A 760,617-nucleotide genomic window follows, 5' to 3' on the forward strand; every position below is an offset into this window, starting at 1 on the left:
CCCATTTACGAGCAACAGTAATATGTGGATGATAAGGACGTGTCTCTAGAGAAAAACCATTTTCTTCACAAATTGTATGCACTTGTTTTTGCAACTGAACCAAATCATTATTCTCACTTACCTTGGCCCAAAAAATACGCGGCTCTTCTTCTAGGCCAAACGTTGAAAATTCTTGTAACGTGAACGATAGTTCTTTTGTTTCTGTAAGTATTTGCAATCCATTCTTTATTCCTTCTAATTGTTCCTCTGTCGCACTTCCTAAAAATGAAAGTGTAATATGATAGTCTTCTTCATGTACCCACGAGCGAAATGGTAATTCATCCTTCATTTCCTCTTTATAATTAGAGAGCACTTCTTTTATATGACGTGGTAAAGTTACTGCGACAAAATAATGCGGCACCATCTACATCGTCTCCTTTATGTTATTGTTGCTTTTCTTGCTTATCTCATTCAGCTAAAAAGAATCCGCCCTCTAAAGTAGAGAGCGGTCATTATTTACATATCTTTTATTTCGCTAATTCATGAATTGCTTGCGCATAAATCGCTGTTGCTTTTAATAAATCTTCAATTTCAATGTACTCGTCTTTTTGATGCGCAAGTTCTTCTTTTCCTGGGAATAACGGGCCAAATGCAACGCCAGCTTTCAATGAACGAGCATAAGTACCACCGCCAATTGCTAACAATTCAGCTTTTTCACCAGTTTGTTCTTCATATACGCGTTGCAAAGTACGAATTAACGTATGATCTTTGTCAACGTGATGCGGGCGAGAGTTAGAATAATCCGCTACTTCAAATCCATGAGTACCAACATATTTTTTTAACTTTGCAATCGTTTCTTCAAAGTTAGTCGTAACTGGATAGCGTACATTTAATCCTAAATTACCACCGCTTTCTTGCGAGTAAGACAGGCGACCAACATTCACTGTTAACGGGCCGCTAATATCGTCTTTATAAGAAATACCTGCTTTTTCTCCAATAATATCACCTGTAAATGTTTCTGTTACAAACGATGCAAAGGAAGCCCCTTTTCCATCAAGAGAAACTTTCGTTAAGCAGTTTGCCAATAATAAACCTGCATTTTCTCCCTTTTCTGGAGTAGATCCGTGAGCTGAAATCCCTTTGATTTGCAACGTCACCGTATTTCCTTCTACAATTGCTTTACCTATTTTTTTAGCAGTTTGTAAATACTCTTCATATGCTACTGTAAGTGCATTTACATCTTCTCCTGTAATAACTGCTTCTGCAAAATCTGGAACCATATTTAAACGACGACCTGACTCAAATGAAATAAGCTTAAATGTGCCTTCTTTCTCTTCGCTACCATTTTGCACAACTTGTATGTCAGAAATTCCTTTTTCCGCATTAATAATTGGAAAATCTGCATCCGGCGCAAAACCGATTGTTGGCATTTCTTCATTTTTAAAATAATGATCTACACACTTCCAATTGCTTTCCTCATCTGTTCCTAAAATCATACGAACACGTTTTGAAAGAGGTAAGCCTAATTCTTTAACGATTTTCATCGCATAATAAGCTGCCATCGTCGGCCCTTTATCATCAATTGCACCGCGTGCAAAAATCTTCCCGTCGCGAATATCCGCACTATACGCAGGAGTTGTCCAGCCATCTCCTTCTGGTACAACATCAACGTGACAAAGAATACCTACTAATTCTTCTCCTTGTCCCATTTCAAGATGACCTGCATATCCTTCTAAATTTTTAGAAGCGAAACCTTCTGCTTCTCCTTTATGTAACATGAAAGATAAAGCTTTTTCTACACCTTCACCAAATGGTGCGCCCTCTTTCGCAGATTCTTCTTCCCATACACTTTTAATTTGTAAAAATTGTTGTGTATCACGAATTAAATCATCTTTTCGTTTTGTAACTTCTTCTGTCCAATTAATCGTTGACATCACGCATCCATCCTTCACTATATTGTCTCTTTCATCATAGCAAACGAAAATCTCTTATGCCATACATGAAAACCTAATAACGAACAATTGTAATATTTCAGATATTTCCCATTAGTTTTTCTTTTATTTTTTCAAAAAATTTTGCAGGAATTTGGCGTTTTACGTAGAAATTTATGAGTTAGTTGACTGACCAAATATACAATGTCAACTACCAATATTTTTCTATATGAATCTTTGTTAAACTTTTGTAAAATTTAAGTAGATTAAAGCATGAATTTTATCATGTAGAGTACAATGGTAGTAACGACCTTCTTTCCTGAATGGGGTCAAAAAAACTGGTAGAGGAGTGGTTTTCTCTTGAAACCTACAACTACTCGTATGCTAACACGCATTAAATCAATTTATATGTACATCAATGAAAACGGTACGGTAACAACGAAAGACCTTGTAGATGAGTTCGGGATCACACCGCGAACGATACAACGTGATCTAAATGTGTTGCAGTTTAATGAACTCGTGTATAGCCCTTGCCGCGGCAAGTGGACAACGACAGGAAAGAAAGTGAGAATGACCTCATAACAAAAAATAATTGTATGTAAATAAATACATACCCCTTTCTAACTCATTAGAAAGGGGTCTTTTCTATGCTCTGAAATTGGCGTTACTTTTCGTTATCTACTTGATACGTCTTTAATATTTCTACTTCTTCATCTGTTAATTCACGATATTGCCCAAGTTCTAACTCTTCATCTAACACTAAAGGTCCCATCTCTGTTCTCTTTAAATACACTACTTTTTTCCCTACCGCTTCAAACATACGCTTCACTTGATGGAATTTTCCTTCTGTAATAACAAGCTCAATTTCGGAAATATCATCACTTTTTAAAATTGTAAGTTCGCCTGGCTTCGTTTCATAGCCATCTTCTAAAATAACACCTTTAGCGAATTCTATTACATCCTCTTCCGTTACAACGCCTGAAATGTGTGCATAATATTTTTTCGGCACATGCTTTTTCGGAGATAATAGTTGATGCGTTAACTTCCCATCATTTGTGATTAATAAGAAACCTTCTGTATCAATATCGAGCCTTCCAACAGGGAATGGATCGAAAATCGCATCTTCTAATTCTAATAAATCTATTACTGTTTCGTGGTTATCATCTTCTGTCGCTGAAATAACACCTTGTGGTTTATGCATCATTAAATAAACAAACTCTTTATATTCCACAACTTCACCGTGAATCATAACCTCTTGCTCTTCTATATTCACATGAAACTTCGCATCTTTCACTGGCGTTCCATCAATTTTCACAACGCCGTCTTTCAGTAATTTCTTTACTTCTTTTCTACTTCCGTGTCCCATATTCGCTAATAATTTATCTAATCTCATGTTCTTCACCTTCTTTATTTATCATAGAAAAGGGGACGTATTTACGCCCCTTTTGATTTCAACTTTATTTTGAATCTACTACCAAGTTTACGCTGGATTTTCTCTAAAGCTTCTCCGCCAAATACTCTTTCTAGTACTCCTGTGCGAATCGCTAACAATCCGTAAACAAGACCACCAATACCTGCACAAATCGCAACTGTAATAAGAGCACCAATACGGCCATCAGGCGAAATCATGAAGGATAGAAGCCATTGTGATAGTTTTACAGCAATAACCATTACAAGTGTTAATACTGCAATTTGGAATGTTCTCTTATATACAACACCAAATGAATAGTGTGCGTGTTTTTTGATTTGTCTATTCGTATACCATACGGAAGCTAAGAAACCGACTGCAGTAGCTAAAATCGCCCCAACTGTACCGAAATAACGAATAAAGATTACGTTACATACAAATTTCAAAATAACACCCATCACAAGCGCAATAACCGCATGTTTCTGCTTGTTAATCCCTTGCAAGATAGCTGCTGTTACTGTGAATAAAGCGAATAACAATGCAACTGGTGCATACCACATTAATACTTGTCCACCTAGTGGATCTGAATCGTAGAAAGCAGTGTAAATTGGATATGCAAGTGTAGAAATACCGATAACTGCTGGCAATGTTAAAAACATATTCGCCTGGAATGTTTGTGTAATTTGTAATTTTAAATAACGGTATTGCTTTTCAGTAAACGATTTTGTAATCGCTGGTACGAGCGTTAAACTAAACGCTGTTGCAAGTGATACCGGAATCATAATTAATTTATGCGTCCACATCGTGAAAATACCAAGTGCTCGCTCTGCGATATCCCCTTGACCAATCGCCTGCATAATAGAGTTAAATGTCAATGTATCAATTTGTTGATATAAAGGAATTGTTAACCCAATTACGACGTAAGGAATTGCATATGCAAACAACTCTTTAAACAATTGAGCGGTACTCACCGTTGATTCTGGTACAGTTTGCTCAATTAAATATTGATCCAAATATTTTTTACGTTTTAACCAGTACCAAATTAATACGCCAAGTGCTCCAACTGCTGAAACGAACGCAGCGAATGTCGCAACCCCAACTGCCGTTGCTACTGTACCGCCAAGTACTTTAATAACGATGAAACTACCCGCTAATAAAAAGACGATACGAATAATTTGCTCAATAATTTGTGAAACCGTAGTCGGTCCCATCGATTGGTGGCCTTGGAAATAACCACGAATCAAACTTGCTGCCGGCACAACAATAAGCGCAAAACTTACGAGGCGAATAATCGTCGTAACTTCTTCTATCTTATTTTGTAAACTTTGTTTACCAAGCATTGCTTCTGCAAATAATGGTGCGGTCATGTACAGTACTAAGAAGGAAAGAACTCCTGTTACTATCATCATAACCATTCCCGAGCGGAACATTCTCCGGCTCGTTTTATAATCTCCGAGTGCATTATATTTGGAAACAAACTTCGAAACAGCAAGCGGCACCCCTGCCGTTGCGATACTTAAAAATATCGTATATGGAATGTATCCATATGTATAGAGCGTTCCGCCTTCTGTGCCTACTAATGCATGAAACGGAAAGACGTAAATCATGCCTAAGAACTTTACTAAAAATGTCCCTAACGTCACAATAAGCGTTCCGCGCAGAAATTTTGAATCGGACATACAAAAATCCTCCTACATCTACATAAAGTGAAACTATAATCAGTGGGAGACTCTCCTCCTACTAACCATTCGAGCATTTACAGGCCGCTTTAACTCCCCTTTACTTCTCTTAAATCTTAAGGTAGTAGTCTTATTGCCCATAAATAGCAGGATAATGCTGAACTCTAACTTTTGTATTGTACCACAATTCTCCTCTTAAGCAGTAGTTCACTCTATTTTTCTTTTAAGGGAAAACATGCTATTCTTTTAGGCAGGAAATGTAGAAAATGAGGTCGATATATTATGCATTATGATGTTATTGTCATCGGCGGCGGTCCTTCAGGGCTAATGGCTGCAATCGGTGCTGCTGAAGAAGGCGCAAGCGTCTTACTTCTTGATAAAGGAAATAAACTAGGACGTAAACTTGCGATTTCTGGTGGTGGTCGTTGTAACGTAACGAACCGTCTACCACTTGATGAAATCGTTAAACATATACCTGGAAATGGTCGCTTCTTATACAGTGCTTTTTCTATTTTCAGTAATGAAGATATTATTACATTCTTCGAAAATCTCGGTGTAAAACTGAAAGAAGAGGATCATGGCCGCATGTTCCCAGTATCAAATAAAGCGCAATCTGTTGTAGATGCACTGTTAACACGATTAAAAGACTTAGGTGTGAAAATACGTACGAATACGCCTGTTGAAACGATTGAATATGAAAACGGTCAAACGAAGGCTGTTATTCTGCAAACAGGTGAAGTGTTAGAAACGAATCACGTCGTTATCGCTGTTGGGGGAAAATCTGTTCCTCAAACTGGTTCTACTGGAGACGGATACGCTTGGGCTGAAAAAGCTGGGCATACAATTACAGAACTTTTCCCAACAGAAGTACCAATTCTTTCAAACGAACCGTTTATTCGTGACCGCACATTACAAGGTCTTGCTTTACGAGATGTAAACTTAAGTGTATTAAACCCGAAAGGAAAAGTTATCATTTCTCATAAAATGGACATGCTCTTCACTCACTTCGGCCTATCTGGTCCTGCTGCTCTTCGCTGTAGCCAATTCGTTGTGAAAGCGATGAAAAAGTTTAAAACGAACACAGTGCACATGAGTATCGATGCATTGCCAGAAGAAAATAGTGAGCAACTGTTCCAGCGCATGCTGAAACAAATGAAAGAAGATCCGAAAAAAGGAATTAAAAACGTTTTAAAAGGCTATGTTCCTGAACGTTACTTCCTATTCTTATTAGAAAAAAATGAAATTGACGGTAGCGAACAAGCTGGACAAGTTTCTCATGAGAAGATTCGCGCACTTGTGAAAGACTTTAAAGAATTTACCGTCCATGTAAATGGTACGCAGTCAATTGAAAAAGCATTCGTTACTGGCGGAGGGGTATCCGTTAAAGAAATTAACCCGAAAGAAATGGCTTCGAAATTCACGAATGGTTTATACTTCTGCGGAGAAGTTCTTGATATTCACGGTTATACTGGCGGCTATAACATTACATCTGCCCTTGTTACTGGTCGAATTGCCGGAACAACAGCAGGACAAAATGCGAAAATGCAATACTAAAAAAAGAAACAGGGACTCCTGTTTCTTTTTTTATAGGCGCATGAAATTATATCGGCGATACTTTAAATATATCGACCGTTTCTTCAAAAATATCCCTTCCTCCTAACTTCCCATTGCTTTTTTGTTGCTTTATATACCTTAGTACCTTTATATTTTATATTGTTGAATATTCGAAAAAGGGTAAGGGGAAAACAAATGAGAAAAAAAGTCATGATGTCTTTAATGCTAATGACGTTTCTTTCTGCGGTAGAAGGAACGATTGTTAGTACAGCGATCCCTCGTATAACGAGTGATTTGTCAGGTGTCGAACTTGTTAGTTGGGTATATGCAATCTATATGCTTGCAACAGCTGTTTCGACTCCAATATACGGAAAGCTAGCTGATTTATTCGGCCGTAAAAAAGTTCTGCTCATCGGAGCAACAATCTTCTTAATCGGTTCTGCACTTTGCGGAGTCGTTACATCAATGGAACAATTAATCTTCTTCCGTGCTCTTCAAGGTATAGGGGCTGGTGCTGTTATGCCGATCACAATGACGATTATTGGAGACCTATATAGCGAAGCTAAAGACCGCGCGAAAGCACAAGGCTGGATGAGTGCCGTTTGGGGTGTATCTGGTGTTATTGGGCCGTTAGTAGGTGGATTTTTAGTTGATTCTCTTTCTTGGCGCTATATTTTCTTCTTAAACGTTCCTTTTGGAATTATCGCTTGCTTAATGTTTGCCACTTCTTATAAGGAATCTGTTAAGTCCGCCGCTAAGCAACATATCGACTATCTTGGTGCGACAGTTTTCTCATTAAGTACAATCGCTCTGCTATACGCATTATTAACAGGTAGCAGTAAGCAAAACTGGGGAGACATTTCAATTATCGGCCTATTAATCTTTGCCGCTGTTTCATTCATTATTTTCTTATACATCGAGAAAAAATCTCCGGAACCATTAATTCCGCTAGCACTTTTCTCTAACCGTACATTATCTACAATAAACATACTAACACTTATTGCTGGCGCAATGATTATTAGTATTACAGTGTACCTTCCAATTTGGAGCCAAGGTGTTTTAGGAAAAAATGCGACAGAGGCTGGACTCATTTTAATGCCGATTCCTGTTATGTGGACATTCGGTGCGATGTTCTCCGGTAACTTAGTTGGCAAGTTACAAACGAAACAAATTATTTTACTTGGAGCTAGCATTTTATCCGTTGCTACTTTCTTATTATTTACATTATCAACAGATTCACCATCATTCCTTATTTATGTTGCAGTCGGATTATTCGGCTTAGGAATGGGGCTTGTTACACCAATTTACATGGTAACAATTCAAGCAGCTGTACCGGCTCATACGCGCGGAACGGCAGTTGGTTTAAACACATTTATTAATACATTTAGTCAAACACTAGGAGCTGCAATCTTCGGAACGATCTTCAATACGATGATTCATGCACGTGGCATTAAAAACCTTGATCTTGTTTCTTCTGGCGGACATGGAGGAGCTACAGCAAACGTAGCAACCGAGTCTCAAGAAGCATTAGCATCAAGTGTACACGTCATTTATATGAGCACTTTCGTATTAGCGGTATTCACATTAATTATCGCTTGGATCCTATTAAAGCCAGCTAAACAAACAAGTGAACAATAAAAAGAGGATGACCATTTTGGTCATCCTCTTTGCATAAAATCTACTCTTCATTCTCCACAATATGTTGCAGCATGGACAATTTATTATCCCAAAAACGTTCATAATACGAGAGCCACTGTTGTAATTCCTCTAATGGTTCTGGATGCAAACGGTATATCTTTTCTCTCCCGCTCTTTCTCCCACTCACTAAATTCGCTTCTGAAAGAATATGAAGATGCTTTACAACTGCAGTACGGCTCATCGGAAAATGATCCGTTATTTTTGAAATTGGTAACTCTTTATCACTTAATAACCGCAACACTTCTCGGCGGGTTGGATCAGCAATTGCTTGAAATACGTCATATTTCGCTGCTGACGAGGCCATTTAACCTTCGACAACCTTTTTCAGTTTTTCATTTACAATCGCTACCCAGCCACCATTCATTCTATCGCGAATAATAGAGCTCTTCGCATTTGCTTTCGGAAGAATTTCATCAGGATGTTTCCAGCCGCCGTGAATTAACGTGAATTCTGTTTTATCTCCTAAGTCTTTCAAAATGAATGAAACAATCCAACCATCTGTATCCCATGAGAAAGATAAATGATTTGGTTCATCAATCTCTAACACCTTACATGGTGATGGTCCAAAAGGTGATTGCACATGAAACTCATGTCCTACCTCTAATTCGAAATCATTTGGCATAAACCATGACGCAATTCCTTCTGCAGTTGATACTACATTCCATACTTTTTGAATAGGCGCGTCAAAAACGATTGTTTGTTTAATATCATTTAATGTATTTTGTTGTTCCATTTTATATCTCCTTTATTCGGCATCAAAATATAACACCTTTTGGTTTCACATTAACAATATAACACCTTTTGGTTTTATGTCAAGAAAGGCTCTTTTTCACTGTTGAGAAATTCTCAACATTTTTTCAACAGGACAAACACCCTCTCAGCATTCCTTCATAATATACTCACAAAGGCAATGAAAAATAGAAAATCCCCTCAATATGAAACTCTATCACTCCTATTGAGAGAAGCGCCTAACTTATCTCATCTGTACTTCGTCTCTCCTCCTTCCCTCGGGGACAATACGCGAGATATGTAAAGATCAGAAGGAGTATGCCCGCCATTTGGGTAGGTAGTTATTTCTCTTCTCCTCAACATTTCCTTAGGAGCGAAATGACTACCGACCCACTTTTTTTAACAAAAATAAAAAGGAGATGAAAGCTATGTTCTATTGCATTAACTGTTCTGAAATTCACCATGAAAAACATCCAAATGATAAAGTATTCAAAAATGGTTTTTATATTGATCCATTTTTAGGTGATCGTTATCACCTCGGTATGTGCACTGATGCTCAGGAGCATGAAACAGGAGAAGTTTTTTTAACGAAAAAGAAAATCGGCGCAACACAATCTATTATGAATATTTTACCGACACATGTTGTCCCAACATAAAGCATAAAAAAGAGCTGGCTCCCCAGCTCTTTTTTATGCTTTATAAACAATCATCGCTGAAAAACAATAAATTTGATTTTCATCATCGTTAATTGAAACACCAACTTGATACTTTATATCTACAAAATTTCCATCATCAATTTTTTTCAAAAATACATTTACAGATTCTTCTAAGTCTTTTTCATGACTTTCATCAAACACTTTCACACGAATCATGTTAACACCATCCTAGATCGCAGCCCTCCGCCGCTTGTTTATTGCCACGGTGCGTATCTATGATGCGATAAAACTTTCCATCTTCATATATATATCCGTCTTCTAACACATATTGTTTATCTTCAGTATAGACATAAAACTTACCTATCATAAACTTACTCGTATATAATTCCAAATAATCTTGCCTAAATTTAGCTACAACTTTATTTGTAATATCAATTCTAATTGTGCGCCCCACCTTCTCTCCCTCCCTTGCAAAGAACGGATTTAGGTATATTGTATTAGCGATTTTATATTTTATGCTTAAAAATAAGTGGATATGCCTTCTTTCTGCGCCTGTACTATTTTTCTAAAAAAATCCCCCCTATTTATTCAACGTTATAAGAGCAAAAAAACAAATAAAAAAACGACTTTTATATATTGACTACAGCATATCAGATGTGATATTATATAAAATTTGACATTTTTATCCTAGTATGTTATCATTAAAAGTGGTTACCACATATGGAGGTGGATGATTTGTTTCAAATTGGTGATAAAATCGTTTATCCAATGCACGGTGCAGGAATCATCGAAGCAATTGAAGAGAAAGAAATATTAGGCACTACGCGTCAATATTGTGTTATACGCATCATTAGTAAAGATATGCAAGTAATGCTTCCGATGAATCAACTACAAAAATCAGGTATACGTTATATCGTCGATAAAGGTACGTTAGATGGTATACTTCTTGAATTTCATCATGGGGAATCAGACCCATCACTCTCTTGGAAACAAAGATATACAATGAATATGGAAAAAATGAAGAACGGCAATCTTCAAGATAGTGCAGAAGTTGTTCGTGATTTACTTCGTCGCAATAAAGAAAGAGCATTAAATGCGAGCGAAAAACAAATGCTAGATAATGCGCGTAAAATGGTTATTAGTGAAGTTGCGCTCGTACAGAATGTTTCAGAACATCAAGCAACAGAATTTCTTCAAGATACAATCAATCATTAATTTTAAAAATAGCCAACCGCTATTTTTTTTGCGTAACAAAGACCAAAGAGATAAATCTCTTTGGCCTTTTTTCTATTGAAAAACTAGACAGTTTCTTTAATAGATACTTATAGTTGAATCTCTCTTCCGATTTCTCACGGCTATGCCCTATCAATATATTTTCACATTATCCACATCCATCGTTCATTCTCTCTACTAAAAATCATACAAATTCCTTTTTTAAGGCGCTACTCTAAATCATTTAAATGAGCTTTCATTTTCTCTTTCGCTCGTGCGCAAACCTTTTCTGCAGTCGCACCAGAAACATTTTTTTCTCGCTCTACTTTTTTTATTTTTATTTGATCCAAATAATCTTCTAAAGTGAGTGTAATACGATCGTTCGGCGGATTATGTGCCCCTTGAAATGTAAGAAATTGTATCGTAACTGCAAATTTAGGAATAAACTCATCTTTCTTCCCTATGCGCTTTATGTTTGTAACGGATTCACATTCATGTTGATCTTCTGTCACTTGCCTTATAACCGAGTAATATCGATTCAGTAACGCACTTTCTAAAAGCTGTTCCGTCGATTCTTTTGCCAAAGAATTGCTTGGAGAAAAGAAAAAAACAGAACATATCATTGAAATCATTACACATATCTTTTTCATAACTTCCTCCTTTTCCTATAAGATAGTGTTCTCCAAAATTCCATAAAAAAACGACTTTCCCTATTTAGGAAAGTCGTTTTTTATAGCGCAAATCCAATATTAACCACCACTCACTGGTGGTATTAGTGCAACTACATCACCAGATTGTATCGTATCATCTTCATTTGCATACTCTTCATTAATCGCAACCATAATTGGCGCTGACACTGCTACATTATATTCTTTCGCAACAATATCTTTTAACTCTGCAACCGTAATATTTTCTTTCTCTATTTGTAATTCACTCGTTCCTGCTTCTTCTTGCAAGTTCGCAAATAACAATACTCGAATCATATTTATAACTCCTTCCCAGGCTCTCCTGCTGGATATGGTGTTTTTTCTAATTGATCACCAATCCATGAGTCACCATCTTCCCAAAACTCCTTTTTCCAAATCGGAACAATTTGCTTAATACGCTCCATAATATATTCATTCGCTTCATAAGCCTCTTTGCGATGAGGCGTTGATACAGCAACAACAACCGCTATATCAGAAATTTGCAGCGTGCCGATGCGATGCGTAATCGCAACATGTGTACCGGGCCACTTCTCCTTCACTTCTAACCCAATTTTCTGTAGCATCTTTTCTGCCATCGTCTTATAAGCTACATACTCTAAGTATAGTGTACGACGCCCTTTCGTAAACTCCCTAACTGTTCCGATAAATGTTGTGACAGCACCACATTCACGGCGAACTACTTTCTTTGCCACCTCTTCAATCGAGATTTCTGTATCAATTACTTCATAATACGTATTTATCATTTTGCACCCCTAACCGTTTGTAAGAACCAGTCTATATACAATTTTTCTTCTGTTATATGAAATACTTTATATTCTTCTCGTACATTTGATGGAGCATCATACCACGTAATAACCGCCGCTATATTTTCTACTTTATGTAAAAGTTCAGCGTCTTCCGCAGAACGAAGTAACGCTACTTTCGGATAGTTCTCTTTTTTATAGCCTTCTATTAAAATCGTATCCACTTCAAAAAATTCGTACAAGCGGATAATTTCTTGCAAGGACCATTCATCTCGCAAAGAGGACAGAGATAGTAATCCAGCGCCTTCTACACTACTTACTACAGCACCAGCTTTTCGGTGTCTTTCACTATCTTTTTGTGCTACTTCAGGAAAGCCCCCGTGACCATGATGTTTAATTGTAGCAACCTTCATTTCTCTTTCAGCTAATGCATGTATCATTTTCTCTACAAGTGTTGTTTTCCCGCTATTTTGATACCCTACTATTTGTAAGATTGAAGAGGCTTTGCCCACGGCCAATCACTTCCCTCAGAGCATTCTAACAATAATACAGATACTTTCATTCCTGCTTCAAACCCTCTCGTCCCTCCAGGCAGCACAATAAAAGCATTTGCATCCGCAAGTGAAGAGACCGCACTCGATTTATCTAAACCAACTGGCGCCGCTTGTAGTGCCCCATTAACAATGCTCGCTTTCGCTCTTACAAAACGAGTAAACGGATTTGGTTTCGGAAAATCTTTTTGCAAAATAGCATCAGCTCTATATGCGTGAGGATCCTTCGCATGCAAATACGTTTTTATAATTGGATGCACTAATAATTCGAAACCTACATAACAAGCTGACGGATTACCTGATAAACCGAAGAGTAGCTTTCCATCAACTTCAGCTACTGTCGTTACACTCCCCGGCCTCATCGCTATTTTATTAAAGAGTACATTCGCCTGTAACCTTTCATAAATAGCTGGTAAATAGTCGTAATCCCCTACTGAAACACCGCCCGTTGTAATTAAAATATCAACCTCATCCATCGCTGATTTAACGGCTGTAAAACATGTGTCTAACTCATCGGCAAGTTGTCCATAGTAACGAACTTTTCCGCCAGCTTTCATAATTTGAGCGGCAATCATATAAGAGTTACTATTTCTAATTTTCCCTGGCTCTAACGCCTCATGCACTTCTAATAATTCGCTGCCTGTCGTTACAATACCGACAACCGGCTGTTTTACAACTTTCACAGTGCTATATCCAAACGTCGCTAATAATGCGGCAACACCCGGATTAATTACAACACCTTTCTTAACAAGGACTTGATTTTGTTTTATATCTTCTCCTTTAAATGACACATTGTCACCGTTTTGGAAAGGACGTTTTAACTTCATATATGTACTTTCGTTCCTCTCGAATCCTTCCGTCAGTTCTAGCATTACGACTGCATTGCAATCTTCTGGAATAGCTGCTCCTGTCATAATACGAACCGCCTGAAAAGCCCCTACTTCTTCTGTAAAAACAGATCCTGCTCCGATTTCTCCTATTACTTCAAATTCAACCGGCTGCTCTTGACTCGCTTCCTTCGTATCTTCTGCTCGAATTGCGAAACCATCGTAAGGAGAACGATCAAAGTGAGGAACGTCGTGATCTGAGACAACATCCTCTCCAAGAATCCTCCCGTAACTTTCTGTAATAGAAACTTCTTCTACTTCACCATGCTTAGCGTATTTCATAACCCGCTCTACTGCCTCAGCAACTTGAATCGGGATTCGTTTTTCTACCATTGTTTCTCACCTCATATTTGCAAAATATCTAATCTCGATTACACTTTATATATTAAATCGCAATTACTTCAAGGAGGAATTCCATGTCTTCATTCACACATTTCAACGACCAAGGACGCGCTAAAATGGTTGATATAAGTGATAAAAAAATAACCGTTCGAACAGCAATAGCATGCTCTAGCATTCTCGTTACGAAAGAGATTTTTGATAAAATCTCTCACAATGAAATTGGTAAAGGTGACGTATTAGCCGTCGCACAAATCGCAGGTATTATGGCTGCAAAACGTACTTCTGATATTATCCCAATGTGCCATCCTTTATTATTAAAAGGTGTTGACGTCTCTTTCGATTGGAAACAGTCAGAAGAACAATATCGACTACTTATTGAAGTAAAAGTTAAAACAGAAGGTAGTACCGGCGTTGAGATGGAAGCTTTAACAGCCGCTTCCGCTACCGCTCTTACTGTATATGACATGTGTAAAGCCGTTGATAAGGGTATGATTATTGGCGAAACGTACTTACTTGAAAAAACGGGCGGAAAAAATGGAGATTATATTAGAAATTCTTAATCCTACCTTTTCCATTTGAACCTAAAGGATCTCCCTTTAGGTTCAACCTATATATCTTGTATATAGTCGTTTCGCAACATTCATATCATTCGTACCATGAATAAACGCCCTGCCATCTGTAAATAAAACAAAACGATATTCTTCCACTGGAAATGATAATAAATATGGCGTTGCTTTTACATCCACACTTTTTTGTAAGCGCTTTTTAATTTCTTCTAAATTAAAACCCTGACGCACACCTGGACGGATTTGAACTGTATTTCGCCCACATAATACTTCTGTTTTCGTTTGTGCTTCAAATGTTAAACTCGGATATGTACGTAGCTTTCCACAAGATAAACATGTATCCTTTTTCTGCCTATTCACTTTAAATGCCATCTGTTGATTATTCCAAAGATCAAATGATAGCATCGTTTCACGAAGTGCCTCAAAATCTTCTACTAATATTTTCAAGGCTTCCGTTATTTGATGTGCAACTACTAATTGCACTGCTGGCTGTATAATACCGGCCGTATCACATGTCGCTCCGCTCGCTGGATGTTCCATTAAACATCGAAAACACGGCGTTTTTCCTGGCAAGATGGTATAAGTTACTCCGTAACTTCCAACACATCCTCCGTATATCCACGGAACGTTATACATCTGAGATATATCATTAATAAGCAGGCGCGTTTCAAAATTATCTGTCGCATCTAATATTAAATCTACCCCTTTAATTAACTCTTCCATTTCTTGCACCGTTACATCAGTCACAACCGGTACAATTTCTACTTCGGAATTAATAGCTTTTAAATGTTCTGCTGCCGCTATCGCTTTCGGCTTATAATGCTTTGCATCTTCTTCTGTATATAATTGTTGCCTTTGTAAATTACTCCATTCTACATAATCACGATCAGCAATTGTTATTTTTCCAACACCTGCTCTAACAATTGCTTCTGCATTCGCTGCTCCAAGCGCACCAGCACCGATGACGAGCACATGCTTCCTTCTTATTTTCCGTTGTCCTTTTTCCCCAACACCTGAAAATAACATTTGTCTTGAATATCGCTCTTGCATACGACATCCCCCTTTCTTATCCTCCTATATAAGACATTTCAATTTTCGGACGATTTTTCGCACTTTCTTCTGTCCGTTCATCTGAATATCGATCTTTTCTATTCTCCCATACATATTGTATAGCTTTTAATAACTCATTATCTGAAAGGTTTTCCCTCAGAAGTTTCCTTAAATCCATTCCTTCTGTCGCAAACAAGCAAGTATAAAATTTTCCATCTGCTGAAATTCTTGCTCTCGTACAAGAAGAACAAAATGACTCAGAAACAGAGGTAATAAAACCAACCTCTACATTCGTTCCAACGTATCGATACCGCTTCGCAACCTCCCCAAAATAATGATCTTCAGCTGGCTCAATTGGATACACCCCATGAATCATATCAATTAATTCTCGTTTCGTAATAACTTGATCAAAATTCCATCCATTCGTACTACCAACATCCATAAACTCAATAAATCTAAGTGAAATTCCTTGTTCTTTAAAATACGCAGCAACCGGAAGTACTTGATGATCGTTCATTCCTTTTTTCACGACCATATTTACTTTCACTTCAAGGCCTGCTTCTTTCGCTGCCATAATTCCTTTTAACACTGGCTTCGTATTCATATTCCGGCCATTAATTGCGCGGAACACATTATCATCTATCGCATCCAAACTAACATTTACTCGGTGTAACCCAGCTTCTTTTAACGCCTTCGCTTGCTTCGTTAAATGAATCGCATTTGTCGTTAATCCTAGATCTACTAAACCGTCAATTTTCACGAGACGTTCGATAAGTTTTGTTAAGTCCTTACGGAGCAATGGCTCACCGCCAGTAAGTCTAATTTTCCGTACACCGATGCTAACAAATACTTTTGCTAATCGCTCGATTTCATCAAATGTCAGTAAAAACTCATCTTTCAAAAAAGCATAATCAGGACCAAACACTTCCGCTGGCATACAATACGTACACCGTAAATTACAACGATCAATGACAGAGATGCGCAAATCTTGAAGTGGGCGTTCGAAAAAATCTTTAACCTTCTCCTGCATCGCCACTCTCCCTTTCTGCCAAATTTATCCCTCTCTTCATTCTATTATAATATATTTTTGAAACGTGATGTTTTTGCTCAAACAAATAAAAAACCTTGAAACGTAAAAGTTCCAAGGTTTTTCGCTGATTAACTTAATCTAATAATAGTCAGAGTAGCCCCTGGCGTTGTCGTAGATAATGTAACCCCAAGCAATCCAGATAAGTGCAAGCTAACAGCGGCTCCAGCAGGCAAGTTAGTAATAATTGTCGCATTTAATGAACTCACGCCAACTAAAGGAGCATTTATCATTCCAGCGAGCGGGTTTCCATTTATAGTGTTTCCAATACTTCTTTTAAATAAAAACTCCCCTAATTTCTTAGGGGAGTCCAGCTGTTGAATCCATATTATCTGTATTAGGGACACTTTGTACTATATTTGATACATTTGCACCTTGCCCCGTATTTGCTCCTGTTAGATTACTAGCAGGAGTACCTCGTGTATAGGTTGTCGTCACCGAATCTCCCGGTTGTAAACAAAGCTTCGTCTCCGTCCCTATTACTGTAACAACATCAATCCAAGTGCAACCCGTTGAACCACTATACGATTTCGATGCAGTAAACGATGTATCACTCAAATTATCACCGGTAAATATATTCCCAGTATTATTAACAATAATAAACTCTTTAATACGTGCAGGCATACTTACACTCTACCTTTCCTTTATGCACCTAATGTACGTGTACTCGTCGCTAATGGCGGAAGAAACACTGATGTTCTAATCACAGCTTCTGGCTGTCGTTTCCCATTTAAAAAAACAGCCGCACTCGATCCTCCAGCACCAGCATATATTTTTGCCACAGCTAAAGGTGAGATATCATAACAGTCACCGACATTAACAGCTCCTGTATTATTTATAATTTTTACTTTACGCATGTTAATCCCCATTTACCTACCCCCCTTTTATACACTGTATGCAAAAGAAAAAAACTTGAAACAGACTCGTTTCAAGTTTTTAACAATTAACTATTTCGTTTCACCTTCATATTGAAGCATACCGCCAACCATATTCACTGTTTTAAATCCTTGCTCATTTAAATAATGGCATACATTTTCACTACGCATTCCTGAACGGCAAATAAAGATATATTCATTCTCTTTCTCAAAGAAATCTACTTTATTTGGAATATCGCCCATTTTAATATGTACAGCTTCCGGAATTTTCCCTGCCGCTACTTCTTCATCTTCCCTTACATCTACTAAAAATAATGTTTCTCCATTTTCTAAACGCTCTTGCACTTCTTCTGTAGTAATTGTTTTTACTTCTGTCATATGTAGTTCCTCCTTATATACAATAAAACCTTCAGTTTCTTCTTTAAACAATCATTTCTCATCAATTTTAGCACGCGAAGGAAGGAACGCAAAGAATGGAACATGTATTTCTCAATTTTCCCGCAAAACTTATTCTTTACAAACATAACTAGCGCATTGTATCCTCAATATACTTGTTTGATGAAAGGAGCCAGTTAAAATGACACTTTTTCTTTTCATTATGGGCATCATTTTTTTAATTGTTGCAGTTATTGCTCTTAGTATGAAAAATAATAAAAAGATAAAATCCCCTCAAGAAATGTCATTCTTATTTCTATTACTTAGTATAGCTTTCTTCGGTTTATCAATCGCTTCATATATTTTCCGTCTGCAAATCATGTAAAAAAAGGTGCCTACTATAAATCATGCACCTTTCCACATTAATTATTTCCTACACAAAACTAGATACTTTCCGGTTTAAAAACTCATAAACTTTCTTTTCAAATAAATGAACATCTAACGCTCCTGCCATATGCCCATTTATACTTTCTATCTCATATACTTCTGCATACTTCCCTTGCTTTTGCAAAATGTCTACCATTTTATAATTGTAACGAGGCGGCTGAAGTAAATCTTGTTTGCATGGAATCATGAGTACATTCGCTTCAATCTTAGAAAGAGCCTCTTCTAAGGAAGAAAATCCATGTGCAATATCATGTAATAAGACCGCTTTTGTAGTGTACATCCATGAATTTGCATCTACTAAATCTATACTTTTACATGTCACTTTATTTATTTCTTTCTCAAATGATGTTAATGCAGAAAATTGCTGATAAGGTGCCATTTCTATACTGTTCCGCGGGAATGCCGTTTCATAAAAATGTTCATCAAATGCGTTCATAAACATCATTTTATTCGCCAAATGAAGCCCCTTCGTTGGTTGTTCCTCTCCGTACTTTCCACCTTTCCAATTTGGATCAAGCTGAATTGCTTCGATCGCATTTTGCGCTACATTTCCCGACGTTATAATTGGGTTTTGCGGATTCGTAATAACTCCAATCATTCGTTCTACCATATGAGGATAGTGGACAGCCCATTGCTGCGCAATCATCCCACCTGCCGACGGTCCCATTACAGCATGCAATCTAGCAATCCCCATATCTTTTATTAACTCATATTGCATACGTGCTACATCTAAAAATGTGAAAACTGGAAAATCCATCGCATACTCAAAACCAGTCATCGGATTTATCGATTTTGGTCCCGTTGTAATCACGTAGGGGTTCTTCACCTGTACATTACAAAGGTTATCAGTACATATAACGAAATATTTATTTGTATCAATTGCTTTCCCAGGTCCAATTAATCCATCCCACCAACCAGCTTCCTCATCATGCTCTGTATACTTTCCTGCCGCATGACTTGTTGCACTAAAATAGTGACAAACCAAAATCGCATTTGATTTTTCTCTATTTAAAGCACCATACGTCTCATACCCCATTTGAACAGGAATCTCCCTACCATTTTCAAACACAAACTCTTTTAAAACAAACTTCTCCTTTTTTACAATTTGCACAGACTCGCCTTCTTCCCGTCATATTATGAACTGCTTACTAAAGGATTTTTTCTATGCAAACCAATCTCCTCCTTCTTTTCATAAATAAATGAATAATATACAAAATTAGCCACAAAATAGCACTATATTACACAATCAAAGAGGGCATACATATGATTTGGAATTGGTTACGTAAGAAAAAAAACTCAAATACAGCAGAAGCAAAAGAGACAAACGACTCGGAACAACAGTATAACGATCAAGAGAACAATAACAAAAAGAAAACTAGAAGCATGAAACATAACCAAGATAAGAATAGCCAGCAAAAAAATGGAGAACAAACTGAGGATTCTTCACAAGACAAACAGCAGCAATCTACACAAGAGGATTCTTCTCAAAGCAAACAACAACAGTCTACACAAGAAGATTCTTCTCAAAACAAACAGCAACAGTCTACACAAGAGGATTCTTCTCAAAACAAGCAGCAACAGGCTTCACAAGAGGATTCTTCTCAAAACAAGCAGCAACAGGCTTCACAAGAGGATTCTTCTCAAAACAAGCAGCAACAGGCTTCACAAGAGGATTCTTCTCAAGACAAACAGCAGCAATCTACACAAGAAGATTCTTCTCAAAACAAACAGCAACCGGCTGCACAAAAGAATCCTTCTCAAGACAAACAGCAACCGACTGCACAAAAGAATCCTTCTCAAGACAAACAGCAACCAGCTGCACAAAAGAATCCTTCTCAAGACAAACAGCAACCGGCTGCACAAAAGAATCCTTCTCAAAGCGCTGGAAGTAACAGCATTTATGACTTTAGCAAACCAGAAAAGGACCATATTCATTCTCTACAAGACTTAATAGCAAAACTAAAAATGTCTAGTGACTTTGTTAATTATCATACATCTGATGATGAAACGATGCCTTATTGGATTTCTTACTACCGTCCTTCACTTGATGGAGAAAAGCTTCAAAAGTATTTAATGCCTACACTTTTAGAACGCTCTTGTTCTTCTCTTGAGGAGCTAAAAGAACATATGCCAATGAGCGGTATTACAATTACGAACGACTTACAAAAAATTGAGGACATGGTTTTAAAAGGACATGCAATTATTCAATTGAACCAGCAAGATCAAAAGTGTATGCTTGCAAACATTGCAATTGATACTTACCGGGCACCAAGCCCTCCATTAAATGAATCAACAGTTATCGGTCCACAAGAAGGTTTTGTAGAAGCTATTGATACAAATATTAATTTAGTCCGTAAACGCCTTCCAGTATTAGAACTGCAAACAAAAGAAATGATAATTGGCTCCTTTTCGAAAACAAAGGTTGTAATAATGTATTTAGACAACCTTGCAGAAAAGGATAATGTGGATTTTCTCGAAGAATCATTGCGAGCTCTTGAATACGATCAAATTAATGATAGTGCTTATCTTCAAGAGTTAATGGGCGAAAAATCAATTTTTCCATTATATATCAATACAGAACGAACTGATAGAGTGACAAAGGCACTTATTGATGGCAAAATTGCAATTTTTGTTGACGGTTCACCAAACGTTCTACTAACTCCTGTATCATATTTCGATTTCTTTATTTCACCAGAAGACTATAACGTCTCTTGGCTGTACGCTACATTTTCAAGGATTTTACGACTTATCGCGGTTCTTTTCTCAATTTGTGCAGCCCCATTATATGTTGCCGTTTTAAGTTATCATTACGAACTCATTCCAAGCGATTTGCTTGAAACATTGATTTTATCAAGAGCACAAGTACCATTCCCACCTTTAATCGAAGCACTCTTTTTGGAATTAGTTATTGATTTATTAAGAGAAGCTGGGGCTAGGTTACCGATGAAAGTAGGACAAACACTCGGTATTGTAGGTGGTATCGTAATTGGACAAGCATCTGTTCAAGCTGGGTTAACGAGTAACATTTTATTAATTATCGTTGCCTTATCAGCGTTAGCTTCCTTTATTACACCCATTTATAAAATGGGTAACGCCGTTCGTTTACTACGTTTCCCATTTCTCGCATTTGCAGAAATAGGTGGTCTATTTGGTATTTCTCTTGGATTTATCTTTTTATTTACCCATCTTTTTAGACTAACTTCTTTACGTAAGCCGTACGCACTGTTTTATCCAACACGCCAACAATCAGCAAAGGACTCTTGGATTCGTTTTCCATTAACGATGATTGATACGAGGGATGTACAAGCTAGACCACAGCATGTTAAGAAATCAGCAAACGGAATTTCAACAAAACATACATCTGATTTTGATGATTAAGAAATGAGGTGCATCGATGAGTAAAATTAAAGCAGAACACCAAATATCACCTATCTTCGTCTTCTTCTTAATTCACGGTGCACAATTTGGTGCTGGTGTTCTCGGATTTGCCCGCATTATTGCGAAAGCAGCTGGATACGATGGCTGGATAGGTGTCCTTCTCACAGGAATCATCATTCATATTCTCCTATGGATGATGTATTCCTCACTAAAAGGTATAGATGGCAATTTAATTGATTTGCATAAACAAACATTCGGAAAGTGGCTTGGGAATGGGATTAACATTATCTTTATGGTGTATTTTTTAATGGTCAGTATTTCTGTCGTTCGAACATATGTAGAAATTATTCAAGTATGGATGTTTCCTTCTGCTTCGATTTGGATGCTAACAACTTTTCTATGCTTAGTCGGTTATTATATTATCTCATCTGGTTTTCGTGTTATTACTGGTATCTGTGTCATTTCTATCGGCGGGACACTCGGATATCTTTTCATTAGCCTTTTTATCTTAAAATACACTCACTGGTCTAATTTACTCCCTGTATTTTCACATTCATTTTCAGACATTTTAAAAGCATCTCAATTATCAATCTATACTATGAGCGGATTTGAAATTTTTCTTATGATTTATCCATTTGTAAAAGAGTCTAAGAAATCTCATAAATTTGCACAATACGGTGCGCTATTCTCTAATCTTTTATATTTATTTAGCACCCTCTTAGCTTTTACATTCTTTAGCGAAAAACAATTATCCAAAACAATTTGGGCCCAGCTCTCTATGACTCAGGTTATCCAACTTCCTTTCATAGAAAGGCTAGAGTACATTGCAATCTCAGCTTATGCTCTCGTTATTGTTACGAGCTTCATTCTTCCTTTATGGGCAGCGACAAGAGGAACACACGAAATATTTCGTGTAAAACAAAGAGGTGTTTTAATTACTTTTTTGCTCATTACCCTCATTGTTTCACAACTTTTAACAAACAGACATGATATTAATGACTTTATTAGCAATGCGTCAAGAATTAGTTTTTGGCTTATTTACATATACATCCCAATTCTATTTATTATTGTGTGGGTGAAAAGAAAATGGAAAAAATCAAAAGAAAATTAATGCTTCTTTCTTGTATCAGCATCCTTAGTCTAACTGGTTGCTTACAAAAAAATATTATCGATGATGTCAATCTCATTCAAGGGGCTGTTTTTGATACAGCAAAAGATAATAAAGTAAAAGTCACATTCGTTTGTCCTATACAGAAAAAAGGTAATAAAGTTCAAGTCTTTGAAGGAGTAGGAAACGCAGTAAAACAAGTAAAAGCGGATATATCTTTAGAATCCTCTCAGCCGTTTGCAAGTGGACAAATGCGTTTTGCTTTATTTACTACAAAAATCGCCAAAAAAGGGTTGTCAACTTCCTTTGACACGTTAATTCGTGATGTGAATATCGGGAACTCTATTTATGTCGGTTTATTAGAGGGAACAGGACTAGACTTACTAAAAGGTAAATATACAACATCATCTAACGTTGCAATTTATATAAAGAAAATGTTAGACCATAATATGAAAACGGGTCCTTTACCTACTGACAATCTACATTTAGGAGCCTATCGATATTATCGTGAAGGTCAAGATTCTTATTTACCAATACTCAAAAAAGATAAAGATAAAATAAGAATTACTGGTATCGGACTTTTAAAAAGAGATAAATATGTTGGGAAAATTAACTATCACGATATGTTCGCCTTTAAAGGTTTATTGGAAAAACATCGCTTAGATTCACATGAATTTAAAGCAAACTCAGGATACACAATCATTAATAATATTCGATCCGTCCCAACTTACCAAGTAAGTATTAAAGATGGTAAACCATCATTTTTCATACACGTTAAACTAGAAGCACGCATTCAAGAACTATCTAAACAGTTCAACTTAGAAAATAAAAAGAACACAAAAAAAATAGAAAAGTCAGTTGAAAAACAATTAGATGCAACAGCTAACAAATTAATTAAACAGTTTAAATCTTTAAATGTGGATCCACTCGGTCTCGGCGCAAGGTATAAAGAACATTACCGTCCATTCAAATTAGAAGAGTGGCGAAGAATGTATAAAGATGTTCCTATTAAGGTGAAATACACTGTCAATATTACAAATTCTGGCGTAATTGAATAAGTTAATGATTGAACTCCCCTCTCTGGCATGGTACAACGGAGAGGGGAGTTTTTATTTTTAAATAGAGAAAAGGGATATTTACGGGGGAGCTTATGTCTAAAAAATTAGTAAAACCTATTTTAAATGGTATTTTATTTCTTGGCGTCTTTTTATTTGCTCATACATATTTAAAAAATGTTTCTTTTACTCGTTATTTACTTGTCGTTATACCAATGCTACTCATCGGAATGTTTGGCATTGATCTCATTTTATCCATTTTATTAAAGAAAGAAGAATAGCGAGCGAGGCCGTCCCCAAAAGGTATTTGGGACGGTTTTTCTTATTAATAAGCAGGTTATTATTGTCGTATTTTGTAGTTAATTCGATATTCCTTGTCGAATCGCTGATAAAATTCAAATTGTGGTCGATATATTCGAAAAATCGCCGATAAAATTTTATTTACCATTATGAGACATGAAAAAAGAGCTACTCTCATCAATTTTGGGACAAGCCTTTTTCATTTAATAATCACCTTATGTTACAATAAACTTCGGCACAAAGTGAGAAAGGATGAAACAACATGACAAACGAAAAAGGTTTAGATAAAGGGTACGAACTTGTTGCAAAAATGCATGAAGTATTCGGACATCCTGTGACAAATACCCCAACAAAATTAACAGAAGAGCGCGCAAAAATTCGTGCTAGCTTTATGCAAGAAGAGCTAGAAGAATTTCTAGCAGCAACAACTGTTGAAGATCAATACGATGCACTTATTGATCTTATTTACTTTGCATTCGGAACGTTTGCAGAAATGGGCGTACGTCCAGATAAAGGATTTGAAATTGTAAACAACGCTAACATGGCAAAACTATTCCCTGATGGGAAACCTCGCTTCCGTGAAGGCGACGGCAAAATTTTAAAACCTGAAGGCTGGCAAGCACCAGAACCACAACTTCGTGCTGAAATCGAACGCCAACGTCAAGAGATATTGGCAAACGCAGGTAAATAATGTAAGAGAAACTGCTAGGAATATTCTTAGCAGTTTTTTTGTACTATCATTCACAAATCATGAACTTCGTATTTTACTACTCAATACCACATTTCGAAATGCAAATATATTCTTCTTCAAAATAAAAAATCCCCTTGCGCACAAGAGAATTTTTTATGTAATTCATTAGTGTCCCACGTGTCCAGCATGCCCCGCTGCAGTTCCAGCTCCTCCACCGTACCAAATTTGTTGTTGCCCTTGTTGATGTTGCTGTACTTGATGATGTTGCTGCCCTTGGTGGTGATGTTGGCCTTGTTGATGTTGCTGCCCTTGGTGATGGTGTTGACCTTGATGATGGTGTTGACCTTGATGATGGTGTTGGCCTTGATGATGGTGTTGGCCTTGGTGGTGATGTTGGCCTTGGTGGTGATGTTGGCCTTGATGATGGTGTTGGCCTTGGTGTGTTTGAAAAAGAACAGCCTGCGGATGAATTTGGTGATGACCGTGGTGATGTACTTGTTGTTGATGGTGGCCGTGGTGCTGATGATGTACTTGTTGTTGATGGTGACCATGGTGCTGATGATGACCATGGTGCTGATGATGACCGTGCTGATGATGACCGTGGTGCTCATGGTGCACATGATGACCGTGAACACCTTGTGGGAAACCACCGATTCCACCAGCTACAACACCAACGCCAGGTACAGGAAATCCTGTTTGTACGCCTCCCACAAAGGATGGAAACGTAGTTGGCATACCTACAGGCACTCCCCCTTGTGCTCCTCCTACGAAAGATGGAGATGTAGTTGGCATACCTACAGGTACTCCTCCTTGTGCTCCTCCTACGAAAGATGGAAATGTAGTTGGCATACCTACAGGCACTCCTCCTTGTGCTCCTCCTACTAATGTCGGAATTCCTGTTTGTGCTCCAGCTACTGATGTTGGAAATCCTCCTTGTGTTCCCCCCATCCAACTTGGGATTCCACCATACCCGTGTTGGCCATCTCCTCCCATGAACATCATTTGTCCATAACTATCCGATCCACCTCCGAAAAAGCCATGCGGTGCATTATTGTCCATTCCTTTCATTCCTTTCACCTCTTCTGCTCAATTTAGCCTACCTTTTTTATCATATTTCTTATAGAAGAATAGGTGTTTGTCTATATGGGAATTCCGCGCCTTTTTCTTCGTTCTTCATTGATGAAGGTGATCCAGAGATTATTTTTTACATAAAAAAGCTCAGAGCATAAACGCTCTGAGCTTTTATTTAGCATTAATTAGTTTGCAACAACGTTAACAAGTTTTCCAGGAACGACAATTACTTTACGAACTGCTTTTCCTTCGATTTGTTCTTTAATTGCTTCAAGTGCAAGTTGTTCCATTTCTTCTTTTGATGCGTCTTTACTCATTGTTAATTTTGCGCGAACTTTGCCCATAATTTGAACAACGATTTCAACTTCATCTTCTACAAGTTTAGACTCATCAAATGTTGGCCAGCTTGCATATGTGATTGTTTCATTGTATCCAAGCTTGCTCCAAAGTTCTTCCCCGATATGAGGTGCAACTGGTGCAATCATTTTTACGAAACCTTCTACATATTCTTTCGGAAGTGTTTCAGCTTTGTATGCATCGTTGATGAATACCATCATTTGAGAAATCGCTGTGTTGAAGCGAAGCTCTGCATAGTCTTCTGTTACTTTCTTCACTGTTTGGTGGTAAGCTTTTTCAAGCTCTTTGTTTGGTGCATCAGTAATTTTCTCACTTAATTCACCGTTATCTTGAATGAATAGGCGCCATACGCGGTCTAGGAAACGACGAGCTCCGTCAAGACCATTTTCAGACCAAGCGATTGAAGCATCTAATGGTCCCATGAACATTTCGTATAGACGAAGTGTATCTGCACCGTGGCTTGCTACGATATCATCCGGGTTTACAACGTTACCTTTTGATTTACTCATTTTCTCGTTGTTTTCACCTAAGATCATACCTTGGTTGAATAATTGTTGGAACGGTTCTTTCGTTGGAACTACACCGATATCATATAATACTTTATGCCAGAAACGAGCATATAGTAAGTGAAGTACAGCGTGCTCTGCTCCGCCGATATAAATATCAACCGGAAGCCATTGTTTTACTTTTTCAGGATCTACAAGTGCTTCGCTGTTGTTTGGATCGATGTAGCGTAGGTAGTACCAGCAGCTACCAGCCCATTGTGGCATTGTATTTGTTTCACGACGACCTTTTTTACCAGTTTCAGAATCAACAACATTTACCCACTCTTCAATATTTGCAAGTGGTGACTCACCTGTACCTGAAGGACGGATGTTCTCTGTTTTCGGAAGAACTAATGGTAATTCCTCTTCTTTCACAGCTGTCATTGTACCATCTTCCCAATGGATTACCGGAATTGGCTCACCCCAGTAACGTTGACGGCTAAATAACCAGTCACGTAGACGGTACGTTACTTTTTGATTTCCTGCGCTTGTTACTTCAAGCCACTCAATCATTTTTACGATTGCTTCTTCTTTATTTAAACCATCAAGGAATGCTGAGTTTATGTGCGCACCATCGCCTGTATATGCTTCTTTCGAAATGTCTCCGCCTTTTACAACTTCCTTCATTGGAAGATTGAACGTTGATGCGAATTCATAATCACGCTCATCGTGAGCTGGAACTGCCATTACAGCACCTGTTCCGTAAGTTGCAAGAACATAGTCAGCGATCCAGATTGGTAATTTCTCACCATTTACTGGGTTGACTGCGTAAGCACCAGTGAATACACCAGTTTTCTCTTTCGCAAGTTCTGTACGTTCTAGGTCGCTCTTCATTTTTACAGAATTAATGTAAGCTTCTACAGCTTCTTTTTGCTCTGCTGTTGTAATGTCAGCAACAAGTGCATGCTCTGGAGCAAGTACACAGTAGCTTGCACCAAATAGTGTATCAGGACGCGTTGTGAAAACTGTAAATTTCTCATCTGTACCATCGATGTTGAAGTGTACTTCTGCACCTTCAGAACGACCGATCCAGTTACGCTGCATATCTTTTAAGCTTTCTGGCCAGTCAAGCTCATCTAGATCTTCTAATAGACGATCTCCGTAAGCTGTAATTTTTAACATCCACTGTCTCATCGGACGACGCTCAACTGGATGTCCACCACGCTCACTCTTACCGTCAATTATTTCTTCATTCGCAAGTACTGTACCAAGTGCTGGGCACCAGTTTACAGGTACTTCATCAACGTAAGCTAAACCTTTTTCAAATAGTTTTAGGAAGATCCATTGTGTCCACTTGTAGTAGGTTGGATCTGTTGTATTTACTTCACGATCCCAATCGTAAGAGAAACCTAATGCTTTAATTTGATTACGGAACGTATTAATATTAAGCTCTGTAAATTCTGCTGGGCTGTTTCCAGTATCAAGTGCATATTGCTCTGCTGGAAGACCGAATGCATCCCATCCCATTGGATGAAGAACGTTATACCCTTGCATACGCTTCATACGAGATAAAATATCTGTCGCTGTATATCCTTCTGGATGCCCTACGTGTAAGCCTGCACCTGATGGATATGGGAACATATCTAGTGCATAAAATTTTGGTTTTTCTGTCTCATCTGGCGTACGGAATGTTTTATTCTCTTCCCAATGACCTTGCCACTTCTTCTCAATTTTTTGATGATTAAAGCTCATGAGATATCCTCCTTGAAATTCGATTTATTTTCACCGCCCAAAATACAAAAAACCTCTCATCCCTAGAAAGGGACGAGAGGTTATAGATTCCCGCGGTACCACCCTAAATTAATGTAATAAATACATTCGCTTAGATCCGTAACGTGGATTAACGGCAATTGCTACTAATGATTTCACAACTGCAACTCAAAGGCGAGTTCATAACGAAACGTGGATTGACTTGCACCGACCGTCAACTCTCTAAACCAGCTTCTATTACTACTACTCCTTCTCACTGTTATTACAAATATGAGTTAATTAAATATATTCTAAAACATGTTGCATGTTCCGTCAAACTAAACTGCAATTTTTTCTTCAACTGTTTCTTCTACTTTTACTCGTCTATCATAAATACTCGTTGCTATAAGCGCTACTACAAGCATTACCATGATCGCAATAAACAATACTTCCATATTGTATAAGTCAACAATCGCTCCGCCAACGACCGGTCCGAACATTTTCCCTACAGTCGCTGCGCTATTTACAACACCTTGATAAAATCCTAGCTTATCTTTCGGCGCAAGTATATTTGCAATGGTTGGAATTGCCGGCCATACGAATAATTCACCAATTGTCAATGTCACCATCGCAACGAGGAACATCGTAAATTGCTGCGCTTGACTTAAAACAATAAACGACGCCGCAAAAATGATAATTCCAATCATAATTTGCTGTTTTAAAGAACGCTTCATCCAGCGAATCAGCATACTAACGAGCGGCTGCGCACAAACAATCATCGCCCCGTTTATCGTCCATAATAAACTGTAGTGACGAAGGCTAATATTTAACTCTTGCATATACGTCGCAATTGCCCCTTGCCACTGTACGTATGTAACCCAGCATAAAGCATATGCTACACATACGATTAGAAGCGCTTTGAAGCCAGGTGTAAGTGACCAACCTTTTTTCGTTTCGGCTTCTTTTTGTACCTCTTGCTCTTTTTTTGCTTCCATACCACGAAATCCAATAAACGCAATTAAGAAGAAAATAAAGTATAAAATAAAGTTCGCTAAGAAAATATAATCAAAACGATAAGACGCAACTAATCCACCGCACGCTGTTCCAATAGCAATACCAACATTTTGTCCAACATACATTGCATTGAACGCTCGTCTCCCGCCTTCTGGCCAAACCGTACCAACCATCGCATACATCGATGGAAACACCATTCCAGAACCGAATCCGATTAATGCTAGCCACACAACATATAACGGCCAACCATGGAAAAATACAAGACCTAAAATCGATACAAGTGTAATGACAATCCCTACTAAAATTGATTTATAACCGCCCCATTTATCAAATAAAACACCGCCGAGCAAGTTTCCGATTACACCAGTAAGCGAGTTGATCATTAATACCATTCCGGCTACTGATAAAGATTTCCCTAAACTATCATGTAAGTAAATTGTATTAAAAGGCCATAAAAAAGAAGCACCCGTGACATTAATAATCATCCCAGCTACTAATAGCCATACTTTCCTTGGCATAGTCTCCCCTCCTATTCTCTTTTTTTCGTTCATATATATAACAGTAAAATTGTAGTCGTTTTTAAATAGGAAGGCAACTGATTAATAGTTGATGAAATTCAGATAATAGCACAAAGACGATTAGAATGTATTCTAATCGTCTTTGTAAAATATTAATCTATAAACAATGGAATCGTTCCCTCGCGAAAGGTTATCCAACTTCCTTTTTACGTTTTGCACTTTCTTTAGCACTCCATTTAAATATTTTGTCTAGTAGAGAGTATATTCTCCCAGACTCCTTCGTTAATAATGGCCCTAACGACGCCAATATTAAAACATATAAGGCTGAGAATGGTTTAATCGTTGCCATTAAGCCACCCGCTATCCCGAGATTCGCGACAATAATGGAGAATTCCCCGCGTGATATAAGTGTTAAACCGATATTCGTAGAAGCCTTATGCGATAACCCGGCTTTACGCCCTGCAATCATTCCAGCTGTAAAATTACCGATAAGAGTAATGAAAACTGCTCCTAATGCCAACCATACTGCTCCTCCAAGCGAAAACGGATCTATACTTAAACCGAAGCTGAAGAAAAATATAGCTCCAAAGAAATCACGAAACGGGACGACGAGATGCTCGATTCGATCACTATGCTCTGTTTCTGAAAAGACGAGTCCTAATAATAATGCTCCAATCGCCTCAGCAACATGAATCGTTTCCGAGAATCCTGCTACAAAGAATAAAATAGCGAATATTACGATAATAAAAATTTCGTTTGACGAAATATCTAATACTTTATTTAGGAACGACGTAGCTTTTCTAGCGACCACAAAGAATAGTAACATATATCCTACTGCTATTAAAACAGATGTAAGGGCACCTACAAATGACGTTGCACCGCCGAGTACTAAACCTGAAACGACTGATAAATATACAGCTAAAAAGATGTCATCAAACATAATGATTCCTAAAATTAGCTCTGTCTCTTTATTACCAGATCTTCTTAAATCAACGATTACTTTCGCTACAATTGCACTCGATGAAATTGTAATGATTCCAGCAATAATTAATGTTTCTAGTAAGGGGAAGCCCATTATATATCCATAAAGTAAACCTAATATAAAATTAAGTGATATATGAACAGTTCCCCCAAGGGCAATCGACTTTCCTGATTTAATTAATTTTTTTATTGAGAATTCTAAGCCTAAGTAGAATAGGAGGAATATGACGCCAACACGGCCGAGGAAGGAAATAACTTCTCCGCTTTCAATAAACCTTAAATCGATAAGTCCTAAATCTGGGGCATGAGGCCCCACTAGCATACCGAGTATAATGAGAAACGGAATAATCGAGAACTTTAACTTTGCAGCGAGGATAGCTGCAAAAGCTACTAATACTAACGCAGTTCCAACTTCAAAAATTAAAGTATCCATCGATTACGAATCACCTCCTGCTGAAAGCAACTCATTAATAATTCTTTTCACTTCATGTCTTTCGCCCGATAATACGAGCATATCGCCAGCTTCAATGATAGAATTTGGGCCTGGATTAAAAAACTTCTTCATATTCTTTTTCAAAATAGCAATGATTGTTACGTTATATGTTTTTCTAACGTGTAAGCTACCAATTGTTTTTTGTACCACTGGTGCGTTATTTTCTACTTTAAACCATTCAATTGATAATCCTTCAAAAGCCATCTCAATCGTGTCTAAAGCTTGTGGTCTATATACCATCCCGCCTAATATAGCCGCAATTTGTCTTGCTTCAGAATCGTGAAGAGAAATGCTTGAAATACTCTCATCATGATCCGCATCAAAATGATACATTTCCCTTCTTCCATCATCATGAATAACAATAACCATTTTTTCATTACCCTTTGTTATCACTTCAAATTTACATCCAATGCCCGGTAGTTCACTCTCTCTAATATTCATATTCCCGCCTCCTAAAATTTTTTAGTTACGGCTCTTCCCTTTTACAAATCTACATCAATCTCTGTTTTAAACTTTTCATCTTTTGATATCCCTAAATACTTTAACGTTTCTGACGGAGTCGCGTGATGAAAATGTTTTTGCAACAGTGCGATTGCTATTCCTCTTTTATATGCATGAAATCCAAATGTTTTTCTCATTGAGTTCGTTCCAATCTTACCAAGTATTCCGACCGATTCAGCTGCGCTATGGATAACACGATACGCTTGTTGGCGTGAGATTGAATTTGTTGTTTTGTTAGATTGAAATACGTAGTTTTCTCTTTGAATATCAAAAGATTGTACGTACGCTAAAAGCGCATCTTTTACTTTTGTATTTAAATAAATATCTTGTTTAAATTTTTCATCTTTCACAGGAAGAGAATAAAATTCTTTAACAGTTCCATCTTCATTTAATACATCTTCAAATTTAATACTCAGTAGTTCTGTAATTTTTAATCCAGTGTTAATCCCAATAACAAATAAAAGATAATCTCGCTGCGAGTGTTCTTTTAAATATTCTTTCATAGCCTGAATGTGCTCTATATTCTTTAATGCCTCTACAACTTCCATACATGTATTCTCCTCATCTTATGAACGGTAATTTTCTCATTATGTTGTCCATTTTACCTTATCATGCTATGAGATTTCCATGTATTATCCATTACCTTTTAATTTTTTTTACACTATACAATTGGAGCGATATACTTTAATACACCTAAAAATTCTGGATATTTATGATTTGGAAACTTACTATTGTAAAAATACGTTGCGGTTAGAAAAATAACGAGGGATAAAGATGAAAATAGTAAAACTTCTTTTGACCTTAGCGCTATGCCTATAACTTCAAATAAAGACCCATCTTCTTTCTGCAAGTTGGATTCCTCCTTTCTTTTCCCCTACTTTATACATTTAGTTTATGTTACTTAATTATATTGTATACTACAATTAAGTAACGTATCAATGATTTTGTTATTTTTTCTGAAAATAACAAAAAAAAAAAAAAAAAAAAAAAAAAAAAAAAAAAAAAAAAAAAAAAAAAAAAAATAAAAAAAAATACCGAGCACCCTCTGCTCGGTATTTTTTTTTATTAATCTTCTTTCGGAAGAACAATTCCTTTATACAATTGAACTGTAATGAAGTAGTAAATCGCATAAATGACTACGAAAATTACAATTGGTATCCAAATACGGAAGTACGGATCGACTAAAATAAATCCGAAAATATTCATACCAACTAATACGTGGGCGATACCCACAATTGCCGGGAATAAGAATACTAAGAATAACTCTTTATAAATTGATTTTGTTAATAATTCACGGCGCACACCGATTTTACGAAGCATTTGATAGCGTGTAATATCTTTTGATGCACCAGAAAGAATTTTAAACATTAAGCAACTTGCCATCATCGCCAAGAAAGCAATTCCAAGGAAGAAGCCCATAAATACTGTTCCACTCGCAACACCATAGAACATATCGTAAGATTGATATTTGCTGTTCATTCTTTCAGCTGTTACATTTTTATATTTATCTAGCTGCAACTCGTCAAGTTTTTTCCATTCTTTTGTATATGTTAAAAAGTCATCTGTTTTTCCGATAAATGCTATACCTTCTTTACCATTTATCCCATCGTACGTTTTTTGATCTACAATCTTAATTGCATGATCTTCGTATATATAATATGGATGGATTGTACTAAAAGCATCTACCCATTCTTCTGAAAGTTCTTTAGCGTTCGCATCTTTTTCATTCATTTCTCTAGAAACTGCACCTACTGGTAGTTCCTCTGAAACTTTTTTCGTATTTACTAAATCCTTCATCGACTCCATATTTGCCATATCTCTTACTAAAGGACGATTTTTCTCTAAATCTTCTTTTACATAATAAACGTATTTATCATCCAATTTGTAACGATATTCACTTTTCTCTTTAAATGTAATACCGTCCAAAATTTTCTTTTCTTCAGCTGTTGGGTTATGAACTACTGAATCATATATTACTAAACCATCTACCATTTTTATAACGTTATTTTTAAACGCCATACCACCTGAAATTGCACCAGCTCCAAGAGCAACTAACATCGCTACCGTAGCAAGCACCTTTGTTAAACTATTAATACGGAAATTTAATTGTGCAAAAGTAAAAGCGTTAAGCCCTTTTTCACTACGTTTTTTATTACTCTTTAACTTTTTAATAATGACCGGGAGAAGTGATCCAAATAGCATGTAAGTACCGGCTGTTGTTGTAATTAATGCAATTATAATTCCCATTTCTTTCAGTTTATCCATATAAATCATAGATGCATAGCCAATTCCTAATAAAATAACGGCAAAGAATGCAACTACACCTGTCATTTTTCCTTTTACTGCCACACGCTCTGTTTGTGCATCTGCATGTACAAGCTGCAGTACAGAAATACGTGATAACTTAATACTGTTCATAATTGCCGATAATACAAATAGTGCGAAGAAGAAAATACATGTAATAGTCATTGAGGGGATATAAAATGCTTTATAGCCATCACCAGCAAATTCAAGCTGCTTCATTAATAATTGCCCAATACCCCCGGCAAGTCCTACACCAACTGCAATTCCAATCACAAGAGACGCAGCACCTAATACGATTGTTTCAATGAACATAAGTAATGTAACTTTATGCTTTTTCGCACCTAACATCATGTACATGCCAAACTCTTTTTGGCGAAGAGATAGTAAGAAAGAGTTTGCATATAAAATGTAGAAGAACGTTATAATTGCTAATAGAAATGAACCTGCTTGGAATACGAAGCCAATAGACTTAATGACAGAATTGGATTCAATAAACGCTTTATTCAGCGCTAACGTTTGAAACATATAAAAAATTGAAATAGACATAACAAGACCGACAAGTAAGACGATATAATCCTTTAGCTTACTTTTCAGCCCTGACATGGAAAGTTTAAATAACATGCCTGAGAACCTCCTTTCTTACGCTTTTTGCGTACCTAAATCTGCAAGCACATCTAAAATTTCTTTATAAAACTCTTCACGCGTACCACCGCGGTGAATTTCTTTATATAGCTCACCATCTTGAATGAATAAAATACGCTGACAGTAACTTGCACTGTACGGATCATGCGTAACCATCATAATCGATACACCTTGTTCTTCATTTAAGTTTGTCATCGCATCAAGTAAACTTGCTGCATTTTTAGAATCAAGAGCTCCTGTTGGCTCGTCCCCTAAAATAATTGCTGGCTCATGTACTAACGCACGTGCTGCTGCTGAACGCTGTTTTTGTCCACCAGATACTTCAGTTGGATACTTTTGAAGGATTGCTGAAATCCCTAACATATCTGCTACTTTTTCTACTTTCGGCCCAATATTACGTGATGAAACACCTTGAAGTGAAAGTGGAAGTGCAATGTTTTCATAAATAGATAAGTTCTCTAATAAGTTAAAATCTTGGAAGATGAACCCTAATTTTTGTGAACGGAAATCAGAAAGCTCACCTTGCTTCATTTTCGTAATGTCCGTACCCGCAATTTCAACAACGCCGCCTGTTGCTTTATCTAACGTTGAAATTACATTTAATAATGTCGTTTTACCAGAACCAGATGGTCCCATAATCCCGACAAACTCACCCTCTTGAATTGAGAATGATACACCTTTTAACGCGTGTGATTGGTTCTCACCTTTTTTACCGTACACTTTTTGAACGTTTTTCACGTCTACAACTGGTTTCGTCATATATATCCTCCTACGTTTGTTTTTCCATTACCTATTTTGCTCCTTTCTGGGATTAACTGCTATTTATTAACATTACATTTACCTTACACTTTTGTAATGAAAAAAAACCAGGTCATAATACGACCTGGTTTACTCTGATTGCTTCGATTTTTGAGGTTGTCCTTTTTTACTGTTACGCTGTTTCACTTGAACCACTGGATCAAGTTCATTTGAAAATTCAGCGTTATGTCCATTTTGTGTTTTTTGCTCTGGATTATTTTGATCTGAACGTTTCGCCATTACATTCACTCCTTATTAGTGCGGTGTAATAATCATTTGATGTTGCAATTGGCGAATTGCCATACGTGCTCTATTTAACTGCTCACGCTGCTCATCATTCGCATGTTGCTGCATCGTTTGTAAGTCATTATATGCTTGTTCTAATTGCAACTGCGCATCTGAATACTCCATCGTATTGTAATGCTCTTGTCTCATGCCTTGGTCTAATTGTTCTTTCGCATATTCCACCGCTTCTTCCGCTTGTGTAATATACGATTCAAGTGATTGACGCTCTGCCATACTTGTCCCTCCTTGCTTCAATTCTCCTTTAGTGTGTCCCTTCCATATGAACCTTATGAGTATGTTATAATGGATTTTGTTTCATTTTGACTCGTCTTAGGAGGGAAAATAATGAAGGTTCAAAACCCTTTTCCATATACAAATGACAATAAACGTTATCATACATGGAATTACCACTTACGAAATGAATTTGGTGAAAAAATCTTTAAAGTTTCATTAGACGCCGGCTTTGATTGCCCAAACCGTGACGGCACAGTCGCTTACGGAGGCTGCACATTTTGTAGTGCCGCTGGATCTGGTGACTTTGCAGGTGATCGCCGCGATGATGTAATAACGCAATATCATGAAATGAAAGAAAAAATGCACGCAAAGTGGAAAGACGGAAAATGTATCGCTTATTTCCAGGCCTATACAAATACACATGCTCCACTTGAAGTGTTAAAAGAAAAATTCGAACCGCTTCTAGCAGAAAAAGACGTTGTCGGTCTTTCTATTGCGACTCGTCCAGATTGCTTACCTGACGATGTTGTTGAATATTTAGCGGATTTAAATAAACGCACTTACCTTTGGGTTGAACTCGGATTGCAAACTGTTCATGAGCGCACCGCAAACCTTATTAATCGCGCTCACGATTATCCATCTTATGTGGAAGGCGTAAATAAATTACGCAAGCACGGCATTAGAGTTTGCTCGCATATTATTAACGGTCTTCCCCTTGAAGATTACGACATGATGATGGAAACAACTCGTGAAGTTGCAAAGCTTGACATACAAGGAATTAAAATTCATTTACTTCATTTGTTAAAAGGAACGCCAATGGTGAAGCAATATGAAAAAGGACAACTAGAATTCTTATCTCTTGAAGATTACGTAAGTCTCGTTGTCGACCAACTTGAAATTATTCCAGAAGACGTAATTGTGCACCGCATCACAGGCGACGGTCCGCCTGATTTAATGATTGGCCCAATGTGGAGCTTAAATAAATGGGAAGTATTAAATTCCATCGATGCAGAATTTGTACGCCGCGGAAGCTGGCAAGGAAAATATGCAAATGAGGAGAAACAAAAATGAAATTAGAACGTGTATTACCGTTTGCTCGCATGCTACTGCAAACAGCAGTAAAAGAAGGTGATTACGCTGTAGATGCAACACTTGGCAATGGACATGACACTTGCTTCCTAGCTGAAATCGTTGGAGATAACGGAAAAGTATTTGGATTTGATATTCAAAAAGAAGCAATCGAAAGTTCGACTATCCGCCTGAAAGAAAAAGAACTTTTCGAACGTACTGTTTTGGTTCATGATAGTCACGATACACTTCTATCCATATTACCGGACGACGCAAAGGAAAAAGTAACAGGGGCAATATTCAACTTAGGTTACCTTCCTGGTGGAGACAAACATATCATCACAAAACCGAACTCAACACTCTCGGCGATTGAACAGTTACTAGAAGTAATGGCACCTGAAGGTATCATCGTCCTTGTTATTTATCACGGACATCCAGAAGGACAAGTAGAACGTGACGCTGTACTTAAATTCGCAGAAGAACTAGATCAAAAACAAGCTCACGTTTTGCGATACGGCTTCATTAACCAGCAAAATAACCCGCCATTTATTGTGGCGATTGAGAAGCGATAATTATATCAACGATTTTTCAATTATATCTATCATAACTCCGGATATATCAACGGTTTTTTCAATATATCTATCGTAACTTCAAATATATCAACGATTTTATCGATATATCGATTCTTCGACAAAACATAACAAAAAAAGACGTGCACTCATTGCACGTCTTTTTCTTATTCTCCTATATAATGGATATATACAATACATAGGAGAAAGAAGGATAGAACTTTGCTAGTAGAACTAAGTGGAATACAAAAGAAGTACAGCAAATCACTCATACTAGACAACATCGATTTATCCATTCCAGAAGGAGAAGCACTCGCTATTATTGGCGGGAACGGGACTGGAAAAAGTACTCTACTCAAAATAATTGCAGGATTTATTTCACCTACGGCAGGGACACTTCAAAGAAAAGAACATATACAAATCGGATATGTACCTGAACATTTTCCAGAAGAAATTCGTTTTACATTAGAGGATTATTTATATCATCTCGGCCACATTCACGGTTTATCAACAAAATATTTAAGAAATAAAATTCCGATCCTCCTTGAATCTTTTCATTTACATCATGCAAAGCATTCCGTTGTACGTAACTTTTCAAAAGGTATGAAACAAAAAACAGGCATTATGCAAGCGTTACTTACAGACGTCCATTTATTAATTTTAGACGAACCTCTTTCTGGTCTCGATCCTAACTCTCAGCAAGAACTAGAGCATATTTTACTTTCATTAAAACAACAAGGTATATCTGTACTCTTCACATGTCACGAAAAACAACTACTAGAAAACTTCGCCGATAGAATTGTGACATTAGCTAATCATACAATCGCGGAAGATACCTCTTTGCAAAAATCAATAGAGCAAGTCTATATTGAGGCGATTGTTCACGAAACATTTTCAGCGATAGAACTACGAAAACAATCAGGATTTATACACGTTACACACAATTCAAATCAAAATCTCATTCAATTACAAATCGAAAAAGAGTACACAAACGAAATACTCCAGTTTTTATTACATAAAAAAGCATCCATCACACTGCTACAACCTAATTTTTAAATCGAAAGAAGGTTTATTATGTTTGCACTTATTCGTTACCATTTTCTCGACTACACGAAATCATATAAGTACGTCCCTCCTATTGCAATGTACTTTGTGAGCTTACTTTTTGTATATACATATAAACCGACTCCTATTGTACCAACATATTTAGAAACAGCACTCGCACTTTATTTATTATCTGCCTGGATTACGGTCACGATTTTTCATACAGAAGACCCTGTGCAAGAGCAAATCACTATTTCACATACAAATAATATTTCCGCATTATACGTTGGTAAATATATTACGGCTCTTCTTATTTGTACTGTTTTATCTTTTATATCCGTAATCTATCCAATTATTTTGCAAATGTTCAATGAAAAAATGACAGCCTCTTTATTTCTAGTCGGATTTTTCGCTCATATGTCTTTATCTATACTAGGGATTTCAATCGCAACATTATTTACAAGAAATATTATTCAAAAAGCAAGCACCGCTTGGCTTAGTCTTACATTTATATTACTTATGACGATTGCTTCAATCCGTTTTAAAACAGAGCTACTATGGTTTTTACCACCTGTCGAAAGCTTTTTAATGCTTGGGCAATACAAATATAATATACTTACTCACACTCTATGGCTCACAGCTTGGGCTATCGTATATTCATTTTTATTACTTACTTTATTTCTTTTCCTCGTTCGCAGAAAACGTTTTTGATTACATATTAAGGGGGACAAAATAATGATTGGAATACTAGCAGGAATGGGACCAAAATCAACTGGGCCATTCGTCGATACCGTTGTAGCACAATGCCAAACAATATACGGAGCAAAGCATGATATGGACTTTCCTCATATGATGATTTATTCTTGTCCAACACCATTTTACATAGATCGGCCTATTGATCATATAGCGATGAAAAAGGCGATTATTGAAGGTGCACAAAAACTTGAAAGTACTGGTGTAGATTTCATCGCAATGCCATGTAATACGGCGCATCTTTATTTCGAGGAATTAAAGCGTTCTATTACCATTCCTATTTTGAATATAGTCGATGAGACGTTAAAAGCAATTCCTGAAAATACAAAAAGAGTCGCTCTTCTCGCAACAGAAGCGACTGTTCAAGCAGGTATTTACCAAGACGGGATTATAAAACGTAATATAGAGTACATTCATAATGAACAATGGCAAGAAATGATTAATCAAATTATTACTTGTATTAAAGGCGGAGAAATTGAGGAAGCTCGCAAATTATGGAGTGTGCTCGTTTTACAGTTAAAAGACGAAGTAGATACCGCTATTATCGCATGTACCGATTTGAATGTGGTGGTGAGTGAGGACTTTGTTGATTCCGCTCAATGTCTTGCGAAAGCAGTTGTTAGGATGTATGCATCAAATATAAAAAGGTCTTCATAAACATAGAACACATCCCTTTTGAAATGTGTTTTGTGTTTGATAAAAATCCCCAAAACTTTTAACATTTTTCACAATTCTTTCAAAATATCCACACTTAATCTCGCTATATTAAATAAGTAGTTTATTCATATAGGGAAGGTTAGGGGAACTGCAGTATGAAACAAAATCGTTCACTTCATTACATTTTTTGGCGTTGGCATTTTTATGCTGGACTTTTTATTACGCCGCTTCTTATTACTTTGTCACTGAGCGGAATTGGGTATTTATTTCGGGAAGAAGTTGAAGATTTCATCTATAAAGATTTATATTTTGGGAAGAGCGCCCAAACAGAATCTATTTCGATGTCTGATTCTATTTCATTAACAGAGAAAAAATATCCACATTATAGTGTGGCGAAAATTAGTGAGTTTAATGGGGATTATAATACGAGACTTACAATCGCAAATGAATATACAGGAACGCAAAAATACGTTTATTTAGATAGCAATAATCAAATTGTCGGAGATCAAAACGCAAGTGAAACGTTTGCCAATATAATGCGGGAACTACATAGTTCTCTTTTAGTTGGTGGCACTGTCGTCAATTATATTGTAGAACTTGCGGCGTGCTGGACAATCTTTTTGATTATAACTGGGTTGTATATGAGTATACGCCAATTCAAAAACACACCATCATCCAATAAGCGAGAAAAAGCAAAACGATGTCATTCTATTATCGGTATTATATTTACAATTCCTCTCGTTCTGTTAATCGCAACTGGATTGCCGTGGTCTGGATTTATGGGTAACCAAATTTATAAAATTGCATCGTCGAATGAAGCGCTCGGATATCCAAAATTGTATATGGCACCTCCTGAATCAAAGGTAAAAGAGTTGCCATGGGCAACAAGAAAAGAAGCTCCTCCGGAATCTAACTCAAGTGAGCCAAAAATAATTTCAATTGATGAGTTACAACAAGGGATTGAAATAAAGAAGCCATATGTTATCTCACTACCGACTGATCCGAAAGGTGTATTCACTGTTTCGAAATCAAGTGGTTCTGGTATTACGGGCATGCACGTGGCACCAAATGAAGAGATAACAGCTTACTTTGATCAATATAGCGGAAAACTTATTTCAAAAACGGACTATCGTGATTATGGATTATTTGCACGATGGTTCACTTACGGTATCCCGCTTCACGAAGGACATTTATTCGGATGGCCAAATAAAATATTATGCTTACTAACGACATTATCTTTATTACTTCTCATTTATTACGGAATAAAAATGTGGTTAGCAAGAAAACCGAAAGGCAAATTAGCAGCACCACCAAAACAAAAAGATAAGAAAAGCATATTCGTTTTCTTTATCATGATGGTTATACTAGGCACTGTAATGCCTTTATTCGGACTATCTGTTTTAGCTATCTTCACAATCGAACTTCTCATATACGTAATTTCAAAAATACGATCATAATAAAGTGAAACTTTAATCAGTGGGGGTTTTGTCCACCCCCCACTGATTATTAGTTGAACCAATCGGGCTTTTACGGGCAGTTGATCTCCCACCTAACTCCTTCGCATTCGCCGAATTTTGAGGTGGGAGTCTTACTGCCCGTTAATGCGGGATAAAAAGAAAACCACTCAACATGAGTGGTTTTCTTCGTCACTGCGCCATTTTCTTTCGGTACATCTTCCCGTTCCAGTAGAAGAATCGTGAAGTGAGCCCTCCGTATTTTACAATGCGCCGTGCCATTTTGTGCATATTCTTTTGTGCTGATACTTTTTGGTCTGATAAATAAATACCAAGTAACCCTCGGCTTATGAGACGGTGAAACTTCGCATGAGGCAGATCACCAATACTCTTCTCTGCTTCTTCTACAAAATGTTTCATACGATCTAATATAGCTTGCTCGTTTTCATAATAACTACAGAAATTCAAATCCCCGCCCATACGGTCTTCTTCTTGATCGATGAAATAATCAAGTAAAATGTGAAGTCCTTGTACGTAAGGAAAATATCCTTGTCTAATTTTCGCAATATCTTCATCATGTAATTCATCATGAAACGCATATGCTACAAGACAGAAAATCCCAAGCGTAGAACCTGCACACGCTGAAAACTCAAACCAACTCATCTGCGGTAAATTTTCTTTATGTGCTTCAAACCATGTTTTTAAGCGTGGTTCTCTTTCTTCTAACTTCACATGTTTATGAATTTGCAAATCACAATAATAACAAGCAAGCTCATGAAGAATTGGAGCAATTTTATCATAATGCTTCGTTTTCTTTAAAACATCCTGACACGTTTCAACGAGCTCATCTAAATAACCACCATCATCTTGATCATCACGATAACGATAATAATTACCGCCTCCTTCAACTTCAGGACTTAATGCCATTACCATCGACTCATGAAGAGCCGCAAAGTCTTTCGGATCAAGTGATGTACTACGGTCACATAAATTATCCAAATAGTCGCTAATCGTTTGATATGCTACGATAAAACGAATACATTCCTCTCGATGTTCATTTGCTAGCAGCGCTAAAATGCCACCGCCCTCGCAATGAAACGTTTTATTCTCAATACTTGCGATTGCCTGACTATGAAGCTCGTCATTCGGAATATGGTAGGCACGCTCTTTCCACATCGCTAGCTCATGGTGTACAACCGGAAACACATCACGGTATACTTTCGCCATGAGCGTTATGGGATTACTCGGTACGTTCACTTCTTCCTTCATCTCCTCTGTTAAATGTACAAATAATGATTTATTTGTTTGTTTTTACTATATTATTGATATGAATTTCAGTAAATGACTGAATATAATTCAAAATTTCATCACGCTCATACTCATTTAATAACTCATGATAACAATTAGGCCATTCTTTATATGCCTTATCACTAATTTTAACATTATCAAACCACATGCGGACACGTGTTTTATCTACAAGTTTATCCTCACACGCCTGCATTAGCAAGAGTGGAACATCTGGAAAATCATCTATTTTCTCATGAGCAATCTCGATAGACTTAATCAATTCACTATACCAACGTACTGATACTTTGCGCAAGAACAATGAATCATTCTCCATCGCATCCCTCACTTCATGGTTACGAGTTGACATTTCTACAGTGAGATTTGTTGTAAATTGCAATTTTGGAGCAACGACATTTAATATTTTTGAAGCAGCACGAAGCGGAGCAGAAGGTGCAGCCAATACTCCTAAACAAGGCGAGCTTAATACAATCCCATCTATGTCCTCTCTTTTCGTTTCTTGCATCATACGAATAACGACAAGTCCTCCCATACTATGACCAAATAAAAAAATAGGCAATCTATATTTTCTTGCTTCTTTCACCCATAACTTTATTTCCTCTATGTATTCATCAAATGAATCGATATGTCCTCTATTTCTTGAAGTTGTTCCGTGTGCTGGAAGATCCCCCATAACGACGTGATAACCGCTATGATTCCACATTTCTGCAACTGCTTCATAACGCCCATGATATTCCATAGCACCATGCACGATAATAATGACGGCTTTCGCTTCTTCCGCTTCATAGTTCCACATACGAAACTCCTCCATTTCACTCTTTTTCATAATTTGATACACTAAAACTAGTCTCTAGGAAAGGAAGGCTTTACATGATATATCCTTACAAAGAAAAAAATCCGAAAATTGCGAGTAGTGCTTTTATCGCTGACTATGTTACCATTACAGGCGATGTGACAATTGGCGAAGAATCTAGCATTTGGTTTAATACAGTCATCCGCGGTGATGTATCACCAACGATAATTGGAAATAGAGTAAATGTACAAGATCAATGTACACTTCACCAAAGCCCCCAGTATCCTCTTATTTTAGAAGATGACGTTACCGTTGGGCATCAAGTTATTTTACATAGCTGCAAAATTGAAAAAGATGCTTTAATTGGAATGGGATCTATCATATTAGATGGCGCTGAAATTGGTGAAGGAGCTTTCATCGGTGCTGGTAGTCTCGTTTCACAAGGAAAGAAAATCCCTCCTAATACGTTAGCTTTCGGTCGTCCTGCGAAGGTCATTCGCGAATTAACAGAAGAAGACCGTAAAGATATGGAACGTATCCGCACACAATACGTTGAAAAAGGACAATATTATAAATCGTTACAAAAATGATTTTATCGCTGCCATAAGACTGGCAGCTTTTTTTATGAAAAAATCTAACTTTTTCTTTACAAAACATTATTATTCCCTCAATAAAATCTTATTAAAATAGAAGTTAATAACTCCATATATATGTAAATGAGGGAGGAAAAATCTCATGAAGGTCAGTGGACTATATAAAATAGAATGTTACATTTTCAAAGGAATTAATCGCTACTTTGATCAAAAAACATTAAACATCTTTTTCAGCAATATTACCCATATTGGTGGTGCAAGTTTTTCCATTGCACTTACCCTATTCTTTTTAATTTTCGCAACAGGGAATTTGCATCAAGCTGCAATTGCAACTGCTATTTCTTTAACAATTAGCCATATTCCTGTGCAAATATTAAAAAGATGGTATCCACGAAAACGCCCTTATTTAACAATTCAAGATGCGAAATATCCAGTACAGCCTTTAAAAGATCATTCTTTTCCATCCGGACATACAACGGCTGTTTTCTCTGTCCTCATTCCATTTATTTGCTATAATCCAAACTTGCTTGCTTTTCTATTACCGTTAGCGCTATGCGTCGGTATTTCCCGTATTTATTTAGGGCTTCATTATCCGTCAGATGTATTTGTAGGCATGTGCCTTGGCACTTGCTCTGGCATCATCTCTTTTTATCAATTCATTCCACTCATGTAAAGGAGCGATATGATGAGAGTCGCCATATTTACCGATACATTTACACCACAAGTCAACGGTGTGGCGAAAACTTTGGAACGTTTAACTAAATATTTTCAAAAAGAAAATATCGCCTATTCTGTTTTCGCCCCTCAGCATACGGCAGAAGATAATTTCGTTACGAATGTGAATAAAATGAGAAGCATCCCGTTAACAATATTATATCCAGAATGTCGCTTTGCCTTTCCTACTCCGCGCATTAAACGGGAACTTCTTGCCTTTAAACCTGATATCATTCACATTGCTACGCCTTTCAATATGGGACTTTGTGGATTATATTATGCCAAAAAGTTAAATATCCCGGTCGTCGGTTCTTATCATACTGATTTTGACGCCTATTTACGCTATTACAAAATCGAATTTCTCTCCAATATGCTATGGAACTATTTAAAGTGGTTTCATAGTCATATGCAAAAAAACTTTGTTCCTTCTCCTGAAACATTACATCAATTAAAGAAGAAAGGATTTCAACAGCTCTATATTTGGGGACGTGGTGTAGATTGTACTCTCTTTCATCCAACTTACAATAAAGACCTATTCCGAAAAAAATATAATATTACAGCGGAATATATTCTTTCTTACGTCGGACGTCTTGCTCCGGAAAAAGATATCGACACTCTTCAAACACTTATTCAAATGACAAACAAAAAACGTGACGATATTCATTGGCTCATCGCTGGAGATGGTCCTCTCGCGAAGGGCCTGCATGAAAATGTTCAAAAAACAAATGTAACCTTTACTGGATATTTACAAGGCGTGGATTTAGCTGAAGCCTACGCTTCCTCTGATCTAATGGTATTTCCATCTACTACTGAAACATTTGGGAACGTTGTACTTGAATCACTTGCATGTGGTACACCTGTCATTGGTGCGAATAGTGGCGGGGTTAAAAATATTATTACAGATGGAAAAACGGGAGTTCTATGCGAACCCAAAAATGAAGACTCATTTTTATCATCTATTTATGAATTGTTAAATAATGAAGAAATGCGTAAACAAATAAGCCTAGATGCTCGATCCTATGCTGCTACACAAAGTTGGGATGAAATTTCTAATAATTTACTCATGCATTATGATGATGTGATTCAAAGTCGAAAAGCGGAAATGCTAGCTTAAACGCAGCTTATGTATCATCAATTTGCAAGATAAAAAGAGATCACACTTCGAAGTGTGACCTCTTTTTATCTTGCGCTTTTATTTAGCGGTTCAGTTGGTACATAGATATAATGAATAAAATTCGAACTTATTTTTCTTCCCCTTTTGTCTGAGCCGCATCGAAAGTCCAGTTCAATTTCAATGTATCTCCTTGGAATACGTTTTGATCTTCTCCATTATCTTCAAATATGAATTTCACATAGAAAGTGTCATCCGTGCCTGGAGCAAGTCCGTTTCCTTCCCAGTTTACGACACCTTTTTCTACAAGATCAGGCAAGTTGCCATCAGCAGTAGCTTGTTTCAATTCAGACAAAGTAGTTTCCCATACAGGAACTGTGTTTTTGTCTATGTTCCATAAAAACTCCACTTTGACATGATCACCGAAATCAGCATTTCCATTATCACCTTTTGCATCTGTTACAGTGTAATCAGTAAGAAGATGAACGTCCTTAATTTTCAAAGTACCGCTGTTGATTAAGTGGAAATCGCGTTCTATTTGATCACCTGGTTTGATTTTGTCCACATCGATGATAACTTGTGGATCAATGCTCAAATCTAACGTACCAGCCGCAAACGTGTTTTCTGATACTTCTTTATCACTGAAGTACGCAAACGTTCCGCCTCCGATTAAAGATAAACCAAGAACTGCAGATGCAACACCCATACCAACCTTTTTCTTAAGACTCACTTTAACAATCCCCCTATTTTTATAATATCTAAACTATTAAACAGCTGATAAGTCCTTATGAAGTAAAAACGAATTGTTTCCTTATCTGATGTCTTTTAGATTTACCTCTAAGATAGTCACTAAATTCTTAATAAAGAACTTCTCGTTTTATTTAAGAGCGACTATCGATATTTACAGAAGATGATATTTCTCCCTCTTTTATCAGCAGCCGCTCTTAAGACACCTTCTTTTTATCCCGCTATTTGTGGGCAGTAAAACTCCCACCTCAAAATTCGGCTGGAGCAAAGAAGTTAGGTGGAAGCCCTGCTGCCCGTAAACGCCCGATTGGTGAAGGCTAATAATCAGTGGGGGATGAACAAAACCCCCACTGATTATAGTTTCACTTTATTTCTTCGGTTCTAGACCGATCTGACGTAGGAAATCTGCCAGTCCTTTTTTACCAATTGTTTCTTTTGGCTTAACTACTTCTGGAACACCGACTTCTTTTTGCAAGAAGTTTTTCTCAATGAAGCGGACATCTGTCTCGTCCACGACACCATCTTGATTAATATCTTCCGGCACGATGGATGCATCTTTCTTACCGTATACATTAACTACACTTTGCATATCGCGAATATCAATCAATCTATCACCATTCACGTCCCCTGCAAGACTTTTAGCACCTAATCTAACATGTTGCCCGCGCATCTCACCGTTTACAGAATATCCAGGAATGAATTTCTGCATCGATTTGAGATGTCCCGGAATATCGAAAACAACTGTGTATGCTTCAGTAGAAGCTGGGATACCATGAATGGTGTAGAATCCTGTCTTATCAATTGTTCCCTGATATTTTTTACCTTTTGGGGACATCGCATATACTTGGGCACCGATTTTTGTATAATCCGCTTTTCTCAAATACTGAGAGCCCTCAGGCCCAATCAAAAATGCTTCCGGTTTGATGGAACCCTGCACTCTCGAATGCGTTGGAATAAGGTTAAAATTTTGCGTGTTGTAAAACGGAATGGCAGTAGCTGCTATTTGTCCCGCTTTCATATAAGACGCCTGTTTTACATTAAATCCGGTAACATTATCGAAATATGCATCACTTACTACTTTGAACGTGACATCAAGGAAAGGCATATCTCCGTTCATACCGCTGAATGAATTCCCTTTCATAGATGCGCCGCCCTTCACTGTATTAGTGTAAGTTCCTTCTGTCACCACAGGTTCTTGCAGCGATACCTCCAAGCCATTTTCCTTTGCATACTGATTTACCGCATTGTTCAGCTTCACATTCTCAAACTTAAACAAATCTTTCATGAATTCGACCTGGAATTCCCCAGATACAAGCTGCTTTACATTATTAAGGCTAAGTGTCATCGTAACGTTATCGCCGACTTTCACATCTGTCTTATCATAACTAGAAGTCGTATATTCCGTACCTTCTTTTACAAAGACATAGTTTTGTTTACCCATTGCCGTTGCAAGATCAAACGTAGTCAAAGTCAAACGTAAAGGTTTTGTTGCAATATCACTTTCCTCAATTCCGAATTTTACGTCTCCGTTTGCTTGGATTGGGAACGTCCCATCTATGAATCCAGAGTTTGCAGAGTAACCCATTGTGTTGGACGATTGATCATAGTTTAAGCCTTTCGATTTTAATACATCTACCGTCGAATCTTTAGCTGTTCCATGCAACCATACCGCTTTTTGCCCATCCTCTTCCGTAAACATAGAGTCATTGATCTCTATTACACCCGGTTTTTTATCCATATTTACTTCCGGTGCTGTATTATCCACGATAAGTGGATTGTCTACAACATACGATTTCCCTTCTTCATCGTGCGCAATCATTTCTAGTGTATAATCGCCTGCCGGAAGCTTCACAGGAAGATCGCCAATCGGCTTGGAAGGATCATTTGTAAATGGATAGACAGTACCGCTGAATACTCCTATAAGAAAAGTTTCTACGTCTGTCAGTAATTTACTAGTGTTCGCTGTTCCTACAAAACCTACAGCTTTCCCTGTTTTACTGTCCTTAACAAGCACGTCGATTGTTTTCATTGGGCTATTCAACTTCATTACTCCGTGAACCATAGGCTCTAAATATTGCCAGAAAGGTGTCGTATTTGTTACGGATGGTTTAGTCGTTTTTATATATTCAAATCCTTTTTCCGTCACCATGACAGCGAATGGAATTTGATACGTTTCGGCCGGATTGTTCGCATTAGTCACATGGATATACCCTTCGTACCTGCCTGTCTTAGCGCTAGCAGGAATCGTGATTTTCGGCTCCAGCTCCTGTGATTGTCCGCTTGCTACTGTAATGGATGCCGGTACCTCAACTTGTACACCATTCTTCACTGCATCTTGAATACCTGTACGTTCATCGTGATACTCCACTTCTACTTTAAAGGATTTTTCTTCTTTGCCATTGTTTTGGACCGTCACTTTTTTACTCGCTTCAATTGGTTTATCACCTTGCTTAAAATGTCTGCCGAACATAATAGATCCTGTTTGCTCATCAATTTCAACAATATTTCCATTCTCAATATTTTTTGTTTTGTCCAATACTTTGATAGATGTGTCCGTATGAACAGCTTGATACGCGTCGATACGCCCCGCACCCACTTCGTATACAGAATTCTTGCCATTCAAATCATCGGATGTATTCATAAGAGCCGCTTTTACATCGAAAGGAGTATATTCTGGATGCTCCTGCAGGATCAATGCAGCTGTACCCGCTACGTGAGGAGACGCCATAGAAGTACCAGACAAGCGTACATATGCATTGCCGTAATTTATACCGTCCTGCGGATCATTGATGTATTCCGGTGCAGTAGAGAAAACCGACACACCAGGAGCGACTACATCTGGCTTAATGTCATAATTCCCATTTACCGGCCCACGGGAGCTGAAATCAGCTAAGTGATCCCCTTCCGTTTTTGTATTGCTCAGCGTCTCGAATTTGAAAGATACTTCACCTAGCGCCTTTAACCGTTCGCCATCTGCTTTTGACAGACGGAAAGATGGAATAAGGCCTACCCCCTCACCTAAGTAGGCAGATATTTGTCCGTCAGCATTGTTATATACGATAACCGCTTTTGCTCCAGCACTTTTTGCATTTTTAATTTTTTCATCAAACGTAATTTCTCCACGCTGAATTAACGCAATTTTTCCGTTAAGATCTTTCCCCGTAAAATCAGCTGGTTTACCAAGTCCCGCAAATACAATTGGTAACGATTGTCCCCCAAAATCTTCTAACTTATCAGGAAAATCTTTACCTAATAGCTGCATATTTTCAAATTTTTCGTTAGATACACTTGCGCTGAATGTAGGAATAGACATGGCAGCATCACTTGCCCCTACTGAAATACCAAGAGCTGCCGTTCCCGGGGAACCAAGCGTTTTTTCGTTTGGTCCGGCGTTACCTGCGGCAACAACTGTTACCACACCTGAAAGCATAGCGTTATTTGTCGCGACAGAAGTAGCATATAACGGATCGTTAGTCTGCGCACCAAGTGACATATTGATAACGTCCATACCATCTGCAATCGCTTTATCTATTCCAGCAAGAATTCCTGCTGTATTACCTCCGCCCCAAGGACCTAATACTCTATAAGCATATAAATCTACATCAGGTGCTACACCTTTCACAGCATAATCCGCATTGTTTTTCTTTTGAGCTGCAATCGTTCCTGCTACATGTGTACCATGGTTTGTATAATACACATAGCCAGGAGATGTTGGCTTACCAGCTTTTATCCAGTCCTCGTATGTCGTTTCCATCGGATCTGCATCGTTATCTACAAAATCATATCCGCCTTTATAGGCACCTTTTAAGTCAGGATGATTATAGTCAACACCTGTATCAAGAACGCCGACTTTAATCTCTTTACCTGTAATGTTTTCTGCATGAAGCTTGTCCACGCCAATTTGCGGAATACTGTCCGCCATTTTTGGCTGAATTGTTTCTTTTGTTTCCTTTGTTTCTACCGGAGGTTCCACTTTTACTTCGTAATCTTTAAAAATACGTTTTACGACTCCGGATTGGATCAACTCCTGCACTGCAACACCAGGTAAAGTCATAGCTACACCGTTGATCGCATTCTTATATTCGCGTGTAACCTTCACTTTTTTCGTATCGTAAGTGCCGGCATCCTTCTTCGATTTTAAGGATTCGACATGTTGTTTGAACACTTTATGCTCTTCATCCACTTTTGCTTGCGCAGTAGTAGTAGTTATTTTCTTCCCTTTCGCCGCTTGTTTCATCACTTCAATTTTTGCTGGAGCTTGATTGAATTCCACGATAACGTTAACTAATTCAGGACTATTAGAATCAATATCAGGTGAAATCGTAAAATTAGGACTTACATCTAGCTGTTCCAACGCTTTTCTTTGTTCTGGAGACAGATTCATTAGTACCTGTTCCGCATTATCAACTGGCTTCAATTCAACCGCACTTTCTGCCAATACGTTATACGGAATACCTTGTGACAATAGCATACCAGTAACTAAAGTTCCTGTAAGAACCCTCCCAAATTTCCCTCTCTTCATACAAGTTCCCCCATCTAAATTTATTTGTATTTGTAGTCATTGCATAACATAAATTTCCGAAGCTTTTAGACTACGACTCTACTTTCTTATCTTATTAAATTTAAACTTTTCTGAAAATTATCAAAAAGTAATATTTTTTTAGTTATTAGTTCTATACCGTATAGTACAAAAGAACTACCCTGTGTTTTATTATTTTGAGTAAAATAATAAAACACAGGGTAGTTCTTTTAAATGATTTTCATTTAAGAAAATGGAACAAGCTGATTTCGCACGGCATATATGACTGCTTGTGAACGGCTTTTCACATTTAGTTTTCTGAAAATCTTATTTATATGGATTTTAACTGTCTTGTCACTGATATATAGAGCTTCAGCAATTTCCTTATTGCTAAAACCTTTGACCAATTCAAACAGTATTTCTTTTTCGCGCTCTGTTAGTTCATTTTCATTTGATTCTGATTTCGTTTGCTGATGATATGTAATCAACTTTTTAGTCATACGCGGATGAATCACAGAATCTCCTTGTAATACCATTCGGATTGCCGCCACTACCTGCTCGGATGATGAATCCTTCAGTAAATAACCGTCTGCACCTGCCCGAAGAGCAGCCATCAAGTATTCATCATGTTCATACATAGTCAATACGAGAACACGGCAGTTCGGATACTGATCTTTCACGAGTGATGTAGCCTCAATACCATTTTTCCCCGGCAAATTAATATCCATTAAAATACAATCAGGCCTACAATCTTCCACTTTCTTTACTACCTCATCCCCGGAAACAGCTTCTCCAACTACTCGCATATCAGATTCGAGTTCCAATATACTTCGAATTCCATCACGCAAAACAGTATGATCATCCACTACTAATATTCGAATCATGATACCCCTCCCCCATTTCTGAATCTGGAATTAACAATGTGATTTCTGTACCTTTTCCTACTGAACTATCAATCTGAAGGGTAGCCCCTAGCTGTTCAGCCTGTTCATTCATATGTAATATACCATAATGCGGCTCATGCTTTGCTTTAATCATAGATTCAAAAAGAGAAAAGCCAATTCCGTTATCCTTTACCTTTAAAAGTACATGTTCCCGTTGATAGCTTAGTAAAATGTCAACTTTATCTGCCTTTGCATGCTTTATAATGTTCTGCAAGCTCTCCTGTAAAGTATCGAAGATGACTCGTTCTTTCGTAAAACTAAGTTTTCGAGAACGGCCTCTTTCATGATATAGAATGGCTAGACCATATTCTTGTTTTAAGGATTGAACTTTATTTATAATTGCTTGTTTTAGTCCTAATCTTTGTGTTGGATATGGCTTTAAAGCATAAATAGAATAACGAACTTCACTTAAACTCTTCCGTAATTTTTTTATGCTTGTATCTACCACTTGCTGCATGTCCTTTGGTCGATCTGCATATTTTTTCTGAGCTGACTCCATCTGAAATATCACTCCAGCCAATGCTTGTGCGATTCCATCGTGGATTTCACGAGCAATTCGATTTCTTTCTTCTAAAATCGTTCTTTTTTCCTGTTCAGAGACGAGTGTCCGTGTTTTAAGCAAGCTACCTAATTGATTGGCAAACGTAGCTAAAGTCTGTACATCTTCAGTAATAAAACTCGCACTCCTGCTTTTCCCTGCCACAAACATTCCAACTAATTCATGATTTACCTTAAGAGGTAAATATACAAGCGAGCGCATAGTATTTTCAAACACTTCATCTCCCGGAGCCATACCTGTTTTCCAATCAGTAACAACAACAGTTTCTGATATCTCTTCAAACTTCTTATGCAGGTCAGAATAATTAGAAATATCACGACGTACTTTTCCATCCTTTAATAAAAGTGTCCAGTTCTCTTCATCTTTTGCCCATAAAACATATGCCTGTATTCCTAAGAATCCTTTCAGTGATTGTTTCATCTGCTGTAAGTTTCCGGCAGATAATCCATGACTTAATTCCGTCGTAATGGAAAAAAGCTTATATAATCGTTCTTTTTCCACCCGTATTTGTCTAACGAAAGAGCTAATGATACAAATTGCCACAAGCGGGAAAAAGAAGAATAGAACCATGATTTCATCCATCACTCCGCGATATCGGTAATCTAAAATATGTATAAGTGAAGAATAAAATAAACAAAAACTCAAACTCAAGAGTACTAATATATTCTTTTTACGCCACTCTTCTAGCGGATAGGGCTGAGGAAGAAGTATGATTAAAAGATCGTAAAATAAACTGTTAAAAAGGCAAAGAAATGCGCTGAATAAAAACAAGCTTATAAATTTTTCATATAAAACTGAAAGATTCATTCCAGAAATAAAAAAAGAGAAACATCCACTGGAAAACCATTCTGCTAATACGATACTAAGAGCAAGTTGCGCACAATTGAATACCGTCCTTTGCATAGGTAATCGGCGAAGCAATTGGATACTTAACATCACACCCACACACGAAACAACAGTTATATGCATTCCAAACTGCCAATTCATTGTATAAATAAGTGTAAGGCTGAGTGTGATCCCCCCTCTCCAAATGCGGATAGGAAAATACTCAGTAATTCCCATAAACATAATTAACAACAAAAGCAGTATAAGATGGGAAGGCATTTCACTTAAAAATAAGGAAATAATAACAGCAGTTAAACCAAGAAAAGAGATAGAATAAATATAAAAACTAGCTACTTGCTCTCTCATAGAAGTAAAATCTATCTTTTTCAAAACGATCCCTCCCTCAAAAAAATTTATCCCGCTATTTGCGGGCAGTAAGACTCCCACCTCAAAAGTCAGGTGGGAGCCCTGCTGCCCGTAAACGCCCGATTGGTGAAGGCTAATAATTAGTAGGGGATGAACAAAACCCCCACTGATTATAGTTTCACTTTATTATCATCATTATCTACTAAAAAACCGGCACTGGCAAAATGAGAAGGTTCTCATTAGCCAATCACCGGCTGTGCGCTGTCCCTTAGAAGGGATGACACAATATTAGTATAAAACAGGCCTCTTCATTCCGCCACCCATCAAATGTTATAATTGTAAATATATTCTATGTCTATCATATAGAACTAAAGATGTATATGAATCAATTTCATAATTGGTTTTTACCGGTAGAAGAGATCCATTTTATTCACATAATCCCTACTGCTGAAAATAATTTGGGCTATGAACAAGCTTCATATCACTTTCTCTTCTGTAATTGGCTATATTCTTCTTTTGTATTTACATTCAGAAATAACTCTTTGGGCAGTTGCGATTCTTCCACTGTTACATACCGAACGTGACACTGTGATAATAACTGCTGCACACTTCGTTTCTCCTCTTGCAACAGATATTCTATTTTCTCTTTTACATCGCGATGATAGAGTGCTAAAAGCGGTTGTTTTCGTCCGTCGATAACCGGAACAATCACTTCGATATCTTCATTTATATATGAAACCATTTTTCGTGCCCACTGCTTCGATATATTTGGCGTATCACAAGGTGCAACAATGTACCAATCCGCATGTAAGTGGTTCATTCCTGTTAATAAACCAGCAAGCGGACCGTTTCCTTTATACATCGCGATATCTTCTACAACTGGTACATGCAATATATGCAAGAGATCATTAGTAATCGCTGGGTTGCTAATTACAACAACGTCTGTAACAACCTCTTTCAATGCCTCTATACTATACTCAATAAATGTTTTCCCGCGCCAAGTTGCCAATGCTTTCGGCTCTCCAAAACGACTAGACTGTCCGCCGGCTAATACAATTCCTGCAATTTTCATTGGCGATGCAGCTCAAATGTAATATGACCTAATTCCGGTAAAATTAACTTATTCATCGCAAGACGAACCGCTCCGCTAGACCCTGGCATTGAAAAGACAACTTTACGTCCGATTGTACCGCCGATTGCTCTACTTAACATCGCACTACTTCCGATATCTTCTAAGTAACTTATCATACGGAACAACTCACCAAATCCAACAATTTCTTTATCTAATAACACTGACACTGCCTCAATCGTTACATCACGTTTCGTAATACCAGTTCCGCCATTCGTTAACACAACATCAACATCTTCCCTATGATAACCAGCTAACACAGCCTGCTGAATACTTTCTTTATCATCTTTCACAATTTCATAAGAGTTCACTTTATGTCCTGCTTCTATTAATAATGCATGTAACAATTGACCACTCTTATCCGTCTCTTCCGTACGTGTATCGGAAATCGTTACAATCTTACAACGCACTTCTTTTGGCGCTTGTTTTTTATGTTCAGTTACACTCATTTTTCATCTTCCCCTTCTTAAAAGCTTTTCTTCATTTTATCATACATATCTTTACACAATTCTGTATGAAGCCACCGATACGTCATGATACAATATAAGTATTAAAACCCACAAAAAGGAATTTAAATAGGTATACTATTTCCATTTCTTATACTCCTAGCTTTCACATCATTAGCTACTATTTATCTCTTCTTATGTTTTCTACATAATAGGTTTAGTTTTTAAATTTACAATACAAAATAATTCGGAGGTTCACATACTATGGAACTTTATAAAAAATTAACAACGACATTCATCCTCTTATTTGTCGCTTCCATCACTGTCGGCTTTTCTTTAAAAGGCGCAATTCCATACGCTACATTAGTGAGTATTATATTTGCAACGCTATTTTTACTGAGCAGTGCTTTTTGCGCAGGAAAAGCGCGTCAACTGAAAGGTTGATTGTCTATGTTCCGTAAGAAACCAATCCTTTGTAAATTATGTGAAAAGGAAATACAAACGTATGAAAAAACATGGATTCACATGCCATTTCCGGCAAGTGGTATGACAAATATGAAGAAGTATATTGAGCTAGACGGGGAAGTTTATTGTAGTTCTTGCATTCAAGTAGTAAATAAAGTGAAACTTTAATCAGTGGGGGTTTTGTTCTTCCCCACTGATTATTAGTTGAACCAATCGGGCTTTTACGGGCAGTAAGCCTCCCACCTAACTTTTTTGCTTTACAGCCGAATTTTGAGGTGGGAGGCTTACTGCCCGTTAATGCGGGATAAAACCAAATAAAAAAAGCTTTGCGACACGCGCAAAGCTTCTTTTTCATATATTATAGACCAGCTTGCTCTTTTAAAGTAGCTGCTTTGTCTGTACGTTCCCATGTAAGATCTACATCAGTACGTCCGAAGTGGCCGTAAGCTGCTGTTTGTTTGTAAATTGGGCGACGTAAGTCTAGCATTTTAATAATACCAGCTGGGCGAAGATCGAAGTTGTTACGAACTAGTTCCACTAGTACGTCTTCAGATACTTTACCAGTGCCAAATGTATCAACTGAAATTGATACTGGTTGCGCTACGCCGATTGCGTATGCAAGTTGTACTTCTGCTTTGTCAGCAAGACCAGCTGCTACGATGTTTTTCGCAACATAACGAGCTGCATATGCTGCTGAACGGTCAACTTTCGTTGCATCTTTACCAGAGAATGCACCGCCACCGTGGCGAGCGTATCCACCGTAAGTATCAACGATGATTTTACGTCCTGTTAAACCAGCATCACCTTGTGGTCCACCAATTACGAAGCGGCCAGTTGGGTTAATGAAGAATTTCGTTTCTCCATCCATTAATTCTGCTGGAACTACAGCTTTAATTACATGTTCTTTTAAATCGCGATCGATTTCTTCCCATGTAACATCTGGATGATGCTGTGTAGAAATTACAATTGTATCCACACGTACAGGTTTACCATTTTCATCATACTCAACTGTAACTTGCGTTTTTCCATCCGGACGTAAGTATGATAATGTGTCATCTTTACGTACTTCAGTTAAACGACGAGCTAATTTGTGAGCAAGCGAGATTGGAAGTGGCATTAATTCTTGTGTTTCATTACATGCGAAGCCAAACATTAAACCTTGGTCTCCTGCACCAATTGCCTCAATCTCAGCGTCAGTCATTAGACCTTCGCGTGCTTCTAGCGCTTGGTCAACACCCATAGCGATGTCAGCAGATTGCTCATCGATAGATGTTAAAACTGCACAAGTTTCTGCATCGAATCCATATTTTGCGCGTGTGTAACCAATGCCTTGAATTGTTTCACGAACGATTTTTGGAATATCTACGTAAGTAGAAGTCGTAATTTCCCCCGCTACCAATACTAAACCAGTTGTTACAGTTGTTTCACAAGCTACACGTGCATTTGCGTCCTTTGCTAAGATCGCATCTAAAATTGAATCAGAAATTTGGTCACAAATTTTATCTGGATGTCCTTCAGTTACAGACTCAGATGTGAACAGATGACGTTTTTTTGTCATGTGGTAAACCTCCCTACAGTAATTGTATATATTGTACGGAACTCATCCTTAATTTGCCACAAACTGCGACATACATTTATTCTCCCACACAAGCATACAGAAAAACCTTTCCTACTTAACATAGAGGAAAGGTTTAATTTGCTACTTGCATACTGCTTTTTGCCCTTTGCTCTTATCGTTCGAGACCGTTAGCCTCGCACAGGTTTTAGCACCTATTCACCTGTATTTACCACTACAAGTGAGGTTGCTGGGCTTCATCGGGCCTGTCCCTCCGCCAGCTCGGGATAAGAGAGTATCCGTCCCAACCTATACTAAAGAAATGATATTCATTTGTCAATTAATATTCACATTTTCCTGAAAGTTTTTCTCAATGCGCATAGAATGAAATATTAATAAGGAAATGATACATTCACACAAACAAAAATAAATAAATAGTATACATTATTTATATAATTGTGTTATACTCTTGATGGGGATTACGAGAAATATTTCATTAAATGAAAAGGATGGTATATAAATATGAGTACTGTGAATGTCCAAATTGGTTTACATGAATTATTGAACGGAAGCAATGCACAGATTCAATTAAGTGTTCCGCAATTAGTGGAAAAAGTATTAATGCGAAACGAAGGGAAATTAACTTCTACTGGTGCCGTTTCTGCTTCAACAGGAAAATACACAGGACGTTCTCCTAAAGATAAATTTATTGTGAAGGAAGCATCGGTTGCTGACAAAATTGCTTGGGGAGCCGTGAACCAACCGATCTCTGAAGAACATTTTAATAAATTATATATAAAAGTTTTAGAATACTTAAAAGAAAAAGAAGAGTTATTCATCTTCAAAGGATTTGCTGGCGCTGATCGCAACTATCGCCTACCAATTCAAGTTGTTAACGAATATGCATGGCATAATTTGTTCGTACATCAATTATTTATTCGTCCAAATGAAGAAGAATTAGCAACTCACGAATCAGAGTTCACAATTGTTTCTGCACCAAACTTCAAAGCAGATCCAGCAATTGACGGTACAAATTCTGAAGCATTCATTATGGTTTCATTCGAAAAACGTATCGTACTAATCGGTGGTACAGAATACGCTGGAGAAATGAAAAAATCAATCTTCTCTATTATGAACTTCTTACTACCTGAACAAGACATTCTTTCTATGCACTGCTCTTCAAACGTAGGCGAAGAAGGCGACGTAGCACTATTCTTCGGTTTATCTGGAACAGGCAAAACAACATTATCTGCTGATCCAAACCGTAAATTAATCGGTGACGATGAGCACGGTTGGTCTGATAACGGTGTATTCAATATTGAAGGCGGTTGCTATGCAAAATGTGTAAACCTTTCTCATGAGAAAGAGCCACAAATCTTCGATGCAATCAAATTTGGTTCCGTTTTAGAAAACGTTGTCATTGACGGTCAAACACGCATCGCCGACTATAACGATACTACTTTAACAGAAAATACACGTGCTGCATACCCTATGCATGCGATTGACAATATCGTACTGCCAAGTGTTGCAGGACATCCAAATACAATTATTTTCTTAACTGCTGATGCATCTGGCGTATTGCCTCCAATCAGTAAGTTATCAAAAGAGCAAGCTATGTACCACTTCTTAAGCGGTTACACTAGTAAGCTAGCAGGAACAGAGCGCGGTGTTACATCTCCACAAGCTACATTCTCTACTTGCTTCGGTTCACCATTCTTACCGCTTGATGCATCTCGTTATGCTGAAATGCTTGGTGAAAAAATCGAGAAACATAATGCAAAAGTATTCTTAGTAAACACTGGCTGGACTGGTGGCGAATACGGTGTTGGTAAACGTATGAACTTAGGTTACACTCGTGCAATGATTCAAGCAGCACTAAGCGGTGAACTTGCTAAAGCTGAAACTGCAAAACACGACATCTTTGGCCTTGAAGTACCTTGTCACGTTCCAGGTGTACCTGACGAAGTATTAATGCCTGAACAAACTTGGGCTGATAAAGATGCTTACAAAGCGAAAGCAATTGAGCTTGCAAACGAATTTAAAGAAAACTTCAAAAAATTCGATAGCGTTTCTGAAGATATTATTAACTTAGGCGGTCCAATCGCTTAATATATAAAGTGAAACTTTAATCAGTGGGGGTTTTGTTCATCCCCCACTGATTATTAGTTGAACCAATCGGGCATTTACGGGCAGTTGATCTCCCACCTAACTTCTTTGCTCCACCTGAATTTTGAGGTGGGAGTTTTACTGCCCGTTAATGCGGGATAAACTTTCTGTTGCAATAACCCTTTACTCATATGAATAAGTATCGTGTAGCCAAAAGTTTCGCGTACTCACCGACAAAACCCAATGCGGCTTAACGGTTACACATACTTACATAAAAAAGAAGCTTACGTTTTTCGCGTAAGCTTCTTTCTATATATTCTTTAATTTACACACATACAAACCACGGCTTCGAAAATATAAATAGGTTTTACGCTCACTTGCTCCTTCTGGCTTCACACCGCATGGGGCTAAAAAAGGATCTAACCGCTTCTATCCGTCGCCAGACCCTCTGTTCCAACTTAAAACTTTCCAACCACAATTTTCAATTTATATACTTAGATTTTCACACATATAAATCACGACTTCGAACACACAAACTATTTCCCTACTCACTACATCCTTCTGGCTTCACACCGCATGGGGCTAAAAAAGGATCTAACCGCTTCTATTCATCGCCGGATCCTCTATTCCAACTTAAAAGAAGCTTTTTATCTTTTTTAGCTCTTTGTTAGTTCCTTTTCATCTTTCATGCTATAGTAGCCTAAATTAACAACGATTAAGAAATAACCACCCATAATCCCAACTGCAAATGCCCACATAACCATATGGTGCTCAATTTCGTACATAATAATTGCACCAAGGATCGCCGCTGCGTAGCGATTAAACATACCAAGCGTCGGCGCTTTCGTCTTCTTTACGATACTATCCCCAAGTTTTTCGATACGCCTTCCTAAAATCCAAACACAATACATGCTTACAATAAGTCCAATTCCTGCACCTAGAAAATGTGCTGAAAAGGGTGTTAACATCCAGCCTAATAACAGAATACCTAGTAGATAATACGATTGAATTTTAAACGACCTTAATGACATACTAATCATGTTGTACTCCCCTTCAATAGTTTTTATCTATCCAACAAAAGTTATATAACTCATTTCTTTCGAGTCCATGCTACTTAAAATCTATTTCATTCAAATTAAAAACAACATAAACTGTATGTTTATGTTGTTAAAATGCTTTTAGAAAATAATATTATACAAGATTTCTAATATAGAATCCCTCATAAATGTGACATTTTTCAAAACATTTTCGTCCAATTATGAAAAAAGTGATATCAATCTATGAACATACGGATATGATGTAATAAGCACATAAATAAAGGGGGCGTCTAATGGTTTATTTTTTAATGGCTCTCATTCACCTCATTGTCCCTGCACTTATTGGACTTTCCTTGTATTGGTACACGAAAAGACATAGTATTTTCTATGCTGTCCTCGGTGTTCTTCTTCCAGGTATTATTCTTATTACACTCTTCCGTATTCCATTTTTAAATTTAATTCCACTTATTACCGCTATCTTGTTTCTCATCTTCTTACCAAAAATAAAAAAATAGGAAAGCAGATCATAGGTAATCTGTTTTCCTATTTTGATATAAATTCTTGTACGGTAGAATGCGCTTCTATTTTCTCTGATTTCACAAACCATAGACCGAAGAAAATGATTATTCCACCGATTATTTGTTGTAACGATACATATTCATTTGCCCATATAGCTGCAAATAAAACCGCTACAAGCGGTGTAATATACATATATACCATCGTATGTGATGCTCCGATTTTTTGGACACCAACATACCACATCACTAAACCAAATACTGTTACAAATAAAATAGAATATAGTAAAGCAAACAATGTCATTCCATGTGTAATATGAAATGGCATGACAAATACATGTGGACCACTTAACAATAAGAGCGGAATCGCTCCAACTAATGCCGACCATGCAGTAACACGTAGTGCTGAGTATTTTTTTATTAGTGGTCCCGCTAAAACAGGATAAAGCCCCCAGCATATCGATGTAATTAGTCCAATCCCATTTCCGTAGAAAGAACTAGCGAGTGAATGCCCCGCTACTAAAACTAATGTAGCACCAACAAAGGCAATCATGGAACCAACTAACTTTCGAGAAGAAAATTTTTCTTGTTTCAAGAAAATCGCAAATACAGTTGTAAAAATAGGTGAAATAGAAATGAGTAAAGAGGCATTTGTAGCGGATGTATATTGTACCGTTTCCATGAATAGCGTTTGATACAGTACAATACCTACCGTGCTCACGATGATTAATCTTGGTATATCTTTTCGCTCCATATAAAGTGACTTTTCGATAAAGAACGTAAGTAATAACAGTAGTGGTGCTGCTGCCATCATTCGAACTGCAGTAAACTCAATCGCCGTAAATTCTAAAAGTCCATATTTCGCAATCGTATAGTTAATCCCCCAAATAATAACGACACTTAAAATTAATAACTCAATTCCCCATTTTCTCATACGCAATCCCCTCCGCAAATAAAATTATACAGAAAATTCAATAATGTGTACATTTCATTATGTGAAAAAATCTTTTTATTGTATGAAGAACCTTGTCTTGATAAATGAAATTTTATAGGCGATTTTCAAAATATATCAGCGATTCGAAAAAGAATATCGACTTATCAATAAGAAACGACAATAGTATCACCCTATACTATAAAGAAAAGGCAGCTCCAAAATTTTTTTGGGCCGCCTTTTCTTTACTATACTCGAACATGTAACTTCATATTCGGATTATAAAACTGGCTTGGGCTCTTCAGCTGAAAAGTCCCTCCAACTTCATGCCAATCAACTGTTAACTTATCATCCATAAATACAAGCTTTGTTCGATCTGCAATAAAGTTTAGTACACTTGATTCAATATCTACATCGCGTTCATCTTTCTCTGAAACGGCTACTAAATCAATAATCCCGCTCATAACACAACCGCAACCTTCATTATCGTAAAATAACTTTATATATTTCGCTTCACTTGGAATCGTATCCATAATCTTTTTATATGCTGCTTCTGTTACAGTAACGTACATGCGTGAATCTACATCCTCTCTTCTCGTATCATTCTTATATTGTACCATTCTTTTTCTTAATTCCACCCGTTTGTTGTATACAGAAAATTAAGACTAATATACAATATATGTGATAAAGGAGGTTGTATCATCGATGTTCAAATTACGGCGATACCCCATTTTCTTAGGTCTATTAGGTAGTTTTTTTATTTCTAGCGGAATGATATTACAACATATACTTCCCTATTCTCCTTCTATTGGCTGGATTCTAGGTTTTATTTGTTTTACATCCGCTTCTTATTTTGCTATGAAAAATAAAAACAACTAACAAAGTAAGAATTATCTTAAGGAGGATTTTGATGTAGACGTTACTTTGATTCCACAGGAGACATGGTGGTTATCAAACTAATAACAGCTCCCCTATTTTTGAAATCTATATACACAATACGATCGACCACACAAAAATATAGAATCTACAATATATATATAGTAGTTCTACTTTTAAAACTAGATTTTCAAAAATATAGAAAGGAGACAATATATGTACCAACGCAATTGCTTTAGTTGTGACGGTAGACGCAACAGTGGTTCTATCGGAAGTACTGGACCTACTGGTGCTACAGGTCCTACTGGTGCTACAGGTTACTGGCAATGCCGGACCTACCGGGGCCGGTTTACAAAGTACTACCGCTTTTAGTCTAGCAGCCGCTCCTAACTATAAAACGGGACAAGTTGTGACTTACACAAGTAGCGGCTATGTTGTAAAAAAAGATGCACCTCAAGGGTTTCCGAATGTGTCCCCAGATTATATCGTATTAGTAGAAGGTGGACCTACTGGCATCACTGGTTCTATCGGCATCACTGGACCTACTGGCATCACTGGTTCTACCGGCATCACTGGACCTACTGGCATCACTGGTTCTACCGGCATCACTGGACCTACTGGCAACACTGGTTCTACCGGCATCACTGGACCTGCAGGTAGTTCATCAGCGAAAAGTATTGTTTTTCAAGGGACGAATGCTGGGTTTCAACGTATAGCAGGTTCTCCAGGAATTGATTCTAACGTTATTCCGTATGTAACTGCTGGAGCTGGGAATATAGTTGGTTTTGCTGCATCTATAAATATTAATAACTTACCCGCTGCTGTTTATACGATTGATATTTGCAAGGATGTCCCAACAAACCTCTCTGCCCCTACCTCTAGTTACATCCTATCTACTATCACTTTAACTACTACAGATAAAATTACGGGGACTATGACATTTTCAATTAAACCTACGGATATTGGCTCTAGACAACCTCAAGTGTATAACCCTACTCCAGTACCTGGACCTGCCACTGTAACTTGGACTAGTATTACAACTGGAAACCTGGTTTCGAGGGGGGATGCGATATCTCTTTATATTACCCCCGGGATTACGGCAAGTGCTGTATATTCTGTTTTTCTAATCACTGATATATAGCCCACACTTACAAATCGTTCATTTTACAAAAAACTTCGCTACCGAGGCCAACAAAATTACAAATAAATTAAAACAAATAACAGACAAATTCATTATATACCTCACCTTGGATATATCCATATTTTGATTTTTCAAATTGGTACACTATGTCAATATTGTAAACATCCCCTTTATTGGATTCCGTACTTCCATCCAAAATGAAAAGGGAAATCACTCTAAAGAAAGTGATTTCCCCTTTTTAAAATACCCACCGTTAAATCGGCAACATAATCTCAACAGTCGTTCCAACTCCAACTTCACTTTCAAAGTTCAATTTACCGTGGTGATCTTTAATAATTTTTTCCGTAACTACTAATCCTAAGCCTGTTCCAGTTTCTTTCGTTGTGTAAAAAGCTTCATTTAGCTTAGGAATTTTATCTTTCGGAATGCCGTATCCCTCATCTATAATTTGAACAATGATCACATCTTCCACTATAACTTTTACAGTAATAGTTCCGCCAACTGACATTGCTTCAATCGCATTTTTAATTAAATTAAAAAATACTTGTTTCAATCGTTTCTCATCACATGTAATTGAAGGTATGTCTTTACTATAAATAGCATGCATTTTTATCCCTTGTTCTAAAGCTGGCTTTTCCATAACCCTGATAACATAAGAGATGATTTCTTTAATATTATGAGTTTCGGATTCTACCGATTTAGATTTCTCAAACTCATTTAGTTCTGTAGCAATTGTATAAATTCGCTCTACTTCCTGTCTCATAATTTCACTATAAATCTTATCTTCTGGATATTTTTTCGCTTGCTTATTCACAAGTTTTTTCAATTTTTCTAACGGTCTTCTAATCTTATCGCCAATTACTGTTGCCATTTTTCCAACCATCGCTAATTTTTCTACATTTTGTATTTCTCTGTCCATCATTTCAAGTGTACGAACGTAAGATTGGAATCTTAAAAATATAATCCAACATATAATAACAAACACGCTATATAATGCTATTGGGATAAGAACGATAAAGGATTGAACAACGAATCCCATAAGTGCATATTTTCCAACAATAGTTCCGGCAACTAACCAAAAGTACCTCTTATTCACAAATATCGGTGCAAATAAAATAAAGAATCCTTCTACTATATTCCCGCCATCAAATTCCGCATCACTTCCGTAATAAATAATGAAGTTATTAATAAAATCCAATATATTATAGCCAATTAAAATAATATACTTCACAATATACGGCTTTTTCCATTTCATAAAATAAAGTCCTATAAAGAATAATCCAACCATCAAACTATATAGCCATAAACCTAATCCTTCTCCAAAAGCATCTGCTAGTTTTTGATTTTTATCTGATAAAAGGACAATAGCCTTTTCAGCAAAATCATACGCAAAAAATATAACGAAGAATAAGCTTAAAAATATTTTTAATGCCTTTATCTCTTCTTTTTCAAATGTATTGCCTTTTTCCATATGATAACTCCTTTAACAACACCTCTTAATCTTGTGTCACATTGCGCTCACATTTTTTCGGGAGCAGTATTTCTACTCTCGTTCCTTTCTTTACTTCACTAGAAATGTGTAATTCTCCAAGATGCTCTGTCATAATTCGCTCTGCTACCGTAAGACCTAATCCAATTCTATCTTGCTTCGTTGTATAAAAAGCATCCTTAACTCGTCCTAAATTATCCTTTTTTATCCCAAAACCACTATCTACTATACTTACTATTACGTAATCTCTTTTTTTATTTTCAACTTGTATTTTTAATGTTCCGCCATGCTCCATTGCCTCTAAAGCATTTTTAATAACATACAAAAATACTCCTTTTAATTTGCGTTTATCACATTCAATTTCACTTCTATTTTGCTCTTCATTAAAGGTGCAATTTATATTTAACTCGTTCATTTTTTCGCGCATGTTTTCTACCGCTTGTACTAAAACATCACTTACAATGTGTTTTTCATAAACAGAAGGTTTACATGTAGCAACCTCCATTAATTCACTAATCATATTATTCATATTTTCTATTTCGAGAATCATTTGTTCATATGTTGCATCTTTTTCGTGTTTCTCTTTTTGTAATTGCGTAAACCCTTTTAATGAAGCAAGTGGGTTTTTAATTTCATGTCCGACTGTCGCTGCCATTTTTCCGATAACCGCCAATTTTTGTGACTGACTTGCCTCTGCAATACGTCCCTTTACTGCTGAAAGATATTGTAAAAATCGATTTAAAATAATAAATGACACGAAAAGTAACACCATATTTATAACAAGCGACATAAACAAGTTAAGTTCTCCAAATACAAATAGGTATATCATATATTTTCCTATAAGAAATGGCGCTAAAACAAATAAATATCTTTTACTCAAAAATATCGGTACGAAGAAAATGAAAATATATTCAATTACATTCCCTTCATCAAATGCTATTGTATTATGAAAAGCATACCATCCAATATTAAAAGTCTCTGCGATCATGTATGCAAATAAATATGTATATTTAACTAAATATGCTTTTCCTCTCTCAAATAAGTAAACACTAATACCTAATATAGCCATAATATATGCAAGCTTCCATATCACTTTATGCCAATTTCCTAAAGGCATTGTATCTTCTAATATAATCGCGTATGCAACCTCGTATACAATTAAAATAACATGTATTACCCATAAGAAAATCTTAGCGTTTTTCTTTTCTTCTTTAGCTGATAGAAAACTCTCTCCCACTTCAACACCCCTTCAAAAGAATACCATTTATTATAATAAATGATTTTCATAGACAAACAAAGATAAATTGAACAAATGAGGAAAATCAATCTATAGATAATATACTTCTTCAGACCATATGTAAGCATAAAAATCATGAACAATAATACGTATAATATGGGAGGTGCTTTATATGGACGGTCGTGAAAATAAGAAGATAGAACAGTTACAATCCTTTACGAAAAACAATGAAGGAAAAGAGATGACAACGAATACGGGTGTCAAAATTTCAAATGATGAAAACTCTTTAACCGCCGGCGATCGTGGCCCTACACTTTTAGAAGATTTCCTGATGCGAGAAAAACTCGCTCATTTTGACCGTGAACGAATTCCTGAAAGAGTCGTTCATGCTCGCGGTTACGGAGCACATGGTGTTTTTGAGCTATATGATTCTTTAGAAGATTTAACAATGGCTCATTTTTTACAAGACCCATCTAAAAAGACACCTATTTTTATTCGTTTTTCTGAAGTTGCAGGATCAAAAGGTGCAAATGAAACGAACCGAGATGTACGAGGATTCGCTGTTAAGTTTTATACAGAGGAAGGAAATTTCGATTTAGTGGGTAATAACATCCCGATTTTCTTCATTCAAGATGGTATTAAATTTCCGGATCTTATTCATGCTCTTAAACCAGAGCCACATAATGAGATTCCTCAAGGACAAACAGCACATGATACTTTTTGGGACTTTATCGCCAATAATCAAGAATCAGCTGCGATGATGATGTGGATTATGTCTGACCGTACAATTCCGAGAAGTTTTCGAATGATGCAAGGGTTCGGCGTTCATACATTCCGCTTAGTTAATAAACACGGAAAGTCACGATTCGTAAAATTCCACTGGAAGCCTAAGCTTGGTGTTCACTCGTTAATTTGGGATGAAGCTCAAAAACTAGGCGGTGCTGATCCGGATTACCATCGCCGTGATTTATGGGAAAATATTAATGCTGGAAACTACCCTGAGTACGAACTTGGCGTTCAAATTTTAGAAGAAGAGGACGAATTTAAATACGATTTTGATATATTAGATGCAACAAAAATTTGGCCGGAAGAAGACTTCCCTGTTAAAATCATCGGAAAAATGACGTTAAATCGGAACGTTGATAACGTATTTGCGGAAACAGAACAAGTCGCACTGCACCCTGGAAGCATCGTCCGCGGTATCGATTTTACAAATGATCCTCTCTTACAAGGTAGACTCTTTTCTTATACAGATACGCAATTAGCCCGCGTCGGTACAAACTATCAAGAGTTACCGATTAACCGCCCTGTATGTCCTTTTCATAACAATCAAAGAGATGGTGCGTCTAAATATATAATTGATAAAGGAAAAGTCGCTTACCATAATAACTCTTTAGCTAATAACTCTCCCTTTACTGTACCTGGTACGAAAGGCGGTTTCGTTACATATCCTTCTACTGTTTCCGGACATAAAACAAGAGAAACAGCCGCTAGTTTTAAAGACCATTTCTCACAAGCCCGTTTATTTTGGAATAGTATGAGCCACGTCGAAAAAATCCATATTATGCAGGCCTTCTCCTTTGAATTAGGAAAAGTAAAAAGTAAATCAGTTCGCCAACAAGTCGTAGATATGATTGGTCATATAAGTACAGAATTAGCTACTTTAGTAGCTGAAGCAGTCGGGGCAACAGTGCCAAATGTTCAAGAATCAAATGTTACAAAATCCTCACCAGCACTAAGTATGGAACATACAACATTCAGCCCAAATACATTACGAGTAGGCCTCATTGTCGCAAACGGATATGACGGTCAAAACGCACAATATATTATAAATCAATTCAAACAAGCCGGTCTTCAGCCCGTTATTATTTCCGAACGATTAGGTTTTGTGCAAGGCTCTCAAAATGTAAAGTGGGAAGTGAATGATACTTTCTTAACAGGATCACCGCTTCTTTACGATGGGCTACTTCTTATTGGCGGAAATATTGATGATCATTTTCTTAACAAAGCAAGTTCATTTGTCGTAGAATCATATAATCACTTTAAGCCAATTGGCGCTTTCCAAAACGGAACTACTATTATTCAATCTTTAAACATCGAAGGAAAACCTGGCGTTATAACAGAACAAAACCCTACCTTACTTGCGAATGAATTTATTCAGGCAATGACAAAACAGCGATTTTGGGAAAGAGCCTATTAAAATGCATGAGGAGGATACGTCATGTTCGTTACAGTGGAAAAAGATGTACACATTTTTGTGCAAGATATGAACCCAGGTCCTGACAGTAAAACTGTTTTCTTTGTACACGGCTGGCCTTTAAATCACCAAATGTTTCAATATCAATTCAATGTTTTACCACAGCACGGGTTTCGCTGCGTCGCAATGGACATTCGCGGAAACGGGCAATCTGATAAACCATGGACTGGTTACACATATGACCGTTTAGCTGACGATATCGCAATTGTATTAGAAGCACTTCAAATAGAAAGTGCTTCGTTAGTTGGTTTCTCAGTCGGCGGTGCTCTTTCTATTCGATACATGTCACGATATAACGGTCGCCGTATTTCTAAACTTGCATTAATTGATGCCGTCTCCCCCTCTTTCGTAAAAAACCAACAATCCCCTTACGGCGTACCGAAAGAGCAAGCAAATGCTCTGATTGCTCAAATGTATGCAAATTTGCCTAAATTTCTTAATGATGTATCTTTATCATTTTTTAATAGAAACTTAGGAGCTGCCACGTTAGACTGGTTTTCTTATCTCGGTATGCAGTCCGCTTCTTATGCTCTCATCAAAATTTTGCAAGCAGCCGCGAACGAAGATGTAACAAAAGACTTAAGTAAAATTGACGTTCCAACAAAAATATTCCATGGCGTTCACGACCAACTTATCCCTTACAAAAGTGCTGAACTTACACAACAACGGATTAGAAATTCTCAGTTACATGCTCTTACAAATAGTGGTCACGGCTCGCCAATCGATCAAGCTGATGAATTGAATAAAGAACTTATTAAATTTATAAACTCATAACAAATTAACAATGCCTCCTCAACAAAAAAGAATTTGCCAAAATGGCAAATTCTTTTTTTAAAATTACCACACAACTTTATTGCAATTGATTTTTCTGAAATTTCAATATATATCTAGATAAAAAAACTCTTAGAAACCTTAAAGAGTTTTTTTACGCATTAAACAAATTATCCAATTATATACTAAATGAAAAATTCACACACTTCTCACAAATCAATTATTAAACCGATTCTATTTTAATTTATACTAAATGTACAAGTAATACTCCCTAAACCTAGCTTGTCTGGTTATCCCGTTAAATACTATGAAAAAAGAACTTGTATCGTATACAAGTTCTTTTTTTCGCTTATTTAAATAATATATCCTTACTATATTGCTTTCCGACGAGTAAGTCATATTGAATAAGCTCATATTGCTTTAGCATTTCTTTTTGTTTTTCTGTTAAACTTTTTATTGCTTTTCCATCTTTTCCTATCCTCAATTCGTCACGAAGTACAGGAATTTCTTCATATAACTTCGATAAAAATTGATAGAACGGTACCTTAGTTAATCCAGCATAATCAAAGACAAGATTTGAAAAATAAATTGGACTTACTAAACCTAAATTGTCATTTGGTATATCAAAATTTGCATACATTAATAACGGCGTTTGCGCCATCGCTAATCGTTCACTTGGCGTTTTTTCATTCGTTATATACCCATTCTCTTTATAAAGAGATTTATTTGTTCCTAGCGACGGAAGATGGTCCCCAAAGAATACTAATAATGTAGGTCTATCTAAATTATCTAACTCCTCTATTAAATATTGAAGAGCTTCATCTGAACGTCTTAAACCTTCTGTATAAGTCTCTAATTCAGCCTTCGATTCTTCATTTTCTAAACCACTAATTTCTATTTGATTTTCGCCAAATCTTCCTTCTGTAAATGGAAAATGATTTTGCATCGTAACCGCATGAATAAAAGTAGGTTGTTTTTGCTTCTCTAATTCAGCTATTATCTCTTTACTCATAGATAAATCGCTAATATAATCTCCATCAACTTCTACATTCTCCATCGTATCTTGCGCATTAAACTTGTCAAAGCCTAACACTCTATATACATCATCCCGTTTAAAGAATGAGCGACCAAATGAATGAATTGCACTTGTGTAATACCCTTCTTTTTTTAACTCTCGAGTAATAGATGGAATTTCTTTCTTATTTGTAACAACTTGCTGATACGGTATAGAGCCTGGTTTTAACAAACTCATTGAATAACTCGTTAATACCTCAAATTCAACGTTCGCAGTATTTCCTCCAAATGTAGGAGAAATAGTTTGTCCACCAGGAAAATTTTCTATATAATGATGCAAATTCGGTAAAGGATCTTCACTAAAGGAAAGATTCGTTAATTTCGTTGGATCCCAAAACGACTCGCTCATTACAAAAATAATATTTGGTTTCTCTTTTTGCTTCTGCGCCCCTATATTGCTGCTATATTGTTTTTTTATATCGTTTGCTATTTGAATCATATTTTCTTTTGAATAATCTTTCGGCTTTTCAATGACTGTCGTATCTAAATTACTTATAAAGCCTAGCACAAAACCATTCGAAGCATAATTTTCATTTTGATTCCACAAAACGAACTCTATGCCCGACTTTTGAAACCATTTATTCATAAACGTATTCGTAAAATTACCATACGCATATAAAACAAAAACGGATCCTATTATAAATAGAACTCGTACGCCTACATGAACTTTTACATTTTGAATATATTTCCTTATATACATACCCGCTAAAATACAGGCAACAACACTTACAATAACGAGAAGAATATAACCCCAACTAAAATAATCCATCACCATTGGTATAACAGATTGCATATGTCCAATCTGTGTAAAATCAGAAGGATATAGTGGGTCTCCCCTAAAAACAATTTTAAAGTGATTTACAATAGCCAAAATGATTAGCAAAATGCTTGGCAAGATAGTACTCAAAAAAACTTTCCCAAGCACGTTATACACAAAAACATATATCGCATAAATTACAATTAAACTAAATATAAACTGTGCGTTATAATTGTAAATCCAATTCAGTGTATTTACGAAATCCATATTATTTTGCGTAAAAATAAAAAGCAAAGTAACCGCATGGGCTACTAAAAACATTCTAATATAAATCCTAATAATCGGTTTAAATTTATTAACTATATCTTTATTCAAATACGCAACATACAATAGTACAATCCACATCAAAATTGTCATTATACTTAAAACAATTTTTTGATTTAACATATCTTTCATCGTATCTAAACTAAAATATTTTAAAATCAAGAAAATTGTGGGTACTACATATAGGGTTACTAGACCACTTAACATCGCCGAAATTAATATACTTCTTCTTGGCTGATGAAATGAAAAATTACCCCTCAATTCATTCCCTCTTTTCTGTTTATTAATTTCACCCCGCACCGTAATAAAATATTACTTATATAAACATAACATATTATGTACACAACGTCTTCTCATGTACACCCTCCGTATAATGTCATCTGTTACCTCTTGTACATACCGAATGAAAAAAAGAGATTTCCTAAGAAAGGAAATCTCTTTTTCATTACCCAACACTTTGCACACGGCCAATTTGTCCATCTTGTAATCGAACTTTAATTCCGTACGTGTGTGTTTCTGTATTTGTTAAAATATCTTTCACAACACCACTCACTGTTTTACTATAATCTTTATCTAATTGAATAACTACATGTGAACCCACCGAAATTTGTGATCTTGTCGGCTTCCCACCTGTTGCTTGTGTTGTTTTTTCTTGTTTCTGTGTTCTCTCTTGTTGTGCAGACTGCTGTTGCTGAATCTTCTGCTGTTCTTGCTTACGTTTTTCTTCCTCTACTCTTTGCTGCTCTTCTTGCTTACGCTTTTCTTCTTCTACTCTTTGCTGCTCTTCTTGCTTACGCTTTTCTTCTTCTACTCTTTGCTGCTCTTCTTGCTTACGCTTTTCTTCTTCTACTCTTTGTTGTTCTTCTTGCTTACGCTTTTCTTCTTCTACTTTTTGCTGCTCTTCTTGCTTACGTTTTTCTTCTTCTACTCTTTGTTGTTCTTCTTGCTTACGCTTTTCTTCAGCCTTCTTATCTTCTTCAATTTTCTTCTCATCTATTTTCTGTTCTTCCGCTGCCTTCAGCTTGTCCTCTTCATCTTTACAAGCTGTTAAAGCAACTACACATAAGCCTGTAAGTAAAAATAATACTAATTTTTTTAACATTAAAAAATCCCCCTATATATACATTACAAATAATGACCTTTAATAGAATAACAAATATGTATGAACCCCCTTGTCGTAATTTGTCGTATATATTGAATTTCCCATATAACAAAAGAACCTGTCATGTGACAGGTTCTTTTCGTTATTTATTATGAACGGGAAAAAATGATGAAATGATTAACATGTTTACTATACAATAGGAAGCATCCATAGTTTCCATATGATACACACGATTACTATAAAAATAAAATCAAACAAATCTAATCTCGGACCCTTTTTCATAGTCATATCTAACCACATATGAACCAATTTCAATCTTTTGTATTTATGAATATTTTTCTTTGCAAATCGGTAAGTAAGCACTTGCATGATGTAAATTCCAGTTACGCAAATAAACAATAAGGTGAGAAATTCAACCACGAAATTCCTCCCTATTTTTGAAGTGTTCTTTCTACTATATGGTTCTTCAAGACCCATTCCTCAAACTGAGCACTTCCAAATTCCCAGCTCAAATCACGAGCATGTACAGAAAAAACGTAATAACCGGCATATTCGTCCATAAACATTCCTGCCCCTACATCATCTTTTTGAATACCGTATACTCCAAAATTAAAATACACATCCCACACGTCTTCATGCTTCCTCTTATAAGCAATCGATTCCATATCACATTCAGTTCCGAAATAATCAAGATGTAAATGTACGCTATCATCGTATTCGTAATCCATTTTATCACCCCTTATATTTGTACTTCTTTACTACCCAAAAAATTCCTGCTATATATACTCACATATGGGCACTTACCTACATATTATGCTTGTAGATTGACTTCTAGGAGGTGTCATATAGTGAAAAAATTAATAACCGTTTTTTGCATCATGTTACTAGCTGTTTTCACATTCGCTGCTTGTAGTAGTACAAAGGAAAGTACGAAAGAACAAGCGCAAAAAATTCGCGTTGGCGAAGTTACCCACTCTCTTTTCTACGCACCATTATATGTTGGAATTGAAAAAGGATTTTTTAAAGATGAAGGTTTAAATATTGACTTACAAACAACAGCTGGCGGAGATAAAACGATGACCGCCCTTTTATCTGGCGGAATTGATATTGCGCTCGTTGGTTCAGAAACGTCGATTTATGTTCATCAACAAGGAGCAAAAGATCCTGTCATTAATTTTGCGCAGCTTACACAAACAGATGGCACATTTTTAGTTTCACGTAAAAAAGTAAATTCTTTTAATTGGAACGACGTAAAAGGCGTTACGTTTTTAGGACAGCGTAAAGGCGGCATGCCGCAAATGGTTGGGGAATATGTTTTAAAGAAAAATGGCATTGACCCTCACAAAGATACGAACTTAATTCAAAATATCGAGTTTGCTAATATTGCAAATGCCTTTGCATCTGGTACAGGAGAATTTGTACAGCTCTTTGAACCGACTGCAAGCATACTTGAAAAAGAAGGAAAAGGTTATATCGTCGCGTCTTTCGGAGCTGAATCTGGTACTGTTCCTTATACAACGTTTATGGCAAAAGAAAGTTTCTTAAAGAAAGATAAAGCTGCTGCAGAAAAATTCACGCGTGCACTATATAAAGCGCAGCAATGGGTTGATACACATAGTTCAGAAGAGATTGCCGATGCCGTTTCACCACTATTTAAAGACACTTCAAAAGACATTTCAGTAAAAGTAATTGAGCGCTACAAAAAACAACATTCTTATGCGACAAATCCATTATTAGATGATGCAGAGTGGAAACAACTCCAAACGATTATGAAAGAATCTGGTGAATTACAAAAAGAAGTTCCACATGAAGCGCTCGTCAATACAAAAATTGCCGAAAGCGTTATTAAGAAATAGAGGCGAAGTGTATGAGCTTTTTACAAATACGTAACGTTTCTCACTGCTTTTTTGCAAAAGAAAATGCGAAACTTATTCTTGAAGATATGAGTTTGCACGTAGAAGAAGGGGAATTCATTTCAATCCTTGGTCCGAGTGGTTGCGGAAAAACAACGCTCCTCTCCATCATCGCGGGACTACTTGATCCAATTGAAGGTATCGTATTTTTAGATGGTGAACCGATTACAACTAAGACCCCCTCTATGGGCTATATGCTCCAGCAAGATTACTTGTTTCCATGGAAAACAATTGAAGAAAATATTATGCTCGGACTTCATATTCGAAAGATTTATGATGAAAATACGAAAGAACATACATTAAAGCTTTTAAAACAAGTCGGCCTATATGATATAGAACAGCAATACCCACGTGAACTATCCGGTGGTATGCGCCAACGTGCTGCCCTCGTTCGAACATTAGCGACCGATCCAAAGATTTTATTGCTAGATGAACCATTTTCCGCTCTTGATTATCAAACAAAATTAAAACTAGAAGATCTCGTCTTTACATTACTACGTAACTATAAGAAAACATCCCTACTTGTGACACATGATATTGAAGAAGCAATTGCGATGAGTGATCGTATTTATTTGCTGCAGGCGAACCCTGGAAAAATTGCAAAAACGTTCATCGTCCCAGAAAGTATCCGTTCCTTATCGCCATTAGAAGCACGCCACCACCATGACTTCCCATCCCTCTTCCAAGAAATATGGAAGGAGCTGGAACGACTTGGATAATATAAAACAACTACATGAGCAGTTTCGAAAAAAAGAAAGACAACATGCATGGTTAGCTCGCTCTTTACAACTTGTACTTCTTGTTCTTTTCTTTGCACTATGGGAAATAGCTAGTAAAAAAGAATGGATTGACCCTTTACTCTTTAGCTCTCCTTCAAGTATTTGGGATCTCTTTTTAACGAAATGGATTGACGGTTCAATTTGGATTCACATATGGACGACATTACTTGAAACAGGAGTAGGCTTCATTCTCGGAACTGTACTCGGAGCTATTATTGCTACTTTCCTTTGGTGGATGCCACTTTTGGCCCGCGTACTTGATCCTTATCTCGTCGTCCTAAATGCAATGCCAAAAGTTGCACTCGGTCCAATCATCATTGTTATTTTCGGTCCAAACATTTCATCCTCTATCGCAATGGGCGTAATCATCTCCATCATCATTACTATTCTCGTTATTTACAGCGCATTTCAAGAAGTCGATTCCAACTATATTAAGGTCATGGACACATTTGGCGCAAATAAATGGCAATGCTATAAACACGTTATTCTCCCTTCATCTTTCCCTGCAATTATTTCAACGTTAAAAGTGAATGTTGGCTTATCATGGGTCGGTGTTATTTTCGGGGAACTCCTCGTTTCTAAACAAGGACTTGGCTATTTAATTAGCTACGGATTCCAAGTCTTTAACTTCACACTCGTCTTACTCAGTGTATTGCTCACTTGCGTCCTCGCAACTCTTATGTATGTATTTGTCGAGGCATTTGAAAAACTCCTTATTGGAAAACGAAAAAAAAGCTGACTTAGAGCGATACGCTAGAGTCAGCTTCTTTCTGTTACCTTTTATCACACATTTTCGAATCGTCTGTAACATTCCCATTAGCAACCGTAACTGTATGGAAACAATCTTTCACACGCACCGTAACGACATTATCTTTTCGATCAATAATATGATAATCATTAAACTCTTTATTTAATGCACTACGAATTTGCTCCCCTTCAAAAATCGGAAAACCGTGAGACATTACCCAAATGAGACCAGCAACAGCAAGAATCGTTTTCATACGTTTCATTACCTCCTCGAGAGTAAACTTATAGCCCCTATACTATGCGCATTATAATTGTGTCTAATTTGTGACGTTTTTATACTAATTCTCTTTTAATGATTCAGTTCCTTCTTCTTTTTTGAAAAAAGACAGAATTTTCAATTTTATCAACATGAAGAAACGCAAAGAACAGAACGTCTTCGCGTTTTCATTTGATCGACCAAAAATATATCGAACATAAATCCAATTTTATTGACTTACCAACAAATAATTACCACTAAACTATGACTGCTCTATATCCCTTGAAATATCATATAATCCAGCTAACACTTCCGCTCTCATTTTTACAAGCTCGGGGAATTGATAGAAGAAGGCAATTTTTTTATATTTTAATTCTGTTCCTTCTTTCACCTTTTTTGAATCTTGTAATATAAACGCTGTAAATGTATCTGCGATATCTTCCGCTACATTTGTCGTTCCATACAGTGAAACAAACTCACCATGCTTTTCCTTAAAAAATTCAATTTGAGCTTCTTCGCTTTCTTCCACTTTCTTTTCTGTCCACTCCTGGTCAATTGGTTTCCAGAACAAATTATAAAATTGATTTATATAAGAGCTCTCCTTCGCACATCCTTCTTGTAAGAAAAGAGATTTACATTTATTTTGGTATGATGAAATATCTTTATCTTCTTCAAAAGCCTTTAAGTACTTTTCATTTACTGGTATTTGTTTATGTCCCAGCGTCAATACGTGAGCCGTCTCATGTATTAATGTTTTCATCACTTGATCGATATTTACTGCAGAATCAAGCGTATCTAAACTAATAGTCCACTCTTTCGGATACTCCATACCTGGCATAACATGAGCCACAATTCCTTCGTATCCATCTGTTACCATATCAAACTCTTTTATGTCAGTGCGATACTTAGCTGGAATAAGAGTACTATACATATCCCATAACGATTCATGATAACCTCTATCTTGACGTTGCTTTAATACTTCTTCTTTCGCGTCCTTATCCTCCGCAAAAACCTTATTCAATCGTTTGCGATCTAGTTTATCGAAATAAGGATCTACAATTTCATCACCATCAATATAATAAGAAGCTAAAAAGAAATAATTTTCATCATCCTCTTTTTTCATTTCCGCTTCTTTCATATCGTTACTTGAATGTCCTTCTAAATCATAATCCTCTAGTACTTCAAGTTCTGAAAGTCCATCTATTTTTTTATATACTTTTTGAAGCGTTTTATCACCTATTTGTGTGCATTCTTCTGTCGTTTCGCACACATCTTTTTTCTCTCTTTGCGAAGTTTTTTCCGCCATATCACATCCAGCTACTAAGCCCGTTGAAATCATAAAACACACTAATTTCCCATACAGTTTCTTCATACGCCCCTCCATTATTCCATTCTACAAAAATATCATAATCATTTTTTAACGAATATGCGATAATTAATTATAAAAACTGTATGGAGGTTTCCCATGATTCGAGCAGTCTTATTTGACTTAGATGGAACACTATTAGATCGTCGCCAATCTCTAGAGCAATTTATTCGTGATCAATATAATCGCTTCGCCTTTCATTTGATAAACATAGAAAAATTCGAGTATTGCTCTCGTTTTCTCGAACTCGACAATAATGGTTACACGTGGAAAGATAAGGTATATTCCACTCTCCTTTGCGAATACAACATTACCACTTTAACGCAAGAGCAACTGCTGCACGACTACATTACAAACTTCCAACATCATTGTATTCCTTTCCCAAACATGCATGAATTACTTCAACAATTAAAACAGCGAAACATTAAAATTGGTATTATTACAAACGGCTTTACTGAATTTCAGATGAGCAACCTTCGAGCATTAAACGTACATACGTATACAAATACAATTCTCGTTTCAGAAGCAGAAAGAATCAAAAAACCTCATCCTGAAATTTTCGAACGTGCTTTACAAAAGCTGAATGTAAAAGCCGAAGAATGTCTTTACGTTGGAGATCATCCAGAAAACGATGTGCTCGGTTCTGAACAAGTAGGAATTCTTGGCGTTTGGAAGAGAGATTTATTTTGGGGTGACTTTGAACATTCACGTGTAGTAGATGATTTATTAGAGGTTCTTTCGTTTTTAGAGCTGAAGGTAAAAACAATACAATAGTAAATAAATTATATTAGCGATTTTTCGAATATATCGACCGCAACTTCAAATATATCAGCGATTTTTGAAACATATCGATTTACCGACAAAAAGTGACAATAGTAAGTGGATACTTTCATTCCCAAATGCCTCCCTAAAAGTAAAGATATATTCACACCTTTTTTGGGTATTTAATCAAAAAAAGAAACCGGCCATTTTACTTCGTAAAACAGCCGATTTCTTCTATATGTTTCATCGTACGCGCTAATACATCATCGCGCATAATAAAGCTAAATTTTCTATCAGTTTTAATATTATCAGGAATGTCTTTTAATAAAACAGACCCTTTCGTTTCTTCGTAATGCGTATGCTGCTCTACCGCACTAATTGTTGCAAAATAAATGTTTTTAATGATTATTTTGTCTTTTCCGGATACTTTGTATTGCCCTAAGTAAGTTAAATCAGAAACTATGCCGCCGGTTTCCTCATGAACTTCTCGAACTGCCGCTTCTTCCGGTGTTTCCCCGAGTTCTACTTTACCACCTGGAAATTCAAGACCACGGCGTAAATGATGCGTTAATAACCATTGATCCCCGTACCGGCATACAACCCAAACATGCTTTGGCTCAGGAGAAAATGGGTAACGTTCAAACGATAATTGTACAGTGTTGTGGTAATAATCTTTAAATTTGTACATGCCATTACTCCCCTATTGATGATTACAAGTTTTTCCTACCACAAATTGTAGCATATTCTCGCTTTTCTGCATAATATTATCCAATTACAATCCATTGATTATTCCCATTTGTGCGACTAATTCTTTCGTTTCATGATTCCCTAAATCATAAATCATTTTATATGCTTTTTGTAGCTGTTCATCATATCGATCATTATTCGAATCGTGATGATACTCAACGAATGGAACGTGGGAGCGTACATACGAACCTAAGTCCTCTTCATACGCTTGATCAAAATACTCTCTTAACTCCGTAATCTCTTCGTCATTTGCGTAAATTTCAAAATTATACGTATCCGCCGTCTTCACTTGTGAAATTTGACCATTTCCAACTGATATATAATATGTTTTTTTATGCTCCATGTAACACCCTTCTTTCATCCTTTTAATTTCTATTGTTTTCATCAATTACAAAATTATGTAAAATAAAGAAAAGGAGGGATTTCATGCTCAAAATATTAATTATCGGCATTATAATCGTACTGATCGTATTAGTACTCTCCGTCATGACGATCAATAAAGGTTACGCATATAAACATTCCGTTGATAAACCAGAAGATAATCCTTACTCGAAAGATAATAAGGAGAACTCATAGTATACTTCGTATCGTAATCGCACTCACGGTGATAATTATGTCGGCAATTGGGCTCTATACAGATCAAAATAACTTTCTACCACTTTCACAATTTCTATTAGGGGTTTTAATGTTTCTCATCGCAATTGAGCAAATAAAAAAGAAGGAGGATCCTTTATGTTAAAAGGATTTCGAATTACTTTTTCACTTATCGCTTTATCTATAGCAATCTATAGTTTTATCAGCGGCAACAGAGACATTATGCCTTACATGTTTATTCCCTTAGGATTGATGGCTTTCACTATAGGTCTAGAAGAAATAAAAAAACATAGACAATCTAGTGGCACACTTGCTTTCATAGCTGGCGCTGCTGCTTTATTACTTGGCTTCTCAGAAATATTCCGGTAAATAGTCTATTTAAAGGAGGTATACAATGTTAACTGGATTACGGATTTTTTTAGCGCTTTTCACGCTTCTCACACTCTCTCTTTGCACTTATTCTCTTATTACCGATAATTTCACACTTCTCCCATACATACAATTTACTCTCAGTTGTTCCTTTATTCTTCTAGGAATTAATGAACTGAAATCCGGAAGAAAATCAATGAGTATTCCGTTTTTTTTCGTTTCTAGTCTTATGCTCTTCATTATAATATCGAACTACTTTCGCTACTTGTAGAATGAAACTTTAAGTACCCACTGGCTATTACTTTTTACGAACTGTTAATAAATTGGAGGATAATTTTTTAAAAAAGGTGGAGAATAGTATGCTAAAAACATTTCGCATTATATCCGCTCTTATCGTCATCGCTCTCGCCCTATCCGGAATGTTTAGAAACCCACTTGTTACGATGCCCTATATGCTTATTGCCTTATCTATTATGACTTTCATCATGAGTGCAGAAGAAAAACAGAAACAAAAGAAAGTAAATAGTGCACTCTCCTTCTTTTCTGGCGTATTCACTTTAATCGTTGCTATTATAATTATTTTCTCTCAGTAACTAACTCTTTCTACTAAGGAGGGCTAAAATGCACATAAGACACTTACAACTAATCATCGTTTTTATTACTTTAATCTTATGTTTGTACAGCACTTTTACAATGAATTTCCAAATCTTTTCACCTATCATTTTATTGCTCTTTAGCTTATATGGCATTTTAGTAGGAATTGAGACCATTCAAAAACAGCAAAAGCAAATTGGAGCTATTAGTATCGGTTTAAGCATGTTTACAATTATTTTTGTTATTCCATTTATACTGTTCTTTTAAAGGAGGATTCCATGTTAAAAAACATTCGAATTATACTAGCAACGATTGCCCTCATTCTCGCTCTACTTAACCTCTTTGCAAACTTCTCTATGCTTTTACCATTCGTATTTATCCTTTTAAGTATTATGTTTATCCTTTTTGGAATTGATGAAATAAAACAACAGCAAAAAGCAAAAGCATTTGTTTATTTTCTCGGTTCTGCCTTTATTTTATATGTTGGGGTGTCTAGTATACTTTCATAAAAAGAAGAGCAAGTTTTCTCTTAACAAAATAAAAAAACTGCCCTTTAACAGGCAGTTTTCCTTTTTATCCAAACACTTTCTCAAGTTCATCTTTATCTTGGCTTAGCCAGAAGTTCATTAAGCGTTGTGCTCCTTCTAAGTCATGAAGCTTCGCTTGGCCACACTGCGTTTCATTTGCAGCTGGAATTTCTGTAATTTGAACCGCATCTTTTAATGTTAGTTCTAATAAATCAATGATTTCTCGAACCGTCGGTGTTCCGCTTACAACAAGGTAATACCCTGTTTGGCAGCCCATTGGTGAAATATCGATAATATCAAAATGCGGATAACGATCAATATATTTACGTAAATTAAATGCTAATAAATGTTCTAACGTATGAATAACATCTGGTTTCATTGCTTGTTTATTCGGTTGGCAGAAACGAATATCAAATTTATTTACAATACCGTCACTACCTACATTGTGGACTCCGCAATGTCTTACATAAGGCGCCTTTACAATCGTATGGTCTAATTCAAAGCTTTCTACTGATGGCATACAACATCTCTCCCGCTTTTAATTTAATTCCGTTATATCCAATATGATATAACGGAAATCGACATTAGTAAAGAATTATGTACGGTCGTGCTATAATACTTTAAGACTATGCTGAAAAGGAGACCATTATGAAACAGATTTTTATCGGTATTATACGCTTTTATCAAAAGTTCATTTCTCCGATGACACCGCCAACGTGCCGCTTTCATCCGACTTGCTCTCATTATGGATTAGAAGCGTTTCAAAAACACGGTGCCTTCAAAGGATTTTGGCTTACATGTAAGCGTATATTAAAATGTCACCCTTTCCATCCAGGAGGATTTGATCCTGTCCCAGATAAAAAGGATGACAAAGTAAATTCTTAATTGTCGTAGCCATTCACAACTACATCTAATTTTCCTGTGTCAGGGTGAATAACAAGACCGTGAACAGGCACTTCTTCAGGAAGTAACGGATGGTTGCGAAGTACTGATACACTATGTTCTACACTTTCTTCTACACTAGAGAACCCTCGTAAGAATTGTTCTAAATCAATTCCAGAATAACGAAGTGTATCTAATTTTTCTTCTGTTACACCGCGCTCTTTCATTTTTTCGATCGTACTGCTTGCTTGAATTTTTGCCATACCACAATCGTGGTGACCAACAACACATACTTCTTCAGCACCAAGTTCATATACAGCAACTAAAATACTACGCATAATACTTCCAAATGGATGCGAAATAACCGCGCCTGCTACTTTAATAATTTTCACATCACCGTTACGCATATTCATTGCTTTCGGTAATAATTCAACAAGACGTGTATCCATACAAGAGATAATTACCATTTTTTTATTTGGAAATTTCCCAGCTACAAACTCTTCATATTTCTTCTCTTCAACGAATTTTTCATTGTACTGCAAAATCTCGTCTAATGACTTCATAGTAAAAACCCTCTTTTCTCTCATTTACACTACATAGCTAGTGTACCAAAATATGAAAAACTCAAAAAGGATATTGCTTTATAGTAAAAAACGAATACTTTCAGATAATCGACATAATTCTTTCAAAATATACACACAGCTTTGTAACAACTCTCACATACCTTACTCCTATTTTCACTATAAACTGATTGTAGATAATGTAAAAAAGGAGTGAATATTTATTATGTCCGACGTTCTGTTACTGAGTCGTTTTCAATTTGCAATTACTATTTTTTATCACTTTTTATTTGTACCTTTGACAATCGGACTTGTTATTTTAGTAGCATGTATGGAAACTCAATACGCCCGCACATTGAATCCAACATACCGCAAAATGGCAAATTTCTGGGGTAAATTATTTACAATTAACTTCGTAATGGGGATTATAACCGGGATTACGATGGAGTTCCAATTTGGAACAAACTGGTCTGAGTACTCCAAATATATGGGAGATATTTTCGGATCACCTCTTGCAATCGAAGCACTTGTTGCCTTCTTCTTAGAATCTACTTTCATGGGAATATGGTTATTCGGTAAAGATAAAATCTCACCAAAATTCCGTGCTTTCTGTATGTGGATGGTTGCACTTGGAACAAATATTTCTGCCCTTTGGATTATTACAGCAAACGGCTTTATGCAAAATCCTGTTGGCTATGTAATACGTAATGGCCGCGCTGAATTAAATGACTTCTGGGCTCTTGTTACAAATCCATATGCATGGAATATGTTCTTCCATACTGTAATTGGTTGTTATATTGTCGGTGCTTTCTTCGTTATGGCAATTAGTGCATATCACTTACTACGTAAAAATGAAGTGGAATTCTTCAAAAAATCATTTAAGTTTGGTTTAATGTTAGGGTTATTCGCAGCAACTATTACACCTTTTATGGGACATCAATCCGGTGTATCAGCAGCTAAGTATCAACCAGCAAAAGGAGCTGCAATGGAAGCTGTTTGGGAAACTGGAAAAGGACAAAGCTTCTCAATCATTCAAATTCCTGATGTGAAAAATGAAAAGAACTTTGAATTCCTTACTATTCCAAAGCTAGGAAGTTTCTTCTATACAAACTCATTTGATGGAGAAATTGTTGGTTTAAAAGATATTCCGAAAGAAGATCGTCCAAATGTTAACCTCGTGTACTATAGCTTCCGCTTAATGGTTGCACTTGGCATGTTCTTTATGGCATTAACTTGGTTCGGTTTCTATTTAAACCGAAAAGGGAAACTAGAAAACTCAAAACGCTATTTAAAAATTACAATGTGGTCTGTCTTACTTCCGTATATTGCAATTAATGCTGGTTGGATTGTTGCTGAAGTAGGTCGTCAACCATGGACAGTTTATAAACTAATGCGTACAGCAGAATCTGTGTCACCTATATCAGTTCCACAAATTTGGTTTTCATTAATTAGTTTAATATTGTTCTACACTCTACTCTTAATTGCAGATGTCTACTTAATGCTAAAGTTCGCGAAAAAAGGACCAGCTGCATTAGAAGAACATGATACTGAAGGAGGTACAGCTCATGTCTCATGATATGCTTGCAGTCATCTGGTTCGGTTTATGGGGCGTAATTTGGACAGTTTACTTCATTCTTGATGGCTACGCACTCGGTAACGGGATGATTTTCCCATTCGTTGCGAAAGACCGACAAGAACGAAATCAATTACAAGAAGCTATTGGTCCGTTCTGGGGTGGTAATGAAGTATGGTTAATTACAGCTGGTGGCGCAACATTTGCTGCCTTCCCAATCACATATGCAAATATGTTTAGTTACCTGTATACGCCACTATTTTTAGTATTATTTGCCCTATTCGCTCGTGCCGCTGGACTTGAATTTATGCATAAAGACGATTCACCAATTTGGCAAAAAACTTGTAAATGGGCATTTACAATTGGTAGTTTCCTAATCGCCTTCTTATTCGGTGTTACATTCGCTAACCTGTATTACGGGCTGCAAATCGGAAAAGATGGTTATGAAGGAACTTTACTTAGCTTACTAAACCATTATGGTATTTTAGGTGGTCTTTTCTTCACTGCTATATTCGTCGTATCTGGTGCCCTTTGGATTATGATTAAAACGACTGGCGAAGTATCTGATCGTGCTTATAAAATCGCAAGACCATTTTCAATGGCAGCTGCTATCATTTTAGCTATCTTCTATGTCGCAACTGCAAATCGTACAAATTTATTCCAAAACTTCACGGAATATCCTGTACTATTCATTCTTCCAGTACTTGCAATGTTAATGAGTGTACTCGCACTTATTATGGTGTACAAACATAAAATCGGTCTTGCATTCACATTCGTTTGCTTAACAATCGCAATGTTTATGACAACTGGTTTTGCAGGTATGTTCCCAAGAATGTTACCATCACGTATTAACGACGCATACAGTACAACGTTATATAACGCAGCCGGTAGTGAATTAAACTTAAAAATTATGTTCTTCGTTGCAATCGTCATGGTACCAATCGTTATTGGATATCAGCTTTGGAGCTACAGCATATTTAAAAATAAAATTCATAAAGACTCTGCTAAAGGGTATCACTAAAATGAAAAAGACACTTCGAGCGAAGTGTCTTTTTTCTTATACGTATGATTTCCGATGCGATGTTACATTTCTAATCTAACAACTATGATAAAGAAGTATCACTAACAGCTCACAGCTAAATTGTATCACAGGGCAAACACATCACTTTATGCAATTTTACATATAAAAATTATAACGTAGATTGAATTACTTGGTCATACACATCGTTATCCGTTACATCTGCCGTACTAATACCACTGAATGTCCTCACATTTAATCCGGTATTTGAAGATCCCGATCCATTATAAGCTTTCGTTTTTTCAATTGGATGCACGTTATATTTATCACCTAAGTTAATTGTTCCGTTACAGTTTTCAATAATAACACCTTCAACAATAGCTGGCATTTTGTCACCTACTTTCATTTCGTTACTTTCAGTGTATGAAAAATGCCTATAAAAATAGCTTATTTATATGAGAAAAAGCACTCAGAAGAGTGCTTTTTCTCATATAAATAAGCTATTTTGGAGACAGTTGACTTCTTCAAAATTTTATTAGGGGTAATATTTTGAAAAAGAAAGCCTTTCATATGTAGCTTAACACCGCTGGAATATATAGTAAATTGATAATCTTTATACGGAAGATTGCTAATGTTTAGTATAGATATTTCCCACTATATCAACAGTGATAACTATCTACACTAAACAACAAAAAGGCGCCTTTTAAAAAGACGCCCTTTCCCCTGTTTATATACAGCCCATCCCACTTTTCGTAAACACACACTAGAAAACAGAATCATTAATCGTTACAAGATTGTTAGATACAAAAAGAGTAGAGGCTAATGTTTGTATACAATTCTGCTTTATAGCATGTATCCACAATTTATATTTTAATCCTCTTTCATTAAAAAGGAACAAAATATGCAAAATTACATATTTCAAAGAAAAAGGCACTCTACAGAGTGCCCTCTAAACCATTTTACTTTTAATATATCGCTTTGAATACATTTTATCATATTTATCTATATCGTTTATTGAGAAAATTCTAAATCGTTATTTTAATTATTAATAACTTCAAAATCATGTAGTATTAGGGGTGCAATAAAAACATCATAAAAATTGAGGTGTACTATATTTATGTATTTTGGAATTATTCCTCTTATATTGTTTATTATTTTTCTTATCTCTTACTTAAAAGATCCGCGAAAAATAATAAATGGCTTTTTATTTAATGCCTTTTTCTGTTCTTTTCTATTATTTTGTGCAGTCGTCTCGTTTGCATCTGGTAATAACGCTTTACATTTTATCGTTATTATTCCCATGATAGCGCTAATTGTAATGATACCTTTTGCTATAGTCGCTTTAATGTTTGGGCTATTTCTTAATGCGAGAATCTTGATGAAGCGTGAAGGAAGACGCTTTACAAACTCTTTAACTTTAATTGCAGCTTTAGGGATTTTATTCTTTATGCTACTCCCTATCATAAATCCAGCAAGTTTAGTCTCAACACACTTTCAATTTATTTTTGCTGGTATTTCTCTTATAACTATGTATTTCTTTATACATTTATCTAACTTCTTAAGCGCTTATTTTCTATACCAATTCAATAGACCGAGACGTAATCAAGATTTCATCATCGTTCTTGGTAGCGGCTTAATTAATGACAAAGTGCCACCTTTACTTGCAAGTCGTATTAATAAAGCTATCGACTTCTATTGGAAACAAGCAGCTGTGAATACACCACCAACAATTATTTTCTCTGGTGGACAAGGTCCAGATGAAGGGCTTCCTGAAGCAGAAGCGATGCAAAATTATGCGGTTGAAAAAGGAATTCCTCTTGAACATACAGTGCAAGAAAATCGCTCTGTAAACACATATCAAAATATGTCGTTCTCTAAAGAAATTATGGATTCATTAAAACCTGAAGGTAAGTATAAAAGTATCTTTACAACGAATAATTTCCATCTTTTCCGCGCCGGTATATATGCAAAACAAGCCAGTCTGAATAGCCAAGGAATCGGATCAAAAACAGCATTTTATTACTGGCCTAACGCAATGATTCGCGAATATGTTGCAATCGTCGTTATGGGACGTAAACGACATATGAAAGTGTGCGGAACTATTTTAGGATTCTCTTTATTCCTAACAGTAGTTAGTTTTATATTTTCTTAACAACCTCCCATCCTTTGAACGGATGGGATTTTTTATACGAATTCCAAAAATATTTTAATGGTAATATGGTGATAATATTCCCTGCATACATCCATTAAAGGAGAATTTTTTCAAATAAAATGTTAGAATGAACTTTAGATGTGAATTATGTAACAAATACGAAACTAGTTTGAAACGAGGAAATTATATGGAGAGAATTATGAAAAACAAACCCAATAAGCTAAAAATCGCTTTTAAAGCTTTGATGATTATTATTGGGGCATTTATCACAGCGTACGGATTAGAAGCTGTATTAATTCCAAATAACGTATCCGACGGTGGTGTAACTGGTTTAAGTATCGTTAGTTCAAGATTATTCGGATTACCATTAGGTCTTCTAATCGCAGTCGTTAACATCCCTTTCGTTTGGTTAGGATATAAACAAATCGGTAAAAGCTTTGCACTTTATTCTATTATCGGGATTGCTTCACTAGCAGTAGGTACCGTTCTCATGCACGGAGTACCAACAATTATTGAGGGCGATACACTTTTAATTACTGTTGTTGGTGGTATTATTATCGGTTTTGGTATGGGACTAGCATTACGTAATGGCGGGGCATTAGATGGAATCGATATGCTAGCCGTATTACTTTCTAGAAAGTTACCATTTGGAACAAGTGATCTTATCTTATTCTTAAATATGTTTGTCTTTATTTTTGTCTCAACAGTATTTGGTCTTCAAGGAGCTATCCTTTCGGCGATTGCTTACTTTATCGCTTCTAAAGTAATTCATATTGTTGAAGTTGGTTTAAGTGGTTCTAAAACGTTTAAAATCATTACAAAAGAACCTGAATTAATAGTAGAAACAATTCGTGATCGTTTAGGTCGAAGTGCAACATACAATGAAGTTTATGGTGGGTATTCAAGAGAGAAATTTAAAGAAATCTCTTGTGTAATTAACCGTTTAGAAGAAAGTAAAATGAAAGAACTTATTCATGAAATTGATCCAAATGCCTTTATTACAGTGTATGACGTAGCAGAAGTAAAAGGCGGTAATTTCAAGAAGCATGATATTCATTAATCGTTATGAAAAACGAGGCTGTGCCAACATTTGGGCACAGCCTCTTCTTATTATTAAGTTGCTACCGTTGTCAGTTTTTGTCGGTAAATCGATATATTTCAAAAATCGCTGATATAATTTTACTCCCCCCATCTTCCTCCGCTTTTAATCCATGCTACGTATTTTTGAAAGGCAGTCACTTCATCTTGAAAGCGCAGCGGAATATATAGAAATAGAGTACATGTACATAGTATCCATAGAATACCTACTACAAAGTGAAATTTCATCGTTGTACTAATAAACAAACCGAGGAATAATACGAGGAACATAATCAAACTAAATCTTTTATACATAGTCATACTATCCCCTCCTTATTCCTTAATTGTACCAGATAAAAGGAATTAATTTCCATAACAAAAAAAGACCGAAAAGCAAATTCCACTTTTCGGTCTCTATACTATCTTCTCTTCGTAATTTTCCCTGAACCGCCAACCCTTGTTTTCGGGGGAGACGTATTCTTTGGTGGCGTTTTAATAGATGATTTCGGCTTCACATCAGATCCGCTCGAGCCACCTGGATTTTTCGTAATTTTCCCTTTGCTTCCGGTAGAAGGCGGAGGCGTCGTTTTACTTCCTTTTTCCGTAATACTTCCTTTATCACCTACAGATGATTTCGGATCTACATTATCGCCTCGCTTAATAATAGATCCTTTCCCTTCCTTCGTAATTGGAGGCGGGGTTTTCTTTTCTTCTTTCGTAGGTGGTCTTTCCGGGGTAACCGGCTTATGATTTTGTCTGTCATTATATCCGCGATAATCACCGTATGATGATTTTCTCGAACCGAATATATCGTTTAATATACTCCCCGTAATATATCCTTGTAAGAAGGATGGCTGGTAATTTTGACGGACAAATTCTTCATTACTTATTTCAATTAACGTATCAGATGGTTTCTCTTTATCCTTTTGCAAATTATACATTTTATCAGAATAAACGAGGAACATTTGATTTTCGTCTTCTTTAGATGCTTGCTTCGGTTTCCTTTCGGCTATAAGTTCCTTTGCGACTTCAGGAACTGACCGATTGGCAGCCCTATACACGTAAGATTCTTGTTTACCATCCTTTGCGACAGACTCTAGCGGATAACGGTCTTGAATTGACTTCGCCTGACCACTTTGACAGCCCGATAAAGCATAGCCGGCAATAACAAGTAATGTAACGATAGCAAGTATAGGGATCACGAACGATTTAATCATGGTAAACAATCGGTTTGACATGATTACGCCCCCCTTATGTTGCTCTTATGATTTGTACATCAGCAGGAATAATTGCTTCTCCCTCATACATCATTGTGCGACCATTTTGCCATTCAACACGTAATAATTTGCGGTTGTCCGACTGGAATTCCCATACGTACTGTTCTTCTGAAGCAGCGAATGGCGTTTTCCCCATAACAACAACACGTCCATTATATTGTTCTTCCATATGATACTCTATATCATCCATTTCAATCGTCGTCGGAATTTCATCAATTGAATCTAAACGACCATCAATCGGTGTATACAATTTGTAATACGTATTTTCACGGTCTTCAATTTTTAAATAACGAATATCTTTCCCGTCCTGTAAAGTTAAAACAATTTCCTTGCGAGAATGCATGCTCGTTTTCCCAGTTAATTCGTACATGACTAACGACACTTCAATCATATCTCCAGGAGCTAACGTTAACAGACTCTTTTCTGGTTTCGGCGGCTCTGGGCTCTTCATTATATTTTTAATACGTTTAAATAAGCTCACAATCTACCCCTCCTTTTCTCTTTATAAACAAGCACCTAAAATAAGTGCACCAACGATATGTAATGAACCAGCTAACATCGCATGTGCTACGCTGCCTTCTTTCGTTCCTTCTTCCAAATCTAAACCTGACATCTTCTTTAACACAAACTCAATGAACATTTCTACAACTAATAAGATAACGAAAGAAACTGCTGAGGCAAGAAGCGCTTGCCATAAATCATTCGCTTTCATAATCGATTGTGACAAAATGTATCCTTGAGCGAATAATTTCATAACGAAACGTGTTGTCACTGCTGTGTTTCCATTTTTTATTTCTTTTAAATCATTGTATTTTGTAAAAATCGAATCAACCCACATAATTGCAAATAAAAGTACCGCACTCGCTCCAGTCCATACAAGCATAGCTAAAACATTCATCCACGTCATTACAAAACCTCCTCTAAAATAGTAATAGAAAACCGACATGAATCCTCTTCAGACATGTCGGTTTCTTTGTCTATTCTATATTATTTCTCGTACTGCTTCATAATACGAGCTAATTCATCGTCAACAACAGAATTTTTGTTTAAGCTTGCAAATTCATCATCTAACGACTTTTCTTTCTTGTAAATTTCACCGCTTGCTTCTGCTTCAGCCTCTAATTGAAGTGCTTTCTCTTCCATACGGCTTAAACCAGCTTTTGCTGAATTTGAATCGAATCCAGACATCGCCTGATTAATATTCTTTTGTGCTTTCGCTGCATTTACACGCGCTACAAGTGTTTCACGCTTATTTTTCAGCTCTGTTAATTGTTTACGCATTTCTTCTAGCTTAAGGCGAAGGTTATCCGCAGCAGCTTTGTTTTGCTCATAGCTTGCTTTATACTCATTCATCTTTTGCTCTGCATTTTGTTTTTCTTCTAGAGCACGGCGCGCAAGATCTAAGTTGCTAGCTTGAACAGCCATATGTGCTTGCTCTTCACGTTTTTTCACAAGTGCTTCTTGCTCTTCAAATAATATTTTGAATTTCTTCTCAAGTGCGATTTGAGCTGCTACACTTTTCTCAGCTTCTTGTACATCCGCTTGCATATCGCGTAAATATTGATCCGTCATCTTAACTGGATCTTCAGCTTTTTCAATTAATGAATACACATTCGACATTGTTAAATCTCTTAATCGTTTAAATACAGACATCCAAATTCCTCCTATGATATACCTTATATTTCAAATTCACTACTTGGAAAATTAAAAATCTCCCTTTTCAGTAAGAATATTCATTTTTACAACCTATGTGTTTATTATAACAAAACTAAGATGTCCTTACATGTTATTTCCAAAATACAGCCAATATAATATGACATTCCAGATATAATATTGTATTCCTACTATATCCTTATTATTTCTGTCTCCAAAATCAACTTATTTTTGCGCGATTTCACTAAATTACATAATTGTAATGTTACTGTAAGCTAACTCGATAGTTACGTTTCAACATTTCTTATACACTAATACCAGAAGCAACGGAATAACAAAAAAGCTTCTCATAATGTAAGGACTAATACAGAAACTGTATTTACTATAAAACATATAAAAAGGAGAAATCATCATAAAAAAATTAGTAGGAATCGGATTAGCAGCAGCAATTTCATTCGGAGCATTATCAGGTTGTTCTTTATTAGGAGAAAAAGCGAACGGCTTTGTATTATATGGAACAGAAGAGCAAGTAGCGCAAATTGCAGATAAAAACAAAAAAGAAGTAAAAGAAAAAGATATGTATAAAATGAAACTTACAACACTTGAAGATAAAAAAGTTCTTGTAATGGATAAGAAAACTGGTGAAGAACTCGTAAAGAAAGAATTGCTTAAAAAAGTTGAAAAAGTTGGAAAAGATGAAAATACAAAACCACTTGATAAATTACCAGCTGTAACAGCAGACCAAGGTGTATTATTTGCAAAAGATAAAGTAGAAAATGCTACAATTGATGGCGCAAAATTAAACTATGAAGGTAATACAATTATCGGAAGTGGCCGCGCATATGCAGACATGTTCGCAATTGTTGACGATGCAACTTACGGAAATGTAAAAGGTGAAGAAAAATCTGTAGGTGTACTAAAATTCGATAAGGACCCTAGTAAAGAATTCCCTGGAAAGAACGGTGTAGAAGCAGCTCAGCTTGTTACAATTAAAAAGTAAGTAAAAAAGCTTTGCGAAATTCGCAAAGCTTTTTTCTATTTATCCCGCATTAACGGGCAGTAAGACTCCCACCTCAAAATCCGGCGAATGCGAGGAAGTTAGGTGGGAGATCAACTGCCCGTAGACGCCCGATTGGTGAAGGCTAATAATCAGTGGGGGATGAACAAAACCCCCACTGATTAAAGTTTCACTTTATGAGCAATTTGCTCCATATCTGGACTACAAGTTTGCGACTGACATGACTTACTTAAAGAGCATGCTGCGCATTTTCCTTTTTTACTTCTCTTTACAAAATTAACTAACGTATATGCTGCATAACCAAAAATGATAGCTCCAATTATAATATTGACCATCATTGCAATACATCTCCTTCTAGAATCCGAGTAAGGACCCAACTTGGTATATAATGAGCGTTAATACATAAGCAACAACGAGCGGATAAACGACAGAGAAAACTGTCCATTTCATCGATCCTGTTTCACGTTTAATGACAGCTACTGTCGCTAAGCACGGAACATATAATAAAATAAAGAACATAAATGCATAGGCTGATAGCGCAGTATAATGTGCTCCCATTACATTTCCTAGCACATCTTCTTTAACCGCATAAATAATTGCCATTGTAGAAACGACAACTTCTTTCGCTAAAAATCCTGTTAAAAGGGATGCTGCAGCTTGCCACGTTCCAAAACCGAGCGGTGCAAATAGTGGTGCGATAAATCCACCAATCATTGCTAAGTAACTGTCTCCCATATCAACACCAAATCCTGATGGACCTGCATAGTTTAATAACCAAATGACAACAGAACCACCGAAGATGAATGTACCTGCTTTACGAACAAATCCTTTACCTTTCTCCCACGTGCTCAGCCATAACGTTTTCGCTTGCGGCACACGGTAAGGTGGTAGTTCAATGACAAAAATAGATTTTTCCGCTTTTAAAATAGTAAGAGACATAATTTTTGTAACAAGTAACGCAAGAACAATACCTGCAATGTATAAAGAGAACACAACAGTTGCCTGACTATTAGGGAAGAACACTCCCGCAAATAATGCATATACAGGTAAACGTGCTGAACAAGACATAAATGGTGTTACAAGAACTGTAAGTAAACGTTCTTTCTCTTGTTCAATCGTTCTCGCTGCCATAATACCTGGAACGTTACATCCAAAGCCGATAATCATCGGAATGAACGCCTTTCCGTTTAAACCGAAAAACTCCATAATTCTATCCATAACAACTGCAATTCGTGCCATATATCCTGAGTCTTCTAATAATGAAATGAAGAAGAATAGTGCAAAGATTTGTGGAACGAATACTAATACCGCACCAACGCCAGCAATAATACCTTCTGTAACGAGTGCTTGAATAAAATCAGAAGCGCCAACACTTGTGAGCCCAGCTGTAACCCAATCAGTAAGTTGTCCTCCAAAAAATCCATCAAGCATATCCGATAAAGGTGTACCAATCCACGTAAACGTAACCTGAAAAATAAAAAACATAACTGCTAAAAAGATTGGAAGTCCTAAAATTTTATGTGTAATTAACCTATCGATTTTTTCCGAAAAAGGAATTTTTCCTTCTTTCTCATGCTGCATAACATTTGTTTTTAACTTTTCAATATACGCTTCACGAGTCTTGTAAATGTGCTCCTCCAACGTACAATCAAGTTTTCCATCTAAACGAGATCGAATGGCTATAAGTTCCTTATAAATTGGTAATGCTTTCATTTCTTTTTCTACTACTTCGTTATTGCTTAAAAATTGAAGGGTTAACCACCTCGGATGCTCATAATTCGCTGTCTCTAAAAGAGCAATTATCTCTCCAATCCCTTCATCCATTTGTACACCATATGAAATAACAAATGGCTTTTTCTCTTTTTGTTTCTCTTCATGAAGAGTAGTAAGTAATTCTTCACAGCCTTTTCCGGTTCTTGCGATGACAGGAACGACTGTTACACCTAATATTTCTGATAACCGTTTTACATTAATCACAATTCCTCTTTGCTTTGCCACATCAACCATATTTAAACCAATTGAAACGGGCTTACCAAATTCAAGTAATTGCAATGTTAAATGCATATTTCGCTCAAATTGCGAGGAATCCACTATATTTAACATATGATGAAATTCGTCTGTTAGTAGAAAATTCGTAACGACACCTTCATCACGTGAAACTGGATTCAAATCATAGACGCCTGGTAAATCAATTAATGTTCCTTGCTTATCTTTTAATTTACCAACCTTCTTTTCTACTGTTACACCGCTCCAGTTTCCTACATACTCATAAGAACCAGTCAGTGCATTAAATAATGATGTTTTCCCTGTATTCGGATTCCCTAGCAAAGCTACCTTATTCACGCTAATTCCACCTTTATCATTTTCGCGTCACAATGACGAATACTAATTAACTGTCCACGACACTCCAATGTACAAGGACCTTTAAACATCGCTTTCTGTTTTATGCGAAGTTCGCTTCCTTCCGCAAGACCAAAAGCAGCTAGTCTACGCTTTAATAACTGATCTAACGACTGAATACTTTTTACTAACACTTTCTCACCAATTTTAATATCTACTAAGCTCATAACCTTCCCCCTCAGAAGAGAATGATAATTATTTTCAAAAAAATTATATCATAATCTATTTCACTTGGACTATATCTTTTTGCTTCATATTTATTAACATTTCGATACAATTATATTTCAATAATTGTCATACACGGTACATTTGCCATTCTCATCCATTTCAATTACAATAAACAATAACAAATAAAGAATCTCGTTATCGCAGGGGGAGCCTTACCGCTGAGAGGGAACATTTCGTTCCGACCCTTTGAACCTGTTAGTTAATGCTAACGCAGGGATTGTGCAAACGTCCGAAATACATACCTCTTTTTTATTTACGTATTTCGTATCCTCCTATGATAATGTTCTTTTTTGTGCAACTTGGATTTAGGGGGAAACAACATGCGTAACACCAATTTACAAGCGATGATCGAATCTGCTATTCTTGCAGCCTTCGCCTTGATCATCGACATTTTACCATTATCAATTAAACTTCCAACAGGCGGTTCCATCTCATTTGCTATGATTCCTATTTTTATTATTGCATACCGCTGGGGCTTCAAAATGGCTTTCTTAGGAGGCTTAATTTGGGGACTTTTACAAATTGTTGTTGGAGATGCAATTATCGTCACACCGACTCAAACAATAATTGAATATTTCGTTGCCTTTGCATTCATTGGATTTGCTGGACTATTTTATAAGCCCATTCAGCAAACATTAATGAATAATCAAAGAAAGAAAACCATTGCTTATATTATCTTTGCTACATTTATTGGCAGCCTTGCACGTTATTTCTGGCACTTTATTGCAGGTATTATCTTTTGGGGCCAATATGCACCAAAAGGGCAATCAGCCGTCTTATATTCATTAATTGTAAACGGCAGTACAATGCTCGCTTCTTTCACATTATGTACTGTATTACTAATTCTTTTATTTACAACTTCACCACGCTTATTCAAAAGCATTGGTGCTTATCAAATGAATTCACAAAAAAAAGGCGCTTAATTAGCGCTCTTTTTTTTATCAAAGCTCTCAATGAGTAATATCAATAATAAATACAATAAATGCACAAAAGAAAATAAATACCATCACACCTAGTAAATCGCTATTCACGGCTAATCTACTCCTTACATAATCTCTTTTTCTAACCAGATTATATCGCTTAAAAATAAAGATTAAGTAAAGATAATATGAAATTAAATTAAAAAAGCGTAGATTGTATTATCTACGCTTTTTTCGGTAAATAGAAGTAAAATAACACACCATCTTCGGTATTCTTTACCCCATATTCAGCATTGTGCAGTTCTAAAATATTCTTTGAAATTGCAAGGCCAAGCCCTGTTCCACCTTGTGAACGTTTCCGCGCCGCATCCACACGATAAAAACGATCCCAAATTTTATCTAATTGTTCTTCTTCAATGTGAGAACCTTTATTTTCAATACACACTTCTATACGATTCTTCTCATCTATTACGGAAATAATAATATCTTCTTTTTCTGGTGTATAACGTATTGCATTCGTAATGAAGTTCACTATTACTTGTTCAATTCTATTTTGATTCCCAACCACTTCAGCTGGACATATATGCTTGTGCACACTCAGTTCTTTTTTCTCTATCTCCGATGAAAGCTGTTCGCATATTTCTTCAATCACTCCATCGATATAGAAAGAATCCATCTTCATGTTGTATGTGCCAGACTCAAATTTAGCTAATTCAAGCATATCCAAAATTAGTATATCCATCTTGTCTACTTCTTTTTCCATCGCCTGAAAATAGTAGTCTTTCTTATGTTCAGCTACCCCATCTTTTAAAATAGAAATACAGCTTTTCATAATACTCAGCGGTGTTTTTAATTCATGTGAAACACCTGAAATAAATTCTTTTCTCGTATTTTCTAATTTTCTTTCCTTCTCAATATCTTGTTCAAGCTGCCCAATATGTGAATGTAGTTTATTAGATAGTGTATTAATATTTTGCGATAAATCACCGATTTCATCTTTTGAAGTAATCGGGATTTTTTCTGTAAAGTCTAAATGTGCTATTTTCTTCGTTGTATCATTTATTTTTAATAACGGTTTTGCAATTTGTTTTGAATAATAGAAAGAAGCTAGAAAAATAAGAATGACTACAAACGCAATAATGTAAATGTAATAATCTTGTACCATTTGTACAGCCTCATCTACAGGTTGTAAAGAAGCCATCGCATATATGTATGTCACCGATCCATCTTTTTCTTTTATTGGTTTGATTAATAATTTATATTTTATATCATTCTTTTCATAGTCCATTGTTTGTGTTGCATATTGTATTTGATTGCTTTCTTTTAGTAATAAATCAGCTTGAAATTCTTTTATATTATCCAAAAATAAATTGTTTTTATAAATTGGGTTTACAGGTCCTTTTACATTAGGGAACTGTACCTTCGTAATTTTCCCTGATATATTAAAATCTGAATTTTGAGCCGCCCTCTTCTTTTCCTCATCACTCATAATTCCAGCAAATTTTTTTCTTTCCACAGTGATAGAATCTTGAGCAACCTTTGGTTTTTCCTCGCTCATCTTAGGTTCTTTTTCAGCTAACTTCTTACCTAATGGTTTATGAAACCAACTCAAATTCACCTCATCTATCTTTAAATAAGATGTGATGAAACTATCGTCTCTTTTTAGTCCATCGAAATAAACTGGTCGTCCTTCCAAATCAGGTAGTGTTCCACCTTCAATCTCATCTATATTCATGAGATAGTACAAAGGAATGATAATTGTTTTTTGTCCCACTCGCTTCTCTTCTCGTCGATCTAAAGTAATTTCAAAATAAAAATCATCTGCGTGCTTTAAATTCCCATTATGATCTAACGTCGTAATCCAAGTATTATTTTCTCTTAAAAAATCTTGCTCCAGTTTCTGAACTTCCTCCGAACTCCCCGCATAATTTAAGTAACTCTTTTCAAAGGAATCTAAATTCACTTTAATATCTTCCACTTTTCGATTCGCATAATATTGCTTGAAAAATATCGTTTGTCCAATAAATATCGTCGCTAAAATCAACATGCATAAGGCTGTTGTAAGGGTAAATAATTTAAGTACAATCCCTTTTCTCATACATTCCCCTCAAATTTATAACCAGTTCGCACTACAGTTGTAATGTACTTTGCTTTCTCTCCTAATTTATTTCGCAAATTACGAATATGGCTATTAACAGTGCGATCATCTCCAGCAAATTCATATCCCCAAATTCTTGAAATTAATTGCTCTCGTGTTAGAACAATTCCTTGGTTTTTCATAAAATACACTAATATTTCAAACTCTGTATGTGTTAAAGCAATACTTTCTCCATCAACAGTAACAGTACGAGATGGGAAGTGAACATAAATTCCATGAATACATAGTGTGTCATCTTCACTATTTGGAGACTCTTTCAAAGCTTTTCTACTTTCCAATAATCGTTTCGCTCTCGCTAATAAAATTGGCGGGCTATACGGCTTCGTCACATAATCATCTGCTCCAAGTTCAAACCCAAGTAACGTATCATCTTCATCTACGCGTGCTGTCAGCATAATAATTGGTACTTGGGACGTTTTACGAATCCTTCGGCAAACAGACCATCCATCTAGTTCCGGCAACATAATATCGAGTATAACTAAATCAACCTCTTCTTCCTTAAACAAAGCTAAAGCTTCTTTCCCGTCTCTCGCTTCAAGCACTTTATATTGTTCACTCAAAAAATAATCCTTTAATATTTCACGTAAAATATCTTCATCTTCAACAATTAAAATGTTTTTTGACATAACTTATGTATCCCCCTCCCACTTTCAGAAACTACAATTTTATCCCGCTATTTGCGGGCGGTAAGACTCCCACCTCAAAATTCGGCACATGCGAGGAACTTAAGCGGGAGATTAACTTCCCGTAAAAGCCCGATTGGTGAGGGCTAATAATCAGAGGGAGGATGGACAAGCCCCCCTCTGATTAAAGTTTCACTTTATTTTGAATAACTACCAGTTAACTTGGCCTCGATAATATATCTATCTGGTGCATCTCCTATATAATCAAACGGATAGCAAGTCGTCAGTGTTAATATTGGTTCTTCTTTTTTTATAATAACAGTACGATCATCCGCATGGGTAATCCATGTCTTTTGAATTTCATATGTGTAAGTTTTATTATCATACTCTAACATAAGAGTATCCTTTTCTTTTAACTCTCCTAAATCTGTAAATACAGTATCTCGATGCCCACTCAGTACAGTATGTCCTCCTCCAGATGGCGTTGTCGTTAAATCGCTAACAAACATACCAACTCCTTTTTTCAAAGTTGCATCATTCGCTCCCCAATATATAGAAAACTTCTTCTTTATTTTCGGTATATTTAACATCGCTACCTTTTCTCCTTCTTTATGTTGTGTTTGAGAAGAAGGTACTTGGGACGTTACTGGTGTTTCATATGAAAGTTGATTATCTTGTATATTTTTAAGGCTCTTTATTTCTTCTTTCGTTAATTCTTGAGCAGAGCTTTTTCCTTTATACCATTCCACAGCGTAATACGATCCCATGAATAGCCCTATGGCCATCAATATGATACCGATATAATTGAGTAACTTCACGTTCCATCCCTCCATGCAAAAAATGGTAGGAATAACCTACCATTTTTAATATATGAAATTATCCCGTTCTTTATAGGAAAATATTTTATTTATGCCTTAACTTTATTACGACGATTCAAACCAAATAATGTCCCTATCCCTACAAGACATGCGCTTAGCGCCATCATTGCTACATTATTTGATGCTGTGTTTGGTAATTTTTCACCTTGTACAGCTTGCTTCGCTACTTCTTTTTTAGCCACATCACTTTTTTCTTGTACTTGTGCTGCTCCCTTTTTCTCTACTTCGTTCTTTTGTTGCGCTTTTATTGCTTCTTCTTTTTTAGCCACATCACCTTTTTCTTGTACTTGTGCTGCTCCCTTTTTCTCTACTTCGTTCTTTTGTTGCGCTTTTATTGCTTCTTCTTTTTTAGCCATATCACTTTTTTCTTGTACTTGTGCTGCTTGCTTTTTCTCTACATCATTTTTTTGCTGTTCCTGAATTGCTGCTTCCTTTTTAGCTACATCTGACTGTACTTGCGCTGCTTCTTCCTTTGTCAGTGTTCCAGTTGAAGCACTCGCTACCGAAGAATAACCTACTGTTAAAAGTGCCATTGCACAAATTGGTAATAGTTTCTTTTTCATTTTCATTCTCTCCTCTTATACGTTTTACATCACGTCGCATCGGATGTATCACTAGAATAAACAACAGATATAAATATAAGATGCAGATGAAGTATATTTCATTTAAAGATTTCATTGTAGAAAAATAAAAAAACATCGCAATATATACGATGTTTTTTCGGGTGTGTGTCTCGATATTTATTTGTTACTTTCGCGTGATTGAGAAGTAGAAAGGGCCGGAGTGATAACTAATTGTCTCGGCTCAGTTTTCTTGAAGTGATTTTTGACGTTACACTTACGACATTGAACGACCCATGCTTTAATAGGATTTGTTAAAATAATTTTTTGCCTGTCGTTAGGGGCCTCTTCTTCCAATTTACAACTATCGCTCCACTTACTCCATTTCATTGTAAATTTAGAAGAAGAATGATCGTCTTCTCGATCAAACATCTGCAAAAAATCCATTTCTCCAGCTAGCATTACGGTGTTACTAGTTGCTAAAAAAGAAAAGGTCGTCCAATGTTTCTCCATGCCCTCCTACTCCTTTTTCACATATAGAGTGCCTAAAACTTAATTTACCTAAAATATGCTTGCCTTTTACCTTACACTTATAGTTTATCCAAAACACTACTATGCAACTATCGATTTGTCTTACAAATCACCTTACATTTTTGTAAGAAACGAAAAAACCTTCACTCTATATACGTGAAGGTTTCTCATTTCTTATCTATAGAATCTTTCATATCATCAAGTCCAGCCTCTTGCAGCTGCGACATCATACCGCGGGATATTGCGCCTAATACTAAAGTCATTCCAATTAGTGAAATGCGAACTGCAGGTACATCAATTATGTAAGCCAACATACCAAGAACAATTGTTAAAAGCAATGCTTTTATAAATGTTACACTTGTATACTGTTTCTTTTTCATCATAATCACCCTTTATGGAAGCGTTCTCTTAATGTAATCAGTATATCATATCATCTGATTATTTTGTGGGGGTTTCTGTAACAACCTTATATCTTCTTTGACTTTTTTCTTTCTATCCTTTACAGTCGAAATGTTCACAAGTTTTACACTGTAGGAGGATTCAAATGAAAATTGAAATAAAAGACACTTTAATTTCTGAAGAACAATTACAAGAAAAAGTAAAAGAACTAGCTCTTCAAATCGAACGTGATTTTGAAGGAGAAGAAATCGTAGTAATCGCTGTATTAAAAGGATCTTTCGTATTCGCTGCTGATTTAATTCGTCATATTAAAAACGAAGTAACAATCGACTTTATCTCTGCATCTAGCTACGGAAATCAAACAGAAACAACTGGAAAAGTAAAACTATTAAAAGATATCGATGTAAACATTACTGGAAAAAACGTAATTGTCGTAGAAGACATTATCGATTCTGGTTTAACACTTCACTTCTTAAAAGATCACTTCTTTATGCATAAACCAAAAGCATTGAAATTCTGTACGTTACTTGATAAACCTGAACGCCGTAAAGTGGACTTAAAAGCTGAATATGTTGGCTTCCAAATTCCAGACGAATTTATCGTTGGCTACGGTATTGACTGTGCAGAAAAATATCGTAACTTACCATTTATCGCTTCAGTTGTAACGGAATAATATAAAAAAATAAAGTGAAACTTTAATCAGTGGGGGTTTTGTCTATCCCCCACTGATTATTAGTTGAACCAATCGGGCTTTTACGGGCAGTAAGACTCCCACCTAACTTCCTCGTATTCGTCGAAATTTGAGGTGGGAGTCTTACTGCCCGTTAATGCGGGGTAAACTTCCATCAATTATTGATGGAAGTTTATTTTCTATCACGATTCGTAAAAGACAAAGGGAGAGAATAAAAATGACAAAGACAAAATTTGAAAAAGTACTCCTCATCGTAAATCCGAAAGCAGGACAAGGTGATTTACATGCAAACTTAACGAAAATCGTACCACCACTTGCCGCAGCTTTTCCTGACTTACATATCCTTCATACGAAGCAACAAGGTGATGCAACAAAATATTGTCAGGAGTTTGCTAGTAAAGTAGATTTAATTATCGTCTTTGGTGGTGACGGAACTGTATTTGAATGCACAAATGGCTTAGCCCCTCTTGAAATTAGACCTACACTTGCAATCATTCCAGGCGGAACTTGCAACGACTTCTCTCGCACACTTGGTGTTCCGCAAAATATTGCAGAAGCAGCAAAACTCATTACAAAAGGACATGTAAAACCAATTGATGTCGCAAAAGCAAATGGACAACACTTCTTAAACTTCTGGGGTATTGGACTCGTCTCTGAAGTATCAAACAATATTGATGCAGAAGAAAAAGCAAAGCTTGGTAAAATTGGTTACTATTTAAGCACCATTCGAACTGTAAAAAACGCTGAAACATTCCCAGTAAAAATCACTTACGACGGACAAGTATATGAAGACGAAGCTGTACTTGTTATGGTTGGAAACGGCGAATATCTTGGCGGTATCCCGTCCTTTATCCCAAACGTAAAATGTGACGACGGAACACTTGATATTTTCGTCGTAAAATCAACAGGCACTCAGGCTTTTAAAGATTATATCGGAAAGAAATTATTTGAAGACTCAAATGAAAATGACATCTTCCACGTAAAAGCGAAATCCATTCATATTGAAACAGAAGAAGAAAAAGAAGTAGATACAGATGGAGAAAGTTCGCTTCATACACCATGCCATATTGAATTGTTACAAGGGCACTTTACGATGATTTATAATCCTGCGTTTGTATAATCATTATTTCACTATAACTTTAATAATTACTAAACTTCGCATTTTTCAAAAAAATATAGTATGATGAATAAATAAAAGGTTGTTAACAAAAACGTTAACAACCTTTTTTGTTTTTTCTAAAAAACTTTTCAATTTAAAGGAGCGATCACATGTATTGGAGAAAAAATGATAAACCTGTAGAAGAACCAGAAGCAATTGCTGTGTGGGAATGCGAAGCAGACGACTGCCTTGGATGGATGCGTAAAAACTTTTCTTTAGAAGATAAGCCACAATGTCCGTTGTGTAAAGGCGACATGAAAAGCAGCGAACGATTACTACAGAAGTTATAATACCTTTCCCTCTTTATCTTTTATATACTGAAAAGATAGAGGATTTTATTTCTCCTTATCTACAGTACAAGTTGCTTCCTAATTATAAATAATGAAAGAAGCAGCTATTACGTAGAATAGCTGCTTCTTTCAATCTATAACTTCTTCATCGCTATAAATTCCATATAATATTCCCCTAAATTTATCTCTATTCATCATCCCCCTTACTCACTACATACTACACTTCTTTCGGAAGAACAATTTTTTTATACAATTGAACTGTAATGAAATAATAAAACACATAAATGACTAAGAAAATAATAATCGGCAGCCAAATCCGGAAATATGGATTATCTATTAAGAACGAGAACATGTTCATTCCGACTAATACGTGCATTATACCTACGATCGCTGGGAACAAGAAAACTAAAAGTAACTCTTTATAAATTGATTTCGTTAATAGCTCATAACGCACACCAATTTTACGAAGCATTTGATAGCGAATAATATCTTTTGAAGCACCAGAAAGAATTTTAAACATTAAACAGCTTGCCAGCATCGCTAAGAAAGCTATGCCTAAGAAAAATCCCATAAATACTGTTCCACTGTAAGTACTGTAATATCCTTCATACAGCATATATTTACTCAAAAGATGTACGTCTTTCATATCTTTATATCTAGCTAACTCTAATTCATCGATTTTTTTCCATTCTTCTTTATACGTTATAAAATTGTCCGTTTTCCCCAGTATTATAATTTCTTCTTTACCTTGTATCCCGTCATACATCTTTTGATCTACAATTTGTATCTTTTGACTAGGATTCATATATGTCTTTTGAAGAGACCTTAAAACATTTCCCCACTCTTCTGGAATTACATTGGTATTATCCTCATTTTTTTCTTGCCTATGGCTTAAAACGGCTCCGACAATTAGCTCCCTCGAAACAGGAACGAATCGGCTACTATTCTCGTCTTTTCCAGTAGGTGTTAGCGGACGGTTTCTTTCTAAATCTTCTTTCAATTGATAAATAAACTGCTCATCTACTTTGTATCGATATTCATTCTTTTCTTTAAATGTAATACTATCTAATATTTTCTTTTCTTCTGCTGTGGGATTTTTAATTTCGACATCATAGTATTCTGCACTCTCCACCATATTTGTGACATTATTTTTTAACGCCATACCACTGGAGATTGCACCCGCACCGAGAGCCACTAACATAGCAACTGTCGCTAATACTTTCGTTAAACTATTAATAGAAAAACTTAACTGTGCAAACGTAAACGCATTGATTCCTTTTTCACTACGATTTTTATTCGCTTTTAGTTTGTTAATAATAATGGGAAGGAATGATGCAAATAGCATATAAGTTCCTAGTGTTACTGTAATTGTAGCAATGATAAATCCTGATTCCTTTAACTCTTTCATATAAATCATCGAAGCATAACCAACTGCTAATAAAATAATTGATAAAAGTGCTACTATATTCGTTAGTTTTCCTTTAATAGGCGTACGCTCTGTATGACTATTGGAGTGAACAAGTTGTAATAGCGAATTACGCACTAGTTTCATACTATTCATAATTGCGGACAACATAAATAATGCAATGAAAAAGATGAAAGTAACAATAATTGATGGTACATAAAATGCATGATAACCACCGCCAGTAAATTCTAGTTCCTTCATCAGTAAATGTCCAACGCCTTGCGCCAAGATTATACCGACTATCACACCTACTATAAGAGATACTATTCCTAATACAATTGTTTCAATAAACATGAGCAATGTAATTTTATGCTTTTTTGCCCCTAATACCATATACATACCAAATTCTTTTTGCCGAAGTGATAATAAAAATGAATTGGCGTATAAAATATAAAATAATGTAATGAAACCTAATAAAAATGATCCTGTTTGGAAGACTGAAAAAATTCCATCCATGGAATTCCCTTCGATAAACGTTTTATTTAACGCTAACGTTTGAAACATATAAAAAATTGAAATAGACATAATAAGCCCAACTAATAAGACCATATAGTCTTTTCGTTTACTTTTTAGTCCCGACATGGAAAGTTTGAATAACATGTTGAACCTTCTTTCTTATGCTTTTTGTGTGCCTAAATCTGCAAGCACATCTAAAATTTCTTTATAAAACTCTTCACGAGTACCTCTGCGATGAATTTCTTTATACAATTCTCCATCTTGGATGAATAAAATACGTCGGCAATAACTTGCGCTTAATGGATCGTGTGTAACCATCATAATTGAAACATCCTGTTCTTCATTTAAGTTGGTCATCGCCTCTAATAAACTTTTCGCATTTTTAGAATCAAGCGCTCCTGTTGGCTCATCTCCTAAAATTATTGCTGGCTCATGTACAAGTGCACGAGCCGCCGCCGAACGTTGTTTTTGTCCACCAGATACTTCGGACGGATATTTTTGAAGAATCTCTGAAATTCCTAACATCTCTGCTACCTTTTTCACATTTAATCCAATTCTTTTCGAATGAACACCTTGCAGAGAAAGCGGTAATGCAATGTTTTCATAGATTGATAAATTTTCAAGTAAGTTAAAATCTTGAAAGATAAACCCTAGTTTCTCTGAGCGAAAATCAGATAATTCCCCTTGCTTCATTTTCGTAATATCTGTTCCAGCAATTTCAACAATTCCACCTGTCGCTTTATCTAATGTAGAAATTACATTCAATAATGTTGTTTTCCCTGAGCCAGATGGTCCCATAATTCCAACGAATTCACCCTCTTGAATCGAGAACGATACATTCTTTAGTGCATGTGATTGACTCTCATCTTTTCTACCGTATACCTTTTGTACATTCTTTACCTCTACAACTGATGCTGTCATTTATATCCTCCTACACTTCTTTTCCAATTTTTGTTTTCCTTACATATTTTCCGAGCATTTCTTAACCCATTTCTAAGTATAGATAGCATTTCTTAATAAATAGCAGCGGATATTCTTAACATTTCTTTAAGAATATGAAAAAGCCCCAAAGCTAGTAGCTTGGGACTTTTGGTTTCTATATTCTATTTTTGAATAAGAAATAAAGACTTTATTTCTCCTCTTTAATCTTAATTTTTGCTTGTTTCTGAAGAGCTGCATCTTCCATTTTATCTATAGATTTATGAACTGATTTTACTTCTTCTCGTGCTTTTCCAAAAGCTTCTTTTTCTTTGTTCCATACTTTTTCTTATTCCTCTTAATCTTACTCTACCTAAAAAAAATGATATTCATCTCTTCTTCACTTTTAATAGACACTATTCTTTGCTACCCTTTAGGTTCTACTAAAATGACATCTTCTAAATCATATAAATTCGCCTTGGGTTTTGCATAAATAATATGTGCAAGACCATATTTATCGGGCTCTTGATCTATTACCTCTGCTACTTCAAGACCAGGTGGTATTTTCTGGCTCAATTCAGAGGTAATAATGCTATCACCTATTTTTATTTCTTTCGCTTTATCTGATGGAATATTATTAATTCGAAGAGCTTGTTTTTCCTTATCATACCCTGTGACAAATCCTAAAATGGATGAGTTATTTTGGAAGGTGATTGCTAAACGATTTGTTCGTTCATCTTTCGTAATTAATTTCACAATAGATGTAAATTGATCTACACTCTCTACCTTTCCAATAAGACCACTCACCGTCATAACAGCCATATCAACCTTTACACCATGTTGTACCCCTCTATCAAGAGCGATTTTTCCATACCAATCTTCTGCTACACGCCTTACTACTGTAGCTTGAATTAAATTATATTTTCCTTGTTCCTTTAATTCTCTCGTCTTGTTGATAAGCTTAGTAAGGTTTTCTTTCTCCTCACTTAACATTTGCACTTCACTCTTTAACGATTCTTGGTTCTCGATTTTTTCTTTCAATAATTGATTCTCTTTATATACTTTATAAATGTCTTCTATATTGTGAATAATATTTTGTACATGCCTATTATTCGTACATACATACATACATACATACATACATCATCAATAAAACAACAAGAATACTTGAAAGAAATAATAATATTTTCCTCTTAGAAACCTGCATAATCATCCTGTTACTCCTTACCATTTTTTATCTACACAATATAGAATACTAGTAGTTGTATACAGAAGAAATGCAGTTTAGATAAAGTTCAGATAATCTTTATCTTCTTTATAAAAAATTTAGAAATTATCATATACTGCCATTACATTTGAAGCTTGATCGTTACTTTATCTATTTAATACAACTTATCATTTCTATAACTAGACATGCTTTATTGTTACTTTTTCTTTTGCTTTAGCGGGCATTTCGTCACCTTGTATTTCTTCCCATTTCATACCATAAGTCCCTTTAGACTTAATCTTTACATATGCTCCTATTCGTAAATGTTTTGAAGAAGTCATCATAATTTTTTGTTCTTTACCAGATTCATCATATCCTTTAAATTTATAGTTCCATCTACCAAAACCATTACTTTTGGCTTCATATTCCCCATCACTGTCGACAACAGCATAATAAATATCTTCTTTAATAAATGGATTCATTTGATCTACAATTGGTCCACCTTTCACTACAAGTAATATAATTCCAACTATAATCAATATCATAAACGCACTTAATTTTTTCATATAACTTTCGATTCTCCACTTCTCTGTTTTATTAATCAACGTCCACCTGAATGATGGAATAAGACTCTCTCTAAATCGATAGCAACACTATCGCTCGTTCTTCCCTAATTAGAAGGTAACCGATATTTCTAATGCCCTTCTAATTAAATTGGCAATAAGATAATAAATTGAATAACCCCATTTTCATATTCCGCTCGAATTTCTCCTTTATGCAATTCAACAATGCTTTTTGCAATTGCAAGCCCCAAGCCTGAACCTTCTACAGCTCTACTTCTAGATTGATCTTTTTTATAAAAACGCTCAAACAAGTTCTCTAACTCTTTTTTTGTAAATTCTTCACTATGATTCGCTATAGAAATTTTGATATGCTGTTCTTCTCTTTGAAGTGAAACTTGAATTTCTGCTTTATCTATACTGTATTTAATTGCATTTATTAAGAGGTTTTCAAACACACGCACCATTTTTTCCGAGTCCACAACGGCATATATACGATCTTCCTGAAATTTTTTCACGAATGAAAGATTATGTTCCTCCGCTTGTGGTACTAGCTCTTCTATTAACTGATCAAGTAGTTCATTCATACACACTTCTTGTGAATCTAACACCATATTTTCATCTGTTAGTTTTGTATACTCAAACAAATCCTCTATTAACATCTTCAACTGCTCTGATTTTGAAAAAGCAATTTTTATATACTCATCATGCTGTTCTTTATTTTCATATTTCGCATCACCTAGTAAGCGTAAATACCCCATAATAGAAGTAAGTGGTGTTCTTAAATCATGTGATACATTTGTAATCAATTCACTTTTTTGTTTCTCTATTTGTTTTTCTTTTTCTATATTAGCCAAAAGCTTTTCTGCCATTTGATTAATATTTGAAGTTAATACACCTATTTCATCTTGACCTGCCTGTTTGATTTTGTATTGTAAGTTCCCTTTCGAAAACTCTCTTACTCCTTCTGCCATTGCTTCAATCTGATTCATCTTCCTTTTCGTTATATAAAAGAAAGAAAGTAGAAAAGTAATAAAACCTAGTAAAGATGGGAATGGACTACTACCGTTCACTACATACTTTACATTTCCTTGTGGTATACCACTTGCAATGATATACATATTTTTCGTATTAACAGTAACTGGATAAAAGGTTGTAAACTCCTTACGCTTTTGTTCAGCTCTATCTTGAATTAAATTCTGTGCCTCTACATATCGTACTTGATCCATTTTAAAATCCATTACATTACGCATCGTCTCATGAAGATTAATCTGTTCTTCCGGTGCTCCCTTTGTTTTATAAACCACTTTCCCATTCTCATCTATTATTAAAACCTTCAATTGATTTTGATGATTCAATTGATCAAGCAGTTCTTGTATATTAATTTCCTTACCCTCTTCTGTCATACTTTCAACAAGCCTTTGTGTCTGTCCATCAATGGCTTCCATACCTGATGCATAATCAATGATAGAAATTTTATTCGCATCCTCGAAAAAGGAAGATGAAGACCACCCTACTAATACACCAAGTAATGTACAGAAAGTAAATGTAGTAATTAGCTGTACACGTATACTCTTTTGCAAATAACTAACTGTTTTACCTATCATTTTTTTTAAAACTTGATTCATCCATATTATCGGTTCAAATATCTTTCTCAATCTTGTAGCCAACTCCCCATATTGTTTTAATGTAACGAGGCTTCCTTGGAATTGCCTCTATCTTTTCACGTATTTTCCGAATATGTACCATCACAGTATTATCGGATTGGAAAGCTTGCTCTTTCCATACTCTTTCATAAATTTGCTCTGCATTTAATACCATTCCTTGATTTCGTGCAAGCAATTCTAATACCTCAAACTCTCTCGGTGTCAATTTCACCTCTTCATTTGCAATAATGACCTGCCGCGTTGCTATATTTATCTTTATATCTCCAACTTCAAATACATTTTCATCTTTTACACTTGCCCCGCTCATTTTCATATATCTCCGAAGTTGTGATTTAATACGAGCAATGAGTTCAAGTGGATTAAATGGTTTTGCTACGTAATCGTCTGCTCCAGTTGTTAACCCTAAAATCTTGTCCATATCTTGCGTTTTTGCCGACAGCATAATAATGGGCATTTCCGCTATTTCTCTCACTTTCATACACATATGAATACCATCTATTTTCGGCATCATAATATCAAGTACAATTAGATGCACGTCTCTTTTCCTTACTATTTCTAACCCCTCTTCACCATCTCCAGCTTGTAATACTTCGTAACCTTCATTCTTCAAATAGATGGCGATAAGTTTTCTAATTTCCTTCTCATCGTCCACGATAAGTATCGTTCCTTTACTCACAAAATCTCCTCCAGCATCATTTACCAAACTATGAATGTTGCTTTATTTCACTCACTACTGCATTCTTCTTATGCATATACACATAAGAAATACTAGAAACTATGATAACGATGCCACCCAAATATATACCATACTCGGTCACAAGGGGTACTATCATTTCTATATGCTTTCCAAATATAGAGCCTAGTACAAAGTAAACTAACGTCCAAACAAATCCTGTTACATATGAATAAATCGCATACGTTTTAAATGACATGTTATTCATTCCTACTAAATACGGTACGATATGTCTCACAACGGGGATAAAATAACTTATTACTAATGCATAATGACCATATTTCCCTACTATCTCTTGTGATTTTAAAAGGTACTTCGCCTTCTTCTTTTTCATCAATTTTTCAAGCACTCTTATGCCAAATATTTTCCCTAGTATGTAACCTAAAGAAAGCCCAGATACAACGCCTAAATATGTTAATAAAAACGCAGGAATGACACTTAATACGCCTAATGAAGATACAAATCCACCACTCATTACAATCATTTCATCTGGAATCGGCATACCGATAATACCAAGCCATAAACAAAAAAATAGTGCCCAATAACCATACTGCTCAATGTATGATATTAATTCATGTAGCTCCATTATGCATATGCTCCCCTTAGCTCTTTTTTACAGCTAAAGACGTAGGCTGGCGGGAAATTAAACCAAACTTTTTCTAGTGTAATTTCAGGGAAGAAATGCTGTATAAATCCTTTTTTTACAAGTGAATATTGAAATGTAATGAATTCACCACTCTCATGTATCGCTTCCATTGCGTTGTTTAAAATGCGTTTTGAAACCTCTTCTGGTAAAGATGTGAAAGGCAATCCTGATAAGACGTAATCAATGCATTCTATATTGAGCTCTTCCATATACGTCTTTATATTTTCAGCTGAACCATGTACAACAATGACATTCTGCTCATCTTTAAATTTTCTCTTTAGCTCTTTGAAAAACACTTCATTAATTTCGATAAGAAGAAATATTGTCTCCTTCTTCTTTCGCTTCATAATTTCTTTCGTAAAGACTCCTGTACCAGGACCTAATTCCACAATACACTTCGCTCTATTAAAATCAATTACATCTACCATTTTCTTTGCTAATATTTTTGAACTTGGCGCAATCGCACCAGTATGTTTCGGGTGTTTAATAAATTCATGTAAGAATGTTATGAGTTGCATGTAAATCTCTCCCCATTCGTTCAATAGTTTTTAACTTGTGTTTAAGTATAACTATCGTTTCTTAATAAAAATTGAGGAGATTTCTTAAGATTTTATGAAGAAATCAAAAAACAGCTACCGCTTATAGCGATAGCTGCCCCTTTATTACTTCGCGCTCACAATCTTATAATAAGAACGAACTGTTAAGAAGTAATATCCGATATAAATAACACCGTATACTCCGATACTAATTAGGAGCGGAATCATAATTTCAAATGGTAGTATGTTCCCTAAACCTTTTAATGCAAACAAACTGTGTAGAATTCCGATTACTAACGGAATCGCAAAGATAAAGCTTACTTGTTTTGCGATAGCTTTTTTCATTTCTTGTTTCGTTACCCCGACTTTACGAAGTACAACATAACGCTCACGATCAGCATTTGCTTCTGTTAATTGTTTAAAGTAAATAATAGAACCTGTTGCTAGTAAGAATACAAGTCCTAAGAACATTCCGATGAACATCATTAGTCCAGTTCCTTCAAGCCCCATTTGGAAACCAGTGTAGAAATCTCTAAATGATGGTACCATTTCTGATTCACCAGCTGGCATCACTTTTGTTAGTTTTTCTGTTAATACTTTACTGTTTCTTTCATCTTTTACATCAATATTTTTTACAACACGTGTTCCAAATGCTTGCTTCGCTTGTTCATATGTTTCATCTGAAACGACAACAACTAGTTCACCTAAGTTCGTAATTGCATTATCATTTGCGCCTTGAATCGCTAATTTCTTCGTTTCATTTCCAATTTGGAATACCGCTTTATTTCCTTTATATTGAGGGCTAAACTCATGCCCTTCAATATAAGAACTATCATATATAAATGCTTCACCAGCAGCTACATTCACTGTTTCTGCATCGATTTTTTTAGCAAGTTTATTAAATTCAGATTGAGACATAAATTGATATTTCTCTGAGATACTGTAGTTCATATTAAGGATGAAATCAACTTTATCTCCTTCAAACTTTCCTTTTACAGGAACCATCTCAACTTCAAATTGATCTTTTACAGGATGATCCTCTTTCTCTTCAGCAAAAATCGCATTTACTTTCTTATCTAGTTCTGCATCTTTTTTCTCATAAGAATAGCTGTATGGCGCGAATGCTTTTGATTGTGTAAATGTGTTGTAATACATCGTAACTGATGTACCAACTGCTGTTAATGTTACCGCACTTAAAATAGAAATTGTTGCAAGTGACTTTGCATTCCCTTTAATACGATATAGTAGCTGTGATGTCGTTACCATATTCATACCGTTATAAAACGATGATTTATTATTTCTTGCACGTTTTAATACGAATACTGTAAAGAACATAAATAGTAAGTACGTACCTAATACTGTCGCAAGTAAAATATAAAGTGCAACTGCCATAAAGTCTGCATACTTAACTGCCTTCATGAACATTAATGCTAAGAAATAACCTGAACCGATTAAGAAAATTGAAATTAACGCCATAATTACAGATCCTTTTGGCATTGCTTCTCCTTCGCGTTCTGCGCGGAAAAGTTCAATTAGCTTGAATCGATAAATTAAACGATATCCTTGAAGTGATGTATACAATATAATCACAAAGAAAATAATTGCTGTATCAACAATTGCAGCCATCGGTACTTCAAAATGAACATTTAAATTTAACCCCATCATACTTACTAGTAGTTCAAGGAATAGTTTTGAAAGGACGCTACCAATCGCAATCCCAATAATTAAAGACATTAATCCCATTAACATATTTTCATAAAAGAGCATTTTACCGATCTGTCTTTTTCGAATACCTAGTAACGAATATAGCCCAACTTCTTTTTTACGCTTCCGTGTAAAGAAACCGTTCGAATATATAATGAACACCGCTACGAAGATGATTAGCATGACACTTGAAACTTGAAACGCACCGCTAATTTTTTTAGAACCTTCCGCAGCTTTTTCCATTTGCGAATTATATTGTAGTGCTTTAAATGTAAAGTAAATTACAATACTAAAAATCATAGATGCAAAATATACAAAGTAGTCTTTAAAGTTCCGCTGTATGTTGCGGAGGGCAATGCTAGATAAGGTCATCAGCCATACCTCCAGAAATGGAAGACATTACGTCAACGACTTTTTGGAAGAACTGTTTACGTGTTGATTCACCGCGGTGCAATTCTTTATATAACTCACCATCTTTAATGAAAATAACTCGTTTACAATAACTCGCCGCAAATGCATCATGCGTTACCATTAAAATTGTAGAGTTATCATATTCATTTAACGACTTCATACTTTCTAATAAATCTGTCGCTGATTTAGAATCAAGTGCTCCAGTCGGCTCGTCCCCAAATATCATACTAGGACTTGTAACGATCGCACGCGATGCTGCGCAGCGCTGCTTCTGCCCACCAGATACTTGATATGGGAACTGACTTAAAATATGATCAATACCGAATTTCTTTGAGATTTCAAGAACGCGGCGATCAATCTCATTCGCTTTCACCTTCGATAACGCAAGAGGTAACGCAATGTTTTCTTTTACCGTTAACGTATCTAATAAGTTATAATCTTGGAAGATGAAACCTAAATGATCACGGCGGAACAACGCCAGCTTATCATCATTCATCTTCACGATATCTTTTCCATCAATTAAAATCTCACCGTCCGTCGCATTATCAATTGTAGAAAGGACATTTAAAAGAGTCGTCTTACCAGAACCAGAAGGTCCCATAATTCCAACGAACTCACCTTCTTTTACTTGTAAGTTAATGCCTTTTAAAGCTGCAAATTTATTCCCACCTGTGTCATATACTTTTTCAATATTTTTTGCTTCTAACACTGTTTTCATCTCGACATCCCTCATTTCTTCTATTCTCTATTTTCAACTATATACACTCTCTACTCTTGCCACTATCGATGTTTCTTACACAAACATGACAGTTATGTAAGGCACATAAGCGGAGAAATCAAAATTTAACCTAATGAGCTAAAGTACTTTGTTACTATAACATTGGGATATCATGCCATCCATTCATTCTCCTTACAGGAACATTACAATTTTGTAAGGTTAAAAATGCACCCTACAAAGCTGTGCACGAAATGTCGGATGGAGCTATTTTGTTCCTGATATTCTATTTATAGAGGAGGTCATATAATGGATTCACTTAAAAATATGAATGCGGCAATGCAGTATATTGAAGACAACCTTACACACGAAATTGATTTTAAAGAAGTCGCAAAAATAGCTTTCTGCTCCGAATATCATTTCAAAAGAATGTTTTCTTTTTTAGCTGGCATATCACTATCAGAATATATTCGCTGTAGACGTCTTACGCTTGCTGCCTTTGAACTAAAAGATAGCAATGCAAAAGTCATTGATGTCGCTATAAAATATGGCTACAACTCACCAGATTCTTTTACACGTGCATTTCAAAACTTGCACGGAATAACACCTTCAGAAGCTCGAAGTACAATTCGTTCTTTGAAAGCTTATTCACCAATGACCTTCCAACTATCCATTCAAGGAGGAAATGAAATGAACTATCGAATTGAAGAAAAAGAGCCATTTCAAATCATTGGTATACAAAAACGAGTACCGATTGTTTTTAACGGTGTAAACGAAGAAATTGCTTCTATGTGGAAAAGTTTAGACAGCCAATCAATCGAAACATTAAAGTCCCTTTCAAATATTGAACCTACAGGAATTATTAGTGCTTCTACGAATTTTTCTGAAGGAAGAATGGAGGAAAAAGGAGAACTCGATCACTATATTGGAGTAACTACGACAAAAGATTGTCCAAAGCAATTCAAACAACTTGAAGTCGCTGCTTCAACATGGGCTATATTTGAAGCTGTCGGTCCATTTCCTGATGCATTGCAAAATGTATGGGGGCGTATTTATTCTGAATGGTTCCCTTCTTCAAACTATGAATTAGCAGAAGGACCGGAAATACTGTGGAATGAAAGTAAAGACGTATCCTCGCCGAATTTCAGAAGCGAGATATGGGTACCTGTTTTTAAAAAATAATATAAAGGCCTAAACTTTTTCAAAACAAAAGCTGCTCTTCCTCTTTAAAGGAAAAGCAGCTTTTTATTTTATACTTCTTCTCGATTCGTTCTTATACAAGAAAATAGTAATAATCGCAAGCACTATAATAACTACAAAAGTAAATACTCTGTAGTTCGAGATCGTAGCAGTACCGATTAAAAAGGCAGGTATAACAGCCGTAATTAAACCACCAAACATACCAACAAACGATCCTACACTTTGTTTTACTATTTGAGTTTCTGATACCCAATCATAATAACCAAATCGATTATTAATAAAAATTCCCCATACTGCCGAAAAGAATGAATATGTTATCGGTGTTATGACGATTAGAAGAGAACTCCAAACATCTAGTTTTAACCCTATTATCAGTAATACGGCACTGATAAGTGATGCAGGTATACTTAATGAAAGATTCATAAGAATTTTACTGTCATAAATTATCTTTGGCGCTATAGGCAATGACTTAATAATCCATACATTTTTTCCTTCTAAAGACAATGACACACATGTTGTACACGTCATCGAAATCGCTGCTGCAATAGCAAATGGAGCAATCTTTTGCAACAGGGGCTCAATTCCTGGATACGCTATTAATTGACTTGGTCCTACTACAACTATAGCTAGCGCGAAAGCTAGCGCCATCATAACTCCCATTCCACTGTTTATCACATACACTGTAGAAGAAAAGAAACGCTTTAGTTCTTTTTTATACAACGCGACCAATACACTTTCTTTTCTCATGCTATGAATCTCATAATTTGAAAGCATATGATAAGTGGTAATCCCTGTGTTTATTTGCTTATATTTTAGCGAAAGTATTTTTACAAAAAGATAATACCAAATAACCGATATCCCAACGAATAGGATGAAAGCTACAAGATCAGCATGAACAATTGCTTTTTGAAACATGTTAGCTAATGGATACACTTTAGTTAGTTGCTCTGAAACAATTGCCCCAATCCCATTCATATCATTAAGGCTATATTGAGCATTTCCGCTTTTTAGCATAAAGAAACCGAATGTAATAATTACTATAAAACTTAAAATCGTAGTTATTTTATTCGTATTTTTAAATTTAGAAGCGATTGCCGTAATCGCAGCTCCAAAGATCGCTGCTATTGTTGTTGGAATTAAAGATGCTATAAACATACTGATAAACCACATAAAGTAAAAAGAAACTGATGGCCTCTCATGTATGCCATAAACAACTCCCATTGGTAGCATGATTATGATTGAAAAGAGTGTATTCAGCAAATATAAATACAAAAACCTACTTGTAATAACAGTACTTACACGAATCGGTAATGACATTAAAAGATCGTAGTCCTTAAAAGCAAAAATCTCTCCATTTGCCTTAAATATAGTGAAAAACAACGTCAATACACTGCTAATAACTAGTGCATAAACTGGGATAATTTCACTTATTCCTAGTTTCACCAACCCATATGCTGAGGCTCCGCAATATAGCATTAACATGACACCAACTAAGGCAATAGATGCTGACAGTAAAATCTTATTCTGCTTCTTTTTCTTATCTTTTTCGTATTTAAAAGTATTTAAACCGAGCTGCGTTATCAACCGGATTTTCAAAAGACCTAGACTATTAGTATTCATTAGCAAGCTCCTTCATAAAGAGCTCTTCCAATGATCCTTCCTTTATTAAAGAATTCACTTCCCCTGAAAGTGCTAATTTCCCTCTATTAATCATCGCTATTTTATTACATAACTTCTCCGCCACATCTAAAACATGTGTAGAAAAGAAAATCGCACTTCCCTTTTCACAAAGCTCCTTCATAATACCTTTCAATACTACGGCTGCCTTTGGATCAAGACCAACGAAAGGTTCATCTAAAACTAATAATTTCGGTTTATGCAAAACCGCTGATATAATCGCCACTTTTTGTTTCATACCATGTGAATAAGAAGATATTAAGTCTCCCAAGTAAGGTGTAATCTCAAAAGCATCCCCATACTTCTGTATCTCCTTTTCCCGATCTTTTGCAGACACCTTAAAAACATCCGCAACAAAGTTCAAATATTGAATTCCTGTTAATTGCTCATATAAATCTGGATTATCAGGAATGTACGCCATTACTTTCTTACATGCAATCGGATCCTTTTTTACTGAATGGCCATCAACAAAAATTTCACCCTCTTCAAAATCTATAACTCCTACTAACGACTTAATCGTTGTACTCTTCCCCGCACCGTTATGCCCAATAAATCCAAAGATATCTCCTGCTTGAACAGTAATATTTAACTGATCTACTGCTTTCTTGCCACCTTTGTATGTCTTGCTAAAATTTATAATTTCTAACATGTGATTTCCCCCAAACTATCCCTTGGATTAAAAACGAAATATTCAGACTGAAAAGCCTTTAATTTTACTCAGTAAGTTTTTTATCCTCACTGAGTATTAGAACCTGTTAACACATAAAAACTATAAATATTAAATTTGATTAGTGTAGTTCAATCGCTTATTGCTCACAATTGCATTTCTTTTTTATAAATAACATATGACTTTATCGTTGATATGAAGATGCATACTAATATTATTCCAATTGCCATAAAAATATTGAATGGATCTGGAAGTAACGCACCAGCATATATACAGAGTGCCCCTATTACAAATACCTTCGAAGCAAATCGATGTGTTTTTCTCCAAACCACAGGATTTTCTAATGTCCAGTCCATTCGAATGCCTACTAAACCGTTCGGCTTCGTTTGTTGCATGTAATTACCGAGTACAAGAAACAGTGTTCCAAGTCCGAAATTAAATGCAATTGAAGCTGAAGCAATATAATTAGACGCTGCTAATAACGCAAATATGTTACAGCCGAATCCTATAAAAAGAATGGCATAGTTAATTGCAGTGAGGACTTTAGCTTGCTGTTTATACTTGCCTTTCGTTATATCAACATACCCAATAACTAGCCACATCATATAAAGAACCAACATACTACCTATCGAAAAAGAACTTGCCTCCACTTTAGAAAAATATCCATCTACTATTCCTGCAGCATTATAATGACGTGGAATTTGTTCCGGTAAATATGGCCATACAATATACCATCCAATTGCAATTGCAATAATTAAACTCCATGGTAATACGTGTCTTTTCATCCTCTCTCCCCCATAATTTTTTTATTAAGCCCCTATCTCTTTCTTATAAACAACATAGGAATAAACCATTGTACCAACAACCAATACAACAACAACACTTAACAAGCAAATCATTTTCCACATTCCTGGAAGGAACGAGGAAAATATAATTACAATACCGCCAATCATCATAATCTTTGACCCCAGCCTATGCGTTTTTCTCCACACTTCTTCACTACTTAGCGTCCACGGTGTTTTAATACCTATGAAGAAATTTGGTTTACATTGCTGCATATAATTGCCGAGTACTACAAAAAGGATACCGACCATTATGTTCACAACGATTCCAATTGGAACGTTATATCCTAAACCATTTGCTAGTGTCATCATATTAATAGTAAATAAGAAAAATAAAATTGCTCCATTTATCCTTCCAAGTGCTTTAGGAAATTTTTTATAGTTATCGTACTTCGGATCGATCTTAGGTAATACAGTCACTAATGCATATATAAAAACCATAATTGCTACATCAAAAATCAGCATTCCCATTTTTGACATATGTCCATCTACCTCACCATTAATATTCCAATGACTTGGAACTTCTCCCGGTAAATAAGGCCACGCGATGCACCATGCAATAATCGTTAAAGCAATTAATAATAATGGAAATAGATGCTTCCTCATTTCCCCTCTTCCCCCTTATTCGTAAACGTAAACACCCAAGTCAATAAATCCTGAAATACAGTTGTGTTCAAAGAATACATAACGAATTGCCCTCTTTTTTCATCTTGGATAAGTTCAGCATTTTTAAGCGCATTTAGGTGATGAGAAATACTTGGCTTTGTCATATTGAACTGTTCAGCAATTTCGCCAGCAGTTAAATCGCCTTCTTTTAATAAATCTAAAATTTTTCGCCTTGTTGGGTCTGCTAATGCTTTGAATGCTTGATTCAATGTCTTTCTTCCCTTCACTAATTAGACATTTAGATATTTATCTAAATATTAAATTAAAAACCAGTAATTGTCAATTGTATCCATAGCCTTTTTACTTTTTCCACTTTTGACCTATAAATACGCCACAGCTATGCTATATATAACAAACAGGAAACCCTATTCATTTGATTTCTTTGTTTTTACTTCGTACGGGGCAAAAAAGGCTCTGACCGCTTCTATGCATGGCTGGATCCTCTCTCTCTCCTAAAAAGATAGGTTTTATGTTATTTTTAAAATCTTTATATTTATATAGCTCTCATTTCAACATAATGAAAAGACGAGAAACACATGGTACACTATAGCTACAATTGTTTTTTTTAGGAGGAATATACATATGTATAAAATTTTAATCGTTGAAGACGATCCAAATATTTCATCATTACTACAATCTCACATTCAAAAATATGGCTATGATGCTGTTGTTGCAGAGAACTTCGATGATATTATGGAATCGTTTAACGCCGTGAAACCACATCTTGTTTTACTTGATGTAAACTTACCGAAATTCGATGGTTTCTACTGGTGCCGTCAAATCCGTCATGAATCTACTTGTCCAATTATTTTCATTTCAGCTCGTGCTGGTGAAATGGAACAAATTATGGCGATTGAAAGTGGCGCGGATGATTACATTACGAAACCGTTCCACTATGACGTTGTAATGGCAAAAATTAAAGGTCAATTACGCCGTATTTATGGTGATTATGCACCAAATATTTCTGAACGTATCGTTGAAGTAGAAGGTTTAAAACTATTCCCTGAACGTCCAGAAATTCATTTCGGATCTGAGCAAGTTCTTTTAACAAAGAAAGAAGCTATTTTAGCAGAAATGCTATTATCTAAATTCCCTCGTACAGCAAGCCGTGAAGATTTATTAGCTGCCCTTTGGGATGATGAGAGCTTCGTTGAAGAAAATACATTAAACGTAAACATTACGCGTCTTCGTAAAAAGTTTAATGAGCTTGGCATTGAGAACTCTATTGAAACAGTACGTGGACTTGGATATCGTTTTAACACAACTTGGAGTGAATAAGCATGAAGCTATTTTTACGTGATCATTTTGCATTTTTTCTACTATATGTATTAAACTTCGGAATCATTTTCGTTCTCTATGATGCAGTAGATGGATTTCAAAATAATAAGTTTTACTTCATCGTTTTAAGCTTATATTTATTCATCTGTTTCCTCGCTTATCGTTACGTTCGTAATCGTAGAATGTACCACAGATTAAGTGAACCACCAGAGAAAATGGAAGATGCGTTTATTGAAAGAGCGACTGCTCCTATGCCCCACGGTGTAAACGAGCTCGTTCGTACGCAATATCGTCTATTCCAAAAAGACCTACAAACATTTGAAGTAAAACAGCAAGAACACCAATTATTTATTAACCACTGGGTACATCAAATGAAAACGCCCGTTTCTGTTATGCAACTTATGGTGCTTGAAATGGAAGATGAACATTTAATCCCGCAATTTAAAAAAGAATTAGAGCGACTAAATCAAGGACTCGATATGGCTTTATACATGGCAAGGTTAAACAACTTCCATGAAGACTTCCATGTTGAGACCGTTTCATTAAAAGATGCTGTAACAAAAAATATTAACGGATTAAAAGAACTATTCATTCGAAACGGGGTCTTCCCTGTTTTAGAAGTTCATTCAGATTTAAAAGTTGCTTCTGATGCGAAATGGCTAAAGTTCATCATTTATCAGTTAATGACAAATGCTGTTCGTTATTCTGGTGAACGCGGAAAGAAAGTTTTCTTATCAGCTTATCGAAATGGAAAAGATATCATTTTGGAAGTTCGTGATGAGGGCGTTGGTATTCCGCAAGAAGATGTTCGAAGAGTATTTGAACCATTTTACACTGGGAAAAATGGTCGTACATTCGGAGAATCTACTGGTATGGGACTTTATATCGTAAGTAAAATTTGTGATTATTTAGGTCATTCTGTAAAACTAGACTCTGAAGTTGGTAAAGGAACGACGATTAAAATCATCTTCCACAACGCTGCAAACAATCAAGCAGAAAATACGGAGAAGGTGACCAAAGCATGATTGGAACATATGCTAGCAAAATGTATGAGAATATACTCTCATACATTTTTTGCAATAAAACTGCATATTGGCCTTCTAACGGGAGGTACATATTATGACATTTTGGCAATTTGCATTTAAAAATGTAACGCGCAACTCAAGAGCTTATTTTGCCTATTTTTTAAGCAGTTCCTTTTCCATTGCTGTTTTCTTTTCGTTTGCTGTTTATTTATTTCATCCGAAATTACAAAATTTCAGTATGATCTCTGAAATTTCAGGATTAATGATTTTTTCAGAAGTTGTCATTGTACTGTTCTCTTTCTTCTTTTTACTATATTCAATCGGATCGTTTTTAAAAGTTCGTAAAAAACAATTTGGTATTTTAAGCGTTTTAGGTATATCGAAAAAGCAATTACATCGTCTCGTTTTTACGGAAAATATGTTAATTGGTATTTTATCTATCTTTTTTGGTATGCAGTTTGGGTTTGTCTTTTCGCAATTTTTCTTATTAGTGACGGCGAAAATTACGCACGTCCCAGGGATATATTTATATATACCTACGAATGCTTTCATTTTAACAACGATTGTGTTTCTTGGTCTCTTTATCGCTGTATCTGCATTCACACCAATGCTTATTCGAACAAAAAAAGCATTGCACCTTTTAAAAACAAACAATGTAAAACAAAAAGAAAGAAAACCATCCATATTAATTTCTCTATTTGGTGCTATCTGTTTATTAGGTGGTTATATTTTAGCTGTAAATCCTAAATATTTCTTCTCAGTAAACCCGCAAGTAGGCGTTATATATATGGTTTCAAGTATTTTTGTGATTCCAGCACTTGTTACAATTGGGACATATTTTTTCTTTTCTCAAATTAGTTTCTTACTTATTTATATTTTAAAGAAAAGAAGAAGTTTTTATATGAAACGGATTAATATGCTTTGGATTTCTGATTTAGCAAGTCGTATTCGAACAAATATTAATATGCTTTTTATTGTAGCGATGCTATCTACAGTAGCCTTCACAATGATTACATTTCTATATGGCTTTGGAAAGTTTACAAAGCTAGATGTTACGAGAAGTTCACCTTTTCCATTTTCTTATTTTTCATATGACGCAAATCCTTTTGCTAACAAGCATTTAACTTGGCTTGAACAGCAGTTACAAAAAGAAAATTTCTCTTATAAAAAGATAGAAGCTGATTTATATGAAACACCACTGAAAGAAGATGCAGGTATAACGACTTACAATGACGTCTATGCAATGAAACAAAGTGACTATAATAAACTTGCAGCTTCCCTGCGAATGAAACAACTATTCATGAGCGATAACGAAGCATATGTCTTAAGCGGCAGCGCTTATTTCACCTTATTCAGCCAATTTGATCCAAGCTTCAATAGAAAATCCATTACACTTTCTAGCACAAATACGATATTACAAGTAAAGGGCTATGAACAAGCAGGGGCCATTCCATCTAACTTTTCATATCAAACTTTAATTTTACCTGATGTTGTTGTAAACAACTTACCAAGTACAACAAAGCATGTATCAGCGTACAATTATAACGTACAAAACTGGGAAAAGACGTATGAAATTGCTAATGATTTTATGAAAAAAATACAAAAAGATCGACAGGAATTCCAATACGAAGGCCCCCTTATACGCTCCTATGAATCAGCAGACTCATTATATAGAATCACATCAGGAAGTGCTGCATACTTCCTAATCGGGACATTCTTAGGTGTCATTTTCTTTATTGGAGCAGGCAGCGTTCTTTACTTCAGAATGTATACAGATTTAACAAACGAACAAGAAAAATATGTAGCAATTTCAAAAATTGGTGTAACAAATGCAGAGATGAAACGATCTGCAACCATTCAACTTAGCATTTTATTTTTCGTTCCATATGTTATGGCATCCATTCATACAATGTTCGCAACAAAAATGCTTCAAGATGTAATTGATTTATCACTATTCAAAGAAATTTCAGCCGTTCTTATTATTTTTGGCATAGTTGAAATCGTCTTTTTCTTATTCATTCGTTCCTTTTACATGCAAAAGTTATCAGAGTATACGAATGGTTAAGTTTTATGAATATATTAGTACAGGAAAAGGGTATCTCTTATATCCTTTTCCTCTTCACTCTATTAGGAGGTTCAGGTGAATGACATTTTGGCAGTTTGCCTTTAAAAACGTAACACGGAACGCCAGAGCTTATTTCGCCTATTTTGTAAGCAGTGCGTTTTCCATTGCTATTTTTTTCTCATTTGCAGTTTATTTATTTCATCCTAAATTGCATATGACAGACGTGAATTATGCTCTGAACATATTAATGACAATTTCAGAAGTTATTATTGTATTCTTTTCATTTTTCTTCTTACTATATTCGATCGGTACGTTTTTGAAAGTACGAAAAAAGCAATTTGGAATTTTAACAGTACTTGGCATATCTCAAAAGCAGTTAAAACGGCTCATATTTCTAGAAAATATGTTAATTGGTGTCCTATCCATATTTTTCGGCATTCAATTTGGCCTTGTCTTTTCACAGTTCTTTCTACTAGTTACTGCCAAAATTACACATGTACCTGGTCTATATTTATATTGGCCGACAAGTGCTATTATTTTAACAATAATAATCTTTTTCGGACTCTTTATTCTCGTATCTTCCTTTACACCGATGCTGATTCGTACGAGAAAAGCTGTACGACTTTTGCAAGAAGGTGAAAAACAAAAAGAAAGAAAAGCATCTGTACTCATTTCTCTCTTTGGCGCGACATGTTTACTATCTGGATATGTATTAGCAGCAAACCCGCTATATTTTATGTCACTAGGAGATATTGCTGGAGTTTTGTACGCCGCCACCAGTATATTTGTCATTCCATCACTTGCTGCAGCTGGGACATATTTTTTCTTTTCACAAATTAGCTTCTTACTCATTCGTATATTAAAAGCGAGAAGAAAGTTTTATATGAAACGTATTAATATGCTTTGGATTTCTGATTTAGCAACCCGTATCCGGACGAATATTAACATGCTCTTTATTGTGACGATGTTATCAACGCTCGCTTTCACAATGATTACATTCTTATATGGGTTTGGGAAATTCACAAAGTTTGATGAAATAAGGCAAAACCCTTTCCCTTTTACTTATTTATCACATACCGAAAATACGTTAGCTGATGAACATTTAAATTGGTTAGAACAAAAATTTAACGAAGAGCAGTTTACTTATAAGAAATTTAAAACAGATATATATGAAGTATCTTCGGCGGAAGAAAGCCCGCAGCTCTATTATGCAATTAAACAAAGTGACTACAACATACTGGCTAATGCATTAAGCTGGGAACATCTCAACGTAAAAAATAATGAATCTTATATCCTTATTAAAGATTTAGACAGTCAAGTTATTGGAACCATTCATGATCAAAAAGCAAAAAATACTCTTACTCTGAACCAAAATTCTTTACAGTTACAAATAAAAGAATATAAAAGTTATAACCCGTTCCCAAATAGCTTAATATCACAGTTACTCGTATTATCTGATGAAAATGTAGAAGCATTATCAAACGTTTCAAAACAGATGAGTGTATATAGTTTCAAAGTGAACGATTGGGAAAAAGCACATGACATTGGTTCAGCATTTACAACAAAAATTAATAAAGATGATGAAGCTATCCAAGCAGAACACCCACCGTTCCATGCAAGTGAAGCGAGCGATTCTCTATACAAAACAAAACTAAATGTCGCTTCGTTCTTCTTAATCGGTACTTTCCTAGGTGTCATTTTCTTTATCGGTGCTGGCAGTGTTCTTTACTTCCGAATGTATACAGATTTAACAACTGAGCAAGAAAAGTATATAACGATTACGAAAATCGGCTTAACAGAAGCCGAGATGAAGCGTTCAGCGACAATTCAACTTGCTATCTTATTCTTTGTTCCATACATTATGGCATCGATCCATACGATGTTTGCGACAAAGATGTTGCAAGAAATATTAAATCTCTCATTATTCGCTGAGATTACAGTTGTACTTGTAATCTTTGGAACGGTTGAAATTCTCTTTTTCCTTTTAATTCGTTCCTTTTATATGCAAAAATTATCACAACATATTAAGTTTTAAAAATAGAAAGGTGATTATTATGGAAGAAGTATTACACATAAAAAACGTCTCAAAAGTGTATGAAGGAAAAGTCCCTCATACTGCTTTAAAAAATATAAATTTACACGTAGATAAAGGTGAATTCGTTGCAATTATGGGGCCGTCTGGAAGCGGAAAATCTACATTTTTAAACGTTATCTCTACAATTGATTCACCTACTTCTGGTGAAGTCATTATTAATGGAAAACAACCGCACACGTTCCGCAGAGAGAAGCTTGCTATTTTCCGTCGCCAAGAGTTAGGATTTGTTTTCCAAAACTTTAACCTATTAGATACACTAACAATCGGTGAAAATATCGTGCTGCCTTTAACGTTAGATAATGTCCCTTTGAAAGAAATGGACGAGAAGCTCGATAACATTTCAACAAAACTTGGAATTGATCATATTTTGGACAAGCGTATTTTTGAAGTTTCTGGAGGACAAGCACAACGTACCGCAGTAGCACGTGCTGTTATTCATCACCCATCACTTCTACTTGCGGATGAACCGACAGGAAACTTAGATTCGAAAGCGGCAATTGATGTAATGGAATTATTTACGAAATTAAATAAAGAAGAAGATGCAACAATTTTAATGGTTACTCACGATCCGTTTGCAGCAAGTTATTGTAACCGAGTTATTTTCATTAAAGATGGTGGGCTTTACAACGAATTACACCGCGGATTATATCGCGAGAAGTTTTATCAAGAAATATTAGATGTTTTAGCATTATTAGGAGGAAGACGTGGATGACATTTTGGCAATTCGCATTTAAAAATGTCTCTCGTAATTCTAAAGCATATTTCGCTTACTTTGTAAGTAGTGCATTTTCTATCATGGTTTTCTTTTCCTTTACTGTATACGCGTATCATCCGCGGTTACAAATTATAAATAAATTGCATGAACAAGATCCGCTCATGAACTTAGCTGGCATGGCACAGTTTATTATCGTTTTGTTCTCGTTCTTCTTTCTCTTATATTCTATCGGGACGTTTTTAAATGTACGAAAACAACAATTTGGTGTTTTAACTGTTCTCGGTATATCTCAAAAACAGTTAAAACGTCTTTTGTTTACTGAAAATATGATAATTGGAATGCTCGCTATCTTTGCAGGTATTCAAGGCGGCCTTGTGTTTTCTAACTTTTTCTTACTCGTTACCTCTAAATTAACAAGTGCAAAAGGCCTCTATTTATATTGGCCAACACAAGCAATTATCGTTACAACAGTAACTTTTATTATTTTATTTTTCATCGTTTCTACATTTACACCGATGTTCATTCGTACTCGTAAAACAACTCGATTAATTAAAAATAATAAAAATGAAAAAAACGAAAAAAGACCGTCTATACTCATTTCATTATTTGCCTTAATGTGTTTAGGGCTATGCTATTGTATTGCCGGTTACCCGCAAAGCTATATAACAGAAAAAAATTTACAAAACGGCTCTGTATACCTTATTATTTTATCTATTTTACCGCTCGTAGTAGTCGGAACATATTTATTCTTTTCACAAACATTTCTCCTCTTTATCTTTATCTTAAAAAAGCGGAGAAAGTTTTATATGAAACAAATAAACATGTTATGGATTTCAGATTTAGCTAGTCGTACTCGTAGTAATATTAATGTGCTCTTTATCGTTTCTATGTTATCAGCACTTGCATTTACAATTATTATTGGATTATTTGCCGCTAATAATAATACGAAAGCATCGATATTAGAACGATATCCTTTCCCCTTCACATATATGTCCAAAGATGGAAATTCATTTGAACAAAAACACATTGCTACAATTGAAACGGAGCTTACAAATGCAAATTTTCAATATAACAAATATAAGTTTACAGTATTAAAAGATACAGCTTTAAAAGAAGACATTGCTCTTATGAAAATGAGTGACTATAACACACTTGCAAAACAATTAAAAAGACCGGAAATAACTCTTGATTCTACACAAGTTTATATTATTTCTCGGTACTCGCCAGAGCTCTTAAATCTTGTATCAAATCCATTTGCAAAACAAAATACAATTACAATTGGATCTAATAAAAAGGAATTTCATATTAAAGGATTTATTAATAAAGGGATCGAACCAGCCTTTCTTTTCCCACATATAATTGTTGTACAAGATTATGTATTTGATAATATGATTCCTCATATTGAAACGACCATAGTTTATAACTACTTCGTTGAGAACTGGGAAGATTCAATTGTTCCGACGAAAAATATGTTAAAACATATTAGGAATGATACGGATAGCTTCTATGAGGCATATAAAGATACAGAATTGGCTCCTAACACCCCATTTGATATTTATACAGCTGCTGATGATCTAAACTACAGTAAAGGAAATTCAATTGCTACTTTCTTTATTTGGACATTTCTCGGCTTTATTTTCTTTATCGGGGCAGCCAGTGTTTTATACTTCCGTATGTATAACGACTTAACGACTGAAAAACAAAAGTACATTACGATTACAAAACTCGGCTTAACAGAATCAGAAATGTTTCGTTCTGCAACAATTCAATTAGGAATTTTATTTTTCATTCCTTATATAGTTGCTGGTATTCATACAATATTTGCGATTAAGTTTTTACAAAGCATGTTTTCTTTCTCTTTATTAAAAGAATTAATCATTATACTTACGTTATTCGGGATTATCGAGATTATTTTCTTCTTCTTAATCCGCTCCCTGTACATTAATAAATTATCACAGCATATAAAAATATGAATAAAATAGCCTTGTGCAATATGCACAAGGCTATTTTCAATAGTTTTTAATAATTAGCAGTATCCACCATAGCCGCCGCCATAGCCACCATAACCGCCGTAACCACAACCACCGCCGCCTCCGCCGAAGCAGCTAGCACCGATAATGATTAATAAAATAAACAATACGATTAGAAGCGCAAAACCGCCGCCGCAGCCACGTCTACGGTCGCAATCATCATGTCTGCGGTTACAATCATCATGTCTGTGTTCACACTTTTCGCTCATTACTCTATTCCTCCTTTAGTATCATTCATAACAAGTTCAACTTGCTCTAAATGAGGGGATTCCATTTATATTATGTTTTCAGGGCAAATAGGAAGCTTGGCCTACCTAAAAACGGGCTTGTTTCATGAAAAGAGCCCCAACACAAAAAGAGGATACCTTTAAATAGGCACCCCCTTCTTTTAAACAAACATATTAAGTAAAAGCGCAAAGCCGAATGCAATAAATGATAACAATGTCTCCAACACCGTCCACGTTTTAAACGTTTCTTTTACTGTCAAACCTAAATACTCTTTTACAAGCCAGAACCCTGCATCATTTACGTGAGAAAACATTAATGAACCTGCACCCGTTGCAATAACCAGCAACTCTAAATTCACACCAGACATGTGCTGAATAACCGGTGAAACAATTCCAGCTGCTGTCGTTAATGCTACAGTAGCTGAACCTGTTGCAATTCGGATTAATCCCGCTACCATGAACGCTAAGACGATTGGTGATAATGAAATATGTTCTGCCATTTGAGCGATGGCTGTTCCAACACCGCTTTCAATTAATATTTGTTTAAATCCACCACCTGCACCGATTATTAAAATAATAGATCCGACAGGTAGTAAACTTTCATCTGTTAATTTTTTAATCATCTTTTTATTAATTCCTTGTTTTATGCCAAGTAAATAAAACGCTGCGAAACATGAAATAAGTAAAGCGATTACCGGACTTCCTACAAATACTAAAAATTCAGTTATTTTATCCGGTAATGAAATATATGGTGCGACTACTGATAAAATCATTAAAACTACTGGCAGTAAAATAATAAAAAATGAAACTTTACGACTCGGTAAATCAGTTGATACTGTCGTAACTCGAACAAGCTCCGGTTCATTTTCAGGTATAACCCTCTTATGTACCCACTTTGCAAATATCGGTCCTGCGATAATGGCTGTTGGTAACGCGATAATTAATGAATACAATAATACCTTCCCTAAATTCGCATTATAAATACCAATTGCTGTCATCGCACCTGGATGCGGCGGCACTAGCCCATGTACTATGGATAATCCCGCAATAACAGGCAAAGCAATTAATAATATATTTTGCTTCGTTGTTTTTCGAATAGAAATAACGAGTGGTAATAAGATGACGATCCCTACTTCAAAAAACACTGGAATCCCGATTACAAATCCAGCAAATAACATTGCCCAAGGTAATTTTTTCACCCCGAAGAATCGAATAAAGAAATCTGCAACTTGCATGCCTGCCCCTGAATCGGACATCATTTTCCCTAAAATGGTTCCGAGAGCTAAAATACCAACTAAATGCCCTAGTACACTACCAACACCAGTTTCATAGGCAGTCACTATTTTCGTTAAGTTCAGTCCAGACATAATAGCTAAAAACAAACTAGCAACTGTTAAACTAATAAATGCATGCCACTTCCACCACGATACTCCTAAAATAACAATTGCGATTGCAATTAACGTGACGATTAATAAGTATATATCCATATCCCATTCCCCTTCGATATGAAAAATTTTTACAAAAAAAGAGGGAATTAGTCCCTCTTCACTTTTTACACATCATAATTTACAACGTAATGCTGCATTTCCGTATTGTAGTAGCCTTCACTATATTCAATTACTTCGCCAACTTCATCGTAAGAATAGCGCATACGTTTTAATAATGCTGTCCCCTCTTTTTCACCTAAATATTCCGCAACGAAACTAGGTGCAAATCCAACAGCGAATTCATCTCTGAAGTTTTCTAAATGTATACCTCGGTCCTCAACTAAATCATAAAGCGATTGTAAATCAAAGTCCGATAAGTCTGTACTTGCCATTCGCGCTGAAAAATAGTGCGTATAATGAATGTACGGGGCATCATTTAAAGCGTATAGACGCTCAATTCGAAAACTCTCTTTACCGAATAATCGAAACGGCACTGTTCCCTCTTCATTATGAACTACTTCTGCCTTTAACAATTTCTTTTGTACTTTATATCCTTCTTCCACTAACACTTCAGTAAATTTTTTACCCTTCGAAAGCTTTGTCGCAGAAGTATTACGGATGACCTTCGTTCCTTTACCGCTTTTCTTTTCTAAATATCCTTCTTGAGCGAGTTCTTTAATCGCATTTCGAACTGTAATTTTGCTCACTTTGAACTCTTCTTCTAATTGTGGTTCAGAAGGAATATTTGTATGAATCGCATAAACGCCATGTAATATTCGATCACGAATAATATTTTTAATTTGTAAATATAATGGTCCTTTTTTCCTCGTTACGTTCACCGTTACACCCACTACCTTTCTACATCACCTACTGATGCCGTCATTGCCCGAAGTATATCTTTCTCTGATGACATTGGCGTATCACCGACGATTGTATGTGCAAGCATTCCAGCTGCTGACGCAAATGAAACAGCTTTCTCTGGTGCAAACTCTTCTATCTCGCCATGAATAATTCCGCTCGTATAAGCATCTCCAGCACCTATTCTATCATATACAGAAAACGTAAGTGTTTTTGCAAAAGTGAACGTTCCATCTTTACATATGAATCCGCGAAGTGAGTGTGTATTATCACCATTAATAGATCGATGAGTACCAGCAATTGTAGCGATATGATATATTTCAGCCACTTTTGGAATAAGGTCAACAAGTTGTGCTTCTCGATCAGTCTCTTCTGTTTTCATTCCGAGAACAAACATCGCATCTTTTTCATTCATCATTACAATATCGGCAAGGCCTAGCATTTCTTCATAATGAGGTTTCGCCTGTTCATACCCATCTTCTCCCCAAAGCGATGGACGATAGTTGCAATCAAAAACAACAGTACCTCCGTTTGCCTTAACTGCTTTCGCTAAAGATTTCATATGATGACGCACAGTATCATTCATCGCAAGTGTAATTCCGCAAAAATGAACGATATCAATCTCCTTGGCGATTTCTTCAAATTGGTACATCTCTTCAGATGCTGTGTTGAAACTACTTTCTAAACGATTGGAATACGTAACGCGGCTTGCACGTGCACCAAATCCATTTTCTAAAAAGTACATGCCAACATATTTACCGCCTCTTGAAATAAACGGTGCCTGAATACCTAATTTTTGAATGTGCGATACCGCAGCATCTCCAACCGAGTTTTCCGGTAAAGTTGAAACAAGAAACCCTTCATGCCCTAGATGAGAAAGGGCCGCTGCAACGTTCACGCCTGTACCTGAAAAAGAATAATTTAGCGTATTAGCTTGCGACAACAATTCATATCCTGGTACTTGCAGGCGCATCATTACTTCGCCGAACGCTGCAATTTTCTTACGCATATTGATTAACTAACTTCTTCACTACTGCTAATAGTTCGCGTACATCTTCTACTTTCGTATTGCCATTTTCTTTATCAATAATAGAAGAGTACACATGCGGGATAACTTGCTCTACGTTTGCTTCAAGCGCAATACGTACAATTGTTTCAAAGTTTTCTTTATCAATTCCGCCTGTTGGCTCTAATGCGAATCCTTCTTCCGCACAAGCTTTCGCAACTGCGCGATATTCTTCTTCGTGAGCCAAACCTTTCATCGGGAAGTATTTCAATGAATTTCCGCCCATATCACGTACAAGTGCGATCGCTGTTTTAATTGGAACGATTGCCTTTTCTTCTCCAGCTGCACTTATTGGACCAGTAGAAATATTTACGTAACCTACTTTTCCTGTTGGTGATACTAAACTATTAATCCAGCTATCTTTCCCGCCAAGATTTGCGCGCGTTGCCCCAACTGAAGGGAACACTTGGTTAATATGACTACCAGGATAATGCTTCGCAATTTCAGCTACAACCGCCGCTTGACGATTATCTCCAGCACCTAGGCCGATTGATACCGCGTCATCAATTTCTTTTCCGTATGCTTTCATCGCTGTAACTGCTTCTTCTACTGTCGGATAATCTTTTGATAACACGCCGACTACTACATAACCTTCTGCTGCTTCAAAAATGTTTTTCGCATTCTCGATATTGTTCGCTAATACATTTAATGCTACGCGGCCTTTATAAAAACGTTTTTGAATGTTTGTCATTTTAGTTTCCCCCTACAATTTCTCTCATTTTTTCTTCAATCACATGTATATCATCACCTTGAAGTGGACGTGGATCGATATCAAAGAACCCTTGTCTTACTCCGTAATCACGTGTGTAAATTGCGATTTCCCCTTCGCGTAACGCGGTCACAACATCTTTTGCAGTTTTATTTAATTCGTTCTCGTTAATATGAATACGCGCTCTAAAGATCGATCTTCCAGCTTCATCTTGAACGATTGTTACATTTACACCGTTTAACTCTTTCAGCGGCATAAGTACTTGCAACAATTCTTTTTCTTGTTCACTCTTATCTTCTTTCACTCCGTATTCATCCAGTGCTTGAAGTAAACCGAAAGTCGTCTCTTTCCCAACTTTCATACTTCTTCCGATGCAATGTAATTGCACCTTTAGCCATTCAATATATTTTCGTTTACCGCCAACAATACCAGAAGTAGGTCCTTCAATCGCCTTTGAACCGCTATAAATTGCTAGATCTGAATACTTCACATATTTTTGAATGTCTTCTTCAGCTGCCGCATCAACGATAAGTGGTACATTATTTCGCTGTGCAACTTCCCATGCTTCTTCAACAGAAATCATATTTTTTTGTACTGCATGATGGGATTTTACATACAGAATAGCTGCTGTATTTTCACCAATCGCATCTTCAATATGCTCTGCTTTCCCTTCATTTGCGTAACCTACTTCAACGAGCTTACCGCCGCCTAAATAAATCATCGTTTCAACAGGAGCACCGTATTGAACGTTATGACCTTTCAGCATGATCACTTCATTTTTCGCAATAACCTCTTGATGAAGCCGTTCACTTTTACGACGATTTCCTCCCGTCACAATACCAGCGATAGAAAGCGCAATTCCGCTCGATGCTGAGTTCACAACAACTGCTGCCTCTGAATCTAGAATGCTAGCAATATGGTCTCCTGCTTTATCTACTAAATCTGCAATCTCTACATAATTTTGTCCACCATGTTTCATCGCATCCATGACTGTATTTGTCGGAGCGGATACACCTAAAATACTCATTCTGCCGCTCGCATTAATTACACGTTTTAATCCATACTTAGCATTCAATGAATGACCCATTAATTACAACCCCTTTCGTATCAATTCTTCTTTCAGCAATGCGCTGATCCCCTTCTGAATCAATTAACGTAATCGGTTCATCTTTAACCGTAAACAAAGTTAAGTTCGCAATATCCCCTTCTTGAATGCGGCCAAGCTCTGGTTTTTTCAGCCACTCTGCCGCATTTTTCGTAACCGCATCAATCACTTCTTCGAGCGTGTAACCTAAGTAAAGGAATTTCGAAAGAACGTTAGCCATACTATAAACTGGACCGTGTATACGATTCTTCCGGTAAATATCTGTACTAATTGTATTAAGAGCAATGCCGTGACGCTTCGCTGCTTCTGCTACTTTAAAAGAAAAGCTAGCATTGCCATGCCCAACATCTAAGTGAACACCGCGATTCACTGCATCGATTAACACAGGTAGCGGTTTGCCTTCTTCATCAAATAAATTATTTTCTTTCCCGTTTAAGTAATGTGTAATGACATCATCTTTTTCTAAAAGAGGTACAACTTCCTCTATACGTGGAGGCGCTGAACCGATATGTACCATAATCGGTAATGATGTTTCACGAGATAAAGAGCGCGCTACGTGCAGCGGTTCAATTCCGCTATCACAAACGACACTTTTACTCATTCTCGCTTTTAACCCAACGATTACATCTTTATACTTTTCTACTGCATCTATTACTTTCTCTTTATCTATCCATTCCATATTGGATAATTCATCAATTCGTTTCAAACCGATGCGAGAAATATTTAAAAAGGCAAATAAATTCGTTTTTGCCTGCTCTCTACTTAACACTAAATCCGCAATGCGATCAGCTCCGCAGCTTCCCGCATCAACAATTGTCGTCACCCCTTGCTTAACGCCAATTTCATCCACCTCATCGCCATATGGATCAAACTCTGGAAAAGCGTGAACGTGTAAATCAATCCAACCACTCGATACGTAAGTACCTGAGTAATCAAGAACCTCTACACCTTCGCCAGCACCAGCACCAGCTTTTGTCACCTCAGCGATTTTATTATTTTCAACTACAATGTCAATCTCTTCCCCGTTCACACGTTTCACATTACGTAGTACGAATCGTTCTGTCATTGTATTTCCACCCTTTTCTATAAGAAGCCATAAGAATACGCTTACATTAAAGTTTCATTTTTCATATCTCTTTCACACGTTTAGCGTAACATAAAAAAAGGAAGAAGTAAATATAACGTTATAATGTTTAAAAGCGATTAAAAAGCTATCTATTTCAGATAGCTTTCTTCTCTATTCCTGAACCGTCACAATAACCCCGTCCATATTGTTCCCCGAAATTTCATACTGCTTATTCACCGGAACATTCACGTTCATACGATCTGAAACTTTATAATAAGAAACCGTATATTTCTTACCTTCCACATCCGTTGAGATCTCTTTTTTCTCTTTTAGAAAGTCCAAGTATTCCTCTAATGTAATTTTCTCTTTTTGCATAATCGCACTATGAGGTAAGCCTACATAGCGTATATGCCATGGCTCATATTGAATACCCGTAATATTACTTTTATTTTTCGGATAACGTAAAACAAATCCATATTTCCAGACGTTCTCTTCAATCCATTTTCCTTCAGGAGCCTTCTCCATTTTCTTCTGAGTAGACCCTACATCGAGTGATAACCCTAAATTATGTTCACTGTATCCTGCTGGAAGTGCATAATCGGATCCCATTTCTTTATATAATTTACTTTGTTCTTTAAAATCTCGATACCCGCTACTCATTAAGAAATGCTGTACTCCATCTTTGCCAGCTGCATCGACAACGTTTAAAAACTTTTTTACAATATCCTTTGATAAACGAAGATTTCTATCAAATACCACATAACCTCTTACTAATTCACTATTGTGATTTACATTTATAATGTCGGACCTAATGCTATCTTTTTTAACTGGGTAATCTTTATTAACTAATAATAGATTTCCCTTATAAATCTCTTCTTTTGTAACCTCTACCTTTTCAATATTCGCCGATTTTACCTTATTATCTTTTTCTGCAATTTTAACATCGATATCCTTTTGAAATAATGGTGATATATAAAAGCCTACACAGACTGTACATAATATAAAAAGAGAAATAAATACCCACTTTTTCATTTCTAGTTCCTCCTTAACGTAACTTACGTATAGAATAGAAAAAACTATTAAAATAAAAAGTGGGGTAAAGTTTAAATTTTTATTAAATCGCCTGATTCTCTTCTTTTGGTAATCTCACTTCAAATATCGTTCTAATTACATTACTTTCAGCAGAAATGGTACCGTTATGCTGCTCGACAATATTTTTCGCAATAAATAACCCAAGGCCTGTACTACCTTGCTGCTCTGATCTTGCCTTATCACCTGTATAAAACATATCAAATAAATATGGTAAATCCTCTTCTGGAATGCTATCTCCGTAATTAATAATTTGTACAACTACCTCTTCATGATCAATATATCCGTTCATATCAACAAAATTTCCATCATATCCGTAACGAATCGCATTCGTTAAAAGATTTTCAAAGACTCGAGCTAATAATTTCCCATCACCATTAATATGTAAGTGGGGCGCAATATTCAATCTCGCTTCTAAATCCTTTTTTTCTAATGACGGATACAATTCTTCCTCTAACTGTATAAGTAGTTCACTTATATCAATTGGTCTTTTTTCCAACTGCAACATGCCATAATTCATTCTCGTTATTTCAAATAATTCATCAATTAAGCTTTCAAGCCTTTCCGATTTCGTAAAAGCAATTGTGGAAAAATGTTTAATTTGTTCCTTCGTCAAATTCTCATCTTTAAGAATTAAATCTAAATAACCTAAAACAGAAGTTAATGGTGTTCTTAAATCATGAGCTAAGTTAACAATGAGCTGGTCCTTACTACTTTCCGCAAAGTCTCCTCGTTCAACTGCTTCTTTTAATTTCTCACTCGCTACATTTATTTCACGAGCAATATATCCAAACTCGTCATTTGATGAAACGCGAACTTGATTTGTAAAATCACCGTTCGCCAAATGATGAATCCCGTTCGAAATCTCATCAAAATATTTTAAGTATGGTCTAGTAAGGAAGAAGAAAAACATAATGGATAGAGGGATGAAGATAATTAAAAAGAAATTAATATCCCCAATTTGTCTTACCATTGAACGAAATTGGGCTAAAGGATCCTCATAACGAACTACTAGCTTATAATAAATCCGTAATCCTTCATAAAGTAAATACGTTATGCCCGCAGCAAATATCATACTTAACGCAAATAGCATAACCATCTTCGATCGAAAGCTTCTCATCTTTTTAGCCATTGAAAGTATACCCTACTCCCCACACTGTTTTTATTAACTTATTCTTTCTTTTATCTTCTCCAAGTTTTTTCCGCAAAGTACGGATATGTACCATAACTGTATTTCCACTTTCGTAATACCCTTCAGCCCATACTTGCTGAAAAATATTTTCCACACTGTACACTTTCTTCGGGTGACTTGCTAATACATATAAAATATCAAATTCTTTTGGTGTTAATTCAATTGGCTCTCCGTACACATTTACTGTTCTTCGCTCAGGATCAATAGCGACTCCGCCAATTTCTAAAGCAGATTTATTCTCCGCTACTTTCGGTTGATTTAACGTAAGAAATCGGCGTAATTGTGCATTTACACGTGCGACTAATTCAATCGGTGTGAAAGGCTTCGTCATATAATCATCTGCGCCTAGCACAAGACCTGTCACCTTATCAAAATCAGATGTTTTCGCACTTAAGAAAATGATTGGCATGTGGTGCTTGCCGCGAATCTGCCTCGTCACTTCATATCCATCCATTTTCGGCATCATAATATCTAAAACCACTAAGTCGATTGGTTGAGTTTGAATAATATGCATGGCTTCTTCTCCATCAGCTGCTTTAACGACGTGGTAACCCTCTTTTTCTAAATGTATCTCAATTAAATCAGCAATTTCCGCTTCATCATCAGCTATTAAAATTGAAATGCGCTTCATTTTAGTCCCCCTACTCCATTCTGTTTTCATACGCTCGATTGTAAACTAGTCTATCCAATTTGTACAATACGAAAAGGCTACCCGTAAGAGTAACCTTTTCGTATTTTTTTATAAAATAGTGCATCGCGTATTGGTGAATGAAATTATATCGGCGATTTTCCAAATATATCGACCACAACTTGAATTATATCGGCGATTTTTCAATTATATCGACCGTAACTCGAATTATATCAGCGATTATTGAATTATATCGACTTACCGACAATTAACGACAAAATCCTCCCGCTATTTGTGGGCATCCTGATTAAAGATTAAATTTACCTCTCCAAAATAATCCGCTGCTTCGTGATTTCCGCCAATCTTCCGCGGTCTACTTCATACTCAGCATCAACGCTTTGCGGTACCACTACTTTTCCGCCCTCAAGCATCACTTCCGGTGAAATAATATCTTTCTCCCAATGTCTGCTAGAAGCAGATATATCTCCAGGAATCGTAAAGTTCGGCAATGAAGCAAGCGCAACGTTTTGCGCTCGTGAAATCCCCATTTCCACCATACCGCCGCACCAAACCGGGATATTATGCTCCATACAATAATTATGGATTTGAATGGATTCTGTTAATCCACCCACTCGCCCCGGTTTAATATTAACGATTTGGCAACTACCCAGCGTAATCGCAACACGTGCGTCTTCTAAACTATGGATGCTTTCATCTAGACAAATCGGTGTTTCAATTTTCTTTTGCAGTTGTGCATGATCAAGAAAATCATAATCCGCTAACGGTTGTTCAATCATCATCAATTGAAATTCATCTAGTCGTTTCAACTTCTCCGTATCCGCTAATGTATAAGCTGAATTTGCATCAGCCATTAACGGGATGTTCGGAAACTCTTTGCGAATTTCTTTCAGTAATTCGTAATCATGTTCTGGCTTTATTTTCACTTTAAAGCGCTCGTATCCTTCTTGCGCGTACTTCTCGAGTTGTTTTAACATAACCGGAATCGTATTGATCCCAATCACAACGCCGACTTCAATTTCAGTCCTAGTTCCACCAAGTAATGTCGCTAATGACTGCTTTTGACGCTTCGCATATAAATCCCAAACAGCACCTTCAATTCCGGCCTTTGCCATTCGGTTTCTCTTTATATGTTGGAACAAAGACGGTACTTCATTCGGATGAGGGATTTCAGCTTTCAATAAATCTGGTAATAAAAAATCCTGAAGTACATGTAGCGCTGTCTTCACCGTTTCTTCCGTATACCAAGGCTCTGAGAATGCAACGACTTCCCCAAAACCAACATATCCATCCGTATCTTCTAATTCAATGACGATACTCTCACGCTTTTCATAAGTTCCGTAGCTTGCGGCAAACGGAATGACAAGCGGCATTTCCGTTATATAAAGTGTTGCCTTTTTTATTTCCACCTACATCTCCTCCACTAATTGTCTTAACTCTCGTCTTAACAATTTCTTCGAAGCATTTCGTGGTAATTCCTCTAAGAAACATGCTTTCTTCGGCACTTTATATTTCGCTAATTTCTCTTCGCAAAAACGAAGAATTTCTTCTTCTGTTACCTCTCCACTTTTTACAACAAAAGCAGCTGGTACTTGGCCCCAACTTTCGTCCTTCATACCGACAACACCCGCTTCCACTACCGCTGGATGAGAGAGCAATACTTCTTCAATTTGAGCTGGATATATATTTTCCCCACCAGAAATAATTAAATCACTGCGGCGATCTAATACGTATAAAAATCCTTCCTCATCTAAATAACCGAGGTCACCAGTATGAAGCCAGCCATTTCTGATCGCCTCACGCGTCGCATCTTCACGGTTAAAGTAGCCACCTGTTACGTTCGGTCCTTTTACAACAATCTCACCTTCAGCACGGGGCGGCACTACTACGCCGTCTTTTTCAATACGAAGTTGGCATTGAAATAGAGGTTTTCCAGCTGATCCTACTTTCGTTAACATATAATCTGCTGATAACGTACAAATTTGCGACGACGTTTCTGTCATACCGTACGTTTGATACACAGGAATTCCTTTTTCCACACACGTTTCTAATAACGGCTTCGGCGCTGGTCCTCCGCCAAGTAACATGCATCGTAAAGAAGATGGATATGTCTCTTCTCCAAGTCTCTCTAATAAATCAGTTAACATTTTAGAAACGACAGAAATAATCGTAACACCTCTCGTTTGAAGTGCTTTATGAATAAAATTAGCATCATATTTTGGAACGATTAAAATGCGCATACCGTACATAATATTTTTCATTAAAAGAGATAACCCGCCAACGTGGAACATTGGCATACAAGCTAACCAACAATCATCATCGCGAAGCCCTAAATTAAGCGCGGAACCGACTGCGCTTGCCCAGTGATTACCGTACGTTAAAATAACGCCCTTCGGTTTCCCTGTCGTCCCTGACGTATAAATAATTGTCATCGCTTCTTCTAAAGAGAATTCTTCTTGTATAGATGCTTCCGCCTTCGGTCCTTGCATCACTTCAGCAAATGAATATACCGGAACATTTTCCGTCTCAAACTTTTGATCCGTCACTAAACAAACAACTTCAGCATCATCCATTTGCCAAAGTAGCTCTTCTCTTGAAAGACGCGTATTTAAAAGCACAGCTACTGCACCTACGTAAGATAAGGCGTGAATAACTGTAATCATCTCCATACCATTTTTCATCAGAACAGCCACCTTTTGCGCCCGCTTCACTCCTACATGTGAAAGTTGTTCACAAACAGATACTACTTTTTCATGCAGCTGCATAAAAGTAACCTTTTCATCCTCTATTTCAATTGCAGTGCGATCTGGTGTTAAAAATGCACGTTGCATTAACCAATTCGGCATCGTCTCCATTATTCATTCTCCTTTCATGAAAGAAAGAGACTTGATATAAAATCAAGTCTCTTAGTTGTTTTGTTTCCGGTTTTGATCTTCGGGCTGCGTCTCACATTGTGTGCGGGGCTAAACAGTCGGCTCCGCTTTTAAGACATCCAGCTACAGCGGCTAGAACAGTCGGTCGTTTCACGCCTTCCTACGAGGCAAAAAGCGCCTCTTTGTCAGGAGTTCCAACGCCCTCTTGTTCTGAACGAGCCGCTTCCGCTTTTGATCACGGGAAACGAGGGAATTGACCGAAGTCCGGGCTGCGTTTTTCTTTGAACGCGTCGCGGCCTTCTTTTGCTTCGTCAGTTGTGTAGTACAATAACGTTGCGTCTCCAGCTAGTTGTTGTATACCAGCTAAACCGTCTGTGTCTGCGTTGAATGCAGCTTTTAGGAAACGAAGTGCCATTGGGCTGTTTGCTAAAATTTCTTGTGACCATTGTACTGTTTCTGCTTCAAGTTGCTCTAATGGTACAACTGTGTTTACTAAGCCCATATCAAGCGCTTCTTGTGCACTATATTGACGGCATAGGTACCAAATTTCACGAGCTTTTTTATGGCCTACCATACGAGCTAAATAACCAGCTCCGTATCCACCGTCAAAGCTTCCTACTTTAGGACCTGTTTGTCCGAATACAGCGTTGTCTGCAGCGATTGTTAAGTCACATACGATATGAAGTACGTGTCCACCACCGATTGCATAACCTGCTACCATTGCGATAACTGGTTTAGGGATTGCGCGAATTAGACGTTGTAAGTCCAATACGTTTAAACGTGGGATTTGGTCGTCACCTACATATCCACCATGACCGCGAACTTTTTGGTCGCCGCCAGAACAGAATGCACGTCCACCTTCACCTGTTAAAATGATAACGCCAACATTTGCATCATCACGAGCGTGCGCAAAAGCATTGATTAACTCCATTACCGTTTTAGGACGGAATGCATTATGTACTTCAGGGCGGTTAATCGAAATCTTTGCGATGCCATTGTATGTTGAATAAATAATATCTTCGTAATTGCCTTCTTTTACCCATTCAATAGTCATTACTATTACCTCCTTTTATATTTCTGATCTCCTCTATAAGTGCAACTTCCTTCTTGCTGAAAAAAGCATCACTGCATAGTTTTTAGAAATCCCTTTACTATTGTATCAAACTTTTCCGGTTGTTCCACATGAATTGCATGGCCAGCACCATCAATTTTGACAAATTTCGCGCGAGGGATGCATTTTTCTATGTTTTTTAATAGGCGAAAGAACTTTTCATCGCTTTCTCCATTCAGTAAAAGGACAGGCATTTTTAAGTTTTGCAATTCGTTCCACCATGAAGGCTGAGCCCCTGTTCCCATGCCACGAAGGCTATTTGCAAGTCCTTTTGCATTATTAGCAAGTCGTTCTTTTCGCACCGCTTCTTTTACGTTTTGCGCTAAACGTTGTTGCGTTTCAAATAGCGGAATATTTTCCCACATCGATACAAAAATTCGGATACCTTCTTGCTCAATTTTATCGGCAAGTCGTTCATCTTTTTCCCTGCGTTCTTTTCGCTCTTCCTCACTCTCAAGTCCAGCTGTACAGTTTTCTAAAAGAAGCGAACGCACATATTGTGGATATAAGCATGCCATCGTAATCGCAAGTCTCCCGCCCATTGAATAGCCAAGTACATATGCATTTTCAATATGAAGATGATCCAGTAGTTCTTTCATTTGCAGCGCCACATTTTGAATATCATAATGCGTCACATCTTCAGGACTTTCCGTTTTCCCGTGTCCAACAAGATCTACTAAAATGACTTGAAACTGCTCGCTCCAAGAAGGAATAAAGGAACGCCACGTTTCCATGCTTCCCGTAAAACCATGAAGAAGTATAAGTGGTTCCCCGCTTCCGACTACTTCATATTCATACGATACACCTTGCAATGTTACTTTCATTTTGATTCACCTTGCAAAGATGTAGTAATAACGTCCATTGTTTTTGCCCATAATTCACGATGTAATTTCAAGTTTTCTTCGCGATTCGTACAAATTTCCACAACGTGTAATCCTTTCGCTGTCGTTCCAGTTTGTACTTCTTCTCGGAAGTTTTCCCATCCATCCACACGGCTAAATGAGCCACCATACATTTTGACAACATGCTCGTAATCAAGCCCAATTGGTGTTCCAAATAATGATTCGAAATGTTCCTTTTTCTCGTATTGTGGTAAGAATGAGAAAATACCTCCACCATCATTATTTACAACAACAATCGTTATATTTAATTCATGTAATTTTGCGGCTAATAATCCGTTTAAATCGTGATAAAATGATAAATCACCGATTACTAATACGAGCGGATCACAAATAATACTCGCTCCTAAAGCTGTTGAAATAATTCCATCAATACCATTTACACCGCGGTTCGCCATTACTTGAATGTTTTTATCCGATGTGAAGAAAAATGAATCTGTATCGCGAATTGGCATACTATTACTCGCAAATAACGTTGCCCCTTCTGGTAATACACGTACAATATCCGTAATTACTTTTCCTTCAAATGCCGTTTCATATGTTTCCATCTCACGAAGTGTTTCTCTCGTTTTCTCGTTTATATGTTTCCACATTCCGAACCAATCATTCTTTTTCATAACTGGCATTTTCTCTAGTAATGCTCTGCAAAATTCAATATCACTAGCTTGTACAACTTCTGTCGCAACTAGAGCTGGATCTCTCCACTGCCCTGATTCATCTACAACGATATGAACTGCCTTCGTTTGCTTCTTTATGAACTGCGTTAATGCTTTAGAAACAGGCATTCCGCCGAAACGAATTACAACATCTGGCTTCCACGTTTCTTTTAACAATTCATTTCGTAAAAATGTATCATAACAATCTATAATCATCGTTTTATCATGATTACCACTACGGAGGTTAGAAAGTGGATCTGCTAAAATTGGATACCCTGTTTTCTCAGCTACTTTCATAACAACTTCTGTGATTTCTGGATGACTGCCGTCTCCACAAATAATAAGCCCCTTTTCCATATTTGAAAGGTGCCCTACAAGAGAATTTACATATTCACTCGGCATCGTCACATTTCCTTGCTGAACTACTCCTGTATATTCACCACGCCCTTTATCCCATAAGCTTTCTAATGAAAAATCTGGGATTAACGGCTCGCGAAGCGGAAAATTGAGATGGATAGGTCCTTGCGGTGCTAGAAGTGCGCTTGCTATCGCACGCTGTGTCGTCATACGAGCGTAATGATACATCGTTTCGCTCGCCTCCGGAAGTGCCATCTCCATAAATTGCTTCACAAAAGTACCGTATAAATTAAATTGATTCATCGCCTGTGGTGCACCCACATCTCGTAATTCATGCGGTCTATCCGCCGTTAATACGATAAGCGGCACTCGTGAATGAAACGCTTCACATACAGCTGGATAATAGTTCGCAGCTGCCGTCCCTGACGTACATAATAGTGCAACAGGACGTTTTTTTGCTTTCGCAATACCAAGCGCAAAGAATCCTGCTGATCTTTCGTCTACATGTAAATATGTTTTTATTCCTTCATGTTGTTCCATTAGTAAGGCAATCGGCGTTGACCGTGAGCCTGGACTAATAACAACATCACATACATTTAGACGCGTCAGTTCGTCCACGAACGCGCCTAAATAATATGATAATGCTTCTATATGATTGTTCATTTCATTAATTCCTCCAAAGCACCAAGCATCGGTCTAAACTTCAAACTTGTTTCTTCATATTCAAGCTGCGCTACTGAATCAATTACGATACCACAGCCGGCAAATAAGGATGCTTTCTCGCCGTTTAATAATCCGCAGCGAAGTGCAACCGCAAATTCACCATTTCCTTCATCATCTATAAAGCCAATTGGGGCACCATATAATCCTCTATCTAAAAGCTCTACATCACGGATTAATTTCAACGCCTCATGACGAGGTGTACCACCAAGAGCTGGCGTTGGATGTAATTCTTCTACCATCGCTAAAAGACTTGCATCGCCTTTTGCTTCTACTGGCGTATATAAATGGATTAAATTTTTCGTCGTTAATAAGCCCGGGCTCTCCGGAATATTAACAGATTCGCAATGCTCACTTAGCACACCTCGAATCATGTTAACTACATAACCGTGTTCAGCCAAATTCTTTTCATCATGAAGAAGCGTCTCACCATTTTGTTTACTTTCTTCTATAGAATTGCCATGACCAATTGAACCAGCAAGGCACATCGATGTAAACTTCTCGCCTTCTTTTCGAATCAATCGCTCAGGTGTCGCCCCTAAGAAGCATGCTCCTTTATAATCAAAAGAAAATACGTAACAATCCGGTTGCCCAATGCGAAGCGCTTCTAAAACAAGAACGGAATCAATATGCTGATCCATCGTTAATTTTAGCTCCCTTGCTAATACAACCTTCTGCACGTTCCCTTGCTTCATTTCATCCTGAACTTTTCCAATCGCATTCATCCAGCCCTTCGGATCAACTTCTACTTTAGAAGTAACTGTTAATTTTGATCCTTCTAGTGCACATTTACTCTCTTGTAAAATTCTCTCTTCTACAGAAATAATTTCGTTATAAAGAGTTTCTGCACAATCTTCAGCTGAAACGAACTGATTAATGGTTAACCACGCTTTTTCATTTTTTACAGTTAATAAAAATGCTGGTAGTGAAAATGTGGTATCATCAAATTCTTTCCAAAGATTCGTTTTTTCTTTTTCTTGGTCAAATGAAAATCCACCAAATAAAAGAGGACCTGTTCCAAATTCATATCCTTCTCTTTGTACAAATGCTTTCTCTTTCACTTTATCCCACTCGTCACGAGCAGTTTGAAAGCGTTTGTGAGAAGAATTTGCTATAGTGAAAACAGAGCCAATTCCAGCAAATATTACATGCTGAGCTGGGTCTGCAAAATAACATCTATTTTCGAATGAGACCCTTTTTCCTGCTGCATAAAACAGAAGTGGATCCACCCAATCTATTTGTTTTACAAAACTAACTAATGTTTTTTCATCAGTCGCACGCTTAATAGCTGTAACAAGAACTTCTTGTAAGCCTTTTTGTTTCGTTTGAATCACAATTGTCTCCCCCCTATGGGCGAAAAATAGTCATAATTACGCTTGATTTTAAGATACACCTCAAAGGAAAGGCCTGTCAACGTTTAGCATTTCTGAGAAATTCACCTTCTCTTCCTAGAAAATAAACGTTGACACTAAATGATGCTTTTTCTACACTTAATTGTGTACAATATGTGACCAAGGAGGGTTCAACATGGAAATGAACGTCGAAACGAATTCCTCTCCTACAGCGCAAAAGCCAAGTAAACAAACCGGCTGGCGCATTTGGTGGAGTTTATTACGTCCCCATACATTAACAGCAGCTTTCGTTCCTGTTTTCATCGGAACAGCTTATGCAATGCAGGTCGGAGGTATAAATCAAATACATCTTCCTCTTTTCTTTATGATGCTTCTTGCTTGCCTTCTCATTCAAGCAGCAACGAACATGTTTAATGAATACTTTGATTATAAAAGAGGACTCGATCATGAAGGTTCAGTTGGAATCGGCGGTGCTATCGTCCGCGATGGCATTAAACCAAAAACCGTGCTTAACTTAGCATTCGGATTTTTAGGCATCGCAACGCTATTAGGTGTTTATATTTGTATGAACTCTAGCTGGTGGCTTGCCGCGATCGGTCTTGTTTGTATGGCCGTTGCTTACCTTTACACTGGCGGCCCCATTCCAATTGCATATACACCATTTGGAGAGCTAACAGCAGGATTATTTATGGGTGTCATTATTATTGGTATTTCATTCTTTATCCAAACAGGGGCAGTAACATCAGAAGTGATTTTATTATCTATTCCAAGCTCCATTTTAATTGGTGCAATTTTACTATCTAACAATATTCGTGATTTAGATGGTGATAAAGAAAATGGTCGTAAAACGTTAGCAATTCTCGTTGGACGCGAAAGAGCAGTTGGTGTACTTGCTTCTATGTTCATCGTTTCCTACATTTGGACAATCGCTTTAATCATCGTTAACATCGTATCACCATGGATGCTTATCGTATTCTTAAGTGCACCGAAAGCATTTAAAGCGACGAAAGGCTTTATCGGCAAAAGCATTCCAATGGAAATGGTACCTGCGATGATTTCAACAGCAAAAACAAATACAATTTTCGGTCTCCTAATGGGAATCGGATTATTGCTTGGATACTTCCTATAGAAAGGAGCTGCTTACGCAGCTCCTTTTTTCATATACCAACTTCCCAGCTGAAATTCATCTCATAATTCCTACTCCGAACGCTCATACTATGTAAAGAAACCGAATTGTAGGAAGGTGGACGACTATGTTAACTCCACAACAAATAAATCAATTTAAATCTATTTTAGAAAAACAACAGCAAGAAGTTGAACAAACGATACAAACTCATGAAAATGAAAACCGTGCATCTGAACGTGATTCAGTAGGAGAATTGTCTAGCTATGACAACCATCCAGGTGATATGGCTACAGAATTGTACGAACGTGAGAAAGATTTCGGACTCATCGAATTTTGGCATAAACAGTTAGAAGATACGAAACATGCTCTGCAAAAAATTGAAGCTGGTACGTACGGAATTTGCGAAGTGTCTGGTGAGGAAATTCCATTTGAAAGATTAGAAGCAATGCCAACTGCTACAACGTGTATTCAGCACACTACAAATAAATTAGATATGAACACGCGCCCAGTTGAAGAAGAGGTGCTAGCTCCTTCGTTTCACAAGCACGACGAAGATCATTCTGTTGAATACGATGCTGAAGACGCTTGGCAAGACGTCGCAAATTACGGAACATCAGAAACACCCTCCGATTTAGAAAGACAGGATTCAAAAAACTATAACGGTATGTATGTAAATAGTGAAGAAAATGTTGGTTATGTAGAGGATTTCGAAAACTTTATCGGAACAGATATGTATGGAAAAAACCCACAAGTTTTCGCTACAGAGGAACATGAAGAATATGAACAATTGCTTGATGATTTTGAAGAACGTACCTTTAAAGGTGAATTATCTTCAGATGAGTCTAGTTCTAAAGCATAAAAAAAGCATTCCGAAGTTCGGAATGCTTTTTTTCGCTAGCTAATTAGTTTTTTGTAACGTTAGCTGCTTGTGGTCCGCGGTTTCCATCAACGATTTCGAAAGAAACTTCTTGACCTTCTTCTAAAGTTTTGAAGCCGTCGCCTTGAATAGCTGAGAAATGTACGAATACGTCTTCTCCGCCTTCAACTTCGATGAAGCCAAAACCTTTTTCGCCGTTAAACCATTTAACTTTACCTGTTTGCATGTCATGTACCTCCTAAATAAAAATGAAACTATGAATCCACATGAAAAGGTGGATATAAAGGACATGAATGTATAACAAGCTTACAGCCTTTAATACAACGTGCTTTATTTCCGTACCACATTATGTAGCTCAATAGTGTTTTCACTATATCACGCTGAATCCAAAACGTCAAATGAGAATACTTTCATCCTATCATTTTTTATAATCCTAGTATAATCTTAAATTTCCATTCTATTTTTATTCAAAAATTAACAAAACTACAGTATTTTAATTCCGTTGATTTCTGTACAATATAATTACTACATATGATGAGGTGAAAAAATGCAAGCACATGAAATCGAGTATAAATTATATGGCGATGATATGCAGTTTGTTGAAATTGAATTAGATCCAGAAGAAAGCGTTATCGCTGAGGCTGGCGCAATGATGATGATGGAAGATCATATCGAAATGGAAACGATTTTCGGTGATGGTTCTGGACCATCTAGTGGTCTATTCGGTAAATTAATGGGCGCAGGTAAACGTCTCGTTACAGGTGAAAGTATGTTTATGACTGTATTTACAAATACAGGTCATGGCAAACGACACGTATCATTCGCCGCTCCTTATCCTGGAAAAATTATTCCTGTTGATTTAACAGAATATCAAGGAAAAGTAGTCTGCCAAAAAGATGCATTTCTTTGTGCCGCAAAAGGTGTTTCTATCGGAATTGAGTTTACTAAAAAAATAGGAACTGGTTTCTTCGGCGGTGAAGGTTTCATCATGCAGAAACTTGAAGGTGATGGTCTAGCTTTCATGCATGCAGGCGGAACTGTATATAAGCGTGAATTGAAACCTGGCGAGAAACTTCGCATTGATACAGGTTGTCTCGTTGCAATGACAAAAGATGTTAACTACGATGTTCAATTCGTTGGAAAAGTAAAAACAGCTCTATTTGGCGGCGAAGGTTTATTCTTCGCTACGCTAGAAGGTCCTGGAACGGTTTGGATTCAGTCCTTAACACTTAGCCGCTTAGCAGCACGCCTTACAAGCCCAGCAGCTCAAAATAGCGGTGAAGGCAGCGTTTTAGGCGGACTTGGTCGCCTTTTAGATGGGAAAGAATAAAACACTAGAAAAAGATAGTCCCCTCCTTCATAGGGAACTATCTTTTTCTTTTGGACTGTATAAACCATTTTGAATCATATAGTATTCCATCGCTTTATTAAGCCATGTCTCTTCTTCCTATAATAAGATAATAAAATTGTTTAAAAAACAAATAAAAGTGTTATAAAGTATAGAAATAGTACTTGATGGATTTGTATTATATACTTATATAAATAAGAAATACATTTAAATGTGGGGCTGATTAAGTGTTTAAATATAACGTATGTTTCTTAAAAAGTAAGGATAAAGTCTTGATGTTGAATCGTGAAAAGGCACCGATTATGGGCGTGTGGAACGGTGTTGGTGGCAAAAATGAAATAGGTGAAACTGCTGATGAGGGTGCAATTCGTGAAGTGTTTGAGGAAACAGGATTCAATGTAAATCAGTACTATTCAAAGGGGATCATTACATGGAATACTAGTGATCATAAAAAAGATGGATTATATGTGTATTTATTTGAAGTAGATACAATATTAGAGAGTGAATCTATAAAAAAAACTAGAGAAGGTATTCTCGATTGGAAGCAAATCGATTGGATACTGAATCCCTCTAATTTAGGGATTGCTGAAATGGTAAAAGAATATTTACCTGTTCTATTAGAAAAAGCGGGCGATTATTCATTTGAATATAAAAATGATATATTAATACTTGTAAAATAAAAGTTTTTACATACAGATTTCATAATTAAACACCTTTATTATCTATTTTTAATGAGGAATTTAATAAAGAAACTTAAAGAGTCTTGCTACATGTGAATTGTAATAAGGCTCTTATTTTGCTATTTAAAATTAAACACTTATATTCTCTCTATACACTTCCTCATTACAAGTATATCTCACCATCTTATTATACTGTTTTCATAAAGTTCTTCTACATCCTCTACTTTTTCACTTAAAGAATACACCGCCTCTTCTCCGCGACATACTTAAGAGTTACCTTCATATGCTGACCGACAAAGTTTTGAACTTCTGGATCATCAACTGGTTTTCCAAATAGCCTTTTTTCAAAAAGAATGAATCAAGTCCCTCACTGCATATATTGAACTATACCTTTTCTTAAGGAGGGCTTTCTTGATGCGTACTCCTTTATCCTTCGATAAAGATACTGCCATACTGTTAGCATCTTGCTGCGATCTAACGTATGAACAATATAAACAAAATGGGATTTTTGAAATACCTGATGGATTCCAATATGTACAAGGCTTTCAAGGAAAAGCGATTCAAACGATGGAATGGTTTGGGTTCATATTAGAATCTGAGGATACGATCATTGTAGCTTTTAGGGGCACACAAACAGATACAGATTGGATTATCGATTCACTCGTCAACCAAAGGCCATACCCATACGCTTTAAATAGCGGAAATGTCCATAACGGCTTTCTTTCAATTTATGAATCTTGCCGGGATCCTATTATGGATATGCTCGTGTCATTACCAGCCCATAAGAAACTTCTTGCAACAGGCCATAGCTTAGGAGGTGCACTCGCTACACTACACATACTAGATGCACGTATAAATACTGCCTTCGCACAGTACGGTCTTTATACATTTGCCTCTCCAAAAGTTGGAGATATCGCCTTTCGAAATTATTATAAACTGCAAGTAGCTAGTAGCTTTCGTTTCGTCAACTTATTCGATGTCGTTCCACTTCTCCCTCCCCGAAACATAAATTTTAATGATCGTGATTGGGAATATGCACACGTTCATCACAACATGACATTTACGAAAAATACAAAATCCATTACGAATAATCATTCCATTACAACATACAAAACATGTCTGACCTCTCATTTTTAACCAGTAAACAATTGGAAATTCAATATTTGTATACTATAATAATCTATGAAATTACTTTCGGATGAGGGGACCTTACATGCTAAAATTTATCTTTGCACTTTTTCTTATAATAATTTTTTCGTTTACAGGTTTCTTTACATTTTCATACTTTGCGACAGGGGAATATGGCGGAACAGGTATAATATATACGTTCATGCCTTACCTTTCTTAAGCAAAATAAGTAAAACGAGCTTAATCTCATTAAGCTCGTTTTATTTTTCTAAGCAAGCGTATCCCTGTTTTAAAAGTGAATAAATAAAAGCCCCTTCAAAAGGGGCTTTCATCTAAAAAAGTTTAACAGTATTACCAATACCCCAAATTTCATTACTGTACTGCAAAATTGTTCGATCACTCGCAAAATGCCCCGATTGTGCAATGTTCAAAATCGACATTTCCATCCATTTCTGCCTATTTTCGTATGCCCTTCCGACAGCTTCTTGTCTTTCAGCATATGGGCTAAAATCTCGAAGAACGAAGTATTCATCATTTTGAATAACGAGAGAATCATAAATCGCTTCAAATTCAGCTCCCGACTGTGCAAAGAAACCATTCGTTAACTGATCTACTACTTTTTTAATATGCATATTGTGGTGATAATAGTCACTTGCACGATATCCACCATTTTGGTAGTAATGAAGAACCTCATCCGCTGTTAAGCCGAAAATGAAGCAGGCATCATCACCGACTCGGTCTTTTATTTCAATATTAGCTCCATCTAACGTTCCGAGTGTAATTGCACCATTCATCATGAATTTCATGTTACCTGTTCCCGATGCTTCTTTACTCGCAGTTGAAATTTGTTCACTTACATCTGCCGCCGGGAATATATCTTCCGCTAAAGAAACTCGGTAGTTTTCTAGAAAGATAACTTTCATAAACTGACTTACGTACGGATCGGTATTTACTTTTCTTGCAAGCTCATTTATTAATTTAATAATTTTCTTCGCATAATAATAGCCAGGTGATGCTTTCGCTCCAAAAATAAAAGTACGCGGGTAAAATGAAAAACTAGTATCCTCTTTTAAACGATTATACAAGTACAAAATATGAAGAACATTTAATAACTGTCGTTTATAGGCATGTAGCCTTTTCACTTGCACATCAAAAATAGAATTTGGATCAATAGTGATCCCCATTTTATTATGAATGCGCTCAGCTAAAATAATCTTACGCTCTTGTTTTACCCCTGCAAGCTTTTCTTGAAAACTAGTATCATGTATGAAGTTTTGCAGTGCTTGCAGCTTAATTGGCTCTTTCTTCCACTCTTCACCAATCGCTTCCGAAATAAGATTCGTCAGCTGCGGATTCGCCTTCATTAGCCAGCGCCTATGAGCAATTCCATTCGTTTTATTATTAAACTTATCTGGATAAAATTCATAGAACAATCGCATTTCACGCTGCTTTAAAATTTCTGTATGAATTTTCGCCACACCGTTAACGCTATGGCTACCAACAATCGCTAAATGAGCCATTTTCACAAGGTCATGCGCAATGATGGCCATGTCCTCAATACGCTTCCAATCGTACGAATAACGGTCCCAAAGCTCATGACAGAAACGTTCATTAATTTCTTCAATAATCATATAAATTCTCGGTAATAACGGTTTAAAAATGCGAATTGGCCATTTCTCAAGCGCTTCTGATAACGTCGTATGATTCGTATAGGAAATCGTCTGCGTTGTTATATGCCAAGCTTCTTCCCATGTCAATTTTTCTTCGTCTAATAAAATACGCATAAGTTCTGGAATTGCTAGAACCGGATGTGTATCGTTTATATGAATCGCAATTTTTTCATGTAACTGACGAAGACTACCGTGCCTCTCCCTATGCATACGAACGATGTTTTGCAAACTTGCTGATACGAGGAAATACTGTTGTTTTAAACGAAGTATTTTCCCCTCATCATGCGTATCATCTGGATATAAAAATTCCGATACGGCCTCTGTTTCACGCTTATATTTCAAAATATCTTTGCAGTTTTGCGGGAAAGGAACTGGCTCCGCATTCCAAAGCCGAAGCGTATTTACAGTACTTGTTTCATATCCTACAACTGGAACGTCATATGGTACTGCCATAATAACTTCTGCATTTGTATGCCTGAACTCTAAACGTCCATCAATTTCTAGTGGTTCAACGTTTCCAAAATAACTTACTTCTACGGCTTGGTCATACCTTCTTACTTCCCAAACGTTTTCATGAAGAAGCCACTGTTCTGGAAATTCTACTTGATAGCCGTCAACAATTTTTTGATCAAACAGGCCATGCTTATAACGAATACCACAGCCATGTCCTGGTAAGTTTAAAGAAGCGAGTGAATCGAGGAAACAGGCTGCTAAACGTCCAAGTCCACCATTACCAAGGCCAGCATCTGCTTCAATCTCTTCTAACTCTTGCAAAGAAATTCCAAGTTCAGAAAGCCCCTTTTCACATACATCTCGAATGCCTAAATTTAATATGTTACTGCCTAGCAAACGCCCAAGTAAAAACTCAATGGATAAATAATACATTTGCTTTTGATCTCCAGAACGATAACTTTCATTCGTTGCAATCCATTGACTATTCATATACTCACGTACCATATGACCAAGCGTATTATACTGATCACGAGTTGTAGAATCTTTGAAACTTTTCCCATACATCATTTCTAATTTTTCTAGAAAAGCGGATTTAAAGCTTTCAACATGAGTAAACATTTTTTCACCACCTCAATGTTATTCCATGAGACTTTTATACAATTTCTTGTATGCAAGAGCAGATTTCCCCCAGCTATAATCTTCAGTCATCGCTTGCTTTACAAGCTTATCCCATACCGGTTTATCTTGATAAAACTCAATTGCACGAAGAATTGTATGTAACATGTCATGCGCATTAAAATTCGTAAAGCTAAAGCCATTCCCAATTCCAGTTTCCTCATCGTAAGAATGTACAGTATCATTTAATCCGCCTGTTTCTCTTACAATTGGAATCGTGCCATATGCTAGCGCAATAAGTTGTCCAAGTCCACACGGTTCAAACAGCGATGGCATTAAAAACAAATCGCTTCCCGCGTACACTTGGTGCGCTAACGCTTCATTAAATCCAATATATACTTTTACCTTTTCTGGATATTCGTATGCCATCCATTCAAAGAACTGCTCGTATTCAGAATCGCCTGATCCCAAAATAATACATTGTACATCTTCTTCCATTATTTCACGGAATACAGTACGTACTAGATCAAGCCCCTTTTGCTTCGTCAATCGTGTTACCATCGAAATAACTGGTGTATCTTCTTTTTCTGGTAAACCAAAATAACGCTGCAATGCGCGTTTATTTTCACTCTTTTCCTCTAATGACTCTGCACTATACTGAGCCGTAATATATGGATCTGTTTCTGGATTATATACACTCGTATCAATTCCATTTACAATGCCACTAAGCTTATCGTTATGCTTTCGTAGCAATCCATCTAACTTCTCACCGAAAAACTCATATTGAATCTCTTCTTTATATGTCGGGCTAACCGCTGTAATTTGGTCAGATGCGATAATACCGCCTTTCATAAAGTTCACGTTTCCATTAAACTCAAGCTGTTCACTATGAAAATATTCATGACCAAGCTCCAGTAAGTCGTACATCACTTCAGGAGGAAATACACCTTGGAACTGCAAGTTATGAATCGTATATACCGTTTTAATATGCTCATATAACGGGTTATCTTGATACTTTTCACGAAGTAAGAAATTAACCATAGCTGTATGCCAATCATGGCTATGAAGAACATCTACTTCGAAATCAAGATGCGGAATACACTCTAAAACTGCTTTTGAAAAATAAGAAAAACGCTCCCCATCATCATAATGGCCATAGAGAGAATCTCTCTTAAAATAATATTCATTATCTATTAAGTAATACGTAATCCCATCCTGCTCACCTTTTAAAATCCCGCAGTATTGGTTTCTCCATCCAAGAGGAACGTTAATTACTTTATGAAGCGTACATCCTTCTCTTAACTCTTTCGGGATAAGACTGTAGTTTGGAAGTATAATGCGAACATTCACTCCTAATTTTTTTAATTCTTTTGGAAGCGCTCCTGCTACATCAGCTAGACCTCCGGATTTAATAAACGGTACACATTCTGATACTGCAAATAAAATATTCACCTGTTGTTCCACTGCACGAAAAGCGTATACATCATAAATCGCTCTTCTTACAGCTTCCTCCCTTCAAGTTTTCATATAGAGTAAAACCTTAATTAGTGGGGGTTTTCTAAATCCCCCACTAATTATGCACCTGCTATTTACGAATAACTGTTGATTGTACTATTTTGTACACTACCTTTTTCTACAACATATGGCTCATCAGCACTTCCTTTTAACACTACGCCGTCGCCAAGTTTCACATCTTTATCAATAATAACACCGTCTATTATGCAATTATCTCCAATTTTGCTCTTTTGCATAATAATACTATTACGAACAATTGAACCTTTTCCAATTTTAACAGAACGGGAGATAACACTATTTTCCACTTCACCTTCAATAATACTACCGTTTGCAATCATCGTATTTTTCACTACTGCACCCTTCATATAACGAGTTGGCGGCTCATCTTTTACTTTCGTAAAGATTGGTGCTTCTTTCTTAAATAATTGCTTCCAAATAGTAGGCTGCAAAATTTCTAGACTATGCTTATAGTAACTTTCAATCGAATCAATGATAGCTACATATCCTGTATGCTCATACGTAGCAATATGCAGTGATTTCCCGCTCTTTTCTCTCACTACATCAAATAAACTGTATTGCTCCACATCTTTATATGTCTCAAATAAGTCTAGCAATAATTGTTTCTTTAACACATATGTTTGAAGCGAAACCCCTTCATGACAAACTTCAGTAATATCTGCAGACGTATGTATATGTCGCTCTAACACCGCTTGAAAGTTTAACGCTGTTACAAGATGGCTATTCGTAATAACAACATATTCTTCTCTGCTTCTTAGAAAATAATCAATATGTCTTCTAAAATGTGCAAAAGATCCAAATTCGTCATGATCACATTGGCAGTTCGGTGGGAATAAAAACAGTCCATCACGCTTTCTATCTAAATCCCACTGTTTTCCTGAACCGACATGATCCATTAAAGAACGATTTTTATGACTTGTAAAAACCGCCACGCTATGAATATTAGAATTCACCATATTTGAAAGCATGAAATCAATGAGGCGGTAACGGCCTCCAAACGGTAATGCCGCTAATGAACGATGCCCTGTTACTTTCTTTAAGGAAGGAAAACTTCCCGTTGCATTAATAATTCCTAACATTTTTTCTCCCATTCATTTCATCCCCCTTTTCTATTTTCCTTCAGCAATTAGTACTACATCATCAACATTTTTTTCTGGACGAATTATTGTCCCATCTTCAATAACCATTTCCGATCCAACGATCGCTCTTTCAATCACAACGTTTTTACCAATCTTTGCCCCCGGCATAACGACAGAATCGATTACCATACTACCTTCTTCCACCGTCACTCCTTGGAATAAAACAGAATGCTTCACGTCCCCTTCAATGACGCACCCTTCATTAATAAGTGACTCTTCTACTTTTGCCTGTTCTGCAATATATTGAGGTGGCTCGTTTGGATTTACAGAATAAATGCGCCAATTACGATCGTTTAAATTCAACGATGTTTCATCGCGAAGTAAATCCATATTCGCTTCCCATAAGCTTTTCACCGTTCCAACATCTTTCCAATATCCTTCAAACGGATACGCCATCAACTTCTTCCCTTCATCTAATAAAAGCGGAAGTACGTCTTTTCCGAAGTCATTACTAGATTCAGGATTTCTTGCATCCATCTCTAAATATTCTTTTAAAATAGACCAGTTAAAAATATAAATTCCCATTGATGCAAGATTACTTCTTGGAAATTGCGGTTTCTCCTCAAATTCAACAACTTCCATCTCTTCATTCGTATTCATGATGCCAAAGCGACTTGCTTCATCCCACGGCACTTCAATAACAGAAATTGAAACATCTGCTTCTTTCTCAATATGGTAATCTAGCATTTTACTGTAATCCATTTTATAAATATGATCGCCTGATAAAATAAGGACATATTCTGGTTCGTACTGACTTAAATAGTTTAGGTTTTGATAAATAGCACTTGCCGTACCTGTATACCACTTCACACCTGAAGACTCCGCATAAGGAGGTAACACAGTGACTCCACCATTTACACGATCAAGATCCCAAGCGTTTCCGATTCCAATATAATTATGAAGTTCTAACGGTTGATATTGTGTTAAAATCCCCACCGTTTCAATACCGGAGTTTGCACAGTTACTTAACGTAAAATCAATAATGCGATATTTACCACCAAATGGAACAGCTGGCTTGGCTAAATTTTTTGTTAATGCACTTAAACGACTACCTTTTCCCCCTGCTAGTAACATTGCTACGCACTTTTGTTTTTGAGCCATCTTGTTTTTTGCTCCCCTTTCTCGTCTTTACTGGTCGTAATATGGATACGCCAAATGGTGGAATTGTAATTTCTACATGTGCCGCTTGATTATGATATGGCTCTAGAATCGTCTTGAGACGTTTCTTATTAACTTGCCCCGACCCGCCATATTGCACCGCGTCACTGTTTAAAATTTCGTTATAATACTCGAAATCTGGTACACCTACTTTATAGTTTTCATATGTAGCTTTCGTAAAATTACATACGACAACTAACGCATCTTCCTGATTATCCCCTTGGCGGATAAACGAGAAAATACTTTGCTCATTATTATTAGCATCAATCCACTGAAATCCTTCAGACGAGTGATCTAACTGCCAAAGTGGTTTTGAGCGCTTATACAATGCTATGAGCTCTTTAAAGTAATCATGCATGTAACGATGCATTTCAAAATCATGTAAATTCCAATCTAAATCTTCAAGATCTTTCCACTCATCAAATTGCCCGAATTCTCCACCCATAAAGAGTAATTTCTTACCTGGATGAGTAAAGAAATATCCATATAATAAACGAAGTTGGGCGAACTTATCCCAGTAATCTCCCGGCATTTTATTTAATAACGATTTTTTCCCATGAACGACCTCATCATGAGAAAGCGGCAATATAAAGTTTTCAGAGTGAGCATATAGTAAAGAGAATGTCATTTTCTCATGAATGTATTTCCGGTACTCTGGCGCACATTCCATATATTTCAGCACGTCATTCATCCAACCCATATTCCATTTATAATTGAATCCAAGTCCACCCTCGTATGTTGGAGCTGTTACAAGTGGCCAAGCTGTTGAATCTTCCGCTGTCATAAGAAACTCTTTATCTTCTGCAAACACAGCTTCATTTAACTCTCGTAAGAAAGAAACAGCGTGTTCATTGCTTTGCTCTTTTCCTTCTTTATTCCAGTACAGCATATTCGCAACTGCATCTACTCTGAAACCATCAATATGGAAATATCTCATCCAAAATAACGCATTTGAAATTAAGAAATTACGTACTTCTCTCTTCCCTAAATCAAAATTAACAGTTCCCCATACCAGGTTTTCTTGTACATCTATATCTTTATATTCATAAGTCGGTGCCCCATCAAACAAATATAAACCGTGAGCATCTTTACAAAAATGCCCCGGCACCCAATCTAAAATGACACCGATTCCATATTTATGACATTCATCGACAAAATACATCAAATCATGTGGCGTGCCGAATCTACTTGTCGCTGCATAATATCCCGTTCCTTGATATCCCCAAGAACGATCATATGGATGCTCAACAAGCGGCATAATTTCAATATGTGTAAATTGATGTTCCACCACATACGGAATGAGCGCCTCAGCCATTTCTCTGTAAGAATACAGAGCACCATCTTCTTTCTTTTTCCAAGAACCGAAATGTAATTCATAAACTGTCATCGCTTCTTTATAAATCGATTTTTTCTTTCTCTTACGAATCCAGTTTTTATCATTCCATTCATATCCCTCTATATCAAAAACTACAGATGCCGTATTTGGTCTTACTTCTGCATATACTGCGTAAGGATCTGCTTTTAAAATAACGTTACCATCCATCGTTTCAATCGCATACTTATATATCTCATTCTCTTCAATATGCGGTGCAAACAAGGACCAAATCCCCTCTTCTGTCACTTGTAGCATCTTATGTTGCTTATAATCCCATTCATTAAAATCCCCAACAACACTCATTGCTTTCGCATGAGGAGCCCATACTGTGAATCGTACACCTCGCATCCCATCTTCCGTCACAATATGTGCCCCAAAGATGTTATAACTGTCATAGTACTTTTCTGTATGAAACTCATCTCGTTTCACTTCTTCACAATTTATTACATCCAATATGTTCACCTCACTAAGATGACAGAAATTTTTTACTCTTTATCATTTCTGCAAAAAACTGAAATATCCTTGTTGTTTTTTAAAAAATATTCGTTTTTTTCTTAAATTTCACTTAAAATGTTTACATTTATCGTGTAAAATATCGAATTTTGACGAATATTCATTGCAAACGCTTCATTTCACCTTACTATTTTCACCTTTCATTGTTGCTCAATATTACTTTATTGATTTCTCTCCATTTTTCACGCTATTTCTCACGTAAAATACAAGCGAAATAATCTATTGTTTAAAAATGTTTCTCAACATTTTTTGTCACAAAATTTATCATTTCCCGACGGAAAACTCCCACCTCAAGGAATAGGTAGGACATGGTCTAATGAGTATGCGGGAGATGAATGGCGTTTAGGAAAAATTGCCACAAGGTTAACTCCTAAAGAATAAAGTGAAATTCTGCTCGCAAATAGTGGGATAACGCACAAAAGCACTCTATTCAAAAATAGAGTGCTTTTTCTATAAACGACCCTTATCCAGCAAAAGGGGTATATTGGGGATATACAAGGGAAACCGGAAAAGGAATTTATATTAATTTATATTAATTCAGAGGTAGGAAGCAGTTTCCCGCCTCTGAATTATTTAGCAATTATTATAGTACTGGTGCCATTGTTTCTTTTAATACTTTTACAGAATGAGCGAATTTCGCTTTTTCTTCTTCGTTTAATTCAAGTTCTACGATTTCACGTACACCTTCGCGGTTAATAACAGCTGGAACACCTACGTAAGCATCTTTCTCACCATATTGACCTTCAAGGTATGCAGATACAGTTAATACACTGTTCTCGTTGCTTAAGATCGCTTTAGTTACACGAAGTAGTGACATACCGATTCCGTAGTAAGTTGCGCCTTTACGCTCGATAATGTGGTAAGCTGCATCGCGTACATTTTCAAAGATTTTATCTAAATCTTCTTGGTTATACTGTTCGTTGTTCGCTAAGATTGTTTCTAGTTTTTGTACACCTACAGTAGCATGGCTCCATACCGGAAGTTCAGTGTCACCGTGCTCACCAACGATGTAAGCATGAACGTTACGTGGATCTACATCTAAGTAGTCGCCTAACATGTAACGGAAACGAGCAGAGTCTAAAGTTGTACCAGAACCAATTACGCGCTCTTTTGGAAGACCAGATTCTTTCCAAGTTACGTAAGTTAAAATATCAACTGGGTTTGTTGCGATTAAGAAGATTCCATCGAATCCGCTATCCATAATACCGCGAACGATTTGTTTAAAGATCTTTGTATTTTTCTCAACTAAGTCTAAACGAGTTTCGCCTGGCTTTTGTGGTAATCCAGCAGTGATAACAACTAGATCTGCATCTTTACAATCTGCATAGCTACCGCTCCAAACTTTTGTTGGTGCTGGAGAGAATGGTACCGCATGGCTTAAGTCCATTGCTTCCCCTTCTGCTTTTGCTTCATTAACATCTACTAGTACGAATTCTTCAGCTACACCTTGGTTAATCATTGAGTAAGCATAACTACAACCTACAGCTCCTGTTCCTACTAATACTACGCGATTGATACCTTTTTTCATGTTAATTTCCCCTTTCAATTGTTTACATCTATTTTTTATTATTGTTTAAGTAAGTAATTAAAATACTAATTTAATGTTGTTTAACTTCTTTACATACATATTGTAGCACGGTTTATTGTGAATTACTTCACAAATTATGACCTATTTGTGAACTTTTTCACATAGAGTGTAAAGTTATCGTAGCAAGTGTGGAATCAATACCAATTTGTGCGTTTTAGTTAGATTGTGAAAGGGGTGGACTTTGGTTTTTATCGGTAAGTGAAATTATATCGGCGATTTTCTGAATATATCGACCATAACTCCAAATATATCAGCGATTTTTTAAATATATCGACCGTAACTCAAATTATATCAGCGATTTTTGCAATATATCGACCGTAACTCAAATTATATCAGCGATTTTTGCAATATATCGACTTACCGACAAAACCCGACAAGGATAGCACCATAAAGAAGCTCTCTCTTTTCTATTAATTAGACGATTCAAATAGAAGAAAGTATACAACATTTTTTAATCAGTGGGGCGGTTGTTCCCCCCCACTGATTATTAGCCCACACCAATCGGGCTTTTACGAGCAGTTGATCTCCCACCTAACTTCTTTGCTCATGCCAAAATTTGAGGTGAGGGTCTTTTACTGCCCACAAATAGCGGGATAAAAAAAGCAGACTACTAATAGTCCGCTTTAAATAAAATATACACAACAAAAAAGAGATAGCAGATTATGCTATCTCTTTTAGTATGACCCGTACGGGATTCGAACCCGTGTTACCGCCGTGAAAGGGCGGTGTCTTAACCACTTGACCAACGGGCCAAAATATGGCAGAGAAGAAGGGATTCGAACCCTCGCACCGCGTTCGCGATCTACTCCCTTAGCAGGGGAGCCCCTTGAGCCACTTGGGTACTTCTCTATAGTATGGCTCCGCAGGTAGGACTCGAACCTACGACCGATCGGTTAACAGCCGATAGCTCTACCACTGAGCTACTGCGGAATAATTATGGTGGGCCTAAATGGACTCGAACCATCGACCTCACGCTTATCAGGCGTGCGCTCTAACCAGCTGAGCTATAGGCCCATAAAAAGCGGGTGAAGAGAATCGAACTCTCGACCAGAGCTTGGAAGGCTCTTGTTTTACCACTAAACTACACCCGCATTAAATTAAAAATGGTGAGCCATGAAGGATTCGAACCTTCGACCCTCTGATTAAAAGTCAGATGCTCTACCAACTGAGCTAATGGCTCATTTTGAAAGTGGTGCCGGCTAGAGGACTTGAACCCCCAACCTACTGATTACAAGTCAGTTGCTCTACCAATTGAGCTAAGCCGGCTTGCGATTTCAAAATGGTGGCTCGGGACGGAATCGAACCGCCGACACGAGGATTTTCAGTCCTCTGCTCTACCGACTGAGCTACCGAGCCTTTATGTAAAAAAATGGCGGTCCCGACCGGGGTCGAACCGGCGATCTCCTGCGTGACAGGCAGGCATGTTAACCACTACACCACGGGACCATTTGGTTGCGGGGACAGGATTTGAACCTGCGACCTTCGGGTTATGAGCCCGACGAGCTACCGTACTGCTCCACCCCGCGATGATATAATATTTAATTTAGAAAAAATGGAGGAGGTAGAGGGATTCGAACCCCCGCGCGACTCTCGCCGCCTGTCGGTTTTCAAGACCGATCCCTTCAGCCGAACTTGGGTATACCTCCGAGATATGAACTTTGAGTGGTGGACCTTGTAGGACTCGAACCTACGACCGGACGGTTATGAGCCGTCTGCTCTAACCAGCTGAGCTAAAGGTCCTTATGGTAGCGGCGGAGGGGATCGAACCCCCGACCTCACGGGTATGAACCGTACGCTCTAGCCAGCTGAGCTACACCGCCATAAGTGATATTCAAATAAGTGGAGCCTAGCGGGATCGAACCGCTGACCTCCTGCGTGCAAGGCAGGCGCTCTCCCAGCTGAGCTAAGGCCCCATGTTTTGAAAAATCGGGAAGACAGGATTTGAACCTGCGACCCCCTGGTCCCAAACCAGGTGCTCTACCAAGCTGAGCCACTTCCCGTTAATAAAAAAACGCGCCCGAGAGGAGTCGAACCCCTAACCTCTTGATCCGTAGTCAAACGCTCTATCCAATTGAGCTACGGGCGCATATGGTGCCGAGGGCGGGGGTCGAACCCGCACGGTGGTCACCCACCGCAGGATTTTAAGTCCTGTGCGTCTGCCTGTTCCGCCACCCCGGCATGTCATACTGAAAATTGGAGCGGAAGACGGGATTCGAACCCGCGACCCCAACCTTGGCAAGGTTGTATTCTACCACTGAACTACTTCCGCAAGACATGTTTGAGTTATTTTATTAAAAGTGCGGGTGAAGGGAGTCGAACCCCCACGCCAAAGGCGCTAGATCCTAAGTCTAGTGCGTCTGCCAATTCCGCCACACCCGCATATTATAATTTTAAAAGAAAAAATGGGGCGACTGATGGGAATTGAACCCACGAGTGCCGGAGCCACAATCCGGTGCGTTAACCACTTCGCCACAACCGCCATGATTTTCTGGTGCCGACTAGAGGACTTGAACCCCCAACCTACTGATTACAAGTCAGTTGCTCTACCAATTGAGCTAAGTCGGCTAGAATGGTGGAGGATGACGGGATCGAACCGCCGACCCCCTGCTTGTAAGGCAGGTGCTCTCCCAGCTGAGCTAATCCTCCGAATTGCCTGGCAACGTCCTACTCTCACAGGGACAAGGTCCCAACTACCATCGGCGCTAGAGAGCTTAACTTCCGTGTTCGGTATGGGAACGGGTGTGACCTCTCTGCCATCATTACCAGACTGTATTCATTTAAGACAAGAATCATCATAACTCATTCGACATTTAAAGTCAACAAGTTTTTTATATTCTTTCAAAACTAGATAACATTAGCTTCATATTATATGGTTAAGTCCTCGATCTATTAGTATTCGTCAGCTCCACATGTCACCATGCTTCCACCTCGAACCTATCAACCTGATCATCTTTCAGGGATCTTACTAGCTTACGCTATGGGAAATCTCATCTTGAGGGGGGCTTCATGCTTAGATGCTTTCAGCACTTATCCCTTCCGCACATAGCTACCCAGCTATGCCCTTGGCAGAACAACTGGTACACCAGCGGTGCGTCCATCCCGGTCCTCTCGTACTAAGGACAGCTCCTCTCAAATTTCCTGCGCCCACGACGGATAGGGACCGAACTGTCTCACGACGTTCTGAACCCAGCTCGCGTACCGCTTTAATGGGCGAACAGCCCAACCCTTGGGACCGACTACAGCCCCAGGATGCGATGAGCCGACATCGAGGTGCCAAACCTCCCCGTCGATGTGGACTCTTGGGGGAGATAAGCCTGTTATCCCCGGGGTAGCTTTTATCCGTTGAGCGATGGCCCTTCCATGCGGAACCACCGGATCACTAAGCCCGACTTTCGTCCCTGCTCGACTTGTAGGTCTCGCAGTCAAGCTCCCTTATGCCTTTGCACTCTACGAATGATTTCCAACCATTCTGAGGGAACCTTTGGGCGCCTCCGTTACACTTTAGGAGGCGACCGCCCCAGTCAAACTGCCCACCTGACACTGTCTCCCGGGTCGATAAGACCCGTAGGTTAGAATTTCAATACAGTCAGGGCGGTATCCCACCAGCGCCTCCACCGAAGCTAGCGCTCCGGTTTCAATGGCTCCCGCCTATCCTGTACAAACTGTACCAAAATTCAATATCAGGCTACAGTAAAGCTCCACGGGGTCTTTCCGTCCTGTCGCGGGTAACCTGCATCTTCACAGGTACTATAATTTCACCGAGTCTCTGGTTGAGACAGTGCCCAAATCGTTACACCTTTCGTGCGGGTCGGAACTTACCCGACAAGGAATTTCGCTACCTTAGGACCGTTATAGTTACGGCCGCCGTTTACTGGGGCTTCAGTTCAGAGCTTCGCTTACGCTAACCCCTCTCCTTAACCTTCCAGCACCGGGCAGGTGTCAGCCCCTATACTTCGCCTTACGGCTTCGCAGAGACCTGTGTTTTTGCTAAACAGTCGCTTGGGCCTATTCACTGCGGCTTTCCGTTAAGAAAGCACCCCTTCTCCCGAAGTTACGGGGTCATTTTGCCGAGTTCCTTAACCAGAGTTCTCTCGCACACCTTAGGATTCTCTCCTCGCCTACCTGTGTCGGTTTGCGGTACAGGCACCTTTTATCTCGCTAGAAGCTTTTCTTGGCAGCGGGGAATCAAAGACTTCGCTCCATAAGGAGCTTCCCCATCACAGCTCAGCCTTCACGATAAGCGGATTTGCCTACTTATCAGCCTAACTGCTTGGACGTGCACAACCAATCGCACGCTTCTTCTATCCTTCTGCGTCCCTCCATTGCTCAAACGATAAAGAGGTGGTACAGGAATATCAACCTGTTGTCCATCGCCTACGCCTGTCGGCCTCGGCTTAGGTCCTGACTAACCCTGAGCGGACGAGCCTTCCTCAGGAAACCTTAGGCATTCGGTGGACGGGATTCTCACCCGTCTTTCGCTACTCATACCGGCATTCTCACTTCTAAGCGCTCCACCAGTCCTTCCGGTCTGACTTCACTGCACTTAGAACGCTCCCCTACCACTGATACCATTGGTATCAATTCGCAGCTTCGGTGGTGTATTTAGCCCCGGTACATTTTCGGCGCAGAGTCACTCGACTAGTGAGCTATTACGCACTCTTTAAATGGTGGCTGCTTCTGAGCCAACATCCTAGTTGTCTAAGCAACTCCACATCCTTTTCCACTTAATACACACTTTGGGACCTTAGCTGGCGATCTGGGCTGTTTCCCTCTTGACTACGGATCTTATCACTCGCAGTCTGACTCCTAAGGATAAGTCATTGGCATTCGGAGTTTGACTGAATTCGGTAATCCGATGAGGACCCCTAGTTCAATCAGTGCTCTACCTCCAAGACTCTTACACTTAAGGCTAGCCCTAAAGCTATTTCGGGGAGAACCAGCTATCTCCAGGTTCGATTGGAATTTCTCCGCTACCCACACCTCATCCCCGCACTTTTCAACGTGCGTGGGTTCGGGCCTCCATTCAGTGTTACCTGAACTTCACCCTGGACATGGGTAGATCACCTGGTTTCGGGTCTACGACCACGTACTAAACGCCCTATTCAGACTCGCTTTCGCTGCGGCTCCGCCTCTTCAGCTTAACCTTGCACGGGATCGTAACTCGCCGGTTCATTCTACAAAAGGCACGCCATCACCCATTAACGGGCTCTGACTATTTGTAGGCACACGGTTTCAGGATCTCTTTCACTCCCCTTCCGGGGTGCTTTTCACCTTTCCCTCACGGTACTGGTTCACTATCGATCACTAGGGAGTATTTAGCCTTGGGAGATGGTCCTCCCAGATTCCGACGGAATTTCACGTGTTCCGCCGTACTCAGGATACATTCAAGAGAGAACGAAGTTTCGACTACGGGGTTGTTACCCTCTGTGACGGACCTTTCCAGGTCGCTTCGTCTACCTCGTTCCTTTGTAACTCCGTATAGAATGTCCTACAACCCCAAGAGGCAAGCCTCTTGGTTTGGGCTAGATTCCGTTTCGCTCGCCGCTACTCAGGAAATCGCATTTGCTTTCTCTTCCTCCAGGTACTTAGATGTTTCAGTTCCCTGGGTCTGTCTTCCATACCCTATGTATTCAGGTAAGGATACCATACCATTACGTATAGTGGGTTTCCCCATTCGGAAATCTTCGGATCAAAGCTTACTTACAGCTCCCCGAAGCATATCGGCGTTAGTCCCGTCCTTCATCGACTCCTAGTGTCAAGGCATCCACCGTGCGCCCTTTCTAACTTAACCAAACTAAAATTAAAAAAATATGAGCTACACTGTTATCTAGTTTTCAAAGAACATACATTTAAACTTGAGAGATAGTTCTCTCAAAACTGAACGAAACAAAACAAGTCAACGTTTATTGATGAACTGCGTTCATCAATTCTCCATAGAAAGGAGGTGATCCAGCCGCACCTTCCGATACGGCTACCTTGTTACGACTTCACCCCAATCATCTGTCCCACCTTAGGCGGCTGGCTCCATAAAGGTTACCCCACCGACTTCGGGTGTTACAAACTCTCGTGGTGTGACGGGCGGTGTGTACAAGGCCCGGGAACGTATTCACCGCGGCATGCTGATCCGCGATTACTAGCGATTCCAGCTTCATGTAGGCGAGTTGCAGCCTACAATCCGAACTGAGAACGGTTTTATGAGATTAGCTCCACCTCGCGGTCTTGCAGCTCTTTGTACCGTCCATTGTAGCACGTGTGTAGCCCAGGTCATAAGGGGCATGATGATTTGACGTCATCCCCACCTTCCTCCGGTTTGTCACCGGCAGTCACCTTAGAGTGCCCAACTTAATGATGGCAACTAAGATCAAGGGTTGCGCTCGTTGCGGGACTTAACCCAACATCTCACGACACGAGCTGACGACAACCATGCACCACCTGTCACTCTGCTCCCGAAGGAGAAGCTCTATCTCTAGAGTTTTCAGAGGATGTCAAGACCTGGTAAGGTTCTTCGCGTTGCTTCGAATTAAACCACATGCTCCACCGCTTGTGCGGGCCCCCGTCAATTCCTTTGAGTTTCAGCCTTGCGGCCGTACTCCCCAGGCGGAGTGCTTAATGCGTTAACTTCAGCACTAAAGGGCGGAAACCCTCTAACACTTAGCACTCATCGTTTACGGCGTGGACTACCAGGGTATCTAATCCTGTTTGCTCCCCACGCTTTCGCGCCTCAGTGTCAGTTACAGACCAGAAAGTCGCCTTCGCCACTGGTGTTCCTCCATATCTCTACGCATTTCACCGCTACACATGGAATTCCACTTTCCTCTTCTGCACTCAAGTCTCCCAGTTTCCAATGACCCTCCACGGTTGAGCCGTGGGCTTTCACATCAGACTTAAGAAACCACCTGCGCGCGCTTTACGCCCAATAATTCCGGATAACGCTTGCCACCTACGTATTACCGCGGCTGCTGGCACGTAGTTAGCCGTGGCTTTCTGGTTAGGTACCGTCAAGGTGCCAGCTTATTCAACTAGCACTTGTTCTTCCCTAACAACAGAGTTTTACGACCCGAAAGCCTTCATCACTCACGCGGCGTTGCTCCGTCAGACTTTCGTCCATTGCGGAAGATTCCCTACTGCTGCCTCCCGTAGGAGTCTGGGCCGTGTCTCAGTCCCAGTGTGGCCGATCACCCTCTCAGGTCGGCTACGCATCGTTGCCTTGGTGAGCCGTTACCTCACCAACTAGCTAATGCGACGCGGGTCCATCCATAAGTGACAGCCGAAGCCGCCTTTCAATTTCGAACTATGCAGTTCAAAATATTATCCGGTATTAGCCCCGGTTTCCCGGAGTTATCCCAGTCTTATGGGTAGGTTACCCACGTGTTACTCACCCGTCCGCCGCTAACTTCATAAGAGCAAGCTCTTAATCCATTCGCTCGACTTGCATGTATTAGGCACGCCGCCAGCGTTCATCCTGAGCCAGGATCAAACTCTCCAATAAAGTTAGTTTGTCTAGCATCTAAAAATAAAAATTGACGTTCACGTTGTTTGTTTCGTTCAGTTTTCAAAGAACTACTTAGTCGCTCATTTGCGACTTCCTTATGTTAACATCTTCGTTTTTCGATGTCAACTAAGTTTTTCAATTTCTTTTTTGTCGTTTTCTGCGTTTCCGCATCAGCGACGGTTATTAATATATCATGTGAAAAAATGAAATGCAACACCTTTTGAAAACTTTTTTCAAACCAACTACATTTCTTTTTTAATATCATATACTTAAACGAAATATCTCTTTCATTTCTAAGTAATTCCTACATATATTCTATATAAAGTCACTCTGCCAAAAAGCGTTTCTTTCTATATAAACGTTTTATTCATATACCATATCATACAAGGAGGAATATACATGGACTACACCGACTTATTAATAAAACTAGGTCTCTCGGCTATTTTAGGATTCGCCATCGGTTTAGAGCGCGAATTAAAACGTAAACCACTCGGTTTAAAAACGTGTTTAGTTATTTCTATAATTAGTTGCCTCCTGACGATTGTTTCTATTAAAGCTGCTTACAACTTACCACATACCGATCATATGAATATGGATCCACTTCGACTTGCCGCTCAAATTGTATCAGGAATCGGTTTTTTAGGTGCCGGTGTAATTTTACGCAGAGGAAACGATAGTATTGCGGGATTAACGACCGCCGCTATGATTTGGGGTGCTTCTGGTATTGGCATTGCCGTTGGAGCTGGTTTCTATATCGAGGCTACTTTCGGAATGTGTTTCCTTATGATTAGTGTAGAACTTATACCCTTAACGATGAAATTCGTCGGTCCTAGATCATTTCGTCAACGTGATATCGCAGTGAAACTTGTTGTACGAAATATGGACAATATCCCCATTGTAATTGAAGAAATAAAAGAAATGGATATAAAGGTTAAAAATATGAAGCTTAAAACATTAGAAAGCGGCGCTCACTACTTACATCTTAAATTGTCTATCGATCAAAAAAGACATACTGCCGATGTTTACTATGCTCTCCAACATCTTGAAAGTGTTCAACAAACTGAAGTTGAAAGTATGTATTAATTATGAAACGAACTCTCTTTTTAATTAGAGAGTTTTTCTTTTTTCTATAATGGTAACAATGAATGTAGTCCTGAAACGTAAGGAGGAATAGAAACTTGAAATCCCGCCCGAATTTAGTAGATACATTTCGTGATTCCATTATTTTTCGTTTAATTTGTTTTATTATTGTACTTACTGCTTTTTCTGGCTTTCTTATACATACACTCGAGCCAGATCACTTCACCACATGGTTCGACGGGATTTGGTGGTCAATCGTTACCATTTTCACCGTTGGATACGGCGATTTCGCCCCCCATACAACGATAGGAAAAATTATCGGGATAGGCATCATTTTATTAGGAACGGGATTTTGTTCTTATTATATGGTTCTATTCGCTACCGATATGATTAATAAACAATATATGAAAATTAAAGGAGAAGAAGCTGCTACCTCTAATGGTCATATGATTATCGTTGGCTGGAATGAACGTGCAAAACATGTTGTAAAACAAATGCACATATTACAACCGAACCTTGATATCGTTTTAATTGATGAGACACTTTCTTTACTTCCAAAGCCATTTCATCATTTAGAATTTATAAAAGGTTGTCCGCATCACGATCAAACTTTATTAAAAGCTAACATTACAACAGCTCACACTATATTAATAACATCAGATAAAGAGAAGAACGAAAGCTTAGCAGATACACAGTCCATTTTAAATATTTTAACTGCAAAGGGACTTAATCCAAACATTCACTGCATCGCTGAACTTCTTACTTCTGAACAAATCCAAAATGCAATGAGAGCTGGCGTATCAGAAATTATAGAAGGAAATAAATTAACGAGCTATGTATTTACTGCTTCTCTTTTATTCCCTTCCATTTCAGGCGTACTATTCTCCCTTTACGATGAAATCTCTGATAACAAATTACAACTGATGGAGATTTCCCCGTCCTGCACCGGACAATCCTTTGCGAATTGTAACTATACTCTTTTAAAACAAAATATTCTCTTACTAGGTGTAAAGCGCGACGAACAATATATGATCAATCCAGTTCATTCTTTCATTCTCATCGAAAGCGACATACTCATCGTTATTCACCATTAAAAAAATGACTTTCTAGTTCTTGTACTAGTACTTTACCAATATTGATATATTTTCTTTTCACGTCTCCATCGGGATCTTTCGGCTCAGCAAATTGATCAACTCCACTCGTTCCAGCTGTTAAAGAATTAACATTATCATCTAGTTCGTCTTGATATACGTGCGAAAGAATATACGGCGTTTCAAGACGGACTATTACCTGAGGCACATCTAGTTCTCCATTCACCGCTGTAAATGGTACTCGTAAAAATTGATAACCATCTTCTTCGTCGATTTTATAATCAAAACATCCTTTATCATAATCCCAATTACCACCAATACTATATCCAAGTGGTTTCATAACCTCTTCTAACTTATATAACGCATAGGTACGTCCTTCTAAATTTGATTGAATCGGAATCAATCCCATCCCTCCTAGACTTTTCCTTTAGCATACCCATTCTAGTTTGAATATACCGGTGTACTTTTCAGTAAAATAATAAAAAGCGATCGGAGACCCGATCGCTTTTTATTATTTTAAACGCTCTTCTAATTCTGCTTTTAACTCTTCAAATCCTGGTTTTCCAAGTAGAGCAAACATATTTTTCTTGTACGCTTCTACTCCTGGTTGGTCAAATGGATTTACGCCTAATAGGTAGCCGCTCATCGCACATGCTTTTTCGAAGAAGTATACAAGGTAACCGAATGTGTACTCGTTTAGTTCTGGAATGTTTACGATTAAGTTCGGTACTCCGCCATCGCTATGTGCAAGTAATGTACCTTCGTATGCTTTTGTGTTTACGAAGTCTATCGTTTCACCAGCAAGGTAGTTTAATCCATCTAAATCGTTGTCGTCTAATTCGATTTTTAGTTCGTGTGTAGATGTACCTACTTTAAGAACTGTTTCGAATAGGTCACGACGACCTTCTTGAATGTATTGACCTAATGAGTGTAAGTCAGTTGAGAAGTTTGCTGAAGATGGGAAAATACCTTTTTGATCTTTTCCTTCACTTTCACCAAATAACTGTTTCCACCACTCAGAGAAGTAGTGAAGTGCTGGCTCATAGTTAACAAGCATTTCAATTGTTTTCCCTTTATTGTATAGGGCATTACGAACTACTGCGTATTGGTAAGCTGGGTTTTCTTCAAGTTCTGATTTCGCGAAGTCATTATGACCAGCAGCTGCACCGTTCATCATCTCTTCAATGTTTAGGCCACTTACTGCGATTGGCAATAAACCTACTGGTGTTAATACAGAGAAACGACCGCCAACATCATCTGGAATTACAAATGTTTCGTAACCTTCATTGTCAGCTAATGTTTTTAATGCACCACGCGCTTTATCTGTAGTTGCATAAATACGTTTGCGAGCTTCTTCTTTTCCATACTTTTCTTCTAATAATTTACGGAAAATACGGAATGCGATTGCAGGCTCTGTTGTTGTACCTGATTTGGAAATAACGTTAATAGAAAAGTCTTTACCTTCTAGTACGTCCATTAAATCTTTCATGTAAGTGGAGCTAATGTTTTGTCCAACAAATAGCACTTGTGGAGTTTTACGTTGTTCTTTAGAAAGCGTGTTATAGAAAGAATGGTTTAACATTTCGATTGCTGCGCGTGCTCCTAGGTAAGAACCACCAATACCTACAACAAGTAAAATGTCAGAGTCATTTTTAATTTTTTCTGCGCATTTTTGAATGCGAGCAAATTCTTCTTTATCATATTGAAGCGGAAGCTCTACCCACCCAAGGAAATCGTTCCCAGCTCCAGTTTTTTCGTGGATTGCATGATGTGTTACTTTTACTGCATCACGTAAATAAGTTAGTTCATTTTCACCGATGAAGGATAACGCTTTAGAATAGTCGAACGTTACATGTGTACTCATCTTTTTCCCTCCAATTATGTATATGTATTTCTGTATTCACTTTAGCGAAACTAAAGTTGTAAATCAAGCGATTCAACAATTGTAAACGTAACCATTATTTATTTTTTAGAAAAAGTTCATTTTTTGCATAAAAATTCGCATTTTTCGGTATAGATGTATATACGTCCTTTTTTCGTACATTTTTCATGTATAAAAACAACAAAACTATACCATTCTATAAAGGAGTTAAATTTTCTTATTAACTCCTTGCTTGCTCACGCTTCACATTAAGGAGGGACTTTTCATGAGTACCTTGCAACGTATCGCATTAGTCTTCACTGTAATCGGCGCTGTTAACTGGGGACTGATCGGGTTCTTCCAGTTTGACTTAGTAGCAGCCATTTTCGGTGGACAAAACTCAGCTCTTGCACGTATTATTTACGGCATCGTTGGTATTTCTGGGCTTATCAACCTCGGCTTACTATTTAAACCATCCGAGAATCTTGGTACTCACCCAGAAACACATGAAATTCAATAGTCAGTATGTCTTTTTCGCCTCCGACATACGAATATGATTGCATGCAATCATATTTGCAAATATATATATCATAAGTCACAGTAAAAGAGGAACGCTCATATGCGTTCCTCTTTTACTTTATTACCTCCGACTCTTCAATCCATTCTGCTAGCTTTTCTCGCAGTGTATTAAATCCGTTCTCAGATGGATTCGGTATAAGAATTCGTCCTTGCTTTCTTTTCGCCGCTTTTAACGATAAACTCATTTTTCTGTGTTCTTCATCAATTGAAAGTACTTTTACTTCTACTGTATCTCCGACCTTTAAAAAGTCATGAATGTCTTTTACATACCCATTTGTGATTTCAGATATATGCACAAGTCCTTGTGTTTCTGCATCCAAAGCTACAAATGCACCGTAATCTTGAATTCCAGTTACTTTCCCTGTTACAACCACTCCCGTTGTATATTGTTCTGACATGTGAAACACTCCCATACGTTTACCATTTTCTCTACAATTGTAAATAGCAAAGCAGATGTATTTATTGTTAAATATCCGATTAGTGAGTAAGTATCCTAAGTAAAACACCGAGGATACTCCCACCTTATATTAGTAAATTATACCACTTTGATAGAACTCATTCAAAATTCACGAAAAAATTTCCTATAATACGTATAATTCTCCAATATTAGGATAGAATACTAACACATGGCTTTCTAGTATTCCCCCCCTTTTTATGGACAAAACGTATTGTGTTTTGTCCTTTTTTTATTCTCTATGAACCGTTCCATTCTCTTCATTGCTTCCATAAGTTGCTCCAGCGATGTTGCATATGAACAACGAATAAATCCTTCACCACTCCCGCCAAACACATTTCCAGGAACAACAGCCACTTTTTCTTCTAATAATAATTGTTCTGCAAATTCTGCTGAAGATAGTCCGGTTGAAGCTATAGAAGGGAAGACATAAAATGCCCCGCCTGGCACATGACATGTTAAGCCCATTTCATTGAAAGATGTCGTCATAAAGTTACGACGTTTTTTATAGCTATCTCTCATTCGAATTACTTCATCATTTCCCCCGCGTAATGCTTCAAGTGCTGCAAATTGAGACATCGTCGGTGCACACATCATTGAATACTGGTGGATTTTGAGCATTAATTCTGAAAATTGCACAGGGGCTGCAATCATCCCAAGACGCCATCCCGTCATCGCAAATCCTTTTGAAAACCCTGAAATTAAAATTGTATGGTCACGCATATTTTTAATACTCGCGAAACTCGTATATGCTTCGTCGTATACGAGCTCTGCATAAATTTCATCAGATAGCACGATTAAATTATACTTCTCAACAATAACTGCTAGCTTTTCTAATTCGGATTTATTTAACATTGCGCCTGTTGGGTTATTGGGAGAACAAAGTAATATTGCCTTTGTTTTCGTTGTAATAGCTGCTTCAATTTGATCTGGCTGTACTTTAAATTCATCTTCTAATGAAGTCGCTACTGGAACTGGGACCCCGCCCGCTAACGTAACAAGTGGTGCATACGAAACGAAACTTGGTTCAATAATAAGTATTTCATCATCAGGGTTTACAATAGCACGCATCGCTACATCTAGCGCTTGACTCGCTCCAACTGTAACAATGATTTCATCATTCGGATCATAAGATACTGCAAATTGTTTTTTTAGATACTTTGCTATTTCTTGACGGAGCTCCAATAATCCTGCATTTGCTGTATATGACGTATATCCTTGTTCTAAAGAACGAATACATGCTTGCCTTACATTCCAAGGTGTAACAAAGTCCGGCTCCCCCACTCCAAGTGAAATAACACCTTTCATACTTGCCGCTAAATCAAAAAACTTTCGTATACCAGACGGTTGTAAAGATTCTGCTACTCTAGATAGGTCAAATTGCTTCACGGTGTCACCACAATTCTCTTATCATCATCTGTCTTTTCATAAATAATCCCCTCATGTTTATACTTCTTCAAAATAAAATGAGTTGTCGTTGAAACGACAGATTCAATTGTTGCTAATTTCTCAGAAACAAACATTGCTACTTCTCCCATTGTCTTCCCTTCTAATGTAATAGAAAGGTCATATGTCCCAGACATTAAATAAACGGATTTCACTTCTGAATAGCGATAAATTTGTTCAGCTACTGCATCAAAACCGACACCACGCTTCGGTGTAACTTTCACATCAATCATCGCCGTTAAACCAGTATGTTCTTTCACTTTTGTCCAATCGATATGTGTTACATAGTCCACGATAATCTTTTCACTTTCTAATTTCGTAACCATTTTTTTCGCTTCTTCTACTTCTATATTTAACAACTTCGCTAATGTATCTACAGATAAACGACTATTCTTTTCAAGACAAGCTAATAATTCCAATTCTTTCTCTGTCACCATATAAATCATCCTTCCTTTTAGTTTGTGTCTAAATTATACAAATACTCTTTCCAGTTTGAAAAGAAGATTTTTTTTGAGAATTATGTCAAAATAAAGTGAAACTTTAATCAGCGGAATGCTTTATCCCGCTGATTATTAGCACACACCAATCCGGGTAAAGAGGAAAGGGGATGGAACCGTGAAACCAAAAGTATATATTGCCGAACCAGTTCCAACATTTGTAGAAAACTATTTATCAGAACACTGTGATTTTGAAAAATGGGATCAAAACGAGAAAGTACCTCGTGATGTTCTATTGGAAAAAATAAAAGATAAAGATGGGTTATTAAATTTCGGATCTGCTATAAATGAAGAATTATTGCAGGCTGCTCCTAATTTAAAAGTAGTAAGTAACATTTCTGTTGGCCATGATAACTTTGATTTAAAAGCGATGAAAAAACAAAATGTTATCGGAACGAATACTCCATATGTGTTAGATGATACAGTAGCCGATCTCGTTTTCGCTCTTATGTTATCTGCTGGTCGCCGTGTTTGCGAACTCAATTCCTATGTAAAAAATGGTGAATGGAACGCTGAAATCGGAAAAGAACACTTCGGACTAGATGTACATCATAGTACGATCGGTATTATCGGAATGGGACGAATTGGAGAAGCTGTCGCAAAACGAGCGAAATTCGGATTTGATATGAATGTCCTTTACTATAACCGTCGCCGTAAAGAAGAAGCTGAGCAAAAATTTGATGCTACATATTGTGATTTACAAACTCTAATCAAGCAATCTGATTTTATTATTCTTCTTACTCCATTAACAGATGAAACGTATCATCTTATCGGTGAAAAGGAATTTTCACTAATGAAAGAAACAGCAATTTTCATTAATGCTTCTCGCGGGAAAACAGTAGATGAAACTGCATTAATTCATGCGTTAACAGAAAAGAAAATATTTGCAGCCGGCATCGACACATTTACACAAGAGCCGATTCAAAAAGAGAATCCGCTCTTATCATTACAAAACGTTGTAACTTTACCGCACATTGGATCTGCAACATTAAAAACTCGGCAGCAAATGGCTATGACAGCTGCTGAAAATTTAGTGGCAGGATTACAAGGAAAAACACCACCTAATATTGTGCGTGGGTAATTATAAAGTGAAACTTTAATCAGTGGGGGTTTTGTCCATCCCCCACTGATTATTAGCCTTCACCAATCGGGCTTTTACGGGCTGTTATCTCCCACCTAACTTTCTCGCATTCGCCGAATTTTGAGGTAGGAGTCTACTGCCCGCAAATAGCGGGATAAATACGCAAAAGGCAAGATGACGATGTCATCTTGCCTTTTTTTGTTAACATATTTTGTTTCTTGTCTGGAGATGATATGAACAAAAATCAATGGAGTGACAAAAAATGAACCATGAATGCAAATGCCCTTACTTCACTTTTTCCACTCGCGGGACTACTATTCATTACGAATTGTATGAACATAATACTAAAAAAGAACGACCTACTTTCGTACTCGTTCACGGCTTCCTCTCTTCCTCATTTAGCTATCGACGACTCATTCCTTTACTAACAAAGGAAGGTACAGTAATCGCCCTTGATTTACCACCATTTGGAAAAAGTGATAAATCTCATCTCTTTAAATATTCTTATCACAATTTAGCAGCTATTATTATCGATTTAATCGAACATTTATCTCTCTCAAATATTGTATTAGTTGGTCATTCTATGGGCGGACAAATTTCACTCTTTGTAAACCGACTACGCCCTGAATTAATTTCAAAGACGATTTTACTATGTAGCTCTAGTTATTTAGCACGCGCAAACTTCCCTTTACTGTACTCCTCTTATTTACCGTTCTTCCACTTATACGTGAAGAACTGGATTATTCGAAGGGGCATCGTTCATAATTTAATGAATGTCGTTCATGACCATTCATTAATTGACAATGAAATGATGGAAGGCTATGCTGCTCCTTTTTATGATGATCGTATATTCCCTGCTTTAACTCGAATGATAAGAGACCGTGAAGGTGACTTATCTTCAACTGAATTACAAAAAATCGAAACCCCAGTATTACTCATTTGGGGTGAAAAAGATCGCGTCGTCCCTGTACATGTAGGACACCGTCTCCATAAAGACCTACCTAATTCCACTTTCATTTCTTATGAAAATACAGGACACTTACTACCTGAAGAAAAGCCCGATCATGTTTATGAAGAAATTATTGCGTTTGCGGCGCAATAAAGTGAAGCTTTAATCCGTGGGAGGTTCTATCCCCACGGATTATTAGCCTTCACCAATCGGGTTTTTACGGGCAGTTTGATTTCTCACCTAACCTCTTTGCTTCAACCGAGTTTTGAGGCGGGAGTCTTACTGCCCGTTAAAACGGGATAAAGTGAAGCTTTAATCAAACCGCACAAATGAAAATAAACAAAAAGGCTGTCGTAAATTCCGACAGCCTATAATGAACAACTTCCGCCTTCTTTTAGTACGAGTAACTCTACTGCTAATTTTTCGCATTTTTCAAGTGCAGGTACTTCTTCAAAAGACATAAAGTATATATGTTGAATCTTCTTTGCGATGTATTTCGGATCATCAAACACACTTACGACGTTTACGACATCGCTCGCTTCTGTTTCATAAAACTCCGGTCCCATTTGAAACGGATCCCAATTTTTCACAACCTCAATCATTTTGTCATATGCACCCATCTATTTCCCGCCTTTTCACTTTTTAATGCTTTTCTTTATCGTATCACATCAGCTATTCTATAAGAAGAGTGAGAATTTTCATAACTTAACAGTTTGACAGAAGAAAGGAGCAAACATATGCAACTATTTCATAAAACGGTAAATCGTCGCGGAACACATAGTACAAAATGGGATACATATAAAAATGAAGAGCTCATCCACGCTTGGATTGCAGATATGGATTTTGAAGTACCAAAACCAATTCAAACTGCATTACAAAAACGCACAGAACATCCTATTTTCGGCTATACACTTCCTCCTGAAAATATTGGGGATATCATTTGTAATTGGACGAAAAGCCAATACAATTGGGAAATACAAAAAGAATGGATTGTATTTAGCGCAGGTATCGTTCCAGCTCTTAGTACGAGCATACAAGCTATAACGAAAGAAGGAGAAGCCGTACTCGTACAACCTCCTATTTATCCACCATTTTTTGAAATGGTCAAAACAAATAATAGACAATTATGTGAGAGTCCCTTATTTAAACAAAATGGCATATATAAGATAGACTTCGAGCATCTAGAAACTCAATTTAAACAAGGTGTAAAACTAATGCTTCTTTGCAGCCCTCACAATCCTATCGGACGCATTTGGACGAAAGAGGAGCTAATAAAACTCGGTACGTTATGTACGCAATATAATGTAACCGTTGTCGCGGATGAAATTCACGCCGATATTATTTATAAAGGCCATACTCATACACCGTTTGCTTCTTTATCTGAAGAATTAGCAGCACGCACTATTACTTGTATGGCTCCGAGCAAAACATTTAATATCGCTGGATTACAAGCATCGATCATTATTATTCCGAATGAAAATCTCCGTAATGCCTTTATGTCTATCCAATATAGACAAGGATTCCACGGATTAAATACATTTGCTTATACAGCAATGCAAAGTGCCTATACAGAATGTAATGATTGGCTAAATGAAATTCGATTGTACGTTGAAGATAACGCTCAATTTGCTTGTGAGTATATTCAAAATCACATACCAGCTCTTTCTGTAATTAAACCAGAAGGTAGTTTTTTACTGTGGATTGATTGTTCCCACTTGGACCTTTCTCAAGATGAACGAACAGCATTGCTTGAAGAGAAAGGTAAAATCATTATTGAGCCTGGTGAGAAATATGGAACAGGTGGAGAAGCCCATATCCGAATTAACATTGGCTGTCCTAGATCTGTTTTAGAAGAAATTTTAAACAGACTACACCATACATTCTCATAACAAAAAAGGAGGCTATCCCAAAATGATTTTGGGACAACCTCCTTTTTTCGGTAAATCGATATAATTCCACTTACCATCATGTGGTTTTAGAACAAAATCTACCATTCACGGTAGATTCTATTTTTTCTTCATATCCGACGCTTTTTTAACAATAACACCGCAAGCAATTCGGCCACCAGATTTACCCGTTGGTTGTGTCATACCATCATCAGCGTTTTCTGTAATAATAATAGACGCTCCATCTTTTCTATGAATCGTCGTTTTTCCTTCTTCAAGCGTTATATGCGGAGCATCGATTTCTGCTTTAATCTTTCCCGAACCGTCTGCAACTACGTTCGGTAAATCACCATTTTCCGCACCTTTCGGATTCAAGAGCCCATGTTCTTTATTATCCGGATTAAAATGATTCCCAGATGATTCGAAACGTGGCGCTTTACATTCTCCGATTTCATGTACATGTATCCCGTGTGATCCTGGTGTAAAGCCTTCCGCTTTAATCGTAATTTTCACTCCACTTGTTTGCTGAGTTACTTTTGCAGTCCCAACTTCATCACCTGAAGCATTATGTAATTTCACATCAATTTCTTTCGGCTTCCCTTGGTCACAACCCGCCATTAGAAATAATAAACAACAACTGAAAAAAAGCCGTCTTTTCATTCAATTCCCTCCAAAATACTTTCTGCCCTTAGATTGTCCGAGCATAGAGGGAAACATGCAAAAATGAATTACTGTTTCTTTTCAGCTAAAAGCTTTTCTTCTACTTTCTGTAATCGCTCTGCTTCTCGTTTTGATACACGAATAAACATACGCCACGTAGCAACCGCACCGATGATAAATAGAACGCAAACAATACCTGGAATAATATACTCCGTTTTATCTTCAGGAAAATATAAAGGCATCATATAGAACACTCCTTATCAGGGAATTTATGAAAATAATTAACATCAGAATTTTCTGTTATATCATTTTAAATTATAGTTGAAGCCTGTCATATTCTCAAGGACATTCAAAAATCAACTGATTTCTTTGACTACTTCTTATACTTTCCTTACTATAAACTTGAGGTGAAAAATATGAGAGAAACATTTGAAATTGGTGAAATCGTTACTGGTATTTATAAAACTGGAAAATACATTGGCGAAATTACAAATAGCCGTCCTGGCAGTTACGTCGTAAAAGTATTAGCTGTTTTAAAACATCCAGTGCAAGGGGATTTACATAATGTAAAACAAGCTGAAGTACCATTCTTCCACGAAAGACGTGCTTTAGCTTTTCGTGAACAGACGAACATTCCAGAGCAAATGGTGAAGAAATATGAAGGAGAAATTCCGGATTATACAGAGTCACTAAAATTAGCATTAGAAACTCAAATGAATTCATTTTCTGAAGATGATTCACCTTTTGCGGGGCGTAGTCTAGAAACACTTCAGCAATTGAAGCAAGATTACAAACTTTAAAAAACAAAACGACCAAATTACATGTTTTGCAATTTGGTCGTTACTGTGTACTTACTTTCTTTAACACTTTCGAAAAATCAACAAGTTCCCCTAATGTTGGAGGTGCTGGTTTGACTAAATACTCTTTATCTTTTTCTACTAACTTAAAAATATTATATGTCGTCATCGCATCATCAAGCGCACAATGATGCTTTCCTGTTCCTGCTTTTCCATACGCCTCAATTGCTTTCCACAGCCCTGTTTGATTTCTCTCTCCAAAAAACTTCTTATACTCAAGCGATAAATCACGACACTGTCCAAAGAATGGAAATTCTACTCCCGCCATTTCGCAATTATGCTTTAAGACTTTCATATCCATATTTCCCCACGTTACAATTGTCGGTTTACAACTCTTTTCATATTCTGCAAGTTTCTCAACAAGTTCATGAAAAGAAATTCCTTTGTCCACTACTTCCTGTTTAATTCCTAAAAATTTTTTACATCGATCCGTTAAAGACGGAAATGTTTTCGGTCTAATATGCGATGAATACGTATCTTCCACCTTACAACCAACAACAGAAACGAGTCCGACCTCAATAATTTCTGGGAAAAAACCTTTTGGCTTTTTTCTATGCTGGGGCATCGTAAACTCAAAGTCTAAAAACAAAAATCGTTGTTCATCCATACGATCCCTTCCTTATCATCTTTGTCATTCCTTTCTATTTGACACTCCTACACGAACAAGCTCGAATGCTGATTCAATTTTAAATATTCAGATTGGATGTATCTTATATATATGTCAAATGCCCACAAATATTTTTAAAAATAAGAAAAAATGACCTATGCAGAAAATATGACAAAATAAACCCTTTCATTTACATCCGCCATTTTTCTACTTTATAATGACGTTATGTGTGTTTCATCTAGTTAATTTTTTGACACACTAAGAAAAGTGAATGAAAGGAGATGAGAGTTTTGCACGAAACAACGCAAGAACTCGCAAACTGGCAGTATTATTTCGCTATCGCAGTCTTTTTAATTACATATGCCATTATTATTTCTGAAAAAATTAACCGCGCTGTCATCGCACTTCTTGGTGCAGCATTCATGGTAATTGCCGGGGTCGTTGACTTACACAATGCCTTTACGAAACATATTGAATGGGGAACAATTACATTACTCATCGGTATGATGATACTGGTAAACATTACAAGTAAGTCAGGTGTCTTCCAATACGTTGCCATTAAAGCCGCAAAAGGAGCACAAGGAAATCCAATTAAAATTTTAATTTCACTTTCCTTACTTACCGCGCTTGGCTCCGCATTTTTAGATAACGTTACAACCGTACTTCTTGTTGTTCCAGTTACTTTATCTATTACGCGCATCTTGCAAGTAAATCCTGTTCCATATTTACTTTCTGAAATTATTTTTTCAAACATCGGAGGAACAGCAACATTAATTGGTGATCCGCCAAATATTATGATTGGTTCTGCTAATAAACATTTAGACTTCAATGCTTTCTTATTCAACTTAGCACCTATCGTAATCATCATTATTGCTGTTACAGCAACAATGCTTTACTTCATGTACCGTAAGCAATTAATTGCTGATCCTGTACAAATTAAAAAGCTAATGAGCTTAGATGAAAAACAATACATTAAAGATCCAGTATTAATGAAAAAATCTTTAACAGTACTTGGACTTACTATTTTAGGTTTCATGACTCATTCCATCTTCCATATTGATGCAGCTATCATCGCCTTAACTGGTGCTACTGTCCTTATGTTAATCGGTGTGAAAGAACATGAAATTGAAGAGGTATTCGCAAGTGTAGAATGGGTAACAATCTTCTTCTTCGCGGGACTATTCGTACTCGTTGGAGGACTTATCGATATCGGTCTTATCAAAACGTTAGCTCAAAAAGTAATTGGAATAACAGGCGGAGATATTTCTCAAGCATCTATCCTTATTCTATGGGTATCTGGTATCGCCTCTGCAACAATCGATAACATTCCATTCGTTGCAACAATGATTCCGCTTATTAACGATATGGCAGTTGGGCTAGGTTTATCACCTTCTGACGCACAAGTCGATGTACTATGGTGGGCATTAGCATTAGGTGCTTGCCTAGGTGGAAACGGAACATTAATCGGGGCTTCTGCTAACGTAATCGTAGCCGGAATCGCAAGTCGTGAAGGACATAAATTCAGCTACATGGAATTCCTTAAAGTCGGCTTCCCAATTATGATCGTTTCATTAATCATTTCTCACATTTACATTTACTTACGCTATCTTATGTAGTAGAAAAAAGCGCCCCGCTTAGCAGGGCGCTTTCGTTCTTTTTTCAGCATATCCGAATTATTATAGAACCAAATATATCGACCGCTCGACAACTTTGATACGCCTACTCTTTATACCTTACCGGCTCATTCCGAATAATGAACAAATGAATCGGTAAGAAAACCGAAAACGTGATTGTATGAATGATCGTAAATAGTATGGAATTCGTTCCGTATCTATCCAAAATAGCGTAGATGAGATAAATAGACAGCACAATCGATACGGCTGTTGCTAGCAAACTTATAATTGGTACGAAATTAAAAATGAAACATCCGACATATATGCCAAATACTTTCCACCCTGCCTCTTCTTTCAAGAAATCTGGTAATTTATCTTTCGCTAAATCGCCCCATGTCTTACTATTTATAAACGGAATAAAAGCAAGAACACCATCAGTTGCACCATCATTTTTCGCCATCGTATAAAGTGCAAAAGCCGTTAACAAATACGAAATAATTGCCCAAATTATTATAACAAGAATAAACGCAAAACTAAGAGCAAAGAAACCTGCTAGTACGCTTTGATCTTCCATCTTATCCTCTCCTCTCTCTTCTCAACATATTTCATTACATTGCAAGTTATGTTTTAAAATTCACCCAAACTCTTTGTATAATAATATGAGAAAGATAATAAGAGAGGAGCACATACCTATGCATCCATTTGTAAAGGCATTACAAGAGCATTTTACAGCTCATCAAAATCCCGGAAAAGCAGAACCGATGGCACGTTATATGAAAAATCACTTCCCGTTTCTCGGTATTCAAACTCCCGAGAGAAGACAATTATTGAAAGACGTCATTCAAATACATACGCTCCCAGATAAAAAGGACTTCCAAATTATCATACGTGAGCTTTGGGACTTACCAGAACGTGAATTTCAAGCTGCCGCACTCGATATCATGCAAAAATATAAAAAGCACATAAACGAAACTCATATCCCATTTCTAGAAGAACTTATTGTCACAAAATCTTGGTGGGACTCTGTTGATAGCATCGTCCCTACATTTTTAGGTGCCATCTTTTTAAAACATCCAGAATTAATTTCTGCATATATTCCAAAATGGATTGCATCAGAAAACATATGGTTACAGCGTGCCGCTATTTTATTCCAGCTGAAATATAAACAAAAAATGGATGAAGAACTCCTTTTCTGGATTATCGGACAACTACATTCTTCAAAAGAATTTTTCATTCAAAAAGCAATCGGCTGGGTCCTTCGCGAATATGCAAAAACAAAGCCAGATGTAGTTTGGGAATACGTTCAAACTAACGAGCTCGCTCCACTAAGCAGACGCGAAGCAATTAAGCATATTAAGCAAAATTACGGAATAAATAACGAAAAAATAGGCGAGACTCTATCCTAGATAGGCACGTTCCTCTATTGAGATTTAAAAAAGAACGTGTTAGAATATGTTCATTATTATTAATATAAGTAGCGATGACGGACTTATAAGTACTTGCATAAAAAGCGATTCAGGGATAGTGAAAGCCTGAAGCTGCGAGGAAACGGCAGTCTCGAGCAATACGTGATAAAGTGGATGCACATTTTGTGTATCAACTAGGGTGGAACCGCGGGCAAACGCTCGTCCCTAGGCGATTAAGCCTTGGGATGAGCGTTTTTTTATGTTTTTTAAAGCATATATTGCTCGTTTCCAAAGTACCCATCACGTCATCGCAAATACGTTAACTTTCAAAAGGAGGATTTTATTATGTATTCAATGGAACAAGTTGTAAACTTAGCAAAACATCGCGGTTTCGTTTTCCCTGGTTCTGAAATTTACGGTGGTCTTGCAAACACATGGGATTACGGTCCACTTGGAATCGAATTAAAAAATAACGTTAAAAAAGCTTGGTGGAAAAAGTTCATTCAAGAATCTCCACACAACGTTGGTTTAGATGCTGCTATTTTAATGAACCCAAAAACTTGGATCGCTTCTGGTCACGTTGGTAACTTTAATGATCCAATGATCGACTGTAAAAAATGTAAAGCTCGTCACCGTGCTGACAAATTAATTGAAGATGCATTAGACGCAAAAGGCATCGAAATGGTCGTTGACGGTCTTACTTTCGACCAAATGGCTGACTTAATGAAAGAACATGAAGTAAAATGCCCAGATTGCGGTAGCCAAGAATTCACGGAAATCCGTCAGTTCAACTTAATGTTCAAAACATTCCAAGGTGTTACAGAGTCTAGCACAAACGAAATCTTCCTTCGTCCTGAAACAGCACAAGGTATTTTCGTAAACTTTAAAAACGTACAACGCTCTATGCGTAAGAAACTTCCATTTGGTATCGGCCAAATCGGTAAAAGTTTCCGTAACGAAATCACACCTGGTAACTTCACATTCCGTACACGTGAATTCGAACAAATGGAACTTGAATTCTTCTGTAAGCCTGGTGAAGATTTAGAGTGGTTCGCATTCTGGCGTGAAACTTGTAAAAACTGGTTACTTTCACTTGGTATGACTGAAGAAAGCATGCGTCTTCGTGACCACGGTGAAGACGAATTATCTCACTACAGTAACGCAACAACTGATATTGAATTCAGATTCCCATTCGGTTGGGGCGAACTATGGGGCGTTGCATCTCGTACAGACTTCGATTTAAAACGTCATATGGAACACTCTAACGAAGACTTTAACTATATCGATCCACAAACGAATGAGCGTTACGTGCCATACTGCATCGAGCCATCTCTAGGTGCAGACCGTGTAACATTAGCATTCTTATGTGATGCATATGAAGAAGAGCAATTAGAAAACGATTCTCGTACAGTTCTTCGTTTCCACCCTGCTTTAGCACCATATAAAGCAGCTATCTTACCATTATCTAAAAAGCTATCTGAAGGTGCTACTGAAGTATTCGCAGAACTAGCTAAAGACTTCGTGGTAGACTTTGATGAAACTGGTTCTATCGGTAAACGTTACCGTCGTCAAGACGAAATCGGTACACCATTCTGTATCACATACGACTTCGACTCTGTTGAAGACAAAGCTGTTACAGTACGTGACCGTGACACTATGGAACAAATTCGTATGCCAATTAGCGAACTAAAAGGTTTCTTAGAGAAAAAAATCCAGTTCTAATTATAAAAAAGAGGCAGCTCATAAGAGCCGCCTCTTTTCTATTTTTCACGTTTTTCTTTAATTGCTACTGTACATCTTGATATGCATAGTAAATCATCATTTTCATCAATGATGCGAATATCCCAAACCATTGTCGATTGTCCTCTATGTATCGGTGTTCCGATTGCTGTTACAATTCCATCTTGCTTTGAGCGAATATGATTTGCATTAATTTCTAATCCAAAACAAATACATTTCTCTTGATCAATTAAATTGTATGAACCAACGCTTGCCACAGTTTCTGCTAATGCAACAGATGCACCGCCATGTAAAAATCCAAACGGCTGATGCGTACGTTCATCAACAGGCATCGTAGCAACTACTTTATCCTCTGTCATTTCTAACAACTCAATTCCAAGCGAATCCATTAAAGTTTTTGACATATCGTTTTCAACCTCTCTCACTTTAAATCAAATGTATAATTTTACCTGTTTAATTTCAAACTACCTATAACACTTATATAAGGAGGTTTCACCTAAATGAAACAGAAATTTTGTATACTATTGCTTATGTTCTCCTTCCTGACTATTGTACCAAATTGTGCAATAGCAGCCAAAGCATCCAACCTGACAATCAATGTTAAGACTGTAACACAAAAAGGTAAGAAACCTTATATAGAATATCAAATTAATAGGCCTTCCTTTCACAACTTTTCTGATTCGAAATTTCAAAATAAGCTAAATTCCTATTACAAAAACTCTACTGCTACATTTAAAAGTAAATTAGAAAAAGAAGCGAAGAAATATTATAAAGAAACAGAAGGATCTAGCACACCTTTTCATCCATACGTTGCAAATGTTGACTATAAAGTAGCTTTAAACAAACCACCTTTCCTAAGTCTATATGTGAATTACTATCAATATACAGGCGGAGCGCACGGACTTTATACGTGGAAGGCAAATACATTTGATTTAAACGAAAAAAAATTATTACACTTAGACGATTTATTTCAACAAGAGGATAAATATAACGAAATAATTCGCACAGAGATTGTAAGACAAATTAAACAAAATGAAAGCATTTATTTCCCTGACGCAGCCGAAAAGGTAACGAGCACTAAAAAGTTTCACTACTTTTTAGAACCGGATAATCTTGTGATTTATTTCCCTTTATATGAAATTGCTCCTTATTCAAGCGGAATCCCGCAATTTCGTATTCCATACACATTGCTTAGAGACTATTTAAAGCCTTCTTATCAAAATATTTTGATTGACAACAAGTAAATATTTTCGCTACGATAATGTTAACCTAAACACAACTGGAGGTTAACATTATGAAGAAGCTTCATGTTTTAGATTTAGCATTAGCTGCGATGTTCGTTGCTCTTATGGCTATTGGTGCAAATATTGTATCGTGGGCACCATTCCTACAAATAGCGGGCGTCCCGTTATCTATGCAACCATTTTTCGCAATTTTAGCAGGTCTTCTTCTTGGGAGTAGACTTGGGGCATTATCAATGACTGTTTACATGCTTGTTGGAGTAGCGGGTGCGCCAATCTTCGCTAACTTCAAAGCTGGATTCGGGGCACTTTTAGATCCTACTGGTGGTTTTATTATCGCATTTATTATCGTTGCTTACGTATCAGGAAAACTAGTAGAACAAAAAGAACGACCAACATTCAGCACCTTTGCAATTGCTTCTTTCGTCGGAATCATTTTAACTTATATTATCGGTACTACTTATATGTACGGGGCAGTCAATATTTTCATGGGTGGTAATATGAGTTATAAAGCTGCCTGGATGATTATGATGTGGTTTGCAGTAAAAGATATTGCGTTTACAATTATCGGCGCTATTATCGCACCTCGCATATACTATGCTGTACGTCGTTCGGCTTATCAGCATTCTCATTCGACGATTTCATAATAAACAAGGAGCTGTTCCTATAGGAACAGCTCCTTGTTTATTATATTAAGACTCTTGCTTCATTTGTTCTTCTAAAATTTTCTTCATCATTACTAGCATATCCTCACGTAATTCTGGGTGTTGCAATGCCATTTCAATTGTTGTTTGAACAAATCCTAATTTTTCACCAACGTCATAACGCTTTCCTTCGAAATCATATGCAAATACACGTTGAATTTCATTTAAACTTTGAATTGCATCCGTTAACTGAATTTCGCCGCCCGCTCCAGCTTGTTGCTGTTCCAAGAACATAAAGATTTCAGGAGTTAAAATGTAACGTCCCATAATCGCTAAGTTTGAAGGCGCAGTACCTTTCGTTGGTTTTTCAACGAATTGACGAACTTGATAACGACGTCCCTCTTGCTCTAACGGATCAATAATTCCGTAGCGATGTGTTTCTGCTTCAGGAACAGTTTGTACACCAATAACAGAAGAAAGTGTTTTGTCATACTCGTCCATTAATTGACGTAAACATGGTTTTTCAGCTTGAACGATATCATCGCCTAATAATACTGCAAACGGCTCATCACCAATGAATTTACGTGCGCACCAAACAGCATGTCCTAATCCTTTTGGTTCTTTTTGACGAATGTAATGGATATCTACCATTTTAGAAGAAGCTTGTACTTTTTCAAGTAACTCATACTTTTTCTTCTCTAATAAGTTTTGCTCTAATTCAAATGCGTTATCAAAATGATCTTCGATAGAGCGCTTTCCTTTACCAGTAACGATAATAATATCTTCGATGCCTGATTTTACTGCTTCTTCTACGATGTATTGAATTGTTGGTTTATCTACAATTGGAAGCATTTCTTTTGGCATTGCTTTCGTTGCTGGTAAAAAGCGTGTTCCTAATCCCGCTGCCGGAATAATTGCTTTTCTCACTTTTTTCATGACAAATACCCTCGCTTTTCATTCTAATTCTCTTAGTAAAGTGCAAATTTATAACACTCGCTCGTAATAATCCTCTACATCAAACAAAACTACAAGAAAAGAGGAGGCCGTTCTCCGTTCTCCCCTTTTCCTATCAGTAGCACTCTATTCTATTATAAACGATTCATAATATCTTCTTTAATAGTAAGTAACTTTTGTTCACTATTTTGTAAGGAATCATCTTGTACACCAAAGTAGAATTTAATTTTCGGCTCTGTTCCAGATGGACGTAAGCAGAACCAAGAACCATCTTCTAATTGATATTTTAACACATTTGATCTCGGTAAGTGAATCTCTTCCTTATTTCCATCTTGTAACGTTGTAATGATGCTTTCCTTATAATCCTCAACTGCAACGACTGTTAAACCAGCTACTTCTTTCGGAGGATTCCCGCGGAATGTTGCCATCATCTTTTGAATCTGTTCGGCACCATCTTTTCCTTTTAACGTTAACGATACAAGGTCCTCACGGAAGAACCCATACTTCTTAAATACTTCTAACAGACCATCATATAACGTTTTACCTTGTGATTTGTAGTACGCAGCTACTTCACATGCAAATAGGACAGATTGAACCGCATCTTTATCACGGCAGAATGGACGGATTAAATAACCATAGCTTTCCTCATAACCGAATTGGAATTCATATTGTCCACTTTCTTCATACTGTCTAATTTTTTCACCGATAAATTTAAATCCAGTTAACGTATCAACTGTATCTAAACCGTATGCTTTTGCGATTGTACGGCCAATTTCAGACGTTACGATTGTTTTTAAAACAACACCGTTTTCTGGAAGCGTTCCGTTTTCCTTCTTTTGTGATAATAAGTAATCAAGCATTAACGCACCTGTTTGGTTACCAGTTAACACTTGGAACTCACCATCGTGATTGCGAACTGCTACACCTAGACGGTCTGCATCAGGATCTGTTGCGATTAACACATCAGCGCCTACTTTTTCACCGTCGCGAATTGCATACTCAAACGCTGCATGCTCTTCTGGATTTGGTGATTTTACTGTAGAGAAGTTTGGATCTGGTAACTCTTGCTCTTTTACAACTGTTACATCTGCAAATCCAACTTCTTCTAAACCACGGCGTACCGAAATATTTGATGTTCCATGTAATGGTGTAAAGACGATTTTTAAATCTTTTCCTACTTCTTTCACCATCTCTTTATTAATAATGACATTGTTCAATTCTGCCGCATATGCATCATCTACTTCTTGTCCAATTATATGTAATAAACCGTCAGCTTTTAATTGCTCAACATCAGCAACTTCAACTGTTAATTCATTTTCTACTGCATTTACGTAGCTAATTAACTCATCAGCTTCTTTTGGAGGCAACTGCCCACCATCTTCACCATATACTTTATAACCGTTATATTCGGGCGGATTATGGCTTGCCGTAAGAACGATTCCACTTACTGTATGTAAATGACGAACTGCGAAAGAAAGCACTGGCGTTGGACGTAAGCTTTCAAATACGTATGTTGTAATACCCTGTGCACCAAGAGTAGCAGCTACTTCCATTGCGAATTCAGGTGATTTATGACGAGAATCATACGCGACAACAACACCTCGTTTTTTCGCTTCTTCACCTAATTTTTCAATAAACCTAGCTAATCCTTTTGTTGCTTTACGAACTGTATATACATTTAAACGGTTCGTACCAGCACCAAGTTCACCACGCATACCACCTGTGCCGAACTCTAGATTTTTATAAAAGCTATCCTCGATTTTCTTCTCATCTTGCTTCATGTTTTCTAGCTGTTCTTTTAATTCTGCGTCTAATTCTGCATATGAAAGCCAGCGACTAAATTCTTGTTTCCAATTCATACTTCCATCTCCTCTCACCTGTCGTACCTTCATTATATGAAAAAAACAACCTGCATCTCAATATTTTTTAAAATCTAACAGGATTTTACTATAAATATTTGTATACACTATGGTTAAATACTCCACCAAAGGGAATGAGGATTATGCAAGAATGGGGCTTGTCAGAAGAGCTCAAAATAAAAACAAAGCAGATGATTGAAATTGCTGAAAAAGAATTATCAAACATGAAGCATGCAATCGATAAAGAAGATGAATGTATTTTATGTAAAATGGAAGATATTCATCATATGTTAACAAATGTACAGACGTTAGCAGCTACATATTATATTCAAGCATATTTATCACCTTATACGGAAAGTTCACATTTCATCACTACAGCTGTCCAACATTTAAGCGCTCGAAAACACGGTGCTCTTATTATCGTGGAACGAAGTGACGCTCTTGATTCTTTCATTCAAACTGGAACAACATTAAACGCACACTTAACCGCTCCACTACTTGAATCAATTTTTTATCCAGGGAACCCTCTTCATGACGGAGCCGTTCTCATTAAAAATAATCATATTGTCTCAGCAGCTAATATTCTTCCATTAACAAAAAGTACAGAAATCAATCCTGAGCTAGGAACACGTCACAGGGCTGCGATTGGCTTATCAGAGAAAAACGATTCACTTATATTAGTTGTCTCTGAGGAAACAGGGCGTACTTCATTCGCTTTAAATGGGACGTTATATACGATTTCTTTATAGAATACCTATAAAATAAAAAAAGCTGTTCCGGAAAGGTTCAGTATGTAATGACCTTTCCAGACAGTTTTTTTTCATTCTTTATTCTTCTCCGAAACGCTCAACAAGTGTTGCAAGTGTACGCACCATTGCACCTGTTGCTCCAGATGGTCCTAAATCATGTGCACCTGTTGTTTCAGATGTTCCAGCGATGTCTAAGTGTACCCATGGTGTTTCTTCTGCAAATTCACCAAGGAATGTCCCAGCCATAACCGCATGTCCTTCACGGCCTGGTGAGTTATTTAAATCAGCAAATTTACTGTTTTTGACACGTTCTTTATCACGTTCAAAAATCGGCAATTGCCAAATTGGCTCATCCGTTTCCATCGAAGCCTCTAACACTTGTTCAAATAATTCTTCATTATTTGTCATTGCGCCTGTTGTATGATTTCCAAGTGCAACAATTACACCGCCTGTTAATGTTGCAACATCAACTAAGTAATTTGCACCAAGTTTCTTCGCATACGTAATACCGTCAGCTAACGCTAGGCGACCTTCTGCATCTGTATTTAATACTTCAATTGTTTTTCCGCCCATAGATGTAATAACATCATCTGGCTTAAATGCTGTACCACTTACAACGTTGTCAGTTGATGGAATAACAGCAATTACATTTTGCTCTGGGCGAAGTTCACCGATGATCTCCATCGCGCCAAGAACAGCTGCAGCGCCGCCCATATCACCTTTCATACCAACCATGCCTTCACGTGGTTTTAAAGAATAGCCGCCAGTATCATATGTAATCCCTTTTCCAACAAATCCAATTACATCTTTCCACTCTTCTTTTCCTTTATAAATAAGAGCGATCATTTTTGGCGGTTCAGTAGATCCTTGGTTTACTGCAAGTAATGCACCCATACCAAGCTCTTCCATCTCTTCTTTCTCAAGAACCTTATAATCCATATCGTATTTTTCCGCTAATTCAACTGCATACTCAGCAAGCTTTGTCGCTGTTAATACGTTTGGCGGCATATTTACAAGCGTACGAGCTGAATTCGTTGCACGTCCATGTACGTATCCTACCGTTAATGCTGCTTCAATTTCTTGTGCATCTTCTGCTGTAATAGCAATCAGTTTTTCTAACTCTACTCTTTCTTTTTCATCCGTTTTATATGTTTGTAATCCGTATGTACCAAGGCAATATACTTCCGTTGCAATATGAGCTACATCAATCGCATCTAATTTCTCTGTTACGAAAGAATCAAGTAAGATTGCTGCGTCTTTTACTTTTGCTGATTGTAACGATTTAAAAGCTTTACTAAGAGCTGCACGTAACGTTTCTGTTGTATATGACTCTTTCTTACCTAAACCAACAAAATAATAACGTTTAACACTTGTTTTTCCTAAGCTATGTACTTTTGAAATGGCCTTCTTCTTAGTTGAAAGTTCTTTTTCTTCTAATAAAACTTGTAATTGTCCTTCAAACGCTTTATCCAGTTCTTGTACAAAGCTACTCGTTTTATCTTCTTCAAATAAGGAAACAATTACCGCTTCATGACTTGCTAATTCTTTTTGTACTTGAAACATGTTCAGACCCCCTAAATTTCTCTACGTCCATTATAACTTTATTTTCGATAAAATGCGACAATTCTAAATTCTGTCATTTCATATAAAGTGAAACTTTAATCAGTGGGGGTTTTGTTCATCCCCCACTGATTATTAGCCTTCACCAATCTGGCGTTTACGGGGAGCCCGACTCCCACCTAACTTCTTTGCTCCAGCTGAATTTTGAGGGGGGAGTTTTACTGCCCGGCAAATAGCGGGATAAAGATGCTATCTCCTATGGTGAAATAAGACAAGAAAAAAGTCTAGCGTTATTACCACTAGACTATCTTTGTTTTAAATATTGTCCACGAAACACTTGCATCGTTTCGTCTTGATTTAACATCGTTAACTCTTCTTCCGAAAACTTACCATTTCCTATTTTCACTATATACACATTTATTTTTTTCTTACCCCATTGGCTATAAACATCTTTCACCGTATCATAATATAAATCGAGACGATTTCCTTTTATAGCACCGCCCTTATCAGCTACAACACCATATCCGTAACCTGGCACGAATAGAATTGTCCCAAGCGGGAATACGCGCAAGTCAGCAGCGATTGTGGAATATAAATCCCTTTTTGCTTTAACACCTGAATATGTAATGCCATACTCTGGATGCCCCGGCCTCTTTCCAGTTGACTCTATACCTGATGTATAACCAGTTGCAGTCATTTCTATAACACGATATTTAGACCAGTCATTTGCCTGTTCTAAAGCATTTATCACTTCTTTACTCGGAGCAACTTTTTTCTCAATTTCTGCTGCATGTACTTCTTTTACACTTGTTCCTTCATATGATTTTATAATCTCTAATAAAGAAACTCCTGTGAAAGCCTGCCATGTTACGCATAATGCGAATGCAAGTAAACAAGTCATCATAATGCGAATACAATATCGTTTTAACATTTTTATATTCCACACTCCTTCATCGTTAATCATTCCCTATACGATGAAGGAATATGCAAAAAAATAATCTCCAAATTGATTGGAGATTAAAACATTTGATATCCACTTTTCCGAAGTTTCTTAATTATGATTCCTGCTAAAGCAGCACCTACTAATCCAGTAGATAGAATAAACACATCTGCGTGTCCTAAATGCGATACACTCGTCCCAAATGAAGAAAATGTTTCTTTTGGCTTTGAAAAATAGTCCCATACACTCGCTTTATTAATAATAAGCATACAAATAATCGGATACACAATAACCATTACCCACGTAGCTCGCAAAATCATGTTGAGTAAAAATCCAATTCCAAAAAATAAAATAAAGAACAACATCATTGAAATAAGTAGTACCGGTATACTCACTTCTTCTCCCTCTCCTTCGCATACGCCGTAAACACATGATAAGCCGTATAACCAAATTGCTCTCCTGGATTTAATGTTTTGTCCATTTCAAAATGCGACTCTGCTCTTCCTTCTAATAAATATTTGATGAGTACAGAAGTATTTTGATCATCTGCAATATTTTCTGGATGTAAAAAAGCTACTTCCGACAATTCTTTCTCCTGTACGATAATGTCTTCTCCCTCTGGCTCTAGAAGAAAAATAATCATATTATCACTAATTTCATTATGAATAACACCTGAGCGAATACCAATAATCCCCTTTACATGAGCAACAATGCCTGTCTCTTCCAAAATTTCACGTTTCACAGCTTCATCAACAGTCTCGCCTTCATTAACAAAACCAGCTGGTAAAGACCATTGCCCTTTCAATCCACCGTATTTTTTCTTAACGAATAGCCATCTCCCATCTTCTGTAGCTACTAAGCCACTGACAGCTAACCACACTTTCCCTCGCTTCCCCATGATATAACCTCCTCCATCGAACGGACAGAATATTCTTTCTTTTTTATATATTATACTATATTTTCAATACGAAAAAAGCAGAAACAGCTCATAGCCGTTTCTGCTTTTTCTACTATATATTAAAAGAACTTCAATTTACCTTTTTTTAGAACTAATAAAGGTCCGCCTAGTAAGAATAAGTAACGGTTGTCGATTACTTTCTTCATGAATGAAGCTTTCCAACCTGTTAACTTTTTACCCATAACAACGCCCATTGCATCGTCATGACCTAATGAACATACAGATCCTTTATTATCAAATGCGAACTTTTTCATTTCGCCTTTGCCGCGAACTAACACAGTTAAATTGTGTGCAATGTTATAACCTTCTTGAATTGCAATCTGTGCTGTTGGTGGGTATGGACGGTTAATCTCCTCATTGATGATTAATGCTGCGTCACCAACCATGAATACATCTTCATGACCCGGAGCGTGCATGTACTCATCCACTTTAATACGTCCGCGCATTGCTTCAAATCCAGACTCTTCCACAATACCGTTACCACGAACACCTGCAGCCCAAACTACAGTTTCAGATTTAAGAAGTTCAGCATCATCACCGTTTGCAACGATAATACCTTCCTCAGTTGCTTCCTTAATTGCTGTACCGATGCGGAATTCTACACCTTTTTTCTCAAGTTGTTTTACAGCGTACTCTACTAATGCTGGATCGAAACCAGGAAGTGCTGTTGGAGCAGCTTCTACACAGATGATACGTGCTTTTTCACGTGGAACATCGTACTCTTTGCAAAGTTCAGGAATACGGTTTGCAAGCTCACCTACGTACTCGATACCAGTAAATCCAGCACCACCAACAACGATTGTTACTAACTCATCACGTTTTTCAGTCGCATATTGAGCAAACTTTTCTTCCATATGCTCACGAATTTGACGAGTTGCATTAATGTTAGTGATTGAGAATGCATGCTCTTTTAATCCTTTAATTCCGAACGTTTCTGATTCGAAACCAAGACCAATTACTAAGTAATCATACTCTAATTCACCATTTTTTAAGATAATACGTTTTTCAGCAGCTTTAATCTCTACTACTGTATCTTGTACAAAGTTCACTTTATTTGTATCGATAACGTCTTGAATATCTAGACAGATTTTATCATCTTGTAATGTACCAGCTGCACTCTCATGTAACCAAGTTGCTTGGTAGTGATAGCTATTGTTGTTTACTAACGTAATTTCAGCTTCACTTACAGATAATGTTTTTTGCAGACGAACAGTCGTAATCATCCCGCCATAACCTGCACCTAAAACTACGATTTTTGGAGTCTTCACTAAATCACAACCCTTTTCTTTATATAATAGTAATAAAAAATAATACCAAGTACTAAAAACTCTATTTGTCAAGAATGTGGAATTTATCACATTCTATATCATAACAAAACGCAGTCAAAAAATCGTACGAAATTTGTCATAGAAATTTAACATAATACTTCCCTATATTAGTCGGTTTCATTCCATAATTCAAGCACCTAGAGAATTATCAATATTTTAAAATAACATAGCGTTTTCAAGGGTTTTTCAGCCTTTTTTTCATGTATTTTCCTTTCGCTATATTTTATACGATTCTAAAACATCTATGCGCACACTTACTTATTATTCAGTCGTTTTCAGAAGTATTATTAACTGAAATATGCTATCATTTATTTGAAAGTGTCATCATTTGCAGGATTTTCATGTACATATGAACAATATATGAAATCAATATTAAAATTCCATCATCTATAGGGGGAATGAAAATGACAGAAAATCAAAAGGTTTACGACATAACAATTATTGGTGGTGGCCCAACAGGACTATTCACTGCATTTTATGGCGGAATGAGACAAGCAAGTGTAAAAATTATTGAAAGCTTACCTCAACTTGGCGGGCAATTATCCGCACTATATCCCGAAAAGTATATTTATGATGTAGCTGGATTCCCAAAAGTGCGCGCACAAGAGTTAGTTGATAACTTAAAAGAACAAATGAAAAAGTTCGATCCAACTGTTTGCCTAGAAGAAGCTGTTGATACGCTTGAAAAACAAGCTGACGGTATATTTAAACTTGTTACAAATAAACAAACTCACTACTCTAAATCTGTCATTATTACTGCTGGCAATGGTGCTTTCCAACCACGCCGCTTAGAATTAGAAGGCACAGCAAAATACGAGAAGAAAAACTTACATTATTTCATTGATGATATGAATAAATTTGCTGGAAAACGCGTCGTTGTATTCGGCGGCGGTGACTCAGCAGTAGACTGGACAATGATGTTAGAACCGATTGCAGATAAAGTTACAATTGTTCATCGCCGTGATAAATTCCGTGCACATGAACATAGCGTAGAAAGCTTAATGAATTCCCGTGCAGAAGTAAGCACACCGTATGTTCCAGTTGAACTCATCGGTGATGACACGATTGAACAAGTTGTTCTTCAGCACGTAAAAACAGAAGAAAAAGTTATCCTTGATGTTGATGACGTAATCGTAAACTACGGCTTCGTGTCTTCGCTTGGTCCAATTAAAAACTGGGGCTTAGATATTCAAAAGAACAGCATCCTCGTGAATTCAAAAATGGAAACAAATATTCCTGGCATTTACGCTGCTGGTGACATTTGTACATATGAAGGAAAAGTAAAACTCATTGCTTGTGGCTTTGGTGAAGCACCGACAGCAGTAAACAATGCAAAAGCTTACTTCGATCCAAACGCAAAACTTCAACCAATGCATAGCTCAAGTATGTTTTAATATAGAAATGAAAAGAACTCCTTTTAGATGAGAGGAGTTCTTTTCATACCCTCTTCTTTTCCTAACTAAAATACATTCCAATTTGATAAAAAACACTACTTACTTCCAAAATATGTTACAATAAAAACAGAACGTACGTTTCATTTAATAAAGGGAGGTTTTATTAATGAAAGAACCTATTATCGTAAAAAAAGGAGCTTTCCAAGCAATCGGTGTTTCTATTACAACTACAAACGAAAAAGAAGCATCGACTGAAGGAAGGATTCCAATGCTTTGGAATCGCTACTTCCAAGAACAAATTATGCACCAAATTCCAAATCAACAAACAAAAGAAACATTCGCCTTCTATTCAAACTACGAATCAGATGAAACTGGTACGTATCAATTTACGATTGGTATGCCCGTTTCTTCATTAGAAGACGTTCCTGAAAATATGACAACTTTAACAATCCCTGCTACTACGTATGCGGTATTTACAACGAGAAAAGGTCCTGTTTCTGAAGTCATTTGTGAAACTTGGGAATATATTTGGCAATGGTCGAAAGAAAACAAACGTGCCTTTACAACAGATTTCGAACTGTATGATGAAAAAGCAACAGATCCAAATAACGTACAAGTGAATATTTATATTGCATTAGCCTAAAACATTAAAAAGAAGATGCCCTTGGTATCTTCTTTTTTGTCGTGAAATAGCCACTGTGCAAATTCATTATTATTGTCTACAATGAGAAAGTGCAGTATAGAACTATTAGAAACTGTATAAAGTGAAACTATACTCAGTGGGGGGGGGTGTTCATCCACCACTGAGTATTAGCCCTCACCAATCGGGCGTTTACGGCAGTTGGTCTCCCACCTAACTTCTTTGCTCGAGCCAAATTTTGAGGTGGGAGTTTTACTGCCCGTTAACGTGGGGTAAAACGATTATTAATAGGTTTTTCAGTCTAAAATCGGTACATAGAAAGGAAGCACTATGGAGGAACTACAACAAAATAAATCTGCTTTAGAAGGAAGCGGAAAACCGTTATTAAAAAATACGAACTTCCTTTTTCTTTGGGCAGCTACTCTCTTTTCAAGTTTTGCTTTAGCCTTTTTTACTTTTTCACAAACATGGTACATAGCAAAAACATTAAACCTTGAGGCTTCACTCGGTATTGTTTTCGTGGCTCTTAGTGTTCCAAGGCTCATCTTTATGATTATCGGCGGAGCATTAGCTGATAAATTCCCGAAAAAAAATATTATGTTTTACTCTAATATTATTCGCGCTATTCTTGTCGCAACCATTCTCACCTGGTTCATCGTCGGTGATGTAACACTATATACATTTGCTTTGTTCGCTTTGTTCTTCGGACTTGCTGACGCTTTCTTCTGGTCAGCAGATGGATCTATTCTGCCTGAACTTGTAGAAAAAAGCCGTTTAACACAAGCAAATTCACTGACTCAAATGACAAACCAAGCATCTGTCATTTTAGGACCTGTACTTGGCGGTATTCTCATTAAATTTACGAACTATGAAACAATTTTTTCAATTACAATCCTGCTACTCATTATCGCTGCGATACTCGTTCAAAAAATACAATTTACAGTACCCGAAAAAAATGAAACAGATAAAGGCATGTTTACTTCTATTAAAGAGGGAATTTCATATGTAAAAGAATCACCATTTCTTTCAACTTTCCTCATATGTAGCGCCTTTTTAAACTTATTTTTAATCGGCCCAATGCAAGTAGGCTTCCCGCTCTTCGTCAAAAACGTTCTGCACGGTGATTCACTTCAGTTTAGTTACTTAGAAGCGTCTGTTGGCGGCGGGATGGCGATAGGAGCTGTCATTGTCGGATTAAAAAACATTAACCGCAGACGTGGTCTATTTTGTATTATCATGATGCTACTGTCTGGTATATTCTTCCTAGCCATTAACTTTAGCACCGTACTTTGGCAAGCGTTATTAGCCGGAATGTTTTACGGTATTACAATTGCGATGGCTATCGTTCCACTTATGGCAATGATTCAATCAACAGTAAAAGAAGAGATGATGGGACGCGTTATGAGTTTACTCATGCTTTCATCGATGGGATTCATTCCGCTCTCTTACGCATTTACATCGCTTGCACTTGGGATCGGCATTCCAATTGTAACGGTTATGAAAAGCGGTGCAATCGCTGTTATCGTCTTTGTACTATTTGTAGCAATTCGTGTTCCAGTTGTAAGAAAGTTCGATTAGCTACTTAGAGTCATGTATTATACGCATGACTCTTTTTTAAATGGATCGAATAACGGTATTCCCTTACTTCTCCTTAATGCCGCTCCCCACTCTAATCCAATTTCTAAAAATAAATCTCGCATCGTACTATACAACAGTGCTCCAACATCTTTACGAATTTCTCCGTACTTATACGCTCTCACAACACTTTTCACCCTCCAAATTAAATTTCTACGCACTTCTTCATCAGCTAATATTCCCTCTAATACAGCACCTTGTTCTAGTAATCCGCTCTTTTTATAAGCAAGTTCCACCTTACTCCAAAATATATTAATCTTCTTCGGATTACTCGTCATCGGTATGAGCGCGTATATAAAAGGCTTCGGTATATCGTGACGACAATACGTTTCATCAAGCTCGTACGTTACTTTTCTTTTCTCTTTTATTTGTGGAATGTTTTTAGAAAGAATTGTTTCCCCCTCATTTTTTTGCTCATTTCCACTACAGCCATCTGCACGATCATCACTTTCACATGCGGACATCTTCATACGGTCATCCATGCGGTCAATCGCAGATTTAAGAAATACATATAAGTTTGCACTATATCCGCCGCGCTTATATCTTTCTTTTGTCGCAACACGCTTTATAATTCCAAGCTCCTCTAACTTCGCAATCGAGCGGCGTACCGTACGAATACTCTTTCCAACATTTGTAGCAATTGTCTCCATTAACGGACAAGCAACCCCCACTGTTTTTTGTTTCTCATTCACCGCATACTTTCCTAAAAAATGAATAATGATAGAATCCGTTTTATTCAATTGAAATCGATAGCACTTCAAAACTTGTTTTTGATATACATTAAACTCTTCTTTACTTCGAAATTCACTATATGGTTTCATTAAATTATATAAGCTTCCCATTTTTATCACCTCATTTATAGGTAAGAGTCAGGAAGAGCAATTGGCGTGATATTTAATATTTTTTATTGGAGATGAAAATATGATTGTAATTAGCGCTTGTTTAGGTGGCATTGCTTGTCGTTATGACGGCAACGATAATCTCGTTTCAAAAATAGAAGAGTTATTACAAAGGGAAGACACCACCCTCGTTTGCCCCGAAGTATTGGGCGGTTTACCTACACCTCGTCCTTCGGCTGAAATTATTGGTGGTAATGGTGATGACGTTTTAGACGGGACAGCAAAAGTGATAACGAAAGAAGGCCAAGATGTCACGGAGGCTTTCGTGCTTGGTGCTTATAAAGCATTAGAACAAATAAAAGGTTTAAACCCAGAATATATTATTTTAAAAGAACGCAGTCCATCTTGTGGTAGTTCTACTATTTACACAGGAGAATTTAATGGCAATAAACAAATCGGTTATGGGGTCACAACGGCTTTATTTAAAAGACATGGATTTAAAGTCATTTCAGAAGAGGATTTTGAGAACGAAAAAAGGAATTGACCCTGTTCGTCAATTCCTTTTCTATCTTTCTTATTTCACACCTAATTTTTCTTTCACTTTCGTAGGAAGCTCGTCCTTTTTCACTTCTTCCCAAGCAGTTACACCTTTTTTATCTGAGTGGAATACACGCAAGAATGCTTCTTTACGAAGGTTTTTCACAGCTGTAAATTCTAATTCTTTCTCTTTACCTTCTTTATCAAATCCAGTTAACTTATACTCGAATGATTTGTGCGGCTGACCATTATCAGCTTTTTCATTCTTTTCGATTCCATCAGTAGTAATTTGAACGTAGTACTCATCTTTACCCATACGGTTTAAATCACAGCCAACTAATAGACTTGCAAATACAACTAAAATACTAAAAAGTGCAATATACCTTTTCATTTCCTTCACCTCATGTGTTTTTCTTATATTGTTATCTTAAAGCCTAAGCTTTAAAGAAGAAATTCAAAAACATGACATGAACATTACACTTTTGTAAGATAGTAAAAATCCGTATGTACAACCGTTTAAATATAATTATTTCTTCACTCTAGAAATTGGCCTTCCCCTTCATGTATCCTCTTTAGCCTTCTTCTTGCATATATTCACTATCTTTGTCCTGCTCTTTTTCTTTTTAACGGCAAAAGAAAAGACCTTCCTAACGATTTGATTTCATCGCTAAGAAGGTCTTTATATGCAACCTACCCATTCAATTTCCATTTAGCATAACGGAATAAAAAAACTTAGCACTCTTCCGGCTTACCAGCATTCGACGATGTACGGAAAGATGATCCGCATCCACATGATGCAATTGCGTTTGGATTATCAATTGTGAATCCGCCGCCAAGCATAGATTGCTTATAGTCAACTTTCACTCCTTTAACAATCGGAGCACTTTCTTTATCGATAACAAATTCAACACCGAAAAACTCAAGAACTGTGTCGTCTTCCTTTGGTTCTACTTCAAATCCTAAGCCGTAAGAAAGACCACTACATCCGCCGCCATGTACAGCAAGGCGCACGTACTTCTCTCCATCTTCAGCATCTTTTAACATATCTTTAATTTGAAAAGCTGCTTGTTCTGTTACTTCAATCATGAAATACACCATCCTTTCTGTTCTCATTCTATTATACATCTTTACGCTTCTATCTTGTACTCATACACTCCGCGGCAAATTATTTCCGCAGGTCCTTTCATTAATACATTTCCTTCTTTTGTCCATGCGATCATTAAATCGCCGCCTGCTAAGTGAACTGTAATTTCTTTATCGTGTTCCATTTTTCCATTTAAAATTGCCGCAACGACAGCTGCGCATGCTCCTGTCCCGCAAGCTTGTGTTACACCAGATCCACGTTCCCAAACGCGGAAATTCATCTCTTCATCATTCAAAATCTCGATAAATTCAACATTCACTCGCTCTGGGAACATTTCATGCGTCTCAAGAACCGGTCCTAACGTTGTAAGAGGCGCTTTTTCTACATCATCAACAAAAATAACCGCGTGCGGATTCCCCATTGAAACAGCTGTAAATGCATAACGGTGATTATTGTATAAGAAGTTTTCACGAATAAATGGTGTTTCTCCTTCACCAAGCATCGGTATCTCTTCACGTGTTAAACGAGGTGCCCCCATGTCGATTTTCGCTAATGTAACTTTGTCATCTTCTACCGTTACTTCTGCCGTAACAATACCAGCTAACGTTTCAATTGTGAAAACTTTACCTTCTACTAGTTTATGCTCATACGCATATTTCGCTACGCAGCGTAAACCATTTCCACAGCTCTTTCCTTCTGAACCATCGTTATTAAACATGCGCATTTTTACCGGTGCCATGTCAGAAGGACAAATTAAAATCATTCCATCTGCACCAATACCAGTATTAATATTTGAAACCTTCTCCGCTACAAGTGCTAAATCTTCTTCTCTAATTTGTTCCTCAAACATATTTACATATATATAACTATTTCCAAGACCATGCATTTTTGTAAAAGAAAATTGGCTCATTTTTATTCACTCCAAAAATAATTTATTATTTCAAGTATAAAATGCATGCTTTTAGAACACAATACGAATGTCCCCCCTTTCTCATATTTGACAGTATTTTGGCAATAAGCCGTTCTTACACAAATCGCGTAAGAAAAAAGCCCTTCTAAAAGGGCCTTTTTTTTCGAAATAAACACTCCTAATAAATGAAAAAAGAAAAACGTTGCCTGTTTGCAACGCTTTAAAACATTGGATTTTCATCCATATAATCATATACATTATTTACAAGTTCTTCTACTGTTGCACCTTGTACAACTTCACCATTTACAAGTGCAAATGGACCTTCAAAACAAATGCCACAATACCCTAAACACCCATATTCCATGACATCTAAATTAGGATCTTTTTCTAATTTTTCTAAAGCCGCTTGCGAACCGCTTGCAAGGTTACCTACACAAAATTCGATTAATGGTTTAATCAAAACTCTCCCCCCTGTATCTCTAAACAAATTACCATTTACTTTAGCAGGCATGAAGTGCATACCTAATTTGCGAAACGGATAAGTAACCCTTTGTTACCATTCCACTTTATTTATAAGAAGAAAACTAAGCTGTTTCTTGTTGTTTTCGTTATATATTCTAAACTATTTAGTTACTTCACTATTTCACTTCACAATAGATAGTCTTCCTTATATAACATACTACTCATAATGAAATAGTAAATAGTAACTAGAAAATGAAAACAGTTTACTTTACTTTTCTTCTTATTGTACAACAGAGTATTCATTCATGCATTGTTATTTGTTCACAAATTCGATATAATTTGATTGTGTAAAGTCAAAATATTTTATTAATATAAAATTGTATGATTAGGGGATATTTCAACAGAAAAGGGGTAATCCATCATGAAACACCTCGTAATACTGGGTGGGGGCTACGGTGGAATGAGAATTCTGCAGCGGCTACTTCCAAGCAATCAACTTCCAAATGATGTACAAGTGACATTAATCGACAAAGTACCATATCATTGCTTCAAAACTGAATATTATGCGTTAGTTGCGGGTACAATTTCAGAAACGCATATTCGTATACCGTTTCCTGAACACCCACGCCTCAATATTCAATACGGCACAATAACAAATATTGATCTCGAAGAAAAGGCTGTTCATCTCGATGGCGGCGAAGCAATCCCATATGATGATTTAATTATCGGACTTGGGTGCGAAGATAAATATCACAACGTTCCTGGGGCGAAGGAATATACACATAGCCTACAATCAATTGAACAAACACGTAAGACATATGAACAATTAAATAGCTTAGAACCAAATGCAACAGTAGCTGTCGTTGGGGCTGGTTTAAGCGGCGTTGAAGTGGCAAGTGAACTTCGTGAGAGCCGTTCAGATTTAAAAATCTATTTATTTGATCGAAAAGATAGAATTTTATTCCCGTATCCAGAGAAATTAAGTAGATACGTAGAAGAATGGTTTGTAAAACATAAAGTTACCATTATACGAAACTCTAACATTACAAAAGTGGAACCAAACATTGTATACAACCATGATGAACCACTTGAATGTGATGCAATCGTATGGACAGCTGGTATTCAAGCAAATGAAGTTGTTCGAAACCTTCCAGTTGAACAAGATGGTAGCGGACGGGTTGTTTTAACTAAATATCACAATATTCCAAATAACGAGCACGTTTATGTTGTAGGAGATTGTGCAGCACTTCCACACGCACCATCTGCTCAACTTGCTGAAGGTCAAGGAGAACAAATTGTCCAAATATTATTAAAACGTTGGAATAACGAACCACTTCCTGATGAACTTCCTGTTATTAAATTAAAAGGTGTCCTCGGTTCTCTCGGTAAAAAACACGGATTTGGTTTACTAGCAAACCAACCATTAATGGGGCGTGTACCGAGATTATTAAAATCCGGTCTTCTTTGGATGTACAAATATCATAAGGGTTAATACTTTAAGGGCTGTCTACTATGTAGTCAGCCTTTTCACGTCTATTTAGAAAGGAGCAATTTATGTTTATATTAAAAGACATCAAATATAAAGATATTCTACACATTCCTTACTTACAAATTCAACAAGAAAAAATAACTTGTATTATCGGTGAAAGTGGTAGCGGAAAAAGCACATTACTTCGTATGTTAAACGATTTACAATCGCCAACATCTGGCACAATTGAATATAACGGAAAATCTATTTTAGATTATCCTCCCATTCAATTACGCCGTGAAGTTGTCATGCTCGGACAAACTCCGCCTATTTTTGATGGAACAATTAAAGATAATTTATTAATGGGACTTCGATTTTCTGAAAAGCCATTTCCAAATGACGATGCCCTGCGGGACGCATTAACGACTGTTAGTCTAGATAAAAAATTAGAAGATAACGCCTCTTCTTTATCAGGTGGCGAAAAACAAAGACTTGCTTTCGCTCGCATTATACTAATGGATCCGCCCGTCTATTTATTAGATGAACCAACTTCGGCACTAGATGGTGATACAGAACGCCGCGTTATGAAACAATTCACTCTACTAGCAAGAGAAAAGAAAAAAACAGTTATCTTCATTACACACTCACAGCAACTTCCGGAAGAAATTGCAGACGATATTATTGAAATTAGTAAAACAAACGGTGCAACTAGAAAGGAAGTGCTATCAATTGAAGGGCGTTATTGAATTACAAATTTGGCAACTTGCAGCTGCATATATTTTCATCCTTATTTTAATTGGGCTTGTGAAATTAAAAGGAATACCACGTGAGAAACAAATTACAATTGCTACATTACGTATGACGATTCAACTTGTACTAGTCGCCTATGTTCTTACATACATATTTGAAAATAGTAATCCGTTTTATACAATAGCTCTCATTACTTCTATTACTACATTTGCAATTTTTAATATTTATAAACGAATTAATATTCCAATGTCAAAAGAATTAAAACGAGTAGCCGCCCTCTCCATGATTGCTGGATCAATTGGCCCTCTTCTACTATTTATCTTTGTCATTATCGGGCACGATCCTTGGTATGCTCCGCAGTATATCGTTCCTATTGCCGGCATGCTAATCGGTAACGCTATGACAGGTATTTGCCTCGGGGCAAATACCTTTTTAAGCAGTATGAAATCACAAAGAGATCATATCGAAGGTGCACTTATGCTCGGCGCAACACCGAAAGAAGCAGCTGCTCCGCTCATTCGGGATGCTTTCGATTCTGCTATTTTACCAACAATTAATTCTATGGTCGGAATGGGAATTATAAGTCTTCCCGGCATGATGACAGGACAAATTTTATCCGGTGTATCACCATTTACAGCTATTCAATATCAAATTGCGATTATACTTGGCATTTCTGGAAGTACAGCTTTCTCTGTTATTATCTTCTTACAGCTCGGGTATAAAACGTTCTTTAATAAGCGGTGTCAGTTGAAAGAAGTTGAAGTACAATCATAAACTAAGTGTTGCGCGCCGAGGTAAATGAAATTATATCAACGATTCTATTAGAAATATCGATTTACCGACAAAAACTGACAATAAAAAAAGAGGAGGCTACTCGCCTCCTCTTTTTATTTACTTACGCCTTCTTAACGAACTGTGATTTTAACTTCATAGCTCCGAAACCGTCGATTTTGCAATCAATATCGTGATCTCCCTCAACTAGACGGATACTCTTTACTTTCGTACCAATCTTCACAACTGAAGAAGTTCCTTTTACTTTTAAATCTTTAATTACAGTAACAGCATCGCCATCTTGAAGAACGTTTCCGTTCGCATCTTTTACAACTTTTGCACCATCATTATTTTCAGCTTCCGCTTCTTGGCCCCACTCATGGGCACATTCTGGACATACGAAAAGAGCGCCATCCTCATACGTATATTCTGAATTACATTTTGGACAATTTGGTAAAGTAGCCATAAATCTATTTCCTCCGTTCATTATTTATACGTAAAAATCAAATCGGATTTTTACATGTCGATAAATAAAATTTGTATAGCATTTCTTTATACTGCCATAGTCTCACGTTATTGACAAGCCTACCTCAAATTCTCATTTTTTATTGTATTTTACAAAATTTCAATTAGTATGGCGTTTTGTATTCACATTTTTCGTTAATTAACTTATTCGACATGTACTTCTTCCATCCAACTACTTGTCTTAGATTTCACTACTATTAAGTGCTCATTTTCCCATTTTAGTTTGCCTAAAAATCTGGAGTAGACTACTTCATTCCCTACTTCTTCTACGAGTAATTTATTTACCACTCTTAGCCCTTTATCGTTATACACTTCACACATTAGCTGAAATCCTTCCGAACGATGAATTCCTTTTAATATGGCCGTTTTCTTTCGGCTTGGGCTCTTCTTCGGTGTTTTATCCACTAAAAATACAATCTCGTAATTCTCTTTCTCTATTTCCTGAAGCGCTTCATTCACATACTTTTTAATCAATTCTAATGATATTTTTGAATATTTTTCAATAGCTGGTACAACATAGAGGTGAACCAACTCACAAAAATGCTTATATTTCTCCTCAACTGATTCCAGATTTAAAAATTGCATATAATCATAAGGAACGAATATACAAATCTCCCACAAATCTTCACATAATTCATAAGAAATATCTTTATTAGGATTGGCTAGACAGTATATATCAATATTTTCTACAGTTTCTAATCCAAGATCCAATCTACTTAATTCCTTTGAGAAAATCAATTCAAAAATTCTCATTTCATTTAATCGATTATAATGTTTTTTAGGACGTTTCTTAGCCCAATCATAAAAATGGACATCTATCATATTACCTTTTCCTCCTAACATATAAAAAGAAGAACCTTCACAAGATTCTTCCTTTCCAAATAAACGAGTTTCTCTCTAGAAAAACCACATATTTTCTTCAACGTAAATTTGATACTCTTCTGCTTCTTCTTCACTTAACTTTTTATTATTTAAATAAATTTCTTGCCATTCAAAGTAATCATCATTTAAATATACAGCGAATTTAATTTTCACATTTTTCTTTTCTTCATAATCATAACCAGTAAATTCTACTACGTCATAATCTTTTTCTTTTTTAACGTACTTCCAATTTGGTTTGTCTGTGATAGACTCTAAAGCCTCTCCTTCAAGACTTAAGCGAACAACGTTTTTAATATTAGATTCAGTCGGTAAATGTGCTAAACCGAAACTTATCACGCCAAATACCGCAATTACTATTGCTTGTAAACCAATCATAAGCCCGATATGAGCGCCGCCTTTTGATTGTAAATAATACTCTTTCTTATAATCAGGCACATCTTCTGCCTTATGTAAAATACGGATAACATGCTTATAATACAATCGATTCCCTTGCCATCCAGTAAACAGCATCGTCCCCACATATATTATAAAATCTATCCACATTGGTATATCAATAAAAGTAGCTGTAATTAAAGTAGGTACCGCTAATAACGTAAGTATAATAAATAACTGATACATTTTACGATAAGCTAACCAAAAGTGCGGGAAGATAAATGCTACCCAATTCCACGTATTTTCTTTCTCGGGATTGTTCACTTGTCCCCACTTAAAATCGTAATATGCTGTATTCTTTTGAACACCTTTATGTAGTTCTTGCTGGGAGATGGTTTCTTGTAAAACAGTTTCCTTCACGTACATCATCCTTCTCTTATTTCGATATAATTTTATTGTATATGCACAAATCGAAGGAATCTAACAAAAAGTACATATATTTCACAAAAATGAACGGAAATCGAAAATATTCCGACAATTATCGGTTTCATATTTCATTTTACTTTTAAATATATTAAAATACTTATGAATGATGCATTTAATACACTAAGTTAAACATTTTACATATTTTATAATAAAAAATGTTTCACATGAAACTTCCCATATTTCGTATTATTTTTCTATCATTTTCGATTAGGTTCAAATGTGGGCTTCATATGAAAAAACTAGTAGAAAACACAATTTGTTTTCTACTAGTTTTTTATCACAGTTCTACATATTTAGTCCCCTTTTATATCCTCCCTACAACTCCCAAGTAATATTCATTTCTTCAAACGACTCTTTACTCTCTTCCAACCCTTCGCTATCATTTGTTCCAATCATCGCTACCTCCTCTTTAGACAACGTAATTTCCTCGGTTGGATTTTGAATTTTTCTCTCATACACTAATTGTAAAAGATCGATTTGTTCCTCTGTCAGTTCATACTCTTCTTCCAACCTTTCAATTGCTGATTTCGTATCAAGCATTGGGATTTCTAATAAGAATCCACCGTTCTCTTCCATCTCTTCAAATGAATCGATTGAATATGCACCGTTATCATCAATCCAAAATGCTGTCGTAATGAAAAGCACTGTTTCCCCCTCTACCTCTTCTAGTAAGTATTGGAGTGCTTCCTCTTTAGCAATGTCTACTACTTCCGAAGGCGCCCCTTCAAAATAATTTGCCGCATCAATCCACTCGTCAATTCGCTCACTATTCACATCTTGAAGACATACGATTGTGTACTTCGGATGAAAGGTAATTGTACCTCTTCCGCCTTGACTATCTTGCACACTATAGTTAAAATCATCCCACGAACTTTCATGTGAGAAATCAGGAGCATGTGCTACAAAAATTGCATCTGCAATCGATCTTAAAATACATCCTTTCCATAGTTGTTCTTTACTTATATGAAAGTTATATTTACTCATTCTCTTCCCCCGTATATATATGTTTTTTAATATTGTCTTTCGACTTCTCATTTCTTGTAAAGTACTTTTTCATTATATAAAAATAGTAAAAGCACCCTTCATACAAAGGATGCTTTTACTATTCACCTACCACTTCTTCCTGCACTCTTCAATCACACACAGCAAATACCTCTTCGTCATATCAGCCCGCCTCCAAATAGAGAGCTTGCGCTTTCCCTTTGGATTATTTCGCATTCGCTCTACCTCTTTTAATAAAGGCTCCCATTCTTTCGCTGAACGTTCTAATAAGTATTGTAATCCTCTATCTTTTGAAACGATTGTTTTATGATCTAACGTATATAAAATACGTCCCATCGTAACGACAGCTGATTCTACCCATTCTTCTATGAAAAATAAATAAGGACGCTTCGCTTTTTCAAGCCAGTAATGTTCTACGTTATATTTCATTGTATTTACTACATCGTCCCATTTTATTTGAAAGGGAAGGTCTTCTGCTTCTTTCCCGATAACTGTAATGCCTTGGTTTTTCAATGTCCACCATGTTACCGCGTTAATATCCCAATGACCAATATCAGCCTTACCATCTGCACAATACACGTACTCATTGATTTCATGATTGTATTTCCCTAAGTCATCAAGCGGAATATACATACCGTCCATTCTTTTACCTAACGTACTTTTCCTAATTTTTTTATGCAGTTCTATAATTTGCTGTTTTTCAGCTTCATTCACGGAATCACTTATTACCGTAACAAAATCAACATCGCTCGTTTCTATATGAAATGCTCCTAGCGCGATGGATCCGTAAATATATACCCCCACTATTTTTTCATCTAAAAAAATTTCTTTTAATTCTACTATGTACTGCTCCATTAATTGCTTTACTTCTTCTGGTAAAGCATGTTTTATTCCATTCTCCACATCTATCCCTCCATTAAAAAAAGCCTTCGCAAATTCGCAAAGGCTTCCTGTTTTATAAATATTTCTCGATTTCTTCGTAAACATCCTTCAAACGAGGATTTCCTTCTCCAACAATTTCTCCATTCACAAGAACGACTGGATAAAATAAATCTTCCTCCACTACTCGCTCTGCGAATGCTTTTTTATCCTCATCTTCTTGTTCTTCTTGAAAATCAATATAATCAAACTGAAATTTATTTTCTTGTCCTTCATATTTACGACCAATCGCCGCTTGTAACCACTCAAACGTTTCTGTTGAAGATGGCATTCCAACGCAACTCGCACAAATCACTTTCGTCCCATACACTTGCACATTAACCATTTCTTCTCCCCCACTTCTTGCTCTAACAGTATATTCAGATACCTTAGTACATAAGCACATCATTTTACAAACTTATTCCATACCCCTATACTGAAAAAACACGTTGTACACATGATAAAATATTTCGACAATAAAACAAGAACAGAAAAAATAGATTTTCCCCTCTATCTTGATTATAATAAAACTGATGAAAGGAGTCGATAAAAATGGAAAACCCACATATGCAAGAACAAGTACTAGAAGTATTAGATAAATTACGTCCATTCTTACTTCGCGATGGCGGAGACGTTGAATTAGTAGACATTGAAGAAGGTATCGTAAAATTACGCCTTATGGGTGCATGCGGAAGCTGCCCAAGTTCTACAATCACACTAAAAGCTGGTATCGAACGCGCACTACTTGAAGAAGTACCAGGCGTTATTGAAGTAGAACAAGTATTTTAATCTAAAAGCGGAAGCGGCTCGTTCAAAGCTACTTCTAAGAAAAGAGACCATATTTGGTCTCTTTTTTTGTACACAAACAAAACATACTCCCCTACACTATTAACATCATAAAACAAAATTGGAAATCCTTCTCAAAAAATGCGATAATTAATATATAGTGAATCGTTCACACATATAAAGCGAAAAACATAGGGGGACGACGTATGCCAAAAATAGGGAGTACTTTTGTAACAATTCAAGAATTAGAACAGAAAAAAGAATATTTATTAAGTCTTTCACCCGCTATACCGACATGGAATACGAGCTATCAATTTTTATTTAAAGAAATACAACAAGAATTATTAAAAAAGGTAAATGAAAAAATTGAAAGACACCACATTATTTTAACTATATGTACAGATCAAAAAGTAGGAGCATAGCTTCTTATTATATAAAGATGGACACGGGTATCTGTTGTGGTATAAAAAAGAGACCTCAATTGGCCTCTTTTTTATACTTTTAAGATAGCCAATCTAGTTTCCTAATGCCTAACTTATCAACAGGTAAACGAAATGACTCGTAAAAATGATTCATAAATTGCTCAGTGCGCTTCACATCATGTAAAATGATTTCTAAACGGGCTCTATATATGCCTTTTTGTTCTTCGTTTCCTGTTTGATAATATCGTTCAACCGTTTCAAAGTAGTGAAGCGGGAACAGAAGCCTTGCGAATAATAAGCGCCAACCAAATGAAGAGAGCGAATAATTACGTTCATAATCTGTAATGAATTGAACTACCGTTTGCTCCCAATCTTTCTTTTTCTCTATCATCATATAGCGAATACATTCTGCTATATCCCTACTTGGGTGATCATATACCCAATCAAAAGGAAGTTTTAAGCGCTTCGTTTGATGCCATAATAGAGGTGTAAATCGTTCTTGGCAAATTGTTGCTGCGTCAGTTATTTGTGGTGTATCGTCCATTTCTGTATCGACAACATATTGAATTGCATTTTCTGCAACTCCTAAGTAATACGGGAAGGATTCAATAAACAATTGATCGAATACGTCTGAAGGATGGTTCATCACTTGTGATTGCCAAAATTTCTCTAATTGATCGAGCCTTTTTTCCCATAATGCTTTCCATTCACCAATGCGGCTTAATTGCTCAACTTCTTCTGGAAAGAATGCACCACGTTTATGGAAGATAGAAAGCTCGCTTCCTAATGATGTAGCATGTCGCTCTAACATACGCATACCTTTTAATAAGCAGTAATTTTTTTCTTCTATCTCACTTACATGGTAGCCGTGTATAGTCGGAACGAAAGTCGCAACAGTTATATCCCCTTGCTGGTTCATATAATCACTGAGCTTTTTCATCTCTACAAGTACTTCTTCCTCCATTTCTCCAATTGGAACAAGTACATAAATTTTGTTGCGAATCCAAAAGCTTTTATAGGGGCCAAGGGGGATTAATTCTTTAACATGCATGTGATAATGCTCATAAATATGCTGAATCATCGCAGTCGCCACCTATGGTTTTTCTTTATATATATGAGCTTGTGCTCGCCTTTCATTCCTATGCACATGATAAAGCAACGAAACGTATACAAATACTAAAAAGAAAAAAAGGTGATAAACATGAAAGACTCAAATCAACTACAAGAAAGAGCATTACAACTATTACAAGAACGCGGTGTAACAATTGACGATATTGCTGATCTTGTTCATTTTCTTCAAAAGAAATACCATGCAAATTTAGAGATGTCAGAATGTCGCTATAACGTTGAGCGTGTACTATCAAAACGAGAAGTACAAAACGCACTTATTACAGGCATTGAACTTGATGTCCTTGCTGAAAAAGGACTATTAAGTCAACCGTTACAAGATATCGTAAAACGCGATGAAGGACTATATGGAATCGATGAAGTCATCGCACTTTCAATCGTTAACGTATATGGGTCAATTGGCTTCACGAACTTTGGATATATCGATAAATTAAAACCAGGTATTTTAGAATACTTAAATGATAAATCAACTGGAAAGGTGCACACATTCCTTGATGATATCGTTGGTGGAATCGCTGCCGCTGCTTCAAGCCGTTTAGCGCACCGTGCTGAGCATTCAGAGTAACGTGTCTAGGCCGTCAGTTTCATACTGACGGCCTTTCATATTCCATCAGCATAAACTCTCTTCCACGGATCCAAAAAACAGGTCCTACTTGAAATCCAATGTTTTTATATAGCCTAATCGCTCTCTTATTGAATGTCGCTACACTCAGTCGAAACATTTTCGAATTCAATTCCTCAGTAGCAAATGCTATTCCCGCTTGAAAAAATATTTCCCCCATCCCTTTCCCTGTCAAATCCGGCTTCATTCCAAGTCCGATATCTACAACATCTTCTCCCGCATATAAATTGGCATCTCTTCCGCCTGGAACTTGTGCATTTTCTCCAAAACAAAAATAGCCGATAAATTCTCCCTTCTCATCACAACAACCGTAATACGTCCCATCTAGCAACTCTTCTATTACTTCAGCATCTCCTGAAAAGCTATATAAATTGTACGGTTCCTCATACGTCCACATATTTATCTCATTCGCTTCTTCCTCTGTTAATTTATGTATTTCCATTCCTCTCGCTCCTCATCAAATATTCTATATATATTTACTCATTCATTTTTCACATTCACTTTCCCTCTAATTACAATATGCATAATTGCATGCGCACACCCATTTAAAAAATGCTAAAATTTATTTGAATCGCTGTTGTTACACTTCTTGATTAAGAAAGACCGTTAACCGGAAAATTAACGTCTTATCAAATTCAAGCAATTGGCACATGTTGTCATCATGAAAGATACTCGAAAGAGTGTCTTTTTTTCTATACCTGAGAAGGACCTGCTCATTTACAAAATAAATGCATAAATTAATATAACTCTTAAACACATTATTCCCTTTCTATACGTGCGGTGTTCGTTGCGACAGATTCGGATAGTAAAAAGCACTCCAGCCAGAGTGCTTTTTACTTTCAAACAAGGAGGTTACATATATGGATAGTACTCTTGTATTTAACTTTGGAATTGGTATTGTCATCATTTTATTCGTCTTCTTTGTACTTTGTATGAGCGGAGTATAGTAATCTTTTATGCTGATAACTCCTTTAAAGTGTCACTCAATTTAAACTTTCTTAATTGTAATGAAGCAATCATTGCTGCTCCTGCTCCGAGTATAATGCTAGCTAGTGCCAATATTAAAACTTGATTATACGGAATGATAATAACCGTTAACTCTAAGCTTGATAACACAATATAACTAAATACAATTCCACCTAAAACCCCAATACAACCAGCTATCGCTCCAAGTAAAGTGCCCTCTAATAAAACAATCCGTCTCATTTGCTTCGGAATAGCTCCTACCGCACGAATCATACTAATTTCAGCACGTCTTTCATGTAAACTTGCAACAATTGCATTCATTAGTCCTATACCTGAAATAATAAAAACGATTACAACTAATAAGCGAATTAACATCATCATTTGCGATAATAACTGCTCCTGCTCTTTCAATAAATCATAGCTGTTAATAACCTCTACGTTATCTTTATTATTTGTAATTTGTTTTACTTGTTTCTTAATCTCTTCAAATGATTGATTAGAATTTGTCATAATTTGAATCGCTTCATATCCTTGTACATGAAACTTATCTCGGGCCCATTGTTCATTCACAAAAATATCTGATCCTCTTAGCCTTAATCCTTGCTCAATAATCGAAACGACTTTAATCGTTTGTTTTTCTTTCCCTTTCCCTTGTACTTCAATCGTATCATGTAACTGAATCCCTAAATTTTTAGCCGTTTCTTTCGTAACGACTCCTTCACCATCTTGTAATGGCTTATTTAAATTTTCCCCTGAAATCACTTTTGCCTTCGTTACTTTCTGATACGCTACAATATCATTACCTATAACTTCCATTGAGTCATAGTTAAGATTATTTTTTTTCACATGTTCATACCATTCTTGATTAGCTTTTTTAAAGTCATAATTTATAAGTTTTGCTGTGAAATCAGTAGCATTCCCTACACTTGCTTCTACACCGTCAACTTTTTTAATCTTCTCCATCCAACTAAACGGTAGAACCTCAATTCCTTGCGACTCCATCGGTACACGTACTACTAAATCCGCTGGTAAATGCTTTTGTAATCCTTTCTTCGTACCTTCATACATAGAGTTTACATACATTGTTCCAACAAGTGCTAACATAAAACCAAATGCTAATATAGCAACTGAAACAGCAGCCTTATTACGATAACGAATTACATTTCGACTACTAATCGTCGTTTCAATTCGAAATATCATTTGCAAAGGTTTCGCAATAACTGGCGCTATTATACGAATAAATAGCGGAATCGCAAATAACAAACCAACTGCAAATAAAAGTGCTCCAATCGCACTTGGATTAAAACCGACATACTGTTCTAATACGTTACCCGCTAGTCCAATGACAGTACCAATGATTAAAATGCTACAACTAAAAACACTCCATCTTTTTTCTTTTTTCTCATTACTAGGAAGACCTGGCCTGAGTGCTTGAACTGGAGGAATCTTTCTGACCATAAAAGCTGGTATAATCGCTCCTATGACAGACATAATAATACCTAATAAAAACGTAATGAGTAAAATCTCACCTGAAATGGAGAATGACTCTTGCCCTGTGCTCTCGACATTCACCCACTTATTAATGAAAGATGCCGCAATTGTGTGCGTACTCGCTCCAAGAATAATACCTGCCAGGGATCCAATTGCTCCAATGCATAAAGCCTCTAATAAAACGACCAATATGATTTGATTTGGATTACTACCAAGCGCACGCAGTAACGCCCATTGCTTAAATCGACTTCTAACAGATAAGAAAAAGCTTCCCATTATTAAAAGTGCTACAACAAATAAGGCAATACCACCTAAACTAAAAATCAATGGCTTCATCACATTTAGTCGTTCAAACGCCTTATCTACATATGTACGTTGATCTACCTTTATATTTTCAAGCTTCTTATTTACATCAAGAGCAATTGCCCTTTTCACATTTACATCCTGTGCTTTCACTTGAACGAGATTGAATTGATTTTGTAGATTCAGTTCTTTTTGAAGCCAACTAATTGGAAAATAAGAACCATGCCCCATTGCCGCCATTAAAGGTGGATTCAAAATCCCGACAACTTTAACAGTCTTTTCTCCATGCGGCGGAAACGGCAGTTTGATCATATCTCCTACACGTATATTTTCACGGTCTGTATACCCTTTTGTCAGCGCTACTTCAGCACCTTCTTTCGGATATCGTCCTTCTGCAACTTTATAAGAACGCATTTCTGGAGAATCTTGCTCAACCCCCCAATAAGATGGCTTTCCTGATAGCTCTTTATAATTTGGTAAAGGATACGGTATAAGTACTTTTGATATTTTTTCAGCGTTTTCTAAGCCATCTATCCCTTTTAAACTTTCATTATTTAAATACATATCATTTTTTATATATCCAAATTGCAAATTATAATCTCCATAACGACTTACTACTTGTTCCTTCACACTTTGCTCGACTGATTGATTACCTAGTAATAACATAGTCGCTAACATAACACCTAACGCTGCTCCAAGGGCAATCAACATATTTCCTAACCAATTTTGTTTCATTGATTTCACCGCATACTTAATTACCCAGCGCATCACCTTTACCTCCTACTTTAAAGTGATGATTCATAATTTCTTGAATGTGAGTAACTTGCTGCTGAATATTACGGAATTTCCATCCTTTACTCTCTGCATGTTCGTGAATCACTTCACCATCTAGTAAGAAAACAACTTTATCTGCATGGGCTGCTACGAATGGATCGTGCGTTACAATGACAGCTGTTTGTCCTAATTCATCACATGCATTACGAAGGGCCGCGATTATATTTTTGCTATTTTCTGAATCTAATGCCCCTGTTGGTTCATCCGCTAATATAATGGCTGGCTCATTTGCAAAAGCTCTTGCTATCGCAACCCTTTGCTGTTGCCCACCTGATAACTGTGCTGGTAAATGCTTTTCTTTTCCTTTCAATCCAACGAGCTCTAATAAACGATTTGCTGTCACCGTTGCCTTCTTTTGCGAAACATTATCTAATAGTAAAGGCAGACCTACATTTTCCTCCGCATTAAACACTGGAATTAAATTAAACTGTTGAAAAATAAAACCGATTTTATGCCTTCTAAATAAAGCGAGCTCTTTTTCTTTTAATGTTGAAATCTCCGTACCATCAACTCGAATACTACCTACTGATGGAATATCTAATCCACCTAACAACTGAAGTAAGGTCGTTTTACCCGATCCACTTGCCCCCATAATACAAACAAAATCTCCTTTTTGAATTTGAAGATTAATATCTTTTAAGATTTTTACTTTACTATCCCCAATATCAAACGATTTTTCTAACCTTTCAATTTCAATAATATTCATCCCTATATCCCCTTCTCTTTCTATTTACCAATCTATATATTCTATTCGAAATGAAAATTTCCTACTATTTTGTATTTTTTTGTCATATACTAACATTTATATTAACCGGCAGTAAGTGCCCGATTAGTGTGAGCAAATAATCAGTGCGGGATGGACACCCCCCACCGATTAAAATTTCACTTTATTTCTCACGTCAGAAAAATTGACTCTCGTAAAAAAAGTAACCATAATAGTTACACGAATATATAAAAACTATTCACATATCCACAATTAGGAGGAAGAACAATGAAACATGTAATCGTTTATACACACCCGAATACAGAAAGCTTCAATCATGCAATTTTAGAAACTGTAAAAAGTGAATTAGAAGGAAAAGGTCATGAAGTACGCGTTCGTGATTTATACGAATTAAACTTCAATCCAGTATTAGGTGCTTCCGATTTCATCTCATTTTCTCAAGGAAATACACCAGAAGATATTAAAGAAGAACAAGAGCATATCTCTTGGGCTGATAGTATTACATTCATTTACCCAGTTTGGTGGGCTGGTCTTCCTGCTATTTTAAAAGGATACGTTGACCGTGTATTTAGCCACGGCTTCGCTTATGCTTACAGTGAGAATGGTATTGAAAAGTTATTAAGCGGAAAAAAGGGATTGTTATTATCTACGATGGGAAATTCGAAAGAAGTATACACAGCAGGCGGTATGTTTGATGCAATGAAAAAAACAACTGATGCTGGTATTTTTGAATTTACGGGCATTGAAACAATTGAGCATACATTCTATACAAGTGTTCCTTCTGTAGATGACAGTGTACGTAAACAATATCTTGAAGAAGTTAAAGACGTAGTGAATCGTGCGTTTTAATAAAAAAACTCCGGTTATAATGAACTGTACCCTATAAAATGGACAGTTTAATAAAAAAGCCCTGAAAAATCAAGCACTTAAAAGGTGATTCCGATATTCGATCGGAGCCATCTTTTTTAATGTCCACTGATAACGATTATAATTATACTCCTCCATATAATCCTTTATGTTGAGCTCAAGGGATTCAAAGGTTTGACAATCTTTATAATCTAATTCATCTTTCATATGACCAAAAAAGGATTCCATTGGTGCATTGTCTAAACAATTGCCCCTACGGGACATAGATTGTCTGATCCCCATTTCTCTTACACGTTTCTGAAATTCAGGGTGTGTATAATGAATACCTTGGTCTGAATGTAGAAGCGCTTCAGGATGAATGACTTCTCCTAATCTCTCTTTCAAGTTATCTAATGTTTGATAGACGATATCCATTCGTAAAGAGGAAGAGACATGATAGGCTAAAATCTCTCGTGTTGCGCTGTCTTTTACACATGATAAATAAGCCTTCTTTCCTTTTCCATAAAATAAATAGGTAATATCCGTTAACATACTTTTTTCAGGCTCTTCTTGATTGAATTGGCGTTTTAAAAGGTTCGGACATGTTTTATGTTCTTGTGTCGCTTTTGCGATGTGTTTATAAGGATTCGCTCGGCGAATCTTTGTCACAAGGTTATATTTACGCATAATACGGTAAATACGCTTGAGATTCATACAAATTCCTTTTGTCTTTTCCAACACCATTTTGATAGAACGACCACCACATGTTTTCCCTTTTCGATTAAAAATTTCTTGGATCCATTCATAATCTGTTTCATCATTGCGTTCTTTTTCCAGCTGTTTATCTGTCTGATGAAGCCACGCATAGTATCCACTCCGACTTACCCCAGTCAGTGTGCAAAGGTAACGCACCATACGTGGGAATTGGAATCGACGTATGGTTTGTTCAATCAGTGTGTATGTTTCTCGTGGTGTTAACGCTTCTTCTGTAACGCCTGCCTTTCGAGTTCGTCTAACTTTTTTAGGAATGTCAATTCCGCTTCTAAAAACGCAATACGTGCTTCCGCTTTCTTTAATTTTTCATCAGAAGAGAGGGGTTTTTCCGAAGGGCGTCCCGTGCTTCCTTTCCCACGGCGTTCTGTATAAAAGCCTTCCTCACCAAATTGTTCAAAGGTTCTTCGCCAACGTTTCAAGCATTGTTTTGGCTTCTTCTCACCAATCACAGCTAAGTCAAACCCATTCTCTAAAAAGATTTGGCTAGGACCTTTTCCTTGTTGATTTTCTTTTACCGCTCTTACTTTGAAATCTGAACAATAGCTAATCGAACGGTCCGACGCTTTTAATACATTTTTATTTTTTTCTAGCTGTTTCATTTGAATTTCGTTAAAAATAATTTTACTCATTCTCCGTACCTCATTTCTATCGTTGGTTCCATTATAACGAGGTTTTTTGATAAAAATACACAAAAACCCCGAATCATGGGGCTTTTTTTAAGTGTCCATGATTCGGGGTACAGTTCATAACAACCGGAGTTTTTATTTCATTATCAATTTCGGGATATATCTTTGAAGAATGCTTTCTAATTCATTCATATCTTCCTGTCTAATAAGTAAATTTACATTGTCATTCATTTTTTCTCGCCCGCGATATAAAAATATATTTTCTTTTGGATTTTCCCATGTTGATGTTTTATAGCCTTTTAATTCTTCGTATGAATAAAAGTTCAATCCGTCTATTACACCTTTTTCATATATTTGTATACTTTTAATAAGATGGATAGCTATTAAAGTCATAAAACAACTTGCTACAGCATGAATACCTAACTGAACGAGAAACTGTTCAACTGTACCAATATCACCACTTATGTACTGAGCATATATATATATACATTGCCCGATGAAGTACGCTGGTCCAAGTAATGCAATCCAACGTCGCTTCACCCGAGGATATGTTGCAATAAGTTTTCCAGCACTTTTTTTCATATCATTTATTTTATATATCTTCCATAGAACAAAGAACAAAACACATAATGTAAAAATAAACATAATACATGACATCCAGTACACTCTTATTCCCTCCCTTTCATATCATTACATGTAAATTTTACATTTTATATCCCTATAGTACATATGCAATTGTGCATAAAAAAACAGGCAACCGCTCCGGTTACCTGCCTTTCATTACATCTTCTCAATCCACTCCGTCAAGTTATGCACAACTTGCGTCGGTTGTACTTCATATTCTGTTAACTTCTCCACAGTTGTTACTCCAGTGTGGACAATAAGGGTATGCATACCAGCATTTATCCCCGCTAAAATATCTGTATCGTAGTTATCCCCAACCATTAATGCTTCTTCTTTTTCTATGCCAAGCACTTTTAACGCTTGTTCCATAATGATTGATTCTGGTTTTCCAATAAAGATTGGATCCACACCTGTTGATACTGCTACAACTGATGTTAATGAACCGTTACCCGGTAATAATCCGCGCTCGGTCGGAATTGCGATATCCCCATTTGTTGAAATAAACGTTGCACCGTTACGCACAGCAAGACATGCTTTTGCTAACTTTTCATATGTGATATCGCGATCTAAACCAACAACGACGAAATCAGGATTTTCATCCACAATTTCAAATCCTTTTTCCACAAGAGCAGCATGTAAGCCCTCTTCACCAATCATATATACAGTTGCATCTTGTTTACGCTCATAAATAAAGTTCGCTGTAGCCATGCTCGTTGTGAATACTTGCTCCGCTTTCGCTGGAATATCGAAACGAACAAGTTTTTCTGCAACTTGTTCTGGTTTACGAGTTGAGTTATTTGTAACGAATAAATATGGAATACCACGTTCTCCTAATGCTTTTACGAAGTCGCTTGCTTCTTCAATTTGTTCTTCTCCGCGATACATCGTACCGTCTAAGTCAATTAAATAACCTTTATACATCTATTTGTCTCTCCTTCTATGCTAACGTTCTCACCTATCATACCACTCTTATATTAACCCCTTTTTCAAAAGAAAAAAACGCTTTACCCTAAAGCGTCCCATAACGTTCATTTTTTCTCTTTTATTTGATACGAACAATTACAATCGCCCACGCACATGTTCGTTAACGTTTTCACATTTGCACCTGTAAATAACCGCTTGTACATATCTTTTTCATCTTCACACACTTGCGGGAATTTCTCCGCTATTTCCTTTAACGGACAGTTTTGCTTTTCAAGTATGAAAGAGCGCTCCCCATCTCTCTTTATTTGAACCATATAACCATTTTTCTCTTGCATAGCAGCTATTTCCTGTACTTTATACGCTAAATTACTTTGATTACTTATCTTCTTTTGCAACTGCTCTTCCATTCGTTTCGTTCTCGCTTGTAAAACGTAACGAAGCATTTTTTCATCGCCCATTCGAGCTAAATCATCTAGTATTTCAATAGCAAACTGCTTATATTCTTTCGGGAATGTATCTTCTCCCTTTTGACTTAATCCATACAAATATGTTGGTCGTCCAACATGCTGCCTTACCATCTTTGAATAAATTAGCTCATCTTTCTCAAGATTACTTAAATGCCTTCGAATTGCCATTTCCGTAATTTCTAAAGCTTCGGCTAATTCTGCTACAGTATGCTCGCCCTTTACCTTCAACAATTGTACAATCTCTTCTTTCGTCGTACGTGCTTGCCCCATAACTCGCCCTTCTCCCTTTTCTCATATACAATATAAGATCCCCAAAGGAATCCCCGGGGATCTTATAAGCACAATTATTCTGGTACAAATGCAGATACAGGCCCTAATTCCTTTTCTAAATAACTGTGAATATTCGCTGGGTATTTCTCTACCACGGCGATATGTTTTTGAATCGTCTTATATAATTCATCATGATTCATTTGAATATAATCTTGCGTAAGCATTTTTCGAAGAAGAATAATTTCTTTAATATGCGCTCCCTCTTCTCCACTTATAACTCTCTCGTCCATTAAAATATCAATAATATCTTCGTAACTTCCTGGATCGCGCATAATAAATCCATCAATCATCGCATTCCCTACATCTAATATACAATCGATAATAAGATGCGCCATGCGCTCTAATGCGTAAAATTCAAACTCGGTTTCATATGTCTTTTTCTCTTGAAATGTATTTGTTGCTCGTTCTAAACATACTAGCATTTGTTCTATTTTCTTTCTGTCTACGAAGTACATGAATGTCACCTACCTGGAAATTAAAGCATTTACATTTTAATTGTAACGCTTTCTTCTGAAAAAATCGACAATTTTTCGAATTCACCTTTTCCTCGTTATTTGTTATAGTTATATTTGTATGATTTTTGAAATTGGAGGAATGCAACCTTGGAACGTGAACTCGCACTAGAAATTGTCCGTGTAACAGAAGCAGCAGCCTTAGCATCCGCACAGTGGATGGGCCGCGGAAAGAAAAACGAAGCAGATGATGCAGCAACTACAGCTATGCGTGATATGTTCGATTCAGTAAACATGGCAGGTACAGTTGTAATCGGTGAAGGAGAACTTGATGAAGCACCGATGTTGTATATTGGTGAAGAACTAGGAACAGGTAACGGTCCAGAAGTAGATATCGCCGTTGACCCGTTAGAAGGTACAAACATCGTTGCGAAAGGCCTTGCAAATGCAATGGCAGTTATCGCAATCGCAGATAAAGGAAACCTTCTTCATGCTCCGGATATGTACATGGAAAAAATCGCGGTTGGTCCAAAAGCAGCTGGTAAAATTAGCTTAGATGATCCAATTGAAAAAACAATTGATATTGTAGCAGAAGCAAACAATAAAAAAATTCGTGACCTAACGGTTATCATCCAAGAACGTGAACGTCATCAAGATATTATTGACCGTGTTCGTGCAAAAGGTGCACGCGTAAAATTATTTGGTGATGGAGATGTTGGTGCATCAATCGCTACAGCTTTACCTGGAACAGGTATCGACTTATTCGTAGGTGTAGGCGGAGCTCCAGAAGGCGTTATTTCTGCAGCAGCATTAAAATGCCTTGAAGGTGAAATGCAAGCTCGCTTAGTTCCAATGAACGAAGAAGAAGAAGCTCGTTGTCGTGAAATGGGATTAGAAGATCCTCGTCAACTTCTTATGTTAGATGACTTAGTATCTGGTGATGACGCAATCTTCTCAGCAACAGGTGTATCTGCTGGTGAGTTATTAGACGGCGTGAAATTCCTAGGTGGCGATTTAGCTGAAACATATTCTATCGTTATGCGTTACAAAACAAGAACGGTACGATTTATTAAAACACACCACCATTTAGACCATAAACCACACTTAAACTTAGATATTTAATAAAGGAGCCATGTGTATGGAAGAACGTTTCTTTCTGTACGACGATACTGTCGCTACAAAAACTCGTTTCGTTAGCTTTCTGGGGGAAAATGAGCGTCATGATTTAGCGCTTCTATACTCCGATCGTCATTACGGTAAAACGATAGTCCTTGATATGCAGAGCAACAAATTTGCTATCATCGGTCCTGACGATTTAAACGAACCAGGCTACTTAGAGCATGCATTTTCGATGTCTGAAGAAAATGCAGAAGAATTACGCTCATTTTTATTTGAACTTATATAATTTATCTTATACACCAGCTATTTTAGCTGGTGTTTTTTTACAGATTGAATTTTGAATTTTCAATCTTATGTGTTATACTTATGAACAAATCTATTTGGATAGAAAGGACGTTATCTACGTATGCCAACATTTACTTTGTAGTGGATCAGCAATTGGATAGCATTACTCTCAAAAAAGCACCGTGCTTTTTCAAGGGAGTAGTCTGACCATTCCCATTACAAAGGAACGTAACGCATCTGTAGTATGATGTTTACGGAGGTTCCTCTTGGGGGAATCTCCTTTTATTTTTGTCTACTTCTCATGTCTTCATACTACAAGACATCCAAATAGCTGTATTACGTTCCTTTGCCACTAATATAAGAGGTGAAGGAAAATGCAGAAAGTACAACTTTCTTGGAGTTTATATGAAAACGAGTTATCCACAATCGAAAAATATTGTAAGAATTGCAGACGTACTACCCTTTTTACTGATACGAACATTCGCAGGCATAACGCAAATGGAAAAAACATATACCGATTTGCAATTTATAAATGTCCGAAAGATCATACGTGGAACCAAAAGCTTCACATTTATAAATCATTTACTGATCACGTCGAAACTGTCGATATGGCTCAGCAAGAACAAACTGAAACAAGTACTACCATTTCCATTACACAATACAAAGAAAGTGGTATAGCCGAAATAACAATCGTATTAGACATAGTTTTTGGTTCCCACCGAATTGATAAAGTGTTATCCACATATATTTCAGATTGGAGCCGTACCATCATTGTGGATAAAATTAAAAATGGAGCTATCCAACTAAATGGACAACAAATGAAACCAAACAAAACGCTTTCTGAAGGTGATTACATTTCAATTTGTTTGTAAGGAGGACTCCCATGTTAAAGGTGAGAAAAGGTACGATTGATTTATTGAATGACTTAGATGTAATGTATACAGCATGCAAAGAAGCACTCTTACAGAACCAAATTTATCAATGGGATGATTCTTATCCGACGCGAGAACACATTTCCTATCATTTAGAACAAGACGAATTATATTGTCTATTCCAAGACCAAGTACTTGTCGGCGCTGTTGTCTTAAACGAAGCACAGTCTCCAGAATACAAATTGATTGATTGGTCAGAAACAGACGGACGCTTTCTCATCGTCCACTCTTTTGTCGTCCACCCGCTCGCGCAAGGCAAAGGATATAGTAAAGTACTATTATCCTTTTGGGAAAACGAAGCAACACAAAACACCTACACTGGAATACGCCTAGATTGCTTTACAGGTAATCCTGTTTCATTAGGCCTATATGAAAAAAACAATTATATTTGCCGAGGTGCTGTTTATTTCAAAAGTAAACATCCTCCTCATAATTGGTACAACTGCTATGAAAAAATCCTCTTACAATCGTAAGAGGATTTTTTTATTTCTTCACTTTTCGTAATACAAAGTGTGCACAACCGAAGTTACAGTACTCGTATAAATACTCCGATAAAGTACTAATTTTCGTATCATATGTCGAACGTTGATTACTATCATCAAAGAATCCACGCAATCTAAGTTGCTCATAACCCCAGTCTCCAACGATATAATCATATTTATTTAAAATTTCTGCATAGCGCTCTTTAAATGCTTCTTCACTAAAACCGTCACGAAAGTTTTTAATTACTTCGTACTGAACATTATTAACGCTCACCGTAGTATGAATCTCTTGCTTTTGCTCCATTATGAACTTCCTCTCTAAGCATTCTTCTTTTTATCGTATCACAAAGCATAACAACCAACAATTTCAAATACAAAAAATTGAAAATTAGTGCATGCTATGGAGAAGGAGGTGATACATCGTGAAAAAGCAAATTATCCTCTCTCTTCTCACTCTTTCCTTATTTGCAGGCTGCCAATCAACTAATAAAGCCGAAATGGAGCGTGAAGAAGGAAGTCGTGTTCTTGTTTCCAACAAAAACGACATGTATCATACGGAAAACACCAATACAAGACTCACGAGAGTCGGTTATTCTTCTAAACAGAAGCATGAAGTATCTAACAAACAAGTAGGCGCTATTAACCGTGAGAAAGTCGCCGAAATGATTACAAGCATGACAGTCAAACTTCCTGACGTCACCAATGCCGCTACACTCGTTACCGACGACGAAGTGTTCGTTGTATACCGTGCAAACACAACGGATCCGAAACTCGTAACAGATCAAGTATATAAAACAGCTTTGTCCATCGTCCCTCGCTATTATAAAGCATATGTATCAACAAACCAAAAGTTGATTTCTCAAATTCAAGGTCTCCAATCTGGTAGCTTAAACGATAAAGAATATGAACAAAGTCTTGATATGTTAAAACGTGAAATGAGCAAAAATCCTCATTTGAATAATACGGGGGATCAAACTTTAAATAATATGATAAAAAAATAAAAAGGTGGAGAAAACATCCACCTTTTTACTATTTCTTACGATCCGCATAAACCTCCATCGCATCACACATAAACTGCGCTAAACCTTCACCAAACTTATCAATATTTTTCGTAAAGCGCTCATCAGCAACATACATTTGACCGAGTCCCTTAAAGGCCTCTAATGAATATTCACCGAAGTTTTGCAAGTAATCGTACCATACCCCGATTGCTTCTTGCGCCTCTTTAGAATCCGGTGCTCCATTTCGAAGTGTTGCTAGCTTTCTGTAAATATTATTAAACTCCTCCTGTTTCTCTGTAGACATCCCCTTCGCTGTTTTATTCGCTTTATCTACAGCCTCATCTCCCCATCGTTCACGTGCTTCTTCTTCATACGGATTATGACTAAAATCAAATCCTTCAAATTTCTCTTTATTCGTCATCTCAATCTCTCCTTTTGTATGCTGAATTGTTTTATTAATCGTCGCTATCACTTTATCCAATCTAGCCCGCTTTTCAAGAAGCATTTTCTTATGAAGCTGTAATGCCTCTTCACGGTCGAATGAAGGACTCATGATAATCTCCTTAATCTTCTTTAAAGGGAAGCCAAGCTCTTTAAAAAATAAAATTTGCTGCAACGTTTCTAAATTTTCATTGGAATACAGACGATATCCAGACTCTGTCGTCTCGTCTGGGGTTAGCAACCCAATTTCATCGTAATGATGCAGTGTGCGCACACTAATTCCAACTAAATTAGCTACTTCTTTTACCCTCATTGTCATGCATATCTCCCCCTTAATACATACGATAAAGTATGACGCAACGTTAGAGTCAATAAGTAAATTCATTTTATTGCTAAAAGTTTCATCTCGCCTATATTTCATGCATAATAGATATGTACATATATTAGAAAGCGGTGAAAGTATGGTTTCAAATACTGTAATTGCCAGCATCACAATTCAGCTCATTCTCTCGATTTTGATTCCAATTATTGTACTCGTTTATTTCCGCAAGAAATATCATATTAATTGGAAAATAGTTGGGGTTGGTGTCCTTATCTTTATCGGGTTTACCCAAATTCTCGAAACACCATTCCAATTATTCATGCGCGGAAATCCAACAATAGGCCCAATTTTAGAAAACCCATTTATTTTCGCAATATATGGTGGGTTGACTGCTGGTATTTTTGAAGAACTAGGTCGTTTCGTTGCCTTTTACTACTTACTGAAAAAATATCGAGATTATAAGGACGGTCTTGCGTACGGAATTGGACACGGCGGTATTGAATCGATTTTAGTCGGCGGATTCGCTGGGCTTCAAACTCTTACCTTTGCAACATCTATTAACAATGGTAGCTTCGCTCAAATGGTTGAACAATACCCACAACTGAGCCATATCAAGGACTTGTTAATAGAGCAACCTGCCTATTTATACTTACTTGGTAGCCTAGAAAGAATTATGGCATTAGTACTGCAAATTGCCTTCACAATGCTTGTCGTATACGCGGTAAAACAAAAGAAATACATTTTCCTCGCATACGCTATACTATTCCACGCACTTGTAGACTTTTTCGCAGCACTTTACCAAACAAAAATGATTAACATCTTTGTCGCAGAAGGAATTACTCTTCTCTTCGCGATTGGTGGTTTCATTCTTATTCGTAAAATGAAAGAGAAATTAGTGAGTGCTTCAGAGTAAAAATAAACCACCAATTTTGGTGGTTTATTTTTTATGTGGATTTTCGTAACAGTGATAACTTCGGCCACCTCGAAGTTCCTTCTTTGTTTCTGCATCTATAACGATATATTTATGCAACTCATCTACTTCATCTTGAGAAAAGGATCCAAAAAAATAAACTTGGCGATCTGGATGAACAAACGAATCTTGAATCACCACTCTACTTCGACAGCCGACAGCTGTTTTTTGTCGGAAGGTAAATTCTGCATCTTGTACTTCTTTCCATAAAATTTTCTTTCGAACACTATACGCCGCATTTTTGTATTCCTTATAGACCTTCTTATCTAACTGTTCATAAAACACATCCCCACTAACGAATGATTTATTTTGATTGCTCGGATATTCTAATTCTTGATTGGATTGTGCATATGCTGTGGACAATTGTATGAGAAAACAAACACTGAATACAATACATATCATTTTTTTCATAATTGCACCTCAAATTTTGATTTATCCACATTACTTTTCCACAGACTTAGATCACTATGCCCTTTCCAATAAAAAGGAATTTTTTCCACATTTGTCGAAGTATATATCGTCAACTTGAAAGATGGGGATGAAATATGAAGAAAATTATTGTAATCAGGCATTGTTCAGCAACTGGACAAGAGCGCAATGCCGAATTAACAAACATAGGAAGAGACCAATCAAACACCGTTGCTACATTCCTCATAGCCAATCATCTACAAATAGATCATATTATTTCAAGCCCATTTGTCCGAGCTATCGATTCTATTCGGCCATATGCCCTCCAAGCTAATTTATCTATTCAAGAAGATGAACGGTTAGCAGAACGTATATTAAGTACTGTTTCAATGGATGATTGGCTTCAAAAACTAGAATACACTTTTACCAATATAGATATTGCCTTTTCGGGCGGAGAGTCAACAAAACAAGCGATGGATCGCGCCACCTCACTTATTCAGGAAGTTTTAACACTAGAGCATGAAACAACATTACTCGTTACACACGGCAACTTACTCACATTAATTTTAAAGCACTTTGATCATACTATTGGCTTTGACGAATGGAAAAGTTTAACGAATCCTGATATTTATGAAATTACACTTGATGAACAATCTATCATAAAACGATTATGGGAAGCGCCATCCAAGTAATATCCCTTTCCAATACATTCAGTTGACACTGCGAGAAGATATGCTAGGGCTGCAGTAAAACATAGAGAGGGGTATCATTCAATATGTACGAAGACGTACTTTCTTTACTACATAAAACAAATGCTTCTTATGAAAAATTTGAACACGAACCAGTACTTGACTATGAGACTGATCGCATCGTTCGTGAAAGGCTCGGCTTACAAGGTACGCCAAGTAAAAGCCTATTTTTAAAATCAAAAGCCGGGGCGTATTACGTATTCTTTACGTTAGAGGGAACTCGCCTCAACCGAGGAGAGATGAAAGAAATAACAGGAGAGAGCTTATCTCTCTGTTCTCCTGATGAGCTAAGAGAAGAGACTGGTTGCATACCAGGATGTGTAGCTCCTTTCGGTTATTCACAAGATGTAACGATTATTGTGGACAGTTCGATTTATACTTACAAGAAAGTTTTAATCACACCTGGTGTACCTGAATTTACAATTGAATTATCCACAGAAGAATTAAAAAGAATTTTATCAACGTGTCAAAATACTGTTTTAGAGTATAAGAAAAAGGAGAGCTAATATTAGCTCTCCTTTTTCATTATTTCGCTTCTGCTACTTTTTCTTTCGCAGAACGTACTTGCTCGTCCGCATGATAAGAAGAACGTACAAGTGGGCCAGCTTCACAGTGGCTAAATCCTTTGCTAAGTGCAATTTCTTTAAGCTCTGCAAATTCTGCTGGTGGGTAATATTTAAGAACTGGTAAATGCTTCTTAGATGGTTGTAGGTATTGTCCAAGAGTTAAAATATCCACATTGTTTGCACGTAAGTCATCCATTGCTTCAATTAAATCTTCTCTTGTTTCACCTAAGCCCACCATAATGCTCGATTTAGTTGGAATATCAGGCTGCATTTCTTTTGCTCGACGTAAAAACTCTAATGAACGGTCATACTTTGCTCTAGCGCGAACTCGGTTAGATAATCGACGTACTGTTTCAATGTTATGGTTCAAAATATCTGGTTTTGCATCCATTAACATTTTTAAGTTTTCTTCTACCCCAGCCATATCAGATGGTAATACTTCGATAGATGTGAATGGGTTTTTACGACGTACAGCACGTACTGTTTCAGCAAAAACAGCTGCTCCGCCGTCCTTTAAATCATCACGTGCAACCGCTGTTATAACAACGTGCTTTAAGCCCATTTGTACTACAGAATCCGCTACGCGTTCTGGCTCTTGTAAATCAAGCTCAGTTGGCAAGCCTGTTTTAACCGCACAAAAACGACAAGCACGTGTACAAACCGCACCTAAGATCATAAATGTTGCTGTTTTCCTTACAGCCCAGCATTCATGAATATTCGGACATTTCGCCTCTTCACAAACTGTATGAAGATTTTTAGAACGCATCATTTTCTTTAAGCCTGTATAGTTTTCATTCGTGTTTAACTTAATTTTCAACCATTCGGGCTTGCGCTTATACTCTGTTTGTTTTGTCATGGTTATCAACTCCGCACAATATGAAATAGTTTACCGTGTTCGCTTCTTTCAATGTAACATATCTATTCTAACGTATGAAAGCGATTTGCTCAAATGAAGATTCTAAGATTTTTTCCAATCGTTCCCTATAATGAAATACTCCGTATATCCCACACTAAAAAGAGTGATGTTGTGAAAGGAGTCTATTTCATGCTTCGAAAAATTTCTCTTTTGCTTTCGATTTGCTTTCTTCTCCACCAAAACATCGCTTACGGTGAAGATAATCAGCAAAGCATATATGAAAAGCGCATGGCACTATATAAAGAAACTGAGCAATCTTCAAGTATTCCGTGGTATTACTTAGCTGCAATGGATCAATACGAAAGAAACATACGGAGCGTAAGAAAGGATATTCCGAAAAAACCAGATGCCATCATTTCCCTTTATTTCAAACCTGAAATATGGGCTGGACCTGCTAATAGTAATGATACTCTCCCCCATACGATTTCTCTATTTGGCGGAATGGGTTTAGATGGTGACAAAGATGGATTTGCAAATGCAAATAACGATCGTGATCTTCTGTATACAGCAGCAACTATTTTAAAGAAACAAGGAACGTCAGAAGAACGTATTAACATTATGCTTTGGGAATATTATAGACGTGCAAAAACAGTTGAATTAATTACAGAATACGCCCGAATTTATAAACATTATGGACGCATTAATTTAGAAGGAAATGCTTTCCCTCTCCCGATTCGCAGTGACCATAGCTATCGTAGTACTTTTGGTGCTGGTAGAAGTTTTGGCGGCAGGAGGATTCATGAAGGAACCGATATTTTTGCTGGATATGGCGTACCAGTACGATCAACTTGCTATGGCGTTATTGAAACAAAAGGATGGAATCGTCTTGGTGGATGGCGCATTGGTATTCGTGACCTTCATAATAATTACCACTATTACGCTCATTTAGGCGGGTTCTCTAAAGAAATACAGCTCGGACAAATTGTCGAACCAGGAAAAGTAATCGGATTTGTCGGTAGTACTGGTTATGGTCCTCCTGGTACAGCTGGAAAGTTCCCGCCTCACTTACATTTCGGCATGTATAAAGACAATGGCTATACCGAATGGGCTTTCGATCCATACATGCATTTAAGCCTTTGGGAACGAAAAGAACGAGCAAATACAAAACGATAACCGTAGCGAATTGCTACGGTTATTTTTTATCTGGTACAACAACTCCGCCACTTCCGTAATAAGTAGGCACTTCACCTTGAACGATGCGCGTCGCAATCGGAATGTTTTGCTTCACTTTAATTTCTTTCGTGCGTAACGGAATCATAACTTGTAACGTCACTTCCACTTCCATAATAATTTTGATCGCCGTATTATTAATTCCTTGCGGCTCAACTAGCTGTTTAATATCTGTATTCACATGACCAATTGGCGTAAAATTAATCGGAATATCTGGTCCTATATTACCAAGAAGCGCATTATCAGTTATGCGCCCAAAAGGAACTGACATAGATACCCCATTCTCTTCAAAAATACCAAGTGCTTTCGTATCCCCTTTTTCTACTTGTTGTAAATATTTCTCTATGTATGCAGTAGTCGATGTTAATATTTCATTTACTTGTTTCGTATTTAAATCAATTGTAGATACTTTCCCGTTCTTATCCGTTTGTACTTTCATTAATGAATCTACATCAAACCCTTCATTAATTCGGTCTTTTACCGCTTTCGTCATAACTGCTGTTGCCATTTTATGCGTCTCTGTTTCCCCATACTTAATTAACGTTGGCTGAATACTTTTATTCACAATCCATAAACCTTGAACTACCATTACGATAAAAATAATAAACGAAATAAGCAGTATATACCGAAAGGAAATCGGTCCCCTTCGAAACCGCGAATTTTTCGAACGAAATATGCTCATAAGAAAACCCTCCTTCTTATATTATTTCTATGCAAGAAGGAGGGACGATATATGCTTATCTCATTTTTAATAGTGCATCTTTTCCGATTGTGCCTACCGGAATGCCTAAAGCCTCGGCTTCAATCGTTACTGATTCCAGCGGTGCTTCAAGAAGTTGTTCAATCGTTCTTACACCAACCGCACGGCCAGCAATAATTCCTCGATCGCCTAACTTCTCATTTAAAAGACCTACATCTAGAGCACCGCACATAATATATCCTTTATCGCTCATTACAGCTAGCAAATTTGTCTTCGGAAGTTTTACGCTAACAGCAATGAACGTATAGTTATCAATTATAATTGGCTCTACACTAACCATAGTTCACACTCCTCTCTTTCTTATCTTTATGACAAGAGAAAAATGAGTGTTACAAGTTAACTAGCCTATAGTTTGACTGAAGATGTATAAGTTATCAACATGTCTGTTAGTACATCTCTAAGTAATTCTGGCATATAATATTGTTTGTCAGAAAGTGTGGATAGCTCTGGGTATAAGTATCCGAATGTAAACATATCAATCGTTCCTACCGTATATATACGGTCTAATTCCAGCGATTCGCCGTTAATCAATACATCTTCTAGTAAAATTTTATTCCCTGGAATCGTATCTGGAATCACTTCCAACCCATCGTAAATCATTTTCCCCATTACTTTTCCGCGAAATCCGAATCCTTTCACCTCAAGATTCTCCATATTCGGGCGGCGCGCTTTCAAAATAACTTCTCTTAACGTTTTCCCTGGTACTTTTAACAGACATGGATTAATTGGATGTGGACAAATTCGATGAATATCTCCGCGCGTCACAACACCTTCATTTAATCCATCAAGAAGTACACCAGCATTCACCATCCCAACATCCGCATTACACCACTCTTTAAGCGCACTTGCCAACATATGAGAAAACGTCGTCTCCTTAAACCAATCAACCGGCAATGACTCTTTTAAATGAACGACAGGCTCAGCCATTATCTGTTTACTTTCTTCCTTTAGCATTTCAATTGTGGATAACGGCTCGCTATAAGCACCTAACCGTTCTGTCTTAATCGCTCTACCGTCTTTTTTCACCAGTCTCTTCGTCTCTTTATCCACAGTAAGCTGAACATGTCCAACGTAATGTCCCCACTTTTCACAACAGCAAAGCAAAGTATTATCCACAAGAACGCCACGCTCAAATAAATGATGCGTATGTGCCCCTAAAATAACATCTATATCATAATGCTCAGCCATATACTCGTCCATACTTTTTCCAAGATGAGAAAGTACAACCGTAATATGAGCTGTATCCTTAACTTCTTCTAAAATAGATTCTAAATGGATGATTGGATCTTCGATATGCCAATCGAGCATTTCATAAAACTCTGGATAAGCTACCGTTAATCCAATAAAAGCAATCGTAATCCCATCTGTCGTTGTATGTAATTTATAAGGCCGCGCCCACGCCGGACGTACACCTTCTTTTTCAAATAAATTCGCTACGAGCACCTCAAACCCAGCATCATCATATAGACGATTCAAATGCTCTTTCGCCAATGTAATTCCTTCATTATTTCCGATCGTTACATAATCATATAACGCCTCATTTAAAAGCTTCGTATTCCCAAGTCCATTTGTCGCTTCCGAAATACTATGAAAACGATCCACATGATCGCCAATATCCACAGTTAAAACAGTCTCTCCCGCTTCCTGTCTTCTCTTTTTCTCCCCTAGTACAAACCGAGAAATTTGCGGCCAATTTTCAAAATGACTATGTATATCGTTTGTATGATAAAGGTGGATGATCGTTTCTTTATTTATATTCAGAGAAAAAACCTCCTCTCAGTTCCTTACTGCCATTTACGCTACACGTACGCAATAATCCTGTAAATACTTTTCGTCTTTTCTTGCTATTCTACATTGTACTCGCATTATAAGAAAAAGCAAAAGATTGTCCTTTTATTATGGAAAACTTTATTTTACTTTTTCTAGTTTGTGGATTCTTTGCTGGGTTTGTCAGTATCTTAGCCTCACTTACTTCTAATCGGTCGCTTTATGTATAGATGCGGGGTATACAGCCCTCTCTGCTATGTCGTAATTTGTTGATAAGTCGATATTCCTTGTCGAAACGTCGATATATTGGAATAATCGCTGATATATTCCAAGTTGTGGTCGATATATTTGAAAAATCGCTGATATATTTTACCGAACACCCACCTGGGTATCCCTTCCCAACCAGACCAGCTTACCCAACACAAAAAAGCGCCCTGCATGCAGGGCGCTTCCTTCATTCTACATATTAACCAATAGAACCTTCCATCTCAAACTTGATTAGGCGGTTCATTTCAACTGCGTATTCCATTGGAAGTTCGCGAGTGAATGGCTCGATGAAGCCCATTACGATCATTTCTGTAGCTTCTTGCTCAGAAATACCGCGGCTCATTAGGTAGAATAATTGTTCTTCTGATACTTTAGATACTTTCGCTTCGTGCTCAAGTGAAACGTAATCGTTTTTGATTTCGTTATAAGGAATTGTATCAGATGTAGATTGGTTATCCATGATTAACGTGTCACACTCGATGTTAGAACGAGAGTTTTTCGCTTTTGGTCCGAATTGTACGATACCACGGTAAGTTACTTTACCACCATGCTTCGCAATCGATTTAGAAACGATTGTTGAAGATGTGTTTGGTGCTAGGTGAATCATTTTCGCACCAGCATCTTGGTGTTGGCCTTTACCAGCAATCGCGATAGATAATGTTAAACCACGAGCGCCTTCGCCTTTTAAGATAACTGCTGGGTATTTCATCGTTAATTTAGATCCGATGTTACCGTCAATCCATTCCATCGTTGCGTTTTCTTCACAAACCGCACGTTTTGTAACTAGGTTGTATACGTTGTTCGCCCAGTTTTGGATTGTTGTATAACGGCAATATGCATCTTTCTTAATGATGATTTCTACTACCGCACTATGAAGTGAGTTAGTCGTGTAAACAGGTGCTGTACAACCTTCTACGTAGTGTACGTGTGCGCCTTCGTCTACGATGATAAGCGTACGCTCGAATTGTCCCATATTTTCAGAGTTAATACGGAAATACGCTTGAAGTGGTGTATCAACTTTAATACCTTTTGGAACGTAGATGAATGATCCACCAGACCAAACTGCAGAGTTTAATGCAGAGAATTTGTTGTCTGTTGGTGGGATTACTTTTCCGAAATGCTCACGGAAAATATCTTCGTTCTCTTTTAATGCGCTATCTGTATCTTTGAAGACGACTCCTAGATCTTCTAGGTCTTCTTTCATGTTGTGGTATACAACTTCAGATTCGTACTGTGCAGATACACCAGCTAAATATTTTTGCTCAGCTTCAGGAATACCTAATTTATCAAATGTCGCTTTAATTTCCTCAGGTACTTCATCCCAAGACTTCTCAGATTTCTCAGATGGTTTTACGTAGTACGTAATTTCATCGAAATCTAAGTCGTTTAAGTCGCCGCCCCATTGTGGCATTGGCATTTCATAGAACTTATCCAGTGATTTTAAACGGAAGTCTAACATCCACTGTGGTTCTTCTTTCATACGTGAAATCTCTTCAACGATCTCTTTTGTTAAACCGCGTCCAGCACGGAAAATCGAAACGTCTTTATCCTTGAAACCATATTTATAATCGCCGATATCTGGCAGTTGCTTCGCCATGTTGGTGTGTCCCTCCTTATATAACCTCGTTTTTAGGAACCTTTAACATTACTTATCTTCGTTTAAGCCCTTTTCTAACGCTTTCCACGCTAATGTTGCACATTTAATACGTGCCGGGAACTTGCATACGCCTTGTAATGCTTCAATATCTCCTAAATCAATGCTGTCATCATACTCTTTTCCTAGCATCATGTCAGAGAAAATTTTAGAAAGCTTAAGAGCCTCTTCAATTTTCTTTCCTTTTACTGCTTGTGTCATCATTGAAGCTGAAGACATTGAAATTGAACATCCTTCGCCTTCAAACTTCGCTTCTTGTACAATACCCTCTTCTACTTTCATCGTAAGTTGAATACGATCGCCGCAAGTTGGATTGTTCAAGTTAACGGTAACACTATCTTCTAACACGCCATGGTTACGAGGATTTTTGTAATGATCCATAATAACTTGACGATATAACGTATCTAAATTATTAAATGACATTTGTGAAATACTCCTTTGTCTTGATTAGCGATTCAACAAATGTATCAATTTCTTCTTTTGTATTATATAAATAGAAGCTCGCACGTGCTGTAGAAGAAGCTTTCAGCCACTTCATAAGTGGTTGTGCACAGTGATGTCCTGCGCGAACCGCAATGCCTTCTACATCTAATACAGTTGCTACATCGTGAGGATGTACGTCATCAATATTAAATGTAACTAGACCAGCGCGATGCTTTGGACCATAAATTGTAACGCCATCTACTTCTGATAGTCTCTCTAAAGCATATTGCGCTAATTCATGTTCATGCTTTTCAATATTATGAAGACCGATTTCTTCTAGGAAATCAATTGCCGCACCAAGTCCGATTGCATTACCAATAATCGGTGTACCTGCTTCGAACTTCCACGGAAGCTCTTTCCAAGTAGACTCTTGTAAGTCTACGAAATCAATCATTTCACCACCAAATTCAATTGGTTCCATATTGTTTAGCAATTCTTTCTTACCATATAATACGCCGACACCTGTTGGTCCGCACATCTTATGAGCAGATAATGCGTAGAAATCACAGTTTAAATCTTGTACATCCACTTTCATATGAGGTGCACTTTGTGCTCCATCAACGATCATGATTGCACCGTTTTCGTGTGCGATTGCTCCGATTTCTTTTACAGGGTTAATCGTTCCAAGTACGTTTGACACGTGCATAATAGAAACAATTTTTGTATTCGGTGTAACTGTTTGACGAACATCTTCTAAAGAAATTGTACCGTCTAGTTGAAGTGGAAGGTATTTTAAAGTTGCACCAGTTTTCTTCGCAACTTGTTGCCACGGAATGATGTTACTATGGTGCTCCATGTAAGAGATGACGATTTCATCGCCTTCTTTTACATTATCAAGACCATAGCTAGCTGCTACTGTATTTAATGCAGTTGTCGTTCCGCGCGTGAAAATAATCTCTTCCATTGATTTCGCATTAATAAACTTGCGAACTTTCTCACGTGCACCTTCATACGCGTCGGTAGCTTTCGTACCGAGCGTATGAACACCGCGATGCACGTTAGAATTATATTCTTTATAATAACGTTCTAACGTTTCAATGACTTGAATTGGTTTTTGAGAAGTTGCTGCACTATCGAAATAAACAAGTTGTTTGCCGTTCACTTTTTGATCAAGAATTGGAAACTGTTTGCGTATTTCATGAATATTCATTAGCGAACTTTCCTTTCAATTACCTCAACAAGCTGTGCTTTTACTCCTTCAATTGGAAGCTCATTTACTACAGGTGCTAAGAATCCATGGATGACTAAACGTTCTGCTTCGCGTTTTGGAATCCCACGGCTCATCAAGTAGTATAATTGGTATGGATCTACGCGGCCTACTGAAGCTGCGTGACCTGCCATTACATCATCTTCATCGATTAAAAGAATTGGGTTTGCATCACCGCGAGCTTTCTCATCTAACATAAGAACGCGAGAAGATTGTTGTGCATTTGATTTAGATGCACCGTGTTCAATCTTACCAATTCCATTAAAGATAGATGTTGCACTATCTTTTTGTACTCCGTGTTTTAAAATCCAACCTTCAGAGTGTTTACCAAAGTGAACAACTTTAGTTGTAAAGTTTTGTGTTTGGTTACCACGGCCAATTGTTACTGTTTTTGTATCAGCAAATGATCCGTCGCCCATTAAGTTCGTAACGTTCTCTGAGATTGTATTTCCGTCATTCATAAGGCCTAGAGCCCAATCAATACGAGCGTCGCGTCCAACAATGCCGCGGCGGTTAACGTAAGTTGTTACGTCTTTTGCTAATAGATCAACCGCACCGAATTTCACTTGTGCGCCTTGTTCCACGATTACTTCTGCTACGATATTTGCAATACCTTTAGCATTTTCATTTGCAACGTAGTTTTCTACATATGTTGCAGTACTGTTCGCATCAGCTACGAATAATACGTGGTTATATACGTTAGCTTCTTCGCCGTCTACTAAGAATACAGCTTGAAGTGGAGTTTCAAGAACAACGTTTTTCGGAACATATACGAATGCACCGCCGTTGATTAATGCAGCATGAAGTGCAGTTAGACGATGCTCGTCTACTTTCACGCCGTCTTTCATTAAGTACTTTTGTACTAGTTCAGCATGCTCTGTTGCAGCTGTTACGATGTCTGTAAAAATAACACCTTTTTCTTTCGCTTCGTCTGCTAAAGAAACGAACGCAGTTGTACCAGCACGTTGTACTAATACGCTGTTATTTTCATCGATTAAGTTTTTCACTGCTTCTGGAAGCTCTGTTAAAGAACTTACAGGCTCTTGCTTAGCAGCGTCGCCTTTTCCGATAAAGTCCCATTTTTCAATTTTCGTTTTATCAGGCGTTGGCATTGGAAGTTCAATTGCTTGTGCAAGAGCTTGTAAGCGGAACTCAGTCAACCAAGCAGCTTCGTTTACTTCGCTTGCGCGCTGACGGATTGTTTCTTGATCGAAAGGTAATGTACCGATTGTCATGTTTATGCTCCTCTCTTACGCTTCTTGCTCTGCTGTTTCGTCTTCAATACCTAATTCTTTTTTAATCCAGTCATAACCTTCAGCTTCTAGACGTTGTGCAAGCTCAGGGCCACCAGATTTAACGATACGACCGTTCATCATAACGTGAACGAAGTCTGGAGTGATGTAGTTTAATAAACGTTGGTAATGCGTAATCATTAGGCAACCGAAATCTTCGCCGCGCATTTGGTTAATACCTTTAGATACAACTTTTAATGCATCGATATCAAGACCTGAGTCGATTTCATCTAAGATTGCAATTTTTGGCTCGATCATCATTAATTGAAGAATCTCGTTACGTTTTTTCTCACCGCCAGAGAAACCTTCGTTTAAGTAACGTTGTGCCATTTCTGGATCCATTTCTAGGAATTCCATGTTTTTATCTAATGTACGGATAAATTTCATAAGAGAAATTTCTTCGCCTTCTTCACGACGTGCATTAATTGCAGAACGTAAGAAGTCAGCGTTTGTTACTCCGCTAATTTCACTTGGATATTGCATTGCTAAGAATAGACCTGCTTGTGCGCGCTCGTCTACTTCCATTTCTAATACATCTTCACCGTCGATGATGATGCTACCTTCTGTTACTTCATACTTTGGGTGACCCATAATCGCAGAAGATAAAGTTGATTTACCTGTTCCGTTAGGTCCCATAATTGCGTGGATTTCTCCACCTTTTACTTCAAGGTTTACACCTTTTAAAATTTCTTTACCGTCGATTGATACGTGTAAGTCTTTAACCGTTAATGTAGAACCAGCCATCTCAATACCTCCATTAATCCTCTATATACATTTTAAAAATTACTAAAACGTTCATATTCTCATTTTATTCTCATTCTAATCTTATAGCAAATAAAATGATATCGCAAACACTAAGAAAATGTAACAATTTTTTCACAAATGTATATAAGTATTTCCTTTACATCCTCTTATGATACACCTTTCTTCTTATATATATAAAGAAAAAAGGACTGGGTTATTCCCAGCCCTTTCCAGCACCTATTCGTTCACAGGAAGTACAGCACCTTTATATTCTTTGTTAATAAAATCTTGAATTTCTTTTGAATGTAGCACTTCTACTAGCTCTTTAATTTCTTTTTTCTTCTCGTCACCTTTACGAACTGCGATAATATTTGCGTAAGGAGAGTCTGATCCTTCAATTGCGATTGCATCCTTTGTTGGATTTAATTTTGCATCAATTGCGTAGTTTGAATTAATAAATAAAGCATCACCTTCATTGTTTTCGTACAGCTTCGGTGAAAGTCCAGGTTCTACATCTGTTTTAAACTTTAAATTTTCCGGGTTTTCTACAACATCTTTTACTGTCGCTTTAACAACATCTACACCGTCTTTTAATTTAATAACGCCGCCTTTTTGCAACAACGCTAACATACGGCCACGCTCAGCTACGTTATTACTCATAATAACCGTTCCTCCATCTGGAAGATCTTTTAAGCTTTTATATTTCTTAGAATAAATGCCCATTGGCTCTAAATGAATTTTTCCTGCGTTTACAATTTTATATCCTTTTTCTTGAATTTCTTTATCTAAATACGGAATGTGTTGGAAGTAGTTCGCATCAATTTCTTTATCCGCTAACGCTTTATTCGGTAACACATAATCCTGGAATTTTTTAATCTCTAATTTAATACCCTTTTTCTCTAATATCGGCTGTGCCTTCTCTAAAATAACAGCGTGCGGCACGTTAGAAGCTCCGACAACAAGCTTATTTTCCTCTTTCCCCCCGCAAGCAGCTAATGTAAATACAGACAGCGCTGTAACAACTGACAGTATAATCTTTTTCATATGATGTCCCCTTCTCCCCTATAGTTATGTAGTTAGAAAAAAGAGCCGGCATACACCAGCCCTTCTTCAAACGATTATTCTTTTACAGGAACAACTGCCCCTTTATATTCTTTATTAATAAAATCTTCAATTTCTTTAGAATGCAGCACTTCTATAAGAGCTTTAATCTCTTTTTTATCTTTATCACCTTTACGAACAGCTACTACGTTTGCGTATGGAGAATCATTTCCTTCAATTGCAATCGCGTCTTTTTCTGGGTTTAATTTCGCATCAATTGCATAGTTAGAATTAATTAGAACCGCATCGCCTTCTTTATTGTTATACACCTGTGGTAATAAACCAGGCTCGATATCCGTTTTGAACTTTAAGTTTTTCGGATTATCTGCAATATCTTTCGGAGTCGCTTTAACTGGATCTACTCCGTCTTTAATTTTTAAAACTCCTTCTTTTTGTAAAATTGCTAAACCACGTCCATGATCAGCAACAGAATTACTCATAAGAATTGTCGCCCCGTCTGGAAGTTCTTTTAAGCTTTTATATTTTTGAGAGTACACGCCAATTGGTTCTAAATGAATTTTCCCCGCTATTTCAAAATCATATTTTTTATCTTTAATTTCTTTTTCTAAATACGGAATGTGCTGGAAGTAGTTTGCATCTAATTCTTTATCCGCTAACGCTTTATTCGGTAACACGTAGTCCTGGAATTTTTTAATTTCTAACTCAATTCCTTTTTTCTCAAGTAATGGCTTTGCCTTTTCTAAAATAACCGCATGAGGTACGTTAGAAGCACCAACAACTAGTTTCTTTTCATCTTTATCTTTCCCACCACAAGCAGCTAGACCAAAAATTGAAGTTGTAATAAGTGCTGTAAGTAATAATTTTTTCATTTGAAATACCCTCCCGTTTTTCATTATCTTTTATCTATTCGAGTCGTTAAACTATCACCAATCCACTGAATGAAAAATACAACTAGTAATACACAAATTGTCGCAACGATTGTTACATCGTTATTTCCTCGCTGGAACCCTTCTAAATAAGCAAGTGTTCCAAGGCCACCAGCACCAACAACACCTGCCATTGCCGTATAGCCTACTAAAGCAATTGTCGTTACCGTAATACCCGATACTAACGCTGGTAACGATTCTGGAATTAATACTTTCAAAATGATTGTGCTTGTTTTTGCTCCCATTGCTTTTGAAGCCTCAATTACACCTTTATCAATTTCACGAAGTGCGATTTCAACCATTCTCGCGTAAAATGGTGCCGCTCCAATAATTAAAGCTGGCAGCGCTGCACTCGCTCCGAGAATTGTTCCAAGAAGAATCTTTGTGAATGGGATTAATAAAATAATTAAAATGATGAACGGTATAGAACGGAAAATGTTTACGAACGCTCCAATCACCGTATTAATCGCTTTATTTTCCCATAAATTATCTTTCGCTGTCATAAAGAGTAATAGTCCTAAAATAAGTCCTAAAACAAATGTGGCAAGCGCTGCGATTGCCGTCATATATAACGTTTCACCAGTTGCTTCTAACATTTGATTCCAATCAACATTTGCAATTAACTTATCCATGTGCAATCACCTCCAGCTCTACTTGATCTTGATGAATCCCTTCTATTGCTTGCTGGATCGCTGTTTCTTCACCATTTAAATGAACGACTAAACTTCCGTAAGAGCCGTTATTCGTTTGTGCGATATTTCCTTGCAAAATGCTAACTTCTATATCACCGCGCTGCATTAACCTTTGAAGTACCGGTCTTTCTACTGCTTCACCGACAAACTGCAAACGAATTACTTTTCCATCTGGATATTTTTCAATTAAGCTTTCAATCGTTTCATTTGTATCTTCAGAATCAGTTAACTGCTGTACAAATCGTTTCGTAATATCTTGCTGTGGATTACGGAATACGTCAAGTACTGGACCCGTTTCTACGATTTTCCCTTTCTCCATTACAGCAACTCGATTACAAATTTTGCGAATAACGTGCATCTCATGCGTAATCAATACAATTGTTAAGCCGAGACGCTTATTAATATCTAACAATAAATCTAAAATTTGATCCGTCGTTTCCGGATCAAGAGCTGACGTTGCTTCATCACATAAAAGTACTTGTGGATTATTTGCTAACGCTCTTGCAATCCCGACGCGCTGCTTTTGTCCACCACTTAGCTGAGATGGGTACGCGTCTCCTCTTCCCTCTAATCCAACAAGATGAATTAACTCATCGACACGTTTTCTTCTCTCTGCCTTATCGACACCTGCAATTTCAAGTGGGAATGCGATATTTTCACGCACAGTTCGTGACCAAAGTAAGTTGAAATGCTGAAAAATCATTCCGATTTCTTGTCTTGCCTTACGAAGTTCATTTCCAGTAATCGCTGAAATCACACGATTCGCAATTGTAATTTGGCCAGAAGTTGGTTTCTCTAACTGATTAAATAATCTGATTAACGAACTTTTCCCAGCACCACTATATCCGATAACACCAAATATTTCGCCTTTCTCTATTTGTAAGTTGGCGTTATCTACAGCAGTGACATCACCGCTTTTTGCCTTATATATTTTCTTTACATTTTCTAATAAGATCATGATGCTCACCCCTCTTTTGTTTGGACAGACTCCGCATTTTTTTATTTTTGATACGTGTAGTCCATCGTTATAGCTCCTCTTATTATTTGAATATCCTCCGCATTCAAACAACAAAAAACCTTTCCGCTTCTAGAGAAGCAGAAAGGTTTATATGCGTATATAACAACATTATCCCTCTCTCTCATCTCTCAAAGCATTTGCTTTGCAGGAATTGGCACCATTTCAACATAAGTTGACGGTTGCCGGGCTTCACAGGGCACAGTCCCTCCACCTCTCTTAATAAGAGAAATCAGATTAAATTTTCGTCTGATTTAAAATTTATGAAATTGTCTATATTTTATGAATTGAATTGTATCAATATCCACACGCCGTGTCAACAGAAATTTTCGCGAAAAAAGAAACTTCAGAATTTTAAGCCCCGACTGACATCGGTTTACATATATGAAACATCGATTCAACTAATAACATCGTTCGATACGTTCCAGAATATTGTACCCGTCCATCACTCATTAACGTTTGCAACCTCATATTTCCAGTCACTAATTTTTGTACATCCTCTTCCTCTAAACAAACGATTTGTTCCGTTCCTCTCGCCTCTTTCAAAAGTTCTATATAATCTCTTGAAATTTGTAACGAACAGCATTCATCTCCAAAACGAAAATTAACAGTTCTTTCTCCTTGCCTTAAAAGCGGTTCTAAATGATATTGACCATTAGCGTAATTTACAAATGATTGAAGCAAAGAATATAATTTCATCCTAAACCACATCCCTCATATCACTTTCTATTACATACCATTCCCTCTTATTAAAGAGCAATCCTGTTACTTTCGCTCGACAAATACTGTATCTATCACGCATGTCGACATATTTCCCAAGAAATATGTCGAGGCGGCAAAAACTTTGCCGCCTACTTTAATTCCGTATATAAATATTCAACCGAATGAAATGCATATATTTTCTTCATCAGTGTCCCATTTTCAAAAACAAGTAAACACGGTACACTTTCTATCCCATACTCTTTCGCTAAATGCGGAGCATAATTTAAATCTAACATCCCAATTTTCAAATCTTCAATCGTCATCTCGACGACCGTTAACATCTTCTTTGCTAACTGGCATGTTCCACACATTGGTGTATACACATATAACACTGTTTTTTCTTCATTTCCTATTAGGTCTGTAGCTTCGGCACCTGTCCAATCAATCACTTCTATCATTCCTTACCGTAAATATTCTGTATAAACGTCAATGTCAGCTCCCCATAATACATTTGCTAAATGTGAAGAAGGTGCAGTCGCCACCTCGCGATACGAGCGATCAATATAAATATGCTCTGCTTGCGGAAATTCTTTTCGGAATTGTTTCCTTAACTTTTCTCCTGCATCATCAGCATCCACTAGCACATATACGTCTTTATCAAAAAGTTGATCAATGAGCTCATCCATTTTCGACAAACCAATTGTACCATTTGTACAAACAATTTCCACTGGTTCACGAATAATAGATTCAATCTTTCTTCTATCCGATTTACCTTCTACAATAATGACTTTTTCCACATAAATCATATGTCATCACCCGATCACCATATACTATACAACCTTTAACTTAGTATATAGTATATTCGTTATTTTCATGTTGTTTCCTGTTTATTTTTGCAAAAGAAAAGCGCAAGCGGCTCGCTCAGAACAGGAGGGCATTGGAACTCCTGAACTAGAGGCGCCTTTTGCCTCAAGTTAAGGAGTGAAATGATCGACTGTTCTAGCCGCTAGAGCTGGACAATGAAAAAAGTTTTTTCAAAAACGTTCTCCTATATAATAATTAATATATATGTTTTTAAATTCATTATGTACACAACATAAAAAAGGACAGCACAAAGGCTGTCCTTTTTCTTCGACTATAATTAGTCTTGGTTTGTCATTTCTGCATATTTTTCTGCAGTTAATAACTTCTCAACTTGGCTTGCATCAGAAAGTTCAACTTTAACCATCCATGCACCCTCGTATGGAGATTCGTTAACTAGTTCTGGTTGGTCACTTAATTCTTCGTTTACTGCTACAACTTTACCACTTACAGGTGCGTATAATTCAGAAACTGTTTTAACAGATTCTACGCTTCCGAATGGCTCGTCAGCTTGGATTGTTGCACCTACTTCAGGAAGTTCAACGAATACGATATCGCCTAACTCACCTTGTGCAAAATGAGTAATACCGATAACAACCGCATTACCTTCTGTTTTTACCCATTCGTGTTCTTCAGAGTAACGTAAATTATTTGGAATGCTCATGACTGTACCTCCAGTGAATGTATTAATTATGTAAAAATACCTTATTGGTATTTTTTCCACGCACTTTCAAACTGCTCTTCGTTAAAACCAAGTGTTACACTCGTTCCATCTGTTACAATTGGACGTTTAATTAACATGCCATCAGATGCTAAAAGCTCGTACATTTCGTCTTCGCTTGCATCCTTTAACTTATCTTTTAAACCAAGTTCGCGGTAACGCATTCCACTTGTATTAAAGAATTTTTTTAATGGTAATTCACTTTTCTCATGTAAATTACGTAAATCTTCTTTTGACGGTGGATTTTCAACAATATGAATCATCTCATATGCTACATCGTTTGCCTCAAACCATTTCTTTGCTTTTTGACATGTGCCACACTTTGGATATGAATAAAATGTTACTGTCATAAATTCACCTACTTTTTTACTAACCTTTACCTTTATCATATAGAAAACATTTTATTATTTCAAACGATTATTCGCTAAACTTTTACTTATTTCGTGATAATTTTTAATAATCCTGCTAATTTTTCTTATTTTTCCGCCATTTATTAAGAAAAAATAAATATATAATTTTTTTAAAACTTTTTTCTCATTCCATGCCGAACATATATCTTAAACAAACGTTTGATTAATTTCATATTTTTCTACCTCAGCCTTTGGAATACGTAGATTCTTTCATACCGAACATATACCTTAAACAAACGTTTGATTAATTTCATATTTTTCTACATCCACCGTTGAAAAATATGACTTTTCCCATACCGAACATACCTCTTAAACAAACGTTTGATTAATCTCATGTTTTTCTATATCACCGTTGGAAAACATGATTTTCTATACCGAACATATATCTTAAACAAACGTTTATTTAAAAAAATAAGAAGCCCTTTTACAGGCTCCTTCATCATCGACTTAAATAGTCCGAAATGGTTTGAAATACTACTATATACATATTATGAATATTTTGATTGGAAACCGTATCATTATATAACCCTATACCCCAATATTGTCCTTCGGGTCTTCCCATATTCACAAAACCTTGCGTATACATCATTGCCCTATCCCTTGGAGCATTGTCAAAATCTAAATCTTTTTCAGTAAAAATCAAATACGGTCTATCTTGTAAACCAATAAAAAACACCGGCTTCTTTAACGATAAAAATAAGTCTGTATACTGTTCCTTTGATGCTTCTTGAAAATATTCTTTCATGACGAGAAAACCATCAACTTTTTCGGATTTCTCCTGCATCTCTTCTAACTTCACGTTTTCAAACTTTATATTTCTAAATGTATCTTTCGGCTTTTCACCAACAACTCCAATGACGAGCGCTCTCCCGTTATATTCTAATGTATCTCCTTCATTATCCTTGGCACATCCAGTACCCAATAGGCATAACAATATAAAAAATAAGAAATAAAGTGAACGCTTCATATAGCACCCTCCCCCTCTTTTAAGTCAAGTGACAAAAATGTAAGGTGAATTCAAGAAAATGTAAGTGAAATCGATAGCCCAATTGGATTTTCTATATTATAATCAATTGAATTTATTTACATTACTAAAACATAGGAGATTATCATGAAGAAATTTAAACTTTCATCTCTTCTTCCGTTAAGTTATATACTTCTACTCGTACTCGTAAGTCCCCTTTACGATGTATTAAATAAATCTACTGTTCACGCAGTAGATGTCACAACTGTAGTAGATGATTGGATTCCATTTGTGAAAGCATTTATTATTCCTTACTTACTTTGGTTTCCATACTTATACGGTGCACTTATTTATTACTGTTTTGCTGATCGAAAGCAATATTATGTCACTTTAAGTAGTGTAATTCTTGGAAAACTTGCTTGTTTTTCGATTTACTTTTTTTGGCAGACAACTGTGCCACGCCCAACCGTCGTTGGAACAGATGTATTTTCCGAACTAGTCCGCTATATTTATAGTATTGATCAACCAGTAAACTGTTTCCCAAGCATTCATGTCCTTACGACATTTGTAATTATGTTAGCTGCCTTTAAGCGTAGAGAACAGCATGCTTTGGAATATTACATCCTTACTTTCTTCGGTACGCTTATTATTTTATCAACGCTATTTACGAAGCAGCATGCCTTTGTAGACGCCATTTCTGGAATGACGCTCGCAAGCATACTATACTTCGGTGTTCAACTATTATTAGCAAAAGAAACAGTACGCGTTCCAGTAAAACGAAATCATAAAATGTAAAAAAGCAGACTGTGGCTTCAGTCTGCTTTTCCCTATATTAAGGAGATTTTCAAATTAAGATTGCGGTACAGTCATATCACCAGAATGAATACGACCTGCTTTTTTAAGAGCAATGTAAAGTATATAAGAAACCGCTACTGGGATGATGATATAAGTGATTATCATCGCTGGGACAACCTCCCACCCTTGGCTGGAAATTAAATTAATTGGTGCGATAAGAGAGCTTAATCCAAGACCTGCAATTTCTTTTCCTGCTTCCAGTTGGAAAATCAGTGCTGATACTGGGCCCACTATAGCACTGGCGACAACAGTTGGGACGAGAATCATTGGATTTTTAGTAATGTTCGGCAACTGTACTTTTGGAGTACAAAGTGCCTGAGCTAATATGCCACCTAAATTATTCTCTTTCGCTGAAATAACAGAGAATCCGATAAACTGAGCAACACATCCTGCAAGTGCTGCACCTCCCGCAACACCATCTAAGCTAAGTGCTATCGCTAAAGCAGCTGATGAAGCTGGAGAGATAAGTAATAGTCCCCAAACTACAGCAATCACGACAGAAGCGATAAATGGGCTACCAGCTGAACTATCTTTAATGAATGCTCCAACTGTATTTAAAACTGGGCTAATATTTTGAGCTAACCAAATACCGACTAAACCAGAACCTAATATTGCTGCAAATGGAACGAGCATCATATCTAAAGCAGTTTTTCCACTTAATCGTTTACCAATATAAACTGCTAAAGTCGCTGTCAATAATGCACCGATCGGTTCACCTGTTTTAATGATGAGACCAGCTTCAGTAATTGAAATTGAACCAGCTCCAATTGCTCCGGCTACCATCGCCGAGAAAATTACGAGCCCGTTTGCACCGAGCATAAAAGCAATCCCGGCTCCAATTGCTGGTGCCATAAGTGATTTTGCAACAACTCCGATTGTAATAAGTAATGGAATATCAACAATTCTTCCTATATTTTCGATCAGTAAACCAATTCCAAGGGATACGAAAATACCCTGTGCGATTCCGGCAGAAGCTTTAAACACACGAGACATTATATATTCTTTCATTTGTTTCACCTTCTCCTATAATTTAGTAACCAATTGTTTTCATATAATCGCGTAAAACATCGTTTGATTTTGCAAAGCGGCTTTCTTCATCTTCTAATAAGTTCAGTTCTACCACTTCTCTTATACCGTCTCTAGTAATAATTGCTGGTACTCCTGTACAAATATCGTATTCGCCATATTCACCATCTAAAATAGCTGAAACAGCGATAACACGGTGATCATCATTGAAAATTGAGCGCGCAATATAAGCTAAAGAATTTCCAATTCCGTAATAAGTAGTTCCTTTGCGCTTATAAATTTCCCATCCAGCTTTTGCAGTCTTCTCAACAATTTCATCTAAATCTATTTCACCTAAGCGTTCTTTTTGTTCCTCTAAAATTTGCAGAATTGATTTTCCACCAACAGTTACATGAGACCAAGCAACCATTTGAGAATCACCATGTTCTCCTAATGAATACCCATGAATACTACGAGGGTCTACATGTAACATTTCAGATAAAATTGTTCTTAAGCGAGAAGAATCTAGTGATGTACCTGTACCAATCACACGATTTCTAGGTAATCCGGATAGCTTCCACACTTGATATGTAATAATGTCAACTGGGTTCGATGCGAGTAAGAAAATGCCATCAAATCCACTTTCCATTACGCCGCCAACAATGCTTTCCATAATCTTAGCGCTTGCTCCTAAAGTGTCTAAACGACTTTGTCCAGGCTTCGGCGCTGGTCCTGCTGTAATAATGACAATGTCCATATCTTTGCAGTCTTCATAACTTCCTGCATATACTTTTGTTCTTGTATTTGTAAAGTTAATGCAATGTGATAAGTCCATCGCTTCTCCAACTGCACGTTCATGATTTATATCAATTAACAATAGCTCTTCGCAAATCCCTTGGTTTACAATGGAATACGCACAGCTTGATCCAACTAATCCAGTACCGATAATTGCAATTTTTCTTGTATTTCTATTCATAGCAATCTCTCCTAATCGATCATGTAGTCTATTTCTTTCGTTCTTTACACTCCTAATTATAGAGGTTCCCACGATAGAAACCATGGATACTTTGTGAATTATTGAACAAACTTTTGTCCTTTTTGTGAATTGTCATATTCAATTTTCGTCATATTTGTTACAACTGGAAAAATATTTATTATGTATTTATTGACATATACCAAACAAAAAAAACGAGCGAATCCATTCGCTCGTTTCATTCATCGCGCTATTCCGCACTTAATTGACTTTTTAATTGCTGTACAATCATTGGATTAGCAGGCGCTGCCGGCTTATAATAACTTTTTTGCTTTGCATATTCATACATATTACGTTGCCGAGCCTCATCTTGATTACGAATTTGAATTAATGTTTGATGTAACTGTTCATTATCAGACTGAGAAATATAATTTGCATAACTTGTTAAACTTGAATTTAACCCTGCTAAATAATCATTTACCATATCTTTTTCATTCATTTCTCTCTTCCTCCTATCCTAAAAAAGTCATTAACTGCTGTTTCGTATTTCGTGCATCTTGCGCATCCTTTTGTAGCATTTGTTTCAACTCTGGATCTGTACAAGCCTGTGCATACTGGTCCAATTTGTTAATAATCGTCGCATGACCACCAATTAAATGACGTAAATTTTCTACTTCAAGCTCTGTTAAATTTTGCATAGAACATACCCGCCTTTCTTTTTTCATTCGTCATTAGTATTTGGTTTTTTTTGGATTGTATGCATAAAAAAAGTCGCAGTATACAAAGCCTAATTTTCATTTTTTTACACGCGTGTTCAAATATGCAAAATTACATATTTTTAACTTTTATTTTCACATTAAAATATAGGCATATACTATAAAATAATTAACATGAAAATCCCTTTAAAATACTTCTCATTCTTTGCAATTCCACCATTTTTCTTATTCATCATCTCTCGTCTTCTTTTACACCAAATAATAAATTATTAATGAAAGGAGAAATAAACATGAAAAAACATGACTTCCTTACAGAAATCCAGAAAGGCTCTGAACCTAATCCATATCAAGATCCTATCGTATTTATTTTCCTTTGTTTTTCCTTAGCCATATACACATTTTTAAAACCATCAAAATAATATTATCTAGCAAAAAAGAGCCTCTAAATTATTTGAGGCTCTTCCCTGTTAAATTCCGCTTTGCTTCTTCAATCGCCCGTTGCATTTGCCATAATGGATTTTCAATCATCTTCCCGTGACCTGTCGCCAATATAGACGGCTTATACTCCAGCAATTTCTGAGCACTCGTTAATGAAACTTCTGCATCCCACGTACCAAACATAGGAAATGGAAAAAGCCAATTTAATTGCCCTGCTACCGCTATCCCACCTCTCGTTTGAAATGCATCTCCAACAATGAGTGCATCATTTCTCGTGTCTAAAAACGCCATTGATCCCGGTGTATGACCTGGAGCTGCAATCGCTACAAGGGAACCTATTTGATCTCCCTCTTGAAGAAGAATATCTGGAATCGTCTTTATCCTTTTTGACACACTTACTTTTACCTGCGTGTCTGGTTCCCCTATTTGCAGTGACAAATCCCCTTCAAGTAAACTTGCATCTCTTTTAGAAATATAGACCGGAACATTCGGCAATTCTTGTTTTATAGCATCGAGCGCCCCTATATGGTCATCATGCGCATGTGTAATAACGATATTCGTAATCGGTTTTCCTATTTTTCGAGCCGCTTCTAAAATCTTCTTTGCACAAAATGGTAAAGCAGCATCAATTAGAGTTAATCCTGTTTCTTCTTCAACAAAGTAACAGTTAATCGGAAATAGACGCGGTAAAAATGCGATTTGGTGAACTGTTCCTACTCTTATTAACTTCATCTCCTTTACCTCCATTAAAAAAAGCCGTTTACAAATACATATGTAAAACAGCCCTTTTTCATTTAATATTTTCTTTTCAAAACTACGATAGTTAAAGCATAAGAACAAAGTACCCCTGCTAATAAAAATGAATTCGCTAATTTATATTGTTCGCCTGTCAATGAATATAGATTCCCAATTAAAAAGATAACTAAATATAGAAATAAAAATACAAATAACGAAATTTTAGCTGCATTCCCCGTAATATGCTCGCCCCTTTCGTCTTCCCCCTCATTCTTCTGAAAACGTGTTGAATATAAAACACCTATTAGTCCTGCTACTGAGATTATTATCCCTACTACAATACTCATTCCGTTTCCCCCTCTATCTTATATTGAAAAACTTCATGAAACTCCTTACCTAAAATACGTGCAATTTCAAAAGCTAAAATTAAAGATGGATTGTAACGATTCGCTTCAATTGAAGCGATCGTTTGTCTACTTACCCCAGCTTGGTTCGCTAAATCCGTTTGTGACCAGCGTTTTTCTGCTCGGAGTACAACGAGATTATTTTGTAACGTTCCACTCTGTTTCATAACCTCTCCTTATTTTACATTATTTTCTATATTTTAATTGTAATTTATTTTCAACATTATGTAAACTATTTTTAACATCAATAAAAATAAAAAACCAGCAGCCAACAGGCCACTGGTTCCCCATCATCTATTAAACTGTGTAACGCTCATCTTCTAAAATTTTCGCAGCAATTTCACGTTTCTTCGGAATTACGTTAAGTGGTGTGTGGCGAGTTAATTTGCGTAATGATGATAACATCATGCGCAGCATGTCGCCATTTTCAACTGCGATAAGTGTTTCTTTCGCATCTGCTTCGATTTCGTTGAATGCTTCTTGGCAGAATACTTCAGTGTATAATACTTTTTGTTTATTCTTTTCAAGACCAGTTGTTTTAATTGCTTTTTCTGTACGAAGAAGAGCTGATTCCATTGCGTAAAGGTTACTTACGATGTCAGCGATATTCACAAGAATTTCTTGCTCTTTATCTAATGCTTTACCATATTTTTGAGCAGCTAATCCAGCTACCATTAAACCGATTTTCTTCGCGTTCTTTACTAAATGTTTTTGAAGTGCTAATGGCTCATCGCCTACTTCTTCTGGCATCATCATCATTAACTCTTCTTGTAATTTTTGTGCTTTTTGTAGTAATGGTAATTCACCTTTCATCGCTTTACGTAAGAACGTACCTGGTACGATTAGGCGGTTGATTTCGTTCGTTCCTTCGAAAATACGGTTAATACGAGAATCGCGGTACATTCTTTCAATCTCGTACTCTGCCATAAATCCATAACCACCGTGAATTTGAACACCTTCATCTACTGTATAATCTAACACTTCAGAACCGAATACTTTATTTAAAGAGCACTCGATTGCATATTCAGCGATAGAAGCTGCTACTGCTTTACCGTCTTTTACTTCTTCTTCAGATAACGTGCTCATGCGGCTTTCGAATAAACCTACTGTACGATATACAGAGCTTTCAGCTGCATATGTTTTTGCTGCCATATTCGCAAGTTTCTCTTGAATTAATGGGAAACGAGCGATTGGTTGTTTGAATTGTTGACGTTGGTTTGCATATTGTGCTGAAATTTCTACTGCACGTTTCGCAGATCCAACTGTACCAACTCCTAATTTATAACGGCCGATATTTAAAATGTTGAACGCGATAATATGACCTTTACCGATTTCACCAAGTAAGTTTTCTTTCGGTACTAACGCATCTTCTAAAATTAACGTACGAGTTGATGAACATTTAATACCCATTTTCTTCTCTTCAGGGCTTGTAGATACACCAGCGTATTCTTTCTCTACGATAAATGCTGAGAAGTGCTCGCCGTCTATTTTTGCGTATACGATAAATACGTCAGCGAATGCAGAGTTTGTAATCCATTGTTTTTCACCATTTAATACGTAATGTGTACCTTCTGCATTTAAACGTGCAGTTGTTTTCGCACCTAATGCATCAGATCCAGAACCTGGCTCAGTTAATGCATATGCAGCTAATTTTTCACCAGTTGCAAGTAGTGGTAAATATTTTTTCTTTTGCTCTTCGTTACCGAATAATACGATTGGTAAAGATCCGATACCAACGTGAGCACCGTGAGTGATTGCAAAACCACCAGCGCGCGAGAATTTCTCTGCGATTAACGCTGAGCTTACTTTATCAAGACCAATTCCGCCGTACTCTTCTGGTACGTCAGCGCCTAATAAACCAAGTTCACCAGCTTCTTTTAAAAGACGCACAGAACGATCAAACTCGTGTTGCTCTAAATATTCAAGCTCTGGAAGAACTTCATTTACGATAAAGTCCTCTGTCGTTTTTGCAATCATTTTATGCTCAGATGAAAAATCTTCTGGCGTAAACACTTGATCAATCGTAATCTCATCAACTAAAAAGCTACCGCCTTTAACCGCACTTCCTACTGTTTTTTCCATGAAAATTTCCTCCTTCATATTTTCATGAGCCGCTTCTCTCTTTTGAAAGAAGCTAGCTCTCCCATTTATTTTTTATAAACCTTTGTTGCTTCCATTCTTTGCTTAAGCGTCCTCTTGTTTTGAGCGAGCCACCTGCACTTTTTTTCAATCTAGTTCCGGTGGCTAAAACAGTCGGCCGTTTCACCCCTTCCTGTGAGGCAAAAAGCGCCTCTTCGTCAGGGCTTCCAACGCCCTCCTGTTCTGAGCGAGCCACCTGCACTTTTTTTTAATCTAGTTCCAGCGGCTAGAATGTTCGGTGGCTTCACTTCTTCCTGCGAGGCAAAAAGCGCCTCTACATCTGAAGCTCCATCCCCCTCACATTCTGAGCGAGCCGCTTACACTTTTTTTATAATAATTCAAATACTCCCGCTGCTCCCATTCCCCCGCCGATACACATTGTTACGATACCGAATTGTTGGTTGCGGCGTTTCATTTCGTGAATAAGGGATAGTGTTAGTTTTGCTCCTGTACAGCCAAGTGGATGTCCAAGTGCGATTGCACCGCCGTTTACGTTCACTTTTTCTTCATCTAAACCAAGTTCACGAATAACTTGGATAGATTGAGAAGCGAATGCTTCATTTAGTTCGAATAGACCGATATCAGATAGCTCTAAACCAGCTAATTTTAACGCTTTCGGAATTGCAGCAATTGGACCGATACCCATTATTTCTGGTGGTACACCAGCTACTGCAAATGAACGGAATTTCGCAAGTGGCTTCATGCCATCGCTCACTGCTTTTTCACGATCCATTAATAGTACAGATGCTGCTCCATCACTCATTTGTGAAGAGTTACCAGCCGTTACAGAACCACGAACGTTAAATGCTGGACGTAATTTACCTAAAATGTCTAGCGTCGTCTCCGCTCTTACACCCTCGTCTTGTGCGAAAATACGTGTTTCTTCTTGCAGTTTGTTGTTTGCTCCAACAGTGCGTAACATTACATCTACAGCTACTGTTTCATCCGCAAAGTTCCCTTCAGCTAACGCTTTTGCTGCGCGCTGGTGACTTCTTACCGCAAAAGCATCTTGCTCTTCACGAGAAATTCCATATTTCACAGCAACTTGCTCTGCTGTATGTCCCATACCCATATAATATTCTGGAGCAGCTTCTACAAGACGACTATTTGGACGAACAACGTGCCCCATCATTGGAACTAAACTCATTGATTCCGCTCCGCCTGATAATACAGCTTCAGAGTGCCCAAGCATAATGCGCTCTGCTCCGTAAGCGATACTTTGTAAACCTGAAGAACAGTAACGGTTAATTGTAATAGCTGGAACATCGTAAGAAAGTCCTGCTAGCCCGCCGATATTACGAGCCATATTTAAACCTTGTTCTGCTTCTGGCATCGCACAACCGAAAATTAAATCGTCGATTGGCCCTTCATAATTCGCACGCTTTAACGTTTCCTTTACTACTAACGCCCCTAGATCGTCAGGACGAACTGTTTTTAATGAACCCCTCTTTGCTTTTCCAATTGGTGTTCTTGCTCCCGCAACAATGACAGCTTCTCTCATGAACGATATCTCCCCTCGTTATTAGTTACGTAATGGCTTTCCTTTTACAAGCATGTGCTGCATTCTTGCTTGTGATTTCATCTCACTTACTAAGCTAATAAATGCTTCACGTTCTACATCTAATAAATACTGCTCATCAACTTCTGTTCCGTACGGCACTTTTCCGCCCGCAATGACATATGCAAGTTTCTTCGCAATGTGAAGATCATGTTCAGAAATGTAACCTGATAAATGCATTGCTTCTGCACCAAGTACAAGCGTTGCATAGCCTGTTTCACCAACAACTGGTATCTTTTTACGAATCGGCGCTTTATAACCCGTTTCATATAAAGAAAGTGCCTTTTGTTTCGCATCATATAGTAAGTGATCACCATTCACACTAATACCGTCTTTATCGCCTAAGAAATTGTTAGAGACAGCTTCTTGCGCTGATGTAGAAACTTTCGCCATCGCTACGGATTCGAATACTTTATTCGCAACTTTTTGTAAGTCGAATTCTACACCGTTTGCCATTTTGTTTAAGTGTTTAATGTATAGCTCTTTGTTACCGCCTCCGCCAGGGATTAAGCCAACACCTACTTCTACTAAGCCCATATATGTTTCGCTAGAAGCTTGAATGCTCGCTGCTGGTAAGCAAACTTCTGTACCGCCGCCAAGCGTCATACCATATGGAGCTGCTACAACTGGTTTAGAAGAGTACTTAATTTTCGTCATTGCGTCTTGGAAGTTTTTCACAACCCACTCAATTTCAAAGTAGTTATCGTCTTGTGCTTCCATTAAGATCATTGCAAGGTTCGCACCAACGCAGAAGTTCTTCGATTGGTTTCCGATAACAAGACCTTTATAATTTTTCTCTACTTCATCAACAGCGTAGTTAATCATTTGTGTAATATCCATACCGATTGCATTGCTCTTCGAATGGAATTCTAAGCAAAGGATACCATCGCCTAAATCAATTAAGCTCGCTCCGCTGTTTTTCTTTAACACACCGTTTTTCGCTTTTAATTGCTTAAGCGAAATTGCTTTTTTGTTACGTTCGATTAGCTTATATTCACCATTATCGTAATAGTAGCTATCGCCATTATCATGTTTATAGAAAGTAGCAAAACCTTTCTCTACCATTTCTTTCACCCAAGTAGGAACAACTGCGCCGTTTTCTTCCATCTTTTGAACGGACTTTTCAACGCCAATTGCATCCCAAATTTCAAATGGACCTTGCTCCCAGCCGAAGCCCCATTTCATCGCTTGGTCAATTGCAACGATATCGTCAGCAATTTCTTTATGAAGTTTTGCAGAGTATAAAAGAGTTGGTGTGATAATGTTCCATAACAACTCTCCTGCGCGGTCTTTCGCGTATACAAGCGCTTTCAATTTATTCGCTAATCCTTTTTCTTGCTTACTTAACTCTACGGATGCAGCTTTTAATTTTTTGCGCGCTTCGTATTCCATCGTTTCTGGATTTAATTCTAAAATTTCTTTTCCTTGTTTTAAGAAGAAGCCTTGACCCGTTTTACTTCCAAGCCATTTTTTATCAAGCATGTCATGCATGAAGGCTGGTACTTTAAATACATCACGCTCTTCTTCTTGTACATTTTCATATACGTTATTTGCAACGTGTACAAATGTATCTAGACCAACAACATCTAATGTACGGAACGTTGCACTCTTCGGACGACCAATTAATGGACCTGTTACAGAGTCAACTTCTCCAATGCTATAGCCACGCTTAATCATTTCTTGAAGCGTTACAAGCAAGCCATACGTACCGATGCGGTTTCCAATAAAGTTTGGTGTATCTTTTGCGATAACAACGCCTTTTCCAAGAACGTCTTCGCCAAATAGTTTCATGAAGCTTAATACTTGTGGATCAGTTTCTTTCGTCGGTATTACCTCTAGAAGTTTTAAATATCGTGGTGGGTTAAAAAAGTGTGTTCCTAAGAAGTGTTTCTGGAAGTCGTCTGAACGACCTTCTGCCATTTTTTCGACGGAAATGCCTGATGTATTTGAGCTCACAATTGAGCCTGATTTACGAACAGCATCTACTTTTTCAAATAGTTTCTTCTTTATATCTAAGTTTTCAACTACTACTTCAATAATCCAATCTACATCAGCAAGACGCTCAAGATCATCTTCAAAGTTACCTGCTTCAATCAGTGCTAGATTACCTTTCACTGTCAGAGGAGCTGGTTTTTGCTTTACTAATTTTTGCAAAGCCGTGTTACTAAAACGATTTCTCACACTTTTATGTTCTAATGTAAGTCCCTTCGCTTCTTCTTCCTTCGTAAGCGCCGGTGGTACAATATCAAGCAATAATGTCGGAATACCAATATTAGCTAAGTGTGCCGCAATCCCTGAACCCATTACGCCTGAACCTAGAACAGCAGCCTTTTTAATTTGGAACATCCATTTCTCCCCCTATTCTTGAATGAATGCTCATTCAATTTTTCGACATAAGTCGCAATCAATGAGTGAGCCTCTACTAATAAATATATGATACAGTTTGAATTTTCGCAATATATTTATTGATAAAATTTTCTGAAATAAATATATTTCTTTCATTTGGCTATGCTATACATGTGTATTTTCTTTATTAAAATGCACTTTTCCTTTTTTATAATCTGACGAAACTGGAGGAATATATATGGCAAAACTTAAGAAGAACCCTTCAAAAGCTGGAATTAGCGCAGCAAGTGTAACTGGAAATGCAGGTCCGCATAATCACGGTGTTGAAAAAGGGCGTCAAGGTAATAACCAACAATATAAGAAGCATAATATGGGCGAAAAATAACGCTATATTTTTGGGCAGAGAACGTGGCATAATGATTAATGGCTGCTTTTTCTGCCCAATTTATTTGTACATATGGAAAACAAAAGAGGGAACGACGATGAAACGAACAATAATTATGATTGTAATGATTGCCACACTATTTACAGGGATGATTTTCTTCTCTTATGCGCATAGGCAACAAGTTGTAAGAGCAGATCAACCTAACATTACTGGGCAATACGGGATTACAATCGATGCAGACACAGGTGAAACTTTGTATGGAAAACGGGAAGATGAACGCTCTTATCCGGCTAGTATAGCCAAGATGATGACAACTCTTCTCTTACTAGAGAATGTAAAAGAAGATGAAGAAATTACGGTTACAGAGAATGCGATTAAAACAGAAAGTCAAAGTGCAAAGATTAAGCTTCGCGCGGGTGAAAAGTTAAAACGTGATGAGGCATTAAAACTTATGCTTATTATTAGTGCAGACCCAATCGCTGAGTCAATCGCTGAACATATTGCGGGATCAAAAGAAAAGTTTGTGAAAATGATGAATGCTAGAGCGAAGGAACTTGGTACAAAGCATGCGACTTTCAAAAACGCAAGTGGTGCTGATGCACTTGGAAATAAAGTATCACCTTATGACATTGCTATTATTACGAAAGAAGCATTAAAGTATCCAATTGTTTTAGATTATATGAATTCAACACGTACTACTCTACATACTTCAGAGCGCTCTCCAAAAATCGCAAACTATGGACGAGAAGAACTATATGACGATCCATATGCGATTGGAAGTAAAAGCGGTTTATCAGCACTCGGAAAATACACAGTCGTAACAGTTGATGAAAAAGACGGTAAACGCGTCATTAACGTCGTGTTATCTTCTACTCGTACGCAGCTATATTCTGATACGAAGAAAATGGCGAACTACGCATTTCAGCAATTAAAATAACCAAGGAGTATTTTCTCCTTGGTTATTTTTTAATCATACCTTTTAATACGAACGCAACGTTTGCTGGACGTTCTGCTAGACGACGCATGAAATAGCCATACCAGTCGTTTCCATAAGGCACGTAAACACGCATTTTATATCCTTCTTTTACTAGCTCAAGTTGACGCTCTGTACGAATACCAAATAACATTTGGAATTCAAATTGATCCCTTGGAATGTTATGTTCTTCGGCAAGTTTTTTTGTATATTCAATAATCGCTTCGTCATGTGAAGCAATTGCAGTGTAATTTCCATTTAATAAGTGCATTTTAATAATCTTTTTATAATTGTCATCTACATCTTTCTTTTCCGGGAACGCTACTTCTTCAGGTTCTTTATAGGCCCCTTTTACAAGACGTAAATTAGGATTATAAGCGTTTAAATCTTCCATATCCTTTTCTGTACGATATAAGTAAGCTTGAATAACAGTACCAATATTATCGTATTCAGATTTTAATTGTTTAAAGATATCAATTGTTTTCCCGCAGCGCGTATAGTCTTCCATATCAATTGTAATAAACACACCATTTTCTTTTCCAGCTTCTAAAATACGGCGCATATTGTTCATTACGATTTCGTCAGAGATATCTAATCCCATAGAAGTCATCTTTAAAGAAAGCTGCGAATTAAGACCTTCTCTTCCAATTGCACGAATCGCTTCAATCGATTCGCTAGCCATTTCATTTGCTTCCGCTTCGTTATCAACGAATTCACCTAAATAATCGATTGTTACACAAAGACCTTGCTTATTTAATGCTTTAATTGCAGCTGTCGCTAATTCAATCGTTTCCCCTGCGACGAAGCGACCTGCACCAAAGCGTAAACCGTACTTTTTAGCCAGTTTTGTTAGCGCTTTATTTTTAGATAAGAAAAGAAACGAATTTCGCATTAATTGTTCCATGTAATTCACCCCTACGACTATGATTTATCTGTTTTTTACCCCTCTTCGAAATTATATCACTGTTTAAAATTATTTGATACAAATAATTATTTAGATAATTTATAAAATACTATCAAAACATTTAAAACCCTATATTCTCGTTTGTAAATATGAAGAAAATATTTTTCGACATTCAGAAAAAACGGGTTTACTAGGGAAAAAATGAGCATGCCGAAAATATTCGACATGCTCACAAAACCATTTATATTTCATGTAAATTATATGAGGATATTAATAGCAAAAACTTGAGGTAACATTATCTCAAGCCTTCTTACTTCTCATTTCGCTTCTCATCATTCAGCTTTTTAATATTCGTAATTAACTGTACCATCTCTTCTTTTGCATCTGGATACGTCTCATTCCAATGTTTCACTAAAGCTGGCATCGTCTTAGCCATATAAGAATAAAGTGCCCATTTCTGTACCTGCTCTTTACGCTCTTCGTTGCTCTCTCCAAGTAATAGTTCCGTGTATTTCTCTAGCAAGCCATCAAACTGCTCATTAAACTTTTCACTCATCTTATTTTCCTCCTATATGAAAAAAGCAGCGAAAATCGCTGCTTCTTCTTATAATTTTGATCGAACAGAGTTTAATTTCTTCTCCATCGTGCTTACTTTATCACGACGATCATCGATACGAATTGTTGTCGCAACGCGCTGTGCACCTTTCGTATATGGAACTTCATGCATTTGTTGAATGACTTCTAAAATGACAGGAAGATCTCCTTCAATTACTGTATTCATCGGTGTTAATTGATACTTCACGCGATCAGCATTTTTCTCTAGCACCTTTTGTACTTCTGCTACATATTCACTAACACTTGGATTACCTGTTCCTACTGGAATAATCGATACATCAACAATTGCCATAATAATCTTCCTCCTATAACTGCTTCTTATATATCCATTATCTATTTTACCGAAATCCTCATCATTTTACTAATACGTTACTCTTCTACTCTAAACTGCTCAACCACTCTCTCTAAGTCCTGCATATTCTCTGTCAAACTTTCCATCGTATGAGCTACTTTTTCTAAATGATTCACTTGTGACTCAGTTGCTGCATTTACCTCTTCAGAAACAGCCGCGCTCTCTTGACTTGTGCTAGCAATTGTTTGCATAACTTCTGTAATGTCTTCTTGCTCGTGACCTATGTTATTTACCTCTTCTACAATTTTTCCAACTGATGTACTAATTGTGCTTACAACTGACATAATTGTGCGGAATTCAGCCTCTGCCTCTGTCGTAACTTTTTTTTGTACATCCGCAATGTCTTTCAATTTACTTACAACTTCTACAACTCGTTTTACTTCTAACTGCACATCGCTAATCATTATTGCAATCTCACTCGTTGCCTCTTTTGATTGTTCAGCTAATTTTCGAACCTCTTCCGCAACAACAGCAAAGCCCTTACCTTGCTCACCTGCACGTGCTGCTTCAATTGAAGCGTTTAAAGCCAGTAAATTCGTTTGATCCGAAAGACCTTTTATAAGTTCCACCACATTTTGAATCGATCCAACCCTTTGCTCTAACTTACCTGATGCTTCTTCCGTATGAACAACGATAGAAGATGATTGTTCTCTTGTACGAACTAAATTCCGCATCGTATTGAGTCCCTGCTTAGATGCTTCTTCCGCCTTGCCAGTCACTCCCTTTATTTCACCAACGGAACTATTCATTTCTTCCATCGACTGCGCCATATTTTCAAGTTGCGCTGAAACCTCCTCTACACTATTAGCAAGAGTAGACGCGCCTCCGCTCACATCATCCATTGCACCTGAAACTTCTCTACTAGCTGCTACAGTTTCATTCGTTAAATAATGCAGATTGTGAGTCGATTGCTGTACTGTCGATACACTATTTTTAATTTTACTTACCATTTCATTCATTTGCTCAACCATATCATTAAAGTGAGTCGTAAGCGTACCAACCTCATCTTTACTTGTCACCTTCATTTGTAGTGTTAAATCACCTTCCGCTACTTTTTGAACGTGATTTGTTAATAGTTGTAATGGTCTTGCTAATCTTCTTGAGAATATATATGATGCAACTATTCCAATTAATAAACTTATACACGCCGTTAAAATAACCGTATTTCTTGTTTCTATTAGTAAGTTATCAATGGACTCTTTCGGATATACAATCCCGATTTTCCATTTCATCTTATCAAACAATTGACTATAAGCTACTACATCTTTTCCGCCTAATGTCGCCGCCGCAAATTTCGTTTCATCTTTATTTAAGCTTTTAACAAGTGGTTCTTTCGAAACATCTTTTCCTACTTTCTCCGGGTACACAATGGCAATATTTTTATCATTTACAATAAACATTTCTCCGCCATTATTATATTGAATATTATGGAGCAACTTCTGAATCGTTCCTAGCGATACATCCATTGCAACAACCCCTAACACAGAACCATCTTGCCCGACAATGGCTTTTGAAACTTCAATACTTAACTTACCTGTCGCGATTTCATATTGTGGTTGTCCCCAAATAATCGATTTTGTATCTGCTTCGGATGTTTTATACCACGGACGACTTGTTGGATCATATCCTTCAGGTACTTTTCCCCCATCAGCAAGATTTGCACTCAACGTTTTTTTATCTTTCGTCCCTATGTAGACATCTAAAATATCAGGATGATTCTTTTTAAACCTTGAAAATTCCTTTAAAATAAAACTCTCCTCTTCTGGGGTAACCCCATCTTGTAGCATGTTTTGAATATCATCATGACTTCCATAATGACCCATATCTTCTTCAATTCGCTGCATAAATGCAGTTAACTGCTCTGTCACAAGATCCATCGTATTTTCAGAATACTGGTCTAAGGAGTGCGTTTCTTTCTCTTTTTGCAATTGATACACAGCTGTACCTAATATTACAAACATCATAGAAATAAGCACCGAAAATACTACCGCAATTTTTAAACGTAAACTTCTCAACATCTTCCCTCAAGCATCCCCTTCTCGATGAATTTAATTGTATTAATCACTATATTAAGTATAATAGATAAATCAGAAAGCTCAATCCATATAGTTTAAAAAATTGAAATTTATTCTCATTTCAATCAGCTTAGTTATTATCTCGACACTTGTGTAAAAACAAATAGTTCATTATCCTTAACATATAATCTCATTCGTTCGGAGGGAACTATGCTACAAAAATTCGGTTTCTCACAATATGAAAGCCAAGCTTATGAAGTTGTCGTATCAAGCAATGACCCATTAGATGCAACAACTATCGTTAAACATTCAGGTGTTCCAAAAGCAAAAATATACGAAGTGTTAGCACGACTCATTGATAAAGGGATGGTGATGGATTCTGTTTCTGAAAAGAAAAAATTGTATACAGCATTACCACTCAAGCTAGCAATTGAAAAGTTAACGACAGAATTCCAATCTAATATTAAAGAACTTGAAAATAATATTTCTAAAAAGTCATTTACAGATGACCGCGTTTGGAGTTTAAAAATGCAGTCTTCTATTAAAGTACAAAGTAGGCAACTTGTAGAAGATGCGAAAGAATCCATACGCATCTCCGCATGGAATGATACCCTTTTAGAATATCTTCCTTTACTAGAACAAAAAGCAAAACAAGGCGTCCAAGTCGAGTCCCTCATAGTTGGAAAAGTGGAAACAGACTTAGAAAACATGCATTTTTTAATCCCAGCTCAAGAACCTAACGCATTAGAGCGTTACTTACTACTCATCGTTGACGATCGTGAAATTTTATTTGCTGGTGTAGAGCAAGAATCATGGCAAGCGATGAAAACAATGTCACAACCTTTCGTGAAGTTCTTTACGGAGTTCTTCTATCATGACGTTGCACTTGCGAAGATTACAGAGAAGCACCATGATCTCTTTATGGAAGATGAGGAAATTAAGAGTTTGTTGATGAAATTGAGGTATTAATACATTCCTATAGTAATTTCTCACATAAAAAAATCTGTACCAAAAGGAGTTTTACATACTCTTTTGGTACAGGTCTTTTTTATGCTTTCGCTAATTCAATTTTATGTAGTTGGTTTTTCGGATGGTTTTGATTTGTAAATACAGAACGGTCATTTCACGATTTTTTTTGCTCCTTTATCTGCATCAAAAGCTCAATGATTTTCTCATTTTGCTCTACTTGTTTCTCAGAATTTTGATAGATAAAATGAATCCATCTAAATACAAAAATGATAAGAAAGAATGGAAGTACTGTGAATATAAAACCAATAATTGAATAATCCATATGCTATCACCTCGCTATATACTCCCTTCTCCATTTCTCTACTAACCCCTGCAATTTTTTACGCAAAAAAAGAACCTATCAAACGATAGATTCTTCTTTCGTAAGCTGATTCGAGCGTCCTCTCGTAATAGAGAAAATCGCACAAAGCAGCGCCAATATAATAAAAACGCCGCCTACCCAAGCGTTATATATAACAGATGATCTTTCAATAACAACTCCGCCCACTGTTGAACCGAGTGCAATTCCTAAATGAAGTGCAGAGTTATTTAAACCTTGCTGAATACCAGCTGATTCTGGTGCAATTTCAATTAAATAGTTTTGCTGAGCTGGTGAAATCGCCCAGCTCAGCATACTCCAAAGCCCCATCATAATGATGAAGAGCGAGAATGAGAATGTCATCATCGGCAACATAAAGATTGCACATGCAAATACGATAATGATGGAAATAATGCTTTTCTTTGATCCCCATTTATCCGCAAGCCAGCCGCCAAGGCCACCTCCAAGTACCGCTGCAATTCCGAAAATGAAGTAAAACACACTAATCCAATTTGCTTCAACATGCATGACATCTTTTAAAAACGGCGTTAAATATGCGTATAGCGTTAAATGACCTGTTAAAAATAAAAATGATGTTAACTGTGCACTTACAATTTTTTTATCCTTTAACGTAGCGATTTGTTCTCTTATTGATAATACCGATGTCGGTGGTACTTTCGTTAAGAATAATGAAATACAAGCAATCGCCATAACAGTTAATATTGAAATTAATACAAATGGTGCACGCCATCCATATGCATTTCCGAGCACAAGACCGAGCGGTACTCCAAGTACGAGTGATCCACTAATACCCATGAAAATGATTCCAATTGCACGCGCACGAAAATGCGGCTCTACTACACTAGAAGCAAGTGTTACCGATAGTGCAATAATAAGCGATCCACTCGCTGCACAAATTACTCTCGAGAACATTAACATCCCGTAATTCACACTAAATGCCGAAATGATATTTCCAATTAAGAAAATTGATAATGCCACAACATACAATTTCTTTCTTTCAAACTTGCCTGTTAATGCTAATAAAACCGGCCCTGATAGAGCGAATACTACTGAAAATATTGTAATAAGCTGACCAGCTGCACTAATCGACACACCTAAATCATTGGCAACTAAATCAAGCGTTCCTCCTATAATTAGCTCAACCGTTCCGACTACGAAAGCCGCAATAGCTAAAATATATACACGAAAATTCAAGTCTTTCCCCACACTTTCTCTTTTGGTTACTACCATTATAGTAACCAAAAGAGAAAGTGGACGCAAGTACAATTTTTTCACAGCAAAAAAGGCAGGCGTATTATACGCCTGCCCTTCAATCATTAAACTCCAGTTTCTTTCTTCTTATTTAAGTACCAATACACCGGAAGTCCAGTAAATACAATTCCAATTGATAAGAAGCAACTTACCGGATCGTTAATAATCGCACTTCCAAGTACAAATAACGATCCTAAAATCGCAACGATTGGTACAATCGGGAATAACGGTACACTATATGCACGCTCTTTATCCTTGTTACGCTTTCTTAAAATGAAGACACCAATAAACGTCATTACATAGAAAATATAAATAATGAATACGGAAATCTCAGATAGCTTATTCGGATCACTAATAAGCATTAAAATAATTCCTAATATGATTTCAACAGTAATCGCATTCGCTGGTGTTTTAAACTTCTCATGTGCCTTTGCGATAAACTTAGAAAACGGAAGGTGTCCACGCTCTGCCATCGACATCGGAATACGTGGGAACGTTAAAATCTTTCCATTTAAACAGCCGAAAATAGAAATGATAATACCGATACTAATAATTTTCCCGCCATATTCTCCAAGTAACATGCCTGCAGCTGTCGCTGTTGCATTTTCTCCAAGGTCCACAATTTTCGTTGCTGGTAATACATTTAATAACGCTAAGTTAATTAATACGTAAGCAGCTGTTACAATTAAAATACCAACTGTCATTGCCTTCGGTAATAACTTTGTTGGGTTCTTCATTTCTCCGCCAATAGAAGCGAGTAAAATCCAACCATCATAAGCAAATAAAGTTGCTAAAATTGCCATCCCGATACTTTGATTTTCTGATATCGGTACAACTACGTTGAAGATATCACTATTCCCTTTCCAAAATCCTAGCACAACAATTAATATAATTGGAATCATCTTCCCAACTGTCGTAACCGTTTGGACGATGCCCCCATATTTTGTTCCCAAACTATTTATAACGCCTAGGAACACAACTGTTCCAATTGCGATTGGTAAATTCCAGACTTTATCTAAATAGAAAAAATTGATCATTAAAGAACTAAAATACAAACCTAACGTTCCAATAATAGCTGGTCCATAAACAATTGTTTGCATCCAGCCAGATAAATACCCCCAAAAACTTCCGTAAATCTCCTCTAAATACGTATACAACCCACCATTTTTCGGAATTTGCGCTCCAATTTCGGCTACTGTTAAACCACTTGCTAACGTCAACAGACCGCCAATTACCCAAGCAAAAATAGCCATATTAGAACTCCCTGAGTAATCTAATACGCTCCCTGGTTTCATAAACACACCAGACCCAATAATAGTTCCTACTACGATAGAAAGTGCCACTGTTAAACCAATTTTGTTTTTCTCATCATGATGCATGCTGCGTATCCTCCTTCCAATTCTAGTGTGATGCAAAAATGAAATAAAAAAACACTCCTCCCTAAAAAAGGGACGAGTGTTGTATTCGTGGTTCCACCCTTGTTTCAATTAGTAAAGTGACACACTTCACCAATTTCTCAAGTCTAAATAACGGTTTTTGCCGGCAAGCAATTACTAGATATCCGTTCACTGCTGCAGTTCAGAGGTGGTAATCGATTTTCCCGTATTAGGAAGCTCACAGCCAAAGGCCTCCCTCTCTGAGAATCGTAAAAAATTGATCATATCCTCATCATCACTTCTTGATGTCGAATTTTGTAGTTATTGTTCATTATATTGAATTGTTAGAAAAAATCAATATATTTTTTTATATAACATAAGAAATATTTCTCTCCTTATATTATAACAGAAGTTACCATTTTTCTCTAATTTGCTCTCTCGTGAACAACGTGATCTGGTAAATGAAATTATATCGACTTCCCAACAAAAAATGACAACGATAGCAACCTACATAATAAGAGGAAGCTGTTCCAAAGACAGCCTCCTCACATATGTACCTTTCGGTTGCCCACACGAAAGATACGGCATAGTTCAATTATTTATCATCTTTTTTCATGAAAAATTTATGATTTGGAAGATCGACATTTAATTCCGCTAATTGTTTCTTTTCATTTTTTAGAATCGCTTTCGCTTTTTCTTTTGTCGCTTCATCTAATCCCGTAAAGATGTCTTCATGCTTCTCTTTCTCTGGAAGGTTTACGCCTAACTCTTTCAATTTCTCTTTCACTTGCTCACGTGTTAATGCTCCGGATTTTTCTTGCTCTAAAATCGACTTCGCTTTTTCTTTCGTCGCCTCATCTAAGTTTGCAAACATTTCCTTGTGCTTACCTTTCTCTGGAAGTTTCACGCCTAGTTCCGTCAGTTTTTCTTTCACTTGCTCACGAGTTAATGTTCCAGACTTTTCTTGCTCTAAAATCGACTTCGCTTTTTCTTTCGTCGCCTCATCTAAGTTTGCAAACCTTTCCTTGTGCTTACCTTTCTCTGGAAGTTTCACGCCTAGTTCCGTCAGTTTTTCTTTCACTTGCTCACGTGTTAATGTTCCAGACTTCCCTTGCTCTAAAATCGACTTCGCTTTTTCTTTCGCCTGATCATCTAATCCCGCAAACATTTCCTTGCGATTACCCTTCTCTGGGAATTTCACACCTAGTTCCTCTAACTGTTTCTTTGTATCGTCCATAATCGTTTTTACTTTTTGTTTTGTAGCCTCATCTAAATTCTTCTTTGCAGTTCCTTTTGTAACTTGCTCAGCTGCTGGAGTATTAGTTGCCGCAAACGCTGGTATGCAAGCTCCTCCTATAATTCCAAATGATAAAGCACCTGCAATTGCTAAATACCCAACTGTTTTTTTCTTCATAGGAAATTTCCTCCTTCATATTTCTAAAGCATGTACACTTTCGTATACAATGCCTATAGTAATGTTGGTTTCTTAAAATTTCCTTAACGATTTAAATAAAGTGAAACTTTAACTAGTGGGGGGATTTGTCCATCCTCCACTAATTATTAGCCCAAACCAATCGGGACAAAAAAACACCGCTCATCACGAGCGGCGTTTTTCTAAGCATTTTGTAATTGTACTTCTTCACGTTCCATTACTTTTCTTAATACAATTGTTTGTGTCATTGTAAATAAATTACCTGTAATCCAGTACAGCACAAGTCCTGATGGTGCCGCAATACCCATAAACAAAATCATTGCTGGCATCATAATTTGCTGTATTTTCAGCATTTGTACTTGCTCTCCAGGCGTTATATTTGATTGGAACACCTTCATTTGAATAAATGTTGTTAACGCTGCGATAATCGGTAATATATGATATGGATCTGCATGTCCTAGGTTCACCCATAAAAATGAAGATGTACGAATCTCTTCAGTTCGGCTAATCGCATAATACAAAGCAGAGAAAATCGGCATTTGTATAAAGATTGGCCAGCACCCAGCTAACGGATTCCAACCGCCTGATTTCATTAGTTCTGACATTTCTTTTTGATACTGCTTTTGTTTTTCAAGATCTTTACCCACATCACCGTATTTCTGTTTCAGCTTCTGTAATTCAGGTTGCATTTTTTTCATTTTCGCTTGGCTACGATATTGCGAAACAGCTAATGGAATCATCGCTGAACGAACAACAAGCGTAATGATAATGATTGCAATCCCGAAGCTAGCTCCAGGTATATGATGAGCAACAAATTGAATCATAAATGAGATTGGATATACGAAATAATGGTTCCAAATTCCCGTACTATGTGAATCAATTGTACCTGCATTACTGCAGCCAGATAAAACAAAAACAAGTAATAATGATAAACTAATGAGCCTAGCTCGGTATGATTTTAACATGTTCATTCCTCCAATGTTTCGTAATTAATTAGCGAAACATTGGTGTATACGGACCTACCTCGTCACTCTCTCCACTCGATTCTTGTCTGCGGACAGAACGAATCATTCCATATTTATAAAAAATAGAAAATAGCGGTACATTTCTTGTACCCTCTTCACACGTATCAACTAGTTTAAACGCTCTCTGTCTACCGTTCGATGCTTGCTGACGCACAAAGCGAGAAACGTTAGCAAGAAAGAAAACTTCTAATAAACAAAGCGCCGTCGTTACAAACGATATATATAGAATTGCATCCTGCAATAAAAATTCCATCGCTTCACATCCTTAATAAAGTCATTTTAGCACATTCCACAAACATTCTCTATTTCCTTTTGTTCTCAAAAGTTTTTTTGCATATTTTCTCAAAAAATTATGCTAAAAAACTAATGTATTCGCTTTCTTTAGTATATTCACACGTATCTTTGAATAGGTTTAATTTGTTAGAAATTTATAAAATTTTTGTATTATAATAAAACTATTGCCAGTTTTTGAAAAAAGCTTTATTCTCTTCTTGTAATCAAAAATGAATATGGAGATGAAACATACTATGGGTCAACTAGGAGACGCCGATTACGTTCCCGACACCGCCTTTTTATCCTTCCCAGCAGCTAAAACATTTCACTTAGAATTTATGATACAGTTAGTTGTTATTTTTATAGCTTCTATTTTGTATGCAATTTCTATGAATATGTTTTTTATCCCGCATAATATGATTAGCGGTGGGTTCGCTGGTGTAGGGATGATTATCGGTTATTTAATGCACTACAATATCGGAGCACTTATCTTTTTACTAAACATTCCGCTTCTTATTTTAAGTCACTTTTACTTAGGAAAGAAGACAACCTTTTTAACGGCATACTTTGTAGCTGTATCATCTTTAGCGATGAACATTATCCCAGTACACCAAGTCTCAGACGATATTTTACTTTCTTCTGTATTCGGTGGTGTCATCTGCGGTGCTGCCTCAGGAATCATATTCCGATTTGCTTCTTCAACAGGTGGTTTTGATGTTGTTGGATTGATTGTAGCGAAACATCGCGATGTTTCAATTGGAGCAATCATCTTTGGATTCAACTTAATCTTACTTGTTGCAGCAGGATTTATTTTCGGATGGGATATTACACTTTATACGTTAATTAGTCGGTTTGTAGTCAGCAAAGTAATTGATGCCGTGCATACAAAACATATTAAATTAACGATAATGACAATTACAGAAAAAGGTGAGGAAATAAAAAGCTCACTATTACATCACGGCATACGTGGCGTAACAATGGTAGATGCTGTCGGCGGCTATACAAACCATAAGAAAAAAATGATTTACACTGTCGTAACTCGCTACGAGTTGGGCGAAATGAAACGTATTATCCGCCAAGTGGATAATAAAGCATTTATGAACATTACTGAAACAGTTGAAATTGTCGGCCGTTTCAAACGTATATAAAAAAGCGCAAGGAACTACAATTCCTTGCGCTTTTTAATTTTTACACTTATTACAAAATCAGATAATTCTATAATTGTGCCCCTAAATGTGTTATAATGAAAGCAGACTTACAAAAAAGAGTATATAGACTTGGAAGTTTCTCTTATTTTTATAAGCAAAAAGAAACGAGCAGTCGGGTATATTTCAGACACCATACACGTAACGGTTTTCCAAAAGCCGTTCATCTTAGTTATTCTTCACTGATCTTTTTATAAAAAGATACGTACAACTAAAATTCACTTCAATATACTATACCTACCTTTTTGACTTCCAAATCATCTTATTACATAAGGAGATGAACATATGAATCAATATATACGATACACACTAGCTGTCCTATTTGCCATCGTCGGCGGTGCAATCTGTTTCTGGACAAACACTGAGCTTGGAGAGAATATCATTTTTAATGGAATCGAAACCCTTGTAAGCGCTTCAATTTTAGGCGGATACATTTTCTTCCTCTTCAATCCAGAAGAAAATGCTCAAAAAACAATGTTATTAACAATGATCGGAATCGTTGGCGGATGTATTTCCTACTCAATGACAAACTATACATTACCACTTCAATTAAGCTCAGCTTTCTTCCACGGTCTATGGACTTGGTTTATCGCATTCTGCCTAGCAGACGTATTCAACCTACTACAAGACCACGAAGAAGAAAATGGTCAACAAATTGAAAGCAATTCTTAAGCTGGAAGATACTCTTCCAGCTTTTTTGTTTGTTATTCTTTCCTGTTCATACCCCATCACCAAAATAAAAAGAAGTTACCTCCACGGCAACTTCTTTTCCATATACCCCACTTAGTATTCACTAAAATATATCAACGATTTTTAAAATATATCGATCGTTTCTCCACTTATATCAGCGATTTTTTCATTATATCGACGGTTCGACACAGAATATCGACTTACCGACATCCTTCGACACTCAAAACGCACAACATACCTATCCCCCAAGCAACTTACTGCCGAACTCTACGATTAAAAAGATAATTAATAGGATCGCGAGTATTTTTAATGCTACATACGCCACTTTAAAAACAGCATAAATGAGCAGGACTATCAAAATAATCGATAAAATTTCCATATGTATCTCCTCCTATCTCTTTTATTCTACCTGTACTTCGTTTTTTATGAAATCGAATAAGATGACATAGAAAAAAGAGGATACCTCACCCGTCGTAAGATACCCTCTCCTGTAGCTGCTCAAACCATTCTCTCTCTAATTGTAAATATCCTATCTCACTCTTCTCGGCGCTCTTTAATTCTTTATCAGCTTTCTTCATATAAGTGCGGGCATCTTCTAGATCTCCCTCTAAATATTTAACAATTCCATGTGTACGGTAATACCCATGTAAATCCACTTTTGTAATTGCCTTTACATGTGCCTTTGCTTCTTGCAAAGAAAGACTTTCCTTCTGATAAAGAACTTTATATAAGAGATACCAACTATGAAAACTACTAACGAAGAATTTATTTTCCTTCGTTACCGGTAGTTGAACAATTTGTTCTATATATGGTATTGCTCTTGCCATTCTCTTTTGATCCGATCTAGCAAGGAAGACGAGCATCAGTCCGCTCATGCTCTCTCTTATTCCTTTATTCTCTTTTAATTTTTCCTCACTAAGTTCTATTAACCTCTCATCCCAATCTTTCGGTCTTTTGTAACTTAATAATTCACTCGATACTTGAATGGTGTATAAATGCTCTCTAGCCCTTTCATCATCTTTAATTAAAATGAGAAATTGCATGCCATCACTTAATAGCGTTCCCCTTATTGGAATTGCTGTGACGACAAAGATTGCAAGATGTAACACAGAAAAGTATAAAAGCATGTGGTAATAACTCACCATATATATGTAACCTGATACAATACCAAATACTAAACTCGTTAATGGTCCGCTTAAAGTCATCCAGGCCCATTTTTTTGAGAGGTTCGGTGCGTGCGTGGAAGGCGGCACTAACATTGCAACGCCACCAACATACATCCATATTTTATTTTCTCGAATTCGTATTTTCCCCTTTTCTTTTTGAACAGTAATAGGTCCTACTGTCATAAACTTAAATTTCAAACCACCCATCAAACCGAATATTACATGCCCTAATTCATGAATAATTAACACTAGCAATGCAATCCCGAAAAAGGCCCATATTTCTATAATTTGCTGGACCTTTTCTATTCGAATAAATCCGTATAAAGCGGAGCAAACGAAAGCAACGAACATTGAAAAAGCAGGTCTTCTTAAAACGTCCACCGTTTTTCTCCCCTTAATAAATCATTTTTTTATGCATTTCGTACATATATGTTCCAACATGTAATACCCAAACGAACGAAATCATAATGACCATAAAGAAGTCTTTTCCATCTAAAATTGCATACGCAATCGCCGCCAACCACGCACAAGCAAGTGTCATATTTGTATATTGATATGCCTTATATCCCGCTTCATGAACAATTTGCTTTTGCCCTTCATCTGCATTCTTTGCCCACATTTCCATTGACTGAGAATACGTAACACTCTGTTCTGGATATAGAGCGTTATACCTTTTCCTCATTACAGATCCTAACCAAGTTATAGCAATAAAGCACACTGTAGATACCACAATACTTACACTAACAAAGAGCAAGTTCCCCTCACTTGTATACGTTCTATAAAAAGCGATAACTGAGCAAACAAACCATGATGGAATAATAATTTCCATTACTCGAAAATAAATAAGCGCTATCCCTAATCTTCGTCCCTTAACATTTTCTTCTTCATCTTTCGTTTGTGCGAGCGCTCTTGTACGCTTCCAAATATAATACATAACCGCTATGCCAAATACACTTATCATAACAACGCTAATAACAGGAGATATTTTGCTAGTACCCGCTGTTGCAATATCCCCTACTACATACCCTATAAACCCACCAAAAATTGCTCCTACTAACAACTTCAATATAGCCGTCATTTTCCCATTCCCCTTACTCCCCATCTCCATCTTCCCCCTCCACTAACGCAAATATTTCCTCCACCGGTACATTGAAAATGTGTGCGATTTTTAACGACAATACAATAGATGGTGCATAATCCCCGCGTTCAATTAAACTAATGGTTTGCCGTGATGAGCCAATCGCTTTCCCTAAATCCCCTTGTGATAAACGATGCTTTGCTCGCAATTCCCTCACTCGATTTTGAAGCTTCATATCTTCCCTCTTTTTCATTTATTTAATTAAAATTGTAAATAATATCCTTTCTTTTGTCAATTATTATTGTCATTTTGACCTATATACATGTCAAAAATAAATCTATATTCTCCTAGATATATAACTTAGATAATAAATTTTAATAATCACATACGGAAAAAAATAGGAACGTATTATATACCAGCCACCGGTTACGGTATTGATGGAAAGATAAAAGCAAACTGGAAAATACAATAAAAAAGGCAGTGCTTTTGCACTGCCTCCCTTAAATCTGACATAGAATGGATTCCATATTAACTTGCGTTTTGTAAAAATACTCGTTTTAGTTGTTTGCGGAAACGAATGCCTAACGTAATTGCTACAATGACAATAGCTCCGAAAATGATTTTACCGATATGATCTCCCAGTAATCCGAAAATATCATGTAAGTTACCACCTAACCAGTAGCCACCAATTAAGAAGAATGATACCCAGAATAAAGCACCTGAATAAATTGTAATCGCAAAGCGGCGAAACGGTAAGTTAATGATACCTGCAAAGTATCCTGTAAAATGACGTACACCAGGAATGAAGAAACCGATAAAGATTAGAAAATAGCCATACTTATCGAACCACATTCTCGTTAAATCAATTTTTTTTTGTGTTAAAAATACGTACTTCCCGTATTTTTGAACAAAAGGCATACCAAGCTTATTTCCTAAAAAGTATTGGATTGTCATTCCTACACTTGTCCCAATAAAGGATAGGATAATTAAAATAGGTAAACTTAGGTCACCCTTCTGTGCTAAAAACCCCGCATATGCTAATGTTGGCTCTCCCGGAAACGGAAGTGCAATATATTCTAACAGCAAGCCTACAAGTACTACATAATACCCGTATTGCTGAAATAATTCATGAACCCATTCCATGTCATCTCCCCTTTCATTCACGTACAACTTGTTACTATTATTGTATAAAAAAATTGTCGAAATAACTATCACAATAGCTTACATTTTTATTACATTTTTGTAAGGCTCCTGCTAAAGTTTTCTGTTCTTTATTTAATTATATAAATTATCGTTTTAAAACGGGATGACACCTACCTATTACAATGGTGAGAGACGTTAATATACAAATTTTATCCAGTTTTTAGCACTCGGAAATCGCCTCATTTTGTTCTCTATAAAAAACCATAACAAACTCATACTAACTTCATATTAGCTTCATATATGTATTGTAAGATTATATCGGAATTTGTTGAAAACTTTTACTACTATATTACCTAAACATTAAATTGAATAAATATAAATCGCTTTCTGAAAATGAAAAAAGGGAGAATAAGAATGGAAGCTTATAAAATGCACGATTTTATTAATACCAATATTGAATCTCATCCAAATGAAACGATTTTTAATTTACACATATGTGAAACAAATGAATTTGACGTAAGTTTAACAAAATCCACAACGCTATCTTTTGTCGTTTCTAAAAAGAATATTAAAATTGTCACGAAAAAATGGACTAATTCTCATCAAGAAAGCATGATTGGAAAAAGTTATATCATTCCAACGAAAGCGTTTCATTATTTCTTACCAATCATTTCTGAAACAGAAGATGAAATGAACATTCAAGTACAGAGCTTCGGACTACACGGTGAGCTTTTACTAAATGAAAGATTGCTCATTGATAAAAACAACAAACATAATACAAAAATCACTACTTTTTTTGAATCACTAAATGAAAACGTACATCAAGCATTACGAGGATTACAAATTCATTGCATGTAATACTACTAAAATAGTAAAAGGAGAATATCAATGAAAAAATTACTAGTAACTATAATGTTATCGTTAGGTTTTTTAACTGTTCCATATATGTCTGCGGAAGCAGCTTCAACTAACGAACAACTTATCGTTGACACGAAATTAAATAAAATGGATTTCTATCAAAATGGACAGTTTATAAAAAGCTTCACTGTCGCTACTGGCAAAACAGCAACACCTACACCTAAAGGTACTTTTCAAGTGGTAAATAAAATTAAAAACCGTCCTTATTATACAGGACATATTAAAGGCGGCGATCCACGTAATCCACTTGGTGACCGTTGGCTCGGATTAAATATGGCAGGAACATACGGAACAACGTATGCGATTCATGGGACTAACAACAATCAAGCGATTGGCAAAGCTACAACACTTGGCTGTATTCGCATGTATAACAATGATATACATTGGTTATTTGAACGTATTCAAGAACGTGCCACTGTCACTGTAAAATAACCTATGAACAAGATTTACATGTAGCCAAGAATTTTATATCTTGGCTTATTTTATTTATTCATTTACAGTAGCTAAACAACTCTACTTGCATATATAATGAGAGTAGACTGCACTAAGTAGCATAAAAACATTAATAAACATAGATATTAAAATTATACAGTTAGAATGTTTTATAAATTTTACATTGCATACTATAATAGAACTACTGTAATACTGAAATATTCAGTTCCAATAAACAACTCCCCTTGCTACTTTTATGATTATTTTATAGCGGGGGCTTATTATATGTATATACAACCTGAGTCACCCGAAAAATGATGAATTCGAATATTGCAGTAAAAAGCGTTATTTAGGAGGTGTTACTATGACGCATATACTGGTGATTGAAGACAACCCAGATATACAAGAACTTATTCGTGAATTTTTAACTGCTCAAAATTTTACCGTTGATGTGGTTGGTGCTGGAACGGAGGGAATTCTTCTTTTCCAAAAAAATTCATACGACCTTGTCCTCCTTGATGTAATGTTACCGGATATAGATGGTTATAGTATTTGTAAAATTATGCGAGGACAGTCTGATGTACCAATCATTATGTTAACAGGCTTACATAATGAAGAGAGTGAAATTAAAGGGTTTGAGTTGGGCATTGATGACTATATTACGAAACCTTTCCATTACACAGTATTTATTAAACGCGTAGAGGCTGTATTAAGAAGGACAACAACGAAGGAAGCCGAAACTGCAACTATACTACAATTCCATGAATTGATGTTAAATTCTACAGCATATGCGGCTTATGTTCATGGTAATCAAATTGAACTAACAACTAAAGAATTTGAGATTATATATACGTTGTTACAAAATCGAGGAAAAGTATTATCAAGAAGTGATTTGTTAAATAAGGTATGGGGCTATGAACATTATGGTGATGTAAGAGTTATAGATACACATATTAAAAATTTAAGGAAAAAATTAGGGATTACTTATATTAAAACGGTGAAAGGCATTGGCTACAAAATCGAAGCATAGTAAGGATAACATCACCAAAAATATTTTCATCAAAACCCTATTGTTTTGTGTTCTTTTATCAATTTGTCTTTATCAAATCATTTATTTTCTAGCTTTAAACTATGATAAAGGGCGTTATGCGAAAAACCCTGAAACTCAAACTGTGGAACATGCGGATTCAGTTACGAAAAACGAACAAAATAAAAGAGAACAGAATAAAGCTGTTTCAGAGGGTAGCATTTCAAATTTCCAGTCATCTATTATAGATTTCAAAACACTCTCTACGGCTATTAATCATCTTTTGCAACCTAGCCAAACTACAAAAGCAAAAGAAAATGTAGCAAATCTTTCGGAGGAAAGTAACAAAACTGAATCACATACTAAAGCGGAACAAATAGCCGCTAACACTGATTCCTTACATACACAAAATGCAGCAAAGAAAACAAACGAAACACATGATAATCCTAGTTTAGCAGATGCCTTGCAACAATTAGCTCCAAATATTGGTGCAACAATGCTTGCATTATCTCTGCTCGGCTCTTTATTTTATGCCAAACTAATTGCCAAACCTTTTCAATATATGAGTGATACTTTAAAAGATATTATAAATCTGGACTTTTCAGATCAACAATCACCTAACAAAAATACAGATCAAACAGATTTTAATTTGCAAGTAGCCGCTTCACAAGTCCCAACCATTGTGAAGAATCTACATGAAACAAATACAGATTTACGAAATGAGCTCAAGAAAGAACAACAATTAGAACAATCTCGCAAAGAATTTATGTCTATGGTATCCCATGAATTAAAAACACCTATCGCAGCCGTTATGGGCCAACTAGATGGCATGATTCACGGAATCGGTGCATACAAAGATAGAGACAAATACTTAAAACGTTCCTACGAGATGATGCAGGACATTAACGTATTAACGGAAAAGATGTCAGAATTATCCAAAATGCAAAATCCTCAATTCAAACCGAATTTAGAAGTTATTTCGCTATCTAACATCATTGAGGACGTTATGAAGAAAGTAGATTATTTTATATCTGTAAAGCAATTAAATGTTCAATCTAATATTAAACAAGACGTACAAATTTTAGCTGATCCTAAATTTATTCAAACTGCTATTTTTAATATTATTTCAAATGCAATTCACTATACAATCGATCATCAGCATGTATATATAAAGCTTTATGAAAAACCGAACGGTTACGCATTAGAAGTATTAAATACAGGTTCACAAATTGATGAGGACAAACTCGCTCATTTATTTGAGCCTTTCTATCGCGCTAATCCTGGAAACAACGGTTTAGTACAAGGTAGCGGTCTTGGATTATATATTGTAAAACAAATACTAGATAAACATCAGTTTCCTTATGGAATACAAAACACACCTCAAGGTGTAAAATGCTCAATTGTCTTTCCAAAAGCAATGTAAACTACTACTATAATTTCATACCCCAAACTCATACTTCGTATGAGTGGCGGAATTTTGTAGAGTCTCTGACTCTGTTTCGTTCGCCCGTTGTCCTTATTAGGATAACGGGCGTTTTTTATTTATCCCGCTATTTGAGGGCAGTAAAACTCCCGATTGGTGCGGGCTAATAATCAGTGGGGGATGAACAAAACCCCCACTGATTAAAGTTTCACTTTATATAAGGAGGTTTTCACATGGAGAAATTTAAGTATTCATTACTAGTTTTATTCGGCGCTTGTAGCTACGGCGTACTTTCAACTATTTTTAAACTCGGATTCATCGAAGGATTTTCATCACACCAACTACTAGGAGGACAATATGTCTTCGGATGGATTGGACTCCTTTTACTCGTTCTGTTCTTTTCACGTCATAAAGTATCAAAAAAACAATTCTTTTCGTTACTAACAGTCGGCACAACAATGAGCATGACAGGTATTTTCTATGCTATTTCCGTAGAAGAATTGCCAGCCTCTATCGCTGTCGTTTTACTCTTTCAGTTCACTTGGATTGGTGTAGTCATCGAAGCGATTGCGAATCGAACATTCCCAAGCCGTGAGAAAGTTATATCTATTATTATTTTATTTACTGGTACATTGTTTGCTGGTGGAGTATTTGAAGGCCTTGGACAAAACTTTTCGACGAAAGGTATTATCTTTGGGCTATTAGCTGCCGTCTCTTTCTCATTCTATGTATTTGTAAGCGGGCGCGTTGCTACAGATGTTCCGCCTTATACGAAAAGCTTTCTTATGACAACGAGTGCTACTCTTATTGTATGCTTATTTTTCCCGCCTACCTTTTTAACAGATGGTACCTTACAAGCAGGCCTATGGAAATATGCTTTCTTCCTTGGACTGTTCGGGGTTATTATACCTGTCATTTGTTTTTCAATTGGGGTACCAAAAGTAGGAACAGGACTTGGTACAATATTAGGTGCAGCTGAATTACCAACAGCAATTATCGCTTCTATTACACTTGTTCATGAAGTTGTATCGCCAATGCAGTGGATTGGGATTGTGGTTATATTACTCGGTATTTTTACACCACAACTACTTACTGCCAGGAAAGAAAAAAAACAGCATACGATGCATAGTGCGTGAAAACATCAACTTGTATATAAATGTGAATAAAGTTGCGATATGTTAAACTTTATTACTACCTTCAAAATAACATATGATATTGCGGCTATTATTCTCGTAATCCTTGCTGTGCTTTTCTTTTTAAAAGATAAGAAAGAGGGTTATACAGCATGACAAAAGACCTTTCATTTATTTGAAAGGTCTTTTCCTTATATTTCACTTTACCGCTCCATATAACTTCTCTACCTCATGTTCAATTTGTTTTACATCGATTCGCTCAAATAATGGCTGCACATTATCAATTCGGTTTGGCAACGTGTTTTGAGGTTCCCAATTTACTTTAACACTCGATAATGCATTTCTAACGCTTTCACTTGAAAACGGTAAAAATGGTTCAAGCAGTTGTGCAAAGTTTGCTATCAGATAAACACAATTATAAATTGTTTCCTCACATGAAACTGAGTCCTCTTCTCTTTGTTTCCAAGGCTGCTTTTCATCAAAGTATTTATTTGCAAAGCGTACTGCATCAAATATTGTTTCTAGTGCCACCTTAAATTTAGTTTGTTCAATCGCCTCTCCTACACTTTTATATAATCCTTCTACCTTATCTCTCAGCTCTATATTAATATTTTCTTTTGGCACAATGCCATCATAATACTTTTCAATGAACTTCAATGTCCGGTTCACAAAGTTCCCGTATGCGCCTAATAGTTCACTATTATGACTGTAAATGAATTCACGCCATGAAAAATCAGTATCACGATTTTCTGGTGCATTTACTGTTAAAAAGTAACGAATAGAATCTGGATTATAGCGTTCCAATATATCAGGTACCCATACTGCCCAGTTTTTACTTGTCGATAACTTTCTTTTTTCTACTGTTAAATACTCATTCGAAACGATATGACGCGGGATCGCTTTTTCTCCTATTCCAAGTAATACCGCTGGCCAAATGATTGAATGAAACGGAATATTATCCTTACCATGTACATAATATGTTTTCGCATCTCTATCCCAAAACTCTTGATCAGCTTTCTCTGTTTCGTCAGCCCAGTGTTTACTCGCTGAATAATATCCTGTCACCGCTTCAATCCATACGTAAATTTTCTTATCTTCATATCCTTCCACCGGAATTGGTACCCCTATTGGTAAATCACGTGACACTGCCCTATCTTGTAATCCTTCCTTTAAATATCTCTCTGTTAATTGAATTGCATTGTCGCGCCATGTTCCTTTTTGCTTTGCAATTTCTACGGCCGCTTTAATTTGCTGCTGAAATTTATGCAATGCAAAATAGAAATGCTCTGTTTCCTGTACTGATGGCGTACTACCGCATAACTTACATTTCTTTTCTAACAAATCGAGTGGATCTAAAATAGCGGAACAAGCATCACATTGATCACCCCTCGCTGCTTCATGGCAATGCGGACAAATACCTTCTACATATCGATCCGGTAAAAATTGCGTACACGTTTCGCAATAAGCTTGTTCAACGACTTTTTTATAAATATAACCTTCTTCTAATAGTCGCAAAAAGACTTTTTGAACCGTTTCATGATGATGTTCACTATCTGTGCGTGTATAGCAATCATACGTAAAACCAAGATTATGAAAACATCGCTCGAATTCTTCATGATATTGATCAGCTATTTTCTTTACTGTAACCCCTTCTTGCTTTGCTCTAATTGCAATCGGTGTTCCATTACAATCACTTCCTGAAACATACAACACATTCTCACCTTTAGCCCTATAATAACGCGCTAAAATATCTCCTGGTAACAAACTAGCAATATGTCCAAGATGTAACGAACCATTTGCATACGGCCAAGCGCCTCCAATAAAAATACTCATCTTATATTCCTCCTTTAAAATATAAAAAGCCCCACCCCTATCTTAAAAAAGATAAGGGCGGGGCTGTATAAACAGTCGCGGTACCACCTTATTTCGTCAGTCATTCACATAACTAACCTTAACAAGTACGGAGCTATATGCTCTTATACTGTGGTTTTGATAACGAGTACCAACTCTCGTCGCCGCCTACTATTATCACTTGATAAGTTCAGGACGAAGCTCAAAGGCCATTGTTCAAATGAATATTCTTGCTTCTTCTCAGCTACCGAAGCTCTCTGGAAAGAATGGTTTCATTCTACTTTTCCTTTTCAATGCTTTTATGTATAACACGTATTTTACGACTTAATAACAGAAAAATCAAACTTTAATTCAAAAAGAACAGGAAATCTCATTCTCCCGCCGAATAAATATACGTTCACAAAAGGAGTGATAACATTGAATCAAAAGCAACTAAGTGCGATTAATGAAAAAAGCTGGAACGCAGCTGCTTATGAAGCTTGGACAAATCGCCACGGGGCGCCAGAGAATTATGCGAAAAAGCTCATGGAAGATCCAATACGCGAGGTAGATCATTATTTACCCTACATACAATCTCCAAAAGGAAAGCGTATTATTAATTTACTCGGATCAAAAGGCAACAAAGCAGTTGCTCTTGCTCTTTTAGGAGCCGATGTAACAGTTGTAGATATTTCAGCAAGTAATGAAAAATATGCAACCGAACTAGCCGAAGCTGCTGGTGTCTCTATTCAGTATATCGTTTCCGACGTACTAGATTTAAATCTATCCCAATCATTTGATATCGTATTACTGGAACTTGGCGTGCTCCATTACTTTTTAGACTTAAAGCCACTCTTTCATATAATCTCTCACTTACTAAAACAAGATGGGACATTTCTACTGCGCGATTATCATCCCGTTTATACAAAATTATTAGGAGTAGATCATCCATCATTTCGAGCAAATGGAAATTATTTCGATGAGGAACTTATTGAAGATGACGTAGCTTATAGTACTCTCCTTACGGAATCACAGAAATACGCTTTACCGAGAACAAAAATTAGGCGCTGGACACTAGGAGAAGTTATTTCAGCAATGGCAGAAACAAATTTCAAGGTTGAAAAATTGATTGAAGAACACGGACCTCATCAAAGGTGGGTCTTCCCTTCTACTTCACCCGAAGGAATTGAAGAACGCATACCCGGTCTATATACATTAATTGCGACAACATGCAAAAAAGGATCCCTTCACGGATAGGATCCTTTTTTTGCATGCTTACGCATATAAGTTGAGGTTGGAGATTACCATAATTCTGTAGAATAGGACACAAGATATTTCAACATTCGTCTCTGACTTACGTCGTCAAAAAGGGGTATGACCAACATAACGAAGAGTAATGTTTTAGTTGATAGTGATAATCGTTATCAACTAATTAGAAGTATACAGGATGTTATTTCGAATTACAATAGCATTTCTTATTTTTATTTAAGAATTTTTGATATATAAATATATCCATTTTAATTCTACTTATCTGCCTCTTTCCATTATCTTCTATAATCTTTTTAAACAAAATTCATAATAAAGAGGGATTACTTTTCAGCCCTCTTTTTTCACTTTAAAATATATCTTTCTCTCTCTTCCTCTGTCTGCTATAATGCCTAAAGGAAAGAAGAAAGCTTTGTTCCTTTAGGAGTAAGGTTTTCGTTTAATTTTTATATGAATTAATTCTAATACTAAGATTTTTTAAAAAAAGGAGGCTTTTTTATCATATGAATTTTATGAGCATTAGAAAAAAACTTCTGTTCATGATGGGAACGATTTGCGCTTTATTTGGCATCGCATTAGCTTTTATTTTATTCTTTGCTGTTGACCAATCTCATAAAGCTGAAACACTACAAAAAGATATTTCCCCTCTTGCAACAGAATTAAAAGAACGTGGAGACGCGTATCAAGTACAACTTTCAGCTTTAAGGGGTTATTTACTGCAACATGATCAAGTCGAATTAGACAAGTTTCATGAAATGAGTAAGCTTCTTGAAGATAATAAAGCACAACTTCTTTCTAACCCTAACGTATCACAATCTGTAAAAGATACTATGGAACTAGGCTCTACTTGGAGAATATTTATTGAAGAAAAAGTTTTCTCTCTTGCAAAAGAACAAAAATGGGAAGAAGCATTACAACTTGCTTCTTCAGAAAATGGTACTGTTTATAAAGTTATTGGTGATTTTACAAACTATAGTAACGAACAAGCTAAGTTACGTGAACAATCCATTGAAAAAATTGATCAATCTTCACTGCTAATTGAATATATTGTTTTCTTATCACTTGTTATATGTATTATTGTTGCACTCATTCTTGCATGGTGGTTCTCTGGCAAGCTTGTTAAACCAATTGAACAAATTGATACGAAATTAAAAGAATTAGCTTCTCAAGAAGGTGATTTAACAGCACGTCTACAAGTAAATAGCAATGATGAGATCGGTGCTATTGCCACATCATTTAATAACATGTTAGAAAACTTGCAGCATATCATTAATCGTGTTCAAAAAACTTCTGTGGAAGTACAAAACGCTTCCGAAAACATGCTAGAAAAGACCAATACATCGCGTGATGCAACAATAAAAGTTCAAAGCTCGATGTCCAATTTAAATGCCAGCATCCAATCACAAACTTCTAGTATGGAAGAAAGCTCGACTGCAATGGATGATATGGCAATGAGTGTTCAGCGCATTGCAGAATCTGCTTCTTCTGTAGCCGAGCTAGCTGTAGCCACGTCAGAACACGCTAACGACGGAAGTACTGTTATTCAAAAATCCATTTCACAAATGACGACGATTCACGAAGCAGTAAATGCTACATCAGAAGTGGTCGAACGTCTAATCACCCATACGAAATATATTGATGCAGCTGTACAATCTATTTCCAATATCGCTGAACAAACAAATCTACTTGCTTTAAATGCTTCTATTGAAGCGGCTCGTGCCGGTGAACAAGGAAAAGGATTTGCTGTCGTAGCTGATGAAGTTCGTAAACTTGCTGAACAATCAAAAACAGCGGCAACAGATATTAACCAGTTGCTACATCAAATTCAAAATGATACAAAAACTGCTAGCTCTATGATGTCTCAAGGTCGCTCTGAAGCATTTGAAGGTATTAACGTCATTCGTGAGGCAGGCTCTTCTTTCACAACAATCGTCGGTCAAGTGAATACAGTGTCTACTCAAATCCAAGACATATCAGCAACTGCTGAAGAAATGGCCGCAACTGCTGAAGAAATGAATGCTTCACTTAATAACATCGCTTCAATTTCTAATGAAGTTTCAAGTGAGACTGTCGCAACAGCACAATTCGCTGCACAGAAAGTCGTTGTTATGAATGAAATGACCCTAACTGCAAAACAAATGAAACAAACAGTTGAAGAATTAGATCAGCTTGTATCTCATTTTAAAACTGAATAGCTTTTTTAAAAATATTCCTCTTCCAAGAGGAATATTTTTTTGAGCTCATTCCCTGCACATTACATGTATTTCCGTTATAATGAGAATCGATATCATTAATATTTAGGGGGTGCTACACATGTCACAACAAGCATTTGAAGAAAAGTTATATGCGAACTTAGAAGCTGTTATTGACCCTGAATTAGGTGTTGATATTATCAATCTCGGATTAGTTTATGACGTTACAGCAGATGAAAATAATAATGCTGTCATTACAATGACAATGACCTCTATCGGTTGTCCAATGGCTGGCCAAATCGTATCAGACGTTAAAAAAATATTATCAACGAACGTACCCGAAGTAAATGAAATAGAAGTAAAAGTTGTATGGAATCCGCCATGGACAAAAGAACGTATGTCACGTATGGCGAAAATCGCATTAGGTATTCGTGACTAAATAAGGAAAAGACCTGACAATCCAGTCAGGTCTTTTTCTCTTATTATTTTACTCCTACAGCATCATAAGCTTTCGTTACAGCTTGTACAGCTTTAGAGTTTTTACCGTATAGATCCTCTGCTGATTGAAGTGCAGCTTGGCGCATCATTTTGAAATCAGAGTTTGCAGTTAAATATTTTGTAAGAGCACGATAGTAAATTTTTTCTGTCGCTTCACGGCCCACTCCAGTTACTTTCACACTGTAATGCGTACCGCCCTCAGACACTAAATATGCTGCCTTATTGTTAATACTACTGTTAATATGAACGCCGCCATTATCAGCTGTACCAGTATAGCGTTTATTGTAATGATCTGGGTAACCTTCACCAGGTTTTAATGGATTCGGAATAGATGCTGGATCTTTCAGAGATCGAAGTGCATCACCAGGTTTGCCAGGTGTATAAATATCAGCACCTAAATCCCAGCTCTTCTTCTCAACCATGACACCCATGATATCAGATAACGATTCATTTAACGCTCCTGATTCATTTTTATATACAAGGTTTGCTGTATGTTCAGTTACAGCATGCGTTAATTCGTGGCCAATAACATCTAGCCCTGCTGATAATGGAATAAATGTCTTACCATCTCCATCACCATACATCATTTGCACACCGTTCCACGCTGCGTTATTCCAAGATTCACCTACGTGAACAGCAGAAATAAGTTTTGCACCTTTATCATCGAAAGAGTTACGGTTAAATGTCTTTTTATAATAATCATATACTTTTCCTGCATTCACATGCGCATCAACTGCCGCTTTATCTTCGAAGAACTTAGATTTACTTGCAATTTCTTCTCCTGTATATCCAAGAATTTGTGAGAATAAATTAAACCAGTCTTCGTTCATATTCTCTGCATCAAATGTATGGACACCTTGTCCTCGTGTACCATCAAATAAGTTGAACGCTCCTGTTTTCGTATCTTGAGCAATTTCAAATGATTGTCTACCGCCTAATACTCCATAACCAAATCCAGTAATTTGATCTACAGCATTATATTTCTCAATAACATTTCCATTTGTTGCATCAACAAAATAATGCCAATATCCTGGAGCTGGTTTCGAAACCGACGCTTTTACAAGATATGCAAGATAGTATTGACCATCTTTTTCATACACATATAAATCTTTTTTCACACCATCATAATTCTTTACTTTACCAATTTCTTTCTCAATATTAGCTTTTGCAATCGTTTCTGCTTGTTCCGCACTAATACTTGCAGATGCAGGAATATTTTTATTATCTAAATTTGGAATAACTTGTCCGAAAAATGCTTTTACATTATTCTCTTTATCAAGCGTAACCGTTTGATCTGAACCATACACAGGAATGTTATTATGCTTCTCAACTAACTTCACATGTGTCGTACCTGATTCATCGTCTTTTTCTTCACCAACGACATTGAAATGTTTATCAATATTTCCTGCTAGTTTAAACATATCTTTCTTGCTCTCTAAATATTGAAATACTGTCTCTTTTTTATCTAGACCTTCTGGCGCTTTCCATTCTTCACCTATGTAAGCTGGTGTTTTGAACTCTTGGTGATACTGGATTTTTTGCTCTTCTGCTTTCGTCGTAGTTGCTCCAAATGCCCCAAACCCACTTGCGATAACAGTTAACGCTAATGCTGATGAAATTACTTGCTTTTTCAATCTAACACTCCCCATTCCCCATAAAAGTTTTTAACACTTTTATAAATATTCTGAATAATCTTCCCGATACCTGCTCTCAAAAATTGAGAAAGTTTTTTCTGATAATTCAACTCACCAAAAAGAGGACATCGAAAAACGATGTCCTCTTTTTGGTGAGTTGAATTCCGCTATTTATATACTGAACAACCCACTGATTAAAGCTTCACTTTATTGTATTTTCATTTCAATTGCTAAATAGTGAGATTTTTCTTTCACTTGAATGTGAATATCTTCTTCTACAGCCTCCGCTGCATCACGCATTACAAGTGTTTCACCATTTACAACGCTGCTACCTTCAATTTGTACAAGGTACAATTGACGTCCTTCTTTAACAGGAAAATGAATTTCTTTACCCGCTTCTAATGATAAAGAATATAAATTTGCATCTTGGTGAATACGAATTGGTGCATCACCTTCAGAAGGAGATACCATATGGAACCACTCATTTTCACGTTTACTCCAATCAAATTTAAACTCACCATAGTTTGGTTTATGACCAGCGCGATCTGGTAGAATCCAAATTTGTAATAGCCGTAATGTTTCATTTCCTAAATTATGCTCACTATGAAATACACCAGTACCTGCACTCATATATTGAACATGCCCACGCTCAATTGTCCCGCGGTTCCCCATACTATCTTCATGTGTTAATTCACCATCTATAACGTAAGAGATAATCTCCATATCTCGGTGCGGATGCATATCAAACCCAGTTTGTGCCGCTATTAAATCATCATTCATAACACGTACTGCCCCAAAATTCATGTTATTTGGATTATAATAATTTGCAAAAGAAAAATGAAAATGTGTATTTAACCAACCGTGATTTGCTCTTCCCATATTTTTATGATCAACTTTTCTAAACATACCCTTCACCTCATATTATCTCGAAATCGAGATAATTATTTTTAATTTTATCACTGCAACTTCTTCAGTAATTCTAATAATTGTTTTTGTTCTTCTCTATTTAACTTATCAAATTGCTCTTTTTGGAATGTTTCTTGCGGCGGGACTATTTCTTCATATAGAACCTTTCCCTTTTCTGTTAATGAAATATATTTCGTCGTACCTTCTTGTTCACGCTGAATCCAATCTAGTTGCTCCATCTTATTTAAAAGTTGAGTAACATTTCCTTTCGTAACAAACAACTTATTTCCAAGTTCTTGCTGTGTTAAACGATCGTGTCCTCCAATTTGAACTAATACATCAAACTGAGCGGCAGATACATTCCACTTTTTCAAATGCTGATTCGTCTCACGAATACTTCTATTATAAAAGCGTGATAAACGAAACCATAATAGTAATCCAAGTCTTTCCTCTGCTTTCATTCCATCACCTCGCTCATTTGATACTATTAGTTTAGAACTAAACTTAATAAAGGTCAATTACTTATTTTTAATTAGCAACAAATAAAAGCACAGTGATTTTTCTCCACTATGCTTCAGATTAAATTTCTATTTTTGTATTCATCTAGCTTCCTCTCCGCGAAATGCCTCGCATCTTTCTCGATCCATCTTTCTTCGTATCGTTCATGTCCAACATATAGTACATCGTCCTTATGCTGCATCGCATGCCTGAATTCATGCAATAGCGTTTTGAGCACTTGCTCATACTCTTCCCACATACAAACGAAAATTAATTGTTTTTCTTTATGATAAAAACCACCTACCGGGAATAAAAACTCCTCTTCTTCTTCTCCTAATGATAAAAGTACATGATTCGCATCACACGTATCACAAAAAATAACTGGCGTTGCACTTACTTCAATAAGAGAAAACAAATCATTTCTTAACTTTTTGACATCCCAAGGAAGCTCCGAATCCAACACATACCAATTCTCAACTTGTTGATATACATTTTGAAACTGGAGTTCCATTTTTCAATAATCCCCTTTCCAAACTCCCTTTTCCTATATGTATTCCACAATATGGTAAATATTAAACATACTCTTTCGCCCTTTAAAAAATGACAATAAAAAAGAATCTATGTCAGCATAGATTCTTTTTCCGTAATCACTTTTTTTTCATCATTTTTTTAAATATAAAATAACCAATTGCACAAACAATAGCAGCAAGCGCAAAATATTTCACATATGGCCCAGCTACTTTATTAATACTTTCCCACTCTGATCCTAATTTAAAGCCTAAATAGACAAATACAATTGACCATGGAATAACAGCTAATGTAGTTAGCGTAATAAACTTAGCATGTGACATTTTCGCAATACCTGCTGGTATCGAAATAGCATGACGCACAACGGGAATAAAACGTGCGGTAAAGATAACACCAGTTCCATAACGATTAAACCACGCTTCCGCATAATCAATATGTTTCTTCTGAATCAAAATATATTTTCCATATCGCTCAAGAACAGGTCTTCCTCCGTATCGACCGATCCAATAAATAAATAGCTGTGCGATTACACCGCCAATCGTACCGAACGCAACAGCACCCCAAAATGTAATGCTTCCTGTTGATACTAAATAGCCTGCATAAGACAATACGATTTCACTTGGAATAACCTCTAACATCAATCCAAGCATAATTCCCCAATAACCAAGTCCTTCTAGAAAAACTAAAACTGAATGAATCAACTCTCCTAACATCATTTACCTCTCTTTACTGTTTTCATTGCAAAAAATAAAAGTACAAGCGGTAAATATCTTGTACTTTTATTTTTAAAAATTTAGTTTGTCTTCGTATCCCACTTAAAGATTTTATTTAAAAATTTATATACATTCTTCGACTCTTTCGTAAGAAGAGGTCCTAAAATGGATAGTATAAGCACGTATAGCGCTGAGAATGGTTTCAATACTGACATTAAACCACCGGCGATACCGATATTGGCCATAATGATGGAGAACTCTCCCCTTGAAACGATTGTTAATCCAATATTTGTTGAAGCTTTATGGGATAATCCAGCTTGTCTTCCTGCAATCATCCCTGCTACAAAGTTTCCGATTATCGTCAGAAGTACAGCACCTAACGTTAACCATATTGCTCCGCCCAATGAGAACGGATCGATACTTAATCCGAAACTGAAGAAGAAGATAGCTCCGAAAAAGTCTCTAAATGGAACAACAAGATGTTCAATTCGATCACTATGCTCTGTCTCAGAGAAAACTAACCCTAAAAGAAGTGCCCCGATTGCTTCTGCAACGTGAATTGTTTCTGAAAAACCAGCAATAAAGAATAGCGAAGCAAATACTACAATAATAAAGATTTCATCAGAACCAATATTGAGCAATTTATTTAATAACGGCGTAGCCTTTCTAGCTACTACGAAGAATAGAAGCATATATCCTAAAGCAATTCCAATTGAAGTGAGAGCACCTAAGAACGAAGCGTGATCCCCAAGGACTAAGCCAGAAACTACTGATAAATATACAGCAAGGAATATATCTTCAAACATAATAATTCCTAAAATTAATTCGGTCTCATTATTACCAGTTCTTCTTAAATCAACTAATACTTTTGCAACGATAGCACTAGAAGAAATCGTAATAATACCCGCAATAATTAAGATTTCAAGTAACGGGAAGCCCATTATAAATCCGTATAATAATCCAAGTGAAAAGTTAATTAAAATATAAATCGTTCCGCCAATAGCAATCGAACGTCCAGATTTAATTAGTTTTTTCATCGAAAATTCTAATCCTAGATAGAACAGAAGGAACAGAACGCCAATCCTTCCAAGGAAGGATATCACACTTGCACTTTCAATAAATTTGAGATCGATAACACCTATTGTCGGCGCGTGCGGTCCTACTAACATGCCAAGAACAATTAGAAAAGGAATTACTGAGAATTTAAACTTCCCAGCAATTACCGCCGCAATTGCTACTAAAACTAAAGCTGTACCAACTTCAAAAATTAAAGTATCCATCTAGTCAGTCCCCCTATTCGAAAGTAATTCATTGATAATCTTTTTAATTTCTTCTCTCTCACCGGAAACTACAAGCATATCTCCTTCTTCAATTACCGTTTCTGGTCCTGGATTAAATAGCTTTTTCATGTTCTTTTTCATAACTGCAATTATCGTTACGCTATATGTTTTTCTTATTTCAAGATCACCAATTGTTTTTCCAATTGCTGGAGCTGCATTCTCCACTTTGAACCACTCAATCGCTAAACCTTCAAAGACCATCTCAACATTTTCTAATGCCCGAGGTTTATATACCATCCCGCCTAATATTGCTGCAATTTGTCTTGCCTCTGAGTCACGCAATGAAATACTTGAGATGCTTTCTTCATGGTCTGTATCAAAATGATACATTTCTCTACGCCCATCATCATGAATGACAATCACCATTTTTTCGTTACCTTTCGTAACGATTTGAAACTTATAACCAATACCTGGAAGTTCACTTTCTCTTATATTCATACTAGTTCCTCCTCAACAATAAATGATTTTTTATTTGAATTTTCTGTTTTTCTGTCTTTTCTTCAACCAACTAATTTTAGAAATTCTAACCAGTCAGGATATCTGTGATTTGGAAATCTTTTATTGTAATAATAAGTGGCTCCTAAAAAGATACTTAAAGATGTAATGATGAAAAATAAATTACTTCTCATTTTCAAACTCTTAAGACTTACTTTCAATAAAGATTCTTCTTTCAAATTATCCCCTCTTTTTCGTTTTAAATTTAGTTTTTTAAAATGTAAATAATTCTAAAAATATCACGATGTAACTTAATCATAACATAGAATACATTTAAGTAACATATTTTTTTAGAAAATTTGATTCTGGTATATTTTTTGCATATAATTTTCTTATTATGAAAAAAGGAAGTGTATTATATGGTTGATATCTTTAGCAGATTCCTTGAAGTAACGAATAATATTTTGTGGTCATATATTCTTATTGCAATGTTAATCGGCTTCGGTCTTTATTTCTCTTTTAAATTGAAATTTGTACAGATTAGTCATCTAGGCGAAATGATACGTTTAATAGGGACTGGATTAAACCGAAAAACAAAGAAAAAAGATAGCATCTCCCCGTTCCAAGCTTTCTGTTTAAGTGCAGCAGCTCGTATTGGTATCGGGAACTTAGCTGGTGTAGCACTCGCAATTTCTATGGGTGGACCTGGTGCAATATTTTGGATGTGGTTTATCGCTATTCTCGGTGCAGCTACTAGTTTTGTAGAATGTACACTCGCGCAAATTTATAAAGTAAAAGATGGAAGCAGGTTCCGTGGTGGCCCAGCATATTACATGGAAAAAGGATTAAACAAACGCTGGATGGGCATCTGGTTTTCACTTCTCATTACAGTTGCATACGGATTAATCTTCAATTCAGTACAAGCAAATACAGTAACAATAGCGTTTGAAAATGCTTTTGGACTAGAACGAACTATCGTAGGAGCTGTATTAGCTTTATTAGTTGCTGTTATTATTTTTGGTGGTATTAAAAGCATTTCACGTATTACAGAAATGATTGTTCCTCCAATGGCAATCGTTTATATTGGTGTGGCTATTTTTGTCGTTATTAAAAACTTCAATATGTTACCAAGCATTTTTCTAGAAATATTTAACGGTGCATTTGGTTTAGACCAAGCCATCGCTGGTGGTATTGGCGCAGCAATCAAGTTCGGAATTCAGCGCGGTTTATTCGCGACAGAAGCAGGTATGGGTAGCTCTCCTAACGCAGCAGCAACATCAGATGTATCTCACCCTGTAAAACAAGGGCTTGTTCAAGCATTAGGTGTTTTCGTAGATACATTCTTAGTATGTACATCAACGGCGTTTATCGTATTATGTTCTGGACTTTACAAAGGATCAAATTTAGAAGGTATTGAATTAACACAACAAGCATTAAGTTCACAAATTGGACCGTGGGCAAGCACTTTCTTAGCGATTATTATTTTCCTATTCGCTTTCAGTTCTTTACTAGGAAACTACTATTATGGTGAAACAAATATCGCATTCATTAAGGAAAGCAAGACATGGTTACTGATTTATCGTGTTGCAGTTGTCGGAATGGTTTTCTTCGGATCAATCGCTGCCCTTCAAACAGTTTGGAGCTTAGCTGATTTCTTTATGGGACTAATGGTATTCACAAACTTAATTGCCATCTCATTCCTTAGCAAATTTGCCTACGCAGCATTAGTAGACTATATAAAACAAAAGAAACAAGGAAAAGACCCTGTTTTCCTTGCAAGTTCTATTCCTGGCTTAAAGAATACAGAGTGTTGGGATGGACAGGATGTAGAAGAAAAGAAACAGGCTGTATAACAAATAAAAGCGGAGGCGGCTCGTTCAGAATCGCAGGGCATTGGAGCTCTCGACCTTGAAGCGCTTTTTGCTTCGAGCGAGAGAGCGAAATGACCGGAGATTCTAGCCGCTGGAGCTATATATCAAATAAAAACCCCCTATTACTTCACAGTAATAGGGGGTTTTTATTTACAACAGTTCATAATTTGTTCAAATTAATTCCAGCAAAAGGGTTGATTTATACAAATTACTAGATTATAATAATTATAAATTAGTAATTTATACAACATAATAACTCAAGAGGAGATTGATCATAATGAATACACAAGTAATCGAAGCATTAAACAAACAAGTAGCAAACTGGAGCGTTTTATTTACAAAACTACACAACTTCCATTGGTACGTAAAAGGACCTCAATTCTTCACACTACATGAAAAATTTGAAGAGCTTTACACAGAATCAGCTACTCACATCGATGAAATTGCAGAACGCATTTTAGCAATTGGCGGCAAACCAGTAGCAACAATGAAAGAATACTTAGAACTATCTTCTATTCAAGAAGCAGCTTACGGAGAAACTGCAGAAGGGATGGTCGAAGCAATCATGAAAGACTACGAAATGATGCTAACTGAACTGAAAAAAGGCATGGAAATCGCTCAAAACTCTGACGACGAAATGACATCTGACCTACTACTAGGCATCTACACAGAACTAGAAAAACACGCTTGGATGCTACGTGCATTCTTGAATCAATAATATATTTAAAAGCGGAAGCGGCTCGTTCAGAGTCGCTTTTTTCTATGGGGTAATCGCGCAGAAATTATATCAGCGATTTTCTAATTATATCGGCGATTCCATCAAATTTATCAGCGATTTTTGCATTATATCGGCGATTTCGTCAAATTTATCAGCGATTTTTCCAATATATCGACTTACCGACAAATCACGACAATAATAGCACTCCCCTCCACTACTTTTATCAATATATTACAATCTCTTTTATGTTAAAATATAGGAAACACCCTTTAGTAATTAGATCCAAAAAGCTTGTCCAAGTTCATCATTTACTACTTATTAAATGACGGGAGTGGTTCAGTTGAAAGACTATTTAATTAGAGCATTTTTCGCGTTAATAACAGTTGGGATTCTCTTACTCATAGCTAATATTTTCAATATACGTGTCGAGGTTAAAGACTATGCTTTCCTCGTTGTTGTAGCAATTGGTGGCGGCTGGGGTGGCTGGTACCTGTATAAAAAACAAAATAAAAATAACAATAAAGGCATTCCGAAATAATATGGAATGCCTTTATTCTATATTACATAATTAAGCTTAAACCACTAATAAAAGCAGTCCAAAAAAACATCATAAAAACCCATATTCTATGGTAAATAAAAAGAATTCATTTTGAATATAGAAATAGTCCAAAATCTTGCATAACAGAGGTATGCCCCATTTGCCGCAACATTGTAGCTATATTCCCACGGTGATATGCTCCGTGGGTGACGACGTGTAGTATTGTTTCAGAAACCGTCGTATCCAGGTGCCCAGCATATGGATTATCAACCTCAAACACTTTTTCATAATCTTGTTGACTACTTAAAAGTTCTTTATATCGTTTAGATAATTCATAAAAACTAGTTTCCATTTCCTCAATATTTTTTGTTTCCAGCTGTTCTTTCAATTGGTCTGTGTGTGCCATTGCATCACTCATGCTTTTACCAGAAATAATCTCAAGCCAGGCTAAATCTGTGAGGTATATGTGAGACATTACTTTTGCCACCGAAGAAAAACCACTCTTAACTTCCTTATGGAAAATGTCTTGCGGTAGTTCTTTTAAGCGATTTAAAATAACCTCATTTGCCCATAAGTGGTAGTCATACATTTTTAATACAGAATGCCCCATGATTATTTCTCCTCCAATTTTCATTTTAATGATTAGATTATGATACATAACTGATTAAAAATTCCCAAAGGATTACATCTATAAAATTTATTCTGATTTCGATTAAAAAAACCTCTATTACCTTCATAAAAAACATTCGCTATCTTCCACAATCTGACCCTTTAACGGAACAATTCTATGTCACTCAATAATTCCTTATTCACCTTTTATTCAGATGTTCTTTTTTTAAGTCAGCAAAACATACCTCCATCTACTTCCCCTCTTCCAACGATTTCACATCTCACTATCAATATATTTAACCAAATTAAAAACACATGTCTTTTCAAGATAAAATGACATGTGTTTCCGAAATTCTCTATAAAATTGTACTATGATAATTGCTTCCACTTAGTCCCCAAAACAGGACGCTCGTAATTTTGGATTTTATGAATTAATTCGTCAGCCGTCTCAGCTGAAACGATTAACTCTTTATTCGATGGGTTCATAAAGCCTTCTTCAGCTGCGCGTTCAATCATTTGCAGAATTGGTCCGTAAAAGTCTTTAATGTTTAATAAACCAACTGGCTTATCATGTATACCAATTTGTGACCAACATACAACTTCAAATAGCTCTTCAAACGTTCCATATCCGCCTGGTAATGCAATGAAAGCATCCGCAAGCTCTGCCATTTTCGCCTTACGCTCATGCATCGTTTCTACTTCAATTAATTCTGTTAGTCCTGTATGAACAATTTCACCACGGAATAAACCGCGCGGTATAACACCTGTCACACGTCCACCTAGGCGAAGAACTTCGTTTGCTACTTCTCCCATTAATCCAACGCATGAACCGCCATATACAAGCTCATAATCGTTCTTAATAAACATTTTCCCTAACTCTATTGCCTGCTCTTTAAATTCTGGTCTCTCCCCTAAATTTGAACCTGCAAACACACAAATCTTTCTCATCCCTACACCTCGAAACTATATATTGTTATGATACAATGGGTATTGTACAACATATTGAAGGGATGAGAAAGAAATGGATATCGTCGCATTTCAAAGATGGGTTGAGGAATTTTATGAAAAACGAAGCTGGTCACAGTATAATTCCTTTATTCGCTTAAATTTCTTAACTGAGGAAGTTGGGGAAGTTTCACGCGTTGTTCGCGCAATTGAAATCGGTCGTGATCGCCCTGATGAACAAACGAAAACACAAGAAGAGCTAAAACAAGAACTAAAAGAAGAACTTGGTGATGTACTTTCTAATCTTATTGTTCTTTCACAAAAATATGATTTGGATTTACAAGACATTATGGAAACACACGTCACAAAGCTTTCAAAAAGGTTCGAAACATCTAAATGAGAACATTATCAATTGTGATATAATGTTCTTGTCAAAATAATAAGGGGGATTTTATGTTATCTAAAAAATTGCACGACGCACTAAATGAACAAATGAATTTTGAATTTTACTCTGCCCACGCTTATATGGCAATGGCTGCTTACTGTACAGCGGAAAGCTACGATGGATTCGCTAACTTTTTCCTTGTACAAGCTGAAGAAGAACGTTTCCACGCAATGAAGCTTTACAACTATATTAATGACCGCGGGGAGCGCGCTATTATTACTGGATTTGATAATCCTAACAACGAATACGAATCTGTATTAAACGCTTTTGAAGTTGCACTTGAGCACGAGCGTGAAGTAACGAAACGCATTTATCACTTATCTGATATCGCTTGGGATGAGCGTGAACACGCAACAATTACCTTCTTAAAATGGTTCGTTGACGAGCAAGTAGAAGAAGAAGCTTCATTTGATAGCATCATTCAAAAATTAAAACGTATTACAAGCGATTCAAACGCATTATTTATGCTAGATGCTGAACTAGAAAAACGTACATTTACGCCTCCGGCTGAATAATATTTTAATCACCTTAATGAATGTATTAAGGTGATTTTTTTATTTTCTCTCTAGCTTAAAATCACCTTAAATTTCCTTGTATTTGACATAGCACCAGTAAGAAAATGGTATTATTTTCAATATAAAGTAAAACTTTAATCAGTGGGGTTTTGTTCATCCCCCACTGATTATTAGCCTTCACCAATCGGGCGTTTACGGGCAGTTGATCTCCCACCTAACTTCTTTGCTCCAGCCGATTTTTGAGGTGGGAGTCTTACTGCTCGTTAATGCGGGATAAAATAATATACGAGGAGAGAAAAAATGAATCAGCGTGTAGAAGCAGTTGATGCAATCCGTGGTTTCGCTTTGTTTGGTATTTTACTTGTCAATATGACCTTAATTCAATTTGGATTCTTCGCCAGTGAAAAACCAACTTACATATTTGGAAAACTTGATGAAGGTGCTAATTGGTTTATTCAATTTTTCGGCACCCACAATTTCATGTCCCTATTCTCTTTTTTATTTGGTCTTAGCATTATTTTGCTACAAAAAAGTATTATTGTGAAAGGAAAGAAATTCTTCCCCACATACATAAGACGTATTATCATTCTTTTACTGCTAGGCTACATTCACGGCACCTTTGTTTGGGAGGGAGATATTTTATTTGCCTACGGGGTTATCGGGATTTTCTTAATGATGTTCATCAATCGAAAACCGAAAACATTGCTCATTTGGGCATCTATTTTACTAGCACTCATTATGCTCGCATCTTACCAATCGGAATCAACATCGAACCCCTACGATGATCTCGCACCTTATACCGAAAAGGAACATAAGGTCCATGAGACTGGAAGCTATATGGATCATGTCAACTTTAGACTGACTGAAAACCCTTTTGATTATATGGGGATTAATGGTGTGTTCGGATTAGTTTTCATATCAGTTTTCGCAATAATTTTTATGTCTCCACTTTTCTTACTCGGAATGTATGTGGGGAAAAAGGGCTGGCTATTTGAGGTCGATCAACATATACCTACTGTTAAAAAAATTTGGCTTATCACTGGGATTTTCTCTTTTACAATTAAAATCTTAGCTATATTCGTGAAACATCCGATTTTAATTATGTTACAAGATAGTCTTACACCAGTAACCATGACCTTCTTTTACGGAAGCACGATTATTTTATTATTCCATTACAAAAAGGTAGCGCATTTACTAGCATACATGGCGAACATGGGAAAAATGTCGGTTAGTAATTACTTAGCGCAATCTATTATCACAACAACTATTTTTTACGCATATGGATTTGGCTTATACGGTAAAATTGGCTATTTCTTCGGTATTCTTTTAACCATTGGAATTTATACGATTCAATTATTCGTTAGTACCTATTGGCTACAGAAATACCGAATGGGTCCTGTGGAATATGTGTGGAGACTGGGAACTTATTTAGAGAGACCACGGTTTAAAAAAGACTTGGATAAAGCAAGTTAAACAAAAAGTCGTTTATCCTCCCGAAGTGAGAGATAAACGACTTCTTTGTTATTTATTAAAGCATAACCCCAACGATAACCGCTGATAATATACTTACTAACGTTGCACCGTATACAAGTTTTAATCCGAATGAAGATACAACGTTTGATTGTTTTCCATCGATACTCTTCGTTGCACCTGCGATAATTCCGATAGATGAGAAGTTCGCAAATGATACAAGGAAGATTGATAAAATACCTACTGTACGAGCTGATAACTCACCAGCTACTTTTCCTAGATCAAGCATCGCAACAAATTCGTTCGTTACTAATTTCGTTGCCATAATTTGTCCTGCTGTTAGCATTTCTGATGTTGGAATGCCCATTACGAATGCTAATGGCGAGAAGATATATCCTAAAATGCTTTGGAATGTGATTCCGAAAATTGAATCGAACACACCGTTAATTGCTGTAATTAATGCTACGAAACCGATTAACATCGCCGCTACTGTTACAGCGATAGAGAAACCTAGCATAATATATTCGCCTAACATTTCAAAGAATGTTTGTTTCTTATCTTCTTGTAATTCTAAAATGTCATCTTCTTCGCTCACATCATATGGATTAATAATATGAATGATAATGAATCCACTAAATAAGTTTAGTACAAGTGCTGTTACTACATATTTTGGATCAATCATCTTCATATAAGAACCAACGATTGACATCGATACTGTTGACATTGAAGATGCACATAGTGTGTATAAACGATTTTTTGGTAATTTGCTTAATTGATCTTTTACTGTAATAAATACTTCACCTTGGCCGACAATTGCCGCCGCTACTGCGTTATATGATTCAAGTTTTCCTAAACCGTTAATTTTACTTAATACGAAACCGACTGCACGAATGATAATCGGTAAAACTTTTATATGTTGTAAGATCCCAATTAGTACTGCTAAGAAAATAATTGGTAATAATACTGTTAAGAAGAATGGTGCTTGTCCATCATTTGCTAGACCACCAAATACGAAATTAACCCCTGCTTCCGCAAATTTTAAAATAGCGCCAAATCCATCTGCAATCCCTTTTACTAATACAAATCCGACCTTTGTATTTAGTAAGAAATACGCAAGTACCAATTGAATTACAAGCATAACTGCAATTGGTTTATATTTAATTTTCTTACGATCTGAACTTATAAGAAACCCTAGTACAAATACTACAAGTAAACCGACTAGAAACATTACTAACTTCATATGTGAATCCTCCACTTCCATGAGTTATCAGTCGTATAACGAATGACGTCTGACCATTAATATTAAAAAAATATGAACCCTTAAAATATTTTGAACTGTCTTCTAAAATCAGTAAGCGTTTACATAAATTGCAATTTATAACAGGTAGTCTCTTCTTCTCTACCGTATTTAACGTGTGAAATGGATACCACCTACAAATCAAATTGTAAGCGTTATCTAATCGAAATGCAATATAAATTTTAAAAGATTTTTATATGTTAATATATTCCTAACCGATTGGTTTTTTTATGTAAATTTACTATAAAAAATAGCCCTAGCTATGAGCTAGGGCCATCCTTTTTATAACATAACACCAACGATAATCGCCGATAAAAGACTTACTAATGTCGCACCGTATACAAGTCGTAATCCGAATGATGAAACAACGTTTGATTGGTTTTCATCAATCCCTTTCGTTGCACCTGCAATAATTCCGATAGATGAGAAGTTTGCAAATGATACAAGGAATACAGAAAGAATACCGACTGTACGAGCTGATAAATCACTAGCTACTTTTCCTAGATCAAGCATCGCAACAAATTCGTTCGATACTAATTTCGTTGCCATAATTTGTCCCGCCGTTACCATTTCTGATTGCGGGATTCCCATTACGAATGCTAATGGAGAGAAAATATATCCTAGAATAGCTTGGAATGTAATACCGAACACTGAATCAAACAAGCTATTGATTGCTGTAATTAATGCTACGAAACCAAGTAACATTGCTGCTACCGTAATCGCGATTGTGAAACCAAGCATAATATATTCGCTTAGCATTTCAAAGAATGACTGCTTTTTCTTATTTTCTAACTTTAGTGTATCTTCTTCTTCCGTAATATCGTACGGATTAATAATATGAATAATAATGAAACCACTAAATAAATTTAATACAAGTGCTGTTACTACATATTTTGGCTCAATCATTTTCATATAAGAGCCAACGATCGACATCGATACTGTCGACATGGAAGATGCACATAGTGTATATAAACGATGTTTTGGGATTTTACTTAATTGATCTTTTACTGTAATAAATACTTCTGCTTGTCCAACAATTGCAGCCGCTACTGCATTATATGATTCTAATTTTCCTAAACCATTTACTTTACTTAGCATAGTACCAATAGCACGAATAAATATCGGTAAAATTTTAAAGTGTTGCAGAATTCCGATTAACACTGCAAAGAATACGATTGGTAATAAAGCTGTTAAGAAGAATGAAACCTCTCCTTTATTAACAAGACCACCAAATACGAAAACGATTCCAGATTCCGCATATCCAAGAAGCGCTCCAAATCCATCTGAAATTCCTTTTACTAAAATATAACCAATTGGCGTATTTAATAAGAAATACGTTAACGCTAGCTGAATAACAAGCATAATCGCGATTGGTTTATACTTAATCTTCTTACGATCAGAACTTATAAGAAAACCGAGTACGAATACAACTAGTAATCCTACAAGAAACATAACAAACTTCATTAATAAAATCCTCCATTTAACTCTTCATTAACGTTGAACGTCTGACCATTAGAAATACGAAATAAACCGAACTTTCCATTTACCCCTAAAACCATAGAAATGATTATAAAAAGTCGTCTAATCTCTTATTCTAAAGCCATTAACCATTCTAACACAAATTACAACTCACATCTGCATTTTTCTTTAAAAAAATTACATTTTATTATAAAACGCTCATTAATGTTCGTCTTTTACCTCTCTCCTTATTTTATCACCATAAAAAAACGAGCATCAAATTTCTCTGATGCTCGTTCCATCTTTTATTATACAGCTTTTTCTTTGTCCGCTACTGCTGGCTTGTCCCAGCACTCTGTGTTCGTTAAACCAGGGATAGAATCTGCACTGAAGACTGGATCTTTTCCTTGTTTCTTTTGTTTCACATAGTCCGCTAATGCTGCATACGCAAATCGTCCAAGAAGTGTAATCGCAATTAAGTTTGTGATTACCATTAGACCCATAAATAAATCTGCCATATTCCATACAACTTGAAGCGTCGCAACAGAACCGAATAATACCATTCCCACTACCGCAATACGGTAAATCGTTAACCAAGTTTTACTTTGTTTAATAAATTCAATATTCGTTTCACCATAATAATAGTTTCCTAGTAATGAACTGAAAGCAAATAAGAAAATGATAATCGCTAAGAAGCCGCTTGCCCACGAACCGATTTGTGAACTTAACGCCACTTGCGTTAATTCAATACCTTCTAAATTTGTTGCCTTATATGCACCAGAACATAGTACGATAAACGCTGTTGATGTACATACTAAGAATGTATCTACTAATACTCCAATTGTTTGAATAAATCCTTGTTTAGCTGGATGTGTTACATCCGCTGTTGCAGCCGCATTTGGCGCACTACCCATACCTGCTTCGTTCGCAAACAATCCGCGCTGAATACCAAACTTCATTGCAGCACCGATACCGCCACCTACAGCTGAATCTAAACCGAATGCACCTTTAAAGATTTCTGTAAACATATCCGGTATTAAATAATAGTTTTTAATAACAACGAAAATAGCTACTGCAATATAAATAAGTGCCATTGGCGGAACGATCAGCTCAGACATACGCGCGATACTTTTCACACCACCAAAAATAATAACCGCAACTAATACTGCTAATACGATTCCAACAACATAACGCTCAATACCAAATGCATTTTCAAATGCTAATGTCACTGTATTTGCTTGTACTGAGTTGAAAATTAAACCGTAACTAATTGTAATAAGGATAGAGAACCAAATTCCCATCCAACGTTTATTTAAACCTTTTTCCATATAATAAGCAGGACCACCACGGAAGCCACTACCATCTTTTACTTTATAAATTTGCGCAAGCGTACTTTCTACGAAGCTTGAAGATGCCCCAATAATCGCAATAACCCACATCCAAAATACAGCTCCTGGTCCTCCCATAGAAATAGCTAGCGCTACACCAGCTAAGTTCCCGATTCCAATACGAGCTGCTGAGCTCATACAGAAAGCTTGGAAAGAAGATACGCTACCCTTTTTACGTGTCTTTCCAGTTAAACCATCACCCATTAATCGAACCATTTCCCCTAAATGAGTAATTTGTACGAATTTCAATTTTATAGAAAAATAAAGCCCTAAACCGATTAACATTGCGATAAGAATATATGACCAAAGAATCGTATTCGTTGATGAAACGAATTGTTCTAAAATATTCATACTGTCAGTCCCCTCCCTTTTTCTTCATAAATTGAATTATATTTAAAAAATATTCAAAAATCAACATTTTTCGACAGGTTATTACTTCCATATGTTAGGTTTTGTAACATAACGGTGTTATTTGTTACGTTTTATGACTTTATATTTATAAAATGTACATACTAAAACAATACATAATCCCATTGACAAAAACACCAACCTGTAACTATAATGATTACATCAAGTTGTAACAAACCTAATTACACTAAATTCATTCATTTTCACATATACACTTTAACAAAACACTTTGGAGGGATTCATTATGAAAATCGGAATTATCGGAGCAAGCGGAAAAGCTGGAAGTCGCATTTTAAAAGAAGCATTAGATCGCGGTCATGAAGTAACTGCAATCGTAAGAAACGCTTCAAAAATAACAGAAGACAACGTAAAAGTTTTAGAAAACGATGTATTCAACCTTACATCTAATGACCTACAAGCATTCGATGTTGTAGTAAACGCATTCGGTGCTCCAGCAGGTGAGGAACACCTTCACGTAGATGCAGGAAACGTACTGATCGAAGCTATGAAAGGTGCACCTAACACAAAATTACTTGTAGTTGGTGGTGCTGGTAGCTTATTTGTAGACGAAGAAAAAACGACTCGTGTATTTGATACACCAGGTTTCCCAAATGAATACCTTGCAACTGCTCAAAACCAAGGTAAAAACTTAGAAATCTTACAACAAACAAATGATATTACTTGGACATTCATCAGCCCTTCTGCACTATTCGCATTAGGAAAACGCACTGGCTCTTACAAAGCTGGTAAGGACAACCTTCTTGTTAACGCAAAAGGTGATAGCTACGTAAGTTACGAAGATTTTGCAGTAGCAGCACTTGATGAAATCGAGAACCCAAAACACGTAAACGAACGCTTCACAGTAGTTTCTGAGGCTGAATAATAGAAAAAGCTCGTAAACATAGTGTTTACGAGCTTTTTTCATCATCTGTTATATTGATTCGGTTTATGTGGTTCATTTGGTGTATAGGGTTTATTTGGTTTATTATCATGACCATTTGCTTTTTTCCAACTTACAGCTAATTCTGGACTTGTTTTCTCTTCACTACGCTCAAGTAATACAACCGCATTTTGAATAGTCGGTGTACCTTTATGTGCAATTCCTTGTAATTTCGTTAAATTGCCTGATACTTTAAAGCTAAATCCACCCGCTGGCGTTTGTTTCGGAATTAAAATGCGGAATTTCTCTCCTACATTAAATTCTGTTTTTGCCTCGCCTTTTTCATTTACGAACTTCGCGCCTTCTGGTGCGCCAGTTGCTTGTACTTTATAAGTTCCACTTTTAGCGTTTGTTTGCACTGTATATAAACCAGTTTCAAAAAACTCATCTTTTAATACTGCTTCTTGTTCTTCTGTAGGAGTTACACTCATCGTAATTTCTTGTAGTTCCTCACTAGCGCTTGCTTTTGCGACAATATCTTTCGTTACTTTCTCTACATTTTTATTACGGAAATCTAAATCATTAATATCAATTTGTTTTAACGCATTCCACACCGCAAGCTGCGTTGCGTAATGTGCATCTCTCCAATCAGAAACACCTAATTCTTGCGGACTCTTTTGTGGGTATCCGTTTAATAGTACGCGGTACACGTTAATATCCACTTTACCCATTTCAGGTAAATCTTGACCACTTGGCGATTTTAAATCTACATTTAAACAAAAAGCAATTTTTCCATCTGCTGTTTTAATAAGCTCTGTTCGAATTGGTTTCTTCTTTGACCTACTGTAACTCCAATCCATTTGATACTTCGTATGGTCCATAACTTCTGCGAATGCTTTTTGAAGTGGGAATAATAAGTTCGCAAATACAAATAAAACACTCAAAAAAGTGGCCATTATCTTGAACGATCGTTTTATATTCATGTCTACAACCCCTTATAAAATAACAAATTTACTACTGTTTATTATTTAGTTAGAAATTTTTTTTATGCATAGACAAAATAAAAAAGAGCGCAAACTTTTTGCACTCTTTGAACTTACCTCTATTAGAAATCAAAGTTATCCGGATCTGGACCGACGCGGTGGTTTTCATTTAAAGCATCAATCTTTTCCATATCTTCTTTTGTTAGCTCAAAATTGAAAATATCTGCGTTTGCAATAATGCGGTGTTCTTTCGTTGATTTCGGAATCGTTACAACTTCATTTTGAAGATCCCAACGTAAAATAACTTGAGCTGTTGTCTTACCGTATTTATTAGCAATTTCTTGTAATGTTTCGTTATCTAATAGTTGCCCTTGCATAAGTGGTGACCATGCTTCCATTTGAATACCTTGTTCTTTACAGAAAGCTTGTAGTTCTTTCTGCGTTAAACGCGGGTGATATTCGACTTGATTAATCATCGGCTTAATTTCCGCACCTTCCATTACATCCTTCAGGTGATGGATTTGGAAGTTACTTACGCCAATTGCACGCGCGCGCCCTTCTTTATAAAGTGTTTCTAACGCTCTCCACGAATCTTTATATTTTCCTTCAACAGGCCAATGAACAAGATATAAGTCTAAATAATCTAGTTCTAATTTTTTTAAGCTCTCTTCATATGCAGCAAGTGTCGTTTCATATCCTTGATCTGCATTCCACACTTTTGAAGTAATGAATAAATCTTCTCGAGAAATTCCTGCTTCTTTTATACCAGCGCGAATTCCTTCACCTACTGCTTTTTCATTTCCATAAATCGCCGCTGTATCAATACTGCGGTATCCAGCTTTAATCGCCGACTTTACAGCCTCTACAAGTTCCGGTCCATCTTCTACTTTAAATACACCTAAACCGAACCAAGGCATTTCTACACCGTTATGCAATGTTGTTTTACTTTGTAAATTTTTCATTATATTTTTCTCTCCTTTATTTTGCTTGATCTCTTTTTTCTAATGCCATACTCCACGCTGTTAAAATAACAGCACCTACTACCATAATGCCGCCTACCCAAGCTGTATGAATTAATCCTAACGAGTTCGTTACAATACCGCCTAAATAAGCCCCAAGAGCGATTCCTGCGTTAAATGCTGCAATATTCATTGCTGATGCGATATCAACGGCACTCGGCACGAAACGCTCAGCCAATATAACGACATACACTTGTAGCCCTGGAACATTCATAAACGCGAATAGCCCCATAAAAATAATTGTGATAAGCCCCGCTACTTGAAATGGCGCCGTAAATGTTAGTACGAATAATACAATTGCTTGAATAAAGAACATATAAAATAATGCACGAATTGGATTATGATTCGATAACTTCCCGCCAATCATATTTCCAATCGCAATTGCAACTCCGTACACTAACAAAATGATTGTAACGGTACTCGATTTAAATCCTGTTACTTCTTGTAATAGCGGTGATAAATACGTAAACGTTACAAACGTTCCACCATACCCTAATGCAGTAATGATGAAAACAAGTAATAATCTCCCATTCGTGATGAGTTTGAATTGATCGCGAAATGATACAGACGTACCTCTTTTTAAGTTAGACGGAATTAGCATGCTGTTTGCGACTAAGGCAACGATTCCAATGACCACAATCACCATAAATGACGCTCTCCAGCCAAATTGTTGACCAATAAATGTTCCAATTGGGACACCTGTAATAGTCGCAACGGTTAAACCAGTAAACATAAAAGCAATTGCGCTAGCACGTTTATTCTCTGGTACAAGTGCAGCCGCAATCGTTGAGCCAATCGACATAAAAACGCCATGTGCAAATGCAGAGACAACCCTCGCGATAAGTAACACAGTAAAACTCGTTGCTACCGCTGCGATCCCATTACCAATAATGAAAATAATCATAATCCACATTAATAACGTCTTCCGCGACATACTAGCTGTTAACGACGTTAAGACCGGAGCACCAAATGCTACTCCTAACGCATATAAAGAAACGGTCAAGCCCGCTGTTGTAACTGAAACATGTAAATCCTCCGAAATAGATGGTAATAAACCGACGCTAATAAACTCGGTTGTACCAATTCCAAACGCACTAATTGCTAGCGCTAATAAAGCAAACATACTTCTTCGATTCGTCTGAACAGCCGAAGAAGATACTGTATATGAATTCAATTGAACTCCTCCTTAATACGAGAAATCCAATCATAATAGTGTGATAAAAAGGCCTTTTTATCTTCTACAAAAATAACTTTACTGCTCATAAATGCTATTATGAATGGCTTCACTCTTTTTTTGAAGAACGCACTTTAAAGTACGATAGGTACCAAAAAGTAACATAGGCACTTTTTAGTACCGTACTACTCACTTCCCTCTTACGTATGCTATTATGAAACATATTCAACATAATAAAAAGTACGTACTTTAAAGTGCTATAGGCACTAAAAAGTAACATTTAAGTTTCACTTTATTTAGCTTCTTTTGTTGAAGAACTGAAATCTACATTCATCAAAGGAGATTTTCATATGAAAAAATATAATATTCCTGTGGAGGCAACTTTAGAGGTTATCGGCGGAAAATGGAAAGTCGTTATTCTTTGCCACTTAACGAAAGGTACAAGGAGAACGAGTGAACTAAAACGTTTAATGCCTGGTATTACACAAAAGATGTTAACACAGCAACTACGTGAATTAGAAGAAGATGGAGTTATTCAAAGAAAGGTGTACAATCAAGTACCACCAAAAGTAGAATATTCCCTTACTGATTACGGGTGGTCTTTAGAATCGATTCTTGATTCTCTTTGTACTTGGGGCGAATGTCATCTTGAAAAAAGCGGTAACACATCGATGCTAATCGCAGAGAGTGAACAATAAGAAAAAAGGAAAAAACGAACGTAAATTTGTTTGTTTTTCCCTTTTTTTATTATTATATAGGTATACTTCTTATCGAAGTAAAATAATTTATGCGCTTTCATACCTTGTCATTACTAGGTTATGGGCTCAATATCAAATAATTAGGAATCATTTTTATGTTAACATACGTGTATATAGTATATAATATAGGATATATATTATATACACTTTCCGATAAGGGAACTTTCCATTATGCGGACAAGCCATGTATCGGACAGTTCATAAATAATAGGTAAGACGTTATGGTTTTAAATTTATGTTTTCAGCCTACTTGCTGTCATAAATTTAAAGGCATTTTATTGTGTTTTGTGAAACTTTGTATAAAGTTTCATAACCGTTTACTATCTTGCCTATCAAAAATAAAAGTATTGCTATCGTAAAGGAGAATTGGAGATGCCAGAAACTATGACTCAAACAAAGCCAGAACAAGAAACTGTACAAATTTCTGCTAGCCAAGGACAACTTGATGTACTTGATCAGTTGTTAAAACCTGAGGTACAAGAATCATTAACAACACTAGTAGAGCAGCTTCCAAAATTAACTGAGCTTGTTAACATTTTAACTAAGTCTTATGACTTCGCTCAAACTGTTGCTACTGATGAAGTATTAAAAAACGACACTGTTAGTGCAATCCAAGAACTTGTAGAACCTGTAAAAGATACAGTGAAAAGCATGGCTGCAACTGCTATCGAAGCGAAAGATCGTGCTGACGAAAGCAATGAAGTTATCGGCCTGTTCGGTCTATTAAAATTACTAAAAGACCCACAAGCACAAAAAATGTTCCGCTTTGTGAACGCATACCTTCAAGTTAGTGCAGAACGTAATAATAAATAATTTAACTTATAACAACAATTAGTAAAGACGGGGGATAACATACTATGTCAAAACAAATTGTCATCTTAGGCGCTGGTTATGGCGGTCTTCTTGCCGCTTTAAACGTACGTAAATACTACAGCAAATCAGAAGCACAAGTTACAGTGATCAACCAATATCCAACACACCAAATCATCACTGAACTACACCGCCTTGCAGCTGGTAACGTTGCTGAGCAAGCAATTGCAATGCCACTTACAAAGCTTTTCAAAGGTAAAGACATCGATCTTAAAATTGCAACAGTTGAGTCATTCTCAGTTGATAGCAAAGAAATCAAACTAGCTGGTGGCACTACGCTATCTTACGATGCACTTGTAGTTGCTTTAGGAAGTAAAACTGCTTACTTCGGTATTCCAGGACTAGAAGAAAACAGCATGGTATTAAAATCTGCTGCTGATGCAAACAAAATCTACAAACACGTTGAAGACCGTATTCGTGAATACGCGAAAACGAAAAACGAAGCTGATGCTACAATCGTAATCGGTGGTGGCGGATTAACTGGCGTTGAGCTAGTTGGTGAGCTTGCTGACATTATGCCTAAACTTGCAAAAAGCCACGGCGTAAATCCAAAAGAAGTTAAACTTCTTCTTGTTGAAGCAGGTCCGAAAATCCTTCCAGTATTACCAGACCACTTAATCGAACGTGCAACTGCTAGCTTAGAAGCACGCGGTGTTACATTCTTAACAGGTCTTCCTGTAACAAACGTTGCTGGTAATGAAATCGACTTAAAAGACGGTCAAAAAATCGTTGCTAACACATTCGTTTGGACAGGCGGCGTACAAGGTAACCCATTAATTGGTGAATCAGGTCTTGAAGTAAACCGCGGTCGTGCAACAGTTGATGCGCACCTACAATCTACTTCTCACAAAGACGTATTCGTTGCTGGAGATAGCGCTGTTGTCTTCGCTGCAGACGGTCGTCCATACCCACCAACTGCACAAATCGCTTGGCAAATGGGTGAGTTAATTGGATACAACTTATACGCAGCACTAGAAGGCAAAGCATTCGAAGAGTTCGCACCTATCAACTCTGGAACACTTGCTAGTCTAGGACGTAAAGATGCTGTTGCTACAATCGGAGCAAGCAATACTCCACTTAAAGGTTTACCAGCATCATTAATGAAAGAAGCAAGTAACGTTCGTTACTTATCACACATTAAAGGTCTATTCAGCTTAGCTTACTAATCTGAATATAAGCCCGAATCATGCCCTGCATGGTTCGGGCTATTTTTATCCGTAATTTTCTCTAACTTATTTATTCGGCAAAAGAATAATATAACCCTCTTTAATTATCAAAATATACTGACTTTTTTGTGTCGAAATTGTGTATATGAAAAGAGCAGAAGTAGATATCTTCCCTACTTCCACTCTTTCACAAGAACTATTCTCCTAATTCCACTAAGCTGTAGTTCTTCTTCCCTTTGCGAATAATAATAAATCTTCCATCAAATGAATTTTCTACAGTAACATCAGTGCCTACATCCGTTACTTTTTCACCATTCATAGATATAGCCCCATTATTAATATCTTCACGCGCTTGACGTCTAGAAGGTTCAATTCCTAAATCAACTAACCACTCTACAATGTTTTTCGTCTCTTTTGAAGACTCAAATGTCGGCATCTCTTTAAATCCTTGTTCAATTTCATCAGCTGTTAACGATTTAATATCTCCGCTAAATAACGCAGCTGTAATTTTCACAGCCTGCAAAAATGCCTCTTCTCCATGAACGAATTTCGTCATTTCTTCTGCTAATACTTTTTGCGCTTCACGTTTATGAGGCTCTGTTTCTACCTTCGCTGCTAATTCATCAATTCTCTCTTTCGTTAAGAACGTAAAGTATTTCAAGTATTTAATTACATCACGGTCATCTGTATTCACCCAGAACTGGTAAAATTCAAACGCTGTTGTCTTTTCCGGATCAAGCCAAATAGCACCACCTGCTGATTTACCAAACTTCGTACCATCTGATTTTAATAATAATGGAATCGTTAATCCGAATACTTTCGCCTCATGACCTTCTAATTTACGAATTAAATCTAAACCGCTCGTAATATTTCCCCATTGATCACTACCACCGATTTGTAATTGAACATCTTCTTCTTTGTATAAATGATGGAAGTCCATTGCTTGCAAAATTTGGTACGTGAACTCTGTAAATGAAATTCCTGTATCTAAACGACTTGCGACAATATCTTTTGCTAACATGCTATTTATGCTAAAGTTTTTTCCGTAATCACGTAAAAACTCGATAATGTTTATTTTATGTGTCCAGTCATAGTTATTTACCATCTTCACTTCGCTATTCCCGCCGAAATCAAATAGCTTTTTCATTTGCGCTGTTAACGCATCTACATTATGCTGGACTACTTCTAACGTTTGCAATTGGCGCTCTGATTGACGACCACTCGGATCACCAATTGTTCCTGTTGCCCCGCCGATTAAAATAACAGGATGATGGCCAGCTAATTGGAATCTCTTCATCATCATAAAAGGAATCAAATGTCCGATATGCATACTATCGCCAGTCGGATCCACTCCGCAGTATAGTGAAATCTTTTTCTCTTCTACTAACTTACGTAAACCTTCTTCATCTGTCTGTTGATTCACAGCACCGCGCCATTCTAATTCATCAATAATATTCATCTTTTGTCATCCCCTTTATTTTTTAAAAACAAAAAGTCCCTATGTCTACGATAGACATAGGGACGATTATTCACCGTGTTACCACCCAGTTTGCATAAATAGCATAGCTATTCATACCACTCTTAGCAATAATATCGATTGCTATTCCGCTTAGCATTACCTAAGATACTCCAGAGTGTAATTCACAAGTTTGTTTGTGCTAGGTTCCAGCAACCCCTAGCTCTCTTTGATAACAGTGACAAACTGCTACTGGGCTCTTTCAACGTATATTTTATTTGTTAAATTATTAGCCATTATATTGAATCGAAAACAAATTGTCAACAATATCCAAATGTTATTTCGAAATAATTCATACTTTTATACGTTTTTTTCTTCAAAGGTTACTGTAGATTTTCTCCAATAATCCTTACTTCTCGCTCTAATTTCACACCGAATTTTTCTTCAACTGTCTTTTGTACGAAATGAATTAAATCAATGTAATCTTGCGCAGTTCCGTTATCAACATTCACCATAAATCCAGCGTGTTTTAAAGAAACTTCCACTCCGCCAATTCGCTTACCCTGCAGTCCTGATTCTTGAATAAGCTTACCCGCAAAATTATTTGGTGGACGCTTAAATACACTACCACATGAAGGATACTCTAACGGTTGTTTTGATTCACGCTTAAACGTTAAATCATCCATTTTTTCTTTGATTTCTTCACGCACACCTTCTTCAAGTTCAAACTTCGCTTCAAGAATAATGTAATGATTGTTCGCAAATACACTCTTACGATATCCAAATTCAAATGCATCTTTCGTTAAAGTGCATAGCTCTCCATCACCTGTCATTACAACTGCTTCTGTTAATACATAAGCTACTTCACCGCCATATGCACCAGCATTCATATATAACGCTCCACCAACTGAACCTGGAATACCACAAGCAAACTCAAGTCCTGTTAAATTGTGATCCAATGCAATTCGTGACACATCAATAATCGCTGCACCACACCCCGCAACAATCGTTGTCCCCGTTACAGTAACACCTGTAATATGAATTAAACTTACTGTAATCCCGCGAAGACCACCGTCTTTAATAATGACATTCGAACCGTTTCCTAAAAACGTAACTGGAATATTGTGTTGATTCGCATACTTGATAACTTCTTGAATTTCAACATAATTTGTAGGCGCAACGAACACATCTGCTTTTCCGCCAACTTTAATATGCGTATGATTCTTTAACATTTCATCTTGCTTCACATGACCTTCAGGCAATACTGTACTTAAATATTTATAAACCTCGTGCATATTCATTTTACGATTCCTCTATTTCTATAATCTTTTTATCCCGCTATCCACGGGCCCATAATATCCCCACATAACAATGCGCTACAAATAAAAAGCCCAAGTGGTGGATAAAGTGTACATAAAGCACACCTATAAACCTCTTAAATTATAAGAGGTTCCACTCATATTAAAATATATATCGCATAATAAAGCAACCCAAATGGGCTACTAAACTTGACATGTAACCATATAGACAACAATTTGTAAAATATATAGGTTTTTCAAAGCAATACCCTTCAATATCTTACTATACCATACGAAAGAAAAGTGGTATTTTTTTGTAATTTTTACTTTATTTTCAACAATAAAAAAAGAGCACATCCCACAGAATGTGCCCTTTCTATACTCTTTAAATTATTTTTCGTTCTCTTCTTTTTCCTTATCAAACCATAATAGCTCATCGTCATCAACTTCACCATTATAATTGATTAGAATCTCTTCGCCCGCTTTTATATCTTTGTAAGCAAAGAAGTTAAACGTATGATTCTCAAAGACAATATCATACGTTGCATTCGGATTATATGCATGATTAAATAACATGCCGTATCCTAAAAGGAATGCCGTATGATTTACCCCATACTCAAATGCGTAGTCAGCAAGTAACGTTTTCTCAATGTGTTCATGCTGTTCATTCGGATAAGAGATAACTGGTGCTGAGTGTATCAACTCACCCTTTTTAATATCACGAGTTGCAAATACACCTCTATTAAATTCTCCATCACTAAGTTCAGAAGTCTTAACTTCAATCATATGCGTCACCTATATATTTCTTTCTTCGAAGTATTTTTCTCCTTAAGCTTGGCAGAAAACGCGGAGAAAAGCAATTAAATTCCTACCAAGTATAAAAAGGGCACATTATTGTGCTCTTTTTAGGTGATATTCTATGAAGCCCCGCGCATCAATTATTTCAATTTAAATACCGCACTAACTGGGTTATGATCACTATTTTCAAACTTTAAGTCTGTCCCTTGTACATTTACAATTTCAACATTCGGTGAAACCATAAATCCATCAATAATAGTGACAAAGTTTTCATCTTCCACATATTTCTTCACATCATCCCTTACCGTCATAACAGATGGATCTACAGCCCATTGAAATCCTCCGTCCGCAAAGTCCTTTGGTAACTCTACTAGCCATTCAGGACGCTCTTTCACAAACTTAGGATCACTTAATTGAACATTAGAAAGTAACTGGTTCCAATCTCCGCCTAATATGACGTAATCACCATTTTGATACCACTTGTTCATATATTCTTTTAAATACTCTGCTTGTTGCTTTCTAATTTTTCCGCCCTCATCATAAGCAGATAAATGTACATTTACGAGCCTAACATACTTCCCATTATTAACAGGGATTTTATGTTCAACAATCGCTCGATCTAAATCGAATAAACGCTTCGGCCAAGGCTCCATTCCGGGTAGTTGGAACCGCGTTGCTGTTTGAACTGTATATTTAGAAAATGTACTTAATCCGCCCTCAGCATATCCCAGCGGTTTTGTGACTGGGACAGGAACCCACTTAGTATCGTAGTTCTTCCCAAATGACGAAGCATAATCAGATAATCCTTTTTTCAAAAACTCATGCTCATTTACATCAAATGATCGGTGGGATTTTATATCAACTTCTTGTAACAATGTAAAATCGCTATTCTCATTTTGTAAAAATGAAAGCATATTTTTTAAGTTTATTTCAGTCTGTTCTTTACTACTCGAACCAGAACCTTTTCCACCGTCCATAAAGAAGTCTTGATCCTTATCTAATCCAGCATACCCAATATTAAATGTTGTAACTTTAAATTCATTTCCTTGCTGCAGTACACGCTCTTTATTATTTTCAATCTTTACGTCTAAAACATTCGCTGGTTGTTCTTTTGTAAGTGTCATATACGCTAGAAAACCACCTAGAATACCAACTACTATTAAAATAAATATTAATACTATTTTTAAAAATTTCTTCAAAACACATGACCCCTTTTTTGTAAAATAACATTTTATTTTCTGTATTTTCAGTTAAATGAAGATGGATTAAAGACACAAGAAATATTTTACCATAAAGAAAACTTCATATCATTATATTTAGCTAACAAATAATCGTTGTACCCCTCACTGCAATTGTCTTGAAATTCAATCATAACATTTCAGAAGACAAGACTGTAAAGCAATTACAATCCACAACAGAGAAATTGCAACTTCAAAGAATATACCGATCCTACTTTTCGTTAACATATTTATTGGTAATCCAAAATAATATTTAGTACACTATAAATAGAACTTATAGGCGATGGAGTTCGCCGTAAATGCGAATTAGCTAATGACTCCTACCAGTATGACTACTGGTAGGAGTCTATTTTTTTTGAGTACACTATTAGAGAGGTGAAGAAGTTGAAATATATTATTGTTGGCATAGCTGGTATATTAGGAGCTCTTTCCCGTTATTATTTAGGTTTTACTATTGATACGCTTTGGCATCATTCATTACCACTCGCTACATTAACGATTAACTTAATTGGTTGTTTCTTACTTGCTCTGCTAACCACCTATATCGCTCGGTTAAACATCTTACCCTCCGAAGTTATTACCGGGATTGGAACCGGATTTATCGGTTCATTTACGACGTTTTCAACATTCAGTGTAGAAACTGTACAGTTAATCAATCATTCACATTTTAGTATCGCATTTTTATATGTATCATGCAGTATGCTAGGCGGCCTAATTATGTCTGGTCTTGGCTATAAACTTGGAGATTTTTTACTACAAAAACACCTTGAGGAAGGTGAAATATCATGATTAACGCTTTATTAGTAGCAACAGGAGGATTCTTCGGTGCCATTACACGATTTGCAATTAGTAATTGGTTTAAAGAAAGAAACAAAACTTCATTTCCGATTGCTACATTCCTCATTAATATAACGGGAGCATTTTTACTCGGATATATAATTGGCAAAGGGATAACTACAAGTTGGCAATTATTATTAGGCACAGGGTTTATGGGCGCCTTCACTACATTTTCAACGTTTAAATTAGAATCCGTTCAGCTTTTCAACCGCAAAAAATTTGGCATACTATTTTTATATTTAAGCGCGACTTATATGATTGGTATCATCTTCGCATTCCTCGGGATGAAGTTAGGTAGCATATAAAAAAGCGACTCTTTTACCGGTCGCTTTCTTTCATAAAAAGTATGTCCCGCCATACGGAATTGAAAATAAACCAGCTGGATACACATCATAATGTACAATTTGCACAGGAAGCTGTGAATACGGCATATACTGACTCTGCATCATTTGCGCTACCTGTGCTTGTTGTTGCATTTGAATAGCCTGATGCACTGCCTGAACTGTCATCTGTGCCCCGGCCAATGTAATAGCTGGCCCTACTTGTCTTCCAAGGTGAAAATAATGGTTCATCATTATTCAGCTCACTTTTTATTTTTCTTCCATATCATATGTCTCTATTTCATAGTAAGTGTTTTATCCCGCTATTTGCGGGCAGTAAACGCCCGATTGGTGAAGGCTAATAATCAGTGGGGGATGAACAAAATCCCCACTGATTATAGTTTCACTTTATCGCGCTTGCTTTTTTCGAAACATCGAGAAAACAGCCACGAATAAAATCACAATAATTCCAGTAAAAACAAATAAATAAGCTAATGGAATTAAGAAAAATGGTTCGACTAAAGTTCCATCTGGCTTCACTTCGGAACCAATTATATTAAACATAAGTATACATAACACGCCTAAAAATACCGGACTAGAAGCTAATAAATATTTTTTCTTCATCATAATTCCTCCTTTTTATACTCTAAAATGTCACCTGGCTGACACTCTAAAGCTTCACATATCTTCTCTAAAGTTGAGAATTTAATTGCTTTTGCTTTTCCATTTTTTAATATCGAGACATTCGCCATTGTAATTCCTAATTTCTCGGATAACTCTGTCACACTCATTTTTCTTTTCGCTAACATTACATCGAGATTTACTACAATCGTCATAACAGAGCACCTCAAATCGTTAAGTCGTTATCATCTTTTATTTCACTTGCTTTTCTAATTAAATGAGAAAGCAAGGAAGTAAAAATCGATATAACGACTGAGAAGAATAAAATAAGTAATAGAATAACTAAAATGCTCGTATGATAACTTCCAGCTGTGAAAATATATAGTAATGCTCCGATATATAAAACACCTTCAGTCATAGATAAAATACTAATCCTCTTTAATCGATTCGCATTTTTCACAGTAAAGGATTTGTCTGAAGCAATCTCTGAACATATTTTCCATCCTAAAAATAAAGCGCTAAAAAATGGAATTCCTGTGATCCAAATGAACAGTACGAATGGCTTATATAGTCCCTTCAAATTTTCTGAAACTAACAATACCGCTCTTCCCGTTTCTGGCCCAATATATATGCAGAACAATAAACCAAAACATCCGCAAAGAATGATAATTAACTTTAACCATAATGACAATTCTTTTTGTTTCACAAAAATCCCCTCCTGAACTAACAGCATTTATCTATTGCTGTTTTTTCAACTTTGAAGTGATAAATCCAAATAGCAACACACCAATACCACTAAAGAACAATAGGTAGCTTACTGGTACTAGGAAAAAGAAAGGTTCTACAAGAAGCCCATTATCCGCTACTTTACTAGTTGTACCGTGCATTAATAAACAGGTAACTCCTAACGATATTAGTACGATAGCTAATAAAAATTTATTTTTCATAATATATTCTCCTTTAATTTCACAATTAATTTTTCTGCATTCCTTTTGCTATCCTCATAATAAGCCCCACCGCATTATAGGTCAACAACTATTTATCGTTTTACGATAAATAGTTGTTGTTTTAAATAACAAAAAGACTATAGACAATCATTGTCTATAGTCTTTTTACTCTAAAATATTCTTTTTGGAACATACACATTCTTATCGCATTATGGTAGTTGCCATCAACGAAGAACTCATCTTGCAACTCACCTTCTACTATAAATCCGACCTTTTTATAAACGTGTACAGCTTTTTCATTCTCTTTATCGACAACTAAATATATTTTATGCATATTTAATACGGAAAAAGCGTAATCCATTGCTAAACGCGTTGCATCAGCTGCATAACCGTAACCTTGGTAACTCGGATCAATAATAATTTGGAATTCAGTTCTACGGTGAATATAATCGATTTCTACTAATTCGACCAATCCAACCATCTCATTATCTTTCTCAACGATAAATCGGCGCTCACTTTGATCATGTATATGTTTATCGTATAAATCCTGTAGCTCCACAAATGCCTCATACGGTTCTTCAAACCAATACGACATAATATGCGCGTTATTATTAAGTTCGTGTACAAACTTTAAATCTTCTCGTTCTAAAGGACGTAATTTCAATTCCTTACTCATTTCTATAACCTCCAAGTAAAATAACCTCTTCACTTAATTTCTCATTTTTTTTAGATTTCAAACGCCCTACTTACATTGTAAACTTTCAAGTAACTTGAAGGTCAAGATGTAAAAATAGTGCAAACAAAAGTCTGCACTACTACTCTTTCTTCAAATCCCTCATATTGGATATGTATAAAGCAATGACTAAAACAAGAATAGACCCTGCATATAACAACGTCTCCATCGGTTCATCGTGAGACACGATAATTAATCGAATTAAAGCCGTAATCCCGATATAAATAAAATACCGTAATGGAAAATGATAATTCGATTTAAAATACTTAATAATTAATGCGATAAACTCGAAGTATAAGAAGTAGACAATGATGCTTTCAACTAATTTATACGGTGTGTATTTCTTCGCTGAAAATATGTATTGAATAAACGTGATTGTCTCATTAATTAAAAAGATAGATAAAACAATGGATAATATAATTAGAGCTATATTTAATATCCATTGTAAAACACTCGCAATAAAATGATCGATATTAAATGATTTCATTCTCTTTTAAAACTCCCCTTCATATTAATACGTACTCATTATAGCAAAATTATAATTGCAGAGGGGTTAAATCATATTTTCGGCCTTTGTTTTTTGGTTTAAACTCCACAAATAATCTAAGAAACCAAAATGATTTTAATTTTTGCATTCATCTGATTGAAAGATGGATGTTTTTTTCATACATAATAAAAAAATAAAAAATTTTGTCACAAAACTCGTTATTCCGGGTTCTCTATAATACAGGCATCAAATGAGAGTGAGGTTTTAACTGACATGTTAAAAATAAAAAAGGAAGACAGGCCTTTTTCGGATGTGACATTTGAAGATTTGTTTAAACAAAACTATGTTTACGTTGTGAAACAGATCGTATGGATTGTCAAAAATCAGACTATCGCTGAAGAATTAGCCCAAGAAGTCTTTTTACAGCTATATCGCAACGATTGGAAGAGAATTGAACACTTACCTGGATGGCTAATAAAATCTTCTACTTATGTAGCGTATAAATATCTGCGATCTGAAAAACGACATCAGGCGAGAGTAGATAAAACCATACAATATCATGAAGTACAACATATTTCATCATTAGATGATGACTGGATTAGACAAGAAGAAATTACAAAGGTACAAATGGTACTCAGTAACATGGATGAACGGGATCGAACCATTTTATTAATGAAGTTTTCTGACTTTCAATATAAGGAAATTGCAGAAGTGCTTCAAATTGACATATCTTCTATTGGAACATTATTAGTCCGAGCCAAACAAAAGTTTCGTAAGATTTATAAACAGTTAGAGGAGGCGTAATAAATGAATTGTTATGATGTGGGATTTATTCAAGCATATATGGATGGGGAATTACCTTATGAGACAAGAAAAGAATTCACAAAACATTTAGATACGTGTAACGCATGCCAAGACTTATTACTAGAAATTAGCAAATTAAATCAATGGGAAAATGTCATGTTAGAGGAAGAAATAGTACATTCATCAAAGGAAATCAAAATTGATGTAGACCAAGCGTGGAAAACATTTGAAAATCGCGCAAAATTAGAAGATGTTTCTTATATCAATCAAAAACCTGAACAGAAGAAGGGATTATTTACAAATATGAATAAAAAATCAAAACGTTTCATGTATATAGCAGTAGCGGTAGCAGGGCTTTTTTCAACAGCCATGATTCCACAAGTTCGAGTGGCAGCTACAGATGTTGCCTCTTATTTTTCCAATGCAATTTCAAATGATACGATTATTGATGAAGGAAGAGACGTTACAAAAGGGCAATTTATTCCTCTTGATGAAAAGATTACAGATCAAGGTGTTACAGTACATCTGAAAGAATTATATGTAGCGGATGCACGTATATCCGTTCATTACAAAATTGAAAAAGAAAATGGAAATGTAGTACCGTTTGAATTTGATACAACGGGGTTACAACTTGAAGATGACGGCAAAGTAAATGGTCAACAAGAAAAAAACCCAGAGTATAAGAAAAATGGGTACTTCGGACAATTAGCATTTATTCAAGGAGCAAATGGTGGACCATTCGAACTAAAAGCATCCGGTGAAGAATTAAATCATATAGGTATTCGTTTTAAGGATAGACCAGAAGGTGTCATTACATTTATCGAAGGTCCTGAAGGGAAAGATTCTTTCAAACAACCCCTTACATTAGATGTAAATATAAGCAGGATTGGAAAATTATCTGGTTCTTGGAAAGGTCAACTTCAAATTGATCCTACCAAATTGAAAAAATAAAGTAAATTTAAATGAAAAAAAGAATAGAACGATGTGTATCCAATACCATGCTTATATTCTTCCTTGTGTTACTTACATTTATTTCATACATGATTTCTACTCTATCATTTTTAATTTCATAAACATAAAAAGGTAGTATAGAAAGTAGCCGGTTCCTTAACATACAGGGAATCGGCTACTTTTTGTCCAAACGCACAATTTTCTTTTTTCGTATGGTGCCCCTACATGCAAAACTTACATAAAATCTAGATGAACTCCAAATAAACTCCAGATACTTGTTTTATGCTAAATGTAATCTTAAACAAGGAGGTAATGGAAAATGTTTAAAACATTATTAGCAGGAACACTTTTAAGTACAGGATTATTAGCGGGTGGTGCAGTAGATACAGAAGATATGAAAACGAACAAACTAGAATCGAATAAAAAAATAGAATGGAAACAAACAAATAAAAGTGAAAAAGAATCCGCAAAAAAGATGGACAGAGGTACAAAAATTGATCAAAATCAACCAATGTCAGTTACAACAAGTGTAGATGGAACAACAACTTCTTCGCCAATCCATAATTCACCTGAAGACGCAGTGCCAGCAATTCCTAACGAAGATGTGAAATCTAACCATAATCAAACCTTTGAAATGCCTGAGGACACTAAATCAAAACCTGTACATGATTCTTCTAAATAAGCTATAAAATGAAATAGGATCATACCGTCAGATAAGTAATAATAGAATCCCTGTTGCATACAGCGCAGGGGTTTTAATGTTAAAAAAGTTCCCTTCACTAGTCAAAAGCAAAATTAATGAAAAAAGAAAAATCAGATGTAAAATAATAAATAATTATTAAAAACAAATAAAAGGAGTATCTCTTATTTAATAAGGGATACTCCTTTTATTTTTCGAACCATGTCTTAGCCACAAGCAAAAAGAACCATAAACTTGCAGAAAGTTTATTTTAACTTCCCTATTGATAGGTTAACACGGTAATTCCCATACTTTAATAGTCGTCCTAGAAAGTTATCCAACTCTTCATTGGAAGAAAAATGTGTTTTTAATAAATAACATCCATCACCACTTATACGGTGTACTTCAGAAATCCCTTCTTCCCCTTGAAAGAAATTCATAAACTCTTGATGGTTAGCTGTTGTTACGAACAAAGTAACAAACGCAGTCACTACTTGTCCTAATTTGATTCGGTTTATTGCGATTGTGTATTGCTCAATAATCCCTAAATCCTCTAACCTTCGAATTCGATTTCCTACAGCCTGCCCCGTCATATGTATTTTCTGACCAAGTTCTTTCCATTGTATTCTTGAGTTTTCTCCTAATAATTTTAGTATCTCAAAATCTGTTTGATCAATGATATAAACCAATCCTTTCACCGTGAAAGTAGAAAGCCAGAAAGTGTTTCGCCAGCTTATTCTGCTTATCGATACAATTCACTATACTTAGTTTATCCTCTTACATCACATTATCTATCAGTTATATTCACTTATAACATAGAGGACGCAACAAAAAATACATCTAGATTTAAAGGAGGTTACAAATATGTTATTACAAGAAATCCTATCGTTCAATGAACAATTTGTAGAAAATAAGGAATACGCTCCTTGTGAAGCGACAAAAATGCCTAAAAAACGTATGGTTGTTGTTTCTTGCATGGATGCTCGTTTAATTGAGCTACTTCCAAAAGCTTTAGATATACACGATGGTGATGCAAAAGTTATCAGAAATGCAGGTGGTAAAATTGCTTCTCCTTTCGATAGCGTTATGCAAAGTGTTGTAGCATCAGTATATGATCTAAATGCAGATGAAATCTTTCTTATCGGACACCATAGATGTGGCGCAAGCCAAACTAATCCAAAAGGAACACTTCAAAAAATATTAGATCGTGGAGTAGCTTCACCAGAAATTTTATCAGCAATTGAATATGCTGGTGTTGACCTTGAAAAATGGTTATTTGGATTCGATGATGTCTGCGATTCAACTCAAGCTAATGTTGATTTAGTAAGAAATCATCCACTTATTCCAAAAGATGTTCCTGTACATGGTCTAGTTATTGATCCTCACACAGGTAAATTAGATTTAGTAGTTGATGGATATAAAAAATTAAATGGTATGGAACATTAATTATTACTTAAATGAAGGGAAGTTATTAGATATGAATAGACAAGAAGCTACGCAAAAAATTATGGAAGCAAAAATCGCAAAAGGTTTAACATGGGAAGAAATTTCAAAAGTAAGTGAAAACTCTGAGACTTGGGTTGTAACAGCATTATTAGGACAAGCTACAATGACACGTCCGGAAGCAGAAAAAATTGGTAAACTATTAGAATTAGATGAAGAAGTAGTTCAGGCATTAACAGTAGTTCCACTTCGAGGTCAAGTAATGCAAATGCCTCCTACTGCCCCAATCTTATATCGATTATATGAAATGATGTTACAATACGCACCAACTCTTAGAGAATTAATCTTAGAAAAAGCTGGCGAAGGTGTAATGAGTGCAATTAACTTCAATCTAGGTGTGGATACACAAGAAGATCCAAAAGGTGGCGATCCTCGTATCGTTATTACACTTAACGGGAAATTCTTACCGTTCCGTACATGGTAATTAGTTAAAAATCTATCTATATAATTAAAATGATTTTATAGACCTAAAAGTCCATCCTTTTTAATCTAACTGTGCAGAAAGGGTGGATTTTTACTATGAAATTCTTTTTCGGCAAAGGAGACTAATATGAATAAAAAATACTTTGATACGAGCTTTAGTATTCTACAGTGGTTTGTGTTTTTATTAGCAAATGCAATTGCATTGCCTATCATTATTGGTGGCATATTCCATTTATCAATAGAAGATATTTCAACATTAATGCAGCGAACTTTTTTAGTCGTGGGAGTAAGTTCATTTATACAAGCATGGTTTGGGCATCGCTATCCCATAGCGGATGGGCCAGCCGGTTCATGGGTAAGTATATTTGTCATATTGGGACAAGTCGCTATGCATCAGGGACAAAGTGCAAAGGATGTATTACAACTTTTAGAAGGCGGATTAATTATTGCAGGTATATTACTCTTCGTCCTTGGTATAACAGGGCTTGTACATCGAATTCTACGTTTATTTACACCCTTGGTTACAGGCACTTTTCTTTTAATATTATCTCTTCAGCTTAGTGGTGTGTTACTAAAAGGAATGATGGGGTTACAAGGGGCCGCAACTCATCCTGATTATACAACAGCTACTATTGCACTCTTTGTTTTTGCCATGATTACCTTCTTATCAATTAAAGGGAAAGGATGGATGAAAAGTTACGCTGTGTTACTTGGCATTTCATTTGGTTGGCTTTTGTATGCTGTATTAGGAAAATCATCTCATATGCCTTCACACACACCGTTAGTTAAGTTACCAGAGATATTCGCTTGGGGCATGCCTAGATTCGATATTGGAATGACTCTAACTGCAACTTTATTTACATTTCTTTTAGTTGCAAATACAATCGCTGCTATTTCGGCTGTAAAACAAGTGGCTCCGTTATCTAAAGAAAATGAAAAGCAAATACTGAACCGCGGCGTGTGGGCCGGAGGTATATCACATATTATCTCGTCGTTGTTCTCTACAATTGGAATTGTACCGTTACCTGCATCAGCAGGATTTATTCAACTAACAGGACAAAGAAAAGTGAAGTCGTTCCTTATAGCAAGTCTCATATTAGCAGGAATTTCTTTTATTCCCTCAATTGTAAGCTTTATATCCTTGCTACCAGGTCCTATTGCTAATGCCGCACTTTTAGCAACATTTGTCCAAGTAATAGGCATTTCATTTCAATCCATTTTACGTGAAGAATTAAATCAACGCCGATTAACTATATTAGGAATTTCACTATTAATCAGTTTGGGAATAATGTTTCTTCCAGAAAGTGCATTTCGCGGAATTCCTTCTTCCTTACAATATGTTTTAAGTAATGGATTACTTGTGGGTACTATGATCGTTATTCTGCTAGAACAGTTTTGGAAAGAGTAAAGTATTTATATACTTAATTATAAAAAGAAGAATTAGATGGATTTAATAGTGAATTAAAAAGATAATATTCATATTTCTCTTTTTGATTATTGTTACCATACCAATTTTTACTTTTTACACCATGAAACTATATACGTCAAAATCGTTTCATGACGTTATTACTTCCACATACTTGCACTTTATATAATAACGGTACAGTACAAATAACATGCTGTATAAATAAGTGTGGGGGGATTTACTATGAACGAAGCCTTTCGAGTCGTATTTTTTTATAAATACAACCTTATATTCTGAACATTATTAGATTATTACAATCAGTTACATCACAACTTCTTATATGAGAACGGACGAAGCCTACTTTGTCTAACACAATTGTGTTAGATTGTGAGCGATAACCAGGTCAGAAGATAATGATTCCCCTATAGTCACCATCCGAGCGTTCAAAGCTTCGCAGAACTGGAAGTAATGAAATACCTGTAGGACTGTTGCGAGCAGCCAGAAACATTAAGAGTTATCATGGGAAATCGCATAAAAAAAAGCTGCTGCCTATAAAATACAGACAGCAACTTCAACTAGAGTAGCTGTTATGATTTACGTAAGCTACAGTATACAATTTGATTTTCTATTAGTTTTTTTGGCATACTCATTTTTGAGCTGCTTCTTTTTTACATTTTGTAACTAATAAACAGCGATTGGCCCATAAGGACCCTTGATAATTTCTATTTTTGTTTCAAAAATATCTGTCAAAATTTCCGGGTCCATAACCTCTTCTACTGTTCCGAAAGCAGCAATTTGTCCATCTTTCATAGCACAAATTTTGTCAGAGTATTTAGCAGCAAAATTTATGTCATGCATAACAGTCAAAATTGTTCTTCCGAATTCATTAGCTGCACGTCTCAAATGCTCCATCATTTGAACAGAACGAGCAACATCAAGGTTGTTCAGAGGCTCGTCCAAAAGTACATATTCAGTCTCTTGGCACAATACCATCGCTACATATGCTCTTTGCCTTTGACCACCAGAAAGCTCATCTAAATATCTATTCTCTAAATTAGTTAAATCCAAGAAATCGATATATTTAGAAATAATAGATTCATCCTCTTTAGTTAACCTTCCCTTTGAATAAGGAAAGCGCCCAAATCCAACTAGTTGTCTAACAGTAAGCCTCGTTACAAAATGATTTTCTTGTCGCAATATAGTCAAAACTTTTGCTAAGTCTTTTGATTTGGATTCAGAAACATCCATATTCGCTACCTGAATTTGACCTTCATCCATATCTAAGAGTCTTCCAATCATCAAAAGTGTCGTTGACTTTCCAGCTCCATTTGGTCCAATTAAAGAAGTAAAGCCCGCTTTTGGTATTTCAATATCTAAAGGTCCTATTTTCACCTTATCAGTATAGAACTTTTTAACGTTATCAATTTTTATCATAAAGCCCTCTTCCTTAAAACTATAGTTAAGAATATTATTCCACCAAATAATTCGATAATAACTGAAACTACACCTTGAGCATGGAATACATGATACATTAAAAAGTATGCACTCGTCATTATCAAAAATCCTATAGCAAAAGCCATTGGAAAAATATATCTATGATCATAAGTTGACGCCGCCTGATAACTCAAAGTTGCTACTAAAAAGCCGTAGAAAGTAAGTGGCCCAATTAGAGCTGTTGAGATGGACATTAAAATAGCTACTAATACAAGCGTATAAATTACACTAGGTTGATATTTAACCCCAAAAGAAGTAGCAACATCCTTTCCTAGTGACAAAACATTCAAATTCTTAGAATGAGCCAAAATTAATACCGCTACAATTATGACCATAGGAATTACAATAGGAAAATATGCAGGATCTGCATGATTAACAGAACCAAATAACCTTGCTTGTAAAATATCAAACTCTGAAGGCGCAAGTAGTTTTCTCATGAAAGTTGACACAGAATTTAGCCCGGTACCAATAATAATTCCAACTAAAAGCATAAGTTGTAAATTCCCGTATTTACCGGAAAGTAACCATCCATAAAGTATCAAACTCATGAAGACCATAACAACAACTTGAAATAAAAATGATCCAATTCCACTAAAATTTATCAATGCACTAGCACCAAAGAAGAATATTGTACTCGTTTGAATTGCTGAATAAAGTGATTCGAAACCTAAAAGCGAAGGAGTAATAATTTTATTATTCGTAATAGATTGGAAAGCAACTGTCGACAAACTATGACAAACTGCAGCAATAATCATAGCAACAATAGCTACTATCCTTCTCTTAACAACTGGGATAAAAGAAGGTGAATCTATCGGAACTGGATTGTTATAAACTAAAAGTCCATATGAAGAAAGGAGACCTAAAGCAATCAATGTTATCAGTAAAATCCAATAACGCCTTTCTTCCTTCTTAGAACGAAAAGCACTAGCTGATCTACTTTCATTATGAAGGCTAGAATCGATTTCGACATTTTCTTTATTTCTATATTCTAATGTGATCATCGTAGCCTCCTTGGTTTTCTTTGTCTCAATAAAATAGTAATAAACACGACTGCTCCCACTGTTGCAAGTATTAAAGAAACAGGTACTTCAAAAGGCTTTATAATTGTTCGAGAAATGATGTCACAGGCAGTTATTGTCCCCATTCCGATCACACATACCCAAGGTAAATTACTCCTAAGATCATCACCTCTAAACATTGAAACAATATTTGGAACAATTAATCCCAAGAAAGGTAAGTTTCCAATAACAGCTGCAACAATTCCAACAGCAACAGAGATAAGACCAGTCCCAAAAAGAACAATTCTATTGTAATTAACTCCAAGGCTTGTTGCGACATCTTCTCCTAGTCCAGCTAAAGTCAATCTATTAGCATACATAAAAATAAGCAAAGTAATGATAACAATCAGCCATAAATATTCATATCTTCCCACCTGAATGTTAGCAAATGAACCTACAAACCAAGTTTCAATACTTTGCGTCATTTGAAAAAGGAGTCCCAAAAAAGTAGACACTGCAGAAATAACTGCTCCAAGCATCAATCCGATAATCGGGACAATTAAAGACGAACGAAGTTTAACTCTTCTTAAAAATAGAAAGAAAATCATAGTTCCTATAAAAGAAAAAATGATTGCACCAGTCATTCTTTGAACTAAAGTCGGGGCAGGAAATAATAAATATACAAAAAGCAGGCCTAAGCCTGACCATTCAATAGTCCCCGTTGTAGTAGGTTCAACAAAGCGATTCTGTGTAATGAGTTGCATTACGAGCCCTGCCATCGCCATTGCAGCTCCAGTAAGCATTAATGCTACTGTTCTCGGAACACGAGTTATGAAAAACATCTCCATTCCGTCCTCTTGTCCACGTATATCATAAACTCCAGTAAACAGTGATATAATCCCTAAAATTATAACAATCATAATCGCTATTATAAAAGGTTTTGTCCATATTTTATTGTGATTATAAAACTGGGGTTGAGAAATATTCTCAACCCTAGAAATCATATTTTTTGACACTGTTTCGTACTCCTTTACACTACTTAGCTAAAGTTTTTGCAATATTTCCAAACAACTCTATATAAGTCTCAATTGATTCATTTGTGTAAGTATCTGCTGGTGCATAAACAATTTGTTTTTTAGAAACAGCAGTTGTGTTTTGAAGAGCAGGTGATTTAGAAATAACATCCTGAGCAGGAGCTGAAGTAGCAGCATCAGATGTTGCAGCATCACGATCTAATACGAAAAGCCAATCAGGATTTGTTTGTGCAATAGCTTCAACAGAAACGTCATCACCTTTATGACCTGCAGTAGAATTGGCAACTTCTAGTGCTGGAGTCCAACCGAAAATCTCATACATTGGTCCCCAAACGCGACCAGAGTGAGGAGCAGCAAAACCAATATTCCCACCAGTAACGATAACACTCATAACTTTATCTTTTCCATTATAAGCAGATTTTACATTTTCAATAGATTTATCAAAATCAGCTACTAATTTTTTAGCTTCTTTATCTTTATCAAAGATTTTCCCTAAAGAAATTGTAGAATCTTTAAGTCCTTTTACTAAGTTTTCTCCAGGCTTAGTAGCTTTCTCAGAAACATCAACATTAAGATCAATAACAGCTGCATTTGGCACTAATTTTTTGATCTCTTCGTAATGGCCAGCAAATCTTTGACCAACGATTACAAGTTCAGGGTTTGCCGCTGCAATAATTTCAAGATTTGGTTCGCGGTGATTTCCAATATTTTGAACTTTACTATCCTTTACATATGCTGAATCTGCAGGCATTACATCCTTTGGAGCAGCCGCTAATTTAATTCCCCAATCAGCTAAAGTTTCAAAAGTTCTATTATCCAAAGCAACTACATTTTTTGGATTTACAGGGACTTTAACAGTTCCATGTGCATCAGTGATTTCAACTGTTTTTGGCTTATCACTACTATCACCTTTATTAGCTTTCGAAGTTTCCTTACTTGAATCTGAGCAAGCTACTAACATTAAAGTGAAAATTGCTAAAATACTTACTAATTTTAAAAGCATAGTTTTTTTCATACGTATACTCCTTATAATGTAATTTAGTTCGAAAATGATAACGTCCATAGATTAAATTAGATAGTAACCTTTATGCATCTAAATTGCTATTGATAATCATTTTCATTTGAATATCCTGTTAATAAGTATAGTCATTAATTATGTGAAAATCTTGTGAATGGTGTGAGTTAATAAAACTAAACATAAATTAGATACAGTCTCATCTAATGCGCACCAGAGTCATCCCCCACACGTACTAATCAATAGATTGGGCACCTTATAAACCATGATTTCTACTGCAAAAAAATGCCCATTAATAGCTAATTTTTCATAATCCATTGCCTGGTAGCAATCTTCTTTTTATAGTTTCCATCTTTTAATATTTCACAGAAACTATTTGATTATCAGATTTAATAGAAAAAACGAGTAAAACTGAATGAAGCAGTTTTACTCGTTTTTTCTATTATGCTAGATATTGTTTATTATGACAAACTGTACTTTACCTATTATCTTATTTTTATCATTCAACCATTGAATAGCCTCTGCCATGTATCGTTTCAATATATCTCTCTTTCTTCTCGCACTTTAACTTTTTTCTTACATACCCAATATATAAGTCTACTACATTTGGATTGACTACTACGTTATATCCCCAAACCTGATTCAAAAGCATTTCACGGCTCAATATTGTATTTTTATTCTTGATTAAAAATACAAGTAAATCATACTCGCGCTTAGTAAGCGAAAGATTTTTACCACCTTTTTTCACAATATGGCTAGATGCATCAACAAAGAGATCTTTAAACTGAAAAAAGTTTATCTCATTTTGCTGGATACATTCACTTCTCCTTAAAATAGCTTGAACCCTTGCTACTAATTCTTCTTTCACAAATGGTTTTCTTATATAATCATCTGCTCCTGCTTGTAACCCTGCTATGCAATCCTTGCTAGAAATATTGTCGGTCACAATAATGATCGGTGTCGTTTTAACAAGTCGTATTTGTCTGCAAATTTCTGGTCCCGATATACTTAATGAATCCCAATCCAATATGATAATATCCCAATCTTGTTCATATATTATATTTAAACCTTGGTTTTCATTGTGAAGTTTTAAAATGAAATAGCCTTCTTGCGTTAGACCGCTTACGATTTTCTTTGCAAAAGACCGTTCATTCTTAATTACCAACACCTGCTTCACCGATGGTTCACCTCTACTTCAATATAACTTAGTTAGATAAAAAATTATCCCAAAAAAATAATTTGAGATTTATAAATATTAAATTCCTAAAAAAAGCCATTATAACAGCTTATTAGAATAGCTCTATACAATCTTACAATAGATATGGATAAAAACACAAAATATATGAAGATTTAAATAAATGTTATTTAATCATTAAGGGGCAGCTATAGTATCTACCTGCTTATCATCAATAACCATTTCTTCGCTTTCTGTTTCAGGGGTACCGCCCCATCCCCATCAACTTAAGCATTTTATACAACCACAAAACAAAAAGAACCATAAGCTTGCCAAACCGGCAAACTTATGGTTCATATCATATAAAATAAAAAAACCACCAAATATGTATTGGTGGAGACGGTGGGAGTCGAACCCACGTCCAAAAATATCGGCACTTAAGCTTCTACGAGTGTAGTCGATATATTAGCATTTCGCGAACTCTTCGGCCTATCGACAGGCTTCCAAGTTGCTAGTCTGATTATTCTCTTCCTTCGTCCTCAGACGGCGAACTCCGGCGTAGTCCACTTAGTTTGAGTCCCTTACCCTACCACATGGACGATGGAGGGAGGAACCTTTAGTGCAATTAAGCAGCTAAAGAAAGATTGTTTTGTTTGCCAATTATAGGCTTTGACGTTTTAACGAGGCCGATCCCCTCGACTCGCAACCTAAGCTCGAACTATCCCTGTCGAATCCGTAACGTCCCCATGATAAAAATGGAGCATACGAAGAAATACCGTGATAGCTACTAAGAGCTGTTTTTCAATGTGCAACAATCTTACATAAGTTATTATATCATACGCGCGCCGTTTTACAAATGTAAATATCTGTATTACATCTTTTGACGATCACGGAACACGCGTGCAATTTCACGTTTAGCTTCTTTCTCTTTTAAATCGTGACGCTTATCATATTGCTTCTTACCTTTTGCTAAACCAAGTGCCATTTTCGCAAATCCATTTTTTAAATAGATTTTAACTGGAACTAATGCATATCCTGTTTCTTTTGCGTAACCTGCTAGCTTATCAATTTCTTTTTTATGAAGAAGTAACTTCCTTGTACGTAGCGGATCGTGATTGAAACGATTCCCTTGTTCATATGTATTAATATGCATATTATGAACCCATACTTCACCGTTATGTATACGTGCAAACGCATCTTTCAAGTTCACGCGTCCAGCGCGAATCGACTTAATTTCCGTTCCTTGAAGGACAAGCCCTACTTCGTATGTTTCTTCGATGAAATAATCATGAAATGCCTTTTTATTTTGCGCAATAACCTTACCTGTACCTTTTGGCATATAACGTCCCTCCTCTATTTTTACCATTGTAACAAATGTAAACAAAAAGCGAAAGTGGCTCGCTCAGAATGTGAGGTGGATGGAGCTTCTGACCTTGAGGCGTTCTTTGCCTCCTGGGAAGAAGCGAAGCCACCGAACATTCTAGCCACTGTAGCTAGATTCAACAAAAAGCGAAAGTGGCTCGCTCAGAATGTGAGGTGGATGGAGCTTCTGACCTTGAGGCGTTCTTTGCCTCCTGGGAAGAAGCGAAGCCACCGAACATTCTAGCCACTGTAGCTAGATTCAACAAAAAGCGAAAGTGGCTCGCTCAGAATGCGAGGCGAAGCCACTCTTTTCTTACTTGCGCTTTTTCTTTTTCTTCTTGAATCCTGGTACATTTTCAAAGAATCCTTTTTTCTTCTTGCCATTACTATTGCCATTACTATTACTATTACCATTACTATCTTTTTTCCCTGGCTGACTAGCGGATGTGGATGCTGATGCTTTTCCTTTTCCTTGGCCACCACGATCAAACTTTCTTCCTGTGCCGCGTTCGCCACCGCGCTCATTACTACGCTCGCTACGTCCACCGCGTTTCTTTCTGCCTGTTCTTGGCTGTTCAATCACAACTGGACGATCTTTGAACTTGCGACGAGGTGTGCCTTTCATGCCAACGATTTCAAAGTCGATTGCGCGCTCGTCTTTATTTACGTTAATAACACGAATTGTAATTTCGTCACCGATGCGGAATACGTTACCTGTACGTTCTCCAATCATCGCAAAATGTTTTTCGTCATAACGGTAGTAATCATCTGTTAAATAGCTAACGTGTACAAGACCTTCAATTGTATTTGGAAGCTCTACGAATAAACCGAAGTTTGTTACAGAGCTAATCATACCGTCATACTCTTCACCGATCTTATCAACCATATACTCTGCTTTTTTCATTTCGTCTGTTTCACGTTCTGCTTCAACAGCGCGGCGTTCCATATTAGAAGAGTGCTCTGCAATCTCAGGTAAGTTTTCACGCCATTTCGCTTGCGTTTCGTTGTCTACTTTACCATTAATGATGTATTCACGAATCAATCTATGAACAATCGTATCTGGGTAACGACGAATTGGCGATGTGAAATGCGTGTAGAACTCAGTTGATAAACCGAAATGTCCTAAGCTGTCCGAATCGTAACGTGCTTGCTTCATAGAACGAAGCATAACTGTTGAAATGACTACTTCTTCTGGCTGACCTTGAACCATTTCAAGAATTTGTTGCAGCGCACGAGGATGTATTTCGTTCGCACGTCCTTTTACTGCATATCCGAAGTTTGTTACAAACTCGAAGAAACGCTCAAGCTTATCTTCTTTCGGATCTTCATGGACACGGTACATAAACGGTACGTTCATCCAGTGGAAGTGCTCTGCTACTGTTTCGTTCGCAACAAGCATAAACTCTTCAATTAACTTCTCTGATACAGAACGATCACGCATTACAACATCAGTCGGTTTTCCTTCTTCATCTACTAGTACTTTCGCTTCTTTAAAGTCAAAGTCAATCGCACCGCGGCGCATACGTTTTTCACGTAAAATTTGTGCTAACTGCCCCATTTCTTTAAACATTGGTACTAGCGGCTCGTAACGTTCAATTAGCGCTTCGTCTTCATCTTCTAAAATGCTTCTTACGTCAGCATACGTCATACGCTCTGTCGTTTTAATTACACTTTGGAAAATCTCATGCTTTACAACATCACCTAGATTGTTGATTTCCATTTCACAAGATAGTGTCAGACGGTCTACTTTCGGATTTAATGAACAAATACCGTTTGATAAACGATGCGGAATCATCGGAATTACACGGTCTACAAGATATACACTCGTTGCTCTCTCCGCTGCTTCAACATCAATTGGAGAACCTTCTTGAACGTAATGACTTACATCCGCAATATGAACGCCAAGCTTATGGTTACCGTTCTCAAGCTTCGTTACTGTAACAGCGTCATCTAAGTCTTTCGCATCCGCACCATCAATTGTAACAATCATTTGATCACGTAAATCACGGCGATCTTTTATATCTTCTTCTGAAATCGTTTCTGGTACACTGTTTGCATGTTCCATCACTTCTTCAGGAAATGCTAAAGGTAAATGATGTTTATGAATGACAGATAAAATATCTACTCCTGGGTCATTTTTATGACCTAGAATTTGAATAACTTCACCTTCTGCGCTTAAACGGTTCTCTGGGTAGCCCGTAATTTTCACAACTACTTTATGGCCTTCTACAGCGCCCATAGATGCACTTTTCAAGATAAAAATGTCACTTGTCCAGCGTTTATTATCAGGTATAACAAATCCAAAGTTCTTTGACTCTGTATATGTACCAACTAGTTCCTTCGTTCCACGCTCTAAAATACGAACAATCGCGCCTTCTTGGCGTGATCCACTTGATTGCGCGCTAACACGTGCTAATACTGTATCACCATGAAGTGCGCCATTTAATTCTGTAGGCGGGATGAAAAGATCATCATCTCCTGTTTTCTTCTCTTCTGGAACGACGAACGCAAAACCACGTGCGTGCCCAATTAATTTACCGCGTACTAAATTCATTTTTTCTGGAAGACCGTAGCGGTTACTACGTGTGCGGATAACAAGCCCCTTCTCTTCCATCATTACAAGTGCCTTTACGAAATCTTTAAAGCCCTCAGAGCCTTCGATTCCAAATGCAGCTTCTAATTCTTGTATCGTTAACGGTTTATACGCTTCTTCCCTCATAAATAATAACAACTTATCAATATGTTCTTGCATGATTTCTTCCAAGCAGAAATACCTCCTTTAAACCCTTATATTATTTAGTGTATCCGAAAGATGGGGGATGTATAAAGTGAAACTTTAATCATCTCCCAATGATTTTTTACAGCTTTCATAAAGTGTAACTTTAATCAGTGGGGTTTTGTCCCTTCCCACTGATTATTAGCCCACACCAATTGGGATAATAAATTCCCTTATGAAAAAAAGAGGCAACTAGATCTTACCAATCTAGTTGCTCCAAGAAGTTATATACATCCTCATGTAGCACATCACGTTCTTTATCAAGTGTAATGACATGCGTAGAGTCTTCATACCATTTAATGTCTTTTAACGTAGATTCTACACCGTTATAAATAATGTTAGCACTATCTGTATTAATCATCTCATCATGACGTGCTTGTACAACGAATGTTGGAGCATAAATCATATCAACATTATTGCGTACGTCACGAATCAACTCCTGTAATGCTTTTAATGTATTCATTGGTGTCTGTTTAAATTCAAACATTTCCTGCTCAATTCGTTCTGGTGATTTTTGCTCACGCTTTTTATATTCGCGGGCATATGCCAATATACCTTGGTACATAATTTCTTCACTTTTAATGTACATCGGTGCACACATTGGTACAACACCTAAAATCGGTAATGTATAAGCAAGTTTTAATGAGAATACTCCGCCTAATGATAATCCAACCGCAGCTATTTTCTCGTAACCTTGATCTTTTAAATGCTGGTAGGCATTCATTACATCTTTCCACCAGTCTTCAGGGCCTGTATGAACAAGCTCTTGTGGTGGTACGCCGTGTCCTTTATAAATTGGCGCATGACAAGTATAGCCTTTCTTCTCTAAGAAACGCCCTAGCATGCGTACGTCAGCTGAGTTCCCTGTGAATCCATGTAATAATAAAACAGCGCGGTCTCCACCTTCAAATGTAAATGGTTTCGGAGATGCTAATTTCATCATGTACTTCTCCTCTTTCTCTTCTGTAATCTAGTCGTATTCTTTCTATTCTTAGTGTACCATATTTATAATTCTATAATCTAATTAGAAACTTTTTTTGAATAACAAATCAAAAAAAGAAGAACCATTAGCATAATCCGCTAACGCTTCTTCTTTTAATTTTATAAGTTTAAGTACGTAACAGCAATTGTTAGTACAAAGAACAACACAGCTAAAACAACTGTAACACGGTTTAATACCGCTTCAATTCCACGTGCTTTTTGCTTACCAAATAATTGCTCTGCACCGCCTGAAATTGCACCTGAAAGGCCCGAGCTATTACTAGACTGCATAAGTACCATAACAATCATTAAAATCGATACAATAATAAGTAAAACAGATAATAACGTATGCACTTGGCGTACCTCCTACAAAGATTCAGTTATTTTAAATGTAGCATAAATCCTATAGAAAAGCGAGAGCTATAGAATCGCTCTCGCTTTTCTTCTATTACATAAACACCATTGCGAATAATGGTCCAAGCAAACATGTCAAAATTGCTGTTAATGTCATTGTTACCGATCCAATAACACCTTCATGCTCATTATTTTTCATCGCTCTCATAACACCCATAATATGAGATGCACATCCAAAGCCAATCCCTTTACCAACTGAGTTTGTAACACGGCTCCATTTTAATAAAATTGGTCCTGAAATCGTTCCAGTAATCCCTGCGATAACGACGAAGGCCGCTGTTAAGGACGGGACACCACCAACTTGTTCAGATACACTCATCGCAACTGGCATTGTCACTGATTTTGGTAAAGAAGATAAAATTAAGCTTTTATCTGTTCCCATAAGTGTGGCGATAGCCAAATCACTTGCAATAGCAACTGTTGTACCTACTAATACTCCACCAGCAATTGGTACAACATATTTTTGCAGAACATGACGTTGTTTATAAAGCGGGATTGCAAATGCTACAACACCTGGTCCGAGTAACTTTGCAATCCAGCCACCACCACTTTCCATATAATTTTGATATGGTATATCAAGCATTATAAATAAGAAAGCCATTAATCCTGTTGCAACAAGCATTGGAATGGTAAATGGTGTTGGAAATAATTTGTAGATTTTTTTAGATAATTGATATAATAGCACCGTAAAAAGAACCCAACCGATTCCGATTAATATTTGGCTCATTGTGTCTCTTTTTCCTTTCTATTCGCAAGATATTGTCCTGTATGTCCTGCGACAATAATAATTAAAAACGTACTCGCTACAACTGTAATGAAAAGAGAAATTCCTTTACTCATAAAAAAAGCACCGTAATTCATTAAGCCAAGCGTTGGCGGAATTAATAAAAACGGCATAATAGCAACGAGTGTTTCTGCTCCTAAATCAAACCATTTCACTGGAAGTACTTTTAGGCTAAGTAAAACAAGTAGAAGGAACATCCCAATCAAACTTCCTGGAATCGGAATATTCAACATTTCTTGCACCCAATTTCCAACCATATACAATACATAAAGAGCAGCAATTTGGACAAGAATCTTTGTAAGTTTCATGTTCATCATCCCTCATGTTTATACGATCTTCTGTTAATATCCTTATCATAGTATAAATTGTAAAAACCTGCAATTTATCAAATCGACAACGAAAATCCACTATATTATACGCTTACACCCTTGATATGACTGCGTTTCCGAATATAATTTACGTCAAAAACCTTGACCTAATATATAAAGTTTATATTTTCTGAATTTTGATGGTTATTATTTCAATAAAACAAAATCCTTCACTCCATTTTTATTCTGCCTTCTCTCTAGCACACATATATAGACAGGTGGTGAACATATGTCTAAAAAAGTTCTTATTTTTTGTGATCCTGGAATCGACGATACGATAGCCCTCCTCCTCGCATTCTTTATCGATGAAATTGAAATTGTTGGGATTGTCACCGATTACGGCAATGTTCCAAAAGAAATGGCCGTACAAAATGCTCATTTCCTTAAACAAAAATCAAGAAATAAAGATATGAAAATATTTGGTGGTTCAGACCGTCCTCTCAATGGAGGTCCTCCCGCTTTTTTTACCAATATTCACGGTAAAGAAGGGTTCGGGCCAATCATCCCAAATGAAAAGTTACAAAACGGAGAAATGGAGAATTTCTTTGAAGTTATCCCTCTTATCGAGCAGTATAAAGACGAACTAGTCATTGTAAGTTTAGGACGACTCACTTCCCTAGCTGTTTTATTTATTTTATGTAAAAACTTAATGCAGCAAATTGCTATCGATTTTGATTATAATCTCTTCTTCAAATACTTCATGTCACTTATGACGGGCGAACAATTTTAGCATAAAAAAACAGACCGTGATTTCTCACGGTCTGTCGTTATTTCCTACAATTATCGTTTGATATTGTAGAAAGATTGTAAACCAGCGTAAACAGCGATTTCGCCTAGCTCGTCTTCGATACGTAATAATTGGTTGTACTTAGCAATACGGTCAGTACGGCTCATAGAACCAGTTTTGATTTGGCCAGCGTTAGTTGCAACTGCGATGTCAGCGATTGTAGCATCTTCAGTTTCACCAGAACGGTGAGATACAACTGCTGTGTAACCAGCACGTTTAGCCATTTCGATTGCTTCGAAAGTCTCAGTTAAAGTACCGATTTGGTTAACTTTAATTAAGATTGAGTTAGAGATACCTTTTTCGATACCTTCAGCAAGTTTTTGAGTGTTAGTTACGAATAAATCGTCACCAACTAATTGTACTTTATCACCGATACGCTCAGTTAATAATTTGTGACCATCCCAGTCGTTTTCGTCTAGACCATCTTCAATAGAGATGATTGGGAAGTCTTTGCAAAGCTCTTCGTAGAAATCAACCATTTCTGCAGAAGTTAAGCCAGTACGGCCTTCGCCTGCAAGGTCATATTTACCAGTTTCTTTGTTGTAGAACTCAGAAGAAGCAACGTCCATTCCTAAGAATACGTTCTCTCCAGCTTTGTAACCAGCTTTTTCGATAGCTTCGATGATTACTTCTAATGCTTCACGGTTAGAACCAAGGTTTGGAGCGAATCCACCTTCGTCACCTACTGCAGTGTTAAGACCTTTGTCATGTAATACAGCTTTAAGTGCATGGAATACTTCAGCACCCATACGGATTGATTCTTTGAATGTTGGAGCACCAACTGGTAAGATCATGAACTCTTGGAAATCAACGTTGTTATCAGCGTGAGAACCACCGTTGATGATGTTCATCATTGGAGTTGGTAATTGTTTTGCATTGAATCCACCAAGGTAACGGTATAATGGAAGACCTACGAAGTCAGCTGCTGCGTGAGCTACTGCCATAGATACACCAAGGATAGCGTTAGCGCCTAGTTTACCTTTGTTTGGAGTGCCATCTAATTCGATCATAGCACGGTCGATACCAGCTTGGTCAGTTACGTCGAAACCAACGATTTCTGGAGCGATTGCTTCGTTAACGTTGTTTACTGCGTTCATAACACCTTTACCAAGGTAACGAGATTTGTCACCGTCACGTAATTCTACTGCTTCGTGCTCACCAGTAGATGCACCACTTGGTACGATAGCGCGTCCGAATGCGCCGCTTTCTGTGTAAACTTCTACTTCTACAGTTGGGTTACCACGAGAGTCAAGGACTTCGCGAGCATAAACATCAATAATTGTTGACATAATAAATTCTCTCCTTTTTATATAAGCAAATTATTTAATAATTGTTTTACCTGTCATTTCTTTCGGTTGTTCCACATTTAAAAGTGTAAGCATTGTTGGGGCGATATCTCCTAAAATACCACCTTCACGAAGCTCTACATCATTTTTTGTAACGATGAAAGGAACCGGGTTAGTTGTATGAGCTGTCATTGGTCCACCCTCAGCAGTTAACTCCTGATCGGCATTACCATGGTCAGCAGTAATAAGTGCTACACCATCTTTTGCAAGAATCGCTTCTACAACTTTTCCTAAACATTCGTCAGTTGCTTCTACTGCTTTAATTGTTGGTTCCATCATCCCAGAATGGCCAACCATATCACAGTTTGCAAAGTTAAGAATGATAACATCATGTTTATCATTTTCGATGTCATTTACTAAAGCGTCCGTTACTTCATAAATGCTCATTTCAGGTTTCAAGTCATACGTTGCAACCTTCGGTGAGTTAATTAAAATACGCTCTTCTCCTGGGAATTCAGCCTCACGACCACCGCTAAAGAAGAATGTAACGTGCGGATACTTTTCAGTTTCCGCGATGCGAAGTTGCTTTAATCCCGCTTGCGCAACAACTTCACCTAATGTGTTATCAAGGTTCATTGGCTTGAATGCCACGTAACCATCTACAGTTTCACTGAAATGTGTCATACAAACGAATTCAGGAATGTGAGGTACTTTTTCACCACGATCGAACTCACGGAAGTCTTCGTTTGTAAATACACGAGCAATTTGAATTGCACGGTCTGGACGGAAGTTATAGAAGATAACTGCATCATCATTATTGATTGTTGCAACTGGCGTGTCATCTTCGTTAACAATTACAGACGGCAATACGAATTCATCATGAATACCATTTGCATAAGAGTCTTCTACACACTCTTCTGCTGATTTATAAGTAGGGCCTTCACCATTCACCATAGCACGGTAACATTTTTCTACGCGATCCCAACGCTTGTCACGGTCCATGGAGTAATAACGACCAGAGATAGTCGCGAATTGTCCTACTCCTGTTTCTTTAATTACTTCATTTGTTGCATCGATATAACCTTTTGCTGTTTGTGGTCCAACATCGCGGCCATCTAAGAATGCATGGATATATACTTTCTCCACGCCTTCTTTTGCTGCTAAGCGAAGAAGAGCAAACATATGGTTCATGTGACTATGCACACCACCATCAGAAAGTAAACCGAATAAATGAAGAGCAGTACCTTTTTCTTTCACGCTTTTAATTGCATTTTGGAAAGTTTCGTTCTGATCGAACTCACCCTCACGAATTGCAACGTTTACGCGTGTTAAGCTTTGATATACGATGCGGCCAGCACCGATATTTAAGTGACCAACCTCTGAGTTACCCATTTGACCTGCTGGAAGACCTACTTCCTCACCACAAGCTGTAAGCGTTGTGTGAGGGAATTTGTTCCAGTAACCATCAAAATTAGGTTTCTTAGCTTGTGCTACAGCATTCCCGTAAGTTTCTTCACGTAGTCCGAAACCATCAAGAATGATTAAAGCTGTTGGCTTTCTCATTTTACCGCCCCCAGAAGACCTAAGAACGAAGCAGGCTCTAAGCTAGCACCGCCAACTAAAGCGCCGTCGATGTCAGATTGTGCCATATACTCTTTAATGTTTTCTGGTTTTACGCTACCGCCGTATTGAATACGAACAGCTTCTGCAGCTTCTGGAGAAACAGCTTCTGCAACAACTTTACGGATGTGCGCACATACTTCATTTGCATCTGCAGAAGAAGAAGATTTACCTGTACCGATAGCCCAGATTGGCTCATAAGCGATAACAGTTACTTTAACTTGCTCTTCTGTTAAACCTGCAAGTGCTTTTGTCACTTGACCTGCTACTAGATCAAATGTTTTTCCGCTTTCGCGCTCTTCTAAAGTCTCACCACAACAAACGATTGGTGTTAAACCATGTTCAAATGCTGCAAGAGTCTTTTTGTTTACTGACTCGTCTGTTTCAGCAAACATTTCACGACGCTCAGAGTGGCCAAGTACTACGTAGCCTACTTTTAAGTCGCTAAGTGCTACTGGGCTAATTTCGCCAGTGAATGCACCATTTTTTTCGAAGTGCATGTTTTGTGCACCTACTTGTAAGTCAGTTCCTTCAGCCTTTGCTACTAAGCGCTCTAAGAATAGAGCTGGCGAACAAACTACTGCATCAACAGCTGAAGCTGCTGGGATTTGACCTTTAACTTCCTCTACGAAGCTAACTGCTTCAGCTAGAGTTTTATTCATTTTCCAGTTACCTGCGATAATTGGTTTACGCATGCTTTGCACCGTCCTTTTTCTTTGGCTGCTACTTATTTGTCGTTAAGACAAACTACACCTGGAAGTTCTTTACCTTCCATGAATTCTAATGACGCACCGCCGCCAGTAGAAATGTGGCTCATTTTATCAGCCATACCGAATTTTTCAACAGCTGCTGCAGAGTCACCACCGCCGATAACAGAGTATGTACCTTCTGCATCTGCTAATGCTTGTCCTACTGCTTTTGTACCTTCTGCGAATGGAGTCATTTCGAATACACCCATTGGTCCATTCCATACAACAAGCTTAGAGTTTTTAATTACATCTGCATAAATTTCACGTGTTTTAGGACCGATGTCCACGCCTTCCCAAGTAGAAGGAATAGAGTCGATACCAACGATTTGAGTTGTTGCAGTTTCAGAGAATTCCTCAGTGATTACAACATCAACTGGCATGTAGAAGTTTACGCCTTTTTCTTTTGCAAGTTGCATAAATTCTTTAGCTAGTTCAATTTTGTCGTTTTCACATAGAGATAGACCAATTTCATGACCTAAAGCTTTAACGAATGTATAAGCAAGTCCGCCACCGATGATTAAGTTATCTACTTTGTCTAATAGATGACGAATTACACCGATTTTATCTTTTACTTTCGCACCACCAATGATAGCTGTGAATGGACGTTCTGGGTTAGAAAGTGCTTTACCTAATACATCTAACTCTTTTTCCATTAATAATCCAGATACTGCTGGTAGGTAGTCTGCGATTCCTGCTGTAGAAGCGTGAGCACGGTGAGCTGCACCGAATGCATCGTTTACGAAAATATCAGCAAGAGCTGCAAATTCTTTCGCAAGTTCTGCATCGTTCTTTTCTTCGCCCGCATAGAAACGTACGTTTTCAAGAACTACTACGTCGCCTTCGTTCATTGCTGCAACCATTTCTTGTGCAACTGGTCCGAATGCTTCGTCCGCTTTTTTAACATCTTTACCAAGAAGCTCGCCTAAACGTGCTGCTACTGGAGTAAGACGTAATTCTTCTACTGCTTGACCTTTTGGACGGCCTAAATGACTTGCTAAAATTACTTTCGCACCTTGCTCTACTAAATATTGAATTGTAGGAAGAGCTGCACGGATACGAGTTTCATCTGTAATTTTGCCTTCTTTCATAGGTACGTTGAAATCAACGCGGCAAAATACACGCTTACCTTTTAAATCTACGTCACGAATTGATTTTTTGTTCATTGGATTTCCCTCCGACTACTAGTTAGGATTGACAAAACCCATTCAAAAGCTTATCACATTTGCTTCTAAAACGAAAGAAGAGAGAGAGGGAACAAACCCTCTCCCTCGTTTTGTCATTGATTGCTTATATACTTAAGAATTAAAGACCTTTAGAAGTCATGTATGCAGCTAGGTCTACTACGCGGTTAGAGTAACCAGTTTCGTTATCGTACCAAGAAAGTACTTTAACCATGTTACCTTCCATTACCATTGTAGATAATGCATCGATTGTAGAAGAATCTGTGCAACCGTTATAGTCGATAGATACTAATGGCTCTTCGCTGTATCCAAGGATACCTTTTAATTCGCCTTCAGAAGCTGCTTTGAATGCTGCATTTACTTCTTCAACTGTTACTTCTTTGTCAAGTTCAACAACTAAGTCAACTAGAGAAACGTTAGCAGTTGGAACACGTACAGCGCCACCGTTTAATTTACCTTTAAGTTCTGGTAATACTAATGCTACAGCTTTAGCAGCACCAGTAGATGTTGGGATCATGTTTTCAGCTGCTGCACGAGCACGACGTAAATCTTTGTGTGGTAAGTCTAAGATTTGTTGGTCGTTAGTGTAAGAGTGAATTGTTGTCATCATTCCGCGTTTTACGCCGAATTTTTCGTTTAATACTTTAGCGAATGGAGCTAGACAGTTTGTAGTACAAGAAGCATTAGATACTACGTTGTGGTTAGCTGCATCGTATTCTTCGTGGTTAACACCCATAACTACAGTGATATCTTCGTCAGAAGCTGGAGCTGAGATGATAACTTTCTTAACTGATCCACCTAAGTGTTTCTCAGCGTCTGATTTTTTAGTGAAACGGCCAGTAGATTCTACTACTACTTCTACTCCGTAGTCGTTCCATGGTAATTGAGCTGGGTCACGCTCAGCGATAACTTTAATTTCTTTACCGTTAACAATGATGCTGTTTTCGTTAGCAGATACTTCTGCATTTAAAGTTCCGTGAACTGTATCATATTTTAAAAGGTGAGCTAATGTTTTAGCATCTGTTAAGTCGTTGATTGCTACTACTTCTACCTCAGAGTTGTTAAGAGCTGCGCGGAATACGTTACGTCCGATACGTCCAAATCCATTAATACCAATTTTAGTCATTTAAATTTCCTCCTTGGGGGATTATATTAAAGGGTATTACCCTTTGTTAATTGTTTTGCTGCACCTTCATCTGTAATTAGAATTGAAGTGTGCCCTTGCTTTATTACAGCCTGTATTGCTTTTGCTTTTGAAGAACCTCCAGCGACTGCGACAACGTGAGATACATGTTGTAAATCTTCAAGTTGCATACCAACTGTTCTTACTTTATGAACAACATTTCCTTGTTCATTAAAGTAGTAACCGAAAGCTTCGCCAACTGCTTCGCTTGCCTGAATCTTTAACCAATCTGCTTCTGAAGTATTTCTGCGACGTGCCATTGTTAACGCATCACCAATTCCATGAATGACGATATTGGAAGATCGAATCAACTCAAGAACTTCTTTCACGGAGGGCTCTGTTACAATAGACGCATATGCTTCGCTACTAACGTGATCTGGAACATACAATAAGCGATAATTACTCATCGTATTTTGTGCCATTTTGGCGCAAATGGTATTGGCTTCTAACTCGACACCTTCTCCAATTCCACCACGTGCTGGGACAAATAGCATATGTAAATCTTTGCAATCAAGTTGCATCATGTCCGCAGCAGCAGCTAGCGTACTTCCTCCAGCCACAGCAACGATATTATTCACTGTCAGACGGTCTTTTATACAAGTCACACAAGCACGGCCCATCTCCAGTTTGACCCAAGGTGATTCATCACTATCACCAGGGACAACGAAAACTTCATCCAAGTCTAATGTTTCCTTAAGTTGTTTTTCTAAAACCTTTAACCCGGAAATTTCTTTCATAAAGTCTTCCAAAGCAAGAACTAAAGCTGTTCCTTCTTCTGTCAAAGTCATTCCAGAAGAAGCGATGTGAACTAAGTTTTGTTCTTTCAAAACTTGAACTTCACTTCGCAATACTCGTTCTGTCATACCGAGACTTGCAGATAAGTTTCTTCTTCCAATCGGCTGCATAAGCCTAATGTACTGAAGCACTTGCATTCTCGTTTGCATAACAGGTAGCAGATCAGGTAATAATTTTTTTGTGTTCTGAATCCATGAGCGCATATCTTTTCTCCTCACTACATCGGTTCATTTTCCTTTGTGGTCACTTTATGTCCCGTAGTGACATTTTGCGTCCCACTTAGGTAAAAAAAATAATCCCTGCTACGTGTATTATTGTAACAGGAGACAGAAACTTATTCAACTCTTAACTGCATTGTTTATATAGTTTATTATGACACCTTTGTGAATGTTACCATATTCTACCTGTCTTCCGCCTATTTCTACAACAGGAATCATTAGATGGTATTTCTCTAAAAGGTCATTATCTTCATATATATCTATTTCCTCAATTTGAAAAGAATATTCATATTGTACTTCCTTTAAAACTTGTTTCGCCTTTTCACAAAGACCACAATCTTTTTTTGTATATAGTACAACTCTCATCTTCTTCACCTATCCAATTGTTTTTCTTAGAGACGAAGCAGGAATATGCATTTGTTCTCTATATTTCGCAACCGTTCTGCGAGAAATAACGATTTCATGCTCTTCTTCTAATAATTTTGAAATCTTTTGATCCGAAAGTGGCTTTTTCTTATTTTCTGCTCCAACAAGCGTTTGAATGAATTGTTTCACACGCTTTGTAGAAACAGCCTCATCTTCCGTCGTAGAAATAGAATTACTAAAGAACGATTTCATCTCAAATAAACCATGCGGCGTTTGCACATATTTATTACGCGTCGCACGACTAATTGTAGACTCATGCACACCTAACTCTTCCGCCACCTCTTTTAAAGCAAGTGGTTTTAAATACTCTGGACCTTTCCAGAAGAAATCATGCTGTTTTTCCATAATAATATTCATCACTTGTAAGAGTGTTTGTTTTCTCTGTTTCAAACTGCGCATAATCCATTGCACATGTTGATACTTTTCAGATACATATGAAGCAACTTCACTTTCACTATTATTTAGTAACGCACTATACTCAGAGTGAATCTCAATTCTCGGCATATTCCGTTCGTTCATTTGTAAAACGAGACGATCGCCATCTTTTTTTACCGCCATATCAGGCACGATATAAAGTGGTTTATCAGAAGAAAATGCAAGACCTGGTTTCGGCTGTAATGATGTAATACAGTTCACCGCATCCTGTAATTCCTCGTTAGTACACTTCAACACTTGAACGAGCTTTCGCCAATCTTTCTTAACGAAATAATTAAAATGATCATCTATAATCTCTTCCGCTAAACCATTTCTTCTTTGTAAGCGCTTCAATTGGATTGATAGACATTCCTGAATATTACGCGCACCTACCCCTGCTGGCTCTAACGATTGAACAAGCTCCACAGAACGGTCCACTACATCAATTGGCGCAGAAAGAAGCTCTGATAATTCTTCATTTGTTTCTTGTAAATAGCCATTTCCATCCATGTTCATAATAATGAAAGAAGCTGCTTTTCGCTCTTCTTCATCTATTTTATAATACTGTAGTTGATTTAATAAATGTTGCTGAATCGTTGTAGAATCCACACTGTAGATTTCCATTTGATTCTCGACTTGTTTGCCGGTACTTTTACTTGTGTTAGAGCTCTTTTTCTTCTCCCTCTCGAAACCACCTAACTCAATAAGGGGATTCTCTAACGATTGCTCATATAAAAACTCCGATAATTCTTGTACATTATACTGGAGCATTGTAATCGCTTGCCTTAACTCTTGTGTCATTGCCAAACGTAAGCTTTGTTCTTGTAAAAGACTTGCCTTCAAACTAATCTCCCCCTTGTTTCTATTGTACAATAAGTTTGGTAAAAGGAGAATCCTATCGCAGACACCCATTCCAAAATATTATTAATTTATATGTATTAATGAGATTTACATCTTACAACCGAAAAATGAATAATATTGAAAGAAAATAATAACGCTTAAAAATTATTACCACATACTAATAGTAATTCTTATAACCAGATATAACAAGAGAGAAATAAAAAAAGTCCTAACCTACAAAACGTAAGTTAGGACTTTTTGACGCGCCCAGAGGGATTCGAACCCCCGACAGACGTGGTACCGGAAACCACCGCTCTATCCGACTGAGCTATGGGCGCATGATAAAATTTTATAAACCGTTTATTATCAAGGTTTTAAGCCTTCTTCTATTCCGCTTTTCCACATTTAATTGCTTGCGAAAAACCTCTAATAGAAGTGAAATATAACAAGTAAAGACCTGCTTATTTTCTTCTCATAATAATAGCAATAAAATCCATCTAAATCAATAAAAATATCCCCTTAATCCTTTATATACCTTAGCTAGGAGCCTATAAAACATGTCCTTCCCCTAAATTTTCCAATCATAAATTCACCCCAATTCACAAATTATAATCTTTGAATTGATATTCCAAAGGGGGCTTCATTCAATGACTGTAATTACAAAACTAAAGCAAACTGTTTCTGGATTAAAAAGTGCACAAGCTAGCTTAGAGGGATTCGCTCTTGATACGGATAACCAACAAGCAAAGCAACTTTTCCAAACAGCTGCGCAGCAAACACAAACAATTATTGATTCTTTAAATCCACGTGTTGAAGAAGTCCAGCAAGAAGAACCACAATACACACAGCAATAACCAAAAGTGCCATTTCATCTAATGGTACACAATTTGAGAAAAAGGATGATATGCAATCATCCTTTTTCTCTCAAATTACATACTGCAATAGAAATGGAATGATTATAATGCGAAAACTCGGCCTCATAACCGCGTTATTTGTTCTTCTATTCGGTTCACTTACCGGATGCGATAATAGCCCGTTAGATAAAAAAGTAAAGAAAGAAGAAGCTAAGCGAACAGATGAAAAAAAGGGCCCAAAGTTAACAAAAATGAGTACAGAATCCTTTAATCAATCTATATCGCAAGACGCTAAGAAAAAAGCCCTAGCTATAGATGGCATTATAAAAGCTACCGCAGTTAATACCAATTTAGATCTTTACATAGCCGTCAAACCTGAACATCATGAAAGATTTGGTTTAAAGCCTTTACGAAGTAAATTAAAAAAGAAATTAAGCGATGAAAATCCTACTTTCGATATTCGTGTAAGTACAGACAAAAAGATTTTTATGCTCCTAGAAGAACTTGAAAACAAAATTAAGAACAAGAAAGTAAGTAAGGATGGCATTAAAGAACAATTAAAACTCATTCGATCAGAAATGGGATCTAATATTTAAGCTTTCTAAAAGAAAAGGAAGGATTGCCATGTCTAGTAAAGATAAAAACTTAACTCCTGTACAACAGGAATATAAAAAATTCGCGCAAGAACGAGAACCGAAGCGTCCTGTCTTAAAAAATTGTATAAAAGCTTTTTTCGTTGGTGGTTTCATTTGCTTCATCGGGCAACTTATTTCTACTTTTTACATCACGTATTTTGATTTCACTGAGCGCTCAGCAGGGAATCCGACAGTAGCAACTCTAATTTTCATTTCCATGTTACTAACTGGATTCGGTATATACGATCGTTTTGGACAATTTGCTGGGGCAGGCACAGCGGTACCAGTTACCGGTTTTGGTAATTCTGTTATCGCAGCATGCATTGAACACCGAACGGAAGGGTTCGTCCTAGGTGTTGGCGGTAACATGTTTAAATTGGCTGGCTCTGTTATTTTGTTTGGTGTATTTTCTGCTTTCGTCATCGCACTTATTAAAACGATTCTCGTTCAATGGGGAGGGCTATAAATGTTACAAGGACACCGAACATGGGTATTTGAAAACAAACCAGTCATTATCTCAACCGGGGTAGTCGGTGGACCATTTGAAGCGAAAGGTAATATCCCTGAAGACTTCGACACCCTCCATGAAGATTTATGGCTTGGACAAGATTCTTACGAAAAGGCTCACAAAATTTTATTTGAAGAAGCTTGTAGCCGTGCTACAGAGAAAGCAAAACTTCGAAAAGACGATATTCAATTCGTACTCGCAGGAGATTTAATTAATCAAATAACCCCAACGAGCTTTGCATGTCGTACACTCGGAACACCTTATCTTGGATTATTCGGAGCTTGCTCTACTTCTATGGAAGGATTAGCGCTCGGCGCAAGTATTGTAAATGCAAAAGGCGCAAAATATTTATTAACTGGAGCATCAAGTCATAACGCTGCCGTGGAAAAACAATTCCGTTATCCAACTGAATATGGTGGACAAAAGCCCCCTACAGCGCAGTGGACAGTGACCGGTGCAGGCGCAGCGATTTTAAGTGATACAGGAAATGGTCCAAGAGTTACTTCCGCCACAATTGGGCGAGTTATTGATATGGGTTTAACAGATCCGTTTAATATGGGAGGCGCGATGGCCCCAGCTGCTGTTGATACGATTGAAGCCCATTTACGCGAACGACAAATCGACGCCTCTTATTACGACTTAATCGTAACAGGTGACCTTGGACATGTAGGACGCGAAATCGCTTACGACCTACTACATAAACACGGTACAAAAGTAAAGAGCGAACAATTCCAAGATTGCGGAATCATCATTTATAGAGAAGGTCAACCTGTCATAGCTGGCGGAAGTGGTCCTGGATGTTCGGCAACAGTCGTGTACGGACATTTATTAAATAGAATGAAAAAGGGAGAATTCAAAAAGATGCTAGTTGTTGCAACAGGTGCTTTACTATCTCCACTTACATTCCAACAAGAAGAAACAATTCCATGTATCGCTCATGCTGTATCGATCGAATTTGGAGGTGCAACACAATGATTTTTTTCTGGGCTTTTGTTATTGGTGGACTTATATGTGTAATTGGTCAACTTATGTTTGATGTGGGTAAACTTACTCCTGCCCATACAATGGCAACACTCGTTGTTGTTGGGGCTATATTAGATGGATTCAATCTATATGAACCATTAATTGATTTTGCGGGTGCAGGAGCAACTGTACCAATTACAAGTTTCGGTAACGCCCTCGTTCACGGCGCTATGGAAGAAGCTGCAAAACATGGAATTGTCGGCGTTATTACCGGTATGTTTAAAGTAACAAGCGCTGGTATTTCTGCTGCTATCATTTTTGGATTCATCGGAGCATTGCTATTTAAACCGAAAGGATAAGAGGTGTTTTCATGACTGTTATCGCTAGTGTAAAAACATGCCTCGCTAGTTTAAGGGGGGCTCAAGCAAGCTTAAGTTCCCTTTCGTTAAATTCAGAAGACGAAGAAACAAAACGCGTCTTTCACGAATGTATGTTAGAAATGGACAGCGTCATCGCTGATTTAAAGGATAGAGTTTCATTATTAGAACGTGAAGAACCTCAATATAAAGGGTTTTAAGTAGACTGGAGGAAATGACTATGTCTCACCTGCCCGAATGGACACTCGTTATTCTTCGCTCTGTATTCATATTAATCATTTTATTCGCTATTACGAAATGGTTAGGGAAAAGACAAATCTCTCAGCTCTCCTTTTTTGAATACATAGCCGGAATGACAATCGGTGACATCGCTGCCCAAGTATCTACAGGGCTCGATTCAAAATTTTTCCACGGCGTCTTTGCGATACTCATTTTCGCTGTGGTACCTTTTTTCACAGGAATCCTCTCCTTAAAGAACAAAACAGCTCGGGACTTCTTTGAAGGGAAATCTACCGTATTAATAAAAGATGGAAAAATACTCGAAGATAACTTAAAGAAAGAAAAATATACAAGTGACGAATTACTTGAACTACTCCGAGGAAAAGATGCGTTCAGCGTAGCTGATGTTGAATTTGCAGTACTAGAACCGAGCGGTGAATTAAATGTATTATTAAAGAAAGATCGCCAACCACTTACAGCAAAAGACGTAGGCTTAAAAGTACCAAACGAGAAGGAACCACAAACTGTTATTATGGATGGAAATGTACTAGATGAACCTCTGTCATCAAGTGGACATAACCGGGCTTGGCTACATTCAGAATTAGAAAAACTCGGCGTTGTTATTGAAAATGTCTTTCTCGGTCAAGTTGACTCATACGGACAACTTACTATCGACATTTATAATGACAAACTCCAAATGCCTTCTCCTCAAAACAAACCTTTATTATTAGCATCTTTAAAAAAATGTCATGCTGACCTTGAACTATTTTCTTTAGAAACAAAATCGAAATCAGCAAGTGAAATGTATAGTAAAAACGCGAAACAAGTCGAAACAATTTTAAATAAAGTAACCTATCTTTTAAAAGAATAAATACCGAAAGAACGCTTCAGTAAAAAGGCGTTCTTTTGCCCTTTCTACACCTTTAATCACGTTTAAATTTATGTAATTCGGTTATGATGTTGAAGATACATAAGCAGGGAATTTTAAAAACATAGCGAATAAATCATGATACAACTACATATTTTTTTGATTTAAAGTGGTTTCGTTTGACCTTTATTGACCATAATTGTATTATAAACTAATAAAGCTTTCAAAGGAGGAAATAACAGATGAATTTAATTCCTACAGTAATTGAACAAACAAATCGTGGAGAACGCGCTTACGATATTTACTCTCGACTATTAAAGGACCGCATCATTATGCTTGGTAGCGCAATTGATGACAACGTAGCAAACTCAATCGTTTCCCAGCTTTTATTCTTGGAATCTCAAGATCCAGAAAAAGATATTCACATCTATATCAACAGCCCTGGTGGTTCTATCACAGCTGGTATGGCAATTTACGATACAATGCAGTTTATTAAACCACAAGTATCAACAATCTGTATCGGTATGGCTGCATCTATGGGTGCATTCTTACTTGCAGCAGGTGAAAAAGGAAAACGTTTCGCTCTTCCTAACAGTGAAGTAATGATTCACCAACCACTTGGCGGTGCACAAGGTCAAGCGACTGAAATCGAAATCGCTGCAAAACGCATCCTATTCTTACGCGAAAAATTAAACCAAATTCTTGCTGACCGCACAGGTCAACCACTTGAAGTTCTACAACGCGACACAGACCGCGACAACTTCATGACAGCAGAAAGAGCTCTAGAATACGGCTTAATCGATAAGATCTTTACAAGTCGTTAATAACTACTAAAAGCGGAAGCGGCTCGTTTAGAATCGCAGGGCGCCTAAGCCCCTGATTCCGAGGCGCTTTTTGCCTCGAATGAAGGGGCGAAACGACCGGAGATTCTAGCCGCTGGAGCTGGATATAACTAAAAGCGGAAGCGCCCTGTCAACAGGGCGCTTTTTTTATTATGTACAAGGGCAGCGCATAACCCACTCAGTATCCAATCAAATATGTCGGCGTTTCGACACAACTTATCGACTTACCGACAATTTCCGACAAGCGCGAACTAGCTACATACCCCACCGATCATTCGTTACCCCACACCAGCCAAGCTGCTCACAAATAGCAGAATAAAAAAAGCTATCGCACATTCGCGATAGCCTTTTATTGTACATATGCAGCTAATGCTTCCAAAGCCTCTTCTGCATCTGAACCTTCTGTTGTGATTGTAATCATGCTACCAGTTCCGATTGCTAAGCTCATAATCCCCATTATGCTCTTTGCATTAACTGTCTTTCCATCTTTCTCAATGAAAATATCAGAATGAAAGCGATTTGCCTCTTGTACAAACAACGCAGCCGGACGTGCTTGTAAGCCGTTTTTTAATGCAACTTTAACCACTTTTTGAACCACAGCTCCATTTCCCCTTTAACCTCTTATTTTTTTGCTACCGTTTCCCCCGCGCGTAATTTCTCTGCAATTCCATCGATTTTACGCAAACGATGATTAATACCCGATTTACTAATTTTCCCCCCGGATACCATCTCACCTAACTCTTTCAATGTTACATCTTGATAATCTCTTCGTAACTGTGCAATTTCTCTTAATTTATCTGGCAAAATATCAAGCCCAACGGTCTCATCAATATAGCGGATATTCTCAATTTGCCTTAGCGCTGCACCAATTGTTTTATTTAAATTAGCTGTTTCGCAGTTAACTAAACGATTTACCGAATTACGCATATCGCGAACAATTCGAATATCTTCAAATCTTAAAAGTGCATTATGAGCACCTATAATATTTAAAAATTCTGTAATTTTCTCAGCTTCTTTCAAATACGTAATGTACCCTTTTCTTCTTTCCAACGTCTTACTATTTAAATCAAATCCGTTCATCAGTTCACATATAGAATCATTATGTTCCTTATATAACGAAAAGATCTCTAAATGATAAGATGATGTTTCTGGGTTATTTACCGAACCACCTGCTAAAAATGCACCGCGTAAATACGATCGTTTACAACATTTCTTCTCGATTAATTCCTGCGATATATTTCGAATAAACGAAAAGTCATCTCGAACAATGTGAAGATCTGCTAATATTTCGCGAGACTTCTCAACAAGCCGCACGATATATACATTATTTTTCTTCAATCGCATTTTTTTACGAACAAGTAATTCTACCGTCACATCATATCCTTTTTTCAAGAGCGTATAAATCCTTCTTGCAATTGCTGCATTTTCCGTTTGAATATCGATAGATAGGCGACGGTTTGAAAAAGAAAGCGATCCGTTCATTCGAAGCAACGCCGATAATTCTGATTTCTCACAGCATTCCTTCATTTCAAGGTTGGTCAACTCTTTCTTTGTTTCTGATGCAAATGACACAGTCAACACCTCCTTATACTATTACTTGGGAACAAAAATCTTGTCCTATATGAATGAGGAGCGTTACCTCAAACGAGGCAACGCACATTTATAACAATGAATATAAAATAGAAGCTAACTTTAATGTATCATGTCTTACAACACGCTCATCATATTTCGCTAATCGCTCTTGAATGATTTCGATATTATGTTCAGCAAAACGATCTGTATCCAGTGCAACTGGTTCCGACATTTCTTCCTCATATAACTTACGTAATTCACGAGGAATATCACGATTATTTACAATCGCAGTGTCGATAAATGGTTTACCTAAATGATCATGTAACGCCTGCACATGATCAAACGCAGTATAACCCTTCGTTTCGCCCGCTTGCGTCATAACATTACATACATATACCTTCTTCGCTTTTGCAGCAAGAACAGCATCTCCAATTTTGTTAACAACTAAATTCGGTAATATACTTGTGTACAGACTTCCTGGACCGAAAACAAGCAAATCAGCTCGTTTAATTTCCGTCAACGTTTCACATAACGGTTCTACATCTTCTGGAGTTAAAAAGACACGATTAATCTTCTTCCCGAAATAAGGAATCTTTGATTCACCTGTTACAATTTCTCCATCTTCTAATTCTGCATGAAGTACCGCACTTTGATTCGCTGCTGGTAATACACGTCCTCTGACATTTAATACTTTACTCGTTTCCGTAATCGCGCGGTAAAAGTCTCCTGTAATCGAAGTCATACCTGCCAATAGTAAATTTCCTAAAGCATGCCCTTTCAGTCCGTCTCCAGTTGTAAAACGGTGCTGAAATAAAGCTTCCACTAATGGTTCTACATCCGATAACGCAACAAGTACGTTACGAATATCACCTGGAGGTGGAATTGCTAGCTCATCACGTAGTCTACCTGAACTGCCTCCATCGTCGGCTACTGTTACAACCGCTGTAATATCAACAGGGTATTGTTTTAAACCTCTTAATAAAACAGAAAGTCCAGTTCCACCTCCCATGATAACAATTTTAGGTTTTCTCTCTTTTTTCATCCCTTAATGGCCCTTTCTCTTCTCCACATCACGATGAGATACATGAACGCTATACTCTGGTTTCAAATGTTTCCCAAGGTACTCTGTAAGCGTAACAGAACGATGTTGCCCACCTGTACATCCAATCGCAATTACAAGTTGACTCTTACCTTCTCTTTTATAATGAGGCAGCATGAAAGTGATAAGATCCGTCAATTTCTCTAAAAACTTATGTGTTTCATTAAATTTCAACACATACGACGAAACTTCTTCATCCAGTCCTGTTAATGGCTTCATATGTGGAATATAATATGGATTTGGTAAAAAACGAACATCAAATACTAAATCAGCATCAATTGGAATTCCGTACTTAAATCCAAATGACATAACATTTACACGAAATGCTTGCTCAGTTTCTGTTGAGAATAAGTGAACAATTTTCTCTCGTAATTCTTTCGGTTTCAAATCAGATGTATCAAGCACAATATTCGCTCGCGCCTTCATATCAGTTAATAGACCACGCTCAGCTTCAATTCCCTTTAACGGCAAGCCAGTTGGCGCAAGTGGATGTGAACGTCTCGTTTCTTTATAACGAGTTACAAGTGTGCTATCTTTCGCATCTAAAAATAAAATATGAGGAATAATCCATGTACGTTCTGATAAATCGTCAAGTGCTCCCCATAAATATTCAAAAAACTCTCGGCCACGTAAATCAATACCGAGTGCTACTTTATTCATTTTACCTTTTGAATCTGCCATAAGTTCAATAAACTTCGGCAATAACATCGGTGGTAAATTATCTACACAAAAATATCCTAAATCTTCAAAACTTTGTAACGCTACCGTTTTTCCAGCTCCAGACATCCCTGTAATAATTACCATTTTTATATCATTATTCTCTGTCATCGTATCCTCTCCTTGCAGGTTTAACTCGGATCTAATCGATATGAAAGCAACTCAAAATCTGGGGTATATACAAATGTACCGTAGATTATACCATTCCCTTTAATTAAATAATCAATAATATGATAATCTCCTGGTGCCATTGCTAAATCATCAATTTTATCAAATGTATGCCAACCAATGATGCCTTCTTCGCTCTCTAATTTGTTTTCTCCTGCAAAATCTGTTGCTAAAAAGGAGAACATCATCCATTCAGAAACAACTTTATCACCTTCTTGGATGACAAAGGTGAAGACCCCTTTTAACGCTGGGTTCTTTAAATAAATACCTGTTTCTTCACGATACTCGCGAACAACGGAATCTCTTACCGTCTCACCACGTTCCATTTTCCCGCCCGGTGCAACCCACCAATTCCGGCGAGGTTTTTGGAGTAAGAGTACTTCATTATCTCTAATTAACACACAGTTTGTCACTCTTTGCATGTTTCTTCACCTCAGCTACTTGCAGCAAAATTTCTCACTGCATACTCATTTCATTATACTATCAAAAACAGTTTGCTACAACGAAGGTGCCAGTCCCCTTTCGCTAAGCAATTGTAAAAATTTTTTCTATAACAAGCAATCAAAATGCCTTACTTCCCATGAAAAATACATAAAAATCCCCTTAACGATAAAAATCGTTAAGGGGATTTTTACACTTATTTCTTACCGAAATAAGTAACAACCGCAAATCCTAAAATAAAAGTAATAATTGAACTTACAATTGAAATGCCACCAGTCGGAATGCCAGGGAACACAATGACAATCGACCCGATAACGAGCCCAATAATTGCCGCAAATGTCATACTTTTATAACGATCTAACAAATAACTAATCCCTTTACTACTTACAACAAATCCGGCCATCACGCCGGCACCAATAACCAGGATTAACGGTAAATTGAGTGTAGTTAAAGCGTTAATTGCTGTTGGATACACACCAATAATTAATAAAATAAACGATCCACTAATTCCAGGAAGAAGCATAGCCATACTAGCCATCCATCCTGCGAAAAATAAACCAATTGCATTTAAAATTGTTAACGTCGTAATCGGATCAGCTGCCTTATCTGGTTTAAAGAATGCTGTTATTGCAACAAGAATTGCTGCAATTATTAATAAGGCAATATGACTACCTTTAAACGTTGCCTTTGCATCAGCTTCTCTCATTAACATCGGTAATATACTAATAATTAAACCGAGGAAGAAAAATTGAGTCGGTTCATAATGATTTGCTAATAAATATTTAATAACGTGACTTAACGTTAGAAAAGCTGCCGCTACACCAGCTGCAAGTGGGATTAAAAACGCTAAATGTTTTTTCCATTCACGGCTAAAGAATCCGCTAATTGCTGCGAGCAATTGTTCATAAATCCCTAACACAACAGCGATTGTTCCGCCGCTCACACCAGGAATTAAATCACTAACGCCCATACAAAATCCACGATATATATTACGCCATTCCATACTGAATAAATTCCTCATTTCTTATAGTGATTTTTTCCGTAAAGTCCAGTATATCAATAAGAAATCTTATAATCCTAATTGTTTTTGAAAAAACTTTGACATTTCCACAAAAAAAAGAAAGCTCCTATCGGTAGCTTTCTTCTCAAAAGGTATATTACCCCTTATTTTTCTGTTACAGTTTTTAATTCTTCTACTAACTCTTCTATATAATGCTGTGCACTTTGTGCTGCAATACTACCATCACCTGTTGCAGTTACAATTTGACGAAGCATTTTTTCACGAACATCACCAGCTGCGAAAATACCAGGAACTTTCGTTTCCATACGCTCGTTCGTTTCAACATAACCATTTTCGTTTGTAATACCTAACTCAACAAACGGTTTTGATAGTGGTAACATACCGATGTATATGAAAACGCCGTCAGTTTTAACTTCTTGTTCTTCTCCGCTGTTTACATCTACAAGTGTTACGCTTCCTACTTTACCATTTGCATCGTTAATTTCTTTTATAGTGTGATTCCAAATGAAATCTACTTTCTCATTTTGGAAAGCACGATCTTGTAAAATTTTCTGTGCACGAAGAGTGTCACGACGGTGAACGATTGTTACTTTTGATGCGAAGCGTGTTAAGAACACACCCTCTTCAACAGCAGAATCTCCGCCGCCAATAACAACAAGTTCTTTCCCTTTAAAGAATGCACCATCACATACTGCACAATACGATACACCGCGGCCGCCAAGTTCTGTTTCACCTGGCACACCAATTTTTTTATACTCTGCACCGCTTGCAACGATAATTGCACGTGCTTTATATTCTTTTTTACCAGCAATAATTGTTTTGTACTCTTTACCATCGATGATTGCTTTCACATCACCGTATGCATATTCAGCACCAAATTTCTTCGCATGCTCAAACATTTTATTTGATAAGTCTGGTCCTAAAATAGACTCATAACCTGGATAGTTCTCTACATCTTCTGTATTTGCCATTTGTCCACCTGGAATACCACGTTCAAGCATCAGTGTGCTTAAATTCGCACGAGATGTATATACCGCAGCTGTCATACCAGCTGGTCCTGCACCAATAATAATGACATCATAAATTTTTTCTTCTGACACACTATTCACTCCCATTCATTCATACACATTAAGTTACCCTCATTATACTGTTAGCATCATTTTTTTCCCAATGATTTGCCTACCCTACGTGTGCGTGCGCTTAACAGCTTGCACATACTTTCGTACAGTCGCTACAGATACATTATATACATCACCAAGCTCTGCCTGTGTCATCTTATTTCTTTGTTCGCCGCGCACAATATATTCAATTGCCGCTGACCAACCGTACACATTTGTAAAAGTCGCTCCAGATGTATATAAACGTATGAACGTACAAAACCAAAAATTTAAACACTCTTCGATTAATTCATCGTCTTTTTTCGTATAATTGTATAATGCATCCGCGATTCGTACGCACTGTTCAAATTGCTGTAAATCAGCTGGGATGCTTTTATGACTATTAAGTAAAAAGAAATATTTTGCAAGTTGCGATACGATTGGAACACCATTTTTCGCTTGCGTTACATCAAAGAAGAACCCAACCTTCTCTGGTGTTGACAATTCATTCATTAAATATAAAGCTAGCATTTTCTCTTCTAGCGTCGTACTTTTCTGAAATGATTTTCGTAACTCTTCAAATAAAAGATTTTGTCCTTCATCTGCTAAATTCAGTGCATTCCACGGTTCTTTTCCTTTTTTATCAGGATGCAATTCTACAACATGTTGCCACATTTTTTCAGCTACTGGCTGTTCCTTCACCATATACGCAGAGTATGCAAACCAGTAATAAAAACTAACGTCTCCTTCGTATCCTTGACGCTTTAATACTTTGAACCATTTATATGCAGGTTCAAAATGACCAATTGTTGCAAGCGTTGTTCCAAGTTTCAAACGATGCTCAAATGAAATTGGATATACCGAAACTAACTGCCCTGCTAATGACTCTACTTGCTTATGCTCTCCAATTGAATATAGAAAAATAAGCGTATTACAAAGCGCATGCATATTACCAGGACTTTTCTCTAAAATCATTTCTGTTAACTTAAGCGCTTGATCTACATTACCTGATTGAAAATGTGCAATCGCTAAATTATTATGGCCCGACCAAAATTCTGGATATTCTTTCGTAACAACTTCTAGTGTAGCAATCGCCTCTTCTAATTGTCCGTTACGAATGTAGCGGTTCGCTTCTTCCTGCATAACAATTAGCTCATCTTCATCCTCAATCTCTTCCGCACCCATTGCTTCTTCTTCCATAATCTCAAGCAATTCTAATGTATCTTCTACGAATTCCTTCTCTTCCGCAACTTCTAAATATCGCTCTGCATACTTCTTCGCCTGTTGAAACAAGCCCATATATGCATAATTATTTGAAATAAAATAATAGCATTGCTCAAGTTCAGGATTGGATCTAACAAGCTTTAGAAATATCTGATTCGACTCTTGATATTCACCAGATTCAGATAATGCTATTGCTAGTTGGCATAAAATAAATGGCTCCTTCTCGCTTTGTGACGCTCTTCGAAAATATTTAATTGCATCTTGCAATTTTTGCCCTTTATAAGCCCTCATCCCTTTTTTATAAAAGAAGTCCGCTAATTGATTAAAAGAGATAACTTGTCCGCTCTCCTTATATATTCTTTGATTTTTCCCCATATATCCTCCAGTTTTTTGTTTTCTTCGCTCACACATTCTTCTATCTATAAGTATAAACGATTCCGTAAAAAACAAAACAGTATATTATAATCAAATATTTCCTTTTTATTCATAAAAAGAGAAGAGAAATGTTACATTTTTAACATCAACCTTCTCTAGTAGGCATTTCCTCTTTCGTATAAATAATACGCATCGGATTTCCGCCTACGAAAGCGCCGCCTGGTACATCTTTATGGACAAGTGTGCCTGCAGAAACGATAGCACCATCTCCAATCGTCACACCTGGTAAAACTGTCGTATTCGCTCCGATCATAACTTCATTCCCTATGACGATTTCTCCGAGTCGATACTCACGAATTAAATATTCATGCGATAAAAGCGTTGTATTATAGCCGATAATTGAATTGTCTCCCACAGTAATCTTTTCTGGAAACATAATATCTGGCATTACCATAAGTGCAAACGACGTTTTCTTTCCTACTTCCATCCGTAAAAACGTGCGATATAACCAATTCTTCACGGATAAAAATGGCGTGTAACGTGCGATTTGGATGATAATAAAGTTTTTCATTACCTTCCAAAAAGAAACTGTTTTATACACATTCCACAATGAATTTTCTCCTGAAACAGGATAGCGCGTTGTCCGTCGCACTGAACTCTCTCCTCTACTTATATAAAGTGACACTTTAACCGGTAGGAACCCTTTTCCCCACTGATTACTAACTCTCATCAATCAAGCATTTACAGGCAGGAATCTTACTACCCATTAATACGGGACAAAATCGGTAGTAAATCACTCATTTTATCTAGCACATAATCTGGTTTATACGCTTCTAAATATGCTCTACCTTTCAATGTCCATGAAACCGCTACTGTTTTCGTACCTGCATTTTGTCCACCGACGATATCATGATGATTATCACCAACCATCAATGTTTCTTCTGGCTTTGCATCTAATAATTTCAATGCTTTTTGAAGTGGTTCTGGATGTGGTTTCACATGTTCCACATCATCAATCGTCACGACAACATCAAAAAACTGATCAAGTTTCGAAAGCTTTAATCCCATTTCAACCGTCTGTCTCGCTTTCGTTGTAACGATGCCGATCTTATAACCTTGCTTCTTCAATTCTTGAACCGTTTCATATACAGTTTCATATTCTTCCACTAATTCATCATGATGCTCATGATTAAATTGACGATAACATGTAATCATCTCTTCAACCTTGCTTGCATCAATCTTACTAAAAGTGTCGTGCAAAGATGGACCGATAAATCCTAATACATCTTCACGCTTATACTGATTAGAATAATAGTGATTTAACGTATGTAAAAAAGAAGAGATAATAAGTTCATTTGTATTAATTAACGTTCCATCTAAATCAAATAACACTGTATTTATTTTCATCGTCCTTAATCCTTTCATTACCTGAATATGAAAGAAGCAGCATCTTATATAAGATGCTACTTTTCTCTAATTTTCTAAATATCTTTTATCAGCTTGCCCCATTTTTCGTCTCACAATAATGAAAATGATAGAAATAACAACAATTCCAATAGACATTACTTGTGCAATACGAAGTGGTCCTAACATTAAACTATCTGTACGCAAACCTTCTACGAAGAAGCGTCCCACTGAATACCAAATTAAATATGTGAAGAATAATTCACCACGGCGTAAATTCACTTTTCGTAACGCGAGTAGTAAAATAACACCTGCAAAATTCCATAATGATTCATATAAAAACGTTGGGTGATAATACACACCATCAATGTACATTTGATTAATAATGAAATCTGGTAAATGAAGACCTTCTAAAAACTGTCTCGTTACTTCATCACCATGCGCCTCTTGGTTCATAAAGTTTCCCCATCGGCCAATTGCTTGTCCTAGTAAAATACTCGGCGCAGCAATATCCGCTAACTTCCAGAATGAAAGCCCGCGTCTTTTCGCAAAAAGGATTCCTGTAATAACAGCCCCGATTAAACCACCATGAATCGCCAAACCACCTTGACGAATATTAATAATTTGACTCGGATTTTGCGAATAATATTCCCATTCAAAAATGACATAATACATTCTCGCAAAAAGAATCGCAATTGGTACTGCAATTAATACAAGATCGATAAATGTATCTTTATGAATACCAAGCCTTTCTCCCTCGCGAGTTGCTAGCCAAAGACCTAATAGCACACCTGTACCGATAATAACCCCATACCAATAAACAGGGAACGGTCCAAGTTGGACTGCTATACGGTCAAGCTGTGGTACAGAACCTAACAGCATATATATGACCTCCCTCTCCAGAGTCTACTCTTGATTTCCTAGCTCAATCGCACTCATTAATCGTTCAGAGAACTGCTGTGCCGCATTGACTCCCATACGTTTTAATCTGAAGTTCATCGCTGCTACTTCAATAATAACAGCCAAGTTTCGACCCGGACGAACTGGAAGTGTAATCTTCGTAAGTTCTGTATCAATAATCTTCATCTTCTCTTCATCAAGACCTAAGCGATCATAATTTTTCTTTTGATCCCAAATTTCAAGATTAATAACAAGCGTAATACGTTTATAATTTCGTACTGCCCCTGCACCGAATAACGTCATTACGTTAATGATACCTAGACCACGAATTTCTAATAAATGCTCAATTAAATCAGGTGAGCTTCCTACTAATGTGTCTTCATCTTCTTGACGAATTTCTACGCTATCATCCGCAACAAGGCGGTGACCACGCTTTACAAGTTCAAGCGCTGTCTCACTTTTCCCGACACCACTTTGACCTGTAATTAAAACACCAACGCCATAAATATCTACTAACACACCATGAACAGCTGTTGTTGGCGCTAACTTACCTTCTAAATAGTTTGTTAAACGACTTGATAATCTCGTCGTCGTTTGAGCAGAACGTAATAAAGGCACGCCTGATTCACGTGATGCTTGTAATAACTCATCCGGTACATCTTGATTACGAGTTACAATAATACAAGGCGTCTCTTCAGTACAAAGCGCTTTCATTCTCTCTTGCTTTTGCTCTGTCGTTAACGTATCAAAGAACGTAAGCTCCGTTTTTCCAAGAAGCTGCACACGATCAGCTGGATAATATGTAAAAAATCCTGCCATTTCAATTCCAGGTCGTGATAAATCACTCGTATCAATCGGACGATGAATCCCTTCTTCACCACTTACTAACTCCAATTGAAATTGTTCAATTAAATCTTTTGTCCTTACTTTCGGCATATGTATAAACCTCCACTCCGCTGCGGGTTCAGTCTCATTTGATGTAAAATTCCATTCTATCGGATATTGTACCATTTTTTTCTGGAAACAAGAAACATGGTTTCTAATAAATAGAAAAAAACATTTCATATGAATCATGAAATGTTTTTCTTTTTGTCATTTTCTCTTTTTTTCATGTAATGGTTCAACAATTACTTTTTCAATTATCATATTAAAAATCGAAATACAAATTGCCGCAACAATCGCTACACCAAATCCAGATATATTAAAGGCGTCCCCTAATAATGAATCCGTCATCTTTAACGTAATCGCATTAATAACGATTAAGAAGAAACCGAAAGTTACAAGAGTAATTGGTAGCGTAATTAAAATTAAAAGTGGCTTTACAAATACGTTTAAAATCGCCAATATAATACTCGCAATAATTGCAGTTTGTATATTTGCTATGTAAAATGCGTCTGGTGCAACCCCTTTTAAAAGTCCGGATACAGCGATTAACACAACGCTATTTACAAGAAGTGATACAATCCATCTCATTTCCTTACACATCCTTTTAACATATATATTTCATCATACGCTAATAGATAATAAACGCAAGTAACATACAAATACTTATATCAGCTTATTCTATTATCCACGCTTGTATACCTACTAACACTCTTACCAGTTTTTCCTTAGTGAAATAAAAACCGAGTGTAATCCCCACTCGGTTTTTATTAACAACTTATTGTGATAACTCTACTTCTTTTATTTTCTCTTTCATTCTTGCTTTATCACGATCTAAAATCTCTTTTAAATACTTAGCTGTATACGAGCGTTCTTCTTTCACTACTTGTTCTGGCGTTCCAGAAGCAACGATTTGTCCGCCTTTGTCTCCGCCTTCCGGTCCAAGGTCAACGATATAGTCAGCTGTTTTAATAACATCTAAATTATGCTCAATTACAAGAACTGTCTCGCCGCTTTCAACAAGACGTTGCAATACTTCTAGAAGGCGTGCAATATCATGTGCATGTAAGCCAGTCGTTGGCTCATCTAAAATGTATAACGTACGCCCTGTAGAACGACGGTGTAATTCAGAAGCTAATTTCACGCGTTGCGCTTCACCACCTGATAACGTCGTAGCTGGTTGCCCTAATTTCATATAGCCAAGCCCTACATCTACAAGCGTTTGAAGTTTACGCTTAATTTTCGGGATATTAGCAAAGAACTCTACCCCATCTTCAATTGTCATCCCTAACACTTCAGAAATATTCTTATCTTTATATTTCACTTCTAACGTTTCACGGTTGTAACGTTTACCGTGACAAACTTCACACGGAACATACACGTCTGGTAAGAAATGCATTTCAATTTTAATAATTCCATCACCACGACACGCTTCACAACGGCCACCTTTTACGTTAAAGCTGAAGCGCCCTTTTTGATACCCACGTACTTTCGCTTCATTCGTTTGTGCAAATACATCACGAATATCATCGAATACACCTGTATATGTTGCTGGGTTGGAACGTGGTGTACGCCCGATTGGTGATTGATCAATATCAATAACTTTATCTAACTGCTCAAGACCTTTAATTTCTTTATGAGCCCCTGGCTTCGCTTTCGCCTTATATAACTTTTGAGCTAACGATTTGTATAGCACTTCATTAATCATCGTACTTTTTCCAGAGCCAGATACTCCTGTTACTGCTACAAATGTTCCTAGAGGGAATGACATCTTCGCATTCTTTAAGTTATTTTCTTTCGCACCGATAATCTCCACTTTACGTCCGTCACCTTTACGTCTTTCAAGTGGTACCGGAATAAACTCTTTACCGCTTAAATATTTCCCTGTTAATGAATTCTCGTCTTGCATAACTTCAGCTGGTGTACCTGCTGATACAACTTGACCACCATGAATACCTGCACCAGGTCCGATATCAAGTAAATAATCAGCAGCCATCATCGTATCTTCATCATGCTCAACAACGATTAGCGTATTTCCTAAATCACGCATTTCTTGCAAAGTACGAATAAGACGATCATTATCACGCTGATGCAAACCGATAGAAGGCTCATCGAGAATGTAAAGTACGCCAGTAAGGCGAGAACCAATTTGTGTCGCTAAACGAATACGCTGCGCCTCACCACCTGATAGAGTTCCTGCGGCACGACTTAACGTTAAATAATCTAAACCGACATTCACTAAGAACCCAACGCGCTCCTGAATTTCTCTTAAAATTAAATGAGCAATTTTCTGTTGTTTCTCAGTTAGCTCAACAGTTGAGAAGAATTCCTGTACTTCTTGAACAGAATATTTCGTTACATCGGCAATCGTTTTATCACCAACGAAAACAGCTAAACTCTCAGGCTTTAAACGTCCACCTTTACACTTCGGACAAGCTTGCTCTGCCATATACTTCTCCATTTGCTCACGAACATAATCCGAACTCGTCTCACGATAACGACGCTCGATATTCGGAATAACACCTTCAAATAAAATCTCATTTTCTTTCACTTGACCAAATTCATTCACATAGCGGAAATAAACCTTCTCTTCCCCGCTTCCGTACAACACTTTATCAAATAAATCCTTCGGTATATCTTTCACTGGCATATCCATATCGATGCCGTAATGATTACACACAGATTTTAATAATTGCGGGTAATATTGTGAACTTGTCGGTTCCCAAGGAGCAATCGCATGTTCATTTAATGATACATCCCAGTTCGGAATAACAAGTTCTAAATCTACCTCGAGCTTTGAGCCAAGTCCATCACAAGAAGGACACGCGCCGAACGGACTATTAAACGAGAACATACGCGGCTCTAATTCTCCGATTGAAAAACCACAATGTGGACAAGCATGATGTTCACTAAATAGAAGTTCTTCCTCTCCCATTACATCGATTAAAACTCGGCCCCCACCAAGCTTTAAAGCACTTTCTAGTGAATCTGCAAGTCGGCTTGCAATTCCTTCTTTCACAACAATACGGTCAATAACAACTTCAATTGAATGCTTCTTATTTTTATCTAACGTAATCTCTTCAGATACATCCAGCATCTCTCCATCAACGCGCACACGAACATAACCTTGCTTCTTAATATCTTCTAATACTTTCGCATGCGCACCTTTACGCCCTGACACGATAGGCGCTAGCACTTGCAACTTCGTACGTTCAGGATATTCAAGAACACGGTCTACCATCTGTTCCACTGTTTGTGATGTAATTTCAATTCCATGATTCGGACAAATCGGCGTACCAATTCGTGCGAATAATAAACGTAAATAATCATAAATCTCTGTTACCGTTCCAACTGTTGAACGTGGATTACGACTCGTCGTTTTTTGATCAATTGAAATCGCTGGAGATAAACCTTCAATCGTATCAACATCCGGCTTATCCATTTGTCCTAAAAACTGGCGCGCATACGCGGATAAAGATTCCACGTATCTGCGCTGCCCTTCTGCATAAATCGTATCGAATGCTAACGATGATTTCCCCGAACCAGACAATCCCGTCACAACAACAAGCTGATTTCTCGGAATGGTTACGTCAATATTTTTTAAATTATGCGCTCTAGCACCTTTTACAACAATAAAATCTTTACTCACTCTTTTCACCCTTCCGCTTTTAATTCTAATAGTAAATCTCTTAATTCAGCTGCACGCTCGAAATCTAACGCCTTTGCTGCTTCTTTCATCTCTGCTTCCATCTTCGCAATTGTATTTTCACGTTCTTTTTTCGTCATCTTCTTAGCTGGTGTTACTTCATATGTTTCCGTATCCTCAGCTGCTGTTGTCGCACGAATAACGTCACGTACTCCTTTTTGAATCGTCTTCGGCGTAATACCATGCTCCTTATTGTAAGCTTCTTGTATACTACGACGACGCTGCGTTTCTTCAATCGCAATTCCCATTGATCTCGTTATGCGATCTGCGTACATAATAACGCGGCCGTGTTCATTACGTGCCGCACGACCAATTGTTTGTATTAATGAACGCTCTGAACGTAGGAATCCTTCCTTATCAGCATCTAAAATAGCTACAAGTGATACTTCCGGAATATCTAATCCTTCTCGTAATAAGTTAATACCGACAAGTACATCAAACTTACCAAGGCGAAGGTCACGAATAATTTCAATACGTTCTAACGTTTTAATTTCAGAGTGAAGATAGTTCACTTTAATTCCTACATCTTTTAAGTAATCTGTTAAATCCTCTGACATTTTTTTCGTTAAAGTCGTAATTAATACACGTTCATTTTTCGCAATCTGGTCATGGATTTCTCCTAATAAATCATCTATTTGTCCTTCAATTGGTCGTATATCAATTGGTGGATCTAAAAGCCCTGTTGGACGAATAATTTGTTCTATTGCTTTCGGTGACTGCTCTAACTCGTACGGTCCTGGCGTTGCCGAAACGTAAATAACTTGATTCGTTTTCTCTTCAAACTCATCAAACGTGAGCGGTCTATTATCTAAAGCTGATGGCAGACGGAATCCATGATCAACAAGCACTTGCTTACGTGCTTGGTCCCCGTTATACATCGCTCTTACTTGCGGAACCGACACATGCGACTCATCCATAACAATTAAGAAATCCTCTGGAAAATAATCTAAAAGCGTATACGGTGTTGAACCTGCTGGACGAAGTGTTAAATGACGGGAATAGTTTTCGATTCCTGAACAAAAGCCCATCTCGCGCATCATTTCTAAATCATAACGCGTTCGCTGTTCTATGCGCTGCGCCTCTAACAACTTACCGTTATCATTTAATTCTTTTAAACGCTCTTCTAATTCCTTTTCGATATTTTCAATAGCAACCTTCAGCTTTTCTTCACGTGTAACGAAGTGAGATGCCGGGAAGATTGCCACATGATCACGTTCTGCTAATACTTCACCTGTTAATGCATTTACTTCTCGAATACGATCGATTTCATCACCGAAAAATTCAATTCGAATACAGTGTTCGTCAAGTGATGCCGGAAAGATCTCAACTACATCTCCGCGCACACGGAATGTACCACGCTTGAAATCAATATCATTACGTCCATACTGTACATCAACAAGTTCACGAAGTAATTGATTACGGTCCTTTTCCATACCAACTCGAAGTGAAACAACTAACTCGCGGTATTCTTCCGGAGAACCTAAACCGTATATGCATGACACACTCGCAACGATAATAACATCATCTCGTTCAAATAAGGAAGACGTTGCCGAGTGGCGTAATTTATCAATTTCATCGTTAATTTGCGCATCTTTTTCAATAAACGTATCCGTATGTGGCACGTACGCTTCCGGCTGATAATAATCGTAATAACTAACAAAATACTCAACAGAATTGTTAGGAAAGAAATCTTTCAGCTCACTATATAACTGCCCTGCTAACGTTTTATTATGAGCCATCACAAGTGTTGGCTTCTGCACTTCTTTAATGACATTTGAAATCGTAAATGTCTTACCCGTCCCTGTCGCTCCAAGCAACACTTGCTTTTTCTTTCCACTATTAATTCCCTCTACAAGCTTCTCTATCGCTCCCGGCTGATCACCTTGCGGGGAATATTCTGAGATAATTTCAAATGGATGTTCCAACTAAAAACCGACCTCCTCATAAAAATCCGTATTATTATTTTACCACGAATGCCCATAAAAAACCTAAAAAAACGAACAGATATTCGGTAAAACTTTCGACAAGTTATACATAGAAAAAGGAAGGAGAACACATTTCTTTCCTCATCAAACTTTCTCCAACATTAACGAGCAGTCGACCCCACACTAATTAAAGTTTTACTTCATTTTAAAGAGACATATAAAACTAGCTCTTTTTCCTACTGTCATCCTCTCCTATACAAACTATTGGTATACTAGAAAAAGCTACTTTCCTCTATGAAAGTAGCTTTTCTTTCCCTTTCTCCTTCTTCGGAAAAATCACATATGAAAATGAAATTACAGTATCCGCTAAAAGAATAATAGCCCATACTTGGCTTACACGGCTTGCAGCTTTATTTAAAACGATTCCTGACTCTAACCAATTTCCCCACTGTTCTACTGGAATAAGCCCATACATGAAGAAAAAGAATATATGAACAGCAACAAACAACATAAGATGTAAAACCCAATTTTTCATTTCCTGCTTCGCATGCGCCCTACCGGTTACTTCAAGTTGTTCTTCGATAATAGGCGCCGGTTCATTTCGCCACTTCGCAACTAGTTTTTGTACATATATATCTAGCTTCTTCAAATCCTTTTTCCCGTAAAAGACAGCATACAATAATATAATTACAGTAATGATTTGAAAATTAGAGAACTTCCCTGTTTGATAATAGTCCACTACTCCTAAAGTTAAAATAAACACTTCATTTACGAGTAGCACAATCCCCATAATAAAACTCGCCTTTTTCAAGCGAAATCCATACCTTAGTAAAAAGAATCCAATAGCTGATAACCAAAATACAATCTCTGCCCCAATTAAAAAATACCAACGATATTCTGCGAGTATACTCATTTATCCCTCTCCCTTTCGTCATATATACGAAAAGCCTCATCCATATATAATAGAAGCTCTTCTTCAATTGGATACATACTCATTTTCTGTGAATCTTCTTTTGACTTTCTTACTTCCCACAATTTATCTAAAAATGCTTCATCACCATTTGCCATCTCTAAACACTTCTGCATTAATTCCTTTGTTGCGCCTTGTACCTCATCACATGATGCTTCCTTACCGTCTTTCATAAAGTTACGTAGTTGCTTTAATAAATCTACCCACTCTAAAACATTCGGATCTTCTTCACTCATGTTTGGCAAATTATGAAGCAACTTTTGTTCTTCCTGAGAAAAAACTTCATTTTGGAATATTTCACGTATACGTGGAGACTGTTTCGAAAGCTGAATGAGTTCAAACATAACTTTCCAATCCAGTTCTCCTTCGACGTCTACTGAATAAACAACCGCTTGTAAAATACGTTCCATTCGATCAAATTTTTTCTGTTCTTCTTGTACAAACTTAAGTTGCTTTTCAAGCGATACTTTTAAATTGAGCTCACCCGCTATTAACATATTCGTAATCTCTTTTAATGAAAAACCCATTTCTTTTAAAAATAAAATTTGCTGCAAACGAACAACATCTCTCTCGCTATATAACCGATGTCCTCCATCAGTTTTCCCACTCGGCTTTAATAAATCGATTTGATCATAATAACGTAACGTCCTTACTGTAACCCCTGTTTCCCTCGTTAGTTCTTGAATTGAAATCAACTCCATCACCTCTTCTCCTTCATTATAAAAGGTGACGTAACGTAACTTTCAAGTAGTTTGTAAAAAAAATACAAAAAGCTGTCTATACCTTTTGTATAAACAGCTTTTATGGAAGAAAACCCTTTTGTATAGCACGTCCACAAGATAAAATAATTGCCCCAACAACAACACTGGTTGCTGTTTTATGGTAATGCGCTAAAATTAATAAATAGTATGATAAACCTACAGCACCAATCATAATGCATACACTTGGGACTGGATTGCGCGAGAAGTTTTGCATCCCCCACAAAAGTGCAAATATAGCTGTAGCGACACATAACACCGGTAATCCCATCACAGTTCCCCTTTTTCTATCTATTTATTTCTTGTTGCTAACACACTCGTCGATGCCATACTCATTAGTACACCAAAAATAGCAATATATAATAACTCATTTACATTTACTACTTGTCTATCTAAATACTTATTTACGCAAAGATACATAATGAACAAGAGAAAGCAGCTTGTAATACAAATAGTAAAATAAGACTTCATCTTACTTACAACTCTCTCATCAACCGATGGTACTCCCTCTTCTTTCAAGTGCTTCTGCTCTCTATATTCCGAAATTCCATATAAAATAACTAACGCCACATTCGATATAAACATTGCTTCCCATGAAATACTTAAAATCATTAAACTCACATTCAAAATCAAACTTGCTAACGATAAACTACCGATAAACTTTATAACATCATGCTTATTCATACACGATCAGCTTCTTTACTATTTCTATATTTCCATTTCGGCCAATAGTTCACAAAGAAATAAACAAACTGCCCTAGTACAAATAAAATAAACGGCATGCCAGCACTTCTGTAAACAATTAAATTATACAAACTCCATATCGCTAAACTAATTACTAAAAATACTCCTACATATTTAAACGCTTTATTCGACTGAAATCTCTCAAACTCGTCTTGCATTTTTCATTCCTCCTATCGCTATGCTCGTTTTCCCGCCATAACTCCTACGATGAGACTACCAGCAAATAAGAAACTACATACAATGAATATTTCTGGCGTAGGTATGGCATCTCTGCCTATGATTTTGCTAGCGCCAATGTAAACAATGAGAAGGACAAATGCGAATATAAGCGAGACATTTACATGCCTTTTTATATTTTCATTTACTCGCTCATCTATATCTGGAAATCCCTCTTTTTTGTACTTACGTTTTTTATAATACGTATACACTGTTAAAAATAGAATTGCTAAAATGTTACTAACTATTAGCGATAACATCGGTATGGATGGATCCATAATACGAACTAAAACGTCCCCTCCACATAATCCTAAGACAGTAGCGATATACAACTTTTTAGTATCGTTCATTTTCTCTCCCCTTACTCCAGCGTAAATATTTCCTCTACCTTCATTCCAAAATATTTGGCGATTTTTAGGGATAACTCTAGACTCGGGTTATAGTGGTAGTTCTCAATCGCCACGATTGTCTGCCGCGTCACTTGCATCGCCTTTGCCATTTCAATTTGCGTTATGTGATTTTGCTTTCGTAATTCTTTAATTTTATTTTTCACACCCATAGGCTCCACCTTCGAAAGTAAAGATATCTTTACTTTAATTATAAATATTTTCCAATTCTAAGTAAAGATATCTTTACAAATTTTAGAAAAACATTTCACTGAACACCTTCTCTAACACAGTAAGACAGGAATTAAATTTATATCAGCGATTTTTTAAATATATCAGCGCAACTTAAATTATATCGGCGATTTTCCAAATATATCAGCGCAACTCCATTTATATCGGCGATTTTTTAAATATATCGACTTACCGACAAATATCGACATCCGTAGCACTATAGGCATAAGAAAGAAGCTGTCCCAAAATATCTTTTGGGACAGCTTCTTCGTCTTACTACATAAATCCTAATGCATATACAAGAACGTACCCAAGTACCGAAAGGCAAACCGAGCCAATTAGCCCTGCCACAAATGCCCTACTTCCTAATTTACGGAACGTTTTAAACTCTACATTTAAACCTAGCCCTGCCATCGCCATTGCAATAAGCATGTACGCAATTACTACAATATATCCGGCAACAACTTCTGGGATAATCCCAAGCGAATGCACCGCACTCATTGCTAAAAATCCGAAGATGAACCAAGGAATCGGAAGGTCGCGCCACGATCTTTTTTCTTCGCTTCCCTCGCTCTTGCCAAACCATAATCCAATTAAAATCGCTACTGGCACAAGCATCGCTACGCGCGTTAATTTCACAATAACCGCGATGTCTACAGCCGTGCTACCGCCTGGCGCCGCAGCAGCGATAACATGAGCGATTTCGTGCAATGTCGCACCTGCGAACACGCCGTAACCATAGGGTGAGAAGCCAAGCACTGGGTATAACAGCGTATAAATAAGTGTAAATATTGTACCTAAAATTGCAATAATCGCTGCCCCAACTGCCGTTTCTTCATCTTTCGCTTTCACTTGCGGTGCAATTGCCACGACCGCAGCCGCACCACAAATCGCCGTTCCGCACGCCGTTAAAATTCCAAGTTTCTTTTCTACTTTAAATACTTTCGTTAGTCCATATACAACAAAAATTGTAAATGTAATCACAACCGCTGCGATGACCAATACTTTCGGCCCCGCCTTCGCAATATCTACAAGATTTAACCGCATTCCAAGTAAGATGATCCCAAAGCGTAGCAACTTCTTACTCGCAAAGTTCGTTCCCGCTATCGCTTCTTGAGGAATCCCGATTGCCGCACGCCAAACCATCCCGATTAGAATAGCGATTACTAATTGTCCCATAATATTTAAAAATGGAAGCTCTGCTAAATATTTCGCGGCGATTGCGATTAATAATGTAATCCCAATACCTTGCGAAAATCCAAAGCCCTTCTTCTTTTGTATAACAAGTGTTTGTTCCACTTTGTACCACCCCAATAATCGTATTGGAACATGCATGTTCTTTCTAGTTACATTATAAGAGAGTTTTTATAATAAGTTTAATATCAATATTCAATCTCTATCATCAGAAATACTTATGATAAAATAAAAGCAAAAATAAAGGGGCCTAACAAATGAACGTCGACATTTTAAAAATCTTTGTGACTGTCGTTGAACAAAAACATTTTTCGCGTGCTGCGGAACTATTAAACCTTTCACAACCCGGAGTTAGTATGCACATTCGCAACCTAGAAAATGAATTGGGGACTACACTTATTCAGCGCTCCCCAAAGCACGTCCAAGTTACAGAAGCAGGAAACATATTATACATACACGCAAAGCAAATGCTCTCTCTTTACGAAGATGCCAAACAAGAAATTAATGACCTACATAACGTTGTAACAGGGACGCTCCGCATTGGCGCTAGCTTTACAATTGGCGAATACTTACTTCCGAAAATACTTGCGCGCTTTGCCAATGAAAATACACACGTCGAAGTTCATACATTTATATCAAATACAGAAGAAGTTTTGCAAAGCCTCCGCTCTAATCAAATTGATATCGGCTTAGTGGAAGGCCAAGTCGTATACGCTGACGTAGATGTTGAAACGTTTATGCAAGATGAAATGAAGCTCGTCGTCCCTCCAAATCATCCATTGCTTCACATCAAGGATATAAACGAAGCTACTCTCCAAGACCAAGTATGGGTATTAAGAGAAAGTGGCTCTGGGACACGTGCCTATAGCGATCGTTTTATTCATCAACATCATTTAAAAATGAAACGATTCTTTACATTTAGTAGCATTCAAAGTGTAAAGGAAGCCGTCGCTGCCGGGCTTGGCATCGCTATACTTTCTGACTGGACCGTGCGGAAAGAACTACTAGCCAAAGAACTATTCCACGTCGAAGTTCCAAATGAAAAGCTAATCCGTCCATTCTCCATCGTGCGCGGCAAATATTTTATCCCTTCTAAGGCTATTCAGGTCTTTTTAAATCATGTAGATTCTTTTGCGAAAAAACAGAGTTGACCTTTACATTAGTGTGAAGGTTTACAATATCTTTAAAAGGAGTGAAACACATTGCGAATTGGGGAGTTATCTAAAAAAACAGGGGTCAGCGAGCGCTCACTGAGACATTATGAAGAAAAGGGAATACTCCCTTCGAAACGCCTTGAAAATGGCTATCGCAAATTTGATGAAAGTGCTATCAAAAAAGTAGAACTTATTCAAATGTACTTACAGCTTGGTTTAAACTTAGAAGAGACGGCGAGGATGCTGCGCTGCCTTGAAATCGAGCCACATTTATACGAAAACCCATGCAGTAGTATTCTTACACTTTACGAAGATAAACTATGTGAAGTTACGAAACAAATCGAATTGCTCTCTAGTATTCAAGCCAACTTGCAAAAACACGTTTCACTCCTAAAACAAACAAAAGAAAAGGGATGATTACATGTTTGTTATACATGGCAGTTCAAGACAAAACGGAAATACGGAATCTTTAACACATATGATGATTGATGGAATTGAAGCAGAACAAATTTACTTACGTGATCATATTGTCCACCCAATTATAGATCAGCGTCATGATGCAGATGGATTTCAACCTATAAATGATGACTATCAACAATTAATTGAACGCATGCTAGAGCACGACACGATTATCTTCGCTACACCGCTATACTGGTACGGAATGAGTGGTCATATGAAAAACTTCGTCGATCGCTGGTCACAAAGTTTACGCGATACATCTCTTCATTTTAAAGAGAAAATGAAAGGGAAAAAGATGTACGTTGTCATCGTTGGTGGGGATAATCCGAAACTGAAAGCATTGCCGCTTATTGCTCAGTTCCAATATATCTTTGATTTTGTTGGTTCATCATTTGAAGGGTATGTTATTGGGGATGCGAATGGATTAGATGAAATCAAAAATGATGCTGAAGCACTCGCAAAGGCACAACTGTATAATAGCGAATTCAAAAATCACAAACAGAAATAAGTTTGACAAACTCTATTGTATGCGCATACAATAAAAATAATATTATGAAAGGAAGGTACTTTGACCAATGAAGTTCTAATTCTCTTATTTATTTCATCCATCACAAATAGTGAACAAAAATGATGAAAACTAGCAGGGGATTAGTCTGTCCATTTGTCGATACTTTCTTTCGAGACGGTTATGTAAAAAAATCGTTTATTTATGTACGATTTTTACATTCAAGGGCGACGTTTATCCTCTCTAGTGAAACTAGGGAGGGTTTTTTATGACTATTTTATTCGCACGTAATATTGAAAAGAGCTTTGGTGATCGCACCCTATTTACGTTACCATCACTGGAAATTCAAACAAACGATCGCATAGGAATTGTTGGAGTCAACGGAGCTGGAAAATCTACGTTATTACAAATATTAAGTAAAGAAATAGAGGCTGACCAAGGTATAGTAACTCACCATAGTTCTATCGCTATCATTCCTCAGCTTAGCGAGGAACTGCCGGAAACCGCTTCTTCTCTTACAAAAGGAAAATGGAATATTTCAAACGTTGCAGATTCAATGAGCGGCGGCGAACGAATGCGCCTAAAGATTGCTCATGCTCTCGAACAAGATGCAGGCATTCTATTTGCTGATGAGCCAACAAGTCACTTAGATATGTTCGGTACAGAGCAATTAGAAAAGGCACTTTTATCTTATAACGGTGCACTTGTTTTAATATCGCATGATCGTGATTTTCTAGATACCATATGTACCAAAATCATCGAAATTGAAGACGGTACTATTCAAGAATATAAAGGGAATTATTCAAACTATCGAAAACAAAAAGAACGTGAGCGAATACAAAAGCAAGCGGAATATGAGCAATATGTACAAGAAAAAAATCGTTTAGAGCAATCAATTTTACAAAGAAAGCAACGTGCTTCTAGCATGACAAAAGTCCCAACGCGGTTCAGTTCATCTGAATCTAAACTTTATAAATTAAGTGGGGCACATGGCCAAGAAAATGTTAGCAAAGCAGCGAAAGCATTAGAGACACGTCTCGAAAAATTAGAAAAGAAAGAAAAGCCAAAGGATCTTTCTCAAGCTCATTTTGACGTGCAATACCATACACCCATTCATAGTAAAGTGGTGGTACAGCTTAATAAAGCAACAAAGAAAATAGGTGACCGCACACTATTTAAAAATATGAATGGAACTATTGCCCCTGGTGCAAAGCTTGCTATTTTAGGCGCAAACGGAAGTGGAAAAACAACTTTGTTCAATATGCTTCTCACAAACGAGCGCGGCATTCAGCTTTCGAAAAGCTGTAAAATTGGATACTTTGAACAAACACTATCAATTTTAAACACAGATAAAACAATTTTAGAAAATGTTCTAGAAGAAACAAACTATACGGAGTCGTTCGTGCGAACAATACTTGCAAGGCTCCTATTCCGCCGTGAAGATGTTCATAAACCTGTGCACGTCTTAAGTGGTGGTGAACGAATGAAGGTTGCACTTGCAAAAGTATTTTTAGGAAACTATAATATGCTTCTGCTCGATGAACCGACAAACTATTTAGACTTAGCAACGCAAGAAGAATTAGAAAGCATGTTACAAGAGTATCCTGGCACCATACTTTTCATTAGCCATGACCGCGCCTTTATTCGTTCTGTTGCAGACCATATTCTAAAAGTAGATGAGAGAGAGCCTAGAATATTCCACGGCAATTACGAGCAATACACAAAAAGAACAACTCAAGCTTCTGTAAATATTACTGAACAAGAATTATTACGGTTACAAACAAAATTAACAGAAATCATCAGCCGGATTTCTATACCAAATCCTCACGATGACATCACATTTCTCGAACAAGAATACGAAAAATTATTAGTTCAAATTCAAAAATGTAAAGAAGCGCTCTAATGTCTTCCCTATATATCGACGGGATCTTCCGCATTTCCCAAGAAATATCGAGGCTTCGACATAGAATATCGACTTAAACACGATAACAGCATCAATAACAACAAAAAAGCCGTGCACCAGCACGGCTTTTCACTTTATATACGAACAGCAGTCCCACTTACCGCAACCATTAGCATCCCTTCGCGAACTACTTCGTAGTCCACATCGATACCGACAATGGCATTCGCATTTTTTTGTCTTGCGAGAGTTTTCATCTCTTCCATTGCAATGTCGCGTGCTTCTTTCAATTTACTTTCGTAAGCGCCTGCACGGCCACCGACAACGTCACGGACAGAAGCGAAAAGGTCACGCACGATATTCGCCCCCATAATTGCTTCGCCATTGACGATATCGATATAGTCAATAATCTCTTTTCCTTGAATGGTAGAAGTTGTTGTTACAATCATGCTTTATAGCCTCCCATATAAGATTTCCACTTACTTATGGTGCACTAATTCAGCAGAAATTATATTTACGAACTAAACTGTGCTTCGTATAACCTGCTATACCCTCCGCCACGCTCAATTAATTCAGCATGTGAACCTTGTTCTGCAATACCATCTTTATTTACAACGACGATGCGATCCGCATTTTTAATAGTTGCTAGCCTGTGAGCGATAACTAACGTTGTACGACCGACAGATAGTTCAGCAAGTGATTTTTGGATAGCAAGTTCCGTCTCTGTGTCTAGCGCAGAAGTTGCTTCATCTAAAATTAAAATTGGTGGGTTTTTCAAGAACATACGGGCAATTGCTAAGCGCTGCTTTTGTCCTCCTGAAAGTTTCACACCACGCTCACCAATAACTGTATCTAAACCGTCTGGTTGCGAGTAAATTAAGTCCTCCAACTGGGCACGTTTTACCGCCTGCCAAATTTCAGATTCTGAAGCTTTTAAGTTTCCGTAAGCGATATTTTCACGAATTGTTCCTGAGAATAAGAAAACATCTTGCTGCACAATTCCGATTTGCTTACGAAGTGACGATAACGTCATCTCTTTCGTGTCAATGCCATCAATTTGAATCGATCCAGATGAGTGTTCATAAAAACGCGGTAATAAACTACATAGTGTTGTTTTCCCTGCCCCTGATGGTCCAACGAAAGCAACTGTTTCACCTGCATGTATTTTCAAACTAATATCGTTTAAAATCGGCTCTTTATTTTCATATCCGAACGTGATGTTATTGTATTGAATATCGCCGTGTACATGTTTAACTTCTATTGCATCTTTAGAATCTACAATATCCGGCTCTGTTTCCAGAAGTTCTACATATCTTTTAAAACCAGCGATTCCTTTCGGATAACTTTCAATAACCGCATTAATTTTTTCAATTGGGCGGAAGAAAATGTTCGTTAACAAAACGAATCCAATAAATCCACCGTACGTTAATTCACCTTGCAGTACGAACCATGTACCACATATTAATACAAAGAGTGTTACAAGACGCATCAGCATATAACTAATAGATGAATTTAACGCCATAATTTTATACGCCATTAATTTTGTTGTACGGAAACGAGCATTATTTACAGCAAATTGCTCTTTCTCAAACTTTTCATTTCCGAATGCTTGTACAACGCGGATACCACCAACATTGTTCTCAATACATGCATTGAAATCAGCAACGTCTGAGAATAAACGTCTAAACGTACCTGTCATTTTTTTGTTGAAGTAAAGTGCCAACCATAATAAGAACGGGATTACGAAGAATGTTAGAAGTGCTAACTTCCAGTTAATCATCATCATAAATGAAAATGCTCCGACTAAAGTCATAATGGCAATGAATAAATCTTCTGGTCCATGGTGAGCAATTTCCCCAATTTCCATTAAATCGTTTGTAAGACGTGAAATTAAATGACCTGTTTTATTATTATCAAAAAATCTGAATGATAGCTTTTGAATGTGATCAAATAATTTCTGTCTCATATCAGTTTCAATGTTAATACCAAGCATATGTCCCCAATATGTAACAACGTATTGCAAACCTGCATTTAACACGTAAACTGCGAATAAACCGAAACAAGCCCATAAAATAAGCGTCCAGTTTTGCCCTGGTAATAACTTATCAATAAATTGATTTACGATAAGCGGGAAACCAAGTTCGAGTAAGCCTGCGATAACTGCACAGGAAAAATCAAGTATGAATAAACCTTTATACGGTTTATAGTAAGAAAAAAATTTACGTAACATATCTTTCCTCCCTTTTCCAAATTAAAAGACTCTCTAAATGATAACCATTATCAAACGATTATTCAAGTTATCCGTCTATGAAACTAAAAAAACCTTCATCTGTGTTTGATGAAGGTTTCCATTTTATTTTATATCGCTTCCGAATCCCACTCATGCTCTTGCTGAACAAATACAACACCTAATTCATGATGTCCCCCGGCGTATAATGCTGTTTGAGCAAGACGAAGCTCACCATTTGTATCTACTACTTCTAATTTACAAAACGCCCCTGTCGTCTTCGTTTGAAGCGCGTCATAAAACTCTTCGGTACTTCTTGGAATGACTCCATTTACTTTCGTAATAACTTCTCCAGGCTTTAAATTCATCTCTGCCCCAATTGTATTAGGAATTGTATCTAACACAACAAGTCCATCATTACGTGCGGCAAAGTATGCTGGTCTTTTCTCGTCTGCAATTTTCTCTTGCATCGAGATTGTAAAGCGTCCAAGCATTGCGACTCCCATCGCGATAATTGCGAGTACGTGCCACCAGTAACTTGCGATACCCAAAACGAGTACGAGCCCCGCTAATCCATAGACACGTCTTCCTGTAAATAATAAAGCTTCCGTCGGCTCATAACTTCTAACTTTTCTCATAAATCCAATTAGAAATGGTACGAGGAATAAAGAGTATGTAGTCGAACCTATTGAAACGACAGGCCACCAAGAAATAAATCCTGTCACCGCATCTCCTGGTATAAGAATAAATACTGGTACAAGCCATAAACGATTTGATTCATGTAGTCCAATTCGTAGCCCACGCTTACCTTTGTTAATTTTTGGCGTAGAATAGCGAACCGCATTTTTAGAGATTAATAACCCCTCTACAACGAGCATAACGCCTAGTAAAATAGCAAGGGATACAATCGTACCCTCCTCACCTTCTCCAAGCTGTAAGAAGGAAACTGGCATCTTAGACGATAACAACACGAGTGCAATAGCGATTCCGAAAGTATAAGCTACAGATAAATATCGATACATAGCAGTTAATCCAAATAATAACGTCCAAAGTAAAATTGCCCATAAACTCGCTTTTGAAACAACTAGCCCGAGTCCAATCGTAATAATAGATACGATTAATCCGTACCCAATACCTGCAAATAGAGTTGTTCGTAGTTCAAACCAAATATCATATACTTTAAAAGAAAAATCTTTTCGTTCTCGTAATATACGTAAGTATCCAACGAAGATACTACTAATTAAAAATACATAGACAGCAGGGTGTAAGAAAAAACGTCCAACTGCTCGTAGTATTTCAAAAAGCCATGCCTCCACGAATTCATTCACCACCATTTATATCATTTTTTCTTTTTATCTTATCATAACTAAAGAAATGTTTGTTTAACACATAAAAAATACAGGCATCAAAGTGCCTGTATTCTTTCTTATTTCGCTATTAATTTCAATGCCGTCTGTAATTGTAAATCATTTTCTCCAGAACGGATTTTTTCAATAATTTTAGTTTGAAGCGCTTCAGCTGTCTTTTTATCGAGTTGTCCTGTTGCTTCCATCTCATTCGCATTTTGGAATGCTTTTAGTGCTGATTCTGTCTCTTTGCTAAAGTACCCATCTTCACGTCCTGGTACATAGCCTAAGCTCTTAAGCATTTCTTGCGCATGTTTTACTTGTACATCATTTGAATTGTATGAAAGTGTCTTTTCAATTTGAATTGGTGTCGCATGATAATAATCTGGTTGCTTCACTTCTACAGTTGGCGCGATTCCTTTTTTATGAATCCAATTGCCATCTGGTGTTAACCATTTAAACATTGTTAATTTAATATTGCTACCATCTTTAAATGGAACAGCTTGTTGGACAGTACCTTTACCAAACGTTTTTTCACCAATTAAATCGTATCCTTCTCCCTCTTTCAGCGCACCCGCTAAAATCTCTGAAGCAGAAGCACTTCCATTATCAATTAATACTGAAATTGGATATGGCTTTCTTTCTTTCAGTTCCGTAGAGAATTTCTTCTTCTCACCATTTCGCTGTTCTACTTGTAGCATTGGCTTTTTATCTGTCATGATGTCTCCTAGTATGTCTTCTACACTATTTAAATAGCCACCAGGATTGCCACGTACGTCAATAACTAAGCCTGTTATATGTTTCTTCTCTAACTCTTTTAACTGATCCTTAAATTCTTTCGCAGTATTTTCAGCAAAAGAAGTAATTTGCATATAACCGATGTCTTTTCCGCTCTCTTGCTTTACGGAACTAAATACAGTGAAAATCGGAATCTTTTCTCGCTTAATTTTAAATTCTATCGGATCAGCCACTCCTGCGCGCTTAATTTCAATTGCAACAGTCGTTCCTTTTTTACCACGAATTTTTAATACTGCTTCTTCACGTGATAAATCTTTCACACTATTTCCATCTACAGATAAAATTTGGTCATTCGGTTTAATTCCTATCTTTTCTGCTGGTGAACCTTTAATTGGCGATACGATAATAAGCTTACCGTCCGTCTTGTTTACTTCAGCTCCAATCCCTTCAAGTTCAGGATCTAGTGACTGACTAAACTGTTTTGCCGTTTCTTTATCCATATACGTGGAATAAGGGTCCTTCAGCGTAGACAACATTCCTTGTATCGCACCTTCGACTAACTTGTCGTCTTTCACGTCTTCCACATAACGTGAATCAATTAGTGCATACGCCTCATTAATCTTTGCCAAATTCCCTTGTGCTATGCCAGCATTACCATTCGATACTGTTTGCGTTACATACGCTGGGTTTATCCCAAACCAGTACATACCACCAAACATCCCGCCAGCACCAATTAAAAATGCAACAACCATTCCAATAATTGCAACTCTACGTTTCAATGCGGAATTCCCCTTTCCAGAACACACAGGTGGTGTAGCAAAAGGCATCACACGATGTGTGATGCCTTTACCTATTTCTACTATATGATAAGCTTGTACGAATTATGTTTGCAACTTTTTATACTTTTAAGAAGCGACGAATTGACATTACACTTCCCCACATACCGATTAATGCACCGATTAACACTAATAAACCAGCTAATTGGAATACGAATGGGTTGTATGGTAGAAGCTCGAAAATTGTTCCGCCAAGTTTTTCATTAAACACACCTTGCAATGAATTATATATAACTAAAATTAGGCCAATTGGAATAATTGATCCTAATACTCCTAGGAATAATCCCTCTAACAAGAACGGCCAACGAATAAACCAGTTTGTTGCACCAACAAGTTTCATAATTTCAATCTCAGTACTACGAGCATAAATTGTAATTTTAATTGTGTTAGAGATTAAGAACATCGCTGTGAATAGAAGACCAGCAATTAACGCAATCCCGATGTTACGACCAGTTTTTACAGTATCAAATAATTTTTCAACTTGACCTTTACCGTATTGAACATTACTTACAAACTGCATTTTCTCAATCTTTTTCGCAATCGCCGCTGTATCTGTTGGTTCTTTCGCCTTTACAACAAATACATCTTTCAGTGGATTATCTTGCTCAAATAACTCGAACGTTTTTCCACTATCGCCTAAGCTTTTAATTAAACGTTTCAACTCTTCTTCTTTAGAAGAATATTTAATAGAATCTACTTTCGCAATTTTACTCATATCTTCTTCTAATTTCTTTTGATCAGCTTCTTTTGCTGCCGGATCAACATGCACACGAATTTCTACATCTTGCTCTACTTTCGTCGCAAAATGGTTCATATTCATAATCGCTGCCAAAAAGACACCTACAAGTAATAACGTAACTGTTACTGCACTTACAGAAGCAAATGTCATCCATCCGTTACGGGATAGATTTTTCACACCTTCTCGCAAATGTCGACTAAGGGTTTTAGCCTTCATATCCGTATCCTCCCTCAATCTCGTCTCGAACAATTCTTCCGCCTTCAATTGCAATTACACGATGACGAATTGTATTTACGATATCTGCGTTATGTGTCGCCATAACAATCGTTGTACCACGCTCATTAATACGTTTAAAAATACTCATAATATCAAGCGCTGTTTCAATATCTAAGTTACCTGTTGGCTCATCAGCAATTACAACCTTTGGTCTATTTACAATCGCTCTTGCAATCGCCACACGTTGTTGCTCTCCGCCTGAAAGTTCGCCTGGAAGTGCATCTGCACGATCATCTAGACCTACAAGACCTAACACTTCTGTAACACGTTCACGAATCGCATCTCGTTCTTCTTCAATTACTTCTAAAGCAAACGCAACATTCTCATATACCGTTAATTTAGGTAGCAATTTAAAATCTTGGAAAATTACGCCTAATTGACGACGGAAATATGGAACATCTCTTTCTGCTAATGTTTCAATTACAAGTCCATTTACATTAATTGATCCTGTAGATGGCTTCTCTTCACGATACATCATTTTAATAAATGTAGATTTTCCGGCTCCACTCGGTCCAACTACGTATACAAATTCACCTTGTTTAATGTTAACTGTGAGACCAGCAATGGCTTTCATACCATTTGGGTACTCCTTATAAACATTCGTCATTTTTATCATTATTTATCACCCAATACTTAATGATTTTTTTCGAAATACTTTTCTGTACATTTGAAAATAAAAGAAAAACCTTTATTTTCGCTCGACCATTCTTGTTGAAGGTAGCTTCCATACATGCTTTTTATTAGCAACGCTACTCTATGTAATATATTTCATCAAAATTCTACAAACCCCATTGTAACATCAATCGGTTTCCAGTTCGGATACAATTTTGTTACAGTTATGTTACATCCCAACAAAAGGTAAACGAGCTCATGTAATTACTTAACTCGAAGCACTTTTCGGTCAAGTTATACAATCAGCTCGTTTATTAGTTACGTTTCTTATTTATGCTCCGCTAACCATTCAGCTACTTTTTTCGCATCTTCACCTTGAATAATTCCTGGTGACATTGAACCGCGACCTTTTTCAATAACCTTTTCAATCTCTGCTGCGTCGTATTTCTGTCCTACTTTTCGTAAATCTGGTCCAGTTGCTCCTGATAAATCTTTAGCATGACAACCTATACAACTTTTTTGGTAAATTTGTTCTGCGCTATCTGTGCTTGCAGATTGTTTTGATGGTTTACTCTCTTCTTTATTTCCACATGCTCCTAAAGCAAAAACGACTGATGTCCCTAACGCAATAGCCAACAATTTCTTTTTCACTTCCATCGCTCCCCATTGTTGATATTCTTTTCATTCATAACTAGGCAATAGTTTTCATAACACATTCAATATTCATTATAAGCATTATCTTTATATAGAAAAACTAAGGTATATTTCATATTTTTCACAAATATAGTGAGAAGCCTAATAAAATAAGCTTTCATAAATTGTTTCAATTCTGTGAACACCTTAAAAAATTCTATAAAGAGCCTTTTTCTCCAAACCAAAAATGAGAATCCCTATATAAAGCCCTACCCTATTATCGCTCTGTTTTACTATTCTCTACTTTTTACAAAACAATATACGGCATTGTATTCTACATGTAATCTCATCAAAAAGAGAAGTTGTCGCCTCCAACTTCTCTTCCTCTTTATTTCATCAATATAAATAAGATAAGCCTCTTTATATCCTCTTGGACCTCAACATGTGCCAACAATTCTGTTGGCTTTTTCTCTTATTAAATACGAGAACGTAAATACGCATCAATAAACGGATTAATTTCCCCATCCATAACTGCTTGTACGTTACCAACTTCTGTATTTGTACGATGGTCTTTCACAAGAGAATACGGATGGAATACGTAAGAACGAATTTGGCTGCCCCATCCAATTTCTTTTTGCTCTCCGCGAATCTCATCTAATTGTGCTTGTTGTTCTTCTAATTTCTTTTGATATAATTTCGCTTTCAGCATTTTCATCGCATGTTCACGGTTTTTAATTTGAGAACGCTCTGACTGACATGTCACAACCGTATTTGTTGGTAGATGCGTTATACGAACTGCTGAATCTGTCGTATTAACATGCTGTCCGCCTGCCCCACTTGCACGATACGTATCTATTTTCAAATCTTCTGTACGTACTTCAATTTCAACTTCATCATTGAATTCAGGTACAACTTCACAAGATACGAACGATGTATGACGACGACCTGAAGAATCGAACGGTGAAATACGTACAAGACGATGTACACCTTTCTCCGCTTTCAAGTAACCGTAAGCGTTATGACCTTTAATTAATAATGTAACACTCTTAATACCAGCTTCATCGCCCGGTAAGTAGTCAACCGTTTCTACTTTAAACCCACGTTTCTCAGCCCAGCGTGTGTACATACGTAATAACATAGAACCCCAGTCTTGTGACTCTGTTCCACCTGCACCTGGGTGTAATTCTAAAATAGCGTTATTTTTATCATAAGGATCGCTTAATAGTAACTGAAGCTCGTACTCATTCATTTCTTGAATTAAAGTTTTCACTTCAGATTCTAATTCCTCATGTAAATCTTCATCATACTCTTCTTTAAGTAGGTCATGCGTCATTTCTAAGTTTTCGAACGTCTCATCTAACTGACGGAACCTTCCAACCATATCTTTCAGCGCATTCGCTTCATTAATTACAGCTTGTGCGCCTTGTTGGTCATCCCAAAATCCAGCGCCCATCATCGTTTCTTCTAATTCTGCAATTTGTTTTTCCTTAGTAGGGAGGTCAAAGAGACCCCCTAAAAGCCGCTAATCTCTTAGCCATTTTCTCTAATTCTTGCCTAATTTCTACTAATTCCATTTCCTTCACCTCTATGTAATTGCTGTTACTTTCATATGAAAACAAGGGAAACTCTCTCCGCTTATTACGGAGAGAGTTTAAACCTTTTCATTATACATTTTTGATGTAAAAGTTTGCAAAGCAGACTGAACTACAGTTCCCTATTACTGCCCAATGCCACAACAGTTTTTATATTTCTTGCCACTACCGCATTTACATAAATCGTTGCGTCCCATTTGGTCACCTTTTACAACCGGTTTTTTCTTCGCGTCTTCACCATCGCTTGATGGATGAACAGCTTCACCTTGAACAACTTCTTGACGCTCTAAGTTTTGCTCAATTTCAGCTTTCATAATGTAACGAGAGATTTCCTCTTCAATAGAAGCGATCATCGACTCGAACATTGCGAATCCTTCCATTTGGTATTCACGAAGTGGATCAATTTGTCCGTAAGCACGTAAATGAATACCTTCACGAAGGTGATCCATTGCATCGATATGATCTGTCCATTTCGTATCTACAACACGGAATACAACAACCTTTTCGAATTCACGCGTCTGCTCTTCAGGTAGAAGCTTCTCTCTTTCATTATAACGCTCTAACAATTTCGCGATAATTGATTCGCTCATTTCTTCTGGAGCAAGGCGACGTAACTCTTCTTCTTTTACATCTCCTTCTTCAAGAAGGTTTGTATTTAAGTAATCGACAAGACCTTTAATGCTCCAATCTTCTTCGATTTCTTCTTGCGTATGAAGTGCAACAGCACGTTCTATCGTAGATTTCATCATACCTTCAATAATGCTGCGTAAGTTCTCTGAATCCATTACTTCTTGACGCTGTTTATAAATTACTTCACGTTGTTGACGGAGTACATCGTCGTATTGCAATAGCTGTTTACGTGCATCATAGTTATTTCCTTCTACACGTTTTTGTGCAGATTCTACCGCACGAGAAACCATTTTACTTTCGATTGGCTGTGAATCATCCATACCAAGGCGATCCATCATCGCTTTCATATTGTCAGAACCGAAGCGGCGCATTAGTTCATCTTCCATTGATAAGTAGAACTGTGTTACACCAGGGTCTCCTTGACGACCAGAACGACCACGTAACTGATTATCAATACGACGACTTTCGTGACGCTCTGTACCGATAACTGCTAGGCCAACATTTCTAATATCGTCGCCTAACTTAATATCCGTACCACGACCAGCCATATTCGTCGCAATTGTTACAGCGCCTTTCATACCAGCTTCTGCAATGATATCTGCTTCACGCGCATGGTTTTTTGCGTTTAAGATATTATGACGTACACCTTTACGTGTTAACATTTTTGAAATAAGCTCTGATGTTTCAATTGCAACTGTACCAACAAGAATAGGTTGCCCTTGCTTATGACGATTTACAATATCCTCAACAACTGCATTGAATTTACCTTCCATTGATTTGAAGATTAAATCAGCACGGTCATCACGAATAATATCTTTATTCGTTGGAATTACGATAACATTCATATTGTAAATACTACGGAATTCTTCTTCTTCCGTTTTCGCTGTACCAGTCATACCAGATAATTTTTCGTACATACGGAAGTAGTTCTGGAACGTAATTGTTGCAAGCGTCATACTTTCATTTTGAATTTCTACGCCTTCTTTTGCTTCAATAGCTTGGTGTAAACCTTCGCTATAACGACGACCTTTCATAAGACGACCAGTGAATTGGTCTACGATTACGATTTCGCCTTCTTGTACAACATAATCTGTATCAAGGTGCATAACAACATGTGCACGAAGCCCCTGATTAATATGGTGAAGAAGTGCTACATGTTTTAAATCAAATAAGTTTTCAATATGGAAAGCTTTCTCTGCTTTCGTAATACCATCTTCAGTTAACATTACATTTTTCGTTTTCACATCAAATGAATATTCTTTTTCATTTTCTAATGTACGAACGAATGCATTTGCAAACATGTATAGCTCTGTTGATTTTTGAGCTTGCCCAGAAATAATAAGCGGCGTACGTGCTTCATCGACTAAAATGGAATCGACTTCATCGATGATAGCAAAATTAAGTGGACGCTGAACGCACTGCTCTCTATATAACACCATGTTGTCACGTAAGTAATCGAATCCAAGCTCGTTATTTGTGCTATACGTAATATCAGCAGCATAAGCAGCTTTTTTCTCTTCACGTGACATACTATTTAAGTTAATCCCTACAGTTAGACCAAGGAACTCATGAAGTTGTCCCATTTCACTTGCATCACGTTGTGCTAAGTATTCATTGACTGTAACAACGTGAACACCTTTTCCTGTTAATGCGTTTAAATATACAGGTAAAGTAGATGTTAACGTTTTACCTTCACCTGTTTTCATCTCAGAGATATTTCCTTCATGTAAGGCGATACCACCCATTAGCTGTACGCCATATGGACGCATTCCAAGAACACGATTTGCTGCTTCACGAACAACCGCAAAAGCTTCAGGAAGTAGATCATCTACTGTCTCACCTTTTGTTAGACGTTCTTTAAATTCAATCGTCTTTCCTTTTAATTGTTCATCAGTTAGCGGCTTAATAGATGATTCTAATGCATCAATTTGCTCCACTGTCTTCTGCATACGTTTAATTTGGCGTTGGTTGACATCAAATACCTTTTTTAAAATACCGATCATAGGAAATACGCTCCTCTTTTATTAAAATAAAACTTCCGATTGCTTTCTTTTTCTCTTTACAATCAGTCGTTATAAAAATCAAATTTATATTATGCCAATTTTTCTCCTAATTAAAAAAACTAAAATGTATAAACCTAATGATAATTGTAACACTTGTCTTGTAACTATGACAACAATCGTCCAAATGTCGAGCCGTAGATTCAGAAAAATTTTTCATTTAATTTGTTCCAACAAACTAATATTTCAAATTCACATTACAAATTTTGTATTAAATCTAAGTAGTATTCTTTCAAGTTCTCTTTTAAAGAAGATGGCTCAATTATTTTTATAGTTTTACCAAAACTAGCTAGATACGAGATGATAAAGTTGATTTCAGCAGGCTCATAAGTTCCTATTAAGTATGTATCTTCGTGTTCTTCCCATAATTTCATCGAAGGATATTGTTGTTGCTTAAATATCTCTATCCCCCTCGCAGTAATTGAGCATTTAAATTGAATAGCTTGTTCAGTTGCCTTCCAAAGACTATGTGCGTTATATATATTTATGTTTTCCAAATCCAGACTATCCTGAGCACCTACCATTTCTAACGACCGAATACGATCACAGCGAAACACTCGATAAGCCGCTTTATCTAAATCGTAAGCCTGGCAATACCAATAACCTTTCATTGCATAAATCGAAATCGGCTGAATACGGCGCATTGTCGTTTGTTTCGGCGTTACATAGTTTATAGTTAAAGCCCTATTTTGAACAGCAGCTAACAAAATCTCTTCTAGATAACCACATTCATGTGCTTGTTCCAAATGAAAAAAGGACACTCTTTTTTGCAAGTTTTCAATTTGCTCACGTTGTTTTGACGAAACACTATCTAAAAATTTCTTATTAATGGAACGAAACGAGATTTGAAAGGGAATACTTACAAAACTACTTAGTGCTTGCATTGCAAAATAAAGTGCAAAAACTTCATGATTTGTAAATGAAATCGGTGGTAATGTCATCGTTTTTATTAAACGATACCCTCCATACCGACCATACTCTGCAAAAAGAGGGACACCCATTTCCTCTAATGATGCAATATCACGTAAAGCTGTCCTTTTTGAAATTTGAAATTCATCCATTAAATCTTTCAATGTGAATATTTGTTTTTGATTAATAAAACGTAGCATCTGATTTAAACGTTCAACTTTTTTCATAAATTCTCCCTATAGGTGTCGTATGTTGGCACCTTATATTTGTATAGTAATAAGTGTAAACATATATGAAGGAGGCAATACAATGAACTTTGAAGTAATCCCTTTTTTATCATTAAATGGGCAAGGTGCTAAAGCAATTGCATTTTACGAACAGTATTTAGACGCAAAAGTTTTATTTAAAAAGAATTATAAAGAAATGAAAGAAATAGATCCGAATTTCACGTATAAAGAAAGCCAAGAACATTATATTACCCATTCTGTTTTACAAATTGGCACTAATAAAATTATGATTGCAGAACAGGCAGTGGATTCCACACGCCCTTGGCAATTAAGTAATAGCTCATCATTATGCATTCAATCTAAAGATTTCCAAACCATTGAAGCACTCTATCAAAATCTAATTCAACATGATGAGGTTTATATTTTAACACCTTTTGAAAAAAACTCCTTCAGCCCGGGTTATGCCATTGTGCGAGATCCTTTTGGAATAGTAATACAATTGACCGTGACAAAACATGACTTCTAAATTTCATTACAAATAGACCATTTAAATTTATATCAATATTACAAGATAGGAAGGCAAAAATATATAAAGTGACACTTTAATCAGTGGGGGTTTTGTTCATCCCCCACTGATTATTAGCCCTCACCAATCGGGCATTAACGGGCAGCAGGGCTCCCACCTAACTTCTTTGCTCCGGCCGAATTTTGAGGTGGGAGTTTTACTGCCCACAAATAGCGGGATAAAAAAAGCGCAGCCTCATTCGGCTACGCTTTCGAATTATTATTTAGTTTCGATTAAACCATATTTCCCGTCTTTACGGCCATATACAACATTAGTTTCATTTGTATCAGCATTTGTGAAGACGAAGAAACTATGTCCTAGCATATCCATTTGTAAGATCGCTTCTTCAACGTCCATCGGTTTTAAATCGAATCGTTTTGTACGTACAAGTTCTAATTCATCCTCTTCTACCGCATCCAGAACAGCTACTGCTTCTGGAAGGATAAAGTTAGTTTTCACAGAACCCTTTTCACGTAATTTACGGTTTACTTTTGTTTTATGTTTACGAATTTGTCGCTCAATTTTATCAACTACTAAATCAATCGCAGCGTACATATCGCTATTTGTTTCTTCTGCACGAAGTAATAAATCTGTAAATGGAATTGTCACCTCGATACGTTGCTTGTCAGAGTATACCTTTAAATTAACTTTAATCTCTGGGAATGTATCAAAATAACGCTCTAATTTACTTAGTTTTTTTTCTACATATTCCCCTAATGCTGGAGTTACTTCAATATTTTCACCACGAATGTTGAATTTCATAGATGAATTCCTCCTTTCAAGCCTATGTACTATAATTTCGACATTGGCTTAAAAACTCCTTCTAACTTTTTTAAAAAAATTAGTGGAATTGCGATTTTTTTATCGTTTTTTGTTGAAATGAAAAGATGCATCGTTTCTATCTTTATTTTATCCTATTAACATCGTGAATAACGAATGTAACTGTGGACAATTGGTTACAGAAAAGAAACAACTTTTTGACAACTTCCTCACAACAAAAAAGCCCTTGGTACGAGCAAGAGCTTTCACCATCTATATAATGCTGCTAAAAATACAGCTCTATCTTTTCCAAAAACTTAATTTTTACAGTTTCACAACATTAGCCGCTTGTGGTCCACGTGCTCCATCAACAATATCAAACTCCACTTGTTGACCTTCTTCTAACGACTTATACCCCTCTTGTTGAATAGCAGAAAAATGAACAAACACATCATCACCATCTTCACGCTCAATAAACCCAAATCCCTTTTCTGCATTGAACCACTTTACTCGTCCTTGCATGTTCATTCCATTCCCTTCACTCTTAAAATCAGGGCATCCGCCCCATATTTTGACTATAACGAATGACAAGACTGTAAGTCAAAGAAGATCTGTCGTCTTTTTATTATTCCTTTCGACATTCACATATTAACCTCTACAAAGCGTCAAACAAGAAACTTCTCTCGCTCCTCGATCATACAAAAGGCTTCCAATTTGCCTAACAGTAATTCCTGTCGTATACACATCATCCACGATTAAAACATGTTGCTCATGAAACATCTCTTCTCCCTGAAAATAAAAAGGATTAACCCCCGATATCCTTTCTTTACGTTTCTTCTTACTTTGTTTTTCTGTTTCTATTCTTCTTAATGATGTACAAAACATTTTGATAGGCAAACAAGAAGCTAGTAACTCCGCTTGATTAAAACCACGCTCGTATTCCCGCTCTTCACTAAGAGGGACCGGAATGGCAACTGAAACATTCGCAAAATATTTTTGAAAAAGACTTCGAAAAGGCTGATGAAAAATATGCACTAATTCAGCATCTCCTCGAAATTTAAACTGTGCTAATATTTCTTTCATCCCTTCATCATACACATACAACGAACGATTTATGAGCGGCGGAAACCTCTGCTCGTTCGTCCACCTTATACAGTCCATGCAAATATCCCCGTTTTTATATTCAGCTGGTACAAGTTCTAAAGGCCGACCACACTCCTTGCAAATATCCCCTATAATATAGGAAAGTTTTTGTTCACATCTATCACATATATACTTTTTATGAAGCTTAACAAAAAAAGTGTACCAACTAATCGCATATGAAATATACTCATCACAAAGTAGACAATGCATCAATCTATCAATCCTTGTTCTTTAGCATTCTTATTCATACTTTGAATATGTTTTTTCGCACGCACCATCGCCTCTGTCTTTCCATAATGAAAATAGATGACATCTCCATGCGGTTCATCAGAGCTTCTGCCAGCACGCCCTGCAATTTGAACGAGAGCACTTTCTGAAAATATTTCTTCCTCAGCTCCTAAAACTGCCACTTGTAAATTTTTCACAGTTACTCCTCGTTCCAAAATTGTCGTTGTAACTAATAAAGGGATTTCTCCCTTTCTGAAAGCTGCTACCTTCTCTTTTCTCGCCGGATCTTCTGCATGCACACCGTCAATTTGATTGTTTAATGATTTTAATAACTGACTAATTTCTTCTACATATCGCACATGAGGAACAAATAGAAAAATGGGGTATCGTTTAGATAAGTACATATTTAACCATTGTAATAAAGCACGAGGAATTTTTTTACGCATAAGACCCTTTTTCCAATTTCCGCACCACCGAAATATCGGGACTGGCAATGGATGACGATGATAACGTCCTGAAATAATAACCCCTTTTTGCTTACCATTCCGCAATTTACGCTTCCACTTTTCATCTGGAGTTGCAGTTAAATAAATACGTGCTGCCTCCTCTTTCATCGCTTCGTTTACTGCATAATGCAACATCTTATCCGCATGATATGGAAAAGCATCTATCTCATCTACAATCATGACATGGAACGCCCTATAATAACGTAACAATTGATGTGTAGTTGCAACGATTAACGCCGCATCTTTTTCTCGGTCTAAACTCCCTCCGTATAAAGCAGCTACATTTATATTTGGAAACACTTCTTGTAATCTCGGTGCTAATTCAAGTACAACGTCCGTTCTCGGCGTTGCAATACAAACTCTCTCTCCCTTTTGTAGTGCCTCTGCAATTCCGCGAAACAACATTTCTGTTTTTCCAGCCCCGCACACCGCCCAAATAAAAAATGATTCTTTCTGCTTAACAGCGTCAACGACACTTTGCGCAGCTAACTCCTGACCAGCAGACAAAACGCCTTCCCACTGTAACGGATTCAAATAATTTTCTCCGCTTATTTCAGCAATCCCGCGAACAAGTACAGCACATTCACTTACCCTGCCCATCGTTATACATTCCCGGCAATACGTACATACTTTATTGCACCTTTTACATAGAAATGATGCAAATAGTCGCTGCTCTATATTTCCGCAGCGCTGGCACATATATTTTGAAGATTCCTTAATTACCCCTTGTACACAAACGACGTCTCGATTCTTTTTCAAATGATCCAATTTATCCTGCAAATCTGAAGAAAGTTCTTCTAACAGTAACTATCTACCAGCTAACATCATCAATAGCCACCTCCAGCACTACTATAAATCCTTCTCTTTATCTCGTAAAAACTCAAAAAAGCCGATAACCTACTTATAAAATAGTAAGCTATCGACTTTATACATGTGTTTTATTCGATTAAAAATCCTATAATCTACCGTAACCTAAGAAATGTTTTTGGTTGTAAGAGCTATTTACACTACCGTAAGTAACACCTGTTGACTCATCAGCAGCATGAATTATTTGACCGCCACCAATGTAAATTCCAACGTGAGATACGCCTTCTCTGTAAGTACCTTGTAAGAAGATAAGATCTCCTGGCTTCGCTTCAGATGCACTAATTTTTTGTACAGAGCTCCATAAGCTTCTTGTATCTTGACGACCTAAACCGTAAACATAAGAGATTAATCCACTGCAGTCAAAACCACCGTTTGAAATTGACGCACTACCCCATACGTATTTTAAACCTACTAAACCTCTAGCCTTTTCAACAACATCCTGTCTTCCGCCACCTTCATTGCCAGGTACTGGAGTTGGAGTTGGAGCTGGTTTTTTCTCTTCTTTTTTCTTAGGCTCTTCTTTTTTAGCTTGTCCATCATTGTTTGCTGGAGCTGCTGGTTGTGCTTGTGCTGGAGCCTGTGCCGGTTGTGCTGGAGCCTGCGCTTGTTGAGCAGCTTGTTGAGCAGCTTGTTCTGCTTGTTTTTGAGCAGCAGCTTCTTGTGCAGCTTTTTCTTGCGCTTCTTTTTCAGCCATTTGTTGTAATTTTAATGCCTGTTGTTCAAGCTCTTTTAATTGGCTTTCCGTACTTGTCATTGTAGTTACAACTGTATCCATTTTACCGCTTAAATCGTTTATTGCTGTTGCTTTTTTCTCTTTTTCAACGTCAAGTTCTTTCTTAGCAGTTTCAATTTGAGCTTGTGCTTCTTTTAATTCTTTTTGTTTTTCTTTTACTGTCTCAACATCTTTTTTCACGTTCGTTTGATCTTCTTGTTGAGTTTTCATGATATCTTCGTCAGACTCAAGAATTTTAGACACAGAATTTAAACGATCAACTAAATCAGCAATGTTTTTAGAGTTTACAAGAACTTCTGTTACAACGTTCGTGTTCGGTTGTTCTTGTAGTGCAACTAAACGTTTTCTTAATAACTCTTCACGTTTTGCAATCTTTGTTTGTAGTTCTGCAATATCTTTATTTTTATTTTCGATTAATTGCTCAGTATCAGAAACTTTTTTTGTTGTTTCATCAAGTTTTGAAGCGTTCTCTTGAACAGACTTATCCAAACCTTGGATTGTTTTGTTTAAGTCATTCATTTGTTTTTGTAATTCATCACGTTCTTGTTGTTGTTTATGTAAAGTATCATTTTGTGTGTTAATTTGTGATTTCACGTCAGAAATTTTATCTTCTGCAAATACATTTGGTGTTAGCCCTGAAAACATTAACCCTGCAACTAGTGCGCAAGATGCCATTTTTAGCTTTTTCATTTTATTTTTTACACCGCTTTCTTTTTTCATTTTCCGTATATAACCTATTAAAATTTATACCATAATTCGGGAGTTTTTTTGCTAATGTTACGGTTTTGTAAAATAAATGTAACATTACATTTATCTCTATAGCGAAGTATATCTAAATTTGTATATATATGTAGAATTTCAAGAGCCTTATGCCGTTTTTTATAGAATTGAAAAAAACGTAAGGGAATCCCTTACGTTTTGAAAATACTCCAATATGAATGAGATAGAAACGTTACTTCATCCATTTCTCAGCCCAATTTTGGACCTCATCCATAACACTTTCCAACGCTTTCCCTTTATCAGTTAAACCGTACTCGATTCTAACTGGTACTTCTGGGTAAACATTACGAACTACGATACCTTCACCTTCTAATTCCTTTAAACGTTCTGACAACATACGATCGCTCATATTCGGTATAATATCTGCGATTTCTCTGAAACGTTTCGGCTCTTCAAGCAAAGATTTAATAATTAAGCCAGTCCATTTCTTACTAAGCATTGTAAAAGCTGACTCAAACTTTGGACATAAACAAGAATTATGCTCCATATGTTTCACCTCTCTTCTATTATAAGATAGTTTCTTGTAAAAAGTAAGTAATAAAACTTTCCTCATTATTTAATTTTACGTACATTTTACCATTTCCAAATATTAACTTGTCAAATCCCCGTAAAATATCCGTAAAAAAACCCTCTTCAAGTAAGAGAGCTTTTATATCTTTATCACTTCGTATACCAGCCTAAACCAAGCGCACCTTCACCTAAATGCGTCCCAATTACAGCTCCGAAATAACTCGTGCGAATTGTAACATGAGGGTATATCTCTTCTAATTCTTGTTTCCATTCATTAGCTTCCTCTTCACGATTCGCATGAATAATAACAGCTTCCATAGGCACACCTTTATTTGCCTGCTCATCAAAGATTTCAACGATACGCTTTAACGCTTTTTTACGCGTACGAATTTTTTCGAATGGAATAATTACCTTATCTCTAAAGTATAATACTGGTTTTACTTGCAACAAACTACCGATGAAAGCTTGCGCGCTATTTAATCTTCCACCACGTTGTAAATGATGTAAATCATCCACTACAAAATAAGCATCCATCGTTTGCTTCATTTCATCAAAGCGAGCGATAATCTCTTCTGGGGCTTTCCCTTCACTTACTAATTTCGCCCCTTCACGCACGTAAAATCCTTGTACTTCACAACTAATTTCAGAGTCGTACGTATATACATCAATACCATCTACCATCTGTCCAGCTGTCGTTGCTGTTTGGTATGTACCACTAATTCCACTGGAAAGGTGAATGCTAATAACTGCATCATATTCTTTAGATAACTCTTCATATAGCTCTAAAAACTTTCCAATTGCTGGTTGCGAAGTTTTCGGAAGATCTTCTTGTTCACGTACTTTTACATAAAAATCATTTGCTGAAACTTCAGCCTCTTCTTGATAAGATTCCGTTCCAAACACAACGTTTAATGGAATCATATATATATTGAGTTCATCACGAATATGCTTCGGTATATATGCTGTACTATCGGTAACAATAGCTGTTTTCATTTTCGTACCTGCCTTATAAAAAATTTTTATCCCCTAATTTTACACGAAAACTAGAAAAGGTGCATCCATACATAAAAATGCCGGTTAGAAACTACAATCACTCACTCGACAAATTACAACAAAAAGATAAAATCATCACCAAAAATTTCAACATATTTGTAAAAAATGTTTGAATATAAAAAGGCTCGCTTTTAAAATGTAAAGTACTAGTTATTTTGAAAGATAGGGGCGTATATCATTGTTATTACAATATTTAACAATCAAAGGCTGCGGTGAGCACGAAATCGTCATTCAAAAATCAAGATTCATTTGCTATGTGAGTCGCGCCACAACGGAAGAGGAAGCTCAAGCATTCATACAAAAAATAAAAAAACAGCATTGGAATGCAACACATAATTGTTCCGCATATTTAATCGGCGAACAAGATCAAATTCAAAAAGCGAACGATGACGGTGAACCGAGCGGCACAGCTGGTGTACCCATGTTAGAGGTATTAAAAAAACGAGGTCTAAAAGATACTGTTGTCGTTGTTACGCGCTATTTTGGCGGCATTAAACTTGGTGCTGGCGGATTAATTCGCGCATATGGAAAATGTACAAGTGAAGGTCTTAACCACGTAGGCGTTGTTGAACGAAAACTAATGCGCGTTATGCAAACAGAAATTGATTACACTTTGCTTGGTAAAGCTGAAAATGAATTACGCAATTCAGAATATGCCATTAAAGATATACATTATCTAGAAAATGTCACATTTGATGCGTATGTAGAAGAGGACAAAAAACAACCATTCACAGATTGGATGATTGAATTAACAAACGGGAAGTGTACAATTAAAGAAGGAGATATGTTGTACTTAGAACAAGACTTTATCTAAGAATAGCTAACTTATCGCCTTTAAAGATTAATGTAGTGAATTAATTCCCTACAAATGAATAAGGAGATTATATATGGAAGAACGTTATTATCATCTCCAAAATAGCAGAATAAAAAAGAAACGTAGAAGAAAGTTTTTCTTCTTTCTTATTTTCGCATTTTTATTTGGTAGCGTAGGACTTTATGTGTTAAATTCCTACACTTCTCTCATGGGGATGTACAGTGGATTTAACCGTGAAAAATCGGATTTAAGAGCCGACGATGTAGAAATTACAAAGGAACCTTTTACAATCCTCATTATGGGGATTGAGGATTATGCAACAGACGGTCAAAATGGTCGTACAGATTCACTAATGTTTGCGACAGTCAATCCGAAAACTCAAAAGGTTTCGCTTATGAGTATTCCTCGTGATACTCGCGTTCCAATCGTTGGAAAGGACAAAGAAGACAAAATTAACGCTGCGCATGCTTACGGTGGAGAAAAAATGGCAATCAAAACTGTCGAAGGTTTTCTAAAAGTTCCTGTAGACCATTATATTAAAATCGATTTCCAAGGCTTTAAAGGTATCGTTGATGCTGTTGGCGGTGTTACCGTTGATGTCCCTTTCGATTTTTGGGAACGTTCTGACGTGGATTACTACAAAAAAATCCAATTTAAGCAGGGACAGCAAAACTTAAACGGTGAAGAAGCACTCGCTTACGTCCGTATGCGAAAGCAGGATCCAAACGGCGATTATGGTCGGGCCGCTAGACAAAGACAATTACTAGCCGCTGTTGCTCAAAAATTAAATTCCGCCTCTACTGTATTTAAAATTAAGGATTTAACGAATGTCGTTGGAAAATATATAAAAACCGACATTCCTATTTCAGACGGACTTGCTCTTTACAATAAACTATCTGGATTTGATCCTTCTACCATACAAACGTTAAAGATTGAAGGAGAAGACAAAAAAATAGGTGGTATTTATTACTTCCTTCCGGATCCAATCAGTGTAGAGACGGTACGTAAGGAAATTGAAAAAGAAATAGGAGAAAAAGAACAAGCCCCAACAGAGACTACGAAAAATGAGAATACAAATTCCGATGTAAATTCTAACTCCAGTGCAAAAGCAAAGAAGGAACCGAGTGAGAACAAAACACCACCACCTCCTCCCCCTTCTACAAATGCTCATGCAGAGTGGATTATGAGGAATCATGAATGAAAAAAGAGCCAAATCGTATACGATTTGGCTCTTTTTATTTCCCGCAATTGTTGTGGGCCAATAATAAACGGAAGATGCAAACCCCATTTATTAAAGTTTCACTCTACTTGTTGAAGTGTTGTAAAATCGCTTCTACAATACGCTCTGATGCACGACCATCGCCGTAAGGGTTAGATGCTTTCGTCATCTTATCATGAGCTTCTTTATCAGATAACAACTCATTAGCAAGACCAAAGATTGTCTCTTCATCTGTTCCTGCTAATTTCAGCGTACCTGCTTCGATACCTTCTGGGCGTTCCGTCGTATCACGAAGGACAAGAACTGGCACACCTAGTGATGGTGCTTCCTCTTGTACACCACCAGAATCGGTTAACATTAAGTATGAACGAGCTGCAACGTTATGGAAATCGATTACATCTAGCGGCTCAATTAAATGAATGCGGCTATGCTCGCCTAAAATATCATTCGCTATTTCGCGAACAACAGGATTCATATGAACAGGGTATACAACTTGTACATCTTCGTGTTTATCAACAAGACGCTTAATTGCACGGAACATATTGCGCATTGGTTCTCCTAAATTTTCACGACGGTGTGCTGTCATAAGTACAAGACGGTCATTTCCAAGTTTCTCTAACACCGAATGGCTATAAGTTTCTTTTACAGTTGTCTTCAGTGCATCGATCGCTGTATTTCCTGTTACGAAAATACGTGACTCATCTTTATTTTCTTTTTGTAAGTTCGTTGCTGATTTTGTTGTAGGTGAGAAATGAAGATCCGCCATTACACCTGTTAGTTGGCGATTCATCTCTTCTGGATATGGAGAATACTTATCCCATGTACGAAGTCCTGCTTCAACATGTCCTACTGGAATTTGATTATAGAAAGCAGCTAAGCTTGCAATAAATGTCGTCGTTGTATCACCATGCACAAGTACGATATCAGGCTTCGCTTCTTTCATTACTTTATCTAAACCTTCTAAACCACGTGTTGTAATATCAATTAAAGTTTGACGATCTTTCATGATATTCAAATCGAAATCTGGCGTAATTCCAAAGATATTTAATACTTGATCTAACATTTGACGGTGTTGTGCTGTTACAGTCACAATTGATTCAATCTTTTCTGGGTGCTTTTGCAACTCTAATACAAGAGGTGCCATTTTAATTGCTTCTGGTCGTGTCCCGAAAATTGTCATTACTTTTAAACGTTCAGTCATTTCATTGCCTCTTTTCTTTCACTAGTTAAAACTTCTATTATCGCATATAAAAATATGCATGTAGAAATAAACTTTTTAACGCACCTGAGAAACATTACTATTACAGACGCCTTTTCGCCCAACTGAGTAATAATCTAATCCATGCTCCTCGGCATCCTCATTAGTATAACAATTTCTCCCATCAAATAGAATAGGTTCCCTCATAAGCTGTGCATACTTTTCTAGCGGATAATTTCGAATTGATTCCCATTCTGTTACGATAAAAACTGCATGCGCCTCTCTAATCGACTCATCTATACACTCAGCGTATCGTATCGTATTTCCAAATAAACTTCTTACATTTTGAATAGCTTGCGGGTCATATAAAACCACATCCGCACCTATATTAATTAATTCTTCTATTATAATAAGAGATGGCGCTTCCCTAATATCGTCAGTATTCGGTTTGAATGCTGCACCAAGAACCGCAATTTGCTTCTTCTTCATATCTATAATTTTCTTCGCTTTTTCAACTAACAACAACTGTTGTTTATTATTCACTTCAATGACTGCTTTCAACAAGCGAAAATCATGAGAAACATTCCCTGCAATTTGCACCAGTGCTTTCGTATCTTTTGGAAAACAAGATCCTCCATATCCGATGCCTGCATTTAAAAAAGATGCACCAATTCTCTTATCCATCCCCATCCCTGTAGCTACATCTAATATATCCGCACCCACTTGCTCACATATATTAGAAATTTCATTAATAAAGCTAATCTTCGTAGCTAAAAAAGCATTAGATGCATATTTAATCATCTCAGCACTTCGAATATCTGTAATATACGTTTGTAAGCTTAATTTGCTGTACAAATTCTCTACTTTCCTTGCAGCTTCTTCACTACATGCTCCAATTACGATACGATCACCATGAAAAAAATCATAAATACCAGAACCCTCTCTTAAAAACTCTGGATTCGATACAATACATAATTCATGTCTACCTTGTAGGTTCTCCTCAATCCATTTTCTCATTACATCATTTGTCCCTACAGGAACCGTACTTTTCGTAACAACAATAATATCGTTATTCACATATGTTCCAATATCATCACAAGCACTACGAATATACGTTAAATCTGCTGTTCCATCTAATGAAGATGGTGTTCCAACTGCAATGAATATAAACTCTACATCATTAAATGCCGTTGATTTACTTGCTGTAAAAGTTAAATGATTATTTTCGTATGCTTCATTTATTAATTCATTTAATCCACATTCATAAATAGGTAACTCGCCTTGCTTAATCCGTTCAATTTTCCCACTATTTATATCAAAACATGTGACTGAATGTCCTAATCTCGCCAATCCTACTCCCGTAATCAATCCAACATATCCGGTACCTATTATCGTAATTTTCATTTTCCTTTCGCACAGGAATATACATAAGAAAATATACGAATACATAGAACTCCCCCTGTGCTTCCCCCTCTCACACTAAGAATGAGAAAATTCTTTCACTTCTTTATTATATGAATTGTTTTTTTATTATTTTTTAAGATTTTGTAAAGTTAAATGATGCAATATATACAAAATGTAAATTCCCACATTTTAACACGGAACTTACTCATTTTTACGTGCAACACTTATAATAAAATACTTGTTATAAATGAGGCAGATACACTGCCATATTCCAAGTCGTAATATGAACAACCTTCTCAAACGATCCAACATTCTATGTACAATTGTCATATATTCTATGCACTTCCATTTACAGCTAAAAGAAAAAAAGATTGAATTCTAATCTTTTTGTGATACCATATGTTATGAGCCTGTAAATAAACATCATAATTTTCAGATAAATACAATTAGAAAAATTACGTTAAACTATAAAGGGTGGGGTATTAATGGACTCACAAGTGATTTATGCCATTTTGGCATCTTTCATCACTGTACTCGTCGTTACTCCTTTAGTTATTAAATTAGCTTTCAAAATAGGAGCAACAGACAAGCCAAATGCGCGTAAAGTACACCAAAAAATTATGCCTCGTCTTGGCGGGTTAGCAATTTTCATCGGTGTAGCCGTAGGATTTGTTGTCGGTGGATTGTACGAACAAAGAATGTTATCGATAACTTTAGGTGCTATCATCATTGTTATCATCGGGATTTTAGATGATATGTACGAACTATCTGCGAGGGTAAAATTCGGTGGACAACTATTAGTTGCCATCATGATTGTAAAAAGTGGATTATTAGTGCAAGTATTATATATTCCAATTCTTGGAGATACTGAACTCGGATGGCTTGCTTATCCAATTACTGTATTTTGGATTGTAGGTATTACAAATGCCATCAACTTAATTGATGGATTAGATGGATTATCCGCAGGGATTTCATCTATCGTACTTGCAACGCTAGCATATATGGCCTTCACTAGCCCATGGGGTACTGGAGCAGCTATTATATTACCTCTAGCATTGATTACATTAGCAAGTACAATTGGATTTTTATTCTACAACTTCCATCCAGCAAAAATTTTCATGGGAGATACAGGAGCACTATTTTTAGGATACTGTATTTCTGTTATATCATTACTTGGATTATACAAAAGCGTAACGTTATTCAGTTTTATCGTTCCAATCATTATTTTAGGTGTACCTATATTTGATACGACGTTTGCAATTATCCGCCGTATCGTAAATAAAAAGCCTATTTCAGCACCTGATAAATCGCATTTACATCACCGTTTGCTTGCAATGGGATTCTCTCATCGTAAAACGGTACTAATTATTTACGCATTGGGTATTTTCTTTAGTGTAAATGCAATTATTTTCAGTAGTGCAACATTATGGTTATCCATTATTCTTCTTTTCATTTTAATCTTCTTTACAGAAATCATTGCTGAAGTAATCGGTCTTGTACACGAACGTTACAAACCAATTATTTCCTTCTATAAAAAAGTGAAAAAACGCGAAGACTAATTGTAGTATAGCCTTTACTATTATGAAATATTCAAATAGCACCCTCTTCCTTGGAAGAGGGTGCTATTTTTTTGTTTTTTATTCCTTATTTCCTATTTCCAAAATATAGATTGTTTGAGAGTGCCTCTATTGGAGAAAGATATACGTATAACGAAAAAAGTATCAAATTTTCATTTTTACATCTTGATTGTCAAACTGAGGGTGAATGTTATGATCAAGCGATTACTTCAATGTATAATTTTATTTTTAACTATTACTATGTACGCATCATCGAATACAAAAGCAACTACAGACATTCAAGCAGAAGATCACCAAAGCACTCAAACTACCTCTCCTACAAAAAAAATTGCGTACTTAACATTTGATGACGGACCAAATAAATACACACCACAAATTTTAAATATTTTAAAAGAGAAGAACGGAAAAGCAACTTTCTTCGTTATTGGCGGAAAGTTGCCACATTATAAAAAAACGATGGAGCGATTGATTAAAGATGGACATTATATCGGTCTCCATAGTATGTCGCATGATGTAAAACGTCTTTATACTGGCGATCCATCTGTTTTAATTGCAGAAATGGAGCAAACCCAAAACATTGTCCAGCAAGTTACACATTTAAATACACATCTCGTTCGTGTCCCATACGGTAGCATGCCTTACTTAAAAAAGAATTACCGCGACGCACTCGTATCTGCCCAGTATAAAATGTGGGATTGGACAATTGATACATATGACTGGAAAAGCTATGATAATCCTTCCGCAATACTAGAAAGAGTACGAAATCAAAGCGATGAACAAGTAGAGGTTATTTTAATGCATGATTCTAGTGTCACAGTGCAAATACTCCCAAAAGTAATTGATTATTTGCAATCACAAGGATATAAGCTACTTCCCTACAATCCATCTTCCCATCTCGAAGTGAATTTTTGGAAAGACACAAGATTGTAACAGCTTTAGTGCCTATGTACTAAAGCTGTTTTATTTTTCTCTTCCCACACTTCCCATTTTTGTGTAAAATTTTAAATAGTGATGAAGTTTCGAGGTGAATAGAAATGAAACGAATAGATCTCATTTTTAACGCAATACAAAAAGGGAATTATACAGAAGGTGTAACAGCATCAGAACTCGCTACACTTCTACAGTTAGACCGTGCAAATGTTAGTAGCGATTTAAACAAGCTTGTGAAAGATAATCGTTTATTAAAAACGAGTACACGCCCTGTCCGTTTTTATATAGAAACGGACACTTCATTGGAAACGCATTCAACAAAGGGCACTTCATTAGATACATTTGCTATTGAAAATACAAGCCTAAAAATTGCTATTGAAAAAGCAAAAGCTTCTATTCTCTACCCTCCAAACGGTATGCATACTTTACTACTTGGAGAAACAGGTGTCGGAAAATCGATGTTCGCTTCTTTAATGCACGAATACGCAATTGAAGTGGAACAACTTCCAAAAGATGCACCTTTTATCGTCTTTAACTGTGCTGATTATGCAAACAATCCACAACTACTACTTGGACAGTTATTTGGGATAAAAAAAGGAGCTTACACAGGTGCCAGTGATCAAAAAGGATTAATTGAAAAAGCACATGAAGGAATCCTTTTCTTAGATGAAGTACATCGCCTTCCTCCAGAGGGACAAGAAATGCTTTTCACCTTTATTGACCGCGGGGTATACCGCCGCCTTGGAGAAACAGAAAATGAACGTAAGGCACGAGTGTTGATTATTACTGCAACAACCGAAGAACCAAATTCATTTTTACTAAAAACATTTACAAGACGTATTCCGATGACCGTTACGCTTCCACCACTTCGTGAGCGAACACATAAAGAACGGTTTGCCTTACTACAGCTATTTTTCACAAATGAAGCAATTCGTCTAAGGAAAGAGATTCATGTTAGTCCAAATACAATGCGCGCTTTCGTATTTTACAATTGTCCAAATAACATCGGCCAATTGAAAACGGACGTACAAATTGCCTGTGCGAAAGCTTATTCTGATTTCGTAACAAAAAAACGTGATTCTGTCTGTGTTTCAAGTACAGATTTACCTTGGTATATGAAAGAAGGATTATTTATTGAAAGAAAGAGCCGTCATCTATATCAAATACCAAATGAAACATTTGTATTTACAGGTGATGAAGGTTGGAGTAAGCATACAGTAGAACCCGAAGGAAGTCGCTCTTCTATTTACGATTATATTGATTATAAATATGAGGAACTTCAAGCACGAGGCATTGAAGAGGAAGAATTAGAATTATTAATAGAAAATGATATTCAAAGCTTTTTCGTCCAATACTTTAACCAAATATCTAAAAAAACAAGTCATGAAAATGTTTTTAAAATTGTGGATCGTAATATCGTTTCCGTATGTGAAAAAATTGCGGAACTAGCTGAAAAATATTTATCTAAAACTTTCGATGAAAAAGTGTTTCTCGCTTTAAGTTTACATGTACAGACAACTCTACAACGTTTACAGGGCGGGAAACAAATTCACCACCCACAATTAAATCAAATTCGTACGAAATATAAAGAAGCTTTTTCCGTAGCTATGCAATGTATTCAGCTATTAGAAGAAGAATTACAAATAACAATGCCTATTGATGAAGCTGGCTTTTTAACAATGTTCTTCGTTGTTGATCCAATTCCTGCCTCACAAACAGAAGTAAAAGTATTAATATTAGCACACGGTAATGGCATCGCAACAGAAATGGCAAACGTTGCAAACGAACTTCTCGGTATTGATGAAGTAACTGGTATCGATATGCCCTTGCATGAATCACCGAAAGACTTCTTAGAGCGTGTTAAAGTGTATATGAAAACACTTCAAAATGTAAACGGGCTTCTCTTACTTGTTGATATGGGATCTCTCGCTTATATTGGTGATATATTAGAAACTGAATTCAAAATCCCTGTACGTGTTCTTTCAATGACAAGTACACCACACGCACTAGAAGCAGCTCGAAAAGCTCAGCTTGGCTACTCATTAGATGCACTATACGAAACAGTGAAGAACTTAACGCCGTTCTATTTAAACGTACAGGAAGAAAAGAAAAAGCCACTATCGCCAATGAAATCCGTGATTTTAACAGCTTGTTTAACTGGCGAAGGAAGTGCTTTAGCAATTCAAAAAATGTTAGAGAACTATTTACGCTTTGATAAAGACTTAATTGAAATTATTCCGATTAGCATCGTTCATGAAAAAGATTTAACGAAAATGATCGAGAACATAAAAAAAGAGCGTAATATCATTTGTATCGTCACGAATTTCGATGTGCAAGTACCTTGCTTAACATATCATTTCCAAGACATTGTGAACTACACAGCTATTCAACCAATTCAAGAATTGATTACGTATGAAGAAACATATGCGAAAATGGCTGATATTCTTGAACAACAAATGCAGCGTAACGATGGGGCATTACTTATTAAAACAATTCGTTATGCATTAAATACAATTCAGGAATTGATTTCTTTACAGCTAACTCCCGACAGTTTAATGGGTGTGATTTTGCATATGAGCTGCATGGTTGACCGTCTTCAAAAAGGCGAAAGTCTCCTCCCTCATCCTGATAAAGAGAAACGAAGACAAGATGAGTACTGGATGTATATGAAAGTGAAAAAAGCACTGCAACCTATCGAAAATACATTTGAAATACAAATACCAGATGACGAAGTATTTTATGTAATGGACTTCTCCATCAAAAATCAACCTGTAAAAAGTTAAACTAGGCAATAGTGTAGCTTCTCTTTTCGAGTAGTATCCTAGTACGTAGTAAGTGAAATTATATTAGCGATTTTTAAAATATATCGACTTACCGATAATAATTTGCAAAAACGGCAACCAGTATAATTAGAAAAGGCTGTTCCAAAATGTTTTTTGGACAGCCTTTTCGCTTACTTCTTTACTTCCCTTATTCTCCCCCTTATTTCTCCCTTTTTATTAGATTTCGTATTAACATTTACATATACATTTGCTTGCATTATCTCTTGAAACAAGCTGTCAAATGCTCTCCCCTGTAAAGGCCCTTCAAAATCCTCCACTTTAGCTACACCAGTAACGACTCCTTCATTCACACTAATTCCTTGCTCTAACGGACCAAACAAACTTAAAACAACTGGACCAATTTGATTCGCTTTTCCTAAATGAATTTGGCATGACATGATTTTTTTTATGTTTTTTAATATGACCCGATATTGCAACTTCTTTAAATCTTCACTAAAAATGAGCTCTGTTACACCGTAAGCTTCTGTATTTACAGGAGGTACTTCCCTCTTCCCTGTTAACCTAGCAAAGAAATGTGTTGTCATACGGGCATTCTCCTCATATAAATTTCCCAGCACTACTTCTACTACTTTATGGTTTAGACATAATCATTTATGACTTTTTCAAATTTTAATTACAACTAAAAGATTCACAAAATCTTTACATAGAAATCATTTCATTCACTTTACTGCCTCTTGTATAATGCACTTAGAAAAACATTCTAGGAGAATTATACAGTAATCGAAAAAGCGAACAATCATAGACATATGTATTAAAATGTAATTATGTAACAATATGAACCAAAAGAATTTCCAGAAGTTTTCAACGTACCTATTAGACCATTGCAAAGTTGGGATAACCAAGTTGTTTTAACTGCTTACCAAAACCCAAAAGGTAAATAAAAAATTATCTCCACAAGAAGAACTTGTTCAAGATTTGATATCTATCATTCATGTATGTAGTTGTAGGGTATATGGATTGAGAAAATACAAAAAGAACATGGTGGGTGATAAAAAGTTATGAGAAGAGCCTATTTGATAGAGATTAAACCGACAAATGAACAAATAACCAAGATCAATCAAACGATTGGGGTATGTAGGTATGTTTACAATCTGTATATCTCTAAAACCAAAGAGAGGTATGAATCCGAGGGAAAGTTTCTGAGTGGATATGACTTTTCTAAATGGTTAAACAATGTCTATACAAAAGAATGTGATCAATGGATTAAAGAGGTATCTAGTAAAGCGATAAAACAGGCAATTATGAATGGAGATACGGCTTTTAAAAGATTTTTTAAGGGCTTATCTGGATTTCCCCGTTATAAGAAAAAGAAGAATCAAGATGTGAAGTGCTATTTTCCTAAAAACAACAAAACGGACTGGGCAGTAGAAAGACATAGAGTAAAAGTCCCAACGATGGGTTGGGTGAGATTAAAGGAGTATGGTTATATCCCGAAAAATGGGATTGTAAAAAGTGGAACGATATGTAAAAGGGCAGGGAGATATTTTGTATCTGTGCTTTGCGAATTGGAAGAAAGAGCAACGAAACCAACACTCAATGAAACAGGTTTAGGTATTGATTTAGGGGTGAAGGATTTCGCTACACGTAGCGATGGTATCGTTCATGAAAACATCAACAAAACAATAAGCGTAAAAAGGATAGAAAAGCGGTTAAAACGTGAGCAACGCTCTTTATCGCGTAAATTTGAAAATGTAAAAAAGAGAGGTGAAACATCTGCTACGAACAAAAGAGCGAATATAGATAAAAACATTCTTAGGGTGCAAAAACTACATGTTCGGCTAACAAATATCCGACTAGAGTATGTAAAGTCTATTGTAAATGATGTGGCGAAAACCAAGCCAACGTTTATTACAGTGGAAGATTTGAATGTGAAAGGTATGATGAAGAATAAACATCTATCTAAAGCAGTTGCTGGGCAATGTTTTTATACATTTAAAACATTGCTATTGACGAAATGTGAAGAATATGGAATCAAACTACGTCAAGTAGACCGGTTCTATCCATCGTCAAGGTTATGTTCGTGCTGTGGTCAAAAGAAAGTATGCTTAAAGCTATCTGACCGGGTATATACATGTGAATGTGGAAATGTAATGGATAGAGATTTGAACGCATCAATCAACCTTTTACAAGCGAAAAAATATACAATACTAACGTAAATAAATTGTATATATGTACGGTGGGCTACATCGGAATTTACGCCTGTGGAGTGTTATAGCAAACTGTAGTAGCGAATGATTGGCGAGACAGGACACATAGAAGCAGGAATACTCTAAGAATATACATTTGTCTATATCTTTAGTAGCAGGTTATCTTGAAAAATAATAACTACTCTTTCCAATCATTAATAGAGATTTTTCTCGTATCATTTAAATTAGGGCTTACTTCATTTGGTGGTCCCGTCGCCCATCTTGGTTATTTCCACCACGAATACGTGCAAAAAAGAAAATGGATGGATGAACGAAGTTACGGAGACTTAGTAGCACTATGTCAATTCCTTCCTGGACCAGCCAGCAGCCAAGTCGGGATGGGAGTTGGATTATTACGAGGTGGACTATTAGGAGCCATTATTTCATGGATCGGATTCACTCTACCATCTGTGCTAGTTTTAGTTTTCTTCGCTTCCTTCCTTAACCAATTCGAACTTGGAAGTACAGGCTGGATTCATGGACTGAAACTTGTAGCGGTCGCAATTGTCGCTCATGCAATATGGGGAATGGCTCAAAAGTTAACACCGGATCGAAACCGTGCAACAATCGCGATTGTAACTGCCGCAATCGCCCTATTATGGCCAAGTAGCTGGACACAAGTCATTCTCATTATAGTATCTGGCTTTATTGGTTGGTTTTTATATCGCCGTCAGCCAATTAGCCAAGCAAATAAAATAAACGTACCTATTTCAAAAATGGTGGCTATGTCTTGTCTCGTCTTATTCTTCGGGCTATTAATACTGCTACCAATGTTACGACCGTACTCTTATTTCATCTCTTTATTTGACAGCTTCTATCGCTCTGGTGCACTTGTATTCGGAGGAGGGCATGTCGTACTTCCGCTTCTTGAAAGCGAATTTGTACAAAACGGGATGATGACAAAAGAACAATTTCTAGCTGGATACGGATTAACACAAGCATTGCCAGGGCCACTATTTACATTCGCTTCTTATATAGGAGCAGTGCTAAATGGAACCGCCGGAGCAGTTGTTGCAACGATCGCTATCTTTCTTCCTGCCTTCCTACTCGTTGTTGGCGTTTTACCATTTTGGGACAGTGTAAGGAGAGTATCTTACATACAAGGTGCACTACTTGGAGTAAACGCAGCCGTTGTCGGTATTTTACTTGCAGCTTTTTATGATCCAATTTGGACGAGTACAATTATGAATTCTGTAGATTTCGTTTTTGCTTCTCTTCTATTTTGCTTACTCGCTTTTTGGAAAACACCACCTTGGGTTATCGTTATAATCGGAGCCTTCGGTGGATATGTTCTATCCGTTTTGTAAGCACAAAAAACGACGGCCCCATTTAGCCGTCGTTTTCCTATTAAAACTTCACAAGAAGCTCCATCCCCTCAGGAAGCTCACTCTCCGTTAAAATACGCAACTCTTTCACGCGAGCCATTACGTAAGAAGAACGTTTCACAAGCTCTGGGTCAATATAAGCTGGATGCACCATAATTTCTACCGTTTGCTCGTTCTGCACTCTTTCCTTTAACTTCACAAAATAATCTTCCGTCACACCGTCAGCGTAAAAATCACTGTAAAATACATCTGAAAATGGGTGCACCGCTCGCTCTTCCTCACAACGACGAATTGGAACATTATATTTACTTGCTAAGCTCTCAAGAACATTGTGTAAAAGCGGTAAACCATGCACGTGATGATGACTATCTAAATGAGTTGGTGTTAAACCGTAAGACAAAAATTTCTCAATTTGAGCTGTCCACTCTCTTTCAACCTCTTCTGGATTTATATTTCCTTCCCATACAACACTTTGTTTATGAAATAATCCATCGCTACTCACAAGTGATGGTACATCCTGTAAAAGTGGTTCTCCTGCCGTTAATACGAGATGAACTCCTATCCCTAACGTTTTAGACTCTTTCGCTAAACGTACGGCATGCTCTGTTCCTGGCATATTCATCATCATCGTTGTTGAATTTACAAGCCCGTTTTTATGTCCATCAATAATTCCGTAATTTGTACCTTCCGTAAGACCAAAATCATCTGCGTTTACAATTAGCTTAATCATCGCAATACCTCCTACTAGAATAAAAAAAAGCGGGCTAAATAGCGCCGCTTTATTTCTCTATCTTCTTAAAGAATTGTGGAAGATGTTCTTTATGTGCTTCCAACATTTCATCTAAAATTTGTTTTGCAACTTTATCTGATGGTACAAGTGGATTAATAGTCATAGCAAGCAGCGCCTTATGATAATCCCCTGTAATAGCAGCTTCAATTGTGGTGCGCTCAAATGATTTAATTTGCTGTACTAAACCGCGAACTGGTACTGGAAGATCTCCAACCGCAATTGGTTTTGGACCTTCTTTCGTAATAATACAGTTCACTTCAACAGCCGAATCATATGGCAAGCTTGCAATTGTCCCGTTGTTTCGTGTATTAACAGGCTGGATATCACCTTTATTATTGTAAATAGACGTAATTAAGCTACATGCTGCATCACTATAATAAGCTCCGCCGCGTTTTTCTAATTGTGGTGGCTTAATATCTAAATTCGGGTCTTTATATAACTCGAATAAATCATCTTCTAATTGTTTTACTACTTCTGCACGTGTACCTTTTTCAATCGAAGCTTCTTTCTCTTCTTCTAACATTTCACGTGTTTTATAGTAGTAACGATGGTATGGACACGGAATAGCACGAAGGCCACGAATAAAGTCTGGCTCCCAGTTAAGCGCAGCAATGTTTTCCATCGTGATTTGCTTTTCTGGATCTGTTACAAGTTCTAGTACACGGTCCATTACGCTTACACCATCTAAGTATACATCTAATCCGTATACCATATGATTTAAACCGGCAAAATCAACGTGTACTCGGCTTGCATCTACTTCAAGTAATCTTGCAAGACCCATACGAATTCCGATTGGAACGTTACATAGACCAACTACTCTTTGAATGTTCGTGTAGCGAAGTACAGCTTCTGTTACCATACCTGCTGGGTTTGCGAAGTTAATAAGCCATGCATTTGGACATAGTTCCTCCATGTCCTTACAAATATCTAAAATAACAGGAATCGTTCTCAGTGCTTTAAATAAACCACCAGGACCATTCGTTTCCTGACCAATTACATCATATTTTAATGGAATTGCTTCATCTTTTGCACGAGCTTCTAATAAACCAACACGAAGCTGTGTTGTTACGAAGTCAGCATCCTTTAATGCCTCACGGCGATCAAGTGTTAAATGAATATCAATTGGTAAACCTGATTTTTTCACCATACGTTTTGCTAAGTTACCAACGATTTCTAACTTCTCTTTCCCTGCCTCAATATCTACTAACCAAATTTCACGAACAGGAAGCTCATCATAACGTTTAATAAATCCTTCAATTAACTCTGGTGTATAACTAGAGCCACCGCCGATTGTAGCAATTTTAATTCCAGTCATGCTTTATTCCCCTTTCGCTTCTAGCTTTTTATAAAGGTCAATAAATTCTGCTGCTAATTCTTTTACTGTAATAGAATTCATTAAATGATCTTGTGCATGAATTAAAAGAACACTAATCTCTGTTTTTTCCCCTCTTGCTTCTGATTGTATGAGCTCTGTTTGGAAATGATGCGCTTCATTAATCGCTTCTTTCGCCTTTACCATCGCTTCGTCTGCTTCCGCCATTTTCCCCTGTTTGGCAAATTGCAGTGCCTCCATTGCAAAGCTTCGTGCATTACCACTATTTAAAATCAATTGGAATGGAATTTGTTCTGCTGTAGTCATCATAATTACCGCCCTCTCTATTATGGTTCAACCGATTAAAATACCCCTTCAGTTTGAACATGTCTATTAAAGTATTAATTTATTAATGTTAGTTTGGTGTTCTTGTAGATGGGTCTCATCTTTTTGAACATGATATAAAGGTAATTGTTCTCACAGATAATGTTATCTGTGAGAACAATCTCTATGTTACATAGGTACAGAGTTGTTATTTCCTTGCGCTGCTGCTTTTTCAGTACGAACAACTGAACGGTCAGATAACACAACGAATGGATAATAGATTACCATTGCAATTACAAAGTTGAATAACTGTAGAATCGCACCAGAAATATGTCCACCTGTTACAAGATAACCACTAATAATTGGTGGTGTTGCCCATGGAATCATCACAACTGTTTTTGGTACCCAACCAATAGATATAGCTGTATAAGAAGTAATTACTAATACAATTGGTGTTAGGATAAACGGTAAGAATAAAATTGGATTTAAAATAATTGGTGTACCAAAGATTACTGGTTCGTTAATGTTGAATGCACCTGGACCAATTGATAGACGAGATACACCACGTAGTTGTGCACTTTTCGCTACAAGTAATACAACTACTAAGAACGCTAATGTTGCACCAGAACCACCAAGATATACGAAAGTATCAAAGAATGGTTTTGTAACAATGTTTGGAACATCAAATGCAGATGTGCCACCTTTGAATAAATTAATATTTTTCTCTAATGCTGGTAAGTATAATGGCTCAATAATACCACCAACGATATTTGGACCATGTAAACCGAAGAACCAAAGAAGATGAACAAGGAATACAATGACAATTGCACTTGGTAATGTCCCTGCTAAACTTTGCAATGGTAATTGAATCGTATTAAAGATAAATTCATGAACACTTGTACCAGCTAATTTCACTGCTAGTTGAATACCTGCAACTGCTGTTAAGATAACAAACGCTGGCACTAAAGCTGCGAACGATCTTAAAACTGCTGGTGGTACTCCATCTGGCATTTTAAAAGTAATTTCTCTTTGTACAAAGAAACGGAATACTTCAGTAACAAGAAGTGCCACGATAATCGCTACGAATAACCCTTGTGCACCTGTCCAAGCTAAGTTCAATCCGCCTTCTTTCGGTGTTGTTGGTGTAAGAATAATTAACGCACCAAATGAAATAATACCTGCTGACAAACCATCAACGCCGTAAGATTTTGCTAAGTTATAACTTGTTGTAAATGCTATGATTAGTGCTAGAATTGCGAAAGAGCCGGTCCACATTCCACCGCCAACTTGTTTCCACGTTTCACCAAACAAACCTTTCATGAAATCTTGGAAAGCCTCAGATGGAAAACCATTAATTAGTGATGCAAGTGCACCAACTAAAATAAGTGGCATAACTGCAATAAATCCATCACGGATCGCAGCTAAGTGACGTTGCGATCCGATTTTACCAGCGACAGGAACAATATATTTCTCCATAAATGCAATAAACTTTTGCATTTCGCTTCCCCCCTAATTATTTTTTAAGTGTTAATGCGTGATCTAAAACTGCTTCTCCATTCATCATGCCGTAGTGCATTGGGTTAATAACATCGATTCCAACGCTCTTTTCATCAGCAAGCGTTTTCATTGAAGAAAGCATGTAGCGAACTTGTGGTCCTAATAATAGTACATCTGCTTGATCGATATTGTTTTTTACTGCATCCCCAGATACAGCCCAAATCTTACCTTCTAGACCACGAGCCTTTGCAGCCGCTTCCATTTTTGTAACTAGTAAACTTGTAGACATCCCTGCTGAACAACATAATAAAATATTCATTTATAAATCCCCCTTGTGTGGTATAAAAATTTATGTTTTTTATTTTTCTTTACGCTATTTATTAATGCAATTAGCGTGCCAACTTTTTAAAATGCCTAAAATCAACGTTTTTTCGAGCAATTCATTTGTGTGTTACCGCTTTCAATCAGTGTGTCACCAAAAAAACATACAGTGTGTTATAAAACAACACGCTTTTAACACATAACTGTATGAAAATAGATTAGTGTTTAGTTGTCTAGTTGTATTTAAAACAAAAAAACACTAAATTTTTTTAAAGCGTGAAAATATAATAACGAAAAATATAATATTTCGACTCAAATCAAAAACAAATACCTATTCAAGACACTCGTCTAACTATTGTCCAGTCAAACTCTATTAAATTACATAGAATAGAATAAAATAAAGTATTTCGAAAGGGGATTCCAATTCCAATGCCAAAGCATAGAAAAAAGAATAGAATGAAAATTTATAGAATACAGTTTCAAAATAAATGGTATAAACATGAGGAGGGTTCTGAACTAGATTCAAACACGTATAAACTAGACAAACAGGACACTGAAGATACGCAAGACAAACAAGATAAACAGGACAAACAAGATAAACAAAATAAGCAAGACAAGCAGGACAAACAAGATAAACAGGACAAACAAGATAAACAAGACAAACCAGGTAAACAAGACAAACAAGATAAGCAAGATAAACAAAACAAGCAAGATAAACAAGACAAGCAAGATAAACAAGACAAGCAAGATAAACAAGATAAACAAGACAAGACAAGCAAGATAAACAAGACAAGCAAGATAAACAAGACAAGCAAGATAAACAAGATAAACAGGACAAACAAGATAAGCAAGACAAACAAGATAAACAAGATAAAAGATAAACAAGACAAACAAGACAAGCAAGACAAACAAGATAAGCAAGATAAACAAGACAAACCAGGTAAACCAGGTAAACAAGACAAACAAGATAAACAAGACAAACCAGATAAACAAGACAAACCAGGTAAACAAGACAAACAAGATAAGCAAGACAAGCAAGATAAACAAGACAAGCAAGATAAACAAGACAAGCAAGATAAACAAGACAAGCAAGATAAACAAGACAAGCAAGATAAACAAGACAAGCAAGATAAACAAGACAAGCAAGATAAACAAGACAAGCAAGATAAACAAGACAAGCAAGATAAACAAGACAAGCAAGATAAACAAGACAAGCAAGATAAACAAGACAAACCAGATAAACAAGACAAGCAGGACAAACCAGATAAACACGATAAGCAAGATAAACAGGACGAAGACGAGGACGAAGACGATAAGCAAGTACAATCGGAAAATGTAATAATAGTACCCACAGATTCGCACAGTTTAGATGTGTGGGATGAAATTTCGCTAAAAGAAATACAAGCTGGCGAACATACAAGTTTATTTGAAGAAAAAAGCAATTATCAAAACATTAACTTACTCCAAGTAAGCGATATTCGTCTATATTTGGATAAACAGCTACAATTTAGTTCCGTCGATGAGCAAATCTATCATGAGGCACTAGTTCATCCGATTATGTCAAAGGTAATAGATCCAAAGCGTGTTCTCATATTAGGCGGTGGCGATGGCCTTGCTTTAAGAGAGGTTTTAAAATATGAAACGGTTATCCATGTAGACCTCGTCGACTTAGACGAAGAAATGATTAAGATGGCTCGCAATGTTCCAGAATTAGTCGCTTTAAACCAACGCGCATTTTTTGACGATCGCGCAAATGTACATGTATGTGACGCAAAAGAATTTCTGAAATCTCCTTCCTCTTTATATGATGTAATTATTATTGATTTTCCGGATCCAGCGACAGAAGTATTAAGCACTTTATATACGAGTGAACTCTTTGCCCTTATAGCTACGTTCCTAACAGAGGATGGCGCATTTGTTTGCCAATCTAATTCACCTGCTGATGCACCTCTTGTATATTGGAGTATTGGTAACACAATTGAACATGCCGGATTAACTGTAAAAAGCTATCATACAATTGTTCCTTCTTTCGGAACTGACTGGGGATTTCATATTGCCGCTAACTCCTCGTTTGTACTCGATCAAATTGAACAATTTTACGTAGTACCATCCCCTCGAACATTACCTTCTCTTCTGGCTCCTTTATTTCAATTTAAAGAAGAACATTTAGAGCACCGTAATAATGCCGTTTTAAATTCAGAATCTGATCTTATCCTACATCATTGCTATCAAAAAGAAATGGAGTTTTGACAAGGAGGGTACAAATATATGGAATATTCTACGTTTGGTCGTCATATAATAGTAGATTTATGGGGCGTGGATTTTTCTCTATTAAATGATCTTCATTTTTTAGAGCATCATTTAGTTGCCGCTGCGAATCGCTCTGGTGCCCATGTTTTAAATGTAAGTAACAAGGAATTCCACCCATATGGAGTTACGGTATTAATTTTATTGTCAGAAAGCCATCTCTCTATTCACACTTATCCTGAAAAGAAATTCGCAGCAATTGATTGTTATACTTGTGGCACATCTGTTGATCCTCAAAAAGCCATTGATTCTATAATAAGCGTGTTAAAACCAGAACGTATGCATATAAAAAAATTAATTCGTGGTGTAGGAGAATTTGTTACTATCGATTAATTATCATCCCTATTTACCCATGAAGAAGGAGGCTTGTTAATATAAAAATACCATCAGTGGAACTTATAACACTCCACTGATGGTAAGCACACATACATAGTCTATTCATCTTAATTGATGATTTAATTCTGCTATTTTTCGTTTCCAATATAAAGTCATCCTAAACCATATAATGAAGCTCCCTTTACACTTTCACTTTTACATAAATCTGGAAATAATAAATACAATCATCCATAAGTGGCCCTCTTTTCGTCATAACTGTCTCTTTTAAAAACATAAAAAAACCTTGCATGTGCAAGGTTCATTCAGCTGCTAACATCTTCCTATATAATTCTACAAATTCACTCGCCAATTCCTTCACTGTAATTGCGTTCATTAAATGATCTTGCGCATGTACCATCAAAAGGCTAACTTCTGTCTTTTCCCCGCCAGCTTCTTTCTGTATGAGCTCCGTTTGTAAGCGGTGCGCCTCTTGCAATTCATTTAAAGCTTCTTGTAATTTAGCTTCCGCTTCCTGAAATTCACCGCGCTTTGCGCAATCAATTGCTTCCATTGAACAGCTTCTCGCATTTCCCCCATGCAAAATTAAATGAAAAGCTTTCGTCTCTATCGTATCCATTTTAGTTCTTTACTCCCCCTTTTCTTCCGCTACTTTTTGTTTATCCCATATTTTTAAGAATGGCAAGTAAATAAAGAATGCAAGCGCAAAGTTAACTAGTTGCAAAACAACCCCTGAAATTTTCCCGCCTGATCCTAAATATCCACTAAAAAGAATAGGTGTGGTCCAAGGTACAGCAGCTCCGCTCGGACGTGCAACCCATCCCCATTCCATTGCAAAATAAGAAACAACCGTTAACACGACTGGAACCAGTATAAATGGAATAAGTAAAAGTGGGTTCATTACAATCGGCATTCCAAAAGTCACCATTTCATTAATGTTAAAAATACCAGGTGCAATCGACAATCGTCCTAAACTTTTCAATTGCTGACTTCGCGCAAATAATAACATTCCTACAACTAAAGCAAGTGTTGCGCCAGAACCGCCCATATAAATCCATAAGTCAAAGAACTGCGCAGTAATCGTATTCGGTACGTCTTGACCAGCCTGAAAAGCAATTCGGTTTTGGTCCATTAACGACAACCAAATCGGGCTCATTACACCGCCAACAATTGCAGCGCCATGAATTCCACACGCCCAAAGTACATGGACAATAATAACGGCTATTACTGCGCCCCAAAGACTGGCACCAAGTGCACTAAGTGGTTCTTGTAAAATTTTCCCCACAATATTATGGATGCTGCCGAAAGAAGTATTTTCTATCATTAAGCGCAAGATCCAAATAACAGTTACAACAATAAATCCTGGAACGAGTGCTGCAAATGAACGTGTCACAGCTGGCGGTACCGTTTCTGGCATTTTTATAATCAGCTTTTTTTGTACAATAAATCTATAAAGTTCAGTAGATATAAGTGCTATAATCATCGCAACGAATAACCCTTGGCTTCCCATTAATACAGCTGGTATCGCCCCTTCTATAAGTACACTTTCCTTCGTACTTGGTATTATATATGCAACTTGAAATGGAGTTGCAAGTAAGAATGTCACAAGTGATAACGCCCCTGCCGCTAATGCATCGACCTTATAGTATCCTCCAAGTCTGTAAGCGATTCCAAAAGTGGCTATTAAAGACATTATATTAAATGTTGCGCTAACTGGATACCCTAAAGCTTTTTGCCAACTCTCCCCAAACACTCCTGCCATAAAATCATTATACCCTGGTATGGGTAAAGCACTAATAATTAGAAAGAAAGATCCAATAATCAAGAAAGGCATCGTCAAAATAATCCCATCACGAATCGCTTGCAAATGTCTCTGCTCTGCAACCTTTCCTGCTACTGGCATCACATATTTCTCTAAAAATCCAATCATCTATCCCACTCTCCTCATGGTTTCATTGACAAAGCTGCTTGCAAGATAGCTTCTCCATTACAAAGCCCATAATGGACAGATTGAATGACATCAACAGGTATTCCTTTCTCCTTACATAATTCTTTCATTTTCGGTAATAAATAACGTACTTGTGGTCCAAGTAAAAGTACATCCGCATCATCGATATGATCTCGCACTTCTGAACCTGATACAGCCCAAATCTTTACCTCTATCCCCCTTGCCTGTGCCGCTTTCTCCATTTTTGTAACTATCAAACTGGAAGACATTCCCGCTGCACAGCAAAGCAAAATATTCATCCTGTTTCCCTCCCTCTTTTTCTAAACCTAAGGTATGGTGCAGCCCTTGCCACCACTAGGTTACAAATATATATGTCTAGATTTCTAACTGTATGCCGAGCTTAAAAACAAAAATTTCTCGGTTTTCACGCTATTCCATCTATCCGTATTTTCCTAGTAAAGAAGTCTCTAACTCGCTATAATGATTCAGTATGATTTTTTATAATCGATAGGAGGGTATATTTATGAAGGCATATCGCTTTCCGCTTATTTTATTATCTTCTATCCTAATTGGTGGTTTCATTGGTTATTTCATGGGTGCCGATGCAGTTGCTTTAAAGCCGCTTGGTGACATTTTCTTAAACTTAATGTTTACGATTGTTGTACCGTTAGTGTTCTTTAGCATCGCGTCATCTATTGCTAATATGGATGGATTAAAACGTTTCGGTAAAATTATGTCTAGTATGGCTGGAACTTTCTTATTTACAAGTATTTTAGCTGCTATTTTTATGATTATTATCGTGAAAGTATTCCCGCCAGCACAAGGTGTTGTATTAGAACTAACGCAGCCTGATAAAGCTGAAAAAGCAGTTAGCGTTGCTGATCAAATTGTTGGTATCCTAACAGTATCAGACTTTTCAAAGTTACTATCTCGTGAGAACATGCTAGCTCTTATTTTCTTCTCTATCTTAATGGGGGTTGCAACTTCAGCAGTTGGTGAAAAAGGGAAACCATTCGCTACATTCTTACAAGCTGGTGCAGAAATTTCAATGAAAGTTGTATCTTTCATTATGTACTACGCTCCAATCGGACTAGCTGCCTACTTCGCAGCATTAGTTGGTGAATTCGGACCACAACTTCTTGGAACTTACTTCCGAGCAGCAATGGTATACTATCCGGCTTCTCTTATTTACTTCTTTGTATTCTTTACATTCTATGCGTACCTTGCAGGTCGCAAACAAGGTGTACAAGTATTTTGGAAGAACATGGTCTCTCCTACAGTTACATCACTTGCAACTTGTAGTAGTGCCGCAAGTATTCCAGCGAACTTAGAAGCAACGAAGAAAATGGGTATTTCTTCTGACGTTCGTGAAACAGTTGTCCTTCTTGGATCTACACTTCATAAAGACGGATCTGTTTTAGGCGGGGTATTAAAAATTTCTTTCTTATTCGGTATTTTCAACATGGAATTCGAAGGACCGAAAACATTAGCAATTGCACTTGTTGTTTCTCTATTAGTAGGAACAGTAATGGGTGCTATTCCGGGCGGAGGTATGATTGGTGAAATGTTAATCGTTTCTCTATACGGATTCCCACCAGAAGCATTGCCAATTATCGCCGCAATTAGTACAATCATCGATCCTCCTGCAACAGTGTTAAACGTAACAGGAGATAACGCTTGTGCCGTAATGACAGCTCGTCTTGTAGAAGGCAAAAACTGGATCAAAAATAAATTTGCTTAATATATGGAAAGAGGATGCTCGTTGGAGCATCCTCTTTTTGTTGTTATTTTTCAGTGAATCGATATATCGGAAAAATCGTTGATATATTTGAAATTACGATAGATATATTAGCAAAGCCGTTAATATAATCCCATCCCGCCACAAATTTGTTATAATCTTCACAAATATTCCACACCTTTCATCCTTTCTCCGTACTATAATCATGTATGGAAAAGGAGATGGACACAATGACACAAAGCGCACCAGAATTTAAAGTTTTGCAAAGCATTGCATTTCTTGCTGTCGTTTTGCAAAGTTCCTTATTATATACAATGAACCAAGGAAATATCTTACTTGAGCAATCCCTCATTATGGGCATGCTATTTAATCTCGCAAAATTTTCAGCACCCGCATTCATATTTATCGTTGGGTTTCACCTAATTCGTCACTATACAAAAAAATTAATATACAAAGAATATATTTCTGAAAAAGCCACTCACTTACTCATTCCATATTTCTTTTGGTCTATTCTTTACTTATTAACAACAAACGATATTGTTACATTACAAAGCGGAATAAAAAATTTACTACTTGGAACAGCCGCACCTCATCTTTGGTACGTTATTATGATGTTCCAAATTCATTTATTATTCCCTTTACTATGTACCCTGTTTTATTGGTTTCAAAAACGAACAGAAAACAAAAAAGACATATATAAATATATGACCATTTTCGCCTGTCTATATTTCCTGTTAATGTGGTTCTCTTCTCACTACATTTTTAATGGAGAAAAATTAACGAGTTCGACCATTTTACATTATACAGATCGATCCTTTTTATTCTACTCATTCTATTTCGTTATGGGAGGCATTGCCGCTGTAGCACTCAAAACTTGGCGTTTATTTGTCATAAAACATATCCCTCTTGTGACAATCTTATTTTTCATTTTATTTTTATTCATCAATTATGAGCTATTTAGCTTTTACGGTGCAAACTCTATTCATCTAACTGTTTCTACCTATTTAAAACCATCTATGTTTCTATATATCGTATGCGAAATTATCATACTATACGTACTATCTATTACAATTGTACAGCGACGCGGCTTCTTATATAAAATGTTAAGATTCATTGGAAACTACACGTATGGCGCTTATTTAGCACATTTTTTCATCTTGCAACTCTGTACAAAACTTCTTTCCTTATTCACACTGCAAGAAAATACTATACTATATAGCCTATTACTATTTGTGTTAACAAGCGCCATTTCTATTTCAACAATGGTCCTTTGCAGCACACTACCATTTCATATGTGGATTACAGGACCGTCCCCTACAACTAAGATGAAATGGGCGATTCTTTCAATCCGAAAGAACCATGAAAAACTATTCAAACCATATATTTGATATAATAATACACATATAAGAAAAGAAAGCAGGAGACACCTATGATTAATCAAATTGGACAAATTATGTTATATGTAAACAATCAAGATGAATCAGTACAATTTTGGACAGAAACAGTAGGATTCCAAATCGTTGCGGAAGAAAATAACGGCCAAGGATTCCGATGGATTGAAATTGCTCCGACAAACGAAGCAGGAACAAGCATCGTCCTTCACGATAAAGCGTTAATCGCGAAGATGCAGCCTGAATTAAACTTAAATACACCTTCTCTAATGTTCTTCTCTAATAACTTAGATCAACTTTATAAAGATCTTTCTGAGAAAAATGTCACAGTTGGACAAGTTGTAGATTTACCTACTGGTAGAGCATTTAATTTTGCTGATAATGAAAACAATTACTTTGCGGTAATGGAAAAGAAATAAGAAAAAAGTGCCACCCCTAGGGTGGCACTCTATTTTTTACTCTTCTCCAATTCCATTTCAGCTAGAAGTGGTAGTACGTTATCGAAAATATGTGTATTATTATTCTCACCTGTTACATATCCACCATAATATCTACTAAATACATTATCATTTCGGAATGTAGTCATCCGCTCATACAATTCCTTCGCAAACTTTGTATCACCTGTTTGTAGTACGTACAAAATTGTTAATCCGTAAGATGCTGGTGATTCATAGTTCACAGCTTGTTTTCCCGTTTCTAAGTTATAACGTCCGTATAACTTTCCGTCTTCGCGAAATTTCTTCTTTATAAATTCTAAATAAGCATCTGATGAAAGACCGCCTAAACTGCGATGATAAGCAACGTATGATTGATCAATAAGATTCACTTCTTTATCGTACGTAAATGTACCATCTTCTTTATACTCTTTCGGAAATGCCCAACCCTCTCTCGGATAATCAGCTAAAAACTGAACAACTTCCTGATACTGCTGTGCAGAAATTTTTCCGTACTTTTTCATATAAGAGAATGCATGAGGATTTATGTAAGATGTTGTTGTAAACTTATTTTGTTTACCCGCATCTGCATCATAATAATCCACGTAATAATTATCTTTTTTATTATAACGAAGTACAGCATTGCTCAATTGATCAGCAAGGTTTTTATAGCGCTCTTCCTTATACATTTCATAAGCACGATATAATTGTTCAATAATACGAAGATCATCTATAAGTGCATTTGTGGCTGACTGCATTTCTCCCCTTTCAGAGATTTTCCATAAAACGATGTGTTCCTTATGTACAAAATTATTTTGAATGACCTTTACTTGCTCATCAAATAGTGACTGATCATCTTTATCAAGCGTATATTGTAACCATAGTCCTGCCGATTCTGATAAAGCTTCACGGCCCTTCGCTTCACCCGTTCCTGCCTTTGTATCCTCTAAACGGTACGTTGCAAGTGTCCCATTTTCATTTACCATATGCCTTAAAATAAAATGCTCCGTACGGTTTCCTTGTAAAGCCGACCAAAATACAATTCCGACTAATACGATTAAGAAAACAACTCCAAACCCTATATATAAACGTTTCCGCAAGCTTTTCACCTCCCTATTAAGGCTAACCTTAATTTTAACAGAACATACGAAAATTTAAAAAAGACAATCCGTTAGATTGTCTCTCCCACCTTATCCTTCGCAAACCTCTTTAGAAGGTCTATATAGCGATTCCACAAGTCGATCATATTCACGACGCGTAATTTCTTTATTATACAACTTTAATAATAAATCTCTATGCTCTCTTGAAAATGCCATCTTTTTAATGACTTCAGGATACATAAAACACCCTCTCCATTTCACATAAACTTCTTCATCCTGGAAATAGAACTTACGTTCGCATAAAAGATTATAAAAGATTCAGCCATAAAAAACAAACAAAATATTATCAAATTTTAATTTCTTTCTTTTGGGAATATTTCAACATTATATTACCATACTCATTTTTTAAATACATATATATTTTTGGCAGTTTTTTGAATAAATCTTCCAATTCAATCAGAAAATAATGGCAAAAAAGAAGAGGAGTATACATATGGATACCGTAACATTAGCAAGGGCATTTTTTGGTTCTTCATTAGCATTCCACATTATCTTTGCAACGCTTGGAGTTGGGCTTTCTTTAATGATTTTTATAAGTGAAATACTCTATCACTGGAAGAAAGATTCCGACTATGCCATTATGGCAAAAAGATGGACAAAGGCTTTTGCTATCCTTCTCGGTGTAGCAATTCCAACTGGAACAATTGTTGGTGTACAAATTTCACTTCTTTGGCCTGGTTTCGCCAAAATTGTTGGTCAAGTTATTTCCGTTCCGTTTCAAATTGAGATTTTCGCCTTCTTTTTAGAGGCTTTATTCATGTCTATTTATGTATATGCAGCTGATAAACTACCTCCAGTTATGAGATTAATCTCGCTATTTTTCGTTATGATTGGTGCCACTGCATCCGCCGTGCTTATTACATCAGCAAATACATGGATGAATACACCTGCGGGCTTTTCAATGGGGCCAGATGGCTCAGTTTTTAACGTTGATCCGTGGAAAGCTTTCTTTAATCCAAGCTTTGGCACAAGTGCATTCCACGTCGTTATTACAGCCTATACAACTGGAGCAGCTGTTATCGCTTCTATCGCTGGATTTAAATTATTAAAGAAAAATTTAAGTGCGCGTGAAATTGCTTACCATAAAAAAGGATTACTGTTAGGGCTTGTCGTTACATTTATCACTGGTGCTACGATGTGGCTTTCAGGACACGAATCTGCTATTGCCTTACATAAACATTCACCTGAAAAACTAGCATCTGCTGAAGCTTTGTTTGAAACGACATCCCACGCTCCGTTATCGCTTGGCGGGGTTGTGGATCCTAACACACTTGAACTAAACTATGCCCTTGAAATTCCGAACATGCTTAGCTTATTAGTGGGACTAGACCCTAGCACCGTTGTAAAAGGTCTAAAGGAATTCCCGCAAGAAACGTGGCCACCATTTTACACACATACACTGTTCAACTTAATGGTTGGCACTGCTGCCTTTACCTTTGCAGTTGCAGCTATTGCCCTCTTATATTGGCACTTTGTTTACCGAAAAAAAGGAGTAGAGTTACCGAAGTGGCTTCTTTGGGGAGCTGCCGCATGTGGACCCGTTATGTTGCTCGGTATTGAATTCGGATGGATTTTTAGTTGTAGTGGTCGTCAGCCGTGGACAATTTATGGCATGCAACGCACGGTCGATGCTTCTACACGCGCTGATTTCGTCGGTCCTTTATTTGTTTTATTCATCATTTTGTATATTGGACTCGGTATTTTAACAGTCTTTGTACTACGGACATTCTTTAAGAAACATCCGTTAAAGAATGATTTACATCACGAAGGAGGCGATTCTCGTGCATGAGGAAAGCATTGCAATCATCATCTTATGGGCTCTTATTTTCGTATATAGCATACTAGGGTCTATTGATTTTGGGGCTGGTTTTTGGGGCATGGTATACGCTAAACACCCGACGCTTGCTGCCAAGCTTGCTAATCGGTACTTATCACCAACTTGGGAAGTAACAAATACGTTTCTTGTCTTTGTCGTTGTCGCTTTTCTCGGTTTCTTTCCAAAAGCAGCCTTTACCCTGGCAACGGTTATGTTTGTACCAGTTATGTTAATTTTAGTACTCGTTGCGATTCGCAGTACATTTATGGTATTCGCTTACTCCCTGCCAAAGTACCAACACCTTCTTCGTATTATTTCAGGTATTACGGGGCTCTTAATCCCAGCTCTATTAATTACCGTGCTGCCCGTTACAGAAGGTGCCTATATTACGATGTCTGAAGGAAAAGAAGTGCTCCTTTACGGAAAACTTCTTTCTAGTCCCGTTATTTATTGTTATATGCTCTTTGGACTAACTTCGGAACTATTTCTATCCTCTCTCTTTCTTGCTGATTTTGCTAGGGAACAAGGTTCTGAAGATACGTACCGAATTTATAGGAGAAATGCCATCATACTTGGTCCTGCAACGCTCGTGACTGCTATTATCGCTCTCGTTGTAATGGACCCTGAAACACACTGGCTTATGCAAGGACTAATAAAGCAATTCCCATGGTTTACAGTCTCTATCATTTTATTTGTTATCGGATATTCCTCCCTTTGGTGGACAAATAAGAAGTATGGCACACTAGGCTTTCCTCGCATTGCAGTTTTAGCTGTCGTCGCTCAATATGCATTTGCAAGCTACGCTTACGGCGTCGCCCATTTACCGTATATCATTTACCCGGACGTAACTGTATTTACAAGCTTTACGACGGTCGAAACATTCTATGCACTTCTTATTCTTTACGCAATCGGGATTGCAATTTTACTACCAGGATTCATTTTCTTCTGGAATTTATTCTTGAAGGATCGAACTTTTTTGAAGGAAAAATAATAAATGAGGGGCATTCACACATAGAATGCCCCTCTTTTATTAGACTCCTCTCCTAATAGTTATTACACTACTACTTATACTTGCCTTATTGCTCAAAATACACATATTCACTAGATTCAGGTAGATGCCTAGTCCTTCTTATTTTCTTTTGAATATAATGCTATATAAACTTGAGACAAGCTACATTTGTTCAAGGGAAAATAGAAAGGTAGGTTAAATATGAGCATTGAAATATGGATTACTATTATTGTTTTCTTCTTAACGATGATTGTTATCTTTTGGCGACCTCGTGGTTTAAATGAGGCTTGGCCGGCAGCAATTGGTGCTGGCATTATCCTCATTACTGGACTTGTATCAAAACCAGATGTCATGGACATTATAAGTAAAATTGGAGGCGCCTCCATAACGATATTAGCGACCATCGTTATGGCAGTTATATTAGAAAGCTTCGGCTTCTTCCATTGGGCTGCAGCAAAACTCGCAAATTTAGCGAAAGGTTCCGGACGCCGCCTATACTGGTACATTCAATTACTATGTTTTCTTATGACTCTTTTATTTAATAATGACGGTAGTATTTTAATTACAACTCCAATTTTAATCCTTCTTCTGAAAAATCTTCAATTAAAACCTCATCAACAAATCCCTTATTTATTAAGTGGCGCTCTAATTGCCACTGCATCTAGTGCACCAATCGGTGTAAGTAATATCGTAAACTTAATCGCATTAAACATTGTTCATATGACTCTTTACATGCATACAGCTATGATGTTTGTACCTGCAACATTAGGATTATTGTTTATGTCATGGCTCATGTATACAGTTTTAAAGAAAAAACTCCCGAAAAAATTACCTGTTTCTTCATATGATATTGAAGAAATTTTCTTCACGAAAAACTTCCATCCGTTAAAAGGAAAAAATTCTGTTGATACGAAACAAAAACGTACAAAATTTATGTTAAAAGTATTAGGCTTCGTCTTCCTTATGCGCTGTCTTCTATTCGTTGCATCCTTCTTATCGATTCCAATCGAAATTGTTGCTGTACTCGGTTCACTCGTTCTTCTCATTTGGAGATGGTACTACTTACGAACAAACCCAGTCGATATTTTGAAAAAGACACCGTGGCACATTTTAATTTTCGCCTTCTCTATGTACGTAATTATTTACGGGCTTCACAACGCAGGATTAACAGCGGCGCTTGTCCATTGGCTCGAACCAGTTGTAAGTCAGCATCTACTCTATGCCAGCTTTGCAATGGGCGGACTCGTTTCCCTCCTCTCTAACGTCTTCAATAACCACCCTGCACTTATGATTGGTACAATCACATTAACAGAAATGGGACTAGACCCAGTCACATTAAAAACGATCTACCTCGCAAATATCATTGGTAGTGACATCGGTTCACTATTATTACCAATCGGTACACTAGCTTCCCTCATTTGGATGTATATACTAAGACAAAACAAAATTAAAGTGAAATGGAAAGATTATTTAAGCGTATCTCTTATCGTAATCCCACTCACAACAGTCGTCACATTATTCCTCTTATACTACTGGGTACAATTATTCTTCGCCTTATAGACAACAGAAGCCCCCTTTGCTACCGTCTTAGCAAAGGGGGCTTCTTCTATATTTAAGTTAGGTACAGTGTGATCAATCAAGTAAAGAGGTGTAACGTATTATTGATATAAGTGACTACCAATTTCTTTGAATTCTACCGCTTTCTCTTTCATTCCTTTTTCAATTGCTTCTGTCGTTTCTAAATCATTTTCTTTCGCATATTCACGAATATCATGCGAAATTCTCATACTACAAAACTTCGGGCCACACATTGAACAGAAATGAGCTGTTTTCGCCCCTTCTGCTGGCAACGTTTCATCATGATACTCCATCGCACGTTCAGGATCTAAAGATAAATTAAATTGATCGCGCCAACGGAATTCAAATCGTGCTTTCGAAAGTGCATCATCACGCTGATGAGCCGTTTTATGCCCTTTCGCAAGATCGGCTGCATGCGCAGCGATTTTGTACGTAATAACCCCTTCGCGAACATCATCTTTGTTCGGTAAGCCTAAATGTTCTTTCGGAGTTACATAACAAAGCATCGCCGTTCCAAACCAGCCAATCATCGCAGCACCAATCGCTGATGTAATATGGTCATAACCTGGTGCAATATCTGTCGTTAACGGCCCAAGTGTATAGAACGGCGCGCCCTGACAAATATCAAGTTCTTTCTCCATATTTTCTTTAATTAAATGCATCGGTACATGCCCAGGTCCTTCAATCATAACTTGCACATCATGTTTCCAAGCGATTTTTGTTAATTCACCAAGTGTTTCAAGCTCAGAAAACTGTGCTTCGTCATTTGCATCTGCAATAGAACCTGGACGTAATCCATCTCCAAGAGAGAACGAAACATCGTACTGCTTCATAATTTCACAAATCTCTTCAAAATGAGTATATAGGAAGTTTTCTTTATGATGGAATAAACACCACTGCGCCATAATCGAACCACCTCGCGAAACAATACCTGTCATACGCTTTGCAGTAATTGGAATGTAACGAAGTAATACACCAGCGTGAATCGTGAAGTAATCAACGCCTTGCTCCGCCTGCTCAATTAACGTATCACGGTATACTTCCCACGTTAAATCCTCTGCAATTCCGTTTACTTTTTCAAGCGCTTGATAAATTGGCACAGTTCCAACTGGTACCGGAGCATTACGAATAATCCACTCACGCGTTGTATGAATATTTTTACCTGTAGATAAATCCATAATCGTATCTGCACCCCAGCGAGTCGCCCACGTCATCTTCTCTACTTCTTCTGCAATAGAAGACGATACAGCAGAGTTTCCGATATTTGCATTTACCTTTACGTGGAAATTACGTCCAATTATCATCGGTTCCGCTTCAGGATGGTTAATGTTCGCCGGCAAAATCGCACGACCTTCTGCAATCTCCTTACGAACAAATTCAGGCTCTACCCCCTCACGAATCGCAACATATTCCATCTCAGACGTAATAATGCCATTACGCGCATAATACATTTGCGAAACATTTGCACCTTGCTTCGCTCTAAGCGGCTTACGATCCATTTGCGGGAAAACAGGTGTATGTTTTGAAGCCACTTTCACACCGTCATCCTCTGGTTTCACTTCGCGCCCTTCGTATCCTTCTACATCACCACGCTCCAGGGTCCAAGAGTGGCGCGGCGTTGGAATCCCTTTTTCCAGCTCCACTTTATACCCTGGATCTGTATAAGGTCCACTCGTATCATACACACGGATTGGCGGATTTTGAACACCGTTCGTATCGCTTTGTTCAATCTCGCGCATCGGCACTTTCATACCTTCACGTGGCCCATCCACATACACTTTCTTACTTCCTGGTAAACTCGATTTCAATTCAATTTGCTCTGCAGAAACAGACTGTTTCATAACCTTTATTGCCCCCCTGTTCGTGACAAGGACGAGATATGGCCAGCGTATGCCAAAATAAAAAGAGCCAGGTCCATAAAAAAATAAGGACCTGGCTCATAAAGACATAATTATGTAAAGCCGTTAACTTCCCTACGCTGGTACGAGCCAGATCAGGTCCAAAGGGTTAAGAAGTTCACACGCTTCTCTCTCAGCCTACGCATACGTTAGGCACCCCTAGTTTATCACTGATTTAATTTTCAATACTTTCCCATCATAACCTATAATCTGAAAAATGCAAAGGTTATTTCTTTTTTGTTTACGGGATCATCCAAGTTAAATAATAAGCCTGCACATACGTCATAATCCCAATAATAGTAACGAAGAATAAACTATGCTTCAATGTAAAGCGGAACAAATCTGACTCTTTCCCAGCAAGTCCAACTGCCGCACAAGCAATCGCAATTGATTGCGGAGAAATCATTTTACCTGTTACACCGCCCGTTGTATTTGCTGCAACGAGAAGCACTTCAGATACACCGACTTGCTGCGCTGTAATTGCTTGTAAATTCGAAAACAGTGCGTTCGCTGACGTATCTGATCCTGTTAAGAATACCCCAATCCAGCCTAAGAATGGTGAGAAGAACGGGAATAGTCCGCCAGTTCCTGCAAGTGCTAACGCTAATGTAGAAGATAAACCAGAATAGTTTGCGATAAATGCGAATCCTAATACGAATCCAATAGATAGAATTGGCATTTTTAGTTCGTTTAACGTTTCTTTAAATGTGGCTACTGCATCTTTTGCACTCATTTTCAAAATAAAGATAGAAATGATACAAGCAATTAAAATTGCTGTTCCAGTCGCTGATAAAACATCTAATTTCAAGATTGCTTCATAAGGTGTTGGTTTATTTACAATTGGCTCTGCTTTCATTACTAAATTGTGCAAGCCTGGAACTTCAAATTTAAATACGAGACTTTCTAAAGCACCACCTGGAGCGAATAATGCTTTAAAGAAACTTTGGCTCCAAATGACTACCATCACAGTTAAAATAATGAACGGAGACCATGCTTTTACTACTTTTCCTACTGTTAGTTTCGGCATAGATGTCGTCGTTGCTGCTACTTCACTATTTGCTTCTTTAGACTGATAAATTTCTTTCGGCTGCCAAACTTTTAAGAATAGCGATAAACTTACTAAACTTACAAGCGCTGACGTAATATCAGGAAGTTCTGGCCCTAAAAACGTCGCTGTAATAAACTGTGTAATTGCAAATGAACTACCGGCTACAAATAAAGCAGGCCACGTTTGTCTTACTCCTTTAAAACCATCCATTAAAAATACGATAAAGAACGGAACAAATAAAGATAAGAACGGTAATTGATGCCCAGCCATTTGTCCAATTTTATGTGGATCAATGCCTGTTACTTGTCCAGCAACTGTAATCGGAATCCCCATCGCTCCGAACGCTACTGGTGCAGTATTTGCGATTAAACAAAGACCTGCTGCATATAAAGGATTTAGCCCAAGACCTGCAAGAAGCGCTGCCGTAATCGCTACTGGTGCACCAAATCCTGCTGCCCCTTCCAAAAATGCTCCAAATGAAAATCCGATTAAAATAACGAGTAAACGATGGTCATTCGTAATGGATAATACAGATGCACGAATGACATCAAATTGACCTGTTTTCACAGAAATTTTATATAAAAATACTGACATAATGATAATCCACGCAATTGGCCATAATCCGTATAAGAAACCGTATCCGGTCGCTGCCATTGCCATTGTGAATGGCATTTTATACGCAAATAAAGCCACCAAAATCGTTAATACAACTGTAATAAATCCTGCCACATACCCCTTCATGCGGAAAACTGCTAAAGCTAAGAAAAAAAAGATGATTGGAATAAGTGCGACTGCTGCCGAAATCCAAATGTTACCGAACGGATCGTAAACTTGTGTCCATGTGTTCATTGTTCTCTCCCCCTAAAGAATCCCCTTTTAAATAGATATAACCTTATCAATAGACTATCAGGTCATCATACCTTTAAGTCTAAAAAAATATAAACGCTTACGAAAACGTTTTCATTAATTTTATCACACCAATTTTCATTTAAAAAGATTTTTTTGAAAATTTTATCATTTAAACAGAAAATCTTACAAAAACGTCACGTTCTTGTAATGTTAATCGATAGGAAGCTTACCAAATTTACTGCATACTAAAGGTATAACAACGGACATTACTTATGAGGTGATATATATGAACGGAAACAAAATATTAGCAGCTTTATCATACTTTAGTGTATTATTTGCGCCTATCTTATTCCCTATTATCGTGTGGATTGTGGGTGATTCTGAAACGAAACCACATGCAAAACGTGCTCTATGGACACATATTATTCCAAGCGTTGCTTCATTTATTGGATTAGTTATTTTAGGAATTATGGGCATCGGATCTGATCAACCAGACGTAACACTTGGAATTGGAGCAATCATCGTCTTATGCATTTGCGGAATCATTAGCTTATACTACTTCATTTGGAATATCGTGAAAGGGATTAAGGTACTGAAAGCTTAGTTTTAAACAAACGTTTGATTAAAAAGAAACTGTCGCATAATCGCAAATGAAATTTTATCGGCGATTCGACAAGAGTAACCTACCTATTAATAAGAAAAAAACCGTCCCAAAATACCTTTTGGGACGGTTTTTTTATCTTCTGCGTTTCTTCTTTTTTCTCATCATTTTCTTTCGGCGCGTATTTGCTTTATCCGCTATAATGTGGAGCGTACTCGCCACAACAATTCCCATTACAAACGTTACAATTTCAACCTCGTATTCCTTCGTAATTTCTATTAAATTTCCGTCGAACGCTATTATATTTAATAGGAATAAAAACGGAGAAAACACGATTAACATATATGCAATACGAATAATATCACCAATTATAATCGTATGTGTGAAGAAGGAACGATGGGGCATTACGCTCCTATATGGATACCAAAAAATGCGCAGGAATCCCCATTTATTATACGCATTACTGTACGTATCTAAATCCGGTGTTAAAAATGAAGTACCTACTAAAAAGCCAATTGCAAAAGTTAATAAAAAATCAAAATTTGTTAATCCATACGAAAAGAGCATAAACAAAACAACCGGAAGGGATATTAAGTTTATTTTCGTATGCGTTCTTCCTGATGGCATAATGCACTTCCTCGCTTACGTTCGCCCTGTCATCCGACAGGTCTCACCTATTGATCTAATTTTTGATCGATAAATGATGTGTCTATATCCGAACCAAACCATTCTGCCAACTTCACTCGTGCCTTATCTTTCACTTCTTCATTTACGTATATCGATGCTTGTAATAGTGCGGCCATTAACGCACCTAAATCATCCGTATAACCAATTCCAGCAACGAAATCTGGGATTGCATCAATCGGTGCAATGAAATAAGCAAGTGCTCCGATTACAATAATTTTCACTCGTTTTGGAACATCCGGTCTTTGCAAAACGTAAAACAACAATAAACTCGCATAGATTACCGACTGCCCTGCCTGCTTCGCAACATGTTTTATTTTCTTCCAAAACGCTTCAACTGAAAATTTTTGTTTCATTCAAAAGCCTCCCTATTTTTCAAAAGAAATAAGCTACAATATGTTATGTTATCAGTAAAAGTTCATCAAAATTACACATAATCTATCAATGAAATTTCATTGTAACAAACAAAACCAAAAAGAACAAGTGTTCGTTGATTTTTTCGTATTTTCCTTCATATAATAGTTTTCTAGACAACCACTTAAAGATTTCTATTCCATATTTCTCAACCAAAAAACTTTCAATTCCGCTTAACATTCTTTTCTATTTTTGTTATATTTTCTAGTTGACGAGCAGATAAACGAATGTTAAAGTTTTCTCTGGTAGTGACAAATCACATACAAAAAATGTAAAATGTTATAGTGTTTCTCAGAAATGAATTTTGTTGTATAATACAGAAATGACGTTATGCTTATGAGCAGCACAAGAAACCAAAAAGGGTATGCATAGTTAAAGTCGTATATGGGTGAATATAGAAACTCTAATTATGACCAAGAAAACTATGTATTTTTTATTTTAACATTTTTCGCTCCAAAATCGACCAAGCCTGATAGAGAAAGGGTGGAAATGAATGAAAGAAACCATGAAATCGCAATTTCAAAATGTGCGTTTCACTTTATTCGTAGCTTTGGCCGTATGGCTAAAAACCTACATCATTACACGCACTAGCTTCGATTTAAAACTTGAATCGTTCATGCAAGAATTCATTTTATTCATTAGTCCATTAGCAGCATCATTACTGTTTGTGGGTCTTGCATTATTTGCAAAAGGGAAAAAACGTAACTATATAGCACTAGGAATTAACTTTATCTTAACGTTCATTCTTGTTGGTAACGTAATGTTCTACGGATTCTACAATGACTTCGTTACTTTACCAGTACTAGGACAAACGTCTAATTTCGGAAGTTTAGGTTCTAGTGTGAAAGAATTATTTAACTACAAAATCATCCTTGCATTTGCGGATATTATCGTATTCTTCGTTCTATTGAAAAAGAAGAAAGTTTTTGCACCGACAGAACGTGTAGCACGTCCGATGCGTTCCCTATACTTCGTGTCAACAGTTGCTATTTTCTGCGTAAACCTAGGATTTGCAGAAGCTGAGCGTCCAGAACTATTAACACGTTCATTCGACCGCGTTATGCTTGTTAAAAACCTAGGATTATATGTACACCAAGCATATGATCTTGGCTTACAAGCAAAATCAAGTTCACAAAAAGCGTTTGCTGATAGTAGTAAATTGCAAGAAGCAGAAAACTATGTGAAAACAACACAAAGTAAACCAGATCCAAATATGTTTGGTACTGCAAAAGGGAAAAACGTAATTGTTGTCTCTCTTGAATCATTACAAACATTCTTAATTGGTGCGCAAGTTAACGGACAAGAAGTTACACCATTCCTAAACCAATTTGCGAAAGAAAGTTATTACTTCGATAACTTCTTCCATCAAACTGGGCAAGGTAAAACGTCTGATGCTGAATTCTTAGTAGATACTTCACTATATCCACTAGACCGCGGTGCTGTATTCTTCACAAATGGTAACAACGAATATACAGCAACTCCAGAAATTTTACGTCAGCAAGGATACTACACTGCAGTATTCCACGCAAACAACGCAACATTCTGGAACCGTAATATTATGTATCCGGCACTTGGTTATGATCGTTACTACAACGAGCTTGACTACAAGATTACGCCAGAAACAAAATTGAACTGGGGACTAAAAGATATCGAATACTTCGATCAGTCTGTCGATATGTTAAAACAAGTGAAGCAACCGTTCTACACTCGCTTCCTTTCTTTAACAAACCATTACCCATTCACGTATGATGACAGTACGAAATTAATCGACGAATACAATTCTGGTGATGGTGTATTTGACCGCTATATGGTAACAGCTCGCTACTTAGACGAAGCAATGAAACACTTTATTGAGCGTCTAAAAGCTGAAGGTATTTACGACAACTCTGTTATCGTATTCTACGGTGACCATTATGGTATTTCTGAAAACCATAACCGTGCAATGGCACAGTTCTTAGGAAAAGAAGAAATTACTACGTTTGACCATATGAACTTACAAAAAACACCGATGTTTATTCACGTTCCAGGTCAAACAGAAGGTAAAACAATTTCAAAACCAACTGGTGAAATTGACATTAAACCAACAATTCTAAACCTACTTGGTGTAGATTCTACTAATGACATTCAATTCGGTCATGACGTATTCTCACCAGACAATAAAGGATTCGTTGTTCTTCGTGACGGTAGCTTCATTACAGATAAGTACATGTACACAAACAGTACATTCTACGACCGTAACACAGGTGAAGTTGTACAATTACCAAAAGAAGAAGCTCAACCAATGATTGATCGTGCACAAAATGAACTAAACATGTCAGACAAAATCATTGGAGGCGACTTACTTCGCTTCTCTGAAAGCAATAAGATTAAAACTGGTGAAGTAAAAACAACTATTAAAGAAGACAAGAAGAGCGCTGAGTAATCTCAGCCTCTTTTTTTATTTTCCTCTCTACAAATTCTTCTAGACATTAACTTTAAAATTACATAACCTTCATCTAATATTTACACCACATTAACGAAACATCTTTATAATAAAATATGTAAACGAGGTTCCACATATTTCTTATCTCTCATCTTTAATAAGATCCCTTAGAGAAATATGCGCATCATTTGTTTTCAACTTTCTTATAATTGTCTTTCCAAGTGTTTTGTTTGCATAAATGAAACCTTTAAAGACGATGTCCCTATGAAAGATAGCTACCCTCCTTGTGCAACATTCCATACGAATGTTGCTTTTTTTTTTCAAAAAGCAGGATTCTTATTTCTCATTTTCGAATTTGTATATACAAAATGCTATAAGTCACCACTACTTCTCTATGATTTGCAAATAAATACATATACGTCATATGAAGAGAATTGCTTACATAAAAATAACTAGAGTGCTTTTTATTCATGTACTAACGAAAGGATGGGACGAAAATTGGCATACGAAAGATTTGTACTATGGAATGATGCAGTTATTGATACAACAAAACATCGCGCGTACATAGAACTTGAAGAAAGAGGTTTACAATTTGGCGATGGCGTCTATGAAGTTATTCGCCTTTATAACGGAAATTTTCACTTATTAGACCCACATTTAACAAGATTATATCGATCCATGGAAGAAATAGAATTATCACTCCCTTTCTCAAAAGCCGAACTCATCACCTTACTCTACAAATTAATTGAAAACAATAATTTCCACGAAGACGGAACAATTTACTTACAAGTATCTCGTGGTGTACAAGCTCGAGCACATGCATTCTCATATGACACCTCTCCGACAATCTATGCTTATATTTCAAAAAAAGAAAGACCAGCTTTATGGATTGAATACGGTGTACGTGCTATATCAGAACCTGATACGCGCTGGCTCCGCTGTGATATTAAATCGCTAAATTTATTACCAAATGTATTAGCTTATACGAAAGCTGAGCGCAAAGGTTGTAAAGAAGCACTTCTCGTACGAAATGGTATCGTAACTGAAGGTAGCCACTCTAACTTCTTTCTCATAAAAAATGGAACTCTGTATACACATCCAGCCAACCACCTTATTTTAAACGGAATTATTCGTCAGTACGTCCTTTCTTTAGCTAACACTCTTCAACTTCCTGTACAAGAAGAGCTTTTCAGCATTCGCGATGTTTATCAAGCAGATGAATGCTTCTTTACGGGAACGACTATTGAGATTTTGCCGATGACCCACCTCGATGGAACTGCGATTCAAGATGGGCAAGTTGGAACTATCACCAAATTACTACAAAGATCATTTACCCAAAGCCTTTTAAAATCCAACATTTCATCTTCTTAAATACGAATAATCCCTTCTCCTTCTACAATAAATATATGCATTTAAATAGAAATCAAGGTGTGAATTTATGCCTTGATTTTTTCTTGTAATCTTTTTGTCATATTCAGTTTCCCGCATAAGTCTTGACAGTAATCGACATGCCTCTTAGAATTTTTAATAGTTGGTAAATATTTCTTCACTACATTACAGACAGAAAGGAATCGACAAATTATGAAAAAATACCTTGCCGGTCTTGCGGCAGTGTCTGTAGCAGGAGGAGCAGCACCTACACTTGATAGCGTTCAAGCTGCCCCAGAACAAAACACACAAAAAGCTGCTACACAAACTGTCCAAGCTTCCGCATCAAACAACTCATCTTATAAGGTAACTGCTGACGTATTACATGTTCGTGCAGGATCTAGCACTTCTCATGACATTATCTCTCGTGTTTATAACGGTCAATCATTAAACGTGATTGGAGAAGAAAATGGTTGGTTCAAAATTAACCTAAATGGGAAAACAGGTTATGTTAGTGGAGAATTTGTATCAAAAAATGGAGCAACAACAAATACCAATGTAAGCACAGGCGGAAACAATAAAGTTACTGCTGATGTATTACGTGTACGTACAGCTCCTAGCACTTCTAGCTCTGTTTCAGGACGTGTATATGAAGGACAAACTTTAAACGTAATTGGAGAAGAAAATGGTTGGGTGAAAATCAACCATAACGGACAAACTGGTTATGTTAGTAGCCAATTTGTATCAGGCGCTTCTTCAAATACTGGCTCTACAAACAATAATAACAATCAAACAACTGTACAACCAGCAAGTGGAAACTATACAGTAAATGTATCTTCCCTTCGTGTTCGTACAGGTCCTAGCACTTCTCATCCAACTGTAGGTTCTGTTAAGAAAGGACAAGTAGTACAAGTTGTAGGCGAAGTTCAAGATTGGTTCAAAATCAATTACGCGGGACAAACAGCTTACTTAAGCAAAGACTACGTAACAAAAGGCGGTTCTAACGAAAACGTCACGCAAGGTAACAACCAAGAGCAAAATAATAATGTAACTGTTCAAACTGGTGGTACTTACGTTGTTAACGCAACATCTCTACGTGTTCGTACAGGCCCTGCTACTTACCATAGCGTAATTGGTGGCGTATTAAATGGTACGAAATTAAACGTAGTTGGATCTGAAGGTAGCTGGTTTAAAGTTAATTATCAGGGAAAAACAGGCTACGTTAGTAGCGAATTCGTAAAATTCGTTAAAGGTGGCACTACTACTCCTGAACAACCTGAGCAGCCTAGCCAAGGTGCAATTGGCGAATACTACATTAATGTTTCTGCACTAAATGTACGTAGCGGTGAAGGTACAAATTATAGAATCATAGGCGCACTTCCACAAGGACAGAAGATTCAAGTAATCTCTGAAAACTCTGGATGGAGCAAAATTAACTACAATGGTCAAACTGGTTACATCGGCACAAGTTTCCTATCTAAAACACCAGTTGGGGGCGCAGTAGATAATAAGCCTAATGAAAATCAAAACAACAATAACAATACAAGTAATAATAGCGGTGACAGTTCTTCTATACTTGCATACGCGAAATCTATGCAAGGCGTACCATACATTTGGGGCGGTTCTTCTGCTAATGGCGTTGACTGCAGTGGTTACATCTACCACGTATATAAGAAATTTGGCCATAACATTAGCCGCCAAAGTGTTGCTGGATATTGGAGCAGCTTACCACAAACTTCAAGTCCACAACCAGGTGACTTAATTTATTTCAAAGACACTTATAAAGCAGGTCCTTCTCACATGGGTATCTACCTTGGGGGCGGATCATTTATCCAAGCTGGAGATAAAGGTGTAGCAATCGCTTCATTAAACAATTCTTATTGGAAAAGCCATTTCTTAGGGTATACGAAAGCACCTTAAGTTATAGTTTCAGAGCCTTCTAGTTTACTAGAAGGCTCTTTTTAAAGAACTCGATATAGTAATCCCCTTTCATTCTCTCTACGAAAAAATTATGCGTTCATTCCCCTATTTCGTACACTATATTCTATAAAAATTGTCCAAAATGTTATCATAATGAATATATTTCCACAAAAAACATAACCTATTTCATGTCTATTCATTTTATATGTGTTTTTTCAAAGAATTTTCTTTTTATTTAAACTTTTCGTTAGACGTTTGACCTCCGATGTCCATTATGATAAGTTACTTAAGATGTTATATTCGCAAAAGTATAGACAACTGGTTTATACACTTTTTTACTATGAGGAAGGAGCATGCACTGCATGAATATTTTATGGGGAATTGGCGGCGTGATTGGGGTTTTAGCAATCGCTTTCTTATTATCTTCCAACCGCAAAGCTATTAATTGGCGCACAATTTTAATCGCGCTAGCATTACAAATGACATTTTCATTTATTGTATTACGATGGGATGCTGGAAAAGCAGGCTTAAAAGTTGCTGCTGACGGCGTTCAAGGATTAATTAATTTTTCTTACGAGGGAATTAGATTCGTTGCTGGGGATTTAGTCAACGCAAAAGGACCTTGGGGATTTGTTTTCGTAATTCAAGCACTACTTCCAATTGTATTTATTAGTTCATTAGTAGCAATCTTATATTACTTAGGTATTATGCAGAAATTTGTTAGTATCATTGGTGGTGCATTGAGTAAACTTCTTGGAACTTCTAAAGCAGAAAGCTTAAATGCAGTAACAACTGTATTCTTAGGACAAACAGAAGCACCAATTTTAATTAAACCATACTTAGCACGTTTAACGAACAGTGAGTTCTTCACTATTATGGTAAGTGGTATGACAGCTGTTGCCGGATCAGTTCTTGTCGGCTATGCAGCGATGGGCATTCCATTAGAGCATTTATTAGCAGCAGCAATTATGGCAGCTCCATCAAGTCTATTAATTGCAAAACTAATTATGCCAGAAACAGAAAAAGTAGATAATAATGTTCAACTTTCAACAGAGCGTGAAGACGCAAACGTTATCGATGCAGCTGCACGCGGTGCATCTGAAGGTATACAACTTGTTATTAACGTAGCAGCAATGTTAATGGCTTTCATCGCATTAATCGCTTTATTAAATGGCTTATTAGGATGGGTTGGTTCTTGGTTCGATATTAAACTTAGCCTTGATTTAATCTTTGGTTACTTATTATCACCATTTGCAATCTTAATCGGGGTTTCACCGGGTGAAGCTATACAAGCAGCAAGTTTCATCGGCCAAAAACTTGCAATCAACGAATTCGTTGCATATGCAAACTTAGGACCACACATGGCAGAATTCTCTGCAAAAACAAATATGATTTTAACATTTGCAATCTGTGGTTTCGCAAACTTCTCTTCTATCGCAATTCAATTAGGTGTAACAGGAACGTTAGCTCCTACTCGCCGTAAACAAATTGCACAATTAGGGATTAAAGCAGTTATCGCTGGTACACTAGCGAATTTCTTAAACGCAGCTGTTGCAGGTATGATGTTCCTATAAATTCATGTAAAGTCTCCTCTTTAAAAGAGGAGACTTTTTTATATACTATAAATATAATTTTTATATACATTAAACACTTTATATCCGTATATACAGACAATATACTGTACTAATTAGTATGTCTGTTTATTTTTTCTTGTAAAAGAGGGATACTATTTGATGTATCTCGCCCCAAAAAGAATTCTAGCTACATGTTCCATTCCTTAATAATTGTGCATACTACAAATATCCCACGCGAATTATCTTTAAGGAGGAATGTTTCGTGAAAGATAAGTCCTATAAAGTCCTCTCTATGTGGATTTTACAAATTCTATTTTATTTTACTACTGTACATGTGACGAAATATGAGCACGCGCTCATTTTTACAATTATATATGTCATCATAAATGTACTATTCCTATTTTTAGCTGATAAAACAGCATTTGTTTTCTTTATACTGGGAACCATTATTTCAGTATTCTATTTATTTTATGAAGCGTGGCTTCACTTATGGAGTACATCAGATCAATGGGAATATATTATTATCCACTTCCTGATAGCAGCTAACCTCTTCATTGTTTATATTTCAACCCATCTATTAAAAAAGGTTATTCTTGAAAATAGAGATTTAATTGAACGAGTGAAAGTGTTGGAGCAATACATTGGAGAATCCAAATTATTAACAAGACAAGAATTCGAAAGACGACAAGCATTATTAACAACTGCAATGAATCGTCGTAATGAAACAGGCATTATCATTTACTTCAATTTCATTTCCTTTAGTAAATACACGAAGGAAAGTGTCATGGATCGTGTAGCTTCATTATTAGTTGATACGGTAAGAACTGACTTTGACCTTGCTGCTAAATATGATGGCAATACACTGGTTATTTTACTACAAAACACAAACGAAGCAGGCGCTAATATTGTAATGAACCGTCTACAGCCAAAAATGGAGCAATTGCTTGCAGCTGAAGCAATCCAAGATATAAAAATTTCGCGAGAGCAAATTGGAAGCAAAGGACAGACATTATTATGATGACACTCGTTATACTCCTTTTATTCCTTCTGTTCTGCGTACTCGTTTTTTGGATCAGCATCACATTTTCAATTAAATACGTACTTATTTTTACTGCCTTTCTATTCTCTGGCCTACTCGTTTATTACTCTCTCTTAACACTCGCAGGCTTAATTCATCGAAATAGTAAACGAAAAGATCGTACGCTAGAACATTATCCAAGTGTAGATATTTTAATACCTGCCCATAATGAAGGGGTCGTTATGAAAGATACATTAGAAGCGATGGCAAAGATTGAATACCCAGGAAAACTAACTGTTTATTTATTAAACGATAACTCTCAAGATGAAACACCTGAAATTGGCGATGATTTCGCCAAAGCTTATGCTCATATTCGTCACATTCGTGTACCACCTGGTGAGCCGAGAGGAAAATCACGTGTATTAAACTATGGTCTTAGCATTTCGGATGGTGAATATTTCTGTGTATACGATGCAGATAATCAACCTGAACCACATGCTTTACGAATGCTCGTAGAACATGCTGAAACAATTGAGGATGCTGTTGGAGCAGTTGGACATGTTCGTACCGTAAATGAGAAAAGAAACTGGCTTACACGAATGATTTCATTAGAATTTCAGATTTTCCAGCTCCTTATGCAGTCTGGACGCTGGTTACTATTCCAAACAGGATCACTGACAGGAACAAACATGCTCCTTCGTCGCTCTGCATTAGAAGAACTTGGCGGCTATGACCCTTATGCAATTGCAGAGGATGCCGAATTAACATTAAGAATTACCCAAAAGGGCTATCTCTTACCAATCGTCCCGGAATCGATTACATGGGAACAAGAACCTGAGCATTTAAAAATTCTTATTAAACAGCGTACACGTTGGCTTCAAGGAAACTTATACATTTTAGAAAAAATGTTTTCTTCGTTAAGCTTCTTTAAAGGGAAACTCCTCGTCCATTCCTTACAACAAGTTTTAGTGTATGTCGTATTTTGGCTATTCTTAATCATTTCAAACGTTTGGTTTGTAATTGGACTGCTCGGGATATTCCAAATTCAATATAGCATTCCATTACTATTTATGTGGTATGTCGCATATATTACATATGTTTCTCAATTATTTAGTGCCCAGAGCGTCGAACGAACCTTTACACCGACCAATATTTTCATAAGCGTCATTATGTACTTTACGTACGCACAGCTCTTTACGTATTTGTTTATTCGCAGTCTCATTCTTTACTTACGCGCAAAGAGCAAGAAACAAGTAATTGGTTGGGATAAAACAGTACGATTAAAAAAAGAAAAATAGATTTCATTAAAAAATAAGCACAGAGCGCCGTATGCTCTGTGCTTATTTTTTACCGTAATACTATATATCAGACAATACCCCTTAGCAGAAAGTTATTTCACGTCCATCCCCCAACGAACGATCGACCTTCATTTATATACGAAAAAGTGATTGCTATTTTTGTAGAACCAATTGCTTCTCTTGATGCTCTTTACGAGTTTCAGTCTTCGGTTCCGTGCTTTCTTGGGCATTTCGATGTGCCACACGTTTCAAGCAAATATGCTTCCACTTTCTTTCGTAACGTTTCATTATTCTAGTTGTCCCCCTTGAATGCGATTTAAAACTATTTGAAATCGCTTACAGGAAATAATATAGCACATATACATAAAAGTGACAACACATTTCCGACATATTTTTGTCAAAAATATGAATATAATGTGTAAAATATCGGATATTGTCGAACCATATCGATTTTTCTTTTTAAACTACAGCTATCTACACTTTTCCTAATATTTGCATTGAAAAAGGAGCTGACATAAAATCAGCCCCTTTCCTTCTATTATTTATGTTGTTTCATACGCCCTTCTTTTTGCAACTCTTTAAATAGTGCTGCAATCATAAAGAAAATAACAAATACAAATGGGAATGCCGCAATAATCGACGCAGTTTGCAGCGCCTCTAATCCACCGACATACAATAAGATCGAAGCTAACGCTGCTAGGACAATACCCCAAACCATTTTAATGCGATTTGGTGGGTTTAAGCTACCATGTGTCGTTAACATCGCTAGAACAAACGTAGCAGAGTCTGCCGATGTAATAAAGAATGTTGAAATAAGTAAAATAGCTAACACACATAAAGTCGGTCCCATACTACCCATCTGGTCTAACATAGCAAACAATCCTACTTCTGTGCCCATTTCTTTAATTTGGCCATATATATTCGCCCCGTCGAACAATTCCATATGAATACCTGTCCCTCCGAAAACAGAGAACCAAAGCGCACCAATTACTGTTGGTACGAGTAACACACCAATAACAAATTCACGAATTGTACGCCCACGTGACACACGAGCAATAAACGTACCTACGAATGGTGACCATGCAATCCACCATGCCCAGTAGAAAATTGTCCATGACTGAATCCATTGATTTCCGCCTTCATTTAATGGACTTAAACGGAAACTCATACTTGGTAATTCTTGAATGTATGATCCGATTGTTGAAGTGAAATAATTCATAATAAAGTTTGTTGGACCTGCAAATAATACAATTATCATAAGTGCAAACGCTAAAATAATATTCGCATTACTTAAATATTTAATTCCTTTATCGAGTCCTGTTTGCGCAGATAACATATAAAGAACAGTTACAATTCCGATGATTACTAACTGTGTCGATAATGAGTTGGGAATGGATGTTAAATAACTAACACCACCCGCAATTTGCTTTGCCCCAAGTCCTAATGATGTCGCCACACCAAATACTGTCGCAAATACAGCTAGAACATCAAACATATGGGCAATACGGCCATGTTCACCGCCCTTAAATAGTGGACCCACTGCCGCACTAATTGTACTTGCTCTTCCTTTTCTAAATGTAAAATACGCAATACATAATGCTACAAGTGCATATAATCCCCATGGATGTAATCCCCAATGGAAAAATGAGAAACGAAGTGCAAGACGTGCACTCTCTTCAGTCGCACCCTCTCCAAACGGAGGTGTGTATAAATGATTCAACGGTTCTGCAACGCCCCAGAAAACCAAACCGATTCCCATACCGGCACTAAATAACATAGCAAACCATGTCATATAACTATAATCAGGTTCATCATCATCTTTACCTAAGCGAATCGAACCGTACTTAGAAACAATTAAGAAAATAGCAATTCCTAAGAAAATAGAAACGGAAATAATATAGAACCATCCAAACTTACTAACTAACGCAGCTTGAATTGCAGTCGTTACATTTCCTAAGCTACCTTTTCCAATAATAGATTCGGGAATAATCCCCCAAAGTGTAAATGCAATGCATAATGTTAATGAGACAATAAATGTTTTCGTCAGTTTCCTCATCAAATCCCCCTTCGTATGTTTCATTTCTTGTAAATATCATAAATTCCGATGTGTTAAATCGGATAGAAAACCATAGTTTTTGTGGTGATTTTCTTTCGGCTCTCTCAAGTTTGCCTTCACCAATTAGAGTTCTTATGGACAGCCTTACCTTCCGTACAACCTTTTCACTCTGCAAGAGCTACAAGATTGGAATACTACTGTCAAATTGTGTGAGAAAAATGCGGATGGGAAGAGATTTTCCCAAAAAAGGATGTGTTACAGTTTTAAAAAAGGGCAGATTTATTCTTTACAACCCTTTCTTCTTGTAACAATTATGCGGTTTTTTTGCTAGTATATAGCGCGTGTTTATAACTTCACAAACGAGATGTTTATGTTTATATAACTATATTACCCATAAAACGGTAAAATACTCAAGGAATGTAACTGTATAGTAATCATTACGTAATACTCTTGTAACATTTTTATTTGCACCGAAAAATTATGTTGCATTAACTATTTTGAATATAACTAGAAACCTACTAATTATATGGAATGAAAAACGCTTTCCTCTAATTCTAGCTATATTACAAATTGTTAACGACTTATTACGAATGGTTTGTAATTGTGTGTTTTCCCAAAATCCGAAAAAATCTGTTGCTATAATGAGGACACGAAAACAAACGCAATGGAGGCTATCATGAAAAAATTAATTGGAATAGCAACAGCAGCAGTTTTTGGTCTTGGGATTTTCACCGCATCTGCTAACGCAGAAACTGTTGTAAAAACAGACGTACTAAATGTACGAGAAAACCCTACTACTGAATCAAAAGTTGTCGGTAAATTACAGAATGGTCATAAATTAGATGTTCTAAATACAGAAAACGGATGGTCACAAATCAAATTAGATGGTAAAGACGCATTCGTAAGTACAGAGTTTACAAAGAACTCTTACTATGTAACAGCTAACGTATTAAATGTACGTGCTGAAGCGAACACAAACTCAGAAATTCTTGGAACGCTTAAGAAAGACGATATGATCGAAACAACGAACCAAGTACAAAATGAGTGGTTACAATTTGAATATAACGGGAAAACGGCTTATGTTCATGTTCCTTTCTTAACAGGTACAGCACCTGTTATTGAGAAACAAGAAACGCCTGCACCTGCTAAAGCTCAAGCGCCAGCTAAGGCTCAAGCACCTGCACCAGTAAAAACAGCTGCTAAGCCTGCTGTGAAAGCTGCTGAAACTAGCGAACCTTCTAATGGTCGTGAGTTAACTGTTGTAGCTACAGCATATACAGCTCATCCGAGCGAAAACGGTGGCACATACGGCGGCCGTGTATTAACTGCAATGGGTCATGACCTAACAGCGAACCCAAACATGAAAATGATTGCTGTTGACCCGAAAGTAATCCCATTAGGATCTAAAGTATGGGTTGAAGGTTATGGAGAAGCAATCGCTGGTGATACTGGTGGTGCAATTAAAGGTAACCGTATCGACATTCTACTTGGATCAGATAGCGCTTCTCAAAAATGGGGACGCAAAACTGTTAAAGTGAAAATTTTAAAATAACCAATGACTGCTAAATTACAGCCGGTTCTCTTTATTGAGAGCTGGCTTTTATTTTTTTATAATAGCTATAAGGAGGTTATGTCCATGAACGTACAAGCAAAAGTAGACTGGGTCGGTACACCAAAGCCGTACATATATAAAGATGATGTAACATACGATGCAATCGCAATTGACTTCTCACTCGCAAACGATGACAATCGCTATAAATTAATTGTGCTCAGCCATGAAGAAAATACACATTACAAACTCGTACAATACGGAATAAAACCAGGCTCTCAAAAGCCATTCCCTATTGATATTCCATTCGAACAAGAAATGCTACCGCTCATAGAACAAATATTAAATGATCCATATGTACAAGCGATATTAAAGGAAGCACGCTTCTAATTACAAAAAAGGATGTCACCTAGTAAAAAAGTTCAACTAGGTGACATCCTTTTTATTTTCCCTTCGTGAACACGAGTAAAGGAAATTATATCAACGATTTTTCGAATATATCTATCGTAACTCGCAATATATCAACGATTTTTCAATTATATCTATCATAACTTACAATATATCAACGGTTCGACATGGAATATCGATTTACCGACAAAGATTGACAATAGCAGCGCTACCTAAAAAAGAGGCTGTTCAAAATTGAACAGCCTCTTTCTTATATTAACGAGTCGGACCAGATACATCCTTTGATTTCAGCGTATTATTCGCTCCAAGAGAATGGTACAACATCTTTCCATTTCCATTAACAGTAACGATATGGTCATTATTAAAGCTCTTGAATTTTACAGAGCCATCACCATAACGAATATGATATTCTTCATATGTCGTTACTTTATATTTCGTCGCACTTTGACGTTCTACATTACGAATATTCATTGTCAATAAATCTTCTGTAATTCCTTTTTTCTGTAGATATTGTAAGTAATCACGGTCTTCCTTATACGATTTCCCGCTCTTATCATAATCATTTTCAATTAAACTAAAATCGTTTAATGCAATTGCACGTACGACAATACATCTTATTCACTCCCCACTTTGCTTAATTCCACAAACCGGGCAGTAAGTAGAGTTTTTATCAATATACTCATTACATGTAATACAATTTTCCTTTTCACTATTACTTTCTACTGCTAACATCGGGTTATGATTTCCACATGAACCACAGAACTTATCATTTATTGATAAAGACCCACCACATTCACAAGTAGCTTTCTCGCCTTATTGTTTTTGCAATTCAACTATTCGTTTTCTTGCTTGATACATAGCAACATCAAACTCTTGAATTGGAGCAATCACTTCTTTTAAACTCGCTTCATTTACTCCGTTTCCTCTTAGTTGAACATATACCTGTTGTCCGAGCTCTAATAAAACTTCTGCTTTTTTCTGCATTTGCACTTGCATTCCTTTTTTCAACTGAGCAATTTCTTGTGCAATTTGCAACTTCTGCTTTCCTTGTTCTATTCCCTCTTGTAACTTATTCATTCCACTACCTAATTTCGTCTGTAAATCTGACAAGTCGATTCTCTATATAAATATATATTAATATATAAAATTAACATTATATATATTACCATGATTTCCGATTATTGTAATCCAAATTTCATTTTTTCTGTTTTGAGCATTTTTTGTTTATAATGGTAAAGGAAAGAAATCTGTGTACGGAGGAATATTATGCTGCAAGACTCAATTACGAAAGATGAAATTATGATGATTGCGAATGAGTTCGTTCAAGGGCTTGATCCACAGCAAGTTGCTGATCAGGAGCATGTCGCTACAGCTCGGCACCTATATCGTAGTGGTGTTGTCTATAACGTTGACTTTGATGGCTATACGCTATCCGGAACTGTAAATGCTGAAGGCAGTGTATATAGCGTTCACATCCCGATTCGTAATGTCACTGAAAGCTATTGCGATTGCTTCGCGCCAACGCAATGTGAGCATATGCTTGCTGTGTTACTATCTGCAGCTTCTAGTTTTGGGCAAGTAGGAGATGTATTAACTTTATTCAAAAATAATACAAAACCTTCTCTTCCTCCTATTCGAACTGCACGACAAGTATTGCAATCATCAGCTTTTGAAGAACTGGATTATAAAAGTTGGCAAACATACTTTGAAAATGAATATGAATCATTTAAAAAAGAACAAGCGCGGCTCACTTATAAACAAATGTATTTTCTTATGAGTCTTTTTACAGACTTCTATACAAAATTAGAACGGAAAGCTCCGCGCATCGTTGCTATTCATGAATTATTTAAGTTGCACGCGGCACTTTATTGCTTTCAAAAATTATTAGAAGAAATTCAAGAATTTGAAGCAAACAAACTATATTCTTATCACCAACCAGTTAACGTCGTTCGCCTATTCGTTGATAAAGTTGAATCTACCGTTAGGGACCTAAAAACAGAGGAGATTCCAGAAGAATCCAAACCGATTTTACAAGAAACAGCGCGGCTCATACATGAAGCATTCTTCTCTACCGATGCCTATACACAAGAGCGATTCTTCATTTATCGTCACGTATGGGGTGAACTGTTAAGAACAGAAGAGCAGCTACAAGAAGAAGAAAAACGAATCGATACTAAAATCAATCCACTTTCCAAAGCATTAGCATCTTCTCATCTGCTCTTTTTAAATAATGAAGACTTATCGGCAATGGAATTACTCAAAAAACAGCCTGCTTCTGTTGTGAGCCTTTACTTCTATTGGTTAGAAGAGTTATTAAGTGCGATGCAGTGGGACCGTGCTAAAAGCTGGCTTTCCTTTACTTATAAACAAGTAAAAGAAACGATAACGGAACAAGAGAATACCGTCTTCATACAAGATATCGTTCGATTATTTGTGATGATGTATGAGACATATGCAACGCATACGAATGAACAAGCGGGATTAGAAATGATTTTACAAGAACTATTACCGTATAGTTTCACAAATTATGAACAATACGTACTAGCGAAGAAACAATACCATGCATGGACGGAACTTCAGCTCTTATATGGATTCGAAGTAATCGAACTTTTGAAAGAACCATTGAAAGATATTGAAAAAGAAGCGCCCGAAGCAGCACTTCCTCTTTATCACCATGCCGCAATGGAAGCAATTGAAGAGCGAAATCGCAAATCATATAAACGTGCCGTTCGTTACTTAAAGAAATTACGTATGCTTTATAAACGACTGAAGCGAACTGATGAATGGGATTCTTTCATTATTCATATCGCTAACTTACATTCACGTCTGCGTGCACTACAAGAGGAATTACGGAGAGGAAAATTAATCGATGATCATACAAACTGAAGTAACAATTAGGCTCCAGCACGTTAGTCAAGGTTGGTTCCTTTGGGGAGAAGATGATAGCGGTACGCTCTTATCCGTAGCAACTTGGAAAAAAAATGCATTTGCATGGCACTCTACTTCCTTCTACGGAACGTTTTTAAAAGAAGCAACGTATGAGGGAAAACAAGGCGTTATGTTAACGAATGCACAGGCATTTGAATACATCGCAAATAAACCGATGAATTCATTTGCAAATATGCAAATGAACGGTCCTATTACGGCACTTACAAAGGACGCAAGTGAATTATGGGACGCTTTCGTCAGCGGCAGCTTCGCACCTGACATGAAGCATTGGTCTCAGCAGCCATCTTGGAAAGTTCAGAATACCTCAATTGAAGATAACATGTTAGCATCTCTTTTCTCTGCCGCTGTGAACGAAAGTATTTTGCAAGATGCTCGCTCAAATGACGGATGGGAAGATGCGAAGAGACTATATGAACATTACGACTTTACGAAAAGGCAATTGGAAGCAGCACTACATGAAGAAGATTGGCTTCGAAAAATTGGTTACATTGAAGATGATCTTCCATTTACAGTCGGCTTAAGACTACAAGAACCGCAAGAAGAATTTGAAATGTGGAAGCTTGAAACAATCGTTACACCAAAACGTGGTGCGCATCGCATATATGTATATGAAAGTATCGATTCCTTGCCAAAACGATGGCACGATTACGAAGAACGTATCCTTGAAACACAAGAAGGATTCAGTAAACTCGTACCGTGGCTAAAAGAGGACGACAAGTTCCGAGAAGAACTCTTTGAAACGGAAGCTTGGAACTTCTTAACCGAAGCAAGTAATGAATTACTCGCAGCAGGTATTACAATTTTACTACCATCATGGTGGCAAAATTTAAAAGCAACAAAACCGAAGTTACGTGTACAGCTGAAGCAAAGCACAGCACAAACACAATCTTTCTTCGGCATGAATACGCTCGTTAATTTCGACTGGCGCATTTCAACGGATGGAATTGATTTATCAGAAAGCGAATTTTTTGAACTTGTTGAGCAGAACAAACGCCTTTTCAATTTAAATGGTCAATGGATGAGACTTGATCCTGCCTTTATTGAAGAAGTAAAAAAACTAATGAACCGTGCAGATAAATATGGACTAGAAATGAAAGACGTATTGCAGCAACATTTATCTAACACCGCGGAAACAGAAATTGTAGAAGACGATAGTCCGTTTACCGATATTGAAATCGAACTAGATGGATATTATGAAGAACTTTTCCAAAAGCTTCTGCACATTGGAGATATTCCAAAAGTAGATACACCATCTTCGCTACAAGCAACACTCCGCCCTTATCAACAACACGGGATTGAATGGTTGCTATACTTACGAAAGCTTGGATTTGGAGCATTATTAGCCGATGATATGGGACTCGGAAAAAGTATTCAAACGATAACTTACTTACTATACGCTAAAGAAAACAATCTCCAAACAGGTCCTGCATTAATTGTGGCACCGACATCAGTCCTTGGAAATTGGCAAAAAGAATTTGAGCGTTTCGCACCAAGTTTACGTGTTCAGTTACACTATGGTAGTAACCGAGCTAAGGATGAGTCATTTAAAGATTTTCTTCAATCAGCAGATGTTATATTAACTTCTTATGCATTAGCTCAGCTTGATGAAGAAGAACTTAGTACGTTATGCTGGGACGCTGTTATTTTAGACGAAGCACAAAATATAAAAAACCCACATACGAAACAGTCGAAAGCAGTAAGAAACTTACAAGCAAATCATAAAATTGCTTTGACCGGTACACCGATGGAAAACCGACTTGCTGAGCTTTGGTCTATTTTCGACTTTATCAATCATGGGTATCTCGGAAGCTTAGGACAATTCCAGCGCCGCTTCGTCACACCGATTGAAAAGGACCGCGATGAAGGAAAAATCCAGCAAGTTCAGCGGTTTATCTCGCCGTTTTTACTGCGTCGTACGAAGAAAGATCAAACAGTCGCATTAAACTTACCAGATAAACAAGAACAGAAAGCTTATTGTCCACTAACTGGTGAACAGGCTTCCTTATACGAACAACTTGTTCAAGATACATTGCAAAATGTAGAAGGATTAAGCGGAATTGAAAGACGCGGATTTATATTACTTATGCTGAACAAGCTAAAACAAATTTGTAACCATCCAGCCCTTTATTTGAAAGAAGAAGAACCACAAAATATCATCGAGCGCTCTATGAAAACAAAAACGGTAATGGAGCTCATCGAAAATATAAAAGACCAAAATGAAAGTTGCTTAATCTTCACTCAGTACATTGGCATGGGGAACATGCTAAAAAGTATGTTAGAAGAAACATTTGGTCAGCGCGTCCTCTTCTTAAACGGGAGTGTACCAAAGAAAGAGCGTGACAAGATGATTGAGCAGTTCCAAAACGGAACGTATGACATCTTCATCTTATCGTTAAAGGCCGGCGGAACAGGATTAAACTTAACTGCTGCCAACCATGTCATTCACTATGACCGCTGGTGGAATCCTGCTGTAGAAAACCAAGCAACAGACCGTGCATATCGTATTGGTCAAAAACGCTTCGTTCACGTTCACAAACTGATTACAACAGGAACACTCGAAGAGAAAATTGATGAAATGTTAGAACGAAAACAATCATTAAACAACGCCGTCATTACAAGCGACAGCTGGATGACCGAACTATCAACAGACGAACTAAAAGAATTACTTGGTGTATAAAGTGAAACTTTAATCAGTGGGGGGTTCCATCCCCCACTGATTATTAGCCCTCACCAATCTGTTTTTTTACGGGCAGCAAGGCTCCCACAAATAGCGGGATAAACAAAAAAGGAGCAATCTCTAAATGAGATTAGCTCCTTTTTCTATGCCAAAACCAATTACTTATTATAATTCCTGTTAACCCGCCGCACGTATCAAGCAATGAATCCTGCCACATCGGTGTACGGCCTCCTGTTAACCCTTGATGAATTTCATCAAATATTGCATATCCCGCAACGAAAAGAAGTGCATATATAAAGCACCTTTTTCTCGAGTAACCAGATTTATAAAAAGCATAATACGTCAATGAGCCGAGTATAAAGAACACCGTAAAATGAGCACCTTTACGAAGGAAAAACTCGATAAAACCACCTACACCTTTATTTGCGATACTAACAGGTGTACCTCCGCCATAATCGATAGATACCCCTGAAAAATGCTCTTTCACAAACTCAACATTTGCAGATTGCTCAATATCCGAGCGCATATCCTGTTTTTTATATGGCTGTGCTGAGGAATAGAAAATAATCCCCATCCATACTAATACAGGAATCCAAAATAACCATTTACGATTCATTCTTCCGTAAGCCCCTCTCTTGCTCTATTAAGAGTACCAAAAAAAAGAAAAAATTTCACGCCAAAACATGACATTTACTCCCTATTTATAAAGCGAAAGCGGGTGATAAACATGGCAGTTGAAACGATCGTTATGGACTTAACTTTACGTCTCGTATTAAACGGTGGATTAGACAAGAACGGAAAAACAGTTTTTAAGAACAAGCAATTCAAACATGTTAAAACAAATGCAGATTTAGGGAAAGTACATGCTGTAGCACGTGCTCTTGCTTCATTACAAGGATCACCACTTCATGCTGTACAACTTGTAAGCACTTGATCTTTCTAATCTATAAAGTGAGACTTTAATCATTGGGGTTTTCCCTATTCCCTCGTCAATGTAGCTTATCCGATTTCGATAGCCAAGAACCACCGGATTTGTTAGTTAAGTATAGACGCAATACAACTTAAAGTTGTATTATGAAATTAACTATAAAAATATAAAGTGGTGAATGGAAATGGAAAAAGATCTAGAAATCAAATCTAAACAACTAATCGATAAGTTGGTTGGAACTGATGAAACTTCAGTTAAGAAAAACGCCAGGTTCGGATTTAAAATTTTCGGTTCGGTTGGGAGTCAAAACATCATTTGGTCAAAATATAAAATGGACAGAATGATAAGAACATTAGACCAAACAATGTTAGAAAAAATGGTAGCTGAAAAAAACATTGAACAACAAAAAAATATTATTAAAGAGAAAACGGATCGGATTGAGAAGTTAGAAAAAAATCAAAAGAAGTTGGAAGAAGAATATAAAAAAATAGAGGCTCAACACAAACGATTATTAGAGCAATATTACAAATTCCGTAAAAACCAACAAAAAGGAATGATAAAAGAAAGAGTTCTAACTACACCAGTTAAAGAAACAATTAAAGAAGCGTGGGAACAAGGTTATAAATTAAAAGATATTCATGAAGGGCTTGTATTATCGGGTATAGATATCAGTTATGAAGCCATTAGAAAATATGTAAAAGTGGGGAAGGAAACAGGTGATTGGCGTATTTCGAAAGAAGAAAATAAAGCTTCAGCGAGTCTTGCAGCAGAAGCTATAGCAAGTGTTATAGACCAACGAAACAAACAACAAGGCAATGAATAATGGTTCATAAGAGAAATAGTAATTGGACTAAAAAACTGAAAAGTATTAGAAATTATGAAGCCTTACCTCCAGTTATTATAAGGGCCATATGGAGTCGTTATGACCGTGGACAATCACCACAGAAGATATACGAAAGGCTAAATGCTAGTTTTGAAACTGTAGAAGCCTATATAGAGCAAGTGGTAAAACCTTATTATGAAAAAGAGAGGAAGAATTAAACCTCCCACTTTTTGAGACAGTCAGGGCATTGCCATTGCATGATTCTATCGAGTGCAATGTGTGTGATTCCTATTTTCCTTGTGAAATGAGTTGCATTATAGGATTTTTGTGATTCTTTAGGAATTGAATCGCCTTGCAAATTAGCGTTGCAATGAGGACAAAATTCTTTGCTATCGTTCATGCAATTCACCTCCTTGTTTTTCGATGTGAGTGTTGTGTCTGAGTATAAATTTGATAAAAATAAAAAAGACAAGTTCCTCTCAAGAACTTGACTTTAAATAATAACTTTTAATTTAATTATCTAAATTATATGTAGATTAGATTTATTCAATCCTTTTGGTGCGACCAACACCGAGAGGATTTTTTTATTTTTTTGACGGACTTATTATACCATAAATTTAGTTTTTTGCTCAATTCAATGTAGTTATAGTTTTGTTTTATCATAAGGTTTTAATTTTTGTCCACAGTCTAACGAAAATCAGCTCAGTTTAGCGAAGTATCCGTTCATTCTCATAAAGCATTAGCTTAGTCTAGCGAAAGGGTAGTTTCGTTTGACGAGAGGTCAAATTGTTTTGAGGAAGGGATAGCCCGCGTTCTTCCATCATTTCGACTAAATCACGAAAACTGAGGTTGTACCGTAGGTACCATCTCACGGTTAATACAATAATATCCGGTTGATAATGTTTCCACTTGAATAGATTTTGCTCTTCCATACCAATCACATCCTTTTTTAGAGTACTAGTATCAGTATTTGCAAGTTTAAGAGGTTATTTACAAGCGTTTTGGAGTGTTTGCACCAGAACCGAAAAAACTGTATCTGAAGTTCAAATTACTCCGTAAATCAAAAAAATGAATCTGCATTATTTTGCAGATTCGTCTTTTTTCTTCGGCATTTCAATTGGAATAAAGATGTTTGAAAAACCAACACAAACATACTTATAATTCTCTCCGCCTAAATCAAACTCTGTCGTATATGTTGAGAAGAACATATAATCATTTCGCTTTGTATAATGGTCGATTAATAATCCAACTTGTGGTTCAACATACTTATTTGCCAATTTTTTTCCCGCCGATGCTAAGTCGCCAAGGAGACCCTCTTTGTTTTCTTTCTCAACCTCTTCTAGCTTCTTACTCACATCATTACGCTTCATAAATTGTTTTGCTGCCCAATCCGTATATTCTCCCTTACTCGGATTACTGTTTGCTAAATAAACTAAGAGAACAACAGCTAGAGCCATAATAATATACTTTTTCTTCATGCTATATCACCGCCTACTCTTTTCTATTTTCATATATATGTACAAGCGATGCAAATTAGAAAGACTATCATCTATTGATTGTAAACGAACAACAAAAATTTACAATACGCAACAGAAGATTAATATTGAATTTACATAATTTATATATAATTATATCCGGAATACGAAACTTTTTATAAGGGAGGATTTAGAATTATGGATAATGAAAGTAATATTTTTATTTCTAGTTCTACAAAGATGCTTGAGCCATACAAACGCCCTTATTAACGTACAAAAATTATCGACAGTAGTGAGAAAACCACCTGTACTCATGCCAAACAGCTCTCCAACTCATAAAGGAATCTTGTCTAACAAGTGTTCATTCTACTTATCAAGGTAGACGTGCTGCAGTCCAAGCAAAATTTAATTTCAAACAGAATGTTCCGATTCCAATTAATCATAGGGAATATATTTTTACTTTCCCAACAGAATCTCCTTCGTCTCCAAACTGTATTTGGTCGTTCTATAACCATATAAATGATATAGAGTTTTTCAAAAAAACTAAAAAAGCTAAAATTCATTTTTTAAACCGAACTACCGTAACAATACGAATAAGTTCCCATAAGTTAAGACAGCAAGTATTGAAAGCTGGATATGTATTATCACGGATGAACGCGCAAGATTCACTACACTTAAAAAAACCTCATGCTACATTTACTGCCTTAAAATTAATAGAATGGAAAGCAATATTTTCCTTGCCTTCCATTCTATTTATTATTCTTATCCCCTTACACTATCTCGCATTTTCTCAAGCGCTTGTCGATATAACCATCTCGTTTGATAGTACGTCATCCCCATTTCAATGGCTATCTCTCCCATCTTTTCACCTGCAAAAAATCGTTCTGAAATAATGTGCCTCTCTTGTACTACACGTTCTTTCTTCAACCTTTCCAATATATAACCACGTACCGTTACGACAGCATAAGCAGGAAAACTCCCTTTGCATACCAAAGACCAATTAAACCACAGTGATAATACTCTTCATAATCTTGATAAATATTTAACCTCTTTATTTGATTTGCAATCATACCTTCTTACAAAACAACCGTATCTACAAAAGCCTCTGGCTTCACACAATACCCGTTTTTAAAAGGTATACCCAAATGCCCTATACGTTTACAAGACTTCTAGGTATAGATAACACCCTTTTTTCTTTTCCGTTCGTATTAAGTTACTTTTATTTTCACGCCATCAATATACAAAAAGCAACAAAAATATTGATGTATCAACGTTTATTACGCTTTTCCATATAAAAGAGAACACTGCAAACTAACCTCATAGAGGTCACCATATCTACCGAAACGGTTTTAAGGTAGCACAGACAAGTAGACAAAAGTCTCATAAAAAGTGTGTACTTTTTTGACACACTTTTTACGAGACTCTATCATTTTTGCATAAAAGAAGTTGATTTATAGCCGTTTTTAAAAAAATGAACTTATACATGTCCATAAAATACCTCAAAAATAACGAGACAATAGTCCACCTATTTTACAAACAAAAAACTTTTTCATGATAATCAGTGAATAAAAACACAGCTCTTATGGTGTAATAAATTCCTCCATCTTTTTAAAAATGACACTTTGTTAGATAAAACTGATATTACCTTAGTCAGAACTAATGCTTTGTTAGATAAAGCTGATATCAATTTAGTCAGAACTTACGCTTTGTTAGATAGGGCTGATATCAACTTAGTCAGAACTTACGCTTTGTTAGATAAAGCTGATATCAACTTAGTCAGAACTTACGCTTTGTTAGATAAGGCTGATATCAATTTAGTCAGAACTTACGCTTTGTTAGATAAAGCTGATATCAACTTAGTCAGAACTTACGCTTTGTTAGATAAGGCTGATATCAATTTAGTCAGAACTTACGCTTTGTTAGATAAGGCTGATATCAACTTAGTCAGAACTTACGCTTTGTTAGTCAAAGCTGATACCAATAATTTCAAAAATATTCTTAGATTTCTTTTGATCAATCAAACTAATATGTGTATCCATCTAACATAAAAAAATATGGATAGAATGTCGACGAGCTTGTAAGTATAAGGGTTTACAGTCGTAGAAAAAGCCGTTAGGTTAAATGTATCATTAATAATCCAAATCATTTTATATTGAAACTTGAATGGGGTTAACTTGAAATAGGGGTAAAAACAAAAAAGGTGACTCTAGGAAGAGTCACCTTTTCAAAATAACATATTATGCGCCAAAGTCAGAGAACATACCGCCTAACATACTAAACCCAATTGTAAGGATAAAGAATATAGAAATTAAAATTATTGCTTGTTTTTTACTTAAACCAGCAACGATATGCAAGCCTAAGCCAGTTAAAATTAAGCTCCAAATGTTAAAGACTTCAAATGCAGAACCAATGCCATATGCAATTGTTCCTTGTTCAAATAAAGGCCCTAAACTTGTATATTTATCAGCACCATTCCCACCAAGAATATATCCTAAAGCTACATTAAGAAGACTACCAACATAAAAGACAACATTGGCATATATATAAATAGATAATATCTTCATATATGGAGTATCATTGCTCATAAACATCATAATAACTTTATAAAATCCTGCTACTACAAAAAGACCAACAGCTGTTCCAACTAGACCTCCAATAGCTCCAAATCCAAGTGTGGTCCACTTCATTATCCCCGTCGCATCATCCTTAACCAGCTTCGCTAGCTCCGGAGTATTAAGTAACCCTAAATAAGCTACCGCTGCTGATAAGATTGTCCCCATTAAAAGAAATAAGAAAAATCCTCCCCAGACTGGGCTTTTCGTCTTCATTCTCTCAAACTGTAAGCCTGGAGAAGTAACCATTCCAAATAATGACGGCTTCTTCGCACCTTCATCTTGCGTATTAATATTCATTTCCATTATAACGCCTCCTTCTATTTATATCCCGTTCTAACGGGCGGTTCACTTCCTCACATAGAGGCTACGAACCGCCCACTAGAACGGTAATGTATAGTAGAGAGTCCTCTCTACTACAACTTATTCATAACGTAGTGCTTCAATCGGATCTAACTTCGCAGCTTTGTTTGCTGGAATTAATCCGAAAATAATACCTAGTGTCATAGAGAACAGTACGCCTCCAACGACAACTTCCCATGAAACGAGCGGTGGCCATTTTGCGAATGTAGAAACGATATATGCCCCACCATATCCAAGACCAATTCCGATTAAACCACCTAGAAGCGTTAACATAACGGCTTCAATTAAAAACTGTAATAAAATTTTACTACGCGTTGCTCCAAGTGCTTTACGTATCCCAATTTCACGCGTACGCTCCGTTACAGATACGAGCATGATGTTCATAACTCCAATACCGCCAACGACTAATGAAATACCAGCGATACCGCCGATAATCATCGTCATGATATTAGTAACTTTAGAAACATTTTCTTGGAATTCTTTTAAATTCACCAGTTCATATTTACCTGGAATTTCACTTGGCTTACGACTATTTAATACATCAACAGCTTGTTTCCCAGCGGATTCTAAATCGTCTACATTTTTAGCTTGAATTGCGATATTTTGAATATCATCTGTTCCGTATAAAACAGGCCATAACGTAAGGGGGATTAACGCTTCTTCCATTTCAAAGCCCATAAACTCATTATCGGATCTATACACACCAATAATTTGCATCGGCTGCCCCTTCATCTCAATAATTTGTCCAACTGGGTTTACGTCCTTAAATAAAGTCTCTTCTGTTTTTGTACTAATCATCACAACGTTATTTGCATGAGAAATATCTGATTCATTTAAAGTACGTCCCTTTACGACCTTTACTTTATTAACTGCAAAATATTCATTATCAAGACCAATAACATTCAGATTTGCTTTTTTATCATTTACATCAAGTACCTCTGAATTCTGGTTTGTCGTAATAACGTGTGAAACATCTTTCACTTGTTTTACTTCCAAAATATCCTCTTCAGTTAACTTTGGTATTTCAAATCCACCCATAGCAAACTCATCATTAATATCTGGTTTAAATTGAATTGGCATAAGGTTATTACCGCCAGAACCTGCGAATTTCGACTTCAGCATCGCTTCCCCACCTTGCCCAATTGCAACGACAGTAATAATAGAACCAACACCGATAATAATACCGAGCATCGTCAGAGCAGAACGCAGTTTATGAGCTAGAATAGAAGATAAGGCGATTTTTATACTATCTAGTAAACTCATACCGCACACCTTCTATCTTCTGTAATTTTCCCATCCCTCAGTACAATACGGCGAGAAGAATAAGCCGCAACCTCTTCTTCATGCGTAACCATAACAATTGTCGTACCTTCTGCATTGAGCTTCGTGAAAATGTCCATAACTTGCTCACCAGACTTCGTATCAAGCGCACCTGTCGGCTCATCTGCCATAATGAACGTTGGGTTATTCGCAATCGACCTCGCAATAGCGACACGCTGCTTCTGTCCACCTGATAACTCATTCGGCAAATGATGAACTCTGTCGGACAAACCAACTTTACCAAGTGCTTCCAGAGCTCTTTGACGACGCTCTGCTTTCTTCACGCCACCATATACGAGCGGAAGTTCAACATTTTCTACCGCTGAAAGACGTGGCAGCAAATTAAAATGCTGAAAAACAAAACCGATATACTCATTACGAATTAAGGCAAGCTTTGACTCGTCTGCTGTTAAGATATTCACATCATTCAGCATATATTCGCCTTCTGTTGGACGATCTAAACAACCGATAATATTCATAAGCGTTGATTTACCAGAACCAGACGGTCCCATAATCGAAACAAATTCACCGCTCTGAATCGTTAAACTAATACCGTGCAAAATCGGCACTGCCAATTTCCCTTGATAATACGTTTTAGCAATATTATTTAACGTAATCATTTCTCTTTCACTTCCATTCCGTCATACACGTCGTCGGAAGGATTTTTAACCACCTTTTGCCCCACTTTTGCGCCTTCAGTAATCTCTGTCCAATCTCCATCAGTAGAACCTTTTTTCACATTTTGTTTACGAAGTTTTCCTTTATCCTCAACATAAACAAATGCATCATCGCCTTTTTCTACAATGCTCTTACTTGGGACAGCAATCATCGTCTTATTCTCTAAATTTACTTGCAATGAAACATGGTACCCTGGAGATAAACCATCTTGGCTATCAAGGCTTGCCTTATATGTATATTGAGACATATTTTGAGTCGCTTCGCCTACACCACCAGCTTGAGCCATCTCTGCACTCGTTGGGAATTCACTTACTTCTGTAATTTTACCTGTCCACTTCTTCTTATTATTTGCTTTCGCAGTTACAGTAAACGTTTGATCCTTTTGAATTTGTGACTTTTGAAGTTCTGTTAAAGTCCCTTGAACTTGGAACGGATCTTTAGAAGCTACTTGTAAGAATGCTTTTCCTTGGCCACCTAAAGCTTGGGATGAACTTTGCGCTGCATCTTTATCTAACTTCTGTACAACACCAGCAAAATTACTATAAATCGTAAGTTCTTTCTGTTTTTTATTTAACTCTTCTTTTTGTAACTTTCCTTTTTCCTTCTCAAGGTCAGTTGTTTTTTGTGTCATTTCTAATTCACTTACTTGCTCTTCCATTGGGTCTGTTACTTCTTTCCCAGCCCCGCTATCTTTCACCTTCTTAATTTCTTTCTTCAACGAATCAATCTTCTTTTTCCCTTGATCATAACGCATATCAGCCATCTTCTGATCAAGCTCAGCTTGCTTCATTTGCAGATTAATTTCTTCATTATCATAAGAGAATAATTTCGTTCCCTTTTCTACCTCTTGTCCTTCTTTCACTTCAATATCTTTCACTTTTCCTTTAGTCGGATCTGCATAGAAACTTTCAATATTCCCTGGCTTCACCTGACCAGAAATTAATTTCGTATTATTAAGCTTACGCTCTGTCACTTTCTCAAAACTTACAGCATCTGACTTCGCTGTGCCTTTCTTCTTACCTTGCATAACAAAAATATTAACTGCTGCAACAATAACAATTAGTGCAATAACCCCGATAATAATCCATTTCTTCTTCTTGTTTGGAGTACGAACCGTATTTGGTAACATAGTCTCTCTCCCTTTATAAATTAATAGTTTAATAAACACCACAATTGTATAAAACTTTCCGAAAAATAATTGTATATTATTACAATCTTTTTACAAAGTTTTACACATTCATTTATATTGTAACAAAAATTCCAATGATTAGAAATATGACATCTTATCTTTTAAGATAGTTTTAAGGAAAGATTATATTATATAGAAAAAGCCATCCAAGATGAAAATTGGATAGCTTTTCAAACAAAATATTACACCGCTTTAGGAGCTTTTCTCTCATGTCCACGTTGAACGATGAACAAGAAGACTGTTGATAAAATTGCACCTGTTAATAGTAAGATAAAGCAACCATCCCAGCCAGAACGATCAACAATAACACCAATTGCTGCGTTTGCTACAAGACTTCCGCCCACATAACCGAACAGACCACACATACCAACTGTCGTACCTACTGCAAATTTCGGTACTAATTCCATCGCACTTAAACCGATTAAGAACTGTGGTACGTAAATTAAACATCCGATAATAGAAACTGCAATACTTACAACAAGTACGCTAGTTGCTTGCCAATATACAAACGTACCAATAACAACTCCAACCATACTAATAATACACAATGGCATACGTTTCCCTTTAAATAATTTATCACTTAAAAGACCAACAATTAATGAACTTGGAATTGCCATACCTTCAAAGATTGCGTATGCTGCATGTGCTTCATTTTTTGAAAAACCTTTAACTGTCGTTAAATAAAGTGGAACCCAGTTAATAACACCGAAACGAATTAAATAAACAAATGCATTCGCAATACATAAGAACCATACAAATTTATTTTTCACTACGTATTTCATTAAAATTTCTTTTGGTGACATCTTGTTAGCATTATCTGCTTTTTCAAGATTTTCATAGTCATTACGATACTCATCAATCGGAGGAAGACCTTCCGATTCTGGTGTATCCTTCGCATTAATCCAAACAAGAACTGAAATTACCATTGCGATAATAGCTGGGAAAATAAACACGCCGCCTTGCCAATGGTTTTCACCGAAAATACCTACACCGATTCCGACAAGTGGTGGTACAAGCATTCCGCCAACGTTATGTGAAATATTCCAAATACCTGTTTTCGTACCACGCTCTTTCTTCGAGAACCATTTTGTCATAACGATACTACAAGGTGGTGCTCCCATACCTTGTACAATACCGTTCAGGACAAGTAATGTAACAATCATTCCAAATGAATTTGCAAATCCGAAGCAGATATTTACAAGCCCTGATAAGAATAATCCGACTGCGATAAAGCGCTGGGCAAAAGCTTTATCTGATAAATTCCCCATAAAAAACTTACTAAATCCATAAACAATTGCCATTACTGAACCTAGTAGTCCAATTTGAGCTGTACTAAAACCATATTCTTGTACTAAATACGTACTTGATAACGTAAAGTTACTACGAACTAAATAATAAGCAGCATACCCAACTGAAATTCCAATTAGTACACGAATACGCAGTAATGTATATACTTTAGCGATCATATCCGCTGGTAATCTCTCAATTGCAGGTGCTGGCTTAAGCCATTTAAACATATTTTTTCGTCTCCTTTTCTCACTTTTGAGAGAGACGCTGTCTATTCCATATCTCGATTATTCCACTATTTGATATATTTTGGTTCGTCCTTCTAACTGGCTGGCCTTCTATTTCTTTCTCGTTCTTCGCAAACATCGTTGGTACACCAAACGACACTTTTTCTAGAATATGCCCCGCTTCTTCTGATAAACAATAATCAATAAATAAATCCGCAATAATACCACTCGGCGCACGTTTTAGTTTTGAAATCGCATTGACAGACAAACCTGTTTGCTCAGGTTCGTTACTTAAAATAGGAAAGCCTCGTTTTTGAAGCATTCTCTGATCTCCCATAAAATTGATGCCTATCATATATTCACCACTTGCCACAAGTTCTGCTGGTATGTAACCATTCACTGTTACTTCTCCAACCTGTCCTGCAAGATGCTTCACATACGCCTTCGCTTCCTCTTCACCTAAAGTATCAATAAGTGATTGAAAAAACGTATATGCAGTACCCGAAACATTTGGATCTGGCATAACAATCTTTCCAGTGTACGCAGAGTTTAATAAATCTTGCCACCTGGATGGATACGGTAGACCGAGCGGTGCTATTTCTTCGTTCCACCGCTCTTTATTAATTGCGATTGCCAATTTCTCTACTTCGTAACCGTACCAATAACCATCTTTATCTTTAACAGTTTTTGAAATACGATTCGCATGCTGGCTCGTCACAGGAATAGACAGATCTTTTTGCTTCATCATTTGATGTGCATCTACTGTACCGCCAATAATAATATCCGCTTTCGGATTTCCAGATTCCTCTTCCACTCTTCGAAGAAGTTCTTCTGTCGAAAGACGAATAAATTCATACGTACATCCTCGCGGTTTACAAAATGATGAAAGCAATGCCTCACCAACTTCCTCGCGGGCCGCTACATATGCAACAAGATGACGATCATCCAAAATAGGGAGACCACTTTTATTATATTTAATAGAGGTTGTATCTCGAGAGCAACTAGACATCGCTCCTCCAATTACTAGCAAAAAGAAGAAAAAGGCTATCTTTCTCATGACGCATTCTCCTTTACGAATAACTCTGCTAGAGAGCCTTTCATATACATGACATTCCCGTTATTATCACCGAGGTATTGCACAACAAAGTACGATGGATACACAGAAATCGTAAGAATATCCTCTCGCTCATTCTTTACACGCTTGCCTGTTTTATAGGCAGTAATATAAGCAATCGGTTCATTCTGTGATTGTAATAATTTCTGAATTTCTCCGTAATCTGTAATTTGCTTTGCGTATCGAATAGAATCAAATATTTGCGTAAGATCTATAGTACGTATTACATCCCCCTGCCTCACTACAACTTCCTTTGCCTCCGCAAAGAAATTACTAATGCGCTCTGGTGTATAATACAGACTTAACAAATACGTTTGCAATGCTGAGATCATCGGATCCGTACCATTCTTTCCGTATACATTAGCCTCATACTGGAACAAGTCACCTACTGCAAAAGTACGTTTATGTCCATTCAAGTACGTTACTTCTCCAGTAAATACTTGTTCTTGATTCCTCGCTTCTCTCGGTTCTACTCGAATTCGGTCAAAGAATGAAACAATCGTATGCAAACGAACTTCATCCGTTACAACAATTTCTCCCCACTTCTCATGCCTTACTTTCACTTCAGTAGGAAGGGATTCATTCACTCTTTGTAAAACGGCTTGTTTGTCATCCACAATCGTGATTCGATTATATATTTGCTTCTCAATAACATAAAACAAAATAAGAGAAACGATCATACAAAAGACAAACACAAGAATTTGAAATGATAGCCTTTTCATTTCTGCCTACCTCCAAGATAAAAAAACGTTGTTTCGAAAATACCGCATAATTGTTTCATAAATGTATCATTTAACCGCTTTCAAGTTTTTTATGTCTTCCATCCGTCTTGGGAGCAAAAATGTCATACATATTGTAGTTCCCATTTCTTCACTACTCTCAATTCGCATACTCCCGCCTTGCTTCTTCATAATCTCCTGACAAATGTATAAACCATAGCCATTCCCGTAACTAGAAGGAAGCACCTTACCTTCCGGAGACTCATTCCACTCTGCAAGCACACCTTCATCCATACCAATACCATCATCATGAACAAAAACCTTTGCTTCCTGCTCATTTATAATTACATTCATACGAACTCGCGTAGCATCACTATATTTAATCGCATTATCAAGCACATTCAAGAAAATTTGCTTCGTCTTATCAAAATCCGCAACGACGTGTACTTCCATTAACTCATTCATAACTTCAATTTCAAACTGCCGCAACCTGAGTTTCACAATCGAAACTGCTTCTTCCGCCAATTCCTTTATATTCACGACTGTAGGTGACACTTCAAACGTACTCTTCCCGTACTTTGAAGACTTAAGTAATTCCTCTACAAGTGATAATAGACGCTCACTTTCTACAGCCACATAACGGAGACTCTCCTGAACATCTTCCTTCGATAGTAACTTCGGAATTAAATCAACATAACCGATAATTGCTGTTAGCGGTGTTTTTAACTCATGTGTAATCCGGTCTAAGAAATCTTTCTGTTTCTCTTTCTCTTCCTTCAGCTGCTTAATATGTAGTTCAATTCCATCAGCCATCGCATTAAAGGATGCTGAAAGCTGCGCAATTTCCACATACTCATTTAGCTCAATCTTACTTTCATAATCCCCATTCGCAAGTCTATGTGCCATTTGTCTTAACTGATCAATCGGCTTATGAAGAGACTTCGCTAAACGAATCGCAAAGAAAATACCCGCAGCTACTAAGCAAATTGACGTCATTAAAAACGTCCAGCTCACATTTGTTAAAACTTCCTTCTCACCCGTTAACTCATTTATAAAACGAATGCTCCCAATGACATCGTTTCCATAATAAACCGGACTTGAAAACAAAAGAATGGGCGCCGGATCCCCTTCCTCGAAAACATAAGCTTTCTTTCCCTTCAAAGAACTCTCAATATCGATATTCCGATGAAGTAATGCTCCTTTTTGTGTATCGGCAACTACGTCTCCATTCTTCCCAATCATCTGCACACGGACATCCATTCGCTTCGCCAAATATGAAGCAATTAATAGCGAATTAGGACCTAGCGTCTCCACTTCTGCTTCCTTCTCTAAATAATTCATCGTATAAATTTGGGCTTCTACACTTAATTTTTCTAAGGAATCTGCCGCATTATGATACACATTCTTCTCCAGTGCAATATACACAACTGCATACAAAAGAACAAGAATTGGAATCAACAATCCAACTATTCCAAACACCATATTTCGTTTTAAAGACATATCATCACCTTTTAGCAATCAAGCTTATATCCAACACCATAAATCGTCTTAATATACTCCCCACTATTCCCGAGTTTCTTTCGAAGTCTTTGCACCATAATATCAACCGCTCTCGTATTTCCGATATACTCAAAGCCCCATACTTTCTCAAGTAACTCATCTCTCATAAACACACGCTGAGGATTCGAAACAAACAACTGACATAAATTAAACTCTCGATACGTTAACTGAATTTCCTGTCCACTCACATGTACCTTTCTTTCCTTTGGACAAATTACCAATTCTCCTGCTCGGATCACCTCATGAGTAGAAGACACTTCCTCCTTCCTCACACGCCGACTCATATTTTTCACACGAAGAATAAGCTCCGCATAATTAAAAGGCTTCGTCACATAATCGTCCGCACCAAGCTGCAAACCAAGCAATTTATCATTCATCTGACTCTTCGCTGTTAGCATAAGCACTGGAATATCACGATCCTTCTCTCGGAATAAACGTAATAACTCATACCCATCCGTATCAGGAAGCATCACATCTAAAATGAGTACATCCGGCTGCTCATTCCATCTCTCTAAAGCTTCTCTCCCATCAGCTGCCGTCAGTACTTCATACCCTTCCATTTCTAACTGCATCCGAATCAAATTACGAATACTCGATTCATCATCAACTACAAGTATTTTCATCATTCTCCTCCTTCCATCCTGTATTATAGTACAGTTTAGTATAGCAAAAATCATACAAAAAAAGAGAGGGTATTGTCGAACATATATTGAACGACGATACCCTCTCTTTTTCATTTCTACTTACTTCTCATAGCCATGAGGTTTCTCCTGATGCCAATTCCACGCGTGTTCAATAATTGTTTTAACCTCTACATACTGTGGATTCCATCCTAATTTCTCTTTCGCCTTTTGTGAAGAAGCAACTAGACGTGCTGGATCTCCCGCTCTTCTTGGTGCTACTTCTGCTGGGATTTCATGATTCGTAACTTCACGAACAGCTTCAACGATTTCTTTAACACTGAAACCATTACCATTTCCTAAGTTATAGAAATCACTTTCCCCGCCTTTTTGTAAGTCTTTAAGACCAAGGAAATGAGCTGCTACTAAATCTTCGACATGAATATAATCACGAATACAAGTACCATCTGGTGTATTATAGTCTTCACCAAACATCATAATCTTCTCACGTTGTCCTAAAGCTACTTGTAAAACTAAAGGAATAAGATGAGTCTCAGGACGGTGATCTTCACCAATAATACCGTTTGGCGTTGCACCAGCTACATTAAAGTATCTAAAAATCTTATACTTTAAATTAGAAGCTTGGCTATACCAATGAAGCATCTTTTCAATCGCTAACTTCGTCTCTCCATACGTATTCGTTGGATTTGTTACCGTCTCTTCAGTAATAAGATCAACATCTACCTCACCATAAGTTGCTGCAGTAGAAGAGAAGATAAATTTATCTACTTTGAACTCATCCATTACTTCTAGCAAGCAAAGTGCACCGTACACATTATTATTATAATATTGAAGCGGTTTCTCCATACTAACGCCAACTAAAGAATCAGCTGCAAAATGCATAACCGCCTCAATATTTTCTTGTTTAAAAACATCTCTTAGAAAACCTTTATCACGAAGGTCCCCTTTATAAAACTTTGCACCCTCTGTAATCGCATCTTCATGCCCAGTTTGTAAATTATCAACTACTACTACAGATAGGCCTTCATCTATTAATTTTTTTACAGCGTGAGAACCGATGTAACCAGCTCCACCGCATACTAAAATTGAACTCATGTTCTTCCTCCCGCTCATATGTTAGAATCTTATAGTTACTTCCCTATTATAAAAGGTATACGATTTAACGTATACCTTCTGATTTATGCATATTATTTAGCTACAAAATAGTCCGTAACATATTGTGCCCAAATTTCATATCCTTTAGCACCTGGGAAACCGAACTCCTCTTGTAAGTACGGTAAAATCTCCTTCGTAGTTGCATTTGGCCACGCTTCCCAATGGTCAATATATGCATAACCATTTTGCTTCAATTGCTTTCGGATAATTTTTCGCACTACTAGAAAGTTCTCCAACAAACTTTTGTGCATTAGCGACAGAATTTCCATTACCCGTTTTATTATTGTCTGTAATGAACGGTGCTTCAAATAAAATAACATCTGGATTTTCTTTCGCAATATCTTGAGCACGTTTATTCGTAATCAGTTCCTCAGTGCTTTCATTCTTGTATTCCTTAACCATCTCATTCCATAGACCTTTTCCATAATTGGCATCTAAATTCGATACAAACTTAGACACCCAAGCATCCTTTGCAGGTGAAAAAGCCTCATCACCAACAATAACAATGTTTACTGCCTTCTTATCAGCTGCGGCTTTTTTTAATTTCTCTTTTACTGCATCTGGTAAATTCTTTGCATATGCTTCATTAAAAGATACCTTTGCATCTTGCTTTTCTTCTTCCTTTTTCGTCTTCGTATTCTCTACTTTAGTCTTTGTCGTTTGTACTTCATCTGTTTGTGCTGTTGCATTCGCAACTTTTTTATTCCAGTGTATCTTACCACTTACAATAGCAGCTACAGACAATACGAACATAACAAGGATCGTTATTGCTTTTTCACTCATCGATTTACCTCGTCTAATAGTCTTACATTATATAATACTAATATAAAAACATAAAAAATAAACCCGACTCTTTCCAAAAGAGACGGGTTTATTCCTATTATTACTTATTTTAACTCTAGATATGTTCTTAATTTATTCGTTAAATCTTTTTTCGCTGCTTCTGGAACATAGTAGTACCAAATACCATCAGCTGCTTTATGTCCGTCACCTGAGATTTGAATATCTTCACTATTTTGTAAACAATCTTTATAATTCTTTTGCATATCAAACATTTGATCTTGCGTTAAATTTGTTTTCACGTTCTTTTGAATTGCTGTTAATACATCACCATAACTTGTAAGTGAAGAGAAATTTGCGCCCTTTTTAATAACAGCTTGCATCACTTGACGTTGACGCATTTGACGACCGAAATCGCCGCGTGGATCTTCTTTACGCATACGAGTATATACTAAAGCCTGATCACCTGTTAAATGAATATCACCCTTTTGGAAGTGTTTTCCTTCAAGTGAGAATTCTAAATCATTATTAACATCTACACCACCGACCGCATCAACAATATCCTTAAATCCTTCCATATTAACTTCCACATAGTAATTAATTGGAATGTTTAAGAACTTCTCCACTGTTGCAACAGACATATCTACTCCACCAAACGCATAAGCATGGTTAATTTTATCACTTTTTCCTTTACCGACAATTTCCGTATACGTATCACGAGGGATACTTAACGTCTTCATAGAATTGTTTTTCGGATTTAAAGTAATAACCATTAAAGAGTCAGAACGTCCTTTATCTTCACCGCGTTCATCTGCACCTAGTAATAGGATTGAAACAGGTTCAGATTTATTGATTTTTTCTTCTTGTTTATTATTTTGATCACGCTTTAAAGGTTCATGAACTTCATCTAATGTTTTTGAAACAGAAGAATATATATTATAAGCGTAGACTCCTCCACCTATAATTAATACTCCTATGATTCCTAATATCCAAAATAAGATTTTCTTTTTCATTATTATAGACCTCTTCTTTCCATCATTCTGAATAAATATCCAGATAATAAAAGTATCAATTTAGTCTCTTATACTAAGAATGAAATTCTATAACCATTATATCAAAGTATATTCTATCTTAAGTAACCTAAACCTTTGATGGATTTTTCTTTCCCAAAAGCATAATCAATATTATTTCACTTTATAATACTCTACATACCAATTAGCAAACTCCTGTAAGCCTTTTTCTATAGAAGTTTCAGGTTTAAAATCTACAGCCTTCTGTAATAAATCAGTTGATGCATAAGTAGCTGGTACATCTCCTGGTTTAATAGGCTCAAACACCTTTTCAAATGCCACTTCCCTTCCTAAAGCTTTACCTAGTACTTTCTCTAATGTTTCAATAAACACCATTAATTTTTCAGGGTTATTGTTTCCAATATTGAATACTTTATGTTCAACATCACCTTTAGGTGGATTACTTAAAAGACGTTGAATTCCCTCAACAATATCATCTATATAAGTAAAATCACGATATAGGTCATTTTCAAAATCACCATTATTAAATATCTTGATTGACTCCCCAGCAAAATACTTATCAGTAAATCCAAAGTAAGCCATATCCGGACGTCCCATAGGACCGTACACCGTAAAGAAACGAAGTCCAGTAGCAGGAATTTTATACAAATGACTATACGTATGAGCCATTAGTTCATTTGATTTCTTAGTAGATGCATAAAGTGATACTGGATTATCTACAAAATCTGTTTCCTCAAAAGGAACCTTTTTATTTGCTCCATAAACGGAACTAGATGATGCATATACAAGATGATCGACTGGGTAATATCTACATGCTTCGAGAATATTATAAAAACCAATAATATTACTTTGAATATATACATCTGGATTTTCAATTGAATATCTCACGCCAGCTTGTGCAGCTAAATTCACTACAATATTTGGCTTGTACTCTTCAAAGATCTTAGTAATCATATCCTTATCAGAAATATCCCCTTTAATGAAGGTAAATTTCTCATATGGCTTAAGTTGCTCCAAACGAGCATATTTAAGATTCACATCATAATAATCATTTATATTATCAACACCTATTACTTTGCAACCTTGCTCTAGTAATTTTTTAGATAAGAAGTATCCTACAAAACCAGCGGCTCCAGTAATAAGGTATATTTTATTTTTATCTAGAGGCTTGTAAATCACTGTTATTCAACTCCTTCATGCGATCTCTACTTGTTGATTTTCTACCAATAGAATGATATTCTATGCCTGCTTCTTGCATTGCTTGCACATCATAAATGTTTCTACCATCATAAATTAGAGGTGTTCGCATTAATGTTTTATAAATTTCTGGAGTTAATGCCTTCACTTCTCCCCATTCTGTGAAAATAAAGCAGACGTTTGCACCTTCTAAAGCTTGTTCAATATCCGTAGCATATGTGATATTACCGTTCTTATTTTTTCCCTCTGGATACACTTTAGCAAAGTTATTCGCACCTACTGGATCAAATGCATAAATATCTGCGCCTTGCTCTAACAGTAGAGGAATATTTTCAAAAGATGCAGCTTCTCTTAAATCATCTGTACCAGGTTTAAATGTCAATCCTAATACCACCACTTTAAGACCGTTAAAAGTAATTAATCTTTGACTCGCTTTTTTGTATAATAGAGTCTTTTGATCTTTATTTACATCAATGGCAGCTTTTATCGTTCTTAATTCATAACCGTTTTGTCTCGCTAAGTACTCTAATGCTTTAGTATCTTTAGGGAAGCATGATCCTCCAAACCCAATACCTGCATTTAAAAATTTGCTTCCAATACGCTCATCAAAGCTCATACCTTTTGCAACATCTTGAATATCCGCACCAACTAACTCACAAAGATTAGCAATATCATTCATATAAGAAATCTTAAGAGCTAGGAAATCATTAGAAGCATATTTAATCATCTCTGCTGATCTTCTATTTACTGAAACGATAGGTAAATGGAATGGTTTATACAGATCCATTAACACTTTTTCAGCCCATTTACTTTCTGTACCAATAACAATTCTTTCTGCATATAGCGTATCATGAACCGCAGATCCTTGAGCTAAAAATTCTGGATTTGATGCCACTTCTACTTTCACATCATTAACTAAAAAGTCCTGAATAAACTGCTCTACTTTGTCATTTGTTCCAATTGGAACGGTTGATTTTACAACAATAAGGCAATCCTTTTCTACACTTTCAGCAATTTGTTTTGCAACGGTTGCAATATATGAAAGGTTTGCAGAACCATCAGCTTGTTCAGGAGTTCCTACACCAATGAAAATTGCATCTGCATCTTTATATGCTGACTTGTAATCCGTTGTATAATTAATTCTTCCAGCAGCATAATTTTTCTGCATTAAACCCTCTAAATCAGATTCATAAATTGGTGAAACACCTGATTTCATTAATTCAACTTTTTTCTCATCAATATCAACGCAAGTTACTTGATGACCAACCTCAGCAAAACATACACCTGCTACCAGACCAACATACCCTGTTCCTGCTACTGCTATTTTGTACATATTTACCTTCCTCTTCATATCTTAATTCACAATTCTATATCCCTCAATAATATAGAAGAGACAAGCACCATACTACCTTATATTAATAACTTAATTTGATATTCATTTCCTTTTAAAAACTAACTAAAATAATTTCTTAACTTAGTACCCAAATAAAATAGAACTAAATCCCTTTTATTTTTTTTGCAGGCACTCCAGCATATAACGAATTCTTAGTTGCCCTCCCCTTAACAATTGAACCCGCGCCAATAACAACATTATCCTCAATAATCGTTCCCGATAAGACTCTTACTCCTGCCCCTAACCAGACATTAGAACCTATACTAATAGATTTTGGAATTACTGGATTATCCCTATATACAGTCCCCGAAGTATAATCATGTTCAAAAGATACAATTGTACAATTATGTGCAATTGAAACATCCTTTTTTATTTCTACTCCACCAGTAGCGTCAATGTAACATAGAGGATGGAAGCTAACATTATCCCCTACTACTAAATTTTCTAACTTAAAGAAATATACTCCAGGTTTAATTAAAACATTATCTCCACAAGATTTGCATAAAACTTTAAATATAGTATATCTTATCCCTAAACCTAAATATCCTGGTAAATTTCGATTTAACCCTAATAAAGAATACAATATCTTCCGTGGGAATAAATTCCAAATACCCACCATTATTTTTAGTAAAATTTGGAGTTTTTTTGCTTTCTCTCTTCCTCTCAATTTTTTCAAGCCCTCCCCATTAGATAATTAATAATATCCTGTTTTACTTTATTTTTATTTGCCCCATATTTCAATCTCCAAATAAACAATGCAAGCATTCTAAAAGGAACTGGATAAATCCTATATTTATTAATAATTTTTGGTATTGGATGATTATTTTCTTTCAAAATATTGAATAATGTAATTCTTGCTAAATCCTTATTTAAAATCTTTCCTAGTCTTTTTTTCATAGATACCTTTTGTATAGATGAACTTGTATTATTCTGATGTCTTCTATAGCACATTAAAGGCTCAGCAAAAGCATAACCTTTATTATAAGTTAGTAATAATTGTAGTAGAGCGAAATCCTCCCCTTGAACTAAGGTTGGAAATCCCCCTACTTTCAGAAAATCATCTTTTCTTACAAGAAGGCTACTTGTAGGTACTGAATGGATACGAAAATTCCAATCAAAATCTATTACTCTTGGGGGTAAAGTGTATAAATCAAATACTTTTTCATGATTCTCCGAAATTATACTATCAGTTTCAATATCATCATGTATTATCAGGCCATTTGAGAATACAAAAGAAATGTCTTTTTCTTCTTTGAAAATTCCCATTTGTTTTTCGAGTTTATTAGGAAACCAAATATCATCGGCATCAAGAAAAGCAACAAAAGCCCCATTAGCAACACTGACTCCCTTGTTCCTTGCGCTAGAAGCCCCACTATTTTTCTGAGTAACATATTTAAATCTTTTCTTATTATTTTCTAACCATTCAATCGTTCCATCAGTTGATCCATCATCTATAATAATAATTTCTTTATTTGTGTACGTTTGATTTTCTATACTTTTTACCGCAAATTCTATTAACCTTCCTGGATTATAACTTGGTATTATAACACTAACTAATGGCTCTTTCATCAATCCCCATCCACCTTAAAAGCTTCTTTAAATTCATTAAAATAGTTTATCTTCTTCTCCTTCAGGATGCTCTCTCTATAATTCTTAATCTCATTAATTCCTAAACTGGAAAGTTCACTTAGTAAAGAAGGAGACTCCATTAATCTTGTAATGGCTTTAGCTAATCCCTCATAATCACCGACAGGGGCTATACACTCTTTAGGTAGAATTTCAATTGACCCAGAAACTTCTGTTGATACTACCGGTAGTCCTCTAGCTAATGATTCAAGAACTACCCTAGGCATACCCTCAGTAAGAGAAGATAGGACAAATAAATCATTTCGATCATATAAATTAAAAAGTTCCTCGCCCCATGGTACAAAACCATGAAAATTCACATGTTGTTCTATTTCTAAATCTTTCACAAACTGTTTTAATTCAGATTCAAGTGGACCTTTCCCAACTATATTTAATTGGATATTATAATTAAAGTTTTTTACAATGAAATGAAGCGCTTTTATTAAAGTCTTTTGATCCTTATAGGGACTTAAATTACCTACATTAATTATTTTAAAAGGTTCTGACTGTTGTTCCCAAACCCTTGATTTTTTTATAAAAGAATCCGGCAATCTTAAATCACTTATTACTGCTGCTTTAATTTTATTTTTCGGCGCATATCTTTCTTTTAAAGTGTTAGAAACATAAATACACCCATATGCGCTTTCAAGATGTTTCATGTGCATCTTTAGAAAAATTTGTTTCACAACCTTAGCAAAAGGAATACCCCTAGCTTTTAAAAAGCCTTCATGCATCGATTGCTCTCCTCTACTTTCAACAACATAAGGCTTTTTATACTTTTTTAAGGCACTAAACGCAAACTCCGCTTCAAATGATGGACTATGCAATATTCCACCATCTAACGATTTAACTAACAAATGAATCTTATTTCTCATTTTTACTATACCAATTGCATCTTTTTTCTTAATAGCAGATGAATCGATAAACTTTATCCTTTTATTATCAGCCTTTTTACATCCAATTGGGAGTGTAGTTACTTTTTTTAGTGGAGCTAGAACAAAGATTTCATCAAAACTTTTAAGATATTCATCCCACATCGTATTATTATATGATGTCGTTGTCCAAATCCCATCTTGATTTTCATAGTATTGTGAACTTATAGCGAAAATTATTTTCATATACTAAACCTCTTTTTTCCTAAATTTCATATATATTACTAATGGAAGAATTAAAACTAAATCCTTTGTAACATGCCATAATATTAATCTTGAATCGTGTAACAAAAATTCTGCACCAAATGTCACTAACAAGCCAGATACAATTGGTGTAATACTCCCCAGTTTATTTCTATTTATTACTTCATTAATGACTTCTAAAAAATAGCCAAATATAATTGCTAAAGTCCATATCCCTAGTAATCCAAAGTTTACATAACTTTCAGCCCAGAATCCTCCTATTTTTGCCGTAGTAGGTCTATATTGCTCATAAAATCCTCTACCAGATTCTGCATCATGGGACAGAGCAATCATTCCTGGGGGTTTATTTGGTACAATCCAACTAGGTAACATAGTTAAAATAGCATCAACATAAGTTTTTCCATACTGGTAATCAATATTACCGTTTGGTTGTAATTCTTGATAATATAACATCCAAATATAATATCGCCCCAAATCTGTAGCAATTGTGTAACCAGGCGTCAACTGCTCATATTGATTTTGAATAGAATTTCGATAATTACTATCTACAAGATAATTCGTATCATATTCTGCATATTTGAATAACTTATATTGTGTAAGCAATGGTATTAATACAAGTGTAATTATTATCAGTTTTGTGATATTAAACTTTTTATTTAAATAATTTATATAGATATGCAATCCCCAAAATGAATAGATCAAAATAAAAAATCGGCTTCCTCTATCTAAATTAAATAGTGAAATCAAGACTACAATAACTAGTAAATATACTATTCCTAAAAATTTTACAGCTTTGCCTTGCTTAGGAACCTTACTAGCCCAATTAAAATATAAAAATATTAACCCTACACTAAAAAAATCATTTAGAACATAAAGGGTCCCAGTTAATACCCCTAAACCTACTCCTGATTCTATAACCATATTTGCACTAAAACCAACTAGTATATAAAGAAGGGCGAGTAAAGAAATATTAGGTACCTTTATTTCTCCGTTATTAAAATTTTCTTTTTTCGCTCCCCATCTAATCTTTTTTCTAATATAACTTCCTAAAAAAAACAACGGTATTATCGGTAACGAAGTCCAAGCGATAAAAGTGATTAGACTAGTAAAATTAGATGGTAAATTATTTGCGATTGGTTGACGAGTTATCAAATGGTACAATGGGGAATAAATAAAAATTAATATCGAAGTATAAGTAAAAACAGCCCAAATATCCAAAGTGGGCACCTTATGAAAAATTATTAATACTATTCTTCGAATTATAAATAAAGCTGTAATTGCAATAGGAATTACAGTCAATATTTCATTCGTGCTTAAGAACAAAAATGATATTGAACAAAAAATCGAAAAAAAGATTACGAGTAATACATTAATTAGTAGTGGTAATGAAATTAAATTTCCAACCTTACCCATGTTGTTGTGTTTCATAACTTACTTTCCTTTCCTTTCATTTACTTTATTCACCCTTAAAATTATTGCAAATCTTCCAATTGCAGTAATACAAGAGCCCACAAGTAAAGTAATAGCGGCACCATATAATCCCCATATAGGTATTAATAAAAACGAACAAATACATGTGGCAATTAACATAAAAATAAGTTGAGGTAACTCATTCTTATAGGTCTTAGTTGCAATAGTTGCGTACCCCATAAATTCAGCAGGATATCTAAAAATAGTCGCTGCCATTAAAATGGTTAAAAGTGAAGAGTATTCAATATACTCCGGTCCAAAAAGAATGTACAATAACAACTCTCCAAGATAAAAAGTCAATAACGTACTTAACAGGCCTAACATCACACCGAAGGCAACTAATTTGTTAAATAATTTATTAAAATCACTCTTTGATTCTCGATTACTATAACGAGATAACCTATTGCAAAAAGATTGCCCTATTGCACCAACAAGAGTATTTCCAGCTATCATTAAATATGAAAGGGCTGTGAAGTATCCCAACTTTTCTGTATCCATATAATAAGTAATAAAATACCTAGTTATATTTGTATTTAATGAGTATAAAAGAGAAATGATCCCTAAAGGCAATAAAGCCCTATATAAATAACTAATCTTTTTAATATCATTAGGTAATCTCAAGTAATCTTTAATATTTTTTTTCCTATTAATATTGATTTTGGGGATATCATATATTAAAAGTATAAACAGCCACGACAAGCCTATACTAAAAGTTGCCAATAAAATGTCTCTTGTTAAATAATAAAAAATAAAGAATAAAAAGGTTGATGAAATACCTTTTATAAAATTTGAAAATCCTACTTCATGAAGCTTTTCTTGTTGTTGTAAAAATCCATAAACTAATTCTGAAACTAATTGTACATTTTTTGCTAGCAAGTAAACTAAAACCAATTGTGTTACGTTAGAACTAGCATTTGTAACAAAGCAAATAACTAATGATGCTATAGTTCCCAATACTACATTTAAAATTACAATTTCAATATAAGAAGATAAATTACTATCTTCACTGGTAACTTTATTTCTAATTTGCATTGTAAAAAACATGTATACTGGACCTGTAATTGCTAGCATTAACCCAAATTCTCCAACAACTTTAGCATCACCTAATCTTGCCAATATGATTATTATTAAAAATTGTGCTGCCATAAAAAATGCTGATCCCATAAAAACCGATATAACTTTAAGTAACATAGACTTAGAATTAGTCATAATATCATATAACCCTCTTATTTATAATCATTTCTGTACATTATTAAATATTTTATTTATTACTTCTACATAAGCGTTTAGAACAATATTTCTATCAAATTCTTTTTCTACTTTTTTTCTACCAGCTAACCCCATTTTCTCTTTATCTTGCCACTCCATACCTAAAAAGCTCTCTATTTTTTCTATTAAATCTTGACTGTTTTGTTGCTTAACAATTAAGCCATTTTCTCCATGTTCAACAATTTCTCGGCAACCACTTCTATCAGTTGTAATGATAGGTCTTCCACAAGCAGCACTTTCAAGCAATACATTAGACATACCTTCAGGATAATATGTAGGATGAATAGTACAATGAGAAAGTTTATGAAACTCTTTGACATCACTTTGCATTCCATGATATTGAATTATCCCTTTCTCATGCATTATCTTTAATTTTTCTTCATATTCGTCTTCATAAAATCCTAAAATATGGAATACAGTATTTGGATATTTCTCTCTTATATATTTAGCCGCATCTAAATATTGATCAATCCCCTTCTCTTTCATTACACGCGCAATAAATAGAAAGTTTACTGTCTCCGTTGATGGATAATCTAACACTGAATATTGTTCAAGGTTAACCCCTGATCCAGGTAATAATTTATAATTACTAATAAAAATTCTTTCATTTATAAAGCTTTCATTTTCTTTATTTTGGAAAAATACACATTTTGCTTTTTTTAGTGCCATTTTATACAAAAATAAAGTAATTCGTTGGAGTGCTCCATGATTTTCTACAGCTGTACCCAACCCCGTAATATTAGCTATATAAGGAATCCTATTAACTCGACACATTAATCCACCATAAATATTAGGTTTGATTGTATACGTTAAAACAACATCAGGTTTGACCTTATTAATAATTTCCCAATAATTGTATATTAATTTCAAATCAGTTATTGGGTTGGTCCCTCTTCTGCTAATAGGTGTATTAATAAATTTACACCCCATCTCTTTTAATTCATTAATAAATTCGCCATCAGGAAGTGATATATATACCTCGTATTTTTCAAGCAATTCTTTTATTAATTCTTTTCTAAACTTATATAGACCAACATCATTGTTTGCTAATATAAGTACTTTTTTCATTAAACTACTCTCCTAGCAGGAACTCCGATATAAGTTCCAGTTTTAATTATATTTTTAACAATAACAGCCCCTGCACCAATTTTACACTGGTTAGTAATACTAATATTGTTACTTATTATGCTTCCAATACCTAACCAAGTACCCCTGCCTATTTTAACGGTACCAGCTAAATGTGCACCTGGTGATATATGGACATAATCCTCAATTATGTTATCGTGATCTATTGTAGATGCGGTATTAATAATGCACCCTTTTCCAATATTAGTACAACAGTTTATCACAACACCGGCCATAACAACTGATCCTGTCCCTAGTTGAACTTGTTCGCCAACAATTGCATTAGGATAGACTAATATTGGTATACTGGCTCCAAAAGCTTCAAGTTGTCCTTGAAGCTTTTCTCGTATGACATTATTGCCAATGCCCACAAAAATATCATAATCTTTTATATATTCCGAAACTCTTGTTGATTTATCAATTATTTCTATTCCCATTGAAGTTTTTACACCATCATTATCATCGAGAAAGGCAATATATTTCCATTTATTCATTTTTAATGCAATATCAGCTATAACTTTTCCGTGTCCGCCAGCACCTATTATAAGGAGTTTTTTTTTCATAACTCCACCCTTCCTTTACTGCTCCCCTTAAATGGTTCCATAGTAGCTGCAGTTTCTGAATTAATCCCTTCTCTAATAAAGACTTTCTTGAGAGTTAAAAATATAATTTTCCAATCTGTAATAAAACTTACATTGTCTACATATTCTACATCGTAATTAAATTTGTCTTCCCAACTAATAGCATTCCGACCGTTAACTTGTGCTAAACCTGATAATCCTGGCCTAACTTCATGACGGCGCTTTTGATGTTCATTATATAACGGTAGGTACTGAACTAATAAAGGCCTAGGTCCTATAATTGACATATCACCTTTAAAAATATTAAACAGACCTGGTAACTCATCAAGTGATGTCGAGCGTAAAAATTTACCGAACTTAGTAAGTCTTACACTATCAGGTAACAGCTCACTATTTTCATCTTTTTCATCTGTCATTGTTCTAAATTTATACATTTTAAAAATGTTCCCATGCAATCCTGGTCGCTCTTGTTTAAATAACACTGGACTGCCTAACTTTGTTTTCACGAGAAAAGCTACTATAAGAAATACCGGACTAAGCACTATAATAGCAATTAAAGACAGCATAAAATCCATTAGTCTTTTTATAAACTTTCTATAGGCGCTACCTTTAGAGCTCCTCATTATGCTAACCACAATCCTTTAATAATTTTCACGATTCTATCTAAATCTTCATCCGTCATTTTCGTATCACTTGGTAAGCAAACACCCTTCTCAAATAACTTCTCTGCTACACCTGTTCCAACAAAATCATACTTCTCAAAGAATGGTTGCAAGTGCATCGGTTTCCAAACTGGTCTAGATTCAATGTTTTCCTTTTCAAGAGCTTCCATCACATCGATTGGTCGAATCTTACCATTCAAAGTCATAGAACTTAGCCAATAGTTTGGTTCATTCCAATCATTGCTAGGCATAAACTCAATACCTTCAAGATTTCCTAATTTTCCCTTATAAAAATCGAATATGTATCTTTTCTTCTGAACTCTCTGCTCTAATACTTTAAGCTGCCCTCTACCAATTCCGGCAACTACATTACTCATACGATAGTTAAAGCCTAATTCACTATGTTGATAATGTCTTGCTTGATCTCTGCTTTGAGTAGCCCAAAATCTTACTTTTGAAATTCGTTCCTTATCATTAGAAACGAGCATACCGCCACCAGAAGTAGTAATAATCTTATTTCCGTTAAAAGAGAAAATACCATAATCTCCAAAACTTCCAGTATGCTTACCTTTATAGTAAGTACCTAAAGACTCCGCTGCATCTTCAATTAAAGTAACACCGTACTTTTTACAAAGTTCAACGATCTTATCCATATCTGCAGAAAGCCCATAAAGATGAACCACTATAACTGCTCTTACGTTTGGATATTTTTCGAATGCCTCTTCCAATGCTTTAGGGCACATATTCCAAGTTTCATAATCACTATCTATAAAGACAGGAGTAGCATTTTGATAAATAATAGGATTTGCAGTAGCTGAGAATGTAAGTGTTTGACAAAAAACAACATCCCCCTCCCCTACTTCCCCTACTTCCGCTGCTTTTAGGGCCAGATGAATTGCAGCTGTTCCAGAAGATAGTGCTGCCGCTGCCTTAGATCCCACTTTCATAGCTAATTCTTTTTCGAATCCATTCACATTTCCCCCAAGTGGTGCAATCCAATTTGTATCGAAAGCTTCCTTAACATAATGCATTTCATAACCTTCATCACTCATATGTGGTGATGAAAGAAATATTCTGTCTCCCATTTAAAAAACTTCCTTCCCTTAAATTAATGTTTAAAATTAACTTTATTATTGGCAATATCTAATAATCGTTCTCTTATTTCCTCTTTACTAATTTCCTCAAAATCATTCATAAACTGTCTTAAAACCTCTTGATCCATTAAAACAGCTTTTCCTATATGAATCTTAGGGAATATTTGCTCCGGATGAATTTCACCTTCATTTAATAACTCTTCATACATTTTTTCACCTGGTCTTAATCCAGTAAATTCAATTCCAATTTCCTCAATTGAATACCCTGAAAGAGTAATTAAATTTTTAGCTAAATCAACAATCTTTACTGGGTCTCCCATATCTAGTACGAACAATTCTCCACCTCTAGCTAGTGTTCCAGCCTGAATAACTAATCTTGAAGCTTCCGGTATTGTCATAAAGTAACGAATCATATCAGGGTGAGTAACTGTTACAGGTCCACCTTTTTGAATTTGTTTCTTGAATAATGGGATTACACTTCCTCTACTTCCAAGAACATTACCGAATCTAACTGCAACAAAACGTGTACCAGTACTAATGGATGCCATATGTTGGACAATCATTTCCGCAAATCGTTTTGTAGCTCCCATTACATTCGTCGGATTTACCGCTTTATCTGTAGAAACCATTACGAACGTATTTACTTTAAATGTATCAGCCGCTTCTGCTACATTTTTCGTACCAAAAATATTATTTTTTACAGCCTCTTCAGGATTACGTTCCATTAAAGGTACATGCTTATGTGCAGCTGCATGATATACGATATATGGTTGATGCTTGTTCATTATTTCAAAGATTTTATGTCGATCTTGAATATCAGCAATTTCTATCGTAATTTCCACTGCATCTTTATAAGTAACTCGCATTTCCATTTCAATAGTATAAATGCTATTTTCACCATGTCCTAAAAGAACAATTTTTGCAGGATTATACTTCATCACTTGACGACAAATTTCTGATCCAATTGATCCGCCCGCACCCGTTACTAAAATCGTTTTACCTGCAATCTTTTCCCCGATGCCCGCGTCATCTAATTGAATTGGCTCCCTACCTAATAAATCTTCCACTTGTACATCTCGAAATTCATTAACAGAAACTTTGCCATCTAAAAGATCTTCAAGCATTGGTACAATTTGCGTTTTTGCTTTCGTTTTTGTACACTTCTCAAAAATTTCGTTTATTTGATTTCTATTTAAAGATGGAATAGCAATAATGATATGCTCTATATCATTATCTTCCACAATCTCTTGAATATGATTTGTTGTACCAACAACCGGCACATTATAAATCTCCAATTTTTGTTTATTTCTATCATCATCAACAAACGCAATTGGATATAGATCCGCTTCTTTATTATGTTGCAATTGTCTTACTACCATAGTTCCCGCTGAACCAGCACCGATAATCAATGTTCGTTTTTTATCTGTAGCTTTCGTAATATATGTATCGCGAAACATACGCCATACAAAGCGAGAACCACCAATTAATAATAAATGTAACATCCATGCGATTGCTAAAATTCGAACATAAATATCATGATTTATTATTTGTTGAACAATTGCTGTTACAATAATAGAAAGTGTAATTGCTTTAAATATTTGTATTAATTCTCCAACACTTGCATATTCCCATGCCTTATTATAAAGCCTATAAATAGCTGCAAAAATATGATGGCTACACAATAATGTAATAGAACTAATAATTACTGTCGTAGGAATTTTGTTTAATACATTAGGATGTACGAACCAATAACTTAAATACACGGCGGTTAATACGATAAATGAATCTAATAAAATTAATAATGAGAGCCGTTTTTGATAACTCAATATATATGTTCCCTTCTTTATATAATTAGTATCTTATTTATAATAAAAAGGTACATTCGCTTATGAATGTACCTCTTCCTTTTTTACAAGTCCCTCTATATATTTCATTAAATCTAATTTCAACTCTTCATTTTGAAGTGCCATTTCAATCGTTGTTTTAATAAATCCGAATTTTTCCCCAACATCATATCGAGTACCTTCAAAATCATATGCAAACACACGTTGAATTTCATTTAAACGTTGAATCGCATCTGTTAATTGAATTTCTCCACCTGCACCTGTTTGTTGGTCTTCAAGGAACATGAAGATTTCTGGTGTTAATACGTAACGCCCCATAATTGCTAAATTAGATGGTGCTGTTCCCTGTGCTGGTTTTTCAACAAATCGGCTCACCTGATATTGACGACCATTTTGCGTGATTGGATCAATAATTCCATAACGATGCGTTTCATTTTCGGGTACTGTTTGCACACCAATTACAGACGAATGCGTTGCCTCGTACTCATTCATCAACTGACGTAAACATGGCGTATCAGCTTGTACGATATCATCACCAAGTAATACTGCAAATGGCTCATTCCCAATAAATTTACGAGCACACCATACTGCGTGACCTAATCCTTTTGGTTCTTTTTGTCTTATGTAATGAATATTAATCTTTGAAGATGCTTGTACTTTTTCAAGCATTTCATATTTACCTTTTTCTAAAAGGTTTTGTTCCAGTTCAAAAGAATGATCAAAATGATCTTCAATTGCACGTTTTCCTTTTCCAGTTACAATAATAATATCTTCAATGCCAGATTCAATTGCTTCTTCTACAATGTACTGAATCGTCGGTTTATCAACGATAGGTAACATTTCTTTCGGCATCGCTTTCGTCGCTGGTAAAAATCTTGTTCCCAGTCCAGCAGCTGGAATAATTGCTTTCCTTACTTTTTTCAAATCAGTACCCCCAAACATTTTTTTCGTATATACATATGTAGTAATAATGAAAAAACCTATCTATAGAGCCATATTTATAACTCCATAGGTAGAGTTTCAATTATGGGCATCTAACCCTACCTCACATCATGCTTTTGACAACAAACGCGTCTAAGGTAGAAATTTACTCTACCCACAGCATAGCCGAGTGTCTCCATTGATATTGGTTAGGAGGCATCACCAAGTTGTTTTCTCTTTAAAAGAGACCGAATATTTTTTTTCGTCTTATTTTCTCAGGCTCTTCTCGATAAATCATTTTTCCACTTATTAGTTCATATGTATTTTCCTTGAAGTAACACAATGTAGAACTCCCAAATGTTTTCCCTACTGTTTCATACGCAGCTTGCAAGTGAAAGGAGCGCGTTGTTGTGTTATGAGCATCTGATGATATGACATGTGTTAAATGATGCTCAATAAGTTGCAATGAAACCTTCTTGATTTTCTTTCCGAACTTCCCTGTGACGCTTCCTGCGGTAATTTGTGTTAGTGCCCCTTGATTGACGAGCTTATACAACACATCGGGTCGTTCAATAATTTCCATATTCCGTTCTGGATGAACAATAACCGGCGTGATCCCTTTCACACGTAATTCATATAACATTTTTTCTGCATAGCGCGGGACATGGTTTGCTGGAAATTCAATTAATATATATTTATCAGTACGATTCAGTGTAACAATACGTCCCAAATCATAGTCTTCTAATAACTCTCCGTACAACCTGATTTCTTGACCAGGTAAAATGGTTAAATTGATATCCTCTTCTTTTAATCTTTCATTTAACTGCTTTACCTGATGAAGAATGCTTTCTGCTAGATTCATATAAACCCCATTTTGGTGATGAGGAGTAGCAACGATTGTATGAATTCCTTCTTCGCATGCTGCCTTTGCCATTGCAATGCTGTCTTCGATTGATTGTGCTCCATCATCGACATTAGGCAAGATATGACAATGTAAATCAATCATTCTATTTCATCCTCTCTCCACATATTCTTCACATACTGAATATAAGAAGAAAAGATGAATGTTCACCTTTCCTTCTTTTGCATTTAGTTAGAACCGTAATAGTAATATTCGGATCCATTTTGTTCTTTATCGTTTAAGACAACGCCAAGTAATGTACCTTTTGCGCTATCTAATGATTGTTTTGCTTTAAGTGCCGCCTCTTTTTCTGTTACACCACTTCGAATAACAAGTACAGAAGCATCACATTGATTTGCCATAATTTGTGCATCTGTAACTGGTAAGATTGGTGATGTGTCAAAAATGACAAGGTCATACGTGCCAAAAGCTTCTGAAAGTAAATCTTTCATCGAGCTTGCACCCAGTAATTCCGCTGGATTTGGTGGGATTGGACCACATGGTAAAAATGTTAAATTATCGATTTTCGTTTGTGTCACACATGTTTCTAGTGTATTACTACGTGTTAATACACTTGTTAAGCCAAATATATTATCCACTTGCATCATTTGATGTAATGCTGGTTTACGTAAGTCTGCATCGATAAGTAATACTTTCTTACCTTGTTGTGCGAAAACAACTGCAATATTAGCAGCCGTTGTTGTCTTTCCTTCACTTTGATTCGCAGATGTTACGATAAGAGAACGAATCTTCTTATCAACAGATGCAAATTCAATATTTGTTCGTATATTTCGGTATTGCTCTGACACAGATGATTTTGGTTGTTCATATGCAATCAGCTGACGGCGAGCACGTAATATTTTTTTCTTAAGAACCAATTGTATGACCCCCTACTCTCTTCGTTGCTGATAAACTATTGCTCTTTGTGCCATCTTCCTCCATATGAGAAACGACACCAAGAACAGGTACGCCAAGTAGTTTTTCAATATCTTCTTCTTTTTTCAGCGTGTTATCTAAGTATTCTAGTAGGAATGCTAGTCCAACAGAAGCCATTAATCCAACAACAAATGCAATTGCTATATTTAGCTTTTTATTTGGTTTGATTGGTGACTGGCCTTCTGCTACTTCTGCTTTTGATAAGATCGTTACGTTATCAATACTCATAATTTTTGCAATTTCACTTTTGAATATTTCCGCTGTTGTATTTGCGATATCACGAGCTAGTTTTACATCTTTATCTTGAACTGTAACAGCTATTACTTGTGAATCTTTCTCATTTTCTACATTAATTTTCCCATTTAACTCTTGAGTAGACATGCCTAACTTTAATTCACTCTTCACCTTATCTAAAATTACAGGGCTTTTTACAATGATCTTATATGTATTAGTTAATTGCACATTGGTTTGCACTTCGTTATACTGAATGATTTTCTCATCTTGTTTCTTTTGGTTAACAAGAATTTGCGTCGAAGTCTGATAAATCGGCGTTATAAAGTAGAAACTTACGATCGCACTTACAAGTGCTGCACCAATCGTAATTACAAGGATCATAACTAATCGTTTTCTTAAAATAATAAATAACTCTTTCAAACTTATTGTTTCTTCCATGCCTTCCTCCAGCTTTCAATAATTTGTCATAAAAACTTCTAAAAAAAAATAAATTGTCAGATTTTAATCTGACAACAAAAATCTGGTATCTAGTCCTAAAGTTGTTTAGTAATAGAGAACTATTTAATATATTACAGAACTTACATTAGTATAGCAAGAATGGTTGAGAAAATTGTTGGAGAAATTGACAAATATTATACTACCGAATCTGACGGATTTCGACACGGTTTTTAATGTATAGGTTTTCATTTGCTATATACTGTCGATATATGGGTATTATTAGTATTACTAGTGAATATACCATTGATTGATCTGTGTATTTATACTACCTTGTTTATAAAAATCTTACCATTGTTAATTTTTATTTCGTCTTTTCTTAATCTTTCAACATCTTTTTCAGACTTTAGTTGATAAACTTTTTTTCGAAAGTCCCCTATATTTTTTAATCAAACGTTTGTTTAAAAGTAAGAGAACTTACCTATCAACAAATCCTCTTACCTTTCGTCCATTTCTTCATAATTCGCTTCAATAACAATAAAAAAGATGAATGACCATACTCTCTTCATTCATCTTCCAACGTAAAGTTATGTTAACAAATCTTTATTCTTTCTTATCACCAATTGCAAATGTGATTTCAGCTTCACAAGCGATTTCACCATTTACAGTTGCTACTGCTTTTCCTTTTCCAATCGGTCCACGGACACGTGTCATTTCGACTTCTAGGCGAAGTTGATCACCTGGGCGAACTTGACGTTTGAAGCGGCAGTTATCAATGCCAGCAAAGAATGCAAGGCGACCGCGATTTTCTTCCTTCTTCAGTACCGCAACAGCACCCACCTGCGCTAATGCTTCTACAATTAGAACACCTGGCATCACAGGATAATCTGGAAAGTGTCCATTAAAGTATTCCTCATTTGCCGTTACATTTTTAATCCCAACCGCACGCTTTCCTTCTTCTACTTCTAGAATTTGATCGACTAGTAGAAATGGATAACGATGTGGAATAATTTCTTTAATCTGTTGAATATCTAGCATATCATTCTCTCCTTATATACCAAATTGGTCATACCACCAACACACTGTCCTTATTATCCCATTCTCCATTGTTTTTGTCACGAAAAACAAGAAATGCTTTCTACCCAAAATATCTATTAGGACTATTCATACAAAAAAGATACACCCTTTTCCCTTCGCTAATCGGTATAACAAAATAATAGCAATTAACACGGAGGTTGGAAAAAGGTGTATATCAAAGTTAGGGAGAGGAAATATACATTATTTTCCTCACATGTCGTATTCATAGCTCATTATAAAGGACAAATATAAGAAAGAAAAATGTAATATTTACTCCTTTTTACCATCATACCCTTAATTTTCTACAAATTTCTACAAATTTCTTCATTTTTCTTATATTATCTTAAATAGCATATCTAGAAATTAAGATTCGTAATCCAGAACACTATGCTTTATAAAAAAATAAATCTTCGTGGATTAGCCTTTAATAAAAACCCCATAAAATATCATCACAAAAGATACATTTACATTTCACAGAAATATCCAATATTACATATAAATTCTTTTAAATCTATTTAACGATACATAAAAATAGAGTATAACTAATAAGAAATTGTTGCTTTTCCTTGTTTATCTGTTAAATAAGGCATTCCGGAGTATTTGAGAGAAAAACTCAAATGAAATAAAAAGAAATACTTATATAATATTCTTCACTATCTCTCTTTCATCTTCTCAAATCGTTTCCCTTCTTAATTACTTATATAAAATTAGTAGCAATTCAAAATACTAACAATTCATTAGGCACTACCTCTCATTAATCACTGACCATAAAAATGTCTACAAGGTGAACTGCACCCCAATTGTTAGACACAGTCTAACAATTGGGGTGCAGTTTTTCTATGGCTAAATTTACAGCTGATGAAAAAATACATATCGTTCTACGTTATTTGAACGGAAATGAAAGTTATCGAGAAATTGGTAAAGCGATCGGTATAAGGGACACAGTAATTTTGAATTGGGTAAACCAATATAAGCAAAATGGTGTGGAAGCTTTTCTAAAACGGTATACAAATTACACACAACAATTTAAACTAGACGTACTAAATTATATGATTGAAAACGGTACGTCCTTATTTGAAACGGCAGCTATCTTTAACATTCCTGCCCCTTCAACGATTATTGTTTGGAAAAAACAACTCGAAACACAAGGAATCGATGCCCTTCAATCAAAGAAAAAGGGGCGTCCATCCATGAAAAAAGAGTCAAATAAACAATCAAAACAAGCACCAGTTGAAGGTTCAGTCGAAGCACTTGAAGCACGTATTAAACAGCTTGAAATGGAAAATGAGTACTTAAAAAAGTTGAATGCCTTAGTTCAAAACAAGGAAAAGTCACTAAACAAGACAAAGCGCAAGTAGTCTATGAATTAAGGCATAAATATTCGGTGAAGGCACTCGTGGAGCTAGCTGATATTCCACGAAGCACGTATTATGATTTAGTAAAGAAAATGAATCGTCCGGATTTAGATGCCGATTTGAAAGCCGAAATTAAAGCGATTTATGAGGAAAATGAAGGTCGTTATGGCTACCGTCGCATTCGTGATGAGTTGACGAATCGTGGTCAGAAAGTAAATCACAAGAAGGTTCAGCGCATTATGAAAGAGCTTGGATTAAAGTGTGTTGTGCGTATGAAAAAATATAAGTCTTATAAGGGGAAATTCGGTAAAATTGCACCAAATATTTTAGCGCGCAGTTTTCATGCAGATGCACCGAATCAAAAATGGGTAACAGACATCACAGAGTTTAAATTGTTTGGAGAGAAACTTTATTTATCACCTGTATTAGACTTGTATAATGGTGAAATTATTACATATACAATTGGCTCTAGACCGACGTATTCACTTGTTTCAGAAATGTTAGAGAAAGCATTAGAACGTTTACCTGAAAATCACCAACTATTGATACATTCAGATCAAGGGTGGCATTATCAAATGAAACAATATGTCCGTACACTTGAATCAAGAGGTATTGTGCAGAGTATGTCTCGAAAAGGAAACTGTTATGACAACGCAGTAATGGAGAATTTCTTTGGGATCATGAAGTCGGAATTCCTCTACATAAAAGAGTTTGAAAGTGTAGAGCATTTTAAAATAGAATTAGAAAAATATATAGATTATTATAATACGAAACGGATAAAGGCAAAATTAAAAATGAGCCCGGTACAATACCGGACTCACTTTTATCAAGCTGCCTAATGAAATAACCGTGTCTAACTTTTAGGGGTCACTTCATAAAGACAAGGGGTCTCGCTGCTTTTTGTTATATGGTATAAATAAAATCAGGTTCCATGTTAAATTATAACAAGGATATTTATACATGTATATAGATGGTATATTAATAAGTCACAATAAGTATTTCTAGTTTTTTTACTGGTCACACAATTAAATTAAGCTCATATTTCCATAAAAAGACCAGTACACAAATACCAATTATCCCCCAAACCATAAATAATCAAATTGTGTTACCGGCCCGAAAGAAATAAAGGCAGTGTATTCCTTAAATTTATAAAAAATAATTGTGACTAGTCATATTTAAATGTTTACCTTAGCCTGTTGTCCAAGTAGACTACTAAATAAACCACTTTCATCTTTTGCCAGTTGTGCGAAACTACCGTGTTGAATAATTTGTCCTTGATCCATTACAATTACTTGGTCAGCTTTACGTATAGTAGATAGTCTATGTGCAATGACAATAATTGTCATACTTCCTTTCAATCTTTCCAATGCTTCTTGTATTTTCGCTTCATTTTCAGCATCTAGAGCACTTGTTGCCTCATCCAGTACTAAAATAGAAGGCTTTCGAAGTATCGCTCTAGCCAGAACAAGACGTTGTCGTTCTCCTCCTGAAAGCTTGACTCCCCTATCGCCAATCATTGTATCCAATCCTTGCGAGAGCCTGCTAACAAAATCAGCGGAAGCAGAAAATTCCAAAGCTTCCCAAAGCTGCTCCTCACTTGCATTTGGTTCAACCATTCTCAAATTGTCTCTTATACTGGCATTGAATAGAAATGGATCTTGAGGAACATAGCTAATAGATTTCCTCAATGATAATAGGTCCTTACTTGTCAACGGTTTGTTATCTATTAATAACTGACCGCTCTCCGGCTGCATAAGTCCCATTATGATATCAATTAATGTACTCTTTCCAGCACCGGAACGCCCTGAGATAGCTGTCATACAATTTGCAGGAATACGCAAATTAATATCTTTAAGTGAGTACACAGCATTTTCTTTATTGTAGCGGAAAGAGATATTTTGACACTCAATAGATTGTTCTATCTGCATAGGATTTATACAATCATAATTCTGCTCTATATCTTGCAATTCTATACTTTTCTTACACTCTTCCTGTAATTGCAGCAAATCTTTAAAAGCGGGAAGATTCGCTGCAATTTGTTCCATGTTTGATTGTATACCTGCAAATCGTGGCCACAAACGAGAAAATATAAGAATAATTAATAATAATTGCTCCGTTTTCGTCTGAAACAGCTGAACAGATAGAAAGATAAGAATAGCAATGAAAACAGCTGATGCAATTTTATAAAAGAGTTGAGAATTATTTCTCACCTTAATATATGCAAACTGTTCACGTTCCACATCTTCTACCCAATTACGTAACCACATATAACGAGATCGTTCTAGTGTATTGCTCTTAATATCCTTAATTCCATTAAAATGATCAGTTATACCTGCAAGATACGCTTTTGAATTCTCTGAGGTTCGACCACCTAATCTTTTTGATTTTTTAATAAATCTTCGTGAAAGAAAGGCAAGTACCACAGCGCAACATAGTACAAAAATTGTTATATCTGCCGCTAACCAAAAAGCGAAACCAATCTGTATAAATGTAAACATTAAAGAAGTGAGCAACTGTAAAAATAAATTAGTGCCTGCGCTAACACGCCCTAATTCCGTTGTCAAAGAATTGATAAGATCTGATTTTCTCTTTTTCACAAAGAAACTCCAGTTGGCCTGCAACAATCCACGATAAGTTTCCAATCTCAAATGATTAATAAAACGTATCTGGATTTTCGCATTACGAACTGTTATATTCCTTTGCAAAAGCGCTTGTCCCACGACCAATATAATATATATTCCTAATACAAGTGGTAATCCTAAAGTAGTTGGAATCTCACCTAGGAATCCAAGAACCCCTGAAAGAGGACTTGTCTGTTCATTCATCTTCGCAATACCGCTAATACTTATCATAGGAATTAATAATAAAATGCCGATTCCTTCTACAAGACTGACCAATACCATTCCCATGAGATTAACAATGAGAATGTTTCCAGTAAAAGAGTATAACCGCTTTGTAAAATATAAAATATTTCTCATTTTCACTTCTCCTTACGGTACCTCATTTCCCTCCAAATCCATAAAACCGGCCGCAAAGGGAAATATAAAACATGCAGTTGTTTTGGCAGTGGTAAAGTTTCCACATCCTGAGGATAAGGATACAACCAACTAAGATGAAACAGTAGCTTTTGAGAGCTTGTCTTTAACAAATATAAATATCGCTCATGATATTTTGAAACTTCTTCTGGGACAGGATCTGTATGCAAGTTAATCATATTTTCCAAGTAATATATAGCAAGCTGCGCTAATTGCGTTACCCTTCTCCCTGACATTAATACTTTTGCCTCTTCCGCTATTATAAGAGTATCTAAAAGCTCAGAAGATAAAATAAGCGCCTGACCTACCAGTTGTTCACATCCATACATTTCCAACATAACAGTGAGTTCTTCCCAATCTATTTCTTGCCTTACCATACGGTCAATGTCCGTTAACCATCGAAGCCTGGACCAACCATGCCTAGTCCCATGAGTCACAAGAAACATAAACAAATCCTCTCTCCCTAAAAAATAGACAGGATAATTTGTGACAGGACTCGTCCTCTTTCGCCCCCATAACTCATCGAAGCGTGGTTCCTTTCCCGGTCCTGGGTGTAGTCGCCAATGAATCTCCAATTTCACCTTACTTATCGGATGCATGTAAGTTGTATGGTGGCGTCTCCACTTCCATTCATTCATAACCGTCGGAAAATCATCCTCTTTGACATAACCATTCTTTACAAGTAATTCGTTCACTTTTCCAAGATCATCTATAGGAACAAGGGCATCCAGATCCCCTGATGTTCGAAGGGAAACATCTCCATATAGGTCTGCGCCAAGAATAGGGCCCTTCAAAAATAGAAGTTGAAGTTGGTTTTCAGCAAATAATTTACTTACTTTCCCCATTTCTCCACTTAAATGAAGCATATGGAATGTATTCCTTTTAAAATATGTACTTAATACTTGCACAACATTTGATGGAACTAACTGTTTATCAATGGATTTCATTTTTGGATAAATGAACGCGTACATACGATGATGCAGCGCCAGTTTCAAAAATTTGTTCCAATCAATATTTATGAACCAGTCTCCCGGGATTTCTTGTATCTCTTTATCTTCCTTCTTTATAATTTCAAGTAACAATTTTAGTTCTTTAGGTAAATGACTCAAATCAAGATTACAACCGGTATACATCTCATTCTCCTTCAAGATTTTTTTACCCTATCCTTTTTGCAAATTTACCAACAACGGTAAATCTCTTCATTTCTTCTACGCCAGTAATATAAAAGGGCCCGCTACGTAACCACGCATGGGCAATCATATTTCCTGTCTCATCTTTCGCGGTCCCTAAGTAAAGGGTACTTTCAATTTGACGCTTCTCCAACATTTTCATTGCAGCGATAGCTTTAACGAGACACTGGCTTTCCCAAAATGTATAACGGCTCATCATATGCACTGCTTGAGAAATTTTCCTTAACGTAATCTTTTCCGATTCATCATAGTTTAAAGACGTTTCTGCCATATGAATTCCTAATATAGGAGCAGCTTTAGAAAACGGTATACTTTTAAGAATACGAGCCCAGCCTAAATAAAAGAAAGCTTCTATAAGTAATAATTTTGTTCCCATATCGAACGACAAGAAAGCTTTGGCTTTATTTATGATATTCATCGATCCTACTCCTAATCTATTAAATCTGGAACGTTCAATTAAAAATCAAAGTTTTTCATCAACCGAGATTAACCCTTCTGCATACAAATGATTTAAGAAAGAGAGTACTTGTTCCTTACATTCTGCCTCTTCAATCATATATCGAGACAATAATATATCAATCACTTGATTGACAGATATTAATTCATTAATTAAACTCCAAATTTCACCACCTATACCTCCTAAGTTATAGTATTTCCCATTATGGATGCTCATCATCACTTTCTCCCCATCCATATCGCTCACTACATTTTCCTGACCTTGTACAACAAAACTGTGTAATGAAATTATTTGTTTACTACTCATTATTTTTCCTCCTCTTTTAAAGACTCTAGAATTTCGGATACTAAATCATGTGCCGTAAACTTTGAAATAGGACGTCTCAATTGAAACATATCTATTTTGTTTACGATATTTGTAGAATGCATAAAATGCCATTCCATCATCCCCAATCGTGGGATTAATGAATTCCTATATGTATGACGCAGCAATGTGCGTAGTCTCTCCAGTCCTTCAATCTGCTGAAGTTCAACATCCCCATTTTCTACTTTCACTAATTCGAATACACCTGCCAATGGTAATGGTTCCTCGAAAAAGTTAGCTGTAACGGGGACAGCATATTTAGTTTCCCTTTCAAATAATGGCTGATAATGCGCTGTCTCCATTCCAAACTGATCAAGACTCTCTTTCCATAACTTTTGTTGCGGATAAGATGGTGTAACAAAAGGAGTATTATCCTCAGAAAGAGACACAGCAATTACATCATCACTTAAAAGCTTATAGCCTTTGCTTAAAAGGGCTGATGCAAGAGTTGATTTTCCAGCTCCTGATCTTCCTACAAAAGCATACGCCTTTCCATTGATGGCTATTACACTTCCATGCAGAGGGAGTATTTTTCTCTGCATCAACAATGCCCCCATACAAGTCCCAAGAATATAAAGCCGAATCTTATCTTGATCAGACCCTTTCATAGGTGAAACAATGATTTTTTCTCCATTTTTAATACAAAACGTAGCAGTTTCGGGGATTTGAAACATAATTAATTTTTCTTCAACTACAAACACTGACTTCGGAGAAGATAACTCTCCCCATAATTGGGACAAATCTGCAGTTTCTATTTTTACGTCTACTTCATTTTCGTAATTACTTACTTGAGGCAATTCCGGCAGGGGAATCTCACTTAATAGGGCTAATCCGAAGGCTTTGTAAATCTCTTTCTTTACAGTATGTATCATCTTTCTCACTCCAAATAGTTGAAAAATTGATTAAAAAAAACCCTTATACCGTAATTAAACTATATAAGGGCTGTAAAGCATATAAATCTCATTTAAATATTAGTGCATTAGCTGTGGTGAAGAGCGCCTTGCTCATCCTCATCTTCAAAAACTTGGTCAACAAGTCTCTTTCCAGGTCCAGCCATTGTCATGTTGATATCAAGTACTTCTAATACTGGTGATTGCCATTCTTGTTTCATAATTTCACCCCCTTTCAAATATATTTTTTGATAAATCGATAGACAATAAGACTACGCATTAAAATTCTAAAATCTGGATCAAACACGTATTCTACTCGTGGTTCTCCTTGAATTTTCAAAATCGCGCTCTTAATAATCTCCATATTAAAAAAGTTAGAGGCCACTGGGTCTTTACTAAGCTGCCGAAGTTCCTCGATAAACATTTTCCATGAAGGAATCATGCGATGAACCACATCAGCTGCCTGTATTCCCCGCACACGCTGATTTAATCTTACTTTGTCAGGAAGAAATCCTTTTGTGGACCTCCGGACAAGTGCACGATTTAAGCCATTTTGAACAAATTGTTCGAGTGGTAACGATAAACAGAATCGAATTACCCGTAAGTCATTCGTTGGATCATGCCCTTGTAAACCATAACGCAAGGAGAGCTTTGTTCCACTTGTACCCGTTGTATTCCACAAGTTTAGCTGTTCAAAATGTTTCTGCCTTATTTCATATATATTTGGGATAGAGGCCCCTGTTACTTTCACACCATGTTCTTCAAGCTTTCTAAATACATCAGTACGTTTTGCAAGTTCTGGACTAACTAACGTTGGCAGTTCGTATTGCTGTTCTGAGGAAAACATGTTTTTTATCGATGGAAATGCTTTCTCTCCTACAACTTTCAGTATTCTCGATTTTTTGACCCCAACGTTCTTACCATACAAATCAATTTCACGATAAAGCTGCAACCAGCTGAACTTTTTAAGTAAAATCGCATAATAATCTAAAGCTGGCCCCCAAGAGATTGTGAAATTTCCTCTCGCTCCATTTAAGAGCACCCCAATCCCTTGTTGTTGGGCTTTTTCATAAATCCCTTTCACCCAGACGGAATTTTCGAAAAATTTATATGGCATCTCCATAATCTCAAGCCAATCATCAATTTCTGAGAAAGAATTTTCTCCCGGAAAATTCAAATAATCCCCTTTAATATTCCCTACATGTTGTACTGTAGTTTGAATAAATGGCTTTTCATCAGCAATCGTATGACCACGAGTCCAATCAGTAAACCCTTCCGCAGGTACCGAGCTGAATGTATATAATTTTTTGTTCTCTTTTTGCAAGGCTCTCGCAGCAAAGCTAGCAACAGCTCCTGAATCTAATCCCCCACTTAAATGAGAACCAACATTACGATGAGTACGTAACCTTGATGTTACTGCGCTTTCAAATACGCCCCTGAACGCCTCTTCATAATCTTCATTTGATTTGAGTTGCAACTGCTCCTCTACAAATAACGTGTCGTATTTCGCAATACTAACTCTTCCCTTAACTACGGAGATAGTATGAGAAGGCGGGACTTGCTCTATATTTTTATGCACTGTTGAAAATGCATCTATTGTATCAAGCATATTAGGTATCGCTAAATATTCAGCTAACCATTGCTCATTCAATTCCTTCCCTACGTACGGTAAAGAAAACAGCGGTTGTATGCTAGTACAAAAAGCAAATTGATTTTGATTGCGGTAAAAGTAAAAAGTCCGACTTCCTGAAAAATCACGTGCACCAAAGAGCAATTGCTTTCTCTCATCCCAAATCATAAAAGCAAAATCACCAATTAGATACTTTGGTACATGCTCTCCCCACTTTTGATAAGCGAGTAAAATCAACTTACTATCAGGCATCTCTCTTCTATGTACCTTTTCTACTTGCAATCTATCGAATAATTCATTGCGATTATCAATAATAGCATCAGCAGTTATAACCAACTGTGTTTCATAATCATAGTAAGGTAATTGTTCATTAATAGATTCAGATGTTATCCATTTTGCATGGGAACCCAAAAAAATATTTTCCTTGTGCCATATATCGGTATTGTCACCTGGATAACGAGATAAATCCTTCATGATTCCAATCCTATGTTCAGGCGGTATCGGTTCTCCATTTAAATGATAAATTCCGGTTATTGCACTCATTTTTTTCCTCCCACTACGAGACAATTAAGGGAAAACCCGATGGATAAGAAAATTACCAGATATATCAAAAAAATATTATTAATATACCAGAAAACTCTTTCCTCAAACTACCTCGTTTACGCATAACAGATTTTAAAACCTGATTTTATAGCCTTAAATCTTTTTTCAGTTGAAGTATTCAAACCTTCAGGCTACCTATCCTATTGTAAACCCTTGCATTTTGATTTTCTCAAAAAATGAACAAAGGTGTGATTCTCTTAATTCGAATCAAGATATTACCATCTGAATTTTATATGAATAAAAATCCTTGAATTTAATATATCAATAAAACGTTTATATTCTTTATAAAGAATATAAACTCAGATTACCATTTCACTATTGCATTGTCAAGCATCTATATACTTAAAAAAATGAATATTTATATATCTTTTTTAGTAACTGTAAAAACAAATAATACAGTAAAACTTTAATCGGTAGGAGGCTTTACATCCCTACCGACTATTAATCTCACCAATCGAGCTTTTACGAACATTCCATCTATTTTCTTAGTTTCCCTAAAATCTTAAGGTAGTGCTCTTAATGTTCACAAATAGCAGGAGAAACGTTATATCTTACAAATACACAGGATAATTTCCATCTTTTTATATTTTGAAAATTTCTGTGCTATGATATTTCATATAATTTATTATTAACCTATTAATTAACGCTGATTTTCATATTTTATGTTCTCTATTACTTCATTCCTCTGCTTATTTAATCAAAACAGGAGAATAACCTTTTTATATTTATACCATTTTCACAAAAGGGATGATATAATATGCGTTTACCACTAATAATGCTAGCAAAGAATATAATTCGCATTTACCACAAGATTATGTACGCTTACTATTTCACTCTTTATAGGGATTGCCGTGACTTTCATTCAAAAAAAATTTTTTTCCGTAAAATGAAATTTCACAAAAACGGCACTGACTGAGATATTAAACCCTCCTAGTTCATTAACGCCTTTCTTAATTGAAGCTCTTTCTATTTTTTATCTTTACATGCTAGCACTTACCGTCAATATATTCTTAATACATGTAATAACTCTTGTCTGATCTTTTTCTGTCATACCTGATCCAGATGGAAGACATAGACCGGTTTCAAATAGTTTTCTAGCAATATCTTCACGTTCACTATGAGAATAATAAGTTATTCCCTCAAATAGCGGTTGCATATGAAGAGGTTTCCAAACAGGACGCGCCTCAATGTTTTCATTTTCCAGTTGTTTCAGTAATGCCTGAATCGATACTCCTGTTTTTTCTTCATCTACAGTAAGAACTGTAAGCCATCGGTTTGAATAGGTATCCTCTAACTCAGGCATAAACTGTACCCCTGGAATATGAGATAATTCTTGATAGTACCTATCAAATATTTTTCTCCTTGCCTGTACTCTATCTCGTAAGACTTGCAGCTGCGCCCTACCTACACCCGCTAAAATATTACTCATACGATAATTATATCCAACCTCACTATGTTGGTAGTGTGGAGCCGGATCTCTTGCTTGGGTAGCTAAAAATCTTGCTTTTCTTAATGCTTCGACATCATTCGAAACAAGCATACCTCCACCTGAGGTTGTAATGATTTTATTGCCATTGAATGAATAAACACCGAATTTTCCGAATGTTCCACTCGCTTTACCTTTGTAGAAAGAACCAAGTGATTCCGCTGCATCTTCTACTACTGGAACATTATATGTATTACATAACGAAAGAATCTCATCCATTTTAGCGCTTTGTCCATATAGATTCACAACAATTACTGCTTTCGGAAGTAACCCTTTCTCTTTTGCATCACGTAATGCACATTCTAAAGCCTGCGGTGACATATTCCATGTTTCAGGCTCTGAATCAATGAATACTGGTGTAGCCCCTAAATATAAAATTGGATTTGCGCTCGCTATAAAAGTAAGACTTGAACAAAACACCGTATCTACATCTCTTACATCCAGTAAGCGAAGTGCCAAATGGATAGCAGAGGTTCCTGAACTAACTGCAGCCGCATCAAGAACTCCAACATGGGATGAAAGTTCACCTTCAAACGCATCTACGTTTGGACCCAGTGGAGCAATCCAATTCATATCAAATGCTTCCCCTATATATTTTTGTTCATTACCGCTCATATGTGGAGCGGAGAGATAGATTCTTGTTTTTTCCTGTAAATATACCACTTTAAACACTCTCCTATAATTCTTTTTTTATTACTCTAGCTGGAATGCCAACTGCTGTACAATTCGCTACAATATCACAAATTACTGTTGCCCCCGCACCAATAATGGACCAATCGCCAATTGTAATATTTGGAATTACATTAACTCCTGCTCCTATATGTACTCCTGTTCCTACAGTAACGGATCCTGTAAGCACTGCATTTGGGGAAATATGTGCAAAATCTTTTACCTTATTATCATGTTCAACAATAGCGCCTGTATTGACAATAACGTGATTCCCAATGTCAGCATCTGCATTAATAATTGCACCGGGCATCACAACCGTACCAGCTCCAATCTTTGCACTTAAACTAACAATAGATTGTTTATGTATCAGCGTCGCATAGCAATGACTGGGAATCTCTAACTGCTCCATAATTATCTTTCTTGTTCTGTTATTCCCTATAGCTATCACGAACTTTGTATCTACATACTCATCTATTAACTTTGCAGCTGCAGAAATGGGTCCAAAATAAACGCCATCCTCAACTTTTAACTCTTTATACACATCATCTAATTGCGCAATGATTTCATAATTTCCATACGATAGGATAATATCTCGGATTACTTTACTATGACCACCTGCCCCAATCATAATTATTCGCATCCATCTCACCTCCTCAAGAATTCTTTGTACCATTAAATTTTTCCACAGTTACATGCCCAACTTGATTGATTCCTTCTGACTTAAATACTTTCTTTGCCGTTAACAACAAAATTTTCATATCAAACCAAAAAGTCCGTTTTTTTGCATACCATACATCAAAATCAAATTTTTCCTCCCAGGAAATCGCGTTCCTCCCATTTACTTGGGCCCATCCCGTAATCCCTGGTCTGACATTATGTCGCTTGGCCTGTTCTTCTGTGTATAGTTCCAAATACTCCATCAATAATGGTCTTGGACCTACCAAACTTAAGTCTCCTTTTATAACATTAAACAACTGTGGCAATTCATCTAAACTATATTTTCTCAGAACCCCTCCGAAACGGGTAAACCTTACATCATCGGGCAACACATTCCCCTCACTATCCTTCTCGTCAGTCATAGTTCTAAACTTATAAAGAAAAAAAGGGACACCATGCAATCCCGGGCGTTGCTGCTTAAATATGATAGGGGAACCCAATTTAATTCTAACTAAAACAGCCACTATTATAATAGGCGGTAAAAGAAACACCAATAATGACAAAGAAACAAACAAATCAAAAAGTCTTTTCATATATAATCATACTCCTAATTTGGTTTATGTATTAACCTCTACTCCATAACTGCCTAAAACTTCTATCTTCATAAAAAGCAGCCCCATTCATAGTTGAAAAATAACGAATTGATTTACTTTTTTATTTAAGGACATGTCATGCAAAATATTTAATTAAAATACTTAGTAATAAGAACACCACCATATTCAACAGAACATAGTGGTGTTTCATTTCTAAAAGACTCTTAATACTTTCCTTTTATTTACTTGCTCTTACTTTAAAGCATTATAATTTTGTGTCAATTCATTAGGCGCCGGTGCTCGATGGATTGGTTCAGTAACGGGATTATAGAAATGTAGATTTCAAATTAAAAAGTGCCCTTTTTGTTTGACTGAATTTTCACCCTCAGGTTTCCCATTATACTTTTAACAATTCCAAATAAATACTTAAATTCATCTGTCTTATAAAAAATAAATACATAAATAGCATTTGGAATTATTAAACAAATCATCCCTCTTAATATTAATTCTAGTAATCCATTATACGGAATAAGACCACATATTAAACTTGTGATAACACAAGCTCCTAGCCCTATCATCACATAGTAAGCATATTTAAAAAAATAATCCCTAACCGGTTTACGAAATACTTTCTTATATACTAAATAAGGAGCAATCCAAAATGGAACCACTAGTGTACTTATAAGTGTTCCAATAAAAACACCTGTTATACCCATATATTGCACCAAGACAATAGAAGCCACCAGATTCACGGCAGCCTCTAAAAAAGGAGCATACCTATCTTCATGAAAAATCCCTGATGTTGTTTTGACCATAGATATAGAACGTCTCATTCCTGATACATAAAAATTTATCATTAATATAATTAATACACTTATATCCATAATAAATTTCGAACCAATCCATAAAGTAATAAAGGGTTGCATTATAATATATAAAAATATGGAAAAAAATGAGTATATCCAAAAATTACAAAGCATAGTAACCTTAAATATGCTATAAATTTTTTCATCGCTTTCTTTTGCAACCAAATTCCCTACACTATGATTAATATTATCAAAGATTTGATTTATAAAGGTTCTACAAATGTTAATTAACATATAATAATTTGAATACAATCCAACAGCTGTAACACTGACAAAAGACGCAATTAACATGTTATCAGTACCAAAGACAATATATCCACCTATATTATGTAGCACTAAAGCCTTTACATTTTTAACAATATTACTTTTGGTTTCACTATCTAATTTGCTTGCTGCTTTATTTTTTAAAAATGGGTACATCTTATCTACCAATATAGCCAAGAATGCAGAGGTACTAATTGTTATAATAATATCGATTATTAGATATAAAATATAACTATGCGTAAAGTATAAAATTCCTATTTTAACGCAAGTAGATATAATAGATGAGATAGAATAAATCCCTGTAACAATATATCCCTTTTGACATACATTTAAAAATGAGGTTTTATAAGAAAATAGATAAGATGAAGCTGTATTAATTAAAAATATAATATAAATAAAATGAATATTGTCTACCTTTGCATCTTTAGCGATATATCCAAGAAAAGGTAATAAAAGTAACCCTAGTAACAATACTATTAAAGCTATTGCCATATATGCCTTTCTATAAAAATTCATAAGCATATTGATTCTATCCTGATTATTTTCTGCCACTGGTTTATATAGATTATATATGATAGCAGATCCTATTCCTGCTTCAGCTAAAGATAACATTCCTAATATATTAGTAAATAATCCATTTACCCCCAGATACTCAACACCTAAATAAGTAATAAATATGGTTCTGGAAGCAAAACTTAGTAACGTAATAATAACTTGACTACCTATACCGGCTGATATATTAATTATTGCATTTTTAACTCTCATTTTTCCTCCTACTTCAGAAAGCATGAAAACACTTTCAACCCAAGAGTATTACCTAATTTCTCTTTTATATGCTGCAACTATTAAAGGATACACTTTAAACTTTATTGCCAAATAATATATATACTCCTTAAAGTTATTGCATCGATATGAAAAACCAATTCCTTTTACACTATCTGAGAACATTTCATAATTCACTATTCTACGAAAAGCATTATTAACATCCACATTAGGATCGCTTTTTAAATTATTAATCAACAGTCTATATATGTGATTTATATAATAATTAGCCATATCTTTTTTAAATTGCTTATCGTGTAGTAAACCAAATTCTTGTGAAAGTTGTCTTCTCATTTGATATTGTAAAACTAAACTGTTCTCTAAATTTGGTTTATACGGAACCCTCATTAAGCTATTTGGATTATTAATAGTATAAAAATAAAGAACTTCTGAGACTGCACATACCCTTTGTGAGTGCAATAAAAACTCTAAATTAAAAATAACATCTTCTCCAATAAACACTTGTTCATTAAATCTGATGTTTTTTTCTTTTATAATGCTTAAATTGTATATATACCTCCATGCAAAGCATAGATCATTCTTGGAATGAACATTTGGAGAGCTCAGTACAAAATCTCTCCCGTTCATAACAGTATCTAATTTGAAGTTAGGAATAATACTATTATTATTTGGAACAGTTTTGTATCCGCATATTACAGCATCACACTTTTTATCTTCCGCAATACCATATAACCTAGTAAAATAGTTTTCACTTACCTCATCATCGGGATCTATAAACACTATATACTTCCCTGTAGCAGCCTCGATCCCTGCATTCCTTGCGCTACTCACTCCTCCATTTTCTTTATAGATTACTTTAATTCTATTATCCTTTTCTAAATATCCTTCACATATTTCACCACATTTATCTGTTGAACCATCATTGACTAGAACTAATTCAATATTGACGAAAGGCTGTTTTAAAACACTTTCAATACATCTAGCTAACCATTTTTCCACATTATATATGGGAACAATAACACTTATTAATTCATGCAATCCTTTCACCTCTACATTACTTACATAAGTTAAACCCTCATGCCTATCTTATTACAGCTTTAATTTCGCTTAAATATTTTTCATCTTGAATATCGCCCACATTTTGTCCAGCACCTGCTTCACATACGTACTTATTTTCAATTTTGATTTTAGTTTTTGCTTGTCTTAAAAACCATTCGTATTCAATATCCACATGCCCTATATCAATTGCTTGATATCCCTCTTTATACAAATCATATGCTAATATAGTAGCAGTAGGCCCTATTGCTAATAGAATCAATTTAGATTTATTATTTTTTTTTGCTGCTGTTAAGATTTTATTGTAATGTAAGAATGCGTGCTCCTCTGGTACTAAAATCCTTTCAATTGATTTAGCATTGTCAAACAGATCATTTCCAATACCTAATCTACTCTTACTGCCCTCTATTAAAACTATATCCCTATCTTTCCATATTAATTTTAATAATATAAACCATTCTTTACATTTTGACTTATCTCGAAAGGGATAATAGAATCTCGATATAAAGGAATTATAATATACTTTTCCCTTCTTCAAGTCTTTATACCACTTTAATCTATATTTTGCAGTATGAAGACTCCAATAACCCTTTGGTTCATCTGCATATTTTGATAAATCTTGAAAAACATCCGGTAAACAAACTAAGAACTTCTCATCTTCACTTAGCAATATTTCTTTTAATCTTTTTGATAACAAATGATCAGCCCGTTGAAATGTTATATCTAGATTATGAATTAATTTAAATTCACCATCACCATACCTGGCTATGGAAGCTTTATCATGAATAATTTTTTTTAAAGTTTCATCTATAGATTGAATTCTAGGGGGCTTGAAAAAGCACTTCGTGAATCGATCTTTTATGATAGTTAATCGATTCAAACTCTGAATTTTCATATCGATCAATTTATTCCAAATAAAAACTAACATACTTTTTATTTTTATTTGCACCATACCAAGCTCCTTTCTAATACTTTTCTCGATAGAACATTAGATTATCTTTCCTCTTTTTCTTAAGAAAATTAATCTTATCCCTCTATTCACATCTTACATAATATTTATTCTTATTATTTCCCAATTTTTCAACTAGCCTTTTTTCTCAACGAAACATCGCCTCTAGAATTTTTAGTGGCAAGTTTCCGGCCTATTTTTATTGATGGAATTTCAATAAATTTATAACATAAGACCGACACAACCATAGTAAATAAGAAAGAAATTAATAAAATTAAAGGCACTGATATCTTTCCATAGAAAATATGAACTGTTGTTAATAGAACAATTGGATGTACTAAATAAAGACTATATGATATTTCCCCTATAAATTGTACTGGTTTAATCAGTAATAATTTAGAAAATAGTTTTGAACTTAGAGCGGATAGAATAATTAAAACTGCACCAAAACATATATACCAATCGATAATAATAAGATACAAATCATAATCAATTTCACCAATTAGTTTGGAAAGTAACATAAATGGGATACGGGGATAGCTAAAAAATAAAAGACCTAAAGGCAATAATATATATTTTACTTTTGAATTAATAATTTTACTCACTAAATATTCTCTGTTTTTGGCTAGTAGTGCACCAATAATAAACATTGAGCTATAATGTAATGTGATAAAGTAATTGGTGGATACTGGCATATTAAATTCGCTTGGAATGTTCTTCATTAATAAATAACCAATAACTGATAAAAACATCGCTATCCCAATACTTACTTTCCAGTTTACTCTAAGTAAAAGAAAAATAATTAAAGGAAACACTATGGAAATTCGCATCTCGTGAACTAATGACCAAATCACCATAATAAACGCATCAGAATTAAATTCTCTCAAGAATAAAATATGATCTATTACTCTATTAAAAGAAACTTCTATGTTCCATGAACCCCATTGTACCAAACCAGGAATGGCACCAATTTTAGAATGAATCCCCAATTTAATTCCTATTGCAATAAAAAGAATCACAATATAAGGAATGTAAATCCTACAAACTCTTTTAATAAGATACTTTAAATAATTAAATTCCGTCCCTTTATAAAAAGGCAAGGATAGAACAAATCCACTTAACACAAAAAATATAATAACAGCCGAATGACCTTGCCATAATATAGAAAAATAGGCCCCAAATGTTGAATACATTACCTTTTTACCTAATATCGGAAATAATGCTAAGAAGTGTCCTAATAGAACAATGATTGCAGCAATACCCCGAAGGGAATCCAATTCTTTATAACGTCTCGTCATAATTCTTCCCTCTGTTCTAAAATAAAATTTATTAATCTAACTATTAAAATTTAATTATCCTTATAAGGATAACTAAATTTTATAATTATTACGTAAATTAATTAATCTAATACAAAACCCTTGTGTGAATGGCAATATATCGAATAACGTAGAATATACACCTATATCCTTCGTATCACCTTGAGAGAAGTCGACCGCTCCGTTTCTTCTTGTCACTCCCATCAAATAACCGATAGCTTTATCTGCACTTTCCAAACATTCCTTTGAAATATCTTCTATCTTTGCTGCATTCAACATAAACCACCCCAGTGTGGATGTAGCGGAGGAATCTGGTCCGCATTCGTTTCTGGTTACAGTCCAATTCCAATTGCCTTGTTGTTGAAATTTCATCGTAGCTTTTGCAAATTTACGTACACTTTCTTCTAATACAGGTTTATAGCCGTTGTTTTCCGGTAATTCATTCCACGTATCTATAAGACCTATAGCAAACCATCCAAGACCTCTTCCCCAGCCATATAAACCTAGAGGAACTTTATCTTCTAATCTATAAGCATGACATGGTATATGACTTAAGTTTAACATTCCATATGTTTCATATTCTTTAATCTGCTTTACAGCCAAATCTATACACTCACTTTTGTTATACCTAATACCGTAAGTCACTAAGAATGGACATATGAAACCAATGGTATCTACGTATCGATACCCCTTCATAAACTTTCTATATTCTATCGTACCATCCTCACCTATATGCTCTTGTATCATTTCCCAAGTAGCATCCAAAGCTTTTTTATATTTATCTATCTCCTCAAAATCCAGCTTCATAATAGCATAAGCAAGTATTGCCCCATCTACATACTGAGGTTTGTGTACCCACTGACCGTTAGAATCAAATTTGGAGTTCAAAAACTTTGTGATTTCATGTTTTACTGCTCTGTCATCATTATATTTCAGGTATTCAGACAACCCTAATATTAAAGATGCTTCTTGCCAATGCTGTATAGCGCTTTTCGTATAATTTCCTTTCAACATATCAATTGCTATTAATCTTGTGTTATCAGTTACCTTAATCTTTGGTGTTTTATTTAACCACTTAACACCTATATGAGTGATTGACTGATTCCATAAGCTTTTATCCGTATATCTTCCTATTTTTATTCTTCCCAACCAATTCTTTCCTATAGGAATGAAATCAATCACTACAATAATTGCGATTACGGCAAGTAACACAAAGCACACTGCCTGTATAACCATATAATTATGTCCTTTCTATACTACTTAAATAATGTATATAATTTTTTTATCTCCGACTCGGTTCCTAGCTCTTCATCTGATAAGTTCTTTATTAACTTATTTCTTAATTCTTCATTATGTATTAATTTCTTAATTCCCTCCGAAAGTGAGTGAGCATCCATGTCTATCATCAGCCCATTTTCTTCATTTTTAATTTGGTCTTTAGCTGTACTGAAATTTGTTACCACTATTGGTTTATGCAGTATTTTTGCTTCGTCTATTGCGATAGATTTTCCTTCGAACCTGGATGGTTGTACATATATATCTGCTTCTCTTATATACGGATAGGGATTTTCTTTCAGTCCTAACAGTAAAAAATGATTTTGAAGGTGATTTTCTTCTATCATTTTTTCTAACTTGCCTCGCCCTTCCCCTTCTCCAATGATATACCACTTGATTTCATATCCATCTCCAACCAGATTCTTACATGCTTCTATAGCCAAATCAAATCCTTTTTCATGACTTAACCTTCCTACAGAAACAAGCTTTACCCCTTTACGCTCTAGATCTACCTTTTCCTGTGACATTTTATTTATCGTACTTGGAGATACGATGTTATGAATAACACCTATTTTGTCGTTATATATAGAAAATCTTTGTTTTAAAACATTGGCACATTCCTCAGACACCGTCACTATATGATCCAATGAACGAAAATAACCCATATCAATGTTAGGATCCATTCCTAATTTGTCATAATCAGTGTGTATAAAACCAATTTTCTTATTCGCATTTACTTTGTCTATACAAAAGTAAACTGGGTTTTTTTCTAAGTACCCAATCGCTACATCATACTTTTTACTTATATTCTGTAAAGATTTTGATAGATATCGCCATACTCTCTGTTCACAACGGGCTTTGTTTTTTTCACTTTTAAATATGTAACCCGCACAAACCCTTGATAAGGCTATATCTAGTCTTCCTTGTCGCAAGCATTTCATGATAGCTGCTTTTATCGGCATATCAAACAACTGATACTCAGAAGGTTCTTCCAATACATTCACTTTTTTAGGGATTTTATTAAGGAATAAACCTTCATGCTTAAATAAAAATAAATCCACATTATAGCGAGAGTAATCCATCGTATTCAACAGAGAGATTAATGACTTCTCAGCCCCACCGCAGTTCAAATTATTGATAACAAATAATACGTCTTTTTTCATAATAATCACCTTTTAAAGAATTCCGTAGAGCTTATTTATTTCTTTTTCGGTTCCTAACTTTTCTGTAGATAAATTATTTACGATTCTTTCCCTTAATTCTATATCTTTGATAAGCCTTTCAATTTCAGTTGCTATTCCTTCTTCAGACATCTCAGCAATAATTCCGTTTATTCCATGATTCATTTGATCTTTTGCAGTTTCAAAGTTGGTCACCACTATCGGTTTATGCAATATTTTTGCTTCATCAATTGCTATAGACTTACCTTCATACCTAGATGGTTGCACATATATATCTGCTTTTCGTATATAAGGATAGGGATTTTCTCGAACACCTAAGATTTTAAAATGTTGGGATAGATGATTATCTTCTATTAAACTTTCTAATTTATCTCTTTCATCCCCATCCCCTAGTACATACCATTTTATCTTGTATCCTTTTTCTAGAATTAACTTACAAGATTTCACCGCTAAATCTAAACCCTTTTCATGACTTAATCTAGCGACAGTAATAATATTAGTATAATTTCTATCAAACAAACTATCATCTTTTATATCTTCTTTAGATAAATCATATATAATCCTAGGAGCTACTATATTATATATAACCGTAACTTTATTTTTTAAATGTGGAAAGTTTTCCTGTAACGATTTTGCACACTCTTCTGAAACCGTTATTAGATTATCTAGTTGTTCAAAATATGGATTATCAAACTGACGATCCATACCTGAATTCGAGTAGTTTGTATGTATCCATCCGGCCTTTTTTTTCGCATTCACTTTATCAACTACAAAATATATTGAAGACTTCTCAAGATAACCAATCGCTACATCGTACTCTTTCCTTAAAACTTCAAATGACTTACTTTGATATTCCCATGTATACTGTTCTGAAATAGCAGCATTCTTTATCAATCTATTCTTAATGGTGAACATCAATCTTGAATATACCAATTTAATTTGCCCATTCTTTAAAAAGCCCATTATTGAATTTTTAAGGCTCGATGCAAATATTTTATAATCACTTGGCAAATCTAATATATCTACCTCTCTTGGTATTGAATTCATGAATGTTCCTGTTTTACTAAACAAAAATAAATCTACATCATATAAACTGTAATCTATTTGTGATAGTAGATTTATCAAGCTTTTCTCTCCACCACCAGTAGATAAACTAGGCATAACAAATAGTAGTTTTTTTTTCATAATATACCCCAAATTAATTAGACAATTCTTTCAAATACTCTACTGCTTTGTAGGACATTTTCTTTACATTAGGTATGGATTGTCGTAGCTTTTGCCTTATCTCCTCTTCCTCTCGTACCATCTCATCAAATCTTGCTTTTAATTTATTACTATCAGATATCTCCTCTATATCTAAAACTAATTTTTCTTCCCCAAATATATCTTTAGATATCCCTTTGGACTTTACACTATATCCCAATACCATAGTCGGAATAAAACTTGAGTAAGCAGCTATAGTTGCATGCGTTCGAGCTCCTATAAAGAAACGCATTCTAGCTATATACCCCTTATACTGTATTGCATTTAAGTTATCTGGTAACAGAATCACTCTGCCTGTGTCCTTAAATTCTTGGTAATATTTGTAGAGAACTTCGTAATCATTGTTCCCATCTTCAATAACGTGAGGTGTAAGAGCAATCGTCATATCTGTAGTATTTAATATATGATTAATTAACTCTCTTACCGCAACTTGAGAATTCTCATTTCTATTCCATACAAGCGGGCTAAAATTAAGACCCATTGTATTTCCTTCCTGCCATCCATTAGGCAACTCCAATTCTTCTTTTTCCATTGTAAACGCAGCATCAGCACACAATTGAACATTATTTAATCCTTGTTTTTTTAACATATTATAGGTAAGACTTTCGCGTGCTAATATTAAATCAAAGAGCTTTAGATCTTCCAACTTTCTTTCAGACATATCCTCTTCTCCTATAGAACATCCCCATAGTACTAGCTTTTTCCCCTGCATTTTTACTCTTCTGTCAATCTCATACCACCCAGGTTGCTCTCCATAGCAATAATTATCCCCTCCGATAGATAAACATACATCGGAACTTTTTATATGCTTTATTATGTTATGATGAATTTTCCCTAATGCATAAGACTCATCATTAAAGAGTTTTACTTTAACTGAGGACAATAACCAATCATATGAATATTTTTTCAGACTGCGGCTAGAGCCATCATATATATAATCTAACTTATTGATTACCTTATCTGTTTCAGGTCTATCTGATGCCAAACATACTTTTGCTCCATCTATTTTTTCTTTTATAATATTTGTAGAAGCTCGAACTATCGCTTCGCACCCTCTATTCAAACTGCCCCCATGGGCAAACATCATAAACTTCACACTAAATTCCTCCAGTTTTATTTATTTCTAAGCCTGCTGTAAGAGACTGCAAAGTATAACCCCACAGTAGATTTTCTTTTAATCATATTTATTAAAAATTTCTCATATCTACCAAGCTTGCTATAAGTTACTTCACAATATAGTGGCAATGCCTCTCTAACATATTTATTGCATATCATATTTTTTATGTATTCATATCTCTCACTAAACCGTATTTCCTTAGACGGTTCAAAATAAATATATACGTAGGAAATTACACTATTTATAAACTTTCTTGATTTCAATTCACGTATCTTTGCCTTATCGACCTTTTCGATGTAAATTTTCGGTAGTTCCATATTATATACTTCTACAGCTCGCTTGAAATAATCTTTTTTTGAGATATCCCGAGTTGCGCTACCCGCTACATCCCTATAATAATATCCCGTATAATCTATATATTCCATATTAGTTGCATTACTAAAAAATTGAATATTAAACATTCCATCTTCTCCTAATGCGACCTTCTCTGGAAACTTCACATTATTTTTCGTTATTATGCTATTTTTATAAATTTTGTTTACAGCAGTATTTAAATTATCGCTTTTAAGAAAATAGGGTAATATCTCTTTATTTATATATTCTTTTTTTAGAACGATATTAGTTGGAAATGGATATTCAATTGTTACCTTATGCCCTTCAATCTCACTTCTTAAATTTGATATAATTACATCACAATTGCTTTGTTTTGCTGAATTATACAGAGTTTCATACATATCCGCTTCTACATAATCATCAGCATCAACAAATCCAATATATTCACCATTAGCTATAAGAAGTCCTTGATTCCTTGCAATACTCACACCTTGATTTTTTTGATTTATAAGTATAATCCTGTCATCTAGTGCCCTATACTTTTCAATAATCTCTACGCTATTGTCCGTTGAACCATCATTAATAAAGATAAATTCGCAGTTATGAAGCACCTGATTTAACAGTGATTCTATACACCGAGTAATATATTTACCAGCATTATAAACCGGTATAATTACACTGACATTTCTATTCATGGGCAAATCACCCCTTTACTTTGAATCCCTTATACTTTCATTTTTAAAAATTTTTGTAGTTGTACCAATACACTTAATAAACTTTTAAGCCTCTATAATTTCATACAACTTATTTAATTCATACTTATTACTATAATCAATATTACTACAATTGTTAGCTAACTGCTTTCTTACGGTAGCATCCTTATACAATTTTTCTATTCCATCTGCTATTCCTTCAACGGATAATTCCGTAATATATCCGTCAACCCCATTTTTCACTTGACTGTTTGCTGTTGTATAATTTGTAATTAGGACTGGTTTTGCAAGTATCTGAGCCTCTCCTACTGTAACAGCTTTTCCCTCATATCTAGATGGTTGGACATATAAATCAGCTTCTTTTATATATGGATATGGATTAATTTGCTTTCCTAGCAACACAAAGCTATTTTCTAATTTCAAATCCCTTATTAGATTTTTAATCATTGTTTCGTCTCCACCATATCCAACTACATACCAGGCTATATTCTCATAGCCTTTATCTTTCAATATCCTTAAAGCCCTAACAGCATTATCGATTCCTTTTGCATGAGATAGTCTAGCCACAGTTATAACTTTAAAACGGTTATCAAGAAGCATAGGGGTATCTATTTCTTCATTCGCCATGTCTCTAATAAACTGCGGGGAGGTTATATTTTCCATTACTATAACCTTATTTTTTAATGCACTATATTTTTTTAAAAATGAATTTTTGCATGCCTCTGATACAGCTACAATACAATCAAATTTATTCCATACTTTTAAATCCATCTCTATATCTGTCTCAATTGTAGAATAATCTGTATGAATCCATGCTATTTTTTTCTTAGCCTTGACCTTATCTGCTACAAAATAATGCGGCCACAAATAACTAATTGCAACATCATACTCTTTATCTAGTTTAGGTAAAAATGGAATAGCATATTTCCACATTAATTGCATTTGATAATATCCTGTCTCTACTATTCCTTTAGCTTTTCCTGCAAAACGAGTATTTATCTTAGATAAAATTCTAGAAAATCCAATGCCATACTCTTTATCCTTTAAAGTTTCTCCGATTGACTTCCTAAAGGTGGTGTATTGTGGAACTTCTTCTAATAAATTTACCTTGTTACAAACTAATTCCATAAAATCCCCTTGATGTCTATACAGCATTAAATCAACAGCGTATTTTTTGTAATCAAAACCCTCAAGCATACTTATAAGGCTTCTTTCTACTCCTCCAACTTCCATATCAAATGAGGCCACCAGTATATCCTTCATATATGCCTCCTAATTTTTTGTAACAAATTTTCTTATCCGCGCTATATTTTCTCCACCTATAACCTTAGATGCTAACAGTTTTAAACCACTCTTCAATCTTGCTTTAGGTGGTAACCAACTTTTATAAAAATGATGCATTGCATATGTATTTGGAGTAATAAATTTTCTACAGTTAATATAATCATATGGAGAAAAATATGTTTGAGGATAGAAGGCTCCTATCCCACTTATTTCTTGATATTCTCCATTCAACTGTAATCCTTTATTTTTTAGTATCTCGCTTATAATGGCCACATTGGTTAAACTGTCATACTTTCCATCCTCTTTAATAAAACTTTTTTCTTCGTATGAATCTAGAAACATTCTTATTAACACATTTCCTTTAGTCGCTCCTATTGTACTTGTAGCTATATAGTTCTCTTGTTCAAATCCCCAAAATGAATCATGATGTAGCATATCATCAAAAGATTTGAATACCTCCACATCCGTATCTAAGTAAATTCCTCCAAATTTATAAAGAGCGTATACTCTTACATAATCACTTACAAATGCAAATTTTTTGTATTCATAGGCTTCCTTGACATATAAATTACAATTTATATCAAAATTATCTTCATTCCACTCAATTATTTCATAACCAGCTAAATTCTCTTTCCAGCTATCTATACATTTTTTTACTATTATAGGTTTTTCTCCTTTACCAAACCAACAATAGTGAATGATGCGTGGAATCTTTTCTGTAAATGCCAACTCAGTATCCCCTTTCTAAACTATATAGAATAATATACCTATACACCTAAATTTCCATATTTCATTGATCAACTAGTCATTAACATATTTCAACTTAAAAAACTTAGAAATTTAAAAAATTACTTTTATAAATAATGTTTAATGTTATTACATTCTCGTATGCATAGAAAATAAAATAAAATACTAATATTGCATAATAAACTAGTTTTTGGTCTTTATCAGCAAATAATTTTATAATCCATGAAATTAAAATTAATTGGTATAATCCAAAATATATAGAAAATCTTGCAAAAATCCAATTTTGTGTTGAAATTATCATGAATACAAGTCCTAATATAGACATATTTACTACATAGTCACTTTTAGGAAATATTTCCCTAAGTTTCTCTCTTCCAATGTAAGCAATAATAATTGGAGGAATATTAACTCCAACTCTAAGTATATTTGCTCCGCCCTCAGAAAAGTTCTTGTAATCTCCATACTGACTATCTCCTATGACTGAGAATAACGTATCTAAAAATTGATTAAACCCTATAACTATGAATACAGAGCAAAAAAGGGTTACATACGTTTCCCATGACCATGCTTTTCTCCTAATCATAAAATATATTGGAATAAGGATAAGTGCAGTTTGATGTATTGTTGATGCAAATAGAATAATTAGAATATACTTTTTCCAGTTACCTTCAAATATATATTTTGTTGCAGCAAAAATAATTGCTGCTGCAAGAAATTGCCTTATCCCATTCATTGATATTAAATACATTCCACCTGTTATATATACATATAAACTTAATTCGAACATTCTTGTATATTTATATAAAACCAACACAATAAGTACATTTGTTATTAGTGCCGTTACAAAAATCAATATTTGAGGGTCATTAGAGAACTGTTTTAAAATCATCTGAAGCACATTAAAACCCATATCTTTTCCTTCTTTTATATGTTCCCAATCAAACGTATCTTTTTTATAAGAATACATATAAAAAAAAGTATCCCCGATATTATTACGGAGACCAGACACCATTACAAGAATAACTATTGTTAAAAATACTAACAGCTTATTTGGCTTTGATTGAACAATGTGTGGTCCCATTATTACAGGAGTAGAAAAATATCTTGCTAAAAAAGAAAGAATATAAACTAAGACCAGCGTAACCCAAAATATAAACATTTTTAAATTCCTTTCATATTATAGATTGCAAATATAGAACTCTTCGCTATTCTTTAACCAAATAATTCAATAATATAGCCTATCAAGTCCTATATTTCTCTTACAATCTAAATACATGTGACAATAAAATACATAGTTAATTAAAGACCTACTATTTATTTTTCAAAACAGTAGCTTTACTCGTCTTTTGAATATAAAAATGAAGCATAATCCCAAAAGGTGTAGCCACCAAAGTAATAAGCTTACATGGGGACTCAATAAGAAATTTATAGTTTTTGATCATCAAGTTGCTAGATACATAATGTATAGATTCTCGAAATTTTTCTTTTAATGTAGGAGCATATTTCATAGCAACTTTTCTAAAGAATGAGAACCCTTGGGGGTTTTTTCTATATTGCTTAATAATGTTCATGCTAGATCCATCTGCTAAATACTCAACATGACAAAGAACTTTATTCATGATGAGTAAAGGCTGCTCTTGATCAATAAGAATATATTTATAACTTAAAGGACAGTACTTTTCGCCCGGAAATATTGGATATGGTGGGGTTTTTCGTGTTAACTCTGATCGATAAACTAACTTTTTATCACCTGTGACTTTATATTTCGCATGCAAATCTGTCAGTTTAGATTCCTTCACATGTTCCGGCATCATCGTTCCAATAACTTTTCCATTTGGATTAGCGTCTAATCCTATTATGCCAGCGTAATCATTACTTCCATACTCCTTCCAAAAACGAGTGATATTTTCAACGGCATCATCCGCCATATAATCATCAGAATCAATACAAACATTAAGTTCCGTATCAATTAATTCGTAAGCAGTATTATGTGCCCCGTGCATTCCCTGATTCTCTTGATAATGATACTGAATTGAGATACTGCCTTGGGAAATCCAATTTTCTATTAACTCTCTTGTGTCATCTGTAGATCCATCATCAATAATTAACCAAACAAAATCCTTACTTGTCTGTCGCTTTAAACTTTCATAACATAAATGCAGCGTGTAAGCACGGTTAAATGTAGGTGTAAAAATTGTAAGAGTAGGTTTCAATTTACATCTCTCCATCAATCATCTAATCTATTAAAATTCATCCCCTAATATTGTTAATATACTATTTAATACTAATCTATCAGGTCTTACATATTCATGGTAATATCTATAATTGTTAATCATCATTTGATATCTATAATTTTCATCATTTGATAAAGTATATATTTGATTTATACATTCTTCTGGTGTTTTAAAAACAAGATAATTTTGACCATCACGAAAATCACCTGGGACTTCATAATGTAATTCTTCTGTTACTATAGCCTTGCTTGCTGCAACATACTCTGCAAATTTCCAACCAATAGATTGATGTAATCCCATAGTTGCAATACAAATTGCAGATTCTTTTACCTTTCTTAGGTAATTATTCCGTTCAGTAGCTTTTCCGTCTTCTATAACAATATCTGCATAATTTTTATATGCAAATTCTGATGGTGCTACTCCTCCATAAAATTTATCTCCAAACTCTTTTCGACAAAGTCTAATGCATGTTGCTCGAAAATCATTAATATATGCACGTTCTTCCTTTTTATTCGAAGAAATTTGCCCTTCATAATCTCCATTTACATCCCATAGCCTAGCCATAAAAAGAATTTTTGAATCTATTTCTTTATGAGGTATATCTTCAAAAGAATTAATACGATATAAACCATTGTAATATTGAGACAACGGAACCTTCCGTATTATTTTCTTAATTTTCTCCCTAAGTGGATCTTGAGGCATCGGTGAATGCGCAATATTTCCAGGTATTGTAACCATATAATTTAATCCAAGAGGATAAATTTTTTCCTTATGCCTTAACTTTGAATTATAAAAACTATTAAAACTTCGCTTAAAGTAAAAGTCGTATTTTTCTAACAACACATTCATAAACTCAACATAATCCTGATTTTGCTTAAGCAAATTATCATAACCATCATTAACATCATATAACACTCGAGTTTTCCCGTTGATTATAACTTCCATCATATTATAAGGTAATTGATCTTGATGATTCTTACTAAGTTTCTCTATCCTCAAGTCTATTACTCCTTGTTGAGCAAGTAGAACAAAACCTGCAGTTATATTATAGAGATGCAGCGGAACTTCTCCTAGCCTAAGACAACATGAAACTCTTGACATCATTGTGCTCCTTTTTAATCCTTTAGACATTATTTAAAATATAGAAGTTACTATTAATTAAAGCGCTTGAAGATAAAAATTCTCAAGCCAAGTAGCCGATTCACTTATATCATATCCTTCTTTCTTGATATATCCTTCTACATCTTGCATACGTTTATTGACATCCAATATATCCTGCGCCCATATTTCGGGAGAGGTATTTATGCTTTCAAAACTCACTAGACCTGCTCCCATGTCTACTTCTTTAGTTATCGCATCCGAGATTACACAAGATAACCCAGCTCCTTGCGCTTCTATAAGAGTAACAGGCAATCCTTCATGAATGGATGGGAATGCAAATACATCAAAAGCTTGAAGTAAATGGTCGATATCGCTCCTTATGCCAAGAAACTTTACATTAGCCCCTAAATTTAATTCTTCCACTTTTTGTTCACTCTTTAACCGTAACGGACCATCCCCCACCAAAACAAGAACGGAATCTCTTCTAAGTTTAACTAACTGAGCAAACACTTCTATAAGGAATCCATGATTTTTTTGATGCGCAAACCTTCCTACATGCCCTACTACAAAGTTATCAACTGTAAGATTTAATTCCTCTCTTATCTGTTTTCTAATTTCGGGGGAAAATGAAAACTTTTCAGGCTCAATTCCATTTTTTAAAATCGTGGCAGTATCTGTTTTACCTGCAAATAACCAGCGAGATGCTGCATCCGAGCATGCTAGAAGATGTGTCGCACTTCTTAATATATACTTCCCTGCATACCACTTATATACTTTCGCAGCAACTCCACCTTCACTGCTAGTATTGTGACTATGTGCGATACGAACTGGTATACCGGCTTTCTTAGCTGCACGTAACACAAATCCACTCATCTTATCCATGTGTGAGTGGACAATCTTATATTCTTGATGAGATTCAAAAAAATTATCTAAAGACTTTATGTATTCGTTATGACCACCATCAGTAATATATGGAATCCTGTGCACTTTCCCACCTAATTCTGATATTTCTGTATCAAAAACACCTTCCTTACAAGTAAGAAAATCAAACTGCACTTTATTTCGATCTATATTCCTGTACAAGTTCATAATAAGGGTTTCTGCACCACCACGGTTCATATTGACTACAACATGTAAGATTCTTAATGGACAATCCAATCTAACGCCTCCGTTCCACTCATAAACATGGTGTAAATATAGCTCTTTTCTTCTAATACTTTATTGACGGCATAATTATTTTTAATAATCTCACGACCAGACTCTCCGAATATGCCTTGTAAGCTACTATTTTCAGCAAGATATTTTATCTTTTCTGCCATTGTCTGTATGTCTTCACGACCTACTGTCCAACCATTTACACCATTTTGAATTAACTCTTTATGGCCCCTGTTCTCACTAGCTATAACAGGCAATCCGCAAGCCATCGCTTCCATAATATTAACTGGTAACCCCTCACGTAGACTGGATGCAACAGAAATATCACAAATAGGTAAAATTTTTGCAATATCATTCCTATAACCAAGGAAATCTATCATTTCAAATACGCCCATTTTTTTAGCTAAATTTTTGCAATCATTTATCAAAGGACCATTCCCAGCCAATAGAAGCCTCGCATTGGGAACATGATCTTTTATTAAGGCCAATGAACGAATCAAAAACTGCTGATTTTTATTTTTATTAAACTCAGCCGCATAAAACATTAAAAAATCATCCGGTTTATAACCCATCTCAATCCTTAGACAATTCTTTTGAGCCTCACTAACTGGTTTAAAATATTCTGTGTCCACTCCCACCCCATGAATTTGTTCAATTTTAGGTACTTTAAACTTTCGCTGAACAGCCAAGTTATAATCTTCTTGGTTAATTGTAATGAGGCAATCTGTATAATTTGCTAGCATTTTTTCAATTGGATAATATAACAGCCAATTTGCAAGCGGGGCACCTTTACAAAAATGAAATCCATGCGCAGTATATAAAACTTTTGTTCCATGCTTTCTAGACTTTCTTGCTGCCAAACGTGCAACGGCTCCCCCCATCGGGGTATGGCAATGAATAATTTTATATTGATTTTCATCAATAATATCTTTCAGCTCTTTATAAGCCTTAATATTCTTAAATTGCAAAGGTGACCTTTGAATAGAAATGTCATACTTCTTATCCACATATGGAAGTTCCATGTTGCCAGCAGCAGCAACATGGACTTCCCAGCCTTGTTCTTTAAACCATTTCATATACGGCAAATGAAATGCTTTAAAGTGAAAGTCTACCGTCGCACAAAATAATACTTTATTTTCCATATATATATCACCCTACAATTGTTATATTGTAACTAACCACCTGTGCATACTTCATTCTCATTTCTCTACATAGTAAAACATAAGTCTAAGCATATATATGCAGATCAAAATCCATATTTACATCATATTTTGTGGAGTTATATGACTATTTGCCAATGTCAATACACGTTTTCTTAATTCCGTCTTCTCGAGATTCTTATAAGTTTGGAGAACTGCTTCAATTTCGTTTATACAAAGGTTCGATGTTTTACCTATATAAATTTTAGGATGAATTTGTTGTTCATGTATTTCTTCTTTTTTCAATAGTTCTTCAAAGAGCTTCTCTCCAGGTCTTATTCCAGTGAACTCTATTTGTATTTCTTCTAGCGAATTTCCTGATAATGTAATTAAATTCTTCGCAAGATCTACTATTTTCACAGGATCTCCCATATCTAACACAAATATTTCTCCACCTTTAGCTAATGCACCAGCCTGTATTACAAGCTTGGACGCCTCTGGAATTGTCATAAAGTAACGAATCATATCTGGATGTGTAACCGTAACTGGACCACCTTGCTTAATTTGTTTTTTAAACAACGGTATAACACTACCGCGGCTTCCTAATACATTACCAAATCTTACAGCCACAAACTTTGTATTACTTGTTTTGTCCAAGTTTTGAATTACCATTTCAGCAAGCCTTTTTGTTGCTCCCATTACACTTGTCGGATTCACAGCTTTATCTGTAGAAATCATTACAAACGTCTCGACTCCATTCCAGCTTGCCGCTTTTGCCACGTTTGTTGTCCCAATTAAATTGTTTTTGATAGCTTCTTCGGGGTTACGTTCCATCAATGGTACATGCTTATGTGCAGCGGCATGATAAACAACTTGAGGCTGATATTGACTCATTACTGACATCATTTTCAGATCATCCTGTACATCAGCAATTTCTGTGGTAACGACAATATCTGTGTCACCGTATAGCTCTTTCAATTCCATTTCGATAGAATAAATACTATTTTCACCATGACCTAATAAAATCAATTGTTTTGGGTTGAATTTTGCAATTTGACGACAAATTTCAGATCCAATTGAACCACCAGCACCAGTTACTAAAATAATTTTATTAGTAATAAATTCTGAAATACTTTCAATATCCAATTCAACAGGATCACGTCCTAATAAATCGTCTACTTGGACATCACGAAATTCATTCACTGAAACTTTTCCAGTCACTAAATCCTCTAGCATTGGAAGAATTTGTGTTTTTATTTTTGTCTTGGAACATTCTTGAAAAATCATATTTAATGCTTTCTTGCTAAGTGAAGGAATTGCTATTATGATGCTATCGATATCTAATTGCTGAACAGCAAATTCAATACGGTCAATTCCTCCAATTACCGGTATTCCAAGAATATCCAACCCTTGTTTCTTTATATTATCATCTATAAATGCCACAGGCAGTAATTCAGTATCATTACTATTCAAAAGTTGTCTTACAACCATTGTACCTGCAGAACCCGCACCAATAATTAGTGTTCTTTTTTTGTCCTCCCCTTTTTGAATATAAGCATCTCTGAACATCCGCCATAGAAAACGTGATCCTCCAATCAGTAAAATATGAATCATCCACGTTACAACAAGAAGACGGAAATAAATATCTTGAACCAATATTTGTTGTACTACTGCTGTTGTGATAACAGAAAGTGTGATTGCTTTTAAAATAATTAGCAATTCTCCTACACTTGCATACTCCCATGCTTTTTTATAAAGCTTATAAATAAAAGAAAAAATATGATGGCTAAATAGCAGCGTCATTGCACTCACTACGATGGGAAATGTTATGACATTGAAATCAGCACTTACTAAGAAGCGACTAAAGAAAACCGTAGTTAATACGATTAAGGAATCAATTAAAATTAATAAGGATAATCTCTGGCGATACGTCATAATAGGCCCCCCTCTCTAAATTTTTTATATATAATAAAAGGAAATCCTCATAATTGTTATCTTAGAATTAAAAGATTTATATATTGAATATGTCTAGCTAAACATATAGACAAGGAAAATAATCAATAACCAACTAATACAAAGTTCCTATCTACAAAATCCTTTAGAAAGACTTTCTAGACAAGAACTTCAAATAAGTTTGGGCATCCAACCCTCCCTCACACCACACTCTTGACGACTAACGTCTAAGGTTCTTCAACCCACAGTATGATCGAGTGTCTCCATTGATAGTGGTAAGGAGACATCACCGTACCCTATAATTTTTTATAGGTAGTCTTTCATTCTCTACTATAAAATATATGAAAAGCTTCTCATCCTTACGTCACCCATTAGGAAAGCGCTGTATTATTATTTTATGTATAATCAATTCTAATAAATCTCTTATACTTTTTTATTTAGAATAGCCCCTACAAGCTTTCCTTTTGTTAAATCTAAGGCCCTATTCGCTTCAACAACTGCTTCACTAGCAGTTTGATAGCAACTTAACACCAATAATACCCCATCACATTGACTAGCTAGTATATTTGTATCTATAACCTCAAGAAGGGGCGGAGAATCAAATAAAATAATGTCATACTGCTCTATTGCTTTGCTAATTAAATTTTGCATAGATGGTAAACTAAGCATCTCAGCTGGATTATTAATTTCGGGACCACTTGTCAATATATGTACATTTTTGATTTCTGTCTGCATTACCACTTTTTCTAATGCTGCTTTTCCCTCCAAAACATTTGTTAATCCAGATTTATTTTCCATTCCAAAAATCGCATGTAGTTCCGGAGTTCGCAAATCCGCATCAACAACTAAGACTTTTTCATCTCGCTGAGCCATAGAAACCGCCAAATTTGCCACAGTGGTGGTTTTACCTTCTCCATATCCAGGAGAAGTAATAATTATAGTTCTTGTTTTGTCCGTGCCAATTGCAAATTGAAGGTTAGTACGAATTGTTCGATATTCCTCAGCCATCTTCGATTTCGGAGCGATATGAGCAATTAAATGACTATTATCAAGGATACGGCTTTGCTTTTTATTATGAATCAAATGTTTTCCCCTCCACTATTACACTTTCTCTCTTACTTGTTTTATCTACTATATTATTTTTCTTCATTTGAGAAACACTTCCTAAAACGGGAACCGGTAATAATTTTTCAATGTTACGTTCCGATTTAATTGTTTCATCAAGAGAATCCAATACAAAGACTACTCCGATACTCAGTATAAGACCGGCAGCCAAGGCCATCTCAATCGCTTTTGCATGATTCAAGTTTATCGGTAAAGGATGCTCTTGTACTTTTGCTTCTGTTAAGATGCGGACATTCGAAAAATTTAGGATAGCATTGGCTTCTTCTTTATAAACATTTGCTGTAGCATTGGCAATTTTGACTGCCTGGGCTGGATTAGTATCCACAGCCGTAATAACAAAAACCTGTGACTCTTCAATCTTTCCAACACTAACCTGTCCATTCAATGCATCTGCTGATTTTTGCGAATTTAATTGCTGGGCCACTTTCTCTAAAACAATAGGTTCCTTTATCATCACTTTAAGTGTAGCTATAGCATCAGCATTAGCTGGAATGAGGATTCTTGCAGAAGACGCATATAAAGGCGTTTTCATGAAAATGCTATATATACCACCAATACATGCCGCTAATATCGTAATCACTGCAATAATCCAAAATTTTCTTTTTATAACATTAAATAAATTTTTTAAGTTTATTTCCTTTTCCATGTTTCCCCTCCATTACTGTCTATTTAACTAATAAAAAAGCTAATCGCTGGTAAATCAAATCGTATAACCTAAGTTAATTTTGATTATATCGAACATAATTTACTAAATCATAAGTAGAATGAATTTTCTGAGTATACATTTCATTCGGAAAATTCACTCCTTGTTTCTTTAATCTTAATATACTCATTTAATATTCATTTTAGTTCTTGATAATGAACCCGTCAATATAAATTTATACATCAAATCCAACAATTACCTGAGTATATTTAATTCAATTATCCTTATATAAATTCAAAAATAACTTCATAAATAATTATTTCAAATGAATTATTTTATTCATATATTGATATATTATAAAAACTATTTAAAACTGAATTAAACAATATCCTACAAGTTTGACGACTGAAAAAAAGAAGTATTATTAAAAAGCTAATTCCAAAAACAGATTCACCTTAACTGTTTACCCAACATATTGATTCTGATCCATAAAAATTTTAGCATCCTTTTCTACAAAAAAAGACTTCATTTCTAATGAAGTCTTTTTTGTATCGTTAAAGCTTAGTTACAAACCATTGCGCTTTCCACTAACTTTTTCATATAATCTAATAGCTCCTTTTTTAACTCTTCGTGTTGCAGTGCCATTTCAATTGTTGTTTGAATAAACCCTAGTTTTTCTCCGACATCATAGCGTTTTCCTTCGAAATCATATGCAAATACACGTTGAATTTCATTTAAACGCTGAATCGCATCTGTTAACTGAATTTCTCCGCCTGCCCCTGTTTGTTGATCTTCTAAGAACATAAAGATTTCTGGAGTTAACACGTAACGCCCCATAATCGCTAAGTTAGATGGTGCTGTTCCTTTAGCAGGTTTTTCAACAAATTTACTCACTTGATAACTGCGATCCTTTTGCTCTATCGGATCAATAATACCATAGCGATGCGTTTCATTCTCTGGAACAGTTTGAACACCAATTACTGATGATTGTGTATTCTCATATTGATTCATTAATTGGCGTAAGCACGGCGTATCCGCTTGAACAATATCATCACCAAGTAGTACCGCAAATGGCTCATTTCCAATAAATTTACGAGCACACCAAACAGCATGTCCTAAACCTTTAGGCTCTTTTTGGCGAATATAATGAATATTGATCTTTGAAGATTCTTGTACTTTTTCAAGAGTTTCATACTTTCCTTTTGATAGTAAGTTTTGTTCTAATTCAAAGGAATGATCGAAATGATCTTCAATTGCACGTTTTCCTTTTCCTGTTACGATAATAATATCTTCAATTCCAGACGCAATTGCCTCTTCCACGATATATTGAATTGTTGGTTTATCAACAATTGGTAACATTTCTTTTGGCATTGCTTTTGTTGCTGGTAGGAAGCGAGTCCCTAATCCAGCTGCTGGAATAATAGCTTTTCTTACTTTTTTCAATGATATTCCTCCTAGTAATCTAAAACATATTTATATAAACTATAAAATTTAACCACTATAAAAAGAATTAAATAATTTAATTACACTACTATGTAAAAATAAATTATCTATCCTCTGTTTTAATTTTATGATTTTTGCCTACTCATATTTCCCACATTATTATTCTATAACTAAAGATATTACTAATACAAAATCAATGAAATATTATATCGATATCTCTGACAATACCTTCTTATTCTATTTTAACTTTTTTTGTACTTGTTCTTCTAAAATATTTTCCCACTTATCACCAACAACATTAAAAGTATATCTTTCAACATTCTTTTTAGCCTTGCGACCATATTCTTTTCTTAATTCTTCAAATTCCATTAAGGTCATTAATGAATTAGCAAGTTCATCAATATTTCCTTCTTCTACAAGCAATCCATCTTCTTTATTTTTAATTATTTCGACAGGCCCTGTACAAGCAAAACTTACACAAGGAACTCCTACTGACATGGCCTCAATTATAACCATTCCAAAAGGTTCGTATCTGGAGCTTAAAACATAAATTGATGAATTAAGCATCTCACCAATAATATCATTCGTTTTTGGCATTAAGAAAATATTATTATAGGCTTTATAATCAAAAATCTGTTGTCGAAGAAGTTGTTCATCTTCTCCCGAACCAAATATTTTCAGCTTCCAATCCGGATATTTCTCTATAACTTTAGAAAACGCAGGGACTAAAAGGTCAAAACCTTTCTGAGGTACATATCTACCCGCAGCAATCACTACTTTTTTATCTAGTGCAGCTATTTCTTTAGGAACCGCTGTAGCATTTTCTACTTTATATAACGTTACCCCAGTTCCCTTTAATAGTGATTGATAGTCGCTAATTTCTGAATCTGTTAAACATGTTAAAGCATCTAATTTCCCATAATATTTTTCAATTTTATTTTGTAAACACTTTTCATGACCACCGAAATACTTATGTTCTTGACCAATTTTAATTACATTATTACTTACAAATCTAGTTGCTAAGATATTAAATGATGGTATTGTTGTAATTAAGATACCCTCATTAATTTTCCTTAGAGCCGCAATAATCTTAAAATCGACAAAGAGATTAAACATATGATATAAATCTTCGCTTTTATCTATGAAATAACTAGGCATTTTCAATAAGATCTTTTTTATTACTTTCTGGTAAAGAGGTGTGTTTCTCCCAAATAATTTTCCTCTTCTAGCATCAAAGATAGGATTAAGCTTTACTTTTTTATTAATATCGAACATCGGTTTTGCACTCGTTCTTCTAACACTGACAATCTCCACATCATAATTTTGAGAGGCAAAATAGTTAGCAGTATTCACAACTGTTCTTACAGTTCCCCCCATTCCATAAATATTATATACAAGAAAGGTAATTTTCATCCTTATATACCTCACTATTTCTTTATTTTTCATTTGATATTTTCTTGATTTCTTTATAAATTCGTTCAAAGTTCTTTTTATCATGACGCGCATAATATTTTTTAGACTTAATGAGGTACTTAGGTTTATATTTAAAATCTTTTTGAACATACTCATTAATATATTTTATTACTTCATCTTTTGTATATGCTATATCTCCAACTAACTCCCTGCTCAAATCTACATAAGATCCCCTATGTTTCAAATAATCATTGACATCAAAATGATAGAAAATCGATGGTTTTTTCAAGTAATTAAAATCAAACACAACACTTGAATAATCTGTAATCATTAAGGAACTACTTTGCATCAATTCTTTTACGCTTTCTTCGCCTAATTTAACAATTTGTATTCTCTTATTTAAAGATGAAAATTCATCTTTATATTTTTTTTGTATTTCGATATGTGGAAAGAATTTTAATACTAAATCATTTTCCTCTAATAGATTATGCAACCTCTCATCTTTTAATAATTGACTATAATGCACATAAAAATCTGATGCTAAAAATTCTTTTTTTGAATCAATAATCCAATCTCTCCATGTAGGCATAAGAAGAATCTCTCGAGTTTTTCGACTTTTACTTTTATCTACTAAAGAATCAAATCTAGCTAATCCGGTAACCATCACTTGATCCTTTTTAAAATTCATTTCATTTATCATAATATTTTGTTCATGTGTAGAGGAAACAACGAATTTTTTAATCATTCCATTATAAGACTTTCTATTAAACTGCAATTTTTTCATTGCAATAATACCATGTTGTAGATAAATTACTTTCTTTAGATTACTTCCCATCTTAGGATGGACAATGCTTGGAATAACATCCCTAATGCCATGACTTACGATAAGATATTCACTTAAATGATATAGAACAAGGTGTTTAAAACTATCATACCGCAGAACCTTTTCTTTATACGGTTCTAGGTTGGCCATATTTTTGTTATTGGTTGTACTCACATAATAGTAATTTTCTGAGGTTTTATTCTTAACACAAGACTCAAAAAAAGCAAATCCATTATCTTGCGCAACTTCCCCAAAATTTTCCCCAATAAGCCATACTGGTTTCTTTCGAAATTTACTCCATACTTTAGCAACTCCTCTGGCCATTAAGAATTTTATTTTTTCTTTTTTTCTTTCATGTGCCTTTAAGCTCCTTATTTCAAGTGACATTATCTTATCCTTTTTATTAAAGAACGTAGAACAATATAAGCCACTTTCCATTTTTATCGCATTTTCTTTAAAAGTGGAGTTTTTATTGATAATATTTATATCCTCACAAAGTACCATTGTTTCCACATTATTATTATTAACATTCGCAGCAAAGTACACATCCCATTTCCCTGCATCATGAAGCTCATTTACTTTCATAAATGATGAATTAATATAAAATAGATACTCATTAAGATTATTTAATTTACCTTTCTGTGTTACAGTTTGACCAGTTTTCTTTTCCTTAAAAACTAACCTTGCATCTTGCAATTCAAGCTGTTTTTCTACCGTTGAATAAATTTTGAGTTTTATATTATCCTTATTTACATCCATTTCAGTACAATAGGATTGTAAAGAATTCTGTACAGACACTGATAATTCATTTTGATTTGTATAATAGGGCTGAATTTGTATCGGATGCCCATTAACATTCCGGTTTAATGAAGGATAAATAATTGCCTTTGCTTTATTCTTTATATCATCTAAATTAGATATGAATTTAAACACAATATTATTTCCATTACCCTCAATATAAATCATAAACTGTAAGTTTACTTCACCAATTGTTTCAATATCAAATGAATCCCAATCATATGAGCTATTAAAATAATAGCCTCCGTCTCCTTCTGAAAATTCATTTATACAATTGATTTTTAAATCCATAGATTCCTCATGAAGATACACATCTTTTAAAATATAGTTAACATCCGGAATGCTTACAAAGCCTTTTAAGATTAGCTTACTCGCTTCATAATCAACTCTAATAACATCACAGTATACTCCTTCATCTCTAACCAATACTGCTAAATTATTATCTAAAGTAACATATGGTCGAATTCTTTTTATAGTACCGGATTGGGAATAAATTGTTTTAGGTATAACTACAAAGTCCATTTTAGCTTCTAGGATAGAATCTAGATTTAATGGAACTCTATCTTTAACCCCGCTCACTTTAAAACTTAAGAACACATCCCAAATTCCCTTTTCTTCAAAGGAATCACCTTCTTCAAACGCTATTGTCTTTGTAAAAGAATGGTTTATTATCCTAATAGGATGTGATTGGTGTCTTTTCGTATCTCGATGGATAAACAATAACTCTACTATCTGATTTTCCGCATCCACCATACAATTAAATTGCACGAATCCTTCGATAGTGAGCTTGTTCTGTCCTAAATTTACAGTTTTAATTTTAGTAGAAACCATTCTCTCTTCATTTTTTTCAATTTTAAGAATTAATTCCTGTTTATTATTACGAGAAAACACGTGATAATACAATTGATCATTATAACGAAAATAATGTCCAACTACTTTTTTTTCTTGTTTATTTTCAACCTTTATTAATACAGACTTGCCATTAAGCTCCCCTTCGCAATACAATTCCCAGTTACCTTCATATAAAGGATTTCCCTTTAAATTCAGCGTTACTTGATATTCACTTGTACTGTCATTCACTTTTAAATCTGTTAAGTTTTTCACTTCTTTTGTAAGGCCATTTTTCAAAAAGAACTCTTTTAAATAAACCTCTCTACGCTTAGACTTCGGGGAGAAATCCCCCAGTATTACAAAATCTTTTTCTTCATTTTCAAAAATTTTATTTGCAGAGACAACAATACCTACAGAGTCTTTTCTACTAAATTCAACAAACTGTTCAACTGAATTAATCGCATTCACTTGAAAAATTGTGTTATCAGGACATATAAAGAATTCCTTCTCCAAATTGTTATATACATGAAGAACAACAATGTCTTTATCTAGTTGTAAATAAACTTTTAATTTTCCATTATTCATTATTTCGGAAAGTCCCGAAATTGGTAGAACACATATAATTCTATCTTTATAGATTTTCATACTAGATAGTGATAACTGTTTTTTAGAATTTCCTTTATGAATAAATAATCCCTTTAATCTCTCATAAATATCTTGCATATTTCCATCTGTTTGTATAGAGATTTCAAGTTCGATGCTTTTATTTTGCGTAATTTTCATTTCTTCCAATAACACTTTTACTTTCAATTCAATCTCACCTTTCATCTGTTAACAGTTAAATCCACTATCCGACTACTTTGTGTCCATTCCTCGATTTACAATTTATGTTTTATAACTTATATAAAAAATCATCCTAACTACTATCATTAGTAAGAGTGATATTAATATATTTAAATAAATAGATAACAGTATACTTATTTATTTAATTAACAATATAACGAAACAATTCTAACTAAAAAAGGGCGGATTTAGTTTTTCAGTTGCTCTCTCTTTGCAAGGATCTCCAGGACAATTCTCTTTGAATTATTTTGATCGATATATGAGAATAAATGATTTCTAAGCAATTTATACCTTTCTTTCTCCTTAAATCCATTATGCATATAGAAAGTTAAGAGTTGAACTAGTTCATCCACATGCACACATCTATCTCCAAATAATTCATGTTCTACGTTTAAATAACCATTCATTATATGATCGAACTGAAAGAAAATAATTGGTTTTTTTAAATAATACATATCCCAAGAGACACTAGAATAATCTGTTATAAGCAGTGAAGATTCCATTATCAACTCATTAATTTTTATATCTTTGTATTTTACAAATTGTACATTTGAAGTATTACACTCAAAATAACGAATAGAACTATGAATTCTTGGATGCATACAAAATTTTAAAATAACGTTATGTTTCTCTAGTTGTTCAACAAGGATTGTATCATTTAGCAGCCTTTCATATTGCCTATAAAATTGACTATCTAAAAACCCTTCCTCTGATACCTCATCTAGCCACTCTCGCCATGTCGGTAGCAATAGAATTTGTTTTTGCTCCCCACTCTTATCTTGCAAATAATCCCACCTTGCTAATCCACTCACAATGATTTCATCTTCTGTATAATTAAAAAATTGTTTTACAATTTCTTTTTCATATTCCGAAGATACACAAAATAAATTCGTTTCATTCGGACTACCTTTTTTAAAAATTGAATCCACCTTTTTCAAACCTAGCACACCGTGTTGTAGAAAAACGTGCTTTTTAGTATGAATAACTTTCTTTAACGTTCCCCTGTTTTCTTTCCATATATAACAATGTGCCTTTGACTCAGAAGATATCATAAGTGTACTAGCAAGGAGATAAATCATATACTTGATGCTCATAAAGTCGATAACTTTATCCTCATATTGATCAAGCATCTTATAGTCATTAGACTTTTTGTTAATCACATAATATAGATTGGGAATTTGCTTATGATCATAGCAATACTTAAAGAAATAATAAGAATTATCTTGTGCGGTATGGCTAAATTTCTCATATACTAATACAATGCCTTTTCGATCCCAATGCCATTTAAATGTATAATATATGATTAATGCCAGCTTTTCTTTCAAAGCATATTTTAACTGATCATAGGTTCCCTTCCTTCGATAATGTAAGCTGAGTCCACCTTTAACAGTCACATATGGATATACTACATATCCATCTTCACCATGGTCACGCTGTAATCGATTGTTTAGCTTTCTATTAACAATATAGCTGGGATGTTTAATTCGATAACTTTTAAGTTCATCGGATTTCAAATGTACATAAAAATCCCAAAAAAACGGGCCTAGCTCAAGTTGACCCAGCTCTATTTCAAAGATAACCTTTTTTTCAAATTCATTTACGCTACTTTCCTGATACGGGAGTTGATAAACTTTATCTCCGTTCCTTTTTTTTAAAGTTATAGCCTCGACCGTACATCTATCTCTACATTTTACTCTAATAGCAAACTGCCATTTTCCTTTTTTCTTCTTAAATGACGTTATTCGTATTTTAGAAATTAACTTTCCGGAGGATTTGACCATTCGCTTCACTCTTTCTTTAGCACTTCAACGAATTGAATTCATATAATCAAATATATGAATTTCAAGAAATTTGTATGTTATAACTCAACTATGAGCGATATACGAAGGTTTTAATCCCACCGTAATCATGTAAACACTTCATCAATTTAATTAGCATGTGAAAATATGGATATTTGATCAACAGTTTTACCATCTGCGGATGAAAATTTAAAATCATATTTATCAGAGCGGTATATAAATGATGCTCCGTCTTCACTTACTAACTGCGCTTGACCTAACTTCTCTAACATCGCCACCTTAGGGATAGACATATTCTGTATTGTAACCTGTTTTACAGTGAACTGATGGTTATATAGAACATTGATATTTTCATAACTATTTAATGTACCCTCTAATAGTTCTTCGGTGTTTTTTGGCTTCCCTATCACACCTTGTACATCTTGTTGATTTTTTCCTAATAAGGATATACCACTTTCAAAGTTTTGATTTGAGCCCGATAGCCCCTTTAACTTGTTGGAGATAACCTCATACTGTAAAGCTGAGCTAAAAGGAATCGTACTTGACACACCCTCACTAATCCATCCTTCTGTTCCATCTTCATATACAATTTCCAACCAGTTTATATCGTTTTTTTCATCTTTTTGCTGTGTCTTTACCACAAACGGTGTACCAAATTCCATCATAGCTACTTGTTTACCATTTAGATTTGGCATACTTCTGATCTTTGCCTTTGCCATTTTCACATATCGAATATCTAAATCCGCCAATGGATTTTTTTTCTTTTCATTAGACACTTGTTTTTTTTTACTTTCAGCTTCCGCCTGGGGAGGCTGGACAAACAGATCCTTTTTCAAATAAGCAGTACTTCCAACTCCGATACATAAGACCAATCCTGCCAATGGAATCATATATTTTTTCTTCCGTTTCCTTGGATTTAATCCAGTATGTGCAATATCTAAAGCCTTAGCGTCCTCCTGCTTCATTTCCTGACCGGCTTGTTTTCTCTGTGCTTCTTCTTTAAATTTTTGTTGCTCCTCTTTACTCATAGCACGGTATTCTTTTAAAAACTGTTCGTATTTAGGCATTACGTCTTGCATAAGCCCATAATCCTTAATTTCACCATATTCAATCCATAACGCTTTTGTACAAAATTGCTTTATTTGTCCTAATGAATGGCTCACAAAAAAGATCGTTTTCCCTTGTTCTTTAAATTCATTCATTCGTTTTAAACACTTATCTGTAAATGTTTGGTCACCTACAGACAAGGCTTCATCAATAACTAAAACATCTGGATTAATATTCACAGAAATTGCAAAACCAAGGCGAGATTTCATACCGCTAGAATATTTTTTTACAGGCATATCAATAAACTTACCAATATCGGCAAACTCGATAATTTCTGGTGTTAATGTTTGAATCTCATCCTTACTTAGCCCCATCATCAAACATTTCAATTCAATATTTTCTCGGCCTGTTAATTGGTTATTAAGTCCGACAGCTATAGCAATAAGTGATATTTTACCCTTTATATCAATAGTTCCTGCCGTAGGTGGTGTAATGCCAGCAATTAAATTAGACATTGTTGATTTACCAGATCCATTTACGCCAATAATACCAATTACATCACCTTTTTGGGCTTCAAAACTTAAATTTCTTAACGCGTAAAAATCTTCACCAAACCCGCCCGGATATATAATATCCTTTAACTTATCAGAACTTTTACTATGCATTTTATATTTTTTTGTTACATTATGAAACTTCACTGAATAGTTCATTTTTTACAATCCTCATTATAGATAGTCTACAAAATGTTTTCTAAATTTCACATGTACTGCTGTACCAATCAATAGCATAAAGAACACAATTCCCCAGAAATACAGTGTATACATTATATCTTCATAAAACCACCCCGTTCCTAAAAAAGCATTTCGATAGCCTTGGACTATGTAGCATAATGGATTCAGCTGCATAATCTTTTGTAAAACAAGCGGTAACTTCTCAGGGGTCCATAAAATGGGAGTTAAATAGAGTAGCATCCGCATTAAAGATTGCACTATCATTTGTACATCACGTACGATCGTAGATAAAGTAGAAGTAATTAAAGAAAACGCAAAAACAAGCATAACTGTGGCAAACATATAATAGGTCAATTGAATATAATAGATTGAAATCCCTTGACCCGATACTAAAAATATAAAGGTAACAATGCCTATTAATACTAGATGTTGATAAAAGTTAGACATAATTACATAACTAGGAATAACACTCATTGGAAAACTCATCCTTGAGATCATATTTAACCTTGTATAAATAGATTTAGAAGCTTGCATAGTTGCAGGATTAATAAAGAACCATACCGATATGCCAGAAATCAACCAATATATAAATGGAACACCATTTACCCCTGAACCACCTCTTATTGCAGTTCCAAAAACAAACCAATAAATGCCCATTTGGATTAGAGGGTTTAACATTTCCCAAACGATGCCTAGATAGTTATCTTTATTTGTACTTTTAACTTGATAAATAGATAGGCGTTTAATTAAATAGAGACTATTTATCTGTTCTTTTAATACCATAATCATTGCATTCATTTTATTGTGCCTCTCCAAAAAACACTTTCTCTACTACACGTTTAGATGCAAGACCATCTTCCAAATAACAGTAGTTGTTATAGAAAGTATCATATTTTTTTTCAAATTCGCCCAATCCATCCCTTGTGAACTTCATAATCTCTTCCAATACACCTTCAGTTGTTGAAACAACTGGTCCAGGAGCTTCCTTTTCTAAATCAAAATAAAAGCCTCTTAGCTTATCACGATATAAATCAATATCATACGTATAAAAAATAATAGGTCTTTTCAAATTTGCATAATCAAAAAAGACAGAAGAATAATCTGTAATTAGCACATCTGATAATACGTACAATTCATTAATATCGACATGATGGGAAAAGTCATAAACAAACCCTTTATACGGAGCTAAATCAAACTGTTCTGCTACTAAATAATGCATCCTTAACACAATGATATAATCAGAACTTAACTTTTGCTGTAAAAGGTTTAAATCCAGTTGTAAGTCTAATTTATAACGCCCTTGGCTATAAAATTGATCATCTCTCCACGTTGGAGCATATAAAATGATTTTTTTATCTACAGGTAAACCGTTTTTTTTCTTCAGCTCTTCAATCTTCTTACAATTATTGTTTACATATAAAAAGTCATTTCTAGGATATCCAACTTCAACTACATCTTTTTTAAATTGAAATGCGCTTCGGAAAATCTTTGTTGAATACGCATTCGGTGACAATAAATAATCCCAATTTTGCGCTTCTCTCTTAAAGTTTTCCTTATATTTTTCTGTAGTTGTGCCTGGCATATGAACTTCTTTCATATCCATAGCTAATTTTTTTAGTGGTGTACCGTGCCAAGTTTGTACATAAGTAGTATGCTTAGGCTTTGGAAGCCACAATGGCATCCGACTATTTGTAACCCAATATTGCGCACGTGCCATTAAAATAAACCAACGGATTGAAAAGCGCTTAACATATGGAATATTCGCCTCTTTAAACTGTTCTATATAGTTTTTATTCACACTCCACACCATTTGGAATCCTAAATGTTGCTGTTCCATATACTCGTATATCGCACGTGAATTACAACTATACTGTTTGCCAGAAAAACTTTCAAACACAACTAATTTCTTTTGAGCAGGTAAGTGACTGCATAGTACAAATATCGTTTTACAAGCAACCTTTACTATTCGATGATTTTTTATTTTTTTGATTACACTCATATTATTCATGCACCTTCTAACTACAATTAGCCATTTTATAAATTATCACGATAACCATTTACATTCTTACATTCAATGCCCCTGATTCAAAGACAGTAAGAAAAATTAAACACCCACGAAAAAAAGCTAAGTATTTTCCTTGGATCTCACTTAGCCCCTTTACCTTACAACCTAACTTAAAGCTCAACCTCTTTTTGATCAAATAAGCAATTGACCAACTTCTTACTTGAATTCCCATCCGAATATTGATTCCAACGTGCATTGAATTGCTTCAACTTATTACTATCAAACGAATAGTTTCGCACTGTCTCAATAATTTCAGCTGAGTTATACACAACAGGTCCAGGGACATCAGCAATAAAGTCTCCAATGATTCCTCTTTTCTTCACATATTTCTTTAGATCATATGCAAAAAATATCATTGGTTTATTTAACAAACAAAATTCAAAAGGGACAGAAGAATAATCTGTTATTAAAATATCTGTTACTAAAAACAAATCATTTATATTCGGGTATAGAGAATAGTCGTATAAGAAATCTTTATACGATTCCTTATATTCCAGATTATTTCTAATAGCTGGATGTAGTTTGATCACAAGAATATATTCATCTTTTAAAGCCTCATACATTGCATCAATATTTAAATGTAAATCAAAATCTTCCAGTTCTTTATCTCTAAAAGTTGGAGCATATAAAATGACCTTTTTCCTTTGTAGATCAGGAAGACCACATAGGAGACTATTAACAATATGCTTTTGATGATTTTTATTAAAAAAAACATCTGTACGAGGGATGCCCGTTTTTAATATATTTTCCTCTTCTATTCCAAAGGCATCCATATAGATATTTGCCAAAGCATCAGAGCCTACTACAACTTTATGAAAATTGTTGTAAACCTTTAAAAACCTTTTTTGTGCGTATTTACTTCGCCTTTTAAAAGAAGGGGCCAATAATCCGAATTTTTTAATGGCACCCGCCGCATGCCAAATTTGGATACATTGTACCCCGCTTTTAAACCGGATCGTTGACAACGATCCAAAATAATTATCGATAATAACATGTTGAGATGTCGCTAAATGATACGCTGCTTGTATAGTTTGTACTATACTTTTTGTTTCAAATGCGAATGATTTTACATCCGGATAACTTTTCACTTCATACTTACAAGTTGATTTATACAAAAAAACAACTTCACAATTTACATGTTGTTTCTGCATTTCTTCATAAATAAAGATAAGATTTTCCCCATAAGACATAATAAAGGTTACCTTATTTTTAAGAGGAAATACTTTTGCTATGTTGAATAGGATTTTGAACACAATTAGATATACTGTTACAATCAGTTCTCGAAACATAATACACTATCTAGCAACTAACACTAGCTCCTGTTTAATTTTAGTAGTAGAAATCCCAATTGTTCTTGGTAAATAAACAACCTCACAGTATTCTTTCAAAAAATCAAATTCTCCTCCCCAATCATCACCCATAACAAAAATATCTACGTCATGATTAACAACATCTTTTACTTTCTGCTCCCAACTATGCTCAGGAATCACCTCATCCACATAACGAACCGCTTCTAGAATCATTTTACGATTCTCATAGCTATGATAAGATTTTTTATTTTTTAATTTGTTAAATTCATCTGAAGAAACAGCAACAATTAAATAATCCCCTAAATCTTTCGCTCTCTTCAATAAGTTAATGTGTCCCCAGTGCAATAAATCGAAAGTCCCATATGTAATAACCTTTTTCATAATCGCGCCCCCTGTGAAATGTTCTTTTTTTATAATTATTTACTTTAGAAATATATTAAAATTAGAGCTTCCCTTGCGCCTATGTACGATAAGAAGGACTCAAATTCCCCTATGTAAATCCAAAACAAATTTACATAGATTTTACATCAAGTTCACACGAAATTCACAAGGATGATTATAACATAATTTTCATTTACAAACTATGACAATAACCTAACAACTATTGTCACATCTCGTTTAAGAAAGCGCTTTCTTTTCTGGCATTACAAATCTCCTCTTACTTTCTTTTATTTACAAAAAAAGTGCGAAGGAACTATTTCCTTCGCACTTTTTACTACCCTTTATATAACTATTTCAACATACGACGTGGCAATTTATCAATGTTCTCTAACATAATACCGGTACCAACAGCAACACATTGCATTGGGTTTTCAGCAATTAATACTGGTAATTTTAACTCTTCTGCTAGAAGCATGTCGATACCGTGTAATAAAGCTCCACCGCCTGTTAGAATAACACCACGGTCAATAATGTCCGCAGATAGTTCTGGTGGTGTGCGCTCTAGTACGCCTTTTGCAGCTTGTACAATGATAGCCGCGTTTTCTTTTAGTGCTTCTGTAATTTCTTCAGAGCATACTGTAATTGTACGTGGTAAACCAGTTACCATGTCACGTCCGCGAATTTCAAGCTCTTCACTACGTGCACCTGGGAATACTGTACCAACTTCAATTTTAATATTTTCTGAAGTACGTTCTCCAATCAATAGCTTATACTTACGTTTAACGTAGTTTAAGATCTCCATATCAAACTTATCGCCAGCCATTTTGATAGAGGAAGAGGTAACAATATCACCCATAGAAAGTACGGCAATATCTGTTGTACCTCCACCAATATCAACAACCATGTTTCCGCTTGGCTGGAAGATTTCCATACCAGCACCAACTGCGGATACTTTTGGTTCTTCTTCTAAAAATACTGTTTTACCACCTGAACGTTCAGCAGCCTCACGAATTGCTTTTTGTTCTACAGATGTGATATTTGTTGGACAGCAAATTAAAATGCGAGGTTTTGAAAAGAAGCTCTTCACGTCCAATTTGTTAATGAAATACTTTAACATTGCTTCTGTAATTTCGAAATCTGCGATTACACCATCTTTAAGCGGACGAATTGCTACAATATTACCAGGTGTACGTCCCACCATACTTCTTGCTTCTTCACCTACTGCTAATACTTTTCCACTATTACGATCAATTGCCACAACAGATGGCTCATTTAATACAATACCCTTACCTTTAACATGAATTAATACGTTAGCCGTACCTAGGTCAATTCCGATATCTCGCGCAAACATTCCCGTCATTTCCTCCTCGATATTCAAAATCAGGTTACACCCGAATTCTTTTACACCTAATTTCTGATTTTATCACAAATTTAACAGAAACGTAATATTCGCAAAAAGAATTCTTCTGAAAAATATTACCGAATTTGCAAGGAATGTTTGCTATTTTAGATTTATTGGCGCACAGGGTTTTCAGTATCTTCTTTTCTATACTTCTGCTTTGTTGCTTCTCCCCCTCTTAAATGACGAATAGACTTATGATAATCAAGAATTTCTTTCACTTCATTTGCGAGCTCTGGATTAATTTCTGGCAAACGTTCTGTTAAATCTTTATGGACTGTACTCTTTGATACCCCAAACTCCTTTGCGATTACACGCACTGTCTTTCTTGTCTCCACGATATACTTGCCAATCTTGATAGTTCTCTCTTTGATGTAATCGTGCACACCACTCGCCTCCCTAAATTGGATGTGAGAAGTGTGAAATGAGACTCGCTGCATACGACTATGAAGTAAATGTGAGTGCTGTTTGTAAGCGTTAAACATTCTTGGATTTATAATGAAATGATTCACGATTTCTCACCTCAAACACTCTCTTTGCATTGGTTTATACCATTGTATTGCCCGCACTACTGATATATGCTACATGTTCACTATTTTTGCGGACTAAGTTAAGAAAAATTACGTTTTTTTGTGAGAAATACGTTAACAATGACAATTATGGCGAAAAAAAGTGACACCTCTTTATAAAAGGTGTCACTCTTCTCTTTCATACTCTTCTTCTAACAACTGATGGTGGGGAACTTCTTTCTTACCGGCAATATAATAATATAAAGCGAATAAAACAAACAATAAAATGATAGCAATCGACAGAACAGATAAAAATGACACAGTATCCCCTCCCTTTTGTAATATATATTCGAGAATCTCGTCATTTTTCCTTGTTATTGCAACTTTTTTCTCGAAATTGATTATTTTTATATAAAAATAAAAAAATCAGCTCTCCTAATGAGAACTGATTTTTTTACTTTATTATTCTTGTGAAGAAGAACCGTTAGATGATTCTGTAGAACCATTCGTTGATTTTTCTTCTTTTTGAGATTTCTCATCTTGTTTGCCATTCGTCTCTTTATCACTCGTCGAGCCGCTTGTTGATTTCTCTTCTTTTTGAGACTTATCTTCTGTTTTACTTTCTGGTTTCGTGCTTGTTGACTTTTCTTCTTTTTGAGATTTGTCATCAGTTTTTTTACCAGAAGCATTTGTCGCCTTTGCAGCACCCGCATCAGCTTTAATTTCTGCTACTGATTTATTTAAGTAACGCTCAGGGTTCACAGCCACATTGTCTTTACGTACTTCAAAGTGAACGTAAGAACCTACCTCTTTATTCATTGCATTTAGACCTGATTTTCCTAACACTTCACCTTGCGCGACTCTTGCACCTTTTTCTACTTTCACACTGCCTAAACTTTGATAATATGCCGCTACACCATTTCCACTATCTACTGTTACAACATAACCAAGAAGTGAATCTTTTTCAGCTTTCGTTACTGTACCACTTAAAGCAGCTGTAACATCAAATTCTTTTCCGTTTTTCGCAGCAATGTCGATTCCTTTATTCGGGGAATATGTGTTGTTATAAAAGACAAGTGCTTTTTCTTGTTCCGCCTCTGATGCTGCATCTTCATAGAATTTCTTCTGTACTACTACTTCTGCATTTGCTGCAACTGGCATTTTCACTACTTCTGAAGATTTTGTTACCGGTACTGCTGGATCTTCCGTTTGTGTATACGGTGTTGCTTGATCTTGGTTCGGAGCTTTCTTTGGATTAGCTCCCTGGAACCATAGCGCAACCATTAAGATTACCGCTGCACAAGCAATGTATAGTGCCGGAAACACCCATCTTTTTTGAAATAAATGTACTACTTTTCGCGACTTTTTACTATTTCTTCCTCGCATTCCATCATCACCTCAGCAATCATTTTGAACAATATTCACTCATCCTATACAACCTATAACTAATTACTTTTCGACAAAATATGTAAAAATATGTATAAGAATTGCAGGATTTCCGAGGAAATGATGAAAAAAGAAAAAACTGAGCGTTTGAGCTCAGTTTTTAGTCCATTTGTTTCTTTTTATATACGATCGAACATACAATAAGCGAAAGAATGAACCAAACTGTAATGTTCAACACATGACCACCCATACTACTAAAACTAGCTCCATCTACTAAACTGCTCATCGCTTTTGTAATATGAAATGTTGGAAGATATTCAATCATCGTCTTAATTGTTTTATTTTCGACAAATGGCTCAAATTGTACAGCTAAATACATCGTCATTAAAATAGGCATTCCGATTAATGATGTTTGCGGTACAGAAGATGCAAGTAATCCAATCATTGTTCCAATCGCGATAAATAAAATAATTCCACATAAGAATATCAATCCTACCAATGGAAGATTTATATTTAATTGATCTAAAATGAATAAATTCGCAATACAAATGACCATCGTCAGGCCCGCTGTTAATAAACTCTTTCCAAGAAGAACTTCAACAGAAGATGCTGGGGATAACATTAACACACGTAGTGTATGTTTTTCTTTTTCTTCTGCAATTACCATAGATTGAACAAAACCTGCGACAAACAGGAAGGACATTATAGTAGTAGTACCCAACACTTGCTTGCCCACTCCAAATTTGCTATATATAACCGAAAATATAAGTGGTAAAGATGCCATTAACAACACTTGTGAATTTGTCTTAAAATCTTGTACTTCTTTCCTAAAAATAGCTGATACACGTCTCATTGAAAATGTCATTATAATCCCCTCCCAGTAACTTCAATAAAGATATCGCCTAACGTTGGCTCGTGTGAGTGAATAGATAGTAATTCACCTTTTTTCATCCATTCTGAAATGCGTTTTGCCCCTAATTCATCTTTTTGTACCGTTTCTTTTTGTTTATCTGTTAACACAACTTGTATTTGATCTTTCGCGTATTTTAATCGCAAGTTTTCTGGTGTATCAAGCGCTACAATTTCTCCCCCGCAAAGGAAGGCGATGCGGTTACAAAGCGTCTCTGCTTCGTCCATGTTGTGCGTTGTTAAGAAAATCGTTGTTCCTTCTTTATTTAAGTCTTTTAAGATTTTATGAATGTTTTGTACGTTTACCGGATCAAGTGCGGATGTTGGTTCATCTAAGAAGAGGATATCTGGTTTGTGAAGGATTGCTCTCGCTAATGTGACGCGCTGCTTCATTCCTTTTGATAATTTTTTCACCTGTGTTTTTTTATCATCCAATAAGTTCACTTGTGCTAACACTTCATCAATTCGTTCTTTTTTGCAATCGTATAAGTCACAAAATAGTAGTAAGTTATCATAAATGCTAAGTCTTTCATATAAGCCGCTATTGTCTGTTAAAATACCGATTCGTTTGTAATCGATGCTGCTTGGTCCTGTAATGTCTTTACCTAATACTCTTACAGTTCCAACGCTATGAAGCAATTGAGAAGTTAATATTTTTACTGTTGTCGTTTTCCCAGATCCACTCGGTCCGAGGAATCCAAAGATTTCTCCTTGCTTCACCTCAATATTTACATTTCGAAGGGCCGTTTTTCCATCGAAACTTTTCATTACATCTTTCATTTCAATTGCAAATGTCATTTCGTCATCCCCTTTGTTTTTCTTTTTATAGATGAAAGTCGCTTTAGCGCTTTTCGTTTGTTTGTTTGTTTGTTTGTTTGTTTGTTTGTTTGTTTCGCTTTTCTTGACTCAATCATATGAAAAACAAAGGGGTTACGCAGTAAAATACCGGTAAAAGGAGTATTTTTACCGGTGAATGAATCGTATTTTGAGCCTATTGGAGCATTTTTATAGCCCAATTACACCTTTTAACTCATCCATTCGTCCTTTTGAAAGCGGGATTGAACTTTTTCTTTCGTCATCCAAAATTAAACTAAAGCTATTACGTGTCCACGTAATGACTTCTCGTACTCTTTGTAAATTAACGAGGTACGAGCGATGACATCTAAAGAATCCGAATCCTGTTAATCTCGTTTCTAGTTCACTTAATGTTAATGCGCATACGAAGTCACCTTCGCGCACATGAATATGTGTCACTCCATTTTGTGTTTCAATGAAATGGATCTCCATCGGATCCATTAAAATGATTTTATCGTTCACTTTCGCTGGTATTCTTTCCAGTTTCATTTGCGGAATCATTTGAACTACTTTTTCTTCATCTACTTCTTCAACTTCTTCTTGCTCTATTTCTATCTTTTTCACACCATCATTGTTTAATATGTATACATCTTCTGTCAACGAAAGGGCATCCGATAAAAAGGAGGACGTAATAAAGATTGCCTTTCCTTGCTCTTTCATTTTCATAATCGCTTTTCGAATAATGATCGTACTCTCTGTATCTACATTTTGCTCTGGCTCTTCTAAAATAACTAAATCCGGATTGTGAATCATAATCCGCCCAATATGAAGACGGCGTTTCTCTGAAAATGACAATTTTTCTATTTTAGCGTTTAACTTATCTAGGAGACCGACATATTGTACAACTTCTTCTATACTCATATGTGATTCATAAAGCCCTAATAAGAACTTGAAGTACTCCTTCACCTTTAAACGGTCATATGCTTCATCTTTCAAAAAACAAAAGCCGATGCGTGAATACATCTTCTTTCCAATCGATTCACCTTCAAATAGCACACTGCCCGAAGAAGCCTCTTCTTCTCCGATAATAATGCGATGCAACACTTTAGCTGTATGATTATTGCACTGCAAAACAACGCATTGCCCTTTTTCAACCTCCAGTTCAATTGCCGGCAACTGGTTCATCTTCCCTACCTGTTTCAACTCCAATAACACCATTCTGTCTCCCCCAAATGTTTTTCTCTAATTATATCAAACATTTAATGGAAGATTATGATATTTTATACAACGTCATTTAAAATACATCAACACCGAAGGCCATCCATATTAAAGGATAGCCTTTTCTTCTTTATTTTTGCTCCAACATATAAGTTTTCAACTGATCACGAAGTGCTCTTTTTAGGAATTTCATTTACGAATGAAATATCATCTGGCATCCAGAGTACCTTCCATTTATTTCTACAAATAATGACGAAAAGGGGTGCCCCATAAGCCGAACCTTCCGGCTAAGCGACATCCCTTTATATTTTCTCCTTGTTGAACAATACCATAGCAACTGAAATTATATTAACGATTTTTCGAATATATCTATCATAACTTACAATATATCAACGATTTTTTAAATATATCTATCGTTACTCAAAATATATCAACGATTCGACGAGGAATATCAATTTACCGACAAAGTTTGACAATAGTAGCAACCTATATAATAAAGGTGTATGTGCACCATCATCCCTATTTTTTCACCATTAACTTTCCTTCATAATCATTCATCATCTTTATCTCAATGCCTTTATAGTAATGAGCGACTATCTCTGTATATTTCTTACCTTCCCCTGCCATACCATTCGCACCGTACTGGCTCATACCGACGCCGTGACCGAATCCTTTCGTCGTAACGGTGATGTTATCCCCTTCTTGTTTCCACGTAAAGTCTGAGGAGCGTAAATCTAACTTTTCACGAACTTGTTTTCCTGTTAATGTTTTCCCTTGGAACTCTACATCCTTTACTCGTTTTCCTTCCGTAAGGTCTTTAATATTACCAACCTTTCCGTCCGCTAGTATTTTCACACCGAGACGTTTTTGAAAATCAGCTACTGTGAATTTTTGCTCACTCGTAAATTTTGGAGAGGCTTGATCCCACGGACTATCTACACTCTTTAAGTACGGATAATCATTCCCCCAATAATCAGCTGCATTTTCTGTTCGTCCGTTACTCGTTGAGAAGAAGGATGCTGAAATTGGTTTTCCATCATACGTTAAAACTTGTCCTGCGGTTTTCGAAACGGCTTCCTCAATTTTCTTTAAATTATTTTCGTAGTTTTTACCCCATTGTTTCTTCAATTCCTCTTTGCTTTTGTACACTTGATCTTTCACCGTATCTGTCACGTCCGCATTGTTTTTCTTACCACCGCTTAGCATACGCTGCACTACAAATGTTCTTGCTGCTAATGCCTGCGCCTTTAGCGCCTCTATTTCAAAGCTGGCATTCATCTCAGAAGCTACTACACCGGCCACATACTCCTCCATAGGTAATGTTTCTACCTTCTTCTGCTGATCACGGTATACAGCAACTTGAACCGCTGTATCCACTTTCCCTGGAGCTGGTATACTTTCTATCGCTGGAGGAGTTTTAGGAGCTGCTTCTTCCCCTACTTTTGCTTTCGCAAACGGAATAACAAGAGCAGCAGGTACAATGATAACGAGCGCTATTAAGAGCGCTACTGTAATGAAAAGCGGCTTTGAAAATTTCATCCTATTCCCCCAATATAAATTTAGATTCCTTTCATTCTTATGGAAATACGGAATTTTTTAGAACATACTTGGGGGTATCGGTATAAAGTGAAACTATAATCAGTGGGGGTTTTGTTCATCCCCCACTGATTATTAGCCCGCACCAATCGGGCGTTTACGGGAAGCAGGGCTTCCACCTAACTTCTTTGCTCCAGCCGAATTTTGAGGTGGGAGTTTTACTGACCGCAAATAGCGGGATAAAAACGAAAATTTTCTAAATATTTTTACTGAGACGTGCATAAGTATAGAATTTATTGACTATAACAGTAATAACCCAACAAAAAATAGCCCCTATGTCAAAAGACATAGAGACTATTTCAATTAAGCGTGAAGATCAGAAACTTCTTGTTCTTTCACTTCTTCTACTTTTTCGTTTACACGTTCAATAGTTGCACCTAATGCAGCTAATTTCTTATGGAAATCTACATAACCACGGTCAAGATGTTTTAACTCTGTTACACGAGTATAACCTTCTGATACTAAACCAGCTAAGATTAATGCTGCTGCAGCACGTAAATCAGTTGCGCCTACTTCAGCACCTTGCAAGCTACTTGGACCGTTCATAATTACAGAACGACCTTCGATTTTAATATCAGCATTCATACGACGGAATTCTTCAACGTGCATAAAGCGGTTTTCGAATACCGTTTCTGTAATCATACTTGTTCCATCAGCATGTAGTAATAATGCCATCATTTGTGATTGCATGTCTGTTGGGAAACCTGGATGAGGCATAGTTTTAATATCAACCGCTTTTAACTTATCTGGGCCGATAACACGTACACCTTCATTTTCCTCAATAATTTTAACACCCATTTCTTCCATTTTCGCTGTAATTGAGCGTAAATGTTCAGGCACAGCATTTTCAATTAAGATGTCTCCACCTGTAATTGCCGCTGCAACCATGAATGTTCCTGCTTCAATACGGTCAGGAATAATAGGGTGGTTTGCACCATATAATTTCTCAACGCCTTCAATACGAATCGTCCCAGTTCCAGCTCCGCGTACTTTCGCTCCCATCGCATTTAAGAAGTTAGCTAAGTCAACGATTTCTGGCTCTTTCGCTGCGTTTTCAAGGATTGTTGTCCCTTTTGCTAATGTAGCTGCAGACATAATGTTTTCTGTCGCGCCTACGCTTGGGAAGTCTAAATAAATTTTAGCTCCTTTTAGTTCTCCCTCTACGTGTGCCTCAACAAATCCGTTACCAACTTTTACTTTCGCTCCCATTGCTTCGAAGCCTTTTAAATGTTGGTCAATTGGACGTGAACCAATTGCACATCCACCAGGAAGTGCAATACGAGCACGACCGTTACGTGCTAATAATGGTCCCATTACTTGAACAGATGCACGCATCTTACGTACATACTCAAATGGTGCTTCAATGTTTAATTCTTTAGAAGAATCGATTGTTACTTGGTTATTTTCAAATACGACTTCAGCATTTAAATGACGTAATACCTCGTTAATTGTGTATACATCAGATAATACTGGTACTTCAGATAGTACATTCTTTCCGTCACTCGCTAATAGGGCTGCAGCGATTATAGGTAATACAGCATTTTTTGCGCCCTCAACACGCACTGTGCCGCTTAACCGCTTTCCGCCACGGACGATGATCTTTTCCAAATTATTCCCCTCCGTGTCCTTTTTTCAGTATCTATTCACTCAATACTCAGAAGTTATGATCGGTGTGCCAACCACAATTGTATCTTTGTTGTTTGTAGAACGTATTGCTATTTGCACATTTATTTTCTCTCTATTTGTTGAAAGAGCGTCATTCCACTTTTTATTATATGCGGAGACTGATACAAATGCTCTTTCTTCTATCTGTTCGATCGCTCTTGCTGAAAGATCTTTCAAAACCTGATTGGTTTTATTTTGCAAAACACCTTCAATCTTATCATTCAGTACACCTTGAACACAAGTGTAAATTATAGGTTTTTCACTAAAAATTTTATCTATGTTCTGAACGTACTTCGGGTCCCATTTCGCCCCGCTCACTTCAAAAATAATAAAAGTGTTTTCTTTAGTATTTTCCTTACTCCAAGTTACTACTATTCGTTCTTCATGTGAAGAAGACTTTTTATAGGATGTAGCCTTATATCCATCTGGAGATTGTTCTAATTCCCAACTTTCGATGTTTGCCTCTTCCTTCACATCGTTTAACAGTTTTTGAAACGTATGTATATTAGAAATTGTTTTCGTTTCTCGCGCTAACCATGACCACCGCTCTACTTTTGCATCGTTCTTCTCTAAAGCTGCAATCATGCTCTCCATTTTCTGTTCATCGCTTATAGGTTTCATCTCTTTATATCCAACCAAAAATAAAACAACACTTACGATAACGATAAGAATGGCTTTAAACTTCAATTTCATCCCCTCCTATCCCCATTGTTAACGGAGATATGAGGTTCTATACACTTACTTTACTAAATACGTTAAACTCTTTGAATAGCCTAAATAATCAAGGAAAAAGTTACTTACAGATGTCCCAATTGTAATTGTAATTAGGATGAGTAATACTCTCGTCTGCATCACTTTTCCAGACTTCATTAAGCGCTCAATGTGAATACCTTGTAAGGCCCACCACGTAATGGTAATAAATAATAAATGTAAAACAATGGCAATCAGTGCTTGTTGCCCTAAAAGATGTGCCAAAAAATCGACCCCTTTTTTTGCTTGGCTACTACTTACGCAAAATGTAAAAAACGATGCCACAAATAAGTAGGAGCCACACTTTTTCACACGCAAATAAGCATCTTACATTTTACATCGTAATTTCCTGTTAAAAAACATATACCTATAGGTGTTTTCATTTGCTGTTACTCCAAAATAAAAAGCGTAGAGTACGGACTCTACACCCTTTATTTTTACTATTGTACCACGTTCCCTAAGAAGAAGAAATCTTTCATTAATGGAAAATATTCATAGAAGAAATTGTAACCAATCATCGGCATAATCCCTAGTATTACAATTGAAATTGCGCAAAGACTCATGACAATCTTTATATTTAACGGTAACCGAAGCTTTTCTTCTGTCTCTCCCGTGCGGAAAAACATTTGCTGTAATATCCGGAAGTAATATACGAATGAAATAACTGTTGTCCCCATCATAATAGAAGCTAATACGTAATGGGCAGGTTCAACATGAAGTGCCCCTAAAAAGATGTTAATTTTTCCGATGAAACCTGCTGTCCCCGGTATTCCAGCTAATGATAAAATAAAGACCGTCATCACTATAGCTGTAAAGGGGGATCGCTTATATAATCCTGTAAAAATCGTCATATTTTCCTTATCATTTTGTAAGATTAATCCGTGGATGATTGCAAATGCTCCTATATTCATAAGCATATATGCAAGCATATAAAACCACATACTATCCATCGTAAACTGTGATAGCGCTACAAGGGGGACTAGCAAATACCCAGCATGCGCGATACCTGAATAGGCAAATAGACGTTTTACGTTGTATTGCTTTAATGCTACTACATTCCCAACAATCATCGTAATACTAGCTAGTACAGCAATGTATATACTCATACGCCCGTACAAAGATTGTGCGTCTCCTTGGATTGCCACACCTGCAAACACCATAAGAAACAAACGCGTAATGAGTAGAAAACCAGCAATTTTAGAAATCGTTCCGAGAAAAGCAGTGACAGGTGTAGCCGCTCCCTCATACACATCTGGTGCCCACATATGAAATGGCACTGTTGCAATTTTGAATGAGAGTCCAACGAGCAAAAGTAGAAATGCGAGAGCTAACAATAATTGAATGCCACCAGCCAACCCTTGCGTAAATGCCTTTTGCATTTCCACTATGTTGGTCGACCCTGTAATACCGTATAAGTAACTCATTCCAAAGAGCGTAATTGCTGTTCCAATTCCTCCATTAATGACATATTTCATTGCAGCCTCATTCGATGCGCGGTTTCTCTTTCGGATTCCTACTAGAATGTATGAAGAAAGCGAAAGCAACTCTAAACCGACGAATAGTGTGATGAAATCAACGCTAGAAGCCATGAACATCGCTCCAAGAAGCGCCATTAACATTAAGTAATAATATTCTCCCTTATCTTGAATAGGATCCTTTTCGTCATCACTCATTGCCATACATAAGACAAGAGCTCCCCCCACTAATAACAACGTTTTAAACCCTTTTGAGAATCCATCTAATACAAACGATCCGTTTAAAATATCTCCTGCCGGTTCGCTGTATAGCGTAATTAATGACACTATCGCTAACAAGACAGCGACAATTGCACCAATCGCAACGTACCTATGGTTCAGCTTAAAAAACAAATCACATACGGAAAGAAGGATGGCTGCCCCGAGAATAATGAATTCTGGTACCATGAAATGCCATGATAAGCTAAGTAATGTGTTCATATCCATCCTACTTCACCCCCAATGTTTTCAATGTAGTTTGAAGCGGATCCCCTAGTAGTTCTGGCATTACCCCAATTGCAATAATACAAACGATAAGCACTATAACAGGAACGTACTCCCATCCGTGTATATCAGGTTTCGCTTCCCATTCTTTCTTACCAAATGTCACTTGAAGTGTCGCTCTTAATACGTATACAGCGGTTAAAATAATTCCAAGTACACCGGTGGCGGCGATAACAGGTTTCCCTTGGAATAAACCGAGAAAGGCAAGGAATTCGCTAATAAATCCAGACATCCCTGGCATTCCAAGCGATGCCATACCGCCCGCTAGGGAGAAACCGCTAAGCACAGGAACACTTTTTGCGAGTCCACCAAGTGCTGTAATATCCGAAGTCCCGAAACGCTCTTCAATAATGCCAAGCAAGAAGAAGAGCAAGGCCGCAATTAAACCGTGAGACACAACTTGGAACAGCGCCCCTTGTGTACCTGGTGCATTTAACGCCGCAAGACCCATTAATACAATGCCCATATGCGAAATACTAGAGTAAGCAAGCACCTTTCTAAAGTCCGTTTGGATGAGTGCTAGAAAGGCCCCGTACAATAAATTAATGACTCCTAAAATCGCAATTAGCGTTGCAAACTCACGAAAATATTCTGGGAATAGCCCTTTCCCGAAACGAACAATACCGTACGCGCCAATCTTCAACAAAACCCCCGCATGAAGCATAACTACGGCCGGATGCGCTTCTATATGTACATTGACCATCCAGCGATGCAAAGGGAAAACAGGGAATTTAATCGCAAAAGCAATCATTATGGCAAGAAACAAGCCGAACTGTAAGCTACTTGAGACAGCCATTCCTCCCCCAGCACCTACACTCGTTAATATTTCTTTAAGCTCCGCAATATTTGTCGTACCTGTTTTCGCAAATAAAACCGAGAAAACGATAAGTAAAATAGCTGATCCAATACCGTTATATATTAAATAACTATATGCAGCCTTTTCACTCGACAATTTCCCCCACTTGCCAATTAATAAAAACATTGGCGGCAACGTAATTTCAAAGAAGATGAAGAACAGCATTAAATTTTGAGCAGCGAAGACACCGAGCATCCCTATTTCTAGCATGAGTAACAGCATGTAGAATGCTTTCAAATTTCTTTTAACAGAAAATGCCGCAATAGCTGCAAGCATCGCTAGAAGGGCTGTGAGCACCATCATTACAAGCGATAAACCATCAATACCAAGCTCGTAATAAATTGAAAACCACCTTTTGTCCACTGCTGTGAAATCCCCAAATTTAATCCATTTCACTTTTTCATCAAATATCGATAAACTCTTTCCTGAAGCGTATGTACAAGCGAGAACGATAGCAATTCCAAATGGAAGCGCCGTTCCGAATAAACCAAGCGCCTGCACTGTACGCGATTCTCGTTTCGGCGTTAATAAAAGCAAGAGAATTCCTAAAAGTGGGGAAAAAATGAAGAACGTTAATAGCAATCCATTCACCGTAAATCCCCTCCCGTATATAACAAAATAATTAGGAGCACTGCGAGCGAAACTGCTGTTACAGTTCCATACACTTGTACATTCCCGTTTTGAAGCCGTGATCCTAGGCCACTCATACCTTTAACGAATCCAGCAATTAAAACTGCGATTCCTTCTACAACGTATACTTCAAATAAGCGAAGCACATGAGCGATTCCTTTCGTAATAGGAAGCACCGTCACATTGTATAGTTCATCCACATAATATTTTTCTTTCAAAAGGTTATAAAGAGGCGTCCCTTCTCCGCCGGCCCAATCTCTAGAGATAGATTTCTTACCATATATGAAATATGCGAGGGCAATTCCAGCGAATGAAACGAGCGTCGCAACAACCATAATCCAAACAGGTCCATGCACTTCCTTCACCTTGAATCCTATATCCTTCGTCAGCCAATCCCCAAGAAACGTCCCGAACCACGGTGTATTTATATAGCCTGCCACTACCGCAAGAACACCAAGGACAATCATCGGATACGTCATGGTGCGAGGCGATTCATGCACCTCTTCCTTCGTCTTCGCTTCCCCTGTAAAGACAAGAAAGTATAAACGGAACATATAAAATGCTGTTAGAAATGCCGCAATTACTGCTAAAGCGAATAGAAAGTAATTGCCATTCATCCAAGCCGCCGCTAAAATTTCATCTTTACTAAAAAATCCAGAAAGAAGAGGAACACCACTAATTGCAAGTGTGCCTATTAAAAATAGTGCACCGGTTACTTTCATCTTTTTCTGTAAACCGCCCATTTTATTAATGTTTTGCGTATGGACTGCATGAATTACACTTCCTGCTGCCAGAAACAATAATGCTTTAAAAAAGGCATGTGTCGTTAAGTGAAAGATACCAGCTACATAACCAGCAGAGCCTAGCGCAAGCATCATATACCCGAGCTGACTAACTGTAGAGTAAGCAAGAACCCTCTTAATATCTGTTTGCACTAGACCAATAGAGGCCGCAAAGATTGCGGTGAAAGCCCCAACGATTGCCACAGTTTGCATCGCTACCGCACTTGCTGAAAATAGTGGAAACATCGTCGCTACTAAATATACGCCGGCTGCAACCATCGTTGCCGCGTGAATAAGCGCCGAAACAGGCGTCGGTCCTTCCATTGCATCTGGCAACCATGTATGAAGCGGGAACTGACCCGATTTCCCCATCGCACCGATAAAAATTAATATCGCCGTTATTGTAATCATAGAAGGAGAGAGGTCGCCCGTATGAATCGCTTTAAAAATCGCGTCATATTCAAAACTACCTGCGTGCCAAAAAATTAAAATCATCCCAACAAATAGCCCAACATCCCCAATGCGTGTCATAATAAAAGCCTTTTTCGCAGCAGCCTTCGCTTCTTCTTTAAAGAAATAAAAACCGATAAGTAAAAACGAACCAAGGCCGACTAACTCCCAAAATATATAAAGCTGTAATAAATTCGTCGATATAACTAGCCCAAGCATCGCAAATGTAAAGAGCCCTAAATATGCATAAAAGGTTGATAATCTGGCGTCACCTTTCATATAACCTTTTGAGTACACATGTACAAGAAAACTCACAAGCGTAACGATAAACAACATTAAAGCTCCTAATGCGGTAACTTCAAAACCAAATGATATATCTATATCCCCTACCCTAAGCCATACCCACTTATGCTTCACTGCCTCGGATGAAAACCGTTCTATTAGTACCACTACCGCGGATATAAAGGAGAGAAAGGTAAAGAAAATACCTAGTACACTACTTCCCTCTCTAATTTTCTTCCCGAACACAATAAGTAACAAAAACGAAACAAGCGGGAAAAGCGGTATGAGCCATGCATAATCGATCATTGTTTCCTTCCCCCTTTTCGGTCACAATGCTATCCTTTGAGCGTATCCATCTCATCTACATGAACTGTCGGGCGATTACGGTACAAAGCAATCAAAATTGCAAGACCTACCGCTGCCTCCGCTGCCGCTACAGACATCGTAAACAGCGAAAATATTTGTCCTGTTAAATTCGGAAACAAGCCTAATTTACTAAACGCTACTAAATTTAAATTGGCGGCGTTTAGCATTAATTCGATACAAACTAATACAATTACTGTATTTCGCTTTGTTAAAGCTCCAAATAAGCCGATGCAAAACAAAATAATCGCAAGTGTTAAATACGCAGAAGCTGGAACGCTACTCATGGGAATCCTCCTCTCCCTCATCCTTCTTCGCAAGGATAATCGCTCCTACAAGTGCTACAAGTAAAAGAACTGAGGTTAACTCAAATGGAATAATATATTTTGAATAGAGAAGTGTACCGATTTGAAGTGTGTTGTTTTCATGGAGAGGTAAACTTCCTTGTGTGCTTTGATTTGAAAAATCGATACTATTAACAGCGAAATACATAACTGCTCCAAATGCTACAACCGCAAAGAAGATAATCCATTTTCGAAGAGTAAGGCGCGATTCATTTTCCGCGTTATGTTTCGTTAACATAATGCCAAAAATCATAATAATAGTGATCGCACCAGAGTAAAGTAAAATTTGTGCAACTCCGATAAATTCAGCTGATAAGAGAAAATACAAACCCGCAATACTAAGGAATGTAAGCACAAGAGCCAGCATCATATGCATTACTTTCGTTAAGTTCAGCATAAGAACGCCGCCGATAATCGCAGACAAGGATAATATAAAGAAAGCTACAAACTCGCCATTCATGCTTTATTCTCCTTCCTGACGTTCTCGTCGTTCTCGTCAAGCCACTGCAAATTTTTAAATAAATCATCACGTGAATACTCTGCGAGTTCAAAGTTATTTGTCATTACAATCGCCTCTGTCGGGCAAACTTCTGTACATAAATCGCAAAGAATACAAATTTCAAAATTAATATCGTACGTGTCGATAATTTTTCCTTTTTTCGTAGGATCAGGATGTTTTTTTCCCGTTAATTGAATACAATCTGTCGGACAAATGTTGGAACACTGATTACAAACAATACATTTCTCTGGATAAAACTTTTGAATACCCCGAAAGCGGTCTGGTAATGGCAACGGTTGATTCGGATAATCATACGTCACCTTTTTCTTACTCAAATTACTAAGCGTATATTTTAACCCTTTAAATAGTCCTTTCATCTCTTACTGGCACCCCCTTTATAGATTAGAAGAATAGCTCCTTAATCAATGCCGTTAAGAAAATATTTGCAAGCGCGATCGGTAATAATACTTTCCAGCCAAACTCCATTAACTGGTCACCTCTTATACGCGGGAACGTAACGCGGAACCAAATTAATAGAAAGACCACACTGCTGAATTTCAAAGCAAACCATACGGCTCCTGGAATAAATCCAAGGAACATAACTGGATTCCATCCGCCTAAAAAGAGTACTGTAATTAAAGATGCCATTCCGAAGAAATATACATACTCTGAAAGCATGAAAAACGCCCAGCGAAACCCCGAATATTCCGTATGGTATCCTGAAACAAGTTCTGACTCCGCTTCGGGTAAATCAAACGGTGTCCTATTTAACTCTGCAACTGCCGCGATTAAGAAAATGACGAAACCGATTGGCTGTGCGAAAATGTACCATACCTTCTCTTGCGCCGCTACAATTTCATTTAAATTAAGGCTACCAGCTAACAAAACGACGCCAATTACACTCATTACAAGTGGAATCTCATAAGAAATCATTTGCGCCGCCGCACGCATCCCTCCTAAGAGCGAATATTTATTATTTGATGCCCATCCCCCAGTTACAACTCCGATCGTCGTAATCCCAGAAACAGCAATGTAATACAGTAACCCTACGCCAATATCCGCGAACTGAAATTTATCAGTAAACGGGATAACCGCAAGTACCATAAATGCTGGTGCGAATGCAATAACAGGTGCTAATATAAACAACGGTTTATCAGCAGCTTTCGGAATACTATCTTCTTTTAATAATAGTTTCAAAACATCAGCTACCGTTTGTAGTAAACCGAACCGGCCCCCAACTTGGTTTGGTCCAATCCGTCCTTGCATAAATCCCATTACTTTCCGTTCTGCCAAAATACCGTATGTAACGAAGCCAAGGACTGCAAATAATAGAAGCACCGCTAACCCGAAAAAAATGAAGAAATTCGTCCAGCTTGAAGGTGATTGTAAGAGTGTCTCAATCATTAGCCGTCAACCTCCCCAAGTACAATATCAACCCCACCTAAAATCGTAATTAAATTGGCGATATTTTCACCTTTCAATAATTTCGGTAAGATTTGCAAATTATAAAAAGACGGTCTGCGAAATTTCAAACGGTACGGCTCTTTCTTTCCATCACTAGCAATATAACAGCCAATCTCTCCCCGCGGTGACTCTATACGGACGAACGCTTCTCCCTTAGGTGCCTTAATAATTTTCGGAACTTTCGCCAGCACAGCGCCGTCTTTCGGGAACTGCTCGGCTGCTTGCTCAATAATTTTCAATGACTCCTCAATTTCCTCCATCCGGCAAACGTAGCGATCCCAAGCATCTCCCGCGATCCCAACAGGAACATCAAAGTCAAAACGATCATAAATAGAATACGGCTCATCTTTACGAAGATCCCAGTTTACCCCCGTGCACCGTAAATTCGCTCCGCTTAAAGAATATGAAATCGCCTCTTCTGCGTTATATATACCAACGCCTTTCACACGATTTAAGAAAATTTCATTTCCGCTAACGAGGTCGTGGTAACCTGCCAATTGCTCTCTCATATACGGAACAAACTCTTTCACCTTTTCAATCCAGCCGTCTGGCGCATCCCACTTCACGCCGCCGACTCTCATATAGTTGAAAGTAAGCCTTGCACCGCACAATTCATTTAATAAATTTATAATCATCTCTCGTTCACGAAAGGCGTATAGAAACGGGCTAACCGCTCCTATATCAAGCAAGTTCGTTCCCCACCAGACGAGATGACTCGCAACTCTCCCAAGCTCCATCGCAAGCACCCGTAAATATTCAGCACGCTCCGGAATCTCAAGATCCATCATCGTCTCTACAGCGTGGCAAATGACGTAATTATTCGTCATTGCTGATAAATAGTCCATTCGATCTGTATACGGGATAATTTGCGTATATTGCAAGCTCTCAGCAATCTTTTCTGTTCCGCGATGCAAATATCCGATAACTGGTGTAGCCTCTTTAATAATTTCCCCGTCAATCTTAATTACAAGCCGAAACACACCATGTGTACTCGGGTGCTGCGGTCCTACATTTAAGAGCATCTCTTCCGTACGGATCACAAGCTACACCTCCACATCATACGGTTCATAATCTTTCCTAAGCGGATACCCTACCCAATCATCTGGCATTAAAATGCGAGATAAATTAGGATGACCTTCAAATACAATACCGAGCAAATCATACGCTTCACGCTCCGGCCAATCTGCCCCTTTCCAAAGCGGCGTCACCGATTCTACTTGCGGCGCTTCCCTATCCAGCTTTACCTTCACTGCTACTGACTGTTTCTTTCCATATGAAAATAAATGAACATACACTTCCATATGTGTCACAAAATCCGTCGCATGTAGCTCTGACATATAATCAAAAGCAAGTCCCTCATGGGATCGTAGCAATTCCATCACTTCATAATATTTTGAAGGCTCCACCACAAGCGTTGGAACATCTTTTGAAAGCTTATTAATATAGGAATCTACTAATGCATATTCCCCTATCTTCTCCTTAACAATCTCCACATAGCGATTTAAATATGGTTGGTTAACTGATGGTTCTTCCTGCTGCGGTTCATCTTCTATCTTATTTACAGCTCCCTTTGCCCTTGCCGCTTTTGCTTTCTCATCTCCAGAATCCCCATCACCTTGCGAGGATTTCACTTTCGCCAACGCTGCCGCTTTTGCTTTTGCAACTGCTACAGCCTTTGCCTTCGCTTTTGCTTTTTCTTCGTCCGTTACTTCTTCGTTTCCTTCTCGCTTCTGCTTCGCTAGTGCCGCTGCTTTTGCTTTTTCTTCGTCCGTTACTTCTTCGTTTCCTTCTCGCTTCTGCTTCGCTAGTGCCGCCGCTTTTGCTTTGGCTGCTGCTGCGGCCTTCGCTTTGACCTTTTCTTCGTCCGTTACTCCTTCGTTTCCTTCTCGCTTCTGCTTCGCTAATGCCGCTACTTTTGCTTTTGCGGCTGCTGCGGCTTTCGCCTTCGCTTCTTCTACATTAAACCCCTTATCTTTTGGTAGCGCTTTCTCTTTTTCTCGATGTTCTTCAAGTTTAGACATTTCCGCCTCATGTTTCGCAGCAAGACGTTTTCGCGCTTCCTCTTTCGCATGACGGGCTGCTTCTCTTTTCATGCTTTCTAAGTCTTTATTTCGATCACTCATTTATTCGTCACCTGCTTCCCGGTCCTCGCCTCGTAACGAATTTTTTCTTTTAATTTATTAATTCCATAAATTAAAGCAGCAGGATTTGGAGGGCATCCAGGAATATACACATCAACTGGTACAATTTGATCTACACCTTTCACAACAGCATACGAATTCACATACGGACCACCGGCTGTTGCACAAGACCCCATCGCAATTACCCACTTTGGTTCAGGCATTTGATCATATAAGCGCCGAACAATAGGCGCCATTTTCTTCGTTACCGTTCCTGACACAATCATGACATCCGATTGTCTTGGTGAAGTCCGAAAAAATGACCCAAATCGATCTAAATCGTAATGTGATGAGCCTACTCCCATCATTTCAATCGCACAGCATGCCAGTCCAAATGTCATCGGCCATAAAGAGTTGCTCCGCGCCCATCCCTTCAACTGTTCCAATGTAGAAAAAAAGATATTTCTTTCTAATTCCGCTCGATCCTGCGGGTGTAATTCCTCAAAATTTATAACCATTGTAACACCTTCTTTTTCCAAGCATACGCTAATCCAACTAGCAACATCACAACAAAAATGAGCATTTCAATCAGTGCAAATAAACCCAGCTTGTCATATGCAACAGCCCATGGGTATAAAAATAAAGTTTCTACATCAAAGATGACGAACAATAAAGCGAAAATATAATAACGAGCATGAAACCGAATATTTGCATCATGAAAAGGCTCAATTCCACTCTCATACGTCGTCGCTTTCGCTGCACTCGGTTTATTTGGACGCAGCATTTTTCCTAATGTAAGAGCCACTACCGGCAGCAATATACCTAATAGCAAGAAAATCAAAACGATCATATAACTATTTTCATATACACTTGCCATTGTGAAACCCTCCCCCCTGAATTAAGAACAAGTTCACATAGTAAACAATATGTCTTACTTGCATTATTTATTATTTTTAAATTTTTCTAAATAATGCAACTATTTAGTCCATTATAGCAAACTTCAAATTCCTATGTCGATATATTGGGAACAGAAACAACAATTAATACTTACTGAGCAAATCTATTTTTACAACTCATAATAAATGTGTAAAATAAATATAGAAGTTCTATATGTTTTTCAAGCAATCCTAAAAAACATAAACTACAAAAAGGTGGTTCTTATGTATATACAGTGGGTGATATAAATGAAAAAACAAACACATGTAAGTATTCTAATAAGCATTGCATTGTTGTATATAACTATTCATTACGTATCAATGCCCTTTTTATATGAATACGCACTTCCATTTCAAATATTAACTGGAATAAGTACCATATTAATTGATATTACAATTTGTAGTTATATATTTTACTTTTTCAATATGAAACAAGGGTTAGCTCGTTTATTTTGGATGATATTAACTATCGGATCTTTCTCTTATTTCATCGGCGATATAGTAGTTGCTTATCAACGCTTAATTTTGCATGACTACTATACATTCGTTGATCCATCAGACTTTTTTTACTTATTATTTTTAATTAGCTTTGCATTTGCCTTTCTATATGAAATTATTTATGGCCGAGACTTATTGGAGCAGCTTTTTACGATATGTGATATTTGTATTATTGTTACAGCTCAATTTACTTTAAGCTACTATTTGCTTATTGAAAGAACCATTCATATTTTTACAACATCATATATCGACATGTTTGTTCAACTCACGTATCCAATGGCTGATTTACTCTTTCTTTTAATAGGAATCAACCTCTTATTCAGGCCATTATTCTTACTACCAAAACAAGTTGGCGCTCTTCTTGGCAGCTCTTTAATTTTGTATGCTACTACGGATGCTATTTATGCTTATATCAAATACTTCCAGCCCGAGCACTCTATGTTCACAGTTGCTCCATTATATCAAGTAACCCTAGTATTAGTAGCAATCGCTTGTATACTTCACACACAAGAGCCTGAAAAACAAGAACAAGTATTACTAACACCTCAAGTGGGTGAATCAATCCGATTATCATTACCGTATATTTCTGTAGTGATGCTTATTGTTTTTCTATTGGTCGAAAATGTTTTTGCACCTAGCGTAGTAATTGGACTTATAGTAACTTTCGCCTTCGTTCTCATACGCCATATGTTAGTTCGAAGACAAAATAAAATATTATTGCTAGTACAAATGCAATTCAACTTGGAACTCGAGAAACAAATCGAACTACGTACAGAAGATTTAGTAGAACAAAAAAATGAGTTATATCATAACCAACAAATGTTTAAATCTTTATATGAGCATCATCCAGATCCAATTTTCACATTAGATTTGTACGGTAATTTCCTCAATGTGAACAACGCTGGAACTACTTTACTCGGTTATCAAACGAATGAATTATTAAACCAACCATACTATTCACTTATGTATAAAGAAGATTTGGAAGAAATCATTAATGCCTTTCGTCACGTTAAAAAAGGGAAATCTATTTCTTTAGAAATACGGGCATATCATAAAAATAGGGATATTTACTACTTGCATGTTACAGCTGTTCCCATCTTTTTAAAGGAACATATTTCTGGGGCCTATTTAATGATTAAAGATATTACAGAAAGCAAGCATCAACAAGAACAAATTAACTTCCTAGCATATCACGATACCTTAACGGAACTTGCAAATCGCCGTTCATTTCATCAGCAGTTAGAAGAAGCACTTGCACGAGCAAAAATATCGAAAAGACCTTTTGCTGTTATGTTTCTAGACCTAGATCGCTTTAAAGTTATTAATGATACACTCGGTCACCGGGTAGGAGATCTCTTATTAATTGCAGTAGCAAAAAGGCTCGAACGAATATCAACACAGAATATGAAACTTGCTCGACTAGCTGGGGACGAGTTCACAATCCTTATCGAAAATTATCAAAAGAGGACAGATGTAAAAAGGATAGCTGATATGATTGTAGTAGCCATGTACGAACCATTCGAAATCGAAAATCAACATTTACGAATCTCACCGAGTATCGGGATTGCCATATACCCTGAAGCAGGAGAAGACCCACTATCTATTTTACAACATGCCGATATGGCCATGTACGAGGCAAAAAATAAAGGGAAAAATCGTAGCTCTCTTTACACGAAAGAACTATACAAGAAAATGGAACGTAAGGCTCGAATCGAAAAAGATTTGCCACTCGCTTTAGTAAACAACGAATTTTATCTCGTCTATCAACCACAAATTGATACGACAACAAATAAAATTATCGGTGCTGAAGCATTAATACGTTGGAAACATCCACTATTAGGTGACATTTCACCATGTGAGTTCATTCCAATTGTGGAAGAGACTCCGCAGGTCATCCCACTTGGACATTGGGTGCTACAAGAATCTTGTCGTCAACTAAAAATATGGCAAAGTTTTGGATACACAAACTTAAAAATGAGTGTCAATTTATCAGCGAAAGAATTTACACAAAATCAATTCATCGAAAATATTTCACGAATACTAAAGGACGTAAAGATTGACCCGAAAGATGTAACACTTGAACTAACAGAACGAATTGCGATGATTGATGAAAAGGAAACATTATCGAGACTAAAGCAATTAAAAGAATATGGTATTCAAACGTCCCTTGATGACTTCGGTACCGGCTACTCTTCTCTTGCTTATTTATCAATTTTCCCTATCGATACATTAAAGGTACCAAAAGAATTTACACAACTAGCCGATCATCGACCTGAAGAGAGAGCCATCGTTTCCACTATCCTTTCTCTTGCAAATACTTTAAATCTCTCTGTCGTTGCTGAAGGAATTGAAACAGAAAAACAGCTTAAGTTTCTGCAAAAAAACAACTGTAAATACATGCAAGGTTACTATTTCAGTAAACCTCTAACAAGTAAACAGTTTATAAAATTTTTACAAAAAACACCCAGTATGAACCAATAGTTCACACTGGGTGTTTTTTTAAAGTGTTGGAATTTTTTTTTCGTAATATTCCTCTGCAATCTCTTCGTAAAAAGCTGCTGCCGTTGTATAAAAATATGGAATCAACCATAAAAATCCAATCCCTAATGTAATACAACTTAATATAAACCAACCAATAAAACTTAAACATAAAATGAAATACTCCATCTTATGTCCAGCCATCATACGACGACTTTCTGTAATAGCTTGATTTATTGAATACTCAGGATGATCATTTATAATAAAATACGTCATCGCATAAGAAAATGATTTAATAATGCCTGGAATAATAAATAGTAAGCACCATAAGAAAATATAAATGTTTACTACTATATATAATAAAAATGACTTTATAAACTTACTTCCTGCTGTAAACCATCTGAATATATGCCCAATACGCGCTTCTTTTTCACGAATTATATGTAGCGCTAAACAATAACCCCCTAGCGTTAAAGGCCCCACCAATAATATTGTAATAACCTCTATTGAAAGTGAGCTATTCACTTCTTTCCACTCCCAAACCTGAGAGAGAATGAACTGAATACTAAAACTAAAAACTGAAGTAAGAATCGAAATAAGTAATGTTGCCCCAACAGCTAAGCCCCATTTTCCTTCTAGTGAATCTAGCGCTTCTCCTTTTAAATCACTAATCATAATTAGCCTCCTATACGTAACAATTCCATTAGTATAGCACGTACCTACTGCAATTCACCTTTTGCAATATAGCGATAAAAATGTGCTGTCGTTGTACCTACATATGGACTAAGCCAAAGAAACCCTATTCCAAGAGTAAGAATCGCTAAAATAGCCCAGCCTATGAAGCTAAGCCATAGAAGAAATAAATCTAGTTTATGTCCCTTCATAAGATTCTTACTTTCTTTCATCGCCTGTGAAACGCTATAATCTGGATTTTCAATCATCACATAATACGTCATCGCATAAGAAAAATACATCACAATCATGCCGACAATTGAAATAGCTAATAATACGAAGAAAGCAATTGCAAACGACGTATTCCCTTCTTCACCCCAAAACGCGAATAAACCTAGTAACAACATCGGAATCCATGTACCTGTATATAACAAAATCGCAAGCATTGCCCACATTGTTTTCATCATTCTTTTAAAACCACGAAACCCTTCAAATAAGTGATCTACTTTTGCACTGTCTCGTTTGCTAATTTGTAGCAATACATTCGTATAACCGTATGATGTAATACCGTATGATGCATTACTCAAAATGATCATTATGCAATAAAAGATCCCAAATGTAACACCTGCTCCGATTGATATTGTTTCCTCTTCAAGTGAGCCTGTTAAACCAGCGAATAAGAAAAATATAATAAGTCCTGGAATTAAAAGTATAAGCATTGCGGCCATTGAAACAACATAACTTAAAATAAAATATAAAATCGTTGATCCAACACCTAGTCCCCATTTTCCCTTTAAAGAGTGCAACGCTTCTCGTTTCATTTCACCGATCATTGATTCATCTCCTTTATGAAATATAAATTGTTGTACATTCTCTACTTATACAAACACCAATATAATTATACCATTTTTGTAAAATTATTCATGAACTATCATTTATAAAAAAAACCGTAAAGGCAAAGCCTTTACGGTTTTTTTACTTCATATCAGAAACGTTTAAACGGTTCACAGCACGCTGCAAGGCCATTTCTGCACGTCTAAAGTCAACATGTGCTTGTTTCTCTTGCATACGTTGCTCAGCGCGACGTTTCGATTCATTTGCACGATGGATGTCGATATGGTTTGCTTCTTCAGCAGATGATGATAATACAGTTACTTTATCTGGACGAACTTCGATAAAGCCACCGCTTACTGCTACATAATCAGTGTGCCCATCATGTTTCAGACGAACTGCACTAATTTTTAACGGTGCAACAGTTGGAATGTGACCTGGTAAGATCCCCATTTCCCCACTCTCTGCTTTTACACTTACCATTTCTACTTCTTTTTCGTAAACCGGTCCATCAGGAGTTACAATACTGACTGGAAATGTCTTCATAATTCGTCCCTCCTAAGGCCTTACGCCATCATTTTCTTCGCGTTTTCAATAACTTCTTCAATGCTACCAACAAGACGGAATGCATCTTCTGGAAGGTCATCATATTTTCCTTCTAGAATTTCTTTGAAACCACTAACTGTATTTTTTACAGGTACGTAAGAACCTTTTTGACCTGTAAACTGCTCAGCTACGTGGAAGTTTTGAGATAAGAAGAATTGAATACGACGAGCACGATGTACAACTAACTTATCTTCTTCAGATAACTCATCCATACCTAAGATAGCGATGATATCTTGAAGCTCTTTATAACGTTGTAAAGTTTGCTGTACTTGACGAGCTACTCCATAATGCTCTTCTCCTACGATTTCTGGAGAAAGTGCACGAGATGTAGATGCTAATGGATCTACGGCTGGGTAAATACCCATTTGTGTTAAACGACGCTCTAAGTTTGTTGTTGCATCTAAGTGAGCGAACGTTGTAGCTGGTGCTGGATCCGTATAGTCATCGGCTGGTACATATACCGCTTGGATAGACGTGATAGATCCTTTATTTGTAGATGTAATACGCTCTTGTAATTGACCCATTTCTGTTGCAAGTGTTGGTTGGTAACCTACCGCAGATGGCATACGACCAAGAAGGGCAGATACTTCAGAACCTGCTTGCGTGAAACGGAAGATGTTATCGATGAACAATAGTACGTCTTGTCCTTGCTCATCACGGAAATGTTCAGCCATTGTTAAGCCCGTTAATGCAACACGTTGACGTGCTCCAGGTGGCTCGTTCATTTGTCCGAATACCATCGCAGTTTTCTTAATTACGCCAGAATCGCTCATTTCGTGGTATAAGTCGTTACCTTCACGAGTACGCTCACCTACACCAGCGAATACAGAGATACCACCGTGTTCTTGTGCGATGTTGTTAATTAATTCCTGAATTAATACTGTTTTACCTACACCGGCACCACCGAATAGACCGATCTTACCACCCTTAATGTAAGGGGCAAGTAAATCTACTACTTTAATACCAGTTTCAAGAATTTCTACTTTAGTAGATAACTCTTCGAATGCAGGCGCTTGACGGTGAATTGGATCACGACGTACATCGGCAGGAACTTCACCATCTAAGTCAATTGCATCACCTAATACGTTAAATACACGACCAAGTGTTGCATCACCCACTGGTACAGAGATTGCTTTACCAGTATCTTCTACTTCTGTGCCACGAACAAGTCCATCTGTGGAAGACATCGCAACTGTACGAACTGTGTCATCACCTAAATGAAGTGCAACTTCAAATGTTAAGTTAATGCTTGCTCCGTTTTCGTTGCTTTGTTTTACCGTAAGGGCGTTGTAGATTTCTGGTAGCTTTCCGCCATCAAACTTAACGTCTACAACCGGACCCATGATTTGCGTAACGCGCCCTTTATTCATCGGGTTCCCTCCTAGCTTTCTTTTAATTAGCCAGCTTTCTAAGAGAAGTCGGCTTTTAATTTTTATTAGTTTATAGCTTACGCGACTCTCCTGTTCTGGACGAGCCGCCTACGCTTTTTATTGAATCTAGCTCCAGCGGTTAGAATGTTCGGTGGCTTCGCTTTTTCCTGCGAGGCACAAATCGCCTCTACGTCAAAAGCTCCATCCCCCTCTCATTCTGAACGAACCGCCTACGCTTTTTATTACTATTCTAACGCTGCTACTCCACCAACGATTTCCGTAATTTCTTGCGTAATCGCTGCTTGACGTGCACGGTTGAATGAAAGTGTAAGTGAATCGATAACTTCCATTGCGTTGTCTGTAGCACTCTTCATTGCTGTCATACGCGCCGCGTGCTCACTTGCTTTACCGTCTAGTAATGCACCGTACACTAAGCTTTCTGCGTATTGTGGCAATAATACTTTTAAAATTTCTTCTTCAGAAGGTTCGAATTCATAAGCTGTCGTCGGTTTGTCAGACGCCACATCCGTAAGCGGTAAAATTTTATTCTCCGTTACTTCTTGTGAAATTTTACTTACATAATGATTGTAGTAAATGTACAGCTCATCATAAGTACCATCTGCGAACATCGCAATTGCTCGAGAAGCAATATCTTTAATATCAATAAATGATGGGTGGTCAGATAATCCAACTACTTCATCAATGATGTTAAAGCCGCGACGTTTTAAATAATCACGTCCTAGTCGTCCAAGCACAATAATTGAATATTGGTTTGAATCCATATTATGACGTTCACGAATTACGTTACTTACTGTACGTAATACGTTACTGTTATAACCACCTGCTAGTCCGCGATCAGATGTAATAACGATGTATCCTGTACGCTTTACAGGACGCGCATTTAGCATTGGATGATTAATCCCTTTACTTCCTTGCGCAATGCTCGCTACTACTTCTTGAATCTTTTCCATATACGGAACGAAAGATTTAGCATTTTGCTCTGCACGGTTTAACTTAGATGCAGATACCATCTCCATCGCTTTCGTAATTTGACTCGTTTTCTTTGTCGAGTTAATCTTCGCTTTTATATCGCGTAAAGATGCCACAGGTTTTCACCACCTTTTTTCCGGAAGTTGGCACGATTAGTAAGAATCCTCTTCCTAATCTACGTTGCAAGATATTCTTGCTCATGATTGAAGGAAAAGAATAGGTGCACCTACTCTTTTCCTTTACATAACCGTCAGCAATCTCAAAAGCTGAGATGCCTTTATATGATCTAGCTAAGCCACAGTCGACTTCACTTTTAATTATTATTCAGAAGCTACGAATACCTTTTTAAATCCGTTAATTGCTGCTGCAAATTTGTCGTCATCCGCAAGTTTCTTAGTTGTGCGAATTTCGCTTAATAAGTCAGCTGCATTTGAATCTAACCAAGCATGGAATTCTTCTTCGAAACGAGTGATATCTACTACTGGGATATCATCTAGGAATCCACGTGTTAAAGCGTAAAGAATGATAACTTGTTTCTCTACACGTAACGGTTTGTGTAATCCTTGTTTTAATACCTCAACTGTACGAGCACCACGGTTTAATTTCGCTTGTGTTGCTTTATCAAGGTCAGAACCGAACTGAGCGAACGCTTCTAACTCTCGGTAAGATGCAAGGTCAAGACGAAGTGTACCTGATACTTTACTCATTGCTTTAATCTGAGCAGATCCACCTACACGAGATACAGAAGTACCCGCATCGATCGCTGGACGTACGCCAGAGAAGAATAGGTCAGATTGTAAGAAGATTTGTCCATCCGTAATAGAGATTACGTTGGTTGGGATGTAAGCTGATACGTCCCCTGCTTGTGTTTCGATGAAAGGTAGTGCAGTTAAAGAACCGCCGCCTCTTGCATCACTTAATTTTGCTGCACGCTCTAATAAACGAGAATGTAAGTAGAATACATCCCCTGGATATGCTTCACGACCTGGAGGACGACGTAATAGTAATGAAAGCTCACGGTAAGCCGCTGCTTGTTTAGATAAGTCATCATATACTACTAATACGTGTTTACCATTGTACATGAACTCTTCACCCATTGTTACACCAGCATAAGCAGCTAGGTATAATAATGGAGCTGGTTGAGAAGCTGATGCAGTTACAACGATTGTGTAATCTAATGCACCGTGCTTACGTAGTGTTTCTACTACGTTACGTACAGTTGATTCTTTTTGTCCGATAGCTACATAGATACAAACCATATCTTCATCTTTTTGGTTAATGATTGTATCAAGTGCAACTGCTGTTTTACCTGTTTGACGGTCACCGATGATTAACTCACGTTGACCACGGCCAATTGGTACAAGAGCATCGATCGCTTTAATACCTGTTTGAAGTGGCTCATGAACAGATTTACGATCCATTACACCTGGTGCTGGACTTTCGATTGGACGAGTGTTTGTTGTATTGATTGGGCCTAAACCATCAACTGGTTGACCTAATGGGTTTACAACACGACCGATTAGTTCTTTTCCTACTGGTACTTGCATGATGCGACCAGTACGACGAACTTCGTCACCTTCACGGATTTCTGTGTAAGGTCCTAAGATAATGATACCTACGTTGTTTTCCTCTAAGTTTTGTGCTAGTCCCATAACGCCGTTAGAGAACTCTACAAGTTCACCAGCCATAACGTTATCAAGACCATGAGCACGCGCAATACCGTCACCAACTTGGATAACTGTACCAACATCACTAACTTCGATTTCAGACTGATAGTTCTCGATTTGTTGCTTTATCAGTGCGCTAATTTCTTCAGCTCTGATGCTCATGTGCTTCACCCCTATCTATTCTTCATTAATTCACGCTGAATACGTGCTAATTTTCCTTGTAAGCTTCCGTCGTAAATGCGATTTCCAATACGTACTTTAATGCCGCCTAGTAAATCTTCATCTACAACATTTTTCACGCGAATTGCATCTTTTCCTGTTTTTTTTGCAAATGCTTCTGCAATGTTAAGTTTTTCGTCTTCTGATAGAAGACGAATAGAATATACAGTTGCATCCGCTACGTTACGTTCTTCATTAGCAAGAACAACATATTCATCTGCAATTTCAGGTAGGATATCAATACGCTTGTTATCAATTAAAATATATAACGTATTTAAAATAGATTCAGAAACAGATGCGAATACGTTTGCAAGAAACGTTTTCTTCTGCTCTTTTGAAATGTTCGGTTGCGTTAAAAAGCTATGTAGTTCTCCGTTCTTTACATAAACGTTTTGTACAAGGCGTAATTCCTCTTCAAACATTTCTAATACGTGTTTTTCTTTTGCAATTTTGAAAAGAGCGACAGCATAACGTTTTGCTACAATCCCATTGCTCATCGCGCTTCTCCTACTTCTTTAATATAATCGCGAATTAACTTCACTTGATCTTCTTCTTTTAACTCTTTTTCAATTACTTTAGAAGCAATTTGAACAGATAAAGAAGCGACTTGTTCTTGTAAAGCAGCAATCGCTTGCTCTTTTTCGCGTTGAATTTCTTGTACAGCAGATGTTTTAATTGATTCTGCTTCTTCTTTCGCAGCAGCAACAATAACATCTTTTTGATCTACAGCTTGTTTTTTCGCTCTTTCGATTAACTCTTGTGCTTCAACACGCGATTGTTTTAACATTTCACGTTGTTCTTCTACTAACTTCTTCGCTTCAGTGTTACTTCTTTCTGCAGCGTCGATTTCATTAGTAACATGCTCTTCACGTTCTTTCATAATTCCCATTAAAGGACCCCACGCAAATTTGCGTAGCATTACTAATAGAAGTAAGAAAATGAACAATGTATAAGCAATCGTTCCAAATGGAATGGAAGCACCTAATAATAAAGTTGGCACAAGGATTCACTCCCTTCAAAATATCTAAATTGATCCTATGAAAAAAAAAGACATACATTTCGTTCATAAAGCAATGGCGAAGAAAGTTCGGAAAAACACTCTTCGCCATCTATGTAAGGGGAGTCTCCCTTATTTGTTCATTACGATGAAAGCAATAACTACACCGATGATTGGAAGTGCCTCAACTAAAGCAACCCCGATGAACATAATTGTTTGAAGTGCGCCTTTTAATTCTGGTTGACGAGCAACACCTTCGATTGTACGTGATACGATAAGACCGTTACCAATACCTGCACCTAATGCTGATAAACCAATTGCAATTGCAGCTGCGATTACACCTAAACTCATTTAATTTGTCCTCCTTTGTATTATAAAAAAATAAATTTTTTCTTACTTAAAATTATATTAATGGTCATGGCTTACTTTATGAGCCATATAAACCATCGTTAACATTACGAAAATAAATGACTGGATTGAACCAACGAATACGCTGAATCCCATCCATGCTAACATCGGTACAAGTGCACCTAATGCTCCAAAGACCGATGCTCCGCCTAACTTAGCAAGTAATCCTAATAAGATTTCACCTGCATAAATGTTACCAAATAAACGAAGACCTAACGTTAATGTGTTAGCAAACTCCTCAATAACCTTTAATGGGAATAAGAATTTCATAGGTTGGAAATAACCTTTAGCATATTCTTTCGTACCCTTCATCTTAATTCCATAATAATGGGTGAGGGTAACTACCATCACGGCTAATGTTAATGCAACTGCTGGATCAGACGTTGGTGATCTCCACCATGCAATATGTTCGCCAGCCTCAACTGTTGAATACATGAATGGTAAACCAAGGAAGTTCGATACGATGATAAACATGATAAGCGTAACGCCAAGCGTTAAGAAACGTCCACCTGTTTTCCAGTCCATCGTACTATTGATAATCCCTTTCACGAAGTCAAACACCCATTCCATGAAATTTTGCATTCCGGTTGGGCGAAGCGCTAAGCTGCGAGTTCCGATAACAGCGATTAAGAAAACAATAACTGCTGCTACAGTAACCATCATAACTGATGACAAATCGAACGTTAAACCTAGAAATTCAACTAATTTACCGTGTTCCACTAGTAATTCACCTCTCTTCCCTGCTCGTATACTCTAAATAAAGAAAATCTATGATCATGACAAGGTATCCTGTCAGCAATCCTACACCTAAGCCCCACATCGCAATTAACTCTTGATATTTGGCTGCAAATAAAATTAATAACCCAATCGTGGCGAATCTTGAATATGTACTTACCGCTGTCGCCTTAAACTTCACGTTTTCTCCATTTGTTACGCGATCTAATAGCTTGTCTGTTCTACGTGCAATGATGCGCAAACTAAGAAAACTGAAAATCGTTCCGATAATCAGCCCAAGAAATACATCCTTGTAAGAGGTAATTCCCCATCCTAGCACTAGAAGCGCAAGCAAGTAGTACATATATTTCTTTTGTCTTTGGACAAGTCCATGTACGTCTATCATCATTGCTCTCCCGAATAGTAATGTTGAATGAGTCGAATCATTGCGTATACCCCTGTTCCTAACCCGAGTAATAACCCTATAATAAGAAACAACGGAAACGTTCCAACCTTATTATCAATCCATTGCCCACCAAAGATTCCAATAAGAATAGAACCAACTAACTGAGCAAGTATTCCTGACATTAAAGCATACGCTTTTATATGGCTGCGATCGTTTTTTTGCAAGGATTCATCCCTCCAATATGTAACCCTCATTCACGATGTGTTAATAATAACTCATTTTTCTGCATAAATTCTATACAAAATAAAAAGTTTACATTTTCGTCACGGAATAGATGCATTTTTGTCACTGAAAGCCCTACCATCTATCCCCGTTGTTAGCATACAATAGGGTATTAACAGTGTCAACGAGAAATCGTAAAAAATCAAAAAATTTGAGTATTAGGCATTTCCTCCCAAAAATGAAAACGTTCCCCTTCTAAATACTGGTTAGAGATATGCAATTTCTAACAGATCTCTCTTTATAATAGAAGAAAATGTTCACAGGTTTGTCACTATTATATTTTTAAGATATAGCGCTTTCCTTCCATAATATAGTGTTCTCTAGACGTAAGACTTCTATATTATATGTGATGTGTATATAACTTATGTTGTATATACCCTGTATATTTATCTCCCCCTCCCCCGTGCGCTGAGGGCGAAAAAAAACGAGAGGGGAATCCCCCTCTCGTCTGTTGTCTTACTTCGTTCCGAATAAACGGTCACCAGCATCACCAAGACCTGGAACTACATAACCATGGTCATTTAACTTCTCATCTAATGCTGCTATATAAATATCAACATCAGGATGCTCTTCCTGTACTACTTTTACTCCTTCTGGAGCAGCTACGATACACATTAATTTAATGTGCTTTGCACCGCGCTTTTTCAGAGAATTAATTGCTTCAGCCGCAGAACCACCTGTTGCTAGCATTGGGTCTAGTACGATAAAGTCACGCTCTTCTACATCCGTTGGAAGTTTCACATAGTATTCTACCGGTTGCAATGTTTCAGGGTCACGGTATAAACCAACGTGTCCTACTTTTGCTGCTGGAATTAATTTCAGAATTCCATCAACCATTCCTAAACCTGCACGTAAAATCGGAATTAAACCAAGTTTTTTACCAGCGATCACTTTTGTTGTTGCTTTGCTTACAGGCGTTTCAATTTCAATGTCTTTAAGTGGAAGGTCACGAGTAATCTCGAAAGCCATTAAGCTTGCTACTTCGTCCACTAATTCACGAAAATCTTTCGTACCTGTATTCTTATCGCGAATATATGTAATCTTATGTTGAATTAACGGGTGATCAAATACATACAGTTTTCCCATGTGAATCTCTCCTTTAGATGATATTCATGCGTTTACACGCTTTTTTACACTATTTACGATTGTAAAGAAAACGCTACTAATATTCAAGGGCAAATTTGGTAAAATCATGATTTTGCGATGAATCTATCTAGTATCTTTACCAATTATGGGAGCTGTATCCTTCATTATATCGCCAAAATTTATTCATCATTTGTATACATACTTTAAAAGCAATATATGTCCACAAAAAAAGACTACTAAAACAATTACGTTTCAGCAGTCTTTTTTAATCTATTATAGATTTGTATACATTGGGAATTTGCTCGTTAACGCTTCTACACGTTTGCGCGCTTCTTCTAGTTCAGCTTCATTCTCATGATTTTTTAATGTATGAGCAATAATTGCTGCAATCTCATCCATTTCTTCTGAACCGAAACCACGAGATGTTACCGCTGCTGTACCGATACGTACGCCGCTTGTTACAAATGGGCTTGCTGTTTCAAATGGAATCGTATTTTTATTCACTGTAATACCAACTTCATCTAATACGTGCTCTGCTACTTTACCTGTAATTTCTAAGTTACGAACATCAATTAAGATTAAATGATTGTCTGTTCCACCAGAAACAAGTGTAAGTCCTTCTTTTTGAAGGCCTTCAGCTAAACGATTCGCATTATTAATGATATTTTGTGCATATGTTTTAAAATCATCTTGTAGTGTCTCACCAAATGCAACAGCTTTTGCAGCAATTACATGCATAAGCGGGCCACCTTGAATACCAGGGAAGATTGATTTATCAATTTGTTTTGCAAATTGTTCTTCACATAAAATCATACCACCACGTGGGCCGCGTAATGTTTTATGTGTTGTTGTTGTAACGAAATGTGCATGTGGTACTGGATTTGGATGTAAACCAGCTGCTACTAAACCAGCGATATGTGCCATATCAACCATTAAGTATGCTCCCACTTCATCTGCAATCTCACGGAATCGTTTGAAATCGATAACACGAGGATATGCACTTGCACCTGCAACGATTAATTTTGGTTTATGTTCTTTCGCTTTTGCTAATACATCATCGTAATTAATACGATGAGATTCAGCATCCACGCCATATTCTACGAAATTATATTGTACTCCACTGAAGTTAACAGGGCTTCCGTGTGTTAAGTGACCACCATGAGATAAATTCATACCAAGTACTGTATCGCCTTGCTCTAAAATCGTGAAGTATACTGCCATGTTCGCTTGTGCACCAGAATGTGGTTGAACATTTACATGCTCTGCGCCAAAAATTTCTTTCGCGCGATCACGTGCGATATCTTCTACTACGTCTACGTGTTCACAACCACCATAGTAACGTTTTCCAGGATATCCTTCAGCATACTTATTCGTTAAAACAGAACCTTGCGCCTCCATTACTGCTTCACTTACGAAATTTTCCGAAGCAATTAACTCAATCTTTGAACGCTGTCTTCCTAGTTCTGCCTCAATTGCAGCAAATACCTTTTCATCTTGACGTTTTAAATGATTCACCAAAATCCCCCTTTTCTGAACGAATTACATCAATTCCCAATAGTTTTTTCTCATTTATTCAGAAAAAACGAAAATTCAGGTTGTAATTCTTTCGAACCTTCATGTTTTCAACTACATTCTAACATGACTTTCTATATCATAAAAGAAAAAAAAAGACCAAAATTGGTCTTTTCTTTCTTCTATTATAAAGTCAGACTACATACCTTTTACCTTTCGATATAAAGCTGTTATAAGACTTTATAATTTTTCATGTTTAACGACAAGGAATAGCTTCTTCATTTGCCGCATAAACAGCACGTGCTCCACCTATTAGTTTCCCACGTGTTTTCGCCATCGTTACATGCGCACTTCCTATTTCCTTCACACTTGTACGAACCGGTACAGCTACATGCTTTAAATGCATACCGATAAATGTATCACCGATATCCATTCCTGCATCTGCTTTAATAAACTCAATTACTACCGGATCTTTAAAATTGTGATACGCATACGTCGCTAATGCACCACCTGCTGATCTAACAGGCGTAACTGTTACAATTTCAAATTGATATTTCATCGCTACATCTCTCTCAACTACTAAAGTACGATTTAAATGCTCACAACATTGAAACGCCAATTCAATACCTGTTCGTTCTTGAAATTGTTTAAATTCAGAAAAAATCGCCTCTGCCACTTCCATCGTTCCTGATGTTCCAATTCTTTCACCTAGCACTTCGCTCGTGCTACACCCCACTACAAAAATTTGGCCTCTTTGCAGTGAAGCTTGTTCTTGGAAATCAGAAAGCGACATTTGCAGCTGTTCTCTTACCTTTACGATTTCTGTCATTACGCCTCTTCCTTTCACAGGTTGGTTCACCAAATTATATTTCATACTACTTATAGTTAGAATCTATTACTTTGTTTCGTACGTTTTAATTTTTCCTACGCGGTTTTCGTGACGGCCACCTTCATAGTCAGTTGTTAGCCAAATTTTTGCGATATCACGCGCTAGACCAGCTCCAATTACACGCTCGCCCATTGCTAACATGTTAGTGTCATTATGCTCTCTCGTCGCTTTCGCACTGAAAGTATCATGAACTAATGCACAACGAATACCATTTACTTTGTTTGCTGCGATTGACATACCAATGCCTGTCCCGCAAACTAAAATGCCACGATCCACTTCACCATTTGCGACCATTTCTGCTGCCGGAAACGCAAAATCAGGGTAATCAACAGAACCAGCTTCACATTCACAACCTAAATCAATATATTCAATATTTAACTCTTCTAATAAACTTACAAGTTCTTTACGGATATTCATACCGCCGTGATCAGATGCTACTACTACTTTCATTTTTACCCCTCCAAAGTTTCAATCAATTATCTTCATTTCACACTCGCTACCTTAATGGAACGAAGTGATCTCCAATATCGTATTATACACGAAACATCAACCTTCTGAATGTTTTTTCAGTAAAGTTTGTACAAGTTTTTCCATCTCTTCTAACGTTTCTTTATAAATAGAAATCGATCCGCCAAATGGATCTGAAATATCCTTACTTACACCCTCAGTTAATCCATATAATGTATCCAATTTCTTTTCAACACTTGGATAATGCCCAAGTACAATTTGCTTATGGTTTTCCGTCATTGTTACTACAATATCCGCCCAATCAACCAAAGTATCGTTTACCTGCTGTGCAGCATGATCGATTACAATTCCTTTTTCAGCTAAAGCTTCCTTTGCATGTACCGACGCATCGCTTCCAGGATAGGCGAAAACACCAGCAGATTGCACTTCAAATTTACCTTCTCCATAATGACGAAGCAAAGCCTCAGCCATCGGACTACGGCATGTATTTCCAGTGCAAACAAATAACACCCGTTTCATCTAAACCCACCCCTTTTTTTCTGTTTCCTACCATTTATCCCCGATTGGTGAAGGCTAATAATCAGCAGGGGATGAACACCCTCCACTAATTAAAGTTTCACTTTATCATAGCGTACATTAGAATAGAACAAAAGAAATGTGAATATACGAAAGGCGCATTTTTCTTATATTTTTTCTAAGAAAAATGCGCCTTATCCACATATATGTGAAACCCTATTTCCAAGCGCCCAAAGTATTTACCATACATAATGAACACACTACGAAACAAAATAAGGAATCCATTTCATACGAAACAGATTCCTTTCATACAATAATTATTTCATTGTAACTTTCATTACTTCTGTTGAACCTTTTGTAGCTGTTACACCTATAGTTGTCTTAATAGACTCAGCTGCATCTGTGTTTGTAATAACGATTGGAGTAATTGTGCTTTTCGCTTTTTCACGAATTAATTCTAAGTCGAATGAGATTAATTTATCTCCAGCTTTTACAGATTGTCCTTCAGAAACGTGAGCTTCGAAACCTTCACCTTCCATTTTTACAGTTTCTAATCCAACGTGGATTAAAATTTCTGTACCGTTTTTCGCTTTAATTCCAATAGCATGTTTCGTGTGGAATAATTGTACGATTTCACCATCAACTGGAGATACAACTACACCTTCAGTAGGATCGATTGCAACACCGTCACCCATCATACGACCGGCGAATACTGGATCTGGTACTTCTTCAATATTTTTCACTGCTCCAGTTAATGGAGCTACGATTGTTTCTTCATTTGTTTTTGAACCAAAACCGAATAATTTTTTAAACATAGGATAGTCCTCCTTATAATTTACCTAAAAGTTTATAGGGCAATCTCTATTCAAGATCGAAATACACGTAAGACTTCATACTTCGAATGTTATACTGAAAAAACGCTTTCGAAATAAATCATGTCATTACTACTAGACTCTTATTGTAGCGCCTCACAAAATTCCAGTCAATTCTGATTGTCTGAATAACAATAAGAAGTTAACTTCTACTTATATTTTCTCTTTTTTTCACTTACTTGTCTAGAGGTCTTTACTACATTTTATTTTTTGTTGTTAATTTGTAAAATTTCTTTCGAATTTTCGTTGAAATTAACTTGACTAAAGTAAGTAACTATTTTATTATTACTTACATAAGATAAGTTAATAACTTTTAGGAGGTTTTTGAAATGATGGATATCGGTCTTCTTATTATTCGTCTTATTATAGGAATTACATTCATGGGTCACGGTGCTCAAAAATTATTCGGTTGGTTTGGTGGCTACGGGCTGAAAGGAACAGGTGGCTGGATGGAATCAATCGGTTTACGCCCTGGTGTATTTATGGCATTTATGGCTGGCGCAACTGAACTATTAGGTGGTTTCTTATTCGCAGCAGGTATTTTCACTGTAGTTGGTTCATTATTTATCGTAGGAACAATGTTAGTAGCAATCTTCACAGTTCACGGGAAAAATGGTTACTGGGTAACACAAAACGGATTTGAGTATAATTTAATGTTAATCGCCGTTGCAGTTGGTGTAGCTTTAATCGGCCCTGGTGCTTACGTTTTACTTTAATATTTATCTCTATTTCGAGATATTTACCAAAAAAGGGATTACTTCAAATTGAGGTAATCTCTTTTTTACATCATCAAAAAAATATTATTTTCAGCAGGAGATTCCCATTGATATCTTGTAAACAAACAATAAGTATTCATATTTAGAAAGGGGATTACAACATGTTATCCATTAATCCAAACGAACAAACCGAAAAAGATAATTACAAATTACTAACAGGAAGTATCATTCCACGTCCTGTTGCATTCGTTACTTCTGTAACTAAAGATGGTGTATTGAACGGTGCGCCATATAGTTATTTCAATATCGTCGCTGCCAATCCACCACTTATCTCGGTTTCCGTACAACGCAAAGAAGGAAAACCGAAAGACACTTCCCGAAACGCAATCGAAAAAGGGGAATTTGTCGTACATATTTCTGATGAATCTTACGTAGAAGCGATCAATGAAACAGCAGCCAACCTACCTCCTAATGAAAGTGAAATCGAATTAGCAAAACTAACACCAATCGACAGTGATGTCATTTCAGTACCAGGGGTGAAAGAAGCAAACATTCGAATGGAATGCGTATTAGAACGCGCTATCCCGCTCGGCGGAACCGAAGACTCACCAGCTTGTGATCTACTAATTGGCCGCGTCGTTCGCTTCCACGTCGAAGAACACTTATACGAAAACGGTCGAATTCACGTCGAAGAACTAAAACCAATAAGCCGCCTTGCAGGACACAACTACGCAAAACTAGGAGAACAATTTGAATTAGTGAGGCCAATTTAAAAGTGGAGGCGGCTCGTTTAGAATCGTAGGACATTGGAGCTCTCGACCTTGAAGCGCTTTTTGCTTCGAGTGAGAGAGCGAAATGGCCGGAGATTCTAGCCGCTGGAACTGGATACAACTAAAAGCGGAACCGACTGCCCAGGCCCGGCGGCTAAGAACCTTCCTCACAGAAGATGCTTTTTATCTTCTCGTGGGGAAGGTTCTTAGACGCAAGGGCCTAGGAGGTGGAGCTAGATATCACCCTAAAAGCGCGACCGGCTCGTTCAGAATCATAGGGCATTGGAGTCTTTCATCATTCAAATATAAAATCCCCCGCTTAAAGCGGGGGATTTTTTCACTGTAATTCTTCCTTCTTCTCCTCTAATGCAGGTAATTTCTCTTTTTTAGATCTACCCAGCTTTATTACAAAGAAATATAAGGAAAGTAACGTAATAAGGAAAACAATTAAAAATGGATACGGTGAATAAAACGCACGCGCCGCCTCCGATTTTCCTGCAACAAATTTTAATGATTCGATATCTAAAAACTCAGCAAACATTTGTACACCGAGCATACTAAACCAAAAAACAAAAAAACTAATAATAATACCAAAAACTTGCTTTAATCTCGTCATTTGTACCATCCTTTCTATATTTGCGGAGTATTGTATTCAAATGCACAGAAAGGAATTAACTCACCATTCACGAATCAATTTAACCCAACCTAAAACCGCAATTTGCAAAATAACGCCCCTAAAGATAAGCCTACGTAACCACCTTGGAAAAAAAGTTATAAATACGACATACCATTTCAGCAACCTATTCATGTTCTCCACCCTCATATAAAATTATATAGGAAAAAGGAGATACAATCCAAACCCAACAAGAATAATACCACCTACTATTTCACCGTATGTACCAAGCATATTTTTGGCATGGCTACCAAGCAATAAACCCATCCAAGCTAGTAACATACTTATTAGTCCGAACAGTAATATCGTAATAATTGTCTCTGCTCCGTAAATTCCAAGACTAAGACCTACTGAAAAACTATCTATACTGACACCAAATGCAAATACAAATAAACTAATTCCAATTGGAGCAGTTCTAGTCTCTTCCCCTTCTAAAATAGACGAATATACGATATAAAACCCTAGCCCAATTAATAAAATAGCTCCTGCAAAATTCGCGACATCCCCATACCTCTCTGATAGAAAACGTCCTAGTACCATTCCGATAAATGGCATAATAATATGAAATATCCCAATCGTCATACCGATATAAAGGATTTGTCTTAACTTTAATGTTACCATCCCCATACCGAGGCTCACTGAAAATGCATCCATCCCCAGGGCGAATGCCATAATTATTAAAGGTATTAATTGTTCAAGTGTCATTCATATCCCCCCTCGGACGTGCTACTTCACAATATGCTTATCCGAGGAGAAATATTCTGTTTGCTAAAGGTACATTATCATTCAATAATAATCTGATGTCCCGCAGCTTTTGTTAAACGATTCATAATTGCATTTCCTATGCCTTCATTCGGGAATGATTCACTAAAAATAACATCTACTTCACTTGCATCAAACGTTCTAAGCACATCATATAACTTAGTCGCAACGCTGGCTAAATCGCTTCGCACACCACAAGACAATACAACATCTGCACTATACACATGCTGATACTCTTCTGTCGTTAATACACCTACTTTAAACCCTTCTTTCTTCTTCTCATCCACAATACGTTGAATAAACTCACGGGACCCTTCAACAATACTAAGTGGCGCTTTCGGTGCATAATGTGTATATTTCATTCCAGGTGATTTTGGTTTTTCTTTCTCATCCTTTAAAGCTGGATCTAAAGAAACATTTCCTATCACTGCTTCTAATTGCTCCTTCGTAATCCCGCCTGGACGTAAAATCGTCGGAACCTCGCTCGTACAATCAATTACAGTTGACTCAACGCCTACTCCTGTTGCCCCGCCATCAACAATACCAGCAATTTTCCCGTTTAAATCTTCATACACATGAGAAGCTAACGTTGGACTTGGGCGTCCTGAACGATTCGCACTCGGTGCCGCAACAGGCACGTTTGCCTCTTCAATAAGAGCGAGCGCTACTGGATGATCCGGCATCCTCACTCCGACTGTATTAAGTCCGGCCGTAACCCTCTCTGAAATCCCTTTTTTTCTCGGTAAAATGATTGTTAATGGTCCTGGCCAAAAATGCTCCATTAACTTTTCTGCAACCGGCGGAATTTCTCTTACGATACCATCTAACTGAGATTTTGTTCCTATGTGGACAATCAGTGGATTATCGCTCGGTCTCCCTTTCGCTTCAAAAATTTTCGCTATCGCTTCATCATCCATTGCGTTTGCTCCTAACCCATATACCGTTTCCGTTGGGAAGGCCACCGCTTCATTTTCTCTTAATAATCTCGCTGCTTCTTTTAATTGTGGATAATATTTTTTTCTTTCCACAACATTATCCACAACCCACATATTTGTATGCATTTTTTCCCACGTCCTTTTCTACCATGAAATACTTGTCTATTTTTAGTTTACTATGAGATTTATCCAAAAGACAAACAAGGTTTATCCACAAAATGTGGATAAACCTTGTTAATCCGTGGATAACTTTGTGAATAGCTGACAATTTAGTATTATTGCATTTAGCTCTTTTATATTTTTACAAAAGTGTTCTAACTGTCGAATTTCCTCTGGCACTTCCTCTTTCTCTATAATGACAAAGTTAAAAAACTGAAAGATTGTCACAGATTGTGGATGATTTGTGAGTAAGTACAATTGTCGAATATCTTTTTCTTTCATATACTGCAAAAACATCTCAAAAAAATATAAGAAAGTCTGTTTATCCACATTAGGTGTGAATAAGCAAGAACGGATAAGTGCATTTTCCCCACCTTGTTCATATCCAACTACCGCTCGTATTTCTCCCGCCTCTTCCAAGATCATAAATTGTTCGTACAACTCATTTATTTTATCATCTTTTTTATTAGCTTGTCCGAAAAAAGAATGCAATCTTTCTACATCTGCTTTCGTAGCAAAATACACGTTCTTCATACTAAATCCCTCCTCATTGATATATATGAGGAAGGATTTAGTAATAGTACTATTTAGAGAATAAAGCTGTAAAAGCTTCGACGATAAATAATTTAACCTCTGGTTTTTCTTCTTCCTCTTCTACTGTTACATACTCATTTTCCTTTTCTTGTTTTTGCTCCACAGGTTTTTCCACTTTTTCCACAGTTTTTGTTTCTACTTTTTTTACAGACTGTTCTTCTACTTGCGTTTCATGTTTTACTACTTTCTTTTCCTGGGCTGTTACTTTTTCAACTTTTTCCGGCTTTACTACTTTCGTTTCTTTCACCTTATCCACTTTCTTCTCCGGTACATCCACTACTTCCTCATCTGGTTGTCTCACCTGCTCCTCTTCAGGAGATTCAGCTTTCACAACATGTTCTTCTTTCCTTACAGCTGTACCACTTGAAAAATCTAAGAAACACATCGGTGGAAATAATACACACCACCAGTTTGCACCTTCACCTTTTCCAATTGTAATAAGTACCGCTTCATATTCTCCTGCCGGATAAATAAAATTCCCATATACCTTTGTAGGAAACTTCACATTCTTACCGAATTTCACTTGAAACGCCTCTTTACTCCCTTCTCTTTTCAGCGTATTCTCCACTGTCTTTTCAATTTCAGGAATATGATTTTGAATTACTTTTCGAGCTTCTTCAAATGACGTTAAATCCGCTACCCATCCATCAATTTGCGCTTTCACTTCATCACGTACTTTACGTTTTAATGCCTGATCTTTATCGGAATCACTATTAGCTAAAATACGTAATCGAACGGCCTCTTTCGGAATAACAGTAGGCCCTTTTGCATCAGCTTTCATATATCCAAACTGCACAAGTAACTGTGCACCAATTAATAATAAAAGAAAATAAGCAATAACTTGTTTTTTCATTTCCTCCACCGTCCCCTCTAGAAACAGTGTGGACAGAGTTACTTCTTTCTAAACTATTAAATTCAAAATCTATATAAAAAACCGATAGAAAAGCATTTTTTTAATTGGCGAAAGGGACTGGCTATGTATAGGAGCGGTCAGGGCCTTTTCCTGCCACGCGCAAAGTTTTAAAACAAAGACAGGTAACAAGGTGTATGTCCATTTTTATCTTTCTGACAGCAATCTATAGGTAATAAGGTGCGTATTTTCACTGTAATAATACTCCTTACCAAAATTCTAAATGAAATGTATGGCTGAGTAGTTACGAATTTTTCATACAAAAAATAGAGTAAGGCTTATACCTTACTCCATCTCTGCAAATACCATGCGATCTTTTCCATTAATATCAAATACAACTTCAACTTGAGCGCGCGGGAAAGTTTGCTGTAATAATGCTTTCACATCTTCACCTTGCCCTACACCAATTTCAAACGCCACAATCGCCTTTTTCTGTAATACATTCGGCAATTCCTCCATAAAACGACGATAGAAATCTAGTCCATCTTCCCCACCAACAAGCGCACGCTTCGGCTCATGCTCCTTCACAACAGTAGAAAGACCACGCCAATCTTCCTCTGGTATGTACGGAGGATTAGAAACAACAACATCTAACTTCTGACCTGTTTCATAAAACGGAGACAGTAAATCGCCGTGATAGAAAGTTACATCCGCCCCTAAAGTTTTTGCATTTTCTTTTGCAACTTCAATCGACTCCTGCGCGATATCTACTGTATACACATGAAGATTTTTATTTTCTAAAGCGAGCGTAATAGAAATCGCTCCACTACCTGTTCCAATATCCGCTATGTGAAGCTCCTCATTACCGAAATGGCGCTCAATTCTCTCTAGCACCCCAACTATAAGTTCCTCTGTTTCCGGTCTTGGTATCAATACCTCTTCATTTACAAAGAATGAGCGGCCATAAAACATTTCATAACCGAGCATATATTGGATCGGAGTACCTTCTACGTGCTTGTGGATAAATTGTGCAAAACTTTTCTCTTGTTCCGCAGTTATTTCTTCACGCATATTCATGAGCATTCCGGTTCTGTTCGTCTTTAATACATGACAAAGGACAATTTCTCCCGCATTTTCATCTCGTCCATTTTCCTGTAAAAAAGAAGAAGCCCATTTCAGGGCTTCATAGACACGCATTACTCAGCTGCCTCCATCTTTTGAGCCTGATCTTCCATCACTAAGGCATTGATGAAATCATCTAACTTACCTTGTAGGATTTGATCTAGCTTTTGAATCGTTAAACCGATTCGATGGTCTGTAACACGGTTTTGCGGGAAATTATACGTACGAATACGCTCTGAACGATCTCCCGTACCAACAGCTTGTTTACGGTTTTGATCATACTCAGCTTGCGCTTCTTGTCTAAACTTATCATAAACACGTGCGCGTAATACTTTCATCGCTTTTTCTTTATTCTTAATTTGTGATTTCTCATCCTGACAAGATACAACTACACCAGTCGGTAAATGTGTTAAACGTACCGCTGACATCGTTGTATTAACGCTTTGTCCACCAGGGCCACTAGAAGCAAACGTATCAACACGAACATCTTTTTCATGAATATTAATTTCTACTTCTTCTGCCTCTGGTAATACAGCTACAGTTGCTGTAGATGTATGAATACGTCCACCAGATTCCGTTTCAGGAACACGTTGTACACGGTGAGCACCATTCTCGAATTTTAGCTTAGCGAAAGCACCTTTACCGTTAATCATAAAGATAATCTCTTTATATCCACCTAACTCTGTATAGCTCGCTTCGATAATTTCAGTTTTCCAACCTTGCACCTCAGCATAACGGCTATACATACGATATAAATCACCAGCAAATAAAGCTGCCTCGTCACCACCAGCAGCGCCACGAACCTCAACGATAACGTTTTTATCATCATTAGGGTCTTTTGGAACAAGTAAAACTTTCAGACGCTCTGATAATACTTTTTCTTGACCTTCTAACTCAGAAACCTCTTCTTTTACCATGTCACGCATATCAGCGTCTAACTTATCTTCTAACATTGCTTTTGCATCTCGTAATTGCTCACGAACATCTTTATACTCACGGTACACCTCTACCGTATCCTGAATATCAGATTGCTCTTTTGAATACTCACGAAGCTTATTTGTATCGCTAATAACCTCTGGGTCACTTAACAACTCATTCAACTTCTCATAACGATCTTCTACAGCTTGCAAACGATCTAACACACCATTCACCTCTACATCCTAGTATCTAATACAAATAGTATATGGTACTTAATCAAAAAAACGCAAATTATATTTAAAAGCACAAGCGGCTCGCTCAGAATGGGAGGAGGTTGGAACTTCTGACAGAGAGGCGCTCTTTGCCTCGCAGGAAGAAGCGAAACCACCGACCATTCTAGCCGCTGGAGCTAGATAATATTTAAAAGCGCAAGCGGCTCGCTCAGAATGGGAGGAGGTTGGAACTTCTGACAGAGAGGCGCTCTTTGCCTCGCAGGAAGAAGCGAAACCACCGACCATTCTAGCCGCTGGAGCTAGATAATATTTAAAAGCGCAAGCGGCTCGCTCAGAATAGCTAAGGTTCTCTCGTACAAAAGGTGCTTTTTACCTTGAGTAGCGGAGGTTCTTAGACACGAAGAGCTCGCCACCAATCTTCATCTATTTTCGAAAAAAACCCGCTCTACATAGCGAGTTTCATTTATCTTTGTTTTGTAGGTACTGCATGACAATGACGACAACGTGGTTCATACGATTCTGAAGCCCCAACTAAAATAATTGGATCATCAAATGCCGCTGGTTCTCCATCGATTAAACGTTGCGTACGACTTGCAGGAGATCCACATTCAGAACAAACTGCCTGCAATTTAGTTACATGTTCAGCAATCGCCATCAGCTGAGGAACTTGTCCAAATGGTAGACCACGGAAATCTTGGTCTAATCCAGCTACAATGACACGATAGCCACGATTTGCCAATACTTGCACCACTTCCACAATGTCCCCATCAAAAAATTGTACCTCATCGATTGCAATAACATCCATTTCTTCTGTTACATGGTTAAATATATCTTTTGAAGCTGAAACAGGAACTGCTTTAACCTTTAATCCATTATGTGATACAACATCTTCTTCACTATAACGATTATCAATACATGGTTTAAATACAATCGCATGTTGTTTCGCAAATTGCGTACGGCGTATACGGCGGATGAGCTCTTCTGATTTTCCAGAAAACATACTCCCGCAAATCACTTCAATCCAACCATTTTGATTCATTAAGTACATTGAGCTCTCCTTTCATCTACTTTCCTAATCTAAAGTAGGGTAAAGGTTTAATATTTTTGCAAAAAAAACAGACAAGCGAATACATACACTTGCCTGTTTTATGTTCTTTATTACTTAATACCGTATTTCTTATTGAAGCGGTCAACACGTCCGTCTGCAGTAGCAAACTTCTGACGTCCAGTGTAGAATGGGTGAGAATCAGAACTGATCTCAATTTTTAGTAATGGATAAGTGTTACCATCTTCCCACTCAACAGTTTCGCTAGAGCCTTTTGTAGACCCGCTTAAGAATTTGAAGCCAGTGTTCGTGTCCATAAATACAACTTTATTGTAATTTGGATGGATTCCTGCTTTCATTCTTTTCATCTCCTTCCGCCCTGAATCATTTTCGAAACAGAGTTTTTCATCTTCAGCTGCTTACACAACTATATTGATGAAACACATATGATGAAATTATAACAAGGCTAACTCCATTTTGCAACTACCTGTTTTTGTCTTTTTAAAATTAAAAGTGGAGGCGGCTCGCTCAGAATCGTAGGACACTTCAAGCTCTCGACCCAAATATGATTTTCATCCCAAAAAACAAAATTATTTCCATATATTACTCTCTCTAATATTCCCTTAAAAACATAAAAAACTCGCTTACTACGAAATAAGCGAGTCCCAATCTTTTCCCTTTACTTAGTTGCTACATACCTTTTTGAGTCTGCAACAATGTTTTGTAAAAATTCTTCATTTGTCTTTGTTTGACGAAGTTTACGTAAGAAGCCTTCAACAAAGTCTGGTGTATCACGCATTGTTTTACGAATACCCCATAGTTTGTCTAAATGTTCTTTCGGAATTAATAGGTCTTCTTTACGCGTACCAGAGCGACGAATATCAATCGCTGGGAAGATACGGCGCTCAGCTAATGAGCGATCTAAGTGAAGTTCCATATTTCCAGTTCCTTTAAACTCCTCGTAAATTACATCATCCATACGAGACCCTGTATCAACAAGCGCTGTTGCTAAAATCGTTAAGCTACCGCCCTCTTCGATATTACGCGCAGCCCCGAAGAAACGCTTCGGTCTATGAAAAGCAGCTGGATCAATACCACCCGATAAGGTTCTACCACTCGGTGGAATAACAAGGTTGTAAGCACGCGCTAAACGGGTAATACTATCCATTAAAATGACAACGTCTCTTTTATGTTCTACAAGACGCATTGCACGCTCTAATACAAGCTCAGCTACTTTAATATGATTCTCTGGCACTTCATCAAAAGTAGAACTTACAACATCACCTTTAACAGAACGTTCAATATCTGTTACTTCCTCTGGACGCTCATCAATTAAAAGTACAATTAATTCTGCTTCCGGATGATTTGTTGTGACACTGTGTGCAATTTCTTTTAACAGACTTGTTTTACCAGCCTTTGGAGGCGCAACAATTAAACCACGTTGTCCAAATCCAACTGGTGCGATTAAATCCATGATGCGTGTCGGTAACTTTTTCGTTTCCGTCTCCAATTTCATTTGGCGATCTGGGTATAACGGTGTTAATGCAGGGAAATGTACACGCTCTTTTGCTGAGTCTGGATCATCTCCATTTACAGCTTCAACTTGTAGCAATCCAAAATAGCGCTCATTTTCTTTCGGAGGTCGTACTTTACCAGAAACCTTATCTCCATTACGTAAATCGAAACGACGAATTTGCGAAGCCGAGATATAAATATCTTCTGAGCTTGGAGAATAATTGATAGGACGTAAGAATCCAAATCCTTCTGATTGAATAATTTCTAATACGCCTTCCATGAAAAAGAAACCTTCTTTTTCTGCTCGAGCTTTTAAGATAGAGAAGATTAGCTCTTTTTTCGTTAACTTGCTGTAATACGAAATCTTAAATTCCTTCGCAAGCTCGTATAACTCTTTTAATTTCATGTTTTCTAATGCTGCAATTGACAAATTCATTCAGACACCACACTTTAACGTTTTTCTCTTTTCACATGGGTAAAGGGGAAAAATACGGAAGGCAAATAAATAATAATGAAAGGCAATAAGTTCAAGTAGGGTAATATTCACTATTGTAACCCTTTTATCTAGTTTTAATCAATACATTGAAACACAAATACAAGAAGCGAAGACAAGAAAATTTATCTTCGCTTTTCATATTTCTTTCTTTTTTCTACTCGCCTGATTTTAAGGCAGAATAGATAAGGCATTTTTGCTTTTATTTAATCCAGTTCCAGCAGCTAGAATCTCCGGTCATTTCGCTCTCTCACTCGAAGCAAAGAGCGCTTCAAGGTCGAGAGCTTGAAGTGCCCTGCGATTCTAAACGAGCCGCTTACGCTTTTTATTTAATAACCAAATTCGGTTTTTTATTTAAGCTATGGCGGCCGTCTACGAAGCGTACTGTGCCTGATTTTGCACGCATAACAAGGGATTGTGTTGTTCCGACGCTACCTTTAAATTGAACGCCTCGTAATAGTTCTCCGTCTGTTACACCTGTTGCTGCAAAGATTGCATCGTCACCTTTTACTAAGTCTTCCATACGAAGGATACGATTGATATCTTCAATACCCATTTTTTTGCAACGTGCTAATTCAGCTTCGTTTTGAGGTAAGAGCTTCCCGTGAATTTCTCCACCTAAGCATTTTAATGCAACCGCAGCTAATACACCTTCAGGTGCTCCACCAGAACCGAATAGAATATCTACACCGGTACGGTCAAATGCTGTATTGATTGCTCCAGCTACATCTCCATCGTTAATTAATTTAATACGAGCACCAGCTTTACGAATTTCTTCGATAATCGCTTGATGACGTGGACGGTTTAAAACTGTCGCTACAACATCTTCGATATCTTTATTTTTCGCTTTCGCAACTGCACGTAAGTTGTCGATAATAGGTGCGTCAATATCAACTGCACCAACCGCTTCTGGACCAACCGCTATTTTATCCATGTACATGTCAGGAGCATGTAACAAATTGCCGTGATCTGCAATTGCAATAACAGCAAGCGCATTCCAGCCGCCAGCCGCTACGATATTGGTCCCTTCTAAAGGATCAACTGCAACGTCTACGCGTGGTCCATATCCTGTACCCAATTTCTCTCCGATATATAGCATTGGCGCTTCATCCATTTCACCTTCGCCAATTACAACTGTACCTTTCATCGGAATTGTATCAAATACATCACGCATAGCTGATGTTGCTGCACCATCTGCCTCATCTTTTTTTCCGAGCCCCATCCAACGCGCTGATGATAATGCTGCAGCCTCTGTTACACGTACTAACTCCATAGATAAACTTCTTTCCACAATAATCCCTCTCCTTTAAGTCTTTATATTTCTGCCGTATTTTGTGAACCGTGTTTTTCTATAAAGTGTACTTCCGTTAGTAGTGATTCTTCGCTCCCCATTAACGGAAGTATCACCACCTTATCCCGATTGGTGAGGGCTAATAATCGGCATGGGATATCCCATACTGATTAAAGTTTCACTTTATGCATTCTTCATTTCTTCAATTTCTTGCTTTGTCATTTGTTCTCGCCAAATGTTTGCACCAAGCCCTTTAAGCTTGTCTACTATATTTTCGTAACCTCGATCAATATGATCAAGTCCCGTTACTTCTGTAATGCCATCTGCCATTAAACCCGCAATAACAAGGGACGCACCAGCTCGTAAGTCACTCGCTTTCACCTTCGCACCTTGCAATAAAACAGGTCCAGTCACAATCGCTGAACGGCCTTCTACTTTAATCTGTGCGTTCATACGGCGCAATTCATCAATATGCTTGAAACGTGCGCTGTAAATTGTATCAGTTACAACTCCTGTTCCATGCGCTTTTGTTAAAAGCGTTGTAAACGGCTGTTGTAAATCTGTTGGAAACCCTGGATATACAAGCGTTTTTACATCAACTACTTTTAACTTTCTATTGCCGTTCACTGTAATTTGGTCATCGTTCGTTTCAACTTGAACACCAGCTTCTCTTAGCTTCGCAGTAACGGATTCTAAATGCTGAGGAATAACATTATCAACTGTTACTTCTCCTCCTGACGCTGCTCCTAAAATCATATACGTACCAGCCTCAATACGATCTGGAATGATAGTGTGGTGACAACCATGTAAAGAATCCACACCATCAATTCGGATTACGTCTGTACCAGCACCTTTAATACGTGCTCCCATACTCGTTAACAATGTAGCTACATCAATAATCTCTGGTTCTTTTGCTGCATTTTCAATAACAGTTCTACCTTTCGCTCGTACAGCCGCTAGCATAATATTAATCGTAGCTCCTACACTAACAACATCTAAATAAATACGCGCTCCACGTAGTTCATCTGCTCTTAAATAAATGGCACCTTGTTCATTTGTAACATGTGCCCCTAACGCTTCAAACCCTTTAATATGCTGATCAATCGGTCGTGGCCCTAAATGACATCCACCTGGAAGCCCAATAACAGCTTTTTTAAAACGGCCAAGCATTGCACCCATTAAATAATAAGAGGCGCGCAATTTTTTCACTTTTCCATTTGGTAAAGGCATCGCAACCATGTTAGAAGGATCGACTACCATCTCTTCTTCCTGCCCATAAGTTACTTTCCCTCCAATTTCCTCTAGTAAGTCTCCTAATATTTTCACGTCCGAAATATTAGGAATGCCACCGATAGTTACTGGAGTATCTGCTAAAATTGTCGCTGGAATTAGTGCAACAGCACTGTTCTTTGCACCACTCACGCGAATCATTCCATTTAAAGCTCTTCCGCCTTCAATTAGCAATTTTTCCATATTGAGCTCCCTTCTTGTGAATGTATTTATCTTCTACTTCTTTATAAGAAGAAGTAGAAGATTCCCCCTTAAGAATCTCAATCACTCTTTCCATCCTGAAACCCAATAAGTAGAAAACCATCACCTGTAGCTCCCCTGCTGTACAAATAGATGAAGATTAACTATTCATCGAATCAAATTCCTCAATTCAGATACTTACCACATTTATTAATAGGACTATGCACATTATTTTCTATATTCGCAAACCAAAAATTCACTTTATAAAATCTTTAGACTTGTTCACGCTTTCATTATACAACGAAAGGAAACCGTCTAAAAGACTAGACGGTTTCCAAAACGGAATTTTATTCTTACGCTTTACCGTTAGAACCGAACTCACGCATTTTACCAGCAACAGTTGCTTTAATAGCGTCGCGGCCAGGTCCAATATATTTACGAGGATCGTAAACTTCTTGGTCTTTGTTTAATGCTTCACGAACAGCTTTTGTAAACTCAATTTGGTTCTCAGTGTTTACGTTAATTTTTGAAGTACCTAAAGAAATAGCTTTTACGATATCAGCAGTTGGGATACCAGTACCACCGTGTAATACTAAAGGTACGCCAGTGAAGTCGCGAACTTGTTCCATTTCAGCGAATCCTAAGTTAGGCTCACCTTTGTAAGGACCGTGTACAGAACCTAAAGCTGGAGCTAGGCAATCGATACCTGTTGCTTCAACAAGGTGTTTACACTCTTCCGGATTAGCGTAGATAACGCCTTCAGCGATGATGTCATCTTCTTGTCCGCCAACTGTACCAAGCTCAGCTTCTACAGATACGTTACGAGCATGTGCGTATTCTACCACTTTTTTAGTAGTTTCAACGTTCTCATCGAATGGGTGGTGAGAAGCGTCGATCATTACAGATGTGAAACCTGCATCGATTGCTTCTTTACATTTTTCGAAGCTTGAACCATGGTCAAGGTGAATCGCTACAGGAACAGAAATGTTCATTTCTTCGATTAAAGCTTTAACCATAGCTACAACTGTTTTGAAACCAGTCATATGACGAGCTGCACCCTCAGATACACCTAAGATTACAGGAGATTTTTCTTCTTCCGCAGCAGCTAAGATAGCCTGAGTCCACTCTAAGTTGTTCATGTTGAATTGACCAACTGCGTATTTTCCTTCTAGTGCTGTGTTTAGCATTTCTTTCATAGAAACTAAAGGCATGGTGAATCCTCCTAAAAAACGTTTTTTGTATCCGATAAATTCTTATCGCTGGTAGTATGACCAGAATAAGGTAAAATATGTATATTTACATACCGGACTTCTTTCTACACTCAATAGGATAACAACTTGTACTCAAAAACTCAACTGTATTCACCTGCTCAATAGTCCATGTAAACGCTTTTTTCCATATTTTTTATAAAAAATTCATTTTTTACGCCTCTACAGCAAGCTGATCTCTCACCGCTTGACGAATCTCATCAATATCAAACGGTTTAGCAAAGTGCATTAAAGCTCCTAAATCTTTCGCTTCTTGAATCATATCCAATTCTCCATAAGCAGTCATTAAAATCACTTTAATACTCTCATCAATTTCTTTTACATGTTTTAAAATCTCTATACCATCCATACCTGGGATTTTCATATCTAACACTACTAAATCTGGATTATCTTTTTTCACGATATCTAAAGCTTGAAATCCATTCGCTGCTTGGAACGTCTGATAACCTTCTTTTTGGAACACTTCATGCAATAAAACACGAATGCCATATTGATCATCAACGATTAAAATTTTTCCTTCCATAACTCCCAACCTTTCTGTGTAAGTACAAGATTTAAAGCTTCTTATATCTTATCGGTTTATTTTCGCTACTCTTTGCCAAATCCCTTCCTATTCTTTCTTATTTTACCGTTTCCTATTTTGTTATGCCACCCTACTATTTCCCCTTTCCAAAAAAAATAAGCTATAATGAGAACCAGCTAACACGAAAGAAAGGAGCAACAACATGTTAAAAATTTTCTCGACTCAATTAAGTGGATATTTCTCCAGAATTTCTCAAAAAGAAGAAATGAATATAGAAGATAGCGCTCGTCTACTTGCCCAGGCGTTAATTGGTGACGGCTTCATTTACTTGCATGGTACAAATGAAATGGAGGGTATTGTTTCAGAAGCATTATTTGGTGCCGAACCAATGAAACAAGCAAAACGTTTAATAGAAAACGGTGAACTGGCGGCAGTGACTTCTGCGGACCGCGTACTTCTTATTAGTCGTTTTTCGACAGATGAAGAAATTATAACAACCGCGAAAAAACTTCATGAAGACGGCCAATCTATCGTTGGAATCTCGGCTATTCAAGAAGGTGCTGAATCACTGGAACAATATACAGATGTACATATTGATACAAAGCTGTTAAAAGGTCTTATTCCAGATGATGAAGGTAACCGCTACGGGTTCCCAAGTTTAATTATAACTTTATTTGCTTATCACGGATTGAAATTTACAATTGATGAAATGTTAAACGAATATTAAAAAAAGCGCCCTATTTCAGGCGCTTTTTTTTATTACTTGCTCTCTTTATTCGTAATAGAAGCACTTACGAAATCATGGAACAATGGTTGCGGACGGTTTGGACGAGATACAAGTTCTGGATGGAACTGTGCTGCCACGAACCAAGGATGATCTTGTAATTCAATAATTTCCACTAGACGACCGTCTGGGCTTGTACCAGAGAATACAAATCCTTCTTTTTCCATATCTGGACGGAATTGATTGTTGAACTCATAACGATGACGATGACGCTCATATATAACCGGCTCGTTGTAAGCATTGTAAGCATTTGTTTCTTCAGCAAGCTTACATGGGTATAGACCAAGGCGAAGTGTACCACCTAAATCTTCTACATCTTTTTGTTCTGGTAATAGATCGATAATTGCATAAGGTGTGTCAGGATTAATTTCAGAAGAGTTAGCTCCTTCTAATCCTAATACGTTACGTGCAAATTCGATTGATGCAAGTTGCATACCTAGGCAAATTCCTAAGAATGGAACTTTGTTTTCACGAGCATATTGAATTGCAACGATTTTACCTTCTACACCACGATCGCCGAAGCCACCTGGTACAAGGATACCATCTGTGTCACCAACTAATTCTTTTACGTTCTCTGCTGTTACGTGCTCAGCGTTTACCCATTTTACTTCTACATCTGTGTCGAATGAATAACCTGCATGACGAAGTGCCTCTACAACAGAAATGTATGCATCTTGAAGCTCTACGTATTTACCAACAAGAGCGATTTTTGTTTTCTTAGAAAGGTTACGTACTTTATTAACTAGCGCAGTCCACTCTGTCATATCTGCAGCTGGATTGTCTAATTTCAAGTGATCGCAAACGATTTGGTCCATGTTTTGTTCTTGAAGAGATAATGGAACCGCATATAAAGTATCTGCATCGCGTGCTTCGATAACTGCTTTTGTATCGATGTCACAGAATAATGCAATCTTGTCTTTCATGTCCTGAGAAACAGGTAGTTCTGTACGAACAACGATAATGTTCGGCTGAATACCTAAGCTGCGAAGCTCTTTAACGCTATGTTGCGTTGGTTTTGTTTTCATTTCACCCGCTGCTTTTAAGTACGGGATTAACGTACAGTGAATGTACATTACATTGTCACGACCGATGTCGCTCTTAATTTGACGAATTGCTTCTAAGAATGGTAGAGACTCGATATCACCAACAGTTCCACCGATTTCTGTAATAACAACGTCGGCGTTTGTTTCGCGACCAGAACGATATACACGTTCTTTAATTTCGTTAGTAATGTGAGGAATAACTTGAACTGTTCCTCCTAAATATTCACCACGACGCTCTTTTTGAAGAACTGAAGAGTAAATTTTACCTGTTGTTACGTTGCTGTATTTATTTAAGTTGATGTCGATAAAACGCTCATAGTGACCTAGGTCTAAGTCCGTTTCTGCACCATCATCTGTTACAAATACCTCACCGTGTTGGTATGGGCTCATAGTCCCTGGGTCTACGTTAATGTATGGATCAAACTTTTGAATAGTTACGTTTAAACCACGATTTTTTAAAAGTCTTCCAAGAGATGCTGCTGTAATACCTTTACCTAAAGACGATACTACACCGCCTGTTACAAAAATATACTTAGTCATGAAAATACTCCCTTCTACTTCGTTGTTATATAATCACCGTTGCAAAGCGCAACGTATGTAGATAACACTGTATCTATCTTATTGTTAGGCTCTTTTTATTTTCTAAACAAAAAACAAAAAAGAAAATTGCTCCCCTCATCACATAAAGTAATAAGTAGGGAGCAATTTTCTTTTATATTTACACTTTAAAAGTATTATCGTCCTTTTTTAAAGAGCCCAAAAATGATTCTACATGGACGATAATGAAAAGTCAAGAACTAACGCTCTTCCTCTTCTTCTTCTTCAGTTTCATCGTACTCAAGTTCTTCTTCTGCGAAGTCTTCATCATCTTCTTCTACATCATCAAGATCATCATCTTCATCATCTGCGTCTTCTTCTTCAAGAACCTTGTCCAAATCTTCTACATCTTCTTCTTGGTCTGCATTTCCTTCTGCATCGCCGAATTCATCTTCATCTTCTTCGATGTAGTCGTCAAAACCGTCCTCTTCAACTTTACGTTTCTTCTTCGGTTTTGGCTGAGGCAGAATTTCTTCATCAATTTGCTCATATGGGTACCAGCTGCGTAGCCCCCAACGATTTTCTCCTAAATTAATGAAACGTCCATCGATGTTTAAATCTGTATAAAATTGTGCGAGTTTCGTATTAACTTGCCCTTGAGATAGTCCCAGCACTTGAGCGATTTCTTGAACCAACTCATTGAATGTCGTTGCTTGTCTTTTATTCCCTAAAACGCTATGTACAACTTCAATCATTGAACATTCTTTTAGCTCTTCTGGTGAATATTGCTTAAAATTCACTTATGCGGCACTTCCTTTCTTCAAATATAACCTTATATACAACGGTCTGCTTAAAAAAATCCATACTATTCATTATAAACAAAAGTCGCACAAATATGCTACAAAAAAAAAACGGGAAACTTTATATGGTAATAAAGTGAAACTTTAATCAGTGGGGTTTTGTTCATCCCCCACTGATTATTAGCCTTCACCAATCGGGCGTTTACGGGCGTTTGATCTCCCACCTAACTTCTTTGTTCCAGCCGAATTTTGAGGTGGGAGTCTTACTGCCCGTTAATGCGGGATAAAATTATAATTTGTCCATTCCTTATTTCGGAAACATATGCGCACCTTGCAGTACATACCTAATTTGCATTTCTGTATATTCTTCGAGAGTATACAGTTTTTGCAGGGCCCAACGTCTAAATCCCCACATTTGTCCTTGTATGAAAATATTATGTGCAAGAAGCTGTATTTCCTTTTTATTTAGTGTAAATGTCCCATTTTCCGTACACTGCTCTAAAATATTCTCAAACATCCCGACCATTTGAAACTCTTTTTCTAATACATATGGGAGTGATTCTTTCGGTAAAAAACGTACCTCTTGATACATAATTAATACTTCTTCTTGCAATTCATCCATCACTTTAAAATAATTCGTTATCGCTATCTTTAAGCTTTCTATACTTCCCTTCTCTGTACACACTACTTTCTCTAACCGTTCTTTTACATGTTCATAAATACTATCACAAACTAAATATAATACATCATCTTTTGTGCGAATGTATTCATAAAGTGTTCCGATACTAAATCCAGCCGCTTTCGCAATTTCTCTCGTTGTTGTACGCGGGAATCCTTTTTGCTTAAACAGCTGCACCGCACCTTTAATCATTTGTTCACGCCTTAACGCAACTAATTTTTCATCTTTCACTGACGCATGTACATTATGTTTAACCATCCCTTCACCTCTCTCTATTATTTTTGGAAGTAAAAAGCGTAGGAAAATACCTACGCTTTCGTTCCTACTTCGTTAACATACGAGAAATTACAAGCCTTTGAATCTCTTGTGTTCCCTCATATATTTGTGTAATCTTTGCATCGCGCATATAACGCTCTACTGGATAATCTTTCGTATAACCATAACCACCAAATACTTGTACTGCTTCAGTCGTTACCTTCATCGCTGTATCACCTGCAAATACTTTTGACATCGCTGACTCTTTCCCGTACGGAAGCCCTTCAGATTCAAGCCAAGCCGCTTGATATGTTAAAAGACGCGCTGCCTCTACATCCGTTGCCATATCTGCAAGTTTAAAGCCAATTCCTTGTTGCGCCGCAATCGGCTTCCCAAACTGATGACGTTCTCTTGCATATTCTACAGAAGCATCTAAAGCGGATTGTGCAATCCCAACCGCTTGCGCCGCAATACCATTACGACCGCCATCTAACGTTTGCATCGCAACTTTAAATCCTTGGCCCTCTTCCCCTAGCATATTCTCTACAGGAATACGGCAGTCTTCAAACATAATTTCAGTCGTTGGCGAAGAGCGAATTCCTAACTTACTTTCCTTCTTCCCAACTGAAAACCCTAGCGTATCACTCTCCACAATAAATGCACTCGTGCCGCGCTGCTTCGAATCAGGATCTGTTAATGCAAAAACAACATAAATGTCAGCAATGCCGCCATTTGTAATAAAGATTTTCGAACCATTTAAAATGTAATGGTCTCCATCTCGTTTTGCAGTCGTCCTCATTCCACCAGCATCTGATCCAGAGCTTGGTTCTGTTAAGCCATATGCACCAATTTTCTTCCCTTCAGCCATTGGGCGCAAAAACTTTTGTTTTTGCTCTTCCGTTCCAAATTTAAAAATTGGCCATCCAGCAAGTGAAGTATGCGCAGACAGCGTTACACCTGTAGAAGCACAGACGCGGGATAATTCTTCAACGGCAATTACATACGCCAAGTAATCGCTTCCAATTCCGCCGTATTCTTCAGGCCACGGAATACCGGTCAAACCAAGCTCTGCCATTTGATCGAATAAAGCGCGATCAAATCGCTCTTCCTCATCACGCTCTGCTGCTGTCGGTGCTACTTCATTCCTTGCAAAATCCCGAACCATTTTCCTTATCATTTCATGTTCTTCTGATAATTTAAAATGCATTCCCGTCTCCCCCTCTGCCTTTTTATAAAGCTCGACTAATTACAAGCTTTTGTATTTCGCTCGTTCCTTCATATATTTGTGTGATCTTCGCATCACGGAAAAATCTTTCTACTGGATAATCTTTCGTATAACCATAACCACCAAATACTTGCACTGCTTCAATCGCAACTTCAACAGCCGTCTTAGAAGCAAATAATTTCGCAATAGAAGCTTCTTTACCGCATGGTAATCCTTGTGCTCTTAGCGATGCCGCTCTGTATACAAGTAATCGCGCTGCTTCTACGCTAGTCGCCATATCTGCAAGTTTGAAGCCAATTCCTTGCTGCGCCGCAATTGGCTTTCCGAATTGCTCACGCTCTTTCGCATAATCAATCGCACTTGCAAGCGCCGCTTCCGCGATTCCTAATGCCTGCGCTCCGATTCCAATTCGCCCAACATCTAAATTCGCCATTGCCACCTTAAATCCTTGTCCTTCTTCACCAAGTAAATTCTCAGCCGGCACTTTCATATCTTCAAACGTAAGTTGCACTGTACGAGAACCAAGAAGCCCCATCTTATGCTCATCTTTTCCGATGATTAAGCCTGGTGTATCTTTCTCTACTATAAATGCTGAAATCCCGCTTTTCCCCGCCTCTGGATTTGTAGACGCGAAGACGATATATGTACTTGCTTCACCACCATTTGTAATAAAGACTTTCGATCCATTAATGATGTAGTGATCGCCTTTCTTTACAGCTCTTGATTTCAAACTGCCTGCATCTGATCCTGCATTCGGTTCTGTTAGAGCAAATGCGCCTAAATATTCACCAGTCGCCAGTTTAGAAACATACTTCTGCTTCTGTTCTTCTGTTCCGAAATACAAAATCGGGTTCATTCCAACTGACGTATGTACAGCTAAAATTACACCAACCGTTGCACTTATCTTTGAAATTTCCTCAATTGCTAAAATATAAGAAATAAAATCCATTTCTGCCCCGCCATATTTTGCAGGCGCTGGAATACCCATTAGTCCAAGTTCACCCATCTTTTGCAAAATCTCTTTTGGGAACACCCCTTGTTCCATACTAGGAACAAAGGGAGCTATTTCCTTCTGCGCAAAATCTCGAACCATTTTCCTCATTATTTGTTGCTCTTCAGTAAAGTGAAAATTCATGTACTTCGCCTCCGTTTGCTATATATCTTTTTAATAATTTGGTAAGACCACTACTTTAATAAAGGGAGGAATTTATTCGTAAACGTAGAAACCACGACCCGTTTTACGTCCTAACCATCCTGCATTCACATACTTACGTAATAATGGACATGGGCGATATTTACTATCTCCTAATCCTTCATGCAACACTTCCATAATGTATAAACACGTATCTAAACCGATAAAATCAGCTAATGTAAGTGGTCCCATCGGATGATTCATACCGAGTTTCATTACTTCATCAATCGCTTCTTTCGTCGCTACACCTTCATATAACGTATAGATTGCTTCGTTAATCATCGGTAATAAAATACGGTTCGATACAAACCCTGGGAAATCATTTACTTCAACTGGCACTTTCCCGATTTTTTTCGTAATATCCTCAATCGTTTCGTACACTGCATCATCTGTAGCTAAACCACGAATAATTTCAACGAGTTTCATAACTGGAACTGGATTCATAAAGTGCATGCCGATTACTTTCTCAGGACGTTTCGTTACCGCTGCAATTTCCGTAATTGGTAGAGATGACGTATTCGTCGCTAAAATTGCGTGTTCTGGAGCAATTTCATCTAGATTCGCAAAAATTTTCTTTTTAATATCCATTTTTTCAACAGCTGCTTCAATAATAAGATTAGCTTCTTTGACACTATTTAAATCGAGCGTCCATGTAAGACGATTTAAAGTCGCTTCTTTCTCTTCTTCCTTCATACGACCTTTTTCTACTTGGCGGGCTAAATTTTTCGAAATAACAGCTAGCCCTCTATCTAATTGCTCTTGCTTTAAATCTTGCACTTTCACATCATAGCCTGCCATTGCACACACTTGTGCGATACCTGAACCCATTTGCCCTGCACCAATTACAACTATTTTTTGTACACCCATTCTTTCTTCCCCCTTAATATAAGTTGTTAATAAACCGAAAATTTCCTGAACGTAAATTAATGAACCTCAATCATCACTGCATCACCTTGACCGCCACCGCTACAAATAGAAGCAATTCCAATTCCGCCGCCGCGCTGCTTCAGTGCATGGATAAGTGTAACGATAATACGTGCTCCGCTCGCTCCAATTGGATGCCCCATTGCTACAGCACCACCATTTACATTCAATTTTTCCGGATCGATTCCTGCGATTTCTGTACTTGCAATTGCTACCGCCGCAAATGCCTCATTGATTTCAAATAGATCTATGTCTTCAATTGTCTTACCTGTCTTTTTCAGCAATTCATTAATTGCATAACCTGGTGTTCTTGGGAAATCCTTCGATTCTACCGCAATCGCCGTATGCGCCAAAATTGTCGCTAATGGCTTTCTTCCTTCTTGCTTCGCTCTGTCCTCGCTCATTAATACAAGCGCAGCACCGCCATCATTTAGTCCAGGAGCATTACCAGCTGTCACCGACGACGTCTTATCAAAAACAGGCTTTAATTTCGCTAATTTTTCAATCGTTGTATCTTCACGCGGCGCCTCATCTTTAGCCACGACGATAGGATCGCCTTTTCTTTGCTGAATTGTTACTGGTACAATCTCCTCTTCAAAACGACCTTCCTTATGTGCCGAAACCGCACGTTGATGGCTACGATATGCCCATTCATCTTGTGCTTCGCGGGAGATCCCATCCTCGTTTGCAACTTCTCCGCCATAAACACCCATGTGTATACCTGAAAATGCGCATGTTAAACCGTCTGCAACGTTTAAATCGATAACTTCGTTGTTACCCATTCTGTATCCCCATCTTGCCCCTCGTAAAATGTAAGGGCTGTTACTCATCGATTCCATTCCACCAGCTACAATCAGTGATTGATCACCAGTACGAATAATTTGATCCGCTAACGTAACTGCGCGAAGTCCTGATGCACAAACTTTATTTACTGTTTCTGTCTGCACTTCCCAAGGAATGCCGGCCGCTCTTGCTGCTTGGCGTGATGGAATTTGTCCTTGCCCTCCTTGGATAACCGTTCCAAATATAACTTCTTCAACATCACTAGCGGAAACATTCGCTCTTTCAAGCGCTGCCTTAATTGCGATTCCTCCAAGTTCTGTTGCTTTCACGTCTTTTAAAGTTCCTCCAAATTTTCCAACCGGTGTTCTTGCAGCACTTAAAATAACTGTTTTACTCATGTTTCTTTCCCCCATTTCTTTTTTAAGCACCGAGCGCTCGCTCGGCATTCCTACGTTGAGAAGAGGTGCAATTATTGCACCTCTTTCTAAAGTTGGATGCATGCCTACAAACTACATTGCTTCTTTCTTCTGTCCGATAACTGAGCGTTCTAAAATCTCTGTTACGTCCAGAGTTTGAACTGTTTCTTCAACTTCTTTCGCTTTCGTACCGTCACTAATCATCGTTAAGCAATACGGGCATCCTGTACCGATAATTGACGGCTGCACAGCTAGCGCTTGTTCTGTACGAGCAACGTTAATACGAGAACCTGCCGTTTCTTCCATCCACATTAGGCCACCACCCGCACCACAGCACATTCCCGTTTCACGGTTACGCGCCATTTCTACAAGGTTTACACCTGGAATTGCTTTTAGAATATCGCGCGGTGCTTCGTATACTTCGTTGTATCTTCCTAAGTAACAGGAATCATGATACGTAACTGTCTCTTCAATAGAATGGACAGGTTTTAAACGTCCTTCCTTCACCCACTGAGCTAGTAATTCTGTATGATGATAGACTTCTGCTTGTAAGCCAAAGTCCGGGTACTCATTTTTAAAAGTGTTATAAGCATGAGGGTCAATCGTAACGATTTTCTTCACTCCTGCTTTTTCAAATTCTTCAATATTTTTAGTCGCCATTTCCTGGAATACAAATTCATTTCCAAGGCGGCGCGGTGTATCACCAGAGTTCTTTTCCTTATTACCAAGAATTGCGAATGAAATGCCTGCTTCGTTCATTAGCTTCGCAAATGATATCGCAATCTTCTGACTGCGATTGTCATACGAACCCATTGATCCAACCCAGAATAAGTATTCAAACTCTTCGCCAGCTTTTGATTTCTCCTTTACAGTTGGAACTGTTACTTCATCGTCACCTTGGCGCCATGTTTCACGCTCTTTACGATTCAGTCCCCACGGATTCCCTTGACGCTCAATGTTTGTCATTGCACGCTGCGCTTCCGCGTCCATCTTCCCTTCTGTTAAAACGAGATAGCGGCGTAAATCAATAATTTTGTCAACATGCTCATTCATAACTGGGCACTGGTCCTCACAGTTACGGCACGTTGTACATGCCCAAATCTCTTCTTCTGTAACAACATCTCCGATTAAACTTGGATCGTACGCTAGCGCTGTAGCCGCTGATTCTTGTTGTCCTTTTCCAGCTGCCATCATCGCTAACTGATTTCCTTGTGTATTATTAAAAGCAACAACTGGAACCCACGGTGCTTTTGATGTTACCGCTGCTCCTTTATCAGTTAAATGATCACGAAGTTTTAAAATTAAATCCATCGGTGATAACATTTTCCCTGTTCCTGTTGCCGGACACATATTTGTACAACGACCACATTCGACGCAAGAATATAAGTCGATAAGTTGATTTTGTCTAAAGTCTTCAATTTTACCAACACCGAATGTTTCTTGCGTTTCATCTTCAAAATCGATTTTTTCAAGTTTTCCTGGATTTGAAAGACGACCAAAAAATACGTTAACTGGTCCAGCAATTAAATGCGCATGTTTTGATTGTGGTACATAAACTAAAAACGTTAACAAGATTAATAGATGCACCCACCAAGAGAAATAGAACACTGAAATGGCTACGGTTTCATTTATCCCTGAGAAAACGTAAGCGATTGCAGAAGCGATTGGTTCACTCCACGAAAGCTCTTCGCCATGCCATATAATTCCCATCCCATTACCAAGTAGCACAGAAATCATTAAGCCACCGATAAAGATAAGGACAAGACCTGATTTGAAATTACGTTTTAAACGAACAAGCTTTTCAACATAGCGTCTATGAAAAGCCCAAAAGACTGCAATTAAAATAACAAGTGTGACAATTTCCTGGAAGAATGTAAATGCAGGATATAGTGGTCCAAGTGGAAGATGTGATCCTGGTGCGAGCCCTTTCCAAACGAAGTCAATTGCTCCAAATTGGACAAGAATAAATCCGTAAAAGAACATAACGTGAATGATGCCGCTCTTTTTATCTTTCAGCAGCTTTTTTTGACCGAAAACATTGACCTTAAGGAGATCCCAACGTTCTTTAAAACGACGGTCAAATTCAATCTTTTTTCCTAATTGTATGTAGGCCATCCTCGTTCGTATAAGATATACAAACAAATATCCCGCATAAGCAATAACAGCAATGGCAGCCAGCCAATTAATGATTAGTAAGCTATTCATTTTATGCTACCCCTCTCTTTGTAAGCCCTCTTCCTTTTTTAGAATCTTCGAAAATATATAATTTTCTGAATTGTATCCCCTATTCCCATTATATAATGAGTGAGCATTCAGTCAACAGTTTTTTGTTATACAACAACACATTTTTTAATAAAGCTGTTTATTTCGGTGAAACTATAAAGTGAAACTTTAATCGACGGGGAGCTATTCATCCCCACTGATTATTAGCCTACACCAATCAGGCTTTTACGGGCAGCCCTAATCCCAACCAACTTCTTTGCTTTAACCCAATTTTGAGGTGGGAGTCTTACTGCCCGCAAATAGCGGAATAAAGTAAAGTTTTAATTTATAAAAAACTGATGGTGAAAAGACCGTGAAGGAGGGAATTTACTTATGTTCTTCTTATCTCTCTTGTTATTAGGCAGCGCTCTCTGGATTACAATCGACCTTTCATACGGGAGAATTCTTCATTTAAAGCGCGTACGTTCTCGTTCTTTCTCTTTACGTCAAAGTGATTTTCGCCTTTATACATACGGAAATGATCTGTACGATGCTCTCTTTACTGATATAAAACAAGCTAAACACCATGTGCACGTCTTATTTTTTATTGTAAAAAACGATGACATAAGTCGTAAATTTTTAAAGTTACTTATCGATAAAGCACAAGAAGGAATTGAAGTAAGACTTTTACTCGACCGGTTTGGAAGTCATTATTTATCAAAAGAAGCGGTTTACTCCCTACAAAAGCATGGTGTCTCTTTTTCATTTTGTCACAAAGTAAAATTTCCTTTTCTTTTCTTTTCTGCCAATCAAAGAAATCATAGAAAAATTACAGTTATTGACGGGAAAATTGGTTATATTGGTGGATTTAATATCGGCGAGGAATATTTAGGGCACAATCAAAAGTTAGGGTTATGGAGAGATTATCATTTACGTCTTACAGGTGAAGGGATACAAGATTTACAAAAACAATTTTTACATGACTGGTTTGATGATACGAACCAAAACTTATTAGATTCCTCTCTTTATTTTCCAGAACAACAACCTGGTGCTATTCTACATCGCTTCATCCCTACTGATGGTGCCTATTTACAAAATACATTTTTACATTTAATCGAAAGCGCGGAAAAAGAACTCTTTATCGGTACACCATATTTTATTCCTGGAAAAAAAATTATGAACGCATTATTAAAAGCACGAAAACGTGGGGTTCAAATAACTATTCTCGTTCCACAAAAGGCAGATCACGCCCTCGTTCGAGAAGCAAAATTCCCATATTGCCGAAAGTTAATACAAGCTGGTTGTAATATTTACGCTTTTCAGCAAGGATTTTTCCACGCAAAAATTATTATAGTAGATGATCATATTTGTGATATCGGAACTGCTAATTTCGATATGAGAAGTTTATATAGTAACCATGAAATCAATTGCCTTTTATACGATAAACATTTCATACAAGAAGTAAAGAGCAAATTCGAGGAAGATTTGGGACGCTCCTCATTACTTTCCTTTGAAGATGTCAGCCCTCTCTCCATTATTGATAGAGGAAAGGAATGGATAGGAACGATACTCGCGTTCTTTTTATAGGGAAATTTCAAGAGCCAAAGAGGTGAATCACATATGATAATGCGATTTGGATATGTCTCACATGCTACGGCATTATGGGACTGTTCGCCTGCCAAAACAATGACATTTACAAGCTGGAAAAAACTAAAAAAACAAGAGCGTGAAGATAAATTATATAATGTCACACTGCAAAATCTAGAACACACAATACGCATCCTTCATTACAATATTGCACACGAAATTCCATTATATCGTTTATCATCTTCTATCGTCCCGCTTGCAACACATCCTGAAGTTGAATTTGATTACATTCAACTATTTGCTCCACTATGGCGTAAAATAGGAGCATTAATTCAAGCACACAATTTACGCGTAAGTTTTCATCCCAATCAATTTACGCTATTTACAAGCGACAAACCACATATTACAAATAATGCCATTACAGATATGACCTATCATTATAACATGTTAAATGCTATGGGAATTGCAGATTCTTCCTACATTAATATCCATGTAGGTGGCGCGTATGGAAATAAGGAGAAGGCAATCGAACGTTTTCATGAAAACATACAACAACTTCCTTACCATATAAAAAGACAAATGACTCTTGAAAATGACGATAAAACATATACAACTTCTGAAACTTTGGCTATTTGTCAAAAAGAAAAAATCCCTTTCGTGTTCGATTATCATCATCACATAGCGAACCTTTGTAATGAACCGCTAGAAGAATTACTTCCTATGATATTTAAAACTTGGTCACATACAAATGTCCTTCCTAAAGTTCATATTTCTTCTCCTAGATCTGAAAAAGAATTTAGGGCCCACGCAGATTATATTGATTTAGAGTTTATTAAACCTTTTTTGCACATTACAAAAAAAATTGATCATGATTTCGATATTATGATTGAAAGTAAACAAAAGGATTTAGCACTTCTTCAGTTAATAGATGAAATCGCTTCTATAAGAGGGATAAAAAGAAAAAACGGTGCAACGTTACAATGGTAATTTGTAACACTGCGCTATTTTTTCAAAAAAAGTAATTCTTATAGCAAAAAACATCCCAATTTATATGCTATTATTTAAATTAGCATTTTCCCCCTGCGATTCAACTTTATTGAAACGGAGTCATAATATGATTAATCAAAAAATATGTACAATTTGTCATGATGTATATAATTATATTTTCTCTTTGGATATTCCTTATCCCTAGGGATTTAAATATAAAAGAAATTGGAATTCTCTTCTTATTTTGGTTTGCTACACTCTTTTCTTGCTATTGCTTATATAAAGCAATTAAAAAGATGAAGCACGGTGACAAACTATTTTGGGTTCTAGTACTATGCACTTGTATATGTGGATTAGCTATGGAGATAACTTTATTTCTTCATTCACTTTCTATATATGATCAAGTCATATTCTCATATAAGGCATTGCCTTTTTTCATCATACAATATATTTTGCTCTTTTCTGGCTTTGCTATAAAGTTTATAAAACATTACTCTATTAGAGGCCTTGCTCAATTTTCATTCGATAGCATCTTTATTGTTATTATGAATATTTATTTTACCTTAACTTTTATTTTGGATCTTTCGAGCTTTCGTATGTTAACAACAGATACGTGGTTTTTAATTGGATACTTTATTGCACAATCATTAGTGATTTACGCCGTTATTAGTCTATATAGAAGAGAACAATATTCTTCTAGTAGAATTTCGTTAATTATCGGCTTTACTATCATACTTGTATACGGATATATACACCTATTCCAGTTAAACTCAGGAATGAAACCTTCTTCTGAAGTCTCTTACTTAATACATACTGCTTCAATTTTATTAATCGGTTTATCATCCATACTATATATTTTGGATAAACCCATGCAACATGAAACGAAAGCGAAATATTATCGATTCGATTATGTGCGCTTTATATTACCATATTTCAGTATAATCATTACCTTTGCCTTTATTCTTATTCAACCTTGGGATGATAAGTTCATGTTAATCGGTCTCGTATTATCACTCATCTTATTATTCCTACGACAACTTTACATGTGGAAAGATAATCAAGTACTAATCGATACGTACGAACAGTTGACTACACAACTAGAAGGAAAAGTTGAAGAAGGTGCATCTGCGTTATCAAAAAGTGAACAACGTTATACATCTTTATTCGAAGATCATCCTGATGCCGTTTTCTCTTTAAATATGAATGGTATTTTTCAACAATCTAATAAGGCTTGTGAAAGCTTATTTACTGCCTACTATTGTGAAGTCGAAAGCTATTCCCTTCTACACTTTATTGATTTAAAAGACCATGATCTACTAAAGAGAGCTTTACAAATAACTAAAGAAGGTAGACCACAAACTTTAGAGGTTCGTACAAAAGAAAAAGAAGGCTACTACTATTACCTTCACATTACACTCATCCCTACTTTCATAAATAAAGAAGTTGTTGGGATGTTTGGTATAGCACGTGATATTACAACTTTATATGAAAAACAAAAGCAAGTAGAGCATATGGCTTTCCATGATGCACTTACAGGACTACCGAATCGCCGGAAATTCGAAAAAGATTTAAAAACGATTTTAAATACAGCTCAAAACAACACTAATGACGTTGCGGTCATGTTCCTCGACTTAGATCGATTTAAAAAAATTAACGATCGACTCGGCCATGATGTCGGGGATTTATTATTAATTGAAGTAGCAAAAAGATTACGTGGATGTTTGCGTTCAAAAGATATCGTTGCCCGCCAAGGCGGAGATGAATTTACGATTCTATTACCAGATATGTACTCTGAAAAAAGTGCTTCTTTTATAGCTGAACAAATTTTAACTATCTTAAATAAGCCTTACTTTATTAAAGATGAAGAACTTTCTGTTACACCGAGTATCGGAATTGCAATGTACCCTGACTACGGAACCGATGTAACCGAATTAATGAAAAATGCAGATATGGCTATGTATCGAGCAAAGGCAAATGGAAAAAACAGATTCGTTTTCTTCTCAAAAGAAATGAGTATTGCTCAAAATGAAATACACTTCCTAGAAGGTGAGCTTTCAAAAGCACTACAACAAAATGAATTTTTCCTTGAATACCAGCCACAAGTAAACACAAAAACAAAACAAATTATCGGTTTTGAGGCGTTAATTCGTTGGAAACACCCAAAACTCGGAATTGTATCACCTGCCCAATTCATCCCTCTAGCAGAGGAGACAGGATTTATTATTGAACTTGGTAATTGGATTTTACGTACAGCCTGCTTAGAAGCAAAAAAGTGGCATAACCAAGGATTTTCTCACTTAAAGGTTGGTGTGAATTTATCTGTTGTTCAATTTAATCACGCAGATTTAATATCAACTATTTCAAAAGTCTTGGAAGAAACAGAACTAAAGCCGGAAGCGCTAGATATTGAGATTACGGAAAGTATCGCGATTAATCAAAATCATTCTGTAATTGCTAAACTAGAAGAACTTCAAAATCTTGGTATTCAAATTTCAATTGATGATTTTGGAACTGGTTATAGTTCTTTAGCTTATTTAACGAAATATCCAATCAATACATTAAAAATTGCTCGAGAATTTATTTGTGGAATTACAAATAGCCCTTTAGAAGAAGCCATTATCGCTTCCATTATTACGCTATCAAAAGAATTAAATTTAGAGGTTATTGCGGAAGGTGTAGAAACAGAAGAACAATGGAAGTTTTTACACGAGCAAAACTGTGACCACATTCAAGGATTCCTCTTTAGCAAACCTGTTTCTAGTAAAGATGTTTGGATGTTACTCCATAAAAAAACAACCGTCTAAGTAAGACGGTTGCTTTTTAATACTCAAAAGGCATATCTGAAGCTAATTGTACCTCTTGATCATTATGAGAAATTACTTGACTTTTCTCTAAAGCTGTATCTGCTAATGAAATACCCCATGCCATCGCTAACGTTAATAGACTACCAATAAGTAGTTTTTTCATATTCCATCACCCACATTTTTCTTTTAATATATCATGAAAATTTATCCATATCGTATGCAATTATGCATATTTATTTTTTAGGTCGTTTTTATTTCTTCATTTTTTTTATAAGCGTTTCTTTATACGCATGCATTTCTAATATATCGAAAAAGAAGCAAGCTTTTTCATAAGCATCTTCAATCTCTGCCACATCATACTCTAGCTTTTCTAAGCATTCACCTTTTTGATAGTATAACTGTCCAATCAATGCCATACTATTAATTCGACATGATATTTCAATGGCTTTATTTATTTGATAAAGCGCTTCTTCATATTGATTATCTAAGTATAATGTTTTTGCATGATTATGTCTTACCTTCACATCAAACTCTTTATTTTCAGGCAATGCCTCTAATTGCTTTAATATACCTTCAAATAACTCCATACCCTTCTTAAAATAACCATTTTCAGCATAAATATTTGCAATTGCATTTTCTATATAAAGTTTTTGATACACGTCTATTCCAGTTAACTGTTGATTTAGTAGCTTTTTTAGCTCCAGAATACAATATTCATAATCAATCTTCTTTAGCACATACGCAGATACATGATATTGCCATTGAAGAAACTGCTGAAACTCAGGATGATATTCTTCCTTTTTCAGTTCATTCCATACTTTATTATATATTTCTTTATATTTCTTTTGCTTACAAAGCATAATGATTTGATCTTTTAACTGCTTTTTCCTCTCGATATCAGAATAAATGAGTACCTCATAAAAATGAATAATGGGAACTTGTAACTTTGCTGCAATACCTTGCAATATATCCATACTTGGGTATACCGCGCCCGACTCAATTCTGCTCACCTCCGATTGATGACATACATTATCGGAGAGTTGTTTCTGTGTTAATCCTCTCATTCCCCTAATTTTCTTTATTTCGCTTCCTAGTTTTTCTGCGTGCATACTTGCTCACCGTCCCATTATAACAATCTAATTTTTTAAGTTGTCATACCACTACAATAATGTGAATTCGACAATTTTTGATATGAAATAATGCATAATATATATAAAATTCGGCAAATTCCTCATACAATTCATCTCACATACACAATACAAGATTAGGAGTGTTATAGATGAATTATAGAAAACTTGCTAGTGCTTTCGTTACATTCGGTCTTCTTTGTCCTTTATCAACAGAAGCTATTCACGCTCAAGAATTAGATAAAAATGAAGTGAAAGTTGAAATTGCTCAGCCTGGTTTAACAATCGGAAAATTAACACAACCTCAAAACGATACAAAAGAGAATATTGCTAAAAAGTATTTAAAAGGTGAGGTAAATGGAGCTAAAGCTCAACAAGAGCAAGTTACTACTGAAAAGAATGTCGATTTTCAACCTACAAATACAGAAACAAAAGAAAATCAAACCGAATTACGCCTTGCACAAACATACAAAAACTATAAAGTATATGGTCAAGATCTCATTGTAAAAGTAGATAAAAATGGAGTAATTACAACTGTTAGTGGTAAAGTTGCCCAAAATTTAGACCAACAACTTAATCTTACTATAACAAATTTTTTGTCGAAAAATGAAGTAAAATCTAAATTACGCAATATACTTCAAATTCCAAGTGATGCGACAGAAACAGAATTTTCTAGCGAAACGGTAGTTTATACGAAAAAAGATGGGCACTATACATACGCAACGGTCCTTACATTTACTTATGAAAACAATGAACAAGTTATAAACGGAAATGCAATCATGGACTTACAAACTGGTGAAGTACTTTTCCAAGAAAAGTTTATTAAAAATAAAGAGAATAAAACTATTAATCAAGTAACAGCACCTAAACTATCACCAGCGAAAGAACAAGGAACTGGGAAAAATGCGCTACAAGAAAATATATTATTTAATATCGCAAAAGGTACTGACGGAAAATTTTATTTAGCTGATTTATCCCGTGGAAATGGTATTTATATTTATAACGCAGACTATGCTGACTCTCTTGGTGGCAATAGCCAAGCCGGTTATCCAGGGACACTTATTTCAAGTAACACTTCGAACTTTGCAGATAAAGAAGCAGCTGGTGTTATGAAAAACATGAGTAATATTTACGACTATTTTAAGAAAGAACATAATCTAAAAAGTTACGATAATAAAGATTCAAAAGTTGTTGCTAGCGTCCACGGATTTGATTCTACTGAAGTTAGTGATGGTGTAAAAGAAAACTATGTAAATGCGTTTTGGCATCCAGGTTGGAATCAAATGGTCTTTGGTGACGGGCTAAATGGAAAATTAACCTCTGCTCTTGACGTAACAGCCCATGAATTTGGACATGCTGTATTTAGTGGTACGACGAAAAATAAAATTGTGCGATATCCAAGTGCTGAAACATCTGCGCTAAATGAAGGTTTAGCAGATTTTTGGGGTACACAAATAGAATATTACGTAAAGAAAGATAAAGGAAATTGGATTATGGGTGATACGTTAGGTGGTCTAACAATTCGTGACATCCCAGGGGAAATTGGTGACGGCGGCAACAAACTATATACAAACTTACAAGATTTCTATAATGATGGAAATAATCAAGAATCTCATGTGAATTCCGGAATCATTAGCCATGTATTATATCAATTAGCTGAAGGTAAAACGTATAACGGTATATCTGTTCAAAGACAAGGAAATGAAAAAGTAAGTAAAGTTGTTATGCGTGCATTGCAAAACTACGCAACTTCAGCAGAAGATTTTGAATCACTTCAATCTCACATTGTACAAGCTGCAAAAGACTTATATGGTAATACGACAGCAACAGAATTCGAAAAGGCTTTCCAAGCACATGGATATAAAGCACTAGCAAAAATTAATAAAGTAGTAGAAGTACAACAAGGAAAATAAGAAAAAAAGAAGTTTACCGACTATAGGTAAACTTCTTTTTATATCCATCCCTTTTCTTCCGCAATTGTAATTGCCTCAATTCTATTTTTCGCGTCGAGCTTCGTTAACACTTCGGAAATATAATTACGTACTGTACCCGGTGAAAGATAAAGTGTTTTCGCAATTTCATTTGCCGTCTTTCCTTCTTTAGCAAGTAACAATACTTCTTTTTCACGATCTGATAATGGATTTTGCTCCTGCCATAAACCAAACATTAAATCTTGAGAAACCTCTCGTTTTCCCTTCATTACATTACGAATTGCTGCGGCTAAATCTTCACTCGGGCTATCTTTTAACAAATATCCGTGCACACCAGCTTTCATCGCCCTTTCAAAATACCCTGGCCTTGCAAATGTTGTTAAAATCATTACTTTGCATAATGATTTTTCTTTCTTTAAAGTTTCAGCAACATCCAATCCACTTTGAATCGGCATTTCAATATCCATAATACTTATATCCGGCTTTAACGATTCAATTAATTTTAACGCCTCTTCCCCGTTCGCAGCTTGCCCAATCACTTCCATATCATCTTCTAAATCAAGTAGGGCTCCTAATGCACCACGAAGCATCCGTTGATCTTCCGCAATAATAATTCGAATCATGCCCTCACCTCATCTTTTCCCGTTCTAATTACAATTGGAACCTTCACTGTTAACAGCGTCCCCGGATTAATCGTATCTAGCTCCACTAGACCGTCAATTAAGGCAATTCGTTCCTTTATACCACGAATGCCGTTTCCATCATGATTTTGCTCCTCTAAACCGACGCCATTATCTTCTACTTTTAAAATCAATTCACCTTGTGATTCTAATATAGAAACAATGCACACTGTCGCCTTACTATGCTTCACTACATTCGTAACTGCCTCACGTAAACACATACCTAAAATATTTTGCTCGATTGGCGATAACGAACTAGAATTAGCCTCCTGCTTTACTTCCAATTCAATATTGGCTGCTTGCAAAATCGCTTTTATTTGCTCAAGCTCTTCTTCTACTGTAATCATACGCATATCAGAAATTAATTCTCTCAGCTGTTTTAAAGCGGTACGAGATGTTTGTGTAATTTCCTTCGCTTCCATACTTGCCCGCTCCGGATTTTTCACAATTAACTTCTCCACGAGCTGACTTTTCAAAGTAATAAGAGATAATGTGTGTCCTAACGTGTCATGAAGATCTCTTGCAATTCGCTGACGTTCTTCACGTTTTACTAAATCTTTAATTTGTTCGTTTGCTTCGTTTAATTGATTCCTTAATACCTTTTTTTGATTAAAATTACGCATTCCAAATGGTGTAAGGAGCATTAAAATAAACATTGGAACTATATTCACTAAACTTGTAGTTGTTAGTTGATTAAAGTTTACAAATGTAAAAGCTCCCAGCATTACAATTAACAGGCCCCACAACAATCGAAATACTTTTTTACTTGGTGCAAATCCCATCGCACTTGCCGTAAAAAATCCAAAGAAAATCATAAAAGGATTATAAAATACAGCAAATAAAAAGGTTAGTAACATTTGAATACATGCCCATAAAATGAACGTCTTTTGAACGAAATAAAGTTGACGGTATGTGACAATGAAAACTATCAACATACCGATGCCAATTACAAGCTTCCATCCTGATACTTGTGTTAAATTATAAATTGGAAATAGCAGATACACGAGCCACATATATGGGAAGAATCCCATATATTTTGGAAAAATCTCAATCCTCTTCTTCTCTATCATTTATACCGCTTCCTGTCTTTTTCTTATATATATTGATACTACAACAAATATAAGGAAATAACCTCCTAGTACCGCGATATTTTCCCATCCAATTGATTTTCCAGCTACAATATCCCATGCCCCGCTACCAAAATGATATGTTGGTGTCCATTCTCCAATAGTTCTTAATACTTTTGGGAATACTTCAATTGGCATCCATAATCCGCCAACTACAGCTAAGCTCATATTTAAAATATTAGCCAGGCCAGCAGCTGCATCCGCCTTTTTGATTGAACCTATTACTGTTCCGAGTGCTAAAAATGGTGTCACGCCTAATAATAACCATAATCCGGCACCAATCCATTGACCTACTGTTAACTCGACATTATTAATTAATATTCCTGCCATAAAAATAACTAAGATTGAAAAAGCATTCACTACTGTTTGAGCAATAATCTTTGCTGCTAAATATGCTCCCTCTGGAAGTGGTGTGATTTTTAAAAGATGTGTCCATCCTTGCCCTTTTTCCTGAGAAAGTCTCACACCGAAACTAAAAAGTGCAGTCCCTACAATACTGAAAGTCGCCATTGAAATTAAATAATGAGCTTTCCAAGCATCTCCGTTTTGTGGGACTTGAATAACATTTGTGAAAATATAGTAAAACATAACTGGCATTAATAATGAGAAAAAGATAAATAATTTATTACGGAACGTACGCAAAACCTCTATTTTACATTGCATCCATAGTGCTCTCATGCGATTTCCCCCTTCTGATTTGCGACAAACTGTTCAAATGCTTCGTCGAGACTTCCACGTTCAACTGAAATATCTGTTACAGGTAAGTTCTTTTGATAAATTGCTTGTAACGTGGCATCAGTATCCTCCGTTGTTAAAATAATCCGCCCCTCATTTGACTGTACTCCTGTTACATTCGGCAATTCCTTTAGCAAGCCCATAGGGATACTTTCTTTCGAATAAAACGAAATCGTTTTTCGAGAAATCGTCGCTTTCATTTCATCTGGCGTACCATCTGCGATAATCTTTCCGTTCGCAAATAATAAAATCCGATCCGCTAAAGCATCTGCCTCTTCTAAATAGTGCGTCGTTAAAATAATCGTTTTCCCTTCACTTGCTAACTTTCTAATCGTTTCCCAAAATGTTTTTCGAGACGTAATATCCATTCCAACTGTCGGCTCATCTAAAAATAACAACTCTGGATTTCCTGCAAGTGCCAGTGCAAAATTTAACCTTCTCTTTTGGCCACCCGATAATTTCTCACATCTTTGCTTTCGCTCTGATTCTAAATTTGATAACTGAAGTAATGTTTCTTTCGCTACTGGATTCGTATAATAACTACGGAATAACTCGATTGCTTCTTCTACCGTGATACTATCAATCACACTTACTTCTTGTAGCATCGCACCGAGGCTATTACGAACATCTCTGTGCTTCGGACTCTTTCCAAATATAGAGACATTCCCCTCTGTCGGATCTTTTAATCCGAGCATCATTGAAATTGTCGTTGTTTTCCCCGCACCATTTGGACCGAGTAATGCTACTATTTGCCCTTTATTTACATGAAATGAAACGTTATTTACTGCTTTTTTATGTTTAAATGTTTTAGAAACACCATTTACTTCAATAATCTTTTCCATCTCTCCACCCCCGCCGTTTCTTATATTTACATTGTATTCCTTGGAAAAGTTAGGAAACAGTATGATGCGTCATGACATCAATATGACAATTGTCATGTATTCTCTATGAGCAGAATCACCCCGCATACCGCACGCAAGTAGCAGGAGCAAAATAAACATGATACAATCGGATAAGATATCTATTCGAGGAAGGACAGTGGTTTTCATGATTATTCGTAATGAACAAGATTTAGAAGGTTTACGAAAAATCGGCCGCATCGTTGCACTTGCACGCGAAGAAATGAAAAAGCAAGCGAAGCCAGGTATGACAACGAAAGAGCTAGATTTAATTGGTAAAAAGGTATTAGATGAGCACGGTGCTATGTCAGCACCTGAAAAAGAATATAAATTCCCAGGTGTAACTTGCATTAGTGTGAACGAAGAAGTTGCTCACGGTATTCCAGGAAATCGCGTATTAAAAGAAGGCGATTTAGTAAACGTAGACGTATCAGCAGCACTTGACGGTTATTATGCTGATACGGGTATTTCATTTGTTCTTGGTGAAGACGAAGAAAAAGAAAAGCTTTGCCAAGCAGCAGTAGACTCATTTTGGGAAGCAATGAAAAAGGTAAAAGCTGGATCAAAACAAAATCAAATTGGTCGTGCTGTTTCTAACTTTGCACATAAAAGTGGATATAACGTAATCCAAAACTTAACTGGTCACGGTATTGGTCTTAGCTTACACGAAGCTCCAAACCACATTTTAAGCTACTATGATCCAATGGATAATGCGCTTCTAAAAGACGGCCTTGTTATCGCTGTAGAACCATTTATCTCTATGAAAGCTGATCATATTATTGAGCGCGGTGATGATGGTTGGACATTCGTTACACCAGATAAAAGCCTTGTTGCACAATGTGAACATACAGTTGTTGTAACACGCGGTGAACCGATTATTTTAACAGAAATATAATAAAAAAACAGCCGTTTTGTAGATTCCTGCTACTGAAACGGCTGTTTTTTTATTATTTTTATGCATGTAAAAGCTTATATAAATAAAAAGGTGGTGCATCAAAGCATCACCTTTTTAACGGGGTGAGGCTGTCCAAAAGTACAGAAAACTCTTGAACAGCCTCGTATTTTCATATGGATGCCTTACATATATCACTGATGATAATTATGAAATGCGGAAACATAGTTACCATCACATGATTCAAACAAAAGAAAAGAAACCCTATAACGGATCTCTTTTCCCTACATAATCTAAAGTTTGGGTACACTAGATTCATGCAATGTAGGAGCCTTCAGAACAGAAAGCGATCCTTCATTTAAAATGATAGCATACATATATCCGCTAAAAATATGCAAATATGCATATGGCGTTTTTATATTTCTCAACATACATTTATTGAAAATTCATACATATAAAGGTAAAATAAAGTCGTTATCCGTCTTCTTTTGTCAGTCAGAGAGAATAGAAGAATGGGAGAGGAAAAAATGAGAAAATTACTGAAACAAAAAATAGTAAGCTCCTTGCTTGCTGTATCACTCGCCGTTAGCTTAGCTCCAATCGGACAAGCAAAAGCTGATTCCACGTCAGAAATTACACAGACTCCACCTATTACAAAACAAGTTGATGCAAACCGCGCCATCGAGCATATCCGTTTCTTATCCGAAACAATCGGTCCCCGTCCAGGTGGTACAAAATCAGAAGAATGGGCTTCTCGCTATGTTGGTATGAAACTTAAATCATTGGGATATGAAGTAGAGTATCAGCCCTTTCAAGTGCCGGATCAATACGTTGGATTTATCGAATCACCATTAGGGACAAAGCGTAATTGGCAAGCTGGTGCTGCTCCAAGTGCACTAATTTCTACAGAGGCTGTTACAGCTCCGCTTATCTTTGTTCAAGGTGGTACAAAATTGGACGATATTCCAAATGAGGTAAACGGAAAGATTGTTTTATTCGAAAGAGGTGCAACAGTAGCAGATTATAATAAACAAGTTGAAAATGCTGTTAGTAAAGGGGCAAAAGGTGTTCTTTTATACAGCTTAATTGGAGGTCGTGGAAACTACGGACAAACTTTCAATCCTCGCTTAACTAAAAAGCAGTCTATCCCTGTCTTTGGTCTTGCTTATGCTCAAGGAAATGCATTTAAAGAAGAAATCGCTAAAAAAGAGACAACAATGCTTTCCCTAAAAGCGAGACATGAATCTAATTTAACATCTCTAAATGTCATCGCAAAAAAGAAACCAAAAAATAGTACAGGTAATGAAAAAGCTGTCGTTGTAAGTTCACACTATGATAGTGTCGTTGGAGCACCTGGGGCAAATGATAATGCTTCTGGTACAGGATTAGTATTAGAATTAGCTCGTGCTTTTCAAAATGTAGAAACTGATAAAGAAATTCGTTTTATTGCTTTTGGTTCTGAGGAAACTGGCTTACTTGGCTCTGATTATTATGTTAATAGTCTGTCCCAAAAGGAACGCGATCGAATTTTAGGTGTCTTTAACGCAGACATGGTTGCAACAAATTATGATAAAGCAAAGAATTTATATGCTATGACCCCTGATGGTTCAACAAACCTTGTAACAGATGCTGCCTTACAAGCAGGTAAACAATTAAATAATGATCTCGTTCTTCAAGGAAAATTTGGCTCTAGTGATCACGTACCATTTGCTGAAGTGGGTATTCCTTCTGCACTATTTATTTGGATGGGCGTCGATAGTTGGAATCCATTAATCTATCATATCGAAAAGGTATATCACACGCCTCAAGATAACGTATTTGAGAACATTTCACCAGAACGTATGAAAATGGCATTAGAAGTCATTGGAACTAGTGTTTATAATAGTCTTCAACCTACTGTGAAAACAGGACAAAAAGCTGCTTAATACTATTTCAAGCCACCGATTAATCGGTGGCTGTTTATTGAGAAAAAATAAATATGCATAAAAGCATATTTATTACATGGTATTATCGCGCATAATTAAAATCGTAATATATAAATAAAAACACATTTATTACATAGCATTATCATGTAGAATAAAAATTGTAATAATATTGATTACATCTAATAAAGAGGTTTTTCAATTATAAAAAAATTATTCTTGCAGTTGTGTGAACTTTAACTTGAATTTCAGGAATTAATGCTTTTATTCCTGAAATAAACGTTGCAGCAGCTACTCAAGAACAAAGCTTTCCAAAATACTATTTCTAAATTAGCCATAAAAATGGCTATGCATTCATCTAAAACTTAATGGAACATGGTCATTGACCTTAAATTACATGAGATAGGACACCACATTCTAATCTTATGATAATAGACTTCTTAAAAGCAGCTTTATTATCGCTTTAGAGCCGCTTATCTCTATGAAAGCTGACCATATTATTGGGTCACTGATTAAGTCCAACTTGAAACTGTTCTCTTTTTTCTATAAAAAAACCCTTCAGGTTGCATTCTTCCCTTCACTTTATCGTGAAGTTTTTGAATACTTACCTAAAGGGCGTAATATCAATAGTAATTTTTCAACTTGTCTGCTACTCAGATTACGGTTTAATCAATAATCTAAAGCTTTTTTATTATTTTATTCGCTGACGAGCAAATAGAATTCCACCTAAAAGGAACAATACCATACCGCCAAGAATTGAAATCATTTCTGCTGATGTTCCTCCTGTGTTAGGAAGTAATGTTGGCTTATCATTTTCTGTAGTAGGTGGAACTTTTGAATCGCTATTTTTGTCTGTATTTGTGTTTGGATCCGTACTTGGATCTTTTGGATCTGTGCTTGGATCTTTTGGATCTGTACTTGGATCTTTTGGATCTGTGCTTGGATCTTTTGGATCTGTGCTTGGATCTTTTGGATCTGTGCTTGGATCTTTTGGATCTGTGCTTGGATCTTTTGGATCTACACCTGGTTCGTCCTTGATTTTTGTATTCGTGATGTCATAACCATTTACTTCGGATTTGTATCCCGCTACTGGTTGTTCTTTCACTTCATATTTGTACGCCTTACCTTCAGCATCATATGCTGCTAAATCTTTAAACGCATATTTCCAATCACTTGCTGTACTCACTTCTTGTGTTGCGATTACTTGGCCATTTTGTAGTAAGTCTACTTTAATCATTGAAGGACGTTCTTTCGCATTATCGTCTTTCCACGTTTTCGTTCCTTCTACTTTTGTTTGACCAACCTTTGTATTCGTGATGTCATAACCATGTACTTCTGTTTGATATCCGTCTACTGCTTGTTCTTTCACTTCATACTTGTATGCTTTTCCGTCTGCATCATATGCTGCTAAATCTTTAAATTCATATTTCCAGCCTGTTGCTTTGCTTACTTCTTGCGTCGCAATCACTTTACCGTTTTGTAGTAAGTCTACTTTAATTGCTTTCGGACGTTCTTTCGCATTATCGTCTTTCCACATTTTTGTTCCTTCTACTTTTGTTTGGCTTACTTTTGTATTCGTGATGTCATATCCTTTGACTTCGGATTGATATCCATCTACTGGTTGCTCTTTCACTTCATACTTATATGCTTTTCCTTCAGCATCATATGCCGCTAAATCTGTAAACGCATATTTCCATTCGCTTGCTGCGCTCACTTCTTGTGTTGCGATTACTTGGCCATTTTGTAGTAAGTCTACTTTAATCATTGAAGGACGTTCTGATGAATTATCGTCTTTCCATGTCTTCGTTCCTTCTACTTTTGTTTGGCCTACTTTTGTATTTGTGATGTCATTACCTTTGACTTTTGATTGATATCCGTCTACTGCTTGTTCTTTTACTTCATACTTGTAAGCTACACCATTCTCATCATATGCTGCTAAATCTTTAAACGCATATTTCCATTCGCTTGCTGCGCTCACTTCTTGTGTTGCGATTACTTGGCCATTTTGTAGTAAGTCTACTTTGATCATATTCGGACGATCTTTCGCATTATCGTCTTTCCATGTCTTCGTTCCTTCTACTTTTGTTTGGCCTATTTTTGTATTTGTGATGTCATTACCGTTTACCTCAGATTTGTATCCGTCTACCGGTTGTTCTTTCACTTTATACTCGTAAGCTACACCGTTTGCATCGTATGCTTGTAGGTTTTCAAATGTGTACTTCCAATTTGTTGCTGCTGTTAATTCTTTTGTGTCTACTACTTTACCATTTTGTAGTAAGTCTACTTTAATCATATTCGGACGATCTTTCGCATTATCGTCTTTCCACGTTTTTGTTCCTTCTACTTTTGTTTGACCTACTTTTGTATTTGTAATGTCATAACCTTTTACTTTGGATTGATATCCATCTACTGCTTGTTCTTTTACTTCATACTTATATGCCTTACCTTCGGCATCGTATGCCGCTAAATCTTTGAATTCATATTTCCAGCCTGTCACTTCTGTTACTTCTTGTGTTGCGACTACTTGGCCATTTTGTAGTAAGTCTACTTTAATCATCGTCGGACGATCTTTCGCATTATCGTCTTTCCACGTTTTCGTTCCTTCTACTTTTGTTTGCCCAACTTTAGTATTCGTGATGTCATAACCATGTACTTCTGTTTGATATCCGTCTACCGCTTGTTCTTTTACTTCATACTTGTATGCTACTCCGTTTGCATCGTATGCTTGGAGGTTTTCAAATGTGTACTTCCAATTTGTTGCTTTGCTTACTTCTTTTGTGTCTACTACTTTACCATTTTGTAGTAACTCTACTTTAATCATTGTTGGACGATCTTTCGCATTATCGTCTTTCCATGTTTTCGTTCCTTCTACTTTCGTCTTGCTTACTTTTGTATTCGTAATGTCATAACCTTTTACTTCGGATTGATATCCGTCTACTGGTTGTTCTTTTACTTCATACTTATATGCCTTACCTTCGGCATCGTATGCCACTAAATCTGTAAACGCATATTTCCATTCGCTTGCTGCGCTTACTTCTTTTGTATCGATTACCTGGCCATTTTGTAGTAGGTCAACTTTGATTGTTTCTGGACGTCCTTCACCATTTCCGTCCTTCCATACCTTCGTTCCTTCTACTTTTGTTTGACCAACCTTTGTATTCGTGATGTCATTACCTTTCACTTCTGTTTGATATCCGTTTACTGCTTGTTCTTTTACTTCATACTTGTACACTACTCCATTTGCATCATAGACTGCTAGGTTGTCAAATTTGTATTTCCAACCATCTGCCGCTGTTACTTCTTTCGTTTCTATTACTTTTTCATTTTGTAGTAAGTCTACTTTGATCATTGTCGGACGATCTGTTGCGTTATCGTCTTTCCATGTCTTTGTTCCTTCTACTTTTGTTTGCGCTACTTTTGTATTTGTAATGTCATAACCTTTTACTTCTGTTTGATATCCATCTATCGGTTGTTCTTTCACTTCATACTTGTACGCTACTCCATTTGCATCATAGACTGCTAGGTTGTCAAATTTGTATTTCCAACCATCTGCCGCTGTTACTTCTTTCGTGTCTACTACTTTCTCATTTTGTAGTAAGTCTACTTTGATTGAACTTGGACGATCTTTCTCGTTATCGCCTTTCCATGTTTTCGTTCCTTCTACCTTTGTTGTTTGTACCACTTTTGTATTTGTAATGTCATAACCTTTTACTTCTGTTGTGTATCCATCTATCGGTTGTTCTTTCACTTCATACTTGTATGCTTTTCCATTTTCATCGTATACAACTAAATCTTTGAATTCATATTTCCAATTGTTTGCTGCTGTTACTTCTTTTGTTTGAATCACTGTTCCATTTTGGTATAAGTCGACTTTGATCTTTTCTGGACGACCTGCTCCGTCTCCATCCTTCCAAGTCTTCGTCCCTGAAACAGATGTGGTTTTTACTTTATTTGGAATATCCAATTCGACTCCATTTTCATCATCTGATTTTATTTCAAACCATACTTTTTTCTCAGGATCGAAATCAATATAGTCTGGAGCTGAAACCTCTTGTACATAATATTTACCTGGTGATAATTGAGGCGTTTCAACTATCCCTTTTTCATTTGTTTTATATTCGCCCCCAACTTGTTCACCAGACTCTTTATACAACTTAAACGAAACATTCGGAATTACTTTTTCTTTATTTCCTTCAATATGTTTAACAATTTTCAGCTTTCCTTTTGGAACCTTGTTACCAGTAGCACCACCACCAGCTGTCATATTTTCGACTGGATGAGTACCTGATTCAGTAACTGGTTCTTTGTTTAGAACTTGGTAATCAATCGTATAATCATTCTTAAAAAACTCTTGCTTCTTCCCAGCTTCCGTTATAGTAGATGTATAACCAATCGTAAAGGCAGCAAGACGTGCTTTATCCTTATTAAGCACAACTTTAAATGATCTGTCTCCAGTGAAGGTAATCGTTCCGTAACCTTGCTTTTCAAACTCTTGTAGCGTTAACGATCGACGACCTAGATAATCATCTACACTTATATAGAAACTATCCTTATTAAGTGTTTGACCTTCCTGTAAATTATCAGTCACAACAATATCACGACTTAACTCTTCTTTATTTAAATTTATATTCAAGAACCAACGTACTTCGTTGTCCTTACCTGAGTTCATATCACCAGTTTTATAAAAAAACGGTGGCTTTCCAGGATCTGTGCCACCACCACTACTTGGACCGGTAATTGTTACAGACTGCTTATCTACAGTTGTACCGAAATTGGTTTCAATCTCTTTCTTTTGATCCGTTCCTACATTAGTAGCTTCCACGAAAAAGTTTAAATACCCTTGAATATTTTCATATGTATCCACTTTATCATTAAATGTACATACCACAGTACCTGCTGTAACTTTACAAGTACCATAGTCATTTAATAGAAACTCGCTATTTAATCCTTTTAATTCTGGAGGCAGTGTTAATGTTAGTGTGTCTCCAGGCTTCAGCATAAGTCCATCTTTTTCACTGAAGTTTACAGTTACTTTAGTCCGTTCTGTGGTACTTAGATTTGTTTTACCAATCTGAAAACTATCCACAAGTCCTGCTGTGTTTAGCTCTTGTGCATTTGCTACTATAGGTAGCAAACTCTGACCTATAGTAAACATGAAAATCATTATAATCGAAAAAATCGAAGTAACTCTTTTTAAATACATATTTTATGTTATCCTCCTATAAAATTAAAAATAGATAGATCCTGGTACAAGCATACTATGACAAAGATTCTACCATTCAATGTCATTAAGCCACTTTACTAAAATGTGTTTGATAGCTATTATCATCTTTTTCTCTTTTTTCAACCCTTCTATTATTTAGAAACTTGAAGTTTGACTCTTATATAGATTCATCTAATTTCTCCGACATTTTATTTCTGGCCTGTACCGTTTAACAAAAACAGATACAGGACAAATTTTGATAAAGAAATTCAAATTACAAGTACACATGAACGGACCTCAGAATAACTTCAAAGCTAGAAGAAGACAATTTGAAAAGCAATCACGATAAAGCTCATGACAGCCATTGTCGTCTTATTATGCTGTGAAATTTTAGAAATTTCTTCAAATCCAATGCAAACGTTCGCTCTATAAATGCAAAAATTTCATTGCTGGCAAGTATGAACGAGCTACTTCACAGTAACTATGCATTTGGTCAACTTCCTTACTTATCCTCCTAAAGAATAACAAGAAGTACCATCTATAATCGAAATTAGCATATCAGCCGAGGAAAGTTACAACTGTGAAACATCTTTTAGAATACTCGTATTCTAAAAGATGTTATTGAAGATGCGTTTTCTGCCATTATAAGTTGAGGTGGAATTGGCCATATGTTAAAACGTTTTGTGTTTAGTTACACAACCGACCTACACACCGAAACAAGTAGAACAAGAAGCGTTCCACCGCCAGCAGTATATAATTAAAAACGCTCTGGATGAAGTATTGTTTGCCTATGCAAGATGATAGTCATATTCTCCAAATTTGAATACAGTGGACCGAATTTGGGGGTAACTAAAAAAGAGTATGATTGTCAACTGATTTCATGTAAATCGCATAGAAATACGAAATTCAGCCTTTTCATTTTTGGAGTATATAAATGAGTGTCGAGAAAAAAACTTTGCCTAATGGGTTCCATGGCTATGTCGAAGAATTAAAATGAGCTTATATATGATGATAATATCAAAACCGAGAGATTTATATCCTTTCATTATTTTTTATCAAATCATGAAAACTTTAATTGTACTATATGTACTATCTTAAACATACCCCCCTAGTTTCTTGACTAAGCTGGAAGTTTTCAAGATTAATTACTAATTGGTTAGATGAATTGTTATTTTAGTATTTGGCATAGCTGTAACAATGTTTTTTACAACAATCACACCATTTCCTAGTAACATTCCACCAACTAATAATACATATATGGATTTTTGATAATTTTACCCCCAACAGTCTATTATTCTAGAATCGTTCCTAAAAATCAATAGTTAATTGGTATTTTACTATTTTCACTTCATCACCATAACATATCTTTGTCACATGTATTTATATTAGAAAACTGACACAGAAAAAGAGACAGCTCTGCCATCTCTTTTTCTGTGTCAGTTTCCCCTCATCAAGACGTACGTGAGGTTCTCCCCCATACGTCTTTTCGTTGATCTTCTTTCTTTGACATCTAATCAGTTTATAGACTGATTAGATGTCTTTATATCAACTTGTATATCACTTCTAAACAAAAATAAGTATCTTTTCTTTTGTCTACTACATTTTTTCTGGTGCAGATACTCCTACGATTGCTAATGCATTTTGAAGTGTAGTGCGTACTGCCTTCATTAATTCGTAACGAGCTTTACTTAATTCTAAGTTATCTTGGTTTAATACTTTTTCTGCATTGTAGAAGCTGTGTAATGCTGCTGCTAATTCAAATGCATAGCTTGTAATGCGGTGTGGCAGACGTTTTTGCGCTGCATCCGCAACTACAGCTGGGAATTCACCAAGTTTTTTCAATAACTCTACTTCTTTCTCAGAAGTAACAAGTTTGTAATTCACGTCTCCGCCTGTAGCTAATCCTAACTCTTCACCTTGACGAAGGATACTGCATACACGAGCATGTGCATATTGTGCATAGTATACTGGGTTTTCATTAGATTTTGATACAGCTAAGTCCATATCGAAGTCTAAATGAGAATCACCGCTACGCATTGCGAAGAAGTATCGCATCGCGTCCACGCCTACTTCTTCCATAAGCTCACGAAGTGTAACTGCTTTACCTGTACGCTTACTCATTTTCATTTTTTCACCATTTTGGTACAGTTGTACCATTTGGATGATTTCTACTTCAAGTGTTTCTTTATCGTAACCTAGCGCTTGAATAGCAGCTTTCATACGAGGAATGTAACCGTGGTGGTCAGCACCCCAAATGTTGATTAGCTTATCGAAACCACGCTCTAATTTATCACTGTGGTAAGCGATATCTGGCGTTAAGTATGTGTAAGAACCGTCATTTTTAATTAATACACGGTTTTTGTCGTCACCGTAAGTCATTGAACGGAACCAAGTTGCTCCGCCTTCTTCAAAGATTTCGTCACGCTCTTTTAATACAGCAAGAGCCTGATCAATTTTTCCGTTTTTGTATAATGATGTTTCTGAGAACCATACATCAAAGTTAACACGGAAGCTTCCCAAGTCTTTTTGAAGTTTTGCTAACTCATATTTCAAACCGTATGAACGATAGAATTCATAGCTTTCCTCTGCATCAGCTTTTGCATAACGATCACCAAATTCTTCAGCTAAACGTTTACCGATTCCAATGATGTCCGCACCATGGTAACCGTCTTCTGGCATTTCTTTCTCTAATCCTAAAGCTTGCATGTAACGAGCTTCAACAGAAAGAGCTAAGTTATGAATTTGGTTACCAGCATCATTAATGTAGTACTCACGAGATACATCATATCCTGCTTTTGCTAATACGTTACATAAAGTGTCACCTACTGCCGCACCACGTGCATGTCCTAAGTGAAGGTCGCCTGTTGGATTCGCAGATACGAACTCAATTTGTACTTTTTCACCTTTACCAGTATTCGTTTCACCGTATGCTTCACCAGCGTTGACGATTGTTGGGATTAAGTCTGTTAAGTAGCTATTATCCATGTAGAAGTTAATGAAACCAGGACCAGCGATTTCAATTTTTTCAATAGAAGCTTTTGCTTTATCGAAGTTTGCAACTAATTCTTCTGCAATCATACGAGGTGCTTTTTTCACAACGCGTGCAAGTTGCATTGCCATATTTGTAGAGAAGTCACCATTTGTTTTATCTTTTGGCGATTCTAATACAACGTTTGGAAGTTGTTCTTCTGTCGCTAATTCTGCCTTTAATACAGCAGCCTGGATTTCTTCTTTAATCAATCCTTTTACTTGTTCTAAAGAATTCATTATTTTGCCTCCTTCAAATTAATTGTAATTGTATATCTGCCAGCTTCTTGTTCACTTAGAAGCAATGCGTACGTTAAGAAGAGTTGTCCTTTTTTCTTTTCATCCGACCATTTAAAAAGAACGTTATCAGTTTTCGTTTGCAATGCAAACGTACCAAGTTCACTCGTATACGTACCAGTTGTCCATTCACCTTTCACATGCGTCTGACGCATAGAAATAGCACCTGAACGCATAATGAGGACTTGTTCATCTTGAATTTTAATAATTGTTTTCACTTCGCCTTGTTCGTTCGGCTCTTGGAATGTTATATATGTACCTTGACCTTTTACATAGTATTGACCATTTGCTTCAAAAGCAACGGCTTCCTTTCTCGCCCCTTCACGGATTTCTGTTACGAAATGAACGTGTACCGGCAAGCCTGCAAGTTGTTTCTTCACGTCTTGCACACCCTTCAAATGTTATAGATATTAAATACTACTTATAATAAATCACTTTTTCTATCATATCAAAAAAAGACTCTGTCTGTCTGCTGAAAAATCAGGAAAACTCCTTTTCAAAAAATAATTCACCTTCACTTTATTTCATATGTTAAAATATTTTTTAAATCTAAATATTCTTTCATTTAAAGGGGTGAATTTGGTGCTACCAACAAAATTAAAAAAAGGTGATGAAATAAGGGTTATTTCACCATCTTGTAGTTTAAGTATTGTCTCAAATACGAACCGAGAGCTTGCCACAAAAAGATTAACCGATATGGGCTTTCACGTTACATTCTCAAAAAATGCTGAAGAAATAGATCGCTTTTCTTCATCCTCTATTGCTTCACGAGTTCAAGATCTTCATGAAGCATTTAGAGATCCTAATGTAAAAGCAATTTTGACGACACTTGGCGGATACAACTCTAACGGTTTATTGAAACATCTCGATTATGATTTAATTCGAGAAAATCCGAAGTTTTTCTGCGGTTATTCTGATATTACCGCTTTAACTAACGCGATTTATGCTAAAACAGGCTTAGTTACATATTCAGGTCCTCACTTCTCTTCATTTGGAATGGAGAAAGGCCTCGATTATACGACCGATTACTTTTTAAAATGCTTAACTTCTAATGAGCCTATTGAAATATTTCCGGCTGAAACATGGAGCGATGATTCTTGGTATATTGATCAGGAAAATCGAGAATTTATTAAAAATGAAGGATATGTTTCAATTCAAGAAGGAGAAACTACAGGAGATATTATTGGTGGTAATATGAGCACATTTAATTTACTACAAGGTACGCCATATATGCCTAACTTACAGGACAAAATTTTATTTCTTGAAGAAGATAGTTTAACAGAAAAAGCTACCCTTAAAACTTTTGATCGATATTTACATTCTCTTATGCAGCAACCTAACTTTGAACATGTAAAAGGCATTGTTATAGGAAGAATGCAAAAAGGAGCAGAATGTGCGATAGCAGACATTCAAGAAATGATTGCTTCAAAGATAGAACTTAAACATATACCTATCATTGCAAATGCTAGTTTTGGGCATACAACTCCTATTTTCACTTTTCCCATTGGCGGAAGAGCAACAATCACTTCTAATACAAAGAGCACATCTATTACAATTTTAACGAATTAAAAAAGGAGCGATTTGTTCGCTCCTTTTAAACTTTTTCTATTTTTTGTAATGCCTTTTGCGGGATTGATTCTTTCGGGATTTCAGCCCATCCTTTTCCTTGCATACCCTTTGCATAAATTTTTATAAAATCACCTGTATGCAATTCACGGTTCACTATTCTTTTAATAATTTGTAGCTTTCCGTCTTCCGTATACCCTTTAAATGTATACAAATATTCATCATCTTTTTTCTCACCTTTATCTATAACTGCATAATAATCTTGTATTTCTTTATTTGAAAAGAAGTTGTCTACAAAAGCATGTACCCCTTCTGTTTTTGTGTTTAAATAATATGCTGTTCCCCCTAAAATAATGGCGAACACAGCTAAAACTTTAATGACCAATTTCATAAATGCGCCTCCTGTTTGCACTTCTTTCTCACTAACCGTATGTCTATACCTGTATTATACGAAAAAAATCATACTATACTCCATCGAAATGTCTTACACTTCCCTTACATTATTGTAAGACTTTTTCACCTTACAGCAATTTCCGGGCAAAAAGTTTTTCCGTTTAACAAACTTTTATATTATTATTGAATGATACGAATTTTTATTACAAAAATCAAAGGAGACAGTTCTCAAATGGCTATCTTGCAAGGTTTAGCACTATTACTTGTTGTACTCTGTCTATTTACACTTTTTAGTTACCGTGCTCCTTACGGAATGAAAGCAATGGGTGCTTTAGCTAATGCAGCAATCGCGAGTTTTCTTATTGAGGCATTTCACCGTTATATCGGTGGAGAAATGTTTCATAATGACTTTTTACAATCAGTAGGAGAAGCATCTGGTAGTATGAGCGGTGTCGCCGCGGCAATTTTAGTAGCATTAGCAATCGGTGTTTCACCCGTATACGCTGTTTTAATCGGTATAGCTACTAGTGGGTTCGGTATTTTACCAGGATTTTTCGCTGGATACGTTTGTGCTTTCGTCGTGAAATTTCTCGAAAAGAAATTACCAGCTGGTGTAGAATTTTTAGCAATTCTATTTATTGCCGCACCAATTTCACGTGGAATGGCCATGCTTATGGATCCACTCGTTAACGCAACACTCGGTAAAATCGGTTCTATGATTTCAGTTGCAACTACAGAAAGTCCTATCATTATGGGTATTATGCTTGGTGGATTAATCACAGTTATTTCTACATCTCCATTAAGTTCTATGGCACTAACTGCAATGCTTGGATTAACTGGTTTACCAATGGCAATTGGTAGTCTTGCCGTAGCAGCTTCTGCCCCAATGAACTTCATTTTCTTTAAACGACTAAAAATCTGTTCAAAGAAAGATACAATCGCTGTGGCAATCGAGCCGTTAACACAAGCCGATGTTGTCTCAGCAAACCCAATTCCTATCTATATGACAAACTTTGTTGGCGGTGCGCTTGCCGGTATTATTACGTCGCTATTCCAGCTCGTTAATAATGCACCAGGGACAGCATCACCAATTCCAGGACTTCTCGTGTTGTTCGGATTTAATGATGTAATAAAAGTAACGATTGCTGCCGTATTATGTGGAATCGTTACCACAATTGTTGGATACGTTGGTTCCATTGTGTTCCGCAAATATCCAATCCGTTCTGCTGATGAAATTCGCGGAATTACTTCGGAAGAGAACGTGGCATAAGAAAAAGAGCTATTCTCATCGTTTGAGAATAGCTCTTTTTTGATGTCGCGTGGCGGTAAGTGAAATTATATCAGCGATTTTCCGAATATATCGACCGCAACTTGAATTATATCAGCGATTTTTTAAATATATCGGCGATTCGACAAAGAATATCGACTTACCGACACATAACGACAAAAGTAAAAGCCTCCTAGTCGCCTAGGAGGCTTTTACTTTTGTCCAGCTACAACGGCTAGAATCTCCGGCCATTTCACACTCTCGTTCGAAGCCAAAAGCGCTTCTCGGTCGAGCGTTCCAATGGCCTGCGATTCTGGGCGAGCCGCCTACGCTTTTATTTTATCCAGCTACGCCTTCTAGACCCTTGCGTCTAAGAACCTTCCCTGCCAAAAGGTAAAAAGCACCTTTTGCAGGAAAGAACCTTAGTCACCGGGTCTAAACAGTCGGCTTCACTTTTATTTCACCCAACCGAGCAGCATTTCCCGCACGAATTTGCTTGCTGCGATTGGTGTTTGATCACTATGATCGTAGACTGGAGCTACTTCTACTAAGTCTGCTCCGACTACTTTTATATTTGAATTTGCAATTGCTACGATGGACTCTAATAGTTCTTTAGATGTGATACCTCCAGCTTCTAATGTTCCTGTTCCAGGAGCGTGAGCTGGGTCTAATACGTCAATGTCAATTGTGACATAGACTGGGCGTCCTGCAAGTTTCGGTAATACTTCTTTTAACGGTTCTAATACGTTAAATTTATATAAGTTCATACCTACTTCTTTTGCCCATTCGAATTCTTCCTTCATTCCAGAACGAATACCGAAAGAATATACGTTTTCCGGACCAATTAAATCGCACACTTTACGAATTGGTGTAGAGTGGGATAAAGGCTCTCCCTCATATGACTCACGTAAGTCAGTATGAGCATCCATATGGATGATTGCTAAATCCGGATATTTTTTTGCCATTGCCTTAAAAATTGGCCAAGACACTAAGTGCTCTCCGCCGAGACCTAGTGGAAACTTACCGGCATCTAATAGTTTTGCTACATATTCTTCAATCATGTCTATGCTGCGCTGTGGGTTCCCAAATGGTAATGGAATATCACCCGCATCAAAGTACTTTACCTCTTCTAGTTCACGATCTAAATACGGACTATATTCTTCAAGACCGATTGATACTTCACGAATACGTGCAGGGCCAAAGCGAGATCCTGGACGAAAACTTACTGTCCAATCCATAGGCATCCCATAAATAACCGCCTTTGACTCTTCAAAACTTGGATGACTTTTTATAAATACTTTACCTGAATAAGCTTCATCAAAACGCATACTCTTTTCCTCCTTGTGTGGAACTTAAGGTATCCCAACCTTTCATTATTTCTCAAATTTGGAGCCTATAACTCCTCTTTCTCGATTTACCTGTGCCTTCTTTTTCTTATAAGAAGACTACTTCATTTGTAGCAGTGTAAGTAACTAGCATGTTCAAGCCTTCTAGACAAACACCTTAAATGAGTTACTTACACTTTATTTATTTCAATTTAACGCTCTTACTTAATTAAATCGCCAACAAATTTCGGTAGTGCGAATGCTGCATTGTGTAATTCTTTTGTGTAATATTTCGTTTCGATTTCGTGGAAACGCTCTTCACTTACTTCTAATGGATCATGTTTTTTAGATCCGATCGTGAACGTCCAAAGTCCACTTGGATACGTCGGAATGTTTGCTGTGTATAGACGAGTAATTGGGAAAATCTCTTTTACGTCTTTAAATACAGTTGTAATTAGTTCTGGTGTAAACCAAGGGTTGTCCGTTTGGGCAACGAAAATACCATCTTCTTTTAACGCTTTTGAAATTCCAGCGTAGAAGCCTTTTGTAAATAAGTTTACTGCTGGGCCTACTGGCTCAGTAGAATCTACCATAATTACGTCATATTCGTTTTCGCTTTCTGCGATGTGTAGGAAACCGTCTCCTACTTTTACTTCTACACGTTCATTATCTAATGCACCTGCAATTGATGGTAAGTACTGCTTAGAGTACTCAATTACTTTTCCATCGATTTCAACAAGAGTTGCTTTCTTCACGCTTGGGTGTTTTAACACTTCACGAATAACACCACCATCGCCTCCGCCAACAACTAATACGTTTTCAGGGTTTGGATGTGTAAATAAAGGTACGTGCGCTACCATTTCATGATAAACGAACTCGTCCTTTTCTGTTGTCATAACCATGCCGTCTAAAATAAGCATGTTTCCGAACTCTTCCGTTTCAACCATATCAAGTTTTTGGAATTCTGTTTGCTCCGTATGTAATGTGCGGTTAATACGCGCCGTAATTCCAAAATGCTTTGTTTGTTTTTCAGTGAACCATAGTTCCATCGTACAATCACGCCTTTCGCTGCAAATTTATAATAGGGACATCATTAATGTCCCCTAACAAAAATAAAACAAAACATCCAAAAAGTATAGTTAAAAGTACAAAAATACCGAAAATATATTTTAGTCAGAGGGTTCTAACATATATGCGAAAAAGGTTTGCTCTGTAATAGGAAAGAAAACCCTTTCTTAAGAAAGGGCTTTTGTCTCTATTTCTACCGGTTTACGAATTGGAATTAAGATCATAACGCAACCGACTAACACAACAATTCCACCGACTAAAAACGGGCTTTGCGGCGAAACTGTATGACCGATGACTCCTGATAAAATTGGAGCAATCGCGCCTCCTAACCAACGAACGAAGTTATAAACACCTGATGTAACAGATCTTTCATAAGGTGAAATATCCATTACATAACTTGTAAATAACGCATTGTTTAATCCTGATGCTAATCCAGATAGAACGATTAACACGATTTGTAACCACATAATTTTTACGAAGAATAATGCAATTAAGAAAATCGCAAATACGAGTAAACTACCTTTTAACACTGTTTTCGGCTCATATTTCCCTTCTAGCTTATGTGCTAAAATTGCTGATCCGTAAGCTAGCGCTAATCCCCATCCACAAAATACAAATCCTAATTGAATAGCAGATAAGTGCATAATAAGTGGTGAATAGGCTAAAACAACGAAAAATCCGTAGTAATATAACATCCCTGAAATGGCACCTTGCATAAACGGTTTATACTTCACCAAGTTAAGTAATTCTCCCATGCCTGCTGCTTTACGCTTCACTTTTCGCTCCGGTTCTTTTACAAAAAAGAAAACTAAAATAAATGCTAAGGAAATTAAAATACTCGTCGCAAAAAATGGGTAACGCCAAGAATGTCCACCTAATATTCCGCCTAATAATGGTCCACCTGCCATCCCTAAACCAATGGCTGCTTCATATAGTCCTACTGCTTCATGAACTTCTTTACTTAATGCAATTAATAATGTCATCGCTGTTGCGAAGAACATTGCATTTCCTAATCCCCACCCAGCGCGGAAAAGAGATAATTGAGCAATCGTTTGCGATATACCACATATAAATGCAAATACAGTCACAATCGCAAGACCAATCGTCATCATTCGTTTATCACCAAATCTTGATGCAAATATTCCAGCTGGTAACATCATAATTGCCATCGTTAAAATATATGATGTAAATAACATCTCGACTTGCCAATGCGATGCACCAATTTGTTCAGCAATACTTGGTAAAATTGGGTCGACTACCCCTATACCTGAAAAGGCAAGGAAGGTAGCCACCACTGTAATCAATCTCCCTAATTTTTGTTTGCTCTCCATTTTGATTACTCTCCTTTTGTATTCTCTAAAAATGTAACTGCACGGCTTAAACTATCCTCTAGCTCTGCCTTCACGCGCTGCATTTGCTCCATTTTCTCGTCTAACGTTTGCACTTGTTCTTCAAGCATCTCTTTAATTTCTTGAATCACTTCACGGTCACGCGGATTCTCACTATTTCTTCTTTGTTCCATTCTTTCTTTTAACGATAAGAAATGTTGCATTTCTTGAAGCGTAATTCCTAGCACTTCTTTCGCTTCCACAATCTTTTTAATTCTTGCAATGTCCTCGTCTGTATACAGGCGAATATTCCCTTCACTGCGTTCTGGGGGATGAATTAAACCAATTTCCTCATAATAACGAAGTGTACGCTTTGTTAAACCAACTTGCTTTGTTACTTCATCAATTTTATACATGTGTATTCCTCCCTTCACCGGATTATTACATTTTACGTTAACGTTAACTTTTGTGCAACTATTATACTTTTGTAAATGTTTTCATATGAATTGTATTTTTCTCAAAGCAGTTTCATAATGAAAGAAAAGAGATGATAAGGAGATTTCCAAATGAATAAACCACTTATTTTCGCTCATCGCGGGGTAAAAGGAACACACCCAGAAAATACGATGATTGCCTTCCAAGAGGCTGAACGCATTGGTGCTCACGGAATTGAACTTGATGTTCATCTATCAAAAGATGGTGAACTAGTTGTTATTCATGATGAAACAGTGGACCGTACAACAAATGGCGTGGGACTTGTTTCTGAGAAAACTGTAGAAGAATTACAAGTTTTAGATGCTGGTAGCCATAAAGACCCTTCTTTCCATGAGGCAAAAATCCCAACGTTACGAGAAGTATTTATTTGGCTCTCTACAACAAATTTACAACTTAACATTGAATTAAAAACAGATGTTATTCACTATCCAACTATTGAAGAAAAGGTCGTCGCTCTGGTTCGTGAATATCATCTATCCAATCAAATTGCATTTTCATCATTTAACCACGATTCCGTTTCATTATTAGCAGAAATTGCTCCAGAAATTCCAAGAGCGATTTTGTACGATACACCACTTGCAGATCCTATTGCTGAAGCAAAAAAACGTGGGGCAACTGGATTACATCCAAACTTTCAATTATTAACGAAAGAGTTTGTCCAATTAGCACAGGGGCAAGGATACGTTTTTCGTCCTTACACCATTAATGAATATAAAGATTTACAAACTATGATTGATTACGGCGTAGATGTTATTATTACCGATTGGCCAGCGCGTGCTTTTGAGCTCCTTTCTTAAATGAAGGGGCTCTTTTTATTTTGGAAATTTCATTGTTTAAAATAAACGAAAACCCTCAATACTAATACAATAATGCTTGTATTAATGAGGGGCTGAAAAAGATGGATCAAACTATGAATCCAAAACTTAAAAAATATAAACGTCTTTTCTTCACCGTAATGTTCTCTTGTGTTCTTTTTTTCGTTTTTTCCTTTTTTATTATCATTGTAGCTGCAAAAATTATGGGACCTCCCCCTGTTGCGGTTCCGCAAACGAGTGTCTTTTACGCTAATGATGACACTGTTATAGGACAAAGTAATGAAATGCAAAAACGCTATAATGTATCTCTCGATGAAATTTCTCCTTATGTAAAAGGGGCGACACTATCTATTGAAGATCAACGATTCTACAAACATCATGGCTTTGATATGAAGCGCATTGCTGGTGCCATTGTTGCCGATTTAAAAGCAATGGCAAAAGTACAAGGTGCTAGTACTATCACACAACAGTATGCTCGTAACCTATACTTAGATCATGATAAAACGTGGAAGCGTAAACTATTAGAAGCAATGTATACCGTTCGTCTTGAAGTGAACTATAATAAAAATCATATTTTAGAAGGGTATTTAAATACAATTTATTACGGGCATGGTGCTTACGGAATTGAAGCTGCTTCCCGCCTGTATTTCGATAAAACTGCAAAAGAATTAACATTAGCAGAAGCTAGTATGCTCGCCGGCATTCCGAAAGGACCTAGTTTCTACTCTCCCTTTTTAAAAGAAGAGCGTGCTAAAGGGCGTCAATCTCTCATACTAAATGAAATGGTAGAACAAGGGTATATTACAAAACAGCAAGCTGCCTCAGCAAAAAAAGAAACACTTACTTTTGCCTCATTGGATACGAAAAAAGTTGCAGAAATTGCACCTTATTTCCAAGATGCTGTACAAGCTTCCCTTCTTCGTGATATCGGATTAGATGAGCAAGCCTTACAGCGAGGTGGTTTGCGTATTTATACAACGCTAGACCCTAAATTACAATCTGTAGCAGAGCAAGCTGTAAAAAATCATATACCTGAAACAACAAACATCCAAACTGCCCTCGTCTCTATGAATCCAAAAACGGGTGAAGTGGCTGCCCTTGTTGGTGGAACTGATTATAATACGAGTCAATTTAACAGGGCTACACAAGCCGCTCGTCAGCCCGGGTCTACATTCAAGCCGTTCCTATATTATGCAGCCTTAGAACGAGGATTCACCCCTGCCACACGCTTAAAAAGCGAATACACGGTATTCACTTTAGGTGACGGTGTTTCAAAGTATAAACCAAAAAACTATAAAAACTATTATGCAGACGATTTTGTGACAATGGCACAAGCACTCGCTGTTTCTGATAACGTATATGCTGTGAAGACGAATTTATTTTTAGGCGAAGACATTCTTACAAAAACAGCGAAGCAATTCGGCATCGCTAGCGCATTAAAAGATGTTCCGTCTCTCGCTCTCGGCACATCTCCTGTAAAGCCAATTGAAATGGTCAATGCTTATAGCATGTTTGCAAACGGCGGGAAAGAAGTAAAACCAATCTTTATAAGGCGCATTGTTGATCATGAAGGAAATATGCTATACGATGCTCATTTAGAAAGTAAACAAGTTCTAGATAAAAGCAAAGCCTTTGTGATGGAAGAAATGATGACAGGTATGTTTAATAAAAAACTAAGCAGTTATGCCGCTGTGACCGGTCAATCGATATTATCAAAACTATCAAGAACATATGCCGGGAAATCTGGTTCTACAGAAACTGATAGTTGGATGATTGGATTTACCCCGCAACTTGTAACAGGGGTTTGGATTGGATACGATCAACCTAAATCCATTTCAAATGTAGCCGAACAAGGATACGCGAAAAAAATATGGACCGATACAATGGAAAAAGGATTAGATGGACAGCCTAAAAAAGAGTTCAAACAACCAACAGATGTTGTTGCTGTCGACGTTAACCCTGAAAACGGTAAGATTGCGACAAAAAATTGTCCCATTTCTGTGAAGATGTATTTCGCAAAAGGTACAGAGCCAACAGAGTACTGTATGGATCACGTTGATGGTAAGGAAGAATTCGAAAAGGTTAGTGAAGAAAAGAAAAAGACGGGTTGGTGGAAAAAATATCTCCCGTGGTAAGAAAGAAGGCTATTGATATTCCTTGTCGAATCGCTGATATATTTTCATATCCCATAGTCCTATTCATAAAATAAAAAGGATGCCTCACTAGTCAAAAATCGACTAATGAGACATCCTTTTCTTTTATTCACCTAATAATGCACATCGCAATTCTTCACTAGATTCATTCCAAATTGCTTCATTATGCTCTTTTAAGAATGTACCAAGTACTTTTTTAGATGATTCATCCATATGATCAATCATGATGTGACGCTTTAGTGATTTATCCATTTTGTTTACATGCTCTGGAAGTGATTTATATCCGCGGCGAATTTCACGATCAACTGTCATTTCACAAGCAGTTACACCTGCGTAATATGCACCGTTTGGTGTTCTTTCAATCGTTACCCAAACGAGCCAAAATGGTTTTCCGTTTGGAACTTCATCTTTATTTGTTAAAAACTTAATTCCTTTTTCTACTGTACTACGTGCATGCATCGCACCGATATCAACGAACGCAGTTTTCTCTAATACATCAACAAATACAGGAGAAATATTTTCTAGGCTTAATGCCCCAACACCAAATCCACCATGTCCATCTGTGGAGTCATTCTTCACGATATTAAAACCGATTTTTTTCTTTTTCTCTGTCATATGTAAATTCCTCCTCACTTAATAATTATAGGAGCCCGAAAATAGGCGCAATGATACTTTGTAAAAATACTAATACATACGGAATAACTACATTGAAAATAGGCTGAATTGTGTAATTGCTAAGCGGTGTAATAACAAGAATTAATAACGCAATTGATCCATACTTTTCATACTGTGTCATTTTCGCACGAATATTTGCTGGTGCTAAATCTTCCACAACGCGATACCCATCAAGTGGTGGAATCGGTAATAAGTTAAATACAAGTAAAACAATATTAAGCCCAATGAAAATTTGGAAGAACTGACTTAACGTATCTGCTACTGCAGGTGGAACCGCATCTAACACACCAAACGTTATTAAGCTATACCAAATAATTAAACCAATTGCACTTAAAATAAGATTACTTATCGGTCCCGCAATAGAAACTAATATTCCCGCAAGACGCGGTCTTTTAAAGTTATACGGGTTAACAGGCACTGGTCTTGCCCAACCGAATCCAAGAATTAATACAGCAATCATCCCGATAGGATCTAAATGAGCCATCGGTGATAACGTTAACCGTCCTTGTTTCTTTGCTGTATCGTCTCCAAATTTATATGCAACATACGCATGTGCAAATTCATGCACAGATAGCGCAATAATAATCGCCATTGCTACCAATGGAATTTGGTGCAACGGATATCTAAATAACTGATCCATAGTTCATCTCCTCTTCAATATGTCCAAAAAAGAAATTATTTGTTTTTCCGATTGTTCTTCCTCATAATCCGCTATAATAAGAGTGTAACTTACATAAAAGGAGCGATTGTACATGCCATACGTAACAGTGAAAATGCTAGAAGGACGCACAGAAGAACAAAAGAAAGCTCTTGCTGAGAAAGTAACAGCAGCAGTAAGCGAAACAACTGGTGCTCCTGAAGAAAACATCGTTGTTTTCATCGAAGAAATGTCTAAAAACCATTATGCAGTTGGCGGAAAACGCTTAAGCGACAAATAATTTCAAGTTTTTTCATAAGAAGCAGCTCTTAGCTGCTTCTTATTTCTTTCCTTCTAACAACTCGATAATTCTCTCTTTATATTTTCCTTTTCTTCCATCTTCATAGATTAAATCATGTGGATAGAATAGCTTTTGATCCGTTCGCTTCTTACCTGTAATCGCCTCAACAATATCCGATTCACGCGAAAGCTCTCTAAGTTCCCCGTTCGGCATAAGAAGTAAAATTGGCAGACGCTCTTCTTCTTCTCCTGCGCGGTAAAAGTCATACGGTAAATCCGATGTTGAATCAACAACTAAATAATACTCTGGATCTAGTCCAATCTTTTTAAATAAGCTACTTAATTCCATCCAATTATCTAAACCGTGTTTATCTGTAAACTCTACATATTTAAATAGATTTCGATTCATAAAACGGCGACATAAGTCACTTAAAATTGGATCTTCTTCGTCTTGCCATACTTGGAAGTAATAATACATTACGTTCTCGTCTAGCTTTAAATAGTCCTCTACTGTTACTTCTTCTTCAAATAAAGAATAGAAATGAACAGGATGATATTTAAACGCATAATACTTCTCATGCAGTGATTTAGCTCGGTGTAAAATCTTCGTTAAAATTACTTCTGCACTACGTGTTACTGGATGGAAATATACTTGCCAATACATTTGATAACGACTCATAATATAATGTTCTACAGCATGCATACCACTATTTTTAATGACAACTTGATTACCATACGGGCGCATGACACGCAGTATACGTTCCATATCAAAGTTCCCATACTTTACACCAGTAAAATATGCATCTCTTAATAAATAATCCATACGATCAGCATCAATTTGGCTTGAAATCATACTAATCGCTAATTTATTAGTAGATGTTTTCGCAATTACATCTGCTACCTTTTGCGGGAAATCTTTATCCACACGGCTTAATACACGATTAATTTCCGTATCACCAACGATAATCTTTTGCGTAAATTTCTCATGATCTAACGAAAATACTTTTTCAAACGAATGAGAAAATGGGCCGTGACCAACATCATGAAGTAATGAAGCACATAAACATAACAATCTATCTTCAGCATTCCAATTTGGTCTGCCATCAAACACATCATCAATCATACGACGAATAATTTCATATACACCTAACGAATGAGTAAAGCGACTATGCTCTGCACCGTGAAATGTAAAAAATGTCGTTCCAAGCTGCTTAATACGGCGCAAGCGTTGAAATTCTTTCGTTCCGATTAAATCCCAAATAACGCGATCACTCACGTGCACATATTTATGTACTGGGTCTTTAAACACTTTTGTTTCGCTGAGTTTGTCGTTTAAATATACCACTTTCCGACATCCCCCTTTCTTTACTGCATTCTTACTATATATTATAAACGATATAGGAAACAGAAAGAAATGAAAGACTATATTAATTCCTGTTATATAAAGAAAAATCACTTTTACCGATGTAAAAGTGATTTTTCTTTATATATTATTTTCCTAAAACAAATTCAGCAACTTCGTCTAAGATCATTTCTTTACCTAGTGGGAAGTATCCTTTGTTTAGGTCTTCATTACTAATTGTGAATACGTGATTATTTTTAACAGCGTTCATGTTTTTCCAAATTGATTCTTCTTGGAATTCTTTTAGACGCTGAGACCCGTCACCAGTTGTAAATACGAATAAGTAATCTGGGTTGTAATCGATTAAAGCTTCTTTTTGTACTTGTACTAGCGGTTTATCAGTTGGTGTCCCTTTAACTGCCGGTAACTTTAAGTCATTAAAGATTACGCTACCGTAACCGTAGTCACCATATACGCGGAAAGCATTTGGATATGCAGCCATTTTCATGAATGTTGCATCACCAGTTTTAGCGATGATTTTGTCATGTAATTTGCTTGCTTTTTCATCATACTGTTTGAACCATTCTTTTGTTTCTTTCTCTTTACCGAAGATTTGACCTACTTCTTCGAATTTTGGACGCCATTGGTCTAATGGAGTTTTTAACATAACTGTTGGTGCAATTTTAGATAATTGATCATAAATCTTTTCTTGACGATTGTTTACAAGAATTAAGTCTGGTTTTGCAGCAGCTACTGCCTCGATGTTAATTTTATCGCCCCAAGCAGAACCTACTGGTTTCACACCTTCTAATTTCTTTGCAATATGTCCATCAATTTTTTCTTGTGTTGTATTTGCAGTAATAATCGGTTTCATGCCGAAAATTAATAATTCTTCTGTTGAACCACTAAGGTCAGCAATTTTCTTTGGATTTGCAGGGATTTTAATTTCCCCTTTTGCGTGTTGTACAGTGCGCTCTTCAGTTTTCGTATCCTTCGCATCTGCTTTCTTTTCTTCTTCTTTGTTAGAACAAGCTGCAAATAGTACAGAAGTAACAACTAGTACCATTGCTAATAGTGCCATTTTAAAATTTTTCATATTCCCACTCCTTCTAGCTGTATTTCTCTTATAATTTGCATGTAACTATAAGAAACAAAAACAACATTTAATTAATATATTTTCATTAATTGTTGTTTATATCCCGTTCTAACGGGCGTTCAATTTCCCATCCATGGGTAAGAAGCTCAACGTCCATTAGAACTCCCCCTCTCACCTCTTTAAGAGGGGGAAATTCTATTAATTATGCTTTTTTACGCAATTGATTATTAATCAACGCTAAATCGTATGTTAAACAAATTGGTTTACAGTTTACTGGACATGGAACGATTTGAGCTTCAATCTCAAATACGTTACGAAGCGTTTCACTTGTCATAACTTCATCTGGCGTTCCTTGTTTCATTAACTTCCCAGCTTTTAATGCAATCATATGATCAGAGAAACGAGAAGCATGATTTAAATCGTGAATAACCATAACAATCGTTCTGCCTTCTTCTTTGTTTAACTTCTTCAGTAAGTTTAATACTTCAAGTTGATGAGCCATATCTAAGTATGTTGTTGGTTCATCTAACACGAGTAAATCTGTTCCTTGTGCAAGAGCCATCGCAATCCATACACGTTGACGCTGACCACCTGATAAAGCTTCTGCTGGACGATTTACGAATTCTGTCATCCCCGTCACTTCAAGTGCCCAATGAATGTAGCGATAATCCTCTTCTTTCAATGTTCCAAATCCTTTTTGATGAGGAAAACGTCCATATGAAACAAGTTCAAACACAGTAAGACCTGTTGGCACTTCTGCAGTTTGTGGTAAAATCGCCATTTTCTTTGCGATTTCTTTCGTTGGCTGTTTCTCAATTGCTTTTCCATCAAGATAAACAGTACCTTGTTTTGCTTTCAAAATACGAGAAGCCGTTTTTAATAATGTGGATTTCCCACAACCATTTGGTCCAATAATCGTCGTAATTTGCCCTTCCGGAATTTCAACTGTTAATCCATCTATAATTAACCCTTCATTATAACCAACAGATACCGAATCAACTGCTAAAGTTGCCATACAAAAAGCCTCCCTTTATTTTGTCCTCATAAGTAAATATATGAAATATGGTGCGCCAATTACAGAAATAACAAGACCGACCGGTATTTCTGAAGTTGGTAACACACTTCTTGAAATTACATCTGCAAATAAAAGCAAGAACGTTCCTATTAATGCAGCCGTTGGTAACATAATTTGATGTTTACCACCAACGAGACTTCTCGCTAAATGCGGAGCCATTAAACCGATAAAACCAATGCCGCCCGCCACCGCAACAGATGCACCAGCTAAACAAACTGCAATAAATAATAATTTACGTCTTTCCTTTTCTACATTTACACCAAGGCCAACTGCTGTAGAGTCGCCTAAATTCATTACATTTAATATGTGCGCTTTACTAATGGCAAGTGGTAAGAAAATAACCATCCATGGGAGTACACTTAATACGAATTTCCAATCTGTTCCCCATAAACTTCCTGCCAACCAAATCGTTGCAAAGCGGAAGTCGTTAGATGTCATCTTCATAGAAAAAATTAAACTAACAGCACCAAATCCGGCTGCAACAGCGATACCAACAAGAATTAATCGAGTGGATGAAACGCCGTCTTTCCATGCTAGTAAATAAATAATAACCGCTGCTAATATCGCACCAATTAGTGCGAAGAATGGAAGGATAAATACAGATAAGAATGTACCAGTTCCAACTTTTCCAAAGAAAAAGTAGACGAATACAACAACTGTTAATCCCGCTCCAGCGTTAATACCTATAATACCTGGATCAGCAAGTGGATTTCGTGATAACCCTTGCAAAATTGCACCTGACATAGCTAATGCAGAACCAACTAATATAGCAATAACCATACGTGGCATACGAAATTCAAATAAAATAACAGATTGATCTTCTGCACCTAATCCAACCAATGACTTTAATACATCTATTGGAGGTATTTTAAATGTTCCTGTATTTAAACTTACTAAAAATACAGCAACGATTAATCCTACTAAAATCGTTAAAATAGAAAAGTTCTTTTTTGTTAAGACGCTCGTCCTCACATTTTTCCTCTCCCTTCGTTACGTGCTAAGTAGAGGAAGAATGGCACTCCAATTAGCGCTGTAATTGCTCCAATTGGCGTTTCAAATGGTGGATTAATAACGCGAGATAACATATCTGCACATTCAATTAACAATCCACCTAAGACTGCAGAACATGGAATAACCCATCTATAGTCTGAGCCTACAAGGAAACGAGTCATATGCGGAATTACAAGTCCAACGAATCCAACCGATCCTGCCATAGAAACCGCAGAACCTGTTAATACAAGAACAAGTACTGTTCCGATAAATTTAATTAATGTCGTATTTTGACCAAGTCCAATCGCAATTTCTTCACCAAAGCTTAAAATTGTGATATATCTCGACATCATAATTGCTATGACGAGACAAACAAGACCAATCGGTACTAACATATTAATACTTTGCCATTTCACTCCGGCAACACCGCCTGCATTCCACATACTTACCTCTTGGGCAAGGTTGAAATACAATGCAATTCCAGATGAAATTGCCCCTAATAAAGCACTAATTGCTGCACCTGCTAAAGCTAATTTTACAGGCGTTAATCCACCTGGTGAAGAAGACCCAATACCATATACAATACTCGCTCCAAACGCAGCTCCAATAAAAGATGCGATAACAAACATTAAATAAGGTGAATTAGGGAAGAATGCATACATAATTGCAATCCCGAATACTGCACCATCTGTAATCCCCATTAACGATGGGGATGCAAGTGGATTTCGTGTCATACCTTGCATAATTGCTCCTGATACCGCTAAAAAGGCACCTGCAACTACGCCCCCTATTGCTCTAGGCATGCGAAGTTCTTGAATTACGTTATGATGCGTGATAGACCCATCAAACTGAAATACAGCTTGCCAAACGGTCTTTAAACTAATATCTGCTGCACCAAACGAAATAGAAACTGCCATGCTTAAAGCTAACAAAATTGTGCCTACTATTAAAATAATAGAAGCAACGAGCGGTCTGCTCTTAATCTCTTTAACATTCACATCTTGCTGTTCTATACTCCTTGCGCTCGCTTCCATCCCTCAACCATCCTAACCAACAACATATATTTAATAAAATGAAATTTATTCTCAAATAATAATAAAAAAATTAGGTGAATTGACATTCTCATGATAATGATTCTCAGAATCAGACACTTTCTATTCTACCTACCACGTCAAAAGACTGTCAACCATTATTTTGAAATACGAATTCATACAAAGCGCTATCTTATGGACATAAAAAAAGAAGAGTAACCTGTTCACTCTTCTTTTTCTTACTTATTTAACTTTGCTTCAATTTTTACAATTAATTCGTCTTCTGTTGGAGCCGCAACTGGACGATTATTTACAAACGCGAATGATTTTTTACGACCAGGGCCACAGTAAGACTGACATGCAACCTCAATCGTTGCACATGAATCTACTTTTTTTAACTTCGGAATCAACGTTTTAACGTTCGTTGCCTGACAATCATCACACACACGAAATTCGTTTCCCATTATATATAACACTTCCTCTATTTTAAACTTTTCACAAGTACATTTAAAAATAAACACTAAATGGTATTTTACCGCTCTTTGAAGCTTGTTGCAAGTGTCCGCGCGTAGCTCTATTCCTATATAAGGCTACCTATTATTTATATTTTCTCCTTCAAAAGCTTCCATCATTCATAGCCACTTTTCTTCTCTTCATTGAAATCTACCATATTTTTAAAAGCTTTGTATAAAAGCTCATTTTTTTGCCCATTATAAAAATAGGAAGTTCATAAAAAGAAAGGGAGTTGAATCTATGAAAGTAAGACAAGATGCTTGGACAGACGAGGACGATTTATTACTTGCTGAAACGGTGCTTCGCCATGTTCGAGAAGGAAGTACTCAGTTAAATGCATTTGAAGAAGTAGGTGATCAGTTAAATCGCACATCTGCTGCTTGTGGTTTTCGCTGGAATGCTGTTGTTCGCTATAGCTATGAACAAGCTCTTCAACTAGCAAAAAAACATCGTAAAGATAAAATGCGTGCTGCGGGCGGTGAACAGGCAAAAAAACGTTTGCTTTATACACCACCAGCTTCAGAGGCGATAACTGATTATGAAGAACACGTACCGTATGAAACAGCTGTTCAATATACAGAAGCTATTCCATATCAAAAGCCGACTGTCCCTGCTCCAAAAAGCTCAATAACAATGCAAGATGTTATTTACTTTTTACAAACAGTTGGATCTTCAAATATAAAAGTAACAGCTCTTGAAAACGAGAATACGAGATTGAAACAAGAAATTAAAGCGCAAATCTTGCGAAATGAAGAACTAGAAAGGAAACTAGAAAAATTAGAACAACAATCTCATACTGTACAAGAGGATTACGAAACACTTATGAATATTATGAACCGTGCTCGTAAATTAGCAGTAATGGATGATGAGGAACGCTCACAAACATCTTTCCGCATGGATCGAAACGGTAACTTAGAAAAAATTGCAGAATAAAAAGGATGCATGCAATGCATCCTTTTTATTCTTTCACTTCAAAATCCCCCTTTATATCCGAGAAAACCCCTTTCTTCATTTTTTGCTATAATAGAGGTTGTCATTTTATAAATAAGGGGTTAGTTATATGAGCAATTCCCGTTCGATTTTATCTCAGCCAGAGTGGCGTATTGCGGATCAGTCTAGTTTAGGACCAACATTCCATGCATTGCAGTCATTCGCAATGGATGACACGTTATGCACAAGTATTGGAAATGGTCTATCCGCTGCAACAATGCGCTCTTGGGTTCATCACAATACAATTGTTCTTGGCATTCAAGATTCACGCCTACCACATTTAGAAGAAGGTATTTCCTTTTTAAAAGAAAACGACTTCAATGTTATCGTTCGTAATTCTGGTGGACTTGCTGTCGTACTTGATGAAGGTGTTTTAAACGTATCACTTTTATTCCAAGAAACAGAAAAGGGTATCGATATCGACCTTGGATACGATACGATGTGGCATTTAATTAAGGAAATGTTAAAAGATTACGATGTTACTATCGAAGCAAAAGAAATTGTTGGTTCTTATTGTCCTGGTAGCTATGATTTGAGCATTCGCGATCAAAAATTTGCTGGTATTTCTCAGCGTCGTATTCGCGGAGGCGTTGCTGTACAAATTTACTTATGTGCGACAGGAAGCGGATCTGAGCGTGCCGCACTCGTTCGTGATTTTTACAACATAGCAATTCAAGGAGAAGAAACACGATTTACGTATCCTGAAATTGTGCCAAGTACGATGGCTTCACTATCTGAATTACTTGGCGAAACAATTACAGTGCAAGATTTAATGATGCGCCTTTTAAAAACACTGCAACAATTCGCTCCAAAGTTAACACCATCTCAGCTAACAGTAGATGAAGTTCCTTTATATGAGATGAATTTACAACGTATTATTGACCGTAATAATAAGGCACTTGGCTTAGAGAAATAAAAACCGCCGCTATAGCGACGGTTTTTTTATATACACGCTTTTATTTTTTCACCACAACAAATTGCTTATCTTCTAAGAAAAATATTTCTCCTAATTGTTCAATATATTTTTTCTTATTTAACTTAATGTGCTTGCCGAATTGAAGGTTTTTCAAATCAATTGTAATGTCTAGCTTATCATCTTTCTCATGTTCCTCTTCTCCATCTAAACAACTGTAGATTTCTATTTCTTCACCAGCGTTTAAATTGCTATTTATATAATGAAATAATACTTTCACACCTTCCCCCGGTCTCCCTAAATATCCACCCATTTCATATACGAACATTTTATGAAAGTGTTTTTTGATTGGCTCATAGTACGTTTCTAGTTTCACAATCGTTATAAAATCCCCTTCAATCATTCCGTAATCCCCTACTGGTAGTTCTTTATTTGCCGCAATAAAGTGGTATACTGTCACTTTCATCCCTCCCCCTATTATTAAAATTATATATATTCCTTAGAGATTTAAAACTACTTAAATTTTTAAGGATAAACAAAAAAGACCACCCTCATTTCAAAAGAAATAGGGTGGTCTTTTTTCATATTAATTCATTATAGAATTAAAGTGCTTGAGCTGCTGTAATTAAAGCTAACTTATACACTTCTTCTTCGTTACATCCACGAGATAGATCATTTACAGGCATGTTTAAGCCTTGTAAGATTGGTCCTACTGCTTCGAAGTTACCTAAGCGTTGAGCGATTTTGTAGCCGATATTACCAGCTTCTAGGCTTGGGAATACGAATACGTTAGCATCACCTTTAATTGTAGAACCTGGAGCTTTCTTCTCAGCTACAGATGGTACGAATGCAGCATCGAATTGGAATTCTCCATCTAAAGCTAATTCAGGAGCCATTTCTTTTGCAATGCGAGTTGCTTCTACAACTTTTTCGGTTTCTGGAGATTTCGCAGAACCTTTTGTAGAGAAGCTTAACATAGCAACGCGTGGGTCAATGCCGAATAGTTCAGCCGTTTTTGCACTTTCGATACCAATTTCAGCTAAATCTTGGCTGTTTGGTGCAATGTTAATTGCGCAATCAGCGAATACATACTTCTCTTCTTCACGTACCATGATGAATACGCCTGAAGTTTTTGTAACGCCTGGTTTTGTTTTAATAATTTGAAGTGCTGGACGAACTGTATCAGCTGTAGAGTGAGCTGCACCACTTACTAAACCTTGTGCTTTGCCCATGTATACAAGCATTGTACCGAAGTAGTTTTCGTCTTTAAGAATTTTACGAGCATCTTCTTCTGTTGCTTTACCTTTACGGCGTTCAACGAAAGATGCTACCATTGCATCCATCTCTTCGTATGTAGCTGGATCGTAAATATCAACGCCTGCTAATGTTAAGTTCATGCTAGCAGCTTTTGCGCTAATTTCTTCTTTATTACCAACTAAAATTGGTTTTACTAGTTCTTCTTTTGCTAAACGCTCTGCAGCGCCTAAAATTCTTTCATCAGTTCCTTCAGGAAGTACGATAGAAATGCCTTTTCCTTGAACTTTTTCTTTTACTGCTGTAAATAAATTGCTCACGAATAAACCCTCCTACAAATGTTAAAAACTAATCTACCTTTAAGAATACTTCTTTTCAGCTATATTTTAAACTTATAGCTCCCAAAAAATAGATAAAATGAAAATGATTATATTTTCATAAAATTCAGCCGGGGAATAAAGCCTACTTAAGCCTTATTTTCTCCCGTTTTCCGGTAAATATAAATGTGACAGTTTTATGCGCCGAAACTTTATGTAGATGTTTTTAATCCTATATATGCTATAGTTAACGTGTAAAATATCATTAACTGAGGTGAATAGAATGAGTGAAGCAACAACAACGTTAGATGGCTGGTATTGTTTACATGATTTACGTTCTATTGATTGGGCAGCATGGAAAACATTATCTAGTGACGAACGCGGACAAGCAGTGTCTGAATTTTTAAATGTCGTTGAAAAATGGAACGAAGTAGCTACTGCAAAAAAAGGCAGTCATGCAATGTATACAGTTGTTGGTCAAAAAGCAGATATTATGCTTATGATCTTACGTCCAACAATGGAAGAGTTAAATGAAATCGAAACAGAATTAAATAAAACAACATTAGCTGAATATTTAGTTCCTGCATATTCTTACGTATCTGTTGTTGAACTAAGCAACTATCTTCCAGCTGATGAAGACCCATACCAAAACCCACAAATCTTAGCTCGCTTATATCCTGAGTTACCGAAAGCAAATCACATTTGCTTCTATCCAATGGATAAGCGTCGCCAAGGTAATGATAACTGGTATATGCTTCCTATGGATGAACGTAAGAAACTTATGTACAGTCATAGCAAAATCGGTCGCCAGTACGCAGGTAAAGTGCGCCAAGTTATTTCAGGATCAGTTGGATTTGACGATTTTGAGTGGGGCGTAACATTATTTGCTGACGATGTTCTTCAATTTAAGAAACTTATATATGAAATGCGCTTCGATGAAGTAAGTGCTCGCTACGGTGAATTTGGAACATTCTTTGTCGGAAACATTTTACCAAGCGAAAAAGTAACAACATTTTTACACATATAATATAAAAAAGGAACGAAATTCGTTCCTTTTTTTATTACCCTCTACATTTACCTGCAAAAACCTTCTTTTCTCTGCAAATTTGAACAAAAATCGACAAATTCTTTTCAAATTTCTTGTAAGATTGTAACCTTTTCACATCCAAATTTATGCTAAAATGGTACGAGCTATATGCTAATAACGATGCGAAGGTGATAATGTATATGAAGAAAATCTTGTCTATTTCACTATTGTTTCTATTGTCATTTTCTTCCTTAGGAGTAACAACATCCCATGCGGAAGAAAAAATACATATAGAGGCAGCTGCTGCACTTCTATTTGATGCAGATACAGGAAAAATACTGCATGAACAAAATCCAGATGAATTACTAGCTATCGCTAGTATGTCAAAATTAATTGTTGTTTATGCCGTATTAGAAGCAATTAAAGAAGGAAAAATCACTTGGGATACGAAAGTAAACATTTCTGATTACGCTTATGAAGTTTCACGTAACAATGAATTCTCTAACGTACCGTTCGAAAAGGGACGCCAGTATACTGTAAGAGAATTATATCATTCTATCGTTATCTTCTCTGCGAATGGATCTAGTATTGCTTTAGCAGAATTACTTGCAGGAAGTGAAAAGAACTTCTTAAATCTTGCAAATGAACATGCGAAAAAACTAGGGTTAAAGAAATATAAATTTGTAAACGCTACGGGGTTAAACAACGCTGATTTAAAAGGAAAACATCCTGAAGGAACTGATCTGAATGGAGAAAACTCCATGTCAGCTCGCGATATGGGTATTCTTTCAAAAACAATTATTACAAAGTATCCAGAAATGCTAGAGGATACAAAACAAAGATTTAGAAACTTCCCAGATAATCATCCGAAACCAATTCGTATGGAAAATTGGAACTGGATGTTACCAGGTGCTGCTTTCTCTTATGAAGGAGCAGATGGTTTAAAAACAGGAAGTTCTGATACCGCTGGATATGGATTCACTATTACAGCAAAACGCGGTGATTTACGTCTTATCTCTGTTATTATTAAAACGAAATCAATGGACGAACGTTTCACAGAATCTCGAGCATTAATTGAGTATGGATTTAATAACTTCGAAAAACAGAAATTAAAAATAGATAAAAACAACAAAATTTCTGTAGTAAAAGGAAAAGAAGACTACGTAACAGTTGCACCAGAAAAAGAAGTGACAGTAGTTACTGCAAAAGGTAGCAAATCACCTTACAAAATTTCTACTGAAGCAGATAAATCACTTGCTGAAGATGGGCATTTAGTTGCTCCTATTAAGAAAGATGCAAAGGTAGGTTCAATCGTCTTAGAACCAACTGATAAATATGGTTTCTTAGACGGAAATAAAAGTATAAAAGTTACTGCAAAAACGACTGAAGAAGTAGAAAAAGCAAATTGGTTCGTATTAACAATGCGTTCAATTGGCGATTTCTTCTCAAACTTATGGTCTAAAGTATTTTAATGATGAAAAGCTAGCTCACGCTAGCTTTTTTTATTTTCCCCTCTAGATGTAAAACTTCGTTTGGTTGTCATATCTGCGTCCTTTTTCTCATACGTATGAACTAGTAATTGTTCCACACTTCATCTAGAAATGAACCTCTTTCTACAAGGCATTCCAAAAAGAGAGGTGACACATAATGGGTGTTATCGCATATAACGAAGAAGATGTAAAGTTATTAGCTAGACTGATGCGTGCTGAAGCCGAAGGAGAAGGCCAACAAGGGATGTTAATGGTTGGAAACGTTGGGGTAAATCGTGTCCGCGGAAATTGTTTAGATTTTAAAAAAATACGTAATTTACGTCAAATGGTTTATCAAAATCCTGGTGGTTTTGAGGCAACTCAAAAAGGGTATTTTTATCAACGAGCGAGAGAACAAGATATCGCATTGGCAAGACGGACTATTCAGGGACAACGTTTTTGGCCCGCCAACTTTGCCTTATGGTTCTTTAGACCTGAAGGCCCTTGCCCACCAACTTGGTATGATCAGCAAAATTCTGGTCGCTTTAAAAAGCACTGCTTCTTCCAACCATCTGGTGGAGATTGTCCAGGCGTATATTAAGGAATGAAAATGAGGAGGGATTTTTGAATGGCACAGCAACAAAACCCGTACTACGGAACAGGTTTTTATCAACCATCTGGAACTTATGTACAACCGCAACAAATGACCCCACAACAACAGCAACAACAGCAACAACAGCAAGCAATGCAACAACAAGCTGCTCAAGCTCAACTTGCAGTTTCTCAAGGGATGTTACCACTAGAGCAATCGTATATCGAAAATATCCTTCGTTTAAACAAAGGTAAGCCAGCTACAGTTGTAATGACTTATGAACGTGGTAGTTCGCTTGGTACACAATCTTATACAGGGATTATCGAGGCAGCTGGCCGTGATCATATCGTTATTAGTGAACCGAAATCTGGAAAGCGTTATTTACTACTAATGATTTACTTAGATTATGTAGAATTCCCAGGAGAAATTACGTATTTACCTAGTCAACAAGCAACTTATGCTCCAAGACCATAAAAAAAAGCTGGCGGATGCCAGCTTTTGTTTTTTTATAACCCTTTTACAACTGCAGTTCCGACTAAAATCCACGCCACAATAAATGCTACACCACCAAGGGGTGTAATTGGGCCAAAGAATTTAATACCTGTTGTACTTAATGCATAAAGACTGCCTGAGAACATAATAATCCCAGCTACCATAAGCCAACCCGCAGTGCTTAAAAGTGATGATTGCATTTTATCCATTAATAGAGCAACTACGAATAAGCCACCTGCATGAAACATTTGATATGTAACGCCCGTCTTCCACACTTCTAACATTTTTGCAGAAATTTTATTTTCTAAACCATGTGCTCCAAAAGCCCCTAATGCAACAGATAGTCCCGCTGCAATACAACCTAGTAAAAAGAAAATTTTCATCTTAATTCCCCTTTTTACCTTTATCATAAGCAATTTTTACATATAAGCCAAACGATTTTACTTTTAAAAGTCAAATAAAGATTTACCGTTTGCATCCTTTTCTTTTATATATACTTTTTCTCCAGAAACCGGCATAACTGGTTGAACTGTCGTCATAGGCTGAGACCCGATTACTTGTGTTTGAACTTTTGGTTCTCTATACGTAGAAGGCTCCACTTGTTCATCCAATAATAAATCACATAAAGCACGTACAACTAATAAGTGTCCTTTTGATTGTTGTCCTTCACTACTTTTTGCCTTTGCAATTTCATTCGCCATTTTATTTAAAATCTTATCACTAGATACTTGCATTCCTTGTCACCTCTTACTTTGTAGTTCTTTCTCAAATTGCCCCAGTTTCTCCACCGAACCAAATACTATTATCATATCATGTTCTTGTAGTTTTTCCTGCCCCGTTGGATTATGGATAATATCTCCATCCCTTAAAATCGCTAAAATTGTTACATCAAATTGATTTCTCACATTACTCTCTAGTAACGATTTACTGGCTAAGATAGAATCTTTACCAACTTGAATTTCTTCAATTACAAAGGATTGTTCTATTCCATACAATACTGTATCAATATAATGAACTGTTAACGGATTCGCAATACCTTTTGCGATATGAATTCCTGCCATACTAGATGGATTAATAACCTTATTTGCACCAGCGCGCCGTAATTTCTCTTCTGTTTCTGGTTTTTCAGCTCTTGCTACAATTTTAATTGCACCATTAAGCCCTCTTGCCGTTAATGTAATAAATACATTTTCAGCATCGTTTGCTACGATAGCCACTAGACCCGCTGCCTTCGAAATTCCCGCATTATGTAACACTTGATCTTCAGTTGCATCCCCATGTACATATAAAAGCTTTTCCTGTTCGAATATACTTTCATCTTTATCCACAACTACAAATGGGATTTTCTTTTCCTGTAATTCATGTACAACTTGAAGCCCTACTCTTCCACAACCACATACTATAATATGCTTTTGTAACTGCGCTATTTGTTTATCCATCTTCTTCCTCCGCGCCGCATGAAATAAGTTACCCTCAATGATCATAGCTGCTACTACCCCCATTGCATACGTAACGATACCGACGCCAACAGGTATAATAAGGAGCGCAAAAAATTTCCCTGCCGGTGTTACAGGCACTACATCACCATGCCCAACCGTTAATACAGTAATCATCGTCATCCAAAATGCTTGAAACAAGCTAATTTCTTCAATTGTCATAAATCCTAGCGTCCCTAGAATTACAACAAAGGTCATACATATAACTGCTATCCATAATTGCTTACGTGCATTCATATTATATTTCAACTCTTTTCTCTATCTACAATCTTTGCCAAAGGAAATGAAATACCTATATACTAGAAATGGAATCTATGAAAGAGGTTGATATAATGAAGCTATTTCTTTCTGCCTTACAATGGGCACTATTTATTTTAGCTGGAAGTCTTATTGTACCAATTAGTGTCGCAACTAGTTACGGCCTCGACGGCGCTGAAGCTATCGCGTTTGTACAAAGGACATTATTTGTTCTCGGTTTTGCCGGCCTACTGCAAGCTATGTTCGGTCATAAACTTCCTATTCAAGAAGGTCCCGCAGGCCTTTGGTGGGGAATTTTCTCCCTGTATGCAAGTTTAGGCGTCGTATTATTTGGATCAAGCAATGAAACACTTAAGGTCCTTCAGTACGCTTTCCTACTAAGCGGAATTATTTGTATTATTCTTAGTGTTTTTGGACTTATCGATAAACTAGTTCGCTACTTTACACCTACAGTAATTGGAACGTATTTATTCCTTCTTGTCGCACAACTTAGTGGCTCCTTCTTAAAAGGCATGTTTGGCCTTGATGGACAACATACAGAAGTACAGCCAAAGGTATTTATTCTTTCACTCATTGTTATTTTACTATCTTTTTTCATTATGAAGCTACCTATTATTGGACAATATTCCGTTCTTTTCAGTATCGTCTGCGGCTGGATATTATTCGCGTGCTTCGGATTATCTAATCCAGTAACACCTGTGACAGATATAATTCGTCTTCCATCTCTATTTGTTTTCGGAATGCCCCGCATTGAATGGAACATGGCAATTACGGTAGTTTTCGTCACACTATTACTTCTAACAAATATGTTAGCAAGTATTCGCGTTGTACAAAAGGTTGTTTCAAAGTATGAAGAAGATTCTGCTCCAGATCGCTTCAAACAAGCTGGCATTATAACAGGAATAAATCAATTACTAGGCGGCCTGTTTTCAGCCATTGGTCCTGTTGCCATTTCTGGATCAGCAGGATTTATCGCAACAACAAATATTTATAAACGCCTCCCATTTATGTTAGGGTCAAGCTTTATCATTCTTGTTAGTGTATTCCCAAAGATTACTTCATTCTTTGCAGCAATCCCCGTTGCAGTTGGGTATGCTGCGATTTACCCTGTATTTGCAAGCATGATTGGTCTCGCTTTTCGTGAATATGACACTGTACAAAATAAAGAACAATTATTTAAAGTAGCAGGTCTTTCAATCTTTACAGGAATCGGAGTTATGTTCGTTCCAGCCGGAGCATTTTCTACGCTGCCACCATTTTTAGCATCATTTTTAAGTAACGGTCTCGTTCTTGGATCTGTAATGGCTATCTTGCTGGAAATACTATTTTCTCGTTCGCACGAAAAACAACTATCGTAAATTGGAAAACTTCCATTATTGCACTCTATCTTTAGAGTTGTTACGATAATGATAAAGTGAAACTTTAATCAGTGGGGGTTTTGTTCACCCCCCACTGATTATTAGTTGAACCAATCGGGCGTTTACGGGCAGTTGATCTCCCACCTAACTTCTTTGCTCCAGCTGAATTTTGAGGTGGGAGTCTTACTGCCCGCAAATAGCGGGATAAATTGTCATGGGCAACACGCTCATGATAATTTATACTAACAATGCAGAACTTTTCCTAATTTCATGTAAAGAGGTTCGATGTCTTACTATACATTCCCCAAGATCTTCATAAAAATTTATTTCTATTCCAACAAAGAAAGGAATCTTCTATATGACTTATAAAATGATTGTTTTAGATTTAGATGATACTTTATTACGCGATGACCATACAATTTCACCTCGTACGAAAGAGGCTTTAATGACAGCACAAGAACAAGGAGTTAAAGTTGTACTTGCTTCTGGGCGCCCAACTTTTGGTATGCGCAATGTTGCAAAAGAACTTCTTTTAGAAGAATACGGTAGCTTCATTCTATCTTTTAACGGTGCTAAAATTATTAACTGTAAAACAAATGAAGAAATCTTTAGTAGCACGCTATCTCCTGAAATCGTTCACAACCTATTTGAAATTAGTAAAAATGAAGATGTATGGATTCATACTTATATTGGCGATGATATCGTAACAGAAGAAAATAATCCTTATACTAAAATTGAGGGCGAAATTACTGGTATGCCGATTATTGAAGTAGATAATTTTAAAACTGCTGTTAAAGAGCCTGTAGTAAAAGTATTAATGAATAAAGAAGCTGAACGCCTTGTTGAAGTAGAAAAGAAACTACAAAAACAACTAGAAGGCCAATTAAGCGTTATGCGCTCTAAACCATTCTTCTTAGAATTTACTGAATATGGTGTTACAAAAGGAACGAGCTTAAACCAATTAATCCAAAAACTTGGTATTAAACGCGAAGAAGTTATCGCAATGGGCGATAGCTATAACGATCAAGCGATGATTGAATTTGCCGGTCTTGGCGTTGCGATGGGCAATGCACCAGATGATATTAAAGAAATTGCAAACTATGTAACAGATACAAATATGAACGATGGTGTTGCTAAAGTTGTAGAGAAATTTGTACTAAAAAGCGAAGTGCTTGTTTAATATTTTCATTCATAAAACCTATTTGAAGTCAAATACTTCAAATAGGTTTTTATTTAAATTGCATTGCTTTTGTGACTATATTTTGAACTTTGCACTATTCTCGTAGTGTAAAGTTTCTTTTTGTATATAATGAAACAAAATAGACTATTTTATTTTGAAAAAGAATACAAATTTACTATATACAAGCATATATTAAAGGAGGCTACTTCATGTTATCTACACCAATCGGACGATTAAGAGCAATCGGCTTAGTTGAGGGTATTTCTTTCCTATTACTATTATTTGTAGCAATGCCGTTAAAATATTTTGCAGGGTTTGCAACAGCTGTTAAAATTACAGGTATGGCTCATGGCGTTTTATTCGTACTATTCATCTTTGCGGTAATTCAAGTAACAATCGTACACCGTAAAACAATTTTATGGGCACTTGGTGCACTTGTTGCATCAGTTATCCCATTTGGTACTTTTGTACTAGATGCAAAACTAAAAAATGAACAGTAATAGTAAAAAGGTAGTTAACAATTGTTAGCTACCTTTTTTGCGTTTATATATTCGAAATTTGCCAATCGATTTCTTTTTCATCCATGTTAGATAAAATCTCATTTACTTTAGAGTACGGCTTACTTCCAAAGAAACCACGTCTTGCTGATAATGGGCTTGGATGTACGGACTCGATAATATGATGATTCGTATTCGTAATTAACTTTTTCTTCGCCTGAGCATGGCGTCCCCATAATATGAAAACAACTGGCTTTTCACGTTCATTTAATAGCTCAATTACGCGATCTGTGAAATGCTCCCATCCTTTTCCTTTATGAGAATTCGCCTCACCTTGACGAACCGTTAACACGGTATTTAATAGTAAAACCCCTTGCTCCGCCCATTTTACTAAATAACCGTTATTCGGAATTTCATAACCGTATTCATCTCGCAGTTCTTTATACATATTTAACAAAGATGGCGGCGTTTTAATACAAGGTTGTACCGAAAAACTTAAACCATGTGCTTGATTCGGTCCATGATATGGGTCTTGTCCTAAAATAACGACCTTTGTATTTTCATAACTTGTATACTGAAGAGCGTTAAAAATATCTTCTTTCTTTGGATAAATCACATGCTCCTCATACTCTTCTTTTAAAAAATTAGCTAAAGCTTGATAGTATTCTTTCTCAAATTCTGACCCCAGTAATGGTCCCCAATCATTCTGCAAAATGTTTTCCATGCCTTCACTTCCTATCCAATTAATTCACCATATCCTGCCTTGTAAATACTACAAATGAAATGATAAGAGATACTACTGCCCAAACCGTTAAATTCATTAAAGAAAATCCCATTGATAACCCTTGTAATGCAGGCAGTTTTCCTGATAAATAATCCGTTAACGATAAGTTGACACTAAAAATGTATTTCGCACCTTCCCAAGACGTTGCAAAAGAGCTCAAAATGCCACCCGCAATTAACGCCGCTAACATAACGCCCATGCCGGCTGGTGTATTACGAATTAAAACGGAAACCATGAATGATATAGTTCCGACAACGATAGCAACAAACCAAGCTAGTCCGTAAGCCATCAAAATGTATTGCCACTGCGGAATAAGATGTACAAAGTTCGTATTTAATGTCTCCTTATCAATGACGAATCCTGTTAAAACAGGTAAGTTCCATCCAGAGTATCCAAATACAATCCCTGATAATGCGTAAGCAAATAAACCGACAAGAAGCAATATGAGCGAAATGAAAAATAGCATCGTCACATATTTACTAAGGAGTATTTTCCAGCGCCGAATAGGCCTCGTCAGAAGCATTTTCATCGTACCATCGCTTCGTTCTCCTGAAACAATATCAATGGCGACAATCATAACAAGCAATGGAATAAGTAACGTTATTCCTTGTTCAATAAACGCCCTCACAAATGTTGGTGCCCCTGGCGCAGTCGGATTAATATCATGATCTAAATAATATTGTTGCTGTTCCACTCTTACTTTTAGCCAATCACGCCATTCTTCTGGCAATCTAGAATTGTTCAAGCGGTTTTGGGAATCAACAATTTGTTGCTGTAATGATACTTTCCAATCGGTCGTACCAAGCCTTTTTTGCGTTGTTTCTATTTCACGATACTGAGCATACACAAAAAGCGGAATCAAGATTGCTAAAATAAGCATGACAACAACAATCCGTTTCTTACGATAAATCTTTTCTGATTCATTTAAAACTAGATTCGCAAATTCACGCATGTTGCTCACCCCTTGTGAGTTCAATAAATAAATCTTCTAGCGTAAATACAAGCTCTTTGACGCTATGTACATCTATCTCGTTTTCTACAAAGTGCTTATTCCAAACACTAATAGACGCAACATCCATACGACATAGTAAACGCTCATCTTCTATACTAACTTCCTCTACCTCTTCAGCAGCGTCTAACATGTCTTTCGCTTTGGAAACCGGTGTAACGACCCATTCCACACGATCACTCGCTGTTTTGATCAACTCTTCAATAGGTGCAACTGTTATCATTTTTCCTTTATGAATAATCGCAACACGGTCACATATCATTTGCACTTCACTTAACAAGTGACTCGAAATAAATACACTCATATTTTCTTCTTTTACAAGCTTATGTATAAATTCCCTAAGTTCTCTAATCCCAGCTGGATCTAAACCATTCGTCGGTTCATCTAATATGAGCAATTTCGGATTTCCAAGTAGCGCCTGTGCAATTCCAAGGCGCTGCTTCATACCAAGGGAATATGTTTTTACCTTATCGTGAATACGCTCATCTAAATGAACCATTTTTGCAATTTCAATAATACGTTCATCTGATATATCACCAAGCATGCGCGCAAATTGCTTTAAGTTTTCCCATCCCGTTAAATATGTATAAAGCTCTGGGTTTTCAACGATACTTCCAATTTGACGCATCGCTTCTCTGAAATTTTCCTTAATAGAATAACCACCAATAGAAATAGTACCTTCTGTCGCTTTAATCAGTCCGACTAACATTCGAATTGTTGTCGTTTTCCCGGCTCCGTTCGGCCCTAAGAAGCCAAACACTTCTCCTTGTTTTACATCAAATGAAATGTCTTCTACAAGTGTCTTCTTTCCCATTACCTTCTTCACGTCTCGTACGGAAAGTATCATCGTCATTTTATCCCTCCTTGTTCTAGCTTTAATTTACTTACGACGTTTTGGACTAATCGCTCTGCCATATATGTGTAGCCGACTTCATTCGGATGAAAATGATCGGAGTATAATAAATCTTTTCCGCGATTTTGGAATAAATCAAATGTCGGTGTAATATATACATTTTTATCATTTAATGCTAACTTCTCTAAAGAAGCATTCCAATCAACAACAATATTTGATGAACCTCTTAAATCTTCTACATCCTCAAAAGGATTGTATAAACCTAGCCAAAAAATAGGGCTATCTGTATTTAATTTACGAATTTCTTCTATAATTTTCTTTGCTTCATTTTGAAATGTTTCCGTATCAGGACGATATGTCTCTAAATCTATTTTTCCGAGCGATTCCCATCCTGGGAATAAATCATTTCCTCCAATTGTTAAAACAATTACATCTGCTTGCTTAATTGAATATTGAGCTCCGCTACCCTCTAGTTGTTTTAATAAATCCGGCATTTTTGCGCCACTAACTGCCAAATTGGTTAGTGCAACTTTTTGTTTATAATCTTTTTGTAAATCCTCTTTCATTCGTCCAATATAGCCAATTCCTTCTTTGTCACCAACGCCGCGCGTTAATGAATCACCTAAACTAACTATTTGTAACGTTCCCGTTTTCTTTTTCTCTTTTGCCACTACGTCAGTCTTCGTAATTAATTTTGAAGCTTTCGGATTTAATACATCATTCACACCCGAAACAAAACCGTATGCAAATAAACAGAAAGACGCAATTGTAATGAGTAGAATTACTTTTACTAATTTTGATCTCATATCAAAACCCCTTTTAGCCCCTATAGATTGTCCATAATTATACCAAACGAATTTTCGAAAAGCGATTTTCATACCTTCTCTATTATGTCGTTTCCCTATCTACCAATTCTGGCAATAACTCTACATGCTTCACATCTATTTCCTCATCATTAATCTTTTCATATAATAATTCAAATGCCTTTACACCAACATTTTTACTAGAATGCGAAATCGTCGTAATACCTAATATATTTGCCACTTCTTGATCATCACATCCGATAATCGTAATATCCTCTGGGATACGAATTCCTTGTTTTTTCGCCTCCGTTACCATTCCTGCAGCAATATGATTGCAAGATACAAGAAATGCCGTCGGTTTTACAGACATATTAGCCCATTCTCTGACTACATTGCGCCCATCTTCCACCGTAAAACAGCCTTTAAACTTCCAGGCATCTAACGGTGTTACAACAATCTGTTGAAGTGAATCCTCATACGCCTTTTTTCGCCTTTGACTATTAATGCTATTACTTCTTCCAATGCAATATCCGATACGTGTATGACCAGCATCTATTAAGCTTTTCATCCCCCGCAAAAATACTTTGTAGTAATCAATATGTACACTTGAAATGAAATTCGAATCTATTTCCTCACACATCACAATTGGACCAAACTTTGTATACTCTTCAAGTTTTTCCTTACTATTTGTCCGTGAACATATAATTACTCCATCAAGCTTTTTCATTTTTAACATATGTAAAATTTCAAGCTCTTTTTCTTCGCTATAATTTGTCTGGCAAAGCATCATATTATAATTGTTCTTTGCAGTTTCCTTTGATATCCCTCCAATAATGGCACTGTAATATTGATCATTTACGTGCGGCAATAAAACGCCAATTACATTTGTTTTTCCTTTCACTAAATGAATCGCATTCACATTTTGCGTATAATTTAATTCTTCTATAATCGCTAAAATTTCTTTTCGTTTCTGTTCATTCACGTACGGATGATTATTGAGTACACGTGAAACAGTTGAAACAGATACCCCAGCAAGTTCAGCAATCTTTCTTATATTCGTCATCTTATTCTCCCCTTCCCCTCAAAAATTCTCGCTTGACCTGGTAAGCTTTCCACAGTATATCCTTTCTTAGCAAATACATTTTGAAAGGATATACAACTATGCTTCGATTCAAATTAGAATATATATTTTTTATTGGTGGTTTACTCATTCTCGCCATCGGCATTAATATGATGACGACAATTACTTCCTTTGGACTTAGCCCTTATGATTCCTTCTTTATTGCACTATATCAAAATTTCGGGATAAGTATTGGTTTTTGGATTTTCATGATTAACTTTGTTTTTACCCTGATCGTACTCTTTTGGGACAAAAAACAAATTACAATCGGCACAATTGTCACAATGATTCTTATTTCTCTTTTTGTTGATTGGGTTGGTTCTATTACGACTATTATGGACGCTATCCGCTCTCTTCCAAAATATATAACACTTATTTGCGGAAATCTATTCGTCGGAGCCGGAATTGGTCTTTACGTCTCTACTAATCTTTGCGCGGCACCTCAAGAGGCTTTCGTTTTAACTGTTGCTGAGAAAAAGAAATGGACATTTAGAAGAACAGAAATTTCATTAGCTTTTTTATTTTTAACACTAAGCTTCTTATTAGATGGGCCAATCTATTTTGGAACAATTATCTTATCCTTTACAACAGGTTGGATTATTCAAGCATTTATTCAAGTTGGTACGCAGATTTTAAATAGAAAAAACCCTATTAAGCAAGCCGCTTAATAGGGTTTTTTCTATTTATTGGAAGAGATACTACTTAGCATCTCCTTCAATTCGATAGTTTGCTTTCACACAATCTATTTCTTCATACGATTGCAATGTATGTAGAATGCACTCATAATCCGCAAGAGAAGCACGATGCGTTACAATTACAATTTCTGCTTTCCCTTTCTCTTCAAGTGGCATTTGAATAATCTTTTCAAAACTAACACCGCGCTCAGAAAACAATGATGTAATTTTTGCAAAAACACCAATTTCGTCTTTCACATGAAGTCTTAAAAACTTTTTCACAATAATTTCATCTGGCTCTTTTAGTACCTTTTGATATTGCGGGACTACAGCACTATTTCCGTTTACACCTAGCCTAATATTTTGCATTACAGCAACTAGGTCAGAAACAACAGCTGTCGCTGTCGGTAAGCTTCCTGCTCCCGGACCATAAAACATCGTTTCTCCTACCGCTTCACCATACACATAGACAGCATTATATTCATTTTGCACTGCCGCAAGAGGGTGTGCATTTGGAAGTAAAGTCGGCTCAACTGTAACCTCTAATTTCTCGCCATCTCGCTTTGCAAGACCAATTAATTTAATTGTATAACCTAAGCTCTTACTATATTCAATATCTTCTGCTGTAATAGAAGTAATTCCTTTTACCTTCACATCTCCAAGCTCTACATTTGTAGAGAAACCGAGAGTAGCCAAAATCGTCATTTTTCTTGCCGCATCTAAACCTTCTACGTCTGATGTTGGATCTGCTTCTGCAAATCCAAGCTGCTGAGCTTCTTTTAACACGTCGTTATATGCTCTCCCTTCGTCTGACATTTTCGTCAAAATAAAATTTGTCGTTCCATTTACAATTCCCATTACTTTCGTAATAAGATCTGAAGAAAGTCCTTCTACGATGCTTCGTAAAATTGGAATCCCTCCAGCTACACTTGCTTCGTAAAATAAATCAGCCTTGTTATCTTTTGCTACCGCTAAGAGTTCCGCTCCGTGTAACGCCATTAAATCTTTATTTGCAGTCACAACGTGCTTCCCGCCTTTTAAAGCTTGTAAAATATATGCTTTCGCATCATCAATGCCGCCCATTACTTCGATGACAACATCAATATTAGGATTATCTAAAATTTCATTCACATCTTGTGTTAATAGAGTAGAAGGTACCTCTACCTCTCTCTCTTTCTCAATATTTTGCACCAACACTTTCGTTACTTTCACTGGACAACCTACTTGGTGTATAAGTCGTTCTTGATGATCTGTAATAATACGAACTACACCACTACCAACTGTCCCAAGACCTAATAACCCAACTTGAATTTCTTTCATAATACTGTCCACCCCTCAAAAATTGTGTTTAGATGCCATTATATAGACAAAAAATCTGAAAAACAATGTATTTTGAACATTCGGAAAAATAAGGGTTAATCTTTACAAATAAAACGCTACCACGTGTTACACAATCATTATTTACAATATATAAGGGGTTTCTTGATACACGTAATAATTCAGCCAATTAGAGAATAATAAATTCCCATGACTCTTCCACCTAACAAGTGGCTTCTCATCTGGATTATTATGTTTAAAATAATTTTTTGGCACATCAATATTTAACCCTTTTTGCCGGTCCCGTTCGTATTCTTCCTTTAACGTATCACAACTATATTCACTGTGTCCCAGTGCGAAAACTTGCCTGCCCTCTTGCCCAATAACAAGATGAACACCCGCTTCTTCAGAATTGGCTAATAACGTTAATTCTTTCACTTTTTCAATATCGCTCTCTCGTACTTCTGTATGACGAGAATGCGGAGCAAAAAACACTTCATCAAACCCTTGTAACAATTTCACATGTTGCTCGCGAACCTCATGTTCAAATACACCAAACATTTTTTTCGCAAGGGGATACTTCGGCACACCATAGTGATAATACAAACCAGCTTGTGCCCCCCAGCAAATATGAAGCGTAGATGTTACATTTGTTTTTGAATACTCCATAATACGTCCAAGCTCTTCCCAATAATCTACTTCTTCAAAAGAAAGAGTTTCAACTGGTGCTCCTGTAATAATGAGTCCATCAAATTTTTCATTCTCAATATCACGGAATGTTTTATAGAAGCTCGTTAAATGGTCCTGCGCTACATTGCGAGACAGATGCGATTCCATATGAAGTAAATGAACATCTAATTGCAGCGGTGTATTTCCAATTAAACGAAGTAATTGCGCCTCTGTTTCTTGCTTTGTAGGCATTAAATTTAATATAGCAATTTTCAAAGCACGTATATCTTGTGTTACTGCTCGCTCCTTCGTCATTACAAAAATATTTTCCTTCTGCAATACTTTGCGAGCTGGTAAATCTTTATCAATTATGATCGGCATGTTGTTTGCCTCCGACTAGCGCTGCTTCTAAATCTGCAATAATATCAGAAACATCTTCTATACCGACCGATAAACGGATTAAATCAGATGTAACGCCAGCTAAACGCTGATTTTCTGCGCTTAATTGTCTGTGCGTCGTACTAGCAGGATGTATTACACAAGTTCTTGCATCAGCTACATGCGTTACAAGAGTTGCGAGTTTTACATTTGCGATAAATTCTTTTGCTGCTTCTAATCCGCCTTTAATACCAAATGTTAAAACTCCACTAGCACCTTTTTTCAAATACTTTTGTGCTAACGAGTAATTTTCATTACTATCTAACCCTGGATAATTCACCCATTCAATGCAATCATGATTAGCAAGCCACTTAGCAACTTCGAGAGCATTTTCACTATGACGCTCCATTCGTAAATGCAATGTTTCCAGGCCAATGTTGCTAATATATGCATTGAATGGGCTCATACAGTTTCCGTAGTCTCTTAATAACTGAACGCGTGCTTTCACAATATACGCTGCTGCTCCAAAATTTTGAACATAGCTTACACCGTGATAACTCGGATCCGGTTCAACAAGCTCAGGGTATTTTCCATTTGTCCAATCGAAGTTCCCTCCGTCTATTACAATGCCGCCTAAAGAACTTGCATGGCCATCAATATATTTCGTTGTGGAATGGACAATGATATTTGCCCCATATTCAAATGCCTGGCATAAATAAGGCGTCGCCAATGTATTATCAACGATAAAAGGTACTTCTAATTCTTTTGCTGCCGCTGAAAGTTCTTTGAAATTCAAAACGTTCATTGCTGGATTTCCTAACGATTCTGCATAAACAAGTTTTGTCTTATCATTAGCAAGTGCCGCAATTTCATCTGCCGTTAAATTAGGATTAAAGAACGTAACATCAATGCCAAGCTTGCGTAAACTCACTCCAAATAAATTAAACGTTCCTCCGTAAACAGTTGAAGAACAAAGTAAATGGTCTCCACTACTGCAAATATTTAAAACCGCAAGCATAATAGCTGCCTGCCCAGAAGCTGTTGCAACAGCCCCTACACCGCCTTCTAAATCTGATAACTTCTGCTCAAATGCAGCTAGAGTAGGATTTCCAATACGCGTATATATATATCCTTCTGCCTCTAAATTAAATAGTGCTGCTAAATCATCTGACGTATCGTATTTATACGTTGTACTTTGATAAAGTGGTAAAACACGCGGCTCACCATTTTTTGGCGTATAGCCACCTTGCACACAAATCGTTCCTTTCCCCCATGATTCTCCCATCTCTCATTCTCCTTTCTTTTAATGCAAAATAAAAAACTGCTCCTTTCCTGAAAACAAGAAAGGAGCAGTTTGAAGACACGCTCTAAGGCTCTTTCTTATCTATCAGGATTATTACCTGCAGGATTTGGCACAATTCCGTTATACGGCTGTTGCCAAGGTTTCATCGGGCCTGTCCCTCCACCTTTTCTTGATAAGACTATGCAATTACCGTTGATTTTATAGCAATAATTTCCTAATGTCAAATAGTTTTTCTGAATGTTCTAAATTAAATGTAAGTAATTTGATTTAAACAACAAAAGAAATATATTCCATATTCATTTGAAAAAGACCTTTTAAAAACTCCGATCACTATATAGAATTAAATAAGTGGTTTAACCGCGTTGGTTTCAAATTTTTATGAGACCCTAATATATTGAATAAGCCAACCCCTCAAAAAGATACTATATATATTCAATTCATTTCACACTAGCATATTTAATCCTTTCTACATTAAAACTTACATAACGGAGGTACAACATGACAAATAAAAAGGACATGCACTATATACTCGTCCTATATGGCATTCTTTTAGGCGCTATAGTAGGAGCTACAGTCTGGTTATTTTTAGTTACAATAAATATCGGAATTCACTTTATTTGGGGATACTTACCTACTATTTTCTCTTCTCCTCCTTATTACACCATTTGTGTAACAATCATCGGTGGTATCCTCGTTGGTTTAACACAAAAATACTTCGGCACATACCCACGTCTTATGCCGGAAGTGATGGCTGAATATAAAAAAACAGGTAGAATTGAATACAGTTTTGTACATAAAGCTACTTTAACTGCGATTATCGTTTTAATATTTGGAGCTAGCTTAGGACCAGAAGCTGCACTTGTTGGAATTATCGGTGGACTTTGTACATGGGTAGGAGATCGCTTTAAATTTGCTTTAAAGGGAATGAATGAACTAACAGAGGTTGGAATTGGTGCTACTTTAAGTGTCATTTTTAATGCACCATTATTCGGTTACTTAGCTCCGAATGAAAATGAGGGTGAACAAATTAATGAATTTTCGAAAGGAAAAAAAGCAATTGTATATTTAGCTACCACTTTTGCCGGTTTTTCCGTTTACTTATTACTTAGTAAACTCGATAATCGTGGATCCTTTATTGTTGATTTCGGGGAAGGGTCTCTTGCTCTTAATGAATGGATCGCCTTTCTACCACTTGCTAGCATTGGTGCTATAGTTGGTTTCTTTTATTTCAAATTAGAATTCGCATTAGAGAAATTAATCCACCCCTTCAGGGAATACAAAGTATCACTTGGAATTATCGGCGGTATTTTACTCGGGGTTACTGGAACTTTCCTCCCGTATACGTTATTTTCAGGGGAACATCAATTAAAAGATTTAGTCGTTGAATGGAGCCATTTATCCTTCTGGGTACTACTTCTTTCAGGAATTTTAAAATTATGTATTACTGCCGTTTGTTTAAATACGGGTTGGCGCGGCGGACATATTTTCCCCATTATATTTGCTGGATCAAGTATTGGATACGCTATAGCTTCTATTCTGCCTATAGATCCAATATCTTCCGTAGCCATCGTCACGACAGCTATTTCAAGCTATGCATTAAGAAAACCAATAGCTATAACATTACTATTACTCATGTTTTTCCCGCTCAATTTATTATTACCGATGCTCGGGGCTGCGGCAATTGGCAATGCATTTCCGCTTCCTAAACATAACGAAACTACAAACTAATATAAAAAAACAGCATTAACCTGTAAATGTTAATGCTGTTTTTTCGAGTGACGATTATGTTTTTAATTAAAATTTACTTGCTACTTTAGCCGCTTCTTCAAGACCTGCTGCAATGATCTCTTCTGCTTTATCTGGGAATTGATTATGTCCTTCGATAACTACTGTTTCCATGTTTGTTGCGCCGAAGAAGCCCATCATGCTTGCTACATATTTAACAGCCATTTCCATTTCAGCTGCTGGTCCTTCAGAATATACGCCGCCGCGTGCATTTAATAACGCAATCTTCTTATCTCCAATAAGCCCAACTGGACCTTCTGGTGTATATTTAAACGTTTTACCAGCACGGTTTAAATAATCAATATACGTGTGTAATACGGCTGGAATCGTTAAGTTCCATAATGGGAAACCGAAAACTACTTTATCAGCTTCTAAAAATTGATTTAAATACTTATCAGCAACTGCTACCACTTTTGCTTCTTCTTCTGTTAAATCAAATCCTCTACCTGCTTTGAATGTACCATTAATCATATCTACGCCTACATATGGTAATTCTTCTTTATATAAATCAAGTTCTACTACTGTATCATTTGGATGTGCTTCTTTATAGTTTGCTAAAAATGCCTCGTATAATCTCACACTTACTGCTTGTTCCGCTGGGCGGTTGTTTGCTTTTACAAATAAAACTGTTGCCATTGTTTTTCCTCCTAATACTCACTCTTATGTTGTTATATATCACTTACGAAAAAGGGTACTCCCTTGTAATTGCTGTTGCTTACAAATATATTCTATCTTTATATCAAGACAATTACGTCCTCACATAGACGTATTTTTCCATAAAAAAAGTCCACCTTCTAAAGGCGAACTAGGTCTTACGACTTTTGTCTTATACAATTCCATTTTTCACTGCATATAATGCTGCTTGTGTGCGATCGGATAAATGTAACTTACTCAAAATACTACTCATATGAGCTTTTACCGTTTTTTCTGTAATAACTAAAACAGAAGCGATTTCTTTATTACTCATCCCTTTCGCCAATAGCTGCAATACTTCATTTTCTCTCGCTGTTAACACATCCACTTGAACGGAAGGTTCTTCTTCTTTTTCTTCCTGTGGTAATGTTTGAGAAAGAAGGGCATTTGCTATATCTGGATGTAATTGAATATTACCTTTATACGCGCTTCGAATAGCTTCAACAAGCTGATCTGGTTCTATATCTTTTAAAATATAACCGCTCGCCCCAGCTTTTAGTGCCGGCAATACATGAGCTTGATCAGAAAAACTAGTTAATACAATTACTTTCACGTTTGGATATTCTTTTTTGATACAAGCTGTTGCCTCAATTCCATCCATCTCAGGCATATATAAATCCATTAATACGACATCTGGACTCGTTTCGCCTACTTTCACCAACGCTTCTTTCCCATTGTTTGCTTCCCCAACTAATTCAAAATCTTCCTGTGTGCTTAGAAAAAATGCCAATCCTTTTAAAACAACTGTATGATCATCAACTAACAATACTTTTATTTTCACAAACTTCCCTCATTTTCACATCATAATGGTACATTTACTTTTACACTCGTTCGTTTCTTACTGCTTACAATTTTAATTGTTCCACCAACTAATTCTACTCTTTCACGCATCGTAGTCATACCGAGTGATTTCTTCTCTTTTATATCCTTTTCTACAAACCCATTTCCTTGATCGACTATTTCTAATGATACATTTTTCTCCGTCACTTTGAAATAAATCGTCGCTTCTCCTACATTCGCATGCTTACTTACGTTATTTAAAGCTTCTTGTCCAATTCGCCATAGCGCTTCTTCTACTACACGCGGCAAATCACGCACACCTGTAACCTGTTCCCGAATTTTCAATCCTAAACTTTCACCATATTGCTTTAAAGCTGGTAATAACCCTTTCTCTAATCCAGCCGGACGGAGTTGCCAAATTAACGTTCTCATTTCTTTTAAGGCACCTTGTGCTAATTCACGCATCTCATACAAAGACTGATCTACCTTTTCATTTTGACCCTTTAAGACAGCTTCAGCGCCTTTCGTCATAAACGTTAATGAAAACAACTTTTGTGAAACAGAATCATGTAAATCTCTAGCTAAACGATTACGCTCTTCCATTCGTACAAGTTCGCGGCGTTTTTCATTTAATCTTAAGTTCTCTATCATTAATGAAATATGATTTGCTAACGCTTGTACTACATCTATCGTATTTATATCAAATTCTCCATTATTCGAACTTACACTTAATACTCCAAATATATGATCTTGAATATGTATCGGAATAGCGATAACTGCCCTATTAGGATGCTCTATATTACCAACCTGACGCTTCAACAAGACAGACTCTTCTTTTTCCAACGCTTCCTGTGCTGCTGCCCTCAGATCATCTTGTAGTTCACCCTTCTTATAAGAAGCTCTCACAGCTAGTTCATTTTCTTCTCTAATAAAGAATGCAACTTGCTCCCATAGAAATAAGCTCCCTATTTGCTTTACAATCTCTTCTGGTAATGCATTAAATTTATGAATTGTCCTTAAAGCTTGAATAAAGCGTTCTAGCTTTACATAATAATGAGCTCTTCTCTTTTCATTTTCATACAGTTTTGTACGCTTTAATGCCGTTCCAATTTGAAAGGCAACTGATTGTAATAGTACTAATTCTTCTTCAGAAAAATGCGTTTTACCTGGGCTAGCTACATTTAATACGCCAAATTCGTCTCCACCCGCTTTGAGCGGTACTGTCGCATGATGTACAATCCCTTCTGTATCTCCCCAGTTGTATTCAATTGCATTATTAATTCTCTTACATTCAATAATATTAACTGCTCGCTCTAATTTCCCTTCCACAAAGCTGTGTAGGCACCAGCAATTCCCTTCACACATCGGCCGTTTATTTTTGAATCTCAATCCCTTTGGTAATTGGTAATCAATTAATTTCGTATACCTACCATTTTCATCCGCAAGGAAAATCCATCCTGTCGTTAAACCAGTTACATTCAATAGCTTTTCCAGCACAGCTTGAAGTACGTGATATGTATCATTTGAGGTATTCAACGTTTCTGCAATTTCTTTTAATATAACTAATTCATTTGTACGATTATCTCGAAACATATCAAGTCTCCTACATACAAGATTTTAAATCGCTTCTCAAGTAAATCATCTACTTTTCACTTTGTACTTATTCGTAACATTGATATAATAGTGAAAACATAGTTTTCATTATATCACTTGAGGGGGCTTTCATAATGACATTAAATAAGGCACTTACAATCGCTGGTTCTGACACAAGTGGCGGTGCTGGTATACAAGCAGATTTAAAAACATTCCAAGAACTTGGCGTATATGGAATGACATCTCTTACAACAATCGTAACAATGGACCCACATAACGGTTGGGCACATAACGTATTCCCAATTGCGGCTTCTACATTAAAACCACAATTAGAAACAACAATTGAAGGTGTTGGCGTAGATGCTTTAAAAACAGGTATGCTTGGATCAGTAGAAATTATCGAAATGGTTGCAGAAACAATTGAAAAGCATAATTTCGAAAATGTAGTAGTTGATCCTGTTATGGTATGTAAAGGAGCTGACGAAGCATTACATCCTGAAACGAATGATTGCTTACGTGACGTTCTTGTCCCAAAAGCATTAGTTGTAACGCCAAACCTATTTGAAGCATATCAATTAAGTGGTGTGAAAATTAATTCTCTTGAGGACATGAAAGAAGCTGCAAAAAAAATCCACGCTTTAGGTGCTAAATACGTACTGATTAAAGGTGGTAGCAAACTAGGCACAGAAACTGCTATTGATGTGTTATATGACGGCGAAACATTCGATCTTCTAGAATCAGAAAAGATCGATACGACAAATACACACGGTGCAGGTTGTACATATTCTGCTGCAATTACAGCAGAACTTGCAAAAGGAAAAACTGTGAAAGAAGCAGTAAAAACTGCGAAAGAATTCATCACAGCTGCAATTCGTCATTCATTTAAGATTAACGAATATGTAGGACCAACACATCACGGTGCATACCGCAAATTCGTTGCACCGAAAGAACTTGTCTAACATAAAGCTTTTTATTAATAAATTTAAAAATAAATTAAAACCCACAGAACATTTATTGTTCTGTGGGTTTTAATTTATTTGCAGAAATGTTTTAAAGTACTCCCCGAATTCCTATGATGCTGAACTAACCTTGTTTCTACCATTTCTTTTTGAATAATATAACGCATCATCCGCTGATTGAATAAATTGATCAGGTGATTTTTTATACTCTGAAATTCCGACAGAAACTGTAATTTTAATTTTTTCCCCATTTTGCAGTTGGAATGAATGCTTTTCAACAGCTAGTCGAATTTGTTCCCCTATACGAGTTCCAAATGCTACTCTCTTTTTTGGTAACAACAGAGCAAACTCTTCGCCACCCTTTCGAAAGACTAAATTTGGGAATGGTGCATTCTCTAACAAAATACGCCCTAGTTGTTTTAACACTTCATCTCCAGCAGGATGACCGTACGTATCATTTACATACTTAAAGTGATCAATATCGATAAGTAATAAACAAAGTGAATCATTTTTCATATGCTTGCTACCAATATGACGATTCATCTCGAAATCAAACTGCCTTACATTTCCTAGATTCGTTAATGCATCTATCGTTGCATAATGCTTCATCGTTTGAAATAATTCATTGGATTGCAATACGTAACTTGCACTTACAAATGTGATGTATGCCGCTACAATACAACAAACTAAATATAAAACCACTACATATATATCCTTAAATAAAATATAAAGTGGTAGTATTAAAATAGACAAACTGTACACATTAAACCATATCCATTTTGTAAATATAGAAATCTTCATCCGCCAAATGAGGGTAATGCCAATCCCTATTGCCACGATAGTATAGCAAGCCAATTCAGAGGCTAAAGAATACTCAGTAAAAAATACCCGCGTTATTAAAATGATCATAACTGTTATACTACTAGCTATTGGGCCACCAATTATAACTGCCAAAATAACTGCTAAATAACGTAAATCCAACATAATATTTTCAATATGTACACCAAAATGCATCAATAATATACTTAATATTCCAGTTAAAATGCCGACCAAACATTTCTGCCAAAAAGAGAACCCTTCTTTTAACGGCTTATCTCTTAAAAGCTGGGCACCTACAAAGATAAAGGAAAGAATGATTGTCATATTTACAAATAGATCTCTGAACATAAAATAATCTCCCTACTTTTTCTTTTCCATGTATCCCTTTCTATATGTTATTGTATTACGAAATACCTATAATTCCCAAACTTTTTATTTTATTGTTCCACGTGGAACAGCAAAAAGCAAAATAAAAAAGGAGACGAAATTTCGTCCCCTCCATTAACAACATCGCGATATCTTTCCGCCTTTTGCATTAAATCTAGCTTCTTGTGCCTCAGCAAAAAATTGCTTTTGACATAGAATTTTCTCTTCTGGATGATGTACTTTCATGTGATTTACATACGTTTCATAACTTGGAACTCCGACAAGTAAACTAATAAATTGCTTTCTCTTTCCCCATACGTTCCGTAAACTTTTAAGCATAGTTCCTCGACTCACTTTCATCTCTTGGAATATATGGTGCCTCTTTTAACGGCATTGGCTTATTTCTTAATACTTGAATCCAAATTCGAAGTGCAGAAATTAATACAGCAATTACAACTATCATAAAAATTCCACAAAGCGCTGCATCAATATAGTCATTCAAAATAATTTGTTTCATTTGCGCAACATTTTTAGCCGGAGCTAATACCTTCCCATCATCTAATGCTCCCTGGAATACTTTCGCATGTGATAGAAATCCTATTTTGGGATTTTCATGAAATAGCTTTTGATAACCTGCTGTCATTGTTACAATAAGCAATCCGACAGTCGGAATAAGTGTTACCCAAACATATGCCTTTTTTCCCATTTTGAACAAAATTGTCGTTCCAAGTAATAATGCAATACCTGCTAACATTTGGTTTGCAATACCGAAAAGTGGCCATAATGTATTAATTCCACCAAGCGGATCTATTACCCCTTGGTATAAGAAATACCCCCATCCTAGTACACATAGTGTTGTAGCTATCACATTTGCTAATGTTGAATCTGTTTTCGCAAACGGCTTATATACATGACCTAAAATGTCTTGAATCATAAATCGCCCTACGCGTGTTCCCGCATCAATCGTTGTTAAAATAAATAGTGCTTCAAAAAGAATAGCAAAATGGTACCAAAATGCCATCATCGCCGTTCCGCCCATTACTTGCGAAAATATATACGCCATACCAATTGCTAATGTTGGTGCACCACCTGTACGTGATAAAATGGTCTGTTCTCCGACATTAACAGCAAGATCTTTTAATTCATTCGGTGTAATAGCAAATCCCCATGAAGAAATAACTTGAGCTGCCTGCGATACATCCGTACCGATAAGTGCTGCAGGACTATTAATTGCAAAATAAGTTCCTGGTGTTAATACACAAGCCGCAATCATTGCCATCGCTGCTACAAACGATTCCATTAACATTGCTCCATAACCGATTGGCTTTGCGTGGCCTTCTTGTTCAATCATTTTTGGCGTCGTACCAGATGAAACGAGAGCATGGAATCCAGACACTGCACCACAGGCAATCGTAATAAATAAGAACGGGAATACGTTGCCGGAGAAAACAGGACCTGTCCCGTCGATAAATTGCGAAACTGCTGGCATTTTTAAATCTGGTGCTACAACTAAAATACCGATTGCTAACCCAAGTATCGTCCCTATTTTTAAAAATGTACTTAAATAATCACGTGGTGCTAATAACATCCAAACCGGTAATGCCGATGCAATAAATCCATATACAATAAGCATAATAGCAATTGTCTCACCACTAAAAGTAAACATACTTGCAAGCGTTGGATTTTCTGCTACATACTGTCCCCCAATAAGAGATAGAATAAGTAGAATAATACCGATTACTGACCCTTCACCAACTCGGCCAGGTCTAATATAGCGCATGTAAACTCCCATTAAAATAGCAATTGGAATCGTTGCTGCGATTGTAAACATTCCCCATGGGCTTCCAACAAGCGCCTTCACAACTACTAAAGCTAATACCGCTAATAAAATGATCATAATACCTAAAATACCAATCATTGCAATTAATCCTGTAACAGGACCAATCTCATCTTTAATCATTTCTCCTAATGATTTACCATTACGTCTCATTGAAGCAAATAAAATTACAAAATCCTGTACAGCTCCAGCAATAACTACCCCCACAATAATCCAAATTGTCCCAGGTAAATACCCCATCTGCGCCGCCAAAATCGGTCCTACTAAAGGACCAGCCCCTGCAATCGCTGCAAAGTGATGTCCGAATAAAACCCATTTATTTGTCGGAACATAATCCTTGCCATCGTTTAACGTATGAGCAGGTGTTTGTCTATTATTATCTAGACCAAAAACTTTCCTCGCTATAAATCTACTATAAAAGCGATACGCAATCGCATACACTGATACAGCAGCAACTAATAGCCATACAGCATTAATTGTCTCACCTTGCGATAACGCTATTACACCAAAAGCAGATGCTCCTAGCGCTGCAATAACTCCCCAAAGTAAAATTGACTTCAATGTTTTCACATACAATCCCCCCATTACTACTTCTTAGTGGAGATTGTACTAAATTTTCTGAATACTTTACTTAAATCTTCCTTATCATGAAGGATTTCTAGATTATCATGTTAAAATTCTCTCATTACTTGTCACAGTTCAATTTTATTTCGAAGTCGTTTTACATAATTGCGACTTACTGGAATCGGTTGCTCATCGTACCTGTCTAAATACAAATTATACGTGCCATTATAATAAGGTTTAAGTTCTTGTACATATGACATATTAATTAAATAGCTTTTATGTACACGTAAAAAATCATATGCATTTAGTTTATTTTCTAATTCCTGGAGTGTGTATGTTGAAATATACTGATTATTCGTTGTATAAATTGAAACGGTTTTGTTTTCCTTATTTTTACTTACATATACAATATCTTCCGGGAAAATATATCTAATCCCCTCATGGCCTTCTATCGGCAGTTTACGCAAATGACTCTTTGCTTTCTCACTTTGTTCTTTTCCCATTTTATATAAAATGAATTGTAAATCTTCTTCACGAAATGGTCGTAATAAATAATAAAACGCTTGGAAACGAAAAGCTGTAATTGCCTCTTCTATATCCTCACCAATAAAAATAAATTTCGTATAACAATTCACTTCTCGTAATAAACTCGAATATTCAAAACCAGTACCATCCATTAATTGCGAATTTAAAAAAACAAAATCAGGTGTATGTTTTTTCATTATTAGCAAAGATTCTGTTCCAGTTTCCGCTTCAAAACATTCTACATTTCGAATATTTTCAGTAAAGTTCTCAACTAATTTTCTTCGCTCTTCTGTTTCTTCCATGATAAGTAAGATTTTCATTTATCCAGCCACCTAATTCCTTTGTCCATATTTCTTGTTGTATACATTCGCTTTAGTAAGAAACAATCCCTTTTTCTTACTATACCATTATTTATCTAAAAAAACAGAAAAAAGGAAACCACTTTGGTTCCCCTTTTCTTTTATCCCGATTGGTGCGGGCTAACAATCAATGGTTGATGGACAAAACACCCACTGATTAAAGTTTCACTTTATACTAATTCCCTCTGTTTCGTTTCTTGACCAAGTATAACTACAGCAAGTGCTCCAATTAAAATTGATCCACAGAAAATCGTAAATATTAGCGATAGTGACGCTTGTGAAGCAACTAAATACCCTACTAATAGTGGTCCAAGAACACCACCAATACGTCCAAATGCCGCTGCCATTCCTGCACCTGTACCGCGAATAGTTGTTGGATACTGTTCCGGTGTATAAGCGTATAATGCACCCCAAGCACCTAAATTAAAGAAGGATAGTAACATACCCGCCACTATTAATGCTGTTAATGAATCCGCAATTCCGAACACATAAGCACTACATGCTGTACCAATTAAATACGTAACCAATACAAATTTGCGACCAAGACGTTCAATAAACCATGCAGCTGTGAAATATCCTGGAAGTTGAGCTAAAGTCATAATAAGTACGTACTGAAAACTTTTTATTAAACTAAAGCCTTTTAGTACCATTACACTAGGTAACCAAAGGAACATTCCATAATAGGAAAAGACAACACAAAACCATAGAATCCATAACATAATTGTTGCTTTACGATATTCTCCAGACCAAACCGATTTTATATTTTCAATAACAGATGGCCTTTTTTCAACCTTTTGGAACCTTGGAGAATCGGGTAAATTCCATCTTAAATATAAAGCATATAACGCTGGAACTGCACTTAATACCATAGCAACTTCCCAACCGTATTTAGGAATAATAAAATATGAGATAAGAGCTGCGATTAACCAACCACCAGCCCAAAAGCTTTCTAATAGTACAACTATTTTCCCACGTTCGTGCGCTTCAACACTCTCTGATACAAGGGTAGATGCAACTGGAAGTTCCCCGCCAAGTCCCATACCAATTAAAAAGCGTAAAACGAGGAACATCGCGAGTGTCGTCGTTAAAGCCGTTAAGCCACTACCGATAGAAAATAGTAATAATGTAATAATAAAGACCGATTTCCGTCCTATTTTATCTGATAGTATCCCAAAAATGAGCGCCCCTACAGCCATACCAATTGAATTAATACTACCTATCCAACCCATCTCTTGAGTACTTAATCCCCACTCTTTTTGCAACGCCACTATTACAAATGAAAGCATTCCAACATCCATTGCGTCAAATAACCAGCCAAGTCCAGCTATACCAAGTAGCTTTCGCTTCGAAATTTCTTTTACCTTGCTCACAAGAAGTCCTCCTTACACAGGTGTCTTTACACATCATTTTACATGTGTGTATTGCATAAGTAAAATACTTTCGTATAAAAAATTCTCCTTCATCATGCCCAAAAAGTAAAATGTTTATCAAAAATAAACAAATAAAAAAAAGTAGCGATGTTCCGCTACTTTTTTGAACGCATTACTTCTTTTAAAAACTCGGCTAGTACTAACTGACGACGCCAGCGTGTTGGATTACTACATAATCTGTAAAACCACTCTAAATGAATAGCTTGTATCCATTTTGGTGCACGCTTTACCTCTCCAGCCCACACATCTAAACTACCGCCTACTCCAACAGCCATTTTCGTTTCTAAACGATGCTTATTGTTTTGGATAAAGTTTTCTTGCCTTGGGAAGCCAAGTGCAACAAGTAATAGGTCTGGTTTTGCCTCTTGAATACGTGAAACAATATTCTCTTCTTCTTCTTGTTTAAAATATCCATCTTGTGTACCCACGATAGATGCAGCCGAATATGTCTTCGTTAAATGATTAGCCGCGGCTTGTACAACATGTGGTTTTGCACCTAATAAGAAAACAGATACTGATTTATTCTCTTCTGATAACTTTGCAAATAAATTGCTCATTAAATCAAATCCCGCTACCCGCTCTTTTAAAGGTGTACCAAGCATACCACTTGCTTTTACAACCCCAATACCATCAGGTGTAATTAAATCTGTATTTAATAATATTTTATGGAATTTTTCATCCTTTTTTGCGCACATAACAATTTCAGGATTTGCTGTTACCACCTGAAAAGTATGAGCTTGCTCTAATTCTAGTTGCTTCTTTAAATGTTGGATCGTTTCATCCATTGTCATTGTAGAGAAATGAACACCTAGAATATCAACCGTTTGTACTTCCATATTTAACTATCCTCTCTATCATTAAAGGTTTTTTGCTATTAATTGCTTATATGTTTCTTTCGTATCTTCATATAATTTTTGAAGTGAGAAGTTCATAGTCGCATGCTCATAAATATGCTTGCCCATTACTGATAACTCTCCAGTTTTCCACTTATCATACGCCTCTTCTAATGCCGATGCCAATGCTTTGCCATCACCAGTTGGTACAATCCACCCATAAGTTTCATCTGCAATTAACGGTTCGATTTCTCCTGATCTAGTCACAATTGATGGTACACGTTGATTTGCCGCTTCTAATAAAACTAATGGAAATCCTTCGCTATGGGAAGTTAACAAATTGACATGTGATGAAGCAAATAATTGTTTCACATCTTGACGATGCCCTAAAAATTCAACTTTATCATTAATCCCTTTTTCAGTAGCTAATGCCTTTAATTCTCCTTCTAACGGCCCATCACCAACTAATAACACTTTAATTTTTTCCAATTTCGTTTGTTGTAACGCATCGAATAAAACTTCATGTCCTTTAACAGGATGCAGACGCGCTACTTGGATTGCCGTAAACACATCTTCGTCAATATTAAACATTTCCTTTTTATTATAGCCATCTGCTTTTTCCTGATCATATTCAATCCCGTTATAAATAACATGCATCTTTTCATTTGAAATACCTAATGCCGCTAAGCTTTTTTTCAACCTATTCGTTACAACAAAAAATAAATCTATATTTTTTAAAGCTTTCAAATTTAACTTAGTGAAAATCCAGCCTTTTAAGCCTTGTTTAGTAAAGTCTTGAAATGGATCACTATGAATTGTCGTTACCCATTTTGCCGCGAATTTCTTCTTCATTAGAGAAACAAAGAAATTCGCCCTAGGACCGTGTGTATGAACTACATCAAATTTTTCTTTATTAATGAATTCACTTATGTTCTTTAAAATGGATAAATCATAGCGAGATTTTTGTGAAAACACATGAACTTTTATTCCTAGCTCTCTTGCTTCTTTCGCAACAATTCCATCCTCAAATACTGCTAATTCTACTTCACCAGTTGGGAACTGATCGAGAAGTGAAATAATATGTGTTTTTCCTCCACCATCTTCTGCTCCTGCATTCATATGCAATATTCTCATATTTTTTCCTCCTTTAAATCCTCGCTACATTTCCATCTATCTTTATTTTACTGTACTAAAAAATAAAAGCTAACAAAAGTTAGCTTTTATTTTTATCATTCAATTTCTAAGTCTACAATTAGATAAGCTAACAACACTACAAAGTAAATCCCAACTCCTGGTGCCGTCAAAATATGTCCTGCGATATATGCAATACCTAGTGCTAATACTAAGCTTGCTGAAATCATTCCATATTTCACATTGAATATTTCCTTAAATCTTGTAACAAATGCTATTAAAATTCTTAAGCCGTAATAAATAAATGGAATCATCATTAACGCAAAACCAATAATTCCGAAATCATAAAACCAATCATGGAAGTCCATTTCAATTAACTTCGGATCTGGTTGCTTTTGTTCATTATATTTATAGTTACCTGCATAACCCATTCCTAATAACTTTTGTGACATTGGCGCTTCTTTAAAGAACTGCTTATGTCTCTCTTCATATACTTGACGTCCACTGAAAATAAGATTTTCTTGATTTTCTTTCTTTTGCTCTTTCTCAAGCTCTTTCTTAACTTCCGCTTCTACTTCCGCCTTTTCTTCTGGTTTCTCAACTTTATGTTGTTTTTCTTCTTTTTTAATTTTCTCTTTAATTTCTTTTTCCTTTTGACCTTGCTGCGCTACATTTTGTTCTGATAAATAGTTGTTATGAATACCCATATTTTGTGCTAATGGCGTCATTCTAAACGTTCCGACAACACCAGCTAATAGGACAATAGCAATTAATCCATTAAGTACAAGAGACTTTTTGTTTGGATTTCTTCTATCAAATAATAATTGTAGTACGATAATCCCGATTGCTGCTGCTAACGTAGCACCAATTGAGCCCATCCCTACTTTCGTACCAACTTGAATTAACGAGTAAATCATTAAAAGTGATGGAATCCAATATAAAACGTGTTTCACGCTCTTTGTTTTTTGAATAGAATATAGTACCACAATAGGGAAAATAATAGCTAAGATTGACCCTAGTTCATTACCTGCATAGAACCATCCTCGGGAACCAACTTTCATCCACTCATAACTTCCAAAGTCTGTAGAAGTTGTAATAGAAATAACCATAATAGCATTAATAATTAATGTTGAATACACAATGTTATTTCTAACTTTATCGCTAATATTTACTGTCTTCTTCAGTGATTTTAAAGCTAAAATGTATGAGCCAAGCATAATATATATATACAATGCTTTTCCAATGAATTTAACTTCTTCTGTGATTACAATAGGACTCTTGATTAACTTGTTATTAATAAATCCTATTCCTAATATAGCTCCTAGTAATACAAGATAAATCAAAAACTTCCTATTTTCTCTTTCTTTTGCCTGAATTAAAATATAAATACCACCCATTGCCATAATGAGGAATCTCACCATAATTCCAACTGTCGCATTTACTTTTAATAACTCAATGCTAAGAGAGGTTAATAAATCTAAAACAGGCTGTAAAATAATAAAAAAGAGCAAAAAATGCTCAAATCTAACCCTAGCTTGATTTGCTAACATTCCAAGACCTCCATACAAAATCTTTACATTATCTTTTAATCATAGTTTTCTATCGTTTAAACACACCTAGCAATTATAACATAACTCATATTTAAATTGAGAACTATTTTTTATGCCTAAACAAGTCAAATCAAGCATTATTAATAACAGAAAACATTGTACTTCAACTATCCTTCCCTGCTCCAATAAAAACTATCTAGCACACCTTGACTCATTTTCGACAACAACAAAATACTTATTATCATTTTATAATAATATATAAATTATTCCATTTGTAACACCCTTCAACTAATCCACGGTAAAAACTACAAAATTAATCTTTCCACACTTTTTTCAATTTAATCAATTGCTACTTTCTAAACACTTTCAAACGCTTTCTTTATGTATTTCATCCATTTTTCTACATGTAGCGAAAAGTAATTGTTATTTCCAAAACTTTAGTGTATATTTTTTCTCTGGAACATCTTTAAGAGGAAGGAATTAAAGCCATGTTATTAATCGATATATTTACGTTTCTTGGCATTATCGCCGCTGCCATTTCTGGTACATTAGTTGGTTTGAAAAAAGATCTAGATTTATTTGGTGTCCTTTGTTTAGCTGTAGCTACTGCGCTCGGCGGCGGTATTATTCGTGATATTATGATTGGTAACCTGCCTCCTGTCGCATTTGTAAAACCCATTTACTTTTTCGTAAGTGTACTATCAGCATTATTCACATGTATGTTTTTTGAGCGTATTAATAAACTGCAAGTCGTTATTATGCTTTCTGATGCTGTAGGTTTAGGTGTATTTACAGCTATTGGTGCAAATGCAGCAATGTCACATCACGTTGACGCCTCGTTTTTAGTCGTTTCAATGGGAGTTATTACAGGTATTGGGGGCGGTATTTTACGCGACATTTGCGCTCAAGATATCCCGTATGTATTCCGAAAAGAGATATATGCAATTGCTTCTATTTTAGGAGCAGTTAGTTTCCTAATTACACATGCACTGGGGGCACACGTATTAGCTTTCTATGTTTGTTTATTAATAACATTCGTTATTCGTGTAGTCACCGTAATATATAATGTACATTTCCCAGTTTTCTTTAAAACACATGCAAAAATTAATAAAGGCCATTAAGAGAATTCTACATAGAATTCTCTTAATTTATGTACAATTCCACATACTATAGAGTAATTGTATATAAAAATATATAATAACATTAGAATAAATAAATGAAAACGTTTTATAAACAGGGGGAAGAATGATGCTTGGGGTTTTTAAAAGAAATAAAACAAACACCAGTATAATCGAATTAAGTAAAGGCCAACAAATCATATTTAACGTGCCTGCTAATTCTGAACTAAAAACTCAAATGGATATGCTACATATTTCAAAGGAAGATTTACAAATTGTAAAAGTATTACAGCCGTTTATTTATGAGGAAATAGATTGGATAACAGAAAAATTCTACACCAACATCACAAAACAACCTAATTTAATTGCTGTTATTGAACGCTACAGCTCTATTCCAAAATTAAAACAAACTTTAAAAACACATATTAAAGAATTGTTCAGCGGGAATATGCATGAAGATTTTATTGAACAACGTGTTAGAATTGCGAAAAGGCACGTACAAATTGGTTTACATAGAAAATGGTATACTGCTGCTTATCAAGAGTTATTCCGCTCCGTCATGAAGATTTTGCAAACGAAAATTTCAACGATAGACGACTTTTCGTATTCTATAAATGTAATAAACAAATTATTCACATTAGAACAAGAACTTGTTATTGCAGCTTATGAATCCGAATATGAAAGAATTCAAAAAGAACATGAAAAAGAAAAAGAGCTGACCGCTATGACGATTACACATATTGCAACAGAACTAGCGGCAGTATCTGAAAAAACAAGCTCTTCTATTCAACAGTTAACATCTAAATCAGAAAGTATCGTAGGAATTGCAAAAACAGGTACATCATTAGCTACGACATCAGAAGAAAAGGCCAACAAAGGAAAAGAACAATTAAATCTACAAAACAAACGAATGGAAAGTATTCAAACGAATATGGAAACTATTATTACTGATACTCGTGAACTTCTTGATATTTCTAACAAAATTAACGAAATCATTGATATTGTAAAATCAATCGCCGAGCAAACAAATTTGCTAGCATTAAATGCTGCTATTGAGTCTGCACGTGCTGGCGAATTTGGTAAAGGTTTTTCAGTCGTAGCGGGAGAAATCCGAAAATTATCAGAGCAAACGAAAGAATCAATTTTCAACGTTACAAAACTCGTTGAAAAAACGAATGAACAAATTATACACGTCTCTTCTTCCGTGGAACAAATAAGCTCTCTCGTATCTGAAGGGACAGATAGTATGCATGCGACAGATCAATATTTCCAAGAAATCGTAAAATATATGTCTAACTCTAAAGAACAAAATAAAAAAATTGAAAATGAATTAGAAACTATTTCACAAGTAATGAAGAGTATTCAAGACGATTCCTCGAAAATGGCCTTAACAGCGGATAGTTTACAACTAGAACTAAACCGATAAGGCAAACCGATACAAAGTGGAGATTCTTCGTCTCCACTTTCTTTGTATTCATCCTTATCATCCATCTACAAAAAAAAGAATCCGAAATGGATTCTTTTATTTTCTGAAAAATATTTTTTGGCAATAAAAATAACTCATATAAACACCAAAGCTTTGTAAAATAAACAAAGCTGGCATAATAATATTATAATATGCCATATCTACTTGAAAGAGCCTTAACGATACATATCCGGTAATTAATAATACAAACAACATATATCCTTCATTTTGCTGTTTCTTAATTAGAAAATGTAATAAAGCTATGGCCATAAATAATGTCACCACTATATATATAAGCTTTTCACATTTTAAAATAATAGAATTTATTCCCTCATCTGAAAACTGGTTAATAACTGGTCTTAACAGTTTAAATCTTTCTACTTCCATTTCTTTTAACTCTTGATCAATGTGCTCTTTTACACTTTGATTTTTGGATGTTTTTTCTTCATTTTGACTTTTTCCAATTAAAACAGATTGAACATAAGTCTGATTAGAAATCGTATACTGTGACATTCCCATCATCTTGATACCATAGCTCACACCAAAATGAGTACTATAAAACAGAATAAGTATTCCTATCATTTTTAATAGTAATTTTTGTTTCGTTGTTGATTGAAATAATTCAATTAACAGCACATATACAGCTATAAAAATAGGTAAAAATAACCCCATTGGGAAAATCATATTGCTAAGCGCGAATAAAATGGCTGAAATTACCCACATATAAGGATGATCTAATCCCTTATATAAAAATATGTAACAAGCACAATAAAATAAAAATATTGCGAGTGATTCCGCCGTTAATATAGAACTCATAAATATATTTGGAATATATAAAGCGTAAAACATTGATGCAATACGACCACACTCTTCTCCAAAGACCATTGAAGCAATGCGATAAATGAAAAATGCAGTTCCTGTACAAAATAAAATATTAAATAGTTGTAAAGCGAATACCGTATCACCAAATATACGAATGATGATCGATTCATAAATAATAAAAGGTAACTGTGCTACATTCTCTATATTATTGCCAATTGCAATCTGCTTTGCAGACTCATACATAGCCCTCATATCACCTATCATTGGACTATCTACAAATAGAACTGTGATAAGTCTTACAACTATAGACATGCTTATAAGAAAAATAAGAAATTGTTTATCTGTAAAACGATATTGCAAAATTGATGCTACTAACAAAATAAGAATAACAAAAATCACTAATACGATTGTTATACTTGTTGTACTTCCCCAAAAAAATTGCTTACTTGTTTCAAAAGCCGACCAACAACTATAGACAAAAAATGCGAGCATCGCACCTATCATTATTTTACTGAAGAAAGACGGAAAATTTATTTGTATATGATTCATATGTCCATTGCACCTCTATTTCCATTCATAACAAAACGATTCTATCATGAATAGGCACAAAGTTAATAGGGAATTTCTATGACAAATACATAGTCATTACTTTTTCACTTGCAATGTAAGCGAATCCTCTTTTAAACTACATTTTATATACGATAAATTTTCTTTCAGTTACATGAATACAAATACAGAAATTTCAATAAAGTGAAACTTTAATCCGCGGGGGGGTTGTTCATCTTCCACTGACTATTATCCCGCAAATAGCGGGATAATCCTCTTGGAACACTTTACTTCATTAAATATCTAATATGAGTACTCCACTTACACATGTCACTCTGATTGAAAACAGAAAATAGGGGCTGAATATATGGAAAAGAAATTCATGCGAGAATCAAAAGCAATTAAAACAACACGTGTTTTTCCTAACGATTTAAATAATCACCAAACACTTTTCGGGGGGAAATTATTAGCCGAAATTGATAGTATCGCTTCAATTGCAGCTGCAAGACATAGCCGTAAACATTGCGTAACAGCATCTATCGATTCCGTTGATTTTTTAACTCCAATTCACCAAGCAGATTCTGTTTGTTATGAAGCATTCGTATGTTATACAGGAAAATCTTCAATGGAAGTTTTCGTAAAAGTAATTGCAGAGGATCTACTAGCAGGCGAGCGTAGAATGGCCGCAACATGTTTCATTACATTTGTCGCATTAAAAGACGGAAAACCTTCATCTGTACCACAAGTAATTCCTGAAACAGAGGAAGAACATTGGCTACATACAACTGGTTCAGAGCGTGCAGAAAATAGAAAAAAAGGACGTTTGAAAAGTAAAGAAATGGCTGAAGTGTTAACTTTGAATAAACCTTGGAGTATTTAATAACTGATTTACCTTCCTTTTTTCTAATCAAAAAGGAAGGTTTTTTATATGAAGCATTTGTTTACACGCTTTTCATATAAAATACCTAGAGTTGCGTTATAAAGTTTATATGCGGTAAACTTATACAGATGTTCTTCTGGTTACTCCTATACTTTAAAAGTAACTATAGATATTTTTAATCTATTACACAAATAAAAACATATGTGGAAGGATTCTATTATGCAAAAATCAATTGCTAAAAATATTGTATACAAAATTTTATTAAACGTTTTCAATGTCATACTTCCAATTCTTGTTGGTCCCTATGCTTATCGTACACTAGGTGCCTCTTCAATGGGAAAAGTGAACTTCTCTGAAACAATTTTCACTTACTTTTTTATCTTTGCTGTATTCGGCATTCATCAATATGGATTAAGAGAAATTAGTGCCATTAAAGATAATAAAAAGAAATCTGAACAATTATTTACTAGTTTATTTATATTAAGTATCTTTACGAATTTATTAACATTTGGGGCATACTTACTATTTAGTTACTTCGGATATGCGGAAAAAGGACTGTTTTATATCCTCCTTATATTCGGATTTAACTTTATTGCAAATATTTTTTATGTAGAGTGGTTAAATGAAGCCTACGAAAATTTCGACTTTATTACATTGAAAACCATCATTGTAAAATTAATTTACGTCGTAATGCTCTTTATCTTTGTACAAACTTCTCAAGATTTTTACCAATTTACAGGACTATTAGTACTTTCTAATTTCTTAAACAATATTATTAGTTACATATATATAAGGCGTACTGTAAAATTTGATTTTTCAAATATCACTATCAAAAAACATTTAAAACCATTATTATTAATTGCCATTTTTTCAAATGCGCATATACTTTATACTCATTTGGATCGCTTCTTCCTTGGAGAATACGTAGGTGAAAAATATGTTTCCTTCTATGTAATGGCTTTTCAAATCATGTCTATTATTAACTTACTCATGTTAAGCGTTATACAAGTAACCTTACCAAGACTTTCTTACTTATCTGAAAGTGATGATGAAAAAGCATACGATAAATTATTAAATACAATATCTCAACTTTATTTCATTACCTTATTCCCAGCAGCAATCGGACTTATCATTGTCTCGAATTTAATTGTTGTAATCTATGGTGGAGCACAATATGCAGCTGCTGGACCTACATTGGCTATTTTTTCTGTTTATATGGTTGTGTTAGGTATTCAATCCATTCTTGGAAACCAAATTATGTATATTAAACGTAAGGAACATATACTAGTACGTGCGCTATTAGTATTTGGGGTTATAAATATTATACTTAAAGTAATATTGCTGAAGCTCAATTTATTCACACCAACGACAGCAACTTTGACAACAACAATTGCAACGCTATTGCTTGTTGCGTATATATATTTTTATATCAGAAAATCCTTAAAGGTAAACTATCGCCTGTTTACGATGGCCAACTTTAAATACTTATTATACTCCCTTACATTCTTACCAATTTCTTATGTAGTTCAACTATACGTATCAGGAACAATTCCTTTATTTTTAGCATTAGTTTTCGCAAATGGACTTGCATATACTCTATTGTTATTCCTGACAAAAGATGAAATCTTATTCATGGCTCTTTCTAAATTTACATCCAAATTCAAAAAATCTTAAAGGCGTAATAAAAAGCGACGTGCCATTCACTCTTGAATAGCACGTCGCTTTTCTTATTTTTAACTTTATAAAAACTATTCTCATTGTAATATATCAACATTGGGTTGCATTCCAATTATTTTTTCAGTAAACTTTTCGCAATTATACGTGTCAGAAGGCCTTTATCCATCAATGAAATAGAACAAAATTTAGGAGAAAACAGCATTTTTATATTCCATAAACCATGATGCGTTCCTTTCAGAATCATATCAAGCCATAGAAATTGAAATACTTGTTTAATATTTTGATCCTCTCTGTTGGCCTTACAATATTGTTCTTCTAATTGGCGTTTTACTTCTAGTAGTTCTTCTTTTGTTAATGTATTCCTTGCATATGGTACACGATCAAATTCAATTCCAATGCGAGAGAGAGCCTCTGTAGAAATCTTTGCGGCCATAACCTCTTGATTAGAAGCATTAAGACTACTTACACTTGTTTCTGACCATCGATAATTCAATAGTGGCTCCTCTAAGTTAACTACCTTATACTTCTCACTTAGCCTCTGGAACAACTCATAATCTTCAGCATGTAAATAATTCAAATCATAGTAAATGTTATTTTCTTTTAAAAATTCCGTACGCATCATCACAGATGGATGAATCATACAGCTTCGAACATATAAACAATTTCTAATTAAATCTGGTGAACCTGAAATTTGCCACGGTTTTCGATTCTGATCTATAACCTTAACGCCAGTTCCACAAACCGCAACATCAGGGTGCTTCTCCATATACTGCAATTGAATTTCTAGACGTTTTGGATCTGCTATATCATCACAATCCATCCTAGCAATATACTCTCCTGTTGCTAAATCGATTCCTTTATTTAACGTTTTAATCAATCTTAAATTTTCTTCATTTGTCACTATTTTTATTCGTGAGTCATTATAAGAATTCAACATCTCCATACTACTATCTGTTGATCCATCGTTTATAATCAGCAATTCAAAATTTGTAAAAGTTTGGTTTAAAATACTATCAACAGACTCTCTTAAGTATTTCTCACCATTATATACAGGCATTAGCACCGTAATTTTAGGCATTGTTGACCTCCAAAAAAAGATTTTAAATTTTTTCATATTATATAATAGGTACTTTACACCATTCAAGAAAGGCTCCCCACCTTTCCATTTAAACCGAATACACCTATTTCCCATATATATAACCGTATCCTGTAAGCCACAAATATAAAATTCTTTGTATTTTCCCAGTCTTCACTTAGTATAACAGGTTCCCCTATTAAATATAGCATCTCTACAAATTCTTTCATCTACTTACCCAGTAACCTAATCAGTGTCAACATACTTATTTTTTATTTGTTCGTTCCAGTATACATTAACGCATTGTTCCAATTAATGAACTCCTCCTGTACACCTATAAAAACATAATAACCAAGCAGATTTCCTGTATTTTATCCATAAAGATTTGGAAAATGAATAATGTACCTTTTTGAAATGATAGCATTATACGAAAGAATTTAGTATCATGATTCAAGGCACTATTTTGAAATGGACGGAGGACACTATGAGCTTATTAGCAGTCGAGAAATTAGGACATACATTTGGCGATCGCACATTATTTAAAGATGTATCCATGCGTTTACTAGCTGGAGAACATGTTGGATTAGTCGGAGCAAACGGTGTTGGCAAATCAACATTTATGAATATTATTACTGGTCAACTTATCCATGATGAGGGCCGTGTAGAATGGACACCTGGTACAAATTACGGTTACTTAGACCAACATACAATTTTAACGCCTGGTCGCACAATTCGTGATGTATTAGCTGACGCGTTTTTACCTTTATTTGAAAAAGAAAAAGCTTTAAATGAAGTTGCCGAAAAAATGGGAACTGCAACACCAGAAGAATTAGAGGCACTTCTTGAGGAGATGGCGGAAATACAAGATGCTCTCGAAGCAGGTGGTTTCTATTTACTAGATATGAAAATTGAAGAGGCAGCAAGAGGTCTTGGAATTGATGCAATCGGTTTAGATCGTGATGTTTCAGCACTAAGTGGTGGGCAACGTACAAAAGTATTGCTTGCAAAGCTATTACTTGAACAACCAGAAGTGTTATTACTCGATGAGCCTACTAACTATTTAGACGTTGAACATATTCATTGGTTAACGAATTATTTAAAAGAATATCCACATGCATTCTTATTAATTTCTCATGATACGGAATTTATGAACAAATGCGTTGATGTTATTTTCCATCTAGAATTTACAAAAATGACGCGCTATACAGCGACATACGAAAAATTCCTAGAGTTAGCCGAAATTAATAAAAATCAACATATAAATGCTTATGAAAAACAAAAAGAGTTTATTAAAAAGCAGGAAGACTTTATTGCAAAGAACAAAGCTCGTTATTCAACGACAGGTCGTGCAAAAAGTCGTCAAAAACAACTTGATCGCATGGAGCGTATTGATCGCCCGGAAACAGCAATTAAGCCAGAATTCTCATTTAAAGAGTGTCGTGCAAGTAGCCGTTTCGTCTTTGAAGGCGAAGATGTAGAAATCGGATATACACATCCATTACTACCAAAGCTATCAATGACAATTGAACGTGGTGAAAAAATTGCTATCGTTGGATGTAACGGTGTTGGTAAATCAACATTACTAAAAACAATTTTAGGCAAGATTAAACCATTAAACGGTAAAACAAGCCTTGGTGATTTCCTAGAGCCAGCATACTTCGAACAGGAAGTAAAAGCTGATAACATAACACCAATTGATGACGTTTGGAACACATTCCCTAGTATGGACCAACATCAAATTCGTGCGATGTTAGCGAAATGCGGATTAAAAAATGAACATATCTCTCGCCCACTAAATCAATTAAGTGGTGGCGAACAAGCAAAAGTACGTTTATGTAAGCTAATGGGTGAAGAAAGTAACTGGCTACTATTCGATGAGCCAACAAACCATCTTGATGTTACAGCAAAAGAAGAACTACAAAAAGCTCTGAAAGCATATAAAGGGACAATCCTTCTTGTATGTCACGAACCCGACTTCTATGAAGACTGGATAACAAAAGTTTGGAATGTTGAAGAGTGGGCAGAAAAAAACAACTAAATTATTTCATGTCAGTAAAAAAGAGCCGTTCCTAAAAGATATTTAGGGACGGCCCTTTTTTATACACAAAGACTTTTTTCTACCTCTCACAATATAAAGAAATTAAAAATGTAAATTCTATCCTAAATTTTCTATTCTTACATTATGAAGAGAATTTTGGTATCATTTAGATAAAATAGGAAAGGAATTAATTGAAATGGTATTTAGTAACCTTGTCTTTTTATGTTTATTTTTACCTACTGTACTCATAATTTATTATGCTGTACGCAAAGAACTACAAAATATAGTTTTATTATTTTTTAGTTTAGTATTTTATGCTTGGGGCGAACCCATTTATGTTTTCCTAATGCTGTTCTCAATCTTTGTTAACTATTGGTTTGGTATCTTGTTAGGGAATAGTCGCTTCACAAATGGGCAAAGAAAACTATTATTAACATTTGCAATTGTAATGAACACAGCTATTTTAGGGTATTTTAAATACGCAAACTTTTTAGTGGATAATATTAATTCTATCTTCCATACCAATATTATTCTTGAAAAAATACCTTTACCAATTGGTATTTCATTTTTCACGTTCCATGCGATGAGTTATATTATCGACATTTATAAGAAAAAAGTCGATGCTCAACGAAATATCTTTGATTTGGCTTTATACTTTACTGTATTTCCACAATTAGTAGCAGGACCAATTGTTCGTTACAATACAATCTCTCACCAATTACACCAGCGAACTGTTGATGCCGAAAAATTCTCTGAAGGAGTTCGCCGATTTATTATTGGTTTAGGTAAAAAAGTTTTAATTGCTAACCAATTAGGTGCTATAGCCGATGAGATTTTCGCAATGAATCCTTCTGATATGAGTGTATCATTAGCTTGGATGGGAGCCATTGCCTATACACTACAAATTTACTTTGATTTTTCTGGGTATAGCGACATGGCAATTGGATTAGGAAAGATGTTTGGATTTGATTTTCTAGAAAACTTTAATTATCCATATATCTCAAAATCCATTTCTGAATTTTGGCGTCGTTGGCATATTTCGCTCGGTTCTTGGTTCCGCGATTATGTCTATATTCCTCTTGGAGGAAATCGCGTTACAACTTGGAAAGTTTATCGTAACCTCTTCATCGTATGGGGATTAACCGGTTTTTGGCATGGTGCCAGTTGGACCTTTATGATTTGGGGTATTTATTATGGCGTTCTAATTGCACTTGAAAAAGCAGGACTTGAAAACCTACTTCAAAAATTATGGAGTCCTCTCCAACATATTTACGTTATGTTTTTAGTTATTATTGGATGGGTATTTTTCCGCGCAGATAATTTCAGTTATTGCCTTGAATTTTTAAAATCCATGTTCGGATTTAACGGTAAGTTAACAGATATTAATAGTTATTTCTATATAATGAATTATTGGGGCGTTTTCCTATTAGCTATTATTACTGCAGCACCCGTATTTCCGTGGTTACAAAAAGTGTTATCAACAAAAAGATTTTCTATTTTATCGCCCGTTTATTATTTAAGTATTTTAGTCATTGTTTTAGTATTCCTAACAAATGCAACTTATAATCCATTTATTTATTTCCGTTTTTAAAGGAGGTTCACTATGAAAAAATTTCAAAACCTCACTTTAATAATGGGGTTTCTTACAGTTATTTTTGGAGTGGGTATTTGGACGGCAAAAGTTAACCTTATAGATAAAAAGACATTTTCTGAATTTGAGAACAGAAACTTAGCAATTAGACCTGACGTAAGCGCTTCCACTATAAAAACTGGAGAATTATTTAAAGGTATCGAAACATATTTTACAGATCATATTGGACCTAGAGATTTCTTTCTTGAAAGTTATATAAAGTTCCAACTGTCTATGAATCGAACATTTGTAAACAACATTCATGTTACAAACGATCAATTTATTTTTAATAGACCTAATATGGAAAATCATTTAAACGATGTTGATGCTGGGGTTCATGAATTAAATACTTTGAAAAAAGATTTTCCACAAACAGAATTCTATTTTTCTTTAGTTCCTAGTAAGCAAACAGCGTTACAATATAAGCTTCCCTCTTACCTAAATCTTGGGTACGAACAAATACTTAGGGATCACCTTGCTGAGAAGTTGGCAGAAACGAAATTCCCTATTATTGATGTATTACCAATGTTTCAAGAAAGATTTACTAACAAAGAACTAGAACGAATGTATTTAACTACAGACCATCATTGGAATATGGAAGGTGCCTTTTATGCGTATGAGGATACGATGAATTTTATTAATTCTCATTCAAACAAATATAAAGGACAACCAATAAAGAAAGACGACTACACCATTAACTGGGAAAAACCGAAAGGAAAGTTTGTTGGTAGCTGGAATAATCAATTGTACCGCTTAATTGATACTTCATCTGTACAAATTCCATATGTCCATTATAATTCGGGTGAATCTTGGGACGACTACACAGTTTACTATGGTGCTATTAAAGAGGATACTGCTAAGGAATCTATGGCTCAGTTTTACGGAAAAGAAAAAGATATTCCTGCTCCTGGATATGCTAGTTTTTATCAAACGGATTTCCCTGAAATAAACATCATTAATGAAAAGGCAGACAACGATTTACACCTTGTTATCTTAAAAGATTCGTATGCTGATGCTACATATCCTTTATTTGCACGTAATTTTGCTAAAACAACTTTTATTGATCCTCGTTACACGCAAGGAAAAAGTGTGAAACAGCAACTAGAAGAACAAAATGCAGATATTGTATTGTTTATATACAATGACACCAACGTTTATGGTGACATGTATAAATTTCAAAATGTAAAATAAAAACTTATTTTCAACTGTAATCAGTGGGATTAGAATCCCACTGATTACAGTCTCAATTTATATAGTAATATCGGGCTAACCTCAATCTAAAATCATTCAAATCATTATACGCTTCCAAATTCGCTAGCATCCCTCGAATAACTGGAATCCTCGGATTTTGAACTCTCATTTCAGATTCTAAAACATCTAAAGTGACTAAAACCTCATCATTTTCCAGTTGGTCTGCTAATGTTCGTTTTAATATAATAATTTCATTTAAAAAATGCTCTTTCACTTGTTCTTTAATAAGCTCTGAGCTACAAAAAAGCTCCCCCATCTTTTCTTCATTTAAAACAGGCTCCTCCGAAGATTCTAGAAGCCCTTCTACTAAATCGTCTACTCTTTTTAAAATAAATGAAGAAACATGAGAGAAATCAATTTCCGGTTCATTTAAAATAATTAATTGTAAATAACCGTGGCATATCCCTTCCACCATAATTACCAAATCTAATAAATATGGACTGACCTTTTCACCATAAATAGACAGTAGGCTATTCCGATAAAATGCATGAGATTCTAACTTCATCCGCACCATAAACTCTTCTACTTCTTTATTAAATGGAATCGCATTTTCTCTTGCATGCATAATAATAAATTCTTTATGTTTTTGCACATCAGTAAACTGAAAATATAATTGTTTTTCAAATTTTTCACGTGGTAATAACGACTCTTTTTCAATATCCAGCATTTTCTTTTGGATTTTGTCATAATAATATCGAAGTGTTGCTAATAAAAGCTCATCTTTCGATTTAAAATACAAATAAAAAGCCCCTTTTGATATACCACAAGCTGTGACGATCTCTTGTACTGATGTTGCATTTACACCCTTAGTCGCAAATAACTTCATAGCCATCTCTATAATTAAGCGCTCTTTTTCTTTCATATCTTCTCTCCTAAACTTAATTTCGCATCTTATGTAAATTTAAATTCAATTTAATCTTATATTAGCAAGTAGCAAGACCCCTACCCAAAAATTTAACGTGACAAAAAAATTATTTTGAGGCCTATTATCTATATAGAAGCTCAATTAATAAAAGCTAATGATTCAGTAAGGAATAGTAAAAAATCTCCCCCCTTACAGTTTAACTTCATTATACCATCTCTTTTCATTGACTACTGACCGACCAGTCAGTTATATTATGTATTAGACTGACCAGTTGGTCAATACAATAAAAAGGGAGCGCAAACATGAACAAACTCATCAATTTCTCATTAAAAAATAAGTTCGCGGTTTGGCTACTAACCATTATTGTTACCATTGCAGGCATTTATTCTGGGATGAATATGAAGTTAGAAACAATCCCTGATATTACAACGCCTATTGTAACAGTAACTACGGTTTATCCTGGTGCTACACCAGAAGAAGTAGCTGATAAAATTTCAAAACCAATGGAAGAGCAACTCCAAAATTTAAGTGGTGTAAACGTTGTTAGTTCATCATCTTATCAAAACGCATCTTCTATTCAGGTAGAATATGATTTTGATAAAAATATGGAAAAAGCCGAAACGGAAATTAAAGAATCGCTCGCAAACGTGAAACTGCCCGAAGGTGTGAAAGACCCGAAAGTCTCACGAGTAAACTTTAATGCCTTTCCTGTTATTTCATTAAGCGTAGCAAGTAAAAATGAATCTTTAGCTGCCTTAACAGAAAATGTAGAAAAAAATGTTGTTCCTGGATTAAAAGGACTTGATGGTGTCGCATCTGTTCAAATCGCAGGTCAACAAGTAGACGAAGTACAGCTTGTCTTCAAAAAAGATAAGATGAAAGAATTAGGTTTAAGTGAAGATACCGTAAAAAATATTATTAAAGGTTCGGACGTATCGTTACCACTTGGCTTATATACATTTAAAGATACGGAAAAATCAGTTGTTGTCGATGGTAACATTACAACAATTAAAGCATTAAAAGAATTGAAAATTCCAGCTATCCCTTCATCACCGAATGGTCAAGGTAATCAAAACGCTGGTGCTGGAACACAAACATCACAGATGAATCCAGCCGCTATGAACGGCATACCAACGGTTACATTAGAAGAGATTGCTGATATTAAAGAAGTCGGAAAAGCAGAGTCTATTTCTCGAACAAATGGAAAAGAAGCAATCGGAATTCAAATTGTGAAGGCTGCTGATGCGAATACAGTTGATGTTGTAAATGCGGTTAAAGATAAAGTAACAGACCTTGAGAAAAAATATAAAGACTTAGAGATTATTTCAACATTCGATCAAGGTGCGCCTATTGAAAAATCAGTCGAAACAATGCTTAGCAAAGCTATTTTCGGTGCTATCTTTGCGATTGTTATTATTATGTTGTTCCTGCGAAACATTCGAACAACGCTAATCTCTGTCGTTTCTATACCACTTTCTCTATTAATTGCAGTTTTAGTCATAAAACAAATGGATATTACGCTTAACATTATGACACTTGGAGCAATGACAGTCGCTATCGGACGTGTCGTCGATGACTCCATTGTTGTTATTGAAAATATTTACCGACGTATGTCGTTATCAGAAGAAAAATTACGTGGAAAAGATTTAATTCGTGAAGCTACGAAAGAAATGTTTATCCCAATTATGTCTTCTACAATTGTAACAATTGCTGTATTCTTACCTCTTGGGCTTGTAAAAGGTATGATTGGTGAAATGTTCTTACCATTTGCTTTAACAATTGTTTTTGCCCTACTCGCTTCCTTACTTGTGGCAGTTACAATTGTACCGATGCTAGCACATTCCTTATTCAAGAAGGAAAGCATGAGAGAAAAAGAAGTACATCATGAGGAAAAACCAAGCAAATTAGCAAACGGCTATAAACGTATACTTGAATGGGCGTTAAATCATAAAATTATTACATCAAGTATCGCTGTCCTTCTATTAGTTGGTAGTCTTGCACTTGTGCCAATTATCGGTGTAAGCTTCTTACCATCTGAAGAAGAAAAAATGATCATTGCAACATACAATCCTGAGCCAGGTCAAACATTAGAAGACGTTGAAAAAATCGCAACGAAAGCTGAGAAGCATTTCCAAGATAAAAAAGACGTCAAAACAATTCAATTCTCATTAGGTGGCGAAAACCCAATGAGCCCTGGTCAATCAAATCAAGCAATGTTCTTCGTTCAATATGATAACGATACGAAAAACTTTGAAAAAGAGAAAGAACAAGTCGTTAAAGATTTACAAAAGATGTCTGGAAAAGGTGAATGGAAAAACCAAGATTTCGGAGCAAGTGGCGGTAGTAACGAAATTAAGCTATACGTTTATGGAGATAGCTCTGAAGAAATTAAGCCTGTCGTGAAAGACATTCAAAATATCATGAAGAAAAATAAAGATTTAAAAGACGTAGACTCTAGTGTTGCAAAAACATATGCAGAATATACTTTAGTCGCTGATCAAGAAAAGTTAAGTAAAATGGGGCTAACTGCTGCTCAAATTGGGATGGGACTTTCGAATCAACATGATCGCCCTGTTCTAACAACAATTAAAAAAGACAGTAAAGATATAAATGTATATGTAGAAACTGAAAAACAAAACTATGAAACGATCGATGACTTAACAAATCGTAAAATTACAACGCCACTTGGTAATGAAGTTGCTGTTAAAGATGTTATGACTGTAAAAGAAGGTGAAACTTCTAACACAGTAACACATCGTGATGGCCGTGTTTATGCGGCGGTGAGTGCGAAATTAACATCTGATGACGTTTCAAAAGCATCTGCCGCTGTTCAAAAAGAAGTAGATAAGATGGATCTTCCTTCTGGCGTAGATGTTTCTATGGGCGGTGTTACACAAGATATTCAAGAATCATTCAAACAACTTGGCTTAGCGATGTTAGCTGCGATTGCCATTGTATACTTCGTTCTTGTTGTTACATTTGGCGGTGCCCTTGCACCATTCGCAATTTTATTCTCGCTACCATTCACAATCATTGGTGCACTCGTTGCCTTATTAATCTCTGGCGAAACGTTAAGTGTATCTGCGATGATTGGGGCTCTTATGCTAATTGGTATCGTTGTAACGAACGCAATCGTGCTCATTGACCGTGTTATTCATAAAGAAAATGACGGCCTATCAACACGTGAAGCATTATTAGAAGCTGGTACAACACGCCTGCGCCCTATTTTAATGACTGCAATTGCAACAATCGGGGCTCTTATCCCGCTTGCATTAGGATTTGAAGGTAGCGGCTTAATTTCTAAAGGACTTGGCGTAACAGTAATTGGTGGATTAACAAGTTCAACGTTATTAACACTTCTTATTGTTCCAATCGTTTATGAAGCACTAAGCAAATTTAAAAAGAAAAAAGTAAAATAAAAGAATAACCTCGCTGACCGCGAGGTTATTTTTTATTTCCGAACAAAATTAGGAAATCACCATATCCTTCTTTCTCTAAATCTTCTCTTGGAATAAAACGTAGCGCCGCTGAATTAATACAGTAACGAAGACCACTTGGTCCTGGGCCGTCTGGAAATACATGCCCTAGATGTGAATCTCCTTCCTTACTTCTCACTTCCGTACGCGTCATATTATGGCTAACATCCATTTTTTCTTTCACACTAGCTGACATAACTGGTTTCGTAAAACTCGGCCATCCACAGCCGCTATCGAACTTATCAAAAGAAGTAAATAATGGTTCACCCGAAATAATATCTACATAAAGCCCTTCTTCTTTGTGATTCCAATATTCATTTTGAAAGGGCGGTTCAGTTCCATTTTCCTGTGTTACATAAAACTGCATCTCGTTTAATCTTTCTTTTAAATGAGCATTATTCTTTGGCCAATGTTGTTTAATAAAAGCATCTCGCCCCGATCCTTTACGGTATAACTCATAGCGGAATGTGTTTTTCTTATGATAGCCTTGGTGATATTCTTCAGCTGGATAAAATGTAGTAGCCGACAATATTTTTGTCGCAATTGGCTTGGAAAAGCGCCCACTCTTCGCAAGTTCTTCTTTTGAAGTCTCTGCCTTTTTATGTTGTTCTTCATTATGATAAAAAATCACCGTTTCATAAGACTGTCCACGGTCGTGGAATTGTCCGCCGACGTCCGTCGGATCAATTTGTCTCCAATATATTTGAAGCAACTCTTCATACGGCATTTTGTTTGCATCAAATGTAATTTGTACTGCCTCATAATGTCCCGTTGTTTCCGAGCACACTTCTTTATACGTTGGATTCTCTGTATGACCACCTATATAGCCTGAAACAACTTGTATAATCCCTTCCATCTCTTCAAATGGCGAAACCATGCACCAGAAACATCCTCCAGCAAATGTAGCTAATTCTACCTTTTCATTTACAGCCATTATTTCACCCCTATTCTATATTCTCCTTACAGTATGGCATAAGAAACACCATGTTATAAAAGAAAAAGCATCGAATATCGATGCTTTTTTAATCTGTACCCCTTGTAAAGGGCATTTTAAAATCAGTGTTCATATTTAATCTATGATTTTTACGTATTTGACTATAATGGATTAGATCAAGTGGATTTTATTTATGAGTTTTTGAGAAATCTAGAAAACGGAAAGTGTTATTTATTAATAGTAAAATAAATATTTACTTTATATTTATATATTTAAATATTTACTTTTTGTTTGGATTCTAGTAATATAAAACTGCAAATACATTTGTTGAAAACAAAACTATAAAATGTATTAATTTACTTTAAAAGGAGAGTTAATGGCATGAAAAAGTTACTAGTATTACCAGCAATCGCTTTATCTTTAATTGGAACAGGGACAGCTGCAGCATCAACATCAGTACCAGAAACGAACGTGAACATGAATAAAACTCCTGAAGTAACAGAAATTAATCCAGGAAATGGTAACGATTCAATCATCATGTATTCATCAATATTATTAGGAAGTCAAACAGTTTCCTTTAATAACGGCTCTGGAACTGGTTATTTTTGGAATAAATCTGGCGATGATCTTAAATTCTGGATTCAAAACACGGGGCCAAGTACTTTACACTATAAACTTATAAATTCAGCAGGCCATACGCTTTATCGAGAAAGTATAAGTCCAGGAGCGCAAAAAACACTTTACTTTAGTAATAGTTGGTCAGATTGGGTATCAAGTGGAAAATATACCATCTCTGCATATAATGATAATGGCGGTGTTGGTTCATTCAAATTTGCAGCAAGAGCATTTCCAGAAGGATTTTAATTTTAAGGTTATAAAATATATTCATTAAACTATATATATGAATATCGATTCAATTGTTCAATTGTCTTTAAGGTAATAAAAAAGAAGTTTTTTGTTTAATTGAACTGCCCCCGAATCGTGGACACTAAAAAAGTCCATGATTCGGGGTTTTTGTGTATTTTCACACTTATTCCTCGTTAGAATGGAAACAATGATAAAAGTGAAGTACGGGAAATGAGTAAACTTATTTTTAATGAAATACAAATGAAACAACTAGAGAAGAACGAAAATGTCGTGAAGGTATCAGAATGTTCTATTACCTACTGTGCAGATTTTAAAATAAAAGCTGGAAAAGGTCCGAATCAAATCTTTTTGGAGAGTGGATTCAATTTAGAGATCATTGGTAAAAAAACAAATCAACGTTTGAAAAGTTGGAGAAAAACGTATGAACAATTTGGTGAAGAAGGATTCTATACGGAACGCCGTGGAAAAGGAAGTACTGGTCGTCCTTCCACAAAAATGTTATCTTCTGATGACGAGCTAAAGAAAGCAGAAGCTCGTATTGTTTTTCTAGAAGCGGAACTGGCATTCTTAAAAAAGTTAGACGAACTCGAAAGGCAGGTAATATAGGATTATATGCAAGATTATAATTATGATTGTTATCAATGGACACTCAAAAAAATGGCCCCGGTACAATACCGGAACCATCTTTTAAGTGCATAATTTTAAAGGTCTTTTTATTAAATTGTCCATTTTATAGGGCACAGTTCATTTCTTGCTTCACTTTATTTCGCTCCAACGTCCTTCTCCATTTCATCACTTGTCACATCTAAGACATCTAATAAGAAAATGAAGATAGGAATACCGATAATTAGTCCCCATACACCTAAGAAGTGTTCTGAGAAGATTAATACCATAAACGTATAGAAAATCGGTAAATTTGTTTTTTGCGACATAAACTTCGGATTTAATACATAACTTTCAAGCGCATGAATTACTGTTACAATAACTACAATATAAACGACATACATAATACCGCCGATATTGTAAGCAATCATACAGAGTGGGAATAACGAGATGATAACACCCGCCACTGGAATTAAACCAAGCAAGAAAATCATTAATGCTAAACCTAGTAATTGCGGGAATCCTAATATCCATAATGCGATAACAGATAAAACACAGTTAACAATTGCAATTAAAAATTGTGCTTCGATTACTTTTCCGAATGAACGTGCAAATTTCTTTCCGAAATACTCTATTTCGTTATAAAAAATTGCAAGTCGACTTTCTTTAAATTTCGAAGTAAAAGCAACAATACGTGCTTTTTCAAGTAAGAAAAATAAGCTCAAAATTACAGAAAGTAAAACTTGAAGGCCAAATTTCCCAACATTCGTAATAGATTTATACAAAATGTCTACGCCTTGCCCTACATATTTAGAAAGCTCCATATGATTAACAGCATTAACTGCATACTTAATTAATTCACTATCAGGTGGATTTCTTAAAAATACATTGAATTGATAAATCAATTGTGAAATTTGTATTGTTAATACCGGTAAATATTTAAATAGCGTAATGGCAATTCCTGCCACTAACATTACATATAAAAGCGCTATAATAATTTTCCGATTAATTGGCATGAAATGATCTAATTTACGAGAAATAAACTTTTGGAATCGATCCATTAAATACGTCAACATAAACGTAATTAAAATTAAATTTAACATACTTTGCATCCCATACAATATGAGAGCAAGTAATACTAATACGATTAACCTCTGAAATCCTTTGCTTTGAAACAGGTTTTTTATTTGCATAATCGACGAGTACTCTCTCCTGTCCTATAAAGTAAAACTTTAACAAGTAGCTCTCTCTATTCTCTACTTATAATTATCCTTTAATATTAAAGCCATTGCGAGCAATTTATCTTCAACCTTAACCGCTCGTTAATTGTGCTATATATTATGTTACTTCTTATTTTACAATACAATGACCTATTTCAAAACGCATTATGCACAGTATTAATGAAGATTTAAGGAAACTTTTATTCTTCAATAGGTCTTACCACTACTGTAACATAAAAAGCAAGCTATCAGTAGAAATCCGTCCTACAAATAGCTTGCTTTTATATTTTTTTTAAGTAAGTTTTATCATCCAACAAACGGCATGAACATTGGAATAACCACCACTGTTACGACACCAACTACTGTCACAGCGATACTTGCCATAGCTGCTTCTACTTCACCCATTTCGATCCCTACAGCAACCCCTAATGCATGTCCCGCTGTTCCAAGAGCTAAACCTTTAGCAATCGGATGTTTAACTCTAAATGTTTTTAAGAATAAAGCTCCTAATGCGTATACGATAACTGCATTAAAGATAACTGCAAATGATGTAATTGCTGGAATACCACCGATACTTTCAGAGATTGGTAATGCAATTGCTGTTGTTGCTGCCTGCGGTAACATTGAGTTCATTACAGCTGTATCTAGACCAATTGCTTTTGCGACAATGAACACAACAACCACTGAACAAATAGATCCAACCACGATAGCCGATAAAATTTGCCACCAATATTTTTTTAACTTATCAACTTGTTTATATAATGGAATTGCAAATGCGATTGTTGCTGGTTCTAAGAAGAAACTAATCATCTTTCCGCCCGTATTATATTCCTCAAAGGTAAAGTTACCTACCTTTAAAAATACAATCCCTAATACCATTGCTACGAATAATGGTGTAAATAAGAAGAATCCTTTTGAGTGTTTGAATAAAAACGTTCCGATTCCGTATGCAATTAATGAAACGACGATTCCGAAATATGGAGTCATTGTGCTTGTCATGTTCATTACCTCCTAACCATGTATGGTCTAAAATAGTTACGCGACTTTTTCGTGTTTGCTTCCTTTGTTTACAACTTTCAACTCTTTTGTATCTTTTGTTTCTTTGTCATCTTTACCTAAAATGAATTGTGCAAATAAACCTGTTACAGCAAGTAAAATAATTGTTGCGACAACGATTACAGTTAGAATTTGTACGAAATATTGGCTCATTACACCAAGAGAGTTAATAACTGAAATACCTGATGGGACGAAAAGGAATCCGATAATACCTGTTAAAGCTGTTCCAAGTGATTCAACTTGCTCCAATTTAATAACCTTTAAACATAACAGACTAAATAAAACGACTAACCCGATTACTGATGAAGGCATCGGAATTGGTAAATGGGTTGAGATAATATTAGAAACTAACATAATAGCTGAAAAAACGAATATTTGTGATAGAAAACCATATACTTTTTTTGTGCTCATTTTGGCCACCTCTTTTGATTTGGTACCTTTATTTTATAGGATATAAACACCTAAGTAAGCGTTTGCATAATAGAGTGTCAAATATATACAGCCAATTACAAGAATCATACGGTGAAATACAAAAGCTGCTTCTTAAATACGAAGCAGCTTTTTAAGTTCTTTTGCATATGTACGGCTAACCGGGACCTTGGATCCCTCTTTCATAATTAAGTTATAAGTCGAATTAAACCACGGCTGTATCTCAGAAATATGATTAATATTAGCAACGAAACTACGATGAACACGCATAAAAATTGTTTGTGGTAATTTCTTTTCCAAAATGACGAGCGTATCATGTGTTACATATGTTTCCTTCATTGTTTTTACAGTTACTTTCCCATCTACAAGCCCTACATAAATAATATCTTCAATGTTAACAAGTACAATTGATTCCTCAATCGGTAATGCTAATTTATGCATTTCGGTCGTTACATCTATACTTTTTACATCTTGCTTTGTTTCTAATTTTATTTGCTTTTGTTTTTTATATTTCTTTAATGTCTGTACGATACGTTCTTCATCAAATGGCTTTAAAATGTAATCTAATGCATCTACTTCAAATGCTTGCAGCGCATATTGATCATATGCAGTAGCAAACACAATTGAAGGTGGATTTTTCATTTTCTTTAATATATTTGCGATTTCAAATCCGTTATCATCAGATAACTGAATATCTAGAAAAACAATATCTGGTTTGTTTTTCATTAATTCTTCTAATGCATCCTCTACACAATCCGCCTCACCAATTATCTCTACTTCTTTTGTTTGCTCTAATAAATATTTCAATTCATCCCGTGCTAACATTTCATCATCAACTACTAATACTTTTAACACTCCGTTTTTCCTCCTCTACTTTTTTCGGAATTACAAAGAGGATCTTTGTCCCTTGCTCCAATTCACTTTCAATTTGAAGCATTGTCTCTTTCCCAAATAACCCGATAAGTCGTTCATTAATATTATATAAAGCTGTTCCAGTCCCTTTCTTTGATGGAACTACCATTTTTCCTAATTGCTCTAGACGTTCAATCTCAATCCCTTGTCCATTATCCTTCACTTCAAAGTGAACCATTCCTTCTTTTTCAAACACATGTACCTCGACTTGGCACACTGGCTGCTTTTTCGGAAAAGCATGGCGCAATGCATTTTCAACTAATAACTGAAGCACAAATGGTGGAACTAAAGTCACCTTTAGCGCCTCTTCAATGTACATCTTCACTTCATACTTATTCGGAAATCTCGCTTGCTCTAACGATAAATATGCATGTACATGATTCAACTCTTGTTCTAATGGAATAAGTAATTGTCGTGCCCCTTGCAAATTACAACGAAAATAAACGCTAAGCTGCAATAATAATTTTCTCGCCTTCTCTACATCTGTTCGGCATAAAGCTGATACTGTATTAATTGCATTAAATAAAAAATGCGGATTGATTTGTGCTTGCAGCGCTTTTATTTCGGCATCTTGCAATAACTTACTTTGTAACTCAGCTTCACCTAACTCAAGCTGTGTGGAGAATATTTTCGCTAGCCCTTCCGCTAACTCTTCTTCAACACGACTTAATTGATTAGAGTTTTTAAAATAAAGTTTTAATGTTCCTATCGTATTTCCATGTGAAGTTAATGGAATAACAACTGCCGCTTGTAATGGACACCCTTCATGTTGACAATTAATAATCTCACGTGATTTCGCCTTCATTATTTCCCCTGTTTTTAATACTTCTTTTGATAAACCTGTTATTAAACTGTGTGAAGGAATATGATGATCTGATGCTAATCCAACGTGAGCTAAGATTTTCTCTGTATCTGTTAAGGATACCGCATCTGTTCCTGTAAAGCGGTGAATAATTTGTGCCACATGTTTACAAGACTCTTCCGTTAACCCTTGGCGGAAATATGGTAACGTCTTATCAGCAATTCGTAATACTTTATGCGTTTGTAAAGCTTTTGCGTTTTCTTCTTGTCGTAAAATAGCTAGTATCATCGAAAGTAAAATAAAACTGCCAAAACTATTTACAAGAATCATCGGTAGCGCAATTGTTTTCACAACACTAAGTCCATCTTCTATAATTAATAGAATCATAAGCATTTCTAAAGTAACGATAAAAACACTTAAAACCGCAGAAAATTTAGGTGTAATAGTACGGTTATATTTTTTGAAGATGTATCCAATATAACCTGTTATAATCCCAGCCAAAATTGATGAGATTGCACAACTTACTGCCGTGGTCCCGCCAAGCATATAACGATGAATACCCGCAATAGAACCTACTCCAATTCCGACGATAGGACCACCTAGCAACCCACTAATTCCCACACCCATAATTCGTGTATTCGCAATTGTGCTGGATGATGAAACACCTTGTAACCAATTTTCATTCATAATAGTATTTCCTGCTATTTCAATCCCTGTGTAATTGCTCACAATTGTAAACACTGAAAAAATACAAATAAGCTTAAACTTATCTACATATCCGTCTTGCTTATGAAGAAGACGCCGGAACGTTTTAATATGAGAAAGTAAAAATCCTAAAATAACAATAAGTCCGACGCGTTCAATCATCATAAGTACTAAATTTAGCATCTGTGATTCATTCCTTTTTATATTAGTTAGTTTTATTATGGGAAAATAATGAAGCGTGCGTCAAGAAGAATGAAATGCTTTTTGAAATATTTTACACATAACAATCGCCCCTTTATTTGACAATCTAGTAGAAGAGTGCTAAAAATAAAGTAATATAATACAGTCCTTTAACCCAACCCCGTGAGGTTGAGAAGGAAGTCGGAATATAATATACATATGTTCTCTTATAAGGGGGCTACGTATGCTTTTTGGCCTTCTCATCATATCAGGTGAGAAGGCCTTTTGTTATTCTTCCATAGCGACTGTAGAAGAAAATTAGGAGGAGTAATAATGAACATTACTACTGATGTACAACCAACAACAGAGGAGACGAAAGAAAAAAGATATAAAACATTATTTGGTTCTGCGCTAGGATATGCAGCAGAAGGATTAGATATGTTGCTCTTATCTTTCGTACTTGTCTACATTCTAAAAGAATTTCACCTTAGCCCTGTCGAGGGAGGGAACTTAACATTAGCCACAACAATTGGGATGTTAATTGGTTCCTATTTATTCGGATTTATTGCTGATTTATTCGGTCGTATTCGTACAATGGCCTTTACAATCTTACTATTTTCACTAGCAACCGCACTTATTTATTTCGCAACAGATTATTGGCAATTATTAATTCTTCGCTTTTTAGTTGGAATGGGCGTTGGTGGTGAATTCGGGATTGGAATGGCCATCGTAACAGAAACATGGTCTAAAGAAATGCGCGCTAAAGCGACATCAGTTGTTGCACTTGGCTGGCAATTTGGCGTCCTGGTTGCTTCACTCCTTCCAGCATTTATCGTCCCGCATTTTGGATGGAGAGCTGTTTTCTTATTTGGACTAATTCCAGCTTTACTAGCTGTCTATGTACGTAAAAGTTTAAGTGAACCGAAAATATGGGAACAAAAACAACGCTACAAAAAGGAATTGTTACAAAAAGAAGATGAAGGTAATTTAACGACTACTGAAGCAGAACAACTAAAACAAATGAAAAAGTTCCCACTTCGAAAGTTATTTGCAAGTAAAAAAGTAACAATAACAACAATTGGTCTTATTATCATGTCATTTATCCAGAACTTCGGATACTATGGAATTTTCACATGGATGCCAACTATTTTAGCGAATAAATATAACTATACATTAGCAAAAGCAAGCGGTTGGATGTTCATTTCTACTATTGGTATGCTAATTGGAATTGCAACCTTTGGTATTCTAGCCGATAAAATTGGCCGCCGCAAAACATTTTCATTATATTATATTGGCGGTACTATATACTGCCTCATTTACTTCTTCCTATTCACAGATGCGACATCATTGTTATGGGGAAGTGCCCTACTTGGATTCTTTGCAAATGGAATGATGGGAGGATTCGGAGCGATTTTAGCTGAAAATTATCCTGCTGAAGCTCGCTCTACGGCAGAAAACTTTATTTTTGGCACAGGGCGTGGGTTAGCTGGATTTGGACCGGTTATTATTGGATTACTCGCTACGGGCGGCAATCTACTTGGAGCGTTGTCCCTAATTTTTATTATCTATCCAATCGGATTGATTACGATGCTATTATGTGTACCCGAAACAAAGGGAAAAGTGTTAGATTAAGCATAAAAGAGGAAGCATCTCACTTAAGATGCTTCCTCTTTTCAATGTTTGTTTATTATTTACTTTGATTTACTAGCTTTCTGGAATAAGAAAGCTGTTTTATCTTTTTCTTCTACAATTCCTTGCTTTAATGCTAATTCCCCTGCAACTTTAGGTGCTAGCCACAGCATCGGGAATAATAGAATTGATACAGGAACAGCCGTCACTACAATAAAGGATTGTAGTGCATTAATACTTCTCTCACCCATATATAAAAGAATTGCTGCAACTGCGCCCATAATAAGCGACCAAAAAATTCGCAAGCTAATTCTAGAATCTCCATCTCCGGTCACTGCCATTGAAATGGAATGGGCCATTGAATCTCCTGTTGTCACTACAAATAAAATTGTTAATAAAAGAAATGCTGGTCCGATAACATTAGAAAGTGGTAATTGTTGCGTAATTGCAATCATAGCTGCTGGCATACCAGATTCACTTAATGCCACCGAGATAGAGCCTGGCTTCATTAACTCATAAAACACACCAGATCCGCCCAGTATAGTAAACCAAAACGTTGTAATAATAGGTGCGATAATTCCAATTGCAACGATTATTTCTCGAATCGTTCTTCCTCTTGAAATTCGGCTCACTAAAATTGCCATCATCGGTCCATATCCAATAAACCATCCCCAGAAGAAGATTGTCCACGACCCTAACCAGCCTGTATCACCACGATATGTGTTTATTGGAATAAATTCATGTATATAAAATCCAAACGAAGAAACAAATGAATCAATAATAAATCCACCTGGTCCAAATAATAATACGAATGCCATTAATAAAATTGCTAGTCTAACATTTAAATCACTTATAATTTGAATCCCTTTATCAATCCCCGTTACCGCAGATATAGTAGAAACAGCTACTACACAAACAATAATGGCTAATTGAGTAGTAAACACATCAGGAGTTCCAAACAATGCTTGTAATCCGTAACTTGCTTGTAGTCCTAAAAATCCAATTGGACCAATTGTCCCTGCAGCTACCGCAATAATTGCAAACACATCGATCATTGTTCCAAGCCAACTCTTTCGCAATTTCTCCCCAAAAATAGGATATAAAAGCGTTCGAGGTTTTAACGGCATACCTTTATGATAATGCCCATACATCATAACTACTGCACTAATTGTCCCTAAAATCGTCCATGCTAAGAAACCCCAGTGCATATAACTTTGTGCTAAAGCAGGCATGACTGCTTCTTGCGTTCCAGCGGATACACCTTCATGTATTGGCGGAACTGTCATAAAATGATACATCGGCTCTGCTGCTGCCCAGAAAACACCACCGCCAGCAAGTAGCGTAGCCATAATAATTGCTAACCATTTCGCCGTACTAATCTCAGGCTTATCTAGCCCCCCGAGTTTAACCCTCCCATATTTTGAAAAGGCCATACCCATCGCAACGACAAATGTACCAATTAATAAAACTTGCCAAAAAGCACCAAAATATTTAATTGAAGCTGTAAAACTGCTATTAATGACTCCCTCTACGTAACTTTTATTTAAAATAACTGCAATTACAAATAATAAAAGTGAGCCACCACTAATAAGAAATACAGGCCAATCAGTTTTTTGACTCTTCATCCTCATTTACCTTCCTCCTTCCTCAGCAATCTAAAAAAACAACTTCATTATGTTTTATTGTTTATATTCCACACACAATAATTATATAAGTATAATGTTTTGGTGATTTCACACACTTATGTTGTCCCTAAAAATATGCTAAATCCTTTATTTTAAAAGAATATTCTATTCCTCTTACATAAAAACGCAAAACAAAAGACCTTATATTTCTATAAGGTCTTCGAAACAGAAATTTGATTATAACACAAGGAAATGGCCGTTTCAAAAAAGGGCGTGCTAAAAGAGCTAGAAGTAAAGGCTTCCAACTGCTATCTAATAGGAATTAAAAAAAATTTAAATTTCACGATTGATACCTTTATATTACAAACTACTTATGGAAGAAATTAGGATAGATAATGTCATTTGGATACGGTTTATGATAAATATGAGTTGCAGCAGGTGATAACGGAGGAATTAACCATACCCAGTTGCCAGTTACAACCCGTCCACAAGCAACTTCTTGCTTCTCAAACTGCTGAAATTGCTGGGCGGCAGTATGGTGATCTACAATGCTAACCCCTTGTTTTTTGAAAGAATGTAAAACAGCTATATTTAACTCAATTAACGCTTTGTCTTTCCATAACGTACTATTTCTAGAAGTATCTAAATTCATCATCTCTGCAACTGCTGGAAGCAAATTATAACGGTCATGATCCGCTAAATTACGAGCACCAATTTCAGTCCCCATATACCATCCATTAAACGGGGCTGCTGTATAAGAAATACCACCAATTTCTAAACGCATGTCTGAAATCATCGGTACCCCATACCATTTTACTTCTAGTGATGAAATTGGGTACTCTGGATGTTCAATTGGTACCTCTTTCACTTCTTTTTTAGGAATTTCTTTATATACAGGATCCTTTCCATCAACAGAAAATACAAGCGGTAATACGTCAAAATGTGTACCTTCTCCTTGCCACCCAAGACCTTGACATAAATCAGTAAATGCGGCGGAGTGTGAGTCACCAATCACTCCCATTTCCGTTTTGTATCCTGCATATCGAATTAATTGATGATTATAAAGTCGTATATTATTCTCTTCACCTTGATATTGCTTAAAAATCGTAATTGTCGGTTTAACTTTCCCATCATTCGTCGCATATTTAATATGATGAATTAATGCATTATATACACCTTCTTCATCATTTACTTCACGCGCATCTAATATGTGCATCTTACTCCAAAATAATCTCCCAATGCATCTATTACTATTACGCCATGCCATTCGTGATCCATGAACAAGCTCTTCAAATGTATGCTCATACGTTCCAGTCTTTTCTATCTCTATTAAAATTTCGTTCATACGCTCTTTTATTAATTTCTCTTTATTAAGTTCCTTATAGCAAACGGTAATAAAATTACTTGCTTCCTCTATTAATTGTTTCGTTTTGCTCATAAACAATCTCCTTCTATCTCAACAAGACACTACTACTTTACAGTATAAGCAAAAAGGATACGAGTCACAAACGAAATCAAAAGTGTTACTTTTATCGTAATATTTTTCAGAAAATTTTTAGAATTTTTGTTGACTTCCGAAAAAAATAAGTGCACTTTTTACTTAAGTAAACTTTTTTTACCTAGACCAACTTTTTAGGTGGAAAGGAGGTAATTTCACGTCTTCATTTCAATTGCCCAATCTTTCATATGACTATGATGAACTAGATCCATACATTGGTGTGATACATTAGCATTCATCATACATGTAAGGTAAATTTGGTAATGTAAAACTAGTATTGTTGAAATCCTCCTAAATCCTCCGGATTGCCACCGGGGGATTTATAATTACTTCAATCTATTTATGTAATGCTGTAAAACATTTTTTATTTCTGTATTTAATTCTCGGAATGAAAATCCTAATTCACGAGCCTTTCCATTATGTAACGTACAATTAGTCACTTCATTATAAGATGCTATATTATCTCCTACTTCTTGAATAAGTGCTTTTATTCCCGTTTTTTCTTCTATGAAATGAATAACTTCTCCAGTAGAAACTACCCCGTTGCTACAAGCATTAATTGGTCCTTCTATGTTTCCCATTCCGCACCATGCTAAAAACTCTCCTGCTTCTTTTTCATGTATGAACGACAACTGTCCATCTACACGATCCACAACAATACATTCTTGTTTCATAACATTTTCAACATAAAACTGTAATCTCTTCGTATAATCATTTTCTCCAATAACGACGGGAAATCTTACCGCAACGACTGGGAATGCTGCCTGTTGAAACAACACTGCTTCCGCTAATTTCTTTCCCTCACTATAAGTGAAATCCCCTCTATCTCCATACGTAATCGAATATTCATACGGGTTGAAGTCCTCTTCTTGCAAGTTTAATGCCGGCTCATATACCGCCATTGAGGATGTCATAACATATTCTTTCACTCTACCACGTAATACTTTACATATAATTTTCGCGGCGTTCGGGCTATAACATAAGTTATCGTATACAATATCATAACTTTTACCTTCTAAACGCTCTGCCAGTAATGTTTCGTCTTCCCTATCTACTACAATTCTTTTTACCGTATCCCCAAAAGAATCTTCGGTAATTCCCCGCGTAGCAATCGTTACATCATATCCTTCTTGCAAAAGTGTTTCTACTAATTGCTTACCAAAAAACCTTGTTCCCCCTAGAACCAATACTTTTTTCACCTTTATCATCCCCCATTTTATAAAAAGAAAATTGCGAAATATCATCTTAATTATAAACTTACATATAAACAAAAAGCATGGAATCATTATAAAGATTCCATGCTTTCTTACATACGATACTTTAACGTACTCGATATTTAAAAATACAATAGCAGCAATATAAAATAGAAATTACTGATACATAAACCCATAGTTCATATACGAATCCCTCTCCCCATACTCCCATAAAATAAAAGAGTGAAGGCAACGTCAATGTTACCCATGATTGTACAAAAGCAATTCTGCCAAGATATTGATTGATATTCTTTTTTTGTGCATTTAACACAAAGAATAAATACCAAAGTAATGCCCACATAAACCATGTTAACGCATTAACAACATCGTGGAATTGAACAAATGAAACAACCATATAGAATAAAGCAATAATTGCTACCCAAATACAGAACCAGCCTAGTCCACTACTATCCATTCCTTTAATAAAAGTAACGCCTACATATAAATAAGTTAAACCAAATAAAAAAGTAGCTGCATATGAATATACCGTCCAATTACTTTGATCAGAAATCATAATCAAATAGAACGGAATGATAATTTGTAATGCCCCCACAAATAAATTAAAAACACCTGCGCTTTTCATCTCTACTTTGCCCAATATAACAAGACTATTTAAAAATAAAGCTGCACCTGAAAGTAATAATCCTACATAACCCATATATATTCGTGTGAAAGTCTTTCCCTTTCACACTTTTAACCTCCCCACAATATAAAGTGATCCTTTATTATTTTTCTTCCTATTTAAAACTACATACATAATTTTCAATCCAAATAAGTCAGACTTCCTACCTTAAAAAAGAACAGATTTAAAACGCTTTCAATAATAAATAACCCTATCAGAACATTAAATAGGATTCCTTGATTATAAACGTACTCTAACCATGATACAAGTATTGGAATTCTTTTCAATATTACGTTTTTTATTTCTATGAAAAATTAGTAGGATGATGCATTTCCCCTACCTCACTCTACTAATTTCTAACATAGAATATTATAAAGTGAAACTTTAATCAGCCCTCACCAATCGGGCGTTTACGGGCAACCTAACTTCTTTGCTCCACCTGGATTTTGAGGTGGGAGTTTTACTGCCCACAAATAGCGGGATAAAATAGGCTGGTCAGTCATACATTCATCTTTATAAGACAATCGTATTACTGACCTAAACTGTCATAGTCAATCTTGATAGTCTCTTATTCCGAACAATTGCTATTTATCATAAATATCATTCGGATTAATTGTAGGAATAAATCCATTTATAGAGCTATATTTTTTAGATACGTTATTTGGAGTAACGGTAAACGTTACAATTTTATTACTTTGTTGTTTAAAATAGCGCATCCAATTTTGACTCCATTCATCTTTCGCAATAACTTGTTTATTGAAGTCTTCCCACAATACACCATGTATAAAATTCAAGGATGTATTTTTGATTGTTTCAAATCCCCAATTCTGTATAAGAAGCAGGTTGGAATCTACACTTTTAATTTCTTTTAATAAATTTACATATGCTTCTCGAAATTTTCCTTGTGTAGCTGGCTGATCATAAAAATAGTCATCAATATCACCAGCTGTATCTAAAGACACCCCATCTATGCCTTTGCCAATAATTTGCTGTTTTACTTTATTAACAACAATCCCACGGTAATGTTCATCAGCTAAGTTCATAATATATGTATTCCACTGCTCAATCTTCATTTTCTTACCGTCTCTATAATAATAGTCTGATTCAACTACTTGCGATTTATGCCATGCTTCTAATTCTAAAACACTAACATAACCAAGGACTACCGTTCCTGATTTTTTTAATTGCTGAACCTGTTCTTTCGTAAATGCATATGGCTCTATAATAACCATGTCATACTTTGAAAGTCTCTCAATTACTTGCTCATTTGCTTCACCATAATAAATTTTATAACTTCGTACATTTTTTAAAGCTGGTTCCACAACATTTGCTTGTGCGGATGTACTTGAGGAAAAAATAAAAGAAAATATAGCTAAAAAGCATATGGAACGTTTCCACTCCATAGTAATATTACCCCCTATACAACTGTAATTTTCTATCGTTTTAAATTTTAACACCTTTAAATATTAATACAAACATAGTAATTCCATAACATTTTTTTAAACTCGATATTTTTATAAAAATCCCAATAAATACAATTAATTAACAGAAATTAGAATTTATTTCACTTGAATTTACTACATCCCTGTTGATAAAATGATTTGGGCTTTATATATTATATATCTTAAAATAATTCTTTTAAATTATGTATTTTATTTCAGTGTACTATTCCTCAAAATTAAATTTGCAAAGGAAAGAAGGAATTTATTTATGTACTATAAGCAATCCAATTCATTCCAAAAAATGATTGAGCCTACAGTTTTATTTGTTGCACTATTTTTTCTCTCAATACTAACTGATTTTCTAACACCTACGTATGAATACTTCTTACTCTTATTTATTACATTAATTATTTCCAGCCGGTATGGTATATCTATTGCCCTTTTCGTCTTTCTGGAAGCAATGATTTATATTTTTATAAGCGGTATATATAAAGAAAGTGATGTATTACTGTACTTTTATTCATCAGATTACTGGATAAGTTGGATTTTCTTACTTGTTATTAGTTTATGTTGTGGACTAATGAGTACTTCACAAAAAGAACGTTATGAAGATGTACATATGATAAATAATGAGCTGAAGGCTGAAAATAAAGAATTAAAACATGTTGTGAAACAATTGGATGCAACACGTATTACACTACGTTCTCGTGTACTTGAATCAAATAACCATTTATCTAAAATGTATCATATGTTTAAAGCTTTAAATCATACACATCCTGAAATTGTACTCGATGAAGGAATAAATGTATTAAAAATGTACTTTGGAGCAAAAAAAAATTGGTATCTATCACATCGATAACAATAAACAATCGCTTCGTATTAAATTAAGATCCGAAACTGGTAAAAGTACATTATCTCAATCCATTTTTGTTAAAAACGCTTCGTTAGTCATCAAAAATGCTCTAGCACATAATCGACCTTTTTTCCGTACAGATGAAGATTTTCAAGATGCTCCACTTTTAGTTGGTCCCGTCCTATTCCAAGATGATGTACAATACGTCATTATATTAGACGAAATCGAGTTTTCAAAAGTAACTTCTGAGCAATTCGAACTTTTCACATGGTATTTACGCTGGATGGGTGATCGTTTACAGAACGCTTCTAATCTTTGGCTATCGAGTCAAGAGGATCGCACATTCCCTAAAACAAGCATTTATTATGAAGATGAATTTGAACATTTACTAAAAATAGAAAAAAAACGTTACGAAACATTATCTTATCCATATTCCTATTTTGAGTTCAATGCTCCGCAAGATTCTTTAGAAATGATAAATTATATTTTAAAAGACCATTTACGAGATATCGATATATTCGGTTATATTACGACCGAACAAAAAATTATGATTTTATTACCTGGCACTGAAGAAAGGTTTTTACTACAAGTTCAAACTCGTATACAAAATGCTCTTTCTTCTAAAGGAGTGATATTCTAATGATTTTACTCCTTCTTTATTTTATTTATGCTATTTTGGTTTTTCTTTTATTTCGATTTACGAAAAGTTTAATTGCTAAAGATAAAAAAGGAATTATTGAATTTTGCTTGATTATCTCTCTTCTTTTCCCGCTTATCGGACTTATTGTATCAGTAATCATGTTATTACTTAATATAAGACGATCAAAAACCGATTGGTTACAGCAATACTCTGAGTATGTTTCCTTTCAAGTTGATAATTACGAAGATATTTTAGAATCAGCAAAACAAGATATGGACTTAATTTCATTTTCTTCTGGATTAGAACTAGATAAGCCTGAATTACATAAACAACTCATTGTACAGTTAAGCTCCTCCTCTATTTCTAATGAAGGAGGCTTATTGAAAGAAGCAATTCACCATAAAGATCCTGAAACTGTACATTACGCAGCAACTACTATTAATTTACTAAATGAACGGTACGAAAAGCAGATCGAATACTTAAATAAGCAATTTCTACAAAATCCACAAAATGAAATTGCAAAAGAATTGGTTTCTAACTATTTAAGATATATAGACAGCGGTCTTCTTTCTAATCAGCAAAAAGAAAAAATAATCGATGAATTTATGAATTTTATTACACAAAGTGTAGAACTATTCCCTAACGAATCTCTTTACCCTTTCCACCTTGGAAACCTGTTTCTACACACAAAACAATATGCAAAATCTGAAGAACAATTTTTAAATCTTATTCATTTCTATCCTGAATCATATTACGGCTATGTTGGATTACTTGAAATATATTATGACCAAAAGTTATGGGACAAGCTCTATAACTTAATCAATAATCTAACAACTGCAAAAAGAATTCATATACTACCGCGTAAATATCAATTATTTGTAAAGCAGTTTGGAGGCGCACACATTGAAAAAGGGGATTAATATATATATCGGGATTATTAGTATCATTTTATTTCTCTTAATTTTATCCATCCTTATATATGGTTTACATTTCAAGCCAACGATACAACAGCATTACAAATATTAGGAAATAAACAAAAGTTAGGAACACTCCATTCCTTCTTCGAAAGCCGTGAGTTTTATGAAATTGTTAAAGAAAGCTATTTATATGAAGAAAGTAGTGGTTCCTTCTTAAATTACTTTTGGATGTGGAGATCTATGTTCACACCAATCATTCAAATTTTACAAATTGATTTTCCTGAATTAGATCTTATTCATTCTGTATCGACAGGTTATGGTGGACTGCTTGGTGCTGCAATTAGCGCCAAGTCTGATATACCATTTATTCTAACTGAGCACGGTATTTACTCCCGGGAGCGTGAAGAAGAAATACTACAATCTACTTGGATACCAATTGAATACAAAAAAAGATGGGTTTCTTTCTTTCATCACTTGTCTCATCAAGCATATGAGCAAGCCGCTGATGTAATTACGTTGTTCGGCCGAAATAGTGCATATCAAAAAGAATTAGGTGCCCCGGCCCATAAACTAAAAATCGTTCCAAATGGCGTTACTTTATCTGACTATAAAGGGTTACGTAAACCAAAATACAATTCGGATAAACTCATCATTTCCGCTATTATACGAGTTGTGCCAATTAAAGATGTAAAAACAATGATTTATGCAGCTAAATTATTATTAGAAAAAGATATTCCATTTATATTTTACTTACTAGGTCCTGATACGGAAGAAGCAGAATATGCTCAGGAATGTCGTGATTTAATTCAACAATTAGGATTAGAAGAGCATGTAATAATGACCGGCAAAGTAAATATTAAAGATTACTTAAAACAAACAGATATTCTCGTATTAACAAGTATATCTGAAGGACAACCATTAGCTATGTTAGAAGGAATGGCAGCAGGATTACCTTGGGTTGTTACAGATGTCGGTTCTTGTAGGGAGTTAATTTACGGGCAAGACGAAGATCCTTACGGGCAATGTGGATTTGTTGTACCACCTGTATCTCCTGAGCAAGTTGCCATTCATTTAGAGTGGTATTATCGTCACCCTGAATCCATTCAACAATTTGGGGATAATGGGCGCAATCGTATTGAAGCGCACTATCAATTATCAGGTGTCGTTGATAGTTATCGTAAGCTTTACTTAGAAAGAGGTAAAAAAACATGGCAGGAATAGGATTTCGTTTACAAAAATTATTCCAAGAAGACTACTATTCTTCAAGAATAAAAGCGTACGGATTTTCATTATTTGTTACAGCTGGTCCGTGGTTAGTCGTTATTTTAGCAGTAACAGCTATTCGATACATTTTAAGTTTGTTCCATTCTATTTCAATTGAGGAACAGCGCCTTTTCACAATTTCAATTTCATACTGCTTTATTTTTTCTCAAATTATATATGGTGCCTTGCAGCTCATCGTAACTAGATATGTGGCTGACCTTTTATACGAGCAAAAAGCTGATAAAGTATTTTCTTCCTTTTTAAGAATGACGAAAATCACACTTTTCTTAGCTATTATCTTATGGCTTTTGTTTGCAATTTTTACACCATTAGCCTTATATTATAAAATCGTGATGCTATTTTTATTTTTAGCTTTAAACATCATTTGGATTCAATCCATTTATTTAACAGCAGCTAAAGATTATCAGTCCATCGCTCTTGCATTTTTAATTGGTTCCATTTTCTCCTTATCTGGAATTGCGCTTATCGCTTACTGGCATCCAACACTTGGAATAGAACATGGATTTGCCCTATTACTTTTAATTTCTTTTACAATCGGGACTTTCATTACATTAGTGTGGTTAAGTATAGTTATTGTACGAATGTTTCCAAATAGTGATGCTACCGAACAATTTACCTTCCTTTCTTACTTAGATAAATATCCGGAACTATTTTGGTCAAGCTTACTTTACAATATTGGCATTTGGGTATGTAACTTTGTTATTTGGTTCGGAGAAGGGCGAGGAAATATTGAAAACACGTTTATTTATCATCAAATGTATGATACCTCTGTTTTCTGGGCTTATTTAAGCATTATCCCAACCTATATTTTATTCGTAGTATCCATTGAAACAAGGTTTTATGAACGGTATAAGAAGTTCTTCGGTTCAGTTAACAATGGGGCAACATTAAATACAATTTTACAATTAAAAGAATCAATGAACTTTGTCCTAAAGCAAGAAATGGAACGCACACTTCGTAATCAAGGTATTTTTTCTTTACTTATTATTTTTATAATATGGATGTTTAGTTCACAATCTGGGAACGTGACACTTGAATACTCTATTTTGCAACTGACTATAATTGGTGCTTATGCAAACGGGATGGTCCTTGTTATCACGTTACTACTCTTATATTTTGAAGATCGTAAAGGGGCATTTCGAACATCAGCCCTGTTCTTTTTTGCAAACCTATTATTAAGTCTTCTTCTACTTCCATTTGGATTCAATGGTTACGGTATTAGTTTTGCACTCGGATCTTCTATTACATTCTTATATGCTATTTCTAGACTCTTTACTTATATTAAAGATATTGATTACTATACATTTTGTCAGTCAAACGCTCCTATAAAACGACGAACTTTCTTTACTAAATTTACTAATAAACTTAATGGAAAATAAACAGATAAAAAATGACCTCTTGCTCATGCAAAGGTCATTTTTTTTATCTGTTTATTAAACTTCTAGATAGCCATTTTTGTTATTTGATTGCCATCTCCAAGAGTCTGCACACATCTCTTCTAATCCGAGCTTTGCTTCCCATCCTAATTCACGCTTCGCTTTCGATGCATCTGCAAAACATACTGCAACATCACCAGGGCGACGATCCGTAATTTTATAAGGAACTTCCTTGCCCGAAACCTTTTCAAATGCTTCAACCATTTCCAACACACTATAACCAGTACCTGTACCGAGATTATATGCATCTATCCCAGTAGTGCCAAGTACCTTTTCAAGCGCCTTTACATGGCCATTTGCTAAGTCTACAACATGAATATAATCACGGACACCCGTGCCATCTTTTGTTGGATAGTCATTTCCAAATACACTTAATTCCTTTAGCTTACCTACTGCTACTTGTGTTACATATGGCATTAAGTTATTTGGAATTCCGTTTGGATCTTCTCCAATACGCCCACTTTCATGCGCACCAAATGGGTTGAAATAACGAAGTAATGCGATACTCCATTCTGCATCAGCAAATGCTACATCACGCATAATTTGTTCAATCATTAATTTCGTTTGACCATATGGATTTGTTGCACTTAATGGAAACTCCTCCGTAATTGGTGATGTTTCTGGAATACCATACACTGTTGCAGATGAACTGAAGATCATCTTCTTCACATTATGCTTCTGCATCACTTCACATAGCACTAATGTGCTTGTAATGTTGTTATGATAATACGTTAACGGAATTGCTACTGATTCCCCTACAGCCTTAAAGCCTGCAAAATGAATAACCGCTTCAATTGTATTTTCTTCAAAAATCGTATCAAGTGCTTCTCGATTTAAAATATCTTCTTTATAAAACTTAAAATGTTTTCCTGTTATCTCTTTCACTCGATTTATAGACTCTACTGAGCTATTCGAAAGATTATCTACTACTATAATTTCATAACCATTTTTTAGTAATTCCACGCATGTATGACTACCAATATATCCTGCTCCACCTGTTACAAGTATTGCCATAATTATAGTCCTCCATATTTCATTCATTATAAACTTATCAAAGTATATCACATATTTCTTATCATATGTTTATTATGCGAACACAGAAACTTACATTTTATCCCATACTTATTTTGTACAATATACGATTCCAATTAGGTAATAAAAAAACGCCACATAACAGACATCGCGTGGCGTTTTTTGATCAAATTACGTAACAATATACACTTAGAAAATGTGCAAGACTACCTAACAATACAAAAACATGAAAAATTTCATGGTGTCCCATATATTTAAACTCCAACCATTTTGGCTTCGCACCGTAAATAAACCCACCAATTGTATAAAAAATGCCTCCAAGTACTAAGAAAATAATACCTCCTGTACTTAAATTCTCAGCTAGCGGTGCAAAGAATAGAACAATTAACCAACCCATCAGAAGATAAATTGCTGTCGATAGCCATCTTGGACAATTAAACCAAAACATTTTAAAAACAATACCACAAATCGCAGTTGCATAAACTAAACAAAATAATAGTAAACCATTTGCCGAATTTAATGTAATTAAGCAAAAGGGTGCATATGTACCTGCAATTAATATAAAAATCATAGAATGATCTAGCTTCCTAAAGAAATAAATAACACGTTCACTGGCTACAACACTATGATACACAGCTGACGCCATATAAAGGACCATCATCCCGATACCAAATAAAATAACAGCTGTAATTGCAGCAAAAGATGGCATCTTAACAGAAACTTTCACAATCATAGCTAATAATGCAATAAATGATAATACAGCTCCTCCTAAGTGAGTAAATGCATTAACTGGTTCTCTTACATAAGTATTCATATAAACACCCCTCATATAATTACATGTAGTTTTCATAACTACATGTAATTATATACACATTATTCATACGGGTCAACATTTACATTTCATTTGTTTCGTAATACCATATTTAAAGATATACTAAACATTAAGTTCCACTAAGTTATAAAAGTGAGGGATTCTACGTGGAAAATATAAATAAATTACTTGAATCATTACATCTAGAAAAAAACATTAAACTTGAGGATATCCCAAATGTCGACTTATATGTAGACCAAGTTGTCCAACTATTTGAGAATACTTATGCAGATACAACGAGAACTGATGATGAAAAAGTATTAACAAAAACAATGATTAACAATTACGCAAAAGGGAAATTATTCATCCCTATCAAAAATAAAAAGTATTCAAAAGAACATATGATTTTAATCAGCTTAATTTATCAATTAAAAGGAGCTCTTTCCATTAATGATATAAAAAGCTCCTTAGAAAATATAAATGCACCGTTAATAAACGATGATACATTCGAATTAAATACTCTATATAAAGATTACCTTTCTCTTACTGACACCAATGTGGAAAGCTTTAAGCAAGACGTGAATAACCGTGTTAAGGAAGTAAACGAGGTTTCTTCCTTAGAAGATCCAAAACTAGAAAAATTTTTATTACTAACATCCTTCGTGACTATGAGTAATATGTATAGACGTTTAGCAGAGAAACTAGTTGATGATCTCAAAGAATCGTAAACAAAAAACTATCCACCTGTTAGAGTGGATAGTTTTTTTGTTTACTTAATTGCTTCATGAACCTTTAATTGTTTCCCTTTAATCGTTGTGTTTTTCATGATTTTTAAAACAAGTGGTCCTTTTCCGTTTAATATTTCAACGTAAGAAACATTGTCTTGTATTGTAATAATTCCTATATCTTCTGCCGTAACACCTTTAATTTTAGCAATTGTACCGACGAAATCTACCGCCCTAATTTTCTTTTTCTTCCCGCCATTAAAGTACAATTTCATAATTCCTTTGTTTAGGTCTGCATTTTTATCTTTCTTTATAATTGGTTTAGCATGTATCTTTTCCTCAAATAATGCTTTCCCCTTCATAACTTCTTCTTTTGAAGGTGCAAGTGCCTTTGGAATTTCAAAGCCAATGTACTCCTCAATCTCTTCTAAAAATCTATTTTCATACGGCGTCATGAATGTAATAGCTTTCCCGTTATTACCAGCTCGTCCCGTTCTTCCCGTACGATGTACATAACTTTCTTTTTCTAATGGAATGTCATAGTTAATAACATGTGTAATATTATCAATATCAATTCCTCTAGCAGCTACGTCTGTCGCTACTAAATAACGGAACTTTCCTTTTCTAAAATCGGCCATAACTTCAAAACGATCTTCTTGTACCATACCACCATGTATTTTGTCACAAGGATAGTTAACCCGCTTTAACTGTTGAAATACGTGATCTACATTTTCTTGCGTACGGCAAAAAATAATACAACTATCTGGATTCTCAATCGTTGTTACATCTTTAAGAAGTGAAAGCTTCTCCTCTTCTCTCATCTCAAAAAGTGTATGTTCAATTTTATCTGTTGTAATCCCCGCAGCCTTAATTTCAATATGCGTTGGCGAATCCATATACTTACGAGATAACTTTTCAACATCTTCTGGAAGTGTTGCTGAAAATAGCATTGTCATTCGTTTTTTAGGTAATTCGTCAATAATTGCCTCTACTTGATCGATAAAACCCATATTCAGCATTTCATCTGCTTCATCAATAACTAAATACTTCAAACACTCTAAAGAAAGGGTACCTTTTTCAATATGATCTAACACACGGCCAGGAGTCCCAACTACAATATGTGTTTTTTGCTTTAATTCTAATTTTTGACGTGCAAATGGAGATTTACCATAAACTGCAGCGGCCTTAATTCTTTTGAAGCGGCCTATATTCGTAATATCTTCTTTTACTTGCACCGCAAGCTCTCTCGTCGGTGTTAAAACTAAAGCTTGTGGCTTATTCTCTTCCCACTCCACCATTTCACAAAGTGGTATGCCAAATGAAGCGGTTTTTCCACTTCCAGTCTGTGATTTCACGACAAGGTCTTTCTTTTGCAAGGCAACTGGAATAACCTCTCCTTGCACTTCCGTTGGATGTTCATATCCTAAACCAGTAAGTGCTCTTACAATTTCTTTACTTAATGCATAATCAGCAAAACTTTTTTTACTCATGTAATAACCTCATTTTATTCTGTATTTAATAATTATATTTTTTATCCCCTACATTTAATTATACTAGGATGATATATCAAACTAATATTTGTAGTTCGTTAAAATATCAACTTAACCTAATTATAACTCTTTTTATATTATTTTTTAAAACAACATAATAAAGGGCAGCCTTAATAATAAGTCTGCCCACCTACATAATATTAAAAAATATCTTTACGGAACTAGTCTTTTTACAACTGGTATTCTTTGCAATACTAACGTTATTACCATACTAAGGACAAGTGTAATAATTACATTTATAGGTATTGCCAATATTGCATGTACATGTGCATTCACCTTTGGAAGGACTATGTATAGATAATTATTTAATAAGAAAAAGTGAAGAATATAAATCCCAAGACTTGCTTGGTTTATGCCACGTAATAAAAATGGCAATTGCCTTTCTGAATTTTGGAAAGCATATCTGAAAAAGACAAATAACCCAATTGCCATAAGTACAACACCTGGCGCAAAATATTCATACCAATATTGATCCAGCTGTCCATTTGCTTTCAATGTATAATGGTATGTAATAAAGAATGTACCAATACATCCTACAACTCCCCCAATATAAGAAATATTCCGCCATTTTTTCACAATATCATAATTTGATAAGTAATAACCAAGTAGAAAATATCCTACATAATTTGTAACATAAAATAATTCAATATTAAAGTTGATAGGATAATAATAGTTTACTAGTTTAACTATAACAGATGCATATAGCCATAAAATTAAAAAATATTCTATCTCTCTCTTCTTAGCATTTTTCACAAATACTTTCAGTAAAGGTGCGATTAAATATATTCCTACAATCATATATAAGAACCATAGGTGTAACCCGATACTATTTGTTAAAAAATACTTTATCCCTTGCTTTAAAGAAGCCGGAAAATATCCTACGCAAGCCCCATAGATGTAAAATATAGCACTCCAACCTATAAAAGGTATAATCACTTTACTTGCACGTTTCTTTAAAAATTCCCCAATAGAAGTATCTTTTGTTCCCTTTAATAATAGGGCTCCACTAATCATTACAAAAATTGGTACACTAGCACGCGAAAGTGAGTCGTAAAAATTACCAGCCAACCAACGCGACACGTTATTTGCATCTAACGTAGAAACATAACCAGCAGCAACGTGAATTGTAACGACCGCAATTGTCGCTAATACACGTAGCCAATCCATATATACCAAACGCTTCATCAAATCTCCCCTAAATTAATAAATTTAACCATCTGTACCTATACATAATTTTACATTGAATTGTAATATATTGAAACAATTTTCAGCTATACTAAGCCACAATATGAGTAAATAAACTTCAATTTTCAAATATAAACATTAAAACCTTTGACTTATTACTAAAAATACTGTAAATTATCATTTGGACGAACATTTTTAAGTAAACTATGTAAAATATTCGTATTTTAGGGGTGTAAATGATGGAAAACGTATTTGACTATGAAGATATTCAATTAATTCCTGCAAAATGTATTGTAAATAGCCGATCTGAATGTGATACAACTGTCACTTTAGGAAAACATAAATTTAAATTACCTGTCGTACCTGCAAATATGCAAACGATTATTGATGAAAGAATCGCAACTTATTTAGCTGAAAATAATTACTTCTATATCATGCATCGTTTCCAACCAGAGAAACGGATTTCATTCATTAGAGATATGCAATCACGTGGATTAATTGCTTCAATTAGCGTTGGTGTTAAAGAAGACGAGTACGAATTCGTACAACAATTAGCTGCTGAGCAACTTTCACCTGAATACATTACAATCGATATCGCACATGGTCACTCTAATGCTGTGATCAACATGATTCAACATATTAAAAAACATTTACCAGAAAGCTTCGTTATCGCTGGAAACGTTGGAACTCCAGAAGCGGTAAGAGAATTAGAAAACGCTGGTGCTGATGCAACAAAAGTTGGTATTGGACCTGGTAAAGTTTGTATTACTAAAATTAAAACAGGCTTTGGAACTGGTGGTTGGCAGCTAGCTGCACTTCGCTGGTGTGCAAAAGCTGCAAGTAAGCCAATTATCGCTGACGGTGGTATTCGTACACATGGCGACGTAGCTAAATCAATTCGATTTGGAGCAACTATGGTTATGGTCGGTTCTCTATTCGCTGGTCATGAAGAGTCTCCAGGAGAAACAATCGAAAAAGATGGCAAACTTTATAAAGAGTACTTCGGCTCAGCTTCTGAATTCCAAAAAGGTGAGAAGAAAAACGTTGAAGGTAAGAAAATGTTCGTTGAGCATAAAGGTTCTTTAGAAGACACTTTAATCGAAATGGAACAAGATCTTCAATCCTCTATTTCTTACGCTGGTGGAACAAAATTAGACGCAATTCGCACTGTAGATTATGTAGTCGTGAAAAACTCTATTTTCAACGGCGATAAAGTATATTAATTCCTAAATTTAACTCGAAGGACAAGCATAAAAATGCTTGTCCTTCTTTTTCACGTATAAAAACGTTAAATATTTTTATTTAACTGAATTTTTTAGTATTATATTTTTAGATACTTATAATAAGGGGGATATAACAAATGAAAAATGTAATTGAGAAACGCCTTATTCGCGCAGAAGTCTCTACTGAATTGACATGGGATCTTTTTGATTTATACGAATCTGACAAAGAGTGGGGAACTGCACTAAGTGTATTAACAGACGATATAAAAAAACTTGATGCATTTAAAGGACAATTACACACTGGCCCCGCTACCTTATTAAATTGCCTACTTTTAGAAGAAGAGCTTTTAATGAAGTTAACAAAGCTCAGCACATATGCATATTTAAAAGAATCCGCTGATCGTACAGATCCAGTTATTCAAGCGAACTCTTCCAAAATTTCCGCTTTAGGGACGAAAGTACATACTGCACTATCCTTTATTTATAACGAAATCCTCTCATTTGAAGAAGGAACAATTGAAAAATATTTAACTGCGGAAACAAAACTCGAACCTTTCCGTAAATCGTTACTCGAAATAATTAAAAAGAGGCAGCACACTCTCTCACCTGAAACAGAAGAAACTCTTGCTGCACTCGGCGAAGTTCATAGTTCCCCCTACAAAATTTACGGCATGACTAAATTAGCCGATATGGATTTCCCTCCTATACAAGATGAACAGGGAAATGATTTGCCTGTATCATTTGCATTATTTGAAAGTAAATATGAATTTTCTCCAAGCGCATATATACGTAGAAAAGCATATTCGTCATTTGTTTCCACATTGAAACGATATAAAAATACAGTTGCAACAACATATGCTACTGAAGTAAAAAAACAAGTGACACTTTCTCGTTTACGCAAGTACGAGTCCGTTACCCATATGCTTTTAGAACCTCAAAAAGTTCCACTTGAAATGTATAACAATCAACTAGATATTATTTATAACAAATTAGCGCCTCATATGCGCCGTTTTGCAGATTTAAAAAAGAAAGTATTAGAGCTTGACCAAATGCTTTTCTGTGACTTACACGCACCTTTAGATCCTGAATTTAATCCATCCATCACATACGAAGAAGCTGGTAAATTAATTCAAGAATCTTTAAAAGTATTAGGGCCTGAATATAATACGATTATCGAAAAAGGATTTAAAGAGAGATGGGTAGACCTTGCAGATAACGTAGGAAAATCAACAGGTGCCTTCTGCTCTAGTCCATACGGTTCTCACCCATATATTTTAATTACATGGCAGGGTACGATGCGCGGATGTTTCACATTAGCTCATGAATTTGGACATGCTGGTCATTTTTATTTAGCAAATAAAAATCAGCGCATTATGAATGTACGTCCTTCTATGTACTTTGTTGAAGCACCATCAACGATGAATGAATTACTATTAGCTCAGCATTTACTTGCGACAACGGAAGACAAGAGAATGCGCAGATGGGTTATTCTGCAACTACTCGGCACGTACTACCATAACTTCGTTACCCATCTACTTGAAGGAGAATATCAAAGAAGAGTATATGCTATAGCAGAGGAAGGACAAGCACTCACAGCTACAACTTTAACTGAAATAAAAACAAAGGTCCTTTCGACATTCTGGGGAGATTCCGTAGAAATTGATGAAGGCGCTGGTTTAACATGGATGCGTCAACCTCACTATTATATGGGCTTATATTCTTACACATATTCAGCAGGCCTAACTGCATCTACCGCTGTAGCCCAAATGATTAAGGAAGAGGGACAGCCTGCTGTTGATCGCTGGCTCAACGTACTCCGAGCAGGCGGTACGATGAAACCACTCGAATTAATGAAACACGCCGGAGTAGATATGTCAAAACCAGATGCAATCCGCAAAGCTGTTTCTTACGTTGGTTCCTTAATTGATGAATTAGAGCGTTCTTATCAAGAATAAAAATAAGCCCTCACTTTGAGGGCTTATCCTATATTCACTTTCCAAACCTTTTACGGTATCCACATTTTCTACAAAGTTCTTCAACCGCAACCCTTTTCGAAAATCCGTCTACAATATTTTGTGCCCTTTCACCTTCTATAATGTTAGAAAATGAATCATCATTAATATTCCCAAGATTAATAATGCCTTCACCGTCTAAACAACAAGGTATAACCGTTCCATTTGCTAAAATACCAGCTTGATTTCGAAGACCATGACAGAAACCTTTTCCATCATCCTCTTCTTCATGTAATGCTGGCCACTGGAATTCATAGTCTTGATTAATAAAGACACGTTCCGCAATTTTTATACCTTTTCCTGGTGTAAGCTTCTCTTCAATTTGATAGGATAGATCAAACTCATTTTCAATTATGGATAATAAATCCCTATTTTTCTGGATTTCAGCATTTGTTTTATTATCCTGAGTTAAATTCCATAATCTTAGTGAAACAATTAAATCCGATTGACTCGTTGCCTCTCTAATGAAAGAAAGTATACTTCTTACATAGCCCTCTTTATCTTGCGAACCTGGGTGTCCATCAAAACTGTGTAGTGAAAAATTCATTTGTCTTAACGCAGGTTTATTTAACAGTCTATGCCTTCTCTTATTAATTAACGTTCCGTTCGTTGTAATATTAACTTTAAACCCTTTTTCATGGCTTAAATCTAATAGTTGATCTATTTTTGGATGGAGCAACGGCTCACCCTTCACGTGCAAATAAATGTAGTCTGTGTGGGGTTTAATTTGGTCTAATCTTTTAGCAAAATCCTCCACAGAAATGAATTGCTTCTGCCTTTCCGTCGGCGGACAAAAGCTGCACGCAAGATTACATACACTCGTAATCTCCAAGTAAAACTTCTTAAACTTCTTCACCTTTAATTCCTCACTTCTCTGACTACTTATACTTTTTCCTCTTCATATTACAGCATATTTTTTTAGAAATAGAAACATACTTATTTTAGGAAATCTACATACCATCTATTAATATTTAAAAGACCATCGGTGATTTTTGTCCAATGGTCTTTCTCACTATTAGTTACCTTTAACCTCTTTTACATATTCCCATGTTTCACCTTGGTTTTTGGACTGATAAAGTATACTACTATTACCATTGTAGTCTCCATCTGCTCCTTGCCCTACTAGCATGTTAAAAACTCCGTCCTTCTCATAAGGCATATTAGGAAAATCAAACGGATTTATTAACTGTCCACTTTCTAGTTTCACTTCATAATTCGTATAGCTCACCTTTTTAAAAGTTATACCACCATCATCTGTACGGTATAGCCTCCCTTCATTACCAGAGGGTCTGGCTGCCCTTAAAAATCCGAGCTTTTCATTAAAAAAGATGATTCCTGATGCACTACCAACCGTTTCATTGAACGGATCTTCATTTATAACTCCCCATGTTTCCCCACCATCAATCGTCTTGCTTAGTGAATAAAAGGTACTCCCTAATGCTTTATCTGTAACATTTAGTTTATAACCCACTTCTTTTGAAAAGTAAAATTGCTCATTATTATTAGTTAGATCCTTCTTTTTCTTTTTAGAACTACTTTCCTTACTCCAATTTGGGTCACCTAGTAAATTATATCTAGCAGGTACTATCTCTTTCTCTTTTCCGGGGATAAATATAGATACCGTATATCCAATTATTTCGGATTTTGCTTCTTCAAGCTTCTCTAATTTCCCATCTTTATTAATATTAATAATTCCTTCTCTATTGTAACCCCAGTTTCTTTTCCCATAATAAACCAGCCCATATTTATCTTCATTCCACTTACTGACAGTTTGTTTAACTGGAATGGCTTGAACTGTTTTAATTAAAGGTTTTACTAATTTATCTTCATTATAATCAGCGTTAATATACCCATTTAGTCCTACAAAAATATCTTTTGATTTATTTTTATTATAAGATATTAAGTAGCTTTCCTCTTTTCCAGCAGCATTTTTTCCATAAAGAAAAGTATCAAATGATGTAATTGTTCCATCTGAGTTAAATTCCAAAGCAAAACCATCCGACATATATAACTTCTTTGGCAAAGTATATTTCTTATTTATATCTTCAAAAATACCCTCTACACCATACTTATATATATTATCACGCTCAAGTTCAACTGATCTTTCGTTTTTTACGCTTTCTATAAACCATGCTAGTCTACCACCATAATTTGTTGCACTTTTATAAATTTTCATCCCATAAAAAAGCGTTATAAAAATAATGATGATAACGGAACAATATTTCCATCCTTTTATATTTATTAATTTGGACGATTCATGTTTCCCATTTTTTATAACTTTAATTGTAGTAACTATAATGATAAGGATTAAAAATACTACACATAGTAACAGAATATAAATATTATTATTCATTCTCCCATACATACATAACAAAGCTAACTCATAACAAAAAATCCAGTACCCAATTATTAATAATGGATTTTTTAGTAATGATATAAGTACTTTTTTCATATTTCCCCTAACTATGTTAAGCCCCCCTAATTACATCTAATACTTCTTTTTTCCTATATTGATTATGCTTTATTTCACCAAATACTTACATCTCCCCTTTTAATTATGTATCGACTAAATCTAAAATAATGAATTACATATAGAAAAAAGCACTCTATCCTGTAAAGATAAGTGCTAATTTTTTGATCATATTTTTATTACATATACAACCAATTATAATTTATTTTAATAAATAGGGCATTATTAACTTTCAATTATTACCCACTATTTATGATACGGTTCCCCACGATTAATACGAAACGCTCTATACACTTGCTCAAGCAACACTAATCGCATTAATTGATGTGGTAATGTCATCTTTGAGAAAGAAAGAGATTCATTTGAACGCTTCATTACTTCAGAACTAAGCCCCAGTGATCCACCAATTACAAATGTGATTTTGCTCTTTCCATATGTAGCAAGACGATCTAAGCTTACTGCAAATTCTTCTGATGATTTTTGTTTCCCTTCTATTGCTAACGCAATGACGTGCGTATCATCAGAAATTTTATCCAGTATACGTATGCCCTCTTTTTCTTTTACAATTAACATTTCTGCTGCACTTAAATTTTCTGGTGCCTTTTCATCTGGTAACTCAATTACTTCTACTTTTGCGTAAGAAGATAATCGTTTTAAGTATTCTGCTATACCTTGTTTTAAGTATTTTTCTTTTAATTTTCCGATTGAAATAATCGAGATATTCACATCTATTCCCCACCTTACAAACACGTTATCCACAGGACTTATCCACATATCCACAAATGTTACCCACATATTGTGTGAGAATCTGTGTTCGATACAACATATGTCGCCTCATTTTGACAAAATTCACATGTTTTTTTCTCTTCTTTAGAGTTATCCACATTGTTAATAACCGGTGCAACTTCACACTCATCCACAATGATATCTAATGCTAATTCAACATGTTCTAAACAACAAGGTAAATTCATATTCTTCACCTCACTTTTCTACAATAGAAAACAGGAGGTAGGCCCTCCTGTTTTTAATACTTTTGAATGCCTAATTTCACCGTTGTTGTCGCTCGTTTTGTACCACGATAAAACGTAAGAGTCATTTTATCATTAATTTTTTTATTATATAAGGCCGTGCGGAATCCAATAATATCGTGCACCGCTTTTCCATCTACCGCCACAATAACATCATGTTCTCTAAGACCCGCATCCGTACCTGGCGAAGGACTTTTCACATCTAAAATGCAGACTCCTTCTGTTACGTTACCTGGTAATTGTAACGTTTTTGACCAATAGTAACTCGGAATCTCATTTAATGATCTTAGTTCAATCCCAACGTAAGGTCTTCTTACTTTACCGTACTTTTCTAGTTCATTCATAATAGGCACAGCTCTCGTAACTGGAATAGCTAGTCCAATTCCTTCTACTTCTTTTGCTGCAATTTTCATTGAGTTAATACCTATTAATTGTCCCGCTACATTTACAAGCGCTCCACCACTATTACCTGGATTAATTGCCGCGTCTGTTTGCAATACTTCTACTTGCCAATCGTAATGTCCATCTTGATCTAAATCTACAGGAACAATACGCTCATTAGCCGAAATAATACCTTGTGTGACAGTTCCGGAAAATTGTAACCCAAGTGGATTTCCAATCGCAATAACTGGTTCTCCTCTACGAACGGTATTAGAGTCGCCAATTTCAATCACTTTCTTCACATGCTTCGCATCTATTTCTAGTACCGCTAAGTCTGTGACTACATCGGTTCCTAATACTTTACCTGGAATTTTCTTACCGTCACTTAAGCTCACTTCAATACGATTCGCCCCAGCAACAACGTGGTTATTCGTTACAATATACGCATGTCCATCTGTTCTCTTATAAATCACACCAGAGCCTGTACCAGCTTCCGAATCAGCCTCTGAAAAATCGTCTCGTTGAATATTAATAACACCAACAACAGCCTCTGAAGCACGATCAACAGCGTCTACAAAGCTAATCTGTTTAACAGGAACATTTCCACTTTGAGCTTCAGCCATATTTTTTTCACTTGCTTCAGCTTGCGGAAGCTTACCTGCATGATTTGAAAATAAAGGAGCTCCAAATGCAAATAATGAAGCTCCTACAATTGTTCCCGCTATGCTAGAAATGACAATACCTTTATGTTTCTTTTTCCCTGCGCGTTTAATACGATATTTTTCTTCATCAATAAAGGACATATTTGTTCACCTATCTTCCTGAAAACAACTATATTCACCTTTATTGTTTACTAAAATGAAGAATTATACGTATTGAATTTTCGTAGGCATTTTTTGATCCGTATCATGTATTTCAAAGGATTCTCCAACCCCAAAACCTTTTTCTTCTAATACTTGTGATACAGACATACGCGCTAATTCTTTCATGTTATTATCTAAGCTTAAATGCGCTAAATAAATGTGTTTTGTCTCGTCTGTAATAACATCAGCCATCGCTAATGCAGCGTCCTCATTACAAACGTGGCCAACGTCGCTTAAAATACGTCGCTTAATGCTCCATGGATAGCGCCCCATACGAAGCATTTCCACATCATGATTACTTTCAAATACGAAAGCGTTCGCTCCCTTAATAACACCTTTCATACGGTCACTTACGTAGCCTGTATCTGTAATAAGAGCTAACTTTCTATTATTGTTATGAAAAGCATAAAACATCGGTTCCGCCGCATCATGAGAAACACCAAATGATTCAACTTCAATATCTCCAAATGTTTTCACGTCTCCTACTGAGAAAATGAATTTTTGATCAGTTGGGATATTACCTATTAAATGTTCCATTGCATTCCATGTTTTCTCGTTCGCATAAACAGGTAAATCATATTTACGCGCCAATACACCTAATCCTTTAATGTGGTCACTATGCTCATGTGTTACAAGAATACCTGATATGTCATTTATATTCAGTTCAGCTTGTTTAAATAAAGCCTCTGTCGCTTTACCACTTAAACCTGCATCGACGAGCAGCTTTTTTTCATCTGTTCCTACATATAACATATTCCCTGTACTTCCACTCGCAAGTACACTAAAATGCATACTCATTCTTTCTCACTCCATTATGTTCTTCCGGCACTTGAGTTTCCCCTAATTCCATAACTTGTCCTTCAATTGCATTCACAAAAAAATCCTTTTTCTGTTCTGTCTTTAAGTTCCATGTTGGAGCAAGCACTTGTATATTAGAAGAAGACTCCGCAAGAGTCGCATATCCAATCTGCGCCTCTTTCACGTGCGTATTTTCTGCAATTTTATTTTTCAAATATATATTTTCTAAAGCTGTTTGCGCAGTAATAATTTCTTGTTCTTTCGTCTTTTCGCTTTCGCCCATTTCCTTCAAATCCGTTAACATTGTTTGTTTATACGAAATAAGCTCATTTTTTTCATTTAAATCTACAACAATCATCGCACGATTATTGTAGAAGATTGGTTTATCTTTATACTTTTGAAAGAAGTAAATTTTTGAGTCCTTTATTGCCCCAAACTCATATTTTTGTCCATCCAGCACATAATTTTTCAAAAACTCATTATACTTATCTTTTGACAATGATTTTGTATTTAAAAAAGGCTCTTTTAATTTACTCTCTATTTGATATTCGTCTTGCACATGCGCCGTCTGATTTTTTAAAGATTGCACATCTTCTTCTTTGAAAACCTTATTTTTTGCCATTATAAATGACTCTTTTTTCGGTTCTTTAGGAAAATTCCCCATAGTAATTTTTTCAGCTTTTAATTGTTGATCGATTTTCGTTTCCGTCACAATTTCTAATTGATTACTATCTTGCTTTTGAATGAACTGAAAGATAAGAAAGAGGTCTAAAACAAAAAAGGTCACAATAAATATTGTTTTAATTCGATCCCAATCCATTTAGTCCCCCCTCACTCCACTCATATATTTGTTGCTTACCATCTTCTTCACATTTTACATACCATATCGGCTGTAAGACAGCGATTCTCCCACTCCCATCACTGATGGAAGGTTCCAATGACATTTTATAACCAATACCAACATCCTGAATTGATTTTTTATCAATTTCCAGGTTATTCTCTAGTGATGTCATCACTGTATGACCTGATGCAAGAGAAGTTGTTTGTTGTTTACTAGGCAAAGTAATACTGAACTCAAAAAAGGGTCTTTCATACTGCATAATTTCACCTGAACCCCATACTTGTTTTAATTCCGCTATTCCATTGGCATTAAATACAGGCAAACCATCCTCATATAAACGGAATGAAGTTTTCCTCCCATTAATATAATCAAAACGATAGGACTTAAAGGATCCACTATGCCCACTTACAAAGTCAAAACTTTTTTGTAAAATCACCGCATTATCCGTAGGTTTATCACCATGTACAGCGGAATTTTTATATTTCAACATTGCATCCAACTTATCAATTTCCATAGAACGGATGCCATCCGTAAATGTTTCCTTTTCTTTCTCAGAAATAGGACTTAAATAACGTGGATCACTAAATAAAGCATTTTTGAATGTATCCACCTCTAGTTTAGCTGTAATATACTCTGCCTTACTTAATTCCGTAATCCCATCTGGTAAAAAAAGTTTTTTTGTATCATTTATTTGATATTCAAAATATGGTCTTGCTACTGCTATAAGTTGATTTTGAGCATTTATAATATCCTTTATATAAGCACCGCTCAATTTTGCTTGATATATTTTATGAGGAGTATCATAGGAAACAAAGCTAACTTTAATTTCTTGGTCCGTACTTCTAGAAGGATCAATTATAATACGATTAAAACTTCTGTTACTTTCTATGTTTTTATCTTTAATATTAAACATATCTTTAATCGTATCTAACGGGATATTTGTAGGGAAAACAAATTCAATTTTTTCTTCTCCGTGTACATAAGACAGAAAATCACCTTTAGGGACTGTCCCCGTTATTTCCCTAAAATCATGTAATTCTCCGTTTTCAAGAATTTTATAGATTGAATCCACATTTGCCTTCTTTTCGCTTACATAATGATTTTTCTCTTTATGAATAACGACAGAGGATGGGCGAACAACCTCCGAAATCTTTACCTGATTTATCTCTTCGTTACCTTGAACGAACTTTGTATTTTGCATAGAAGTGGAATCAGGAACATATGTCCATAAGTTAAAAGTAAGAAATAGACTAATGACAACCAAATTAATTAGAACTATCGTTTTAAAGTTTTCCATACTCATTCCCAATCGTCCTCTTCATCTGTCGCCATTGGCAATGTGAAATAAATAGTTGTCCCTTTTCCTTCCTCACTTTTCGCCCAAATCGAGCCGCCATGTGCCTCAATCATTTCTTTCGCAATAGCTAACCCAAGACCTGTACCACCCATTTGTCTCGAACGCGCTTTATCTACACGATAAAAACGTTCAAATATTTTATCTACATTTTCTTTCGGAATTCCCATTCCTTGATCACTCACACTAATCTCTAATAACTCCCCGCGGTCACGCAGGCGATATGTTACTGTACCACCTTCTGGCGAATATTTTAGTGCATTGGAAATAATGTTATATAAAACTTGTGTGATTTTGTCTGTATCCATATCAATAAATCGAGATTTTTTAGAGAAAGATCGTTTGAAGCTTACATTTTGCTCTTTAGACATTTCAAAGCGATCGATAACGTTATTAAAGAAGTCAGTAAAGTCGACCCATTCCTTCATTAAGCGATGTTCTGTACTATCTAGTTTAGATAGTTGTAACAATGCATTTACAAGCCTGATCATTCTTTCCGTTTCCTCTTGTGTAACCGTTAAAAATTGCGGTGCAATATTTGGATCTTGCCATGCTCCATCAGTAAGTGCTTCTAAGTAACTGCGCATCGTTGTTAACGGCGTTCTTAACTCATGAGATACGTTCGCAACAAACTCACGGCGCTCTTGTTCTATCCGCTCCTGCTCTGTTACATCATATAATACAGCAATTAAACCATTTGCCTTCCCTGTTTCTTTTTGAATAACAGAGAAACTAGCACGTAAAATATATGGTTCATTTCTCGTACTAAAATCTAATAAAACTGAATCAGGTTCTTCATATAAATGATCAAGTGTAAATTCTTCTTGTATTCCTAACACTTCTAACACTGATTGATCTAGCGCCGTTTCACGCGAAACATTTAACATCTTTTCCGCAGGATCATTTAATAAAATGATATCCCCTTTTCGATCAGTAGCAATTACTCCATCTGTCATATGTGATAAAACGGATGATAATTTTCGTCTTTCACTTTCTGTGGAGGAACGAGCTTGTTGTAATTTTTTAGATAAATTGTTAAAAGATAATGCTAATTGTCCAATCTCATCGTGACTATGCACCTTTACTTTTCGCGAATAATTTCCTTTCGCCATTTCAATTGCTTGTCTTCGCATATCTGAAATTGGTCTCGTAATTGTTTGAGCCAATAAAATTCCAAGTACAGCTGTTACTAATAAAGCAATTACTGTCCCCGTTGCGAAAATTTGGTTGATGTCCTTCATTTGTTTATACACATCTTCCATAGATGCAACAATATGAATGACGCCAAGTACATCTCCGCCCGGCTCTTTTAGAATAGGGGTAATCATAACTTGAACTCGATGACCTGTATGTCCATCTTTCTCAATCTTTGACTCTGGTTTCTTTTGTACCATTACCCGTTGTACAGCTGTATCTGCTGACGTTCGTCCTACCTTATTTTGCTTAGACGCATCTGAAATTGCCATTAATTTTTTAGTAGAATCAATTACACTTACTTCTTGAATATCTCTCTTACGATCTGATGCGAATTTTTGAATCGAATCATTAATAGCTTTATCTACTGATTCTGTTTTAGGACGTTCTTTTACAAACTCTTGCTTCAGGTTATAAGAAAGTAAGTTTGTTTGCTGCGTTAAGGAATCTTGAAAGCCTTTTACAAGGCTTTTTTCTAATTCCCTGACGAAATATACACCAATTACTTGCATTGCTATTAATATTAACAGCATATATATGAGCACAAATTTTAAATGAATAGATTGAAAAAAACCAACTTTCTTCATATACTATTCCTGTTCTGGGTCACGCAAGTAATACCCTACCCCACGTCTAGTTACAATTAAAGTAGGATGACTTGGATTATCTTCAACTTTTTCGCGTAAACGACGTACTGTTACGTCTACTGTACGTACATCTCCAAAATAATCATAACCCCAAACTGTTTGTAATAAATGTTCACGAGTCATAACTTGACCTAAATGCTTCGCTAAATAATGTAGTAATTCAAATTCACGATGTGTAAGCTCAATGCTTTCTTCACGCTTCGTTACACTATAAGCGTTCGAATTGATAACGATTGGTCCAATAACCATTTCGGTATTTTCTTCTTTCTCTGCAGCACCACCCTGCTGATGGCGACGTAAATTTGCTTTCACACGAGCAAGTAACTCCCTCGTACTAAATGGCTTCGTTACATAATCATCTGCCCCAAGCTCAAGCCCTAATACTTTATCAATTTCAGAGTCTTTTGCTGTAAGCATAATAATTGGCATTTCTGAGCTTTTACGTATTTCACGACATACCTCTAAACCGTCTTTTCCCGGTAACATAATATCTAATAAAACCATATCTGGCTGTTCTTCATTTGCTTTTTCAATCGCCTCATCACCATCATGCGCCATTACAATTTCAAAACCTTCTTTTTCTAGGTTGAACTTCAAAATATCCGCAATCGGCTTTTCATCATCAACTACTAAAATTTTCTTTCCCATCATCGTCTATTTCCTCCTTATAAAAATATGATCAATAATCCTCAAACATATTGGTGTTTCTATAGTATGTTCCTATATGACAACAATCTTAGTCTAAGTATTTCTCCTCTATTCTCATAGACTCATGTATCATCCACTTTTACACGGAATCCTATACGATCTATAGAAAAACCTCTAGCTTCAACTGCTAGAGGCTCCTCATTCTATTGTAAAATAACTACCCACTTTTGTAAAACTGGACAAAATAAAAAGGATATTAAGTGGGCCCACTTAATATCCTGAGAGTGGCTCGGGACGGAATCGAACCGCCGACACGAGGATTTTCAGTCCTCTGCTCTACCGACTGAGCTACCGAGCCAAAACTATATATAAAACCACTAATGGTGGTATAAACAAAAGTGGCGGTCCCGACCGGGGTCGAACCGGCGATCTCCTGCGTGACAGGCAGGCATGTTAACCACTACACCACGGGACCAAAAATGAACATAAAAAAACATGACCCGTACGGGATTCGAACCCGTGTTACCGCCGTGAAAGGGCGGTGTCTTAACCACTTGACCAACGGGCCACGAAAAATAAAATGGTGAGCCATGAAGGATTCGAACCTTCGACCCTCTGATTAAAAGTCAGATGCTCTACCAACTGAGCTAATGGCTCATACTCACCAACGTCATATTTTCGTGACGACAAGACATATCATAACATGTTATCTTTCATTTTTGCAATACCTTTTTTTTTTTTTATAAAAGATAAGAAAAAACTCATGAAAACATGAGTTTTTTCTTAAAAGAATCAATTTTTTATATCAATTAAGCTTCGTATACATTACGAACGATATTTGTTTGATTACGATCTGGTCCAACTGAGAACATAGATAATTGGATTCCTGTTAATTCAGAAACACGCTCTACGTATTTTCTTGCATTTTCAGGAAGTTCATCTAATGATTTCATAGCAGTAACATCTTCTGTCCAACCTGGAAGCTCTTCATATACAGGCTCACATTTCGCTAAAATGTTTAAGTTAGCTGGAACTTCATCGATAACTTCGCCATTGTATTTGTAAGCAACACAAATTTTAAGAGTTGGGATACCTGTTAATACATCGATAGAGTTTAATGATAAGTCTGTTAAACCACTAACACGACGTGCATGTCTTACAACAACGCTATCGAACCAACCTACGCGGCGCGGACGACCAGTTGTTGTTCCGTATTCACGACCAACTTCACGAATTTGATGACCGATTTCATCATTAAGTTCCGTAGGGAATGGACCATCACCTACACGGCTTGTATATGCTTTACATACACCTACAACGCGAGTAACTTTCGCAGGACCAACTCCAGTTCCAACTGTTACACCACCAGCAATTGGGTTAGAAGATGTAACGAATGGATACGTACCGTGGTCAATATCAAGCATAACACCTTGTGCACCTTCAAATAATACACGATGATTGTTATCTAGTGCATCATTTAATACGACAGATGTATCGCATACATACTGTGCGATTTGTTGTCCGTATTCGAAGTACTCTTCAAAGATTTCTTCTACGCTGAAACCTTCTGTATCGTACATTTTTTTAAACAAACGATTTTTTTCCACTAAATTGCGCTCAAGCTTCTCTTTAAATGCTTCACGGTCTAAAAGATCAGCCATACGGATACCAATACGAGCAGCTTTATCCATATATGCAGGACCGATACCTTTTTTCGTTGTACCGATCTTGTTATCACCTTTACTCGCTTCTTCTAACTCATCTTGTTTTAAGTGATAAGGTAAAATAACGTGCGCACGGTTACTTACACGTAAATTATCAGTACTTACACCACGATCGTGTAAGTATTTTAACTCTTCAAGTAATGCTTTCGGATCTACTACTAAGCCATTTCCGATTACACAAATTTTCTCTTTATAGAAAATACCAGATGGAATTAAGTGTAATTTATATTTAACTCCGCCGAAAACAATTGTATGTCCCGCGTTATTTCCACCTTGATATCTTGCAACTACTTCCGCATGCTCAGAAAGAAAATCAGTGATTTTACCTTTTCCTTCGTCGCCCCATTGTGTTCCTACAACTACTACTGAAGACATTATTAAAGCACCTCCGCAATTTTCAAACGATCTATTCAAACAATATAATTGTACCAAAACAGAAAAAGAAGTCAACCAAAAAGCGAACATTTTTTTATCGAAAAACGTTTTCGTTCGTAAGAATTACATATTCACCTTATGAAAGCCCTATCTTTCATATAAAAAAAAAGAAACACATCTTATTATAAGAAATGTGTTTCTTTTTTATACTGCCTTTATGCGTGCGGTGCATGTCCATCCTCAAAGCGGCGTTCTAAGTTGACGAATTTATTAAATTCCTTAACAAACGCAAGCTCTACTGAACCTACTGGACCATTACGTTGTTTTGCAATGATAATTTCAATTGTATTTTTATTTTCTGTTTCACGATCATAGTAATCTTCACGATATAGGAAGGCCACAATGTCAGCATCCTGCTCGATACTTCCTGATTCACGAATGTCAGACATCATCGGACGTTTATCTTGACGAGATTCTACACCACGAGATAACTGCGACAAGGCGATAACAGGTACTTGCAATTCACGTGCAATCCCTTTTAATGTACGAGAAATCTCAGATACTTCCTGCTGACGGTTTTCTCCTGATTTCCCACTTCCTTGAATAAGCTGTAAATAGTCAATCAAAACCATCCCAAGACCTTGTTCTTGCTTTAATCTACGACATTTTGCTCGAATCTCATTTACTTTAATCCCTGGTGTATCATCAATATATATACCAGCATTAGAAAGGCTACCCATCGCCATTGTTAATTTCGCCCAATCATCAGAAGTTAATGAACCGGTACGAAGTCTTTGCGCATCAATATTTCCTTCTGCACAAAGCATACGCATAACAAGCTGATCAGAGCCCATCTCCAAACTAAAAATCGCTACATTTTCATCAGTTTTCGTCGCTACGTTTTGTGCGATATTTAATGAAAATGCAGTTTTCCCCACCGACGGACGCGCTGCTACGATGATTAAATCATTTCGCTGAAAACCCGCGGTCATCTTATCTAATTCAGTAAATCCAGTTGGTATCCCAGTAACTTCACCTTTTTGATTATGCAAAAGTTCAATTTTATCATAAGCATCTACAAGAACATCTTTAATGTTTTGGAATGCTTTTGCATTTGTTTGATGTGATACTTCTAATATTTTTTTCTCAGCCTCATTTAAAAGGCCATCCACATCATCTTCTCGCTCGTATCCATCCGATACAATATGAGTTGCCGTTCGAATTAAACGACGTAAAAGTGCCTTCTCAGCGATGATGCGTGCATAATATTCTACGTTAGCAGCTGTTGGAACAACTTCTGCTAATTCTGCTAGATAAGAAACCCCACCAACTTCTTCTAGTAACCCTTGATCAGCCATCGCTGATGTCATTATTACTAAGTCGATTGGTTCTCCCTTATCAGACAACCCAAGCATGACTTCAAAAATCTTTTGATGTTTCGTTCGATAGAACGAGTCAGGTAGCAACAGCTCTGATGCTGACGTTAATGCATCTTGATCAATCAATATAGCCCCTAAAACCGCCTGCTCTGCTTCTATATTATGCGGAGGGGTACGATCAGCCAGTACATCACTCATGCGCAATCCTCCTTGCTTAATTTATTTTTATTGTTCACTAACATGAACTTTTACTGCCGCTGTTACTTGCGGATGCAATTTTACAGTGACTTTTGTATAACCTAATGCACGGATTGCATCGTCCATTTCAAATTTACGTTTATCAAGTTTAATCTTGTGTGATTTTTGCATTGCATCTACAATTTGTTTGCTTGTAATAGAACCAAATAAACGGCCACCTTCTCCAGATTTCGCCTTTAATTCTACAGTTAATTTCTCTAATGTTTCTTTTAATTGTTTTGCACTTTCAAGCTCTGCTGCTGCATCTTTTTCCTCTTTGCGCTTTTGAGCATCTAAAGTTTTCATACTGCTGTTTGTCGCTTCGGCAGCTAACCCCTGTTTTAGTAAGAAATTATTTGCATAACCATCTGGTACGTTTTTTATTTCTCCTTTTTTACCTTTACCTTTTACGTCTTTTAGAAAAATTACTTTCATGATTGTGTGCCTCCCTGTAAATAGTCATCAATAACAAATTGAAGCTTCTCCTCCGCTTCATCTACTGTAACATTTTTCATTTGTGTGGCTGCATTTGTTAAGTGCCCGCCACCTCCTAAATTCTCCATAATTAGCTGTACATTCAATTCACCTAAAGATCTACCACTAATTCCAATGAAATTTTCTCCACGTTTTGCAATAACAAACGATGCAATGATACCTGTCATTGTCAATAATGTGTCTGCTGATTGTGCAATAAGTACTTGGTCATAATATTCATCACCATCAACTTTAGCAATCGCAATTCCATTTTTATAAATGTACGCATTTTTAATGGCTTTTGCAACTCGTAAATACTGACCCATATCTTCTTTTAAAAGTTCTTGTACAACTACAGTGTCTGCGCCATGCGAGCGTAAATAAGAAGCGGCATCAAAGGTACGAGCGCCTGTACGGAATGTAAAACTTTTCGTATCAACAATAATACCAGCTAACAATGCCGTTGCTTCTAACATTGTCATCTTTAAATTTTTCGGTTGATACTCAAGTAACTCTGTAACAAGCTCTGCCGTTGAAGAAGCGTACGGTTCCATATAAACAAGTAATGGATCTTCAATGAAATCTTCTCCACGGCGATGATGGTCAATAACCACTACATTTTCAATCTTATGTAACAGTTTTTCCTCCATCACCATTGAAGGTTTATGCGTGTCAACAACAACAAGTAATGAATCATCATTTGCAAATTCCATCGCTTGCCCTGGTGTAATAAAGTGTGACCATAACTCTTCATTTTGTTTCACTTTATCCATCAAACGCTTGATTCCTTTATCAGAATCATTTTCATCTAATACAATATATCCTTTGCGCTCATTTAATTGAGCTACCTTTAAAATACCAATCGCCGCACCAATCGCATCCATATCAGGGGCTCTATGCCCCATTATAATGACATTACTGCTTTCTAATACTAAATCCTTTAATGCATGCGAAATAACTCTAGCACGTACACGAGTACGCTTTTCGACCGGATTCGTCTTGCCACCGTAAAACTTAACTTTACCCGTTGCTTGTTTAATAGCTACTTGGTCTCCTCCTCGTCCTAATGCAAGGTCTAAACCAGATTGAGCCATCGCTCCAAGCTCCGCTAAAGGTAAATCACCTGAGCCAACACCAACACTTAATGTAAGTGGTATATTCCTTTTTGATGTTTCTTCACGCACTTGATCCAAAATACTAAATTTCCCTTTCTCCATTTGCGCTAAAATACTTTCATTTAGTACAACGAAGAATCTTTCTGAAGATGCACGTTTCAAATATGCACCATACTTAACGGCCCATTCATTTAGACGTGACGTCACAAGACTTGTTATATTCGTACGTAATTGATCATCTAACCCTTGTGTAACTTCATCGTAATTATCTAAATAAATAACAGCCAAAACAGTGCGCTGATCCTCATACATTTTTTCAATCTCTGTTTGCTCAGTTACATCAAAAAAATAAATTAGTTTTTCTTCTTTCCTTACAAACACACGGAACTTCCGACTATTTAAAGATACTATATCATCAGAAGTCTCTCCTTTAATAAAAAGGAGTAATGTTTCTGATACATCGTACAGATGCCACCCAGCTAATGCGTGTTGCCCCAAACATGAAGACAAGTAAGGATTTGCCCAATCAATCCCATACTCCTTATTGTATAACAATATACCGATTGGCATCTGGTTGAATGCTTCGTTACTCACTTTTTTTACCCTAGTAATCATATCTGTCGTATACTTTTCAAAGTTCCTTTGAAAGGTAAGTTCAAATCGTATAACTAAAAAGAAAACGATGCTAAAAACCAAAAAGGAAGATATCCCCATAATTAAGTGGAAATAACAGAGAATCGAGATTAGCACCAACACAAAAAATGCCAATACGTAAACAGGATATAAAAACCACTGTTTCTTATAAAATTCAGGCATGTATACAACTCCTATAAAGTAAAACTAACTCACCTTCCAGTTAGTTAAACAAATTAAAATAGTGTAAGGAATATTATTTTATTCCCCTATTTTAGAACGCAATGAAATCCCTAAATCAATTATACCTAAGATTGTCACAAGAGGAAACAGCATTGGAATAAACATACATACAATAAAACTAATAATAGGAATACCCCTCGTAAAACCTTTTCTGTGTGCTAAAAAGGTGATAAACGTTAATCCTTGCAATACGAGCAGCAAAGCAAAGATTACATATAGGTTAGAAAATACCATATGTAAATATGATGTTGGTTCTACTTTTATAAAAGTTGCTAACAAAATAAATATGACGTAATACCAGACAATACTCTTTGGCAATTGTATATCTTTAAATTTAGGCCAAGGTGTAACGTCGTGCTTTAACTTTCTCAAAACACTACCTGATATTAGCACTGTGATCCAAGAAAAACATACAGAAAATAGTACAAGTATACTTGGAAATAACGTCTGTAATATATCATTCATTTGTGCAAATAACTCTTTTTGTTCCTTACTAACTGGCATACCAGCAGCAGTTGCTATCTTTTCACTTTGCGCCATACTTTCACTAAATATATTTTGCATTTGCTTCATTAAATCTATGTTGAAAAATTTTATACTTCCAACATAAATGAGCATCATACCAATTAAATATGCAAGCGTTCCAGCTATCAATATCTCCACTGGTTTTTTCCCTTTTTTATACATATACCCTAATACAACACCTATTAATCCAAACATCACTGTCTTTATGAGACTAATCGGCTGACTCACAATAACTGTAATAAAAAGTGCCGCTACAAAAATAACGAGTATATTAGATAGTTTATGTCTTACTGTTAATAATATAAATGGTAACGGCAACACAAACGTTACCATTGTACCTAAAATCGGAACATACATAGATATAAGCAACAAAATTGCATATATAGCCAATAACGCTGCACCCTCAGTAATAAATCTCGTGTTTTTCATCATTCAACCTCTCTCTCAAAAAAGAAAAGCATAGCAAAATGCACAGTAGAGTCCGACTCTACTGTGCATTTCATACGCTATTATTCACCAACATATGGTAAAAGTGCCATTTGACGAGCACGTTTAATTGCAACTGTAAGTTTGCGTTGGTATTTCGCGCTTGTTCCTGTTACACGACGTGGTAAAATTTTACCGCGCTCAGAAACGAAACGTTTTAATAAATCAACATCTTTATAGTCAATGCGAGTGATGCCGTTAGATGTGAAGAAACACACCTTACGACGTTTCGCACGTCCACCTTTGCGTCCTGCCATGTCTATTCCCTCCATTCTTTGTTAAAAATATCCAATTCATACCATTAAAATGGTAAATCGTCGTCCGAAATGTCAATCGGTTGACCAACATTCGAAAATGGATCGTCATTCTTCGTAAATCCAGTGTTACCTGAGTTACCTGAGTTACCTGAGTTACCTGAGTTACCCGGATTACTAGATTGACCAAATGGGTTAGAGCTTTGGTTACCGAAACCAGCTCCTGATGGTTGCTGATTGAATGAACCACGTTGCTCCCCACCGCCATTACGCGGCTCTAAAAATTGTACGCTCTCCGCAAGAACTTCTGTTACATATACACGTTTACCATCTTGTCCATCGTAAGTACGAGTTTGAAGACGTCCGTCTACGCCTGCTAAGCTACCTTTTTTCAAATAATTTGCCACGTTTTCTGCTTGTTTACGCCATATTACACAATTAATAAAGTCAGCTTCACGCTCACCTTGTTGATTCGCAAATGCGCGATTCACAGCTAACGTAAAAGTAGCTACTGCAACACCATTGGGCGTGTAACGTAAGTCAGGGTCCTTAGTTAAACGACCAACGAGGATAACACGATTCATCAATCGAACCACTCTCCCTATATATCTTAATTATTTTTCTTCTTCTTTAACAACGATATGACGAAGGATATCTTCGTTGATCTTAGCTAAACGGTCGAATTCGTTAATCGCTTCTGAATTAGAGTTCACCTTTAAGATCATGTAGAAACCTTCACGTAAGTCGTTGATTTCGTAAGCTAAACGACGCTTACCCCACTCTTTTGTGTTAATGATTTCTGCACCATTGTTTGTTAAAACACCTGCGAAACGTTCAACTAAAGCTTTTTGAGCTTCTTCTTCAACGCCAGGACGAATGATGTACATAATTTCGTACTTTCTCATTACACTTTCACCTCCTTTTGGTCTAAACGGCCCATAATGGGCAAGGAGCAATTAATTTATAGTAATTACTCACGAGTTTAGATTATATCATAGTAAGTTATATGAATCAACTCACCAATACGTAAAAAACTTGGCAAACATATAATATATTTGCCAAGTTCATATCTTTATTTTTCCTAGGAAATATTAAATTAAACGTTAAAGCGGAAGTGCATAACATCTCCGTCTTTTACGATATACTCTTTTCCTTCTAAACGTACTTTACCAGCTTCTTTTGCAGCTGTCATAGAGCCATTTGTCATTAAATCATCATAAGAAACTGTTTCCGCACGAATAAATCCACGCTCAAAGTCCGTATGAATAACACCAGCACATTGTGGTGCTTTCATACCTTGTTTAAACGTCCATGCACGTACTTCTTGCACACCAGCTGTGAAGTAAGTAGCAAGTCCTAATAAGTCATATGCAGCACGAATTAATTGATCTAAACCAGATTCTTCAATACCTAGTTCTTCAAGAAATACTTTCTTCTCTTCCTCATCTAACTCAGCAATTTCTGATTCAATTTTTGCACATACAACAATTACTTGTGAATTTTCATTTGTTGCAAATTCTTTTACCATTTGTACATATTTATTGTCAGAAGGATCCATAATATCATCTTCACTTACGTTTGCTACGTACAGCATTTCTTTCGTTGTAAGTAAATGAAGGCCTTTAACAATCTTCATTTGCTCTTCTGTAAATTCAACAGTACGAGCTGGTTTTCCCTCTTCAAAAGCTTCTTTTAAACGAACTAAAATTTCATGCTCATATACAGCTTCTTTATCTTTTTGTCTTGCTAACTTCGCAACTCGTTCGATACGTTTATCAACAGATTCCAAATCCGCTAAGATTAGCTCTAAGTTGATTGTTTCAATGTCATCAATTGGATCTACTTTTCCTGAAACGTGCGTAATATTTTCATCTTCAAAACAACGAACAACTTGGCAAATTGCATCTACTTGACGAATGTGAGATAAGAATTTATTTCCTAATCCTTCACCTTTACTTGCACCTTTTACGATACCTGCGATATCAGTAAATTCAAATACAGTCGGAACAGTTTTTTTCGGTTCTACCAATTCCGTTAATTTATTTAAACGCTCATCTGGTACTTCTACAATCCCTACGTTTGGATCGATTGTACAGAATGGATAGTTCGCAGATTCTGCTCCTGCTTGTGTAATTGCATTAAATAAAGTGGACTTCCCTACGTTAGGTAATCCAACAATCCCAGCCGTTAATCCCATATTTTTCACTCCTATGTCTCAATCTTTCATCATTATAGATAGTAACGAAAAAAATGACAAGTTTCCACCAAATGAAAAAAGGCAACGGCTGTCTACTGCAGCTGTTGCTTTTTCACTATTCTTCATGCTTCACAAGTATTTTTTTTACCTTGCGATCAAACTCTCTTCGAGGAATCATTACCGAATGGTCACACCCCTCGCACTTAACGCGGATATCCATTCCCATACGAATAATCTTCCAGCGATTTTCACCACATGGATGGGCTTTCTTCATTTCCACAACATCGTACAAGTTATATTGCTTTTGCTCCATTCTCTAAATCCCTCCCACTATTAAATTGCTTTTTCACTAACTAATTCTTCGCGACTATATAAAACCATACGTGGGTATGGAATTTCAATCCCATGTAAATCAAGACGATTTTTAATCTCTTTGCGAAGAGCCCTCGCAATAACTGCATGCTGCATCGGCTCAACTTCAGCAATAACACGTAATACAACTTCAGACGCTGCCAGTGTTTGAACACCTAGCAATTGAGGTGTTGTTACCATTTTCTCATATTTTTCTGGTAATTCCACTAATAAATCTTCAATAACTTGCTCCGCTCGTACTATATCACTTTCATAAGAAATAGATACATCAACAAATGCTACACTATTACTAACGGAAAAGTTCGTTACTTGTACAATACTACCATTTGGTATTATATGAATTTCACCTGTCCAGCTTTTCATCTTCGTTGTACGTAGTCCAATTTCCAAAACAGTTCCTTCAAATTGACCTATTCTTACATAATCACCTACTGAAAATTGATCCTCTAACAAAATAAATAATCCTGTAATAACATCTTTAACTAAACTTTGTGCACCAAAACCGACTGCTAAACCAATTACCCCAGCACCGGCTAATAGACCTGACGCATTAATATCAAACACACCTAAAATTGCAATTAACATAATGAACATAACAACGTATGCCACAATATTTTCAAGCAACTTCGCTACCGTAACTGTACGACGTTCTGAAATTTGAATCGGCGAACGGCTTCCCATACGAAACGCATTTCGTACAATTGCCCTCGCAACTCGCACAACGATTGCACCAAGTATTAAAATAACGATTATTTTTAGTGATTTCACACCTATATTCGTCCAATCAATGGACTCAAACCATTTCAACGCTACATCCATGTCCCTCTACCTCTCCAGCTAAAATTTCTTTTTAGTTATCCTTATTATTGTATCAGAACTCTCTCTGATTTCTGAAAAAAAATTATGACTTTAATTCCATTTGTTAACTTCCATTCAGGTATAAAATGAAACGAATATATATATACTAGTACTATTATTTCTGTTTTCATTCACAGTTTGCAAAAAGTATGCACTTATAATTTTCCATTTCAGACACCATATAACATATTGTGAAAATTTATCAAAAGGATGGGTGCTTCATGAATATTAGAAGTTTTCGCTTACCTTTTTTTGAAAAAGAAACTCAAAATGTTATGCATCATGACTTAGAAGCCTCTGAGACAATCAGCAATTTCTTACTTTCCCATATTCCCATTAAGACTAATATACCACTCATTCTCGTTTGTATCGGAACAGACCGTTCCACCGGTGATGCACTTGGTCCATTAGTTGGTACTAAACTAGAACAAATTGAAATCAAAAACCTTCAAGTGTTCGGCACACTAGACGAACCAATACATGCACTAAACTTAGAAGATAAAATTCAGAATATACAGAAAGAAAATCCTACTTCATTTATTATTGCTGTTGATGCATGTTTAGGAAAATCTCAAAGTATCGGTTCTATAACTACCGGAAAGGGGCCCAGTAAACCTGGAGCTGCGATGAATAAGAAATTACCTGAAATTGGTGATTTGCATATTCATGGCATCGTAAATTTAAATGGTTTCATGGAGTTTTTCGTACTTCAAAATACAAGACTAAGTTTAGTCATGAAGATGGCTGATGTAATTGCACAAAGTATAAAAGAAACAGACCAAAAATTATCTGCATTAAAAAAAGCAAACCATCTATAAACAATAAGATGGTTTGCTTTTTAATTTCCCTTTGATAATAATTCTAAAATTCGATTTAAGTCTTCTTTATTAAAAAATTCGATTTCGATTTTACCTTTTTCTTTTTTCGTTTCTTTGATCTTTACATCCGTACCAAACTTTTCTCTTAAAAATGTTTCACGCTCTACAAAAAATATATTTCTTTCTTTTTTCACTTGTTGTGTTTCACGTGAAACACGTTGATTAATTTCCTGGACAATTTGTTCCAATTGGCGAACATTCAGTCCTTCTTTTTCAATTCGCTTCAATAAAGATTTCAACTGTTCTTCATCTTTTATTGTAAGTAAAGTTCTTCCATGAGCCATTGAAAGCTGACCGTTTGCAATCATATCTTGAACGAATGAAGGGAGGCTTAACAATCGAGTATAATTTGCGATATAAGGCCTGCTTTTACCAAGACGTTTTGCTAATTGTTCTTGTGTTACATTTAGCTCGTTCATTAACATCTGATATGCCATTGCCTCTTCCATAGGATTTAAATCTTCTCGTTGTAAGTTTTCAAGCAAAGCAAATTCCATCATTTGCTGCTCATTTAATTGCCTTACGACAGCAGGCACTTTCTCAAGTCCGGCCTCTTTAGCAGCACGATATCTTCTTTCACCTGCAACTATTTCATATCCTTTAATACTCTTTCGAGCAATTAACGGTTGCAATATACCGTGCTCTTTAATAGAAGCCGCTAATTCCTGAATCGCTTCTTTATTGAAATGTTTACGTGGTTGATATGGATTCGGCCTTAATTCAGTTACTATAATCTCCTGAATCGTTTCTTCTTCTTTCACATCTAAATCTGGAAAAAACACATTGATTCCTCTTCCTAATCCCTTAGCCACCTGCAATCACTTCCTCTGCTAAATCTAAATATACTTCTGCTCCTCTTGATTTAGCGTCATACTGCATAATTGGTTTTCCATGACTTGGTGCCTCACTTAAGCGAACATTACGAGGAATAATCGAACGATATACTTTATCCCTAAAGTATTTTTTCACTTCATCTATAACTTGAATTCCTAAATTTGTACGAGCATCCAACATCGTTAACAATACACCTTGAATTGCTAAATTTTTATTTAAATGCTTTTGCACAAGTCGAACTGTATTTAATAGCTGACTTAACCCTTCCAGCGCGTAATATTCACACTGTACAGGAATAATAACAGAATCTGCTGCTGTTAATGCATTAATCGTTAATAATCCTAAGGATGGGGGACAGTCAATAATAATATACTCATATTCATCACGAATTGGCTGTAATGCTCTTTGCAAGCGTACTTCCCGGGAAATGGTTGGTACCAATTCAATTTCAGCACCAGCCAATTGAATTGTAGCGGGTAGAACATCTAAGTTTTCAGTTGCGGTTTTCCGTATAACGCCTTGAACATCTGCATCTTCCACAAGAACATTATAAATACATTGATCTAATTCAGACTTTTCAATTCCTACACCAGTCGTTGCATTTCCTTGAGCATCAATATCTACGAGAAGGACTTTTTTTCCTACTTGTGCCAATCCAGCCCCTAAATTAACGGATGTTGTTGTTTTTCCAACACCGCCTTTTTGATTAGCGATAGCAATGATTTTTCCCACGATGTCACCTACTTTCAACCTTTCTTATTCTAGAAACAATTACTTTTATTGTAACATGAAATAAAAGTTTTTCTTTTACGTCCTTATTAAACTTCAAAATTTATTTCCAAACTCCTTCTTGCTTTAACAAGAAAATATAGTAAAAGAGACCTCTCCAATAGGATAAGGTCTCTAGCACGTAATTATTTTTTCTTCGGAATTTTAATCGTAATTTGATAGTATTCATCGAACTCTTCTTCCGCAGAATTAACATTCAAACCACTGTTAGCAACCATTTGTAATGATTGTCTAATTGTGTTCATAGCAATTCTTGCATCTCGACTTACTGCTTTTTGCTTCGCTTTGCGCTTTGGTTTTACTTCTTCTAGTAACTTTGCAATTCGTTCTTCTGTTTGCTTTACATTCAATTGCTTCTCCACAATCTCTTGTAAAACCTTCAGTTGTAATTCCTCATTTTTCAAAGGAATAAGGGCGCGAGCATGCCGTTCTGTAATACTTTTTTCTAATAATGCACTTTTGATTTCTTCAGGCAATTTTAATAATCGCAATTTATTTGCGACTGTCGATTGTCCTTTTCCAAGTCGTTGTGCCAATGCTTCTTGTGTTAAATTATGTAACTCAATCAGCTTTTGATATGCCACAGCTTCCTCAATTGCTGTTAATTCCTCACGCTGCAAATTTTCAATTAACGCTACAGAAGCTGTCTCAGTATCATTTAAATTCTTTATTATTGCAGGAACTTTTTCCCACCCTAACTTTGTTGCTGCGCGGAAACGCCTTTCCCCGGCAATAATCTCGTACTTATCATCCTCATACTGTCTCACAACAATCGGCTGGATAAGCCCATGTGTACGAATCGTTAATGCTAGCTCCTCAATACGTGCATCGTCAAAAACTGTTCGTGGTTGATAACGGTTAGGGGTAATGTTTACTATCGGAATTTCCTGTATTTCTTCATATACCTTTTTAGCTATTTCTTCATGGCTTTCGTCTTGTAATTCGAATTCGCTCTCTTTATCTCCAAAGCCAAATAAACGAGAAAACGTATTTTTCATACATATTCCACCACCTTTTAGGCCTATTGACTGTTCTACATAAAATGTTTCCTATGAAACATTTACGTTTTCATTTATATAATTTAATCTTACGTCTAATAAGATTTATTTTTCAATAGGTAATTTATTGGGCGTTCCCGGTTTGCGTGGATATTTCTTTGGTGTCTTGCGCTTTTTCTCGATTAATAAAATATTACGCTCACTTTCTTCAAACGGTAATTGGAACGTAGACATTTCTTTCAATTCTCCGCCAAGTACCTCTAAAGCATATTTGCCATTTTCGATTTCTTCGTTCGCCGCTGCACCTTTCATTGCAATGAATGTTCCCCCTACTTTTACAAGTGGTAAACATAGCTCACTTAATACAGAAAGACGTGCAACTGCACGTGCCATTACAATATCGTATGCTTCACGTACACCTTCTTTTTTCCCAAATGTTTCAGCACGATCATGACAAAATGCAACATCACTTAATTCTAACTTTTGCGCTAAGTGATTTAAGAAATTAATACGTTTTTGTAATGAATCTACAATTGTTACTTTTAAGTGCGGGAAACAGATTTTTAAAGGGATACTTGGGAAGCCAGCTCCTGCTCCAACATCACAAATAGAAAATGGTTTCGAAAAATCATAATAAAAAGCCGCTGTAACAGAATCAAAAAAGTGTTTTAAGTATACTTCCTCTTTCTCCGTAATAGCCGTTAAGTTCATTTTTTCATTCCACTCTACTAACGTTTCAAAATAGATTTCGAACTGCTCTAACTGTCTAGAAGAGAGGGAAATACCCTTCTCTTCTAGCATAGATTGAAATTGTTCTATGTTCATCTAGCAATATCTCCTTACTATTTATTGGTTCGATACTCGTGCAATTTTTCCTTGTTCAATGTAAATAAGCAAAATAGAAACATCAGCTGGATTTACGCCAGAAATACGTGAAGCTTGCCCCATCGAAAGTGGACGAACATCTTTCAATTTCTGTCTCGCTTCTGTGGCAAGGCTAGAAATCGCATCATAATCAATATCCACAGGGATTTTTTTATTTTCCATTTTCTTCATACGTTCTACTTGCTGTAAAGATTTCTCGATATATCCTTCATACTTAATCTGAATTTCAACTTGTTCTGTAATTTCATCATTTAATTCTAATTCACTTGGTACTAAAAGATGAATATGCTCATATGTCATCTCTGGACGACGTAATAAATCACTTGCACGTATTCCATCTTTCAATTCGCTTCCACCAATACTACGAATTAATTCTTGAACTTCAGGACGCGGTTTAATAAAAATACTCTCTAACCGTTCCTTTTCCTGTTCAATTTGTAGTTTTTTATTTGTAAATCTCTCATAACGATCTTCTTTAATTAAACCAATTTCACGCCCAACCTCAGTTAGACGAAGATCTGCATTATCATGGCGTAATAATAAACGATATTCTGCACGAGACGTTAATAAACGGTATGGTTCATTTGTGCCTTTTGTTACAAGATCATCAATTAAGACACCAATATATGCATCAGCGCGACCTAAAATAACTTCTTTTTTACCTAAAGAACGACACGCTGCATTAATTCCAGCCATAAGCCCTTGTCCTGCCGCTTCTTCGTAACCAGAAGTTCCATTAATTTGTCCTGCTGTATATAAATTTTTAATTTTTTTCGTTTCAAGTGTTGGCCATAGTTGAGTTGGTACAATTGCATCATATTCAATTGCATAACCCGTACGCATCATTTCAACATTTTCCAGGCCAGGAATTGTTCTAAGCATTGCACGCTGTACATCTTCTGGTAAACTCGTCGATAAGCCTTGTACATATACTTCTTGCGTATTACGTCCTTCTGGCTCTAAGAAAATTTGATGACGTGGTTTATCATTAAATCTTACTACCTTGTCTTCAATTGAAGGGCAATATCTAGGCCCTGTTCCTTTAATCATACCAGAATACATAGCTGAGCGATGTAAGTTTTCATCTATTAAACGATGTGTTTCTGTACTTGTATACGTTAACCAACATGGAATTTGATCCATAATGAATTTTGTCGTTTCAAAAGAGAAAGCACGTGGCTTATCATCACCTGGTTGAATTTCTGTTTTACTATAATCAATCGTATTACTGTTTACACGCGGAGGTGTACCTGTTTTAAATCTAACAAGATCAAAACCAAGTTCCTCTAAGTGTTCAGATAACGTAATAGATGGTTGCTGATTATTTGGACCACTTGAATATTTTAAATCTCCCATAATAATCTCACCACGTAAAAATGTTCCCGTTGTAATTACAACTGTTTTCGCTGTGTATTCGGCACCAGCTTGCGTAATTACCCCTTTACATACACCATCTTCAACAATTAAACGCTCTACCAGACCTTGAAACAACGTTAAGTTTGGTGTTTCTTCAATTGTTTTCTTTAACTCATGCTGGTAAGAGAATTTATCAGCTTGTGCACGAAGCGCACGTACAGCTGGTCCTTTACCCGTATTTAACATACGCATTTGAATATGTGTTTTATCAATATTGCGTCCCATTTCTCCGCCTAATGCATCAATTTCACGAACAACAATCCCTTTTGCTGGTCCACCAACAGAAGGGTTACATGGCATGAACGCTACCATATCTAAGTTAATTGTTAACATTAATGTTTTTGAGCCCATTCGTGCTGCCGCAAGACCAGCTTCACATCCTGCATGACCTGCACCGATTACTATGACATCATATGAACCGGCATTGTATCCCATTGTTTATTCCTCCTAATAACCTCTATCTTACTAAATCATCTCTGATTAAAGTTTTACTTTATTTTCCTAAACAAAATTGAGAGAACAATTGGTCAATTAAGCTTTCATGGACAGTATCACCAGTAATTTCACCAAGTATTTCCCACGCTCTTGTTAAATCAATTTGAACCATATCAATCGGAACACCATTTTCTATCGCTTCAATTGCATCATTAATTGTTCTTCCTGCTTGTGTTAACAATCCGATATGTCTCGCATTAGACACGTATGTCATATCCGCAGAATCAATTGTTCCTTCAAAGAATAAATCAGCTATTGCCTTTTCAAGCTCATCTATTCCTTGCTCCTCAATTAAAGATGTTGTAATAACACGATTGCCTACCGCTAAATCTGTAACACGTTCCATATCAATTTCTTGCGGTAAATCTGTCTTATTTACAATGACAATGAAATCTTTTCCTTGTACGGCACGGAATAGATCCTCATCTTCATTTGTTAAAGCCTCGCTATAGTTCACTACAATTAACACTAAGTCTGCTTGGCTCATCATTTCCTTCGAACGCTCTACACCAATTCGTTCAACAATATCTTCCGTTTCACGAATTCCGGCTGTATCTATAAGTTTAAGTGGTACACCACGCACATTAACGTACTCTTCAATAACATCACGAGTTGTTCCTGCAATATCAGTTACAATTGCCTTTTTCTCCTGAACAAGACTATTTAATAGCGATGATTTCCCAACGTTAGGTCTACCGATAATCGCGGTAGAAATGCCTTCACGTAAAATCTTTCCTTGCTTCGATGTTTCTAATATCTTTGCAATTTCAGCACGGACATGTGTAGCTTTCTCAATTAAAATATTATGCGTCATCTCTTCTACATCATCATATTCTGGGTAATCTATATTCACCTCAATATGAGCTAATGTTTCTAATATTTCTTGACGCAGATGGCCGATTAATTTAGATAATCGTCCTTCCATTTGGTTAATCGCTACATTCATAGCACGATCTGTTTTCGCGCGGATTAAGTCCATAACAGCTTCTGCTTGTGACAAATCAATACGTCCATTTAAAAAAGCACGTTTTGTAAATTCACCAGGCTCTGCCAGTCGTACTCCTTGTGCTAAAATAAGCTGTAATACTTTATTTACCGAAACAAGCCCACCATGACAGTTAATTTCTACTATATTTTCACGCGTAAAAGTCCTTGGTGCGCGCATAATGGATACCATAACTTCTTCAATAACTTGATTTGTATCTAAATCGACAATATGACCATAATGAATTGTATGAGAAGAAACCTGTGTTAAATCCTTCCCTTTAAAAATACGATCGACTTTCTCAATCGCATCATCCCCACTTACTCGAACAATGGCAATTGCACCTTCCCCAAGTGCTGTGGAAATTGCGGCAATTGTATCAAATTCCATGTTCTTTCACCTCACTTGCTTATTTATCTCTATTTCAACATGAATTTTTTCCGTCACTAAATTATTAGGATACCATAACGAACCTATCTACAAAAGAATAATAACTCATTTTATTATGTCCTTATGTAAAAAACACTAAACTTATTCACAGTGGATAAATCTAGTGTTTTTTAGTTATCCACATTTATTTTCTCCTCAAAAAAACCGGCACTCAATTGAGTAACCGGTCACTTGGAAGATATTACAACATACCGATGTGGTTCTTTCCCTTCAGAAGTTGTAATGATATTTTGATGATTAGATAATGCTTGGTGAATAATTTTTCGTTCAAAAGAAGGCATTGGTTCTAGAACAACTCTTTTTTTCGTACTCACTACTTGTTTTGCCAATCGATAAGAAAGAGATTCTAACGTAGTTTTTCTTTTACTACGATAGTTTTCAGCATCCAGTGTAATACCAATATATTGCTTTGTATTACGATTCGCAACAAGTTTTGTTAAATACTGTAAAGAATTCAACGTATTACCTCTTTTACCAATTAAAACACCAATGTTTTCACCAGAAATTGTAAATTCAACTTCGCGTCCTTTTACAATTTTTCTAATCTCAACTTCCACACCCATATTTTGAATAACATTTTTTAAATATTCTTCACATTCTTGGATTGGATCTTTTTTCAATACAACTTCTACTACAGCGAGGCGATTCCCAAATAAACCTAGGAATCCCCTCTTACCCTCATCGATAATATTTATATCTACTCGATCTTTCGAAACATTTAATTGTCTTAAAGCATCTTGTACTGCCAGCTCGACTGTTTGTCCTTTAGCAGTAATTATACTCACTTGCTTGATCCTCCTGCCTTACTAGCCTTAATTTCAGGCCCTTTGATCATATACATTTGAGCGATACCAAAGATATTACCAACTACCCAGTACAATGATAGTGCTGCTGGGAAGTTAATTGCAAAGACTAAGATCATAATTGGCATAAGCCAAATCATCATTGCCATTTGCGGATTTTGCCCAGCCGTTCCTGCCATTGCAAGCTTTTGCTGAATAAAAGTCGTAATAGCCGCAACGATTGGAAGGATATAGTAAGGATCTGCCTGTCCTAAATCAAACCATAAAAATGTATGTTTACTAATTTCTGCCGTTCTCATAATCGCATGATAAAAAGCAAATAGGATAGGCATCTGAACAAATATTGGTAAACATCCTGCTAATGGATTTACACCATTTTTTTGGTACAACTGCATCATTTCTTGTTGTAATTTTTGTTGTGTTGCTTGATCTTTTGAGCTGTACTTTTCTTTTAATTTCACCATTTCTGGTTGTAACGCCTGCATTGCTTTCGTACTCTTCGTTTGTTTAATCATTAATGGTAATAATGCAAAACGAATGATAAGAGTTGTAACAACGATTGCTAAACCATAATTACTACCAAATAAATTTGCAAAATACGTGATTAACTGAGAAAGCGGGTATACGAAATATTCATTCCAAATCCCAGTGCTTTTCGGTGTAATCGGCTGATTTGTTTCACTACAGCCGGTAGCGATTGCCATTAGCATAATAACCATGGCTAATAAACCTATTTTCTTTTTCAAAGCCTGCTCCTCCTTGTTTCGGTATGTATATAGTGTAATTCATTTCCTTACGCTACTTTTTTATTCTTTTCATACCAGAGCGTTTAAAGACATGAATTAAGCTTTTCTTTAACTCTTCATATGTCATCTCTGCACAAGGCTTCCTTGCTATTATAACAAAATCTTTTCCAGAATCTATCTCATCTTTTAATTCTATAATCGATTGGCGAATCATACGCTTAATTCGATTACGAACTACTGCATTTCCTATTTTCTTACTAACAGAAAGACCAATGCGAAAATGCGGCTGTTTTTCTTTATCTAATTTGTATACAACAAACTGGCGATTGGCATTCGATTGTCCTTTTTGGAAAACAGCCTGGAATTCATCATTCTTTTTTATACGATTTTTTTTCTTCATATCATTTGACACTCCTGTATCTCATCAGCAGAAACTCATTATTATTAGAAAAAAAGACCACTGAACGATCAGTGGTCTACGCAGATAATACTTTTCTTCCTTTACGACGACGAGCTGCTAGCACTCTACGTCCGTTTGCTGTGCTCATACGGCTGCGGAAACCATGTACTTTGCTGCGCTTACGTTTATTTGGTTGGTAAGTTCTTTTCATTATATGACACCTCCCTGAGGAATATCTGTTAAAGACAGTCTAATAAATTATAGTAAATCAAATAGGAAAATGTCAATGGTTCTCGAAATTTTCATCAAATATTCATTTTTAACCTATTCACACACTTTTTCACAGTCCCTATATTTCCTTGTGGATAAATATATTTTCTCTTTTTTGTATCCACAAACTCTTTTTTTACTTTTACACAGTATATCGTATTGTGGACAAGTTTATTCCACAAGGTATTGATTTTGTGGATAACTTTCTTAAATTCATTGCTATAGCTGCTTTTTTTTGATATTATAGTTGTGTTTTCACTTTGAATAAGTTTTCCACACCTTTATTTTATCCACAATTTGTGTATAACATGTGGATAGTTTAAATCACATGTGGGTAAATAGTTGTCCACATTTGTTTTTTTGTCGAAAACTCTATCTCGGATACTAACGACGTTTTTATATTTTAAAATACGTTTCGTATAAATATGCATTAGAAATATTTACAGGTTGTACAATTGTTGCGCAACCTTATTCTTTTACCATCTTTGTAAAGGAGGGACACCT

The 760,617-nt window shown here is 36.2% G+C and carries 735 protein-coding genes, 27 tRNA genes, 3 rRNA genes, 1 other RNA gene, 18 pseudogenes, 6 riboswitches and 4 other annotated features (1 of these 794 only partly in view); of the genes and pseudogenes, 220 read left to right on the forward strand and 564 right to left on the reverse strand.

Features of this window, described 5'->3' with window-relative positions:
• Together thpR and pepV are read right to left on the reverse strand one after the other, a co-directional pair.
• On the reverse strand, positions 1-403 hold the 5' portion of the coding sequence (gene thpR / locus MHI07_RS22105) for an RNA 2',3'-cyclic phosphodiesterase (RefSeq protein ID WP_204208863.1). Its footprint begins 143 nt before the window's first position; 403 of the gene's 546 nt are visible here — the first part of the coding sequence; its start codon is at positions 401-403; its stop codon lies beyond the left edge, outside the window.
• A 103-nt stretch (positions 404-506) separates the two neighbouring features.
• Complete coding sequence (gene pepV / locus MHI07_RS22110) at positions 507-1,913, reverse strand: dipeptidase PepV (RefSeq protein ID WP_340826318.1); 1,407 nt, start codon at positions 1,911-1,913, stop codon at positions 507-509.
• A gap of 357 nt (positions 1,914-2,270) precedes the next feature.
• On the opposite strand from pepV, the gene MHI07_RS22115 reads away from it, so the two are divergent.
• Positions 2,271-2,492, forward strand: a complete 222-nt coding sequence (locus MHI07_RS22115; protein ID WP_000805512.1) for a DeoR family transcriptional regulator — start codon at positions 2,271-2,273, stop codon at positions 2,490-2,492.
• An 82-nt stretch (positions 2,493-2,574) separates the two neighbouring features.
• Here MHI07_RS22115 and MHI07_RS22120 read toward each other — a convergent pair whose 3' ends face one another.
• The gene (locus tag MHI07_RS22120; protein WP_002160186.1) at positions 2,575-3,303 is read right to left on the reverse strand and encodes a pseudouridine synthase; all 729 of its coding nucleotides are present in this window, start codon (positions 3,301-3,303) and stop codon (positions 2,575-2,577) included.
• Positions 3,304-3,344: 41 nt separating this feature from the next.
• Positions 3,345-4,997, reverse strand: a complete 1,653-nt coding sequence (locus tag MHI07_RS22125; RefSeq protein ID WP_002112344.1) for a putative polysaccharide biosynthesis protein — start codon at positions 4,995-4,997, stop codon at positions 3,345-3,347.
• 282 nt (positions 4,998-5,279) lie between these two features.
• Here MHI07_RS22125 and MHI07_RS22130 point away from each other — a divergent pair, with 282 nt between their 5' ends.
• Complete coding sequence (locus MHI07_RS22130) at positions 5,280-6,551, forward strand: BaiN/RdsA family NAD(P)/FAD-dependent oxidoreductase (protein WP_002112345.1); 1,272 nt, start codon at positions 5,280-5,282, stop codon at positions 6,549-6,551.
• A gap of 195 nt (positions 6,552-6,746) precedes the next feature.
• Positions 6,747-8,189, forward strand: coding sequence for an MDR family MFS transporter (locus MHI07_RS22135; protein ID WP_002160184.1), 1,443 nt, complete (start codon positions 6,747-6,749; stop codon positions 8,187-8,189).
• 40 nt (positions 8,190-8,229) lie between these two features.
• Here the strand turns inward: MHI07_RS22135 and MHI07_RS22140 are convergent, their stop codons facing one another.
• Together MHI07_RS22140 and MHI07_RS22145 are read right to left on the reverse strand one after the other, a co-directional pair.
• The gene (locus MHI07_RS22140; protein ID WP_340826324.1) at positions 8,230-8,553 is read right to left on the reverse strand and encodes an ArsR/SmtB family transcription factor; all 324 of its coding nucleotides are present in this window, start codon (positions 8,551-8,553) and stop codon (positions 8,230-8,232) included.
• Positions 8,554-8,982 carry an SRPBCC family protein gene (locus MHI07_RS22145; protein ID WP_002160182.1) on the reverse strand — a complete coding sequence of 143 codons (429 nt, stop codon included), beginning with the start codon at positions 8,980-8,982 and terminating at the stop codon, positions 8,554-8,556.
• 424 nt (positions 8,983-9,406) lie between these two features.
• On the opposite strand from MHI07_RS22145, the gene MHI07_RS22150 reads away from it, so the two are divergent.
• Positions 9,407-9,634, forward strand: a complete 228-nt coding sequence (locus MHI07_RS22150) for a DUF3973 domain-containing protein (protein ID WP_002160181.1) — start codon at positions 9,407-9,409, stop codon at positions 9,632-9,634.
• 33 nt (positions 9,635-9,667) lie between these two features.
• Here the strand turns inward: MHI07_RS22150 and MHI07_RS22155 are convergent, their stop codons facing one another.
• Positions 9,668-9,850 carry a sporulation protein Cse60 gene (locus MHI07_RS22155; protein ID WP_002160180.1) on the reverse strand — a complete coding sequence of 61 codons (183 nt, stop codon included), beginning with the start codon at positions 9,848-9,850 and terminating at the stop codon, positions 9,668-9,670.
• Between the two features lies 1 nt (position 9,851).
• Positions 9,852-10,088: a DUF2553 family protein gene (locus MHI07_RS22160; RefSeq protein WP_002089059.1), complete on the reverse strand. Its 237-nt coding sequence runs from the start codon at positions 10,086-10,088 to the stop codon at positions 9,852-9,854.
• 266 nt (positions 10,089-10,354) lie between these two features.
• On the opposite strand from MHI07_RS22160, the gene MHI07_RS22165 reads away from it, so the two are divergent.
• Positions 10,355-10,849, forward strand: coding sequence for a CarD family transcriptional regulator (locus MHI07_RS22165; RefSeq protein WP_087947353.1), 495 nt, complete (start codon positions 10,355-10,357; stop codon positions 10,847-10,849).
• A 227-nt stretch (positions 10,850-11,076) separates the two neighbouring features.
• Here the strand turns inward: MHI07_RS22165 and MHI07_RS22170 are convergent, their stop codons facing one another.
• The 5 genes from MHI07_RS22170 to MHI07_RS22190 form a co-directional block, all read right to left on the reverse strand.
• On the reverse strand, positions 11,077-11,496 hold the full coding sequence (locus MHI07_RS22170; RefSeq protein ID WP_002112355.1) for a DUF3888 domain-containing protein: 420 nt from the start codon (positions 11,494-11,496) through the stop codon (positions 11,077-11,079).
• Positions 11,497-11,595: 99 nt separating this feature from the next.
• Positions 11,596-11,829, reverse strand: coding sequence for a molybdopterin converting factor subunit 1 (gene moaD, locus MHI07_RS22175; RefSeq protein WP_016106388.1), 234 nt, complete (start codon positions 11,827-11,829; stop codon positions 11,596-11,598).
• A gap of 2 nt (positions 11,830-11,831) precedes the next feature.
• Positions 11,832-12,296 carry a molybdopterin synthase catalytic subunit MoaE gene (gene moaE / locus MHI07_RS22180; protein WP_215554459.1) on the reverse strand — a complete coding sequence of 155 codons (465 nt, stop codon included), beginning with the start codon at positions 12,294-12,296 and terminating at the stop codon, positions 11,832-11,834.
• Positions 12,293-12,814 (reverse strand): molybdopterin-guanine dinucleotide biosynthesis protein B, encoded by a 522-nt coding sequence (mobB, locus tag MHI07_RS22185; protein WP_340826336.1) that lies wholly within the window; start codon positions 12,812-12,814, stop codon positions 12,293-12,295. The genes moaE and mobB overlap by 4 nt, the downstream gene beginning before the upstream one ends.
• Complete coding sequence (locus tag MHI07_RS22190) at positions 12,778-14,067, reverse strand: molybdopterin molybdotransferase MoeA (RefSeq protein WP_016106390.1); 1,290 nt, start codon at positions 14,065-14,067, stop codon at positions 12,778-12,780. Before MHI07_RS22190 ends, mobB begins: the two co-directional genes overlap by 37 nt.
• Positions 14,068-14,150: 83 nt before the next feature.
• Between MHI07_RS22190 and moaC the strand changes: the two genes are divergently transcribed.
• Positions 14,151-14,636 (forward strand): cyclic pyranopterin monophosphate synthase MoaC, encoded by a 486-nt coding sequence (gene moaC, locus MHI07_RS22195; protein ID WP_002112363.1) that lies wholly within the window; start codon positions 14,151-14,153, stop codon positions 14,634-14,636.
• Between the two features lie 42 nt (positions 14,637-14,678).
• Here the strand turns inward: moaC and MHI07_RS22200 are convergent, their stop codons facing one another.
• The 6 genes and pseudogenes from MHI07_RS22200 to MHI07_RS22225 all read right to left on the reverse strand — a co-directional run bounded on the left by MHI07_RS22200 (position 14,679) and on the right by MHI07_RS22225 (position 18,032).
• A complete protein-coding gene (locus tag MHI07_RS22200) occupies positions 14,679-15,692 on the reverse strand; it encodes a molybdopterin-synthase adenylyltransferase MoeB (RefSeq protein ID WP_002160176.1) in 1,014 nt (337 codons plus the stop codon).
• Between the two features lie 16 nt (positions 15,693-15,708).
• Positions 15,709-16,722, reverse strand: coding sequence for a GTP 3',8-cyclase MoaA (gene moaA / locus MHI07_RS22205; RefSeq protein WP_078180087.1), 1,014 nt, complete (start codon positions 16,720-16,722; stop codon positions 15,709-15,711).
• Positions 16,723-16,850: 128 nt separating this feature from the next.
• Positions 16,851-17,039 (reverse strand): annotated as a pseudogene (locus MHI07_RS22210) (BclA C-terminal domain-containing protein); the annotation flags it as partial.
• 40 nt (positions 17,040-17,079) lie between these two features.
• The gene (locus MHI07_RS22215) at positions 17,080-17,403 is read right to left on the reverse strand and encodes a hypothetical protein (protein WP_070145186.1); all 324 of its coding nucleotides are present in this window, start codon (positions 17,401-17,403) and stop codon (positions 17,080-17,082) included.
• Between the two features lie 20 nt (positions 17,404-17,423).
• A complete protein-coding gene (locus MHI07_RS22220; RefSeq protein WP_000512595.1) occupies positions 17,424-17,648 on the reverse strand; it encodes a spore germination protein in 225 nt (74 codons plus the stop codon).
• Positions 17,649-17,726: 78 nt separating this feature from the next.
• Positions 17,727-18,032, reverse strand: a complete 306-nt coding sequence (locus tag MHI07_RS22225; protein WP_000141214.1) for a rhodanese-like domain-containing protein — start codon at positions 18,030-18,032, stop codon at positions 17,727-17,729.
• Between the two features lie 199 nt (positions 18,033-18,231).
• Between MHI07_RS22225 and MHI07_RS22230 the strand changes: the two genes are divergently transcribed.
• A complete protein-coding gene (locus tag MHI07_RS22230; protein ID WP_002160171.1) occupies positions 18,232-18,414 on the forward strand; it encodes a hypothetical protein in 183 nt (60 codons plus the stop codon).
• A gap of 48 nt (positions 18,415-18,462) precedes the next feature.
• Here the strand turns inward: MHI07_RS22230 and MHI07_RS22235 are convergent, their stop codons facing one another.
• On the reverse strand, positions 18,463-19,587 hold the full coding sequence (locus tag MHI07_RS22235; RefSeq protein ID WP_078180088.1) for an alpha/beta fold hydrolase: 1,125 nt from the start codon (positions 19,585-19,587) through the stop codon (positions 18,463-18,465).
• Between the two features lie 152 nt (positions 19,588-19,739).
• On the opposite strand from MHI07_RS22235, the gene MHI07_RS22240 reads away from it, so the two are divergent.
• The 5 genes from MHI07_RS22240 to MHI07_RS22260 all read left to right on the forward strand — a co-directional run bounded on the left by MHI07_RS22240 (position 19,740) and on the right by MHI07_RS22260 (position 25,008).
• Complete coding sequence (locus MHI07_RS22240; RefSeq protein WP_078180089.1) at positions 19,740-21,854, forward strand: spore germination protein; 2,115 nt, start codon at positions 19,740-19,742, stop codon at positions 21,852-21,854.
• A 16-nt stretch (positions 21,855-21,870) separates the two neighbouring features.
• A complete protein-coding gene (locus MHI07_RS22245) occupies positions 21,871-22,965 on the forward strand; it encodes a spore germination protein (RefSeq protein ID WP_078180090.1) in 1,095 nt (364 codons plus the stop codon).
• The gene (locus tag MHI07_RS22250; protein ID WP_078180091.1) at positions 22,941-24,020 is read left to right on the forward strand and encodes a Ger(x)C family spore germination protein; all 1,080 of its coding nucleotides are present in this window, start codon (positions 22,941-22,943) and stop codon (positions 24,018-24,020) included. The genes MHI07_RS22245 and MHI07_RS22250 overlap by 25 nt, the downstream gene beginning before the upstream one ends.
• Positions 24,021-24,112: 92 nt before the next feature.
• Positions 24,113-24,298 (forward strand): hypothetical protein, encoded by a 186-nt coding sequence (locus tag MHI07_RS22255; protein WP_044737517.1) that lies wholly within the window; start codon positions 24,113-24,115, stop codon positions 24,296-24,298.
• A gap of 281 nt (positions 24,299-24,579) precedes the next feature.
• Positions 24,580-25,008 carry an HAD family hydrolase gene (locus MHI07_RS22260; RefSeq protein ID WP_340826352.1) on the forward strand — a complete coding sequence of 143 codons (429 nt, stop codon included), beginning with the start codon at positions 24,580-24,582 and terminating at the stop codon, positions 25,006-25,008.
• Between the two features lie 165 nt (positions 25,009-25,173).
• Here the strand turns inward: MHI07_RS22260 and MHI07_RS22265 are convergent, their stop codons facing one another.
• The 11 genes from MHI07_RS22265 to MHI07_RS22315 all read right to left on the reverse strand — a co-directional run bounded on the left by MHI07_RS22265 (position 25,174) and on the right by MHI07_RS22315 (position 36,440).
• Entirely contained in the window at positions 25,174-26,076 is a 903-nt protein-coding gene (locus tag MHI07_RS22265) for a VrrB protein (RefSeq protein ID WP_340826354.1), read from the reverse strand.
• 188 nt (positions 26,077-26,264) lie between these two features.
• Positions 26,265-28,673, reverse strand: a complete 2,409-nt coding sequence (gene leuS / locus MHI07_RS22270; protein ID WP_340826357.1) for a leucine--tRNA ligase — start codon at positions 28,671-28,673, stop codon at positions 26,265-26,267.
• A 65-nt stretch (positions 28,674-28,738) separates the two neighbouring features.
• Positions 28,739-28,957 (reverse strand) — a binding site (T-box leader).
• A 51-nt stretch (positions 28,958-29,008) separates the two neighbouring features.
• Complete coding sequence (locus tag MHI07_RS22275) at positions 29,009-30,202, reverse strand: MDR family MFS transporter (RefSeq protein ID WP_016106406.1); 1,194 nt, start codon at positions 30,200-30,202, stop codon at positions 29,009-29,011.
• A 190-nt stretch (positions 30,203-30,392) separates the two neighbouring features.
• Positions 30,393-31,616, reverse strand: coding sequence for a cation:proton antiporter (locus MHI07_RS22280; protein ID WP_215554474.1), 1,224 nt, complete (start codon positions 31,614-31,616; stop codon positions 30,393-30,395).
• Between the two features lie 3 nt (positions 31,617-31,619).
• Positions 31,620-32,117 (reverse strand): cation:proton antiporter regulatory subunit, encoded by a 498-nt coding sequence (locus tag MHI07_RS22285; RefSeq protein ID WP_340826362.1) that lies wholly within the window; start codon positions 32,115-32,117, stop codon positions 31,620-31,622.
• 41 nt (positions 32,118-32,158) lie between these two features.
• Positions 32,159-32,725 (reverse strand): tyrosine-type recombinase/integrase, encoded by a 567-nt coding sequence (locus tag MHI07_RS22290; RefSeq protein WP_340826364.1) that lies wholly within the window; start codon positions 32,723-32,725, stop codon positions 32,159-32,161.
• Positions 32,726-32,838: 113 nt separating this feature from the next.
• Positions 32,839-33,027 carry a hypothetical protein gene (locus tag MHI07_RS22295; RefSeq protein ID WP_002123196.1) on the reverse strand — a complete coding sequence of 63 codons (189 nt, stop codon included), beginning with the start codon at positions 33,025-33,027 and terminating at the stop codon, positions 32,839-32,841.
• Positions 33,028-33,242: 215 nt separating this feature from the next.
• Positions 33,243-35,102 (reverse strand): ABC transporter permease, encoded by a 1,860-nt coding sequence (locus tag MHI07_RS22300; protein ID WP_340826367.1) that lies wholly within the window; start codon positions 35,100-35,102, stop codon positions 33,243-33,245.
• An 18-nt stretch (positions 35,103-35,120) separates the two neighbouring features.
• A complete protein-coding gene (locus MHI07_RS22305; protein WP_002112390.1) occupies positions 35,121-35,882 on the reverse strand; it encodes an ABC transporter ATP-binding protein in 762 nt (253 codons plus the stop codon).
• Between the two features lie 129 nt (positions 35,883-36,011).
• Entirely contained in the window at positions 36,012-36,161 is a 150-nt protein-coding gene (locus MHI07_RS22310; RefSeq protein WP_001129344.1) for a hypothetical protein, read from the reverse strand.
• 15 nt (positions 36,162-36,176) lie between these two features.
• The gene (locus MHI07_RS22315; RefSeq protein ID WP_002112394.1) at positions 36,177-36,440 is read right to left on the reverse strand and encodes a YtzC family protein; all 264 of its coding nucleotides are present in this window, start codon (positions 36,438-36,440) and stop codon (positions 36,177-36,179) included.
• Between the two features lie 111 nt (positions 36,441-36,551).
• Between MHI07_RS22315 and MHI07_RS22320 the strand changes: the two genes are divergently transcribed.
• The 6 genes from MHI07_RS22320 to MHI07_RS22345 all read left to right on the forward strand — a co-directional run bounded on the left by MHI07_RS22320 (position 36,552) and on the right by MHI07_RS22345 (position 41,988).
• Entirely contained in the window at positions 36,552-37,511 is a 960-nt protein-coding gene (locus tag MHI07_RS22320) for a TIGR01212 family radical SAM protein (RefSeq protein WP_002160156.1), read from the forward strand.
• Complete coding sequence (locus MHI07_RS22325) at positions 37,508-38,080, forward strand: class I SAM-dependent methyltransferase (RefSeq protein ID WP_340826372.1); 573 nt, start codon at positions 37,508-37,510, stop codon at positions 38,078-38,080. The genes MHI07_RS22320 and MHI07_RS22325 overlap by 4 nt, the downstream gene beginning before the upstream one ends.
• Positions 38,081-38,299: 219 nt before the next feature.
• The gene (locus MHI07_RS22330; protein ID WP_340826374.1) at positions 38,300-39,133 is read left to right on the forward strand and encodes an ABC transporter ATP-binding protein; all 834 of its coding nucleotides are present in this window, start codon (positions 38,300-38,302) and stop codon (positions 39,131-39,133) included.
• Between the two features lie 18 nt (positions 39,134-39,151).
• Positions 39,152-39,832, forward strand: a complete 681-nt coding sequence (locus MHI07_RS22335; RefSeq protein WP_340826377.1) for an ABC transporter permease — start codon at positions 39,152-39,154, stop codon at positions 39,830-39,832.
• Between the two features lie 24 nt (positions 39,833-39,856).
• Positions 39,857-40,531 carry an aspartate/glutamate racemase family protein gene (locus MHI07_RS22340; RefSeq protein WP_016106416.1) on the forward strand — a complete coding sequence of 225 codons (675 nt, stop codon included), beginning with the start codon at positions 39,857-39,859 and terminating at the stop codon, positions 40,529-40,531.
• A 155-nt stretch (positions 40,532-40,686) separates the two neighbouring features.
• Positions 40,687-41,988 (forward strand): PepSY-associated TM helix domain-containing protein, encoded by a 1,302-nt coding sequence (locus tag MHI07_RS22345; RefSeq protein WP_340826380.1) that lies wholly within the window; start codon positions 40,687-40,689, stop codon positions 41,986-41,988.
• Between the two features lie 189 nt (positions 41,989-42,177).
• Here MHI07_RS22345 and MHI07_RS22350 read toward each other — a convergent pair whose 3' ends face one another.
• Together MHI07_RS22350 and MHI07_RS22355 are read right to left on the reverse strand one after the other, a co-directional pair.
• Positions 42,178-43,242, reverse strand: a complete 1,065-nt coding sequence (locus MHI07_RS22350; protein ID WP_002160150.1) for a tetraprenyl-beta-curcumene synthase family protein — start codon at positions 43,240-43,242, stop codon at positions 42,178-42,180.
• Between the two features lie 40 nt (positions 43,243-43,282).
• Positions 43,283-44,086 (reverse strand): alpha/beta hydrolase, encoded by an 804-nt coding sequence (locus MHI07_RS22355; RefSeq protein WP_002112403.1) that lies wholly within the window; start codon positions 44,084-44,086, stop codon positions 43,283-43,285.
• Between the two features lie 74 nt (positions 44,087-44,160).
• Between MHI07_RS22355 and MHI07_RS22360 the strand changes: the two genes are divergently transcribed.
• From MHI07_RS22360 to MHI07_RS22370, 3 genes are all read left to right on the forward strand, one after another.
• Entirely contained in the window at positions 44,161-44,673 is a 513-nt protein-coding gene (locus MHI07_RS22360; RefSeq protein ID WP_002015678.1) for a gamma carbonic anhydrase, read from the forward strand.
• 145 nt (positions 44,674-44,818) lie between these two features.
• A complete protein-coding gene (locus MHI07_RS22365; RefSeq protein WP_088079527.1) occupies positions 44,819-45,349 on the forward strand; it encodes a phosphatase PAP2 family protein in 531 nt (176 codons plus the stop codon).
• 12 nt (positions 45,350-45,361) lie between these two features.
• The gene (locus MHI07_RS22370; protein ID WP_340826385.1) at positions 45,362-46,504 is read left to right on the forward strand and encodes a glycosyltransferase family 4 protein; all 1,143 of its coding nucleotides are present in this window, start codon (positions 45,362-45,364) and stop codon (positions 46,502-46,504) included.
• 127 nt (positions 46,505-46,631) lie between these two features.
• Here MHI07_RS22370 and MHI07_RS22375 read toward each other — a convergent pair whose 3' ends face one another.
• The 6 genes from MHI07_RS22375 to MHI07_RS22400 form a co-directional block, all read right to left on the reverse strand.
• Positions 46,632-47,231: a TasA family protein gene (locus MHI07_RS22375; RefSeq protein WP_131232026.1), complete on the reverse strand. Its 600-nt coding sequence runs from the start codon at positions 47,229-47,231 to the stop codon at positions 46,632-46,634.
• A gap of 384 nt (positions 47,232-47,615) precedes the next feature.
• Positions 47,616-51,770: a S8 family serine peptidase gene (locus MHI07_RS22380; protein ID WP_340826388.1), complete on the reverse strand. Its 4,155-nt coding sequence runs from the start codon at positions 51,768-51,770 to the stop codon at positions 47,616-47,618.
• 242 nt (positions 51,771-52,012) lie between these two features.
• Positions 52,013-52,651 (reverse strand): response regulator, encoded by a 639-nt coding sequence (locus MHI07_RS22385; protein ID WP_002160145.1) that lies wholly within the window; start codon positions 52,649-52,651, stop codon positions 52,013-52,015.
• A complete protein-coding gene (locus MHI07_RS22390; RefSeq protein ID WP_340826391.1) occupies positions 52,626-54,485 on the reverse strand; it encodes a sensor histidine kinase in 1,860 nt (619 codons plus the stop codon). Before MHI07_RS22390 ends, MHI07_RS22385 begins: the two co-directional genes overlap by 26 nt.
• A gap of 457 nt (positions 54,486-54,942) precedes the next feature.
• Positions 54,943-55,533, reverse strand: coding sequence for a molybdenum cofactor guanylyltransferase (gene mobA / locus MHI07_RS22395; protein WP_340826393.1), 591 nt, complete (start codon positions 55,531-55,533; stop codon positions 54,943-54,945).
• Complete coding sequence (locus MHI07_RS22400; RefSeq protein ID WP_070170620.1) at positions 55,530-56,039, reverse strand: MogA/MoaB family molybdenum cofactor biosynthesis protein; 510 nt, start codon at positions 56,037-56,039, stop codon at positions 55,530-55,532. The genes mobA and MHI07_RS22400 overlap by 4 nt, the downstream gene beginning before the upstream one ends.
• 261 nt (positions 56,040-56,300) lie before the next feature.
• On the opposite strand from MHI07_RS22400, the gene MHI07_RS22405 reads away from it, so the two are divergent.
• Complete coding sequence (locus MHI07_RS22405; protein ID WP_002067722.1) at positions 56,301-56,480, forward strand: hypothetical protein; 180 nt, start codon at positions 56,301-56,303, stop codon at positions 56,478-56,480.
• 6 nt (positions 56,481-56,486) lie between these two features.
• On the forward strand, positions 56,487-56,669 hold the full coding sequence (locus MHI07_RS22410) for a hypothetical protein (RefSeq protein ID WP_016106424.1): 183 nt from the start codon (positions 56,487-56,489) through the stop codon (positions 56,667-56,669).
• Between the two features lie 190 nt (positions 56,670-56,859).
• On the opposite strand, the gene metK is transcribed toward MHI07_RS22410, so the two are convergent.
• The gene (metK, locus tag MHI07_RS22415; protein ID WP_002112417.1) at positions 56,860-58,059 is read right to left on the reverse strand and encodes a methionine adenosyltransferase; all 1,200 of its coding nucleotides are present in this window, start codon (positions 58,057-58,059) and stop codon (positions 56,860-56,862) included.
• A gap of 169 nt (positions 58,060-58,228) precedes the next feature.
• Positions 58,229-58,350, reverse strand: a riboswitch (SAM riboswitch).
• A 228-nt stretch (positions 58,351-58,578) separates the two neighbouring features.
• Here metK and pckA point away from each other — a divergent pair.
• Positions 58,579-60,165, forward strand: a complete 1,587-nt coding sequence (pckA, locus tag MHI07_RS22420) for a phosphoenolpyruvate carboxykinase (ATP) (RefSeq protein ID WP_002112418.1) — start codon at positions 58,579-58,581, stop codon at positions 60,163-60,165.
• Positions 60,166-60,818: 653 nt separating this feature from the next.
• On the opposite strand, the gene MHI07_RS22425 is transcribed toward pckA, so the two are convergent.
• The gene (locus tag MHI07_RS22425) at positions 60,819-61,202 is read right to left on the reverse strand and encodes an ATP synthase subunit I (protein ID WP_131232029.1); all 384 of its coding nucleotides are present in this window, start codon (positions 61,200-61,202) and stop codon (positions 60,819-60,821) included.
• 290 nt (positions 61,203-61,492) lie between these two features.
• Between MHI07_RS22425 and MHI07_RS22430 the strand changes: the two genes are divergently transcribed.
• Positions 61,493-61,714: a hypothetical protein gene (locus MHI07_RS22430; protein ID WP_002112420.1), complete on the forward strand. Its 222-nt coding sequence runs from the start codon at positions 61,493-61,495 to the stop codon at positions 61,712-61,714.
• 28 nt (positions 61,715-61,742) lie between these two features.
• Here the strand turns inward: MHI07_RS22430 and MHI07_RS22435 are convergent, their stop codons facing one another.
• Both MHI07_RS22435 and MHI07_RS22440 read right to left on the reverse strand, forming a co-directional pair.
• Positions 61,743-62,648: a DMT family transporter gene (locus tag MHI07_RS22435; RefSeq protein WP_078180112.1), complete on the reverse strand. Its 906-nt coding sequence runs from the start codon at positions 62,646-62,648 to the stop codon at positions 61,743-61,745.
• 245 nt (positions 62,649-62,893) lie between these two features.
• A complete protein-coding gene (locus MHI07_RS22440; protein ID WP_070145227.1) occupies positions 62,894-63,217 on the reverse strand; it encodes an iron-sulfur cluster biosynthesis family protein in 324 nt (107 codons plus the stop codon).
• 520 nt (positions 63,218-63,737) lie between these two features.
• Here MHI07_RS22440 and MHI07_RS22445 point away from each other — a divergent pair.
• Positions 63,738-64,662: pseudogene (locus tag MHI07_RS22445) on the forward strand (collagen-like triple helix repeat-containing protein).
• A gap of 253 nt (positions 64,663-64,915) precedes the next feature.
• On the opposite strand, the gene MHI07_RS22450 reads toward MHI07_RS22445, so the two are convergent.
• Together MHI07_RS22450 and MHI07_RS22455 are read right to left on the reverse strand one after the other, a co-directional pair.
• Positions 64,916-66,133 (reverse strand): ATP-binding protein, encoded by a 1,218-nt coding sequence (locus tag MHI07_RS22450; protein ID WP_340826402.1) that lies wholly within the window; start codon positions 66,131-66,133, stop codon positions 64,916-64,918.
• Positions 66,134-66,158: 25 nt separating this feature from the next.
• A complete protein-coding gene (locus MHI07_RS22455; protein WP_199708973.1) occupies positions 66,159-67,388 on the reverse strand; it encodes an ATP-binding protein in 1,230 nt (409 codons plus the stop codon).
• Between the two features lie 172 nt (positions 67,389-67,560).
• On the opposite strand from MHI07_RS22455, the gene MHI07_RS22460 reads away from it, so the two are divergent.
• Together MHI07_RS22460 and MHI07_RS22465 are read left to right on the forward strand one after the other, a co-directional pair.
• Positions 67,561-69,588, forward strand: a complete 2,028-nt coding sequence (locus tag MHI07_RS22460) for a catalase (RefSeq protein ID WP_340826405.1) — start codon at positions 67,561-67,563, stop codon at positions 69,586-69,588.
• Between the two features lie 21 nt (positions 69,589-69,609).
• Positions 69,610-70,419 (forward strand): alpha/beta fold hydrolase, encoded by an 810-nt coding sequence (locus tag MHI07_RS22465; protein WP_340826408.1) that lies wholly within the window; start codon positions 69,610-69,612, stop codon positions 70,417-70,419.
• Positions 70,420-70,765: 346 nt separating this feature from the next.
• On the opposite strand, the gene MHI07_RS22470 is transcribed toward MHI07_RS22465, so the two are convergent.
• The 4 genes from MHI07_RS22470 to MHI07_RS22485 all read right to left on the reverse strand — a co-directional run bounded on the left by MHI07_RS22470 (position 70,766) and on the right by MHI07_RS22485 (position 74,401).
• Positions 70,766-72,832, reverse strand: a complete 2,067-nt coding sequence (locus tag MHI07_RS22470) for an LTA synthase family protein (protein WP_340826411.1) — start codon at positions 72,830-72,832, stop codon at positions 70,766-70,768.
• Between the two features lie 184 nt (positions 72,833-73,016).
• The gene (locus MHI07_RS22475) at positions 73,017-73,673 is read right to left on the reverse strand and encodes a YwbE family protein (protein ID WP_340826413.1); all 657 of its coding nucleotides are present in this window, start codon (positions 73,671-73,673) and stop codon (positions 73,017-73,019) included.
• A gap of 189 nt (positions 73,674-73,862) precedes the next feature.
• Positions 73,863-74,093, reverse strand: a complete 231-nt coding sequence (locus MHI07_RS22480; protein ID WP_340826415.1) for a hypothetical protein — start codon at positions 74,091-74,093, stop codon at positions 73,863-73,865.
• Positions 74,094-74,104: 11 nt separating this feature from the next.
• A complete protein-coding gene (locus MHI07_RS22485) occupies positions 74,105-74,401 on the reverse strand; it encodes a DUF3986 family protein (protein WP_002112440.1) in 297 nt (98 codons plus the stop codon).
• Positions 74,402-74,521: 120 nt separating this feature from the next.
• On the opposite strand from MHI07_RS22485, the gene MHI07_RS22490 reads away from it, so the two are divergent.
• The 3 genes from MHI07_RS22490 to MHI07_RS22500 are packed head-to-tail and all read left to right on the forward strand — an operon-like array spanning position 74,522 to position 77,104.
• Positions 74,522-75,529, forward strand: a complete 1,008-nt coding sequence (locus MHI07_RS22490) for an ABC transporter substrate-binding protein (RefSeq protein ID WP_340826419.1) — start codon at positions 74,522-74,524, stop codon at positions 75,527-75,529.
• Positions 75,530-75,540: 11 nt separating this feature from the next.
• Complete coding sequence (locus tag MHI07_RS22495) at positions 75,541-76,305, forward strand: ABC transporter ATP-binding protein (RefSeq protein ID WP_002160119.1); 765 nt, start codon at positions 75,541-75,543, stop codon at positions 76,303-76,305.
• On the forward strand, positions 76,298-77,104 hold the full coding sequence (locus MHI07_RS22500; protein ID WP_078173924.1) for an ABC transporter permease: 807 nt from the start codon (positions 76,298-76,300) through the stop codon (positions 77,102-77,104). The genes MHI07_RS22495 and MHI07_RS22500 overlap by 8 nt, the downstream gene beginning before the upstream one ends.
• 34 nt (positions 77,105-77,138) lie before the next feature.
• Here MHI07_RS22500 and MHI07_RS22505 read toward each other — a convergent pair whose 3' ends face one another.
• On the reverse strand, positions 77,139-77,366 hold the full coding sequence (locus MHI07_RS22505) for a hypothetical protein (RefSeq protein WP_002089142.1): 228 nt from the start codon (positions 77,364-77,366) through the stop codon (positions 77,139-77,141).
• Between the two features lie 264 nt (positions 77,367-77,630).
• On the reverse strand, positions 77,631-78,740 hold the full coding sequence (locus MHI07_RS22510; protein WP_340826424.1) for a recombinase family protein: 1,110 nt from the start codon (positions 78,738-78,740) through the stop codon (positions 77,631-77,633).
• Between the two features lie 93 nt (positions 78,741-78,833).
• Here MHI07_RS22510 and MHI07_RS22515 point away from each other — a divergent pair, with 93 nt between their 5' ends.
• Positions 78,834-79,508, forward strand: coding sequence for an HAD family hydrolase (locus MHI07_RS22515; protein ID WP_340826429.1), 675 nt, complete (start codon positions 78,834-78,836; stop codon positions 79,506-79,508).
• Between the two features lie 196 nt (positions 79,509-79,704).
• On the opposite strand, the gene mutTA is transcribed toward MHI07_RS22515, so the two are convergent.
• Positions 79,705-80,184, reverse strand: coding sequence for an antimutator 8-oxo-(dGTP/GTP)ase (gene mutTA, locus MHI07_RS22520; protein WP_002015736.1), 480 nt, complete (start codon positions 80,182-80,184; stop codon positions 79,705-79,707).
• Between the two features lie 84 nt (positions 80,185-80,268).
• Positions 80,269-80,586: a hypothetical protein gene (locus MHI07_RS22525; protein ID WP_002112448.1), complete on the reverse strand. Its 318-nt coding sequence runs from the start codon at positions 80,584-80,586 to the stop codon at positions 80,269-80,271.
• Positions 80,587-80,669: 83 nt separating this feature from the next.
• Between MHI07_RS22525 and ytzI the strand changes: the two genes are divergently transcribed.
• From ytzI to MHI07_RS22550, 5 genes are all read left to right on the forward strand, one after another.
• Positions 80,670-80,819: a YtzI protein gene (gene ytzI / locus MHI07_RS22530; RefSeq protein ID WP_002112449.1), complete on the forward strand. Its 150-nt coding sequence runs from the start codon at positions 80,670-80,672 to the stop codon at positions 80,817-80,819.
• Positions 80,820-80,975: 156 nt separating this feature from the next.
• Positions 80,976-81,206 (forward strand): YczI family protein, encoded by a 231-nt coding sequence (locus MHI07_RS22535; protein WP_002160114.1) that lies wholly within the window; start codon positions 80,976-80,978, stop codon positions 81,204-81,206.
• A 359-nt stretch (positions 81,207-81,565) separates the two neighbouring features.
• Positions 81,566-81,799, forward strand: a complete 234-nt coding sequence (locus MHI07_RS22540) for a DUF3953 domain-containing protein (RefSeq protein WP_340826435.1) — start codon at positions 81,566-81,568, stop codon at positions 81,797-81,799.
• Positions 81,800-81,827: 28 nt separating this feature from the next.
• A complete protein-coding gene (locus MHI07_RS22545) occupies positions 81,828-82,067 on the forward strand; it encodes a hypothetical protein (RefSeq protein WP_340826439.1) in 240 nt (79 codons plus the stop codon).
• 11 nt (positions 82,068-82,078) lie between these two features.
• The gene (locus tag MHI07_RS22550; protein ID WP_002160112.1) at positions 82,079-82,309 is read left to right on the forward strand and encodes a YczI family protein; all 231 of its coding nucleotides are present in this window, start codon (positions 82,079-82,081) and stop codon (positions 82,307-82,309) included.
• A 64-nt stretch (positions 82,310-82,373) separates the two neighbouring features.
• Here MHI07_RS22550 and luxS read toward each other — a convergent pair whose 3' ends face one another.
• Positions 82,374-82,847 (reverse strand): S-ribosylhomocysteine lyase LuxS, encoded by a 474-nt coding sequence (gene luxS, locus MHI07_RS22555; protein ID WP_001141371.1) that lies wholly within the window; start codon positions 82,845-82,847, stop codon positions 82,374-82,376.
• A 128-nt stretch (positions 82,848-82,975) separates the two neighbouring features.
• Here luxS and yidD point away from each other — a divergent pair, with 128 nt between their 5' ends.
• Positions 82,976-83,212 (forward strand): membrane protein insertion efficiency factor YidD, encoded by a 237-nt coding sequence (yidD, locus tag MHI07_RS22560; RefSeq protein WP_002112460.1) that lies wholly within the window; start codon positions 82,976-82,978, stop codon positions 83,210-83,212.
• Here the strand turns inward: yidD and MHI07_RS22565 are convergent.
• Positions 83,209-83,772 carry a beta-class carbonic anhydrase gene (locus MHI07_RS22565; protein WP_002160110.1) on the reverse strand — a complete coding sequence of 188 codons (564 nt, stop codon included), beginning with the start codon at positions 83,770-83,772 and terminating at the stop codon, positions 83,209-83,211. The two genes, yidD and MHI07_RS22565, sit on opposite strands and share 4 nt — an antisense overlap.
• Positions 83,773-83,995: 223 nt before the next feature.
• On the opposite strand from MHI07_RS22565, the gene cydA (MHI07_RS22570) reads away from it, so the two are divergent.
• Both cydA (MHI07_RS22570) and cydB read left to right on the forward strand, forming a co-directional pair.
• A complete protein-coding gene (cydA, locus tag MHI07_RS22570; RefSeq protein WP_340826443.1) occupies positions 83,996-85,345 on the forward strand; it encodes a cytochrome ubiquinol oxidase subunit I in 1,350 nt (449 codons plus the stop codon).
• Positions 85,335-86,363, forward strand: coding sequence for a cytochrome d ubiquinol oxidase subunit II (cydB, locus tag MHI07_RS22575; protein ID WP_199708989.1), 1,029 nt, complete (start codon positions 85,335-85,337; stop codon positions 86,361-86,363). The genes cydA (MHI07_RS22570) and cydB overlap by 11 nt, the downstream gene beginning before the upstream one ends.
• A 169-nt stretch (positions 86,364-86,532) precedes the next feature.
• On the opposite strand, the gene MHI07_RS22580 is transcribed toward cydB, so the two are convergent.
• Complete coding sequence (locus MHI07_RS22580; RefSeq protein WP_002015747.1) at positions 86,533-86,766, reverse strand: spore germination protein; 234 nt, start codon at positions 86,764-86,766, stop codon at positions 86,533-86,535.
• A gap of 711 nt (positions 86,767-87,477) precedes the next feature.
• Between MHI07_RS22580 and MHI07_RS22585 the strand changes: the two genes are divergently transcribed.
• Positions 87,478-88,512, forward strand: a complete 1,035-nt coding sequence (locus MHI07_RS22585; protein WP_078173918.1) for a YdcF family protein — start codon at positions 87,478-87,480, stop codon at positions 88,510-88,512.
• Between the two features lie 187 nt (positions 88,513-88,699).
• Positions 88,700-89,572, forward strand: a complete 873-nt coding sequence (locus MHI07_RS22590; protein WP_016106459.1) for a YitT family protein — start codon at positions 88,700-88,702, stop codon at positions 89,570-89,572.
• A 119-nt stretch (positions 89,573-89,691) separates the two neighbouring features.
• On the opposite strand, the gene MHI07_RS22595 is transcribed toward MHI07_RS22590, so the two are convergent.
• The 5 genes from MHI07_RS22595 to MHI07_RS22615 all read right to left on the reverse strand — a co-directional run bounded on the left by MHI07_RS22595 (position 89,692) and on the right by MHI07_RS22615 (position 92,519).
• A complete protein-coding gene (locus tag MHI07_RS22595) occupies positions 89,692-89,910 on the reverse strand; it encodes a hypothetical protein (RefSeq protein ID WP_078173917.1) in 219 nt (72 codons plus the stop codon).
• 98 nt (positions 89,911-90,008) lie between these two features.
• Positions 90,009-90,827 (reverse strand): DUF4247 domain-containing protein, encoded by an 819-nt coding sequence (locus MHI07_RS22600; RefSeq protein ID WP_002112471.1) that lies wholly within the window; start codon positions 90,825-90,827, stop codon positions 90,009-90,011.
• 13 nt (positions 90,828-90,840) lie between these two features.
• Complete coding sequence (locus tag MHI07_RS22605) at positions 90,841-91,347, reverse strand: DUF4178 domain-containing protein (RefSeq protein WP_000051748.1); 507 nt, start codon at positions 91,345-91,347, stop codon at positions 90,841-90,843.
• Positions 91,348-91,368: 21 nt separating this feature from the next.
• Positions 91,369-91,773 (reverse strand): DUF350 domain-containing protein, encoded by a 405-nt coding sequence (locus tag MHI07_RS22610; protein WP_340826453.1) that lies wholly within the window; start codon positions 91,771-91,773, stop codon positions 91,369-91,371.
• Between the two features lie 80 nt (positions 91,774-91,853).
• A complete protein-coding gene (locus tag MHI07_RS22615; protein ID WP_002015754.1) occupies positions 91,854-92,519 on the reverse strand; it encodes a PspA/IM30 family protein in 666 nt (221 codons plus the stop codon).
• A gap of 412 nt (positions 92,520-92,931) precedes the next feature.
• Between MHI07_RS22615 and MHI07_RS22620 the strand changes: the two genes are divergently transcribed.
• Positions 92,932-93,519: a lipoprotein BA_5634 family protein gene (locus tag MHI07_RS22620; protein ID WP_088079553.1), complete on the forward strand. Its 588-nt coding sequence runs from the start codon at positions 92,932-92,934 to the stop codon at positions 93,517-93,519.
• 179 nt (positions 93,520-93,698) lie between these two features.
• Here MHI07_RS22620 and MHI07_RS22625 read toward each other — a convergent pair whose 3' ends face one another.
• From MHI07_RS22625 to MHI07_RS22635, 3 genes are read right to left on the reverse strand one after another with little or no spacing between them, the layout of a single operon-like run.
• Complete coding sequence (locus MHI07_RS22625; protein ID WP_000989602.1) at positions 93,699-93,875, reverse strand: FeoB-associated Cys-rich membrane protein; 177 nt, start codon at positions 93,873-93,875, stop codon at positions 93,699-93,701.
• A gap of 16 nt (positions 93,876-93,891) precedes the next feature.
• Positions 93,892-95,880, reverse strand: a complete 1,989-nt coding sequence (feoB, locus tag MHI07_RS22630; protein WP_340826455.1) for a ferrous iron transport protein B — start codon at positions 95,878-95,880, stop codon at positions 93,892-93,894.
• On the reverse strand, positions 95,877-96,104 hold the full coding sequence (locus tag MHI07_RS22635; protein WP_000060510.1) for a FeoA family protein: 228 nt from the start codon (positions 96,102-96,104) through the stop codon (positions 95,877-95,879). Before MHI07_RS22635 ends, feoB begins: the two co-directional genes overlap by 4 nt.
• A gap of 194 nt (positions 96,105-96,298) precedes the next feature.
• A riboswitch (TPP riboswitch) is annotated at positions 96,299-96,400 on the forward strand.
• Positions 96,401-96,464: 64 nt separating this feature from the next.
• On the opposite strand from MHI07_RS22635, the gene thiT reads away from it, so the two are divergent.
• Complete coding sequence (gene thiT, locus MHI07_RS22640) at positions 96,465-97,088, forward strand: energy-coupled thiamine transporter ThiT (protein ID WP_340826458.1); 624 nt, start codon at positions 96,465-96,467, stop codon at positions 97,086-97,088.
• Between the two features lie 220 nt (positions 97,089-97,308).
• Here the strand turns inward: thiT and MHI07_RS22645 are convergent, their stop codons facing one another.
• The 6 genes from MHI07_RS22645 to MHI07_RS22670 all read right to left on the reverse strand — a co-directional run bounded on the left by MHI07_RS22645 (position 97,309) and on the right by MHI07_RS22670 (position 102,218).
• Positions 97,309-99,183 carry a sensor histidine kinase gene (locus MHI07_RS22645; protein ID WP_340826460.1) on the reverse strand — a complete coding sequence of 625 codons (1,875 nt, stop codon included), beginning with the start codon at positions 99,181-99,183 and terminating at the stop codon, positions 97,309-97,311.
• A complete protein-coding gene (locus MHI07_RS22650; RefSeq protein ID WP_340826462.1) occupies positions 99,180-99,869 on the reverse strand; it encodes a response regulator transcription factor in 690 nt (229 codons plus the stop codon). The genes MHI07_RS22645 and MHI07_RS22650 overlap by 4 nt, the downstream gene beginning before the upstream one ends.
• Before the next feature lie 194 nt (positions 99,870-100,063).
• A complete protein-coding gene (locus MHI07_RS22655) occupies positions 100,064-100,684 on the reverse strand; it encodes a class D sortase (RefSeq protein ID WP_002112481.1) in 621 nt (206 codons plus the stop codon).
• An 89-nt stretch (positions 100,685-100,773) separates the two neighbouring features.
• A complete protein-coding gene (locus MHI07_RS22660; RefSeq protein ID WP_340826465.1) occupies positions 100,774-101,307 on the reverse strand; it encodes an LPXTG cell wall anchor domain-containing protein in 534 nt (177 codons plus the stop codon).
• 177 nt (positions 101,308-101,484) lie between these two features.
• Entirely contained in the window at positions 101,485-101,817 is a 333-nt protein-coding gene (locus tag MHI07_RS22665) for a hypothetical protein (RefSeq protein WP_016106468.1), read from the reverse strand.
• Between the two features lie 185 nt (positions 101,818-102,002).
• On the reverse strand, positions 102,003-102,218 hold the full coding sequence (locus tag MHI07_RS22670) for a hypothetical protein (protein WP_340826468.1): 216 nt from the start codon (positions 102,216-102,218) through the stop codon (positions 102,003-102,005).
• Between the two features lie 161 nt (positions 102,219-102,379).
• Here MHI07_RS22670 and hpt point away from each other — a divergent pair, with 161 nt between their 5' ends.
• The 3 genes from hpt to MHI07_RS22685 all read left to right on the forward strand — a co-directional run bounded on the left by hpt (position 102,380) and on the right by MHI07_RS22685 (position 104,374).
• Positions 102,380-102,907: a hypoxanthine phosphoribosyltransferase gene (gene hpt / locus MHI07_RS22675; RefSeq protein ID WP_000687586.1), complete on the forward strand. Its 528-nt coding sequence runs from the start codon at positions 102,380-102,382 to the stop codon at positions 102,905-102,907.
• A gap of 235 nt (positions 102,908-103,142) precedes the next feature.
• Positions 103,143-104,045, forward strand: a complete 903-nt coding sequence (locus MHI07_RS22680; protein ID WP_340826470.1) for a diacylglycerol/lipid kinase family protein — start codon at positions 103,143-103,145, stop codon at positions 104,043-104,045.
• Positions 104,046-104,194: 149 nt separating this feature from the next.
• Positions 104,195-104,374 (forward strand): cold-inducible protein YdjO-related protein, encoded by a 180-nt coding sequence (locus tag MHI07_RS22685; RefSeq protein ID WP_002067775.1) that lies wholly within the window; start codon positions 104,195-104,197, stop codon positions 104,372-104,374.
• Positions 104,375-104,591: 217 nt separating this feature from the next.
• Here MHI07_RS22685 and MHI07_RS22690 read toward each other — a convergent pair whose 3' ends face one another.
• The 10 genes and pseudogenes from MHI07_RS22690 to MHI07_RS22735 all read right to left on the reverse strand — a co-directional run bounded on the left by MHI07_RS22690 (position 104,592) and on the right by MHI07_RS22735 (position 115,395).
• Entirely contained in the window at positions 104,592-106,439 is a 1,848-nt protein-coding gene (locus MHI07_RS22690; protein WP_340826473.1) for an ABC transporter permease, read from the reverse strand.
• A 15-nt stretch (positions 106,440-106,454) separates the two neighbouring features.
• Complete coding sequence (locus tag MHI07_RS22695) at positions 106,455-107,216, reverse strand: ABC transporter ATP-binding protein (protein ID WP_002067773.1); 762 nt, start codon at positions 107,214-107,216, stop codon at positions 106,455-106,457.
• A gap of 423 nt (positions 107,217-107,639) precedes the next feature.
• Positions 107,640-108,426: pseudogene (mreC, locus tag MHI07_RS22700) on the reverse strand (rod shape-determining protein MreC).
• A 194-nt stretch (positions 108,427-108,620) separates the two neighbouring features.
• Entirely contained in the window at positions 108,621-108,986 is a 366-nt protein-coding gene (locus tag MHI07_RS22705) for a YxeA family protein (protein WP_002160088.1), read from the reverse strand.
• 143 nt (positions 108,987-109,129) lie between these two features.
• Entirely contained in the window at positions 109,130-110,638 is a 1,509-nt protein-coding gene (locus tag MHI07_RS22710) for a sensor histidine kinase (protein WP_340826476.1), read from the reverse strand.
• Complete coding sequence (locus tag MHI07_RS22715) at positions 110,622-111,323, reverse strand: response regulator transcription factor (protein WP_002164891.1); 702 nt, start codon at positions 111,321-111,323, stop codon at positions 110,622-110,624. Before MHI07_RS22715 ends, MHI07_RS22710 begins: the two co-directional genes overlap by 17 nt.
• A 28-nt stretch (positions 111,324-111,351) precedes the next feature.
• Entirely contained in the window at positions 111,352-111,966 is a 615-nt protein-coding gene (locus MHI07_RS22720; protein ID WP_002160085.1) for a DedA family protein, read from the reverse strand.
• On the reverse strand, positions 111,966-112,544 hold the full coding sequence (locus MHI07_RS22725; protein WP_002123387.1) for a class I SAM-dependent methyltransferase: 579 nt from the start codon (positions 112,542-112,544) through the stop codon (positions 111,966-111,968). Before MHI07_RS22725 ends, MHI07_RS22720 begins: the two co-directional genes overlap by 1 nt.
• 144 nt (positions 112,545-112,688) lie before the next feature.
• The gene (locus tag MHI07_RS22730; protein ID WP_340826483.1) at positions 112,689-114,638 is read right to left on the reverse strand and encodes an ABC transporter permease; all 1,950 of its coding nucleotides are present in this window, start codon (positions 114,636-114,638) and stop codon (positions 112,689-112,691) included.
• Entirely contained in the window at positions 114,625-115,395 is a 771-nt protein-coding gene (locus MHI07_RS22735; RefSeq protein WP_002067765.1) for an ABC transporter ATP-binding protein, read from the reverse strand. Before MHI07_RS22735 ends, MHI07_RS22730 begins: the two co-directional genes overlap by 14 nt.
• 306 nt (positions 115,396-115,701) lie before the next feature.
• On the opposite strand from MHI07_RS22735, the gene MHI07_RS22740 reads away from it, so the two are divergent.
• Positions 115,702-116,574, forward strand: coding sequence for an AraC family transcriptional regulator (locus tag MHI07_RS22740; RefSeq protein WP_340826485.1), 873 nt, complete (start codon positions 115,702-115,704; stop codon positions 116,572-116,574).
• Positions 116,575-116,637: 63 nt separating this feature from the next.
• On the opposite strand, the gene MHI07_RS22745 is transcribed toward MHI07_RS22740, so the two are convergent.
• The 5 genes from MHI07_RS22745 to MHI07_RS22765 all read right to left on the reverse strand — a co-directional run bounded on the left by MHI07_RS22745 (position 116,638) and on the right by MHI07_RS22765 (position 120,653).
• A complete protein-coding gene (locus tag MHI07_RS22745) occupies positions 116,638-118,212 on the reverse strand; it encodes a putative ABC transporter permease subunit (RefSeq protein ID WP_340826487.1) in 1,575 nt (524 codons plus the stop codon).
• Positions 118,202-118,918, reverse strand: a complete 717-nt coding sequence (locus MHI07_RS22750) for an ABC transporter ATP-binding protein (protein WP_016106475.1) — start codon at positions 118,916-118,918, stop codon at positions 118,202-118,204. The genes MHI07_RS22745 and MHI07_RS22750 overlap by 11 nt, the downstream gene beginning before the upstream one ends.
• A gap of 164 nt (positions 118,919-119,082) precedes the next feature.
• Complete coding sequence (locus tag MHI07_RS22755; RefSeq protein ID WP_340826491.1) at positions 119,083-119,721, reverse strand: SdpI family protein; 639 nt, start codon at positions 119,719-119,721, stop codon at positions 119,083-119,085.
• A 24-nt stretch (positions 119,722-119,745) separates the two neighbouring features.
• Complete coding sequence (locus tag MHI07_RS22760; protein WP_078180952.1) at positions 119,746-120,384, reverse strand: SdpI family protein; 639 nt, start codon at positions 120,382-120,384, stop codon at positions 119,746-119,748.
• Positions 120,381-120,653 (reverse strand): autorepressor SdpR family transcription factor, encoded by a 273-nt coding sequence (locus tag MHI07_RS22765; protein WP_002089211.1) that lies wholly within the window; start codon positions 120,651-120,653, stop codon positions 120,381-120,383. Before MHI07_RS22765 ends, MHI07_RS22760 begins: the two co-directional genes overlap by 4 nt.
• A gap of 373 nt (positions 120,654-121,026) precedes the next feature.
• On the opposite strand from MHI07_RS22765, the gene MHI07_RS22770 reads away from it, so the two are divergent.
• From MHI07_RS22770 to MHI07_RS22795, 6 genes are all read left to right on the forward strand, one after another.
• Positions 121,027-121,722, forward strand: a complete 696-nt coding sequence (locus MHI07_RS22770) for a response regulator transcription factor (protein WP_002034497.1) — start codon at positions 121,027-121,029, stop codon at positions 121,720-121,722.
• A gap of 2 nt (positions 121,723-121,724) precedes the next feature.
• Positions 121,725-122,747 carry a sensor histidine kinase gene (locus MHI07_RS22775; protein WP_002034498.1) on the forward strand — a complete coding sequence of 341 codons (1,023 nt, stop codon included), beginning with the start codon at positions 121,725-121,727 and terminating at the stop codon, positions 122,745-122,747.
• Between the two features lie 94 nt (positions 122,748-122,841).
• Entirely contained in the window at positions 122,842-124,812 is a 1,971-nt protein-coding gene (locus MHI07_RS22780; protein WP_340826496.1) for an ABC transporter permease, read from the forward strand.
• 79 nt (positions 124,813-124,891) lie between these two features.
• A complete protein-coding gene (locus tag MHI07_RS22785) occupies positions 124,892-126,847 on the forward strand; it encodes an FtsX-like permease family protein (protein WP_078173902.1) in 1,956 nt (651 codons plus the stop codon).
• A gap of 19 nt (positions 126,848-126,866) precedes the next feature.
• On the forward strand, positions 126,867-127,619 hold the full coding sequence (locus tag MHI07_RS22790) for an ABC transporter ATP-binding protein (RefSeq protein WP_002112520.1): 753 nt from the start codon (positions 126,867-126,869) through the stop codon (positions 127,617-127,619).
• Positions 127,616-129,595, forward strand: coding sequence for an FtsX-like permease family protein (locus tag MHI07_RS22795; protein WP_002160076.1), 1,980 nt, complete (start codon positions 127,616-127,618; stop codon positions 129,593-129,595). Before MHI07_RS22790 ends, MHI07_RS22795 begins: the two co-directional genes overlap by 4 nt.
• Positions 129,596-129,648: 53 nt before the next feature.
• On the opposite strand, the gene MHI07_RS22800 is transcribed toward MHI07_RS22795, so the two are convergent.
• The 16 genes from MHI07_RS22800 to MHI07_RS22875 all read right to left on the reverse strand — a co-directional run bounded on the left by MHI07_RS22800 (position 129,649) and on the right by MHI07_RS22875 (position 146,987).
• On the reverse strand, positions 129,649-129,861 hold the full coding sequence (locus MHI07_RS22800; protein ID WP_002129632.1) for a YjcZ family sporulation protein: 213 nt from the start codon (positions 129,859-129,861) through the stop codon (positions 129,649-129,651).
• 179 nt (positions 129,862-130,040) lie between these two features.
• Positions 130,041-131,366 carry a gluconate permease GntP gene (gene gntP / locus MHI07_RS22805; protein ID WP_131232063.1) on the reverse strand — a complete coding sequence of 442 codons (1,326 nt, stop codon included), beginning with the start codon at positions 131,364-131,366 and terminating at the stop codon, positions 130,041-130,043.
• Positions 131,367-131,431: 65 nt separating this feature from the next.
• The gene (locus tag MHI07_RS22810) at positions 131,432-132,157 is read right to left on the reverse strand and encodes a GntR family transcriptional regulator (protein WP_078181286.1); all 726 of its coding nucleotides are present in this window, start codon (positions 132,155-132,157) and stop codon (positions 131,432-131,434) included.
• Positions 132,157-133,173, reverse strand: coding sequence for a sugar kinase (locus tag MHI07_RS22815; protein ID WP_340826502.1), 1,017 nt, complete (start codon positions 133,171-133,173; stop codon positions 132,157-132,159). Before MHI07_RS22815 ends, MHI07_RS22810 begins: the two co-directional genes overlap by 1 nt.
• Positions 133,166-133,921: a 2-dehydro-3-deoxy-phosphogluconate aldolase gene (dagF, locus tag MHI07_RS22820; RefSeq protein ID WP_340826504.1), complete on the reverse strand. Its 756-nt coding sequence runs from the start codon at positions 133,919-133,921 to the stop codon at positions 133,166-133,168. The genes MHI07_RS22815 and dagF overlap by 8 nt, the downstream gene beginning before the upstream one ends.
• 1 nt (position 133,922) lies before the next feature.
• Complete coding sequence (locus MHI07_RS22825) at positions 133,923-135,026, reverse strand: DgaE family pyridoxal phosphate-dependent ammonia lyase (RefSeq protein ID WP_002112526.1); 1,104 nt, start codon at positions 135,024-135,026, stop codon at positions 133,923-133,925.
• Positions 135,004-136,110, reverse strand: coding sequence for an amidohydrolase/deacetylase family metallohydrolase (locus MHI07_RS22830; protein ID WP_340826506.1), 1,107 nt, complete (start codon positions 136,108-136,110; stop codon positions 135,004-135,006). The genes MHI07_RS22825 and MHI07_RS22830 overlap by 23 nt, the downstream gene beginning before the upstream one ends.
• Before the next feature lie 171 nt (positions 136,111-136,281).
• Positions 136,282-137,142, reverse strand: a complete 861-nt coding sequence (locus tag MHI07_RS22835; RefSeq protein ID WP_002160065.1) for a D-Ala-D-Ala carboxypeptidase VanY — start codon at positions 137,140-137,142, stop codon at positions 136,282-136,284.
• Positions 137,143-137,224: 82 nt separating this feature from the next.
• Positions 137,225-138,331 carry a sensor histidine kinase gene (locus MHI07_RS22840; RefSeq protein WP_016095903.1) on the reverse strand — a complete coding sequence of 369 codons (1,107 nt, stop codon included), beginning with the start codon at positions 138,329-138,331 and terminating at the stop codon, positions 137,225-137,227.
• On the reverse strand, positions 138,324-139,022 hold the full coding sequence (locus MHI07_RS22845) for a response regulator transcription factor (RefSeq protein ID WP_340826509.1): 699 nt from the start codon (positions 139,020-139,022) through the stop codon (positions 138,324-138,326). The genes MHI07_RS22840 and MHI07_RS22845 overlap by 8 nt, the downstream gene beginning before the upstream one ends.
• Before the next feature lie 317 nt (positions 139,023-139,339).
• Positions 139,340-140,446 carry an o-succinylbenzoate synthase gene (gene menC, locus MHI07_RS22850; protein ID WP_340826512.1) on the reverse strand — a complete coding sequence of 369 codons (1,107 nt, stop codon included), beginning with the start codon at positions 140,444-140,446 and terminating at the stop codon, positions 139,340-139,342.
• A complete protein-coding gene (locus MHI07_RS22855) occupies positions 140,447-141,892 on the reverse strand; it encodes an o-succinylbenzoate--CoA ligase (RefSeq protein ID WP_002160061.1) in 1,446 nt (481 codons plus the stop codon).
• A gap of 253 nt (positions 141,893-142,145) precedes the next feature.
• Positions 142,146-142,964, reverse strand: a complete 819-nt coding sequence (gene menB / locus MHI07_RS22860) for a 1,4-dihydroxy-2-naphthoyl-CoA synthase (RefSeq protein WP_204208791.1) — start codon at positions 142,962-142,964, stop codon at positions 142,146-142,148.
• 68 nt (positions 142,965-143,032) lie between these two features.
• Entirely contained in the window at positions 143,033-143,845 is an 813-nt protein-coding gene (gene menH / locus MHI07_RS22865; protein ID WP_340826514.1) for a 2-succinyl-6-hydroxy-2,4-cyclohexadiene-1-carboxylate synthase, read from the reverse strand.
• Complete coding sequence (gene menD, locus MHI07_RS22870; protein ID WP_340826516.1) at positions 143,842-145,596, reverse strand: 2-succinyl-5-enolpyruvyl-6-hydroxy-3-cyclohexene-1-carboxylic-acid synthase; 1,755 nt, start codon at positions 145,594-145,596, stop codon at positions 143,842-143,844. The genes menH and menD overlap by 4 nt, the downstream gene beginning before the upstream one ends.
• Complete coding sequence (locus MHI07_RS22875; protein ID WP_002112544.1) at positions 145,593-146,987, reverse strand: isochorismate synthase; 1,395 nt, start codon at positions 146,985-146,987, stop codon at positions 145,593-145,595. Before MHI07_RS22875 ends, menD begins: the two co-directional genes overlap by 4 nt.
• Positions 146,988-147,180: 193 nt before the next feature.
• Between MHI07_RS22875 and MHI07_RS22880 the strand changes: the two genes are divergently transcribed.
• Complete coding sequence (locus MHI07_RS22880) at positions 147,181-148,134, forward strand: 1,4-dihydroxy-2-naphthoate polyprenyltransferase (protein ID WP_002112545.1); 954 nt, start codon at positions 147,181-147,183, stop codon at positions 148,132-148,134.
• 124 nt (positions 148,135-148,258) lie between these two features.
• On the forward strand, positions 148,259-148,990 hold the full coding sequence (locus tag MHI07_RS22885) for a yteA family sporulation protein (protein WP_002112546.1): 732 nt from the start codon (positions 148,259-148,261) through the stop codon (positions 148,988-148,990).
• 43 nt (positions 148,991-149,033) lie between these two features.
• On the opposite strand, the gene cspD is transcribed toward MHI07_RS22885, so the two are convergent.
• Positions 149,034-149,234, reverse strand: coding sequence for a cold-shock protein CspD (gene cspD, locus MHI07_RS22890; RefSeq protein WP_001193051.1), 201 nt, complete (start codon positions 149,232-149,234; stop codon positions 149,034-149,036).
• A 321-nt stretch (positions 149,235-149,555) separates the two neighbouring features.
• On the opposite strand from cspD, the gene MHI07_RS22895 reads away from it, so the two are divergent.
• Positions 149,556-150,338, forward strand: coding sequence for a TIGR00266 family protein (locus MHI07_RS22895; RefSeq protein WP_002160055.1), 783 nt, complete (start codon positions 149,556-149,558; stop codon positions 150,336-150,338).
• Between the two features lie 27 nt (positions 150,339-150,365).
• On the opposite strand, the pseudogene MHI07_RS22900 reads toward MHI07_RS22895, so the two are convergent.
• Positions 150,366-150,455, reverse strand: a pseudogene (locus MHI07_RS22900) (MerR family transcriptional regulator); the annotation flags it as partial.
• 128 nt (positions 150,456-150,583) lie between these two features.
• On the opposite strand from MHI07_RS22900, the gene MHI07_RS22905 reads away from it, so the two are divergent.
• Positions 150,584-151,036 carry an NUDIX hydrolase gene (locus tag MHI07_RS22905; RefSeq protein WP_033714891.1) on the forward strand — a complete coding sequence of 151 codons (453 nt, stop codon included), beginning with the start codon at positions 150,584-150,586 and terminating at the stop codon, positions 151,034-151,036.
• Positions 151,037-151,230: 194 nt separating this feature from the next.
• Here the strand turns inward: MHI07_RS22905 and MHI07_RS22910 are convergent.
• A pseudogene (locus MHI07_RS22910) lies at positions 151,231-151,379 on the reverse strand (MerR family transcriptional regulator); the annotation flags it as partial.
• A 71-nt stretch (positions 151,380-151,450) separates the two neighbouring features.
• Here MHI07_RS22910 and MHI07_RS22915 point away from each other — a divergent pair.
• Positions 151,451-152,173 (forward strand): lipase family protein, encoded by a 723-nt coding sequence (locus tag MHI07_RS22915; protein WP_002112553.1) that lies wholly within the window; start codon positions 151,451-151,453, stop codon positions 152,171-152,173.
• 323 nt (positions 152,174-152,496) lie between these two features.
• On the opposite strand, the gene glgP is transcribed toward MHI07_RS22915, so the two are convergent.
• The 31 genes from glgP to MHI07_RS23070 form a co-directional block, all read right to left on the reverse strand.
• Positions 152,497-154,905: a glycogen phosphorylase gene (gene glgP / locus MHI07_RS22920; protein WP_340826524.1), complete on the reverse strand. Its 2,409-nt coding sequence runs from the start codon at positions 154,903-154,905 to the stop codon at positions 152,497-152,499.
• Between the two features lie 18 nt (positions 154,906-154,923).
• A complete protein-coding gene (gene glgA, locus MHI07_RS22925; RefSeq protein ID WP_340826526.1) occupies positions 154,924-156,354 on the reverse strand; it encodes a glycogen synthase GlgA in 1,431 nt (476 codons plus the stop codon).
• Between the two features lie 137 nt (positions 156,355-156,491).
• Positions 156,492-157,526, reverse strand: coding sequence for a glucose-1-phosphate adenylyltransferase subunit GlgD (gene glgD / locus MHI07_RS22930; RefSeq protein WP_002160052.1), 1,035 nt, complete (start codon positions 157,524-157,526; stop codon positions 156,492-156,494).
• Positions 157,527-157,544: 18 nt separating this feature from the next.
• The gene (gene glgC / locus MHI07_RS22935; protein ID WP_078173885.1) at positions 157,545-158,675 is read right to left on the reverse strand and encodes a glucose-1-phosphate adenylyltransferase; all 1,131 of its coding nucleotides are present in this window, start codon (positions 158,673-158,675) and stop codon (positions 157,545-157,547) included.
• Positions 158,623-160,560: a 1,4-alpha-glucan branching protein GlgB gene (glgB, locus tag MHI07_RS22940; RefSeq protein WP_340826531.1), complete on the reverse strand. Its 1,938-nt coding sequence runs from the start codon at positions 160,558-160,560 to the stop codon at positions 158,623-158,625. The genes glgC and glgB overlap by 53 nt, the downstream gene beginning before the upstream one ends.
• 643 nt (positions 160,561-161,203) lie before the next feature.
• The gene (locus MHI07_RS22945; RefSeq protein ID WP_002112560.1) at positions 161,204-162,148 is read right to left on the reverse strand and encodes an L-lactate dehydrogenase; all 945 of its coding nucleotides are present in this window, start codon (positions 162,146-162,148) and stop codon (positions 161,204-161,206) included.
• A gap of 740 nt (positions 162,149-162,888) precedes the next feature.
• Positions 162,889-162,960: transfer RNA gene (locus MHI07_RS22950), tRNA-Glu, on the reverse strand.
• A gap of 6 nt (positions 162,961-162,966) precedes the next feature.
• Positions 162,967-163,057 (reverse strand) — tRNA-Ser (locus MHI07_RS22955).
• 6 nt (positions 163,058-163,063) lie between these two features.
• Positions 163,064-163,138: transfer RNA gene (locus MHI07_RS22960), tRNA-Asn, on the reverse strand.
• Positions 163,139-163,145: 7 nt separating this feature from the next.
• Positions 163,146-163,222 (reverse strand) — tRNA-Ile (locus tag MHI07_RS22965).
• A gap of 6 nt (positions 163,223-163,228) precedes the next feature.
• Positions 163,229-163,299: transfer RNA gene (locus MHI07_RS22970), tRNA-Gly, on the reverse strand.
• Positions 163,300-163,312: 13 nt separating this feature from the next.
• Positions 163,313-163,388, reverse strand: a tRNA-Lys gene (locus tag MHI07_RS22975).
• Between the two features lie 10 nt (positions 163,389-163,398).
• A tRNA-Thr gene (locus tag MHI07_RS22980) sits at positions 163,399-163,474 on the reverse strand.
• 14 nt (positions 163,475-163,488) lie between these two features.
• Positions 163,489-163,564: transfer RNA gene (locus MHI07_RS22985), tRNA-Phe, on the reverse strand.
• Between the two features lie 14 nt (positions 163,565-163,578).
• Positions 163,579-163,654 (reverse strand) — tRNA-Asp (locus tag MHI07_RS22990).
• A 3-nt stretch (positions 163,655-163,657) separates the two neighbouring features.
• Positions 163,658-163,734 (reverse strand) — tRNA-Met (locus MHI07_RS22995).
• A gap of 27 nt (positions 163,735-163,761) precedes the next feature.
• Positions 163,762-163,854 (reverse strand) — tRNA-Ser (locus tag MHI07_RS23000).
• A 17-nt stretch (positions 163,855-163,871) separates the two neighbouring features.
• Positions 163,872-163,948 (reverse strand) — tRNA-Ile (locus MHI07_RS23005).
• Between the two features lie 3 nt (positions 163,949-163,951).
• A tRNA-Met gene (locus tag MHI07_RS23010) sits at positions 163,952-164,028 on the reverse strand.
• 20 nt (positions 164,029-164,048) lie between these two features.
• A tRNA-Ala gene (locus MHI07_RS23015) sits at positions 164,049-164,121 on the reverse strand.
• A gap of 13 nt (positions 164,122-164,134) precedes the next feature.
• Positions 164,135-164,208, reverse strand: a tRNA-Pro gene (locus MHI07_RS23020).
• 12 nt (positions 164,209-164,220) lie between these two features.
• A tRNA-Arg gene (locus MHI07_RS23025) sits at positions 164,221-164,294 on the reverse strand.
• A gap of 3 nt (positions 164,295-164,297) precedes the next feature.
• Positions 164,298-164,386, reverse strand: a tRNA-Leu gene (locus MHI07_RS23030).
• Positions 164,387-164,402: 16 nt separating this feature from the next.
• Positions 164,403-164,477 (reverse strand) — tRNA-Gly (locus tag MHI07_RS23035).
• Positions 164,478-164,506: 29 nt separating this feature from the next.
• Positions 164,507-164,587, reverse strand: a tRNA-Leu gene (locus MHI07_RS23040).
• Between the two features lie 24 nt (positions 164,588-164,611).
• Positions 164,612-164,687, reverse strand: a tRNA-His gene (locus MHI07_RS23045).
• 10 nt (positions 164,688-164,697) lie between these two features.
• Positions 164,698-164,773 (reverse strand) — tRNA-Thr (locus MHI07_RS23050).
• A 5-nt stretch (positions 164,774-164,778) separates the two neighbouring features.
• Positions 164,779-164,854, reverse strand: a tRNA-Val gene (locus MHI07_RS23055).
• A 5-nt stretch (positions 164,855-164,859) separates the two neighbouring features.
• A 5S ribosomal RNA gene (gene rrf / locus MHI07_RS23060) occupies positions 164,860-164,975 on the reverse strand.
• 102 nt (positions 164,976-165,077) lie between these two features.
• Positions 165,078-167,999, reverse strand: a 23S ribosomal RNA gene (locus MHI07_RS23065).
• A gap of 146 nt (positions 168,000-168,145) precedes the next feature.
• Positions 168,146-169,697 (reverse strand): 16S ribosomal RNA (locus tag MHI07_RS23070).
• The 16S, 23S and 5S rRNA genes sit together here with 22 tRNA genes alongside, the layout of an rRNA operon.
• A 402-nt stretch (positions 169,698-170,099) precedes the next feature.
• Here MHI07_RS23070 and MHI07_RS23075 point away from each other — a divergent pair.
• Positions 170,100-170,783 carry an MgtC/SapB family protein gene (locus MHI07_RS23075; protein ID WP_002160049.1) on the forward strand — a complete coding sequence of 228 codons (684 nt, stop codon included), beginning with the start codon at positions 170,100-170,102 and terminating at the stop codon, positions 170,781-170,783.
• 95 nt (positions 170,784-170,878) lie between these two features.
• Positions 170,879-171,874, forward strand: a complete 996-nt coding sequence (locus tag MHI07_RS23080) for a potassium channel protein (RefSeq protein ID WP_078181327.1) — start codon at positions 170,879-170,881, stop codon at positions 171,872-171,874.
• On the opposite strand, the gene MHI07_RS23085 is transcribed toward MHI07_RS23080, so the two are convergent.
• Together MHI07_RS23085 and MHI07_RS23090 are read right to left on the reverse strand one after the other, a co-directional pair.
• Positions 171,861-172,274, reverse strand: coding sequence for a YugN-like family protein (locus MHI07_RS23085; protein ID WP_340826538.1), 414 nt, complete (start codon positions 172,272-172,274; stop codon positions 171,861-171,863). The two genes, MHI07_RS23080 and MHI07_RS23085, sit on opposite strands and share 14 nt — an antisense overlap.
• Before the next feature lie 108 nt (positions 172,275-172,382).
• Complete coding sequence (locus tag MHI07_RS23090) at positions 172,383-173,735, reverse strand: glucose-6-phosphate isomerase (protein WP_002112570.1); 1,353 nt, start codon at positions 173,733-173,735, stop codon at positions 172,383-172,385.
• Between the two features lie 283 nt (positions 173,736-174,018).
• On the opposite strand from MHI07_RS23090, the gene MHI07_RS23095 reads away from it, so the two are divergent.
• Complete coding sequence (locus MHI07_RS23095; RefSeq protein ID WP_002034535.1) at positions 174,019-174,252, forward strand: DUF378 domain-containing protein; 234 nt, start codon at positions 174,019-174,021, stop codon at positions 174,250-174,252.
• A 112-nt stretch (positions 174,253-174,364) separates the two neighbouring features.
• On the opposite strand, the gene yugI is transcribed toward MHI07_RS23095, so the two are convergent.
• The 3 genes from yugI to MHI07_RS23110 all read right to left on the reverse strand — a co-directional run bounded on the left by yugI (position 174,365) and on the right by MHI07_RS23110 (position 176,648).
• Positions 174,365-174,709: a S1 domain-containing post-transcriptional regulator GSP13 gene (gene yugI, locus MHI07_RS23100; protein ID WP_002015848.1), complete on the reverse strand. Its 345-nt coding sequence runs from the start codon at positions 174,707-174,709 to the stop codon at positions 174,365-174,367.
• Positions 174,710-174,963: 254 nt separating this feature from the next.
• Positions 174,964-176,154 (reverse strand): aminotransferase, encoded by a 1,191-nt coding sequence (locus tag MHI07_RS23105; protein WP_002129685.1) that lies wholly within the window; start codon positions 176,152-176,154, stop codon positions 174,964-174,966.
• Complete coding sequence (locus tag MHI07_RS23110) at positions 176,151-176,648, reverse strand: Lrp/AsnC family transcriptional regulator (RefSeq protein WP_016106498.1); 498 nt, start codon at positions 176,646-176,648, stop codon at positions 176,151-176,153. Before MHI07_RS23110 ends, MHI07_RS23105 begins: the two co-directional genes overlap by 4 nt.
• Before the next feature lie 148 nt (positions 176,649-176,796).
• On the opposite strand from MHI07_RS23110, the gene MHI07_RS23115 reads away from it, so the two are divergent.
• Positions 176,797-177,789, forward strand: coding sequence for a 2-hydroxyacid dehydrogenase (locus MHI07_RS23115; RefSeq protein ID WP_033714043.1), 993 nt, complete (start codon positions 176,797-176,799; stop codon positions 177,787-177,789).
• A 262-nt stretch (positions 177,790-178,051) separates the two neighbouring features.
• Entirely contained in the window at positions 178,052-178,891 is an 840-nt protein-coding gene (locus MHI07_RS23120) for an alpha/beta fold hydrolase (RefSeq protein ID WP_002112576.1), read from the forward strand.
• Positions 178,892-179,106: 215 nt separating this feature from the next.
• Here MHI07_RS23120 and MHI07_RS23125 read toward each other — a convergent pair whose 3' ends face one another.
• Entirely contained in the window at positions 179,107-179,358 is a 252-nt protein-coding gene (locus MHI07_RS23125) for a YugE family protein (protein WP_002015854.1), read from the reverse strand.
• Between the two features lie 117 nt (positions 179,359-179,475).
• Here MHI07_RS23125 and MHI07_RS23130 point away from each other — a divergent pair, with 117 nt between their 5' ends.
• A complete protein-coding gene (locus tag MHI07_RS23130) occupies positions 179,476-180,627 on the forward strand; it encodes a MalY/PatB family protein (protein WP_088079593.1) in 1,152 nt (383 codons plus the stop codon).
• 117 nt (positions 180,628-180,744) lie between these two features.
• Here MHI07_RS23130 and sodC read toward each other — a convergent pair whose 3' ends face one another.
• Positions 180,745-181,284 carry a superoxide dismutase [Cu-Zn] gene (gene sodC, locus MHI07_RS23135; protein WP_002160043.1) on the reverse strand — a complete coding sequence of 180 codons (540 nt, stop codon included), beginning with the start codon at positions 181,282-181,284 and terminating at the stop codon, positions 180,745-180,747.
• A gap of 68 nt (positions 181,285-181,352) precedes the next feature.
• The gene (locus MHI07_RS23140) at positions 181,353-181,529 is read right to left on the reverse strand and encodes a hypothetical protein (protein WP_000982763.1); all 177 of its coding nucleotides are present in this window, start codon (positions 181,527-181,529) and stop codon (positions 181,353-181,355) included.
• 171 nt (positions 181,530-181,700) lie between these two features.
• On the opposite strand from MHI07_RS23140, the gene MHI07_RS23145 reads away from it, so the two are divergent.
• Positions 181,701-182,084 (forward strand): kinase-associated lipoprotein B, encoded by a 384-nt coding sequence (locus tag MHI07_RS23145; protein WP_002112579.1) that lies wholly within the window; start codon positions 181,701-181,703, stop codon positions 182,082-182,084.
• 40 nt (positions 182,085-182,124) lie between these two features.
• Here MHI07_RS23145 and kapD read toward each other — a convergent pair whose 3' ends face one another.
• Positions 182,125-182,748, reverse strand: coding sequence for a 3'-5' exonuclease KapD (gene kapD, locus MHI07_RS23150; protein ID WP_002112580.1), 624 nt, complete (start codon positions 182,746-182,748; stop codon positions 182,125-182,127).
• 290 nt (positions 182,749-183,038) lie between these two features.
• Between kapD and MHI07_RS23155 the strand changes: the two genes are divergently transcribed.
• Positions 183,039-184,364 carry an ArsB/NhaD family transporter gene (locus MHI07_RS23155; RefSeq protein ID WP_002112581.1) on the forward strand — a complete coding sequence of 442 codons (1,326 nt, stop codon included), beginning with the start codon at positions 183,039-183,041 and terminating at the stop codon, positions 184,362-184,364.
• Positions 184,365-184,467: 103 nt separating this feature from the next.
• Here the strand turns inward: MHI07_RS23155 and MHI07_RS23160 are convergent, their stop codons facing one another.
• Complete coding sequence (locus tag MHI07_RS23160) at positions 184,468-184,935, reverse strand: hypothetical protein (RefSeq protein WP_002160040.1); 468 nt, start codon at positions 184,933-184,935, stop codon at positions 184,468-184,470.
• Positions 184,936-185,053: 118 nt separating this feature from the next.
• On the opposite strand from MHI07_RS23160, the gene MHI07_RS23165 reads away from it, so the two are divergent.
• Entirely contained in the window at positions 185,054-185,767 is a 714-nt protein-coding gene (locus tag MHI07_RS23165) for a DNA alkylation repair protein (RefSeq protein WP_340826545.1), read from the forward strand.
• 345 nt (positions 185,768-186,112) lie between these two features.
• Entirely contained in the window at positions 186,113-187,489 is a 1,377-nt protein-coding gene (locus MHI07_RS23170; protein WP_340826546.1) for a glycine--tRNA ligase, read from the forward strand.
• Between the two features lie 38 nt (positions 187,490-187,527).
• Here the strand turns inward: MHI07_RS23170 and MHI07_RS23175 are convergent, their stop codons facing one another.
• Positions 187,528-187,911 (reverse strand): hotdog fold thioesterase, encoded by a 384-nt coding sequence (locus tag MHI07_RS23175; RefSeq protein ID WP_002145111.1) that lies wholly within the window; start codon positions 187,909-187,911, stop codon positions 187,528-187,530.
• Between the two features lie 96 nt (positions 187,912-188,007).
• On the opposite strand from MHI07_RS23175, the gene MHI07_RS23180 reads away from it, so the two are divergent.
• On the forward strand, positions 188,008-188,751 hold the full coding sequence (locus MHI07_RS23180; protein WP_078181320.1) for a DUF3298 and DUF4163 domain-containing protein: 744 nt from the start codon (positions 188,008-188,010) through the stop codon (positions 188,749-188,751).
• 50 nt (positions 188,752-188,801) lie between these two features.
• Positions 188,802-189,395, forward strand: a complete 594-nt coding sequence (locus MHI07_RS23185; RefSeq protein WP_002160036.1) for a biotin transporter BioY — start codon at positions 188,802-188,804, stop codon at positions 189,393-189,395.
• A 45-nt stretch (positions 189,396-189,440) separates the two neighbouring features.
• On the opposite strand, the gene galU (MHI07_RS23190) is transcribed toward MHI07_RS23185, so the two are convergent.
• A complete protein-coding gene (galU, locus tag MHI07_RS23190) occupies positions 189,441-190,328 on the reverse strand; it encodes a UTP--glucose-1-phosphate uridylyltransferase GalU (protein ID WP_078181319.1) in 888 nt (295 codons plus the stop codon).
• Positions 190,329-190,480: 152 nt separating this feature from the next.
• On the reverse strand, positions 190,481-192,205 hold the full coding sequence (locus MHI07_RS23195) for a phospho-sugar mutase (protein ID WP_340826548.1): 1,725 nt from the start codon (positions 192,203-192,205) through the stop codon (positions 190,481-190,483).
• Between the two features lie 143 nt (positions 192,206-192,348).
• On the opposite strand from MHI07_RS23195, the gene cdaS reads away from it, so the two are divergent.
• Positions 192,349-192,954: a sporulation-specific diadenylate cyclase CdaS gene (gene cdaS / locus MHI07_RS23200; protein WP_078173468.1), complete on the forward strand. Its 606-nt coding sequence runs from the start codon at positions 192,349-192,351 to the stop codon at positions 192,952-192,954.
• A 78-nt stretch (positions 192,955-193,032) separates the two neighbouring features.
• Here the strand turns inward: cdaS and MHI07_RS23205 are convergent, their stop codons facing one another.
• The 5 genes from MHI07_RS23205 to MHI07_RS23225 form a co-directional block, all read right to left on the reverse strand.
• Positions 193,033-194,517 (reverse strand): leucyl aminopeptidase, encoded by a 1,485-nt coding sequence (locus MHI07_RS23205; RefSeq protein ID WP_340826549.1) that lies wholly within the window; start codon positions 194,515-194,517, stop codon positions 193,033-193,035.
• A 301-nt stretch (positions 194,518-194,818) separates the two neighbouring features.
• Complete coding sequence (locus MHI07_RS23210) at positions 194,819-195,445, reverse strand: 3D domain-containing protein (RefSeq protein ID WP_131232275.1); 627 nt, start codon at positions 195,443-195,445, stop codon at positions 194,819-194,821.
• Positions 195,446-195,531: 86 nt separating this feature from the next.
• Complete coding sequence (locus MHI07_RS23215; protein WP_002089308.1) at positions 195,532-195,849, reverse strand: YuiB family protein; 318 nt, start codon at positions 195,847-195,849, stop codon at positions 195,532-195,534.
• Entirely contained in the window at positions 195,846-196,352 is a 507-nt protein-coding gene (locus MHI07_RS23220; RefSeq protein ID WP_002160031.1) for an NUDIX hydrolase, read from the reverse strand. Before MHI07_RS23220 ends, MHI07_RS23215 begins: the two co-directional genes overlap by 4 nt.
• 119 nt (positions 196,353-196,471) lie before the next feature.
• A complete protein-coding gene (locus tag MHI07_RS23225; RefSeq protein ID WP_002112603.1) occupies positions 196,472-197,680 on the reverse strand; it encodes an NAD(P)/FAD-dependent oxidoreductase in 1,209 nt (402 codons plus the stop codon).
• Positions 197,681-198,144: 464 nt separating this feature from the next.
• On the opposite strand from MHI07_RS23225, the gene MHI07_RS23230 reads away from it, so the two are divergent.
• From MHI07_RS23230 to MHI07_RS23240, 3 genes are all read left to right on the forward strand, one after another.
• Complete coding sequence (locus tag MHI07_RS23230; RefSeq protein ID WP_016106510.1) at positions 198,145-199,134, forward strand: NAD(P)/FAD-dependent oxidoreductase; 990 nt, start codon at positions 198,145-198,147, stop codon at positions 199,132-199,134.
• A gap of 166 nt (positions 199,135-199,300) precedes the next feature.
• Complete coding sequence (locus MHI07_RS23235) at positions 199,301-199,777, forward strand: GyrI-like domain-containing protein (protein ID WP_340826550.1); 477 nt, start codon at positions 199,301-199,303, stop codon at positions 199,775-199,777.
• Between the two features lie 327 nt (positions 199,778-200,104).
• Positions 200,105-201,352 (forward strand): MFS transporter, encoded by a 1,248-nt coding sequence (locus tag MHI07_RS23240; RefSeq protein ID WP_078173464.1) that lies wholly within the window; start codon positions 200,105-200,107, stop codon positions 201,350-201,352.
• A 17-nt stretch (positions 201,353-201,369) separates the two neighbouring features.
• Here MHI07_RS23240 and MHI07_RS23245 read toward each other — a convergent pair whose 3' ends face one another.
• Complete coding sequence (locus tag MHI07_RS23245) at positions 201,370-202,251, reverse strand: helix-turn-helix domain-containing protein (protein ID WP_078181315.1); 882 nt, start codon at positions 202,249-202,251, stop codon at positions 201,370-201,372.
• Between the two features lie 79 nt (positions 202,252-202,330).
• On the opposite strand from MHI07_RS23245, the gene MHI07_RS23250 reads away from it, so the two are divergent.
• Positions 202,331-202,792: a DUF523 domain-containing protein gene (locus MHI07_RS23250; protein WP_340826552.1), complete on the forward strand. Its 462-nt coding sequence runs from the start codon at positions 202,331-202,333 to the stop codon at positions 202,790-202,792.
• Between the two features lie 30 nt (positions 202,793-202,822).
• Here the strand turns inward: MHI07_RS23250 and MHI07_RS23255 are convergent, their stop codons facing one another.
• The 4 genes from MHI07_RS23255 to MHI07_RS23270 all read right to left on the reverse strand — a co-directional run bounded on the left by MHI07_RS23255 (position 202,823) and on the right by MHI07_RS23270 (position 205,239).
• Positions 202,823-203,176, reverse strand: coding sequence for a YxeA family protein (locus MHI07_RS23255; RefSeq protein ID WP_340826553.1), 354 nt, complete (start codon positions 203,174-203,176; stop codon positions 202,823-202,825).
• Between the two features lie 341 nt (positions 203,177-203,517).
• A complete protein-coding gene (locus tag MHI07_RS23260) occupies positions 203,518-203,871 on the reverse strand; it encodes a HesB/IscA family protein (RefSeq protein ID WP_016106515.1) in 354 nt (117 codons plus the stop codon).
• 41 nt (positions 203,872-203,912) lie between these two features.
• Positions 203,913-204,779, reverse strand: coding sequence for a diaminopimelate epimerase (gene dapF, locus MHI07_RS23265; protein WP_340826555.1), 867 nt, complete (start codon positions 204,777-204,779; stop codon positions 203,913-203,915).
• 220 nt (positions 204,780-204,999) lie between these two features.
• Positions 205,000-205,239 carry a YuzB family protein gene (locus MHI07_RS23270; protein WP_002015892.1) on the reverse strand — a complete coding sequence of 80 codons (240 nt, stop codon included), beginning with the start codon at positions 205,237-205,239 and terminating at the stop codon, positions 205,000-205,002.
• Between the two features lie 423 nt (positions 205,240-205,662).
• On the opposite strand from MHI07_RS23270, the gene MHI07_RS23275 reads away from it, so the two are divergent.
• The 3 genes from MHI07_RS23275 (at position 205,663) to MHI07_RS23285 (ending at position 208,233) form a co-directional block, all read left to right on the forward strand.
• On the forward strand, positions 205,663-206,733 hold the full coding sequence (locus MHI07_RS23275) for an NAD(P)/FAD-dependent oxidoreductase (RefSeq protein WP_002160022.1): 1,071 nt from the start codon (positions 205,663-205,665) through the stop codon (positions 206,731-206,733).
• Positions 206,734-206,795: 62 nt separating this feature from the next.
• Positions 206,796-207,455 (forward strand): ABC transporter ATP-binding protein, encoded by a 660-nt coding sequence (locus MHI07_RS23280; RefSeq protein ID WP_002112619.1) that lies wholly within the window; start codon positions 206,796-206,798, stop codon positions 207,453-207,455.
• A complete protein-coding gene (locus MHI07_RS23285; protein ID WP_078173462.1) occupies positions 207,439-208,233 on the forward strand; it encodes an ABC transporter permease in 795 nt (264 codons plus the stop codon). Before MHI07_RS23280 ends, MHI07_RS23285 begins: the two co-directional genes overlap by 17 nt.
• A 121-nt stretch (positions 208,234-208,354) precedes the next feature.
• Here MHI07_RS23285 and phnA read toward each other — a convergent pair whose 3' ends face one another.
• From phnA to MHI07_RS23315, 6 genes are all read right to left on the reverse strand, one after another.
• Entirely contained in the window at positions 208,355-208,696 is a 342-nt protein-coding gene (phnA, locus tag MHI07_RS23290; RefSeq protein WP_002112620.1) for an alkylphosphonate utilization operon protein PhnA, read from the reverse strand.
• A 203-nt stretch (positions 208,697-208,899) separates the two neighbouring features.
• Positions 208,900-209,577 (reverse strand): hypothetical protein, encoded by a 678-nt coding sequence (locus MHI07_RS23295; RefSeq protein WP_340826918.1) that lies wholly within the window; start codon positions 209,575-209,577, stop codon positions 208,900-208,902.
• Between the two features lie 75 nt (positions 209,578-209,652).
• Positions 209,653-210,438 carry a DUF2628 domain-containing protein gene (locus tag MHI07_RS23300; protein ID WP_165762453.1) on the reverse strand — a complete coding sequence of 262 codons (786 nt, stop codon included), beginning with the start codon at positions 210,436-210,438 and terminating at the stop codon, positions 209,653-209,655.
• 372 nt (positions 210,439-210,810) lie between these two features.
• Positions 210,811-211,479, reverse strand: a complete 669-nt coding sequence (locus MHI07_RS23305) for a hypothetical protein (RefSeq protein ID WP_340826556.1) — start codon at positions 211,477-211,479, stop codon at positions 210,811-210,813.
• Positions 211,480-211,605: 126 nt separating this feature from the next.
• Positions 211,606-212,400 (reverse strand): nucleotidyltransferase domain-containing protein, encoded by a 795-nt coding sequence (locus MHI07_RS23310; RefSeq protein WP_215572158.1) that lies wholly within the window; start codon positions 212,398-212,400, stop codon positions 211,606-211,608.
• 52 nt (positions 212,401-212,452) lie between these two features.
• The gene (locus tag MHI07_RS23315) at positions 212,453-212,761 is read right to left on the reverse strand and encodes a YuzD family protein (protein WP_002160015.1); all 309 of its coding nucleotides are present in this window, start codon (positions 212,759-212,761) and stop codon (positions 212,453-212,455) included.
• Between the two features lie 206 nt (positions 212,762-212,967).
• On the opposite strand from MHI07_RS23315, the gene MHI07_RS23320 reads away from it, so the two are divergent.
• Both MHI07_RS23320 and MHI07_RS23325 read left to right on the forward strand, forming a co-directional pair.
• The gene (locus MHI07_RS23320) at positions 212,968-213,204 is read left to right on the forward strand and encodes a NifU family protein (RefSeq protein WP_000431159.1); all 237 of its coding nucleotides are present in this window, start codon (positions 212,968-212,970) and stop codon (positions 213,202-213,204) included.
• 203 nt (positions 213,205-213,407) lie between these two features.
• Positions 213,408-213,623 carry a carbonic anhydrase gene (locus MHI07_RS23325; protein ID WP_070129118.1) on the forward strand — a complete coding sequence of 72 codons (216 nt, stop codon included), beginning with the start codon at positions 213,408-213,410 and terminating at the stop codon, positions 213,621-213,623.
• 79 nt (positions 213,624-213,702) lie between these two features.
• Here MHI07_RS23325 and yutH read toward each other — a convergent pair whose 3' ends face one another.
• Positions 213,703-214,704 (reverse strand): spore coat putative kinase YutH, encoded by a 1,002-nt coding sequence (yutH, locus tag MHI07_RS23330; RefSeq protein ID WP_340826559.1) that lies wholly within the window; start codon positions 214,702-214,704, stop codon positions 213,703-213,705.
• Positions 214,705-214,824: 120 nt separating this feature from the next.
• Here yutH and MHI07_RS23335 point away from each other — a divergent pair, with 120 nt between their 5' ends.
• Positions 214,825-215,316 (forward strand): phosphatidylglycerophosphatase A family protein, encoded by a 492-nt coding sequence (locus MHI07_RS23335; RefSeq protein WP_078179370.1) that lies wholly within the window; start codon positions 214,825-214,827, stop codon positions 215,314-215,316.
• A gap of 19 nt (positions 215,317-215,335) precedes the next feature.
• Here MHI07_RS23335 and MHI07_RS23340 read toward each other — a convergent pair whose 3' ends face one another.
• From MHI07_RS23340 to MHI07_RS23350, 3 genes are all read right to left on the reverse strand, one after another.
• Positions 215,336-215,815, reverse strand: a complete 480-nt coding sequence (locus MHI07_RS23340; protein ID WP_340826560.1) for a GNAT family N-acetyltransferase — start codon at positions 215,813-215,815, stop codon at positions 215,336-215,338.
• Positions 215,816-216,327: 512 nt separating this feature from the next.
• A complete protein-coding gene (locus MHI07_RS23345; RefSeq protein WP_340826561.1) occupies positions 216,328-218,901 on the reverse strand; it encodes an FtsX-like permease family protein in 2,574 nt (857 codons plus the stop codon).
• Positions 218,885-219,673, reverse strand: coding sequence for an ABC transporter ATP-binding protein (locus MHI07_RS23350; RefSeq protein ID WP_340826562.1), 789 nt, complete (start codon positions 219,671-219,673; stop codon positions 218,885-218,887). The genes MHI07_RS23345 and MHI07_RS23350 overlap by 17 nt, the downstream gene beginning before the upstream one ends.
• A 285-nt stretch (positions 219,674-219,958) precedes the next feature.
• Here MHI07_RS23350 and MHI07_RS23355 point away from each other — a divergent pair, with 285 nt between their 5' ends.
• Positions 219,959-220,540 carry an NAD(P)H-dependent oxidoreductase gene (locus tag MHI07_RS23355; protein WP_215569390.1) on the forward strand — a complete coding sequence of 194 codons (582 nt, stop codon included), beginning with the start codon at positions 219,959-219,961 and terminating at the stop codon, positions 220,538-220,540.
• Between the two features lie 69 nt (positions 220,541-220,609).
• Here MHI07_RS23355 and MHI07_RS23360 read toward each other — a convergent pair.
• The 5 genes from MHI07_RS23360 to MHI07_RS23380 all read right to left on the reverse strand — a co-directional run bounded on the left by MHI07_RS23360 (position 220,610) and on the right by MHI07_RS23380 (position 224,737).
• Positions 220,610-221,940 (reverse strand): IS3 family transposase gene (locus MHI07_RS23360; protein WP_340822743.1). Its coding sequence is split into 2 segments (ribosomal slippage): positions 220,610-221,553 and positions 221,553-221,940, totalling 1,332 coding nucleotides; the frame shifts between segments, so codons are not numbered across the junction.
• Positions 221,941-222,072: 132 nt separating this feature from the next.
• Complete coding sequence (locus tag MHI07_RS23365; RefSeq protein ID WP_340826563.1) at positions 222,073-222,603, reverse strand: iron ABC transporter substrate-binding protein; 531 nt, start codon at positions 222,601-222,603, stop codon at positions 222,073-222,075.
• Positions 222,604-222,717: 114 nt separating this feature from the next.
• Complete coding sequence (locus MHI07_RS23370) at positions 222,718-223,482, reverse strand: TIGR01457 family HAD-type hydrolase (RefSeq protein WP_002145071.1); 765 nt, start codon at positions 223,480-223,482, stop codon at positions 222,718-222,720.
• Between the two features lie 107 nt (positions 223,483-223,589).
• The gene (locus MHI07_RS23375) at positions 223,590-224,222 is read right to left on the reverse strand and encodes a helix-turn-helix transcriptional regulator (RefSeq protein WP_131232287.1); all 633 of its coding nucleotides are present in this window, start codon (positions 224,220-224,222) and stop codon (positions 223,590-223,592) included.
• Positions 224,223-224,296: 74 nt separating this feature from the next.
• Positions 224,297-224,737 (reverse strand): DUF86 domain-containing protein, encoded by a 441-nt coding sequence (locus tag MHI07_RS23380; RefSeq protein WP_002015910.1) that lies wholly within the window; start codon positions 224,735-224,737, stop codon positions 224,297-224,299.
• A gap of 147 nt (positions 224,738-224,884) precedes the next feature.
• Between MHI07_RS23380 and glpX (MHI07_RS23385) the strand changes: the two genes are divergently transcribed.
• The 4 genes from glpX (MHI07_RS23385) to MHI07_RS23400 all read left to right on the forward strand — a co-directional run bounded on the left by glpX (MHI07_RS23385) (position 224,885) and on the right by MHI07_RS23400 (position 227,543).
• Positions 224,885-225,856 (forward strand): class II fructose-bisphosphatase, encoded by a 972-nt coding sequence (gene glpX, locus MHI07_RS23385; RefSeq protein WP_002015911.1) that lies wholly within the window; start codon positions 224,885-224,887, stop codon positions 225,854-225,856.
• 16 nt (positions 225,857-225,872) lie between these two features.
• Positions 225,873-226,139, forward strand: a complete 267-nt coding sequence (locus MHI07_RS23390; protein WP_002112635.1) for a DUF3055 domain-containing protein — start codon at positions 225,873-225,875, stop codon at positions 226,137-226,139.
• 373 nt (positions 226,140-226,512) lie between these two features.
• Positions 226,513-227,010, forward strand: coding sequence for a cytoplasmic protein (locus tag MHI07_RS23395; protein WP_340826564.1), 498 nt, complete (start codon positions 226,513-226,515; stop codon positions 227,008-227,010).
• An 11-nt stretch (positions 227,011-227,021) separates the two neighbouring features.
• The gene (locus tag MHI07_RS23400; RefSeq protein WP_340826565.1) at positions 227,022-227,543 is read left to right on the forward strand and encodes a GNAT family N-acetyltransferase; all 522 of its coding nucleotides are present in this window, start codon (positions 227,022-227,024) and stop codon (positions 227,541-227,543) included.
• A 10-nt stretch (positions 227,544-227,553) separates the two neighbouring features.
• Here MHI07_RS23400 and MHI07_RS23405 read toward each other — a convergent pair whose 3' ends face one another.
• On the reverse strand, positions 227,554-227,856 hold the full coding sequence (locus MHI07_RS23405) for a YutD family protein (protein ID WP_000435944.1): 303 nt from the start codon (positions 227,854-227,856) through the stop codon (positions 227,554-227,556).
• 118 nt (positions 227,857-227,974) lie between these two features.
• On the opposite strand from MHI07_RS23405, the gene MHI07_RS23410 reads away from it, so the two are divergent.
• Positions 227,975-228,553 carry a YhcN/YlaJ family sporulation lipoprotein gene (locus tag MHI07_RS23410; protein ID WP_002112644.1) on the forward strand — a complete coding sequence of 193 codons (579 nt, stop codon included), beginning with the start codon at positions 227,975-227,977 and terminating at the stop codon, positions 228,551-228,553.
• Positions 228,554-228,581: 28 nt separating this feature from the next.
• Here the strand turns inward: MHI07_RS23410 and MHI07_RS23415 are convergent, their stop codons facing one another.
• Positions 228,582-229,313, reverse strand: a complete 732-nt coding sequence (locus MHI07_RS23415; protein ID WP_000178786.1) for a MerR family transcriptional regulator — start codon at positions 229,311-229,313, stop codon at positions 228,582-228,584.
• Between the two features lie 100 nt (positions 229,314-229,413).
• On the opposite strand from MHI07_RS23415, the gene MHI07_RS23420 reads away from it, so the two are divergent.
• Positions 229,414-230,229, forward strand: coding sequence for a YhfC family intramembrane metalloprotease (locus tag MHI07_RS23420; protein WP_340826566.1), 816 nt, complete (start codon positions 229,414-229,416; stop codon positions 230,227-230,229).
• Between the two features lie 24 nt (positions 230,230-230,253).
• Here MHI07_RS23420 and MHI07_RS23425 read toward each other — a convergent pair whose 3' ends face one another.
• Positions 230,254-230,697 (reverse strand): hypothetical protein, encoded by a 444-nt coding sequence (locus MHI07_RS23425; protein WP_340826567.1) that lies wholly within the window; start codon positions 230,695-230,697, stop codon positions 230,254-230,256.
• A gap of 134 nt (positions 230,698-230,831) precedes the next feature.
• Here MHI07_RS23425 and MHI07_RS23430 point away from each other — a divergent pair, with 134 nt between their 5' ends.
• A complete protein-coding gene (locus tag MHI07_RS23430) occupies positions 230,832-231,386 on the forward strand; it encodes a histidine phosphatase family protein (protein WP_340826568.1) in 555 nt (184 codons plus the stop codon).
• Between the two features lie 83 nt (positions 231,387-231,469).
• Positions 231,470-231,949: a YbaK/EbsC family protein gene (locus MHI07_RS23435; protein ID WP_078173451.1), complete on the forward strand. Its 480-nt coding sequence runs from the start codon at positions 231,470-231,472 to the stop codon at positions 231,947-231,949.
• Between the two features lie 19 nt (positions 231,950-231,968).
• On the opposite strand, the gene lipA is transcribed toward MHI07_RS23435, so the two are convergent.
• Positions 231,969-232,865, reverse strand: a complete 897-nt coding sequence (gene lipA, locus MHI07_RS23440) for a lipoyl synthase (protein WP_002112653.1) — start codon at positions 232,863-232,865, stop codon at positions 231,969-231,971.
• Positions 232,866-233,054: 189 nt separating this feature from the next.
• On the opposite strand from lipA, the gene MHI07_RS23445 reads away from it, so the two are divergent.
• Entirely contained in the window at positions 233,055-234,038 is a 984-nt protein-coding gene (locus tag MHI07_RS23445) for a M23 family metallopeptidase (protein WP_199715686.1), read from the forward strand.
• Positions 234,039-234,057: 19 nt separating this feature from the next.
• On the opposite strand, the gene yunB is transcribed toward MHI07_RS23445, so the two are convergent.
• From yunB to MHI07_RS23535, 18 genes are all read right to left on the reverse strand, one after another.
• Complete coding sequence (gene yunB, locus MHI07_RS23450) at positions 234,058-234,777, reverse strand: sporulation protein YunB (RefSeq protein WP_016106534.1); 720 nt, start codon at positions 234,775-234,777, stop codon at positions 234,058-234,060.
• A 55-nt stretch (positions 234,778-234,832) separates the two neighbouring features.
• Positions 234,833-235,135, reverse strand: coding sequence for a YunC family protein (locus MHI07_RS23455; protein WP_002191088.1), 303 nt, complete (start codon positions 235,133-235,135; stop codon positions 234,833-234,835).
• A 65-nt stretch (positions 235,136-235,200) separates the two neighbouring features.
• Positions 235,201-236,616: a 5'-nucleotidase C-terminal domain-containing protein gene (locus MHI07_RS23460; RefSeq protein WP_206775165.1), complete on the reverse strand. Its 1,416-nt coding sequence runs from the start codon at positions 236,614-236,616 to the stop codon at positions 235,201-235,203.
• A 472-nt stretch (positions 236,617-237,088) separates the two neighbouring features.
• Positions 237,089-238,486 (reverse strand): Fe-S cluster assembly protein SufB, encoded by a 1,398-nt coding sequence (sufB, locus tag MHI07_RS23465; RefSeq protein ID WP_002015928.1) that lies wholly within the window; start codon positions 238,484-238,486, stop codon positions 237,089-237,091.
• Positions 238,487-238,534: 48 nt separating this feature from the next.
• Positions 238,535-238,966 carry a Fe-S cluster assembly sulfur transfer protein SufU gene (gene sufU, locus MHI07_RS23470; RefSeq protein ID WP_002089369.1) on the reverse strand — a complete coding sequence of 144 codons (432 nt, stop codon included), beginning with the start codon at positions 238,964-238,966 and terminating at the stop codon, positions 238,535-238,537.
• The gene (gene sufS / locus MHI07_RS23475) at positions 238,956-240,176 is read right to left on the reverse strand and encodes a cysteine desulfurase SufS (protein ID WP_204209664.1); all 1,221 of its coding nucleotides are present in this window, start codon (positions 240,174-240,176) and stop codon (positions 238,956-238,958) included. Before sufS ends, sufU begins: the two co-directional genes overlap by 11 nt.
• A complete protein-coding gene (sufD, locus tag MHI07_RS23480; protein ID WP_215572166.1) occupies positions 240,176-241,468 on the reverse strand; it encodes a Fe-S cluster assembly protein SufD in 1,293 nt (430 codons plus the stop codon). Before sufD ends, sufS begins: the two co-directional genes overlap by 1 nt.
• Positions 241,469-241,483: 15 nt before the next feature.
• Positions 241,484-242,269, reverse strand: coding sequence for a Fe-S cluster assembly ATPase SufC (gene sufC, locus MHI07_RS23485; protein ID WP_002112662.1), 786 nt, complete (start codon positions 242,267-242,269; stop codon positions 241,484-241,486).
• A gap of 237 nt (positions 242,270-242,506) precedes the next feature.
• Positions 242,507-243,313 carry a methionine ABC transporter substrate-binding lipoprotein MetQ gene (metQ, locus tag MHI07_RS23490; RefSeq protein WP_340826573.1) on the reverse strand — a complete coding sequence of 269 codons (807 nt, stop codon included), beginning with the start codon at positions 243,311-243,313 and terminating at the stop codon, positions 242,507-242,509.
• Positions 243,314-243,387: 74 nt separating this feature from the next.
• Positions 243,388-244,200, reverse strand: a complete 813-nt coding sequence (gene metQ, locus MHI07_RS23495; protein WP_088079621.1) for a methionine ABC transporter substrate-binding lipoprotein MetQ — start codon at positions 244,198-244,200, stop codon at positions 243,388-243,390.
• 23 nt (positions 244,201-244,223) lie between these two features.
• Complete coding sequence (locus MHI07_RS23500; protein WP_071748142.1) at positions 244,224-244,889, reverse strand: methionine ABC transporter permease; 666 nt, start codon at positions 244,887-244,889, stop codon at positions 244,224-244,226.
• The gene (locus MHI07_RS23505; RefSeq protein WP_061673671.1) at positions 244,882-245,907 is read right to left on the reverse strand and encodes a methionine ABC transporter ATP-binding protein; all 1,026 of its coding nucleotides are present in this window, start codon (positions 245,905-245,907) and stop codon (positions 244,882-244,884) included. The genes MHI07_RS23500 and MHI07_RS23505 overlap by 8 nt, the downstream gene beginning before the upstream one ends.
• A gap of 178 nt (positions 245,908-246,085) precedes the next feature.
• A riboswitch (SAM riboswitch) is annotated at positions 246,086-246,193 on the reverse strand.
• Between the two features lie 125 nt (positions 246,194-246,318).
• Positions 246,319-246,663: a hypothetical protein gene (locus MHI07_RS23510; RefSeq protein ID WP_002068015.1), complete on the reverse strand. Its 345-nt coding sequence runs from the start codon at positions 246,661-246,663 to the stop codon at positions 246,319-246,321.
• 152 nt (positions 246,664-246,815) lie between these two features.
• A complete protein-coding gene (locus tag MHI07_RS23515; RefSeq protein WP_087945836.1) occupies positions 246,816-247,124 on the reverse strand; it encodes a thioredoxin family protein in 309 nt (102 codons plus the stop codon).
• Positions 247,125-247,127: 3 nt separating this feature from the next.
• Positions 247,128-247,472, reverse strand: a complete 345-nt coding sequence (locus MHI07_RS23520; RefSeq protein WP_002159991.1) for a toprim domain-containing protein — start codon at positions 247,470-247,472, stop codon at positions 247,128-247,130.
• A 335-nt stretch (positions 247,473-247,807) separates the two neighbouring features.
• A complete protein-coding gene (gene gcvH / locus MHI07_RS23525; protein WP_000026895.1) occupies positions 247,808-248,191 on the reverse strand; it encodes a glycine cleavage system protein GcvH in 384 nt (127 codons plus the stop codon).
• A gap of 41 nt (positions 248,192-248,232) precedes the next feature.
• On the reverse strand, positions 248,233-248,598 hold the full coding sequence (locus MHI07_RS23530; RefSeq protein WP_002159990.1) for an arsenate reductase family protein: 366 nt from the start codon (positions 248,596-248,598) through the stop codon (positions 248,233-248,235).
• Positions 248,599-249,097: 499 nt separating this feature from the next.
• Positions 249,098-249,625, reverse strand: coding sequence for a hypothetical protein (locus MHI07_RS23535; RefSeq protein ID WP_340826582.1), 528 nt, complete (start codon positions 249,623-249,625; stop codon positions 249,098-249,100).
• A 144-nt stretch (positions 249,626-249,769) separates the two neighbouring features.
• On the opposite strand from MHI07_RS23535, the gene MHI07_RS23540 reads away from it, so the two are divergent.
• The gene (locus tag MHI07_RS23540; protein ID WP_078173444.1) at positions 249,770-250,417 is read left to right on the forward strand and encodes a phosphatase PAP2 family protein; all 648 of its coding nucleotides are present in this window, start codon (positions 249,770-249,772) and stop codon (positions 250,415-250,417) included.
• Positions 250,418-250,471: 54 nt separating this feature from the next.
• On the opposite strand, the gene MHI07_RS23545 is transcribed toward MHI07_RS23540, so the two are convergent.
• From MHI07_RS23545 to MHI07_RS23590, 10 genes are all read right to left on the reverse strand, one after another.
• Entirely contained in the window at positions 250,472-251,485 is a 1,014-nt protein-coding gene (locus MHI07_RS23545; protein ID WP_088079624.1) for a PTS transporter subunit IIC, read from the reverse strand.
• Between the two features lie 22 nt (positions 251,486-251,507).
• The gene (locus tag MHI07_RS23550; protein WP_414731884.1) at positions 251,508-252,458 is read right to left on the reverse strand and encodes an L-lactate dehydrogenase; all 951 of its coding nucleotides are present in this window, start codon (positions 252,456-252,458) and stop codon (positions 251,508-251,510) included.
• Positions 252,459-252,705: 247 nt separating this feature from the next.
• Complete coding sequence (locus MHI07_RS23555; RefSeq protein ID WP_078173442.1) at positions 252,706-252,954, reverse strand: spore coat protein; 249 nt, start codon at positions 252,952-252,954, stop codon at positions 252,706-252,708.
• Between the two features lie 13 nt (positions 252,955-252,967).
• The gene (locus tag MHI07_RS23560) at positions 252,968-253,153 is read right to left on the reverse strand and encodes a hypothetical protein (RefSeq protein ID WP_002112687.1); all 186 of its coding nucleotides are present in this window, start codon (positions 253,151-253,153) and stop codon (positions 252,968-252,970) included.
• A 465-nt stretch (positions 253,154-253,618) separates the two neighbouring features.
• Positions 253,619-254,341 carry an MBL fold metallo-hydrolase gene (locus MHI07_RS23565; protein WP_340826590.1) on the reverse strand — a complete coding sequence of 241 codons (723 nt, stop codon included), beginning with the start codon at positions 254,339-254,341 and terminating at the stop codon, positions 253,619-253,621.
• A 62-nt stretch (positions 254,342-254,403) separates the two neighbouring features.
• The gene (locus tag MHI07_RS23570) at positions 254,404-254,691 is read right to left on the reverse strand and encodes a DUF2178 domain-containing protein (RefSeq protein ID WP_078179395.1); all 288 of its coding nucleotides are present in this window, start codon (positions 254,689-254,691) and stop codon (positions 254,404-254,406) included.
• Entirely contained in the window at positions 254,688-254,915 is a 228-nt protein-coding gene (locus tag MHI07_RS23575) for a helix-turn-helix transcriptional regulator (protein ID WP_000813846.1), read from the reverse strand. The genes MHI07_RS23570 and MHI07_RS23575 overlap by 4 nt, the downstream gene beginning before the upstream one ends.
• 130 nt (positions 254,916-255,045) lie before the next feature.
• Positions 255,046-256,830, reverse strand: coding sequence for an acyl-CoA dehydrogenase family protein (locus tag MHI07_RS23580; protein WP_176107959.1), 1,785 nt, complete (start codon positions 256,828-256,830; stop codon positions 255,046-255,048).
• 385 nt (positions 256,831-257,215) lie between these two features.
• Positions 257,216-258,388, reverse strand: a complete 1,173-nt coding sequence (locus MHI07_RS23585) for an acetyl-CoA C-acetyltransferase (RefSeq protein ID WP_002112692.1) — start codon at positions 258,386-258,388, stop codon at positions 257,216-257,218.
• A gap of 21 nt (positions 258,389-258,409) precedes the next feature.
• Positions 258,410-260,791 carry a 3-hydroxyacyl-CoA dehydrogenase/enoyl-CoA hydratase family protein gene (locus MHI07_RS23590; RefSeq protein WP_340826600.1) on the reverse strand — a complete coding sequence of 794 codons (2,382 nt, stop codon included), beginning with the start codon at positions 260,789-260,791 and terminating at the stop codon, positions 258,410-258,412.
• 238 nt (positions 260,792-261,029) lie between these two features.
• Between MHI07_RS23590 and MHI07_RS23595 the strand changes: the two genes are divergently transcribed.
• Together MHI07_RS23595 and MHI07_RS23600 are read left to right on the forward strand one after the other, a co-directional pair.
• Positions 261,030-261,176, forward strand: coding sequence for a YuzL family protein (locus MHI07_RS23595; RefSeq protein WP_001096344.1), 147 nt, complete (start codon positions 261,030-261,032; stop codon positions 261,174-261,176).
• A gap of 97 nt (positions 261,177-261,273) precedes the next feature.
• Positions 261,274-262,113, forward strand: a complete 840-nt coding sequence (locus MHI07_RS23600; protein WP_215574105.1) for a D-alanyl-D-alanine carboxypeptidase family protein — start codon at positions 261,274-261,276, stop codon at positions 262,111-262,113.
• Between the two features lie 22 nt (positions 262,114-262,135).
• Here MHI07_RS23600 and MHI07_RS23605 read toward each other — a convergent pair whose 3' ends face one another.
• The 4 genes from MHI07_RS23605 to MHI07_RS23620 form a co-directional block, all read right to left on the reverse strand.
• The gene (locus tag MHI07_RS23605; protein WP_002112697.1) at positions 262,136-263,053 is read right to left on the reverse strand and encodes a proline dehydrogenase family protein; all 918 of its coding nucleotides are present in this window, start codon (positions 263,051-263,053) and stop codon (positions 262,136-262,138) included.
• Between the two features lie 310 nt (positions 263,054-263,363).
• Positions 263,364-263,609, reverse strand: coding sequence for a YusU family protein (locus tag MHI07_RS23610; protein WP_001290599.1), 246 nt, complete (start codon positions 263,607-263,609; stop codon positions 263,364-263,366).
• Positions 263,610-263,657: 48 nt separating this feature from the next.
• Positions 263,658-263,960, reverse strand: a complete 303-nt coding sequence (locus tag MHI07_RS23615; protein WP_001018862.1) for an MTH1187 family thiamine-binding protein — start codon at positions 263,958-263,960, stop codon at positions 263,658-263,660.
• Between the two features lie 77 nt (positions 263,961-264,037).
• Positions 264,038-266,038, reverse strand: a complete 2,001-nt coding sequence (locus MHI07_RS23620) for a methyl-accepting chemotaxis protein (protein WP_340826605.1) — start codon at positions 266,036-266,038, stop codon at positions 264,038-264,040.
• A 207-nt stretch (positions 266,039-266,245) separates the two neighbouring features.
• On the opposite strand from MHI07_RS23620, the gene MHI07_RS23625 reads away from it, so the two are divergent.
• Positions 266,246-267,004 carry a TrmB family transcriptional regulator gene (locus MHI07_RS23625; RefSeq protein WP_088079634.1) on the forward strand — a complete coding sequence of 253 codons (759 nt, stop codon included), beginning with the start codon at positions 266,246-266,248 and terminating at the stop codon, positions 267,002-267,004.
• A 400-nt stretch (positions 267,005-267,404) separates the two neighbouring features.
• Here MHI07_RS23625 and MHI07_RS23630 read toward each other — a convergent pair whose 3' ends face one another.
• The 5 genes from MHI07_RS23630 to MHI07_RS23650 all read right to left on the reverse strand — a co-directional run bounded on the left by MHI07_RS23630 (position 267,405) and on the right by MHI07_RS23650 (position 272,720).
• Entirely contained in the window at positions 267,405-268,700 is a 1,296-nt protein-coding gene (locus MHI07_RS23630; RefSeq protein ID WP_340826609.1) for an MFS transporter, read from the reverse strand.
• Complete coding sequence (locus MHI07_RS23635; protein ID WP_088079637.1) at positions 268,700-270,013, reverse strand: APC family permease; 1,314 nt, start codon at positions 270,011-270,013, stop codon at positions 268,700-268,702. Before MHI07_RS23635 ends, MHI07_RS23630 begins: the two co-directional genes overlap by 1 nt.
• Positions 270,014-270,078: 65 nt before the next feature.
• Positions 270,079-270,315 (reverse strand) — a binding site (T-box leader).
• Positions 270,316-270,605: 290 nt separating this feature from the next.
• Entirely contained in the window at positions 270,606-271,424 is an 819-nt protein-coding gene (locus tag MHI07_RS23640; protein WP_340826611.1) for a hypothetical protein, read from the reverse strand.
• A 200-nt stretch (positions 271,425-271,624) separates the two neighbouring features.
• Positions 271,625-272,407 carry a membrane protein insertase YidC gene (locus MHI07_RS23645; protein ID WP_002112707.1) on the reverse strand — a complete coding sequence of 261 codons (783 nt, stop codon included), beginning with the start codon at positions 272,405-272,407 and terminating at the stop codon, positions 271,625-271,627.
• 28 nt (positions 272,408-272,435) lie between these two features.
• A complete protein-coding gene (locus MHI07_RS23650) occupies positions 272,436-272,720 on the reverse strand; it encodes a hypothetical protein (protein ID WP_002112708.1) in 285 nt (94 codons plus the stop codon).
• Positions 272,721-272,994: 274 nt separating this feature from the next.
• Here MHI07_RS23650 and MHI07_RS23655 point away from each other — a divergent pair, with 274 nt between their 5' ends.
• Complete coding sequence (locus tag MHI07_RS23655) at positions 272,995-273,888, forward strand: YitT family protein (protein ID WP_002145016.1); 894 nt, start codon at positions 272,995-272,997, stop codon at positions 273,886-273,888.
• Between the two features lie 342 nt (positions 273,889-274,230).
• Positions 274,231-274,617 carry a DUF3938 domain-containing protein gene (locus tag MHI07_RS23660; RefSeq protein WP_002112709.1) on the forward strand — a complete coding sequence of 129 codons (387 nt, stop codon included), beginning with the start codon at positions 274,231-274,233 and terminating at the stop codon, positions 274,615-274,617.
• A 256-nt stretch (positions 274,618-274,873) separates the two neighbouring features.
• Here the strand turns inward: MHI07_RS23660 and MHI07_RS23665 are convergent, their stop codons facing one another.
• The 5 genes from MHI07_RS23665 to MHI07_RS23685 form a co-directional block, all read right to left on the reverse strand.
• Positions 274,874-275,014 carry a DUF3985 family protein gene (locus tag MHI07_RS23665; protein ID WP_000404757.1) on the reverse strand — a complete coding sequence of 47 codons (141 nt, stop codon included), beginning with the start codon at positions 275,012-275,014 and terminating at the stop codon, positions 274,874-274,876.
• An 85-nt stretch (positions 275,015-275,099) separates the two neighbouring features.
• A complete protein-coding gene (locus MHI07_RS23670; RefSeq protein WP_340826616.1) occupies positions 275,100-276,182 on the reverse strand; it encodes a M50 family metallopeptidase in 1,083 nt (360 codons plus the stop codon).
• A 13-nt stretch (positions 276,183-276,195) separates the two neighbouring features.
• Positions 276,196-276,909, reverse strand: a complete 714-nt coding sequence (locus MHI07_RS23675; protein ID WP_215598030.1) for a DUF3169 family protein — start codon at positions 276,907-276,909, stop codon at positions 276,196-276,198.
• The gene (locus MHI07_RS23680; RefSeq protein ID WP_078179406.1) at positions 276,893-277,114 is read right to left on the reverse strand and encodes a helix-turn-helix transcriptional regulator; all 222 of its coding nucleotides are present in this window, start codon (positions 277,112-277,114) and stop codon (positions 276,893-276,895) included. The genes MHI07_RS23675 and MHI07_RS23680 overlap by 17 nt, the downstream gene beginning before the upstream one ends.
• Positions 277,115-277,407: 293 nt before the next feature.
• Entirely contained in the window at positions 277,408-278,022 is a 615-nt protein-coding gene (locus tag MHI07_RS23685) for a DedA family protein (RefSeq protein WP_016106555.1), read from the reverse strand.
• Between the two features lie 414 nt (positions 278,023-278,436).
• On the opposite strand from MHI07_RS23685, the gene MHI07_RS23690 reads away from it, so the two are divergent.
• The 5 genes from MHI07_RS23690 (at position 278,437) to MHI07_RS23710 (ending at position 282,958) form a co-directional block, all read left to right on the forward strand.
• Positions 278,437-278,880 carry a DUF3978 family protein gene (locus tag MHI07_RS23690; protein WP_078179407.1) on the forward strand — a complete coding sequence of 148 codons (444 nt, stop codon included), beginning with the start codon at positions 278,437-278,439 and terminating at the stop codon, positions 278,878-278,880.
• 30 nt (positions 278,881-278,910) lie between these two features.
• Positions 278,911-279,372 carry a L,D-transpeptidase gene (locus MHI07_RS23695; RefSeq protein ID WP_002159965.1) on the forward strand — a complete coding sequence of 154 codons (462 nt, stop codon included), beginning with the start codon at positions 278,911-278,913 and terminating at the stop codon, positions 279,370-279,372.
• A gap of 364 nt (positions 279,373-279,736) precedes the next feature.
• Positions 279,737-280,402, forward strand: coding sequence for a response regulator transcription factor (locus tag MHI07_RS23700; RefSeq protein WP_002159964.1), 666 nt, complete (start codon positions 279,737-279,739; stop codon positions 280,400-280,402).
• Positions 280,380-281,822 (forward strand): sensor histidine kinase, encoded by a 1,443-nt coding sequence (locus tag MHI07_RS23705; RefSeq protein WP_002159963.1) that lies wholly within the window; start codon positions 280,380-280,382, stop codon positions 281,820-281,822. Before MHI07_RS23700 ends, MHI07_RS23705 begins: the two co-directional genes overlap by 23 nt.
• 233 nt (positions 281,823-282,055) lie before the next feature.
• Positions 282,056-282,958: an EamA family transporter gene (locus tag MHI07_RS23710; RefSeq protein WP_002159962.1), complete on the forward strand. Its 903-nt coding sequence runs from the start codon at positions 282,056-282,058 to the stop codon at positions 282,956-282,958.
• Positions 282,959-283,153: 195 nt separating this feature from the next.
• Here MHI07_RS23710 and metG read toward each other — a convergent pair whose 3' ends face one another.
• Entirely contained in the window at positions 283,154-284,788 is a 1,635-nt protein-coding gene (gene metG / locus MHI07_RS23715; protein WP_340826624.1) for a methionine--tRNA ligase, read from the reverse strand.
• Between the two features lie 50 nt (positions 284,789-284,838).
• Positions 284,839-285,109 (reverse strand) — a binding site (T-box leader).
• A 114-nt stretch (positions 285,110-285,223) separates the two neighbouring features.
• On the opposite strand from metG, the gene MHI07_RS23720 reads away from it, so the two are divergent.
• From MHI07_RS23720 to MHI07_RS23730, 3 genes are all read left to right on the forward strand, one after another.
• Positions 285,224-286,042: a class I SAM-dependent methyltransferase gene (locus tag MHI07_RS23720; RefSeq protein ID WP_340826626.1), complete on the forward strand. Its 819-nt coding sequence runs from the start codon at positions 285,224-285,226 to the stop codon at positions 286,040-286,042.
• A 512-nt stretch (positions 286,043-286,554) separates the two neighbouring features.
• Positions 286,555-288,246 carry a methyl-accepting chemotaxis protein gene (locus tag MHI07_RS23725; protein WP_340826631.1) on the forward strand — a complete coding sequence of 564 codons (1,692 nt, stop codon included), beginning with the start codon at positions 286,555-286,557 and terminating at the stop codon, positions 288,244-288,246.
• A 118-nt stretch (positions 288,247-288,364) separates the two neighbouring features.
• Positions 288,365-288,682 (forward strand): metal-sulfur cluster assembly factor, encoded by a 318-nt coding sequence (locus MHI07_RS23730; RefSeq protein WP_002159958.1) that lies wholly within the window; start codon positions 288,365-288,367, stop codon positions 288,680-288,682.
• A 43-nt stretch (positions 288,683-288,725) separates the two neighbouring features.
• Here the strand turns inward: MHI07_RS23730 and MHI07_RS23735 are convergent, their stop codons facing one another.
• The 7 genes from MHI07_RS23735 to MHI07_RS23765 all read right to left on the reverse strand — a co-directional run bounded on the left by MHI07_RS23735 (position 288,726) and on the right by MHI07_RS23765 (position 294,798).
• The gene (locus MHI07_RS23735; protein ID WP_340826637.1) at positions 288,726-290,375 is read right to left on the reverse strand and encodes a M4 family metallopeptidase; all 1,650 of its coding nucleotides are present in this window, start codon (positions 290,373-290,375) and stop codon (positions 288,726-288,728) included.
• Positions 290,376-290,582: 207 nt separating this feature from the next.
• Positions 290,583-291,281: a pirin family protein gene (locus MHI07_RS23740; protein WP_340826639.1), complete on the reverse strand. Its 699-nt coding sequence runs from the start codon at positions 291,279-291,281 to the stop codon at positions 290,583-290,585.
• A 50-nt stretch (positions 291,282-291,331) separates the two neighbouring features.
• On the reverse strand, positions 291,332-291,742 hold the full coding sequence (locus tag MHI07_RS23745) for a MarR family winged helix-turn-helix transcriptional regulator (protein WP_002159955.1): 411 nt from the start codon (positions 291,740-291,742) through the stop codon (positions 291,332-291,334).
• Positions 291,743-291,855: 113 nt separating this feature from the next.
• The gene (locus tag MHI07_RS23750) at positions 291,856-292,290 is read right to left on the reverse strand and encodes a DUF3920 family protein (protein ID WP_002159954.1); all 435 of its coding nucleotides are present in this window, start codon (positions 292,288-292,290) and stop codon (positions 291,856-291,858) included.
• A 136-nt stretch (positions 292,291-292,426) separates the two neighbouring features.
• Positions 292,427-293,020 carry a DedA family protein gene (locus MHI07_RS23755; protein WP_002159953.1) on the reverse strand — a complete coding sequence of 198 codons (594 nt, stop codon included), beginning with the start codon at positions 293,018-293,020 and terminating at the stop codon, positions 292,427-292,429.
• 80 nt (positions 293,021-293,100) lie between these two features.
• Complete coding sequence (locus MHI07_RS23760) at positions 293,101-294,300, reverse strand: cation:proton antiporter (RefSeq protein WP_215580058.1); 1,200 nt, start codon at positions 294,298-294,300, stop codon at positions 293,101-293,103.
• A complete protein-coding gene (locus MHI07_RS23765; RefSeq protein ID WP_002159951.1) occupies positions 294,301-294,798 on the reverse strand; it encodes a cation:proton antiporter regulatory subunit in 498 nt (165 codons plus the stop codon).
• Positions 294,799-295,214: 416 nt separating this feature from the next.
• Here MHI07_RS23765 and MHI07_RS23770 point away from each other — a divergent pair, with 416 nt between their 5' ends.
• From MHI07_RS23770 to MHI07_RS23780, 3 genes are all read left to right on the forward strand, one after another.
• Positions 295,215-296,648, forward strand: a complete 1,434-nt coding sequence (locus MHI07_RS23770; RefSeq protein ID WP_002159950.1) for an alanine/glycine:cation symporter family protein — start codon at positions 295,215-295,217, stop codon at positions 296,646-296,648.
• 295 nt (positions 296,649-296,943) lie between these two features.
• Positions 296,944-297,384 carry a Dps family protein gene (locus MHI07_RS23775; protein ID WP_002112747.1) on the forward strand — a complete coding sequence of 147 codons (441 nt, stop codon included), beginning with the start codon at positions 296,944-296,946 and terminating at the stop codon, positions 297,382-297,384.
• 340 nt (positions 297,385-297,724) lie between these two features.
• Positions 297,725-297,922, forward strand: a complete 198-nt coding sequence (locus MHI07_RS23780; RefSeq protein WP_000656311.1) for a hypothetical protein — start codon at positions 297,725-297,727, stop codon at positions 297,920-297,922.
• A 106-nt stretch (positions 297,923-298,028) separates the two neighbouring features.
• Here MHI07_RS23780 and MHI07_RS23785 read toward each other — a convergent pair whose 3' ends face one another.
• Entirely contained in the window at positions 298,029-298,532 is a 504-nt protein-coding gene (locus MHI07_RS23785) for a DinB family protein (protein WP_215580059.1), read from the reverse strand.
• A 368-nt stretch (positions 298,533-298,900) separates the two neighbouring features.
• The gene (locus MHI07_RS23790) at positions 298,901-299,479 is read right to left on the reverse strand and encodes an LOG family protein (protein ID WP_445661752.1); all 579 of its coding nucleotides are present in this window, start codon (positions 299,477-299,479) and stop codon (positions 298,901-298,903) included.
• 73 nt (positions 299,480-299,552) lie between these two features.
• Between MHI07_RS23790 and MHI07_RS23795 the strand changes: the two genes are divergently transcribed.
• From MHI07_RS23795 to MHI07_RS23805, 3 genes are all read left to right on the forward strand, one after another.
• Positions 299,553-299,876 (forward strand): MazG nucleotide pyrophosphohydrolase domain-containing protein, encoded by a 324-nt coding sequence (locus MHI07_RS23795; protein WP_002089472.1) that lies wholly within the window; start codon positions 299,553-299,555, stop codon positions 299,874-299,876.
• 53 nt (positions 299,877-299,929) lie between these two features.
• Entirely contained in the window at positions 299,930-300,436 is a 507-nt protein-coding gene (locus MHI07_RS23800) for a ferritin (protein WP_000949400.1), read from the forward strand.
• Positions 300,437-300,736: 300 nt separating this feature from the next.
• Positions 300,737-301,909, forward strand: coding sequence for a DUF418 domain-containing protein (locus MHI07_RS23805; protein WP_078179419.1), 1,173 nt, complete (start codon positions 300,737-300,739; stop codon positions 301,907-301,909).
• 55 nt (positions 301,910-301,964) lie between these two features.
• Here the strand turns inward: MHI07_RS23805 and MHI07_RS23810 are convergent, their stop codons facing one another.
• From MHI07_RS23810 to MHI07_RS23820, 3 genes are all read right to left on the reverse strand, one after another.
• Entirely contained in the window at positions 301,965-303,146 is a 1,182-nt protein-coding gene (locus MHI07_RS23810; protein ID WP_002112757.1) for a NupC/NupG family nucleoside CNT transporter, read from the reverse strand.
• 339 nt (positions 303,147-303,485) lie between these two features.
• Complete coding sequence (locus MHI07_RS23815; protein WP_002112759.1) at positions 303,486-304,667, reverse strand: NupC/NupG family nucleoside CNT transporter; 1,182 nt, start codon at positions 304,665-304,667, stop codon at positions 303,486-303,488.
• Positions 304,668-304,969: 302 nt separating this feature from the next.
• On the reverse strand, positions 304,970-306,400 hold the full coding sequence (locus MHI07_RS23820; RefSeq protein ID WP_016106575.1) for an alanine/glycine:cation symporter family protein: 1,431 nt from the start codon (positions 306,398-306,400) through the stop codon (positions 304,970-304,972).
• Between the two features lie 301 nt (positions 306,401-306,701).
• On the opposite strand from MHI07_RS23820, the gene MHI07_RS23825 reads away from it, so the two are divergent.
• Positions 306,702-307,340 (forward strand): NAD(P)-dependent oxidoreductase, encoded by a 639-nt coding sequence (locus tag MHI07_RS23825; protein ID WP_002159946.1) that lies wholly within the window; start codon positions 306,702-306,704, stop codon positions 307,338-307,340.
• 41 nt (positions 307,341-307,381) lie between these two features.
• On the opposite strand, the gene MHI07_RS23830 is transcribed toward MHI07_RS23825, so the two are convergent.
• The 3 genes from MHI07_RS23830 to MHI07_RS23840 all read right to left on the reverse strand — a co-directional run bounded on the left by MHI07_RS23830 (position 307,382) and on the right by MHI07_RS23840 (position 310,462).
• Positions 307,382-308,320 carry a thioester domain-containing protein gene (locus tag MHI07_RS23830; RefSeq protein WP_002198906.1) on the reverse strand — a complete coding sequence of 313 codons (939 nt, stop codon included), beginning with the start codon at positions 308,318-308,320 and terminating at the stop codon, positions 307,382-307,384.
• Between the two features lie 122 nt (positions 308,321-308,442).
• Entirely contained in the window at positions 308,443-309,282 is an 840-nt protein-coding gene (locus tag MHI07_RS23835; RefSeq protein ID WP_435868762.1) for an aldo/keto reductase, read from the reverse strand.
• A gap of 16 nt (positions 309,283-309,298) precedes the next feature.
• Entirely contained in the window at positions 309,299-310,462 is a 1,164-nt protein-coding gene (locus tag MHI07_RS23840) for an MFS transporter (protein WP_195743345.1), read from the reverse strand.
• Between the two features lie 401 nt (positions 310,463-310,863).
• On the opposite strand from MHI07_RS23840, the gene MHI07_RS23845 reads away from it, so the two are divergent.
• The 3 genes from MHI07_RS23845 to MHI07_RS23855 all read left to right on the forward strand — a co-directional run bounded on the left by MHI07_RS23845 (position 310,864) and on the right by MHI07_RS23855 (position 313,307).
• A complete protein-coding gene (locus MHI07_RS23845; protein WP_002159942.1) occupies positions 310,864-311,211 on the forward strand; it encodes a winged helix-turn-helix transcriptional regulator in 348 nt (115 codons plus the stop codon).
• A gap of 432 nt (positions 311,212-311,643) precedes the next feature.
• Positions 311,644-312,084: a DUF1641 domain-containing protein gene (locus MHI07_RS23850; RefSeq protein ID WP_002159941.1), complete on the forward strand. Its 441-nt coding sequence runs from the start codon at positions 311,644-311,646 to the stop codon at positions 312,082-312,084.
• Positions 312,085-312,128: 44 nt separating this feature from the next.
• Positions 312,129-313,307, forward strand: coding sequence for an NAD(P)/FAD-dependent oxidoreductase (locus MHI07_RS23855; protein ID WP_002112768.1), 1,179 nt, complete (start codon positions 312,129-312,131; stop codon positions 313,305-313,307).
• A gap of 196 nt (positions 313,308-313,503) precedes the next feature.
• Here the strand turns inward: MHI07_RS23855 and tyrS are convergent, their stop codons facing one another.
• From tyrS to MHI07_RS23875, 4 genes are all read right to left on the reverse strand, one after another.
• Positions 313,504-314,766: a tyrosine--tRNA ligase gene (gene tyrS / locus MHI07_RS23860; protein ID WP_002159940.1), complete on the reverse strand. Its 1,263-nt coding sequence runs from the start codon at positions 314,764-314,766 to the stop codon at positions 313,504-313,506.
• A 55-nt stretch (positions 314,767-314,821) separates the two neighbouring features.
• Positions 314,822-315,038: a binding site (T-box leader), on the reverse strand.
• A 108-nt stretch (positions 315,039-315,146) separates the two neighbouring features.
• Positions 315,147-316,064, reverse strand: a complete 918-nt coding sequence (gene murB / locus MHI07_RS23865) for a UDP-N-acetylmuramate dehydrogenase (protein WP_131229919.1) — start codon at positions 316,062-316,064, stop codon at positions 315,147-315,149.
• A gap of 387 nt (positions 316,065-316,451) precedes the next feature.
• Complete coding sequence (locus tag MHI07_RS23870; RefSeq protein WP_000573650.1) at positions 316,452-316,847, reverse strand: SET domain-containing protein; 396 nt, start codon at positions 316,845-316,847, stop codon at positions 316,452-316,454.
• A gap of 152 nt (positions 316,848-316,999) precedes the next feature.
• On the reverse strand, positions 317,000-318,058 hold the full coding sequence (locus MHI07_RS23875) for an endonuclease/exonuclease/phosphatase family protein (protein ID WP_215580061.1): 1,059 nt from the start codon (positions 318,056-318,058) through the stop codon (positions 317,000-317,002).
• A 309-nt stretch (positions 318,059-318,367) separates the two neighbouring features.
• Positions 318,368-318,427: riboswitch (Fluoride riboswitch) on the forward strand.
• 54 nt (positions 318,428-318,481) lie between these two features.
• Between MHI07_RS23875 and crcB (MHI07_RS23880) the strand changes: the two genes are divergently transcribed.
• On the forward strand, positions 318,482-318,886 hold the full coding sequence (crcB, locus tag MHI07_RS23880; protein WP_002159936.1) for a fluoride efflux transporter CrcB: 405 nt from the start codon (positions 318,482-318,484) through the stop codon (positions 318,884-318,886).
• Positions 318,883-319,239: a fluoride efflux transporter CrcB gene (gene crcB, locus MHI07_RS23885; RefSeq protein WP_002159935.1), complete on the forward strand. Its 357-nt coding sequence runs from the start codon at positions 318,883-318,885 to the stop codon at positions 319,237-319,239. Before crcB (MHI07_RS23880) ends, crcB (MHI07_RS23885) begins: the two co-directional genes overlap by 4 nt.
• Before the next feature lie 30 nt (positions 319,240-319,269).
• Here the strand turns inward: crcB (MHI07_RS23885) and MHI07_RS23890 are convergent, their stop codons facing one another.
• The 7 genes from MHI07_RS23890 to psiE all read right to left on the reverse strand — a co-directional run bounded on the left by MHI07_RS23890 (position 319,270) and on the right by psiE (position 322,042).
• Positions 319,270-319,509: a DUF3947 family protein gene (locus MHI07_RS23890; protein ID WP_002159934.1), complete on the reverse strand. Its 240-nt coding sequence runs from the start codon at positions 319,507-319,509 to the stop codon at positions 319,270-319,272.
• 153 nt (positions 319,510-319,662) lie between these two features.
• A complete protein-coding gene (locus MHI07_RS23895) occupies positions 319,663-319,878 on the reverse strand; it encodes a DUF3955 domain-containing protein (RefSeq protein WP_215580063.1) in 216 nt (71 codons plus the stop codon).
• The gene (locus MHI07_RS23900) at positions 319,878-320,090 is read right to left on the reverse strand and encodes a helix-turn-helix domain-containing protein (protein WP_002112778.1); all 213 of its coding nucleotides are present in this window, start codon (positions 320,088-320,090) and stop codon (positions 319,878-319,880) included. Before MHI07_RS23900 ends, MHI07_RS23895 begins: the two co-directional genes overlap by 1 nt.
• A gap of 11 nt (positions 320,091-320,101) precedes the next feature.
• Positions 320,102-320,581 carry a DUF2975 domain-containing protein gene (locus MHI07_RS23905; protein WP_215580065.1) on the reverse strand — a complete coding sequence of 160 codons (480 nt, stop codon included), beginning with the start codon at positions 320,579-320,581 and terminating at the stop codon, positions 320,102-320,104.
• Positions 320,582-320,612: 31 nt separating this feature from the next.
• Positions 320,613-320,822 (reverse strand): DUF3955 domain-containing protein, encoded by a 210-nt coding sequence (locus MHI07_RS23910; protein ID WP_002159931.1) that lies wholly within the window; start codon positions 320,820-320,822, stop codon positions 320,613-320,615.
• A gap of 154 nt (positions 320,823-320,976) precedes the next feature.
• A complete protein-coding gene (gene speG, locus MHI07_RS23915) occupies positions 320,977-321,498 on the reverse strand; it encodes a spermidine N1-acetyltransferase (RefSeq protein ID WP_002159930.1) in 522 nt (173 codons plus the stop codon).
• Positions 321,499-321,637: 139 nt separating this feature from the next.
• Positions 321,638-322,042 (reverse strand): phosphate-starvation-inducible protein PsiE, encoded by a 405-nt coding sequence (gene psiE / locus MHI07_RS23920; RefSeq protein ID WP_215554679.1) that lies wholly within the window; start codon positions 322,040-322,042, stop codon positions 321,638-321,640.
• Positions 322,043-322,315: 273 nt separating this feature from the next.
• On the opposite strand from psiE, the gene MHI07_RS23925 reads away from it, so the two are divergent.
• The 3 genes from MHI07_RS23925 (at position 322,316) to MHI07_RS23935 (ending at position 324,479) form a co-directional block, all read left to right on the forward strand.
• Positions 322,316-322,846 carry an RNA polymerase sigma factor SigX gene (locus MHI07_RS23925; protein ID WP_215580067.1) on the forward strand — a complete coding sequence of 177 codons (531 nt, stop codon included), beginning with the start codon at positions 322,316-322,318 and terminating at the stop codon, positions 322,844-322,846.
• Between the two features lie 3 nt (positions 322,847-322,849).
• Complete coding sequence (locus MHI07_RS23930; protein ID WP_340826657.1) at positions 322,850-323,797, forward strand: zf-HC2 domain-containing protein; 948 nt, start codon at positions 322,850-322,852, stop codon at positions 323,795-323,797.
• Positions 323,798-324,116: 319 nt separating this feature from the next.
• Positions 324,117-324,479 (forward strand): hypothetical protein, encoded by a 363-nt coding sequence (locus tag MHI07_RS23935; protein WP_340826658.1) that lies wholly within the window; start codon positions 324,117-324,119, stop codon positions 324,477-324,479.
• A 263-nt stretch (positions 324,480-324,742) separates the two neighbouring features.
• Here MHI07_RS23935 and MHI07_RS23940 read toward each other — a convergent pair whose 3' ends face one another.
• Complete coding sequence (locus MHI07_RS23940; protein WP_215580071.1) at positions 324,743-325,174, reverse strand: Lrp/AsnC family transcriptional regulator; 432 nt, start codon at positions 325,172-325,174, stop codon at positions 324,743-324,745.
• Positions 325,175-325,340: 166 nt separating this feature from the next.
• Between MHI07_RS23940 and MHI07_RS23945 the strand changes: the two genes are divergently transcribed.
• From MHI07_RS23945 to MHI07_RS23955, 3 genes are all read left to right on the forward strand, one after another.
• Entirely contained in the window at positions 325,341-325,922 is a 582-nt protein-coding gene (locus MHI07_RS23945; RefSeq protein WP_002198892.1) for a beta-class carbonic anhydrase, read from the forward strand.
• 31 nt (positions 325,923-325,953) lie between these two features.
• Entirely contained in the window at positions 325,954-326,403 is a 450-nt protein-coding gene (gene cynS, locus MHI07_RS23950; RefSeq protein ID WP_340826920.1) for a cyanase, read from the forward strand.
• Positions 326,404-326,529: 126 nt separating this feature from the next.
• The gene (locus MHI07_RS23955) at positions 326,530-327,810 is read left to right on the forward strand and encodes a purine/pyrimidine permease (RefSeq protein ID WP_215580073.1); all 1,281 of its coding nucleotides are present in this window, start codon (positions 326,530-326,532) and stop codon (positions 327,808-327,810) included.
• 678 nt (positions 327,811-328,488) lie between these two features.
• On the opposite strand, the gene MHI07_RS23960 is transcribed toward MHI07_RS23955, so the two are convergent.
• The 12 genes from MHI07_RS23960 to MHI07_RS24015 all read right to left on the reverse strand — a co-directional run bounded on the left by MHI07_RS23960 (position 328,489) and on the right by MHI07_RS24015 (position 340,156).
• On the reverse strand, positions 328,489-329,241 hold the full coding sequence (locus MHI07_RS23960) for an iron ABC transporter ATP-binding protein (RefSeq protein ID WP_215580075.1): 753 nt from the start codon (positions 329,239-329,241) through the stop codon (positions 328,489-328,491).
• Positions 329,238-330,302: an iron chelate uptake ABC transporter family permease subunit gene (locus MHI07_RS23965; RefSeq protein WP_002159922.1), complete on the reverse strand. Its 1,065-nt coding sequence runs from the start codon at positions 330,300-330,302 to the stop codon at positions 329,238-329,240. Before MHI07_RS23965 ends, MHI07_RS23960 begins: the two co-directional genes overlap by 4 nt.
• Positions 330,299-331,315 (reverse strand): ABC transporter permease, encoded by a 1,017-nt coding sequence (locus MHI07_RS23970; protein WP_002159921.1) that lies wholly within the window; start codon positions 331,313-331,315, stop codon positions 330,299-330,301. The genes MHI07_RS23965 and MHI07_RS23970 overlap by 4 nt, the downstream gene beginning before the upstream one ends.
• Before the next feature lie 19 nt (positions 331,316-331,334).
• A complete protein-coding gene (locus MHI07_RS23975; protein WP_078179430.1) occupies positions 331,335-332,348 on the reverse strand; it encodes a siderophore ABC transporter substrate-binding protein in 1,014 nt (337 codons plus the stop codon).
• Between the two features lie 499 nt (positions 332,349-332,847).
• Positions 332,848-333,525, reverse strand: a complete 678-nt coding sequence (locus MHI07_RS23980; protein ID WP_078179431.1) for a response regulator transcription factor — start codon at positions 333,523-333,525, stop codon at positions 332,848-332,850.
• Positions 333,526-333,913: 388 nt separating this feature from the next.
• Positions 333,914-334,268: a transfer-messenger RNA gene (gene ssrA, locus MHI07_RS23985) on the reverse strand.
• Positions 334,269-334,393: 125 nt separating this feature from the next.
• The gene (smpB, locus tag MHI07_RS23990) at positions 334,394-334,861 is read right to left on the reverse strand and encodes an SsrA-binding protein (protein ID WP_002198885.1); all 468 of its coding nucleotides are present in this window, start codon (positions 334,859-334,861) and stop codon (positions 334,394-334,396) included.
• A gap of 336 nt (positions 334,862-335,197) precedes the next feature.
• Positions 335,198-337,636, reverse strand: coding sequence for a ribonuclease R (gene rnr, locus MHI07_RS23995; protein WP_435868783.1), 2,439 nt, complete (start codon positions 337,634-337,636; stop codon positions 335,198-335,200).
• 223 nt (positions 337,637-337,859) lie between these two features.
• Entirely contained in the window at positions 337,860-338,600 is a 741-nt protein-coding gene (locus MHI07_RS24000; RefSeq protein ID WP_165497462.1) for an alpha/beta hydrolase, read from the reverse strand.
• 161 nt (positions 338,601-338,761) lie between these two features.
• Positions 338,762-338,995 (reverse strand): preprotein translocase subunit SecG, encoded by a 234-nt coding sequence (gene secG, locus MHI07_RS24005; protein WP_002112793.1) that lies wholly within the window; start codon positions 338,993-338,995, stop codon positions 338,762-338,764.
• A gap of 94 nt (positions 338,996-339,089) precedes the next feature.
• A complete protein-coding gene (locus MHI07_RS24010; RefSeq protein ID WP_002159917.1) occupies positions 339,090-339,782 on the reverse strand; it encodes an LrgB family protein in 693 nt (230 codons plus the stop codon).
• Entirely contained in the window at positions 339,779-340,156 is a 378-nt protein-coding gene (locus MHI07_RS24015; protein ID WP_179117541.1) for a CidA/LrgA family holin-like protein, read from the reverse strand. Before MHI07_RS24015 ends, MHI07_RS24010 begins: the two co-directional genes overlap by 4 nt.
• 280 nt (positions 340,157-340,436) lie before the next feature.
• On the opposite strand from MHI07_RS24015, the pseudogene MHI07_RS24020 reads away from it, so the two are divergent.
• A pseudogene (locus MHI07_RS24020) lies at positions 340,437-340,868 on the forward strand (nucleoside hydrolase); the annotation flags it as partial.
• 119 nt (positions 340,869-340,987) lie between these two features.
• Here the strand turns inward: MHI07_RS24020 and eno are convergent.
• The 9 genes from eno to MHI07_RS24065 all read right to left on the reverse strand — a co-directional run bounded on the left by eno (position 340,988) and on the right by MHI07_RS24065 (position 350,044).
• Positions 340,988-342,283, reverse strand: a complete 1,296-nt coding sequence (eno, locus tag MHI07_RS24025; protein WP_002112796.1) for a phosphopyruvate hydratase — start codon at positions 342,281-342,283, stop codon at positions 340,988-340,990.
• A gap of 30 nt (positions 342,284-342,313) precedes the next feature.
• Complete coding sequence (gene gpmI, locus MHI07_RS24030) at positions 342,314-343,843, reverse strand: 2,3-bisphosphoglycerate-independent phosphoglycerate mutase (RefSeq protein ID WP_002089542.1); 1,530 nt, start codon at positions 343,841-343,843, stop codon at positions 342,314-342,316.
• On the reverse strand, positions 343,840-344,595 hold the full coding sequence (gene tpiA, locus MHI07_RS24035) for a triose-phosphate isomerase (RefSeq protein ID WP_002159914.1): 756 nt from the start codon (positions 344,593-344,595) through the stop codon (positions 343,840-343,842). Before tpiA ends, gpmI begins: the two co-directional genes overlap by 4 nt.
• Before the next feature lie 32 nt (positions 344,596-344,627).
• On the reverse strand, positions 344,628-345,812 hold the full coding sequence (locus MHI07_RS24040) for a phosphoglycerate kinase (protein ID WP_002159913.1): 1,185 nt from the start codon (positions 345,810-345,812) through the stop codon (positions 344,628-344,630).
• A 139-nt stretch (positions 345,813-345,951) separates the two neighbouring features.
• Positions 345,952-346,956, reverse strand: a complete 1,005-nt coding sequence (gene gap, locus MHI07_RS24045) for a type I glyceraldehyde-3-phosphate dehydrogenase (protein WP_002112805.1) — start codon at positions 346,954-346,956, stop codon at positions 345,952-345,954.
• A 26-nt stretch (positions 346,957-346,982) separates the two neighbouring features.
• Complete coding sequence (gene cggR, locus MHI07_RS24050; RefSeq protein WP_078179436.1) at positions 346,983-348,011, reverse strand: gapA transcriptional regulator CggR; 1,029 nt, start codon at positions 348,009-348,011, stop codon at positions 346,983-346,985.
• Between the two features lie 135 nt (positions 348,012-348,146).
• Positions 348,147-348,392, reverse strand: coding sequence for a glutaredoxin family protein (locus tag MHI07_RS24055; protein WP_215580081.1), 246 nt, complete (start codon positions 348,390-348,392; stop codon positions 348,147-348,149).
• Positions 348,393-348,401: 9 nt separating this feature from the next.
• Entirely contained in the window at positions 348,402-349,709 is a 1,308-nt protein-coding gene (gene rpoN, locus MHI07_RS24060) for an RNA polymerase factor sigma-54 (protein WP_215580083.1), read from the reverse strand.
• A gap of 259 nt (positions 349,710-349,968) precedes the next feature.
• Positions 349,969-350,044: transfer RNA gene (locus MHI07_RS24065), tRNA-Arg, on the reverse strand.
• Positions 350,045-350,353: 309 nt separating this feature from the next.
• On the opposite strand from MHI07_RS24065, the gene MHI07_RS24070 reads away from it, so the two are divergent.
• From MHI07_RS24070 to clpP, 8 genes are all read left to right on the forward strand, one after another.
• Entirely contained in the window at positions 350,354-350,560 is a 207-nt protein-coding gene (locus tag MHI07_RS24070) for a DUF1657 domain-containing protein (protein ID WP_000216167.1), read from the forward strand.
• A gap of 107 nt (positions 350,561-350,667) precedes the next feature.
• A complete protein-coding gene (locus MHI07_RS24075) occupies positions 350,668-351,156 on the forward strand; it encodes a YhcN/YlaJ family sporulation lipoprotein (RefSeq protein ID WP_016106599.1) in 489 nt (162 codons plus the stop codon).
• A 28-nt stretch (positions 351,157-351,184) separates the two neighbouring features.
• Entirely contained in the window at positions 351,185-351,661 is a 477-nt protein-coding gene (spoVAC, locus tag MHI07_RS24080) for a stage V sporulation protein AC (RefSeq protein WP_002112810.1), read from the forward strand.
• Positions 351,662-352,678, forward strand: coding sequence for a stage V sporulation protein AD (spoVAD, locus tag MHI07_RS24085; protein WP_078173399.1), 1,017 nt, complete (start codon positions 351,662-351,664; stop codon positions 352,676-352,678).
• Entirely contained in the window at positions 352,675-353,025 is a 351-nt protein-coding gene (gene spoVAE, locus MHI07_RS24090; RefSeq protein WP_002112813.1) for a stage V sporulation protein AE, read from the forward strand. Before spoVAD ends, spoVAE begins: the two co-directional genes overlap by 4 nt.
• Before the next feature lie 11 nt (positions 353,026-353,036).
• The gene (locus tag MHI07_RS24095) at positions 353,037-353,243 is read left to right on the forward strand and encodes a DUF1657 domain-containing protein (protein ID WP_016106600.1); all 207 of its coding nucleotides are present in this window, start codon (positions 353,037-353,039) and stop codon (positions 353,241-353,243) included.
• 20 nt (positions 353,244-353,263) lie between these two features.
• Positions 353,264-354,133, forward strand: a complete 870-nt coding sequence (locus MHI07_RS24100; RefSeq protein ID WP_002144904.1) for a DUF421 domain-containing protein — start codon at positions 353,264-353,266, stop codon at positions 354,131-354,133.
• A gap of 239 nt (positions 354,134-354,372) precedes the next feature.
• Positions 354,373-354,954, forward strand: coding sequence for an ATP-dependent Clp endopeptidase proteolytic subunit ClpP (gene clpP / locus MHI07_RS24105; protein WP_002159906.1), 582 nt, complete (start codon positions 354,373-354,375; stop codon positions 354,952-354,954).
• A gap of 367 nt (positions 354,955-355,321) precedes the next feature.
• Here the strand turns inward: clpP and MHI07_RS24110 are convergent, their stop codons facing one another.
• The 23 genes from MHI07_RS24110 to MHI07_RS24220 all read right to left on the reverse strand — a co-directional run bounded on the left by MHI07_RS24110 (position 355,322) and on the right by MHI07_RS24220 (position 376,107).
• A complete protein-coding gene (locus tag MHI07_RS24110; RefSeq protein ID WP_002144903.1) occupies positions 355,322-355,570 on the reverse strand; it encodes an HPr family phosphocarrier protein in 249 nt (82 codons plus the stop codon).
• Between the two features lie 23 nt (positions 355,571-355,593).
• Positions 355,594-356,544, reverse strand: a complete 951-nt coding sequence (whiA, locus tag MHI07_RS24115) for a DNA-binding protein WhiA (RefSeq protein ID WP_002159905.1) — start codon at positions 356,542-356,544, stop codon at positions 355,594-355,596.
• Positions 356,545-356,632: 88 nt separating this feature from the next.
• Entirely contained in the window at positions 356,633-357,586 is a 954-nt protein-coding gene (locus MHI07_RS24120) for a gluconeogenesis factor YvcK family protein (protein ID WP_215580085.1), read from the reverse strand.
• 3 nt (positions 357,587-357,589) lie between these two features.
• Positions 357,590-358,471 (reverse strand): RNase adapter RapZ, encoded by an 882-nt coding sequence (rapZ, locus tag MHI07_RS24125; protein WP_002016084.1) that lies wholly within the window; start codon positions 358,469-358,471, stop codon positions 357,590-357,592.
• Positions 358,472-358,491: 20 nt separating this feature from the next.
• Entirely contained in the window at positions 358,492-358,950 is a 459-nt protein-coding gene (locus MHI07_RS24130) for an NUDIX hydrolase (protein WP_001190080.1), read from the reverse strand.
• A gap of 215 nt (positions 358,951-359,165) precedes the next feature.
• Entirely contained in the window at positions 359,166-359,972 is an 807-nt protein-coding gene (locus MHI07_RS24135; protein ID WP_002068336.1) for a DUF368 domain-containing protein, read from the reverse strand.
• A gap of 161 nt (positions 359,973-360,133) precedes the next feature.
• The gene (trxB, locus tag MHI07_RS24140; protein ID WP_002089563.1) at positions 360,134-361,090 is read right to left on the reverse strand and encodes a thioredoxin-disulfide reductase; all 957 of its coding nucleotides are present in this window, start codon (positions 361,088-361,090) and stop codon (positions 360,134-360,136) included.
• An 84-nt stretch (positions 361,091-361,174) separates the two neighbouring features.
• Positions 361,175-362,686: a tetratricopeptide repeat protein gene (locus MHI07_RS24145; RefSeq protein WP_215580087.1), complete on the reverse strand. Its 1,512-nt coding sequence runs from the start codon at positions 362,684-362,686 to the stop codon at positions 361,175-361,177.
• Positions 362,687-362,831: 145 nt separating this feature from the next.
• Entirely contained in the window at positions 362,832-363,338 is a 507-nt protein-coding gene (locus tag MHI07_RS24150; protein ID WP_215580089.1) for an acyltransferase, read from the reverse strand.
• Between the two features lie 107 nt (positions 363,339-363,445).
• Positions 363,446-364,093: a pyrophosphatase PpaX gene (gene ppaX, locus MHI07_RS24155; RefSeq protein WP_016106605.1), complete on the reverse strand. Its 648-nt coding sequence runs from the start codon at positions 364,091-364,093 to the stop codon at positions 363,446-363,448.
• 66 nt (positions 364,094-364,159) lie between these two features.
• Positions 364,160-364,972: a prolipoprotein diacylglyceryl transferase gene (gene lgt / locus MHI07_RS24160; protein WP_002034719.1), complete on the reverse strand. Its 813-nt coding sequence runs from the start codon at positions 364,970-364,972 to the stop codon at positions 364,160-364,162.
• 24 nt (positions 364,973-364,996) lie between these two features.
• Positions 364,997-365,926 (reverse strand): HPr(Ser) kinase/phosphatase, encoded by a 930-nt coding sequence (gene hprK / locus MHI07_RS24165; protein ID WP_002016091.1) that lies wholly within the window; start codon positions 365,924-365,926, stop codon positions 364,997-364,999.
• A 156-nt stretch (positions 365,927-366,082) separates the two neighbouring features.
• Positions 366,083-366,463, reverse strand: coding sequence for a phage holin family protein (locus tag MHI07_RS24170; protein ID WP_002089574.1), 381 nt, complete (start codon positions 366,461-366,463; stop codon positions 366,083-366,085).
• Between the two features lie 187 nt (positions 366,464-366,650).
• Positions 366,651-369,521, reverse strand: a complete 2,871-nt coding sequence (gene uvrA, locus MHI07_RS24175) for an excinuclease ABC subunit UvrA (protein ID WP_088079703.1) — start codon at positions 369,519-369,521, stop codon at positions 366,651-366,653.
• 5 nt (positions 369,522-369,526) lie between these two features.
• On the reverse strand, positions 369,527-371,503 hold the full coding sequence (gene uvrB, locus MHI07_RS24180) for an excinuclease ABC subunit B (protein WP_078173395.1): 1,977 nt from the start codon (positions 371,501-371,503) through the stop codon (positions 369,527-369,529).
• 292 nt (positions 371,504-371,795) lie between these two features.
• Positions 371,796-372,416, reverse strand: a complete 621-nt coding sequence (locus MHI07_RS24185; protein ID WP_215580091.1) for a hypothetical protein — start codon at positions 372,414-372,416, stop codon at positions 371,796-371,798.
• Positions 372,413-373,174, reverse strand: coding sequence for a MerR family transcriptional regulator (locus tag MHI07_RS24190; RefSeq protein WP_215580093.1), 762 nt, complete (start codon positions 373,172-373,174; stop codon positions 372,413-372,415). Before MHI07_RS24190 ends, MHI07_RS24185 begins: the two co-directional genes overlap by 4 nt.
• A 100-nt stretch (positions 373,175-373,274) precedes the next feature.
• Positions 373,275-373,502 (reverse strand): hypothetical protein, encoded by a 228-nt coding sequence (locus tag MHI07_RS24195; protein ID WP_215580095.1) that lies wholly within the window; start codon positions 373,500-373,502, stop codon positions 373,275-373,277.
• Between the two features lie 20 nt (positions 373,503-373,522).
• Positions 373,523-373,915, reverse strand: coding sequence for an ATPase (locus MHI07_RS24200; protein ID WP_215580097.1), 393 nt, complete (start codon positions 373,913-373,915; stop codon positions 373,523-373,525).
• Positions 373,912-374,133: a hypothetical protein gene (locus MHI07_RS24205; protein ID WP_215580099.1), complete on the reverse strand. Its 222-nt coding sequence runs from the start codon at positions 374,131-374,133 to the stop codon at positions 373,912-373,914. The genes MHI07_RS24200 and MHI07_RS24205 overlap by 4 nt, the downstream gene beginning before the upstream one ends.
• Before the next feature lie 18 nt (positions 374,134-374,151).
• Positions 374,152-374,541: a hypothetical protein gene (locus MHI07_RS24210; RefSeq protein ID WP_016106612.1), complete on the reverse strand. Its 390-nt coding sequence runs from the start codon at positions 374,539-374,541 to the stop codon at positions 374,152-374,154.
• Between the two features lie 11 nt (positions 374,542-374,552).
• The gene (locus MHI07_RS24215; protein WP_016106613.1) at positions 374,553-374,750 is read right to left on the reverse strand and encodes a helix-turn-helix transcriptional regulator; all 198 of its coding nucleotides are present in this window, start codon (positions 374,748-374,750) and stop codon (positions 374,553-374,555) included.
• 334 nt (positions 374,751-375,084) lie between these two features.
• Positions 375,085-376,107: a YeiH family protein gene (locus tag MHI07_RS24220; RefSeq protein ID WP_131229965.1), complete on the reverse strand. Its 1,023-nt coding sequence runs from the start codon at positions 376,105-376,107 to the stop codon at positions 375,085-375,087.
• Between the two features lie 152 nt (positions 376,108-376,259).
• Between MHI07_RS24220 and MHI07_RS24225 the strand changes: the two genes are divergently transcribed.
• The 4 genes from MHI07_RS24225 to abc-f all read left to right on the forward strand — a co-directional run bounded on the left by MHI07_RS24225 (position 376,260) and on the right by abc-f (position 380,023).
• Positions 376,260-377,153 (forward strand): LysR family transcriptional regulator, encoded by an 894-nt coding sequence (locus tag MHI07_RS24225; protein WP_215580101.1) that lies wholly within the window; start codon positions 376,260-376,262, stop codon positions 377,151-377,153.
• Positions 377,154-377,204: 51 nt separating this feature from the next.
• The gene (locus MHI07_RS24230) at positions 377,205-377,573 is read left to right on the forward strand and encodes a MerR family transcriptional regulator (RefSeq protein WP_078179450.1); all 369 of its coding nucleotides are present in this window, start codon (positions 377,205-377,207) and stop codon (positions 377,571-377,573) included.
• Between the two features lie 4 nt (positions 377,574-377,577).
• On the forward strand, positions 377,578-378,123 hold the full coding sequence (locus tag MHI07_RS24235) for a flavodoxin family protein (protein WP_204208538.1): 546 nt from the start codon (positions 377,578-377,580) through the stop codon (positions 378,121-378,123).
• Between the two features lie 265 nt (positions 378,124-378,388).
• Positions 378,389-380,023: a ribosomal protection-like ABC-F family protein gene (gene abc-f / locus MHI07_RS24240; RefSeq protein WP_340826669.1), complete on the forward strand. Its 1,635-nt coding sequence runs from the start codon at positions 378,389-378,391 to the stop codon at positions 380,021-380,023.
• A 134-nt stretch (positions 380,024-380,157) separates the two neighbouring features.
• Here abc-f and MHI07_RS24245 read toward each other — a convergent pair whose 3' ends face one another.
• The 10 genes from MHI07_RS24245 to MHI07_RS24290 all read right to left on the reverse strand — a co-directional run bounded on the left by MHI07_RS24245 (position 380,158) and on the right by MHI07_RS24290 (position 392,845).
• Positions 380,158-380,469: a YbjQ family protein gene (locus tag MHI07_RS24245; protein WP_002112849.1), complete on the reverse strand. Its 312-nt coding sequence runs from the start codon at positions 380,467-380,469 to the stop codon at positions 380,158-380,160.
• A gap of 65 nt (positions 380,470-380,534) precedes the next feature.
• Positions 380,535-382,250 carry an ABC transporter ATP-binding protein gene (locus MHI07_RS24250; RefSeq protein ID WP_002112850.1) on the reverse strand — a complete coding sequence of 572 codons (1,716 nt, stop codon included), beginning with the start codon at positions 382,248-382,250 and terminating at the stop codon, positions 380,535-380,537.
• A gap of 128 nt (positions 382,251-382,378) precedes the next feature.
• On the reverse strand, positions 382,379-383,563 hold the full coding sequence (locus tag MHI07_RS24255) for a PDZ domain-containing protein (RefSeq protein ID WP_170972781.1): 1,185 nt from the start codon (positions 383,561-383,563) through the stop codon (positions 382,379-382,381).
• Between the two features lie 110 nt (positions 383,564-383,673).
• A complete protein-coding gene (locus MHI07_RS24260; protein WP_088079715.1) occupies positions 383,674-385,110 on the reverse strand; it encodes a S41 family peptidase in 1,437 nt (478 codons plus the stop codon).
• 118 nt (positions 385,111-385,228) lie between these two features.
• The gene (ftsX, locus tag MHI07_RS24265) at positions 385,229-386,122 is read right to left on the reverse strand and encodes a permease-like cell division protein FtsX (protein ID WP_078179454.1); all 894 of its coding nucleotides are present in this window, start codon (positions 386,120-386,122) and stop codon (positions 385,229-385,231) included.
• A complete protein-coding gene (gene ftsE, locus MHI07_RS24270; RefSeq protein ID WP_088079716.1) occupies positions 386,112-386,798 on the reverse strand; it encodes a cell division ATP-binding protein FtsE in 687 nt (228 codons plus the stop codon). Before ftsE ends, ftsX begins: the two co-directional genes overlap by 11 nt.
• 323 nt (positions 386,799-387,121) lie before the next feature.
• Entirely contained in the window at positions 387,122-387,445 is a 324-nt protein-coding gene (gene cccB, locus MHI07_RS24275; protein WP_002159877.1) for a cytochrome c551, read from the reverse strand.
• A gap of 457 nt (positions 387,446-387,902) precedes the next feature.
• Positions 387,903-389,001, reverse strand: a protein-coding gene (prfB, locus tag MHI07_RS24280) for a peptide chain release factor 2 (protein WP_098988193.1) whose coding sequence is annotated in 2 segments (ribosomal slippage) — positions 387,903-388,928 and positions 388,930-389,001 — 1,098 coding nt in all. Because the reading frame shifts where the segments join, the coding sequence is not laid out codon by codon here.
• Between the two features lie 143 nt (positions 389,002-389,144).
• Complete coding sequence (gene secA, locus MHI07_RS24285) at positions 389,145-391,652, reverse strand: preprotein translocase subunit SecA (protein WP_002159876.1); 2,508 nt, start codon at positions 391,650-391,652, stop codon at positions 389,145-389,147.
• A gap of 254 nt (positions 391,653-391,906) precedes the next feature.
• The gene (locus tag MHI07_RS24290) at positions 391,907-392,845 is read right to left on the reverse strand and encodes a helix-turn-helix transcriptional regulator (RefSeq protein ID WP_340826671.1); all 939 of its coding nucleotides are present in this window, start codon (positions 392,843-392,845) and stop codon (positions 391,907-391,909) included.
• An 82-nt stretch (positions 392,846-392,927) separates the two neighbouring features.
• Here MHI07_RS24290 and MHI07_RS24295 point away from each other — a divergent pair, with 82 nt between their 5' ends.
• Positions 392,928-393,371 carry a VOC family protein gene (locus tag MHI07_RS24295; RefSeq protein ID WP_215580109.1) on the forward strand — a complete coding sequence of 148 codons (444 nt, stop codon included), beginning with the start codon at positions 392,928-392,930 and terminating at the stop codon, positions 393,369-393,371.
• 258 nt (positions 393,372-393,629) lie between these two features.
• On the opposite strand, the gene hpf is transcribed toward MHI07_RS24295, so the two are convergent.
• The 7 genes and pseudogenes from hpf to MHI07_RS24330 form a co-directional block, all read right to left on the reverse strand.
• Positions 393,630-394,172 (reverse strand): ribosome hibernation-promoting factor, HPF/YfiA family, encoded by a 543-nt coding sequence (hpf, locus tag MHI07_RS24300; protein WP_002159874.1) that lies wholly within the window; start codon positions 394,170-394,172, stop codon positions 393,630-393,632.
• A gap of 321 nt (positions 394,173-394,493) precedes the next feature.
• Positions 394,494-394,691: a cold shock protein CspC gene (gene cspC / locus MHI07_RS24305; RefSeq protein WP_033710669.1), complete on the reverse strand. Its 198-nt coding sequence runs from the start codon at positions 394,689-394,691 to the stop codon at positions 394,494-394,496.
• A 126-nt stretch (positions 394,692-394,817) separates the two neighbouring features.
• Complete coding sequence (locus tag MHI07_RS24310) at positions 394,818-395,522, reverse strand: ComF family protein (RefSeq protein WP_002112877.1); 705 nt, start codon at positions 395,520-395,522, stop codon at positions 394,818-394,820.
• Entirely contained in the window at positions 395,522-396,850 is a 1,329-nt protein-coding gene (gene comFA / locus MHI07_RS24315; protein ID WP_340826921.1) for an ATP-dependent helicase ComFA, read from the reverse strand. Before comFA ends, MHI07_RS24310 begins: the two co-directional genes overlap by 1 nt.
• A gap of 151 nt (positions 396,851-397,001) precedes the next feature.
• A pseudogene (locus MHI07_RS24320) lies at positions 397,002-398,478 on the reverse strand (C40 family peptidase).
• A 120-nt stretch (positions 398,479-398,598) separates the two neighbouring features.
• Positions 398,599-398,913, reverse strand: a complete 315-nt coding sequence (locus MHI07_RS24325) for a winged helix-turn-helix transcriptional regulator (RefSeq protein ID WP_002112882.1) — start codon at positions 398,911-398,913, stop codon at positions 398,599-398,601.
• Between the two features lie 173 nt (positions 398,914-399,086).
• Complete coding sequence (locus MHI07_RS24330) at positions 399,087-399,929, reverse strand: DegV family protein (protein ID WP_002112883.1); 843 nt, start codon at positions 399,927-399,929, stop codon at positions 399,087-399,089.
• 238 nt (positions 399,930-400,167) lie between these two features.
• Here MHI07_RS24330 and MHI07_RS24335 point away from each other — a divergent pair, with 238 nt between their 5' ends.
• Both MHI07_RS24335 and MHI07_RS24340 read left to right on the forward strand, forming a co-directional pair.
• Entirely contained in the window at positions 400,168-400,803 is a 636-nt protein-coding gene (locus MHI07_RS24335) for a YigZ family protein (protein ID WP_215580113.1), read from the forward strand.
• A 73-nt stretch (positions 400,804-400,876) separates the two neighbouring features.
• Complete coding sequence (locus tag MHI07_RS24340; protein ID WP_215580115.1) at positions 400,877-402,004, forward strand: LCP family protein; 1,128 nt, start codon at positions 400,877-400,879, stop codon at positions 402,002-402,004.
• Between the two features lie 103 nt (positions 402,005-402,107).
• On the opposite strand, the gene wecB is transcribed toward MHI07_RS24340, so the two are convergent.
• On the reverse strand, positions 402,108-403,223 hold the full coding sequence (wecB, locus tag MHI07_RS24345) for a non-hydrolyzing UDP-N-acetylglucosamine 2-epimerase (protein ID WP_215580117.1): 1,116 nt from the start codon (positions 403,221-403,223) through the stop codon (positions 402,108-402,110).
• Positions 403,224-403,298: 75 nt separating this feature from the next.
• Positions 403,299-404,669: a UDP-glucose dehydrogenase family protein gene (locus MHI07_RS24350; protein WP_215580119.1), complete on the reverse strand. Its 1,371-nt coding sequence runs from the start codon at positions 404,667-404,669 to the stop codon at positions 403,299-403,301.
• A gap of 440 nt (positions 404,670-405,109) precedes the next feature.
• On the opposite strand from MHI07_RS24350, the gene MHI07_RS24355 reads away from it, so the two are divergent.
• The 3 genes from MHI07_RS24355 (at position 405,110) to MHI07_RS24365 (ending at position 409,914) form a co-directional block, all read left to right on the forward strand.
• A complete protein-coding gene (locus MHI07_RS24355; RefSeq protein WP_002068377.1) occupies positions 405,110-406,183 on the forward strand; it encodes a glycosyltransferase family 4 protein in 1,074 nt (357 codons plus the stop codon).
• Between the two features lie 210 nt (positions 406,184-406,393).
• A complete protein-coding gene (locus MHI07_RS24360; protein ID WP_215580121.1) occupies positions 406,394-407,131 on the forward strand; it encodes a polysaccharide deacetylase family protein in 738 nt (245 codons plus the stop codon).
• Positions 407,132-407,235: 104 nt separating this feature from the next.
• Entirely contained in the window at positions 407,236-409,914 is a 2,679-nt protein-coding gene (locus tag MHI07_RS24365; protein ID WP_340826673.1) for a sigma 54-interacting transcriptional regulator, read from the forward strand.
• Positions 409,915-410,084: 170 nt separating this feature from the next.
• On the opposite strand, the gene exsM is transcribed toward MHI07_RS24365, so the two are convergent.
• Positions 410,085-410,498, reverse strand: a complete 414-nt coding sequence (gene exsM, locus MHI07_RS24370; protein ID WP_016106634.1) for an exosporium regulatory protein ExsM — start codon at positions 410,496-410,498, stop codon at positions 410,085-410,087.
• 352 nt (positions 410,499-410,850) lie between these two features.
• On the opposite strand from exsM, the pseudogene MHI07_RS24375 reads away from it, so the two are divergent.
• The 3 genes and pseudogenes from MHI07_RS24375 to MHI07_RS24385 all read left to right on the forward strand — a co-directional run.
• Positions 410,851-410,976, forward strand: a pseudogene (locus tag MHI07_RS24375) (IS607 family transposase); the annotation flags it as partial.
• On the forward strand, positions 410,973-412,130 hold the full coding sequence (locus tag MHI07_RS24380) for an RNA-guided endonuclease InsQ/TnpB family protein (protein WP_445661753.1): 1,158 nt from the start codon (positions 410,973-410,975) through the stop codon (positions 412,128-412,130). The pseudogene MHI07_RS24375 and the gene MHI07_RS24380, both read left to right, overlap by 4 nt.
• Before the next feature lie 155 nt (positions 412,131-412,285).
• A complete protein-coding gene (locus tag MHI07_RS24385) occupies positions 412,286-413,467 on the forward strand; it encodes a chromate transporter (RefSeq protein ID WP_215580127.1) in 1,182 nt (393 codons plus the stop codon).
• Positions 413,468-413,507: 40 nt separating this feature from the next.
• Here the strand turns inward: MHI07_RS24385 and chbG are convergent, their stop codons facing one another.
• From chbG to MHI07_RS24410, 5 genes are all read right to left on the reverse strand, one after another.
• The gene (gene chbG / locus MHI07_RS24390; RefSeq protein ID WP_340826674.1) at positions 413,508-414,215 is read right to left on the reverse strand and encodes a chitin disaccharide deacetylase; all 708 of its coding nucleotides are present in this window, start codon (positions 414,213-414,215) and stop codon (positions 413,508-413,510) included.
• A 49-nt stretch (positions 414,216-414,264) separates the two neighbouring features.
• Entirely contained in the window at positions 414,265-415,590 is a 1,326-nt protein-coding gene (gene celF, locus MHI07_RS24395) for a 6-phospho-beta-glucosidase (RefSeq protein WP_215580131.1), read from the reverse strand.
• A 3-nt stretch (positions 415,591-415,593) separates the two neighbouring features.
• Entirely contained in the window at positions 415,594-415,917 is a 324-nt protein-coding gene (locus MHI07_RS24400) for a PTS lactose/cellobiose transporter subunit IIA (RefSeq protein ID WP_000989054.1), read from the reverse strand.
• Between the two features lie 183 nt (positions 415,918-416,100).
• Positions 416,101-417,408 (reverse strand): PTS cellobiose transporter subunit IIC, encoded by a 1,308-nt coding sequence (gene celB, locus MHI07_RS24405; protein ID WP_078173370.1) that lies wholly within the window; start codon positions 417,406-417,408, stop codon positions 416,101-416,103.
• Positions 417,409-417,424: 16 nt separating this feature from the next.
• Entirely contained in the window at positions 417,425-417,727 is a 303-nt protein-coding gene (locus tag MHI07_RS24410; RefSeq protein WP_002123966.1) for a PTS sugar transporter subunit IIB, read from the reverse strand.
• Positions 417,728-418,590: 863 nt separating this feature from the next.
• Between MHI07_RS24410 and MHI07_RS24415 the strand changes: the two genes are divergently transcribed.
• Complete coding sequence (locus tag MHI07_RS24415; protein ID WP_340826923.1) at positions 418,591-419,979, forward strand: polyamine aminopropyltransferase; 1,389 nt, start codon at positions 418,591-418,593, stop codon at positions 419,977-419,979.
• A gap of 18 nt (positions 419,980-419,997) precedes the next feature.
• Positions 419,998-420,369, forward strand: a complete 372-nt coding sequence (gene speD, locus MHI07_RS24420; RefSeq protein ID WP_002159854.1) for an adenosylmethionine decarboxylase — start codon at positions 419,998-420,000, stop codon at positions 420,367-420,369.
• Between the two features lie 301 nt (positions 420,370-420,670).
• Here speD and MHI07_RS24425 read toward each other — a convergent pair whose 3' ends face one another.
• From MHI07_RS24425 to MHI07_RS24435, 3 genes are read right to left on the reverse strand one after another with little or no spacing between them, the layout of a single operon-like run.
• Positions 420,671-420,988 carry a PTS lactose/cellobiose transporter subunit IIA gene (locus tag MHI07_RS24425; RefSeq protein ID WP_215580140.1) on the reverse strand — a complete coding sequence of 106 codons (318 nt, stop codon included), beginning with the start codon at positions 420,986-420,988 and terminating at the stop codon, positions 420,671-420,673.
• A 9-nt stretch (positions 420,989-420,997) separates the two neighbouring features.
• The gene (celB, locus tag MHI07_RS24430; RefSeq protein ID WP_002159853.1) at positions 420,998-422,299 is read right to left on the reverse strand and encodes a PTS cellobiose transporter subunit IIC; all 1,302 of its coding nucleotides are present in this window, start codon (positions 422,297-422,299) and stop codon (positions 420,998-421,000) included.
• A 14-nt stretch (positions 422,300-422,313) separates the two neighbouring features.
• Entirely contained in the window at positions 422,314-422,616 is a 303-nt protein-coding gene (locus MHI07_RS24435; protein ID WP_002112905.1) for a PTS sugar transporter subunit IIB, read from the reverse strand.
• Positions 422,617-422,840: 224 nt separating this feature from the next.
• On the opposite strand from MHI07_RS24435, the gene MHI07_RS24440 reads away from it, so the two are divergent.
• The 3 genes from MHI07_RS24440 to MHI07_RS24450 all read left to right on the forward strand — a co-directional run bounded on the left by MHI07_RS24440 (position 422,841) and on the right by MHI07_RS24450 (position 425,865).
• Positions 422,841-424,058 carry a dicarboxylate/amino acid:cation symporter gene (locus MHI07_RS24440; protein ID WP_002112907.1) on the forward strand — a complete coding sequence of 406 codons (1,218 nt, stop codon included), beginning with the start codon at positions 422,841-422,843 and terminating at the stop codon, positions 424,056-424,058.
• A 227-nt stretch (positions 424,059-424,285) separates the two neighbouring features.
• Positions 424,286-425,443: an acyltransferase gene (locus MHI07_RS24445; RefSeq protein WP_340826679.1), complete on the forward strand. Its 1,158-nt coding sequence runs from the start codon at positions 424,286-424,288 to the stop codon at positions 425,441-425,443.
• A gap of 41 nt (positions 425,444-425,484) precedes the next feature.
• Positions 425,485-425,865 carry a VOC family protein gene (locus tag MHI07_RS24450; RefSeq protein WP_215572188.1) on the forward strand — a complete coding sequence of 127 codons (381 nt, stop codon included), beginning with the start codon at positions 425,485-425,487 and terminating at the stop codon, positions 425,863-425,865.
• A gap of 29 nt (positions 425,866-425,894) precedes the next feature.
• Here the strand turns inward: MHI07_RS24450 and MHI07_RS24455 are convergent, their stop codons facing one another.
• Together MHI07_RS24455 and MHI07_RS24460 are read right to left on the reverse strand one after the other, a co-directional pair.
• Positions 425,895-426,980 carry a transcriptional regulator gene (locus tag MHI07_RS24455; RefSeq protein ID WP_215580148.1) on the reverse strand — a complete coding sequence of 362 codons (1,086 nt, stop codon included), beginning with the start codon at positions 426,978-426,980 and terminating at the stop codon, positions 425,895-425,897.
• A gap of 90 nt (positions 426,981-427,070) precedes the next feature.
• Entirely contained in the window at positions 427,071-427,220 is a 150-nt protein-coding gene (locus MHI07_RS24460; RefSeq protein WP_002144831.1) for a hypothetical protein, read from the reverse strand.
• A gap of 253 nt (positions 427,221-427,473) precedes the next feature.
• Between MHI07_RS24460 and cydA (MHI07_RS24465) the strand changes: the two genes are divergently transcribed.
• The 3 genes from cydA (MHI07_RS24465) (at position 427,474) to MHI07_RS24475 (ending at position 431,425) form a co-directional block, all read left to right on the forward strand.
• Positions 427,474-428,829 carry a cytochrome ubiquinol oxidase subunit I gene (cydA, locus tag MHI07_RS24465; RefSeq protein WP_002144830.1) on the forward strand — a complete coding sequence of 452 codons (1,356 nt, stop codon included), beginning with the start codon at positions 427,474-427,476 and terminating at the stop codon, positions 428,827-428,829.
• The gene (locus tag MHI07_RS24470; RefSeq protein ID WP_002089640.1) at positions 428,822-429,847 is read left to right on the forward strand and encodes a cytochrome d ubiquinol oxidase subunit II; all 1,026 of its coding nucleotides are present in this window, start codon (positions 428,822-428,824) and stop codon (positions 429,845-429,847) included. The genes cydA (MHI07_RS24465) and MHI07_RS24470 overlap by 8 nt, the downstream gene beginning before the upstream one ends.
• A gap of 219 nt (positions 429,848-430,066) precedes the next feature.
• Entirely contained in the window at positions 430,067-431,425 is a 1,359-nt protein-coding gene (locus tag MHI07_RS24475; RefSeq protein WP_340826680.1) for an arsenic transporter, read from the forward strand.
• A gap of 98 nt (positions 431,426-431,523) precedes the next feature.
• Here the strand turns inward: MHI07_RS24475 and thiC are convergent, their stop codons facing one another.
• Complete coding sequence (gene thiC, locus MHI07_RS24480; protein ID WP_340826681.1) at positions 431,524-433,284, reverse strand: phosphomethylpyrimidine synthase ThiC; 1,761 nt, start codon at positions 433,282-433,284, stop codon at positions 431,524-431,526.
• A gap of 112 nt (positions 433,285-433,396) precedes the next feature.
• A riboswitch (TPP riboswitch) is annotated at positions 433,397-433,512 on the reverse strand.
• Between the two features lie 70 nt (positions 433,513-433,582).
• Positions 433,583-435,238, reverse strand: coding sequence for an L-lactate permease (lldP, locus tag MHI07_RS24485; protein WP_016106648.1), 1,656 nt, complete (start codon positions 435,236-435,238; stop codon positions 433,583-433,585).
• Between the two features lie 286 nt (positions 435,239-435,524).
• Here lldP and MHI07_RS24490 point away from each other — a divergent pair, with 286 nt between their 5' ends.
• The gene (locus tag MHI07_RS24490; protein ID WP_215580157.1) at positions 435,525-435,842 is read left to right on the forward strand and encodes a DUF4870 domain-containing protein; all 318 of its coding nucleotides are present in this window, start codon (positions 435,525-435,527) and stop codon (positions 435,840-435,842) included.
• Positions 435,843-435,974: 132 nt separating this feature from the next.
• On the opposite strand, the gene MHI07_RS24495 is transcribed toward MHI07_RS24490, so the two are convergent.
• Together MHI07_RS24495 and MHI07_RS24500 are read right to left on the reverse strand one after the other, a co-directional pair.
• A complete protein-coding gene (locus MHI07_RS24495; RefSeq protein WP_016106650.1) occupies positions 435,975-436,466 on the reverse strand; it encodes a metal-binding protein in 492 nt (163 codons plus the stop codon).
• 47 nt (positions 436,467-436,513) lie between these two features.
• Positions 436,514-436,879 carry a YkvA family protein gene (locus tag MHI07_RS24500; protein ID WP_002159842.1) on the reverse strand — a complete coding sequence of 122 codons (366 nt, stop codon included), beginning with the start codon at positions 436,877-436,879 and terminating at the stop codon, positions 436,514-436,516.
• Between the two features lie 551 nt (positions 436,880-437,430).
• On the opposite strand from MHI07_RS24500, the gene MHI07_RS24505 reads away from it, so the two are divergent.
• The 6 genes from MHI07_RS24505 (at position 437,431) to MHI07_RS24530 (ending at position 446,537) form a co-directional block, all read left to right on the forward strand.
• Entirely contained in the window at positions 437,431-439,359 is a 1,929-nt protein-coding gene (locus MHI07_RS24505) for an LTA synthase family protein (protein ID WP_002159841.1), read from the forward strand.
• A gap of 486 nt (positions 439,360-439,845) precedes the next feature.
• A complete protein-coding gene (locus MHI07_RS24510) occupies positions 439,846-440,730 on the forward strand; it encodes a D-amino-acid transaminase (protein WP_215580159.1) in 885 nt (294 codons plus the stop codon).
• A 210-nt stretch (positions 440,731-440,940) separates the two neighbouring features.
• Positions 440,941-442,647 (forward strand): C40 family peptidase, encoded by a 1,707-nt coding sequence (locus tag MHI07_RS24515; RefSeq protein ID WP_340826682.1) that lies wholly within the window; start codon positions 440,941-440,943, stop codon positions 442,645-442,647.
• Positions 442,648-443,009: 362 nt separating this feature from the next.
• A complete protein-coding gene (locus MHI07_RS24520; protein WP_215580163.1) occupies positions 443,010-444,221 on the forward strand; it encodes a NupC/NupG family nucleoside CNT transporter in 1,212 nt (403 codons plus the stop codon).
• Between the two features lie 262 nt (positions 444,222-444,483).
• Complete coding sequence (locus tag MHI07_RS24525) at positions 444,484-445,239, forward strand: diguanylate cyclase domain-containing protein (RefSeq protein WP_215580164.1); 756 nt, start codon at positions 444,484-444,486, stop codon at positions 445,237-445,239.
• On the forward strand, positions 445,236-446,537 hold the full coding sequence (locus MHI07_RS24530; RefSeq protein ID WP_340826685.1) for a glycosyltransferase family 2 protein: 1,302 nt from the start codon (positions 445,236-445,238) through the stop codon (positions 446,535-446,537). The genes MHI07_RS24525 and MHI07_RS24530 overlap by 4 nt, the downstream gene beginning before the upstream one ends.
• Before the next feature lie 153 nt (positions 446,538-446,690).
• Here MHI07_RS24530 and MHI07_RS24535 read toward each other — a convergent pair whose 3' ends face one another.
• Positions 446,691-446,825 carry a hypothetical protein gene (locus MHI07_RS24535; protein WP_002068447.1) on the reverse strand — a complete coding sequence of 45 codons (135 nt, stop codon included), beginning with the start codon at positions 446,823-446,825 and terminating at the stop codon, positions 446,691-446,693.
• A 250-nt stretch (positions 446,826-447,075) separates the two neighbouring features.
• On the reverse strand, positions 447,076-448,593 hold the full coding sequence (gene opuD, locus MHI07_RS24540; RefSeq protein WP_002144814.1) for a glycine betaine transporter OpuD: 1,518 nt from the start codon (positions 448,591-448,593) through the stop codon (positions 447,076-447,078).
• A 676-nt stretch (positions 448,594-449,269) separates the two neighbouring features.
• Here opuD and MHI07_RS24545 point away from each other — a divergent pair.
• Positions 449,270-450,145 (forward strand): cell wall-binding protein EntA, encoded by an 876-nt coding sequence (locus MHI07_RS24545; RefSeq protein ID WP_070170693.1) that lies wholly within the window; start codon positions 449,270-449,272, stop codon positions 450,143-450,145.
• An 84-nt stretch (positions 450,146-450,229) separates the two neighbouring features.
• Entirely contained in the window at positions 450,230-450,532 is a 303-nt protein-coding gene (locus MHI07_RS24550) for a DUF3910 family protein (RefSeq protein WP_070170694.1), read from the forward strand.
• A 273-nt stretch (positions 450,533-450,805) separates the two neighbouring features.
• Here the strand turns inward: MHI07_RS24550 and MHI07_RS24555 are convergent.
• A pseudogene (locus tag MHI07_RS24555) lies at positions 450,806-451,153 on the reverse strand (TcaA NTF2-like domain-containing protein); the annotation flags it as partial.
• Positions 451,154-451,168: 15 nt separating this feature from the next.
• Positions 451,169-451,660 (reverse strand): annotated as a pseudogene (locus MHI07_RS24560) (zinc ribbon domain-containing protein).
• A 156-nt stretch (positions 451,661-451,816) separates the two neighbouring features.
• Here MHI07_RS24560 and MHI07_RS24565 point away from each other — a divergent pair.
• On the forward strand, positions 451,817-453,436 hold the full coding sequence (locus tag MHI07_RS24565) for an SWIM zinc finger family protein (RefSeq protein WP_215580168.1): 1,620 nt from the start codon (positions 451,817-451,819) through the stop codon (positions 453,434-453,436).
• Entirely contained in the window at positions 453,420-456,176 is a 2,757-nt protein-coding gene (locus MHI07_RS24570) for a DEAD/DEAH box helicase (RefSeq protein WP_215580169.1), read from the forward strand. The genes MHI07_RS24565 and MHI07_RS24570 overlap by 17 nt, the downstream gene beginning before the upstream one ends.
• Before the next feature lie 130 nt (positions 456,177-456,306).
• Here MHI07_RS24570 and MHI07_RS24575 read toward each other — a convergent pair whose 3' ends face one another.
• Entirely contained in the window at positions 456,307-456,792 is a 486-nt protein-coding gene (locus tag MHI07_RS24575) for a VanZ family protein (RefSeq protein ID WP_001080721.1), read from the reverse strand.
• 111 nt (positions 456,793-456,903) lie between these two features.
• On the opposite strand from MHI07_RS24575, the gene MHI07_RS24580 reads away from it, so the two are divergent.
• The 3 genes from MHI07_RS24580 (at position 456,904) to MHI07_RS24590 (ending at position 458,145) form a co-directional block, all read left to right on the forward strand.
• Positions 456,904-457,110, forward strand: a complete 207-nt coding sequence (locus MHI07_RS24580; RefSeq protein ID WP_097808671.1) for a DUF1659 domain-containing protein — start codon at positions 456,904-456,906, stop codon at positions 457,108-457,110.
• Between the two features lie 178 nt (positions 457,111-457,288).
• Complete coding sequence (locus MHI07_RS24585; RefSeq protein WP_215580171.1) at positions 457,289-457,927, forward strand: hypothetical protein; 639 nt, start codon at positions 457,289-457,291, stop codon at positions 457,925-457,927.
• Positions 457,927-458,145, forward strand: coding sequence for a hypothetical protein (locus MHI07_RS24590; protein WP_340826688.1), 219 nt, complete (start codon positions 457,927-457,929; stop codon positions 458,143-458,145). Before MHI07_RS24585 ends, MHI07_RS24590 begins: the two co-directional genes overlap by 1 nt.
• Here the strand turns inward: MHI07_RS24590 and MHI07_RS24595 are convergent.
• The 3 genes and pseudogenes from MHI07_RS24595 to MHI07_RS24605 all read right to left on the reverse strand — a co-directional run bounded on the left by MHI07_RS24595 (position 458,142) and on the right by MHI07_RS24605 (position 459,405).
• Positions 458,142-458,327 carry a hypothetical protein gene (locus MHI07_RS24595; protein ID WP_071769838.1) on the reverse strand — a complete coding sequence of 62 codons (186 nt, stop codon included), beginning with the start codon at positions 458,325-458,327 and terminating at the stop codon, positions 458,142-458,144. The genes MHI07_RS24590 and MHI07_RS24595 overlap by 4 nt on opposite strands.
• 382 nt (positions 458,328-458,709) lie before the next feature.
• Positions 458,710-458,859, reverse strand: a pseudogene (locus MHI07_RS24600) (IS6 family transposase); the annotation flags it as partial.
• 147 nt (positions 458,860-459,006) lie between these two features.
• A complete protein-coding gene (locus tag MHI07_RS24605) occupies positions 459,007-459,405 on the reverse strand; it encodes a DUF4359 domain-containing protein (RefSeq protein ID WP_070170703.1) in 399 nt (132 codons plus the stop codon).
• A 195-nt stretch (positions 459,406-459,600) separates the two neighbouring features.
• On the opposite strand from MHI07_RS24605, the pseudogene MHI07_RS24610 reads away from it, so the two are divergent.
• Positions 459,601-460,110, forward strand: a pseudogene (locus MHI07_RS24610) (competence protein ComK).
• A 54-nt stretch (positions 460,111-460,164) separates the two neighbouring features.
• Here MHI07_RS24610 and MHI07_RS24615 read toward each other — a convergent pair.
• Positions 460,165-460,472 (reverse strand): annotated as a pseudogene (locus MHI07_RS24615) (sigma-70 family RNA polymerase sigma factor).
• A gap of 552 nt (positions 460,473-461,024) precedes the next feature.
• Here MHI07_RS24615 and MHI07_RS24620 point away from each other — a divergent pair.
• Positions 461,025-461,450, forward strand: coding sequence for a hypothetical protein (locus MHI07_RS24620; protein ID WP_340826689.1), 426 nt, complete (start codon positions 461,025-461,027; stop codon positions 461,448-461,450).
• Between the two features lie 189 nt (positions 461,451-461,639).
• Here MHI07_RS24620 and MHI07_RS24625 read toward each other — a convergent pair whose 3' ends face one another.
• The 29 genes and pseudogenes from MHI07_RS24625 to fabZ all read right to left on the reverse strand — a co-directional run bounded on the left by MHI07_RS24625 (position 461,640) and on the right by fabZ (position 491,940).
• On the reverse strand, positions 461,640-462,320 hold the full coding sequence (locus tag MHI07_RS24625) for a Yip1 family protein (RefSeq protein WP_105585678.1): 681 nt from the start codon (positions 462,318-462,320) through the stop codon (positions 461,640-461,642).
• A gap of 117 nt (positions 462,321-462,437) precedes the next feature.
• Complete coding sequence (locus MHI07_RS24630; protein WP_000054366.1) at positions 462,438-463,640, reverse strand: ABC transporter permease; 1,203 nt, start codon at positions 463,638-463,640, stop codon at positions 462,438-462,440.
• On the reverse strand, positions 463,637-464,317 hold the full coding sequence (locus tag MHI07_RS24635) for an ABC transporter ATP-binding protein (protein WP_000631628.1): 681 nt from the start codon (positions 464,315-464,317) through the stop codon (positions 463,637-463,639). Before MHI07_RS24635 ends, MHI07_RS24630 begins: the two co-directional genes overlap by 4 nt.
• Positions 464,314-465,504 carry an efflux RND transporter periplasmic adaptor subunit gene (locus MHI07_RS24640; protein WP_199672807.1) on the reverse strand — a complete coding sequence of 397 codons (1,191 nt, stop codon included), beginning with the start codon at positions 465,502-465,504 and terminating at the stop codon, positions 464,314-464,316. Before MHI07_RS24640 ends, MHI07_RS24635 begins: the two co-directional genes overlap by 4 nt.
• Before the next feature lie 242 nt (positions 465,505-465,746).
• Complete coding sequence (locus MHI07_RS24645; RefSeq protein ID WP_215580174.1) at positions 465,747-467,081, reverse strand: MFS transporter; 1,335 nt, start codon at positions 467,079-467,081, stop codon at positions 465,747-465,749.
• A 19-nt stretch (positions 467,082-467,100) separates the two neighbouring features.
• Positions 467,101-468,135 carry an ABC transporter substrate-binding protein gene (locus MHI07_RS24650; protein WP_001225622.1) on the reverse strand — a complete coding sequence of 345 codons (1,035 nt, stop codon included), beginning with the start codon at positions 468,133-468,135 and terminating at the stop codon, positions 467,101-467,103.
• Positions 468,132-468,914, reverse strand: a complete 783-nt coding sequence (locus tag MHI07_RS24655; protein WP_000826651.1) for a DUF3919 family protein — start codon at positions 468,912-468,914, stop codon at positions 468,132-468,134. Before MHI07_RS24655 ends, MHI07_RS24650 begins: the two co-directional genes overlap by 4 nt.
• A 66-nt stretch (positions 468,915-468,980) precedes the next feature.
• On the reverse strand, positions 468,981-470,411 hold the full coding sequence (locus tag MHI07_RS24660) for a HAMP domain-containing sensor histidine kinase (protein ID WP_340826690.1): 1,431 nt from the start codon (positions 470,409-470,411) through the stop codon (positions 468,981-468,983).
• An 11-nt stretch (positions 470,412-470,422) separates the two neighbouring features.
• Complete coding sequence (locus MHI07_RS24665) at positions 470,423-471,094, reverse strand: response regulator transcription factor (RefSeq protein WP_002191221.1); 672 nt, start codon at positions 471,092-471,094, stop codon at positions 470,423-470,425.
• Between the two features lie 120 nt (positions 471,095-471,214).
• Complete coding sequence (gene galE, locus MHI07_RS24670) at positions 471,215-472,207, reverse strand: UDP-glucose 4-epimerase GalE (protein WP_097808679.1); 993 nt, start codon at positions 472,205-472,207, stop codon at positions 471,215-471,217.
• 92 nt (positions 472,208-472,299) lie between these two features.
• Positions 472,300-473,050, reverse strand: a pseudogene (locus MHI07_RS24675) (SGNH/GDSL hydrolase family protein).
• Positions 473,051-473,154: 104 nt separating this feature from the next.
• Positions 473,155-474,060 (reverse strand): polyisoprenyl-teichoic acid--peptidoglycan teichoic acid transferase TagU, encoded by a 906-nt coding sequence (tagU, locus tag MHI07_RS24680; RefSeq protein ID WP_105589800.1) that lies wholly within the window; start codon positions 474,058-474,060, stop codon positions 473,155-473,157.
• Positions 474,061-474,231: 171 nt separating this feature from the next.
• The gene (locus tag MHI07_RS24685; protein ID WP_105589801.1) at positions 474,232-475,257 is read right to left on the reverse strand and encodes a GDP-mannose 4,6-dehydratase; all 1,026 of its coding nucleotides are present in this window, start codon (positions 475,255-475,257) and stop codon (positions 474,232-474,234) included.
• Positions 475,235-476,608, reverse strand: a complete 1,374-nt coding sequence (locus MHI07_RS24690; RefSeq protein ID WP_340826691.1) for a UDP-glucose dehydrogenase family protein — start codon at positions 476,606-476,608, stop codon at positions 475,235-475,237. Before MHI07_RS24690 ends, MHI07_RS24685 begins: the two co-directional genes overlap by 23 nt.
• A 163-nt stretch (positions 476,609-476,771) precedes the next feature.
• Complete coding sequence (locus tag MHI07_RS24695) at positions 476,772-477,344, reverse strand: acyltransferase (protein ID WP_105589803.1); 573 nt, start codon at positions 477,342-477,344, stop codon at positions 476,772-476,774.
• Positions 477,341-478,237 carry a glycosyltransferase family 2 protein gene (locus MHI07_RS24700; RefSeq protein ID WP_105589804.1) on the reverse strand — a complete coding sequence of 299 codons (897 nt, stop codon included), beginning with the start codon at positions 478,235-478,237 and terminating at the stop codon, positions 477,341-477,343. Before MHI07_RS24700 ends, MHI07_RS24695 begins: the two co-directional genes overlap by 4 nt.
• Complete coding sequence (locus tag MHI07_RS24705) at positions 478,237-479,412, reverse strand: glycosyltransferase family 4 protein (RefSeq protein WP_340826693.1); 1,176 nt, start codon at positions 479,410-479,412, stop codon at positions 478,237-478,239. Before MHI07_RS24705 ends, MHI07_RS24700 begins: the two co-directional genes overlap by 1 nt.
• Before the next feature lie 3 nt (positions 479,413-479,415).
• Positions 479,416-480,843 (reverse strand): hypothetical protein, encoded by a 1,428-nt coding sequence (locus tag MHI07_RS24710; RefSeq protein WP_340826695.1) that lies wholly within the window; start codon positions 480,841-480,843, stop codon positions 479,416-479,418.
• Between the two features lie 18 nt (positions 480,844-480,861).
• Complete coding sequence (locus tag MHI07_RS24715; protein ID WP_340826697.1) at positions 480,862-482,109, reverse strand: oligosaccharide flippase family protein; 1,248 nt, start codon at positions 482,107-482,109, stop codon at positions 480,862-480,864.
• Between the two features lie 27 nt (positions 482,110-482,136).
• Positions 482,137-483,237 (reverse strand): glycosyltransferase family 4 protein, encoded by a 1,101-nt coding sequence (locus MHI07_RS24720; protein ID WP_105589808.1) that lies wholly within the window; start codon positions 483,235-483,237, stop codon positions 482,137-482,139.
• Positions 483,237-483,857: an acetyltransferase gene (locus MHI07_RS24725; RefSeq protein ID WP_340826698.1), complete on the reverse strand. Its 621-nt coding sequence runs from the start codon at positions 483,855-483,857 to the stop codon at positions 483,237-483,239. Before MHI07_RS24725 ends, MHI07_RS24720 begins: the two co-directional genes overlap by 1 nt.
• Entirely contained in the window at positions 483,854-484,498 is a 645-nt protein-coding gene (locus tag MHI07_RS24730) for a sugar transferase (RefSeq protein ID WP_105589810.1), read from the reverse strand. Before MHI07_RS24730 ends, MHI07_RS24725 begins: the two co-directional genes overlap by 4 nt.
• Entirely contained in the window at positions 484,498-485,622 is a 1,125-nt protein-coding gene (locus MHI07_RS24735) for a DegT/DnrJ/EryC1/StrS family aminotransferase (protein WP_340826699.1), read from the reverse strand. The genes MHI07_RS24730 and MHI07_RS24735 overlap by 1 nt, the downstream gene beginning before the upstream one ends.
• A gap of 23 nt (positions 485,623-485,645) precedes the next feature.
• Positions 485,646-487,457 (reverse strand): polysaccharide biosynthesis protein, encoded by a 1,812-nt coding sequence (locus tag MHI07_RS24740; protein ID WP_340826700.1) that lies wholly within the window; start codon positions 487,455-487,457, stop codon positions 485,646-485,648.
• 60 nt (positions 487,458-487,517) lie between these two features.
• Positions 487,518-488,399 carry a UTP--glucose-1-phosphate uridylyltransferase GalU gene (galU, locus tag MHI07_RS24745; RefSeq protein ID WP_340826702.1) on the reverse strand — a complete coding sequence of 294 codons (882 nt, stop codon included), beginning with the start codon at positions 488,397-488,399 and terminating at the stop codon, positions 487,518-487,520.
• A gap of 235 nt (positions 488,400-488,634) precedes the next feature.
• Positions 488,635-489,402 (reverse strand): tyrosine-protein phosphatase, encoded by a 768-nt coding sequence (locus MHI07_RS24750; RefSeq protein ID WP_105589814.1) that lies wholly within the window; start codon positions 489,400-489,402, stop codon positions 488,635-488,637.
• Between the two features lie 83 nt (positions 489,403-489,485).
• Complete coding sequence (locus tag MHI07_RS24755) at positions 489,486-490,175, reverse strand: CpsD/CapB family tyrosine-protein kinase (RefSeq protein WP_340826703.1); 690 nt, start codon at positions 490,173-490,175, stop codon at positions 489,486-489,488.
• The gene (locus tag MHI07_RS24760) at positions 490,165-490,905 is read right to left on the reverse strand and encodes a YveK family protein (protein ID WP_340826704.1); all 741 of its coding nucleotides are present in this window, start codon (positions 490,903-490,905) and stop codon (positions 490,165-490,167) included. The genes MHI07_RS24755 and MHI07_RS24760 overlap by 11 nt, the downstream gene beginning before the upstream one ends.
• A gap of 600 nt (positions 490,906-491,505) precedes the next feature.
• Entirely contained in the window at positions 491,506-491,940 is a 435-nt protein-coding gene (gene fabZ / locus MHI07_RS24765; protein ID WP_002184592.1) for a 3-hydroxyacyl-ACP dehydratase FabZ, read from the reverse strand.
• 878 nt (positions 491,941-492,818) lie between these two features.
• Between fabZ and MHI07_RS24770 the strand changes: the two genes are divergently transcribed.
• A protein-coding gene (locus MHI07_RS24770) for an IS3 family transposase (protein WP_215579378.1) occupies positions 492,819-494,173 on the forward strand; the annotation gives its coding sequence in 2 pieces (ribosomal slippage) (positions 492,819-493,272 and positions 493,272-494,173; 1,356 coding nt in all).
• A gap of 336 nt (positions 494,174-494,509) precedes the next feature.
• Here MHI07_RS24770 and MHI07_RS24775 read toward each other — a convergent pair.
• From MHI07_RS24775 to nuoA, 61 genes are all read right to left on the reverse strand, one after another.
• Positions 494,510-496,312: an ABC transporter ATP-binding protein gene (locus tag MHI07_RS24775; protein ID WP_215580210.1), complete on the reverse strand. Its 1,803-nt coding sequence runs from the start codon at positions 496,310-496,312 to the stop codon at positions 494,510-494,512.
• A gap of 2 nt (positions 496,313-496,314) precedes the next feature.
• On the reverse strand, positions 496,315-497,502 hold the full coding sequence (locus MHI07_RS24780; RefSeq protein ID WP_215580212.1) for a nucleotidyltransferase domain-containing protein: 1,188 nt from the start codon (positions 497,500-497,502) through the stop codon (positions 496,315-496,317).
• 22 nt (positions 497,503-497,524) lie between these two features.
• On the reverse strand, positions 497,525-497,977 hold the full coding sequence (locus MHI07_RS24785; protein ID WP_105589818.1) for a lasso peptide biosynthesis B2 protein: 453 nt from the start codon (positions 497,975-497,977) through the stop codon (positions 497,525-497,527).
• A gap of 45 nt (positions 497,978-498,022) precedes the next feature.
• On the reverse strand, positions 498,023-498,322 hold the full coding sequence (locus MHI07_RS24790; RefSeq protein ID WP_340826707.1) for a lasso peptide biosynthesis PqqD family chaperone: 300 nt from the start codon (positions 498,320-498,322) through the stop codon (positions 498,023-498,025).
• Positions 498,322-499,251 carry an aldolase gene (locus MHI07_RS24795; protein WP_215580214.1) on the reverse strand — a complete coding sequence of 310 codons (930 nt, stop codon included), beginning with the start codon at positions 499,249-499,251 and terminating at the stop codon, positions 498,322-498,324. The genes MHI07_RS24790 and MHI07_RS24795 overlap by 1 nt, the downstream gene beginning before the upstream one ends.
• A gap of 107 nt (positions 499,252-499,358) precedes the next feature.
• A complete protein-coding gene (locus MHI07_RS24800; RefSeq protein ID WP_000808480.1) occupies positions 499,359-499,490 on the reverse strand; it encodes a paeninodin family lasso peptide in 132 nt (43 codons plus the stop codon).
• Positions 499,491-499,504: 14 nt separating this feature from the next.
• The gene (locus MHI07_RS24805) at positions 499,505-501,442 is read right to left on the reverse strand and encodes a lasso peptide isopeptide bond-forming cyclase (RefSeq protein ID WP_215580215.1); all 1,938 of its coding nucleotides are present in this window, start codon (positions 501,440-501,442) and stop codon (positions 499,505-499,507) included.
• Positions 501,443-502,481: 1,039 nt separating this feature from the next.
• Entirely contained in the window at positions 502,482-503,651 is a 1,170-nt protein-coding gene (locus tag MHI07_RS24810) for an aminotransferase class I/II-fold pyridoxal phosphate-dependent enzyme (protein WP_340826708.1), read from the reverse strand.
• Positions 503,652-503,664: 13 nt separating this feature from the next.
• The gene (locus tag MHI07_RS24815; protein ID WP_340826709.1) at positions 503,665-504,297 is read right to left on the reverse strand and encodes an acetyltransferase; all 633 of its coding nucleotides are present in this window, start codon (positions 504,295-504,297) and stop codon (positions 503,665-503,667) included.
• A 13-nt stretch (positions 504,298-504,310) separates the two neighbouring features.
• Complete coding sequence (locus tag MHI07_RS24820; protein WP_340826711.1) at positions 504,311-504,907, reverse strand: sugar transferase; 597 nt, start codon at positions 504,905-504,907, stop codon at positions 504,311-504,313.
• Between the two features lie 347 nt (positions 504,908-505,254).
• The gene (locus MHI07_RS24825; protein WP_215582191.1) at positions 505,255-506,802 is read right to left on the reverse strand and encodes a lipopolysaccharide biosynthesis protein; all 1,548 of its coding nucleotides are present in this window, start codon (positions 506,800-506,802) and stop codon (positions 505,255-505,257) included.
• A gap of 48 nt (positions 506,803-506,850) precedes the next feature.
• Positions 506,851-507,858: a glycosyltransferase gene (locus tag MHI07_RS24830; RefSeq protein WP_215580219.1), complete on the reverse strand. Its 1,008-nt coding sequence runs from the start codon at positions 507,856-507,858 to the stop codon at positions 506,851-506,853.
• Positions 507,859-507,901: 43 nt separating this feature from the next.
• Entirely contained in the window at positions 507,902-508,828 is a 927-nt protein-coding gene (locus MHI07_RS24835; RefSeq protein ID WP_199672780.1) for an SP_1767 family glycosyltransferase, read from the reverse strand.
• Between the two features lie 128 nt (positions 508,829-508,956).
• Positions 508,957-510,123, reverse strand: a complete 1,167-nt coding sequence (locus MHI07_RS24840; protein WP_340826714.1) for an acyltransferase family protein — start codon at positions 510,121-510,123, stop codon at positions 508,957-508,959.
• Positions 510,124-510,195: 72 nt separating this feature from the next.
• Positions 510,196-511,377 carry a glycoside hydrolase family 88 protein gene (locus tag MHI07_RS24845; protein WP_105589828.1) on the reverse strand — a complete coding sequence of 394 codons (1,182 nt, stop codon included), beginning with the start codon at positions 511,375-511,377 and terminating at the stop codon, positions 510,196-510,198.
• A 20-nt stretch (positions 511,378-511,397) separates the two neighbouring features.
• Positions 511,398-512,579, reverse strand: coding sequence for a glycosyltransferase (locus MHI07_RS24850; RefSeq protein WP_199709305.1), 1,182 nt, complete (start codon positions 512,577-512,579; stop codon positions 511,398-511,400).
• A 12-nt stretch (positions 512,580-512,591) separates the two neighbouring features.
• Complete coding sequence (locus tag MHI07_RS24855; RefSeq protein ID WP_340826715.1) at positions 512,592-513,782, reverse strand: glycosyltransferase; 1,191 nt, start codon at positions 513,780-513,782, stop codon at positions 512,592-512,594.
• A 13-nt stretch (positions 513,783-513,795) separates the two neighbouring features.
• Positions 513,796-514,956, reverse strand: a complete 1,161-nt coding sequence (locus tag MHI07_RS24860; protein ID WP_105589831.1) for a polysaccharide pyruvyl transferase family protein — start codon at positions 514,954-514,956, stop codon at positions 513,796-513,798.
• A 17-nt stretch (positions 514,957-514,973) separates the two neighbouring features.
• Positions 514,974-516,005 carry a glycosyltransferase gene (locus MHI07_RS24865; protein ID WP_107887169.1) on the reverse strand — a complete coding sequence of 344 codons (1,032 nt, stop codon included), beginning with the start codon at positions 516,003-516,005 and terminating at the stop codon, positions 514,974-514,976.
• An 84-nt stretch (positions 516,006-516,089) separates the two neighbouring features.
• Entirely contained in the window at positions 516,090-517,286 is a 1,197-nt protein-coding gene (locus tag MHI07_RS24870; protein WP_340826718.1) for a glycosyltransferase, read from the reverse strand.
• Positions 517,287-517,295: 9 nt separating this feature from the next.
• Positions 517,296-518,036, reverse strand: a complete 741-nt coding sequence (locus MHI07_RS24875; RefSeq protein ID WP_105589833.1) for a glycosyltransferase family 32 protein — start codon at positions 518,034-518,036, stop codon at positions 517,296-517,298.
• 103 nt (positions 518,037-518,139) lie between these two features.
• Entirely contained in the window at positions 518,140-519,213 is a 1,074-nt protein-coding gene (locus tag MHI07_RS24880; protein ID WP_340826719.1) for an EpsG family protein, read from the reverse strand.
• 151 nt (positions 519,214-519,364) lie between these two features.
• Positions 519,365-520,267 carry a glycosyltransferase family A protein gene (locus MHI07_RS24885; RefSeq protein WP_070145562.1) on the reverse strand — a complete coding sequence of 301 codons (903 nt, stop codon included), beginning with the start codon at positions 520,265-520,267 and terminating at the stop codon, positions 519,365-519,367.
• 30 nt (positions 520,268-520,297) lie between these two features.
• Complete coding sequence (locus MHI07_RS24890) at positions 520,298-521,389, reverse strand: hypothetical protein (RefSeq protein WP_070145563.1); 1,092 nt, start codon at positions 521,387-521,389, stop codon at positions 520,298-520,300.
• Positions 521,390-521,446: 57 nt separating this feature from the next.
• Entirely contained in the window at positions 521,447-522,547 is a 1,101-nt protein-coding gene (locus tag MHI07_RS24895) for a glycosyltransferase family 1 protein (protein WP_340826721.1), read from the reverse strand.
• The gene (locus MHI07_RS24900) at positions 522,532-523,686 is read right to left on the reverse strand and encodes a glycosyltransferase family 4 protein (protein ID WP_340826722.1); all 1,155 of its coding nucleotides are present in this window, start codon (positions 523,684-523,686) and stop codon (positions 522,532-522,534) included. The genes MHI07_RS24895 and MHI07_RS24900 overlap by 16 nt, the downstream gene beginning before the upstream one ends.
• A 117-nt stretch (positions 523,687-523,803) precedes the next feature.
• Positions 523,804-525,618, reverse strand: coding sequence for a polysaccharide biosynthesis protein (locus MHI07_RS24905; RefSeq protein ID WP_105589837.1), 1,815 nt, complete (start codon positions 525,616-525,618; stop codon positions 523,804-523,806).
• A gap of 441 nt (positions 525,619-526,059) precedes the next feature.
• On the reverse strand, positions 526,060-526,719 hold the full coding sequence (locus tag MHI07_RS24910; protein WP_002184562.1) for a CpsD/CapB family tyrosine-protein kinase: 660 nt from the start codon (positions 526,717-526,719) through the stop codon (positions 526,060-526,062).
• Positions 526,709-527,407 (reverse strand): YveK family protein, encoded by a 699-nt coding sequence (locus MHI07_RS24915; RefSeq protein ID WP_044439499.1) that lies wholly within the window; start codon positions 527,405-527,407, stop codon positions 526,709-526,711. The genes MHI07_RS24910 and MHI07_RS24915 overlap by 11 nt, the downstream gene beginning before the upstream one ends.
• Positions 527,408-527,965: 558 nt before the next feature.
• Positions 527,966-528,847: a UTP--glucose-1-phosphate uridylyltransferase GalU gene (gene galU / locus MHI07_RS24920; RefSeq protein WP_340826724.1), complete on the reverse strand. Its 882-nt coding sequence runs from the start codon at positions 528,845-528,847 to the stop codon at positions 527,966-527,968.
• A gap of 237 nt (positions 528,848-529,084) precedes the next feature.
• Positions 529,085-530,293, reverse strand: a complete 1,209-nt coding sequence (locus tag MHI07_RS24925; protein WP_233152496.1) for a glycosyltransferase family 4 protein — start codon at positions 530,291-530,293, stop codon at positions 529,085-529,087.
• Positions 530,283-533,540: a CDP-glycerol glycerophosphotransferase family protein gene (locus MHI07_RS24930; RefSeq protein ID WP_340826727.1), complete on the reverse strand. Its 3,258-nt coding sequence runs from the start codon at positions 533,538-533,540 to the stop codon at positions 530,283-530,285. The genes MHI07_RS24925 and MHI07_RS24930 overlap by 11 nt, the downstream gene beginning before the upstream one ends.
• A gap of 203 nt (positions 533,541-533,743) precedes the next feature.
• Entirely contained in the window at positions 533,744-535,336 is a 1,593-nt protein-coding gene (locus tag MHI07_RS24935; RefSeq protein ID WP_340826729.1) for a CDP-glycerol glycerophosphotransferase family protein, read from the reverse strand.
• 146 nt (positions 535,337-535,482) lie between these two features.
• A complete protein-coding gene (gene tagH, locus MHI07_RS24940) occupies positions 535,483-537,111 on the reverse strand; it encodes a teichoic acids export ABC transporter ATP-binding subunit TagH (RefSeq protein WP_340826731.1) in 1,629 nt (542 codons plus the stop codon).
• A gap of 15 nt (positions 537,112-537,126) precedes the next feature.
• The gene (locus MHI07_RS24945) at positions 537,127-537,930 is read right to left on the reverse strand and encodes an ABC transporter permease (RefSeq protein WP_044438318.1); all 804 of its coding nucleotides are present in this window, start codon (positions 537,928-537,930) and stop codon (positions 537,127-537,129) included.
• Between the two features lies 1 nt (position 537,931).
• Entirely contained in the window at positions 537,932-539,131 is a 1,200-nt protein-coding gene (locus MHI07_RS24950; protein ID WP_340826732.1) for a CDP-glycerol glycerophosphotransferase family protein, read from the reverse strand.
• Between the two features lie 176 nt (positions 539,132-539,307).
• Entirely contained in the window at positions 539,308-540,486 is a 1,179-nt protein-coding gene (locus MHI07_RS24955) for a CDP-glycerol glycerophosphotransferase family protein (RefSeq protein ID WP_029952795.1), read from the reverse strand.
• 6 nt (positions 540,487-540,492) lie between these two features.
• Positions 540,493-540,888: a glycerol-3-phosphate cytidylyltransferase gene (tagD, locus tag MHI07_RS24960; protein WP_113708837.1), complete on the reverse strand. Its 396-nt coding sequence runs from the start codon at positions 540,886-540,888 to the stop codon at positions 540,493-540,495.
• A 349-nt stretch (positions 540,889-541,237) separates the two neighbouring features.
• Entirely contained in the window at positions 541,238-542,239 is a 1,002-nt protein-coding gene (locus MHI07_RS24965) for a rod shape-determining protein (protein WP_105589840.1), read from the reverse strand.
• A gap of 161 nt (positions 542,240-542,400) precedes the next feature.
• A complete protein-coding gene (spoIIID, locus tag MHI07_RS24970; RefSeq protein ID WP_002089714.1) occupies positions 542,401-542,673 on the reverse strand; it encodes a sporulation transcriptional regulator SpoIIID in 273 nt (90 codons plus the stop codon).
• Between the two features lie 309 nt (positions 542,674-542,982).
• Positions 542,983-543,117 carry a hypothetical protein gene (locus MHI07_RS24975; RefSeq protein ID WP_002016211.1) on the reverse strand — a complete coding sequence of 45 codons (135 nt, stop codon included), beginning with the start codon at positions 543,115-543,117 and terminating at the stop codon, positions 542,983-542,985.
• 141 nt (positions 543,118-543,258) lie between these two features.
• On the reverse strand, positions 543,259-544,182 hold the full coding sequence (locus MHI07_RS24980) for a M23 family metallopeptidase (RefSeq protein WP_340826736.1): 924 nt from the start codon (positions 544,180-544,182) through the stop codon (positions 543,259-543,261).
• A gap of 160 nt (positions 544,183-544,342) precedes the next feature.
• The gene (locus MHI07_RS24985; RefSeq protein ID WP_340826737.1) at positions 544,343-545,047 is read right to left on the reverse strand and encodes an ABC transporter permease; all 705 of its coding nucleotides are present in this window, start codon (positions 545,045-545,047) and stop codon (positions 544,343-544,345) included.
• The gene (locus MHI07_RS24990; RefSeq protein ID WP_340826739.1) at positions 545,047-545,889 is read right to left on the reverse strand and encodes an ABC transporter ATP-binding protein; all 843 of its coding nucleotides are present in this window, start codon (positions 545,887-545,889) and stop codon (positions 545,047-545,049) included. Before MHI07_RS24990 ends, MHI07_RS24985 begins: the two co-directional genes overlap by 1 nt.
• Entirely contained in the window at positions 545,886-546,107 is a 222-nt protein-coding gene (locus MHI07_RS24995) for a hypothetical protein (protein WP_340826742.1), read from the reverse strand. Before MHI07_RS24995 ends, MHI07_RS24990 begins: the two co-directional genes overlap by 4 nt.
• Positions 546,097-547,104, reverse strand: a complete 1,008-nt coding sequence (locus MHI07_RS25000; RefSeq protein WP_340826744.1) for a LytTR family transcriptional regulator DNA-binding domain-containing protein — start codon at positions 547,102-547,104, stop codon at positions 546,097-546,099. The genes MHI07_RS24995 and MHI07_RS25000 overlap by 11 nt, the downstream gene beginning before the upstream one ends.
• Positions 547,105-547,623: 519 nt before the next feature.
• Positions 547,624-548,643 carry a stage II sporulation protein D gene (gene spoIID / locus MHI07_RS25005; RefSeq protein ID WP_340826745.1) on the reverse strand — a complete coding sequence of 340 codons (1,020 nt, stop codon included), beginning with the start codon at positions 548,641-548,643 and terminating at the stop codon, positions 547,624-547,626.
• A gap of 360 nt (positions 548,644-549,003) precedes the next feature.
• The gene (gene murA, locus MHI07_RS25010) at positions 549,004-550,308 is read right to left on the reverse strand and encodes a UDP-N-acetylglucosamine 1-carboxyvinyltransferase (protein ID WP_002123823.1); all 1,305 of its coding nucleotides are present in this window, start codon (positions 550,306-550,308) and stop codon (positions 549,004-549,006) included.
• Positions 550,309-550,347: 39 nt separating this feature from the next.
• Positions 550,348-551,052, reverse strand: coding sequence for a YwmB family TATA-box binding protein (locus MHI07_RS25015; RefSeq protein ID WP_181149507.1), 705 nt, complete (start codon positions 551,050-551,052; stop codon positions 550,348-550,350).
• 51 nt (positions 551,053-551,103) lie between these two features.
• Entirely contained in the window at positions 551,104-551,340 is a 237-nt protein-coding gene (locus tag MHI07_RS25020) for a DUF1146 family protein (protein WP_340826747.1), read from the reverse strand.
• A gap of 215 nt (positions 551,341-551,555) precedes the next feature.
• Positions 551,556-553,070: an NADH-quinone oxidoreductase subunit NuoN gene (nuoN, locus tag MHI07_RS25025; RefSeq protein ID WP_340826924.1), complete on the reverse strand. Its 1,515-nt coding sequence runs from the start codon at positions 553,068-553,070 to the stop codon at positions 551,556-551,558.
• A gap of 7 nt (positions 553,071-553,077) precedes the next feature.
• Positions 553,078-554,580 (reverse strand): NADH-quinone oxidoreductase subunit M, encoded by a 1,503-nt coding sequence (locus MHI07_RS25030; RefSeq protein WP_340826748.1) that lies wholly within the window; start codon positions 554,578-554,580, stop codon positions 553,078-553,080.
• Entirely contained in the window at positions 554,577-556,439 is a 1,863-nt protein-coding gene (gene nuoL / locus MHI07_RS25035) for an NADH-quinone oxidoreductase subunit L (protein ID WP_340826749.1), read from the reverse strand. Before nuoL ends, MHI07_RS25030 begins: the two co-directional genes overlap by 4 nt.
• 29 nt (positions 556,440-556,468) lie before the next feature.
• Complete coding sequence (nuoK, locus tag MHI07_RS25040) at positions 556,469-556,783, reverse strand: NADH-quinone oxidoreductase subunit NuoK (protein ID WP_000100081.1); 315 nt, start codon at positions 556,781-556,783, stop codon at positions 556,469-556,471.
• Entirely contained in the window at positions 556,776-557,300 is a 525-nt protein-coding gene (locus tag MHI07_RS25045) for an NADH-quinone oxidoreductase subunit J (protein ID WP_204209441.1), read from the reverse strand. Before MHI07_RS25045 ends, nuoK begins: the two co-directional genes overlap by 8 nt.
• Positions 557,297-557,716 carry an NADH-quinone oxidoreductase subunit NuoI gene (nuoI, locus tag MHI07_RS25050; RefSeq protein ID WP_000677191.1) on the reverse strand — a complete coding sequence of 140 codons (420 nt, stop codon included), beginning with the start codon at positions 557,714-557,716 and terminating at the stop codon, positions 557,297-557,299. The genes MHI07_RS25045 and nuoI overlap by 4 nt, the downstream gene beginning before the upstream one ends.
• Before the next feature lie 25 nt (positions 557,717-557,741).
• Positions 557,742-558,743: an NADH-quinone oxidoreductase subunit NuoH gene (gene nuoH / locus MHI07_RS25055; protein WP_002144750.1), complete on the reverse strand. Its 1,002-nt coding sequence runs from the start codon at positions 558,741-558,743 to the stop codon at positions 557,742-557,744.
• Complete coding sequence (gene nuoD / locus MHI07_RS25060; RefSeq protein ID WP_340826751.1) at positions 558,743-559,843, reverse strand: NADH-quinone oxidoreductase subunit NuoD; 1,101 nt, start codon at positions 559,841-559,843, stop codon at positions 558,743-558,745. The genes nuoH and nuoD overlap by 1 nt, the downstream gene beginning before the upstream one ends.
• A gap of 3 nt (positions 559,844-559,846) precedes the next feature.
• Positions 559,847-560,926 (reverse strand): NADH-quinone oxidoreductase subunit C, encoded by a 1,080-nt coding sequence (locus tag MHI07_RS25065; RefSeq protein ID WP_340826753.1) that lies wholly within the window; start codon positions 560,924-560,926, stop codon positions 559,847-559,849.
• The gene (gene nuoB / locus MHI07_RS25070; protein ID WP_088079753.1) at positions 560,923-561,441 is read right to left on the reverse strand and encodes an NADH-quinone oxidoreductase subunit NuoB; all 519 of its coding nucleotides are present in this window, start codon (positions 561,439-561,441) and stop codon (positions 560,923-560,925) included. The genes MHI07_RS25065 and nuoB overlap by 4 nt, the downstream gene beginning before the upstream one ends.
• The gene (gene nuoA, locus MHI07_RS25075) at positions 561,432-561,800 is read right to left on the reverse strand and encodes an NADH-quinone oxidoreductase subunit NuoA (protein WP_000179270.1); all 369 of its coding nucleotides are present in this window, start codon (positions 561,798-561,800) and stop codon (positions 561,432-561,434) included. The genes nuoB and nuoA overlap by 10 nt, the downstream gene beginning before the upstream one ends.
• Positions 561,801-562,107: 307 nt before the next feature.
• Here nuoA and MHI07_RS25080 point away from each other — a divergent pair, with 307 nt between their 5' ends.
• Positions 562,108-564,837 (forward strand): putative bifunctional diguanylate cyclase/phosphodiesterase, encoded by a 2,730-nt coding sequence (locus MHI07_RS25080; RefSeq protein ID WP_340826756.1) that lies wholly within the window; start codon positions 562,108-562,110, stop codon positions 564,835-564,837.
• An 18-nt stretch (positions 564,838-564,855) separates the two neighbouring features.
• Here the strand turns inward: MHI07_RS25080 and MHI07_RS25085 are convergent, their stop codons facing one another.
• The 19 genes from MHI07_RS25085 to MHI07_RS25175 all read right to left on the reverse strand — a co-directional run bounded on the left by MHI07_RS25085 (position 564,856) and on the right by MHI07_RS25175 (position 579,282).
• Positions 564,856-565,509, reverse strand: coding sequence for a DUF975 family protein (locus tag MHI07_RS25085; protein ID WP_002159785.1), 654 nt, complete (start codon positions 565,507-565,509; stop codon positions 564,856-564,858).
• A gap of 44 nt (positions 565,510-565,553) precedes the next feature.
• Positions 565,554-566,339 (reverse strand): DUF975 family protein, encoded by a 786-nt coding sequence (locus MHI07_RS25090; RefSeq protein ID WP_002113039.1) that lies wholly within the window; start codon positions 566,337-566,339, stop codon positions 565,554-565,556.
• A gap of 142 nt (positions 566,340-566,481) precedes the next feature.
• Positions 566,482-566,883, reverse strand: a complete 402-nt coding sequence (gene atpC, locus MHI07_RS25095; RefSeq protein ID WP_002113040.1) for a F0F1 ATP synthase subunit epsilon — start codon at positions 566,881-566,883, stop codon at positions 566,482-566,484.
• 20 nt (positions 566,884-566,903) lie between these two features.
• On the reverse strand, positions 566,904-568,313 hold the full coding sequence (gene atpD, locus MHI07_RS25100; protein ID WP_002144743.1) for a F0F1 ATP synthase subunit beta: 1,410 nt from the start codon (positions 568,311-568,313) through the stop codon (positions 566,904-566,906).
• Positions 568,314-568,558: 245 nt separating this feature from the next.
• On the reverse strand, positions 568,559-569,419 hold the full coding sequence (gene atpG / locus MHI07_RS25105; protein WP_340826759.1) for a F0F1 ATP synthase subunit gamma: 861 nt from the start codon (positions 569,417-569,419) through the stop codon (positions 568,559-568,561).
• A 204-nt stretch (positions 569,420-569,623) separates the two neighbouring features.
• The gene (gene atpA, locus MHI07_RS25110; protein WP_002113043.1) at positions 569,624-571,132 is read right to left on the reverse strand and encodes a F0F1 ATP synthase subunit alpha; all 1,509 of its coding nucleotides are present in this window, start codon (positions 571,130-571,132) and stop codon (positions 569,624-569,626) included.
• An 11-nt stretch (positions 571,133-571,143) separates the two neighbouring features.
• The gene (gene atpH, locus MHI07_RS25115; RefSeq protein ID WP_002113044.1) at positions 571,144-571,686 is read right to left on the reverse strand and encodes a F0F1 ATP synthase subunit delta; all 543 of its coding nucleotides are present in this window, start codon (positions 571,684-571,686) and stop codon (positions 571,144-571,146) included.
• On the reverse strand, positions 571,683-572,189 hold the full coding sequence (gene atpF, locus MHI07_RS25120; protein WP_002113045.1) for a F0F1 ATP synthase subunit B: 507 nt from the start codon (positions 572,187-572,189) through the stop codon (positions 571,683-571,685). The genes atpH and atpF overlap by 4 nt, the downstream gene beginning before the upstream one ends.
• Before the next feature lie 129 nt (positions 572,190-572,318).
• Positions 572,319-572,537 carry a F0F1 ATP synthase subunit C gene (gene atpE, locus MHI07_RS25125; protein WP_000052064.1) on the reverse strand — a complete coding sequence of 73 codons (219 nt, stop codon included), beginning with the start codon at positions 572,535-572,537 and terminating at the stop codon, positions 572,319-572,321.
• 57 nt (positions 572,538-572,594) lie between these two features.
• Positions 572,595-573,314 (reverse strand): F0F1 ATP synthase subunit A, encoded by a 720-nt coding sequence (atpB, locus tag MHI07_RS25130; RefSeq protein WP_002159782.1) that lies wholly within the window; start codon positions 573,312-573,314, stop codon positions 572,595-572,597.
• A 7-nt stretch (positions 573,315-573,321) separates the two neighbouring features.
• Positions 573,322-573,714, reverse strand: coding sequence for an ATP synthase subunit I (locus tag MHI07_RS25135; protein WP_002016288.1), 393 nt, complete (start codon positions 573,712-573,714; stop codon positions 573,322-573,324).
• On the reverse strand, positions 573,714-573,938 hold the full coding sequence (locus MHI07_RS25140) for an AtpZ/AtpI family protein (protein WP_002089742.1): 225 nt from the start codon (positions 573,936-573,938) through the stop codon (positions 573,714-573,716). The genes MHI07_RS25135 and MHI07_RS25140 overlap by 1 nt, the downstream gene beginning before the upstream one ends.
• Before the next feature lie 26 nt (positions 573,939-573,964).
• On the reverse strand, positions 573,965-574,078 hold the full coding sequence (locus MHI07_RS25145; protein ID WP_000232963.1) for a DUF4024 domain-containing protein: 114 nt from the start codon (positions 574,076-574,078) through the stop codon (positions 573,965-573,967).
• Positions 574,079-574,452: 374 nt separating this feature from the next.
• The gene (gene upp, locus MHI07_RS25150) at positions 574,453-575,082 is read right to left on the reverse strand and encodes a uracil phosphoribosyltransferase (RefSeq protein ID WP_002113046.1); all 630 of its coding nucleotides are present in this window, start codon (positions 575,080-575,082) and stop codon (positions 574,453-574,455) included.
• A 273-nt stretch (positions 575,083-575,355) separates the two neighbouring features.
• The gene (glyA, locus tag MHI07_RS25155; protein ID WP_002159781.1) at positions 575,356-576,597 is read right to left on the reverse strand and encodes a serine hydroxymethyltransferase; all 1,242 of its coding nucleotides are present in this window, start codon (positions 576,595-576,597) and stop codon (positions 575,356-575,358) included.
• Positions 576,598-576,850: 253 nt separating this feature from the next.
• Positions 576,851-577,423, reverse strand: a complete 573-nt coding sequence (locus MHI07_RS25160; protein WP_340826925.1) for a TIGR01440 family protein — start codon at positions 577,421-577,423, stop codon at positions 576,851-576,853.
• A gap of 66 nt (positions 577,424-577,489) precedes the next feature.
• Positions 577,490-577,933, reverse strand: coding sequence for a ribose 5-phosphate isomerase B (gene rpiB / locus MHI07_RS25165; RefSeq protein ID WP_000869917.1), 444 nt, complete (start codon positions 577,931-577,933; stop codon positions 577,490-577,492).
• Between the two features lie 96 nt (positions 577,934-578,029).
• Positions 578,030-578,470 carry a low molecular weight protein arginine phosphatase gene (locus tag MHI07_RS25170; RefSeq protein ID WP_002159779.1) on the reverse strand — a complete coding sequence of 147 codons (441 nt, stop codon included), beginning with the start codon at positions 578,468-578,470 and terminating at the stop codon, positions 578,030-578,032.
• A gap of 314 nt (positions 578,471-578,784) precedes the next feature.
• Positions 578,785-579,282, reverse strand: a complete 498-nt coding sequence (locus MHI07_RS25175) for a PTS sugar transporter subunit IIA (protein ID WP_002159778.1) — start codon at positions 579,280-579,282, stop codon at positions 578,785-578,787.
• A 386-nt stretch (positions 579,283-579,668) separates the two neighbouring features.
• Here MHI07_RS25175 and MHI07_RS25180 point away from each other — a divergent pair, with 386 nt between their 5' ends.
• On the forward strand, positions 579,669-580,055 hold the full coding sequence (locus MHI07_RS25180; RefSeq protein WP_002144734.1) for a DoxX family protein: 387 nt from the start codon (positions 579,669-579,671) through the stop codon (positions 580,053-580,055).
• A gap of 161 nt (positions 580,056-580,216) precedes the next feature.
• Positions 580,217-580,828, forward strand: coding sequence for a flavin reductase family protein (locus MHI07_RS25185; RefSeq protein ID WP_340826762.1), 612 nt, complete (start codon positions 580,217-580,219; stop codon positions 580,826-580,828).
• Positions 580,829-581,162: 334 nt separating this feature from the next.
• Here MHI07_RS25185 and MHI07_RS25190 read toward each other — a convergent pair whose 3' ends face one another.
• The 14 genes from MHI07_RS25190 to spo0F form a co-directional block, all read right to left on the reverse strand.
• Complete coding sequence (locus MHI07_RS25190; RefSeq protein ID WP_002159775.1) at positions 581,163-581,441, reverse strand: DUF3935 domain-containing protein; 279 nt, start codon at positions 581,439-581,441, stop codon at positions 581,163-581,165.
• A 213-nt stretch (positions 581,442-581,654) separates the two neighbouring features.
• Complete coding sequence (locus MHI07_RS25195) at positions 581,655-582,203, reverse strand: manganese efflux pump MntP (protein WP_002159774.1); 549 nt, start codon at positions 582,201-582,203, stop codon at positions 581,655-581,657.
• A gap of 77 nt (positions 582,204-582,280) precedes the next feature.
• Positions 582,281-583,321 carry an L-threonylcarbamoyladenylate synthase gene (locus MHI07_RS25200; protein ID WP_002016299.1) on the reverse strand — a complete coding sequence of 347 codons (1,041 nt, stop codon included), beginning with the start codon at positions 583,319-583,321 and terminating at the stop codon, positions 582,281-582,283.
• A 108-nt stretch (positions 583,322-583,429) separates the two neighbouring features.
• Positions 583,430-583,888, reverse strand: coding sequence for a mechanosensitive ion channel protein (locus MHI07_RS25205; protein WP_078174949.1), 459 nt, complete (start codon positions 583,886-583,888; stop codon positions 583,430-583,432).
• A 49-nt stretch (positions 583,889-583,937) separates the two neighbouring features.
• Positions 583,938-584,801 carry a stage II sporulation protein R gene (gene spoIIR, locus MHI07_RS25210; RefSeq protein ID WP_282914680.1) on the reverse strand — a complete coding sequence of 288 codons (864 nt, stop codon included), beginning with the start codon at positions 584,799-584,801 and terminating at the stop codon, positions 583,938-583,940.
• Positions 584,802-585,143: 342 nt separating this feature from the next.
• Entirely contained in the window at positions 585,144-585,995 is an 852-nt protein-coding gene (gene prmC, locus MHI07_RS25215; protein ID WP_002159772.1) for a peptide chain release factor N(5)-glutamine methyltransferase, read from the reverse strand.
• On the reverse strand, positions 585,995-587,062 hold the full coding sequence (gene prfA, locus MHI07_RS25220) for a peptide chain release factor 1 (protein ID WP_002144724.1): 1,068 nt from the start codon (positions 587,060-587,062) through the stop codon (positions 585,995-585,997). The genes prmC and prfA overlap by 1 nt, the downstream gene beginning before the upstream one ends.
• Before the next feature lie 472 nt (positions 587,063-587,534).
• Entirely contained in the window at positions 587,535-588,119 is a 585-nt protein-coding gene (locus MHI07_RS25225) for a thymidine kinase (protein WP_002016305.1), read from the reverse strand.
• Between the two features lie 110 nt (positions 588,120-588,229).
• Complete coding sequence (locus tag MHI07_RS25230) at positions 588,230-588,475, reverse strand: type B 50S ribosomal protein L31 (RefSeq protein WP_000643447.1); 246 nt, start codon at positions 588,473-588,475, stop codon at positions 588,230-588,232.
• Between the two features lie 320 nt (positions 588,476-588,795).
• Positions 588,796-590,067 carry a transcription termination factor Rho gene (gene rho, locus MHI07_RS25235; protein WP_002159771.1) on the reverse strand — a complete coding sequence of 424 codons (1,272 nt, stop codon included), beginning with the start codon at positions 590,065-590,067 and terminating at the stop codon, positions 588,796-588,798.
• 382 nt (positions 590,068-590,449) lie between these two features.
• A complete protein-coding gene (glpX, locus tag MHI07_RS25240) occupies positions 590,450-591,415 on the reverse strand; it encodes a class II fructose-bisphosphatase (RefSeq protein ID WP_002113062.1) in 966 nt (321 codons plus the stop codon).
• A 183-nt stretch (positions 591,416-591,598) separates the two neighbouring features.
• Positions 591,599-592,888 carry a UDP-N-acetylglucosamine 1-carboxyvinyltransferase gene (gene murA, locus MHI07_RS25245; protein ID WP_340826764.1) on the reverse strand — a complete coding sequence of 430 codons (1,290 nt, stop codon included), beginning with the start codon at positions 592,886-592,888 and terminating at the stop codon, positions 591,599-591,601.
• A 350-nt stretch (positions 592,889-593,238) separates the two neighbouring features.
• Entirely contained in the window at positions 593,239-594,096 is an 858-nt protein-coding gene (locus tag MHI07_RS25250) for a class II fructose-bisphosphate aldolase (protein ID WP_002159768.1), read from the reverse strand.
• 211 nt (positions 594,097-594,307) lie between these two features.
• On the reverse strand, positions 594,308-594,676 hold the full coding sequence (gene spo0F / locus MHI07_RS25255; protein WP_000398592.1) for a sporulation initiation phosphotransferase Spo0F: 369 nt from the start codon (positions 594,674-594,676) through the stop codon (positions 594,308-594,310).
• 202 nt (positions 594,677-594,878) lie between these two features.
• Here spo0F and MHI07_RS25260 point away from each other — a divergent pair, with 202 nt between their 5' ends.
• On the forward strand, positions 594,879-595,403 hold the full coding sequence (locus MHI07_RS25260) for a DUF2529 domain-containing protein (protein ID WP_002159767.1): 525 nt from the start codon (positions 594,879-594,881) through the stop codon (positions 595,401-595,403).
• 32 nt (positions 595,404-595,435) lie between these two features.
• Here the strand turns inward: MHI07_RS25260 and pyrG are convergent, their stop codons facing one another.
• From pyrG to MHI07_RS25300, 8 genes are all read right to left on the reverse strand, one after another.
• Positions 595,436-597,043, reverse strand: coding sequence for a CTP synthase (gene pyrG / locus MHI07_RS25265; RefSeq protein ID WP_215554821.1), 1,608 nt, complete (start codon positions 597,041-597,043; stop codon positions 595,436-595,438).
• Positions 597,044-597,300: 257 nt separating this feature from the next.
• Positions 597,301-597,840, reverse strand: a complete 540-nt coding sequence (gene rpoE / locus MHI07_RS25270; RefSeq protein WP_002159765.1) for a DNA-directed RNA polymerase subunit delta — start codon at positions 597,838-597,840, stop codon at positions 597,301-597,303.
• Between the two features lie 307 nt (positions 597,841-598,147).
• Positions 598,148-598,777, reverse strand: a complete 630-nt coding sequence (locus MHI07_RS25275) for a TetR/AcrR family transcriptional regulator (RefSeq protein ID WP_002159764.1) — start codon at positions 598,775-598,777, stop codon at positions 598,148-598,150.
• Between the two features lie 64 nt (positions 598,778-598,841).
• Positions 598,842-599,981: an acyl-CoA dehydrogenase AcdA gene (gene acdA / locus MHI07_RS25280; RefSeq protein ID WP_002159763.1), complete on the reverse strand. Its 1,140-nt coding sequence runs from the start codon at positions 599,979-599,981 to the stop codon at positions 598,842-598,844.
• A gap of 22 nt (positions 599,982-600,003) precedes the next feature.
• Positions 600,004-601,134, reverse strand: a complete 1,131-nt coding sequence (locus MHI07_RS25285; RefSeq protein WP_199709259.1) for an acyl-CoA dehydrogenase — start codon at positions 601,132-601,134, stop codon at positions 600,004-600,006.
• A 72-nt stretch (positions 601,135-601,206) separates the two neighbouring features.
• Positions 601,207-602,058, reverse strand: coding sequence for a 3-hydroxybutyryl-CoA dehydrogenase (locus tag MHI07_RS25290; protein WP_340826767.1), 852 nt, complete (start codon positions 602,056-602,058; stop codon positions 601,207-601,209).
• Positions 602,059-602,114: 56 nt separating this feature from the next.
• A complete protein-coding gene (locus tag MHI07_RS25295) occupies positions 602,115-603,398 on the reverse strand; it encodes an acetyl-CoA C-acetyltransferase (RefSeq protein WP_340826770.1) in 1,284 nt (427 codons plus the stop codon).
• 9 nt (positions 603,399-603,407) lie between these two features.
• Entirely contained in the window at positions 603,408-605,519 is a 2,112-nt protein-coding gene (locus MHI07_RS25300; RefSeq protein ID WP_340826771.1) for a (Fe-S)-binding protein, read from the reverse strand.
• Between the two features lie 390 nt (positions 605,520-605,909).
• Here MHI07_RS25300 and cls point away from each other — a divergent pair, with 390 nt between their 5' ends.
• The 3 genes from cls (at position 605,910) to MHI07_RS25315 (ending at position 610,894) form a co-directional block, all read left to right on the forward strand.
• Entirely contained in the window at positions 605,910-607,103 is a 1,194-nt protein-coding gene (gene cls, locus MHI07_RS25305; protein WP_002113079.1) for a cardiolipin synthase, read from the forward strand.
• A 33-nt stretch (positions 607,104-607,136) separates the two neighbouring features.
• A complete protein-coding gene (gene uvsE / locus MHI07_RS25310) occupies positions 607,137-608,090 on the forward strand; it encodes a UV DNA damage repair endonuclease UvsE (RefSeq protein WP_340826773.1) in 954 nt (317 codons plus the stop codon).
• 158 nt (positions 608,091-608,248) lie between these two features.
• Positions 608,249-610,894: a DUF4084 domain-containing protein gene (locus MHI07_RS25315; protein ID WP_340826774.1), complete on the forward strand. Its 2,646-nt coding sequence runs from the start codon at positions 608,249-608,251 to the stop codon at positions 610,892-610,894.
• Positions 610,895-610,910: 16 nt separating this feature from the next.
• Here MHI07_RS25315 and MHI07_RS25320 read toward each other — a convergent pair whose 3' ends face one another.
• Both MHI07_RS25320 and MHI07_RS25325 read right to left on the reverse strand, forming a co-directional pair.
• On the reverse strand, positions 610,911-611,057 hold the full coding sequence (locus MHI07_RS25320; protein ID WP_002068556.1) for a quorum-sensing peptide PapR: 147 nt from the start codon (positions 611,055-611,057) through the stop codon (positions 610,911-610,913).
• 88 nt (positions 611,058-611,145) lie between these two features.
• Positions 611,146-612,003 (reverse strand): helix-turn-helix domain-containing protein, encoded by an 858-nt coding sequence (locus MHI07_RS25325; protein WP_340826776.1) that lies wholly within the window; start codon positions 612,001-612,003, stop codon positions 611,146-611,148.
• Between the two features lie 170 nt (positions 612,004-612,173).
• On the opposite strand from MHI07_RS25325, the gene MHI07_RS25330 reads away from it, so the two are divergent.
• Entirely contained in the window at positions 612,174-613,934 is a 1,761-nt protein-coding gene (locus MHI07_RS25330) for a M4 family metallopeptidase (protein WP_340826777.1), read from the forward strand.
• A gap of 38 nt (positions 613,935-613,972) precedes the next feature.
• Here the strand turns inward: MHI07_RS25330 and MHI07_RS25335 are convergent, their stop codons facing one another.
• Genes MHI07_RS25335 through MHI07_RS25350 form a run of 4 tightly spaced genes read right to left on the reverse strand, consistent with a single transcriptional unit; the run spans position 613,973 to position 617,336 of the window.
• Positions 613,973-614,575, reverse strand: a complete 603-nt coding sequence (locus MHI07_RS25335; RefSeq protein ID WP_131232876.1) for a response regulator transcription factor — start codon at positions 614,573-614,575, stop codon at positions 613,973-613,975.
• A complete protein-coding gene (locus MHI07_RS25340; RefSeq protein ID WP_340826779.1) occupies positions 614,572-615,702 on the reverse strand; it encodes a sensor histidine kinase in 1,131 nt (376 codons plus the stop codon). The genes MHI07_RS25335 and MHI07_RS25340 overlap by 4 nt, the downstream gene beginning before the upstream one ends.
• Complete coding sequence (locus MHI07_RS25345; RefSeq protein WP_002113090.1) at positions 615,703-616,437, reverse strand: ABC transporter permease; 735 nt, start codon at positions 616,435-616,437, stop codon at positions 615,703-615,705.
• Positions 616,434-617,336: an ABC transporter ATP-binding protein gene (locus MHI07_RS25350; protein ID WP_002198751.1), complete on the reverse strand. Its 903-nt coding sequence runs from the start codon at positions 617,334-617,336 to the stop codon at positions 616,434-616,436. Before MHI07_RS25350 ends, MHI07_RS25345 begins: the two co-directional genes overlap by 4 nt.
• Before the next feature lie 157 nt (positions 617,337-617,493).
• On the opposite strand from MHI07_RS25350, the gene map reads away from it, so the two are divergent.
• From map to MHI07_RS25365, 3 genes and pseudogenes are all read left to right on the forward strand, one after another.
• Positions 617,494-618,288 (forward strand): type I methionyl aminopeptidase, encoded by a 795-nt coding sequence (map, locus tag MHI07_RS25355; protein WP_340826783.1) that lies wholly within the window; start codon positions 617,494-617,496, stop codon positions 618,286-618,288.
• A 524-nt stretch (positions 618,289-618,812) separates the two neighbouring features.
• Positions 618,813-620,210, forward strand: a complete 1,398-nt coding sequence (locus MHI07_RS25360) for a M28 family metallopeptidase (protein WP_340826785.1) — start codon at positions 618,813-618,815, stop codon at positions 620,208-620,210.
• 329 nt (positions 620,211-620,539) lie between these two features.
• Positions 620,540-620,709 (forward strand): annotated as a pseudogene (locus MHI07_RS25365) (type I methionyl aminopeptidase); the annotation flags it as partial.
• Between the two features lie 189 nt (positions 620,710-620,898).
• Here MHI07_RS25365 and MHI07_RS25370 read toward each other — a convergent pair.
• The 3 genes from MHI07_RS25370 to MHI07_RS25380 all read right to left on the reverse strand — a co-directional run bounded on the left by MHI07_RS25370 (position 620,899) and on the right by MHI07_RS25380 (position 629,114).
• A complete protein-coding gene (locus MHI07_RS25370) occupies positions 620,899-625,410 on the reverse strand; it encodes a Cna B-type domain-containing protein (RefSeq protein ID WP_340826786.1) in 4,512 nt (1,503 codons plus the stop codon).
• 1,596 nt (positions 625,411-627,006) lie between these two features.
• Positions 627,007-628,677, reverse strand: coding sequence for an arginine--tRNA ligase (gene argS / locus MHI07_RS25375; protein WP_340826787.1), 1,671 nt, complete (start codon positions 628,675-628,677; stop codon positions 627,007-627,009).
• Positions 628,677-629,114 (reverse strand): DUF1934 domain-containing protein, encoded by a 438-nt coding sequence (locus MHI07_RS25380; RefSeq protein ID WP_002113098.1) that lies wholly within the window; start codon positions 629,112-629,114, stop codon positions 628,677-628,679. The genes argS and MHI07_RS25380 overlap by 1 nt, the downstream gene beginning before the upstream one ends.
• Positions 629,115-629,262: 148 nt before the next feature.
• Here MHI07_RS25380 and MHI07_RS25385 point away from each other — a divergent pair, with 148 nt between their 5' ends.
• Positions 629,263-630,303, forward strand: a complete 1,041-nt coding sequence (locus MHI07_RS25385) for a S66 family peptidase (protein ID WP_340826789.1) — start codon at positions 629,263-629,265, stop codon at positions 630,301-630,303.
• A 25-nt stretch (positions 630,304-630,328) separates the two neighbouring features.
• Here MHI07_RS25385 and MHI07_RS25390 read toward each other — a convergent pair whose 3' ends face one another.
• On the reverse strand, positions 630,329-630,691 hold the full coding sequence (locus tag MHI07_RS25390) for a YxeA family protein (RefSeq protein ID WP_002113100.1): 363 nt from the start codon (positions 630,689-630,691) through the stop codon (positions 630,329-630,331).
• A gap of 234 nt (positions 630,692-630,925) precedes the next feature.
• Here MHI07_RS25390 and MHI07_RS25395 point away from each other — a divergent pair, with 234 nt between their 5' ends.
• The gene (locus tag MHI07_RS25395; RefSeq protein WP_002159743.1) at positions 630,926-631,963 is read left to right on the forward strand and encodes a PTS sugar transporter subunit IIC; all 1,038 of its coding nucleotides are present in this window, start codon (positions 630,926-630,928) and stop codon (positions 631,961-631,963) included.
• Positions 631,964-632,415: 452 nt separating this feature from the next.
• Here MHI07_RS25395 and speB read toward each other — a convergent pair whose 3' ends face one another.
• The 4 genes from speB to MHI07_RS25415 form a co-directional block, all read right to left on the reverse strand.
• Entirely contained in the window at positions 632,416-633,288 is an 873-nt protein-coding gene (speB, locus tag MHI07_RS25400) for an agmatinase (RefSeq protein WP_002159742.1), read from the reverse strand.
• Positions 633,289-633,506: 218 nt separating this feature from the next.
• Positions 633,507-634,334: a polyamine aminopropyltransferase gene (gene speE, locus MHI07_RS25405; RefSeq protein WP_000424696.1), complete on the reverse strand. Its 828-nt coding sequence runs from the start codon at positions 634,332-634,334 to the stop codon at positions 633,507-633,509.
• A 186-nt stretch (positions 634,335-634,520) separates the two neighbouring features.
• Positions 634,521-635,684 carry an MFS transporter gene (locus MHI07_RS25410; RefSeq protein WP_215580278.1) on the reverse strand — a complete coding sequence of 388 codons (1,164 nt, stop codon included), beginning with the start codon at positions 635,682-635,684 and terminating at the stop codon, positions 634,521-634,523.
• A gap of 5 nt (positions 635,685-635,689) precedes the next feature.
• On the reverse strand, positions 635,690-636,097 hold the full coding sequence (locus MHI07_RS25415; RefSeq protein WP_215572230.1) for a MerR family transcriptional regulator: 408 nt from the start codon (positions 636,095-636,097) through the stop codon (positions 635,690-635,692).
• Positions 636,098-636,247: 150 nt separating this feature from the next.
• Here MHI07_RS25415 and MHI07_RS25420 point away from each other — a divergent pair, with 150 nt between their 5' ends.
• Both MHI07_RS25420 and MHI07_RS25425 read left to right on the forward strand, forming a co-directional pair.
• Positions 636,248-636,973 (forward strand): glycerophosphodiester phosphodiesterase, encoded by a 726-nt coding sequence (locus MHI07_RS25420; protein ID WP_016106744.1) that lies wholly within the window; start codon positions 636,248-636,250, stop codon positions 636,971-636,973.
• Positions 636,974-637,074: 101 nt separating this feature from the next.
• Positions 637,075-639,126 (forward strand): transglycosylase domain-containing protein, encoded by a 2,052-nt coding sequence (locus tag MHI07_RS25425; protein ID WP_340826791.1) that lies wholly within the window; start codon positions 637,075-637,077, stop codon positions 639,124-639,126.
• A gap of 123 nt (positions 639,127-639,249) precedes the next feature.
• Here MHI07_RS25425 and MHI07_RS25430 read toward each other — a convergent pair whose 3' ends face one another.
• Together MHI07_RS25430 and MHI07_RS25435 are read right to left on the reverse strand one after the other, a co-directional pair.
• Complete coding sequence (locus MHI07_RS25430; RefSeq protein WP_215580280.1) at positions 639,250-639,759, reverse strand: YwhD family protein; 510 nt, start codon at positions 639,757-639,759, stop codon at positions 639,250-639,252.
• 25 nt (positions 639,760-639,784) lie between these two features.
• Entirely contained in the window at positions 639,785-640,459 is a 675-nt protein-coding gene (locus MHI07_RS25435) for a site-2 protease family protein (protein ID WP_002113109.1), read from the reverse strand.
• Positions 640,460-640,571: 112 nt separating this feature from the next.
• Here MHI07_RS25435 and MHI07_RS25440 point away from each other — a divergent pair, with 112 nt between their 5' ends.
• A complete protein-coding gene (locus tag MHI07_RS25440) occupies positions 640,572-640,757 on the forward strand; it encodes a 2-hydroxymuconate tautomerase (RefSeq protein ID WP_001147171.1) in 186 nt (61 codons plus the stop codon).
• A gap of 39 nt (positions 640,758-640,796) precedes the next feature.
• On the opposite strand, the gene MHI07_RS25445 is transcribed toward MHI07_RS25440, so the two are convergent.
• From MHI07_RS25445 to MHI07_RS25470, 6 genes are all read right to left on the reverse strand, one after another.
• The gene (locus MHI07_RS25445; protein WP_215580282.1) at positions 640,797-642,101 is read right to left on the reverse strand and encodes an HD domain-containing protein; all 1,305 of its coding nucleotides are present in this window, start codon (positions 642,099-642,101) and stop codon (positions 640,797-640,799) included.
• Positions 642,102-642,246: 145 nt separating this feature from the next.
• The gene (locus MHI07_RS25450) at positions 642,247-643,194 is read right to left on the reverse strand and encodes an ABC transporter substrate-binding protein (protein WP_016106745.1); all 948 of its coding nucleotides are present in this window, start codon (positions 643,192-643,194) and stop codon (positions 642,247-642,249) included.
• Positions 643,195-643,396: 202 nt separating this feature from the next.
• Positions 643,397-644,209, reverse strand: coding sequence for an ABC transporter ATP-binding protein (locus MHI07_RS25455; protein ID WP_215580284.1), 813 nt, complete (start codon positions 644,207-644,209; stop codon positions 643,397-643,399).
• 15 nt (positions 644,210-644,224) lie between these two features.
• On the reverse strand, positions 644,225-645,241 hold the full coding sequence (locus MHI07_RS25460) for a FecCD family ABC transporter permease (RefSeq protein ID WP_340826795.1): 1,017 nt from the start codon (positions 645,239-645,241) through the stop codon (positions 644,225-644,227).
• On the reverse strand, positions 645,238-646,293 hold the full coding sequence (locus MHI07_RS25465; protein ID WP_002159734.1) for a FecCD family ABC transporter permease: 1,056 nt from the start codon (positions 646,291-646,293) through the stop codon (positions 645,238-645,240). Before MHI07_RS25465 ends, MHI07_RS25460 begins: the two co-directional genes overlap by 4 nt.
• 236 nt (positions 646,294-646,529) lie before the next feature.
• Positions 646,530-646,754: a DUF1450 domain-containing protein gene (locus MHI07_RS25470; RefSeq protein ID WP_000526075.1), complete on the reverse strand. Its 225-nt coding sequence runs from the start codon at positions 646,752-646,754 to the stop codon at positions 646,530-646,532.
• A gap of 289 nt (positions 646,755-647,043) precedes the next feature.
• Between MHI07_RS25470 and MHI07_RS25475 the strand changes: the two genes are divergently transcribed.
• Entirely contained in the window at positions 647,044-647,736 is a 693-nt protein-coding gene (locus tag MHI07_RS25475; protein WP_016106747.1) for an RsfA family transcriptional regulator, read from the forward strand.
• 127 nt (positions 647,737-647,863) lie between these two features.
• Entirely contained in the window at positions 647,864-648,709 is an 846-nt protein-coding gene (locus MHI07_RS25480) for a lipoate--protein ligase family protein (RefSeq protein ID WP_002159732.1), read from the forward strand.
• A 40-nt stretch (positions 648,710-648,749) separates the two neighbouring features.
• Here the strand turns inward: MHI07_RS25480 and MHI07_RS25485 are convergent, their stop codons facing one another.
• Entirely contained in the window at positions 648,750-649,166 is a 417-nt protein-coding gene (locus MHI07_RS25485; protein ID WP_016100358.1) for a hypothetical protein, read from the reverse strand.
• A gap of 142 nt (positions 649,167-649,308) precedes the next feature.
• Positions 649,309-650,280, reverse strand: a complete 972-nt coding sequence (pta, locus tag MHI07_RS25490; protein ID WP_002113123.1) for a phosphate acetyltransferase — start codon at positions 650,278-650,280, stop codon at positions 649,309-649,311.
• A 280-nt stretch (positions 650,281-650,560) separates the two neighbouring features.
• Between pta and hemQ the strand changes: the two genes are divergently transcribed.
• From hemQ to gerQ, 4 genes are all read left to right on the forward strand, one after another.
• Positions 650,561-651,304, forward strand: coding sequence for a hydrogen peroxide-dependent heme synthase (gene hemQ, locus MHI07_RS25495; protein ID WP_071151663.1), 744 nt, complete (start codon positions 650,561-650,563; stop codon positions 651,302-651,304).
• A 194-nt stretch (positions 651,305-651,498) separates the two neighbouring features.
• Positions 651,499-652,776: a serine hydrolase gene (locus MHI07_RS25500; RefSeq protein WP_215582192.1), complete on the forward strand. Its 1,278-nt coding sequence runs from the start codon at positions 651,499-651,501 to the stop codon at positions 652,774-652,776.
• Between the two features lie 175 nt (positions 652,777-652,951).
• Complete coding sequence (cwlJ, locus tag MHI07_RS25505; RefSeq protein ID WP_000538158.1) at positions 652,952-653,374, forward strand: cell wall hydrolase CwlJ; 423 nt, start codon at positions 652,952-652,954, stop codon at positions 653,372-653,374.
• A gap of 27 nt (positions 653,375-653,401) precedes the next feature.
• Entirely contained in the window at positions 653,402-653,839 is a 438-nt protein-coding gene (gene gerQ, locus MHI07_RS25510) for a spore coat protein GerQ (protein WP_002159730.1), read from the forward strand.
• 32 nt (positions 653,840-653,871) lie between these two features.
• Here gerQ and MHI07_RS25515 read toward each other — a convergent pair whose 3' ends face one another.
• The 3 genes from MHI07_RS25515 to MHI07_RS25525 all read right to left on the reverse strand — a co-directional run bounded on the left by MHI07_RS25515 (position 653,872) and on the right by MHI07_RS25525 (position 655,590).
• Positions 653,872-654,240 (reverse strand): DUF423 domain-containing protein, encoded by a 369-nt coding sequence (locus MHI07_RS25515; protein ID WP_002016371.1) that lies wholly within the window; start codon positions 654,238-654,240, stop codon positions 653,872-653,874.
• A 63-nt stretch (positions 654,241-654,303) separates the two neighbouring features.
• A complete protein-coding gene (locus MHI07_RS25520) occupies positions 654,304-654,591 on the reverse strand; it encodes a YwdI family protein (protein WP_215580289.1) in 288 nt (95 codons plus the stop codon).
• A 6-nt stretch (positions 654,592-654,597) separates the two neighbouring features.
• A complete protein-coding gene (locus MHI07_RS25525) occupies positions 654,598-655,590 on the reverse strand; it encodes a potassium channel family protein (protein WP_340826801.1) in 993 nt (330 codons plus the stop codon).
• Between the two features lie 95 nt (positions 655,591-655,685).
• Here MHI07_RS25525 and MHI07_RS25530 point away from each other — a divergent pair, with 95 nt between their 5' ends.
• From MHI07_RS25530 to MHI07_RS25540, 3 genes are all read left to right on the forward strand, one after another.
• Positions 655,686-656,969, forward strand: coding sequence for a purine/pyrimidine permease (locus tag MHI07_RS25530; RefSeq protein WP_215580290.1), 1,284 nt, complete (start codon positions 655,686-655,688; stop codon positions 656,967-656,969).
• Between the two features lie 358 nt (positions 656,970-657,327).
• Complete coding sequence (locus MHI07_RS25535) at positions 657,328-658,149, forward strand: Cof-type HAD-IIB family hydrolase (protein ID WP_215580291.1); 822 nt, start codon at positions 657,328-657,330, stop codon at positions 658,147-658,149.
• 209 nt (positions 658,150-658,358) lie between these two features.
• Positions 658,359-658,649, forward strand: coding sequence for a DUF3817 domain-containing protein (locus tag MHI07_RS25540; protein ID WP_002113131.1), 291 nt, complete (start codon positions 658,359-658,361; stop codon positions 658,647-658,649).
• 43 nt (positions 658,650-658,692) lie between these two features.
• Here the strand turns inward: MHI07_RS25540 and MHI07_RS25545 are convergent, their stop codons facing one another.
• Genes MHI07_RS25545 through MHI07_RS25565 form a run of 5 tightly spaced genes read right to left on the reverse strand, consistent with a single transcriptional unit; the run spans position 658,693 to position 663,158 of the window.
• Positions 658,693-659,370: a uracil-DNA glycosylase gene (locus tag MHI07_RS25545; RefSeq protein ID WP_340826805.1), complete on the reverse strand. Its 678-nt coding sequence runs from the start codon at positions 659,368-659,370 to the stop codon at positions 658,693-658,695.
• A 19-nt stretch (positions 659,371-659,389) separates the two neighbouring features.
• Positions 659,390-660,382: an ABC transporter permease gene (locus MHI07_RS25550; protein ID WP_340826806.1), complete on the reverse strand. Its 993-nt coding sequence runs from the start codon at positions 660,380-660,382 to the stop codon at positions 659,390-659,392.
• Positions 660,375-661,292: an ABC transporter ATP-binding protein gene (locus MHI07_RS25555; RefSeq protein WP_002113137.1), complete on the reverse strand. Its 918-nt coding sequence runs from the start codon at positions 661,290-661,292 to the stop codon at positions 660,375-660,377. Before MHI07_RS25555 ends, MHI07_RS25550 begins: the two co-directional genes overlap by 8 nt.
• On the reverse strand, positions 661,289-662,170 hold the full coding sequence (locus MHI07_RS25560) for an SGNH/GDSL hydrolase family protein (protein ID WP_002159725.1): 882 nt from the start codon (positions 662,168-662,170) through the stop codon (positions 661,289-661,291). Before MHI07_RS25560 ends, MHI07_RS25555 begins: the two co-directional genes overlap by 4 nt.
• A gap of 10 nt (positions 662,171-662,180) precedes the next feature.
• Entirely contained in the window at positions 662,181-663,158 is a 978-nt protein-coding gene (locus tag MHI07_RS25565; RefSeq protein WP_078174639.1) for a LacI family DNA-binding transcriptional regulator, read from the reverse strand.
• 98 nt (positions 663,159-663,256) lie between these two features.
• On the opposite strand from MHI07_RS25565, the gene MHI07_RS25570 reads away from it, so the two are divergent.
• Entirely contained in the window at positions 663,257-663,883 is a 627-nt protein-coding gene (locus MHI07_RS25570) for a YczE/YyaS/YitT family protein (RefSeq protein ID WP_002159723.1), read from the forward strand.
• A 30-nt stretch (positions 663,884-663,913) separates the two neighbouring features.
• Here the strand turns inward: MHI07_RS25570 and MHI07_RS25575 are convergent, their stop codons facing one another.
• The 3 genes from MHI07_RS25575 to MHI07_RS25585 all read right to left on the reverse strand — a co-directional run bounded on the left by MHI07_RS25575 (position 663,914) and on the right by MHI07_RS25585 (position 667,538).
• Complete coding sequence (locus MHI07_RS25575; RefSeq protein ID WP_340826810.1) at positions 663,914-665,209, reverse strand: homoserine dehydrogenase; 1,296 nt, start codon at positions 665,207-665,209, stop codon at positions 663,914-663,916.
• 141 nt (positions 665,210-665,350) lie between these two features.
• Positions 665,351-666,256 (reverse strand): homoserine O-acetyltransferase MetA, encoded by a 906-nt coding sequence (gene metA, locus MHI07_RS25580; RefSeq protein WP_002159721.1) that lies wholly within the window; start codon positions 666,254-666,256, stop codon positions 665,351-665,353.
• A complete protein-coding gene (locus tag MHI07_RS25585) occupies positions 666,240-667,538 on the reverse strand; it encodes a bifunctional O-acetylhomoserine aminocarboxypropyltransferase/cysteine synthase (protein ID WP_002113143.1) in 1,299 nt (432 codons plus the stop codon). The genes metA and MHI07_RS25585 overlap by 17 nt, the downstream gene beginning before the upstream one ends.
• A 92-nt stretch (positions 667,539-667,630) precedes the next feature.
• Positions 667,631-667,735: riboswitch (SAM riboswitch) on the reverse strand.
• A gap of 319 nt (positions 667,736-668,054) precedes the next feature.
• Between MHI07_RS25585 and MHI07_RS25590 the strand changes: the two genes are divergently transcribed.
• Positions 668,055-669,284, forward strand: coding sequence for a chloride channel protein (locus MHI07_RS25590; protein WP_002159719.1), 1,230 nt, complete (start codon positions 668,055-668,057; stop codon positions 669,282-669,284).
• Between the two features lie 66 nt (positions 669,285-669,350).
• Here the strand turns inward: MHI07_RS25590 and MHI07_RS25595 are convergent, their stop codons facing one another.
• The 3 genes from MHI07_RS25595 to MHI07_RS25605 form a co-directional block, all read right to left on the reverse strand.
• Positions 669,351-669,977 carry an FMN-dependent NADH-azoreductase gene (locus tag MHI07_RS25595; protein ID WP_002159718.1) on the reverse strand — a complete coding sequence of 209 codons (627 nt, stop codon included), beginning with the start codon at positions 669,975-669,977 and terminating at the stop codon, positions 669,351-669,353.
• A 190-nt stretch (positions 669,978-670,167) separates the two neighbouring features.
• A complete protein-coding gene (locus MHI07_RS25600; RefSeq protein WP_002016393.1) occupies positions 670,168-670,815 on the reverse strand; it encodes a response regulator in 648 nt (215 codons plus the stop codon).
• A 20-nt stretch (positions 670,816-670,835) separates the two neighbouring features.
• Complete coding sequence (locus MHI07_RS25605; protein WP_215580296.1) at positions 670,836-672,407, reverse strand: GAF domain-containing sensor histidine kinase; 1,572 nt, start codon at positions 672,405-672,407, stop codon at positions 670,836-670,838.
• Between the two features lie 134 nt (positions 672,408-672,541).
• On the opposite strand from MHI07_RS25605, the gene pdxK reads away from it, so the two are divergent.
• Positions 672,542-673,366, forward strand: a complete 825-nt coding sequence (gene pdxK, locus MHI07_RS25610; protein WP_002113152.1) for a pyridoxine/pyridoxal/pyridoxamine kinase — start codon at positions 672,542-672,544, stop codon at positions 673,364-673,366.
• Positions 673,367-673,477: 111 nt separating this feature from the next.
• Here pdxK and MHI07_RS25615 read toward each other — a convergent pair whose 3' ends face one another.
• From MHI07_RS25615 to MHI07_RS25650, 8 genes are all read right to left on the reverse strand, one after another.
• Positions 673,478-674,533: a diguanylate cyclase gene (locus MHI07_RS25615; protein WP_215580298.1), complete on the reverse strand. Its 1,056-nt coding sequence runs from the start codon at positions 674,531-674,533 to the stop codon at positions 673,478-673,480.
• A 153-nt stretch (positions 674,534-674,686) separates the two neighbouring features.
• Complete coding sequence (locus MHI07_RS25620; RefSeq protein ID WP_002113158.1) at positions 674,687-674,890, reverse strand: YbdD/YjiX family protein; 204 nt, start codon at positions 674,888-674,890, stop codon at positions 674,687-674,689.
• Positions 674,883-676,958 carry a carbon starvation protein CstA gene (cstA, locus tag MHI07_RS25625; protein ID WP_340826815.1) on the reverse strand — a complete coding sequence of 692 codons (2,076 nt, stop codon included), beginning with the start codon at positions 676,956-676,958 and terminating at the stop codon, positions 674,883-674,885. The genes MHI07_RS25620 and cstA overlap by 8 nt, the downstream gene beginning before the upstream one ends.
• Positions 676,959-677,080: 122 nt before the next feature.
• Complete coding sequence (locus MHI07_RS25630; RefSeq protein ID WP_016106763.1) at positions 677,081-677,797, reverse strand: LytR/AlgR family response regulator transcription factor; 717 nt, start codon at positions 677,795-677,797, stop codon at positions 677,081-677,083.
• A gap of 209 nt (positions 677,798-678,006) precedes the next feature.
• Positions 678,007-679,206, reverse strand: a complete 1,200-nt coding sequence (locus tag MHI07_RS25635; protein ID WP_340826817.1) for an MFS transporter — start codon at positions 679,204-679,206, stop codon at positions 678,007-678,009.
• 155 nt (positions 679,207-679,361) lie between these two features.
• Positions 679,362-680,102 (reverse strand): WecB/TagA/CpsF family glycosyltransferase, encoded by a 741-nt coding sequence (locus MHI07_RS25640; protein ID WP_340826818.1) that lies wholly within the window; start codon positions 680,100-680,102, stop codon positions 679,362-679,364.
• A 21-nt stretch (positions 680,103-680,123) separates the two neighbouring features.
• Entirely contained in the window at positions 680,124-681,233 is a 1,110-nt protein-coding gene (locus MHI07_RS25645; protein ID WP_215580302.1) for a glycosyltransferase family 4 protein, read from the reverse strand.
• 95 nt (positions 681,234-681,328) lie between these two features.
• The gene (locus MHI07_RS25650) at positions 681,329-682,780 is read right to left on the reverse strand and encodes an O-antigen ligase family protein (protein ID WP_215580303.1); all 1,452 of its coding nucleotides are present in this window, start codon (positions 682,778-682,780) and stop codon (positions 681,329-681,331) included.
• A 488-nt stretch (positions 682,781-683,268) separates the two neighbouring features.
• Between MHI07_RS25650 and MHI07_RS25655 the strand changes: the two genes are divergently transcribed.
• The 3 genes and pseudogenes from MHI07_RS25655 (at position 683,269) to MHI07_RS29425 (ending at position 685,324) form a co-directional block, all read left to right on the forward strand.
• Positions 683,269-683,901 (forward strand): trimeric intracellular cation channel family protein, encoded by a 633-nt coding sequence (locus MHI07_RS25655; protein ID WP_002174452.1) that lies wholly within the window; start codon positions 683,269-683,271, stop codon positions 683,899-683,901.
• A 241-nt stretch (positions 683,902-684,142) separates the two neighbouring features.
• Positions 684,143-684,520, forward strand: a pseudogene (locus MHI07_RS29420) (protoglobin family protein); the annotation flags it as partial.
• Positions 684,518-685,324 carry a methyl-accepting chemotaxis protein gene (locus MHI07_RS29425; RefSeq protein WP_435868784.1) on the forward strand — a complete coding sequence of 269 codons (807 nt, stop codon included), beginning with the start codon at positions 684,518-684,520 and terminating at the stop codon, positions 685,322-685,324. The pseudogene MHI07_RS29420 and the gene MHI07_RS29425, both read left to right, overlap by 3 nt.
• A 96-nt stretch (positions 685,325-685,420) precedes the next feature.
• Here MHI07_RS29425 and MHI07_RS25665 read toward each other — a convergent pair whose 3' ends face one another.
• Entirely contained in the window at positions 685,421-686,734 is a 1,314-nt protein-coding gene (locus MHI07_RS25665; RefSeq protein WP_340826821.1) for an ArnT family glycosyltransferase, read from the reverse strand.
• Between the two features lie 364 nt (positions 686,735-687,098).
• Here MHI07_RS25665 and MHI07_RS25670 point away from each other — a divergent pair, with 364 nt between their 5' ends.
• Together MHI07_RS25670 and MHI07_RS25675 are read left to right on the forward strand one after the other, a co-directional pair.
• Positions 687,099-687,611, forward strand: a complete 513-nt coding sequence (locus tag MHI07_RS25670) for an acyl-CoA thioesterase (protein WP_071743997.1) — start codon at positions 687,099-687,101, stop codon at positions 687,609-687,611.
• 219 nt (positions 687,612-687,830) lie between these two features.
• Positions 687,831-689,285, forward strand: a complete 1,455-nt coding sequence (locus MHI07_RS25675; protein WP_215580307.1) for an oligosaccharide flippase family protein — start codon at positions 687,831-687,833, stop codon at positions 689,283-689,285.
• 115 nt (positions 689,286-689,400) lie between these two features.
• On the opposite strand, the gene MHI07_RS25680 is transcribed toward MHI07_RS25675, so the two are convergent.
• On the reverse strand, positions 689,401-690,366 hold the full coding sequence (locus MHI07_RS25680; RefSeq protein ID WP_340826822.1) for a glycosyltransferase family 2 protein: 966 nt from the start codon (positions 690,364-690,366) through the stop codon (positions 689,401-689,403).
• A 442-nt stretch (positions 690,367-690,808) separates the two neighbouring features.
• Here MHI07_RS25680 and MHI07_RS25685 point away from each other — a divergent pair, with 442 nt between their 5' ends.
• From MHI07_RS25685 to MHI07_RS25695, 3 genes are all read left to right on the forward strand, one after another.
• Positions 690,809-692,401 carry an ABC-F family ATP-binding cassette domain-containing protein gene (locus MHI07_RS25685; protein ID WP_215580309.1) on the forward strand — a complete coding sequence of 531 codons (1,593 nt, stop codon included), beginning with the start codon at positions 690,809-690,811 and terminating at the stop codon, positions 692,399-692,401.
• Positions 692,402-692,597: 196 nt separating this feature from the next.
• Entirely contained in the window at positions 692,598-693,992 is a 1,395-nt protein-coding gene (locus tag MHI07_RS25690; RefSeq protein WP_340826825.1) for an MBOAT family O-acyltransferase, read from the forward strand.
• 12 nt (positions 693,993-694,004) lie between these two features.
• Positions 694,005-695,222, forward strand: coding sequence for an alginate O-acetyltransferase AlgX-related protein (locus tag MHI07_RS25695; protein ID WP_340826826.1), 1,218 nt, complete (start codon positions 694,005-694,007; stop codon positions 695,220-695,222).
• Between the two features lie 52 nt (positions 695,223-695,274).
• Here MHI07_RS25695 and MHI07_RS25700 read toward each other — a convergent pair whose 3' ends face one another.
• Entirely contained in the window at positions 695,275-696,144 is an 870-nt protein-coding gene (locus MHI07_RS25700; protein WP_215580312.1) for a TetR/AcrR family transcriptional regulator, read from the reverse strand.
• A 305-nt stretch (positions 696,145-696,449) separates the two neighbouring features.
• Here MHI07_RS25700 and MHI07_RS25705 point away from each other — a divergent pair, with 305 nt between their 5' ends.
• Positions 696,450-699,566, forward strand: a complete 3,117-nt coding sequence (locus tag MHI07_RS25705) for an efflux RND transporter permease subunit (RefSeq protein ID WP_340826828.1) — start codon at positions 696,450-696,452, stop codon at positions 699,564-699,566.
• A 25-nt stretch (positions 699,567-699,591) separates the two neighbouring features.
• Here MHI07_RS25705 and msrB read toward each other — a convergent pair whose 3' ends face one another.
• Positions 699,592-700,557 (reverse strand): peptide-methionine (R)-S-oxide reductase MsrB, encoded by a 966-nt coding sequence (msrB, locus tag MHI07_RS25710; protein WP_340826829.1) that lies wholly within the window; start codon positions 700,555-700,557, stop codon positions 699,592-699,594.
• Between the two features lie 381 nt (positions 700,558-700,938).
• Between msrB and MHI07_RS25715 the strand changes: the two genes are divergently transcribed.
• The 3 genes from MHI07_RS25715 to MHI07_RS29430 all read left to right on the forward strand — a co-directional run bounded on the left by MHI07_RS25715 (position 700,939) and on the right by MHI07_RS29430 (position 702,123).
• Positions 700,939-701,421, forward strand: coding sequence for a hypothetical protein (locus MHI07_RS25715; protein WP_215580317.1), 483 nt, complete (start codon positions 700,939-700,941; stop codon positions 701,419-701,421).
• A gap of 213 nt (positions 701,422-701,634) precedes the next feature.
• A complete protein-coding gene (locus tag MHI07_RS25720; protein WP_213020126.1) occupies positions 701,635-702,030 on the forward strand; it encodes an HTH domain-containing protein in 396 nt (131 codons plus the stop codon).
• A gap of 6 nt (positions 702,031-702,036) precedes the next feature.
• Complete coding sequence (locus MHI07_RS29430) at positions 702,037-702,123, forward strand: IS3 family transposase (RefSeq protein WP_213020128.1); 87 nt, start codon at positions 702,037-702,039, stop codon at positions 702,121-702,123.
• Positions 702,124-702,185: 62 nt separating this feature from the next.
• On the opposite strand, the gene MHI07_RS25725 is transcribed toward MHI07_RS29430, so the two are convergent.
• The 5 genes from MHI07_RS25725 to lytS all read right to left on the reverse strand — a co-directional run bounded on the left by MHI07_RS25725 (position 702,186) and on the right by lytS (position 707,334).
• The gene (locus tag MHI07_RS25725) at positions 702,186-703,220 is read right to left on the reverse strand and encodes an AI-2E family transporter (protein ID WP_215580319.1); all 1,035 of its coding nucleotides are present in this window, start codon (positions 703,218-703,220) and stop codon (positions 702,186-702,188) included.
• A 333-nt stretch (positions 703,221-703,553) separates the two neighbouring features.
• Positions 703,554-704,246 carry an antiholin-like protein LrgB gene (gene lrgB, locus MHI07_RS25730; RefSeq protein WP_088079793.1) on the reverse strand — a complete coding sequence of 231 codons (693 nt, stop codon included), beginning with the start codon at positions 704,244-704,246 and terminating at the stop codon, positions 703,554-703,556.
• A gap of 36 nt (positions 704,247-704,282) precedes the next feature.
• Positions 704,283-704,714 (reverse strand): antiholin-like murein hydrolase modulator LrgA, encoded by a 432-nt coding sequence (lrgA, locus tag MHI07_RS25735; protein WP_340826833.1) that lies wholly within the window; start codon positions 704,712-704,714, stop codon positions 704,283-704,285.
• 132 nt (positions 704,715-704,846) lie between these two features.
• A complete protein-coding gene (locus tag MHI07_RS25740; protein ID WP_002159687.1) occupies positions 704,847-705,587 on the reverse strand; it encodes a LytR/AlgR family response regulator transcription factor in 741 nt (246 codons plus the stop codon).
• The gene (gene lytS, locus MHI07_RS25745; RefSeq protein WP_002113187.1) at positions 705,565-707,334 is read right to left on the reverse strand and encodes a two-component system sensor histidine kinase LytS; all 1,770 of its coding nucleotides are present in this window, start codon (positions 707,332-707,334) and stop codon (positions 705,565-705,567) included. The genes MHI07_RS25740 and lytS overlap by 23 nt, the downstream gene beginning before the upstream one ends.
• Before the next feature lie 330 nt (positions 707,335-707,664).
• Here lytS and MHI07_RS25750 point away from each other — a divergent pair, with 330 nt between their 5' ends.
• Complete coding sequence (locus MHI07_RS25750) at positions 707,665-708,963, forward strand: MFS transporter (RefSeq protein WP_016106785.1); 1,299 nt, start codon at positions 707,665-707,667, stop codon at positions 708,961-708,963.
• 59 nt (positions 708,964-709,022) lie between these two features.
• Here MHI07_RS25750 and MHI07_RS25755 read toward each other — a convergent pair whose 3' ends face one another.
• From MHI07_RS25755 to MHI07_RS25775, 5 genes are all read right to left on the reverse strand, one after another.
• Positions 709,023-710,591, reverse strand: a complete 1,569-nt coding sequence (locus MHI07_RS25755) for a BCCT family transporter (protein ID WP_340826835.1) — start codon at positions 710,589-710,591, stop codon at positions 709,023-709,025.
• Between the two features lie 361 nt (positions 710,592-710,952).
• A complete protein-coding gene (locus MHI07_RS25760) occupies positions 710,953-712,023 on the reverse strand; it encodes a nitric oxide synthase oxygenase (RefSeq protein WP_340826836.1) in 1,071 nt (356 codons plus the stop codon).
• 386 nt (positions 712,024-712,409) lie between these two features.
• On the reverse strand, positions 712,410-713,291 hold the full coding sequence (locus MHI07_RS25765) for an NAD-dependent epimerase/dehydratase family protein (protein ID WP_215580321.1): 882 nt from the start codon (positions 713,289-713,291) through the stop codon (positions 712,410-712,412).
• A gap of 112 nt (positions 713,292-713,403) precedes the next feature.
• On the reverse strand, positions 713,404-713,994 hold the full coding sequence (locus MHI07_RS25770; protein ID WP_000542579.1) for an AmiS/UreI family transporter: 591 nt from the start codon (positions 713,992-713,994) through the stop codon (positions 713,404-713,406).
• Positions 713,995-714,542: 548 nt separating this feature from the next.
• A complete protein-coding gene (locus MHI07_RS25775) occupies positions 714,543-715,361 on the reverse strand; it encodes an endo alpha-1,4 polygalactosaminidase (RefSeq protein ID WP_340826839.1) in 819 nt (272 codons plus the stop codon).
• Between the two features lie 307 nt (positions 715,362-715,668).
• Between MHI07_RS25775 and MHI07_RS25780 the strand changes: the two are divergent.
• The 4 genes and pseudogenes from MHI07_RS25780 (at position 715,669) to pelG (ending at position 720,473) form a co-directional block, all read left to right on the forward strand.
• A pseudogene (locus MHI07_RS25780) lies at positions 715,669-716,893 on the forward strand (nucleoside-diphosphate sugar epimerase).
• Positions 716,893-717,813, forward strand: coding sequence for a tetratricopeptide repeat protein (locus tag MHI07_RS25785; protein ID WP_340826840.1), 921 nt, complete (start codon positions 716,893-716,895; stop codon positions 717,811-717,813). The pseudogene MHI07_RS25780 and the gene MHI07_RS25785 overlap by 1 nt, the downstream one beginning before the upstream one ends.
• A 60-nt stretch (positions 717,814-717,873) precedes the next feature.
• Positions 717,874-719,031 (forward strand): annotated as a pseudogene (gene pelF / locus MHI07_RS25790) (GT4 family glycosyltransferase PelF); the annotation flags it as partial.
• Entirely contained in the window at positions 719,019-720,473 is a 1,455-nt protein-coding gene (pelG, locus tag MHI07_RS25795; protein WP_340826843.1) for an exopolysaccharide Pel transporter PelG, read from the forward strand. The pseudogene pelF and the gene pelG, both read left to right, overlap by 13 nt.
• A gap of 54 nt (positions 720,474-720,527) precedes the next feature.
• Here pelG and galE (MHI07_RS25800) read toward each other — a convergent pair whose 3' ends face one another.
• Positions 720,528-721,544, reverse strand: coding sequence for a UDP-glucose 4-epimerase GalE (gene galE, locus MHI07_RS25800; RefSeq protein WP_215580325.1), 1,017 nt, complete (start codon positions 721,542-721,544; stop codon positions 720,528-720,530).
• A 184-nt stretch (positions 721,545-721,728) separates the two neighbouring features.
• Positions 721,729-722,376 carry a PAQR family membrane homeostasis protein TrhA gene (gene trhA, locus MHI07_RS25805; protein WP_078180450.1) on the reverse strand — a complete coding sequence of 216 codons (648 nt, stop codon included), beginning with the start codon at positions 722,374-722,376 and terminating at the stop codon, positions 721,729-721,731.
• A 164-nt stretch (positions 722,377-722,540) separates the two neighbouring features.
• On the opposite strand from trhA, the gene MHI07_RS25810 reads away from it, so the two are divergent.
• On the forward strand, positions 722,541-723,101 hold the full coding sequence (locus tag MHI07_RS25810; protein WP_078180448.1) for a DUF1836 domain-containing protein: 561 nt from the start codon (positions 722,541-722,543) through the stop codon (positions 723,099-723,101).
• A gap of 41 nt (positions 723,102-723,142) precedes the next feature.
• On the opposite strand, the gene MHI07_RS25815 is transcribed toward MHI07_RS25810, so the two are convergent.
• Both MHI07_RS25815 and MHI07_RS25820 read right to left on the reverse strand, forming a co-directional pair.
• Entirely contained in the window at positions 723,143-724,588 is a 1,446-nt protein-coding gene (locus MHI07_RS25815) for a DEAD/DEAH box helicase (protein ID WP_215580329.1), read from the reverse strand.
• Positions 724,589-724,801: 213 nt separating this feature from the next.
• The gene (locus MHI07_RS25820) at positions 724,802-725,833 is read right to left on the reverse strand and encodes an acyltransferase (RefSeq protein WP_340826845.1); all 1,032 of its coding nucleotides are present in this window, start codon (positions 725,831-725,833) and stop codon (positions 724,802-724,804) included.
• Between the two features lie 239 nt (positions 725,834-726,072).
• Here MHI07_RS25820 and guaC point away from each other — a divergent pair, with 239 nt between their 5' ends.
• Both guaC and pepF read left to right on the forward strand, forming a co-directional pair.
• Positions 726,073-727,056 carry a GMP reductase gene (guaC, locus tag MHI07_RS25825; protein WP_002068771.1) on the forward strand — a complete coding sequence of 328 codons (984 nt, stop codon included), beginning with the start codon at positions 726,073-726,075 and terminating at the stop codon, positions 727,054-727,056.
• Positions 727,057-727,193: 137 nt separating this feature from the next.
• Positions 727,194-729,011: an oligoendopeptidase F gene (pepF, locus tag MHI07_RS25830; protein WP_340826846.1), complete on the forward strand. Its 1,818-nt coding sequence runs from the start codon at positions 727,194-727,196 to the stop codon at positions 729,009-729,011.
• 34 nt (positions 729,012-729,045) lie between these two features.
• Here pepF and MHI07_RS25835 read toward each other — a convergent pair whose 3' ends face one another.
• From MHI07_RS25835 to MHI07_RS25955, 25 genes are all read right to left on the reverse strand, one after another.
• A complete protein-coding gene (locus MHI07_RS25835; protein ID WP_078180440.1) occupies positions 729,046-729,924 on the reverse strand; it encodes a radical SAM/SPASM domain-containing protein in 879 nt (292 codons plus the stop codon).
• Positions 729,925-730,083: 159 nt separating this feature from the next.
• On the reverse strand, positions 730,084-731,520 hold the full coding sequence (locus tag MHI07_RS25840; protein WP_215580332.1) for a WD40/YVTN/BNR-like repeat-containing protein: 1,437 nt from the start codon (positions 731,518-731,520) through the stop codon (positions 730,084-730,086).
• A 264-nt stretch (positions 731,521-731,784) separates the two neighbouring features.
• A complete protein-coding gene (rlmH, locus tag MHI07_RS25845; RefSeq protein ID WP_002113213.1) occupies positions 731,785-732,264 on the reverse strand; it encodes a 23S rRNA (pseudouridine(1915)-N(3))-methyltransferase RlmH in 480 nt (159 codons plus the stop codon).
• 59 nt (positions 732,265-732,323) lie between these two features.
• Complete coding sequence (locus MHI07_RS25850) at positions 732,324-732,509, reverse strand: CxxH/CxxC protein (protein ID WP_002035001.1); 186 nt, start codon at positions 732,507-732,509, stop codon at positions 732,324-732,326.
• 53 nt (positions 732,510-732,562) lie between these two features.
• Positions 732,563-733,750, reverse strand: a complete 1,188-nt coding sequence (locus MHI07_RS25855) for a S1C family serine protease (protein ID WP_002113216.1) — start codon at positions 733,748-733,750, stop codon at positions 732,563-732,565.
• Between the two features lie 63 nt (positions 733,751-733,813).
• Complete coding sequence (locus MHI07_RS25860) at positions 733,814-734,608, reverse strand: MBL fold metallo-hydrolase (protein ID WP_002138925.1); 795 nt, start codon at positions 734,606-734,608, stop codon at positions 733,814-733,816.
• Positions 734,592-735,428, reverse strand: a complete 837-nt coding sequence (locus MHI07_RS25865; protein ID WP_016106794.1) for a two-component system regulatory protein YycI — start codon at positions 735,426-735,428, stop codon at positions 734,592-734,594. Before MHI07_RS25865 ends, MHI07_RS25860 begins: the two co-directional genes overlap by 17 nt.
• Positions 735,409-736,752, reverse strand: a complete 1,344-nt coding sequence (locus MHI07_RS25870; protein WP_340826849.1) for a YycH family regulatory protein — start codon at positions 736,750-736,752, stop codon at positions 735,409-735,411. The genes MHI07_RS25865 and MHI07_RS25870 overlap by 20 nt, the downstream gene beginning before the upstream one ends.
• Positions 736,749-738,584, reverse strand: coding sequence for a cell wall metabolism sensor histidine kinase WalK (walK, locus tag MHI07_RS25875; RefSeq protein ID WP_002113220.1), 1,836 nt, complete (start codon positions 738,582-738,584; stop codon positions 736,749-736,751). Before walK ends, MHI07_RS25870 begins: the two co-directional genes overlap by 4 nt.
• A 3-nt stretch (positions 738,585-738,587) precedes the next feature.
• Positions 738,588-739,295 carry a cell wall metabolism DNA-binding response regulator WalR gene (gene walR, locus MHI07_RS25880; RefSeq protein ID WP_002089942.1) on the reverse strand — a complete coding sequence of 236 codons (708 nt, stop codon included), beginning with the start codon at positions 739,293-739,295 and terminating at the stop codon, positions 738,588-738,590.
• Between the two features lie 282 nt (positions 739,296-739,577).
• Positions 739,578-739,650: transfer RNA gene (locus MHI07_RS25885), tRNA-Phe, on the reverse strand.
• Positions 739,651-739,691: 41 nt separating this feature from the next.
• A tRNA-Asp gene (locus MHI07_RS25890) sits at positions 739,692-739,767 on the reverse strand.
• 21 nt (positions 739,768-739,788) lie between these two features.
• A tRNA-Glu gene (locus tag MHI07_RS25895) sits at positions 739,789-739,860 on the reverse strand.
• A gap of 13 nt (positions 739,861-739,873) precedes the next feature.
• Positions 739,874-739,949: transfer RNA gene (locus MHI07_RS25900), tRNA-Lys, on the reverse strand.
• A 152-nt stretch (positions 739,950-740,101) separates the two neighbouring features.
• Positions 740,102-741,391, reverse strand: coding sequence for an adenylosuccinate synthase (locus tag MHI07_RS25905; RefSeq protein ID WP_340826851.1), 1,290 nt, complete (start codon positions 741,389-741,391; stop codon positions 740,102-740,104).
• A gap of 215 nt (positions 741,392-741,606) precedes the next feature.
• On the reverse strand, positions 741,607-742,968 hold the full coding sequence (dnaB, locus tag MHI07_RS25910) for a replicative DNA helicase (protein WP_002113222.1): 1,362 nt from the start codon (positions 742,966-742,968) through the stop codon (positions 741,607-741,609).
• Between the two features lie 27 nt (positions 742,969-742,995).
• On the reverse strand, positions 742,996-743,442 hold the full coding sequence (gene rplI, locus MHI07_RS25915; RefSeq protein ID WP_002144568.1) for a 50S ribosomal protein L9: 447 nt from the start codon (positions 743,440-743,442) through the stop codon (positions 742,996-742,998).
• On the reverse strand, positions 743,439-745,412 hold the full coding sequence (locus MHI07_RS25920; protein ID WP_340826852.1) for a DHH family phosphoesterase: 1,974 nt from the start codon (positions 745,410-745,412) through the stop codon (positions 743,439-743,441). Before MHI07_RS25920 ends, rplI begins: the two co-directional genes overlap by 4 nt.
• Positions 745,413-745,490: 78 nt before the next feature.
• Positions 745,491-746,426, reverse strand: a complete 936-nt coding sequence (locus MHI07_RS25925) for a YybS family protein (RefSeq protein ID WP_340826853.1) — start codon at positions 746,424-746,426, stop codon at positions 745,491-745,493.
• A gap of 80 nt (positions 746,427-746,506) precedes the next feature.
• Entirely contained in the window at positions 746,507-746,740 is a 234-nt protein-coding gene (rpsR, locus tag MHI07_RS25930) for a 30S ribosomal protein S18 (protein ID WP_000918874.1), read from the reverse strand.
• A 44-nt stretch (positions 746,741-746,784) separates the two neighbouring features.
• Complete coding sequence (gene ssb, locus MHI07_RS25935) at positions 746,785-747,324, reverse strand: single-stranded DNA-binding protein (protein WP_078180432.1); 540 nt, start codon at positions 747,322-747,324, stop codon at positions 746,785-746,787.
• 27 nt (positions 747,325-747,351) lie between these two features.
• The gene (rpsF, locus tag MHI07_RS25940; protein ID WP_002144565.1) at positions 747,352-747,642 is read right to left on the reverse strand and encodes a 30S ribosomal protein S6; all 291 of its coding nucleotides are present in this window, start codon (positions 747,640-747,642) and stop codon (positions 747,352-747,354) included.
• A gap of 191 nt (positions 747,643-747,833) precedes the next feature.
• Positions 747,834-748,934, reverse strand: a complete 1,101-nt coding sequence (ychF, locus tag MHI07_RS25945; protein WP_002113228.1) for a redox-regulated ATPase YchF — start codon at positions 748,932-748,934, stop codon at positions 747,834-747,836.
• Between the two features lie 115 nt (positions 748,935-749,049).
• Complete coding sequence (locus MHI07_RS25950) at positions 749,050-749,247, reverse strand: DUF951 domain-containing protein (RefSeq protein WP_000436054.1); 198 nt, start codon at positions 749,245-749,247, stop codon at positions 749,050-749,052.
• A 20-nt stretch (positions 749,248-749,267) separates the two neighbouring features.
• Positions 749,268-750,125 (reverse strand): mechanosensitive ion channel family protein, encoded by an 858-nt coding sequence (locus MHI07_RS25955; RefSeq protein ID WP_016106799.1) that lies wholly within the window; start codon positions 750,123-750,125, stop codon positions 749,268-749,270.
• A 260-nt stretch (positions 750,126-750,385) separates the two neighbouring features.
• Here MHI07_RS25955 and yyaC point away from each other — a divergent pair, with 260 nt between their 5' ends.
• The gene (gene yyaC / locus MHI07_RS25960; RefSeq protein ID WP_204209716.1) at positions 750,386-750,982 is read left to right on the forward strand and encodes a spore protease YyaC; all 597 of its coding nucleotides are present in this window, start codon (positions 750,386-750,388) and stop codon (positions 750,980-750,982) included.
• A 20-nt stretch (positions 750,983-751,002) separates the two neighbouring features.
• Here the strand turns inward: yyaC and spo0J are convergent, their stop codons facing one another.
• From spo0J to rpmH, 10 genes are all read right to left on the reverse strand, one after another.
• Positions 751,003-751,854, reverse strand: coding sequence for a stage 0 sporulation protein Spo0J (gene spo0J / locus MHI07_RS25965; protein WP_171902578.1), 852 nt, complete (start codon positions 751,852-751,854; stop codon positions 751,003-751,005).
• Entirely contained in the window at positions 751,847-752,608 is a 762-nt protein-coding gene (gene soj, locus MHI07_RS25970; RefSeq protein WP_002113231.1) for a sporulation initiation inhibitor protein Soj, read from the reverse strand. The genes spo0J and soj overlap by 8 nt, the downstream gene beginning before the upstream one ends.
• A gap of 182 nt (positions 752,609-752,790) precedes the next feature.
• Positions 752,791-753,663, reverse strand: coding sequence for a nucleoid occlusion protein (gene noc, locus MHI07_RS25975; protein WP_002016471.1), 873 nt, complete (start codon positions 753,661-753,663; stop codon positions 752,791-752,793).
• A gap of 105 nt (positions 753,664-753,768) precedes the next feature.
• Complete coding sequence (rsmG, locus tag MHI07_RS25980) at positions 753,769-754,488, reverse strand: 16S rRNA (guanine(527)-N(7))-methyltransferase RsmG (protein ID WP_002089956.1); 720 nt, start codon at positions 754,486-754,488, stop codon at positions 753,769-753,771.
• 21 nt (positions 754,489-754,509) lie between these two features.
• Positions 754,510-756,399 carry a tRNA uridine-5-carboxymethylaminomethyl(34) synthesis enzyme MnmG gene (mnmG, locus tag MHI07_RS25985; RefSeq protein WP_002159664.1) on the reverse strand — a complete coding sequence of 630 codons (1,890 nt, stop codon included), beginning with the start codon at positions 756,397-756,399 and terminating at the stop codon, positions 754,510-754,512.
• A 58-nt stretch (positions 756,400-756,457) separates the two neighbouring features.
• Positions 756,458-757,834, reverse strand: a complete 1,377-nt coding sequence (mnmE, locus tag MHI07_RS25990; protein ID WP_002034990.1) for a tRNA uridine-5-carboxymethylaminomethyl(34) synthesis GTPase MnmE — start codon at positions 757,832-757,834, stop codon at positions 756,458-756,460.
• Positions 757,835-758,061: 227 nt separating this feature from the next.
• Complete coding sequence (gene jag / locus MHI07_RS25995) at positions 758,062-758,679, reverse strand: RNA-binding cell elongation regulator Jag/EloR (protein ID WP_002113234.1); 618 nt, start codon at positions 758,677-758,679, stop codon at positions 758,062-758,064.
• The gene (gene spoIIIJ / locus MHI07_RS26000; RefSeq protein WP_002144555.1) at positions 758,676-759,443 is read right to left on the reverse strand and encodes a YidC family membrane integrase SpoIIIJ; all 768 of its coding nucleotides are present in this window, start codon (positions 759,441-759,443) and stop codon (positions 758,676-758,678) included. Before spoIIIJ ends, jag begins: the two co-directional genes overlap by 4 nt.
• Positions 759,444-759,495: 52 nt before the next feature.
• Positions 759,496-759,843: a ribonuclease P protein component gene (gene rnpA, locus MHI07_RS26005; protein ID WP_002089963.1), complete on the reverse strand. Its 348-nt coding sequence runs from the start codon at positions 759,841-759,843 to the stop codon at positions 759,496-759,498.
• Between the two features lie 76 nt (positions 759,844-759,919).
• Complete coding sequence (rpmH, locus tag MHI07_RS26010) at positions 759,920-760,054, reverse strand: 50S ribosomal protein L34 (RefSeq protein WP_002068706.1); 135 nt, start codon at positions 760,052-760,054, stop codon at positions 759,920-759,922.
• Positions 760,055-760,617 lie beyond the last annotated feature (563 nt).

The organism is Bacillus sp. FSL H8-0545, from assembly GCF_038006105.1.
Taxonomy (GTDB): Bacteria; Bacillota; Bacilli; order Bacillales; family Bacillaceae_G; genus Bacillus_A; species Bacillus_A cereus_U.

Excerpts from the sequence above, each read along its gene's own strand:
- galE (WP_215580325.1), bottom strand. The coding sequence starts at position 721,544 with ATGGCAATACTTGTAACAGGTGGAGCAGGATATATTGGTAGTCATACA.
- MHI07_RS23655 (WP_002145016.1), top strand. The coding sequence starts at position 272,995 with ATGGGTCAACTAGGAGACGCCGATTACGTTCCCGACACCGCCTTTTTA.
- MHI07_RS22725 (WP_002123387.1), bottom strand. The coding sequence starts at position 112,544 with ATGCAACTCATAACATTCTTACATGAATTTATTAAACACCCGAAACAT.
- MHI07_RS23195 (WP_340826548.1), bottom strand. The coding sequence starts at position 192,205 with ATGAATTGGAAACAAGAATTTAGTCGCTGGCTTTCATATGCAGAATTA.
- MHI07_RS25680 (WP_340826822.1), bottom strand. The coding sequence starts at position 690,366 with ATGCCTAAAATTACGGTGCTAATGCCTGTATATAATGGTGAGAAATAC.
- MHI07_RS24980 (WP_340826736.1), bottom strand. The coding sequence starts at position 544,182 with ATGCGAGGAAGAAATAGTAAAAAGTCGCGAAAAGTAGTACATTTATTT.
- yyaC (WP_204209716.1), top strand. The coding sequence starts at position 750,386 with ATGAATATTAGAAGTTTTCGCTTACCTTTTTTTGAAAAAGAAACTCAA.
- MHI07_RS25515 (WP_002016371.1), bottom strand. The coding sequence starts at position 654,240 with ATGAAAATTTTCTTTTTACTAGGTTGTATTGCAGCGGGACTATCTGTT.
- rapZ (WP_002016084.1), bottom strand. The coding sequence starts at position 358,471 with ATGACAGAGAATAATGATATAAAAATGGTAATTATTACAGGGATGTCT.
- MHI07_RS23420 (WP_340826566.1), top strand. The coding sequence starts at position 229,414 with ATGCATAATAGATATGTACATATATTAGAAAGCGGTGAAAGTATGGTT.
- MHI07_RS23870 (WP_000573650.1), bottom strand. The coding sequence starts at position 316,847 with ATGATTGAAGTTAAGACTTCTGAACTTAGTGATGGAGAATTTAATAGA.
- MHI07_RS22565 (WP_002160110.1), bottom strand. The coding sequence starts at position 83,772 with ATGAAGTCATTAGACGAGATTTTGCAGTACAATGAAAAATTCGTTGAA.
- psiE (WP_215554679.1), bottom strand. The coding sequence starts at position 322,042 with ATGAAATCATTTAATATCGATCATTTTATTGCGAGTGTTTTACAATGG.
- luxS (WP_001141371.1), bottom strand. The coding sequence starts at position 82,847 with ATGCCATCAGTAGAAAGCTTTGAATTAGACCATACGATTGTAAAGGCG.
- MHI07_RS25440 (WP_001147171.1), top strand. The coding sequence starts at position 640,572 with ATGCCATACGTAACAGTGAAAATGCTAGAAGGACGCACAGAAGAACAA.
- MHI07_RS24725 (WP_340826698.1), bottom strand. The coding sequence starts at position 483,857 with ATGAAAAAAAAACTCCTTATAATAGGTGCTGGCGGACACGGAAAAGTT.
- MHI07_RS25290 (WP_340826767.1), bottom strand. The coding sequence starts at position 602,058 with ATGGGTGTACAAAAAATAGTTGTAATTGGTGCAGGGCAAATGGGTTCA.
- MHI07_RS25675 (WP_215580307.1), top strand. The coding sequence starts at position 687,831 with ATGCAAAAATCAATTGCTAAAAATATTGTATACAAAATTTTATTAAAC.
- MHI07_RS25535 (WP_215580291.1), top strand. The coding sequence starts at position 657,328 with ATGACTTATAAAATGATTGTTTTAGATTTAGATGATACTTTATTACGC.
- MHI07_RS23510 (WP_002068015.1), bottom strand. The coding sequence starts at position 246,663 with ATGAAATTATATTCTTTGCTTCAATCATTTGTAAATTACGCTAATGGT.
- MHI07_RS22245 (WP_078180090.1), top strand. The coding sequence starts at position 21,871 with ATGAGTAAAATTAAAGCAGAACACCAAATATCACCTATCTTCGTCTTC.
- speE (WP_000424696.1), bottom strand. The coding sequence starts at position 634,334 with ATGGAACTATGGTTCACTGAAAAACAAACAAAGCATTTTGGAATTACG.
- metQ (WP_088079621.1), bottom strand. The coding sequence starts at position 244,200 with ATGAAAAAATTATTACTTACAGCACTTATTACAACTTCAATTTTTGGT.
- MHI07_RS22220 (WP_000512595.1), bottom strand. The coding sequence starts at position 17,648 with ATGGGGATTAACATGCGTAAAGTAAAAATTATAAATAATACAGGAGCT.
- MHI07_RS22345 (WP_340826380.1), top strand. The coding sequence starts at position 40,687 with ATGAAACAAAATCGTTCACTTCATTACATTTTTTGGCGTTGGCATTTT.
- tyrS (WP_002159940.1), bottom strand. The coding sequence starts at position 314,766 with ATGAATATTATTGATGAATTAGAATGGCGCGGTGCTGTGAATCAACAG.
- MHI07_RS22460 (WP_340826405.1), top strand. The coding sequence starts at position 67,561 with ATGGACGGTCGTGAAAATAAGAAGATAGAACAGTTACAATCCTTTACG.
- MHI07_RS23575 (WP_000813846.1), bottom strand. The coding sequence starts at position 254,915 with ATGAAACAGAGTGGAACGTTACAAAATAATCTCGTTGTACTCCGAGCA.
- MHI07_RS25865 (WP_016106794.1), bottom strand. The coding sequence starts at position 735,428 with ATGGATTGGGATCGAATTAAAACAATATTTATTGTGACCTTTTTTGTT.
- MHI07_RS24845 (WP_105589828.1), bottom strand. The coding sequence starts at position 511,377 with ATGGTTATACAGGCAGTGTGCTTTGTGTTACTTGCCGTAATCGCAATT.
- MHI07_RS22250 (WP_078180091.1), top strand. The coding sequence starts at position 22,941 with ATGGAAAAAATCAAAAGAAAATTAATGCTTCTTTCTTGTATCAGCATC.
- MHI07_RS22800 (WP_002129632.1), bottom strand. The coding sequence starts at position 129,861 with ATGAGCGAAAAGTGTGAACACAGACATGATGATTGTAACCGCAGACAT.
- MHI07_RS23605 (WP_002112697.1), bottom strand. The coding sequence starts at position 263,053 with ATGGAACAATTAATGCGAAATTCGTTTCTTTTCTTATCTAAAAATAAA.
- MHI07_RS22745 (WP_340826487.1), bottom strand. The coding sequence starts at position 118,212 with ATGAATACTAATAGTCTAGGTCTTTTGAAAATCCGGTTGATAACGCAG.
- MHI07_RS25390 (WP_002113100.1), bottom strand. The coding sequence starts at position 630,691 with ATGAAATTGGTCATTAAAGTTTTAGCTGTGTTCGCCATTATTTTAGGG.
- rnpA (WP_002089963.1), bottom strand. The coding sequence starts at position 759,843 with ATGAAGAAAAAAAATCGTATAAAAAAGAATGATGAATTCCAGGCTGTT.
- MHI07_RS25385 (WP_340826789.1), top strand. The coding sequence starts at position 629,263 with ATGTTAAAATATTTTTTAAATCTAAATATTCTTTCATTTAAAGGGGTG.
- ftsE (WP_088079716.1), bottom strand. The coding sequence starts at position 386,798 with ATGATAAAAATGACGAATGTTTATAAGGAGTACCCAAATGGTATGAAA.
- MHI07_RS25850 (WP_002035001.1), bottom strand. The coding sequence starts at position 732,509 with ATGAATTTACCTTGTTGTTTAGAACATGTTGAATTAGCATTAGATATC.
- MHI07_RS22690 (WP_340826473.1), bottom strand. The coding sequence starts at position 106,439 with ATGTTATTCAAACTTTCCATGTCGGGACTAAAAAGTAAACGAAAAGAC.
- MHI07_RS25170 (WP_002159779.1), bottom strand. The coding sequence starts at position 578,470 with ATGAAACGGGTGTTATTTGTTTGCACTGGAAATACATGCCGTAGTCCG.
- MHI07_RS23645 (WP_002112707.1), bottom strand. The coding sequence starts at position 272,407 with ATGTTAAAATCATACCGAGCTAGGCTCATTAGTTTATCATTATTACTT.
- fabZ (WP_002184592.1), bottom strand. The coding sequence starts at position 491,940 with ATGCTAGATATTCAACAGATTAAAGAAATTATTCCACATCGTTATCCA.
- hpf (WP_002159874.1), bottom strand. The coding sequence starts at position 394,172 with ATGAAATTCAACATTCGTGGTGAAAATATTGAAGTAACTCCAGCATTA.
- MHI07_RS23355 (WP_215569390.1), top strand. The coding sequence starts at position 219,959 with ATGAAACATGTAATCGTTTATACACACCCGAATACAGAAAGCTTCAAT.
- MHI07_RS22275 (WP_016106406.1), bottom strand. The coding sequence starts at position 30,202 with ATGCCAAGGAAAGTATGGCTATTAGTAGCTGGGATGATTATTAATGTC.
- MHI07_RS25135 (WP_002016288.1), bottom strand. The coding sequence starts at position 573,714 with ATGATAGACGTACATGGACTTGTCCAAAGACAAAAGAAATATATGTAC.
- MHI07_RS25350 (WP_002198751.1), bottom strand. The coding sequence starts at position 617,336 with ATGGAAAAGATTATTGAAGTAAATGGTGTTTCTAAAACATTTAAACAT.
- MHI07_RS25570 (WP_002159723.1), top strand. The coding sequence starts at position 663,257 with ATGCTTCGATTCAAATTAGAATATATATTTTTTATTGGTGGTTTACTC.
- MHI07_RS24040 (WP_002159913.1), bottom strand. The coding sequence starts at position 345,812 with ATGAACAAAAAATCAATTCGTGACGTAGATTTAAAAGGTAAGCGTGTA.
- cynS (WP_340826920.1), top strand. The coding sequence starts at position 325,954 with ATGAATAGACAAGAAGCTACGCAAAAAATTATGGAAGCAAAAATCGCA.
- MHI07_RS25670 (WP_071743997.1), top strand. The coding sequence starts at position 687,099 with ATGGAAAAGAAATTCATGCGAGAATCAAAAGCAATTAAAACAACACGT.
- yugI (WP_002015848.1), bottom strand. The coding sequence starts at position 174,709 with ATGTCAGAACAATATACAACGGGAGTGGTTGTAACAGGGAAAGTAACT.
- gap (WP_002112805.1), bottom strand. The coding sequence starts at position 346,956 with ATGACTAAAATTGGTATTAATGGATTTGGACGTATCGGACGTAACGTA.
- MHI07_RS25260 (WP_002159767.1), top strand. The coding sequence starts at position 594,879 with ATGTTAAAAATTTTCTCGACTCAATTAAGTGGATATTTCTCCAGAATT.
- pyrG (WP_215554821.1), bottom strand. The coding sequence starts at position 597,043 with ATGACTAAGTATATTTTTGTAACAGGCGGTGTAGTATCGTCTTTAGGT.
- MHI07_RS22495 (WP_002160119.1), top strand. The coding sequence starts at position 75,541 with ATGAGCTTTTTACAAATACGTAACGTTTCTCACTGCTTTTTTGCAAAA.
- MHI07_RS25475 (WP_016106747.1), top strand. The coding sequence starts at position 647,044 with ATGAAAGTAAGACAAGATGCTTGGACAGACGAGGACGATTTATTACTT.
- MHI07_RS25085 (WP_002159785.1), bottom strand. The coding sequence starts at position 565,509 with ATGATTAGTGATTTAAAAGGAGAAGCGCTAGATTCACTAGAAGGAAAA.
- MHI07_RS24855 (WP_340826715.1), bottom strand. The coding sequence starts at position 513,782 with ATGAAAAAAAAACTACTATTTGTTATGCCTAGTTTATCTACTGGTGGT.
- MHI07_RS24475 (WP_340826680.1), top strand. The coding sequence starts at position 430,067 with ATGAGCATTGAAATATGGATTACTATTATTGTTTTCTTCTTAACGATG.
- sufU (WP_002089369.1), bottom strand. The coding sequence starts at position 238,966 with ATGTCATTTAATAATTTAGATACGTTATATCGTCAAGTTATTATGGAT.
- MHI07_RS22705 (WP_002160088.1), bottom strand. The coding sequence starts at position 108,986 with ATGAAAAAATTAAGTGCGTTTATGATATTGATTATAGTTGGAATTATA.
- MHI07_RS22385 (WP_002160145.1), bottom strand. The coding sequence starts at position 52,651 with ATGATTCGAATATTAGTAGTGGATGATCATACTGTTTTGCGTGATGGA.
- MHI07_RS23625 (WP_088079634.1), top strand. The coding sequence starts at position 266,246 with ATGCTACAAAAATTCGGTTTCTCACAATATGAAAGCCAAGCTTATGAA.
- MHI07_RS23600 (WP_215574105.1), top strand. The coding sequence starts at position 261,274 with ATGAAACGAACAATAATTATGATTGTAATGATTGCCACACTATTTACA.
- MHI07_RS25335 (WP_131232876.1), bottom strand. The coding sequence starts at position 614,575 with ATGATTCGAATTATTATTGCGGAAGATCAACGGATGCTTCGTGGTGCA.
- MHI07_RS24635 (WP_000631628.1), bottom strand. The coding sequence starts at position 464,317 with ATGATTACGTTAAATAATATTGCTAAAACGTATTATCAAGGGAAATTG.
- MHI07_RS23755 (WP_002159953.1), bottom strand. The coding sequence starts at position 293,020 with ATGTTAGGAGAGTTGATTCATTCAGTTTTAGTTTTTCTAGAAGGACTT.
- MHI07_RS24365 (WP_340826673.1), top strand. The coding sequence starts at position 407,236 with ATGAAACGAATAGATCTCATTTTTAACGCAATACAAAAAGGGAATTAT.
- MHI07_RS24330 (WP_002112883.1), bottom strand. The coding sequence starts at position 399,929 with ATGAAAACAGCTATTGTTACCGATAGTACAGCATATATACCGAAGCAT.
- MHI07_RS25540 (WP_002113131.1), top strand. The coding sequence starts at position 658,359 with ATGTTATCTACACCAATCGGACGATTAAGAGCAATCGGCTTAGTTGAG.
- moaC (WP_002112363.1), top strand. The coding sequence starts at position 14,151 with ATGTCTTCATTCACACATTTCAACGACCAAGGACGCGCTAAAATGGTT.
- MHI07_RS22795 (WP_002160076.1), top strand. The coding sequence starts at position 127,616 with ATGACATTTTGGCAATTCGCATTTAAAAATGTCTCTCGTAATTCTAAA.
- glgC (WP_078173885.1), bottom strand. The coding sequence starts at position 158,675 with ATGGCTCAAAAACAAAAGTGCGTAGCAATGTTACTAGCAGGGGGAAAA.
- spoIID (WP_340826745.1), bottom strand. The coding sequence starts at position 548,643 with ATGAAATTTTCAAAGCCGCTTTTCATTACAGTAGCGCTCTTAATAGCG.
- MHI07_RS24500 (WP_002159842.1), bottom strand. The coding sequence starts at position 436,879 with ATGAAACAAAAATTTTCAGTTGAAGCGTTTTGGAAGAAAATAAAACAT.
- MHI07_RS22515 (WP_340826429.1), top strand. The coding sequence starts at position 78,834 with ATGATTCGAGCAGTCTTATTTGACTTAGATGGAACACTATTAGATCGT.
- MHI07_RS22845 (WP_340826509.1), bottom strand. The coding sequence starts at position 139,022 with ATGAAGCGCATTTCAATTTTAATAGCTGATGATGAAGCGGAAATTGCT.
- MHI07_RS23425 (WP_340826567.1), bottom strand. The coding sequence starts at position 230,697 with ATGAAAAAAATGATATGTATTGTATTCAGTGTTTGTTTTCTCATACAA.
- MHI07_RS25650 (WP_215580303.1), bottom strand. The coding sequence starts at position 682,780 with ATGTTAGCAAATCAAGCTAGGGTTAGATTTGAGCATTTTTTGCTCTTT.
- MHI07_RS23455 (WP_002191088.1), bottom strand. The coding sequence starts at position 235,135 with ATGGTTAGTGTAGAGCCAATTATAATTGATAACTATACGTTCATTGCT.
- MHI07_RS23805 (WP_078179419.1), top strand. The coding sequence starts at position 300,737 with ATGAATCAGCGTGTAGAAGCAGTTGATGCAATCCGTGGTTTCGCTTTG.
- MHI07_RS22440 (WP_070145227.1), bottom strand. The coding sequence starts at position 63,217 with ATGTACGTTACTGTAACAGAAGCAGCATATAAAAAGATTATGGATACG.
- MHI07_RS24100 (WP_002144904.1), top strand. The coding sequence starts at position 353,264 with ATGTCTCACCTGCCCGAATGGACACTCGTTATTCTTCGCTCTGTATTC.
- MHI07_RS23530 (WP_002159990.1), bottom strand. The coding sequence starts at position 248,598 with ATGACAGTAACATTTTATTCATATCCAAAGTGTGGCACATGTCAAAAA.
- MHI07_RS24190 (WP_215580093.1), bottom strand. The coding sequence starts at position 373,174 with ATGGAGTTGATTTCAATTCAAGAACTAACGAGGGAAACAGGGGTTACA.
- MHI07_RS25665 (WP_340826821.1), bottom strand. The coding sequence starts at position 686,734 with ATGAATCATATACAAATAAATTTTCCGTCTTTCTTCAGTAAAATAATG.
- MHI07_RS25870 (WP_340826849.1), bottom strand. The coding sequence starts at position 736,752 with ATGAGTATGGAAAACTTTAAAACGATAGTTCTAATTAATTTGGTTGTC.
- MHI07_RS22290 (WP_340826364.1), bottom strand. The coding sequence starts at position 32,725 with ATGGAAGTTGTAGAGGCATTAAAGAATATAGAGCACATTCAGGCTATG.
- MHI07_RS23965 (WP_002159922.1), bottom strand. The coding sequence starts at position 330,302 with ATGATCACATTAGAATATAGAAATAAAGAAAATGTCGAAATCGATTCT.
- MHI07_RS23730 (WP_002159958.1), top strand. The coding sequence starts at position 288,365 with ATGTCACAACAAGCATTTGAAGAAAAGTTATATGCGAACTTAGAAGCT.
- MHI07_RS23335 (WP_078179370.1), top strand. The coding sequence starts at position 214,825 with ATGAAAGACTCAAATCAACTACAAGAAAGAGCATTACAACTATTACAA.
- MHI07_RS22775 (WP_002034498.1), top strand. The coding sequence starts at position 121,725 with ATGAAGCTATTTTTACGTGATCATTTTGCATTTTTTCTACTATATGTA.
- MHI07_RS22510 (WP_340826424.1), bottom strand. The coding sequence starts at position 78,740 with ATGAAGAAACTGTATGGGAAATTAGTGTGTTTTATGATTTCAACGGGC.
- MHI07_RS23960 (WP_215580075.1), bottom strand. The coding sequence starts at position 329,241 with ATGATAAAAATTGATAACGTTAAAAAGTTCTATACTGATAAGGTGAAA.
- MHI07_RS24835 (WP_199672780.1), bottom strand. The coding sequence starts at position 508,828 with ATGGTGCAAATAAAAATAAAAAGTATGTTAGTTTTTATTTGGAATAAA.
- MHI07_RS24925 (WP_233152496.1), bottom strand. The coding sequence starts at position 530,293 with ATGAAAAATAAAGAAATAGTGAGGTATATAAGGATGAAAATTACCTTT.
- nuoH (WP_002144750.1), bottom strand. The coding sequence starts at position 558,743 with ATGATTGAGACACTCTTACAATCACCTTCAAGCTGGACGAATTTCTTC.
- MHI07_RS25595 (WP_002159718.1), bottom strand. The coding sequence starts at position 669,977 with ATGGCAACAGTTTTATTTGTAAAAGCAAACAACCGCCCAGCGGAACAA.
- MHI07_RS25420 (WP_016106744.1), top strand. The coding sequence starts at position 636,248 with ATGAATAAACCACTTATTTTCGCTCATCGCGGGGTAAAAGGAACACAC.
- MHI07_RS22200 (WP_002160176.1), bottom strand. The coding sequence starts at position 15,692 with ATGCAAGAGCGATATTCAAGACAAATGTTATTTTCAGGTGTTGGGGAA.
- MHI07_RS23545 (WP_088079624.1), bottom strand. The coding sequence starts at position 251,485 with ATGAAAGAATATATAATGTCTCGTGTGTTTAAAGCTTCTGCCGGAATC.
- MHI07_RS23590 (WP_340826600.1), bottom strand. The coding sequence starts at position 260,791 with ATGTTCCAAATTAAAAAGGCTGCTGTTCTAGGTTCAGGCGTAATGGGT.
- dapF (WP_340826555.1), bottom strand. The coding sequence starts at position 204,779 with ATGAGCCAATTTTCTTTTACAAAAATGCATGGTCTTGGAAATAGTTAT.
- MHI07_RS24585 (WP_215580171.1), top strand. The coding sequence starts at position 457,289 with ATGGAAAAAGATCTAGAAATCAAATCTAAACAACTAATCGATAAGTTG.
- ychF (WP_002113228.1), bottom strand. The coding sequence starts at position 748,934 with ATGGGATTAACGGCTGGGATTGTTGGATTACCTAACGTAGGGAAGTCC.
- MHI07_RS23800 (WP_000949400.1), top strand. The coding sequence starts at position 299,930 with ATGTTATCTAAAAAATTGCACGACGCACTAAATGAACAAATGAATTTT.
- yunB (WP_016106534.1), bottom strand. The coding sequence starts at position 234,777 with ATGAGCATATTTCGTTCGAAAAATTCGCGGTTTCGAAGGGGACCGATT.
- MHI07_RS24700 (WP_105589804.1), bottom strand. The coding sequence starts at position 478,237 with ATGAAAGAGCCATTAGTTAGTGTTATAATACCAAGTTATAATCCAGGA.
- MHI07_RS24185 (WP_215580091.1), bottom strand. The coding sequence starts at position 372,416 with ATGAGTATACTCGCAGAATATCGTTGGTATTTTTTAATTGGGGCAGAG.
- smpB (WP_002198885.1), bottom strand. The coding sequence starts at position 334,861 with ATGCCAAAAGGTACAGGTAAGGTTATTGCGCAAAATAAAAAGGCATTT.
- MHI07_RS25820 (WP_340826845.1), bottom strand. The coding sequence starts at position 725,833 with ATGAAGCGTTTGGTATATATGGATTGGCTACGTGTATTAGCGACAATT.
- MHI07_RS25285 (WP_199709259.1), bottom strand. The coding sequence starts at position 601,134 with ATGAATTTTCACTTTACTGAAGAGCAACAAATAATGAGGAAAATGGTT.
- yidD (WP_002112460.1), top strand. The coding sequence starts at position 82,976 with ATGAAACAGATTTTTATCGGTATTATACGCTTTTATCAAAAGTTCATT.
- MHI07_RS25855 (WP_002113216.1), bottom strand. The coding sequence starts at position 733,750 with ATGTCCTTTATTGATGAAGAAAAATATCGTATTAAACGCGCAGGGAAA.
- nuoK (WP_000100081.1), bottom strand. The coding sequence starts at position 556,783 with ATGAGTAGCGTTCCAGCTTCTGCGTATTTAACACTTGCGATTATTTTG.
- MHI07_RS25295 (WP_340826770.1), bottom strand. The coding sequence starts at position 603,398 with ATGCATCCAACTTTAGAAAGAGGTGCAATAATTGCACCTCTTCTCAAC.
- MHI07_RS22145 (WP_002160182.1), bottom strand. The coding sequence starts at position 8,982 with ATGGAACAACAAAATACATTAAATGATATTAAACAAACAATCGTTTTT.
- MHI07_RS22120 (WP_002160186.1), bottom strand. The coding sequence starts at position 3,303 with ATGAGATTAGATAAATTATTAGCGAATATGGGACACGGAAGTAGAAAA.
- MHI07_RS25785 (WP_340826840.1), top strand. The coding sequence starts at position 716,893 with ATGATTTTACTCCTTCTTTATTTTATTTATGCTATTTTGGTTTTTCTT.
- MHI07_RS23235 (WP_340826550.1), top strand. The coding sequence starts at position 199,301 with ATGAAAGAACCTATTATCGTAAAAAAAGGAGCTTTCCAAGCAATCGGT.
- MHI07_RS22615 (WP_002015754.1), bottom strand. The coding sequence starts at position 92,519 with ATGTCTGTATTTAAACGATTAAGAGATTTAACAATGTCGAATGTGTAT.
- spoIIR (WP_282914680.1), bottom strand. The coding sequence starts at position 584,801 with ATGAAAAAACAAGTTATTGCTTATTTTCTTTTATTATTAATTGGTGCA.
- trhA (WP_078180450.1), bottom strand. The coding sequence starts at position 722,376 with ATGAATACTTATGTAAGAGAACCAGTTAATGCATTTACTCACTTAGGA.
- MHI07_RS22670 (WP_340826468.1), bottom strand. The coding sequence starts at position 102,218 with ATGATGAAAAAGAAACAGTATACAAGTGTAACATTTATAAAAGCATTG.
- MHI07_RS23350 (WP_340826562.1), bottom strand. The coding sequence starts at position 219,673 with ATGAATATTATTGAAATTGAAAGGTTAGAAAAATCGTTTGATATTGGG.
- glgD (WP_002160052.1), bottom strand. The coding sequence starts at position 157,526 with ATGGGAGAAAAAATGTTAGGAATTATTAATGCAACGGGAAGTTTTCCT.
- MHI07_RS25640 (WP_340826818.1), bottom strand. The coding sequence starts at position 680,102 with ATGGAAGTACAAACGGTTGATATTCTAGGTGTTCATTTCTCTACAATG.
- MHI07_RS22320 (WP_002160156.1), top strand. The coding sequence starts at position 36,552 with ATGAAGGTTCAAAACCCTTTTCCATATACAAATGACAATAAACGTTAT.
- MHI07_RS23435 (WP_078173451.1), top strand. The coding sequence starts at position 231,470 with ATGTACGAAGACGTACTTTCTTTACTACATAAAACAAATGCTTCTTAT.
- MHI07_RS22425 (WP_131232029.1), bottom strand. The coding sequence starts at position 61,202 with ATGATTAGTATGTCATTAAGGTCGTTTAAAATTCAATCGTATTATCTA.
- MHI07_RS23130 (WP_088079593.1), top strand. The coding sequence starts at position 179,476 with ATGCAACTATTTCATAAAACGGTAAATCGTCGCGGAACACATAGTACA.
- MHI07_RS22400 (WP_070170620.1), bottom strand. The coding sequence starts at position 56,039 with ATGAGTGTAACTGAACATAAAAAACAAGCGCCAAAAGAAGTGCGTTGT.
- MHI07_RS24820 (WP_340826711.1), bottom strand. The coding sequence starts at position 504,907 with ATGAAAAGACTTTTTGATTTGTTTGTTTCTTTGTCATTATTGGTGTTT.
- MHI07_RS24505 (WP_002159841.1), top strand. The coding sequence starts at position 437,431 with ATGAAAGAAACCATGAAATCGCAATTTCAAAATGTGCGTTTCACTTTA.
- atpA (WP_002113043.1), bottom strand. The coding sequence starts at position 571,132 with ATGAGCATCAGAGCTGAAGAAATTAGCGCACTGATAAAGCAACAAATC.
- spoVAC (WP_002112810.1), top strand. The coding sequence starts at position 351,185 with ATGTCTAGTAAAGATAAAAACTTAACTCCTGTACAACAGGAATATAAA.
- MHI07_RS25525 (WP_340826801.1), bottom strand. The coding sequence starts at position 655,590 with ATGAATGCACGTAAGCAATTATGGATAGCAGTTATATGTATGACCTTT.
- MHI07_RS24950 (WP_340826732.1), bottom strand. The coding sequence starts at position 539,131 with ATGAGTGTAATCAAAAAAATAAAAAATCATCGAATAGTAAAGGTTGCT.
- chbG (WP_340826674.1), bottom strand. The coding sequence starts at position 414,215 with ATGATTAAGCTAATTGTAAACGCAGATGATTTTGGTCTTACGGAAGGT.
- cdaS (WP_078173468.1), top strand. The coding sequence starts at position 192,349 with ATGCAAGAATGGGGCTTGTCAGAAGAGCTCAAAATAAAAACAAAGCAG.
- MHI07_RS22410 (WP_016106424.1), top strand. The coding sequence starts at position 56,487 with ATGTTCCGTAAGAAACCAATCCTTTGTAAATTATGTGAAAAGGAAATA.
- rplI (WP_002144568.1), bottom strand. The coding sequence starts at position 743,442 with ATGAAAGTAATTTTTCTAAAAGACGTAAAAGGTAAAGGTAAAAAAGGA.
- sufS (WP_204209664.1), bottom strand. The coding sequence starts at position 240,176 with ATGAATATTCATGAAATACGCAAACAGTTTCCAATTCTTGATCAAAAA.
- MHI07_RS23395 (WP_340826564.1), top strand. The coding sequence starts at position 226,513 with ATGCAGAAAGTACAACTTTCTTGGAGTTTATATGAAAACGAGTTATCC.
- MHI07_RS23280 (WP_002112619.1), top strand. The coding sequence starts at position 206,796 with ATGTTTATATTAAAAGACATCAAATATAAAGATATTCTACACATTCCT.
- MHI07_RS25315 (WP_340826774.1), top strand. The coding sequence starts at position 608,249 with ATGATGTATATAATTATATTTTCTCTTTGGATATTCCTTATCCCTAGG.
- MHI07_RS25325 (WP_340826776.1), bottom strand. The coding sequence starts at position 612,003 with ATGCACGCAGAAAAACTAGGAAGCGAAATAAAGAAAATTAGGGGAATG.
- MHI07_RS23380 (WP_002015910.1), bottom strand. The coding sequence starts at position 224,737 with ATGTACTTCGTAGACAGAAAGAAAATAGAACAAATGCTAGTATGTTTA.
- MHI07_RS23630 (WP_340826609.1), bottom strand. The coding sequence starts at position 268,700 with ATGATTGAAGGGCAGGCGTATAATACGCCTGCCTTTTTTGCTGTGAAA.
- speB (WP_002159742.1), bottom strand. The coding sequence starts at position 633,288 with ATGCGTTTTGATGAAGCTTATTCAGGTAAAGTATTTATAAAAAGTCAT.
- MHI07_RS25705 (WP_340826828.1), top strand. The coding sequence starts at position 696,450 with ATGAACAAACTCATCAATTTCTCATTAAAAAATAAGTTCGCGGTTTGG.
- MHI07_RS25750 (WP_016106785.1), top strand. The coding sequence starts at position 707,665 with ATGAACATTACTACTGATGTACAACCAACAACAGAGGAGACGAAAGAA.
- MHI07_RS23700 (WP_002159964.1), top strand. The coding sequence starts at position 279,737 with ATGACGCATATACTGGTGATTGAAGACAACCCAGATATACAAGAACTT.
- MHI07_RS23370 (WP_002145071.1), bottom strand. The coding sequence starts at position 223,482 with ATGTATAAAGGTTATTTAATTGACTTAGACGGTACGATGTATCGCGGA.
- MHI07_RS23585 (WP_002112692.1), bottom strand. The coding sequence starts at position 258,388 with ATGAGAGAAGCTGTCATTGTTGCGGGAGCAAGAACACCAATTGGAAAA.
- pdxK (WP_002113152.1), top strand. The coding sequence starts at position 672,542 with ATGACATTAAATAAGGCACTTACAATCGCTGGTTCTGACACAAGTGGC.
- MHI07_RS23340 (WP_340826560.1), bottom strand. The coding sequence starts at position 215,815 with ATGGAAATACATAAATTAACAGAGGAAGAAGCGAATGAGATAAATATG.
- MHI07_RS23610 (WP_001290599.1), bottom strand. The coding sequence starts at position 263,609 with ATGAGTGAAAAGTTTAATGAGCAGTTTGATGGCTTGCTAGAGAAATAC.
- MHI07_RS24795 (WP_215580214.1), bottom strand. The coding sequence starts at position 499,251 with ATGATACATACTGTAAAGAAAGAGATTTACAAAGCCTTCGGATTAGCC.
- MHI07_RS23790 (WP_445661752.1), bottom strand. The coding sequence starts at position 299,479 with ATGAGAAAGATTTGTGTGTTTGCAGGTTCAAATTTAGGGGAGAGACCA.
- MHI07_RS25520 (WP_215580289.1), bottom strand. The coding sequence starts at position 654,591 with ATGCAAGTATCTAGTGATAAGATTTTAAATAAAATGGCGAATGAAATT.
- MHI07_RS25550 (WP_340826806.1), bottom strand. The coding sequence starts at position 660,382 with ATGCGTGAATTTGCGAATCTAGTTTTAAATGAATCAGAAAAGATTTAT.
- MHI07_RS22645 (WP_340826460.1), bottom strand. The coding sequence starts at position 99,183 with ATGAGAAAAGGGATTGTACTTAAATTATTTACCCTTACAACAGCCTTA.
- clpP (WP_002159906.1), top strand. The coding sequence starts at position 354,373 with ATGAATTTAATTCCTACAGTAATTGAACAAACAAATCGTGGAGAACGC.
- moaD (WP_016106388.1), bottom strand. The coding sequence starts at position 11,829 with ATGATTCGAGTATTGTTATTTGCGAACTTGCAAGAAGAAGCAGGAACG.
- MHI07_RS22880 (WP_002112545.1), top strand. The coding sequence starts at position 147,181 with ATGGAAATGAACGTCGAAACGAATTCCTCTCCTACAGCGCAAAAGCCA.
- MHI07_RS24930 (WP_340826727.1), bottom strand. The coding sequence starts at position 533,540 with ATGAAAGGTGAGATTGAATTGAAAGTAAAAGTGTTATTGGAAGAAATG.
- MHI07_RS22365 (WP_088079527.1), top strand. The coding sequence starts at position 44,819 with ATGAAGGTCAGTGGACTATATAAAATAGAATGTTACATTTTCAAAGGA.
- MHI07_RS23770 (WP_002159950.1), top strand. The coding sequence starts at position 295,215 with ATGGTTGATATCTTTAGCAGATTCCTTGAAGTAACGAATAATATTTTG.
- MHI07_RS22280 (WP_215554474.1), bottom strand. The coding sequence starts at position 31,616 with ATGGATACTTTAATTTTTGAAGTTGGAACTGCGTTAGTATTAGTAGCT.
- gntP (WP_131232063.1), bottom strand. The coding sequence starts at position 131,366 with ATGGATATATACTTATTAATCGTCACGTTAATTGCAATCGCAATTGTT.
- MHI07_RS25645 (WP_215580302.1), bottom strand. The coding sequence starts at position 681,233 with ATGAGAATATTGCATATGAATGCAGGAGCAGAAGATGGTGGAGGAAAA.
- MHI07_RS24595 (WP_071769838.1), bottom strand. The coding sequence starts at position 458,327 with ATGAACGATAGCAAAGAATTTTGTCCTCATTGCAACGCTAATTTGCAA.
- MHI07_RS22380 (WP_340826388.1), bottom strand. The coding sequence starts at position 51,770 with ATGAAGAGAGGGAAATTTGGGAGGGTTCTTACAGGAACTTTAGTTACT.
- atpC (WP_002113040.1), bottom strand. The coding sequence starts at position 566,883 with ATGAAGACATTTCCAGTCAGTATTGTAACTCCTGATGGACCGGTTTAC.
- MHI07_RS25340 (WP_340826779.1), bottom strand. The coding sequence starts at position 615,702 with ATGATAGAGAAGAAGAGGATTGAGATTTTTCCAAAATATATGGGATTC.
- MHI07_RS24130 (WP_001190080.1), bottom strand. The coding sequence starts at position 358,950 with ATGCAAAGAGTGACAAACTGTGTGTTAATTAGAGATAATGAAGTACTC.
- MHI07_RS22430 (WP_002112420.1), top strand. The coding sequence starts at position 61,493 with ATGGTTTATTTTTTAATGGCTCTCATTCACCTCATTGTCCCTGCACTT.
- MHI07_RS23405 (WP_000435944.1), bottom strand. The coding sequence starts at position 227,856 with ATGGAGCAAAAGCAAGAGATTCATACTACGGTGAGCGTTAATAATGTT.
- MHI07_RS24565 (WP_215580168.1), top strand. The coding sequence starts at position 451,817 with ATGCTGCAAGACTCAATTACGAAAGATGAAATTATGATGATTGCGAAT.
- MHI07_RS25545 (WP_340826805.1), bottom strand. The coding sequence starts at position 659,370 with ATGGAAAACATTTTGCAGAATGATTGGGGACCATTACTGGGGTCAGAA.
- MHI07_RS25360 (WP_340826785.1), top strand. The coding sequence starts at position 618,813 with ATGAGAAAATTACTGAAACAAAAAATAGTAAGCTCCTTGCTTGCTGTA.
- MHI07_RS22760 (WP_078180952.1), bottom strand. The coding sequence starts at position 120,384 with ATGAGGAAGCATCTATTTCCATTATTATTAATTGCTTTAACGATTATT.
- MHI07_RS22265 (WP_340826354.1), bottom strand. The coding sequence starts at position 26,076 with ATGAAAGGAATGGACAATAATGCACCGCATGGCTTTTTCGGAGGTGGA.
- MHI07_RS23245 (WP_078181315.1), bottom strand. The coding sequence starts at position 202,251 with ATGGGAAGCTTATATAATTTAATGAAACCATATAGTGAATTTCGAAGT.
- MHI07_RS25590 (WP_002159719.1), top strand. The coding sequence starts at position 668,055 with ATGACAAATAAAAAGGACATGCACTATATACTCGTCCTATATGGCATT.
- MHI07_RS24000 (WP_165497462.1), bottom strand. The coding sequence starts at position 338,600 with ATGAAATTAGCATCTCCGAAACCATTTACATTTGAAGGTGGAGACCGC.
- MHI07_RS24205 (WP_215580099.1), bottom strand. The coding sequence starts at position 374,133 with ATGCAAGACGAGTTTGAGAGATTTCAGTCGAATAAAGCGTTTAAATAT.
- MHI07_RS25300 (WP_340826771.1), bottom strand. The coding sequence starts at position 605,519 with ATGAATAGCTTACTAATCATTAATTGGCTGGCTGCCATTGCTGTTATT.
- MHI07_RS23205 (WP_340826549.1), bottom strand. The coding sequence starts at position 194,517 with ATGTTTCAAGTACAAAAAGAATTAGCAAGTCATGAAGCGGTAATTGTT.
- MHI07_RS25720 (WP_213020126.1), top strand. The coding sequence starts at position 701,635 with ATGAGTAAACTTATTTTTAATGAAATACAAATGAAACAACTAGAGAAG.
- MHI07_RS24825 (WP_215582191.1), bottom strand. The coding sequence starts at position 506,802 with ATGAGAGTTAAAAATGCAATAATTAATATATCAGCCGGTATAGGTAGT.
- MHI07_RS23910 (WP_002159931.1), bottom strand. The coding sequence starts at position 320,822 with ATGAAAAATAAATTTTTATTAGCTATCGTACTAATATCGTTAGGAGTT.
- MHI07_RS23345 (WP_340826561.1), bottom strand. The coding sequence starts at position 218,901 with ATGCGCTGGGTAATTAAGTATGCGGTGAAATCAATGAAACAAAATTGG.
- MHI07_RS24965 (WP_105589840.1), bottom strand. The coding sequence starts at position 542,239 with ATGTTTGCGCGAGATATCGGAATTGACCTAGGTACGGCTAACGTATTA.
- MHI07_RS22370 (WP_340826385.1), top strand. The coding sequence starts at position 45,362 with ATGAGAGTCGCCATATTTACCGATACATTTACACCACAAGTCAACGGT.
- MHI07_RS23180 (WP_078181320.1), top strand. The coding sequence starts at position 188,008 with ATGAAACAGAAATTTTGTATACTATTGCTTATGTTCTCCTTCCTGACT.
- ppaX (WP_016106605.1), bottom strand. The coding sequence starts at position 364,093 with ATGAAAATAAATACAGTGTTATTTGATTTAGATGGAACGTTAATTAAT.
- MHI07_RS24780 (WP_215580212.1), bottom strand. The coding sequence starts at position 497,502 with ATGTATACCGGTTGTAATCTTGATTTGAGTCATTTACCTAAAGAACTA.
- mnmG (WP_002159664.1), bottom strand. The coding sequence starts at position 756,399 with ATGGGATACAATGCCGGTTCATATGATGTCATAGTAATCGGTGCAGGT.
- MHI07_RS23925 (WP_215580067.1), top strand. The coding sequence starts at position 322,316 with ATGTTAAAAATAAAAAAGGAAGACAGGCCTTTTTCGGATGTGACATTT.
- MHI07_RS22315 (WP_002112394.1), bottom strand. The coding sequence starts at position 36,440 with ATGGCAGAGCGTCAATCACTTGAATCGTATATTACACAAGCGGAAGAA.
- leuS (WP_340826357.1), bottom strand. The coding sequence starts at position 28,673 with ATGAGCTTTAATCATCAAAAAATTGAGAAGAAGTGGCAAGGTCATTGG.
- MHI07_RS24985 (WP_340826737.1), bottom strand. The coding sequence starts at position 545,047 with ATGACATTTTCAATGAGACGTGTATCAGCTATTTTTAGGAAAGAAGTA.
- rnr (WP_435868783.1), bottom strand. The coding sequence starts at position 337,636 with ATGCAAGAACATATTGATAAGTTGTTATTATTTATGAGGGAAGAAGCG.
- MHI07_RS23975 (WP_078179430.1), bottom strand. The coding sequence starts at position 332,348 with ATGAAAAAAACTATGCTTTTAAAATTAGTAAGTATTTTAGCAATTTTC.
- MHI07_RS23695 (WP_002159965.1), top strand. The coding sequence starts at position 278,911 with ATGAAAAAATTACTAGTAACTATAATGTTATCGTTAGGTTTTTTAACT.
- MHI07_RS24355 (WP_002068377.1), top strand. The coding sequence starts at position 405,110 with ATGGACTCACAAGTGATTTATGCCATTTTGGCATCTTTCATCACTGTA.
- MHI07_RS25180 (WP_002144734.1), top strand. The coding sequence starts at position 579,669 with ATGATGGATATCGGTCTTCTTATTATTCGTCTTATTATAGGAATTACA.
- MHI07_RS24245 (WP_002112849.1), bottom strand. The coding sequence starts at position 380,469 with ATGATTGTAACAACAACTTCTACCATTCAAGGAAAAGAGATTATTGAC.
- MHI07_RS24210 (WP_016106612.1), bottom strand. The coding sequence starts at position 374,541 with ATGAACGATACTAAAAAGTTGTATATCGCTACTGTCTTAGGATTATGT.
- MHI07_RS24070 (WP_000216167.1), top strand. The coding sequence starts at position 350,354 with ATGACTGTAATTACAAAACTAAAGCAAACTGTTTCTGGATTAAAAAGT.
- MHI07_RS24120 (WP_215580085.1), bottom strand. The coding sequence starts at position 357,586 with ATGAAAAAAGAGAGAAAACCTAAAATTGTTATCATGGGAGGTGGAACT.
- MHI07_RS22340 (WP_016106416.1), top strand. The coding sequence starts at position 39,857 with ATGATTGGAATACTAGCAGGAATGGGACCAAAATCAACTGGGCCATTC.
- MHI07_RS24590 (WP_340826688.1), top strand. The coding sequence starts at position 457,927 with ATGGTTCATAAGAGAAATAGTAATTGGACTAAAAAACTGAAAAGTATT.
- MHI07_RS23390 (WP_002112635.1), top strand. The coding sequence starts at position 225,873 with ATGGAAGAACGTTTCTTTCTGTACGACGATACTGTCGCTACAAAAACT.
- MHI07_RS23840 (WP_195743345.1), bottom strand. The coding sequence starts at position 310,462 with ATGTTTGCTTTATTAGCGCTAGCAATTAGTGCGTTTGGAATTGGTACA.
- MHI07_RS24945 (WP_044438318.1), bottom strand. The coding sequence starts at position 537,930 with ATGAATGCAATGATTATGGTATTAAAAGAACAGATAAATAGTCTCTAT.
- MHI07_RS22130 (WP_002112345.1), top strand. The coding sequence starts at position 5,280 with ATGCATTATGATGTTATTGTCATCGGCGGCGGTCCTTCAGGGCTAATG.
- MHI07_RS24935 (WP_340826729.1), bottom strand. The coding sequence starts at position 535,336 with ATGGTCAAATCCTCCGGAAAGTTAATTTCTAAAATACGAATAACGTCA.
- MHI07_RS25530 (WP_215580290.1), top strand. The coding sequence starts at position 655,686 with ATGAAGCTATTTCTTTCTGCCTTACAATGGGCACTATTTATTTTAGCT.
- MHI07_RS23850 (WP_002159941.1), top strand. The coding sequence starts at position 311,644 with ATGCCAGAAACTATGACTCAAACAAAGCCAGAACAAGAAACTGTACAA.
- MHI07_RS25700 (WP_215580312.1), bottom strand. The coding sequence starts at position 696,144 with ATGAAAGAAAAAGAGCGCTTAATTATAGAGATGGCTATGAAGTTATTT.
- acdA (WP_002159763.1), bottom strand. The coding sequence starts at position 599,981 with ATGCATTTTAAATTATCAGAAGAACATGAAATGATAAGGAAAATGGTT.
- MHI07_RS25955 (WP_016106799.1), bottom strand. The coding sequence starts at position 750,125 with ATGGATGTAGCGTTGAAATGGTTTGAGTCCATTGATTGGACGAATATA.
- MHI07_RS24350 (WP_215580119.1), bottom strand. The coding sequence starts at position 404,669 with ATGTATTCGTATATTTTCTTATGTATATTCCTGTGCGAAAGGAAAATG.
- MHI07_RS23745 (WP_002159955.1), bottom strand. The coding sequence starts at position 291,742 with ATGAAAGCAGAGGAAAGACTTGGATTACTATTATGGTTTCGTTTATCA.
- MHI07_RS24665 (WP_002191221.1), bottom strand. The coding sequence starts at position 471,094 with ATGAAAATACTTGTAGTTGATGATGAATCGAGTATTCGTAATTTGATT.
- MHI07_RS22255 (WP_044737517.1), top strand. The coding sequence starts at position 24,113 with ATGTCTAAAAAATTAGTAAAACCTATTTTAAATGGTATTTTATTTCTT.
- MHI07_RS24800 (WP_000808480.1), bottom strand. The coding sequence starts at position 499,490 with ATGAAACAAGAATGGCAATCACCAGTATTAGAAGTACTTGATATCAAC.
- thiC (WP_340826681.1), bottom strand. The coding sequence starts at position 433,284 with ATGAAACAGTCTGTTTCTGCAGAGCAAATTGAATTGAAATCGAGTTTA.
- MHI07_RS24510 (WP_215580159.1), top strand. The coding sequence starts at position 439,846 with ATGGGACGAAAATTGGCATACGAAAGATTTGTACTATGGAATGATGCA.
- lldP (WP_016106648.1), bottom strand. The coding sequence starts at position 435,238 with ATGAACACATGGACACAAGTTTACGATCCGTTCGGTAACATTTGGATT.
- MHI07_RS22825 (WP_002112526.1), bottom strand. The coding sequence starts at position 135,026 with ATGGGTCATTCATTGAATGCTAAGTATGGATTAAAACGTGTAATTAAT.
- MHI07_RS24295 (WP_215580109.1), top strand. The coding sequence starts at position 392,928 with ATGAACTTTGAAGTAATCCCTTTTTTATCATTAAATGGGCAAGGTGCT.
- MHI07_RS24605 (WP_070170703.1), bottom strand. The coding sequence starts at position 459,405 with ATGAAGAAAAAGTATATTATTATGGCTCTAGCTGTTGTTCTCTTAGTT.
- MHI07_RS23640 (WP_340826611.1), bottom strand. The coding sequence starts at position 271,424 with ATGAAGAAAAAAACAGTTGGGTATTTAGCAATTGCAGGTGCTTTATCA.
- MHI07_RS23570 (WP_078179395.1), bottom strand. The coding sequence starts at position 254,691 with ATGAGTATTGTAGTAGGGATAATAATCTCAGTAGCAGGACTAATAGGT.
- MHI07_RS25160 (WP_340826925.1), bottom strand. The coding sequence starts at position 577,423 with ATGACAGAAATCGTAAAGGTAAGAGAACAGCTGCAAATGTCGCTTTCT.
- atpH (WP_002113044.1), bottom strand. The coding sequence starts at position 571,686 with ATGAGCAATGGGATTGTAGCAAAACGTTATGCTGTCGCTCTTTTCAAA.
- MHI07_RS22140 (WP_340826324.1), bottom strand. The coding sequence starts at position 8,553 with ATGGCCTCGTCAGCAGCGAAATATGACGTATTTCAAGCAATTGCTGAT.
- MHI07_RS24735 (WP_340826699.1), bottom strand. The coding sequence starts at position 485,622 with ATGGGAGACAGAATATTTCTTTCATCACCACATATGAGTGATGAAGGT.
- cls (WP_002113079.1), top strand. The coding sequence starts at position 605,910 with ATGTTCTTCTTATCTCTCTTGTTATTAGGCAGCGCTCTCTGGATTACA.
- MHI07_RS22915 (WP_002112553.1), top strand. The coding sequence starts at position 151,451 with ATGCGTACTCCTTTATCCTTCGATAAAGATACTGCCATACTGTTAGCA.
- MHI07_RS22590 (WP_016106459.1), top strand. The coding sequence starts at position 88,700 with ATGGAGAGAATTATGAAAAACAAACCCAATAAGCTAAAAATCGCTTTT.
- msrB (WP_340826829.1), bottom strand. The coding sequence starts at position 700,557 with ATGGCTGTAAATGAAAAGGTAGAATTAGCTACATTTGCTGGAGGATGT.
- MHI07_RS24250 (WP_002112850.1), bottom strand. The coding sequence starts at position 382,250 with ATGTTACGTAAATTTTTTTCTTACTATAAACCGTATAAAGGTTTATTC.
- metQ (WP_340826573.1), bottom strand. The coding sequence starts at position 243,313 with ATGAAAAAGATTATACTGTCAGTTGTTACAGCGCTGTCTGTATTTACA.
- uvsE (WP_340826773.1), top strand. The coding sequence starts at position 607,137 with ATGATAATGCGATTTGGATATGTCTCACATGCTACGGCATTATGGGAC.
- MHI07_RS25065 (WP_340826753.1), bottom strand. The coding sequence starts at position 560,926 with ATGAGTGATCGAAATAAAGACTTAGAAAGCATGAAAAGAGAAGCAGCC.
- MHI07_RS22750 (WP_016106475.1), bottom strand. The coding sequence starts at position 118,918 with ATGTTAGAAATTATAAATTTTAGCAAGACATACAAAGGTGGCAAGAAA.
- pepF (WP_340826846.1), top strand. The coding sequence starts at position 727,194 with ATGAAAAATGTAATTGAGAAACGCCTTATTCGCGCAGAAGTCTCTACT.
- MHI07_RS25615 (WP_215580298.1), bottom strand. The coding sequence starts at position 674,533 with ATGTTCAGAGATCTATTTGTAAATATGACAATCATTCTTTCCTTTATC.
- MHI07_RS24880 (WP_340826719.1), bottom strand. The coding sequence starts at position 519,213 with ATGTTTATATTTTGGGTTACGCTGGTCTTAGTTTATATTCTTTCTTTT.
- MHI07_RS22525 (WP_002112448.1), bottom strand. The coding sequence starts at position 80,586 with ATGGAGCATAAAAAAACATATTATATATCAGTTGGAAATGGTCAAATT.
- MHI07_RS23555 (WP_078173442.1), bottom strand. The coding sequence starts at position 252,954 with ATGAATGAAAAAGATATGGTAAATGATTATTTAGCAGGGTTAAATTCA.
- MHI07_RS25000 (WP_340826744.1), bottom strand. The coding sequence starts at position 547,104 with ATGGTGTTATTGGAGTTGAAACAGGTAGGGAAGATGAACCAGTTGCCG.
- spoVAE (WP_002112813.1), top strand. The coding sequence starts at position 352,675 with ATGATTTTTTTCTGGGCTTTTGTTATTGGTGGACTTATATGTGTAATT.
- MHI07_RS25630 (WP_016106763.1), bottom strand. The coding sequence starts at position 677,797 with ATGAAAATCTTACTTATCATGGAAGAAACAGAAGAGCGAAGAAAATTA.
- MHI07_RS24840 (WP_340826714.1), bottom strand. The coding sequence starts at position 510,123 with ATGACGAGACGTTATAAAGAATTGGATTCCCTTCGGGGTATTGCTGCA.
- MHI07_RS24425 (WP_215580140.1), bottom strand. The coding sequence starts at position 420,988 with ATGGATACGATAGAGACGAAAGCTTTTCATTTAATTTTGCATGGGGGA.
- MHI07_RS25185 (WP_340826762.1), top strand. The coding sequence starts at position 580,217 with ATGTTATCCATTAATCCAAACGAACAAACCGAAAAAGATAATTACAAA.
- MHI07_RS23260 (WP_016106515.1), bottom strand. The coding sequence starts at position 203,871 with ATGATTGAAGTAACAGAACAAGCAGCTTTTCAAATTAAAGATATGTTA.
- MHI07_RS22405 (WP_002067722.1), top strand. The coding sequence starts at position 56,301 with ATGGAACTTTATAAAAAATTAACAACGACATTCATCCTCTTATTTGTC.
- MHI07_RS23210 (WP_131232275.1), bottom strand. The coding sequence starts at position 195,445 with ATGTTAAAACGATATTGTATTCGCATTATGATGACTTGTTTACTTGCA.
- galE (WP_097808679.1), bottom strand. The coding sequence starts at position 472,207 with ATGAGTTCAATTTTAGTATGCGGTGGAGCTGGTTACATCGGTTCTCAC.
- MHI07_RS22230 (WP_002160171.1), top strand. The coding sequence starts at position 18,232 with ATGACACTTTTTCTTTTCATTATGGGCATCATTTTTTTAATTGTTGCA.
- MHI07_RS24460 (WP_002144831.1), bottom strand. The coding sequence starts at position 427,220 with ATGTATCCTGAAGTCATTAAAAAGATGGCATTTTCAAGAGAGCATAGA.
- MHI07_RS25620 (WP_002113158.1), bottom strand. The coding sequence starts at position 674,890 with ATGCTTAAAAGTTTACGGAACGTATGGGGAAAGAGAAAGCAATTTATT.
- MHI07_RS23650 (WP_002112708.1), bottom strand. The coding sequence starts at position 272,720 with ATGGAATTTTTATTGCAGGATGCAATTCTATATATATCGTTTGTAACG.
- MHI07_RS22600 (WP_002112471.1), bottom strand. The coding sequence starts at position 90,827 with ATGTCAAACCGATTGTTTACCATGATTAAATCGTTCGTGATCCCTATA.
- MHI07_RS25425 (WP_340826791.1), top strand. The coding sequence starts at position 637,075 with ATGGATCAAACTATGAATCCAAAACTTAAAAAATATAAACGTCTTTTC.
- map (WP_340826783.1), top strand. The coding sequence starts at position 617,494 with ATGATACAATCGGATAAGATATCTATTCGAGGAAGGACAGTGGTTTTC.
- MHI07_RS25345 (WP_002113090.1), bottom strand. The coding sequence starts at position 616,437 with ATGAGAGCACTATGGATGCAATGTAAAATAGAGGTTTTGCGTACGTTC.
- MHI07_RS23595 (WP_001096344.1), top strand. The coding sequence starts at position 261,030 with ATGGCAAAACTTAAGAAGAACCCTTCAAAAGCTGGAATTAGCGCAGCA.
- MHI07_RS23935 (WP_340826658.1), top strand. The coding sequence starts at position 324,117 with ATGTTTAAAACATTATTAGCAGGAACACTTTTAAGTACAGGATTATTA.
- rpiB (WP_000869917.1), bottom strand. The coding sequence starts at position 577,933 with ATGAAAGTAGTAGTAGCATCTGATCACGGCGGTATGAATATCCGTAAA.
- MHI07_RS22465 (WP_340826408.1), top strand. The coding sequence starts at position 69,610 with ATGTTCGTTACAGTGGAAAAAGATGTACACATTTTTGTGCAAGATATG.
- mutTA (WP_002015736.1), bottom strand. The coding sequence starts at position 80,184 with ATGTACAAATTTAAAGATTATTACCACAACACTGTACAATTATCGTTT.
- MHI07_RS25815 (WP_215580329.1), bottom strand. The coding sequence starts at position 724,588 with ATGAGTAAAAAAAGTTTTGCTGATTATGCATTAAGTAAAGAAATTGTA.
- MHI07_RS23095 (WP_002034535.1), top strand. The coding sequence starts at position 174,019 with ATGAGTACCTTGCAACGTATCGCATTAGTCTTCACTGTAATCGGCGCT.
- MHI07_RS24545 (WP_070170693.1), top strand. The coding sequence starts at position 449,270 with ATGAAAAAATTAATTGGAATAGCAACAGCAGCAGTTTTTGGTCTTGGG.
- guaC (WP_002068771.1), top strand. The coding sequence starts at position 726,073 with ATGGAAAACGTATTTGACTATGAAGATATTCAATTAATTCCTGCAAAA.
- MHI07_RS23500 (WP_071748142.1), bottom strand. The coding sequence starts at position 244,889 with ATGGATAAGTTAATTGCAAATGTTGATTGGAATCAAATGTTAGAAGCA.
- MHI07_RS23685 (WP_016106555.1), bottom strand. The coding sequence starts at position 278,022 with ATGGAATGGGTTCATGAATTATTTCAGCAATACGGGTATTATGTAGTA.
- MHI07_RS25500 (WP_215582192.1), top strand. The coding sequence starts at position 651,499 with ATGTATATGAAGAAAATCTTGTCTATTTCACTATTGTTTCTATTGTCA.
- MHI07_RS22540 (WP_340826435.1), top strand. The coding sequence starts at position 81,566 with ATGCTAAAAACATTTCGCATTATATCCGCTCTTATCGTCATCGCTCTC.
- MHI07_RS22835 (WP_002160065.1), bottom strand. The coding sequence starts at position 137,142 with ATGAAAAAGTGGGTATTTATTTCTCTTTTTATATTATGTACAGTCTGT.
- MHI07_RS25465 (WP_002159734.1), bottom strand. The coding sequence starts at position 646,293 with ATGGAAGCGAGCGCAAGGAGTATAGAACAGCAAGATGTGAATGTTAAA.
- MHI07_RS22215 (WP_070145186.1), bottom strand. The coding sequence starts at position 17,403 with ATGCCTGCACGTATTAAAGAGTTTATTATTGTTAATAATACTGGGAAT.
- MHI07_RS22325 (WP_340826372.1), top strand. The coding sequence starts at position 37,508 with ATGAAATTAGAACGTGTATTACCGTTTGCTCGCATGCTACTGCAAACA.
- ytzI (WP_002112449.1), top strand. The coding sequence starts at position 80,670 with ATGCTCAAAATATTAATTATCGGCATTATAATCGTACTGATCGTATTA.
- MHI07_RS25175 (WP_002159778.1), bottom strand. The coding sequence starts at position 579,282 with ATGTTTAAAAAATTATTCGGTTTTGGTTCAAAAACAAATGAAGAAACA.
- MHI07_RS24750 (WP_105589814.1), bottom strand. The coding sequence starts at position 489,402 with ATGATTGATTTACATTGTCATATCTTGCCTAATGTCGATGATGGAGCA.
- MHI07_RS22485 (WP_002112440.1), bottom strand. The coding sequence starts at position 74,401 with ATGGATTACGAATACGATGATAGCGTACATTTACATCTTGATTATTTC.
- yutH (WP_340826559.1), bottom strand. The coding sequence starts at position 214,704 with ATGATTCAGCATATTTATGAGCATTATCACATGCATGTTAAAGAATTA.
- MHI07_RS25435 (WP_002113109.1), bottom strand. The coding sequence starts at position 640,459 with ATGGATCAGTTATTTAGATATCCGTTGCACCAAATTCCATTGGTAGCA.
- MHI07_RS22685 (WP_002067775.1), top strand. The coding sequence starts at position 104,195 with ATGTATTGGAGAAAAAATGATAAACCTGTAGAAGAACCAGAAGCAATT.
- MHI07_RS22435 (WP_078180112.1), bottom strand. The coding sequence starts at position 62,648 with ATGAGAAAATGGGGAATTGAGTTATTAATTTTAAGTGTCGTTATTATT.
- MHI07_RS23750 (WP_002159954.1), bottom strand. The coding sequence starts at position 292,290 with ATGGAACTCCAGTTTCAAAATGTATATCAACAAGTTGAGAATTGGTAT.
- MHI07_RS25250 (WP_002159768.1), bottom strand. The coding sequence starts at position 594,096 with ATGCCTTTAGTTTCTATGAAAGAAATGCTAAACACAGCACTAGAAGGA.
- MHI07_RS25275 (WP_002159764.1), bottom strand. The coding sequence starts at position 598,777 with ATGGTTAAACATAATGTACATGCGTCAGTGAAAGATGAAAAATTAGTT.
- MHI07_RS23430 (WP_340826568.1), top strand. The coding sequence starts at position 230,832 with ATGAAGAAAATTATTGTAATCAGGCATTGTTCAGCAACTGGACAAGAG.
- MHI07_RS23170 (WP_340826546.1), top strand. The coding sequence starts at position 186,113 with ATGTATTCAATGGAACAAGTTGTAAACTTAGCAAAACATCGCGGTTTC.
- eno (WP_002112796.1), bottom strand. The coding sequence starts at position 342,283 with ATGTCAACAATTATTGATGTTTATGCTCGCGAAGTCCTTGACTCTCGT.
- pelG (WP_340826843.1), top strand. The coding sequence starts at position 719,019 with ATGGCAGGAATAGGATTTCGTTTACAAAAATTATTCCAAGAAGACTAC.
- MHI07_RS25190 (WP_002159775.1), bottom strand. The coding sequence starts at position 581,441 with ATGACGAGATTAAAGCAAGTTTTTGGTATTATTATTAGTTTTTTTGTT.
- sufB (WP_002015928.1), bottom strand. The coding sequence starts at position 238,486 with ATGGCGAAGCAACTGCCAGATATCGGCGATTATAAATATGGTTTCAAG.
- moaE (WP_215554459.1), bottom strand. The coding sequence starts at position 12,296 with ATGATAAATACGTATTATGAAGTAATTGATACAGAAATCTCGATTGAA.
- MHI07_RS22335 (WP_340826377.1), top strand. The coding sequence starts at position 39,152 with ATGTTTGCACTTATTCGTTACCATTTTCTCGACTACACGAAATCATAT.
- MHI07_RS22580 (WP_002015747.1), bottom strand. The coding sequence starts at position 86,766 with ATGAAAGTAGGTGACAAAATGCCAGCTATTGTTGAAGGTGTTATTATT.
- MHI07_RS22720 (WP_002160085.1), bottom strand. The coding sequence starts at position 111,966 with ATGGAGCTACATGAATTAATATCATACATTGAGCAGTATGGTTATTGG.
- lytS (WP_002113187.1), bottom strand. The coding sequence starts at position 707,334 with ATGCTAAATTTAGTACTTATGATGATTGAACGCGTCGGACTTATTGTT.
- moaA (WP_078180087.1), bottom strand. The coding sequence starts at position 16,722 with ATGCAGGAGAAGGTTAAAGATTTTTTCGAACGCCCACTTCAAGATTTG.
- MHI07_RS24905 (WP_105589837.1), bottom strand. The coding sequence starts at position 525,618 with ATGACGTATCGCCAGAGATTATCCTTATTAATTTTAATTGATTCCTTA.
- MHI07_RS22785 (WP_078173902.1), top strand. The coding sequence starts at position 124,892 with ATGACATTTTGGCAGTTTGCCTTTAAAAACGTAACACGGAACGCCAGA.
- MHI07_RS23275 (WP_002160022.1), top strand. The coding sequence starts at position 205,663 with ATGAAACACCTCGTAATACTGGGTGGGGGCTACGGTGGAATGAGAATT.
- MHI07_RS22895 (WP_002160055.1), top strand. The coding sequence starts at position 149,556 with ATGCAAGCACATGAAATCGAGTATAAATTATATGGCGATGATATGCAG.
- MHI07_RS23165 (WP_340826545.1), top strand. The coding sequence starts at position 185,054 with ATGCATCCATTTGTAAAGGCATTACAAGAGCATTTTACAGCTCATCAA.
- MHI07_RS23710 (WP_002159962.1), top strand. The coding sequence starts at position 282,056 with ATGGAGAAATTTAAGTATTCATTACTAGTTTTATTCGGCGCTTGTAGC.
- MHI07_RS22260 (WP_340826352.1), top strand. The coding sequence starts at position 24,580 with ATGACAAACGAAAAAGGTTTAGATAAAGGGTACGAACTTGTTGCAAAA.
- gcvH (WP_000026895.1), bottom strand. The coding sequence starts at position 248,191 with ATGAGCATTCCAAATAATTTACGTTACTCTGAAGAACACGAATGGGTA.
- MHI07_RS24645 (WP_215580174.1), bottom strand. The coding sequence starts at position 467,081 with ATGTTTAAATGGCTTAAGCCAGCACCTGCAATTGAGAGATTACCAGCG.
- MHI07_RS23535 (WP_340826582.1), bottom strand. The coding sequence starts at position 249,625 with ATGAAGCGTTCACTTTATTTCTTATTTTTTATATTGTTATGCCTATTG.
- MHI07_RS24815 (WP_340826709.1), bottom strand. The coding sequence starts at position 504,297 with ATGCGAATAATTATGATTGGGGCAGGTGGTCATAGTAAAGTAATCCGA.
- MHI07_RS22735 (WP_002067765.1), bottom strand. The coding sequence starts at position 115,395 with ATGAAAACAGTGTTAGAAGCAAAAAATATTGAAAAAGTATATGACACA.
- MHI07_RS23305 (WP_340826556.1), bottom strand. The coding sequence starts at position 211,479 with ATGAGTAAATATAACTTTCATATAAGTAAAGAACAACTATGGAAAGGA.
- tagH (WP_340826731.1), bottom strand. The coding sequence starts at position 537,111 with ATGAACTATTCAGTGAAGTTTCATAATGTAACAAAAAAATATAAAATG.
- MHI07_RS24640 (WP_199672807.1), bottom strand. The coding sequence starts at position 465,504 with ATGTTACCAAATACGGTTCGTACTCCAAACAAGAAGAAGAAATGGATT.
- cwlJ (WP_000538158.1), top strand. The coding sequence starts at position 652,952 with ATGGGTGTTATCGCATATAACGAAGAAGATGTAAAGTTATTAGCTAGA.
- MHI07_RS24915 (WP_044439499.1), bottom strand. The coding sequence starts at position 527,407 with ATGGAAAAGGAAATAAACTTAAAAAATTTATTTAATGTTATAAAAAGA.
- MHI07_RS24865 (WP_107887169.1), bottom strand. The coding sequence starts at position 516,005 with ATGAATAGAAATGTCAGTGTAATTATACCGGTTTATAATGCTGGTAAA.
- sodC (WP_002160043.1), bottom strand. The coding sequence starts at position 181,284 with ATGAAAAGACGGCTTTTTTTCAGTTGTTGTTTATTATTTCTAATGGCG.
- menB (WP_204208791.1), bottom strand. The coding sequence starts at position 142,964 with ATGACTATTGAATGGGTAAAAGAAGGCAATTACGAAGATATTATTTAT.
- MHI07_RS25920 (WP_340826852.1), bottom strand. The coding sequence starts at position 745,412 with ATGCCTGAATTTTATAAGAAACAGTGGTTTTTATATCCTGTTTACGTA.
- MHI07_RS23890 (WP_002159934.1), bottom strand. The coding sequence starts at position 319,509 with ATGATGAACCATTATTTTCACCTTGGAAGACAAGTAGGGCCAGCTATT.
- MHI07_RS25760 (WP_340826836.1), bottom strand. The coding sequence starts at position 712,023 with ATGAGCAAAACGAAACAATTAATAGAGGAAGCAAGTAATTTTATTACC.
- MHI07_RS23145 (WP_002112579.1), top strand. The coding sequence starts at position 181,701 with ATGAGAGAAACATTTGAAATTGGTGAAATCGTTACTGGTATTTATAAA.
- MHI07_RS22830 (WP_340826506.1), bottom strand. The coding sequence starts at position 136,110 with ATGACAGAACGATTCGTACTACGTAATGTGAAACGTGTGAACGGGGAA.
- MHI07_RS25330 (WP_340826777.1), top strand. The coding sequence starts at position 612,174 with ATGAATTATAGAAAACTTGCTAGTGCTTTCGTTACATTCGGTCTTCTT.
- metK (WP_002112417.1), bottom strand. The coding sequence starts at position 58,059 with ATGACAAAAAAACGTCATCTGTTCACATCTGAGTCTGTAACTGAAGGA.
- tpiA (WP_002159914.1), bottom strand. The coding sequence starts at position 344,595 with ATGCGTAAACCAATTATCGCAGGTAACTGGAAAATGAATAAAACTCTA.
- MHI07_RS24630 (WP_000054366.1), bottom strand. The coding sequence starts at position 463,640 with ATGAGTTTACTAGATAGTATAAAAATCGCCTTATCTTCTATTCTAGCT.
- sufC (WP_002112662.1), bottom strand. The coding sequence starts at position 242,269 with ATGGCTGGTTCTACATTAACGGTTAAAGACTTACACGTATCAATCGAC.
- MHI07_RS25080 (WP_340826756.1), top strand. The coding sequence starts at position 562,108 with ATGAAAAAACAAACACATGTAAGTATTCTAATAAGCATTGCATTGTTG.
- sufD (WP_215572166.1), bottom strand. The coding sequence starts at position 241,468 with ATGACAATCGGTACATTACCTTTCGATCAAGAAACAATCCGTCAGCGC.
- MHI07_RS23090 (WP_002112570.1), bottom strand. The coding sequence starts at position 173,735 with ATGAGTACACATGTAACGTTCGACTATTCTAAAGCGTTATCCTTCATC.
- MHI07_RS22945 (WP_002112560.1), bottom strand. The coding sequence starts at position 162,148 with ATGAAAAAAGGTATCAATCGCGTAGTATTAGTAGGAACAGGAGCTGTA.
- cspD (WP_001193051.1), bottom strand. The coding sequence starts at position 149,234 with ATGCAAACAGGTAAAGTTAAATGGTTTAACGGCGAAAAAGGTTTTGGC.
- MHI07_RS22625 (WP_000989602.1), bottom strand. The coding sequence starts at position 93,875 with ATGATGGTCAATATTATAATTGGAGCTATCATTTTTGGTTATGCAGCA.
- tagD (WP_113708837.1), bottom strand. The coding sequence starts at position 540,888 with ATGAAAAAGGTTATTACATATGGGACTTTCGATTTATTGCACTGGGGA.
- MHI07_RS22135 (WP_002160184.1), top strand. The coding sequence starts at position 6,747 with ATGAGAAAAAAAGTCATGATGTCTTTAATGCTAATGACGTTTCTTTCT.
- MHI07_RS24015 (WP_179117541.1), bottom strand. The coding sequence starts at position 340,156 with ATGATGAACATGAAACTTACAAAGATTCTTGTCCAAATTGCTGCTCTT.
- MHI07_RS23820 (WP_016106575.1), bottom strand. The coding sequence starts at position 306,400 with ATGAATATTTTAGAACAATTCGTTTCATCAACGAATACGATTCTTTGG.
- MHI07_RS22595 (WP_078173917.1), bottom strand. The coding sequence starts at position 89,910 with ATGACTATGTATAAAAGATTTAGTTTGATTATGTTCCTCGTATTATTC.
- MHI07_RS22310 (WP_001129344.1), bottom strand. The coding sequence starts at position 36,161 with ATGGCGAAACGTTCAGATCAAAATAATCCAGAGCAAAAAACACAAAAT.
- cydA (WP_002144830.1), top strand. The coding sequence starts at position 427,474 with ATGGATACCGTAACATTAGCAAGGGCATTTTTTGGTTCTTCATTAGCA.
- MHI07_RS25370 (WP_340826786.1), bottom strand. The coding sequence starts at position 625,410 with ATGTATTTAAAAAGAGTTACTTCGATTTTTTCGATTATAATGATTTTC.
- gerQ (WP_002159730.1), top strand. The coding sequence starts at position 653,402 with ATGGCACAGCAACAAAACCCGTACTACGGAACAGGTTTTTATCAACCA.
- MHI07_RS23830 (WP_002198906.1), bottom strand. The coding sequence starts at position 308,320 with ATGAATATAAAACGATCGTTCAAGATAATGGCCACTTTTTTGAGTGTT.
- metA (WP_002159721.1), bottom strand. The coding sequence starts at position 666,256 with ATGCCGATCATAATTGATAAAGATTTACCAGCTCGCAAAGTATTGCAG.
- walR (WP_002089942.1), bottom strand. The coding sequence starts at position 739,295 with ATGATGGGAAAGAAAATTTTAGTAGTTGATGATGAAAAGCCGATTGCG.
- nuoL (WP_340826749.1), bottom strand. The coding sequence starts at position 556,439 with ATGATCGATTATGCATGGCTCATACCGCTTTTCCCGCTTGTTTCGTTT.
- dagF (WP_340826504.1), bottom strand. The coding sequence starts at position 133,921 with ATGACAAACATTCAAAAACGTTTTTATAAAGGCCGCGTAGCATTAAAT.
- MHI07_RS24380 (WP_445661753.1), top strand. The coding sequence starts at position 410,973 with ATGAGAAGAGCCTATTTGATAGAGATTAAACCGACAAATGAACAAATA.
- MHI07_RS24225 (WP_215580101.1), top strand. The coding sequence starts at position 376,260 with ATGAACGTCGACATTTTAAAAATCTTTGTGACTGTCGTTGAACAAAAA.
- mnmE (WP_002034990.1), bottom strand. The coding sequence starts at position 757,834 with ATGGAATTTGATACAATTGCCGCAATTTCCACAGCACTTGGGGAAGGT.
- MHI07_RS23110 (WP_016106498.1), bottom strand. The coding sequence starts at position 176,648 with ATGGTGACAGAGAAAGAATTGGAATTATTAGCTTGTCTTGAAAAGAAT.
- MHI07_RS23560 (WP_002112687.1), bottom strand. The coding sequence starts at position 253,153 with ATGCAAAATTTAACAGAGCTTGAAGTAGAAAATTTACGTCATTTAATT.
- MHI07_RS22610 (WP_340826453.1), bottom strand. The coding sequence starts at position 91,773 with ATGACGTGGATGAATGTTTTAGCTATGCTTGTATGGACTGGAGCGAGT.
- MHI07_RS23930 (WP_340826657.1), top strand. The coding sequence starts at position 322,850 with ATGAATTGTTATGATGTGGGATTTATTCAAGCATATATGGATGGGGAA.
- kapD (WP_002112580.1), bottom strand. The coding sequence starts at position 182,748 with ATGGATGAACAACGATTTTTGTTTTTAGACTTTGAGTTTACGATGCCC.
- rsmG (WP_002089956.1), bottom strand. The coding sequence starts at position 754,488 with ATGAACATAGAACAATTTCAATCTATGCTAGAAGAGAAGGGTATTTCC.
- MHI07_RS25455 (WP_215580284.1), bottom strand. The coding sequence starts at position 644,209 with ATGGCAACTTTAGCAGTTGATTCGGTATCTGTTGGTTATAATGAAGGG.
- MHI07_RS25480 (WP_002159732.1), top strand. The coding sequence starts at position 647,864 with ATGAGCAATTCCCGTTCGATTTTATCTCAGCCAGAGTGGCGTATTGCG.
- MHI07_RS24170 (WP_002089574.1), bottom strand. The coding sequence starts at position 366,463 with ATGAGATGGATTGTATCACTTCTTGTAAATAGCGTTGTGTTAATCGCT.
- MHI07_RS23675 (WP_215598030.1), bottom strand. The coding sequence starts at position 276,909 with ATGGAGATGGGGAGTAAGGGGAATGGGAAAATGACGGCTATATTGAAG.
- MHI07_RS22770 (WP_002034497.1), top strand. The coding sequence starts at position 121,027 with ATGTATAAAATTTTAATCGTTGAAGACGATCCAAATATTTCATCATTA.
- MHI07_RS23690 (WP_078179407.1), top strand. The coding sequence starts at position 278,437 with ATGGAAGCTTATAAAATGCACGATTTTATTAATACCAATATTGAATCT.
- wecB (WP_215580117.1), bottom strand. The coding sequence starts at position 403,223 with ATGACTGAACGTTTAAAAGTAATGACAATTTTCGGGACACGACCAGAA.
- MHI07_RS25905 (WP_340826851.1), bottom strand. The coding sequence starts at position 741,391 with ATGTCTTCAGTAGTAGTTGTAGGAACACAATGGGGCGACGAAGGAAAA.
- MHI07_RS22650 (WP_340826462.1), bottom strand. The coding sequence starts at position 99,869 with ATGTCAAAAAACATTTTAATTGTTGAAGATGAAGATATTTTACGTGAA.
- lgt (WP_002034719.1), bottom strand. The coding sequence starts at position 364,972 with ATGCTGTTAGGTTCTGTACCACAGCTTGACCGTATAGCAGTCCAACTT.
- MHI07_RS24495 (WP_016106650.1), bottom strand. The coding sequence starts at position 436,466 with ATGCCATCAGGAAGAACGCATACGAAAATAAACTTAATATCCCTTCCG.
- atpD (WP_002144743.1), bottom strand. The coding sequence starts at position 568,313 with ATGAATAAAGGGCGCGTTACGCAAATCATGGGTCCGGTTGTAGACGTT.
- MHI07_RS23520 (WP_002159991.1), bottom strand. The coding sequence starts at position 247,472 with ATGATTTATGTGGAAAAAGTCATTATTGTAGAAGGTAAATCGGATAGA.
- MHI07_RS25770 (WP_000542579.1), bottom strand. The coding sequence starts at position 713,994 with ATGGGTTATGTAGGATTATTACTTTCAGGTGCAGCTTTATTTTTAAAT.
- MHI07_RS25685 (WP_215580309.1), top strand. The coding sequence starts at position 690,809 with ATGATTCAAGGCACTATTTTGAAATGGACGGAGGACACTATGAGCTTA.
- pckA (WP_002112418.1), top strand. The coding sequence starts at position 58,579 with ATGAGTACTGTGAATGTCCAAATTGGTTTACATGAATTATTGAACGGA.
- MHI07_RS23400 (WP_340826565.1), top strand. The coding sequence starts at position 227,022 with ATGTTAAAGGTGAGAAAAGGTACGATTGATTTATTGAATGACTTAGAT.
- cspC (WP_033710669.1), bottom strand. The coding sequence starts at position 394,691 with ATGCAAGGACGAGTAAAGTGGTTCAATGCAGAAAAGGGATTTGGGTTT.
- MHI07_RS29430 (WP_213020128.1), top strand. The coding sequence starts at position 702,037 with ATGCAAGATTATAATTATGATTGTTATCAATGGACACTCAAAAAAATG.
- MHI07_RS22150 (WP_002160181.1), top strand. The coding sequence starts at position 9,407 with ATGTTCTATTGCATTAACTGTTCTGAAATTCACCATGAAAAACATCCA.
- MHI07_RS24195 (WP_215580095.1), bottom strand. The coding sequence starts at position 373,502 with ATGGGATTACCGGTGTTATGTGTCGCTACAGCTATATTTGCACTTTTG.
- MHI07_RS22790 (WP_002112520.1), top strand. The coding sequence starts at position 126,867 with ATGGAAGAAGTATTACACATAAAAAACGTCTCAAAAGTGTATGAAGGA.
- MHI07_RS22635 (WP_000060510.1), bottom strand. The coding sequence starts at position 96,104 with ATGAGCTTAGTAGATATTAAAATTGGTGAGAAAGTGTTAGTAAAAAGT.
- celF (WP_215580131.1), bottom strand. The coding sequence starts at position 415,590 with ATGACTGGAATTAAAATTGCTACAATCGGCGGTGGCTCTAGTTATACA.
- MHI07_RS23680 (WP_078179406.1), bottom strand. The coding sequence starts at position 277,114 with ATGAAGCTTCAAAATCGAGTGAGGGAATTGCGAGCAAAGCATCGTTTA.
- MHI07_RS22550 (WP_002160112.1), top strand. The coding sequence starts at position 82,079 with ATGTTAAAAAACATTCGAATTATACTAGCAACGATTGCCCTCATTCTC.
- MHI07_RS25450 (WP_016106745.1), bottom strand. The coding sequence starts at position 643,194 with ATGAAAAATTTTAAAATGGCACTATTAGCAATGGTACTAGTTGTTACT.
- MHI07_RS25765 (WP_215580321.1), bottom strand. The coding sequence starts at position 713,291 with ATGATAAAGGTGAAAAAAGTATTGGTTCTAGGGGGAACAAGGTTTTTT.
- MHI07_RS23300 (WP_165762453.1), bottom strand. The coding sequence starts at position 210,438 with ATGATGTACGTGAAGGAAACTGTTTTACAAGAAACCATCTCCCAGCAA.
- MHI07_RS25225 (WP_002016305.1), bottom strand. The coding sequence starts at position 588,119 with ATGTACTTAATGAATCAAAATGGTTGGATTGAAGTGATTTGCGGGAGT.
- MHI07_RS22170 (WP_002112355.1), bottom strand. The coding sequence starts at position 11,496 with ATGAAAAAGATATGTGTAATGATTTCAATGATATGTTCTGTTTTTTTC.
- MHI07_RS22305 (WP_002112390.1), bottom strand. The coding sequence starts at position 35,882 with ATGACGAAACCAGTTGTAGACGTGAAAAACGTTCAAAAAGTGTACGGT.
- MHI07_RS25430 (WP_215580280.1), bottom strand. The coding sequence starts at position 639,759 with ATGACAGAGAAAAAGAAAAAAATCGGTTTTAATATCGTGAAGAATGAC.
- MHI07_RS25725 (WP_215580319.1), bottom strand. The coding sequence starts at position 703,220 with ATGCAAATAAAAAACCTGTTTCAAAGCAAAGGATTTCAGAGGTTAATC.
- pepV (WP_340826318.1), bottom strand. The coding sequence starts at position 1,913 with ATGTCAACGATTAATTGGACAGAAGAAGTTACAAAACGAAAAGATGAT.
- MHI07_RS24580 (WP_097808671.1), top strand. The coding sequence starts at position 456,904 with ATGGCAGTTGAAACGATCGTTATGGACTTAACTTTACGTCTCGTATTA.
- MHI07_RS25560 (WP_002159725.1), bottom strand. The coding sequence starts at position 662,170 with ATGAAAATCGCTTTTCGAAAATTCGTTTGGTATAATTATGGACAATCT.
- tagU (WP_105589800.1), bottom strand. The coding sequence starts at position 474,060 with ATGAAAAAGAAAATCTTATTTTGGATATTAGGAATCATAGGAGTATTA.
- MHI07_RS22730 (WP_340826483.1), bottom strand. The coding sequence starts at position 114,638 with ATGACCTTATCTAGCATTGCCCTCCGCAACATACAGCGGAACTTTAAA.
- ftsX (WP_078179454.1), bottom strand. The coding sequence starts at position 386,122 with ATGAAGGCTAAAACCCTTAGTCGACATTTGCGAGAAGGTGTGAAAAAT.
- menD (WP_340826516.1), bottom strand. The coding sequence starts at position 145,596 with ATGAACAATCATATAGAAGCATTATCATATTATTTAGGCGCGTTCGTG.
- MHI07_RS24850 (WP_199709305.1), bottom strand. The coding sequence starts at position 512,579 with ATGAAAAAAGACGTATTATTTGTTATCAATAATTTGAACTGCGGTGGG.
- MHI07_RS25565 (WP_078174639.1), bottom strand. The coding sequence starts at position 663,158 with ATGACGAATATAAGAAAGATTGCTGAACTTGCTGGGGTATCTGTTTCA.
- cggR (WP_078179436.1), bottom strand. The coding sequence starts at position 348,011 with ATGCGCTCATGGATTCAGAACACAAAAAAATTATTACCTGATCTGCTA.
- MHI07_RS23230 (WP_016106510.1), top strand. The coding sequence starts at position 198,145 with ATGACAGAAAATCAAAAGGTTTACGACATAACAATTATTGGTGGTGGC.
- MHI07_RS23160 (WP_002160040.1), bottom strand. The coding sequence starts at position 184,935 with ATGGAAGATCAAAGCGTACTAGCAGGTTTCTTTGCTCTTAGTTTTGCG.
- MHI07_RS23075 (WP_002160049.1), top strand. The coding sequence starts at position 170,100 with ATGGACTACACCGACTTATTAATAAAACTAGGTCTCTCGGCTATTTTA.
- MHI07_RS22545 (WP_340826439.1), top strand. The coding sequence starts at position 81,828 with ATGCACATAAGACACTTACAACTAATCATCGTTTTTATTACTTTAATC.
- MHI07_RS25690 (WP_340826825.1), top strand. The coding sequence starts at position 692,598 with ATGGTATTTAGTAACCTTGTCTTTTTATGTTTATTTTTACCTACTGTA.
- MHI07_RS25925 (WP_340826853.1), bottom strand. The coding sequence starts at position 746,426 with ATGAAAAACACGAGATTTATTACTGAGGGTGCAGCGTTATTGGCTATA.
- rpsR (WP_000918874.1), bottom strand. The coding sequence starts at position 746,740 with ATGGCAGGACGCAAAGGTGGACGTGCGAAACGTCGTAAGGTGTGTTTC.
- MHI07_RS24490 (WP_215580157.1), top strand. The coding sequence starts at position 435,525 with ATGAACGGAAACAAAATATTAGCAGCTTTATCATACTTTAGTGTATTA.
- rpmH (WP_002068706.1), bottom strand. The coding sequence starts at position 760,054 with ATGAAAAGAACTTACCAACCAAATAAACGTAAGCGCAGCAAAGTACAT.
- MHI07_RS23615 (WP_001018862.1), bottom strand. The coding sequence starts at position 263,960 with ATGGCAATTGTTGATGTATCGATTATTCCAGTAGGAACAGGTAATCCA.
- MHI07_RS23565 (WP_340826590.1), bottom strand. The coding sequence starts at position 254,341 with ATGAAGTTAATAAGAGTAGGAACAGTTCACCAAATCGCATTTTTACCG.
- MHI07_RS24900 (WP_340826722.1), bottom strand. The coding sequence starts at position 523,686 with ATGGAAAATAAAGTATTATTTTGTGCGACGGTAGACTTTCACTTTAAA.
- MHI07_RS25145 (WP_000232963.1), bottom strand. The coding sequence starts at position 574,078 with ATGGTAGGGCTTTCAGTGACAAAAATGCATCTATTCCGTGACGAAAAT.
- argS (WP_340826787.1), bottom strand. The coding sequence starts at position 628,677 with ATGAATTCTTTAGAACAAGTAAAAGGATTGATTAAAGAAGAAATCCAG.
- MHI07_RS23185 (WP_002160036.1), top strand. The coding sequence starts at position 188,802 with ATGAAGAAGCTTCATGTTTTAGATTTAGCATTAGCTGCGATGTTCGTT.
- MHI07_RS22815 (WP_340826502.1), bottom strand. The coding sequence starts at position 133,173 with ATGCGTAAGAAAATTGCAGCGTTCGGCGAAGTAATGATGCGCCTGCAA.
- MHI07_RS24710 (WP_340826695.1), bottom strand. The coding sequence starts at position 480,843 with ATGGGTAAGGTTGGAAATTTAATTTCATTACCACTACTAATTAATGTA.
- MHI07_RS24440 (WP_002112907.1), top strand. The coding sequence starts at position 422,841 with ATGAAGGCATATCGCTTTCCGCTTATTTTATTATCTTCTATCCTAATT.
- MHI07_RS23825 (WP_002159946.1), top strand. The coding sequence starts at position 306,702 with ATGAAAATCGGAATTATCGGAGCAAGCGGAAAAGCTGGAAGTCGCATT.
- MHI07_RS25195 (WP_002159774.1), bottom strand. The coding sequence starts at position 582,203 with ATGACACTTGAACAATTAATACCTTTAATAATTATGGCATTCGCCCTG.
- MHI07_RS22240 (WP_078180089.1), top strand. The coding sequence starts at position 19,740 with ATGATTTGGAATTGGTTACGTAAGAAAAAAAACTCAAATACAGCAGAA.
- MHI07_RS24200 (WP_215580097.1), bottom strand. The coding sequence starts at position 373,915 with ATGAATAAGCATGATGTTATAAAGTTTATCGGTAGTTTATCGTTAGCA.
- hprK (WP_002016091.1), bottom strand. The coding sequence starts at position 365,926 with ATGCCGAAAGTAAGGACAAAAGATTTAATTGAACAATTTCAATTGGAG.
- MHI07_RS24410 (WP_002123966.1), bottom strand. The coding sequence starts at position 417,727 with ATGAATATTTTATTATGTTGTTCAGCAGGGATGTCTACAAGTTTACTA.
- nuoN (WP_340826924.1), bottom strand. The coding sequence starts at position 553,070 with ATGAACACATTACTTAGCTTATCATGGCATTTCATGGTACCAGAATTC.
- celB (WP_078173370.1), bottom strand. The coding sequence starts at position 417,408 with ATGCAAAAGTTTATTGCATTTATGGAGAAATATATTGTTCCTGTCGCT.
- MHI07_RS23580 (WP_176107959.1), bottom strand. The coding sequence starts at position 256,830 with ATGGAAAAAACAGTAGGAAGTGCGGTTAAAGGCGGTAGCTTTTTAGTT.
- MHI07_RS24890 (WP_070145563.1), bottom strand. The coding sequence starts at position 521,389 with ATGTCAAGAGTTTCATGTTGTCTTAGGCTAGGAGAAGTTCCGCTGCAT.
- MHI07_RS24535 (WP_002068447.1), bottom strand. The coding sequence starts at position 446,825 with ATGAAACGTTACGAAAGAAAGTGGAAGCATATTTGCTTGAAACGTGTG.
- MHI07_RS25200 (WP_002016299.1), bottom strand. The coding sequence starts at position 583,321 with ATGCATACAAATATGTGGGTTGTGGATAATGTTGTGGAAAGAAAAAAA.
- MHI07_RS23740 (WP_340826639.1), bottom strand. The coding sequence starts at position 291,281 with ATGTTTAGAAAAGTTGATCATAAAAATATGGGAAGAGCAAATCACGGT.
- MHI07_RS23855 (WP_002112768.1), top strand. The coding sequence starts at position 312,129 with ATGTCAAAACAAATTGTCATCTTAGGCGCTGGTTATGGCGGTCTTCTT.
- prmC (WP_002159772.1), bottom strand. The coding sequence starts at position 585,995 with ATGCGTGTCTATGAAGCCCTGAAATGGGCTTCTTCTTTTTTACAGGAA.
- lrgB (WP_088079793.1), bottom strand. The coding sequence starts at position 704,246 with ATGACAAGCACAATGACTCCATATTTCGGAATCGTCGTTTCATTAATT.
- upp (WP_002113046.1), bottom strand. The coding sequence starts at position 575,082 with ATGGGAAAACTGTATGTATTTGATCACCCGTTAATTCAACATAAGATT.
- MHI07_RS25695 (WP_340826826.1), top strand. The coding sequence starts at position 694,005 with ATGAAAAAATTTCAAAACCTCACTTTAATAATGGGGTTTCTTACAGTT.
- MHI07_RS24215 (WP_016106613.1), bottom strand. The coding sequence starts at position 374,750 with ATGGGTGTGAAAAATAAAATTAAAGAATTACGAAAGCAAAATCACATA.
- MHI07_RS23515 (WP_087945836.1), bottom strand. The coding sequence starts at position 247,124 with ATGATAGAAGTGATTGATTGGACAGGTGCCGAAGCTACAGACCTAATA.
- MHI07_RS24445 (WP_340826679.1), top strand. The coding sequence starts at position 424,286 with ATGACACAAAGCGCACCAGAATTTAAAGTTTTGCAAAGCATTGCATTT.
- MHI07_RS23795 (WP_002089472.1), top strand. The coding sequence starts at position 299,553 with ATGGATATCGTCGCATTTCAAAGATGGGTTGAGGAATTTTATGAAAAA.
- MHI07_RS23415 (WP_000178786.1), bottom strand. The coding sequence starts at position 229,313 with ATGACAATGAGGGTAAAAGAAGTAGCTAATTTAGTTGGAATTAGTGTG.
- metG (WP_340826624.1), bottom strand. The coding sequence starts at position 284,788 with ATGAGTATTTTTATTGGAGGCGCTTGGCCGTATGCAAATGGTTCGTTA.
- MHI07_RS22665 (WP_016106468.1), bottom strand. The coding sequence starts at position 101,817 with ATGGAGAAACATTGGACGACCTTTTCTTTTTTAGCAACTAGTAACACC.
- MHI07_RS24010 (WP_002159917.1), bottom strand. The coding sequence starts at position 339,782 with ATGAGCCAAATATTAATCGGAATCGGTTGGGTTCTTTTTACGGTGCTA.
- lrgA (WP_340826833.1), bottom strand. The coding sequence starts at position 704,714 with ATGAGCACAAAAAAAGTATATGGTTTTCTATCACAAATATTCGTTTTT.
- MHI07_RS23785 (WP_215580059.1), bottom strand. The coding sequence starts at position 298,532 with ATGGGGCATTCTGTATTAAAAATGTATGACTACCACTTATGGGCAAAT.
- nuoB (WP_088079753.1), bottom strand. The coding sequence starts at position 561,441 with ATGGTTATAAATTTTGAGGAATTACACCCGCAGGATCGAGCGGAATTA.
- MHI07_RS22780 (WP_340826496.1), top strand. The coding sequence starts at position 122,842 with ATGACATTTTGGCAATTTGCATTTAAAAATGTAACGCGCAACTCAAGA.
- MHI07_RS24135 (WP_002068336.1), bottom strand. The coding sequence starts at position 359,972 with ATGGAATGGCGTAATATATATCGTGGATTTTGTATGGGCGTTAGTGAT.
- MHI07_RS24655 (WP_000826651.1), bottom strand. The coding sequence starts at position 468,914 with ATGAAAAGGCTATCATTTCAAATTCTTGTGTTTGTCTTTTGTATGATC.
- abc-f (WP_340826669.1), top strand. The coding sequence starts at position 378,389 with ATGACTATTTTATTCGCACGTAATATTGAAAAGAGCTTTGGTGATCGC.
- MHI07_RS23175 (WP_002145111.1), bottom strand. The coding sequence starts at position 187,911 with ATGTCAAAAACTTTAATGGATTCGCTTGGAATTGAGTTGTTAGAAATG.
- MHI07_RS23775 (WP_002112747.1), top strand. The coding sequence starts at position 296,944 with ATGAATACACAAGTAATCGAAGCATTAAACAAACAAGTAGCAAACTGG.
- MHI07_RS24730 (WP_105589810.1), bottom strand. The coding sequence starts at position 484,498 with ATGAGGAGCTCTAAAGGTAGCGCCTATAGAAAGTTTATAAAAAGACTA.
- hpt (WP_000687586.1), top strand. The coding sequence starts at position 102,380 with ATGAAAATTGAAATAAAAGACACTTTAATTTCTGAAGAACAATTACAA.
- MHI07_RS22885 (WP_002112546.1), top strand. The coding sequence starts at position 148,259 with ATGTTAACTCCACAACAAATAAATCAATTTAAATCTATTTTAGAAAAA.
- MHI07_RS25320 (WP_002068556.1), bottom strand. The coding sequence starts at position 611,057 with ATGAAAAAACTACTTATTGGTAGTCTATTAACGTTAGCGATGGCATGG.
- MHI07_RS22680 (WP_340826470.1), top strand. The coding sequence starts at position 103,143 with ATGACAAAGACAAAATTTGAAAAAGTACTCCTCATCGTAAATCCGAAA.
- speD (WP_002159854.1), top strand. The coding sequence starts at position 419,998 with ATGGAATATTCTACGTTTGGTCGTCATATAATAGTAGATTTATGGGGC.
- MHI07_RS25775 (WP_340826839.1), bottom strand. The coding sequence starts at position 715,361 with ATGGAGTGGAAACGTTCCATATGCTTTTTAGCTATATTTTCTTTTATT.
- MHI07_RS24055 (WP_215580081.1), bottom strand. The coding sequence starts at position 348,392 with ATGAGAGTTGTACTATATACAAAAAAAGATTGTGGTCTTTGTGAAAAG.
- MHI07_RS24570 (WP_215580169.1), top strand. The coding sequence starts at position 453,420 with ATGATCATACAAACTGAAGTAACAATTAGGCTCCAGCACGTTAGTCAA.
- MHI07_RS23320 (WP_000431159.1), top strand. The coding sequence starts at position 212,968 with ATGGAAAACCCACATATGCAAGAACAAGTACTAGAAGTATTAGATAAA.
- phnA (WP_002112620.1), bottom strand. The coding sequence starts at position 208,696 with ATGGCTACTTTACCAAATTGTCCAAAATGTAATTCAGAATATACGTAT.
- MHI07_RS25840 (WP_215580332.1), bottom strand. The coding sequence starts at position 731,520 with ATGAAAAAAGTACTTATATCATTACTAAAAAATCCATTATTAATAATT.
- MHI07_RS24690 (WP_340826691.1), bottom strand. The coding sequence starts at position 476,608 with ATGTACAAAATAGCAGTAGCAGGAACAGGGTATGTTGGTCTGGTAGCA.
- MHI07_RS22300 (WP_340826367.1), bottom strand. The coding sequence starts at position 35,102 with ATGTTATTTAAACTTTCCATGTCAGGGCTGAAAAGTAAGCTAAAGGAT.
- MHI07_RS23955 (WP_215580073.1), top strand. The coding sequence starts at position 326,530 with ATGAATAAAAAATACTTTGATACGAGCTTTAGTATTCTACAGTGGTTT.
- MHI07_RS23810 (WP_002112757.1), bottom strand. The coding sequence starts at position 303,146 with ATGAAGTTAGTAATGTTTCTAGTCGGTTTACTTGTAGTATTTGTACTA.
- nuoI (WP_000677191.1), bottom strand. The coding sequence starts at position 557,716 with ATGAAAGGACTATTTAAAGGGTTAAAATATACGCTTAGTAATTTGAGT.
- MHI07_RS22165 (WP_087947353.1), top strand. The coding sequence starts at position 10,355 with ATGGAGGTGGATGATTTGTTTCAAATTGGTGATAAAATCGTTTATCCA.
- MHI07_RS22225 (WP_000141214.1), bottom strand. The coding sequence starts at position 18,032 with ATGACAGAAGTAAAAACAATTACTACAGAAGAAGTGCAAGAGCGTTTA.
- noc (WP_002016471.1), bottom strand. The coding sequence starts at position 753,663 with ATGAAAAATACGTTTTCTCGTTTATTTGGCTTTGGAGATAAAGAGAGC.
- MHI07_RS25410 (WP_215580278.1), bottom strand. The coding sequence starts at position 635,684 with ATGGAGAGCAAACAAAAATTAGGGAGATTGATTACAGTGGTGGCTACC.
- MHI07_RS23250 (WP_340826552.1), top strand. The coding sequence starts at position 202,331 with ATGATTGTAATTAGCGCTTGTTTAGGTGGCATTGCTTGTCGTTATGAC.
- MHI07_RS25470 (WP_000526075.1), bottom strand. The coding sequence starts at position 646,754 with ATGGGAAACGAATTTCGTGTGTGTGATGATTGTCAGGCAACGAACGTT.
- cydA (WP_340826443.1), top strand. The coding sequence starts at position 83,996 with ATGTCCGACGTTCTGTTACTGAGTCGTTTTCAATTTGCAATTACTATT.
- MHI07_RS24550 (WP_070170694.1), top strand. The coding sequence starts at position 450,230 with ATGAACGTACAAGCAAAAGTAGACTGGGTCGGTACACCAAAGCCGTAC.
- MHI07_RS22505 (WP_002089142.1), bottom strand. The coding sequence starts at position 77,366 with ATGAAAACGATTCTTGCTGTTGCTGGTCTCATTTGGGTAATGTCTCAC.
- glgP (WP_340826524.1), bottom strand. The coding sequence starts at position 154,905 with ATGTTTACTCATGTTGAAAGCTTTAAATCCGCTTTTCTAGAAAAATTA.
- MHI07_RS22840 (WP_016095903.1), bottom strand. The coding sequence starts at position 138,331 with ATGGCTAAAAAGATGAGAAGCTTTCGATCGAAGATGGTTATGCTATTT.
- MHI07_RS22450 (WP_340826402.1), bottom strand. The coding sequence starts at position 66,133 with ATGGAAAAAGGCAATACATTTGAAAAAGAAGAGATAAAGGCATTAAAA.
- MHI07_RS22660 (WP_340826465.1), bottom strand. The coding sequence starts at position 101,307 with ATGAAAAAGAAACTATTACCAATTTGTGCAATGGCACTTTTAACAGTA.
- MHI07_RS22285 (WP_340826362.1), bottom strand. The coding sequence starts at position 32,117 with ATGAATATTAGAGAGAGTGAACTACCGGGCATTGGATGTAAATTTGAA.
- MHI07_RS24990 (WP_340826739.1), bottom strand. The coding sequence starts at position 545,889 with ATGACATTTGCAATTGAAATGAAAGATGTAATGAAAAGTTTCGATGGA.
- MHI07_RS23895 (WP_215580063.1), bottom strand. The coding sequence starts at position 319,878 with ATGAAGAAAAAATATTTATTAGCTTCTAGTCCGGTATTTTTAGGCGTG.
- MHI07_RS23445 (WP_199715686.1), top strand. The coding sequence starts at position 233,055 with ATGCTTCGAAAAATTTCTCTTTTGCTTTCGATTTGCTTTCTTCTCCAC.
- MHI07_RS23900 (WP_002112778.1), bottom strand. The coding sequence starts at position 320,090 with ATGACGATTGTAGTAAATCTCGATGTAATGTTAGCGAAAAGAAAAATG.
- MHI07_RS25950 (WP_000436054.1), bottom strand. The coding sequence starts at position 749,247 with ATGGAGCAAAAGCAATATAACTTGTACGATGTTGTGGAAATGAAGAAA.
- MHI07_RS24650 (WP_001225622.1), bottom strand. The coding sequence starts at position 468,135 with ATGAGAAAGATAGCCTTTTTCTTCTTTTTGCTAGTAATTGGAGGAGCG.
- MHI07_RS24290 (WP_340826671.1), bottom strand. The coding sequence starts at position 392,845 with ATGAAAAAAGTTGAACGTTTAAATCAGATGCTACGTTTTATTAATCAA.
- MHI07_RS25415 (WP_215572230.1), bottom strand. The coding sequence starts at position 636,097 with ATGTATAAAATTGATGAAGTAACAAAGCAAGTTGGTTTAACAAAGCGT.
- spo0F (WP_000398592.1), bottom strand. The coding sequence starts at position 594,676 with ATGGAAGGAAAAATTTTAATCGTTGATGATCAATATGGCATTCGTGTT.
- MHI07_RS23140 (WP_000982763.1), bottom strand. The coding sequence starts at position 181,529 with ATGATGCCTTTATATTTTCCTGAAGATAAAACGGAGTATATTATTCCA.
- MHI07_RS23945 (WP_002198892.1), top strand. The coding sequence starts at position 325,341 with ATGTTATTACAAGAAATCCTATCGTTCAATGAACAATTTGTAGAAAAT.
- MHI07_RS23760 (WP_215580058.1), bottom strand. The coding sequence starts at position 294,300 with ATGGATACTTTAATTTTTGAAGTTGGTACAGCTTTAGTTTTAGTAGCA.
- MHI07_RS24705 (WP_340826693.1), bottom strand. The coding sequence starts at position 479,412 with ATGAAAATAATTTTCGCTATAAGTTCACAATACTATGAAAATCAAGAT.
- MHI07_RS24715 (WP_340826697.1), bottom strand. The coding sequence starts at position 482,109 with ATGACTAATTCTAAGTCTATGTTACTTAAAGTTATATCGGTTTTTATG.
- MHI07_RS22190 (WP_016106390.1), bottom strand. The coding sequence starts at position 14,067 with ATGGTAGAAAAACGAATCCCGATTCAAGTTGCTGAGGCAGTAGAGCGG.
- MHI07_RS25585 (WP_002113143.1), bottom strand. The coding sequence starts at position 667,538 with ATGGGAGAATCATGGGGGAAAGGAACGATTTGTGTGCAAGGTGGCTAT.
- MHI07_RS25860 (WP_002138925.1), bottom strand. The coding sequence starts at position 734,608 with ATGAGTATGCATTTTAGTGTACTTGCGAGTGGAAGTACAGGGAATATG.
- menH (WP_340826514.1), bottom strand. The coding sequence starts at position 143,845 with ATGAAAGTAACATTGCAAGGTGTATCGTATGAATATGAAGTAGTCGGA.
- MHI07_RS24095 (WP_016106600.1), top strand. The coding sequence starts at position 353,037 with ATGACTGTTATCGCTAGTGTAAAAACATGCCTCGCTAGTTTAAGGGGG.
- MHI07_RS23635 (WP_088079637.1), bottom strand. The coding sequence starts at position 270,013 with ATGCATCATGATGAGAAAAACAAAATTGGTTTAACAGTGGCACTTTCT.
- MHI07_RS23540 (WP_078173444.1), top strand. The coding sequence starts at position 249,770 with ATGAAGAAATTTAAACTTTCATCTCTTCTTCCGTTAAGTTATATACTT.
- mobA (WP_340826393.1), bottom strand. The coding sequence starts at position 55,533 with ATGAAAATTGCAGGAATTGTATTAGCCGGCGGACAGTCTAGTCGTTTT.
- MHI07_RS24790 (WP_340826707.1), bottom strand. The coding sequence starts at position 498,322 with ATGAGTAGTAAACAAATAATTTCATTACACAGTTTTGTTGTACAAGGT.
- MHI07_RS25555 (WP_002113137.1), bottom strand. The coding sequence starts at position 661,292 with ATGACGATGATACTTTCCGTACGAGACGTGAAGAAGGTAATGGGAAAG.
- MHI07_RS23375 (WP_131232287.1), bottom strand. The coding sequence starts at position 224,222 with ATGGGGCAAGCACGTACGACGAAAGAAGAGATTGTACAATTGTTGAAG.
- MHI07_RS24515 (WP_340826682.1), top strand. The coding sequence starts at position 440,941 with ATGAAAAAATACCTTGCCGGTCTTGCGGCAGTGTCTGTAGCAGGAGGA.
- MHI07_RS23725 (WP_340826631.1), top strand. The coding sequence starts at position 286,555 with ATGAATTTTATGAGCATTAGAAAAAAACTTCTGTTCATGATGGGAACG.
- MHI07_RS24955 (WP_029952795.1), bottom strand. The coding sequence starts at position 540,486 with ATGTTTCGAGAACTGATTGTAACAGTATATCTAATTGTGTTCAAAATC.
- lipA (WP_002112653.1), bottom strand. The coding sequence starts at position 232,865 with ATGACAAAACAAACAGAGTATAAGCGCAAGCCCGAATGGTTGAAAATT.
- MHI07_RS23835 (WP_435868762.1), bottom strand. The coding sequence starts at position 309,282 with ATGAAAAATTTACAAAGTAAAACAACATTGCATAACGGTGTAGAAATG.
- MHI07_RS23240 (WP_078173464.1), top strand. The coding sequence starts at position 200,105 with ATGGAGGAACTACAACAAAATAAATCTGCTTTAGAAGGAAGCGGAAAA.
- cydB (WP_199708989.1), top strand. The coding sequence starts at position 85,335 with ATGTCTCATGATATGCTTGCAGTCATCTGGTTCGGTTTATGGGGCGTA.
- MHI07_RS23550 (WP_414731884.1), bottom strand. The coding sequence starts at position 252,458 with ATGAATAGAAATACAAGAAAAATTGCAATTATCGGTACTGGATTAGTT.
- MHI07_RS24450 (WP_215572188.1), top strand. The coding sequence starts at position 425,485 with ATGATTAATCAAATTGGACAAATTATGTTATATGTAAACAATCAAGAT.
- MHI07_RS24325 (WP_002112882.1), bottom strand. The coding sequence starts at position 398,913 with ATGGAGCATAATTCTTGTTTATGTCCAAAGTTTGAGTCAGCTTTTACA.
- MHI07_RS22855 (WP_002160061.1), bottom strand. The coding sequence starts at position 141,892 with ATGGAGACGATGCCGAATTGGTTAATGCAACGTGCATTTTTAACACCA.
- MHI07_RS25230 (WP_000643447.1), bottom strand. The coding sequence starts at position 588,475 with ATGAAAGCAGGAATCCATCCAAATTACAATAAAGTTGTATTTATGGAC.
- MHI07_RS24660 (WP_340826690.1), bottom strand. The coding sequence starts at position 470,411 with ATGTCTTTAAAACGAAATATGGTGTTTGGAATAGTTGGATTGTTGATT.
- MHI07_RS24435 (WP_002112905.1), bottom strand. The coding sequence starts at position 422,616 with ATGAATATTTTGCTTTGCTGTGCAGCGGGAATGTCTTCCAGTTTGATA.
- MHI07_RS24760 (WP_340826704.1), bottom strand. The coding sequence starts at position 490,905 with ATGGAAGAAACAATAAGTTTGAAAGAGTTATTTATTATTTTAAGAAAA.
- MHI07_RS23665 (WP_000404757.1), bottom strand. The coding sequence starts at position 275,014 with ATGGAAATTTTATCGATTATTTTGATAGTCCTGCTCATTTATGCTGTT.
- MHI07_RS25605 (WP_215580296.1), bottom strand. The coding sequence starts at position 672,407 with ATGTTTCGAGATAATCGTACAAATGAATTAGTTATATTAAAAGAAATT.
- MHI07_RS24785 (WP_105589818.1), bottom strand. The coding sequence starts at position 497,977 with ATGAATATCATAAATAAAGCCAAAGCTTTCTTGTCGTTCGATATGGGA.
- rho (WP_002159771.1), bottom strand. The coding sequence starts at position 590,067 with ATGAATTTGTCAATTGCAGCATTAGAAAACATGAAATTAAAAGAGTTA.
- MHI07_RS25655 (WP_002174452.1), top strand. The coding sequence starts at position 683,269 with ATGTTATTAATCGATATATTTACGTTTCTTGGCATTATCGCCGCTGCC.
- MHI07_RS23845 (WP_002159942.1), top strand. The coding sequence starts at position 310,864 with ATGAAAAAATATAATATTCCTGTGGAGGCAACTTTAGAGGTTATCGGC.
- rpsF (WP_002144565.1), bottom strand. The coding sequence starts at position 747,642 with ATGAGAAAGTACGAAATTATGTACATCATTCGTCCTGGCGTTGAAGAA.
- MHI07_RS23120 (WP_002112576.1), top strand. The coding sequence starts at position 178,052 with ATGAACCATGAATGCAAATGCCCTTACTTCACTTTTTCCACTCGCGGG.
- secA (WP_002159876.1), bottom strand. The coding sequence starts at position 391,652 with ATGATCGGTATTTTAAAAAAGGTATTTGATGTCAACCAACGCCAAATT.
- speG (WP_002159930.1), bottom strand. The coding sequence starts at position 321,498 with ATGAGTAAGGAATTGAAATTACGTCCTTTAGAACGAGAAGATTTAAAG.
- MHI07_RS25090 (WP_002113039.1), bottom strand. The coding sequence starts at position 566,339 with ATGATCGGTGAAATGAAACGAGAAGCGTTGCACTCTTTAAAGGGAAAA.
- hemQ (WP_071151663.1), top strand. The coding sequence starts at position 650,561 with ATGAGTGAAGCAACAACAACGTTAGATGGCTGGTATTGTTTACATGAT.
- MHI07_RS24235 (WP_204208538.1), top strand. The coding sequence starts at position 377,578 with ATGTTTGTTATACATGGCAGTTCAAGACAAAACGGAAATACGGAATCT.
- MHI07_RS24870 (WP_340826718.1), bottom strand. The coding sequence starts at position 517,286 with ATGAAGGATATACTGGTGGCCTCATTTGATATGGAAGTTGGAGGAGTA.
- MHI07_RS24720 (WP_105589808.1), bottom strand. The coding sequence starts at position 483,237 with ATGAAAAAAGTACTTATATTAGCAAACAATGATGTTGGTCTATATAAG.
- MHI07_RS22740 (WP_340826485.1), top strand. The coding sequence starts at position 115,702 with ATGGATTCACTTAAAAATATGAATGCGGCAATGCAGTATATTGAAGAC.
- murB (WP_131229919.1), bottom strand. The coding sequence starts at position 316,064 with ATGAATATGCACGAGGTTTATAAATATTTAAGTACAGTATTGCCTGAA.
- crcB (WP_002159935.1), top strand. The coding sequence starts at position 318,883 with ATGATTAACGCTTTATTAGTAGCAACAGGAGGATTCTTCGGTGCCATT.
- MHI07_RS25395 (WP_002159743.1), top strand. The coding sequence starts at position 630,926 with ATGGCTATCTTGCAAGGTTTAGCACTATTACTTGTTGTACTCTGTCTA.
- gpmI (WP_002089542.1), bottom strand. The coding sequence starts at position 343,843 with ATGAGAAAGCCAACAGCTTTAATCATTCTTGATGGTTTCGGACTACGT.
- dnaB (WP_002113222.1), bottom strand. The coding sequence starts at position 742,968 with ATGAGTGATGTACTGGCTGATCGTACCCCTCCGCATAATATAGAAGCA.
- MHI07_RS23505 (WP_061673671.1), bottom strand. The coding sequence starts at position 245,907 with ATGATCTTATTAGAAAATGTAAAGAAAATATATAAGGCAAAAAGCGGT.
- MHI07_RS24360 (WP_215580121.1), top strand. The coding sequence starts at position 406,394 with ATGATCAAGCGATTACTTCAATGTATAATTTTATTTTTAACTATTACT.
- MHI07_RS22155 (WP_002160180.1), bottom strand. The coding sequence starts at position 9,850 with ATGATTCGTGTGAAAGTGTTTGATGAAAGTCATGAAAAAGACTTAGAA.
- MHI07_RS24400 (WP_000989054.1), bottom strand. The coding sequence starts at position 415,917 with ATGATGACTACAGCAGAACAAATTCCATTCCAATTGATTTTAAATAGT.
- nuoA (WP_000179270.1), bottom strand. The coding sequence starts at position 561,800 with ATGGCAAGTGTATATGAAAATAGTTATATGATCGTTTTGATTTTCTTG.
- opuD (WP_002144814.1), bottom strand. The coding sequence starts at position 448,593 with ATGAGGAAACTGACGAAAACATTTATTGTCTCATTAACATTATGCATT.
- atpE (WP_000052064.1), bottom strand. The coding sequence starts at position 572,537 with ATGAGTTTAGGTGTAATCGCAGCTGCAATTGCAATTGGTTTATCAGCA.
- MHI07_RS25045 (WP_204209441.1), bottom strand. The coding sequence starts at position 557,300 with ATGAATGGCGAGTTTGTAGCTTTCTTTATATTATCCTTGTCTGCGATT.
- MHI07_RS23765 (WP_002159951.1), bottom strand. The coding sequence starts at position 294,798 with ATGAATATAAGAGAAAGTGAACTTCCAGGTATTGGTTATAAGTTTCAA.
- MHI07_RS25755 (WP_340826835.1), bottom strand. The coding sequence starts at position 710,591 with ATGAGGATGAAGAGTCAAAAAACTGATTGGCCTGTATTTCTTATTAGT.
- MHI07_RS22585 (WP_078173918.1), top strand. The coding sequence starts at position 87,478 with ATGTATTTTGGAATTATTCCTCTTATATTGTTTATTATTTTTCTTATC.
- galU (WP_078181319.1), bottom strand. The coding sequence starts at position 190,328 with ATGAAAAAAGTGAGAAAAGCAATTATTCCGGCAGCGGGATTAGGAACA.
- spoVAD (WP_078173399.1), top strand. The coding sequence starts at position 351,662 with ATGTTACAAGGACACCGAACATGGGTATTTGAAAACAAACCAGTCATT.
- murA (WP_340826764.1), bottom strand. The coding sequence starts at position 592,888 with ATGGAAAAATTGCTAATTGAAGGCGGAAGAGCTTTAAATGGAATGATT.
- MHI07_RS24310 (WP_002112877.1), bottom strand. The coding sequence starts at position 395,522 with ATGCATTGTCTACTTTGTGATGAGTATATTTCATATGCGATTAGTTGG.
- MHI07_RS23315 (WP_002160015.1), bottom strand. The coding sequence starts at position 212,761 with ATGGTTAATGTGCAAGTGTATGGGACGAAAGTGATTTGTGCGAGTTGC.
- MHI07_RS22125 (WP_002112344.1), bottom strand. The coding sequence starts at position 4,997 with ATGTCCGATTCAAAATTTCTGCGCGGAACGCTTATTGTGACGTTAGGG.
- MHI07_RS24340 (WP_215580115.1), top strand. The coding sequence starts at position 400,877 with ATGGAAGAACGTTATTATCATCTCCAAAATAGCAGAATAAAAAAGAAA.
- celB (WP_002159853.1), bottom strand. The coding sequence starts at position 422,299 with ATGATTGGATTTTTAGAGAAATATGTGATGCCAGTAGCAGGAAAGGTT.
- MHI07_RS24805 (WP_215580215.1), bottom strand. The coding sequence starts at position 501,442 with ATGAGTGCAATAACCGGAATTTATCATTTAAATGGAGAACCGATACCG.
- MHI07_RS23815 (WP_002112759.1), bottom strand. The coding sequence starts at position 304,667 with ATGAAGTTTGTTATGTTTCTTGTAGGATTACTAGTTGTATTCGTACTC.
- MHI07_RS23325 (WP_070129118.1), top strand. The coding sequence starts at position 213,408 with ATGCCAAAAATAGGGAGTACTTTTGTAACAATTCAAGAATTAGAACAG.
- MHI07_RS25575 (WP_340826810.1), bottom strand. The coding sequence starts at position 665,209 with ATGAAAGAAATTCAAGTTGGGTTATTAGGTCTTGGGACAGTTGGTAGT.
- MHI07_RS24625 (WP_105585678.1), bottom strand. The coding sequence starts at position 462,320 with ATGGAAATGAATATTAATACGCAAGATGAAGGTGCGAAGAAGCCGTCA.
- MHI07_RS23220 (WP_002160031.1), bottom strand. The coding sequence starts at position 196,352 with ATGGGGAAGCGAGGGAAAGTGTGGTTAGCTGTCAGTGGCTTAGTAGCT.
- MHI07_RS22360 (WP_002015678.1), top strand. The coding sequence starts at position 44,161 with ATGATATATCCTTACAAAGAAAAAAATCCGAAAATTGCGAGTAGTGCT.
- MHI07_RS22355 (WP_002112403.1), bottom strand. The coding sequence starts at position 44,086 with ATGTGGAACTATGAAGCGGAAGAAGCGAAAGCCGTCATTATTATCGTG.
- walK (WP_002113220.1), bottom strand. The coding sequence starts at position 738,584 with ATGAAGAAAGTTGGTTTTTTTCAATCTATTCATTTAAAATTTGTGCTC.
- MHI07_RS23620 (WP_340826605.1), bottom strand. The coding sequence starts at position 266,038 with ATGTTGAGAAGTTTACGTTTAAAAATTGCGGTAGTATTTTCGGTGCTT.
- MHI07_RS22535 (WP_002160114.1), top strand. The coding sequence starts at position 80,976 with ATGTTAAAAGGATTTCGAATTACTTTTTCACTTATCGCTTTATCTATA.
- MHI07_RS24520 (WP_215580163.1), top strand. The coding sequence starts at position 443,010 with ATGAATATTTTATGGGGAATTGGCGGCGTGATTGGGGTTTTAGCAATC.
- MHI07_RS23660 (WP_002112709.1), top strand. The coding sequence starts at position 274,231 with ATGAATCAATATATACGATACACACTAGCTGTCCTATTTGCCATCGTC.
- MHI07_RS24530 (WP_340826685.1), top strand. The coding sequence starts at position 445,236 with ATGATGACACTCGTTATACTCCTTTTATTCCTTCTGTTCTGCGTACTC.
- MHI07_RS25715 (WP_215580317.1), top strand. The coding sequence starts at position 700,939 with ATGAAAAAGTTACTAGTATTACCAGCAATCGCTTTATCTTTAATTGGA.
- MHI07_RS22695 (WP_002067773.1), bottom strand. The coding sequence starts at position 107,216 with ATGACAGCATCAGTTGTAGAGGTAAAGAATGTACAAAAGGTATACGGT.
- MHI07_RS23125 (WP_002015854.1), bottom strand. The coding sequence starts at position 179,358 with ATGGGTGCATATGACAAAATGATTGAGGTTGTGAAAAATTGGGATCCG.
- exsM (WP_016106634.1), bottom strand. The coding sequence starts at position 410,498 with ATGACAACACATTTCTTTGCTAGGTTAACAGGGAAGAGGGAAGTACCT.
- MHI07_RS24075 (WP_016106599.1), top strand. The coding sequence starts at position 350,668 with ATGCGAAAACTCGGCCTCATAACCGCGTTATTTGTTCTTCTATTCGGT.
- MHI07_RS24775 (WP_215580210.1), bottom strand. The coding sequence starts at position 496,312 with ATGAGAAATATTTTATATTTTACAAAGCGGTTATACTCTTTTACTGGA.
- MHI07_RS22475 (WP_340826413.1), bottom strand. The coding sequence starts at position 73,673 with ATGTTAAAAAAATTAGTATTATTTTTACTTACAGGCTTATGTGTAGTT.
- MHI07_RS23295 (WP_340826918.1), bottom strand. The coding sequence starts at position 209,577 with ATGATAGATGTCCATTTTTATGATTGGGCTAAGAAACGTCCTAAAAAA.
- MHI07_RS25205 (WP_078174949.1), bottom strand. The coding sequence starts at position 583,888 with ATGAAGAACGTGTATTTTGCTACGAAAGCAGATGTAGAAAGATTGCAT.
- MHI07_RS23255 (WP_340826553.1), bottom strand. The coding sequence starts at position 203,176 with ATGAAAAGGTATATTGCACTTTTTAGTATTTTAGTTGTATTTGCAAGT.
- MHI07_RS24145 (WP_215580087.1), bottom strand. The coding sequence starts at position 362,686 with ATGGGGAAAAATCAAAGAATATATAAGGAGAGCGGACAAGTTATCTCT.
- MHI07_RS24575 (WP_001080721.1), bottom strand. The coding sequence starts at position 456,792 with ATGAATCGTAAATGGTTATTTTGGATTCCTGTATTAGTATGGATGGGG.
- MHI07_RS22755 (WP_340826491.1), bottom strand. The coding sequence starts at position 119,721 with ATGAAAAGACACGTATTACCATGGAGTTTAATTATTGCAATTGCAATT.